A 731,704-nucleotide genomic window follows, 5' to 3' on the forward strand; every position below is an offset into this window, starting at 1 on the left:
ACCGAACGCAAGCGCGAGGCCAAAGCCAGCGCGTCGGCGGGCGGCCCTCAAGCCGCGCCAGCGACCCATACCACCGTCACGGCAGCATTAGGCGCGGCTTCGAAAGAAGCCCTGGCGAGCGCAACCGCTCCTGCGACCGAAGGCGACAACCGTTGAGCACATCCGTGCCCGGCCCTATTTTTTTACTGAATTCGATGAACGCACCTTCTGAATCCGATTTCCACTGCGGCATGATCGCAATCGTAGGACGCCCCAACGTCGGCAAATCGACGTTGATGAACGCACTGGTCGGCCAGAAGGTCAGCATTACCTCGCGCAAAGCGCAGACCACGCGGCACCGCATCACCGGCATCCGTACGATCGAGCAGGCCCAGTACATTTTTGTCGATACGCCGGGTTTTCAAACGCGCCACGGCAGTGCCCTGAATCGTTCGCTGAACCGGGCCGTCACGTCCACGCTCGGTTCTGTCGATGTCGTGCTGTTTGTCGTCGAAGCGGGCCGTTTCGGACCCGATGATCAGCAAGTGCTCGATCTGATTCCAAAAGCCGCACCGTTGCTGATGGTGGCCAATAAAGTCGACCGCATTTCCGATAAGGAAACTTTGTTTCCCTTTCTGCAGGAAATGGGCGCATTGCGCGATTTCCGCGAAATTGTGCCGATGTCCGCCAAAACGCCCGCCGACATCGACCATTTGCTCGCGACCTTGTTGCCCTACTTACCTGCAGGCGAGCCGATATATGGCGAGGACGACCTCACCGATCGCAGCGAGCGCTTTCTTGCCGCGGAAATCCTGCGCGAAAAGGTGTTTCGTTGGACTGGCGACGAGTTGCCCTATACCAGTACCGTGGTGATCGAGAAATTCGAACAAGAAGGCCGCTTACGCCGCATATTTGCGTCCATCCTCGTCGATCGCGATACGCATAAGGCGATGATCATTGGCCAAAAAGGCGCCAAACTCAAGCAGATCAATACCGACGCACGTCTGGACATGGAAAAGATGTTCGATGGACCGGTGTATCTGGAAGTCTTCATCAAGGTGAAGAGCGGTTGGGCAGACAACGAAGCCGGCCTGAGAGCCTATGGGTACGAGTGAGGCCTACGCATCTGAACCGCTGAGCCTGACCACAGACGAATTGTTGTCGGAGCTTCAGCCTGAAGCGGTATTGGCGCAGCCGGCCGCAGCCCACGACCCGGCAGCCCACGACGCGGATACTGCGCCCAAGCGTACTCGCGCTCGTGCATCCGCTCGTGCATCCACAGGCACACGGGAGCCGCAGGAAGGCGCCTCGTACGCCACAACGCGCCAGGCACACCGGATCGGCGAACAGCCAGGCTTTGTGCTGCATAGCTATGCGCACCGCGAAACCAGCCTCATCATCGACGTGTTCAGCCGCGATCATGGGCGCATTGCTTTGGTGGCCAAGGGCGCCAAGCGTCCGCATTCGGCGCTACGCGGCGCCTTGCAAACGTTCCAGCCGCTCGCGCTGTCGTGGTCGGGAAAATCCGAAGTCCGCACGTTGACCAAAGCCGAATGGGTCGGGGGCATGCTGCCGCTCACAGGCGACGCGCTCCTGTGCGGTTTTTACGTCAATGAGTTGCTGGTCAAATTCTGTGCTCGCGAGGATGCGCACGAACGCCTGTTCGATCACTACGTGCTCACACTCAGCCGGCTTGCGCATGACGAACCGCCGGTGCAGGTACTACGTTCGTTCGAACGCGTCCTTTTGCGCGAAACCGGGTACGCCGTTGCCTTCGATCGTACTGCCCGTGACCACGAGCCGGTGCTGGCCGAGCGCGTCTACGTGTTCGAACCCGACCGCGGCGTGCGCGAAGCGGGACCGCAGACCCCCGCCGAACTGCCGAAGGTGGCGGGCCAGACGCTGCTCGACATGGAAAGCGACGATTACTCGCGCGCTCAAACCGTGACGCAAAGCAAAACGCTGATGCGCTTTCTACTCAATTTTTATCTGGGTGGCGTGCCTTTGAATACGCGCCAGATCTTGATCGATCTACAAAATCTATAAACTGGCTCAACTTGTGGCTCAACTTGTGGCTCAACTCGCAGATCAACCCGTTGTCGCCGTCATTCGGCCTTTACTGATTCTGGAAATTCGATGAATCCATACGCTACGCCGCCCGCACTAATCGATCTGGGCGTCAATATCGATCACGTTGCGACCTTGCGCAATGCGCGCGGCACCGCCTACCCGGATCCGCTGCGCGCAGCTTTACTCGCCGAGCAGGCCGGTGCGGATGTCATTACGCTGCATCTGCGCGAAGATCGGCGACATATTCGCGATGCCGATCTGTGGGCGATCCGCCCGCAGCTGCTCACGCGCATGAATCTGGAGTGCGCGGTGACCCAGGAGATGCTCGACATCGCGTGTCAGGTGCGTCCCCAGGACGTGTGTCTGGTTCCGGAAAAACGTCAGGAGCTGACCACCGAGGGCGGGCTCGATGTCGCGGGCCATTTTGAGCAAGTGCGCGCGGCAGTCGCTCAACTGAGCGCCGCTGGTTCGCGGATTTCGCTGTTTATCGATCCCGAAACCGAACAGATTCGTGCCGCGCATGAGAGTGGGGCAACCGTCATCGAATTGCATACCGGGCGTTACGCCGAGGCGCACGAGCCGGCGCAGCAGCAGCGCGAGATTGAGCGCTTGATGCCGTGCATCGCATTGGGCCTTTCGCTCGGGCTCAGGGTCAATGCCGGACATGGCTTGCATTACACCAATGTGCAGCCGATCGCGGCGCTGGACGGTATCTCGGAACTGAACATCGGGCATGCCATCGTCGCCCATGCGGTATTCGCCGGTTGGGAAAACGCAGTGCGCGAGATGAAAGCCATCATGGTGGCGGCGCGTCTCGGTACCCGCCTTGGTACCGGGTTTGATGCCGGGTTTGATCCCAATCTTGCAGCGCGGAGCTGAGCATGCCGGACATCTACGGCGTGGGGACCGATATCATCCAGATCGACCGGATCTCGGGCGTCATGGAGCGCACGCAGGGCCGGTTTGCGGCGCGTGTGCTGGGCCCTCAGGAGCTCGAAAAATATCATGGGCGAGCACAGCGCTCGGCGGCGCGTGGGCTGGCATTTCTGGCGACGCGCTTCGCCGCCAAGGAGGCTTTTTCCAAGGCGATCGGGCTGGGCATGCGCTGGCCAATGACGTGGCGCGCCATGCAGACCCTCAATGCACCGAGCGGCGCGCCGCTGGTTGTGGTGAGCGGGGAGCTTGAAACCTGGATGGCAGAACGCGGCCTGAGCGCAAAAATCAGCATCACGGACGAGCGCGATTATGCGGTCGCTTTCGTGATTGCACAAACGGACTGATCTGAGCTACCCCGCGGCGTGTACTGCGACGCCGGATGTCGCAATCATCACGCACCGAGCACCATGCAAACGCGCGGTGGGCGTTGCCCAAGAGCCAAAAGCGAGGCCAAAGACAAGGCTTCGTCTACTTATCAAAAGGAATCATTCTGTGGACGTTTTAAAACCTACCCCTGGCCCCGTCATGCTGGATGTTGTCGGCTTGTCCCTGAACGAAGACGATATGCGCCGTATCGCGCATCCGCTGACCGGGGGCGTGATCCTGTTCGCGCGCAACTACGAAAACCGCGTCCAGTTGGCAGCGCTGACCGAAGAGATCCGCGCGTTGCGCGACGATATCCTGATCGCGGTCGACCACGAAGGCGGACGAGTACAACGCTTTCGCGGCGATGGTTTCACAACATTGCCGCCGATGCGCAAGCTAGGCGAGCTATGGGACGAGGACGTTCTGCTCTCGACCCGCGTGGCCACCTCGATTGGCTACGTGATTGGATGTGAGCTTCGTGCCGCAGGCGTCGATTTGAGTTTTACGCCGGTGCTCGATCTCGATTACGGCGTTTCGAAAGTAATCGGCGACCGATCCTTGCATAGCGATCCCCGCGTGGTGACCTTGTTGGCAAAAAGCCTGAACCATGGTTTGGCGCTCGCTGGCATGGCCAACTGCGGCAAACATTTCCCGGGGCATGGGTTTGTCGAAGCCGATTCGCACCTCGCGATGCCGGTTGATCCACGTCCGCTGGCCGAAATCCTGGGTGCCGATGCACAGCCCTACTCGTGGTTGGGCTTGTCGCTGTCGGCCATCATGCCCGCGCATGTGGTTTATCCGCAGGTCGACGACAAACCGGCCGGTTTCTCGCGGATCTGGCTGCAAAATATTCTGCGTGACCAGCTTGGGTTCAACGGTTTGATTTTCAGCGATGATCTATCGATGGAAGGCGCTCGCACGGCTGGCGGAGTAGTGCAATCGGCCGAGGCCGCATTGCATGCCGGTTGCGACATGGTGCTGGTGTGCAACCAGCCGGCTAGCGCCGACGAGCTGCTGGCCGGGCTGAAGCCGCCGGTGGCGCGCGGCGGTGGACAGCGGCGCATCAAGCAAATGAAGGCACGCGGACGCTCGCCTCGCTGGAGCAAACTGCCGCGTCAGCCGGAGTATCTGAGTGCGCTCACACAGATCCGGCAAGTGCTGGGGTAACGCCGTTTTGGCGTGCATGCGCGGCCGGTATGGGTGGACCGTTGGCGGCGAGCCTCAACGGGGATACTGCGGGGAATACTGGGCGATACTGACTAAGGTTTTATCGCCGCGCGGATAGCCGAAAAAAATGCCCCTCGAAAGGGGCATTTTTGCATTCAAGCTGATTCGCTTAAGCGCGGCTTTTGTATTCGCCGGTACGCGTATCGATTTCGATCTTGTCGCCAATGCCGCAGAACAGCGGCACTTGCACTTCGAGGCCAGTTGCCATCTTGGCCGTCTTCAGCACCTTGCCCGACGAGGTATCGCCCTTGACAGCCGGTTCCGTGTAGATGATTTCACGCACAACCGTGGTCGGCAATTCGACCGAGATCGCTTTGTCATTGTAGAACACGACATCGCAGGGCATGCCGTCTTCGAGGTAGCTCAGTGCATCGCCCAGGTTTTCCTGGTCGACGTCGTATTGGTTGTAGTCCGCGTCCATGAACACGTACATCGGGTCGGCGAAATACGAGTAAGTCACTTCGCGACGCTCAAGTTGGACCACGTCGAATTTTTCGTCGGCCTTGTAAACCGATTCCATCGGCGCGGCAGTCAACAAATTCTTGAACTTCATTTTGACCACAGCGGAGTTGCGGCCCGATTTATTGTATTCGGCTTTCTGCACGACCATCGGATCGCTACCGATCATTACAACGTTGCCAGTGCGGAGTTCCTGTGCGCTCTTCATAAAAAAACGGTCCTATATGTTCGGTTCAGATCAGTTAGTCGTGTGTTGCATTCGCCAGTTCGGCGAGGTGTCGCGGCTACCGCTGCGTACAAACTGGCTCGGCAGTTAAGCCCAAGCAACCCGGCAGCAGGTAAGCTTTTGAATAACCGCCTATTTTAACTGATTTTCGGTATATTCCGCCAGATTCCCGGCAAGGTCGCCCAGCGCTGCCAGTTCCGCAGGCCATTGCGTCGCGTGCGCGTTCAGGGCGGCGCGGTGTCGCCAGAATTCGGGCCAATCCAGGCGGCTTGCGTCGCCAGCGTTCCAGGCGTGCCAAAACGCGCTTAATGCTAGGCGGGCGTCGGCAGGCAATGCGGCCCCGTAACAATCGAGCGCGGCGTCGAGCTTGGGCAGGTGGGCCGCATCCGCTTGTGGGTAAATATGCCAGACGAAGGGACGTTGCGCCCACTGAGCGCGCACGAACGAATCTTCGCCGCGCACGAAATTCAGATCGCAGGCCCACAACAATTTATCGTAAGCACTCTGCTCGGTGAAAGGAATCGCATGTACGGTCAGCGCGCCGGCCTCGTGCGATTGCCCGACGCCGGATATATCGTGACCGGCATTGCTATCGGCACCTTGGCCGGTATTCCGACCCGCACCTCGACCCGCATCCCGCTCGAAAAAGCGCGCGACGTCGGCCGAAATGCGACCTTGCGGCACCAGGCACACCAGTGCGTCGGGCCCATCGCGCCACGCGGCCAGCAGAGCGGGTAGGGCGGGGTTTTCGTAGCCGAACAGCGACACTACCGTCGCGTGCACAGGCGGTGCGGGCACCCCGAGCGATTGCCATAGCCTGGCGAGGTCCGGGGCGGATTGCAACAGGTGCTGGCGTGCCTCGGCCAAGCCGCGTTCGCGTAACACGCCGCCGCTGCCGCGCCGCAAGCCGGGGAAGAAAAAGGTCTTGCGTAATGGGTATCGTGGATGCTGCGACAGTTGCAAATGAAACGCCGCGACCCAATCCTCGGCGCTCAGGTATTCGAGGTTGATCCAGACAGGTGGCTGGCCGTCTTTGGCACGTGCGGCCATCTTCAGTAAATACGCTTGCGGCAGTTCGCAGCCGAATGCTTCGATGGCGACCTGCGCGCAGTCGTCGTCAAACCGGGCCGTGGGATCTTCGCGCGACCAATGCCGTATATCCACGGCGCCGACCTGTTGGCGCTGCAGATCGACGTCGATCTGCGGGCACAGCCGCGCGAACGCCTGCAGATCGTCGACCCACAGCCGCACTTGCCAGCCGTGCTCGTGCGCGAGTTGACGCGCCAAGCGCCAGCACACCCCGATATCGCCGAAATTATCGATGACCGTGCAGAAAATATCGCAGCGCAAGGAAGCGTCACCAGGGGAGGAGCAAGGGTGCTGTCTGAGCATAAACGCAGCTGGGGCAATTAGGCAGGTGAAGGGGCCGCTTAGGTAAATATCTTAGGTACGTTTGGGCGGCAAGTATGGACGGCACATATGGGCGAGGCCTGCCGATTGATCTACACTAAGGGGTAAATCGATTTCAGCCATTATTTTAAAGCATCCCCTAAGCGGGACTGCAGCCGCGGTTTAAACACGGCGCTGCGTTTCAGAGACCGTTGCACTGCATGTCAGCTACCGAAGAGTTCAAGCCCAAGTCTCACTTGGCCAAACTGCCGCATTTGCCTGGCGTGTATCGTTACTACGATGCGTTGGGCAACGTGCTGTATGTCGGCAAGGCACGCGATTTGAAAAAACGCGTTTCCAGCTATTTCACCAAGACCCAATTGTCGCCGCGCATTGCGATGATGGTGTCGCGCATCGCGCGTCTGGAAACCACGGTGACGCGCTCCGAAGCCGAGGCGCTGCTACTCGAAAACAACTTGATCAAGACGCTGGCGCCGCGATACAACATCTTGTTTCGCGACGACAAATCGTATCCGTACCTGAAGCTTACAGGTCATACCTATACGCGTATGGCGTATTACCGCGGCTCGGTGGATCGCAAGCATCAGTATTTTGGGCCGTTCCCCAGCGCCTGGGCTGTGAAAGAAAGTATCCAGATCCTGCAGCGGGTATTCCAGTTGCGCACCTGCGAGGACTCGGTTTTCACCAACCGCACGCGGCCCTGCCTGTTGCATCAGATTCAGCGATGTTCCGCGCCCTGCGTGGGTGCAATCAGCGTTGACGATTACCATCGCGATGCACAGAACGCCGCGCGTTTTTTGAACGGCCAGCAGCAGGAAGTCATGAAAGAGCTTGAGGTGAAGATGCATGGCTATGCGTCTGAGCTGAAGTTCGAGCAGGCGGCGGCGGTGCGTAATCAGATGAGCGCGCTGTCGGCCGTGTTGCACCAGCAGGCGGTCGAAACGGGGGGCGAGAACGACGCCGATATTCTTGCAGTGGTGGCGCACGGAGGCCGAATCTGCGTGAATCTGGCGATGGTGCGCGGCGGCCGGCATCTGGGCGATCGAGCTTATTTCCCGGCGCATCTGGACCAGGCGCTGACCGGCGAGAACCTGCCCGATGCGCCACCCGGCGAGGTAGAGCCGCAGGGCGCGCAGGCCGGCGATGCGGTGCCGGGTGTGGTGGCGGATGCGATACCTGAAGCGACGGCGAGTTTGACCGCAAATGGCGCAACGACGACAGCGGGCGTGGATGAGGTGGCAGAGGAGTCCATCCATGAGCTTGTCGATACGCACGCCCATGCACTCGAAATCGAGGTGCTCGAGGCTTTTATCGGCCAACATTATCTTGACCACCGGGTGCCGCCGGTATTGATCGTCAATCACGCGCTCGCGAATCGTGCGCTCGCGGCCCTGCTCGCCGAGCGCAGCGGCCAGCGGGTCAGCATCGTCAGGCAGCCACAAGGGCAGAGACGGGCCTGGTTGACGATGGCCGAAAACAATGCGCAGCTCGCGCTCGCCCAGCTCTTGTCGGAGCAGGGCTCGCAGCGTGCACGTACCCGTGCGCTGGCCGAAACCCTCGGGATGGAGCTCGACGACCTGGCTGTTCTGCGCGTGGAATGTTTCGACATCAGCCACACGATGGGCGAGGCGACGCAGGCGTCTTGCGTGGTGTTCCATCATCACAAGATGCAGTCGGGTGAGTACCGTCGATACAACATCACTGGCATTACACCGGGTGACGACTACGCGGCGATGCGGCAGGTGCTCACTCGCCGCTACGAGAAGATGGTGGCGCAGGTGGCGGCCGTTGCGGCCACGCAAAGCGCAGCCGACACGGCAAATCAGGCGGCTTACGAACGTGCTCATCAGGAGGCGGACATGTCGGCGGACAAGGCGGGTGACGCCACCGAAGCCACCGATGTCATCGATGCAAGCGATGCAAGCGATGTTGCCGCCAACGAGGTTTCGCCGCCGGCCGATCGCGGCGAGAGCGACGACACGTCCCCAGTCGGGGTCGTCCTGCCTAACATCGTGCTGATCGACGGTGGCAAAGGGCAGGTCGAAATTGCCCGCCAAGTGTTCGCCGAGCTGGGGCTCGACATTGGCTTGCTGGTCGGTGTCGCGAAGGGTGAAGGTCGCAAGGTCGGGCTGGAAACGCTGGTATTCGCCGACGGACGGCCGGCGCTGGAACTGGGCAAAGACAGTGCCGCGCTGATGCTGATCGCGCAGATTCGCGACGAAGCGCACCGCTTCGCCATTACCGGTATGCGCGCAAAGCGGGCCAAGACGCGTCAGACCTCGCGGCTCGAAGAGCTGGAGGGCATCGGCGCAAAACGCCGTCAGCGTCTATTGGCGCGCTTTGGCGGTTTGCGCGGCGTCATGTCCGCGAGCGTGGAGGATCTCGCCAGTGTCGAGGGCATCTCGCCCGCGCTGGCCGAGCAAATTCACCGGCAGTTGCATTGATCACCGTGTTCGCCCACGCATTGGCCCCCTCATTGGGTCCTTAAGATACACAAGCGGCAACAGGGTCAACGGGCCGAAATGACCGCCGATAGGCGGTTTTAGCTGACCCCGGAGCGCTCTATGCACAGTAGACGAGCTCTCTGGCCCGCATTTGCCGTTTATTCGCCTTGTCCGCGCCTGCTTGTGGCGGCACAATGACAGCCTCACTCTCCACGTTACGTTTGCCCCATGCCGTTCAACTTGCCGATTTTTCTGACGTGGTTGCGTATCGTGCTGATACCGCTGGTGGTGGGCGTCCTCTTTTTCCCGGATAGCTCGCTGGCCGAACACGATCGTAACCTGGCTGCTGCCACTATCTTCGTGTTGGCAGCGCTGACCGACTGGTTCGACGGTTATCTTGCCCGGAAACTCAATCAAACTTCCGCGTTTGGCGCGTTTCTCGATCCGGTTGCCGACAAGTTGATGGTCACCGCGGCGTTGCTGGTGCTGGTGCAGTTTTCACGGCTGAACGCAGCGATTGCCCTTGTGATCGTGGGCCGCGAGATCGCGATCTCCGCGTTGCGCGAGTGGATGGCGCAACTGGGCGCCTCGAAAAGCGTGGCGGTGAATTCGCTGGGCAAGCTCAAGACGGCAGCGCAGATGACGGCGATACCGCTGCTGCTCTACTACGGTCCTGTGCACCTGGATTTCCTGGTGCCCGGCTGGTCGATCGACCTGAAGGTGTGGGGCACCTGGCTAATCGTGTTGGCGGCGATCCTGACCATCTGGTCGATGCTTTATTACATGAAGCTTGCGTGGCCGATGATCCGAGAGAAAACCGATCTGGTCGAAGAGCGCAAGAAGCTACGCACGTGATGTGTCGCGTATCTTCGTTGCATCACGCTTGACACATGTGGCTGCGTTATTCATAATCTCGTTCTCGCGTTTGTTGTAGCGCAGGCAAGACAAACGCGGTTGGTTTCAAAGGGCAGTACGGCAATTTGCATGTGGGTGGCACGCATGCAGAATGAAGGTGACACAGGGCGGGAGTAGCTCAGCTGGTAGAGCGCAACCTTGCCAAGGTTGAGGTCGCGAGTTCGAGCCTCGTCTCCCGCTCCATCGGGTCACAGTAGTGGGTCATAGTAGAAGTAGCAGGCAAGTTGGCGTAGCAAACAGTAGTCGTCGGCGCATGCAGGCCGTCAATGCGGGAGTAGCTCAGTTGGTAGAGCGCAACCTTGCCAAGGTTGAGGTCGCGAGTTCGAGCCTCGTCTCCCGCTCCAGATTCCGGGGAAGCATCGCTTCCCCTTTTAGTTGGTCATACGCCTGAGGCGTCATCCAGCAGTTCAGATTGCGGCGCGATAGCAAAGCGGTTATGCACCGGATTGCAAATCCGTGTAGGTCGGTTCGACTCCGGCTCGCGCCTCCAAGATAAAGCCACCCTCGCGGGTGGTTTTTTTCGTTTCAGCACGAGTCAATACCATGATCGAATGGCACTGGAAATTTTTCGCAGCACTGAGCGTCGACGAGCTGTATGAAATGCTCGCGGCTCGTAGTGCGGTGTTCGTGATGGAGCAGCAATGCCTCTATACCGATCTCGATGGCCTCGATCGTCAGGCATGGCACTTGTACGGGGTCGATGCGGATCTCGCACATACGCCACTGGCTGCCTGTGCCCGGATCCTTGTGCCGCATGCCCAGGATCCTAGCGTGCAGATCGGGCGCGTACTGACCACACAGGCTTATCGCGGACGCGGCTTAGGCAATGCCTTGCTTGAGCAGGCGCTTGCCAGGATTGCGCTGCAATGGCCCGAGGCGCCGATCCGTCTACACGCTCAGGCGCGTCTGCAGCGCTTTTACGCGGCCTATGGCTTCAACGCCGATTCGGAAGTTCATATCGAGGACGGTATCGAACATCTCTGGATGCAGCGCCGCTGAATCGCGCGAGCGGGTTTCAATCGCGGGTGTCACTCGGGTTCTAATCGGGCTTTATTGGGAGGTCGGTAATATGGCGTAACAGAAAAATATATCGCATTGTGATATATTTTTTGTTCTCGATCAACGCTAGCTTGGTTTCCGAGGTCTCAGCCATGTCCAAACATCTCACGCCCAAGCCGGTAGTCGATGATACCGCCAAGCCAAAAATAACCAAACACGACTTCGAAGTTCTGTCGCAATTTCGTTATCAGTTGCGCCGTTTTCTGCGCTTTAGCGAAGAGGCCGCCCACGACGAGGGCATCACGCCGCAGCAATACCTGATCTTGCTGCATATCAAAGGATTTCCGGGGCGGGACTGGGCACACATCGGCGAATTGGCCGAGCGCCTGCAGCTTCAGCCGCATGGCGTGGTGGCGCTGGTCTCGCGCTGCGAGGCGTTGGGATTGGTGAAGCGTAAGCCCAGTGAACATGATCGGCGCCAGGTCGAGGTGCATCTCGAGGAGCGCGGCATACGTTGCCTGACCAAGTTGGCGGCCCTGCACCGCGCCGAGTTGAAATCATTGAGCAGCGCGTTTAAAGTGCGTGACCTCGAATTCCACGACGTACAGTAGTAGGCGTCAAAATTAACTGGGCTGGTTCGTCAGTATCCGTAGGTCGTGCACCAGGGCGTCGACCGAGTCGCTTTCGGTCGCCATCAGTTGCGCATGTCCTGCGCCATCGAATACGTAAATTGCCGAGCTATGCGTGACGTCGTAGCTGCCGTCCGCGCGCGGCGTTTCCAGCTCATAAGCGACGCGGTACTCGCGCGCAAGCTCTTCGATTGAGCGACTCGGGCCCGTCAGCCCAACCGCATGCTCCGCATCGAACGCCTTGACGTAGGCGTGCAGCGCCGGCGGTGTATCGCGGCGCGGATCGACCGTGATAAACACAATGCGCACCCGCCGCCCCTGGGGACCGAGCTGCTGAACCGCCTGGGTCAGGCGCGCCATTGTTTCCGGGCAGACGTCGGGGCAAAACGTATAGCCGAAGTACATCAGCACCACGTCGCCTTTGAACGCGGCTTGCGTGATCGGCCGATTCTCGTCGGAAATCAGGTTGAAAGTCAGGTCGGGTAAATGGCCGCTCACATTGGTGAGCTTCCAGTCCGGCGGCGCTTTCGAGCAGGCGCCCAGACTTGCGGCGAGTAGGCCAAGTGCCAGCCAGCCGGCGGCGCGGCGCAGTGCATGCTTAAGGTGAGGGGACAGTGCGGGCATCGTGCTTGATAGTTGAGCGGGGCGGCACACGTTACGATGAGCCGCAAAGCGAGGAGTGGATAGGCCGGGTAGGCTGAAGCCTGCGCAAAATATAGCGCATGTACTCGGTCAACGCGAGGTAAGCAGACAAAGAAGCGCTGCGGCTTGCCGTCGCACCTGTGGCGCGACTCGCCCCATTTGCCTCGTGGGCTTGTCGCAAAAAAGCGCGAAAGCGCGGTAAGATGCAGGCCGTGGATGCGTTGCGCCGTAAAGCGCCATGACGCATCGGGTGGCCTGCGCGCCGCCCGGTTGCACATGCGACTGCACACACTTTTTATGATGCGCTTCACCCGCGCCGATTCCCGACCCGGAGCACGACCGATATGCCGACTCACGAGTCTGGTTCAGATTACCTAGTCAGTGCCACTCATGCCGCACTGGTGGTGCAGCACGCTGCATTTTTTCTGGATTTCGACGGCACGCTGGTTGAGTTGGCGGCCACTCCCGATGCCGTCGTTGTCCCCGATTCGCTCAAGCATTTGCTGGCGGCCCTGGCCGATTTATCTGGCGGTGCGGTAGCCATAGTCTCGGGGCGTTCGATCGAGAACATCGACGCGATGCTGTCGCCCCTGGTGTTGCCGGTAGCCGGCTTGCACGGCGCAGAATGGCGCGATGCACAAGGCGAGGTGGTGCGCGAGTTCACGGCCGACCCGCGTCTCGCCGAGATGGCGGAAACGCTGTCCGAGGTGGTCGCCGCCAACCCCGGCTTGTTGCTTGAAACCAAGGCGGCTTCGCTCGCGCTGCATTACCGCAATGTACCGGACAAGGAAGCCGTGGCGCGAGCCGCCATCGAACAATTGATCGTCGAATATGGCGACGCGTTCGCGTTACAAGCCGGCAAAATGGTTTTCGAGATCAAGCCGGCAGGCGTCAACAAGGGGCGTGCGATCACGGGCTTGCTCGGCAAGCCGCCATTCATGGGCCGCACACCCTGCTTTGCCGGAGACGACGTCACCGACGAAGCGGGTTTTGCCGCCGTCAATGCGCTGGGCGGGTTGTCGATCAAAGTGGGCGAGGGGGCTACGTGCGCCATGACGCGGGTCGATTCGGTCACACGCTTGTATAAGTGGCTCGAGCAGATCGTGCTGGCTTACTTGGCACAGCCGCAAACCTCGGTGCAAACATCGCCGCAAGCCCCGTTGCAACCCTGATGCCAGACCCGCACTTCGCTAAAAGAGTCGATCGATGAGCCGCTTGATTATCGTGTCCAACCGGGTTGCGCCGATTTCCGAAGGCGGTCCTGCCGCCGGAGGACTCGCGGTTGGCGTCTATGATGCGCTCAAGGAGACTGGCGGTATGTGGTTCGGCTGGTCGGGCGAAATTCTCGCGCATGACCAGGCGCAAATCAAACTCGACGAGCGCGGCCCGGTCACGTTCGCAACCATCGGCCTATCGCGGCGCGACTATGATCAGTACTACCGTGGTTTTTCAAACGCGACGCTGTGGCCGACATTTCATTTTCGCACTGACTTGACCCAATATTACCGTCACGAATTCGACGGTTATAAACGCGTCAATAGTTGGCTCGCGCAGCAACTGCTGCCCTTGCTGTTGCCCGACGATGTAATCTGGGTGCACGACTATCACCTGATTCCGTTTGCCGAAGCGCTGCGCGCCGCGGGCGTCAAGAACCGCATCGGCTTCTTTTTGCATATCCCGTTCCCGCCCGCGCAAATTCTCACGACCGTGCCGCCGCACCAAGCTCTGGTCAAGGCGCTGTGCTGCTATGATCTGGTCGGCTTCCAGACCCCGGCTGATCTGCGGTCGTTCGTCGACTATATCGTGCATGAGGGGCGGGGGACCGCCCAACCCGATGGCCTGGTGACCGCATTCGGCCGCACGTTGCGCGCGGGCGCTTATCCGATCGGCATCTATCCGGACGAGATCGCGGAGCTCGCGCAAGCGGGGGCGAGCCGCAAGCCGGTGCAGATACTCAAGCAAACGCTACATGACCGCAAGCTGATCATGGCGGTCGACCGGCTCGATTACTCCAAGGGGCTGGTCGAGCGCTTCCGGGCCTTCGAGAAACTGCTGGAGCAAGCGCCGGCGTATCGCAATCACGTGTCGCTGTTGCAGATTGCTCCGCCGACCCGTTCCGACGTCAATGCCTATCAACAGATTCGCTCGCAACTCGAAACCGAGGCTGGTCGCATCAACGGCAAGTTCGCCGAACTCGACTGGACGCCGATTCGCTACATTCATCGGCAATACGAGCGCGACACGCTGGCCTCGTTGTTCCGAGCTGCGCAGGTGGGTTTCGTCACACCGCTGCGGGACGGCATGAATCTGGTCGCAAAGGAATATGTGGCGGCGCAGGATCCGGAGGATCCGGGCGTGCTGGTGCTGTCGCGTTTTGCCGGCGCCGCTCAGGCGCTGACGGGCGCGCTCATCGTCAATCCGATGGATCTGGCGGGAATGGCCGATGCGCTCGATCTTGCTCTGAGCATGTCGCTGGCGGAACGCCGCGCACGCTACGAGGACATGATGGCCGAGTTGCGCGCCAACAATGTGTCGGTGTGGCGCGACCGGTTCTTGACCGATCTACGCAACCGCTGATCGGTCAAATCAGACCACGCCTTCCGTGAGATTGGCAGAGTGCCCCGTTTCGGCGCCGGTGCCTAGCTGACGCGTCAATAGATCCCGGTACAGGCCGGGTCGATCACGCAGTTGTTCGGGCGAGCCGTCGTCCAATACTTTTCCGCCGTTCATCACGATAATGCGGTCGAAGTTTTGCAGGGTCGATAGCCGGTGCGCGATCGCGATCACAGTGCGGCCTTGCATTAACCGGTCGAGTGCGATCTGAATCGCTTCTTCCGATGCACTGTCGAGCGCCGAAGTGGCTTCGTCGAGCAGCAGGATGGGCGCGTTTTTCAGAATTGCCCGGGCAATTGCAATACGCTGACGTTGGCCACCCGAAAGCTTGACGCCACGGTCGCCAACCATCGTGTTGTAGCCTTCGGGCATGGCCTCGATGAATTCGGCACAACGTGCTTCGCGCGCGGCCGCCATCACTTCCTCCGCGGAAGCATCGGGGCGGCCATACTGAATGTTTTCCAGGACGGTACGGTGAAACAGCGAAATATCCTGCGGCACCAGCGCGATCGTATTACGCAGGCTGTCCTGCGTAATACGTGAGATATCCTGACCGTCGATCTTGATCGAACCACCCTGGACTTCGTAGTAACGCTGCAGCAGCGACACCACGGTCGATTTGCCGGCGCCCGACTTGCCGATCAGCCCGACGCGCTGGCCCGGTTCAATATGCAAATCGAACTGCTGCAGGATAGCCTTGCGGCGTGGATAGGCGAACTGCACGTGCTCGAAATCGACGCGCCCGCCGCCGGCTGAAAGTGGCACGGCCTCGGCGTGATCAGGCATGCCGTGCGGCTCGAGCAGCGTTTTGACCGCTTCGGCGAGCCTCGCCACGTGCTGCGTCACGTCGACGAGCGCAACGGCGAGGTCACGTGTGCCGTGCAAAATGGTGAAGCCTAACGAGCTGACCAGCACGATATCGCCGGTTGTGGCGGCACCGCGCTCCCATAGCATCAGCGACCAGCCGAGCAGGGCAGCGGACAGCAGCGCGGTGATAAACGCATGCAGAAGCCGTAGTTTTTCAAGGTAAAGCAGGCTCTCGCGGCGCGCGTCCATCTCGCCCTTGACGGTATTGCCAAAGCGGTTCTGTTCGCGAAATACGGCGCCGAAGGCCCGCACCAGCGGCATGTTGCCGATCACGTCGACCAACTCGCCATCCACGGCCGCCGCTTTGTACGCAAACGTATGGTGTCGCTTGGTGCCACGTCCCGCCAGCTTGAACAGGATAGCCGCCAGGATCAGCGAGGACAGCAGCAGGCAACCCGCCATCAACGGATTCACCGCGACGATCATGATGATCGCGCCTGTCACCGCGATACACGGGGGCAATACGTTCCACGCCATGGTGTTCTCGGCCGTGTAGATCGCGTTCGAGGTGGCTGTAATACGGCTCGATAAGGTGCCAGGCTGCTTTTCGGAAAAATAGGTCTGGGAATGTCCGCTCATGTACGCGAACAGCTCGCGCCGCAAGTCGCCCGTTACCTCGACGAAAACGTGGGCGGCGGACCAACCGCCGACCCGCCATAGCATGTTGTCCGCCGCGATCAGTCCCACCAGGATCATGAATGCCTGCCATACCAGGGGGAGGTGACCATGACCCTGGCTGAGCACGTCGATCAGATGTTTGATGGCATACTGCGACGCCAGCGAGCACCCGACGGCTAGAAACACGCTAAGCAGCACAATGATGTGCGCGAGCGGATGCTTGCGGATATAGCGAAACAGGAATGCGAGTGGGCGGTTCGCATAGGTCGCCAGCCGCGCATTGTGTGCGTTGGTGTGAGCGACCGAGGAGGCCGCCGGTGAGACGTATGCGTGCTGACGATCTGTCATATCGATGATGGGCCTGCTGTCTGGCGGGAGGTGGGCTGGAATCGCGCGTTTGCCGGGAGTAAGGGCAGTAAAAGCGGCAGTAAAAGCATGGAATCCGGACCTGTAAGATACGCGATCAGCTTGCTACAAGGGGCGGCAAAGTGTTTCAGCAATGTAACAAGATAAATAGTTTGAAATTACACATTACGAGGAATTTTACCGCCCTGATAATCAGGTCCGTAGCAGTATTCGACGAATTAAGTGCGGCGCGCTAAAACCCATGAGCACTTGGGTTAAATACGCCGAATCGCGCGAAATTGCTGACTGACCGGTATTAAGAAGCGGCGAGTGCTGCCGATAACCGTGGTCAGGTAATAAAACCCAAAAAGTCCGTGGCGGTATGGCCGCTCTTCAGGCATGCAACGCAACGTGATTTTCGCTTAATTCTTGATAGGAAGGAGTTGGACCCCGATGCGTATCGCTCAGATTGCGCCCCTGCACGAGGCAGTTCCACCGAAGCTTTACGGCGGCACGGAGCGCGTCGTGTCCTACCTGACCGAAGCTTTGGTCGACTTGGGCCACGATGTGACCTTGTTCGCCAGCGGCGATTCGGTGACCTCGGCCAAGCTCGAAGCGGTATGGCCTCAGGCTCTGCGCCTGGACCCGTCGATTCGCGACACCTTTGCGCCGCACATGCTGCTGCTCGAAGAGGTACGTCGCCGCGCCGACGAATTCGATATTCTGCATTTCCACATCGATTATTTCCCGTTTGCGTTGTTCAGCCAATTGGACGTACCGTTCCTGACGACGCTGCACGGCCGTCTCGATCTGGGCGAATTGCAGCCGATATTCAACGCCTTCCCGCATGCTCCGGTCGTGTCGATTTCCGACCATCAGCGCCTGCCGCTGCCGCAAGCGAGCTGGCTGTCGACCGTGTACCACGGTTTGCCTGCTGATTTGCTGCGCCCGCAGTTGGACGTCGAGCCCGGTTATTTGGCGTTTTTGGGGCGTATTTCCCCGGAGAAGCGCGTTGATCGCGCGATTCGCATCGCTGCCCGTGCCGGCATGAAGGTCAAGATTGCGGCTAAGCTCGATAAGGCCGATCGCGCATACTATGAAGAACAGATCAAACCGCTAATGGAGCAAGGTCATGTCGAATTCATCGGCGAGATTTCCGAAGCGCAGAAGCCGGCATTCCTGTCCGGCGCCAAGGCCCTGTTGTTCCCGATCGATTGGCCGGAGCCTTTTGGCCTGGTGATGATCGAAGCAATGGCTTGCGGCACGCCGGTGATTGCGTTCAACTGCGGGTCCGTGCCGGAAGTGATCGATCATGGCGTGTCGGGCTTTATTGTCGAGAACGAAGACGAAGCCGTCGATGCGGTCAAGCGCTTGCACGAACTGCCGCGTGCAGGCGTGCGCGCCCGGTTCGATGAACGTTTCACCTCACAGCAGATGGCACGTAATTACATCACGTCGTACGAAGAACTGTTGCGTCGGCAACACCGCACGATTTTGCGCGAAGTCGCGGCGGGCTAATCTCGCAGCGGGGCGTAGCCCCGTGGCGATGCCGTGACCTCAGCCTGGCCCCGTCGAAATCCGGCGGGGCTTTTTCATGTCTGTCAGCATCGGACTCTGTGGTTTTTTGATCTTTCATTCCGCTGACCCGTGCGGCTACTATAATCGGGCTCGGTAATATTGCTTGATGCTAGGGCAGAGTCGCGTGACTTTCGATTCCGTGGCTAAACCCGCAACTGAACTTGTAGCTAATTTAACAATTAGACCCCACAGCTAGACCTCGTGGCTAGGCTCGTACGAATCCGCTTGGCGGGCGTCGGGTGCGCCTAACGAGCGCTTGGACGACGGAGATACTTTTTTGGTACTGAAGAAGCTCAGCGGGTCCGATCCCGTGCCCGGCAGCGGCACGGTATTCGCGTTACGCGCGATCGGCATCATATTTCTCGCCCGCTGGCTCCATTCGATGTCGCAGTTCGGCATCGCGTCGCTGCTTCAGGCGATGGCGGGCTCCGCCTGGGCCTGTATCAATGGCGTATTTATTTTCCTGCTGGTGGTGATGCCCGGCGCCAAGCCCAAGGCCGAGCGCCCTTATCATCCGGTGCCGCATTGGCTGCGCAAATCGTTGCAAGTACTCGGGGCGCTCGGCTGCCTGTTTGCACTCTGGACGATAGGCTATTTCGCTTATCTGAGCGGCTTGCGCGCGGTCCTCGAAACGCTGCAGGACTCCAACGGCTGGCTGGTGGTAGCCCCTGCGCTGTTTGCGACAGTCGTGTGGCTGTGTCGCGCGCGCCCTTTGTGGCCGACCAATCCAGTGATGCGCCGTTTCGCGATCGGCCGCTATACCGTAACACTCGATATCGACATGCAGACGGCCACGGTCTGGGCGGAAAACCGCAAGCTCGGTCAATACGCCATGAATGAATTGAGCCTGCGCGCTTCGAACCGGCTTCTTCCGCCGCCGCTCAAGACCTCGCTCCCAAGCCTGGACGCGGTACTCGCTACGTCTGCAACTGCGACTGAAACCGAGGCCGCGGCGTTCGACGCGCGTGCGGCCCGCTACGTGTCGCTGCTGTGGAATTCGCCGGCCGCTGCCGGCCACAACCGGCATGTCGTGTTTCGCGCCGCAACCTGGGGTGCTGCCGATAAATTCGCTGCGGCAGCGCTCGATACTGCACTGAGACGATTCTGAGCGTGGGCTGCCTGGCTTTTGCCAAATGAGTTGCCAAATAAGTCGGTAAATGAGTCGGTAAATGAGTCGGCAAATAAGCCGCCCAGCCTCATCTCATCACGCGAGCGCAAAGCGCCGCAACGGTAATCGCGCTGAATTGTGCATGAGCCGCTGCTACGCATATTGCTTCGTTTAACAGAAAACCGTATATACCAAGCCGATACACTATGAGTACACGATCGCTGTTGCTTTTACTCGGTGCCTTGCTATTGCCACAGGTCAGTCAAGCGGCCTACAGCGACGGACTCGCGGCCTATGAGGCCGAGGATTATCCGCGCGCGTTTGTAGCATGGCAGGATGCTGCCAACCACGGCGACTCGGCGGCTCAGGCGTCGCTGGCGATCATGTATCACCAGGGAAACGGTGTCGTGCAAAACGATGCACTCGCTGCGGTCTGGATGCGCAAGGCCGCGAACCAGGGCAGCGCGGCTGCCGAGGTGTTTCTCGGAAGCATGTATTTCGATGGGCAGGGTGTACCCAAGGACGACGCCCAGGCAGTCGTCTGGTTTCGCCGGGCGGCAGGCCAAAACAATGCGCGAGCGCAGGACCTGCTGGGGACCATGTACTACCGGGGCGGCGTGGCTATCGAGCGTAATCCTTCGATCGCCGCAGCCTGGTTCAAACAGGCTGCCGCACAGGGGTATGCGGCCTCGCAATACAACTTGGCGATCTGTTACGACAATGGCGAGGGCGTCAAAAAAGACACCGCTCAGGCGCTGGTCTGGTTGCGTCTAGCGGCGCAGCAGGGTTATGCGCCGGCAATGCGGGTGCTGGGGCAGCATTATTTGGCGGGGCAGGGCATCGCGAAAAATAACGAACTGGCCTACATCTATTTCGACCTTGCCGGGCGCTTCGTCGGCGATTCCAGCGATCCCGCGCCTGGCGTTGCCCAACTACGCGATAGCGCAGCCGGGCAACTCGATGCGACCGCGCTGCGCGAGGCGCAAGACCGCGCCGCCAACTGGCGGCCGGCTCAACCGCTACCCTAGCGCCGGTACGACGGATCGAGCCGGTCTACCCGGCGGATCAGTGCGTCGAGGACATTCTGGCCGGCGCCATGAGCAGGATCGAACTGCAGGGAATCGCGGGTGGCGCGGGCACATACCGCCGGCGCAATCGGCAGGATTTCGCCGCGCATCGAATGCGTGGCCACCTGAATTTCGCAGGCCCGGTTCAATGTCCATAGCAGTGCGAAAGCGTGCGCCAGCGTGACCCCATGTGACAGCAGGCCGTGGTTGCGCAAAATCAGCAGGCGCCGGTCGCCGATCGACTTCAGCAACCGCCCCCCTTCTTCCGCATGCACAGTAATCCCTTCGAATTCGTGGTACGCCACCATATCGTGGAGCTGGGCCGCGTAGAAATTGGTGTACGACAGTCCTTCGGCCATGCAGGCTACGGCGAGTCCCGCCGTCGTGTGCGTATGCATCACGCAGTGCGCGTCGGGCAGATTGCGGTGCAAAGCGCTGTGCACCACGAAGCCGGCCGGGTTGATCGGGTACTGCGACGGGCTCAGGATGTTGCCGTCGAGATCAATCTTGACGAGGTTGGAGGCGGTGACCTCGTCGTAACTGAGGCCGAACGGATTAATCAAGAAATGCGGTGCGTCTGACTGGGACCCTGGCACCCGCAAAGTGATGTGATTGAAAATCAATTCATGCCAGCCCAGCAGGTGAAACACGCGATAGACGGCGGCGAGCTCGACGCGGCTTTGCCACTCCTGTGCGCTGCACCAGCCGGGGGCTTCGACGCCATGGATGGAATTCATACGGATCTCCTATAGGGAACACGTCTCAAGCGGACGGTATCAACATCTGCGGCCATGCGCTATCTCATGCGCTATATTAAGGCTGAACTAATGTGTGCGCAAGCACATAAAATCGATAGCAACGAAAATGATCCGAACGACGGGTGGGTACCCGCTCGTGCGGCTCACTTCACGTTCCCGGGAAGAATCCGAGTGCGGCTGGGAGCGTGGAATCCAAGCACATCGCGGCGGCGCAGAGGCCCATCGGTCGATAACTTATTTGTATGACATTGAGCAATTCAGCTCATTATTCCGACTCCGAGGCCGTGCCCACTGGCCCGGCACCTCAAGCGAAGAGCCGCTCCAATAGTTGACCTGTCTCCAATTCACAACGAACGCGATCGAAAAGCGGCCAGCGGTGGGCTTTTCGTCGAGCTTTTGTTATTGTCTTACAACTTCTTGTGAAGTAATACAAATTACTGGGAAGTCAGCAGCAGGTGCCACCACGCACCACTAAACAGACAATTGATAGGAGATTTCTCAATGAAAAAGTCGCTAGTTGCTTTAGCCGCCTTGAGCGCATTTGCCACGCTCGCGCACGCGCAAAGCAGCGTCACGTTGTACGGCATCATCGATGAGGGCGTGCAGTTCACCAACAACCAGAAGAATGTTGTGGGTGGCACCAATGTGGGTGGCCGCCAAGTTACGCTGGATTCGACCAACGGCATCAACGGCAGCCGCTGGGGTTTGAAAGGCGCTGAAGATCTGGGCGGCGGTCTGCAAGCGATTTTCACGTTGGAGTCGGGGATCAACCTGAACAACGGCGCGTTCGCACAGGGCGGAACCCCGTTTGGCCGCCAGGCATTCGTCGGTTTGAGCAGCAGTTCATACGGTGCGGTCACGTTGGGTCGCCAATATGACCTGGTTGTCAACTTTGTCCAACCGGTTTCGACGCTGGGCTACTTCGGCAGCACGGTGTTCTCGCACCCAGGTGACTTGGACAACACCAACAACTCGATCCGTACCAACAACACCATCAAATACGCGAGCCCGAGCTTTAGCGGCCTGACGTTTGGCGCTGAATTGAGTCTCGGTGGCCAAGCCGGCAACATCAGCGGCAACGGTGGGTATTCGGCTGGCGCGGCCTATGTGAATGGTCCGATCGCCTTGGGCGTGGGCTACAACTACTTCAAGAATCCGACAGGCACCGCAGGAAACGGCTTCTTCACCGACAACGTGAGCGGCTCGACCGCCTTGAGCGGGGTTTTGAATAGCGGGTACACCACCGCCAACTCGTATCAAGTCGCGGCGGCCGGCGGTACCTACTCGATTGGACCGGCATTGGTCGGCATCGAGTACTCGAACATCCAGTACGGCACGATCAGCGCGCTCAATGGCGCAACGGCAAGGTTCAACGATGTGGAAGTCGGCTTCAAATGGCAATTTACGCCGACGTTCTACACGGGCGTGGCTTATAACTACCTCAAGGGCAACAGCGTTACCAATGCAGCGGGTGTAAGCGTCGGCAACCAGCATTTCAATCAGTTCAGCCTGTTGGCCGACTATTCGTTGTCGAAGCGCACTGACGTGTATGTCGAAGGCGGATTCCAGAAAGCAGCCGGCACGAGCTCGACCGGTACTGCCGCGGTTGCCAACATCGGCAACTTGGGTGATTCCTCGAACACGCGCCAGACGTCGGTGCGAGTGGCATTGCGTCACAAGTTCTAAGCGACGCTTAGCAGGGTTGGGAAAAAAGCGCTTCGGCGCTTTTTTTTCGTCCTGCTTCAGTGGCCTCAACCTACACGCCCTCAACCCAGCACCCTCAACACCGCGGCCTCAACCCAGCGCTCGCGCAGCCAGTACGTCGCCGATGTGCGGTTCGGCCAGTGCATGCGTGACCGCTTGGCTGGCGGCCACGACTTCGGGGGCTAGCGCCGAGAATGCCTGCTTGTCGAGCCCATGCGTGGAGGCCGCTAGCACGAGGCTGCCGACCACCTCGTGCTGTCGATTGAAAAGCGGTGCACCGATCGACACGATACCGGCGTGAAACTCACTATCGGTCAGTGCATAACCGGTCTCGCGTATCGTGCGCAGCGTTTTGCGAAAACTTTCCCAGTCACGGCCCAGCGCTGCACGTTCTATCGTCTCGCGCTGCTTGTTGAAGAGGCTCTTGAGTTGGTGCGCCGGCAACCACGCGAGTATCGCCTTGGCGGATGCGCCCGCAAAGAGTGGCCGTCTTTGGCCTCGGTCGAACAAGTGGTCGAGGCCTTCGCTGTTGAGCTGGCGCTGCACGCATACCACCGAGTCGCTGAATAACTCGCACAGCAACGTGCTGTGGCCGGTCTTGCGCGCCAGACGTCGAATGACAGGCGTGCCCGCAACATAGATCGGATCCGAAATCCGGTTGGTGCGATCGAGTTCGAGCACACGCGGACCGAGGGCGTAAGAGCCGTTGGCGACGCGGGTCAGGAACCCCGCTTCGTTGAGCGCTTTGATATAGCGGTAACCGGTCGAAGGAGCGCAGTCGAGATGTGCGATCAATGCGTCCGAAGGCCATACGGCAGTCGCTGGCGTAAAAATGTCCAGCAACGAAAGCAGGCGAACCAGGCTACTCATAGTGTGAGGCTAAAGGGTTCGAGGAAGGATTCGGCGCAGTCTGCATTATGACCGACGAACACCGCATACGCCGATTCGGATGCTGCATGACCACTCTTTTTTCTTGGGCTTATTTGGTTAAGCTTATTTTTGTCGATCTTTTCGTGAGCCGGGTTGGACCATCTCGCTTGCCAGCAATGCACTGACTTGAATCGACGAGAAGAGCGGCTTGGCATTGGTCGCCGCCAACGTCCGAACTACCTCGAGCGTGGGCAACTGCGAGCAGGCAACAAAGACCGCATCGCTGTCAGTGTGCAGCGCTTGCCGGGTCAGTTCGGCAACCTGTGCGGAGCTGATCGCAGCCAACTCATCGACATTACGCGCCTTGAAGCTCGACAACGAAGTGACTGCAATATCGTAGGCGGCCAAAAACGCGGTGAGACGTTCGTTGACCACATCGAGATAAGGCGTGACCAGCGCCACCCGCTTCACAGCATGACGCGTCAACATGCGCACCATCGCTTGTGCGGTCGTGATGGTCGGCAAACCGGTCAGTTCCGCAATGTGGGCACCGAGCTCGGTATCGGCGTCGGGCCCGGAGATAAAGCCGGCAGCGGTACAGCCATAAACGATGAGGTCGAGCGAGTCGCGATCGAACGATTTGGCCAGTTCGAGCGCGCCGGCGCGATACGTAGGCAAGGTCGTGGCGTCGAGCAGGGCGGGGCCGCGCGCAATGCGCAGGGTTTGGCACGTGGACCCGGGTGGCAACCACGCCAGCAATTCGGTTTCCATCGTGGTGTTGTTCGCCGGCACCATCAGGCCCACGCGTAAAGGCGAGGGTGATGGTGAATGTAGCGGCGAATGTAACGGTGAAAGTAACACCGAAGCTGATGGCACATCACGACTCACGCTCGGGTTCGTCATAAAGCTCTCCCTATGACCTGCTAAGCAGGCCGAACTGATGCCGCGCATTCACGATTGAAACCACCGCGCTTGCGATTGCAAACGGCCGATGATCAGTACCGTCAGCACGCCCATTGCGCAGAACACGGCGATAGGCAAAATCGCCAACGGATAGCTGCCGGTCGACTCGCGAATAGCACCGATCAAATACGAAGCGAAAAACCCGGGTAAGCTACCCAGCGCATTGATCTGTGCGATGCCGGCCGCGGCGGCGGTAGCCGATACCGATTCGGTCGCGAGTGCCCAGAAAGGCCCCTTGCATGCATAGGTCCCAACCATCACCAGCACAAATAGAATCACGGTACCGGTGAGGCTACTGACAAACAACGTGCCGATCATGCCGACGACCGCCAGCGACATCGGCGCCACGTTGAACCAGATGCGTTCGCCGAGCCGGTCCGACAGCCGGCCCCAGAGAATCATCGCCAGTGCGGCAGCGCCGTAGGGCAAGGCGGTCAGCAAACCGGCATGGAAATAACTGACGCCGAAGGAACGAATAATTAGCGGCTGCCAGAAACCCAACACGGTACTCACTGTGACCGTGCTGCCGCATACCAGTGTGAGCATCAACACGCGCCAGTCCGACAGCACTTTCCAGGTCGACACCTTGGGCGGGGCGTGACGTCGGCTCGCGTCGTCGGCGAGTCTGGCGATCAGCCAATTACGCTGTTCGACGCTCAGCCATCCAGCTTGTTTCGGGCTATCGGTGAGCCAAAAGAGCGCGAACACGCCCAGTAATATCGCGGGCAAGGCTTCGATCAGAAATAACCATTGCCAGCCGCGCAAACCCAATACGCCACCTAAATTCAGGAGAGCTCCCGAGATAGGCGAACCGAGCAGCCCCGCAGCTGGCACCGACAAGACAAACCATGCCATGACGCGGCTACGATAAGCGCTGGGAAACCAATGCGTCAGGTAGTAAATAGCGCCCGGCAAAAAACCGGCTTCGGCCGCGCCGAGGATCAAGCGCATCGTGAAAAACGTCTTCGGCCCGATGACCAAGGCACTCGCTCCAGCGACCACCCCCCAGGAAATCATGATGCGCGACAGCCAACGGCGCGCGCCAAAGCGCTCCAGCGCCAGATTGCTCGGCACTTCACACAGGAAATACGAAACGAAGAAAATGCCGCCAGCCAGACCGAACATACTTTGGGTCAGGCCGACATCCTGGCTCATCTGCATACCGGCGAAACCGATATTGGTACGGTCGATGACCGACACCAGATAAGCGATCAACAAAAATGGCACGAGGCGTTTAGAGACCTTGCGCATCGTCTGCGCTTCCAGCGTGCTGATGGCCGCTGGCGGCAGACCAGTGCCATCGGGCGTGGCGGGAACACGTGAAGGTACGGGCGGTGCCATCTCTGTCTGCATGGGGTCTCCCGGCGCCGCTTGCCCAGCGCCGATTCAAAAGCCGTAAAGCACGGCAGGATTGTCGACCAACACCTTCTGGCGCAGTGCCGCATCGGGCATCCAGCGCGCCAGCAGGTTGAACAGCATTACCGAATCGTTTTGCGCGAACGACAGGTGCGGATAATCGGAGCCCCAGATCAGCCGGTTCGGGGCCGCTTGCGCCAGCGCTTGCACGAGCGGCGTGACATCGTCGAAGCCGGCTTGTTGCGAGATCCGGTAAATGCCCGTCAGCTTAACCCAGCAGCGCCCCTCGCCAAATTTCAGCAAGTCTACCAGTCCCTTAAATCCAGGTGCATTAACGCCGTCGCTGGCCTTCTGCATGCCCAGATGCGCGATGCTGAATTGGGAGCGCAATCCCCTCAGCAAGGGCAGGATTTCGGCGGTCAGCCAACCGGGGAGCAGGAAATCGAGCGACCAACCTAGTTCGTGGCAGCGCGCGTCGAGCAGGGCGATACGGCGCACGATTTTGTCGGAGAAATCGGGTGTTGTCGGCTTGATCGGATTCACGTTGATACGCACGCCGCACACACCCTGTTCGTCGAGCCGCGCAAAAATGCTGTCGTCGGCGTTTTCGTCCAGGTCGACAATGCCGCGCCGCGTGCGCGGGTCTAGCGCGCGCATCGCGTCCAGCATGCAAGTATTGTCCTGGCCATATGCACTGGGCTGGACGAATACCATGCGCTGGATGCCTAACGTGGCGGCGAGCGCCAGATAGTCGTCGAGCTCAGCGACCGGCGGCGTGTAGCGTAGGTTATCGGCTTCATAGGGGTAGCGCCCAGCGGCGCCGAAAACATGGAAATGCGAGTCGCAGGCCAGTGCAGGCGCAGTGAAGGCAACGGGTATCGAGCTGGCGGTCATGGGACTGGCCTAATTAACGCTGACTAATGAAAACGAAGAAACGCGAACGAGAAGCGCGAACGAGAAATGCGACGAAGAAACTTGATCCAAACGGGGCGAATGTGCGTAAAAGCGTGATTGCTGAATATGCGCACTTGCGTTTATTTCAAAAGGTGTAATAAACTTTCTCACATGGAGGGAAAGTTTATAATGCGGGTTTACTCTTAATGCGGCTTAATGAGGTCTAAGGCGAGGTCCAAGGCGGGCACTTAAAGGTGGCTGCCGAGATGGCGAGCTGCGGTGGCTAACCAAGCAGATGCCTCAAGTTGGGCGCGAGATCAGGAGGCGTTTTGTCCGATTTATTGAAAGACATTACTCGCAATACCTTGAAAGAGAAAATGCAGCGTGGCGAGGTGGCGTCCTCGATGATGGTGCGACTGGTCCGCACTGTCGAGATCGCCCGTATCGCCAAGACTGCCGGGTTCGATTCGTTTTACCTGGACCTCGAGCACGGCACCATGACGCTGGATGCCTGCGCGCAAATATGCATGGCGGCACTCGCGGTGGGTATTCCTGCGCTGGTGAGAGTGCCGGCGAAAACGCCGGAGTACATCGGGCGCGTGTTGGACGGTGGTGCGATGGGCATTATCGCGCCGCACATCGTTTCGGCCGAGGATGCGCGAAAAGTCGTGTCCTACGCCAAGTTTGCTCCGCTGGGTGAACGTTCAGCCAACTCCGGCTTGCCTCACCTGCAGTATCGCGATTTTCCCGTGGCCGATGCGAATGCGGCCTTGAACGATGCGACCGTCGTGGTCGTGCAGATCGAGACCGCAAGCGCACTCGACCGGATCGACGAGATTGCGGCGGTGGAGGGCGTGGACCTGGTGCTGGTCGGGACCAACGATTTGATCGCGGACATGGGGATACCGGGCCAGTACGAGCACGAGAAAGTGCGCGAGGCGTACGCGCGCGTGATCGCGGCCTGTAACAAGCATGGCAAGTTCGCCGGAGTCGGCGGCCTGGCATCGCGGCCGCAACGCGTTGCCGAATTCGTTGCGATGGGCGCGCGATACGTGTCGACCGGAACCGATTTGTCATTTCTGCTCGCGGCGTGTACGCAACGCGCCAAGATGGTTAGCGACCTGGTTAGCACCAGGCCTGTTTATTGAACCTGTATATGAACCCGTAAGCGGCGCACTGGCGGCGCAGGTCAGGAACCCCATGAAAACCGAACCCTCAAGTGTGCTGGTGCTCGGCAAGTTTGCCAAGATTCTCGATTACCTGACGGGCAACAACGTTGCCATGTCGGTTAGCGCGATGTCGCGCACGCTCGGCATCCCGCGCGCGACACTGTATCGCCTGCTCGAATCACTCCAGGCTCAGGACATTATCGTGCAGCGCGGTGGTCGCTACGAGATCGGTTTGCGCATGCTGACCTGGGGGGCGCGCGCGCTCGATGCGTCCAGCGTGCGGCAAGTGGTCTATCCCTATATGCAGGCACTCAAACAAGAGACGGGCTTGACGGCTTCGCTGTACATCCGTAGCGGCGACAGCCGTATTTGTATCGAGAGCATGCCGGCCGAAGGCGCGACGTTCGCGCCGTGGCGCGTGGGCGAACAGCTTGCCTTGCATGCCTGCGCCAGTGGGACGGCCTTGCTCGCATGGCTGCCTGACGACCTGCGCAAGCAATTACTTGCGGCGTCGCGCCAACGTTTTGGCACAGTGCCTTTTACCGAGCGCACGGACGACTGGTGGAACGAGATCCGCAAGCAGGGCTGGGTCATGCTCGGTAGTCAGCCGTCTTCCGAGTTGGCCGGACTGGCCGCGCCGATTTTCGATCGTGCCGGGGCACCGGTCGCGGCCATCGCGCTGTGCGGTACGGCGCGCGGATTCGCCAATGGCGATTTCGACCCGCCCAAGATCGCGCAACGTCTGCTTGAAGTGACCTCGCAAATTAACGAAACGACCGAGTGCCGGCAGGTGGCCTGAAGCTGTTCCTCGTGCCGGGATAGGGCGCCCGCGCAACCTGAGCGCAGAGCCAGGCACGGCGCGTGGAGTCTTAGGCCAGGTTTCGCGGGCGCAATCTCGTGCTACATCGCGGGCGGCCTGCTCACTTCGGCATCAGCACTTTATCGACGACCATGATGACGCCATTGCTTTGATAAACGTCATAGGTCGAAATGTCGGCCGTGTTGCCAGCCTGGTCGGCCACTACGATGTTGTGCGGCCCGTTCTCCGAGAAGGTCAACATCTCCCCATTGGCGGTTTTTAGTTGCGTCTTGCCGCCGCCCGTCTTGATGGCTGCGTCTATCCTCTTGAAATCGTAGCGACCCGGCACGACGTGGTACGTCAGAATGCTGGTGAGCATGCCCTTGTTCTCCGGCTTGACCAGCGATTCCACCGTGCCTGCAGGCAGCGCTGCAAAAGCCTCGTTAGTTGGCGCAAAGACCGTGAACGGTCCCGGACCCTTGAGCGTATCGACCAAGCCTGCTGCCTTTACCGCCGCGACCAGCGTGGTGTGGTCGGCAGAATTGACGGCGTTGTCCACGATATCCTTAGTAGGGAGCATCGCCTGCCCGCCAACCATGACCGTATCGGCCACCGCAAAAGCGGTCGACGCCGATATGGTTAGTAGCACTATTGAAGCATAGATCATCTTTTTCATTACCGTCTCCCAAGAACGTGGCGCTGAATGCCCCACGATGAAGTCTTATACGGTGTGTTCGGAGGATCGGATGCAAGGTCGTGGCTTCAAATGCAAATTTGCCCCGACCACGGTAGGGGAGCGCATCCGGGTTCGTTCCCGGATGCGCAGGCCGCGTGTCAAATTTCAGCGAGGGAACGCTCGGTTTGGTTCTGCACGGCTGCCGGATGCTGGGCCAGCGGTGTCACTTCTATCGTCAGAAAGGGGAATAGTGGCAGCGCGCTCAACACAGTATGCAGCTCGTCGTTGGACTCGACATCGAACAGGCTGTAATTGGCATTCTGTCCCACTACACGCCATAAGCTAGGCCACTTTCCCGCGCGTTGAAGCTGCTGCGTATAGCGCTTTTCATCCGTTTTCAGTTGTTCGATGTGAGCGAGATCTGCGTTGGCGGGTATGGCAACTTGCATATGAACCAGAAACAACATTCTTGAAACCCCAATGAGACGTGTCAGCTCGCGACGAGAGCGACGTTAGAGAATTTGAACCTACAAATCGGGCCTACAAAGCGGACATAACCGTTAAGCCTAAATTCGGGCGGTGCTGAGGGATTAGATTGTATCGGCGATGGCGAACCGGCGTAGGCCCGATTCGGTCGATAGCTGCAATCATTTATTTACCCGTGAACCGCGGTTCGCGTTTTTCCGCGAATGCGCGCCGTCCTTCGACGTAGTCGCCGCTGTTGATACACATTTGGCGGCGGCGTTCGATTTCGATCGACGCTTGTTCCGACTGATGCGATGGATCAGCGTTCCCCGCGAGAGAAAGATTAATCGCCGTTTTCACCAGACTGAGCGTAAGCGGTGCGTTCGAGGCGACATTGCGCACGGTTTCGGCGACCACTGCATCGAGCGTCTGCGCGGGATATATCGCGTGGACCAAGCCGATGCGCTCGGCTTCATGTGCGTCGAAGATGCGGGCGGTCATGAATAGATCGGCCGCGCGTGCGGCACCGACGATGTCGACCATGCGGCGCACGCCGGAAAGGCTATAGCCGAGTCCCAGGCGCGCAGCCGGCATGCGAAAGCGGGCAGTCGTGCTCGCGTATCGCAGGTCGCAGGCTAACGCGAGTCCCAAGCCTCCGCCCATGCATACGCCATGGATGCTCGCGATGACCGGAAACGAACAGCCGATCAATGCTTGCTGTGCGTCTTCGACCGCGCGATCGTAGGCACCGCTTCCGCTTCCGCTTTCGGCCGACCGGACGCGATCGAATTCGCTGATGTCGGCACCGGAGACAAACGCTTTGTCGCCATCGCCACGGATGACCAAGGCCCGCACTGTAGGGTCTTCATGCAGCGCACGGAGATGCGTTGCGAGCGTTAGCCACATGTCCAAGGACATCGCGTTGAATTTGTCCGGATTGGACAAGCGTATTTCGACTGTGGCATCACGTCTATCGACAATAATCGTACTGGTGGACATCGCATGACTCCTTGTTTGGGCCAGTCGCCGATTTCGCCAGCGACTGCCTGCCTTGATCGAAATAGAAATAGCATAACCGTGCAGCGCAAAGTCTGGAGGACGCGGTAGAGTGTCAAAAGCAATATTTCGTGATACTCGGAAACGTCTAGGAAGCGTCTCGTAAACGTCTAGGAAGCCCGGCTCGATTCGCCATATTGCAGCACATCCTCCTCGGGAGCACGCGATGAACCCTCGTCAACACGTCGATATTGCTCGCAGCCTGCTGATTATCGTCATCCTCTCCGCGTTGGCGATCGGCTGCCTCTACATCCTGCGGCCCTTCATCCCGGGGCTCATCTGGGCCACCACGATCGTGGTGGCCACCTGGCCGGTCATGCTCATGGTGCAACGCCGCTGCGGCAATCGCCGATGGATCGCCACGATGGTGATGCTGATCATCCTGCTGGTCGTGATCGTGTTGCCGCTCTATGAGGCAATCTCGACGTTGGCTCTGCACGCCAGCGACATCATGACGACCATCAGGGGGCTGCCTAACTACGCATTGCCGCCGCCGCCGGACTGGGTCGGTGAGATCCCGCTGGCGGGTCAACGCATTGCGCATGAATGGCAGATGCTGTCGGATTCCGGGCCGGGCGGCCTGCTGGCAAAGCTTGAGCCCTACGCGACGATTGCCGCGCGTTGGGTTCTGGGTCGTGCAGCGATAGTCGGAGTATTCGTGATTCACATGTGCATCACGATCATCATCGCGGGAATTCTCTACAACCGGGGCGACGCTGCGGCCCGCTTCATCATGCGGTTCGCCACTCGACTCGCCGATCAGCGAGGCGCGCAAGCCGTCAAGCTGGCGGGGCTGGCCATTCGCGCGGTCGCACTCGGGATCGTCGTGACGGCGGTGGTGCAGTCCACGCTGGGTGGGCTCGGTCTGTGGATTGCGGGGGTTCCCGCTGCGGGGATACTCGCGGCGGTGATGCTAATGTTGTGCCTGGCCCAGATCGGTCCTTTGTTGCCTTTGCTTGGCGGGGTCGTCTGGCTCTTCCGGCACGATGCGCAGGTCGCTGCGGTCTTGCTGCTGATCTGGTCGGTCGCGGTCGCCACGCTCGACAACCTGCTGCGGCCGCTTCTGATCCGGCGCGGCGTGAATCTTTCTATGCTGCTGATCCTATCCGGTGTGTTGGGTGGCATGTTCGCATTCGGGATCGTCGGCCTTTTCATCGGCCCGGTGATCCTGGCAGTGACGTGGGCCTTGCTTACCGCGTGGATCGACGAACCTTCGCCCATGCCAGGCCTGGGCGCCAATGAGGCTGACCGGGGGGCCGCGCTGGGACACCAGGATCCCTCGTAACATTGTGGCTCACGAGAGGCATGCACACTCCCGTTCCCGTTCTTGCTGACGCAGCATCGCGTGCTGGTAGACCCGCCGCCGGTCCTCCTCCACGAGTTGACGCTTACCTTTCATGGTTGCGCTTTTATAGCGTGGATCACCCATCGCTTTTACATAGGCATCCCAACGATGCTTTTGAAATCGACGGAAAAATTCTGCTCCGGGCAGCCCGTTGTCACACGCAAGGAGCACGCCGTAGTCGATTTCCGGAGCATCATTCAGCACGCGCAGAGCCGCCTCCAGCGCGCAATGTCGATGCGTCAAGGGCACCATTCTGGCGAAGAGCCCATGGAACTGTCGATACGGAAGTACCGTACCGCGCGATGCAGCCTGTTCAAGTGCCGCGAGCACTATAGTCACCGAGTTAGAGTCCATTCCAATCTCCGGTCGTCAAAATTCGTCGTCACCTACTGGACCGGCTCGTCACTCTCAGACGACGGTGCCTGTGCGACCGAGATATTTGCACCCAGCGTGAGTACCACGCTGACAGGTGCGTTGTGATATTGGGTATCGTTGTTCGTGGATTGGAATATCCGATTGGGACAGCAGATATCTTTGCGGTCAGTTGCTGTATTCGTCGCAGCATTTCCCACCCCGCCACATTTCAAGGTCGCGTGTTTAGGCATTTGCGGATTAATGCGCAAGTGACTGGCGCGCAAATAAATGCGTCCGCTGGAAGTGCAAAGGAAATTCAGAAATCGCTATGAACTGACCGTTACCAATATGGTTGTCAGTATTCGCCCTGCTACTTTGAAAAAGACTTATGCCATACAACGTTCCTCGAATAGACGACGCTGGCGCAGGTAGTCTTGTGCCTTACAGATACTGGGTTATCGGCGCAATTACATATCTTACAAAAGATTAGCAAACGTTCGAGAAAAATCAAATTTTATTTTGTAACGAGAAAAAGATTAATCGCGGTTACTAATGATTTAGTTGAACAAAATGTTAGAAAACTTTTTTTCGGACACGGATGGTACGTCGCGCGGTAGGTCAATTTCTATAAAAGTTCAAGGTGGAAAATTTGTGAAATTTCAACCCAAGAGACGCAAAAAAGTATATTGGTTCAAATAATTCGCTTTCCTACTATGTCGATTCGACTGCCAAGTTTCGTGTGAGGCGTTGTTTTCCGAGGGAGGCAACATTTGCTTTTCATAGAACCGTTGCAGGAAGGACCATTAACGACGCTAGGCAATTGAGCCTCCACTCGCAAGGCATGAGGACTTGACGTAAAAAGTCGAGCGGCGACTCAATGCCGTGCATTCCTGTAACGACAAGGACGGTGCACCGATGCCCTCCGAGCCCGAAAAGCTGCCAAGCGTGATACGTCGCATGACGGCAGGGCAAATGCTGCTCGACGGCGCGTCGGTCGAGCAGGTTGCCGACCAGCTTCATCTCTCTATCGTGACCGTGAAGCGCTACAAAGCGATTGTTGACGAGGGGGGCGTGGAGGCACTGGGTCAATTGGCTGTGGGGGGCCGCCCGTCGGTGTTGGACACGGACGCGCTTGCATGGATATCCAAAGCATTGCAGGGCTCCGCCAAGGTACACGGCTTCGAGAGTGACGTCTGGACCAACGCGCGTCTGCGCTCGCTTATTGAGGAGAAGTATGGAGTCCGATATTCGCGCGTCTATATATGGCAGATAGCAACGAATTTAGGACTCGGGCATCTGTTATCAAAATGCAGGCGGTAGCTGACATCGCCTGATGGTCCGAAAGCTTAATCGTGGCATGGCGCATAGGCTTTGCGTCGCAGCTAGGCTGCCCTACAAACCAGTTGACCGAGGCAAACCATGCTCTGGAGCTTACTAAAAGATCAACCTGAGATCGCTCTGTTTGCAAGCCTTGCACTTGGGTTTTTGATCGGGTCGATCAAGGTAGGACCTTTGCAATTAGGCGGCGTATGCGGCACGCTGATCGTGGCGTTGATACTGGGGCAGAGCGGGGCTCGCATTTCCCCTGACATGAAGAACATCGCCTTCGCCTTATTTATTTTCGCACTGGGTTTCACCGGTGGTCCGCAGTTTTTTGCCAACGTCGGCCGGGGCTGGCGCTATGGCATCTTGTCTCTCATCGAAATCGTTGCGGTACTGGCGCTGGTTCTCACCGTGACCAGCTTGCTCAAGCTCGATCGCGGCACGGCGGCGGGGCTGCTTGCGGGTGCGGCCACAGAATCGGCTGTGATCGGTACTGCGTCGGAGGCGATCGGCAAGCTTGGGTTGCCCGTCGCGGAGATCGCTCGCCTACAGGCAAACATCGTTACCGCGTATAGCGTCAGTTACCTATTCGGACTCGTTACCATTGTCTTATTCACCAGCCAGGTTGCGCCTTTGTTGCTGCGCGTAAACCTCCGGGATGAAGCCGAGCGATTGTGGCGCTCACTTGGCGGTGACGGGGCTTTGGGAGAGCACCAGGTTTTGGCAATTCCTGCGCTAGTAGGTCGCGATGTTCGCGTGGTGGGTGCGGCGGGACTGACGATCGCCACACTCGAAGAACGATACGGTCACAACGTTAGCGTGCATCGGGTTATCCGAGCTCTATCGCCAATCGAAGTGCCGCGCACGTTTGTATTGGAAGCGGGCGACCGAATTCTGCTGGCTGGTCGGCGCGAAGTTCTCATCCATGCCGTGCCTGAAATTGGCGAAGAGTGCGTGGAGGCCGATGTCGCTGAAGTCTATGCGGACAAGCTCGATGTCATGCTGACGCGTCGTGAGTTCAACGGCATGACCGTCGCACAAGTGCGGGCACAAGCCAATCCGGCCGATGCCCACGGCGTGTATATCGCGGCCGTCACTCGGCTCGATAGCACGATCCCTGCCTTATCCGGGACAACATTGAATCGCGGCGACACGGTGACGCTGGTGGGCCCAACAGAAGGTGTCAATCGAGCCGCCGCAAAATTCGGCTACATAGTGCGCGCCACGCAAAAGACGGATTTTGTCTATCTCGGCCTCGGCGTGTTGCTGGGCATCGCGCTCGGCCGTCTTGGGGTTTCCCTTGGCGGTGTCAACGTAAGCCTCGGCACGGGCGGCGGTTGCCTGCTCGCAGGCTTGCTGTTTGGCTGGATCCGCTCGCATTACCCCGTGATCGGATCGCTGCCATCAGCGGCTGCGCAAATCCTCAAGGACTTCGGCTTGTGCACTTTTATCGCCGCCGTTGGCCTTGGTGCCGGCACCGATGCCGTGCGACTGATCCGCGAGTACGGTATTGCGTTGCCGATTGCCGGCGTTGTCATCACGCTTGTCCCATCGCTTATTTCGCTGTTTGTGGGTCGCAAGCTACTACACCTCGAGGTTCCAATGCTGCTCGGTGCAATTGCCGGTCAGCAGTGCAGCACACCTGCCATCAGCGCGCTCGTGGGGGTGACCGGCAACGCTACACCGGTGATCGGCTACACCATCACCTACGCGATCTCCAACATTCTGCTGCCTTTGATGGGACCGGTGATCATCGGATTGGCCGGGAAATTCAGCTGACGGAATTAAGCTGAAAAATTCGGCTGACAGCGTTGGGCATGACGGCATGCAACTATTCAAGCGCAGTAGAACAGGGTCGATAGTAAGAAACTTGAGAGGGCACCATGGACTGGATACATGAGGTTTTTCATAAGTCACCCGAGGTCGCGCTGTTCTTGTCGTTGGCAATCGGGTATCTCATTGGTCAGATCAATTTTGGCAAATTCCAACTTGGCGGCGTGGGCGGGTCGCTGCTTGCAGCTGTTGTGATCAGCCAAGCGGGCGTGCAGATCGACAACGGCGTGAAATCTATTATGTTCGCCGTCTTCATCTATGCGGTGGGCTATGACTCCGGGCCACAATTTTTCAATTCGCTTAACCGCAAGAGCTTGCGGGAGATCGCGATGGCGGTGTTTCTCGCCGTGTCGGCCCTGGTAAGCGTGCTTGTATGCGCCAAAATCTTCGGTCTGAACAAGGGGTTGGCCGCGGGTCTCGCGGGCGGTGCGCTCACACAGTCGGCAATCATCGGCACGGCCGGCGATGCGATCGCCCGACTGGGTTTGCCGGCCGACCAGACGAAGCTGCTGCAATCGGATGTTGCGATAGCGTATGCGGTGACTTACGTATTTGGATCGTTGGGCTCGATCATCGTATGCGTGAACATCTTGCCGAAATTTATGGGGCAGAGTCTTAGGGACGCGTCGATCGAAGCGGAGAAGACCCTGTCGGGCGGGACCGCCTCAGCGGGTCCCGGGCAAACGGCAGCACTTCCTGTGTTGGTGGGTCGCGTGTTTCGCGTGGTCGCCGCGGCGGGTTCTACGGTAGCCGAGATCGAAATCCGCGAGCAAGACATGATCGCCATCGAACGGATCCGTCGCGCAGGCAAGCTCATCGACCTGCGGCCCGATGTGATGTTGCTTGCCGGCGATGTCGTACTCGTGGTCGGCCGTCGCGAAGCGATGGTCGCGACGGCGCCGCAGATCGGAGAGGAGGTGGTGGACACCGATGGCGTCAGTGTTGTGATGCAGACCCGGCAGGGCGTCTTCACGAAGAAGGGCATGAACCACACCACGATCGCGGCAGTGCGGACCACGGTCGATCGCGATCTGCGTCATGGCATCTTCATTCAGAGTATCAAGCGCGCCGACCAGCCGCTGCCTATCTTGCCCGAGACGACACTCGAACACGGTGACGTGATCACGTTTTACGGATCGCCGCAAGATACCAAGCGCGCTGTCGATGCCGCGGGATATGAGCTGCCCTACACCAACAAGACCGACTTCATCTACATGGGCGTGGGCATCGTGCTCGGGCTGCTGATTGGGCTCCTTGTTGCCAACGTAGGAGGGATTCCGTTGACGCTAGGGTCGGGCGGTGGTTGCCTGCTTGCGGGTTTGCTATTCGGCTGGATGCGCGGCAAGCACCCGATGTACGGCGTCATGCCATCCGCAGCCTCTCAATTGCTGAAGGATTTCGGGCTGGCCGCATTTGTCGCCGTGGTGGGTTTGAACTCAGGCTTACAGGCGGTCGTGACCGTCAAGCAAAGTGGCATGACCATTTTCCTGCTTGGCGTCGTCGTCACATTAGTCCCGTTGCTCTTGACCATGTTGTTCGGGCGCTATGTGCTGCGCTATAACAACGCCGCGCTATTGGCGGGTGCGTTATCGGGGTCCCGTAGCGCGAACCCGGCGTTCGGCGGAGTGCTCGACAAAGCGGAAAGTGCAGTACCGACAGTGCCATTTGCGATCACATATGCATTGGCGAATGTGCTCCTGACCTTGCTTGGACCGCTGGTAGTCGGGCTGGTCTAGCGGCTCCTCGATGATTGTTTTCGGCGTGCCTGCATTTCGCATTCACGCGCTTACACGGAGAAAGCAAAATGGCAAAGAAGAATGGTGAAAAGACCCCTTCGCAGATGTCGACGTTGAGTCCGTTCGAACTGAAAGACGAATTGATCAAGGCCGCGGGTGGCGCAGCTGTCGATCGACCGGCGAACGCATCGATGTTGAACGCTGGCCGTGGCAATCCGAATTTTTTGGCCACGGTACCGAGACACGGCTTCTGGCAGTTGGGGTTGTTTGCAATGCGTGAATCCGAGCGCTCATTTGCGCATATGCCGGAAGGGCTGGGCGGATTTCCGAAGCGGGAAGGGCTGGAAGAACGTTTTGAAATCTTCGCGCGCGATAACAAGGGTGTGCCCGGAGTGGATTTTCTCCGCGGAGCGTTATCGTATGTACGCGACCAGCTTGGCATTAACGGCGCGGAATTTTTGTACGAAATGTGCGAAGGCATCCTCGCATCGAATTACCCCGTCCCAGACCGGATGCTGAAATTATCGGAAGTCATTGTCGGACAGTATCTGCGCCGCGAGATGATCGGCAAGCATCCCTTCCTCGGCGAATTCGATGTGTTCGCAACCGAAGGCGGCACCGCCGCCATGACGTACATCTTCAATACCCTGCGTGAGAATCATTTGATCGCGCCGGGCGACACGATTGCGCTCGGCTCGCCCATCTTCACGCCATACATAGAGATCCCGCGCTTGAACGATTACCAGCTCAAGGTCGTTGATCTCGACGCGGATGTGGCGAAAGGATGGCAGTACTCGAAACAGGAACTCGACAAACTGCGCGACCCCAAGGTAAAGGCTTTTTTCCTCGTGAATCCGAGCAATCCGCCGTCGGTGAAGATGAATACGGAAAGCCTCGAGTACATTGCGGAGATCGTGAAAAAACGCCCGGACTTGATTCTACTCACGGATGACGTCTATGGGACTTTCGCCGACGATTTCGTTTCGCTATTTGCGCTGTGCCCGAAAAACACGATTCTCGTGTATTCCTACTCCAAGTATTTCGGCGCGACGGGCTGGCGGCTCGGAACCATCGCCATGCACCACGATAATGTGATCGATGCTCTGATCGCAAAGCTGCCGAAGGAACAACGTGAACAGTTGCACGAGCGCTATGAGTCGATCACCACCGAACCGGAAAACCTGAAATTCATCGATCGCCTAGTCGCCGATAGCCGTACCGTCGCGCTGAATCATACGGCCGGTCTCTCCACGCCGCAGCAAGTCCAGATGGTGTTGTTCTCGCTATTTGCACTGATGGACACGCCCGACGCATACAAGAAAGCCTTGAAGCGTTTGATCCGCAGCCGCAAGCAAGCGCTGTACAGGGAGATCGGCATTTCCTTTGACGATGACGATGTGAACCAGGTCGACTATTACACCATCATCGATCTCGAATTTCTCGGCGAGCGTGCGTTCGGGCGCGACTTCGTGGAGTGGCTCTTCAAAAATACGAAGCCCTCCGAGCTGCTGTTCCGTTTGGCACGGGAAGCACGCGTGGTCTTGTTGCCGGGGCGTGGCTTCGGTACGCAACATCCGTCCGGCCGTGTTTCGCTCGCGAATCTCAACGAGAGCGACTACGTACAGATCGGTCGCGCTATGCGCAAGCTTTTGGAAGAGTATGTGGAGCGCTACAACAAGGAAACCGGGAAGAAACTGGATAAACGAACCGTGATGTGACGTCCTGATTCGTCGGGCCGGTTGGGTTGAGGAGGCCATCATGGGTGAGCATAGAGTGTGCCACCTGTTGCTGGTATATCAAGGTCTGCCCCGATGTATGGCAGAGGGTGCTGGCCTAGTCGCCCGGCAGATGATCCTTGTGCTCCCTGCTGGTGAGGCGAAAGTGCCGTCCGAAAACGATTCCTTGACGGAAACAATGTCCACGCCTAATCTTTGTAAGTCATCTGTTAGTTTTCGGCTGGAGTGCGGTGGGTAAAGCTTGACTCACCCAGGCTTGACTCACCACGGCTTGACCGTAAGTCAACATCGGTACGCGGGTCAGCGTGACGACCCGGACACGCAATACATGAAGTCAAATAAAATGCATGAGGCACGCTCGACGTACGTGGCGTAGGAGATATGTGGCAAGTATCTCGTCGCGATGTTGTACGGTGGTCGTTCTGTAACCGTATGCGCGAGGAATTACGCTGTCGCTAGTCGGCCGCTTTCAAGTCGACAGCGCCTGAATTCGTGTACGGTCGCGCAAACTCCTGACGGGAGCACGGCGCATGACTATTGTTTACGCTGTCGTCGTCGCGGCTGCATGCATCGCACTGCTGATGTTGTGGAGATTTAGACGCATGCCTACTCGTCAGGCGTTAGCAAGGAGCGATGCGCCTATGAACTTGGACATCGAACTGCCGCAACCCAGGCATGAGAAGTTTCCCTTCTCAACCCATGCCGATGCGACGATCGAGCATCAGGCTCTCGGCGTGCCTTCAGAACAGGCCGGCGGCGGTGAGGTACCCAGTTCCCGCCCGTCTTTGCCGCAGACGCGGCTCTCCATTCGAGCACGTCTGGCGATACTTTCCACCGGGCGCTTGCGTCGCACTGCCTCACGCCATAGGGTGCAGCAGGGTCGCGAGGAATCGCGGCTAGCCATACCCGACGCTGCCGCGCGACCGACGAAGGACAGCGAAAAATTCCGCGACACACTTGAGTTGTTACCGTTCGCCGTTCTGATGACCGATCAGCATGGTCAGATCGCGTTAGTCAATGCGGTAACGGAAAAGCTGTTTGGCTATTCCCGAGACGAGTTGATCGGTAAGTCTGTCGACTTGCTGATGCCGGCATGGCAGGCCAACTTCCATGCTGCACGACCGGCCGACATGACTTCGTTGCCGTCGGTTCCGGCGGTCGGTAGCACGCTCGACCAGGCCGCGCGACGTGAGGATGGTACCGAGTTTCCGGCGGAAATCACCGCCAATCCCATGTCATTGGACGGCGAACCCTATACATTCACTGTTGTCATAGACCGAACCGAGCGATACGAACTACGGCGTAACCGGCAGGAGCTTGCTCATCTGACGCGCGTTTCTACTCTTGGAGAACTTGCGGGTTCGCTCGCGCACGAGTTGAATCAGCCGCTGACGGCTATTTTGAGCAACGTGCAGGCAGCGCAGCGCTTCATGGCGACGCAGCCGGTCAACCTCACCGAAGTGCGGGAGATATTGCAGGATATCGTCGCAGATAACCACCGCGCGAGTGAGGTCATCCGCAAGATTCGCGCGCTTGTCAAGAAGAGTGAATTCGAGGCCGCACCCCTCAGTCTCCTGAGTGTAGTTGGCGATGTTGCACTGCTTGTACACAGCGATGCGATCGTGCGCGGGATCCGCGTGTTGCTGAGGATATCCCCCGAATTGCCGGTTGTTCACGGCGATAGAGTGCAGGTACAGCAGGTCGTGCTGAATTTACTTCTTAACGCATTCGATGCGTTGGAGTCCCGCTCGTCGCACGATCGTGTGGTCGTCGTTGAAGCCACGCACGATAGCGCAGGAATGGTACGTGTCGCCGTGCGCGATCGCGGCATGGGCCTCGATGGCGACAAGCTCGACAAACTTTTTATGCCGTTCTTTACTTCCAAGCGCGAAGGATTGGGTCTCGGACTCTCGATCAGCCGCTCTATCGTAGAAATGCACGGCGGGCGTATTTGGGCGGAAAACAATAAGGATCAAGGCGCCACCTTCTGTTTCACGTTGCCCACCGGAGTCGCGGCGCAGCGTGCTCGTTCGAGGCACCAGCCATGAACGAGGTGACGCCAATTGTCTTCGTGGTCGACGACGACGACTCCGTGCGTCGAGCGTTGATGCGGCTGATCCGATCCGCAGGCTACGATGTCGAGGGGTTCGGATCGGCATCCGAGTTCCTTGGATCCGGTCCGCACACAGACCGTACCGCGTGTCTGATACTCGACGTGCAACTACCCGACCTCAACGGTCTGGACTTGCAGCACGAGCTCAACGCAGCAAGCGCGTTGCTGCCGATCATCTTCATCACCGGACACGGCGACATCGCGATGACCGTGCGCGCAATGAAGGCGGGTGCGACGGATTTTCTGGCCAAGCCGTTCGGAGACACCGATCTCCTGCGCGCAATAGAGACCGCGTTGCGGAACTCTTCGCAAGCAGTCACGAGTCGTATCGAACTCGATTCGATACGAGATCGTCTGTCGCGCCTCACGCCGCGCGAGCGGGAGGTGCTGGCGCTGCTCGTCCAAGGCCGGCTTAACAAGCAGGTCGCTTGCGAACTGGGTATCGCCGAAAAGACTATCAAAGTCCACCGTGCCCGCGTCATGGAAAAGATGGAAGCGCACTCGCTGGTCGAGCTCGCGCGAATCTCCGACAAGGTCGGCATCGCTCTTTCGCGCGCTCAGCACGCGGCTCGCTGAACTACGGGCGGCGCCAGAAACTGTGCCAGCTTGCGCGCGGAGATTGGACCAAAGTCCAATATCGGGCGACTCCCAACTGTAATAGTCTTAACGTAGCGTCGAATCAGGTTTCGTACTTGGGTACCTGTATGGGGAACATCCGCTATGAGCAAAGTCAAACCGTTCGTCGCAATCGTGGATGACGACGAATCGGTGAGTCGTGCCATCAAGCGACTGTTGCGTTCCACCGGACTCGCATCGGACACGTTCAAGACAGGTGACGATTTCTTAGACATGTTCGATTCCATACCGTCATATCGCCCGGCTTGCATCGTGCTGGACATACAGATGCCTGGTCTGAACGGACTCGAGGTCCAGCGCAGGCTGTCAGGCAGTGGCATTCCAATCATTTTTATCACCGCGCATGATGAACTCGGCGTTCGCGAGCAGGCCCTGGCGCTGGGTGCCGCAGCCTATCTGCGTAAGCCATTTAATGACGAGGTTTTTATCAAGGCAGTTAGTACAGCTATCAGTTCGAATATAAAAGCGTAGTCGGATCGCGACGCAGCCGAACCGATCTGAAGGCGCTATTGGACCAAAGTCCAATTGTTTTAAGCGATTCCGTATCTCATTATTTAACTGGCCCGAGAAGAATTCTAGGCGGGAGCGCATTTTACTTCGTGACGTCATTTTCTGAATGGAGCACGCATCATGATCAAGTACCTTCGGTTTATCCTCGCGATCCCGCTCTTGTTGGTCGCGGTAGCCTGTTCGACGAACCCGACTGTTGCCAATGGTGGTGACCCCGAGTTAGAGGCGGCAGCACGTCAGGCACTACAGCAATTATTCGATAGCACGCCGAAAGCAAAGGATATCCAGTACCAGGCGAAAGCCGTGGTCGTATTTCCGAGCGTCGTCAAGGCTGGGCTGTTAGTCGGTGCAGAAGGCGGAAAAGGCGTGATGTTTGCTCCGAACGGCAAGGTCATCGGGTATTACCGAATCCGCGGGGTGTCATACGGGCTGCAAGCCGGTGCACAAAGCTATTCGCAGGCGATGTTTCTTATGACCGACTCGGCAATCCAGCAGCTCACGAGTAACACCGGATTGTCCGTTGGTATGGGACCGAGCGTCGTGTTGGTGGATAAGGGAATGGCCAGGTCGATGACAACAACGACCTTGCAATCCGACGTCTATGCCTTCATTTTTGGCCAGGAGGGTTTGATGGCTGGTCTTGGCCTTCAAGGACAGAGGATTGTTAAGTTCGATGACCAATGACGTGCGCAGTTTGCCCGTGCAGCCAGCGCCGCCGATCCTGCGACGTGAATCGCTTCGGTAGTGCACGCGCAGGTTGCACGATCTGGCAACCTGCGCGCAGGCACCGGGACATCGATCGCGCGTTGCGCAGACATTGACCGCCGGTAGCCGGTAAAGAGCTCGGCCGTAGAACATTGAGGGCCCCAAGCCATGCAACGAATGCAGCGAATCGCAATGGGTTTAGCGGTATGGGCGCTGACGTTCGCGGCGGCCGCGCAGCAGCCCATTATCTATCCGGCCAGGGGGCAGAGCGCGCAGAAGCAAAATACAGACACCGCGGAATGCCAATTGTGGGCGAAGCAAACGACAGGGGTCGATCCCGTTGCGATAGCGCAGCAGGGGGCGAACCAGCCGGCAGCTCCACAGCAGCAAGGGGGCATGCTCAGGGGGGCGGCCGGCGGCGCCGCGTTGGGTGCGATGGGCGGTGCAATCGCAGGCGATGCGGGTAAGGGTGCGGCCATTGGTGCGGTTACAGGGACGGTGATCGGAGGCATGCGCCAGCGCCGCAGGAACGAGGCGGCTGCCGGCCAACAACAAGCGAACAATCAACAGGCCTCGCAGCAGATGGCGACTTTCAGCCGGGCGGTGGCCGCGTGCATGACGGGCCGGGGATACACCGTTCAGTAAAGTCGAAGGCGCAGCCAGCGGAGATGCAAGCATGATGACCAGACTAAGGCGAACAGCGTTGGCGACTGCGTTGCTCTGCTCGGCGACGGGGGTACTCGGCGCTGACTTCGACGGCAGCAAACCGCTGATATGTGCGACCGTGGACGCACACGCCTGCGACCCGGGCGAAGTCTGCCTTCACGTCTTGCCGGACAGCATCGGCATGCCGGAGTTCATGCGTATCGACTTCGCGAAGAAGGCCATCGTCGGACCCAAGCGCACGACAGAGATCCGCTATACGGACAAAAGTGCGGATCAGGTGTTGCTGCAGGGAACCGAACTCGGCTACGCATGGACCATCGCACTCGACACGGCCGACGGCTCAATGACACTGACGCTGGTGAGTCGTGACGACGCGTTCGTGGTTTTTGGCCATTGCATACCGCCATAGCGGGCTGCGTTGCCGGTCGTGCTCACGTTGTGTTCCAAGTGTCCGAGTTCCCAGTGGGAGACTCACATGGTGATGTCAGCTTCGCGGATCGAGAACGTCGATGCCAACTGCGCGTGCAACCGCGCCTGGTTACGGTTCGTATTTGCCGCCGCGACTTTGGTGTTGCTCGCGGCTTGCCACAAGGAAGCCACCGAGATTCCGCGGCAAGCGGTTGACGTAACGGTTATGACGGTCGAGCCGCATGATACGCCGGTCGACTTCGAATTCACCGCTCAGACAGAAAGTTCGCGCGAAGTCCAGATTCGCGCACGTGTCGACGGCTTCCTGGACAAACGGGTCTATACCGAGGGTCAACTGGTGCATACCGGGCAGACGCTCTTCCTGATGGACCCCAAACCATTCGAAGCAACGCTGCAGTCGGCCCAGGGCCAGCTAGCGCAGCAGCAAGCCCGGCTCACTGTGACGAAAGCCAATCTTGCTCGCGTGATCCCACTCGTCGCACAGAACGCACTGAGCCAGAAGGACCGTGATGACGCGATCGGCAATGAAAAGGAGGCTGAAGCCGCCGTGATCGCTGCCAAAGGCCAGGTACAGACCGCACAGCTCAATCTTAGCTATACCACGATCAAGTCTCCGCTCACGGGCTTGTCAAGCTTGGCGCAACAGCAGGATGGCAGCTACGTGACGACCGCAAATGGGCTCCTGACTACCGTGTACCAACTCGACCCGATGTGGGTGAACTTCAGCATTTCCGAGAATGAGTTATTGGCATACCGCGACCAGATCGATAAAAAGCAATTGCGGTTTCCGACGAATGACGATTTCGAGGTCACGGTCGTGCTCGCCGATGGCAGCATTTTCCCGTCTCGCGGTCACATCAACTTCACCAATCCTGCGTTCAGCGCGCAAACCGGCACCTTTCTCGTGCGGGCGTCGTTCCCCAATCCGCAAGGGAGTTTGCGCCCAGGACAGTTCGTGCGCGCACGGGTTTCCGGCGCGGTGCGTCCGAACGCAATCCTCGTGCCGCAGCGTGCGGTGTTGCAAGGTTCGAAGAGTCATTTTGTCTGGGTCGTCGACAACGACTCGAAAGGCCATCAACGCGTGGTCGAAACTGGCGAGTGGCATGGCGACGACTGGTTCATCATCGACGGGCTGAAGCCTGGTGAGCGCATAGTTGTCGATGGCGCGATTCGCGTCGTTGCCGACACGCCCTTAAAGATTACCCAGGCGCCGCCTGCAACGCCGAGTGCCACCGATGGGCGGCCGGGCGAAGCACCGACTCTGGTACAGCGTCAGCCCGACCACACTGCGACGAACTGACCGGGCGGCCGAAATGAACATTTCCCGCTTCTGCATCGATCGGCCGATTTTCGCATCGGTCATTTCGATCATCATTGTGCTCGGCGGCACGTTGTCGATGCTCAGTCTGCCGATCGCGCAGTATCCCGACATCACGCCGCCCCAGATCACGATTTCCGCCAGTTACCCCGGTGCGACCGGGGACGTGGTCGCAAACAATGTCGCCGCACCGATCGAGCAACAGGTCAACGGCGCGGACAACATGATCTACATGAACTCGTCGAGTTCATCGACGGGCAACTATACGCTCAATGTCTATTTCCAGATTGGCACCAACCCCGAGCTTGCGCAGGTCGACGTGCAAAATCGCGTGAACTTGGCGTTGCCGCAATTGCCACAATCGGTGCAGGCGCAGGGCATACAAGTGCAGAAAAAGTCGTCGGCGTTCATGATGGTCATCGCCATCTATTCGCCCACAGAACGCTACGACCCGACCTATATCGCCAACTACGCGAACATCTACGTGCTCGATGCGTTGAAGCGCGTGCCCGGCGCCAATCAGTCGAGCATTTTCGGCACGCCCGACTACGCGATGCGTATCTGGCTCAAACCTGATCGCATGGCACAACTCGGCGTCACGGCCTCCGACGTGCAGAAGGCTGTCGCCAACCAGAACCAACAGTTCGCGGTTGGCAGCATCGGCCAGTCGCCGACCGGCACCCCGGTCGAGCAGTCATTCGCGGTAACAACCACCGGCCGGCTGACCGATCCGGCGGAATTCGACAACATCATCATCCGAGCGGCGAACAATGGCGCTGCGATTGTGCGCCTCAGGGACATCGGCCGGGCCCAACTCGGTCAAAAGGACTACTCGATCCGCAGCAAGTTTCAAGGTAAGCCGGCGACGATCATCGCCGTGTATCAGCAGCCAGGCGCGAATGCGCTCGACGTGTCCAAGCAGGTGCACGCAACACTCCAGGAGATGAAAAAGTCATTTCCCGAAGGCCTGGATTACGACATCGCGATGGACACGACCGACTTCACACGCGCGTCGATCTCGGACGTCATTCATACATTCTTCGAAGCGCTCGTGCTGGTCGTGATCGTGGTCTATGTGTTCCTGCAGAGCTTTCGCGCCACGTTGATTCCGGTGCTCGCCGTGCCGGTGTCGATTCTCGGAACCTTCATGGGCATGCTCGCCCTGGGCTTTTCGATCAACATGCTGACGCTGTTCGGCATGGTGCTAGCCATCGGCATCGTGGTGGACGACGCAATCGTCGTGGTCGAAAACGTCGAGCGGAACATGAACGTCCACAAGCTGAGTCCGAAGGACGCCGCCAAACGCGCGATGGACGAGGTCTCCGGCCCGGTCGTGGCAATCGTGCTCGTGCTATGCGCGGTGTTCGTGCCGGTGGCATTTCTGGGCGGCATCACCGGACAGCTATACAAGCAGTTCGCCATCACCATTGCGATCTCGGTGGTGTTCTCGGGGCTGGTTGCGCTTACGCTCTCACCGGCGCTGGCAGCCTTGCTGCTGAAACCTGGACACCATGAAAAAAAGGGCTTCTTCAGATGGTTCGATAACGCGTTCGGACGGATGACTGCGGGCTACACGCGCATGGTAAAGCTGGTCATCAAGCGCTTTGTGGTGGCCTTGTTGCTGTTCGCCGGGATGATCGCGCTCGCGGTCATCATGATGAGGTCTATCCCGACGTCGTTTCTCCCGCCGGAGGACCAAGGCTACTTACTCGGTGCGGTCATCATGCCGGACGCGGCTAGCCTGGACCGCACCGGGGGAGTCTCGCAGCGCGTGACCGACTATTTCATGAAGCAGGCGGCCGTGAGCAGCGTCACGGTGGTCGACGGGTACAGTCTGCTGGACAGTCAGAACAAGAACAACGCGTCGACATTTTTTATCGGCTTCAAGAGTTTCGACGAGCGCTACAAGTTCGCCAACATCAAGACGCAGAACGCACGGGCGGTCCTGATCAAGGCGTACGAAAATTTCGCCAGCGTGCAGGAGGGGATCATCTTGCCAGTCAACCCTCCGTCGATTCCGGGGCTCGGAACGACTGGCGGTACGGAGATGTGGATACAGAGCAAAGGGGACGCCACCATTCCTCAACTCGCGGGTGTGGTGAATGACTTCCTGGCGAAAGCGAAACAGCGGCCCGAACTGGCTCGCGTCACCTCGACGTTCAATGCGTCGTCTCAGCAACTGCTGGTCAACGTGGACCGAGACAAGGCGGAAACGCTGGGGGTTCCGATCGAGGAAGTGTATGGCGCGATGCAGACCATGTTCGGCTCGCTGTATGTGTCGCAGTTCAACCGTTCGAGCCGGCTATGGCAGGTCATCCTGCAAGCGGAGCCGTCGTATCGGCTCAAGCCCCAGGACCTCGACCAGATCTTCGTGCGTGGCAAGACGGGCAGCATGGTCCCGCTCAAAGCGGTGGTGACCACGCAATTTGTCACCGGTCCCGATCTGGTGACGCGCTTCAACAATTTCCCTGCGGTCAAGATTACAGCCAACGCGGCGCCGGGCTACAGCTCGGGACAAGTCCTGTCCACGCTCCAGGAGGTCGCCGACGAGGTAATGCCACCGGGTTATGACGTCGCGTGGAGCGGCGAAGCCTACGAAGCGAGGCAGGCGGGTGGCACGTCCGGGCTCGTGTTCGTGTTCGGCCTGGTCATGGTGTTCCTGATTCTCGCCGCGCAGTACGAGAAGTGGAGTTTGCCGTTCGGCGTGCTGATGGCGGTGCCGTTCGCGCTGTTTGGCGCGTTGCTCGCCATCCTGCTTCGCGGCCTTGAAAACGACGTCTACTTCCAGATCGGCCTGACGATGCTGGTCGCGCTGGCCGCCAAGAACGCGATCTTGATCTTCGAGTTCGCGGTGCTGAACCGTGAGTCGGGGGAGTCGGTCTACGACGCCGCGATCACGGCGGCGACCGAACGGCTGCGCCCGATCGTGATGACGTCCCTCGCCTTCATCCTTGGCTGTGTGCCGCTCGCCATCGCGCTCGGTGCGTCGGCGAACAGCCGCCATTCGATCGGCACAGGTGTCATTGGGGGCATGCTTGGCGCCACGGCGATTGCGGTGTTCTTTATCCCGATGTTCTTCTATGTGCTCGAAACGATGTCGGAGAAGCGCAGCGGCGGCAAGAAGACCCCGGGTCCGACGGCGAGCCCGCCGGATGCAGGGTCACCGGGCTCCGCGAGTTCGGGTTCAGGCTCAGGCGCGCCGACGGTCACGCCGTCTGCCAGACACGAGGGCGACTGACATGCGTACCTCCGCTCTTACGCTGCTGGCTTTGCTTACGCTTGGCGGCTGCCTGCTCGGGCCGAATTACCAGCGCCCCGTCGTCGATACACCGCCTGCATTTCGCTTTGCCGAGTCGGATGTGAAAGATCTCGTCAATACAGCGTGGTGGGAACAGTTTCAGGATCCGGCGTTGAACGAGCTGATTGCCACGGCTTTGGCACAGAACAAGGATGTCAAGATTGCGGCTGCGCGCGTCGAACAATTTCTCGGGCAGTTCGTGACCACGCGTTCGCAATTGTTTCCGCAGGTAGCCGCCGGACTCGACGGGCAACGGGAACGCGTGCCGCTCGGCACAGTTGGATTACCGACGGGCGTCGGCCCCGTGTTCAACCAGTTCCAGGCGACGCTCTCAGGCTCCTGGGAGATCGATTTCTTCGGCAAGCTGCGCCGCCAGACGGAAGCGGCGCGTGCGAACCTGCTCGCAAGCGAAGAGGGCCGTCGCGCAACTATCCTGACGCTGGTCGCCGCGGTGGCGACGTCGTATGTGAACCTGCTGTCGCTCGATCGGCAACTCGATATCGCGAAGTCCACGGCCGCGAGCCGCGCGGCTTCCGTCCATGTGTTCCAGTTGCGCTTCTCGGGCGGCGAAATGTCGCAGGTGGAACTGGCGCAGAGCCAGTCGGAATACCAGGAGTCGCTCGCAACGATTCCCCAGCTCGAGCTGCAGATTGCCCAGCAAGAGGACGCCCTGTCGATCCTGCTCGGGGAGAACCCCGAGCCGATCGTGCGCGACCGCGAGCTGGACGATCTCGCGACGCCTGCCGTGCCTGCAGGCTTGCCGTCTGAATTGCTCACGCGCCGTCCCGACCTGCGCCAGGCGGAGCAAAACCTGATCGCCGCCAACGCGTTGATCGGCGCCGCGCGCGCGCTCTATTTTCCGTCGATCTCTCTGACCGGCTTGTTCGGCTCCGCGAGCGGACAGTTCTCATCGCTCTTCACCGGCCCCGCGCGCGTGTGGTCCTATGCCGGCGCCGTGACGTTGCCGATCTTCACGGCGGGCAGCATTTCCGGTCAAGTGACGCAGGCCGAAGCGCAACAGCAACAAGCGCTGTTCGAGTATCAAAAGGCAATTCAGGCCGCATTCCAGCAAGTGGCCGACGCACTCGTATCGCTGCAAAAAACGCGTGAGCAGCTCGTGGCGCAGGGCAATCAGGTCGATGCGTTACGTACGTATTCGCGCCTGGCCAGACTGCGGTACGAGGGCGGCTATACGAGCTACATCGAGGTGCTCGATGCCGAACGCAGCCTCTTCAACGCTCAGCTAACCTACGCGCAGGCACAGGGCACGGTTTTCACCTCGACCATCAGCCTCTACCAGGCGATGGGCGGTGGCTGGGTGACCGACGCCGAACATATGACCTCGACCACCTACGGCGAGGGTGGCGCAGTGGTGAATCCGGGCGCGTCTGCAGGTGGAACGAAAGGTCCGTCACAATGAGTTCGAACCGTCTGATTGCCTGCCACGAATGCGACCTGCTGCAGCGCGAAACGGTGCTGGCCAAGGGGGGGAGCGCGCGCTGCCGGCGTTGCGGCGCGATACTCTATCGCAGCATGCCTGCCAGCGTCGACCGGGCGCTCGCCCTGACGCTAGCGGGAATGGTTTTGTTCGTGGTGGCGAATGCTTTCCCGATCGTCGGGCTCTCGGTGAACGGCGATCTTGTCGAGACCACGCTGTTGGGCGCGGTTCGCACGTTGTATCGCGACGGCATGTGGCCGATCGCGGGTCTCGTGTTCGCCACGACCTTGTTGATGCCGCTATTGGACATGGCGGCGGTGGCGTATTTGCTTGTGCCGCTGCGCATGGGACGTATCCCTCGCCGGCCGGAGATCGTGCTGCGCATGGTGCACTGGGTGACCCCGTGGGGCATGATCGAAGTGCTGATCCTTGGTATGTTGGTCGCACTCGTCAAGCTCGCACATATCGCAAGCGTGGTCCCCGGTATTGCCATGTGGGCGTTTGGTGCCGTGATGCTGGTGCTTGCCGCGGCCGCCGCGGCTTTCGATCCTCACGAGATCTGGGCGCGCATCGACGTCGCGCGAGGCCTGGCGCCCGCCCGACCCCGGCAGATCAGTGCCTCGGCTCCGACAGCCGCACGTGCGGGTCTTTTCGTCTGCCACGATTGCGGCCTGTTGTCGAAGCCGGCGGCACATGCCCATGACGGACACTGCCCGCGTTGCGGCGCACATCTGCACTTTCGCAAGCCCAGCAGCATTGCGCGGACCTGGGCGTTCGTGATTGCCGCCGTAATCCTCTACATCCCCGCCAACGCGCTGCCCGTGATGGATACGAGTTCGCTGTTCGGCGCGCAAACGGACACGATCCTGAGCGGCGTGGTCTATCTATGGACGTCGGGGTCATGGCCGCTCGCGGTGATTGTTTTTATCGCGAGCATCGCAGTGCCGATGCTGAAGATCATCGCGCTGACGTTCCTGGTCTTGACCGCGCAGCTACGCTGGCGCTGGCTACCCGAGAAACGGACACGGATCTACCGGGTGGTGGAATTCGTGGGGCGCTGGTCGATGCTTGATATCTACGTCATCACGATACTGGTCGCGCTCGTGCAGTTCAATGCGCTCGCGACGATCAGGGCTGGCCCCGGCGCGATCGCGTTTGGCGCGGTAGTCGTGCTGACGATGTTTGCCGCGATGTCATTCGATCCGCGCCTCATCTGGGACGCAGTGGAGGGGAATCATGGATAAGCCGCCCGGGCAACGCGACGCGCCCGATGCCCCCGATTTCCCCGACGCGATAGGCGCGCGGCGCTCGCGCTGGCGCGTGCAGGTCGTCTGGCTGGTGCCGCTTGTCGCGGTATTGATCGGTGGCTGGCTCGCGGTGCAGGCGATCCTGGAAAAAGGGCCCACCATCACCATTAGCTTCGTGACTGGTGAAGGCCTGGAGGCGGGCAAGACCAAGATCAAATTCAAGAACGTGGACGTCGGGGTAATCGAAAAGGTCGTCGTTTCAAGCGATCACAAACGCGTCGTGGCCACCGCCGAAATGTCTCGCGACGCTTCGAGCATGCTGGTCGACGATACCCGCTTCTGGGTCGTGCGCCCGCGCATTTCCGGCGGGACCGTCTCGGGCCTGGGCACGTTGCTCTCGGGCTCGTTTGTCGGCGTGGACATTGGCAGCAAGACCAGTGCGCGGCGCGATTTCGTCGGGCTGGAATCTCCACCTGTGTTTGCGGCCGGCGTTCCCGGGCGAGAGTTCGTGCTCAAGAGCGCCGACCTGGGTTCGCTCGACATCGGCTCGCCCGTGTTTTTCCGGCGGCTGCAGGTTGGCCAGGTGACATCGTATGAGCTCGATCCCGACGGAAAGGGCATGACACTGCATATCTTCGTCAATGCGCCCTACGATAACTACGTGAAGGAAGGCGTTCGCTTCTGGCACGCGAGTGGTATCGACGTTTCGCTGGAGACGAGCGGTGTGAAGATCAACACCGAATCGCTGGTGTCGATCCTCATCGGCGGGCTCGCGTTCGAGAGTCCACCCGATATGCTGGCCACTACCGAGGCTGCTGCACAAAGCGAGTTCGAGCTTTTCCGCGATCGTGACGAGGCGATGAAACGGCATGACAACATCGTCGACACTTATGTGCTGAATTTCACGGAGTCGGTGCGTGGGCTGTTGGTCGGTGCGCCAGTCGATTTCCGCGGCATTGTGGTCGGGGAAGTGGCCGCAATCTATACACATTACGACCCAGTCACAAAGGAATTTACCATTCCGGTCGAGGTGCGCATTTTTCCGGAGCGCTTCACGTCGCGCTATGCGTCGGGTGCGAAGGGCGGCCGGATTGCACGGGACGAGGATCGCAAAACGTTCAGCGACTATCTCGTTGCACATGGATTGCGCGCGCAGTTGAAAACCGCGAGCCTGCTGACGGGGCAACTCTATGTCGCCGTGGATTTCTTCCCCGCGGCTCCGAAGGCCAAGGTGGACTGGACCTCGAATCCGCCGGAATTGCCCACCGTGCCGGGCAACCTGCAAGGGCTGCAAGATTCAATCACCAGCCTTGTCGCGAAGCTGAACAAGATTCCGTTCGAAGGCATCGGCAGCGATTTGCGCACGACCCTGCATGATGCGGATGCGCTCCTTAAGACGCTCGATACCGAAGTGGCGCCGGAGGCCCGCAGCACGCTGGCCGCCGCGCGCGCCACACTCGACTCGGCCAACGGCGCGTTGCAGCCCGACTCTGCGTTGGCGCAGAGCACCGTCGACACGATGCGCGAATTGTCGCGTACGGCGGCGTCGTTGCGCGCGCTGGCCGACTATCTTGAACGCCATCCCGAAGCGCTGCTTCGCGGCAAGACGGAGGATAAACCGTGATGCGCTCTCTCTTGTTGATGCCCGTGGTGCTAACGCTGGCGCTCGTCGGCGGCTGCGGGAGCTCTCCTACCGCAAGCTTTTACACCCTCAGTCCTGTGCGCCCGCAGGAACACGTGGATACCGGCACGCCGGTCGCCATCACGATCGGCATTGTGACGGTGCCGGAGATTGTCGACCGCCCGCAATTGGTGTTACGGGTCGACGCGAATCAGGTCGCGCTCGCGGAGTTCGACCGCTGGGCGGATCCGCTGAAGAGCCAGATCCGGCGGGTGATCGCCGCTGACCTCGCGCTGCAATTCCCGGGCGCGCTCGTTTCCGGCTATTCGCAAAGTGTGGACCCTGCATCAACTTACCTGGTGTCGATCGATGTCCAAAGCTTCGAGTCTGCGCCCGGCGACGCGGCCTCTATCACGGTATTGTGGTCAGTGCGGCCGCCGAAGCTGGGCGCACCGATGAGCGGTCGGACCGTCGTGCGCGAGCCAACCGGCGGTGCAGGCGACGAGGCGCTCGTCGCCGCGCATAGCCGGGCCTTGGCGGCCGTCAGCCGCGACATCGCTGCCGCGCTGCGCTCGACACTTCGGCAATGACACGGCACAGCGCGGGTGAGCGGGGCCGTCTTGACCGGCGACTGAAAGGGGGCAGCGGTGGAGCGCGACGCATGAGCGCCGTGAAGACTCGCTGCGTCACGTCTGCTTCGTACCCGACCCACCACTCGTGACTTGCAGTGATATCAATCGCGCAAGCACGATCGCCGGATAAAGCTGGCCGATCAGCGCCTCCATAATTGCCAGCGACCTCGCCGATTGGGCGACGGGGGTGATGTCCCCATAGCCCAGGGTGGTAAGTGTGACAAAGCTGAAGTAGACCCAAATTGAGCGATCCGACGGGCCGCCATCATGCGCGATTCCGGCATAAGCGCCAGGTACGTGGATGCTGACTAGTTGATAGGCCTCCGCCCAGACGACCCCAATCAATATGTAAAGTGCGATCGCTCCCAAGATCCGGTCGAATGTCACCGCACCGCCGCCGAACACCTTGGTCCCGAGGACCGCACAAAGAATTCCGAGGGAAAAGATCGTTGTGCCGTCAAGCAGCCCGAGTGTCTTTTCCGGCGCGATAAACGATCGTGTCCAGTGCGCCACGATCGCCAAGCTGGCGATCAGCGCGATCGCCACGAATTGCGGGCGGTGCTCCCATGCCGTCGCCGCACCGCTAAGCAGGATCAGTGACAGAAGCACGTCTCGCACAATTTGCGCCGAGATGCCGTCTGGAGCAACCATAAAAGGTACGACAAAGATGTTAATCAGGAGTAGGAATAGCAGGACAGCCATGCTGCCGATGCGCTGCTGCACCGTGCGATCATGCCAGCGTCGTAGGTGTGCCATCGCCGCTCCCCGTCTGGTTTATCGGCCCGTTTGTTGCCCCTGTCCGAGTATCGCCCCGGAGGTCCAAGTGCGGCGCACGAAGAACGCGACCTCACAGATCCTGTCGCTTATTTGTCTCCCAAGTGTATACCGCTCAACCCTGGGCTTGTCATGTTCCTACGAGTCCTTTAGCCGACCGCTGTTATCGAGCAACGACCGGGTCATTTTGTAGGAGCCCTGGGAGCCTGACCTCGAAGCACGACTCGTGCGAGAACACCGACATGGTGCCGGCGCGGGCTCTATGGCCCGCGCCTGATGCACTAGGCTTTCAGAAGCTTAAGCAGCTCTTTGGCAGCCGGACCCGACGAGGCCGGGTTTTGGCCGGTGATTAGAAGGCCGTCGACTAGGGTGAATACACCCCAATCGGCGCCTTTTTCGTAGTGGGCGCCCAGGCGCTTGAGATCGTCCTCAACGAGAAAAGGGCACGACCTTGGTCAGGCCTACGGCTTCCTCCTCGGAATTGGCAAAGCCGGTGACACGCTTACCCTTGACGATGGGCTGTCCCTGATAGGTCACTTTTTGCAGAACGCCAGGGGCATGACAGACGGCGGCAACCGGCTTGCCGGCGTTGTAGAAACTCTCGATCAGATCGATCGAGTTTTTGTCATTGACCAGATCCCACAAAGGGCCGTGGCCGCCGGGATAGAAAACCGTATCGTAGTCTTGCGCCTTGACTTCGGCGAGCTTGACGGTATTGGCCAAGACCTTCTGCGTTGCCGGGTCTTTCTTGAAGCGTTCCATCGTCTCGGTCTGGTTGCCTGGCTCGTCGCTCTTGGGATCGATCGGCGGCTGGCCACCCTTGGGTGATGCCAAGGTAACCTCGGCCCCTGCATCCTTGAACGCGTAGTAGGGGGCAGTGAACTCTTCGAGCCAGAAGCCGGTTGGCTTTCCGGTATCTCCAAGCTTGTTGTGCGAAGTCAAAACCATCAAGATTTTCATCGTCGGTCTCCGGTGAGGCGAATGCCTAAACGCGGTATCGCCCGGGGGTAACGCTCAAAGTGGGTGTCGTCGTTCAACTGGGTTTTTTGGGTCCTCGCCTCGCTGAGGAAATAACGTGCGTAGGCATAGAGGCCGGGACTGCCGGTCATGATGAGAAGGACGTTGTTGCCACCGCAGTCAAAACAACTGTAGCAGCTAAAGTTCTCACATGCGAGGACTGACTGTGTTCGGTCCGGTTATCTTTTCATCTATGTGGCGCAGCGCCATGTGCCAGACTCCATCCCATCACGACGCTGCGCATTCTTACCAAGGCGGATAATTTACGGCACATCGATTTACGACACAGCGAGATTAGAAATCCGTGCGGATGCCACCACCGATGGTATGGCCCGACGATAAATTGCTGGCACGATCGCCCAGTACGGCCGCGTAAATATCCGTGCTTTTTGACAGCGGATAGTCATAACCGACCGACCAAGTGTTACGCGATACGCCGCTTTCGCCGGTGCTCTTCGAGTACGCATCCGAGGCGAGTATTTTGCCGAAGCCCACTGGAATCGACGTACCCAGTTGGCCCGTATTGATCCCGACATCACCGGTCAGGATGGAATCCCAGACGTGTTGATATTGACCGAAGATCTTGAACACGCCAAAGTCATAGGAGAGGCCCGTTGACGCCACCGATTGCGTCGTCATGCCGGGAAGGACCGTGCTGAGGTCCCCCGGATTGATGTTGAACTTGATCTGCTGCCAGACGGCCGATGCTGAGAGTGGCCCCTGGTTGTAGGCCAACTGACCACTCCATTTATTCTGCCCCAGATGGCCCGTATCGCCACCGAGCACATACATGGCTTTGCCAGTCAGGCCATTCACTATCGGCGCGGTATAAAGTACGCTGTTGGACCATTCGCCACCGTTACCCGAAACCCCCTGACCGTTTACCGCGACATAAGTTTGGATCACGATCGGCGAGAAGATGAAGGAATTGAAAAATGGATTGAAATAAATCGTCGAGAACCACAAGGGGGGAGGAATCTGTCCGAGCGTCAGCGCACCCCAGGAACCCCGTACCCCAACCCACGCGTTGCGCGAGAAGAAGCCGTCGCCCGCGAAGCGGCCATAGGTGCCGTTCTGAATATTGAAATAACTCTCCAAGTCGAAAATCACGCTATTGCCGCCGCCCAGATCTTCAGTGCCGCGTATTCCCCAGTACGAAGCCGTCATGCCGCCGTTGCCGACCAAGACGGCGGTCGGGCCTCCCAGCGCCTTTTTCTCGCCTCCCCATGCATCGATCTGGCCGTACATTTGCACGCTGGATTGAGCCAGCGCCGCGCCGCTTACAAGGGCTGTGCCCATGATGATCGCTTGCAGGACTTTTCGTAGTCTCGTCTTCATTATTGTCTCCGATCGTTGTAATGTTTTATTTAGGATTTTGTAATTAGGAATGCAAAATTAATGTGTCAATTTGAAAGCGCTACGCCTGCGTTACGGTTGGGATTCCGGTTGGGACTGGAGCGGCCGTTCGAACTTCATACGGCGTTCCCGGTACCTGTCTAACGCCGTTGCACATTTTGGTTCGTCGCGGCCGCCGACGCCACTGGGCTATTTTTTAGCGCAGAGCAACGCATGCAGGACAACCAGGGTGACCCCTCCAGAGATCACTGGCTGCTGAAGCACCAACTGCAGCATCAAAGGCATGGTGTGCAGCACATCGGGTGCAATGAATAAGCCCCCGAGTCCGACGAGAAACGCCAGGCCGGTGCAGATAAGCTGCCTGTCGTCCCACTCGACCTGCGCCAGAATGTGGACGCCATGCATGAAAACGATGCCGAACAAAAGAGTAGCGGCTGCCGAGATCACCGGTAACGGAACCACTACCAGCAGCATGTCGAACTTGACGCAGCCGCCGAGGATGATCAGGAACAAGCCTGCGGTCAGTGTCACATAGCGTGAGCCGACCCGCGTGGCGCGCAGTATGCCGATATTGTCGGGATAGGCTATCGTGCTGAACCCGCCGCATACAGCGGCGACCACGGAGCCGAGGGCGACTCCGAATAACCCTTCCGACATCCGACCGGACGTGAGCGATTCGCTGCCCCATTCCGCCACTGTTTGATATAGCGCCATCGATCCCATGCCTGCCGGAATCAGTACCAGCAGAAATACAATCACCAGGTCCGCACGAACACCGAAGCCAAACGGGAATAGGTGAGGCACGACAAGAATCGGCGCGCTTGCGACCGCCGCGAAGGAAATCGGGACGAATAGCGTGTAGCACAGCGTCCCCAGAGCCAGACCAATCAAGATCGCGCCACGGCGTAGTCGCCGGCCACCCCACAACATCGCGCCGATAATAGCCGCCACGGCGACTGCGCCTGACAACAGATTGACGCCCGGAAAGCCGGCACTGGCGCGCGTGCCTATCCAGGTCGGCAATGCCACGCTGGCGATCTGGATCATGATCAGCATCACAATCATGCCGGAGATGATGGGCACCCGGATGTAGCGGGCAAAGATGCCGACGAAGCTACGTCCGCGAATCGGCACGGTGAGTACGCACCAAATCAGCGAGGCGACGAAGAATGAACCGTAGGCCGTGCCGAGTCCGCCGCTCTGGAGATGGCCGACAGCCAACAAGGCTCCGAAACTGCCGGCGTACGGACCTTGTGCGATCGGCAAGCGCAACAGCCATACCGATTGCAGCACAGTAATGATTCCGCACACGATGAAGGTCATGCCGTAGACGTAGGCGATCTGTTCGGGCGGTAGGTTGAATGCTCGGCCGAGAATGCCGGGGAATACAAACATGCCGGTCATGCCGAACACGTTCTGCAGCGCAAGCAGGATGAGTTGTGAGCCGGGGAGTTTTTCGTTGATGCCGACGTCGAAAATACGCTCGGGCGCCACGCGCGCGGTTTTGCTCGCGCCTGCGGGGTGAGACTGGCTTGTATTCACGCTCAAAGTGGTTCCACTATGGTCAAAGCTGATTAAAAGAACCGCGACCGGTCATCGCGTGGCGTCTATTTTCAATCCCCCAGCGGCAGGCCTTTGGTTTCAGGCCCGAACCAGATGGCTATCATCCCAACGATAAACAGCAGCGAAATCGCCGCCGAAGCGGTGGGGAAAGAGCCGAACCGAGCGACTACGACGGTGCCTGCCAACGGGCCAATGCTCGTCAGGGCGCGAGCCATGTTCCAGCAGAAACCTTGACCCGTCGCGCGCACACGCGTCGGAAACAATTCGGGAAGGTAAGCGGCGAAGGTACCGAAGGCGCCGATCACGAAGTAACCGTAGACGGGCATGAACCAAAGGATGTAATCGAGCCGCTTGATCGCGAGGAACAACACCATCGATGCGACGAATGAGCCGACCGAAAAAATGAAATACGACAGTCGACGGCCCAAGGCGTCGAGCATCCAAATCAGCGTCAAGTAGCCGAGCGTGGCGCCGATCATCATCAAGATAAAGGCATAGCTGACAGTAGCGCCGGCGTCCTGGCCACCCGAAGCGGCTACGAATTCATGTATCCAACTGGGTAGGAAGGTCAGGCCTCCCCAGCAACCGAGCATGGCGGCTGAGGCAACGATCACGCCCACGATGGTTTTGCGCCGCAGATCCGATTTGAAGATGCCGAGGAAGGTGCCGAGCGCCGATTCTGCGTCGACTGCATTTCTGACTTTGACCCAACGTTCGGGTTCAGGCACGAAACGCCGGATCAGGATGGTGGCGAGCGCCGGGACCGCACCCATTCCCAATACCCAGCGCCAGCCGAATGGCCCGAGCAGCAGATTGTCGAGTGCGGCGGCAAGAAAACCGAACGCGAACGCCATTTGCATGATCTGCATGGCGCGAGCGCGATGCCGTTCGGGCCAGGTCTCGGCCACCAGAGCGGCGCCAGCAGCCCATTCACCACCGATACCGAAACCCGCGAGCGCTTGGGCGACCGCGAGTTCCGGCCACGATCGCGCGAACGCACTCAATAGCGTGAAGGCGGCGTAAATGAGGATGGTCCACGCCATTACGCGCGAGCGTCCAAGTCGATCGGCCGCAACCCCGAACAGCACGCCGCCGATGCCCCACGTGAGCAATTTGCCCGAAATGATGATGCTGCCGATCTTGCTGATTTCCGCGGCATTGCTGGTGTGCAAAAGCGTGCCGACGCTAGGGACCAAAACGAGCGTAAATACGTTGAGGTCCATCGAATCGAACATCCAGCCCAGAAAGGCCGAAATCAGTGTCAGCCACTGATACTTGGAAAGCCCGATGCCCGGAATCCTCTCTCCCAGCACTGGCGTTCGAATTTCACGCGCTTCGCTCACTATGCCTGCCTCCTTGCCACTAATTTTATTCGCGGGAGGATCCGTCATCGAGTGGGTTCCTCGCGCGCGCTGACACTTTTTGACCTCGTATCATGTCGGCGATTATATGAAGTAATACAATGATATTGCAATACGTATTATCACAATTCCGGCGGAGGGGGGAGAAGGGCGTGGAATGGGGAATGGAACGGAAATGACGGCCGATTGCCAGAACAGGGAGGAGGGCAAGAGAATCGAGCCCTGAGGAGGCCAGCTCCTTACTGCTGGAGCAGCCGTGGCGAACTCAATGGGCGATTACGTATCAAATTCAACTGACGGCGGCAACTGACGGCGCATCCGGAAAGCCGCGCCATCCTGCAACTACCGCTAATAACGCACGATGCCGCTTACGCTGTCAGGGAATGTCAGCGAGAACTTCAACCGCCAATTTCTCGGCTTGCTGCACGTGTCGTTCGCAAGCAAGTGCCGCGGCATCCGGGTCGTTGCGTTTTACCGCTTCGACAATCTCGGCGATCTCTTCGTAGCTTTGTTCGAGTCGACCTGGTTGGGACAGCGTGGTGGCGCGCAGCATCATCACGCGGGTATGCACCAGCCGCAGCATGTCGGTGAGCACCGGATTGGCCGCACCTTCAAGAATGACGTCGTAAAACTTCGCTTTTTGCTTCAAAAAGAGCAGCGTCGCCTCATCGGACTGGTTACTTTTGAGCTTGCGCAGATCTTCGAGTGCGCTGGTCAAAGCCTCCCTCTGTTCGAGCGTAGCGCGCAGAGTAAAGTGACTTCCTGCCAGCGCTTCTAGTGCGGCACGTACCTCATAAAGACCCTTGGCCTCGGTTTGGGTAATGACCGCCACAATCGGACCCTTGTGGGGAATATTCTGAATCAGGCCTTCCGCCACTAGCTGACTGAGTGCCTCGCGGATCAACGTGCGGCTGACGCCGAGCATTTCGCACAGTTCCCGTTCAATCAACCGATCGCCGGGGCGAAAGGTGAGATCCGTAATGCAAAGGCGCAAACCTTCGATTACCTGCTGGCGCAAGGTGGAAACGGGACGAAGAACTTGTCGATTTGTATTCATGCCTGCCTAGTCGTGGAATTGATTGGATCTGTTTTTTTGTATTCGATCATACAATCGTATTGACAAAGTCACGCAGTCCGATCATACTGCCACCTATTATACAATCGTACAACTTCTCTTTCCACCGCATTCGCGAGGTTCTCCATGCAAGAAGTCAATCCGTCGGCCCGCAGGGTCATTGGTGCAAAGATTCGTGAGGAAGTGCTGGGCGCCTCTCATACTCGGGCAGGCGGCGACACGCCTCATCTGTTCGAGACGGTATTTCTCGAATTTACCGAGGATTTTTGTTGGGGCAACGTCTGGAATCGGCCGGGCCTGACGCGGGAAGTTCGCAGCATGCTCAATCTCGCGATGCTGGCTTCCATGGGCCGCTGGAATGAGTTTGAAGTGCATACGCGTGGCGCCATCAATAATGGCGTGACCGAAGAGCAGATCTCGGAAGTTTTGCTGCAGGCTGGCGTTTACGCCGGCATCCCGGTGGCGGCAGAAGGCTTGCGCCGCGCCAAGTCGGTGGTTAGCGCGTTGAACGCGAAACACGGTAAAGAAGCTTCGGCAGGCTAATAAAAGCGGCGTCGTCGAGTCAGCTAATCGACGATGGATTGCCCCTTCCCCGTGACATCTTTTTGTCGCCAGCATTTGTACTACGAACATCATGCCCTCTCCCATGTTCACTGAAGTCCCTGCGGGCCGCATTGCTTATTCCAGGCAGGGTAGCGGTCCCGTTCTCGTGTTGCTCCATCCGATTGGCGTTGATCGGACCTGGTGGAGCGATTATGTGCGCGACTGGCAATCGTCCTACGATGTCATAGCCATCGATTTTCGCGGTCATGGTGATTCCAGTCCGATCACCGCGCCGATTACCTTGTCCGAACATGCGGACGACGTGATTGCCGTGCTACAGCAAGAAGGTGTCGCTGCTGCCCACTTGATAGGCGTCTCGATGGGCGGCATGGTGGCCCAGTGCGTGGCTATCAAGGCACCTGAGCGGGTTGCCTCGCTCATCTTGTGTGCGACCGCAGGCGCATTTCCCGAAGCGGTACGCCCGCGCATCCTGGCACGCGGCGATCTGCACCGCGCAGGTTCGATGTCGGAAGTGGTGGCCGACACTATCTCGCGCTGGTTTCACCCGGAAAGCGCTCGCCCGGATTTGGTCGAGCGCTGTCGTGTCCGGTTGCTGGCCGATGATTGGTATAGCTGGAGCGCGAGTTGGGCCGCTATTTCCCAATTGGACAATCTGGCGCAGCTTGTCAATGTCACGGTGCCGGCGCTGGTAGTGGCGGGCGACGCCGACGCCAGTATTCCTGTTGCGGTATCGCAGCAAATTGCCGACGCCCTGGCCGCCGCAAAATTCGTGTCGATTCCAGGTGCGACACACTTCGGGGCTTTCGAAATGCGTGATCTTTTCACACCGATCTTCGACGAGTTTCTTGCAAGCGTCGCGCGCTGAACGGCTTTTCGTGCGCGCCGAGCCTGCGAAAGAACCGGCGAAATAGCCGGCGCGCACAACCCAACATCAGGATGGCATAGGCAAGCCGTACCACCATCCCAAGGAGACAATATGGCAATCACTATTCGCTCCTCATTCAACGTCGACGCGAAACCGGCGGATGCATGGCGTTCGCTGATCGATATCGAATTCTCCGCGCCGTGCTTCCCGGGCGCTGAGCTCAAAGAAAAGCAAGAAGACGGCAGTTATAAAGGCGCGTTCTCCGTCAAATTGGGGCCGCTGACATTCAAGTTTGCCGGCAAATTCAAGATCGCCGAGCAAGACGACGCAACCCGCACGGCGGTGGTTACGGCCAGCGGCACCGATACGAAAGGGCGCGGCGGCGCTGACGCTAATATTCAGGTCAGTGTCCACGATCAGGAAGGCAAGACGCGCGTCGATGTTGTGTCGGACGTGAACTTGTCGGGCACGGTCGCGCAATACGGTCGTGGATCCAGCATGATCGAGGCCTTGTCCCAACAATTGCTTAACCAGTTCTCCAAGAATCTGACAGCGCAAATCGAAGCCTCGTCGGCGCCCGCCGAAGTCGATGCGAGTCTGTCGTCACAACCGATAGGTACCGGTGGGGACACTGCCGCGGCCGGTGCGCAACCTGCACCGCCGGTTCAAACCCGCCGTGTGTCCGCCCCCGTAGCCCCGCTCGATGCCGGCTCGCTGGTGCGCCAGGCATTGTGGCAATCGATCCGAAATTTCTTCGCACGGTTATTCGGCGCCCGGCAGTCGCGCTGATGGCGTCGGGCGATGTCGCGGTCGCATCGCGGCCCAATGGGAGCATGAATGAAACCAACTGAATTTGAATATCACGCGCCGCAGTCGCTCGACGAAGCCGTTGGGTTGCTGGCCACGTTAGAGGACGCCAAGTTGTTGGCGGGCGGCCAATCGCTGATGCCGATGATGAATTTCCGGTATCTGATGACGAGCCATCTGATCGATTTGAATGGCGTTGCGGCATTGATCGGCGTCGAAGAGAAGGACGGGCGGCTGCATATCGGCAGCATGACGCGTCAACGCGATATCGAACTCTCCCCCCTCATTGCGCAGCACGCGCCGCTGATACGCGAGGCCTACAGCCTGGTGAGCCACAAGCAGATCCGCAATCGCGGCACCTATGGGGGCGCCCTGTGCCAGCTCGATCCTTCGTCGGAGCAGCCATGCTTTACCGCTGCGCTCGACGGCGTGTTATCGATCGCGAAGCAGGAAGGCGGGCGCTTGCAATTGCGCGAGTTGCCGATGAGCGATTGGGCACAAATGTATATGACGCCAGCGCTGGAAGAGGGCGAATTGCTGGCGGGCGTTTCGCTCGAGATCTGGCCGCAGGGGCACGGGTACGCGTTCGAGGAATTCGCGCGGCGTCATGGCGACTACGCCATCGTCGGTGTGGCCGCGCTTTGCACGGCCGATGCGCAGGGGCGGCTTGACCGGGTAGCGTTGGCCGTGTGTGGCGTCGGCCCGGGTCCCGTGCGACTGCTGGAAACCGAGGCGGCATTGCTGGGCCGCCCGATGGATGAGGCGGCAATTCGCGTGGCCAGCGACGCGGCGCGCCAGCTTGAGGTGATGTCGGATGCGCATATCAGTTCCGACTATCGACAGCATCTTGCTGGCACGCTGACCGAGAGAGCGCTGCGAACTGCATTTTCACGTGTGGGTCAGCAGTCGCACGGGCAATCAAATCGGCAGTCATAGGGGGTAGGGAAATGGACAGCATAAAAGTCAAAACCGTGGTGAACGGCGTCGCCTATGAGCGGCAAGTCGAACCACGTCGCATGCTTGGCGATTTTCTGCGCCACGATCTGAATCTGACCGGCACTCACTATGGCTGCGAGCATGGCGTATGCGGCGCATGTACCGTGCTGCTCGACGGCCGTACCGCACGCGCTTGCCTCACGCTCGCCGTGCAGGTCGATGGTCATACGTTGACCACGGTGGAAGGGTTGGCCGCCGCGGACGGCACGCTTAACGAACTGCAAAACGCGTTCAGGGAGTGTCATGCGTTGCAGTGCGGCTTTTGCACGCCGGGCATGCTGATGACGTTGACCGAACTGCTCAACGAAACCAACGATCCGAGCGAAGCGGAAATCCGCGAGGCGATCACCGGCAATCTCTGTCGTTGTACCGGCTACCAGCCGATCGTCGCGGCAGCGCTCCTGGCGGCGAAGCGTCTTCGCCATGCAGGGTCGGGCGTTCCCGAAACGCAATCTCACTCGGCGGAGTAACTCAATGGATATTTCCGATCTCAAAGGCGTTGCCACCACGGATACGACCTACATCGGCAAGCGCGTGATCCGCAGCGAGGACGACAAGCTGCTGAAGGGCCAGGGCTCCTACGTCGACGACCTGCATTTGGTCGATATGCTGCACGGTGCCGTTTTGCGCAGCCCTCATGCGCACGCCATGATCCTCTCAATCGACTGTACTGCCGCGAAGGCGCTCAAGGGTGTGCATGCGGTGTACGTGCATGCCGACCTGCCCAAGCGCGCCCAGGGGCGCGCGCCGTCGATGCTGCCTAATCCTGCGATTCGGCTGGACCGTGCGCAGGAGATACTTTCTTCGAAAGAAGTGACCTTCGCCGGCGAGGGCGTAGCCTTCGTTGTGGCTGATAGCCGTTACATTGCCGAAGACGCATGCGCCTTGATCGAAGTCGAGTACGAGCCGTTGCCGGCCGTCGCCGACTGTCGCGCCGGTCTGCTCGCCGGCTCGCCCCTTTGCCACAGCGATGCCAAGGACAATATCGCGGCACATATCAACATCGGCTTCGGCGATGTGGATGCGGCCTTCCGCGATGCGCCTCATGTGGTAGAGGCGACCTACTGGCAGAACCGGGGTTCCGCGCACCCGATGGAGACGCGCGGTTACGTGGCCGAGTTTCATCAGGCCACGGAGCAGCTCACGGTGTGGTCGTCCGGGCAGGCGCCGCATCACGAGAAGAAAAACCTGGTTGAACTGCTGGAATGGGATCCGGAACGCTTGCGCGTCATCATGAACGATGTAGGCGGTGGCTTCGGTCCCAAACTGCCGTTTTATCCGGAAGAGGCGTTGGTGGCCTTGGCGGCGGTGGCACTGAAGCGTCCCGTCAAGTGGATCGAAGACCGTAGAGAGCATTTTCTGTCGGTCACCCAGGAACGCGATCAATGGTGGACGGTTGGCCTCGCTCTCGATAGCGACGGCAAGATTCGCGGCATGCGACTGAACATGATTCACGACAACGGTGCGTTTTTGCCGTGGGGCGTAATTACGCCTTATATCTCGATCACGACGACACCTGGCCCTTATGTGATCCCGGCGATGAGCGCCGACCTTGATGTGGTGTTCACCAACAAATGCGCGACGTCGCCGGTACGCGGCGCGGGTCGGCCGCAAGCCGTGTTCGCGATGGAACGAATTCTCGACAAGGCTGCCCGAGAGATCGGCATGGACCGCGCGGAACTGCGCCGTCGCAATCTGATTCAAAGCGCGCAGATGCCTTACGACGTCGGCTTTATCTATCGTGATGGCAAGCCGCTCAAATACGACAGCGGCGACTATCCCGCCTGCCAGCAGGCGGCACTTGAGCGCGCCGATTATGAAGGCTTTGCTGCCCGCAAGGCCGAGGCCCGCAAGCAGGGACGCTTCATTGGGATCGGCATGGGCAGTTATGTCGAAGGTACCGGCATGGGTCCATTTGAAGGTGCGACGGTACGGGTGCAAAGCAGTGGCCGCATCGCGGTGTTGACCGGTGCCTCGCCCCAGGGCCAAGGCCACAAGACGACATTCGCGCAAATCTGCGCCGAGCAGATGGGCGTGCCGATGGAAAGCATCGACGTGATCACCGGCGACACCTCAGGCATTTCGATGGGGGTAGGTACATTTGCCAGTCGTGCAACGGTCAATGCGGGCAGCTCGATCTACCTTGCGGCGCAACTGGTGCGGGCAAAGCTCATTACGCTGGCGGCGTTCATGTTCAAGTGCGACGAAGCTGAGATCACGCTGACCAACGGCACTGCCGCGCAAAGCACCGTGCCGGGCAAATGCATGACCTACGGCGAACTGGCGAAAATATCCCAGGGCATGCCGGGCTTCTCGTTGCCGGCGGGCTTCACCGCGGGTCTGGAAGAAACCCAGTATTTCGCACCGACGCAGTCCACCTATTGCAATGGCACTGCGGTGGTCGAACTCGAAGTCGATCGCGAGACGGGGCATATCTCGATCCTGAATTACGTGATGGCACACGATTCCGGCAAGTTGATCAACCCCATGATCGTCGATGGCCAGGTGATCGGGGCGGTCGCGCACGGCATTGGCAATGCCACGCTCGAGTGGATGCAATACGACGAAAACGCCCAACCGACCACGACCAACTTCGGCGAGTATTTGCTGCCGATGGCGACCGACGTGCCCAACATCGACATCGTCCACCTCGAGACGCCGTCGCCGCTGAACCCGCTCGGCGTCAAGGGCGCCGGCGAGGGCGGCACGATACCGGCGGCGGCGGCTATCGTGGCCGCTATCGAAGATGCCTTGTCCGAATACGGCGTCGAATTCACGGAATCGCCGCTCGTGCCACAGCGGGTGTTCCAGAAACTCAAGGAAGCCGGCGCCTTCGATCGAGCGCCGGGCTGATTTTCGCGTCGATGCTTGCGCCGACCTCGATCGGCGCGGCCCAGATTCTTTTCTCCTCTCTATTGGTACTACAACCATGACGACTGAATTCACCGCAACGACACATGGCTTCGAACGACGCATCACGCTGTCGCAGCCGCAACTGGGCAACACCTTGTCGCTTGAGGCGATGCGCGCGCTGGCCGCCGAAATTCGCCAAGCGGGCCGCGACGATAACCTGAAGATCATTCGCTTGAATGCCGAGGGCGCTAGTTTCTGTGGCGGTCGTGCGGTAAGCGCACCCCCCGCAAAAGCGCCCACGGCGGCGGAGTATCGTGGCATCGTCACCGAGCCTATCCTCGACGTCTATCGCGCCATGCACGAAAGCCAGATTCCTGTGCTGGCCGAAGTCCAGGGCGATGCCATCGGTTTTGGCTGTGCGTTGGTGGCCGCCTGCGACTTGGCGATCGCAGCGGACAGCGTGCGTTTCAGTTTGCCCGAGTTGCAGAAGAATCTGCCGCCGACGCTCGTGTTGTCGGTGCTGCGTTACAAGGTGCCGCCCAAGGCTGCAGCTCACATGGTTTACCTGACGGATACCATAGACGCGGAAACGGCGAAGGATTGGGGTTTCGTCGCGGAAGTGGTGGGCGCCGACAGCTTGCGCAGTCGCGCCGATGCGATGGTGGCTTCGATCGGGTCGCGCGATCGTGTGGCAATCGCGGCGCTGAAGACGTATTTCCGGGAAATCGTCATCCCCGATTTTTCGCTCGCCAGCGAAGTCGCAGGTTTGAGCTTGGCAGTGGCGATGACGTCCATGCGTCGCGATAAATAAAACTCGGTAAAACTCGCGCAGCATCGCTACCCATGCGATGTGCTTGGCTAAACACCGATAACGTAATCCAGGCCGCCGAGTCGGTGGCGCTTTAAGGAATCGCTAGCAATGACTGAACGAAAAGTAACAGACGCGCCGGGCGCGAAGTCTGACTATGCCGATCTACATGAACATATTGCCCGGCTCGATGCCGCTGGCTTGTTGTACCGGATCGATGAGCCTGTCAACAAAGACACCGAGATGCACCCGCTGGTGCGTTGGCAATTCCGTGGTGGCATCCCGGAAGCCGAGCGTAAGGCTTTCCTGTTCACCAATGTGGTCGACAGCAAAGGCCGTCGCTACGACATTCCAGTGATGGTCGGCGGCATTGCGGCGAACCCGGAGATCTACCGCATCGGCATGAACGTGCCTAAGGTCAGCGATATCGGCGCCGCTTGGACCCACGCGATCGCCAACCCAATCCCGCCACAAATCGTGGAAACCGGTCCGGTGCACGACATCGTGATCGAGGGCAAGGATCTCGAAGGGCCCGGCAACGGTCTCGAGTCGCTGCCACTGCCGATTTCCACGCCGGGCTTCGACGCAGCGCCTTATATGACCATGACGGGCGTGATTTCGCGCGATCCCGAGACGGGCGTGCAAAATATGGGCACGTATCGCGGTCACCTCAAATCCGCGACCCGGCTTGGCATGATGATGCTGGTCAACTTGCGTGCGGGCGGCCTCGACCATTGGCGTAAATTCGCGAAGTCGGGCACCCGGATGCCGGTCGCGATCGTCCTTGGTGCACCGCCCGTTGTGGCGTTCCAGGGACCGCAAAAGCTGCGTCCCGGCGTAGACGAACTGGGCGTGGCGGGCGGCCTGGCCGGCCAGGCCATTCGCGTCGTCAAAGGCCGCACCGTCGACCTGCTGGTGCCAGCCGAGGCGGAAATCGTGGTCGAAGGTTATGTCGACCCGACGTACCTCGAACCGGAAGGCCCCTTTGGCGAAAGCCACGGTTATGTGGCACTCGAAGACTACAACTTGGTCATCGAGGTGACGGCCATCACGCGGCGCCGCGACGCGGTTCTGACCTCGATCATTTCACAGGTGACGCCCTCGGAATCGAGTGTCGTCAAGCGGCTCGCTTATGAGCCGATGTTCCTCAGCCATTTGCGTGACCAGCTTGGCATCCGGGGCATCAAGAAAGTCGCGTTGCACGAGCCCCTGACCAACTTGCGCCGTTTTGTGTTCTTGCAATTCGAGCGTGGCACGCCGCGCAGCGAAGTCTGGCGTGCGCTTTACGGCACGATGTCGCTGCAAGCCGCGATCGGCAAGTTCGTTATCGCCATAGACGATGACATCGATCCCGATAACGCGGATGCGATTTTCTGGGCGATGGGTTATCGCTGTAATCCGGTTGAGGACGTGAAAATCATCCCCTATCGGGAGCAGGGCCACGGACCACGTTCTGACCATGCGTCGGGACTTGATTCGGCCATGCTGGTCGACGCGACGATGAAGGCGCCGATGCCGCCGCTGGCGTTGCCCAAGAAGGAATTCATGGAAAACGCGAAAGTGTTGTGGGAACGGCTCGGCCTACCTGCCTTGAAGCCAGAGATGCCGTGGTACGGGTATTCGCTGGGCGACTGGACGGAAGAGTGGGATCGCAATGCCGAGCAGGCGACCAAGGGCGAGTGGATGCAGCGTGACGCTTCGTACCAGGCGCGCCGCCGCACGGCCGTAGAGCCGAACTCTCCGGTGCGGGGAATTGAAGGGAGTGACAATGACTGAAACCGCACCACGGCGTCTGGTGGTCGGGATCACGGGTGCCTCGGGCGTGATCTACGGCATCCGTGCGCTGGAACTGCTGGCAAAGGCGGGCATAGAAACTCATCTTGTGATCAGCAAGGCCGCCGAACTGACGATGGCTCACGAGACTGACTTCAAACCCAAGGACATTCGCGAGCTGGCATCGGTTTCGTATGCCGCGGCTGACATCGGCGCGGCCATTTCGTCGGGGTCGTTTCGCACCATGGGCATGCTGATCGTGCCGTGTTCGATCCGCACCATGAGCGAGCTTGCCACCGGTGTGACCAGCTCGCTGGTCAGCCGCGCGGCGGATGTGGCGCTCAAGGAGCGGCGGCGCGTAGTGCTCGGTGTCAGGGAAACGCCGCTTCATGGCGGGCACCTGCGCACCTTGGTGCAGTTGTCCGACATGGGCGCCGTGATTGCACCGATCGTGCCGGCGTTCTACGCGCGGCCGCAGTCGCTGGACGACATCATCAACCATACGGTGGGCCGGCTACTCGATTTGTTCGATATCGATGCCGGGGTGGTGCGGCGATGGAAGCAAGACACGCAGGCGTAGCGCGCTAACGGCAATGTAGGCGAAGCGCACCCCGAGCGTGCGCCGCAACTATCAGGGATCCACCGATGCAATTCATATCAACGTTAAGAGACGCAGTACTGCTTCGTCACGACGCATTTATCGACGGGCAATGGGTCGGCGCGCAGAATGGGGCCGCCTTTACGGTGACCGACCCGGCATCAGGCGAAGTATTGGGATCGGTGCCGCTCATGGGCCAACAAGAAACCCGACTGGCCATCGAGGCAGCCGAGGCCGCGTGGCCGGCATGGCGCGCGAAAACCGGCCACCAACGCGCGGCTATTCTGCGTCGCTGGTACGAGTTGATGCTGGAAAATACCGATGACCTGGCCCGTATCATCAGCGCCGAGCAAGGCCGCCCGCTCGCCGAAGCAAAAGGTGAAATCGTCTACGCGGCTTCGTTTCTCGAGTGGTTCGCCGAGGAAGCCAAGCGCGTCAAGGGCGATACGCTGGCGTCCCCCGCGTCGGACAAGCGTATGTTCGTTTTGAAAGAACCCATCGGCGTTTGCGCCGCCATCACGCCGTGGAATTTCCCGGTTGCCATGATTACGCGCAAGGTCGGACCTGCGCTGGCGGCCGGCTGTCCCATCGTCGTCAAGCCAGCCGAGGCGACGCCGTTTTCCGCACTGGCGCTGGCTGTGTTGGCCGAGCGCGCGGGCGTGCCGCCGGGCGTGTTCAATGTCGTGACCGGTGAGCCCAAAGCCATTGGAATGGAGATGACCGGCAACCCCACGGTCCGAAAGTTTTCGTTTACGGGCTCGACACCGGTCGGCCGGCTACTGATGGCGCAATGCGCACCGACCGTCAAGAAGGTGTCACTCGAATTGGGCGGCAATGCCCCGTTCATCGTCTTCGACGATGCCGACGTGGACGCGGCAGTTGCCGGCGCCATCGCGTCGAAATACAGAAACAGTGGTCAAACCTGTGTATGTACCAACCGGTTCTACGTCCATGAACGCGTCTACGACACGTTCTCGGAGAAGTTGGCTCACGCTGTCGCCCAATTGAAGGTGGGCCGCGGTACTGACGCTGGCGTCGAGGTCGGACCGCTGATCAACGAAGCTGCCGTGGCGAAGGTCGAGGCCCATATCCAGGATGCAGTAGAGCAAGGTGCGCGTATCTTGACCGGGGGTAATCGCCATGCGCTTGGCCACGGCTTCTTCGAACCCACGGTGCTTAAGGGCGCGACAGCCGCCATGCGCATTGCCAGCGAAGAGACGTTCGGTCCGGTTGCAGCCATTTTTAAATTTTCGGATGACGCTGAAGTGGTTCGCTTGGCTAATGCGACAGAGTCCGGGCTCGCATCCTATTTCTATAGCCGCGACATCGGGCGGGTATGGCGTATCGCGGAGGCACTCGAATATGGCATGGTCGGCATCAATACCGGCCTCTTGTCCAATGAGGTCGCGCCGTTCGGTGGCGTCAAGCAGTCGGGGTTGGGGCGAGAAGGGTCCCACTTCGGCATGGACGACTATCTCGTGATCAAATATCTTTGCGTCGGGTCGATCTGACGGTGGAGCCCCACGTCGCGCTGAGGAAATGATGGAAAGCGAAGATCTCGAAGTTCTCAAGTCCAGCGTGCGCTGGCTTGAACTTGGGCATCGCGTGTTGCTGGTCACCGTGGTCAAAACGTGGGGTTCGTCACCACGCCCCGAAGGTGCCATGCTCGCGATACGCGATGATGGCATTGTGGTGGGCTCGGTGTCGGGGGGCTGCATTGAAGACGACTTGATCGATCGAGTGCGCCGGCTTGGTATTGAGCAAACTCGCCCCAGTTGCGTCAAGTACGGGATTACCGCGGAAGAGGCGCACCGCTTTGGTCTGCCGTGCGGGGGCACGATCCAACTGGTGCTCGAACCCTTAACGCAAGCAAGCCGTATCGAACAACTGTGGGCAGCTGCGCAGGCCGGCATGTTGGTCGCGCGCGAACTCGATATGAAGAGTGGCGCCGTCGCCCTCTATCCCGCCTCAGGGACCAGCGGCGTCGATTTTGACGATGAGCGGCTGGTGACGATTCATGGCCCGCAGTTTCGGCTGCTCGTGATCGGGGCTGGACAGTTGTCGCGTTATTTGTGTCACATAGCGGTGGGCCTGGGTTACCAGGTGACCATCTGCGATCCGCGTGAAGAATATACGGAAGCCTGGGACGCACCCGGCATGCAGATCGTGCGTACGATGCCAGACGACACCGTGCTCGACATGAAGCTTGACGAGCGTTCTGCTGTGATAGCGCTGACTCATGATCCCAAGCTCGACGACCTGGCGTTGATGGAAGCACTAAAGACGCCGGCTTTTTACGTCGGGGCGCTGGGTTCCCGCCGCAATAATGAAGTGCGGCGCGAACGACTCAAGGAATTCGATTTGAGCGACGCGCAACTCGCGCGTTTGCATGGGCCGGTCGGTATTTATATCGGCAGTCGCACCCCTGCGGAGATTGCGGTGTCGATCCTCGCCGAGGTCACCGCAGCGAAGAACGGCGTCAGCTTGCCTGCGCTATTGCAAGTCCGGGATGCCAAAGCGGCGCTTGAAATTGAAGCGGATAGCAATGCATCGGATTGCGGCCTGTATTCTTCCAGCCCGTGGGTGGAAAAGACGGCAGCCTGAGGTTCTGGGAGTTTGCCGCGGGTCCCCCTCTTCTCGGAGGGGAGATTTCCTCACTGTAGCGCGACATCAGCTCCGCGAGCGCAAGGGATGCGCGCGGGTGACAATGGTCATTGTGCGAGCGCGTCGCTTACGGGTTTCCGTTTATCTCATAAATACATAAGACCATGCGAAAATCGAAAAGCACAGTTTCATAGACAACCTAATATTCCAAGAGGCAGTCGTTGATAAAACTATCGATCGTACCCGCCGGGATCTCGCAGCTTGCTGCCATCGTGCTGCTCGCCATCCCCGCTGCCGTGCTGGCTCAATCGATCACGCTGCCGATCCACCAACAGGCCATGCCGGACGGCCAGATCCGCTACTCCACGCCAATTTCCATCGCGCACGGTCCCACCATCGAGGCCATGATAGACACCGGCTCAGTGGGCCTGCGCGTTCTCGCGGCAGCCGACCCTGGCGCGATGAGTAATCCTGCATCGACCAACCCACCTACTGAAAGCCGCTACGGCTACGGCAGCGGCGTCTCGCTCAACGGGGCCGACATCCAGGATGACGTTACCGTCGGTCGAACGAGCCATATCGCGTTCCAGTTAGTCAAGGAGGTCGGTTGCTTGCCCAGGCATCCACAATGCCCCGCTTCACGCCTCGACCCGGCCGATTACCGAATCGGCGGCAATGGTGCGCCACGTGCGGGCTATATGGCGATCCTGGGCATAGGCGCACCGCACGGCAATGGCGCGCGCCTGGAAAATCCCCTGCGCGCCCTTGGGTACAGCAACTGGACAGTCGAGTTGCCGCGTCCGGGCGACGTTGAGCCAGGGCGACTGACCTTGTATGCGTCACCTGTGACGCTTGCCGACATTACGCCGCTCACCTCCGATGCCTTCGGCCGCGTACAAGGGTGTCTGACAAAAAGTGGCGACGCGCAGCCTGTTTGTGCATTAATGGCGTTCGATACCGGCGCGCCCGGTGTGGTGATACACAGCCCCGACATCGATACGCCCAGTTCGTGGCCCGTAGGCACTACAGCCACACTAGGCTTCGCGAATACCGCCTTGCCGAAAATCGAGTTCGTATCGGGCCCGCCTGGGGCCGTGACCTACGTGGGATGGCGCCCGCCAGAAGGGCGGAGCATCGAGGTCATCGCAAGCGGAACGCTCGTCTACTTCTACTACGTTTTTTTATACGATTCCAACGGGCGCGTGGTCGGGGCCGGCCCGAGATCGACGGGTTAAGCCATGTCACCGTATCGTCAAGGTGCTGACTCCCTCCGAGTTGATTGCCGTGGCCGGACGCAACTGAAGAGCCAGATCAACGCCGATAAGTAAGACACATAAGGCACATAAGGCGCATCGAGCCGCCGCGCTGCCGTTCGCGTCCTAGGGTTTTTTTCCAATTGACATGAGAAAGTGGCCACATTAGTCTTTGCGAATACATTATATTGGATCCAATTTAACAGTCCTAGGTTTCTGATCGGTCCCGATATCCGGGCCGCGCCGCACAACTTAAAGGAGTAGCAATGGACCGTAGAAAGTTCGTGACACTGAGTAGTGCAGCGCTTGCGCTCGCGCCGTGGGCCCGGTCAAGTTGGGCGCAGCAAGGGGTTTTCCGGATCGGTTCATTGAACCCGATCACCGGTGCCGGTTCGCCATACGGCACCGGCATGCTGAAGGCGATCCAGATCGGTGCCGCTGAAGTCAACGATGCCGGCGGCGCGGGCGGTGTGAAGCTGGAAGTGTATGCGGAGGATTCGCAGACCAGCCCGCAGGCCGCGGTGCTTGGCGCGAAGAAGCTGATCGGCGTGAACCAGATTCGAGCAATGCTGGGCGTATGGAGCTCGGGCGAGTCGCTCGCGGTGATCCCGTTGACCAACGATGCCGACATCATCCTCATGAATACATCGGGCGCTCCCGCGCTGAGCGGGCCGCCGGTCAACGCGAAGCTGTTGAGCTTCCGGCTACAGGCGACCAACGACCGCTTCGGTCGTGCGTTCGCGCAGGTCGCGAAGCGGGAGGGTTTCAAACGCCCGGCCTTGATGGCGTTCAACAATGCGTCGGGCATTGGCAATACCGAAGGTTTTCGCAAGGCATGGGAGGCGCAGGGCGGCAAGATTGTCGCCAGCGTCGTGTACGAACCGAATCGTCCTACTTACCGCTCCGAAGTGCAGCAGGTGTTGCGCGCCAATCCCGACGTAATTGTGACGGGTTCGTATTTGACCGACACCGAGTTGCTGCTGCGTGCCTGGTACGAGACCGGGCAGCCGGTGAAATGGATCGTGCCGGGCTGGGCGGCCGGTCCCGATCTGCTCAAGGCGGTGGGCGCGCAAGTTGCCGAGGGCATGATTTCGGTCGAGTCGATCAGCGACGAGGGCGCACCTTCCTACGAAAGTTTCATCGCACGCTTCTTGCAGCAGACCGGCATGCGCGCACAGGACAACGTCTATGCGACCATGGCGTATGACGAAGTGATCCTGCTCGCGCTCGCGGTGCAGGCGGTCGGCCCGAACGCAACGAGCGCAGTACTGGCCGCGAAAATCCATGAGCTGGGCAATCCGGGGGGCACCGAGGCTTATCGTTACGCGGACGGCAAGAAACTCCTGGCGGCTGGGAAAAAGGTGACGTACGTCGGGGCTTCGAGTCGCCTGAACTTCGATCAATACAACGACGTGACACCGGACTTCTCGGCGTCGTTTGCGCAAAGCGGGCAGTTCGTGCGCAAGTACATCGTGAAGCTGTAGGCCGGGACACATGACCTTTGCCGATGTAGTCAACCTGGCGCTGAACGGGCTCGTTTCCGGGATGTTGGTCGCGCTGCCCGCGCTGGCGGTATCGTTGGTGTACGGGCTTGCCCGCTTCCCGAACGCCGCCACTGGCGATGTTGTCAGCGTGGGCGGCTATGCCGGCCTGTTCGCGTACACAGCGAGCGGCTCTCTGCTGGCTGCCGGCGCCGGGGCCGCGGCGATCGGTGCGGCGGTCGGCCTGGCCTCGTACTTCCTGGCGTTTCGCGCCATCCTGCGGCGCTCGGTCATTACGTCGTTGCTGACTTCGATCGGTGTGGGCTTCGTGATCCGGGCGGTGTTGGGCGTCACGTTCGGCCACCAACCTCGCACCTTCGATATGCCCATCACGCGGGCGGCGCGCTGGCATGGCGTGATGCTCAATCCCACCGATGGGCAACTGGTACTCGTGACGCTTGCCGTGTTGGCGATCGTGTTCACGCTGCTGTACGGCACCTCGATGGGGCGCAAGATGCGCGCCCTGTCCGACGACGCTGATCTGGCCAGAGTCTCGGGTATCGGCGTCGAGCGATCGATGGTGACGATGTGGGCGCTCACGGGCGCCGTATGCGGCATCGCGGGGATGATGGTCGGCATGCGTACCGTCGTATCGCCCGACGCGGGTTGGGACACGCTGCTGCCCGCGTTCGCCGCGGCCGTGGTCGGCGGACTCGGCAATCCGCTGGGCGCCGTGGTCGGAGCGATCTTGCTCGGTGTGCTGCAGGAATTGTCCACGCCGCTGGTGGGCTTCGTCTACAAGATCGCGCTGGCCTACGTGGTGATGCTGTTGGTGTTGCTGATCCGCCCGCAGGGTCTGTTCAACCGTGTACAGGGAGTGCGCTGATGCTCGATTACGCGCTGACCCTGGCCGTGGTAACGCTGATCTACGTGTTGTTGTCCTTGGCATTGGATTTGCAATACGGTTTTACCGGCATGATCAATTTCGGCGTGGCCGGATTTTTCGGTGCCGGCGCCTATACCTCCGTGCTACTCACGATGCGGGCCGGCTGGCCGGCACCGCTCTCGTTTGCCGGGGCCATGGTCGTGTGCGGCGCGATCGCCTGGCCGCTGGGCAAGATCGCCTTGCGTTTGCGCGACGACTACCTTGCGATCGTGACCTTGGGTTTTTCTGAAATCATCCGGCTGGTGCTGGTGCAGGAGCAATGGCTGACCAACGGCGTGCAGGGCATCCCCGGCGTGCCCAGGTTGTGGCCCACGTGGAGCACCGCGCATAGCGAGCTGTTCTTACTGGTCATGCTATGTGTTGCCAACGTTGCCATGGTGGTGTTTTTGCGTCACCTGACACACAGTCCGTATGGACGGTTGATACAGGCGATCCGCGACGACGAAGTGGCCGTCAAGGCGCTGGGCAAGAATCCTGCGCGTTTCAAGACGCAGGTGCTGGTGATCGGTGGTGCGATCACCGGACTGGCCGGTGCATTCTTCGCGCACTACATGACCTACATCGTGCCGGACCAGTTCGTGCCGCTGATTACGTTCTACGTCTGGATGGCGGTCATCATGGGCGGCGTCGCGCGCCTGTCGGGTTCGGTGGCGGGTGCCGCGCTGCTGGTCATTTTTCTCGAAGGATCGCGCTTCTTGCGCGGTGTTTTGCCATGGGTGAGCGACGACGCGATGGCCAGTGTGCAGATCGGCGCAGTGGGGCTGGTGCTGATTCTGTTCATGCGCTGGCGGCCCGAGGGGTTGTTCGGACGGCGGCGGGAGGGCTTGAGATGACGCTTTCCACCAGCGGTCTTACGCTGCGCTACGGCGATTTCACGGTGCTTGACGATGTATCGGTGGAAATGAGCCTGGCTGGCTTGCACGGCATGATCGGACCGAACGGCGCGGGCAAGAGTACGTTTTTCGCAGTCCTGAGCGGTTTCATTCGCCAGAATGCCGGGCGTATCGCGTTCGGTGGCACGGCGCTTGAACATCTGTCACCGGACGAGCGTGCCCGAACCGGTTTTGGCCGTACCTTCCAGATACCGCGGGAATTCAAGCATCTGTCGGTACGCGACAACCTGAAGGTGGGCGCGCGACGGCAGCCCGGCGAAAGCCTGCGCCAATTGTTCTGCGCGCCCGCTGCGGTGCGCGCGGCCGAACGGGAGATCGCCGCGCGCGTCGATGCGACGCTCGCGTTCCTGAAGTTGGAGCGCGTTGCCGACGCGCTGGCGGGCGGGCTCTCCGGCGGTCAGAAGAAGCTGCTCGAACTGGGCCGGATTTTAATGTCGGAGCCGAAGTTCATCCTGCTGGACGAACCGTACGCGGGGGTCAATCCGGTGCTGATCGAAGAACTTTCGCAGCGCATTCGCGAACTCAATGCTCAAGGCATCGGTTTCCTGATCATCGAACATAACCTGGAGGCGCTGAACCGGCTGGTCGACGATCTGTACGTATTGGATCGGGGGCGCCTGATCGGACACGGGCGGCCCGACGAAGTGCTCGCGCAAGCGAGTGTGCGCGCGGCCTACATGGGAGGCGCTGCATGACGCCGATCTTTGAAATTGCCGGTCTGACGGGCGGCTATGGTGAGATTGATATCTTGAAAGGCATCGATCTTCATGTGGCGCCCGGTGAGATCGTCACGATCGCCGGCACCAACGGGGCCGGCAAGTCGACCATCATCAAGGCCGCGATGGGGCTGCTGCCGCGCGTTGCCGGCTCGGTGCGATTCGAGGCGCATGACATCACGCGCGAACGCGTGGAAACACGCTTGAAAGCGGGCATCGGCTATGTGCCGCAGGTGGCGAATGTATTTGCCAGCCTGAGCGTGCACGACAACCTGCTGGTGGTGCAGGGCGTTCGCGACGCGCGGCGCCGGGCCGAAGCCATGTACGAGATGTTTCCGGCGCTGGCGGCCCACCGTCGGCGCAGGGCCGGTTCATTGTCGGGCGGCGAGCGCCAACAACTGGCGTTCGCGCGTGCACTGATGCGTACGCCCCGCATGATGCTGCTCGACGAGCCCACCGCCGCACTTTCGCCCGCACTGGTCGACGAGATTTTTAGCTATGTGGCGCGTCTGCCTGCCGCCGGCACCGCCGTGCTGATGGTCGAGCAGCGTGCACGCCAGTCGCTCGCCGTGAGCCAGCGCGGCTACATCATCGACCAGGGCACGATCGCGATGCAGGGCGATGCTGCATCGCTGCTCACGGATCCGGCCGCGGCCGATCTGTTTATCGGACGGCACTGACATGCCGTGCCTGCACAACAATCGTGGCTCGTAACGCAAACCGGTAATGATGAATTCCAACGCTCGCTCTTCCCCTCTTCCCGACGTCGTGGTCATCGGCGCGGGCGTGGTCGGTTTGGCTTGCGCATGGTCAGCATTGAAAGAGGGCGCGGCGGTCACCCTCATCGATCGCGATTTTGAGGGCGACCGCACTTCGCATGGGAACGCGGGGGGTATCGCGGTCACGGAAAGTACGCCGATTTCCGTGAACGGCCTGTTCTTCAACGCCGCCAAATGGTTGTTCGATCCACTCGGGCCGCTCGCCGTGAACTGGAAGCATGTGCCGGCCGCGCTGCCCTGGTTCATGGCGTTTCGACGAGCCGGTCAGCCGCCGTATTTCACCGCCATATCGCACGCGCTCGCAGCGTTGAACAACCGGGTGTACGAAGATCTGGTGCCGATGTTCAACGACATTGGTGCATTGACGATGTTTTATCGCCGCGGCGCTTTGACCGTCTACGAGACCGACGAGGCGTTCCAGGCCGATGCGCAAGAGTGGCAGTTCAAACGCGAATTGGGCGTGCGCTGCCGGGCCTTGAGCCAGACGGAGATTCGCGAGTGCGAACCGGCGCTGGCGCCCGTCTTCAAGCATGGCATGTTCCTGGACGACTGGTCCCACATCGGCGACCCCAAGCGGCTGGTTTCCTTGTTGCGGGATCGGGTGCGCGAGTTGGGTGCTCAATTCGTCGAAGGGAGCGTGGTCGCGCTCGATGCATCCGATAGCGCCGCACCCGCTGCAAGACTGGCAAGTGGCCGTGCGATAAGCGGGCGTCGTCTGGTGGTGGCGGCGGGCGCATGGTCCGGCACGCTGGCCGCATCGATCGGCGACCGCGTGCTGCTTGATAGCGAACGCGGCTATAACACCACGCTGCCGCAATCGGGTACCACGCTATCGCGAGAAGTGATTTTTGCAGAGCGCAAGTTTGTCGCGACGCCGCTCGATATTGGTCTGCGTATCGGCGGCGCCGCGGAATTTGCCGGGCTGAAGGCTGCGCCCAATTTCAAACGTAGCGATGCGCTGCTGACACTGGGCAAGCGTTTCTTACCCGGCATCGACGCGCGAGGCGCCGTGCAGTGGATGGGGCATCGACCTTCGACGCCGGACTCGCTGCCCGTCATCGGCCGCTCGCCTCGTGTCTCCTCGGTGATCTACGCGTTCGGCCATGGACATCTCGGTTTGACGCAATCGGCTACGACCGGCGCCCTGGTAGCGGATTTGCTCGCCCAGCGGACCCCGGGGACAGGGCTGGGCGCTTACTCGATCGAGCGCTTTGAGAAATAGCGAGGCTGCGAGTGCCTCGAATGAGTTACGGGCTTACCCGTTGATGTTTCAATCTTTATAAAGGTGCTGCCATGCAAGTCAATTGGAAAGGTGTTTTTCCTGCCGTTACAACGAAGCTGAAGGAAGACAGTACGCTCGATCACGACGCGATCAGAAGCGGCCTGAACCGTCTCATCGAAAACGGTGTCGGGGGCGTGGTGATGATGGGTATGGTGGGCGAAAACGCTCAGTTGAGCCCGGAAGAAAAGCGCACAGTGCTCAAGATCGCGGTGGAAACGGTTGCCGGCCGCGTGCCTGTCATTTCCGGTTTGGGCGAAACCAATACCGCCAGTGCGGTGCAGTTCGCGAAGGACGCAGAGCAGATCGGCGTGCAAGGCTTGATGGTATTTCCGGGCCTGACATACCGCTCCGACGATCGCGAGACCGTGGCGTTCTACCGCACCATCGCTCGTAGCACCAAACTGGGCCTGATGCTCTACAACAATCCGCGCGGCTATGGCGTGGACCTGCGCCCCGATTTGCTCGATCAGTTGAAAGACGAAGCCAACATCGTCGCGATCAAGGAAGAGACCTACGACACGACCCGGGTAACGGATGTGTACGCCCGCTTCGGCGAGCGCTTTTTGGTCTTCTGCGGCGTGGACGATCTGGTGGTCGAATCCGCAGCGCTTGGCGTGACGGGCTGGGTATCCGGCATGGCCAATGCCGTACCGAAAGAGTCGGTCGAGCTGCTCGATCTGGCCGTGAAGGGCGACTTCGCCAAAGCGCGCAAGCTGTATCGCATCCTCATCCCGTTGTTCCACCTCGATGTACACGTCAAGCTGGTGCAGTACATCAAGCTGGCGGAAAACATCACGGCGGGCTATTCGGAAAACGTCAAAGCCCCGCGTCTGAAGCTCGAAGGGCAGGAGCGTGCCGAGATCGTGAGCATCATCGAGAAGACGCTTGCCGATCTCAAGACGCTGTCGAATTGACGGGATCAGTGCAACTAAGGCAACTGAGGAAACTGACGGGGCGGGAACATGAGAAGTACATTTTTTTGCATAGACGGCCACACCTGTGGTAACCCGGTGCGCGTGGTGGCCGGGGGCGCGCCTATCCTGTCGGGTGGCACCATGATAGAACGGCGCGCGCACTTCGAGCGGGAGTTCGACTGGATCCGCACGGCTCTGATGTTCGAACCGCGCGGGCACGAGGTGATGTCCGGCACCATACTGTATCCGTCGACGCGAGCCGATTGCGATGTGGCGATTCTGTTTATCGAGGTCAGCGGCTGCCTGCCGATGTGCGGCCACGGCACCATCGGTACCGTGACCACTGCCATCGAGCATGGTCTGGTGCGACCGCGCGAACCGGGCGTGCTGCGCCTGGACACACCGGCCGGCCCGGTGCTCGCGCGCTACAAGATGGACGGGGACTATGTCGACTCTGTGCAGCTCATCAACGTACCGTCATTCCTCCATTCAACCGATCTGAGCGTCGAGGTCGACGGCATCGGCGAAATTCGCTTCGATGTGGCCTATGGCGGGAATTTCTACGCCATCATCGAGCCGCAAGCCCACTACGCAGGCTTGCATACCTTGAAGCCTTCGGACATCCAGCGCCTGAGCCCCATCCTGCGGCAGAAGGCGAACGAGAAATACCGCTTCGTTCATCCGGAGAAACCGGAAATCAGCGGCCTGAGCCACGTGATGTGGACCGGCGACGCGACTGTGCCGACGGCACATGGGCGCAACGCGGTCTTCTACGGCGACAAGGCGATCGACCGTTCGCCTTGCGGCACCGGCACCTCGGCCCGTATGGCGCAACTCGTGAGCCAAGGTCGCTTGCAAGTAGGCGAGCGTTTTGTGCACGAAAGCATCATCGGCACTTTGTTCAACGGTATTGCGGAAGAGGCGACTCGCGTCGGCGAGTTCGATGCGATCGTCCCCAGTATCGAAGGTTGGGCGCGTGTCACCGGTCATAACACGATCTTTGTCGACGATCGCGATCCGCTGGCCCGAGGGTTCTTGTTGAAGTGAGCGCGGCGCTCCATTGCATCGTGCGCTCTCCATTCCCACGAAAATAACCAGGTGTAATCATGCTGATCCTAAAAAACGTTCGCGTACTCGACGTCAATCACGAACACGATGATGGCCGGTATAGCATCGTCATCGACGGCGATACCATACGCGAAGTGACTCGCGAGCCCGTGTCGTTGCCGGATGCACAAACCCTGGACATGGGTGGCCGCACCGTCATGCCGGGCATGATCGATTGCCATGCGCACGTGATTGCATCGGTGGCTCATCTGGGCAACAACAGCCGGCTGCCCAACACCTTCGCGGTGCTGCGGGCGGTGCCTATCCTGCAGGGCATGCTCAATCGCGGGTTCACGACGGTGCGCGACGCGGGCGGCGCCGACTACGCGCTATCCAAGGCGATCGAGGAAGGCGTGATCGCCGGGCCTCGTCTTTTTGTCGCCGGCAAGGCACTGTCGCAAACGGGCGGTCATGGCGATTTCCGCGAACGCTTCGACAACTCGGATCCCGATCCTTGCGGCTGCAACCGCAACCTAGGTGCGATCGGTCGCATCGTCGACGGTGTCGACGATGTCCGCCGGGCCGTGCGTGAAGAAATGCGCGCCGGCGCCCACCATATCAAGATCATGGCCTCGGGCGGCGTTGCGTCGCCGACCGATCCGATCGGCAATCTGCAATTTTCGGTCGACGAGATCAAGGCTATCGTCGAAGAGGCGCAATCACACCAGACCTATGTGATGGCGCACGCCTACACCGCCAAGGCGATCTCGCGCGTGGTCGAACTCGGTATTAGAACCATCGAGCACGGCAATCTTATCGACGACGCGACGGCCGAGCTCATGGCGCGTCATGGCGCTTATGCCGTGCCCACGCTGGTGACTTACGATGCCATGAGCAAAGTGGGCGCCAAGGCCGGCATCGGGGAAAGCACGCTGGTCAAGAATGAGGCGGTGCGAATTCAGGGCTTGCGTGCGCTGGAAATTCTCAAGCGCCACGGCGTCAAGATTGGTTTAGGCAGCGATTTGCTGGGCGACATGCACGAATTCCAAAGCGATGAACTGTCGATCCGCGCGGAAATCGTCGGTGCATTTGAAACCATCTGCCAGGCGACGGCCATCGGCGCAGAGATCGTCGGCATGGAAGGGCGCCTGGGTGTTGTCGCGGCCGATGCGATTGCCGATCTGTTGGTCGTAGATGGGGACCCTACGCAGAATATTCACTTGCTGACGGGGCAGGGCGAGCGCATCGCCGCGGTGATGAAAGCCGGGGCATGGGTCCGGCGTGCCGGCTTCTAATTGAGGGGAAAGCAAGGGAAAAGCGGGGCATTTGGGATTTTGTATCCCAAATTTAAGCCATGCTACGATCGGATGTTCCTATAACTTTATAAGCACAGCTATACCCATGGTCGCCGCTAAGCAACGCCGTAACGAAGTGTCCATTGAGAAGGGTCCCGTGATCGCCGAAAGGGTGAGTCGCAAAATCGTGCGGCCGACGGCGGTCGAATTGGTCACGACGGCGATACGCCAGCGGATCTTGAGTGGCGACTTGGCGCCGGGCGAAGTGCTGCGGCAGGAAGCCTTGGCCGAAGAGCTGGGCGTGAGCCGCGTGCCGGTGCGCGAGGCCATTACACGCTTGCGAGCCGAAGGCATGATCAACGTCGTGGCGCACAAGGGAGCTTATGTCTGCGAGCTGTCGGTCGCAGAGGTGCGCGAGACCTTCGACATTCGGTTGCGGCTGGAGCCATGGATTTTTGCGGAAGCGATTCCGCGCATCACCGAGGCGGAAATTGCCAGGGCCGAGCGCATGGTCAAGGAAATGGACGGGGCGGACGAGGCGCAGTGGGGGCATTTGAATTGGAGCTTCCACGAAACGCTCTATTTGCCGGCGCAACGTGAAATCACGCTGCAGATGTTGCGGGTGCTGCACGACCGTAGCGACCGGTATTTCCGCTTTCAGGTGGTCAAGGTACCGATACGCACGCAGTCGCACGAAGAGCATATGGGGCTTGTGCAAGCGTGCCGCAAGCGCGACGCCAAGCTGGGCGCCAAGCTGCTGGAGCAGCACGTGAAGGTGGCTGCGCAGCAGATCGTGAAGATCGTCGAATCGGTTGTTTTAAGCTAGGGCAGGACGCGATACTGCGATCAGCGTGACCCGCGCGGTGCCAAGTTGGTTGGGGCAGGAGATTTCGATGATGGCGTCAGCGTCGCTGATCGATTTGAAGTCGGCGTCAGCGACCACGACCAGCGGGATGTTGATCCCATAGAGTTCGCTGGCGACGATGACGCCGGTCGCGATGATCAGATCGCGTTCGCGCAGGATGATGCCCAGCGGCCCGGTGCCGTTGCGGATGGCTTCAGCAAGAACACTGCTGCTGGAGCTGGAGCCTTTGGCGCGCGGCATCACCATGATCGTGCCACCGAGCCGTTGGCCGAAACAAGGATGGGTCTTGTCGACTATCGTCCCTTGCGCGCTATCGTATCCACCCCAGAAACTGAGCGGTTCGCTCAGCAGTGCTTTCGGGCCGCGTGCATAGCCGCTGGTCAGCGCTTCTCCCGTCAAGACCCCAGAGAGCTGCGCAGAGAGCTGCGATATCGCGGTTGCGTCACTGGGATCGTCGCCCGCGTTAGCTGATCTGTTCATCGAACCACACCTTTCCCTCGAAGGCTGAACGCACGCATTCCGACATGCTGCCGTATGCCACGGTCACGCCAATGTTGGCCGGTGCGTAATGCGCCCATTTGCCCGAATTGGTCATGACGAGTCCCGTCATTTTCTTCATGACGGGGGTGATGTATGTGCAAGTGTCGACCACGATCTGCACGCCGCGATCGGCTAATTTCTCGGCCACGCCGGTTTGCTCCAGCAACCAGAGAATATAGCGGCTGGTGTTGACGTAGAAGTCGCACCGCAGCGGCCCCGAGTACTGCGCAAATAATTGTAGCAGTTGCTCGAATTCGGTAACGGAGAAATGCGGGGTACCCAGGCTCACTGCCACGAGCGGGTCGCCCGGCCCGGCGTGATTCAATTTCCGACGCACCTCGCGCAGATCGTCCAGCGACACAGCGACGGTACGCATCGGCGGTCGGCCTTGCAAGGCGGCGTCTAGCGTTGGTGCTTCCGGTGTGATCCCGACGGCATGAAAAAGCGCGACTGCACCGCTGGATGCAGCGGCTGCACCTAGCGCCTTGAGTTCGTCTTCAGTGGTGTCTAGCGGTAAGCCGACGATCGCCGCAACGCTCGCACCGGCCTCTTTTCCGACCAGCAAGCCTAAAGCGGCAAAGAAGATGTCGCGCCCCGGCAGTGCTGAAAAATCGGGGGCTTCAAACACGATCCGCGCGGCCCGATTCTCGGCAACGTGCAGACCGGCATAGGGCGCGCGGCCGGTGATGGCCGCCGCCAGATCGAGGAAGTCGCCGTAGCGGTTGGTGCGCGCACCGAGCACGGAGTTGGCAAAGACGATTGCGTTGGATTCCGCCCATGCAATCTGCTCGCCCAGCTTCGGCCGGTGCTTGAGTTGGTAGGGCGCGCACGTGAAGCTGGATTCACAGCCTAGCTCCACGTGCGCGTCCATGAGCCGATGCGCTGCTTTCCCCGTGCTCGCCGGCCCGTGATACAGCTCGGGGTGTATCAGGTCCAGCGAGCCGACGTTCAGCGTGGTCGGGATCACCACTTTCGTACCGGCTTGCACGAAGCGTTCGACAAAGTCGAGGCTGGTTGCGCCGTGATAGAGGCAGCCATCGATATGCGCTGAGGTCACGGCTATGAGTTCGTGCGCGGACATGACGTTTGCGATCCGGGTCACGATACGCATGGCCAGCGCCACGCCCGGTCCGAGGTCGCCGTCCAGCATCGCGCGATCATGCGCGCTGAGTGTCAGCATGTCGTTCTGCTCCTGATAGACCGAGGGCAACACGGCAACACCGGTTTGCTATGCCTGGTTGAGTACGCGGCGCTTGGTTCGAGAAGACCGGCGCGGGTGCGAATCGCGCGGCTTTCATATGAGAAATTTTGACTCAAACTGAATCGCCGCGCGGGCTGGTTTTAAAGAAAGTATAAAGGATATCGGATCCAAAATTTTCTGCAAAACGGCTTTTGGCGAGGGGGGGATGATGGTAATCGTTGCGAGAGCTTAGGGGGGATGACACGGATACCCAAAATTCCCCTCGGAACGCCATGAGCGTTTGACGGTCCTATCAGACATCGTTAAACGCGCACCCGCCTGGTCGACGGCCACAGTACAGATCAGATCGATAAGCCGTTGGCCCCGTTACAGCATCTTTTCGGTTATTCCATGACGCCATCAATCGGCAGCGCTGCAACTCGCCCATCCAAAGCTGCGCCCGCTATTGTCCTGGGGGCCATCGGGGTTGTGTTCGGAGACATCGGAACCAGTCCTCTATACACCTTGCGGGAGTGCCTGAAGGCGGCCGGAGACTTGAGTCAGACGAACGTCTTTGGCATCGTATCCCTGATACTCTGGTCGATACTTATCGTCGTGACCCTGAAATATGTCTGCTTCGTCATGCGCGCGGATAACCATGGGGAAGGCGGGATACTGGCGCTTACCGCGCTCGCGTCGGGCGTGGCACCGGCGAAAATGCGTACGGTGCTGCTTACGCTGGGCGTCTTGGGTGCGGCAATGTTCTACGGCGACTCCATGATCACGCCGGCCATCTCCGTCATTTCCGCGGTTGAGGGCGTGACGCTGGTGGATGCGCATCTGACGGTCTGGATCGTACCTATCGCGCTGGTTATTCTCACGGGATTATTCGCAATACAAAAGCGCGGTACGACGGTCGTCGGCAAGTTGTTCGGCCCCGTCATGGTGGTATGGTTTGTAACCTTGGCGAGCCTGGGCGTGTTCCATATCGCGCAGCATGCGACGATACTGCTGGCCGCTTCACCGATCTGGGCGGTGCGTTTCGTAGCGCACAGTCCGGGAACCGCTTTCATCGTGCTCGGCTCGGTGTTTTTGGCACTCACCGGAGGTGAAGCGCTGTATGCGGACATGGGGCACTTTGGGAAAAAGCCGATCCGGCTTGCGTGGCTGGGCCTCGTTTTGCCTAGCCTGGTTCTTAACTACTTCGGCCAAGCCGCAATGGTGCTGGCGCGACCCGCCGCGGTGCAGCAACCCTTTTTCCAGTTGGTTCCGAGTTGGGCGCTTGTGCCGCTGGTTGTGCTCGCAACCGCGGCGACCATCATCGCGTCGCAGGCGGTGATCTCCGGCGCATTCTCCATGACCAAGCAGGCCGTGCAACTGGGGTTCCTGCCTAGAGTCAAGATCATCCACACGTCGACGCACGAGATCGGACAAGTCTACGTGCCGTTTATCAATGCAGCCCTGTTCGTGGCGATCGTGTTCCTGGTGATCTTTTTCAAATCATCCGACAATCTGGCTGCCGCATACGGCATTGCGGTGGCATCGACCATGCTGCTGACTACGCTGCTCATGTCTTTCATCGCACGGTGCCTGTGGCGCTGGAAACTCAGCACCACGGCGGCGGTCATCGGCCCGCTCGTGCTGGTCGATCTCGCTTTCGTATCGAGCAATGCGAGCAAGGTGCTCGATGGCGGTTGGTTTCCGTTGCTGGCCGGCGTTGTCTTGTTCACGGTGATGACGACATGGCACAAAGGGCGTGAATTGCTAAGGGCAAGGGTCAGCGCTGAGAACCTCCCGTTAAGAGACGCCATCGCGGTCTTATGCAATGAAACACCGCCGCCTTCTCGTGTGAGAGGCACAGCCGTGTTCCCTGGCGGGGTTGAAGACCGCACACCGACAGCGTTCGTGCATAACCTCAAGCACAACCACGTCTTACATGCGCGTAACATTTTTATCGCAGGCTCGACCGCCAACGTTCCGTATGTTTCGCAGAAGACGACCGTGACCGACCTGGGTGAGGGATGCTATGCGCTAACCTTGCACTACGGGTTCATGGAGTTACCCGATATTCCGGCAATACTGAAATCTGTCGAAGGCCAAATTCCGAGCTGGCGGTACGATCCGGAAGCAACGTCGTTCTTCATCGGGAGCAGGTTCATTCTGGCGACGGGCGAGACTCGATCGATGCCCATATGGCGCGATAAGCTTTTCGCATTTCTGAGCCGCAATGCCGCCCACGTAGGTGATTATTATCATCTACCGCCCAAACGCGTGATAGAGATGGGCGGCCAGATCAACCTATAGCCCTCGATGCGCGCAGTTCGCGGCATACGGTTTTGTCGCCTAGAATGGAGAACTGGCCCCATAGTGGTTCCTTAGCGGCGTCTTTAGCCGCTTCTTAACCGGCGAAAAGCTGATCCCGAGGTGCTGCATGCTGCGAATTTTCCAGACCACCCTCCCATTGCGCGCAACCGGCTTTGCAAGACTGTTGGCTTTAGTGCTCACATCGGCTGCCATGATAGCCGTGCCGGCGCGCGCCCAGGATACGACACCGACACCGGCCGCCAGCCAGGCGCTGCCGGCCCCCGCCGCGGACACCGGCGCATCGGGCAGCGCGTCCTCAACCGACACGTCTGGGTTGGGTCAGGTAGGCAGCATGCCCGTCGAGCGACAGGTAGCGTGGTTGAATCGCGCGGCACAAAGCGGCGAGCTGGCAAAATTGGGCGACGCGCAACTCGTCGAACTGTTTCAATCGCTGTCCCCCGATACGCTCCCGCGCTACGTTGAAGCGGGTAGCGCACGCTACCGGGAATATGAGTTTCAGACCTATAGCCAACAACGCATAAAAGGCGTGTGGCAAACCCAACCGGCCCATTTGCTGGTGCGCTATCGCCAGGACCCCATGCAAGTCTACGTCAAGTGGTTAGCCGACGGCAGGAGCGCCGGGCAAGAAATGATCTATGACGAAACGAAGGACCCGAAGCAGCTCTACGCCCATCAGGGTGGCACTTTCAGTTTCGTATCGATATGGACGCCGATCGACGGCTCGCGAGCCCTCGCACAGTCGAATCACACCGTGCGGGAACTGAACCTCGGCTACGTCACGGAATTGTTTCTTTCTGAGCTGAAAAAGTATCACGCGGCGGGCATCGACAAGCCTTCGAAGATCGAAGTGTTGACTGACTACGGCGAACGCGTCGTGGCATTCACTTGGGAAACGCCCACCGGACAGCCGCAGTTCTACGCGAAGAAAGTGCGCCTCGGGCTCGACTTGCGCCACCCCTTCTTCGGTACGAGCGAAGCGTGGGACAACAACGGAGAACTCTTCGAGAAGTTTACATTCACCGACGTGACGCCCAAACACTTCGACGCCTCGACCTTTGATCCGAAGAATCCGCAGTATAAGTTCTGAGAGCCGCGACTCGCGCTACGTCGCCCATCATCGCGCCTGCGTCGCCGACCTTGTTCGTACCGATGTGTCCAGCCTGAACATCGAAACCGCGGCTTTCAGATCGTTCGCCTGTGACTCGAGTGAGCCGGCGGCCGCCGCCGCCTGTTCGACCAACGCTGCGTTCTGCTGCGTGACTTCGTCCATCTGCGTGACAGCCTGGCTGACCTGCCCGATGCCTTTGCTCTGTTCCTGCGATGCGGCGGTGATTTCACCCATGATGTCGGTCACACGGCGAATCTCGCGAGTAATTTCGCGCATCTTCGTGCCGGCTTCCTGTACGTGGCCGGCGCCTGTCCTCACGCGCTCCACGGAATCTTGAATCAGCTCCTTGATTTCCTTGGACGCCGCCGAGGAGCGCTGCGCAAGCGAGCGCACTTCCGAGGCCACCACCGCAAAACCCCGCCCTTGCTCGCCTGCGCGCGCGGCTTCCACGGCGGCATTGAGCGCCAGGATATTGGTCTGAAAGGCGATACCCTCGATGAGGCCGACAATGTCGGCAATCTTGTCCGAACTGGCGTTGATGCCGTCCATGGTTTCCACCACGCGTGACACCACGGTGCTGCCCTGTTCTGCCACCTCGGCGGCTTGAGCCGCGAGCTGGTTGGCCTGACTGGCGTTGTCGGCATTCTGCGTGACCGTCGAGGTCAGTTGCTCCATGCTGGCCGCGGTTTCCTCGAGCGAAGCCGCCTGCTCTTCGGTGCGCTGCGACAGATTCTGGTTGCCCGCCGCAATCTGGTGAGTGGCGGTGGCAATCGACTCGGCCGAAGTCTTGATCGTGCCTATCGTTTGCGTGAGCTGCTCTTGCATGCGCTTCATCGAAAACAGCAGGCTGGAGCGATCGTTCGGCGCGGTCTTCACCACGGCAGTCAGATCGTTGTTGGCAATCTGGTTGGCAATTTCGGCGGCGTAGGACGGCTCACCGCCCAGTGAGCGGAAGATGCCGCGGTTGAGCAATACCACGACAGCCGACAAGGCGGCGGCCAGTATCACCAGGATCCCGAGGCTCTGATACAGCGTCGAGCGGAATGCTGCGTCAATGTCGTCGACATAGAGCCCCGTCGAGAGAAACCAGTCCCACGGCTGATAGGTCACGCTGTAGCCAATTTTCGGCAGAGCTTCGGTGGCGCCCGGTCTCGCCGCAGAATACTCGACAAAGCCCTTGCCGTCGCGCTTGGCAACATCGACCATGTTCCTGAAGAAGTAGACCCCGTTGGGATCCTTGTAGTCGCCGACGTCCTTGCCAACCAACTCCGGCCGTATCGACATCAGGACCGTCGGCCGCGAATCGATGATCAAGAAATAGCCGTCTTCGCCATAACGCATGTTGCGGATGGTGTCCATCGCCCGTTTCTGCGCTTGCGCTACGGGCATAGTGCCGGCGGCCGCTTGGTCGGCAAAGGTCTTGACGACACTCAGGGCGTTTTCCGACACGTGTGTCAGGTCCGCCTTGCGTTCGCCCAGCTGCATTGCTCTTGTCTGGTAAGCGTTGTAGAAAGAGATTCCGGCAAGACACAGCAGGCTCAAGATCAATGGCAACCAGAGCTTCTGGACAAAGGACAACTTCATAGGTTTGCTAACCTTTTAAATCGATAATAAGGGACAGGCAAACCTGCCATGTTGAAGCCTCGTGAAAGGGGCATCCCTTTTTATCGGCGCGAGTCAGCAATAATCAAGGGTATTTGCTTAAGTATTTGCGCTGCGTTTGCGTGTCCAAAGTGTCCACAAATTAGACGGATAAAATTCTGATGGCCGCAACGATGATCGATCAGTGGGATCTTTGACCTGGATCTTTGAGGTTACTCTTTAAAAGAGGTTCGCCTTGAAAATGACCCGGCCTAAGCTCGCCGAGGTACTGGTCGTCCATGTCCAGCGAGCGTAGACTTCGGCGGCGCAGCTTATGCATCGCCGTGTCGCAACTCTGCTCTTGAACGCTGTTTGATCTGCCGGTCCGCTGCGAAACTTGCCGCGAGCCTCATTCCCGTTTTTTTCGAAACATCGACTTTTAAGGCTTGGGAGAGAATTCATGCGCTACACCACCCTGTTTGAGGATCGTAAGAACGAACTGCTGCTCGTCGCTCGCATCCTGTTGGTGGTCCTGTTTGTGAAGTTCGGCTGGGTGAAGGTCACAGACTTCTCCGGGACGGTTGCCTATATGGCGAAGACCGGAGCGCCGCTACCTATGCTGGCAGCGATCATCGCCGTCGTGATGGAAGTCGCTGTGGCTATTGCGATCGGCGTTGGCTTTTATGCCCGTCCGCTGGCAATCGTTCTCGCGATCTACACGTTGGGCACCTCCATGATCGCTCACCACTACTGGAACATGACTGGCATGGCGGAGTACACCAATATGGTCAATTTCTACAAGAATCTCAGCATCATCGGTGGCTTCCTGCTGTTGTCCGTGACCGGTCCTGGCAAGTACTCGCTCGACAGGAAGTAAGCCTCTCTCGCAGTAGAGTTTCGATGGTCTTGCGCAAAAGGCCCTGAGCATATGCCTCAGGGCCTTTCCTGTGCGGCTTCCCGCTAATTGGTGGGTGGTACAGGGTTTGAACCTGAAGGACTGCTGCCCTGATCTTCACTGTGCGACCTCCGTGACCCGGTTTTTGAGTTCGTCGACGAGTACCCGGATGTTCTCCGAGTAGTCGACCGGAACGATTACCAACTGCACACCGCCTTCGCGGAACGCCGCTTCCAGCGTCGGCGCCAGCGCTTCGGCTGACTCGACCCGTCGTCCTTTAGCCCCATAAGCATCCGCGTACTTGACGAAATCGGGGTTGCCGAAAGTGAGACCCCAGTCCGTGAAATTGTCGACGGCCTGCTTCCATCGGATCATTCCGTAGGCGTCGTCCTGGATGATCAATACAACGAGGTTGAGCTTCAGCCGGACCGCGGTCTCGAGTTCCTGCGAGTTCATCATGAAGCCGCCGTCGCCGCACACCGCCATCACGCGCCGGGCAGGATAGAGCAGCGCGGCCATCAGGGCCGACGGCAAGCCGGCGCCCATCGTCGCCAATGCGTTGTCGAGCAGCAGCGTGTTGGCGCTGCGTGTCCGATAACATCGCGCGAACCAGATCTTGTACATCCCGTTGTCGAGGGCGACGATGCCGTCGGCCGGCATCACCTCGCGCACGTCGTGGACGATGCGTTGAGGCGTCAGCGGGTAGCGTGATTCCTGCGCCCGGTCCATCGTGCGTCTCAAGATACCTTCGCGCAGAGGCGCCAGTGCAGCCGCGTTCGCAAGCTTGCCTTGCACCTGGTCTGCGAGCCGCCGCAGACTCAGGCCAAGGTCGCCCACCACTTCGGCATGCGGGAAGAACACCTGTTCGACGTGCGCCGGCGTATAACCCACGTGAATGACGGTGGGTCCCTTCGGCCCCATGATGAACGGTGGTTTTTCGACGGTGTCATGCCCGATCGCGAGGATCAGGTCGGCGCGGTCGATCGCCTCGTGCAGGTAGTCGCGCTCGCTTAGCGCGGCCGTTCCCATCCAGAGTTCAGTAGACTCGTCATTGCCGACGGCGGCAACGGTACCCTTGCCCATCTGGGTGGTGAAGAACGGGATACCGGTGCGTCGAATGAATTCGGTCAATTGACCCGCAAGCCGCGGCCGGTTGCTGGCGGCACCGAACATGACCAACGGACGCTCAGCCTTCATCAGCAAAGCCGCAGCCCGTTCGATGGCAGCCTCTTGCGCCATCGGGAGTTCGACGGGATGAAGCGGAACGAGCGCCACCTCATCGCTGACTTCAACGGCGGCCACGTCTTCAGGCAACTCGAGGTGGACCGGCCCGGGCCGCTCGTCCGCGGCAAGCCGGAACGCTTCGCGCACCACGGTTGGAATACTGGCCCCGCTGACGATCTGCTGGGACGCCTTGGTCAGTGGTTTCATCGTGGCGACAATATCGACGATCTGGAAGCGCGCTTGGTGCGCCGACATGATTGGCTTCTGCCCGGTAACGAGCACCATCGGCATAGCGCCGAGATGCGCGTAGGCGGCACCGGTGACCAGATTCAGTGCGCCGGGGCCGAGCGTCGCCATGCAGACGCCCGGCCTTCCCGTCAGGCGGCCGTGAGTCGCCGCCATGAAGGCTGCAGACTGTTCATGGCGGGTCAGAATCAGATGAATGCTGGAGCGCCGCAGCGACTCGACGACGTCGAGATTCTCTTCACCGGGCACGGCGAAGACGCGATCGACGCCTTCATTCTCCAGGGCCTTGACGAACAGGTCGGATGCTTTCATGGATAGTCACCTTTTTTCTTTTGACCACAGTTAATCGTGGGAAAACGGTGGACGCGCCGCGTTGGTCACCAATCGGGCCTGGAGCGATGTCCTTAGCTTGGCGTGTCACATAAACTGCTGCTTGCGCATGGGTTTCACAAACATCTGATGCAGAATCGAGCTTGCTAACGGGCTTCACTCAAGAAGGCAGCTAACTCACTGTACACCTGCGCGCGTCGGGTGCAGCAGTCGAGGGGCTGATGAGGGTCGGCCTGGAATGAAAGCGGCGATCAGGGGCGAGCGAAATCCTCGCAGCAAATTGACCGAATCGGACGTGATCGAGATTAAGCGTATTTTGTAAGGTCAGACAGGGGAGAAGGTGACGCGGGCCGCGCTGGCTCTATGGTACGGCGTATCCGGCGCGCAGATTTCTGACATCGCAAACGGCCGATGCCAGGCACACGTAGCAAGGTAAGACCCCGGTGTACGATTGGACTCGCACCGGACTCGACGTTACCGGTGCGCACACATGGAAAGGGTATTTGGTAGCCGGTGGCGGTTTCGAACCGTCGACCCCCGCAGTGTGAATGCGATGCTCTACCCCTGAGCTAACCGGCTATATGGGTACTTCTGATGGCGCTGCGTTGCTCTTCGGGTCATGGGGCTTAAACGATTACCGTTTGCCGTGTGAAAGCAGTGCTCTACCGCTGAGCTAACCACCCGAATTGCGTGCTACTTACGGACGTGAAAACCGCATCCAACTCGCGTTCCCCGCCGATTCGGGCTCGAACTGTACCTGAACCGAAAGCGCGAAGCAAGCTATATGCTTAAACGCTGTCCGCTAAAACAAGACCGCGAGTATAGCGTCACATCTGTCTTTTGGGAAGACCCCAAATGGTGCATCAACCGAAAAATCCGCATTGATCGCCAACGGCCGCCATACCGCACAACCACCGCCTACGCGAACGCCTCACGCCGACAACAACGCTCCATCGCGAAACGGCGTCGCCCCAGCCACATGCGCCACCACCATCCCGGTCGTCGCAAAACGCGCCACATGCCGCGCATACAGCACACCGGCAACACTCGCCGTCAAAACCTGCACGGTGTCTGTCAACGGATCGATCACCTCCGCCACCGTGTCCCCCGCGTTGACCCAATCCCCCGGCGCGGCATGGTACACCAGCACACCGCTGCTACGCGCCGTAATCGGTTCCGACCCGGCCAGCGGCGTGGCGGGATAGAGCAGGTCAGGCAACGGCGGCGCGGGTCCATCGATCACGCCCCGATGCTGCAAATACGCAATGATGGCTTCGGCGTCCTGCCGCGCATAGTCATGCGTCACATCGGTCTGACCACGGCACTCCACCGTCACCGAGATCGCGCTGTGCGGAATCGGATAGCGCTCGTCAAAGCGCGCGCGCAAGTCCGACCAGCAAAAACTATGGATCTCGTCAAACGGATTACCCACCGAATTCAGCGCCAGCAACGAAGCATGGGCTTGCAGATAACGCGCAAGCGGCTCCACTTCCTCCCAACGATCGGGATTGGTGTACACATGCATCACGGCTTCCCAGTCGCAGTGCAAATCGAACACCACGTCCGCGTCATAAGAGAGGCGTTGCAACGCGAGGCGCTGCGATTCAAGCTCGGTGCCGGGCGTCTGCTCGTCGAGTGCACTGCGCATCGCCGCACGAATGACGCTGCGGTTCTGATCGGGATCGTCGCTCAACTTGGCTTCGATCCCCGGCATGATCAGCGCGCTCAGGTCATAGAAGTTGCGGTTGAAATTTTGCGCGGTGTTGGCGTCGAATCGGCCCACCATGCGCCCCAACCACTGCTGGCTCAAGCCGACCGGGTTCGCCGCGGGCACCAGTACGACCCGGCCGCGCAGTTGGCCCGCCGCTTCGATCTCGACGAGCCGCCGTCGCAGATGCCAAGCGACCAGCATCCCAGGCAGCTCATCGGCATGCAGCGAGGCCTGGATATAGATCTTTTCGCCGCGCTCGTCGCCAAAGTGGAAGCTGACGATACTGCGCGTCGTACCCAGCGTGGGCGAAACCAGCGGATGGGTTTGGGTTTGCATGATCAGCTCTCAGTGCGCCAGACGCAGGGGCCTTTGACGGCTTTGTCGATGCCGTCGAGCAGCGCATCGTGCGCGACCAACTCTTCGGCGCTGGCCGAGAGCACCCGCAGTTCCAGTGCGTCCAGCGCAATCAACGGGCCGTCGATGCCGCCAGTGCCGCCGCCGGCATGGCCCAGCATGTCGATCACGAGGCTTTCCTGGCCGCGCGTCATTGCCAGATAAACCTCGGCCAGCAGCTCCGAATCCAGCAGTGCGCCGTGCAGCGTACGGTGCGCGTTGCTCACGCCCAGCCGGTCGCACAGTGCGTCTAGCGAATTGCGCTTGCCCGGATACATGGCTTTAGCGTCGACCAGCGTGTCGATCACATTGCCGCAGGACGCGCGAAACGGCGGGCGGCCCAGCAGCGCGAACTCCGCATCGAGAAAGCCCAGGTCGAACGGCGCGTTATGAATGATCACCTCGGCGCCGTCGATGAAATCTCTGAGCGCGTCGGCCACTTCGCGAAATTTCGGCTTGTCGCTGAGAAATTCGGTGGTCAATCCATGGACGGCCAACGCGCCCGGGTCGCTTTCGCGTTCGGGGTTGATGTAGAGATGCAGGTTATTGCCGGTGAGACGGCGCTGGAATAGCTCGACGCAACCGATTTCGATGACGCGGTCGCCGGTGCGGGCATTCAGGCCGGTGGTTTCAGTATCGAGGACTATCTGTCGCATGCTGGGCGTTCCGATAACAGGGTGAAAGTAGGGCGAATCATCGCGATGCCCGTCGTGATACGTCAGGCAGCGATGGAGGCAACGCCCTTGTTGGCCAGTGCGTCGGCGCGTTCATTCTCTGGGTGCCCGGCGTGGCCCTTGACCCAGCGCCATTCGATCTTGTGCGTCTGGGTTGCCGCATCGAGCCGTTTCCACAAATCGGAATTCTTGACCGGCGCGCGGGCGGCCGTCATCCATCCCTTGGCCTTCCACCCGTGTATCCATTCGCTGATGCCTTTTTGCACATATTGCGAATCGGTATAGACCACCACTTGGCTGGGACGTTTCAGCGCTTCGAGCGCGGCGATCACGCCCATCAGTTCCATGCGGTTGTTGGTGGTCAGGGCTTCGCCGCCGAACAGCTCTTTTTCCTGGGTGCCGAAGCGCATCAGGGCGCCCCAGCCGCCAGGGCCAGGGTTGCCCTTGCAGGCGCCGTCGGTGTAAATCTCAATCGCGGGTTGATCCATTATTTTGCGGGTTCACTACGTGCTGTGTTGATAAATTCGCGAGCCGATACGTTCGCGATGGAAAATTCGGTGCTGGCGTGCGGTGTCGCCACCGGCGCCAACGCGGGTGCGAGCGCCGGTTTTGTTGCCCACGCCTTGCCGATCAGGCGCATGCCGGTGACGCGCTTGATGGCGGTAATCATGTACGACGCGCCGAAAATCGGCCACCACCGGTCGCCCGCGGCCTCCATGAATGCGCAGCGTGCCAGCCACTTGTCGGTGAGCAGGGGCGGACGATAGCAGCCGAAACGGCCGCGGTCCAGTTCGAAGCCGAGTAATTTGATCCAGTCCTTGATCCGATTGAACGCAATCAGATCGTGCGCAGCCGGAACAAACTGACTCCCCGTCATACGGCTCACGGTTTGGCGCACGCCCCACAAGCTCAGCGAATTGAAGCCCAGGATTACCAGTTGTCCTTCCGGCATCAGCACCCGTTCCGCCTCGCGCAGCAGGCCGTGCGGGTTGGGGGTAAATTCCAGCGTGTGCGGCAGAACCAGCAAATCCACGCTTTGTGCGTCGAAAGGCAGCTCGAGAAAATCGCACCAGATGGTGCTGCGCCCAGCGGGGCTGCTCGGGGCCACGGCCGATTTTTGCCTCGAGTCCTGCGCCGATGCGCCGCTCGCCTGCATCGTCGCGCCTGGCAATGCGAACGGCGCGCTGGTGCCCAATGCAGCATCCAGCACCAGGCCGCGGTAGGGCATCCGGTTTTCCCGCAGTGCATCAAGCTGCGGCATGCCGAGTTGCAATGCGTGGTAGCCAAAGATGTTCGACACGACCTGGTCGAGCTGGGACTGCTCCCAATCGAGCACGTACCGGCCGGGCGGAGAGACGGTCCACGCCGGCCAATCTATAATCGGGCGATCAGCCATGGTGAAATTTAGCGCGCATCATGTCATGCATTATTTTAGTGGCGGCGACTTTGCGAGTGAATCGGCGGACCTTGTAAAAGATCCAGTGTAAAGCAGCCGGGTCTTTATGGGTCTTTCTGGGGCTTTCTGGCTCTTTTTATTCGTCAATTCGAATTTTCGGCAGCTTCAACCGTGATTTCCATGAAAAACAAACTTTCTGTACTCGATTGCCTTACGATCCCTGCGTTTGAAGACAACTATTTCTGGTTGCTCTCCGATGGGCAGGATGCCGTGGTGGTCGATCCCGGCGCCGCGGCGCCGGTCGAGGCTAGCCTGCGCGAGCACGGCCTGCGCCTGAGCGCCATTTTACTCACGCACCATCATCGCGACCATGTCGGTGGTGTGGCCGAGTTGCTAAACGGGCGCGACATTCCCGTGTTCGGCCCCCGGCATGAAGCGATCGCTCACATCACCGATCGTCTCGAAGGCGGCGACCGGGTCGAGCTCAGCGCACCGGCGTTGTCGCTCGCGGTGCTCGATGTGCCGGGCCATACCAGCGGCCATATCGCCTATTTCATGGCGGGGCGCACGCCACGGGTGTTTTGTGGCGATACGATGTTCGCGTGCGGCTGTGGGCGTTTATTCGAAGGTACGCCGTCGCAAATGCTGTCGTCCTTGGACACACTATCGGCACTTCCCGACGAAACGCGTGTGCATTGCGCCCACGAATATACGCTGTCGAATATCCGTTTCGCGCGGGCCGCGGACCCAGACAACCTCGATTTACAGGCCTGGGAAGTCGAGGCACAGCGGTTGCGTGGGCAAGGTACGCCCACTGTGCCCACTACGCTGGGCCACGAGAAACGGGTCAATCCGTTCTTGCGCTCGGCCGCGCCGCAGCTCCAGGCATCGCTGCAGCAAGCGCTGGGCGCAGCCGCGAGCGCGGTGAGCGGAGATCGGCTTGAGACCTTCACGGTCTTGCGCGCGTGGAAAGACCGTTTCAAATAGGGACGCAAACGCAACCCCCGCCCGACCTCACGTTTAGGGCGAGTTCCCTGCGTTATGTATCGAATTTTTAAGCCTTTTTTTGGGTCTATGCATTGACGAAGCTGGTTCCGTACCTTAGGATCAGTTTCGTCCGGGAGCATTGCCCGAGTCGTTACAATAGGAAGCAAATACCCCGATGCGCCTGATTTTGACCGCACTCCTGACCTTGCTGCTGGCCGCTTGCGCCACGCAGGGCACACAGACCTCAGGTAACGCCGCCGGCGCCAACGCTACAGCTAATTCCCAATTCGAAGTCGATCCCTCGCTGCGCAAAGCGACAGCGGATCAAACCATCGATCTGGATCACAACTCAGTCGACGCGTTGGCCAAGGGCCAGGGCGACCTCTGGGGGCGTATCCGCAATGGTTTCCAGTTGACCGATCTTGATGGCGATTTGGTTCAGACCCAACTGAACTGGTACACGACCCGGCCCGATTATGTGCAGCGCATGACCGAGCGCTCGCAGAAATACCTGTACCACATCGTCGAATCGCTTGAGCAGCGGCATATGCCGACCGAACTCGCGCTACTGCCGTTTATCGAGTCGGCGTATAACCCGCAGGCGCTCTCGGTCGCCAAGGCGGCTGGCATGTGGCAGTTCGTCCCGACCACGGGGCGCGACTACAACCTCAAGCAGAACCTGTTTCAAGATCAACGGCGCGACGTGCTGGCGTCGACCAACGCGGCGCTCGATTACTTGTCGCGCCTGCACGATATGTTCGGCGACTGGTATCTGGCGCTGGCAGCTTACAACTGGGGCGAGGGCAATGTGCAGCGTGCCATTGCGCGCAATCAGGCGGCCGGGTTGCCGACCGACTACATGAGCCTGAAGTTGCCGGCCGAGACGCGAAATTACGTTCCCAAGCTGCAGGCTGTGAAGGACATCATCGCGAACCCGCAGACGTACGGGTTGACCTTGCCGGAAGTACCGAATCGTCCTTACTTCGTCAGCGTCAAGACTTCGCATGACATCGATGTCGATGTGGCAGCCCAACTGGCGGAATTGCCGCTCGACGAATTCAAGGCGTTGAACCCGTCGTTCCGCAAGCCGTTGATCGTGGGATCCAGCGACTCGCCGATCTTGCTGCCGTTCGATAACGCGCAGATATTCGAGCGCAATTTGCGTGCCCATGATGGTCCGCTGTCGTCGTGGACCACCTATACCGTCACCACCCGCGAAACGCCGGCGGCGCTGGCTCAGCGCATCGGTGTCGATGCCGATACGTTGGTATCGATCAACAAGATTCCGACCGGCATGCGGCTGAAATCGGGGTCGACACTGCTGGTGCCCAAGACGGCAGACAACGTGGATGACATCAGCGCCGACGTCGTCGAGAACGCGGTGCTGTCGATCGAGCCGGATTTGCCCGATACCCGCAAAGTACTGGTTCGAGTGCGCAAGCGCGAAACGATTGCGCAATTGGCGCTGCGTTATAACGTCTCGATCGGTCAGATCCAGTCCTGGAACAAGACGCGCCGTACCTCGTTCACGCCAGGGCAGACCGTTTTCCTGCATTTGCCCGTCGACAAAGCCGTGCCCGTAGAGCCCGCAGCGCCACGTTTGTTGCAGGCTGCGGTGGAACCGCGTGCGTCCGGTGGTCGGGTGGAGCGCCTCGGTACCGTGCGTGTGGACGCACCCACGGTAAGCGGCGGCATTATCAAGGTGTCGGATCAAATCGACAGCAAGGCGCCGGTCAAAGGCGGCAAGAAGGGCTCAACTCAAGCCACGACTCGCGGCGGCCGGGCGGTCAGTGTCGCGCGCGATACGGCGCCCGGGGCTACCGTAGCTGCCGCGGTTACGTCAACGCGTGGCAGAACGTCCGTGGCTAAGCCAGTCGCCCGCGTATCGTCCAAGGTCGCATCCAAAGCGCTTGTGACGAAGACGGTGGCTGTTCAGGCGCCGCCCGAGGCCGCCACCAAGCACCCGGCCGCAAAGGCCGGGGCAAAAGCGACTGCACCCGCCGTTGCGCGTGCGGTGACACCGGCCAAAGGCGGCAAGGGTCCGGTCAAGGCCGCAGTAGACGCGCACGGCAAGCCTATCGCCAACGCCGAAAAAACCCGCAAGAAGCAAGACAGCTAACCGGGTTTTCCGCCCGCGCGGGCCTGCGGCGGACGCCCGCCAGACTTGGCGCGGCGAGCCAGCCGCACGGGTACCGAAGCGGGCGCATAAGGGGACAAACTCACCGGCAATTTGCGCTTGAGGCTGGAAAGAAGAGGCCTTGCAGGGTATAATTGAAAGGTTTAAGTCATTCAACCCGCACCCTAGCGCCTACCGTCTCCATTCCGTTCGTCCGCTGCGCACGCCGCCGCCTGACCGCCCCACGCCCCTGCCGGCAGAGCTTTGCCGCCAGCGTTGAGATGGCCCGTCAGTCGCCCGATGTCCGCGTGGATGCCACCTGCCCAGTCCTCGGATCGCGCTGCTTTGCGCGTCGAATCCGCGGCGAGCGGGTTTGGCCCGGACGACAGGTCGGCAGCAGGGTGTTCCCGCAAGGAGTCTCCCGTGTTGCCGTCTTTTTCTCCCGCCCTGCTTGCGCTCGCTGACGGCACGGTTTTTCGTGGCTACTCGATAGGCGCGCCCGGCCACACGGTCGGTGAAGTCGTGTTCAATACTGCCATGACCGGCTATCAGGAAATCCTGACCGATCCGAGCTACGCGCGTCAGATCGTGACGCTGACCTATCCGCATATCGGCAACACCGGTGTCAATTCGGAAGACGTGGAAGCCTCGAAAATCCATGCTGCCGGGCTGATCATTCGCGATCTGCCGGTGCGCGATTCCAATTTCCGCATGCAACAGTCTCTGACCGCTTATCTGAGCGAGCAGGGCATCGTTGCATTGGCGGGTATCGATACGCGCCGCTTGACCCGGATTTTGCGCGAAAAAGGCGCTCAAAACGGCTGCATCCTGGCCGGCGAAGACAACGTCGAACGCGCCTTGGAACTGGCGCGGGCTTTTCCAGGCTTGGCCGGGATGGATCTGGCCAAGGTTGTATCGACGACCCAGGCGTATTCATGGACCGAGACCGTATGGCGTCTCGGCGAAGGGTACGGCGCACTGGAAAATCCGAAGTACAAAGTGGTCGCCTTCGACTACGGCGTGAAATACAACATCTTGCGCATGCTGGCTGCACGGGGCTGCGACGTGACGGTGCTGCCCGCGCAAGCGAGCGCCGCGGACGCGCTGGCGCTCAATCCGGACGGCATCTTCTTGTCGAATGGCCCGGGCGATCCGGAGCCTTGCGATTACGCGATTGCAGCCACCCGCGAGTTTATCGAGCGCGGCGTGCCGACCTTCGGCATTTGCCTGGGTCACCAGATCATGGGCCTGGCCGTAGGCGCCAAGACCATGAAGATGAAAACCGGTCACCACGGCGCCAACCACCCGGTCAAGGATTTGGAAGATGGCCGTGTCGTGATCACTTCGCAGAATCACGGGTTCGCCGTGGATGCCGCGACCTTGCCGGCCAACGCGCGCGTCACGCACGTTTCGCTGTTCGATGGCACCTTGCAGGGTTTCGCCCTGACCGACAAGCCCGCGTTCTGCTTCCAGGGTCACCCGGAAGCGTCGCCTGGCCCGCATGACTTGGCTTATCTGTTCGATCGCTTCACCGCCCTGATGGCGGCGCGACAGGCGTAGGCTTAAGTCTATGCGGGCACAGCCGGTCGAAGCGGGCCGGCGGCTTTGATCGTCAGGGGTTACGCGTCATCCAGCGTTACAAGTCAGTTATACGTTAGTTAAAAGTTACACAAGCGAGAGTTCTATGCCGAAGCGCACAGACATAAAAAGCATCCTCATCATCGGCGCCGGTCCGATCATCATCGGCCAAGCGTGCGAGTTCGATTACTCCGGCGCGCAGGCCTGCAAGGCATTGCGCGAAGAAGGCTACAAGGTTGTCCTGGTGAACAGCAACCCGGCAACCATCATGACCGATCCGGATACGGCGGACGTGACCTACATCGAGCCGATCACCTGGGAAGTGGTGGAGCGCATCATCGCCAAGGAGCGTCCCGACGCGATCCTGCCGACGATGGGCGGTCAGACCGCCCTGAATTGCGCACTTGATCTGCATCACCATGGCGTGTTGGCCAAGTACGGCGTCGAGCTGATCGGTGCGTCGCCGACCGCGATCGACATGGCGGAGGATCGTCAGAAGTTCAAGGAAGCGATGACGCGCATCGGCCTTGGTTCAGCCAAATCGGGCATTGCGCACTCGCTCGAAGAAGCGCTCAAGGTGCAAGCCCAGATCGCGCTGCAGACTGGTAGCGGCGGCTACCCCGTGGTGATCCGGCCGTCGTTCACGCTCGGCGGCTCGGGCGGCGGAATCGCCTATAACCGCGAAGAATTCGAAGAGATCTGCCGACGCGGCCTGGACCTGTCGCCCACGCGCGAGCTGCTGATCGAGGAGTCGCTGCTGGGCTGGAAAGAATACGAGATGGAAGTAGTGCGCGATAAAGCGGACAACTGCATCATCGTTTGCTCGATCGAAAACCTCGATCCGATGGGCATCCACACCGGCGATTCGATCACCGTCGCGCCGGCGCAGACGCTCACCGACAAGGAATACCAGATCATGCGCAACGCCTCGCTGGCGGTGTTGCGCGAGATCGGCGTCGATACCGGCGGCTCGAATGTGCAGTTCTCGGTAAACCCGGCCGACGGCCGGATGATCGTCATCGAAATGAACCCGCGTGTGTCGCGTTCGTCGGCATTGGCCTCGAAGGCGACCGGTTTCCCGATCGCCAAAATCGCGGCCAAGCTCGCGATCGGCTATACGCTCGACGAGTTGAAAAACGAGATTACCGGTGGTCAGACGCCAGCCTCGTTCGAACCGTCGATCGATTATGTGGTGACCAAGATTCCGCGCTTCGCCTTCGAGAAATTCCGCGAAGCCGATCCGCACTTGACCACGCAGATGAAATCGGTCGGCGAAGTCATGGCCATCGGTCGCACCTTCCAGGAATCGTTCCAGAAGGCGTTGCGCGGGCTTGAGGTGGGTGTCGACGGTCTGGACGAAAAATCCGTCGATCGCGACGAAATCGTCGAGGAAATCGGCGAGGCCGGTCCGGATCGCATCTGGTACGTGGGCGACGCATTCCGTATCGGCATGTCGCTTGACGAGATTCATCAGGAAACGTCTATCGATCCGTGGTTCCTGGCCCAGATCGAACAAATCGTCTTGAAGGAAAAGGCGTTGGCGGGCCGTGCGCTGTCCAGCGTCACGCGCGAGGAATTGCGCTATCTGAAGCAAAGCGGCTTCTCCGATCGCCGACTGGCCAAGTTGCTGGGTACGAACTCGAAAGACGTGCGCGCGCAGCGCATTGCGCTCGACGTTCGCCCGGTGTACAAGCGCGTCGATACCTGCGCGGCGGAATTCGCCACCAAGACCGCCTACATGTACTCGACCTACGAAGAGGAATGCGAGGCGCAGCCGACCAACAACAAGAAGATCATGGTGTTGGGCGGTGGCCCGAACCGGATCGGGCAGGGCATCGAGTTCGATTATTGCTGCGTGCATGCCGCGCTGGCCATGCGTGCCGACGGCTATGAAACCATCATGGTCAACTGCAACCCCGAGACCGTGTCGACCGATTACGATACCTCCGATCGTCTCTATTTCGAGCCGCTGACGCTCGAGGACGTCCTGGAAATCGTCGACAAGGAAAAGCCGCTGGGCGTGATCGTTCAGTACGGTGGTCAGACGCCGTTGAAGCTGGCGCTCGATCTCGAGGCCAACGGTGTGCCTATCATCGGCACCTCGCCGGACATGATAGACGCCGCAGAAGATCGCGAGCGCTTCCAGAAACTGTTGCATGAGCTGGGCCTGCGCCAACCGCCGAATCGCACCGCGCGTGCCGAGAACGAGGCGCTCAGGCTGGCTGAAGAAATCGGTTATCCACTGGTGGTGCGTCCCTCGTATGTACTGGGTGGCCGCGCGATGGAAATCGTCCATGAGCCGCGTGATCTCGAGCGCTATATGCGCGAAGCGGTCAAGGTTTCGCACGACTCGCCGGTGCTGCTCGACCGCTTCCTGAACGATGCGATCGAGTGCGATGTCGATTGCATCTCTGACGGCGTCGATGTGTTCATCGGCGGCGTGATGGAGCACATCGAACAGGCCGGCGTGCATTCGGGCGATTCGGCGTGCTCGCTGCCGCCGTATTCGCTCTCCGAAGCCACGGTGGCCGAAATGAAGCGTCAAACCGCGGCGATGGCGCGCGCGCTCAATGTGATCGGGCTGATGAACGTGCAATTTGCGATCCAGCAGATTCCGCAGGTCGACGGCACAATCACCGACGTGGTGTTCGTGCTGGAAGTGAACCCGCGTGCTTCGCGCACCGTCCCCTATGTCTCGAAAGCGACAGGCTTGCAATTGGCCAAGATCGCCGCGCGTTGCATGGTCGGTCAGAAGCTGGTCGACCAGGGCGTCACGAAGGAAGTCATTCCGCCGTATTTCAGTGTCAAGGAAGCGGTATTCCCGTTTAACAAATTCCCGAGCGTCGATCCGGTGCTTGGACCTGAAATGCGTTCGACCGGCGAAGTGATGGGCGTGGGCAAGACCTTCGGCGAAGCGCTGTTCAAGTCGCAACTGGCGGCGGGATCGCGCTTGCCTGAGCGCGGCACCGTATTGCTGACTGTGAAAGACAGCGACAAGCCGATGGCGGTCGAAGTGGCGCACCTGCTGCACGAACTGGGCTACCCGCTGGTTGCGACCAAGGGAACGGCCGCGGCCATCGAAGCGGCTGGCGTGCCGGTCAAGGTCGTCAACAAGGTCAAGGATGGACGTCCGCATATCGTGGACATGATCAAGAACGGCGAGATTGCGTTGGTGTTCACCACCGTCGATGAAACCCGCACGGCGATTGCTGACTCCCGCTCGATCCGGATCAGCGCACAAGCCAACCGCGTGACCTACTACACGACCATGTCGGGCGCGCGCGCGGCAGTGGAGGGCCTGCGCTATCTGAAGGATCTCGAGGTGTATGATTTACAAGGGCTGCACGCTCGCCTACACTAACGAGTCAGATCGATCGGGTCGGCTCTCTAGTCGGGGTCGCCTGAACACCATGCCGCGGTCGGTTGCGTTTGCGCTTCGCGAATGCAACCGGGTTGCGGCGATTTTTTTATAGGCTGGATCTAGCAATCGAATTCTGTGACCGACTTTGCAGCGGCATGTGCAAATCGGCTATCGCGGCGGATGGGGTGGCGTATTCGGCGGGGCATTTGCTGTAAGTCGCCGCGGTACTTCGCTGAATTTCGCTGTATTCGACCGCTGCGGCCTGAAGTATTTTATGAGTTGCTTATGAGTACCATTCCGCTGACCAAACGTGGCGCCGAGCTCCTGAAAGAGGAACTGCATCGGCTCAAATCGGTAGAACGTCCGTCGGTGATCAATTCGATCTCCGAGGCACGCGCACAGGGCGATCTATCTGAAAATGCCGAGTACGATGCCGCCAAGGAGAAACAGGCTTTTGTCGAAGGCCGCATCATCGAGCTCGAGGGCAAGCTGTCAGTTGCTCAGATCATCGATCCGTCCACGGTCGATGCCGATGGCCGTGTCGTGTTCGGCGCGACGGTCGACCTGGCAGACCTGGATACTGGCGACAAGGTCACCTATCAGATCGTCGGCGACGACGAGGCCGATCTCGAACATGGGCTGGTTTCTGTCAGCTCGCCGATTGCACGGGCGTTGATCGGCAAGTCGGAAGGCGATATTGCGGCGGTCCAGGCTCCGAGCGGCGTGCGTGAGTATGAGATCGTCGAAGTCCGGTATTCCTGAGCGCGTGTAGAACCGATGCCGCATCGTCTGTTCCGTCTATTGGCCACGATCTGGGTGGGTAGCCAGCTAACCGTCGGCTATCTGGTCGCGCCGGTCCTGTTCAGCACGCTTGAACGCGGCAGTGCAGGGCAGTTGGCCGGCCATATGTTCTACCTGGAGGCATTGCTGGGGGCCGCGATCGGGGTGTTGATGCTGGCGCTCGGCAATTATATGGTCCGGCGCGGGGATGTCGCTTATCGACGCCTGCGGTGGCCTCTGTTGGGCATGCTGTTGTGCACGCTGATAGGGTATTTCGCGTTGGCGCCGTTTATGAGTGCCGCGCTCACCGATGCTGCGAGGGCGGGCACCGATATCGGGCATTCGGCTTATGCGGCGCGATTCGGCCTGCTGCACGGGGTTTCGAGCGTGCTTTATGGGCTGGAAAGCCTGTTCGGCATCGTCTTGGTGTGGCGTTTGCCGTTTTCGTCGCGCGTATTTTAGGACGTTAGGCGGCGGGACTGGGCAGACCGGGTTGGCCCGCGCGGGTTGGCGGGGGTGGGCCCGAACCCGCGCGAACCCGCCGCTTTACTTCGTGCCCTGATGCTGGCGCTTCGCGCTGGCCTGACGTACTTTGGCGCGTTTGACCGTGCCGCCTGCCGTCATGCGCTCATTGCCGCGAACCAGCACTTTGACCGGCTTCGGACGACGCGACGCCGAAGCGTTCGCCTTGATGATCTTGACCACCCGGGGAGCGCGGCCTTTGGCCGGAGTGCCGGATTCCGTACCCGATAGGGCGCGGCCGGCGCTGGGCAATTCGGCATGCGCTTCGGGCGCCGGGCGATACACCACCAGCAGTTTGCCGATGTGTTGCACGGGCGAGGCCTTCAGCCGTTCGCAGATGCTTTCGTAGATGGCAACGCGCGCGTCGCGGTCATCGCCGAATACGCGAATCTTGATCAGCTCATGCGCGGTCAGATTGCGTTCGGTTTCGGCCAATACCGCATCGGTCAGACCGTCGGCGCCGATAATGACGACGGGTTTGAGCGCATGGGCTTGAGCGCGCAGGGCGGTGCGCTGCGCGGCGGAAAGGGAGACTGCGGCTTTGGCTGGCATTAAGGAACTCTGAACTCAACAAAAATACGGGGCGCGGTAGCTGCCGGTCTGGCACGGTCTGTATCAGTAACAGTTAAGCGTGGCAGCTAAACGTGGCAATAAAGCATAGCTGTAGCAACGTAGCAGTAAAAACCACGTCGCAGAAACCGGCGCAGGACCCACGGCAAGGGTAAGATCCGCAGATAGTGGATAATGGCCCCTGGCGAAATATCGGGGTCGTCAGCACAAGGCATAACCGACGCGCTCGACAGGCGCGACTTGCCAGTGCTTCTGACACATACAGCGGACCCACGATGGAAGTCCGCATTATCCGCCAAAAACGCAGGTTTTCAGTAAATTTAATGGCAAAAAACAGATTTAATCATTCCTGGCTGCACGATCACATCAACGATCCTTACGTCAAATTGGCGCAACGCGAGGGATATCGCGCACGCGCGGCATACAAACTCAAGGAAATCGACGAGCAGGACAAACTGATCAAACCGGGGCAGGCGATCGTCGATCTTGGCGCGGCGCCGGGTAGCTGGTCGCAATACGTGCGCAACAAACTTGCGCAGGGCGCACGCCGCGCAGACGGCTCGATCGACGGCTTCATTTTCGCGCTCGACCTATTGCCCATGGAGCCCATCGCCGATGTGCGGTTCATTCAAGGCGATTTTCGCGAAGAAGAAGTGTTCACCCAACTCGACGCATTGGTAGGCGCTCATCAAATAGACCTTGTACTTTCGGACATGGCCCCCAACCTATCGGGTGTGGCAACCGCGGATTCTGCTCGTATGGAGCATCTGTGCGATTTGGCGCTGGAGTTCGCCGCGCAGCATTTGAAACCCGAGGGCGCTTTACTCGTCAAATGTTTTCACGGCAGCGGCTATAGCCAAATCGTTGAAAAATTCAAAAAGCAGTTCAAGATCGTAGCGTCTCGCAAGCCCAAGGCGTCGCGCGATAAATCGGCAGAGACATTTATCCTGGGGCGCGTGTTGAAAGCGCAGAGTTGAAAACAAACGTGCGTTCCGGTTAGTCCGGGCGCGCGTGGAAGTCCCGGGTCGTTCGGGTTTGTCCGAGTTTGTCTATTCCCGCCTTAGTTATTCACTATAGCAGGGGCATGCGGACTGGATTAGAATGGATTATTGGCACGCAAAGGCCTGCAATATTTGTGAAGGAGTGTTGCTTTGAACAACAATATGCTTTCTAAGGCAGCGGTGTGGTTGGTGATCGCACTGGTGCTGTTTACGGTGTTCAAGCAGTTTGATAAGCCGCGCGTGCAGGAAGGCGTTACGTATTCGCAATTCATGGATGACGCGAAGACGGGCAAAGTCAAGTCTGTGACGGTACAGGGACGTAACCTGACTGTCACACCAGCCGATGGCAACAAATATCAGATTGTCTCCCCAGGCGACATCTGGATGGTCGGCGATCTGATGAAGTACGGCGTACAGGTGAGCGGCAAGGCCGATGACGAACCCAACGCATTGATGTCGGCTCTGTATTACCTCGGGCCCACCGTGCTGATCATCGTCTTCTGGTTCTACATGATGCGACAGATGCAGGGCGGCGGCAAAGGCGGCGCGTTCTCGTTCGGGAAATCGCGCGCTCGCTTGATCGACGAAAACAACAACACGGTTAACTTCACCGATGTGGCGGGCTGCGACGAAGCGAAGGAGGAGGTCGCCGAGCTGGTCGATTTCCTGCGCGATCCGCAGAAATTCCAGAAGCTAGGCGGGCGAATTCCACGAGGGGTGCTGTTGGTCGGCCCTCCCGGTACAGGTAAAACGCTGCTCGCGCGCGCGATTGCGGGCGAAGCCAAGGTGCCTTTCTTCAGCATTTCCGGTTCGGACTTCGTTGAAATGTTCGTCGGTGTGGGCGCTGCGCGTGTGCGCGACATGTTCGAGCAAGCCAAGAAACACGCACCGTGTATCGTGTTTATCGATGAAATCGATGCTGTAGGCCGTCATCGCGGCGCCGGCATGGGCGGCGGTAACGACGAGCGCGAACAGACCTTGAACCAGATGCTGGTCGAGATGGACGGTTTCGAAGCGAACTCGGGCGTGATCGTGATTGCTGCGACCAACCGTTCGGACGTGCTGGATAAAGCATTGCTGCGTCCGGGCCGTTTCGATCGCCAGGTGTTCGTCGGTCTGCCCGATATTCGCGGTCGCGAGCACATCTTGAAGGTGCATATCCGCAAGGTGCCGATTTCGAACGACGTCGACGCATCGGTGGTGGCGCGCGGTACCCCCGGTTTCTCGGGCGCCGACTTGGCCAACCTCGTCAACGAGGCGGCATTGTTCGCGGCACGACGTGGCAAGCGCGTAGTGGAAATGCAGGATTTCGAAGACGCCAAGGACAAGATTTTCATGGGTCCGGAGCGCAAGTCGGCTGTGATGCGTGAAGAAGAGCGTCGCAATACGGCGTATCACGAGTCTGGACATGCGGTCGTAGCCAAGCTGCTGCCGCACGCCGATCCGGTCCACAAAGTCACCATTATGCCGCGTGGTTGGGCGTTGGGCGTGACGTGGCAGTTGCCGGAACACGACCGCGTCAACGCTTATCGCGACAAGATGCTCGAGGAAATCGCCATTCTTTTCGGCGGGCGTGCCGCGGAGGAAGTGTTTCTGAATTCGATGTCCACGGGGGCTTCGAACGACTTTGAACGCGCCACCAAAATGGCGCGTGACATGGTGACGCGTTACGGCATGTCGGATGTGCTGGGCACCATGGTGTACGTGGATACCGAGCAAGACGGAATGTTCGGACGCATGTCGTCCAAAACAGTGTCCGAAGCGACCCAGCAAAAGGTGGATGCCGAGATTCGTCGCATTCTTGACGAACAGTACGGACATGCACGTGGCCTGCTCGAAGCGAATCGCGATAAGGTCGAAGCGATGACCAAGGCGCTGCTCGAATGGGAAACGCTGGACGCGAATCAGCTCGACGACATCATGGCGGGCAACCCGCCGCGTCCGCCCAAGGTTTCGACCCAGACCAACACGGCAACGAACGATACGCCTCCTGGCGGGGGAACGCCGGCCACGGACGTCAAGCCGGCGAGCACAACCGCCGCCGCCTAAGGGCGCAGTCGGCTCGGGAAACAAGCGTAGTGCAAGCAGGCAACAAACGGGCTGGTGCCATCACACCAGCCCGTTTTTTTATGATCATTCCCGAATTTTTCCTGATTGGACAGTCGTTCACGTGAAGCCATCCTCCGCTCCTCCCGTCGCGAATGCTGTCGGCAGCAAGCCCGGCGGCAAAACCGCGAGCAAAGTCACCAACAAAGCCACCAGCGAAGCTGCCGTCGACGTCGCCGGCACCTTTCAGTGTGGCCGCTACCGGTTCACACTGGATCGCCCGCTGGTCATGGGCATTTTGAACGTAACCCCGGATTCTTTCTCCGATGGCGGCCGTTTTCTGGCGCGCGACGCGGCGCTGCGCCAAGCCGAGCAGATGCTGTGCGAGCAGGTGGATTTGATCGACATCGGGGGCGAATCGAGCCGGCCTGGCGCAACCGCGTTGCCGCTACAGCAGGAACTGGACCGTGTGATACCGCTGATCGACGCCTTGCGCGACTGCGGCGTGCCGCTCTCGGTCGATACCTACAAGCCCGCTGTGATGCAGGCAGCGCTGACCGCTGGCGCCGACCTGATCAACGACATTTATGGTTTTCGCCAGCCAGGCGCCGTGCAAGCGGTGGCCGACGCGAACTGCGGTTTGTGCGTGATGCATATGGCGGGCGACCCGCGCAACATGCAGGAACAGCCGGAATACGACGATGTGGTGGTTGCGGTACGCGATTTTCTCGCGCAGCGCGTAGCGGCGCTGGAGCAGGCGGGCGTTGTGCGCGCGCGCATCAGTGTTGATCCGGGCTTTGGCTTTGGCAAGAGCGTCGCGCATAATTACGCCTTGCTCGCACATTTGAGTGATCTGGCCCCGACCGACGTGCCGCTGCTTGCCGGTATCTCGCGCAAATCGATGCTGGGCGCCGTGACCGGGCGGGCGGTTGCCGCCGAGCGCGTTGCCGCCAGCGTTGCCGCGGCCGTGTGTGCCGCGGAGCGTGGCGCGAAGCTGCTCAGAGTTCACGATGTCGCGGCCACGGTCGACGCATTGAAGGTTTGGCAGGCGGTAAGGGCGGCGCAGGGCGGTCATCAGTAGACATTCGGTAGACATTCTTAGACCAAGCCGGGGCGAGACTCGACGCAACGCAACGCGACTCGACACACCCGGCACAACACAGGAAGAACACGATGAGTCGTCGTTATTTTGGTACGGATGGCATACGCGGTCGGGTAGGCGATGCACCGATCACGCCCGATTTCGTCCTGCGTCTGGGTTATGCGGCCGGCAAGGTCTTGGCCGGAGCTGATCTGCGCAAAGGTGGCCAGCGCCCCACGGTACTGATCGGCAAGGACACGCGCGTGTCCGGCTATATGCTCGAGGCCGCGCTGGAAAGCGGGTTTTCTGCAGCCGGAGTCGACGTCATGCTGGCTGGCCCGATGCCCACTCCGGGCGTCGCGTACCTGACGCGGGCGTTGCGCCTGGCAGCGGGCGTGGTGATCAGCGCGTCGCACAATCCTTACTACGACAATGGCATCAAATTCTTTTCCGCCGACGGCAATAAATTGCCCGACGAAGTCGAAACCGAAATCGAGCAGCAACTGGACGAGCCTATGGTCTGCTCGGCGTCCGAGCAGCTCGGCAAGGCCCGACGGCTCGACGATGCGGCGGGGCGTTATATCGAATTTTGCAAAAGTACGTTCCCAGGCAATTTCGACCTGCGCGGCCTGAAACTCGTGATCGACTGCGCCCACGGCGCCGCCTACGACATCGCTCCCCACGTATTTCACGAGTTGGGCGCCGACGTGATTCCGATTGGCAATCAGCCCAACGGCTTCAATATCAACGATGGCTTCGGCGCAACCGCGCCGGACGCACTGGCGCTGGCTGTGCGCGCCAACCACGCCGACCTCGGTATCGCGCTGGACGGCGATGCCGACCGGCTGCAGGTGATCGATGCGCAGGGGCGCTTATACAATGGCGACGAGCTTCTTTACGTACTGGTGCGCGACCGCCTCTTGACCGACGGCAAAGTGGCGGGCGCGGTCGGCACCCTGATGACGAATATGGCGGTCGAAGTCGCGCTCAAAAAGCTCGGCGTGGGTTTCGTGCGTGCGGCGGTCGGCGACCGTTACGTGCTGGAGCAACTGCGCGAGCGAGGCTGGCAGTTGGGCGCCGAAGGCTCGGGGCATATTCTCTCGCTGGATCGGCATACCACGGGCGACGGCATCGTTTCGGCGCTGCTGGTGCTGGCCGCGATCAAGCGCTCCGGCCAGCAGCTCGACGAGATTCTCGACGGACTCACGCTGTTTCCGCAAAAACTCATCAATGTGCGCATGCAGCCCAACGCCAATTGGAAAGACAGCGCGGCGATCCAAACCGCCATCGCACAAGCGGAATCCGAGCTCGAAGGCAGCGGGCGCGTACTGATCCGGGCGTCGGGTACGGAGCCGGTGCTGCGCGTGATGGTCGAGGCGAGCAGCGAGAAAGCGGCGAAACATCATTCGGAAACCATTGCCAAAGTCGTGCGGGAGGCGACCGCCTGACGGGGCAGACGGGGCAGACGGGGCAGACAGGGGTTGACGGGTAGGGATTAGATACGGCCATGCAACATATGACGAAAGCGTGTCAGTAATATAATTGACATGCTAAGGGGCTGATTGTCACGAGAGTGTCATTTTCAAACCCTAAGCTTCGTGTCGAAATCTCGAATAATAATTTCCTGTCAACGCACGATGGAGTACACATGAATCTGATGAAAACGACGATCGCCGGCATCGCTGGTGCAATGATGAGCACGGCGGTTTTCGCCGCCAACATCACCGGCGCTGGTAGCACGTTCGCCGCTCCGATTTATTCGAAATGGGCTGATTCGTATCAGAAGGCTGGCGGCGGTCAGGTCAACTATCAAGGCATCGGCTCGGCTGGTGGGATCAAGCAAATTCTGGCCAAGACGGTGGATTTCGCCGGCTCGGATATGCCCCTGAAAGACGATGAGCTGGCTAAAGACGGCCTGCTGCAATTCCCGACGGTAGTCGGCGGCGTGTTGCCGGTGGTGAACCTGCCGGGTATCAACCCGGGCCAGCTCGTACTGAACGGCCAAGTGCTGGGCGATATCTATCTGGGCAAGATCACGAAATGGAATGACCCGGCGCTCGTCAAACTGAACCCGGGCCTCAAGCTCCCGGATACGGATATCGCGGTGGTGCGCCGTGCCGACGGTTCGGGCACCAGCTTCATTTGGACCAACTATTTGTCGAAAGTGAACGACGAATGGAAGACCAAGGTTGGCGAAGGCACCACGGTTAACTGGCCGGTTGGTACGGGCGGCAAGGGTAACGACGGCGTTGCTGCTTTCGTGCAGCGTCTGCCGGGCGCCATCGGCTACGTGGAATCGGCTTACGTCAAGCAAAACAAGATGACCTATGCCGACATGATCAACGCCGCGGGTACCAAGGTAACGCCAGATACCGATACGTTCAAAGCGGCTGCTGCGGGCGCTGAATGGTCGAAGTCGTTTTACCAGATCCTGACCAACGAGCCGAGCAAGCAAGCATGGCCGATCGTGGGCGCGACGTTCGTGCTGCTGTACAACACGCAAGACAAGCCGGACCAAGGCACGGAGACGCTGAAGTTCTTCGACTGGGCGCTGCAAAAGGGCTCGGCCCAAGCGGTTGCACTCGACTACATTCCGCTGCCGGAATCGGTCGTGAACCAGATCCGCGCGAAGTGGAAGGCCAATATCAAGGATGCATCGGGTAAGGCACTGACGCAGTAAGCAGCACACGTAGCGAAAGTAGCAATCACAAGCGACGACGCTCCGCGGCGTTGCTTGGACGTTCAGCGCCACGGCGCGCGCCGTGGTGCTGAACGAATCGATGTTAACGATGTTTCATGGTGCGTGCCCGCGGGTGTCCGTAGGTTCGCATCGTGCATCACTTGCAACAGGCTGATATGTCTGACCTCAATCTCCCAGTGAATCAGGCCGGCGCAGTGTCGCGGCGCAGGCCCAATCGTGGCGCGGACGTGGTCTTCGGGACCCTCGCGCGTCTTGCTGCACTGGTCACGCTGTTATTGCTGGGCGGCATTATCCTGTCGCTGGTCTATGCCTCCTTCCCCACGCTGAAACAATTCGGCTTGGGGTTTTTGTGGCATAGCGAGTGGGATCCTCCTTCCGACAAGTTTGGCGCATTGGTGCCCATCTACGGCACTATCGTCACCTCGGTCATCGCCTTGCTCATCGCTGTCCCGGTCAGTTTCGGGATCGCCTTGTTTCTTACCGAACTCGCGCCTGCCTGGTTGCGTCGTCCGCTGGGCACGGCCATAGAATTGCTCGCCGCAGTGCCGTCCATCGTCTACGGCATGTGGGGGCTGCTGGTGTTTTCGCCGATTTTTGCGAGCTACGTCGAAAAGCCGTTGGGCCATGTGCTCGGGCCGATCCCGATTATCGGTGCGCTTTTCTCCGGGCCACCGATCGGCATCGGCTTGCTGATCGCGGGCATTATCCTCGCGATCATGATCATCCCTTACGTCGCGGCGGTCATGCGCGATGTGTTTGAAGTCACGCCGGTGCTGCTCAAGGAGTCGGCCTACGGGATCGGCTGCACCACCTGGGAAGTGATGTGGAAAGTGGTGTTGCCCTATACCAAGTCGGGCGTGATGGGCGGCGTGATGCTGGGCCTGGGCCGTGCGCTGGGCGAGACGATGGCGGTGACCTTCGTGATCGGCAACACCAACTTGCTTAACGACGTCTCGCTATTCTCCCCGGGCAACAGCATTACCTCGGCGCTCGCCAACGAATTCGGCGAAGCGAGCCCGGGCTTGCATACGTCGGCGTTGATGGAGCTGGGCTTGATACTGTTCGTGATCACCTTCATCGTACTGGCGCTGTCCAAGCTGATGTTGCTGCGTCTGGAAAAAAATGAGGGTGGAAAATGACCAACCCCGTGAGTAACCAGACTATGGAATTGCGTTCCGCCATGCCGCACGACGACCGTGACGCGGTCAAGCGACGCATGCAGCGCAGCCGGCGCCGCAAAAACGCGATTGCGCTGACGCTCTCGCTCGCGGCGATGGCCTTCGGCCTGTTGTGGCTGATCTGGATCTTGTGGACCACGATCACGCTGGGCATCGGCGGCATGTCGATGGATCTGTTCACCCAGTCCACGCCGGCGCCGGGCGCCGACGATGGCGGCTTGGCCAACGCGATTGCCGGTAGCTTCATGATGGTCGGCTTGGCTACCGTGTTCGGCGCGCCGCTGGGCGTCATGGCCGGAGTCTATCTTGCCGAATACGGCCACGGGCGTTGGCTCGCCAGCATCACGCGCTTTATCAACGACATTTTGCTGTCGGCGCCGTCGATCGTAATCGGCTTGTTCGTCTATACGGTGGTGGTGGCGCAGGCGGGTAAATTCAGCGGCTGGGCGGGCGTGGTGGCCCTGGCCTTGCTGGAAATTCCGATCGTGATACGCACCACCGAAAACATGCTGAAACTGGTGCCCAATGCATTGCGGGAAGCCGCGTTCGCACTCGGCACGCCAAAATGGAAAGTGGTTGCGGCCATCACGTTAAAGGCATCGATCGGCGGCATCATGACGGGCGTACTGCTGGCCATCGCCCGGATTGCCGGCGAAACTGCGCCGTTGTTGTTCACGGCTCTGTCGAACCAGTTTTTCAGTCTCAATTTGAGCGAGCCTATCGCCAATTTGCCGGTCACCATCTACAAGTTTGCCTTGAGTCCCTATCCGCATTGGCAGCAATTGGCCTGGGCTGGGGTGTTCCTGATCACGGTGGGCGTACTGGGACTGAACATCCTGGCGCGCGTAATTTTTTCCAAGAAATGAGAGGCGCCACAAGATGAGTTTCGCGCAAAATGCCTTCGTGGCGCAGCCCCGTAACTTGCATGCCGAGTCCCTGATGGATCAGAAACCAAAAATCGAGGTGAATAACCTCAACTTCTTCTACGGCAAGTACCACGCCTTGAAGAATATCAATTTGCGGATTCCGGAAAGCAAGGTCACCGCATTCATCGGCCCGTCCGGTTGCGGCAAGTCCACCTTGTTGCGCACCTTCAACAAGATGTACGCGCTCTACCCGGAGCAGCGCGCCGAAGGCGAAATCATGATGGACGGCGAGAACCTGCTCGACACCACTCAGGATATCTCGCTGCTGCGCGCGCGCGTGGGCATGGTGTTCCAGAAGCCGACACCGTTCCCGATGTCGATCTACGACAACATCGCATTCGGCGTGCGCATGTTCGAAAACCTGTCGCGCTCGGAAATGGACGACCGGGTGGAATGGGCGTTGACCAAGGCCGCGCTCTGGACCGAGGCGAAGGACAAGTTGCAGCAAAGCGGCTACGGCCTCTCGGGTGGCCAGCAGCAGCGCTTGTGTATCGCCCGCGGTATCGCGATTCGCCCCGAAGTGCTGTTGCTTGACGAACCGTGCTCGGCGCTGGACCCGATTTCGACCGGGCGGATCGAGGAGCTGATCGCCGAGTTGAAAGATGAATACACGGTGGTGATCGTCACACACAACATGCAGCAAGCAGCGCGCTGCTCGGACTACACTGCGTATATGTATCTGGGCGAACTGATCGAGTTCGGCGAAACCGAAAAGATCTTTATTAAACCGGTTCGCAAAGAAACCGAAGATTACATTACTGGACGCTTTGGTTAAGCGCCTGACCACTAGATAGGAGCGCATCCATGTCCGATAAACATTTGTCCAGCCAGTTCGACGCAGACCTGAACGCCATTAGTTCCAAGGTGCTCGAAATGGGAGGGTTGGTAGAGTCGCAGATTATTACTGCGATGCAGGCGCTGAACCGCTTCGACGTGGAAATTGCTGACCGCGTGATCGAGGCCGAGCATCGTCTGAACCTGATGGAAGTCCAGATCGACGAAGAGTGCAGCAACATCATCGCGCGCCGCCAGCCCGCCGCGCGCGATCTGCGCTTGCTGATGGCGTTTTCGAAAGCCGTCGCCAATCTCGAACGTGCCGGCGACGAAGCCGAGAAAATCGCCAAGCGGACCAAGCGCATCCTCGAAGATGGCAATGCCCGCACGGTCAATATCACCGAGATCAAGATGTCGGGCGAGATGGCCGTCAATCTGCTGCGCCACGCGCTCGATGCGCTGGCTCGGCTCGACACGGTGGCCGCAGCCCAGATCATGCGGGACGACAAGGCGATCGATGAGGAATTTCGCGCGTTCGTGCGCAAATTGGTCACCTACATGATGGAAGATCCGCGCACGATTTCGGTCGGGCTCGATTATCTGTTTATCGCCAAAGCCATCGAACGGATCGGCGACCACGCGAAAAATCTCGCAGAGCTGATCATTTATATCGTCAAGGGTATCGATGTGCGTCACGTTCCACGCGACCAGCTAGAACGCGAAGCGCTTGGTTAAATCCACTTTTTAAAGAGAAGATATCGAGGTGCCAATGCCCAGCAGTATTCTCGTCGTCGAAGACGAGCCAGCGATATCCGAATTGATTTCGGTCAATCTCCAGCACGCGGGGCACTGTGCAATCCGCGCGTACAACGCCGAACAAGCGCAAAGCTTGATCAGCGATGTCCTGCCGGACCTCGTGTTGCTCGATTGGATGCTGCCAGGTAAGTCGGGCATCAACTTTGCGCGCGATTTGCGCACCAACGAGCGGACCAAGCACATCCCCATCATCATGCTGACTGCGCGTGGCGATGAACAGGATAAAGTGCTGGGGCTGGAAATCGGCGCCGACGACTACGTCACCAAGCCGTTCTCGCCCAAAGAGCTGATGGCGCGCATCAAGGCCGTGCTGCGCCGTCGTGCGCCGCAACTGACCGAAGACGTGGTGGCCATCAACGGCTTGCGGCTCGATCCGGCCACGCATCGGGTGGCGGCTCAGCACTCGGGCGAAGAGATCAAACTGGAACTCGGTCCGACCGAATTCCGCCTGCTGCATTTCTTCATGACACACCCCGAGCGGGTGCACAGCCGCACCCAGTTGCTCGATCAGGTCTGGGGCGATCACGTGTTCGTCGAAGAGCGTACGGTGGACGTGCATATCAAGCGTCTGCGTGCTTCGCTTAAACCGGCCGGCCGCGATGCTATGATCGAAACGGTGCGGGGTAGCGGCTACCGGTTGGCAAAAGCGAGCTGATGGGCCGGCGAGAGGGGCGGCCGGAACGCGGGGCAGCTACCGAAACTCGTCACTGACAATTCGACGTCGACGATTCGACGCCGAAATAAAATTGCCGTACTTTTCGCCTGTTCCGGGCTCATTGCCATGAATATAATTTGGGCGCGCTCGATAGCGTCCTTGCTCCTGCTCACACTACTGGCGGCGCTGACCACGGTGATCACCGGTAGCGTCAAGCTGGGCCTGGGCTTTGCGGTACTGGTGCTGTCTATCAACACGCTGTTCAATACCTTCCATGCGCAGCGCCTGTGGCGCCTGCTCGAAGCACCGGTATACGGCGAAGTGCCGGACGCACCCGGCATCTGGGGCGAAATCTACTACCGCCTGCACAAGTTGGCCAAACGCTGGCATGCACAGGTGCGTCAAGTCGAGCAGCAGCACTCGCGCTTTATCCAGGCCATGCAGGCTTCGCCCTACGGCGTGGTGATGCTCGACGACACCAACCAGATCGAATGGTGCAACGCGCTGGCCGAATTGCACTTCGGACTCGACGCGCGCCGCGATGTGCGTCAGCAAATCACGCATCTGGTCCGGCAGCCGCAATTCGTACGCTATCTGGGGAACCGGCGCTTTGACGACGCGCTGCGCATGCAGGGCATGGGCGCGAAGCGGCAGTACGTGCTGGGGTTGCAGGTGGTGCCTTATGGCGATCACCGCAAGCTGCTGCTCACACAGGACATTACCGAGCTGGAACGCACCGATGCCATGCGGCGCGATTTTGTCGCCAATGTTTCACACGAATTGAAGACGCCGCTAACGGTGCTCTCGGGCTTTCTGGAAACGATGCGCGAGTTGCCGCTGGACGAAGCGGAGCGGGCTCGCTATCTCGATATCATGCAGCAACAGGCCGGGCGGATGCAGTACATCGTCAGCGATTTGCTGGTGCTGGCCAAGCTCGAAGGCGATGCCCGGCCGCCGCAAGATGCGACGATCAACATGCCCGCGGTCTTGAGCCATCTGCGCGAAGACCTGAAGGTGCTGTCGGACGGCGCGCATCGCCTCAGCTTCGAGGTCGACGAGACAATCACGCTGTTGGGCGCGGAATCCGAGATCATGTCGGCCCTTGGCAACTTGATCAGCAATGCGGTGCGTTATACCCCGGCGGGCGGCCAGATCAGCGTGAGCTGGAAGGACGAGCACGGATGCGCGGAGTTCAGCGTACGCGACACCGGAATCGGTATCCCTTCGGAACACATTCCGCGCCTGACCGAGCGTTTCTATCGGGTAGACGGCAGCCGTTCACGCGACACCGGCGGCACCGGGCTAGGCCTGGCGATCGTCAAACATGTGCTGCAGCGCCACGAGGCGCATCTGAACGTGACCAGCGAAGAAGGGCGGGGTAGCGAATTCACGGTACGATTCCCGCCGCACCGCACGGTGCACCTGGAGACCGCGGCGGTCAGCGAGGTTTGATTGGGGCACCGGCGCAGGGCACCCGCACGGAGCACCGGCGTGGCACCTGCGCGGGGTGGCGAAGCCCACTCCCTATCTAACTACAGAATTTCGCCAGCAGCCCTAACTGTGCATTGCGCGAGCTCTTGCCCGAACGCCGGCGTTGATAGTGACCGTCCCTTTGCATCAACCACGCGGCCTGATTGTCCCCGAGCAGCGCCGACAAGCCCTCCGCGATCACGCGACGCTTGAGGCGACGGTCCAGCACCGGGAACGCCACCTCGATGCGGCGGAACAGATTGCGGTCCATCCAGTCGGCGCTGGACAGGTAGACGTTCTCACTGCCATCGGCGTAAAAATAATAGATACGGTGATGTTCGAGAAACCGTCCCACGACTGAGCGTACCGTGATGTTCTCCGACAAACCGGGCACGCCCGGTTGCAGCGCGCACACGCCCCGCACGATCAAGTCGATCTGGACGCCAGCCTGCGACGCTTCGTATAGCTGCGCAATCACGGTCGGCTCGAGCAGCGCGTTCATCTTGGCGACGATGCGGGCTCGCTTGCCGGCACGTGCATTCGCCACTTCCGCCTCGATCGCCTCGCCCAGTTTCACGTGCAGCGTGAACGGCGACTGCCAGAGCCTGCTGAGTTGCAACTGTCCGCCGATGCCGGTCAGTTGCTGGAATACGCGATGGACGTCCTCACACATCTGCGGTTCGGACGTCATCAGGCCGAAATCGGTATAGAGGCGAGCGGTGCGCGGATGATAATTGCCGGTGCCCAGATGCACATAGCGGCGCAATTGCGCGCGGCCGTCGCGCTCCGTACGGCGCACGATCAGCATCATCTTCGCGTGGCATTTGTGGCCGACCACGCCATAGACGACGTGCGCGCCGACCGCTTCGAGCTGCGATGCCCAATTGATATTCGTTTCTTCGTCGAAGCGCGCGAGCAACTCGACCACCACCGTGACTTCCTTGCCGTTGCGTGCCGCTTGCATCAGCGCGTCCATCAGCGGCGAATCGGTGCCGGTGCGATAGATGGTCTGCTTGATGGCGACCACGTTGGGATCCTTGGCCGCTTGCAGCAACAACTCCAGTACCGGTTGAAAGCTCTCGTAAGGGTGATGCAGCAGGATATCGCCCTGGTCGATCGTCTCGAACATGGACGGATTGTTTTCCAGCTTCTGCGGCATGGCCGGCGCATGGGGAATGAATTTCAGGTCGGGCCGGTCGACCATTTCCGGCAGCGACATCAAGCGCACCAGATTCACCGGGCCGTCGACCCGATAGCAATCGCGCTCGCTCAGCCCGCTTTCGTCGAGCAAACGGCGCACCAGGTGCGGTGGCGTGGTGGCCGACACTTCCAGCCGCACCGCGTTGCCGAGATGGCGGGCCGGCAACTCGCCTTGAAGCGCGACCCGCAGGTTGGTAATTTCGTCCTCGTCGACGAATAACTCGCTGTTGCGCGTGATCCGGAATTGCGTGCAACCGCGTACGGTCAGCCCCGGAAACAATTCGCCGACAAAGTGCTGCATGAACGACGACAGCAGCACGAAGCCGTGCGGATAACCGGACATGGCCTCGGGCATGCGCACCAGGCGCGGCAACGCCCGCGGCGCCTGCACGATGCCCATGATGGCCTTGCGCCCGAATGCGTCGCTGCCCTCAAGTTCGACCACGAAGTTCAGGCTCTTGTTCAGCACGCGTGGGAACGGGTGCGCCGGATCGAGGCCGATCGGCGTGAGCACCGGCAGGACTTCGTTCAGGAAATAGTCACGCGCCCATTCGGTCTGCGCGGGGTTCCACGAGTCGGCCATGTGGAAAAAGATGCCTTCCTCCTCGAGCGCCGGAAACACGATGTCCTGCAGTACCGAATACTGCTTCTGGACATTCTTGTGGGCCCGGTCGACCACCAGCGCATACACCTGCTGCAGCGACATGCCGTCGGGCGAGAGCGCGCCTGGGTTATCGCGCATCTGCTCCTGGATTCCGGCCATACGGACTTCAAAGAATTCGTCGAGGTTGCTGCTGGTGATGCAGATAAAACGCAGCCGCTCAAGTAATGGAACCGCGGGGTCGCCGGCTTGTGCGAGCACACGTTCATTGAAGCTCAGAATGCCGAGCTCGCGGTTCAACAGAGGATATTGCATCGATAGGGCAGGATAAGATGGATTTTCGGTAGGGTGCACGGACATTCTCACAGTATCATTACGCGTGCACGACACTTATAGTGTCACAAAATTTTCCCTCAATGAAGATAGCGTTTGGAGCAGCTTTATGTTCCGCTTCGCCTAACGTGACATCTCTCTCTCAGGCGTATGGTCAATCATCCAAAACTTCTCGCGGCCGTCGACTTGGGCTCCAACAGCTTCCGCTTGATCGTGGGTCGTGTCGAAGACACGGCCAGCGGTAGCCAGATCTATCCCGTCGATGCGCTGCGCGAGCCGGTACGCCTTGGAGCGGGGCTGTCGAGGGACAAGTATCTCGATCGGGCTTCGCAGGCACGCGGCTGGTCGGCCCTGAAGCGCTTCGGTGAACGGCTGCGCGATTTTCACCCCGATCATGTGCGCGCCGTGGCAACCAACACGCTGCGCGTGGCCAAGAATGCGGCCGATTTTCTCGGTGAGGCGGAAAACGCGCTGGGGTTTCCGATCGAAGTGATAGCCGGGCGCGAGGAAGCGCGCCTGATCTACGCCGGGGCGGCGCATTCTGTGCCGGCCAACGCCGGGCAGCGCTTGGTGGTCGATATCGGCGGTGGCTCGACCGAATTCATCATCGGCTTGGGCTACGATCCCTTGATCATGGAAAGCCTTTACATCGGCTGTGTCAGCCACAGCCGACAATTCTTCCCGAGCGGCAACGTCGACGAATACACGATGCGCCAGGCCGAACTGGCGGCAAGCCGGGAAATCCAGATCATCTCCAGCCAATTTCGCTTGGCCGGCTGGGATCAGGCGATTGGCTCCTCGGGCACCGCGCGCGCACTGGCCGAGTTGCTCGAGGCGAACAACCTCAACGACTCGGGCGTCACGCACGGCATTACGCGTGGCGGCTTGGAGCGCCTGAAGCGTGCGCTGATCAAGGCGGAGAACGCCAATCGGCTGAAGCTGGTGGCGCTCAAGGGCGACCGCATTCCGGTGCTGCCCGGTGGCTTGTCCATCATGCTGGCGGTATTCAATGAGCTTGGCATCGATTACGCGGACACCACCGATGGCGCCTTGCGTCTTGGGGTGCTGTACGACTTGCTCGGCCGTTCGCATCATGAAGATATGCGCGCGGTCACGGTCGAGGGGTTCATGCGGCGTTACAGCGTGGACCGTGCTCAGGCAGACCGGATCGGCCAGTTGGCGGTTGGCTTTTACGCCCAACTCGAACCCGAACCGAGCCAGGCGCGTGACGAAGCTAATACCTTTCTGGGCTGGGCCGCCTCTTTGCATGAGATCGGCCTGACCATTTCGCACAGCGCCTACCATAAGCATTCCGCCTACATCGCCAGCAATGCCGATATGCCCGGCTTTTCACGCACCGACCAGGCGCGCCTGGCCATGCTGGTGCTGGGGCACGCCGGCAAGCTGGGTAAGCTGGCCCAGGCCCGCGATGTCGAATGGCGCTTGTTGTTCTGTCTGCGGCTGGCGGTATTGCTGTGCCGTCGCCGTGCCGTGTTGGATTTGCCGACGATCACGCTGACCGATACCGACGGCTACGGCGTGCGCTTGCCCAAGGCCTGGGTCGACGAGAACCCGCTCACCGACTACAGCCTGATCCAGGAGGCGGCCGAATGGGCCAAGCTGGGCAACGCGTATCGGGTGGTCTACACCGAGGATTGATGGGGGCGTACGACCGCGTCGCCCAGAAAATGACGGGCATAACGATCGTTGATGTCAGAGAGGCGGAACAGCGTCAGGAAGTCCGCCACATTGAAGTCAGGATCCCAGGCCGGTGCGCCGCAAATCTTGGCGCCCAGGCGCAAGTAGCCTTTGACCAGCGGCGGTGGGGCCGCGTGAGCGCCCGTGGCAAGTTCGTCCACCGGCAAGGGCGTATGCGGGAAGGCATGATACTCGGGGGCGACCATCGCCTGCTCACGCAGCGTGCAATAGAGGTTGGCCGCGTAATGACCGCCATCGCCCATTGGAACGCTTGCGCAGCCCAGCATCGTTTCATAGCCATGCTGCATCATGTAGCCGGCCAACCCGCCCCACAACGACATGATCACCGAGCCGCTGCGGTAGTCGGGGTGCACGCAGGAGCGGCCCACCTCGACCATTTTGTCGCGTAGATGCGCGAGGCGGCTGATATCGAATTCGCTCTCGGCGTAGAGTTTGCCGATGCGAGCCGCCTGATGGGGCGGCAGCACGCGATACGTGCCCACGACTTTGAGCGTGTTGGCGTCGCGTACCAGCAGGTGATCGCAATAGGCGTCGAACGCGTCCACATCGAGGCCGGACGGCCCGTTCAGATGAGCGCCCATTTCTTCGGCGAAGACGCGGTAACGCAAGCGCTGGGCCTCACGCAGCTCTTCGTCGCTGCGCGCCCATGCCACACTGAGATTGAAGTTCTGAACGCTTTCTTCGTGACGCGGAAGGCGCTTCTGGGACTTAAACGAAATCGACGCTAAAGGCAGGGTCGGATTCGGCAATTCACGCATGGCAGATGTCCTGTCTGAAATTACAAATTATTTTCAGACACTGTAGAAATCTGCGATTACGTCGGCATGACGATATCGTTACGATTGAATGACAATCACAGTCCGGACACGATGGGAGGAGGGGCGACTTCAGCCTGCGGCTTGGAGATGGGGCTCATTGACGTGCTCAGGGAAGTGCTCAAGGACGCGACCTAAGCCAGATCGGGATTGACCACCGCGCGCAGCACGACTTGAGATTCGTCCTCGCGGCGTCGGCTAGACAGCCACCAGATGCCGCCTTTGCGCACGGTCCAGTTAGCCTCGCTGCCTGAGAGCAACAGGCTGGCCACCCGCCCGAGCGTGGGCTGATGGCCGACGACGATCACGGTGTCGGCGCCATCCACGCTGTTGTCGGGCCAGCCGACGGCAGCCAGTACCGTTGCAACATCCGCGCCGGGAGACAGTTCGCGCACAATTCGATAGTGCTCGGACAGCGCCTGTGCGGTTTGCACGGTTCGCACCGCGGGGCTTGCCAGTACCACGGTGGATTTATCGACGCGCTGTGTCAGCCACTGCGCCATGTGGGCAGCCTGCTTGCGGCCGCGCTGCGTCAGTGCACGGGTCAGATCGGCGCCGGTTTGTTCGTATGCACGCTCGGGCAGGTCCTCTGCATCAGCATGCCGCCAAAGAATCAGATTCATACGGCCTTCTATTAAATAAACTTTCGGACTATACGGGCTCGCCGTGTCAGCCCTATGTCAGCGCCGCTAGCCTGATTGGTGCGCTGCACAGTTAATTTGACTATCGACGCCCTCGATGTTACATTCTCGGGCTCGTCGGGGCGTAGCGCAGCCTGGTAGCGCATCTGGTTTGGGACCAGAGGGTCGCATGTTCGAATCATGTCGCCCCGACCAGGAACATAAGGGTTAGCCGGTTAAGAGCCGCTAACCTTTTTTTATTGGCTTATCGGTTTGTTGGTCTGTTGGGTCTGCGCCATTGGGCCTGCTGACGAAGCACCCACTCAGGCTAGTCAACGTTCCGATCTTCTCGCTCCATGTTACTCGGACCCAGCGCCGAGAACGATCGCAAAAAACGCCTCCCCCAGATGCTCGCGCAAGCAAAGCCCCGTCCCTGTCATTCGATATGGGACGGCGGTTGTTTGCATAACTGAGCAAAAGTTCCCGTTAACGCAGCTTTCCCTACAAAGAAAATGCGCGCGACGCGATAGTGGACTTTCCTGTGTTGTAAATTTGTAACAGGCCATAATGTTGTCATCCTATCGTTTTTGGCTTCCGGGATTACCCGAAGATGCCGCCTTTACGGTAAGGAGCACGATTTTTACACTCTGGCCGGAGTGCAATCCCATACACAACAGGCGTCTGCGCGGGCATCGTGTAAATGCTGCAGCGCAACTACGCCAAAAAAAATGGCCAGTCAACCGTCAGACACCTGAGTATCGCGTCAATTGCTGCCCTCAATTTTTTCGCGTTAATCTCTCGCCAGACCGCAAGTTTCGGATTTTTGGAAACAGGTTAGGAGGAGAGGAGAGCGTCGCCACAGGTTCAAATTAGGGCCATAAAAATTGGCTGGCGACCCGACGGCGATGCTACGGAAGCTACGCGGATATTGCGCAGTTCCTTATCCAGCTTGGACATTAGTCCGATGCGTTATTCCTGAATTTGGTTCGCAAGCCGAATTTAACGAAAAACAACAACTGTCCCAAAAAATCATGTTTGAATTTTGAGATCGCGGGCGGCTGGAGTATCTTCGCTTCACGGGTGTGACAAACATATTTTTACTTTGAGGAACATCAGATGAAACGCGTAGCACTTTCTTCGTTGGCCATTGCGATGCTGGCAGCCGCTTCGGCAGCCCACGCACAGAGTAGCGTTACCCTCTACGGTATTATCGACGTGGGTATCGGCTACACCCATAACGATACTGGTGTGTCTAACTTCACCACCGCCAACCACTCTACTCAAGTTGGCTTCAACAACGGTACGCTGTCCGGTAGCCGTTGGGGCCTGAAAGGCACGGAAGATCTGGGCGGCGGCCTGTCGACGATTTTCCAATTGGAAAACGGCTTTAGCCCGACCACCGGCGGATTCTCGAGCGCTGGCGTTGAGTTCAACCGTCAAGCTTATGTCGGTCTGTCGAGCACCACCTGGGGTACGGTCACGTTTGGTCGCCAGTATGACCCGACCGTCGACATGGTCCAGCCGCTGACGGAAGACAACTACTTCGGTAGCATCTTCGGTACGCCGGGCGACGTCGACAACTACGACAACAATTTCCGCGTCAGCAACACCATCAAGTATGTAAGCCCGACGTTCAACGGCCTGCAATTCGAAGGTATCTATGGTCTGGGTGGCGTAGCCGGTTCGGTTAGCGCAGGCCAATCGTATGGCGCTGGCGTGTCGTACACCAACGGTGGCTTGGGCTTGGCTGCTGCTTACTTCGTTGCCAAGACGTCGAGCCAGACGGCCTTCACCAGCACGACGGATAACGACTTCGGTTCGGTTATTAACGGTGGTTTCGCTAATTCGAATTCGCTGGCAATCGGTCGCGTCGGTGGTCAATACGCATTTGGCCCGTTCACCGCAGGCGCTTCGTATAGCAACACGCGTTACAAGCCAGTTTCGGCCTTCGTCGCAGGCAACTCGAAGACGGAAGAATTCAACAGCGGCGCTGTGTTCTTGAACTACAACCTGACGCCGGCAGCATTGGTCGGTATCGGCTACAACTTGACCCGCTCGTCGGGCGTGTCGGGCGCGACGTACCACGAAGTCAGCCTGGGTAGCGATTACAATCTGTCCAAGCGTACCGACGTGTATTTGGTTGGCGCATGGCAGAAGGCCAACGGCCAAACGGTTGCTAGCGTCAATGGTGTCCAAACCGTCGTGGCGGCTCCGGCATCGATCGGTTCGTACGGCATCAACTCGGGTACCAGCTCGCAGGCTATCGCGATCATTGGTATGCGTCACAAGTTCTAAGCTGTATAGCTTAGAATTCAGACCCCGGCTGGGCTTACCCCCAGCCGGGGTTTTTCTTTGTGCATCGGCTTATTCTGAGCCGTAAAAAAACGGCACCTTCTTAGGCGCCGTTTTTTCCTTGCTCACTGCTCCCAAGTAGGTCTCAGGTCGCGCTCAAATCGCTATTCAGCGGCCTGCGCGGCGGCTTGAACCTCAACGCGGTGGCAGGCTACTCATCGGGTTGATGGTCTTGCCTTCGTATCGCACTTCAAAATGCAGCATGACCCGATCGGTGTCCGTCGAACCCATCTCGGCGATCTGTTCGCCTTGCGTCACGCTTTGCCCTTCCTTGACCAGCAGCGCGCGATTGTGCGCGTACGCGGTCAGATAGTCGGCGTTGTGTTTGATGATCAACAGATTGCCGTAACCGCGTAAGCTGTTGCCGGCATAGACCACCTTGCCCGCCGCCGCAGCAAATACAGGTTGACCCGCTTGGCCGGGAATATCGATGCCTTTGTTACCGTCTTGGCCGAAGCGGTGCAGTACTTGGCCACTAGTGGGCCACACGAGCGCCAACGTGCTGGCAGGGGCGCGCGTAATCGCCGCCGGCCGGGACGCACTGGCCGGCGGCGCTACGGGGGCGTTAGGGGCAGCGGCATTCGCGTTCGCGGTTCGCGTGGCGGGAGCGGCCTGCCCGCTGGGCGGCATCACGCGCAGCACTTGATCGACCTCCAGCAGGTTCGGATTGCTGATCTGATTCCAGCGCACCAGATCACGCACCGTCGTGCCGTTGCGTTGAGCGATCTGCGAGAGTGTATCGCCGCGTTGAACGCGGTAGTAACCCATGGGCACCGGCGCTGACGCGCAGGCGGTAAGTATCAGCACGCATGCCAAACTGGATGCGCGCTGCAGAATGTTAAAACGCATTGGGCCTCACTACGGACAGCACGACTGGCGTGCCAAAGTCGCGATTCTAGCGGGAAATCGCGCGCTATGATTCCTGGTGTTGTGAGTCAGGCGCTGACCATCACTTTGACCGTCACTTTCGAGCGTCAATTTTCGACCGTCAATCGCAACGCCGCGTACTCCGTTTGGCCGGCTGCCAGCCAACGCAAGCCCTGGCCATGATGAATGGCATTGGGCAGACCAAGCCAAGGCTCGACGCAGTAGAACGGCGAGTCGGGCTGCTCGGTCCAGGTCGTCACGGCATACCAGGGCGCCGAGCCGGGCCTGTCGAGCGCCAGTGTGATGGTGCGCGCCGGATGAGCACCCAGCGCGGGAGTAGTCAAACGCGCCAAGCCCGGCGCCTCCAGGACATGGAAGCGGTCGATCAGCGCCGGGTCGTCGAGCCGGTAAGCGGGCGCACCGGCTTGCGTGGCCGACAGGCTGCCATCCGGCAATTGCACTTGCGTGCGATGCAGTGGCAATGTCAGCGTGGTCGTCGCACGTTGCTCGACCGGCAACGCGAAGTAGAAGTGATGGCCCGGGTAATAAGGCAGCGGCGTCGTACCGGTATTGCGTGTCACAAACTCCACTTCCAACGCGGTGCCGTCGAGGCGGTACAGCGTCTCGAACTGAAATGAAAACGGGTACTCGGCGTGGGTCTGCGGCGTGTCGGATAGGACGAGCCGCACTGCGCGTCCATCTTCTTCGAGTTCGGAAGTGAAGGGCAGATTGCGCGCGAAGCCGTGCGTATCCATCGCATAGGTGTTGCCGTCGGTTGCGCGCCACGAGCCCGGCTTGCCATCTACAAAATGGCGCCCGACAAACGGGAACAGCAGGGGGTTACCGCCACGAATACGTCCCGGCTTGCTCCAGTCGGCGGCAGCCGGCCATTGCAGCACCGGTAGGCCCGCGACATCCCAGCGCATCAACCGGCCGCCAAACTGGGGTACCAAGGTGAGGCTTGCGGCGCCGTCCTCTAATTGCAACGCGGCCTGATGATCGAAAGAAACAATCGACATAGTGTTAGTCCATGGTCGAAATCGGTAGCGTGTGTGTGCTGCCTGTAAGTGCAACTCGGGTACAGCCCGGGTACCGCTGGTCTAGGTTTTGTCGCCCATGATCACCGCGCGGCACTTGGCGTCGTGTCCCGCAGCGGGCATAATCGATCGGTTTTAACGTTACCGAGTTTTATTGCCTTTGTCTGCGAGGATAGCCGAGTGAGTGTCTTTTTTCTGTTTTTTCTGAGCGTGCTGCAAGGCGTGACCGAGCTTTTTCCGGTCAGCAGCCTGGGCCATACCTTGCTGGTGCCGGCTGTATTCGGTATGCACATCGATGAGCATACGCCGCAACTCCTGCCGTTCCTGGTAGCGCTACATCTGGGCACCGCGATTGCACTGCTGATCTATTTTCGCGAGCGCTGGGTGGCGTTGCTGTTCGGCGGCTTGAATTCCCTGCGTGGGCGCCAAAGCGAAGACGGTCATATGGCATGGGCGCTGGTGATCGGCACGATCCCCGCAGGCCTGATCGGACTACTGCTCGAAAAACGGCTCGAACTGCTGTTTCACGATCTGCGCATCGTGGCCGGGGCATTGATGATCAACGGTGTGGTGCTGTGGTTCGGCGAGCGCCTGCAGCGCAAGCGCTTGTATGGCAGCTCGCAGCGCCTGAGCCTAGGTCAAGCCGCGCTGGTCGGCATCGCCCAGATTGGCGCGTTGATTCCAGGATTCTCGCGCAGCGGCCTGACGATGGTAGCCGGTTATGGGGTAGGCTTGAACGCAGAGAAGGCCGCGGAGTTTTCGTTTCTGTTGGGCACGCCTATTATTTTCGCGGCGGGCCTGCTGGAACTGCCCAAAATGCTGCATAGCCACGGGCAATTGATGGATGCGCTGGTCGGCGGGGTACTGACCGGCATTGCGGCTTACCTGAGCATCCGTTTCCTGATGCGTTACTTCGAGGGGCGCGGCAGGCTGGCAAACTTCGGTATCTATTGCATCTTGGCTGGCGGCTTTTTCCTCGCCTGGTTTGCGTGGCACCCCGGTGTATCGGGTTGATCGGGGTTGATCCATCCATCACGGGGATACGCTCCCCGTCGCATAGATTATTCAGAATACGTGTTGTCGCACCAGATCAAGGAGCAGGAGTAGGGTCTCGAAGAAGATCAATCCTATGACGTACCATTCCAATTTGTGAATCTGTTTATTCTCCAATATATCGGCCAAGGTTTTTACGGTGTCCGATATCAGGTTTAGCTTGCGCTCCAACGCGGCCTGACGTTCATGCAGTTCAAATTCGTCTTCAAGAGCGGCGTACAGACCACCGAGAAACGGGAACTCCCATAAAATCTCTGGCTTGTCGCCGATCTCTGCGCGACCTACCATGCGATGCTCGATCAGTATCAAATTACCGATCTTCGACAGAAGGCTTCTGGAGTCCGCATGTACCTTGCCGGAGGTTGCCAGTTCCAGGGCCAAAGGCGCGATCCCATCAAATTTGCTCGCGACTTCTTTCTCATACAGCGACAGCACGAGATTTTTCCCGAGCGCATCGGCAATGACCTGCACCTTTTCCAAGGTAATTTGATCGAGCGACACGGCACCGCTGTGCACCCCCAAGCCGGATTGACCGCAGTGGATTTCCAGCTCTTCGATTTCGGGATTCGGATCAACGTTGGTTATCAGCGTTTGTAGAGACTCGACAAAACGGGCTTCGTCCTCTTCATCGACGCCAAAAAAGACGATAACGCCATAACGAAACAACACGGCGACGCCGTCGCCGGCACCCGCCTTGAGCGTCAATGGGGTGGTACCTATCGCATCGGCAATTTTGAAGTTTTTGAGATCAAGGCGATCCCCGATCAGGCGAGCACGGGCTTTGACATGTTGCCGGGAGTTAAGCGCAAGTTGGTTCATGTTTGTCTGTGTGCTGTCTCAGCCGAAATAGTCGCAGGCAATCTGATTGTGCCAATTTTGTGCCAAAACGCGGTTTTCGGCTGTTTTTGCGGCTCTACTGGTCTATTACCCCGCCGCAGATCGTGGAAGCGCAGTACCGCTCGGGTATAATCTACGGCTCACACGGCCTGCAACGGGCCGCTGTCTGTCCGTAGCTCAGTTGGATAGAGCAACAGCCTTCTAAGCTGTGGGTCGGGGGTTCGATTCCCTCCGGACAGGCCAATAAGGTCAAGGATGTGGCGGTTTTTCTAGGCCTGCGACCTTCGGTTTTTCTAATCTATGTAGGCACTGTGTAGGTTTTTCACGTCAACATCGATCAATTCTAAATGCACGTTGTTGATTTGCGCTGAATCTTGACCCACGGGGGATGCGGACAAAATCTTGGGCTACCTGGAGGTAGTTCATGTATTCATAGTCGGCCGATCCGAGGGTGCATCGCCTGGACTTAAGCAAGCCGCGGTGATCGCACTATGCACACGACAAGAAAGCGCACAGACGATTGCTGAACAGACGTACGGTGCTTGTGAAATTCTAGAAGAAGTTGGCCTGGCACGCAGCTCCTACTTCTACCATCGAGCCCGGCTCGATGCCGGGGACAAATACCTCGCAGTGCGTCGCACCATTGCGGACATCTTTGAGCGCAATCACCGTTGCTACGGCTATCGCCGTATTCGGGCATCGTTGAGCAGACAGCGTGTATGGATCTCAGAGAAGGTCGTGCAGCGCCTGATGAAGCAGGAGCGTTTAGTTGCCACAGCGCCGAAGCGGCGTCGATACGGCTCCTATATGGGAGAGATCAGTCCAGCACCTGAGAACATCGTCAACCGCGACTTCCGAGCGGCAGTGCCGAACGAGAAGTGGCTCACGGACATAACGGAGTTTCAGATTCCCGCCGGCAAGGTATATCTGTCACTGTGATCGATCACTTCGATGGAATGGTCGTCAGTTGGTCGATCGGCACGCGCCCGGACGCTGACCTTGTCAACTCGATGCTGGATGCTGCCATCGAGACGGTCGCGTCCGGCGATGATCGAGCTATTGTGCACTCTGACCGTAGTGCCCACTACCGTTGGCCTGGTTGGATATCTCGTATTGCTAACGCGAAGCTGGTTCGTTCGATGTCACGCAAGGGATATTCGCCTGACAATGCAGCGTGCGAAGGCTTTTTCGGACGGTTGAAAAGCGAGCTGTTCTATCCGCGGAATTGGCAATCCACCACGATTGAGCAGTTCATTGAGGCGCTGGACGCCTACATCCGGTGGTACAACGAGAAGCGGATCAAAATCTCGCTGGGCTCTCGCAGCCCGGTCGAGTACCGGAAAAGCCTGGGATTCTTCGCCTAACTAGTCCAAGTTTTCCGCCGCGTCCCCAAAGCGGCACGAGTACGGCAACATGCCACGGGGTTCCGCCTAGCGTGCCCTCGCCAGGACGCTGCGGCCGGTCGCGAGCACTGCTTCTTCTTTGGGTCGCGGTATCCAGCCGAGCAGTTTCTCCGCTTTTGCACTGGTGGCCCGGTGGGGACGGCCGATCATGGGAACAGCTTGCCGAGCATTGTCGTCAAATCGTGCCGCCAATCGGACGACCCAGTCGGGGATCGTCCGAGTCGAGACGCGCCGAGCTTCGACGCCTAGCCCCTGCTTGAGGGTGGCTGCCATGTCGGGTAGGGACATCAGGCCAGCTGTGCCGAGAAATCGCTGTCCCGCGGCATTTTCGTCGGTCATGGCACGAACGTGGAGATCGGCGATGTCCCGGACGTCCACGACACCAGCCCAGGCGCGCGGCAGGAGCGGCAATTTGCCCTGCAAGAGGTTAGCAATCACGGCCAGGGAGGTTCCATAGTCAGGTCCGAGGGCGGGACCGAGGATGCCGGTAGGGTTCACAACCGCCAGCTCGAGCCCGTCGTGTTGGTCCACGAAGTCCCAGGCGGCGCGTTCCGCAAGCGTTTTCGACTTCGCGTATGCGGTGACGCCGGGAGCATCGAGGTCGGTCCAGTCGGTCTCGTCATAGGGGACGTCGGTGGGAGCGTGTCCGTAGCCGATGGCAGCGAAAGAGGACGTCAGCACCACGCGGGTGACACCGGCGTCTCGCGCGGCTCGCAAAATGCGCAGAGCCCCGTCCCTTGCCGGCACAATCAGTTCGTTCTCGTCTTTGGGCACCGTACTCGGAAAGGGCGAAGCGACATGGAGCACATAGTCGCAGCCGGAAACCGCCTTGGGCCAACCCGCATCTTTCATCAGGTCGGCAGCGTAGAAAGAGACTCTGCTATCCGTTCCTGCGCCACCGTTGCGCAGCATGGCACGGACATCCTTTTCCTTGCTCAGGTCGCGAACGGTCGTACGCACCTCATAACCGGATTTTAGAAGAGTAAGAATGCAGTGACTTCCGAGAAATCCCGAGCCGCCCGTCACCAGAACCTTGGTCATTTCGCTTCACCTCCACCTAGGGATTATTTAGAAGAGTACGAATGCAGTGGCTTCCGAGAATCCCGAACTGCCCATCACCAGAACGGTGGTCATTTCGCTTCGCCTCTACCAAGAGCTTAGTTTGGTTAGTCTGTATTTTGAATGCTTCAAAGTGCAAAATAGTTGATGTAGAGTTCGAAAATCATGCTAATTGACCCACTGTCAGACATCCTCGAACTGGCGAACGCGAAGTCAGTAATTTCAGGTGGATTCAGCGCCGAAGGTGGTTGGGGCGTCCGCTTTCCTGCAATGGATAAGCTCACCTTTTCGGTTCTCTTGAAGGGAACCTGTTATCTGCGCGTAGAAGGCATGTCAAAGCCGCTGCATCTTCTGGAAGGTGATGTCTTTTTGCTTGCTGCGCGTCGGGGTTTCGTGCTCTCCAGTGATCTCGAAGCTGCTGTCACCCCGTCAGGCCAAATTTTCCCCACTGACGGCGATGGCATTGGCCGGATCGGCGATTTTGGTGCAGGACAGAAGTGCGTGCAGGCGGGAGGATTCGTCAAGATGGATCTCCACCACGGAGGCATCCTTGCCGATTGTCTACCCGCAGTGATCCACGTGGACGCGAGTTCGTCGCATGCGGCTACCGTCCGCTGGATAGTGGAGCGTATTGATTTCGAGCGTACGCGTCTGCTCCCAGGATCGTCGATGGCTTCCAACCAGTTGGCGATGTTCATGTTCATCGAAATTCTACGTGCTCATCTCGAATCGGGCCGGAATTTGCAGACAGGATGGTTGAGCTTGCTAGCAGACAAACAAATGGCTCCGGCGCTTCGACTCATGCACTCCGATCCGGGGAGAAGTTGGAGCCTGGACGATCTGGCTCGTGAGTGCGCTACGTCTCGGACTACGTTTGCGACGAGATTCCGCAGGGTTGCGGGTGTGCCTCCGCTGACGTATCTCTCCAACTGGCGCATGCGATTGGCCGAGCTCGCTCTTCGCGATACAGACAGAGCCGTTTCAGACATTGCCGATTCTCTTGGATTCAGTTCAGAGAGTTCTTTCAGCCATGCGTTCAAACGATCTTCTGAGATAGGACCTAGAGCTTATCGTCAGCGATCAAGACTCGCACAGGCCGATACGTGAAGGCCCCTGCGAGTTGGCGCATGTCGCCCTCATTCAAACGGCTGAATCACAACAATCCTCGGTAAGTAATTGAGCATTGGAGGAAAGCCTAAGCCTAGGCCTAGGCCTAGGCCGGCCGCGGCTTGTCCTCTGCCGCTCCGACCGCCACCATGAGCGGGATCAAATGCTCTTCGCGTGCATAAGCACCTTGGGCTGTAGGGGGCTAGCCGCTCAAGCCTCACGCCGCGTCGGTCCACTCTGCGGTTTCCTCCCTCCAGAACGTAACGTGGCGGACAAGGACGCGCCATGGGAAGTTATCGAACGTGCCGTCCTGCCGATGTTTGCGTAGGTTCCTGTTGGCCGCGTTGGTCGGCTGGACGAAATTTCGGATGCCGTCGCCTTCCTCGCCAGTCCACTTTCTGGATACATTACCGGCATGAATCTGCGAATTGACGGCGGCCTATCGCCCAGCCTATAAAATCATGACGTTCTACCGTGAGTGGTCGCTTATTGGCCGAGGCGGATCTGCTTACCCAAATCGTCACCCCTTTTGATACCTTTATCGGAGACGGCGCTTACGATGGCGAGCCGGTTTCGCGAGCTGTTTTGGACCATCAGGCCAGCGCTCAGGTGGTCGTTCGACCGCACAAGAAGGCCGTTTGTTTAGTCGCTGGCGATACTGAACGAGACCACCATATTCAGATCATTGCGCAACAGGGCCGCCTGGCAGAAGATCACGGGCTACAACCTGCGCAACTATGCCGAGCATTACGATGCAACGCTACAAATGCATTTTCGGTAACGCCATGAAGACCTGAGCGCTTGCGCAGCAGAAAGGTGAGACTCATTTGGTGAAAATGAGCGATCGATGCGCACCGACACCCGCCGCGACACCCGACGCCGACGCGAACGTCGCGCTAGTCATCGCGGTCGACGCATCTCCAGCCGCGAAGACGCCCGGTACGCTCGTCTCCTTGAAATCGCTGACGCGAATCACGGGGCCGAGGGGACCTTCGTCGACAGCGCAACCGAGCTGCTCGGCAAGGTCGCTAGCCATCTCGGTGCGCGCGCTTATAAATAACGCATCGATTCGAATGACTCGTCCATCGACCAGACGCACACCATCGATGGAGGGGGCTTCTCCCATGATTTCGGCTACGGGCACGCGTTCTATGCGTACGCCGCGCGCGCTCAGGAGCGCAGCTTCTTCCGCGTTAGGCTCGACGATTCCCTGTGTGAACCATGTGGTCGGTCCCCAGTCCGGGATCAACAGCGCCTGGTGAATCGAAAGCGGATGAGTGGCTAGCACGCCGAGCCGTTGGTCTCCCACTTCATAGCCGTGACAGTAGGGACAGTGCAGCACGCTGACACCCCACCGTGCTTCCAGACCCGGTAAAGGGGGCAGCTTATCGCGGATGCCGGTAGCAAGGATCAACCGTTCGGCCTTGACGTGGAAACCATCAGTGAGTTCGACGCGAAAGCCGCTTGCCTCGCGGGACGCCCTATGTGCTTCCGCCTTGAGTAGGGTTACCGTTGGATATTTGAGTAATTGAGCGGTGGCAGTGGCGATGGTCTGGGCAGGCGGCACGCCGTCCTGACCGAAAAAACCGTGAGCATGCGACGCAAAACGGTTCCGCGGCCGCTCGGCATCGATTAATAGGACTTCACGCCGCGCACGCGCAAGCTGCATTGCGGCCGACAGGCCGGCGAAGCTACCGCCGACGACAATGACCTCGTAGGATTCTTTCATCTGCGCTTTTCCGATTGGGTAGTAGACACAAGTCGAGCGATATGACGCCGCATCAAGAAACATTTGCAGTTACATGATAGGCCGGGTGGTATCATTCATGCAACTTAAAATGTTACGTGATGAGTGGCTTAAATGAGAACCGACAGTCGACTGTCCCGCGTGCTGCACGCGCTCCTGCATATGCAACACGCTGGCCGTCCTTTGACCTCTGAAGCGATTGCCGGGATGCTGCGGACGAACCCTGTGGTCGTGCGCAGACTGCTTGCCGGCTTGCGCGACAGCGGATATGTCCAATCGGAGAAGGGCCATGGCGGCGGATGGGTGCTCAGCGTAGCGCTAGACGACGTTACGTTGCTCGATGTCTATCGCAGCGCGGGGGAGCCGACGCTTTTGTCCGATCTCGTTTCTGAAGACGATTCGCAGTGTCTCGTCGAGCACGCCGTCAATGCGCATCTTTCGGCAACTGTGCGTGAGGCCGAGAAGGCGTTGCTGGACAGATTCGCCGGTGTTACTTTGGGTCAGCTTTCACGTGACATCGAGGCGGCGGGGGTACCGATGCATCCGTTGCCATAGGGGTAGGCTCTGGTGCAAATATCGCGGGGGCGAATCGGTTAAGGTGTCGGTCTGAATGAGTTGAGAACCGCCGATGAGTAAGCTGAAGAGTCTGGAGGAACTGTTTGCGGGCCATCATTTTGACCTCGATGTGATCATTCGTTTCCGGAGCGCAGCGATCACTCTCTCAGGTATTGAACTGATACATCGTATTCGCAAGGGCCAATTCAGCCTCGCTAGACTCCGCCTCAAAGATACCGCTGCGCCCGCAGCCTGGGTGACCCCCCTGTCTGCCTGATCAGGTATCCTCTATATAACAAAATATCTCGTCCATATCGCCTATTTGCACCAGAGCCGCTCTGCCTACTTGACCGTTTGTATCACCTCGAACCCCTCGAACTCGGGGTGGCCGAGATACAGCGGCTTAGTGCCACTACCGCCCGCATTTCTATGAGCAGCCCGGAACGCCTCTGATTTTGTCCAGCCCTCGAACGCGGCATGGTTCACCCATATCGTGTGGCTGGAATACAGAACATGATCCTCTTTCTGCGGTCCCTTTAGCAGATGGAACTCCACAAAGCCGGGGACTTCTTTGAGATGGGTATCCCTGCTGGTCCAGAGCTGTTCAAACTCGGCCTCCGATCCGGGGGCTACCTTAAAGCGGTTCATAGCGATGTACATGTCGATAGGTCCTCGGGGATGGCGTTGTATCGTGCGTGATGGGTACTCCCGGCATAATCCCAGGCTCTTTCCGTTCCACGATCAAGCTTAGCATCGAACCGGGCTCGCTGTGACGGCCCAGCCGCGACTCGCCACCGTAGTGGGGTACCGGAACCCGCATCGGACCGTGTTTTGCGGGTTTTTCAGCACACTGGAGCAGCTCCCTTCCGACGGACCACGATCATTCCCAGCGACACTTCCGGCGGATACTGCAATACTGTGCTTGCGGGTGCGCAAGAGGCGTACGTGCAACACATTGGCGCGACCCCGTCTGCGCTGCGCCCGTAGCCCGTCAACATCAAAGAGGTACGACAGCATGACCGATAACTCATCCGATAAGCCGACCAGCGCTCAGCCTCAACCCGAACAGCTCGATGCCGCGATAAGCCACGTGAGTCAACTGGTGCATTCCGGGGACATTGCGGCCAGCGCCGCGAGAGGGCTCGTCTATAGCCTGATCGAGACGCTTGGCGTTCTGGTTGGCGATCCCGATCTGCCGGCGCATGTCCGCTCCGGTTACGAAGGGCTGCTGGAAACGGCACGCGAATTAAGCGCAAAGCTCGACCAAACGAACTAACGGCACAGGGGAATAGACGTCGCGCCGCGCTCGATTTTGCGTGCGCGCGGCAAGGGGCAAGGGGCAAGCACAGGCAAGTAAGCACCCGGTGACGGCCCAACCCCGACCCTGCGCTCAGGGGGCAAGCACCGGTTCGCCACGCCGCGGGCTCTTAACCGCGCGCGTGCCGCGCGATCCACTCCGAGGCCTGCAGGCCGAGATCCGCCACAGTCGGCAGTGAAAAATGCGACGAATTGCCGGACGTGGTCTTCCATAACGCTTCCGATAATTCCGTCATCTCGGCCTCTTCACCGTGTTCGCACGCTTGTGCCAACGCGAGCAACAGTCCGAGCTCGCCTTTTTCCTCGAGTATCGCAACCCGTATCGGCAACGACAACGGCAGCATCGCGATGACTTGTTCCACTGTCGAGCCGAACACGAGGTGAACGAGCGAAAAAATACCGGTCATGAAAGCCGCATCGGCCAATTCGCCATTGTTCGGCTGCAACGTCGTCGCGGCGAGTTCCATAAAGCGCGCGCGCGAGCCTGCCAACTGAAGCAGCGGGTCCGATTGCAACGGCAAGCCATGGCCCTCAGCGAACAACAACAACTGAGCCCAGCGGGTAATCTGCCGAGTGCCAACGGCGATAATGGCTTGGCGCAGCGAGGAAATGGGTCGGCTCAAGCCAAAGGCGCTCGAATTGATCAGGCGCAAAATCTGGACTACTAAATTAGGATTGAGCTTGAGCTCCAGCTCAAGCTCGGCGATCGTCGGCTCCTGAGCCAGCAGAGTGAGCAGGCGCAACAGGGCTTGTGCGGACGAGCTGGTGCGACGTGAACGCAAAACCTGGGGTTTGGCGAAATAGTAGCCCTGGAACAAATCGAACCCGAGCGCGAGCGCATGTTGAAAATCGTCGTGGGTTTCTATCTTCTCGGCAAGCAGTACCTTGTGATGTTGCTTGACCAGAGCGACCAGCCCAGGCAACGCGTTGCGGTCGCACTGCATGAAGTCGACCTTGACAATGTCGACGACCGGGAGCGCGTCGACCAATCGTCTGGAAACGCCCGTAACATCATCGAGCGCGAGCTTGAATCCATGGCGCTGGAGGGTTGCGCAACGCTGCAGCATGGCCGCGTCCAGAGTGACCGTCTCCAGGATTTCCAGGACGAAGCGCTGCGGCGGGATCAGCAGGATCATGTCGCTGGCCAGCGCGTCACCGTTGACGTTCAAGTATCCGAGGTGAGGACCTAGTGCCGTTGCGATGCCGACTTCGCCGATGGTCCTGACGACGACTTGGGCCGTGGCAATTCTATCGTCGGTGACGAGCGCGCGATTTTCGCTACTGTCGCGAAACAACAATTCAAATGCGGTGAGGGCGCCGTTGCGATCGAGAATCGGCTGGCGGCCGAGATAGACCGATTCCGATTCCGACTCCGCAGATATCTCAGTAGCTTCTTGCACTTCGGGTAAGGCGGCGATTTTTCTGAACATCATATTTTTTGTTCGGGAGACTTCAATACGTGGATCACAAGCCACTGTCCGCCCGGTTGCGGGGACGTCGAGCGCTTTGTATCCCCCGTTACGCCGTAGCTGCAGTCATGTTCCTTTACTGCGTCATACAAGCCTGGTTACTTGCAACACGTTTTTGAAGCTTAGCAGATAGCACAGTACCATCTCCAAATGAAATTCGGCATTTAATGCGAATCGCATTTGCGCCACATCTGACCGTGTTTGCGCCATATCCCAACGCGCCATGCAGCGCCGCGCAGCCTTGTGGGTCTTGCTCCAAGATCGTGAAACGCCAGGTCGGGGTTGCCTGACGGCAACAGCTCAGGGTTTGTCCGACTGTGAGGGAGTCATGCCGCTATGTTGTGTTCGAGGGCAGGAGGCAGGGGTGGCGGCCGGCACGCTTGCATCGCATGTAGGGTGCGCAGTGCCGCAATAGTCTCATGTCGCTCGAAGGCGATACGCAACGCGGCTTGTGACAGATCCCTGGCGACAAAATCGGGAGCCCGCGGCGTTACGCCGGGCGAGCCACGCTTTCTACCCGCGTGTCGCGAGCGCAGCAAGATAGTGGCGCAACCGGATATCGCTGCGCACGCGAGATAGTCCGGGCAGTCGGTGATAAACCAACTGTCCGCGGCGATGATGCGACGCCCAGTACACATGTGACGCACCAGCTCGCGCAGCGCATCGGGCACAAGGTCATAATCGGCTGGAGCATATTGCTCGTGATTGACCTGCTCGTTATCGGCGTGCGCGGTGTTAGCGTGGATGAGGTCGGGCGCGCAAAAGCTGATGATCTCAAGTCCATGGAGAGCAGCGGGTCGCGTACTGAAGGTGTCGCGCTCGTAGCAGCCGCAGGCGGCGCCGATATTGTCGAGGCCGCGCGAGAGCAGCAGCAGGGCAGGGATGTTCAATGCGTGAAAGACGCGCAATGCACCTTCCACTGCGTGCCCTGGCCCACTGCGCACTTTACCGTCTTCTTCTTGCTGCCCGAGCAAGGTCTCGAGGGTTTCGCTTTCGATAAAGACGGCGCCATTGCGTCGAGTTGGCGTACTCGCCGCAATTTGCACCGTGTCCGTTTCAGGGATATTCATATTACGTCGTACTGCGCAATTATCGAAAATATCTGCGGCTACCATCGAAAATAGCTCGCGTTGCTTCGCCTATCCAGTCGCGGCGTCAACTGCGAAAAATGACAGCACCGAGAACGAGTGCAAGGCCTGACACGATCCCTAGCGTCTGCCACGGTTTCGCCCGAATCTGTTCTTCGCCGGCAACCACGGCGCTTCGATAGCCCGCGAGCAGAGTGTCTTGGGCACCGTCGAGGACGCCGTGTAAATCCGCCATTCGACGCCCTGCATGCGAGCGCAGCGCCTTGATTTCTTCGTGACTGGCATCGCGCAACGCGTGGTCGAGCTGACCCAGCAAATTGCGAATTTCCGCTGCGGTTTCTTTGGGCCGTACGCTCTGGACGAATTGGGCGCCGGCGTCGGTGTAACGATCCACCAGCTTGCCTGCGTCGCGTTTGGTTTTGCTCTTATTAAACAAGCCCATTTCTCTACTCCCGAAAAACTGCAAGATTGATCAAGGCAATATGGCCACCGGTAGGTAGCGGCGGGTTCAAGACCGCACCGGATGGTGGCCATAACGTTAGCGTGCCGTGGCTATTGCGCCGTTGCAACTCCGCCGTTATTAACTGCGCAGTTATAGGTGCGGGTTATAAGTGCGGGTTATAGGTGCGGGTTATGGTGATTAACCGCCACTGCCCCCGCCTGCGCCGCCGCCGGCACCACCACCGGCACCACCACCAGCGCCAGCACCCGCCCCGGCACCGGTGCCACCGGCCCCAGCCCCGACTCCGCCACCTGCGCCGGCACCGGTACCACCCGCTTTACCCATGCCGCCGCCGGGGCTGGTACTCATGTTGCCCATGTTGCCGTTGCTCATACTGCCGGCGGCTTTCTGGTTGTTAGGCTTCGACGAATACGAGGGGTTCATTTGCGAATTGCTTGAGTTGTTGGTCTGGGCTGCGGCGTACAGGCTGACGCTAGCCAACGATGCTGCTACTGCTATGGAGATTAGACGTTTCATAACTGCTCCTTAGGTGAGTGCCAATCGAAATGCTTCAATTGAACACAAAGGAGTCCGCAAATTACGTGCCGCAGCGCGCCGCACAGATAGCCGCGACCATGTCGCCGGGGCTATCCCGCGCGGCGGCAGGCACGCGGCGCTGGCTAGCGCCAACAATCTCATTGATGTGCTTGCAGCAAATCGGCCAGCTCATCGGCATGTTCTTCTTCCACTGCAAGAATTTGTTCGAAAATGCGACGCGTAGTCGAATCGGTTTTGCCGACGTAATCGATCATCGCGCGATAGCTATCGATCGCGATACGCTCCGCCACCAGATTTTCACGAATCATATCGAGCAGATTGTCGCGCGCCGCGTATTCCGAATGGCTGCGCTTGGTCAATTCGTCCGGTGCGAAATTCGGCTCTCCGCCCAGTTGGACGATGCGCTCCGCCAGCAGGTCGGCGTGACCCTGCTCCTCGTTCGCGTGTTGGAGAAACTCAGCGGCGACCGATTCGGAATGGATACCTTTGGCCATGTAATGATCGCGGCGGTAGCGTAAGGTGCACACGATCTCGGTCGCCAGCGCCGTGTTCAGCAGCTTGAGCACCGTGTCTTTATCGCCCTGGTAGCTTTGGGTAACGGCGCCTTCCAACATATGTTCGCGGGCTTTCGTGCGAATTTTGTCCAGGTCGATGACGAATGGGGTGTTTTTTACATTGCTCATGGCGAACTCTCTCTAGGTCGAAGGGGGTGGCAAAGAAACTCGACTACGGACTGATTGCGGGTTATCCCGAGATGTCCCGGATGCATCCCGAGAAATCGAGTGTGAATACGCGTTCCTACCAACGGATTCTTGAACAACAGGCAAGTCGCGTGCCTGCCTCGCTAATTGGGCTGTCTCCTCGTGGCCCTTGACCTTGTAGCCCTTGTAGCAGGCGCAAGGCCGAGCGGGCGCGATTGGGTTCGTTGTAAAAACTTCAATCGGGCAGTGTCTGTTTGACCGCACCCCTGGACACGTTCCAGCACTGGCGCAACAGTTGCTTGAATTCATTACCCGAAATGCTCTCTACGCGAGACCCACCCCCATGCCCAAGCCAAGTCAATCCGCCGGTGCAGAATCGCCACATCTCGACGAAAAGGAGCAAGGCCAGGCAGCCGAACATGCTTCGTTGCCCGCGCTGGTGATACACGAACTGGTGCGCGACGAAGGCGAGGCGGCGTTGGTACGCAACGCCGGGGCGATGTGGTGGTCCGCGTTGGCAGCGGGCATGTCGATGGGCTTTTCCTTTCTCACCGAGGCGATGTTGCAAAGTGCCTTGCCTGCAACGCCGTGGCGTCATCTGATCGCGGGTTTCGGCTATTGCATGGGCTTTGTGATCGTCATCCTTGGGCGTCAACAACTCTTCACTGAAAGCACGCTAACGGCCTTGCTACCGCTGCTCACCCGCAAGAACGCGCAGACTTTCGCCGCCGTTTTGCGACTCTGGGGCATCGTGTTACTCGCCAACCTGTCCGGCACCTTTATCTTTGCTATTGCGCTGACAACCCATGGCGTTTTCGCACCCGAGGTAACGCTGGCCCTGCAGGATCTATCGGCGCAGGCCATCCAGGGCGAGTTCTGGGCCACCGTGCTGCGCGCGGTTTTCGCGGGCTGGCTGATTGCGCTGATGGTCTGGCTGTTGCCGAGCGCCAAGGCGGAACGATTGCTCACGGTGGTACTGATCACCTACGTCGTGGCGATCAGCCACCTCTCGCACATCATCGCCGGCTCGGTCGAGGGTATCTATGCGGTGCTGACGGGGACCGCATCGGTTGCCGACTACTTCCTTAAATTCATGTTCCCGACTTTGTTAGGCAACATCATCGGCGGCGTGTCGTTAGTGGCGCTGTTGAACCATGCCGCCATCGCCGCGGAAATGCGCCCCGATGTGAGCGAAAAATAGTGGTCGACGAAGGTCGATGAAGGTCGACGGGGCCGATGGGGGCGACGGGGGGGGCGATAGCGGCAGCGCTTTTTACATGACGTGGAAAAAGTTACCGGCCGCTGCGCCTATCCGACCCTCTGGGCCGACGACACTTACCCGGGGCGAGCGGCCGCCGATAGTTCGCTATTGGGTATGTAAATTGCGGGCATACGGTCAGATTACGAACAACGGCGGTCCCAGCGATCGCTGCCCCGATACGAGGAGGCATCGTGAATACGACCGAACATAACGACGCGCGTGACAAGCATCCGGATGCTCCGGCGGCCGAAAGCCCAGATGGTGAAGTTGTCGCCGGTGGTGTGCGGGCGGGCGAGCCTCTGGCCGCAAGCCAGGATGTGCGTAATGCTGCAGGGCCTGACAGCACACTTGATACCGATGGAAAGACCACGGACGCTTTTCTCAATCGGACCCCGAACTTCGACAATGTTACGGGGTCCAACGCGTCCCCTTCGGACAGTGTAGCGACCGATCCGGTCGGCTTGGCCGGCTACGACAGCCGGCCTTACGGCGGTTCACCCGCCATCGCCGAAGCCGATGCATACACGGTGGAACAGGTCGGTACAGCCCGCGAACTACCGCCCTGGCACGCTGCGGCAGTCCCGGCGCGAGAGCCATTCGAGTCTGCGGAATCGCCTTTTACCTATGGAACGCGCGTGGTCAAAGTGCTGAAAATCACGCCCAAGGCGAAGCCATAGATTGTTATGAACTCCTGCCTGTCTGTTGAGATACTGTTTCAGTAATGTAACAACCTAGAGGAATTGCAAGGGGTGCGGACTTGGGCAACGAGGTACTGGACAATGGGTTCGTCGCGTGCCCTTTGCATGCCGTGTTTACCCTGCGGCCCGAGTTCAAGTGCATAAGCCGATGTGCATCTACACGATGCAACTAGTCTTGCATAAATTGCCGACGCTTTAACAGAGCGTGATTGGACAACAGGCTTAAACCCAGTACAGATTGGAGTTCCCATGAGAATTGCGCAAATATCGCCCCTGACCGAATCAGTCCCTCCGAAGCTTTACGGTGGAACCGAGAGGGTCGTGTCCTACTTGACGGAAGCCTTGGTCGAACTGGGCCACGATGTCACGCTCTTTGCCAGCGGCGATTCGCAAACCAGCGCCAAACTCGAAGCCGTTTGGCCGCAGGCTTTGCGTCTCGATCCGGGAATTCGCGATCGCTTTGCGCCGCACATGTTGATGTTGGAGATGGTCCGCCGTCAGGCCGATCAGTTCGATGTCTTGCATTTCCATCTTGACTACTACCCGTTCTCGTTGTTCAACCGTCAAGCGACCCCGTTTATCACGACCTTGCACGGCAGGCTGGATCTGGATGAGCAACAGCCGGTGTTCGACGCGTTTGAAAAAACACCGGTCATCTCGATCTCGAACTCGCAGCGGCAACCGTTGCCGCAGGCGAACTGGATCAATACCGTGTATCACGGCCTGCCGGAAACGCTTTATCAGCCGCAGCCGGTCGAGCAGAAATACCTCGCGTTCATGGGGCGAATTTCGCCGGAAAAGCGGGTCGATACGGCCATTCGAATCGCGCAACGGTGTGGCATGACGATCCGCATTGCAGCCAAAGTCGATAGCGCCGACCGCGAGTATTTCGATCGAGAAATCAAACCGTTGATGGATCTGCCACACGTTGAATTCATCGGCGAAATTGCCGATCACCAGAAGGCGGAATTTCTATCGGGCGCGCACGCGCTGCTATTTCCGATCGATTGGCCTGAGCCGTTCGGTTTGGTCATGATCGAAGCGATGGCGTGCGGCACGCCGGTGGTCGCGTTCAAACGTGGCTCCGTGCCCGAAGTGCTCGAGCACGGCGTGACCGGTTTCATCGTCGAGGACGAGACAGCCGCTGTGGCCGCGGTCAATCGCTTGCATGTGCTATCGCGTGCCAAGGTTCGCGAGTGCTTTGAGGCGAACTTTACTTCCAAGCGCATGGCGCAGGAATATGTGCGCAGCTATGAAGCGATCATCCAAAAGCAACGCCCGCGCTTGCGTGTGGTGGAGTGAAGCGCAGCTAGAGCAAAAGTGGGCGTGGCATAGCCGAAGCGGTTCGGGCGCAGTGTAAGGTTTTTGGGGTATTCTGCGCAATCGCTTCCCTAACTTTTGCTCTTAGCCGTCGCGTTCCAGGCGTCAGGCGAGAGTACTGCGCGCGTGCCATGCGCAAAGGCAATACGAGCGATGCCAAAAAGAAAAAATCTCGTTGTGATACCGACTGGGGTCCCTGGCTTGGACACCGTGTTGGGTGGCGGCTTGATGGAAGGGGGGCTGTATCTGGTGGAGGGCATTGCCGGGGCCGGCAAGACCATCATGTCGAGCCAGATCTGTTTTCAGCAAGTCCGCGCCGGTAAAAAGGTGCTGTACGTCACGTTGATCGCCGAGTCGCACATCAAGCTGATGCAGCACTTGCAACGCATGAGCTTTTACGATGAGTCCATGGTGTCGCGTTCGCTGCTGTTCATTAGTGGCTATCAAGAGCTGTTGCGCGATGGCATGACGGGTTTTCTGGCGCTGATTGCGCGCGCATTGCGCGATCATCGACCCGCGTTCATGGTGCTCGATGGTTTTCGCACAGCGCGGGAATTCAGCGAAACCGAACTGACGCTGGCCAAGTTTATTCACGAGCTGAATGCGCTGGTCTCCACCACGCGTTGCACCACCTTGCTGCTCGCGCCTTTGTCGGGCAATTTGCCGCAAGCCGAGCACACGCTCGTCGACGGGTTGTTTGAACTCAATCTGTTCACCACCGGCATGCGGCGTTCCCGCGAAATCGAAATTCATAAACTGCGTGGTGCCCACCATTTGCTGGGGAAACACTTCGTCAATATCAGCGGCGACGGGATGACGGTGTTCCCCCGACTGGAAGCCGTCGAGTCGCAGCGCGAAGCGGAGCCGATGTCGCTCACGCAGCGTCTTCGTTTCGGCATCCCCAGTTTCGACGAAATGCTGGTCGGCGGCTTGGTGCGCGGGTCGACGACCTTGCTCATAGGCGCGTCGGGCGCGGGTAAAACCTTGCTGAGCCTGAAATTCCTGGAAGAGGGTGCGCGCAATAACGAACACTGCATGTACTTCGGCTTCTATGAAGCCCCGGCCCGGCTGATCGGCAAAGCGGACGGCGTGCACATTCCGTTGCAGAAGTGGGTCGATAAAAAGCTATTGGAAATCGTCTGGCACCCCGCCATAGAGCTGTCGCTCGATGAGCTGGCGCACGATTTGCTGGCCAGAGTCGTGAAGCACAAGGTTTCACGCCTGGTGATCGATGGCGTTGACGGCCTGCGCAGCGCAGCGCTGCGCCAAGAGCGCTTCACCTTGTTCTTGAATGCGCTGACGCATAAGTTGCGCGAGCTCAATGTGACCACGTTGTTGACCGAAGAGCTGCCGTTCCTCGGCGGTGGTGAGCATCCGGCGTTGGCGCGCGCCTCGGCGATGACGGAGAACGTGATCGTGTTTCGCTACGTTGAGGTCGCGGCGCGGCAGCACCGGTTGATTTCGGTCATGAAGATGCGCGAGAGCGATTACGATTCGTCGATCCGCGAGTTTGTCATCAGCTCGCAAGGCATCGATATCGGTACGCGTTACCATCTGGGCGATCAGACATTCCTGCCGATGAATGTCGACCCGGCGCCGTTGGGCTCGGCCGTGGAAGTCCCGCAAAAGAAGCCACGAAAGAATGCCAAGGGAGCCACCGTCGGGCGATCAAAATGAAAACGATACTGATAGTCGACGACGAATTCGACATTCTCTCTGCGCTGAAGATGATTTTTGCGCTGGAGCAGTACCAGGTTTTGACGGCTTCCAATGGCCGGGCGGCGCTGCATGTCCTCACCGACCACCGGCCCGACCTGATCCTGACCGACTGGATGATGCCGGAGATGGACGGCACGGAACTGTGCCGCTTGGTCAAAGCCGATTCCGACATTGCCCATATCCCCATCGTCATGATGAGCGCGGCGCCGCGCGCGCCCGATGGCGACGTTTATTGGGATAAGTTTCTCAGAAAACCCGTGGAGATCGATTTGCTTTTGGCTTTGGTGAAAAGCTATATTCCCGACTGAAGTCCGATTGAAGTTTGCGCGTGGGCAGCGTTCAGCGCTGGGCAACTACCGCGCTCGCATCAACACCGCCACCGGCAACGTCGCGAGCACATCGCTCGCATAAATCCGGCCGGCACGCTGTGCCACCGGTTCCCCCGTCAACATATTGATCCAATCGCCGGCGCTCTCCAGCGCTGCGCTTGTTGGCGAGGCGCGTGGCGAACTCGTTGGCGCACTCATTGGCGTAACTACGGGCGGCGCGATAGGTATAATCAGCGCCGTATCCCGCCACAGCGCCGGCCCGATCAAGGGAACGGGGCGCGCGCCCTGCGCGACATCGCCGCCCGGCGTCGACATGCTCAACCGACTCGCGATCACCACCAGCGTCTGGGCTTGATACTGTCGTGCATGGCCGATCACATGGGCGTGTGCCGGGCCTTCGCAGGCCAGCGGCGTATAACTGCCGAGGGCGAACAGCGCCGGATGCGCGCGGCGCAGCGCCAATAGCGCGTGCACCAGCTTTTGCTTGATTCTGCCGTCCTGCCAATTGAGCAATACTTCCGGCCAGCTCGGGGCGTCTCGCAGGTCGGCGAGCAATTTCTCGAAATCGACCGGCCTGCGATTATCCGGGTCCACCATGCTGAAATCCCAGCTTTCGGAACCTTGATAAATATCGGGCACCCCCGGCGTGCTTAAATGCAAAGCCGTTTGCGTGAGACTGTTGAGCGCGCCGGCAGTCGCCAAGCGATGGGCGAAGCGGCCCACCGAGGCCAACAGCGAATCGGGCCGCGCGAAATCGCGCTCCAATGCATGCAGAAAATCGCCGCACGCTTTTTCGTAAGCCAGGTCGGGCGCAATCCAGTTCGAACGGCGCTTCCCCTCGCGCAAACTTTTGAGTTGCCATGCCTCGACCCGCTCGATAAGCGCGTGCAACGCCGGCGACCCACTTTGCTCGCGCGGGGCGGCGGCCGGTAAATCCAGCGGCCATGCGCCGATCAGCGTTTGATACAGCATCGATTGATCTATCGTGTCGGGGTGTGGGCCCAGGCGTTGAGCTTGTTCTATCCAGTCGAGCACGACTTCACGCCATTCGCTCGCCAACTCGCTCAACACGGCCAGCCGCGCCCGTGCGTCCGGTCCGCGCTTGTGGTCATGGGTGGCCGTGGCCAGCATCGCGCGCGGGAAATCGCGGGCTCGCGCGGCGATACGTTCGTGAAAAGCCTGCGGCGACAACGCGAACTCGTCGGGTTTGCTGCCGACTTCGTTGCGCGAGAGCAAACGTCCATAACGGTAGAACGCCGTGTCCTCGACCGACTTGGCCGCCAGCGGCGAAGTCAGTTGCTGGAAACGGGCCAGCGCGCGCTGGCGCAAATTCTCGGCAATGGGATCGGACTGTTGCTCGCTGCCGAGCCACGCTTGCAAGCGCATCAAAATAGGATGGTCGGCCGCGCGCAACGTGTGTCGCGCGGCATCCACCGCGGCCTGCAGGATGGCGTTGTCGGCGGGCTCGGCCGCGCCACGCCGGAAGTAAGTGCGATACACCGGGAAATAATGCAACAAGGCTTCGAGCGCGCGCTGGATCATCGTGCGCGTCAAGTCTTGCGTGCTCATGTCGAGCCGCGCCAGTTCATGCAGATAGCGCACCACGGTATCGCGCTCGCTGCATAAATTTTCCGAGAGGATCTGCCGGCGTGCCGCCAGCTCGTAGTGGGCGAAATCGGCGGGCTCCGCGCTCACGATGCTCCAAGTAGCGTCCAGCGACGGCGCGCCGGCGCTATCGTGCAGCACGGCCGAGACTTCGTTCATGAAATCGTAGCCGGTGGTGCCGTCGACCGCCCAACTGGTGCGCAGCGCTTCATCTTTAGCGAGGATTTTTTCCACCACAAAATAGGGATGTGAGTCGGGCTGTGAGTCGGACTGTGAAGCGCGCAAGCCTTCCGGGCGTTGCGCGGTCAATGCCGTCAACCTGCTGCGCAAGGTACGGCAATACGCAGCGGGATCGACCAGACCATCGACGTGATCGGCGCGCACGCCATCGATCAACCCTTCGCGGTAGAGGCGGAACACGAGCGCATGCGTGGCCTCGAACACTTCCGGTCGCTCCACGCGCAGGCCCACCAGTTCGCTGATTTCGAAAAAGCGCCGCCAGTTGATTTCGTCAGCCGCGGTACGCCACCACGCCAGCCGGTAATGCTGTCGTTGCAGCAGGCTATGCAGGCGCACGAGGCCATCGGCCGTGCGCGGATCGTGGGCTTGCACTAGGGCGGCCGCACCTTTCTCGTCGCGCAGCAATGTGCGTAAGGCATCATGCACGGCCTGCGTCACAGCGTCCGAGTCGTCGCTTGCTTTGCAACGCGTGGCGATCGCATCGAAACGGTGGCCCGGGTCGGCGCGCAGAATGTCGCCATAGCTGGGCAACGCGAGCGGCAAGCGCGCGTCGAAATAGCACAACTCGAAGTTGCACGACTCAGGTTCGAATGCGAGCGTCAGTTCGCCGGCCTTGAGCGCCTCGCCGTAGGGCTGGCCGAGGATGGGCAGCAACAGCTTGCCGCACAGCGCGGGATCGGGCACCTGCCAGTCGATATCGAAGAAATCCGCGTAGCGGCTCTTGCGCCCATGCGCCAGGACGTCGCGCCACCAGGTATTGTGCACGTACGATGCGGCCATATGGTTGGGCACGATATCGATGATCAGCCCCATGCCATGCGCGCGCAAAGTCTCAGTCAGTTCGCGCAGCGCCGCTTCGCCACCCAGTACCGGACTGACGAGCGTGAAATCCAGGACGTCGTACCGATGTTGCGAGCCCGGGCAGGCCGGGAAAATCGGCGAGACATACAGGTGGCTGATACCCAGTTCAGCGTAGTAGGGCACCTGCCGACGCGCGTCGATCAGCGTGAAATCGGCATGGAGTTGCAGCCGCGCTGTCGCACGCGGCGATGAGGGTTGCAACGGCGGTGACGGTTGCAATGACAGCGGCTGCGATGCACCGTCAGTGATTGGGTTCATTGCGATGTTCTCCGCGCCGCATTGAGTGCGGCCAAGCGTTGCGCAACGTCGTGAGTCGCCAGCGCGGTGTGGATGTCGCCGGGGTGGCGGCGCTGCCAGTTTGGATGCCCGGCAATGGTGCCCGGCACATTCGGCTGCTCGCGCGAGGCCAGCAGGTCTTCGATCGGGATGATCGCGAGCGGCGCGGGCGTACTGCCGACAAACCTGAGCGCCGCTTCGATAGGCGCGACGCTATCAGGCGCCGGACACTCGCCGCTGGCCGCCCCCGCCTCGAGCAAGGCTTGCCACAAGATCTGGCGATCCAGTTCGCGTTGCCGAAATACTTCGGCTACAGCCTGCCCGGGCTCCAATAAATTCAGTTGCTCGCGCCACTCGATATCGCGGCCGGACCACCACCCCGCGACACTGGGCAAATCGTGTGTCGTCGTCGTGGCAATCGATGCCGGACTCCATTCGCGCGGCGGCTTGAAAATTTCACGGCCGCCTTCGCCATGAGCCCGCTCGAACCAGAGCACGCTGATGCCCAACATGCCGTGCCGGCGCAGCTGGTCGTTGAAGCCGGCGGGCACCGTGCCGAGATTTTCGCCGATGATAATGGCGCGCGCGCGCCACGATTCGAGCGCGATCAGGCGCATCAAGTCATCGAAAGGGAAACGCAGATAAGCGCCCTCGGCCGCACTCGCGCCACTGGGAATCAACCACAAACGCGCCAGGCCCAGCGCGTGGTCGATGCGCAGCCCACCAGCCTGGCCCAATGTGGCGCGCAGCATTTCGATAAAGGCGCGATAGCCGTGCTGACGCAGGCCGCGCGGCGAGAACGCGGAGATTCCCCAGGCCTGCCCGTAAGGGTTATACATATCGGGCGGCGCACCCACCTGTAATCCTTTGAAAATTTCGTCCTGGCGCGACCATGCGTGGCTGCCCGAACCGTCGGTGCCTACCGCCAGATCGGCAATCAATCCGATCGCCATACCGGCCTCGCGCGCGCAGCACTGCGCGTGGTCCAGCCCCCGCGCGGCCAACCACTGCGCAAACAGATGAAAGCCGATTTCCTGCGCATGCTCGCGTGCGAACGCAGCCACCCCCGATGCTTGCGGATCGCGCTGATCCTCGGGCCAGTCGCGCCAGTTCGCAGCGACGGCATCGCTATCGGCATGAAATTGATGCAGTGCTTCGAAACAGGCATGGCTGTATAGCGCATCGCCGCCAGCCGTGCAGAACTGTCGGTAATCTTCGAGCAACGCTGGGGTGAGCAAAGCCTCGCGTTGCTCGAACAAACGCCTGAGGATGGCCAACCGGGTCGGCCCGAGTTCGAGCCAATCGATTTCCGCCAGATTGTCGAGCTGTTCCAGGCGCTCGAGCACTCCGAGCGCCGTTGCTGCATCGCTCACCGCTACCTGGCCGAATACCGCCGCCGGATCGATATACAAGGGGTTCAGGAACAGGCGGCTGGACGGTGCATACGGACTGTAGCGGCTCGCATCGGCACTGAACCCGGCATGGACCGGATTGATCGCAACCGCATCCGCGCCTTCGCGCGCGGCGGCGATGCAACATTGCGCAAGACTGCTGAAATCGCCGCTGCCGCCGGGGCCACTCGGCTCAGCGTGGCGCAGCGCATAGAGTTGTACGCCCAGGCCCCACAGCCGAGAATCGGGGCTGCGTGTGACGTCGCGCAGTGCGTCGGCGACGCCGTAGCATTGTGCGGGCGCCACCGCCACGGTAATGTTCAACGCGCCTAGCCTTAGCGCGTGATAGCCCCATGCGTTGATACCAGGCAGCACCAGTTCGTTGGAGCCGGCCGGTAGTGCGATGCCCGTGCGCGTCTCGCCGTTTTCCAGTTGTATCTCATAGGGTAGCGGGGCATCCGCCTGGGGCCAGTGCACATGCACGGGCTGATCGAGATCGGCGGTAATCAGTGGCACCGATTGCGGCGCGGCCGCCTCGGCGCACAGACGCGCATGGCTGGCTTGCGCCTGCGCCATGCTGCCGCATTCGATCTCCATCGCGCTCAGCACACGCTGCAATGCATCGGCGCTCAGCGCTTGCGGGTGGCCCAGCGCATTGTCCCAATGCGTGATGATGCCGACCACGTCGGCCAGCGCATATAGTGCGGCCTCGCTTGCGTTCTCATGCGCTTCGCCGCTGTCTTCGTCGCCGCTGCCGCTGCCGCCGCTGTTGTCGCCATTGTCACCGTAGGTCATATTCACGATTCAACCTTGTTTCAATCTTACGTTTCGAGCCATGCAACGGTGGTGTAGGCCGGCAGCAGCGCGCCTTGCTCGGGCACATAGGCGAGCAAAGGGTCGCCGCAGGTGACGAACAGCAAATGACCGGGCCGTGCGCATAGCGTGGGTTCGAAGGTCACGGCCGTATCCCCCAGGTTGCAGAACAGCGCCAGCACCGAACCATGGCTCGGATGTCCGATACGCCAGCGCGCCACCACGGCCGCCGGCCCCACCGCCTGCGCGCCCAGCGAAGTGACGGAGGTCAGATGCGGCACGAGTACCTGTTTGCGCAGTAGCAGCAAGGTCCGATAAAAATTGGTCCAGGGATTCACCTCACCCGTGTAATCGGCGGGTCGTGGGTACGAGGCCGCGAAGGTGTCGACGTGGTTGGGGTCGGGAATGCGCTCGCGCGATTGCTCGTCCGCAAACGCCGGAAAATGCGCAAATTCGCGGCGGCGGCCGACGCGTACCGCTTCGGCCAAGGTTTCGTGATGGCTGGTAAAAAATAGAAATGGCGTGGGCGAACCGATCTCTTCACCCATGAACAGCAGCGGAATTTGCGGACACAGCAATTGCAGTGCGATCGCGGCACGCAGCGCCGACGCGTCGGCGAGGGTGGTCAAACGCTCGCCCAGCGCTCGATTGCCGATCTGGTCATGATTTTGCAGAAACAACACAAAGGCGCTCGACGGCAGGTGAGCGCTCGGTTCGCCGCGTTTGATCGCAACCCCTGCGGTTCTGCTCAGGTGCGGCGACACCTCGCCCTGGTAAATGAACCCTTCGGCCAGCGCCCGCGCCAATTTGATCGCGGGCTGCTCGGCAAAGTCCGCGTAATAACTGTCGGCTTCGCCAGTCAGCAACACATGCAGCGCGTGATGCGCGTCGTCGTTCCACTGCGCGTTGAAAGGCTTGCCCAGGTGATGCGCGGCATTCGCTTCGTTTTCCAGCACCAGATGCACATGACGGTCTCCACCTAGCAGCGAGCGGATCGTAAATGCCGTTTCGTCCAGCCAGTCCGGATCGCGAATCGCATGCACGGCGTCGAAGCGCAACCCGTCGAAACGGAATTCGGTCAGCCAATACAGTGCGTTCTCGGTGAAGAAATCGCGCACTTCGCGTCGCCGAAAATCGATTGCGCCGCCCCACGGTGTGCTCAGGTCGTCGCGAAAGAACGATTGCGCATACAGGTTCAGGTAATTCCCGTCGGGGCCGAAATGGTTGTAGACCACGTCGAGCAGCACCATCAAACCCAGATCGTGCGCCGCGTCCACCAATGCCTTCAGTTCGTCGGGCGTGCCATAGCTGGCGTCGGGCGCGTACGGCAATACGCCGTCGTAGCCCCAATTACGCTCGCCAGGAAAATCCGCCACCGGCATCAATTCGATCGCCGTCACGCCGAGGGCGGCGAGCGCAGGCAACTGGGCCATGACGCCCGCAAAGCCACCGAGGACACCCGCGTGCAGCTCGTACACCACAGCCTCGTGCCACGGCCGGCCGCGCCAATCCCGGTTGCGCCAGATATAGGCTTCGGGGTCGGTTACCACGCTCGCGTCGTGAATATCGTGCGCCTGCGCGCGCGAAGCGGGGTCCGGCACGCGTTGCCCGTCGGCCAACCTGAATCGATACAGGGCACCCGCTGCGCAGCTGATTTCCGCTTGCAGCCAGCCGCGCACGGCATCATCGTCGGACCCATCGCCGAGTGCTTCCATGATCACCGGTTCTTGGCCGTCCACTTCGACGGCGACCGGGCCTGTCGCGTCCGGCGCCCACAGGCGAAACATCGTGCGCTCTCCGGCCAGGCGTTGCGGCCCGAAGCGCCAGGGGTAAGAATGCAGTTTGCTCATGGTGCTTGGCTCCCGGCTTCCCGTTCGGCGTCGGCCTGCGCATGGCGCTCGGCTTTTGCCTGCGCACGGCTTTCCACTTTTGCCTGGGCTGCGCTTTCAGTGTGCGCTTGTGCCGTGCTTTCCCCCTCGCTCTCCACGATACGAGCATGCAGCACCGTCACGCTGTGTGCTTGTACTGTGAGCCCCTCGTGCAGCACCGGATAACCGGGCTGGTCGGGCGCGTGGCTTTCCAGCATCACGTGCCAGTCCGCCGTGCCCGGAGGTATGGCGAACTCGGCAGCCTCGCCCGAGCCGTTGAACAGCAACAGCTCCAATGCGACCACAGCGGGTCGGCCGTGATCTTCAGGCACGCGGGTGGCACGCCGCAGCGCGAACGTGCGGCGTTCGCCGTCCGACCAATCCTCGGGCGTCATGCTCACGCCCGCCGGGGAAAACCAATCGATGTCGCGCAGCTCGGGCGTCAGTTGCGAGCCGTGCTGAAACTCCTGTACGGCGAGCGAAGGAGACGCCCGTCGCAACGCGATCAGCCGCGCGACGAAATCGGTCAGTTGCTGAGCCTGCGGGCCTTGCGCGGCTTGCCAATCGAACCACGAAATTGCGTTGTCCTGGCAGTACGCGTTGTTGTTGCCGCCCTGAGTGCGGCCGAACTCGTCACCACCGAGCAGCATCGGCGTGCCGAGCGAAAGCACCAAGGTGGAGAGCATCGCGCGCTGCACGCGACCCCGTGTTTCGTTGATCTCCGCATCGTCGCTCGGACCCTCGACGGCGCCGTCCGGACTCCAGTTGGCGCTGGCGTTGTCGTCGCTGCCGTCGCGGCTCTCTTCCTTGTTCGCTTCGTTATGCTTGCTGGCGTAACTGACCAGATCGTTGAGCGTGAAGCCGTCGTGCGCCGTGACGAAATTGATCGAGGCCCACACCTTGCGCCGGCGCCGGTCGAACAGATCGGCCGAACCCGAGATGCGCGCCGCGAGCTCGCCGATCTGGGCGCTATCGCCGCGCCAGAAACGCCGTACCGTATCGCGGTAGCGGTCATTCCATTCGGCGAAGCCAGGTGGGTTATTGCCCAATTGATAGCCACCGGGGCCGAGATCCCAAGGCTCCATAATCAGTTTGACGCGGTTGAGCACCGGGTCCTGGCGGATCGCATCGAAAAAGCCCGAGCCCTGATCGAAGCCGGTGCCTTCACGACCGAGCGTTACGCCCAGGTCGAAGCGAAAGCCGTCGATATGGAAGTGCTCGACCCAGTAGCGCAGCGAGTCCATGACCATTTGCAGCGCACGCGGATGCGACAGGTTCAAGGTGTTGCCGCAACCGGTCTCGTCGATGTAATGCCGCTCGTCGCCCGGCACCAGGCGGTAATAGCTCGCGTTGTCCAGGCCGCGCCACGATAGTGTTGGACCCATGTGGTTGCCCTCGCACGTGTGGTTGTAGACCACGTCGAGGATCACTTCGATGCCGGCGGCATGTAGCCGCAGGATCGCTGTGCGCATTTCCTTTAATTGGTTGCTCGATAGATAGGCCGGCTCGGGCGCGAAATACGACAGCGTGCTGTAGCCCCAAAAATTACGGAGCCCGCGCGCAATCAGGAAGCGATCCTGCAGGAAGGCCTGCACCGGCAACAACTCGATCGCAGTAATTCCGAGCTTGAGCAAATGGTCGATGAAGTGCGGCTCGCACAGCGCGCGAAACGTGCCGCGATGATTGGCCTGCAATTCTTCGCGCGCCATCGAGACGCCGCGCACGTTGGCTTCATAGATCACCATCTCATGCCAGGGGCGATGCAGCAGATGATCGTCGCCCCAGGTGAAGCTGTCGTCGCACACCACGGCTTTGGCCATGGCCGGCGCGCTGTCGCGGCGATCCAGCGACAAGTCGGCGCGTGTGCTTTGCATCCGATAACCGAACAGCGCATCGGACCACTGCACCGGTGCATTCAGTCGCTTGGCATACGGATCGAGCAGCAGCTTGTGGGCATTGAAGCGATGACCGTGTTGCGGTTCGTAGGGCCCATGGGCGCGATAACCATACACCAGCCCGGCCTCGGCTTCGGGCAGATAGCCGTGCCAGACTTCGTCCGTGCATTCGGGCAAGGGCAGGCGCGCGAGTTCCTTGCGGCCGTTCGGATCGAACAGGCACAATTCGATACTGCTGGCGTTGGCCGAAAACACGGCGAAATTCACGCCTAGCCCGTCCACCGTGGCGCCTAGTGGATAGGGGCGTCCCGGCAACAGGCGATCCGGGTAGTTGGATGACATTAAATCACCTCGGCGTGCGGATGGGTTGGGTCCGACAGCACCAGGTTGTATTTGAAGATCACCGTCGACAGAGGCGGCAACGTGAGCGTGAGCGACGCTAGGTGGCCGTGCGCCGGAATCGCGTCGGTTCGCACCGCGCCCGCGTTGCCCAAGTTCGATCCGCCGTAGTGCTGCGCATCGGTATTCAGACTCTCCTGCCATATGCCGCTGAACGGTACGCCTATCCGGTAGCCCGTGCGTGGCACCGGTGTGAAGTTGCAGACCGCCAGCACCACGTTTTGCTCGTGCGGCGGCTCGGCATAGCGAAAAAACGCGAACACGCTGTTCTTGTCGTCGTCGCCGACGACCCAGCCGAAACCTGCGGGCTCATGATCGAGCTGATACAAAGCCGGCGTTTGCGCGAGCAACTGGTTCAGGTCGGTGACCAGGCGCTGTATGCCCAGATGCTCAGGCTGTTCGAGCAGCGGCCACTCGATTTCGCCGTCGTGATTCCATTCCTTGTACTGGGCGATCTCGCCGCCCATGAACAGCAGCTTTTTGCCCGGGTGCGCCCACATGAAGCCGAAATAAGCGCGCAGATTGGCAAATTTCTGCCACCGGTCGCCGGGCATTTTCCCCAGTAGCGAACCCTTGCCGTGCACCACTTCATCATGCGAAAGCGGCAAGATGAATTTTTCCGACCAGGCATAGACCAGCCCAAAGCTCATGTCGTTGTGATGGTACGCGCGGTGTATCGGTTCGTACTCCATGTAGCGCAAGGTGTCGTGCATCCAACCCATATTCCACTTCAGCGCGAAGCCCAGGCCACCTTCGTCGACCGAACGCGTCACGCCCGGCCATGCGGTTGATTCTTCGGCGATGGTGATGGCGCCCGGGCATCGCTGCGCAATCACGCGATTGAGTTCGCGCAGGAATGCGACGCTTTCGAGATTTTCTCGACCGCCGAATTGATTGGGTATCCATTCCCCGGCTTCCCGGCTGTAGTCGCGATAGAGCATCGAAGCCACCGCGTCGACACGCAGCGCATCGATATGAAAATGTTCCAGCCAAAATAATGCGCTGGCTATCATGAAGCCGTGCACCTCGTTGCGCCCGAGGTTATAGATCATCGTGTCCCAGTCGCGGTGGAAGCCCTCGCGCGGGTCCGCATATTCGTATAGGGCGGTGCCATCGAACAGCCCCAGACCATGTGCATCGGTGGGGAAGTGAGCAGGCACCCAGTCGAGAATCACGCCCAGGCTCGCGCCGTGGCATCGATCGACAAAACGCGCGAAGTCGCGCGGCGACCCGTAGCGCGCGGTCGGCGCAAATTGCGAGAGCGGCTGATAGCCCCAGGAGCCGCCGAACGGATATTCCATCACGGGCATCAGTTCGATATGGGTAAAGCCCATGCCTTTGGCATAGGGGATCAATTGATCGGCCAGCAGATCCCACCCGCGCTCGGGGTCGTTCACATTGCGCATCCACGAGCCGACATGCACTTCGTAGACCGACATCGGGGTCTTTTGCACGTTCGCGCTAGCACGCTGTTCGAGCCATAGCGCGTCTTGCCATTCCAGCGCCCGCGGGTCGGCAATCACGGAAGCCGTCGCCGGCGGCGCTTCGGTTTGCCGCGCCACGGGGTCGGCGCGATGCGGCAACACCACGCCGTCGCGGCTGACGATTTCGTACTTGTAACGCGCACCCGGTTGCGCACCCCAACCTTGCGGTAGGAACAGCTCCCATACGCCCGCCGAATGCCGCAGTCGCATCGGATGCCGGCGACCATCCCAGCCGTTGAAATCGCCCACGACGGAGACGCGCATCGCGTTGGGCGCCCACACGGCGAAGCGTACGCCGGCAATGCCGCCGATTTCCATCATCTGCGCGCCCAGGCATGCGCCCAATTCCTGATGCCGACCTTCGCTGATCAAATGCAGATCAAGGTCGCCAAGCAACAGGCCGAACGCGTAAGGATCCGCGCTTTCCTGTATCACTTCGCCGCCATCCTGACCGGGCCACGTCACGCGTAGCCGGTAGCACGCGGCGAGCAACTGGTCGGTTTCGGGCGTGGGCAGCGCGAGCGCACCGCTGAACAAGCCCGCTGTGTCCTTGGCGGACTGTGGGTTGTCCTGTGCATGGGATTGCAACTCACCCAGCACTTTGTCCTGCACCACGACTTCGACGCGCAAGGCGCCCGGCACGAATACCCGCACCATCATGGTTTTCTTCTTCTTGCTGCGGCCGGCCTTCAGGCCCGGCACTTCGTGCGGCCCGAGCGTGCCGAACGGGTCTTGCAGCCGGCCGATGGCGAGCGCGTGCAGGACCTCGATCGACAACGCGCTGGGATGGACGTCGGCGAGATCGCCAGTAGCCTCGTTTGTAGCGGCGCCCGCGGGGGCATCGCGGGTCGTATCGGCACGTCCGGTTTGCGCTTGCTGCCGCGCATCGCCTTGTTGCGATCGTTCAATCGGCTTTTTATCGGTCGGTGTTTCTTCGGTCATGGTGACTTCCTTATTTCAGCAGGCGCTGGGCAATGGCAGCCAGGCCGCGCAGCGGCACGTTAATCCATGCAGGGCGATTGGCGCTTTCGTAGCAGACTTCGTAAGCGGCCTTTTCCAGAGTGAATAGATCGAGCAGCGCTTGGGCATCGCGTTTCTTGCCGAAGCGATGCGGAATATTTGCGGTCGCTTGCCAGTAGGTGGTGAGGAAGGCGCGTTGCGTCTGCGCCAGAAAGCGCGTCAGCAGCGTTTGACGGTGCGCACACGCGGCCTCGGTCAAATCGCCGGGACCGCTATAAGCGGCCATCGCGGCGACATAATTGAACGAGCGCAGCATCCCGGCCACATCGCGCAAAGGGCTGGTGCGTGCGCGCCGCTGGTCCAGCGGTTTGACGGGTTCGCCTTCGAAATCGACGAAATAAGCGTCGCCTTGCGCGATCAATATTTGACCCAGATGCAGATCGCCGTGGATGCGTGTGCATAGCGAACCGATGCCGGCGTCGGCGAGCTTGGCAGCTTTTTTCAGCAGCGCGTCGCGCTGGCCGATCAACTGGCGCGCCATTTCCATATCTTCCTCGCTGCGATGTTCGGACGCGGATGCGTAGTGGCTCACCGCTTCGAGCGCACACTCGATCTGCTGTTGCGCCGCCTGCGTCCATCGCTGCGTGTCGGCCGTGCTCGCGGGGAACGGTGCGAACGCGTCGTCGTCGGTGGGCCGGGCAAGAGTCAGGTGCAATTCACCCAGCCGCTGTCCGAGGTTCGCCGCCCACTGTTCGTATTCCTCCAGTGCTTCATCGAGCAGCGCATCGACCGGGGCCGGTGCGCGCGCGTCGGATTGCATTTCCGGCGCTGCCTCCACCAGCGGCAGTGCGACCAGATCCGCGATGTCGCGGCCCAGCGCATCGAGCGCCCATTGCCATGCATCGCTTTGATTGTGAATAAAGCCCTGCAGCACACCCAGCACATACAAGGTGCCCTGCGCGTCGACGCGTGTGACCTCGCCCAGCATCGGCGCGATATTGGCATAGCCCGCGCGCGTCAGATAAGCGCCCATTTCGGCCTCGGGATGTACCCCGGGCTGACAGCGGCGGATCAGTTTGAACATGGCAAGGTTGCCGATCACGACCGAGCTGTTCGACTGTTCCACCGACAGATAGCGTATTTCAGCCGTTGGGCCGAGCGCCTCGTCGGCACTGAAGTCGGCGTAGCGCTCGCTGCGAGAGAAGCGCAGTTCGCCATCGCCGCAAGGCAGCACGGCCTGTTGGCCGATCAATTCGATGACGCGATGCACGAACTCCGGCAAGGCAAACGCGTCGGTCAAGAGCCCAACCCTGCGGCCCTTGCGAACGCGCGCCAGCGCCAACTGTTCAGGCAGCGCGGAGGAGGCCTCGTCCTCGGCGATGAAACCGAACGGCAGCACATAGCGGTCGCTGCCCGCCTCGGTGGTGGTCACGATTTCGGTGAGCAACAGCGCGCGTCCAGGGCCGCCCAGTTCGACCGCGATATCGATGCGGGTCTGCGGTGCTTGCTCTTGCTTGGCCGCGTACCAGCGCCGCCCACGCAGGTACGCGGGCAGCGTTTCGCGTTCGAGCACGCCTAAGGAAGGTTCTTTTAACAAGTCGGGCACTCCATTTCGTAGTACCAGCGTGTGGAATTCAGGCAGCACGGCGGGCTGTGCGTACGGGCGCTCGAACGTTTGCGTTTCGGTGGCGAGCACGAACCAGTAGAAACCGTAAGGCTGCAGGGTCAGCAGATAGGGCAATTGCCCGATGGCCGGGAACGCTGCGCCACCGACCATCTCGATGGGCGTGCGGCCCGCGAACAGCGACAAATCGAGTTCGACCGCCTGCGAGGCACGCGATACATTGGCCACGCATAGCAGCGTTTCGTCCGGGTGCGTGTCGCCATCGGTGTATTCGCGCAAGTAAGCGAGCACTTTGCGGTTGTTCGGATACAGCAGTTTCAGGGTGCCGCGGCCGAAGGCGCGGTGCTGCCCGCGTACTTCGAGCATGCGGCGCACCCAGTTGAGCAGCGAATGCGGGTCGGTGCTTTGCGCTTCCACGTTGACCGCTTCGTAACCGTACAGCGGGTCCATGATCGGCGGCAGCACGAGGCTGGCCGGATTGGCGCGCGAAAATCCGCCGTTGCGGTCGGGCGACCATTGCATCGGTGTGCGCACGCCATCGCGATCGCCGAGGTGGATGTTGTCGCCCATACCGATCTCGTCCCCGTAATACAGCACCGGCGTGCCCGGCATCGACAGCAGCAGCGTGTTGAGCAGCTCGACGCGGCGCCGGTCGCGTTCCACCAGCGGGGCGAGCCGGCGGCGGATGCCCAGGTTGATGCGGGCACGGCGATCCGAGGCGTAGTAATTCCACAGATAGTCGCGCTCTTTGTCGGTGACCATCTCAAGCGTCAGCTCATCGTGGTTGCGCAGGAAAATCGCCCATTGACAATTGGGCGGGATCTCCGGTGTCTGCCGCAGGATATCGGTGATCGGAAAGCGGTCTTCCTGGGCCAGCGCCATATACATGCGCGGCATCAGCGGGAAATGGAAGGCCATATGGCACTCGTCGCCGGGTGTGGTGCGCGCTTCGGGGTCGCCGCCGAAATACGGCTGCACGTCCTCGGGCCACATATTGGCTTCGGCCAGCAGCAGGCGATCGGGGTAAAGGCGATCGAGCTCGGCGCGTATCGTTTTCAGGATCACGTGGGTTTCCGGCAGATTCTCGTTCGAAGTGCCTTCGCGTTCCACCAGATAAGGCACGGCATCGAGCCGCAGGCCGTCCACGCCGAGGTCGAGCCAGAAGCGCATCACGGCGAGCACCGCTTTCAACACTTGCGGATGGTCGAAATTCAGATCGGGCTGATGCGAATAAAAGCGATGCCAGTAATACGCGTTGGCGACCGGATCCCAAGTCCAGTTCGACTTTTCGGTGTCGCAGAAGATGATGCGCGTGCCCGCATAGGCTTGATCGTTATCGGACCACACATAGTAGTTGCGCGTGGCCGAACCCGCCTTGGCCTCGCGAGCACGCTGGAACCACGGGTGCTGGTCGGAGGTGTGGTTGATGACCAGTTCGGTAATGACACGCAACCGGCGCTTGTGCGCTTCGGCTACGAAGCGGCGCAAGTCGGCCAGCGTGCCATAGTCGGGATGGACATCGCGATATTCCGAAATGTCGTAACCGTCGTCGCGGCGCGGGCTCGGGTAGAACGGCAAGAGCCAGACTGTATTGACGCCGAGCGCGGCAATATAGTCGAGCTTCGCGATCAGCCCGGGAAAGTCGCCTATGCCGTCGCCGTTCGCGTCGAAAAACGATTTCACATGGACTTGATAAATGACGGCGTCTTTGTACCAGAGCGGGTCGTGTAGCTCGTCGACGCTAGGCGGGTTCATGTCCGGTAAGTCTCGAATCATACGGTGACCTCTGCACGAATAGGGCCGATGGGGCTCACTTGCCAGACCGCGAATGGTAATTGCTGCGGATTGAGCGTGATCTGTTGCACCTTGCCGTTCCAAACGAAGCGATACCCCTGCATCAGATCTTCAACCTGCAGCGCCGCGTCGTCGGGCAGACCCCATTCCCACAATGGCAACTCGATGTTTGCCTGCTGTGTATTGAACGGGTCCAGATTGATGGCGATCAGCAATACGCTGTCGCCGAATCGGCCCGGCGTTGTTTCGTCCTGCGGTGCGGTAAAGCGTGCGAAGTACAGCACCTGATCGTTGGAGGCGAAGTAGAACCGCACGCCCAGGTGGTGCCGCAGCGCCGGATAATTGCGTCGCAAGGCGTTGAGCTTGCTGATTTCGGCGACGATATTGCCCGGTTGCTGCCAGTCCCGTGGGCGGATTTCGAATTTTTCCGAATTCACATACTCTTCCTTAACCTGATCTCCGACGACCAGCGGTTCGGATTCGCACATCTCGAACCCGCTATACATGCCCCACAAACCCGAAAGCAGGGCTGCGAGTGCGGCACGGATCAGGAAACCGGGGCGTCCTGAGCGATGCAGGAAATAGGGGTTGATGTCCGGCGTATTGACGAAAAAGTTTGGACGAAAATATTCGCGCAACGGGGTCTGCGTCAGCTCGGTGAGGTAGGTGCTCAGTTCCGTCTTGTCGTTACGCCAGGTGAAATACGTGTACGACTGCGAGAAACCGAGCTTGCCTAACCTGGCCATCGGTTTTGGCCGCGTAAAGGCTTCGGCGAGGAAAATCGCGTCGGGATACACCGCGCGAACATCGGCGATCATCCATTCCCAGAACGGCAGCGGTTTGGTGTGCGGGTTGTCGACGCGGAAAATCCGTACACCGCGCGCGGCCCAGAACACGACCGTGTCGCGCAGCGCTTGCCACAAGCTGCCGTCCGCTTTACCGTCCGCATTGTCGTCCGTCCGGCCGGCGTAGAAATCGACGTTGACGATATCCTGGTACTTCTTCGGCGGATTTTCTGCGTAGCGCACCGTGCCGTCGGGTCGATAAGAAAACCACTCGGGATGCTCGCGCAACCAAGGGTGGTCGGGCGAACATTGGATCGCGAAGTCGAGTGCGATTTCCAGCCCATGTTCCGCTGCGGCGGCGAGCAAGCGCTCGAAGCTTTCGAAGTCGCCTAGCTGGGGATGCAGGGCGTCGTGGCCGCCTTCGTGCGACCCGATTGCGTACGGGCTGCCCGGTTCGTCAGGTGCGGCGTTCAGGCTATTGTTGCGGCCTTTGCGATGGGTTTTACCGATCGGATGGATGGGCGGGAAATACAAAACATCGAAGCCCATCGCGCTGATCGCCGGCAAGCGTTCGATCACGTCGTCGAAGCTGCCGTGCTGGGTGGGGTTGCTTGTTTGCGAGCGAGGAAACAGTTCATACCAGCTACCGAATTGCGCTGTGAGCCGTTCCGCTTCGACCGGGTAGGCACGGTCATGCAGCACGCCGAACGGTCTGCTGCCGCCCGCTTCAAGCGCGTCGCGGGTAGCGGGATCGAGCAGCAAGTCTAGATAGGTATCGCGGGTTTCGCGATTCGGTGGACCGGAGTCGGTGCGGGTCAGCGCCGCGGCCAGGGTGCCGAGCGTCTGCGTGAGTTCGGCGGTGAGGTGGGGGCCGGTGGCAGCGCCTTCGATGAGCTTGAGCGCGAGCAGCCTGCCTTCTTCGGTTTCGAGGATCAAATCCTGTCCGGCGGCGCGCTTTTTCGCGATTTCGTCCAGCCAGGTTGCGAACGGGTCATACCAGGCATGGATGGTGAATTCGTAGCGGCCCAGCTGTTCAAGTGCAAACTCGCCGCGCCAGCGGTCGTTGCCGAGCAAACGCATTGGCGCTTCCTGCCAGGTCTTGGCGCCCACGGGTCGCCAGCGTACCGCTACCTGGAGCACGTCGTGGCCGTCCATCCAGGCGTCGGCTTCCACGGTGACGCATGCACCCACCACGCGCCTGACGGCGAAGCGGCCGGCGTCGCAGGTCGGTTGTACATTTTCGATGGCGATGCGCGGCGCGCGCAGTGCCGATTCCAGCGCTGTCTGCGCGGCCTTGCGCTCACTGGCCTTGGTTCGCTGCACCTGACGAGGCACTGGCGATGCGGGGACGACGCGAAACAGGCGTACCTCGCCCGGCGCGAGCGACACCGTGTCTACTGGGGTATAGCGATGGTGCGCATGTGCGGCTTCGGTTTCGAGGCCCGAGGTGTCGCGTGTCAATTCGCGAGGCGCGGAATTGCCGCGCATCGATTCGTTACCCATCGATGCGCCGTTCGCGGATGCGCCATTCGTCGACGCGCCGTCCCTGGGATCGTCGTCTCTGAGCCCGCCGTCCCGGAGTTTGGGGATCGGCAATTCGATCAATCCAGCGGCGCCCGTACGTGGCGCGAGGCCCGACAAAATCCGCTCCACAGGATAGTGAGCCTCGGCGTCAAGCGACGGGTTGATCGCGACCAACATCGAGTCGTGCGGATACGTTAGCGTGCGTGCGAGCAAAGCCATTGTGCCGTCCACGCCGCCGAGCAACTGTGACGCCGGTTGCGTCGGCATGTCGGCTGCTTTCGCACGCGCACTGGCTGACAATGCGCCACCTGAAGATGCGCTGCCCGCGCTCGGAAAAGCGCTATGCGCGGCGAGCCACGCGTTGGCTGCGATGACATCTTGCGATAAATCGTAACGCTGATCGCCACCGAACTCGAAACCCGCCGGCATCAGCAGCGCATCTGCGCAGGCGGCCGCACAGAACAGCAAGCGTCGAGCGGCTGCTTCGCCGAGCGGGAACTCCTGAGGCGCAAGCGCCGACATCGGATTGATCAGCACCGCGTCGAGCGCGCGCAGGCGTTGCTGCTCTTCTGCGAGCCAGGCGCCGCGAAAATCCCACCAAGGTAGCGAAGAAAAAACGCCATCGAAACCGCATATCGAGAGCGCCTGCAATTGTGCAGGGCTCAAACCGGGCGTCCAGGCAAGAAACAGCAGAGGGCGGCCTGCGCGTTCGCGAGTCGCGTTCAACAGCTCGCGCCATCGCTGCGCCGGCAGGCTGGCCGGCAGGGGGCAACGAAAGCCGTCCACACCGGCGGCCACTAGCGCGCTCAATTGGTCGGCCCACCGTGGGTCTTGCTGGCTGCTGTCGGCGCCGTCGAAAGCGTCAGCCATTGCGATGCCGGGCGGCGGGGCAGGGGCAATATCGAGTAGCAGCGCTAGTCCGTGCTTTTTGCAGAGTTGGCTTAGTTGCGCTAGCGCATCATGACGTGACGGATCATGATGTGAGTCGGCCGCCGCAGCGCTTTCTCGCACCTCGGGGCTGGCAAACAACGTGGCGCTAGCGGCGCCTACCAGGAAGTGACCGAACCCGAGTTCGGCGCTGCGGCTTATCTGTTGTTCCAGATCGCCAAGTGCTGCGCCAAACCCTTCGGCATAGGAGTGGGGAATGGTATCGACACAATAGATTCTCAAAGCGTTTCCTATGAGGCGACACGAAACGAGGTAAGCCGCTAAGAGTGAGCCGCTTGAGGAGGAAAGCCCTGGTTCTCCCCCTCAAGCGACGCCGGATTACGCCAGCTTCAGGTTGCTGAAAACTTCATTGCCGGCCGTAGCCGGGGTGCGACGCGGCTTGCGCGTGCGCTCGCGAGGTGCGGTGACTGCGGCTGTAACCTCGGCCGTGACTTCCCCGGCGACCGCCGCAGCGACGGCACTCGACTCCATAGCGACCGCCGCAGCAACGGCACTCGGGTGCATGGCGGCCGCAACTTGCAAGACGGCCTCCTCAGTCTGCGCGAAGGCCCGGCTCACGGCGCCGGTCGTCAAGCTCGCATACATCTGCACGTACTCCGAACCCGATGCATCCCAACTGAACTCGCCGCGCATGCCGTTACACAACAGCACTTGCCACACTGGCTCTTGCTCATAGACCGCCACGGCGCGGCGTATTGCCCCCGCCATGTCGGACACGGTCTCACCGTCGAACAGGAAACCGGTCGCGCCGCTAACGGGTGTACCGTTCAAGCCCATATCGCGCACCGTATCGATCATTCCACCCACTCGCGAGGCGATCGGCACGGTGCCATACCTCATTGCATAGACCGGCGTGAGACCGAAGGGTTCGAAGCGACTGCCGTGCAACAGCATGTCGCCGCCCGCATGCAACAGATGAGCGAGATCTTCTTCATAGCCGATATGGACCCCGACACGCCCGGGATACTGGGCTGCCAGCGCGCGCATGCCGTGCTCGATCGCGGCTTCGCCGCAGCCCAGCACGGCCACTTGTAGCTGCGCGTTTTCCGATAACAGGACCGCCAATGCCTCAAGTGCGACCTCCGCCATCTTCTGCGAGGTGAGTCGGCTGCCGTGCACGAGCAACGGGGCGCGCGCATCGATCGCAAGACCGAACGCGGTTTGCAGGCTGCGTTTGCACAGGGCTTTGCCCTCGCGGTTCGTCGCACTGTAGGTCTTGGGCAAGCTCGTGTCGCTCGCCGGATTCCATGCCTGCGCGTCGATACCGTTCGGGATTGCGCTCAAGCGGTCACGGCGGGAGACCAGCAATCCGTCTAACCCATGGCCAAATCGCGGCGTGAGAATTTCGCGAGCGTAGGAATGACTGACGGTCGTGACGTAATCGGCAAAGAGAATGCCGGCCTTCAGGTAGCTGACCTGGCCCCAGAACTCGACGCCATCGGCGCCGCGTGCAGTCGCGGGGACTCCGAGTTCGTCAGCCTGTTCCATGGGGAATACGCCTTGGAACGCCAGGTTGTGGATGGTCAGTACCGATGGCACCTTGACTGCACGTTCGCGCATGAGCAGCGGCGTGAGTCCGGCGTGCCAATCATGCGCGTGCACAACGTGCGGCACTTCCAGCGCTGTACCGCCCGCGGCGATATGCGTGGCGGCGTGACTCAAAGCCGCAAAGCGTAGCGCGTTGTCGGCGAAGTCGCGGCCGAATGCGTCGACATAAGGACCGCCGGCGCGATCGAACAAACTGTCATTGTCGACCAGCGCAACCGTCACGTCGGAATCGGGAAAGCGCCCGCAGAGTAAGTGTGACGGTGTTTTGCAGCCGGGCGGCGCGGGAATCTCGCCCATCTGGCGCAGGTTACGTGCGCTCGCCACCGCTTGCGGATAAGCGGGCATCAGCACGGTAACGTCGACACCTCGATTCTGCAGCGCGCTAGCCAGCCCGCTGACAGCATCACCCAATCCGCCGGTCTTGGCGAGCGGAACGGCCTCAGCGGCCACAAATAGGACTCTTGGATTCAATCTCGGCTCCGTTTGGTTACACGCGGGTTTGTCCCTCTACTGATTGCGAGGATCGTGCCAGCTTGGGGGGCCAAAGTGAGAAATGCTCCAAAACCCTGAGTCCATATGGACGTTTCCACGGAAGGGCACAAGAGAACGGAACTGCCGAAAAAGAGGGGGTATGCCCGAGCATGTAAAAACTGCCTACATCGGTAGAACGTGCGAGGTCAAATTTACCGGGTTGACCGCATGCCGTGGTTTTACATCGGCGGGCATGGCTTTTGCACTATTGAGCTTACCCAGGTCGGCGCGTTCGAATACTGACGAGGCGCTGAGCAAGCCGGCGACCCATACGCCGGTCAATTTACAGATAGGAGAGATGTCATGCCTTACATACTAGGTTGGTTCATGGGTGTGCCCCTGATCGTGCTGGTTCTTCTTTTCCTTATTTTTCATTAACCGCTTTCCATACCCACGAGGTCAATGAAATGGCTACGATCCTGACTCAACCGCGCGCTTTGCGCATTTCTTGGGGCGCCGTGTTCGCCGGCGTCGTGTTATCGCTGGTGACGGTGATGATTCTTAATTTGCTCGGTGCGGGAATTGGCGCGTCGGCGCTGGCACCACTCAAATACCAGAATCCGCTGAATGGTTTTGGCTACGCTACCGGCGCTTGGCTTTTGATCGTGTCGGTCATCGCCGTCGTGATCGGCTCGTACCTTGCCGGTCGCTGCGCCCCCGTGCTGGGCTGGCTACACGGCATTCTCGCGTGGGGCGTCATGACCATGCTAGTGGTGTACGTGGCGTTTTCGCTGGCCGGTAGCGCCCTCAACGCCGCAGGTAACGTGGCGGCAGTGAGCGCCAACGTGGCGGGACAAATGGCGGGAGCGGCGGCCAACGGCGCTGCGGCGAACGGTGACGTCAACAACGGTGTCGTCACCAATGGGGCGGTCCAGTCCAACGCCCAGTCGCTTGCGAACGCCGCAAGTCAGCAGCTACAGCAACACGGCATCGATCCGAATGCGCCGCTGCAACCCCAAGCCGACGCGCAACTGCGTGTTGCGGCCGACACGGCAGCTCATAATGTCGCGCGCGCTACGTGGTGGGGATTTGCGTTGCTGGTGTTGGGCGCGATTATCGCGGCGGCAGCGGGTAATCTCGGCTTTCGTCATCAGCCGCTAGTGGAGGAAATGGGCGGCGCAGCGGTCGTTCCGACGGCTCGCGTTATGCCGGGCATGATGCGCAATGAGGTTGATCCCTTGCGTTAAGGCGCGCTTAGGGTTGAGTAGGACGTACCTCGGCAGGACATATCACCTTGTGTTGCCCCGTGTCATTCGCGCAGCCATTGCTGTGGATGACACGGGGCTTTTTTACGTGCGCCGGGGAATACCTGCCGTGTAAAAAATACACGTTCGACTTTGGATTTCCAACACGCCAACACACGGGGTGACGCCGGCGGTAGTCATCAAAGGTTGGCCCCAATGGCCTGTGCACGGGGCCTTGCGAGGGTATCTGACCCCGCGGCAAGACTTATTCTGCAGGTGGCAATCAGGGCAGGAACGCGTCTTGCTTAATAGAACGTAACACCCGTCATCAGGCGGGTATATAAGCAAGAGGAGAGATGTTATGGGCCGTCTCGGTTTTAGACTACGCGATATTGGCAGCTACCTGATGATCGCTATTGCAACGAGCCTGTTCGTCGCCACGCATATGCAACGTAACGCCGCGTCGGCGGCGCAGGACGAGACACGATCCGCGGCCATGTCGCGTGAAGTGGGGGTCACCGGGGGCAGCAGCCATCCCAACGAGCGCCTTTGCATGCGCACCGGCGAGGAACGTGGCGGTGTATTCCAAGGCTCGACCCCGACTGCCGGCCCTTGCATGATGGTTCATTGGGCGCCGACGGTATGGCACGGCCGCAAGCACTCGGTTGGCATCGTGTGATTCCAGGGTCCCCGGCGTGAGGCGCCGTCGGTAATTTCTACACTGCACAGCGGAAATCTCTGGTGACCCTCCTTATTCGCGCGAAGGCGATATTGCGTTGGTTCGTGATGCTGGCCCGAGCCCTGTTCGCGGCTGTCATGGGTTGGTCTGAGGATCACTGTTCTACGATGGCCGCAGCATTGGCGTTTTACGCGGCTTTTTCGCTGGCCCCTATGCTCGTGATTGTGATCGCCATCGCCGGTTTTTTCTTTGGGGCCGAAGCGGTTACCGGGCAGCTCTTCGGCCATATCCAAAGCCTCGTCGGCGCCGACGGCGCAAGCGTGATCCAGGCCACCGTGTCGAACGCCTGGAAAGCGCGTAGCGCGGGCGGCAGTTGGGCCGCGCCACTGTCGGTGCTGGCTATCTTGGTAGGCGCTTCGGCAACCTTCGCCGAGCTCAACGCCTCCTTAAACCGTATTTGGCGGGTTACCGCCCCCGTGAGTGAATCGAGTTGGCTGGCCCTGCTGCGCATCCGCATGATTTCGTTCGGACTGGTCATTGGTTTGGGTTTTCTGCTGTTGGTGCTGCTGATAGCCGACGCAGCATTGGCGTTGGCCGGGCAATACCTGTGGAGTTGGAGTTCGGCTTCACTCGTGCTCAGCCAGGTATTCCAGTCGCTCTTTTCGTTGGTGTTCCTGGCTATCGCCTTCGGTGCCTTGCTCAAGATATTGCCCGACAAGACGATGCGCTGGGGGGACGTCGCGCTCGGCGGTATTGCTGCGTCCGTATTGTTTATCGGTGGCAAGGGACTCTTTGCGTTCTATTTATCGCGCGCCGGCACCGCCAACACCTTCGGTGCGGCCGGTGCGCTGGCAGTGATTTTGATGTGGTTGTTTTATTCGGCCGCGGTATTCTTGTTCGGCGCCGAATTGGCGGCATCCTGGTCACGGCTCAAGACTGAAGCGGTGAAACGGCATGCGGGATCCAACCCCCAACCCACACCTGAACTCAAGGTAGAACTCAAGGCCGAAGCTAAGGCAAGACCCTAAGAGGGATCCCAAGCTTGCTACCGAGCCTTTCTCCAAACCGCTGCGCGATCAGATCTGACGACGCAACTCCGCGCTGGGCAATTTCAGCTGGCCACGATACTTGGTAACAGTGCGACGGGCTACTACCACGCCGTGGCTAGCCAGCATGCGTGTGAGGTCGACATCGGATAGCGGCGTGCCGGCGTCTTCCGCTTCCACCATCCCTTTGAGCAAAGCGCGTACTGCTGCAGCCGAGCAGGTGCCGCCACTTTCGGTGGCCAGCTCGCGCGAGAAAAAGTGCTTGAATTCAAAAATACCGCGTGGTGTCGCCATGTACTTGTTGCCGGTTGCACGCGAGATGGTCGACTCGTGCAAGTCCAGCAACTCCGCGCATTCGCGTAAGCCGAACGGTTTGAGTGCTGCATCGCCATATTCGAAAAAATTGCGCTGATGCGCCACGATCGTCTCGGCTACCCGCTGGATAGTCGAGAAGCGCTGCTCGACATTGCGCATCAACCAGCGCGCTTCCTGCAGCTCTTGCGCCAGCGGCGCGCGGTCCTTGCAATGGGCTTGCTTGAACAAGTCGGCATAAACCTGATTCAGCCGCGCGCGCGGTAACACCGCGGTATTGGTCGTTACCCGCCAGACTCCTTTGATCTTGCGCACGATGACGTCCGGCACCACATAGGTCACGCCACTATGGCCGTAACGCAGACCCGGTTTGGGATCGAGGCTGCGGATCAATTGAAACGCACCACGGATCTCGTCTTCACAACAACCGAGTACCCGTCCGACTTCGGTGTATTCGCGCCGCGCCAACTGATTCAGATAGCGATCGATCAACTGCCCAGCGAGCTTCACGGTATGCGCAGCAACCCCATTGCCGGTATCGACTCCGGATCCGAGCGCCTGCAATTGCAAATGCAGGCATTCGGCCAGGTTGCGCGCCGCGATCCCGGGCGCGTCGAGCTGTTGCACGAGCTTGACGGCCATCGATAGCTCGCAATCGTCCGGTGGCGGATCGATCGGAAATGCTGCGGTCAATTCAGCCAGGTCCTGCCGCAGATAGCCATCGTCTTCGAGCGCTTCGATAACCAATTCGGCGAGCATACGATCGCGCTCGCTCAAGCGATAATGAGTCAGCGCGCGATGCAAATGCTCTCGCAAGCTCAATTGCGCGGCCCGCCATTCGCCGGCATCGACGTAATCGTCGTCGCCATCGCCATTTTTGCGGCGTTCGTGTTTGGGGTAATCGGAGATATAGTCCGAGCCGGTCCCGGTGTCGCCATAGAGATCGCTGTCGTCACTTTGGCCGCTTTCACTATATGCCTCGACATCGGCGCTGTCGATCTCGGTGCTCGGCGTCAGCGATGGGTCCGTCTGCAATGCGGCATCTGCGTTTGAGAACGTGGCTTCTGGTTCGCCGGTCCGGTCAGGTCCAGCGTCGATGTCGGCGTGGGCGGACACGTTCGCGTCAGCGCTGTCTTCAGCGGCTGTGCCGGCTTCGTCTTCTTCCAGGAACGGATTGTTCGCCAGAGCTTGTTGCAGTTCCTGCGCCAGTTCGAGGGCCGATAACTGCAAAAGTTTGACCGATTGCTGCAGACGCGGCGTGAGCGTAAGGTGCTGTGTGGCCCGTAGGTCGAAGCTGGGCTGTCCCAATTTTTTTCTCCGCATGGCGCCCTTGTGAATCAAGGGCTTCATGTGCAGAGGGGTGCAAGTTGTATGCCAGCGCTTAAAGCCTGCTATAACAAGGGGGAATCAAGGAGGGAGGCGGTGAGGCACGAAAAATGCGCAGGCGCGCCCGATAGCGCCATGTAAATTCTGCCCGCGATTGAAGCGATGACGCCCTGGGGCCATCAGGTATTTTGAGTATCCGGTCCTTGATAGGCGAGCAAGCGGTTGTATAGCGTTTTAAGGCTGATGCCGAGCGCTTGTGCGGTTTGCTGCTTGTCGCCTTCGAAGTGTTCGAGCGTGGCCAAAATGATTTCACGCTGCGCATCGGCCAAGGTGGTGCCGATTGCGACATTCACGCAGCCCTCTGCGTGTGCGACCCGTTTGCTTCGATTCGCCAGGTAGGGATTGGGAATCTCGATCACGCGATCGGCGAGGATGAAAGCGCGGTGAACCGTATTCTTCAATTCGCGGATATTGCCAGGCCAATGATAGGTACGCATGGTTTCGAGCGCGCGCGTCGAAAATACCTTTTCGGCTTTTTCGGTGGCGTTGAAATGCTCGAGAAAATAATTCGCCAACAGCTCGATATCTTCCGTGCGTTCGCGCAGGGGTGGCACCTGCAGCGGAAATACCGCCAGCCGGTACAGCAAATCCTCGCGCAGCACGCCTTCCTGGACGGCTTGCAGCGGGTTACGGTTGGTGGCGGCGATGACCCGCACGTCGGCGACGATCAACTCGCTGCCGCCCACACGGTTGAACTTGCCGCTTTCCAGCACGCGCAATAACTTGATCTGCATCTCGGGCGCCATCTCGGTGATTTCGTCGAGAAACAGCGTACCGCCGCAAGCATGTTCGAAATAGCCGATTTGTTGTTGTATAGCGCCCGTGAAACTGCCTTTTTCGTGACCAAACAGTTCTGCCTCGATCAAGCCGGCCGGAATGGCGCCGCAGTTGACCGGAATAAACGCCTGCTTATGCCGCGCGCTTTTATCGTGAATCGCTTTGGCGACCACTTCTTTTCCGGATCCGCTTTCGCCGGAAATCAGCACCGTTGCAAGGGTCTGTGCAACGCGCCCGAGCTGCCCATAGAGCTGTTCCATCGCGGGGCAATGGGTCTTGAGCAGGCCTAGCGACGACGCTGCGGGCTCGATTGACGGTTCTGGCACTTCTACACTGGACATGGCGACGGATAGGTTTCGGACGTGGTTAAGGTACGTGAAATTCGGGTACGTGAAGCTCGGGTACGTGAAAATCGGTTCGCGGAAATCGGCGCTCGGGTCGATTCCGATGATACCTACAAAAAGCGATGTATTAGAAATTGTAGGAATTGCAGGGTCGCAAGAGCCACTTTTTCGACGGACGAGGCTTGTGTACGCGATGTTGGACACCGTGTCTGCAATAAAGTGCGGTGATCACGGCACGGCTGAAGATCTAACGCGCGGGCCTTTATATGAGCGCTGGGTGAACTTATAAGGCACGATTCGTTCCAAATTTGCGGTTGCATAGATATATCACTCAGCTTCACCCACAGGAGAATTGAATGGCGCATATCCTGATAGTCGATGACGATGAGAATACCCGCTCTGCGCTGGTAGAAATCGTGTCGTCGCAAGGATTTACGACATCGGTAGCGGGCGACCTGCGTGAAGCGTGCATTCAGATCGGTTGGCAAATGCCGGACGTGGTGCTGGCCGACCTGAAGCTGCCCGACGGCAGCGGTATGGATTTGTTCAAGGAGCTCGAAAACTCGGGAGAGGTCGAATTCATTGTCATGACGGGGCACGCGAGCGTGGAGAGTGCCGTGGATGCTTTGCGCCTGGGCGCGTCCGATTACCTCGTCAAACCGGTTAATATGCAGCGCCTGAAGGCGATTCTCGATCGCGTGCCGCGTACCGGCGATCTCAAGGCGGAAATCGGTTCCTTGCGTGGCGAATTGCGGCGCTTCGGGCGCTTCGGCAAGATGCTCGGTGGTTCGCCGGCGATGCAACAGCTCTACGACCAGATCGGCAAAGTGGCGCCGACCGAAGCAACCGTGTTACTGATAGGCGAAAGCGGCACCGGCAAGGAGCTCGCCGCGCAGACGCTGCACGACTTGAGCTTGCGGCGCAAGCGGGTGTTTCTGCCGGTGAATTGTGGCGCGATTTCGCCCAATTTGATCGAGAGTGAAATGTTTGGCCATGAGCGCGGCAGTTTCACCGGTGCCGATCGGCAGCATAAGGGTTTTTTCGAACGCGCCCACGGTGGTACCTTGTTTCTCGACGAAATCACCGAAATGCCGATCGAATTGCAAGTCAAGTTGCTGCGTGTACTGGAGACCGGCTTGTTCATGCGGGTGGGCACCAACCGTGAGATCGAAACCGACGTGCGCGTGATTGCGGCGACCAACCGCAATCCCGAAGAGGCGGTCGAGCAAGGGCGCATGCGGGCCGATTTGTATCACCGCCTCAATGTGTTTCCGCTTGAACTTCCGCCGCTGCGCCAGCGTGGCAACGATGTCGAACTGATCGCGCTAAGCCTGCTCGAACAACTCAATAGCGCGCACCAGACCAGCAAGAGCTTTCCCCCCGAAGTGCTGCAAGCGATGCAGGCTCACGACTGGCCCGGCAATGTGCGCGAGCTCAAGAACTATGTGCAGCGCGCCTATATTCTCGGTGGCGAGCGCAGTATCGATGCGTTGGCGGTCAGCTTGCACACCCCGAGCGCCAAGCCATCCGCCGGAGCGACAGTGTCGTTGCCGGTGGGGGTCAGTCTTGCGCAAGCCGATCGGCAACTTATTGTCGCCACATTGCAGCAATGCGGTGGTGTGAAGAAGCACGCGGCTGAAGTCCTCGGCATCAGCCTGAAGACACTCTATAACCGGCTTGAAGAATATAGCGCCCAGGGCCTGTTGCCGCCCGAGGCGGGGGAGGTCGCGCCTGGGCGCGGCGGGTCTGCGGACCCGGCGAATACGCGGCGCGAACTCGCCGATGCAGATTGATTATGAATGCCCTGTGGCGCTGGCAGTTCAGGAGCGCGATTTGCTGCGATTGCCGTATTACCGGCTGGTTTTCTGCAAAATCGCTTCCGCCCGCGCTTTCACTCGTGCATTCACCCGCGCATTCACACAATGTGACTCGGCGCAGCAAGCAAGGACCCGATAATGATTGATCCAAGCGCGACAGTTACGGAAGGCGGAGGCCGCCGCTCAAGCTATTTAATGGCCTGTTCGTTGGCGCTGCACGCGCCGCCCGAGCAAGAGCCTGAGCCTCCACCACCTGAGTATGAGCCGGAGCCTGCGCCAGACCCGATCGGCGACCCTCCGATGCCGCAACCGCATCAGCCGGAGCCGGTTGAGTTGCCTCCCGCGTCGCCGCCCGAACAGCAGCCCCAAATGCATGCGATAGTGCAACGCGCCAAGTGGTTTACTGCACGACCGATCTTATCGGCTGCGTGAGCTTTTTTGACTGAAGGCCAAGTTTTATTCTGGAGAGTGCTCGATGACGGCCCCCGTAGTTGGCCCGGTAAATAGCGCGGTTGTTACGGCCGAGTTGCGCAGTGCCGCCGCCCGCCATCATCCTCATCTAGTGTGGATCGCCACGCCGGACGGTTGTTGGGTAGACCTTAACGAACATTGGACTGTGCTCACCGGCCGAAGCATTGCGCAGTCGCTCGGCATCGGTTGGCTGGAGTGTTTGGCGGGCAACGGGCGCGCGCAGGCCGAGCAGCAATGGCGTGCCGCACTCGCTAAGCGTGCCGCCGCGAAATTCGATGTTTCCATAGTGCGGGCCGATGGCCAGGAGCAACAGATGGTGTTCACGAGCGACCCGGTTGTCTCGACACAAGGCGAGCTAAGCGGTTATGTCGGCTGTCTCGAAGCCAAATCCGAACTCGAGGCGGCGTTACGCGATTCACAGGCGGCATGCCAGCGCGCCGAGGCGGCCTTGCAGGTGCGCGATCAATTCTTGGCGGTGATCTCACACGAACTGCGCTCGCCGCTGAGCGGCATCCAAAGTTGGGCTTACGTGTTGGAGCGCACGCTTGATGCGAACGCGGCGCCGACCATGCAGCGCGCGTTGACGGGCATCAAGACAGGGGTGCAACAGCAAGTTAAATTGATCGATAATTTGATGGATGCAGCGCAAGTGATGTCGGGCCGAGTGACCCTGCAGTCCGAGCCTCTGGACCCGCAGTCGCTGTTTGACGAAGTACTCGCACGGCTGCAATCGCAGCTCGATGAAAAACGCATCGACATGCGTCGCGAGATCGAGCCCGCCGGCAAGATCTGGGGCGATCGGGTTCGAACCCTGCAAGTGATCGAGAATTTGTTAGCCAACGCGATCCGGTTCTCAGAGCCGGGTGGCACGATCATCGCAACGGTGCGACTGTCGGGCGAAGAAATTCGTATCGGTGTGACTGATTTCGGCAAGGGCATCGCGCCGCATCGTTTGCCGTTGCTGCAGGATCCCGACCAGCAAAGCGTCGCGCCGACGTCTGCTGACGCGAGCGCGCGCGGCATGTCGAAGCCAACGCGGCCGTGGCAACCGGCCGGTATCGGGCTCAAGCTGGCCTTGACCCGGCGCTTGCTTGAATTGCTCGGGGGGCGCATGACGCTCACGAGCGAGGGCGAAGGCAAGGGTGCTGAATTTGCGTTGTACTTTCCGGTGTTGCGCACGCAATAGGCGCGCATGCGCCGCAGTCGTGTCGGCCGAAGGGGGCGGTTCATGTTCGCATGGACCGCCCTTTGTCATTGCGGGGGGCTCAGGCGGGCTAGCGTGGGTTCCCGGGTAGAGGCGCCTCTGGGGTGGGCTCCGGATTGGTCCCGGCTAGGCTACGGGTAGGCCCGGTAATTGCTGCTTTATCAGGACTCTTCACTCGTCAGGAGTCTTTCCATGAGCGTGCATGTTTATCGAAAAGTAGAAATAACCGGCTCGTCGCCCGACTCTTCGGACGACGCCGTGCGCCGCGCACTGGAAGCGGCCAGCGGCGACATCGGCCCCATCGAATGGTTTGAAGTGACAGAGACACGTGGCCACGTCAATGAAGGAAAAATCTCTCATTGGCAGGTCACGATCAAAGCGGGGTCTCGCTTCGTTTGATGTCTCGCAAGTCCACGCGTTTGCGTTTGGTGCGTCGCCTTGGTTATCGCTACACGCGTATTACGCGACGCCCGTCCATTGCCTCATTCATCACCTTAGCTGGAGAATTTCATGACTCAAGCCAAACACCCGAAATCATCGGCGTCCGAAGCGTCTGCGAAAGCACACGGCCCGGCAGGTTCGAAGGCCGAGCCGAGCAAGACCTATCAGCAAACGCTGGACGACGCGCTCGAGGATACGTTTCCGGCCAGCGATCCGATTGCACCGGGCGCGGCAGCGCATCCGCTGGAACGCGCACATCACACTGACGAGGATGCCGACTGGCATCTCAAGCCGGGTAGCAAGCTGCCCAAGCCCAAGAAAACATGAGAGAGAAGGCGTGAAGTAGATCGCGCGAAGCAGGGGGCGTGGAGTAGATCGCGTGAAGTAGAGCACGTGGAGTAGAGCGCGTGAAAGAGGCGGTGCCGCAGGCGGCAGATTTACATCGAACGTGCAAATTTTACCGGGTCGCGTCGCGTGGCCCGCGTCGTGCGGCGGCGCGGTGCTCTAACGTTGCCTACCGCCCCACATGGACGCCGCAGCGGCTATTCGTACAGACAAGGCACGGTAATTGCGTAGCTAGAAGGGTGGCGCAGAAATTCTGCCGCATTCTTATCAACTCTGGAGGCAATCAATGCAAAAGCTCACCATTAAAGCTCTAATCGCTACCACCGCATCGATGCTCGCTTTGAGCGCCGTTGCCCAAAACACCCATACCGACAGCACATCGTCGGAAATCGGCGCTTCGAGCGCGACCACCACCACGACCACGACGTCGAGCGCGAACAAACGTTCGCCCACGCGTTACATGGACGACAAGACGATCAGCACCAAGGTCAACGCCAAATACCTGGTCGACGAAGATTTGAAGTCGCGTCACCTCAAAGTGCGTACCTACAAGGGCGTCGTGCATCTGACCGGCTACGCAGCGTCGCAGGACCAGGCTGATCATGCGGTTGCCATCGCCAAGGATATCGACGGCGTGAAGGCCGTCAAATCCTCGATCCAGGTCAAAGCCGACAACTGATCCTACCCATTCCTCTCCCCGTCGTAAGATCGTTAGGATGCCGGGTTATTTGGGTGGTTTGTTATCACCCGATTTCGCGCTCTGCGCACTCGGCTCCTGACTGCTATCTGTCGTGAGCTTGTGTACGCTCGACAGATAGGGTGGCGTGGGGGGGCTAGTGGTTGGGTTCCCGGTTGAGTTACGAGCCGCTGCGATTTCACCCGCAGCGGTTGTCTCGTCTACAGACGCCTGCGCTGATACCTGCGCAGGCGTTTCTTCAATGAACCTGCGCTGAGTATCTGCCACGCGTATGCCCAATTCGCGGAAGCGCTTGAGCATACGGCGGTTGAATTCGCGCTGCACGCCCCAGCGTCCCGAATCGCGAGCGCGTATCTGCCCGGACAGCGAGATCATTGCGCCGTCGACCACGTCTACACCCCAGTATTCGAAGTCGTTCAGGATCGCATCGGCGAACGCTGGATCTTGGCGCATCTCCGAACCGATTTCCTTGAGCACCGTGACCACGCGATCCAGATCCTCGTCGTACGCGACACTGACCTTGACCGCGGCATTGCCGACACCGCGATTCGTATTGTTCACGGTTGTCACCGAACTGAACGGCACCGTATAGAGCGAGCCGTCGCCGCCGCGCAAGCGTACCGTGCGTATCGACAAGTACTCGACGGTGCCTGACACGCCGGCCACCGTCACCCAGTCACCCACCTGCATCGCGTTTTCCATCAGCAGGAAAATGCCGGTGATGAAATCCTGCACCAGCTTTTGCGAACCGAATCCGAGCGCGACGCCGATAATGCTGGCGCTGGCCAGCAGCGGTGCGGTATTGACACCGAGCTGGTTGAGCGCAGTCATGCCGATGATCATGGCGATAACGATAAACAAAATCGAGCGCAGCATAGGCAGTAGCGTGCGCAGGCGCGCGGCGCGTAGACGGTCTTCCGAATCGCTCCATCGCTCGAGCCGTCGTTCGATGACGGCGTTGGTGCTTTCCCAGATGAACAGGGCGACCACGCACGAGACGCCGACCGTGATGCACGCGGATAACAAGTTCTTACCGATCGAGCCGGATAGAATCCATGCCCACGCGTCGATGCCCAGCACTTCGAGAATCGTCACGGTAGCCACTAGCAAGATCAGCGTCGAGACCGCGCGGCGCAGCAGCGGGTAATAGCGCAGCGCCCGCCGGCTCGCCGGCGGCAGGCTTTCGGGTTCGTCCGTATGGAACACGCGCGCCAGGGCGCCCAGCATGACGATGGCGAGAACGCGCGCCACGGCCAGCACCGCGATCGATTGTCCGAACAGGTCGAACACCCGAGACAGGCCGTTCTTGACATCGAGCGCCCAGACAAACCACAGCGCCACGATCAGCGAAATAGCGGCAATCGCCCAGATGTCGCTCAGCCAGGTGCCGAGCATGGCCAACGACGGACGGTGCGCCGTGACGCTGCGGATCCTTCTGGCGACCGGGCGCCGATAGCGCAGCACCATGGCCACAAGCAGCACGTGGCCGACCAGGACGGCGAAGCGCGAGAGCGCATCGTGCAGGTCGTCGCTGAAGCCGACAGTGGTCGCGACGTCGGCCAACGCGTTGCCCAGCACCGCCACACCGACGATCCAGCGCATCCATATCTGTAGACGATACGCGACGGTATCGGACAGGTTGAGCAGCCGCAGGGCCGGGGCGCGCGGCGCGATAAACAGCCGCACAATGATCATTACGGTGCGCACCACCAGGTAGGCATTGACCAAGGTGTCGAGCACGTCCTGGGTGGCGCTCGTGCTATCGACCCATAGCGAGGCCAACGAGGTGGCGATCAGGAAAAAAGCGATCGGCGGCAGTAGCGTCAGGACGAAGTGCACGAGCACATAGGGCAATTGTTGCAGCAAACGCCAGTGGGTTGCGGCCGAGACGGCGCCGCGCACTTGTTTGGCGCTGGTCTGAGCCGTCGACGATGCGCTTGCGGCCTGCTGCGCTGCTTTCGCTGCCTGTGCTGCCTGTGCTGCTTGTGCTGCTTGTGCAGTTTGAGGTGTCGAGGCGGTGGGCTGCGTAGCGTACGTGTCGGACGCATCGATGTCGGCGGCGTCTTCTTCCGATAGGTCGTCGGGTACGGCGTCGATGCCGGCCTCCGATCGGGCGGCCGCATCGCGGGCCGCATCCGCGGCATTCTCGGCCGGAATGCGCGCAACCTTTCTAGCATTGTTTTGCCGCACCGCGGCTTCGGCCCGTAGCGCACGTTGCGCGAGCAATTCGCGAGGATGCAGCAACGCCCATGCGATCAACCATTCGCCGGCGAGTGCGACCGCCAAGATGCCGGCCGTCATCCAAGCCAGCTTGAAGAGTTCCGCGCGCCGTTCTTCGGTGCGGGTGATCTCCTGTACGTCGGTGCCGAACGAGGAAAACCCGTGCCACAGTTCAGCGGCATTGCGCAATTGCACGATCGCGGCACGGCCCCAGCGGCTGGACTGATGTACCAGTTGCGCGATCAGCCCGTTGGACACCAGCGCATGAGTTGGGGCCGCGGCGCTCGCCGCGCTGGCGGGTGCGGCCGTGGCCGCAGCGCTGGAGTGGGTGGCCGCGAGGACGGCGGCCAGCGGCGTGGTTTGGGCGACCACATGGATCGCTGCCGCAGGCGCATGCGCGGTGGCCACCGGGTCGGCCGAGCTGGTCTGGCACCAAAGGATCAATAGCAGCGGCAGCAAAGCCCATCTGCAAATCTGGGGAAATCGGTAAGTTTTACGCATGAAGTTCGGTAAATGTTAAATGAAGCCACCTGAGCAACCCGCCTGAGCAAGCCGCGTGCGGTTACGCATCTGACACCTCACGCCGAGAAGGTTCCCGCCCGGACGATTTTACCGCCCACGACGCGGATAAGGACTTCAAAGGGATAGATAAGCCGCGGGAGCAAAAAGGGCACGCTTATTGCTCAGTACTGGTGGGGCGCATGAATTCAATCGGTGCGCTTGAATACGAACCAGCCAACAGCCCGGCGCGGCGTCGCGTGCTTGATGCGATGACGCCAGTGCGCCGTACAGGCGAACGCCAGACTAACCCGGATGCAGCGCAACTGGGTCACTACCTGGGTCAATACTTTACGAGGAGCACGACTATGTTGGGAACCATCCTACTAATTATTCTGATCTTGATGCTTGTCGGTGCATTCCCGAGCTGGGGGCACAGCCGCTCATGGGGGTACTACCCCAGCGGCGGTATCGGCATCGTCCTGCTCATCGTCATTATCCTGCTGGTGAGCGGTCGCATCTGAACGCGGACTAGCTTCGAGCCGCTCGAGCCCAGCTTCGAGGAGAAGGGCGGCGCGCGGCGCGCAACGGCACATGGAAGCCGCGCTATGGGTGAATGCCACTGTTCACCCGCAGCGCGGTTTTTTCATGAATAAAGCGGGAGGTCGGCGGGGCCGGGTTACTGGATCTCGCTTAGGCGTTTGCCGCGTGTTTCCGGCAGCGTCAGTGCGGCAACAATCAGAATGCCGTAGGCGCACGCTGCAAACAGGCCGATAGCGTAACCGAGCGACATGCTTTGCGAGACGTAGCCGATCAGGAACGGGAACGTGGCGCCGATGGCCCGGCCGAAGTTGTAGCAAAAGCCCTGGCCGGAACCGCGAATCCGGGTGGGGAACAGTTCGGTCAGAAACGCCCCCAGGCCGGCGAAAATCCCGGAAGCAAAAAAACCGAGCGGGAACCCGAGGATCAGCATCATCGTATTGGTCATCGGCATGCGGGTGTACACCAGCGCGATCGCCATCGAGGCCGCGGCGAACACAATGAAGTTCAGGCGGCGGCCGATCCGGTCGCTAAGAAACGCACCGCATAGATATCCGGCATAAGAACCCGCGATAATCACCGCCAGGTAACCGCCGGTTCCGATGACCGACAGATGCTGTTCGGTTTTCAGATAGGTTGGCAGCCAGGTGGTGATGGCGTAGTAACCACCTTGGGCGCCGGTGGCCAGGACAGCCGCGCGCAAGGTAATGGAAAGCATGCCCGGTGCGAAAATTTCCATGAACGAGGCCCGCTCGGATCCTCCCGCGGCCCGCTGCTTTTGCTTGAGGTGAACGTCGGGCTCCTTGACCAGGCGCCGGATCACGATCACAAACGGCGCCGGCAGGATGCCCAGCGCGAACAGGATGCGCCATGCGTAGTCGGGTGGCACGAACGAGTACACCAGCGTGAAAAGCACGGCCGATACGCCCCATCCGATCGCCCAGCCCGCTTGCACCATGCCGACTGCCTTGCCGCGATCGCGCGCGCGGATGACTTCACCGATCAGCACGGCACCCGCGGTCCATTCGCCGCCGAAGCCCAAACCCATCAGGCCGCGTGCCACCAGCAACTGACTGAAGTTCTGCGCCACCGCGCAGGCCAGGGTGAAGACGGCGAACCACAGGATGGTGATCTGCAAAGTTTTGACTCGCCCGACTCGATCCGAGAGCACGCCGGCAAGCCAGCCACCCACGGCCGAGGCGAGCAGCGTGACGGTGCCGATCAGGCCGGCCTGACCTTTGCCGATACCCCAGGTGGCGATCAATGTCGGGATCACGAAACTCAGGAACTGCGTGTCCATCGCATCCAACGCGTAACCGATCTTGCAGCTCCAGAACGCGCGCTTTTCGTTGGTCGAGATCTCCTTGTACCAGGAGAACATGCCGCCGCCATGCAGGGCATCAGACGGATCGAACAGTTCCGTCGAGGCATCCGCTTCGTGTTTCATAAGTTCTCCATAAGGTAGAGTGTGTACCGAGCGCAGTGACATTCAATGGCGTTCAGTACGCGGCCAGCGATGAGTTCAGGATGTCGGTCATCAACATGTGACCGGGCTTGTGGGTGATGGCCAATGGCAACCGGGCGCGACGAATCGCGGTCTGGGGCGTGACGCCGCAGGCCCAGAAAACGGGGATTTCGTGCTCGCCTATGCGGACCGCGTCGCCGAAATCGGGGCGGCCCAGATCCTGTATGCCGAGTGCCTGCGGCGCGCCCAGATGGAGCGGCGCGCCATGCACGGCCGGGTAGCGGCTGGTGATTTGAACGGCGCGAATCGCGTCGCCGCCACTCATCGGACGCATCGAGACGACCAATTCGCCTGCGAAGGGCCCGGCTGGTTGATTAGCGATATCGGTCCGGTACATCGGTACGTTCACGCCCTGATCGATATGGCGTAACGGAATGTTCTCCTGGGCCAGCATGTGCTCGAACGAGAACGAGCAGCCGATCGCGAACACGACCAGATCGTCGCGCCACAGCCCGTGCAGCGCGGTGGTTTCTTCGGTCAGTTCGCCGTCGCGGTAGACATAGTAGCCAGGCACGTCGGAGCGAATGTCCAGATCGGCTCCCAACGCCGGAATCTCCCACTGACCCGGATCGCCCACCGCCAGCAGCGGACAGGCACGTGGGTTGAGCATGCAGAACTTGAGAAAGTCGTCAGCGTGGCATTGCGGCAAAATCACGAGGTTGGCTTGGGCGTAGTCGCCGCAGTGTCCGGCAGTGGGGCCGGTAAAACGTCGGGAACGGACTTGACGGCGAAAATTTTGCGGCATGCTGTCTCTCTCTTTTCACAAATGAACGGTATTGCGAAGTAGATTAGGATCGACAATAAGGACGCGCCAGCTACTAATTATTGCCATCGACGTTAAGCATTCGTTGACAGTTTTCTCAGGGTTTCCACTCGTGAGGCGTTGCACACGCTTTTTTTTTGACTTGAATAATTTGGGTGCAAGTCCGATAACGTGGGGGTGAATAGATCCATGACCCATCGACACATGACCCGACTCGGATAGCCATGCGCGACTTATGAATACTCGCTTCCTCGAAACCTTTGTCACGCTCGCGCAACTACGTAATTTCCGTGCGACGGCGCGCGCCTTGCACGCCACGCCGGCCGCCATTTCGCAGCGCATCAAGGCGCTGGAAGATGAACTGAAAACAGAATTGATCGACCGCAGCGCCGGCAGTTTTTTGCTGACCCCCAAGGGCGACTTGCTGTTGCCCTACGCACGCAGCGTGACTGAGGCGGCCCGCGCGCTGCAGGAAGCGGCGCGCCAGGAGACGGTGGTATGTGGCCGCCTGCGCTTGGGCGTGATCGAGACGGTCGTCCATAGCTGGCTGGCCGAATACATCCAGCGCTTGAATACCGATTACCCGGAGCTGGAGGTCGACCTGACCGTCGACGTCAGCAGCGTCCTGCAAAAACGCCTGCTCGCACAGGAGCTCGACCTGATCATCCGCGTCGAGGGCATTGCCGACCCGACCATCGTATCGAGCGCGCTGGCAAATTATCAGGTGCGCTGGATTGTGCGGCGTGGCTTGCTGTCGCCGCGCAAAAGCGGTTTAGCCAGCCGTGTGCTGCAGCGGCCTATTCTGACTTTCGGCCGCGGCACGGCGCCGCAGGTCGCGTTGGATCATATCGTCGCGAGCCTTGCCAGCCAGATCGGCCTGCCGCTCGCACAGACTCGCATCACGTGTTCGCCGTCGGTGGCCGCCATCATCCAACTTGTCAAAGATGGGTATGGCGTAGCTGCGATTCCTAGTTTGTTCGTGGCGCCCTACCTACAAAGCGGGGAGTTTATCGAACTGCCCTTGCAGCCACTGCCACCTTCGATCGTTGTGTCGATGTGCCATCCCACCGACCCCAAGGCGATGGTGCGCGCGGCCGCCATAGCAGCGCGGCGCGCATGCAGCGATTATTGTGCGCCCTTGAATTCGTTGGTGGAAGCGCTGTGAAGCCGGGAGAAGCGCTCTGATGAGCTTTGAAACCGGCTAGGCTGCACAGGCCTTGCGCATCGCGTAGACTGCATCGGATTCTGATTCATACCGCAACGCGTTCCTGATCATGTACAAAAAAGATACCGCAATTGAAATCCAATTTGCGCCGCAACGTCTCAACGATGCCGGCGGCGATCCTTACTGGATCGATCTCTCGACGGGCGAGGCGCTACGCTTGCTGCGACAACTGCAAGCCCATTTCGCGAAGGCTGGCGTGGTACGTCAATCGACGGGCGTATTTTCACTGGACGCACCCTGTGACGATGCGATGGATGTCGATGGCGCCGAGAAGAACGCCGACGTATCGACGCCGGCCGTTGTCGTGCAGGCAAAGGACGATGGTTTCAAGCAGTGGGTGTGCGTAATCTGCGGTTTTCTTTATGACGAGGCCGCGGGTTCACCCAGAGAGGGCATTGCCGCGGGTACCCGTTGGGAAGAGGTTCCCGACAATTGGCGTTGTCCGCTTTGCGATGTCGGCAAGGAGGATTTCGCGATGGTCGAGTTTTGAGTGCCTCGCATTTAGCGCTCTCATTTAGCCCGCGCATTTAGCCCTTTCACGTAGCTCCCGGCGAATGATCTTGCCGGTCGCCGTGGTCGGAAGGCTGTCGACGAATTCGATGGCACGCGGGTACTCATGCGCAGCCACGCGCGTGCTGACAAAGCGTTGCAACTCGCTGACCAGTTCGCTCGACGGCACCGCCTGCGGTTTGAGCACGATAAACGCTTTGACGATTTCAGTGCGTTGCGCGTCGGGCACGCCGACCACTGCCACCATCGCGACGGCCGGGTGCTTGAGCAGACAATCTTCGATAGGCCCTGGGCCGATGCGATAGCCGGCGCTGGTAATGACATCGTCGTTGCGGCCGACAAAACGGATCGCGCCTTCGGCGTCTTGCGTACCGAGGTCGCCCGTGAGCAGAAACGGACCGGCGAATTTCTCGCGCGTCGCGGCCTCATTTTCCCAATAGCCTAGAAACATCACGGGATCTGGCGCTTCGATCGCGATATTGCCGATGCAGTCCGGGCCGAGTAATTGGCCGTTGTCGTCGACGATCGCCACGCGATGCCCCGGCGCTGCACGCCCGATACTGCCCGGCTGCGTGGGAAATAGCGCGCCGCACGACGACACCACCATATTGCATTCGGTCTGGCCGTAGAACTCGTTGATGGTGACGCCGAGCATGTCACGGCCCCACTGCAGCAACTCTTGTCCCAATGACTCGCCCCCACTGGCAATCGTGCGCACATTCAAGCCCGGCGGACGCGTGTCGCCGCTGGCTGCGCGCAACATCTTGAGTGCGGTCGGGGGCAGGAACATGTTGCGCACCTGATGGCGCGCGATCAGCTCGAAGACGGCGGCTGCGTTGAATTTTTCGAAGCGGCGCGCCAGCACCGGGATGCCGTGATGCAGCGACGGCAGCAGCACGTCGAGCAATCCGCCGATCCAGGCCCAATCGGCGGGTGTCCAGATCAGATCGCCGCTTTGCGGGAAAAAATCGTGTGAGAGTTCAACGCCAGGCAGGTGCCCAAGCAACACGCGGTGCGCATGCAGGGCGCCCTTCGGTTTGCCTGTGGTGCCCGAGGTGTAGATGATCACGGCAGGGTCGTCCGCCCGTGTGCGTACGGGTTCATAGTCTTTGGAGTGTCCGGCTAACGCGGGCCAGAATGGCAGCACGTCGGCCCATGTTTCGGCCCAGGTCTTCAAACTCGTGCTTGAACTTGCGGCCGAACTGGCAGATGAACTCGATGCGTCGGCATCGACGCCGACCGGTGGCGTATCGACACAGTAGACCGTGGTCAGATCAGGCAGGCTGGCGCGAATCTCGGCGAGTTTGGCAATGCCGGCTGCGTCCGTGATCAACACGCGCGTGCGGCTGTTTTGCAAACGGAACTGCAGCGCTTCGACGCCGAACAGCGTGAATAGCGGCACGGCAATCGCTCCCGCCTTGTAAGCGGCGATATGGCAAATTGCCGTTTCGGGCGACTGCGGCAAAAAAATGCCGACGCGCTCGCCGGCTTGCAGGCCGGCCGCGGTCCAGCATTGTGCCGCCTGGTTCGAATAAGCCTTCAGGTCGTCGAAACTATAGCGCGTGGATACACCGTCCGCCGTTTCGTAAATCAGCGCCAACCGGCCGCTGCCATCGGCCCATTTGTCGCATACGTCATGGCCGATGTTGAAGTACTCGGGGATGTCCCACACGAACCCATCCACGGTAGCGCGATAGCTCCCTAGATTGCTGGTCACTGCTGTCTCCTGATCGTTCTTTTAAGGGTTCAGCCAGAAAAGGTAACACGCCGCGGGCTTGGATTGCTATCCAAACGAGCTTGACGTTACGGCACCTGCGAGCGACATATCTGCGGCATTGAAGCTTGCGCCGGGGCCAGCACCAGCAATAGCGCCGGCGATAGCACCAGCGCCGGCACCCGCGATGGCACCGGCAAGAGCCGCGGCACGTACGCGTGCTTGCGCATCAGCACCCAGGCGCGAGCGCGCGTCGTTGCCAACGCCGTAGACGTCGAGGGCGAACCAGGTGATCAGCGGTATTTGCCGCGGCGAACTGATATGCACCGGCTCGTCGCCATCGGGATAGCCGGAGTCGGCCAGCCGCAAAAACAGGTCAAGCAGCTTGGCGTCGTGGCGGGCGGCCAGGCCGAGATCGGCGAGCGCCTCATTTTCGATTTCATGCAGCAGCCGCCACGTGAGCGGCAGGCCGCGCGTTTTGTAGCGTCCCGCGATCGCGTGCACGACGCGCCGAATATCGAGTGCTGCCCGTTCAAAAGCCAATTCAAGGTAGACCGTGTCGTCCATGATGCACATCCTCTTGCGTGGTACAGAGTACTGTATATCCATACAGTGCATCGTGCAAGTGATGTTACGTCGGCTGCGTGGCAGGTTCGGCAGGTTCGGCGCGACTAGGGGGTCACAACGCCTCGGGATGCCGATGCTCGTAGAGCTTGAGCACTTCGATGTCGATCAGCTTCAGTACCTTGAGATTGGTGCTCTCCAGCACGACCGGCGGCGCCACGTCGTGCTCCAGGGCTTCCTGCCAGCGGGTGGCGCACAGGCACCACTGATCGCCGGCCTGCAAGCCCGGGAAATGCCACTCGGGACGCGGCGAGAGCAGGTCGTTGCCGCGCGCCAGACTGAACTTCAGAAAGGCGTCGGTCATGACCGCGCACACCACGTGGGTGCCGGGATCGTCTTCCCCGGTTTTGCAGCAGCCGTCGCGAATGAAGCCGGTCAGCGGGTCGAATGAACACGGAACCAACGGTTCGCCATAAACGTTTTTTGAAATTTCAGCGGGACGGGACTTCATCGTGCTTGCGCTGCTCCGAAAGTTGCGGTGGGTTTTGGCGATCGTTGCGACGCGGGGAGTCATCATACTTCGCGCCAAAAACCCGCGCCATCCCAATTGCTCCGTACGTGTAGTCCCGACGGAATATGACATCATGCAGATCTTTTATTGCACCGCCTAGCGGCCCAGAGGGGAGCGACGTTTTGGAGCGACAATTTTATCGAGGCCGCGACTTGGCCCAAGTACAAACCATCGCCGAACTCAGGGCGCTGGCACAACGCAAGTTGCCGGCGTTCACCTGGGAATACCTGGAGTCGGGAGTCGAAGATGAACACACGCTGCAACGCAATCGCGATGTGTTTCGCGACTACGCGTTTGTGCCCAACACGCTGGTCGATACCGGCGCGCGGCAGATGCGGATTTCTTTATTCGGCCAGTCGCTGCCTACACCGCTGATCGTCGCGCCAACGGGATTCAATGGCCTGATCGTGCCAGGCGCCGATCTGGCGCTCGCACGCGCGGCCGCGACGCAGAGCATGCCATTCACCCTGAGCAGCTTCTCGAACCAGACACTCGAAAGCGTTGCGCAGGGCGTCGACGGCGCGCTCTGGATGCAACTGTATGTGCTCGACAATCCCGCCATTACCGATGAGCTCGTCAGTCGCGCGCAGACAGCCGGCTATCGGGCGCTGGTGGTGACCACCGACGCCAACGTGGCCAGCGCGCGCGAATGGCAAAGGCGCTGTTATCGCGCGCCCGGTCGGCTCGCGCCGCGCCATGCGTTGGATGCGGCGCTGCATGTGCGGTGGTTATGGCGTTTCATGCGGCACCGTATGCCGCGCTTCGAAAATCTCAGCAACTTTTTCCCCGCCGAACAGCTCAGCGCGACGCGCGGTGCACCCGCCATCACCGGCCAACTCAAGCCGAAAGTGACGTGGTCCGATATCGAGCGCTTGCGACGGCGGTGGCATGGCCCGTTGTTGGTCAAGGGCGTACTTTCGGTGGCGGATGCGCGACGCGCGCAGGCCGCGGGTGCCGATGCGATCGTGTTGAGCAATCACGGTGGCCGCCAGCTCGATGATGCGATTGCGCCGCTCGAAGTGCTGGCGCAGGTCAAAGAGGCGCTACCCGATTGGCCGGTGCTGATCGACAGTGGTTTTCGGCGCGGCAACGATGTGCTCAAGGCGTTGGCGTTGGGCGCCACGGCCGTGATGGTCGGGCGTGCGCCGCTGTATGGGCTGGCGGCAGCGGGTGAGCGGGGGGCGGTACACGCGCTGCGCATCCTGAGTACGGAGATCGATCGGTCGCTAGGGCTGCTGGGTTGCAACTCGCTGGCCGAAGCAGCGGCTTGCTTGGTGTCGCGGCCGACGCGGTAAAATAGCCGGCTCGAACGATGTGCCAGCCAGGAGAATTTTTTGCACGAACCTAGTCCTTTGTATGCGCAGTTGCTCGGCGAAACCGCGCGGATTGCCTGGAGCGAGCTGGAGCCGTTTTTTGCGCGCGGCAAGCTGCTGCGGGTGGTCGGTGAGCTTGATTTGGTGTCGGTGGCCGAGGCGGTGGCGAACGACGAATCGCAGCAGGTGGCGAGTTGGATCGCCGGTGGCTTGGTCGAACTGCTGCGCGTGGAAACGGCGGCCGATTATGTGGCGCGCGACCCGGAGCTGTGGGCCGTGGTGGTGGCGCCTTGGGTGTTGGTGCAGGAGCGTCACACGGCGCCCGGCACAGCGGGTGGCTGAAATAGGAAGCCGAGGTCTTGCCTACTGTACGAGCACGACTTCCGTATTGCCTGAACCGGTACCACCCGAGACGGTGCACGTAGCCGCAAAGTAGGCGTCGTTGTAGTCTTTGTCATCCGAGGTGCCCCCCCCATCGTTCCACCAGAAGACCGCAGCGGGGGCATTGCCGCCGTTGGCCAAAGCTGATAACTGGGAGCAGGTCGGCGCGGCGTACGCAGCACCGGCCTGGGTCGGATTGAAACAATTGCCCGACGACGCGGTGGGTGCGCTGCTGGTGCCCGATAGGTTATTGACGAACGTTTGCGACACGCCAGTTTGCATGTAAAGCGAGCAATTCCCCGAGGTCGAAGCGGGCGTAGAACCGCTCGCGATTTGCTGTTTGTACTTTGTTATGCACGTATAGGTCGTCGTTGTAATTGCTCCACCTCCAGTTCCGCTTGTCGACGAAGAACTCTGCGTACAGTTTAATCCTGGCGTGAATGTGGATAGGCTGAGCTGACTTCCGGTGTTCGTAGTCGTTGTTACCCCAGGAGGGATCGCGGGATCGGTCGGCCGCGTGACCGAAACTTGTGTGATTTTGCTGTTAATCGTTGTAGTAACGGCCGTATAAGTCACCGAGTTGTTGGTCTCGCTCGGCGACATGCCGTTTCCAAGCAGCGACGAATAGAAGAGGTTGTAGGCTTGATACTGTGATCCGTATTGGTTGGCACCATAGTTGCAGGTACCACCGCCCGTTTCATTTTGCAGTCTGATGCCCAATGGCTGATTTGCGCCGATGGGCGGCAGTGATGAAGTGGCCGTTGGACCGACTGTGACGAAAGAGGTTTGCGGCAACGCACTGAGTGCACTGATGGAATAATCATATGCAGTGCCGCCCGTGTTTTTCGGTACGAGGTAAATGGAGAGGATGTTTTTGTCGCATGCCTGATTATTGACGTGACCTAACGACAAGTCAGCCGTAACCAAAGGCTCGGCGGCCGTGCCGGTTGCACTCACATTGACCGATGGAACGAACACTGAAAACAGCGTATTGCTGACCGTGGCGCTGGCGCTAACCTGCACGGTAAAAGCCTGATTGCCGTTTGGGAGCTTCGCAGTGGAGGTGGTGTTGGTAACCACGTTGGGAGCGCTGACAGACAAACTGGCCGGCAATATTGCACGGTTGAAATAGTTCGCGGCAACCCCTGAAGCCGCTGTCGCCGTGGCGCTGTCAGTATTGGTCAAAGCCGCCGCCCCGGCAATCGCAGCCTCGTCGACAGCATTTTGCAGATCGCTTTTGTATTGGACGATCCGAGCGTAGTCGACTGCACAGCCGACTACGCCGATCAGTGGAATCAACAGCACGGCAAATGCCAGCGCATAAACGCCGCGCTGTTTCGCCCTCGCGCCGCGCGATATGCGCAGGAATGCAGACTCACGTATTTGTCGCATGCTGGATCCTCAAGAACATGCTGCGGTACATGAAACCACGCTATTGCCCCGAGGCCGAGCGAATCCCACCCTGGATTGGGAGACCAGCGCCGGGGCGAGGTACTGAATCAATGAACTGTACTTATAGTTCGCTTGAACAACAATCACCGTATCCCCAGCGATGTTGGTAGTCCCGCTAGGACCCATGTTCGGCACCAAATTGACGGGTGACGTGACCAAAGTCGTCGCGGAGGATCCGAGAGTGGCAGTCCCGGTTGCGGTGGTGGCGCACGCTGCGTTGACCGTCCAGTCCACCTTGACGTTGGGGAGCGTGTTGTTCGAATAGTTGGTGACACTGGCGATGGACAGCGAGAATGGGCCCGTAGTGGCGCCCGTCGGAAAAGGCGCCATCATGAGTTGAGCCGCTTTGCAAAAATTGCCGAGACTGCCCGTCGTACCTCCAGTCACCGAGTCCTGCTGCGCGATGAGATCGGCAACCGCGACGGCGACGTTGCTCAGTTTCATGGTGACTCTGACGACTTGCGATATCTGGTAAATGCCGATAAGAATCAACACCATCATCGGAACGATAAGCGCGAACTCAAGCGCGACGACACCACGGGAGTCTTTGATCGAGGCGAGTAGGCGGCGCAACATCAATAGGGCTCCGTCTGAAAGACAATGATCGAGGTCAGCAGTGTGGTGCCCGATCCGATGACGATAAGCCAGGGGAAACTGTAACCCAGCTCCAACAGCACATCAGTCTTTGCAGCAAGCGTGCCTTGGGCCTCGGTCATGACACCGGCGCTTACCGGTGCCGTTGTGAGTTGAGTAAACCCAAGACCAGTCGGCGACCCTGAAGCGCTTGCGGAAACGTAAAGCTTAAGCGAGGTCCCGCACGACTGAATCAGGTTGAAGCTGCTGCTGCTGATATTGCTGCAAATGGCGGTCTTCACCGTGCTTGAATAGCTGTTACCGACAAATGTTCCGATGCGTATGGTGCGTGCTGCGTCGCGCGCCGCGTTGTCGAGCAGTTCCTGCGCCGCGAACATCATCCCCAGCTCGAAAATCATGAAGACGAACGCCAGGAAGAACGGCAGAATAATGGCGAATTCAAGCGCCGCCCCACCTCGATTGTTGCGCCGTAGCCTACCCATGGCGCAGCGCACGAACCTCATGGGCTGCGTTTCTTCAGGGGAGGCATCGTGGCGCGCGTTCATTGCAAGCCGGTCTTGGGCGCGGCCAACAATTGGGTCAACGGCAGATGTTGGCCGCTGATTGCCGCCAGCGGCGTCACGGCGCCGGCAGCGGCCGGCGCAACGGGAGCGGCTACTGCGGGCTCGGCTAGCGCGGCCACCGTCGAATTTGCCGGCTGCGCAGCGGCGGGATACTCGCCATACGTTTTGCGTAGGGCGGCGTAGAAGCGCAGGTTATCGTCCACATTCGCCGCCGGCAAATCGCGAGACAGGATACGCTTGGCCGCTTCTGTATTACCGATGACCCCGAACGCCAGCGCCAGATCGTAGCGGGCCTCGGCCGGCGCGTCGGGCAGATTCACGACGTCGATCAATACGTTCGCGCCCTCGCGCGCATTGTGCGACAGCACCAGCGACAGGCCAAGATCGATACGCACGCTTTGCGAGTCGGGATGGGCCAGCAACGCTTGCCGATAGACCGCTTGCGCCTCGGTATGATGGCCTTGCAGATCCAGAGCGGTACCCAGGCCAGCCGAGGCCGTCGGATCGTCGGGCTGGATTGCGAGCACCTTGTGGTAAATCGCAATGGCCTCATCCAGATGGCGTTTGCGGACTTCGACGCGCGCCAACCCGATCTTGGGTCCGATATCCTGGGGCGCACGTTTTTCGGCCTGCAAATAAATCAGCCGCGCGCGCTCCATATCGCCGGATCGATAGGCGACGTCGCCCAGCCCCAGCATTGCCTCCAGCGAATCGGGGTTGGTCTGCAGCGTTTTCTCGAAAAGCGAGGCGGCCATTTGCAGGCTACCCGAATTCAGTGCGCTCTCGCCCAGATGGACATCGCCGTTCTCGGCAGCGGAGCTTGAATTCACCGGGCGCGATGAAAAGTCTCCGGGTCCGGCGCATCCTGCCAGCGCCATCAGGCCCAGGCAGCTCATTAACGCGGCGGCTAGCTTGTTTCGTGTCGGCACGTGAGTTCTCATTGGCGGCTTGCGGTATTCATTCGGTGTTCATTGATTAGCGAACATTTGCATCAGGCGCAGCACTGCTGGGCCGACCGCAATGATGCCGACCGTGGGCAAGATGCACAGCATCATCGGGATGGTCATTTTAGCCGCGAGCTTCGACGCCTTTTCTTCCATAACCATCATCTGCGCATTGCGTTCACTGCGCGAAAGGGTTTTGAGCGACTGCGAAATCGGCGTGCCATATTGTTGCGATTGAATCAGCGTGGTCACGAGGCTACTCATCGACGCTATCCCGATGCGTGTCGCCATGTCGCGCAACGCGGCACCCGTATCGCCGTCGATCTGCAATTGGTCCGCCGTGACCTTGAACTCCGCGGATATCGGCGGACAGATCAATTGCATTTCGCGGGCGACCCGCTTGATGCTGATCGGCAAGCTATTACCCGCATTGGTGCAGATCACCAGCAGGTCGAGCGCGTCGGGCAAATAGGCGGCGATTTTTTTTTGCCGCCTTTTGATGAGCATGCCCAGCAGCGTCTCCGGAAAAATGATCCCAACGATGAAGGCTGCGCCCATCGCCACGACACGCATTAAAAAATGTTCGTTGACGAACGGTATGGACGAGGCGGAGACGGCGATGGCAAAGGAAGCCACCGCACCGACGACCAGTTTGATGCCGACCAGCACCGAGACCGCCTTGCGTTCGCGAAAGCCGGCGCGGGTAAGCTGCATACCCAGCGCCGAGCGTTGCTTGGCGTCCAGCAACGGGATCATGTCGCCAATTGCGATCAGCCGTTGAGCGATTTTTTGCCGCAGCGTGTGGCCATCGGTTAGCTCGTCGTCATCCCCGTCCACCTCCTTATCGTTGACGAAGTTGCGCAACTCGGTTGCTTCGCGCAGGCGGTCAGTTAGCCGCTTTTGTCGGGTGCTGGGCAACTTGCGCACCAGCAGCAACAGCGTAAGCAGGAGGCTGAAGACCAGCACACTGCTGATCAACTGCACCAGGCTGTTTGTCATCATCGCGAGGTGTCCAGGTTAGCCAGCTTGTTGATCCACAGGGTACCGAAGACCATAAGCCCTGCGGAGATCCACAGCAGTCTTTGACCGGCAGGCGTGTAGAACAACATATCGAGATATTCGCGGTTTGTCAGGAAGAACATCGCCATGATAAAAAATGGCACCGCCGTAATAATCTGACTCGCGATTCGGCCTTCACCGGTCAACGCGCGGATTTTCAGCCGGATGTCGCGGCGCGTGCGGATGATCCCCGCCAGATTTTCCAGCGTTTCAGTCAGTGCGCCGCCGGTCTCGCGTTGCAGCAGCAGACACACCGAAAAAAAAGAGAAGTCGGCAATCTGGATGCGTTCCACGGCCGTGTCCAGCACGTCTTTAAGGTCGGCGCCTAGCCGCAGGCTGTCGCCCATGACGCGAAATTCCGAGCGCACGGGCTCTTCGGCATCGTTGCCGGCAACGCTGATGGCCTGAACGGCGGGAATGCCGGCGCGAACCGCGCGCACGATCAAGTCGATGGTGTCGGGGAACGTTTTGAGGAACCGTGAGCGAAACCGGCCGATCAGGCGCGCGTAGACGAAGCGCCATACGAACACGGGGACACCGACAACGATGATCGGGATGGCCCAGATCGGCACGGGAGCGAGCCGGACGATCAGGATAGCCGCCACGATGGCGAATCCAAACGACGCCCAAAGCAGGCGAACGCCGCCTCGCCCGCTGACTGCGTTGATGCGCACATTGTGCCGGCTCAGCCATGTGCGAAACGCGCCGTGTTCTTCGCGGCGGCGAAACAATTCGTCCGAGTCGTTGAGAATGTGCACGGTCTGCGCGATATTCTGCGAGGCGGCAACTTGCGCGACGCGCTCTTTGATCCGCCGCTTCGGATTCTTGCGCGCCATGCTTTGCATCGTCAGCGCCAAGATGCCCAGCATGAAGAGGCCAAAGAACGCGCCCAGCGCAAGAATGTTGCCCGGATTCATCCGCGCATCGCCCCGATCAAGGTGTCTTCGAGGCCGTAGTAGGCGGCGCGGGTGGCAAACACCGGTCGCAATGACGAACACTCGAACACGCCCTTGACCTCTTCGCCATACGAGGCTGCATCGTAACGGAACGCGAACAGATCCTGCGTAATGATCACGTCGCCTTCCATGCCGGCCAGTTCAGTGATCCGGGTCACGCGCCGCACGCCGTCGCGCATCCGTTCGATTTGCAGGATCAGGTTGACGGCGCTGGCGATCTGCCGGCGAATCGAGAGCAAAGGCAGATTGCCGTTGGCCATCATCACCATGCTCTCAAGCCGGGTGATGGCGTCGCGCGGTGTGTTCGCGTGCACCGTGGTCATCGAGCCATCGTGACCGGTGTTCATCGCTTGCAGCACATCGAACGCTTCGGCGCCGCGAGTTTCACCGAGGATGATGCGGTCCGGACGCATCCGCAAGGCGTTGCGCACCAGATCGCGTTGCGATACGCCGCCGCTGCCTTCGGCATTTTCCGGCCGGGTTTCGAGGCTGACCACATGGGGCTGTTGCAGTTGCAGTTCGGCCGCGTCCTCGATCGTGAGCACGCGCTCGCGTTCGTCGATGAAGTGCGACAGCGCATTGAGCAAGGTGGTCTTGCCCGAACCGGTACCGCCTGAAATGACAATGTTCAGGCGGCAGGCACTGGCGATCTCAAGCACCTTCACCATTTCGAGCGAGAGATTGCCCTGTGCGGCCATGCGCTGCAGCGTGATATTGCGCTTGGAAAATTTCCGAATGGCGATGCAGGCGCCTTTGAGCGACAGCGGCGGCAGTACAACGTTGACCCGGCTGCCATCGGCCAGCCGCGCGTCGACCATCGGGCTGCTTTCATCGACGCGGCGCCCCACGGCCGCAGCGATGCGCTGCGCTACATTGATCACGTGGGCATCGTCGCGGAACTTCAAGAAGGTCAACTCCAGCCGGCCGTGTCGCTCTACATAGACCTGATCGGGGCCGTTGACCAGAATGTCGGTCACGCTCTCATCGGCCAGCAGCGGCTCGATCGGCCCAAGCCCGAACATGTCGTTCAGGATTTCGTTGATGATCAGGCTTTGCTCGGTCAGCGTCACGTTCATGCGTTCGCGTGCGACCATTTCATTCGTAATCTGCTCGATGCCGGCGCGCACCTGTTCTCGCGTTTTCATGAGCGCCGCCGACATGTTCATAGTCGCGAACACGGTTGAGCGGATAGCCCTGAAGGTGTCTGATCGGATCAGCGACTCGCCCGGATCGACTGGGGAGATCGAGCGCGTACCCACTGCCGCCGCCGGCTTGGCTGCCGCCGAGGGCGTGCCGGTCGAAGCGGGTGTGGAGTCGGCCTCGGCTTCGGCCGATATCTCCCCCTCGGGTGTCGGTGGCTTGATGCCGAACATCAGCGTTTCCTCATCACGTTACGCAGGCGATCGCCAAACCGCGGCGCACGTATGACTTTTTCCTTGCGACCCGACATGTTGCCGGCCAGGTGCACGATTGCGTCGAGAAAACCCGCTGAGCCCTTTTCAACCACCGATTCACCGAGGTTCTCTGCCTGCGCGAGCGCCTTCCCGTCAAAAGGGAATTCTTGCAAAACAGACATCGACACAGCGGCTTTGAAATCTTCCGTCGTAACCCGGCCTTGCACCGGATCGACCGGGTTGTTCAGCAGCAGCGCCAGATCGGGTTCGCTGGGCCGGCTTTCGGCGTAGCGCTTCAAGCGCATGACTTCGCGTGCCGAATGGACCGAATGATCGGCGACCAGATAAACCAGCTTGGAATTGTCGATCGCGTCGTTCATGATCGTGCCGCCCCGGCCAGGCAAATCGAGCAACACGTAGTGGAATTGATGTTTGAGCGCCGCCACCAATTGTTTGATGGCACCGGCACGCACTTCCACATCGGTGCCGTAGCTGACTTCGGAGGACAGCACGAACAAGCGGTTGCTTTTGCTGACCAGCGTGCGATCGATGAACTGCGGATCGAGCCGGTGTATGTTTTGCAGCAGATCGCTCAGACCGTTGTTGGTGGCTATGCCCAGCATCACGTTGGCCGTGCCGCCATACGGCTGCAGGTCGACATAGGCGATCCGGCGGTAGGTCACGTCGGCCAGATAGCGCGCCAGATTCACCGCAATGCTCGTGACGCCCGCGCCGCCCCGCGTGCCGATGAAGCTGATCACTTTGCCGGTGCGCAGACCGTCCATCGTGGCCCCCGCGCGCGAGGTGTCCAGCGTGCGGCTCAGCAGTTCGCTGGTGAGCGGCTTGACCAGGTAATCGTGAATCCCCAATTGCAGCAGGCTGCGATACAGGCCAACGTCGTTGCGATCGCCCACGACGATGACCTTGACCGAGGGTTCGCACACTTCAGCCAGCCGCGCCAGGTCAGACACCGCCATGCTGGAGCCTGAGATGTCGACGATCAGTCGCGATGGCGAACGCTCGACATGCTGCAAGATCCGAATCATGTCATCGAGCGAGCCCGTCTGGACATGGGTGTGCGGCATGACCTGGTCGGTCACGTAGCCCTTGATCACGCCTTCGCTTTGCTTGTCCGTGACGACCGCGATGAATTCGGCCGGTTTCACGCCGGCCCCGCTCTTCGGTTTTAAAAAGCTACCCGTGCTCATGGCTGACTCGTTTCCATGTTTTGCATTATTGCGATCCGGAAGACACGTTGGCGTCGTACGGTGTCACGGTACCTTCGTAATAGCGGCGCACAGCTGCCGCGCCCATTGCGGCGCTGGGCGCAGCCGTAGGCAGCGGAGCGACCAGATCGGCCGGGCGCGCAATCATTGCACCGAGGTTGGTGTACGTAGCGCAACCGAACGCCACGCTGGGACGTTGTTCGCCGGCGTCGAGCATCGTCGAAGGCGCGCTCAATGCATTGCAGTCGGGCGGTACCACACGGGTACCGTCATAGGACAGTACCGAGCTATCCGGCAGCCCGGTAGGTTGGTGTACGGACAGGCATCCCGACAGCAAGAGCGTCACCGCCAGCGTCAAACCTGTGCTGCGCATGCGCATGATCGTATTCTCCTGAATCAGTAAACGAAACCGGCCGCGCCGAGCAGCCTGGGCGTGGTTCCCGACAGCGGATCCAGCGACATGGCGCCTTGCAGGACGTATTCGATGTCGTTAGGCGGTTGTGTCACGCTGTCGATCGGTTGTTGCAGTCGGCCTGGATCGCTCGGTTGCACCAGGTAGGGGGTGACGATCACAACTAGTTCGGTTTTGTTGTTTTGGTAATTCTTCGACGAAAACAGTTTGCCTAGGATAGGTAATTGGCCAAGGCCCGGCAACATCGCCAGCAGATCGCTGGTGTTGCTTTGCAACAGTCCGCCCAGTGCAAAACTCTGGCCGCTGGCGAGTTCTACTGTCGTGTCGACGCGCCGTACAGTGAGCGCCGGCACTTTGGTACCGGCGATGGTGATCGCATTGGAAAAGTCGAGCTCGCTTACCTGTGGTCGCACTTTCAGACTGATGCGGTTGTCTGCGAGGACCGTCGGCGTGAAGTCGAGTGACACGCCATAGGGCTTGTATTCGATGCTGATCGAATTGCTGCCTGAACTGGGAACCGGCACCGGATACTCGCCGCCCGCCAGGAAGTTGGCGGTTTCTCCGGACATGGTCGTCAGGTTAGGCTCGGCCAGCGTGGTGATCAATCCTTCCTGATCGAGCGCATCCAGCAAACCCTGGATCTGTGTGTTGCCGACCATGAAATTGGCGAAGATCGAGTAAGCACTGGTCGGCGAAAGGGCAATGGTCCCCGGCGTAGTCGCTGTGGCGGCCGTAAAAAATTGTCGACCGCTGAAAATGCCGCCCTGGAAATTACCCGACGTCGCAATCGAATTCCAGTTGATACCGAGTTGCTGAGTTATGTTGCGGTCGACTTCCGTGATGCGCACGCGCAAGTTGACCTGCATCGGTCGCGCCAGCGTCATCATGTTGATCAACTTGGCTTTGTCGGGAAGACCACCCATCAGCGTCTGCACGACCGAATCCGCGTCGGCGGGGGTCGGCACACGCCCGGCCACCATCAACGTGCCAGGGCCTTGCGTCAACGTGAGGTCGAGCGCGGGGAAGCGCGATTTCAACAGGCGTTGCATTGCGGTGATGGTATCGGCACCGCTAACCGAGATGGTCCGTTTCAGTATCGTCTGGCCGTTTGCGCCGAGCACGAACAGCGTGGTCGAACCGGCTTTCTTGCCGAGTACGAATACGGTTTGCGGTGTCGGCACCTGGACATCGGCGACTTCCGGATCGGCTACGAACACGGCCGTGGCCGGCGCCGACAAGTTGAGCACTTGGCCTTCGCTCGCTTTGAGTAGCACCGGGCCGACATCGACCCTGGGCGCGGCCGCTCGCGCCAGCGGCTTACCGGCGGCCAGTGCGCCGGTGTCGGCAAAGCCAAGCGTGGCCAGCACGAGAATGCAACAAGATGGCCCGAACGCCGCAATTTTCCCCATTCCCGCTTTCCTCATGTTCATAATCCGGATCGTGAACCGTGTTGCGTTATGTGTCCGGCTGACTAGCGTATGCATTCGTGCCTGACTCGGCACGATGTCATATCTTCTCGCTCTCGCGATGCTTTGCGACTCATTTTACGATTCGTTAGTAGCCGAGCTTGTTGGGTCCAAAGCTCGGTATCTTATTGGCCACTTTGTTCGCTGCTGCTGCCGCTGAGTTCAACGCTGCAATATGTGCATTTTCGGCGGCGGCCATTTGTGCGTTCTGTGCGTCCTGCGCTTTGGCCGCTTTTTCTGCGCTATGGTCGATGGCTGGGCTTTGCGACGTGACCGGCGCATCCGAACCGCGATAAACCATGATGTCGGTGTTCCTCGAGGGCGCCGCGGAAGGGGGCGGGCTAAGCGCGCGCGACACCTCGCTGGCATACACGGGGGGCAAGGGGTGTTCGATTACCGCCGCCGCACCGCTGGCCGGCTCGCGATCGCTGACGGCGAAGCTGCGCAAGGCCAGCGAAAGGCTGCCCAAGCGCGACGCCACGGCGATGACCTGCGCTGTTTCCGGCATGACTTCCAGTGTGACCGTACGCGCTCGCGTGTTCGCTTCGGAATCGCTTTTCGGTCGTTGATATTCGGAGCCGACGGCCAATACACGCACTCGGCTCACCACGGTTTCGGAAGCAAAAGAATGACCGGTGTTCACGTTGGCAGCGTTCTTGGTATCGATTTGCTGGGTCAGCAACAAATCGACGAAATCGCCCGGTTGGATCAAACCCGCATTGCCTGAGACATCGTCGATGCCGACTGAAACCGCCCGCATTCCGGGCTTGAGCGCCGCAGCCAGGAAGCCGGGCGATGACGGCGACAAGGTATCGGCGGCCATGATGATGGTGCCCGCCGTGACGGCGTGGCGCAGTACGTTGCCCTTGAAATCGGTCGTGCCGTCAGTCGTGTAGACAATGGCACCCGCGGGAGCACTATTGTGTGGCACCGTCTTCCAGGTCAAATCGGTCTCGCGCAGCAGCAGGCCTTCCGGCAAATCCGCTGCGGCAGCGCGCACTTTGTCCACCACTGGGGCGGCAACCTGAGCCGGAGCGGTGGAGTTCACATAAAGTACTTTGAAGAAAAAAGCTCCGACAGTCGCAATAATGACGATCAGAACGACCCGCAGCACGTTCGACATGGCGACACAATCGTCCCAGTTAAATCACATAGAGAACGGCGCAGGGATGGGCATCCAGACTGCCCATGCTCCGCCGCATGCCAAGGCGACACCGTAGGGAACCCCGCGTTTTATCGCGAATGCGTCGAGCCAGCGGTGCCGTGCTTGCACTGCCACGCTGGCGAAGCGATCCAGCGTAATCATGAGTAAGGCGATCGGTAAGCCTGCCACCGACACTATGCTGAACACGGCCAGTCCCGCTTGCGGCCCCGCCCATAAAAATATCGCGCCGGCGAGCTTCGCGTCGCCGCCGCCCATCCAGCCGAAGTAGCACATGGCTGCGGCTATCGCAAACGCCACACAACCGATCAGCAGGTGTGCGCCGATCGTAGCCGCAGGGGTTCGCAACAAAAGCGCTTGTATCAAATAGAAACCGGCGATCAACCCAACCCCGAGGTTAGGAAGGCGCCGGTCACGCAAGTCAAACCAAACAAGCATTACCAGCACCAAACAGGCGAGCAGTTTTATCGCAATGGACATTTCAGGCTGTCAGGTCCGAAAGGACATGCTCTCGCGCGTCACGCGGTGAAATGCGGCCAAGCGTCGAATCAAACCGCGAAACCTGGCCACGAACCGCAATCAGGAAGAGCTGCCGCCAGCAATGGTTGTGGAGACCTTGGTCGTCAACGCGGTGAAGATGCCCGTCATGCTCGAGGTGAAAGTCGTACCCACTGCGACCAGCGCCACAACGATAATGCCTGCCAGAATCGCGTACTCAAGGGCGGTGACACCACGCTCGTCGCGCTGGAAAAATTTGAGAAATTGCCGCATGTTAACCCCCGGATTATTAAGAAAAAGCACCTTCATGGTTAGCCTGACAAGCACGTGCCAAACTGTTTCCAACACATGTGGCCACAGTGTATTGGATAACGGTAAAAAATAAAAAATTTTTAGGCTTGGGTGTGCGTGTATCTAACAACAACTTGCTCTTATTATCGAGATACGTACGCAAAACGATCGTCAGATCACAGGTTGCGGCATCGAACTTCATCGCAAGAAACAGGGACATTCGCTTGCGCAACTGGTGGCGACAATACCATCGGCGCTTCAAAGGCATACAGCAATTTTTGATCGTCCGTGGCGTTAATGCAGCACTTTGTCGTGTTACGTTACATTACTCGGACCTTTGCGCCGTGGAAACATCGTCTAAACTCGACGGGTTCGGTCCATTTCAGGATACCTATTCAATGAAAAAGTCATTCGTGGCGATGGCCGCAGCGCTGGTTTGGGCAATCGCAATCAGCCACCCGGCGCAGGCCGCTTTGGCGGTAGGGGCCTCGGCTCCCGATTTCAGTACGCAGGCCTCGCTGGGTGGGAAGGTGTCCACCTTCGCATTGCACGACGCCCTCAAGCACGGCCCGGTGGTGTTGTATTTTTACCCGGCAGCCTTTACCGAGGGCTGCACGATCGAAGCCCATGAGTTCGCCGACGCGACCGACCGGTACAAAGCGCTGGGTGCCCAGGTGATTGGCGTGTCGCACGACGATATCGCGACGCTGAATAAATTCTCGGTTAGCGAATGCCGCAGCAAGTTTGCCGTGGCGGCAGACCCTGACCGCAGCATCATGACGGCCTATGACGCGACCTTGCCGCTGATGAAATTCGCGAATCGCGTCTCGTACGTCATTGCCCCGGACGGCTCTATCATTTATTCATACACGAGCATGGCGCCCGAGAAGCACGTCGAGAACACCTTGAACGCGCTGCAGCTATGGACCGCGCAGCATAAAAAGCCCTGATCGAAGCGTGGGGGGCGCCCGAAGTTGTGATCGTCCCCTCGGCTGTCCACGCGCCAAGCCGCCCACGCGTCAGGCCTCGATCAAAGCGCTTCGCGTCGAGCGCCGCGGCGCTGGCGTGCTTGCCAGCGAGTGTGCATCCTATCCATATAGAGGTAGACCACCGGCGTGGTGTAAAGCGTCAGCAACTGGCTGACGATCAAGCCGCCGACGATGGAGATCCCCAGCGGCTCGCGCAGCTCCGAACCTTCGCCATTGCCGAAGGCCAGCGGCAGCGCACCCAGCATGGCCGCGAAGGTCGTCATCATGATCGGCCTGAAGCGCAGCATGCAGGCCTTGTAAATGGCGTCGCGCGAGTTCAGCCCCTCGGTGCGGGCCGCGTCGAGGGCGAAGTCGACCATCATGATGGCGTTCTTCTTGACGATCCCGATCAGCAGGATCACGCCGATCAGCGCGATGATCGAAAATTCGATGTGAAAGAGCAGCAAGGCGAGCAGTGCGCCCACGCCGGCCGACGGCAGCGTCGAGAGGATGGTGATCGGGTGTATGTAACTCTCGTACAGGATCCCCAGCACGATATAAACGGTGGCCAACGCAGCCAAAATCAGAATTATCTGGTTGCCCAGCGATTGCTGATACTGCTGCGCCGTACCCTGGAAGCTGCCGCGCACGGTGGCCGGCATGCCGATTTCGGCGACCTTCTGGTTGATGGCGATCACCGCGTCCGAGAGCGAACGCCCCGGCGGCAGGTTGAAGGAAATCGTCGACGCCGCGAACTGCCCCTGGTGATTGACGGCCAGCGGCGTATTGCCCGGGCCGTAGGTCGCAATCGAGGTCAAGCGGATCATCGTCTCTTTCGCGGTACTCACGGGGCTGCCGCTCGATGCGCTCGATTTCCCGGTCGCGGCAATCGAATTGATGGCCTGGTTGCGAGCCGAATCGGCGGCGATGGAAGCCGTCGTTGTGGCGGTCGATGTGCTCGATACGCCCGCCGTGGCGATACCGCCGGTGCTACCTGCGCCCGGCCCAGTCACCGTGCCGGCCGGTGCATTGGTGGACTGCGTGCCGCTGGCATTGCCGCCCGAAGTGCTGACATAGATATCGTTCAGCGTTTCCGGACTCTGCCAGTATTGCGGCGCGACTTCCATGACCACGTGGTACTGGTTCAACGCGTTATAGATGGTCGAGACTTGACGTTGACCGAACGCGTCGTAGAGCGTGTTATCGATCTGGCTGGGCGTAATCCCCAGCCGGGTGGCGGTGGTACGGTCATAGACGAGATCGGTTTCGATGCCTTTTTCCTGCTGGTCCGAGTTCACATCGGCCAGCTCGGGCGAGCTTTGCAGCGCGCGGGTCAATTTCGGACCCCACTCGTATAGCTCGGGCGTCGAATCGCTCAATAGCGTGTATTGATACTGCGCGTTGCTCTGGCGACCGCCCGAGCGGAGATCCTGCACCGCCTGCAGGAACAGGCGGCTGCCGGCCACGCGATTAAGTTGCGGGCGCAAGCGGGCGATGACCTGATCGGCGGAGATCTTGCGCTGCGCCAGCGGCTTGAGCGTGACAAAGACAAAACCCGAATTGACCTGGCGGCCGCCCGTAAAACCCACGGCGCTGTCGACGGCCGGGTCTTCGTTGACGATGTTCATCAACGTCGCCAATTTGCCTTTCATCGCCTGGAACGAGATGCTTTGATCGGCCTGGATCCCGCCGATGATGCGTCCGGTGTCCTGCTGCGGGAAAAAGCCTTTCGGAATGATGGTGTACAGGTAGATATTGAGTGCGATGGTCGACAACAAGATCATCAGTACCAGCAACGGGTGGGCAAGCGCCCAGTTCAAACTGCGCCCATAGCCTTGCTGCACGTACTCGAAGCGGCGGTGCATCGCGGCGATCCATCGATGCGGTTTGCGCTCCTTGATGCCGCGGGCAGCGTCTGCGAATTTATCCTTGAGCAGTAACGCGCACATCATCGGCGTGGTCGTCAGCGACACCGCCAGCGACACCATGATCGCCAGCGACAGTGTCAGCGCGAACTCGCGGAACAGGCGCCCGACGATGCCGCCCATCAGCAGGATAGGCAAGAACACCGCGATCAGCGACAGGCTGATCGACAGCACGGTGAATCCGACTTCGCGCGCGCCGAGATAGGCGGCCTGCAGGCGCGGCATGCCGCCTTCGATGTGGCGGGTGATGTTTTCCAGTACCACGATGGCATCGTCGACCACGAAGCCGGTAGCGATCGTGAGCGCCATCAGCGACAGGTTGTCCAGGCTGAAGCCCAGCATATACATGGCGGCAAAGGTGCCGATAATCGAAATCGGCACGGCGATGGTCGGTATCAGCGTCGCGCGCGCGCTGCCCAGGAACACGAACACCACCAGCGTGACGAGCGCCACCGCAATCAACAAGGTACGCTCGGTGTCGCGCAACGAGGCCCGAATGGTGGTGCTGCGGTCGTTGGTTGCGCTCACTTTGATGGCCGCTGGCAGCGCCGCCTGCAGTTGCGGCAACGACGCTTTGACCCGATCGATCGTATCGATGATGTTGGCGCCGGGCTGCCGGTACAAGATCACCAGCACCGAGGGATGGCCGTTGTACAACCCGAGATTGCGCAGGTCCTCGACCGAATCGACCACTTCGCCGACATCGGACAGATGCACGGGCGCGTTGTTGCGGTAGGCCACGACCAGATCGCGGTACTGCGATGCCTTGCGCGCCTGATCGTTGGTGTACACCTGGAATCGGGTCGGCCCGTTGTCGAACGCGCCTTTCGGGCTATTCGCATTGGCCGAGGCGATCGCCGCGCGCACGTCTTCCAGGCCGACACCGTATTTGAACAGCGCGCTCGGGTTGAGCTCGACGCGCACCGCGGGGTTGGCCGATCCATTCACGTCGACTTCGCCCACACCTTGAATTTGCGACAGCGATTGCTGCAGCACGGTGGCAGCCGAATCGAACAATTGGCCGGCCGTGAGCGTGTCGGAGGTCAGCGCGAGGATCAGGATCGGTGCGTCGGCCGGATTGATCTTGTGATACGTGGGATTGCTGCGCAGGCTCGCCGGCAGGTCGGCGCGCGCGGCATTGATGGCCGCCTGGACGTCACGCGCCGCGCCGTCGATGTCGCGGTCCAACCCGAACTGCAAGGTGATGCGGGTTGAGCCGATCGAGCTGGTCGACGTCATTTCGTTGACGTCGGCTATCGTGCCCAGGTGCCGTTCGAGCGGGCTGGCCACACTGGTGGCCACGGTCTCGGGGCTGGCCCCGGGCAAATTCGCCTGGACCGAAATGACCGGAAAATCGACCTGCGGCAGCGGCGCAACCGGCAGTTTGGTGAACGCGAAAATCCCCGCCAGCACCACGCCGAGCGAAAGCAGCGTGGTGGCGACCGGACGTGCGATAAAGGGCCGCGAGAGATTCATGCGCGTGCCTTAGTCGTGCTCTTAGCCTCACGCTCAGCCGTAGGCTTAGCCCTGCGGCCAGCGCCGCGCAAGCGGATCGGAACGTTCTTCATGGCACGCTCGGGTCCTCGTCCACACCTTGCCCGAAAGTTGGGTGACCGCCGCCGAAGCGGCGCTTCACGCGCGTGGCGATGCGGTCGAACGTCAAGTAAATAACCGGCGTGGTGAACAGCGTGAGCAACTGGCTGACCACCAGGCCACCGGCAATCGCGATCCCGAGCGGGTGCCGCAACTCGGAGCCCGCGCCCCAGCCCAGCATCAGCGGCAATGCGCCCAGCAGCGCGGCAAGCGTGGTCATGAGAATCGGCCTGAAGCGCAGCAAACAGGCCTGGAAGATCGCGTCACGCGGCGATTTGCCCTGTTCGCGTTCGGCTTCGAGCGCGAAGTCGATCATCATGATCGCGTTTTTCTTGACGATACCGATCAACAGCACGATCCCGATGATGCCGATGATATCCAGATCGTGCCCGGTGATGAGCAAGGCCAGCAGCGCGCCGACTCCGGCTGACGGCAAGGTCGACAGGATGGTGACCGGGTGCACGAAACTCTCGTACAACACGCCCAGCACGATGTACATCGTGACGATGGCGGCCAGGATCAGGAACAGTTCGTTGGACAGCGATGCCTGGAAGGCGAGCGCGGCACCCTGGAAGCGGGTGTTGAACGAGTTGGGCAGGCCGATCTCTTTTTGCGCCGCTTTGATCGCATCGACCGCTGCGCCCAGCGAGGCGCCGGGTGCGAGGTTGAACGAAATCGTGGTCGCCGGGAACTGGCCGAGGTGGCTGATCAATAGCGGCGCCGGCTGCTCGGTAAAGGTCGCGATGGCCGCGAGTGGCACCTGCCCGCCGCTGGCGGTGGCCGATGGCAGGTACAGCGTGGCCAGTCCTGCGGTGCTGTTGAGCAGCTTCGGGTCTGCTTCGAGGATCACCCGGTACTGGTTCGACTGCGTAAAGATGGTCGAGACGATGCGCTGCCCGAACGCGTCGTAGAGCGCGCTGTCGACCGTGGCGGGCGTGATGCCGAAGCGCGCCGCGCTCGAGCGGTCGATGGTGACATACACCGATTGGCCGCTTTGCTGCAGGTCGCTTGCCACGTCGGCCAAGACCGGCGAGGTCTTCAATTTGTCGACCAGCTTGGGGACCCAATCTGCGAACTCGCTCGAATTGGCGTCTTCGAGGATGAATTGGTACTGGGTCGCGCTGACGGTCGAATCGATCGTCAAATCTTGCACCGGTTGCATATAGAGTGCGACGCCGGCAACGCTGGCGGTTTCCTGCGAGAGGCGGCGGATGATCGTGCTGGCATTCGCGCTGCGGCTGTCGTAGGGGCGCAGATTGATCAGGAAGCGGCCGCTGTTCTGGGTCAGGTTGGTGCCGTCCACGCCGATGAAAGAGGACAGGCTTTCCACGTCAGGGTCTTTTAGAATCGCCGCCGCCAGATCCTGTTGATGCTGGGCCATTGCGGCATACGACGATGACTGGGCGGCCTCGGAAATGCCTTGGATCACGCCGGTATCCTGCACCGGAAAGAAGCCTTTCGGGATCAATACGTACAGCACTACCGTCAGGACCAAGGTGGCCACCGCAACCACCAGCGTGAGCGCCTGGCGATCGAGCACCCACTCGAGCGCGCTGCCGTACTGGCCGATCACGCGTTCGAAAAACGCGTGGGTGCGCGCCTCCAGGCGTTGCATCGCGCTATTGCTTTCGCGCGGCGGGGTAGGGCGCAGCAATTTGGCGCACAGCATCGGCACCACGGTCAGCGAGACCACGGCCGAAATCACGATGGTAACGGCCAGCGTGATCGCGAATTCGTGAAACAGGCGGCCGACCACGTCGCCCATGAACAGCAGCGGGATCAGCACGGCCACCAGCGAGACAGTCAGCGAAATGATGGTGAAGCCGATTTGCTTGGCACCCTTGAGCGCCGCCTGCAACGGGGTTTCGCCCATTTCGATGTAGCGTGCGATGTTCTCGATCATGACGATGGCGTCGTCGACCACGAAGCCGGTCGCGATCGTCAAGGCCATCAGCGACAGGTTGTCGAGCGAGAACCCGAACAGATACATGGCAGCAAGCGTGCCGATCAACGATAACGGCACGGACAGGCTCGGGATCAGGGTGGCCCACACGTTCGAGAGAAACACGAAGATCACCAGCACCACCAGCAGGATCGATACCAGCAGTTCGAACTGCACATCGCGCACCGATGCCTTGATCGTGGTGGTGCGGTCGGTCAGTACCCGCACGTCGATCGCGGCTGGCAAGGACGTTTGCAGACCCGGCAGCAGCGCCTTGATCGAGTCGACCACGTCGATCACGTTGGCGCCCGGTTGGCGCTGTACGTTGATGATGATGGCCGGCGTGCGATCCACCCAGGCGCCGAGCTTGGTGTTTTCCGCGCCTTGGATAATCTTGGCGACGTCGGTCAACATGACCGGCCGGCCGTTCTTGTAGGCGATGACGGCGCTTTGATACGCGTCCGCGCTTTGCAACTGATCGTTGGCGTTGATGGTCGATGCGCGCGTCGGCCCGTCGAAACCGCCCTTGGGCGTGTTGACGTTGAGGTTGCCGATGGTCGTGCGCAGGTCGTCGAGGTTCAGCCCGTAAGCGGCCAGCGCCAGCGGGTTGGCCTGGATCCGCACGGCCGGCCGTTGGCCGCCGCTGATGCTGACCAGACCGACGCCGCTGACCTGCGAAATCTTTTGCGCGAGCCGGGTATCGGAAATGTCTTGCAACTGCGTGAGCGGCAGTGTTTTCGAAGTGATTGCCAGCGTCAGGATCGGTGCGTCGGCCGGGTTGACCTTGGCGTAGATCGGCGGCGCGGGCAGGTCGGACGGTAACAGGTTGCCGGCTGCGTTGATCGCGGCCTGGACTTCCTGTTCGGCGATATCGAGCGGCAAGTCGAGGTTGAATTGCAGCGTGATCACCGATGCGCCCGACGAGCTCGTGGACGACATCTGGTTCAAGCTGGGCATCTCGCCGAATTGGCGTTCGAGCGGCGCGGTGACCGACGAGGTCATCACTTCGGGGCTGGCGCCCGGGTACAGCGTTTGCACCTGGATGGTCGGATAGTCGACCACCGGCAGCGCCGAGAGCGGCAAGAAGTGCAGCGACACCAAGCCGACCAGCATGATCGCGGCCATCAGCAGCGCCGTGCCGACTGGCCGGATAATAAACAGGCGGGACGGATTCATGCGTGCACGCCCTCGCGTCCTGATATGGCCGTAGAGCGCCGGCGATGTCCGCCAGCGTCATGCATCACCTCATCGATCAACTTGTCTATCACCTTATCGATCACCTCATCTACCACATCACGCGTGCTCATTTACGATGCGTCTTCGCGTTTGTGACGATGGGCATGTGCGCCGGATGCGCCAGACGCCCCCGAGGCGCCATGCACGCGTGCTCCGGACGCGGCTCTCGCCGAACCCTCCGCGCCCGATGCGCCTGACGCGGCAACCGGGGCGGACACCATGATCTTGGCGCCTTCGCGCAGCCGGTCGACGCCGTCGATCACCACTTGCTCGCCCGGTTCCACGCCGGACAGAATGCTGGTGCGTTCGCCGTTCACGATACCCTGCTTGACCGTGCGCACGGTGACGGTGTTATCGGGCTGCGCCACATAGACATATTGACCGATCGAGCCGGTTTGCAAGGCCGCCGAAGGCACGATGGTCACGCCATGCTCGGTATTGACGAGCAGGCGAGCATTGACGAACTGGTTCGGGAACAGGCGCAGGTCGGTATTCGGAAAGTCGGCGCGCAGCTTGAGCGTGCCGGTGGTGGTGTCGATCTGATTATCGGTTGTGCGTAGCACGCCGTTCGCGAGCAAAGCGACGCCGGCCCGATCGTAGGCGGCGACCGGCAACTGCGCGCCGCTGTTCAGACGCGTTTGCACGGCCGGCAAATTATCCTCGGGGAGCGTGAAAATCACGCTGATCGGCGAGAGCTTGGTGATGACCACTATGCCGTTGGTGTCGCTGGTTTGCACGTAGTTGCCGGCGTCGACCTGACGCAAGCCGACCCGGCCATCGACCGGAGCCACGATGTGGCAATAGGTCAGATCGAGCTGGAAGGTCTTGACCTGGGCTTGGTCGGCGGCCACTTGTCCTTCGGTTTGCTTGACCAGGAAGCGTTGATCGTCCACTTGCTGACCCGACACGGAATCTTGCTTGAGAAGAATCTCGTAACGACGCAGGTCGGCCTGTGCCTGCGCGAGCACGGCCTGGTCATGCGCGAGGGTGCCCTGCGCCTGCAGCAGCGAAATCTCGTAAGGGCGTGGGTCGATCTGGGCGAGGAAATCGCCTTTGCGCACTAATTGACCTTCCTGGAAACCGACTTCCATCAACTGCCCGGCGATCTGCGTGCGTACCGTTACGGTGGCCAGCGGCGTCACGGTGCCCAGCGCATTGAGCTGCACGGGCATGTCGCCTTGCGTGACGGCGGCCAGCCGCACCGATTGCGGTGCGTTGGAGGCCCCGGCCGATGCGCCGCCGCCGCGACGGCCCCCTGCGCCACTAGCACCCGCCGCCCCGGCGCGGCCTGTCGACTCGTCGCCATGCCGACGGACCCAGATAAACGCGATGAGACAAGCTAGCGCGATGATCGCCAGCGACACCCACAGCCAGCGGCGGCGGGTCGAGCGTGAAGGCGCGGGAGCGGGAGACGGCGGTGTCGGACGTTCGGGCTGGGTCATTGAGTTCTAGTGATTGCTTCTGGGACGCTGCTGGACATCGAAATCGGGTGCTGGAAAATGTCGTCCGCATGCGCGGTGGCATGCCGATGCGGCTTGAGACCCAGTAGGCCGCTCGCTATGACTAGACTGGCTGGCGGGCGCTGAGTTTCAAATCCTCGGCGAATGCTACGTACGAGACGCCCGACAGTCTACATGACAGATCTTTCTGCCGGTTACAGCGGGCGTTGCAGAACGGGTAATTTTTGATGAAAATCTGGGGCAGCGTGTTTGCCGATGCGGGGGATGCGGCGCTGGAGGGGAGCTTTAGAGACACGTGGCGCGCGGGTGCGCCACGTCTTTCGTTACATTTTTTCAGGCTGGGGAATCAGGGCAAGAACTCGGGCCGCAAACGCGGGCCGCGAGCTCAGGTCGCCAGCTCACGTGGCCAGCACCGGCAGCAAATGATTGACCGCGGTCGCAATCTGCGTTTCGTCCACACCGTAGACATGCAGCGAAATGGCCGGAATCGTCGTCGCATTGCCCAGGCAATGGATGCCTGTATAGCCTGCCTCGGTGTAAGAAACCGTATTGCGCGCACACAGGCGGTGTCCCGCTGGCTGTGCGCCATGCTGCTCGGCACACCAGTCGTAATGTGTTTCCATCAGCGCACCCTCGAGCACCGTATAGGCGCACCACGTGTGATGAGCGTGGACCGGGCTGAACTGGCGGGGACTCCAGATAATCGCCACCGCGCAATATTCTCCGTTCGGATCGGCCGCCAGCACATGGCGCTGATAACTGCTGGCCGACGGCGCGGGCAGCAGCTCGCGCAATTCGTCCATCGGCATGGTGTTGGCGAACTCGCTGAGCATGCTGCGCAACAGCTCGCCGCGTGACGCCGGTGTTGCCGTAGAGCAAGCGGTCAGCCGGGCGCGCAATTGCGCAAGCGCATCGACGGCGGGTTCCTGTGCTGTGGCGGCGCATGCGGGTGCAGAGCTGAGCGCGGGCCCACGCGCGGCCCCAAGCATAGGCTCAAGCGCAGGGGTCAATGAATGTGTCATGAGTTGGGTCGTCATGATTCGGCTCACCGGAGGGGTATCGTGGCCGAGCGGGAATGCATCGGCCTAGAAGCATTTATAACAATGCCGAGAGAGAAAAGGCTTGCTTTTTTAGCTGGGATGTTGCGATATAGGAGAAAATAATTCTACTATTGAGGCTCGAAATGGATGCGATTGATAAGAGGCTGCTCGAATTGCTGCAAAAGGACGCAACAATCCCGATCGCCGAGTTGGCCCAGCGCGTCAATCTTTCGCAGACGCCGTGCTGGAAACGCGTGCAAAAACTCAAGGAAAGCGGCGTGATACGCGCTCAGGTGGCCTTGTGTGATGCGCGGCGCCTGGGCGTGGGCACGACGGTATTTGTCGCTGTGCGCACCAACCAGCACAACGCGGCTTGGTCCAAGCAATTCCTGGCCGCGATCGAATTTGTACCCGAGATAGTCGAGGCTTACCGGATGAGCGGCGAGGTCGACTACCTGCTTAAGGTCGTGGTGTCCGATATCGACGACTACGATCGTGTCTATCAGGAGTTGATCCGCGAGGTTTCGCTATTCGACGTCAGTTCCAGCTTTGCGATGGAACAGATCAAATACTCGACGGCGTTGCCGGTGCGTTAGCAGGGCAAGCTCGCCGGGGCAACTCCGCACTGACCTCTTTGCACGTTGGCTGCGCGCCGGCGGCTACCGGGCGTAGACTTGCGCCTTGCGACCGGTGGCCTCATGCCGAACATGAGGCCGCCGGGCTACCCATCCATCGAATCGAACAGAGCAAGCTTATGGAAAATAAACACCGAAGAAAGGACCCCACGCGCGGCGTGGCAATTTTCTTTGTGGTCATCGTGCTGCTGGTGCTGGCAGCCATTCTCTACAAGGGAATTTCAGGTCGGCACGAATACGAGGCGGAACAGGCCGCCAGCGACGCTGCTGCAGCGGCGGCGGCTTCTCAACCGTCGGTCGCGGCGAGTGCCGTCAAACCGTAACTTTGTGTAGCCGTAGATCGCTGCCGCTCTTCCACGAGCCGGCCGCTATCCTCTTCAGCTTAACGACGCTTGTATCACGCAGGCGTCGTTACGGATCAGCCACGAAGCGCCGACCATCTGTTTGCACTGATGGACCAGCAGCTTGAGTTCCTGTACTGCCTCGGCTGGGACGCCCGATTGGCTCTCGGCCGAGACCACGATCTCATCGAGCTCGCGATTCAACTCACGGCTACGCGCGAGCGCTTCGGCAGCCGGTATCGTGCCTCCTGCTGTCACGGTCTTGACCATCCGCGTCAATGCACCGGCCGTTTCGCCAGGCGCCGGCTGCGGCGGTGCGTCGGCGTTTTCTGCCTGGTGCAGATTGTCGCGCACGACGCTCAATGCCCGCTGCAGCGGTTGCAGGAAGTGCGCATGGGCCGGTGTCGCCAATGCCGCGACCAGCGGCGCCGCCGCCGTGATCTGCGAAGCGAGCGCGTGGCTTTGCACCAGCAGCTCGTTGAGTTCGGGCACGTAGCGCTGCTGCGCCTTGGGCTCCATCATCATGCGCTGGAATGCGTTGCCGAGATTCGCGAAAGCAATATGCACGTTCTTGCGCGTCAGGCGGTAGCGGTAATCCCGGTCGAGGTCGAGGTCCTTGTTCGCACTGTCTTTGGTCATGCCGTCTTTTGTCGCGCTGTCTTTTGCCACGCCTTCTTTGGCCGATTTTGCCGCGGGCATCTTCGGCTCGGCGCCGAGTGCGCATACGGCCTCGAAATATTGTCGCGTCGACCCCATCATGGCTTTGACCATGCGCCCCATCACGCGATATTCCCAATACGGGAACAAGTAGCTGGCGCCGATTGCGATCGACGAGCCCAGAAACGTATCGAGCGCGCGCTCGCCGATGATGGCTATTCCTCCGGGCGCGAGCAAATGCAGCAGGATCAGCACCCACGACGACGTGAACACCACGCTGGCCGTATAGTTGAATAGCAGCAAGCTGTAGCTCATCACCATGCAAACGAACATGACCGCGAGCAGCACGTGCGGCGACCTGACCAGCAGCACGAGCCCGATTGCTGCAAAGCAGCCCACGATGGTGCCGATCAGCCGCTGGGTGTTGCGTTGGCGAGTCAACGAAAAGCCGGGCTTCAAGATGATGAGGGTGGTCATCACGATCCAGTAGCTGTTGGTCAGCGGCAGCACCTTGCCGACCCACAGCCCCAGCGCAACGGCGAGGGTGACCCGCAATGCGTGGCGAAAACTCGGCGACGCCAAGGTCAGGTTGGAAAAGATCAAGCCCGCCGTAAAACTGCGGCCGGACAAAAATCGATTGAGCGCCTGGTCGACCCGGAACCCCGATTCCGGTTCGATCTGGTCGGTGCGCGTATTGCGGTACATTTTCTCGATCAGCCGCGAGGCACTCCAGATCCGCCGGTAGGTCGCCACCACAGCGGAATACACTTCCGGCTGCTTGGCTGGCGCATCGTGTTTGCGCATCAGCTCGATCTCGTACTCCAGTGCGCGCAACTCGGCCTTCAGGCTGACCTTGGGCTGGGAAGGGGTGCCTTCCAGCACCGCCAGACCCACCCGGTCGAGTTCGTCGGCCGCTTTGTGCACGCCGTCGCGGCAGAACAGCATCAAATCCGAGGCGCCTAAAGCGTCGCGCAATTGCGCGTAATCGGTGTGGGCGGCGACGATGGTGTCGTGCAGATCGACCGTGTTGATAAATAGATTGAGCAGCCCGGTGCGTCGTGTATCGAGTTCGCCGCGCCGAAATTCCGGCAGGTTGCGCAGCACGATGTCGCGCGCGGCTTCCTGGCGATCGACGGCAGCGATTTGGCGCGCGACCAGTTGGCGGTAGCTTTCGGCAAGGTCGAGGCTCAAATCGTAGAAATCGGCACGGGCCCGCAGGTAATCCGCCGTCGCGAAGATGCTCTCGGCGATCGCCTGACGCTCGATGCGCTGCCACTGCCAGCGACTGATCAATGTGCTCCAGCCGGTGTACCAGATGCCGCCCGCAAAAATACAGGCGGCATTCGTGCACGCTTCAAGCAGTGTGAAATGCTCGTCGACCGTGATGACCATCATGAACAGTGTGGCGAAACTGATCTGCTGCCACTTGTTGCCATACACCACGGTCATCGATAGCACGAAGGTCAGCGGTACGACGGTCAGCCAAAGCGTGAGGGTGTCGGCGGTGGCGATGCCGGTAAGCAGTGCGGACAAGAAGCCGATCGCCGTAGCGGCAAGCATCTCGTTGGTCTTGTATTTGAGCGGGCCGGGCAAGTCGACCACGGCGGCGCCGATAGCGCCGCTGGCAAGGGTAAAACCGAGTTGTTGATCGTGGAAGAACAGTACCGCCAGAATGGCCGGAAGTGAAACACCGATCGCAGTGCGCAGGCCACCAAAAAAATACTGGCTATAGAGGAATTTTTTTATCTCGGTCGAATAGCGCATGGGAGGCGCGAGCCACTCTGAGTAGTCTTTTGGTGGTGCCAAGTATAACGCGTAAGCATTGCCGTGCGGCATTGCAAAGGGTTCGTGAAGCAATCCCGCAACGGCCATTCGGTTCGCCATGCTGTGGGGCTATCCACCATCAGGTGCGCTTTCGGCTCACGTCGCAGCGGCGCATCCCGGCCCACGTCGCGACGCACATCGCAACCTACATTCGAGTCGCGTGCGCGCGCCGCGCTCTGCTATCCTTGCAAGCGCCCCGGTGTTGCGCCACGCTCGATGCTGGACCGCGTGCCTGCCCGCGGCGTTGCGCTTGCGTTGTGCCCGGGTTATATCTGGGTGTATCAATTCCTTCCGCCGTATCCGATTGCCGTATCAGACTGTGACTCGAGCTGCCCACCATCCATGCTGACGTTGTTTTATTCGAATCGTTATGAAGCGCTGACCGAGGCGGTACTGGACGGTTTGGCGCAAGGCATGGCCGAGGCGCCCAGCCCGTGGACCCGCGAAACCGTGATCGTGCCCAGCGCCGCGGTGCGTCGGCGCCTGGAACTCGATGTGGCCGAGCGCTTCGGAATCTGCGCGAACCTTGACTTCACCTATCTGGCGCAATGGATCTGGGCACGTATCGGCGCCGTCATCCCGGTGCCCGAGCAATCGCCGTTTGCGCCCGAACGCTTGACTTGGCGTTGCTATCGTCTGCTCGATCCGAGCCGCGCGCGCGGCTCAGTGCGCCTCGACGCTTATCTGTCGCAGGCGCACGCGGGCATGCGCTACGAGTTGGCGCAACGGGTTGCGACGGTGCTGGATCATTACCTGACTTACCGTCCCGAGTGGCTGGCCGCATGGCAGCAGGGCACGTCCATTTTCGATCCGCTCGGCGAAGCCGCGCGCCTGAATCCGCGCCTGGCCGACGCCACCGCGGTGCAACGCGAAGACGAACAATGGCAGTCCGCGCTGTGGCGCGAAGTGCTGGCCGAAGTCAGCACGTCCATTAGCACTTCCGTCGGCACTTCCCGCGCAGGCAGCGCCGATAAGGCCGGACTCGTGACGCCGCCGGCTTACCGCTTCCTGGAACTGGCGGCGCAGTTGGACCTCGATACGGTGGCACGCGCAGGCTGGCCCGAGCGAGTCAGCGTATTCGCGCTGCCAACCATGCCCCCGCTGCAGATTGCGTTATTGCGTGAGCTGGGGCGCTGGATCGATGTGCGTATGTATGTGTTCAACCCGTGCCGCGAATACTGGACCGACATCCTGCCCGTAGCGCAGGTCGACGCGCTGGCGCTGCGCGGCGAAGCCGACTATCACGCAGTAGGCAACCCTCTGCTGGCTGAATGGGGGCGGCAGACGCAGGCGCAGTTGCATATGCTGCAGGAACTCACCGAAGGCGCGACCGGGCGCGAGGCCTCGTACTTCGAAGCCAGCGACGCGCCGACCTGGCTCGCGGCGAGCCAGAACGCCATCCTCGATTTGACCGAATGGCCGAGCTTGCCCGACGGTGCGCAGGCGGGCCTGGAAGTGCATGCCTGCCACAGTTTGTCGCGGCAGCTCGAAGTGTTGCACGACCGGTTGCTGGAGCTGTTCGAAACCGACGCGCAGCTTCGGCCGGCCGATGTGATGGTGGCCGTGCCCGATCTGGTGAGCGCGGCGCCCCTGATCGATGCAGTATTCGGCACGGCGGTGCAGCAGCGGCGTATCCCGTATCGTATCTCGGGGTTGCCACCGTCGCAGGCCAATCCGGCGGCGCGCATGCTGCTTGAATTGCTGGCGTCGCGCGCCGAGGAGATCAGCGCATCGCAGGTGATCGAGTGGCTCAGGGTCGATGCGGTGGCAGCGCGTTACGGCATCGACGCGGCCCAACTGGAGACGGCGCAGCAATGGCTCGCCGCAGCGGGCGCGCGGCGTGGGCTTGAGCCGGGCGTGCCGCAAGGCCCCGGTGTGCCGCTGGCGCGGCACACGCTGGCCGATGCGCTACTGAGACTGTATTTGGGTTATGCCTTGCCCGATGCCGCCGAACCGGTGGCTGGCTGGCTACCGATACAAGGCGCCGACGGAGCGCAAGCTGACCTGCTGGGCCGCCTGAGTCGCTGTGTCGACGATCTGATCGCCTTCACGCGAGCCTGCGAGCGTGAGGCGACGCCGGTCGGCTGGGCCGAATTGTCGCGCTCGGCGCTGGCCACCTTCTTTGCATCGGAACTGGAATTTACCGACAGCCTGGACACACTGCGTGACGCGATCGACCGGCTCGCCGGCATGATGGACGATGGCGCGGCCGGTCTGGACGTGCCTGCCGCAGTGTGGCGCGCGGCCTTGGCGTCGACACTGGACGATCCGGCTCGGGGCGGCGTGCCATGGGGCGGCGTGACCTTCTCGGCGCTGACCAGCCTGCGCGGCCTGCCGTTCAAAGTGGTCTGCCTGCTCGACTTGAACGACGGCAAGCTGCCCAGCTTGGCACGTGCCGACGAGTTCGACCTGATCGCCGCATTCCCCAAACTCGGCGACCGTCAGCGGCGCGACGACGAACGCAATCTGTTTCTCGACGCGTTGCTGGCGGCGCGCGAGCGGCTGCTGATTTTTTACACGGGACGCAGCATACGCGACAACGCCGCACTACCGCCGGCAGCACTGGTGGCCGAATTGCTCGACTACCTTGCGCGCGCGCGCGCGGGCGAAACCGCGAGCACGGCCGAGTTGCACGCGGCGCGTGATGCTCTGGTAACGGAGCATCCCTTGCAATCGTTTGCGGCGCAATATGCTTTGCAGCAAGACGGTTTGTATACCTACGACGCCGAGCGCAGCCAGATCGCGGCCGCATTGGCCGATCCGGCGCCGCGGCGACGCTTGCCATTTTTTACCGAGCCGCTGCCGGCCGTAACGGAAACCGAAATTGAGTTCGTCAGCTTCGAGCGTTTCTGGCGTCATCCCATTCGTCATTTGCTGCGTGAGCGCTTGGGGATCGCGCTGTTCGATGCGGATCCGGCTTTGGCCGACAGCGCGCCGTTCGCGCTCGGCTGGGATGGTCGCGACGCGTTGGCGGCACGTTTGCTGCCGGTGTTGCTGAGCGAGGAAGAAACGTCGATCCCGGCGGACTATCCCGCGGGCGATCATGCGCGGGATGCCACAGCCGAGATCCGTGCCGCACGCATCGCCGCTGCCAGCCCCGAGTTGCCAGACGGCGCCACGGGCGGCATCTGGCGGGAGCGCGCTTTGCATGGCCTGAGCGAACTGGCTCGCGAAGTCCAGCAGGCGAGCCGGGCCGGTACGTGGCGCGTGCCGTTCGCTCTCTCGCTGACACCGCGCTGGCCGCTCGTTGGGCAAACGCATGGGGTGGAGTCTTCCGACTGGCAAAGGCTTGCTGAGTTGGCTGCGCCTGTCGATGCAGGAGATACGCAACCGTTCGTCTTAAGCGGCGTGTTGCCTGAGGTCGGCGTGAACGGCCTGGTGATTTATCGTTACGCGCGACCGACCGCGCGCGATTATTTATCTGCGTGGTTGGCCCATCTGGTGTTATGCGCGAGTGCGCCTGCCGGGGTTGAACCGCGCACTCGCTGGTTCGGCGAAGGCGAGGATTTCGAATTGACGCGCGTGGCCGATGCGCCGGCGCGGCTTGCCGAGTTGCTGGCGTTTTATCAGGCGGGCTTGCGCGTGCCTCTGCATTTTTTCCCGAAGAGTGCCTGGGCTTATCAGGCGGACGGCACGGCCGAAGCCCATAAGGTTTGGCAGGGCAGCATGTTCTCGCGTGGAGAGGCAGAGGATGCCTACCTCGAGTTGGCGTTGCGCGACCTGCCGACGCCGGGAGCGGTGCTCGATCCGGTATTCGAGCAGCTTGCGAAGGCGGTGTTTGGTCCGCTAGCTGAACATCTGCGGGAGTCCGAATCATCATGAACTCGCCGCACGAACTCGACGTTTTCAATTGTGCACTTGACGGCATCAGCCAGATCGAAGCATCGGCCGGTACCGGCAAGACCTGGAATATCTGTGCGCTCTATGTGCGATTGCTGTTGGAAAAGCGCCTGAGCGCTGAACAGATTCTGGTCGTCACGTTCACCAAGGCCGCGACGGCGGAACTGCACGAACGGATTCGCGATCGGTTGAGTGGCGTGATCCAGGTGTTGGATGCGTTGCTGGATCATGCCGACGAATTCGCTGAAGCCGAAGCCGAAGCCGAAGCCGAAGATGGAGGTGGAGGTGGAGGTGGAGGGGAAGGTGCAAATAGTTTGGTGCGCGCGATCGTCGACGAGTTGACGGGCGGGGATCCCTTCGTCGTTCGTTTGCTGGAAACCACGGTGGGCAATGCGCCGCATCACGCGATCTCGCTCGCGGATGCACGCTTGCGCTTGCTACATGCGGTGCGCGGATTCGATCAGGCGGCGATACATACAATACATGCGTTTTGCCAGCGCGCGTTGCAACAGGCGCCATTCGCGGCTGGGATGCCGTTCGAGTTCGAGCTTGCCAATGACGATCGCGCGTTGCGTGCGGACGTGGCGATGCAGTTCTGGCGTACGCGCGTCGAGCCGGTTGCCGAGCGCGAGCCGGGTTTCGCTGCGTGGCTGGTCGATTTGCGCGCGAGCCCCGAATCGCTCGACATCCATCTTGCGCGTCGCCTCAAAAAGCCGCTCGCGCAAATTATCTGGAGCGATGTGTCGGACGGCGAGTCCGGCGGCGCAGCGAATGCCGAGCGAGGAGGCGCCCTCGAGCGCGCATTTACCGACGCTTACGCGACAGCCGCGACGATTTGGCAGTCGCAGCATGAGGCGCTGCTGAGCCTACTTGAACGCGCTCAGCCGCAGCTCAAACAAAACTCGCATAAACCCGAGCTGGTGCGCGGCGCTTACGATTCCTGGGGGCGGTATTTTGCGGGGGGGCACGTCCACGATTCCGCGGCGGGGCGCGTTCAAGATTCTGCGGCGGGGCGCATCCAAGTACCCCCCGCCAACGGGGCGCGCATCGGTCACAACGGCATGATCAAGGGCCTGAAAAAAGGCGCCGAGTTGCCCGAGCATCCGTTCTTTGCCGCGGCCGACGCCGTGCTCGACGCCGCCCAGGCGCTGACACAATGGCACGAGCATCTGTGGTTGGGTCTGGTCCGGCAGTGGCTCGAATGGGCGCCGGCGGCTCTGCACGAGATGAAACTCACGAGCGGTACGGTTTCGTTCGACGATCTGCTCAGCGATCTGCATCGCGCGCTGACTCGCCACGAATGGCTCGCGGCGGCGATCCGGCAACGCTACGCCGCGGCGCTGATCGATGAGTTCCAGGATACCGATCCGCTGCAGTTCGATATTTTTACCCGGGTCTTTGCGCCGGCAGGGGAAACGCCGTCACCCCTGTTTTTGGTCGGCGATCCCAAGCAGGCGATATACAGCTTTCGCGCGGCCGACCTACATACTTATCTGGCTGCGCGCGAGCGCGCTACTGCGCGTTACACGCTGGCGGTGAACCAGCGCTCCACTGCGCCTATGATTTCGGCCTGCAATCAGATTTTTTCCACCAACCCCGCCGCGTTTATTCTGCCGGGCCTGACCTACGAGCCCGTACGTGCCGGCACGCGCGCGAGACCACCGTTACGCGACGACGACGCTGCAGATGCGGAGATCGGCCTGACCCAGCCGGCTTTACGGATCTGGCGATTGCCCGGCGGCGACGCCGTATTGCGCAAGCGTGAAGCGCAAACGCGCGTAGCGCACGCCTGTGCCGCAGAGATAGTGCGACTTCTCAATGGCGGCCGCGACGCACGGGTTTCGCTTGGCAACACAGCGTTGGCACCGGGCGACATCGCCGTGCTGGTGCAAACGAAAAAGCAGGGCGGCCTGATCAAGCGCGTGTTGGCGGAATGGGGCGTGGGCAGCGTCGAGCTTACGCAAGCATCGGTATTCGCGTCGGCTGATGCGGCGTGTCTTGAGCGGCTGCTGCAGGCTATCGATACGCCGGGCGATCCACGCCGCATGCGCGCCGCACTGGCGACCGACTGGATCGGACTGGATGCGCAGCACCTATGGGCGCTCGACCACGCCGAACGTACCGGCGGCGCCCATACCGAAGCGACAGACGCAGCAGATGCGACAGACGTAACCGACGCCACATCCTGGGTCGAGCGTTTTTCGCGTTATCGCTTGCTCTGGAACGAACGCGGTTTCGCGACGATGTGGCGCACCCTGCTGCACGAACTCAAGGTGCAACAACGGCTTGCCTTGCAGCCCGAAGGCGAACGACGCTTGACCAATCTGGCGCACCTGAGCGAGTTGGCGCAGACGCAGGCCGCGACGCAAAGCGGCCTCGCTCCCTTGTTACGCTGGCTGGCCAGCGAGCGTAACGAGCCGGGCCTGGGCGAAGAGGCGCAATTGCGGCTTGAGTCCGACCGCAATCTCGTGCAAATCGTCACGGTGCATAAATCGAAAGGACTTGAATACCCGATCGTGTTCTGTCCGTTCCTGAACGACAACGCGCAGCGGCCATCGAGCGCCGGCAAACTGCCGGATGCGCGCGAATATCGCGACGCCGATGGCGCGGTGCTGCACTACGGTTGCGATGCCGATACGATAGCGCTGGCGCGCGATCAAGCCGCGATCGAGCAAGCGGCGGAACGCGCGCGGCTGATTTACGTGGCGCTCACGCGCGCAGTCTATCGCTGTTACCTCGTCAGCGGCCCCTATGCCAGCGGCTCGACGGGCTCTACGACGGAGTCGCGTAAAAGCGTTCTCGAGTGGCTGGTAGCGGGCCGCGGCGATAGCTATGCAAACTGGCAGGCCAAGCCGCTTGAAGAGACGGAACTCGCGCAAGCGTGGCAGGCACTGTCCAGCTCGGCGATCGGCTTGCTGTCTTTGCCTGCCGCCAGGAGCGCGCAGCCGCTGGAAGCCCAGGACCATCGCGATGCCCGGTTTGCCGCTCGCGTTGCGCGCAGGGGCCTGCGCGACAGTTGGCGGATTGCCAGCTTCAGTGCCTTGGCGGCCTCGGGTACGGCCAATGCGCGGCCCTTCGGCCAAGGCGCGCAAGCCGCTCATGACTTGGCCGGTTTGCGACCGGATCACGATGCGCTGGCAGGGCTACGTGTGCCGGGATCGCCGGTCGCCACGCTGCCGGTCGCCACACTGTCGATCGGTGATTTCGACGACGACTTCGACGACAACTATCTTTACGCCCCGCAGACCGCTGAGCCCATACCGATCGCGCGCGGCAACGACGACATCATTGATTTTCCGCGTGGCTCGGCGGCGGGCGAATGCCTGCATCGGATGTTCGAGCTGGCCGATTTCAACGAACCGCTGACTTGGGCCCCGGCTGTCGAGCGCGCCTTGCGGGAACGTCCGGCGCCGGCCGCCGCACAGCTAGCGCCGCGCCTGCCGGCGATGATGAACCGCCTGCTTGGCGATGTCGTATCGACTCGAATAGCCGGGCCCGAAGCGCCGCACTTGACCTTGGCACAGGTCACCCCCGCGAAACGGCTGACCGAACTGGAGTTTTCGTTTCCCGCCAAGGCGGTGAATCTCGCCGCACTGGCCGAACTGCTGCGCGTGCACGGTTATGGCGTGCTGCCCGAATTGGCATTCAATGGCGGCTGGCTCGACGGCTACCTGAAAGGCTTTATCGATCTGGTTTTCGAATACGACGAGCGATTCTGGGTGCTCGATTGGAAATCGAATTTCCTTGGCGAGCATCCGGGCGATTACGGGCCCGCGCAACTCAGCGCGGCAATGCAGGATCATTTGTACACGTTGCAGGCCTTGATCTATGTTCTCGCCCTGCATCGCTACTTGCGGCATCGGCTGCCGGACTACGACTATCAGCGTCACGTCGGCGGCAGTCTTTATTTGTTTGTGCGCGCGGTCAGGCCTGATTGGCGGGTCGACGGCCTACCTGCCGGCGTGTGGTGCGATCGGCCGCCGCTCGAGATGATCGAAGCACTCGATCGGTTGATGCAAGGGGGCGGCAATGGATGATCTTTTTACCTCGAAATCGTCGCCACCCGAGCGCTTGTCGCGCGTGGATGAGATCGGTGCGGTGCCGGCGGTGCCGATGGAGTTGGCTTTGGCCGACGGTTTTGCGACACGCCTGGCGCTACTGGCGCGCCGTACTGGCGCCGAGGCGGTGACGGTGCGGTGGGTCGAGCGAGCCGCATTTGCGATCAGCCGCGCGACCAGCCAAGGGCATGTCTGCATCGGGCTTGAAAGCGTGCTCGAATCCGCTGGTGCACGCGTCGAGTCCGGCGTTGGGTCGCGCATCGAGTCCCGCATTGAGTCCCACATCGAGTTCAACTCGCGGCTCAGCTCAGGGCAGCGGGCTGCCGACGTTGCGGCATTGCGAGCGCGTCTGCTTGCCAGCGGCGTGGTGTGCGATGGCGGTGGCGCGAGCGCCGCGTTGTTGCCGTTGGTGCTCGATGCGCAAAACCTTCTCTACCTTGCGCGCTATTACGATTTCGAACGACAACTGGCAGCGGCGCTGGTGACACGCGCGCGCGAAGCGGAAAGCGGCGCCGCCATCGCCGATGAAAGCCTACAGGCTTTTTTTGTCGCGCCGCCACCCGGCGAAATCGATTGGCAGCGGGTGGCCGTGGCGTTGGCGCTGAGCGGACGGCTCACCATCATCAGCGGAGGGCCGGGCACCGGCAAGACCACTACCGTCGTGGCAATTTTGGCAGGGCTGTTGGCCCAGGCGGCGGTGCGCCAAACCACACTTCGTATCGCGTTGGCAGCACCGACCGGCAAAGCGGCGCAACGCATGCAGGAAGCGTTGCTGGAGCGCGCCGGCAACCTGCCGCCCGAGGCCGCGGCGCGGCTGCCGACGCAGTCCTATACGCTGCATCGCTTGTTGGGCGTAGGGCCCGGCGGGCAGTTTCGGCACCATCGCGCGGCGCCGCTGCCGTATGACGTCGTGGTGGTCGACGAGGCTTCGATGATAGACGTCGCTCTTGCCGCGCGGCTGGTCGACGCGATTCCCCCCGGAGCACGCCTGATTTTGCTCGGGGACAAGGATCAGCTCTCGGCGGTCGAAGCGGGCGCCGTCTTCGCTGAACTCAGCGCGCGCCCCTCGTTGTCTGCCGCTCGCGTGGCGCTGATTGCTGAGCAATTGAAGGTGTCGCCGCGGCAATTGACCGATGCGTGGCCTGTGTGGGAAAGCGCCGATACCGATACCGATACCGATACCGATACCGATACCGATGCTGACGTTGATGCGGATGCTCGCGCAGACACCCCTGCTGCGCCATTGGCAGATTGCGTCGTGTGGCTGGAACGTAACTATCGCTTTGGCCTGGACTCATCGATCGGGCAGTTGTCGTTGGCGATACGCGCCGGACGAGTCAAACCGGCGCTGGCGATTTTGCAGGGTGGCGATAGCGACACAGTGCTGCATGCGGATGCGATGACCATGCTGAAACCGGCCTCGCTCAGCGCGTTGGCCGAGGGTTATGCGGTGTATGTGGCCGCGCTGGCCAACTGGTTGACCATCCGCGCCGGGCGAGGCAGCGCTCACCGATTTGAGGCTGACACGCCCGGCGCCTCAGCGCTTGCTGAGATTGGCACTGCTGACACCGCGGCGCTGTTCGATGCGTTCAATCAGTTCCGGGTGTTGTGTGCGGTGCGCGCCGGTTGGCGAGGTGTGGAGCGGTTGAATATCGAATTGACGCTGCGCGTGCGGCAGGCCTTGCGCGCGGCCGGCGGGGCCGCTGAAGCAGCGCTCGCACCGGTTGCGAGCGATGCGCTGTGGTACGCCGGAAGGGCTGTCATGGTGACGCGTAATGACTACGCGCTGGGCTTATTCAATGGCGATATCGGCATTGCGCTGCCGGCGGGGGAAACCGCGGACACGTTGCGGGTCTGGTTTCGCGCGGCCGATGGTCGTTATCGCGCGGTGTCGCCTGCTGCGCTGCCGCCGCACGAAACCGCATTTGCGATGACCGTGCATAAATCGCAGGGGTCGGAATTTCAACGCGTGGCTTTGGTAATGCCCGCAGTCGCGAGCCGCGTATTGACGCGTGAGCTGGTCTATACGGCAGTTACGCGAGCCCGTGCGGCAGTGGCAATTTATACCGCTGCGGATGTCCTCGCCGAAGCGATCTCCGCACGCACTGCGCGCGACTCCGGATTGGCCGCGCGACTTGCAGAGGCATCGCTGACCACCGTGAGCAACGTTTAACCGCAACCGCAACCGCAACCGCAACCGCAACCGCAACCGCAACCGCAACCGCAACCGCTCAGTCCGCGTCGCCAGACGCTTTGCCGCGTCCCGCTTTGATCGCGCTGCGGCGCGTCTTGCCTTCCAACCGGCGGCGCTGCGACGCGCGTGTCGGACGTGTGGCGACGCGTTCGCGCGGCAGCACACTGACACTGTCGATCAGTGCGGCGAGTCGCGCGAGCGCATCGGCGCGATTCATTTCCTGAGTGCGGTGTGCCTGGGCTTTAATGACCACCATCCCGTCGCGCGTGATGCGACTGTCGTGCAGCACAAACAGTCTGGCTTTGATGGCATCGGGCAGCGCCGACGCACCGATGTTGAAACGCAAGTGGATCGCGCTCGACACCTTGTTGACGTTCTGGCCACCCGCGCCTTGTGCGCGGATAGCGGTCATTTCGACGTCTTCGGGACGCAAGGTCCACTGCTGGGCAGGTACGATCATGAGCGGGTTATTGCAGGGCGCGGCGTGCAGGTCCGCGCCGCGCGTTTCACGCGGCCAGCGCCGCGGGGGCGGCCACGCAAACCCTGTTGCGGCCTGCATGCTTGGCCATGTAGAGTGCCTGGTCAGCGGCCGCGAGCAAATTGCGACTGTCGCCGGAAGGCTCCATTGTGGCCGCGCCTATCGATAATGTCACCACGCCCGGATGGTCGGGCGCGTCGCTGGCCGGAGCGGCAATCCCGGCGGCGAACACGGCTTCGCGCAGTTTTTCAGCGATAAAGGTCGCGGAGTCACGATCGGCGCAGGGGAGTACGACCACGAATTCCTCACCGCCATAGCGCGCCAACAAGTCGCCGGACCGCCGGATCTGGCTCGCCAGTGCTTGGGCCACGGCGATCAGGCAGGCGTCGCCTTGCAGGTGACCGAGGGTGTCGTTGTAAGGTTTGAAAAAGTCGACATCCGCCATCAACAGCGAGAGCGGTTTGCCGGTGCGTCGCGCGTGTTCGACTTCGCGTGCCAGAAACTCATCGAAATACCGTCGATTATGAATGCCGGTGAGTCCGTCGCGGATAGAATATTCAGTCAGCTGAGTGTTAGCCGTGCTCAAGTTGCGGTAGAGACGGTTGAATTCCCAGAAGAGCATGCTGAGCACGGCCGTTGCCGAAACCACCGATAAACAGCGCGCGGTGTACCAGCCCAGCGTGCCGCGTGCGCCGGCCACGAACGTAATGATCACGTCGCAACTGGCGGCAAGCAGCGCGATACATATCCATAGCTCAAGCATGGCGCGGGTGCGGCTGGCGAGCGCAATGGTCAATAGCGCGAGCAAATTGGCCAGCACCACGGCGACAGACACCGGGTTGTGCACCAGCGCCAAATACGAGTGCCCGACAATGATCGTGGACAGCAGCGAACCATGCGCGGCGATGGCGAGGTAGCACAGCGCTGCCGACACCAGCATCGGGCCACCGATCAGCGCCACGGCCGTCGGTATCGTATGACGCGGCTCAAGGACCGTCTCACCCCAATGACGCTTGATGACCGATGCGATCAACAACACAATCGGAAAGCCGCCGTGCCAGAAAACCCAGATCCAGGCCGCGCTTTGACTGTTGGCGCCAAACAAGCCGGTCGGCGCGAAAATGTCGGGAAACACCAGCAACTGCGCCAGGTCGGCCACCGTCACGAAGCCGAAAGCGCCGCTGAGTGCCGCGAGGTACGGCTGCCGGAAAATTGTGAACTGTACACATAAGATCACCGCCGTCAGACTCTCGGTACAGAACACGGCGGTGTTGAAGATGGGTAAAAACGGATCTACAGGAGTGAGGTAGAAGTTGGCCCAGGGCCAGGTAAGACAAAAGGCGGTCAAGATTGCGAGGGCCACGGCGCCAGCACTGAGCGCATGAAAGCGCGTGGTTGGCAGTTGTATCATTCCTTCCATTGCGGGCCTCGAATTGGTGTGGCCCCAGTGTAGCAAATCCGTTTGGCAAGGTAGTGGCCCCCGAGCTCCTCGAGCGTGGATTCGTCAAAATGAGACAAGTCGGCTGGTGAAGTGCCGACACTTATCGCGTACTTTTATCGTATTTTCTTCCGCGCTTTCCTCTGCATCGTCTTGGTTAGGACGTGCGCGGTGTGCGGTGCAGCCGCAGTTTTTGCAACAGTCCGGTGGCCAGCGCAGTACCGGCGAGCACCAGCACGACGCCGCCGCCCAAAGCCGGCGAGACGGGTTCGGCGAGAAACAGGTTGCCCCACAGGATGCCGAATACAGGGATCAGGAACGTGACCGACATCGCGGCGGCTGGACCCGCTTTGGCGATCAGGCGGAAATACATGAGGTAAGCCAGGGCCGTACAGGCTATGGCCATGCAGATCACAGCCCCCCATCCGCGCACCGATACCGCTGCGGTGGGCCAGTTCAGGAGCGCGAAGGGCAGCAGTGCCACGCTGGCGCCTGTCATGCTGCCCGTGGCGACCACCAAAGGCGGCACGCCGGTGAGCGCTCGCTTGGTGTAATTGGCAGCGATGCCATAGAGGAACGTGGCGCCCAACGCGGCGCCTGCCGCCAGAATGCTATGCCATGGCGCGCTCGCGCCGGTGCTGCCCGTATCGCCTGCGCCGCCGGCCGGGACTTCGATTTGATACCAGACGAGAACCAGCACGCCGGCGAAGCCGAGCACCATGCCCGCGATTCGGCTAGGGCTGAGTGTCTCCTTGAGCCAGACGAATGCGACCAGCGCGCCGAACAGCGGCGTGGTGGCATTGATGACCGAGGTCAATCCGGCGCTGAGCGTCTGCTCGGCAATCGCGAACAGGCAGAACGGCGCCGCTGAGTTGAGTACGCCGACTACGAATAAGGGTCCTGCGTGCGTGCGCAAGCTCTTCAAACCAGCCACGCCGTTGCGGCTGCCGAGCACGATCAGTAAAACAACAGCGGCGATCGACACTCGCAATGCCATCAACGCGGCAGGTCCGAATTCGGCAACGCCGACCCGGATAAACAGGAACGAGGCACCCCAGAGCGCGGCGAGAATAATCAGACTGAGAAAGCTTTTGAGGTTCATGACGGGGCAAAGTAGGGCGAAGTCGTACCGGGCAATGGCGATGCGGTGTCGGCGAGCGCGGGGGGCGAGCGTGGGACCATTTGCGGTGGCGCCTCGGAGGCAACCGGTGCGGCGCAGGGAGCGCCGACGAACGCACCATTGATGTGCCCCGATGTTAGCACCGGGGCATCGCCCTGAACATTGGCGGGACTCTATGATTGAATCGAAGAGCAAGATTCGGTGTGTCGGATGCTGTGGATGTCCCAAGCGTCCCAAGCATCCTAAGCGCGCCAAGTGTCCGAAGCGCCTCAAACGCCGCACGCGCCAAGTCCCCTGCCCAAATAAAAACGCCCCGGTGCGTGAGCAGCCGGGGCGATGCTGCCGGCTCGCGCCGGCAAGTACAAAAGGCTTAGTGAGGAATAATGCCCGGTATGTAGTACTGCTGGATCCAGACGATGATCCCGAGCAGCACCGTCAACGCAATACTGTGCTTGAAGGTCTTGGCGAAGACCAGGCCTTCCTTGCCCTTGAGTTCGGTCACGCCAACGCCCGTTGCGATGTTTTGCGGCGAAATCATCTTGCCCATCACACCGCCCGACGAGTTGGTTGCCGCCATCAGGACCGGATTCAGGCCAAGCTGGTTGGCTGCCACCACCTGCAGGTTGCCGAACAGCGCGTTACCCGAGGTGTCGCTGCCCGACAGGAACACAGCCACCCAACCCAGGAACGGCGAGACCAACGGGAAGAACACGCCGACCGAAGCCACGCCGAGACCCAGCGTGTAGGTCATGCCGGAGTAGTTCATCAAAAAGGCGAGCCCAACGATAGTCGCAACCGTGAAGATGGCGATGCGCGTCTGCTGCCAGGTGTCGCAAACGGCCGCGAAAAACTCGCGGACGGGCAAGCGCGTAATGAGCGCCGTGATAATTGCCGCCACGAGAATCGCGGTGCCGGTACCGAGCGGCTGGAACACCCAGATAGCGCCATAAACAGTCTTGTACAGCGTGATGTACACGGCCTGATCCAGGCCGGGCCACGCTATTTTCTGCGCACCGACGTTGGCGACGCCGAGCAGCGTCCAGGCAATCACGACAACCGACACGATGAGCCACGGATACCAGCCTGCGACGCTTTTGACGGCACTGCCGTGATGCTTCGAGCGATCGACGTTGATCGCATACTTCGGATCCGGCTCGAGTTTCCACACTTTCAGGAACCCGATCGTCAGGATCAGCGACGCGAGCGACGCCAGGACGTCGGTCAGCGCGTAGCTCAGGTAGTTCGACATCACGAACTGCGTGACCGCGAAGCTCAGGCCCGCTACCACCAGGACCGGCCAAATCTTGAGCATGCCGCGAAAGCCGGCGTATATCGTGATCACGTAGAACGGCAGCAGGAATGCGAACAGCGGCAACTGGCGACCGACCATTTGCGCGAGCGAGGTAGCCGGCAAGTGGGTAACGGCCGACAACACCGTGATCGGCACGCCGAGCGCGCCGAAGGCCACCGGCGCGGTATCGAAAATAAGTGTGAAGGTCAGCGCTTCGAGAGCGGGAAAGCCCAGCATGATCAGCATGGAACTGATAATCGCGATCGGCGTGCCGAATCCCGAGATGCCTTCGAGCAGCGCACCGAACGAAAAGCCGAGTACCACCAGCACAATGCGGCGGTCATTGGGCAGATTCTCGAGCAGCCAGTTGCGAAACGCATCGAAGTAACCCGAGCGCACCGCAATGTTGTACAGCAAAATCGCGGCGACCACGATCCACATGACAGGCCAGACTGCGAACACGGCGCCCGAGGCGACCGAATTGAGCGCCAAGCCAATCGGGAATTGCCACGCCGTGACAGCCACGATCAGGCCGACGACCAACCCTGCCAGCGAGGCTTGCCACGCAGGCCGACGCAGGATGCCGAGCAACGCAAGAACCGTTGCGATCGGCAAGATTGCTACCAGGAAGCTCGGGAATAGAGAATCCCCGATAGGAGTAAGCAGTTGATGGAACATCACGTCTCCGAAGAATTATTAACTGCGATTTTCGAGCGATGTGAAATCCGGCTCCGCAGGCCGAGCGAAATCGAATTACCAAATCATATATAAAACCGTGTGCGTCACGCGCAGCATAGGCTGCGTAGATGCACCGCACAATTTAGGGTATGTACCGACAGCGGACGTTGGCAAATTGAAAGCTGAAACGACTAGGCACGGTCTTGCGCTGCAAAGCCGCGTGGCGACGGGAGTGTAGAAGAGAAAAGCAGGGGAGAAAGCGGGGAGGAAGCAGGCGAGAAGCAGAGGAGGACGCAGCGCAGAAGCTGCCTGCCGGGCCGGGGTGACCCCGGCGCCGACTAGGTTGCTGGGCTGTCGACCGGCCCGCTGGCCGAGTCGACGACGGTCTGCAGCAGTACCGTCGGCCCTGTTACGGTCGATTACTGGCGCTGATAAATTTCGGCGCCGGCTTTGACGAACTCGATCGATTTGACTTCCATGCCTTGCTTGAGGGCTTCGATTTCGCTGATGCCTTGCTTGGCTGCGTATTCGCGCACGTCCTGCGTGATCTTCATCGAGCAGAAGTGCGGGCCGCACATCGAACAGAAGTGGGCGACTTTTGCGGCATCCTTGGGCAGCGTTTCGTCGTGAAACTCGCGCGCCTTGTCCGGGTCCAGGCCGAGGTTGAACTGGTCTTCCCAGCGGAACTCGAAACGGGCTTTCGACAAGGCGTTGTCGCGTATCTGCGAGCCCGGATGGCCCTTGGCCAGATCGGCTGCATGCGCGGCAAGCTTGTACGTGATAATGCCGGTCTTGACGTCGTCCTTGTTGGGCAAACCCAGATGTTCCTTGGGCGTGACGTAGCACAGCATCGCGGTGCCGAACCAGCCTATCATCGCCGCGCCGATACCCGAGGTGATGTGGTCGTAGCCCGGCGCGATGTCGGTCGTCAGCGGCCCCAGCGTATAGAACGGCGCTTCGTCGCAGTACTCGAGCTGCAGATCCATGTTCTCTTTGATCAATTGCATCGGCACGTGGCCGGGGCCTTCGATCATCACCTGCACGTCGTGCTTCCATGCAACCTGGGTGAGCTCGCCCAGCGTCTTCAGTTCGCCCAGTTGCGCTTCGTCGTTGGCGTCGTAAATCGAGCCCGGACGCAAGCCATCGCCCAGCGAGAACGACACGTCATAGGCTTTCATGATTTCGCAGATTTCTTCGAAATGCTCGTAGATGAAGCTTTCGCGATGGTGAGACAGACACCATTTGGCCATGATGGAACCGCCGCGCGAGACGATACCGGTCATCCGGTTGGCGGTCATCGGCACGTAGCGCAGCAGCACGCCGGCGTGGATCGTGAAGTAATCGACGCCTTGTTCGGCTTGTTCGATCAGCGTGTCACGGAAAATTTCCCAGGTCAGGTCTTCGGCGCGGCCGTTGACCTTTTCGAGCGCTTGATAGATCGGCACCGTACCGATCGGCACCGGGCTATTGCGCACGATCCATTCGCGCGTTTCGTGGATGTGCTTGCCGGTCGACAAATCCATGACGTTGTCCGCGCCCCAGCGGATCGCCCAGGTCATCTTGTCGACTTCTTCGCCGATCGACGAAGTCACGGCCGAATTGCCGATATTGGCGTTGACCTTGACCAGGAAATTGCGTCCGATGATCATCGGCTCGACTTCCGGATGGTTGATGTTGGCCGGAATGATCGCGCGGCCGCGAGCGATTTCCTCACGCACGAATTCAGGCGTGATTTTGCTCGGCGTACTGGCACCAAACGACTCGCCCGGGTGCTGGCGCCCCATCAGCTCGGCCAGCTTGTTGCCTTGCGGACCCGAATCGCGCAGGCTTTGCAGGTATTCGTCGCGACGCATGTTTTCACGGATCGCCACATATTCCATTTCAGGCGTGATGATGCCGCGGCGCGCGTAATGCATCTGCGACACGTTCTTGCCGGCCTTCGCACGACGCGGTTTGCGGTGCAGGCCCGGAAAACGCAATTCGGCGGTGGCGGGGTCGGCTGCGCGTTCCAGGCCGAATGCGCTGGTCAAACCGGAGAGTTCTTCGGAGTCGCCGCGCTCGTCCAACCACGCGGTGCGCACGCTGGGCAGGCCCGAGCGGATATCGACGCGCACTTCCGGGTCGGTGTAAGGGCCCGATGTGTCGTACACGTACACGTCAGGATTTAGCTCGCCGCCGAAATCAGTGGGCGTGGCCGATTGCGCGATTTTCCGCATCGGCACCCGCAAGTCGGGGCGCGAACCCACGGCATAGCTTTTGGTGGAGTTCGGCAGCGGCTGAATGGCCAGCGCGTCGACATGCGCGTCGGCCGAAAGGAATTTGGGGTTGGCGTTCATTACGTCTCCTGGATAAAGCAGCGGATGCCGCGGATCTGCCACGCAGGAAACTGATATTTTCGGAGGGGGTCGGGGCGGGTCGGGAGGGGAGTGACCCGCGACGCTCCCTGCGCTGGCATTATCCAGATCAGGTTCTAAGGGTATTTCTCACCCGTAACCCAGTTACAGGACCCCCGCGTTGCAGTTCGCACGATACACCGTGCACGGCGGATCGCGCAAGCGCCGATGTGCACGATTTGCCGTGAGGGTCGGCACGATTGTAGGTTGCAGCGCGGGTGGGTTGGACGCCGCCGGCGCAAAATCGCAACAAAAAATGCGCCCGATCGATGAGTATCGGACGCACATTGCCGCCGCGGCGCCCACTACTGGCTCGCGGCGAAGGTGGCACCTTACTGTGGCTTATTTGTTTTCGTCGGCGCTATTGGTGATGGCGTGGCCGCCTTTCGAAATATCCTGGCCCGCGCCGGCGACCGTATTGCACCCTGCGAAAACCACCACACCGGCGACTAGCAAAAGCGAAAAGAGCTTGGTCATTTTGAATCCCCTCGAAGACGATTGATCTGGATAGGAGGGCTACGTTGCGTCTCGCGAAGTGCCCCGGCAAAGATCGGAGCAAATATCGATCCGCAGCGCGTTTGCGATCTGTGCCGCTCACGCGCATTTCGCGTAACTGGTTAGTGTGACACTTATTTCGCGATAAGCGTTCCACGAGTTCTGCCAGGCGATGTATCCAGATGTAAATGGACGCCTTGCGTTCACACCCCTGCGGTAACGAGGTCAGGACGCGGACGGTGATGACTGATCCAAGTCATTAATGCTTAGTCTCTTAGCCTATTAAGCCCCCGCCTTCCTCGTGAAAGGGGTACGGTCCCGCGTAGTCGTCAACATAAACGTGGTGCGACACGACGCCTGCCTGTGCATCCCAGAGATGCAGCGCGAAGGCGGGCGGTTCCATCACAAAAGCGGAAGGGCCCTCGGGCCGCAAATCGAACGCCACCTGATGGGCCGGCGACGCGCAGGTCGAGGCGATGGTGCCGCCAAAGCGGACATGGATAGGCCGGTGTAAATGACCACACAGCACACGCTCGACATTCGGATGTTTGGCGATCAGGCGCTCCAGCGCTTGCGCGTCTTGCAGGGCGAGTGCGGCCTCGTCCATATGCTCGATGCCGGTTGCAAACGGCGGGTGATGCAGCGCCACGATAACCGGCATGGCACGCGCTTGTTCGAGCTCGGCCTCTAGCCACGCGAGCCGGCTTGCGCACAAACGGCCGCCGCTGTTCGGCGCGTCCAGGCTATCGAGCGCGAGCACCCGCACGGTGGCCCCCGGCGTGGCGAGATCGAATCGGTACTGGATGAAGCCGTCCGGGTCGCCGCCCAGGTAGGCGGCGTCGGCAAACGCGGCGCGCAGCGGTGCTCGGCTATCGTGGTTGCCCACCATCAGGTAGTAGGGCAATTGCAGTTGCGCGAGCAGCGTACGCAGATGCGCGTATTCGTCGGCGTGGCCCGCGTCGACAAGATCGCCGGTAATGAGCACCGCGTCGGGACGCGGCGTGAGCGCGTTGAGCTTGGCGATACAGCGTTGCAGGAACGGCGCGGTGTCCACCTGCCGATAGGCAAGTTGGCCGGGCCGGCGGATATGAAGATCGGTGATTTGAGCGAGCAGCATGAACGTGTCCTGACAAAAAACAGCTTAATCGATTTCAAAGGCCAGCAATTTCAAAGGCCAGCAGTGCATCGGGCCGCAGTGCTAAGCCCACCGCAGTACCGCGACTCAATTCCACATGTCCGGCCACGTCGATGACCAGCGTGTCGGGCGCCGCACCCGTGATGCGCAGTCGCGTGCGCTCTCCCAGGAACTGCGCCGCTTCGATGACACCGTGGAGTTGCGCTGCATGGGGCGCGACCAGGGTGGCGTCTTCCGGCCGGAAGTAGGTGGTCGCAGCGCCCGTGGGCAGCGGCGCATTCAGCGGCACTGCGCCGCCCAGCGTGTTGAGCATGCCGTCGCGCACTTCGCCACATAGCCGGTTCAGTGTGCCGATAAACTGCGCGACCGTGCGATTGGACGGCCGATAGTAGATGTCGCGCGGCGTGCCTATTTGCTCGATGCGCCCGGCGCTCATGACCACGATGCGGTCGCCCAGCGCCATGGCTTCGGCTTGATCGTGCGTGACGTAGACAGTGGTGATGCCCAGGCCGCGCAATAGCGTATTCATTTCGGTGCGCAGCGTATCGCGCAAACGTGCGTCCAGTGCGGTCAGCGGTTCGTCGAGCAACAGCACGCGCGGCTGCGGGGCCAGCGCCCGGGCCAGGGCGACACGCTGCCGTTGGCCGCCGGACAATTCGTTGATCGGCTTGTCGGCATGCGCTTCGAGTTCCATCAATTCGAGCAGCTCGCCGACCCGTTGACGCATCGTGGCCGGATCGGCCTTTTTGATGCGCAAGCCATACGCGATATTGCCGCGTACGTTCAGGTTGGGGAACAGCGCATAGCTCTGGAACACCATGCCGACCTGGCGCTGTTCGATCGGCCTGGCGGTGACGTCTTCGTCGCCGAACAGCACGGTGCCACCTGCATCCGGTTGCTCGAGCCCGGCAATCATGCGTAAGGTGGTCGTCTTGCCGCAACCGGAGGGACCGAGCAGCACCAGCGTTTCACCCGCGCCTATGCTGAGGTCCAAAGGCTGCAGCACGCGCTGGCCGCGAAAGCTTTTGCCGCACTGACGCAGGGTGACCGGAATCGAATCGAGTTTCATAGCGGGTTTTCCGGTAGGGCGCGGGTGTTCGCGTCGGCGCTGGCCGCGATGCTGGCGCTTTCCCGCGCGCGGCGCTTGGCGTGCTTGCGTTGCAGCCGTTGCGGGTCGAGGTTGCCGCCAGGATCGATGCCCAGCAGTTGCATGCCGATCAACAGCGGAATCGTGATCGCGAAAAATACGATGGTGTAGGCGCTGCCGATTTCAATACGCATCGAGGCATAGGCATCGGCCAAGCCGACCGGCAGCGTCTTGGTGTCGGGCGTGTGCAGCATCCAGGTCAGGTTGAATTCGCCTAGCGAAAGCGTGACCACGGTCAGTGCGCCTGCCAGGATGCCGGGCCAGGCATTGGGCAGCACGATGGTGAAAAAGCGTTGGCTAAAGCGCGCGCCCAAGCTGGCCGCGCCTTCTTCGAGCGTACGCAAATCGATGCTGGCGCAAATGGCTGCGACCGATCGCACCATGAACGGCAGCGTGAACACGAAGTGCCCGACCACGATAAACCACAGGCTGTTGCGAAATGCGCTGAAGCCGCCGTAGATAGCCAGCAGACCCAAGGCCGTGGCCAGGCCCGGCAGCGCAATCGGCAGCACCAGCATTTCTTCGATCAGGCGCGACAAGCGGGTGCGCGAGCGCGCCAGCGCGTAGCCTGCGGGAACGCCGGTAAGCAGCACCAGTGCAAGCGTGATCGCAGCGACGTACAGAGACGTCAGCACCGAGTCGCCGTAGGTTTCGAGCACGTTGCTGACCCAGCGCAAGGTCAAGCCGCTCGATACGCCGCGGAAATAGTTGACGGTCAGCCCGGCCATCACCGACATCAGCATCGGCACGATCAAGAACGCGCACAAGGCCAGTGTCACCATCACTTGGCCCACGGTGATCCAGTTGAGCGAGCGCAGGCGTCGCGTGCGAACTGGCGCGAGCTGCGCGGCGGAGCTGGACTGCATCTGGTTCATGATCAATTCGCGAGTCAGTTCACGGGCCGGTTTGCGGCTAGGTTCGAAGGTCGGTTCGCTCATTGCATGGACTCAGAGTCTCAGGCCGCAGCTGCGGCGGCCTGGCCGGTCAAGTTACGGGCCAGGGCGAGCACCGCCCAAGTCACGACGCCCAGCACCAGGCTCAATACCGCGGCCGTGACCATATTGGCGTTGAGCGTGAATTCGGTGTAGATGGTCATCGGCAGCACGTCGATATCGGTGGCTAGCGTGAACGCTGTGCCAAACGCGCCCATCGAGGTCGCAAAACAGACCGCCGCCGCGGCAGTCAGCGCAGGTGCGAGCGCCGGCAACACCACATCGCGCATGATTTGCCAGGGGCTTGCACCCAGCGAACGGGCCGCTTCCTCGAGCGATGCATCGAGTTTGCCTGCGGCGGCCATCACCGTGATGATCACGCGCGGAATCGAAAAGTACAGGTAGCCGGCAAAAAGGCCCGTCATCGAATAGGCGAAGACCCATTTGTTACCGGTGAGCGCCATGGTCAGCGCGCCGATCAGGCCTTGGCGGCCCGCCAGCATAATCACCATGAAGCCGACCACCACCCCGGGAAATGCCAGCGGAAAGGTCAGCAGCGCGAGCAGCACGCGCTTGGCTGGAAAGCTATGACGCGTGAGGAACAGGCCGACGATTACCGAGAGCACCAGCGTGGCGAGCGTGACCGCGATCGACAGCGCGACCGTGGCGCCCAGACTTTCCAGGTAGCGGCGGTTGGTCAGCACCGCGCGATACGTGGCCAGCGCGTCGTTGCCGCCGCTTATCTGGATCAGCCGCCCGATGGGCAACAGCCAGAAGCCGGTAAAGAGCGCGAGTGCAGGCGCCAGCAGCGCGATGCGCCAGCGTACCGGAAAGGTCAGGTCGTGCATGATGGCGGGTCGGGTTGACGTATCGGGCCGCGATGCTGCCAGCTTAATGCATCAGCGTCAGATAGGCTTCACCGAAACTGCGCTGGGCACGCGCCATTGCGTTGAAGTCGACCGGTTTGACGCGGGCATAGTCACTCGCCGGCAGGAACTTCGATGCCACGTCGGGCGGCAGTTTCACTGCACGTACCGGTCGCAGGTAAGCGGCGGCCCACAGCGCCTGGCCTTCGTCGGAGAGCACGAAATCGAGCACTTTCTTGCCGTTGGCTTCATGCGGCGCGCCTTTGGTGAGCGCCATCACGTAGGGCACGGTAATCGTGCCTTCGCGCGGGATCACGAACTCGACGTTGGCGTGATCCTTATATTTGGCACGGTAAGCATCGAAATCGTAGTCGAGCAGAATTGGAATCTCGCCCGAAAGTACGCGTGCATAAGCAGTTTGCTTGGGCACGATGGGCGCGTTGGCCTTGAGCGCCTTGAACCAATTCATGGCCGGGCTGAAATCGTTGAGCGTGCCACCCAGTGCCGTATTCACCGCAACCGCACCGGCGTAACCGACGAACGCCGACGACGGGTCCAGATACCCGATCATGCCTTTGTATTCAGGCTTGAGCAGATCGGCCCACGAGCGCGGTACCGGTTTGCCTTCGAGCGCATCTTTGTTGACGAAGAACCCGAGCGTGCCGGAGTGGATCGCAAACCATTCGCCCTTGGGGTCTTTCAGCGTGGCCGGGACGTCCTGGATATGAGCCGGCGCATACGGTTGCAGCAGGCCTTGGTCCTCGGCCTGAAAGGCGGACGAGATGCCCAGGTAAACCACGTCGGCGACCGGGCTCTTGGCTTCGGCCATCATCTGTGCGATCGCTTGCCCCGAATTCTTGTCGTCGTAGGGCACGCGGATTCCGGTCTTTTGCTTGATCGCGGCAATCTGCGAGGCCCAATCGGCCCATTCCGGCGGGCAGTTGTAGCAGATCGCCGTTTCGTCGGCGCGCGCGGCTTGCGTCGGCGCCAGGATGGCGGCTGCACTCGCTACCAGCAGCACGGCAGTCGATTGCAGTACGCGTGCGCGGCGTGCGAGAGTCGTGACGTTCGCGACGGTCGATAAGCGAGTTTGCAGACTTGCAATCAGACCAGGCAGGCGCGCAGTCAGACTTGAGGCCAGACGTTTCATAACAGATCTCCTGAGATGTAGCACGTGAGCGGTTAGGCGCGGCGGGTGGACCCGGACGCGGTGAGAGGGGCGGCCGGCGCTGCTGCCGTCGGCTCGCTTTTTTCGCCAACGTATGGCGCGATAGTTGCGCCATGCCGGATCGAATGCGGCAGTGTCAGACCTAGACGCTGGGGTTGGCGGCCATCGTCGATTAGCGTGGCGCCATTCGCGGCGGCTGGCAGGCGAGCCTGGATCTGGGCACGTAGCTGTCGCCACGCTTGCGTGCCGATTTCGCGATTGGGTGCGCACACGCTGGCTAGCGCGGGTGAGAGCAACTCACCCATCGAAAGTCCGTCGAAACCGAGAATCGACATATCGCGCGGCACTTCGAGGTGGGCTGCGCGCAGCGCACGCATGACCACCATGGCCAGTAGATCGTTGCTGCAAAAAAGCGCCGTGGGCCGATTGGCGCCTTCGAACAAGCGTGCGAACGTGGCGGGGGAGAGCCGTTCGGCGTTGAAGTCGACTTCGATGGCGGCACGCGGTTCGAGCCCCGCCTCTTGCATCGCGTCGCAATAGCCGAGGTGGCGTTGGCGAGCGCGATCGGAGGCATTGAGCGAACCTGCCACCATCAGTATCTGGCGGTGCCCTTGCGCCACCAGCACACGCACGCCGTCGCGGGCGGCGCGCCGGTTGTTGACTGAGACTGAAGGGCGGCAGGCTGTGTCGTTATGCGCGAGTACGTAGGGTAGATGGTCTGCTTCCAGCGCATCGAGCAGTGGATTCGAGTTGCCATCGGTGACGGTGATGATTACGCCGTCTACGCGCTGGCCGCGCAGTATTTCGAGGGCGTGTTGTTCGCGTTGGGCGTCGTATTGGGTGGTCATCAGCACCAGGCGATAACCGGCTGCGCCGGCCGCTTCGTCGATGCCTTGCAAGGTTTCTGCGAACACCGGGTTGGCGAGGGTTGGCAGCACGATGCCGACCAGCCCGGTATGCTCGGCGCGCAGTTGACGCCCCAGCGCACTGGGCTGGAATTTCAGCGCCGCGATTGCCGCCTGGATTTTTGCGAGCGTGATCGGGCTGACCGTATGCGGCGCATTGAGCGCGCGCGAGACGGTAGCGATCGAAAATCCAGCGTGAGCGGCGACGTCCTTGATGGTGGCTGTCATTTTGCGCAATGAAGTGAAAACGTTTTCATGCTGCGCATTATCATCAGTCAAAATGACAGTACTGTGACGATTTTTTTGCGGCGCAGGGTTAGTGATTTTGTTTGTGCGGTGCGGCATGAATGGCGGCTTGCGGCACAGGAATCTGGCTCGCCGGGCGCTGCAGTGGTAGAATCTCGTCCGCCCTGCCGGGGTGATGAAATTGGTAAACATAGCGGACTTAAATAATTGAGTGCCCGATCGGAAACGGTCGGAGTAGAACCCTTCAAATTCGGCGAAACCCCTGGCGTACTTGCGCCGAGGCAACACCGAGCCAAGCCTGTCGTGAAGGCGCTGTTAAGCGGTTTGCGGTAGGAAGGTGTAGAGACTAGACGGGGGGCACCTGCAGCGCGTTGCGCAATGGTGAAGGCATAGTCCAGCGCACGAACGGTTTTGATGGAGCGTCGTTAAGGTTGATGGCGTTTTGTTGGAAGTCGGCGTCGAAAGACGCAGTGTGATGAAAATCCGCCGCCTAACGGCTTGCCGGTTCAAGTCCGGTCCCCGGTACCAAATAGCGTTCCTGAGTAGTCTTGGATTATCCGCGAAGCCCCGCAGATTAAACGTCTCCGGGGCTTTTTCATATCGAGACCCTCGGTACGTGCACCGACGTAGCCGGCCTGAAACTTCAATTCGCGCGCGAACTAGCGTTGCTTGGACGGCAGTGCTCAAGCGTGCTCTTTGTGCGCTACCACCCAGTCGCGCAGCACGTTGTTCATGCGCGTTTGCCAACCATCACCGGATGCCCGGAACTCGCTCACGACCTCTGCGTCCACATAGAGTGTCACACGCTCTTTCGGATTTTCCAGCTTTGGACGGCCACGCTGGCGCTTCATGAACTCGGCGTGTGGGACCATTTTCGCAACCTCTTCGGCGGTGACCTCCGGGTTGTCCGGGTCCGCGTCGATGCCGCGTTGAATTGCCAATTCCTCTTCCGGCGTGTTGCGGATCAGTTTAGGTTTCGTCATCGATTTTCATCTCCCGGTTGTTTGCTGCGTCTTTGACGGGGTCAAAAGTCAGACTCATCGTTAATAAGTATACGTACGTTAAATTGGCCATGCATGTATTTTGTGTGCGTATATTAAATCGAGTCGCCTCGTGAGATGCTGAGTCTCAGCATTGGTCAGAGACATGCCCCGGTGATCATCCGATCATTGGGTAACAGCTGACGGCGAACGCGACATCGATCCCACCCAACCCAACACCGCCAAACTGACAAACTTTACGAAAAGCAGAGCTACAATCAAAGAGCATCGCGACGGGATCCGGGCGCCTGCGAAGCGATAGGCTTGCGCTCGACGCGACCTTTGTTCTGCAGATCCCACCATGGGCGAACGAAGGCTCCGGCAGGTCTCTCCAAAATCCACTTGGAGAAGAATCATGATCAAATTTTTTGCTATCTTCGTGCTATTAGCCGGACTGACGAGTTGCGGCGTCGCTCCTCAGTATGGTTACACCCCCGCGATTGGCTATAACGCCCCCAGCGGCGGCGCCGGCGCGGGTCCATAACTACGCCCTGAAAACTATCGCGCGCCGACGGGCGCCCATAGTTCCCCGCGCCCCATGCTGCGCAACGCTCGGACCACATCGACAGGTCCAACCCAACGTAAGCATCAGACGGGCTCGCCGGCAGGCAATGTCGGTACCCATGATGCATATCCTGACAATGCGCATGTGCTGCCAGCACGACGGCGCTCATGACTATGCCGGCTCCCCACAGCAATCGTTCATATCGGAGGAGCGCTTGGTGCGTCAGTGTTTAAGGGCGACCGGCAATGAGCCTGACGGGCCTGAATGCCACTCGCGGCTATCGACTTGTTCGGCTTAGGGACGGATATGCCTTAGTATTTGACGGGCGGAAAACCTTAGCCCGATCAAAACACAGCGAGAATCTTCTTCATGAGCGAAGCCCAGACAACATCGACCGACCCACGCATCAGAAAAGCGCTTGCCTACCTGTCATCCATGCTTGTACCTGGCGAGACGCTGGAATGCTTCTCGGTTCAGCGACGTCTATTTGCGCTAACGCATCGTCGTTCGTTGGTAGCGGCAACTAGCGGCCGCTTGATCGGAATAGATCGCGGATTAATCGGCGGATATTTGCCTGTCGACGTTCGATGGCAGGACATAAAGACCGCGCATATCAAGGCCGGGATCTTTGGGAGCGATCTGACCATAACAGCGCTTACCCAGCCCGACTTGGCAGGCGGCGGCAGAGTTCGCTCACTAGCGTTTACCGGGCTGCGAAAAGAAGAGGCTCAAGCGGTATATCGGGTTTGTCAGGCGCAAGAGCAGTCGTGGCGGGAAAAGCGCCGACTGCGTGAACTCGAGGAACTACGTGCAAAATCCGGCGGCTTCCAAGGCACTTTTGGTGGGACCAACGCGCCCAACTCAGGCACGAGCAACCCTAACGATCTGACCTCGCGGCTGCAGCGAGCAAAAGAAATGCTCGACAAGGGGCTTATCAGCGATTCCGAGTACGAAACGGTGAAGGCGCGGGTGATCAGCGAATTGTGATTCAGTCGGGTTGGATCCGCTTCGCCCCGAACGCCAATCAGGTGGTTGCGTAACATCGAGATACGGTTTCAACTTCGGATGCAAGCAACAATGTTTTTTTTGACCATCGACCAACGCCCTTAGAATCAAAGCTTTTGCGAACATCGGATTTCTGATCAATCTCACGCAACCTTAAAAGGAATTCAACATGGCTAGAGTCGACTCTGCTTTGCGAATGGCGCTGAAAACCTTGATGATGTTAAGTCTCGCAGCGGTCACGCATGCCGCGCTCGCGCAAAGCAGTCCCGTCAAGATTGGCTTCGCCGGCCCGCTCACCGGTCCATCCGCCAGCTATGGCAAGGATCTGGAGATGGGCGCGGATTTGGCAATCGACGAGGTCAACGCCGCCAATATCATGATCGGTGGCAAGCCGTTGCAGCTCACACTCGATTCCCAGGACGACGGGGCCGATCCGAAGTTGGCAGTGCAAACTGCCCAACGGCTGGTCGATTCGAACGTAGCTGCCGTCGTCGGGCACTTCAACTCCGGCAGTACGTTGGCGGCCTCTGCGGTCTACGACCGAGGCGGGGTCGTGCAGATTGTTCCGGCTTCGTCCAATCCAAAGATCACCCACCAAGGCTTCAAACTGCTGTTTCGTCCCTACGGCACGGATAACACCGTCGCCACAGCGGCCGCGCAGCAAGCGACGATCCTTCATGCCAAGCGGATCGCCATCATCGATGATCGCACCGCGTACGGCGCGGGTCTGGCTGACGAGTTCGAAGCCGCAGTGAAAGCCCAGGGCGGTCAGGTCATAGCCCGCGAATTCACCTCGGACCAAGCCACCGATTTCAAGGCGATCCTGACTCACATCGTTGGTGAGCAAGCGGATCTTGTGTTTGTCTCGTGCCTCGGTGGGGAAGGCGCGTTGATAGTCAAGCAAGCCCGTCAGTTGGGTTACAAAGGGGCACTCATGGCTGGGGCGACGTTTGCCAACAAGAATTTCATCACCCGCGCCGGCGACGCCGCTGAAGGAATGTACGCTTTCGAGCAAGGGGCGATACTGGACGAACTCCCGCAAGGCAAGACGTTTCGCACAAACTTCCATGCTAAGTACGGGGCCGATCCCATCGGCTTTGCTCCCTTTGCGTACAACGACATCTGGGTACTTGTGAATGCCATGAAGGCGGCCAACTCGACCGACCCGAAGGCGTTCGCCCCCGCCATCCCCAAGCTTTCCTTTGAGGGCGTATTCGGCACGATTGAGTTCAACGAGTTCGGCGATTTGAAGAATCCGAAAACCACGCTGTTCAAGGTTGAGAAAGGCACCTGGGTGCCCGTGAAAACGTTCAGCGGCTAAACCGCCACGCTGGGCTCGCCGGGGAACATTCCCCGGCGCAAGCTGCACCGGTTCGCTCCATTTGAATTTGATACGCGTACGCCATGAATACCACCCTGCAGCACCCGCAAGAAACGCCCAGACGCAAGTGGCAGTTCTGGATCGATCGCGGCGGCACCTTCACCGATATCGTAGCGAAACGGCCCGATGGCACGATTTCGACACACAAGCTTTTGTCGGAAAATCCCGAACATTATAAAGACGCCGCAGTCGCGGGCATTCGTCACGTGCTGGGTCTAAAACCGGGCGAGCCGTTTTCTGCAGAGCGGGTCGAATGCGTGAAAATGGGAACCACAGTCGCCACCAATGCGCTGCTGGAGCGCAAAGGCGAACCTACCTTGCTGGTGACCACCAAGGGCTTTCGCGACGCCCTGCGCATTGCCTATCAAAACCGGCCACGCCTATTCGATCGGCGTATTACTTTGCCGGAGCTGCTGTATTCCTTGGTGATCGAAGCTGACGAGAGGGTGAGCGCGGCCGGCGAAGTGATTGTGGCGCTCGACGAAGAGGCGCTGCGCACGTCCATGGAGGCCGCTTACGCTAGCGGCCTGCGCAGTGTCGCGATTGTTTTCATGCACGGCTACCGTTTCAGCGAACACGAGCTGGCGGCAAAGCGGATTGCGCAAGACTGCGGATTTACGCAGATCAGCACTTCGCACGAGACCAGCCCGATGATGAAGTTCGTCAGCCGCGGCGACACGACCGTGGTGGACGCTTATCTGTCGCCTATCCTGCGCCGATACGTCGAGCAGATTGCCAGCGAATTACCCGGCGTGAAGCTGTTCTTCATGCAGTCGTCCGGTGGCTTGGCCGACGCGCATGCGTTCCAGGGCAAGGATGCGATCCTGTCGGGCCCCGCCGGCGGAATCGTCGGCATGGCGCGCACCGCGGCGTTGGCAGATTTTGACAAGGTGATCGGCTTTGACATGGGCGGTACATCGACCGATGTATCTCATTTCGCCGGCGAGTTCGAACGCGAGTTTGAGACGCAGGTGGCCGGAGTGCGCATGCGTGCGCCGATGCTGAGCATTCATACGGTAGCGGCTGGCGGCGGTTCTATTCTCGAGTTCGATGGCGCGCGCTTCCGAGTGGGGCCGCAGAGCGCCGGGGCCAACCCGGGCCCCGCGAGCTATCGTCGCGGCGGTCCGCTCACGGTGACGGACGCGAATGTCGTTGTGGGCAAGGTTCAGCCCGATTATTTCCCCAAGGTTTTCGGTCCGGCGGCCGACGAAGCGCTTAGCTATCAAGCGGCAGATCAGAAATTCAAAGAATTGGCGGCGAAGGTCGGCCGTAGCGTCGAGCAGGTCGCCGAAGGGTTTATCGACATCGCCGTCCAGCAGATGGCTAACGCCATCAAGAAGATTTCCGTCGCGCGTGGCTATGACGTGACCCGTTACACCTTGCAGTGTTTTGGCGGAGCCGGCGGCCAACACGCGTGCCTGGTGGCAGATGCATTGGGGATGAGCCGTGTCTTTGTGCACCCCTTGGCCGGCGTTCTTTCGGCTTATGGCATGGGTCTCGCGGACCAGAACGTGATCCGCGAGCAAGCCGTTGAACTTCGGCTTTCGAACGAATCGCTATCAGCGATTGAAGAGGCCCTCGATTCAATCGCGCAGGCAGCGCACACGGCATTGATTCGTCAGCAGGTCGGCGAAGGGCCCGTCAAGACGCACCGCCGCGTGCATGTTCGTTACGAGGGCAGCGACTCAGCGCTGATCGTCGCGTTCGGCGATTTGAGCGAAATCACGCAGCGTTTCGAAGCAGCCTATCGCCAACGGTTCTCGTTCCTGATGTCGGGCAAACCGCTGATCGTCGAGGCGGTGTCGGTGGAGGCCGTGCTCGCTGGTGACGCACCCATCGAGCCACGGTTCGCGGCGCATGAGCGGCGTGAGGTACCGCGCCGCGATACGGTGCGTATGTATGCGGCGGGCGCATGGCGCGATGCGGCACTGGTCGTGCGCGAGGATCTGCGTCCAGGCGACGTGCTTGCCGGGCCGGCGATCATTGCCGAGCAGAACGCAACAACCGTTGTAGAACCGGGCTGGGAGGCCGAGGTAACAACGCTCGATCACATTGTGCTCGAGCGCCGCGAATCGCGCGAGATGCGCTTCGCGGCCGGCACGACCGTGGACCCGGTGCTTTTGGAGGTCTTCAATAATCTTTTTATGAACATCGCGGAGCAGATGGGCTTGCAGCTCCAGAACACGGCTTACTCGGTGAACATCAAGGAGCGCCTGGACTTCAGCTGTGCGCTATTTGACGCCGATGGCAACCTGATCGCCAATGCGCCCCACATGCCTGTCCACCTTGGGTCGATGGGCGAGAGCGTAAAGACCGTGGTCAATGCGAACAGGCGCACCATGCAGCCGGGAGACGTCTTCGCACTCAACGATCCCTATCACGGCGGAACGCATCTGCCCGACATTACGGTCATCACTCCCGTGTACTTCGACCTTCCGCAAGGTGGGGCGGCTGGGGATCCTTCTGCCAGCACGGGGAATGCGGGATCGGCGATATCCAGGAAGCCGCTCTTTTACGTCGGCTCGCGCGGCCATCATGCCGATATCGGCGGCACGACGCCGGGCTCCATGCCCCCGTTCTCGACCCGCATCGAAGAGGAGGGCGTGCAGATCAACAATTTCAAACTAGTCGAGCAAGGACGCCTGCGAGAGCAAGAAATGGTGGCGCTGCTGCAAAGTGGAGAATATCCGAGCCGCAATCCCCAGCAGAATATGGCCGACCTCAATGCGCAAATTGCCGCCAACGAAAAAGGGGCTCAGGAACTGCGCAAAATGGTGGCGCAGTTTGGCCTCGATGTCGTGTACGCCTACATGAATCACGTGCAGGACAATGCAGAGGAGTCGGTGCGACGTGTCATCACGCGATTGAAAAACGGGTCGTTCGCACTGCCGCTGGATAACGGTGCTCAGATCAGCGTCGCAATTCGTGTGGATGCGCAGGCGCGCAGCGCGGAGATTGATTTCACCGGTACCTCAGCGCAGCAGACGAATAACTTCAATGCCCCGACGGCAGTTTGCATGGCTGCGGTGCTTTACGTGTTCCGGACTTTGGTGAAAGATGACATCCCGCTGAACGCAGGTTGCCTGAAACCGCTGAAGGTCATCATTCCGGCGAACTCCATGCTTAACCCAAATCCGCCGGCCTCCGTGGTGGCGGGCAATGTCGAGACATCGACATGCATCACGAATGCCTTGTATGGGGCACTGGGTGTCATGGCAGCGAGTCAATGTACTGTCAATAATTTCACGTTCGGTAACGCGAGGTACCAGTATTACGAAACCATATCGGGCGGCAGCGGTGCAGGTATGGAGACCAATGCGGCGGGTCAACCTGAGGGGTTTGATGGGACGTCGGTCGTGCAAACGCACATGACAAATTCTCGCCTGACAGATCCCGAGGTGCTTGAATTTCGTTTCCCGGTACGTCTCGAGAGCTATGAAATCAGGCCCGATTCGGGGGGCGATGGACGTTGGCGCGGAGGAAACGGCGGTATCCGGAAAATCCGGTTTTTGGAGAAAATGACCGCGGGCATCCTTTCAAATGGGCGTCACTATGGCGCTTTCGGTATGGCCGGCGGTCAGCCCGGTGCGCTAGGCATTAACCGTGTGATACGCGTCGATGGCAGCATCGTGGAGCTCGACCATATTGGCGAGGCCGAGATGGAACCGGGGGATGTGTTTGAAATCATCACCCCGGGCGGGGGTGGCTACGGTTACGCTTCGTAAACAATTTTACTCATCGAGTTCGATTTACTCACCATCGAGACGGATCGGTTCTACAGATGAAAATTAACGTGCAGCCGTGCGTGAGCCATTTGCTTAGTAACCGGCCGATACAAATCCACTAGAACGAAGTGAGAACCGGATCTCTCCAATCTTCTTTGGAGAGAAATGATGCTTAAGGCTTTCTCAGCGATAGTTCTAGCCGCGGCTCTTGCCGGCTGTGTCGCCGTCCCCGCTGGGGGATATGGCTACGCGCCATCGGCATACGGTTATGGCCCTTACAACGACACCTACGCCCCTTATGGATATGCGCCGGGCTACGGCTACTATGGCGCCCCGGCGGTGGGAATCGGCTTCGGATTTGGCGGCGGCGGATACTATCACCACAACTGGGACGGTCACGGCGGCCGCGGCGGATGGGGTGGTCGCGGCGGCTGGAACGGCACGCGGGCCGGAGGCGGCGGTCATGCAGGCTGGAATGGCGGCGGTGCGCACGGAGGTGGCGGCACGGGCGGTGGCGGCGGTCACGGTGGTCGATGAAAAAGTCCCCGGCTGAAGTACGCCGGGGAAAATCGCTGCCTTGCACACGAGGGAGTGCAAACCAAACGGTATGTCATGTGCAGCGGCTTTTCATTACACGAAGATAACCGATCGTTACAAATTCTGGTCGTGAGTTTCGGCCGCGCGTTTCAATCACGAGTTTCGATCATGTAACGCCCGGTAAAGAAGTCGTGACAAAGCATGCGTCACAAGAAGATAAACTGCCTCGAGATCATCAGGCCAGTGGCTAGCGAGGTAAGCAACATCCGCGATGCCAGCCTCCATGAATATTCGAGGAAACCGATTCAGTGCATAGATATCCAGCAATCCAAAGAAACGGCGGACTCGCGCGCAGACTAGTCGCAAGCATTGCAATCGTCTTGCCGTTGTTTTTGGGCGCGAAGGCTACCTTTGCCCAATCCAGTTCCCCTGTCACGAGCAGCGTGCTATTGCCCAATACGGGCAACAGCACGATCGACAGCAACTGGCAGTTCATGACGCGCCCTCCGGCGCCGCCGACGCCCGCGAGCGCCCCAGCACAAGCGCAAGGGCAGCATCGAGGTGGACATCGCTCCCGCATGGGAGGGGCATCTCCGGGCAGCACCGATGACGAGGCAGCTAACCCGCCGCTGCCGCCGTTGCCTGCGCCGCCGAGCCCGCCGCCACAATAGTTCGACCACCGAGAAAGCAGCGAGTCTTGACAGTGGGGCGGAGCGCCGCGATTGTCCGCCGCTCAATGCTTGGCCAGGCTCCATCTTCGACTCAATCCCGGGTCATCCGCTGACCACGCGATGTAGCCGGACCGGCCGCGGAGGATGTTGCATTTGTTGGATGCGCAGCAATGCTTCCTGCAACTGCCAGCGAGCCGAATTTAGCCTGAGGTGCTGCGGGCTACGGGGCGGAAGTTCTTTGAGTACGGCGAGTACAGCAGTTTCGACGCCTGCCAGAAGTTGCTCGATGGTGTCGGTTTCGTTCATCACTAGCTCCCCAAAGGTTTGCATTCCATCGCGCCTATCGATGCTGATCCGGCCCAGCACATCACCCGTCTCGCGTTGTTCATCTCGCGTCACTCGTCTTGCATTACTCATCCATATCGCGCTGCTCGACATGCCACAAATCGCCCACGTTACGGATACGCACAAAACCGCAGAGCAGCACGCAGAGCACGAAAACGGCGATTACGAAGGCAATCAACGCAGTGTCGGAGATGGGAATTTGCGTTGCGTTCATGTGACACCTCCGCAGTGGGGAGCGCGGCGTCTCGACGGTATTGCCGCGATCTAGAGCCGGAATCGCTGCAGGGGTGCGGTCGTGATGGCTGCATGTAGCCTGCGAAGGCATCCCGATCTGGCTCGGTGACTGCCCCGCGAAGTAGGACTCATGCATCGACCCTACGCTTCACGTGGATTCAATGACGGTGCGGTGGCGCGCACAACGCGAGGGCTTTTGGCGCCTTATGTTGGATGCAACCACAGTCGATGTGGCGCTTCATCGACGCGCAACTATTCTTGGCGGACGAGGGCGAATTTCCGGCCGATTCGGAAGGATAATCAGCGCGCAGTGCACCTCGAGAGGCAATGTGACGCGGTGTGATCCGGGAAAGCCACGGGAGACCGAGGAAAAGGACTACTTAGCAATTCAGAGTGAGCGACCAATTTGCCGAACGGCAAATTCGGACAAAATCAAGCGACATGGCACGGGTGTTGCCGACGGCATGATTTTATGATGTGGCGCCGCGTCGTTGCGGCCGGTTCGGCATCAAACTCACAATCGCTTCGCGCACCTGCCTTGGCCGCACAATACCGAGCAATTCGGCCGCCGCATCGATGACTCGATTCGCATCGAGCATGAGCAGGCAATCGCTCCAACTACCGATATGCGCTTCGCATCCTTCCAGCTTGCAAGGTACGCAAGCGCCGGTACCCTGCAGCAGGTAAACGTGGCCATGCCGACCCGAGCCCACGAGGGGCCACGGGCTGGTCGGCGCGGCCCAACCTTTGGGCCAGGGAGCCCAGCGCACCGGGTTCGATGGGCCGAACAGCGCGATCGTCGGTGTGCCGGTTGCCGCCGCGATGTGGGTAACGCTGGTATCGGGACCGACAAATAGTTGCGCGCGGCGGATCGTTTCCGCGGTTTCGCCTAGCGAGAGCTGCCCTGCCAGATTGATCGTGACGCCTCGCGGGCGCGTTTGGGTACGTGCCTGCGCATTCGCATTCTCGTTTGTCCGCGCGTCTGCCGCTGTATTTGCCGCTGCATTTGCCTCAATACGCTGTGCATAAGCCACTTCGGCTTCAGCCGGCCCGCCCGTCAGAACGACCGCGTAGCCCTGTGCGTGGAGCCAGTCGATCAGCGCGAGCCAGCCCTCGTCATGCCACATTTTGTAGGTGTACATCGGGTAGGGGTGCAAGACGGCAATCGGTTTGCCCTCGGCTGCCGCCAGACGCCGGTCAAGTCCGACGACGGCCTGCACCTCGGAACCCATGCCCGGTGCGACGACTTCCGGGCACGGTGCGATGCCCAGCAGCGGCGCGAGCGACAGCGCGCTTTGCACGGTGTGCCAACCGGCAGGATTGTCGACCGAGAGCCGATTGAACATCAGCCGCTTGAACCAGCTTTTACCGGCTGGCTCGACGATGCCGATGCGCTTGCGTCCGGCGAACCAGCAATAGAACGCAGCGCGATCCGAAGTCATCGCCGCGCATGCCAGATCGTAACTGCGCCAGATCCTGCGCGCGTCGGCGAAGCGCTCGCGCAAGCGGGCGCGCTGCGCCACCAGGATTACCCGCCGCACGTCCGGATTGTTTTCCAATACGCCGCCGGTGCCCTGGAACACCAGCATGTCGATTTGCGCATCGGGCCAGCGGCTTTTCAGCGAACGGACAAACGGCGTGACCAGTAGCACGTCGCCAATGCGGCGAGTGCAGATCACGAGGATTGTACGGGGCGAGCGGGATGAGGGAAAAAGCGCGGCCATAGGTTCAGTGCGAGTTTCAGTGGCAAGTGTCGGCGACGTCGCCGATGTTGGGGCAGTCAAGGAATCGTCGTGGCAGCATCATAACCGCGCGCGGCGCAGCGGCGGGGGTTTTGTCACGACCGGGCAGGGCATCGGAGTATCATTGCGGCCTGTCATTGTGGAGTCAACTCATGTCGTCCGTACCGAATCGCCCCAATTTTGTTCACCAGGCGTTTGCCGTCGATATCGATGGCCGGGCCGTACCGATAGACGCCGATACCCTGCTGATTCGCCTGGCCAACGGCGAATACATCGAAATTCCGCTCGACTCGTTCGATGCCGGCGACCTGCTGGTGTATGGCGGCAGGATGCCCAACGATCACGTGTCCGACGAAGAGATGATGGCCGCCACACGCCGCTTGGTGATTTCACCGGGTGCGTCGAATTTGGTTGCCCTAAGCGCCGTCGCGGTTGAGCCTATGTCCGATAGTGGCGGCGAAGATACGCTCGATTGATTTTGATGCCTGCGGCCTGGACGATTTAAGAATAGTATTGATTAGACGTTTAAATAGTTTAGCGACCCAACTAGCGATCTAACTCAGCTTGGTAACTTACTGAGGTAGCCGAATTTGACCGCGGACGCCTCGACGGCCAACTCAAGCGGGTAGATCGGCAGGAAGGTTAAACAGAGGAAGCTTTTGCCGCAAGGCAAGGTTGAGTGGCCGTTGAGGTCGTGTCATTGGCACGGCCACAGAACGCCAGCGGGGAACGAGATGGATCCAGAAGTCAAAAGAGTATTGTCGCAGGCTGAAGCCTGCGCACGCGCGCCCGGCGTTGCGCCCGGCGAATTTGCGAGTTTATACGCGATGTGCCTGGGCATTATCATGGGCGCCAGTGCGGCCGGCGGCATGTCGGAACACGACGCGCAAGAGGCGCGAGCACGGCTGATCACGCTCGACCTCATCTACCAGATGACGCGCCACACCTTGTCCGATCTTTCCCTCAGCGGCGGCACGCCGGGCCTATAACCCCGGCAGGGTCCGCTCGCTTGGGGCACTGATAACAGATTGAGCCGTCGATATAGCGGTGCTTTGGCCATCTGTTTCCGCGTTTATAGGGCCGACTCTGAGATACGCTTGCGATACTAAAATTCGCACGCCCATCTCGCCTTCATGCCCAGCTTGCCCGTTCTCGACACCCAATTCACCTCCCACGTCAGCGACGCGCCGTTTATCGGCCTGTCCGCTCTCTTGCGCAAAGCCTTTACCGGTGGGGACGTGACCGAGTTCGGCGCGGGCCTGATCGACCGATCGGGCCAACAGGGCGACCTGTACGCGCTGCTCGAATTGTCGAATGTGCTGCAAGTGCATTTCCAGCGCGAAGCCGGCTTGGCGGTGCAAGCCGAGGCGCTCAAGGCTCAGCGGCTTTACCGGATTGCCCAAGCGCAACACGCGGATGCACTGCGCCTGCTCGTGTTCAAGGGGGCCGGTGACTTGATGAGCAACACGCCTTTCGAGTGTCTGCTCGACGACTACGACTTGACCATCGACGTGCTCTACGTCGAGCCCGGCATGCCGTTGCCCGCAGTGCTGCCCGATCACGATGTGCTCTTAATTGCCGTGGGTGAGTCGGATGCGAATCGGATCTTGCTGACCGAGTTGGCCGAGGTGCTCGCGCAATGGCCGCGCCCGGTATTGAATCAGCCGGCCAGGATCGCGCGTTTGTCGCGCAACATAGCCTGCGCGACGCTCGGCGGCGCGCCGGGCGTGACCATGCCCGATACCGCCCGCATCAGTCGGACCGCGCTCGAGCAGCTTGCCGCCGGCGCGTTGCTGCCTGCCGAATTGCTGGCCGGCAGCGCGTTCCCGTTGATCGTCAGGCCGGTCGGCTCGCATGCCGGCAGCGGCTTGGTCAGAATCGCGCAAGCCGGAGAGTTGCTGTCTTACTTGCAGGAACGCGGTGAGGCCGAATTCTTTATCGCCCCCTTCATCGACTATGCAAGCGCCGATGGCCTGTTTCGTAAATTCAGGCTGGTGCTCATCGATGGTCAAGCGCACGTTTGCCACATGGGAATTTCCCAACATTGGATGGTGCATTACCCCTATGAGGAAATGATTGCCCATGCGTCGCGCCGTGCCGAGGAGGCGGCGTTGATGGCGACCTTCGAAGACGATTTTGCAAAGCGCCACGCCGGCGCGCTAGCGGCGATACAAGGCGGTATCGGACTCGACTACTGGGGCCTCGATTGCGCCGAGACGCCGGATGGGCAACTGCTGATTTTTGAAGTGGCGAGCGCGATGGTGATTCATGCGATGGATCGCGTCGACATGTTTCCGTACAAGGCGCCGCATATGAAGACTGTGTTCGCAGCGTTTTATCGATTACTCGAACGCACCGCTCGCGGCGCGGCTTTACCAGCTTCGGCAACTTCGCACGCGGCTCGATAAGCGCGATTCCGGGTAGACAACTACGCACCATGCAGGCAAACATGCACGCAAATACACTCAATTTTTCCGGCGGTCCGGGCGCGCTACCGCAATCGGTGCTGGAGCAGACCCAGCAAGCGATCATCGAATTGCCGCAGACCGGCTTGTCGGTGCTGGGGATGAGTCACCGATCCGCATGGTTCAGCGAGATTCTGGCGGAAGCGGAGCAGAACCTGCGCACCTTGCTGAACGTGCCCGAACGCTACAGCGTGGTGTTCTTGCAAGGCGGCAGCAGCCTGCAATTCTCGATGATACCGATGAATTTCGCGGCCGGTTCGCAAGCGCCGGCGGAATTCGTGACGTCCGGTTACTGGAGCCGTAAAGCCGTGCAGGAGGCCGCGACGGTGACCCGCACGCATACCGTGTGGGACGGCGAGAGCCACGGTTATCGCGACCTGCCGGCGCTGGGCGAGTTGCCGCGCTCGGAGCAAGCGCCGTTCTTCCATTACGTCACCAATGAAACCGTGGAAGGGCTGCAGTTCAAGGATCGTCCGGCGGCGATCGGCGTTCCGGTGATTGCGGATATGTCTTCGGATTTCCTGTCGCGCCCGGTCGCCGTGGGGGACTACGCGATGATCTACGCTCATGCACAAAAGAATCTCGGCCCCGCCGGCGTAACGGTTGGATTGATCGACCGTGCCATGCTGAAACGGATTCCGGCCGGCCTGCCGGCGATGCTCGATTACCGTACGCATATCGAGCACCGTTCGAACTACAACACGCCGCCGGTGTTTTCGATTTACGTGCTCACGCTGGTCAGCCGCTGGATCATGAATGAGATCGGCGGCGTGGAGGCGATGCAACGGATTAATTCGAACAAGGCGGCGACCCTCTATGGCGCATTGGATGCGCTGCACGAAGTGATCGACGTGCATGCGACACGCCGTGCGCGCTCGCAGATGAATGTCGCTTTCAAGTTCCGCGATCCCGATCTGAACCGGGCTTGTTTGCAAGCAGCCACGGCGGCGGGGTTTTCCGGGCTGGAGGGACATCGCTCGTTGGGCGGTTTGCGCGCGTCCTTGTATAACGCGGTGAGCGAACCCGCGGTGGTCGAGTTAGCCCGCTTTCTGACTGCGTTTGCCCGCGAGCACGCTTGAGTTGAACGCTCATTTTTGATTGCCCGACGATGGCTTGTGACGGCTGATTACGAGACGGCCGTTACGACATAAACCCTTACATTTTGTCGCAGTCTTTCACGGTCGGTACGCGTCTAATTGCTCCATGTCATTGAACGGAGCAAATCTCATGCGCATTCTTATAGCGGGACTGGTCGTGGTACTCGGCGGCTGCGTGGCGTATCCCGCTGCCCCCGGTTATTACTACGGTGGCCCGGTTTACTATGCGCCAACGCCGGTCGTAGTCGCTCCGATATTTGGCGGCTTCTACTATCACTCCCATCGCTAACTTCCGCGGCCCCACGCCGTGCGGAGGCGTTTATGCGATTAGCGATGAGTGTTGCGTCGCAGCAACGTTCATTGGTTCTCTTTTCGCAACAATCCATTGTCTGAACGGATCTTTCTCATTTTATCGCTGGGCGCTAAAATTCAATCATCGTAAATTTCCGATTGTATTTGGCAATCAGAGCGCTCAAAGGAGAGCATCATGAAACGCAATTCATTGGCTGGCTGGTTGGTCCTCAGTTTATTGCCCTTGCTCGCGTTTACGCTGCTTTCGCTGATGAACGGACACCGCGCGGTGAATCCGTCCCCCGTTAACGCCGATCAGGTCAGTGCGGAACTGGCACGCAGCGTGGCGTACGGCTTGGTTGATCAGGATGATGTCAGTGAACAGCGGCGTGGGGCGGCCCCTTCGGCCACGTCTCACGTGCGGTCGGTTGGCCAGACTTATCACGGCTTCAGTCTGTAAACGGTTCTCAGCGATTGCCGCCCGACGGGGCTCGGTAATCGAATCCAGGTATGCAGGCGCCGGTTCACGGCGCCGTTTTTTTTATAGCACGGCCCCAGAGCACCCCCCAAAGCACGGGTCCACATCGACAGCACTCACGTAGAGCGCCTGCCCGCGGTTGCTATTTCTTCCAGCCTTCCTTGCCGCTTACCAAGCCGGCGTCGGTAAGCGACAAACGAGCGATCGCCGACCAATCCAAATCGTCATAGCCCTGCGCCCGGGCGCTCAGAAACCGGTCTCGCACCACGCTGGCGAACGGCATCGGCACCTGATGCGTTTCCGCCGACTGCAATACCAGTCGGTTGTCTTTCTGCCCCAGCGGCAACGCAAATCCCACTGGCACGAACGTTTGTTTGGCAATGATCGTGCCGTAAGTTTTGTACAGGGGCGCCGAAAAGATCGAATTGGTCAGGAAATCCATCATCGCTTCCGGCGCAATTCCGCCTTTTTGAGCGAGCGCCGTGCTTTCTCCCAGCGACTCCAGCACCGAAGAAATCATGAAATTGGCAATCAATTTCAGCAAATGTCCTTGCGCGGGCGTTTCACCCACGACGGTAATGCGCTGGCCGATTTTCTCGAGCACCGGGCGCACGCGCTCGATCGCCGCGCTGGGTCCGGCTACCGCCACGAACAGCTTTCCGGCAGCCGCCGCGTCCGGGCGACCCAGCACGGGGGCTGCAACAAAATATTGTCCGGCTTCCTGATGCGCCAGGGTCAGCCGCGCCGACAGTGCTTCGCTGATGGTGCTCATGGCGATATGGATGGCACCTTTGGCCAAGCCGGCCAAGATGCCTTGTTCGCCGAACACCACGGCTTCGGTGGCGGCGTCGTCCGAGAGCATGGTAATCACCACGTCGGCATCGCGAGCCGCCTCGAGTGCGCTTGCTGCGGTCTTGGCGCCAGCCGCAACCAGAGTTGCGGCGCGTTGCGGCGAACGGTTATAGACCGTGACGGGGAAGCCTGCCGCAAGGATGTTCTTAGCGATGCCGGCGCCCATCGCGCCGAGTCCGATGACGCTGATGCGAAGGTCATTTGCCATGTCGAGTCCCATTGTGTGAGATGTGCGAAATAAAAACGAAGAACAAATTGTACGTTGCCCCTGTATTGGTCGCTGTATTGCGACCCGATCGGTTCGCGATGGGCTTGCTGTTGGTGGGGTAACGATGACCACGAGCGACACGAACGACCACGTGCACGAGCCGCGCTCTGCAAGCAAAGCCAAGCGTCGGTATCATGCAGCCTGGTCGGTGCGAGGTATGGCCGACGTGCTGACAGCCACATGCCTTTAGCTTCCTGGAAAACCGCTACTCGAATGAAACAGCTAGCCGTGTGCTTTGTGTGTCTCGGCAATATTTGTCGTTCGCCGATCGCTGAGGCGATCATGCTCGAGCAGGTGCGCCGCGCGGGTTTGAGCGCCGCGATCGACGTCGATTCGGCGGGCACCGGCGATTGGCATGTCGGCGATCCGCCCGATCCGCGGGCAATCAAAGCGGCTGCGCGACGCGGCTACGATCTGACGGCGCTCTTGGCGCGCCAATTTGAAGACAGTGATTTCGCACGTTTTGATTTGATCCTGGCGATGGATCATCAAAACCTGGCCGACCTGCGCAAGCGCTGTCCGCCGCAACACGCCGACAAGGTGAGGATGCTGATGGGCTTCGGCGCCGCGGGAGCGGTGCAGGCTGTCCCCGATCCCTATTTCGGCGGCGTGGACGGCTTTGAAACGACGTTGGACCTGTGCGAGCAGGCTTGCACAGGTCTTATGACAGCCTTGCGCGAGCGTCTGGACGAGGCTTCGTAGCCGAATAAAAAATCAGGGATGGAGCGGCCAGAATTGCGCGAAAGGCCGTCGCATAAGGCTGGGGAGCGCGCAGAAGATGCGTTGGAGTGAGCAAAATCGCGGCCAATAGTACTTGACTAATTTCGTAGGACTTTTATACTTGACGGAAATCCTCGGGAATTAAGTTTATGCTGTCGGCTGGACGCTTTACAGCAGCTCTTAAAGCCCGATCCGAGCATCAGACCCGTATTTAACTCAGGTGTGTTATCCCTGCGAACTCATTATGAGACTCACCACGAAAGGCCGATTTGCAGTCACCGCGATGATCGATCTCGCGTTGCGCCAGGATCACGGTCCGGTGACGTTGGCCGGCATCAGCCAGCGTCAGCATATCTCGCTGTCGTATCTGGAACAATTGTTCGGCAAGCTGCGTCGTCACGAGATTGTCGAGAGCGTGCGCGGCCCGGGCGGCGGATATAACCTCGCGCGCCGTTCAGAAGAAGTGACGGTGGCCGACATCATTATTGCTGTCGACGAACCGCTGGACGCGACTCAATGCGGCGGCAAGGGCACTTGCGAAGGCGCCAAGCAGCCCGATGGTCACTGCATGACGCACGAGCTGTGGTCTACGTTGAATCAAAAAATGGTGGACTATCTCGACTCCGTCACACTGCGCGACCTGGTCGACCAGCAGCGCGCCAAGGAACGGCAGACGACGGTAGTCAGGCGTGCCGACACGAGCGAGGCGACCCGTCTGGTGCCGGCAGGGCCGAATTCGGTTTTTAATATGGCGCGCTCCTGAGCACGCGGTGCCCTGGCGTTCGCACAGGCAGGGCCAGTTAATTGGATTGACCCCGTGATCGACCTCGGTAGTCGACCTCGGAAATCAGCATCGTTATTCGAAGAATTTTGGAGCAAGTATGAAAAATGATTCCCTGCATCTGCCCATCTATATGGATTACAGCGCGACGACGCCGGTTGATCCGCGCGTGGTCGACAAGATGATTCCGTATTTGCGCGAGCAGTTCGGCAACCCCGCGTCGCGCAGCCACTCGTATGGCTGGGATGCGGAGCGCGCGGTCGAGCAGGCACGCGAAGACGTCGCGGCGTTGGTTCATTGCGATTCGCGCGAGATCGTGTGGACCTCGGGTGCTACCGAATCGAACAACTTGGCGCTCAAGGGCGCGGCCAATTTTTATCAGAGCAAGGGCAAGCACATCATTACGGTCAAGACCGAGCACAAGGCCGTGCTCGATACCTGCCGGGAACTGGAGCGCGTCGGTTTCGAAGTGACTTACCTCGATGTATTGGAAAACGGCCTGCTGGATCTGGAAGTGTTGAAGGCGGCGATCCGCCCCGATACCACGCTGATTTCGGTCATGATGGTCAATAACGAAACGGGCGTGATCCAGGATGTCGCCGCGATCGGCGAGATCTGCCGTGCCAAGGGCATTATTTTCCACGTCGATGCGGCGCAAGCCACAGGCAAAGTTGAAATCGATCTCGGCACACTCAAGGTCGATCTGATGTCGTTTTCGGCGCACAAGACGTATGGCCCGAAAGGCATCGGCGCGTTGTACGTGCGCCGCAAGCCGCGGGTGCGCATCGAAGCGCAGATTCATGGCGGTGGACACGAGCGCGGCATGCGTTCGGGCACGCTGGCCACTCACCAGATCGTCGGTATGGGCGAGGCGTTCCGTCTGGCGCGCGAAGAAATGGCGGGCGAAAACGAACGCGTGCGTGTACTGCGCGATCGCTTGTTGGCCGGTTTGTCGCAGATGGAAGAGGTTTATGTGAATGGCGACATGGAGCATCGCGTGCCGCACAACCTGAACCTGAGTTTCAATTTCGTCGAAGGCGAATCGCTGATCATGGCCGTCAAGGATGTGGCCGTGTCGTCGGGGTCCGCGTGTACCTCGGCTTCGTTGGAACCTTCGTACGTGTTGCGTGCGCTGGGCCGCAACGACGAACTGGCGCATAGCTCGATTCGATTTACCGTCGGGCGTTTCACCACCGAACAAGACGTCGATTACGTGATCAATCTGCTCAAGAGCAAGATCGACAAGCTGCGCGATTTGTCGCCGCTGTGGGAAATGTACAAAGAGGGGATCGACATCAATTCGATCCAGTGGGCTGCTCACTGACCCAAAGCCGGATTGCAACCCGAGTTGCAATCTGAATGGCAAACCGCGGCCTGGCCCGCAGTCGCAAAGAACACGTACCGATTTTTGGAGTTAATCATGGCATATAGCGAAAAACTTTTGGACCATTACGAGAACCCGCGCAACGTCGGTTCGTTCAGCAAGGACGACGACGCAGTGGGGACCGGCATGGTGGGGGCTCCGGCTTGCGGCGACGTGATGAAGCTGCAGATTCGTGTCGGCGCAGACGGCCTGATCGAAGACGCTAAGTTCAAGACCTACGGTTGCGGCTCGGCGATCGCTTCCAGCTCGCTAGTCACCGAATGGGTGAAAGGCAAATCGCTGGATGAGGCGCTGTCGATCAAGAATACCCAGATCGCGGAAGAACTGGCGCTGCCGCCGGTCAAGATTCATTGCTCGATTCTTGCGGAAGACGCGATCAAGGCAGCCGTTGCCGACTACAAAAAGCGCCACGGCGTGGTGCTGGCAGAGCAAACCAAGGCAGCCTGAGTGCGATGGCCGCGCGCCCCTCGGTGATCGTCAACGATAGTCAGTGGCGCGCAGCAGGGTCTTATTGCAGAGGTCTATCACGGTCGCAAGTAGTGGCGGCTAATGGGTGGGCCAGTCGTATCGAAAGGAGTGGGCGCTTAGCGGGCGTCCGACAGGATTTATGGCAATTACACTGACGGAAAAAGCGGCAAAGCACGTGCAGAAGTTTCTGACCCGGCGCGGCAAGGGCGTCGGGCTGCGGCTAGGCGTGCGTACCACGGGCTGCTCGGGGTTGGCCTATAAGCTCGAGTATGTGGATGAGCTGGCTGCGGAGGACAGCATCTTCGAAAGCCACGGCGTCAAAGTGATCGTCGATCCGAAAAGCCTGTCGTACATCGACGGCACGGAGCTCGATTTTGCGCGCGAGGGTTTGAACGAAGGATTCAAATTCAATAACCCGAACGTCAAGGACGAGTGCGGCTGCGGCGAGTCGTTCCGGGTCTAAGTCGGCGGCAAGACAGGTTCGCAGCAGGCGGCATAGCCGCCTGTTTGTTTATAGCAGCATCATTTTATTGTGTTACCCCATGGTCACGCTTAACCAAAACCACTTCGAGCTTTTCAATCTGCCGTCCCAATTCGCGCTCGACGCGAAAGCGCTCGATGAATCGTATCGGGCGGTGCAAGCCGAGGTGCATCCGGATCGTTTCGCCGCGGCCGGCAGCGCGCAAAAACGCGTTGCCATGCAGTGGGCCACGCGCGTGAACGAGGCCTATCGCACATTGAAAAATCCCTTGGCGCGAGCCAGCTACGTGCTGCATTTGCGTGGCATCGATGTAGGCGCCGAAGACAACACGGCAATGGAGTCGGCGTTTTTGATGCAGCAGATCGAATGGCGCGAGCAAATCGAGGACGCAGCCCACGCACGCAACGCCGCCGAGCTGGAGCGGCTGCTCGACGCATTGCGCGCCGAACGGCAAGTTCGGCTGACCAAGCTGGGCGCGTCGCTCGATAGCCACGCCGACCAACCTGCCGCCGAAGCCGTACGGCAACTGATGTTTATCGAGCGACTGGAAAGCGAAGTCGACACCCAGTTGGAACGACTGGAAAGTGCCTGAGACCAGCGCTTGCACCCGTTCAGCACCGCTCGATTTCAGCACCCGTTGTTCCAGCGTGTTGTTCCAGATAACCAACCGATCTTGACGCGAATAAGCGTTACGTCAATACAAGCGATTCCGACAGATGGCCTTATTGCAAATTTCCGAGCCGGGCATGGCGCCCGCGCCCCATCAGCGCAAGCTCGCGGTGGGGATCGACCTCGGCACCACCAATTCCCTGGTTGCATCGGTGCGCAACAGTCTTCCTGAAGTGCTGCCCGACGAAGAGGGGCACGTGCTGTTGCCGTCCGTGGTGCGTTATCTGGCTGGCGGTGGCCGCAAGATCGGCCGGCTGGCCAAGGCCCAGGCGGCGCTCGATCCGCGCAATACGATCGTTTCGGTCAAGCGTTTCATGGGGCGCGGCGTAGCCGACGTTGCGGGCATAGCCAATGCCCCCTACGAATTTGTCGACGCGCCGGGCATGCTGCAGATCAAGACGGCAGACGGCGTGAAGAGCCCCGTCGAAGTCTCCGCTGAAATTTTGGCGACGCTGCGCCAGCGCGCTGAAGATACGCTGGGCGACGAATTGGTGGGCGCGGTCATTACGGTGCCGGCCTATTTCGACGACGCGCAACGCCAGGCGACCAAGGATGCGGCGCGGCTTGCCGGCCTGAACGTATTGCGCCTGCTCAACGAGCCCACTGCAGCGGCAATCGCGTACGGGTTGGACAGCGGCGCCGAAGGCATTTATGCCGTGTATGACCTGGGTGGGGGCACCTTCGATGTGTCCATCCTGCAACTCACGCGCGGCGTCTTCGAAGTGCTGGCGACCGGCGGCGACTCGGCGCTGGGCGGCGACGACTTCGATCAGGCCTTGTACGAGCATGTGGTTGCACACGCAGGCCTGGAAGCACTTTCAGCCGAGGACGTACGCGAACTGCTGGACCGCGTGCGTGACGCCAAGGAAATTCTTTCAAGCCAGAACACCACGACCGTAGCGGCAAAGCTCGCCAGTGGCCAACAGGTCGAAGTGAAGATCTGCGAAGCGCAATTTACCGAGCTGACCGCGGCGCTGGTGCAACGCACCCTGAATGCCACCCGGAAATCGTTGCGCGACGCCAAGCTGGCGGTGGCCGAAATCAAGGGTGTGGTGCTGGTCGGTGGGGCAACGCGCATGCCGACGGTGCGCCGCGCGGTGCAGAGCTTTTTCAACCAGCCGCCGCTGGCCGACATCGATCCCGATCAGGTGGTGGCTTTGGGCGCCGCGATTCAAGCCGATTTGCTAGCCGGCAACCGCCGCGGCGCGGACGACGGCAGCGACGATTGGCTGCTGCTGGACGTGATTCCGTTGTCGCTGGGCGTCGAGACGATGGGCGGACTGGTCGAAAAAATCATTCCGCGCAATTCGACGATACCGGTGGCCCGTGCGCAAGAATTCACCACCTTCAAGGATGGCCAGACCGCGATGGCGATTCAAGTCGTGCAGGGTGAGCGCGAGCTGGCGACCGACTGTCGTTCGCTGGCGCGTTTCGAGCTGCGCGGTATTCCGCCGATGACTGCGGGCGCCGCACGCATCCGTGTGACCTATCAGGTCGACGCCGACGGTTTGCTATCGGTGTCGGCGCGAGAAACGCACTCCGGTGTGGAGGCCTCGGTGGTGGTCAAGCCGTCGTATGGCCTGGCCGACGATCAGGTGGCGCAAATGCTGCAGGACAGTTTCAGCAGCGCCGATCTCGACATGCGCGCACGCGCGTTGCGTGAGCAGCAAGTCGAGGCGCAGCGCCTGATCGAGGCGACCGAGGCGGCTTTGCAGGTCGATAGCGAACTGCTCGACGCGGCAGAACGCGCCGATATCGACCAAGCGCTGACGAGCCTGCGCAAGCTGGCTGGCGGTGAAGACGCGGACGTCATCGAAGCCGGGATCAAGATGCTGGGTGCCGAAACCGATGAATTTGCGGCACGCCGTATGAACAAGGGCATTCGCCGCGCGTTGACCGGACGCAAGCTCGACGAGATCTGATAGAGATCGCTCCCGGCGTTGCGATATGATTAAAAATGGGACGGCGCTTAACCATCAATGCGCAACAGTGCGTAATAGCGCATAAAAGTACGCCGCCCCGATATTTTTGGACCCCAATTCTCATGCCACAGATTGTTGTTTTGCCCCATGTTGAACTGTGCCCGGACGGCGCCGTGTTGGAAGTCGAAGCCGGTAAAAGCGTCTGCGATGCGCTACTTGAGAATGGCATCGAAATCGAGCATGCTTGTGAAAAATCGTGTGCTTGCACAACCTGTCACGTTGTTGTGCGCGAGGGTTTTGAAGCATTGACCGATGCCGAGGATGACGAGGAAGATCTGCTCGATATGGCATGGGGGCTGGAACCGACTTCGCGCCTGTCGTGCCAGATGCGTGTGCCGGTCGATTCGGACCTGGTCATCGAAATTCCGAAGTACACGATCAACCATGCGAAGGAAGCTCACTGAGGAGGACTGCCATGAAATGGATAGACACCACCGAGATTGCAATGGCGTTGACGGACAAGTTTCCCGACCTCGATCCACAAACGGTGCGGTTCACCGATTTGCATCGGTGGATCTGCGAACTCGACGGTTTTGACGACGATCCCAATCGATCGAACGAGAAAATTCTCGAGTCTATTCAGGCAGCCTGGATCGAAGACTCCGACTACTGAGTTCACGACCTCCCTGACGACCCTGCTGATGCGTGTGCGCTGGCAGGGTTTATTTTTGCGCTATCGCTTTAGGCGTGCATCCGATTCTCGCGCGGTGCGTGCATACCCATCATGAGACTAGACACCAGTCTGCCGGAACTCTATCTGATCACGCCATCCCCAACGCAGACTGACGATGGGGTATCGGTATTTCTGGCGCAGCTCGATGGGGCGCTCCAAGCGGGAGTGCGCCTTATGCAACTGCGCGCGCCGGAACTCGATCGCGCAGCCTACACGCGGTTATTTGCTCAGGCGCAGGCGCATTGCCGCCGATACGACGCCACATTGCTGGCTAACACCACGGCGGAACATGCACAAATTCTCGATGCTGCCGGCGTGCATCTCAATAGCGCACGCTTGATGGCATGTCGAGCTCGCCCGCTCGGCGCACGGTATCTCGTATCGGCCGCCTGTCACGATCTTTCCCAATTGCTTCATGCCGGGCAAATTGGCGTCGATTTCGTGACGCTCTCACCTGTGCAAGCGACGCTCACCCATCCCGAAGCACGACCGCTGGGCTGGCAGGCATTTGCAGAGCTGGTCGGCCAGGCATCGGTGCCGGTATTCGCACTGGGCGGAATGCGTCGCGAGGATCTCGCGCGCGTCAAGCAAGCGGGCGGGCACGGGATTGCCGCGATCAACAGCCTGTGGAATCGGTAGTGTTGGATAGTCGATACCCACGATCGGCCGGCGACGTGTCGGTGCGGAAGGCCACTTTTCGCAATCAGATCAAGATCGGGCGCTATTTTTTTGACGAGCTGCTGGCGAATATGACAACCTGATACGGCCACACCGTCGATAATTCGGTGCGTTTGATCAGGAGATTGTATGAAAGCGACTCTACTCATCTCGGCGCTCGTATTGAGCTTGACCCTGTCCAGTACGGCATCGGCTCGCAGCGAGGTTTGCAAGCAGACCAGCGAAAAGGACATTGCGGGATTATTCGACCGGTGGAACGCCTCGTTGCAAACGGGGGATCCGAGCAAGGTCGTGGCGAACTACGCACCCCGATCGATACTACTGCCGACCATATCCAATACGCCGCGGCTGACGGCGCAGGAGAAGTTGGATTACTTCGTGGACTTCCTGAAGAAAAAGCCTGTCGGCTCGATCGACATGCGGATGATCGAAATCGATTGCAACAGCGCTTTCGATGCCGGCTTGTACACGTTCAAGCTGGGCGACGGCAGCACAGTCAAGGCGCGCTACACATTTACCTACAAATGGGAGGGCGGGAAGTGGCTGATCACCAGTCACCAGTCCTCTGCCATGCCGGAAAAAGAGTGAAGGGTGTTTCGGGCGGAGCACACGCGCGAGAAATGGCAGGAAATTGACAGACCCGCGCCTGTGCTCAACTCGAAACTTTGGCGCTCAAATTCTCGCGCACCCGCTGCAACAGGGTGATCAAATCCGCCTGCTCTTTTTCGGACAGTCCGGCGAGCGCTTCGTCGCGCACCGAATTGCCCACTGCCAGCGCATCTTCGAGCGCGTCATCGGCCTTTTGCGTCAACGCCAGCCGATGAGCCCGCCGATCCGCCGGGTCAGGGTGGCGGACGATCCAGCCGCCTTCGGCCATGCGATCCAGCAGGCGGCCCAGCGCTATCGGCGTAATTTCCAGCAGATCGGCCAGCTTGGCCTGATTGATCCCGTCGTGCAGCGACAAGAACGCCAGCACTCGGCATTGCGCGCGAGTGAGGCTCAAGACTTTATCGGCATGCTGGTCGAATAGCTTGCCGACCAGACGTCCCACATCCGTTACCAGAAAGCCGAAGCGCGTCTCATCGAATTGTTTCATGGCAGCAGGATATAAGCGTGTTTATTGCTTTTCGTGAGCATACACCCTGAATTACGCATTAGTCTTCACGGCGCAGGTGCGGAAACAGAATCACGTCGCGGATGCTGGGGCTGTCGGTGAGCAGCATGACCAAGCGGTCGATGCCGATGCCGCAACCGCCTGCGGGCGGCATGCCATGTTCGAGCGCACGGATGTAATCGGCGTCGTAGTACATGGCTTCCTCGTCGCCGGCGTCCTTCTGGTCCACCTGCTTCTTGAAGCGTGCCGCCTGATCTTCGGCGTCGTTGAGCTCGGAGAAGCCGTTGGCGATTTCGCGGCCGGTCATGAACAGTTCGAAACGCTCGGTGATGCCCGGTCGCGTGTCCGATTCCCGCGCGAGCGGCGAGACTTCGATCGGGTAGTCGATGATGTAGGTCGGTTCCCACAGTTGCGACTCTGCGGTCTCTTCAAACAGTGCGAGTTGCAGCGAGCCGACGCCGGCATTGAGGAAAGCCGCGTCGCTGGTATTGACGCCGAAGCCTTTGAGCGCTGCGTGCAGGAACGTCGCGTCGGCCAACTGAGCATCGGTATATTGCGGCGCGTATTTCTGGATCGCCTGGGTGATGGTCAGGCGGTGGAACGGTTTGCTCAGGTCCAGCTCGCGGCCCTGGTATTGGAGCGTCGCGGTACCGCACACGTCAAGCGCCGCTCGGCGGATGAGCTGCTCGACGAAATCCATCAGCCAGTGGTAATCGGTATAGGCCGCGTAAAACTCCATCATCGTGAATTCAGGGTTATGGCGCGGCGAAACCCCTTCGTTGCGGAAGTTGCGGTTGATTTCGAATACGCGTTCGAACCCGCCCACCACCAGGCGCTTCAAATACAGCTCGGGTGCGATACGCAGAAACATCTGCATATCGAGCGCATTGTGGTGGGTGGCGAACGGTTTGGCCGTGGCGCCGCCTGGAATCGGGTGCAGCATCGGCGTTTCCACTTCGAGGAACTGCGCGTCCGACATGAAATTGCGCACCGATGAAACGGCTTTGTTGCGGGAGATAAACGTCGCGCGGGTTTCCGGCGTGACGATCAGGTCGACATAACGCTGGCGATAGCGTATTTCCTGGTCCGCCAAGCCGTGGAACTTGTCCGGCAGCGGGCGCAGCGCTTTGGTCAGCAGGCGCAGCGTCGTGCAGCGCACCGATAATTCGCCTTTATTGGTGCGAAACAGCACGCCGGTGGCCGCGACGATATCGCCGAGGTCCCATTTTTTAAACGCGTCGTACACCTGCGCATCGACATCGGCCGGGGTGATGAAGAACTGGATCTGACCGCTGCCGTCCTGGATCGTCGCAAAGCTCGCCTTGCCCATGACGCGCTTGAGCATCATGCGGCCAGCGATCGACACGGGCGGCGCCAGCGCTTCGAGCTGTTCCTTGTCGGTATCGGCGTACTCGCGCTGCAAGTCGGCGGCGTGATGCGTCGGCCGGAAATCGTTCGGAAACGCCGGTCCCAGCTCGCGCAATGCTTTCAGTTTCTCGCGCCGTTCGGCGAGAATCTGATTGGTGTCGACGGGTTCTGCAGCTGAGGGCGTGGCGGTTTGTTCGGTCATGGTCTTCGGTGTGCGAGGCGTGTGGCGTCGGGGCGTGAGGGCGTCCGGGGCATTGGGTTATTCATCGGGACAATGAGCACAGGTCGGGCAGCACACCGTGGTGTACCGCCCGGCCGGGCTTTAACCCGCCTGTTTCAAACTGGCGCTGATGAATTCGTCGAGATCGCCGTCCAGTACGGAACGGGTATTGCTGATTTCGACGTTGGTGCGCAAATCCTTGATGCGGCTTTGGTCCAGCACATACGAGCGGATCTGGTGACCCCAGCCCACATCGCTCTTGCCGGCTTCGAGCTTGTCCTGTTCGACCTGGCGTTTGCGCATTTCGAACTCGTACAAACGCGACTTCAACATCGCCATCGCTTCGGCGCGGTTGCGGTGCTGCGAGCGATCGTTTTGGCACTGCACCACAATGCCGGTCGGACCGTGCGTGAGGCGCACCGCTGAATCGGTCTTGTTGATGTGCTGCCCGCCCGCACCCGAGGCGCGATACGTATCGACGCGGATATCGGCCGGATTGATTTCGATTTCGAACGAGTCATCGATCTCGGGATACACGAACACCGACGAGAACGACGTATGCCGACCGCCCGACGAATCGAACGGCGATTTACGCACGAGCCGATGCACGCCGGTTTCGGTGCGCAGAAAACCGTAGGCGTATTCGCCCACGATCTTGATGGTCGCGCTCTTGATGCCGGCCACATCGCCATCGGACTGTTCGAGGATCTCGGTCTTGAAACCCTTGCGTTCGCAGTACCGCAGGTATTGCCGCAACAGCATCGAAGCCCAGTCGCATGCCTCGGTGCCGCCCGCGCCCGCTTGAATATCGATGAAGCAGTTGTTCGGGTCGGCCGGGTTGCTGAACATGCGACGAAATTCCATATCGTCGACACGCTTGGCCAGCTCGGTCGTATCGGTCTCGCAGGCAACCAGGGTGTCTTCGTCGTCTTCTTCGCGCGCCAGATCGTAAAGATCCTGGGTGTCGCGCAAGTTATCGTCGAGCGAGCCCAAGGCCGTGACGATACCGTCCAGCAATTTCTTTTCGCGACCCAGCGCCTGCGCGCGTTTGGCGTCGTTCCACACCAGGGGGTCTTCGAGTTCCTTATTGACTTCGATCAGGCGAGCTTTCTTCGCATCGTAGTCAAAGATACCCCCGTAGCTCGCCCGCGCGTACGCGCAGGTCGGCCAAAGTGGTTCCGATCGCGTTGAGACGTTCTGCTTCCATGTCGATCGACCTTATTCTGATTTTCTAAAAGACGTGAATTATAGCCGATCGACGTGGGCCGGGCGTCATCGCCCGAGAGCGTGCTCGACGATCATTTGCACCCGCGCCACGCCATTCCAGGTATCGCTGGCCAGCCGATAGGCGAAGAAGGCCCGCGGCGGCAGCGGCTCGGTACGATTGAACCAGATCGCCTGGTAACGTTGGCGTCCCCGGCTGAGCTGCAATTTCAGGTGCTTGTCCTTGATCAAGGACTGTGTGGCGATGTCGAACTCGCCGGAAAACATCGGCGCGGCAAAGCCCTGGCCCCAGACCGCGCTGTCTAGCATCTGGACGAATTGCGGCGTGAAGTAGGCTTCTTCGAGCTCGCCATCGGTTTCGATCACGCGTGCGAGCGCATCGGGCCCCAGCCATTCCCGGCCCACGGCTTCGAACGCGGCAGTGAATTGGGCAAGGTCGCCACTCTTGAGCGTCAGACCCGCGGCCATCGCGTGGCCGCCGAATTTAACCAGCAAGCCGGGATGTCGCTTGGAAACCAGATCGAGCGCATCGCGCAGGTGGAAACCGGGAATCGAGCGCCCCGAGCCTTTGAGCAGCAGCCCCGTATCGTCAGCTTGTGCCAGCGTAATTGCCGGCCGGAAAAAGCGCTCCTTCAATCGCGACGCGACGATGCCGATCACGCCCTGATGCCAGCCCGCGTTGAACAGGGTAATTGTGCTGCTGCTGGCGGGGTCCACGTCGGCCAGGGTGTCGAGCGCTTCTTGCTGCATGCCCGCTTCGATTTCGCGGCGTTCGCGGTTCATGGCGTCGAGCTGCTGCGCGAGCGCCCAGGCGCGGCCTGTATCGTCGGTGGTCAGGCATTCGATGCCCAGCGACATATCGGCGAGCCGCCCTGCGGCGTTTAGGCGCGGGCCCAGCGCGAAACCGAGGTCGAACCCGCTGGCGGCGCGTGCGTCTCGGGCTGCCGCGCGAAACAGCGCGGCGATACCGGCGTGCATGCGCCCCGAGCGGATCCGCTTGAGGCCTTGCGCGACCAGCACCCGGTTGTTCGCATCCAGCCGCACCACGTCGGCGACGGTGCCCAGCGCGACCAGATCGAGCAGGCTGTCCAGCCGTGGCTCCGGCGCGTTCGCGAACGCACCGCGGGTGCGCAACTCGGCACGCAGCGCCAGTAGCACGTAAAACATCACGCCGACGCCGGCCAGATTTTTACTCGGAAACGGGCAGCCGGGCTGGTTCGGATTCACGATCGCCTGCGCATCGGGCAGTTCGTCGCCCGGCAAATGGTGATCGGTGACGAGGACTTCAATGCCCAGCGCGCGGGCAGCGGCTACGCCGTCGACGCTGGCGATGCCGTTATCCACGGTAATCAGCAGATCGGGCTTGCGGGTGTGAGCCAAGGCGACGATCTCAGGTGTCAGGCCGTAGCCGTATTCAAAACGATTCGGCACCAGATAGTCGACCTGTGCGTCAAACAGTCGCAGGCCGCGCACGGCGACTGCGCACGCGGTCGCGCCGTCGCAATCGTAATCGGCGATTACCAGCATCTTGCGGCGGCCTTCCAGTGCGTCCGCCAGCAGGCGCGCGGCGGATTCGATACCTTTGAGCAGTGTGGGCGGCAGCAGAGCGCCAAGTGCGGTTTCGATTTCGCTGGGGTCGCGTACGCCACGTGCGGCGTATAGGCGTGCCATAACGGGGTGCAGTCCGCGTTCGATCAGTACTTGTATGTCTGCGGGAGCGCTCGGACGTGTTTTGATTTGGGTCATTCGGTAGCGAGCGAGACAAAGGCGCGGCGACGCCAGAATTTACGCAAATCGCCGCGCGTGGTGGTGAGCGTGAGGCTATGGGTTTCGCCGCACAGCGTAAGTGCGACCGCGTCGAGCTGACCGGCTTCGAGCGCGTCCACGGCCGGTGCGAACCAGTCCTGCTCCAGGCTGCCCAAGGCGTTGCGCCACTCGTACCAATCTTCATGCAGAAACGGCAGCGTGAGCGTGTCGAGCTCCACCAGCGTCGTTGCCGCAAGCACGGTGGCGGGCAATTCGGCCAGCCGCGTCGGCCGCAGCGCGTTGTGGGCATTGCCGGCGAGGCCCAGGCCGCGCGTTGCCGGTTGTGCGGAAAATACGCTGTCGAACGCGCGTTTGACGGGCACCAACTTGCCCTGACTGTGTAGCCAGATCGAGTTGGCCGGCTGCAAACCCAGCGCAGCCCGGTTATCGTGGACGGGATGCTCGAACCACGACATCTGGACTTCGTTTTGCAGTTTCATCCAGAAGGTCGAGCGCTTGGCTTCTTTGGAACCGACGTCAGCGGCCGTCTGGCCGGCCTGCATGTCATGGGGCAGCCAGATCTCGATGCTGCGCCCGCTCGCGCGCAGCGGCGAGGCGCCGGCCACGGTGCCCAGCGCGCTGCCGTGTACATACCAGCGCAGCGGGTCGGGTGCGCTTAGCGTCAAGCCCAGTTCCTCGATCAGGGGGCGTGCTTGCGCGAGCAGCAGGGCGGCATCTTCGCTGCTCAGCGCCAGGCTGCCCGGGTCGACCAGCACCAGATGATCGCGGGCAATCTGGATATGCACGGGTTCTATGCAGGCCCAGTTTTCGGTGCCCGGCGTGCCGCCATCGGCCAATAGCATATAAGGGGCCAGCGGCGCAGAATCGGTTTGAGTGCCGTCCACCACGCCGAAACGGCGCGCCAGCCAGCGCTCGTGCGGCAGGGTGCGCTGGAAATCCGCACCGTGCTCGCGTTCGGTCACGGTGGCGCGTTGCAGCAACTTTTCGAGCCCTGGGCGCTCCAAGTCTCGCAGCAGGGCATCTGCGTGGACGGCGGCGGGCAGGGCAAAGGGGACGAGCAGGTGGAGGCGTTTGGCATGCATAGTGGATCGCATTGTATGGCAAACTTCGCGAAGCGCTGAGAATGGCGACTGCACCCTCACAATGTGAAGCGCCGCGATTTCCAACAAGGTAGAGCCCGGCACCGGTAACGACTAAAAAGGATACGCTTGAAATTACCTTATGAGTGGCAGATTGGCTGGCGTTACACGCGCGCCGGCAAACGCAGTTCGGGCAACGGCTTCATTTCGTTTATTTCAATGATTTCGATGTCCGGCATTGCGCTGGGTGTGGCAGCGCTGATCGTCGTGCTGTCCGTGATGAACGGCTTTCAACGCGACGTGCGCGACCGGATGCTTTCCGTACTGGCTCACGTCGAGATTTTTTCGCCCGACGGCACGATGCCGAACTGGCAACAGACCTCGACCGAAACGTTGCGCAATCCCGAGGTGATGGCCGCCGCCCCCTATGTCGAGGAGCAGGCGCTGCTCACGCGTAACGACGCGGTCAGCGGGGTATTGCTGCGCGGCGTCGATCCGGCACTGGAAGCCAAAGTGTCCGATATCGCCAGCGAAATGAAGGGAGGCCAACTGAGCGACTTGAAGCCCGGCGGATTCGGCATCGTGCTCGGCAGCGATTTGGCCGCCAGTCTCGGCGTAACGGTGGGTGACAAGATTACGCTGGTCGCGCCGCAGGGCACCATCACGCCCGCGGGGATGTTGCCGCGGCTCAAGCAGTTCACCGTGGTGGGCATGTTCTCCTCGGGGCATTACGAATACGATAGCTCGCTGGCACTGATCGAGATACATGACGCCCAGGCCTTGTTCCGGCTCGCCGCACCCACGGGCGTGAGGCTGCGCTTGAAGGACATGCAGAAAGCGCCGCAAGTGGCGGTGCAGCTCTCGCATACGCTGAGCGGTGATCTGTATATCCGCGACTGGACGCAGCAGAACAAGACCTGGTTCTCGGCGGTGCAGATCGAGAAACGGATGATGTTCATCATCCTGGCGCTGATCATCGCGGTCGCGGCGTTCAACCTGGTGTCGTCGCTGGTGATGACGGTGACCGACAAGCAGGCCGATATCGCGATTCTGCGTACGCTGGGCGCGCAACCGGGCTCGGTCATGAAGATCTTCGTGATCCAGGGTATGACCATAGGTTTGATCGGCACCATCCTGGGCGTGGCATTTGGCTCGCTGGTGGCGGCCTCCATTCCGACTGTCGTGCCGATGATCGAACATCTGCTGGGCATCCAGTTCCTGCCGCCCAGCGTTTATTTCATCAACGAATTGCCGTCCGACCTCGAAGGCGGCGATGTTTTGCGGATCGGTATCATGGCTTTTGTCTTGTCGTCGCTGGCGACGCTTTATCCAAGTTGGCGCGCGGCCAAAGTTCGACCGGCCGAGGCATTGCGTTATGAATAATCGGAACCGCGAAATCGTGCTCGATGCGTCGGGCATCACCAAAACATTCGTTCAAGGGCTGACCGCGCTCGACGTACTTCAAGGCGCGCAACTCTCGGTGTATCGCGGCGAGAAGCTGGCAATTGTCGGCGCGTCCGGCTCGGGAAAAAGTACGCTGCTGCATGTGCTGGGTGGCCTGGACGAGCCCAGTGCCGGCACGGTGTCGTTGTTGGGCAAGCCGTTTACCGCTCTGCGCGAGCGCGAGCGCAATGACTTGCGCAATCGCGCGCTCGGGTTCGTGTACCAATTCCATCACTTGTTGCCCGAATTCACCGCGCTCGATAATGTCGCCATGCCCTTGTGGATTCGCCGTATGCCGGCCGACCAGGCGCGCGACACGGCGATGGCGATGCTCGAACGCGTAAGCTTGGCCGACCGCGCCCAGCATCGTCCGTCGGAGCTGTCGGGTGGCGAGCGGCAGCGCGTGGCGGTGGCGCGTGCACTGGTCACGGAACCGGCATGCGTGTTGGCTGACGAACCCACCGGTAATCTCGATAGCCATACCGCTGCGACCGTGTTCAAGCTGATGCTCGAATTGAGCGAGCGGATGAATACCAGCTTCGTGATCGTGACGCACGACACGACGTTGGCCGCCCGATGCGATCGCGTGGTTCGGCTGGCCGATGGCCAGCTCACTGAGGAGCCGTCGGTGCCCGTGTAATTTCGTTCACGGCAGGGCAATAGCGTATGTGGATCGATACCCACTGTCATCTCGATGCAAGCGAATTCGATGCCGATCGTGACGAGCTTGCACGCAACGCGCATGCGGCCGGTGTGTCGCGTATCGTGATTCCCGGGGTATATCGCGAGAACTTCACACGCGTGCGGGAACTGGCGCATCGGATCGAAGGCGGCGCGTATGCGCTCGGCATACACCCGTTGCTCACGCCTGCCGCGCTCGATTCGGATCTGGCCGTACTGCGTCTCGAGGTTGAGGCGTCGCTCGACGATCCGCGCTTCGTCGGCATCGGCGAAATCGGCCTCGATTACTTCGTCAGCCTGGACGAAACCCGTCAGCAATATTTCTATAACGAACAGCTGAAGATCGCCCGCGATTTCGACCTGCCGGCCATCTGCCATGTACGCAAGTCGCAGGACCAAGTCCTCAAGGGCCTGCGCCGCCAGGGCGTGAGTCGCGGTATCGCTCATGCGTTCAATGGCAGTTTTCAGCAAGCGGACGCTTTTCTTAAGCAGGGTTTCAAACTAGGGTTCGGCGGCAACCTGACTTTCGATCGGGCACTGCAGATTCGTCGACTGGCGCAGCAACTGCCGCTGGAAGCAATCGTAATGGAAACCGACGCGCCCGATATCGCGCCGTCCTGGCGTTATAAAGAGCGCAACGACCCTGAGCAGGTCGTGCGCATCGGCCTTGTGCTGGCCGAATTGCGCGGCTTACCCCCCGAAGAGCTGGCGCTACGCACAACGGGCAACGCGCATGACGCATTGCCGCGGCTACGCGATTCGGCACAATCCCCGCGGTTCTGAAACGTGCAGTGTGCGAAGCTTCGGCGCGACGAAGTCAGCGAGGCTTGCACGCCCCGATCTGCATGACCCGATAGCCCGCGCGCAGGCGACTATCGATTCCGGCTCTTTTCCGCTATGCCTGATGGCCAAGATGCGCGCGAGAGCGCCCCGGCCGAACGATTGCGCTCGATAATTCTTTCGAGCGTCGGATACCCATACCTCGACGCTGTCCGATCCATCAACAAGCTGCAGGCTCGCGCCGTGAGCCGGCCGGTGCGTCCGTATGACAAGGTGCTGCGTGATCAGAACAGCGTGGTGTGCGTTTGCGCTGGGCGCATGGATGTTGCAGCAAACGGCAGCGTTGCCGGGCGAATTGCACTGCGTGATTTACTTGGGAGCATGCGCTGTGCTGGCGCTGGCCGCTCGCTGGGCGCAGTGTCGGGCGCAACGCATGTCGGGGTGCGGCGCGGGTTGGCTGACGCAGCTTGCCTTGGTCGGCCTGGCGTTGAGTGCCGGGTTCGGCTGGGCCGACTTACGGGCTGAGTGGCGGCTCGCCTACGCGTTGCCTGCTGCGCTCGAGGGTCGCGACATGCGCGTGAGCGGCCGCATTGTCGGGGTGCCGGAGCCTTTTGCGCAAGGCATGCGTTTCACGTTCCAGGTCAGTGAAGTGATCAATATGAGCGAGTCGGACAAGGATCCTGTTGCCAACGTCGATGTCGATCATTTTCCACGCACGATCCTTCTGAACTGGTATCGGCCGGCTCCTCAGCTAGTGCAGCAGTTGCAGGCGGGGCGGCACTGGCAGTTGACCGTGCGCTTGCGTCGCGTGCACGGCAGCGCGAACCCCGGCGGTTTCGATACCGAGCGCTGGATGCTGGAACGCGATATCCGCGCAAGCGGCCAGGTGCGTGAGATGCCCGCGCCGGTCGCCGGTGAGTTGGCGCGCGGTTGGCAGCCGAGTGCTGCGCTCGCGGCGCTGGACCGCTGGCGGATGCGCACACGCGAGCGGATCGAGGCCGTGCTGTCCGGTGCGCCGCATGCGGGTGTGGTGGTGGCCCTGGCCACCGGCATGCAGGCGGCGATTGCGCATGACGACTGGCAGCGTTTTACCGGGACAGGCACCAATCACCTGGTCGCCATCTCCGGCCTGCATGTGTCGCTTGTGGCGGGTTTGCTGGCAGTGTGTGTGACTGCATTGTGGCGCATGGCGGCTTGGCTGGGTTCGCCATTGCCATTGATGATGCCGTCCCAGCACGCGGCTGCGCTGGCGGCGGTAGTCGGCGGCGGCGTATATGTCGCGCTAGCCGGGTTTGGCGTGCCTGCACAACGGGCCTGGTGGATGCTGCTGGTGGCAGCGCTTGCGCGGCTGAGCGGTTGCCAGACCGGGGTTTCGACGGTGCTGGCATGGGCGCTTGGCATTGTAGTGGCGATAGACCCATGGGCGGTGGCGTCGCCCGGCTTCGAGATGTCGTTCGGCGCGGTCGGGGCGCTGGTGCTTGCGTCCAGCCGTATGGTGCGGGACGAACCTACACGCAGGCACGACGAACCGGTGTCGAAGCACGAACCGAAGCACGAACCGAAGCACGAACCGAAGCACGACGAGCTTGTGCCGCAGTCCGAAGAATCGAAATCGAAGCGCGGCAGACCCGGATTCCAGCCTCAGCTCAATGTACGTTGCGTCACTGGCGGGACATCGGCGCAGCTGCGTTTGCCGCAACCGGGTAGCGCAGGCCTGTTTCTGCAGTCTTGCTGGCGGCGGCTGGTCGACATGCTCAGTTTGCATGGTGCATTGACACTGGCGCTACTGCCGTTGAGCGTCGCATGGTTTGCTCAGGTTCCTTTATTGGGCGTGCCGGCCAACCTGCTGGCGATCCCATGGGTCAGCTTTTTTGTGACGCCGGCGGTGTTGCTCGGCGTGGTGTTGCCGGCGCCGCTGGACGCATGGGCCTTGCATGCCGCGCACGTCGGCTTGAGCGGGCTGGCCAGCTACCTCGACGTGCTCTGCGTGCCGCGTTGGGGCTTATGGCGCGTGCCTTTCCCAAAGCCGTTGCCGTTCGCGTTGGCCGCGCTCGGTGTGCTCTGGTGGTTGATGCCCCGCGGTTGGCCGTTGCGGCGCTGGGCCGCGTGCCTGTGGTTGCCTTTGCTATGGCCGGCGCCCAGCGCTCCGGCGGCGGGCGAGTTTCGCATGACCGTGCTCGATGTGGGGCAGGGCGGCGCGACACTGGTCGAAACCGCGCACCATCGCCTGCTGTTCGACGCCGGCACGGGGCCCAGCACGGGGGACGCCGGTGCGCGGGTGGTGGTGCCGTATCTGCAGGGGCGAGGCTTCGAATCACTGGATATGCTGGTGATCAGCCACGGCGACAGCGATCATGCCGCAGGGGCTCCGGCTGTCATGCAGGCGCTGCGAGTCGGTGTCTTGCGTGCTTCGCTGCCGCCCGCCCACCGGCTTTGGGCGCAGGCGCAAACCTCGGGCGTGGCGGACCGGGCGCCTTGCCGCGCGGCGCAGCACTGGCAGTGGGACGGTGTGACATTTGCGTTTTTATGGCCGGCGGCCGCACCCGATGCATCGGCGCCTAATCAGACCGCATGTGTGCTGAGAATCTCGAACGGATCCCACGCGGCCCTGCTCACTGCCGACATCGAGGCGCCTGCGGAGCAGACGTTGATCGCACAAGCTACGGCGGCGCACCTCGGCCAATTGGGGGCCGATATACTGGTGGCACCGCACCACGGGAGCCTGAGTTCGTCGACGCCCGACTTTCTTGATGCAATTGTCCCGCGTCATGTGGTGTTTCAGGTAGGCTACCGCAATCGCTTCCATCATCCGCATGAGCGCGTGGTAGCGCGTTATGCGGCGCGCGGCGCGGTAACGTATCGCAGCGATCGCGATGGTGCGGTGCAATTCGAAACGGCTGCGCAAACGCTAGAAGTGCAGCGCTATCGCACAACGCACCGGCGTTACTGGATGGACCGCTGAGCTTCACGAATGCGTAGACGCAAGACGGCCGTGGCTGCGTGGTTCAATAGCGGGCGCGCAGCAGCAGGCGATCAGAAGAAGCAAGCGGGCACGAGCACGCGTAGCTGGACGTTTTCCCGGCCAGCGGCAAACGGAGGGGTTTTCCTTGAAAGACGTCATTCATTTTTCGCACGCCAACGGCTTTCCTGCGTCGACCTATCGAACCATCTTCGCCGAGCTATCCGACGACTACGAAGTCCGTGCGATCGAACGGTATGGCCACGATCCGAGCTTTCCGGTGACGCGCGACTGGCCGCATCTGGTTGAGCAACTGCTGGAGTCGGTCGGCAGCAACTACGAACGCCCGGTCTGGCTGGTCGGGCATTCGTTGGGCGGCTATTTGAGCTTGATGGCAGCGCTGAAGAAGCCGCAATGGGTCAAAGGCGTGGTGATGCTCGATGCGCCGGTGATTGCGGGTTGGCGCAGCAATCTGCTGCGCGTATCCCAATGGACGGGCCTGGACGACCGGCTTTCGCCCGCTGTCGTGACCAGGAAACGCCGCATGCATTGGGCCAGTCGTGACGAAGTTTGGCGGCATTTCCACGCCAAACCGGCATTTGCACGCTGGGACGAGCGCATGCTGGCCGATTATGTCGATTACGGCACTGTAGCGACCCCACAGGGCGGCCGGGAGCTGAGTTTCGAGCGCGAGATCGAGTATCTGATCTATCGCACCTTGCCGCATACGCTGAGCGCGCGGCTGGCCGCGGGCGTCGCGGTGCCGGTCGGATTCCTCGCCGGAACCCACTCGCGCGAAGTGCGTCAGGTCGGATTAACGGCCACGCGCCGGCTGACTGGCGCGTCCCTGGAATGGATCGAAGGCAGCCATCTGTTTCCCATGGAGAAACCGCTGGAAACGGCTCGCGCTTTGCAAAGCCTGATGCACGGTCTGGCGCAAGTAAAAGGCTGACGGGCACGTCAAGCAAAAAAACTCTGCGATTTCGCGGTCCTCGGGCTGAAGTGCGGGCGCGTCTTACGGTATAATCCGGCTTTCTCGCGAACACTCCAGCGATGACCAAATATGTTTTCGTCACCGGCGGCGTAGTCTCTTCCCTGGGTAAGGGAATTGCTGCCGCCTCCCTGGCTGCGATCTTAGAATCACGCGGCCTGAAAGTTACACTCCTCAAACTCGATCCCTACATCAACGTTGACCCCGGCACGATGAGTCCTTTCCAGCACGGAGAGGTATTTGTCACCGAAGATGGCGCGGAAACCGATCTCGACCTCGGCCACTACGAGCGCTTCATCAGCACGAAGATGCGCAAGGGCAACAACTTCACCACGGGCCAGATCTACGAATCGGTGATCCGCAAGGAACGCCGCGGCGAGTATCTCGGCAAGACGGTGCAGGTCATTCCGCACATCACCAACGAAATCCAGGCATTTATCGAACGCGGCGCGCAAGCGGCCACCTCGGGCGAGCCGGATGTGGCGATCGTCGAAATCGGCGGCACGGTCGGCGATATCGAATCGCTGCCGTTCCTCGAAGCGGCGCGGCAGATGAGCCTGCGTTTGGGGCGCAATCATGTGTGCTTCGCGCACTTGACGCTGGTGCCCTACATCACCACCGCGGGTGAGCTGAAAACCAAGCCAACGCAGCATAGCGTGCAGAAGCTGCGCGAAATCGGCATTTTGCCGCACGCCTTGCTGTGCCGCGCCGACCGTCCGATTCCGGATGACGAGCGCGCGAAAATTTCGATGTTTTCGAACGTGCCGCAAGACGCCGTCATTTCGGTATGGGATTCGGACAGCATCTACAAAATTCCGCAGATGCTCTACGACCAGGGTCTGGACGGCATTATTTGCGATGAGCTCAAGCTCGCCCCCAATCCGGCTGATTTGACGGTTTGGGCCAAGCTTGTGCACGAAATCGAAAATCCGCGGTATGAAGTGACGATCGGGATGGTCGGCAAGTACGTCGAGTTGACCGAATCGTACAAATCGCTGATCGAAGCGCTCAAGCATGCGTCGATCTACACCTCGACCAAGGTGAATATCGAGTACATCGATTCGGAAGAAATCGAGAAGCACGGCCCGGCCGCGCTCGCTCACCTCGATGGCGTGCTGGTTCCCGGCGGGTTCGGCCGGCGCGGCACCGAAGGCAAGATCGAAGCGATCCGTTTTGCCCGTGAAGCGCGTGTGCCATACCTCGGCATCTGCCTGGGCATGCAACTGGCCGTGATCGAATTTGCGCGCAATGTAGCTGGGCTCTCCAAGGCCAATAGCACGGAATTCGAACCGGCTACGCCGAACCCGGTGGTCGCGTTGATCACCGAATGGTATGACCGCGACGGCCGCGTCGAAACGCGTACCGAAGATTCGGATCTGGGTGGCACGATGCGCCTGGGTTCGCAACGCTGCCCGGTCAAACCCGGCACCAAGGCCGCGCAAATCTACGGCGTAGACGTCAACGAACGCCACCGTCATCGCTACGAGGTCAACAACCGCTTCGTACCTCAGCTCGAGGGGAAGGGCATGATCATCAGCGCCCGTACGCCGAGCGAAGATCTGCCGGAGATGATGGAGTTGTCCGACAGCTTGCATCCGTGGTTTGTCGGGGTCCAGTTTCACCCGGAATTCACCTCGACACCGCGCGACGGCCATCCGCTGTTTCGCTCGTATATCGAAGCCGCGTTGAAGCATCGTCAGGGTATCGAAGCGATTGAGGCCGGCGCAGCGCTCGCGGCGCTCGATCCTGCCGCAGCGAGCAACGTGCAAAGCGTGCAGGTTGCCCCGCAGACCGCCCAGCAGACGGGAACCGGGAGCTAAGCCATGAAGTTGTGCGATTTCGAAGTGGGTCTGGACCAGCCGTTTTTCCTGATTGCCGGTACCTGCGTGATCGAGTCCGAGCAAATGGCGCTCGATACGGCCGGCGCGCTCAAGGAAATTTGCGGCGCGCTGAACGTGCCGTTCATCTATAAGTCCTCCTACGACAAGGCCAATCGCAGTTCCGGTTCGTCGTTCCGGGGGCTTGGGCGCAGCGAAGGGCTACGCATACTCGACGAAGTGCGTCGCCAGATCGGCGTGCCTATCCTGACCGACGTCCATTCGGAAGATGAAATCGAAGAAGTCGCTTCAGTGGTGGACGTGCTGCAGACGCCGGCCTTCCTATGCCGGCAGACCGATTTTATTCACGCATGTGCCCGATCGGGCAAGCCGGTGAATATCAAGAAAGGTCAATTTCTCGCCCCGCATGACATGGTGAACGTGATCGACAAAGCGCGCGCGGCGGCTCGTGAAGCTGGGCTTTCCGAAGATCGGTTTTTCGCCTGCGAACGCGGCGCGTCTTTCGGTTACAACAATCTGGTTTCGGACATGCGCTCGCTGGCGATCATGCGGGAAACCGGCGCGCCGGTGGTGTTCGACGCCACGCATTCGGTGCAATTGCCGGGCGGGCAGGGCAGCACTTCGGGCGGCCAACGCGAGTTCGTGCCGGTATTGGCGCGTGCAGCTGTGGCGACCGGCGTGGCCGGCCTGTTTATGGAAACCCATCCCGACCCGGCCCAAGCCAAGTCGGATGGTCCGAACGCCGTGCCGTTACGGCGTATGAAAGAATTGCTGCAAACGCTGACCGCGATCGATCGGGTCGTCAAAAGCCAGGGTTTCCTGGAACAGGATTTCAACTGATTCCAGCGAGCTGAGCAGGCTATCTGTTTTTATTTTTGAGGAAACCATGAGCGCTATCGTTGATATCATCGGCCGCGAAATTTTGGATTCGCGCGGCAACCCCACCGTCGAATGCGATGTCCTGCTCGAATCAGGCACCATGGGCCGCGCAGCCGTGCCCTCGGGCGCTTCTACCGGTTCGCGCGAAGCAATCGAGTTGCGCGATGGCGATCTGAGCCGTTATCTGGGCCGTGGCGTATTGCAGGCGGTAGAGCATGTGAACACCGAAATCTCCGAGGCCATCATGGGCCTGGATGCTTCGGAACAGTCGTTCCTCGACAAGACCTTGCTTGAGCTCGATGGCAGCGACAACAAGTCGCGCCTGGGTGCCAACGCGATGCTGGCCGTCTCCATGGCGGTCGCGAAAGCCGCCGCCGAGGAGGCTGGCTTGCCGCTGTACCGTTACTTCGGCGGCTCGGGCCCGATGCAAATGCCGGTGCCGATGATGAACATTATCAACGGTGGCGCGCACGCAAACAACAGCCTGGACATCCAGGAATTCATGATTATGCCGGTGAGCATGCCGACGTTTCGTGAAGCGCTGCGTTGCGGCGCCGAGGTGTTTCACGCGCTGAAGAAGATCCTGTCGGATCGCGGCTTGAGCACCTCGGTCGGCGACGAAGGCGGTTTCGCCCCGAATTTCGCGAGCAACGAAGAGTGCCTGTCGACCGTACTGCAAGCAATTGAAAAAGCGGGATATCGTGCGGGTGAGGATGTTCTGCTTGCGCTCGATTGCGCTTCCACCGAGTTTTATCACGACGGCAAATATCAGCTCGCCGGCGAAGGCCTGCAGTTGTCGGCGTCGGAATTTGCCGATTACCTCGGCACGCTGGCGGATAAATTCCCCATCGTTTCGATCGAAGACGGCATGTCCGAAAACGATTGGGACGGCTGGAAGATTCTGACCGACAAGCTCGGTAAGAAACTGCAACTGGTGGGCGACGACTTGTTCGTGACCAACACGCGCACGCTCAAGGAAGGCATCGATCGCGGCATCGCCAATTCGATCCTGATCAAGATCAACCAGATCGGTACCTTGACCGAAACCTTTGCCGCCGTCGAAATGGCCAAGCGTGCGGGTTACACGTCGGTGATTTCGCATCGCTCGGGCGAAACCGAAGATTCGACCATTGCGGATATCGCGGTGGGCCTGAACGCCGGTCAGATCAAGACGGGATCGCTGTCGCGCAGCGATCGTATTTCCAAATACAATCAACTGCTGCGCATCGAGGAAGATCTTGGCGATATCGCCAGCTACCCGGGCCGTTCAGCGTTCTATAACCTGCGCTAAGTAAGGGCGGAACTCCGCGATGATACAGATGGCGCGGCGGGGTCTCCGAGGCCGGGTGTCGCTGGTGCGACGCCCGCCATCCGTCTATCTTGATTTCACACTCTGACTCGGCGAAGGCCTCCCGGCAATGCGGCTTGTCACTGTCGTTCTGATCTCCCTGCTGATACTTATCCAGTATCCCCTTTGGTGGGGCCACGGCGGGTGGCTTCGGGTTCGCGACCTCGAGCATCAACTCGTGGCGCAAGAACAAAAAAATGAAGACCTGAGGCAGCGCAACGAGCGGCTCAAGGGCGAAGTGCAAGATCTGGAGCAGGGCACCGATGCCGTTGAAGAGCGAGCCCGCTACGAATTGGGCATGATCAAAGATAGCGAGATTTTCGTGCAATTCGTTTCACCGAACCAGCCCTTGCCGATCGCCTTGAGCAGCGTCGCGATGCCGGCCTCCTCGACCCGTGGCGAAATGTCGGCCGCGCCCGCACGTGTGGTGCCGGATCCGCCGCCGCGGACTTTGCACGACAAGAAAAAAGCGGGCAAAGGTGCGAAGGGGACGGCGACGCTATCTGCAGCAAACGCCAGTCATACGGTAAAAAAATAGCCGCTTTCTCGAAGCGGCTATTTTGCTCATGATGCGTGCCCACACCTCGCGCTCATATCTCTAATTCCGATACCCGTTCGGCTGGGCCCTACGCCGATCAGTGTTTTAATTCGGGTGCCTCGCTCATTGCGGTCGTGATCGCATCGGTCGCAAACAGTTGCGCGACATCGACCGCATCGAATTCATAGCGTTGATTGCAAAATTCGCAGTGCACTTCGACGTCGCCGCGTTCCTCGACGATGTCGTCGACCTCATCGCGCCCGAGCATGCGCAGCATGCCCCCAACCTTGCTGCGTGAGCAGGAGCACAGGAAGCGGGTGGTCGCCGGCTCGAAACGTCGCACGTTTTCCTGCCAGAACAGGCGGCGCAGCAGTGTCTCGGAGTCGACACCGAGTAGTTCTTCGTGCGTTAGCGTCGCGCTCAAATGGCAGACGCGATCCCAGGTATCGAGATCGTGCTCGCCCGGATGCGGCAGGATGCCCCCGTCGCCCGGCAATTTTTGCAGCAACATGCCTACGGCGCGATCGTCGTCTGCGGCCAGCCACAGGCGCGTGTCGAGTTGCTCGGAATGGCGCATGTAGTGTTCCAGGACCTGCGCCATATTGGTCAGCGGACCGTTCTCATCGGACAACGGCACGATGCCTTGATAAGGCTGCTGGCCAGGCATCTTGTTGGCCGGGTCGAGCGTGATGGCGCAGCGTCCACCGCCATTGACGTTGACGAGCTCGGTCAGCGTCGCCGCATCGTCGATGTCGCCGATAATTTTGGCGGTGGCCCGCATGGTCATGTCGGAATTGCACTGGACCACCAGCATCTTGACCGGTCCGTCGCCGTGGATCTGCATCACCAGGGCGCCGTCGAATTTGAGGTTGGCACACAGCAGCGCGGCGGCGGCCATCATTTCACCGAGCAGCACACGTATGGGCGCCGGGTAGTTGCGACGCGCGAGCACCTCGCGCCAGGTAGTATGCAACGCAACTATCTCGCCGCGTACCGGCGCGGTGTTAAACATGAATTTCTGCAACTGATCGTTCACGACAACCTCATATTCTTGAAAAGAAACGCACGCTTGGATGCGCGTGCATGTGCTTGCTCGTACTTGACTGTTTCGACGGCCGCAGTATTAATCTGCCGCTTGCCGCTTGCCGCTTGCCGCTTGCCGCTTGCCGCTTGCCGCTTGCCGCTTGCCGCTTGCCGCTTGCCGCTTGCCGCTTGCCGCTTGCCGCTTGCCGCCGCTTTATGCGATCCGGACCAGGCTTTCTTTGAACAGGCTGCGGCGTTCGACGTAGCTGGCCGTGGCGGAGCGCATCCGCTCGATGTCAGCGGCCCCGAGTTCGCGGACCACCTTGGCCGGCGCACCCAGGATCAGCGAGTTGTCGGGAAACACCTTGCCTTCCGTCACCACCGCGCCGGCGCCCACCAAGCAGTTCCGGCCGATGACCGCGCCGTTCAGAACCACCGCCTGGATGCCGATCAGCGAGCCTTCCTTGATCGTGCAGCCGTGCAACATCACCTGATGGCCGATGGTGACCTGCGCTTCAATATTGAGCGGGTAGCCAAGATCGGTATGCAGTACGGCGCCTTCCTGCACATTGCTGCAGTCGCCGACCGTGATGCGCTCGTTGTCGCCGCGTATGACTACGCCGGGCCAGACGCTGGAGTTCTCGCCCAGCGTCACTTTGCCGATAACCGAGGCCGATTCGGCCACAAAAGCCGTTTCATGAACGGTAGGGACATTGTTACCAAGCTTGAAAATTGCCAACTTGAGCTCCTGAAGTCCGCCGGGCAACTGCCGGAAGTCCTGCAAAAAGGGGGCATCGATACCCAATACCCCTATGATTCGGGGGCAATCGGCGCTCGCTGCATACGAAAATAGTGAATGCCGGTTAGCATGCGTCAAGTACCTATTGTAAACCGCCTCGCAACACGAGAGCGTCTAGCATGGCCCACGGGCCGCACCGCCCGCCGGCAACGGCTTTGTTCGGTCTGCTTTGTTTGATCCGCGTTATTTGGTTGGCGCCGTTCAGTCCGCACGCTCAGTCCGCGTGCTTAGTTCGCCCGATTCACCGGATTTGCCGCGTCATGCATGCGTTATCACGTCCGACATCAGCAGATGGGCCCGTTTTACCGAATTTCAACCTTATTGATCGAACGTCCAGATGAATTTCCCCGTCCCCCTGGAGCCGCCCGTCCCCTTGCCAGGGCCTGATTCCCTGGAGAGCGGCGCGGAACTGCGCGCAGCCGCGCGCGCAATCTGCCGGGTACGCGATCCGTGGGCGAAAGCCCATGCGACCCGGGAGTTAGCCACGCGATACGCGCGCGATGCCGTTACCGTGGATTGCGACGCTACCCTGACTGAGCCGGCGGATCTGCCGGGGCGCCCGCAGCGGCCCGAACTGGTCGATCCACGCCAGTTGGAGCGGCGCAGCATGCATACGGCGGCCGGCCGTGCCGTGTTGCTGCATGCGCTGACCCATATCGAATTCAACGCAATCAATCTGGCGCTGGACGCCGTCTGGCGTTTTGCTGGCATGCCGCAGGCGTACTACACGGACTGGCTCAAAGTTGCAGACGAGGAGGCGCATCACTTCAGTCTGCTCAGCGCGCATTTGGTCAAGTTGGGCCATGCTTACGGCGATTTCACCGCGCATGACGGCTTGTGGGAAATGGCTCGCAAGACCGACGGCGACGTGCTCGCACGCATGGCACTGGTACCGCGCACACTGGAAGCCCGCGGCTTGGACGCGTCGGCACCGATACGCGCGAGGCTGGCGCAGGCGGGCGATCACGCCGCGGCAGAAATTCTCGACGTGATCCTGCGCGACGAAATCGGCCATGTGCTGATCGGCAATCGCTGGTTTCGCCATCTATGTGAAGCGCGTGGCCTCGAGCCTCACGCAACCTACGAGCAGTTGGCGCGGCAGTACGAAGCACCTCGCCTGAAAGGGCCGTTCAATCTGGAGGCCCGGCGTGCGGCCGGCTTCGACGCGTTCGAACTCGCCGCGCTCGAAAACCCGTCGCTCGAAACACCACCGCCATTTACTGGATAGCTAAGGCATGCAAACTCACATCACCGAATTTTTGACCGTGCACGGTCAGCGTCTGGCGATCCACCAGTGGGGGCCCGCCGATGCGCCACCTTTGTTCATGCTGCATGGCTGGATGGATGTGGCGGCCTCGTTCCAATTCGTGGTCGACGCGCTTAGTCAGCCATGGCGCGTGATAGCCCCCGATGCCCGCGGGTTTGGCCAGTCGGCGTGGCCGGTACGGGAAAAGGGCGGCGGCCACTATTATTTCCCCGATTATCTGGCCGATCTCGATGGGGTGCTCGATCACTATGCGTCGGGACAGCCCGTCAATCTGGTCGGCCACAGCATGGGCGCCAATCTGGCCTGCCTGTACGCGGGCGTGCGCCCGCAGCGTGTGCGGCGCGTTGTGGATCTCGAAGGTTTCGGCATGAACGCGGGCAAGACCGGCGATGCGCCCCGGCGTCTAGCCCAATGGCTGGACGCGTTGCGCGACCCGCCACGCATGCGTGCGCACGAGGCGCTGGACGGCGTGGCCGCACAATTGCGCCGCACCAATCCGCGCCTGAGCACCGAGCGCGCTGTATTTCTGGCCCAGCATTGGTCGACGCGCACCGCCGACGGCACGTACGAAATTCTGGGCGACCCCGCGCACAAGATACCCGGGCCCACACCGTATCGGCTCGACGAAGTCATGGCGATCTGGTCGCAGATCCAGGCGCCGGTGTTGCACGTCGAAGGGCGCGATTCGATCACACTTCGACGTATTGCGGGCGATACCCCTGAGGATGAGTTTCGGGCACGCTTCAAGGCGTTTCCGAACTGGCGCGAGACGGTTATCGAGCAAGCGGGGCACATGCTCCATCACGATCAGCCTGAAGCGGTGGCGGCCCTGATCGAACGCTTTTGCGTGTAGGGCGAAGCCCGAGCGGGCAGGCGCTGCGTTACAATTAGGCATGTCCTTAGAAAACACGATGATAAACGTCGACTTGCATTGTCATTCCACCGTATCCGATGGCCTATTGCCGCCATCGGACGTCGCTCGTCGCGCGCATGACGGTGGCGTGACGCTATGGTCGCTTACCGATCATGATGAAATCGGCGGCCAGGCGGCGGCACGCGAGGCGGCCGAGTCGCTCGGAATGCATTACGTGAACGGTGTGGAAATCTCCGTGACCTGGGCGTCGCGCACCTTGCATATGGTTGGGCTAAACGTCGATATTTCCTGCGCGGCTCTGACGCAGGGGCTCGAGCAAACGCGCCACGGCCGGCTTGCCCGTGCCCAGGAAATCGGTCGGCAGCTAGCGCTGGTGGGCGTGCCCGACTGCTATGAAGGCGCGCTGAAATACGTCGGGAACCCGGACTTGATCTCGCGCACGCACTTCGCCCGCCATCTGGTGGAGAGCGGCGTGGCGAAATCGGTCAGCGATGTGTTTGCGCGTTACCTGAGCGAAGGCAAGCCCGGTTATGTGGCACACCGCTGGGCGTCGCTGCCCGACGCGGTCAGTTGGGTCAAGGCGGCGGGTGGCACCCCGGTGATTGCGCATCCGGGGCGGTATCGATATACGCCACTCGAGTTTGACGCGCTGTTCGATGAATTCAAGTCGCTGGGCGGGGACGCAATCGAAGTCGTGACCGGCAGTCATACCCCCGACCAATTTCGTGAATATGCTGACGTTGCCCGTCGCTATGGCTTTCGCGCCTCCCGTGGTTCGGACTTCCATGATCCGGCTGAACCGTATACGGTGCTGGGCGGGTTGCCGCAGTTACCGGCGGATCTGACGCCGGTCTGGCAAGACTGGCTGTGAGTTGCCCGCTTATCTGCCCGATGGGTTGTTCGCTCAGTTGTTCGCTTGTTTATCCGCTTATTGATCCGATTAGTCGCCTGCTTGGTTGCCCGCCTAGTTGCTCGATTAGTCGTCGCTTTATGGTCCGTCGGCTTTCAGGATTGTCTTGACCTCATGTCACAGTTTTTCCGGATTCACCCCGAGAACCCGCAAGCGCGGCTGATCAAGCAAGCCGCCCAAATCATCGACGAGGGCGGCGTGGTGGCGCTGCCCACCGATTCCAGTTACGCGCTGGCTTGCCATCTCGACGACAAGGACGCGGTACAACGCCTGCGGCGCATCCGCGGCATCGATGAAAAGCATCACCTGTCCTTGCTGGTGCGCGACCTATCCGAACTGGGCCAGTTCGCGATGGTCGACAACCGTCAGTACCGGCTGCTCAAGTCGGTGATGCCGGGCCCTTACGTATTTATCCTGGAAGCTACCAAAGAGGTGCCGCGGCGCTTGTCGCATCCGTCGCGCAAGACCATCGGCCTGCGCATGCCCGATCACGCCATTACGCTGGCCTTGCTGGAGGCGCTTGGGCAGCCGTTGCTGGCCACCACGCTGATCGTGCCGCCGGAGTGCGAACCGCTGAACGACCCGGAAGAAATCCGCGCACTGCTCGAAAAACAGGTCGACCTCGTCATCGACGGCGGCGCATGCCCGCGCGAGCCTACGACCGTGATCGACCTGACTGGCGATGAACCGGTGCTGCTGCGGCTCGGCCGCGGTGCATTGGAGCCGTTTGGATTGTCGGTCCAAACAGCGTGAAACCGAGTCTGAAATCGAGGCCGAAACCCAGTCTATTACCGTCTGCCGGCGGTTAATTGCGGGCCGGCGCGCGTCACTTGATACAATAGGTTCCATGGATAATTCGTTAATACAGGCCTTTACGGTCTATGCGCTGCCTGTGCTTTTCGCGATCACTTTGCACGAAGCGGCGCACGGGTATGTCGCCCGTTTTTTTGGTGACAACACGGCATATATGTTCGGGCGCGTCACGCTGAATCCGATGAAGCATATCGACCCGATGGGTACGATTGCGATGCCGCTAATCCTGTACTTCCTGACTAACGGCGCTTTTTTGTTCGGTTACGCTAAGCCGGTGCCGGTCGCGTTCGGCAATTTGCGCAATCCGCGTTGGCACGGCATGTGGGTCGCGCTCGCGGGTCCCGCGAGCAACTTGCTGCAAGCGATACTGTGGACCTGCATCTTCAAGGCGCTAGGTGAATTTGCCGGCGACTCTTCGTTGTCGCATTTTTTAGTATTGATGGCGCGAGCCGGCATCCTGGTGAATCTGGTGATGTTCGTGTTCAACCTGTTTCCGGTGCCCCCGCTCGACGGTGGTCGCGTGCTGGTGGCCTTGTTGCCGACAAAAGCGGCCATCCGGTTTGCTGGAATCGAGCGCTATGGTTTTATTATCGTGATGCTGCTGGTCTTCACGGGCGTGCTCACGAATATCTGGTTGCGTCCGCTGGTGAGCGCAATCATTGGTCTGCTCGACCTGGTATTTTCTTTTACCGCTTTTTAGTCGACTCTACCTACCCAAGCTATGTTTCCTGATCGAATTTTTTCCGGCATGCGTCCGACCGGCTCGCTGCATCTTGGCCACTATCATGGTGTGCTGAAAAACTGGATCCGGCTGCAAGCCGAGTATCCCTGTTTTTTCTGCGTGGTGGACTGGCACGCGCTGACTACCCACTACGAAACACCGGATGTTATCGAAAAGAACGTTTGGGAAGTGCTGACCGACTGGCTCGCGTCCGGCATCGATCCGGCTCAGGCGACGCTGTTTATCCAGAGCCGCGTGCCCGAGCATGCCGAGCTCGCGTTGCTGCTGGGCATGAGTGCGCCGCTGGGTTGGCTCGAGCGGGTGCCGACGTATAAAGAGCAGATGGAAAAGTTGAAGGACAAGGATCTTTCGACGTATGGCTTCCTCGGCTATCCGGTGTTGATGGCGGCCGACATTCTGTTGTATCGCGCTTCGCTGGTGCCGGTTGGCGAAGATCAGGTGCCGCACGTGGAGATGACGCGTGAACTGGCGCGCCGTTTCAACTATCTGTACGGGCGCGAGCCGGGCTTCGAGCAAAAGGCCAACGAAGCGGCCAAAAAGCTCGGCGGCAAGCGCGCCAAGCTTTATCACGTATTGCGCAATGCCTATCAGCAAGACGGCGACGACGAGGCGCTCGAACGCGCGCGCGCGATGCTGCAGGAATCGCAAAGCCTGTCGCTCAACGACCGCGAGCGCTTGTTCGGCTATCTGGAGGGCTCGCGCAAAATCATTCTGGTCGAGCCGCAGGTGTTGCTGACCGAAGCTTCGCGTATGCCGGGGCTGGATGGGCAGAAGATGTCGAAATCCTACGGCAATACGATAGGCTTGCGCGAAGATGCGGTAAGTATCGAAAAGAAAGTGCGGACCATGCCGACCGATCCAGCGCGCGTGCGACTCACCGATCCGGGCGACCCTGACAAATGCCCGGTCTGGGAGCTGCATCAGGTCTATACGGACGCCGCGACGCATGACTGGGTGCAAAAAGGCTGCCGCACGGCGGGCATCGGGTGCCTGGAATGCAAGCAGCCCGTGATCGACGGGATTTTACGCGAACAGCAGCCCATGCTCGAGCGCGCCCAGAAATACATGGACGATCCGTCGCTGTTGCGCGCCATCGTGGCCGACGGCTGCGACAAAGCCCGCAAGTATGCCGTCGAGACGATGCGTGAGGTGCGTGAGGCGATGGGCTTGTCTTATTCGTAACCTCAAGCCACGCGAGTTATAGCCACGCGAGTTATAGCCACGGTATACGACACTCCCGCATCCACGATGCCGCTATCCGCTATCCGCAATGCGCATGCCGGCATTTGACCATCCGGCATCCGAGCCTAGCGGAGGATTTGCGAACATGTCCGAATCAAGAACATCGGGTCACGAAGCCGCACCCGTCAGCGCCTGGGTTGGCCAGTGGGCGCATTTGATCGCCGCGGGCGGCAAGGTGCTCGATCTGGCTTGCGGTTCGGGGCGTCACACGCGTTGGCTGGCCGCACGCGGCCATTCGGTACTGGCGGTCGACCGCGACGCAGCGGCGCTCGCCACCTTGGCCGATCTTCCGGCGGTCGAGACCCTGCATGCCGACCTTGAAGCGGGCGCGTGGCCTTTACCGGCACAGCTAGCGTTTGCAGGTGTGGTTGTTACCAATTACCTGCATCGTCCGTTGCTGGCAAAATTGCCGGAAGTGCTGATGCCGGGCGGCGTACTGATCTACGAAACATTCGCCGCCGGAAATGGCGTGTTCGGCAAGCCATCGAACCCCGATTTCTTGCTGCGGCCGGGCGAGTTGCTCGACGCCGTGCGTGGCCGGTTGCGCGTGGTGGCATTCGAGGACGGCCTGCTTAAAAAAGCAAGCCTGCGACCCGGCCCGGGAGCATGGCCGGCTCCGGCCCTGATACAGCGCATCGTCGCCGTACGCGAGCCGATCTGGCGTTCTTCGGAGGCCGGAAACGAGCCGCTTCATTACGCGCTACTACAACTTTAGTGAATTGGCGGCGCGATCAGCTACAATCGCAACTTACTGAATAAAGTGCAGATTTTTATGTCAAACGGCAATTCCACAGGAAATTCCCTTTTCGTTCGCGACGGCGTGCCGGCAGTCACCGGTAGCATCGTGGCCATCGTTACGCCGATGCTGGCCGACGGCAGTCTGGATCTGCCGGGTTTGCGCTCGCTGATCGACTGGCATGTCGCCGAAGGCACCGCTGCGATCGTGATCGTCGGCACGAGTGGCGAATCGCCGACGGTCAGCGTCGATGAACACACGTTGCTGATCAAAACCGCGGTCGATCACGCCGCGCGCCGCGTTCCGATCATCGCCGGCGCGGGCGGCAATTCCACGGTCGAAGCGGTGGCGTTGACCGAATATGCAAAGCAAGTGGGCGCAGATGCGACCTTGCAGGTTGTGCCTTACTACAACAAGCCGACCCAGGAAGGCATGTATCGGCATTTTTCGACGATCGCCGAGCGTGTCGATCTGCCGGTGATCCTCTACAACGTGCCGGGACGCACTGTCGCCGATTTGAGTCACGACACGGTACTGCGCCTCGCGCAGGTGCCGGGTATCGTGGGCGTGAAGGACGCAACCGGTAATCTGGACCGCGGAATCAACCTGATCAAGCATGCGCCGCGGCATTTCGCGATCTATAGTGGCGATGATCCTACCGCGACCGCGCTGATGCTCATGGGTGGCCACGGCAATATTTCGGTCACGGCCAACGTCGCGCCTCGCGCGATGGCCGAGTTGTGCCGTGCCGCGATCGCGGGCGATGCCAGGACTGCGCGTGAGCTCCATATGAAAGTGTTGGCATTGCACCGCCATCTCTTTATCGAAGCGAATCCGATTCCGGTCAAGTGGGCATTGCAGCAACTTGGCAAGATCGAAAGCGGCATCCGCCTGCCATTAACCCCGCTCGACGCCAGTTACCACGATATCGTGCGCTCGGCGTTGCAAGAAGCCGGCCTGCTGAATAAGTAGACGGCGACCGTGTCATGCTCACGGCCCGCGCGGCATGTGGACGATGACACTATTTAGTTAGATTGAAGGACTTATGAGAAGCTCTGACCGTATCCGCTCCGAATACTCCCGCACCCCGACGTGGACTCACGCGTTGCGTATTTCCGCTGCGCTGCTCGCCGTGTGTTCGCTAGCGGCCTGCGACACGCTGGACAATTACTTCGCCGGCGATAAGGTCGATTACTCGACCGCCAGTGCTGCACCGTCGCTGGCCGTGCCGCCGGGCCTGTCCACACCGACGCTCGACAAGCAGTTCACGGCGCCCCCGGCGACGGCTGCGTTGGGCGGCGTGCCGGACCGGATCAAAACCGCGAGCGGTAACCTGACTGTGGGCGTGCCATCGCAGAGCGACCCGCTGGGTATGCATGTCGAGCACGATGCGAAGCAGAGCTGGCTTGTGGTGGACGGCCGCACGCCTGAGCAACTGTGGCCGCAACTGAACGATTTTTGGACGAAAAACGGCTTCGTGCTGACGACCGATTCGGCGCCTACCGGCGTGCTGGAAACCGATTGGGCGGAAAATCGCGCAAAAATCCCGGACGATTGGTTCCGCAAGTCGATCGGCCGCCTGTTGGATTCGGTTTATTCGTCGGGTACCCGTGACCGCTTCCGCACGCTGGTTGAGCGCGGCCCCAACGGCACCACCGATATTTTCATCACGCACCGCGGGATGGAAGAAGTCGTTACCGGACAGGACAAGGAAACCACGCGTTGGGTCGATGCTCCGCGCGATCGTAATCTCGAAATCGCGTTTACCAAACGTCTGATGGAGACCTTCGGCCTCACCACCGAGCAGGCTCAACAATTGGTGGCGCAGTCGCCAGCAGTCGATCGTGTCCAGGCACTGGCCGACGGCAGCGCGTCGACCCTGATCCTTCGGGAGCCGTTTGACCGCGCCTGGCTGCATGTCGGCGTGGCACTGGATCGTAGCAACTACACGGTCGCGAGCAGCGACAAGAGCCGTGGCCTCTACACCGTCAGCTACGTCGACGCAGCGCAAGAAACCAAAGCCGACGGCCTGCTCAGCAAGATTTTCGGCAGCAAGACTTCGCGTCCCCAACCCGGCAAGCAATATCTGGTGAGCGTGAAGTCCGTCGGTAACGGGGCGCAGGTCGCCGTGATCGACCCGTCCGGTCAGCCTGATGGCTCGTCCGATGCCAAACGCTTGGTCACGCAGTTGCATTCGCAGCTCGACTGATCGTCCGGATGCGATGTTCCAGTCTCGGCAGCGGCAGTGAAGGGAATGCGCTGCTGATCGAGGCCTCGGAGGGCGGGACGACCACGCGCGTTCTGCTCGACTGCGGCTTTTCCCTGAAAGAAACCGAGCGACGCATGGCGCGGCTCTCGCTTGGGATCGGCGATCTGGACGCCATTCTCATTACCCACGAACATTCCGATCATATCGGCGGCGGCCTGACCGTCGCGCGACGCACTGGTGTGCCGATTTTCATGAGTTGGGGCACCGCCCAAGCGGTCGGAACGATTCCTGTCGACGTCGACTTGCAGCTATGCAAAGGCGGCGAGATGCTGGAATTGGGCGATTTGCAGATTCTCCCCTTTACGGTGCCGCACGATGCGCGCGAGCCGGTGCAGTTCACGTTCTCCGACGGCGATCGGCGTCTTGGCGTGCTGACCGACATTGGCATCGGGACCGCGCATGTCACCGAGGTGCTGAGCGGGTGTGACGCGCTGATACTCGAATGCAATCACGATCGGCAGATGTTGGCGCAAAGCCAATATCCCGCTTCTTTGAAGGCGCGTATCGGCGGGGATAGGGGGCATCTGGCCAACGATGCTGCCGCTGCCATCCTGGCCTCTCTAGACCGTTCTCGGTTGCGTCAATTGGTTGCGGCTCACTTGAGTCAGCAAAACAATTCGGCCGAACTGGCGCGTGCCGCGCTGGCCGACGTGGTCGGCCACGAACCGGCGGATATTCTGGTGGCGACCCAGGCGGAGGGGTTTCCCTGGCTGACGGTCTGACCCGCGGATTCCTTTCCAGATGGGGCAGAGGAAAATGCAGAAAAAAGACGAAAAAAAACCGGCCCGTAGGCCGGTTTTCTACGTAGCAGCCTGCCTTATTGGCTGGCGCCCGATGCCGGTGCGGCCATCGCTGCAGAAGCCGAAGCGTCCGAAGCCGGAGCCGACATAGCCGACGATGCCGACGTGTCAGCCGGAGCCGATGCCGGTGCTACAACTGCGGGAGCCGAAGCGGAGGTGTCTGCGGCCGGAGCTGCTTGGTCGCTGCTCTTGCTGCATGCTGCCAGTGCGAAAGCTGCAATCAGGGAAGCTACGAGGAGGGATTTCTTCATGATCACGTCCTTTTATGGTTAAAGGTAATTAACAGCGAGTAAGCAACAGCACGAAATTCCTGACCATGATGCGCTATGGCCGACTCTAGCCCAAACGGATACAGTGCCGTTGGGCACCGGGCCCCGAATGCGGCAAGCCCATAATTATAGGCAATTTCAAATCGAGCGTCGATATAACTCGGGACTCGGGAACACGCATTGCACCCACAAAATTTCATATACTGGAATGCAGATTTTCCTCGAGGAGAACCTTAGCTAATTCGCATCCAGCCCGCACAATACCATTCGTACAGGAGGATTGACATAGGAGAATCGTGAGATAGTGTTACAAAATTTTGCTGTGTCAGGCACCGATTATTTGCCAATTTCACTAACAACGGCTTTAATTCGGCGGTCAATGAACAGCGCTCTCCGTTGATGTAATAACAGCGCGCGTCGTATAGAAAAATTGTCTTCAAATCGAGCTGAGCGCCCCGCTGGATAAGCTTTTTCACGAAACTCGCATACGCGAGGGGACTCTGCGGCGGATCGAAGAAAACATGCTGTTTAGGCTCGCTTAAATAGCTGCCGAGAAATTGTTCGATGTCCTTTTCAGTCCAGCGAATTTTCGCCAGCATTTCTGAGACTTTTCTTGCCATATGTGCGGGTATGCGCGCCGGCTCGTCGGTAGCCGGTTCGCCTGCGTCGCTGTAGCGCGCCGCCTCGCCCCCCTTAGTTACCTTGGCCGCCGCGCCACGCGCCGGGACATCGCCCAGATGCTCGGCTAAATCGTACAGAAACTGACTTTGCAGTTCGGTAACCTGGGGCGCTCGAAATCCAATCGAGCAGGTGATGCATTCCCCCACAGCAACCCCATCATGGGCAATATGGGGTGGCAGATAGAGCATATCGCCCGGTTCCAGCACCCATTCTTCGTCGGCCGTGAAATTCTGCAGCACTTTCAGGGGCAAATCCGGCACCAGCGTCAGGTCTTTCTGAGCGCTGATGCGCCAGCGCCGCGTGCCGTGCACTTGCAGCAAAAACACGTCATACGAATCGAAATGGGGGCCGACGCCGCCACCATCCGTTGCGTAGCTCATCATGATGTCGTCCAGCCGCGCATCGGGGATAAATCGGAACTGATTCATCAACGCATGCGCACGCTCCTGGTACAAATTCACGCCTTGCACGAGCAGTGTCCACTGCCGTGTCTTGAACGATGGCAGATCTTCGGACTCGAAGGGACCATGTTCGAGCTGCCAGCGTTGTTTTTGCTGGCGGATCAGCCGGGTCTGGACATCGTCCATTTGGGCCAGTTCGAGCAGTTCGCCGCGGGCTATCAATGCGCCAGGGTTGGTCAGCGCTTGACGGATCAGCAGCGGTTTGCGATGCCAGAACCGACGCATGAACTGGTTGGGCGTGAGCCCTCCGAGCAGCGCAGTACTTTCATCGGGGGACGGCACGGTTGCCGGGGCGTCGGCAGGGGCGGGAGTGGTGCGAATCGAGCGAGGGGGCCTTGAAGGCATCGTATAATGTGGGTTGAAATTTGGAGATTCGAATGAAAATCGTGAAAAACACGGTTGTATCGCTGGCTTACAAGTTGTCGGACGCGCAAGGCAATCTGATCGAGGAAAGCGATGAGCCGATGGTGTATCTGCACGGCGGCTATGATGGCACGTTCCCGAAAATCGAGGAAGCGCTGGACGGCCAGGAACCGGGTTTTGCTACCCAGATTCAGTTGGAACCCACCGATGCATTCGGCGAATACGATCCCGAACTGGTGAAAATCGAAACACGCGGCCGTTTTCCTGAGCCGCTCGAAGTAGGGATGCAGTTTGAAGGCACACCCGAAGAAGGTGATGACGATCTCGACGCGCTGATTTATACGGTCACCGATGTGGCAGAGGATAAGGTCGTATTGGACGGCAATCATCCGCTGGCTGGCATGGCCCTGCGATTTGACCTGACCGTGGCCGATGTGCGCGAAGCGACACCCGAGGAAATCGAGCACGAACACGCTCACGGTGCCGACGGCGTCGAAGTGATGCATCCCGAGGACGAGGAAGACGAGGATACGGGACCGACGCTGCACTGAGCGACAGGGTGCTATCGCGGGGCCGTCAGTGGCGTTATGCGGTAGCACATGGCAGCACGCGCAGCAGCAGCTTGCGCTGCTTTGTGGGTGCCTTTGTGGGTGCATTAGGCACGCGCATTCGTTACTGCGGTTGCGAGGAATGTGCCTTAGCGTCGTTGCTGCTCTTATCCTGCTCCAGCAAGTTGGGCACCGTTTCGGCGGGCAACGGCAGTAATTCAGGCGCTGTCACGCCGCTGGCGGAGTCGGGTAGAGCATAGTGCGGCGCGGCGCTTTGCGAGCCGCCATCGAGCGGCACATTCATCATATCGGCCGGCACTTGGTGCGTGGCAACCCGAAACCCGGGTTCATGGCCGGTGACCACTTCCACTGCGACCCAACGTTGCGCATCGGGCTGAGCGTCGATCTGCAACTGCCAGATATGAGTAACAGGCGCGCCTTTTTTACGACGCTCGGGCAATTCGAACCGGAAGGCCGGTCCCAATTTGGGCGGCGTTTCGCGCGCAGCGCCCTCAGTCTGTACCTGGAAGTTCGCTTGATGAACCAACAGCACCGGGCCACCGAACTGTTGCGCAAACTTAAGCAAGTCGCGCTTGAACTCCAGGTAAGGATCGCGCGGCTGCGCTTCCCCAAAATTAAACCAGTCGAAGGCGCCACGCTGACGCGGCTCCTCCCAACCCGGATCTCCTTCGATTGCGATGACCACGGCTTCGGCCCGGCGCCGCTCGCTGACGCGATAAGCGTGTTCCAACCAGTATCGGTTTGCCACCACACGATCTTCGAACTCGCCATTGCGCCCGCCGCCGCGCATAAAATGATTGGCGCTGCTGCTGACGTTCAAACCGATGAACAGCACCGGACCGTCCTGCCATTCGATGTTTTCGTGGAACTGGCGAAAGCGGGTGACGTCGCTTTCGCGCGTGAGTGGGAATGTCTTCTGGCCAAGCGATTCGGCGCTGTCCAGAAAATGTTCGCGTAGAAAGTCCAAGCGCTCGAGCGGATCGTATCCTCCCGCTTCCGGTAACTGGCAATTCACCCAATCGTTAGCACCCGGAATCAGGATCAGCGGCAACGGCGAGGTATTGAGCAGGTCCACGCGGCTTTGCAGCAAGGTATCGCTGCACTGTTCCCCGGCGAGCTTGAGGTTGCCGGTGTCGAGGATAAAACCGGGCTGTGCCGCGCTTAGCGCTGAGAGCAGGGTGCGCGTGGCGGATTCGCCCGTCGGGCCGGCCGGGACATTACCGATGACCGCGAATCGCACCAGCGGCGCGGCGCTCACGGGTGCGCTCACGAATGTGCTCAGGAAGGCACTCAGAAACAAGCCCACCAGCCCTGAAAGCATCCGCTTGGATGCTGGTAGCCGACGCAACGCAAGCCGCCGCTGGGCGGTGCGATCAATCACACGATTTGCACCACAATGCCCGGGCTCCGGTTGAGCCGCATCGGCCCGATGGCGAGTTTGCGGCCAGGGCCAACGGCCAAGCTGCAGCCGCGGTGTGCGCAAATCAGACATTGGCCGCAGAGTCGAGCAATGCGCGCAACTCATAAAGTAGATCGAGTGCTTCGCGCGGCCGTAGTTCGTCCGGGTCGATACTGCTCAATCGGGCCAATGCTGGATGGGGCGCGCTCTCGCTTTCGGGTACATCATCTTGCGCGGGCGGTGCCGCATCGACAGCAGGTGCAAATAGATCGCGCTGCGGCGCCGCGTGGGTCAGCGATTGCTGTTCGAGCTGCGCAAGATGCTTGCGCGCCGCACGAATGACCGCAGGCGGAACCCCGGCCAATTGAGCCACTTGCAAGCCGTAGCTCTGGCTGGCCGGCCCGTCGCTGACCGCATGCAGGAAGACAATCCCTTGACCATGTTCGACGGCCGACAAATGCACGTTGGCTGCCTGGGGAAAGTCGTCGGGCAATAGCGTCAGCTCGAAATAATGGGTGGCGAATAAGGTATAGCAGCGGTTATGGGCAAGCAGATGACGCGCGATCGCCCAGGCCAGCGCAAGCCCGTCGAACGTCGAGGTACCGCGGCCGATTTCGTCCATCAGTACCAGGCTATGCGGGCTCGCCTCGTTGAGAATCGCGGCAGCTTCGGTCATTTCCACCATGAAGGTCGAGCGGCCGCCGGCAAGATCGTCCGCGGCGCCGATGCGGGTGAAGATTCGATCGACCGGACCGAATCGCGCACGTTGAGCGGGCACGTAACTGCCCACATAGGCGAGCAGGGTGATCAGCGCGGTTTGTCGCATGAAGGTCGACTTACCGCCCATGTTCGGGCCGGTGATCAGCAACAGCGTGCGCTCCGTACTCAGCACACAATCGTTGGCGATAAAGCGTTCGACCTGAGCCTCCACAACGGGATGCCGGCCTTGCACGATCTCGATGCCGTCGAGTTCGCTGAATTCCGGCGCTATCCAATCGAGCGCTCGAGCCCGCTCGGCAAGCGCAGCCAGCACGTCGAGCTCGGCCAGGGCGCCTGCCACCTGTTGGCATTCGGGGATATGGTCCAGCAGCGTTTGCAACAGCGTGTCGAACAGCCAACGTTCACGTGCCAGCGCGCGGTCCTGCGCCGAAAGCGCCCGGTCTTCGAACGTCTTGAGCTCAGGGGTGATGTAACGCTCGGCATTTTTCAAGGTCTGACGGCGTCGATAGTCGTCCGGCACCTTCTCGATTTGGCCGCGCGTGACTTCGATATAAAAGCCGTGGACCTTGTTGTACTCGACGCGCAGATTGGCAATGCCAGTGCGTTCGCGCTCGCGGGTTTCAAGATCGATCAGGAATTGCCCGCAGTTTTCCGAAATATCGCGCAGTTCGTCGAGTTCGACGTCATAACCGCGCGCCATGACCCCACCGTCACGCAGATTCACGGCAGGTTCGACAGCGATCGCTCGTGTGAGCAATTCAACACAGGCGGGCGGGGGCGCCAAATCGTTGGCGATGCGCGAGAGCGCTGCGCATTGTTCGGTGAGCGGCGCGAGCGAGGCGCGCAGCGCAGGAAGACCCTGCAATGTGTCGCGCAGGCTCGCGAGGTCGCGAGGCCGGGCGCTCAGGAGTGCGAGGCGGGCGGCGATGCGCTCGACGTCGGCGATATGCCTTAGCGCGGCACGGATCGCTTCGGTATCGGCGCCGGATGGCCCATCCAGCAAAGCCCCGATGGCCTGTTGGCGTGCTTGCGCCTGACGCGCGTCGCGCGGCGGATGATGCAGCCAGTGACGCAGCAAACGGCTGCCCATCGAACTTGCGCAGGTGTCGAGCACCGACATCAGGGTGGGCGCTTCGGTACCACGCAGCGTTTCGGTCAATTCAAGATTGCGTCGGGTTGCCGGATCGAGTCCGATATATTCCGATTCGCTTTCGATTTTCAGACTGCGCACATGCCTGAGTTGCTGGCCCTGCGTCGCCTGCGCGTAGAGCAGCAGGGCGCCTGCGGCCCCCAGCGCCGGTGAAACGGGGCTGGCACCCGCGGCACCCTGAGACAGTAAGCCGGCGCCGAAGCCATCCAGGCCTGCCACGCCCAACTGGGCACAGAGCTTTTCGCTACCGGTGGCCGGATCGAAATGCCATGCGGGCACACGCGTGAGCGGCGCATAACCGGTCGGCGGCGTGAATGCGGCAGTCGACGCCGCATCCGCCGAACTCTCCATCAATGTATCGGCAACCAGAATTTCTGCCGGGCGGATGCGCTCGAAGACGGCGGCGACTCCTTGCGCACCGACCTCGGCCAGGCGCAAGCTGCCGCTGGCCAGATTAAGCCACGCCAAACCCACGCTGCTGACCGCGCCGCGGCGATTGCGCGCAACCGAGAGCGCGAGCAGGAAGGCATCGTTCTTGTCGGACAGCAGGGCGGCATCGGTCAGGGTGCCAGGCGTCACCACACGCATGACCTTGCGTTCCACCGGCCCCTTGGAGGTGGCAGGGTCGCCAATTTGCTCGACGATGGCAGCCGATTCCCCCAGTTTGACCAGCTTCGCCAGATATTGCTCGACGGCGTGATGCGGCACGCCTGCCATTTTGATCGGCTCGCCGCCGGAATTGCCGCGTTGAGTCAGCGTGACGTCGAGAAGCCGCGCGGCCTTGACCGCGTCATCAAAAAACAATTCGTAGAAGTCACCCATCCGATAAAAAACCAGCGTGTTGGGATGATCCGCCTTGATGCGCAGATATTGCTGCATTACGGGCGTGTGAGAGGTCAATGCGTGGTCAGGGGTCATCGTTCCAGTCGTATTTAGCCTAGCCCCCGATTTGCCTTTAGAAACAGCGAGGCTGCAACGCGGCTGGACGAAGGCCGTGTGCGCCAGGGGCGGTGGTGCGGCAAATTTTTGGTCAGCCTGATTTTAGCGTGCACGCTCGGGGAATACGCTAAAAACGTGCGATTTTTCGCCAATCGGCATGGGTTATTGCCCTCCATTGGGGGCGCGGATGAGCATCAAGGGTAAAGGTTATCGATTTGTTTCCGATAACTGTATAGACGACGGTGCGAAAGCGGCCTATTTCCACATTCGTTCGGTCTTGTTGTTGCAATCTTGATCTACCCCGGGTGTCAGCACGGCTTCGTGCTTGACGCATGGAGAAAACGCCCCGTACAGTGTGGCGGCCAAGGGGTCTTGGCAGGACCGGTTTGCGTGATTTGGCTGTGCTACCGACGGCGAATGCGCTGCGCGTTGCGGACGACGCGCAAGGCACTTTGTCGAATTTTCCGATTTTGATTGGCATCGAGGCAGTCCATACATGAGCACGGCACAACAAGAAATCGATGAGCGCACCAACCTCACGAGCAATAACCAGTTTGAAATGCTGTTATTCCGCCTGGGGGCAGCGGCAGATTCGGATCAACGCGAATTGTTCGGGATCAACGTCTTCAAGGTACGTGAAATCCTGGTGATGCCGAACATCGTCACGATTGCCGGCTCGCCGAAGCATTTGTTAGGCGTGGCAAATATTCGCGGGCAGATCATTCCCGTGATCGACTTGGCCGCAGTGGTCGGGTGCAAGCCGCGTAACGGTTTGAATATTTTGCTGGTTACCGAGTATGCACGCTCGACACAGGGCTTCGCGGTCGAAGAAGTCGATGAAATCGTGCGACTGGACTGGAGCCAGGTGCTGTCGGCCGAATCCACCTCGGTCGCGGGGCTCAATACCAGCATCGCCCGGCTCGACGGCAATATCGATAACACCCGGCTCGCTCAGGTGCTCGATGTCGAGCATATTTTGCGATCGGTGCTGCCTTCCAGCAAATCGAAGGTCAAGGCGGAGGCGGGCCCGGCATTGATCCTGCCGCCTGGCACGAAGATCGTGGCGGCCGACGATTCCGGCTTCGCGCGCACGCTGATCGAACAGGGCCTCACAGCCATGGGCGCACCTTTCGTCATGACTAAATCGGGCAAGGAAGCCTGGGACATGCTGGAAAAAATTGCCGAAGAAGCGATCGCCGAGGGCAAGACCGCGCGCGACAAGATCGCGCTGGTGTTGACCGATCTCGAAATGCCGGAGATGGACGGATTTACGCTGACCCGGAAAATCAAGAAAGACGAGCGCTTCAAGTCGATTCCGGTCGTGATTCACTCTTCATTGTCGGGCACTACTAATGAAGATCACATCCGAAGTGTCGGGGCCGATGCTTATATTGCGAAGTTTGTCGCCGAGGAATTGGGCGCGACAATCCGTAGCGTTCTGTCGCGCTAGGCTCGCAAACGCAGTACCTCGGACATCGATTGCGCGACATGATCGATATTCGCTTCGTTCAAGCCCGCCACGCATATGCGGCCCGAGCGGATGAGGTACACGGCGTACTTCTCGCGCAGCAAATCGACCTCATCGGCGGTAATGCCGGTGTAGCTGAACATGCCGCGCTGGGTCACGCAGTATTCAGCAGACACTTCAGGCAAGCGCGCCTGTAGCACTTCCTTGAGCCGCAGGCGCATGCTTTTGATGCGTTCGCGCATCTGCGCGACTTCACCTTCCCACATCCGCGTCAGATGTTCATCGCCCAGTACGGTCGACACCAATTGTGCGCCATGCAGCGGCGGGTTGGAGTAGATGCGCCGCACGGCGGCCTTGAGTTGTCCCAATACCAAATCCGCTTCGGTTTCGTTCGGACAAACGAACGACAGGCCGCCGACGCGCTCGCCGTAGAGCGAGAAATTTTTCGAGAACGAGTTGCTGACCACGAATACCAAGCCGGCATCCGCCATCGCGCGGATCGCCCATGCGTCTTCCTGTAGGCCGTCGCCGAAGCCTTGATAAGCCATGTCCATAAACGGGATCAATTTGCGCTGCCCGACTACGCGGATGACTTCGCGCCATTGGTCTTGCGATAGATCAACGCCGGTCGGGTTGTGACAGCATGGCTGCATGAGCACGACGCTGTTGGCAGGCAAGCTCTGGAACACGGCGATCATTTCGTCGAATTTCAGGCCGTTGGTTTGCGCGTCGTAGTAGGGATAGGTGTTGACGGTGAAGCCCGCTCCAGCAAAGAGCGCGCGATGGTTGTCCCAGGTCGGGTCGCTGACCCAGACGGCGCTGTCGGGGAAAACCGTCTTCAGGAATTCGGCTGCTACGCGAATCGCGCCTGAGCCGCCGACCGATTGGATCGTCGCAACACGCTTGTGCCGCAGCACTTCACTGTTTGCACCGAACACGAGCTTTTGCACCGCCTCACGATACGAGGCCATGCCTTCCATGGGCAGATAGGTATGAGGCGCCTCATGCCGCTGGAGCCGGGTGGCGGCTTCGTGGACACTATCGAGTACCGGGATGCGGCCGTCCTGATCGTAATAAAGACCTATGCTCAGATTGGCTTTATGTGCGCGGGAATCGGTGTGGAAGATTTCAAGCAGCGACAGGATGGGGTCGCCGGCATACGGGGCTACGTGTTCATACATCGTGTTCAGGTCCGGGAAGGGATCAGCGGAAATGCATATCGGCGTTACTGCTTAACGTTAACTCAGGTCAACCTAAGTCAACTCGAGCCGACTCCATCTCCTAGTATAGATCAGGTCCCCGTACCCAACCTGTCGTGCGGCGATACGCCTCGGGGTCAGTTCGGCGCTGCGCCGCTGAGTTGCCAGACGGGGAACGGATCGGATAGCGTGGTGAAATCCGGGCCGTATTCGCGGATTTCGGCGTCGGTGATCAGGCAAGCGTCGAAACGCTCGCGCAGCGTCGCCTCGTCCATTTCGATGCCGATCAACACCAGCTCCTGATGGCGATCGCCATAGACGCCATCCCAGCTTGTTTCGAACACTGCGCGTTCTTCATCGCTACGCGGCCACTCGCTTTTGGGCACTGCAGCCCACCACAGCCCCGCGGCTTCATGGCGGGCCACTGAACCGGCTTGCGACCAACTGGCAGCAAAGTCGGGCCGGTTAGCCAGCCAGAAATAGCCTTTGGAGCGCACCACGCCGAACCATTCCTGCTGCATCCATTCCCAGAGTCGCTGTGGATGGAAGGGCCGCCGAGCCCGATAGACAAAGCTGCCGATGCCGTAGGTGGTGGTTTCGGCGACATGCGTGCCGCGCAATTCCTGAAGCCAGCCCGGCGCGCTGGCGGCGGCTTCGAAATCGAATAAACCGGTGTTCAGGACTTCGCGCAGCGGGACTTTGCCGAACTCGGCATGCACGATGCGAGCCCGCGGGTTCAGCGCATGCACGATGGTCTCGAGTTGCTTGAGCTCGTCGGGCGTCACCAGGTCGGCCTTGTTGAGCACCAGCACATCGCAAAATTCGACCTGCTCGACCAACAAATCGACTACGTTACGATTGTCATCGTCGCCCATCGCCGCGGACCGATCGGCGAGCGCGTCGGTGGAACTGTAGTCGCGCAGGAAGTGTCGGGCGTCGACCACCGTGACCATCGTATCGAGCCGCGCAATCGCGCCCAGGCTCACACCTTCCTCGTCTTCGAAGGTGAAGGTTTCCGCCACGGGCAGCGGCTCGGAAACGCCGGTCGATTCGATGAGCAGATAGTCGAATCGGCCAGCATCGGCCAGCTTGCGCACCTCGATCAGCAAATCCTCGCGCAAGGTGCAGCAGATGCAGCCGTTGCTGAGTTCGACCAGTTTTTCTTCGGCGCGAGAGAGTGCCGAACCTTCGCGAATCAACTGGGCATCGATGTTGACCTCCGACATGTCGTTGACGATCACCGCGACTCGCAGGCCTTCCCGGTTATTGAGCAGATGATTGAGCAGCGTGGTTTTCCCGGCGCCGAGAAATCCGGACAGGACAGTAACGGGCAAACGCCGATCGACGGGAAGGGCAGAGGGGGCGGATTTTTGCATGACGCGGGCCTGAAATGAAAACAATAAGGAGGTGGGCGCTAGAGCGGACATCCGAGGGAGAATAGCGTATTGTTATGATATAACATTTCCAATGAGGGTCGCAAATCGGTTGTGCTTGGGGGGCTGCGCTGCGGGGATACTGCGCGGATGCACGACGAGTCAGGCAGCGGCCGTGACCCGGAGTAGAGACCACCGCGCGGGCGTCGGCGAGACGTCGCTCTCGCATGTCCGCGTATTCTCCAGTCGTCTTTACAGTGAAAAGAGCGTATGATCACAAGGTTGGTGAACGATGGCGTCAAGCGATGGCGTCAGTATTGACACCCGTGCCCCCACATTCAGGCTGCGCATTTAGATGCATAGCCCCCTTCCTCCGCAATGACGTAGCGAGTCGGTAGCAAGACGCAGAATGCCGCGACTGTGCACTCTGGCCGATATCGCGTTATGTCCGAATGATGTGCGTTCGTGCCGTCAGCTACGTGCCAGGCGCGTCATGCCGCTTGATTCGGCGCCCGCGCGGCTGCATCGGGAATCAGGCCAGGATAGGTCAACACGTTTTAATCGCTTGCCATCATCCTGCACCAGGCCATTTGGCTCGGTGCATCATGCCGGACATCTGGCGCCCCAGGCGCTGGTCTATACATAGGAGTTGTGGATGTCGAAGGAAGAACTGATCGAGTTGGACGGGGTAGTGGAAGAAGTGCTGCCGGATACGCGGTTTCGGGTCACCCTCGAAAACGGCGTAGTTGTTGCCGCTTACGCGTCGGGCCGGATACGCAAAAACCGCATCCGGATTCTCGCCGGAGACCGAGTCACGCTTGAGATGTCGCCCTACGACTTGACCAAAGGCCGGATCAATTTCCGGCATAAGGACGAGCGCGGTCCGGCGCCGGCACGCAACCCGCAATTCCGCCGCCGTTAAGTCCTGCAGTTTTCAGGCTACACCCCCATTGCGGCTGTTGATTGGCTCGGTTATGCTCGCACGGCGACTATTTGGTCGCGTACGTATAACCGAGTGGAGCAGAGCACATGAACAAGGGTGAACTCGTTGAGGCCCTCGCAAAAGAAACCGGCCTGACTTCGGGCAAGGCCGGCGATGCGTTGAACGCATTGATCGATATCGTCACCAAGGCAGTCACCAAGGGTGAAACGGTACAGATCACGGGCTTCGGCAGCTTTTCGTTTACGAAGCGTGCAGCACGTAAGGGCCGTAATCCGGCGACCGGCGAAGTCATCAAGATCGCTGCATCGAAGGCAGTACGGTTCAGCGCAGGTCAGACGTTCAAGAACGTTGTGAACAAGAAGAAGTAATTAAAACAGAAGTAATGAAAACGCCCGCAGCATAAGCTGCGGGCGTTTTTTTTCGTCTCTTGCGTTTGTGCGGCTTGGCTTATGCAGCCTTAATCATGCAGGCTTACTCATGCCGCCTTACTCATGCAGCTTTATTTAAGCGACTGTGCGCGTTCAAAATTGGAATCATCTGGGCAAATATTTTCGGGTTGCCGGCAACGATCTCGCCGACATGCAGGAATTCGGATTCCCCGGTGTAGTTTCCGACCAAGCCGCCTGCTTCGCTAACCAGCAGGCTACCTGCTGCCATATCCCAGGCACTGATGCCCTGTTCGAAGAAGCCGTCGAGGCGGCCCGCTGCCACATTCGCGAGATCGAGCGCTGCAGCGCCGGGGCGACGCAAGCCGGCGCACGACATCGTCATGTCCTTGAACAGTGCGTTGTACTGGTCGATGCCGTCGGTTTCGCGAAACGGAAAGCCGGTGCCGATCAGGCCATCGGCGAGGCGATCGCGCCGGCCCACGCGGATACGGCGCTCGTTGAGGTAGGCGCCACTGCCACGCGAGGCGGTGTACAAATCATTGCGGGTGGGATCAAAAATCACGGCTTGCGTCACGATGCCCTTGTGGCTCAAACCAATCGAAACGCAATAATACTGAAAGCCGTGTATGAAATTGGTCGTTCCGTCCAGCGGGTCGATGATCCACTGATAGTCAGATTGCCGCTCGGTCGCGCCCGATTCTTCAGCAAGGATTGCATGATCGGGATAAGCGGTGCTGAGGGTTTCGATGATGGCCGCTTCCGCCGCTTTATCGACTTCGGTGACGAAATCGTTGTGCTGCTTCTTGCTGACCTTCAACAAATCGAGGTCCAGCGAAGCACGGTTGATGATCTGTCCGGCGCGGCGGGCGGCTTTGACAGCGATGTTGAGCATGGGATGCATAACGAAATCCTTAATCAGCGGTTTGCGGCCGGCCGATGGCGTGGGTCTGTTGCGCAATCGCAAGCGGGCGGCAAAGGACAAAGCGCGGCTGCGGTTGGGCTCAGACGGAACTAAATTGGAGAAGAGCGAGACTCGCAAACGGCACGGAGTCGACCCGTGCCGATCCGGGCCCGGGCTGCGCGATGCGCAATGGGCGCTATTTTAGCCGACTCGGCGCTTGCGTGCCCTACCTATTTGCTCGGCGCGCTTGCCTCGCGCATCCAGCGCGCTTGCGTCGGGCTTCCCTCATGCTCCTCCACGCTGTGGTGTTTTCCGAGCTTCTCGCGTTTCCTGCGTTCCTCTGCGTTTCCTGCGAATGCATCACCGTCGGCTCCCCGAGCGCGGTACCATCGCTACTTGCCCCAAGTCGCGGGCTACAAAAAACACCCAAGTCAAAACGTGGAACACAACGATACACAGCAAGCGGTCAGCAAGACCGAAATCGCGATTCAACCCGGCGACGTCGCAACCCGCTTCGTTTTGATCGAGCCCAGTCACCCCGGAAACGTGGGCGCCGCGGCGCGTGCACTGAAAACGATGGGCTTTAGCCGTCTGATACTCGTGCGCCCCCGGTGGCCGGACGTGTTGCAGGATCCCGAGGCGATCGCCATGGCTTCGGGCGCCGATGACGTGCTGGCCGCTGCGCAATGTGTGCAAACGCTCGATGAGGCTCTGGCGGGTGTGCACTGGTCGATTGCGCTGTCCGCGCGCAGCCGCGAATATGGGCCGCCTGTGCTTACGCCGCGCATCGCCGCGCAGACTGCGGCACAGATGCTCGCGCAACCGCGCACAAGCGCTCCAGACACCTGCATCGCCCTGGTTTTCGGCAACGAGCGCACCGGCCTCGCCAATCATGACGTCGAGCGTTGCAGTGCGATCGCGCATATCCCGGCCAATCCGGCTTACTCCTCGCTCAATCTGGCTCAGGCAATCCAGGTGCTGGCCTATGAGTTGCGGGTCGCCTATACCGCAGCTTTATCGTCGCCGTCGTCTCCCCTGGCGGCACCGGCACCGGCACCGGCGTCGAGCGCCACGGCCGACGAAGCGCGCGCCTCAAGCGACGAAATCGAAGGCATGTTCCAGCACCTCGAGAAAGCGCTGACAGCGCTGGATTTTTTCGATCCGGATAATCCGAAAAAACTGCAGTCCAGATTGCGACGGCTGTTCGCGCGCGCAGGTCTGGAGCGTGAGGAGGTGAACATCTTGCGCGGGATCGCGAAGCATATTCTGCTGAAAATCAAATCTTGATTGCTATCGACGATCGCGTGCCTAGATCGCCGACTTAGTCGTCAACTCATTTGCCAACTTATTCGACAACTCAGGCAGCGGCTGCACTTCCAGTCCGTTCGCATCGAGCCGCAAATAGCCGCCACGCGGCGGCACGCGATCCAGTTCCCAATCGGGCAATACCCAGCGGTCCGGAAACGGATGGTGCGCCGGTCGATGCGTATGGCCGTGGATCAGCGTGGCCGCACGGCCGTCGCTCAACAGGGCGCCCACCGCTTCGGCGGTCACATCCCATAAGGGGGTGGCGGCCGCGGGCGAGGGCAGCGTCGCACCTATCGCACGCATGCTGCTGCGCTGCCGCAGATGTCGCGCCAGCGCCATCCGCCAGGTCAGCGGTGCGCCCAAAAACACGCGTTGTACCCAGCGGTTGCGAGTGACGCGTCTGAAGCGTTGATAGGGAAGGTCCAGCGTACACAAGGCGTCGCCATGCGCAAGCACAAGGCGCTGACCAAACGCTTGCAGTGTGAATGGGTCGGGCAATAAAACGGCGCCGGCAGCGTGCGCAAAACGCGGTCCCAGCAAGAAATCCCGATTGCCGTGCATGACATAAAGCGCGATGCCGCGCTCGCTCAGAGTGTGCATCAAGGCGCACATGCGCGTAGCAAACGGCGTACCCAACTCGTCGTCGCCGATCCAGTACTCGAACAGATCGCCGAGGATATAAACCGCTTGCGCCGATGCGGCCGTGACGCGTATGAAATGCTCAAACGCCGCCACGGTGCGCGGCAGCGCGACACTCAGATGCAAATCGGAGATAAGTAGAATCGGGCGCAGGTCGGCGCCCGCCGGATATGCCGGGGGCGCGTCTTCCAATCCGGAATGGGGCATTAGGGTCGACCTGCGCTGACTCGCGAGTAGGGGATTTACTCGGTGACGACGGCTTTTTCGATGATCACGTCATCGGTCGGGACGTCCTGATGACCGCCCTTGTTGCCGGTCTTCACTTTGCGGATGGCGTCGAGCACGTCCAGTCCATCGACCACTTCGGCGAACACGCAATAGCCCCAGCCTTGCGGGGTCGGTGCGCTGTGATTCAGAAAATCGTTGTCCGACACATTGATGAAGAATTGTGCCGTGGCCGAGTGCGGGTCGTTGGTGCGAGCCATCGCAACCGAACCGCGCACGTTTTTCAGGCCGTTGTTGGCTTCGTTCTCGACCGGCGCGTCGGAGGGCTTTTGCTTCATGCCGGGCTCGAAACCGCCGCCCTGAATCATGAACCCATCGATGACGCGATGGAACACGGTGTTGTCGTAGTGGCCCTTGTTGACGTAGTTCAAGAAATTCTCGACCGTCTTCGGTGCCTTTTCAGCGTTCAGTTCCAACTTGATAACGCCGTGATTCGTATGGAGTTCGACCATGATTGTTTTCCAAATAAAGGTGTGCTGAATGGTTCAGGCACGGACATAAATATCGGCGCAGCGGTACATGCAGCGCCTGCAACGCCAAGAAGCGGCAATTACTTCGACACCACCGTCGCGGATTCGATCACGACTGGCGTGCGCGGCACGTCGCCCATGCCGCCGTGATTGCCGGTGGGCACCTGTTCGATCTTTTTGACCACATCGAGGCCAGACACCACTTTACCGAAAACGGCGTAGCCGTTGCCATCCGGATTCGGGAAATCGAGGCCCTGGTTATCGACAGTATTGATAAAAAACTGATCGGTCGCGGAAGAGGGGTCGCTGGTACGTGCCATCGCAATCGTGCCCACGGTATTTTTCAGGCCGTTACGGCTTTCCAGCGGAATCGAGGCGGCAGTCGGCTTTTCTTGGAAATCGGCGGTATAGCCGCCGCCTTGAATCATGAAGCCGGGAATCACGCGGTGGAAAATCGTGCCGCTGTACTGTCCGTTGGCCACGTACTTGAGAAAGTTGGCGACGGTCTTGGGCGCGCTTTCCGGATACAGCTCGACCTCGATATCGCCCATCGACGTCTTGATCAGCACGTCGGGATGAGCCGCGGCGGTTTGTGAATAAGCGGCGGGTGCGGTGCCGATCAGGGCAGCGCTGGCCAGCACGAGGGCGAACAGTTTCATGACAAATCCTTCGATCAACGTGAAAAGTTTCCAGCCGCAATGCGGCGGGCGTGGGCTTGATCACCCGCACAAATGCGCGGGTGCAGATTAACGACTCAATGCGCAGGTGCTTGTCGGCAATTTAAGCGGGCAACCTAAGCGGGCAACCCATGCGCGGGGGCATATCAATAGTCAATGTGCGCATGCCTATCAACGATTATTACCGTGGTTCAGCGAGGACGGGCCGAGCATTCCTTGCCCCTGGGGCACACCATATCCCGCGGGCGAATCGGAAGTCTGCGTGGCGCTCGCGGCAGCCGGCGTCGCGCTATGTGCTGCGATCGGCGAGGCCTGGGCCATCACGAGATCGATCGACTGTTTGCGTTGCGACGAAAGGCTATCCTGCGGATTAAGCTTGGCCGCTTTCTGATAAGCGCGCGACGCCATCTGCAAGTACAGCGACCCTAGATTCTGATAAGCCAGCGCATACGACGGATTGGCCGCCACGGCCGTCTCAAGCGTGGCGCGTGCCTGCGACAGCTCGCCGCGTTTGGCATACAGCGCGGCGAGATTGTTGTACGGCTCAGGCACCTCGGGGTATTGTTGTGTCAATGCGGTAAAGGCCTCGATCGCGTCGTCGTCGCGATTGAGCCGTGCCAGTACGGTCGCACGCTTGAATTTTGCCTGCGCGTCGGTAGGGTTGCTCGCGATGCGCTGGTCGAGTTGCTTAAGCGCGGCTTCGAGGTTTTTACCCGCGATCGCCTGGTCGATTTCGGGCGTGCCATCGGCGACCGCCGGAACGCGTTGCGCGAGGGCAGGCATGCTTTGTACACACAGCAGGGCGCAAAAAATAACGGATGCGGCTAGGGCGGCGCGACTGCAAAGGGTCTTCATTGGCTTAAACCGGGAATGTTATACTCCGCCGCATTCTAACAAAACGTCTGACCGATCCACGGATTGTCCGTGCGGATCGCCAGAATGCCCTCATTTTCAGCGTTGCAGCGTATTCTTTTTTGTTGCGACCGATCTGCCGCTCACATTGTCAGTCTATGGATTCGCTCCGCATTTACAATACGCTCGCTCGCGAGAAGCAAACCTTTGTGCCGCTCAATCCTGGACAAGTCCGGATGTACGTATGCGGGATGACGGTCTACGACTACTGCCACGTCGGTCATGCGCGCGTATTGGTCGTGTTCGATATGGTACAACGCTGGCTGCGCGCGATCGGCTATGAAGTCACGTATGTGCGCAACGTTACCGATATCGACGACAAGATCATTCGACGCGCGGTAGAAAACAACGAGACCATCGCCGCGCTGACCACACGCTTTATTGCTGCGATGCACGAAGACGCAGCGGCATTGGGCGTCGAGCCGCCGACCATCGAGCCGCGCGCCACCGAGCACGTGCCGCAAATGCTCGGCATGATCGAAATGCTGGAGCGCAACGGCTACGCCTATCAAGCGAGCGACGGCGACGTCAATTACGCGGTGCGCAAGTTCGCCGCGTACGGCAAGCTGTCCGGTAAAACGCTGGAAGATTTGCGCGCCGGTGAGCGTGTTGCCCCCAACGACGCCAAGTTGGATCCGCTCGATTTCGTGTTGTGGAAGAGCGCCAAGCCTTCGGAGCCCGCGGACACCCGTTGGGAATCGAAATGGGGGCCTGGTAGGCCAGGATGGCATATCGAATGCTCGGCGATGAGTTGCGAGCTGTTGGGCGAGCGTTTCGATATCCATGGCGGGGGCCAGGATCTGCAGTTTCCCCATCACGAAAACGAAATCGCCCAAAGTGAAGGCGCTACCGGCCAGACGTTTGTCAACTATTGGATGCATAACGGCTTTGTGCAGATCGATAGCGAAAAAATGTCGAAGTCGCTCGGAAATTTCTTTACGATCCGAGAGGTGCTGGAAAAATTCGATGCAGAAGTGGTGCGCTTTTTTATTTTGCGTGCACACTATCGCAGTCCGCTCAATTACAGCGATGCGCACATCGACGACGCGCGTGGTGCACTCACGCGGTTATACACAGCGCTAAAAGAGATAGCGGGCGACGGCGGGGAACTCGACTGGCATGAAGCGCACGCGTTGCGCTTCAAAGATGCAATGAACGACGATTTCAATTCGTCGTTGGCGATCTCGGTGTTGTTCGAGTTGGCGGCGGAAGTCAATCGTACGGCTGACACCGTACTGGCTCGCCAGTTGCAAAAGCTGGGTGCAGTGCTCGGTTTGTTGCAGCGCACACCGCGCGAGTTTTTGCAAAGCGTAGTAGGTAGTGAGCCCGGACTGGATGCGCAAGCGATCGAAGCACGGATTGCCGCACGCCGGGAAGCCAAGCGTACGAAAAATTTTAGTGAAGCCGATCAGATCCGCGCAGAGCTTCTTGAAGCGGGCGTGATCCTCGAAGATAAACCAGGGGGGGCTACCGAATGGCGGCGTGTTTGACCAAGCGTGTGCCAGTATGAATCGGTTAGCCAGGCGGGAGGCAAGATGGTAGCGGCCACAAAAGCAGCCCAGAAAAAAGCGGCTGGGAAAGAGCGCATGCGTAGCGCGAGGGATACGTCCGTCGCAGCCGTGGGCGCTCGACGACCGTCGGCACGTAAAGTGTCGCCGCTGGGTGCGGCCGCCCACGGAGCGACTTTGAATGGGGCGCTTGTACCTGCTGTCGTGCCCGCTGTTGTGCCTGCAGTCCCAAAAGCGCGCCGCAAAACGGCGGCGGCCGACGACATCGCAGTGACCGGCTTGAACGGCGCCGCGCGCAAAACGGCCAAAGGTGCCGCCAAGTCCGCCAACACCATGAACGGGCTCGCGTCGACACCGGGCACGCCGAGTGTCGCGAAGCCCAAGGCACGCGCAGGCAAGCTCAAGAGCGTGGGCGGTGTCGCTACGGCAGCGCCGGCGCCTACATCCGCACCTGCGCCTGCGTCGGCGCCTGTACGCACCAAAGCGGCTACAAAGGCGGCAGCGGCAGCGGCAGGTTTGGTACGTCCGCCGTATTGGGACAAAGCGTGCGCCGACTTGGTCAAGCGCGACCGCATCATGAAAAAACTGATTCCTCAATTGGGACCGGTTCATTTGATGACGCGTGGCGACCCCTTCGTGACGCTCGCGCGCTCGGTGGTGGGTCAGCAGATCTCGATGCCTGCGGCACAGGCCATGTGGGGCCGTATTGTCACCACGTGCCCGAAGTTGACTCCGGCGCAGTTCGTCAAGGTCGGACACGAGAAGCTGATCGCCTGCGGTTTGTCCAAGCGCAAAACCGAATACATCCTGGACCTGGCGCAGCACTTCGTATCGGGGGCGCTGCACGTCAATACCTGGACCAGCATGGATGACGAAGCGGTGATCGCCGAGCTGACGGAAATTCGAGGCATCGGCCGTTGGACCGCGGAAATGTTTTTGATTTTCAACCTGATGCGTCCCGATGTCCTGCCGCTCGACGATGTCGGCCTGATTCGCGCCATCAGCGTCAATTATTTCAGCGGCGAGCCCGTCACGCGCAGCGAAGCGCGCGAAGTGGCCGCCAACTGGGAACCCTGGCGCACGGTTGCGACCTGGTATATGTGGCGCAGCCTGGATCCGTTGCCGGACGCCTACTAAGGCGAGCAAGAACCCACCCTTATTTAAAACGATCGCTATCGACCCTGTTTTTTCGATAGCAGGAACTGTTGTTGTGCTCGGCGCGGCGCGGTTAAAATACGCGCTGCCGAGTGACCAAGGATTTCCGCATATGAAGATTGCCTTTCTGGATTTCGAACAGCCTATTGCTGAACTCGAAGCGAAAATAGAAGAATTACGCTTTGTACAGGACGATTCGGCGGTCGATATTTCGGAAGAGATCGACAGGCTTTCCAAGAAAAGTCTGCAGCTCACCAAGGATCTCTACGCGCATCTGTCGCCGTGGCAGGTGTCGCAAATCGCGCGTCATCCGCAGCGGCCGTACACGCTCGATTACGTGAGTGAACTATTCACTGATTTCCATGAGCTGCATGGCGATCGCTCGTTTGCCGACGACTTGTCGGTGATCGGCGGTTTGGCGCGTTTCAACGGCCAGCCGTGCATGGTGATCGGACAGCAAAAAGGGCGCGATACCAAAGAGCGTGCGCTGCGCAACTTCGGCATGTCCAAGCCGGAAGGCTATCGCAAGGCCGAACGGCTGATGCGCCTGGCCGAAAAATTCAGTTTGCCGATTTTTACCTTCATCGATACGCCGGGCGCTTATCCGGGCGTGAACGCTGAAGAGCGCGGGCAATCGGAAGCCATCGGTCATAATTTGTACGTGATGGCCGAGCTCAAGACGCCGCTGATCGCCACCATCATCGGTGAAGGCGGTTCGGGCGGCGCACTCGCCATCGCGGTGGGCGACAGTGTGCTGATGTTGCAATACTCCACGTACTCGGTGATCTCGCCGGAGGGCTGCGCGTCCATACTTTGGAAGAGCGCGGCGAAGGCGCCTGAAGCTGCCGAAGCGTTGGGCCTGACGGCGCATCGTCTGAAAGCGCTGGGCCTGATCGACAAGATCGTCAACGAGCCCGTGGGCGGGGCGCATCGCGATCCCAAAGCGATGGCGGCGATGTTGCGTCGTGCCTTGGCGGACTCATTGCGCCAGTTCCAGGGCATGAGCGTAAATGACTTGCGCACGCGGCGTTTCGAGCGCCTGATGAGCTATGGCAAATTCAAGGAAACCACCCAGGGCGCTTAAGCCCTTGGTCTGCGTCCACAGCGCCTGCGTGGCGCTGCAGTGCTGGGCCTGACCATGACGGCAGGCCCTAATTCATTCCCCGATGGTTTCGATGACGCTGAGCCAGCCTCGGCGTCGGCGGATCGCGCACGCGCGAGCGCATGTGCCGCGGTGGTGGCGGCGCTCGACGCGCTGATGCGCTCGAGCGTGCTCAAAGACGCTACGACGCGGGTGCTGGTGGCCTTCAGTGGCGGCCTCGATTCCACCGTGTTGCTTCATGCCGCTGTGCAAGCGCTGGGCGCGCAGCGCTGCTGCGCCGTGCATATCCATCATGGCTTAAGCGCTCAAGCCGATGCGTGGCAAGTCCATTGTGAACAGCAGGCCGGCGTGCTCGGCTGCGCGTTCGTTGGTCGGCGCGTGCGGCTGGCCGGTGAGCCGGGCACCAGCGTCGAAGCCAACGCGCGCGACGCCCGCTATGGCGCGCTCAGCGAGGTCTATCGCGAGCAGGGGGCGCAGGCCGTACTGCTGGGTCAGCATGCCGACGATCAAGCCGAGACGGTGCTGCTGCAACTCTTGCGCGGCGCAGGGTTGCCAGGGTTGGCGGCGATGGCGAGCGAGTCCGACGATCCCTACGGCATGGTGCGCCTGCGTCCCTTTCTGGACCTCACGCGCGCCACGCTGGCGGCCTATGCGCAGCAGCATCACTTGAACTGGATCGAGGACGAGTCGAATCTCGATACGCGTTACACGCGCAATGCACTGCGCCATGACCTCATGCCGATGCTCGAGCGCCATTTTCCGGCCTACCGGGTGGCCTTGGCGCGCGCGGCACGGCATGCTGCCCAAGCGCAAAGCGTGCTTGAGGATGCGGCGCAAATGGATATGCAAGCGCTCGCGATGGAGCCGATGTCGGCGGCTATCGATGCGACTGCGCTCGGCTCAATCGTACTGTCGCAGGAACGCTTTGCTGCGCTGAGCGTGCCGCGCGCGGCTAACCTGCTGCGCTACTGGATCAAGGCACTCGGCTTGGCCGGCGCACCGGCGGCACGGCTCGACGCCGCCTTGCAGCAGATACGTACGGCGCGCGCCGGAGCGGCCTTGCGTATCGATCATGGTGGGGCGTGCTTGCGTGTGTATCGCGGGCAAATCAGTTGGGAGCACAAACCCGAGATGCAATCGGAAGAACTCGCTGCCGCCGAGCCTTATCCTGCCGGATATCCGTTTCATTTGAGAGAGCTTACGCCCACTGCGCGGGTATGGTCAGGGCAAGCCGCGTGGCATTTGGCGGGGTGGCGCGGCAGCTTCGTTTTCAAGCCAGCGGCGGCAGGTGCGCCTCAAGCGGTGCCCGCGGCTTGGCTGAACGCACTCGGTGTGCAAGCACGCGTGCGGCAGGGCGGCGAGCTGATGCGAGCGGGGCCGGCACGGCCGCGTCGACCTCTCAAGAAGCTGTTTCAGGAACGTGGCGTGCCGGCTTGGCGACGTGATTTGCCTTTGCTTTTTGCGGGTGAGACCTTGTTGTGGGTGCCTCAGTTGGGCCTCAATTACGAATTCTTCGCAGCAGCAAAGACGCACGGTTGCGAGACAGCGGAAGAGGGGGGCGAGTGGCTGGAAATCGATTGGGTGCCGGATATCCTGGTCGCCTGAGCCCGCGGGATTGCCCGCCTGAAGCTCACGCAACTGCGGCTTGCGTCTGGCGGCTCCAACATCGGTAAACGTGCGTCAATACGTCTCATCGTCCGACGTGAACTTGTCTTTCTTGTCGGATTCCGGTATTTTCATAGGTTCGCTTCCACCAAACGCAGCGGCCGCATATCCGGCGCCAGCCTGCTGTCGTGGGTTTCCCGGCTGACACGGGCGGGTTTTCTCCTTCGTTTGCTGAATGCTTGAGCGTTTGCTCACAGCCGCATATCTGCCTGCGTATTTTCGGCATTACATTGCTTATCGATTCGCTTATTGCTTCAATTTATCGCTTAATTCACGACAATGGCACTCATCGTACATAAATACGGCGGCACGTCGATGGGCTCGGTCGAGCGCATCAAGAATGTCGCCAAACGCGTCGCAAAATGGCATAAAGCCGGACACAAGCTCGTAGTGGTGCCGTCGGCCATGTCGGGCGAAACCAATCGCTTGCTGGGCATGGCCCGCGAAATTTCGGCGCAACCGAGCCCGCGCGAGCTCGACATGATTGCATCGACCGGTGAACAAGTGAGCGTCGGTCTGCTGTCGATCGCGTTGCACGATCTCGGTCTCGAAGCGGTCAGTTTTGCAGGTTGGCAAGTGCCGATCAAAACCGACAACGCCTACACGAAAGCGCGCATCAGCTCGATCGACGATCAGCGCATCATGCGCGAGCTCGATGCTGGGCGCGTGGTGGTGGTGACCGGTTTCCAGGGCGTCGACACGCACGGCAATATCACGACGCTGGGCCGCGGCGGTTCGGACACGTCTGCGGTGGCGGTGGCGGCGGCGCTCAAGGCCGACGAATGCCTGATCTACACCGACGTGGACGGCGTGTACACGACCGACCCGCGTGTGGTGGAAGAAGCGCGTCGGCTCGATAGCATTACGTTCGAGGAAATGCTGGAGATGGCCAGCCTGGGCTCGAAAGTATTGCAGACGCGCTCGGTGGAATTTGCCGGTAAATACCAGGTCAAGACGCGCGTGTTGTCGAGCTTGACCGACCCTATGATCGAGCTCGAAACGGAAATGAATTCGGGCACCCTGATTACTTTTGAAGAAGACGAGACCATGGAACAAGCTGTCATCTCGGGCATTGCTTTCCAACGCGACGAAGCGCGCATCATCGTGGCCGGCGTGCCGGATAAACCCGGTATCGCGTATCAGATTCTCGGGCCGGTGGCCGAGGCGAATATCGACGTCGACATGATCATCCAAAACCAGAGCGTCGAAGGCAAGACCGATTTCACGTTCACGGTGGGCCGCGGCGACTATCAGCGCGCGATGGATATCCTGCACAACCAGGTGCAGGGGCATGTGCTGGCCGAGCGTGTATTGGGCGACCCCAAGGTGTCGAAGATTTCGGTGGTGGGCGTGGGTATGCGCTCGCATGTCGGCATTGCCAGCAAGATGTTTCGCACCTTGTCGGAAGAGGGCATCAATATCCAGATGATTTCGACGTCGGAAATCAAGATCTCGGTGTTGATCGACGAGAAGTATATGGAGTTGGCCGTGCGTGCCTTGCATAAGGCGTTTGAATTGGATCAGGCGTAATTGCAGGCGTAAGCGGCGGCCTGATTTATCGCGGGGCGCGCGATGAAATGCGAAAAAGTTGCCGCGGTATTTGACCGTTACGCGCTTAATCGCTATGATAGCGCCTCGGTTGCATAGCACTGGCGCGGTTTGGCTGGCTAGCAATGAGCAAGCAGAGTTTCGGAGACGTGGCCGAGTGGTCGAAGGCACTCCCCTGCTAAGGGAGCATCTGGGCCAAAACCTGGATCGAGGGTTCGAATCCCTCCGTCTCCGCCAGTACGTCAGTATATGGCGGTGAAAACCCCGCAGAGTCTAGGCTCTGCGGGGTTTTTGTTTAGGCGGTGACTCTTTGAGCCGAGCTGATATCCGCACAATCGACCCACGCAATGGGGGTTAAAGCAGGGGTAAGAAAGACCTTGTGTAATGGCAATTGATCGGTTAGGTGCACTCGCACCGACATATGCACCGATTCGCTGAATCGCGCTGGTATGGATCAGGCGCCAATGTCGTCGTGGAGGAATTGCTGGCAAGATTCTGCCCATCAAGAAAAGCGCGAGGTTCGGTCTCCGGTGCAAGGGACATTTCCGGACTTCGACACGGCTAGGACAAGAACTCTATGGTTTCGATCTACGTCTGTGGGGAAGACAGGACTCAGCAGATCAGCGACTGGAAAATTGGATGGAGTGACAAGGACGAAGCGTTGGTACTGACCTGCATTTTCCCCTCCCGCAAACGCTTTATCCGTCCGATAAGTGACTGCAGTGTCGTCCCCACCCGAGAACTGGGCAAGGCATTCCTGAGGAAGAAGGGCAGCTCGGTCAGCCAAGATGTCGACAACGCGGTGATCTACGGCGAAAGGTACGCCGCCATCCAATACCCGGGAGGTTCGAAAATCTATGTCCACAAACTGGACGACATCGAATTCGTTTCGCAGACGACGATGAAAGATGAACCGATATTCCAGTATTTTGTCGCCGTGGCACAAGCCCGCGCGGACAGCGGGGCGTCGGCGGATCAAGCACGGATCGCAGCCAACGTCGTAAGCCAGTTGAAGAGGCTGCCCTCTTGCGCAGAAACGGCCCTGCATGCGTATTGCACGAGGTCGAACGGGCGACAGGAGTCGGAGGGAAGTCTTATCTATCCATTCGGTGTGAACGAGAGCCAGCTCAAGGCCGTCGAACAGGCTTTCACTTCTCAGGTCAGCCTGATCGAGGGTCCCCCGGGCACGGGCAAGACGCAGACGATCCTGAACATCATCGCCAATATCCTTGTGCGCGAGAAAACGGTCGCCGTGCTGTCCAACAACAATGCGGCGGTGGAAAACGTTTATGAAAAACTGGGGAAATCCGGATTCGATTACCTGGTCGCCAGGCTAGGAAGCAAAGAAAATCGCGAAGATTTCTTTGCCCGCATCGTGCCGGTGCCATCGGGTGAGCCTAAACCGGCCCCCGCCATCGAAGACATCCAGACGATCCTGGCGCAGTTGAAGCAACTGCTGTTCGCCCACAACACCGCCGCGCAGCTGCAGGCTGAAATCGGCGAACTGCACATCGAGCGGCGTTATCTGCGGCAGTGGCAGCAGGAGAACGGTGTCCAAGCGCCCTTGTCTTTGGACAAGTACGGTCTGTCGCCACGCAAGACCGCGGACCTTATGGCCTATCTGTCTCATCTCGCGACCAAGCGTATCGGGATCCGGGACAGGATCGAACTGCTGTTCAACTTCAGGATACTCCGCGTCAGGCCTTTTGATGATGTGGGTCGGCGGCAGTCCGTTTTCCATGCCTTGCAGATGCACTACTACGATACCGCGCTTCGGGAGAAGGAGGCCGCCTTGGCGGTCTGCCGCGAATCCTTGGCACGTGGCAATTTCACGGCATTGCTGGAAACGTTGAAGGCCGGGTCCATGAAGTATCTGAAGCGCCATCTGTCTGCGCACGTTCAGGATGCGCAGACATTGGACTCGGCAACTTACAAGCAAAATTTCGATGCATTCGTGAGGCGCTATCCGATTATCGGTAGCGGCACGCACTCCATCGTTAACTCGATTGCATTGAACGCAGTGCTCGACTACGTCATCATCGACGAAGCTTCCCAGCAGGACATCGTTCCCGGAATACTGGCCTTCGGCTGCGCGAAGAACGTAGTTGTCGTCGGTGACAGCAGACAACTGGCACACATCCCCGTGAATCTGGGCTTGGCGGCTCCCGCCGACGACTACGATTGTGAGAAGTACAGTCTGCTCGATTCATGCATCGGCGTTTTCAAGGAGGCGCTGCCCACGACGTTGCTGAAAGAGCACTATCGGTGCCATCCCCGGATCATCCAGTTCTGCAACCAGCAGTTCTACGACAACGCGCTGGTTCCAATGACGCAGGATGGTGGAGAAGAGGCATTGCGGTTGATTGTCACCGCCAAGGGAAATCACGCCCGGAAGAACACTAATCTCAGGGAGCTGGACTCCTTGCTAAAGGTGCTCGACGACGAGGGAGAAAGTGTATGGCAAGGGGAGGATGGTCGGGGTTTTATTGCCCCTTTCAGGGCACAGGTTGTTCTCTCTGGCACCCACCTGCCGGCGGACTTCGTAAAGGACACTGTACACAAATTCCAGGGGCGGGAATGTGACGAAATCGTCTTTTCCACCGTCCTGGACAAAAAGCGTGTCAATCAGGCTCGACTCGATTTCGTCGACGACCCGCGCATGGTCAATGTGGCGGTATCGAGGGCCAAGAACCGGTTCACGCTGGTAACGGGCGATGAAGTCTTTACCACGAACAACGGGCATATCGCTGCCCTGGTGCGTTACGTCGAATACTACGCGGATGAAAAGCAGGTTCTGCGTGCTCCCGTGGTGTCGGCCTTCGACCTTCTATACAAGGAATATGACCATTCCTTGCAGCGACTCAACGCCAGATTACGGCTTGACGATTCGCGGTTCAAATCCGAGCAGATCATCGCGCAGGTGCTACGGGAGGCGCTGTCGGAAGAGTCGTGTCGGGCATTGACGTTCCACTCCCAGGTCGCGTTGAACCAGATCGCCTCGTCAAACAATGCGGCTTTGACGGTGCAAGAACAGGCGTTCATGAAAAACCGCGCCAGTTGCGACTTCGTGATCTACTTCAAGGTAGGAAAAATGCCGCTGGGCGTGATCGAAGTCGATGGCGGATTTCATGAAAAACCGGAACAGACCGAGCGGGATGCCTTGAAGAACAGTATCCTGGAAAAGAGCCATCTTCCTTTGCTTCGGATGCAGACCATCGAGAGTCGCATTGAGGAAAAAGTAACTCGGTTCCTGGCGCAATGGGCAACTGGGATACACGGTAGCCAGTCAGGTGCCCGATGAAAAAGGGCTTTCTCAAGTTCGCTGGCATGCTTGCCGTGAAAGCAATGCCGCACGGATGTTTACTCGCCTGGAGTGGCTGAAGGGGCGGGCAGCGGATCAGTACCTTCGCTAAGAATTGCGAGGTAACGGCGATAGCCGAAGACACGGCCGCGTCGGCGGCCTGTTACTTCCTCGACCACTTCAAGCCGTTGGAGGTCAGCAAGCGCAGCGTTGATCGTAGGGGCCGTCAGGCCAGTGCGCTCGACCAAAGCGTTGGCGGTAAGAAACGGATTCTGCTGTAATAAATCATGAACCCGCAGAGCCGATCCCGCACGTTCACTCTCGGCTGTGATCCGCTCACGATCCTCTTTGAAGAGGGCGATGATCCGTGTGGCGGCATTAAAGGCCTGATTGGCTGTCTCGGCGACGCCATCAAGAAAGAATTCAAGCCAAGCCTCCCAAGCGCCACGCTCGCGAACTTCCTGCAGGAGCCTATAGTAATCGGCGCGGTGCGTTTTAAGGTAAAGGCTCAGGTAAAGCAGCGGTGAGCGTAGCACCCCATGCGTATTCAAGAAGAGGGTGACAAGGAGCCGGCCGATGCGTCCGTTGCCATCGAGAAACGGGTGAATGCTCTCGAACTGGACATGGAGTAGACCTGCCTTGAGCAGGGCAGGCAGACGTGAACGGTCCTCATGCATGAATCGCTCGAGTGCATCAAGGCACGCATCCAGCTCGGTGACAGGTGGCGGCACATATAAGGCATTTCCCGGCCGTGTTCCGCCGATCCAGTTTTGCGATCTCCTGAATTCGCCGGGGCTTGCAGTGCCGCCTCGCCCATTTCGTAGCAGACGAGCATGCATTTCACGAATCAGCCGTAGCGAAAGCGGTAGCGTTTGGAGACGATCCAACCCGTACATCATCGCGTCCACGTAATTTGATACCTCGCGGACGTCATCGATTGGCTGGCCGGCCTGCGCTTCAGTTTCAAAGCGAAGAAGGTCTCTCAGGGTTGATTGGGTGCCTTCAATCTGAGACGAGAGCACGGCTTCTTTGCGCACATACATGTAAAGGAAGAGCTCTGGGCGGGGGAGGAGCATGGTGATGCCATCCAACCGCCCCAGCGCTCGCTCGGCGAGACTCAACCTATCAAGCAGACCCAAAATATCGATAGGTGGTTCGGGAGGTAGAGGGGGCGGAACGAAGGCGCGCACGATCTCACCGCCAGTAGCGGTTTCGGCGAAGCGCCCGAGCCGGGTGTTTGTCAGGTTCTCGTCAGCCATGAACAAATTATGGCTGTAGGCTATTATTTAAACAAGTGGCCTTTCGTTTAAATAGCGGTGGAGCTTAGGTAAGCGGATTTAAATAGCGTGTCGAGGCGGTGCTCGGGCGGTGGATGCCATGACATGAGTGGGTTGCCAGCGAGTTTTCCGATGTGGTTGTATTCTACAATATCGGGAAATGGCGTTAGTTGAAGTTGGGGTGGGAGTAGGGGTGGCCTCTGGCTCCGAAGTTGGAAGTCAAACCCGATGCGGGTTTCCGGGCGGCACCGAGCTCCCTCCGTCTCCGCCAGCGATGGCGGTAAGCCGTTGAATCTTAAAGGATTCAACGGCTTTTTCGTTTCTGGCCCCTCACTTAGCCCCACAGTTGGAGTAAGCCACTGTGTCGGGCGCCCCTGCGATGCATGGCATCTGAGATATGTGCAACTTTGCAAGGCGACATCAGTGGCTGGAGGGGCTCTCTGCATCGGCGTGAGTCAATTCCTTTTCGCGTGATTTTACGACGGTCCAAGCGTCAGCAATTGACTCAGACAACCCCGTCTCAGTGATCTGCGTTGCGCTGCTGCTTGATGGCAAGGCGCAGGGAAAATTTATTTGGCACCGGCCGGCTGTTGGATCAGATTTGCGGCGGCCTTTGCGGTCTACGCTTATCGATGGCTGAGTAACGAATTCGACGGGGGCCGTATCGTTGTGCCGTTCGAGCCAGCTAAGGTTCAGGCGGTTGCATAAGCGTCGCTCGGTTGGACTTTGCATCTGGACGTTCTGCACGATGTCGTACAGTTCAGGATCGGCACTATGATCGGGCCAACTATATTTGCAAAATTTGTCCCGTGTGTCTGGTTGGGAGGCGTGGATCAAGAAGATTAGCGAAAAAAAGAAATAGGCGACGTGCGTTGGCTCCTGGTCTGTCACGCCGTGGGGCGCTAGTGCGAGTCCATCCATTCCGCCGGTCAAATCAAAGGGTTGGCGCGGCGACGCGATCGAATGGATCCTTGAGTAAATGCCGCTCTTCGACAGAACATCGAAGACCTCGATCCATGCCGCGGACGTGGTCCTCGTAAGCGATCAGCTAGCTCGACGGAACATAACGAATTGAGTGCCGTTACTGCAAGTCAGCGCGAAGTTCGCGTAATCCTCGCCCTAACCGATCGCGCAAAAGAGTCCCTAGCGTTGCTCCGTCGACATAGCCGACCTCCGCCGCGATGGCGTCGAGATCGAGATCGCTGCCGTGGACAAGAGATCTTGCGCGTTCGACACGCAGATCCTGAAAGTAGGAAAGGGGGGATTTTCCGAGTATGGCTTGGCAACGCCGCTGCAATGTCCGTGGACTTGTAGCCAACGCGTCAGCTGCTTCTTGTAGCGAGAAGCCCTGCTTAAGATGGTCTCGCGCCCATCGTTCGAAGCGCTGCATGACGGGATCCGACTGTGCCAGATGGTTGGGGATAATGTAGGGCGCTTGCGATGAACGGAAGTCGGCCAGCAGGTAGCGCGACACCACGGCTGCTAACTCTGGGCTCGCTTTGCGCACTAACCAGAGAGCGAGATCGAGATGGCCCATAGCAGCTCCGGCTGTAACGATTCTGCCCGATGGCACAAGCATCCTTGTCTCGTCGAGCCGAACATTCGGGTACCGCTGCCGAAACAGCGGAGCGAGCCACCAAGTTGTCGTGGCTTCCCCGTGATTCAGAAGCCCCGCTTCCGCCAATAAAAATGTCCCTATACAGGAAGCGGCGATATGCGCCCCCCCTGCGTGCCACTTCTGTAGCTGCTCCATCGCCTGACTTACATCCCGTCGCGCAAGTGCTGGAATCAATGTCTCCGGAGTTCCGGTATTGAGTGCGGGGACAATCACCCAGTCCGGCTTCGAATCCGGCGCTATCGTCTGGATCGGTATAGCCAGCCCCTGGCCCGACTTGACCTTCTTCCTGACGCCGACGATAGATACCTCGAAAGAGAGCGCTCCTCCCGTCTGTACGGCCGCAAATTTGTTAGCGAGCCCCAGCGCGTCAAGCAGCACTGTTAACCCTGTATCAAACACGCCTTCCAAAACCAGAACAAAAATTCGCATGACGCAAACGACCTCAAAGTTGTCGCTTACGACTATACGATTTTGACGGAGCTGGCGCTACACTTTTCGTGCCTGCTTAGTGGCGCGAATGACTGTTAAGTTGTCGTTTACGACCGTTACATTTTTCGGGCGCTGATCCCATACTGCACATCTGCACCCTACAACGTTCATTGCACAGGAGTTCACTCATGAAAGTCTTAGCCGTCGCATCTTTTGTTAAGCCGGTCTCTGATGAAGATAAGAAGAAAATCATGCCGGGCGAGGTGCCCGCCACGCTGCAGCTTTATCTAGACGGCAAGATCGAGCAGTTCTGGTTTCGCCAAGACAAGCCCGGTGTGATTTTCCTCATGAACGTTGGATCGATGGAAGACGCCAAGGCAGCGGTAGAGGCTTTGCCGCTCACGTCTGGCGGCTGGGCACAATATGAGCTGATGCAAGTCGGTCCGCTCGCCCCGCTCGGCATGCTACTTCAGTCCAAGTAAGCGCGGGAGGCGTCGCTCATGAAAGCCCGTATCCTCATCGGCGGCGCTACCGGCGCTACCGGCGCTACCGGCGCTGGCCGCGCATTGCGGAGGCAACCGCGAACTATGCGCAAGCCGCTTCTGAGGCCGATGCGGAGTTCATCGTCAATATCTCTCAGCGCGCCCACATGCACGACGAAGGAAAGATGGCCGGAACGAATGAGGCGATTGAGCGGATTACCGGCCGCAAGCCGCAGTCCGTAGCCGAGTTCGTCCAGCAACACCGAGCAGCGTGGCAGTAAAACGCGCCATTTATCAAAACGACTGAGCGCCGACCAATCAAACTGTTCCAACCGGTAAGAGGCCGCTAACTATGAAGCTCACCCCCGAACTCTATTACCTGGTCCTCGTCGCTATCGTGACGATCCTGATGTGGATTCCCTACATGAGCGCGAGAATACTGACGCGGGGGGCCGGCCGCACGTTGGCCGATCCAAGCGCTCCGGTCGGCCTGGGCGCAGCGGGCGCGGCGCGCGCACGCTAACGCGGTTGCGAACCTCTCCGTGTTCGCGCCGCTCGTCGTCATTCTGGCGATGATCGGCGTGAGCAGTCCCATGACAATTCTTGCGGTTCAGATCTACCTGGGCGCGCGGATTGTTCACTATGTCGTCTACGCCGCTGGCATTCCGGTAGTTCGGACGCTTGCCTTCGTAGTTGGCGTTGGCGCGACCTTGGTGATCGCCAGCGTTGTGCTCAGCCACGCGCGACCGCGCACTTTATAGACTTTTCAAACATGCAAGACCACGCTCGTTAGGGCGAGTGTTTGATTAAACGTAAGTAAACCTAAGGAATGTTCATGAAACCTACCATTCTCGTCTCGGGAGCCACGGGATCCACCGGCAATGTCGCTGTACAACTTCTCTTGGAAGAGGGTTTTCCTGTGCGCGCCCTTGTGCATAAGCACGACGAGCGGTCGGAGAAGCTGAAGGCGCAGGGGGCGGAGATCGTCCTCGGCGACTTCCTCAACTTCCGTTCAATCCAGCCCGCCTTCGATGGCGTTCAGCGTGCCTATTTCTGCTACCCGGTCTTCCCCGGCGTCGTGCAGGCGACGGTCCATTTCGCTCAGGCTGCTTTGGATGCGAAGCTTGAACATGTCGTCAACATCTCGCAGCGCACATCGCGCGAGGACGCCATTAGCGAGTCGGCCATTGAGCATTGGCTGGCGGAACAAGTATTCGATCGAAGCGGGGTGCCTGTCACACACCTTCGGCCGACGGCATTTAACGAATGGCTGCTCTACACGCGGGGCAAGATCGGCGAAGGCGAATATGGCGTTCCGTTCGGTCCTAACGGCAAGTTCGCGCCGGTGTCAGCTCGTGACCAAGGCAGGGTCATCGCGACGATCCTGGCAGACCCGGCCAGCCATATCGGCAAGACGTATTCGCTCCACGGCCCTGTCGAGTTGACGCCCCCGCAGATTGCCGAAATCGTCTCGCAGACGCTCGGCAAGGAAGTCCGCTACAGACAGATTACGCCCGCGGAATGGATTCAGGTTGTTTTTGGCGGCGAGTTTCCGTTCGGCGTACAGCACCTCAACGGGATCATCCAGCAGCACGAGAGGGGTGATATGGCCGGAACCAACAACAACATCGAGAACATCACTGGTCATAAGCCAGAGTCAGTCGCGGAGTTTGTGGAGAGATACCGTCAGGCCTTCGCGTAATTTGAAAGTTAAAGACGAGACCTATGAAATCTCTTATCGATAAATCTATTGAGGCTCACGGCGGCCTTGAGCGCTGGAACGAAGTGCGTGAGATTTCCGTCCTTGCTGTCCCTGATGGTGCTGCTTTGCACCTGAGGGGGCAGGCAGCATTCGCGAAAAATTCCACGCGCGTAACCATTGAGACTCGAAACGAACGAACGACGCTCGATCCCTTCTTGGTGCCAGGACAGATCGGCATTTTCGAGCCCTTTCGCACGGCAGTCGAGAAGTCCGATGGCACCGTTCTTGAAGAGCTGAGGAACCCTCGCGACTCTTTCAAGCCGGATATGCCTTGGAGCGGGGCTCAACTCGCCTACTTCGCTGGGTATGCCCTGTGGACCTATCTCACCCTGCCGTTCTCCCTGTTGAGCGATGGCGTGCGGTGCGAAGAGATCGACTCGTGGAAGGAAAACGGGCAGATCTGGCGGGCGATGAAGGTTACCTTCCCCAAGTCCTACGTCACCCATTCAACGGAACAGGTCCTGTACTTTGACGACAGTGGATTGGTCCGTCGACAAGATTACTCGGTCGATATCGCGGCTGGGGGCACCGCTGCTCACTATCTCTACGATCACCAGGAGTTCGGCGGGATCATTTTCCCGACGCGCCGTCGCATCTACCCGCGCGGACCGGACCAGCAGCCAAACAAAGACGTGGTGATCATGGCGGTTGACCTTAGCGATTTCAAGCTGTCGGGCATCACTTCTTAACAGCTCGTCATTTAGTCGTTCACGCTAAATCGACAGCCCAACAAGGAAAAATTTGAATGGATCGGCGACTTTTTGTTCTCGCTCTTGGCATGTTCGCACTGGGGACCGACAGTTTCGTTGTCGCCGGCTTGTTGCCTGAAATCGCGGACGGCTTCCACGTTAGCATCGGAGCTGCCGGGCAAATGACGACGGTGTACGCGGTGACATATGCTCTGCTTGCGCCGGTTATTGCGGCCTTCGCGGCACACGTTCCACGGAAGCGCCTTTTGCTTGGGGGACTCTCGGTCTTTGTTGTTGCGAACTTGGGCACCGCAGTCGCCCCGACATTCGTGTTCGCGCTTGCGACGCGAGCGGTTGCCGGCCTTGGCGCTGCGATGTTCGGGCCAACGGCAACAGGCTCCGCGACCTTGATCGTCTCCCCCGAACGTCGGGGCTTCGCCATCTCCGTTGTGATCGCTGGCATGACGATCTCTACGGCCCTCGGTGCGCCCATCGGGGCATGGATCGGAAGTCTCGGCAATTGGCACTGGACAATGGTGTTCGTCGCAGCGCTTGCCGCCGCTTCCGGTCTCGGTGTCTCCGCGCTCCTGTCGCACATTCCCATGCCTGCGCCCGTGTCGTTGTCCAGACGGCTTGCCCCGCTGGCCGATGCGCGAATCGGACTCACATTGGCGACTACCTTTCTGTTCTTCGCCGCTGCATTTACGATTTACACCTACCTATCCGTAGTGTTCGATCGAGCGATTGGCGGGAATTCAGCAATGTTGGGCGGCTTTTTGGTGCTCTGGGGCGCAGCTGGGACAGTCTCGAATCTGATGGTGGGTCGCCTGGTTGATTCGATCGGCTCTCGCAAAGTGCTCATCACCATGCTCGTGATCATGATTGCTGACTTCGCCCTGCTGCCGTGGACGAGCGGCCAGCTTTGGTCTGCCATCCCGGCCATCTTGATTTGGGGCGCCTGCGGCTGGGGCATCCTTGTGCCCCAGCAACATCGTATCGTGACCATCGCCCCGAGCCTCGCTCCCATCGTGTTGGGCTTGAACAACTCAGCCACTTTTCTCGGAACCACAGTGGCTGGCCTTATTGGCGCGGCAGGATTACAGGTCATCGGTGGCCACGATCTAGGTTTCATCGCCGCTGTCCTTGCCACTGCAGCACTCGTTGCGAGCGAGTTCGCGTCCCGCAAGATCATCTTTGTCGATCATGCCAGCGTACGAACTAACATGATAGGACCATAATGAAAGTCGCTTTCGCATCTTGTGTTGCTACGTTGATCATCGGCCTTGTGAGTCCGGGCTTCGGATATGCGCAGCCGCCTTCGCCTACACCAACCACGAAGATTCTTGCCGTCGGAACATTGAACGCCGATGCCGATCCAGCAGCATTACGCGCAATCTTGCCGACTGAAGTCCGGGAGACGGTAAAGCTCTACCTGGATGGAAAAATCGACCAGTGGTTCTCGCTTCAAGGACGTGATGGCGTGGTTTTCTTATTGAACGTCACCGACGTGGCAACTGCACGCGAAATGCTGGAGAAACTGCCATTGGGTCAGGCCCATCTTATGACCTTCGACTTGACCCCTCTTGCGCCCTTGAATCCACTGCGGCAATTGCAGGGAATGGTATCGGGTTCGCCGTAATGGATGCGCTAGGATCACCAAACGGGAACGAGTGCGCATCTTCACACAGGTAGATGACATCGTCCGCGAGTCTGGTTCTATGCGCGAGGAAGTTAGCTACCTCGACGAAGGGACTGCGTCACGCGCGCTAAAAGCTTAGCGTCGGTAGAGGTACGTCATGTCCCCCCCGTCATCCAGGATCGGTTGACTAATCCGGCAGATGAAATGTCCTCTGAAATCCGAGAATATAAAATGCAACGAAGCTGAGAAAGTCATTGGTAGCCTTTAGCAAGAAAACCTATTGTAGTGGTGGGGTTCCCGATGGGTCATAGTGCAGAAAATTGTCGATCATGGTTTTTGGGCAGGCGGCCGTTGGGGCGATCATGATGCGTGGCGTGCCGCACTGTCCGGAACTGGACTAGGCGTGCCAGACAAGCTGGCGGAATGGATAAAAAAGCGGATCGGCACGGTCCACACTTTCCAGGGTAAGGAAAGCGAAGTGGTCTTCTTCGTTCTGGGTTGTGACGCGGAGCAGACCGGAGCGATAGATTGGGCTGCTGCAGCCCCGAACCTGCTCAACGTTGCGGTCACACGCGCGAAAAGCTACCTATACGTCATTGGCGATCGCGATCTGTGGGGGTCCCGCCAATATTTTGATATCGCACTCGCGATGCTCGATGCGCATGGGCACCCCACTCAATTCCCGGGGTAGTGTCCGGCCGCAATGTCTTCCAACAGCGTCCCGTGCGTCGGCTCCCAGCCAAGCTGTGAACGCGTGCGTGCGCTGGAGGCAGGGGCGTCGGCGCCGAAGAACATGCCCAGCCAGTCAAAGTGAGCCTGTGCGCGGTCGACGGGTATCGATTCCACCGGCACATCCAGGAACTGTCCCAGCGCCGTCGCGATGTCGCGCGTAGCGACGCCCTCTTCGGCGACGGCGTGCAGCACGCTGCCCGGCGTCGCCTTCTCGATCGCGAGTTGCACGAGCGTGCCGGCATCGAGCCGGTTCACTGCCGGCCAGCGGTTCAGGCCCTCGCCGATGTAGCCCGAAATGCGCTTTTCGCGTGCGATGCGCGCCAGTACCGCGACGAATCCATGGTCACCGCCCGCGCCATGCACCGTCGGAGCGAAGCGTACGACCATCGACCGGATACCGCGATCGGCCAAGCCCAACGTGTAGGCCGCGTTGGCGATGCGCGGGTGGACCCCTGCGCTCGGCATGTCTGCTTCGGTGCCCACGCGGCCCGGGGCCAGCCCCAGTGTGCCCGACGCGATTAGCAGCGGGCCGCCAGTGCCTTGCAACACGTCGGCGAACGCGTCGATGGCAGCACGATCGGTCTGCGCCGCGACCGCCATCTGCGAGAAATCGTGGTTGTAGCCGAGGTGCACGACGCCCTCGGCTAGTGTCGCTGCGTCGCGGAGGCTGCCCAGGTCGTCCAGGCTGCCGCGCACCACTTCGGCACCAAGCTTGGCGATCTTGGCCGCGGACTCGTCGTTGCGGGCGAGGCCGAGGACGTGGTGTCCTGCAGAGATGAGTTCCTTGACGCTGGCCGAGCCGATCCAGCCCGAGGCGCCGGTGACGAGAATTCGCATGAGATGCTCCATCGATGTCATTGAGTGACATCAGTATAGGCCTATGATGTCACTCTGTGTCAACACAAGAGAGAAAATATGGGTCGCTGGGAGCCCGATGCTGAGAGCCGTTTCCGTGCGGCGGCCATCGAACTGTTCGGAGAGATCGGCTACGAGCACACGACCGTGGCCGCCATCGCGGAACGCGCGGGGCTGACTGCGCGCACATTCTTTCGCTACTTCGCCGACAAGCGCGAAGTGCTCTTCAATGGCTCCGAACGTCTTCAGCAGACGATGGTCGATGCGCTGGCCCAGGCGCCCGCCGAGGCTTCAGCGGTAGATGCGATCGCCGCCGCCTTGACGAGTGTCGGTGATTTCTTCGATGACGACCGCCGCCCGTTCGCGCGCGTGCGCAGCACGGTGATCGCGGCCAACACGGACCTGCGCGAGCGTGAACTGATCAAGCTGGCGACGCTGTCCGCGGCGCTCGCACAGGCGCTGCGAGAGCGCGGTGTCGGCGAGCCGGACGCGAGCCTCGCGGCCGAGGCGGGCATCGCCGTCTTTCGGGTTGCGTTCATGCAGTGGGTCAGCGAGTCCGAGCGACGCGACTACGTCGGGATCGTGAAGGAATCGCTTGCGCGACTCAGAGCGCTCACGGCCAACTGACCAGCTCGCTTATGAGACAGTGAGCATGACCGTATCGTCCACTCCTTCATATGCAGAGCGGGAAGGGGAGAGACTTCATTAGCAGGCAAGCTTTGGGGAAATCATGCAAGAAATTTACGAGCGTGTTTGGGTCGCAAATGATCGGGCTTGTCGCACGGGCGGGAACGAGTGGGCCGTGGTCCACGCTTGCAAAAGCCCATGTCGCCAACGTGCTGTCGGCTAACGTCGCGCGATGCGAGCAGTCCTGCCCCGGCAACTAAGGACCTGTTAGCCAGCGATGCTTTGTTTAACGGGGCGGCCGCCCTTTAACCCGTTGCGCCGCGCAGCCTCCACCTTCGCAGGGGAAGTTACGCGACCTCGAGCCGACGCTACGGTTATCCTGGCAGCATCAAGAGGTATAAGTCGCGACACGAGACCCGGAATGCTTACTGCCACACCGGCATCATCGAAAAGCAGTCCATCGCCCCTGGCGTCACATAGGCGTGTGCTATGTCGATCGACAGTGTCTAATGGGGGGCGGTTGCGGGCCGGTGCCGGTCGTCATCGCGTGACCAGGTCCGTGATGATTGCCGCCGATTTGTCGTAGTGACGTGATGCGGGTTTTAAGTCCGCGAAAGGACCGATGCTTCCGCGGATTCTGGCCCTCGAGGAGAGCCGGTCTGTTGCCAAGCTCCGACAGACTTAGCCGCCCGTCAACTCGCGACGCACGATGGCAGCACCATCCACCATCGCCTTCATCTTGCCGAACGCCACATCTCGCGGCAAATACTTCAACCCGCAGTCCGGCGCCACGATCACATTCGCGGGATCGACGTGCGGAAGAGCGCGCCGAATTCGCGCGGCGACGATCTCCGGCGTTTCAACAGTCAAATCGGATAGATCAAGCACACCCAGAATGATGGTCTTGCCGCGCAACTTCTCCAGCACCGCAGTATCCAGCGAAGATTGTGCCGTCTCGATGGAGATCTCCTTCACGCAGCACTCCGACAATTCCGGCAAGAACGAATAGCCTGACGGGCGCTCGTGAATCACGGCTGCGTAGCCGAAGCAAATATGCAACGCAGTGCGTCCCGTGATGCCTTCGAGCGCACGATTGACCGCCGCGAGTCCAAACTCCCGCGCCTTTTCCGGCCGAGCCTGCATATAAGGCTCGTCGATCTGCACGATGTCCGCGCCAGCGGCAAACAGATCACGAATTTCAGCATTCACAGCCTCGGCGTAGTCGAGCGCCATCTCAGCTTCACTCGCGTAGAAATCGTTCTGCGCCTGCTGAGACATCGTGAACGGCCCCGGCACCGTGATCTTGATCATTCGATCCGTGTTGGCACGCAAGAACGCCACGTCACGGGCTTCCACAGCATGCCGGCGACGGATGCGTCCAACCACGCGCGGGACCGGATTCGGATGGCCGCTGCGGTCCAAGGCAACCCCATGGTTGTCCATATCCACGCCTTCCAGCGCTGTCGCAAACCGATTGGAGTAGCTCTCGCGACGCATCTCTCCATCGGTGATGATGTCCAGGCCCGCGCGCTCTTGGTCTCGGATCGCCAACAGCGTTGCATCGTCTTGCGCCTGATCCAACAAATCAGGCTGAACGCGCCACAACTCGGTGGCACGTACGCGCGGCGGGAATCGCCCGGCCAGTTTCTCGCGATCGATCAGCCAGTCCGGTTGCGGATAAGAGCCGACCAGCGAGGTTGGCAGTAGCGTGTTCTTCATGTGGTTTTCCTTATGCTTGAGAAGCAGATCAAGCGGTATGTCGTTGGATTCGAGCCGAGCACGCCTGCAGTTGAGCGTTGTTAAAAAACTTGCAGACGGACTTCTTCGAACCAGAACTGTGATCAGTAGACTGGCATTGTCCGTACGGTCGCCCGCACGGACAATTGAAACGATTTCATCGGTGTATGAACCGGACTAATAATCGGACTAACAATGGGGCGCACAAACGTCAGCAGTGTTCCAGCGCGTACGACAGGTCCGAGATCAGGTCGTCCGGATGCTCCAGTCCAACCGACACACGAATCAAACCCTCAGACACACCCGCTGCTGCACGCACATCGGCGGGGACGCCCGAATGCGTCGTCGAGGCGGGATGGCAGATCAGCGACTCCGTGCCGCCAAGGCTCACAGCCGACTTGAACAGCGTCAGGTTATTAATGAATCTGAACGCTTGCGCGCGACCGCCGTCGAGCACGAACGCAAACGTCGATCCGGGCCCGGTGCATTGACGCCGATAGACCGCCTGGTACACTGGATCATCGATCAGTTCCGGATGAAGGACCTTCACGGGATGATGCGGGTTACTCGCGAGCCACCGCGCGACGGCGCTGCCGCTGCGCGCGGCCTGCTCCATACGTAGCACCAGGGTCTCCATGGAGCGCGTAATCATCCACGACGAATGCGGATCGAGTTGCGAGCCAAGCGCGCTGCGGATCGCGCGCACTTTCGTGACCAGGCTACGACTGCCGGTGACGCCGCCTGCGACCAGATCGCTATGCCCACCGATGTACTTCGTCAGCGAATACACGCTCAGATCGATGCCTTGCTTCACCGGCTTCTGATACAGCGGACCCAGCAGCGTGTTGTCGCATACCGAAAGGGGGCGATAGCCGTGGCGCGTTTCGAACGCATCGATCTCGCGGCGCAGCCCTTCCATATCGAACAACGCATCCGTCGGATTGGCCGGCGTCTCGATGTAGCACATTGACACCCGGCCCTTCTGCGCCGCCGTTTCGAGGGCGTCGCGCATCTTTTCCACCGAAAGACCATCATCGATCACCTGGGACTTGATACCCCATTCCGGCAGAATCTTTGAGATCAGCGTTTCAGTGCCGCCATAAAGCGGGGCGGACTGAACCACACAATCGCCTGGCCGCAGGAACGCCAGCAGGATCGCCGCGATGGCCGACATGCCGCTTGACGTCACGACAGCGGATTCAGAGCCGTCGAGCAAGGCAAGACGATCCTCGACGATCTCAAGGTTAGGGTGATTGAAGCGGCTATACACCAGGCCCGCGCTTTCCCCTTCCGGCGAAGGCTTGCGACCCGAAACCCGATCGAAGAACTCGGCGCCGTCCTCGGCGGTGCGAAACGCAAACGTCGACGTCAGGAAAACGGGCGGCTTTACCGACCCTTCCGACAGGAAGGGATCGTAGCCATACGACATCATCAGGGTTTCGGGGTGCAGATCGCGACCGGCAATCTGGCGCTTATGATAGTTGCGATGGGCCATGCTTTGCTCCTTGCCAGGTCGTGGGGAACATCGGGCGGTGGTTGCAGTGACAGCGCGCATTGCACACAGAGACGACCGCTCTGTGCGTGCTTGTGCTTGACCATGCTACTCCACGTCGACGATGCAGCGCGATCGGAAACGACAGGTGGCTAGCGGAAGGTGCCGGTGAGCGCTACCGCTGCGCAACACAACTTTGAAGGATTGGCTTAATTCGACGCAAAGCAAAGATAACAATTGCCCGCGACACTTTTTAAAAGTTTGTGTCACAATCGCAAAGATTATTTTAATAAAAATACTAGGCAAACCCGTTGTAAGACGGGGACGCAAAGCCACCGAGCCCACGGTTCCTCAGGAATCAGGTCAGCGGGGTTGCCGGTTATAAACCGCTCAAGTATCCGGTCCAGGATTTAAATGGCCCCGGTCGGTGGCGCTTGGAACCGTACAACTTCGGGTTTGCGTCTGGTCTAGCCTCTACAGTGAAGGCAATGATGCGCCCGATGTCAGTACGCAATGAAGCTCCCCGCCAAGCCCCATGCGCTGGTCCCTGCAGCTTAGAGCCTCGTCGGCAAATTGAATCGTCAATTTGCGCGGGGCTTTGCGCCAGCATTTCAGACCTTCACTGAGGGGGCTGTCATGCATTTGGTACCCATTGCACCTTTCCTTCACGAAATCCAAATTGGGGCGAGACTACGGTTTGGCGTGCGAGGCCAAGATGGCAGCTTGCTGTTGGCCAAAGGTTTCATCGTGGAAAGCCAGAGGATTCAGGACAGCCTGGTGAACCGAGGTGTTTTCGTCGACATGGACGAATTCGCGGAAGAGGCAAGCGCGGTCGAAGTCATTCCCCCAACTCCGCTAGAAACATTCATCAGCACGTGGGGCAGATTGCACGACCATATGGACGGGTTCTTGCGAGCCGCCCCATCCACGCAAGTCGATCCCTTGCGCATCATGGAGTGCGTTAGCCACGTCATCAGCCTGTGCGATAGCAGCCGCGACTTGCTCCTTTTCCTGATCTTGCGTCATGACCAAACACGCTACAAGGATTACGGCGTGTTTCATTCCCTGCACGTCGCAGCAACCTGCGGGTTGATTGCGCGTCGGCTGAAGTGGAGTGAGGACGATCGCCATTCTTTGGTTGGCGCAGCGTTGACCATGAACATGGCGATGACCGAGTTGCAAGGGCAACTGGCAATGGAAGGTCAAGCGCCCACGGACGAGCAAAGGGCACACATTCATCGGCACCCGCGTGAGAGTGCGGTGCGGTTACGGCAGATTGGCATTACCGACGGGAAATGGCTGGCCGCGGTCGAGCAGCATCATGAAACATCGACCGGCAGTGGTTATCCGCTCCAAATGAAGACGCCGACCGAGATGTCGCAAGTGCTGCGGTATATCGACATGTTTATCGCGAAACTGAGCGCGCGTGCAACGCGGCTTGCCGAGTTGCCCAATGTGGCTGCGCGTCAATTATTCACGCAGAACCACGGGGACCCACTGGCAGCAGTCGTCATCAAGGAGTTCGGCATTTACCCGCCAGGCTGCTATGTCAAGCTGGCCTCCGGTGAACTGGCGATTGTGACGCGCGGCGGCGCCCACGCTCATACGCCGGTTGTCGCGGCGCTGACCAATGCAGACGGGCACACGCTAGAGGAACCTTCCCGGCGCGACACATCCGAACCCCAGCACGCGATCGAGGAAATCATCGGTGAAAACCTGGTATTTATTCGTCCCGCCTGGAGCCGGCTGCATGCCTTGAGCTTTGGGCATTCCGACTGCCCGGTCGCGGATATGTCGCGTGTTGCTATTTGAATCGAAATTGAGCCGCCGTGTGACTGGCCGGTAAAAGCGCGTGACCGAACAGCTTCTCGCGCAAGCTGCCACTGCGATACGCGTGCTTGTAGGCACCCCGCTCTTGAAGGATAGGCACCACGAGAGCGATGAAGTCCTCGAAGCACTCAGGCGCCACGGTGCGCGATAGATTGAACCCGTCGACCCCGGCTTGCTGCGTCCATGCGATCAACTCGTCGGCCACGCGCTCGGCCGATCCCACCAAAGGCGCCTGACGGCTGCCCAGAACCATCTGTTCCAACAGCGTGCGCTTGGTCCATTGCGGACCGGCTGCACGCGTCATCGCTTCGACGTTGGATACGATGGCCTGACTTTTTCCAGCGGCTATCGGTTCATCCAAATCGTACTTGGCGAAATCGATGCCCAGCGATGCCGCCGCGTGCGCGAGTGCCGCCTCGGAACTGACATAACGTTGGTACTCCATATATTTGTCCTGAGCTTGAGCATCCGTGCGGGCGGTGATGATCGTCGCACCGAGCAACACCTTGATATCGTCAGCTTGCCGGCCACGCGCGGCGGCGAGGCCGCGGATGTCGTCGACGATGGCTTTGACGGCGGATTTCGCCTGCCCGTTGACGAACACACATTCGGCATGAGCCGCAGCAAATTGCTTGCCGCGCGCGGACGATCCGGCTTGATAAAGCACGGGCGTGCGCTGTGGCGACGGTTCGCACAGATGCATCGCGTCGACGCGATACTGCTTGCCGTGGTGATGAATCACATGCACCTTGGACGCGTCCACATAGATGCCACGCTCGCGATCGCGCAGCACGGCACCTTGTTCCCAACTGCCTTCCCACAGCTTGTAGACGAGTTCCATGTACTCGTCGGCCAGATCGTAGCGATCGTCGTGAGCCATCTGGCCGCTCAGACCGATCGCGCGCGAGGCACTGTCCAGATAACCGGTGACGATATTCCAGCCGACGCGTCCGCGCGTCAGATGATCGAGCGTCGACATGCGCCGCGCGAACAGGAACGGTTGTTCGACGATCAGATTGCTGGTGACGCCAAATGCGAGGTGCTGCGTCACGGCGGCCATTGCGGGGATCAACAAGGTCGGATCGTTGACGGGAACCTGCACGGCACCGCGCAACGCGGCATCGGCATTGCCACCATAGACGTCGTACACGCCGACCACATCGGCGAAGAACACGCCGTCGAACAGGCCCGCTTCCAGCATGCGCGCGTAGTCGGTCCAGTACTGGAGATCGGTGTAACTGGACGAACGATCGCGCGGATGGGTCCAGAGGCCCTGTTGAATGTGACCGACACAGTTCATATCAAATGCGTTGAGGATGATTTCCTTCGGCATGCTGTCTCCTGTGAGTGGTACGTAATCGTTAAACGGCAGGCTCTTCACTTACGCTAACTGTGTCGGGATCATCGAGCGGTATTTTTGTCTCGAACTTCGAGCAGTTCATCGCGAAGTTGCTTTTGAAATTCCGAACATTGTTGTTCGATGAAAACAGACGCCGAGTGAACGCGTGATACCGCTCCATCGACGCCGAATTGACGATCAGCAGGAAATCGAATTCGCCCGAGACTTCGTAGCATGCCATGACGTCTCCTTCGGCCATCATGCGCCGTTCAAAGGTACGCAATAGCGCGTCGTTTTGCTTATCGAGTTCTACCGAGACGAAAACCGTCAGGGGTCGGCCAACGCGTATTCGATCGACGATGGCCACTTCCTTGAGCAATATCCCATTCGCGCGTAGCTGCGCAATGCGACGCTGGCACGTCGCCACAGACGCATTGGCTGCCTCGGCAAGCACACGTAGCGGCGTGGCGGCATTTTCCTGCAACAGGTTGAGAATTCGAACGTCCAATCGATCGAGTGCCATGGTCGTCCATCCGAGGAGGGTGTGAAAGTGATTCATCTTACCGAGGAAAATCGATAAAAAATATCATCGAGTGGGCTTTTCACGAGAATTTTTCTTGAGATTGCCCGCCTATACTGGATGTCAGCCAGTCACCCGTGCAAGGAACGCGTGCCCACCATGAATTACTCAAGCAAGGAGCATTTCGAGCATGAACTCACGCGATGGCGCCATGTCCTTCATCGCATTCCGGAAACGGGATTTGAGGAGTACGACACGTCGGCTTTTGCAGCGTCGGTGTTGGAGCGCCTCGGCCTGCCCGTGACGCGTGGAATTGGCGGGACCGGCTTTGTCGCCAGCCTCAGTTGCGGAAACGGTACCGGCATCGTGGCGATACGCGCGGAAATGGACGCATTGAACATTCACGAGCAAGCGCCCACGCGTGCGTACGTGTCGCTGCGCGAAGGAAAGTCACATGCGTGTGGCCACGATGGGCATATGAGCATGGCACTGGGTGCCGCAATGCTGTTGTGCGAACGCCGCAATTTCAATGGGACTGTGCGCTTTATCTTCCAGCCGGGTGAGGAACACGGCAGGGGTGCAAAAGCGATGATCGCGGATGGCTTGTTCGAACGTTTCCCCGTCGACGAAATATACGGATTGCACAACATCCCGGGCATGGCGGCTGGCACCATCGCAACCCGCGCGGGCGGCATCATGGCTAGCGAAGACAACTTCGTGATCCGCGTCACTGGACGCGGCGGACACGCGGCGCGACCGCATATGGCGGTCGATCCGATCGTGATCGCGGCCGAGATCGTGCTGGCATTGCAGACCGTCGTATCGCGCAGCGTTGATCCTGGCGTTCCCGCCGTGATCTCCTGTACCGAGATATTGACCGATGGGATCCGTAACGCGATCCCGGGCTATGTCGTGATCAAAGGCGACACGCGTAGTTATACGCCGGCAGTGCAGCAGTTGCTTGAGGCCCGAATGCGTGCGATTTGTGTGGGCATTTGTGCAGCCCATGGTGCCGAATGCACAGTCGAATATACGCATGAATTCGTGCCGACCGTTAATACACCGTCGTGTGTGTCGACCGCCGTTACCGCTGCAACGGCGGTGGCGGGTGCCGCGAATGTCGATGGAAACGTTGCCCCGATGATGATCTCCGAAGACTTCGGAGCGTTCTTGCAAGTGGTGCCGGGCAACTTCGCGTTTCTGGGTAATGGCATGGCGGGGGAGCAGGGCGGCACGCCCTTGCATAACTCGGCGTACGACTTCAACGACGCCGTGCTGCCTGTGGGTGCTCGATATCTAGCGGAGATCGTGCGTACCAAGCTCCCTGCCTGACGCTTATCTAGCCGTTACACCCAAGCAGTAGGTCAAAGTTTATTCAGAAGGAAGACAGTGATGTTGGTGCATAACGCGAGTGCGACTCGCAGAAAATATGATGATGCCCTACGCGAAGTGCTCAACCAGAAAGGCGCCGACGAAAGCCGACGCTGGCTGTCTACGTGGGACGGGTTGAATCAGGGCCCCACGCCGCTATGGCGATTGCCAGACGCGGCCGAGCGATTGCAACTGGGGAGCATCAGCGTAAAAGACGAAGGGCGGCGCTCGGACCTCGGCAGTTTCAAAGCCTTGGGTGCGCCGATCGCGCTGGTCCGCCTGATTCGCCGCGAGTGGCCGGCGCATGACTTCGCGCCGCAGGCGCTGTTTTCAGGAGCGCATGCGGCGCCGCTGCAGAAGTTTACGGTGATTAGCGCGACCGACGGCAATCATGGCCGTGCCTTGGCGGCCGCAGCACGCAGCATCGGTTGCCGATGTGTGATCGTGCTTCATCGGCATGTGAGCGAAGAGCGACGGCTAGCCATCGAGCAACTGGGTGCGCAAGTGCTGCGCATCGAAGGGAATTACGATGAGTCCGTACGCGAAGCCGCACGTCTTGCCGACGAGCACGGATGGTATGTCGTCTCCGACACGTCATATGACGGCTACGAAACGATTCCACGCGATGTCATGCAGGGCTATGGTGCGATCGCAGCCGAGGCCATCGAACAGGAAGGCGCCGGCCTCGGGAGCGCGTGCGCCTGGACGCATGTTTTTATTCAAGGCGGGGTGGGCGGACTCGCTGCTGGCGTGGTCAGCTACCTTGTCGAAACATACGGCGAGAATCGCCCGACATTTGTGGTCGTCGAGCCGCAGCAGGCAGACTGTCTTTACCAAAGCGCTCTGAGCGGACACGCGGCACACGCGTCGGGTTCAACCGAGTCGGTGATGGCAGGCCTCGCGTGCGGCGATACATCGCCGCTGGCATGGCGCTTTCTTCGTGAAGCGGTCGACTACTTCATGACCATTCCCGACGAAGCCGCAATCGTTGCCATGCGCTGTCTCGCCGATGGGGCAAGTCGCGATATTCCGATCATCGCCGGAGAATCCGGCGCAGCCGGGCTTGCGGGATTGATGCAGGTTGCGAAAAGCGCCGCGCATCGAGCCACGCTGGGATTAGGGCGGCAATCGCAAGTGCTGTTGCTGAACACCGAAGGTGCGACGGCACCGATTCTCTACGGCGAACTGGTAGGAAAACACGCAGACCACGTATTAGCCGCTCAAACGCAATGGGCTGCCTCGGTACCCGAGAAAATGACTCTCGGTCGTCAAGTTCGATGACCGTTTCACCGCAAAAATGGGTGTTCTTTGATTTTTGTGCAGCGTGCAAGCCCCCTACGATAGATGAAGGTGAGCGGCAGGCAACAAGGCGGCTCACACGGTCATACTTTCCTGAATTGGAAATCTTACTCATATCGAGGGCGACGAAAATGATGCGCAAACATATCTTCAGGAGTGCATTGCTTGCAATGACAGCCTTGCTCGCGGCTCAAACGGTGAGCGCGCAAACGATCGTGAAGATCGGACAGGTCTCGCCATTGACGGGTGAACTCGCAGGCATAGGCAAGGACGATGAAAACGGAGTGCGGCTCGCGATTGAAGACCTGAACGCCAAGCACGTGCAGATCGGCGCAAAGGCCATCACCTTTGTGCTTGATTCGCAAGACGATGCCGCGGATCCCAAAACCGCCGTCACCGTTGCACAAAAGCTGGTGGACGACGGGGTAGCGGGTGTCGTGGGCCATGCCAATTCGGGCACATCGATCCCGGCATCGAAGATCTATTCGGATGCGGGGATTCCGCAAATTACCGAATCGGCAACCAATCCCAGACTTACCGCGCAGGGCTACAAGACGACGTTTCGCTTGGTTGCGAACGATGTGCGCCAAGGTACGGTGATAGGTACTTACCTCGTCAAGAATTTGGCGGTGACGCGCGTGGCGATCGTCGACGATCGCACAGCGTATGGCGAGGGCCTCGCGGACGAAGTGGCGAAGGCCGTGACAGCGGCAGGCGGCACGGTGGTGGGGCGCGAATACGGCAACGACAAGACGACCAACTGGACGGCTGTGCTGACGGCTCTCAAGAGCAAAACGCCGACTGGGATCATGTTTGCGGGCGGCGATACGCAGGCAGCCGGTTTCGCCCAGCAAGCAAGAAGGTTGGGTCTGAAGGTCAAGTTGATCGCAGGCGACGAGGCGTGTACGCCCGACTACATCAAGCTGGCCGGCGAGGCGATGACGTCCGATGCGTTTTGTACGTTGGCCGGCGCGCCTCGTTCGCAGATGCCGGGAGCCGATGCATTTTACAAGCGCTTCCAGGCGCGGTTCGGTGCGCCCGTCATACTGTATTCGCCATATGCCTATGACGCGACGATGGCGCTCGTCCAAGCCATGCAGGATGCGGGATCGACCGATCCGAAGGTGTATCTGCCCAAGCTCGCGGCGTTGAAAATGGAGGGTGTGACCGGCGCGATTCAGTTCGATGGACACGGTGATCGGCAGAATGCCGCGATCAGCGTTTATCAATTCCGCGATGGCGGCTGGAGCAATGTTTCAGTGGTTCACTGATCGACGTCCAGCATCCCCAATGCCTGGGTTGGTGAAACGCCATATAGGTTTGAGTCTCTATTGTTGAAACGGGCAAAGTGTGGCCGGATCATTCAGTTTTTATGAGTGATTGGGCACACTGGTGGATAGCCTGCGTGTTGGCCGTCCTGGTAGGGTCCGTCATAAACGAAGGCCGGCACAGTTCGCGACCACGAGGGCCGCGTGTATGCCGCCGACCGCAGCAACCGGCGCATCCAGGTGTTCGACGGCGAGGGGAATTTCCAACGCCAATTCACCATCGACGTGCCCGTGCCACCCGGCGCAGGCGGCGATCGGCAATATACCGGACGAGGCGGCGATGGCCGCCGGCACTTTTGCGCCAGGCTCGCCTTGGGCGATCCGTATCTCGCCAGGGCCGAACCCGGTGCTCTACAGCGCAGATGCGTTCCCCGGGCGCATCTATAAGCTATCGCTCGAAGGCGAGGTGTTGGGCGTACTCGGCCAATCCGGCAAGCAGTTGAAGCAGTTCGGCTGGATTCATCAAATGGCCTGTCCGTCGGAGAATGTGCTCTTCGTTGCCGAACTGTTGAACTGGCGTGTGCAAAAACTCGTGCTGACCCGCGGTTGATCTGCGGTTGATCCGCATCAGGCTGAAGTTGTTGCACAGGCCTGACCGTTTCCTGCTTATTTCTTGTTTCCCACTACACCGACGTTGTCGGCGCCACCGAGCTCCTGACGTGCGTCGCTAAAGTATCTAGCCAATATGCCGTTAAAAATAATTGGGTCGTTCTCCGGCACTTTCCCCGCAATGCCGAGCCGCCATGCTAAGCCGCCAGTCAAAGAGCGTCAGCAAAACTAACGGAGTCACTTCTAATGCCGCAAACCAAATTCACCATCAAGGCGCGACTCGCGTTGGCCATGGTGATTCTGTCCATGTTGTTGATAGCGATTGGCGCCATCGGCTTACTGGGCATTTCGACCGTCGTCGATACCAACCGCGAGCTGTATCAGGAGCGCATGCCTAAGATGGCGGCCGCGGACAACATGATGCTTTGGACGGGTCGCCAGCGCACCTCGCTGGATCAAGCCTCCCTTACCACCGATCCCGCCTGGGCCGAGCAGATGTATCGCACCGCCGCCGATGTCGGAAAGCAGGCTTTGGACTCGTGGGCTAAATATCAGGCCCTGCCGCAAACCGAGCACGGCAAGCAACTGGCGCAGGCAGTCACCGATGGCCTTACGCAGACAGAACAGGCCATGGACAATTTCCATACCGCGATCAAGGGCGGCGATCGCCAGGCGATTTCGGATACCGCCCACAAAGTGGGCTCGGCCTTTACGGCCATGCAAAAAAGCGGAACGGAACTTAACGAATACGAATCCGCACAGGCGCGCATGAGTTATGAAGACTCCGAGCGCCGTTACGCAAATTTCAGAATGCTCTCGGCCTTGGCGATTGTGCTGGGGTTGGTGGTCGCCGCATACAGTTGGTTTTCGCTGCGTCGCGCGATCGCCGGTCCGATCAATCGCGCACTCGAGCACTTCGACAATATTGCCGCGGGAGACCTCACCCACACGGTAGAGGTTCGCTCCTCAGACGAGATGGGTCAGCTATTAACCGGCTTGGGGAAGATGCAGGACAATCTCATGAAGACCGTGAGCACCGTGCGTCATGGTAGCGAAGCGATCGCTTCTGCGACCAAGCAGATAGCGGCCGGCAATCTGGATTTGTCTGCTCGCACCGAGCAACAAGCCGCCGCGCTGGAAGAAACTGCGGCGAGCATGGAAGAGCTGACCAGCACGGTTAAGCATAACGCCGACAACGCGCGTCAAGCGACCACGCTGGCCGGCAACGCATCGGACATAGCAGGTCAAGGTAACGAGGTGGTCAGTCGCGTTGTCCTTACCATGGACGAGATCAAGGAAAGCTCGGCCAAGATTACCGAGATCGTGGGCATTATCGACAGCATCGCATTCCAGACCAATATTCTCGCGCTTAACGCTGCCGTGGAAGCGGCTCGCGCCGGCGAGCAGGGGCGGGGTTTCGCGGTGGTGGCCAGCGAGGTACGCACATTGGCGCAACGCTCGTCCAGCGCTGCCAAGGAGATCAAGACCTTGATCATGCACTCCGTGGATCGCGTGCAGTCGGGTTCGGTGCTGGTGCACCAAGCTGGCGAGACCATGAGCGAAATCATCGGTGCGGTGAAACGCGTGACGGACATCATGGGAGAAATTTCCGCGGCTTCGAGCGAGCAAAGTTCTGGCATCGACCAGGTATCGCGTGCCGTCACGCAGATGGATGAGGCGACTCAGCAAAATGCCGCGCTCGTGGAGCAGGCCAGCGCTGCGGCACAGTCGTTGGAACTTCAGGCCTTGTCGTTGAAAGACGCGGTCGCGGTTTTCAAAATCACCGGCGAACGCAGCGATACGGTCAGACCCGCCGCTGTGCAGGCCAGAGTCACGACGATTAAAACGGCTTCCGCGCACGCCGCTCCTGTGCGTGCAACCGCATCGCGTCGTCCAACCCAACATCAGAGAATCGGCAGCGAAGTCAAAGCGGGCGCCCAAGACGTCGCTCCAGCCGCGCGCGTGGCCAACAACGCCGACGAGTGGGAGACGTTCTAAGGCGAGTTGTGCGCATCCCGCAGCGGCGCGCCACGCGTCGCACTCGCTTGGTTCGCCAAGAACACGCCGGTCCTGCATACTACGCGCGGGGCCGGATCACGATAGCGGTTTGATCGCCGTGCCTCGAATTCGTCAAGCTTTGAAAGGTTGGCTCGAATTTACCGTGTCGAATTAACAAAGCTCCGAATTCATAAAAAAAAATTTGTCGAAATTTCTCGCGCACATTTCAGGAGACATAGATGAGCCAAGACTCTTCAGATACCCACCACCGGCGCAGCTTTCTGCGCAAGGTCATTACCGTTGCAGGCGCGGCTCCCCTGTCGCCCCACCTGATAGTGGGTGCGGGCGTTGCAGGCGCTGCTGCCGTTGCCGCCGATTCGGCAATGGCCGCGGGAGCACCGGCAGCCACACCGATCCTGGTCGGTTACGAAAGCTTCAGTGCAGACGAAGCGGCCTTTGTCGAGAACATGGTCAACGTGATGTGTCCAGCCGATCAATACACGCCCAACGGCGTCGACTGCGGCCTGGCGATTTTCATTGATCGTCAGCTCGCCGGTGCATACGGGCAAGGCGCGGGCCGCTATTTGAACGGCCCCTGGGAGCCGGGCAAACCACAAATGGGCTTGCAATTACCTTTCACTCCTGAGCAGTTTTTTCGCGCTGGCGTGGCCGCGGCCAATCGTCAATGCCAAGCTCAATTCGGCAAGACGTTCGATCAACTGCAGCCGGCCGATGCCGACAGCTTTCTGAAAGATATCAGCCACGGCAAGACGAAGGATGATGAAGTTGCGCTGGCATCCTGGTTCAACGAATTGATGTATCCGTTGTTCGAACAGGCCTGCTTTGCCGATCCGTTGTACGGCGGCAATAACGACAAAGTGTTCTGGAAGATGGTCGGTTATCCGGGCTTGCCGGCCACGCATAGGCTGGACATGATCGACTTCCGCGGTAAGCCCTATCCCGGCGCTAAAGATCCCAAATCCATTGTCGACTTCAGCTAAAGAGTGACGCACATGATAAAAAAATTACCAAAGCGCACAGTCGTGATTATTGGTGGCGGTCTGACGGCGGGTTTGATTTCGCGGCAATTGACGTCGCAAGGCGTGGACGTCGTGGTGCTGGAGCGCGGTGGCGAGCATGCCCAGGGCGCGGAAGCCAAACTACCGACGCAGCGCGATGAAATGCGTTGGGATGTGCGCCAGGGCTTGGTGCAGCGCTGGAACGTGCAGACCTATACCTTGCGTCACAATCGCCAGGATGCCTCGTCGCCGATACGCTGGATGGAAGCATTCCTGCCCGGCGAAGGCGTGGGCGGTGCGGCCAATCACTGGAATGGTCATACGTGGCGCTGGTCCGAGTACGAACCGACGCTGCGCACGCACTACATCAATCGCTACGGCAAGAACGCGATCCCCAAGGATGTCCCGTTGCAGGATTGGGGTATCACCTATCGTGAAATGGAGCCGTACCACGAGCTGTTCGAAAAGCTGTTCGGCATTTCCGGCAAGGCCGGCAACATCAACGGCAAAATACAGCCTGGCGGCAATCCGTTCGAAGCGCCGCGTCGTGGCGAATATGCGCAAAAGCCGTTGATCACGACGCAAGCCGGCTTGCAGTTCACTGCCGCGACACAGAAGATGGGCTATCACCCGTTTCCCTATCCGGTCGCCAATTCTTCTGGCGCTTATACGAATCCCGACGGACAAAAGCTGGGGGAATGCCAGTATTGCGGCCACTGCGAACGTTTCATCTGCGAGGCGCAGGCCAAGGGTACGCCGGATGTCTTGTTGTACCCGATGCTCAAGCAACGCAAAGGCTTTGAACTACGTACGCAATCCCACGTGCTGGGTATCAACTACGACCGGGATGCGCGGCGCGTGACGGGCGTGCGATACCTGGACTTGAGGTCTGGTCAAGAGTACGAACAACCTGCGGACGTCGTGGTGCTGGCGGCTTTTACGATGTCGAACACCAAGCTGCTGCTGCAGGATGGCATCGGCCTGCCATACGATCCGGTAACGGGGCTGGGCGTGGTCGGCAAGAACTTCTGCTACCAGACCAACTCCGGCGTGAACCTGTTCATGAAAGATAGCTGGATGAATCCGTTTCTCGCCACGGGCGGCACAGCAATGGCTATCGACGATTTCAATAACGATAACTTCGATCACACCGGCCTGGACTTCCTCGGCGGCGGCGGGATCAGTGCGGGCATGTTCAGCGGTCGTCCTATCAAGAACCGTCGCTTGCCGCCGGGCACGCCGCAGTGGGGCACCGCGTGGAAAAAGGCGAGTGCCGATTGGTACGCGCACTCGATGGGCTTGAGCATTCAGGGCAGTTGTTATCCGAATACGGAAAACTACTTGGATCTCGACCCGGTCTATAAAGACGCATACGGGCAGCCGCTGATACGCATGACATTCGATTGGCGTTCGAACGAAGAGAAAATGTCGGCGTTTGTGACCAAGAAGATGGAAGACATCGCCAAAACGATGGGCGCCGACATTGTCGGACCTGCGGCGCCGCGCAAGAGCCCGTTCGATACGCGCATCTATCAAACCACGCACATCACCGGTGGCACGATCATGGGCGCCGATTCGCAGACCAGTGTGGTGTCGCCGCGCCTGCAACATTGGGATGCGCAAAATCTGTTTGTGGTCGGTGCTTCGGTATTCGTGCACAACGCAGGTTACAACCCGACAGGCCCGTTAGCCGCGATGGCCTTGCGTCTCGGCGACGATCTGGCGGACTACGTCAAGCGTCCGCGCGAGTTGGCTTGACGCGTTGGCTTGAACTCGACGAGTTGGCGTGACGGGTTGAGTTGACGGGGCGAGTTGATGTTAGCGACCGTTGAGCCACTTCGCGTTATTGTTCGTCATGATGGTTCGCATCGTTCTTTTTTAAACGTGGCTCCGGGCCGGTGGTCCGGCGTCATTCATCAGAGGGATTCTTGAGATGTCTATGAAAAAAGTCGCAGTCGCCGCAGTTCTGGCCGTGTCGGCAGTTGGCGCTTCCAGCGCGATGGCGCAAAGCATCAGCGCCGGCAAGCAAGTGTATGGGCAATGTATCGCTTGCCACGCCACCAGCGCCGCTAACGGCGTGGGCCCGGGCTTGCTGGGCATTGTCGGTCGTGCATCCGCGTCGGAACCCGGCTTTCACTATAGCTCGGCCATGAAGCATGCGAATCTGACATGGGACGCTAAGACGCTGGATGCGTATTTGCAAAATCCGCAAGCAGTGGTTTCCGGCAACCTGATGCCGTTTTCAGGTTTGGCCGATGCCAAGCAACGTGCCGATCTGATTGCTTACTTGGCAACGCTCAAGTAAGTCGTTGCAACGGTTTGCGGCGTATTGGAGGCCGCGTGCCCGATGACGGGGTGGGTGCGTGGGCTTAGGATCGAGGTTGGATTCGCGAAATCAGGCCTGGCTTCTGCACCGAGAAGCCAGCGTCAAGGCATCCTCAAGGCGGTCGTTACCCCAGAACATCTCGCCGCCGACAAAAAACATCGGAGCGCCGAAGACCCCGCGTTGCAGTGCCTCCTGTGTTTGCGCGTGCAGATGACGTTTATTGTCGTCGGATTGCGCCTGGTCCATCACTTCCTTAGCCGGCAAGCCGAGCGAGGTTAGGACCTCTTCGATCACGTCAGGCCTATCGACATCCTGATCTTGTGCAAAGTTCAGCTGCATGATCCGTTTGCAAAATGCCGCGATCCAAATCTGTTCCGCTCCGATCAAGGCGACTCGGGTGGGTAGCAGCGCGCGACGTGGGAAGCTCGTCGGCTGCGTCCATGGCAAACGGTACTTTTCGCACTGACGAGCCATGTCTGTCCACACGTAGTTGCCTTTCTCCTTTTGCAGCAGGAAGGGTGAGGTCGACCAGCCAAACGACTTGAAAATCGGACCCAGCAGGAAGGGTTTCCATGCGATGGCCACAGCGTGTTGTTTGGCTAATGCTTCAATGCGCATCATGGCCAAATAACTATAGTTGCTGCCGAAATCGAACCAGAATTCGAGCGAAGCGGGCGTGTCGGCATCAGAGGTTGTCATGGTGTGCTCCGGGGCATCGAGTCGAAGCGCCTTGTTTCGACTGAAACATAACGCATGCACGGGGAACGGTAACACGACCGAAAACGATTTATCCCCAATTGTCAGTATTTTGCGGGATCGACGACGTGAGTTCCTGGCGGTGGGAGGCGCGCTGCATAAATGCAACGGCGGGTGCCTATTTGATATCGCCTCGCGAGAATTGTGTAAGCGTGGGCAACGAAGTTGACGTATCGTTGCCTCATTGGCAACAGCACGGTTAGACGAGGTTATCGATGCGCGAAATCAATCAGCAACGGCTGCGTTATTTTCATGAAGTCTTCGTTCACGGCTCGATACGCGGTGCCGCGGACAGCATCAATACGTCGCCTTCGGTGATCACCCGACAAATCAAACTGCTGGAGGATGAACTCGGTGCGACGCTGTTCGAACGCGAAGCACGCGGCGTCAAGCCCACCGAAGCGGCTGCTCACCTCTTGGAGTTTTGGCGGGGATATCGCTCACACCAGGAGCAACTCGAAGACCATCTTGCTGCACTGCGCGGATTGCAGGAAGGCCATATCCAATTGGCAATCAGCGAGGGCTATGTCGACGCGCTGGTCGACGAAGTGCTGGCTCGCTTCTGCGCGCAGTATCCGAAGCTGACGATCGGGATGGATGCGCTTCCCGTTGACGACGTGCTGACGGAAGTGGCCGAAGGCCGTGCGCACATCGGGCTCGCCTATAATCCGCCGCCCCATCCGCGTATCGAGTATCGCGCCACTTCCTCACAGCCCGTGGTACTCCTGGTGAGCGCGTCGCATCCCCTGGCCAAGATCGGAAGGGCGGTGTCCATTGCCGAGATGGTGGCGTATCCACTAGCGTTGATGCCGTCGACGTTTGGAATCGGCCAGGCCGTACAAATGGTCGCGCTTGCGGAGAACATCGAGATCCGCCCTGCGTTGACGTCGAACTCGCTGATCGCGCTGAAGCGGCTCGTCGAGTCCGGAAAGTTCGTTACGCTGATCGGCGAATTCGCGGCCTATCGTGAGCTAGCCTCCGGCAATCTGGCTGTCGTGCCGATCGACCACGCGTTGTTCAAAGGGACGAAGGCCCGCCTTCTCGTGAAATCCGGCAGGCCTTTGGTGGTTGCGGCGCAAGAACTCCTGACGTGGATACTCACGGACATGGAAATGTTCAGGCAGGACAAGGCGTCTCGCCTTGCGTCCTGACACGAACCCACGCGCGCCCATTACATCGGTGCCGGTGGCTACCGTTATCCAAACGTGAATGCGTAAGCCGTCGCGCCGGGATCGAGAAATTCGATGGTGAAGGTCCGGTCTCGTACCGGCCCGGTTTGTCGCACCAATTGATACAGACGTACCCCGTCGATCGTGCCGCTGCCGTCGGCCGCTACATCCGTGCCGTGCGATGACCCAGGCGCGGCCCCGTCGATGCTCACACGGAACCGAATCGGTTTGCCATCGGGAGCGGGCCCCAGCACCAGATGCAGATCACGCGCATGGAATCGGTAGACGATCTTCCCGGAAGCGCCGGCAAGTTGCGCCTGTTCAGCGCCGATCTTCCATGGCCCGTCGAGGCTCCAGTTATTGAGCGAGCTGCTGGCGGGAGCGGTATAGGTTCGGGTTTCATCGGGCAAAACCTTCTCGGGAGACGCGAAACCTTCCGATTTTGCATATCCGACATAGGTTTCATCGGAAAGCATGTCGGCTTGGTCTGGCGCCACCTGCGTACCGGTCGCCTTGGCATTGATCGTGGTCGAGGGAACATTGGGATGGCCGGCTTCCCTCAGTAGCTGCTGGATGACCTGTTCCGATTTGGCGTACTCGCCCTCGCCAAACTGATGATAGCGGATGCGACCCTGTGCATCGACCACGTAGAAAGCCGGCCAATACTGGTTGCCGAACGCGCGCCAGATTGCGTAGTCGTTGTCGATGGCGACAGGGTAGTCCACATTCAAGTCGTGCGTAGCCCGCTTCACATTGGCGACGTTGCGCTCAAAGGCAAACTCCGGCGCGTGCACGCCAACCACGACCAACCCTTGGTCCTGGTATTTCTTGGCCCACGCTTTTACATACGGCAGGGTCCGAAGACAATTGATGCACGAGTACGTCCAAAAATTAACGATGACCACCTTGCCGTGCAGGCTGTCGGCGCTCAAGGGCGGAGAATTCAGCCATTCGACCGCTCCCGCCAGCGACGGTATTTTTCCCTCTACCGGCAGTGGTGCTTGCGTCGATGTGCTTATCGGGTCGCTCGCTTTCGCAACAAGTTCGTCAGCGGGCGCGTTGGCCCGTGAGTTGGCAGCCGGGTTGGCAATATTACCTGCCGATGTCGCGCGAGGCGACAGCCGGTCAACCAGTTTCTCTTCGAGACCGGCCGTGGAGATCGTCGACACCTGAGCCAGCGCAGTGGTATCGAACCCCGTCGCAATCGCGGCAACACCGAATAGGATCGCCGCGCCAATGCCGCGGCGGATGCGCTCGCCCGCTCCAAGTGAGCGCTTCATTGCGGCGAACACGCGCCCACCGATCAGCAAGGCAACCGCGAGGGAGGTCGCAGCACCCGCCGCGTAACTGAGCAGCAGCAGCGCGGTGCCCGCGCTCGCCCCGTGCAATGCCGCGCCTGTCAGAACCAGGCCCAGGATCGGACCTGCGCACGGCGCCCAGAGCAAACCGGTTGCAACGCCCAGGATGAGCGAAGACACGATGCGTGGCTGCGCGCCATCGTGCTGGGCGAAGTCCACAAGACGGCTGCCCGCGCCCACAAGGGGACGCATGAGACGCTCGGCAAACGCCGGAAAAAGCAGCGCGAAACCGAACACGCCGAACAGCACCAGCGCAACCCAGCGGCCGTATTGATTAGCCTGCGTGACCCAGGCGCCGCCTACCGTCGCGACGCTGGCGACCGCCGCAAAAGTGAGCGCCATGCCGATCAAAAGCGGCAGGCTGCTACGCACGAACGGTAGCCCTGCTCGCGAAAACACCAGTGGCAGCACGGGCAAGATGCAGGGGCTCAGGATGGTCAGGACACCACCCAGATAGGCGAGGATGATAAATAACATACGATGTTTTCCTTTCAAATCCGGCGATTTCAACGCCAGCCGAGTACTTTGAACACGCTATGCGCAGCACGCTCAACTGCGACCGTCTGGCGTCTACTAGGCGGGATGCAAACCACAAGGACAATCCGCCGTTGATGCATTAGAGCGCGCGGACGTATCTGGCTTGTGTCGGAAAAACACGGTGAACGCAATGTAGTGTATCAACGCGGCCTGCAGATACATTGCGACACAAATTGGCCGTTAGCGAGCCACCGAATTGGGAAACCGCAAGCTGAAGCAAATCAGGCCATGGGCAGTACAGGACACTTCCGCATTGCCGTTGTGCAGCGCCATGATCGCTTTTACGATGGCGAGCCCGAGCCCATTGGATTCGGTAAATACGCTGCGTGCCGCATCACCGCGATAGAAGCGATCGAACAATCGGTTCAATTGCGTGGGGGCGACCGGCGCACCGGTATTTTCAACGACGACCGTGGTGTGCTGCCCGTCTTGATGACCGCTCAACCGTATCGTTGTACCGGCATCGGCGTAGCGCACGGCATTGACTACCAGATTACTGATCGCGCGGCGCCACAGCATGGCGTTGGCGTGCACGCTGCCCGTCGCATCGATGTCGAACTGCAACTCGCGCTCCTGAGCCAAGCCTTCGAAGTATTCGGCAATCGTCGTCAATTCGCCAGCCAGATCGAGCGCCGCCGTTTCGATAGCAAAACCTTCATGATCGGCTTGAGCCAGGAACAGGATATTTTCGATGATGCGCCCGACGCGCTCCAGTTCTTCGAGGTTTGATTCAAGCACGGCTTGGTATTCGCCCACGCTGCGATCTTGCGCCAGCGTAACCTGGGTCTGCCCGACCAGCACGCCGACGGGGGTGCGGATCTCATGGGCGAGGTCGGCCGAAAACTGCGACAGCCGCTCATAGCCATCGGCCAATCGATCGAGCATCGCGTTGAAGGCGTGGGTCAGCCGGCGCAACTCGATCGGCACGTCGCCTTCGGGCAGGCGGGTGGAGAGGTTCTTCGGCGTAATTTCACTGGCCCGGTCGGCCATCGTATGCAAGGGCCGTAGGCCGCGAGTAAGCACGAGATACGCGAGCAACGCCGTCATGAGCACGGCGATCGCGCCGGTGAGAAAGATGCGCCGATAGTAATCGTCAAGCAAAGCCACTTCCTGCGTCATCACATGCCCGGCGATGATGTCGACGACATCGCCTCGATCGCCGGCTTGCGCCTGGACCATGGCCCAACGCACCTTGACGCCGTTCGGGCCGGGGCCGTAGTAGAGCGCGTCGCGCGTGACCTGTTTGCCGATCGGAACCGCTTGCAAGTCTGGTACCGTCAGATTGTCCGGATTGATGCGGATGAAGGGCGCTTGGCCTGGACGGCGAAACATGAATACATCGCGCTCGTTGCCCAGCATCGATTCGAACACAGCCGGCCGGGCCTCCAACTGCTCGGTGTTATACATCTCGTGCAGCAGCGTGCGGAAATGCTCGACGCGTCCGATCAAGGCGTAGTCGGTGCTGGTCTCCAACGCGCTGCGCGCCGACATATAGAGAAACATCCCCAGGCCAAACACGATCGCCGCGGCGATGAACGAAAACAGCAGCGTGATGCGCGCGGTGAGCGAGCGTGATTGCCAACGGATTCGCGAGCGGATCAAGGTTGCTCTCCGAATTGATAGCCGATGCTGCGCACCGTGTGGATCAGCTTTTTTTCGAACGGTAAATCGACCTTGGCGCGCAAACGCTTGATCGCGACGTCGACTACGTTGGTGTCGCTGTCGAAATTCATATCCCATACCTGCGATGCGATTTGGGTACGCGACAGCGCTTCGCCCTGGCGTTTCACCAGCAGGTGCAGCAACTGGAATTCCTTGTTGGTGAGGTTGATGGTGATGCCGAGTCGTGTCACTTTTCGACGCAGGACGTCGAGGTGCAGATCGGCGATTTGGAAAAACTCCTCCTCGCGCACGACGCCGCGGCGCAGCAGTGTACGTATCCTGAGCAGCAGTTCGGTAAACGAAAATGGTTTCACCAGGTAGTCGTCCGCGCCGAGTTCCAGGCCGCGGATACGATCGTTCAAATGATCGCGCGCAGTGAGAAAAATCACCGGCAAGTCGCGCTTGGCGCGCAAGGCCGTCATGATCTGCCAACCATCGAGGCCCGGCAACATCACGTCCAGTACCACCAGGTCGTAGGGCTGCTCGAGCGCCATATGCAGGCCGTCGGTACCGGTGCGCGCGAGATCCACGGCGTAACCCGATTCGCGTAGGCCCTTCTTCAGGTAATCGCCGGTTTTCAGATCGTCTTCGATCACGAGGATGCTCATTGCGGGTCTCTGCCGAAAAGGTTGAGCTTCATTCTAGCCAGAATCGCATGAGGGCAGCGGATTCTGACAAAGTTGTCATGAACGGGTCATGCCGAGATCACAGCCGGGAGATCAATATTCGTACGTCGTCGCAGGTGTTAGCGATGAACCGTAAATCACTTGATAACTCGCGGTTGACCTTCGGCCGCTCCACAGGGAACCACCATGAAAACCCATATCCTTCGCCTCGCGGCAGCAGTCGGCGCCACACTCTTGATGGGCGCAGCGCTTCCGGCGACTGCGGCATCGTCACCCGTAAAAAACATCGTTCTGGTCCACGGCGCTTTTGTCGGCGGGTCAGGCTGGCGGCCTGTGTATGACATTTTGACCAAGGATGGATACAAGGTAACGCTGGTGCAGGAGCCGCTCACCTCGTTCGCCGAAGACGTGACCGCGACCAAACGTATTCTCGATCGCCAGGATGGCCCGGCGATTTTGGTCGGACATAGCTACGGCGGCGCGATTATCACGGAAGCCGGCAACGACAGCCATGTGGCCGGACTGGTCTATATCGCAGCTCACGCGCTGGATGCAGGCGAAACGGAAGTTGGTAACGGCAAGAAGTTTCCGAATGCGACGCCGGCACAAGACCTCGTAAAGACGCCGGACGGCTTCCTTTTCCTCGACCCGGCGCGCTATCCGGCTGATTTTGCCGCCGACCTGCCGCTCAAACAGGCGCAATTCGAAGCGCAAGCACAGATGCCGACTTCGGCCCAGGTGTTCAGCGCTCAGATCACCGATCCGGCATGGAAGGTGAAGCCGAGCTGGTACATGGTCGCCAAAATGGATCACATCATCAGCCCGGACCTTGAACGCATGTACGCGGCACGTGCCCATAGTCATACGGTCGAAATCGCAGGAGCGAGCCATTCGGTGTATGAGACGCATCCCAAAGAGGTTGCTGCGCTGATCGAGCAAGCGGCACAACACGCGCAGGACTGAGCGCAGCCTTACAGGCCGGCGTTTTCGACGACGCGGCCTTCTGCGCGCCAGCGGAGCATGCCGCCGGCGAGGTTCGCAACGGCATCGAACCCTGACTGGCGGAGTATGACCGTGGCTTGTGCAGAACGTCCGCCGGCCCGACAGACGGTTACGATCGGGCGTTCCGGTGCGAGTTCGCGGGCGCGCTTCGCCAGCTCACCGAGTGAAATGAGCCTGGCCTCGGGAATGCGGCCCAGCGGTCCATCGAACTCGTCAGGCTCGCGCACGTCGACAATCTGGACCGAACGGAGATTGTCCTCGAGCCACTGAGGATTGGTTTCCCAGATGCCCGCAAAGGTGTACGTCAGCGGCGCCCAATCGGGTTGGGCCATCTGCGCGACGTCGCTGGGCGGCACGCCGCATTTGAGGTTCGCCGGCACTGCCACGTCGATCTGCTTCGGGTGCGGCAGGAGCAGGTTCGCCATATATCCGGCGAAATCGTCTTCGCACAGTTGGCCGCCCAGGCGCGGATTGAAGTCCCGCTCCTCGCCGACACTCGTCACCGTCAAACCACGGTAATCGTGGGCCGGGTAAAGCAGGCATGTCAGAGGCAAAGAGAAAATCTGCTGGTGGACCGAACGGAACATCGCGCGCGGGTCACCATGCTGGAAATCCGTGCGGCCCGTGCCCCTGATCAACAGGCAATCGCCGGTGAACGCCATGGTCTCGTCGTCGAGCACAAGGCTGATGCATCCATTGGTATGACCCGGTGTCGCGCGCACTACCAGGTAGCGCGTGCCGAACTCGCACCGGTCGCCGTCGTTCAGATAGCGGTGGGCGCCTTCGGCGCCGCTCGCGGCTGATATCGCAATCTGGCTACCCATGCGGTGCGCCAGCATCCACGCGCCGGTCACGTGATCGGCATGGACGTGGGTGTCGATGGTATAGAGCAGGCGTAATCCGAGCTCTTCTATCAGTGCCGTATCCCGGCGTACCTGTTCAAATACCGGATCGACCAGCACAGCCGCGCCCGTTGCGCTATCCGCAAGAAGATACGTATAGGTGGACGATTGCTGGTCAATGAGCTGCCGGAAGATCAACACGGTTTTCCTCCGGCGCTGGCCGTTGCACTCAACAAGCGCATCACCTCGGTTGTGCCACATAACGCAGGTAGGGTTTCACGGTTTTGAAACCCTGCGGATATTTCTGCATCGCGTCATCGTTGGAAACGGAGGTCGGAATGATAACGTCTTCGCCCATTTTCCAGTTCACGGGCGTGGCCACCGTGAATTTCGCGTTGAGCTGCAGCGCATCGAGCAGACGCAACACCTCGTCAAAATTGCGGCCGGCGCTCATCGGATACATCAGCATGGCTTTGACCTTCTTGTCCGGCCCGATGAGAAACACCGAGCGCACCGTCGCGTTGTCCGCTGCAGTGCGCGTACCACCGTTTGCGTTCGGGTGAATCATGTCATACAGCTTGGCGACAGCCAGGTTCGCGTCGCCGATCAGCGGATAGTTGATCGCGTGCCCTTGCGTCTCTTCGATATCCTTCATCCACTTCTGGTGGTCGCTGACGGGGTCGACGCTAAGGCCGATAATTTTGGTGTTGCGCTTGTCGAATTCCGGCATGAGCCCGGCGAGGTACCCGAGTTCGGTCGTGCAAACGGGTGTGAAATCCTTCGGATGTGAAAACAGGATCGCCCAGTGGTCGCCAATCCATTCGTGAAAACGGACCGTGCCTTCGGTGGTCTCGGCAGTGAAATCCGGCGCTTCTTCTCCGATTCGAATCGACATCATCATCCTCCATGGGGCGGGTGCGCCAGGGTAGTGGCGCCGCTGTCACAGCGAAGGCCCCGGTTGCCTAGGTTGTATCAGGCGATGGGTTAGGCTAACGATCAAGCTCCGGCTCGTTGGACCGTGTTGCGCGGGAAGCCCATCTGGGCGCTCAGCGGATTCGCAGGCGCTTCCCCAAGCCATGATGCGAGACAAACAGCGGCATGCGCTGCCAGTCGCTTTTATAGTGTAGGACAAAACGGGTGGTCGCTGCCGCTCTCAAGCAGGATAAATTTGCCATTCTGGTGACAGGTCGGCCGGCTCTGTGGACACATTCCGGCAATCTCGATCGCGTAAAATACCCGCAACATTGCTCCGCCTGGAGCGGCATGCCGCTTGTGCCCCGTTTGCGCCTAACTCCCAAGGTGAATACGATGCTGGTCAATTGCTCTGCGTATCAAGACGGTCGGAAGTTGGCCGATATAGAAATCGACGACATCAGCGCGTATGTGTCGCGGCCCGAGTGCTTTGTCTGGGTCGCGTTGAAGGACCCGGACCCGGGTGAGCTCGCGCATCTGCAGCAGCAGTTCAACTTGCACCCACTCGCAATCGAAGATGCGCAGTGCGGCCATCAGCGACCGAAGATCGAGGAGTACGGCGAATCGCTCTTCGCCGTGCTGCATACGATCGAAATGGATAGCGCGGGCGAACTGCAGATCGGCGAAGTGGACGCCTTCGTTGGCCGAAACTACGTGTTATCCGTGCGCAGCCGCACAACAGAGGGCTTCCAGGCCGTGCGGGCGCGTTGCGAAGGTGAGCCGCATCTGTTGAAACAAGGTTCGGCATTCGTACTGTATGCGCTGATGGACAATGTCGTGGATCGGTATCTTCCTATTCTGGAAGCGCTGCGTGAGGAACTGGAAGCGGTCGAGGACCGCATCTTCGCCAAGACTAACCTGGCCGGTGCGCGCGCGATCATCGAAGACCTGTATTCGCTGAAACGCCGCCTCGTGATCATGCATCACCATGTCGCGCCGCTGCTCGAGCCGTTGAGCAAGCTGGCCGGCAGCGGACGCGTACCGTCCGTTTGCGAGGGTATGCAGGCGTATTTTCGCGATGTGTACGACCATCTAGTGCGCATGGTGAAAACGATTGAAGGGCAGCGCGAGATGGTCGTGACGGCGATTCAAGTCAATCTCGGCATGATCTCGCTGGCAGAAAGCGAAGTGACCAAGCGCCTCGGTTCATTCGCCGCGTTGTTCGCCGTGCCGACCATGATCGCGGGTATCTACGGCATGAATTTCCAAAGCATCCCCGAGTTGCACTGGCAATATGGGTATCCGGCGTGCTTGGGTGTGATGTTTACCGTGGATTTGTTCTTGTGGTGGCGGTTCAAGTTGGCGGGGTGGCTCTGATTGTGTCGGGCGAGCGGACATGCTCGGGCCGCACGCCCATGCCTATCATCCTCGCGGTCAAACCGCGCAGCCACGCCACGTGGTTGAGTAGCAATACGGGCCACGGTGCTTGCAACGGTCGATCGCTTTGGGCGATCGTGGGCATCAGCACGCGCTTGTGAACGGCCATCTGTGCCGCCTGCACCATGCGGGCCGGAAACAAGCGGCGTTGCCTGACCGAGTCGAGTTCGTCCAGGGTCGGCACACGCGTTTGCAGTATGGCGCACAGCAGGTTGGCGGTGGCGACCGCGTCCTGGATCGCGAGGTTGATGCCTACGCCACCCACCGGCGACATGGCATGCGCCGCATCGCCGATGCATAGCAAGCCGGCCCTGGACCAGCGATTCAAGCGATTGACCTCGACGCTCAACAGCTTGACGTGATCGAGGCTTTCGATCTCGCTTACCCGGTCGGCGAGAAAAGGCGCACCGGCGGCGACTTCGCGCTGAAAAGCCGCCACGCCTTTGGACTGCAAGGTCGCCATGCCGCCCTTGGGAATCACGAACGCGCATTGCCAATAGTCGCCGCGATCGAGCGTGACGATCATTTTGCCGCGGTCGAGATGACCGAGTACCTGCCCGGGATCGTTCGCATGCTTGGACAGCCGGAACCAGAGCACGTCGATCGGCGCACCGAGATTCTCGACTTCCAGACCGGCGCGTTCGCGCATGCGCGAGCCACGCCCGTCGCAGCCTATGGTCAGATCGGCATGAACCCGCAGCGGGCCATTCGGCGTCTGGACGAGCACGCCCGCGATGGTGTCCTGTTCCTCTATCAAGTCGGTGACTTCGGCTTGCATGATGATTTTCAAGTGAGGGTAGCGACGCCCCTTCTCGAGCAGGAAATTCAGGAAGTCCCATTGCGGCATGAACGCGAGAAACTTCGCGACGGTGGGCAAGCGAGAAAAATCGCCAACCTTGATCGTCTGGCGGCCGATCTCGAGCGCGATCTCCGTGATTTTGGTGTGAGGGCAGGTCAAGAACTCATCGAGCAGCCCGAGCTCGTGCATGATTTCCAGTGTTGACGGATGCACGGTGTCGCCGCGGAAATCGCGCAGAAAATCGACGTGTTTCTCGAGCACGATCGTCTCGATTCCTGCGCGCCCCATCAGGTAGCCCAACATCATCCCGGCGGGGCCGCCGCCGACGATACAACAGCGGGTGCGGATGGTTTGAATGTCCATTACCTATCTCCTTATATTTTTATTGAAGAGAATCGCGCATTGGTTGCCGTGCTGCGGGTTCATTCTAGGCGGTTTCCGGTGCACGGACGTAAGCTTTTCCTTAATGGCATTTCGCTGGTTTTCCCATGCGCGGGACCGGGCGGCGCCTGACTGGCAATCCGTCCAGGTAACGGTACGTAAATATTGCGCCTCCTCTCGTAACGAAAACACGAGCGTATCGAACTAAGCTACCCGCTGCGCATCCAGACCATGACAGCGCTATGCGAGTCGTTCATCTTTCCAGTACCCCTGTTGCAGGAAGCCCCGGCACCATCGTTGCGGCGCTTAACCGCCTGACCGATGTCCGGGCGCGTCATGTCGTCTTCAATGCCGCGGCCTACGGCGCCCGCACCTTTATCGCCGATATCGATTGGTCGACGCAACAGCAGCAAGCGCTTGACGCCATCACTGATGCCGACATCATTCACATCCACCAATTCTTCTCGTTGGACGACACATTCGGGTCCGGCTTCGCGCAGCGTTTCGGCGACAAGAAAGTGATCCGCCAATATCATTCAGCGCCGCATCTTTGGGCCAAACGCAATCCCCAGCTGATGGAGCAGATCGTTCGCGAGGACATCCCGCAACTCGTCATCGCGCAGGGTCCCGAGCGCTACTATCCGTTCGCCAGGATCGTGCCGAATTTGATTCCGTTGCACGATCCGCGCTACCTGCCCAAACCCGAAGCGGATGGCCTGCCGATCGTCGCGTTTTCGCCTAGCGGCAAGGCTTCAGCTTGGCGCACCCGATGGGAAACCAAAGGCGCTCCGCAAACGTTGAGATTGCTGCGTAAGCTGGAGCGACAAGGTTTGTGTCGGGTCCAGTTGATCATGGACATGCCGCACGACGCGTGCCTGCTTGCCAAGCAACAAGCTGCCGTCGTGATCGATGAGTGCGTGACGGGCAACTATCATTTGAGTGGCCTGGAAGCGCTGTCGCAAGGCAAGCCCACGTTCGGCTATCTGGACGCGCGGGCGCAATTGCAGCTCAGGAAACTCACCGGCGCAGCAGAGTTGCCCTGGATAGACGTGCGCCTTGAAGAAGCGGAACGCCCGCTACGGGACCTACTGGCCGACGCAGCGCTACGTAGCGAAATCGGTGCCGCCTCGCGTTTATGGATGGAGCGCTACTACTCGGATAGCGCCATGATCGAGCACTATCGCCAGGCTTATCTCGATCTCTTCAACGCCCCGGAACGCTTTGGCGTATCGCGCTTTTCCGGACGACGCGATGCCTGGTTTGCCCAGGCACTTCCTGACCACGTTTGGGCGCAGCGTAAGGAGGCGAGCAGCCTGTGGCGGCGCATCGCGGGCGGCTTTCGGCGCGCGTGATATGCTAAAACGGTATGCCCGTTGATCACGATAGATCGTGGGCCGCCGCTGGAGATGTGTCATGTCGCGTCGCCTTCCACCGCTATCATCGCTGCGCTTCTTCGAAGCGGCGGGGCGGTATCAGAGTTTCAAGCTCGCCGCCGCGGAGTTGAACGTGACGCCCAGCGCGGTAAGTCACGGGATCGTCAGTCTGGAGCAGGCACTCGGCGTCGAGCTTTTCATCCGCGAGCCCCGAAGGCTCACATTGACGCCCGAGGGCGCCGATTATCTCCTTTACGTTTCCAAAGCGTTTTCCTTGATCGCAACGGGAACGCAACGTCTACCGAATCGCGAGGCGCATCGCACCATTGCCGTAAGCTGTGCGCCCACGCTCGCGTCCAGGTGGCTGCTGCCCCGGCTGCCTGGCTTCTGCAATCAATGGCCGAACATCAATGTCACCGTCGACACGTCCCGCCATCAGGTTGGCTTTCCTGTCGATGGGTTCGATTTCGCGATTCGGATGAGCCGGGCACCCGTCGCGGGAGCGGCATGGACGCGACTGTTCGGTGAACAGTTGGCCCCGGTGTGCAGCCCCGTCTATCGTGATTCCCTGGTCGATGAAGCGGGCAACGTCGATCTTCGCCGTGCGACGCTGATCCACGTCAATCCCGCTAGTGAAGATTGGCAAGCGTGGTTGGATATCACGGGCACGGAGGGCGTCGACGCATCAGGCGGCTTGCGCTTCGACACGATCCAACTGGCGTTCGAGGCAGCGATTGCAGGCTTGGGCGTGGCTCTCGGTAGACGGCCGTTGGTAGACCGGGAGCTCGCTGCGCAGACTTTGGTCGAATTGGGTCCGGCAGCGGTGAGCGCCGAAACAGCCTACTGGTTGGTGAGTTCGGAAGGCGCGGACCACCGGCCCGACCTCTTAGGCTTCAAACGGTGGCTGCTCACAGAGGCTGAGATGTTCGAGCGCAACGCTGTGACTACCGACGCCGACGCGCAGACCCTGATCGACTAGCATCGCCACTCATCGAAAGCAGCTCATCGAAAGCAGTTCACCAAGCGGCTCATCAAAATGACAGGTGAGGGTTCTTCACTTGTCATCAAAATACTTTCCTTTGTCGGCTCTCGCGCTCGCTGCCAGTATGCGATCAAGGAGAGTCGAAATGATGCTTACATTCAACAGCTGGACCCTGGCGCCTTTGAAGAATCGCGCGACGCTCATCGTAGTTTCGGGCGCACTCATCCTCAGTGCCGCGATGGGAACACGGCAGACCTTTGGTCTATTTATCGGCCCGTTTTCCTTCGATCGCGGCATGCCGGTCACTCTCGTCGCCTTTGCGATCGCGCTTCACAATCTCGTGTGGGGCGTCGCGCAACCGTTCGCGGGAGCTGCCGCGGATCGCTACGGCTCGACGCCGGTGGTCGCGTTCGGCGCGACCGCGTTTGCTGCCGGCCTGGCGCTCGCAGCCGTGGCACCGTCGGGCGCCATGCTCGTGGTCGGCATGGGTTTGCTGGTCGGCATCGGGATCAGTTGCACCACCTTCGGCGTTGTCTTGCCGGCGGTCGGTCGCGTGGTCTCTGCGCAAAGGCGCAGCATGGTGATGGGCTTGGTGAGCGCAGGCGGCTCGCTGGGCCAAGTTCTTATCATTCCCTTGGCCCAGACGATCAGGGCAACGTCGGGCGTATCCGCGTCGCTTCTTGTACTCGCGTTCCTGATGTTGTTGGTGGCGCCGTTCGGGATCGTTCTTGGTCGCAGAGAATCAGGCCGAGACATGGGCCGAGACATGGGCCGAGACATGGGCCGAGACCCAGGCCAAGACCCAGGCCAAGACATGGACGTAGACCCGGGCGGTACTCGATCGTCGGCGCAGCCGCCTGCATCTTCCTTGCGTGAGGTGTTAGCGCAGGCATCCCGGCACCGTGGATACCGTCTTCTCACATTGGGTTTCTTCGCCTGCGGATTTCAGCTGGCCTTCATCGGAACGCATCTGCCGGGGTATTTGTTCCTCTGTCATATGCCCATAGGGTTGGGGGCGACCGCGCTGGCACTGATCGGTTTATTCAACATGGGGGGCAGCTGGGCGTGCGGCTGGTTGGGTGGACGCTTTCGCCAGCAATATGTTCTGGGATGGCTCTATCTGATCAGAAGCGTCACCATCGCGGTTTTTATTCTTTTGCCGAAGACGCCCGCATCGGTCGTCGTCTTCGCGGCCGTGATGGGTTTGACTTGGCTGGGGACCGTGCCGCTGACGAGCGGATTGGTCGCGAAGATTTTCGGCATGGGCCATTTGGGAACGTTGTTCGGCGTGTGTTTTCTGAGCCATCAAATCGGCTCATTTCTCGGTGCATGGCTAGGCGGCTTCGTCTTCGACGTGACCGGCTCCTATTCTTTGATATGGGCAGCCACGGTCGCGGCTGGGCTGTTGGCCGCGATGCTGCACTTTCCCATTGACGATACGGCGGTGGGCACCCCGATCCTGCATGAGGTGGAAAATGAGGTGAAGAGTGAGGTGGAAAACGAGTTGGCACCTGGGTGAGCCGGGCCGAACCGCCTCGCGATCAGCGTTCCACGGTGGGCGAACTAAGATCCGGATCGCACGCCGAAGAGGGTCTGCCACAACTCCTGGAACACACTCGCGGGGTGTTGGCCCGATTCCGCTTTCGATGACGCGCTTTGTGCGTTTTCTCGTTGCTCGGGTGACACGGAGGATTCTGTAACATTTCCCGGGTCGGCCGAGGTTCGCGCGGCGGCGGCCGCGGCAGCAACGTCGGCCTGCCGCGACGCGTGCAACGCGCATACGCTGTCGGCAACACGGTTCGCGAGTTGAACATCGCACGGCCGCCCGAGCAACACGCCAAACACGACATCGCGGTTATAACCCTCGGACGCGAACCGCATTGCCAGCGTAACGATCTCGGCATACTCGGCGTCAGCCGCAGCCTGAGCCGCAGCCTCGCGTTCGGCACGCAATTCTTCTTCCTGCTGTCGTTGATGCTCCCAATCGCGCATCTGTTTCGCGAAGACGTCGTCGTAGATTTTGCGCTGCGCGGGGTCGGAGAGAATCGCGTAGGCCTCTTTGATTTCCTGAAATGCCGCTCGCGCCACATCCTCGGGACCGACATTGCGGTCCGGATGCCACCGCATAGCGGCTTTCCTATACGCCCGCTTGATTTCATCCTCGGTCGCGTCGTCGCGTACCCCGAGCGTGTCATATAAGGTTGTCATTTTCCGCCACATCGGATTCGTGTCGGAGCATCCTAGCACGGGAAAACCCTTAGCGATGCAGCCCCGCATTTCACACCGGACGGCACCCTCGACCACACCCGTGATTTGAAGTTTTCATTGTAGATTGTCGACTAAGTTGTTGATTCAAGGTGATTATTTAAACCCTAGGTAATACTTTTTTTCTTGCATAAGACATAAAACGAATATTAGTATGCTCACTCTAGAGGGATGGAATTTAGTTAAGCAATACTAAGCATCTACTGAGCGCGCTGGTAACTGTCGATTCGCGTATCGTCGGTGCAACAACGGCGGTTTTTTGCCGGCTAAGTGGATGCTTGTCATACAGGAGACACAAATGTTGAGTCCCCATGAACTGGCCACCTTGATATTAGTCAAAAACGCGCCCGATCAAATTGAATTAGACCGCATGGAGCTTGGCATCCTGCTGATGTTGCAACTAGTTGTCTTGAAAGAATTCGGATCGAAACAATATCCTCATATCACGCGCTACGGCGAATCCATTCTTAAAGCCGCCGAGCAATTCCGAAAAAACTATCTCACGCGCGAGGAGTAGCAGTGAGGTTATTAATTGTTGAAATTGCGCGGTCCCGAGCGGAAAAAGTGGGTTCTAGCGTACAGGCCGGCTTACGCAGCCGTCACCTCGACACGGAAATCGACGAGTACTTCCTCTTGATATCGAGCGTAGCGAAATGACAAAACAAGTGGCCTTGGTCACGGGCGGGATGGGCGGACTCGGTGAAGCGATAAGCATCAAACTGTATGATGCCGGCTACACCGTGGCGGTCACCTTCTCCCCGTGCAACACTGGCGCGCCCGGCTGGCTGGCCGCCATGGAGGCCGAAGGCCGGCGGTTCCATGCATACCAGGTGGACGTTGCCGACTACGACTCGTGCCAACAATGCGCGGCGCAGGTCCAGGCCGAGGTCGGCCCCGTCGACATCCTGATCAATAACGCCGGCATCACACGCGATGCGAGCTTCAAGAAGCTCGATAAAGTCAATTGGGATGCGGTGTTACGTACCAATCTCGACTCGGTATTCAATATGACCAAGCCCGTGTGCGACGGTATGGTCGAGCGAGGGTGGGGCCGCATTATCAATGTGTCGTCCATCATCGGTTGCAAGGGCGGTTTCGGCCAGAGCAACTATGCGGCGGCCAAAGCGGGGATGCACGGTTTCACGAAATCGCTCGCGCTCGAGGTGGCGAAGAAAGGGGTGACGGTCAACTCGATCTCGCCCGGGTTTATTGCAACCAAGATGGTGACGGCGGTGCCGCAGGAAATCCTGGACGCCAAAATCATTTCCCAGATTCCGGTCGGACGCCTCGGGCAACCCGAGGAGGTGGCCGCACTGGTGCTCTACTTGTGCTCGCGCGACGCCGCTTTTGTGACGGGAGCGAACATCGCGATCAACGGCGGGCAGCATCTGCAGTGATTAAAGAATTTTGCAAAATTGCCGATCTATCGGAAGATGGCGGCAATTCGCTGCCTAATCGATCACGGCAATTCGCTGCCTATGCACACACCTATGAAAAATACGCTCCGTCTCGCTGGTTGCGCGGTTACTGCTGCAATAACGCTGTCCGCGTGTGGTTTGGTGCCGACTAAAGCCGATAACAAGATGGTTGGCATCGTGACAACAAGCAACATCGCGAACGACGACGCGTCCCGGGGCGGTGCACTGGCTCGCCGGACCCTATTCGCGTTGGCGGGCGGCGATAAAGCGACGTCGTCGCTGGATCTGTACGAAGCCATACGCCGGTGCGATCCGGGTAAAACCGTTTGTCATACTGGCGTGGCGAAGCTGACGTCGAGCGTGTTTATTGCGTCGATATCCGATAGCTCGGCGCTCGTGGACGTCTCAGCGACATTCGACGTCGGGCCGCGCGAGGGTAGTTCCGCGCCCGGTTCACGCCAGGCGGATTCCGCTGCCCAAGTGGCACTCAGGGCGCACAAGGATTTTCGTGAAGCGATGGCGCTGGAGTACGGAAAGCCGAAAACGATCGCGTTCGACTACGGCGCGACCTTGACGGTTTGTCTAAGCCATTTGGACCGATTTCAGATGCCGTTGGACCGGACATGCAACTCGCCGGCAGCGGCGACTCACTAAACCACGGCAACCCCGGCAGGTGTTCGAACAGAGGGTTGGCCGCGCGCTCGATCTCACTCCGTGATGTCGCTTGTATATATCACCTCGTGACATATACTTGAGATAAACGCCGCAGATAAGTTTGGAAAAAGCGGCTGGAAAGCGAGGGGGGCGTCATGGTTATCGATAACGACTTCGAGATCACCTATCTGCTGCTTGTTTTTGCACTGCTGGGCGTGATTCTGCTGGGTAACGTGCTGTCGGTGCTTCACTTGCACACGCGACACCCCACTCTGATCGGCGCTGCGCTCGGCGCATTGCTCGGTTTTGCGCTGATCGAAGCGATGCCGCTTGTTACGTAGGCGCCGGCCGCCGCCGCGGGAGCCTCGTGAATTGGAGGGCCGCATCATGTCTACATTTAAACGTATGCTGTTGTGTTACGACACCACGCGCGAAGGCCGACGAGCGCTGCGCGACGGCGCCGAGTTGGCCCAGCTATTCAAGGCGGAAACGCATTTGCTCGCGGTGCTCGACAATTCGCGCTGGATGCGTGGGTTCGATGCTGTCTCGGAGGTTCCATTCGACGTGGAAGAGCAGACTGCCAAAGAAATACTCGAAGAAGGCGTGGCGAAGCTCGAAGCGTTGGGGATCAGCGCGATCGGGCATTTCGCGATTGGCAATCCGATGGATCGTATTCCGTTCTTTGCCAATGCGCTGCACGTCGACTTGGTTGTACTGGGACACCATCGTAGCGGGCGGCTGGCACGCTGGTGGAGCGGCGTGGACGACGGGCGTCTGCTGGACCGTGTTTCATGCAGCATGCTGGTCGTCAATGCAACGGAGCATGCCGGGGCATGGGAACACGATGACGTAGCCCAAACCACCCAGGACAAACGCAGCACGCAAGCAGATATCGGTGCGCCGTAACTTCAAGCGCGCCGGGCTGAGCGCAGGCCTATTCGCGGGCCTATGAGTGGACTCACGCAGGCCCGCTCAGATGCCCCAAAGAATGTCGGCATCCTGCTCACGCGCCTGACGCAACATGTCCAGAAACGGGTAGGCCCGCTGTGATAGGCCGCCCGACGTTTCTCCGTTCCCGGCGGTATGCAACTGACGACTAGCCTCGTACTCAGCGCGTAGCTCCTGGTCTGCATAAATCGCTGTCTCCAGCCGTGCGATGGCTCTGGGAAGTTCTCCACAGGCCAGCACACCGCGCTCGCCCAGCCGCTTGCCGATAAGCCCCAGCAGATATTGCGCGAGGTCCGAGAGCATCCGAACGTCCGGTGCCGCAGGCGATTTGAACGTGATCAACATGGTGCCTCCTTGCCCGACCTAGCAATCGCGAGCTTGTCTGTATTATATATCACACCGTGATATATTCTTAAACTTGTAAGTTATTTGCTTGGGTTTGTTTTATTAATCGCTAGGAGTCGACGTGCACGGGAACGCATCACGAGGGGATTTCGCTGCAAACAACCGGCTATTGATGATTGCCGGGATTGCCGTCGTGGTGGGTGCCTTGAGCACCGTCACGGCTTATGTGCTGTTACATCTGATCCATTTCTTCACCAATCTGTTTTTCTTTCAAACCGTGTCCTGGGTGCAAAACTCGCCCGCGGCCAACCATCTGGGGCTGTGGATCATTCCGATACCGGTGATTGGCGGTCTGATCATCGGCCTGATCGCGCGCTTCGGATCCGAGGCGATTCGCGGCCACGGCATTCCCGAGGCGATCGAAGCGATCTTGTTCGGCAAGAGCAAAATGTCGCCCAAGATCGCGGTGCTCAAGCCGCTGTCCTCGGCGATCGCGATCGGTAGCGGCGGTCCGTTCGGCGCGGAAGGCCCGATCATCATGACGGGCGGTGCGATCGGTTCCTTGATCGCACAGCATTTCCACTTGAGCGCGGGCGAGCGCAAGACCTTGCTTGTTGCGGGTGCTGTGGCGGGCATGACGGCGGTATTCGGCACGCCGATCGCAGCGGTGCTGCTTGCCGTGGAGTTGCTGCTGTTCGAACTGCGGCCTCGCAGCCTTTTGCCCGTTGCGATCGCGTGCGCGGTGGCCGGTTTCGCACGGCCTCTGTTGCTGGGGGCCGGTCCGCTGTTTCCGTTGCAGACGGCCACGATGGGTTCGCTGGGCCTGGTGTCTTGCGCGGTTGCAGGCCTGTTGACCGGTGCGTTGTCGTGGGGGTTGTCTACCTCGCTTTATAAGGTCGAGGATTTATTTGGCAAACTGCCCATCCACTGGATGTGGTGGCCGGCGCTCGGCGGCGTGGCGGTCGGCATCGGTGGCTACTTCGAGCCGCGCGCGCTGGGCGTCGGCTACGACGTGATCGGCGACCTGCTCGCGAATCATCTTGCAATCAGCGTCGTCGTGGCTATCGTGCTGACCAAAGCGGTTATCTGGGTGATCGCACTCGGTTCCGGAACGTCGGGCGGCGTGCTGGCGCCGCTGTTGATGATGGGCGCAGGGTTGGGTGCTGTACTCGCGCCCATCATGCCCGGTGGCGACCCTGCGGTGTGGCCGCTGATTTTCATGGCGGCGGTGCTCGGCGGCATGATGCGCGCACCGATCATGTCGGTACTGTTCGCGTTCGAGCTCACGCATGATGCGAATGCGCTACTGCCGCTGCTGACTGCATCGGCCGTTGCCTATGGGTTCACGGTGCTGATGATGCGACGCTCCATCCTGACCGAAAAGATCGCGCGCCGCGGTTATCACATCTATCGCGAGTACGGGATCGATCCGCTGGAGCGCCATTTTGTCGAAGAAGTGATGACGCGCGAGGTCGCGACGATCGATGCCGATGCCTTGATTGCCGACGTGCTGCTCAGCCACTTCGGCGAACGGCAAAGGCAGCGCGGCTACGCGGTGGTGCGCGGTGAAATATTGGTGGGCATGCTCGATCGCGCCACGCTGCTGGCCACGCAGGAGAGTCGCGCGGCGGTGAAGGTCGGTGACCTGTATGGCGCGAATGCTCCGGTCGTGGCACTGCCGGGAGAGACCTGCCGGACGATTTCTAATCGCTTGGCTGTTCACGCACTCGAACGTCTGCCTGTGGTTGCGCACGCGCAGTCTCACCGGCTCGTCGGTATCGTCAGTCGCAGCGACCTCGTCAAATTGTCTTCCGTGTCTGCCGACGAAGAGGATCGCCGCGAAGCTTTCCAACGCTTGCCGTTCGCGCGCTGAAGGCAGGCGCGCAAATAATCGTTCGTGGAAAAACGGTCAGCCGCGAGAGACAGGCGATAATGCGTCAACGGTCAGGGCGAAGTGCGATCTTCGCCTATGCCAACCGGCGCCGGCTACCTCCAGATATTCTCGAACCAACAGCTTCCATGACGCCAGCAGCAGATTCTCGTAAAACACTGAGCCCAGTCACCCGACTCCTTCTCACCGGCATCATGGTCGTCTTCCTGTTCATCGCAGGATGCATGGGATATCTCGGTCTCAAGACCTACCTGCTCGAAAGGGCGCAGCAGAGTTGGCCTACGGTGGACGCGACCATCGCAGCGGCTGAAACGCAATCCTCGACTTCCGAGGACAAACAAGTCAGTTGGTCTCCCGTTTGGTCGTATTCCTATACGGTTGATGGAAAACCCTACCGTGCTCAAAGCAACGGCATCCCGGGCGGCTTCGATGCACATTGGTACGATTCCAGACCGGAAGCGCTGAACAACGGTTTGTCGCGGCCAGTCGGCAGCGCGGTCCATGCCTACTATGACCCGGCTAATCCCCAACTGTCAGTGCTGGACCGAAGGACCCCCCGTGGCACCGACTGGGCACCGTTCGGGTTATCGATACTGGTAGTGCTCCTCTTCGGATTACTGATCGTGACCGGTTGTCGCGCGAAGAAAGTCCGTTGGAGCTTGGCTGACTGAATATTTGATATTCGTCACGAACGCGCGGTCCGCTCGCTTTTGCAATCGTGCCATTTTCGCAACAGGAACGGCTTTGGCGAGTTCCTGGCGTATGCACAGCCCGATTATTTGATAATCTTAATTGTGAGTTGGGCCGGGGTTTAAGTCGTTCGGTTCTGTTCCGTTCCGCTTCTTGATACCCCGTGATACGCATGATCGATAGCAACAAACGAGTAGCCGATAACGGGGAGCTCATCATGCAACATTGGATCGTGGATTGGCCTGTGCATTACGCACACACACCGGAAAAGCAGGCGGAGAAAGCGTTGCAGGAACTTCGCCTGGAACTTTTCCACGCCGAGCAGCGTGTTCTCGATGCTCAATTGCAAGCCGACTACTACCGGGCTCGACTGACCTTTTTTGAAGAGGTGGCCAAGCGCGGTATCGAACCCGTGTCGGATCAGCGCAAAAGCCAGCAGGAAGGCTCACAGGCCTTGCGACCTTCGCCCAATTCCAGTAATTCCGGCGTGCCCAACAAGCTCACGGTAGCTTGAGCGGTCGGCATTGCCGTTTGAAAATCGCCGTTTGAAAATCGCGATATCCGTACCGTGCTGCTCGGCTAATCACCGAGCAGCACGGTGAGTTATCGATCGATCCGTTATAGCTTGATACTGCGCAGCGCGCTTTCGATAGCGTGCCCGTGCGCGTACTCACGTCCCGCCATGAATCGGGTTTCGCCGAAATCGTATGCACGCGGCGCCGCACGGATTCCATTATCCTATTGGCTGTTCCAAACCAATATCCAAGCTGAGTACCATGAACGCAAACGCCGCCGAGCACTCGACAGCAGCAACCGCTGCTGCTGCCGCTCTCAACACCATCGCCCCAGATGTCTGGTCGCAGCATCTTCCGCCCAGCGTATGCGAGCACCTCGCCAACCTCGATGTCACCGTGTTCCTGGTCGATGACGACGCGTCCGATACCGCTCAATTCAGTGAGCGCTACGGTTTCGGGCTGGAGGTTTGCGCCAATACGATTGTTGTGCGCACCAAGACCGCAGTGGGCGAACAATACGCCGCTGTCGTGTCGCTAGGCTCGCGTCGGCTGGACGTTAATGGGCTGGTGAAAGCTGCGCTGGGGGCGCGGCGCATTTCATTCGCGAAGCGCGAGGATGCGGTGGAGCACAGCAAGATGGAGTTCGGTGGGATCACCGCATTTGGTTTGCCCAGCGACTGGACTATCCTGGTCGACGCCGCCGTGATGGCGTGCCCGCAAGTAGTCATGGGCGCAGGCGTGCGTGCAGCGAAGCTGCTATTGCAGCCCAGCGCTTTGCTCAGCCTGAGCAATGTCAGCGTGGCGGAGCTTACCGAAAAAGCCTGACGCGATGAGTCCCTGCTGTGCCCATGACCGATGCCGATCGGTGGTGGCGACGGGCTGAGCGCGGATCTGCGCACGCAGCCAACCGCCCGCTAGCCGGCGCGCAGTTCCGATAAAAACGCGCGGTGATCCATAGGCCGCGAGAACATCGGAAGATTCTTCTCGAAGGTAAAGCGTTGCTCTTCTTCGCCGACGGTCGCCGTGCAATCGGTGAGCGACACGACCTGATAGCCGCGTTCATAACCGGTGCGCACGGTCGATTCCACGCAGCAGTTCGTCAGGAAGCCTCCGACCACCAGATGCTCGATACCCTTGCTGCGCAAGATGAAGTCGAGGTTGGTGCTCGCGAACACATCGAGACCGCGTTTGCCTTCGATCACGATATCGCCTGGGCGGGGCGCGAGCTCGTTGACGATCGCGGCGCCCCACGTACCGGCACGAAAAGCGTGGCCGTCCACGACGCCTTTCAGGATCCCATACGGCGCCGCCGTAATCTCGTGGTAACCCTCGGCGAAGGCGATCGGTGCGAACATGATCGTCGCACCCAATGCGCGTGCCTGCGTGGCCGCCTCCACGCTGTTGGCGAGCATATTGGTGCTGGCCATGACCCCCTTCACCGCGTCGTACATGGCGCCGCCGGGGGAGACAAAATCGTTCTGGTATTCAATCAGCAGCAAAGCCGTCGTCTTGGGATTCATGGTCGCTCCAGGCTGGAAGGTTTACCTGCAATGCCTGTGAATCATAGACGATTAATAGGCCAACGCGGGGCCAACGCGAGTCGAATGCGAGTCGAATGCGAGCAAACCCGGTCACTGTGAAATCACATGGCCCGTAGCGCAAAGCGTTTGAGCTTGCCCGTCTCGGTCACAGGCAGCGCATCGACGAATTCGATCGCGCGTGGGTACTTATAGGGGGCGACCGAATTTTTAACGAAGCTCTGCAGCTCGGCGATCAGTTGTTTGCTGGGCGCATACCCCGCCCGCAGCACGACGAACGCCTTGACGATTTGCCCGCGCTCTTCATCGGCGATACCCACCACGCCGCATTCGGCTACCGCGTCGTGCTGCATCAACGCGCTCTCGACCTCCGGCCCCGAGATGTTGTAGCCCGCCGAGATAATCATGTCGTCGGCGCGCGATTGGTAGAACACGTAGCCGTCGGCGTCCATGTAGGCGGCGTCGCCCGGCAGGTTCCAGCCATCGCGCACGAACTTCTGCTGCCGTTCGTCGCTCAGGTAGCGGCAACCGGTCGGGCCGCGCACCGCCAGCAAGCCGATGGTGCCGGGCGGCACCGGCTGCATTTGGTCGTCGACCACCTGCACGACATACCCCGGTATCGCTTTGCCGATGGCATGTCGCCGCGAATCGGCTCCAGCGCTTGAAATAAAGATGTGGATCAGCTCGGTGCCGCCGATGCCGTCTATCATGTCGATGCCGCTGGCCTGACGCCATAGCTCGCGTGTCGAGTCGGGCAGCGCTTCGCCGGCCGATACGGTTTTCTTCAGGCTCGATACGTCATAGCGCGACAGCAAGGGCGCCATCTGCCGATAGAACGTCGGTGCGGTAAAGACGATCGTGGCGTGAAACCGCGCGATCGTTTGCACGAGCGTCTCGGGTGTAAGCCGCTCGATCAGCACCGTCGACGCGCCGACTCTGAGCGGAAAGCACAACAGGCCGCCCAGGCCGAACGTGAACGCCAGGGGCGGCGTGCCGCAAAAGACGTCGTCGGCAGTCGGCTTGAGCACATGGCGCGGGAAGAGGTCGCACATCGCCAATACATCGCGATGAAAGTGCATGCAGCCTTTAGGCATACCGGTGGTGCCGCTGGTGAAGGCGATCAGGCAGACATCGTCAGCGGCCGTGTCGCACGCGTCGAATTGCTCCGGCTTTCCTGCGGCCACACACTCCAGCGAGTCAGCGGCGTCGTCATGAAAAAGGCGCACCTGCTGCAAATCGGCGCAAAAGTATTCATCGCCAGGCGTGCTGCATTTCGCCAGCTCCTCGATCAGGCGCGCGTCGCACAGCGCCGCGCTCACCTTTGCGCGATCGATGATCTGCTTGAGTTCCTTGGCGCGCAGCAGCGGCATGGTCGGCACGACCACCAGGCCCGCCTTGATGCAGGCGAGAAACGCGATGGCCATATTCAGCGTATTCGGTCCGCGCAGCAACACCCGATTGCCCGGCTGCAAACCCATGTCCTCGACCAGCACGTGCGCGCTCTGGTTCACGCGTGCCAGCAACGCGTTGTAGGTGATAGCCAACGGCTGGCCGTCCAGATCGGACCAGATCGCCGGGCGCTCGCCATGCCCCGCCGTGATCGTGCCATCGAGCAATTCAGTCGCGCAATTGATGCGGGCTGCATACGCGACATCCGGATTCTCGAGCAGCATAACGGGCCAATGTTCGGCGCGCGGCAGGTTATCGCGAGCAAAGGTATCGACGTGAGCGGACAGTTCCATCCTGATCTCCTGGAGAGGGACGAGGCAATTGAGGTTGAAGGTGGCTTAAGTGTTAGCGGGGCAGTGAAACAGGTGCAGTGAAACTTACGATAGCGGGATCACCGCAGTGGCCTCGATCTCGACCTTGGCTTGGTCTTCGATCAATGCGACCACCTGGACCGCGCTCATCGCGATGTCGTAATTGCCGATCACTTCGCGAAACGCGCGGCCGATCTCCTTGGCTGATGCGAGGTAGTCGCGTTTATCCGTCACATACCACGTCATGCGCACCAGATGCGCAGGGCGCCCACCGGCTTGTTCGAGCACGGCGACCACGTTTTGCAACGCCTGCCGGGTCTGTGCGGCCAGGTCTGTGCTCTGGAATTGCGCTTGCGCGTCCCAGCCGATCTGGCCGGCAATAAAGACTTGCGTACCCACTGCTGCGACGCCGTTGGCGTAGCCACGCGGCTTGATCCAGCTCGGCGGCAAAAGCGTTTTCTTCATGGTGTCGTGTCCTTGATGGTTGCGCAGTGTTGGGATTGTTCTGAGTGAAAGGGCGTGAGCGCCGTGCGGATATCCGCTGGAATGTCGATCGCCGCACCGCTTTCGAGCGAGGTGGTGACGAGTACCTGGGTTGCGATGAATCGCGTTTGTTCTTGTGCACGCCCGGTAATCTCGATGCGCAGCGACGAGCGTCCGACGTGCAGCAAGGCCAGTGAGAGCGTGACGACTTCGCCCATGCGGCTGGGCTTCGAGAACGTGCAGTCCAGTTTCACGATGGGCAGCCCGACCCGGCGCACGCTTATCATGTGTGCGTAATCGATGTGCAGTGCTTCGTTGAACCAGTCTTCGACGAGGCCATTGGTTAGCACCAGGTATTGCGGAAAGAACACGATGCCGGCCGGGTCGCAATGGGCGAAGCGGATTTTGACGGGGCGCGAAAACGTCGCGGGTTGGAGGGCGGTCATGGTGCGCTGCCGTCCGAGTGTTGCGCGAGCTTGGTGCTTTCCGCGTGCTTCGCGTGTTCCTTCAGCAGGTCGCGGCCGACGATAAGTTGTTGGACTTCGGTCGCGCCTTCGTAGATGCGCAGCGCGCGGATCTCGCGATACAACTGCTCGACCACCACGCCGCTTTGCACACCGGCGCCGCCCCACAACTGCACGGCGGCATCGATGACTTGCTGTGCGCCTTCGCTGGCCTGCCACTTCGCCAGCGCTGCTTCACGCGTGACGTTTTTCCCATGATCGCGCAACCACGCGGCGCGATAGACCAGCAGGGCGGAACTGTCTATCGTCAACGCCATTTGCGCGAGCTTGGCCTGCGTGAGCTGGAAATCGCCGAGCGTCTGGCCGAACATCGGGCGCGATGCGGCGCGCGCGAGACCTTCCTGCATGGCGCGGCGTGCGAAACCGAGCGACGCGGCCGCCACCGAAGTGCGAAAGATGTCGAGCGTGCGCATGGCGATCTTGAAGCCTTCTGCACGCGCGCCGAGCAGTTGACCACGCGGTACCCGCGCGCCATCGAAATGCAGCCGGGCAAGCGGATGCGGGGCGATCACGTCGATGCGTTCGGCGATCTCGAGGCCGGGCGTGTCGGCGTCGACGATGAACGCGCTGATGCCGCGCGCGCCCGGCGCTTCGCCAGTGCGTGCAAACACTACGTAGAAATCGGCGATGCCGCCGTTCGAGATCCAGGTCTTGTCGCCGTCGAGGATGTAGTGTTCGCCGGCCTCATCGAGGCGTGCGCTCAGCGCCATGGCGGCGACGTCCGATCCGGCCTGCGGCTCCGATAGCGCAAACGCGGCGATCGCGGTGCCGCTGGCGACGCGCGGTAAATAGCGCTGCTTTTGTTCATGCGTGCCGGCCAGCGATATGGCGCCGGAGCCCAGGCCCTGCATGGCGAGCGCAAAGTCGGCCAGCCCCGAGTGTTTCGCGAGGGTTTCGCGCAGCAAGCACACGGCCCGCGTGTCTATCGTATCGCCGTGGCCGCCATAGGCCGTGCCGCCGACACCGTATTTCAACCAGCCCGCAGCGCCGAGCTCGCGCACCAAGTGGCGGCAGGTGGCGTCGACATCGTCGTGGCCGGTCTTGCTCAGATGCGCGGCCGCCCATGCATCGATCCGGGTAGCGAGTTCGCGGTGACGGTCTTCAAAGAACGGCCAATCGAGCGGACTGTTCTCGACGGCGGCCGGGCTCGCGTTGGAGCCAGTCGCAGGCTTGGCCTGCGGGCCCGGGTTTGCAGGCTCGGCCTGCGACGCCAAATTGGCTTTGTCGGTCACGTCAGTTCCCCTCGAATACCGGCGACGACTTCGCGGCAAACGCGCGATAGGCGCGCTCGAAGTCCTGCGTTGCCATGCAGACCGCTTGCGCCTGCGCTTCGGCCTCGATCGCGTCGTCCACGCTCAGGCTCCACTCCTGATGCAACATTTTCTTGGTGATGCCGTGCGCGAAGGTCGGACCCGCAGCGATTTCCGTCGCGAGCTTGCGCGCGTCGGCGAGCACGGTCTCGGGTTCGCACAGGCGGTTGTAGAAGCCCCAGGTGTACGCCTCTTCACCACTCGCCGAGCGGCCGGTGAACAGCAGTTCGGACGCGCGGCCCTGGCCGATGATGCGCGGCAGGATCGCGCAGGCGCCCATGTCGCAGCCGGCCAGACCGACGCGTGAAAACAGGAAGGCCAATTTGCTGCGCGCGGTGCCCAGGCGCAGGTCCGAGGCCATCGCGAGGATCGCGCCGGCTCCGGCGCACACGCCATCGACAGCGGCCACGATGGGCTGTGGACAATGACGCATCGCTTTGACAAGATCGCCCGTCATGCGTGTGAAGAGCAGCAATTCAGGCATAGGCAAACCGATCAGCGGCGCGATGATTTCATGGACGTCGCCGCCCGAGCAGAAGTTGTTGCCGGCGCCATGGATCACGACGGTCTTGACGTCGGTGGCATAGGCGAGCTGGCGAAACAGGTCGCGCAGCTCCGCGTACGATTCGAACGTGAGCGGGTTTTTGCGCTCGGGGCGATTCAATTCGATCGTGCCGACTTTGCCCTGGACCGACCATAGGAAATGACGAGCCTGGTAATCGGCTAACGTCGTACGGTTACCGGCCAGCAAGGCGTCGGCTGATGATGCTGTCATGGTGTTGTGTCTCCGTTCGTGAGTGCGGATCGTGGGTGCCGCTCGTGGATGCAGGTCGATGCGTGGGCCACTATCGTTTCAGGTTATCGATCAGGTGTTTCTTGAGCTTGCCCAGCCGTTGATGGACGCGCACCTTCTCGTCGAGCCCGAGGCCGCCGAACATCTCGACGACCCATTGTTCGTGGGCGATCGCCATCTTGTCGAACAGCGTGCGGCCCGCTGGCGTCAAGCGCACGCTGATGGAGCGCCGGTCGTTCGGATCGACGTCGCGCACCACCAGCGCTTCTTTTTCGAGCTGGTCGGTAATGCCGGTCACGTTGCCGCCGGTTACCATCAGACGGCGCGAGATCTCGCTCATTTTGAGGCCGTCGGGATGGCGTTCGAGTTGCGCCATCAGGTCGAAACGGGGCAGCGTGCTGTTGAATTCGGTGCGCAGCCGCGTGCGCAATTCCGTCTGCACCAGGTTGGTGGTGGTGAGCATGCGCAGCCACAAGCGCAGGCCCATGTGGCTGTCGGCGCCGGTGCTCATTTCGAGGTCGACGACGTTTTCCTCCGGCGCGGTCTTTTTGTCGCGAGTGATGGCGGCGCGCGTCACATTACTTCTCCACCAGAAATGGACACCGATTGCCCGGTCACCGCGCCCGATTCCGCGGCGCACAGCCACAGCACGGTATGTGCCACCTCGGACGGCTGGACGAACCGGCGCTGCGGATTGGTGCGCAGCAGATCCTCGCGAGCCTGCTGCTCGCTGCGTGACGTCTTGTTCATGATTCGCTCCAGCGATTCGTGCAGCAACTCGGTTTCCGTATAGCCCGGGCAGACGGCGTTGACGGTGATGCCCTTGGTTGCCACTTCGAGCGCCAACGAGCGGGTCAAGCCGATCACGCCGTGTTTGGCCGCGCAGTAGGCGGCAACGTAGGCGTAGCCGATTTGTCCTGCCGTGCTTGCGATATTGACGATGCGCCCATAGCGGCGTTCGAGCATGGCGGGCAGCACCGCCCGTGTGCAGAGGAACACGCCGGTCAGATTCACGTCGAGCATGCTTTGCCACAAGGCGATATCGGTCTTCGCAAACGGCGCGGCGCGGGCCTGACCGGCGTTGTTCACGAGCACATCGACGGGGCCGAAGCGCTGCGCGACCAGCGCGAACGCGGCGTCGACCGATTCGGGTTGGGTCACGTCGACTGCGACGACTTCGATCTCGGCGTGAGCGTGCGGCGTATCAAGCAAGGTCGCGCGCAAGGTGTCGCGCTGTGCGGCGAGCCGCTGGACATTGCGGCCCATCAACGTTACGCGCAGGCCTGCGCGGGCCAACGTAAGCGCGGTGGCGGCGCCTATGCCGCTGCCGCCTCCGGTGACGACCGCATGTCGCGGCTGTGCCGGGTCAAAGGGCGCGGAAGTTTGCGTTGAAGTTGGCCTGGGCGTTTGTGCCGACGTGCTCATATCACCCCCTCGGCACGCAGCGCGATTTGTTCGGCCTGCGCGCGCTCGCGCTCGAGATTGCGTTCAAGCTGCGATTTGCCGGCGTAATACTGGTTCGGCCACGCGAGGTCAAAATAGCCGATCTTGGCCGCCTCGGTCAGGGTCCATGAAGGGTTGGCCAGATGGGGACGCGCGACTGCGCACAGATCGGCGCGACCCGCCGCGATGATGCTGTTGACATGATCGGCTTCGGAAATCGCGCCGACCGCGATAGTTGCGATGCCGGCCTCGTTGCGGATGCGATCGGCAAACGGAGTCTGGAACATGCGGCCGTACACCGGCTTTTCATCCTTGCTGACCTGGCCTGACGAGACATCGATCATGTCGGCGCCGGCCGCCTTGAATGCGCGCGCAATTTCGACCGCGTCGTCGGGTGTCATGCCGCCGTCCACCCAATCGTGCGCCGAGATGCGCACCGAAATCGGCTTGTCCTGCGGCCACACCTGCCGAATCGCGGCGAATATCTGCAATGGGTAACGCAGGCGGTTTTCCAGCGATCCGCCATAAGCGTCAGTCCGATGATTGGTCAACGGTGACAGAAAGCTCGACAACAGATAGCCGTGCGCGCAGTGCAATTCGAGCCAATCGAAACCGGCTGCTGCGGCCATTTCCGTCGAGCGCACGAACTCCTGCTCGATCGTGCGCAGGTCGTCTGCGCTGGCTTCGCGCGACCATTGGCTCACGCCGCGCAGATACTGCTGCGGGGAAGCCGAGACCAACGGCCAGTTGCCTTCGGGCAACGGCAGGTCAATGCCTTCCCAGCTCACCCGCGTGGAGGCCTTGGCGCCGGCATGCCCGATCTGCATGCCGATCTTCGCGTCGGACTGACCGTGAACGAAATCGGCGATGCGCCGCCACGCTTGCAGATGCTCGGGCGCGTACATGCCGGGGCAGCCCGGGGTGATGCGGCCATGCGCCGATACGCAGGTCATCTCCGTCATGACGAGCGCTGCGCCCCCCATGGCGCGCGCGCCCAGATGCATCAGGTGATAATCGCCGGCCACGCCATCCACGGCCGAGTATTGGGCCATCGGCGACACGACGACCCGGTTCTTCAGCGTCACGCCGCGCACCTTGAACGGCGTGAACATCGGCGGCACCGGGCGTTTGCGGCCCTGAACATTGGGTGGTACTTCGAGGCCGGACTGATGCGCGATCCAGTCTTCGAACGACGCCACATATTGTGCATCGCGCTCGCGCAGGTTCTCGTGCGAGATGCGCTGCGAGCGCGTCAGCAGGGAATAGGCGAATTGCTCGGGCTGGAACGAGGTATAGCGATCGACGTTCTCGAACCATTCCGTCGAATTGCGCGCCGCGTTCTGGATGCGTAACACGTCGATGCTGCGCACGTCCGTGTAATGCGCGAGCGCCGCATCGAGGTCGCCCGGGTGAGCGGCGATGCTGTTGGCGAGTTCGATCGAATCTTCGAGCGCCAGTTTGGTGCCGGAGCCGATCGAGAAGTGCGCGGTGTGCGCGGCGTCGCCCATCAGCACGATGGGGGTGGTGCCGCTGTCGGGGCGCGGCCTGCGATGCACCCACTGCTGGTTGACCACGCGCGGAAACTGGATCCATTGCGACGAACCGCGCAAGTGCTCGGCATTGGAGAGCAGCGCGTTACCGTCGAGATATTTGGCGAACAGCCGTTCGCAGAACGCGATGCCGTCCTCCTTGCTCATCTGGTCGAGGCCTGCCGCGCGCCATACGTGCTCGGGCGTCTCGACGATGAAGGTCGAGGTCTCGTCGTCGAATCGGTACGCGTGCGCCTGGAACCAGCCCCACTGGGTTTGTTCGAAGGCGAATGTGAACGCGTCGAAGAGCTTGCGGGTGCCCAACCACACGAAGCGGCAATCGCGCATGTCGATGTTGGGCTGATATGTCGCGGCATATTTTTTACGTATCGGGCTATTCGCGCCGTCGCAGGCGATGATCAAGTCCGCGTCGTAATCCTCGTCATTGGTGACGTTGGTTTCGAATACGAGTTGCACGCCCAGCGCTTCGCAGCGTGCCTGCAGGATGTTGAGCAAACGCTTGCGGCCGATGCCGCAGAAGCCATGGCCGGACGAGCGCAACTGGCGGCCACGGAAATTGATCTCGATGTCGTCCCAGTGATTGAATGCGTCGAGAATCGCGTCGGCGCTGGGCGCATCCGCGGCGCGCAGATTGCCCAGGGTCTGGTCCGAGAACACGACGCCCCAGCCGAACGTGTCGTAAGGGCGGTTGCGCTCGACCACGACGACCTCGTGGGCGGGATTCTGCCGCTTCATCAACAAGCCGAAGTAAAGTCCGGCGGGACCGCCGCCGATGCAGACGATGCGCATACTCGCTCCTTGCGTAGTTATCGGTATTTAATTTAGTCCTTGATAGTTTAGGTGTCAAGTAATTAAAAAGAGTGGCAGATGCGCGCGCAGGCAAAGCCTACGAGCGAATGCTGATCAGCGTGCTTTTGCGGAACTCGCTGGGGGACGTTCCATAACTGGCGCGAAAACTTCTGCTGAAGTGTGCCGAGTCGTTGAAGCCATTCTGGTAGGCAATCTCAGCGATGGTCAGCGTCGCCCAGAGCGGATTTTCCAGATCGTCGCGAGCGCGCGCGAGCCGGTGCTGCAAGATGAAATGGCCATATTGCAGCGCGCGGGCTTCGAACATTTTGTGGATGTAGCGTTTCGAAACACCCAGCGCGCAGGCACAGGCGTCGACGTCGAGTTCGGGATCGTGAATATTTGCCGCGATGTAGGCGCTCAACTGGGACCAGCGCAGCGGGTTGCAGGAGGTGGCCGATGCGCTCGATGCGCTCGATGCATTCGATGCATTAGGTGCACCGGTTTGCGCGCTGCCCGCGGCTTCCAGGTAGGCGGTCGAAAGCAATGCGACCAGCGATTGTTCCGCCATGGCCACGGTGTCCATGGTCATGCGCGCAAAGCCCGGCAGCGCGGCTTCGATAAACCGATGCACCGTTTTCACGATGCCCGAATCGGCTTGCGCGCGGCGCGGTTCGAACCGCGCATAGTGGGCCACCGCATGGCCGAACAAACGTGCAATCGGTAAGCGCACCATCAACAGCGTAGCCGGTTCCTCGATGATCGCGCTCGATGGTACGCGGGCGCGTCGAAACGTAATATCGCCTTTGCCGAACGCCATGCGCCGGCCATCTTGCGTGACGCTGCCGCAGCCGTCCAGGGCGATCAGCACGACGACGTCATCGCCGACCAATTCGCGCAGGTGGGCGCTGTCATGCCGCACCTCCTGATGCGAAAGCCTTACCGTGGCCAGTACGCCGCCGCCCGTGAGGCGGCACGCCTGGAGCTGGCCCGCTGTACCGCCCGTGGCGAGCGACACGTCGCCGGGCATCACGATGCCGTCCAGCGAACTTTGCCATTCGCCCGGGCCGTGCGCGGTAATTTCCTTCAGCGTAGGGGCGTAGGGCAGGTCAAGGCTCGCGATGTGACGCATGGGGAAGCTCCCGCGTTAAGCGACCACGCACGAATGTGGGGGGCCTGTCTGTCGATACGAATCGTGATTATGCGAAGTATTATTCTCCCGGGTTGGCCGATTGCCTAGAGGAATCTGCGCCGCGTCGTTTCGCGGTGAACGCTTGTATTGCGTTACCTGCTAGAGCCAAGTGCACCCGCTGGCGCTACACGAGGACGTCCGGCTCGTGTTTGATCACGCGCCGGCCGAACAGCGCGAAACTCGCCTTCACGACGCTGGGCAGCAGCAGGAAATCATGCGACTCGCGCGCCAGCGCCGGGTCGATGGGCGTGAGCGGCGCCAGCGAACTGGCCAGGATCTGACTGCGTGCGGCGCGCTCGATCAGCACGGCAAGATAAGCGGACTCTTCAAGCGATGGGGTCGCGGCCAGAAATCCGTGGTTCGCCAGCAAAATCGTGCGCTTGGCTCCCAATGCCGCGGAGATGACCTCGCCCTCGTTGTCGGCGATCGGCAGACCCGGCCATTCGCGCAAGAATGCGCAGTCGTCGAAAAATGGCGTTGCGTCCATATGCGCCACCTGCAGCGGCGTGCCCGTCATCGACAGCGCATTCACATACGGCGGATGCGTATGCACGATGCAGTTCACGTCCGGCCGGCGTCGATAAATCCACAAGTGGAAGCGGATCGCCGGATTTGCCATGCCTGGCCCTTCGAGTACGCGCATCGAGTCGTCGATGCGTATCACGTTGCTGCGGCTGATCTCGTCGAAGCCGTAAGCCATTGGCGTGCTCAGGAATGTACCGTCCGGCTGGCGCACGGTGATTTGTCCGGCGAGTGTCTCCGAGTGACCTTCGCGGGCCAGCATGCGGCAGGCGAGGGCCAGTTTCTGGCGCTCATCCCAGTTGCCCAATTCGAGCTTCTGATCCATTTGTGCGGCGATGCTGCGGGTCAGCGCGTCTTTGTCAACGGCCAGGGTTTCATTCATGATGGGTCTCCAAAAATGGGGTTTGCAAGGGCTGCATCGCAAGAGACGGCGCGAGCGCCACGAAGCACGCCCCGATCAATGCGCTGACAGCCACATAGATCGCGACCGCCGTCGGATCGCCGCCGTGCGAGGCCAGCAGCGCCGAGCAGATCACCGGGCTCATGCCGCCGCCGACGATCGCGCCGATGGCACCGATGGCAACGCCGGAAAAGCGCACGCGCGTATCGAACATGTCGGCGAAAAATCCGCCTTGTGGACCGTACATCAGCGGATGCACCACGCCCAGCGCAATGACCACGGCGAGCGTGATCATCGCGGGACTGCGCGTATTGAGTAAGCCGAAGTAAGGCCAGACGTACAGCGCACAGGCGATCAAGCCCAGCAAATACAACGGTTTTCGGCCGATTCGATCCGACAGCGCGGCGAACATCGGCACCGTGAACACGGCCACCGTAGCGCCGGCCATGACCGCGCCCAGGATCACGGGCTTCGGTATCTTCAGTTGCACGGTGACATAGGCGACCGTGAACAACAACACGAAAATCGACCAGGTGATTTCGCCCAGGCGTGCCATAAAGACAATGGCAATTTGGCGCCGCTGAGTGCGCAACAGGTCGCGCAGCGGAAAGCGCGCGATCGCATGAGCTGTTTTTCAATTGTTCGAATTCGCGTGTTTCCGGCAGGCGCGCTCGCGCCAGCAGACCGATCACGACCAGCACCGCACTAAACAAAAATGGCACGCGCCATCCCCAGGACAAGAAGTCGGGTTCCGGCAGCAACGAAGTCAGGAGCAGGGCGCCTGTCGAGAGGATGGCGCCGCCATAGCTGCCTGAGTTGCTCCAACTACCGTAGAGCCCCCGGCTGCGCGCGGGGGCGCTTTCGAAGCCGAGCACGATCGCACCGCTTTGTTCGCCGCCGATCGCGAAGCCCTGAAACACGCGCAAGGTCGTGAGCAGCACCGGTGCCCAAATGCCGATCATGGCGTAGGTTGGCAGCAGACCCACCAGCGTGGAGGCCACGCCCATGACCATGAGCGTGACCAGTAATAAGGTCTTGCGGCCGATGCGGTCGCCGAAGTGGCCGCAAATCAGCGCACCTGCGCCGCGCGCAAAATACCCCGCCGCATAGGTTCCCAGCGACGCGATGGTGCCTGCAAGCGGATCGAGATTTGGAAAGAAGATTTTGCTGAATACCAGCGCCGAAGCCGTGCCGTACAGCAGAAAATCGTATTGCTCGATCGCCGTGCCGAGAAACGCGGACATGAAGACATAGGGCCAGCGGGAACGCGCATCTTTTGACATGGGCACACCTCGATGCATCAGGTTAGGGTGCCTAAGCTTAGCTTTTACAAAATACTTGGGTTTGGACCTGCGTGAACCGGCGACTTGTCGTAAAGCGAACTACCCAAAAGCGAACCGCCGAGCCACTAGCCGACGCTGGTTTGCGCCGCCCGCAGCGGCAGCCACAGGATCAACCGCGAGCCGCCGGCGTTCGAGTCCCAATCGATGGTTGCGCCTATGGCTTCTGCACGGCGCCGCTGATTCTTCAGGCCACGGCCTTCGCCGCCCAAGGCGCGTTCGACCGAAAAACCGCGGCCGTTATCGCTCACCACCACCACCACGCCGTTCTTGTCCGTCCCGGTCACCACGTGGATCTCGTTGGCGCGGGTGTGCTTGATGATATTGGTAAAGGCTTCCTGCAGGATGCGCAGGATATGCAACGCGGCCGCGGGGTCGAGCCAATCGAGTGCCGGCACGTCCTCCACTTCCCAACACAGTGTGATGCCCGATCTCTCGAAACGGCTCGCCAGGCGGTAGCGCAGCTTCGCCAGCAGCAACAGCAAATTTGCCTCCACCGGTTCCATGGAATCAATCGTCAGTTTCAGGTCGTCTATGCATCCCTTGAGGATTTCGGCGATCTCCGCTTCGTCGAACTGGCCGCGCTCGACCGCCCATAGCGCGCTCATCAGCGACGAGCCCAGGCCGTCGTGCATGTCGCGCATCAAGCGCTGGCGCTCCAGGTTGATCGCTTGCCGCTGTTCCATTTCACCGAGGCGCCGGTAACTGTCGGCCAGCCAGGTTTCGCGCGCGACCACGCGATACTCAAGGCCGCTGAGCGCCTCGACCTGACCTATGGCGCTGGTGTAGCGCCGCAGCATAACGAATACCAGAACGAAGAACAGGCCTACGCCCGCGTAAGGCGTCAAATAATAGCGCTCGAAGTCGATGCGGTGAGCGGCGATCAGCCAGTCGTACACGCCGAACAGCAGCGAAATCGTGGCCCACAATGCGAGCAGCAAGCCATTGCTCGAGCGGGTAGCGCGGGCATCCCACAGGCCTACCGCAGCCAGCACGATCACTGCCGCCATCATGGCCAGATAGGCCAGCGGGCGTACCCACAACTCGCCGTGCAAGCCGGCGAAAAAGGGCAGCGTCAGCGAGGTCGACGCCACCGCCAGTGCGACGAACCCGCGCGTCACCCAGGGGTGCTTGCGTTTGTGCAATTGAACGAACACTAGATGAAACGCGAGGATTTGCCATGCCAGCGCGTTCAGCGATATCCACCCCAACCACTGGTCCGATACGCTCAAGCGTTCCAGCCCCGGATAAAAATGCCAGCGACGCACCGCATTGAGCACGGCGATCGCAAAAAACAGGAAGTACAAAGGCTCGCGTCGGCGCAATATCCACACCGCAAACGAAAAGAAACCGACCGCCAGAAACGCCGCGCTGCTCAGGTAGGGGAGCTCGTGCTCGATTGACTCGCGAGCCGAGTATTGCGAGGCCAATACGGTGCTATCGCCCACGTAGAGCGAAGAAAGCGCGCCGCGGCTTGCGGATTCGCCGTCCATCCGAATCAGGATGACGCTGGGCGGCCGCGCGTCCGTCGTTTGAGTCAGCGGTATCAGTAGCGATTGACGCGGGAACATGTCCAAGCCGGGGCTGAATGCGCGGTGATACACGAGCCGCGAATCCGCATACACCGCAAGTTCGCCTGCGCCTTGCCAGCGCACGATGTACAGGCTCTTGGTATCGGCATCGGGATCGGGATGGGCCTGTAGGGCGTCCGTGCGCACGCGGTACCACGTCGTTATTTTGGGCGCGCCCGCGTCCGTGCCGGGCGGCGCTGCGCGGCGCGGCACCAGTCGCCGCGGGCTCGAGTGCGGCAGGCTCACCCGTGTCCACGGCCCGGATAGCGACGCTTCGTCGACGGATGAACTGGCCGGCCCCATTGTGTTCGTCATCATTTCAGCCGAAGTCACATGGATGACCTGATTGCCATGCGCCAACTGATTTTGCTGAGCCAGCGCCGGACCTATCGATGCGCCCAAGCCTCCTGCTAGAACACAGCCAATCAACAGCCTGATGCTAATCCACCAAAAGTCCCCGATTTCGCGCTTCATAGATGGCTTCAGCTTTGGAGGTTACTTTGAGCTTGGTATAGATGCGTCGCACGAAGGTCAGTACGGTGTGTCGAGAGACTTGCATCATCTCGGAAATTTCATTGGCCGTAAAACCCTTGGTGACCAGCTCCAGCACTTCGGTTTCGCGTGCCGACAGCAGCGTGGTCTCGGCAGGCCCGTTGAATCGGGATCTGGGGGGAGGGGGATCCTGGGCACCTGATGCAATCGAAGCGGAATTCGACGTGGAATCCGAAGTATTTTGCGGCGCGGGCTGCGTGGCGTAGGTGGACGGCGTCGAGGAATACGCCTGACGAAAATGCTTGAGGATCTGCCGCGCGATCGATGGGCTGATGGGGCTGCCGCCCTCGCTCACGCTGCGGATATCGTCCAGCATGTTCGTAGGTGTACTGTCTTTTAGTAAATACCCTGATGCGCCGGCCTCGATGGCTTGGAGCACATGGGTTTCATCGGCAAATATCGTGGTGACCAGCACGCCGCAATCGGGCCATTTGACGGAGGCGGCGCGGATGATGTCTATTCCCGAGCCATCGGGTAGGCCCAGATCGACCAGCAAAACATCGGCCGCCGGGCGCTCCAGCATCAGCAGCCCCTGAGCTTGCGTGCTGGCCACTTCCACCAGCTTCATCGTAGCGCTGGCCTGGATCGCCCCGACAACGGCGCTTTTGAAACGAAGATCGTCCTCCACGAGAGCAACTTTAATCTGCGGATTGTCTGCATCTCTTAGCATAGGCATAGGATTGTGCGTGCAGCGAGCGCCTTGTCGCGCCTGGGTTTTGTTGGGAGCCGCGGCATTATGCACTCGCTGGCCGAGACATTTTGTACCTATTTCTAGCGACAGACGAATCTAAATTTTACCGTCAGCATGTTGAGCGTGATTAATGTCGGCAGCGTGAAGGTGCTTCATTAGCGCTTCGCTGCGCGTTTCTTCGGCAAATAACGCACGGCACAGTGCGTACTGCACCGCAGCAGATCAAGCACTCGCGGTATAGGCTCACTTGTCGGCCGCCACGGCCCTCGCCCAAAAGGCATCTCGATTTTCGATCGAGCCACCGGCTAAGCCGGGTGCATGACGCTGACACGACAGTGTTGGATTTAAATCACTAACAGAACATCAACACAAAATAAATACCAATTTGCAAAGAAAAATGTAAAGGTCTGGGTAAGTTACAGAATATTTCAGAACAAAAGGGGAGCTCGTTCTATAAGTATCAGGGGCGGACGGGCGTAGGTATTTCTTGTATATAGGTACCCACAATAATAAATGCGGGAAAAGACAAGAAAGTTGATTGGACCAAACACGGGAACTACAGGCCGCTTTTTTGAGCGGAACCGGGGCGGGATGTTGCGCCGGTGCCTGGGAGCTTGCGTCTTTGCGTTGCTAATCGGGCTGCTCACCCTGTCGGGGTCGCATAGCCGGAATGCCATCGCGGCTGTTCCTGTTCCTATGCCAGCGACGGCCGCGCCGAATATCGCATTTTTCTACGGGCATGACTTGCCGATCGGACAATTGCAAGCGTTCGACGTGGTGGTCATCGATCCTACCCAGGCAGAAATGCCGGCCGCCAATCTGGCGCCGCATACGTCCTGGTTTGCTCATTTGCAGGTGAATGGCCTTGCGAGCTCGGCTGCGGCCGATCCCGCCGGGTTCGTTAGCCAGGCGGTCGACCCGTTGTGGAACAAAGGGTATCGCGGCTTCCTGCTTGACGATGGCGCCGATCTGAGTGCCGATGCGGGCAACAGCGCCCAATCCGACGCGTGGCTGGCTGCCGCAGTGCGTGCGATTCATGCCAAATATCCGCAAGCGCAAGTGATGCTGCGTAATCATTTGGCTTTGGCCGCGCAGATGCCGGGCGATCTGTACGCGCTCGCAGTCGATGCGCTCTATCAAAAATACGACACCCACACGACCGCGTTGGACGCCGTGACCGAGGGCGCGCGCGCCGACGTGCTGCAGCGTATCCGGGCGCTGGCGCCGTTGCCGGTGGTGGCTATCGACTATTGCGCGCGCACCGATCTGGCCTGCCGTCGCGACACGGCTCACCGCTTGGTGCTGGCCGGCGTCACGCCGTTCGTCACGGACCCGACCTTGACGACTGTCGGTGTCGGCCGTATCGAATCGATGCCGCGCAAGGTGCTGATGGTGCAGACCCCGACCGAGGGCGAGCCGATCGATCTGACGACCGGTGCGCGCGATATCGCGACGCCGCTTAACTATATGGGTTACGACGTCGACTATGTCGATGTGAACAAGTCGTTGCCCGAGGGCATCTACAACGATCAATACGCCGGCATCGTGGTCTCGATCGACAGTACGGTGAACAACGGCGGTGTCTGGCGCCGCTGGTTGCTCGCGCGCATACACGAAGGCATGCGCGTGGCGGTGATCGATCAATTCGGTTTCGACATCGATCAGGCGACGGCAAAAGCGCTGGATCTGGACATCGTGCCTGGCGACGCACCGCTGAACGCCGTGCCGCAGATTGTCAGCAAATCGCCGATGATGGGTTTCGAAATCATGCCGCCGGCCGATATTCGCGATGCGCTGGGCATCCGCGTGGGCGCTTCGAGCAAATCGCTGCTGCGCATGAAGGTGGGCGACTACACCTACGATATGGCCGGCATGACGCCTTGGGGTGGTTTCACCTTGAGCCCTTATGGCGTGGCGAGTCTGGTCGCGATCGGGCAGGAGCGCTGGGCGATCCAGCCTATCGATTTCCTCAAGCAGGCGCTCGCGCTGCCTGATATGCCGGTGCCCGATGTGACCAGCGAAAACGGGCGTCGCCTGATGTTCGTGCACGTCGATGGCGACGGGTTTGCTTCGCGTACCGAGTTTCCTGGCCCGGAATACGACGGTGAGGCCTTGTACGACCAGATCTTCAGCAAATTCCCGATTCCCCAGACCTTGTCGGTCATTGAAGGCGAAGTGGGGCCGCAGGGCATGTACCCGAAGCTTTCGCCGCGGCTGGAAGAAATCGCGCGCAAGATGTTTGCTTTGCCCAACGTCGAGATCGGTACGCACACCTATTCGCATCCGTTCAACATGGAGCAGATCAATGGGGTTACCGGCAAGCGCATCGAAGGCAAGGTCAATCCGGACTGGGGCGGTGACGACGCGTTTTCGCTCGATATCCCCAACTATAAATTCGATCTGAACCGGGAAATCCAGGGTTCCATCGATTACATCAACAAGCGTTTGGCGCCTCCGGGCAAGCATGTGGTCGTGCTGCAGTGGCCGGGCGACGCGCAAGCGCCTGCTATCGCGCTGCGCATGGCGAATGCCGCCGGTGTGCTCAGTATCAATGGCGGCGACACCACCATTACCAAGACCAACAATAGCTGGACCAATATCGCGCCGTACGGCGTGGCCAAGGGCAAGAACGCGAACGAGTATCAGGTGTATGCGGCTGTGATGGACGAGAACGTCTACACGAACGACTGGACCGGGCCGTTCTACGGTTTCTCGCGCGTGCTCGAAACCTTCGCCATGACCGATCAGCCGATCCGGTTCAAGGCACTCAATATTTACTATCACTTTTATTCCGGCAGCAAACTCGCGTCGCTGCAAGCACTGCGCGGCGTGTACGAAAGCGTGCTCAAACAGAACGTGTTTCCGATCTATACGACCGAGTACATCCGGCGCGTGCTCGATTGGCGCCGCGTGTCGGTGGCGCGCGAAGTCATGCCTGGCGGCACGCGTTGGCTGGTGCGCTCAGGCGCGAACCTGCGGGAATTGCGCTGGCCGGCCAATCAGGGCGTGCCCGATCTGAGCACGTCCAGCGGTGTCACCGGTTATCTGCCCGGTCCCGGTGGACTGTACATACATATGGCCGACGATCAGGCGAGCTTCTCGATCACGTCGCAGCCTAGCGCGAAAGTACCGTACATCGCCGAAGCCGCCGGATTCGTGCGTCACTTCCAACGCGACGGCCGCAGCATGCAATTCGACTTCGGCGGTTATTACAAGCCGTTCGTACGGTTCGCCGACGCCGGAAGTTGTCGCGTGCAGGTCGACGGGAAAGCCAGGACGGGAGCCGCCCAAGCAGGGACGTTGCGCATCGACGTAGCAGGCGAGGCCGCACAACAGGTTACTTATCATTCGATCAAGGTGGACTGTGAATAACGACCGAGTGCGTATCAGTCCCATATGGTTGACCGGCGCCATCGGCGTCGGCATTGCACTGGCGCTCGCGGCCGCTTATCCGCGCGACAGCGTGCAGGCACGTCACCTTGCGTCCTTGCCGCCGAGCGAACTCTCGGTGGCGTATCTGGAGGCCTGGCTGCGCGTAAGCCCCAATTCCCCGGAATACCTGGGCTTGCTCGGCACTCAGTATCTGGGCCTGGGTAAGTGGGACGCAGCGGAACGTGTGGCTCAGCGACTCGAGGTGATGGGCGACGACGAGACGCATCGCCGCGGCGTGCTGCTCGAGTTGGCGGCGTCTGAACAACAAGCTTACGAAGTCAAGATCGACGATCCACGGCGGCCCGAACTGATGGTCCGCTACATCGGCTTGCTGGCGAGGACCACGCATGACAAGTGGGACGTGCCCATCATGCGCGCGTTGGCACAAAAATCGGAAGCGGCGGGCGCCACCGCGGTGATGCTGTTCTATTACCGCCAGTTAGCTTCAGCCGATACCGAGAATGCTTCGGCATGGCAGGAAAAATTGGGTGCCGCGGCCTTCGCCCAGCAATCTTACGTCGATGCGGCCAATGCGTATTTCGCGGCGCAGGATGCGGCCCAGACGGTGGACGACAAGCGTCGCTATTTCATCACGGCCCTCAAGGTGCTCGAATCGGGTAATGAGGTGGGGCTCGCTTGCGACGAGGGGGTCAAGCATGCAGGCTCCCTGGCGCAGGATCAGCAGACCCTGCGCTACTTGCTCGATCTGGCGCGGCAGGCCGGCCGGACCGACCTGATGGTCAGTTACGCGCGTGCATTGGCAAAACTGTCGAGTATCGATAATGCGGCAGGCCCGCAGTTGGCGGCGTTCGAGCCGGGCGAGAACCATGGCTTGCAATTGCTGCAGCAAGGGCGGCAGTCGCCGGTCTATCTCGACGGGTTCGCAGGCTTGCAGCGTTTGCGGCAGTTGGGCGGCGCACGGTTTTATCGGGTTGCGGCCACGACAGCGACCACCGCAGTGGGGACGACGGCTGGCACCACGGTAGCGGCCACGACCGGGACCACAGCAGGGACCACGACGGTGCCCGCCGCGGGGACCACTGCGGCAACCAAAGTAGCCGCCACCACGGCAGGAACCACCGCAGCACCCGCAGGAACTGCAGCAGCAGTAAGCACTGCGGCACCGGCAGGAACCACCGCAGCAGCAGCCACCGCAGCGCCCGCAGCAACCACAGCGGGAAGCGCTACAGCAAGCACCAACAAAGCAGCGGTCACGGGCAACGATTACGACCTCGCCTACAAGGCGTTCGTCGAGAGCAATCGCCTTGACGACGCCGAACAACTCGCCCAGCAGGCATTGGCTCGCCACCTCGATCCCTTGGTGTGGACCCGGCGACTCGCACAGGTGGCCCAGTGGAATAATCATCCGGTGGTCGCGCTGAAGTACTGGAAGGAGTATGCACTAGCGTCGGGTAATGACGAAGCCTGGAACAATGTGCTCAAGCTGGCACCGCAGCTCAACGACGACCAGGCCTACCTGGCGGCCTTGATGCATGCCGCGCAGCAGTCGCCCGGTAACCTGGGCCTGCAGGATCAAGTGGTCGATACCTACGAGCGCCTGGGTCAGCCGCAGGAAAGCCTGAGCTACCTGAAAAGCCATGCGACGGGCACACTGCGCCGGCCGCTGCTGGAACGCTATGCGCAAGTGGCCGAGCGCCGCGGCGACGACGATGACGCGTTGCGCACTTACCGTACGCTGCAGGCCGAATTCGGTCCGAGCTCGCAGTACGCGATGCTGATCGCCACCATCGAGTTCCAGAAAGGGCATATGCAGCGGGCGCTCTTGGCGCTGCGCCAGGTGCGCGACAAGGTCGGCACGCGCAAGGAAGACGCCCCGTATTGGCAGACTTATGCCGAACTCTCGCGTCTGTCGGAGCAGCAGGACGACACCAACTATGCCTATAAGCACTTGCTGGCAACGGGGGAATCGAACGCGGTCGACCTGACCGAGATGACGAATTTCTATGAAGGCTATCCGATCGATGCTGGTCGGGTTGCCGAATTGCAATTTCGCAAGGATGGCTCCGAGACCGCTTTGCAATCGGCGATGTACTTCTACACGGTCGCTCGCGCATGGCCGCGCATCGAAAGCCTGCTTGCGGGATTGACGCCTGAGCAGCGCGCGATGTTCGAGCATTCGAGCACGCTGCTGGCAGACCGCGCCGAATACTATCGTCAGATCGAACGCTGGGATGCTTCGCTCGCCGATTTGCGCATCGCGGCGCAATTGCCGGGTGCGACGGACGAGACGCGTGTGACCTATTTGTGGGCGCTGGTCGATTTCGGCAACGACGACGAGTTGAACGCCGCGGTGCGCCGTTGGCAAGATACCGCGAAGAACAACGCGGCCTACTGGGGCGCGTTCGGCGCGGCCGAGCTGCGTCTGGACAATCCCGTCGTCGCGCTGAAGTATCTGCACGATCAGGCGGCGCTGTCCGACGACGATCCCTTGTGGATGTTATCGCTGGCCGATGCACTGGAACAGGCCGGTCATCCCGACGAAGCCTGGCGCGTTCGCCGCTCGGTATGGCGCGATCTGCAGACTGCCGCGGCCGGCAACAAGCCGGGTTCGACGCCGCGTTCGGCACGCCGTTCGACCTCTGCGCAACGACTGACGGTTGCGACCGGCACGACGCCCGACGCAGCGGCGGAAGCGCGCGCGGCTCGTGTGGCCCTAAGCCAAACGTTCGCCAATGGCGATCGCTCGCGCGATATGCTGATTGCGATGCTCGAGGCAGATCGTCGCGACGCCAATAGCCCAGCCGTCGCCCAGTCGTTATTGGGTGGCACGATCGCCGGTTTGCCCGACGATACCAACGTCATCCCGGTCACCGCTGCAGGCGCAGCAGCAGGTAATGCTGCAAGCGGTTCCGCCGGCAAACCGGGCCAGAAGACGGCGCCGTCCAAAGCCACTGCCGCAGCACCGTCACCGGCGCAAAAACGCCTGATCAGTGCAACCGCCAAGGATGTCACGTTGGCCTGGGCGGTGAGCGGGGAGCACAACGATCTGGCGCGTGCGTGGCTCGGTCAGCAATATGCCAATCGCCTGTTGCGCCCGGCCGATTCCGAAGTGACGCTGGCCTTGGCCGAGAACGATGCGCCCGCGCTCGCTCGCATATTGGATAGTCGTGCAGGCCGTGTACCGATCGACAGTCGTGTCGACGCGCTCGACCTGATCGGCCGCACGCCCGCTGCCGAGTCGACCGCGTTCAAGGCGGGCCAGAATGCGCCCGAGAGCGATGATGCCCATCTGGCGATGACAGAGACACTGATGCGCGATCGCGTGAGCGTGGGCGGCGATGTGATCGCCGTGCGCGAGAGCCCGATTGAGTACATCGAAAGCTCGGTGACCGGCGGCGTGGTGCTGACCAACGGCCTGGACTTGATCGTCGACGCGCTGCAGCGCAATCAGCGCTCGACCGATACGAGTACGCTGGCCTGGATACCCGCACACGATCGGATCTTCGACGTGACGCTGCGCAACGTGAATATCGATCGCGATTTGACCTTGACGGTGGGGCATCGTGACGAATTGAGTTCGTTCTACACGGCGAACGTGCATGGCGAGTTCAACCGCAACGGCGCGTTCACGACCAACTTCACCTTGGGCGTGAATCAATTTACCGACATCTCTCCGGAAATGCAGGTTGCCGCGACCAAGGACATGTTGTTGCTCGGTGCGCAGTGGAACACCGACACACGCATCTTCGCGCAGGCTAGCCTTGAGGGCGACCGCTACCACGCGCAAGACCGCAGCTATCTTGGGCAAGGCCTGATCATGACCGGTGAAGTCGGCTACCGGATACGCACCGATTACCCGGACTGGAACATCCGCCTGATAGCTGAGCGCGGCACGTTCTCGGCCGGCAATAATGCCGTGGCCTCGTTGAACAGGTTGTTACCGGCAGGCAACACCGCGCTGGCGTCGGATTTCCTACCAGAAAATGTCGACCAATACGGAATCATGACCGGGTTTGGCACCGACTATGAAACCAACTACACGCGCGCTTGGCGGCCCTACCTCGACGTTGGTCTGATACACGACAGCAATCAGGGCTGGGGTCCTCAGGTCAGCGTCGGCGTGGCGGGTTCGATCGTGGGCAACGACCATGTCCGAATTTACTATTCGCATGAAGCGGTGGCGGGGAGTGGCGCATCTGTGACGCAGATCGGCATTTCCTATCGTTTGTACTATTGATGGTTAATGTTTTTGATTTCAACACCAAGTAGTTTGACTGACAATTTAACGAGAACCGGGGAGCAAAATCATGAAGAGATTAGGCGGGCACAAGATTTTCGGCTGGGCCGGGGCAATACTGCTGGTATTGCTGACCGGTTGCTCGACGATCAACGCGGGCAATCCGCCGGCGTTGAGCAAAAACGACACCTGGGCATTGCTGCCGATTGCCAACTACACCGAAACGCCTGAAGCGGGCAAGCGCGCCGAGAGCATTGCGGCGAGCATCATGCAGCAGCAGGGCTTCGCTACGTTGGCGATCTATCCCGGCGAGAACGAAGCCGATGCGCTGCTGGGCGGCAACAGCAACGCCGTGAAGGCGCAAGCGCTGGACTGGGCACGCAAGACCGGCGCGCATTATGCGCTGGGCGGCTCGGTACAGGAATGGCGTTATAAAGTGGGCGTGGACGGCGAGCCGGCTGCCGGCGTAACCTTCTTCGTAATCGACGTCAATTCGGGCAAGGTCGTCTGGACCGCAACGGGTAGCCGCAGTGGCTGGAGCCGTTCAAGCTTGGCCGGTGTAGGCCAAAAGCTGATTCAGCAACTGCTGGCGTCATTGGCATAACTGCTGGCGTCATTGGCATCATAGTAAGGAGCTTTACCGTGCAAACCGCTACGCAGCAGCAGGTACCACAAGCGAGAACCTCCGATCCGCTCGGGAACGTGGGACATTTCGGCCGCGTGCTCGCGCCTGCTGTCATGCGGCCGTTGGCAATTCTTGAAGTCATTATCGGCGTCGCGCTGGTCGTCGGGCTGTGCTATCTGCTGCACCCGGCGGACCCGCTATTGCTGGGGATCGGCTTCCCCTGGATATGGCTGGCCGTATCGGTGCTCGCGCTGCGCTATGGCGCGCTGCTCGGGGTGCTAGGGGGCATGTGCATTTGGGGCGCCTGGTACTTCTTTTACGGACGTGTCGACGGTGCCGAGTTTCCGATCATGTTTTTCGTCGGCGGCATGGCCCAGACGGTGATCGCTGGGCACTTCAGCGATATCTGGACCAATCGTGCGAATCGCGTCAAAAGCATCAATAGTTACTTGAACGACCGATTGGTGTCGATCACGAATAACCATTATTTGCTGCGCATTTCGCACGAACGGCTTGAGCATGATGTGTTGACCCGGCCGGTTACGTTGCGCGACGCCATCATGCGTTTGCGCGATCTGTCGCCGAGCACGCCGGAAGGCGAGCTTAACGAAGGGGCGTTGCCCAGCGCACAGGACATGCTCGAACTGGTGGCGTTGACCTGCCAGATCGACGTCGCGTCGATCTTCCCAATGACACCGCAAGGTTTTGGCCGCAAGGCGGTCGCCTGGGTCGGCGATGCGTTCACGCTGGACCCCGATGACACCTTGCTGCTCGACAGCATCGAAAAAGGCTCGTTGTCGCATCTGCGCGAAATCGACGAAACCGGGCAGAGCGCCTATCTGGTGTGCGTGCCTATTGTTGCGGCGTCGGGCACCGTGTCCGGCGTGCTGGTCGTGCGCCGGATGTCGTTCTTGTCGCTGAATTTCGACAATCTGCAGTTAATGCTGGTGCTGCTCAACTATTACGCCGACAGCGTCGAACAACGCACGATGGTCGCCGCGGTGCAAAGAACCGTGCCGCAATGCCCGTACGAATTTGCGCTTGAGTTGGCGCGCCTCGAACACATGAAGCACAGCAGCGACATCGATTCGTCGCTGGTCGCACTGGTGTTCCCGCGCGATGCCGATGGCGACTCGCTGTTCGATCAGGTGATGCGCACGCGTCGCACCTTGGACATTCTCTGGACCTTACGCGGCGAAGATCAGCAAGTGGCCATCACCTTGATGCCGGTGACCGACGAGAACGGTATTACCGGTTACCTCACGCGTACCGAAAGCCGTTTGAAGAGTCAGTTCGATACCGATTTCATTAGCTCGCACATTGCCGTGCACAGTGCCACGGTCGAGGCGAAGGCCCCAGGCGACAGCCTGAGGAAACTGCTCCTGCGGTGCGGCTACCATGGTTAAGCGAATACTCATCCTGTTGGTCTTGGGGGTGTTGGCAGTCGCCACGCAGGCGGTGGCGGTTTTCAAACTGCTGAACCCGGAAGGGCCGCTCGATCCGCTGGCCCTGTTCTTCCTCTGGCAAGCATTGGCCGCTGTATTCTGCGGGGTGTTCGTGACCGTGATGTTGCCTCGGCACTATCTGCCGCCGCGGCGCGGGGCATTCTTCCACATTTTCGTGATCTGCCTGTTTCTGCCGGTAGCCGGATCGGTGCTGTTCATCTGCGTGACCATCGTCGCGGTTATTTTCCCGACCCCGCTGGGCAACGTCGATGTGAGTTCGGTCGAGAACCCTGAGTTCGTGACCTACTTGATCTCGCGTGTTACCCACGGTACGGGCGCGCGGTTGAGAGCCCGGTTGGAAAACCTGCGCTCGTCGCCGCAAGATCGCGTGGCCGCTCTCGTGGCCATGCAGTCCTTGCCGTCGCACGTCACGGGAACCATGCTGCGCGATTTGCTCTCCGATCCGATCGAGGAAATTCGCCTGCTGGCCTACGGGATTGTCGACGGTACGGAAAAAGCCATCATGCAGCGCATCTTCGTGGCGCGCGAGCAGTTGGCCAATGCGACCGAGTCGGAAACCGAGGCCAATGCCTGCGCGCGGCTTGCGGAACTGTACTGGGAACTGATTTATCAGAACCTGGTGCGCGGCGAGGTGTACCGCTATTCGCTGGGGCAAGTCGAACGCTATGCACGCCAGGCGCTGGCGCAAAACCAGGAAAACGCGAGCATGTATTACCTGCTCGGGCGATGCGCTTCATTGAACGACGCACCGCAGCACGCCGAGGAATTTTTCAAGCGTGCCCAGGAGTTGCATTTCCCCACCGACCGCCTGCTTCCGTGGTTGGCCGAAATGGCTTTTCTGAAACGGGATTACCGTCGCGTCGGGCCGTTGCTCGGCTCGCTTAGCAAAGGCTCCATGGTTCCGCTCCTGCAGCCCCTCATGCGTTATTGGTCTAAATGAATACTAGCCTCCATCGTCGCGCAGATTCCGCTGACATCGCCTTGGTCCTCGAAGGCACCTTTCCCTATGTGAGGGGTGGGGTGTCGTCCTGGATCAATCAAATGATCAGGGCCTTTCCGGAACACACGTTCGCGATCGTGTTCATCGGCAGCCGGCTCGAGGATTATGAGGGGCCAGCGTACGAACTGCCCGACAACGTCGTGCATTTCGAAGAGCACTTTCTTTACGATTTCGTCGCATCGGAAATGGTCGAGACCAGCGCCGGGGATCCCAAGGCCTTCGAGCATGTCGAGCAAATGCACGAGGCTTTGCGCCAGAACAAGAAGTCCAGCGCGATCGGCGGGTTGATGCGCGAGATGATGCCGATGCTCGCGAAGGGCGCGCAGATCAGCGAGAAGGAATTCTTGCATAGCCGCTGCTCGTGGGATTTCATCACCGACCACTACGAGCGGTTTTGCACGGACCCGTCCTTCACCGACTACTTCTGGACGGTGCGCATCATGCATAAGCCGTTGTGGCAGTTGGCGCGTATTTGCGAACAAATGCCGGCGGCCAAGGTGTATCACACCGCATCGACCGGCTATGCGGGGTTCCTCGGCGCCTTGCTGCATTACCGCACCGGCCGGCCGTTGCTGGTGTCGGAGCACGGCATCTACACGAAGGAACGCAAGATCGATTTGTTGCAAAGCCAATGGATACGCGATAACCGTGGGGTCTTCGAGAAAGACATCTCGCAGGTCGGCTACTTTCAGGATTTGTGGGTGCGCTTCTTTGAAGCCATGGGACGCATTTGCTACGAAGCCGCGCACGACATCGTCGCGCTGTACGAAGGCAATCGCGTGCGCCAGGTCGATGACGGCGCACCGCCCGAGAAGACGCGCAATATCCCCAACGGCATTAACGTCTCGCGCTTCGCGCCGCTGCGCGATCTGCGCCCAGCCGAGGTGCCCACCGTCGTCGCGCTGATCGGGCGTGTGGTGCCGATCAAGGACATCAAGACATTTATCCGCGCGATTTTCGTCGCGAGCCGCAGCCTGCCTACCATCCAGGGATGGATTGTCGGACCGGAAACGGAAGACCCGCTGTACGCTCAGGAATGCCGCGATCTGGCCATTAGCTTGGGGATGCAGGACACGCTCAAATTTCTCGGCTTCAGCCGAGTCGAAGAACTGCTGCCCAAGGTCGGGCTGGTCGCACTCAGTTCGATCAGCGAAGCGTTGCCGCTGGTCGTGCTCGAAGCGTATGCGGCCGGCGTGCCGGTCGTGACGACCGATGTCGGTTCGTGCCGCCAGTTGGTCGAAGGGCTGGATACGGAAGACCGCGCGTTGGGCGAGGCCGGTGCGGTCGTACAGATCGCCAACCCCGAGAAGCTGTCCGCGGCCATGCTCAAGCTGCTGACCCAATCGGACCTGTGGCACTCGGCGCAGCGCGCAGGCATTGCGCGTGTCGAGCGGTATTACACCGATACGCTGATGGACGCGAGCTACCGCTCGCTGTATTCCAAGCTGATCGCAGCCGACACCGCACCCCGTGCAGAGGGAGTCAAATAATGGCAGGCATTGGTTTCGAACTACGGAAAATCCTGCGGCGCGATAGCCTGACGGGCACGATGACGGCCTACGGCTATGCCGGCTTGATCAGTGCCGGCCCGCTGATTCTGTCGATCGTGGCCATCTTGCTGATCGGCTTGCTGAGCCTGCCGGTGATGAAATCGCCCGAGCGCATCGTGCAGTTCCAGATATCGGTCACCTACCTGATCGCGGTGAGCTTGATCGTGACGGGGGCGATGCAATTGTCGTTCACGCGTTTCATGTCGGATCGCTTGTTCGAAAAGCAGCCCGAGCGCGTGCTGCCCAATTACAACGCGGTCTCGCTGGTCACCACGGCGGTGACGGGCGCGTTGGGCATCGTATTGGCCTTCACCGCATTTCGTGACCAGCCCACGCCTTACCGCTTGCTGATGCTGGTCGGTTTTGTCATCGTCAGCAATATCTGGATTGGCGTGATTTTCCTCGCCAGCGTGAAGCAATATCTGTCGATCATCGCGATCTTTTTCCTCGGCTACGGGGCGACCTTGATTCTGTCCGTCTCGCTGAATCGCTACGGCCTCAATGGGCTGATGGCCGGGTTCGTGCTCGGGCATTTGATCTTGCTCACCGGCCTGGCCAGTGTGATCCATCGTAACTATCGCTCCGATGACTACATTGCGTGGGAAGTGTTCGATCGCCGCTTCATGTACCCGAGCTTGATGTTCGTGGGGGTGCTGTTCAATCTGGGCGTGTGGCTGGACAAGTTCATGTTCTGGTTTGCGCCGGGTACGGGGCAACAGGTCATCGGGCCGCTGCACGCCTCGCTGATTTACGATCTGCCGGTTTTCATCTCGTACTTGTGCGTGATCCCGGGCATGGCGGTGTTCCTGCTGCGTATCGAGACCGACTTCGTCGAATTCTATGACGCCTATTACGATGCGGTACGTAGTGGCGGCACGCTCAAGCATATCCGCGAGATGCGCGACATGATGGTGCGCAGCGTGAGGACCGGGCTGTACGAGATACTCAAGATCCAGGCGTTGGTCACGCTGCTGATTTTTGCGTTCGGCGACAAGTTGTTGCGTCTGCTGGGAATTTCCACGCTCTATTTGCCGTTGCTGCATATCGACGTGATCTCGGCGAGTTTGCAAGTGCTGTTCCTGGGCGGCCTCAATGTGTTCTTCTATCTCGACCGGCGCCTGGTCGTGCTGAGCCTGACTGCGACGTTCGTGATACTCAATGGTCTGTTCACCTGGATCACACTCGTGATCGGCCCCAATGCGTATGGCTACGGCTTCGCGGTGTCGTTGATGGTGGTGATCTTTCTGACTATGTTCCTGCTCGATCGCCGCTTCAAGTCGCTCGAGTACGAAACGTATATGTTGCAAAGTGGCTGATTTCCAAAAAGTCGGGGCAGGCGGGCGCGGCATTCGCCGCTTTCCCGGTCGTTCGCTTCACGGCCGCGTTGCCCGATCGCTGACCGGTATCAACGCCTGGCTGCGTCCTGCGGATGGTGCTGCGCGTGCCTCGGTGCTTGCACCTGCGCACGCACAGGACCTTGCGCCCAGGGTTGCACGTGATCGTGCACCGGATTGTGTAGCCACCGCCGCGCCCTCCTGGAGCATCGCGTTCTATTACGGCGCGGCCGAACCTCAACTTCCTTCGCAACTGTTGGAGTTTGATCTGGCCGTTGTGGAGCCGGGGTATGCTTTCGAGCCGAGTACCGCGGCACGCTGGTTGGCCTACGTCAGCGTAGGCGAGGTGCATTGCTCGCGCAATTACCACGGCGATATTCCCGAGCACTGGATCATCGGGCGCAACAGCGCGTGGCAGGCCGACATCGTCGATCAGGGTGCTCCCGGCTGGCCCGCGTTTTTCGTCGAACGTGTGATTGCACCGTTATGGCAACGCGGCTATCGCGGCTTTTTTCTCGACGCGCTGGATTCCTGCCTATTGATCGCCGACAACGACATGCAGCGGGAGCGCAATCAGGCCGGGCTGGTGGCAGTGATCCGCGCGATTCGCGAGCGGTTTGCGGATGCGCGGTTGATTCTCAATCGTGGCTTCGAATTGTTGCCCGCAGTGCATGGCGAGATCTATGCGATCGCGTTCGAGTCGCTGTTCAAGGGCTGGAACGAGCGCCGCCGCGAGTACGTCGACGTGCCGCCCGGTGACCGCCACTGGCTGCTGGAGCAGGCGGGCAAGGCGCGCGCGTTGTACGGGCTGCCGGTGATTGCTATCGACTATTGTCCGCCTGAAGACGTGCTCGGCGCACGCGACACCGTCGAGCGTATCCGCTCATTGGGATTCGTGGCGTATGTGGGCGATGGCCGCCTGCAAGCGCTTAATCTTGCGGCGGCCCGCCGTAGTTGAGAGAGTTTATTCGCTAACTGCCGCCATTCCACCCACCACAGCATTGAATCCGCTGTCGACGTGCGTAATTTCCGCAGTAATGCCGGACGCCAGGTCCGACAACAAAAACGCGGCCGTATTGCCGACCTGCTCGACCGTCACGTTGCGACGCAACGGCGCGTTATCCGCGACAAAATCCAGAATCTTGCCGAAGCCCTTGATGCCGCTGGCCGCGAGTGTCTTGATCGGACCGGCCGATATGCCGTTGACGCGGATGCCGCGAGCGCCCAGCGAGGTGGCCAGATACCGCACGCTGGCTTCGAGCGAGGCCTTGGCGAGACCCATCGTGTTGTAGTTCGGAATCGCTTTTTCCGCACCGAGGTAGGTCAACGTGAGCAGCGCGGCGTTGGACGAAAGCATCGGCAGCGCGGCTTTGGCCAGTGCCGGAAAGCTGTATGCGGAGATATCGTGGGCAATGCGGAAATTCTCGCGGGTCATGCCGTCGAGGAAATCGCCGGCGATCGCTTCGCGCGGTGCGAAGCCGATCGAATGGACGATGCCGTCAAGCTGATCCCAATGTTGCTTGAGGTCGGTGAAGAGCGCCTCGATCTGCGCATCGTCGCCGACGTCGCAAGGGAACACCAATTCGCTGTCGAACTCCTTGGCAAAATCATTGATGCGGTCCTTGAAACGTTCGCCGACATAAGTAAAGGCAAGTTCGGCGCCTTCGCGCTTACAGGCCTGCGCGATACCGTAGGCGATCGAGCGATTCGAAAGAAGGCCGGTTAGCAGAATACGTTTGCCAGCGAGGAAACCCATGATTTCTCCAATATCGATCTGATTTAAAAGCTGCCCGTTTGCCCGCCGCGCTATTTGACACAGCCCGGCGCGCGGGATTTTCGGTAGAATTCTCTCACATTGCAATCCGATCCCTTCTGAAAACCTTATGGCGATTCGTGCTCCGCGCACTTCAAGCTGTCCGAGTCGCGTGAGCGCAGTCGCAAGTGCGAGTCGATTCCGCGCGTTTTTGCGCGCGCCGCTACTCATGTTCGTGCTCGTGTTTGTTCTTGTGCTGGCGCTCGATGGGCTGGCCTCCAAGCCCGCGCAGGCCGCCTATGCCATCGCACAATACGGCGCGCCCAAATACCCGCCGGACTTCACGCACTTCGACAGCGTCAATCCCGACGCGCCCAAGCGCGGCACGCTGATGCTGGCTAACCCGGACCGCAGGACCAGCTTCGACAAATTCAACCCATTCACGTTGCGCGGCAACAGCGCACCCGGCATGGATGTAATGTTCGAAACGCTGACCACCGGCAGCGATAAGGAAACGGCAAGCGCCTATGGCTTGCTCGCGGACGATATCCGCGTGGCGCCGGACCAGCGCTCGGTGACCTTTCATATCAACACGCAAGCGCGCTTTACGAATGGCGACCCGGTCACGGCGGCTGACGTCAAATATTCGTTCGACACGCTGATGAGCGCGCAAGCGGCACCCACCTTCCGCGTATTTTTCGGCGATATCGCGGGGGCCGTGATCGTCGACCCGCAAACCATACGTTTCGATTTCAAAAACCGTAATCCGCAATTGCCGTTGCTGGCCGGCAGCGTGCCGGTCTTTTCGCCGAAATGGGGGATGTTGCCGAACGGTCAGCGCGTGGCCTTCGACAAGCTGGCGTTCGAGGTCCCGATCGGCAGCGGGCCCTATCTGATTGACCATTACGACAGCGGGCGCGACATTACGTATCGGCTCAATCCCGACTACTGGGGTCGCAACCTGCCGACGCGGCGTGGCACGTACAATTTTGCCCACGTCACCTACAAGCTTTATGCCGACAACACGGCGCGTCTGGAAGCGTTCAAGGCGGGCGAGTTCGATGCGGTCGTGGAATACGTCGCGCGCAACTGGGCGCGCCTTTATACCGGCCGCAAGTTCAACGACGGGGAATTGATCAAGGCCGAGTTCGTCCATCATAACGGCGCCGGCATGCAGGGTTTCGTGTTGAACCAGCGGCGCGCGTTGTTCCAGGATCTACGCGTGCGCAAGGCGCTCGATCTGGCGATGGATTTCGAGTGGATGAACCGGCAGATTTTTTTCGGCCAATATCGGCGTATCGACAGCTATTTTTCCAATAGCCGGCAGGCAGCCACCGGCATGCCGAGCGCCGGCGAGTTGGCTTTGCTCAATCCCTTGCGGGCGCAGCTCGACCCGGCCGTGTTCGGGCCGATGGTGACACAACCGATGACGGATCCCCCTGCGTCGCTGCGTGAGAACTTGCGGCGCGCGCGCGACTTGCTCGCCCAAGCGGGCTGGGTGTATCGTGATGGCGCCTTGCGCAATGCCCAGGGCGAGGCATTCTCGTTCGAGATTCTCGACGATTCGGGCGGTGCGATGGGTCCCGTGGTGTCGCCCTATACGCGCAATCTGGCCAAGCTGGGTATCACCGTCAACTTCCGCACGGCCGATTTCGCGCTCTACCAGAAACGCCTGGACGATTTCGATTTCGACGTCACCGTTGCGCGCTACCCGGACGACCCGAGTCCTGGCAACGAGTTGCTGGATCGTTTCGGCAGTGCTTCGGCGAACACCCACGGCTCGGACAATTTGATCGGACTGCATTCTCCCGCGATCGACGCGTTGACGCTCGACGTATTGCGCGCCCGCACGCCGGCCGACCTGGAAAGCGCCAGCCAGGCGCTCGACCGGGTGCTGATGCATGGTTATTATGTGGTGCCGCAATGGTACTCGGCGACGCATCGCGTGGCGTACCGCAAGACATTGGCTCACGCGGCTACGCTGCCGCTCTATTACACTGCCGAGGATTGGATCGTACGCACCTGGTGGGACAATGCGCCTGCACATTGAACCAGGGCTGGGTGGATCTAGCCGTTTCCCGTGCTGCGGCCTCATGTGGTTCGGCTCCCGTAGTTCAGCCCCTGTACTGCGCGCGAGCGTGGCACTGCAACACTATCTAGTGACAACGCACGATGTGGATTTACCTGCTTAAACGTATCTTGTTGATGATTCCGACGCTGATCGGTGCGCTGACGCTGACCTTCGTGGTCATTCAGTTCGTGCCCGGTGGCCCGGTGGAGCAGGCTGTGCACGACATGCGCAAAGGCGCGCCAGGCGGGGAGGCCGCGGGCGGCGGCGGCTCGGTTTATCGAGCGCGCGGCGGCGTGGACGCGCAGCAGATCGAACAACTGAAGGTGCTGTATGGCTTCGACAAGCCGCCGGTGCAACGCTACTTTTTGATGCTTAGCCGCTTCATGCGTTTCGACCTGGGCCAGAGCTACTTTCATCACCAGAGCGTATGGTCGCTGATCGTGTCGAAACTGCCGGTCTCGATCAGTATCGGCGTGTGGACCTTCCTGCTCACTTATTTGATTTCAGTGCCGCTGGGCATATGGAAAGCGGTGCGCAACGGGTCGTCGTTCGACGTGGTGACCAGTTTCATCGTGTTGATCGGCTATGCGATACCCGGCTTCGTGCTGGGCGTGCTCTTGCTGGTGCTGTTTGGCGGCGGCAGTTTCTGGCAGGTGTTTCCGCTACGCGGCCTGACCTCGGACAACTGGTCGCAGCTCAGCATGGGCGCGCGCATTACCGATTATCTCTGGCACATCACCTTGCCCGTGTTTGTGTCGGTGGTCGGCAGCTTCGCGGTGATCACCATGCTGACCAAGAACGCGTTTCTCGACGAGATACGCAAACAGTACGTGTTGACCGCTCGCGCAAAAGGTTTGCCCGAGCGCCGTGTGCTGTGGAAGCATGTGTTCAGAAACGCCGTGCTGCCACTAGTGACAGGCTTTCCGGCCGCGTTTATCGGCGCGTTCTTCACCGGCAGCCTACTGATCGAAACCTTGTTCTCGCTCGACGGCCTGGGCTTGCTGTCCTACGAATCGGTGATACGGCGCGATTATCCGGTCGTGCTCGGTACGCTGTATCTATTTACGCTGTTGGGGCTGGCCGCACGGCTGATCTCCGATCTCTGCTATGTGTGGGTCGATCCCCGCATCCAGTTCGGCGGGCGGAACCACTAGCATGAGCCAGGCCATATCATCGACCCCGCGCGTGCTGGTTTCGCCAACCCCGCGCCAGCGTATCTGGGCGCGCTTTCGACGGCAGCGCCTCGGTTACTGGAGCCTGCTGATTTTTCTCGGCCTGTTCGTGCTCAGTGCGGCTGCGCCTTTGTGGTCCAACGACCGGCCACTGGTGGTGCGTTATCAGCACACCTGGTATTTCCCGCTAGTGAAGACTTATCCGGAACTGACCTTCGGCGGCGATTTCCCCACGCCTGCCGATTACCTCGATCCGTTCATCAAGGATCGTTTTCAGGGGCCGGGCGATTTCGCACTGTATCCGCCCAATCACTACAGCTACGACACGCTCAATTACTTCGCCAGCGCACCGAACCCGGCGGCGCCCTCGCGCGAAAACTGGCTCGGCACCGACGACCGGGGCCGTGATGTGTTCGCGCGCTTGCTGTATGGTTTCCTGGTTTCCGTGACGTTCGCATTGGTGCTTACGGCGATCGGCACGGTATTGGGTATCATCGCGGGCGCGCTCCAGGGATATTTCGGGGGCCGCCTCGATCTGACCGCGCAGCGGCTCATCGAGATCTGGGGCGCGCTGCCAGAACTCTATTTACTGATTATCTTTGCCTCGATTTTCCAGCCCAGCTTGCTGCTGCTGGTGATCTTGTTGTCGCTGTTCGGCTGGCTGGGTCTGGCCGATTACGTGCGTGCCGAGTTCCTGCGCAATCGCAGCCAGGATTACGTCAAGGCGGCACGCGCGATGGGTTTGTCGAGTTGGCAAATCATCTGGCGCCATGTGCTGCCCAATAGTTTGACGCCTGTGATTACCTTCCTGCCGTTTCGCATGAGTGCGGCGATCCTGGCCTTGACCAGCCTCGATTTTCTTGGACTGGGCGTGCCGCCTTCGACACCTAGTCTGGGCGAATTGCTGGCCCAGGGGAAAGCCAATCTGGATGCGTGGTGGATTTCATTGCCGACCTTCGGCATCTTGGTCGCGACACTGCTGTTGCTGACGTTTATGGGGGATGCCTTGCGCAACGCGATGGATACGCGCGTGGCCGATCACGGTGGCAGCGTGTTGCCGGTGGCCGGGTTGTCGGCTGCGCTCCCGCCTACTGCGGATGAGTCGCTGCGCGATGGGGGACCGGCGTGACGCAGTCTTCGTTGGATTTGAATGGTGGTGTGAACGTCAGCGCGAATGGAGCCGCAGGCACGAGCGCAGGCACGGGCATGGCCATGAGCACTAGCACGAACATGAGCGCAAGCCGAGGCGCCGGCGCCAAATCAACCAATAGCACGGCCGCCGGCGCGGCACTGCTCAGCGTGGAAGACCTGTCGGTTCAATTCGCAGAGCATACGGTGGTCGATCGGATCAGCTTCACGCTGGACCGCGGTGAGCGCATGGCCTTGGTCGGTGAATCCGGCAGCGGCAAGAGCGTCACGGCACTGGCGATCTTGCGCTTGCTGGAGCAGGCTCGCGTGAGCGGCGCGATCCGGCTGGGCGGCGAGGACCTGTTGAGCAAGAGCGAACGCGCCATGCGCGGGTTGCGCGGCGCCGACATCGCGATGATTTTCCAGGAGCCGACGTCGGCATTCAACCCGCTGTATTCGGTGGGCAATCAGATTGTCGAAACACTGATGTTGCATGAGGCGCTCGATGCCGGCCCCGCACGTCGGCGCGCGATCGAACTGCTGGACCGCACCGGCATAGCGGAGCCTGGCCGGCGCGTCGACAGCCTGCCGCACCAGCTTTCGGGCGGTCAGCGCCAGCGTGCCATGATCGCCATGGCGCTGGCTTGCCGGCCTCGTTTGCTGCTGGCCGACGAGCCAACCACCGCGCTGGACGTGACCATACGCGCACAGATCATCGACCTGCTGCTCGAGCTGCAACAAGAAGCGGCCAATGAGCGTGGCATGGGCGTGCTGCTGATCACGCACGACCTTAACCTGGTGCGGCGCTTTGCGCACAAGGTGGCGGTGATGGAGCGCGGGCGCTTGGTCGAAAGTGGTCCGGTCGAGACGATATTCACGGCACCGCAGCATCCGTACACATTGAAGTTGCTCAATGCGCAGCCGCAGCGCGATCTGCTGCCGGTGTTGCCGATTGCGCCGGTGTTGCTGCAGGCGCATGCGGTGACGGTGAGCTATCCGATGCGCCGGCCTGGCTTGGCCGGCTTGTTTCGCAGCGCGCGTTTCGACGCGGTCAGCGCAGCAAGCCTGTCGGTGCGCCAAGGCGAAACCGTGGGTGTGGTCGGCGAGTCGGGCAGCGGCAAGTCCTCGCTGGCGATGGCACTGCTGGGTTTGCAGCGGGCCGTCGAGGGCCGCGTCGAATTCCACGGCCGTCCGCTCACGCATTACCGAGGGCGGGATGCACGACGCGTGCGCGCCAATCTGCAAGCGGTGTTTCAGGACCCGTACAGTTCGTTGTCGCCGCGCCATACGATCGAACGTATCGTCGGCGAGGGTCTGGCCCTGCATCATCCGGAGCTCGATGCGACGGTATTGCGTGACAAGGTGATCGCCGTGCTGCGCGAGGTCGGCCTCGATCGCACCATCCTGCAACGCTATCCCCATGAATTTTCAGGCGGTCAGCGGCAGCGCATCGCGATCGCGCGAGCGTTGGTGTTGGAGCCGCAGATCATGGTGCTGGACGAGCCGACCAGTGCGCTCGACGTCTCGATCCAGTTGCAGGTGCTCAAGCTATTGGCCCAGCTCCAGCAAAAATTTAATTTGGCTTATTTATTTATCAGTCACGATTTGGACGTGATTCGAGCAATGGCGCATCGCGTGGTGGTCATGCAGGACGGACACATCGTGGAGCAGGGCGCGACCGAGGTGGTGCTGGCAACACCGAGCCATCCGTACACGCGTCAGTTGATCAAGGCGTCGTTGTTCCATCAATGAGTTTTCGCGGTTGATTGTTTTTATTTATAACTTTTGACAACAAATTGCATTTTGTCTACTATCGCGAGAACTTTTCATGCACAACCAGTGTCAGCTTCAGCGAAATTTATAGGCCAATGCATCGAAATATCCTTAATTCAACGCGTGCTCATGTCATTGCGGGATGCCTATTCTCCGCACTGATAGCCGCTTCGGCTCCTGCCGTAGCAGCGGCTTCCGCGTCCGAAACTCCAGTTCTCAGTGCCGCAGTGACCGCCGTTCCGGGGATCGATACCGATCCGACCACGGCGAGCAGTGCCGGCGATCTCAAAGACGCAGAGCAAATTATCCGCGAAGCACGCTTGCTTGCAGGCAAGCCCGGTCAACCGCCGGCACCCGCTGCCGTAACGGTGGCGGCAGCAGCAGCCGAGCCTAAACCGAGCAGCGCTCGTCAGTTCCTGAACGGCGTGGCAAGCAAAACCGGTGAAGTCGTGGTTGGCGCGCTGAATATGATCGGCGTTCGCTACAGCTGGGGCGGCGACACGCCCGACTCCGGTCTCGATTGCAGCGGTTTCGTGCGCTACGTTTTCCAGGACACGCTGGGCATGAATTTGCCGCGCCGCGCCGAGGAAATGAGCCGGGTTGGCGAGAAAATCTCCGCCAACGATCTGAAGCCCGGCGATCTGGTGTTTTTCAACACGATGCGTCGTAGCTTCTCGCACGTCGGGATTTATATCGGCGACAACAAGTTCGTCCATTCGCCCTCGACCGGCAGCACCATCCGCGTGGACGAGATGGATACCGGTTACTGGGAAAAGCGCTATACCGGCGCGCGGCGCATGAATATTTCGTACACGCCGGCAGAACAGGCTGAGATGAAGGCGCGGATGCACGATCTGCTCGCCACGGGTAAAGAAGCGAACGCGAATTAAACTGCTGTATTTGCGCTGCTATATCTGAGTCGCTGCATCTAAGCGTGCGTCTCTAAGCCTCTGCATTGCGGACGCTGCATCCCTGAGAAAAACCTCCGTTGGGCGTAAGCCACCGGAGGTTTTTCTTTTCTACTGCGCGCGCTCGCGCGCTGCAGCGAGCTTGCGGGTCAGGTCGGGCATGATCTTCTCGGTTGCCTCCTCGCCTGCCAGGATCGCTGTGTTACGGCCGTTGAAATCGCTGCCACTCATGGCCGCAAGATCGGGGCGGATCACCACGTCGGCGTATTTGTCGAGCTCATAGCTTTTGATCGTCTGGCCCATGATGGTGAACGTCTGCAAAAGGATGTCGAACGAACTTTGCGTGGCCTGCGACTCCGGGCGCGCCGAGATGTCGACCGCAATCACGAAGTCCGCGCCCATCTTGTGAGCAAAGGCGGCGGGCACGGGGCTGACCAAGCCGCCGTCCACGTACTCGTGGCCGTTGATCATGACCGGCTCGAACACCGACGGGACGCTGGATGACGCGCGCGCCGCGATGCCGGTGTCGCCTCGTTGGAACAAAATGGGTTGGCCGGTCTGCAGGTCGGTCGCGACGATGCCCAGCGGGATCTGCATTTTTTCAATCGAACGATGGTGCAGGGTGGTGTCCAGGTAATCCTGCAGCGCGACTCCCTTCAGAAAACCGCGCGAGCGCAGCGGCATGGCCCAGTCGCTCAGCGCCGATTCATCCATCTGCAGCGCCAGGCGATTGATTTGCAAGCCAGTCATGCCGGACGCATAAAGCGATGCCACCACAGCGCCGGCGCTGGTGCCGACCACCATGTCGGGAACGATGCCATGGGCTTCCAGCGATTTGATGACGCCGATGTGGGCAAAGCCGCGCGCAGCGCCGCCGCCGAGCACCAGCGCCACGCGCAGATGGCGTGGAGGCTTGGTGGAACCTGCTCCGGCCAAGGCCTCTTGGGTGGGGGCGCCCGGCGCGCCAGCCTTGCTCGCGCCTGTGTTTGCGCTGGGGTGGGTGTCCACGCCGACTGCGGCACTACCGGCTTGGCGGGGCGGCGTCGAAGTACAAGCAAGCAGCGCGACGGTGCCTAGCGTGATCGCCAGCATTTGGCCAATTCGGTTAAACGAAATAAATTTCAAAAAAGCGGCTCCAGATTCAAGGGCATTCGGCATAAGGGGCATGCGGCAGCATTATAAGACGCGTGACGTCGCGGGCGCGCCTTCGCGAACGCTCTTGCGGCGAGCCGCGTGGCCTGGCTCGCGCCGCTGCTATAATTCAAGCCTCGCCTGAACCTGATCCAGCGAACCGCGCAGGGCCGCGATGCAATACGAGCGGTAGCGCTATTTCGTTGGTTTTCCGCTGGTTTCCGTTCCCGCGCTTCGGCCGCGCGTCCCTCTTCCAAGTGCAATGACTACCACTGTCCGTACTCGTTTCGCCCCTAGCCCGACCGGTTTTATCCACCTCGGCAACATCCGCTCGGCACTCTACCCGTGGGCTTTTGCCCGCAAGAATCACGGTGTGTTCGTGCTGCGTATCGAAGACACCGACCTGGAGCGTTCCAACGAAGAGTCCGTGCAGGCGATCCTGCAAGGCATGGAATGGCTGGGCCTGGATATCGACGAGGGGCCGTTCTACCAGATGCAGCGCATGGATCGTTATCGCGCAGTCCTGCAGCAGATGCTGGACGCGGGGCTCGCCTATCACTGCTACACCTCGACCGAAGAGCTCGACGTGTTGCGTGAGGCGCAGCGCCTGCGCGGCGAGAAGCCGCGTTACGACGGCCGCTGGCGCCCGGAAGAGGGCAAGACCTTGCCCGCTATTCCGGCTGGCGTCGAGCCCGTGATCCGCTTCAAGAACCCGCTCGATGGTGTGGTGGCTTGGGACGATGCGGTCAAAGGTCCGATCGAAATCGCCAACGACGAGCTCGATGATCTGGTCATCGCTCGTCCGGACGGCACGCCGACCTATAACTTCTGTGTCGTCGTGGACGATGTCGACATGGAGATCACCCATGTGATCCGCGGTGATGACCACGTCAACAACACGCCGCGCCAGATCAATATCCTGCGGGCGCTGGGTAAAACCCCGCCGGTGTATGCACATTTGCCGACCGTGTTGAATGAGTCCGGCGAGAAGATGTCGAAGCGCAATGGCGCCATGAGCGTGATCGGTTATCGCGACGCGGGTTATTTGCCCGAAGCAGTGTTGAATTATCTGGCTCGACTGGGCTGGGCGCACGGCGATGCAGAGATCTTCAGTCGCGAGCAGTTCGTCGAGTGGTTCGATCTCGAACACCTGGGCAAGTCGCCGGCTCAATACGATGCAGACAAGCTGAAGTGGTTGAACAATCACTACATCAAGGAAGCGGACAACGTGCGGCTTGCGCAACTGGTCGGGCCGATGCTGGTCGAGCTCGGTTTCGACGCGGCTCATGGCCCGACATTGGCCGATGTGATTGCGCTGCTCAAGGATCGAGCGCATACCCTGCGTGAGATTGCCGAGAACGCGATGCTGTTTTATCGCGAGCTACCGCAGCTCGATGAGGCGGCGTTGGCGGCGATGTTGAGCGACTCCGTGCGTGCAGGGCTGGTCGATTTGCGCGCGGCCCTGCAAGCGCTGCCTGAATGGCGCCGTGAGGCAATCAGCGCAGCGTTCAAAGCTACGCTCGCACAACACAAACTGAAGATGCCGCAATTGGCGATGCCGGTGCGTTTGTTGGTGGCCGGCCAAACCCAAACCCCGGCCATCGATGCGGTGCTCGAGTTGTTCGGTCGCGAGACCGTGCTTGGGCGCCTCGATCGTACGTACTAGGCTGTAATCGGCGGCAAATTTACGTGACGCGCAGCAGGACGAAATTTTTCATGGGCCTGCTGCAATCAAGAGTGACAAAGGTATTTACAAAGCACGTAATCGCCTATATTATTTCGGTCTCTGTCGGGGGTATAGCTCAGCTGGGAGAGCGCTTGCATGGCATGCAAGAGGTCAGCGGTTCGATCCCGCTTACCTCCACCAACGACCTTTTTGGGTAGTCGGGTACAGAGGAAAAATGCAGTAAAGATGTGATGTGAGCTTGACGATTTGTGCTGGCGCCGTTAGTACTGAGTGCCGCATAAAATAAGGCTTCACAAGGTAAAACAAAGTCGTTATAATCTTGGTCTTTCGCGGTGAAACAAAAGCAGTTCAGTAGCCGATACGAAGCGAAGATTATTGAGTTTTAAAAGCGTAGCAAGACAAAACGCAACCAGTTTTGTCCCCATCGTCTAGAGGCCTAGGACATCACCCTTTCACGGTGAGTACAGGGGTTCGAATCCCCTTGGGGACGCCAAAAAGCCTGGCGCCATTGATTCGAAAATGACGTCATGTCGAGCAGAATATAGTTCGACACAGGTTCGGTAGTTTGGAGTGGTAGTTCAGTTGGTTAGAATACCGGCCTGTCACGCCGGGGGTCGCGGGTTCGAGTCCCGTCCACTCCGCCAATGTTGTCCAGGGCCGCACGCAATGCAGCTCTAGTTCAAAAGCCCGCTTCTAGCGGGCTTTTTGCTTTGGTATCTCAGGTGTTGGTTTTTTTATTTTCCGGTCAAGCCGAATCGGCCGACGAGACGAATTATTAAAATGGATAGTAATGCTTATTATATCGACGGGGCGTGCGGAATAGTGAAACGGCGTGCGCCGATCGTTGCACGGTAGTTCGCCAGCGTCCATCGCTAGGGGGGCTCAGTACATCTCGAACTATTCCTGTCCATGGCGGTTCGATAGCGGTGTGTCGTTGCCGCCGCTGAAACCCCACTCGCGCAGCCGACCCGACCAATAACTTACCCGGCCGAATTAAAGCCCTAATGCTGGTTGACCTTTAAAACGGTTTTCAGACGTGCCGTTTTTCCATAAGTAAACTCGCGTTCGCGCAGACTTTGCCGGCGCGCTGTTGCATTTACGCTTGTCGAAGCAGGCGCAATCGGTAAATACCATCACGCGATAGTCTGCAATTATTTTTTTCTCTCTATACTCGAATCATTTGCAACGTATAGACGCCGCACGCACGGTGACTGTTGCTGAACCCCGCGTGAGATGCGAACGCGCCAGTCGGGAATCGGGATGCAGAACCCCTTTATTCGTTTGCTTGCCCGTTTGCGGGTAGGAAGAAAACTTCTCCTGATTTATTTGCTCGATTTGACCGCTGTGATCTACATCAGCGGTATCTTGATCCAAGAAAAATATATTGCGATTGATTTCGCCCAAAAGGAAATCACCGGTAATCACTATATTGCGACAGTGCGCGATGCGTTTTGTGACGTGGCGCTGGCAGCAGTTGGGGCCGCCGCCGGCGATGCAACCGGTAATGCAACCGGTAATGCAACCGCGGGTGCAGTCGCGAGTGCAGTGGCCGGCGCGCAGCCCGCTGCGCAACTGGCGCGGTATCCCCAGGCGCTAGCCGAGACACAACGCAAATACGGCGGCGACATGCAAAGCGCCGTGGCCAGTGCGCAATTGATACAGAGCTTCGCGCACCTGACTCAATCAGGTGGCTTGACGCCCGCCAATACGAGCGCGACGATTTCAAGCGCGCACGACCTGATCACGCGCGTAGGCAATCAGTCGAACCTGATTCTCGATCCCGATCTCGATAGCTACTACACCATGTCGCTGTTGGTGCTGCGCTATCCGGACCTGCTCGAAACCATCAACAACATCGGCGTGCGTGTCCATACGCGGGTGCCGGCCGGGCGGGTCGAGTCCAACGAAGCGCGCACGCGCTATCTGATTCTGGAAGGGCAACTGGACTCGACGCTTAAAGGCCTCAGTTCCGACTACGGCGAAGCGATTGCGGCCCACCCGAGCATGCGCACGGAACTCGAGCCGTCGCTGAACACCATGTTGACTGCTGCCGACCTATATCGACGGACTGCGCGCAATTTGGTCGAGAACGGCTCGAACCCCGCCGCGCTGGCCCAGGTCGACGTGGCGCAGCGCGCCTTGATCGGCACGATACGCGGTGCCTGGGACGCGTCCGCACAGCAACTCGATGTCTTGCTGCGCGCTCGCATCCACGAGTTCTTCTTGCGGATGTGGTTGCATCTGGGTACGGCGCTCACGTTGTTGTGCTGCATTTTGTTGATGGTGTATTTCGTCGCGCGACAGATCGCCCAGCCGCTGCGGCATTTATCGCGCGTGATGGACACGGTGCGGCGCACCGGCGACCACAGCCTGCGTGCCTACTGGAACAGTCAGGACGAAATCGGCCGGCTGGTGCTCGGGTTTAACGGCATGCTGGAACAGCTCGACCGCGAGCGCGAAACGCAAAAGGAGCTGGCGGCGACGGCGCGCGCGTCCGAAGCACAACAGGCATTGGTCGAGGCAACGCCTGTGCCGATGGTGGTCACGGCCATCCCTGGCCACGAAGTGCTGCATGCCAATCAACCGGCACTCGAATGGCTGAACGGCATCCAGGTGGATCCGTGGGCGAAGGGCCTCGATTCGTCGGTGCGGGCGCGCTTTTTCCAGCAGCTCTCCGACCGTGGCGCAGTGGACGAATTCGAGGTGCGCTGGAAGGGGGGCGCAGAACCGGCCTGGGCCGTGTTGTCGGCTCGGCGTCTGCAATTTCAGGGGCAAGATGCGGTGCTCACCGCGTTCGCACGGATCAATCACCTCAAGTTAATGGAACAGCGGCTGGAGTTGTGGGCGAAGGTGTTCGAAGCGTCGTCGGAGGGCATACTGATTATCGACAGCGAGCTGCGCGTGCTCACCGTCAATCAGGCGTTTTATCGAGGCACCGGTTACGACAGCCAAGGCGTGATTGGCGAATATCCGGCATTCCTGCAGGGTCTGCCGCAGAGTTCGCCCAGCGATGACGTGATGCAAACTCCGGCTGGCGCGCCCGGCCATGCACTCACCGAGCTGGCGTTAATCGTGGCGCGGCGCGGCGCCTGGCAAGGCGAGGCGAAAATCCGCAAGCGCAATGGCGAAACCTATCCGGCCTGGTTGATGGTCAGCGCCGTGCGGGAAAAGAACGACCACGTTTCGTATTTCATCCTGACCTCGATCGACATCAGCGACCGCAAGCGTAGCGAAGCGCGCATCGAATTCCTGGCGCAGCACGATGTACTCACCGAGCTGCCCAATCGCGCCTTGTGCACCGAGCGGCTGCGGCTCGCCTTGCAACAAGCGCGGCGTAGCAAGCAACAGGTCGCGGTGTTGTTCATCGATCTCGACCGCTTTAAAAATGTCAACGATTCGCTCGGCCATCATATCGGCGATGGCCTGCTGCGCTCGGTAGCGGGCCGCTTGCTGCAGTCGGTGCGCGCCGGCGATACGGTGAGCCGGCTTGGCGGCGATGAATTTATCATCCTGCTCAATGGCGTGAGCGGCGTCGAGGAGATCAGCCATATCGTCGAAGACCGTCTGATCCCCCTGATACGCCAGCCGCATGAAGTCAACGGCGCTGAAATACATGTGTCTTGCAGCATCGGTATCGCCGTGTTCCCGGACGATGGCGTCGATATCGACGCTTTGATGCAGCACGCCGATGCGGCAATGTACGAGGCCAAAGCGAACGGTCGCAATGTTGCACGGTTTTTCTCGGCCGAGATGACGCAACGTTCGCGCATGCGTTTGCATCTGGAGTCGAGTCTGCGCCACGCGATCGAGCTCGGCGAGTTGAAGCTCGTGTACCAGCCTTATGTCGAGGCCCAAGACGGTAGGCTGGCCGGCTTCGAGGGCTTGTTGCGCTGGAATCATCCGGAGTTGGGTGCGATCTCGCCGATGCAGTTTATTCCGATTGCCGAAGAAACCGGGCTGATCGTGCCGATCGGCGCGTGGGTGATCGAGCAGGCGTGCGCGCAGATGGCCGCGTGGCGAGCGCAAGGCTACGGCGAAGTGCAGGTTTCGATCAATTTGTCGGCGGTCCAGCTCAAGCATTCAGGCTTGCTGCAGTGCCTGCGCGACAGCTTGGCGCGGCATGCCATCAAGGCTGGCCGGCTGGAACTGGAGATTACCGAAACGACCCTGATGGAAAGCGTCGAAGCCAATTTGTTGATGCTCTCGGCGATCCGGGAGCTGGGCGTGCGGCTATCGATCGACGATTTCGGCACCGGCTATTCCAGCTTGAATTACCTGAGCCGGTTTGCCTTGGATCGACTGAAAATCGATCGCTCGTTTGTGCACGATATGGTTGAAGGCTCGACGGACTTTGCGATTGCCAAAGCGATCATTGGGCTGGGCCACACTTTGGGGCTCAGGGTGGTGGCCGAAGGTGTGGAGACTGAACTGGAGGCCCGGCTGTTACGCGCGGCCGGGTGCGACGAGTTCCAGGGCTTCTTTTTCGCCAAGCCGCTGCCGGCCGCCGAGCTGGGCGCTTGGCTTACGGCGTCGTCGTCGCCGCCGCGGATGAAGGTGCAGGCATAGATCGGCGTGGCATGGGCTAGCCGCGGCTAGCGCGTGGGCGCCCTAGCCGAACGCTCACGCGAACCGCCGAATTGCGCATACCAAAACGCCAGCAACATCAGCGCAGCCGCGGCCACGCTCAACATATTGGCGAACCAGAAACCGCGCGCTCCGGTGAGCGCTGCCGTCATATTTCCTGCAACGTTGAAGCCGAACCAATAGCCGCCGCCCAGGCCCACGCCCCATAGCGCGACGGCGTAAATCAGCGTGGGTACCACCGCAATCTTGTAAGCGCGCAATACGAACGCGGTGGAGATTTGCAGCGCATCCCAGAAGTGATAGAAGCCCACCAGCAGCAACAGCGGTAGGGCGGCTGCAGCCACCGCCGGGTTGGGCGTGTAGGCCGAGATGATCCAGCCGCGCGTGGCGATCACGGTCGTGCCATAAAGAATGGCCACAACGCCGGCGAGCGCGATGCCATGTCGTGAAACAGCGCGCGCCTCGGCGCGTTGCTGAGCGCCCAGGTGTTGCGCGACCAGCGTAGAGGTCGCGATACCGATCGACAGCGGCGTCATGTAGAGCACGGCGCCGAGATTGCTGGCGATCTGATGGGCCGCGAGCTGAGTGGTGCCGAAGCGCGCGATAAACAAGGCCATGAAGGTGTAGGCCGTCACTTCGATCAAATAGGACAGGCCCATCGGCACGCCCAGTTTGAGCAGTTCGGCCTGGCGCGCCCAGATGGGGCGGCTGAATCGTTTGAAGATGCCGAATGGCCGATACACCGGGTGGCGCAGCATCAATGCGATCGCAATGATGCAAGTACACCAGTTGATCAGCGTGGTCGCCAGCGCGCAGCCCACACCGCCAAGCGCCGGCACGCCCCAGCCGCCGAAAATGAACCAGGCGTTAGCGGGAATTTTCAGGGCGAGGGCAACCACCTGGATTGCCATCACGTAACGCGGCCGCGCGATGGCGTTGGACAGCGAGTTATAAATCCTGAAAATCAGACTGGCGGGCAGGCCAAGCGCGAGCAGGCGCAAATAGGCCATGGTGCGCTCGGTCAAATGCGGTTCGGCGTGCGAGATGTTGAGCAAGGGAGCGGGAAAAGCCAGCAGCACCGAACCGATCACGGCCAGCCCGAGTGCCAGCCACGCGGCCTGTCGTACGGCTTCGCCGATCTCAGCTGGGCGATGTGCGCCGAAAAAATGGCCGACGATCGGTTGCAGCGCGACCAGGATGCCGGTGAGCGCAATGTAGATCGAGATATAGATCGAGGAGCCGAGCCCCAGCGCTGCAAGGTCGAGCGAGGAAAAACGGCCGACCATAGCGGTATCGATCACCCCGAAGGCGATGATGGCGAGCTGGCCGATCAGTATCGGCCACGCCAGGACGACGATGCGACGCAGGTCTTGCATGAGCGATCAGGGTTGAAGTGGCGGCGCAAAAAGCACCCGCGGGGCGAAAATGCATACGCTCACCAGCGGCTCACCAGCGGCTCACCAGCGGGTTCGGCGGCTAGGCCTACGAGCGTTTATCCTTGGCACGCTCACGGATATACAAGCGGAAACGCTCGTCGCGGTCAGCCGGCCGGCGACCTTCCCACGCGAGCCGCCAGGAAAACTTGGGCGCGGCAACGGGCGGGTCAAAATCGCTGTTGTCTTGTCTGAGGATCACGTCGCAATCGCCGTCGCCAAACGCAAAGCGCATATTGCCGAAATAGGCGAACGATGCGAGCTGGGCGTCGCCGAGGCGAATCGGCGTGATGCAAGTGTAGTCGGCGGGCAGGCGTGTGGCGATCTGTGTTGCGACGTCGCGGTAGGTGCGGCCGTAGTTGATCAGCGGCAGCCACAGCGTCATCAACAATACCCACATCAAGGTGGTGCCCGCGCTGGACAGCACCACGCTGCGCCATAACACTTTCGGATGGCGCGACAACCGCCACTGCACCAACAGGAACCAGCACAGCGTGATCAGCAGCGCCGCGAGCAATTCCGATGCGCTGAATTCAGGCTTGAATCCCGGCACGAGACGCTCGAGGTTGCGCGCAATGGGGTGGGGAAAACCGCTCAGCCCGGCAATCCAGACCAGCCATACGAACCCGCCGAGTATGGTAAAGCTCAGCACGGCAAACCAGTCGAACGCGTTGATCGCGCCGCGCTTCAGAGTGGGCAAACCGAAGCTGGCGAGCACGGCCAGCGGCGGCAGCAGCAATATGAACAGCAAATTGCTTTGATGGCTCTGCATGACCACCAGCACCAGCAGCACGCTCACGACTGTTAAAGGAATCGCAACGTGGGGCGCACGCCGCAATCCAGGCCAGCTGTACCACGACCAGATCGCCAGTGGCCATGCAGGCCATGTGAAGAGCGGCAGGTTTTTCAGGGCGTAGAAAAACACCGCGGTGGGTGGCGCGCCGAGGTTGTTGAAATTGCCGAACGCCCAGCTCTTCAGGAAGGCCGGCGCTTCGTCCGGCAGCAGCCGCAGCGCGGTGAGCGGCCACACGAGCGAGATAGCCAATGCCAGCGCGATGCCGATCGGCAAAGTGCGGCTGGCCTGCAATTCCTTACAGATTGCGGCAACGATGCAAACGGCTGCGAGCAGCGTGAGCAGCATGACTGGATCGGCGGATAGCGTCACTAGACCCAGCGCGCTTCCCCACCACAGCGCGCCCTGGACCGGCTTGTCGATACAGCGGATCAGGCCATACACCAGCATCGCCACGCAGGCCAGTTGTGCCACTTCCGGCGTAGTCTCATGCCCGCGTTCGGCGAGCCCGAAACTCGCGAGCAGGATCAGTACGGCGCCGTCCGCGAGCGTGCGTCCGTAATCGCGCGGTTCGGGTTCACCGCCGAACACGTACTTGAACGGCTGGATCTCGGGGCGTCGGCCCAGCAGGTAGGTACCGTACCAGACGAATGCGCAGGTGAGGGTGAATAGGATGCCGGTGGCGATGCGCGATGCGTCGCTGGGCGCAATCCAGCCATCGAGCGTGCGGATGGCGATGGCGCCGAGCCAATACATCAGCGGCCCTGCCGCCGTGCTGGCTTTGCCGATCAGATTGGGCAACAGCCAGTCGTGCGAGCCGCCTTGCACCATCGTCCACATCACGCCGAAGCCGGCCGCGTCCTCGTTTTTCCAGGGATCGCGCCCAAATAGGCCCGAGCCGGCGTAGATCACGCAGATCGCGAGCAGAGCCCAGCGCGGCAGGGCGCGTGTAGCGGAGGCGGATAGGCGGACGGCAGGACGCATTGATTTCGCAAGAACTCAGCTAGTCAGCTGAAAACAAAGACAGACAGAAAGCGGGCTTGTACCGCCGGGATCCGGCATTTTAGCCGGGTCACGCTCGACTGGGCAGATTGTTGTACTTTTGCAGAGGCTACGCCACAACGCCACAGCGGCCCAATAAAAAAGGCAGCCGGAGCTGCCTTTTTTGCGCGGCTGAATATTCAACCGCAACCGCCTGCTGTAACTTATGCAACTGGCTCATGCAACCCGCTTATGCAGCCAGTTGCTGATGCCGGCAACTTACGATGCGTCCTTGGCGGCAACCTTGCCGTCGGCGCGCTTGCCAAATTTCTGGCGGAACTTCTCGATGCGGCCTGCCGTATCCATGATCTTTTGCTGACCGGTATAGAACGGGTGCGATTCCGACGAAACTTCAATTTTCGCCAGCGGATATTGTTTGCCGTTGAATTCAGCGGTTTCGCGGGTCTGGATGGTCGAGCGGGTCACGAATTTGAAGTCGTTCGACACATCGATAAACAGCACTTCGCGGTAATTCGGGTGGATGCCTTCTTTCATGCTTCTTCCTTGGTAACGTTGGGTAGCCAGCCCGCGGTGGCCGGAGTTCACCGGCACGACCTGGCGCGAGCCACTTGCCTTGAATATTTAAACCTGCATCAAGCCCGAAATTATGCCATGAAATCGGGCACTTGGCGGGTTATTTTGGGTTCAAGCTTAACCGGCGCGACGGTTCGACATCAACCGCGGCGACGGTTCCATATCAACCGCGGCGACGGTTCCACATTAGCCGCCGCGACGCATCAAATCGAAGAACTCCGCGTTGCTCTTGGTCTGCTTGACCTTGTCGAGCAGGAATTCCATCGCTTCGATTTCATCCATTTCGTGAATGAACTTACGCAGGATCCACACTTTTTGCAGGATTTCCGGCTTGATCAGCAACTCTTCGCGGCGCGTGCCCGATTTATTCAGGTTGATCGACGGATAAACGCGCTTTTCAGCCAGGCGGCGCTCCAAGTGCACTTCCATGTTGCCGGTGCCCTTGAATTCTTCGTAGATCACATCGTCCATGCGGCTGCCGGTTTCGATCAGTGCGGTGCCGATAATGGTGAGCGAGCCGCCTTCTTCGATATTACGTGCCGCGCCGAAAAAGCGTTTCGGGCGTTGCAGCGCATTGGCGTCGACACCGCCGGTGAGCACCTTGCCGGATGCGGGCACCACCGTGTTGTAGGCGCGTGCGAGACGGGTGATCGAATCCAGCAGGATCACGACGTCGTGTTTCATTTCGACCAGCCGTTTGGCCTTTTCGATCACCATTTCGGCGACCTGGACGTGACGCGAAGCCGGTTCGTCGAAGGTCGAGGCAATCACTTCGCCGACCACGGAGCGCTGCATTTCGGTCACTTCTTCAGGGCGCTCGTCGATCAGCAGCACGAAGAGGGTGACGTCGGGGTGATTGGTTTTGATCGCGTGCGCAATGTGTTGCAGCATCACGGTCTTGCCCGATTTGGGCGAGGCCACCAGCAAGCCGCGCTGGCCTTTGCCGATCGGCGCAATCATGTCGATGACGCGCCCGGTGATGTTCTCTTCGCCGCGCGAATCGCGTTCGAGCGCGAGCGGTTTGTTCGGGTGCAGCGGCGTCAAGTTCTCGAACATGATCTTGTGTTTCGAGGCTTCCGGCGCTTCACCGTTGACCTTGTCCACCTTGACCAGCGCGAAGTAGCGTTCGCCGTCTTTCGGGGTGCGGACTTCACCTTCGATGGTGTCGCCCGTGTGCAAATTGAAACGACGGATCTGCGAAGGGCTGATGTAGATGTCGTCGGTGCTGGCCAGATACGATGTTTCTGGCGAACGCAGGAACCCGAAACCGTCGGGGAGTACTTCGAGCGTGCCGTCTCCGAAAATGGTTTCGCCGGTTTTGGCGCGTTTTTTCAGAATGGCGAACATGAGTTCCTGCTTGCGCAGGCGGTTCGCGTTCTCGATGTCGAGACCATTGGCCATCTCGATCAATGCGGAGACGTGCTGAGACTTAAGCTCGGATAAATGCATACAGGAATCCCGCCGGGGAGAGAGTTACTACGAAATGGAGAGGGCGAGCGGACGCTCAGAGGATTTATGCGGTTTCGCTTTTTTTCGAACTGTAACACAGCTCGATTTGCTTGCTAGTGCCGGTAGGCGGGAGCAAGCGTGGATTGTTGCGATGACGCAACAATCCACATCATGACAGATTTAGAGATGGCTGTCCAGAAATGCCGTCAATTGCGACTTGGACAGCGCGCCGACCTTCTGCGCGGCCACGGCGCCGTTCTTGAACAGGATCAGCGTCGGAATACCGCGCACGCCGAATTTTACCGGCGTCGACTGGTTTTCATCGACATTGAGCTTGGCGATTTGCAGGCGATCGCCGTAGTCCTTTGCGACTTCTTCCAGGATAGGGGCAATCATCTTGCACGGACCGCACCATTCTGCCCAAAAATCCAGCAGCACCGGTTTGTCGGCCTTGACGACGTCCTGTTCGAAGGATGCGTCGCTGATATGTTTGATTTGTTCACTCATTATAAAAATACCTCGTTACCGTGGTTGGAGCCGACGGCGTAAGAAGATTATCCGTTACGATGCAAAAAAATAGCCTGATTCAATCTCGTAGCGGCAGGGCGGGTCCGGTCAGAGCGACTACATTGCTTACCGGCCGGCTGCCGTCCATACGTTGTTTTCAATCGGCTGTCATCTTAGCCCAAATTACAGGACCTTGCCGGAGACGACTTCACAGGGTTCTCCTTTGGCGCGCATCGTGCGCACGCACGTGCAACGTAAAAAGCTGCGGTGCGGACGTGCCTCGCGGGCGCAGCGGTGGTAGAATGCTTCGTGACGGGCCTCCTCGCATGGTGGCGCGGCCAATCTGGTCAGGTCGGGAACGAAGCAGCCACAGTCGTTATCTGCCAGTGCCGAGGGTCGGGCTCGTCACCCCCCGCTTTTGTTCGACCTCGTTTTGTTCAGAAAGTCTCGGATTTTTCTGCGTTTCCCTATTTGCTGTGACCGTTAGCCGGGGTTAGCATTTCCCTGCGACCATCGATTTGCCGCGCGCAAAATCCCGTGTCGTGTGAGCGGGTGGTGCGCGGTGGCTTCGGGTGGCTTCGGGTGGCTTATTACGCAGCATCTTCGATGACACCACTGCCTGTATGGCTCGCGCCGCATCGCTTCGTGCTCACATCCTGTCGTGCGAGCCGGCGTTACTGATACAATTTTGCAATGACCTATCAAGTACTCGCTCGCAAATGGCGCCCTAGAGATTTCGCCTCTCTGGTCGGGCAGGAACACGTGGTGCGTGCATTGACTCACGCACTGGAGCAGCAGCGGCTGCATCACGCCTATCTGTTTACCGGCACGCGCGGCGTGGGCAAAACCACACTGTCGCGCATCCTGGCCAAGGCGCTTAATTGCGAAACGGGTATCACGGCGACGCCGTGCGGGGTGTGCAAGGCGTGTCGCGAGATCGACGAAGGCCGTTTTATCGACTACGTCGAAATGGATGCCGCGTCCAATCGCGGCGTCGATGAAATGGCGGCATTGCTTGAACGTGCGGTCTATGCGCCGGTCGATGCGCGCTTCAAGGTCTATATGATCGACGAAGTGCACATGCTGACCAATCACGCCTTCAATGCGATGCTCAAGACGCTTGAAGAGCCGCCGGCGCACGTGAAGTTCATCCTCGCGACCACCGACCCGCAAAAAATCCCGGTCACCGTGCTCTCGCGCTGTTTGCAATTCAATCTAAAGCAGATGCCCGCGACGCATATCGTGACGCATCTGGAAAAAATCCTGACCGACGAGCAAATCGGTTTCGAGACCCAGGCGCTGCGCCTGCTTGCGCGGGCCGCTGACGGCAGCATGCGCGACGCGTTGTCGCTCACCGATCAGGCGATCGCCTATGCGGCCGGCGTGGTCAGCGAAGAGGCGATACGCGGCATGCTGGGTGCACTCGATCAGAGTTATCTGATCCGTCTGCTCGATGCGGTGGCCGCGGCCGACGGCGTCACGGTGTTGGCGATTGCCGACGAGATGGCGGCGCGCAGCTTGTCGTTCTCGGTGGCGCTGCAGGATTTGGCCAGCTTGCTGCATCGAGTCGCCTGGGCGCAGCACGCGCCGGCGTCGGTGCTGGATGAATGGCCCGAAGCGGCCGAAATACGGCGTTTTGCCGCGCTACTCGCGCCACAGGATATTCAGCTTTACTATCAGATCGCAACGATAGGTCGTAGCGAACTCGGTGTAGCGCCTGACGAATATGCGGGCTTCACGATGAGCTTGCTGCGCATGCTGGCGTTTCAGCCTGCGGCCGCAGCGGATGGACCGGCGGGTAGCGCGCCGGCGAATCCGGCGCCGCTCGCGCGCAGCCGTTTGCAAGCGGCGCCGGCCGATGTCGGCACGGCGTCAGCCGTGGCCGGCGTATCGCGCCTACCCGCTCAGGTGGCGCGGTCAGCGGCGGCATCGATGGCCAGTCGTGACGCAAGCGCGGCTGCCGACTCGATGGAACGGCCTGGCATTGCGCCTGCGGTCGCTCCTGTTATCGCACCCGCAGCTGCTCCTGTTTTAGACGTGGCCGCCGTGGCACCGCTCGACGCGAGCGTTACCGCAACGAGTCCCGTAGCGAACCCCATAACGAGTCCCGTCGCCAGCCCCTCGGGTAGTCCGTCAGCTGACGTCGTAAGCCGTGCCGCAACCGTCACCGCAAATCCGGTCCCAGTATCGACAGCCCCTAATCCAGCACGCGCCGCACTCGATGCGCTGCGTAATTCAACGCGAGCCGGACTGCGGGTTGCGCCCGAACGCCAACGCACCGAAACGCCGGCACCCAAGCGCGATCCCGCAGCGGCGGCATCCGCGGCGCGGGCAATGCCGCTCAGGCCGCCCGGTCCGCCACCGGCGCCGGTGCGCCAGCCTGAAGTTCGGGAACCAGAAGTTCGGCAGTCTGAAGTTCGGCAGCCCGCCACACCTTATCGAGCCGTTCAGGCCGAGCCAGCATCCGACGCCGCAGCCTATGCATTTGTCGATGGCGGCTCGACCGTTGCGCCATGGGACGATCTGCCGCCTGACGATTTTTATCCCGACGGCGCGGCCTCAGGGGCCGACGCTTTCGAGCCGTTTGAGGCGAGTGGCGTAACGAGTGCCTTCAATAAGGCAAACGGTACGGGCGCGGCTTCTGCCGCGGCATTGAGCGGTGCATTCGAAAGCCCCGCGCAAGATCCATCGGATGATATGGCGAGAGAGCGCCGCCGCGCCTCGGCGATTGCGCTGTCGAGCCAAGCAAACGATCGCCCCGCGAATCGCCCGGCCAGCAGGCCCGAAGCGGCGGGGTCCGCAACTGCGGCCGCGCTTCCCGCCGCGACGCTAACCGCGACTGCGCCTGCGACCCAGATCGATCTGACGCCGCTGGGCTTTACCGGATATTGGCCCGCGCTGGCCGCGTTATTGCCGCTCAAAGGGTTGGCCCAGCAACTGGCGCATCAAAGCGAGCTGATGGGATTGGACGGCCAGACCTTGAAGCTCAGGGTCGCCGCATCGCTGGCCGATGCCGTCCAGATCGCCAAACTCAAGGCGGCCTTGATCGAACATCTGGGTCGCCCGGTCAGCCTCGACGTGATGCCGGGCGTCGCGGCCTGGTCCGCCGCGCTGGTCGATGGCGCCGAGCGCGCCGTGCGGCAGCGCGAAGCTGAGCAGGTGATCGCAGAGGATACTTTTGTGCAGGCCTTGATTCGCGATTTCGATGCGAGCATTGTGCGCGGCTCGATCCGGCCGATCCAGTAAAACGAACTTATAGGAAGGAGTGTCACCGATGATGAAAGGTCAACTCGCAGGGCTGATGAAGCAAGCTCAGCAGATGCAAGAGAACATGAAAAAGATGCAGGATCAACTCGCGTTGATCGAGGTCGAAGGGCAGTCTGGCGCCGGGCTGGTCAAGGTCGTCATGACCTGCAAGAACGACGTGCGCCGGGTCACCATCGACCCGAGCTTGCTGGCCGACGATAAGGATATGCTGGAAGATCTGGTAGCGGCCGCTTTCAACGACGCCGTGCGCAAAGCGGAAGCGACCGCCCAGGAAAAAATGGGTGGCATGACCAGCGGCTTGCCTTTGCCGCCGGGTTTCAAGCTGCCGTTCTGAACGGGCGTCCGTGCCTATCAAGCCGCCTTCCGCGCTGGCCGCGCTGGTCGATGCCTTGCGCGTGCTGCCCGGTGTCGGGCCGAAATCGGCCCAGCGCATGGCGTATCACCTCATGCAGCACGATCGCGACGGTGCGCAGCGCCTGGGCGGGGCGCTGATCACGGCCGTGCGCTCGCTGCGCCACTGCAACCTGTGCAATACGTTCACCGAAGCGCAGGTCTGCGAAACATGCGAAGACACCGAGCGCGACACGAGTTTGCTGTGCGTGGTCGAAACGCCGGCCGACCAGATCATGCTCGAGCAGACGATGACCTACCGCGGTCTCTATTTCGTGCTGATGGGGCGCCTGAGTCCGCTGGACGGAATCGGCCCGCGCGAGATCCATTTCGATCGTCTGGTCAAACGTGCCACTGACGGTATCGTCAAAGAAGTCGTGCTCGCGACAAATTTCACCAACGAAGGCGAGGCGACTGCGCACTATCTGGGCCAGACGCTCAAGGCCCGTGGCCTGAAAGTCAGTCGCCTGGCGCGCGGCGTGCCGGTTGGCGGCGAACTCGAATATGTCGACGCGGGCACGATCGCGCGCGCAGTGCTCGATCGGCGCACGATCTAGCGCAAGATCCATCGCTAACCCCAATCGCTGAAACCTCTACGAGAGATCTCTCATGCCGACACGCACCGGACCCTTGGCCGGCGTCAAAGTACTGGAGCTGGGAACCCTGATTGCGGGCCCGTTCGCTTCGCGATTCATGGCCGAATTCGGCGCCGACGTTATCAAGATCGAAGACCCGCGCGGCGGCGACCCACTACGCAAATGGCGCAAGTTGCACCCGGAAGTCGGTGGCACTTCGTTGTGGTGGGCGGTACAGGCGCGCAACAAAAAATCGGTCACCGTCAATTTGAAAGCGGCCGAAGGGCGCGACATTGTGCTCAAACTGGCTGCGCAGGCCGACATCGTGGTCGAAAATTTTCGGCCTGGCCTGCTCGAAAAACTCGGCTTGGGCTATGCCGAGTTGTCGGCGCACAATCCGGGGCTGGTCATGGTGCGTTTGTCGGGCTATGGACAGACCGGTCCCTATCGCGATCGGCCCGGCTTTGGCGCGATCGCCGAATCGATGGGCGGCCTGCGGCACATTACCGGCTACCCCGATTTGCCGCCCCCGCGCATCGGCATCTCGATCGGCGATTCGATTGCCGCATTGCATGGCGTGATCGGTGCGTTGATGGCCTTGCACCACAAACAGGTCAATGGCGGGCGCGGCCAAGTGGTCGACGTCGCGCTGTACGAGGCGGTCTTCAACATGATGGAGAGCGTGGTGCCTGAATACGGCGTGTACGGCATGGTACGCGAGCGCGCCGGCGCCTCGTTGCCGGGCATCGTGCCGTCCAACACCTATCGATGCAGCGACGGCAGCGTCGTGATCGGCGGTAATAGCGATCCGATCTTCAAGCGCCTGATGTTCGCGATTGAACGCCCCGATCTGGCTAACGATCCGCAACTCGAACACAACGACGGGCGAGTGCCGCGTACCGAGGAGATCGACCAGGCGATTGCGAACTGGCTCGCGCCGCGCACGCTCGACGATGCGCTGGCGGTGCTCAACGCAGCTGACGTGCCGGCCGGGCGCATCTTCAGCGTGGCCGATATGTTCGTCGATCCGCAGTTTATTGCGCGCGACATGATCAAGCGCTTTTCTCTGCCTGGCGGTCAACCGATCGACTTGCCCGGCGTCACGCCCAAGCTCTCTGAAACGCCGGGTGGCACACGCTGGTTGGGCCCGGAACTCGGGGAACATACGGATGAAGTGCTGGGCACGCTCGGGTATGATCTCCACGAGATTGCGCGCTTGCATGCGGAACATATTGTGTAGTTGAGCTGGGCTGGTAGCTGGGCTATCAACTCGGCTTGTAGCCCGGTGCGTATCTGCAGCCCGCGCCTGCCGAGGGTTCGTGTATTTGCGCTAGTCACATCTAATCGCTCGTCGAAGCGAGCAGCATCAATAACAATAAAGATAACAACGAGGAGACACGCACCATGAAGCGTCGGGAATTTATTGCCGCAGCGGCCAGTACTGCGTTAGGGGGTACCGGTCTATTGAATCTGAACGTGGCACGCGGCGCGACTGCGCTCGAGCGCAGTACGGTGTCGATTGCGGTAGGTGGCAAGAACCTCTTTTATTACCTGCCCCTGACGATCGCCGAGCGTCGTAATTTCTTCAAAGACGAAGGGCTGAACGTCGAGATTTCCGACTTCGCCGGCGGCTCCCAGGCGCTGCAGGCTGCTGTGGGCGGTAGTGCCGACGTGGTCTCGGGCGCGTTCGAGCACACCTTGTTGTTGCAAGCCAAAGGGCTGGCTTTCCGCGAATTCGTGTTGCAAGGGCGGGCGCCGCAGATTGTTCTCGGCATTTCCAAGAAGACCATGCCCGGTTATAAATCGGTTGCGGATCTGCGTGGCAAGAAGATCGGCGTCACGGCGCCCGGTTCGTCGACTTCGATCATGGCCAGCTTCGTGCTGGCCAAAGCCGGCGTGAAGGCGAACGAAGTGTCGTTCGTGGGCGTGGGCGCCGGCGCCGGCGCGATTGCTGCGTTGGAGTCCGGGCAGATCGACGCGATCTGTAATCTGGATCCGGTCATCACCAAGTTGGACCGGGCCGGCGACATCATCATCGCGTCCGATACGCGCACGCTGGCTGCGACGCTGGCGGTCTACGGCGGCGATATGCCGGCCGGCTGCATGTACACCTCGCAGGCTTTCATCAATAAAAATCCGAATACCACCCAGGCGCTCAGCAATGCCATGGTGCGTGCACTGCTGTGGCTGCAGTCGGCCACGGGCAAGGAGCTGATCGACACCGTGCCGGAGTCGTATTTGCTTGGCGATCGATCGCTGTACCTGGCTGCGTGGGACCACGTCAAGCAAGCCATCTCGCCCAATGGCCTGATGGCGGCCGACGGCGCGGCGACTTCGCTGCGCACACTGCAGACTTTCGATCAGACCTTGCAGGGCAAGACCATAGACACGAGCAAAACGTGGACCAATGATTTCGTCCAGAAATCGCTGGCAACGCTGAAAGCCTGATCGGGAATCTATGACTTTGCCCGAGGCCGTGCCTGCGAGTTTGCCTGCTCTTGCGCTGGAAAATGTCACCTGCTCATTTGCCTCGCGCGGGGAAGGGCGGGGCGCGAGCCATTACGTCGCGGTGCGCGACACCACCCTGACCGTGCAGCCCGGCGAATTCGTCTCGGTGGTGGGGCCGACCGGTTGCGGCAAATCGACCTTGCTCAATGTCGCCGCGGGATTGCTGGAGCCCTCGTCGGGTACGGTGCGCTCGTTCGGCGAGCCGCTGCGCGGCGTGAATGCCCGGGCCGGTTATATGTTCCAGGCCGAGGCGCTGATGCCGTGGCGTTCGGCGCTCGACAACGTGACGGCCGGACTGCTGTTTCGCGGCATGTCGCGTCGCGATGCGAACCTGCTCGGCGACGAATGGCTCAAGCGAGTCGGGCTGGGCGGTTTCGGCGGCCGTTATCCGCATCAACTGTCGGGCGGCATGCGCAAGCGCGTGGCGATGGCGCAAACGCTGATCCTCGACCCCGACATCATCTTGATGGACGAGCCGTTTTCGGCGCTCGACATTCAAACGCGTCAGTTGATGGAAAACGAATTGCTCGCGTTATGGGCGGCCAAGCGCAAGGCCGTGCTGTTCATCACACACGATCTCGATGAAGCCATTTCGCTGTCCGATCGCGTGGTGGTTCTGGCGGCTGGGCCCGGCACGCGCCCGATCGGCGAATTCACGATCGACCTGCCGCGACCGCGCGATGTCGCCGAAATTCGCAGTCATCCGCGCTTTGTTGAATTGCATGCCCAGATCTGGGGTGTGTTGCGCGACGAAGTACTCAAAGGTTATGCCCAACAGTTGCAAGCGGTTTAAGGCGCGGCATTGAAATCATGTGGAAAAAAATCAAACCGAACCGTTCCAATCTGCGGATTTGGCAATGGTTGCTGCTGGTGCTGATCTTCGTCGTCTGGTACGTGCTGACCAGCCCGACCTTGATGCCGCCGTTTTATTTCGACGATCCGAATCGCGCCGCCTTCTTTTTCGGCGAGCCGTTGGCGGTGCTGCAACGGATCTGGGAGTGGTTCGCCAGCGGTGAGATCTACATCCACCTGGGCGTCACGCTGCTGGAGACGGTACTGGCATTCGTGCTAGGCACCCTGGGCGGCCTTGGTGTGGGACTGTGGCTGGCGCTTTCGCCCACGATGGCGGCTTTGCTCGATCCCTATATCAAGGCGGCCAATTCGATGCCGCGCGTGATACTTGCGCCGATCTTCGGGGTTTGGTTCGGGCTGGGCATCGGCTCCAAGGTGGCGTTGGGCATCACGCTCGTGTTTTTTATCGTCTTTTTCAACGTGTATCAGGGTGTCAAGGAAGTCAGCCCGGTGGTGCTGGCCAATGTGCGCATGCTCGGCGCGAATCGCCAGCAATTGCTGCGCAATGTGTACTTGCCCAGCGCGATGAGCTGGGTGTTTTCGAGCCTGCATACCGCCGTCGGACTGGCTTTTGTCGGCTCGGTGGTGGGCGAGTATCTCGGCTCGGCCCGTGGCGTGGGCTATCTGATCCTGCAGGCGCAGGGCACGCTGGACGTCAATACGGTATTCGCTGGGATCATTGTGCTGACGGTGTTCGCGTTGATACTCGACTGGTGCGTGGTGCTGGTCGAAACGCGCCTGATGAAGTGGCAACCGAGTACCAGCGAGACGGAAAAGCTTTGAATGGTGATCATGCGCTTCGCGGCCCGCTTCACGGCGTGAAGCGCAGCACGCTTGCGCAGCGCAATCTACCGCGCAATCCGCGACGTAATGCCCGGCACGAGCGGCACGTTGCACTTCACGGCATGATGAGCACCTTGCCAGTCACGCGCCGCTGCGCCATTTCGTCAAGCGCTTGCGCCGTGTCCGCCAGCGCATAGCGCCGCGACACATGCGGTTTGAGCTTACCTGCCGCGATCCACTGCAGGAGCGCTTCGATAGCCTGTGCGTTACGCTCAGGTTCCCGCTTGACGAAATCGCCCCAAAACACGCCGATTACGCTCGCGCCTTTAAGTAAAGGCAGGTTCAGCGGCAACTTGGGAATCTCCCCATTCGCGAAGCCTACGATCAGATATCGGCCGCGCCATCCGATGCTGCGAAACGCCGGTTCGGTAAAACTGCCGCCGACCGGGTCATACACCACGTCGGGACCGCGCGCACCGGTGTAAGCCTTGACTCGCTCGCGCAAATCGTCGCGACTGTAGTTCAGCAAATGATCTGCGCCGTGCGCGCGGCAGACTGCCAGTTTCTCATCGCTCGAAGCCGCCGCGATCACGGTCGCACCGAGTGCTTTGGCAATTTCGATGGCCGCCAGACCGACGCCGCCGGCCGCGCCGAGCACCAGCACCGTTTCACCTGCCTGCAAGCCGGCCCGATCGACCAAGGCGTGATAGGACGTACCATAGGTCAGCGTGAAGGCCGCGGCAGTATCGAAATCGAGGTTGTTAGGCAATTTGATGCAGCCCGAGGCGGGCAGCGCAATGTACTGCGCAAACGCACCGTTGCCGACATACGCTGCTACGCGCTCGCCTGGCGACAGGCTGCTGACGCCGGCGCCGACCGCGTGTACCACGCCGGAGAACTCCGAGCCTGGCGTGAAGGGCAGCGCCGGTTTGTGCTGATATTTATTCTGGATGATCAGGACGTCGGGAAAATTCACTGCAGCCGCCTTGATCTCGACCACAACCTCACCCGCGCCCGCGGTGGGTTCGGGTAATGTCTTGAGCCGCAGGCTACTCGGGGGCCCGAAGTTTTCACATACGATGGCTTGCATGGCGTCTCCTGACGATATTCGTGAATGCGCGTGCTGGGATGTGTACGCCAATTTGCACGATTATTTTTGCTGCGTGTTTTGCCGTGCATTGTGCATGGCTTACATTGACAGCCAGTGTGAGAGTTTAGTGTAGCGGCTGACACGAAGCCATGCCCTAACCCGTGCCCGAAGCTGCGCAAGCCGGCGACACGCTACGCCTGTGCGCAAAGCGCGCGCGGGCCGGTTTCGAGATGGCATCCTCGGTTACAATCATCGCATGCGTATCCTACTCAGCAACGATGATGGCTATCTCGCCCCGGGCCTTGCTGCGCTTTACGAAGCGCTCAAGCCGCTAGGCGAAATCGACGTGGTGGCGCCCGAACAAAATTGCAGTGGCGCCTCGAATTCGCTCACCCTCTCGCGGCCACTCTCGGTTTATACGGCGCTTAACGGTTTCCGGTATGTGAACGGCACACCGACCGACTGCGTTCATATTGCGCTGACCGGCTTACTCGATTTTCGGCCCGACATCGTCGTGTCCGGCATCAACAACGGCCAGAATATGGGCGAAGACACCCTTTACTCGGGCACGGTCGCGGCAGCCACCGAAGGCTTTTTGTTCGGCATTCCGGCGTTCGCATTTTCTCAAGTCGATAAAGGCTGGCAGCATCTCGAGGATGCGGCGCGCGTCGCTCACGATATCGTGGCGCGCTACCTGCAGGCGCCTTTGTCGGGCTCGCCGCTGCTCAATGTCAATATCCCTAATCTGCCGCATTCGCAGTTGCAGGGCTGGCAAGTCACGCGGCTGGGCAAACGCCATCCGTCGCAACCGGTAGTACGGCAATTCAATCCGCGCGGTGAGCCGATTTACTGGGTTGGGCCTGCCGGTGACGCGCGCGACGCCAGTGCCGGTACCGACTTTCATGCAACCGTGAACGGCGCGGTATCGATCACGCCGCTACAACTCGATTTGACGGATACCCGCTCGTTGCCCGAGGTTTGCGATTGGGCGGCCGGCGGGGCTGACAGCGCCAGCGAGCATTGCGCACCCGCGGAGTCGGGCCGATGACCACTGAGCGTTCGAAGCGCTTTCCGCTCGTGCTTGCCGATGTTGTGAAGCCGGGCACGCTCGATCGCACTGGTCGTGCAGCGCGCCCGAGTGGCACGCGCGTCGCGGCGGCGAACAGCGAGCGCGCACCGCGGCCGGCATCGCCGGCACGGCCCGCTACGGCGACAGCGGTCGCGCTCAAGGCTTCGGGCGGGCACACGGGCGTTAAATCGGGCACGCCGGGCCCGCTGATGCCAGCCGCGCTTCGGCCCATGGTCAAGAACGCCCTGAGGCCCAGCCAGTCCCCGTTTGGGACTACAACCGTTAAATCTGCGGTGAAGCCTGTGGTCAAGTCGCAGCTCGGTTCGCAGGCGCCCTCGCAGCGCCCCTCACAACTGCGTTCACAGCCGGCTTCACAACCCGCTTCAAAGCTCGCTGCGCAGCACACGTCACAGCACACGTCACAGCCCGCACGCAAGCAGGTGACCCAGCCATTTTTAAAACCGACACTTAAGCCGTCGGAGAAGCCTGCAAGCAAACCCGCCCACGCCGCGCATTACAAACCCTCGGTCGCTGGCCAGAGCATGACCGTCAAGCCGTTGTCGCGCCACCATCGCGGCACGCAGCGCGCGCCCGAGCTGGCGACGCAGACGCATGACGTGCTCAATTCCGACCGGGTCCGTGAACGGCTGGTCGAACGTCTGCGGGCCAGGGGCATTCGCGATCCACGGGTGCTCGGCGCGATCGCCACGGTTCCGCGCCATTTGTTCGTCGACGCCGGACTGGCGACACAGGCTTATGAAGACGCGGCGCTGCCGATCGGGCACCATCAGACCATCTCGAAACCCTCCGTGGTTGCACGCATGATTGAACTTGCGGCGGCCGGACGCGCTCTGAACAAGGTTCTGGAAATCGGTACTGGCTGCGGCTACCAAGCTGCGGTGCTAAGCCGGGTGTCGCGGGAAGTGTATTCGATCGAGCGTATCAAGCCGTTATTCGAACGTGCCAAAAGCAATCTGCGCTCGCTGCGCTTGCCCAACCTGCGCTTGCATTATGGGGATGGGCGCCTGGGCCTGCCAGCCGTGGCGCCGTTCGACGCGATCTTGCTGGCCGCCGCCGGCCTTGAAGTGCCTCAAGCGTTACTGGAACAGTTGGAAATCGGCGGACGGCTGATCGCGCCCGTGGGTGGCGAAGAGCAGGTTCTGACACTGATTGAACGTATTTCGCAGACGGAGTGGCGGGAATCCCGCCTCGACCGAGTTTTCTTTGTCCCTTTAAAAACCGGAGTGGTATGAATCCGATGAATCGATTGCACCTGGATGCACGAACGCTGAACACCAGCAATGTGCGCATCACTGTTTTGCAACGCATCGTTTGTGTGCTCGCGCTTTCAGCGCTGGCCGCCTGCGCGACCCGTCTCGATAACGCGCCGGTGGTCGACCGCTCGGTGAACGCAGCACCCGTAGCGCCAGCGCCGCTGGGGCCGCCGCCGCCGGGCTACTACCGGGTCAAACCCGGCGATACGCTGTATCGTATCGCGCTCGAGAACGGCCAGAATTATCGCGACATCGCGACTTGGAATAATCTGACCAATCCCAATCAGATCGAGGTCGACCAGCTATTGCGCGTGGCGCCTCCGGGCAGCAACCCGACGACGTTGGCGGGTGCCGGCGTGTCGAGTGCACCGGTGATTATCGGCAGCGGCGTTCAGTCGGCTCCGCTGGGCGGCGGCAACCCGCAGTCCAACGTACCGCTGGGCAGCTTGCCGCCTGCCGTGCCGCTGACACCGATGCCGGCGCCGCTTGCATCGATACCGCCGACGTCAGCACCGGGCTCGGCTATGCCCAATGCCGTTGAAGGCCTGTCGCTGATCTGGCCGGCGCGCGGCCCGATCATCAACCGCTTCGACGACGTCAAGAATAAAGGGGTCGATATTGGCGGCGCGCCCGGCGACCCGGTACGCGCCGCGGCTGACGGCCGCGTCGTGTATTCCGGCAGTGGCTTGCGTGGCTACGGTAATTTGATCATCGTCAAACACGATGCAACGTTTTTGACCGCCTACGCGCACAATCAGACTTTACTGGTAAAAGAGGGGGATGCTGTCACACGCGGACAAAATATCGCGACAATGGGGAATAGTGACGCGGATCGTGTCATGCTTCACTTTGAGGTACGCAAGCAAGGCAAGCCTGTCGATCCTTTGAAATACTTACCGCCTCAATAATTATAGGTGTGCCCCATGCCAAAATCGAAGCCTGATCCGCTGGCAGCGAAATCCGAGCGTTCCGCGCGGGCTGGCAGCCGAATGCAGATCGATGGCCTCGATGCGGTAAAGAATGTAAGCCCCCCGGAGCCGGCTCAAGAGGGCGTGAGCAAGGGACTGAACGGGGGCACAAGCGGGGGCGTTGGCAAGGACATGAGCAAGGACGCGAGCAACGGCATCAGCAAGGGCCTTAATGGCGACGCGCACGAGATACCCGTGCGCGTGCGTTCGCAGCCTGACGATGAAGACGCTGCGCAGGACGACAGCGCCGAGCGCGAAGGGTCCGACGGGCAAGACGGCGAGGAGGCCGGCGATGGCACGCAATCGGGCGATGCGGCCGAGGTCGTGGTGGCCGAAGCCGACCCCGACGATTTCCGGGCGATCCTGCAGGCCGAGCTGACGGCTGACACCATCCAGCACTATTTGAATCGGATCAGCGTCAAACCGCTGTTGACCGTCGCGGAAGAGCAGCATTACTCGACGTTGGCCCGCGAGGGCGAGTTCGCGGCCCGCCAGGTGATGATAGAGCGCAATTTGCGCTTGGTCGTGAGCATTGCCAAAGGCTATCTGAATCGCGGCGTGCCGCTGCTCGACCTGATCGAGGAGGGCAATCTGGGCCTGATGCATGCCATCGAAAAATTCGAACCGGCGCGCGGTTTTCGTTTTTCGACTTACGCCACCTGGTGGATTCGGCAAAGCATCGAGCGAGCCATCATGAATCAGGCGCGCACGGTGCGCTTGCCTGTGCATGTGATCCGGGAACTCAACCAGGTGTTGCGCGCCAAGCGCTTTCTCGAAAAAAGCTCCGCCAATGCCAATGAACAGGGCGAACGGCGCGATGCGAGTATCGAAGATATTGCCCATTTGACCGGCAAGACGCCCGAGGAAATTGCCGATATCCTGGCGCTTAACGAACATACCGCATCGCTGGACGCACCGCTCGATTTCGATCCGGCCAGCAGCCTGCTTGATTTGCTGCCCGACGATCATGGCGAGGCGCCCGATGCCGAGGTTCAACATCGCGAGCTCGAAATCCTGACGCGCTCGTGGTTGTCGCGCTTGTCCGATAAACACCGTCATGTGATCGAACGACGTTTTGGGCTCAATAACATCGAGCCTGCAACGCTAGAGCAACTCGCCGACGAAATGGGGCTGACGCGCGAACGGGTCAGACAGATCCAGCAGGAAGCGCTGGTCAGATTAAAACGCTACTTCGCCTCTAATGGCGTGCGCAGGGATGCCGTCCTTTGACACCGATACTCGTTTTCGATATTGAAACCATTCCTGACATTGCGGGCATCCGCAAGCTCGACGATCTGCCGTCCGATCTGTCCGATGACGACGTTGCTGAACACGCGTTTGCCGCGCGCCGCGAAAAGACCGGTTCCGATTTCCTGCCGCATCATCTGCAGCATATTGCCGCGATTTCCTGTGTGTTTCGCGATCGCGAGGGCATGCGAGTGCGCTCGCTGGGGCAGCCCGGCGACAGCGAAGCCAGCCTGATCCAGTCGTTCTTCAAGGTGATCGAAAAATATACGCCGCAACTGGTGTCATGGAATGGCGGAGGCTTCGACCTGCCGGTGCTGCACTATCGCGGCTTGATCCATGGCGTGAGCGCACCGCGCTACTGGGACATGGGCGAGGACGACCGCGAATTCAAATGGAACAATTACATCAGCCGTTATCATTCGCGTCATACCGATCTGATGGACGTGCTCGCGGCGTTTCAGCCGCGTGCCAGCGCACCGCTCGATGCACTGGCTAAACTCTGTGGCTTTCCCGGCAAACTCGGCATGGACGGCAGCAAGGTTTGGGAAGCGTTCCAGGCTGGCCGGCTCGACGAGATTCGTGCCTATTGCGAGACCGATGTCGTCAACACCTACCTGATGTATTGCAAATACCAGCTGATGCGCGGCGGATTCACGGCCGACGACTATGCGGACGAAGTCGCTTTCGTCAAGACCGCGCTCGCTGCCGAGACCGGCGCACATTGGGCGCAATACCTGGCTGCCTTTGCCGACGCTTGATCACGGCTGATGTTGGCTTGCCTCGGATTTCGCCTGACTTCTCCAGGTTTCGTTCGACTTTTCCCGACTTCGCCTGATTTTGCCTGACTCCTGCGCTCGGCCGCCCGTGCCACCGGCTCAGCTTGGACTACAATCATGCCTTGTTTATTTTCTACAAAGCATGGAGCGGCGTTGTCTTTAATCTCACCTTCGTCCCGGCGGGCCCCCGAGCTCGAAATCGAATCGCTCGATATGGACGCGCGCGGCGTAGGTCGTCAACGCGACGACGAGGGCGTCGCGGGCAAGGTCGTGTTCGTCGAGGGCGCATTGCCTGGCGAGCGCGTGACCTATTCCAGCTACGTCAAGAAAGCGCGCTACGAACAAGCTCAACTCGTCGAGATACTGCGCGAGAGCACCTCGCGCGTGAAGCCGGGCTGCATTTATTTCGGCACCTGCGGCGGCTGCTCGATGCAGCATATGGAGATGCGTGCCCAATTGTCGGTCAAGCAGCGTGTGCTCGAAGACAATTTGTGGCATCTGAGCAAGTTGCGCGCTGAAGTGATCTTCCGACCGATCCACGGGCCGACCTGGGGCTATCGATATCGCGCGCGCCTGACGGTGCGCCACGTGTCGAAGAAGGGTGGGGTGCTGATCGGCTTTCATGAGCGCAAGAGCAAATACATCGCCGATATGACCTCGTGCGAGGTGCTGTCGCCCGATGTGTCTGCGCTGTTGGTGCCACTACGCGCGCTGATCGACAGCCTGTCGATCTTCAACCAGATACCGCAGATTGAAGTGGCGGTGGGCAGCGAGACTACGGCACTCGTGCTGCGAGTGCTGCAGCCGCTGAGCGCCGCCGACGAAACGCTGGTGCGTGAGTTTGCGCACGCGCATCCAGTGCAGTTCTGGTTACAGTCCAAAGGCCCGGAATCGGTCGAATTGTTCTATCCCAAGACGCCGCAGCTGGCCTATACCTTGCCGGAATTCAATATCCGCATGCCGTTCAGGCCAACCGATTTCACCCAGGTCAATCATCAGATTAATCGTGTCCTGGTGAGTCGGGCGCTGCGCTTGCTCGCACCCCAGCGCACTGAGCGCGTGCTCGACCTGTTCTGCGGCTTGGGTAATTTCACGCTGCCTTTGGCGCGACTGTCGCGTGAAGTGATGGGGATCGAAGGCAGTGAAATCCTGGTCCAGCGTGCTCGCGAGAACGCCCGGGCAAACGGCCTGGAGTCGAGCACTTCATTTGCGGCACGCAATCTGTTCGAACTGACGGGCGATGATTTCCGCGCACTGGGGCCGTTCGACAAACTGCTGATCGATCCGCCGCGCGAAGGGGCATTCGCGGTTTCCAAGGCGTTGGCCGCGATCGCGGAATCGGGGCATGGCCCACTGCCACAAAAGATCGTCTACGTTTCCTGCAATCCGGCCACGCTGGCTCGCGATGCCGAGCTGTTGGTGCATCAAGCGGGCTATCGGTTGAGCGGCGCGGGCGTGGTCAATATGTTCCCGCACACTTCGCACGTGGAGTCGATTGCGTTGTTCGAACGCGAGGCGACTTAGCATCGCGGCCACGATCGCGGCTTCCAATGAAAAAATGCCGTCCAGTGCATAACTGGACGGCATTGCCCTCGCGAAAGGGGGTCGTGCTAGTGACCGCCCGAGACTACGGGCGTGGCAGGCAATTACTTCTTCGGGGTCGCTGCGCGAGCCGAGGCAGCAGCTGCCTTGGATGCTGCGCTGGTGGCAGCTGCCATGTTGGTTTCAGCCAGTTCAACAGCTTGCTTGGTAGCCTTGTGCACGGTTTCGTACGTGGTGTTGGCGGCGCTGATGGCCGACTTCATCACGGCGACGGCGGTTTCCGAACCTGCCGGTGCGTTCTTGGCTACGTTGTCGACCAGCGACTGAATCTTACGGTTTTGCTCTTCGAGCTGGGCTTCTGCAACCTTGGTGAATTCAGCCTGCGTTGCCGAAGCAATTTCATACAGGTGACGGCCATACGACAGAACTTTTTCCGCGACGGGCTGCGACAAGCCGGCTTGCAATTGCAGCAGTTCTTGCGCATCTTTTACGGAAAACGCTTTCTGTGCGTTGTCGTGCGATTCAGCCAGCGTCGATTTAACGACTTGCAGGTTCAACTCAACCAGCTTTTCGATACCTTCGAATGCCTTGCTGGTCAGACCAAACAGGGTTTCGAGGTTGGCTTTTTGGGCGGCGGCGATTTGCTCGGGGGTCAACAGACTCATTCGATGCTCCTGAATTTCGACCCGCTCGAGTCCTTAATCGGACAGCACACGTTGTGCGTGCTTGGCGGAGTCGTGGGTTTAACTACATCAACATCGTGGGTTGCCGATTTGGCCTCTCACGTAATACCTGGCGACGCGATCTGAAATACCGCTCGGTCGCTTTATGCTGCACTGCAACATGATTCCATTTTATGCCATACGTGCTGTATGTCAAGTACTATGTTGAAGAAAATTTACAGGGCGACATCCCGGAAAATCAACAGCTTAGCTCGCGCGCATGACGCTCACATGACTTATTTATGTCGCGTCACGGCCTTGCTGGCGGGGCGCGGCCGTTGATTTGGGTCCGCAAGTTCGTCCAGGAAGTGGACGCATTCTAAGCTTGCTTTAGGCGATTGTAATGTAAATGAAAGTATTTTACAGCGATGAATTTGTTTTGCCACTACCGCCAGGGCACCGATTCCCGATGCAGAAATATCGGATGTTGCGTGAGCGGGTGGAGGCCGAATTGGCCCACATCGAGTTGCGTGAGGCGCCGATTGCGGGCGACCGGGATCTTGAGCGGGCCCACAGCCGGCACTACATCGAGCAAGTCGCGCAAGGCAACCTGGACGCGACGCAGCAGCGGCTGATCGGATTTCCATGGTCGCCGGAGATGGTCGAGCGCTCGCGGCGTTCGGCGGGCGCAACGGTGGCGGCTTGCCGGGCCGCACTCGACGAGGGGCTCGCGGTCAATCTCGCCGGCGGCACGCACCACGCGCACACTGCGCATGGCGAGGGCTTTTGCGTGTTCAACGATGCGGCGGTGGCGGCGCGTGTGCTGCAGCACGACGCGCGGGCATTGGCGGCAGGGGCCACGGATTTCCCGGTTGCGATAGTCGATCTCGATGTCCACCAAGGCAACGGCACCGCCTCGATTTTTTGCGACGATCCGACCGTATTTACGCTGTCACTGCACGGCGAACGTAACTACCCGTTTCACAAGGCGCGCAGCGACCTCGATATCGCGCTGCCCGACGGCTGCGAGGACGATGCGTATCTGCAGGCGCTGGGCGGCGCGCTCGAGCAGGTATTTGCCTGGGGCACGCCGCGCTTGATCATTTACCTCGCAGGCGCGGACCCTCACCACGGCGATCGACTTGGGAGGTTGGGTTTGAGCCAGGCCGGTCTCGAGCAACGCGACGCCTGTGTCTTCGACGCGGCCTCTGCGCGGCACATCCCGGTCGCCGTGACGATGGCGGGTGGCTACGGGCGCGATATCGACGAGACCGTCGACATCCACTTGCGCACTGTTCAATTGGCCGCGGCGTATCAACGAAAATTCGTGGCACATGCACGGCGGGCCATCGCCTAACTTCCACCTCGATTCCCGATTCAGCGGCCAATTAATCTGTCGATTCGGCCATCGTTGAGCCATAGCGACACTCGAATCTGGACGCTGGAATACTATAAATTAGGCCCGGATTAAAGCCGGTTGACAGGCCTGGCATCTACCGGCACAGTTCAGCGTTTGCCGAGTTTTTTGGCTGCCGTCGGCGATCGAAGCAAATGCTGTGAAGCTGCCCGCAAGCGGGCTTGAATTTGAATTTGGGTACACACTCATCCGCCGCTGTTCCGAACTGCGCCGCTCCAGAAATGCCACGTCCTTTAGCCGAATCCCGCGAGGCCTACCCCCATTTTCTGGCGATCCAGACCCGTTGGTCCGATAACGACGTTTACGGACATGTGAACAACACGGTCTATTACAGCTACTTCGATACGGTCGTTAATCGCTACCTGATCGAACAGGGCGTGTTGGATCCGACGGGCGGCGAAGTGGTCGGGCTGGTGGTCGCCACCCATTGTGATTTTTTCAGCGAGATCGCGTTTCCGGATCAGCTTAGCGCGGGTCTACGGATCGCCCATCTCGGCAATAGCAGCGTGCGTTACGAAATCGGGCTGTTTCGTGACGCAGAGAGCCGCGCTTCGGCGCAAGGACATCTCGTTCACGTCTATGTACAACGGCTGTCGCGACGCCCGACGCCTCTGCCGACGCCGTTACGCGACGCATTGGTGCCGCTGCTGAGCGCCCCGGATACCGATTAGAGACGAAGACTGCGGAGCTGGGCTTGAGCCGTCGGCCAGCACCGTGTCAGCGCCTCAGATCGTGGTTTAAATAACAAACGTAAGTACTTAATATTGCTTATTTTTATGTGATTCAATACACTTGCTTCCATTCATGCGTTGGATGGTAGCGGTCAACTTCTTCGAATTTCAAATGAAAAACAATCCATTTTTGTCGCTACAGAGCCTGGCGCTACGCTTCGCCAGGCCAGCAATGGCGAGCTTGATGGCGGCCGGGCTGGCCGTTCCGCTGACCTTGATGACCGCGCCCGTAGCGGCTGCGGCAACTGTCAAACATCCTGCTGCAACCCCGGATATCCCAGCGGCGGGCAAAAAAGCCAAGAAAGCGCATCTGCTCAAGACGACGGGTGGACCCCAACCCGCTACGTTCATCCGCACGGGCGGCCCTAAACCGGCCGTCATCCCCCCGCACCTGCGCAAACGCGTGACATTCACCATGGAGCCGGGCGAGCGACGCGCGCATGTCAGCCGAATTGCGTTTTCGCCCTCTCACAGCCAAGCGTTTCGGATGCGCGAACCCGAAGGCAGCGTGAGCGTGCTCGCTTTGCGCTCGAACGCCGCCTTGGTGGTCGATCAGAATACGCATGAAGCGCTGTACGAGAAAAATTCCACCGAGGTGATGCCGATCGCATCGATCAGCAAATTGATGACGGCGATGGTTGTCCTCGACTCCAAAGCCGCCATGGACGAAGTGGTCGAAGTGACCGACGCCGATCGCGACTACGAGAAAAACACCGGTTCGCGCTTGTCTGTGGGCTCGCGGTTGTCGCGTGAAGACATGCTGCATATCGCGCTGATGTCGTCTGAAAATCGTGCCGCCGCGGCGCTATCGCGTTACTTCCCGGGCGGCCGTCCGGGTTTTGTGGCTGCGATGAACAAAAAAGCGCTCGAACTCGGCATGACCAACACGCATTTTCTCGACCCCACCGGTTTGAGTCCCAATACGTCGAGCGCTAGCGACCTGGTGAAAATGGTGAGCGCGGCGTATCAGTATCCGCAGATCCGCGAATTCTCGACCGACGTTGCCTATGACGTTCATCCCGGCACGCGCACCTTGCACTATGGCAGCACCAATGCACTGGTTCGTAACCCCGGTTGGCAAATCGGCCTGCAAAAGACCGGCTTTACCAATGAGGCGGGTGAGTGCATGGTGATGCAGACAACAGTACGCGATCGGCCGGTCATCATGGTGCTGCTCGATTCAGTGGGCAAGTATTCGCGAGTGGGTGATGCCGAGCGCGTACATACCTGGCTGGGTCTGGGTGGCGTGCAGCGCGTGACCAGTGCCGAGGGCATGCACGCGGGCACCTGATACGCAGCGTGCCACATACGATGGCCGGATGATTCCGGTACCGCATAAAAAATGCTCCTTCGGGAGCATTTTTTTTAAAGTTTTTTTCTAAGGTCTTTCCTTTGATCTTGCCTGATGCCTGGCTTGTATCTGGCTTGGCGTCTGATCAGGTAGCCGCTGCCGCGGTAGCCATCGCGTACCCCAAAGCCCGCGAAATCTGCAACGACGTTTCGCTCAGATGATGCAACCATGAATCCTGCAGACGATCCGCCGGCGCCGACAACGACAGCCCTGCAACCAGCTTGGCGGTATCGTCATAGATGCCTGCCGCGATACAACGCACGCCCAACTCGAGTTCTTCGTTGTCACGCGCGCACATCTGCTCGCGCACATGAACCAGTTCGCGTTCGAGCTTGGTCAGATCGGTGATGCTGTTTTGCGTATGCCCAGCCAAACCGGTGCGCGTTGCGTAAGCCCGGACCCGGGTCGCTTCGTCGGCGGCCAGGAACAGCTTCCCCACTGAAGTCAGATGCAAAGGCGCGCGACCACCGATCGCACGCACGACCTGCATGCCGGAGCGTTCACTGTAAGCGCGTTCGATATAAACGATTTCGTCGCCCTGGCGTACCGACAAATTCACGGTTTGCCCGGTGAGGCGGTGCAGATCGCGCATGGGACCCAACGCCGCATCGCGTACCGACAGGCGCGCTTTGACCAGATTGCCCAATTCCAGCAGGCGCATGCCCAAGCGATACGTGCCGGGATCCGAGCGATCCACCAGGCGGCACGTCACCATGTCATTCAGGATGCGGTGAGCCGTCGAGGGATGGAGTTCGGTGCCGCGTGCCAACTCTTTCAGGCTGACCGGGTCGCTATGGGCAGCCAGACTGTCGAGCAGTCGCATCATGCGCTCGATCACCTGGATCGAGGTCTTGGCCTCGGGGACGACGTTGCTGATCGGGTCCAGGCTCGCGGGGTCAAGGTTCATGGGTCAGTCTCCTGGTACGTAGACATAGATGAACAGGATCGTAATTTTATATCATATAGTGAAATTCACGTCGTGCTCGCTCGAAAAAAAGAGTGACCGAACGCGCGTTGCGAGTGTGGCGACGAGGTGGCTACGTGACGGGTATGCGGTGGCGATGCAGCCGAACTAGAGGCCGTTCAGTGCTGCCCTGGGAGTGCCAGGTGCCGCTCCAACCAGCGTTGAAATAATTCGAGCGCGGTGCATAGCACCCAGTAGACGGCCGCGACGCCGAGGTACAGGGGTAGTGGCTGGAAGGTCGCCGCGATCACCTCCTGGGCGCTTCTGAGCAGTTCCGTGACCGTAATCACCGAGACCAGCGAGGTGTCCTTCACCAGGCTGATCAGGCTGTTGCCCAAGCTCGGAATCGCCAGGCGCAACGCCTGTGGCGCGACCACGTAGCGTAGTGTATCGAGGCGGCTCAGGCCCAAGCTGTAGGCGGCCAGCCATTGCCCACGGTTGATCCCCAGGATGGCGCCGCGCATGCTTTCGGATAGATACGCGGCGACATTGGCAGACAAGGCCAGCACACCCGCCGTAGTTGGCCCCAGCGAGAGTCCGAGGCTAGGCAGGCCGTAGTAGATCACGAAGATCTGCACCAGCAACGGCGTGCCGCGCATGATGCTGACGTAGGATCGGGCGATGCGCTGCAGGGCGGGATAGGTACTGACGCCCATCAGCGTGACCAGCATGGCGGCGGCGAGTCCGAAGAGCATCGACAATACCGCGAACTTGATCGTCAGCAGCGCGCCGGCCAGCAAGACTGGCACGGACTGGAGCAACAGATCGAAGATGGACATGGTGGCGGGTTATCCAGGCTAAACGGGTGAAAATAACAACGTGTGGAAAGCGATTTGACGCGGGTTGGCCGCCAAAATTAGCCGCGAAATCAGCCACCAGCGCGGCAAGAAGTTCAAAGAAAACGGGGCGGACTTGAGCCACCCCGTTCAGGTTTCCCGGCTCAAACTTCAGCGCTTGATGACGCTTGGCCCGTCGACGCTTGGCCCGTCGACGCTTGGCCCGTCGACGTTTGACTCACCGACGTTTGACTCGCCGGCGCGTGCTCCGCCGGCATCTGAGCGTCGATGCTCAAGCAACACCCGGGATTTTATTGCGTGATTGGCTTGCTGACGTCGATACCGAACCATTTTTGCGAAATTTTGGTCAGCGTGCCGTCCTTTTCCAAGGAGGCGATGGCGTCGTTCATAGCTTGGGCGAATTTCGGATTGCCTTTGTTGAACGGAATACCCATTTCCACATGATCGCCCACGGTTGCGCCCGTGCGCAGCGGCAACGGCGACGTCTTGAGCAAGTACGCGAGCATCAGGCGGTCGTTCAGCGCGGCGTCGATGCGTCCAGCGGCGAGGTCGCTCAAATATTCAGGCGCACCCGGATAGGTCACCACTTGCACGCCGGCAACCGCCTTGGCCATGTCGTTGTAATTGCTGCCCAGGCTCACGCCGAGTTTGTGGCCCTTGAGGTCATCCAACGATTTGAAATTGCGATCATCGTTTTTGCGCTGGATCAGTTGCGGCATCGAATAGGTGTAGGGCGGCGAGAAATCGAACGCCTGCTGGCGCTGCGGCGTGATCCCAACCTGATTGACGATGACGTCGTACTTGCCGGCCTTCAGCCCTGCAATGATGCCGCTCCATTCGGTCGCGACGAACACCGGTTTCACGCCCAGTTTGGCGGCGACGGCCTTGGCAACATCCACGTCGTAGCCCACCAGGTCGCCCTTGGCATCTTTCGAGTCGAACGGCGGATAGGTGCCTTCGAGCGCCACCTGCAAGGTGCCGCGATGCTTCACCGTATCGAGCAGATCCTCGGCGTGAGCCGCGGCGCTCGCGAGCGAGAAACCGATCAGGGCGGTGGCGAGCAGTTTGTGCAGTAGGGTAGTTTTCATGGTTTTTCTGAGAGAGTGAGCTTTTTTATTGAGGCTTTATTGGAGGTGTTATAGGTTAAGCTCCGCCATCATAACCAAAACGTTTCATCAAAATGAAATACGGAATCGTCATCACGATATAACGGTTCACCGCTTGCAGGTGCGAGGTCATCTCAAGCTCGTCCCGGGCATCATCCCAAACATCGTCGCAAGCATCATCCCAAGCAGGGTCTAAACGCGCTCACCGCCCCGCGCTCACCCCCCTCGCCGCAATGATCTAGCGTGCGGGCATGTCGGCAAGCGCCCGCGCGCATTCGCCCACCAGTGCCGGCCCGCGATAAATCAAGCCCGTATAAAGCTGGACCAGCGATGCGCCTGCCGCTATTTTGGCTTGCGCGTCCGCACCCGAGAAAATGCCGCCCACACCGATAATCGGCACGCTATTGCCCAATTCTGCGTGCAATTTACGGATCACGGCGTTGGAAGCATCGAACACCGGCTGACCGGACAGGCCGCCCGCTTCGTCGGCATGGGCCAGCCCCACCACCGCGGTGCGCGACAAGGTCGTATTGGTGGCGATCACGCCATCGATGCCGTGGCGCAGTACGGTGCCGGCGATCGACTTGATCTGTTCGTCGTCGAGGTCGGGCGCGATCTTCAACACGAGCGGCACCAGCTTGCCATGCAGATCGGCCAAATGCTGCTGCTTTTCCTTGAGCGCGCCCAGCAGCGAGTCGAGTTCGTCCGCGGCTTGCAACTGACGCAGGTTCTTCGTGTTGGGCGAGGAAATATTGATCGTGACGTAGCTGGCAAACGGATAGACCCGTTCCAGGCAATATCGGTAATCATCCGCTGCGCGCTCGATCGGCGTATCGGCATTCTTGCCGATATTCAGCCCGAGGACGCCCTTGTAGCGCGCCGCTTCGACGTTCGCGACAAACTGGTCGACGCCCAGGTTGTTGAACCCGAGCCGGTTGATCAGTGCACCCGCTTGCGGCAGCCGGAACATGCGCGGACGCGGGTTGCCGGGCTGGGGCCGCGGCGTGACAGTGCCCACCTCGATGAAACCAAAACCGAGCGCAGCCAGCCCGTCGATGCAGGCGCCATCCTTGTCGAGTCCGGCCGAGAGGCCCACGGCGTTGCGAAAATTCAGGCCCATTACCGTGCGCGGCGCATTGACGGCCGCGGGTGCGAGCAAGCTGGCCAAGCCGGCACGGCCCAACTGGCGCAAGCCGGCGAGGGTGTAGTGATGTGCGTCTTCGGCGTCCATCCGAAACAAACGTGCCCGCGCAAGCGGGTAAAGTGAACTCAGCACAAGGGGCTCAAAAAGGTGGCAATCCGCTATTTTAACGGGTGTGGGTCCGAACGGGCGCCCCCATTGTTATCCTTGTTGGCGACGTCGCCGCTTTATAGCTCGCTCATATCTCACTTATAGCGCGCCTATACCTCGCCTATACCGCTTGCATCGCTGGAGTCGCCTGCGCCACCTAGATCGCTGAACTCGTCGCCGCGCCGGCCGATATCGATGCGCGGCTGCGCGCTCGCCGCCGTCGGTTGATCGGGCGGCCTCGAGGCCGCACCGGTTGGCCAGAGCATCGCGGTCTCATCGAGCGTGCCATGCTCGCCGGGTCGTTCGCCAGTGCCGGCAGGGATATCGTCACCCGGGGCCAGCGGCGTCCAGCGCCCATCGATCAACCCTTCCAGCGGCCGGAAATTGGCCTTGTAGGCCATCTTGCGGCTTTCCTGGATCCAATACCCCAGGTACACATAGGGCAGCTTCAGCGTGCGCGCCTGCTCGATCTGCCAGACGATATTGAACGTACCGTAACTGGTGCCGGGAATATCGGGTTCGAAAAAGGTATAGACCGACGAAATGCCGTCGCCCAGGATGTCGATCATGCTGACCATGCGCAGCTGGCCTTGGCTGCCATGGTGGCGCGCGGGTTCACGAAATTCGACGAGCCGCGAGTTGATTCGGCTTTGCAGCAGGAATTGCTCGTACTGGTCGCGGCTGTCGCGGTCCATGCCGCCACCGGCATGGCGTGCCGATTGATAGCGCATATAGAGCGCGTAATGTTGCTCGTCGTAATAGAGCGGCGAGACCGACGCGATCAGCTCGTCGAGCCGGTGGGCGACCTTGCGCTGCGTGCGATTCGGTTGATAGTGTTCGACCGCAATACGCACGGGGATGCACGCCCGGCATCCATCGCAGTATGGTCGATAGGTAAATACGCCCGAGCGCCGGAAGCCGGCACGCACCAATTCGGTATAGATATCGGAATTGATCAGGTGGCTGGGCGTGGCCACTTGCGAGCGAGCGACGCGGCCATCCAGATAGCTGCAGGGATAGGGCGCGGTTGCGTAAAATTGCAACGCGGAAAGCGGTGAGAGTGGCAGCTCGTTGGGGTGGGTCACACTGTAGCCCTCTGCACGTTGAACCCGGTGTTCCGGTGTCGGCTGGCCTCGCTAATCGAGTGTTGCGAGCAACGCCGATTTATCGAAGCGCCAAGCGACCGGTGCCTGTGCAACCGCGCTGCGCAACGCCGCGAGAAAATGCCCGCGGGGAATTTCGCAACCACCCAGCGACGCCAGATGCGCGGTGTTTTGCTGGCAGTCTATCATTTCCACGCCATGCCGTCGCGCGTGGCCGACCAGTGCGGCGAGGGCAATTTTCGACGCATCGGTGCGCAGCGCGAACATCGATTCACCGAACATCATCGCGCCAATTCCGACCCCGTAAAGTCCGCCGACTCGCTCGCCCCGGTGCCACGTTTCGACACTGTGCGCGTAGCCCGCCGCATGCAGTGCGCTATACCCGGCGATCACATCGGCGGTGATCCAGGTGCCCGTTTGTGTGTTGCGGGAAACGTTCGCACACGCACGCATCACGTCGGCGAAACCGGCGTCGACGCGAATTTCCCAGTCGGGGTCGCGCAGCACGCGCCGCAGTGTTTTGCGTAGAGAAACGGAAATTTTGAACGTGTCGGGCCGCAGCACCATGCGTGGGTCGGGGCTCCACCACAGCACTGGCTGGCCGTCCGAATACCATGGGAAAATGCCGTTGCGATAGGCGTTCAATAAACGCGGCAGCGCTAGGTCGGCGCTCGCGGCAAGCAGTCCATTGGCGCCGCTGTTGACGCCCAGCGCGCGTTCTACCGGTGGAAACGGCGCGTCGCGATCCAGCCAGGTGATCATGGCGCGAGGCCCGCCGTGGCCGCGGGCTTGGCCCTGGCCTTATCCTGAGCCTGCATCTTCGGCTGCACTCGAGTGGGCACTTTAGCGGGCAATTTAGCCGGCACCGCAGTCTGCAGCGCAGTTTGCACCTTAATGTGCACCCTGGCCCGCCGCACGCAAGGGCCGCATGACGTCGCCAGTGTGCATGCCGTAATGGCCTTTCTCGCGATCGGCAAAATAAAAGCGCAGCGTTTGCGCCGTGGTGGCGAAGGCCAATTCGTCCCAAGGAATCTCGGCTTCGGTGAACATGCGGACCTCCAGGCTTTCTTCGCCCGCAGCGAAGTCCAGGTCGAGCAGCCGGGCTCGATAAAACAGATGCACTTGATTGACGTGAGGGACGTTGAGCAGCGAGAACAAGGCTTGCAACTCGATGCGCGCGCCGGCTTCTTCCAGGGTTTCGCGCATCGCGCCTTGCGCGGTTGTTTCGCCCAGCTCCATGAAGCCTGCCGGCAGCGTCCAGAAACCGTGCCGCGGCTCGATCGCGCGGCGGCAGAGCAGAACCTGATCCTGCCACACCGGAATCGTGCCCACGACGTTACGCGGGTTTTCGTAGTGAATCGTGCCGCATGCGTTGCAGACGAACCGTTCCCGGCTGTCTCCCGGAGGGATCTGCAGACTAACCGGATGGGCGCAAACGGAACAATATTTCATCGGGCAGAGGAACCAAAGACAGGGGACCGGAAACGGCTGACGGCTGGAATCGATCGCAGAAGTGTAACATCGCCGGTGCTCTCCAACCCAGTGCTTCAACGCGCTGGTGCCTTGTGCAATACCAGCAGGCAATAACGCATCGAACCCGTTCGGTACGCGACCAGCAACCTGAACAAGGTCACGATAAACACCCGATTCGAGGCGCGGCGATCGAACAGATAACGCAGATAGGCCGCGTCGGTGCAGACTTTGCCGGCCAGGCGCCGCAGACAGATGGCCCAGGTCTTGCGCACTTGTACACTCAAATCCGTCACGCTCGCCACAGTGAAGCCGCTGTGTTGCGCGAACCGGCGATAGTCTTGCTCGTCGCCCATGCTGGGCAGGCGGCCCTCGCGGCAGATCGGTTCGAGCAGATGACGCACTTCCCACGGCTGCGGCTGGTCGCAGGCGAGCCATGCGTATATCGCCAGCATGCCCCCCGGTTTGAGCACTCGATAGGCCTGGTCGAAAAACGCCTGCTTGTCGAGCATATGCTCCGAGCTTTCGATCGCGTAGGCACGCTCGAAGCTCGCGTGCGCAAACGGGTTGCTCAACCAATCGTGGCATTGGATCGTCACACTGCCGTGCGCCACGGTGTGCCGCGCCGCATGGCTGGCTTGTGCTTGGGATACCGTCAAGCCGTCGACGTCGACTTGATGCAGTTCGGCCAAGCGTCGTGCCGTTGCGCCGTAGCCGCAACCGATATCGCAAACGCGCATCCCGGGCGTCAACTGCAGGCGCGCGCAGAGTAGATCGACCAGTGCGTTAGCCGCTTCGCTGGGCGTCTCGTTGCCACTTTCCCAGTAACCGTGATGAACGTGTTCGCCCCAGATCTCGCGATAGAACGGATCGAGCTCGTCGTAATGCCGTGCCACGGCTGCGGTCGTTTGAGCTTGCTTGGGGAGGATCATCGTAGTGGGTTCGTAGTGGGCCTTTCAAGGCGCTGAGCTTTGAAGTGCAGAGCTTCGCAGCAGCGCACGCGGCGACACGCGGGTGAGCGAGGCGGCCAGTTGTAGGCTAGCGGGCCAGTGCTGGGCCAGGCGCATCAACAACCGTTGCCCGGTGGGGCGGCGCGCGAGCCGATAGAGCGCCATCGCACGGCCGATCTGGCCGCCGAGGTCGCGCTCGATGCGCTGGTGATAGGCCAAGGGGCCGCGGTGTTCGAGATAGGCCTGCGTGGCCAGTGCCGCGCTATGCAGCGCGATCGACATACCGTCGCCCGAAAACGAATGAATCACGCCAGCCTGATCGCCCAATCGATAGAGTTCGGCTGGCGCGTCCACGCGCGGCCGGTGTACGTAGCCGTAAGGCACCCGATAGATCGACAGCGCTTTGTCGAGCAACGCACGCGCACCGTCCAGGCGCGCTCGCAAGTGCGGGCTCACGGCCAGCAACGCCGCAAGCAGGCCGTCCCACTGGGCGCCATGCGCTTGCAGCCAATCGCGTTCGGCGAGCAGGCACAGGTTGGCGCGCCCGTTCTCGACCAGTTGCAAGCCCGCATACCCATGTTCGAACATGACGACTTCGACGTGGTGCTGCAAGGCACGCGTTTGCTCGGGCGATAGCGCGAAGTAGGTCTTGAAGCCGACCAAATCCTCGGGCGGCGAACGCAGTTCGCGTTTGAGTGTGCGCACGTCGTGCTTGCCGGTGGCGAGAAACAGCGTGGGCGCATATTCGGTGGCGTGACCAGCGAGCTCGATTCGCCAGCACCGCGTGTCGCAGCGAGCAGGGCGTGTCGTGCCGGGTGCGTCTTGGCCTTCGAGTTCGCTCGTGCTGACGCGCGTCGCCGAAATAATCTGTTGCCCGCGCCGGACTTGCGCACCGCATTGCTCGGCGCGTCTGAGCAGCGCGGCGTCGAGCACGCGGCGTGACAGCCCCAAGCCTCTAAACGGAAGCGTGACTGCGACACTGCGTCCCGCCCGCACTAACCGCAGGTGCGTGATCGGATGGGCACCGAGCGCGAGTGGATCGAGCCCAAGCCGGCCCAGATAGTGCTGCGCTTCGGCGCTTAAAAATTCCCCGCAAATTTTGTCACCGGTTTCACTCTCACGTTCGAGCAGCAGCACCGATTTACCGTTTTGAGCCAGCCAGCAGGCCGCCGCCGCGCCTGCCAGACCGCCACCTGCGATCAAGACGCGCGCCTGCGTGGGGGGCGAATTCGGGTTCGAAGCGTCGTTCGAAACCGGATTCAAAGCATGGTCCAAAGCATGATCCGAAGCGCAGCCTGACGCGCGTTTCATTTCAGACGTCCCACGCACAGCCGGAACGGGACATGCCAGCGGATTTCGGCCTGCACGCCCGCGCGGGCCAACAGCGCTTGCCATTCGTCATGCCTGAAGCTGCGTGCGATCGAAACGGTGCCGTCATAGCGCACAATGCGGTGCCAACCGGCAAGCGTCGCCAGGATCCGAAACCCATAGTACGGCACCGCGTGCCGGTGCAAATCGGCGATATACCAGCCGCGCTGAGCATAACGCTCCAGCCACTGCAGAAACGTCAGCACCTGAGCATCGCTCAAGTGATGAGTAAATTGCGAACTCACGATAAAGTCGGGTCGCGGCTCAGGCACGTCGGCGAACACGTCGCCGGTGCGATAGGTAATCGGCATCTGCTGCGGGGTGACCGCGCGCGCAGCCAGCGCACTCGCCGGATTCATGTCCAGCCCCTGCAATACCACGCGCCGGCCGCGGTGGTGCGCCCAAAGGTAGATCGTGCGCAGCAAGTCGCCATGGCCGCACGCAACGTCGAGGATAGTCACCGGCGTGTCCAGCGGCAGGCCCTTGACCGCTCGATCCAGCCATTTGAGCGTGGGTCGGTGCGTCAATGTCAGCCGGTTGACCTTCTCGAGATCGGCGAGGCAGCGCTCGTAGTCGGCGCGGCTGACCCCGGGGCCATCCATCAGCTCATCGCGTGTGCTGCGTTCGGATAGATCGGTCATCTCAAGCCGCCATGCGAAAGCGCATGGTCTCAGCGACCATGCCGGGCCCGAACGCCATCGCTATGCCGCGTTTGCCCGCCGTGGCTTGCGTGGCGGCTGCGGTTCCGGGGGGTAGGGTGTCTCCAGCACGCGCTATCTTGCTCGGGCTCCACGCATCACGCAACATGCGCTGCAGCACGAACATCACCGTGGCGGATGACATATTGCCGTAATCGTGCAGCACCTCGCGCGAAGTTCGCAGGGCACCGGGCGGCAGCGCCAGCCCGAGTTCGACCGCATCGAGCACGGTGCGCCCTCCTGCATGGACCGCCCATAAATCAAACTCGGCGGCTTGCGCGCCGCGCAGCAAACCGCCCGGGTCGTCATTGCGTTGCTCGCTGCGCAGCGCCTGGGCGATGCGCCCCGGCACGCGCCCCGACAAATACATCCGAAAGCCTTGGTCGCCAATTTGCCAGGTGATCAGATCGGCGCTATCCGGTATCACCTGGGCTCGGAAGTCGTCCAACGCAATGCCGGATGCGTCGGCCGTGACCAGGGCGGCCGAGGCGCCGTCGCCGAACAACAGGAACGAGAGCACCTGCTCCAGGTCCGATGTTTCCTGCAGATGCAGCGTGCACAACTCCAGGTTGACGACGAGTACGCGCGCCGCAGGGTCCGAGCGCACTGCGTGATGTGCTGCGCGCAGCGCGGGCAGTGCAGCCGAACATCCCATGAAGCCGATCAACGTGCGTTCGACATCGGCCCGCAAACCGAGCCGTTGCGCGAGCTGCAAGTCCAGCCCGGGCGCGGAGAAACCGGTGCACGACGCCACGACCAGATGGGTCACGCGCGCAAGGTCGGCGCCCAATTCCAGCGCCGCGACCGCACGTTGCGCAAGCGGCAGCGCCTGGCTTTCGTACAGCGCCATGCGTGTCGCGGTGCCGGGGAAATCGCCACGTCGATAAAAGCCGGTCGAGTCGATTTCGCCAGCCTCCAGATTGCCCGCCCGCAAACACGAATAGCGATGTGTAATGCCGGCCCGCTCGGCCATGCGGTCGAACACCGTGCGGGTTTTCTCGTCGGCGAGCAACGTGCGTGCGAGCGCAATAAACGGTAGATGAATATCGTGATCGGGCACGGCGGTACCGATCCCGTTGATGTAGGCCAGACTCTTATGCGTCAAACTCATGCCACGCTCCGTAAAGCCAATACCGCATTCAGGCCGCCAAATGCAAACGAATTGGAAAGTGCGACCGCGATAGGCATGACTCGCGCCTGATTAGGCACACAGTCGATCGCGCATTCCGGGTCCGCTTCGCGAAAACCGATGGTGGGTGCAATCACGCCGTCGCGCAGCGAGAGTACCGTCGCGAGCGCTTCCAGCGCGCCGCCAGCATTCAGGCAATGGCCAAGCATCGACTTGGTCGATGAGACTGCCAGTCGTTGTGTATGGGCGTCGAACACCTGCATCAACGCCGCTGTTTCGGTGCGGTCGTTCAACCGTGTGCCGGTGCCATGCGCGTTGATATAGTCCACCTGCTCGGGCCTCAGGCCCGCGTCGGCGAGCGCTGCCTCGATGGCTTGAGCGGCGCCGGCCGCGTCGGGCGCCGTCATGTCGGCGGCGTCCGCGCTCATGCCGAAGCCGACCATTTCGCCGTGGATCGTCGCGCCGCGCTCTAGCGCATGCTGCCACTCCTCGAGCACAAAAATCGCCGCGCCTTCGCCGATCACGAGTCCCGTGCGGTCTTTGGAAAATGGCCGGCACGCGTCGGGACTCAGCACCCGCAGTGCGTCCCAGCCTTTCATAAATCCGACCGTGATCGAAGCGTCGCTGCCGCCCGACACGACCAGGTCGAGCATGCCGCTGCGTATCATCTGGAAGCTCAGACCCAGCGCGTGAGTCGAGGATGCACATGCCGAAGCCGTCGCGAAACAAGGGCCGCGCAAACCGAATTCGATCGACACGTGGCTCGCGGGCGCATTGGGCATGATGCGTGGCACCGTCAGCGGATGCAGCCGGTTCGAGCCTTCGCCATACAGTGTCTGGTAGGCGCTATCGAAAGTCTCGATGCCGATGCCTGCGCCCAAGATCGCGCCGCAGCGCTGAGGGGCATAGCCCGCTACGGCAAGACCATCGGGAAGCGCCTCCCGCATGGCCTCGCGCGCGGCGACCAACGCGAGTTGCGACGTGCGATCCAGCATCGGTAAGCGCCGCGCATCGAAATGGGCGCTTGCATCGAAACCGATGACTTCGGCAGCATTCTTGGCGTTCAGCCGCGCCGACGTAATGTTGGCGATCGGGCGGATCCCACATTCGCCGGCCTGCAGGGCGCGCCACAAGGTCGGTACGTCATGGCCGAGCGCCGCGATCGCACCCAGACCAGTGATGGCCACCCGCCGCGGATTGTTGTTCAACTAGATCCCCGCCGCGGCCGCGCCGGGCGCATTTTGGGCGGCTCGGTCGAGCACCGAGATAACGTGGCGCACCAGCGCGCCGACCGTGACGAATTCCGCATCGGTGTCGCCGGCCACCATCGGGATCTCGATCTTGAAGTGCGATTCGATTTCGAATACCGCCATGGTCAGATCCAGCGAGGCGATGCCAAGATCGTCAGTGCGCACATCGAGGCGTAAATTGGCGCGCTCGATGCGGGTTTCCTTCGCGACGATATCGAGAATGGTGTTCACTCGCGGATCTTCATCGGCGTGCGGCGCGCCGGTATTATCGGCGAGTACATCGAGTGCGCTCATAAGCGATCCTGGTAAAAGGCCGAAATCACCGGTCTTTGTGTTTGAACAGCGTACTAGAAATGTTATACAGGAAGAGTCCCACGCACGCCGGAAGTTCCGCTGGACGGGGCTTCGCGGGGCTATCGCATGATTCAGGATGGCTACACGTCACGGTTTCATGCAGCAAATACGGGGGCTTGCGCTGTGTTACGAAATATCACATCGGCGCACCGGGTTTATCTCAAAATTCCACGCCAGGTTGGACCATGAAAGATGCATGAAGGGCATGTTTCCGTGTGTTTTCTTTTCGCCTTCACCAAAAAACGGCAGAATGGACCCGTTTGCAGGTCTGTCGTGGATCTGTTTGCAGCCGCGTTTGTGGCCCTGTTTGTGATTCTGTCAGGCACGGGCTGCGCCCACGCGCGAACACGGCCGGTGAAGTTCATCGGCTGAGATTTTTATCAAGTACGAATTTTTCCTGAGGAGTTTTAAAATGAGTCTGCTCGGTAATCTAGCTTCTCTGGTCGGCGGCGACATCGATCCGACCCAGCATCCCGCCGGCGCCAAAGTAATGGAGTTCATCAACCAGCAACCGGGTGGTTTGGACGGGCTGGTGACGCGCTTTCACGAGCAAGGTCTGGGCGAGATCGTCAATTCCTGGGTGGGCTCGGGTCAAAATCTGCCGATTTCGGCCGACCAAGTCAAAAGCGTGCTTGGCGACGACGGCCTGGAGAGCATGGCCGCGAAACTGGGCTTGCCCGCTGGGATGGTGAACGAACTTGCGGCCAAATTTCTTCCGCAATTGATCGACAACGCGACACCGGACGGCACGGTGCCGCCGCAAAACTAAGTGCCGCAGCTCAACACTATGACCGACTACCTTCCGGCAATTGAAATTGAAACCGCACCGAACCCGACGTTCTCGGTGATTTGGATGCATGGCCTGGGCGCCGATGGCAACGATTTCGTGCCCGTGGTGCCGCATCTGGGCCTGCCGGCCGGCCTGGGCATCCGCTTTATCTTTCCGCACGCGCCGGCTATTCCCGTGACCTGGAACAACGGCTATGTCATGCCGGCCTGGTACGACATCGTGTCGATCGATCGCAACGCGCGCAGTGCCGACGAGGTCGGCCTGCGTCGATCACGCGATGCGGTACGCCAGTTGATCGCGCGCGAAAACGAACGCGGCGTGCCGACCGAGCGCATTGTCGTTGCGGGTTTTTCGCAGGGCGGCGCGATGGCTTATACGGTGGCTTTAACGCACCCGCAGCGCTTAGCCGGCGTACTGGCGCTGTCCACCTATATTCCGTCTCTCAGCCTGATCGAAACGGAGTTCAGCGAGGTCAACCGGACTACGCCGATATTCGCCGCGCACGGCACCGACGATGAGGTGCTGCCGATACAGCTCGGCGAACTGGCTCGCGATACGTTGCTGGACAAGGGATGCTCGCTGACTTGGCATGTCTACCCGATGCCGCATAGCGTGTGCATGGACGAAATTGCGGACATCGGCGCGTGGCTGCGCGAGACGCTGGGTGCGCCGGGCTGAGGTGGCACATGAAGTGACGCATTGAGGCGCGGCGCTTAGGTGCGGCGTTTGGATGCCGAATTGGGTGCCGCGTTTGAGTGCAGTGTGCCGCCAACGCGTTTTTTGTGAACCCGGTAAGATATTCGAACCACTTCACAACAACGGAGTTGAACGATGAGCAATCAGGCGAACATCGAAGCATTCGAAGCGCAATTGAAGGCAGCAGGGTGCCAACAAATACTCGATCGGGTCTATGGTCCGAACGAATTCGTTGGGTTGCACGCACACGACTTCTCGGCACGGGCTATCGTGACCGAGGGCGAGGTGGTCATTTCGTGTAACGAGGTGGCCAAGCGATATCAGGCCGGCGATATCTTTGAAATCGCCGCGGGCCAGCCGCATACCGAACAGTATGGACCGCTCGGTGCGACTTATCGGGTTGGCCGGATGTTTGCCTGAAGTCCTGCCGGAACGCGTCGCGTTTTCGATTGAAATGTTGCTTGATGTGTCCAATGCGGTGCCAACTGTGGTGTGCATTGCGGCGCCCGCCGCGGGGCTGGACGACTGCTGTCGTTGAGCCTCGCGGTGGCGAGTCGAGTGTGCTTGCGCGGGCGCGGTCAGAACCGCAGTGCAGCTCTGACACCCGCTTCTATGGTGTTATTGCGCGGCTCCACAGCTTGTTCCGTGAAGTGGAATCCGTCTTGCACCACGTTCAAGGTGGCAACGTCGGATTGATGGACGCTCCAATACGTGAAATATGGTCCGATCGACCAATGGCGCGTTTCATACATTGAACTTACCCGCAATGCATAACCGCTGCGTTGACTATTGTTGGCGTCATCGGATTGGGTTATCCCATCGTGACCGACCAAGTCGCTAAGCGACGATTTCTGATGCCCGTACACCAGGTAATCGAACTCGAAAGTGCTGGTCAGCCGGTCCGAGGGCGAAGTCAAATGCATCCGGTGAATGATGCCGACCGGAACGTAAAAATACTGGCTCTGCCTGTTGTATCCGATCGATCCGGTCTGACTGATACCCGTTAGATTGTCTTCCAAATACCGATATCCAAACCCCGTGAACATCGAGAGATCGAAGTTGCTCCTGTTCATGTCGTAGCCGATCAGTGCACGCGCCTCATAATAGAAATTCGGATCGGTTTGTGTTCCAGATGCCGACGCATAGTGGACCGGACCATTGGAGTATTTCAATTCAGCGCGTACAAAGGCGTTGTTCTTAAAATGATAGGTGCCGCTGTAATCGATCGCGCCTCGTGCGCCTTGTTCCCTTACCCCGAAGTCGGGTTCCTGATACTTGTAAAACGACGCCGAAACGCCGATTTCACTGCCGGTACGCGTCCCCAGGTTCATAACACCCTGCTCGGTGATGCGCCGGTTGGACAGAAACGGCATGTCGTCCGCGAACGCCGACGTGGTGACACAAGCGATAGCCAGGCAGGCAGCGAGTTTTTTGGGGTTCATGGAGATCGAAGGGCTGACGGTTTGTGTAACCTTTCATTTTTATAACAAGAGGAGCCCTGCGATAGAAAACCGGTAGCTAATTTCGCAGCGACGTCACGGCTCATATCGACGGTGGATTCTACCGGCGAATTAAATTCAAGAGAAACGGATGCAAACGGCAGTTGTTATTTAGCCGCAGAAACAAATATTTAACGATTCGAACGGTGCTGAATATGAGAAACGGAAAAGACGTTAAAAATCAATTGATTGAGAAATTCTCATTAATCGCGCATCCAGAGGGCGGCTTCTTTCGAGAAACCTACCGCTGCCGCGAAACGATTACACGCGCCGCTTTGGGCACTCAACGCAGTGCCTCGACCGCGATCTATTACCTGTTGTGCGATGGCGCTTATTCTGCATGGCATCGAATTCGTTCGGATGAGATATGGCATTTCTATGCAGGCAGCCCGCTCGATGTGCATGTATTGGAGCTGGGCGGGCGGCGCACTACGCATCGATTAGGCAATGCGATCGAACGCAGCGACACGGTATTTCAAGCCGTGGTGCCTGCAGGGGCTTGGTTTGCCGCCGAATGTATCGATCCGCAAGGCTACGCGCTGGCCGGATGCACGGTTGCGCCCGGGTTTGAATTCAGCGAGTTCGAGTTGGCCGAGACAGCCGCCTTGCTGGCTCAGTATCCCGACGAGGCCGAGTTGATCCAGCGACTTGGCAGACCCAGCGCGAAGGTTTGATTAGCGAGGACGTTTGACTGCCGCCGGCGCGACTATCGTACCGTAGCAATCGGCACGCGCTGTGCGGTGGAGGGGCGAGCTCAGTCGTTCTCAAGCGCGCGGCTGACGAATTCCAGGCGGTCTTGACCGAAAAAAAGTTCGCCGCCCACGACAAAAGTCGGACAGCCGAAAGCGCCGGCGCGCACCGCTTCATCGGTATTGGCCTTGAGTCGTTCCTTGACCTCGGCAGAGCCGATCCGTTCCTTGAAGTCTTCGGCGTCGAAACCCGCTGCGGTGAGCATGGCCGCGAGGATTGCGGGATCGCCGAGATTTTGCGGCTTCTCCCACATGGCAGAAAACACGGCATTGATATAGGTCGCGAATTTATCCGTGTTTTCATAGGCAGCGGCGCCGCGCTGCAGGGCCAGCGTATTGATCGGAAAGGCAGCGTTGTACTCATACTCGACGCCCCACTTGTCGGCCCACAGCGCTATATCGCGAAACATCCAAGCCGCCTTGGCCGGAATCTCGCCGGGCGCACCGTTGCCCGTTGCCTTGAAGATGCCGCCGAGCAGTACCGGTTTCCAGACCACCACAGCACCGCGCTCGCGTGCGAGGCGCGGCAAAACGCGCGAGGCCAAGTAGGAAGTCGGGCTGCCCACATCAAAATAGAAAATAACTGTTTTGCTCACGATGACTCTCCGAGTGCATAAAGGGCTTTACCTCGGGGCTTTGCCCCGGGTTCTACCTCGAGTTTTACCATTGCTCCAGATACGGACGTAAATCCATTTCAAAGGTCCAGGCGGTCCTGGGCTGCCGGTGCAAGTGCCAATAGTTTTCCGCGATATGAGCGGGATTCAAGATGCCGTCGACTTCCTTGAGCTTGTAACGCTCAGGGAACAGGTTTTTGATGAATTCGGTGTCAATCGCGCCGTCAATCACGATATGCGCCACGTGTATCCCTTGGGGGCCAAGCTCTCGAGCCATGCTTTGTGCAAGCGCCCTGAGGCCATGTTTCGCGCCGGCAAAAGCGGCGAAGTTCGCAGCGCCCCGAGTGCTTGCGGTCGCGCCGGTAAAGAGGATCGTGCCGTGGCCCCGCGTGAGCATGAATTTCGCAGCCTCGCGGCCCGCGAGGAAGCCGCTCATGCAGCCCATTTCCCAGACTTTGAAATATTTCTGCGCAGAGGTTTCGGTGATGCTGAATTGCACGTTGGCACCGATGTTGAATACCATGACTTCGATCGGGCCGACGTCTTTTTCGATCGTGGCGTAGAGCGCCTTGACCTGTTCTTCCTTGCGTGCATCCGCGCCATAGGCGATGGCCTTGCCGCCTTCGGCTTCGATTGCTGCGACCAACGGCGCGAGCTTTTCCACGTCTCGCCTGACCACGCACGCGATGTAACCTTCCCTGGCGAAGCGCCGGGCAATTGCGCTGCCCAACGCGTCTCCGGCGCCGATGATTAGCGCGACTTTCTGTCCCATGGTGGTTCTCCTGTCTGTGGTCTACACACGAGACCCTGGAGTAAGTCGGCGCAAACAGGGGTGAACGCTCTCGCGATCGTTCGCTTCTTGCCACCCGATTCGATGTGCCGAATTCTTTTAAGTTAAAGTTATCGTAACAATTGAATTGAAGCTACAGCAGACGCGACACTTGCGTCAAGTGATTTTGGTTTGGGAGGAGAAGCAGGCAAGCAGGCAAGCAGGCAAGCAGGGCGGCGGAGAATCACAATGAATCTCTCAGCAAAGCCCAGGGCATCGCCTTACCCGAATAGACCGAGGGGTACCGCGGTGCAGCTTAAGCTGGCTCTTTCACCTTGGTCGAGCGCGTGCGCTTGTTTTGCGCCCGCTTCATGGTTTCCTCGTCCCACGGCACAAATACCTCGGAGAGCTTGATACTTTTCAGTGACAGGCGTGCCTTCTTTTCGATGTCGCCGCGCAAGTCCTGGAGCACGTTGTGAACGCTGCAGTGATCTGCCCAATTGGAAAACGGATTTTGCACCGAGAAAAAGAGCATTTCCTCATCGCCGATCGCATCGTAGATATCGAGGAAGGTGATTTTCGTCGCGGGCCGCGCGAGCAATACGCCGCCGCCGCCGCCGCGCGCTGAGGTCAACAGCCCTGCCTTGACTAACTGGGAGACGATCTGTCGTGCGCGCGCCGCGTGTGTGTCTACCCACTTAGCGATAGTCGCGGTAGAAAGCATGCGCGGTTGATGGGCGCCGATAAAAGACATGATGTAGCACGCAGTAACGAATTTTGTCGACTTCACGATGTGTGCTTCCAGTGGATGCGAATTGGCGGGTCAAACGCAGGGCAATATCCTCCAGTTTACTTCAACGCATCACGACGTTCCATTGCCCGCGCATCACTCACGCACTCAAGGCCGGCTTGCGGGCGATGATCGCTTAAGGCCGCTCGGGGAGCGTTTCTCGAACTGAAATCGTTGCGACTGTCCAAGAATGCAAGCTGAAATGTGTCACCACGATGCCGTCTCGCGCCCTTTGCGCAGCGCCAGAATCGCGTGCCGTTCGGCGAAATAAAAGGTGATGTGGGGTGGCACAGCGTATAGTGGTGTTACTACTACGTTTCTAGGACCCGCCATGTTTTCCGTTCACCCGCTTTTATATAAAGATTTCGAAGTTCATCCGCTAGTGTTTTTGCGTAAATTCAGCAAGGCTGATGGCCATAAGAAACACGCGGAAGGCTATGACGTTGCTGTGCGCGTTTGCCGTCCAGGCGTTCCCGGTGGGGCAGAAGGCAGCCGTGTATTCCGTCCGGAGCAGACCGCAACGTTTCCCGATTTCGGTGTAGCCAAGCGTAGCGCAAGCCAGTATGGCGAAGACATCATCGACGGTAAAATTGCGGGTGCTTCCGTCAAAGATCTTTAATTTCGATGGTGTAGGCGAAAGAATTCCCACATCAACGCGCTTGCGTTCGGCCCTTGTGCCGAGTTGAAAGGGAGCGCCGGGTCGCCGCCGCTCCACCCGTGCTTGAGGCCCGCTACGCGGCACGCGCGCACGATGACGCGTTTTCCCGCTCGGTAGTCGCGTTCAATGACCTTCGAGTGGGCGCCGCTCACTTGCATTTTTACCGCACCGGCAAGCTTGCCATCTTGAGCAAGCGCGCCGTTCAGTTGCAGGCACTGCATTTCGAGTTGATCCCCGTTCACCTGCGCGACGACGTCGTCCGCATCGCCATGCACGATTAGTGCAGGCATGCCTGGGTACACGGCGCCATCGAGCGCGCCGCGGATCAGTTCGACAGGATCGCGCCGCGCGCCACGGTGCATGACGCCCACGGCGCTCACTGCGGTGCGTGCCTCGCCAAACGTTACACCCGAGTGCAAGCCTATTGCCGCGAACAGCATCGGATAGCGTATCGCGAGCAACATTGCCATCCCTGCGCCGGCCGACAAGCCTGCTACATAAACGCGGGAGGCGTCGAGCCGATGTTCGCCCACTATCGCGCGCACCAGTGCGGCAATCGATGCGGCTTCTTTTGCGCCGGCGCCAGGCGCTTCGTCATACCACCGCCAGCAGCGATGTGCCTGCGCATGCTTCGTTTGTTCCGGATACAGCACCGCGTAGTCGTTGCGATCGGCCAGCAGATTCATTCCCGTGCCTTGGGCAAAATCCTCGATGTTCTGGTTGCAGCCATGCAGCATGACGACGAGGGCGCGCGCGTCGGCAGCGTCGGCTGCCTGTGCCGCGTCTACCTTTAGGTCGCGCGGCAAATACAGCCCATAGGCCATATGGTTGATCAGTTCCTTGCCAACCGGCGGCGCTGAAAAAAATGAGCGCGTCCATGTGCCTTGCGCGCGTACGCGCGCGCGCCGACTGGGCACTTCGCCTGAACGGGGCCGGGGCCCAATCGCAGTGCTCATCGATGACCGCGTCGTCGTGACCCTTGTCGTGACTTTTTTCGTGACCCTTGCCGTCGTCCTTGGCGTTGCCTTCGTCTTCGTCGCTTTTGCAGTCTTTGCTGCCGCGGTTGTTGCAGTTGTTGCCGTTGCCATGGCCTTTGCCGCGGCTTTTGCGTTTTTCCTCGCTGCAGCGGCCGCCTGAGCGGTCGCTTTCAACGCGGCTCTGTTGGCCGCGCTCGCTTCCTTCTTACGTCGCTGAACAAGTTGGCTGGCTTGATCGCGCTGAATCTTCATCAGGCGTTTCACACCGCGCAGCCAAATGCTGCCGAAGCTCTTGGGCATGAGGGATGCACTCCATGTCATTTTCTGCGGGGGGAGAAGGCGTATCGATGCCAGCTTCGCGTGGCTTTTTCGAGAGAGAGCGCCGGGGTATTCTTTGATCAGGCACGGAGCCGACAAATACGGAATCCGTGGCGTGGCCAGGCATTAATCCGATGTTAGCGAGGGAACTTCATGATCGATCATACGGGTGTCGTCGTCAGCGACTTCGAGAAGAGCAAACGGTTCTACAGCGCGGCGTTAGCGCCCATCGGCATAGAACTGCTGGTTGAATTCTCTGCTGCGGTGACGGGCCACACCGATGTCGCCGGTTATGGAGAGGCGCCCAAACCGGAGTTCTGGATTGCCCGAGGCAGTCCAAATACGCCGCCTTTGCACGTGGCGTTTCGGGTCGCCAGCAGAACGCTGGTCGATGCCTTCCATCGGGCAGCGCTCCAAGCGGGAGGCACGGACAACGGGGCACCGGGTCTACGGCTGCATTACCACCCGAACTACTACGGTGCTTTTGTGCTGGATCCGGATGGCCATAACGTGGAAGTGGTCTGCCACGAAGCCCGGACGCTGGCTTAGTCGCAACGCCCGAAAAAATCGGTCGGCGACCTCCAAAAAAAACTTATTCCACCCGTTTTCGAGCACCGTCAGGCCGCGGACTTAACCGCCACCGAGGCGACTCGTTACACATTTTTACAATTGTTTTGTAATTGTTACCATCCCATCGAGCAATGTCCCGGGGTCGAATATGACAGCGGGAAGCCCGTTTGGGGCAAATGAAACCAGTCATCTTGGGCCGTATCGTCCGCGTAGTTTTGCTGCTGCGACTGGTCGGAGTAGGGTTGCAGATCTGTCTCTTTTTCTAGCGAAGCTGCGCTTAGCATGTCTGTCTCCTTGCGATCGGGCTGCCGCATCGGCAACCCTGATAAACAATAGAGCAGGATTCATACCTGAAACATACGCAAGCAAATGTAAGCGACTGCTTAGCGATGCGCATGGTGATCTTTTCGCACAGTCGCCGCAGCTCCGCGCGGGTGTTACGCGGGCGGAGCAGAAACCGGGGTCGGATTGGAAGGGGATGGGTTCAGCTGGGCAGATGAAGTCGGCGGAGTTGATGAAATCGGTGACGTCGGTGACGTCGGTGAAGGCGGTGGCGGCGAAGTTGGCGAAGTCGGATTTTGCGCCGGCGACGCATCAGGTGGAGCGTTCTCGCGTGTCTCCGGCAACGCGACCCAGACGAGCAGGACAGCGAGCGCCCCGCACACCGCCAATCCGATAAACGCGACGGTATTCCCAAAGCGATCGGCTGCAAAGCCCGCCGCCGTGGTGCTGAGCGTGGCGCCCAGGCCAGCCGCCAATCCGAAGAAACCGAGGCACAGGTTGTAACGCCCCTTGCCGCCGGCAACGTCAGCGGCAATCAGCGGCAGCATCACCCCGAACACTGCGGCGCTCAAGCCATCCAGAAGCTGTATCGGCACCAGCAGGTAGGGGCTGCTGATCCCTGCAAATAGCAGCGCGCGCAGAGGCAGTGCGGCGAATCCGAGCAACAGGATAGGGCGTCTGCCGCGGCGTTCGGCCGAGCTCCCGACCCACGGCGACAGCCAGGCCACTACGGCCTGCGGCACGATGATGCAGGCCGCGATGACAAGTTGAACGTTGTCGCCCATATGGCCGGTGACTTCACCGGCAGCCAAATTGAGCATCGCGGCGTTCGACAAATGGAACAGCACGATACAGCCGGCGAACACCAGCAACCGTTTGTCGCGCAGCAGCTCTATCAGGTCCGCGCGCTGGCTGGGGGGAGCCGGCCCCCGCAACGTAATGGGCTTGCTCGGCACCAGCGGCGCCGCGCGCTCGATCATGCTCAGCGCCACCAGCGACGGCACCGCGAGCGCAGCGGTCAGCCAGAATACCGAACTCACCGATACATATTGCCCGCATACCCCCATCAACGCGGCCGCCACGGCGCTGCCGATCGATGCCCAGCGCGCATTGCGTCCCAGGCGCGTGCCCAGCTCATGGCGTCCAACCAGCGCCAGCGTGATCGCGGCCATTGCCGGACCGAGCATGCAACTGGCGAAGCCATGGAACAATTCGGCAGACAGGACCGGCAGATAGCTGGGGCTCGCCCCCAGCAGCACCGCGCAGAAGATAATCGCGCCGATCGCCGAAGCCGCTGCCGCGTGTTTGTTGCGCATCGTATCGATGAGCGCGCCGGCGGGGATCTGGCTCACCATCGCCGTGATGGTCCCCACGCTCAGTACCAGGCCGATTTGACCTTGCGTCCATTTGTTGGACGCCAGATAAACCGCAATAAAAGGTCCGAAGCCGGTTTGCACGTTCGCGACGAAGAAATTCATCCAGTCGAGCGCGCGTAGACTTCTTGCTGTAGCCATGTTCTACCGGCTTATCACGGGAGATGAAGCTGCTGCCGGCGGGTGCGCCGGCGTAGCAGTCGCGGCCGACGGTGGTGGATGTGCCACCGGCGCCGTCGATGCCGGCCCTGACGCACGCACGGGTTCAGGCGTTGATATCGGCATGCTCGCATGCGCAGGTGCCGACGTGGGGGCCGCCACCGTCGTGTGCGCGGGTGCCGACGACGCAGATGCGGCCGCAGGCGCCGCGGCATGGTTGGCCGCAGGCACAGGCTCAGTTGCATGTGCCGGCACAGCCGTGGCCGCCACCGCAGTCACGGGTTCGGCCGGTACGGAAGGTACGACGGGCGAGACGATCAAGATCGGTTTGCCCGACGTATAAGGGGGCGACGCCTTGATCTGCGCCACCGACAGTTCCATTTGCAATTGCAAGGCCTTGTCTTTTTCCACGAGATGCAAGGCCGACCAATTGGCCGCGATATTTGGCGTGTCATCGTTGATCGATGCGCCCACGTCAAGCACCACCGCCTGTGGCTGCGCTGCGCCATCGACCAGGACGTCGACGACGTGACCGACCGTGCTGCCGTCGCGGCGCACGATCGTCGCGTCCGAAAGCGGCGCGGTGAGCGGCGGTGCTGCAGGGGGGGCGCCCGGCCCAGGCTTGGCGCCTTTGGACCCGTTGGCCGCAGCCACTTCAGCGGGCGTCGCCAGCAGCGTAATCAGAGGCTTCTTGGCTGCAGGATTAAAACGAAATACGCTCCACGGAAATTTAATCTGCCGGTCGCCCACACCGAGGAATCCGGTCAGGTTGACGATGATATTCTGCGGCCGGGCGTTCGCATCGACCAGCATATCCACCACGCGTCCGATGACCTTTCCGGCGGGTTTCTGGATCTCGGTTTCAAGCAACTCTTGGGCTTGATCGGGCGCTAGCTGGCGCGTTTCGATCAGCGGCGTCGGCGTTGGCGGCGGTGCCGGGGCGATAGGTTCGGGCGCGGCATGATGTTTGTATTTGCGTTTGGGGCGATGCCGTATCGGCTTGTGTTTAACGGGCGGGCGCACCGGCGCCGCCGAGGCGATCGGTGCGCTAGGCTCGGGCGCCGGCTGGACCGACTCGACGGGCGGCGGCGCTTCGGCGCCAGCGGAAGGCGTCTGTATCACGGGTGGCGCGGGCGCACCGGGCGGCTTGGGCGCAAGCAAGCTGCAGCCCACCAAGCTTGTCGATGCGACGAACGCCGCGAGCGCGAGCAATGCCGCCCGCCGCCACCGCACGCACAGCGGGGGTAAGACTACGTGTAGCGGCATGGTCAGGCGGCGGCTTGCGATTGTTCGTCGCATTTAAGCTGGTCGCCCCACGTTGTAACGTTACGCCGTATCACGGCTGCGGGGTCGCCTCTGAGCACTTCGAAGTCGGTCGTGTCGCCCCTGCGCGAGAAGCGGATGTCGAAAATCTGATCGCCGACCCGCAAATCGCGCACCGTCAAATCGTTCAAACGCGCGGGCAACTCCGGGTCGACGAACAGCCGGCGATTGGCGGCGTCGGGCTGCAGGCCCAGCACCGCTTGCAACATCGAGAAGACCGACCCCGCGGCCCAGGCTTGCGGTACGTTGGCGCCCAGGTATTGAACGGGAAAGGTCACCCCCTCGCGCTGCAAGCCCGCGTACAGTTCGGGATACTGATACTGCGCGAAGAAACGGCCCGCCTCGTAAATACCGGTGGCGATCTGGCCGGCCTCACGGCCGTAGCCGTAGCGTTTGAAGCCTTGCGCAATCAGGCCGTTGTCGTGTGGCCATACCGAGCCCTTCTGATACGAGTATGGGTTGTACGAGACGTGCTCCGACGACAGCGTGCGTATGCCCCAGCCGCTCCACATATCGGGCTGCATCAAGCGCTCGACGACGCGCCGCGCGCGCTCCGGCGGCACGATGCCCGACCACAGCAGATGCCCTGCGTTCGAGGCGATACTCATGACCTTCTGTTTGCGGCCATCGAGCGCCAAAGCGTAAAAGCCCGCGGCCTCATCCCAAAATACTTCGTTAAAGTGCTTGTAGAGTGCGGCGGCCTTGGCACGCAATTCTGCAGCGCGCGCCGAGTTGCCGAGCACGTCGTAGAGTTTCGCCATGCGCAGCCAGGCGTCGTACACATAGCCCTGCAATTCGCACAGCGCTTTGGGTCCGCGCATCAGTGTGCCGTCGAGGTAGACCATGCCATCGCCGGAATCCTTCCAGCCCTGGTTTTCGAGTCCGGACGCAGAGCGCGTGGCGTACTCCTGGAAGCCGTCGCCGTCGCGGTCGCCGTAATGATCGATCCATTCGAGACAGCGTTCGGCTACCGGCATATGACGTTCCAGCAACGCGCGATCGCCGGTCGCGCACCATGCGGTATGCAGCGTAATCAAATACAGCGGCGTGGCGTCGGCCGTGCCGTAGTAGGGCGTGTGCGGCACCAGCTTGAGCTTGGCCAACTCGCCCAAGCGCAGTTCATGCATGATCTTTCCCGGCTCGGCATCGCGGAAATCGTCACGCTCGGTCGCCTGGTGCATACCCAATACTTCGAGCGAGCCGCGCGCGAACTCCGGGTAGGCCACTGCGGTCTGGATCGAGACGATCAGGCTGTCGCGCCCGAACAGCGCCATGAACCACGGTAAGCCCGCAGCGGGCACGACGTGCGTCGCGTCATTGGCTTCGACCTCAAGCCGCAATGCGGCCAGGTCGTCGGTGGCCTGGTTGAATACTTGCGTGACGTTATTGTTGGTGCTTTCCACCTTGAGCACGGCCTTATGCCATTCGCGCAGGCTGCGCAGGTTGTCGGAATCGTCGTGGCCCACCTTGTTGCAGGAACGCGATCCCGGATAGCATCGCTCGCCGTCCGAGAGATCGTAGATCAGGCAGGTATGCCAGGTTGCGCCCGGCGGCAGGACCACCTCGAACGTAATCCGGCCGTTCGCATACAGCGCCTCAGTGTCGTTGCCCTCGGCAGTGACGGCGACTTCGCGAAAAAAATCCTGATTGCGGTAAGCGGTGGTGAGGCGCTGCCCGGAACTGGACCATTCGGTCGTGATCCGTCCGCGGCGCACGCTATGACCGGATTTCACCTCGAAGATGTCGGCGAAGTCGCTGCGCAGCGCAACCTCGAGGTTAAAGCAGACGGTCTTGTTGCCATAGTTGACCAGCTCGAGATCCTCGTGCATGCCGCCGCAAATCTCGCGGCTTATCGCGAGCCCCAGCGTGTGTGCCGCGATCGGGCCGCTTTGGGTGGCGATTTCGCGGTTGGTCAGAAAAATGCGAGACGAAAACGAGTGGGTGGTGCCGCCGTTGAGCAGATCCCACGATTCGCCGTTGGCATAGATAGTCCAACTGCTGATGACGCGGGTATCGAGGCAATACAGGCCTTTCTCGCTGGGCCAGTTGATTTGGCCGTCGAGCTCGCTGACGAGAACGACGTACCCTTGGTGAATCGAGAGTTGTGGGGGCCCCACCTTGACTTCGAACGACATCAAATTCTCCTGATCGATTTGCTGGCGTAATGTCACAAGGCAGCCGCGCGGGCGCGATCCGTACTTTATCTGGCGCCTTTGAGCATGCAGCCCGCGCACTGCTATCGTGGCACAAGGGTGGCCTCAACGTGACCATAGCTTGGAGGATAGCTGAATTGCGGGCGGATGTGCGATTCAAACCAGTCTAGCCTCTGGCGGCGCACCTTATACTCGGGCTATGTCCTTTTCCAGCCCTCGCGCAATGACCGATGCACCGCCAAGCTCGCCCGCCATGAAGGCGCCGCGCGACATCGAGGATTTTTTGATTTACCGTTTGCACCAACTGGGCCTGCTGGCACGTCGCGGCGCTGGCGCGATGTATGCGCGCGAACTCGGGATCAGCCGGCGCGAATGGCGGGTTCTGTCGTTTCTGGCAAAGTATTCGGGCTGCAACCTGACGGACCTCGCGCGCAATTCCGGCATCGACACCGTAGTGGCCAGTCGGTGTGTCAGCGAGATGGTGACGCTGGGTCTGGTGGCGAAAGCGCGTGAGCCAGGCAACAAGCGCATAACGGTGCTTACCCTGACGCCTCACGGCCAGAGCGTATACGACCGGGCGCTGGCACTGGGCCGTGCATATAACGCCGCGTTCGCGGCCTGCCTGAGCGACACCGAGGCGAGCCTGCTCGACGATCTGCTGGGTCGACTGGAAGCGCGTGCGCTAACGATGAACGCAGGCGAGGGCGATGCAGACCCGGTCGACGCCGATTAAAAAGGCGGCCGAAGGTTGACCCGCGGCTATGCCGCAACGCGATTGTGCAGTTGCACACACGTTTGACTAGGTCAACGGTCCCCTTCATCGCTACGATAGATGAGACTTTTCCCCTCCCGACCATTCATTTTCATACGACGACCGCGATGGCCAGCGCAAAAAACCTTCTTTTCATCATGTGCGATCAGTTGCGTCGCGATCATCTGGGTTGCTACGGGCATCCCTACCTGCGTACCGCGAATATCGACGCCCTGGCCGCGCGCGGGGTCAAGTTCGATAACGCCTTCGTGACATCCGGCGTGTGCGGCCCGTCGCGGATGTCCTATTACACAGGTCGCACCATGGCGAGTCATGGCGCGACCTGGAACCGGGTGCCCTTGTCGATCGGCGAAGTCACGCTGGGCGAATACCTGCATCGCGCCGGTCGTCGCCTGGCATTGGCGGGCAAGACGCACGTAATGACCGATAACGACGGCCTCAAGCGCATCGAGCAGGCGCGCAACAGCGATTTGGGCGCGCGCCTATCGGCCGGCTATTTCTTCGAAGTCGATCGCTACGACGGTCACCACGAACCGGGCCCGGAAAGCGGCTATCCAGCCTATTTGCGCGCCCACGGCTATAACAGTGAACGTCCGTGGACGGACTTCGTGATCAGTGTCCAGGATCCTGCCGGCGGCGTGCATTCCGGCTGGAAAATGCGCAACGTCGGGTGGCCGTCGCGCGTGAGCGAAGCGGATTCGGAAACCGCGTACATGACCGACCAAGCGATTCGTTACATAGAAGGACAGGCCGACACGCCATGGGCGCTGCACCTGTCTTACGTCAAACCGCACTGGCCGTATGTGGCGCCGCATCCCTACAACGCGATGTACACGCTCGATCAGTGCCTGCCGCTGGCGCGACGCACGAGCGAGTTGCAGGATCCGCATCCGGTGCTCGACGCTTATCGCCAGCAGGAGGAGTGCGTCAATTTCATGCGCGACGAAGTGTCGAACACGGTACGTCCCGTCTACCAGGGATTGATCCAGCAACTCGACGACCATCTCGGCCGCCTGTTCGAGACGCTGGAGCGGCTAGGGCGCTGGAAGGACACGTTGATCGTCTTCACTGCCGATCATGGCGATTTCCTCGGCGACCACTGGCTGGGCGAAAAAGAGCAGTTTTACGACACCGTCCAGCGCGTGCCTTTCATCGTCTACGATCCGTCACCCGAAGCCGATCCGACGCGCGGCGCAACGGATACGCGTTTTGTTTCGGCCATCGACGTGGTGCCTACCGCACTCGATGCCTTGGGCTTGCCGGCTTACCGCGAACGGGTAGAAGGGCATTCGCTGCTGCCGCTGACACGCGGCGAACAGCCCGACACGTGGCGCGATTTCGTTGTTTCCGAACTCGACTACAGCTATCGGGGCGCGCGCTTGGTGCTCAATCGCCAACCCGACGAGTGCCGCGGCTGGATGGTGCGCACTGCGCGCTGGAAGTACTGCCATTGGCTAGGATACCGGCCACAGCTATTCGACCTCGCGAACGATCCCGACGAATTCGTCGACCTCGGTGCCGACGCCGCGTTCGAAGCGATCCGGCAGGAGCTGCACGCAAAATTGGCGGACTGGCATGGCACGCTCAAGCGCCGTGTGACCGTCAGCGACGAGGAGGTGATTGCCAAGACCAATCACTACAAGGCCGCCGGCGTTTTTTTCGGTGAATGGTGATGACGCTTGCCGATGCGTCCGCCGACGCGCTATACCGCAAGATCGCACTGCGCATCGTGCCCTTCCTGTTTATCTGCTACGTCGTCAATTTTATTGACCGTGTGAATATCGGCTTCGCCAAATTACAATTTCTCGACGATCTGGGCTTGGACGATGGGGTATTTGGCATCGCGGCCGGCATGTTCTTCATCGGCTACGTGATCTTCGAAATCCCGAGCAATCTGATGCTAGGGCGCATAGGCGCGCGCAAGACGCTGATGCGCATCATGGTGCTGTGGGGCGGCTTCACGGTGCTGCTCGCATTCGTTCAGACGGCGACCTGGCTTTACGGGCTGCGTTTCCTGCTGGGGGCAGCTGAAGCGGGCTTTTTTCCGGGCATTGTTTTATATCTGACTTACTGGTTTCCGAGTCGACGCCGCGGTCGTGTGATGAGTTTATTCATCATGGCGGTGCCCATTGCCGGCATTATCGGCGGCCCGGTGTCGGGTGCCATCATGAGCCATTTCCAGCACGTCGCCGGTTTGCGGGGCTGGCAGTGGCTGTTCGTGGCCGAGGGCATACCTGCTATCGCGCTGGGGCTGCTGGCGCTGGTCTGCCTCAAGGATGCGCCGCACCTGGCCGCGTGGCTCAACACCGACGAACGGGCGCGCTTGGCCGCCGATCTACAAGCCGATCATGCTGTGGATAGTGCGAGCAAGATCAAGCATTTGGGCGATCTCTTGAGAAGCCCGCGGTTGTATCTGATGGCTGCGATCTATTTCACGATCTTTGCGTTTCTCAACGCGATCGGATTCTGGATCCCGACTGTGCTGAAAAGTGTCGGCGCGTATAGCGTGGCGCAAATCGGCTGGCTGGCCGGCGCGATCGCCACCGCCGCGGCAATCGGCGTTCTGGTGGTGGGCTACCATTCCGATCGCACAATGGAGCGGCGCTGGCATGTCGCCGGCTGCGGATTCGCGAGTGCGGCGGCTTTTCTGCTGCTGCCGCTTGCGGCGCACGATGTCGGGTTCTCGGCTGTGCTGCTGGGTGTCGCTTCGATCGGTATTTACAGCGTGCTGTCGATCTTTTGGACGATCCCCACGGCGTATTTGCAAGGCGATGCCGCAGCGGGCGGGATTGCGTTTATTACAGCGGTCGGTGCCATCGGGGGGGCGATGAGTCCGTCCATCGTGGGATTGCTTAAAACCCATACGGGTAGTTTATATATAGGTTTGAGCGCGATCGCGGTGCTGCTGGTGGTGGGCATGCTGGCCCTGCTTGGGTTCGTGCCGGCAAACCCTAAGGCCGAGCGCCCGCGTTAAACCATTGCGCCAGCCTCGCGCGTTCGTCGAGCGTCATGCCGGTTGAGTTATTGAGCGGCATAGCTTGCAGGACGACGGTCTGCTGGAAGATCATCGCGGCATTATCGCTAATGTCCGCGGGGGTATCGAGGCGTATCCCGGCCGCGGCGCTGCCCACCAGCGTCGGATGCACCGCATGGCACTGAATGCAGCGCTGCTCGATGATGGGGCGGATCTGGGCCAGCGTGGGCGCATCTGCTTCGGCGCTGGCTGCGCGCGCGGCGGGCACCATAACGCACGCGACGCATGCGGCCGCCGTCACCCAAAACGCCGCCTGCACGACCTCATGCACGAGCGCCTGCACCGCCGCGCTCATCAATGCGCGCACCGCAGTGCATTTTGCCCACAGCAGCATTGTGCGAGCGGTGCGATAATTGGGATTCACTTCGACTGCGCTGGGCGCTCTGAGCGCTTGCGCTCCGGTCGACAGCGTCTGAACAGACATAACGCGGATATCTACGCTAGGAATCGAAATCATGAAACGCCTGTTTTTATGTACCGCGCTTGCCGCTTTGACGGCGAACGCGTGGGCAACCGAATATGGCCGCGTGACTTCCGTAAAGCCGATGATTCAGCAAGTCTGCAGCGATGCCACGCAATCGTACAACGTAGGCGCGCCGTGCGCCCCGGGGGCTCCGACTGAGCCCTCGGTGATGGGCTACCAGATCGAGTATCGCTATAAAGGGCAAACCTATTCGGCGCAAGTGCCGAGCGACCCCGGGAAGTCGGTTGCGTTGCAATTCGATCCGGCCAGCGGTAGTCCGGTACCCATCGAGGCGGATGCGGGCCAAGGTGCACCCGGCGGCGATCCTTCCTATGCGGGGACGCCGCCACCGCAGGGTAATCCGCAGGGCTACCCGCCGGGATATCCGCCCGGTTATGCGCAGCAGCCTGGGTATGCGCCGCAGCCTGGCTACGCGGATCCCAATTACTACGCAGCGCAGCCGGCTTACTACGCGCCCGCGCCGGCTTACTACCCGCCGGCTTACTACGGACCGGCTTATTATGGGCCGCCAGTAGTGGGGGTCGGCATCGGCATAGGCTTTGGTGGTGGCTGGCATGGCGGTGGCGGAGGTTGGCACCACCACTAAACGTAACCCTCGACGGCGCGGCGAAAGTAACGGCGCGTCAGAAGGTCGCGCTGAATTGCGCGTCTGAACGCCGGCGCCCGGCCATGACCGGACGCGACATCCTCACACGAGCAGCGAGACCTACCCGGGTTAGTCCCTATCCGGGCGTGGTTTCGTCGAGCAGTCCCGCCTCGCCAAATTCCTCGAGCCGGTTATACAGCGTTTTCAGGCTGATACCGAGCGTCTTGGCAGCGACTTTTTTCACGCCGCCGCATTGTTCCAGCGTAGCAAGAATCATTAGCCGATCCGCTTGCGCCAGCGTCATCCCCACGGTGATCGAGACCATCGCATCGGATGGGCTCGGGGCAGCAGCGGCCGAGGGCTTGGGCAGGCTATGCGTGGCGGTGATCCATTTGTCGTCGGCCAGGATATAGGAGCGCTGCACGTAGTTCTTCAATTCGCGCACGTTGCCCGGCCAGGTGTGAGCGGTCATGGCGTCGAGTGCTTCGGGCGAGAACTGTTTGTCGGTTCCCGAGGCCGTATTGAGTTGGTCGAGCAGGCTTTGTGCGATCAGCTTGACATCCTCGCCGCGCTCGCGCAGTGGCGGCAGCTCGATCGGGAAGACGTTGAGCCGATGGTAAAGATCGGTGCGCAAGCGTCCCTGCTCGACGGCGGCTTCCGGGTCGCGATTGGTGGCAGCAATGACGCGCACGTCCGTTTCGATCTCGCGGTTCGTGCCCACGCGCATGAACATGCCGGTTTCAAGCACCCGCAACAACTTGACCTGCAGCTCGATTGGCATCTCCGTGATTTCATCGAGGAACAGTGTGCCGCCGTGTGCGCGTTCGAAAAACCCCTTATGCATGCGCTCCGCACCGGTAAAGCTGCCGCGCTCGTGGCCGAACATTTCGCTTTCGATCAGGTTGGGCGAGATGGCGCCACAGTTCACTGCGAGAAATGCGCGTTTGCGTCGCAGACTGAGGTCGTGCACTGTTTGTGCAGCGAGTTCCTTACCGGTGCCGCTTTCTCCGATCAACAGCACCGTGGCCTCGGTAGGCGCAACGCGGCTGATTTGGTCATACATGCTTTGCATCACCGGGGCGTTGCCGAGCATCTTGCCGAAATGGCCGAAGCTGCGCAATTCGTTGCGTAGCGAGCCGATTTCCATTTTCAGGTCGCGCGCGCGCGGCACCCGGTCCAGCCGAGCGGTCAGACGCTGCATGTTGATGGGTTTGACCAAATAGTCGGCCGCGCCCAGTCGCAGCGCATCGACTGCGCTATCGACACTGGCATAACCCGTCATCACGATCAACTCGACGGCGTCGCGGCTTTCCACTTCCTTGAAAATATCCATGCCGGTGCCGTCGGGCAATTTCAGGTCAGTCAGGATGACATCGGGCATGCGCCAGCCGATTTGTATCGTGGCCTCCTTCAAACTGCCGGCTACCGCAACGGTAAAGCCTTGCGTGGTGATAATTTCAGTGAGCGCCGAGCGGGTGTTTTCGTCGTCGTCAACAATCAGAATATGGGGCAATCGCTACTCCTCGCTCCCTTGAGCGAAATGGACCACAAAATCGGGCCACAAGATGGGGCTATGGTGCGGCGTGACAGGATGATGTGTCTGGGGTTGAGCAGGGGCGCTACCGCTTTGGGCCTGGGTGTTCGAGCCTCAGTCGATCTCAGGCCATCAATGTACGCGTAAACGGCGACAGCGTCGATGTGCCCGTCTGCTTCACCGCTGCGATCGAGCCCTATTTGGCGTTCGCACCACTGGCGGGCGGCGGCCGGCTGATAGGGTCGTTAGACTCGCTCTGCTGCGGGTGTTTGACCGGCATGTTGTCAGGGTGTACCGGTGTCGTTGCGTCCGGTGGCTCTGGACGCTGCTTGGGCATTGTACCTGGGTCGCTCGCGGCCCCTGCTGCTTGTGCGTTGGTCGATGTCGCCGGGGGGGCGGCACACGCCATCTGCACGGTCAGGATACCGAGGCCACCCAAGCAGATCAAGGCGCCGATGCCGACGGTGGCCGCGCGCCCGGCCCGCAGAAGGTATCGCAATGACATGATGGCTTTCCTCCCGGTTCGCGCTCGGATTTTTTTGAGCGCTACGCTGAAATAGACACGCGATGTGCCTAGGGATTCCCGGGATCTGCTGTAATGTCACGATAAATTGCTCAATCGTCTAGCCTAGGAGACCCCTATGGATGCGCTCAGTCGCCTGCTCGCGCTCTATCCAATGCGCACCGCGCTCGATATTCGCTGTCATTTCGGCGCGCCCTGGGCGATATCGGAGGACGCTGCCGGGCCGGGCATAGCGCCGTATCACTTGATCGTGTCCGGTACCGGCTATCTCGACTTGCCGGGGCAGCGGGATACCCCCTTGCAGACTGGCGATATCGTCGTATTGCCACACGGCACCCCGCATTGCCTGCACACCGGGCGCGATGAGGTGCCCATGCCGGCGCGTATTCTGGGGGGGGAGCAAGTGGTGCAGGTCCAGAGCAATGATGGCGCCGGACCGACAACCGACATTTTGTGCGGGCAATTTCATTTCGACGCAGGGGCGTCTCACACGCTGGTCGATGCGCTGCCGCAGTTGATTCTGGTGCGCACGGCCGGCCGTGCGGAATTCGCCAGCCTACAGGCCTTGATGACGATGCTGCGGTTTGAAACCGAGGAGATGCGACCGGGTGCTAGCACCGTGGTCGCGCAACTCGCCTCGGCTTTGTTCGCGATGTTGATGCGCGCATGGCTGGAACAAGCGGATTCCATTCCCGGGCTATTTGCCTTGCTCGCGCAGCCACGTTTGCAGGCGGCCTTGCATGCGATGCTGGAAAAGCCGGCCGAGCCGTGGTCGGTGGAGCAGCTCGCCGAGCTTTGCCATATGTCGCGTGCCACGTTCGCACGTTTGTTTCGCGAGGCGGCGGGCGCGACCCCGGGCGAGATACTGATGCGTACCCGAATGACGCAGGCAGCGCAGTGGCTAAGGCAGGGCAGGCAATCGGTCGCAGCGATCGGCGAGGCAGTCGGGTATCAGTCGGAAGCGGCGTTCAATCGGGTCTTCAAGCGCTGCTTTGGCGTGGGTCCGGGTCAATATCGTCGTGCGGGTCGCATGCAGGCGCTTAGCGAAGCGGCGTGAGGTGTGAGAGATAGAGATAGCAGCGAGAGATGTGCCGCAGAAACGTGCGGCAGAGGCATGCGGCAGAGATAGGCCGCGGCTATTCCGACAACCGGGTCACCTCGGATATCACCTCGATCACGCACCCGGCCAGCGCGGTCATCGCCAGCCAGGTGCCCCACGGCACCAGAATCTCGTTGAGCACGACGGTTTTCATCGGTAACCCTACCGCGAGGTTCATGATTGCGGCGCGCAGCAGTGTCCCCTTGATCGCCAAAGCTAAAGCCGCCGTCAGCACGATGCGGGTGCTCGTCGTCGCACGGGGCGCTGCGTACAACAACAAGGCATACAAGGCCACCAGCGCGACGCCATATTCCATGGAGGTGAGCACGCCTATCAGCATGACGTGCAATGGGTAAGGCGGTTTGAGTACCGCCAGGTTCGCGATCTGGTCTGCGCTCCAGTTCGAGAACAGTTCCTGGCTCAACAGGTGCAGTGCGAAGCCCAAAGCGGCGGCGCAACCGCTCGCAACCAGCCAGCCCCAAAGCGGAACCGCGGTAAGCCGGCGGTGGCCGTATCGATTTTTCATGAATGGCTCCTTCAGTGAGACTGACGATGGGATCTGCTCGGTGGATGGTGTGAAACGTCGCCGGAAATGGGCTGCGGAATCTTTAACAGATGGCAGGAGATTTGGCGGGAAGCGGTTGAAAATCAGACCACGCGAACCGTCGGCCGCTCGAATTTCGAGCGCGACTAGCGCTTCGGCGTGCTGGCGATTGGGCGTCGGCGCGGCGAAGGTATAGCATTGCGGCTGTGGCAAAATCGCCGCCGATCGTGTTCTTGCGAGTCCAAATGGAAAGCTTGTTGAGGAAACTGGATCTGACTTCGTTGCGCTTGTTCGTGGCGGTATGTCAGGAGAAAAATATCGCACGCGCGGCCGAGCGCGAATTCATCGCCCCATCGGCGGTGAGCCGGCGCATTGCGGAGATCGAGGCGTTGGTGGGTTTGCCCGTGATCCAGCGGCATCAGCGCGGCATCACCGTGACGCCTGTGGGCGACGCGGTGCTGCGGTGCGCGCTCGCTATCGTCGGTAACGTCGAATCGCTGAGCGCCGAGCTGTCGCAGTTTTATTCGGGCGCGAAGGGCAGTGTGAGGGTGGTGGCCAATCTTTCTTCCATCGTGCAGTTTCTGCCCGAAGACGTGGCCGCCTTCGGACGTCTCTTTCCCGAAGTGAACATCGAACTCGAAGAGCAGAGCAGCGCCGAGATCGTACGCGCGGTGAGCGAGCGCAACGTGGATTTTGGTATCTGCAATGCGGTCAGCGGCGTCGAGCAGTTCGAATGCGTACCGTATCGATCGGACCGCCTGTTCGTGATGATGCCGGCCGGTCACCGGCTGGCCGGCCAGATGCACCTGAATCTGGGCGATCTTCTGCATGAAAATTTCGTCGGCCTGCGCCCCGAGAGCGCGTTGACGCAATTGCTCGAACACGAAAGCGCTTCGCTGGGTGGCACCTTGAACATCAAGATCCGCGTCAGCAGTCTCGACGCCCTGTGTCGCATGGTGCATGTCGGGCTCGGCTTGGCGATCGTGCCGCAACATGTCGGCGAACTCTACGTCAATACGCTCGACGTGGTGTTGCGTCCCTTGAGCGATGCCTGGGCGGTGCGGCAGCTTTTCATTATTTTCAAGGCGCGCGAGCAATTGAACGCTACGGCGGCCACGCTGGTTAATTTCCTGGCTCAGCAGAATTAGCGATTGCTGCAGTGCAGCGTCACTGCGCGATGGTCATTCATGCGCCACTCTCCGATCGAGAAGGCCGCCATGCCGAGTCGTCACTTCTACGCGCAGCGGGTGGCCGGTATAGTCATTGCAGGAGGCTGCAATGGACAAGACAATCAAATTCACCGGGCGCGTGCTGTATCTGTCGCAAGATCCGGCGTGCATAAGCGCTCAACTGGCGGGCAAACCGGTCTCGCGTGCCCAGGCGGGCGCGCTGCGCGATAACGTCTCGACCGACGAGATCACGCCTGTCACCGTGATGATGACCTATGACGAGCGGCTCGGTCAGTATCCCTATGTCGGCTTCGAGGCCGGCGGCATCAAGCCGATAGGCCCAAACGCGATCAAGCGCGGCGGCTTCCAGATCACTGTGGCCGGCAAGCGCTATGGCAAGGGGTCGTCGCGCGAATCCAGTCCGCTCGCCGAATTGTCCGCCGGCATCAAGCTGATCATTGCCGAAAGCTTCGAGCGCATCTATCTGCAAAACTGCGACAACATCGGCATTTTGACCAGCACCGATTTTTCCTTGCTGGAGCAGATCGAGGCGGGGGTCGCGATTCCCATCGAAGCGTTTTTGACCGGGCGCGATCCGCTTACGCAGCAAGTGATCCGCAGTGGCGGTTTGCTGGCCTATAGCAAAACCGCGCATTGGCCGGCGCCTAGCGCACCGACCGCGGTAGCCCGCGATTCCGGAACGCCGCGCACGCTGGTCGAGAAAATCATCGAGCGTCATTTGCATCCGGACGCCGAAAGTGCCGAGCGCGGCCAAGGCGTGTTTATCGCTGCGGACTGGCGCTTCAGCCACGACTACTTCACCGGCATGTGCGCCCATCTGATGCACCGCGCATTTGGCAAGCCGGCGACGCTGCACGACCCGGACTCGATCATCGTATTCCAGGATCACCTGGTGCTGGCCGCGCAGAGCGAGCCGCACGTGCGCGGCGGCCTCTTGCCCGGTGTCGCGCATTTGACCGAAGGCCACCACGCGTTTGCGCGCACTTATCCGGTACGTGAACATGGCGAGTTGCTTGGCATGCCGGGCTCGGAAGGCATCTGCCATGCGCTGATGGCCGAACAATATGTGTTGCCGGGGCAGGTCGCGGCCGGCACCGATTCGCATACGCCGCATGCCGGCGCGCTCGGCTGCCTGGCCTTTGGTGCGGGTGCCACCGATATCGCCAATAGTTGGGTGACCGGCTATGTACGCTGCAAGGTTCCCGAAACGCTGCGCATCGAGCTCAGCGGCGCGCTGCGCCCGGGCGTCACCGCCAAGGACGTCGTGCTGTACTTGCTGCAGCTCGATAGCATCAAGCGCGGCGAAGCGATTGGCCTGGTGTTCGAATATGGCGGGGAGGCCGTGCGCGCGATGCCTGTGGACGAGCGTGCGACGCTGACGAATATGGTCGCCGAACTGGGCGGCTTCACCGGCATCGTCGAGCCGGATGCGCGCACGGTGGCGTTCCTCAAAGAACGGCGCGGTGTCGACTTCACGTTGCAGGCCTGGATGTGCAGCGACCCTGGCGCACACTATCGCAACGTGATCCGCATCGATGCGGCGACAATCTCGCCGATGCTGGCCCGCCCGGGTGACCCCGGCAACGGTGTTGCCGCGAACGCGCTGGACGCTGACGTGGCCGTCAACATTGCATATGGTGGTTCATGTACCGCAGGCAAGCGTGAAGATTTCGACTTCTACCATGAGGTACTGCAATGGGGTCTCGCGCACGGCCTGAAAGTGTCGACCGACACCCGGTTGTTCCTGCAGTTCGGCACGATGGAAGTGCGTCGCTACTGTGAGGCGCAAGGGTATCTGCCGGTGTTCGAGCAAGCCGGCGCTACGTTGGTGATGCCGGGCTGCGGCTCGTGCGCTAATTGCGGGCCGGGTCAGTCGAGTTCCGTCGACGACGTTACGATCAGCGCGATCAACCGCAATTTCCCGGGACGTTCGGGGCCGGGCAATGTCTGGCTGGCCAGCCCCTATACGGTCGCGGCCAGCGCATTGCGCGGAAAAATTACGACGTTCGAAGCGTTGCAGCGTGTCCTAGCGCACGCTTGATCGATCGCGCGAAGAGCGAGCGGCTGCAAACTGAACGAGCGCCACTTCATTGAGAGCGACCCGTTGAGTGCTACCCGTCGAGTCATATTCATCGAGTCATAACCATCGAGTTACCGCTATGAACACGCCGCAAACCCTTTACGAAAAACTCTGGAACAGCCATGTCGTTCATCTTGAAGATGACGGCACCGCAGTGCTGTATATCGACCGCCATTTTCTCAACGAAGTGAGCAGCCCGCAGGCATTCGAAGGGGTCCGGCTGGCGGGGCGCGCGGTCTGGCGCGCGCAATCGGCGGTAGGCGTGTCGGATCACAACGTGCCGACCACCGGACGCGGTGAGGGCATCAGCGACCCGACTTCGCGCCTGCAGGTCGAAACGCTGGACGAGAATTGCGATAGCAACCAGATCCTCCAGTTCAAGATGAACGACTTCCGTCAAGGTATCGAACACGTTGTCGGTCCCGAGCAGGGCCTGAGCCTGCCGGGCATGACGATCGTGTGCGGCGACTCGCATACCTCCACGCATGGCGCGTTCGGCGCGCTCGCGTTCGGTATTGGCACCTCCGAAGTCGAGCATGTGCTGGCAACCCAGACCCTGCTGCAGAAGAAAAGCAAAACGATGCAGATCTGGGTTGATGGCGTGTTGCCGGCCGGGTGTACGGCCAAGGATCTGGTACTGGCCATCATCGGCAAGATTGGCACTGCGGGCGGCACCGGCTATGCGATCGAATACGCCGGTCCGGCAATTCGCGCCTTGTCGATGGAAGGGCGCATGACGGTGTGCAACATGACGATCGAGGCGGGCGCGCGCGCCGGCATGGTGGCCGTGGACGACACGACGATCGCCTATTTGCAGGATCTGCCTTATGTGCCACAGGGCGCAGAGGGGGATCAGGCGCTCGCGTACTGGCGCACGATGCAGTCCGATGCGGGCGCGCGTTTCGACGCGGTGATCGAGGTCGACGCCGCCAAGGTCGAGCCGCAAGTGAGCTGGGGCACTTCGCCGGAAATGGTGACCACCATCGACGGCCGTGTTCCGGATCCACGCGCCGAGAAGGATCCGGGGCGCCGCGAAGCGCATACGCGCGCGCTGCACTACATGGGCCTCGAACCCAATACGCCGATCAAGGATATCCAGCTCGACAAGATTTTCATCGGCTCGTGTACCAACTCGCGCATCGAAGATCTGCGCTCGGCGGCCGGCGTGGTCAGTCGATTGGGGCGTAAGCTCGCACCGAACATCAAGCTGGCGCTGGTGGTTCCCGGTTCCGGATTGGTAAAGGCGCAGGCGGAGCAGGAAGGGTTGGACAAGATATTCTTGAACGCAGGCTTTGAATGGCGCGATGCGGGTTGTTCGATGTGCATGGCGATGAACGCGGATCGTCTCGAGCCGGGCGAGCGTTGTGCCTCGACGTCGAACCGCAATTTCGAAGGGCGGCAGGGCGCGGGTGGTCGCACGCATCTGGTGAGCCCGGCGATGGCGGCGGCTGCCGCCATCGAAGGTCATTTCGTCGATATTCGCCAGCTTTCCTAACGAGCGGCTCTTTACGGGTTTGATGCAATCATGGATAAATTCGTCGTACATACCGGCATGGTGATGCCGCTCGATCGTGAAAACGTCGATACGGACGCGATCATCCCGAAGCAATTCCTGAAGTCGATCAAGCGCACCGGCTTTGGCGAGAACTTGTTCGACGAGTGGCGTTATCTCGATCACGGCGAGCCGGGGCAGGACTGCTCTACGCGCCCGCTCAATCCGGACTTCGTGCTCAATCAGCCGCGCTATCGCGGCGCCTCGGTGCTGCTGGCGCGCAAGAACTTCGGTTGCGGCAGCTCGCGCGAGCATGCGCCGTGGGCGCTGCAGCAGTACGGTTTTCGCGCGGTGATCGCGCCGAGCTTTGCCGATATCTTCTTCAACAACTGCTACAAGAACGGCTTCCTGCCGATCGTGCTCACCGAGCAGCAAATCGATCATTTGTTCAACGAGACGCTGGCCTTCAACGGTTACCAAGTCACGATCGACCTCGAAGCACAGGTGGTGCGCACGCCGGACGCTCGCGAGTATGCGTTCGAGATCAGCGGGTTTCGCAAGTACTGCATGATCAACGGCTACGACGATATCGGCTTGACGTTGGCGCATGCCGACAAGATCAAGGCGTTCGAAGCGGAGCGGCTGACTAAACAGCCGTGGCTGAACCACCGGCTCGTTGGCTAGTTACAGGTAGGATAAAAGCGGGCCGGCGGGGTAAACCAACCTCGCCGGCCTTCGCATTTTGGGGCAAGCAGTTTATAACGATCAGGGACGAACCATGAAAATTGCGGTATTGCCGGGCGACGGCATAGGGCCCGAAATTGTGGCCGAGGCAGTCAAAGTTCTCCAAGCACTGGGCGAACATTTCGATCTCGAAGAAGCCCCGGTGGGCGGCGCAGGCTATGAAGCACACGGCCATCCGCTGCCCGACGGCACGCTGGCGCTGGCAAAATCGGCCGACGCGATTCTATTCGGCGCGGTGGGCGACTGGAAATACGACAAGCTCGAGCGCGCGCTGCGCCCCGAGCAGGCGATTCTCGGCTTGCGCAAACATCTGCAACTATTTGCGAATCTGCGTCCGGCCATTTTGTACAAGGAATTGGCCGGTGCGTCGTCGCTGAAGCCCGAGATCGTTGCCGGGCTCAATATCCTGATCGTGCGCGAACTGAACGGCGATATCTATTTTGGCAGCCCGCGCGGCGTGCGCAGCGCACCGGATGGACTGTTCCAGGGCAGCCGCGAGGGCTTCGACACGATGCGTTACAGCGTGCCGGAAATCGAGCGGATCGCCCATGTGGGATTCCAGGCGGCGCAAAAACGCAGCAAGCGGCTGTGCAGCGTGGACAAGTCGAATGTACTGGAAACGTCGCAGTTGTGGCGCGATACGGTGATCGAGGTGGCCAAGCAATACCCCGACGTCGAACTGTCGCACATGTACGTGGACAATGCGGCGATGCAACTGGTGCGTGCGCCGAAATGGTTCGACGTGATCGTGACCGGCAACCTGTTCGGCGACATCCTGTCGGACGAAGCCGCCATGTTGACCGGCTCGATCGGCATGCTGCCTTCGGCGTCGCTGAACAAGAGCAACAAGGGCTTGTATGAGCCTTCGCACGGCTCGGCGCCCGACATCGCAGGACAGGGCATTGCCAACCCGTTGGCGACTATCCTGTCGGCCGCGATGATGTTGCGTTATTCGCTGAACCTGCCGGCCCAGGCTGACCGCATTGAAGCCGCGGTGCAGCAGGTACTGGCGGTAGGGCTGCGCACGGCGGACATTTACGAGGAAGGCACGCGTAAAGTCTCCACGCGCGAGATGGGCGATGCAGTGGTTGCGGCGCTGGGCAAGTAACACGGTGCCGGGTTCAAGGTCGACCATGCGTTTAGCCCTCGCTAGCCTGCACGGTCGAACCAATTCTTATGTGGGTGAACGTTAGAGAGTATTCAAATGAAAACCGTAGGTCTGGTAGGGTGGCGCGGCATGGTCGGCTCAGTGCTGATGCAGCGCATGCAGCAAGAGAACGATTTCGCTTTGATCGAGCCGGTGTTTTTCAGCACCAGCAACACAGGCGGCGCGGCGCCGTCGTTCGCCAAAAACGAAACCAAGCTCAAATCCGCCACTGACCTCGACGCCCTGAAAAAATGTGATGTGATCATCACGTGCCAGGGCGGCGACTACACGACCGAGGTTTTCCCCAAGTTGCGTGCAGCCGGGTGGGATGGCTATTGGATCGACGCGGCGTCTTCGCTGCGCATGGCGGACGACGCCATCATCATCCTCGATCCGGTTAATCTGGACGTGATCAAGAACGGTCTGAAGCGCGGCATCAAGAACTACATCGGCGGTAATTGCACCGTGAGCCTGATGTTGATGTCCCTGGGCGGCTTGTTCCGCGAAGGGCTGATCGAGTGGATGACCGCGATGACGTATCAAGCGGCATCGGGCGCCGGCGCGCAGAACATGCGCGAATTGCTGTCGCAAATGGGCGCGTTGCATGAATCGGTGCGCGGCAACCTCAGCGATCCGGCTTCGGCCATCCTGGAAATCGACCGCCGCGTGCTCGAGACGATGAAGGGCGCCGCGATGCCTGTGGATCACTTCGGCGTGCCGTTGGCTGGCTCGCTGATTCCGTGGATCGACAAAGACCTCGGCAACGGGGTGTCACGCGAAGAGTGGAAGGGCGGCGCAGAAAGCAACAAGATACTCGGCAAGCCGGCCATGGGCCAAGCCGGGTCGATTCCGGTCGACGGCTTGTGCGTGCGTATCGGCGCGATGCGTTGCCACTCGCAGGCGTTCACCATCAAGCTGACGAAGGATGTCCCGCTGGATGAAGTGAACAGCATCCTTGCCAGCGGCAACGACTGGGTCAAGGTTGTGCCCAACGAACGCGAAGCATCGATACGCGAGCTGTCGCCGGCTGTCGTGACCGGGACCTTGTCGGTGCCGATCGGGCGCGTACGCAAGCTGGCAATGGGTGGCGAATACCTGTCCGCGTTCACGGTGGGGGATCAGTTGCTGTGGGGCGCAGCCGAGCCGTTGCGCCGTATGCTGAGAATTTTGCTCGACGCCTGAATCTGCTCGTCGCGATGCGACAGGTAATCGGGTGCCGCTGACGGGCGCAAGTTCGGTCATCGTGAGTCGGGCGGTATCGAAGGGGCGCTCGCAGCATGAGCGCCCAAAATTCTTGTCACGCCGCTCCGCTTTGCCGTGGTCTTATACCGGATAATATGCGCCGTCATATGCACTTTGAATGCCTGGAGCCTCAATGAAGATTCGAACGAGTTCGCCGACCCTGCGCGACGAACCCAATCCGTGCGGTGCATCTGCCATCCGGATGGCGTGTGTTGTTTTGAGTGCTTTGTTGGGTCTCGGGTTGTCCCAGTTCGCGGTGGCGGCCGATGCGTCGTCGATGGCGACCGGTGGCGCTAGCGCTGACTCTGCCAACCCCGCTGCCAGCCCCGCCAACACTGTGTCGGCAACGCCTGCGAGCACCTATCAGGTCAGGCCCGGTATGGGACTCGGCGATGTTGCGGCGGATGTCGGTCAAACCAACGACAAGGCCGTCCGCGATCGAGTGGCCGACGCGCTGTTTAAGGCGAATCCGCGCGCGTTTATGGCGGGTGACCGCAATCGCCTGCGTTTGGGCGCTATCCTGACGATACCGGATGGCGTAGGTCCGTCTACAGACTCTACCGCCGCATCGTCGGCCACGAGCGTGGCCTCATCCGCAGTCAGCGCGGGGCCCGCTTCGGGCGCGGCGCTTGGCGGGCCTGCCACGGCTAGCACGCCAGCCGCCGTGGCGGCGACCGGAACTAGCACCGGAGCTGCTGCCGGAACTACCACCGGAACTACCACCACGGCTGCGTCGCCTGCATTGGCTGCCCCTGCTGCTGCGCTCGTGGCGCCGCCTGCGGTCGTTGCATCCGCTGTGCTCGATGGCAAAGTTGTGCCGTCTTCTTCCCCCGCGAGCGCGAACACCGTGCCGGCTGTGCCATTGGTGGCTAGCTCGTCGACTACTAATGCCGTGCCCCAATCCACGTCGACACCCGCGATTGCCGAGGCGGCATCACTTGTGCAAGCATCGGCGGTGGTGGGCGCTTCTGCGCCGGCCATGGCATCTGCTGCGCTCAGTGCGCCCGCGTCGGATACGGTGGTTAAGACATCGCCCAGCAGCGCGGAGTTGCCTGCTCATGGCGGTGGCACAGCGGGTTTTGCCAGCCTGGAGCAATTGCTTGCGCTGAAAAACCGTGTGTTGATGGCGCTCGAGAAGCATGGCATCAACTCGAACGGTCAGACGACCCCCAGTGGCGTTGCGGCGGTACCTGGCGCAGTCAGCGCCAGTGTGGCCAGCGGCGCCATTGCGCAACCAAGCAGTGCCGCCGCGGCTCACAATTTGCCGGCCGGATCCAGCGAATGGCAGGCGTGGCGGACCAACCCGTCGACTGTGCCGGCACTGCTTGTGATCGCGTTGGTATTGCTGCTTGCGCTATTCACGCTGATGCCTCGGCGCAAAAAGGGCGGAATTCCGGGCGATGAGGGCGTGGCTGCACGGCCCGACGCCCGTGCTCCGGCTTCGGTCACGCGGATTGAAAAGCCGGTTGAGCCAACGGCTGCGGCGCAAAAAGAGCCGGCACCTGCAATCGCGGCAGTGCCATTCGTCAGTGTTCCTCTGGCCACTGCTGACAGTGGTCCTCAGGCCAAATCGGACAGTGGTCCTGTAGGCGTTCCTGATAGCGCGCTTCACGCCGACTCCGACAGCGTTCATCGAGTCGTTCCCTACGCGATCCCTGAAGTGACTCCAGAGGTAGAGGCGCCACTCTTGCTCGATGAAGTGCCGCGCCTCGAAGTGCCCATCGACGCTGCGGCGGCCGAAATCGGCGTCGAACCCGTCGTTGCGGACCAGCACGACCAGCACAACGAGCGCACCCCTCGCACTGAGCCGGAAGAGTTGACGCCAGCGGATTGGGCGGCCCAATACGCTGCAGTCCCACCAACGCCAACCTCAACCCCTGCCGAAACTGCGCCAGTCGCCCCCGCAACCTTGCCCGTCGTGGCGGAGGTCGATCCGGCGGAAGCGCGTCTGCGCGAGGCGTTGGAGAAAGCGCCTTTCAGCCCCGGTTTGCTGCTGGAACTCGCGACGCTTTACGCGCAGCGTGGCGACGTAGATCGTTTCAGCGAGCTGTTCTTCGAACTGCGGATCGTGACCGACTCGAAGGGGCCGCACTGGGAGCGTGCTCTTGAATTGGGCAGCGAGGTTGCCCGACGCAATGCGCTCCATGAACACTCCGGCGACGTGCCAGAGGCTGGCGAGCACCTGGTTCCCGAAAGTGCTGGTGGAGCGCAAGCGCCTGCGCCGGTCGAACCCAGTGTGCAATCAATACCGTCGATGCAACCGGAGCCGCAACCGCAACCGCAACCGCAAGCCGATAGGTTGGTCGATCAGCCTGTTCAGGACGAGCAGTCCACCGCGGGGCATGACGAACGGGTGAAGGCGGTCCTGTCGGCCGTCGATCTGTCGTTGCCGGAGATCGTTGACGAGCCTATCGTGCCGAGCGCAGAGCGGGACGAAACGAAGCCGCTGTCTGATACGACCGATGCCGCGCCGCAGTCCGATGTGCACCGTGAACCGCCTGTACCTGTACCTGTGGCTCCGACTACGCCGCTCACCGCGCCTGAATTCAGCGAGCCGGAACTTAGCGCACCCGAAATTCACGCACCCGAGATCGATGTATCCGGAATCGACGCGCGGCAACACGACGGCACGCAATTCGATGCGCTGGAATTCGACGCACCGAAATCCAATTCGCACGGATCCAACGGGTCAGAACCGCCCATCGCGCTTGACTTCGATGAGCCGGAACCTCATGTACCGGGACACGGCGTACCCGACTTCAGCGTGCCCGAAGCCCCGCGTGAACAAGCACCGTTTGCTTCGCCGTTCCCCGAGCCGCAATATCACTTGGAGTCGGACTCGCCTGCGTCTGCCGAGGAGTCCCGGTCGACCTCCGAGGTTCCATGGCCGACGTCAGTGGCCGGGAGCAGCGCGGCCAAATTCGCGGCCTTCGATCTCGACTTCGACCTGGATCTACCTGAACTCGAGTCGACATTGCCTGGCGTGCCCGCGGCAGTGGAGGAATTCGACCCAGTGGCCGTGGCGCAAAACAAGCTCGAGTTGGCTCATGAATATGTCGCGCTGGGCGATGTGGCCGGCGCGCGGGCCTTGATCAACGAAGCGCTCGCGTCGAACGACGCGGCAACTCGCGATGCTGCGCGCGTCTTGCTCGGTTCACTGGCACCCCTGTCGTGAGTGTTGTCGTGATCGCTGCCGTCGCCATCGCTGCCACCGGGACCATAGCCTGACATGCGAATCGCGCTAGGGATCCAGTACGACGGGACGGCTTTTTCAGGTTGGCAGGTACAAGTGCAGCAAGCGACAGCGCAACAGACACTCGAGCGCGCGCTGTCCAAGTTTATCGGCGCGCCGGTGTCGACCACGGTGGCGGGGCGTACCGATGCCGGTGTTCACGCGCTGGGGCAGGTCGTGCATTTCGATACAGACGTCATGCGACGCGATTTTTCATGGGTGCGCGGCGTGAACGCGTTTTTGCCCAACAGCATTGCCGTGCAGTGGGCCAAGGCTGTTCCCGATACCTTCAACGCGCGATTTGCGGCTTACGAGCGTACGTATTACTACGTGCTGTACACGCACCCCGTCAGGGCTCCGATCTTGGAAGGGCGCGCCGGTTGGGTGTACGTGCCCGTCGATATCGACGCGATGCGCGCAGCCGCGCTGCACCTGATAGGAAAGCACGATTTCTCGGCGTTTCGCTCATCCGAGTGCCAGGCGAAAACGGCAGTCAAGCATCTGTATGCCATCGATATCGTGTCGCGCGGCCAGTTCATTCATTTCCGCTTTCGCGGCAACGCCTTCCTGCATCACATGGTTCGCAATATCATGGGATGCCTGATTGCGGTAGGGCGGGGTCGCCACACGCCGGATTGGCTCGCGCAAGTGCGAGATAATGGCGACCGCCGCGAGGCTGCGCCCACGTTCATGCCGGACGGTCTTTACCTGGCGCGTGTGGCGTACCCGCCCGAATTCGATATTCCTGCGCCGCACGTGGCGGCATTTGCATGGAGCGACATATGGGACGCCTGAATCCGAATCCGCTAACGGGCGAACAAACCCGGGAACGCTTGAGCCCGCTGCACCGCACGCGCATCAAGTTCTGCGGGATGACGCGCCGTGAAGACGTCCTGCACGCGGTGGCGCTCGGCGTCGACGCGATCGGCATGGTATTTTATCCACCGAGCCCGCGTTTTGTTTCGATCGAACGCGCGCTTGAATTGACGCGCGGATTGCCGCCGTTCGTTTCGGTGACAGGCCTGTTCGTCAATGCCGAGGCGGATTTTGTGCAAGATGTGGTCCGCGCTGTGCCGCTGTCGGTGTTACAGTTTCACGGCGATGCGGAAATCGATACGCCGCAGCGTTGCGAGGCACTTGCGCGGGCAGCCGGATTGCCGTGGATGAGGGCCTTGCGGGTAGGTTCCGGCGGCGTGCCAACAAGCGCCGCCGATTTGCTAAAATGGCAACTTGACTATGCCGCTGCCAACAGTGTGCTGCTCGACACCCTCGTCGACAGCTATGGCGGTGGCGGGAAGGTATTCGATTGGTCCGTCATTCCAGAAGATCTCGCGCATCAGGCCGTTTTGAGTGGTGGCTTGAACGCGCAAAACGTCCGTGATGCTGTGCGTCGTGTGCGCCCGTACGCCGTCGATGTCTCGAGCGGCGTTGAAGCGGGTGCCAAAGGCGTGAAAGACCACGCCGCGATGGAGGCTTTCGTGCGCGCCGTACGCGCTGCCGATGCCGAATAAACTTCCAGCGGGATGCGCCGCTTGCAAAGTTAAGCGCGCACACCGCTCGCGACAAGGATCAAGCAATGTATAACTTACCCGATGCTCGCGGTCATTTTGGACCGTACGGCGGCGTTTTTGTGGCCGAGACCCTGGTGCATGCGCTCAGAGAACTGGGCGAAGCCTATGAAAAATATCGCAACGACCCGCTATTCGTGGCCGAATACGAGTCCGAGCTCAAGCACTTCGTTGGCCGTCCTTCGCCGATCTATCACGCCAAGCGCTGGTCGGACATGCTGGGCGGTGCGCAGATTTACCTCAAGCGCGAAGACCTGAACCACACCGGCGCGCACAAGATCAACAACGTGATCGGGCAGGCACTGCTCGCCAAGCGCATGGGCAAGCCACGCGTCATCGCCGAGACCGGTGCCGGACAACATGGTGTGGCCACGGCCACGATCGCGGCGCGCTTCGGCATGGAGTGCGTGGTCTATATGGGCTCAGAGGACGTGCGCCGCCAGGCTGCCAACGTCTACCGGATGAAGTTGCTGGGCGCCACGGTGGTACCGGTCGAATCGGGCTCGAAAACGCTCAAGGACGCGCTCAATGAAGCGATGCGCGACTGGGTGACCAACGTCGAAAATACGTTCTACATTATCGGCACCGTGGCCGGGCCGCACCCGTATCCGATGATGGTGCGCGACTTCCAACGAGTGATCGGCGACGAGTGCAAGGTGCAGATGCCAGAGATGGTCGGACGCCAACCCGATGCCGTTATTGCTTGCGTGGGCGGCGGCTCGAATGCGATGGGCATTTTCTATCCGTATATCGACGACAAGGATGTGCAACTGATCGGTGTCGAAGCGGCCGGCGACGGACTCGAAACCGGGCGCCATGCAGCGGCGCTCACTGGTGGTTCGCCGGGCGTGCTGCATGGCAATCGCACCTATCTGTTGCAGGACGAAAACGGCCAGATCATCGAAACGCATTCGGTATCCGCCGGCCTCGATTATCCGGGCGTGGGTCCCGAACATGCGTGGCTCAAGGATAGCGGCCGCGCCGATTATGTCGCCGTGACCGACGACGAGGCGCTGCAGGCATTCCATGACTGCTGCCGCATCGAAGGCATCATCCCGGCGCTCGAATCGGCGCATGCGCTGTCGTACGCCGCGAAGCTTGCACCGAGTCTGGCCAAGGACAAGGTCTTGCTGGTCAACTTGTCGGGCCGCGGCGACAAGGATATGCATACCGTCGCCGAGCGCGGCGGCCTGCAGCTCTGAAGCCGGTGCCGAATTTGGTGCTCAAGGCTTTGTCCGAAGCCGGCGATGTTGCCGGCTCGGCATCGGCTTTAGAGCCGGTGCCGAGTCAGGCTTGCGAGTCCGCTTCGGCCGCTGCGGCGACTTTGGTCCCTGCAGCGGCTCCGATCCCCGCAGTGGCCCCGGCAGCCACTGCGGTGATGCCCGTCGATTTGGCCGGCATCACCGTGCTCAATCGCGATTTCATGGCTGATGTCGCCGCTTTGCCCGATGCAAGCTTCGACCTCATCCTGGCCGATCCGCCCTATGGCCTGGGCAAGGATTACGGCAACGATTCCGACAAGCTCGGCGGTGCGGAGCATCTCGCCTGGACCTTCCAGTGGCTCGAACTGGCGATCCCCAAGCTCAAGTCGTCCGGTTGCCTGTACATCTTCTGCACTTGGCAATACGCGCCTGAAATCTTCAGCTTCCTGAAAACGAAGCTGGTCATGGTGAACGAAATCATCTGGGACCGGCGCGTGCCGAGCATGGGGGGCACCACACGGCGGTTCACCTCGGTGCACGACAACATCGGCATGTTCGCGTTCTCGAAAGACTATTACTTCAACCTCGATCCGGTGCGCGTGCCCTATGACGCCGTGACCAAGAAAGCACGTTCGCGCAAGCTGTTCGAGGGCAGCAAGTGGCTGGAGCTCGGCTATAATCCGAAGGATCTCTGGTCGGTGTCGCGCCTGCATCGGCAGCACGCCGAACGCGTCGATCATCCGACGCAAAAGCCGCTGGAAATCATAGAACGCATGGTGCTGGCGAGTTGCCCGCCGGGCGGCCGGGTGCTCGATCCTTTCATGGGCAGCGGCACGACTGCAGTGGCTTGTGCCAGACACGGACGCCAGTTTGTCGGTTACGAAGTGAACCCGGACTACTGCGAAATCGCCCGTCAACGTCTTACCGAGATTACACCTGATAATGTCCCGAATTAAATCCACTTTTGCCGCGCTGCAGGCGCAGGGGCGCAAAGGACTGATCCCCTTCATGACAGCGGGCGATCCGGACCCGGCGCGCACGGTCGAATTCATGCACGCGCTGGCGGCGGGCGGCGCCGATGTCATCGAACTCGGCGTACCGTTTTCGGATCCGATGGCCGACGGCCCGGTGATCCAGCGCTCCAGCGAACGCGCCTTGGCGCAGGGCGTGAGCCTGCGTCATGTCCTGAAAAATGTGCAAACGTTTCGCGAGACCAACACCACGACACCGGTGGTGCTGATGGGCTATGCCAATCCAATCGAACGGCTTGGCGTCGAGGCATTCGGCACACAGGCGAGTGAGGCCGGTGTCGATGGCGTGCTGGTCGTCGACTATCCGCCCGAAGAAGCGACCGAATTCGCGCAGACCATGCGCGGTTACGACATCGACCCGATCTTCCTGTTGGCGCCGACCTCGACCGCCGATCGGATTGCCGCGGTGGGCAAGGTCGCCAGCGGCTACGTGTACTACGTCTCGCTCAAGGGCGTGACGGGCGCAGCCAACCTCGATGTGCAGAGCATCGCGGCGATGTTGCCGGAAATTCGCAAAAGCGTGCCTTTGCCGATCGGCGTGGGCTTCGGCATACGCGACGCGCAGACCGCCAGCGCGGTGGCTGCGGTTTCCGACGCGGTGGTGATCGGTAGCCGCATCGTGCAATTGCTCGAACAGACACCCCCGGCACAGGCTGCAGGCGCGTTGCAGGCGTTTATCGCCGAAATTCGCCAAGCACTGGATGCCGGACTGAGTAGCCCGATCGCCGCATAGGCGATAATGGCATATGGGGCCCGCGTTCAGGCGGGCCGGTATTGACCCGTTGAGTTCTGCCCGCTTGGCCAGTCCGCAAAATCCGCCTTGTGCGGACCCGGCGCGGCGGGACTAACCAGGAGTAAAAATGAGCTGGCTCGATAAACTGCTGCCACCGAAAATCAAACAGACTGATCCGGCGAATCGCAAAAGCATTCCCGAAGGTCTGTGGATCAAGTGCCCGTCGTGCGAAGCGGTGCTGTACCGCAACGACGTCGAGGCCAATCTGCATGTCTGTCCGAAGTGCGATCATCACATGCGTATTGGTGCACGGGGCCGCCTCGATGCCTTGCTCGATCCGGAAGGCCGCTATGAAATCGGTCAGGAAATCCTGCCGGTCGATGCGCTCAAGTTCAAGGACAGCCGCAAATATACCGAGCGCATGAAGGAAGCGATGGACGACACCGGCGAGACCGATGCGATGGTCGTGATGGGCGGTGCCATCCACACCTTGCCGGTGGTGGTGGCCTGCTTCGAATTTTCGTTCATGGGCGGCTCGATGGGTTCGGTGGTGGGCGAGCGTTTCGTGCGCGGCGCCCAGAATGCGCTCGAGCAGCAAACGCCGTTTATCTGCGTGACGGCCTCGGGCGGTGCGCGCATGCAGGAGAGCCTGCTGTCGCTCATGCAGATGGCCAAAACCACGGCGATGCTGACCAAGCTGTCGGAAGCCAAGCTGCCGTTTATTTCGGTCCTGACCGATCCGACCATGGGTGGGGTGTCGGCTTCGTTCGCGTTCCTGGGCGATGTCGTGATTGCCGAGCCGAAGGCGTTGATCGGCTTTGCCGGCCCGCGCGTGATCGAGCAGACGGTGCGCGAAAAGCTGCCGGAAGGTTTCCAGCGCTCCGAGTTTCTCATCCAGAAAGGCGCGATCGACATGATCGTCGACCGGCGCAAGATGCGCGAGGAAATTGCCCGGCTGATCGCGATCCTGTCGCGTCAATCGGCCGACGCCGTCGCTTGAGTGGTTGCCTGACTGTTTGCTGGGACGCTCACCTGCGGGCGCCAATCGGCCGCGGTCGTCTCCTGAAATCGCCTACGATGCAAAAAGCGCGGCATAGTCGTGATGCCGCGCTTTCTTTTTTTGACCATGACCACATTTGAACATTTAGAAGACTGGTTGGCCCATCTTGAAACGGCGCATCCCGTCGGCATCGACATGGGGCTTGCGCGCATCGGCCAGGTCAAAGACGCGTTAGGGCTGCAGTTCGCTTGCCCGGTGATTACGGTGGGGGGCACCAACGGCAAAGGCTCGACCTGCACCGTGCTGGAGACCATTCTGCTGCGTGGCGGTTACCGCGTGGGTTGCCATACCTCGCCGCACTTGCTGGCCTTCAACGAACGCGCGCGCGTTGACGGCGAAAACGTCAGCGATGCCGAACTATTGCAGCACTTTCATGCCGTAGAGAAGGCGCGATGCAGCTTAGCCGAGCCGGTCTCGCTGACTTACTTCGAATTCACGACCCTGGCGATCCTGCATTTGTTCGCCGCGCGCGGCTTGGACGCGGTGATTCTGGAAGTCGGCCTCGGTGGTCGGCTCGATGCGGTCAACGTGATCGACACCGATTGCGCCGTGCTGACCAGCATCGATATCGATCACACGGAGTATCTCGGCGACACGCGAGAAAAAATCGGCTTCGAGAAGGCCGGTATTTTCCGTGCCGGCAAACCGGCTATCGTGGGCGATCCGCTACCGCCGCAGTCAGTTATCGACCACGCCGAGGCGATCGGGGCCGATCTCTGGCTGGTCGGGCGCGATTTCAGCTATGTGGCGCAAAAGGGCAGCGAACGGCAGCAGTGGAGCTATGCCGGGCGTGAGATGCGGCGCTCGGCGCTCGCGTATCCGGCCTTGCGCGGCGCCAATCAGTTGCTCAATACCGCGGCGGCGCTGGCGGCATTGGAATCGTTGCGGGAGCGCTTGCCGGTGACGGCGCAAGACGTGCGTCTGGGCTTGGCCAACGTCGATTTGCCGGGGCGTTTTCAGGTTCTGCCGGGCAAGCCGGCGATTATTCTCGATGTTGCGCATAACCCTCACGCGGCGGCTGTGCTCGAGCAAAATCTTGGCAATATGGGCTACTTCCCTTATACCTATGCGGTGTTTGGCGCGATGCAGGACAAGGATATCGCCGGGGTGATCGAGCGCATGAAAGGCGAGGTCGACCACTGGTATCTGGCAGCCTTGCCGACCGCGCGCGCCGCGAGTACCGCGGTGCTGGAGGCTGCATTACATGAAGCTGGCGTGTCTGACGGGCCGGTGGCCGGCGCCAAAGGGGGCGAAGCGAGCATCCGCCATTTCGAGGCACCGCAAGATGCTTATGCAGAAGCGTTAAAGCAGGCGTCCGAGAATGATAGAATTGTGGTCTTCGGATCGTTTTACACTGTCGCCGGTGTGATGGCCTATCGGAAACTGCAGCAGCATTGATCAGGTGCGTGGCCGGTAGTCTTGATTTTGGGGCGATGGTCCCCATGTACAGGGTAAGCCGCGCGACAGATGCATCAACGTGGTGTGGCATGTTGCCGCAGCATGCGTAGTTGGACAAACTAGCCAGTACTAACGAGTCAAAGCCGCTCAGGGCCATTTATGGGACTGTTTTCCTCCGGCAACAAGGACGAGGCGCCTTCGCGCCGCAGCAAGGCCCCGGCCGACCGGTCGGGTGAAGGGCGCCGTACGCGTGGCGAGGGGCGCAGCCAGCAAGGGTCGCTGCTCGATCCGACATTGCCCGAGAAGCAGCGTGCCCGGCACCGTCTAATCGGCGCGATCGCGATGGTCCTGGCCGCGGTGATCGGTTTGCCGATGGTGTTGGATTCGCATCCGCGGCCGGCCTCCGACGATATCGCCATCGATATTCCCGGCGCAAACAAGTCAGCCACCGTGCAGACGGCCGCGCCTGCGCTTGATCAATCTATTGCGACCACTGCAACGTCTACCGCAGACACTTCCACGCCGGCCAAGCCGTCGCCCCTCGCGAGTTCCGCTGCTACAGCGAACAAACCAGCGAACAAATCGACTGCCGTAACTACCGTCGTGGCGGGCCTGCAAGCTAGCCCTGGGTCGCCCGCAGCGCCGGTTCCCATGGAGATGCCGCCGACTTCCGCCAACCCTGGTCCTGCTGGGCCTGGTACACCCGCTGTTGCACCCACTGCGGCACCCGCTGCGCCAGCGCCGCACTTGCCGGCGTCACAGGCAGGTAGCCGCTTTGTCGTGTCGGTAGGATCGTTTACGTCGGATACGTCGGCCCACGCGTGGCTGAACAAATTGAAGGGCGCTGGTGTGCCGGCGTATCTCGAGCAAAAACGCCAGCCGGACGGCTCGCCGCGCATTTTGCTGCGCGCAGGGCCGTTCAGCGACCGGTCGAGCGCCGAGGCTGCCGTGAAGAAAGTCCGCGATGCGGGTTTGTCGGCCCAGTCGAACGAGGCATCCGGAGCCGCGAAGTGATCCTGGCGGACGATGCTGACAGCATTTGATTACGGCGCACTGGCGATCGTCCTGTTATCGGCTTTGCAGGGGGCGTGGCGCGGCTTGATCGCGGAATTGTTCGCGTTGATCGGCTGGATCGCGGCATTCCTGATCGCAAGTCATTATGCGGGTCAGCTCGCCGTGCATCTGCCCGCGGATTTACCGGGCCATGAATTGACGCAATTGCTGCTGGCGTTCGTGATCATCGTGGTCGCCGTGCTGGTCGGGGCAGGTATCTTGGGTGCGCTACTCGGACGCCTCACTGAGCTGATAGGGCTGAAATCGGTGGATCGTTCGCTGGGCCTGCTGTTCGGTCTGGTGCGCGGCGTACTGCTGGTGTTGCTGGCGGTGGTGCTGGCGGGGCTGACCGAGTTGCCGAACTACCCATTTTGGCAGAATGCGCTGCTGCGGCCCTACGCTGACCAAGGTGTGCAGCTCTTGAAACCGATGCTGCCCGATGCGCTGGCCGCCTATGTAAAAGCTTCCGCGTGACGATTTGAGCCTAAGGGTTTGATCTGGCTACGATTTTGCAGGACCGCTACTCGGCAACGAATGGCAGATTTAGATAACATGCAGGCTGAGGCGGGTCGATAACCGCGGGTCATAACCGCGTTTCGTAACCGTTTTGTAACCGTCTCGCTGGCCGCCTGATAGGCGGGCCACCCCCAATTTGTGTTTATTGAAGGACATGCCATGTGCGGCATCGTAGGCGTAGTTTCTAAAAATCCCGTCAACCAGCTCATTTACGACAGTCTGCTGCTTTTGCAGCATCGTGGGCAGGACGCGTCCGGTATTGCCACTGCCGACGGCAACAACTTCCACATGTACAAGGCCAACGGCATGGTGCGCGACGTATTCCGTACGCGCAACATGCGGGGTTTGCCGGGCACATGCGGGATCGGCCAGGTGCGTTACCCGACGGCCGGTTCCGCTTCCAGCGAGGAAGAAGCCCAGCCGTTCTACGTGAACGCGCCGTACGGCATCATCCTCGCGCACAATGGCAATATCACCAATACCGCGTCGCTCAAGGTCGAGATGTTCCGCATCGATCGCCGGCACATCAATACCAGTTCCGATACCGAGATTCTGCTCAACGTGCTCGCGCATGAGCTGCAGATGGCCAACCCGGGGTATTCGCTGGATCCGGAAAATCTCTTTACCGCTGTGAGTGGTGTGCATCGTCGCGTCGAGGGTTCGTACGCCGTGGTGGCGCTCGTGGCCGGAGGCGGCTTGCTGGCGTTTCGCGATCCGTTCGGCATCCGTCCGCTGTGTATCGGCAAGCTCGATACCGGGAAAGGGATCGAATGGATGGTGGCATCGGAATCGGTGGCGATCGAAGGCATCGGCTTCGAGTTCGTGCGCGACGTGCTGCCGGGCGAAGCGATCTTCATCGATATGGATGGCAATTTCCACAGCCAGCAATGCGCACTCAAGACGAGTCTGAATCCGTGCATGTTCGAGTACGTGTATCTGGCTCGTCCCGATTCTTGCCTCGACGGCGTGCCGGTCTACAACGCACGCTTGCGCATGGGCGATTATCTCGCCGAGAAAATCAAACGCGAATTGCCGTTCGGCGATATCGACGTCGTGATGCCGATTCCCGATTCGAGCCGGCCAGCGGCGATGCAGGTCGCCAACAAGCTCGGTGTCGAGTATCGCGAAGGGTTCTTCAAGAATCGTTACGTGGGCCGCACGTTTATCATGCCAGGCCAAGCGGTACGCAAGAAATCGGTGCGCCAGAAGCTGAACGCGATGGGCGTCGAATTCAAGGGCCGCAACGTACTGATCGTCGACGATTCCATCGTGCGCGGCACCACCAGTCATGAAATCGTGTTGATGGCGCGTAATGCCGGCGCGAACAAGGTGATATTCGCGTCCGCGGCGCCGCCGGTGCGTTTTCCTAACGTGTACGGTATCGATATGCCCACGCGGGGAGAACTGGTCGCTTATAACCGTACGGACGAAGAAATCGCGCGCATCATCGGCGCCGATAAATTGCTGTATCAGGATGTCGCCGACATGAAGCAAGCGGTGCGCGACATCAACCCGGCGCTGTCGTCGTTCGAAGCTTCGTGCTTCGACGGCAATTACATTACCGGCAATATCACGACCGAGTATCTCGATCGGATCGAGCGCGCCCGGTTGATGCCCGATGCGCAGTCGGACCGCGATGCCGGAGGGGGCGCGGACCGCAACGATTCCGGACGTTCACAATTGCATTTGCAGCTCTCGGGCGATTAAACAGGTCAGTAATGGATCACGCAGAAGAAGGTTTCAGTTTCGATACGCTGGCGGTGCGCGCCGGTACTTTGCGCTCAGAGTTCAACGAGCATTCCGAAGCGCTTTTTCTGAGTTCCAGCTTCTGTTTCGGCAGCGCAGCCGAAGCGGCCGAGCGTTTCGCTCATGCGGAAGAGGGCTATACCTACTCGCGCGTCACCAACCCCACCGTGACGATGTTCCAGAACCGGCTTGCGGCGCTGGAAGGCGGTGAGGCGTGCATTGCGACCGCCTCTGGCATGAGCGCGATCATGTCGGTGGTGATGTGCGCGCTCCAGGCCGGCGATCATCTGATCAGCTCGCAAAGCATCTTCGGTTCGACCTTGCAGATGTTCAACGTCATTTTCAGCAAGTTCGGGATTTCGGCGACGTTCGTCGATCCGACCGATCTGGATGCGTGGAAAAAGGCGATACAGCCGAACACCAAAATGTTTTTCCTCGAAACGCCATCGAACCCGTTGACTGAAGTGGCCGACATCGAGGCGATCGGACGAATCGCCAAGCTGGCACAGGCGATGTTCGTGGTCGATAACTGCTTCTGCACACCGGTACTGCAGCAACCACTCAAGCTTGGCGCCGACGTGGTGGTGCACTCGGCCACCAAATATCTGGACGGGCAGGGACGGGTGCTGGGCGGCGCATTGGTCGGCTCCAGGGCGTTCGTGATGGATAAGGTCTTTCCGTTCGTGCGCACTGCCGGCCCGACGCTATCGGCCTTCAACGCATGGGTTTTGCTCAAAGGCATGGAGACGCTCGGCATCCGCGTCGAACGGCAATCGGCTAATGCACTGGAGCTTGCGCGCTGGCTGGAGTCGCATCCGGCCGTGAGTCGGGTGTTTTATCCCGGGCTTGCGTCGCATCCGCAACACGCGATCGCGATGCGTCAGCAGAAATCGGGTGGGGCGATCGTGTCGTTCGAAGTGCGCGGCAGCACGTCCGAAGCGCAACGCAGCAACGCCTGGAGCGTGATCGATCATACGAAGATGTGTTCGATCACCGCCAATCTCGGCGACACGCGTACGACGATCACCCATCCGGCCAGCACGACGCATGGCCGTATCAGTCCCGAAGCCCGCGTTGCCGCTGGCATCACCGAAGGGTTGATACGCCTCGCGGTGGGGCTGGAAAATGTGAAGGACGTACGCGCCGATCTGGCGCGCGGGCTTGACGCTGTGAGCTGAAACCGTGAGCTGATATTTAATACCGATCAAGCAATACCGCTTATTTAATATCACTCATTTAGTAGCACTCAAGCAGCAAAAAATAATGCCGGACTGAAGCGTATTCAGCCCGGCATTATTTTTTGCGGGAACGGCCCGGCGCAATCCGCTGCGCCTGTGCCGTTGCTCGCACTGTTGCTCGTGGACGGCTGCCCGTGACGCTTAAACGTCGAGCAGTTCCACTTCGAACACCAACGTCGCATTGGGCGGAATCACGCCGCCTGCGCCGCGCGCGCCGTAACCGAGTTCCGGCGGAATCGTCAGCTTGCGCACGCCGCCAACCTTCATGCCTTGCACGCCTTCGTCCCAGCCGCGGATGACCATGCCGGCGCCGAGCGAAAATTCGAACGGCTGATTGCGATCCTTGCTCGAATCGAATTTTTGACCATCGGTGAGCCAACCCGTGTAATGGACGCTGACGGTCTGACCCGCGGCGGCTTCTGCGCCCGTGCCTTCGGTCAATTCTTCGTATTGCAGACCGGATTCAGTGGTGATTGTCGACATGGCTCGTTCTCGTTCAGTAAGGAAAAGCATCATGCTACCGCAAACGGGCCTCGCCGCCGACGGTTGCGTTCCGTGCTGCCTGCATTCCACCGATTGCCTTGCGCTGGTTGTATTCGAATTTTGGCGTTCAGGGCCCGATCAGGCTTGCCGCGATATTGATCGACAGTGCGAGGATGCTGGCGTTGAAGAAAAACGACAAGACCGACTGCGCCAGCACGGCGCGCCGCATCGACGAAGATGAAAGGCCGATATCGGCCGTTTGCGACGCGACCGCGATCGTAAACGAGAAATACATGAAATCCCAGTAATCGGGTTCCAGATCGACATCGGGAAATGTCAGGGGAGGTTTCCCGGTCGCGATGTAGTACAGCCGAGCGTAGTGCAACGTGAAGATCGACGGGATCAAAAACCACGAGCCCAGCACGGTGGCCGCGGTGAAAGTCAGATGCTGGACGCTCGAACTCAAACCGAGATTTTTTGCGGTGGCGAGCTCGAGCACGATCGCGGCGACGCTGGCGATGGCCGCGACGCACACGGTCGTTAGAACGATGACCGCGTTTTCATCTTCGCGCGCAGCCATTTGCCGCACGCGTATGGCGCTTGCCCGCGCCATCATGATCCAGATCAGGAATAGGTACAGCCAAACGGTAATGTCCCAGCCCAACAGCACGCGCACCAGCGGTATCAGGTGAAACGGCGCCAGCCACGCAAGTACCACGCCGACGGCCAGCGCGGCCAGCAGCCGGGGACGATCGAATATCAGGGATTTTAAAGTCGACATGGGCGGATACGATTTATACCTGCGATGCAGCGCGACGTGGCGGGTTTGCGCGGACTTGTGCAAACCCTATCGGCGCACTGCGGCTAGGCTGTTCTGCCAGGATTTAAACTAGACGGCTCGCCAAGATAGCGCATAAACGCGTGCGGTGCACTCGTTTATGCGCTGCGCGGGCGTCCGTAAGCCGGGGTTGGTGGGCGGACGTCACAAGCGGACGTCAGCAAGCGAGCGCCTGCGCCACCGGATGTTCACTCATCAGATAGACCCCGGCATGGCTATGCTTGGCGGCGCGCTTGGCCGCGGCGGCCGCCGAGGCGACATCCTCGGCCCGCTGATACGCCCCCGGCGCGATCGATGCCGCACCGATGGTCAGCGTGGTCAACGGAAAGAACGACGGGTTGCCATGACGGTCTTCCGCATCGATCCCGCCACGCGCCAGGGCTTGCGCATCGAACATCCCGAGCGCCCGTTCGTTGAAGATGTGCACAATGCGCTCGCAGCGCTCCCGCCAATCTTCGCTTTGGAACAGCACCACGAAATCGTCGCCGCCCACGTGACCGACAAAGTCGCGGCGCGGATCGCAGTTGGCCGAAATAACGCCGGCCACCAGACGGATCATCTCGTCGCCGCGCCAATAGCCATACTGGTCGTTATAGGGTTTGAAGTGGTTCAGATCGCAATAGCAAGCGACGAAGCCGCCGCCTGCCGCCAGCAATCGGTCGATATGTTCGCTGATCGGCAGATTGCCGGGCAGGAAGGTGAGGGGGTTGGCATGGCGCGCTGCTTCGATGCGCACCTCGGTCACCGCGCGCACTAGCTGTTCTCCGGTGCCCAGCCCGAGATAGCGGCCCGCGTCGGTAATGATGAAACCATCGGACAGGTAGCGCTGATTGTCGGAGGTCAGGATCGCGGTCAATTGCTCGATACCCTGATGCTTATCGATCATGATCGGGTTGGCGTCCATGAACACCGTACAGGAGCGCCGGCCAAACAGCTCCTTGTGATAGGGATGCGCGTAGCGGTCCATGAAATCGCGGCGATTGATCAGGCCGAGTGGCACACCGTCGTCGCCAACTACCGCCATCGCATGCAGCGCCGGGTGCGCCTGGAACACTTCCACGAGTTCGTCGTTGCGCGATTCCGAACGTGCCGACGGCGCCGATATCATCAAGCGATCGGCCGAAAAACGGCCACGCGTAACTTGCCGCAGCGCCGGATAAACCACCACTTGTTGGTCGCGCAGGATCTCGATGGACGGCGGGCTCAGTTGCAGATGCGGCTCGACGGCGGGTCGACCGATAAAAAAGCCCTGTGCATACACTACGCCGAGATCGCGAATGACTTCGAGCTCTTCGGCCGTTTCGATGCCTTCGGCGACCAAGCGCGTATCGAACACTTCCGAGATATGCATCAGCGCCTTGAAGGTCTGCAGCTTATGCGCCTGCGTGTCGATATCCTTCGAGAAATACCGGTCGATCTTGACGATCTCTGGACGCAGCTCGGACCACAAGCGCAAGCTCGAACGACCGTCCCCGAAGTCGTCCAGCGCGAATTCGACACCCAGTGCGCGCAGGGCTTCGACGGCCCTGAGCAGATCGACCAAATGGGTGATGCGTTCGTGCTCGGTCAGTTCGATTACGACGTTGGACATCGGTAATCGGGTCTCGCTGAGCAGCGCGGAAAAGCGGGCCTCGCCATTGAGCAGGAAATAATGGACCAAAACCGACGCCGACAGGTTGACGAACAGTTTGCCTTTGCCTTGGCGCTCGAAAAACTGATCGAGGCCCTGACGTGCGGCCATCAACTCCAGGTCGATGCGTTGCTGGTCGGTCGTGACTGCCCCAAAGAGGGTATCCGCGGTATGCAAAGGGGTATTGAGCGGCCCCCGAATCAAGCTCTCATGGCCGTAGATCGTCTTTTCGGACAAGTTGACAATGGGCTGGAAAACGGGCGAGAGCAGTCGGGCGTCCAGGATATCCTGAAGCGTGAGGGTAGGCTGGAGCATCAGTGAGGACACGGTGTCTCGCGGCTGATAAGAGGATAAAAAATCGGGTGATATTTCGTGCTGAGAGGCGTGCCCACGTGCCCGCTCAAGTCCTGCTTGTGCCCCCGTCGCGACGCTTGGACACGTATCGGGCCATGGTATAGGGACAAACTCACCGTCGATTCCTGCGCAGGTTATATCAGCGAAATATGCGTTTTTCGTGACAAACCCCTGACAGGACCCTATTAAAGCGCGCGCCATTGTCTCGCTATCGTTCTGCGCTGACAACCCCCCAATCGAACCCCTAAATTACACGCCGTAATGTGCGGCGTGCCCCGAGTCGTCGAGGGTGCTGGTTCTTTCGTGCGAGTGATTGGCTTTCCAACGTGCCCGGATAAAGGGGTGCTCGTGACCTGACAAGCTCAGCGCCACTTGGGTCACCCAGTGTTGTGTCGGGGCGCGCAAACCATGCAGTGCGACCGCCAGGACGATCAGACTGAAGGCAATCCGATACGGTGCTGTACGTGCCGGCTCGCGGCGAATCAGCACGAGTACCAGGCTGAGCGCCACCAACGCCCCGAGCACGCATCCGGCGACCATTTCGGAAACCGAGTGGGCAAGCAATTCGAGTCGAGACAGACCGACGAGCAAGCCCACCGTCAGGCCGACCAAAACCCCTAGGGTGCGCAGCACACGGGGGGCGGGCAGCAAAATCAGATAAAACATCACTGGAAGCACCGCGGTCGACAACATCGTGTGGCCGCTCACACCCGTAAAGTCAATCTCCCGGATGCCGAATCCCCAACCGAGAAAGGCGACCTTGGTGGCTGCGACCGCAACCGAAGCGACCACTATCAGGAACACCCAAAGCGCAGCAATGCGAGCACTGAACGAAAAAAAGAGCCAGAACGTGATTGCCAAGGCGATGGGAAGCATGACAGCGGCACCGCCGAAGCCAGAGAGGAAATACCAGTCATGCGTTGTGAGCGGCAGCATATCGAGTTGCAAGGTATGAGCGGATGTATTGGCGCCCCCTGAGGGGGTCGGCCACGTCGTCGCCGCGAGCGCCGATGGCGCCAAACGACGATGCCCACGAGTGCCAAAGACGTGCCAGCGGGGCAATGAGCGTGCCAACGGGCATGCCTATGGGTGCGCTAACGAGTGCGCTAACTATGTCCCGAGTATAAACGCTCCATTTAAATCCGGGCCATCTCCCGTTCGTCCGATTCACCGCCCGGCTTAAAGCGCGCAAAGTCCTGCCGGTAACAACCAGATTCATGAAAACATGTTATGGTGCACTGCACAAAACGTAATTTTACGTGCGCAGGTTTTCGCGTGAAGTCATACAGGCTCTGGCCCTTGGCGGAACGCAGTGGAGTAGATATGGTGACGATTTTCTCGATATTGCGGGCATGCTGCGGTAGTGCTGGACGGCTCGCTTCGGCGCGCGCCCTCCAATGCGGCGCGGCACTTGATGTCTGCGTTGACGTCGACATTGCGGCGCAGGCGCGGAGCGCCAGATGAGCGCCGATCCGCGGCTCGGTGCGGCCGAGTCGAGAGTCGGGCCGCGCGCCGCTGCCTGGGTGCGCGGGGATTGGCTGGCCGAAGAGTTCAAAGCGCCGTTCGTGGCGGGTCAGTCGAACGTGCCGCTGTCATACGGGCTATACCTCCCGTCAATGCTCCCCGCGTCGCCGAGCAATAATGCCCGCAAAGCGCTGCCGCTGGTGGTGATGCTGCACGGCTGCGCGCAGAGCGCAGCGGCCTTTGCGCGCGGCACCCGCATGAACGTACTGGCCGACGAACACCAGTTCGCGGTGTTATACCCAGAGCAATCGGATACACGCCACCCCCATGCGTGCTGGCAATGGTATGACCCGTCACCATCGAGTGGCGGGGCGGAGGCGCAGGCCATCGCGGCATTGGTCGACCATGTTGTGGCCCAGCACGGCTTCGATTCGACGCGGGTTTATGTCGCTGGACTGTCAGCCGGCGCCGGCATGGCAACCTTGCTCGCGCTGCGTTATCCGGAACGATTCGCTGCGATGGCCGCTCATTCGGGCATGGTTTTCGGAGAAGCGCGTTCGGTGATGTCGGGCTTGGACGCGATGCGTCGCGGCACCAAGGACGATCCGGCAACGCTCGCCAGTTCGGTCCTGGACGGTCAAGATTATCCGGGTATGCCGGCGCTGCTAATCCATGGAACGGCCGACGATGTCGTCAACCCGGTAAATCTGAATCAGCTCGAAGCACAGTTCCTGCAACTGAACGGCTTACTGGATGAGTCCGGCGGATTGCGCGAGTCGCAGGTCAACGAAAGTCAGCACGAAACGGCCGTGAAACGCGATTATTTCCGCGACGGCCGTTGCGTGGTGCGGACGTATCAGGTTACGGACCTTGGGCACGCATGGAGCGGCGGCGACGACTCCGTGCCGTTTCATGCCAGTCATGGCCCGGAGGCCAGCCGCGAGATATGGACATTTTTCCAGGCGCAACGGCGACTTCCCTTGGTGGTCGAGGAGACCGCCTAAGCGCGCTTACAAATCGTCACATAGTAAGACTGGTGTTAACCCTAGGTGCGCCTATACTAAGGGTATTCCCTAGGCATTTTGCCGAGGGCAAACTCTTAAAAAGTGCAGGGTTATCATGAAATTTATTGCTGAATTACTTCAGAACATTGGTCATCAAGTCGAGCAGGGCGCGCAGGAACGTTCAGCGGCCTATTTGTCGGAAGCCACCGACCTGTACGAACTCGAAACGCGCATGCGCAAGCTCGAGCGCGACGACGGCCAATACGCATCGGTTTAAGGCTAGAACTTACGCTGCGCTAGAAGGTTAGCGGCTCGCGGTGGCTGTTGGGTTCAGCCTTAGGTTTTTGTTTGCGGCAGCGGCGATATGCGACGGCTGGAATACACGTAGATAGCGACGGTGGTGCCTAGCCAGGCTCCTGCAATACAGTCGCCGACAAAGTGGTAATCGTTGGCCAGTAGTCCGACGATAACAAGCAGCGCTCCGAGTATGGCGACCACGCGCCAACGCGGGAAATTCAGCCACAACGCCGCCATTGCGGCGCAGGCAACGGTCGTATGTCCCGACGGGAATGACTGGAACGCCGTGCCGACGTGGAACGGGTGAAAGCCATACGCGTTGTCGTGGAGCAGCGAGGGATTATGGTTAATCCACGTCGCGGGCCAGTAGCGGCCGAACACCACTTTCAACACATCCTTCAAAAACACGGCAATGGTTACGCTATTGGCGATGTTCAGCAGCGCCCGCGGTTGCGCGGTATTTTGTCGCCACGTCAGCACGCAATATCCGTAGTACACCGCGGTGGCCCAGACCACCACGTCGACCCAATGCGTGCAATATTCGAAAAATCGCAAGCGCCGGAAATCGGCGCGATCGACCCAGAATGCCACGGCCGGGTCCACCCACGCGTAGCAGATCGCTACCAGCACGGCGCAGACCAAAAGACTCAACAAAAACTGGCGCAAGGACGGCGTGGTGACTGAGTGCATTGAAGGGTATCCCAAGCTTTTGAGTGTTTTATTGGAGATACCACATCGGCATGACAGCGACTAGCGCGGGGCAACAGGTAGCAGTGCAATCAGGCCACGCCAGCCAACCAGCTCCCCGTCCCGCACAGTCCGCTTCATAGCTCGCTTCATAGTTCGTTTAGCTCGCCAGTGCCCCACGAATTTGCTCTAGTGCGAGCGGGTCCTCAATCGTGGTCAAGTCACCGGGATCGCGACCTTCCGCCAACGCTTGCAGCGCTCGACGCAGTAATTTGCCTGAGCGCGTTTTGGGCAATAACGTGACGAAGTAGACCCTGGCAGGGCGCCCGATTGCGCCGAGCGTCACGTCAACGGTTTTCATCAGATCGGCTTCGAGCGTTAGACGGTCTTCGGCGCGCTCGACTTGCCGCGGGTCGCGCGCCACCACAAACGCGATGGCGACTTGACCTTTCAACGCGTCCTGGATGCCCACGACGGCCACTTCGGCAACCGCCCGATGGCTAGACAGGCTTTCCTCGATCTCACGCGTGCCCAAGCGGTGGCCTGCCACATTGATGACGTCGTCGGTACGGCCCAGTATCGTCACATAACCGTCCTCGTCCTGAACCCCCCAGTCGAAGCTCGAATACAACTGCTTGCCGGCAAACCCGGACCAGTACGTGCTGATAAAACGCGCATCATCCTGCCAAATCGTCTGCATGGCACCGGGCGGCAACGGCGCGCCAAGCACGATCACGCCTTTCTCGCCCGGAGCACACGGCTCGCCAGTGGCTTCATTCAAAATGCCGAGCTTGAATCCGTAGACCGGCACGCCGGGTGAGCCAAGTTTTTGCGGTAACGCTTCAACGTTGCTCTGGATGGCCAGCATGGGCCAACCCGTTTCGGTCTGCCAGTAGTTGTCGACGACCGGTTTTTGCAGGGCGTCCTGTATCCAGCTGGCAGTAGGTTCGTCCAGCGGTTCGCCGGCAAGAAACAGGCACCGCAAACTCGACAGATCGTACTGACGCAGCAGTGCGGGATCCTGCTTTTTCAGCACGCGGATCGCGGTGGGCGCGGTGAACATTAAATTGACACGATATTTTTCGACCAGACGCCACCAGATGCCGCCATCGGGGCGTACCGGCGTGCCCTCATACATGACGGTGGTGAGCCCGGCCAGCAGCGGGGCGTAGACGATGTAACTATGACCCACCACCCACCCGACGTCCGATGCGGTGAAGAGCGTGTCGCCCGGTCGGCCGTCGAAGATGTATTCCATCGACGCGGCCAACGCGACCGCATAGCCGCCGACATCGCGCTGCACGCCTTTGGGCTTGCCGGTGGTGCCCGACGTATAAAGCACGTAGGACACCTCGTTGGATTCGAGCCAGACACACGGCACCTGTGCGTCTTTATGCTGTTCGCGCAATGTGTCGTAGCGCGCGATCCGGCTTGCCAGTTCGGGGCCCAGTTGCAATGCCGGTGTCAATTGGCGTTCCACCAGCAGCACATGATCGGGACTGTGCTTGGCGAGCGTCAGCGCTTCCTCGATCAGCGGCAAGTATTCGATCACCTTGCCGGCTCGCGAGCCCGCGTCGGCCGCGACGATCAACACAGGCGTTGCATCGTCGATACGCGCCGCGAGGCTATTGGCCGCGAAGCCGCCGAATACCACGGAGTGGATCGCGCCGATGCGTGCGCAGGCGAGCATCGCAAACAGCGCTTGCGGCACCATCGGCATATAAATCAGCACGCGCTCGCCGCGCTTGGCGCCCAGCGCCAGCATGATGGCGGCCAGCCGGTTGATTTCGGCGTGCAGCTCGGCATACGTATACGTGTGTTCGATGCCGGTTTCGGTCGATACATAAACCAGTGCGGCCTGGTCTGCCCGCTCGGCCAGATGCCGATCGAGCGCGTTGTAGCAAAGATTGGTGCGCCCACCCACGAACCATTTTGCGAACGGCAGCTTGGAATCGTCCAGCACGCGTTCGAACGGTGTTTCCCAATGGATGCGTCCAGCCTGTTCGCGCCAGAAATTTTCCGGGTCTTCTACCGAACGGCGATGAAACTCTTGATAACGCGTCATCTGCTGGGTCTCCTGAGTTTTTTTATTGTCATCGCGTGCGGCGTGCGTATGACATCGCCGCACAATCGCATGCAACTGTTTGCTCAAGTATAGCTGGGCCGCGTTCACTCAAACGGCCGCGAGCGCGATGAAACGCGCGAGGCGCTTAAGCTGCTGGTATGCTATTGACACATGCTGACACCGTGCTGACGTTGCATCTCCGCGATTTCCCTGATATCCGTAGACGCAAACGCTGGCGACCGGCGCAGGCCTCCGGGCCTGCAAAGCGGACTTGAAGAGCGGGGCTGAGAAGTAGGGCTTCAGAAGCGGGCTTGCAAAGCGGGCTTTCTGAGCGACCTGCAGCGGCAAGCTGGAGTCTATCCCTCAAATGTTTATCGACAGTTAGCGAAGAACATGACCGATCTCACGACTTCCTTTGCAACCCAGATTGCTTTCGGCACCGACAACTTCGCCGAAAACCCGGAGCCGCGCTGCCCTTGTGTCCTGCTGCTGGATCGCTCCGGTTCGATGCAAGGCAGCGCTATCGACGAGCTCAATGCGGGCCTGGAATACTTTCGTGAAGAGTTGAATTCCGATTCGCTCGCGCTCAAACGCGTCGAGACCGCGATCGTGACATTCGGGCCGCCCAACATCGAAATGCCCTTCCACACGGGGCAGCATTTTGTGGCGCCGAACCTGACCGCCGAGGGCGATACGCCGCTGGGTGCTGCGATCATGATGGCGCTCGACTTGCTCGAAGCGCGCAAAGCCGAGTATCGGCAGAACGGCATTTCGTTTTACCGCCCGTGGGTATTTTTGCTGACCGACGGGGCGCCGACCGACGAGTGGCAAGCTGCGGCGGCGCGTATTCGTGAAGGTGAGGCGGGCAAGAAGTTTGCATTTTTCGCCGTCGGTATCGAGGGTGCCGACATGGCAACGCTCAAGCAGATCTCGGTACGCGAACCGCTGTCGTTGCAAGGACTGAAATTCCAGGAATTGTTCCAGTGGCTTTCCAGTTCGATGAAATCGGTTTCGCAGTCCACGCCGGGAACGGAGGTGCGGCTGCAAAGCCCGGCGGGTTGGGCGCAGGTTTGAACTGGCGCATCGTTGCGGCAACGGCCGCAGGTAGCGCGCATCAACTAAGCGGCGCACCGTGTCAGGACCATTGCTATCGCGCGACCGCCGTCGGGCGCGATGGCGCCCATTATCTGATTACCCTGGCGGCCGACGGTGCCGGCAGCGCGCTTTATAGCGAAGCCGGCTCGCGGCTCGCTTGCGAGGTTGCGGGGCAGTTTCTGCGCGAGTACTTCGAACACGCGCCTCGCAGCACGCGCGGCGCGCTCAAAACCCGCCTGGCCACCGAGTGCCTGGCACGCGTGCGTGATGCGCTGACTCGGGCCGCCGAAGAGGCTGGCGCCACGGTTCGCGATTTCGCCTGTACTTTGCTCGGGCTGGTGGCGGGTCCGCACCAGGCACTTGCATTCCAGATCGGCGACGGCGCCGTGATTATCCGGCAGGCCGGACAGCTTGCCCCGGTGTTCTGGCCGGACGCGGGCGAATACGCCAACATGACCTACTTCGTCACCGACGCCGACGCCGCCGAGCACCTGCATGTGGCTCAGTTCGAAACCCCTCAGGAGGTCGCCTTGCTCACCGATGGCTTGCAGCGTCTCGCGCTGGTATTTGCCACGCGGGAAGTGCATGCCCCGTTCTTCGAGCCGATGTTTTCGGTGCTACGGGGGCGCTCGATCGGTCAATGCGAGGCCCTGGACGTGCAACTGGCCGCCTTCCTGGCGAGCCCGGCCGTCAGCGCGCGCACCGACGACGATAAGACCTTGATCCTGGCTACCCGGCTGGGTCCGGAGGCGCCTTGTCCATAGCGCGCCAACTGATCGACGAGTCGGGCACGACGATCGTGCTGGGCGCGCGTCTCGGTTCAGGTGGGGAGGGGAGTGTATTCGACATTCCCGACGTGGACGGCGCACTGGTTGCCAAGATTTACCATGAGGCGTTGCCGGCCCACAAGCAAGCCAAGTTGCAGGCGATGACTGCGCTGGAAGCCAGCTATCTGCACACCATCTCGGCGTGGCCCTTGCGCACTGTCAGGGAGTTGCCCTCAGGCGAGGTCGCCGGTTTCCTGATGCCCAAGATCACAGGCTGCCAACCCATCCATCATCTATATAGCCCTTCGCAGCGCAAGCAGTACTTTCCGAAAGCCGATTACGCGTTCCTGATTTCGGCGGCGCGCAATGTCGCCGCCGCGTTCGATTCGATCCATGCGCACGGGCATGTCGTTGGCGACGTGAACCAAGGCAACCTGGTGGTCCGTGCCGACAGCATGGTGCGCTTTATCGATTGCGACTCGTTTCAGATCACGGTCGGGCGCACGCGCTTTGCTTGCGAAGTCGGCGTTCAGCATTTCACGCCCCCCGAACTGCAAAGCATCAAGTCGTTCCACGCCGTCGCGCGCACGCCCAACCACGACAATTTCGGCTTGGCAGTGTTGGTGTTTCATCTGCTGTTCATGGGGCGTCACCCGTATGCGGGGATTTACCTCGGCGGCAATGGTAGCCGTGACGATGATGTTGGCAACCGGAGCGGCGGCAACCTCGACAGTGAAATCGGTGTCGATAAAAGCGGCGCCAATGAAAACGGCATCAATGAAAATGGTGAAGCCGGCGATATGCCGATCGAAAAAGCGATCGCCGAATTGCGCTTTTCCTATGGGGAGGGTCGCGCTGCGCGCGAGATGGAAACGCCGCCGAACGCTTTACCGCTATCGCTGGTTGCTCCCGAGATCGCGCAATTATTCGAACGCGCCTTTACCGAGGTGGGAACCCAGACCGGACGTCCGAGCGCCGCGCAATGGGTGGCGGCACTCGACATTTTTCGCCGCCAGTTGCGCACTTGCGGCGTCGATCATGTGCACAAATTTCCGGCGCACCTGAGCTCTTGCCCATGGTGTGAAATCGAAGGCCGCTCCGGGATGCAGTTCTTCTTGCCGATGCTGTCGCCCGGCGTGTTGCCGGCCGATGCTAGCGCCACGACTGAGCAGATCTGGCAACGCATCTGTCAGATCACGCCACCACCGCGCTTGCCCGACTATGACGCTGCATCCAAATTCGATGCGACGGCTGTAGCGGTGCCGCGTGAACTCAGGCTCAAAGCATGGATGTATCGCGGCGGCTTGCTGGCTGGCTTGCTCGGTCTTGGAGCGGCGCTGGCCTTGTGGCCGGACTTGGCGCCGCTCTGGCTACTGACGGCCGTGGCGTTGGTCGGCTTCGCGTTGCCGCACGACCCCTACACGGAAATCCGCGCGCTGCGTGCGCAAGCGCTACGTGCGGCGCAGAAGAATTTTTCGATGGTGTCGACACGTTATCGTGAACTTGCCGCAGTCCATGCATTCGCCGATAAAGTGCAGCAGCTCAATCGGGCCAAAACGGCTTACGATCGTTTGCCCCGTCTCGAACACCTTGAACGCATGAAGTTGCGTGGCTCGGTGCGAGATACACAGCTTGCGAAATATTTGGGCGGCTTTCTTGTCGCGGATGCCAAGATCGGTCTACTCGGACCTGGACGCAAGGCCACGCTGGCTTCATTTGGGATCGAAACGGCGGCTGAGGTGAACGCATCGGCGCTTGCCCGAATACGCGGTTTCGGTGAAACGCACAAGGCCGATTTGCTGAGCTGGCGCCGCGAACTGGAAAGCAAGTTCCTGTTTAATGCGGCGCGGGGTGTCGATCCCCAGGACGAGGCGGCACTTGTCGCCCGATTCGTCGCGCAAAAAAGCCGCCTGGATACAACCGTGCGCGAAGGTCTGAGTGAATTGCAGAAACTGCGCGCTGACCTGCTGCGCATGCGGCACGCCACGCGTGCGTTACTCGATAGCGCCGCACGCGATCTATCACAGGCGCAAGCCGACTATGCCGGTATCGCCGGACGCTGGGCTTTGCGTCGTTTTATGCGGCGCGTCGAACGCTGAAACCGTTATCAAAAGTTGCGACTGTGTTGATCGGCAACTGCGCACTGCCGCATGTGGCGCTCACGCCGAGGGTGTGCTCGCTTGCGCCGGCACGACCATCAACTTGACGCCCAGGGTATCGAGCAGTTTGCGTATGGTTTCATAGCGCGGCTTGGAACCGGGCGCGAGCGTCTTATAAAGACTTTCGCGGCCTACGCCTGCGGTTCTGGCCATTTGGGTGATGCCGCGTGCACGTGCCACGTCGCTAAGCGCGGCGATAAAAACATTGCTGTCGGCATCGTCGAGCGCGGCCGACAGGTAATGCGCAATGGTGGCTTGGTCGGTTAAAAACTCGGTTGCATCGAAGTGGGAAGATTGTTCTTTCATCATGTGCTCACCGTAATTTCGATCGATTTTGTCTTACTTGCATCCTTAATGTATCCTATAAGATACGAAAATTGAAGTCAAGCGGACAACGTTGGCAAACCCCAGCACAAACAAAAAAAAGAGTCTATAATCCGGGTTAACCTGATTAGGGTTATCCCTAGTACGCCTTGTACCCGGGATGTCAAGACCAAGTTTTGGAGAAGAACATGTTTGCAGCTCTTATGATGGGCTTGAACAACTGGCTCGAACGTTTGGAACGTCAACGCCGCGATGCCTATCTGTCGGAATCGAGCGATATCGTCGAACTCGAACACCGTATTCGCACGCTCGAAACGCGCAGCTTCAACGCACTGTAAAACCGCGTTGTATGACCGCGACTGGCCGCAAGGCTGGGTTGCATCAGGTAGCAGCAGGACCTATCGTCAGGTTCGAAGCGTGCGTGTAGCCGTTCGATGGGGCTATGGTGCCCGTTGATCGAAGTGCGGCCAGTTGAGACGTGATGATGAAAACAACGCGATGCGTGATGCTTGCCTGTGCGCTTTTCGGCGCCGTGCGGGTATTGCCTGCTTGGGCGTATCAGGATGATGCAGTCGTGATCGACAGCCAGCGCGGGGCCATCGGTGGCCCGAGCGCGACCATCTATCAAACGCCGCCTCGCCAAGCGCTACGGGCACCCGCGGCGCCGGGTCAGTCCGCCCAGCCGGGCGCACCGGCCACGTTTCCCAATAGCCAAACCACAGGGTTTTCGCCTGTAATTGTGATACAGCCTTCGCTGCAGACTCGCGGTGCTAGTCGCTCGACCTCACAACCCCCCACGCAACTTCTTACACGATCGCCGCAAAACACCACTTCGCGCTCGTCAGGCTATTAAGCCGGGCGATAGTCGACGGTGTATTTGGCGGTGCTGTCCTGGCCTAGTTTCTGGACCAGGTAAGGCATCGCGTCGTTCATCGCTTTGGACAGCGTATAGGGCGGGTTAAGCACAAACATGCCGCTGCCGAACAGACCGAACCCCCCCATGGGCGGCGCGGAGACGGTCAATGACACATGCAGCCAGCCTTTGGGCTGTAGCCGCTTCAACTGGTCTGCAAAGCGTTGCGATTCGAGCCGCTGGACTTGGGGATACCAAACCGCGTAGGTACCGGTCGCAAATCGCTTGAGGGCGTCCTCGAGGGTCGCGAGCGTGTGATGGTAATCGCGCTTGTCTTCATAAGACGGGTCGATCAACGTCAACGCGCGTCGAGGCGGCGGCGGCAACAGCGCCTTCAAACCGTCGAAGCCATCGCCATCGTACAGAATCGCGCGACGGCCCAGGTCGCGAAAATTATTGCGCAGTACTTCAATTTCGGTGCTGTGCATCTCGAACAAACGCAGCCGGTCGGTTTCGCGCGAAAGCTGCGAGGCCAGATACGGCGAGCCCGGGTAGTAGCGCAGAACCCCGTCGGGATTCAACAGGCGCACCGTTTCCACGTAGTCCTTGAGTACCGGCGGCAGGTCGGTACGGCCCCAGAGCCGGGAGATGCCGCTCTCGTACTCGGCATTTTTCGCGGCAAAACCTTCGTTGAGCGCGTAAGCGCCCGCGCCCGCTTGCGTGTCGATATACCAGAACGGTTTGTCTTTCTGGGTCAGGTAGCGCAGCAACTGGACGAGCACGCAGTGCTTGAGTACGTCGGCGTGATTGCCGGCATGAAAGCCGTGGCGATAACTGAGCATGGGCGGGGCCGGAGATCGAGACTGGGGAGGGCGCTATTGTATCGGAAGCCTGTACGCGCGATATCGCCTATTTTGACCGCAACGCGATCGGAGCGCAGCGTCGCGGCGATTTAAAAGTGCCGACGGATCGATTTTAGGGATACGCACCAAAAACGGTTAGGGTTATTCTGTACGCTGCGCTCTTTTTACAAAGTCACCCGCTAAAGCCACCCGCCAAAGTCTCCCCGGCTGGCGGGCCGGCCGCAATACCTCTGCCACATTCAAGGCGCACGCTGCAAGTAGTCCCGTCAACCTGCAAAGGAAAGAAAATGGATATCGACTCCGTAAGGTCCAAAGCATTTGCCATGCCGCTGACTAGCCCCGCGTTTCCGATGGGCCCTTATCGTTTCGTCGGCCGCGAATTCATGATCATTACCTATCGCACCGATCCGGACTTGCTGCGCGCGGTGGTGCCCGAGCCGCTCGAAGTGGGCGAGCCGCTGGTGCATTACGAATTTATCCGGATGCGCGATTCGACCGGGTTCGGCGATTACACCGAAAGCGGTCAAGTGATACCGGTTTCCTACAAAGGGCAGGCCGGGAGCTATACGCTGGCGATGTACCTCGACGACCATCCGCCCATCGCCGGTGGGCGCGAACTCTGGGGCTTTCCAAAAAAACTCGCGCACCCGACGCTCGATGTCCATACGGACACGCTGATCGGCACGCTCGATTACGGTCCTGTGCGCATCGCCACCGGAACCATGGGCTACAAGCATCGCGATCTCGATCACGCGACCCAGCTCAAGCGCCTGCAGGCGCCGAATTTCCTGCTCAAGATCATCCCGCACGTCGATGGCACCGCACGAGTTTGCGAACTGGTGCGCTACTACCTCGAAGATATCGAGTTGGCCGGCGCCTGGACCGGCCCCGCGGCATTGGAGCTCGCACCGCACGCACTGGCACCGGTCGCCGATTTGCCGGTGCTGGAAATTGTCGAGGCGCGCCACTTGGTCGCCGACCTGACCTTAGGGCTAGGCGAAGTGGTATTCGATTATCTTGCAAAGTAACGAGCGCTTTGCGCGCCGGTTGAGTGGCAAATGAGCGACCGGCGCCGCACCCGCTCGTGCGCTCAAGCTTTGTGCGACGCCTCGCGCAATCCGCAATAGAATAAGCGGCACACGTTTTGTATCACCCCGCAGCGGTGCTGTCTTGCTGAATCATTCTTGTTTTTCTCTGGAGATCCTGCCATGTCGACCCCGAATACCATTTCCAATACTGCACTCAAAGGCAAAGTTGCCGTCGTCACGGGCGCTGCCAGCGGCATCGGCAAAGAGATTGCCTTTACGCTGTCGAAATCGGGCGCCGCAATCGCGATTGCCGATTTGAATCTTGATGGCGCGTCTGCGGTCGCCGCCGAAATCGTCAAGGCTGGCGGCAAAGCCATCGGTATTGCAATGGACGTCACCAATGAAGACGCTGTCAACGCCGGTATCGAAAAAGTCGTGGCCGAGCTCGGTTCGGTCGATATCCTCGTGTCGAACGCCGGCATCCAGATCGTCAATCCGATCGAGAATTATGCCTATTCCGACTGGAAGAAAATGATGGCGATCCACGTCGACGGCGCGTTCCTGACCACCAAGGCGGCGTTGAAACACATGTACAAGGACGATCGCGGCGGCGTGGTGATCTACATGGGTTCGGTGCATTCGCACGAAGCCTCGCCGTTGAAGTCGGCTTACGTGACGGCCAAGCATGGTTTGCTCGGGCTGGCCCGGGTGCTCGCCAAGGAAGGTGCGAAACACAACGTGCGTTCGCATGTCGTGTGTCCGGGGTTCGTGCGCACGCCGCTGGTCGACAAGCAGATTCCGGAACAGTCCAAGGAGCTGGGTATCAGCGAAGCCGACGTGATCAAGAATGTCATGCTGGGCGGTACCGTCGACGGCATCTTTACGACGGTTGAAGACGTGGCGCAGACTGTATTGTTCCTGTCGGCGTTCCCGTCGGCTGCACTGACCGGCCAATCGTTCGTGGTTAGCCACGGCTGGTTCATGCAGTAAATGCTTGGGGCGCCGGGGCAATTGCCTCGGCCCTAACCTCGTTTCGATGGAGTCCTCTTTATGGCAGCACGCAAACCTGGTGTGGCGGCGACCACCAAAGCTGGTATCGCGGCGAGCACCAAACCCGCGGTGGTGGCGACCAGCAAATCCGATGCGGCGACGACCCGCAAATCCGAGACTGCCGCGTCCAGCAAACCCGACGTGCGCCCGCGTACCGGAGCCGCACTCGAGACGGATTCTCCGCTGCAATTCCCACACTACGAGACCGTAGCGCTGGTCTTGCAGGGCGGCGGCGCACTCGGTTCCTACCAGGCCGGGGTTTATGAGGGGCTCGACGAAGCGGGTGTGGTGCCGGGCTGGATTGCCGGCATCTCGATCGGCGCGCTCAATACCGCGATCATCGCAGGCAACGCCCCGGGTCGACGCGTGGCAGCCTTGAAAGAGTTCTGGAACACGATTTGCCAGCCGGCCAGCAGCCCGCCGATCTGGCCGTTTTTCGAACAGACGCTGTTCAATACCACTGATGAAGTCCGCAAAATGTTCGCGCGCTGGAGTGCGACGTCGGCATTGCTCGAAGGTCAAAAGGGCTTTTTCGTGCCGCGCTTTCCACCACCGATAAGCTCGGTGCCCACAGATCCGCGCAAGGTCAGTTATTACGATACGACGCCACTGAAAGCGACATTGGAGCGGTTGTGCGATTTCGATCGGATCAATTCCGGCGAGACGCGCGTGTCGGTCGGGGCGGTCAACGTCGGCACCGGCAACTTCGTTTATTTCGACAATACCAAGATGACCTTGCGCGCCGAGCACTTCATGGCGTCCGGGGCACTGCCGCCAGGTTTCGCGGCGGTTGAAATCGACGGGGAGTACTACTGGGACGGTGGGCTGGTCTCGAACACGCCGTTGTCGGAGGTGCTGCAGACCACGCCACGGCGCGACACGCTGGCGTTCCAGGTCGACTTGTGGAGCGCAGTGGGCGACGTGCCGACCACGATGGGCGCGATCAATGAGCGTGCCAAGGATATCCAGTATTCGAGTCGTACCCGGATGGTGACGGACGTGTTGAGCCGTTCACAGCTGTTTAGAAAAGCGATGCGCGAAGTGCTGGAGAAAGTGCCCGAGGACGTGCGCAAGACAGACAGATGGTGCGTGCTCGCCGAGGAGCTTGCTTGCAGCAAACGCTACAACGTCGTGCATCTGATCTATCACGACAAGGAATACGAGACCGACTTCAGGGATTTCCAGTTCGGCACACCGACCATGCTCGAACACTGGAACAGTGGCCTCGACGATATCCGGCATACGCTGAAGCAGCCGGGTTGGCTCGATCTACCCGATAACGGTACCGGCTTCGTGACACACGATATTCACCGCCGCAGCGAATAGGTGAGCCAAGGTGCATGTCGGCTGGCGTATCGGCGCCGTGCGTTGAAGTCGATGCACTGAAGTCGATACGCGTCAAAGCCAAACAAGTCCGCTGTAAAAAAAATCCCCGCCTGGCATAGACCCGGCGGGGATTTTTACTGCGGCCGTCCAATTGGGGTCGTCCAGGACAACCCACGGCGACCTGAAGTGAGCAGCCTAGAGCACTGCGACGATCGCTTTCGCGATGGCGTCGATGTTCTTCGTATTCAACGCGGCTACGCAGATACGGCCGGTACCGACTGCGTAAATGCCGAACTCGTCTTTCAGGCGGTCGACCTGTGCCGCATTCAATCCGGAATACGAGAACATACCGCGCTGCTTGGCGACAAAGCCGAAATCGCGCTTGGCGCCATACGCCTTGAGCTTTTCGACCAGGCTCACGCGCATCGCGTGGATACGCTCACGCATTTCGCCCAGTTCGTCTTCCCACATCGCGCGCAGTTGCGGGCTGCTCAGCACAGCGGCCACGACTGAGCCGCCGTGCGTCGGCGGGTTCGAGTAGTTGGTGCGAATCACGCGCTTGAGCTGCGACAGCACGCGCGTGGTTTCGTCCTTGCTGGTGGTGGTAATGGTCAGTGCGCCCACGCGTTCGCCATACAGCGAAAACGATTTCGAGAACGAGCTCGATACGAACACGTTGATACCGGTTTCGGCAAACAGGCGCACGGCCGCGGCGTCCGCATCGATGCCGTCGGCAAAGCCTTGATAAGCCATGTCGAGGAAGGGCACCAGCGAGCGCGCCTGAACCACTTCGGCGACTTTTTTCCATTGGTCGACCGTGAGATCGACACCGGTCGGATTGTGGCAGCACGCATGCAGCACGATGATCGTGCCGGCCGGGTAGCTGTTAAGTGCTGCGATCATCGCATCGAAGGCCACGCCATGGCTGGCGGCTTCGTAATACGGATAATTCACTACCTCGAAACCCGCCGCTTCGAACAACGCGCGATGGTTTTCCCAGCTCGGGTCGCTGATCGCGACTTTCGCGTTCGGATTCAGGCGCTTGAGGAAGTCGGCACCGATCTTCAGTGCACCGGTGCCACCCAATGCTTGCGCGGTCACCGCGCGGCCTTCGGTGACGATGGGCGAATCCGGACCGAGCAACATCTTCTGCACGGCGGCGTCGTAGGCGGCAATCCCTTCGATAGGCAAATAACCGCGCGGTGTAGCGGCTTCGGCACGTGCTTTTTCAGCTTCGCGCACGGCGCGCAGCAGCGGAATGCGGCCTTCGTCGTTGGTATAGACGCCTATGCCCAGATTGGCTTTGGTCGCACGGGAATCGGCATTGAACGCTTCGTTCAAACCAAGGATAGGATCGCGTGGGGCGAGCTCGACGGATGAAAACAGAGTCATTTAACTGCTCGGGAGTGAGGGAACCGGGATTTGACAGAGGGGCTAGAATAGACGGCTGAGGATTTCTCAGCGATTGCTTAGCTCTTGGCAAACAACCCCACCATTCTAGCGAAGATGACCGATTTGTGCGAGATCTCAGGCGAACCCGGCCTACCCGAGCCGGATGCCACGGAAGCGAACTTCGTGACCTACGAAGGTTCACCCTTCCAGCTTTATCAACCGTATCCGCCTGCCGGCGACCAGCCTGAGGCGATCCGGCAGCTTGTCGAAGCGGTGGGGGACGGCTTGTCCTTTCAGACCCTATTGGGCGTTACCGGCTCCGGTAAGACTTTTACGATGGCCAATACGATTGCGCAACTAGGCCGTCCGGCGATCGTTTTCGCGCCGAACAAAACTCTGGCGGCGCAGCTCTATTCCGAATTTCGCGAGTTCTTCCCGCACAACGCGGTCGAATACTTCGTTTCTTACTACGATTATTATCAGCCTGAGGCGTACGTTCCTCAGCGCGACCTGTTTATCGAAAAAGATTCCTCGATCAACGAACATATCGAGCAGATGCGCCTATCTGCCACGAAAAGCCTGATGGAGCGGCGCGATGTGGTGATCGTCGCGACGGTTTCGGCCATCTACGGTATCGGCAATCCGTCCGAGTATCACAAGATGATTTTGACCCTGCGCACCGGTGACAAAATCGGTCAGCGCGAGGTCATCGGACGCCTAATCGCAATGCAATACTCGCGCAACGACAGCGATTTCCAGCGCGGCACGTTCCGCGTGCGCGGCGACACGATAGACATCTTCCCGGCCGAGCACGCTGAATTGGCCGTGCGCGTGGATCTGTTCGACGACGAAGTCGATACGCTGCAGTTGTTTGACCCTTTGACCGGGCGGATCCGGCAGAAAATCCTGCGCTTTACGGTCTATCCGTCGTCGCACTACGTCACGCCGCGCGATACGGTGATGCGCGCGGTCGAGACCATCAAGGACGAACTGCGCGAGCGGCTCGAATTTTTCCATAAGGACATGAAGCTGGTGGAGGCACAGCGGCTTGAGCAGCGCACGCGTTTCGACCTGGAGATGCTGCAGGAGCTGGGGTTCTGCAAGGGCATCGAGAATTACTCGCGGCATTTCTCGGGCAGCGCGCCCGGCGAACCGCCGCCGACCCTGGTCGATTACCTGCCCGCCGACGCCTTGATGTTCTTCGACGAGTCGCACGTGTTGATCGGCCAGTTCAACGGCATGTACAACGGCGACCGCGCGCGCAAGGTCAATCTGGTCGACTACGGCTTTCGCTTGCCGTCGGCGCTCGATAACCGGCCGCTCAAGTTCAGCGAATTCGAGCACAAGATGCGCCAGACGATTTTCGTCTCGGCCACGCCCGCCGATTACGAAGCCAAGCATACCGGCTTGGTGGTCGAGCAACTGGTGCGCCCGACCGGACTGGTCGATCCGGAAATCGAAGTGCGCCCGGCGCGCACCCAGGTCGACGACGTGCTGTCGGAAATCCACCTGCGCGTCAAGGCGGGGGAGCGCGTGCTGGTAACGGTATTGACCAAACGCATGGCCGAGCAGTTGACCGATTTCCTGGCCGAACATGGCGTCAAGGTGCGCTATCTGCATAGCGATATCGATACGGTCGAGCGCGTCGAAATCATCCGCGATCTGCGGCTCGGTTCATTCGACGTATTGGTAGGCATCAACTTGCTGCGCGAAGGGCTCGATATCCCGGAAGTGTCGCTAGTGGCGATTCTCGATGCCGACAAAGAGGGCTTCCTGCGCGCCGAGCGCTCGCTGATCCAGACCATCGGCCGGGCGGCGCGCAATGTCAACGGCAAGGCCATCTTGTATGGCGACACCATGACCGAATCGATGCGTCGCGCGATTGGCGAAACCGAACGGCGCCGCGCCAAGCAGGTGCAGCACAACCTCGACCACGGCATCACGCCACGTGGCGTGATCAAACGCATCAAGGACATCATCGACGGGGTCTACAACGTCGACGAAGTGCGGGCGGAGGCGCGCGCGGAACAGGAACGCGCCAAGTTCGAGGACATGACCGAGAAGCAGATCTCCAAGGAAATCAAGCGCCTGCAAAAGCAGATGATGGATTTCGCCAAGAACCTCGAGTTCGAAAAAGCGGCGCAGGCGCGCGATCAGCTCACCTTGCTGCGCGAGCGCGTGTTTGGGGCCAGTGTCAGCGATCACGTCGAGGGCGCGAGCTAAGCCGTTCAAGGTTCTCTTCGACGTTCGATCTGAAGGTGCGGGCAACGTTGTCGGATCGAGCGCCGGTTCGGCGTTTGCCGGCATCGAGGGCAAAGACCGGCGCTTCCCCACCAGTCTTTGCCGCGAGTCAAATCTGCCTCGACTGCGTCGTTCGACGCCGTCTTCTTACCTTAACTTGCCCCTTCAGCGTTATCCCGGATATAATAAGAATCATTCGCATTAACATTTGTCATAATCCTGTGATAACGCGTCCCTTTTGTTGCGAGAAACGCGCGTCGGCACTTCTCTAAGGAAAACCTCATGCATCCAGTTTCAGCTCGTGTTTCCCGTCTTCTGGTCGCCGCAGCAGTGAGCGTGGCGTTGCCCGCGATGGCAGCGGAATATCCGATCGGCAAACAGCATATCGAAGGCGGAATGGAACTGGGCACGGTGTATCTGCAGCCGATCACGATGGACCCGGAAGGCATGATGCGCAAAGCGTCGGATTCCGATATCCACCTCGAAACCGATATTCATGCGGTTAAGAACAATCCGACCGGTTTTGCCGAAGGCGACTGGATGCCTTATCTGCAAGTCAAGTATGAGCTCAGCAAGGTCGGTACCACGCAATCGGTCAAGGGTGTGCTGATGCCGATGGTGGCCAACGACGGCCCGCATTATGGCGACAACGTCAAACTGTTCGGCCCGGGCAAATATCACGTGAAAATCATCGTCGCTCCGCCGGCCACCATGGGCGCCGCCGCGTTCGGCCGTCACATCGATAAGGAAACCGGTACCGGCCCGTGGTTCAAGCCGTTCACGGTGGAATACGATTTCCCGTTCGCCGGCATCGGCAAGAAGGGCGGTTACTAAAGACACACTGTGAAATAGACACTGCGCAGACATTGCGAACACACACTGCGCGCGGCGTGGGTGCAGTGTCCGTCTAGCAAGCCAACAAGTGGAAAACCAGCTCGCCCATGAAACTCGGAACCTCGATGATGTTTAGACGCTCTATTGCTGCACTTTCGTTTGCGGCCGTGTGTTCGACGCTGCTGCCGGCAATGGCGCAGGCCGAAGACCTGCCCACGTTCCGGGTTGAACTCGCGGATGGCAAGGTCACGCCGGCGCGCATCGAAGTGCCGGCAGGCAAGCGCTTCAAGGTGACGATTTTCAACAAGGGCAATAGCGCAGTCGAATTCGAGAGCGTTCAATTGCGTAAGGAAAAAGTATTGGCGCCCGGCGCCGATTCCTTTGTCGTGGTGGCTGCGCTCGAACCGGGCGAATACAAGTTCTTCGACGATTTCCATCAATCGACCGGGCAGGGCGTGATCGTCGCGAAGTAGGGAAGGAGCGGGCATGGAGCAAATACTTTTTGTCGTCTGGCGCGAGAGCGTCGAAGCGTTGCTCGTGGTGGGCATCTTGTACGCGTGGCTGAAGAACGGCGACGCGGCGGCACGGCGCGCGCTGCCCTACCTGTGGATAGGCGTGGCCGCAGGGCTGGTCGCAGCGGTGTTGTTGGGCGCCGTGCTGATAGGTGTCACTGAAGAGTTGACGGGTACCGCGCTCGATGCATTTCAAGCGGCCATGGTGCTGGTCGCGGCCGTACTGATCGTGCAGATGGTGTTGTGGATGAAGCGGCACGGTCGCACGCTCAAACGCGATATGGAAAAGGCGCTGGAGGAAAACACCCGGCGCGAAAATCACTGGGGCATCGCCTTGCTGGTGGCGATTGCCATCGCTCGCGAAGGTAGCGAAACCGTGATCTTTCTTTACGGGCTCGGTTTCGGCCAAAACGGCCACATTACCGCGGCGATGTATGCCGGTGTGTTCGGCGGCTTGGCACTCGCGTTCCTGACGTTTTATCTGCTGCAACTGGGCGGCCACCTGTTTTCATGGCGCCGCTTTTTCCGCGTCACCGAAATCCTGCTGCTGTTGCTGGCCGCTGGCCTGCTTGAAAACGGCGTCGACAAACTGATTAGCCTGGACTGGCTGCCAACGCTGGTCGATCAGTTCTGGAACACTTCGGTCGTGCTCGACGACGGCAACGGGATCGGCGCTTTCATCGCTACGCTGACGGGCTATCGTGCTCATCCTTCGTTGCTCAATGTACTGACCTACGCCGCTTTTTGGCTGGCTGTGTGGTTCTTGACGCGTCGTGCCGGCAAGCCGGCCGGCACGCCCAAAACCGCGCTGACCGGCCGCTGAACCCGAGATGAGACGATCGCCCCGCCAATGACGTTTAGACATTCTGCCCCGCCCGTGGCAACCACTGCTTCTGCTCCCTCGCTTGGTCTGCTTGCCAGCCTGGGCGAGTGGATGAAGCGGCACGATCGCATGATCAGGCGGGTGCAGTGGTTCATCATTCTCGTCTACGCAGTGCTGATCGTGGTTCCCGTACTGATGCCCTTGCCGGACGACACGGCGCATCTATGGAGCAACTTGACGCTGGCCGCGCAGTTCGTGTTCTGGGGCATCTGGTGGCCCTTCGTGCTGCTTTCGATGGTGCTGCTCGGCCGTATTTGGTGCGGCGTGCTGTGCCCGGAAGGGGCGTTGTCCGAACTCGCCAGCAAATATGGCCGCGGCCGGGCCATTCCGCATTGGATGCGCTGGCGCGGGTGGCCGTTTGCGGCGTTCGCGTTGACCACCATCTACGGCCAGTTGGTCAGCGTGTATCAATACCCCAAGGCGGTGATGCTGGTGCTCGGCGGTTCCACCGTCGCGGCCATCGCAATCGGCCTGATTTACGGACGCGAGAAGCGGGTCTGGTGCAAATATCTGTGTCCGGTCAATGGCGTGTTCAGCTTGCTGGCGCGGATTTCGCCGGTGCATTACCGCGTCAATGAAGCGGCTTGGCGCGCGTCTTACACCAAAGGCGAGCATGGGCACCGCGTGATTCCGGTCAACTGCGCGCCGCTGGTGCCTTTGCGCGCCATGGAGGGCGGCGCCGATTGCCATATGTGCGGTCGATGCAGCGGACACCGCGAAGCGGTGCAGCTCACGCCGCGCTCGCCGTCCGATGAAGTGGTGCGGCTGGGCGAAGGCAAAGCCAACCCGTGGGATTCCGCACTCGTGCTGTACGGTCTGTGCGGCATCGCGATTGGTGCGTTCCACTGGAGCGCCAGCCCGTGGTTCGTGGCCCTCAAGCAGATGAGCGCGGGCTGGTTGATCGACCGCAATATTCTTTGGCCGCTGAGCACCGACGTGCCGTGGTTCGTGCTCACGCATTACGCCGACCAGAACGACGTGTTCTCGTGGCTGGACGGCGGCATGATCCTCGGCTACATCCTCGTCACGGCGCTGGTCTATGGCACGGCATTGGCGCTGTTGCTTGCAGCAGGCAGTCGCTTTCTCGGTCCCTGGCGTTTCAGCCGTTTCCATCACCTCGTGCAAGCGCTGATTCCGGTGGCCGGATGCGGGGTGTTCCTGGGCTTGTCGGCCACGACATTGTCCTTGTTGCGCGCCGAGCATTTCTGGCTGGGTTGGGCGCCGTATGTACGCTGGAGCTTGCTGATCGGCGCGAATGTCTGGACGGCCTGGTTGGCGTGGGGCGTGAGTGGGCGCCACAGTGCGCAGCCGGTTCGCCGTTACGGCGCGCTGGCGTGCATCGTGGCGGCGCTGCTGGTGGTCGATAGCGCGTGGTGGCTGATGTTCCAGGTCTGGTGAGCGATCTGGTGAATGATCTGGTGAGTGCGGCGGCGCTGGCCGGCGTGGAATAACGCCGCACCGCGTGCGTCGGCGACGGCGAGTGTGAGGTAAAATTGCGCATCGGCACCGTGTGCCGTTTCGCTTTCAAGCCCAATTACCAAGGTCAATCATGAAAACCAAAGTCATACTTACCGCGGAAGACGCCAAACTCATCGCCGAAGCCGCCGAGCAACATGCGCGCGACAACAACTGGGCCGTGGTGGTTGCGGTGGTCGACGATGGCGGTCACCTGCTGCATCTGCATCGTATGGACGGAGCTGCACCCATTTCGTCTGACATCGCTCCGGGCAAAGCCCGCACCGCTGCGCTAGGTCGCCGCGAAAGCCGTATCTACGAGGAAGTCATCAAGGGTGGCCGCACCGCGTTCCTGAGCGCACCGCTCGAGTCGATGCTGGAAGGTGGCGTGCCGGTCGTCCACGAAGGCGAAGTGATAGGCGCGGTTGGCGTGTCCGGTGTGAAGTCGGAACAGGATGCGGAAATCGCCAAGGCTGGGATCGCCGCGCTGTCCTGAACTGAACGCAAGTGCAGGGCGCAAGTGCACGGCGCAGAAAAAACCCAGCTGATCAGCTGGGTTTTTTATTTGGTGCCAGCGTTGGCACCTGTCGGCACCTGCGCTTGCGATCGCACTCAATGCAACTGCTGCACCGTCAGGCGGCCGGTTTGCGCAAATTCGCGAATCAGCCGGACGGTATCGATATCGGCTTCGCGATACGCCGATTTCACGATTTCCATCGTGCGATGCGCTTCGCCGCTGGAGGCTTCGGGCAGTGTCGTTTCATATTTGAAACGCACGAATAATTGCAGCGCGTCGGGCTGTTCTATCGTCATGGTCAGCGAGCCGCCGACATGCTCTTCGGTCGCTGCGATGTCATAGCGCACGCTGATGCCGGGTGCGAACGTCACGTAGTCGCGCACGGACGCAGGCCCATATGACAGCTCACGTTCGAAGCCCAGCCCCGAGCGGGAAAGGATCGTACAGCTTTCGAGCCCGAGCACGAAGAGCTGCGGCTGTTCTGCCCGCAATACCAGTCCTGCCCACAGCTGCTCGCGCGTGAGCGTATCGAGCAGGGGGTTCAGCGGGTCGTTGATCTGCACCAGATGTTCGTAAATCATGCTTGCGTACAACCTTTTCGGATGATGTTATCGACCAACATAAGGGAAAAGTACGCTCATGGCAACGACAAATGGCAACGACTGCGCTTGCGATTTGTCCGTTCAGAGTGCCGCAAGCCCGGTCGTGACGGCAATCGGTTGAGTCAGCGTTTTATGCACCGGGCAGGCGTTGGCGATCTGCAGCAGACGTTCACGCTGCTCGGCGCTCAGTTCGCCATGTAACACGATCTGCCGATCGATCGCCGTAGCGGTAGACGTTCTTTCCAGCGAAAGCTTGACGTCGACATCCTCTAGCGGCCAGCCTTTGCGTTGTGCATACATTCTCAGCGTGATCGCGGTGCAAGCCCCCAACGCGGACAGCAACAATTCGAACGGCGCCGGCCCCGTATCGCCACCACCCTCGTCCTTGGGTTCATCGGCGTGCCACACATTATTGCCTCCCCGATGCGTAACCAAGTAAGGTACGGCGCCAATTTGCGAGGTGATCTGCGTCATATAGTCTGCTCCAGTCCAGGGTCGTCGGTTATCGGAGCCATGGCGCGCTATACCGCGATACACCGCGGTACTCCACGATATGCCGGAGTACTCCAGTGCAGTACCGCACGATACGCCGCGCCATGACTAGCTTCATTGTCGCCGATTCGCCCGGACTTCGCGCTAATGAGCGATCTGACCCATGCGGCCACTCTGGAAATCGACCACTGCCTGATGTATCTCAGCTTCGGTATTCATCACGAAGGGGCCGTAGCGCACCACGGGTTCGTTCAGGGGGATACCGCCCAGCAACAGCATGTCGAGCGGCGCGTCGGCACTCGCGGTGATCTGCACCTGTTCGCCTTCATCGCCAAAAATCACCATCTGCTGCGCTTGGCCCCCCACCGGCTGCTCGTTGTCATCGACACCGAACGTGCCGCTACCGCTGAGCGGATAAGCAAACACGCGATACTGCGCCGGCACGCTCTGGACCAAGGTCGCGCCCGCAGCCAGCGTGAAATGCTGATACAGGATGGGCGTGCGCGTATCGATCGCAGCTTTTACGCCCAGCGCCTCGCCCGCGATCACGCGTACCTTGACGCTGCCGTCGGCGTTTTGTCCGGTCGGAATCTGCGCGGAAGGGATCTCCTGGTAGCGCGGCGTCATCATCTTGTCGCGGCGCGGCAGGTTGACCCACAATTGCAGCCCATGCATGCGGCCGCCACGGCGGGTGAATTCGTGCTCCGGCATTTCGCTGTGAACGATGCCCGCGCCGGCGGTCATCCATTGCACATCGCCTGCGTTCAATTGGCCACGATGGCCTTGCGAATCGGCATGCTCGAACGCGCCATCGAGCATATACGTGACGGTTTCAAAGCCGCGATGTGGATGATCGGGGGCACCTTTGGCTTCACCTGGCGCGTACTGGACCGGCCCCATTTCGTCGAGCAGCAGGAAGGGATCGAAATCCATCATCAGCCGGGTCGGAAATGGGCGATGCACGACAAAGCCGCCGCCTTCCGTGGTGCGCTGGGCCGGCACGATACGCTTTACGCTACGAGTTGTGGACATTGAAACAAACCCTCCATACGCCAGGACATTGACCCTTCGACCGCAGATGCGATGATCCGCGCATCTGTCGAATGGCGCTAAAATTGCAACATTTGTTTATTATAGGAACAGCGGAGCCCCCGCGCAGCCTGATAGCGGCAATAGATTGTTCTATAAATGGGACGATATGGACATAGATACGCATAACTTGAACGACCTGATGTACTTCGCCCAAGTGGTCGAGCATGGCGGTTTTTCAGCGGCGGAGCGTGTGCTGGGCATTTCCAAATCGCGCTTGTCGCGGCGCTTGTCCGAACTGGAAGCGGCGCTGGGCGTGCGGCTGTTGCAGCGCTCGACGCGCAAGCTCGCGCTGACCGAAGCCGGCGAGATGTTTTACCAGCGTTGCCAGGCGATGATGCAGGAGGCGCGAGGCGCCGTACACGCGGTGTCGCAGATGAGCGCGTCGCCGCGTGGCAATGTGCGCGTGAGCGTGCCGGTGACGATGTCGCAGATGGTGCTGTCGCACATCCTGCCCGATTTTCTTGCGCGTTATCCGGAAGTGCGGGTGACCATGCGTGTCACCAATCGGATTGCTGATCTGTTCGAAGATCCGATCGATATTGCCTTGCGGGTGCGCTCCGAGCCGCCGCCCAACGCCAATATCGTGGTGCGCCCGCTGTGGCGCACGACGCAATTACTAGTGGGCGCGCCCAGCTTGCTGCAGAAGAATGCGGTGCCACTCGTGCCCAGCGAACTGCTGCAGTATCCGACGCTCGATACGCCCACCGGGGACGGTCGGCATATTTTCCGCCTGACCGCGCCTGACGACACGGTTCACGATGTCGAGCACGAACCGCGGTTGGTGACGGCCGACCTGACTTGTATACGCGAAGCGGCTTTGGCGGGCCTGGGCATTGCTGCACTGCCGGAGATGATGTATCGCGACGCGTTGATGAGCGGCAAGCTCTCGCCCGTGATGCCAGGCTGGCGCTTGCCGCCGCCTCAGCTTTACGCGGTGTTCCTGAGCCGGCAGGGGATGATGCCTGCGGTGCGGGCGTTCGTCGATTTCTTGGTCGAGCATTTGGCGGCCGATGGCACCTGTGTGACGAACGGGGCTTTGGGTAGTAATGAGACCGCCGAGTCGCGCTTTGCCGCTCGATTCCAAGGTCGGACCGAAGGCGTTATCTGAAGGACGCTTCGATCTCTACCGGTTGCGGGTCTACTTGCGCATCGATACCGAGCGTGGCGGCAAGCCGATGGAGGGCTGTAGCGTCGCCGGTGGAGCACAAGCGCACATGCGCGCGTGTCGCAGCGGTATCGGCAAGCAGTGCTTGTGCTTCGAGCACGCGCTGTAGTTGCCGGGCAATTGCGGTACCGCTATCGATCAGCGCAAGGCGCTCGCCGGCCATCTGTTTGATCGCTTGATCCAGGAAAGGATAATGCGTGCAGCCCAGCACCAAGGTATCGGCGCCCGCGGCCAGGATTTGCCCTAGATAATCTTCGAGCAAAGCCAGCACGTGAGGCGAACCGGTATCGCCTTGCTCGATCGCGTCGACCAAGCCGTTGCCCGCAACGCAGACGAATCTGCAATCGCCCGAATGCCGAGCCAGCAAGTCCTGAAAGCGCGCGCTGCGCAGGGTGCTCGCAGTCGCCAGCACACCTGCAATGCGTGTTTTGGAAACGAGCGCAGCCGGTTTGACCGCCGGCTCTACACCGACCACCGCGATATTGCGCTCGGCAAGATGAGCGCGCAGTCGCTGGATAGTCTGAGCGGTCGCCGTATTGCAAGCGACCACCAGCGTTTTGACGCCCTGATCCAGTAGCCACTCGCTGATCGCCAGACAACGCGCGACGATATACGCGTCGTCGCGCTCGCCATACGGCGCGTAACGCGAATCCGCCACATACAGCAACGCTTCCTGTGGCAGCAGTGCATGGATCGCCCGCAGCACCGACATGCCGCCGACACCGGAATCGAAGATGCCGATCGGTGCGTTCAGAGGCGCTTTCACGGACACATTCAGTGTCATGTTCAGCGCGGCAGTCGGGGATGCCATCAAGGGAACGTCAAACAGTAGTGACCGGAATCTTGCCGATCTTGGCCTGCCATTCCTTCGGCCCGGTGTGATGCACCGAGGTACCGTTCGAATCGACCGCCACCGTGACCGGCATGTCCTGCACGTCGAACTCGTAGATCGCTTCCATGCCGAGATCATCGAAGCCGACCACACGCGAAGTACGGATCGCCTTGGACACGAGATACGCCGCGCCACCCACTGCCATCAAATAAGCCGCCTTGTGCTTCTTGATCGACTCGATCGCGACCGGGCCGCGCTCGGCCTTGCCGATCATTGAAATCAAGCCGGTTTCGCCCAGCATCATGTCGGTGAACTTGTCCATCCGCGTCGAGGTGGTCGGGCCTGCCGGGCCGACCGCTTCATCGCGCACCGGATCGACCGGGCCGACGTAGTAAATCACCCGATTGGTAAAGTCGACCGGCAGCTTCTCGCCACGTGCCAGCATATCGGCAATGCGCTTGTGAGCGGCGTCGCGACCGGTCAGCATCTTGCCCGACAACAGCAGCGTCTGGCCCGGCTTCCAGCTCGCCACTTCGGCGGCAGTCAGGGTATCGAGATCGACGCGCTTACTCGTTTCGGTATTGGCGACCCATTGCACCTTCGGCCAGGCATCCAGCGATGGCGTTTCGAGCTGTGCTACGCCCGAGCCGTCCAACGTGAAATGGGCATGGCGGGTGGCTGCGCAGTTCGGGATGATCGCGATTGGCTTGCTGGCCGCATGCGTCGGCGCTGCGAGGATCTTGATGTCGAGCACGGTGGTGAGGCCGCCGAGGCCTTGCGCGCCGATGCCGAGTGCGTTCACTTTTTCGTACAGCTCGACACGCAATTCTTCGATCCAGTCTTGCGGGCCGCGCGCGATGATGTCCTGGATATCGATGGGTGCCATCAGCGATTCCTTGGCCATCACCATCGCTTTTTCAGCCGTGCCGCCGATGCCGATGCCGAGCATGCCCGGCGGGCACCAACCGGCGCCCATCGTCGGCACGGTCTTGAGGATCCAGTCGACGATCGAATCGGATGGGTTGAGCATCGCGAACTTCGATTTGTTCTCCGAGCCGCCGCCCTTGGCGGCAACCTGCACGTCGACCTTGTCGCCCGACACGATCTCGTAGTGGATCACGGCGGGGGTGTTGTCTTGCGTGTTCTTGCGTGCGCCTTCGGGCGGGCTGACGATAGACGCGCGCAGCACGTTTTCCGGCAGCATGTAAGCGCGTCGCACGCCTTCGTTGATCATGTCCGTCAGGCCCATCGTCGCGCCGTCCCAGCGCACGTCCATGCCGACCTTGATGAACACGGTGACGATGCCGGTGTCCTGGCAAATCGGGCGATGGCCTTCGGCGCACATGCGGCTGTTGGTCAGGATCTGCGCAATCGCGTCCTTGGCTGCCGGGCTTTGCTCGAGCTCGTAAGCGCGGCCGAGCGCGGTAATGTAATCGATGGGGTGGTAGTAACTGATGTGCTGCAGCGAATCGGCAACGCTCTGGATCAGGTCTTCTTGCTTGATGACGGTCATGACAAGATTTTACGGGAGGGGGATCGGAGACGCGTCGTTGAGGCGCGCGTGGCGGTTAAAAGCTGCGTGATTATACAGGGCGACACGTCAGGACGCCGCCGGCGGTACCCGACGCGCTTGCAGACTGGCCAGCGCCACACCGGCCACCACGCAGGCAAGCGCCACACCATGCGCCGCGGTGGGGCGTTCACCGAGCACTGCAATGCCATAAGCGGCAGCCGCCACGGGCAACACTGCCGTAAACACGCCGGCCATCGAGCCTGGCACATGCCGTATCCCTTTCATCCACAGCCAGATGGAAAAGACGCTGGCCGACAGCCCGTACCAGAGCAACAGCGCCCAGGTGCCGGGGGCGACGCTGCCATAGTCGAAGTGCACCGCTGTGCCGATACCCACCGGCAGCATCAACAGAAAGCCGAAGCCGTGGGTATACGCGCAGATATCGATAGCGGCCAGCGTCTGGGTCAAGCGGCGCGACAAGATCACGTAAATCGATTCGCAGACCACGGCGCCCATCACCATCAGGTTGCCGGCGAACGAACTGGCGTCGTGGGCCGCTTCATGACCCACCTCATGACCCACATCAAGGCCCACATTAGGCGCATGCGCTACATTGATGATAAGGATGCCGGCAATCGCCAACCCAATCGCGACCAGCGTGCGAGGGCTGGGGCGCTCCTTGAGCAGCAGCCACGCGAGCAGTGCGACCGTGGCGGGAATGGTGCTGGTAATGACGCCGGCGGCCACTGCGCTGGTGCGCTGCACGCCACCCAGCATCAGCAAGGTGAACGCAAAGGTGCCGAAAAAAGCCTGCAAAAACAGATTCAGCCATTCGGCGCGTGACACACGCCGCATCTTGGCGGGGCGATACAAAGGAAACAGCACCACCACTGCGATCACGAAACGCAGCAGCGCGAACAGCGGCACCGGCACCGAGGCGACGATCGATTTGCCGATTCCGACATTGCTGCCGACGAACAACATGGACGCGATCAACAACAGAGCGTAGCGGTTCATCAGGCTGGGTTTCGGATCGGGCATGTCGGCATGCGGTGATTGTACGAGGCGGCGATCACGCGCGTCCACTCTTGCCCACGGGAAGCCGCGCGCAAAGAGGGCGCCGGCGCGGCGCGAGCGGGCGTGGGCAGGGTGCGGATAGAGGATAGATAGGGCGTGGTGGCTGCGATTTGCCGCATTCCCGCGTAAGCTATGGGTAAGGCGCCTCGCTTATCGTTACGCCACACTTTGCGCATGACGGAACGACGGGTGGAGACAAGAGGGTAAAGGCTACGGGCCGTGCAACGAGTCCGACATAATCAGGTCAGAGCAGTTAGAGCTGTGCGCCATGCAACGCGCCGGTCAGGCAGAATCTGACGCAGTTTTTCCATAATCTAGGAGGGGGGAGACCATGTCCGCCATTGAATCGACGCTGCAGGAACATCGTATTTTCACGCCGCCGACTGACCTTGCCGCCAAGGCGACGATTTCCGGCATGGACGCCTATCGGGCGTTGACGGCCGAAGCCGAGAAAGACTACGAAGGGTACTGGGCGCGGCTCGCGCGCGAGGAACTGAGCTGGCACAAGCCGTTCACCAAGGTGCTGGACGAAAGCCGTGCGCCGTTCTACACCTGGTTCGAGGACGGCGAGTTGAACGCCTCGTACAACTGCATCGATCGGCATTTGAAAAACGGTCTGGGTGAGAAAACCGCGCTGATCTTCGAGGCCGACGACGGCACCGTCACCAAGGTCAGTTATCAGGATCTCTACCACCGGGTCTGCCGCTTCGCCAACGCGCTAAAGGCACGTGGCGTAAAGAAGGGTGACCGCGTAGTGATCTATATGTCGATGTCGATCGAGGGCGTGGTCGCCATGCAGGCATGTGCGCGCATCGGCGCCACGCATTCGGTGGTATTCGGCGGCTTCTCGTCCAAATCGCTGCAAGAGCGCGTGGTCGATGTGGGCGCCGTGGCCGTGATCACCGCTGACGAACAAATGCGCGGCGGCAAGGCGCTGCCGCTCAAGGCGATTGTCGACGAGGCGTTGGCGATGGGCGGCACCGATGCCGTCCACACCGTGATGGTCTATCGGCGCACCGGCGGCAAAGTGGCGTGGAATGAGTCGCGCGACGTCTGGCTCCACGACATCGTAGCCGCGCAGCAAGACACTTGCGAACCGGAATGGGTCGGCGCTGAACATCCACTGTTTATCCTCTACACATCGGGTTCGACCGGCAAGCCCAAGGGCGTGCAGCACAGTACGGGCGGCTACCTGCTGTGGGCCGCGCTCACGATGAAGTGGACCTTCGACCTGAAGAAAGACGACGTCTTCTGGTGTACGGCCGACATCGGCTGGATCACCGGCCACAGCTACATCACCTACGGACCGACTGCCTTGGGCGCAACGCAGATCGTCTTCGAAGGCGTGCCGACCTACCCGCACGCCGGGCGCTTCTGGGAGATGATCCAGAAACACAAGGTCAGCATCTTCTACACGGCCCCGACGGCGATCCGCTCGCTGATCAAACTAGCCGACGCCGACAAGAAAGTGCATCCATCCAGCTTCGATCTGAGCAGCTTGCGCATCCTCGGCACGGTGGGCGAGCCGATCAACCCGGAAGCCTGGATGTGGTATCACAAGCATGTGGGCGGCGAGCGCTGCCCGGTGCTGGATACCTTCTGGCAAACCGAAACCGGCGGCCACATGATTTCGCCGCTGCCGGGCGCCACGCCGCTGGTACCGGGCTCGTGCACATTGCCGCTGCCGGGCATCATGGCTGCGGTCGTTGATGAATCGGGCCAGGAGGTGCCGAACGGGCAGGGCGGTATCCTCGTGATCAAGCGCCCGTGGCCGTCGATGCTGCGCACCGTGTGGGGTGACCCGGAGCGGTTCAAGAAAAGCTATTTCCCGGAAGAGCTCGGCGGCAACCTGTACCTCGCCGGCGACGGTGCGATCCGCGACAAGGAAACCGGCTACTTCACGATCATGGGTCGTATCGATGACGTGCTGAACGTGTCCGGTCATCGGATGGGTACGATGGAAATCGAATCGGCGCTGGTGGCGCATCCGATGGTGGCTGAAGCGGCTGTGGTGGGGCGCCCGGACGACACCACGGGCGAAGCGGTCGTGGCGTTCGTCGTGCTCAAGCGAGACCGCCCGCTGGGCGACGAAGCCAAAGCGCTGGCCAACGAACTGCGGCAATGGGTGGGCAAGGAAATTGGCCCGATCGCCAAACCGAAGGACATCCGTTTTGGCGATAACCTGCCGAAAACCCGTTCGGGCAAGATCATGCGGCGCTTGCTGCGCAGCTTGGCCAAAGGCGAGGAAATTACCCAGGACGTCTCGACCCTGGAGAATCCGGCGATCCTCGGCCAGTTGGGCGAATCGGTTTAAACCCACGCCGTTTGCTGTTCAGCGGGGCTGATGCGCGGTTGCTACCAATTGCTTAGTGCCGCGCTTTTTGTTAAACAGGCGCTATGACTGTGCCGCCAACCCCCGCTGCCTCTTCCTCATCCGTGCGCCCCGTTGCTCCCGCAACCGGGGCTGCTGCGGCACACGCTCATCGGCAATACTGGCGCTACAACCTGATCTCGATGGCGGTCATGTTCGTCTTGGGTGGCGCGATCTCGTTCGTGGTGCCGCTGTTTGCCGATGATTTGGCGGGCGTCCATTGGCGTGGCTGGTCGCTGCCTTACTATCTTGGGGCACAGGGCGCGACGCTCTTATATCTGCTGCTCATCGTAGCGTATGTCGGGCTGATGCAGGTGGCCGACCGTCGGCTCAAAGCGGCGCTGAGCGCAATCGAGGCACTTGAAGCCGCGCGCCAGTCTGCTGCGCGTGCGGCCGCGGCTGGGCGGAATCGATGAGGTGCGCGCGATGACATGCACCCGATGACGCGCACCCAGCGCTTGATGCGCAACTACGCGATCTACGCTTTCGCGTTCTACTTCTTCGTCTGGTTGATGGGGCGCATCGAGCACAGCGCCGGCCCGGGCGTATGGGTCGGCTACGTATTTTTGTTCGTGACGATAGCGGTGTATGCGGTGATCGGGCTGCTCGCGCGCACGTCGGATATTACCGAGTATTACGTGGCCGGGCGCAACGTGCCATCGTTTTTCAATGGCATGGCGACTGCGGCCGACTGGCTTTCTGCTGCGTCGTTCATTGGACTGGCGGGGTCGCTTTACGCGACCGGGTATGAAAGCCTTGCGTACATCATGGGGTGGACTGGCGGGTTTTGTTTGGTGGCGTTTCTGCTTGCGCCTTATATGCGCAAGCTTGCGCGCTACACGTTGCCGGATTTTCTTGGCACGCGGTACGACAGCCGGCTGGTGCGATTGATCAGTGTCTTCGCTACTGTGCTGTGCTCGTTCGTTTATCTGGTCGCGCAGTTGCAAGGAGTAGGCTTGATCGCCACGCGCTTCATCGGCGTGGACTTTGAAATCGGGATCTTCTTCGGGCTGGCCGGCATTCTCGTGTGTTCCTTTCTAGGGGGTATGCGTGCGGTGACGTGGACCCAGGTTGCGCAGTACATCATCTTGATTGGGGCGTTCCTGATTCCGGTTTCGATGATTGCGCACAAGGATGGGCTAGGGTGGGTGCCGCAGTTTAACTATGGGCGCTTGATGCAGAAAGTGGAAGTGCTCGAAGTTCAGGTCAGCGACTCGCCGGCCGAGCAGGAAGTGCGCTCCGGTTTCAAACAGAATGCTGCCGCGCTGCAAGAGAAGATCGATCGATTGCCGAGTTCGTATTTGAACGAACGTGCGGATCTTGAGCGTGAGCTCGATGCGTTGCGCGCGCATAGTGGTCCGCTGCCCGAAATAAAGACTTTGGAGCGCACGCTCGCGGCTTATCCGAAAGACGCGTCCGATGCTGCTGCGCAGTGGGGCGAAGAGCGTGACGAATGGCGCCTGCGTGCTCAGCCGCCGCAGCCTAACCTCGAGCCATTTTCTGCCCGCAGCGATGCGGAACGTAGGGAGCACAAGATCAACTTCCTGGCGTTGATGGTGTGTTTGATGGTGGGCACGGCCAGCCTGCCGCATATCTTGACGCGGTATAACACCACCACTTCCGTTGCTTCGGCTCGGCGGTCGGTGGGGTGGACGTTGTTCTTTATCGCGTTGTTCTATCTGACTGTGCCGGTGTTGGCGGTGCTGATCAAATACGAAATGCTTACGCATATGGTGGGGCAACATTATGCGAGCCTGCCGACTTGGATTATTCCGTGGCGCAATCTTGAGCCGCATATGATCAGCATCGTCGACACCAATCATGATGGTGTGGTGCAGTGGGCAGAGATCGCGATGCATCCGGATATGATCGTGCTCGGTGCGCCGGAGATCGCGGGCTTGCCTTATGTGCTTTCGGGGTTGGTGGCAGCGGGGGCGTTGGCGGCTGCGTTGTCGACGGCGGATGGGTTGTTGCTCACGATTGCTAATGCGCTTTCGCATGATGTTTATTACACGTTGGTTGATCAGACTGCGAGTAGTCAGAAGCGCGTGATTATTTCGAAGATCTTGTTGCTGGGCGTGGCGTTGTTGGCGGCTTGGGTGGCGTCGCTTAATACCGGGAATATTTTGTTTCTGGTGGGGGCGGCTTTTTCGATCGCGGCGTCGAGCTTTTTTCCGGTGCTGGTGTTGGGGGTGTTTTGGAAGCGTATGACCCAGCGCGCGGCTGTGGCAGGGATGCTGGCGGGGTTGGGGATTTGTGTGTTTTATATCGTCACGACTTATCCGTTTATCACGCATATGACGGGGTATGCCGGGGCGCGGTGGTTTGCGATTGAGCCGATTAGCTCGGGGGTGTTTGGGGTGCCGGCGGGGTTTTTGGTGGCGATCGCAGTGAGCTTGTTGGATCGTCGGCCGGATGAGCGTAGCTTGGCGTTGGTGGACTATATTCGGCAGCCTTAGGGGCCTGTTTGTGGGGGGATTTGCGGATGAGGTGGCCACAGGGCCGCGGAGTTTGCTATAATCCGCGTCCTAACGGAGGGATGGATGAGCGGTTTAAGTCGCACGCCTGGAAAGCGTGTATAGGTTAATACCTATCCGGGGTTCGAATCCCCGTCCCTCCGCCAGGAAAGAATATAGGCCGTCGAATCTTAAGGGGTTCGGCGGCTTTTTCGTTCTACGGCGACCAGAAAAGCACGCATGCCGCGTACAACTACAAGGCAAATCCGGGTCGTTCACCTTTCGGATCGATTATGTCCCAAACAGGTACGCAGGTGCGCGCGGTGGTGGGGTCCGCCGGCGCCACAACGCAGGTCGAAGAGGCCGACGCAGCGGCTCAAACGCCCATCACAACGGCCCCAACCCATAGCGCAGCCGATTTTGTCGATACCGCCGCGAGCACCGCTGACGGGAGCGTGACGAGCGTCGCCACACCGGCCCGCAGCGGCCAGGACGGCCAGGCCATTCAAAGCCCACCATCCATCCCGACGCAGGAAGGCCCCGCCGGCATCCGATTCGACTTCAACGACGGTTGCCGCGTGATGCTGCCGCAAGGCGACGGCGATTGGCGCGTGCTGCTGCGCGATTCAGCCACCGCGAACCCGCTGTTCGAAACGCAGATATCCGCCGGGGTCGTCGCGAGCAGCAAGAAATACTATGTGCCATTCGAAATCGAAGTCTGGTCGCAAGGCAAGGAAGTGTTCCGCCATCGTCTCGACCTGACCAACCGCGACGTGCTCGTGCATCTGCCGGTCGGCACGCTCGGCGACACGCTAGGCTGGTTTCCGTATGTCGCAAAGTTCGAGCGGCAGCACCGCTGCCGGCTCACCTGCGTAATGGCCGAGCCACTGATTCCGCTCTTCCGCGACGCGTACCCGTCAATCACATTGGCGACGCCCGACGCGGTCGACGCGAACAATTTCTACGCGACCTACAACATCGGCCTCTTCTTCACCGACGACGCGAACGTACGCCAGCCATGCGACTTTCGCCTCGTCGGCCTGCATCGGACGGCCGCGTACATCCTCGGCGTCGATCCGCAGGAAGAGCGCCCCGAGATCGTGCTGCCCGACAGCAGCCGGCCGATTCCCGAGAAATACGTGTGCATCGCCACGCAAAGCACGACGCAGTGCAAATTCTGGAACAACCCGAGCGGCTGGCGCGAAATTGTGCAGTTTCTGCAGCAGGCCGGTTACCGCGTAATCTGCATTGACCAGAAGGCGACGCACGGCAGCGGCGTCGTGTGGAATCACATACCGTACGGCTCCGAGGACTTCACCGGCGAGCGCCCGCTTGCGGAACGCGCGCGCTGGCTCAAGCACGCGTCGTTTTTCGTCGGCCTGAGCAGTGGCCTGTCGTGGCTCGCATGGACCATGCGTACACCGGTCGTGATGATCAGCGGTTTTACGCATCCGACCAACGAGTTCGACACGCCGTATCGCGTGATCAACTACCACACGTGCAATAGCTGCTGGAACGACGTGCGCGTGCAGTTCGATCATCACGATTTTCTGTGGTGTCCGCGCCATGCGAACACGCCGCGGCAATTCGAATGCACGCGGCTGATTACCGCGGAACAGGTGATGAACACGATCCGGCGGATTCCGACATTCGCTGAGCAGCCGCAGGCGACGGCTTGATTCGCTGACGCAAGCGAACTGAAAGCGAACCGCAAGCCAGCAGGGCTGAAGCGCAAAACGCATTAAAGATGCGCCGCAAAAAGCCGATATATAAAGACGATCCGCAAACCGGCAATACGAACAAGCAAGAAGCCGCAACGGCGGAAATACAAGAGGCTGGAAGTAGCACAAGAAGAGCAGCAAAGAATTCGGAAAACTCCATGAAACGACTCACCTGGCGCCGCGTATACGCCGTGCGCGCCTTCGGCCGGCGCTACCGCAGGTGCTCGCGCCTGCTGGGCATGCTGCTCGCTGCCGTGACGGTGCTGCCGTGGTTCGTGGCCGGCGCGCTCGCGCAGACGACGGTCGCTGCGGACCAGACCGAGGCCAACGCAACGATCGGCAGCAGCACCGAGACGGTGTTCGGCACGACCACCGACGACAGCGTGGGGCTCGGCGGCGCGCAGAACGTGATGTCGGGTGGCCTCGCAAGCGTCACGAGCGTCGGCCTTGGCGGCACGCAGACCGTCTTCGCGGGTGGCGTCGCGCAAGCCACCGACGTCACGTCGGGCGGCAGTCTGGTTGTGTCATCGGGCGGCGTGGCGCGCAGCGCAACAGTCGATAGCGCATCCGTGGTCATCTCGGCGGGCGGCGCGGCGAGCGGGACGATCCTCGTAAGCGGATCGTCCGAGACCGTGTCATCCGGTGGCATCGCCACCGGTACGACGATCAGCAGCCTCGGCACGGTCAACGTGTCGTCGGGTGGCGTCGCAAGCGGCACGACGGTCAGCGCAGGCGGCCAAATCAACGTGTCCGCCGGCGGCAGCGCGACGCGTACGAACGTGCTGTCGGGCGGCGTCGACTCGGTCGCCGGCACGGACATCTCGGCCACGCTCAGCAACGGTGGGTCGCAGACCATCAGCGCGGGCGGCACGGCGAGCGCGACGAGCGTGCTCGGTGGTGGGCAAAGCTTCGTAGGCAGCGGCGGGTTCGCGGTGGGCACGAAGGTGAGCGGCGGTACGCTAAGCGTCTCCGCAGGCGGCAGCGCGACACGCATCGTGATTAGTGCAGGCGGCGTCGAAAATCTCGCGGGCACCGATACGTCGGGCACCGTCAGCGCGGGCGGCCAACTGATCGTGTTGATGGGCGGCGTCGCGAGCGCGACGACCATCGGCAACGGCGGTTCAGCGAGCGTCAGCAGCGGCGGTTCGGCAGCCGGCGCAATCGTGAGCGGCGGCACGCTGGCGGTATCCGCCGGCGGCTCGGCCACGTCGACCACGCTGTCGGCGGGTGGCACCGAGAACGTGCAGGGCACTGATACCTCGGCGAGTATTCGCAGCGGCGGCACGCAGAACGTGCTGGCGGGTGGCGTCACGACCAGCGCGAACGTCAGCAGCGGCGGGCGACAAACCGTATCGTCAGGCGGTACGGCGACCAGCACGACGGTGCTCTCCGGCGGCGCGATAACGGTGTCCGCCGGCGGTACCGCGACCGGCGTCACGCAGTCGAGCGGCGCGGCGCTCACGGCGGGTACCTCGGCGACGGTGAGCGGCACGAATGTCAGCGGCGCGTTTTCGATTTCGGGCGGCATCGCGAACAACGTCGTGCTCGAAAACGGCGGCACACTGACCGTGCTCACCGGCAATTCCGCGACCAATACGCACATCGTCAATCAGGGCTCGGTGGTCGTGATGGCGGGCGGCTCGGCCAATTCGACGACGCTGGGCAACGGTGGCGCGCTGACGGTGTCGTCGGGCGGCACCGCGACCGCCGTCACGCAGCAGGCCGGCGGGGCACTGATCACGAATACCTCGGCGACCGTGACCGGCACGAACACCGCGAACGGCACGACCAATTCATTTTCGATTTCTGGCGGCGTCGCACAGGGCGTGTTCGTCGAAGCCGGCGGCTCGCTCACTGTGCTGAGCGGCACGACCGCGAGCGGCACGCAGGTTGGCGCGCGCGGCAGTGCGATCGTGCAAGGCGGCGGTGCGGCGAACAGCACGACAGTCAGCAACGGCGGGCAACTGCTCGTGTCGTCGGGCGGCAGCGCGGACGTAGCGACGGTGATGAACGGCGGCCAGCTCGTCGTGTCGGGCGGCGGCACGGCGACCAACATCACGCAGGACGCCGGGGCGGCGCTCATCACCAATACGTCGGCCACGGTGAGCGGCAGCTATGTGAGCGGTGGTGCGAGCAGCACGTTCAGCATATCGAGCGGCGTCGCGCAGAACGTGGTCGTCGAGAACGGCGGGCAGCTGTCCGTGCTGGCCGGAGATGTCGCTAACCAGACGACTGCCGGTAGCGGCGGCCTCGTCATCGTCTCGTCGGGCGGTAGGACGTCGGCCACGTCGATCAGCAGCGGCGGTGCACAGACCGTGCTGACGGGCGGCGATGCCTTCGGTATGACCGTGTCGAGCGGCGGCAAGCTCACCGTGTCGGCCGGCGGCGAGGCGATCGGCGTCACGCAGTCGGCGGGTGCCGCGCTGATCACCAACACGTCGGCCACTGTCAGCGGCACCAATGCGAGCGGCGCGTTCTCGATCCAGGGCGGCGCCGCGGACAACGTGATCGTCGAAGACGGCGGCCAGTTGACGATCCTTGCCGGCGACTCTGCGGTCAACACGTCCGTCGGTAGCGGCGGCCTGGAAACGGTGTCTGCCGGCGGCACGGCGAGCGGCACGTTCGTCACGTCGGGCGGCTCCGAGTTTGTTTCGTCCGGTGGCACCACGCTGGGTACGACGGTGACGTCCAACGGTTCGCAGACGGTGCTCGGCACCGCGTCAGGCACGATGGTGAGCGCGGGTGGCTCGGTGTTCGTCAGCTCGGGCGGCACGACGAGCGGCACGGAAGTCGGCAGCGGTGGCAGCGAGGTGGTGTCGTCGGGCGGCACAACGCAGGGCTCGCAAGTCGCGTCCAGTGGCACACAGACGGTCGCCGGCGGCACGGCGAACAACACGCAGGTGAGCGGCGGCGGCAAGCAAGTCGTCTCGTCGGGCGGTGCTACGAGCGGTACGCTAGTGGACAGCGGCGGCACGCAGACCGTGGCGGCGGGCGGTAGCGCGAGCGGCACGCTGGTCAGCAGCGGCGGCGCGCAGGTCGTTTCGTCGGGCGGCGTCACGAGGGGCACGTCGGTCGGCAACGGCGGGTCGAGCGTGGTGATGTCGGGCGGCACCGCTAGCAGTACGATGGTGTCGAGCGGCGGCACGGCTATCGTGACCTCCGGCGGTACCGCGAGCGGCACGGTAGTGAAGAGCGGCGGCACCGAGAGCGTGTCGTCGGGTGGAACGACGGTCAGCACATCTGTCAGCAGCGGCGGCAAGCAGACGGTGGCGAGCGGCGGCCAGACGAGCGGGACGGTGGTGGGCTCCGGCGGCTCGCAAACAGTCAACGCCGGCGGTGTCACGTCGGGCACCGCAGTCGCTTCCGGCGGCACGCAGACCGTCGGTGCAGGCGGGGTCACCTCGGGCACGACGGTCGCATCGGGCGGTTCGCAGACGATCAGCTCCGGTGGCGTCACGTCGGGCACGATGGTCGCATCGGGCGGTTCGCAGACGGTCAACTCCGGTGGCGTCACGTCGAGCACGATGGTCGCGTCCGGCGGCATGCAGACGGTCGGCGCGGGCGGCATCACGTCGGGCACGGTGGTCGCCTCCGGCGGCACGCAGGACGTACAGTCCGGCGGCACCGCGAACGGCTCGATCGTGTCGAGCGGCGGCGTGCAGACCGTGTCGAGCGGCGCGACGGTGAGCGGTACGCAGGTGCTGAGCGGCGGCTCGCAGGATCTGTTCGGATCCCTGATCGATCCGATCGTGTCGGCGGGCGGCACGCTGACGATCGGCCAGGGCACCGCCGCGGGCGACCTCGTCGGCAATACGGCCAACAATGGCCTGCTGGTCTTCAATCGGCCTGATGCGATCACATACGGGGGCGACATTTCCGGCGCCGGGCGCATCGAGCAGCAGGGCACCGGCAGCGTGGTGCTGAACGGCGACAGCCATCAGTTCACCGGCATCACCGAAGTCATGTCGGGCGCGCTCGCGGTCGGTGACATCAACAACCCGGGCGCGCAACTCGGCGGCAATGTGCTCGTCGATGCGCCGGGCACGCTGCGCGGCCATGGCTCGATCGGCGGCAACGTGACGAACAATGGTGTCGTGATGCCGGGCGGCTCGGTCGGCACGCTGACGGTCGGCGGCAACTACACCCAGGCGGGCAACGCGACGCTGGTTATCGAGGTGAATCCGACCTCGGGCTCGCAATTGCGCGTGGGCGGCACGGCGGCGTTGAACGGCGGCTTGCAGATTCTGTACGACCCGGGCACCTACGCGGCTACGCAGTACACGATCCTGAGTGCCGCCAACGGCGTGACCGGCCGCTTTAGCAGTGTGACCAGCGCCGTACAAGCCGGCGCGAACCTCGGGGCGCTGCAGCAGTCCGTGAGCTATCAGGCCAACGAAGTCGATCTAGCGCTCACTCAAGCGGCGACGCCTGCGAATCAGATCGTGGTCGCGCCGATCAATACCAGTATCTACACCGCTTTGGGTTCGACACTCGCGCTGGGCGCACAAAACACCAACGCGGCTTTGCTTGACCGATTGAGTCAGCCGCGCGAGACCGGCGCGTTCAACGGCTGGGCGACCGTCACCGGTGCTCATACCAAGGTCGATGCAACAAATGGCGAACCGGGCTTCCAGGCAGACCAATACGGCTTCATGACCGGGCTCGATCATCAAGTCGGGAACTACACGGTCGGTGTCGCCGCAGGTTATAACCATGCCGATATCGATGAACAGATCACGGGTGACAGCGGCACCACGGATACGCTGCGCGCAGCGCTGTACGGCAGCCGCTGGCTCGGTCCGGTTGGCGTCTCGGCTTCCTTGGGCTATGGCCTGGACTTCCTGTCGCAGAAGCGTCCGTTTGGCGCGATCGGCACGGCGACCGGTGACCACATGGGGCAGGAAGTGACAGCGGCCAGCCAGGCGAGCCTGCCGATGACGTTCGCCGGATTCACGCTCACGCCACGGCTGGGCTTGCGCTACGCGTACGTTCACGGCAACGCATTTGCCGAAGGCGGGGCCAACGGGCAAGACCTGGGCGTGGGCACCGACAACGTCCACAGCCTGCAGCCGTACACCGAGATCACGCTGGACAAGGCATTCGGTAACGCGCTGAAGCCAGTGAACGTACAGGTCAGAGTCGGCTACGCCCAAGAATTGTTGGACACGAACCGAGCCGTAGCCGTCAGCGCGCAAGACGGCACGGTATTCGCCGCACCGGGCACGAATCTGCCACATGGCCAACTGACCACGGGCTTAAGCGTGAGCATGCAGCCGAGTAAGTCGACCACCGTGTCGCTGAGCTACGACGCGTTGCTTAACACCAGCCATGCGTCGGCGCAGACTGCCAGCGTGAAAGTCAGTTACCGGTTCTGAAGTGAGCAAAATTTAAATGGATGTATCCAACAGCTTGCGCGGCCCGCTAACGAATAGACTGCCGGGTTCGTAAAAGCGCAGCAATTTATCCATTTCCCGCGATAACCCAATTCGGGTCACCACTGCAACAGGCGTTGCTTCTGTTTCGATCGCACCGAGCCACAAGCCGCGACCGGTACACAAGTCGCAACCATCGAACTCCAGGCCGACGCCGAGCGCCACCGTAAGGCGCCCCGGCCCACGCGCCAGGTCACGCAGCTTTACGCCTGGCCGCCGGGCATACATTGCGTCCAGGCCTTCCAGCGGTTCAATCGCGCGAATCAGCACGCCAGCGCCCACGCCCTCATCCTCGCTGGCAACATTCAACATGTACGATATTCCATAGGTAAGCCGCACGTGAGCATGCCCTCGCGCGAGAAACATCGAATCATTGTGCGAACGGCGACCCCGAAAGGCGTAGCTGGTGGAGTCGCCGATAGGATAGGCTTCCATTTCGACGATCCGGCCGCTCATGCGGCCCTCCGGCAGATCATGAACGAGATACTTGCCCACCAGGTAACGCGCCAGTTCGATCGTGTCGCCTGGCAAATCGTCACGCGTGAGCGGGAGAATCGGCAAGCTTTGCCCGGCTAAGTCAGCAGTTGTTTGATTCACAAGGTCGTTCATCATGCGATGCAAATATTCGCCCAAATTTTCATGAATCATCCGGCCTGGTTGAGTTGATTCAGTTTAGGCGATCATTGCGTTTTCAAGTATAGAGACAATAAAATAGATCGAGCTCTTGAAATGAGCGTGTTCACCGCGGTGGTCGACGCTGGCAGTTTCGTGGGCGCGGTCGACCCGCTAAGGATGTCGAAAGCCGCAGTGTCGCGCCATGTCGATGCTCTCGAACAGCGTCTGGGCGTTCGTCTGTTGCAACGAACCACACGCCGGCTTTCGCTTACCGAGGAAGGCAGAATTTTTTATCAGCGTTCGAAGGATGTCCTGGCCGCGCTGGATGATGCGGAGTCGGAGGTGACTTAATTGGTTTCGACGCGCATGACGTTGTGTGCTTCGCCGACTTATCTTGAGCGGCACGGCGTGCCCAAACATCCGAAAGAGTTGGTGCAACACCGCGTGCTTGCCTATACGAACTGGTCAGGCCGCGACGAATGGCAGTTTGATGGCCCTGAAGGCCGGGTCCCCGTCCATACTCACGCGCGGGTATATTCGAACAACGGTGACACTTGCCGTGCCATCGCTGCGCAGCACGGCGGCATCATATTGCAGCCCAGCTTCATGCTAGCCGAAGACCTGAGACGAGGCGACCTGGTCGAACTCATGCCCGAATATCGCGCGGCCGAACTGGGCGTGTACGCGGTCTATGCAACGCGCAAGCAACCGCCGCTAAAAGTGCGGCGCCTGATCGATTTTCTAGTGGAGGCTTTCCACGATGTTTCGTGGGGGAATTGACAGATGACACATGTGACCATCCGTAGCGTGGAAGATGCATCGGGACAATATTGTGTGGATTTTATTTCGCATCCCGATGGCACATTCAGCGCAAAGCAATTTCGAAGAGACCCCGAAGACGAAGGGCGATGGACGCTGATCGCAGACTATTCTGCGAAACGGTTTGCTACGGAGAAAGAAGCCGTTGATGCGATCGCTGCTTTGCTCCCGTGGCTTGAAGATTCAGCAAGCAAGTACTAAAGGAAAAATATGAACGGCGAAATTTTCGATTGCGGCGATGTAGACCTGCAAAACGGCAGCCGCCTGAGCAACGCCAGGCTGGTATATCAAACGGCCGGTCGACTCAACGCCGCCCGCGATAACGTCATCGTCTATCCAACCTCCTTCGGTACACACCACACCGATATCGCGTGGCTTGCAGGGCCGGGTAGGACGCTCGACACCGACCGGTATTTTGTCGTTATACCGAACATGCTGGGCAATGGCTTGTCGTCATCGCCGAGCCATCAGGCGCCCGGCACTTTTCCGTCCATTAGCCTGTTCGATAACGTGATGCTGCAACACCGGCTGCTACGCGAGAAATTCCAAGTCGAGCGATTGAAGCTTGCGGTCGGATTCTCGATGGGCGCCCAGCAGGCCTATCACTGGGCCGCGCTATTTCCCGATATGGTCGAGCGCGTTGCCGTCATCTGCGGATCCGCGAAAACGTCACGCCACAACCGGGTGTTTCTCGAGGGCGTCAAAGCTGCGCTCACGGGCGATCCGGCGTGGCAGGGCGAGTATTTCCGTGCCGACGCCGGTCAGGGCCTCAAGGCTATGGCACGGGTCTACGCGGGATGGGGCATGTCATCGCAGTTCTACCGCGACGAAGCATACCTCCACGCCGGCTTCCACAGTGTCGAAGACTTCATCGTACGCGTCTGGGAAGGCTTCTTTGCCCATAAAGACGGTAACGATTTGATGGCGATGATCGGTGCCTGGGAACGCGCGGACATCAGCGCCAATGCCCAATATAACGGCGATCTGACGAAGGCATTGGGTTCCATCCAGGCATCGGCGTTGATCATGCCGAGTCGAACCGACATGTATTTTTCTCCGGTCGACAGCGAGGAAGAGGTGCGCCTAATGCCGAACGCGGAGTTGTGTGTCATCGACACAATTTGGGGGCACCGGGTAAACAATCCCACCCAAAACCCGAAGGACGCCGCTTTTGTAGAGAAACAACTGGCGCGGCTATTAGGCTCAGACGCGAGCTAGTCTATGCTGCGAAAAATCGCATCCAAATCGGCGACATTGATGGGTTTGGTCAAGTGCTGATCAAACCCCGCATCGAGTGCGGCTTGTTTGTCCTCCCGTTGGCCCCATCCGGTTGCGGCGATCAACAGCGCATGACTTCCCCACGCCTCATTGCGGATCAACTTGGCCACGTCATATCCATTTAGCTCGGGCAGACCGATATCGAGCAACACCACTTGAGGCGAGAACTCGCGCCCCATCGCTATGCCTGTCATGCCGTCACGTGCGGTTTGAACTTCATGGCCTAGCATGTGCAGCACCATCGCCATACTCTCGATCGCATCTTCATTGTCGTCTATCAGCAATACGCGCCGCCCTTGGGCCGGCGCAGACGGGCGATCGCTGCTCGCTGGCGCGACCTCGAATTCCATCTGCGAAAGGGGAAGACGCACACAAAATTCGCTACCGAGGCCTTCCCCTTTGCTGTCGGCGCAGACGGTGCCTCCGTGCAGCTCCACCAGCCCGCGTACAAGAGCGAGTCCAATACCTAGACCACCCTGCGAACGTTCAAGCGCCGGAGCAAGTTGCGAGAACATTTGAAACACGTTGGACAGATGTTGTTCCGGTATGCCTATGCCGGAGTCGATCACCGTCAAGACGGCCTGATCGCCTTGTCGCTCACCGACGAATCGGATCTGGCCGCCAGCGGGCGTGTATTTGGCGGCATTATTGAGCAGGTTCAGCATGATCTGAGCAAGCCGCGTGGGGTCGCTATCGACGAAGACGGGGGCGTTTGGAAGGATCACGGTGAGGGTATGTGATGAAGCTTGCATGAGCGGCATGCAAGTTTCCACCGCGTCGTGCATGGCCTCCACAATGTCAAGCGGACGCTTGCGCAATTCCACACGACCTTGCGTAATGCGCGAGACCTCCATCAAGTCATCGACGAGATGGGTCATCTGCTGCAATTGCCGTTCGAATACACCCAGAGACCAACGCAGATCAGGGTCGTCAAAGTTCTTTAGTCTGAGGATATCCAGCACGTTGCGCATGGGGGCGAGCGGATTGCGCAGTTCGTGTGCCAGCGTGGCTAGAAATTCATCTTTGCGCCGATCGGCTTCAGACAGTCGCTCGTTCAAATCCTGCAATCGCACATCGACCTCTCGGCGCGCGATGAGTGCGGTCTCCGCTCGTTCGCGTGCGGCCAGAAGTTCCCGCTCATACTTGCGTCTATCGGTGGAGACGAATACCGCAATATGGTCTTTGACTCCGGACTCATCGCGTCGCCGAATGGCGTTAAGCAGTATCGGCACGGTATGGAGATCTCGATGAATGATCTCCAACTGTATCTCTGCGACAGAACCCTGCATTTGTAGCAAGGGCGCCCAGTGTGTCTGGTGGAACACCCGCCCGCCAATGGTGAGGAGTTCTTGTATCCGACGCTTTGCTATCAGCTCTTCTGCTGCGTACCCTGTCCAGCCGCAAAAGGTTGAATTACAGCGCAGGATCGTTCCATCAACGGCGGTGACCAGCAATCCGCAGGCAGCCTCGTCGTAGAACGATTCGTCTGCGTTATGCATGGCTCAGAACCCGATGGGTCGAAGAAACGCTTCGATCGCGGCTGTACTTGCGCTCGGTGCACTTAGGTGCGGGCAATGGCCGACGTTTTCGATGATCCGCAGCGTTGCTGCGGGCATCGCCCGTTGCATATACTCGCCGACTGAGCACGGGGCGATGATGTCATCACTGCATTGAAGAATAAGTGTCGGGGTTTTTGATTTAGGCAGATCGGCTCGGTGGTCTGAAAGAAACGTGACGCGCGCAAAGTGCTTGGCGATCTCCGGGTCGGTTTGGCAAAAGCTGTTGGTCAGTTCCTCTGCTAATTCCGGCTGGTCAGGCGCACCCATGATGGCCGGCGCCATGGTGCTGGACCAACCGAGGTAATTGCTTTCCAGCGTGTGCAGCAGGTCATCGATGTCGGGTCGCGTAAAACCACCGACGTAGTCATCGCTATTGATATAGCAGGGCGACGGTCCGACCATGACGTGAGCGGCGAACCGTTCGGGCGCCTCTATGGTGGCGAGCATGCCTATCATTGCGCTGACCGAATGACCGACCAATAGCACCGGGCCTTCCGAAAATTCGTCGATGATTTCGAGTAAATCGGTGGCGTACCCATGCAACGAGTCGTATTTCGAGCGATCGTAGGCGGATAGGTCGGACGACCCGCTCCCCACCAAATCGAACAGCACCGTTTTGAAACTGCTCTGAAAGGTGGGGGCGAGATAGCGCCACATGCTTTGGTCGCATCCAAATCCGTGGACGAACACCATCGTGGCAGGGCCTTTGCCGGCCGTTCTCACGTTGTTTCTGTGCTGCACGCTCATGCCCATCACCGGTTGACACAGTGATAACGATTATACGTGCGGCAGATCTATCGGGCCGCCCAAATTCTGTTTAATTGGGCCGCTGCTCGAGCGCGTCTCGTGAGTTCATTAATGCGCAGTGGTTTGGCCAGACGTTTTGGGAGTAGTCCGTAGCCGAATGCAGTGCTGGGTCAGGGCGATGATCTCAACTTTGATTCGAGCTCATCAGCCTGTCGGCGAAAATCTTGTGATCGACGTTTGCTGAAGGCCTGCAAATTGGACAGTTTCCATCGGAGCGCCGGCAGCTCTCCTGCATGGGGGCAAAGCAATAATGAGCTTGGTGTCGCTAAGTCCCTTGCTTGCGATAGCGCGGCATTTCAGGCCGATTTTGCTGAGACGTCCGGTGATCGCGTCGAGCTCGTTCGCGATTGCCTGCATGGCTTCGTCGCGCGGCGTGGCCCACGGCACGTAGACGACCTCAATGTCGACGGACAGCCGCGGCATATCCTGAACAAACAAATTGATTGCGGTGCCACCCTTCATCGCGAAGATATCGTTGGCGAAGACGTCTGGTGCGGCCGTAAGCAGCAAGCGAACCGTTTGTGCGTAGTAAATATTCATCAGGGATTCAACGTCAAGAGTGTGCCGTCTTTCAGGCGGGTGATCCACCGCCTGTTGCTGCCGACAGGAATGTCATATTGACCCAGCAGATCGTCTACTTTGATCAATTCTGTTTCACGTCCCCAAGTGAGCAGCAGGCGCACTGTTTTAACGCTGGTACAGCAGACTAGTAGCCGACCCAGCATGTCCTTGCGAAGGTTGCGTACGCCGGAGAAGAGGTTACGTGCCTCTTCGATATCCTGATGTGTGCCGACTTCGTAGAGCATTTCGAGAATGGCTCGTTCGGGCACAGAGACTTGCAGCCCATCAGCAGTACCCGGAGGGATGGTAAGACTCTTTGTATGGGGGAAACCAGTAGGCCAATCGAACAGGTGCGCGGATACATAACGTGCTGGGAAACATGTGGTGAACCAATCGGGCAATGTGGATCGCCCGCCGCCCCATAAGACGAGTTGTTCCCTGGGGGACAGATTGTGACGCACCCCCTGAAGGGCGAGGGCGCTCTTGCCGCCAATATGCAGGCCGGGAATCCGTGTTTGCAGGAATTTGATCGAGGCGTGTGGATCGAGTGTGTCGCCACGAAATGCATACACACCCTGAGCCAACCGTACCAACCAGCCACCAGTGACGTATTTGGCAGCCAGTTGCCGGTGAGGACTTTGAGCAACGAGAGGATCGCGTTAAGTCGGCGCCATCTCGGCCCAGTTCTAGTCAATATCGATCGTGCGGCTCGCATATCGCGGCGGCTCCTGCTTCGGCACGGTGAGCGTGAGCACGCCCTTGTCAAACTTTGCGAGCGTGTGTTCGGGGTCGGCATTTTCCGGCATCGGGATCGTGCGCGTGAAGGTCCCATAGGCGCGTTCAAGCCGATAACAACCGTCCTCGTCGCTGTGCACATCCTGCTTTTTCTCGCCGCGCAAAACCAACGCGCCATCTTCGACTTTGACGCTCACGTCCTCCTGCGCCATGCCCGGCAATTCGACGGTCACGCGCAGTATCTGCCCCTCGTCGACCACGTCGATGCGCGGCTGGAAACGCGATGAGCTGAAGTCGCCAAACCATCGTTCCAGCGCGCCGCGGCCTGCAAACGGATCGTGAAAGAACTCCTCCATGGCACGCCACGGATCGCGCGAGAAAAGTCGCTGAATGTCGGACCACGGGGCGCGCCACGGTTCACCGGTCGGCGGGCTTTGCGGGTTGTCCGCGTCGGGCTTGCGCCCCGATCCGCGTAGAAATTTGAAAGGGTTCCACTTTCTCGGGTCGGTGTTCATCGTAGTCTCCTTGACGAACGAGCCTCGCGTCGTAAATACCACCTGTGCGAATCTGTAGTATCTCGCCCGCAGGCATCTCGGAGACTGTGCGTTAGCGCACATGCAAACTAGAGAATTGTCTATACCTGGCGAATCGCGGCTGAATTAGGGTCTCGAATCGCCATGCACAACACGAGCCTTTGTTAGCCATCTTTCCCGCCATCTAAGGGCAGAATTGGGGCCGCAGGACATCCGCGTATCCATGATCGAGCCAGGAGTTGTAGCAACCGAACTGGTCGAGCATGTCACGTTTTTCACCGCCCGTGATGCTGTCTGATTCAGCCGGTCGTTCGGCACTCGTGCCGATCAACTTCCGCAGGCTTTCAGGTTTGCTGGTTTGCCTTGCTTGAAGCAACTCTTCTTTTCTTCCCCGCCTTTGTAACTGACGGCGATGCCATCGGGTTTACCGATGGCATCCGTCTGCTCGACCGTTACCAGTGTCGTGCCGTTGTAGAACGTTTTTTCAAGGCGCGTGCCATGCGGGGTCTTCACCGGCCGCTTCAAGAAGTACTTTTGCCCCTCACCGTTTACCAGGATCGTGGCGCTATTGATGAAGTCGCCGTCCGGTTTTTCGGCGCTGCTCGCGACCGAAGTCGACTTCGGTTGAGATCCGGTATTGTCCTTCGCCAGATCGGTGGACTTGCGCAACTCCAGACGATGGAGCAATTTTCCGCCGGAGATCGTCGCCACCACTCGTCCGGTCTCCTGATCGTTGTTCTGATAAGCCGGCCCCCAGGCTTTGCGCACCGCTTTATAGACTAATTCCAGTTGTCCATCCAGCTTGCCTCCCTTGCAGGTAGCCGTCACCGGGTGAATCGAAACGTCGCTGTAACTGTGTCCGTAGCCGGATGCTCCGCTGCCGGACTTGTAGTTGGAGATACCGGTCAATTCGTCCAACTGCGCGGCAGATACCTTGCAAGGCCATTCGGTCTTCTTCGCTTCGCCAATGCTAAAAAAAGTGTCGGGCGCGGCAGCGTAACGCTGATATTGCGCTTGGGCTTCCTGCATCAATGTAGTTTGTTCTGCCTGCTTGAGTGCAGGCAATTGCAACGACTGAGCTTGGGCTTGGGCTTGAGCGCCGGTGCTTGCCAGAAGCAAGCCGAGAGCGCACAAGCCAAGAACTTTGAATACCAAATGGCGCTGTTGTTCAGACATTGATTTTCCTTGTGCATTGAAGATATTTTTGTTCATTTCATTTCAAGACTAAGAACGCACCAACCGCGCAAGCCCAACCGCACGCTCCATCACCAGCACAATCAACAGTATCATCCCAATCTGCAGCGCGGATGCAGCAGCAACCACGAGCTGTCCGCCGTTGAACTGCAGAAAACCGAAAATCTCAATCGGCAGCGTCGTCACGCCAGGCCCGGTCAGGAACAGCGCAGTGTTCAACTCTCCGAACGAGACGATGAACGCGAACAGCCAGCCCGAGAGTACACCAGGCCAAATCAACGGCAACGTCACCAGGAAAAAACACTTCAGCGGCGATGCGCCGAGGCTTTGCCCGGCCTCATCCAACGAATAGTCAAAGCTTTGCAAGCTCGCGAACGTCGCCCGGTAGCAGTAGGGCATGCCAACCAGCACGTGCGCAAACGCCAGCCCAGCCAGCACGGGCATACCCACATAGCGATAGCACATGAGCAGCGACAACCCAAGAATGATCGTCGGGAACACCAGCGGCGCCATATAAAGCGACTGGAACACGCCGCTCATCCGCTTGCCGCTGCGCACGGTCGAGAGCGCCGCCATTACGCCCAGTACGGCGGCCACAATCGACGAGCCGATCGCCAGTTCGATACTCAGCACAAAGGCACTGCGCATCTCATCGCGCGAAAAGAAGTCGACGAACCAACGCAGCGAAAACCCAGGCGGCGGGAATTGAAATGAATCTGACGGTGAAAACGCCGTCACGATGACGATCACCAGTGGCCCGAGCAACAGAATAAAGACGAGCGTGGTGATCGCCATCAACACGAAATTGCCAAATTTTTTCATCAGCCGCGCCCCTGTACCCGATGCGGGCGCAGCACAAGCTGAATCAGCGCACCAGCGATCAAAGCGAGCGCAAGCAGAATAAACGACAGCGCGGCAGCCTGCGGCCACTGCAGCGTACTCACCGCGTCGAACACCGCGCTCACCAGTAGCTTGTATCGCACACCGCCCAACAGCGCGATCGTTACGTAAGCACTCAGTGTCAGAAAGAAAACCAGCATCAAACCCGACGCGACACCCGGGCTCGACAACGGCCAGGTCACATGCCAAAACGTGCGCAGCGGATTGGCGCCCAGTGACTCCGCCGCCTCATGCAAGGACCGGTCGATCGCCGTCAGCGAGTTTGCAATCGAAATGATCATGTACGGCAGCAGGATCGTCAGCAGACCGATCACGACTGCCTGGAACGTGTTGATGATGCGCAGCGGGAAGTCGATCACGCCGAGCTTGACGAGCACGAGATTGATCAAGCCATCGTGTCCGAGAATCTCGAGCCAGCCGTACGCGCGCACGACGTTGCTGATCATCAGCGGGAACAGCAGCACCATCATCGTGATAAGCCGGCGGCGCGGCGTCATCCGCGCCACGACCAGCGCGACCGGGTAGCCGAGCACGAGGCACACGCCCAGCACCGCGGCGGTCACGCCCAGCGTGCGCTTGATCGTCAGCAGCATGAAGCTGTCGGCCAGCGATTGCGCGTAGTTGTCGAAAGTCGCATGGTTACCGAACAACTGCGTGCTCGACGGCGACATGAAACTCACATAGAACAGCAACAGCAGCGGGCCGACGAAAAACACCAGCGTCGCTACCAGCGGTGGCGCGGAAACGGCCCAGAAAAACGGCCGGCGATAGAACGGGCGGTCGATCGACATCATGCGTCTCGCAGTAGAACCATGCTCGATGCGGCCCAAGCGCAACGCACTTCGCGGCCGGGTTCCAGCCCCGCCGCATCACGCACGTAGGCCTGCATGCGCACGCCATGCCGTTCCAGGTAGACATGCGTGGCCGCGCCGCGATAGATGACTTCGCGCACCGTCGCGGTGACGCTCTCGCGGTTGCCTACGTCATGGTCGGCGACGATGTCGATCTTCTCCGGACGCAACGCCAGCCTGACGCGTTCGCCAGTGCCCGCAGTACAGCCGTCGATGCGGACCTGTGCGCCGCCGATGTCGATGCGTGCGCCGTCCGCTGATGAGTTCACCACCACGCCATCGACGAAATTGCTGTTGCCTAGAAAGCCCGCGACGAACTCGGTGCGTGGGCTTTCATAGATTTCACTGGGCGTGCCCACTTGCTCGACCACGCCTGCGCGCATCACGGCAACACGATCGGACATCGTTAACGCTTCTTCCTGATCGTGTGTGACGAATACCGCAGTAATGCCGAGTTTGCGCTGCAGTTCGCGCAGCTCGACTTGCATCTCCTCGCGCAGCATCTTGTCGAGCGCGCTCAACGACTCGTCGAGCAGCAGCACGGTCGGATGAATTACCAGCGCCCGCGCGAGGGCAACGCGTTGCTGCTGACCGCCGGACAACTGTTTCGGATAGCGGTCTGCGAAGCCGTTGAGTTTGACCAGGGCTAGCGTCTCGCGCACGCGCTTGGCGATTTCGTCGCGTCGCAGCTTGCGCATCTTCAGCCCGAAGGCGACGTTTTGTGCGACCGACATATGCGGGAACAGCGCGTAGTTCTGGAACACCATGCCGAAGTTGCGCCGATAGGGCGGGATGTCGGTCACGCGTTCGCCACGGATGAATATTTCTCCCTGCGTGGGGTGCTCGAAACCGGCGATCATTCGCAGTGTCGTGGTCTTGCCGCAACCGCTGGGCCCCAGCAGTGAAAAGAACGTGCCGCGCGGGATGTCGAGGTTCAGTGCCTTGATCGCGACGACGTTTTGATAGTGTTTGGTGACGTTGTCAAAGCGTACGTCGGCTTCTGCCGTGGAGTCCATACGAGGTCCGGTGAAATCGTTCTGCTAGTTTGAATCGAATCGATTGATGCGGGCAATCGCTTCGAGGATGCGCAGCGGGAGTTCGATCGACAGGAGATCCTGCGCCATCGATCGTGCGTCTGTTTTCGTGTCCGGTGCGGTTTGCGTCGGCGTTGATGTTGGCGTTGATGTTGGCGTTGGTGTTGGTGTTGGTGCGGGGATCGATGTCGGCGCCTGCGTCAGCCGTGCCACGCTCGCATTGAGCATGGCGGTCGCATCGAGCAGCATGCGCATTGCACCCGCACCGCCCGCGACCGGCGCGTCGATATCGTCAAGCGCCAGCGCGAGCTTGCGCAGCCCCGCGATTTCGCGTTTCAACAGGCGGCCAAGCGGATCGTCGGCAGGGGCGAGCGCGTCGAGCGCGTGGCCGACCGACTCAAGCAACCGTCCGCGCGCGTTGTGCCATGCAGATGCATCAACGGCATCAACGCGGCGCTGTGGCAGGGAAGCCGGCCGACTCACTGTACCTGTCGTACCCGGCATACCCGTTGTACCCGCCGTCTCCGCCGCAAGCAAATGATCGATCGCATTAAGGATCAGCCGAAACGACGGCGCATCGTTCGACTCGTAGTAATCGAGCGTTTGCTCCATCACTGCGGAGCCACGAATCGGCAAGTAATGCGCGACGTAGCTATCGAGCGCGATGTACTTGCGCACGACGTCGCCCATTTCCGGATGCGCAGAGAACAGCACAGCGCGCGCAGCGTCTCCGGTCGTCAGAATAGCCGCCTTGCCGGCCATTTCCGAAGTAAAGCGCGCAGCGTCCAACGGATTGTCGATCGGCAGCCGCGCAGGCAGCGTCAACGAGCAAAAGCGCGCCGCGATACCGGTAGGCGCACGCACCGCTTCATAAATCGGCCCGTGGTAATAAGGCATCTCAACGATAGGCGCACAGCCGCGCGCAAGCGGACCGTCATCGAGTTCGATCGACACAAGACCCGCACCGCTGCGCAGATACTCATGCGAATAGCGCGGGCTTGCACGCGCAACGCCGAGCCAATGCGGCCGACCTTCGGACAGATAAAACGCTCCGCCGCACGACGCTATGCATGCGCCGCCGCGCGCGATAAAGCGGCGGATCGCACCATCAATGCCCGCTAAGTTTTCGTTACGATCGAGGCCCCAAGTCTCGAAGCCACCGGGCAGCATCAGCAGATCGAATTCGTCGAGCGCACCCGCCGCAACCGGCGCGCCGTCCAACACATCGAACGGCAAACCAAGACTCGCCAGACTATGCGCGTAGTAGCCGGAATAGGGATAAGCACAGGCCGCACCACCGAATATCGCAATACGCGGCACGCGCACAACATGAGTTGCATCGGGCACTTCGCCCGCCACGACGCTGATCGATTCGAGCCCGCTAGCGACCACCGCACGACGGACCCCGTCCGACGCCTCGATCAGATAATCGCCCGCACGCATAGCCACGCTATCGTTCTCAACCACGCGCACCACAAACCCACGCGCGGCAAGCCGATAAGCGAGCACGGCAACCGCACAGCTTTGTCTGTTGTCACCCCAACGTAGCGCAATCGAATCGACAGGCGCACCCCTCGCAGTACCGCTCACCTCGACCTCGCGATCAATTACTTGCAACGATGCTATTCCAACGGTTCATCCAGGCTACGCGCTGATCGCTCATATATTGCTGATCCAGGTCGATCATCTTCGCGCGCTCGGCATCGGTCATCGCGGTCTGCTGCTGTTGCAGCGGCGTAAGCAGGGCGTTTGTCTTGCGGTTCGTGCCGGGATAATTGAACGCCTGTGCCAGGCCGATCTGTCCTTGCGGATCCAGCGTCAGATTCAGGAACTGTTCGGCGTACTCCAGGCTGGGCGCATTTTTCGCAATACCCGTGCCCCAGGTAATCGAAATCGCGCCTTCGCTCGGGAACACCCATTTGATGTCCGGATTGCGCTGCGCGACTGTTTCCGTCTGTGCGTTGTACAGCACGCCGATCGTCGCTTCGCCGCTTTCCAGCGTCTTCATGATCGTGTCGGTATCGGTCTGGAAAATCGGCTGCAGCTTGGCCATCTTCTCGAACATCGCGAACCCGGCGTCGCCGTCCTTGGGCGACTTGCCCGCGGCCATCGCGCCGATCGGGATGATGTACAGGCCGATCGAATGCGATGAGTCCGGCAGTACGATCTTGCCGCGGAATTCCGGGCGCCACAGGTCGGCCCACGAACGCGGCGGGTTCTTCACGACCTTCGAGTTATACGCGATACCGATCGCCGAATAGATTTGCCCGATCCAGTAATCGTGACGGAACTGCGGGTAGACGTCGTTCAGGTTCGTCAGCCGTGGCGAGTTCATGTCGATCTTCTGCAGCACGCCCTGACTCACCGCGAGCGGGAACAGACCGTCGTGCAATTGGATCAAGTCGTACGTCTGATGAGCCAAGCCCACTTTGAGCTTCGTGATGCGCTGATCGGGTGTCGATCCGCGGTCTTCGACGACAGGCACACCGGTCTGCGCGGTCAGTCGCTGGCCCACGCCTTTTTGCAGTGCGTCGCCCCACAAGCCGCCCCATGTCAGCACCGTGACATTCGCAGGCTTGGCCTGCGCGAACGCGCTCGTCGCACCGAGAGACCCGAGTGAAAGTGCGGGCAATGCGCCGCCAATTTTGAGGAAGCTCCGTCGTTTCATAAAGAGTCTCGCTTTTCACAGATACCCCGCGCGTGCGGGGTGTTTATTTTGACTGTAACGGGAAGCGATTGTGGAACCCATCCACTTTTGGTGTCAACTCAAAAATAAATAATCCATTGATTCTATAAGTAAAATTCGGTGAATTTTCAATGGAGCAGCGAACCAATGGTTTATTGGTTCGCCGTATTTTTGTGGGTAGACCGTCGGCGTGGTGAACGGCAAAGCATGCCGACGACGTCGAACAATTGCCGCTCGACGGTCCAGGCGCGGTGGACCGTCCAACGATAGTCGCGCAAGTGTCCAACTTGACGCGGATAAGCGTCTAACTCGGCGCCGATAGTTCGCCCAGGATCGTGGGAATCAACTCCGAGATCGTGGGATGGATCGCCATCGTCCGAGCAAGCGCGGTGTAGGGCATGCGTGCAGCCATCGCAACGAGAACGGCGTGGATGGCTTCGTCGCCACCCGGACCGAGGATCGCTGCACCCAGGATTTCATCCGTTTGCGCATCGACCACCACGCGCATCGACCCTTGGGTCTCGCCTTTCTCGATCGCACGAGAGACGCGTGTCATCGGCCGCATTCCGACGCGCACTTTCTTGCCCGCCTTGTGCGCTTGCGCCACCGTCATTCCGACGCGGCCGAGCGGCGGGTCGATATAGAGTGCGTAGGCGGGGATACGATCGGCCACTGAGCGGCTGGCGCCATCGAGCAGGTTCGCGGCGACAATCTCGTAGTCGTTGTAAGCGGTGTGGGTAAATGCGCCGCGGCCGTTGCAATCACCCAGGGCCCACACGCCCTCGACGTTCGTGTGTAGCTGGTCATCGACCTCGATATAGCCCGCCGCGTTTGTCGTTATGCCGGCCTTGTCGAGACCCAGATCATCGGTGTTGGGGCGTCGTCCGACCGCGAGCAGAAGGTGGCTTCCCACGATCTCCTGTTCCTCGCCCGCGGCACAATCGACGCGAATGCCGACGCCGTCCGGGTGGCCCTGCACATGGATGCACTCGGCGCCCGATCGGATCGCGATACCCTCGTTTTCAAGGATCGCCTTGATTTGCGCCGAAACCTCCTCGTCTTCCCGGGAGACGAGACGAGGGCCTTTTTCGACCACGGTCACCTGCGCGCCGAAGCGGCGAAATATCTGGGCGAACTCCAGTCCAATATAGCTTCCCCCGATGACGACAAGGTGGCGCGGCACCTCGTCGAGCGCCACCATGTTGGAATTGGTTAGATACGAAACCTCGTTCAGCTTGCCGAAGTCCGGGGTCGTCGCTCGGCCTCCAACGTTGATAAAAATCTTGTCTGCCTTGAGCAGTTGATCACCGACCCGGATCTCGTGAGCACTTTCAAAGCGTGCATGGCCGCGAATGAACGTGCAGCCGCTCATACCGGTCAGCCAGCGCTCAAGCCCTGTGCGACTGGCTCGAACAATCGCGTCGACGCGCGCTTTGACCGCCGCCATGTCGACGCGTGGCGGATCGGGCAGGATCACGCCATATTCCGCGCCGCGGGCTGCGAGGCGCGCCGCATAGGCGCTCGCCACCATTGCCTTGGTCGGCGTGCAGCCCACGTTGACGCAAGTACCGCCGGCCAGGCCGCGCTCCACGATCGCTACGGTCATGCCTGCCGCTGTCAGTCGGCCGGCCAGTGCCGGGGCCGCTTGACCGGTCCCGATCAGGATGGCGTCGAAGACGCGAGGCGAGGAGGAAGGCGTCACTTCAGGATTGGCCTTGGGGGCGGCGTTGGGGTCCGCTTTTGGGTCCGCTTTTGGGTCTGTAGTCATCGGTTCTCTCCTCGCATTTCAAATCGGGGCTTGATGATGGATCCATAAATCGCGCTCGATCGTCCACATTGGCGATACCGGCTTCCAACGGGGCCATCGCGTTCGATGCACGCGGCAACACCGAAAGATGAACGCCGCAGTTCCATCAGACTACACCGACCCCTTGCACTGCGTCGTGAAACAGCAATTCGATGCCGATGCGTTCGCCGCTGCGCACGCGACTAATCGCGTGCTTGAGGTTGACCCGGTAGTAGCCCTTGCTGCCCTTGGATGGGCGATGGGCGACGGTAATGAGCGCCGCATCGCCTTGGCGTAGGGGCAACACCATGGGCCGGGACTGCATGCGCGGGCGCTGCTCGGTCATGACGAACTCGCCACCCGAAAAGTCAGCATCGGGTTCGCAGGGCAATATCACCAACTGCAACGGGAACACGCGCTTGCCCTGTGCGCTTTGATGCAGCGCCAAATAATCTCCCTCGCGGAGATAACTCGCCGCCGTTAGTTGGCCCGTCTGGCCGACCTCGCGGTTCTCCCGCAGGAAGTCTTCCAGCGTCGCCGGGTAGCGGGAGTCCGCGCCCATAATTTCAGCCCAGCGATTGGCAATCGGAGCCAACCGCTCGTAAAACGCTACACGCCAAGCTGCGATCGGATCAGGCAATGGTTGAGGCAGACGCCACACATCCCCCCGACCGAGTTCAAGGCGCTCCAGCGACGCGCACTGGCCCTGCGCGCGGGCCTCGGCTGCAAGCGTCGCGAGCGCTTTAGCCTGTGCACCGTCGAGCAACTTGGGCAACAAGGCATAGCCTTCCTTATCCAGGTCAGCACCGATGCGGCCCCAGTCCAGTTTTTCGATGGAGATATTTTTCATTGTTCGCTCCATCATGTCGTCAAACGTGTGCTTCGTGCCGTTGCATCCATCGTCATGTCAGAAACCGGGCAACCGCGCTTCCTGAGAGGCGCTGGCGGGCTCGACAGGCAGCAGCGCTCGCTCATGCTCGAGTAGCCAGCGCTTGCGGTGCAGACCCCATGCATACCCCTTGAGGTCGCCGTTTTTGCCGATCACGCGGTGGCAGGGCACGACAATCGCGATCGGATTCGCACCATTGGCGGCGCCGATATCGATGGCCATGCGAGGATCGTCATAACCCAGGGCGCGAGCGAACTCGCCATAGCTGGTCGTCTGTCCAGCCGGGATCTCGCGCAACCCGGCCCAGACGCGACGCTGCAGTTCACTGCCCGATGCCGCGGTGGCGATCTCACCCAGCGCGGCAAAGTCGCCCTCAAAGTAACGTCGGAGGCCAGACGCGATCGCTGCGGGGGCGGCGGTTTCTATGAGCTCGCACTCGCCATAGTGCGTGCGCAAGTTCCGATGCAAATGCGCCTGGTGATCGATGAAGTCGAGCGCGCGCAACTGTTCCTGGTGGTCCGTAACCAGCATCAACGTTCCCAGCGGGGAATCAACCTCGCTCAGATTCAAATTCAGTTTTAGTTTCATGGCGGACATCTCCTAGGTATGGGAGGTCGTGGGTATTTGGGTGGTGAGTGATCAGTTTGAAACGGCGCAATAATTCGAACAATCCGTTTCTTGCTGGTATACGTTTAAAAATTAAAACGCAAGAAACGGAGTTGCGAGTCAGTGATGCTCCTGTAGGCTGAACGCATCGCCAATTGAGAACAGTCCAACGGGAACCTGGCCCATGAGCCCATGCGAGAGCGATGCACGGATGTCGATACCGGCTTTGCAGGCGCAAGACTGGCCCGCCATAGAGCAATCCCTATACACCGATGGCAATGCGCTGTTGCCTGCTCTACTCACTGCGGCGCAGTGCGAAGAATTAGCGGCCATGTACGAGCAGGATCAGCACTTTCGAACACGCGTCGTCATGGCGCGGCACGGGTTCGGGCTCGGTGAATACAAGTACTTCGCCTATCCGTTGCCGAATATACTCGCCCAACTACGCGAAGCGCTCTATTCGCGCCTCGCGCCCGTTGCCAATCATTGGAACCGGTTGATGGGCGTGGACGTGCGCTATCCTGAGACACTGCCAGCCTTTCTGGATCGTTGTCATGCCGCAGGCCAGATTCGTCCGACTCCGCTGATTCTGAAGTACGGCGAGGGCGACTACAACTGTCTGCATCAAGACCTATACGGCGACCATGTGTTTGCGTTGCAAGTGGCGATTCTTTTGGATCGACCGGGTATCGATTTCACCGGTGGCGAATTCGTGATGACGCAGAGCAGCACATCGGAGCGCCGTGTCGATGTGGTGCCTCTGCGTCAAGGCGATGGTGTCGCGTTCACCGTCAATCAGCGCCCGGTGCAAGGCCGGCGCACAACGCGCAGGGTAGCAATGCGGCATGGGGTTAGCCAAGTACGCAGCGGCCACCGTTACACGGTCGGGCTGATCTTCCACGACGCACGCTGACGCTTACCACGCCTATGGGGTGTTGAAACCGAGGCACTAAGCCTTGGCCGCGACAACCTCGATCTCGAGCAAGAACTCAGGGCGCACGAGTTGTGGCACGATCAGCAGCATGGACGCAGGCCGGACATCGCCGAGGAATTTGGTGCGCACCTTGCCATAGGCGGCTATGTCCTCGGCGCGAGTGAGATAGTGGGTGGCTTTGACGATGTCGCCAACTGTCATGCCGGCACCGTCCAGCATGCGTATGACATGTGCCCAGGCGAGCTCCGCTTGGCCGGTAATGTCTGCGGGAAGTTCGCCTTCGATCGGAAGTCCGGGGGTGCCGGATGTCACGAGCCATCGCAGGTTAGGTTGAACCTCGATGGCATCGCTGTAATTCGCGATCTGGCGTGCGACGCCGATTTCGATGATTTTATGGGGCATTTTTCTACTCCTGTGAATGGAAAAGGGCCGGCTTAGGGGGGCGTCGGCCTACATCATGGCCTGAAGCACGTCACGCAAAACGACGGCCTGGTTCTCCAGTTCATTGCGGGCACCGTAGACCAATGTGATCTTTTGCGAGCCGCTAGCGGCAAGCAACGCTTCCAGTTTTTCTCGCATGCCGGGCGCCGCAAGTTCCTCGAGATAGCGTTTGCGAAACTCTTCCCACCGTTGCGGTTCGTGGCCGAACCAGCGTATCAATTCTGGCGTTGGCGCTACATCGCGTGCCCACTCGTCGAGATGTAGATCGGCTTTGCTACGTCCGCGCGGCCAGAAATGATCGACCAAGACACGATAGCCATCGGCCGGCGTGGCCGTCTCATAGGCACGTTGAATCTCAATCACGCGCGGGTGAGCCTGTTTCGGGTGGGTGTCTTTCGCAGACGTCATTATTTCTGCTGTGGTTGCGGCGTGAGTACGCGTTGCACTTGCTCGCGTAGCGCCGGAAGCACCTCGTGTTCGAACCACGGATGATGCTGGAACCAGCCCGTATTGCGAGGTGACGGATGCGGCAACGGGACGTAGCGCGGAGCATAATCCGCAAACGCCGCGACGGTCTCGGTGACGTTGCCGCGACTTGCCTTGCCGAGGAAATAGCGCTGTGCGTACTGACCAATCAGCAGGATCAGGTCGATCTGGTTCATCTGTTCCAACAAACGAACATGCCAATGTTCGGCACATTCCTTGCGCGGCGGCAAATCGCCGCTACTGCCTCGACCGGGATAGCAATAGCCCATGGGCATGAGCGCGATTTGCGACGCATCATAAAACACGGCGCGATCGACGCCCAACCAATCGCGCAAGCGCTCACCGCTCTTGTCATCCCATGGCACGCCGGTTCTATGCACAGTCATGCTTGGTGCTTGTCCAACGATCAAGAGCCGAGCTGTGGTACTCGCCTGCACGATAGGGCGCGGACCCAGTGGTAAGTGATCAGCGCAAATTCGGCAGTTACGGATGTCTGTTAGAAGTGTGTGCACGGCGAGAGTCTAGTTTCGAAGCGGCGGTTTCCTTGCCACGATAATTGTACCTGTGGCTGCGCATCGTGGCCTCGGTCTATTGGGTAAATAACCGTCTGCGCGTTGATCGCTTAGTGATCTTTGAAGATACTTTGATGATAAGGCGAGTTGGGATTTCGGACCGTCATCCGAAGGCCGCTGCACCTCTTGATTTCCCTATTATTTGTAGATACAATAATTCGTATGGACGTCACGTTCGATCCAGAAAAGGATGCGGTGAACCTCGCCAAACACGGTGTGTCGCTGACTCTGGCTTGGGAAATAGATTGGTCGATGGTGATGGCCTATGTCGACATCAGGAAGGATTACAAAGAGATCCGCGAGATCGGTTTTTGTCCGATCAGTGGTCGTCTTTACTGTGTCGTGTTTACCCAGCGCGGGGGTGCGATGAGAGTTATCAGCCTGCGCAAAGCCAGCAATCGGGAGACCAACAATTATGAGCGCCAAACCTAAGCTGACCAGGAATACACCGGAAGAGGAAGCTGCGATCCAACGTGGGATCGCAACCGATCCAGACACCTATGAAGTGCCGGCCGAGGAGTTCAAAAAAATGAAACGGCTAGGCCAGCGTGGGCGCCCCCGCATGAGCTCGCCCAAGGAGTTGGTGTCGATACGATACGACGCGCAGGTGATCGAGGCGTTTCGGGCGATGGGTGACGGCTGGCAGACCAAGATGAATGCTGCACTGGTCGAGTGGCTGCGGGAACATCAGTCTGCATAATCACTTTCTGTCCACCTGTTTGCGTTGTGTGCGCTCCCGTACATAGGCGGTGCCCGCATACTCGCAGACTGGTCGTCCACTCGACGCTCCAGAGGGAACGGCCTATGTCTGCTGGAAATCTCGCAAGCGGCCTGTTTTTCAGCCATCGTGGGCACTTTTACAGCGTCAATCTACAGGAGCGGCCGGGAAAGTGCTGGGCGTGGAGCTACGTGCTGCACGATATGGAGGTCAGCGGCAAGGATGGCCCCATTGACGACGAGGTGAGCGCCATTGCCATGGGCATGGCGGCGGCTTCGGCACATATCGATCGCATCATCGCGAACCCGTAGGGGAACATCCGAACGGTTGGTTCACTTGCGGCACTGGGTGGTGCCTGCTCAGCGTCTATCGCTTGGCCTAACGCAAAAGGGCGATTCGCGACGCGCTTTTCTTGGTGTGCGTCGATCGTGCTACGATCCTTGAAAAGCCGAAAGGGGACGACCATGGAAGGAAAGCACGATTTCCGATTCAAGGGACGGGTACTGCATTGCGATCCGATGCTGATGCCCGACGGCAGATTTAGCGCGCAAGTGACGATTGAGAGCGGACATGGCGGTCCGGAGCTCATTGAGGAGACTTTTCCTGCGTTGCGCTGCTTCTCCAAGGAGGCCGATGCTGTCGATTACGCCCACGATCACGGCAGACGCGTGATCAACGAGAAAAGTTGATCGACTGGGTCGTATAGGAGAGTGCGATGCACCACGACGTCATTGACGGCCCCTATGTGATCTCCGTCAACGCCCACCCCGAACACAGCCGCCTCAAGCCAGGAACAGTCGACGGTTATCGGGTTAGCGTAACGATACGCCGCGATGACGGGGCAGCAGTGGTCAAAGACCTCAGTCAGTTTGAGATCCCACAAGGTGGGCTCTATCTCAATCTCGAGTCGGCGCTCGACGACGGCGAGCGCATGGGCCGGCTCGCCATAGCGTGTGGATTCTGCAAATAATTTCAACGTACGCTGATCGATAGCATGCCGGGTTCGTAGCCCTCACTAATTTTCGACAAGTCGAATCGCCAAAGGGCCAGAAGCCTTCGTCGTTCTTAACCTCGTTCGCGTACAATTTCCCCGTGTCATGGGCCGGCGGCGCGATTGACATGTCGCCCTCTCTCAAGCGCACAAAGATAGACTTCCCGCCACATAAGCAGATACCGCTTTTTGCCATAGCAATCAAAGCCAACCGATAAAAGCGCTCCATGAAACTTTACGAAACTCTAGCTAATACGATGGCTCAAGAGATTCGTTCGGGGCACGTGCCTGTCGGCGCGCGCATGCCGTCGCTGCGACAGATTACGGCTCAGCACAACGTCAGCCAGGCCACGGTGTTTCGCGCTTATTACCTGCTCGAGGAATGGGGCTTGATTCGCGCGCGAGAACGGTCCGGCTATTACGTCGCACCTGGCGCTGGCGTGATGGCGAAAGCGGCTCCACGCACCGAGCTAGCCGCATCCAGCAAGGTGGATGTGAGCGACCTCGTCTTCTCGGTACTGGATGAAACAAAACGCACCGACGTGGTGCCGCTAGGGTCTGCGTTCCCATCGCCAGAGCTTTTCCCACTGCAACGTCTGGCCAAATCACTCGGATATGCTTCGCGATTGATGAACCCATGGAGCACAGTCGTCGATTTGCCGCCGGGCAATGAAAACCTACGACGCCAGATCGCCTTGCGCTATATGGGGATGGGCATCTCGCAGCCGATCGAAGACATCGTCGTGACGAATGGCGCCCTTGAGGCATTGAACCTTTGTCTGATGGCAGTGACCCGGCCCGGCGACGTCGTCGCTGTCGAGTCGCCGGGTTTTTACGCGGCGCTTCAGGCGATAGAACGCCTTGATCTACGCGCAGTAGAGATCCCCGTCGACCCGCGAACCGGCCTCGACCTCGATGCGCTCGCGGACGCACTCGACAAGCATCCGATACGCGCCTGCTGGTTTATGACGAATTTTCAAAATCCGACAGGCGCCTCGCTTACGCTGGAAAAGAAGAAGTTGCTGGTCGAACTGCTGGCACAGCACGATGTGCCGCTGATCGAGGACGATGTCTATGGCGAATTACATTTTCAGCCGAACTATCCGCTGCCGGCGATAGCCTTCGATACCCGCGGGCTGGTCATGCATTGCAGCTCGTTTTCGAAAACGCTCGCACCGGGCTATCGGGTAGGTTGGGTCGCAGCAGGCCGATTTGCCGGCAAGGTCCAGCGCCTGAAGCTGATGACGACATTGTCGGCGAGCATCCCAGTGCAAGCGGGGTTAGCGGACTATCTGCAGCATGGCGGATATGACAAGCATCTGCGTAAGCTGCGCAATTCGCTACAGACGCAGTTGACGGCGATGAATGCGGCGATCAGGAAATGGTTGCCGCCCGGTGTGCGCTGGACGCAGCCCGCGGGCGGATATTTTCTTTGGCTGGAATTACCGGAAGCGGTCAACGCAATGCATCTTCATCGACTGGCGATCGAGCAGGGCATCAGCCTTACGCCGGGCCCCATCTTCTCTGCGACACAGGGCTACCAGCATTGCGTCAGACTGAATTTCGGCCATCCATGGAGCCCGAAGATCGAGGGCGCGATTAGAGTGCTGGGCGAGTTGCTCTCTCACTCGGCGGTCCGTAGCGTCGAAACGCCTTAGTCGCCGCCTTAGTCGCCGCTTTAGTCACTGTAGCCGCTTTAGTTGGCCGGCATGGCGGCGCTTGGTTTGCGCCTGTGCGGGGCAGAGGCGCGAGGCACACACGCCAGCTCAATGAGAGAGGTGGATTGCCATCTTCGCAACGAGAAACAGCGTTGTGCCGAAACAAGCGGCTAGGCTTACCGCCACGAAGGGCAACATGGACACCTTTACGGCGGCAAAGTCGGCTTCGTGGGAAGCGCGTTTGCGCACGCCGAAAAAACTCCACAATACGATGCGCAGCATTTTTAAAAAGATCATGGCATACCTCCTGCACTGCATGAAAACACGGATTTCTTCACGGATATGGTGCGCGGGGAGGTCGTGATTTGACAGTAGCAGTTGCAGAGAATTTTGACGTAGCAGATTTTTCTGGTTTCGAACTCGCCGGTTGATCCAGGTCAAGGCGGCGGTTCAGGCGCTCCGTAGACTTCGCTTGGTCGAGAACATTGAAAAACCGATTCGCACCCGACCGGAGTTACTCATGATCAACAATACGGTTGTCGAACTGTCGCGATTGCAGTTCGCGGCGACGGCGCTTTACCATTTCCTGTTCGTGCCGTTGACATTGGGCCTGAGCGTCATGCTGGCAACGATGGAAACGGTTTATTTCATCACCGGCCGCAAGATCTATCGGGACATTACCCAGTTCTGGGGGAAGTTGTTCCTGATCAATTTTGCGCTAGGCGTGGCCACCGGGTTGACGATGGAGTTCGAGTTCGGCACCAACTGGTCGTTCTACTCGGGTTTCGTCGGGGACATCTTCGGCGCCCCATTGGCGATCGAAGGTTTGATGGCGTTCTTCCTCGAAGCGACCTTTATCGGCCTGATGACGTTCGGCTGGCAGCGTTTGTCCCGCGGCACGCATTTGCTGGTGACGTTCCTGGTTGGGCTTGGCTCCAACCTGTCGGCGCTATGGATATTGGTGGCCAACGGCTTCATGCAGGATCCGCAGGGCGCGGCGTTCAACCCGGTGACGATGCGCATGGAGCTGACCAGCTTCGGTGCATTGATCTTCAGCCCGGACGCGCAAACCAAGTTCGTGCATACCAGTATCGCGGGCTATGTCACCGCGGCAATTTTCGTCTCGGGCATCAGCGCGTTCTATATGCTGCGCGGCCGTCACATGGAACTCGCCCGGCGCTCGTTTCGCATGGCCGCCTTGTTCGGCGTGCTGGCCACGGCCGGCGTGATTACCTTGGGCGATGCGCTCGGCTTTGTCGGCGGCCACGCACAGCCGTCCAAGCTCGCCGCAATGGAAGCGATGTGGACGACGGAGCCTGCGCCCGCGCCGTTCAACCTTGCCGCCTGGCCGGTGCAAAGCGAACAGCGCAATGCCTGGAAATTGCAGATCCCCTATGTGCTCACACCGCTGTTGACGCACAGTCTCGACACGATACTGCCGGGTGTCGACACGATCGAAGCCGATGCCGCCAAGCGCATACGTTCGGGCATTCCGGCAGTTCAAGCGCTCAGGGTGCTCAGCGCGCATCCGGACGATGCTGCCGCACTCGCTCAGTTCGAGCAGCACAAGGACGATCTCGGTTTTGGCTTCCTGGTGCAGCGCTACGCGGCGCAACAGGATGTTTCGAACGCGACCGACGCCGACATCGTCCGCGCGTCGAAGGACGCCATCCCCAATGTATTCGCGATGTTCTGGAGCTTCCGCCTGATGGTCGCATGCGGCTTGTTGATGCTCGCGTATTTCGTGGTCGCCGTGATCTTCTCGCTGCGCGGCGATATCCATCGGCAGCGCTGGTTCCTCAAACTCGCGCCATGGATGATCCCGATTCCTTTCATCGCCTGCGAAATGGGCTGGGTCACGGCCGAAGTGGGGCGGCAACCATGGACGGTGTTCGGCATCCTGCCCACCTGGATGTCGGCTTCCAGCCATAGCGTGGCTTATATGGTCTTCTCGCTGGCCGGCTTCGTGTTGCTGTACTCGATCTTTATCGTCATAGAAATGTTCCTGATGATCAAGTTCGTCAGGAAAGGACCGGAGCCTCACGTAACGGGATCGCATCACCCTAACGATGGACCGACGTTGCCTCGACCCGGCGCGCTTGGCCGAGGGCTGGTCGACGGCTTATCCGTATCTGCATCCGCATCGAGCATGGAGTAATACATGGAACTCTATCTGGCTTTCAAGATTGTCTGGTGGCTGCTGCTGGGTGTGTTGTTGATCGCGCTCGCCGTCATGGTCGGCATGGATATGGGCGTGGGCACGCTGCTGCGTTTCGTGGGCCGTACCGACCTCGAACGGCGCGTGGTGTTGAATACCATCGGGCCGCACTGGGACGGCAACCAGGTGTGGTTCGTGCTGGGCGGCGGCGCCATCTTCGCGGCTTTTCCGTTGATCTACGCTACGGCCTTTTCAGGGTTGTACATCGTCATGCTGATTTTGCTGTGGACGATGATCGTGCGGCCGCTGAGTTTCGAATACCGCAGCAAGCTGCCGTCCGCCCGCTGGCGCAACCTGTGGGACTGGGCGCTTGTCGTGAGCGGTCTGGTACCGATGGTGATTTACGGTGCCGCCATCGGCAACATGCTGCGCGGCGTGCCGTTCCATTTCAGTTGGAACCTGACGTCGTATTACACGGGCAGCTTCGTGAGCCTGCTGAATCCTTTCGCTGTGATGTGCGGGCTGTTGTCGTTGGCGCTATCGATCTACATGGGGGGCGTGATGCTGGCGGGCCGTACCGATGACGTGCTGCATCGGCGCGCTACGCAGGCGGCGAAGTGGGCCGTGATGGTCGCGCTGATGCTGTTCACGATCGGCGGCGCGTGGGTTAGCGTCATGGACGGTTACCGGCTGGTTAGTGGCCCGGCGCCCGGTGCGGCACAAAGCCCGTTGCATCAAGTGGTGAGTTTGAGCGCTGGCGCCTGGTGGGATAACTACCGCGCGGTGCCGGTGTTGTGGCTCGTGCCGGCGTTGGGGTATGTCGGGATGTTGCTGGGGCTATCTGCGATTCGCGCGGGCCGTACGACGCTGGCGTGGTGGTCCGGTGCGTTGGCGTGGATCGGCGTGATCGGCACTGCCGGCGTGAGCTTGTTTCCGTTCCTGATGCCTTCGAGTACCGATCCCTCGCAAAGCCTGACGATCTGGAATTCGATTTCCAGCCTGCGCACGTTGATCTGGATGACCGGTTTCGCGGCTGTGTTCGTACCGACGATCGTCGCCTACACGAGTTGGAGCTTCTACGTCATGCGGGGCAAGGTGAGTGCAGAGCACGTAGAAACGGACACGCACGCCTATTAACCGACATAGCTGACGTAGCTGACATTTCCGACATAGCCGAGACCGAAATGAAAACCTTGCTCCACTTCTTGATCTTCATGTTCACTACCGTAGTCGCGATCGTAATCGGCGTCATCATCGGCGACTATGGCTCTTGGTATTTCGCCTGGTTTGTCGGCACCGCAATGATCGTGTTGGTGTCGGTGGTTGCCGGAGTCCTGTTCGATGCGCAGGAAGACAGCCGCGGCGGCGCGGCGCTGCGCGATTGAGCGCTGCGTGCAAGTTGTGTGCAACCTCGCTGCAGAATGATGAAATCGAAGCCGTGAAATCGAAGCTCAGGCCGCCATGCCCGGTATGAGCACTGCGGCGCCGCTCAGGCGGCCACTGCGCAAGTCGTCGAGCGCATCGTTGGCGCGTTCGAGCGGGTAGGGGGTCGTGCGGGTCTGAAGCGGCGTCTTCGCGGCGAGTGCCATGAATTCGGTCGCGTCGGCACGCGTCAGGTTGGCCACCGAACAGATACGCCGCTCCTCCCATAGCAAGTCGTAGGAGAACTCGGGAATGGCTGACATATGGATGCCGCCGCAGATCACGATTCCGCCCTTGTCGAGCGCGGCCAGCGCCGCGGGCACCAGCGCGCCGACCGGGGCAAACAGCAGCGCCGCGTCGAGCAGTACGGGAGCGGCCTCGTCGCTGCCACCGGCCCACTGAACGCCCAGGCTGCGCGCAAACTGTTGCGCCGTGTGGTCGCCGGGGCGCGTGAAGGCGAATACTTGACGTCCCTGCGCCAAAGCAACTTGCGCAACCAGATGCGCCGCCGCACCAAAACCATACATGCCGACACGCTGTGCATCCTGCGCCATGCGCAGGCTGCGATAGCCGATCAACCCCGCGCATAGCAGGGGTGCTGCGGCTTCATCGCTATACGAAGGCGGCAACGAGACGCAGTAGCGCGCGTCGGCCACCGCGTATTCAGCATAACCGCCGTTAATCGTATAGCCGGTGAAACCTGGCGTGTCGCACAGGTTTTCCCGGCCGCCGATACAGAAGCGGCAGTGCCCGCAGGTGTGTCCGAGCCACGGTACGCCGACGCGTTCGCCACGGGTGTAGCCGTATGTGTAGCCACCGACTTCCGGTCCGAGCGCCTCTATCGTGCCGACGATTTCATGGCCTGGAATCACCGGACGCAGTGGGAACCGAAGTTCTCCATCGACAACGTGGAGATCGGTGCGGCATACGCCGCAGGCCAGCACGCGAATCAACACCTGCCCGGCGCGCGGCGTCGGCTTCGGCAGATCGACTACGCGCAGCCTGGGCGACTTTCCGTCGAATAGCATCGCAAGCATCAGGCCCTCCTTCGAGAGACACTTCGAGGCAATATCAGCGCAATCAGAACGTGAGCGCCAGCTCATAGTATGGCCCAGACGCTGCACCGCGCCCAGTTCTGGAACCTATGGTCCGTTAGAATCTGCTAATGTTTTCATAGCGACTAGCGAGCAGCGGGTGGGGGCCCGGGGAGGGACGAATGGCCCGAAGGCCTGTGGATAACTCCACGCTCGTGCGTTGGCGCAAGTTGGATGCGGGGGTGGTTTTTTTGGGGGCCATATCAGCGTTGCAAGCCGTCTGACTCAACTCCCGACCCAAAAGCGCAGTTTGTGCGATCATTGCGGCCTACGGTGGGCGCATTTCGGCTCGCGAATCAAATATTTAGCTTTTAATTGAGCAACAGTGCGGGTCGCCCGCCGAGTAACGGTTATCGAGGAGTATTTGCAGCATGGGAGTGCCAATTTCACAGGCGTGGACGGTCGCCACTTACGTCCTGAAACAGAAGCTGATGCGGCGGAGCCGTTATCCGCTAGTCCTCATGCTTGAGCCGCTCATGCGCTGCAATCTGGCATGTGCGGGGTGCGGGAAAATTCAATATCCGGCGCACGTGCTGAAGTCGGAGCTCACCCCTGAGGAATGCTTCAAGGCGGTCGAGGAATGCGGCACGCCGATGGTCGCGATTCCGGGCGGGGAGCCGCTTCTTCATCCGCAGATGCCGGAGATTGTCGCCGGGCTTGTCGCGCGCAAGAAGTATGTCTATATGTGCACCAACGCCTTGCTGCTTGCGAAAAACCTGCACCTCTTCAAGCCCAGCAAGTATCTGTCGTTCTCGGTTCACGTGGACGGCCAGCGCGAGCATCACGATTTTGCGGTGTGCCGTGAAGGCGGCTACGACATCGCGATGGAAGGCGTACGGGCGGCGGTCGCGGCAGGTTTCCGCGTCACCACCAACACGACATTGTTCGACGGCGCAGACCCGAACAGCGTTCGCTTGCACTTCGACGAAATGATGGAAGTGGGCGTCGAAAGCATGATGGTGTCCCCCGGATACACGTACGACAAGGCGCCCGACCAGAAGCACTTCCTTGGCCGCGCTCGTTCGAAGAAGCTGTTCCGCTCTATCCTGTCGAACCGGAAGAAGAGCTGGCGCTTCAACGCGTCGCCGATGTTCATGGAATTCCTGATGGGCAAGAAGGACCTGACGTGCACGCCATGGGGCATGCCCACGTATAGCATCTTCGGTTGGCAAAAGCCGTGCTATCTGCTTCAGGATGGCTATGCTGACAGCTTCGACGAACTGATGGAAAGCGTGAAGTGGTCGGAGTACGGCACCGAAAGCGGCAACCCCAAATGTGCAAACTGCATGGTGCACTCGGGTTATGAGGCGAGCGGCGTGAATTACACGTTTGGTTCGTTCAAGGGCTTGTTCCAGACGGTCAAGGCGATGCTGTTTGATCGCTACGAGGATCGCGAGGCGACCGAAATGCTCGCCGGATGGAAGAAGACGTCGCACGAAGTACCGATGGTGTTCGTCCCGACGGCACAGCGCGTGGCCACCGCGAAAGGCGAAACGGTCCCCGCAGTCGCGCAGACGAGCGTAGCAGTCGCTCCAGACCAGATGGAAACGGCCGCCGGTACGGTACACGAGCAACTCGAAGGCTGGGCGCCGCCGATGACGACTGAAGCGGAAGTTCGCGAGGCGATGGAAAAAGCCTTCGACTATCGTGGCGACGTCACGATCACCCGCAAGGATGGCTCGACTGTCGCGGGCTATTTGTACGACCGGCAATACCGCGGCACCTTCAAGGACTGCTTCGTGCGTATCATTCCGAAGGGCAAGCAGACCAAGGACGTGATCCCGTACGCCGAGATCGGATCCATCGCCTTCACCGGCAAGGATACGGCAGCCGGCAAGACCTTCGAAAACTGGGTCAAACGATACTGGGAAAAGAAAGCCGCAGGCGAGCAGAACATCCAGATCGAGCCTGAATACCTGGATGAGTGACCGGTGGGCAATTGATGGCCCTGACTGTTAACAATGTTCTCAAAGCGTTGTATGTGCGACGCCGTGCTGCACGACGCGGCCGTGCTCTAGCACCACGATTCGGTCGGCCAGATCGCCGAGTACCGCAAGACGGTGGGTAATCAGCAGGACGCTGCGGCCTCGCATCAAGCGGATGATGGCCTGCAGCAGATCGCTCTCGGTGAGCGTATCGAGACCTTCGGTGGGCTCGTCCAGGATCAGGATGGGCGCGTCGAGCAGCAGCGCTCGTGCGATGGCCAGCCGTCGTGCCTGGCCGCCGGACAAGCGGGCACCGGCTTCTCCGAGTTCGGTGTCGTACCCGGCCGGTAATCCGGCAATGAAGTCGTGCAGTTGGGCTTCGCGACAGGCCGCCTCCATCTGCGCATCGGTGGCGTCTGGGCGAGCAATTTGCAGGTTTTGGCGTATCGTTGCGTTGAACAAGTAAGCATCCTGCGAGACGACCGCAATGTGCCGCCGGATATCTTCCGCGGCACAGGCGCGCAAGTCGACGCCGCCGAGTTCGATGCGGCCGTGTTCGTACTCCCAAAAGCGCAGCAAGACGTTCACGAGGCTGCTTTTGCCTGCACCGCTTGCGCCTATCACGGCCACGCATTGCCCCGCCGGCAGATCCAGCGAAACGCGGTCCAGCGCTGGGGGGCCATCGTCGCGGTAGCGCAGCGTCACGTCGCGCATCGATAGGCTCGCACGCGCCGGGAGCGGCACCGCGTGTGACGGTTCGCTTACCGCGGGACTCGCGTCGGCCAGGGAAAAAATGCGGCGCGCGGCCGCGAGGCTTTCGCCGAGCATTTGCATCGCCGTCGGTAGCGGCCAGACCGCCTCGAAGCTGGCCAGCACGAACAGGGCAAGCATGGCCAGATCCGCAGTTGCCAATGCACCGGCCCGCAGCAGCGCAATCGAGATGCACAAGGTCCCCCAGAGAGCGAGCGTGGCGCACAGCAGCAGTGCGCCTTGCGACCCACCATGCAGGCGGCTCATGCTGCGCTGCGCGGCGCAAAGTTGGCTACGCAGCGCGTCGGCGCGGCCTTGATGCGCTTCGAGCGCGCCATACACGCGTAATTCCCCCAACCCCTCCATACCGTCAACCAGCGTTTCCCGTAGCGCGGCGCGCAGCGATACGATCTGCCGACCCGGTTCGCGGCCTTGTCGATAGAGCCACCATGGCAATACCGCCCCGGCCAGCAGCAGACCGACCAGCGCGAGTAACGCTACCTGCGTGCTATACGCGGCCATCACCGCGACCATTGAACCGCACGCCAGCACGGCAACCGCGATCGGCGCGAACACCCGCAGGTAGACATGGTTGAGCGTATCGATGTCGGCCTGGATTCGGCTCAACATGTCGGCGCTGTGCAAACCCTGCAGGCACGCCGGCGCAAGCGGTTCGATACGCAGGTAGAACCAGACCCGCAACCGGGCGAGCAGACGCAGCGTGGCATCGTGCGTGACGATACGTTCAAGGTAGCGGCCGATCGTGCGCGTGATTGCAAGCCCGCGGATCAGCGCGGCTGGGGTGAAATAATTGATCGCGGCGCCGGTCAAGCCAGCCAGTGCCATCGAAGCGATGAACCAGCCGGAGACTGCCATCAGCGCCACGTTGGCGAGCACAGTCACCAGAGAGAGCAGCACGCCGGCGGCCATCCACTGCCAGTAAGGGGCGAACAGCCTGAGCATACGCAACAGATCGCGGCGCGCGTGGACCGCATCGCCGCCATCGGCCTTCGACTCAAACAATGGCTTCGGTTTCATCGGTCCGCTCGATGTGGGCCCCGGCCGCCATGCGGGCATACAGTCCCGGGGCCGCGAGCAGTTGTTGGTGGGTGCCGCTTTGCACCACGCGTCCCGCTTCGAGAACGACGATGTGCTGGGCGAGTTGTGCCGTTTCCAGCCGATGCGCGACTAGCAGCACGGTATGGTGTTGGGCAAGATGGCGCAGCGTGCGATGCACGATGGTCCGGCTATGCGCATCGAGATGGGCGGTCGGTTCGTCCAGTAGCAGCACGCGCGCATTCTTCAGGAGTGCGCGCGCCAAGGTAAGACGTTGGATTTCGCCGCCCGACAGGCCCGCGCCTCGCTCACCTAATGGCGTGTCATAGCCGTGCGGCAGCGCCGAGATGAATTCGTGCGCACCGGCTTGTTCCGCGGCGCGGCGTATTTCCGCGTGGGTCGCGTCGGGTTTCGCCATGCGCAGGTTCTCGAGTACGCTGCCGGCGAACACGTGGCCGCGCTGCGGTACCCAGGCAACCTGCGTAAGCCAGTCATGCGAGGAATAGGTGGCGAGCAAGCGGCCATCGACACGGATCGAGCCCGTATCCTGCGTGGCAAAACCCAGCAGCAGGCGCAACACTGTGCTTTTGCCGGCGCCGCTCGGACCCACAAGCGCCGTAATGCCGCCGCGCGGTGCGGTGAACGAGACGTCGCGCAGTATCGGGTATCCCGGCGTGTAGGCGCTGCAGACCGATCCGAAACTCAGTGTTGGTGGGTCATCCGCGCGGCATGTCAGGGGCGCGCACGTCCCCATGGCAACGGTAGCCGTGACTTCGCTAGACGTCACCGGTATTGCTAACACCGCCATGATGCGCTCGGCAGCCCCGATCGCCTCCATCCGGGCATGGTAATGAGCGCCCAGCGTGCGCAGCGGCAGATAAAATTCCGGAACGATCAGCAGAACAAAAAAGCCGTGCTGGAACGAGATCTTGCCGTACAGCAAATGGAAGCCCACCAGCACCGCAACCATTGCGATGCTGACCGTGGCGAGAAATTCCAACACGACTGCCGACAGGAACGCGACCCGCAAGACCTTCATGGTGCTTTCGCGGTACGCCTCGGAGATGCTCGCCACGACCTGCGCTTCGCGCCGGCTGGCGTTGAACAATTTGAGCGTGGTAAGCCCTTGCAGCGTGTCGAGAAAGCGTGCGCTCAAGCGCGTCAACTGCCGCCATTGCTGCTGGTTCAGGTCTTCGGCGCCCTTGCCGAGCAGGATCATGAACAGGGGAATCAACGGCGCTGTCACCAGCAGGATCAACGCTGAAAGCCAGTCGTTGGGAAGCACCACCGCCAGGATCGCGATCGGCAACAGCGTGGTGAGCGCACGGTTGGGCAGCCAACGTGTGTAGTAGCCTTCCAGTGCGTCAATGCCGGTCACCAGGTCGTTGGCAAGCGCGCCGCGCGGTTGCCACTGCACCCAGCTGGGCCCCAGCGCGTGGATATGCCGCAGCAGGCGCGCGTGCAACTCGGTACGCACGCTTGCGCCCGCTGCGAACGCCGCGTTCTCGGTGGCCCGGACCGCGCCAAAGCGCAGCGCGAAAACCGCCAGCAGCACAGCCAGTGCCGGCCATACTTGCTCCAGCCTGGCATGGTTTAGCATCGCCGCGTTGACCACCCAGGCGAGCAGGGCGGCTTGAACGATCACCAATACGCCGCCCACGAGCCCGTAGCCGACGGCGAGCGCAAGCGTCGGTCGCACACTCGCTCGTAGCCCTTGCAACCACGATTCGGTCGATTTTTTAGTGGCGGCGCGAGGCGCCTGCGAGTCGTGCGCGGTGCGCGGCGCGAGAGCCGCGTTGAGGCGGGTCGGTTTCATGTGTTGGAAGTGTGGCGGCTTCGGGGCATGCCCGGGATGATCTGGATCAAAGACACGCGGGGTCGCGCCGCATAGACCTGCAATATTGCTAAGTCAGTCCGATTCGCCGGCAATCAACACGCGGATCATTGCACGTCCACTCGGGTTGTGGCTTTTAGCGCGAGCATGGGCAACACCACGGTGAGTTGGAAGCCCGCATCGGGCGCGCTGACAATTTGCAGCGTGCCGCCCAATAAGTGCACGCGCTCCCTGACGCCCAGCAAACCAAAGGAGTTTCGCGCGGGCGACTGGTGAGTCGAACAGCCGCGGCCGTCATCGACCAGCCGTACGACAAAACCGCGCTCATCGTGGCGCAAGCTCAATTCGACCGATGTCGCATTGGCATGTCGAGCGATGTTGGTCAGCCCTTCCTGAACGATCCGGAACACCGCCGTTGCCGCGTCCGGTGCGAAATCGAAGCTACCGGCTTCCAGGCTGGCCATCACGGGAATTGCGTAGCGCTGCGAGAAATCCTCCACCAGCCATTCGATCGAAGGCTCAAGCCCCAGGTCGTCCAGGATAGGAGGGCGCAGATCGGCGGCGATGCGGCGCACCGCCAGCACGGTGGTATCGAGTAAGGAGAACATGCCTTGCACGTGCGAGAGCAACAACCCATGGTCGGTCCGAGCGAGCAATTCATCTTCCAGGATGGTGATGTCCAGCTTCAGTGCCGTGAGTTGCTGCCCGAGATCGTCATGCAGCTCCCGTGCGAGCCGGGCTTTTTCCTGTTCGCGCGCGGCCTGGATGCTGCCCGACAAAAGCCGCAGTTCCTCACGCGACGCGTACAGCGCCTGCTCGGCCTGCACGCGCTCCGAAATATCGCGCAGCATCACGGTGTATAGCTTTCCGTTACCGTCCGGAATTTGCGAGATCGACGCTTCGACCGGAAACTCCTGACCGTTTGCGCGCAGGCCGAAGAGGCGGCGCTGGCCGCCCATGCGCCGGTCTGACACGCCGGTCGTACCGAATTGCTCGACATGACCGCGATGCCCGGCTCGATAGCGCTCGGGCATGAAGCGTTCGAGCGGCGCACCGATGGCCTCGCTAGCCGAATAACCGAATACGCGCTCGGCCATCGGATTGAAGATGACGACATGCTGCGTTTCGTCCACCACGATGATCGCTTCCATGGCGGCGCGAATAATGGCCTCCAGCCGCGCCTCGTTCAGCCGCGCGTGAGCCGATGTCACGAGTTTGCGCCTGCGCCGTCGAACGCGTGCCTGCGCGCGATACGCGGAATTTTCAGGGAAGGACGGCCGAAACTGAGAGTGGGCGTCATGGTGTGGGGCGGACGTGAAAGCGCGCTGTGTTGAGCTCGGTACCCAATTCTCGCCGATCAGCGGCGTTTCTTCCAGTGAATTGTCGCGACGCTTTTCTCGGAATTGTCGCGACGCTTTTCTCTGGCCTGAATGACTCTCTTGATCTGAGTCAAGTCGACTTGTGCGTGTCTCGCGATAATCCTCACAAGGTCATTTTTATCGAGGTCGTGATGTTTCGAGAACTCTGGTTGCCATCAACGATAGCCGCGCTTGCCGTGGCGCTCGCTACCGCTTGAGCCGGACATAACGTGATGCGCTACGCGACCTATCCGACCAGTGACTGGTTCGTGGAGGCGATCGGGTCGACCGAAGTTTCGGATTGGCTTATCGCATCCGAAGCGCTCGATCCGGTTCATCCTCCATCGCTGGATGTGCGCATTCCGCAGCTCGCTTGCGCAACCATCGCGCCCCACACATGGCTGGAGGCTTTGGGCCACGAGACGGGTTTCTACGCACAGCGACTTACCCGCGATCGCGCCGTGGCGGAGGTCCACTGGACACTGGGCAGTGCCCCGATGCCGGACGAGTGGCTCGCGATGTTGCTCGATATCCTGGCATCGAGCTTCTACCTGGGCGTCAATTCAAAGTTGGTGGCGCTCGTCGATCCGATGGCGTGCGACATCTTGCCTTTCCTGGTGGAAATGGGGTTTTCCCACATCGATATCGGTAGTGCGCGCGCAGATCCCGATGACAGGCGCGAGCTTCGCACGCGTGCTAGCTATACCGCGGCTGACCGGCATAAGTGGATGCTGGAGGGGGCAGGATCTATTTCAGGCGATCCACGCGTATCGGTCGGCTTCGGCCTGTGCTATGGCGCACCGGACCAAACCATCGACGATCTTGCTCGCCAGATAGACCAAACCTTGGCATGCGGGCCGCAACGTATTCTTGTCCAGGACATGACGCCCCGGCGACGCAACGCGCTTGACCGCTCCGGCGAAGGCGCCATTGCGGATATCGAGCAGCCCATGTTGAACCTGGTCGCTGAGCGTCTTGCGCAGGCCGGTTACGCACGAGTCGCCAAGGATTATTACGCATTGCGCGGCGACGTGTTCGGCGCTGCGCAGCGCCATGGACGACTCGTAACGCGCCCCTATGGCCCCTCGACTGCGGCGGGCTTGACGACCGTTGCGCTGGGGCCAGGCGCCATCGGCGCGGTAGGGCCCGTGTACTACCAGAACCACTTATCCGGCGAAGACTACGTCGCAGCCTTGCGACAGCGACGGCTCCCGGTGATGCGTGGCATTTGCCTGGACGCCGACGACCTGCTGCGCCGAGCGGTCGTTCATTCGCTGAGCAGCAATTTTTTTGTCGATGTGGAAGCGCTCAGCCTCGCGCATTGCGTGGATTTCAACCGGCATTTCAGTGCAGAGAGACCCATGCTGGACGCCTTGGAGCATGCCGGGTTGATCACTCGGACGGCGGACGCGATCGAGATCGTCGGCGACGGTCTGCTGCAAGTGGACAATATCTGCACGGTGTTCGATGCGTACTTGCGTCGGCATCGTTCCAGCAAACCCTACACGACCCAGCTATGAGCCGCGAAGCTGCATGCGGGACCGGGCCGGCCGAGTCCTTCTTACGCAGACTTCCACATCCGGGAGCCGCGAAGTGGTCGCGTCAGGATTTCCTTACCAAGACGAAGCATCACCTTACGCGAAGTTCCTCCTTATCCGATATGGCAACAAGGCGGGGCAGTCAATAATAACGACATGCAAGCACAAACATCCATTACCCCCTTGAAGGTCTTCCTGGTCGAGGATTCCGCGTTGATTTGCGAGCGCCTGGAGCGACTGCTGGGCGCAATTCCGGGGGTCGAAGTCGTCGGTAGCGCGGCCACGGCGCAAGACGCGCTCAGGGGCCTTGCGCGCACCGGGGCGGCGGTTGCGATTATCGACATCCGACTCAAGGACGGTAACGGCTTCACGGTACTGAAGGGGCTTTCGTCCACCGGATCGCTCGTGGTGCCGATCATGCTGACCAACGATGCAACGCAGGGCGTCAGGCTGGCATGTCGCAACGAAGGCGCACGGCTGTTTTTCGACAAGTCCGAGGACTTCAATCGGGTTCGCGAAGCGATCCGCGAACTGGTCACCGATCAATAACTAGACTCTATGAGGACGCGATGATACCGCTGGACGAACCGGAAGCTCAATCTTCCCGCTGCATTCCCAACTGTGCACGGCCGCCGCTACGTCCGCTTGCCGGCGCCGTGCATTGCTCGAAGTGCGCAACGCGCAATATCTGCATGCCTGCCGGGTTGAGCGAGGGCGATTTCCTGCGCATCGAAGCGCTGATTTGCACCTCGCGCAAGGTACGTCGAGGCGAGGCGGTTTATCGTACCGCCGACCCGTTCCAAAACATCTACACGATCAAGAGCGGTTCATTCAAGACGGTGGCGATACTGCGCGACGGCCAGGAACAAATCACCGGTTTTCAGCTGGTGGGTGAGCCGCTCGGCATGGATGGCATCGGCTCCGACTTTCATATTTGCGACGCCATCGCCCTGGAGGACAGCACGCTGTGCGTCATCCCTTTTCAGCAATTGGAAGCGCTTTGTTACCAAGTCAAACCGATGCAGCGCCATGTGCATCGTTGGATGTGCGCAGAGATTGCTCGCGAGTCGGGACAACTCACGCTGCTGGGCAGCATGTCCGCCGATCAGCGGGTATCGAGCTTTCTGCTCAATGTCTCCCAGCGCTTGCAGGCGCGCGGTTATTCATCGACCGAATTCAATCTGCGCATGACACGCGAAGAAATCGGCAGTTATCTGGGCTTGAAATTGGAAACGGTCAGCCGGATGCTCTCGCGATTCCAAAAAGAACACCTGATCGATGTGCAGGGCCGCTTGATCCGCATTCTCGACATCGACGGACTTCCCCATCCCTGAGCGTGGGACGCATTCCCAGGTCTTCGATTTATTTTGTCGATTTGACGGCATGTGACGGGTCATGCCGAGTGCGAAATATATACTATGGACTGCTTATTGTTGAGGAGCGACGACATGCATCATCGATGCTTGATTTGAGTCAATCCCTCACATTCCTTCTAGGTCGATCATTCCGATATGGACACGCGATGGCGGATTTTGCGGCACGCCATTGCGAACTCAGAAGATCCCAACCTACAAGGAAATTCCGTCATGAGAAAGAATGTGATGCGGGCCGCGATAGGCCTCGCCTTGCTGGAATTGGCATGCAGTTCACCGGTACGCGCCGATCAAGGCGACGTGCTGGCGCGAGTACGCATGCTCAGCGTCCAACCCGATAGTTCGACGTCGGATGCACTGTCGAGCCTTGGTGTGGGCGTCAATAATTCGCTGACCCCCGAGGCCGACTTCACGTACATGGCGACCAAGCACATCGGCCTGGAATTGATCCTGGCCACGACGCGTCACACCATTACGTCGAACATCGGCACGCTAGGGCGAGTCGATCTCTTGCCGCCGACCTTGACGGCGCAGTGGCACTTCAATCCCGAAGGAAAGATCCGCCCGTATGCTGGCGTCGGGGTGAACTACACGTTGTTCTATAACAGCAGCCTGCAGGCCGGCGGTCAGCAAGTGGCCATCAGTAACCACAGCTTTGGACCTGCGCTGCAAGCCGGTATAGACGTGCAGGTAGCGAAAAATTTCTTCGTCAATTTCGATGTCAAGAAGTTGTACATCAAGACGGGAGCCACGCTGGGAGGCACATCGCTCGGCACCTTGAAACTCAATCCGTTGATCATCGGGATGGGGGTTGGGATGAAGTTCTGAGTCGATGACCATGCCCTTGGCGTTGAACGCAATGCTGCATAAACACCTCGCGCCTGGGACAGCAGGCGCGGGTGTTGATGTTGGCATTTACCGTTTCCGATGATCTTGCGGGTGAGGGATTTCCCTTCTCACTTCGCGAGGGCACTTTTCGGGTTGAGATTTTTAATGTGGCCGCTCTCAGTGCCTGCCGTCGGATCGATGACGCAGTTGATGAGCGCCGGCCGTCCGGCCGCGAGGGCGTCGGTCAGGGTCTTCGCGAGGCCGCGTGTATCGCTCACGTGATACCCGGTGCCGCCAAATGCCTCAATGAGCTTGTCGTAGCGTGCATTCGGGACAAATCCCGTCGGTGAGGGCGCACTGCCGATCTTGTCGCCCTGGTAGATACCGCCGTTGTTGAAGACCACGATGACGACCGGCAACTGGTAGCGGCAGATCGTTTCGATTTCCATTCCACTGAAACCGAACGCGCTGTCGCCTTCAATCGCGACCACAGGCTTGCCGCTCACGATGGCCGCGCCAATGGCATACCCCATGCCTATGCCCATGACACCCCACGTTCCGCTATCAAGGCGCTTGCGGGGTTCATACATGTCGATGATATTGCGGGCGAAATCGAGCGTATTGGCGCCTTCATTGACAATATAGACATCGGGCCTGTCAGCGAGCGCATCGCGCACAGCGCGCAGTGCGCTGGAAAAGTTCATGGGGCTAGGGTCGGCATCCAGGCGTGCCGCCATGCGCTCGACATTTTTCTGCTTACGCTGACCGATCGCATCGAGCCATGCAGCGCTCGGCTGAATCTGACCAGGCTTGAGTGCTGCACTCAGGGCAGAAATCGCAGATTTGATGTCGCCAACGACCGGTGCCGCGATGGGACGGTTACTGTCGATTTCGGTCGGCGAGATATCCAACTGCACGAACTGCGTGGTTTCCGACCAAAGCGAACCTTTGCCATGCGAGAGCAGCCAGTTCAAGCGCGCCCCTATCAGCATGACGACATCGGCTTCACCGATGGCGTAGGAGCGAGCGGCTGCGGCCGATTGTGCATGATTGTCGGGCAGTAGCCCTTTTGCCATGGACATCGGCAGGAACGGGATGCCGGTCGTTTCAATGAAAGACCGGATGTCGCCGTCCGCCTGCGCATAGGCAGCCCCTTTGCCGAGGATGATGAGCGGTCGTTTGGCTGCCGCCAGCAAGTCGAGCGCGCGTGTGATGGAGTCGGGCGCGGGGATCTGACTGGGCGCCGGGTCGACCACCTTCACCAGCGATTTTTGCCCAGCCTGGGCGTCGAGCACTGCGCTCAGTGTTGCAGCGGGAAGATCGAGGTAGACGCCGCCGGGACGCCCAGATACGGCGGCGTGGATTGCGCGTGCAATTCCGATGCCGATATCTTGGGGATGATTGACGCGAAACGATGCCTTGGCGAACGGCTTCGCCGTATTCATCTGGTCGAGCTCCTCGTAGTCACCTTGCTCAAGATCGACGATCGCCCGATCGCTCGACCCGCTAATCAGAATCATCGGGAAACAGTTGGTGGTGGCATTGGCGAGCGCCACCATTCCGTTTAGAAACCCCGGGGCGGAGACCGTGAGGCAGATACCGGGCTTCTGGGTCAAATACCCGGAGATTGCCGCAGCGTTGCCGGCGCTTTGTTCGTGACGGAACCCAACATATCGCAAGCCTTCCGCCTGTACCAACCTTGCCAGGTCGGTGATCGGAATACCCGCCACTCCGTAGATCGTGTCGATACCATTGAGTTTCAGGGCGTCCACGACAAGGTGGAATCCATCGGTCATAGCAGGCGAGTCCATCTCTACCTCACTCGTTCAACTTCTATCAATATCTTGGTCCAGCTCGTTTTGTTTAAACGACCTTGGTCTCGTGCAACTTGGCGATCTGTTCCCGGCTGTATCCCAGTTCGACCAACACCTCGTCCGTGTGCTCGCCGAGCAAGGGCGAACCCGTAATCGCGGGAGTAAAGTCCGAGAATTTGATCGGGCTTCCGACCGTGAGGTAGGTGCCGCGTTTTTTCTGCTGAACCTCCACGATGGTGCCGGTCGCGCGCAACGCCGGATCGTGTTCGATGTCCTTCATGCTCAGCACCGGCGCGCAGGGCACATCAAACTTGCGCAGGATGTCGACTGCCTCGAGCTTGGTCTTGTCGGCAAGCCATTTCTCGATCTCGGCGAAGATCTCGAAGATATGAGGCTGGCGTGCCTTTGCGGTAGCGTAGGCGGGATCTTTGGCCCACTCGGGTTTTCCGATCGCTTCGCATGTCGGCCCCCAATTCTGTTCCTGGACGGTGAAATAAATGTACGAGTTCGGATCCGTCTCCCAACCTTTGCATTTAAGCACCCAGCCTGGCTGTCCGCCGCCGCCCGCATTGCCGCCGCGGGGCACGACATCGCTGAATGTTCCGTACAGGCCATCGGCACGAATCGGATACTGCGGATATTCTTCCAGGTAGCCCAGGCGGTCCAAGCGCTGCTGATCGCGCAATTTGACGCGGCACAGGTTTAATACGGCGTCTTGCATCGAAACCGCCACCTTCTGGCCTTTGCCTGTTTTCTGGCGACCAAGCAATGCCGTCAAAATCCCGATCGCCAGATGCATGCCGGTATTGCTATCGCCCAATGCGGCTGCGCTAATGGTGGGCGGACCGTCCCAAAACCCAGTTGTCGAAGCGGCGCCGCCGGCACATTGGGCCACGTTCTCGTAGACTTTGATGTCTGAATAGGGATGGCCTTCGCTAAAGCCCTTGACGGATCCAAAGATGAGTTTCGGATTGATCTCGTGGATGCGGGCCCAGGTGAAACCCATCCGGTCCAGCGCGCCCGGGGCAAAATTTTCGACCAGGACGTCTGCCTCCCGGATCAACTTTTCCATGATCTCCTTGCCTTCGGGCGTCTTCGTGTCCAGTTCCAGAGACCGCTTGTTACTGTTGAGCATCGTAAAATACAACGCATCGACGTCCGGGATGTCGCGTAACTGACGACGTGTGACGTCACCCACTCCGGGACGTTCGACCTTCAGCACGTCAGCGCCAAACCAGGCGAGTAATTGTGTACAAGCGGGGCCGGCCTGCACGCCCGTAAAGTCGATAACTTTGATTCCCTCAAGAGGTAAGCTCATGATAGTGACTCCTTAGTTTCGTTTGTCGAGATGACATTGGAATTAACGGTAGATCGCAACACCGGCTGTGCGACTTTATCCATTGTGTGGTGTCGATTTGCCGCCGGCCGCAGTACCGTACATACGAGAATGACCGCGATGACGTTTATCCCCGTGGCGAGAAAGAGCACGTCGTTCCAGTTCCCGGTCGCTATGGCGAACATTCCGCCAACAGGCACAAGGAATGCAGCAGCTCCCTTCGCGGTATAGAGCATGGATGTATTGGTGGTGGCGAATTTTGAACCGAACAAATCCGTGCACATGGCAGGAAATAGACTGAATATCTCACCCCAGCAAAAGAAGATCATGCCGGTAAAGAATACGAAGCCCCATGGTTGGTTTCCGAGTACGAAGAGAAGAAAGTAACTTGCTGCTCCAAGCACGAAGGCGATCGCCATGGTTTGCCAGAGACCGATCTGATCGGATACCCAGCCGAAAAATGGCCGCGCAATACCATTCATCACGTTAGCGAAGACGAGCGCGATGGAGAGCGTACTGGCGCCCCAAAATAGCTGGATATCGGAGATGTGATATGACGTTGCGATGGGCGCCAGATAGGCAGTCACCACCAGCCCTCCGGCACACATCAAGAGGTCCAGCAAATAGAGGACCCAGAAGACGCGGCTGCCCAGTACTTCACGGGCTGTATAACTCCGGCTGGTCTGTTGCACTTTGACGCTGGCGCTTTCCGGTGCTTCGCCCTGATGCGGATTTCGAATGAATTGGGAGACGATGAGCACAACGCCACCCTGGATCAACCCAAACCATAGGAACGCGGATGCGTAACCGCTTTTCGCAATCACCACTTGTATCGGAATAATGGTGAGCGCTGCCCCGGCGCCAAAGCCGCCAGCCACAAGTCCGACTGCCAGACCGCGATGATCCTTGAACCATTTGACGGCAGTTCCGACCGCCGTACAGTAGACCGCGCCCGATCCGAGGCCGGACAGGGCTCCGCCGATATAGAGCGCCGGCAGAGAGCTCGCGTAGGAGTTGATGATCCAGCCTAGGCCGACCAGCACCCCACCGACCCCCATGACGGTTCGAGGTCCAACGTCCGGCCCCAGCTTGTCGGCGATCCAGCCGTTTATCGGAGTCGCCCAGGTCTCCAAGGCCACGAAAATCGTAAAGGCGATCTGAATATCCGAAACCGACCAACCGCGCGCTTTTTGCAGGGGGAGGACGAATACCGACCATCCATATTGCAGATTCGCGATCATGATCATGCAGACCACGCTTAAGATCAGGTGCCGCCATCTCTGGTTGTCGGGCTGTGCAACGCCGGCACGCGGAGGAATTGCGATTGTGCTCACGAGTACGCTCCAAATTAGAAAATTGTTGAAGGTGGTTTCATGCGCCATGCATGACCCATCCAGCGGAGTGTGGAACTGTGCATAATTTTCAAAACTTATAAACGCTGGGAAAATTCACGCCGCAGTGCGTCGCCATGCTGATTGAGTTTCGGTGCCCCGACACGCGTCGCAGGATCGTCATATCCGGAGATTTTCACGGGGTTGCCGGGCATCCGGATACCACCCGCTTCGATCAACATGTTGCGTGCCTTCGTTTGCGGATGTTCGGCGGCCTCGACTACATTCAGCAGTGGCGCCACCGGCACACCGGCTTTATGGATCACTGCGAGCCAATAAGCTGCGCTCTGTTTAACGAGCGTTGCCTCAAGCTCTAACTTGAGAATCTCGTTATGCTCCGTGCGCAGCAGATTCGACTGGAAACGCTTATCGGTAGCGAGATCGGAACGATCGATAACCTTGCAGAGTTCGGCGAAAAGGTGATCGTTTCCACAGCAGATGACAAAATCCTGGTCAGCCGAATGAAATACGTCGAAAGGCGTCATGAACGGGTGACGGTTACCGATTCTTTGGAATGCTTTGCCCGTAGCCACGTATTCCATAAAGCCGTGCTCCAGAAAGGCAAGCGTCGCGTCGAACATCGCAACGTCGACATGAGCGCCTTTCCCGCTCTTCTCGCGTGCGTAGAGTGCACTGGCTATGCCAGAGAACATAAACACGCCGGCGCAAAGATCGGAAAGGGAGGTGCCAACGCGGGTTGGCGGGCCATCAGGAAATCCCGTCATGCTCATGATGCCGCTCATGGCTTGGACAATCGTGTCGTAAGCGGGGTAACTGGCGAGCGGCCCGGTTTGACCGAAGCCTGAAGAGGATGCGTAGATCAGGCGAGGATTGATTTTGGCAAGTTCCTCATAGGAGAAACCCAGATGCTTCATCGTCCCCGGGCGGAAGTTCTCGGTAAGCACGTCGGCTTGGCCGACCATGTTGAGAAAGATCGCCCGATCGGCATCGTCTTTCAGATTGAGGACTATGCTTTCCTTGCCGCGATTGACGAAGCTGAAATAGAGAGATTGGTCATCGACGAAGGGACCATAGGTCCGCGTATCGTCGCCATGCCCTGGGGGTTCGATTTTGACGACGCGAGCACCGAGATCGCTCAGCATCGTTGTGCCGAAAGGACCGTTCAGCACGTGTGTCAAGTCGATGACGAGCAGGCCCGAGAAGGGACCCGCAATTCGCTCGGTTCGGGTTGATGGCATCTAAAGATTACCTCGCTAAATTATGACGATCGAATATGCAGGTCTTCGCCGCCCGGCGAGCGCGCTCGACGCGAACGGTCATGAGATGCACTAACCATACTCGTCACGACCCTGCCGGAATTGATCTGGATCAACTGAGTGAGTTCGACGAACTTCGCGGTGTTACTGAGGTAATAAATGACCGCGATGTTTGCCGGCCTCCTCAACCACGCTCGATTTGAGCGTCACCCATATCCGGGCAGCGATAGGACTGACGCAGCGGCCCGGATATCCGGACGCATTCGTCCAGGGCACGCGCGAAAATTTGCAAAGGGGCTTTACGAGGTCGCTGCACCGCTGAAGTTGACTTCATTATTCGCGGCCAGGACAGGCGGGGGATGATCTATATCAACAAATCAGGTAACGGCGGCGGGTTCTTGCGTCGGTCGCGGGAACCCGCCTTGATGCAGCGTAGGGATGTGGCTGCACGCTTTGCTGTAGTAGCGCTCAGCGCGGTGTGTTGTCCTGCGCTTCATACGCCTTGATCGCTTCGGACGCGACGCGAAACGCCGCGAGTGCGAGCGGCGCTCCGCAATATACCGCGGCTTGCATCAGTACCGCGCGGATCTCATCGGTCGTCACGCCGTTTGTCAGCGCACCTTTCACATGCAGGCCCAACTCGTGGTGCTGGCTCATCGCAGTCAGCATGGCGATATTCAACAGGCTACGGGTTTTGAACGAAAGCGTTTTGTCGCTCCAAATATCATCCCAACAATATTCGGTGACAAACTTTTGCATCGGCCGGTTGAAATCATCGGCGTTCGCCCACGCTTTGTCGACATGGGTAGCACCCAGCACTTGCTTGCGGTTTTCCAGACCTCGCTCAAAACGCTCATTGTCTTGCATCGCATTCCTCTAGGTTCATCGTGAAAAATCAGGATATTTTTGGCTACGCTTCCTGATTATGCGACGAGTGTGAAATGTGAGCTCAGATAGTTGGCACAAATCCGGCCGAGGTGTTGACCGTGATGCCGCGTTTTAGCGAACGCGCCATCGCCTAGATCGTGCTGGCGCGTTCGACGATGAGGACGACGGGCCTGCGCCGCCTAGCGAGCGGCCGATGATTCCTTGTGCCATTGCTTGAGTAAAGCTCGAGTCTGCGTGCCCACGATCGCCTTGAGCATGTCGGCCTTCTCGGCATCGATTTCATCCCAGCCGAGTAACGCGAGTGTCGTGCGCGGCGAGACATGGAACATCAGCAACTGCCCATGCAGCGTCAGCATCCGAATCAGGGTAACCGGATCGTCAGCCCGGGTGCCCGTGATCCTCGCAATCAAGTTCGCGCCGACATCGTTGAGCGGTTGTCGAATGCGCTTCGTCAAGACCTCGGACGCGATGCTGGGCTCTTGGCCCGCCTGCTCGCGTGCAAAGAATAGCCGCTGGTTAGGCATGCATCCCTTGATGAACATGCGGTCCGCGATCGCTTCCTGGATGCGCACGAACGCGTCGATCAGTGCCTGCGTGCTGCTGTCGCTGCGCAGTACCTCGGCGGCATGATGCACGACGGGCCCGACGTTTACCCACGCCTCGTCCGCGATGTACTCGGCGCAAGCGCGATAGAGGCCTTCCTTGTTCTCGAAGTAATACTGCAATGCCGGCGCATTGACGCCGGCACGTGTTGCGATGTCGCGAGTGGAGGCGCCCTCGAAACCATGGTCGCCGAACAATTCGATCGCGGCTTCGATGATCCGCTGGCGCGTCTCGTCGCCTCGCGCATAGCCGCCCGCCGACGAACGACGCAGCCGTTTTAAATCGTTCATACCCATCTCTCCTGCGTGTCTTTAATGCCTAAGTGAACAAATATATCACTTGACACAATTTTACCAACTGGAATAATTGTTCCAATTGGAATAAATTGGACAGGCAAATGTCGACAACGGTTGGTTCGCCCCCGCTAGCGCCACAAGATTTGGCGGTACCGCCCACGCGACGATCGGGGCGGCGCGGGATCATGATCGCGATCGGGATCGTCGCGCTCGTCGTGGCCGCCATCTGGCTCGCGCGGTGGTGGACAGTCGGTCGTTTCATCGAAGGCACCGACGACGCCTATCTGCAAGCCGATAGCGTCACGGTCGCCCCTAAGATCAGCGGCTATGTCACCGACGTTTATGTCGGCGAGAACGCGATGGTGAAGGCTGGCGACCCGCTGGTCCGGCTGGACACGCGCCAATATCAGGTCGCGCTCAATCAGGCCCAGGCCACGGTCGACGCGCGCGAGGCGGATATCCAGCGCGCGCAAGCCGATATCCAGCAGCAACACGCGAACATCGAACAGGCCAAAGCACAGCAGCAAGTCGCGCGCGTCAGCGCTCAACATGCGCGCGACGAAGTGCAGCGCTACGCGCCGCTTGCCGCCACGGGCGCAGAGACCAGCGAGCGGCTCGCTGAACTCACCAGCACACGCGACCAGGCGCTGGCTACCCTGGCGGCGAACACGGCTGCGCTCGCCGGGGCCCAGACGCAGATCGCGGCGACGACCGCACAGATCGCCCAGGCACGCGCGCAACTCGAAGCGGCGCAAGCGAGCGCCCAGCAATCTCGCCTCGACTTGCAGGACACCGTCATACGCAGCGCGTTGACGGGCAAAGTGGGCGATCGCACGGTGCGTGTCGGGCAGTATGTACAACCGGGCACCCGGATGCTGACGGTGGTACCTGTGCAAAGCACCTATGTCGAAGCCAATTTCAAGGAGACGCAGGTGGGCCATATGCGCATCGGTCAGCCTGTCACCTTGCACGTGGATGCGCTGCCCGGCGCGGATCTGCACGGTGTGGTCGACAGCTTTGCGCCTGGCACCGGCTCGCAGTTCGCGCTGCTGCCGCCTGAGAACGCCACCGGCAATTTTACCAAGATCGTGCAACGTGTCCCTGTACGCATACGGATCGAGACGGGTCCGGAAACGCGCAGCGTGTTGCTGCCAGGGTTGTCGGTGACCGTGGATGTCGATACGAAATCGGCGCGCGAGCGTGACCGGCGCATCGAGGAAGAGAACGATCATGGCTGAGGCGATTGATGCGGCCGCGGCTGCGTCCGGCGGATCCGGCGCGTCCACGTCAGCGCGCCCGCCCGTGATTCCCGAGGCTGAGCGTGCGAGCGTGGGGGACTGGATTGCCGTTGCCGCGGGCGCATTGGGCGCGTTGATGGCAACGCTTGATATCTCGATCACGAACTCAGCGTTGCCGCAGATCCAGGGTGAGATCGGCGCGACCGGCACGGAAGGCACGTGGATTTCCACCGGCTACCTGATGTCGGAGATCGTCATGATTCCGCTCGCCGCGTGGCTCACGCGCGTGTTCGGGCTGCGTAATTTCCTGCTCGGTAATGCCACGCTGTTCATCCTGTTCTCGATGATGTGCGGGTGGTCGCACAGCTTGCCGATGATGATCGCCGGCCGAATCGGGCAGGGCTTCTGCGGCGGCGCCATGATTCCGACGGCACAGACCATCATCCGTACGCGCTTGCCGCGCTCGCAGATGCCCGTGGGCATGACGATGTTCGGCCTGATTGTGCTGCTCGGCCCGCTGCTCGGGCCGGTGCTGGGCGGATGGCTTGCCGAAAACATCAGTTGGACATGGTGCTTCTTTATCAACCTGCCGGTCTGTATCGCGCTGATCGCGTTGTTGATTTTTGGGCTGCCGCCCGAGCGGCCGCAGTGGAGCAGTTTTTTCAAGGCGGACTGGCTGGGGATCGTGGGCCTCACGATCGGGCTGAGCTCGTTGACTGTCTTGCTGGAGGAGGGGCAGCGCGAACGCTGGTTCGAGTCGGACATGATCGTCGCGTTAGCCTGTGTGTCATTCGTCGGCATGGTGCTGATCGCCATCTCGCAGCGCGTGGCCAAGAGGCCGATCATGCGCCTGAGCCTGATGCGCAATCCGCGCTATGCGAGCGTGATCGTCATCGTATTTGCGGTCGGTGCGGGCCTGTATGGTGTGTCGTATCTGCTGCCGCAGTTCCTCAGCCTGGTGTCCGGATACAACGCGCAGCAGTCCGGTGCAATCATGCTGGTGTCGGGCGTGCCGGCCTTCCTGATGATGCCGATCCTGCCGCGCATCTTGGGCAAGCTGGACTTTCGCATGTTGGTGATCGTCGGGCTCGTGTTATTTGGCGCCAGTTGCATGCTCGATATCGACTTGACCGCGCAGAGCGTGGGGCACGATTTCTTCTGGTCGCAACTGATACGCGGTGTAGCTCAGATTCTGACGATGATGCCGTTGAACCAGGCGTCGATGGCTGCGGTCTCGCGCGAAGATTCCGGCGACGCGGCTGGCCTATACAACATGGCGCGCAATCTGGGCGGCTCGGTCGGTCTGGCGGTCATCGGTACCGTGATCGACCGGCGCACCACATTTCACACCGCGACGATACGCGAGTCGTTGACCGCGAATTCCGTGTTGGGCCAGGAGCGCATCGCTTCGAGTGCGGCGACCTGGTTCGCACAGACCGGTGACATGGCATACGCGAAGATGCGCGCAATCGGGCAGATCGCGGCGCAGATCCATATGCAGGCGACCGTGATGACGTATTCGGAAACGTTCTATTTGCTCGGCATCGCGCTGCTCGCTTGTATACCGCTTGCGCTGCTGTTGAAGACGCCGCATGCGAATACGCCGTCTGCTGGTCATTGATGGCTCTTAATGTCTCTATGAATGTCCCTATGATGCTTATTCGCCTTCCTCGTCCCCTGATTCGCGCGCTCACGCTAACGGCGTGTGCGTACGCTATCTCGGGCTGCACCGTCGGGCCCAATTACGCGGGAGCGCCGCAAGTTGCGCCGGACGCCGTGGGGGCTAAGGCTTTTGTACGCACGCCGGTGACCGGTATCGTATCGACGCGTGCACCGAACCAGTGGTGGCTTGCGCTCGACGACCCACAATTAAATGCGTTGATCGACGCCGCATTCGCGCATAACCCCAACCTGCATGCGGCACAAGCACGTCTGCGCGAGGCACGCGCACAGTTGCAGGTGCAAAAGGCGGACGCGATGCCGAAAGCCTCCGTCGATGCAGCCGCGTTGCGCACGCGTGAACCGAACCTCGGTGTTTTTCAAAGCTCGCAGAGCTCGTCCAGCAGCGGTTCGTCGAGCGGGCAAAGTCAGAGCTCGAGCGGTGGTGGTCCGCTCCAGCTTTATACGGCGGGGTTTGATGCTTCCTGGGAAATCGACTTGTTCGGCGGTACGCGGCGCGCGGTCGAAGCGGCTACGGCGGAAGCGGACGCGGTGCAGGCCGACTTTGCCGATACGCAGGTGTCGCTTGCGGCTGAGGTGGCGCAGGCCTATGTCGATTTGCGCGATGAGCAGCAGCGTCTGATGCTTGCGCAACGCTCGACCGAACTGCAGCAGCAGATGCTGGTGTTGACGCAGCAGCGCCGCGCGCGTGGGACGGCGGCCGAGGTTGATGTCGAGCGGTTGACGACGCAGGTCGAAGATACCCGCGCCACGTTGACGCCGCTCGATGCGCAGGTTACTGATTCGCTCGATCAGCTAGCCGTGCTGACGGGGCAGGCTCCGGGGGCGTTGGATCAGCAGTTGTCGGCATTGCGCCCGATACCTGCGCTGCCTGCATCGGTGCCGATCGGAGACCCTGGCTCGATGTTGCAGCAGCGGCCCGACATTCGCGCAGCCGAGCGCCGGCTTGCTTCGAATAACGCGCAAATTGGCGAGCATGTGGCCGACTTTTTTCCGAAGGTCACTTTGTTCGGGGATCTAGGCTTTAGTGCGGCGGATCCGGGCCACCTTGTTCGCAAGAGTAATTTCACCTGGGTCGGTGCGCCGTATCTGCAATGGAACGTGCTCGACTTCGGGCGCACGCTGGGTAGCATTCACAACGCGGAAGCTTCGCGTGACGAAGCCGATGCGCGGTATGAACATACGGTGCTGGCGGCGCTGCAGGATGCGAACGGGGCGCTGTCGCGCTATGGCCATCAGCGTGAGCATCTGATCACGTTGCAAAAGGTGCAGGATTCTGCCGATCGCTCGGCCGTGTTGATGAATCAGCGATACACGGCGGGGGTGTCTAGCTTGATTGATTTGCTTGATACGCAACGTACGCAATTCAACGCGCAGCAGAACGTGGTGGCTGGGCAAGCAGAATTGTTGAAGGATTTTGTTTCGTTGCAGAAGAGTTTGGGGCTGGGTTGGCGCGTGTAGGAGGGCGGTGCGCAGGGAGTGCGGTCAGCCGGAGTGATATAAAGGTGGCTGCGGCATTGAATTAGCTTTCAGGGCCTTACTAGAACATCTAAAACACTTAGCGATAGCTAAAGGCTGTGAATGACAAAAGCACTTGCGGCATTATTTGCGTTGCTGTTTTCGGTTGTACTTGCGCATGCGGCGCCGAATCAGAGTCCCAGCGAGTCACAGTTGACCGAGCATGGGCATTACACAAATAGCGATGGCCAGTCGGTCCACTCTCCGGCGCATTCGGTTAACGGCCAGGCACCGACTGGCGCTACCGCGAAATGTCGCGATGGTACATACAGCTTTAGCAAGCACCGATCGGGCACGTGCTCTGGCCATCATGGCGTGGCTGAGTGGCTGTAGCGAGTAATCGCTACAGCAGATGCTGAGGTTCCTCGAGTTCGGAGGCGTTGATTTCTTTGCCGCCGCCCTACATGGCATTCACTGTAGGATCCCGCAATGGGTCGACCATGTTTTGCGTTGTGCGCAGAATGCCCTTATCGTCGAAATAGAAGTTGTACAGCATGTACCAGTAGTTGTTTTGCATATATCGGTAGGTCCAGACGGTGAGCTTTACACCGGCGAAATAACCGGTTTCTTCGGGCAAACCGAAGCGCGTCTGCACGTCATGCTGGGTCCATACGCCGACTTGTGCCTGGGCGAAATTCTCGGCTGTCAGCGCTTGCTCTATATTTATGACAACTCCCGCTGGGTTGACCACCGCCGCAGTGGTCGTTTCGCCAAAGGGGCGAGTTGGCCACAGCAGCCGCTTGTTGCCGTCGGGCAGTGTATAGACTTCTTTGGGCGGCCCTAGCTTCGCGACCAAATCGCTTTGTGCGTCGCCTGCCTGGAAACGCTGCCATGGATTGGCGCAGCCTGCCAGGAGCAGGGCTGCGACGCTGGCAAGCATTAAGCGTCGCGCGACGGTACGGCCTTGGATCAAGCGTGAGTAAGACATCGTCGGCTCCTGGTCGGGCATTTTCAGTTGTTGTGTGGCGCCCGCCACCGTCTTGGCAAAGTCTCTAGAGTGCGCCTGATTGTACCGAATCTACATCATAACGGCGCCGGACTCCGAGCGGGAGCTGTCTGGGTGTGTTTCACGTATGTTTCGTCGGACGTGGCTGATTAGAAGCCGTTTGGGCGTGGGCGCAAGGTACGCGAAACAGCGTCCCATAACGCAACAGCTTCCCCTTCGGTAAGCGAAGCCTTCTCAACGCGGCCCAGCAACAGATTGCTATTTGACCCAGTATCCATATCTAAACTCAGCAGCGGTGCTCTCGCGCTGCCGATCTTCGAATTGGCCTCGAGCGTCATATGATTCCCGGGTATGCGCAACTGGGTCAGTCCTGCCATAAGCCATTCTTCCGCGCGCATGCCTGACAGTTCCACGGGCCCCTTTCGAACCGTTCGGCCCTCGTTTTGTTCCAGTGCGGCGTTAATATCGTCACCTCGTTGGAGTAGCGTTGTTGTCCCCTGGATATTCGAATTCGTCTCTAAATCAAAACTGACATCGTGCTGGTCAAGCAGCACAAATTGGACCCAAATATTTTCTTGATCGGTCGCTTTTCCAGGGAAGAATCCCCCCGCAAAGCAGAAACCCGGCTCGGTCGGAATCTCGTCCTCCATGCGGCCACGAATTTTGTCCAGTAGATAGCCAACGGCGCGTGCTTTATCAGGAACGTCATTCTTGTTCGGAAGCAGTTTGACAACCGGATCGTTGGTTTGGTCGGGGTGCGTGAAATCACTACCCGCGATTTGCAACTTAATTTGGTAACCACTATCCCATTTATAACCTTCGATGACTCGGGTTGCGGGGCTGAGTACATCGGGACTGCCCTGCGAAATGAAAAACCGTGATGCTGGGACCCCTCCGACCGTAGTGTCGGCATACAGAAACTGACGGCCGAAACGGCTTTTTGTGGAGTTCAGCTCCTTGCTACGCGCGTCCATTGCCGCTTGATAGTCTTTTAGTGTCATCGCCGTGGCTTTAACGTCCACGCCGTCTATTTTTGCCCCGCCAAATGTCACTGCGTCGCCCGGTATGTCGATCAAATAACGTCCCACGCAGCGTGGCTTCAGATTCGAGGTCAATTCAGTCATCATCTTTTGCTCCTGTTGTGTCAAGGGTGCCGGTCGATAACAGGCGCTCAGACCCAATACGCAGCCTGCGATAAACGCTGTGCGCCAATTCATTTAAAGTCCTTGTAAGCCATGCTGGTGTGTCTGACGCTGAAGGCAATCTTAGTAATGGCCCATAGCGCAAAACGCTGCTGCGGCCCGTTCTTAAAAGCACCTTCGTGGTCGACACCTGCGTAAGGCACGCACACTTTGGCGTGCTGGCTAGGGGCCGCGCCTGAGCGTCTCGGTACCGTGCCATCCCCGTTCTCGTCAGCATCTTGCAGCACGAATTCATTGCGACTCGGCCAGCTATTTAGCGGCTCGGTACCACGACGCGGGCCACCATCCGTGGACACCTCGACTATTTGGCTCCCCATTCCCGAATCGTCTGCGGGGGCTTTATTCAATTCGTCATGAAGCGGAGCGGGCGGTACATTCCAAAATCCGGGATGTGATGGCCTCGCTCGCCTCCATGCGACATTGCCCCAGGTTTTAAGCTGCGGATCGTCACCATAGAAAGCATATGTATTGGCGTGATATTTACCGGATATACCGGTGTTATCATTTTTACCATTCGCATCGATATTGCCCGTATGAAAGGGCTGGACCTTTTCTCGCATGATCGTCGCAAACGCGGCCCAATCCTGAGCAACCTTCGATTTTTTGGCATCGAGCGGATTGAGCAGCTCATCATTAACCAAGCCCCACCATTTTTTCCGCTGCAAATAGATCTCGCTGTACGGCTCCGTCTCGGGCAAACTTTTGAACTGATCGCCGTCCCGAATATTGAGCCAGCCTTTTCCATACTCAGTACTGGGCAGCAGTTGCAGTGCGCCAGGTGACTGTGCGAAGACGGTGGTTACCTCGGACGCATCAACCCCCAGCACGTGCCTTGTTCCCCAATCACCGTCCGTTCCGGCCTTGACTCGCTTATAGGCTGTCGCGGCGCCGGTGGCGGGCATCACCCCATGCACGATGCCCAACACCTTGTCTCTATGATTAAGTACCTCTGAATAGTGCCGAGCAACTAGCCCACCCATCGAGTGCGTCACCAAAATCACCCTCTCGCACATGTAGCCGAACTTGCTGCGGTAGTAGCCCATGAAATATTCGATGCGCTTATGCAATCGCATGGCAGATTCAGCGTTGTCTTGCAACCAGTTGTAGCCGACGGCATGAACGGGGAACCGGTACCGATAGGACAAACGCACTTCGTCATAACTCAGAGGCGCAATATTCAATTTGTCGGTCACGGCCTTTTTCATCAACTCGGCGCGCAGACCGTTGCGACCGTGATCGGTGCAAGGATGAACATCATTGAGAGCGTTTTCGAGCCAAACCAAGAAGTCGCCATAGCTCATATTGGCGACCTCGCCCCAGCCACGCCGTTTCAATTCAGCGTCACTCTGAACGGTGCCCTGCGGGATGACTCCGTCGTCATAGACCACCGTTTGTTCAGGGTCGAGAATCACCTTGCGTTTAGAGGCATCTTTTTGTATCCACGGGATCATGCCTACCTTACTATCGAGTTGCCATACTGCTTTCTTCATTGAGTTCATCAAGTTCGACCCCATGATTCCCGGCACAAAGATCACCGGGATTATCCTCGTGGGAACCTTGAAGCAAACAGCAACACTCCTGTCGCATGACGGCGACATGACAGTGGCATAGTGCACTGAGCCGTCTTCCGCGATCACTGGCTCAACAACGTGCTCATTCGAGGCCATATTAGAGGTTCCAATTTCTTGATCGTTAAAGGTGTTAAATGCCTTGTCGCATATAGCTAGCCCTTCTTCTCGGTCGCATCGAACGAGATCACTCACAGCTTGACCACAGGGGCCGGGCCGAACATCATCCAGAAAATGATGCCGCTCCGCTAATGTTTTGTAGCCGGAATCAACCGATCCGCGTCTGATTGAAAAGGTGTGAGCGCAATCTGATTTACACGACATGGGGAAGAAGCAGGCGTGTCACTGACGGGATGAAAGATTAAATGGGCGTGAACCGGATTGGAAGAATTTAGTAAGGAAAACGATGTTTTTGTTTTGAGAAACAAAAATCAAGATTCTTCTTATATCAAAACCATGTCAGACATGGTATTTGGACATTTTCGATATAACAGTGGGACCGCGGCGACGCAGAGCATGCGCGATCAACGTGTTCAAGAAGATCGGTTTTCCCAAGGTTTCCCTCAACCCATCAAGCTAAACTATAATCGAGCGCCTACACTCATTATTCCAGCCGTGCCCAAGACGACAAACCACTCCGCGCCCGAATCCGATTACCATTTTTCGGACCAGATCGGCCACTTGCTGCGGCGTGCGTATCAGCGTCATGTCGCGATATCCCAGTATCTGTTGCGCAAGATGGTCAACGGCGAACCTGACTGACAATGGCGTACGCGCGGTGAGCGACGTCGCCGATCTCAAGGAGGTATTGAATGTCAGGCTATGTGAGCACATTGCGATGGAAAATCGTCACGCTGCTCATCGCGCCCATCACCTTTGTCATGACACTAGACCGCGCGGCAATGACGGTCGCAGCGCCAACAGTGCAAAAGGAATTCGGTCTGTCGCTAGTCCAGATGTCGGTGATCTTGACCGTGTATTTCTGGACGTACGCGTTGGGACAGGTACCGGCGGGCCGCCTCGCTGAACGTGTCGGTTCGCGCAAGGTGTTGTTCGGCACCAGCATCCTGTGGTCGACGATGATGATCGTGACGCCGCTAGGGGGCACGTTCAATTGGTTATTCGGTTGCCGCGCGCTATTGGGCGGCGCGCAATCGGCCGACTGGTCCAGCGGCGTGCTCGCACTCAAGCGCTGGTTTCCACGCAGTGAACGCGCGACCGGTAATGCCTTTCTGCTGGGCGGTTTGTATCTCGGGCCGATTGTGTCCGCACCGCTGACCGCATGGATGATCATCCATTACGGGTGGCACTCGGTGTTCTACGGCTTTGGGGCGCTCGGCGTAGTGCTCGGCATCGCCTGGGGAATCGGCTATCGCGACAATCCAGCCAAGCACCCCTACATCAAACCGGAGGAAGCGGCTTATATCGCAGCGGGTCAGGTCGACGAGCAGCGCGTAAAAAAGGGCGCGTTTCTGAAGTGCTTCCGCATGCCGCGCTTCTGGATTTTCGGCGTCCAGTACTTCTTGCTGGTGTTGATTCAAAGTTTCTATACCACCTGGCTGCCGACCTATTTGATGAAGGCACGAGGTTTGTCGCTGCAGGCGATGGGCATCTACGCTTCGCTGCCGTGGGTGGCAGTGTTCCTGGCCGTGTTCTTGGCGGGCATCGTATGCGACCGCATCTTGAAGAAGACCCAGTCCGTATGGTTGGCGCGAGCGCCGGTCGCCATGACCGGGTTCGTGATCAGCGCGATTGCCTTGATCGCAGCGTCGCGCGCGACCACCATGCCCTTTGTGATTGCCTACCTGTGTCTGTCGTTCGCCGCGGTCGGTTTTGTGCAAGTGGTGGTCTGGTCGGCAGCTCAGGACTTGGGCCGTGAATATACGGGCGTCATGTCAGGCTGGACCAATCTGTGGGGCGCGGCCTCCAATGTGGCCGGCCCAGTGACGGTCGCGCTGATCGTCAAGCTCACCGGGAACTGGTCCAGCGCGCTTTTCGTGATCGCCGTGGCAGCGGGTTGCGGCGCCGTGTTGTGGCTCTTCCTGCATCCAGAGAAGCCGCTGTTGCCGGGCGCAACCCAGGAAATACCGGTTAGCTTTTCGACGCCGGATGGCGCGAGGCCTGCCTGACTTGACGGGTCGAATGCGCGTGCGCGGCGGCTCGTCGTGGGGCCGATGCCGACGGCCAGATGCTAGTTGCTGTTCCCGACCGGTTTCGGTTTTGTTGTAGTACGCAGCGCTGCGTTAGCGACGTTCGCGACATGGGCATCGGCTTGCGTTCGCGCTATCTGCTGCTGCCACCCATCGAGTATGGTCTTGGCTAGAGCGCTGTAATCGCGGCCGAAGTGATGATCACCCGCGGTGCGGATGACGTCGACACCCGACCCGGCCAGCGTGGGGCAGAGCGTGTCATCCTCTTCCTCGCCATAAAAACATTGAACCAGCGCTGCAGGCAGTTTCGCAACCTCGGGGGCGGCCGGCAGCGCGCCGCGGCTGGCGGGCAAGCCCAGCCAGCCGGTCACGCGGATCTGGAAATCGGCCGCATGCGCAAACCCCAATAGCGCGATCAGCGAGACTTTCGCTCGCAGCGTTTCCGGCAGCCGGTTATAGGCGAAGGGCATGACGTCGGCGCCAAACGAGTAGCCGATCAACGCGATATGGCGTGCATGCCAACGCGTGCCGTACGTCGTCATCACACGGGCGAGATCGTGGCTGGTCTGTTCCGGTGGCTTCTCGCTCCAGAAATACCGCAGGCTGTCCCAACCGATCACCGAGACACCTTTCTTCTGGAGTTCCTCGGCGATGGTCTTGTCGAGATCGCGCCAGCCACCGTCTCCCGAGATCACGATCGCCAGCATGTCGCTGGGATGAGCCGCGGGCAATTCGATCAAAGGAAGATCGGCGAGATTGTCACCGTCGGCATCGCGATCGCGGATATGCGGCTTCAACAGGTCGAGCAGCATTGGGGCGGCTGAGGTATCGGGTGGAAATCGATGTATGTTTGCCCCGCGATGGCTTTCAGGCCCGTTGCTTGTATTTACGTTGGTCGCGTTGGTCGCGTTGGCGGCGTGGGCAGTGTCGGCCGCGTCGGCGGTCGTCAGACCGATCTCCCAAAAGCCCGGCAAACCGTTGCCGCGGCTGATGGTTGGGTCGGGCGGGCAGGGGTTGAAACGTGGGTCCAATTTCGGTTCGGGCGCTATCGACAGGGCGCCGGCTATCGTATTGGCCGGTGCCTGAGCCAGTATATGCTCGGCCAGCACACCGCCCTGGCCAACGCCGGCCGCGATCGGCGGGAAATACAGGTTGGAGTGCTGCTCGCGTTCCAGTTGATGGCTCATGCTTTCCGCGTCGCCGACCAACTGATGGCAGCTCTCTTTCGTCGCGGCCAGCGTGGTGGCGTAACGCGCGGTATCCACACCCACGACCAGCGCCCCGTTGAGCGCGAGCAGATCGGCCGCCTGCTGGTCGTTCGCATTCCAACCCGACGCTTTGGAGAACAGCACGACGAAGGCGCGCATCGGGCCCGATGGCTCCGTAACTTCGACGTTGCCATATCGACCGCCGGACACCGAAGTGGCGTGCGCCGGCGGCAACGCGGCGGTATAGGCAAGCGTTGCCACGCAGAGAAACATCAAGCGGCGTAGATATTTCATGAGCGCCAGCCGCTCGCAAGTAAAGACAGATCGGCCAACGTAAGCACGATACCCACGGAGCCGGACGCGGCCAGGTAGCGGGGTTCCCAGATAGGTTGGAATTTGCTTTTGAATGTGCGCAGTCCGCGGAAGTTGTAGAACCGGCCGCCAAAGTGCCATACCAGACTGGCGATGCGGTGCCACGGGGACGCAAGCGCACTCGGGCTCAGGCCGGATAGCGGCGCCATGCCGAGACTGAGCTTGAGGTAACCGGCCTGCTTGAGATGCAAGGCCAGCTTGGTGAACAGGTATTCCATCGTATAGGGCGGTGCATCGGGAAGGTGCCGCATGATGCCGACGGTCGCTTCGATATTCAGATCGGTGGTCATAAACGTAACGAAGGCAATGGGGGTGCCATGTTGCCGCACTACCATGATGGCCTGCGCCGCAACATAGTCCTTCATGAAAGCGGCGACGGAGAAACTCTTCTCTCGGGCGACGCGGTGGTCCAGCCACGCATCTGAAATATCCCCCAGCGTGCGCAGCAGGTCCGGCACGTGCTCGGGTTCCACGATCTCGACCGTTAGTCCATCGCGCTCGCTGCGGTTGAGTGCATAGCGCAGGTGGGCGCGCTGCGATCCGGCCAGGTCGAATTCCGGCAGTGCGATGTTGGCTTCCTCGCCCAGCTTCATCAAGGTGAGCCCGGCGTCGAGATAGAGCGGCAGCGTGTCGGCACGTACTTGATAAAACGCCGCGCGTCCCGCATGCGAGTGAGCCAGCGCCACAAATTTACCGATCAACTCGACCCACTCCGAACGTGGGCCGACCGGATCATGCAGCGCGGCCCAGGTGCGTCCGTGTTTCGCATACATCAGGAAGGTGTTGCGCGAGGACGAGAACAGGAAGCTCTTGTCGCCCATCAAAGCCAACGCCGCGTCGCTGCGTTCCTGCACGCGAACGATGCGGGCCGCGTGAAGTAGATCGTCGTAGGCCGGTTTGACGAAACGTCCTGCCGCGGGGCGCAGCAATTGCCAGCAGGCGATACCCGCGGCCAGCATGGTTGCCGCCAACGTCGCACGCAAGGCGCGAGGCGCACCCTCATCAAATGCAAAGTCCCACCAAAGGCGGTGGCTATAGGGCACGTCGCGGAACGCGAAGAACAATATCCAGAACGCGAGCATCAGAACGATGCCCACCGAGACCAGCCAGGTCAAGGTAAAGCGACCGGCGAACAACGATGATGAACGATTGAAATGGCGACGCGTGGTGGCTAACAACACGATCAACACGGCCAGTACGCCGAACTCGAAAAATGCCAACCCCTTGGCCAGCGAGAGCGCCAGATTTGCTACGGCGATGATGATCGCAAGCCACCAGGCGGCGTCGAGCCGACGCAGCAGCCCGCGGGCGACGAACAGCAGCAGCACGCCCAGCACGCTGGCCAGCAGTTGCGAGCCTTCGAGCACGCTCAGCGGCAGCAGCGTCTGCAATTCCGCGAGCCGGCGCCCGAGCGCCGGCGTGGCGCCGGAGACCACCAGCATGCTGCCGACGACGAAGGTGAAAATGCTGAGAAACGTCGGCGCCAAGCGGTTGATGCCGCGGGAGCTTCGAATCGCCAGTCGAGCCGTAAGGGTGCGGCCTTCGAAGGCCGCGAGCAGCGCCGCCGAAAGTGCCAGCGGCGCGCCCAGATAAATCGTGCGATAGGCGAGCAGTGCCGCGACCATCTCGGAGGTGTGTACGCTGCTGCCCAGCGCAAGCAACATCGCGGCTTCGAACACACCAAGTCCTCCCGGCGTGTGACCCACGATGCCCAACAACATCGCAGCGGAAAAAATTGCGATGAAGCTCGCGAAACCGATATTTGCGTGGGGGAGCAGCACCCAAAGCGCCATGCCGGCCGTGATCACGTCAATGGCGGCAAAAGCAAGTTGCGCCAACATGACAGAGCGCGCGGGAATATCGAAACCGATTCGGCCCAGCCGAACCGGTCGGGGCTCATGGCGACAGCAGAGCAACAGGATCGCCAAAAGCGCAATGCCCACCCCCCCGCTCACATGCAATAGCTTTTGCGAAACATTGACGGCATGGCTCAACATGGGCGCCGCGCCGATGGCACCCAGGCTGGTCAGAACAACCAGCGCGAGCGCGAGGGTCACGCTGGTGAATGCGGTAAGTTGACCGACTTGCACGGGCTTGATGCCGGCCGCGCCATACACGCGGCATCGCACTGCGCCGCCTGTCAGCGCACCGAAGCCGGTGGCATTGCCCAATGCGGAGCCTACGGTTGCTCCGATCCACAGCAAGGGGCGTGGCACCTTTGCGTCGATATAGCGTAGCCCGATCGCGTCGCGCGCAACGAGCGCCAGAAAACTGAGCGTGGTGGCCAACAGAGCCTGGCCGAGAACTGCGGGCTTCAGGTGGTGCAAACTGCGGATTATCGAGTGATAGTCGATGCTCAGCGATATGTGCTGAAAGACCAGCAACAGCAAAGCACAGACGAGCAGGGCAAGCGCGGGAAGCACGAAACTTCGCAGCGCAGGCAGGCCGAATCGTCGGAGACCTTCATGACCGGCATGAGGGCTCGATATCTGTTGCAGATCGTTTGCTTGATTCGTGTCCGGGGGTGTTGCGGTAATGCTGGGCAAATCTATATCAAACGGTTTCATCGCGAGCGAGTAATGTGTGCAATAAGTGGCGCGTCATTGGCGCTCTTTTCATAAACGGCATTCACTCAACTACACTCCCACAAGCTATTCATACGGGGTCGATGTGCTTTGCGCATCTATGAGCACGCAATCAATACATTGGACATTTTTTGTAAGATTGCTGTGCGGGGCTACATATATCACGTAGCGATATATTTGTCGATCATTGTGCTGTGTTTTGATGCGCAAGCGGCAGCCGTACGGTGACATGTAGCCCTGAGCCGCGTTCCGGCGTGCCCAGCGAGACCGAGCCATCGTGTGCACTGACAATTTCCTTGACGATCGCCAGGCCGAGTCCAGTGCCCTCGCTACCACCTGTCTGGCTACCTCGGTAGAAGCGCTCGAATACCCGCGTGCGGGCCTCGGCTGCGATGCCGGGGCCGTTGTCCGCGACGATCAGCACCGCCGAATCATGGTGTTGCGCCACCGTGACGGTCACGATGCTGCCATCCGGACTGTAGCGGATGGCGTTGTCGACCAGATTGCTCAGCAAGGCCAGCAGTAGACTGGGGTTTCCGTTGACCGTGACCGACTGCGCGAGCGGTTCGATGCCCAGATCGATCTCGCGACGGCTGGCCCATTGCGTCAACGTCGCCACGGTGTCGACCGAGATCGCGACCAGATCCACTTCCTGCAGGCTCATGGTGTAGGTGTCGAGCGCTTCCGCTTGCGCCAGCAACAGTAGTTTGTTTGTCAGCGCTACCATCTTGTGGCTGCTGCTTTGCATTGCGCCGAGTACTTCATCGAGTTGTGGATCGCTCGCGTCGCGCTCGCGCGCGAATTGGATCTGGGTATCGAGTAGCGCAAGCGGCGTACGCAGTTGATGCGCGGCATCGGCGATAAAGCGCCGCTGCGCGCTCACATGGAAGTTCAGGCGCTGTATGCATCGATTGATCGCATCGACCACGGGGCGAAGTTCGGACTGCAGGCGGTCGGCCTGGATCGGTACCAGTTGCATAGGCCCGCGATCGATCACGTCGTTCTTGAGCTTTACGATAGGACGCAGTTCGAACGTCAGGCCACCGACGACGAGTACACAGGCAAGCAATAACGTCATGAGCTGTCTGATCATCGAGGGGCGCCACAGGTCGCGCACCATATGATCATGCGACGAGGTGGTCTTGCCCACGGCAATCGTCACCTGATGCAGTTTCCCTGCGTCATACATCGCGCGCACGTAGGCGACGGCCCGAATCGGCTGATCGTAGATGGCCGCGTCGAACCAATAGGGATTACCCGCGTGCGCGCCTGCCGCGGCACCAGTGCGTGCGCCAGCCTGGGCGGCGGCAGGGAAGGCCGGCGTGCCGGCCAGCAAAATGCCGGTGTCGGTCGATACGTTCAGATAGACCTGGTCGTGGTCCGGCGATTGAAATAACTCAAGCGCCGCCGGCGGCACATTCGCGTGCAGTGTCCCTTCGTCCCAATTGACCTGCTCGGCAATGAACTTGGCGGATGCCAGCAAGGCACGATCCTGCACCAGACTCGCGGTTGCCTGAGCGTCGCGGTAGGACATGACCGCGCTGACTGCGGCAAACACGGCAAGGGGCAACAAGATCCAGCACAGCAGGCGAATACGCAGGCTAGAGGTCATTCTTCGGTTTCAATAGATAGCCGACGCCGCGCAGCGTCACGATGGTGGCCTTGCTTTGTTCGAGTTTCTTTCTCAGTCGATGCACGTAGATCTCGATGGCGTCTACGCTGGGCTCGTCTTGCATGCTGAATATCGTGTCCATCAGCGCCGCCTTGGACACTGAGCTGCCCAGCTTGAGCATTAGCGCCTCCAATACCGAACGCTCCCTGGGTGGTAGGGGTAGCGGCAGGCTGGTGAGCGTGAACTGGCGGGTGTTGAATTGATAGGTCAGGTCGCCACAGATGATCTCAGTCGCCTTGCCGGCCGTCTGCCGGCGCAACAGAACCTTGATGCGCGCGATCAGTTCCCGCACTTCGAACGGCTTGACCAGGTAGTCGTCCGCACCCGCGCCCAGGCATTCGACTTTTTCGTCGATGGAGCCGCTGGCGGTCAGGATCAGTACCGGGACGTCATCGCGTCGCTCCCGCAGCCGGCGCAGTACGGCGGCGCCCGACATTTTCGGCAGGTTCAGGTCGAGCAGCACCGCGTCGTAGCGTGTGCACTGCAACATGCGGTCGGCCGCCTCGCCATCCAATACATGGTCGACCACGAATTTCTGCTCGCTGAGCAATTTTTCGAGCCAGTGGGCCAGAGCGGGGTTGTCTTCGATGAGCAGCAGTTTCATGGGGCAAGTCTAGCGCTAGATCGGATCCGGGAGCGTGATGATGGTCACGCAATTCCACGCGAACCAAAAAATCACTTTTTTGAAAGCTGGCAGAAGGTTTCACTGCCATACAATAAAAATAAGCTGTCGAAGTATCGACTATTCGACGGCTAAAGACAAAGAACAGCAAAAAAATCAAACAAGAAAATCTGGAGACAAGCAATGAATGCATGGCGCCGTACTGCTCTTATTTCAGGTGTACTGGGCTTGCTGGGGGTCGCGATGAGTGCCCCGGTGTATGCGGATACCCCGCAAATCTCGATCATGGTGGGAGGAATCACCAAGCTGATCTACCTGCCCGCGCGCCTGACTCAGGAACTGGGCTATTTCAAGGACGAAGGCCTGAACGTCGAGTTGCTGTCGCAGCCGGCGGGCGTCGATGCGGAAAACGAATTGCTGGCCGGCGCGGTGCAGGCCGTGGTCGGGTTCTACGACCATACAATTGATTTGCAGAGCAAGGGCAAGGAAATCAAGGCCATCGTGGTGTTCGGCCAAGTGCCTGGTGAAGTCGAGATGGTCGCCTCGAAGCAGGCCGACACGCTCAAGAGCATGGGCGATGTGAAGGGCAAGACGCTGGGCGTGACCGGGCTCGGTTCTTCGACCAGTTTCCTCACGCAGTATCTTGCGCAACAGAAGGGTGTCCCGTCGACGCAATACACGATGCTGCCGGTCGGCGCGGATAACAGTTTCATTGCTGCGATCAAGCAAGGTCGTATCGATGCGGGTATGACGACCGAGCCGACTGTGTCGCACTTGCTCGCTACGGGCGAAGCGCGCGTCCTGGTCGACATGCGCACGCTGGACGGCACGCGCGCTGCGCTCGGTGGCACCTATCCGGCCTCCAGCTTGTACGTGCAGGGCACCTGGGCTGAGACGCATAAACCGGAAGCGGCCAAGCTGGCGCGCGCTTTTGTGCGCACCATGCAGTTCATTCACACCCACACCGCGGAAGAGATCGCGGCCAAGATGCCTGCTGACTACTATGGCGGCGACAAGCAGATGTATGTGAATGCCATCAAAGCATCGTTGCCGATGTACACGTCCGACGGCAAGATGCCCGCAGACGGCCCGGACACCGTGTTGAAGGTTCTGTCTGCCTACAACGCCTCGGTCAAGGGCAAGCACATCGATTTGTCCAAAACCTATACGAACGACTTCGTTAACTAAGTCCAATAGGCAGGTCAAACAAGACACTGCGACGTACGGCCGGCGGCATTCGCCGTACGGCCCGATTTATGTAAGGACTTCTGATGAACCAAGCGGTTTCCAGAGACACGCCCGCTATCGAATTTCGAAACGTGTCGTGTCGCTTCATTTCGCCTGATGGCAAGGCTACGCTCGCCTTGCGCGATTTCAACATGTCGGTGGCGAAGGGCGAGTTCGTGGCCATCGTGGGTCCTACCGGCTGCGGCAAGTCGACCACGCTGAGCATGATCACGGGTTTGCTGCAGCCGACCTCCGGCGAAGTTCGCGTGATGGGCCAGCCGGTAACGGGCATCGATCCGCGCATCGGCTTCGTGTTCCAGGCGGATGCGGTGTTTCCGTGGCGCAACGTGATCGACAACGTTGCTGCCGGCCCGTTGTTTCGCGGCCGTTCGAAAGCCGTTGCCTACGAGCAGGCCGAGGAGTGGATCCGGCGTGTGGGTTTGGACAAGTTCAGCAAACATTATCCGCATCAACTTTCGGGTGGCATGCGCAAACGCGTCGCCCTGGCGCAGACGTTTATCAACAGCCCCGAGATCCTGTTGATGGACGAGCCGTTCTCGGCGCTCGATATGCAAACACGCACATTGATGCAGGACGAATTGCTGCAGCTTTGGGCGGGCAACGCGGGTTCGGTGGTGTTCGTGACGCACGACCTGGAAGAAGCGATCTCGTTGGCAGATCGCGTATTTGTCTTGAGCGCGCGCCCGGCCACGCTCAAACGGGTCTACACGATAGACCTGCCGCGCCCACGCGTTACCTCGGAAGTGCGGTACGAACCGCGTTTCATCGAAATTTCCAAGGACATCTGGCGCGATTTGCGTGAAGAAGTCCAGATCGGCTGAGCAAAGGATTAGGACTATGAATCAACAAGTCATTGCAGGATCGCTCGATCCTATGGCGCTCGATCAAGTCGAGCGCATCGCGCAACGCAAGATACGCAACCGTAAATGGCTGATTATTTTCTTGCGCGTCGCGATATTGGTGCTGATGTTGGGTGGCTGGGAACTATCGGCGCGCCTGATGTGGATAGACCCGTTCTTCTTCTCGATGCCTAGCCAGATCTACGCGCAGCTGGTCGAATGGTTTACGCAAGGCACTTCGCAAGGGCCATTGCTGCAGCAGGTTTGGGTCACGTTGGAAGAAACCGGGCTGGGCTTTTTGATCGGTGCGGTGGCGGGGGTGTTCTGCGGGATTATCCTGGGTCGCAACAAACTGTTGTCGGATGTGTTCAGTCTTTATATCCAGATTGCGAACTCGATTCCGCGCGTGGTGCTGGGCTCGGTGTTCGTGATCGCGCTGGGGCTGGGCATGGCGTCGAAGGTTGCGTTGGCTGTGGTCATGGTGTTTTTCGTCGTGTTCGGCAATGCGTTCCAGGGGGTGCGGGAAGCTGACCGTTACATGATCGCCAATGCGCAGATTTTGGGCGCGAGCAAACGGCAAGTGACGATGAGCGTAGTGGTGCCATCGGCCCTGAGCTGGATCTTGGCCAGCTTGCATGTGAGTTTCGGTTTCGCACTGGTTGGCGCGGTGGTGGGGGAGTTCCTCGGATCCAAGCAGGGTATCGGCCTGTTGATCTCGACGGCACAAGGCGCGTTCAATGCTGCGGGTGTGTTCGCCGCAATGATCGTGTTGGCGGTGGTCGCCTTGGCTGCGGATTATCTTCTGACGACTTTGGAAAAGCGTTTGCTCAAATGGCGGCCGGTGGCGTTTTGATGTTTATCGGCCTGCCGTGCTCGTCGTGCCGGGAATCGGCAAGGTGATTTTCAGCGTTTCCAGATCGACAAACGTGAAATAGCCTTTGCCCGGTAGCCAGCCTCGGGTATCGATGTGATAGACGTTGCCGAGCACCAGCGGATGGATAATAGGCGTGTGGCCGACGATCACTGCGCGTAAGTCGGGCACGCCGCTGCGATCCCCTGTCTCGATGCGCTTGCGCGCCCACAGGCATTGGTCCGTAAGCCGGCGCAGCTCGTACTTGCTGGCGACATCGGCAAAGCGCTTGACCATTTCGCTCCACGTAGAGGCGGCGCAGTCGGCGTGGATGATGCCGACCATTCCGATTTCAGTCTCCACTTCGATCGCATACGGCAGCACCGCGAGCTCGGAAACGATAGCGGCCTGTTGATCGCGTTGCATTTCGATGAGCCAGGAGCCGCCGTTCATTTCGTAATTCTCGCAGTCCTGCTCGCCCGAATTGACATAGTCGATTGCCATGTCTTCGTGGTTGCCCTGCACGGCGTGGAACCAGGGCAGGGCGAGCCAGTCGAGTACTGTGTCCGATTCCGGGCCGCGGTCGACCAGGTCGCCGACCGAGAACAGCCGGTCGGATCGCTCGTCAAAGCCGATGATGTCGAGCGCGCTTTTCAGCGTGCTGAAACAGCCGTGGATATCGCCGACGCAGTAATCTTTACCGATCGGATTCTTCCCGTACCGGTCGACATAATCGCTGATCATTGCGTCTCCAGGCCGTTAAAGGCGTTCCTGCCAGTTTGATCCAACAATACGCGCTCAGTGCCCTGATTTCACCATTAATTGGGGTATTTACGCAAAAAAGGCCGTGCGAAAACCCCGTGTAGGTCAAGAAACGCGTACAAATACGCGGTTTGCGGCGACTCTGCGCGATTTCCTGATACTTCCCGGTACCTGACAAAACTGCCATGTACGCGTCAGTGTCCTGTCACGATCGTTTTTGTAGACTCCGAATCATGCGCGGTAGTCGGACAATGCAACGATCGGGGTATAGACGATGAAGAAAGCATATTGGATTGGTTGTTTTCGTTGTGACTCGCAGGGCGACGCACATACGGTTTATGCTGAACTGGCAAGACCTGCCGTGAAATCGGTGGGCGGGCGGTTCCTGGCCTATGGCGAGGCGGCCATGTCTTACGAATCGGGCGTCCTCGAACGCACTGTCGTCGTCGAGTTCGACAGCCTCGAGTGCGCGATGGCCGCATTTGAGAGCGATGAATATCAAGCCGCGCGCAAGGCGCTCGGACGGCGCGCGGAACGCGATTTTAGAATCGTCGGCGGATGCGCTGAATAACGAAGATAATCGGGCTTCAGGCCTAAAGCCGATCCCGCATCGAGGGGATGCAGGGGCTTGGCCCTTGGCGAACCTATATAGAGAGCCCGAAATGAAGGTGCTGATTGTCGAAGACGAGCCCAAAGTGGTGGATTATCTGCGCACGGGTTTGACGGAGCACGGGTGGGTTGTCGAGGCTGCATTCGATGGCGAAGAGGGCGCTTATCTGGCGATCGAGTACGATTTCGACGTGATCGTGCTCGACGTGATGCTGCCCAAGCTGGACGGTTACGGTGTGTTGAAGGCGTTGCGTGCGCGCAAGCAGACGCCCGTCATCATGCTTACCGCGCGCGATCGCATCGACGACCGCGTGCTTGGCCTGCGCGAGGGCGCCGACGATTACCTGACCAAACCATTTTCGTTTCGCGAACTGGTCGAGCGCCTGCACGCATTGACGCGTCGCACGCGCTCGCAGGAATCGAATGTCCTGGTGATCGGCGATCTCAGCGTCGACCTGATCAACCGTCGCGCGACCCGCGATGGCATACGGCTGGACTTGACCGCCAAGGAGTTCCAGTTGCTCAGCGTGCTGGCGCGCCGACGTGGCGAGACATTGTCGAAGACGGTCATCACCGAGCAGGTCTGGGACATCAATTTCGAAAGCAACGCGAATGTGGTCGAGACCGCGGTTAAACGCCTACGCGCAAAACTCGATGGCCCGTTCTCGGCCAAGTTGTTGCATACGATCCGCGGGATGGGTTACGTATTGGAACTGCGAGAAACAGCCGACGACGGGAGACTTTGATGGGGCGTTCAGTGAACCGTTCAGTGAACGGCGTAGTGAACCGCTCCATGAGCCGTTCCATTTCGCGCCGCTTGGCACTCACGTCTGCAGCGGTCTCGCTGGTCGTCTTCATACTCGTCGGGGCCGGGCTTTTCGTCGTGGTCCGCGAGCAAGTGATCGCAAACCTGCGGGAATCGCTCGACACGCGCGCGGAGCTCGCGCGCATGATCATCATCCATAGCCCCCGAGCGGATCAGTGGAGCATGGTGCAAGAGAAACTCACCGACCTGACGCCACACGATCGCTCTACGCAGTTTCGCGTTTCGAGCGCCGACGCGCGATTCCAGTTTGGGCGGCAGATCAATGGCAAGCTCGAGGGCGAGGATCATGGCGAATACCAGATGGTCGACCCTCCGGGGCAGAAAAATCCGATGATTGTCACCACGATCGCGATCCCGCCCAGCACGGAGCGCCCGGCACTGCAACTCATGGTCGCCAACGATTGTTCGGCCGCGCAAAGGATGTTGCGCGCCTTCGAGATCGCGCTGGCGACCTTGATCGTCGTGGCGACCGGTGTGATGCTGCTGCTCAGCGGCGCGGTCGCCAAGTTTGGCCTGCGCTCGTTGACGAGGCTTTCCGAGGAAGCGTCGCGCCTGAGCCCGAACAAACGGCACGAACGCCTGGACACCGCGCTGTTGCCGCGTGAACTATGCGATTTGACGATCTCGTTCAACGAGGCGCTGGAACGCCTGGACGGCGCGTACCAGCGGCTCGAATCGTTCAACGCGGATGTCGCTCACGAGCTGCGTACGCCCGTGGGCATCCTGATCGGCCAGACCGAGGTGATGCTCACGCGCGATAGATCGGCGCAGGACCTGCGACAGACTCTGCAATCGAACCTCGAAGAGCTGGAACGCATGCGCGCGATTATCAATGACATGCTGTTTCTCTCGCGGGCCGATCGCGGCGAGCGGGCCAGTGGCCTGGTCGAAGTGTCGATCGCCGAGGAAGCGTCGCGCACCGTCGAATTTCTGGAGTTTTCGTTCGAAGACGCGCAACTGAAAATGAGGGTGCGCGGCGATGCCCGAGCCGCGGTCAACCGCTCGCTGTTCGGACGCGCGCTAACCAATCTGCTGGTGAACGCCACGCAGCATTGTCGCGCTGGCGAAACCGTGATTCTGGACATTGCGCCGCATCCGGATCGAGTCGAGATCTCGGTTTCCAATCCGGGCGCTGCAATCGATCCTACGGTGCGGGCTCATCTTTTCGATCGGTTTTACCGACGGGATGCGTCGCGTAGCAATAGTCACGACAGTCACGGGCTTGGACTGTCCATTGTCAAGGCGGTGGCCGAGATGCACAACGGTTTTGTTTTTTCCCACAGCGAGGCGGGACTCAATACGTTTGGATTTTCCGTGGCGAAAAGCGCTGTGGTCGTTCCCCCCGACGTTGCTGCGCAGAGCCCCACGCTTGTCAACGCGGTGTGGGCGGAGTCTTGAGGTCTTTGTCTTGAGGGCGTTTGGGCTTGCGTGGGCGTGCTTGGGCTTATTCCCCAGCCGGCACAGCGTATAGTTGACGCTGAACGCGGCCAACCGGGCTGCGAATAGCGGGAGCACGCCATTGGACACGCTTGCTAAAAGCATCGCCGGCCCCATTCGACGCACGATGGTGCTGGTCCTGACCTTGCTGGCCGTATGTTGCTTATGCAATAGCGTGCCGGCCTACGCGGCGAACGATGCCGCGAGCTTGCGCGACAAATACCAGAGCCTGACGCAACAGCTTGCCCACAACGCGTTCGGGCGTCCGCTATATCTGAATTCGAGCGAGTCGTCCTCCCGGCTCCAGGGCGACATCTACGCCGTGGTGAACTATCCCTACGCTACCGTTAGCGGTGCGCTCAACGACCCCGTGCATGGACCGGCCAACTGGTGCGACGTGCTGATCCTGCATCTGAACACCAAGTATTGCCACGCGGCGACCACCGGCGACGGCAGCATACTGAGCGTGAACCTGGGCAAGAAGGTCGAGGAGGAACTCTCCAGCACCTACCGCCTGCAATTCAATTACCGTGTGATAGCGTCCAGCCCAGGATACTTCCAGGTGCAACTCAATGCGGACAGCGGCCCCATGGGTACCAAGGATTACCATATCGTGGTGGAGGCGGTGGACATAGGCGAGAACCGCACGTTCCTGCATCTGACCTATGCCTACGGTTTCGGCATGATCGGGCGTGCGGCGATGACAACCTATCTGAATACGATAGGCAGCGACAAGGTCGGTTTCAGCCCGACTGCGGATTCGACTGCCGCCAAACCCGATTACGTGGGCGGGGTACGCGGTTTGGTCGAACGCAACACCATGCGCTATTACCTGGCCATCGACGCTTATCTTGGCGCGTTGTCCAGCCCGCCCGATAAACGTCTCGAACAACGGTTGACGACCTGGTTCAACGCGACGGAGCAATATCCGCAACAACTGCACGAAGTCGATCGGCAAGACTACATGAAGATGAAGGACGACGAATACAAACGCCAGCAAACTGCGCAGTAGCCGGCGCGTCAAGGTGAAGCGTCAAGTCGAAACGTCAAGCCAAAGCGACGCTCTTCGCACGGTGACATGCGCCGCGTCTATCTATCGTTCTTCGATATCGAGGGTTTCAACGTCAGGGGCAACTCGACGATGATGGGCGAACCCGGCGCCGTACAACCCTGATCGCAACATTTCCCCGGTTGCGTATTGCGGGTGATCGCACGTCGCGGGTCTTCGACGACGCCGCGCAGTTATTCAAAGATTACGTCAAGCAGCTATATAAACGCCGTGGAGACAGCGATGCTAAACACAGTGGATGAATCTGTCGTGGTCCTGGTGGATCTTCAACGGCGACTCATGCCGGCGATTCACCAAGGCGAACAGGTGATCGCGCAAAGCGTGCGGCTCGCAAGAATCGCGGGGCTGCTGGGCATGCCGGTTCTGGGCACTGAGCAGAGTCCCGGCAGCCTGGGGGAGAACGTCGAGGAGATCAAGCGCCTGTGCGTGGAGACTTTGGCCAAGGAGAGCTTCGATGCCTGCGCGGACGGTTTGCTCAAGGCTTTGCCGGCGCAACGCACCAAGATCGTGGTCGCCGGCTGCGAAGCCCACGTGTGTGTGATGCAAACCGTCTTGGGATTGATCGACCGAGGGTACCAGGTAGCGCTCGTCAGGGATGCGGTAGGATCGAGAAGACCCGTCGACCGCGATACGGCGCTGGAGCGCCTCAGGCATGCCGGTGCCACTTTGGTGACAACGGAGATGCTCGCGTTCGAGTGGCTAGGGCGCGCCGATCATGTGCATTTTCGCGAGGTATTGAAGCTCGTCAAATAGTCGGTTTTCGCACGTAACACCTTGGAGCGCCTAGAGGTTACTATGTTGATCACCGGGTTTTGTTCGAGTCGTTATGCCAAATCTTGAAGACGGCGTCTTTTATGGTTCCGCTATCGTTTTGCTGGACCTCGTTGGTTGGCGCTTAATGGGGCTCGGGGCGAGCGGGCTGCGTTTGTTTGTTCGCGCGCTGCTTTTCGTGACGCTGACGTACATCTTTTTTCGCTCGAACATCAATCCGCTCGCCCCCGCGCCTGCGAACCCGGACAAATTTCGGCATGTGCTGACCCTGGGCATCGAACTGTTCTGGTGGTTTCAAGCGGCTCAACTGAGCACCATCCTGCTGGACCGGCTTATTCTGCCGAAGTCCTGGCACCGGGAGCGCCTGTTCCAGGATGTCCTGGGCGCGCTTGTGCATCTGGCCGCGGCCGTGGCGGCCATCGCGTACGTGCTCGACTGGCCGTTGCGCGGGGTCCTGGTGACTTCGGGCGCATTGGCGATCATTCTCGGTCTGGCGATTCAAAGCACGCTCAATGATGTCTTCTCGGGCGTGGTATTGAACGCGACCCAGCCGTTTCGTTTGGGCGACTCGGTTGCCATCGACGACGTGGAAGGGCAGGTGGTGGAAAGCAACTGGCGCGCGACCAGCCTGATCAATGGGCAGGGGAATATCGTCGTGGTGCCCAATAGCGTCGCGGCCAAAGCAAAAATCGTGAATAACAGCGAGCCCGCGCGGATGCACGGCATCACGGTGACGCTCGAATTGACGCCGGAAGTCAGGCCGGCGCGCGTGGTGGAAGCGCTGGAGCGCGCCGCAGCCAGTGCGCGGGACGTGCTGGAGAATCCGAAACCTGTCGTGAACGTGCGGCGTGCAGGAACCGATTCCATCGAGTACGAGATCACTTGCTACGTTGACGCGCTCAGTAAAAAATCGGGGACCAAAAACACGCTCTTCGACTTGGCTTTTCGTCATTTGGCTTCACTGGAAATCGACATGCGTTCGCTTTCGGTTTCTCGCGATGGCCGGGAGCGTTTGAGTCACCGTCAACGCTTGCTCAGGGGCATCGAGATGTTCCATACGCTGGACGATGCGGAATTTGCGAAGATCGAAGCGGCACTGACCCGCCACGAGTTCGATGCGGGCGAGACGATTTACACTTCGTTTCGTGACGATGACCCGACCGGGGTCGGGAAAACCGCGCTGCACATTCTCGACAGTGGCGTCGCGTCGGTGACCCTGCCTCAGAATGGACACCAGGTGGAAGTACGCCGGATGGCACCCGGCGACGCGATCGGGCAATCCGGGATTGTGTCGGGTATGCAGTTGCATGCGACCGTGCGTGCGGTGACACACGTCGTTATCTACTGTCTCGACAAAAGCGATCTGACGCCCATCATCAAAGCGCGGCCCGAGGTGGGACACCAGATGTGTCGGGCGCTCAGCGATCATCAAGCGATCGAAGACGTATTCATGACCCCGGCGGAGCTCCAGCCCGCCACGGGTGACGGTATCTTCGCCTGGCTGCGCGAAGGCATGCAGCGACTCCACGACCTCGTGCAATGATGCGCGATTTCGAATCTGACCGATCGAATTGGATCCATGACATGCCGCTTCAACTGCGCAAATGTTCCACTAGTAACTGGGTCGGCATGTTCAGTGTGTGAGGGTTATCGTGGAAACATAGCTGCAGGCGGCGCAGTGCCCACGGTTCGTCGAGCGGGCGAGTGACCAGGCCGGCGAAGTTCTGATGCTTGTCGAGCCAGGGCGCGGGCAGCACGGAAATGCCCATGCCCATCTCCACCATGCAACAGACCGCTTCGTTGCCGCTGACCTGCACGCGGCGATTAATCGGCTGGCCCAGGCGCGCCGCGGCATTGACCAGCAGCGTGCTGAGCGAACTTTCACTGCGCAGGCAAACGAAGTCGTAGGACAGCATCTCGGCGAGCGTCAGGCTCTCGTTTTGCAGCAGTTCGTGACCGACCGGCAGCACCGCGACCAGCCGTTCTTCGCCATAGGGCAGCGAGCGCAGTCCGGTGGCGACGAATGGGTCGCCGAAGATGCCGATGTCGGCGCGGCCTTCTGAAACCAGTTGAATCGCATGCGGGCTCAGGCTGTCGGTCAACTCGATCACGATGCCCGGGTGCCGTGCCGAAAACGCATGCAACTGCTGCGGAAGATATTGAGTGACAACGGCAATGCTGGCGGCGATCCGCACGGCCCCGCGTATGCCTTCCGAAAGGTCGGACATCTCCACCTGCAGTTGTTCGACGTTCTGGCAAATCGTGCGCGCATGGCGCAGCAGCACGTAGGCAGCCGGCGTTGCCTCGAGCCGCGTCGGGCGCCGCTCGAACAGCCGAATGTTCATGCTCTGCTCAAAGTCGGACAGCCGCTTGCTGATGGCCGATGCTGCGATGTGTTCGCGCGCCGCGGCCTTCGTCAGGCTCTTCTCCTCCATCACGGCGATAAACAGCCGCATCGTGTAGAGATCGATCCTCATTGCGTCCCCTTGCTGAATTCTTTCGATCAACACCCTAGCCGGACATCTTCGCACGATCTATGTACGAGTTACGCGAGATCGGTGCGCGATCTGCGGACTAGCCGGGCGCGATTTGCCCATGAGCCTGTTTTCGCGCGGCCACCGCAGGCATTCCTGCCATCCCCGGACTTTCCCTAGGTCGAAGCCGATGCAGGCCCATTCGATGGGCGCCGCCGGACACCGATAGGGAAATTGTCGGCGCGGTTGAATGTCGCGCCGCAGCCCTGTCGCACGGAGCACGGCGCACTGTGGATGCCCATCCGCCGCAGTGCATCAACTACACGCGAGAGCCCCGAGCATCGCCAATCGGCAACGCCGCATCGCAAAACGATAATTGCATGGCCCGTGCCGGATTCCTATTATCGACTCCACAAATAGACGGATGCAAGGTTCGCATCGATAACGGAGACATGCATGAAAATAGCGGTACTGCCGGGAGACGGCGTGGGCATTGAAATCGTTCCTGAGGCAGTCAAGGTCCTGAAGGCGGTAGCTCAAGACCGTTTCGACCTCGAGTTCGAGCAGGGCTACATCGGCATGAGCGGAGTCAATGCAACCGGCAAGCCCTTGCCCGACGAAACGCTGGCGCTCGCGCGTAGCGCCGACGCCATTTTGTTCGGCTCGGTGGGTGGCCCGGAGTACGAGCAATGGCTGCGCAAGCACAAGGTGCGTTCGGGTTTGCTGCAACTGCGTCGCGTGCTGGGCTTGAACGCGAATCTGCGCCCGGTGCGGCTGTTCCCCGAACTCGTCAACGTCTCGACGCTCAAGCCGCATGTGATTGAAGGGCTGGACCTGCTGATCCTGCGTGAGTTGTCGAGCGATATCTATTTCGGCGAGCCGCGCGGTCCTGTGCAGAACGCAAGCGGCGAGCGCGAATCGATCAATACGATGCGTTATCGCGAATCGGAAGTGCGCGCCATCGCTCACGTCGCGTTTCAGACCGCCCGCACACGCAAGAGCCGTGTGTGCTCGGTCGACAAGGCCAACGTGCTGGAGACCATGCAGTTGTGGCGCGACGTGATGACCGAAGTGGGCACGGAGTATCCCGACGTCGAACTCTCGCACTTGTATATCGACGCTGCGGCGATGGCGTTGATGCGCACGCCGACGCGCTTCGACGTGATCGTTACGGGCAACATGTTCGGCGACATCTTGTCGGATGAGGCGGCCATGCTGGTCGGCTCGCTCGGTATGCTGCCGTCGGCGTCGCTCGCACCGGACGGCAAAGGTCTCTACGAACCGATACACGGTTCGGCGCCCGACATCGCCGGGCGCGACATCGTCAATCCGCTTGCAACGATCCTGTCGGCTGCGATGTTGCTGCGCTATAGCCTCAAGCGCGAAGACGACGCGCAGCGCATCGAAGACGCCGTGCGCAACGTGCTCGGCCGCGGCCTGCGTACCGCTGACATCATGGACGCCGGCTGCCGCCAGGTCGGCACGCGAGAGATGGGCGACGCGGTCGCTGCCGCCGTGCTGGCTTAATCGTGGCGGCGCCGATAGGTATGTCCGCGCGGATGTCCACGGGTTTGTCCACAGATATGTCCGCTAGCGCGTGTCTTACGTCACAAGCGGTGCCGGCACCAGCGGTCGCGGCGCTCGCCTTCGAAGACGTCACATGCACCTTTGTTCCGCGTGCCGGCGCACAGCGCTACACCGCGGTCGATCGCGCCACGTTTTCGGTTGCACCGGGCGAATTTGTCTCGGTGGTCGGCCCGACTGGCTGCGGCAAGTCGACCTTACTCAATATGGCCGCCGGGTTGCTGCTTCCCTCGGGTGGACGCGTGAGCACGTTCGGCGAAGAGGTGACCGATATCAACCGCCACGCCACCTATCTGTTCCAGGGCGAAGCGCTGATGCCCTGGCGCCGCGCCATCGACAATATTTCGGCCGGCTTGCAGTTCAAGGGCGTGCCGCCCGCGCAGGCCCGCGAGCGAGCGCAGCAGTGGCTTGTGCGGGTCGGGCTGGGCGGGCATGGCCACAAATTCCCACACCAGATGTCGGGCGGTATGCGCAAACGCGTCGCGCTGGCGCAAGCATTGATTCTCGACCCGCCGATCATTCTGATGGACGAACCGTTCAGCGCCCTGGATGTCCAGACACGCCAATTGATGGAATCGGAACTGCTGGAACTCTGGCAGGCGGATCGTAAGTCGGTGCTGTTCATCACGCACGATCTCGACGAGGCCATCGCGCTGTCCGACCGCGTGATCGTTCTCGCGGCGGGCCCCGGCACGCGGCCGATCGCCGAGTTCGAGATCGACCTTCCGAGGCCGCGCGAGGTCTCGGAGATTCGCAACAGCGAGCGCTTCGTCGCGTTGCACAAGCAAATCTGGGACGTTCTAAGAGACGAGGTATTGAAAGGCTATGAACAGAGCAAACGCTGATTCGGTCGACGACGCCGCATCGTCCACGCCGTCCAAATCTTCCACATCGCTGCGCGCCGACGCTCGCGCTCTGAGCGAGAAGCCCAAGCGCGACCTGATGCTGTTGTGGCGCGTCCTGCTGTTGATCTCGATGCTAGGTCTCTGGCAAGCACTCGTGAGCCTTGGCGTGCTGCCGGTATTTTTCTTCGGCGACCCTTGGCCGGTATTCGTGCAGGTCTGGCGCTGGTTTCAGACCGGCGAGATTTTCCCGCACCTTTGGGCCACGCTGATCGAGACGTTGCTGTCGTTCCTTGTGGGCACCGCGTTTGCGGTGGTGATCGGATTGCTGCTTTCGCTCAACGATTTCCTGGCACGCTTGCTCGATCCGTTTATCAAGGCCGCCAACGCCATGCCGCGTGTGATCTTTGCACCGATCTTCGCGCTCTGGTTCGGACTGGGCATCTGGTCGAAAGTGGCGCTGGGCACCACGTTGGTTTTCTTCATCGTCTTTTTCAATGTGTTCCAGGGCGTACGCGAGGTGAGTCCGGTGGTGCTGGCCAATGTGCGCATGCTCGGCGCGAGCCGCAAACAATTGCTGCGCCATGTGTACCTGCCTTCGGCCGCCAGTTGGGTGTTTTCGAGTCTGCATAACGCGGTGGGGATGGCGTTTGTCGGCGCGGTAGTCGGCGAATACCTGGGCTCGGCACGCGGCATCGGCTATTTGATCCTGGCGGCCGAAGGCACCTTCGACATGAACGCGGTGATTGCCGGCATCGTGGTGCTGACGGTGTTTGCTCTGGCGATGGACACGCTGGTCACGCGAGTCGAGCGTCGTTTGTTGATCTGGCAGCCCAGCGCAGGGAAATCCGAAAAACTCCGGATAGGCACATAAGGGCACTTAGGGGAACGCGACATGCTTGCATCATCCGGTCGAACCTTGTTCGAAAAAATCTGGCGCCGGCACGAAGTGGTGTGCGACGACACGGGCCAGAGCCTGCTGTATATCGATCGCAATTTGATCCACGAGGGTTCGCGCAACCCATTCCAGGTGCTCGCCACTAAGGGCCTGCCGGTACGTCGCATCGATCGTACCTTTGCCACGCCGGACCACTACGTTCCGACCTCCGGGCGCACACTCGACGAGGTCGATGGCCCCGAGCGGCTCGACATGGTGACTTCACTTGCACGCAATACGCAGCGCGAGGGCATCACGATGTTCGGCATGGACGACCCGCGCCACGGCATCACACATGTGATCGGACCGGAGCAGGGCTTGAGCTTGCCGGGCATGACCATCGTGTGCGGCGACAGCCATACCTCGACGCACGGTGCGCTTGGCGCGCTGGCATTTGGCGTCGGCGCCTCGGACGTCGCACACGTGCTGGCCACGCAGACGATCTGGCAGCGCATGCCACGCACCATGCGTGTACGCATCGATGGCGTGTTGGGGCATGGCGTGACAGCCAAGGATGTCGCGCTTGCGCTGATTGCGCAAATCGGAGCCGCAGGCGCCACCGGGCACGTGATCGAATACACGGGATCGACGATACACGCTATGTCGATGGAAGGGCGCCTGACACTATGCAACCTGTCGATCGAGGCCGGCGCGCGTGCAGGCATCATCGCACCCGATGAGACTACCTTCGCCTACGTTCATGGGCGGCCTTTCACGCCGAAGGGCGAGCGGTGGAGCACGCTACTCGAACAGTGGCGCGAGCTGTTCAGCGATGCCGACGCGCGCTTTGATGCGGAAGTGGCGCTGGATGCACAGGCGATCGTGCCCATGGTCACCTGGGGCAACAGCGTCGAGGACGCGCTACCGATCACGGCCCGTGTGCCTGACCCGGCCCGCGGCGCGAACGCCGAGCGGCGCGCGGTGATCGAACGCACGCTCGCCTACATGGGCCTGGTCGCCGACGAGCCGCTCGACGGCGTGGCGATCGATTATGTCTTCATCGGCTCCTGCACCAATGGCCGGATCGAAGACCTGCGCTCGGCGGCAGCGGTCGTCAGGGGGCGCCATATCGCGCCCAACGTACGCGCGCTGGTGGTGCCGGGTTCCGGCCTGGTCAAATCGGCGGCACAAGCCGAGGGGCTGCATCGTGTGTTCCTGGATGCGGGGTTCGAGTGGCGCGAACCGGGTTGCTCAATGTGCCTGGCGACCAATGGCGATACGGTGCCCCCCGGCGCGCGCTGTGCATCGACTTCGAACCGGAATTTCGTCGGTCGCCAAGGACCGGAATCGCGTACCCATCTGATGAGTCCGGCGATGGCGGCGGCCGCGGCCATCGCTGGACGCTTGACCGACGTGCGTAACTATCTCTAGGGATCCGCTCATGCAACCGTTCTTGCGTCTGGAGGCTGTCGCGCTTCCGCTGCCCGCATCCGATGTCAACACCGACCAGATTATCCCGGCACGGTTTCTGCGCAAGCAACGCGCGGGCGGTTTTGGCCAGTATCTGTTCCATGACGTACGATTCGATGACCACGAACGCGAGCGCCCGGAATTTGTACTGAATCAGACGCCATACCGGGGCGCAAAAATCCTCGTAGCGGGTCCCAACTTCGGCTGCGGTTCATCGCGCGAGATGGCCGTGTGGGCGCTGGCCGATTACGGCGTGCGTGCATTGATCGCTTCGAGATTCGCCGATATTTTCTATAACAACTGTTTCAGGAACGGCGTGTTACCGGTGGTCTTGCCCGAGGAGGCCGTGCATGCGCTGCTCGAATTGCTGAGGCAAACCCCGGGCAGCATGGTGCAGGTCGATCTCGAAAGCCAACAGGTCACGGCCGGTCCTCATCATTGCCGACATCGATACCGTTTCGAAATCGACGCCTTCAACAAGAAGTGTCTGTTGCAAGGCATCGATGAAATTGGCTATACCTTGGGCTTCGCCGACCAGATTGCCGCATACGAACGACGCGAAGTTGCAGCACCTTAAAAAGACATCGGCGGGGCGCTGCGCGCACTCGTCGAAACCGATTCATACGGAGACATAAAATGAAAAAATGGTTGCTGGGATGCTGCATGGGTCTGCTGTCGATTGTCGCCGCGTACGCGCAAGGCGGACTGGAAAAGACGCATCTGGCGATCGCGAGCACGGGCTCGGTAATTTCCTACTACCCGTTCGAGATCGCTTTGGCGAAAGGGTATTTCAAGGATGAAGGGCTCGACGTGGAGCGCAGTATGTACCCAGGTGGTCCCCAGACCATGCAAGCGCTGCTGGGCGGTAGCGCCGACATCGTAGTGAGCGCCTACTCGAACACCTTGACGATGGCAGCCAAACACCAGCATCTGCAAGCCTTTGTGCTGATGATCAAATATCCCGCCTTTGTGCTCGGTATCAGCCGTGCAGGGCAGGCGAAATACAAATCGCTGCAAAGCTTGGCGGGCATGAATATCGGCGTGACCTCGCCTGGATCGAGCACCAACATGATTCTTAATTCAATCGCGCAACGCAACGGCGTCGATGTCAAATCGTATTCGGTGATCGGCGTGGGCGCACAAGCCGGCGCGGCGGCGGCCGTGGAGGATGGGCGCTTGGATGCGCTGGTCGGCATCGACCCGGTGATCACCATGCTGACCAATAGCAATCAGCTCAAGGTCGTGGCCGACCTGCGCACGGGCCCGGGCACGATGGCCGCGATCGGCAGTGCGACCTACCCGGAAGGGTCCGTGATGTCGACCACCGAGTTCATCAAGAAGAATCCTCATACCGTGCAGGCGGTCGTCAACGCGATGCTGCGCGCTGAGAAATTCCTGCAAACGGCCAGCGCGGCGCAGATCGCGGACGCGTTGCCGAAGTCTTACCAGGTCGGCGATCGTGCGCTCTACCTGCAGGCGATCGAGCATACCCGGACGGTGTATTCGGAAGACGGGCGCTATGACTTGAAAGGCGCTCAGGCAGTACTCAAGGTGTTGGCAGGCTCGGATCCGTCGATCGCCGCCGTGCAAAACCAGATCGATGTGCCGGCCACCTTTACGAACCAATTTGTCGATGCGGCTACGGTCAAACAGCCTTGAGGCAATGCGCATAAGGCATACGGCATAAGGCATAAGGCACTGAGCATGCCGAAGGCCGCGCGCACCCGCCGCAACTCCGTTCAACTCATCGGGAACATCGACACCATGCAAACTGGAAATCCTTTCAAAGTCGCCATTGCCGCGCGTCAACGGCAGATCGGCCTGTGGTTGAGCATGGCCAACAGCTATGCCGCGGAGATTTGCGCCAACGCGGGGTTCGACTGGGTGCTCATCGACGGCGAACATGCGCCCAACGATTTGCGTACCATCCTCGCGCAGTTGCAAGCGCTGGCCGGCTATCCCGTGCATGCGGTGGTGCGCCCGCCCGTGGGTGAAACCTACATCATCAAGCAGTTGCTCGATATCGGCGTGCGCTCGTTGCTCGTGCCCATGGTAGACACGGCAGAACAGGCGCGTCAGTTGGTGGCTGCGGTGCGTTATCCGCCGCAGGGCATTCGTGGCGTCGGCGCGCGGATGTCGCGCGCATCGAGCTTTGGATATCGGGGCGATTATGTCCATACCGCGAACCAGGAAGTCTGCCTGCTGGTCCAGATCGAGTCGGCGCAGGCCCTCGACAATATCGAAGAAATCGCCGCCGTCGAGGGTATCGACGGCATGTTCGTCGGTCCCGCCGATCTGGCGGCGTCGCTCGGTCACACCGGGAACCCCGCGCATCCGAGCGTCAAAGCCGCGGTCGATGGCGCGCTGCGGCGCATTGCCGCGGCGGGCAAGCCGACCGGCATCATCGCGTTCAGCAGCGAAGACACGCAGCGTTTTCTCGACCTCGACACGACGTTCATCGCCGTGGGCGCCGATGCCGCGCTGCTTGCGCAAGGAGCGCGTGCGCTGGTGACGCAATTCATCGGGGCGCGCAAATGAGGCGCAGCGCTGGCCCTGCGGTTTGCGTTACGGCACGCGCCGGCATTGGAGCATGCGTGTGACGCCCGCCAGCTCACCGCACAATGTCATACGTCCCGAGTGGCTCGCGCTGCACCGCGAAGCGATACTCGAACCCGATCTGGTTATCGTCGACCCGCATCATCATCTATGGGAGCGGGCCGGTTATCGCTATTTCCCACTCGATCTGCTGGACGACGTGAATAGCGGCCACCGGATCTGCTCCACCATATACGTGCAAAGCCGTTCGATGTTGCGCGCCCGGGGGCCCGCCGCGATGGCGCCGCTGGGCGAAGTCGAATTCGCCAATGGTGCCGCTGCGATCGGCGCGGCGGCGCAATATGGCCCGACGCGCATTTGCCATGGCATTGTCGGCGGTGCCGACTTGTCGTCAGGCGATGCCGTTATACCAGTGCTGGAAGCCATGATCCGCATCGCTGGCACGCGCTTGTGCGGCATGCGCAACGCGGTTGCTTGGCACGCGGATCCGGCCGTAGCATCCACTACCGCAAGCGTACCGGCTGCACTGATGAGTCATGCCGGTTTTCGGCGCGGCGCGGCCGCTTTGGCCCGCTTCGGGCTGGCGCTCGACGCCTGGGCTTACCACACCCAGCTCGACGAGCTCTACGAGCTTGCCCGCTCGATCCCCGATGTGATCGTGGTGATCGATCATTTCGGCGGCCCGATCGGCGCCGGCCCTTATGCGCATGCACGCGATGCCATGCTCACGGACTGGCGCCGGGCGATGCAACGCCTCGCTACGCTGCCCAACACTCGCGTAAAGCTGGGCGGCGGCGGCATGCCGGTGCTCGGTTTCGGTTTTGAGCGCGAGCCGGTGCCACCCGATTCGATGCGGCTCGCGCAAGCGATTCGTCCGTACGTCGAAGACTGCATCGAATGGTTCGGCGTCCAGCGCTGCATGTTCGAAAGCAATTTCCCTGTCGACAAAGGCATGTTCAGCTATCACGTCGTGTGGAACGCTTTCAAGCGCATTGCGCAGGGCGCTTCGCCCGACGAAAAGGCGGCGCTGTTCAGCGGCACTGCGCAGGCAACCTATCGGCTCACATCCGAGGCATAAGGAGGGCAGGGAACGCCGGGGCATGAGACGCGAAGAGGCAAGAGTCTGAACCATGCCGTGGGGCATGGCGACAGCACGTGGGCCAGGAGACAAGACAATGAAAAAAGCATGCGCGGCACTATGGTTGACGGCGCTGACCGTGATCGGGCTACCCGTGGCCCACGCTGAGCAGGGTCTGGAGAAGACGCATATCGACATCGCTACGGTGGGCGCGGTGATGGATTATCTGCCGGTCGATATCGCGATCAGCCAGGGGTACTTCAAGGACGAAGGGCTCGAGGTAGAACGCAGCATGTTCCCCGGCGGCCCCAAGGTGCTGCAGTCGATGCTGGGCGGCACGGCGGACTTCGGCTCGAGCGCCTACTCCAATACGCTGACGATGGCCGCCAAGGGGCAGAAAGTAGTGGCTGTCGCGTTGATGGCGCGTTACCCCGGTTATGTGTTCGGTATCTCGCGCAGGGGCCAGGCGAAATATGCCACGCTGAAAGATCTCGCGGGCATGCAACTCGGCGTGACGTCGCCGGGCTCGAGTAATCACCTGGTGCTCGATTACATCGCATCCAAAGCGGGCGTCGACTTGAAGAGCTTTTCGGTGATCGGCGTGGGCGCGGAAGCTGGCGCTGCCGCTGCGGTTCGCCAGGGGCAAATCGACGGGTTGATCAGCGTCGACCCGGTCATCACGATGCTGACTTCGAGCCATGATCTCAAGGTGGTTGCCGACATGCGCACGGCCGAGGGCACTCGCGCGGCACTGGGTAGCGCCGAATATCCGGAGGCCTCGATCCTGACCACGGCCGATTTCATCGCGAAGAATCCGCACACGGTGCAGGCCGTCGTCAACGCGATCGTGCGCGCCGAAAAATTCCTGCAGACTGCCACGCCCGAGCAAGTGACCGCTGCGCTGCCGGTGGCTTATCAGCTCGGCAACCGGTCTTTATTCATCGAAGCCTACAAGAATTCGCGGCCCATTTTCTCGGCCGATGGCCGCTTCGATGCCAGTGGGCCGACCACTGTGCTCAATGTGTTGTCAGGATTCGACAAAGACCTCGCCGCGGCGAAGAGCCGCATCGATGTTCCAGCAACCTACACGAACCGCTTCGTCGACGCAGCGGCGGCGAACGCCGCTGCGCGCAAGTAAAGCGCATCGCACCGCCCACTCCCGGCCGCTTGGCGGCCTTCATTGCAAAGGACTCACACGCATGGCAACCGACAATCCCTTCAAGGCAGCACTACAGGCCGACCGCCGGCAGATCGGTTTGTGGCTCAGCATGGCCAACCCTTACAGCGCGGAGATTTGCGCCAACACCGGTTTCGATTGGGTGTTGATCGATGGTGAACATTCCCCGAACGACCTGCGCTCGATACTGGGGCAATTGCAGGTGCTCGCCGCGCATCCCGTGCACGCCGTCGTGCGACCGCCGGCCGGCGAAACCTACATGATCAAGCAACTGCTGGACATCGGCGCGCAGACCTTGCTGGTGCCGATGGTCGACACAGCAGAGCAGGCACGGCAACTGGTGGCCGCGGTACGCTATCCGCCCGAGGGCATCCGCGGTGTCGGCGCGCGTTTGGCGCGTGCGTCGGGTTTTAACGCGCAGGCTGACTACCTGCGCATCGCCAACGATCGCACCTGCTTACTGGTGCAGATCGAATCGGTCGCGGGCCTGGAAAATCTCGACGAGATCGCGCGCGTGGATGGCGTCGACGGCGTCTTTATCGGGCCTTCGGATCTGTCGGCGGCGCTGGGCTATATCGGCAATGCTGCGCATCCCACCGTACAGGCCGCCATCGCTGATGCGCTTGCACGCATCGCCGCGGCCGGCAAGCCTTCGGGTATCCTGTCGTTGAACCCTGACGAAGCACAGCGCTACATTGACCTGGGGGCGCGGTTCATCGCCGTGGGGGCCGATGTCGCGCTACTGACGCAAGCCGCGCGGGCATTGTCGGCGCGCTTCACGCAAGCGCGCTAAACCTAAGCCGCGCACACGACGTCCCAGCGGCTCTGGATATTGCGTGCGCATTGAAACCTCTTGCATCAAAGCCGCTAGCATTTAAAAGTACAGCTTCAAAGCCTCCAGCTTCAAAACGTTCTAAGGGAACGCGTCATGCACATCGTCACCATGCCCCATTGTCCCGTGCGGCCCGAATGGCTTGCGCTACGTCGTGAGGAGATTATCGAGCCGTCGCTGCGCATCGTGGATGCCCACCATCACCTGTGGGAGCGGCAGGGCAGCCGGTACCTGGTGCACGACCTGTTTGACGATGTCAACAGCGGGCACAATGTGTGCGCCACCGTGTTCATCCAGAATCGCGCGATGCTGCGTGCCGACGGTCCGCCCGAAATGGCGCCCGTGGGCGAAGTCGAGTTTGCCAATGGCGCCGCGGCGTTCGGTGCGAGCGGATTGTATGGGCCTGCGCGCGTATGCACGGCGATCGTCGCCGGCGCCGATCTCACGCTGGGCGATGGCGTGATGCCTGTACTGGAGGCGATGGCGGCCACGGCGGGCGCGCGCTTGCGCGGCATACGCAATGCCGTGGTTTGGCACGAGCACCCGGCAGTACGTTCGAGCACGATGTCTCCACCACGGGGTTTGCTCGCTGACGCCGCGTTTCGTCGTGGAGTTGCGGCGCTTGCGCGGTTTGAACTCGCGCTCGATATCTGGGCTTATCACACGCAGTTAGATGAAATCTATGAGTTGGCACGGGCGCATCCGCAAGTGCCGGTCATCGTCGACCATTTTGGCGGCCCGATCGGAGTCGGGCCCTATGCCGCGCAGCATTCAGAGATGCTGGTCGAGTGGCGAGCTGGGATGGCGCGCCTGGCGAGCTTGCCTAATACGCTCGTTAAGCTTGGCGGCGGCGGCATGCCGGTGTTAGGTTTTGGCTTCGAGCAGGGGGCCAATCCGCCGGCTTCGCAGCAACTCGCCGATGCATGGCGCACCTACTTCGATGTTTGCGTCGACCTGTTCGGCGTGCACCGTTGCATGTTCGAGAGCAATTTCCCGGTCGACAAAGGCATGTTCAGTTATCACGTGCTGTGGAATGCGTTCAAGCGTTTGGCGGCCGGTGCCTCTGCCGCCGAGAAGACGGCACTGTTCAGCGGTACCGCCGAGCGCGTATACCGTATCGCTACGGCCGCCGACTGATACTAGATCACTGAGACGAAGCGGCGAGGGCGTAGTGTCCCGCGCTCGTGCTATGCCTCGGGCGGCACCAGTCACAAGCCTCGCGTCGTCGGGGCGTCGGCTTGTCAGGTTGTCAGCTCATCGTTGGTGGTATATTCTAAATCGATCGATCTAAAAGTAATATGATGACGACGATGATGCAAGACGGGGTACAAACCGACATCGACGACATCTCAGGATGCTGTCGAAACGCGTCGCAGGTCGGCACATAGAAATGATCTAACGTAGTCTTGGAGACACTGATGAAAATCGCAGTATTAGGTACCGGCGGCGTGGGTGGCTACTTTGGCGGACGGCTTGCCGCTTCGGGCTCCGACGTCACGTTTGTGGCGCGTGGCGCACATCTTGAGGCAATCCGTAAAAATGGCCTGCGGGTTATCAGCCCACGCGGCGACATGCATCTGCAGAACGCCAATGTTGTCGACGACATCGCCAAGGTTGGCGCGGTCGACCTGGTGATCGTGGCCGTGAAGCTGTGGGACACGGAAAAAGTGGCGCCGACGCTCAAGCCCCTGGTCGATCAGGGCGCAGCCATTGTTTCGTTCCAGAACGGCGTGCACAAAGACGAAATATTGCGCAAGCATCTGCCCGCCAAATCCCTCATCGGCGGTGTCGGTTATATCGCAGCGGTGATCAGCGAGCCCGGGGTCGTCACCCACAGCGGCCAAATGCAGGGCCTGACCTTCGGCGAGTACGACGGTACGAAATCCGCGCGGGTACAAGCGCTGTTCGAAGCGTGCCAGAAGGGGGGCATCGATGCGCAAGTCAGCGACGCGATCGAACGCGTGATCTGGGAAAAATTTGTGTTCCTGGTCGGGCTCTCGGGCACGACCGCGACGATTCGCCGACCGATCGGCGAAATACGCGAAAACCCGCAGACACGTGCGTTCTTGTTGAACGTGATGCGTGAGGTGGTGGAGATTGGGCGGGCCAAGGGCGTTCCGCTTGCGGCCGACTTTGCCGAGAATCGGCTCGCATTCTGCGATACCTTGCCGGCAACCATGACCGCGTCCATGGCCCACGATCTGGAGCGTGGCAACCGTTTGGAACTGCCCTGGCTTAGCGGCGGTGTTGCCGAGTTCGGTCAGTCACTGGGTATAGCGACCCCGTTCAATCAAGCGATCTCGGACATCCTCGCGATTTACGCACCGGGCAAGCGCTGAATCGCACTCGTCCGCCTTTTCTTCGCAGCGGGCGTGCCGAGCAGCGCCGTGACGGGTCTTAACAGTCCTTCCAATAAGACCCGCTCAGGGCGCACGCGCGCCAGCACCCGAAGTGCCAGCAGCACGCCCAACAAAAGCCGCGCGAGATCTGCGGCGCTCTGCGCGCTCGAGATAGTGCCGGCACGCTGACCCGCCAACACGCAACGGCAGAAGAACGCCTCCACACGAACCAGCACCTTGGCGATCGCACGCTGGAAGTCGAGGTCGTGCGGTGCAAGCTCTAGCGCGGAGTTCACCAGCATGCAGCCTTTGCGTTGCTTGTCGCCCAACGAGGCTTCCACGATTTCCTCGAAAAAGGCGTCTATCGCTGCGCGCGGAGGCAGGTTTCCTTCGAAGCGTTCAACGCGGTCGCCGAAACTACTTTGGACATAGTGATCGAGCACGCGCCGGTATAGCGAACGCTTGTCGCCGAACGCGTTGTATAGGCTTGCGCCGGTCATGCCCATGTTTTCGGCCAGATCGCGCACGGAGGTGGCCTCGTATCCGCGATTCCAAAAACACTGAGTGGCGACATCGAGCACCGCGGTTTCATCGAATTCTCTCGGCCGTGCCATTCGCGTCATGCCTCCCTTTGATGAAGCAACCCAATGTTGCCGTCGTGGTTCGCCTAGCCTATTCTAAAGCGATCGTTCCATATTTGGCCCCGATCTGGCCGAATGAGTCAAATTATTCAGAACACTTGCGCATCTGGGCACAATCGCGCGCATTTGTTTCATCGTGGATTTTTAGGTTGCTCTGAATCGCTTAAGCGAATACACTCCGTTCGCGGGGTGGAGCAGTCTGGCAGCTCGTCGGGCTCATAACCCGAAGGTCATAGGTTCAAATCCTATCCCCGCAACCAACACGCAAACGCCCGTGCATCAATCACGGGCGTTTCGCTTCATGAAGGCGCTCCCCAAAACACCCGATTGCGACCTGCCGCTTTAGCGTTGTAGAGCGCTTCGTCGGCGGCCTTGATGACTGCCGCGATCGTACTGCTGCTCTTGGTTTCCCACGTTGCGACACCGATGCTGACCGTGACCCTTCGATCGTCGAACTCCGGTTGGAAATTCATATTGCCGACCGCTTGCCGTATGATTTCCGCAACCGCGGTAGCGCCCACGCGGTCGGTCTCCGGCATTGCCACCACGAACTCTTCGCCGCCGTATCGGGCCGCAGTGTCGCCGGTTCGCCGGATGTGATCGGCGATACAACGCGCGACAGCCGCGAGCGCGTCATCCCCCGCCTGATGCCCATACCGGTCGTTGTACTGCTTGAAATGGTCGATGTCGACGAACAGGATGGACAGCGGCCGCCCGCTGCGTGTAGCCAGGCGCCACTCGCGCTCAAGCGTCTCGTCCAGCGTGCGCCGGTTGTACAAGCCCGTGAGGCTGTCGGTGCGTGCCAGCATCATCAGCTCGGACTCCAGGCGCGCCTTTTTCGTCAGCGCGAGAGCGAATAGAACTGAAAGCCAGATAAACGCTGCGCCGAATGTGGCGGTGGCGCAGAGTATCCATGTGGCTCGCTGCCGCCAGTCCGCGAAAATATCCTCCTCGGCCGGTGCGGTTTCCATGATGAGCGGCAAACCGGGAAGATGCGTGAACTGGTAGTAGCGGCGCACGCCATCGATCGACGCCACGTCGGAAAAAGTGCCGTCCGAACTTTGCGACATCTTCGTAAACGGACCGGTGCCGCGCAAATCTCGTCCGATCAGCTCGGCACGGTACGGTGCACGCATCATCAATGTCCCGTCCGTGCGGATCAGCGCCATGGTGCCGTGTGCGCCAAGGGTGAGGCCCGATAGCAATTGGCGGAAGTACTCAAGCCTTATCGTGAGCAGGACGACCCCGCCAAAGGAACCGTCGGGATTGTCGATGCGGCGCGTGAGTCCGATGCTCGGTTCTCCCGCCCTGACTCGGGAGGCGAATGGACGGCTGATATAAAGCCCGACGTTCCGATTGTCTCGATGAACCGTGAAATAGTCCCGGTCCGCGAAATTCGCTGACGGCGGGCTGGGGAAGCGCGAATCCGTCACGACATTTCCCTTGGCGTCCACGACGTAGACAGCGCCCAGGTACTCAGCGGTGATTGACGTATCGAACAGGTATCCGCGCCGCAAATCCAGCGGCAGCGACATGACCTCCGGACGCTTCAGACCCGCTAGGACAGCAAGCAGCGACAGGTCATAGAGCTCGATGTTGCGCGATATATCGCGCTGGACGACGATCAAGGTGTTGCGAGACGCTTCAGTCGAACGTTCCAGCGCGTCCTTGCGGCTGTCGTAGAGTTGCACTGCGCAGATCAAGAACATCGCGATGATCGCCAAGCTCGCTCCTGCGATTGCGACGTGCGACGCGTTGGCCTGTGTGGACCACCTCGGCCACCTCATCTTGAACCTACCCCAGGTCATAGGCGCCCCGTTGGGAGGCGAGCAGGTCGTGCGCGGATCGATGCTGTCCCCTATTCGCGGGCCCGATGATAACGAGCGCTGCTTTTCTCATAAATTGATCTCCGGAGCTGAATCAGCGACGCGGCGTGTTGGTGCGGTATCGTAACCCGCCGAGGGTAAATCTGACAAACCGGAATAGGGGTACAACCTGTATTTTGTGGTTTTATAAAAATCGCTTTTGGAGATCGGTTTCAGATCGTCGCATTTATTTTTGTTTTTATTATATAGGTATGCAAATTAATATTCAGAATATGAAACGAGGAGTGATTCTCGGTCAGCGCTTTCAAGGCCAGCTTGCCGTGCTCGAACCGAGTGGGTTCGCGGGATAGCGCCAACTCATGGGCGCGCCCGCGACAATGACCGGTGGCAGGACCCGTCGCGCCGCACCCCAGCTCGTGGCTTCCACATCCGGCGCAAGGTCGTCGGCCGATTCCGGCGCACACGGCATGCGTTCGATTGCGCCCGAGCCGTCGTCGCCATCGACCAGGAACCTCGCTGTGCGGGCAAGTGAAAGGCGCGCTTGCGTACCGGACCCCTGCGTCAGGCGCGTGCTCACGGCCTTGATTGCCGTTGCCGCGAGAAGATAACCGGTGGCGTGATCGAGCGCCTGAACGGGCAATGGCACTGGGCGGTCTGCATGGTATCGATGCATGCCGGTGTCGGCGATGCCGCTGCTCATCTGGACCAGGCTGTCGAATCCGCGGCGCGAGGCCCAGGGACCGGACCATCCATACGCGTCCAGTGAAACATCGATCAAGCCGGGGCGCAGCGCGCCACGTGCCACGGCATCGTAGCCGAGCCCCGCCAGCGCGTCTGCACGGTAACCGTGCAACAGAATATCGGCTTGCGATAACAGCGTTTCGAACACGGCCCGGTCGCGGTTGTCGTGCAGATCCAGCCGAGCACAACGCTTGCCCAGTGTTACCTCAGGGACAACGCCCGGTTCATCCCACGTGGGCGAATCGATACGCAAGACTTCCGCGCCATATCCGGCCAGAAAGCGTGTGGCAACGGGGCCCGCCAGCACGCGGGTCAAGTCCAGGATGCGCAAGCCTTCCAACGGCCGCGCACTGGACATCAGCTTGAGCTCGGGTGCAGCCCCCGCAGCGGCGATATGCACTAGCGGTTCGGCTGCCACTGCCATGCCTTGCGGATGACGCGCCCATTCGTCGCTTGAGCGCATCTCGGCCGCGCAACCGCCGGCTTGCACGATGGCGTTTTCCAGATCCTGTTTCGCCCATGGCGCGATGGCGTACGCCATGGTCTCGTGGTCGGTTTGCGGTCCCAGCACGCGTTCGGCGGCGGCGCGGTGATGGGGCGCATTGGTGTGCACGCGAATCCAGCCATCGGCCGCACGGTAGTCGCCGGCAATCGGATCGCGTTCGGGCGGCCTGCTCCAGCCCAGCGGGCGCAGCGACCAGTCGAACCAGAACGAAGCGAACCGCCGATCGACGATCACCTCTGGGCGCTGGCCCCGGTGGCCGAGCAATTCGGCAACCGATAGCGCGGCGGTAGCGATGGCTGCGCTGGCAAAATCGGTTACGGCATAGGCTGAGGGCAAGCAGCCTTCGCCACGGAACACAAGGGTGTCGAGCAAAGTCGAGTCGCCGCCGATTGCGGTCCAGGCCGCAGTGGTCCATTTACGAGCGCTGGTCATGCTTGCCTCCTGTTGGGCAATACATGCGAGGCGAGAACATCGACCACATCGACCGGTCCATCGCGCAGGCTTTTCTCTTGGGCGACCATCACAAACCTCTGCAACTGCTGCAATTTCATAAGGGTAACCCCGAGATAAATAAATGTAATCACCTCCAAATAAATTACATCTTCTCAAGCGACGCAGCAATCTCTATATTCTGGGTAGCTACGCTAGCCACGCAATATCACCTCTATATACAACCAGGAAGATTTGACCTATATGACCGAAGCCCAGCACTATTGTGAAGTCAGCGACCTTACCGAGTCCGCCGCGGGCTTGCGCGAGATACGGCATCAGATCCACCAAAACCCCGAACTCGCCTACGAAGAAATCGAAACGGGTGCACTGGTCGCCAAGAAATTGACCGACTGGGGTTTTACGGTCACCACGGGTGTCGGCCAGACCGGTGTGGTGGCAACGCTCAAGGTGGGCGACGGCCAGCGCAGCATCGGCATACGCGCCGACATGGATGCGCTGCCGATACTCGAAGAAACCGGCTTGCCGTACGCCAGCCAGAAGCACGGAAAAATGCACGCCTGTGGCCACGACGGCCACACCACCATGCTGTTGGGCGCGGCCCAATATCTGGCTCGCACGCGCAATTTCTCGGGCACGGTGCACTTGTATTTTCAGCCCGCCGAGGAGCATGGCGTGAAGAGCGGCGCGATGAGCATGATCAAGGACGGTTTGTTCGAGCGCTTTCCCTGCGATGCGGTGTTTGGCGTGCACAACCACCCGGGCGCGGCGCCGGGCACATTCCTGTTTCGCACCGGCCCGTTCATGTCGGCCGGCGACAAGGTGCGCATCACCGTCAAGGGTGTGGGCGGTCATGCGGCGCGCCCGCACCTGACAGTCGACCCGGTGGTGGTGGCATCGAGCATCGTGATGGCGTTGCAGACCGTCGTGGCACGTAACATCGACCCGACGGAGCCCGCCGTGGTGACGGTCGGCGTATTGCAGGCCGGCACGGCGAATAACGTGATTCCGAATACCGCCAAGCTTGAACTGAGCGTGCGTTCGTTCAGCCAGCAGGTACGCGAACAACTGCAGCAACGCATCACCGAGCTCGTGCATGCGCAGGCGCAGAGCTATGGCGCGAGCGCCGAGATCGACTACATCATGGGCTATCCGGTGGTCGTCAACAGCGATGCGGAAACCGAGTTCGCCATCAAGGTTGCGCAGGAACTGGTCGGAGAGGACAAGGTGGTGCCGCATACCGGCCTGCTAATGGGCAGCGAGGATTTTGCCTACATGCTGCATGAGCGTCCCGGATGCTTCCTGCGCATCGGCAACGGCGAAGGTGAAGACGCCTGCATGGTGCACAACGCAGGCTACGACTTCAACGACCACAACCTTCCGATCGGAGCCGCCTTCTGGGCACGCCTGGTGGAGCGCTTTCTCGAGCAAGCGCCGGGGCAGGGTAAATGAGTAACGAGCGCGCACTCGTGGCTGATCCCGTTGGCGCCTCGTCTGCTGGCGCGGTGCCGGCGGATCGATGCACAGGCGGGGCAGCAAGCGGCGAAGCCGGCGGCGGGGCCACCGGGGCCACCGAGGCAACCAGCAAGGCCGCGATCGCCGCGGCGGTCATCGGCAACTGGCTGGAATTCTTCGACTTCACGGTCTATGGTTTTTTCGCCGTCACCATAGGCAAGTTGTATTTTCCATCCAGCGATCCGACCACTTCGCTGCTGCTGTCGGTGGGGACCTTCGCAGTCGGCTTCTTCACCCGGCCGATCGGCAGCGTTGTGCTCGGCATTTACGCCGATCGCCGAGGACGCAAAGCAGGGCTGAACCTGACTATACTTTTGATGGCGTTCAGCACGGTCGCGATTTCGCTCACGCCCACCTACGCTCAGATCGGCGTAGCGGCGCCCGTGATCATCGTGCTTGCGCGCCTGCTGCAAGGCTTTTCACAAGGCGGCGAGTTCGGTGCGGCGACGACCACGTTGGTGGAACGAGGATCGGCTCGAAACCGGGGTTTTCGCGCCAGTTGGCAGCTCGCAAGCCAAGGCGGTGCCGCGTTGCTGGGCTCCGGTACTGCTGCCACGCTGGCCACGCTGTTGCCGGCCGATGCGATGAACTCGTGGGGCTGGCGCATTCCGTTCCTGATGGGTTTCCTGATCGCGCCGGTCGGCGTATATCTGCGCCGCTCGCTGCCCGACGACGCTCTCACGCAACACCACGCTGCGTTCGGGGGGAATGTGCTGGGAGAGTTGCTGCGGCATCACAAGAAAACCATGCTGCTGATTACGCTGGCGGTCATGGGGGGCACGGTGTCGACCTACATCCTGACCTTCTATATGCCGACTTACGCGATCCATACGCTAGGCTTGCCGCAGAAGTTGTCTATGTGGATAGGCGTGGCCTCGGGCTTGACGCTGCTGATCATGTGTCCGCTGTTTGGCTGGTGGTCGGACCGGCTAGGGCGTCGCAAGTTGCCGATCTTCATCGGTCGGTTGACCCTGGTGGTGATGCTGTATCCGGCCTTCTGGCTATTCAACGCCTTTCCGTCGCTGGGGGTCATCATGCCGTTCACGGCTTTGATGATGGTGTTTTATTCGATGGGCTCGGCGCCGCAATTCGCGCTGATGTCGGAGTCGTTCCCGAAGCAGGTGCGAGCCACCGGGATATCGGTAGCCTACGCGCTCAGCGTCACGATCTTCGGCGGTACGGCGCAATTGGTGGCCACGTGGTTGATCAAGGTGACGGGCAACAACCTGGCGCCGGCATGGTACGTGGGCGGCTGCATTTTGCTGTCGCTGATTGCCGTCGGCCAACTGCAGGAGACAGCGGGTAAAGCGCTCGATTGAACGGGAACCAATTTTCGTACGCTGCCGAACAGATCGCCCACAAGCAGCCTCACAAAATAGTGTCAATGCAACGTCCGTGAGGTGATGCCATGCTTGCCGAAACTATGACTATCGAAGTCGCGCTTTCACACCAGGGCAAATGCTACCGCGTGACCTTGGTGCAGTGGCCGTCCGGGCAATGGACCTGGAGCTACGCCTTATGGAATCGGCTGTACACGAACGGCCGAGAAGGTGTCGACGATAGCGGGACCGCACTCATGCAGGCCAAGGCGGCTGCGGAGGCGCAACTGGATCTGCTGGTGACGTAACGCGCAGCCGCAAGAACAGAACGGCGCGAGCGACGCCGCTGCAATAGGATACAAGACACCCGCATCGCCCGCTTCCAAAATAGACCTCCGTACAATCGATCAGGAGGTCTGCAGTGACATACACTATTCCCGCGCCTATTCCAGCGCCTACACTCGACCCGATACCCGAGCATGTGGAGAAACCCCAGCGCTGTGTCATCGTGCTGGATCGCGCGTTGCCGCCAGGCAAAGCCGCCAATGCCGCGGCCGTTATCGCGCTGACCATCGGACAGCGGCACCCGGGGCTGGTGGGCGAGCCCTTGATCGATGCGAGCGAGCACTCGCATCCCGGCTTGATCCCGATCGGCATCCCGGTGCTGGCGGCCAGTCGGGAGGAGTTATCCTCCCTGCGCAGCCAAGCAATCACCCTAGGCTGCGATATCGTCGATTTTCCGGAGCAAGGGCAGCAAACCACCAACTACGCGGCGTTTCGGGACGCGGTCGCGGCCGTTCACACTGTGCATCTGAGCTATGTCGGCGTGGCGCTGATCGGGGCGAAGAAGCCGATCAGCAAGGCTGTGGCGCACCTGGAACTGCTGAAATGAGGTTTGCAGATGACGTTCACGACTGGCGCTCATGGCGTAACGCATGATGCATGACACTCACGGGCGACGTTCGGACATGTTCCTCACACGCGGATCGCCGCCCGCATTGCTACCTTATAGCTTCCAGGCGTGACACCCATCATGCGCCGGAAGTGGCGAGTCAGATGCGCTTGGTCCGTAAAGCCGGCGGCGGCGGCCACCTCGGCCAACGCTAGTCCCGACTTGATCAAATCCATGGCATATCGGACGCGGGCTTGACGCTGAAAACCATGAGGCGTCATGCCCGTCGCACGATTGAAAGCGCGGAACAGCCGGTAGGGCGGCAAACCCGCGGCGCTGGCGATATCGGTCAAATGTACCGATACATCCAGGTGATCGGTCAGGAAGTCGCGCGCCAGTTTCACGGCGCGATCTTCGCGCCCGACAACCACGGGCGGCGCGGTATTCGACGCGTGCCGCTGCAGCAAGCGCGCCGCGAACGCCAAATAGCGTTCCTCGCGATACAGCGCCGGGCCCCGTTCTTGCGAGCAACGATGTACACCGTACAAGGTCGAGCATAGCGCGCGGTCCCGGATGATTGGTCCCGCGAGCGTGACCGACCTCGATACGCGTTCGTCGCCGACCAGTGCTCGCAGGTAATTCAGGTCGACGTAGAGCGTGCGTTGCGACCAGCCGTGCAAGTCGACCGGCCCACCAGCGTGCGGTTCGTCCGCGTCGATCGCGTACAGATCGCCACGCCGCGCCACGAACTCGCTACCGCGCATCTTGATGCGGATCGACCCCCATGTGAGCAGCGCGAAACATGCGGTGTCGTGCGTATGCACGTCGTAGGAAAAGTTGGTGAAGCGGCCGCGCAGCAATGCGGCACCGAGTTCGGGCGCTTGCCAGATCGTGGTTTCGCTATTGCTTTGCTGTGCCGCCATGCCGCCGCCCCAGGTTGGTCGATCAGAAGACGACAGTGTACCGGCATCGCAGTAAGATCTAAACGTTCGGCTCAATCAAGCATCCACCAGGCGAACCAAAATGCCCAATCCTATCGAAGAAGAGATACAGCGCAAGCTCGATATCTTCGTGCTGACACGTACGTCGCTGCTCGAGCACGCGGGTTCGTTGTTGGCCGGTCTGAAACAGACTCTCGGGGAGGGTGCCAATTTGACGCTCGTTACCGAAACCACGGCGGGGACATGGGCCATGCCCGACGCCGGAGCGGCGTGGACATTCGATGGCAAGAATTTACGCTTTGGCGTGCGCATGGAGCTCTGGTATGAGGCGAAGCCGGTGGGGTTCATGATACTTCCGGTCACATTCGAAAAGGTGAATGAATCGGCCATCAAAGCTGTATTCGGCATCGAGTCAACGAGCGTGGAAGGGAGTGCCGGAAACGACGCGACGATTGCCCAGGCGGCAGTGGAGCGCATGCTCGCGGCGGCCGAAAAATGGACGCCGATCGCGACGGCAGGTATCGAAATTATCGCGTTGAGTTAGATACCGGGTTGGAGGTCAAGTCACTGGATAAGACGATGTCGTTATCAATCAGGACTGCTGCAAATTCTTCGTATCTGAGCGCCGTGATCTTGCAAGCCTGCGTGCCATCCAACAGCTCGACTTCAATCGCCGGGACGGCCAGTTCGATCGAAAGGTGGCCGCCCGGTCCTTTGAGCACGGCGGGCGTCAAATCGCCTTTGAAGCGATATAGCAGCGCGGTGCCGCTGACCGGTAAGACCTGGTAGGAGATTGCCAAGCGCACGGCCGTGGGCGGAACAAACTCGCTGATATCGATTTTTCTGCGTTCGCTCATGATGAACTCCTGCGGAAGTCATTCTTGCAAATTTGTGCCGTTTTTACGCGTCACCGGGGTTCTTGGGCGTTTGCACCGGCTCCGGTGGCTCGCCGGGCTCGGAGTCTTCTTCCTGCGCGTCCTCATCCGGTGGCTCGGTGCCAGGAGGCTTCGGATGCACCGCGAAACTGGCGTTCGGTGAAAATGTCAGCGATTCCCGACCGATGGACTTTGCGATTGAGTGGCATTGCATGGCATCCTCCCTTCCATGACTGAGCTGGATCCTATGGAAGGGAAAGCAAGAGACGCGCCTGAAGTTGCCTGGTCGAATATCCGACTGAATAGCTCAGACCCTGGCAAAGCACAGTTTCACGCTACACCCTGGTGTACCGTCTTCGATGGAGAGCAACGCTCCGTGCAGTCTGGCGATCGCTGCGACCAGGCTCAAACCGAGTCCGTGCCCGGTCTGGAATCCCTCAAGGTGTAATTTGCTGCGGTAAAACGGCCGCAGCACGGCTTGGCGTTCGTCGAGTTCGATGCCGGGCCCCGTATCGGATATCTCGATCAGCACTGCGCTGTCGCTCGGGGACAGCGACACCGTCACGATTCCGCCTACAGGCGTAAACTTCAAGCTGTTATCGACCAGATTCTTGATCGCCCCAAAAAGCAAAGCCGGGTCACCCAGCAGTTCGATATCTTCAGCGTCACTGCAGAGATCGAGCGACAAATGCAGAGCGCGCTCTTGCGCGAGCGGTTCATAGAGTTCGATGACGTCGCGCAGCACCGTTGCGATCGGCACCCTGCAGAAACTGGCACGCCGCGCATGAGCTTCGACTTCGGCAATGCGCAACAAAGCCGAAAAACGAACCAACACTTGATCCGATTGAGCGATCGCGTCATCGATCGCGGTACCGTATTCATCCGGATCGGATGAACGGCGGCGCACGCGCTCTAACCCGCCGCGCAAACGCGTCATGGGCGTGCGTAGTTCATGGGCAATTCCCGCGCACACGCTGCGCACCTCGTTGACCAGCCGCTCGATGTCGTCCAGCATGGAATTGACAACGACGGCCAGGCGGTCCATGTCATCATTCGATCCTCGCACCGGCAAACGTTGTTCGAGTCGGCCCGCGACAATTTCCCGGCTCGCTTCACTGATTGCCCGGATGCGGCGCTTCGATAGTGAATTCAATGCGGCGCCATAGCTCAGACCCAGCAGGATCGTGAAGGCCAATCCGCCGAGCACAATGTGCGTCAGCATTTTGTCGAAGCTTTCGATCTCGTCCATGGCTTGGCCGACCACGGCCCGCTGGCCGTTCGCCAATGGCGCTGCGATGGCCCGGAAAGGTCTACGCTTGAACTTATGCTCGATTTGTACGACTTGCGAGTAGTCGTAGGGTTTCCAGTCCTGGGCAGTCGGCGGCGCTTCGATGATGTTGCCGGCCAGATGCGTGCCGTTCTGCTCGAATAAACCATAAGGTCGGATAGCCGCCACCTCGCGTTTGCCGCGATCGTCGATATTGATGTACGCGTCGCGCGGTGTACGCACGATCAACTGGTGTGCTTCACGGACCAGCCGTTCGTCAACCTGTTGGACGAGGTAGTTGCTGATCAACCAGTACACAACGCAGAACAGGATGATTTCGGCGAGCACGAACAGGCCAAGAAAGAGCCATATCGTCGAAGGACTGCGCCACAGAGTACGATTAGTCGCTGGCACGGAGTACATATCCTGAACCGCGAACGGTGTGGATCATGGAGGGTCGCTGACCGTCGAGCATGATCTTGCGACGCAGTTGACTCATGTGGACATCGATGACATTGGTCTGTGCATCGGCAGGGTAATTCCATACCGCTTCGAATAGCAGCGTCCGGGTAACAACCTGATCGGCATGCCGCATCAGGTACTCGAGGAGTTTGAATTCGCGCGGCTTCAGCTCGACGGTGACGCATCCGCGGGTCGCCGTGTGTCGTACGCTGTCGAGTTCGAGGTCTCCGACGCGCAATGCCCCCGGCTCCGGGGTATCGACCCCACGTCGCAAAAGCGCATCCAGCCTGGCAGTCAGCTCAAGAAAGCTAAAGGGCTTGGTCAAGTAATCGTCACAGCCCGCGTGCAGACCACGCACGCGTTCGTTGACCGCATTGAGGGCGCTCAGCACCAAAACCGGGGTGTCGACGCCGACATTGCGCATCGTAGTAAGAATCGAAAGCCCATCGATACCCGGCAACATGCGATCAAGCACGATGATATGAAAAGTCCCGCTCAACGCATGAAGCAATCCTTCATGTCCGGTGGCTGTTCGCTGCGCCGAGAAACCGTGATCGTGCAGCGCGGCCAAAATTTCTCCGGCCGTTATATCGTCATCCTCAACCACGAGCACGCGAGTCGATTGTTGCCGACCTGATGGGTGTTCCGTCATTCCAACCTCGGTAATTACTGGGCGGCCGCGCTCGAATTCTGCCAGCTTACCCCCGGCAACGCTGCCGTACCTTCCAGTGCCACGGCCTGCAGGCTCGCGGGGGAAAGGCCAAGTGCGCTGAGTAGGGTGGGGGCAACCTGCGTCGTCGAGACGGGAAATACAACCTGACGATTCGTGGCTTTCAAGCGTGGGTTAGAGACAAGTAACCCGACATGTGTGTCATCTTCGTGAAAACCGCCATGTTCGACGAGTTTTCCCGCATTCGGTTTCGCATAGATGACACCTTCGCCCGACAAGATCACGATATCGGGGGAGCGGTTATCGGTCAGCGCAGAGGGGAATTGCAGAGCGAGTCGGGTGCCGCTCAGGACGTCGGTAATGCCGAGTTGGGCTGCATGCGCCTTGAGTGCTGCTGCGACGACGGCGGTCTTGGAAGGGTCGCGTAGCCACACCAACGCGCCGTGGTCGACCGCAAGTTGAGCCGTGCTACCGGGTGCGGCTGCCTCGATCGTTTGTTTCAGGGCGGCCGTATCGATCTTTTTGAGCAGTGTCCGGTCGATCGGGCCATTACCGTGCTTGGCGGTAACGATGATCAGCGTGTCGTCGGCCAGGCCGGTTTTCGACAACTCGGCGACGAACCCACCGAGCAGTTCGTCACAGTGGGCAAGCGCCGCATCGACGCCGGGCGTCGCTACGCCCTCGGCGTTGCGGTAGCCGCTGAGCTTTTGCGCAACATTGAGCGCCTGCATATTCAAGCCGAATATATTCGGCACCGGCGCGGACATGTGGCCGTCGTGAGTCCGCCCGTCGATCTGGTTCACGACGGCACGTGCCTTGAACGCATCGTACGCTTCGGTACTTTCCACGGAACCCGTGATCTCCTCGCCGCGGCTACCGTTCGAGCCTTCGAAGTTCGCGCCGATCTCGGGCACGAAGAGATCGTCAACCCCCTTGCCGGACGGGCCGTTGACGATTTCATAGGTCGGATGCTTGTCGGCCCACGCGGTATATCCACCGGCTTGCCGGATCACTTCGAAGACGGTATTGACGCGCAGGTAGCTGTGCGGCAGGACCGGTGTACATCCTCGTTGCGGGTCCAGCGGTAGTTTGGCCGGGTCGATGCTTACGTCTTTGCTCGATTTATCCACCAAGTCCACGCCCTCGTTGTAGACCACCTTGGTGCCCACTTTGCTGCAATCGGAACCGGCCGCAGAAAGCGCACGATCGTAAGTCTCGTCGTAATAGACGCCGGTCACCGCGGGTGTTCCGCCGGTCACGAGGGCGAGCAGCCCAGGGAACGAATCGGCGGGCGAAACGGTGTGTGCGTTACTGTAATTGATACCCTGCTGTGCAAGGTGCGCCAGTGTGCTGTCGGGGTGCCCGGCAATGAAACGGGCGAGATCGATGGCGTGCAGACCGTCGATGCTCACCAGCAGGACATGATGAACCGGCGCGCCGGCAGGCAGGGACGTGGCGGCGTACGACGAAGCGATACCGGTGGACAGTTGCAAAAAAGCAGCCGCGCAGCTTACGAGATGGCGTTTGTTGAATAAGGTTTTCATTCGTTGTCGTTGTTCAAGGTAAAAGTGACCCACACGAGCTCGGAGAGCGTCTTCCCGGCAAATGCCGGTGCGGGTTTGGGCATGACGGCGTCGCGTACGGCGGCCAGCGCAGCCCTGTCGAGCGCGGCACTGCCGCTCGTCTGGACGACGGTTTCATCTGATGGCCGCCCATCGCGGTACTTGAAAGCGACCCGGGTGCGTCCTGAGATGCCGGCCATGCGCGCCGAGTCGGGATAGCGCAGAGCGGTTTGAATCGCAGTGCGCAGGGCGTTATCGAACGTCGCGTCGGGTGCGCTGGGTAAAGATACGGGTGGCGTAGGCAAGCTCGGGGGCGCCACGGGTGGGGCAGGTGGCGGTGCGCTTGGAGCCATGCTGGGCGCCGCAATAGGCAACGGCGCGGGCGTCACGGGTGTGGGCACCTGATGCTGAGGTTCGACACGCTTGAGCGGAGTAATCTGGCGATGCGGTTGAGGTCGAGGCTCGGGTTGGGGTAGAGGTTTCAGCACCGGCGGCGTAATCGGCTTGCTCACGGCCGCTTCCTGCGGCGGTGCCATAAGAAGCGTCAACGCAGTAGCCGGCTTGATCGGCGGACGATGTGCGATCAACAGCCAAAGCACGATCCCCAAAGCGCCAAGTTCGACTACCACTGCAATCGCCGCTGCGCCGAACAGACGCGAAGAATCCGAGCCTCGCGTCAGCAAAAACGGAGTTGCCATATCACTGTCCCGCCGGCTGCGCGGCCAATGCGATTTGCGTCACGCCGGCTGCGTGGCAGGCATCCATGACCGTCACGAGTTTTTGCAATTGAGCGTCTTTGGCGCCGGCGATGGTCACGAAGGTCTTGGCCGGATCAGCCTGCTTTGCCAGCAGGGCGGTCAATTGAGCAGGATTCAACGTGTTGCCATCGACCGAGACGCTGCCGTCCGCGGCCAGTGTCACCAGTACTTTGGGCGGTGGCAGTTGCTGCGTGTTGGCGCTATTGGGAAGCTGCGTGCGCAGGCCCGCATTGGGAATCATGTGCAGCGTGACCATGATGAAGAACACCAGCATGAAGAACATGATGTCTATCATCGGGATGATCTCGATGCGTGCCTTGCGCGGCTCGAAATATTTCATCATGCTCAGGATCCTTGCTGCGCGAGCTGGGCGCTTATTGCACGAGCGCTGCGCACCTCCTTGAGATGCTCGAGCGGTGCATGCACCGCCAGGCGGTTGACCAGCATCACCTTCGAGGTTTCGAGCTGATGGACGATGCCGCGTACCCGGTTGTGCAGCCCGTTGAAGAACACCAGTCCGATCATTGCGACGAAAAGACCCGACGCCGTCGCCAGCAAGGCTTCGGCAACGCCACCGGTCACCTGCGTCGGTGCGTTGCCGGGGTCGGACAAGACCTGGAACGCATTGAACATGCCGATGATGGTGCCCAGCAAACCGAGTAGCGGGGCCAAGGTCACGATCGTGTCGAGTACCCACAGCAAACGGTCGATGCGGGGCGCCTCCAGCATGATGGCTTCGTCAAGGTGCGCGGCGAGTTTTTCGCTTGAGCTGGCGGCGTGAAAACGCGCTGCCGCTTGCAATACGCTCGCGACCGGCTGGTCCGCATATCTGGCGGCAACCGCGTCAAGCGTGCGAGCGTCGAGGCTATCGAGTCGATTGATCTCGAGGAGCGCCTGCCGGCTGGAGCGCGCCGCACGATGCAGATACCAGTAACGTTCGACAATGATCGTCAAGGCGACGAAGAGCATGGCCAGCAACGCGTACAGCACGCCACCGGATGAGCTTGCGAGGTGGAGCAGGTTGTCGATGGACATGGTTCAGTGGTTAGAAATCGGTTGATAAGGTGACGGTGAAGGCACGGCCGGGAACCGTCCAGTACAGCGGTGTGTTGTCGGCCGCGGTAAAGCCTGCGAGCGCATCGATGCTGGTCCGATTGAACAGGTTGTAGACCTGGAAGCCGACTCGGGTATTGCGCATCCACGTCGTCGGTTGCTTGAACGTATAAGCCGCAGCGAAATTCGTGACCGCAAAGCCGCCTATGGGCTGGGTATTGCCGGTGTCGCCAAACTCATGGCCAACGAACTTCATGATCAGCGAGCTATAAAGCGGGCCACGTTCATAGATAACGCCGGCGGCGGCAGTTTTGTTCGGCGCATTCGGCAGCCAATCGTCGGTGCCTTTTTGCTTGGCATCGTTGAACGTCAGGTTGCCGTACAGGCTGAAGCCTTGACCCAGGTAATAGGTTGCCTCGGTCTCGATGCCCTTGTAGATCGCACCGCCCGCGTTGAAGAATTCGGTTTGCCCGCCTACCGTCCGACTTTCGACAGCGTTGATGAAATTGATGTAGTAGATGTCGGCCGAGGCGGTCAAGCGATCGGATTTGTACGTCGTACCGATTTGATAGTTGTCGGTTTCTTCCGGATCGGGCTGGCCGGACACTGTCGGGTCCGGAACAAAAAACACGTTCAGGTTCGGCGCCAGGTAGCCTTTCGCGTATTGCGCATAGGCGCTCCAATTGCTATTGATGCGCTCATGCAATGCCAACGAAGGCAGCAGTTTGCTGAAGGTGTGTCCGAAAACGAGCGGCTCGCCGGTACCCTGGTTGACGTCGGCATTGATATCGCGCTTGAATGAAACGTACTTCAGGCCGGAATCGAGCGACAAGTTGAAAGGCAGTTTCCATTCATATTCGACGAACGGCTGCAAGGTCAGCAAGGTGTCGTTCTGCGCACGGTCCGTGGCACTTGCCTGCGTGCCGTTGAGCACACCGCCCAGCGTGTCGTCGATCTCGAGCAGGGAGCGCGTGTTGACCTGATGGTCGACCCAGGCGCCGAGCGTCAAAGTGCCGGGGCCGACTTCGCGAGAGGCTTTGAAGATATCGCCAACCGAGCGGTAGTCGTTCAACAGGTGCTGGCCCGGTACGTTATTGGCACCGAAAACCGTGCCGTTCGGTGTCTCCCCGTTGGGATCTTCGCCGTTGAAACCGCTGTGATAGTACGCATACGTGTAAAGCTTGTTGTCGATATGCCAGCTTGAAACGCGTGTTTGCACGCCGAGATACTCGAAGTCGGTATGGATATCGTCGGTGTTGTAGCCAGAAAAAGCCTGGCTCGTGGGGTCGTTATTCAAACCGAAATCCGGGCCGAACTGGGCGATCTGCGCTTTGGTCGCACCCACGGAAACATTCTGGTGGACGTGATTGTAGGTGGCGACAAAGGTCACCAGCGTGTCGTCGCCAATCGGTTTTTCCAGCTTCACGAAATAGTTTTGACGCTGCTGATTCGCATCGGTCAAATAGCCGTCGCTGGTGGTCTGGCTGTACGAAAACATGGCGCGCGCGTCGCCGAGTTGCGGCAACACGCCGGTGTTGTAAGTCGCACCAGCGACCAGGGTATTCCAACTGCCGTACGAGATCGATGGCGTAAACGTGGCGACCGTGGAAGGGTCTTTGGATTGAATCGAGATCGTGCCGCCGAAGGTCGCGTCGCCTACCGTGCGCGCGTCGCCGGGACCGCGATCCACGGTCACGCTTCCGATGTTCTGCGACGTAAAGTACGAAGTCGAATGGTGGGTAAAGTCGTTCGAATCGCCCCAAGGCACACCGTCGAACGTCACGTTATATTGACCGTCGGTGAAGCCGCGAATCGACAGGCCTTGCGACTCCATTAGCCCGGGTCCATTGGGGTCGATGTCCGACACACTCGGCGATATCTGGATGATGTCGCTATAGTTGGCGGTCGGAGCCGCATTGTTTTCGATGTAATGCTGACTAATGATCGATTGCGGTTGCGTCGCGATCAATGAGCCTTGCGTGGGCGCCTGGTAGGCCGCAGACGCCTGCTTGGCAGGCGTGCCATCGTTAGTGCTCGTGGTGGTAGCGCTGCTTTGAACCGACCCTAGATCGGTGGTGCTCTGTGCATGAGCGTTGTTCAGAGCGGTTGCCGAGAGGGTAGCGAGTATTAGGGTAGTCAGCCGCTTCCTGCGAGTTAACGGGTGCCTGCGAGACATTATTGATTCCTTCAAGATCAGGTAGACGATTCGACGCTGTGCGGTGTTCTGCAAGCTCGACCGGATCTTAAAGGGTGCTTGTTTAGTTGACGTGACGCGAAACTTACGAAGTTAAACGGCGTGTCTGACAACTACAGTGAGCGCTATCATTGACGGTAGCGGCTAGGCTGGTGCGGGTTGGGACGGAAGTGCCTGTTGCGACCCCAGCCCTTGCCAACTGCCTCCTAGTGCCTTGATCAGTTGTACGCTTGCGTCCATGCGTCGGCGCATCAGATCGACCTCGATGCGCTCATTGGAGAGTGCGGTGCTTTGCGCCGTTACCACGTCGAGATAGCCGACACTGCCAATCCGATATTGATTCAGCTCCAAGCTCAAGGCTTGTTCTGCAGATTTCACCGCCTCGTCTTGCTTGGCCGCTTCCTGTTGCAGGATGCGCAGCGCGGCGAGGTTGTCCTCCACTTCCTGGAAGGCACTCAAGACCGTTTGCTTGTAGTCGGCGACGTTCTCGGCGAATTGCGCTTGGGCGCCATGCAGCGTTGCACGTCGCGCTCCACCATCGAAAAGCGGCGCGATCAGCGCGGGTGCAATGGTCCACATGCGCGAGGGCGCGCTCAACAAGCTCGACAGCGCCGAGCTTTCCGCGCCACCACTGACCGCCAGGAGCAGGTCAGGGTAGAAGGCCGCCTGGGCCACGCCGATTTGTGCGTTGGCCGCTGCCATGTGACGCTCGGCCGCGGCCACATCGGGACGACGCTCCAACAACTGAGTAGGAATCCCAAGCGGAATGTCGGGCGGTGTGAAATCGGCTTGCGCGCTGGGCAGCGAAAATAAGGAAGCCGGTTGCCCGATCAATGTGGCTACCGCATGTTCATAACGCGCGCGCATCACGCCCAGATCGAGTTCCTGGGCCTGAGTCGCTTCGAGTTGAGTTTGGGCCTGAGCCACATCCGATTGCGAGGCGATACCGGCGTTGAAACGATTGGTAGTCAATTGCACGGTCTGCTCGAATGCCGCGGTGGTATCGGCCAACAATTTCGCCGAGGCATCCACGCCGCGCAAATTGAAGTAATCCACCGCCAGCTCCGCATGCATGCTTAGCCGCACCCCTTCGAGATCGGCGGCGCTGGCTTGCTCGTTGGCACGGGCGGCGTCTACTGTGTGCCGTATCTTGCCCCACAGATCCGGCTCCCACGAAACGTCGAGCGCGGTGGCGTAATCGGAAATCGTGTTGCCGGACTTGGCTGAGTCGATCACGTTGCGCGAGTAGTGTGTGCGGCTGGTGGCCGCCCCAACGTCGACGCTCGGGGAAAACCCCGCGTGCGCAAAGTCGATGCCTGAGCGAGCTTGGTCAAGCACGGCAATGGCTTTCTGCACATTCTGGTTGGACACATTGACCTGATCTTCCAGGTGATCCAGTTGAGGGTCGCCGAAGATCTTCCACCATGGTCCGCGCAGTGCGTTGTCGTCGGGTTGCGCTTGGGTCCAACCGGCGGCCGGTGCAGCGGTTTGAGTATGGGTTCCCTGGGCGGCTTCCCCGCTTGCCGGGCGCATTTGCTCTCGCGTTTGCTCCTTATACTGTGCCGGAACGGTGACTTGCGGGCGGACATAAGTCGGACCGACCATGCAGCCGCCGAGCAAAAGCGCGGCGGTACACACGCCCACTAGCGGGGCGAGTTTGACGGTATATTTTTTCATGACGCCGCACTCGTATCGACGCGCACCGATTCGCCCTGCGCAATCGAATCGCTGGGGTTGAGTATCACGCTATCGTTCGGACTCAAGCCGGTCAGCACTTCGATGCGGGTGCCGAAGTCGCGCCCCAGTGTGAGGGTTTTCAACGCCACCTTGCCCTGCGCATCGACGGTTGCCACCTGCACGCCCTGCGGTCGATAGAGCAAGGTATTGACGGGCAGCGAGTAACCGGGATGTGCAGTGGGCAGTGCCATGTGGATCTGTCCGTAGGAGCCAGGTAGCATGGTCGAGCCGGGATTGGGAATGTCCACCTCGACGCGCAAGGTGCGGGTCACTGCGTTGATCGTCCCGGTGTTGCGCGCGATCGTGCCAGGGAAGGTGCGTCCCGGGAATTGGGGCAGCGTGAGGTAAGCGGCGATACCGTCGACGCTGGTGGCGGAATCATCTTGCGGGACGTCCACGTAGACCCGCAGCGTGCTCGTCGTTGCGATATCGAACAACTCTTTGACAGGCCCCGCGGCACTACCGGCTTGAATCAACGCCCCGACATCGGTGTTGCGTGCCGTAATGATGCCGTCGAACGGCGCGCCAACTTTCTCGTAGGATTGCAGTTGCGCGAGGCGGCCCACGTTGGCCTGCGTCGAGGCCAACAGCGCTTGCTTGGCCTGCGCATCGCTGACCTTTATATCGGTTTCCTGGCGTGACACCGAGTTGGTTTGCAGTAGTTGCTGCCAGCGTTGTGCCGTAACCTGCGCCAACTGCGAGTTGGCCAGCGCCTGTTGTTCGTCGGCACGCGCCTGGCGCAATTGGTCGTCGACCTCGGGCGCGTCGATGACGGCGAGCAATTGCCCAGCTTTCACATGGGTACCGATATCGGCGGACCAGCTTTTCAAATAGCCGTCAGTGCGCGCAAAAATCGGAGTTTGCCGCTCGGCTTCGATATCGGCCGGCAACACCAGTTCCTGAGTCGCGGCTGCAGGGCTGGGCTTGGTCACTTGCACGGTGGGCACGGCAAGCGCGGCGGTCTGGCGCGCAAGCGCCGCTTGCGCATCGAGGCGTGGCCAGATTCCTGCGCATAGCGCCAGACCGAGCCCGGTAGCGGCCAGCACGATGAGTCCGCTACGCCGGGGCGCGGCCCGGTGAAGTGCATCCGGAAGTGCATCCCTTTCAGACGCAAACTTGGGAAATTGTCTAGACATGAACGGCTCCAATCAACGCAAAATGTCGGTATCGAATTGCAGCGCGGTGAGCGGACGCCGTTTGGCCAGCCAGCTGTGAACCACGGAGAACACGACGGGTACGAAGATCAAGGTGGCTGTGGTGCCGAACAGCAAACCGCCGATCACGGCGCGGCCCAAGGGCGCGTTTTGTTCGCCGCCATCGCCCATGCCGATCGCCATCGGCACCATACCGATGATCATCGCGAGCGCGGTCATCAGCACCGGCCGGAAGCGACTCGTCCCGGCCGCCAATGCCGCCTGAATCGGCGTGAGGCCATGCGCGAGTTTTTCGCGCGCGAAGCTCACCACGAGTATGCTGTTTGCCGTCGCCACGCCGATGCACATCATCGCCCCGGTCAGCGCCGGCACGCTTACCGTCGTGTGTGTGACGAACAGCATCCAGAGAATGCCGGTCATGGCGCCGGGCAGCCCCGTGATGATGATCAACGGGTCGACCCACGACTGGAAATTCACCACCATCAGCAAATACACCAGCAGCACCGCGAACGAGATCCCGGTGGCCAGTCCCGCGAACGACGCTTGCATGGTCTGCACCTGCCCGCGAATCACCACTTGCGCGCCGCGCGGCAGATCTTGCCTGGCGGAGTCGACGATGCGGTTGACGTCGTCGGCAACGCCACCGAGGTCGCGGCCTTGCACCGACCCATAGATGTCGATTACCGGTTGCACGTTGTAATGCGTCACGACCGCCTGCTGGCTGGTTCGATGGAATGTGCCGAGCGAGCCCAGCACGCCCTCGATGTGCCCTGCATTGCTGCCCATGCCGCCCGTGAACGGCGTGGCGTTCGTGGCCAAAGGGATGTTGGCCAGCGCCTGCAGCGAATTCACATCGTATTGCGGCACCTCGGTCATCACCGGATAGCTCACGCCGTTTTGCGGGCTGAGCCAAAAGTTGGGGGATGTTTGCGAGCTGCCGGACAGCGCGATCAGCAGGCTGCGCGCGACATCCTGTTGCTGCAGGCCGGCCTGCAATGCCTTGGTGCGATCCACGTCCACGTCAATCTCGGGCAGGTCCGCCGGTTGTTGAATGCGCAGATCGACCAGCCCCTGGACTTTGTGCAAGCGTGACAGCAAGGTGTCGGCGAAGGCCCGGTTCTGGTCCAGGTTGTTGCCGATCACCTGGATATCGATGGGTGCAGGCAGGCCAAAATTCAGGATCTGGCTGACCATGTCGGCCGGCAGGAACGAGAACGTCACGTCGGGAAATTGTTGTCCGAGCTTCTCGCGCAGTTGGCTCACGTATTGCGCGGTCGGATGATGATGCGCGTTGAGCGTGATCAGGATGTCGGCATCCGCGCTACCGATCGGCGCCGAGCTGCTGTACGACAAATTGATGCCGCTGGTGGGCAAGCCTATGTTGTCGACGATGGTCTGCAGCTCGTTGGCCGGTATCATGGAGCGTATGCGGGTTTCGACCCGATCGGCAATCACCGCGGTTTGCTCGATCCGGGTGCCGGTTTTGGCGCGCATGTGCAGTTTGATCTGGCCGGAGTCGATCTGCGGGAAAAAATCGCGTCCCAGGAACGGGACCAATGCGAGCGAAGCAACACAGAACACCAGGAACCCGACGATAAATGCACGCGAATGTTGCAGCGTGCCTTCGAGCACGGCCTGATACCGCACGCGCAATGCCTCGAACCGGGATTCGAAACGCTTCTGGAATCGTTCGAAGCGATTGGGCTTGCGCTCACCCCCTGCGATACCCGCGCCGGTCGCGTCACTCGCGTCGATCGCGCCGGTCGATTGGGCACCGCGCAGCAAATACATGGCCAGGGTCGGGATCAGGGTGCGCGACAGGAAATACGACGACAGCATCGCAAACACGATCGCTTCGGCAAGCGGCGTGAAAAGGTAATGAGCAACGCCGGGAAGCAGCAGCATCGGTACGAACACGATGCATATGGACAAGGTCGAGACCAGCGTAGGAATCGCGATTTCGCCCGACCCATTGAGTATCGCCTGCAACAAGGGCTGACCCTGTTCGATATGGTGAGTGATGTTTTCGATCGCGACGGTGGCGTCGTCGACCAGAATACCCACTGCCAGCGCGAGGCCGCCCAGCGTCATGATGTTGATAGTCTGGCCGAGCAAGGAGAGCATGATCAGCGACGAGACCATCGCCAGCGGGATCGAGATGGCGATAATCAACGTGGCTCGCCAACTGCCCAGGAACACCAGGATCATCGCGGCTGTGAGGCCCGCTGCGATCAAGCCTTCGCGGACCACACCCTGCACGGCGGATTTGACGAACACCGATTGATCGGTGACCGTTTCGATATCAAGCGCGCGTGGCATCTGTGCACGGATGTGCGGCAGCATCTGCTTGATCTGGGCGATCACGTCGAGCGTGGAGACGTTGCCGCTCTTTTCGACTTCGAGCAGGGCCGCCCGCTGTCCGTCATGGCGCACGATGTTGGTCTGGGGCGCATATCCGTCGCGCACGTTGGCGACGTCGTGAACGTAAGTCACGGTCCCGTTGGCGTCGGTCCGGATCGGCAGGTTGTTGAGTTCGGCGACCGATTTGGCGCCGCCGTTCATGTTCACGTTGTATTCGAACGTGCCGATCTTCGCCGTACCGCCAGGCAATATCAGGTTTTGGGCATTCACCGCATTGACCACGTCAGTCGGTGTCAGCCCATGAGCCTGCAATGCCTGCGGGTTGATATCGACCACGATCTCGCGCACCTTGCCGCCATAGGGGATAGGCACCGCCGCGCCTTGCACGGTTGCCAATTGGGTGCGGATGAAGTTATTGCCCAGGTCGTAAAGCGTCTGTTCGGGCAAGGTCTTGCTCGACAAGGCAAGCTCCATGATCGGCACCGTGGACGCGTTGTAGGTCAGCACCAGCGGTGGCAACGTGCCCGGCGGCAATACGCGCAACAAGCTTTGTGCGCTGCTCGACGCCTCGGCCAATGCGCGCGTGATATCGGCGCCGGGATGGAAAAAGATCTTGATGACGGCCACGCCGTTGAGCGACTGCGACTCGACGTGTTCGATGTCGCCCACGTCCGAGGTCAAGGCCCGCTCATAGGGGGCAACGATCCGATGCGAAATGTCTTCCGCCGACATGCCGTTATAGGTCCAGACGACACTCAGCACGGGAATGTCGATGTTGGGAAAAATATCGACGGGTGTGCGCAGTATCATCAGCGGCCCAACGATCAGCAACAGCAAGGCCAACACGATAAAGGTATAAGGGCGGCGCAAAGCGACTTTTACGATCCACATGGTGCGGGTTCCTTATTCATCGGCCTGGACAAAAAACGGCGGGGCTGCAACGGGCGCATCGTGCAGTTAGCGGGCAGTCTAGCGAGCGGAGTCGCGCGCCGAGGTGTCAAGAGGATTACGAATTTGTAATCATCACAGTGGAGCGATGCAGGTATCATTTATCGAACCGAAGCTGCGGCAACAAAGGAGAAAGCCGATGCGTGTCCTGATCGTCGAAGATGAACTGAAGACAGGTGAATACCTGAAGAAAGGCCTGGAAGAGTCGGGCTTTTCCGTCGAACTCGCGCGCGACGGCGTGGACGGTCTGCACCTGGCGCTGGAGGATGACTACGATCTGGTTGTGCTCGACGTGATGATGCCGCGCAAAGACGGCTGGGCTATGCTAAAGGACTTGCGGGCACGCAAGTCCACACCGGTGCTTTTTTTGAGCGCGCGCGACGATGTCGAGGATCGGGTTCGGGGCTTGGAATTGGGCGCCGACGATTACCTGGTCAAGCCGTTTGCGTTTGTCGAGTTGCTGGCCCGGGTGCGCACACTGGTGCGGCGCGGTCCGCCTCGCGAAGCGGAGCTGACGGTAGTCGGCGATTTGGAAATCGACTCGATCCGGCGCCGCGTCAAACGTGCAGGCGTGCGCATCGAACTGACCCCGCGCGAGTTCTCGTTGTTGCAGTTGCTGGCGCGTCGGCGCGGCGAGGTAATGAGCCGTACCCAAATTGCGTCATATGTGTGGGACATGAATTTCGACAGCGACACCAACGTCGTGGAGGTGGCCGTGCGACGCTTGCGCGCCAAGATCGACGACGCGTTTCCCGACAAGCTGATCCATACCGTGCGAGGCGTGGGTTACATGCTCGATACGGAACAGCCCGATGTCTAGCCCAACGCCTGACAGCAGTACCATGAGCAGCCCAATCGGCAGCGGTTCCTTGACCCGCAAGCTGGCGGCTACCTTCGCGATCATCTCGCTGCTCGTTTTCGGCGCCAGCGCCTATGTGTTGTATCACGCGCTCGCGCATCGCATCGCCGCGCAGGACGACCTGGACATCGTGCTCGCGGCGCGACATTTCCGACGCCTATCCGCCGACATCGTTGCGCCCAAGGAGATCGCCGAGCATGAGGAACGGCTCGAGAGCCTGGTACTCGGTAACACTGCGTTCGCAATGAGCGTGCAGGATCTGGAAGGGCACACGCTGCTCGAACGTAATCCCGACCATCTTGAGTTGACGGTCGGCGTGCCTGTGCGGCCAACCGCACGGATTACCGAAGCCGACGTGCGGCAATGGCAGGGCTCGCGCGGAGAAACCCTGCGCGGCGTATCGACTGGCGCGACGCTAGTGGACGGCAACACGGTCAACTTCGTAGTCGCGCGCGATATGACCGATCGCGCGAGGCTGCTGGCCCAATACCGCACCACCATTTATGCAACCGGGGTGGGAGGCGCGCTGATTGCCTTCTTGCTCAGCTACGCGCTGGTGCGTACTTCCTTGCGGCCGGTGCGCGAGATCGCGCGTAGCGCGGCGCAGATTACCGTCGACCGTCTCGACACACGCATTGCCTTGGCAAGCGTGCCCAGCGAACTCGTGCCCATGGTGCAATCGTTCAACGCGATGCTGGAGCGGCTGCAAAACAGCATCGCACGCCTTTCGCAATTTACTGCCGATCTGGCGCATGATCTGCGCACGCCGGTGAGCAATATGCGTGGCGCCAGCGAAGTGGCGCTGGCGCGAACGCGCTCGCCCGAAGAATACCAAGCGCTGTTGGCCTCCAATCTGGAAGAGTGCGAGCGCGTCTCGCGGATGATCGAGAATGTCCTGTTTTTGGCGCGGGCCGAGCATCCCGGCTTCGTTACGGGAGCCGGGCAATTCGATGTGCGGGCAGAGTTGGCCAAGATCGCGGAGTATTTCGAAGGCATTGCCGACGACGCGAGCGTCGTCGTTCAGGTGCGGGCACAGGGGAATTGGGTCGCGGACCTCGAGTTGTTCCGCCGGGCGATCAGCAATCTGTTAGCGAATGCCTTGCGCTACACGCCGGCTGGCAGCGTGATCGACATCTGCGCCGAGGTGCGCGACGATGTCATGCGCGTCACCGTCGCTAATCCGGGTGAGCCGATCGACGCACAACATCTGGATAAGCTGTTCGATCGTTTTTACCGGGTCGATTCGTCACGGGGCAATTCGTCGGGCTCGACCGGACTAGGTCTGGCCATCGTGCGCAGCATCATGGAACGTCACGGGGGCAGGGCCTTAGTGCAAAGCGATGCGACCTCTACCCGGTTTCATTTGGATTTCCCACGGCGCTAGTGCTGTATGGGCATACCCGCGTGGTCACTCGTGATCGCCCATGATCGTCCGCCGCCGTTAGAAAGTTTCTTTCAGGCCGAAGCGCATCGCCAGTTGATTCGGCGTACTGGAGGCGCTGATCGTGGTGAGGTTGGCCACCGCCGCCTGTCCGGTCGAATCCGTCCCCGTTGCGTGTTGCCATGCGCCCACGAGATAAAGGCTGGTGCGCTTGGAGAGGAAATATTCGCTCCCTAACGTGACCTGTCCGTACTTTGCTGCTTCTGCGTGGGTGTACGCGACCGAAATCCCTACGAGGACGGGCACTGAAATATGGCGCGAGTAAGTGGCCTCGATGCTGGTAATGGATGGGCTGGCGCCGCCGTTGGGTGTGCTCGCGGTCTTGATCACATTGTTGAATTGCGTGGTGGTCATATTGGCACTCAAGACCGATTCACCGAACGTGAAACTTCCGCCCACGCCATAGGCATCAAGGCTGGTCGCCGAGCTGTAGCCCTTGAAGATCGGATTTGTGACCGGGTTCACAAAGGACGTACCGGCTTGGGCCGCCGCCGCGCCGTCGAAATAGGTCACCGCCGGATCGTTAATATGGTGATAAGCGGCGCTGACCGAGATTGGACCCGAGGCGTAGCGTGCCGCCAGAGCCCACAGTTGGTCGGTGGCCAATGAACCCGCCGCACCGCCTACCCCATACAGGCCACCGAACGACACGCCGTTATATACAGGGCTCGCGTACTTGATGATGTTGTTCAACTTGTACGAGATGTAAATATCGTCCAGGTCCCCGGCGTGCGTCCCCATCGGTCCGGAGAATCGTACCGCCCCCGAATAGGCGCCCAGGTAGTCGCCCATCACGTCGTCCTGACGGCCCAGGGTGATCTTGCCCCAATGCGTGTCGAGCCCGACAAAAGCCAACCGGCCGAATTCGCGGCCGTTATACAAGTTCTGTCCGTTCTGGACGTTGAAGCCATTCTCCAGCCTGAAGACGGTGGACATGCCACCGCCCAGATCCTCCGTGCCTTGCAATCCCCAGCGGCTGCCTCCCTCGCCACCGCTCGAGGCCTGCACCGCGGCACCCCCCGACTGGTTATTCGAGTAGGTTATGCCGCCATCCACGATGCCATACAGCGTGACGCTGCTTTGCGCGTGTGCGTACCCGCTTGCTGCCGTGAACACGGCCGTAGTTGCGAGATATTTCACCAGATCAGAAATGGATGACACAAGTAGCCCCTCTGTAGGTCGACCCCGCATCGCTCGCCTTGATCCAGGAGCGTGTGCAAGAAGCCGGTTGATGGATGTCAGCCGAGAAAACCAGAGGAATGCTATATGTATATACATTTAAACTGCAACGAAAAATTAAAGCGAGGAGTTTTTTTCGGTGCGTGCCGGTTTAGGAGAAAATATCGGCTGTGTAGCCCGATTCATATGATATTTATCCGTAAATAAGGCCAATTTTCGCAGTTGTTTTGTGAGGTGCGGCAGATGGCAAGTATTTTCAAAATGTATAGACATACAATTTTGATCTGTTTAATATTTGTACCCAAGGTGCTCATGGCACCGCCGCCTTTCGGATCGTTCCGACCACCCCATACCCGTGAATCCGGAGTAGCGAATGACCCTCATCGATAGCCGCAAAGCCTGGACGACGGTGGCCCTGGTGTTCTTGTTCATGTTGATCAATTTCGCGGACAAGGCGGTCATCGGGTTATCAAGCGTGCCTATCATGAAAGAGCTGGGTTTAAGCCACGCGCAGTTCGGCACGCTCGGCAGCGGCTTCTTCCTGTTGTTTTCGATCTCGGGCATCGTCGTCGGTTTTGTGGCGAATCGAACCAGCACCAAGACCATCATGCTGATCATGGGTGTCGTATGGGCGCTGGCTTTGCTGCCAATGACGGGGGCGACCAGTTTTGCATTGCTGCTGGGCACGCGCGTCATTCTCGGCGCTGCGGAGGGGCCCGCTTTTCCGATTGCGCTGCACGCCGTCTATAAGTGGTTCGGAGACGAACGTCGGGCGGTCCCGACCAGCGTGGTCGCGTGCGGCGCTGCGTTTGGCGCGGGCGTAGTGGCGCCTTTAGTTACGTGGATCATCATTCACTACAGTTGGCATGCGGCGTTCGGCGCCCTGGGCGCGGTGGGGCTCGTGTGGGCCTGCGTATGGTTCTTCGTTGCCGAAGACGGGCCGCTCGATGCACCGTCTAAGACGCGCGATGCCGGGGCGCGCCAGATTCCTTATCGTGCGCTGCTGCTTTCGCGTACCGCCATCGGCGTATATATCGGCGGCTTCGCGGCATATTGGGTCATCGCGCTCAATATTGTCTGGCTAGCAAACTATCTGATCAAGGCTCTGCATATGGCACCCTCCGTTGCTGCCTGGGTGATCGTGCTGCCTTCCATCATGCAGATCGTGCTCGCGCCGTGCTGCGCGTTTCTCTCCCAACATTTGTCTCGACGCGGGTTTTCAAGCAGGGTTTCGCGCGGCATCCTCGGCTGCGCATGCGTGATGATCGCCGGCGTCTCGATGGCCAGCATGCCGTTCGTGGAGATGGGGGTGTTCAAGATTCTCTTGATCGGGCTCAGCTTCTCGATCGGTAGCGTTATCTTCACGTTGGGCTCGACCCTGATAGGCGAAATCTCGCCTGCCGCGCAACGCGGTGCATCACTGGGCGTAACGAATTCGATTCATACGATTGCAGGGCTTTTCGCGCCGATCGCCATGGGGCTGATCGTCGATGTCGGCAGTGATCCGCAGCATGGTTTCCAGACCGGGTATCTGTGCGCGGGCATTTTCGTCGCATTGCTGGGCATCGCTGCGGCGGTCTTGATCGATCCGGAATCCGACCTGAAGCGATTTCGCCGCGTCGATTTTTCCGGGTACGCAGGTATGACGGAAAAGCCCACACCCTGACCAGACAGCACAAACAGCCAACGAATCGGAAACACGCCGCGGGGCGGAACGAACACGCCGCGAGGCAAAAACAAACATGCAGCAAGCGGCACGAGCAACAGAAAAAACTCGTGCCGTCATTCATCGTTACGGGAGACTCATCAAAGTGCAACCCATTCACTTCACCTATTTAAATGGTCCGGATATCGAGCGTCTCGAACTGACCAATGACGAAATTCTCAGTGCCGTCGAACAAGGGCTCAAAGCGCAAGGCAACGGCGAGACCGTTATCGAGCCGCGCGTGCACCTGATCCCTGAGGACTCGTCGCTGGGCCACTTCAACGTGCTGCGAGGCGTTGTTCATCCGCTGGGGCTCGCGGGTGTCAAGGTGGTGGGCGACTTCGTCAATAACTACAAAGTGGGTTTGCCGTCCGAGCTTGCCTTGCTCAACCTGTTCGACCCGAAGACGGGTGTGCCCAAAGCCATACTCGACGCCACCTCGATTACCGACATGCGCACCGGCGCCATTACCGCGCTCGGCGGCAAGCATCTGGCACGCAAGAACAGCAAGATTCTCGGCCATATCGGCGCGCGCGGCACGTCGTACTGGAATGTGCGGCTGCTCAATCATATTTACGATTTCGACGAAATCCGCGTGCATTCGAAGCGGCCGGAAAGCCAGGCGGCGTTTGCCAAGCGTCTGTCCGACGACTTGGGCAAGCCGGTGCTGGCGGTCGATAGTTGGGAAGCCTGCGTGCGCGATGCCGATATCGTCGTCGAAGCGTCGCGGCTGCCCGAGCCGCAGCCGCTACTCAAGACCGAATGGATCAAACCGGGCGCGCTGGTGATGCCCTACGGGACGATGAGTGCGGTCGAACTGTCGCTCACCGACATCATGAGCAAGGTCGTGGTGGACGACTGGGGGCAGTGCCGCAAAGGGCTGCCATTCGGCGCATTGCGCCGCCACGTCGACCTCGACAAGATCACCGAAGAAAATCTGCACGCCGAACTGGGGCAGATCGTCGCCGGCAAAAAGGCCGGCCGCGAGAACGACCAGGAAACCATTTTGTTTTGGCATCGCGGCTTGAGCTTGAGCGACATTTCGCTGGGCCACGCCATGCTGGAGAAAGCCGCTGCGATGTCGTTGGGACAAACGCTGCGGTTTGCCTGAATCTACCTTGAAGGAAAACATCGCATGAACTCCGATCAATCGCGCGTCGTCAGGGCGCCGCGCGGCACGCAACTGACTTGCAAAAGCTGGCTCACGGAAGCCGCCTATAGAATGATCCAGAACAACCTGGACCCGGAAGTGGCCGAAAACCCGGACAAGCTGGTTGTCTATGGCGGTATCGGCCGCGCGGCGCGTAACTGGGCTTCGTTCGACAAGATCCTGAGCAGCCTCGTGGATCTCGAAGACGATGAAAGCCTGCTCGTGCAATCGGGCAAGCCGGTCGGTGTGTTCAAGACGCACAAGGATGCACCGCGCGTGCTGATCGCCAACTCGAACTTGGTACCGCGCTGGGCAACCTGGGAACACTTCAACGAACTCGATCAGAAGGGCCTGTTCATGTACGGCCAGATGACAGCCGGCAGCTGGATCTACATCGGCAGCCAGGGGATCGTCCAGGGTACGTATGAAACGTTCGTCGAGGCAGCCCGGCAGCATTTCGGCGGCGACTGGAAGGGCCGCTGGATACTCACGGCGGGCTTGGGCGGCATGGGTGGCGCTCAACCGCTGGCGGCGACGCTGGCAGGCGCGGTGTCGCTGAACATCGAGTGCGACCAGACACGCATCGACTTCAGGTTGCGCACGCGCTACCTCGACAAGCAGGCGAAGGACCTCGATCACGCAATCGAGCTGATCCGCGAGCATACGGCGCGTGGCGAAGCGATATCGATCGGCCTACTGGGGAACGCGGCGGACGTGGTGCCCGAGCTCGCGCGGCGCGCCAAACTCAGCGAGGCCGATGGCGGCATCAAGCCTGACCTCGTGACAGACCAAACCTCGTCGCACGATTTGATCAACGGTTACTTGCCCATCGGCTGGTCGCTCGAGCAATGGCGTGCGGCGGCGGCCGACCCGGCGGCGCACGCCGAGTTGAAGGCAGCGGCGCAACGCTCCTGCGCACAGCACGTGCGCGCAATGCTCGAGTTCCACGCGATGGGTATTCCGACGGTCGACTATGGCAACAATCTGCGTCAGGTTGCGCATGACGATGGCGTTGCCAACGCGTTCGATTTTCCCGGGTTCGTGCCGGCGTACATCCGGCCATTGTTCTGCGAAGGAAAGGGGCCGTTCCGCTGGGTCGCGCTATCGGGCGACCCCGAGGATATCTACAAGACAGACGCCAAGCTAAAAGAGCTGTTCCCGCACAACAAGTCGATGATCCGCTGGCTGGACATGGCGCGCGACCGGATCGCCTTCCAGGGCTTGCCGGCTCGCATTTGCTGGCTTGGGCTCGGTGAGCGCAACGTCGCCGGCCTCGCGTTTAACGAGATGGTCCGAACCGGAGAACTCAAGGCGCCGATCGTGATTGGCCGCGACCACCTCGATACCGGCTCGGTCGCAAGCCCGAACCGCGAAACCGAAAGCATGAAGGACGGTACCGATGCGGTGTCCGACTGGCCGCTGTTGAACGCCATGCTCAACACCGCAGGCGGCGCGACGTGGGTTAGTTTCCACCACGGCGGCGGCGTCGGGATGGGCTACTCGCAGCATGCAGGGATGGTGATTGTTGCCGACGGCAGCGATGCGGCCGAACAGCGTCTTGCACGCGTGTTGATCAACGACTGCGGCTCCGGCGTGATGCGTCACGCAGATGCCGGTTATGAGCAGGCGATCGAATGCGCAAAGCGGTTCGGTCTGAAACTGCCTTTCGTAACCTGCTGAGAAAACATGCCTGCGGTGACCTCGGTGAGCGCGATTTAGGAATAGCCCATATGTCGGGATCCAACTTGAAAGTCTGGTACAACGCCCGCCTGGCCCCTCAGGCGGATCCGGATCACATCATCGAGAACGCGGCGATCGTGGTGCGTGACGGCCGCATCGACTGGTTCGGTCCTGTCGAGCATTTACCTGTGCCGAACGATAGGGCGTGCGTACACGATCTTGGCGGTCGGCTCGTCACGCCGGGTCTGATCGATTGTCATACGCACCTGGTCTACGCGGGAAATCGCGCGCAGGAGTTTGCCTTGCGGCTTGCTGGGGCAACTTACGAGGAGATCGCGCAACGCGGTGGCGGTATCGTATCCACCGTGCGCGCGACTCGCGCGGCTAGCGAGGATGCCTTGTTCGAGCAGTCGGTACGGCGTCTGGATGCGTTGCTCGCAGAGGGTGTCACGGCGATCGAAATCAAATCGGGCTACGGCCTCGACCTCGATAGCGAGCGCAAGTTGCTGCGCGTGGCGCGCCGGCTGGGCGAGTCGCGGCCGGTTACGGTGTCGACGACTTTCCTGGGCGCTCATGCGTTGCCCGCCGAATATGCCGGCCGTGCCGACGACTACATTACGCTGGTGTGCGAGCGCATGTTGCCGGCCCTGGTTGATGACGGCTTGGTCGATGCGGTCGACGTGTTTTGCGAGCGCATCGCATTTTCTTGCGAGCAGGCCGAGCGTGTGTTCATCGCGGCCGAGCGCTTGGGGCTGCCCGTCAAAATGCATGCCGAACAGTTGTCGCTGATGGGCGGTGCGGCGCTTGCCGCGCGGCACCAGGCCTTGTCTGCCGATCACCTCGAATTTCTCGATGAGGCGGGCGTCGTTGCGATGCGCGATGCGGGCACCGTGGCCGTGCTACTGCCGGGTGCATTCTATTTTATTCGCGAGCAGCAGCTGCCGCCGCTCGATCTCCTGCGCCGTCATGGCGTGCCGATCGCTTTGTCCACCGACAGCAATCCCGGCACATCGCCTACCACCTCATTGTTGTTGATGCTGAACATGGGATGCACGCTGTTTCGGATGACGGTCGCCGAGGTGTTGGCCGGCGTTACCCGACATGCGGCGCAAGCGCTCGGTCATGCCGACGTGCGCGGTGAAATCGCACTGGGCTCGCGTGCCGATTTTGTTGCTTGGCGTGTCGATACGCTCGCGGAGTTGGCGTACTGGAGTGGACTGGACCGTTGCGATCTGGTCGTACGGCACGGCGAGATTGCACTCGATAAGCGCGATAACTGAAGAATTACCGAGACACTGATGAACGATCCACTGCCTGATTTCCCTGCCGGTGCTTTGTTCGCGCCGCACGCGCGACTGCCCGAAGGTTGGCGCCACAACGTTTTGCTCGAATGGAATGCCGACGGCATGCTGACGGCGGTAGTACCCGATACGGCTGCCCCGCATGGCGTCGCACAGGCTCGCGGCCCGGTGATGCCGGGTATGCCCAATCTGCACTCGCATGCATTTCAGCGCGCGATGGCAGGATTGACCGAGTACCGTGCGAGTGCCGCCGACAGTTTTTGGAGCTGGCGCGACCTGATGTACCGGTTCGCCGCGCGTATCACTCCGAATCACCTCGCGGCGATTGCGCATTGGCTATACATCGAGATGCTCAAGCAGGGCTACACGTCGGTCTGTGAATTCCATTACGTGCACCACGCACCCGACGGCAGCCGCTACGAGAATCCGGCCGAGATGGCCGAGCGTGTGGTTGATGCCGCGCAACGGGCTGGCATCGGCATGACGATGTTGCCCGTGCTCTACCAATACGGTGGCTTCGGTGCGCAAGCCCCGAGTGCCGGGCAGCAGCGCTTTACTCACACCCCGGACACCTTGCTCGAAACGCTGGCTGCGCTTAAGACACGGCGGCCGGAAAGCGCGGCATTGCGGTATGGTGTTGCGCCGCATTCATTGCGCGCGGTGTCGGCTGAATCGTTGCGCACGCTGCTCGACGGGCTGGATACCGATTTCCCGGGGGCGCCGATTCACATCCATATTGCCGAACAAACCGCAGAAGTCGACGCGTGCCTGGCCACTCAGGGCGCTCGGCCAGTGCGTTGGCTGCTGGATCGGTTCGATGTGGATGCGCGCTGGTGCCTGGTGCATGCGACGCACGTCGATGACGGCGAAGTCGCGGCGCTCGCACGCAGCGGCGCGGTGGCCGGCCTGTGCCTGACTACCGAGGCCAATCTTGGCGACGGCATTTTCCCCGCGGCGCAATATCTGGAAGCAAACGGACGCTTCGGAGTCGGCTCTGACAGCCATATTGCCGTCGACTGGCGAGCGGAACTCCGGCTGCTTGAATATGGCCAGCGGTTAGTACGGCGGCAGCGCAATGTGCTCGCATCGGGCGCTTCACCCGATGTCGCGCAAAGGCTGTTCGAAGGCGCAACCACTGGCGGCGCATTCGCCACCGGGCGCCCCGTGGGCGTTCTTGCGCAAGGCGCGCGCGCCGATTGGCTGGTGTTGGATCCCGATCATCCCGCAATTGCGGCACATTCCGCGCAATCCTGGTTGTCCGGCATGGTCTTCTGCGAACACGGCGAATCGCCGATCTACGACGTGGTGGTCGGAGGGAGAACCGTGGTCGAGGCGCGGCGTCATCGCGGCGAAGTGGCGGCTCTGCTCGATTATCAGGCCGCCCTCGCCGCACTACGGGATTAGCCGTTTGGCGCCACACCATCTGCGGATTTGCCTATACAATTCATTTTCCGAATTGAAGTGGCTTTCCGCAGATGAAAAAAAGCAATCCGACCTCCGCACCCGCTTATCAGCAGTTGAAGGACTACGTACTTCGCCAGATCGAGTCCGAACAATGGTGTGCCGGAGATGTGATTCCTTCCGAGCAAAAGCTCGCGCAGGAATTCGGGTTGTCCCGCATGACGGTGAATCGGGCGCTGCGCGAACTCGCGACCGAGCGCGTGCTGATGCGTATTCGCGGCGCAGGGACCTTCGTGGCCGATATGCGTTATCAGTCGACGCTGATCGAAATCCGCAGTATTGCCGAAGAGATCAAAAGCCGCGGCGACCAACATACGAGCGAGGTGCTGCTGCTCGAACGCACCGAGGATCCGCTGATACTCGAAGCGCTGCAAGTGCCCACAGGCGGCATCGCGTTCCATTCGCGCATCGTGCACTATGAAAACAAGGTGCCGATTCAATTCGAGGACAGGCATGTCAATGGGCAATTGTTTCCAGAGTATCTCGAACAGGATTTCCAGGCCATCACGCCCAACGAGTACATGACGAGTGTGGCTCCAGCGCAAGGCGTCGAGTATTGGATCACTGCGCGCCAAGCGAGTGCCCCAGCACGGCAGGCGCTGCGCATGCCAATCGGGGAGCCGTGCCTGGTGCTGCATCGACGCACTTTGGTGCGGGGAAAAATCGCCACCGATGTGCTGTTGTGGCACCCCGGTAGCCGCTATCAGTTAAGCGGCAAATTCTGATGCAGCTTGGCTGTGCCGAGCGACATCGTATGATGTATTCGGTAAGCCTGACGGCGTCGCTATCCGTTTGATGCGGCAAGCGTCTCGGTGTGCAGCGGTGTTGTTTGTCCGTTTTTTTTACACCTACGTTACTTTCCACTACCTCCATCTGCCTAAGCAGTTGCGCTGCATGGCGCATTTCGTCCTATCTCGCCCGCAGGCATTAGCCGGGTAGCGCTGCTGCGCGCTCGCCATGAATCCCGGCATCATGTTCCGGCGCATTCTTCATGCGCAAGTCTTCTACCGGTTCCCGCCGCGTGGCCTCCATTGCCTCACCTCAGCGAGTCGGGGCGTAATTGATGTCGATGGGGCTTCCTTGTCAGGGAGAAATGTCATCCCACGCAACGATCAAAATCATTTGTCTATACATATAAAAAGGTTTGATCAAGCACCCTGGCAAATCTCCTCGCAGTGCCCCTCATCATTACCTCGACATGCTCATAAACAAAGGGGAATATTCAAATTCTCAGCACACGGGAACGTCCTTTAAACGACTAACCGGGTCTTTGCCAACAACACATTTTTGAAATCTTGCTTGCAATTAGTATATACATTACGATTCATTCACGACATCACAGTCGGCATAGCGTGGCGTGCTCGTGGAACGGCCGCCGCAGACCAATCGGAGAGTTTTCCCAACAAGGATTTCCAATGTTAGGTTCAATCAGATGTGTAGCCGGGATGCTGTTGTTGATTCCCGCGCTCGCATGCCAGGCAACGGTGGTGCTCGACGGCAAGTCCGCGACCCCTGAAGCGATTGCCCGGATAGCCCAGGGCGAAGACGTGCAAGTGACGCACGCTGCAAGCGCCCGTGTTGCACAAGGGCACGATCTCATCCTTGAAGCCGCCGCAGAAGGGCAGCGCATTTACGGCCTGACGGTCGGCGTCGGGCTGAACAAAGATCGGCAAATGGTCGACGTGCATGGCAAGCTGACACCCGATGTCATCGAAGCCTCGATGCGCTTTAACGCGGCGCTGCTGCGCGCCCATTCTGCCGGCGTCGGCCCCGACACGGATATCCGTACCGCCCGCGCTGCAATGGCGACCCGCCTGAACGAAATGCTGGTCGGCGCTTCGGGCGTACAGCCCGCGGTCGCGGAGAAATACGTCCAGTTCTTGAACCTGGGCGTGACACCGGCGATGCCGGCCGATGGCTCGATGGGCGAGGCCGACATCACGATCCTGAGCCATATCGGCTTGGCGATGATGGGCGAGGGCGATGCGTATTATCACGGCATCAAGATGCCTGCAGCGCAGGCGCTGCAAGCGGCCGGCATACAACCCATCCGGCCGTACGGCAAGGATGCGCTCGGGATTCTCAGCTCGAACGCTTATGCCACCGGCATGGCTGCATTGGCGCTGGCCGACCTCTCGCAGTTGAGCCGCGTTGCGAAGCTCGTGTATGCGATGAGCTTGCAGGGCTTGAACGGCAACGTTTCGCCGTTCCTCGAAGATACGCTCGCATTGCATCCCTTTGCCTACGTAGTGCGCACGGGCGCCACGCTGCGTTCGCTGCTCGTGGGCAGCAGCCTGTGGCAACGTGACGACGACCGCGCGTTGCAAGATCCGCTGAGCTTTCGCGATGCGCCTTATCTGCTGGCCGAGATCGATCGCAGTTACGACGAATCGCTGCGCCTGATCGACATCCAGCTCAATTCGTCCGACGACAATCCGGGCGTCGCCATCGGCGTTAAACCCAAATCGGATCTTTGGCAGGCCAAGCGCAGTTACCTGACGCCTGCCAACGGCGAGGGCGGCGCGGTACTGCCAAGCGCGAATTTCGAACCGTTGCCTTGGGTGCTGTCGTTCCAGGAAACCGGTGTCGCGCTCGCACAAAATTCGCTCGCGTCAGCACAGCGCATCGTGAAGATGAACGACCCGCGCTTTACGCACCTGAGCCGCTTCCTCGGCACCGATCACACGCTGCATGCATTCGGTGCGATGGAAAAGCCGCCGATGATGCTGGCTGCGCAAAACAAGGAGTTAGCGATGCCGGTGTCTCTTGACTATCTGCCGGTTGCCGGCGATATCGAGGATATCGCGACCAATGCACCGGAGGCGATCATGCGCGTGCAAAAGCAGATCGATAACTGCTACGAATTATTCGGCATCGAGCTGATTTCTGCCGCGCAAGCAGTCGATCTGCGCAAGCAGAAAGCGGGTGGCTTCACGCTGTCTCCTGCTACGCAAAAGCTGCTCACGGCGTTGCGCCAAGTCGTGCCGTTCCGCGACGAAGACCGCCCGTTCACGCCGGAATTCAGAGCCGCGGCGAGCTTGCTCAAGCAATACTCGGACTGACCCGTATCAGGTATGCACGCGCCACGCTCGCTGTAGTTGCGACATCGGCGTGTGCATGCGCCCCGTGTGAAACCCCGTAGTAAATCGCAAGCGCATCACGCCTGTGAGGCCTTCGTGCGCCCCAAGCGCTCGCAGGTTCGTATCGGCGCGATGCTTTTTATAAAAAGATGATCCATTCGACGCATATTCGGAAATTTATCCAAATGAAAAAACTTCTTTTGATAAGCGCTCTCGCAAGCACCTTTTCAGTCGCAGCACACGCGCAAAGCAGCGTCACGTTGTACGGCATCATCGACGAAGGTGTGCAGTTCAACACCAATTCGAAAAATGTCGTGAACGGTACCAACGTCGGTGGACGCCAGCTCACGGTGGATTCGATCAACGGTTTGAACGGCAGCCGCTGGGGCCTGCGTGGTTCCGAGGATCTAGGCGGCGGTCTTAAGGCAGTGTTCGATTTGCAGGCGGGCGTGAACCTGAATACCGGCAATTTCGGCCAGGGCGGCACGCCGTTCGGCCGCGATGCTTATGTCGGCTTGAGCAGCGATCGTTACGGCGCCGTGACGCTGGGCCGCCAGTACGACCTGGTGGTGGCCTACGTGCAGCCGGTCACGAGTACCGGGTACATCGGCGGTTCCACGACCTTCGGTCATCCGCTGGACCTGGACAACCTGGTCAACACGCTACGCGTCAACAACAGCATCAAGTACACGAGCCCGAACATCCACGGGGTGACCTTGGGCGGTGAAGTGAGCCTGGGCGGTCAGCCGGGTAACGTGAGCGGCGACGGCGGCTATTCGCTGGGCGCGAGCTACGCGAACGGACCGGTTACCTTGGGCGCCGGCTTCAACTACTTCAAGAACCCGACGGGCACGGGACCCAGCACGGGTCTGTTCACCGACAACGTGAGCGGTTCGACTTCACTTAGCGGTGCGTTGAACAGCAACTACGTGACCGCCGCCACCTATCAGGTCGCCGCAGCCGGCGGCACCTATGCGATCGGACCGGCCATGGTCGGCCTGACCTATTCCAATACGCGCTACACCAACATCGGTGCGCTGGGCGGCGCCACCGCCAGCTTCAACGACCTTGAAGCGGGCCTGCGCTGGCAGTTCACGCCGGTGTTCTTTGCCGGCATCGCATACAACTACACCAAGGGCGCCAACCTGACCTCGGGCGGCAAGAACGTGGGCGACCAGCACTACAACCAAGTTTCCGTATTGGCTGACTATTTCATATCCAAGCGCACGGACGCCTACATCACTGCTGCAATTCAACGCGCCGCAGGAACCAGCTCGACCGGGACTGCCGCAGTTGCCAACATCGGCGGTATCGGGGATTCGTCGAACAATAGCCAGGCGTTGGTGCGCGTCGCCTTGCGTCACAGATTCTGACGCGCTGTGTGATGTAGGAAACGAAGCAGGGAAGGAAGGCGCCACGGCGCCTTTTTTTTGTCCGCACAAACCTGCCGGATCAACACCCTCAAAAAAGTCAGCCAAGTCATCCCAAAAAGATTTTGTCCGTGCTAGTCTGAATCGCTGCATCGGTTGTTATTCAAAAACGAATACCTGTCATCGAGCTTGCGGTTGGCTTTCCGCCAGGCTCTGCCAGGCTGACAAGGTACATCTCGCGATGAACACGGCGTCCGAACTTGAACTCGAGCATGCGCCCGGCCGGCGGCGGCGCGCACGCGTGTCCTGGTGGGCGGTGAGCGCGCGCGTGTTCGTTGTGCTCGTTTATTTCTTCATGCTTTCGCCGTTGATCTTTGTCGTGTGGCTGAGCTTTTTCGCCGATGCGATTCCCTCTTTCCCACCCTCAGGCTACACCTTACATTGGTATCGACAAGCGTTCGAGAACGAATCGTTCGCATCGGGGTTTGCGCTGAGCTTCAAGGTCGCGGTCGTCGCAGCATTTATCAGCGTCATACTCGGAGTGGCGGCTTCGCTGGGCATCGTGCGCAATCGCTTTCGCGGCGCTGCAGCGATCAACGGCTTGCTCATGTCGCCACTGGTAGTGCCCGGCATCGTCGCCGGCATCGCGATCTACCTCTTTTACCTGCGCGCTGAAAATATCCTCGACATCGATATCGTGGGCACGTACGGCGGGCTTATCGCGGCGCACGTTTGCCTGACGATTCCGTGGACCATGCGATTGGTCTGCGCCAGCATCGGCTCTCTGGACACGACGATCGAAGAGGCGGCGCGCAATCTCGGCGCATCCTCGCTCAAGACCTTCTGGCGCATCACCTTGCCGATGCTGCGGCCCTCGATCGTGGCGTCCGCGTTGTTCAGTTTCATCGTCTCGTTCGAGAACCTGGAGGTGACGCTTCCCCTGGTAGGCCCGGGGCACACCACCTTGCCCATCGCCATCATGCAGTACCTCGAATTCAATCTCGATCCGACCATCGCAGCGGTGTCCGCTGCGCAGATCGTGCTGCTCGGGATCGTGATGCTGATCACCGATCGCTTTGTCAAACTCAGTCAGGTGGTATGAAATGAGCCAGGTCTCGATACGCAATCTGCGCAAAGAATATGGCTCGTCGGTCGCGGTCGCGGACTTCTCGCTGGACATTGCGCAAGGCGAACTGGTGGCGTTCCTGGGGCCGAGCGGATGCGGAAAAACCACCACGCTGCGCATGATCGCCGGCTTTGTGGAGCCCACTGCAGGATCGATCTTCATCGGCGGCAAAGACGTCACCTACGTCGCGCCGCATCGCCGCAACACCGGCATGGTCTTCCAGCGCTACGCGCTATTCCCGCATATGACCGTGGCGCAGAACGTTGCGTTCGGGCTGGATATGCATAAGTTCTCGGCGCTGGAACGCGACGCCCGACTCAAGCAAGTGCTCGAGATGGTGCGCATGCATACGCTCAAGGACCGCTATCCGCGCCAGCTTTCGGGCGGCCAACAGCAACGTGTCGCGATTGCCCGCGCGCTCGCGATACGACCGGAAGTTTTCCTGCTCGACGAGCCGCTGTCCAATCTCGATGCCAAGCTGCGCGTGGAAGTGCGCGAGGAAATTCGCGCGCTTCAGCAGGAGCTGGGCCTCACGACGATTTTTGTCACGCATGACCAGGAAGAAGCGCTGACGATTTCGGACCGCTTGGCCGTCATGCATGACGGCTGTGTGCAGCAAATCGGCACGGCAGCAGAACTTTATGAGCGCCCGACCAATCGCTTCGTCGCCGACTTCCTCGGCCAGATGAATTTCCTTGAGGGTGCGGTCGGTGCCGACGGGCGCTTTGCCACCCGGCGTGGCACGACGCTGGGCGTGCTGCTCGACGATAGCGCCACCAACGCCATCGGCCTGCGCCCCGAACGCATCAGTCTCACGCATCAGCCCTTGTCTGGCGAAGGCAGCTTGCCTGTGACGATTTCCTCTGCGGTCTACAAGGGTTCGACACTGGAGGTGCGCGCCGTCACGGACAACGGCGAAGTGTTGTTGTGTCACGTCCAGAACAACGCTCGCGCGCATGTGCACCCGAGCGCCCCGGGGGCACGCGCGTTCGCCACATTCACCAAGAACGATTGCGTCTTTTTTAACTAGAAGAGGTGTAAAAAATGAATCACCGCCATGACCGCCGCACGTTTCTCAAGACCACGTCGGGATTGCTGCTTGTACCGGCGCTGGGGATGGGCGCCATCACCGCGAGAGCGGCCGCCAGTTGCCCGGACGTGATCGTGGGCACATGGGGCGGAGACTATGAAACCCTGCTTGAAAAGAACATTGGTGAACCTATCATCAAGGCGGCCGGCGGTAACGTCACCTACGCCACGGCCGACCAGGTCTCGCGCATGACGAAGATGCGCGCGGAAAAAACGTCGCGGCGCGGATCGATGGATGTGAGTTGCCTAGTCGACACCGATATGTTCGACATGAGTCGTGCCGATGTGCTGCAACCGGTGGATGCGTCCATGGTGCCCAACAACGCCAATACGATGGAGCAGTTCCGCAAACCTTACGCGATCCCGCATATCTTCAGCGCCATGGTGATCGTGTACAACCCGACCAAGATTACGCAAGCGCCGGACTCGTTCAATTTGGCCCTGGATCCGCGCCTGAAAGGCCGCGTCGGTCTGTCGGATATTCTCTACGCCTATGTCGGCATGACAGCCAGCCTGGCTGCCGGCGACCATAAAGCCGGGTTTGCGGCCGGTACGAAATTCCTGCGCGAGCTCAAGAAAAAGCAGCCTAAGGTCTATCCGTCCAATGAGGCGCTTGCGGCCGCATTGAAGAACGGCGATGTGTGGATGACGTGCATGTGGAAGGCGCGGGCCTTGCAATGGAAAAAAGCGGGCGTACCGGTCGAGTTCGCGTTTCCGACCGAAGGCGCGTTGCCGGCCGTGTTCGAGGCTGCGGTGATGAAGAACAGTCAGAACAAACCATGCGGCTTCAATTATCTCAACGCCATGCTCGACCCGCGCGCGCAAGCAGGGTTCGCCGCCACCATGGGCTATGCGCCCACGGTGAGGAATGTGCAATTGCCGCCTGACCTTCAGAGCAGCGTGGGTTTTACCGATGCCCAGCTCAAGAAGTTTGTGCAGGCGGACTATCAGACGTTTGTCGAGCAAAGACCGGCATTCCTCGACTACTGGACCAAAGACTTCAAGGTCGGTCTGTGAAATCCAGTGTCATGAAGGCATCGCCCGAGCGCGGCCATGCGGTGCGGCGTGGCCTCGGCCCGCTGATGGTCGCGCCGGCGAGCATCGTGATCTTTCTCGTGATCGCGCTGCCCGCATTGCAATTGCTCAGATACAGCTTGAACCGTTTCGATGTCACCGATCTGATGCGCTCGGCATTCACGCTCGAGAACTATGAGAAGTTCTTCAGCGACCCGTACTACCTGGCCGTGCTCGCCACCACAATCAAGATTTCCCTGCTGTGTACCGTGCTCGCCCTGGTGCTGGGTTTTCCCGTGGCGTATGTCCTCGCGAAATCGCAAAGCCGCTTCAAGAGCATCTTCATTATTTTGCTGGTGTTCCCCTTGCTGGTCGGCAACGTCGTGCGCGCCGCAGGCTGGATGACGATCCTGGGCGATGCCGGATTCGTCAACGCGATCCTGATCCGGGTCGGGCTGGCCACCGAGCCGGTGCGCTTGCTCTATACGCCGCTGGCTGTCGTGTTGGGCACGACGGGCGTAGTGCTTCCGTACATGGTGCTGACGCTGCAAAGCGTGATGGAGGGGCTCGATCTTTCGGTGGAGGAAGCCGCGCGGAACCTGGGCGCAAATCTGCTCCAGACATTTCGTCACGTGGTGTTGCCGATGGCGGCGCCCGGCATCGCCGCCGGCACCATGTTGGTGTTCATCCTGTGCATGAACGCTTATGCCACGCCGGTATTGCTCGGCGGCACCGGCATCACGATGATGGCGCCGGCCATCTACGATCAGATTGCCAAAGCGTCCAACTGGCCGTTCGGCTCCGCGCTGTCCATCATCCTGATGATCGTGACTTTGGCGGCGGCCGTGGCGTCCAACAAAATCATTCAAAGAGGCTATACGCGCACGATGAGTTCGTGACGCGGATATAGACACATCCAAGGAGAATCGCATGCCTACGCTGACCTATAAGACCCGGGATATTCGTCTGACCAAAATGCGCGAGTTGATGGCGCACACGCGAGTCGACGCACTGATTTTTACCACGGCCGATTTTTTCCAGTGGGCGACTAATTTCCACGTGGACGTCCAAACCTGGGAGCGTCCTATCGCCGTATGCATTCCCGCGTCGGGTGAGCCGTTCGCGGTGATGAACGAGCTGTCGACCAACCACATGCGTTTTGCGCGCGAGCGGCTATCGGTATGGCTGGAGGATGTGTCGTTTTATGCGGAGCATCCCAAGACCTCCGATCGCCAGCCGCTGTTGGCGCAGGTGCCGGAGTTGATTGCCGAGCGGCTCAAGCAGGCCGGGCTCGCCCGATCGCGCATCGGGATCGATGCGGCAAGCGGGCCGCTCGGCCGGGCCGCGACGCTGTTGCCCGAGCTGAAGCTGATTTCGCTGACAGCAGAAGTGCGTGAGTTGCGTTGGGTCAAGACGCAGGAGGAGCTAGTCGTTATGCGGGCAGCCGCGAGTTTGTCCGACTGGGTGCAGGATCGTTACCGCGAGAACATCCGGCCCGATCGGCTGGTCCAGGAGCTGGACTTTCAAATGGCGAGTGCGATGGTCGAGGAGGGCGCCCGGCGTTTTCCCGGCGAGAACCTTGAAGTGTTGCGTTGCTGGACCTTGTCGGGGCCGCCGTCGGCTTCACCACACGGCGATGGCGCTTCGTGCGGTGCACGGATCAAGGCCGGGGATGGTTTGGTCAATATCGTCATCCCGCGCCTGAACGGTATCGTGATCGAAAACGAGCGTACGTGGTTCTGCGGCAAACCCAGCTCCGACCAGGCCAAGTATTACGAAGTGGCGCGCGCGGCCAACGCAGCGGCATTGGAGGCTGCCGTGACCGGACGCCCGGTTTCCGGTATCGACGCTGCCGCGCAGCAGGTCATCGAGAATGCCGGCTGCGGTAGTTTTATCAAGCACAGGACGGGGCACGGCATGGGCGTCATCGGCCACGAATTTCCCGAGGACATGGCGTTCAATCATCGAGCGCTGCGGGCCGACGAAGTGTATTCAGCCGAGCCCGGTCTATACGTGTTTGGCCTGGGCGGGTTCCGCCTCGACGATTCGGTCGTCGTGGGAGAGGTTCCGGAAATCCTCACGACTACGCCCAAGACGCTGGCGCACGCGACCATTGCTTGATGCGCTGCTAGCTGTCGATATTTCATCGGGATATTCCCCCGGATAGTTCGCAGGATACTTCGCCGGTCTCTCCACCGGTTGTTCCATCGATATTGCGCCGATACACCTAACGAGGTACGCCAAAATGGATGCGCTTCTTTTCACCAACGCTTCGCTGCTCGATCCGCTGCACGGGGAATTGCTCGAAGGCCATCATGTGCTGATCGAACAAGGCCTGGTCAAGGAGGTGTCGGATCGACCCATCAAGTCCAGTGCCACTACCATTGATCTGAAAGGCAAGACCTTGATGCCGGGTCTGATCGATCTGCATGCTCACGTGATGGCGATCGGTTTGAACTTGCCGTTACAAAGCCGCATGCCTAACGTGCTGGTCACGCTCAAGGCGGTTCCGATCATGCGTGCGATGTTGCGGCGTGGCTTTACGACGGTGCGCGATGCGGGCGGCGCGGGTCACGCCATGAAGCTTGCCATGGAGGCAGGTCTGGTCGAAGGGCCGCGGCTCTTCGTGTCGGGCCGCGCGATTAGCCAGACCGGCGGCCATGGCGATGGGCGCATACGCAGCGATTTCATCACGTCCGAGTCGCCTTGCCAATGTTGCGTAAGGGCCGGTGCTTTGGCTCGCGTGGCGGACGGTGTGGACGAAGTGCGGCGTGCGGTGCGCGAAGAGCTGCAAATGGGCGCTGACCAGATCAAGATCATGGCATCGGGTGGCGTCGCTTCGCCGACCGATCCGGTCGGTGCGCTCGGATATTCCGAGGACGAAATCCGCGCCATCGTCGCCGAGGCGCATTCGAGGCAGACCTATGTTCTCGCGCATGCCTATACACCAGCGGCGATTCAGCGCGTGGTCAGATGCGGGATCCGCACCATCGAGCACGGCAATCTGGTGGACGCGGAGACGGCGCGCCTGATGGCCAAGCATGGCACCTATGCCGTGCCCACTCTGGTCACTTACGATGCGCTTTCCAGCGAAGGCGAGAAGTATGGACTGCCGCCCGACAGCATTGCAAAAATCGCCGAGGTGCATAAGGCCGGATTACAGTCGCTCGAGATCTTCAAGCAAGCAGGCGTAAAAATGGGCTTCGGCAGCGACTTGCTGGGCGAATCCCACCGCTTGCAAAGCAACGAGTTCAAGATTCGCTCCGAGGTCCTGAGCCCCGCGGAAATTATTTCGAGTGCCACCACCGTGGGCGCTGAGGTGTTGCGCATGACCGATCGTCTCGGGCGCCTCGTGCCGGGTGCCTACGCCGATGCGCTGGTCGTGAACGGCAATCCGCTGCGCTCGCTCGATTGCCTGTTGGGCCAGGGCGAGAACATTCCGCTTGTCATGAAACAAGGCCACATTCATTTCAACGAGCTAGGGCGGTCGTGATGGATTTCCGTCACATCGACGCGTTTCGCGCGGTGATGCTCACGCGTACCGCGACGAAGGCGGCCCAACTGGTCGGCACCTCTCAGCCGGGGATAAGCCGCCTCATCGCCGAGCTGGAACGTTCGACGAAACTGACGCTGTTCAACCGCGAGCGCGGGCGGCTCGAACCTACCGCTCAAGCGCTGACGTTCTTCGAAGAAGTCGAGCGGCGCTATGCCGGTCTAGACAACCTTCGCGAGTTTGCGGTCCGGCTACGCAACCCGGAAGCGTCGGTGGTCCGGGTCGGCTGTGTGGTGTCTTTCAGTCTGGGGTTCTTTGGCCGGGCTGTCGCGGCTTACCGGCACGCGGAGCCTGGCACCCAGATCGCGCTCTCGATCGGACCATCCGAAGCCATACGCAATCAGGTGGTCGCTCGCTCCCTTGCGGTGGCGTTCGTTACCGACGCGGGCGATTTCGCGGAGCTCGATGCGATGTCATTTTGCAATGTCGATTCGCTGTGTGCCATTCCGGCCGGTCACAAGCTGGCGAAGAAGCGTTGTATTTCACTTTCCGACTTGCACGGTGAACCGCTGATCGCTTATGAACCGGCCACCATGGTGCGCTGGGGTATCGACAAGCTGTTCGCGAGCCACGACCTGAGTTCCCAGGTGGTCGCGGTGGTCCGGTACGGCATCAATGTTTGTGCATTGGTGCGGGAAAAAGTCGGCATCGGCCTAGTGCATCCAGTTAATGCTTATGATTATCTCGATACGACGGGGGTTGTATTTCGTCGAATCGAGTCGCCAGTCCGATTTCATGCGCTGCGGATTAAACCGCGTACGCCGGCGGCTACGCGGCAAGTGGAGACGCTTATCGGGGTCTGCGAGGCGACGCTCGCGGATGTGTTGCGCGACGTGGATGCGAAGCTGTGATTAAATCCTGGGATTAAGCGAATGAATCTATGAATGCGGCGGTGAATGAAACCGCACCCCAGTAGTCTATATTCAAGCTACCTCAACTGCGGAATTCAGATAATAATATGTAATCGAATGGCACGATTCGCACATAAATAAAAATAATCAATGCGGATTACATAAATATTATCGACTTAATAGGGCAATTTATATATGCTCTGAATCACGTTTTCCATGCGTGGGCCGCCATGCAGGCCCCGGCAATTGGCCCGTCTCAGTAAATTCTATGCCAAACAAGGTAGTTGCTTTCTCGTTGCCACGCTGGCCATTGACGATATGGCTATTGCATGCGGGCGCCGATGTACCACGGGATATCCGCATTGCGCTGGTGGCGAGTCTCTTTGGCACTTTGCCTATTTTTCTCGGTGGCGTGGTCAATGCGGTCGCCGTGTCGTTATTGGTCGCGATACGCAATCCGAGCGCGCCGTTCGTGATCTGGCTGATCATGGAAGTCGTGCTGTGTTGTACGCGCCTATTCCTTCTGATCAGCGCCCATCGCGCCGCGGCAAGCGGCAAACGTACTCAAACCGACGCCTACGTCGTGCTTGCGGTGCTTTGGGGCGCGAGCGTGGGCTATGGCGCGTTCGTCAGCATGGTTAGCGGCGACTGGGTTTCGGCCACGCTCGCATGCCTGTCGGCGGCAGCGATGGTGGGCGGAATTTGCTTCAGGAATTTCGGCGCGCCGCGGCTGGTCGCCGTGATGATCTTCCTGTCGCTCGGGCCCTGTTGTGTTGCCGCAGCGCTGTCGCGACAGCCCATCTTGCTGATCATCCTGATCCAGATTCCGTTTTATCTGTTTGCAATGAGTAGCGCCGCATTTCGTCTGAACAAGCTGCTGGTGTCGACCATGAAGGCCGAGCGCGAAAACGACCATCGCGCACGGCATGACGTCTTGACCGGTTTGCCGAACCGGGCCGGCGTTGTCGATGCCATGTCGCGCATGTATATGGGGCAGGCACGCGAAGACCTTAATGCGGCGCTGTTCTATCTCGACCTGGACGGGTTCAAGCCCGTCAACGATAACTACGGGCATGCCGCCGGCGACACGCTGCTGGTCATGGTGGCCGAGCGTTTGCGCGCGCTGAAGGGGCCCAGTGATTTGGTCGCCCGAATCGGCGGCGACGAATTCGTGGTCGTCGTGAGCGGATTGTCGCATCAGGCCGCGTCGGATTTCGCAGATCGTTTGATCGACGAAATATCGACGCCGTTCGATCTCACACCGACAGTAACCGTCAGCATCGGGACGAGCATTGGTGTGGCGTTGATTCCCGAGCATGGCGAGGAAGTGCACGCGATTCTGCAAGCGGCCGATAACGCGCTGTATGCAGCGAAGGGTATGGGCAAAGCACGCTGGGCGATTGCTTCGCGCCAGTGATTAAGCTACGCCCAACGCCCGCAATATCGGTAGATGCACTTCGGCAAAGCGGCGCGCTTGTGCCTTCAAATCGGGCTCGGCCGATATTGGCCGGCTGTTCGACCCATTAAGCTCGCTGCCTGGAACTGGTACTGGCGCCGTCACCTCCGCCGGCACGCCATCCGCTGCGCGCAAGACCTCGCTCGCGAATTCAGCCCATTGTTCCGGTTGCTCCATGTGGTGCAATCGCGCCAGCAAAAAGAGTTGCGGCACGCGCGGCACGCGTATGCCCGAACCCGAGACCGGACTCACGAGAAATTGCAGCTCGCCATGATGACGCGCCTGTTCGCAGATTGCGGCGTTGAGCTTCGCCGCGCTCGGTCGCGCGGCGAGTATCTGCGCATCGTCCTGCGCGTTGAGCAACACACCCATGTTCACCAGCACCATCACGGCGTCGACGATTCGCGGTAGCGCTATGCCTTGAGTGCGCAGGCTGTCCTCGATATGTTGCAAGGTCTCGGGGCGATGGCCAGCGAGCGCATCGAGTATCGGATCGTACAAGGCTGCGGACAGCGTGGTCTCGCTGAGCGCGCCACGTACCTTGAGTACCACCGCCGCGCGGGGCAACGCCAGGATCACCCGTTGCGCACGCAGCGCCGCTTGCTTTTCATCTTCGCTCAAAGGACGCGGTGCGCGGGTCCAGTAATCGCGCCGTAACGACTGGTTCGTGCAGAAGTCCCGCGCGGTTTCCCTCAAGCTGACGTCGGCAATGCCCGATAGCAAAGCGCGTTGTGCCGTCGTGAGATTGAGCGCGTCGATATGATCGACGTAGCGAGCGGGCGCCGCGTAAGTCAATCCTGCAGAGACCAGCGACGACGCGACTTGCGAAAAGTACATCGGCTCCCAGTCTCGATTGAAGTACTCGTGCGCCAGATAAGCCGGGCTCTCGTGAGACAAGGCATCGACGCGTTCGGCCAGAAGCGGATTGACGACGGCAAAGCCCGGATGTGTCGCAAACACGCGCTGTGCAAAATCGACCGCTGCCTCGATGCGCACCGACACGGAGGGTTGTGCATGCACCGTGGCATTCGCTGCTGCATTCGTTGCGTCATTCACCGAGCTATCCACGGCAACATTCGCCACAGCATGCTGCGCAGCTACCGCACTGGCCTGAAAATGCCGATTCATCAGTTCGCGCACCGGCTGCATCGAAGCCCAGCCGGGCTGCGTGTTATAGCTGATATACAGCACGCCGCCTGGCTTGAGCTTGCGGCGTAGGAAGTCCAGCAGCACCTCGCGATTGTCCGCGGATATCCAGCTCCAGATCCCATGCATGCCGATGTAATCGAAAGCGGGTAGATCGTCGCGGCGACAGAATTCGGAAAAACGCTCGGCCGACAATTGCGCGTGCGTGCCCGCAGCCTGCGCGAGTTGCTGAGCGAAAGTCGCGTGGACGGGGTTGAAGTCGGTGCCATGCCATTGCGTAACGGAGCCCGCGGCATGGATGTTCACACTGACGCCATGACCGAAGCCCAATTCGCAAGCGGTATGCACGGCCGGTAGCGCCAGCCCTGCGCGCAGCAAGGCAAGATTCAGCCGCAGCGGATTGAGCTCGTCGCAATAACCGTAGGTATAAGGGATCTCGTCGACGTAGCCCGTGCCCCATTCACTCATGTCGTAGTCTCGTGTGCTTTGCGCGCAAGCCTCGGTGCGTGCGCGTGTTACGTATCGTTGGCCTCGGAACGGAACTATACGATATCAGCAGCGCGAGCGGGGAGCAGTAGTGGGAGTAGGAGTAGGCCCGCTGCGCAAAGCACCTGCTATTGCGCCGGTCTTTACTTATACGGATAAACTGCAGGCTGGTTGGCAACGGCCGACCCTCGAGGCTTTTTAACAAGTCAACATGGATAAATCACTGATAGCGTTGTCTGCAGTTGCGGCCCGGCGTTTGATTGGCAGCCGGCAGGTGTCTCCGGTTGAATTGCTCGACGCTTGCATAGCGCAGATCGAGGCGATCAATCCGGCGGTCAATGCGGTTACGGCGACTTGCTTCGAGCGCGCGCGCATCGAGGCCAAGAACGCCGAACAAGCGGTGCTGCGCGGCGCACCCCTCGGCATCCTCCATGGACTCCCGTTGGGAGTGAAGGATCTCGAGGAAACGGGCGGTTTGCTGACCACCTATGGTTCGCCGCTGTTTCGCTCCAATGTGCCGCTGCATGACAATGTGTTCGTTGCCCGCTTGCGGACCGCGGGTGCGATCGTCGCGGCCAAGACCAACGTGCCGGAGATGGGCGCGGGCGCCAATACGCGCAACGTCGTGTGGGGCGCCACCGGCAACCCGTTCGCCCCCTACCTGAATGCAGGTGGGTCATCAGGCGGCTCAGCCGTGGCGCTGGCTACCGACATGCTGCCGTTGTGCACCGGCTCCGACACAGGCGGCTCCTTGCGCATTCCCGCTGCGCTTTGCGGTGTGGTCGGCTTCCGGCCATCGCCGGGGCTGGTGCCGGGAGACCGCAAGCCGTTGGGCTGGTCCCCGCTTACCGTGAGCGGGCCGATGGGACGCGACGTGGCCGATACCCGCTTGCAACTGGCGGCGGTTGTCGGACGCGACGACAGCGATCCACTTTGTTACGACGTCGATCCGACCGGCTTCCTGCACAGCGAGGAAATCGACCTCAGCACGCTGCGCGTCGCCTATACCGAGGACTTCGGTGTATGCGAAGTCGACGAGGCGCTGCGCGCGACGTTTCGAGCCAAGGTGGCGGCGCTATCGCGTCATGTGAAGCGCTGCGAGCCGCTCGACATCGACATGGGCGAAGCCGACCGCTGTTTCGACATCATCCGCGCGCAGAATTTTGTCGCGAGCTTGCAGGAGGCTTATGAGCGCGATCCTGCGTCGCTCGGTGTCAACACGCGCAGCAATTACGAAATGGGGCAGGCGATGTCGCTTGCCGACGTGGTGTGGGCCCATGCTGAACAGACGCGTCTGTTCAGGCGTTTCCAGGCGAAGTTCAAGGACTACGACCTGATCGTGTCGCCGACTTCGCCGATCTCGCCGTTCCCTTGGCAGCAGCCTCATCTGGCCGAGATCAATGGGCTGCCGCTTGCCAATTATTATCGCTGGGTTGCACTGACCTACGTGATCACACTGGCGACCAATCCCGCTTTGTCGCTGCCGTGCGGTCTCGACCACGCGGGCATGCCGTTTGGTCTGCAACTGGTGGGATCGTTTCGCGGCGACCGGCGCTTGCTCGACATCGCACAAGCGTTCGAAGCCGCATGGCGCGACGATGCGGCGTTGCAGCGCCCACGTCCCGATCTGGCGAAGTTGTCGCGACCGGACCCGTCGCTCAAGTCCATCGTCACGGATCCGCCATTGCAGCGCTAGAGGGCGTCCAGAGCGTTTTCTTAGGGGCGCGCCGAAAGCGCAGGGAGCGATCGCCGATCGTCCCGCTGGAGAGCATCAGCAGTGATGCTCACGAGTGTTGCTCAGGCGCGAGCGAGCGGTGAAACGCCGGCTTCGCTCGCGACGCGATCGAGATTGCTCAGCGTGTCGGTGGGCAGCAGGATGCCCTCCTTGAGCTGACGTTCGTGCGCCCGCGCTTCCATTTCGCCTGGGTAGAACACCTCGTCGGTGCCCTGCGCGAGCGGCACGGCTTTGATCGTCTCGACGTAGCGCTCCATACGCGCATGGAATTGCGTGAGCGGTTGAAATGCCTCGATGTTCAGCACCAGCATGAAGTGTCCAGCGCGGCTGCGGTTGACCGGGTCGTAGGGACCATGTACCTCGTCGAGGAAACCGCTGCCCGACAGCACACCCGACAACACATCCACCATCGCGCCGATCGCGTAGCCCTTGTGTCCGGCCATCGGCAGGATGAAGCCCTCGAGCGCGGCCACGGGGTCGGTGGTCGCACGCCCCTGTGCATCGATGGCCCAGCCGGGAGGTATCGATTCGTGCCGGGTCTGTGCGAGGAAAATCTTGCCGCGTGCCACACCTGAATTCGCAACATCCATGATCATCGGCGCGTAACGCCCGGCGGGTGCCGAGACCGACCATGGATTCGTGCCGATCAATTTCTTCAGGCCGCCCCACGGCGCCATGTTCGGCCCGCCATTGGTGGTCAACAACATGATGCAGCCCTGTTCGGCGGCCATTTTCGTGAAGTACATGCACGTGCCGAAATGGTTGGAGTTGCGCACGGAAACGGCGCCGACGCCGTGAGCCTTGGCACGCCGAATCGCATCGAGCGTCGCATGTTTCGCCACCACCGGTCCGATGCTGTCGCCGCCATCCATCACGGCTACCGCGCCTGCATCGATCGGCATCGTGATCTCGGTCGTGGCGTGCATGGCGTTGGAAAGCAGACGCGCGTAGTACCAGCCTAGCCGCAGCACACCATGTGACTGGTGGCCCCATAGATCCGCCTGGACCATCGCATCGGCCGCGACAAACGCATCGTCCACGCTGGCACCGGTGCTGCGATAGACGCCGGAAACGAAATCGCGCAATGCATTGGCATCGACTCGATGGACACTGCCATTGTTGGTGCTCACGGGAAGACTCCTTTGAGTGGAAATAATGGATATAGAGACCTATGGACCTCGATTGCCTGTGCAATGTTCCGGCAAGCGCACCGCTCGGCGCTAGGGCTCGCGCCGGCCGAGGCGATCGCGGTGATGTCTGTCGGTATCAGGCGATGCCGTTTCGACCGAACCTACGATAGCCGTCACGTTGGCTTAAGCGCTCGAAATAGGCAGTAACGCTGGGGAAGTCGGGGTGCGGAAACGGTGTGCCAAACCAGCGGTTCACCGATAAGCCGATCGGGATGTCGGCTAGCGTGAAATGCTCGCCGGCGACGAATCGACCTGTCCACTGGAGTTGTCTATCCAGGATGCCCATATGTTTAGACCAGCTTGCGCATCCGGCGGCGAGCGCTTCGCGATCCTGATGCGACGGCAGCTTTCGGACCAGAGCCAAAAAGGGATAGCTCCACGATTTATTCAAATCGGTGGCCTGCCAATCCATCCACTGATCGACGCGTGCCCGCGCGAGCGGGTCAGTGGGATAAAGGTGCTCGCCGCTATAGCGCGCAGCCAAATAGCGAATGATGGAGTTGGATTCCCACAGAACAAAATCGCCGTCTTTTAGGACCGGGACCATTCCGTTTGGATTTAATGACAGGAATTCGGGTGTATCGGTGGAGCGGAAACCGGTGCCCCAGTCTTCGCGTTCAAAAGGCAGGTTGAGTTCCGCGCAGGTCCAGAGCACCTTGCGCACATTAATCGAGGTAGCCCTTCCGAGAATCTTTAGCATAAGTTTCAAAGTAGTCTAGCAATGTAATGGTGGTGCGATTGACGTACAACAGAAGCGGGTTTCTCGCCAAACTAAATTTTCGAGGCAAGCTTAACTAATTTACAATTTAAGCAGCGAATTTAAGAATACGAGCCATCGCCCAAGTTCAACAAGACCGTTATAACAATTTCGGGGGGGAAATGAAGAAAATAATCACTGCGGGGGTTTTGTCGGTGAGTTTGTTGAGCGGGTGCGCATCCATCGTCCAGGGTTCGTATCAACGGGTCGGCGTCCAGACAACGGCGGGTAACGAGCCGGTGCCCAACGTCGCCTGCAAGCTCGAAAACACGAAAGGGAACTGGGTGCTCAAGACGCCGGGTTCGATTACCGTGCGCCGGGCCTCGGACGATCTGTACATACAATGTGTAAAGGATGGCGTGCCTGCGCCGATAGCGGTGGTCAAGTCCAGCGGTAGTCCATGGTTGTGGGGCAATCTGCTATTTGCCGGACCTATTGGCTTGGGCTTCGATCTTGTCGATGGTGACGGGTATGACTATCCTCTTGTGATCACTGCCGAGCTGATCGCACCGCCCGATGGCAAGTTGTCGGACGGATCGGGGGCCGTCGTCCCGCCCGGAACTGCTATACGTGCAACGGCTCCGCCGACACAGCTTAAATAGCACGGGTGATCGCTGCGAGCACAGCCGCGGTACAGACGCAGCGCCAGCCCAACCTAGCCGCAGCCCTGGCCGCAGACACAGCAGACACAGCAGACACAGCAGACACAGCAGCAGCGGCAGCGATAGCTAGCGCCGTAGCGCCAGCGTCCAGCTAAATAAAGGACTCCCATGCCCTCAATGCCTCGCCTCATGCCTACCCAAGCCACCGCCGAGACCTACGGCGGGGTGACCTACCATATCGACGGTGAACTGGTCCCCGTGCTATCCGTGGACGTCTCTGAGCAATCCGTCTACTTCGAGCATCACATCCTGCTATGGAAAAATCCCGAAGTGCGCATCGGCCTGAAGGCAATGAAGGGGATGCTCAAACGCATGATGGCCGGGATGCAGATTTTCGTGACGGAGGCGAGCGGCCCCGGGATCATCGCGTTCAGCCGTGACGGGGCAGGCCATATCGTGCCTATCCACTTGAAACACGGTGAGGGGCTCGACGTTCGCGAGCACCAGTTTCTGGCTGCGACCGGGCACATCGGCTACTCGTTCGAACGCGTACGCGGCGTATCGAACATGCTATTCGGCCAAACCGGCTTTTTCATCGATAAGTTCCATGGCGGCAGCGGCGATGGCGTGCTCTGGTTGCACGGGTACGGCAACGTCTTCGAGAAGGTGTTGGCGCCAGGCGAATCGATCGATATCGAACCGGGCGGATGGTTGTACAAGGACCAGACCGTAGCGATGGAGACACGGGTGGACCGGCTCACCAGCGGCTTTTTTGGTGCAGGCGTCAACTTCATCGTCAACCGGTTCACGGGGCCCGGCCGCGTCGGGATTCAGTCGATGTATCTGCACTTGCCATCGGCCGAATAAAGCGCAGGGGGCGATTCGACCGAGTCGCGGACGATCGCATTTCACACAATTCAATCGTTCTCGCGGGTGAGGTACAGTGACGACTGGTAGCCGTTCAACGAACCGAAAGGCGCGATACCATGAAGCACGCCTCTCCAGCAGCCGCTGCATCTGACGCAACCGATGCAACCGACGTACTCACTACGATAGCCGGAATTTATCGTAGCGAATCCCGGCGCGTATTGGCCACGCTAATACGGCTGCTCGGAAATTTCGACATCGCAGAAGAAGCCTTGCACGACGCGTTCAAAGCCGCGGTCGAGCAATGGCCTCGCGACGGCGTGCCCGAACGCCCGTTCGCATGGCTGGTGTCTGCCGGCCGCTTCAAAGCGATAGACAGTATCCGCCGCCACGCACGGTTCGATTCATGGGAAGACGTGGCAGAGATTGCCGACGCCATTCCCGATCAAGCGACCGCTTGGGATGAGTCGGACTTCGCCGAGGACGATCGTCTGCGGCTGATCTTCACCTGTTGCCACCCAGCGCTTGCGCCCGACGCCCAGGTCGCACTGACCTTGCGCGAAGTGTGCGGCTTGGCCACCGAGGAAATCGCGCATGCCTTCCTCGCGCCTGCACCTACGCTGGCGCAACGTATCGTGCGCGCGAAAGCCAAGATTCGCGATGCGCGCATTCCTTACCGTGTGCCTGAGCTGCAGGAACTGCCCGAGCGCTTGGACAGCGTGCTGCGGGTGATCTATCTGGTGTTCAACGAAGGTTATTGTGCGTCCTCAGGTACCTCGCTGACGCGGCATGACTTGTCTCAAGAGGCGATACGTCTTGCCCGGCTGTTGCTGCAATTGTTACCCGAGCCGGAGGTCATGGGCCTGTTGGCGTTGATGTTGCTGCATGAGTCGCGTCGTATGGCGCGGACCAGCCGGTGCGGTGAGCTGATTGCACTCGACGAACAGGATCGCAGCCGATGGCAACCCGAACTGATCGCTGAGGGTTCCGCGCTGGTGACCCAAGCGTTGTCGTCAGGCCGCTTTGGACGGTATTCGCTACAAGCCGCGATCTCGGCGGTTCACGCGCAGGCGACGCATGCGGATGCGACCGACTGGGCGCAGATCGTGGGGTTGTACGACGCTTTGCTGCGCCTGGAACCGTCCCCGGTGGTCGAGCTCAACCGCGCGGTAGCGGTTGCGATGTGCGAAGGGGCGGATGCGGGGCTGACCTTGTTGGACACCTTATGCGCGCACGGGGCGCTGGAGCAATATTACCTGGCCCACGCCGCACGGGCCGATCTGTGCCGCCGGCTCGGCCGCACGGCCGAAGCTCGTGTGGCATACGAACGCGCCTTGGCACTGACTCGCCAGGAGCCGGAACGGCGTTTTCTGGCTCGTCGATTGGCCGAACTACCGCACTGAGTCGTTGTTTTGAGCAAGGCGAAAAAAATTTCACGCTGGTGTCGATTTGAGGCTTCACCGTTCGACTAGATAAAGCCAATACCGCTATCGACATGAATCGCAGACAGTGCGTCGTCGCGCGGATGAACACTTAAAGGAGAACCCTTATGCCGCAACCCATTGCTTACCTCGCTTTCGATGGCAACTGTGCCGATGCCATGCACTTTTACGAACGCGCCCTGGGCGCGAAGCTCGAGACGTTGCTCAAGGGCAGCGAATCGCCCATGGCGGCGCAAATGCCACCCGAAGCGGTCGACCGGATCATGCACGCGCGGCTCGTCTTCGAGGACGGCGGCGTTTTGTATGCGGGGGACTGCTGCACCCAGGGGCCGCCGTACGAAGGGATAAAAGGCGTCTCGCTCGCGCTGAATTACGACACCGTGGCCCAGGCGCAGCGTGCATTCGATGCGTTGGCCGAGGGCGGCCGGGTGACGATGGCTATGCAACCGGCCTTCTGGGCCAAGACCTGGGGCATGCTGGTCGACCGATTCGGCACGGCCTGGATTATCAACGGCGAGCTCATTCCGATTTGACGACGGCCGATGCTAGGCGGCACAAAGGCGAGCGACACTAAGGCAACGCAAAGGCGAAGCAACGCAAGGAAGGTGTCGTCTTTTATCGGCCCACACAGGAGAACCGTATGAATTATCTCTGCCTCGTCTATCTCGCGCAGGACAAGCTGCACGCTTGTCCCGACAGCGTTTGCCATGCCTACGGACAGGAGCTGAAAGAAAGCGGCCACTACGTCGCGGCTAACGCCTTGCAGCCCGTGGAGACCGCGACGACGGTTCGTGTACGCAATGGCCAGTTATCGCTGACTGACGGGCCGTTTGCCGAGACCAAGGAGCACTTGGCGGGGTTCTATCTGATCGAGGCCCAAGACCTGAACGAAGCGATTCATTGGGCTTCCAAAATTCCGCCCGCGCGTTTCGGCAGTATCGAGGTACGTCCGATACGTACGCTGGACGTAGCGGAGGCCAAAACCGGTGCTGCTTGACGTGGCCCATGAAGAGGCAATCGCTTCACGTCGGGAGCCCGCGTTTGCGCAGAATCACGATATCGGCGAGCAGAGCCAAAGCGAGAGCCGTTGCGCCGCACACAAAGATCAGCGCGTAGTTATTGTGGAAGTGCGAGAACAGATACGAATAGCCATAGCCGCCCAAAGCCTGGAACAACGCGAATGCGATGGTCGCACGACTCCAGGCCACGCGCTGTTCCGTATGATCGTGCGGCACCAGCTCGTGAATACGGCCGAGTGTCAACGGCACGATGGCAGGTGTGAAGATCCCGAGAATCACGGTGGATACGCCGATGAGAATGGCATCGCCCGACAACGCGAGTATCGCAACGCCAATCGCCTGTAACAGCAACGCGATGCGATAGGTTGCGCCAAAGCCGATGCGATCGGCGACGTTGGTGCACACGACGGGTCCCACGATGGCAGCCAAACCGTAAAGTACCCAGTAGCTGGCGCCGATGTCGGCGCCTCGGCCCAAGCCCCGCGCCACATAGTCGACGAGCAGGATCATGACCGGCACAAGACCGAGCGCGTTAGCCGCGTATTGCGCGTACAGCACGCGCATGACGAGACCTTCGCGATAAACGGTCGGCGTTTCGCTATGTTGTGGCGCGGGAGCAGGGTTCGAGCCCGGCCAACCGAACCAGCTCACTGCGGTCAAGATCAGGGCAACCGCGCCCAGCCCGATCCACGTGTCCTGCAATCCCAACTTCAGGAGCCTGGGCACGATGGTTCCCGATGCGGCGATGCCGATTCCGAGGCCGAGGAAAATCATACCGCTCACGAATGCGCGTCGAGCCGCGGGAATATGCGGCAAGATAGACGTAGCCACGAGCACCATGATGGCTCCGCCGGAAACCCCCGAGGCGAAGCGCCACATGAAGAACCACAGCACCGACAGCGGATACGCGCAGGCAAAGAACGCGGCTGTGACTATCACCATAAGCAGGCGTAACGCAGTCCGGTTGGATAACGCTGCCGCGAGAGGCCGGCCGAGCAGCGCGCCGACCAGATACCCCGCAAAATTGGCCGCGCCCAGTGTAATCACCTGCGACGAAGTGAACCAATGCTCCTGGATCAGGGGAGGGATCAGCGGTGTGTAGGCGAATCGCGCCAAGCCGATGGCGACCAGGCTTGCGCAAAAGCCCGCGAGGGTCGCAAACAGAGCGCGTGCATCAAGCGGCGCTGCTACGCGCGCGGGTATCGCAGAAGTATTTTCAGACATACAGGGTTCCTGTGCCCAACGGGGCGCTTCGAGCGGCCGAGCCGGATAAAACGGTCGTGTTATATCGCGTTGTGTGCTGCCAACGCGGACCGGGTCCACGAGGGTTTGGGCAATGGAGGCAGGCCGAGCATGGTCAAGACAGGAGACACCGCCTGTGTCAACAGCACGCGTTGGGGGTTGACGCGGGCGAGCACGCGGATGCCGAGCAACGTTGCCAGTAGATGCGAAGCGACCGCATCGGCCGGCAGCGTCGCGGGCGCCTCCTTGCGACGATGCGCTTCGAGCAGGCATCGATGAAAGAAGTCCTTGATTTGGATGAGTTCGCTCGCGATGGCTTGTCGAAATTCCTCGTCCTCGAACGTCGCTTCCAGCGCAGAGTTGACCAGCAGGCATCCGCGCTGCTGCTTATCCGCGAGCGCGCGTTCGACGGTTTCGCCAAAAAAGGCCGCGATCGCGAGACCCGGTTGCAACGAGCTTTCGAGCCGCGAGATCCTTTCTCGCAAGGTCTGTTCGAGGTAATGATCGAGGGCATGACGAAACAGCGCCCGCTTGTCGCCGAACGCGTTATACAAGCTGGGCTGCGTGAGCCCTGTGCACTTGACCAGGTCGCGCGTGGACGTGGCCTCGTAGCCTTTTATCAGGAAAGCATCGATGGCGGCATCGAGCACTTGCCGCTCGTCGAATTCGCGTGGTCGCCCCATGGTTTATGTTCCTCGCAAGACGTAGGGATAATTGTATATCGAGTGATACACAACTATTCTATATCAAACGATATAGAAAGCAAGCGCGAGGTGTTGCGAGGTGTTGATCGGACAGGGGTGCTCAGGCCCGGGGACCTCGGGCCTTGGGATTTTTGGGCGCGCTGAACACGATCAGGCCGGCCGCGACAAGCAGCACAACGGATATCAACGACGACGCATGCAAGCCGCTCACGACATGCGGGTTGGCGCCGTCGGCGAACGCGCCGAACACGGCCACCCCCATGGCACCGGCAGCCTGCCGCGCCGCATTGAGTACGGCCGATGCGGTGCCGGAGCGGCGTTTGTCGACGGCCGCCAGTACGGTGGTGGTCATCGCCGGCACCGCCAGTCCCATGCCGATAGGAATCAGCAGGAATGCGAGGAACAACGACGCATAGGACGACTCGGCGCCTGCGCGCAGCAGCAACAGGAAACCCAGCGCGTCGATCGACACGCCCAACAGCATCGGCAGGCGTGGCCCGCATGCCGCCATGACGCGGCCGCTTGCGACATTGGATAAGATCAATCCCGCCGTCAGCGGCAGGAATGCCAACCCTGCGTGCAGCGGCGTATAGCCGAGCACACGTTGCAAATAAAGCGTCAAGACGAAGAGGGTGCCGTAGTAGGTGAAGTTCACGACCGTTCCGAATATCACCGCGGCATTGAAGGTCTTGTTGCGAAACAAATCGAGTGGAACGGTCGGCTCCGTCGCGCGGGATGGCGCACGGGATTGAATCCATACGAATGCCGCTCCCGTGAGCAAGGCCAACACGAAGCCGCCCCACACGAACGGATGAGCGAACCCCAAAGGCCGCGCCTCGATGACGGCCGCAGTCAACGCGGTCAATGCGAGTATGGCGAGCACCTGACCGGCCACGTCCAGCTTGTGCTTGTGCACATGACGTACCGTCTCGGGAAGTCGGACGCCGAATACCATGCCGATTGCGCATAGAGGAAGGTTGACGAAAAAGATCGAGCGCCAGCCTGTCGTGTTCAGCAACAAGCCGCCGATCAGCGGCCCCATGGCGATCGACACGGCGCCGGCAGCGGTCCACCAGCCGATCGCCCGGCCGCGAGTGTCCGGCTGTTCGGAAAACACATGATTAAGCAGCGCCAGCGAATTAGGCAGCATGGCCGCCGCGCCCAAGCCTTGCAGCGCGCGAGCCGCAATCAGTGCTGCGCCACTGGGCGCGAGCCCGCAGGCGAGCGACGCCACGCCGAAGATACCGAAGCCGACCACGAAACCACGGCGGCTGCCGAATCGGTCGCCTAGCGACCCCGCCACGAGCATGAACGTCGCAAACGCCAAGGTATAGGCGTCGACGATCCACTGAAGTGTGGCGATGCCGGAAGAAAGCTCGGTCGCGATGCGTGGCAACGCGACGTTGACGATCGTCACGTCCAGTTGCCCGACGACGAACGCGAGGCTGCTGGTTGCCACGACAAAGGCGAATCGGGGAGGACGCAGGTGCATGACGGAAACCGTTAGTGGGTATGGAACCATTTTACGTGCGGACGCTGCCGCGATGCTTCGGTAGACGCCGAAGTATCGGCGTGCGGCTTGGACTAAACTAGAGCCATGAACATCTCTCCTGGAATTGCGCCCATCGCCGTATTGTTAGGCGACCCGACCCGCTCGATCATGCTCACCGCGCTCATGGACGGCCGCGCGTTGACGGTCACCGAGCTTGCTCAAGTTGCGGGTGTGGCCGTGCCCACCGCCAGCGGTCATTTGACCAAACTGGCGGACGCGGGTGTGCTCGCCGTCGAAAAGCAGGGGCGGCACCGCTACTACCGGCTCGATGGCACCGACGTGGCTGACGTGATCGAAGGGTTGATGGGGATTGCTCAGCGGGGGATTGCACAGCGCACACAGATCAAACGGGTCGCGACCGGACCGCGCGATTCGGCGTTGCGCCGCGCCCGCGTGTGTTACGACCATCTGGCCGGAGAAGTCGGGGTGGCGCTGTTGGACGGGCTGCGCGCGTCAGGGAGTATGGCCGGCGACGCCGATCTGGTGCTCACCGACAAGGGTATCGCGTTGCTGCGCGAGTTGGGTATCGATCTCGATACCTTGCGGCGTGGCAGGCGGCCGCTGTGCCGCACTTGCGTAGACTGGAGCGAGCGGCGCCATCATCTGGGCGGAGCATTGGGTGCCGCGTTGCTTGATCGATTCCTGGAGCAGCACTGGCTAAGTCACGGCGAGGGCCGTGCGTTGAGCGTGACGCCACGTGGCACGCAGCGCATCGCGGAGGTGTTCGGTGTTACGGCCGACCGCCTTTCGAAATAGCGGCGGTCGACCCTAACGCTGCATTGCGAGTCGACTTGCAGGTCGCCTATGCGAGTCACCCATGCATGCAGTCAGCCGGCAAACCGATCCGTTGCCGCAAGCAACGCGCGCAAGATCCCCGCTTCGTTGAACGCATGCCCGGCATCCGGGATGATCTGTAGGCTCGCATTCGGCCACGCTTTGGAGAGATCCCATGCCGTGCGTGCCGGCGTCGCAACATCGTAACGGCCTTGAACGATCACCCCAGGTATATCGGCCAAGCGATGGGCGTCGCGCAGCAATTGTCCTTCCTCCAGAAAACCTTCATTGACGAAGTAGTGGTTTTCGATCCGTGCGAAAGCGAGTGCGTAGCTGTCGTCACCGTGATGGTCCTCCAGCTCGCGGCTGGGCAGCAGCGTGATGGTGCGTGCCTCCCACAAGCTCCAGGCGCGAGCCGCGGCGAGCTTGACCGCCTCGTCGTCGCCGGTGAGGCGGCGGCGATATGCCGCCATCATGTCCGAGCGCTCGGCGAGCGGAATCGGCGCCAGGTATTCTTCCCAGAGATCGGGAAATAGCCATGACGCCCCTTCCTGGTAATACCAAAGCAGCTCGGCGCGACGCAGCGTGAAGATCCCGCGCACGATCAACGCGCTGACCCGAGCCGGATGGGTCTCCGCATAGGCCAGAGCCAGCGAGCTGCCCCATGAGCCGCCGAACACCAGCCATTGCTCGACGCCTATCATCTGGCGCAGCTTCTCCATATCGGCGACCAGGTTCCAGGTCGTGTTGTTGTCGAGGCTGGCATGCGGTGTCGAGCGGCCGCAGCCGCGCTGATCGAACAGCATGATGCAGTAGCGGGCCGGGTCGAACAGACGTCGATGTTCGGGGCTGCAACCGCCGCCTGGGCCGCCATGCAGAAAAACGGCCGGCCGGCCATTGGGATTGCCGCACAACTCCCAGTACACGCGATGTCCGTCGCCAGTGTCGAGAAATCCGTGATCGTAGGGTTCGATGGGTGGATACATGGTGGTTTCCTGAGGGAAAATGTTGGCAAATTGTACGGCGTACCGGCACCACGGTACCGATCGAGCGCGACAAAAGAGCGACAAAAGAGTGACGAAAGAGCGAGGCGAGATAAAATCAGCCCATCGAACTCGGACGGAAGGAACCTGCCATCATGACGTATCTGGATGCATCGCATATCACCCACTGGCACGCGCACGTCTATTTCGATGCATCGAGTCGCGACGCCGCGTTAGCGTTTCGCGACCAAGTGACGACGAGCTTGGGCAGTCTCGTGGAGATCGGACGCTTTCACGAGCGACCAGTCGGTCCCCATCCGCTTTGGAGCTATCAGATCACGATTACGCCGGCCCATTTCGCTGAGGTCATGCCGTGGCTCACGCTCAATCACGGCGCATTGGATGTGTTCCTGCACCCCAATACCGGCGATGCGCTGCGAGACCATCGCGATTGCGCGGTCTGGCTCGGCCATAGCTATGAGCTTAATCTACAGGCGCTGGGTGGCTGAAGGGGCAGGCTCAGCGCGATGCCTTAGTGCTATGCTGGGTTCATGAACTCAATATCTCCGGTCGCGCTAAAGAACAGAGTCAAGGTGTGGCGAGAGTCGTCTCTTGCCAATGCCGAGCTTCTGCGAGCGGAATATCGTGCGCACAGTTTTCCGCCGCATATGCATGAGGAATTCGCGATCGGTTTTATCGAACGCGGCGCGCAGGCGGTGCTTCAACAGCGCAAGGACCGGTTCGTCATGCCGGAAGGCAAGATCTGCGTGATCAATCCAGGGCATCTGCACGAGGGCCGCGGCGCGACCGAGCTGGGTTGGGACTACCGGATGATTTATATATCGCCGCAGGATTTGAATGCGGCGCTGATAGGTAGCCCCGGCACTACGGGCACTGCCGGCAGCCTCGAAAGCCGCATGATCTTCTTTGCGGATTCGGTGATCGACGACCCCGATACCTTGCGTTTGCTACGCATCGCTCACTTGTGCTCGGAATCGACCGACACGTCGCGCCTGGAAAAAAGCTCGCGGCTCACTGCCGCCTTGCATCAACTGGTGAATCGGCACGCCATCGCGCGCCGTGAACCGTTGGTTCAACCCGCGATGTCGGCGGCGGTGAAACGGGCTCGCGAATACATCGACGCAAATGTCACGCTGAATCCTTCGCTGGAAGAGATCGCGAGCGCAGCGGCGTTGAGCCCGTTCCATCTGCTGCGCGAATTCCGCAAAGCGGTGGGTATGGCGCCACACGCGTATCTGATCCAGCGTCGCGTTGAGCAGGCGAAGCATCTGCTGCTCAAGGGCCGATCGTTGCGCACCGTCGCTATCGAAATCGGCTATGCCGACCAGGCGCACCTTAGTCGCGAATTTCGGCGCTTCTATGGAACTCCGCCGGGGGCAGTACATTCTTGACCCGCGCCGAGGTCTGCAGTACATACACCCCTCCCAGTATGCATGCCATTGCGGCCAGGTCGAGTGCGCCTATCGGCTCGCCCGCTGCCACATAACCGATGAACAACGCGATCACCGGCGGTATATACGTTACGGCCGAAGCCGACACCGCACCGAGTTTCTGCACCAGGTAATAGTAGAGAATGTACGCGACACCGGTGCCGACCAGCCCCAAGCCCAGCACCAGACCTAGAAGGGCGCGCATATCCATCGCGATGCGCGACATGCCGGAGAAATTCGTCACGATCGATATTGAGAGCAATGCGAAGCCGATCTGGTAGGTGGATAACGCCACCGGTGAAATGTTCAGGTGCGACAGAAATTTCCTCGCATATACGAACGAGCAGCCCAGGCTCAAGGAGCCGGCGACAATATAGAGCACCCCGATTGCATTGACTTGCGATGCGCCTATCGTCCAAGGCCTCGCAATCAGTAGTACGCCGCCAAAACCTAGCAATATGCCCATCGCTTTACGCAGCGTGAGCTTGTCCTGTCGTAGAAAGATAAACGCGGTGATAAAAGCAAAAAGCGGGATCGCGCCGCTCAACATGCCTGCGACACCGGAGGGCAGCAAGGACGTGCCGCGCGCGAATGCGTAGTAGTAAAGCGTGGTGGCGAGCAGGGACATCACGAGGAAATGAAACCAATGGCGCAGATGGGCGAGCTTGAGCTCCTTGCGCCACAAGGCGAATCCGAGGATAGGCAGGAAACCCAGCAGGATGCGAAGAAAGACGACCTGCGTGGGCTCGATCAACTGGAACGCCCATTTCATGAAAATAAAATTGCAGCCCCAGATCAGGCCGAGCAGCCCGAATGCTATATATCCGTTGTTTTTCATTTCGCCCGCCATTTGGTAACGCTTCCATTGTGCGGCGGCGTTTCCAGGCAATTTTGTACAAAATTGCTGTTTGCTTATCGGGCTGAAGCAGCGCAGCTTGACGGACGGAGTCACCCCAAGCACAGTATTGACCGGCGGATCATGGTGGACTAATATGGACTTAGCCCACTAGGAGCAGTTATGCAGACGGTCAATATACATGAGGCGAAGACACAGTTTTCGCGTTTAGTCGATGCTGCAGCCAGCGGCGAGGAAATTGTCATTGCCAAAGCCGGCAAACCGGCCGCGCGACTGGTGCCGATGGAGCGGGTCAAGGCGGTTCGCCGGTTTGGTGGCTTGAAAGGCAAGGTTCGGATTGCGGAGGACTTCGATGCGCCGCTGTCCGATGATGTCATCGCAGCATTCGAGGGCCGTTGATGCGCCTGCTTCTCGACACGCACATTTTCCTTTGGTCGGTGACGGACGATCGCAAGCTGACTAAAGCAGCACGCAAGCTGATACTGGATGCCGACGATGTTTTCGTCAGCAGCGCGAGTATCTGGGAGGCGTCGGTCAAGGCTGGGCTTGGCAAGCTCGACGTTGACGTGAACCTGCTGGTGTCTGAGATCGAAGCGAGCGGCTTTTTGGAATTACCGGTGCGGGCGGTTCATGCGGCGATGGTTCGCGATCTACCCGACATTCACCGCGATCCGTTCGACCGGCTTCTGATCGCACAGGCTCTCTTGGAACCATTACGTTTGGTGACTTCAGACGGCCACCTGTCGAAGTACACCGATCTAGTTGTCACCGTGTAGGAAAGCAACGTGGTGAAATCGTGCCGGAGAAGACGCGCGATAAGTGGCTCGCCCCGACTGGGACGAGCGATTTCGGGAACATGCCTCACGTGGTTTGGGCGCACATGCGCGAGATTTTGATTTGGATGCAAAAAAGGCGTAATACACCCCCAATGGGGCATATTACGAGACCGTGAAATTGGAGAGCTTTATGAGACCTTCCATCGCACTTAATGAACACCGCGCCGAGATTCGGCGGATTGTGGAAGCCAACAAGGCCGTGAATCCGCGTATCTTCGGCTCGGTCGCTCGTGGCGAAGACGAAGACGGCAGCGACCTCGACATTCTGGTCGATACGACGCCAACCACATCCTTGCTGGACATCGGCATCATCCAGGATGCGCTGGTTCGCCTGCTCGGTGTGGACGTGGACGTACTCACGCCGAAAGGTCTTCCAGCGACGTTTCGTGCTGCCGTCATCGCCGAGGCATTGCCGGTATGAGTCGCGACAAACTTCGTCTACCGGACTATCTACGCCATATCCTCGACGCGGTGGATCGCATCGCCCGATATTCGGCTGGTATGGATCGATCATCGTTCGAGAATAACGAACTGGTGCAGGACGCCATCATCAGGAACATCGAGATCGTCGGCGAGGCCAGCTACAACATCCGCAAGCATCATCCTGCATTCGCTGAGGCGCACGCTGAAATGCCGTGGGGTGGCGCATATGGGATGCGTAATGCACTTGCACACGGTTCTACGTGGTGGATCTCGATATCGTGTGGAACGTCGTGCAGAACGATTTGCCGTTACTCGCAAGCAACGTTGAGTCTGTGTTGAATGAACTAATCAAGCGCGATACCCCGGCGTCACCGCACCCGAAATTTTAAGGAAAAAGAAGCTACGCTTGGCCCCATTCGACTGCGAAGCAGCGTAGCGGCCTGATGCTATATTGACCCGCGACTTTACCGAAGGAGCAAAAATGACAACAAGACTCGCACGGTTGGCTACGGTCGTAGCGCTCGTCGTATTTAGCGGTGGATTCAGCGCGAGCGCCATGGCGGCGAAAACGAAAGCCATGGCGGGGACCTGCACCGTGCCGCGGGCTCGGCCCTACAGTACCTACTACTACTACATGGCGATGACGGATGCGCTGCGCCTGGCCAAAGCCGCGCGCGACCAGTCGGTCACGGCGCTTAACGCGGGTGTGAGCCCGACGCAAAGCGCGCCGGCCCTGTTGGTGGCACTGCAGTCGTCTGAAGCAGGCTATCGGTGCGCGGCCTCCTATGTCGAGCCTTACGCAAAATCTAACAACCGCGCGATTTCGGTCTCCGCTTCGGGCCTGAGCACCTCGCTGCACCAGCTTGCCGGGCTGGAAAATTACGTCGAGCAGCACACTAACGATTTTCTGAACGGCCCCGGCCTCGACGCTCCGGCCGGCACGCGTGGGCCTGAAAGCGCGGATTTTACGGTCAAGGTCAACGATGCGTGGGACCTGCTGTCAATGTCTGTGCAAGTGTCGAGCGATGCTGCGTTGAGCTTCGACAGGTCGGGCAAGACTGGCCGGATGCTTTTGCCGGCATCGGCACGCGCAGCGGTGCTCACTCGTTTGAGAGCGATCGCGCCGTCCGCCGAGCAGCAGAACGATCAAAGTCCGGCACTCGAAGCTGCGGTCGGCAAGCTGATTCGTATCCTCAAGGACCCGCGCTGGAGAGCGAGCGACAATCACGGGGCGCGGTGAGATAATCGAGGTCTTTTCAGCGGATCCTGGAGCCCATTTTGACCCGCATCGATAATCCATTGCATGATCAAGAGGCCGGCATCGCCGACGCGACGCAGGACACGACCCGCGTCGACGACGTGCGCATCGGTGCGGTTCGTCCGCTAATTTCGCCGGCGCTGTTGCAGGACGAGTTGCCTATACCACCCGGAGTGCAGACGCTCGTCGAGCATAGCCGCACGGCCATCGCGAACATTCTGCAAAGCCGTGACGACCGGTTGCTGGCCATCGTCGGCCCGTGTTCCATCCATAACCACGAGCAGGCGATCGAATATGCGCATCGCTTGAAGACGGCCGCTGATGCGCTAAAGGACGATCTGCTGATCGTGATGCGCGTGTACTTCGAGAAGCCACGCACGACAGTGGGGTGGAAGGGTTATATCAACGATCCCAAGTTGGACGGCAGCTTTCGCATCAATGAGGGCCTGCGACGTGCCCGCGAATTGCTGCTCGAAGTCAATGGCCTGGGCCTGCCCACCGCCACGGAATTTCTCGATCTGCTCAGTCCGCAATACATTGCGGATCTGGTTGCCTGGGGCGCCATCGGCGCGCGGACCACGGAAAGCCCGAGCCATCGGCAACTGGCATCGGGCCTGAGCTGTCCGATCGGCTTCAAGAACGGTACCGACGGCGGCGTGCAGATCGCCGCGGACGCCATCGTTGCGGCACGCGCCAGCCACGCGTTCATGGGCATGACCAAGATGGGCATGGCGGCGATTTTCGAAACCCGCGGCAACGAGGATGCGCACGTGATCCTTCGCGGCGGCAAGAAGGGCCCCAACTACGACAGCGCTGCGGTCGAGGCGAGTTGTGCCGCGCTGAAGACGGCCGGCTTGCGCGAGCAGGTGATGATCGATTGTTCGCACGCCAATTCGGGCAAGTCGCATCTGCGGCAAGTGGACGTGGCACAGGATCTGGCGCAGCAACTTTCGCAAGGTGAGCACCGCATCATGGGCGTGATGGTCGAGAGCAATCTCGAAGAAGGCCGTCAAGACCTCAAGCCCGGCGTGCCGTTGCGGCACGGTGTGTCGATCACCGATGCCTGCCTTGGCTGGGCGCAGACCGAACCGGTGCTCGACGCGCTTGCGGCTGCGGTGCGCCAGCGGCGCGCGCGGTCATAAACGTACCGAGGTGGCGCGATCGAATTCGCCACCAAAGTAGCGGTGCAGGGCATCGACGAAGATCGAATTGTCCTGCGTCGCGTGCGCGAACAGCGTCATCGAAGAATGAAACTTCATGTCGTCCGGGCTGCCGAAAATCTGCCTGATCGAGCGCCCCTGCACGTCGTTCACTAATCGTGTGCATTCCCTGAGCCTCACGCCGAGCAGCGGATGCAGTAAATAAGCGCTCGCCTCTTCTCGCGAAGTCAGCGCAAACCGCTGCGCCATTGCGCTGTAGCCCAGGCCGTGAATCTGCGGAAAAACAAACCACATCCAATGCGTGCGCTTTTCGCCGGCGCGCAATTCCTTGCAGACCTGCTCGAAAACCGGCTCCTGTGCATCGACAAAGCGTTGCAAATCAAAGGGATCGTCCATGATCGTCACCCCTGCGCCAATATTTCCGACTCGAACAGGCCGCGCCTGCTAATGTTCTTGCCGGACACCATGAAGGATCCCTCGCCGCGATAGTGCAGGGTCTGCGGATACTTCGGCGCGACGGCGACGTGGGCTTTCACCACTTCGAAGATAAAAAAATCGTACTGTTTGATCAGCCGCGCGTCGACAATCCGGCATTCGAAGTTGGCATGGCATTCGTCGATCAAGGGCGCGCCAACGTGTTCGGCTTTTGCCGCGGTCAGCTTGAACGTTGCAAACTTGTCGAGCGCAGCACCCGAGCAATTGCCAATCTCTACCACCGTGTCGACCCATTCTGCGGTCGGAATGTTGATCACGCATTCCTTGCTCTTTTTGACGAGCTGGTGCGTGTAATTGCTGCGCGCAATCACACAGCCTATCAGCGAAGGCACGAACTCCATCACCGTATGCCATCCCATCGTCATGATGTTCGTTTCGTCCTTCCACGCAGAGGTCACGAGCACGACGGGGCCGGGCTCGAGATAGCGGCGAATTTGCGAAACCGGCAGATCTGTTTTTGTATGGGTTTTCATGGGAGTTCGGCCTCGCAAGCGTGGAGAACGCATGGTCTTCATGGCAAGCGAGACCTCTAGACCGGGCGCGCGACGCAAATTTGTCACAAATCGGACTAAAAGATATTGCGTTGCAGCACTTTGAGCTATAATTAGGGTAATCCCTAACGGGTATTCCCCTATAAATGATAGGTGCCATCATGAAAACCACTGCTCAAGCTTCTTTCTTCGGTTCGTTCGGCGCATGGCTGCAAAACGCAAAAGCAACGTTTCGTCGCGAAGCGAAGCGCGCGCTGGAACTGCACTTCCAATACTGCGAAACCGTAGCCAAATCGCGTCGTCGGATGTAATTGTTGCAAATCGCCGCTGGCATTAAGCGGCAAGGGTCAGCGACTATCGGGCAATCCTGTCGGCGTTTTGCGTCCGGCGGTCGATACCCGAGGAGTCGCTATCTACACAGTCAGTCTGCGCCTAAATCGACGCGTGGGTGGCGGATCCGTTGGATTTCGTCGCCGCGTGCCAAGGTGCTGCGCATAAACGCAGTAATTTTGCGGTTCACGCCGACCCCGACAGCGCAAGAGAGCATCGCCGGCCACGCCATTTGGCCGCGCTCGATCCAACCCGTTTTCCGCATTGCGCGCCGCACGGCGCCTGCATTTCTCCAGAGCACACTCGATAAAGTCAATCGCGAGTGGAACGCGCTCTATATCTATAAAACCCAGCCGCACCGCTTGCCCGAGGTCGCCGTTTGATGTGGCCTCAAGCGCACTTCGCGATAAGTGTTTAACCTGAAGGGGAAGTCGCGAAAGCCAACGCGTCGACTCGCGACGCAGGTACGCCATGCCGCAACTTCCTCACTGCCCGGGACTAAAAAAATGCGAAAGTGGTTGATTGCGGCGCTTGCTTGTTTATCGATGCTGGGTATAACGCAACAGTCGCGCGCAGCCGATGCCGAAGTCGTCGCGAAGAATCTCCAGTTCCCCGAGGGCACGATCTTTGTGGGGGACACGCTCTACTTTGTCGACTATTCCACTTCCGATGTGCTGCGCCTGGTCGGCAGCCCGGGCGCTACGAGCGTCGCCCCGCACGTTGAAACCGTCTGGCACCAGGACGGCTGCGGCGCCAACGGGCTGGTTGCGGTACCCGATGGGCTATGGGTCGCCTGTTACGACAGCAACACCATTGTCAAGATTTCCAAAGAGGGCAAGCTACTCGAGACCATAGCCCAAGACGACACGGGGCAGCCCTTCTTGTACCCGAACGATCTCGCGGCCGATAAAAAAGGTGGCGTGTATTTCACCGGGTCGGGCTCGGAAGCCAATTTGGGCAAGGTGTATTACCTCACGGCGAGCCACCGTGTCGAACCGGTTGCGGCAGACTTTCACTATTCCAATGGCTTGGTGGTGTCCCTGGACGGCAAGTTGCTTTATGTCAACGAGACCCGGGCCGGTCGCATCTTGAGCTTCACGATAGCCCCCGACGGGGCGTTGAGCAACCGCCGGCAATTCGTCAAGCTCTCCGACATCCTTGGGGACGCGGGCGGCAAGGTCTATAGCCCCGACGGCTTACGTATCGACAAGCACGGCAACCTGTTCGTGGGCCTGTACGACGGTGGCGGCTTCGCGGTCATCAGCCCGGATGGCAAGCTCGTCGCGCAAGTGGCGCTGCCGGGTCAGCACCATGCGAACCTGGCTATTTCGCCGGACGGCAAGTTCGTCTACAGCACGGGCTTTTTCGACGCGGCTATCAATTCCTATCGCGGACAGTTGTTTCGCGTGCGTAACCCAGTGGCCGAATAGGCCCAACCCCACAAGGATCTACACAGTCATGCGTTTGCTCCATATCGAAGCTTCACCGCGCAAGCAGCGTTCGGCATCGCGTCAAGTTGCACTGGCGTTCATCGAGGCTTGGCAACGTCACCATCCCGAAAGCACCATCGATACGCTGGATGTATGGAATGCAGAGCTGCCTGAATTCGATGGCGCGGCGCTCGATGCGAAATACGCGGGCCTCACGGGTCGCTCGCGTACGCCTGAAGAAGAGCAGGTGTGGAAAGACATCGAGGCGCTCGCCGCGCGTTTTCATCAGGCGGACGTGCTCGTGTTCAGCGTGCCGATGTGGAACTTCGGCATTCCGTATCGGCTCAAGCACTTGATCGATGCGATCTCGCAAAAAGATGTGCTATTCAGCTTCGATGAACGTGGCTTGATTGGCATGCTGGCCGGCCGCAAGGCCGTGACGGTGGCGGCGCGTGGCGTGTCCTTGGGGGGAGATTTTCCGGAGATCGATTACGACTACCAGGCCGCTTACATGGCGATGTGGTATCGGATGGTGGGCATCACCGACATCCATAGCATCACGGTAGACAAGACCTTGATGGGAGACGAAGCCGATACCGCTTCGCGGGGCCAGGCCTGCCAGGAGGCCGTGGCATTGGCAGCGGCGCTCTGAAGGAGTAAGGTAGGACACTACGTTACTGCCTGCCGCCCTGGCCATGTCTGAACCGAAAATCGAAGGACTGAGCGCCATCACGCTCGCGACCCGCGATATGTCGCGCGCCGTGCATTTTTATCAGGCGCTCGGTTTTGCCCTGCAGCATGGAGGGCCGACCGAAGCGTTCACGTCCTTCGGCATGGGCGGCTCGTTTCTCAACCTGATCGCCGAAACGCACGGTCCGATTAATTGGTGGGGGCGCGTGATCATCTACGTTTCGGATGTGGACGCGTTATACCGCAAGGCGCTTGCTGCCGGTATCAAGCCAGAGTTCGAGCCGCGCGATGCGCCGTGGCACGAACGGTATTTTCACCTCACCGATCCCGATGGGCACGAGCTTAGCTTCGCGCGTCCGCTGCGCGGATGACCTCCAGCGCTTTTTCCTTCGTCAAGCGCTCGCGCATTGCTGGGGAGTGAGCCAAATCGGAGCACGCCGAGTCGGCGTGTCCGAAGTGTCAGCGTTTAGTATTAACGTTTAAACCCGCAGCCAGTCGAGGTCAGGCTGCGTTTCGAGCGTTTGCAGACGGTCGAACAAATGACCCATCGTGTCGGGCGAATGACTGCGCGTGAGCAACATGAACTTCTCACGCAAGCCCGCGCGGTCGAGCGGATGCTCGGGCGTGCCGCTGAACGCAGTGACGTGTCGGCTCATCGTGCGTCCGTCCTTGAGCGTGACGGTGACATTGCAAGCCAGATCCCCATTGCCCTGTCCCGGCGTGACGGACATCTTGACCCGTTGCGTGAGCGCCAGTATCTGCGGATCGCGCGCGACCGCTTCGTCGAACGAGCGCGGGTCGATCGGATTGCGGTACATCGCGAGCGCAACGCAGAACGGAATGCTGAACTGGGCGAGCAGGGCATCGGCCGGCACGGGAATGTTATTGACCGTTGCCATGCGCTGGCTGCCGGCCACTTCGATCGAGACTATGTCGTCAGGTCCGAAGCCATTGCTCTTGCGCAGATCGAGGATCGCCTCGACGGGCGTATGCGCGGTGATGTGGCACGCGTAGCGCTTGATCATGATGTTCATGGTTTCGTAGTTCGTGCCCAGGCCGCGCGTGAGTTCGCTCAGGTCGTACTCGGGACAGAACGCGCGCAAGAAACCGCCTTCGCCCTCGATCACCGTGCTGGGGCCCGTAAAGCCTTCGGCCGCCAAGCTGGCCGCGACGACACCGCCTTCGGCGCCGCGCCCGACATTGAGCCGCTTGACCATCGCGCCGTTGCCCGCATGCGCGAAGGCCAGCAGGCCACCCGCACAGGATCCCGCGATGCCGAGCGCGTTGGTCATGTGTCCGGCGTCGAACTTCAGCATATGCCCGACCGTGATTGCCGAGCCGAAAGGTCCGACCGTGCCCGGCGCATGAAAGCCGCGTTCTTCGTTCGTGTGTTTGGTGGCGTACCCGATGCGGATCATGACTTCCGCGCCCGCCACGAATGCCGTCAGCAGCGCGCGCCCGCCCAGGCCGCGGTCCTGGCCGATCGCCAAGCCTGACGTGAACAAGGTGGCGCCGGGATGGCCGCCGCTGTCCGGTTTGGTCAGGTTATCGAGTTCGAATGCGTGCGCCATCGCGCCTTGGGCGAGGGCCGCCGCCGGGGGATGGACCGGGGCCGTCCCACTGCCGAGGATCTGGCTGCGCCCGCCCGATCCATTGGCGCGGACATAGGCGATGATCATCTTGCTCCACGGCAATTCGGCGCCATAGATGATGGTGGCGACTGCATCCGTCATGCAGTCCTTGGCGCGCTGCAGCACTTGCGGCGGGATGTCCTCGTAGCGTAGGGCTGCGCCGTAGGTTGCCAGCGTTACTGTGGGCGAAGGCCCGGTGGCGGTGGCGGCGGTGGCGCCGGTTGCCGGCGAGGGAGCGGTCGGCGCTGCGGCAGGTTCGGCTGAAGATTCGGCTGCAACCGCGGATGCACCCATCAAGATAGCGGGTGCTGCGCCGGCCAGCAGGCCCACATTAATGAAATTACGTCGGCTCGGTTTTTCAGGGGTGTCTGCCATATCTGTCTCCGTTTTTCAGTCGTTTGACAGGATGATACGACACTTGTATCGGGGTGCGCCCAAGATTATTTTGTATGCAATCGACAATTTTCAGGGTGTTAGGGCTTCGAAAACCCGTAGTCTCGCTCGACCCGGCAAATCCGCGTTTGGTACGCGTCATACCAAGTGTCGCGACCCAGCCGCTGAGCGACCAGATGCGCTGAATTTTGTTTCCAGGCCGCAATCGATTCGAGGCTGTCCCAGTACGAGACGGTGATTCCCACTTCCTCGCGCGCCGATTCAACCCCGAGGAAACCGGGCTGCTCGGCAGCGGCCTTGACCATGGCATCGGCCATGTTTTCATAGCCGCGGTCGACCTCTGTACGGGTAGAGGTGAATATCACGGCGTAGTACGGAGCCGCAGGCGTTTTGGCAATCGACATGGGTCTCTCCAATTGAATTGCTGGCTATGCAGCACGAGCACAAAACAATACTCGGAGCGTGCCGGGACAGCAACGCCCGTCTTCACGTAAAATCCTTACCCATGAGACTTCCGCCCCTCGACCATGCTGCGCTTACGCAGCTTGCACTGCGTTCGCAAGCTGTCACTCAAACCTGCTCCTGCACGGCCACCTCGCTGCTCGGCTGGGCAACCGTGCCGCTCTCGCTGCCGGAGGATCAGTTGCGTGAAATCGGCACGTTACTCTCCACCGAGGAGGACGAGCCGACATTCAGCGAATACCATCCCGATGCGACGCGCTATTGGTCCGTGGATGCGCCGATCGCGCCACGCTATTTTCCGTACAACCGTTGCGATGTCTCGGAGTGCACCGTCTGCCAACGGTGTTTTCTGCGCTATACGGAAGGCGGCGGCTATTTCGTCGATCGCAGGATCCGCGCGCTCAATGCGTCCTTGCTGGTCGATGCCGAGCTGAAGTAGGCATAGTCTCTCAAGCCTTCTGCAATGCCGCCTTCAAGTGTGCGCCTGCAAGCGGCAGCGCACGCAATCGCGCACCTGTCGCATTGAAGATCGCATTCGCGAGCACCGCCGAAGTCGGCCCCTGCGCCGCTTCGCCAACGCCCAGAAAGGACGTGCCCGGCCGGTCGATCAAATGGACCTCCACCGACTTCGGCACCGCGGCAAATCGCATGATCGGATAAGCGCTCCAGTCGAAGCTGGTGATGTTGTGCCGATCGAATGTCGTTTGCTCGAACAGGCTCCAGCTCGACGACTGCAAGATGCCGCCCTCGATCTGGTTGCGCACTCCGTCGGGGTTCACGATCTGTCCGCAATCCACCGCCGAGACAACGCGTTCGATCCGCACTTGACCCGTCTCCCGCTCGATCGATATTTCCACCGCCGTAGCGTAATACGCCATCAGGTTCTTGTACTGAGCGAACGCAAAGCCGACACCATGCCCCGGCTTTTGCTGTGCACCCGGCTGCCAGCCGAAACGCTGGGCGGCCAGATGAATCACGTCGCGCCCGCGTGCATCGTCGAGGTGGCGCAGCCGGAATTCAACCGGATCGGCTTTTGCCGCAAGCGCCAGTTCATCCATGAAGCTTTCGATGGCAAATACATTCATATACCCGCCGAGCGAACGCATGGCGGAGACGCGGATCGGCATGTCCGGCAAGAAGTGATGCTGGACGTAGAGATTGGGAATCCGATAGAGCGGAATGCTGTTGCGATCGCCACCGCCTTCGGGCATCGGAATCGTTTTCGGCGGAGCGGGCGTGAACGGTTGCGCCAGCATCCAGGTGGGCATCAGGCGCCCGGCGTTCTCGATCCGGTTGTTATGCGTATTGCTCCAGATTTCGTATTTCCAGTCGACGATGTTGCCGGACGCGTCCAGCGACCCCGACGCTTGCGTGGTCATGGCGGGACCGAATGGCTCCCACGTGTTTTCCTGCTCGCGCATCCATTGCACCCGCACCGGTCGGCCCGGTACTGCGCGCGCAATGAGCGCCGCGTCGGCCGCGACGTCGTCGGCGCCGTTGTGCCCATAACATCCCGAACCCTCAACGTGGATGCAGCGCACGTTTTGCGGTGGCAGCGACAGCATTTCGGCCAGGCCGCCGCGCAGCGGAAACACGCCTTGCGTATGGGTCCACACGGTGATGTGATCGCTTTCGAAGAGTGCCACGGCACAGGCCGGACCGATCGAGCCATGCGTCAAATAGGGTTTCGTGTATCGTGCGTTCAAGGTCTGCACGGCAGGCGCGGCCGCGCCGGTTTGGTTGGCCACCGAGATTTCCTGTGCCGGCAGCTTCATCAATGTTTCGTGTATCGTCGCCTGCTCGGGCAGTGCCGGGCCTGCCTGCCAAGTCGCCGCGTTCGACAGTTCGCGCATCGCGAGTATTGCCTGCCATTCATCTTCGGCGACCACGGCGAGGTAGCTGCCGTCGCGTACGACCTTGATCACGCCAGGCATGGCCAGCACACCGGCCGTATCGAGGGCGGTGAGTGTGGAGCCGTAAGCCGGCGGTCGCACCGCACGCGCGTGGACCATGCCGGGTAGCCGCAGATCCTGCACGTAGCTCACACCACCCGTGACCTTGCCGGGGATGTCCACGCGATGCATCGATTGACCGACTACCTTGAAATCGTGTGGGCTCTTGAGCAGTTTTTCCGGCTGTGCCGGCTGGTGAAGATTCGTGCCGCTGACAGCCTCGCCATACGTGACGCGACGTCCGTCGGGCGCCAGGATAGCACCCGCTTGCACGCTCAGCGTGGACGCATCGACACCCAGCCGTGCCGCCGCCGATTGCACCAGCAGCGCTCGCACTTGCGCCGCGGCGTTGAAGATTGCCGTGCCGCTATCGGCCACTGAGTGGCTGCCTGCGGTGTAGCCTTCGTTGGGCGTGGCACCAGTGTCGGCCGTAATCAGCGTAATGCTTTTCGCGTCCACGTCGAGTTGCTCGGCGGCTAACTGCAGGAACGCGGTGCGTATGCCGGTGCCGAGTTCGGCCTTGCCGGTGCATACGGTCACGCGGCCTTGTTCATCGATCTTGATCCAGGCGTCGAGCATAGGCTCGATCTTCAGGCTGCCGGGTAAGCTTGGCGCCAAGGTTTTGAACGTGCCGGCTTCCGTCGTGGATTGTGCCGCTGCGCGCGAGACTGGCAGCAGCGAGAAGCTGACGAGCAGGGTGCCTGCGGCGAGGAAGCGGCGGCGGCCCGCGTCGTCCAATGTGTCGTCGCGCTTCATGAACTTGCTCCTGCTGCTGCGCCCGCTGTTCCCGATTCCGTTCCTGTTCCCGCGGCGGCGCGGCCGGCTTCGCGCACCGCTGCAATGATGCGCATATGCGTGCCGCAGCGGCATAGGTTCGGCTGCATGTGCACGCGGATTTCTTCGTCGCTAGGCGAGGGCACGCGTTCGAGCAGCGCTTGCGCGCGCATTACCATGCCCGCGATGCAGTAGCCGCACTGCGCCGACTGTTGATCGATAAACGCGCGTTGTAGCGGCCCCGGATTTTCCTGCGTCCCCAAGCTTTCGATCGTACGCACCGGCCGCTCGCCTACCGCTGCGACGGGCAGCAAACAGGAGAACACCGGTTGATCGCCCACTATCACCGTGCACGAACCGCACTGACCGAGCCCACATCCGTACTTCGCCCCGTTCAATTGCAACTGGTTGCGCAGCGCATATAGCAGCGGCGTCGATGGATCGATGTCGAGCGTGTGGGGCACGCCGTTTACCGTCAACGTGATCATGGCTGGGAAGTCTCCTTGCGAAGTTTGGCGACGGCGCTTTCGTCGAGCGAGTTCCACGGCGCCCGCGTACTGTATTGCGCCCGCGTGTAGTTCGCTATGTCGGCGATCTGTGCGTCGCTGAACATCGTGGCAAACGAAGGCATATAGTGCGCCGGGCCATTGCCCTGCCAGCCGATGCCGTCGAGCATCATGCGCACCGTGTTGCGTGGGCTGTCGGCATTGACCGCGGTGCTTTGCGAAAGCGATGGGCGCTCGGCCAGCGTCGACATCGGCGACCCCGCGCCATGACACGAAGCGCATGCGGCGCGGAACAAAAGCTCCCCGTTTTTGAGCGTCGGCGATGCGGCAACGACCGTTTGCGGGGATGCGGCGTCGGAAGTCGCGGAGGACATGGCGGCGGGGGTAGCGGCGGGGGTAGCAGAAGACCCGGCCGGCACTTGCAGCGACATCAGATAGGTTGCCATCGCTTTGACGTCGGCTTGGGACGCGTCGGCCAGCGAGTGCGCAACCGGCAGCATCGGACCTGCCGCTGCACCGTGTTGAGTCGCCAGCCCGACGCTTAAATACGAAACGAGCTGGTTCAGGGTCCACGGCGTAGGCGCTTGCAGCAGCTTCGTGAGCGGCGGTGCTTCCCAGCCCTCGACCAGGCCGCCGGCGAACTGCTGGCCGCTACGCTCGGCGCCCAGTGCGTTCATCGGCGTGTGGCATGCGGCGCAGTGGCCCAGGCCGTTCACCAGATAGCGGCCGCGATTCCAATCAGCGCTTTCGCTGGCGTCGTCGGCAACTTGCCCCTCGTGCAAGAACAGCAGATTCCAGCCTGCCACGAGCGGCCTGAAATTCAGCGGAAACGTCAGGCGGTTGCTGGGTGCCGCGGCGCTCACCGGCGTACGACTCATCATGTAAGCGTAGACAGCCGCGATGTCGCCATCGCTCATGCGCGTAAAGTGCGGATAGGGGAATGCCGGGTAGAGCAGATGACCGTCGCGCGATACGCCTTTGCGCATCGCGCGGCTAAAGGCTTCGAGCGACCACAGACCGATACCGGTGGCAGGGTCGGGCGTAATGTTGGTCGTGTAGAGCGTGCCGAAGGGCGTAGCGAGCGGGCGCCCCCCGGCAAACGGCTGGCCGCCCTGCGCCGTGTGGCACACCATGCAGTCGCCAACTGCCGCGAGTTGAGCGCCATGTTCGATGAGCGCCGAATCGCCAGGCGGCGCGGCCGGGTTGGCGAGCGCGGGAACTGCGGGTTGCCGTGTTTGCGCAAATGCTGCGATGCCCATCAGCACGACGACCAGAAGCGCCGCGACTGGAATTGCCTTGCCTCTCATTCGACCTCCATTCTTACGTGGCTGTAAGGTCGCGTCGATTCCTTGCGCGGCGCGCCACTTTTTGTCGCGCATTTTGTCGCTTATGGCGATCCGGTTCTTAGCTCAAAAGAAGGTAACACGTCGCCGTTCTTGCTTGAGACATCCAACGAGAATATAGCGTTTATCGCTTTGTTGGTCTTGCAGTAATGTCATTGGAGATATGACAAAGCGTCATTAATTGAATATGACGACACATAACGGTGCCGGGCCCGGGTCGCGCCACTAGCGTTCTTGATGACGCAGCCCTTCCTATTTCACGACTTGTCCTCTTCCGCTTGGCGCATCAGATAACTATCCATGATCCAACCGTTCGCGCGCCGCGCTTCGCCCTTGATGCGTTCGATATCGGCGGCCACGTCCTTGAGTTTGCCGGCCACGAGGACTTCGTCGGGCGTGCCGACATAGGCGCCCCAATAGATGTCGATGTCCTGATCTGCGAAGCGCTTATACGCATCCTCGGGATCGAGCATGACCAGCACGCTATCGACGTGCGCGGGAAAGCCCTCGGCAATTTTCCTGCCGGTGGTGATCTCGATCGGACGACCGATACGATTGAGCGTGACCTTATGCGCCGCGGCCAGCGCTTGCGCACTGCTGATGCCGGGAATGACGTCGTAGTCGAGATCATGCCGACCGCTGCGCGCGATGGCCTCCACGATCCGTATCGTGCTGTCGTAGAGCGTGGGATCGCCCCACACGAGAAAAGCACCGCATTCGCCGTCGGCCATGTCCTGCGAGATCAGGAGTTCGAACACCGCCTGCTTATCGCGGTTGAGTTCTTCGACGCACGACTCGATGTCTACGGCGTCCCGTATCAACTCGGGGCTTTTTGCCTCGGCGAACCGGTAGTCGCTGCCTGTGATAAATCGCGCGCAGATCTCCTTGCGAAATTCGACCAGCTTTTCCTTGGCAGCACCTTTGTCCATCAGGAAAAAGACGTCCACCCGATTGAGCGCGTTGATGGCCTGCACGGTGAGGTACTCGGGGTTGCCCGCGCCTATGCCGATGATCAGGATTTTCTTCATGGTGATTCTCTAGGTAAGAAGGTGTTGGCAGTGTTCAAGCCAAGCGTGTTCGAGCGACGTTTGAATAAGGTTAAAACAGTCCTGCGTCAAAGCAGTGCGATGCCATCGAGCTGAGCGACGCAAGTGTCCCTGACGATGGCGACAAAATCGTCCAGATACGGTGTGCTGGCAAACGATTTGTCCGCGACCGCATAAAGCTCGCTCCACAAACCAGCCGTGCCGATCCGTTTGGCCAGAACGTAGTCGTGGTCGACGTAGTTCTTCACGCCCCAGTTCGGCAGTGCAGCAATGCCACGGCGGCTCGCCACGAGCTGCATGATCGCAACAGTCAGCTCCGCTGTGCGGCGCTCGAGCTTGATGCCCGCGGGCTCGAGGACTTCCCGGATCAAGTCTATGCGCTGCTCGGGCACCGGATAGGTAATCAGCGTTTCGCCACGCAGATCCTCGCCAACGATACGCCGCTTGCTGCGCAACCGGTGTTCGTTGGCAATCACGGCGAGGATTTCAAACCGAAAGAGCGGCGCGATATGCAAGCTGCGTTTGGCGCCTGGGTGCGAGCCGATCACGAGATCGGCCTTGCCGTCCGCAAGCAGGCGTAGCGGGTCGGCGTGGAAGCCTGCCACCAAGTCGACTTCGACCTCGGGCCAGCGGCGGCGAAATTCGTCCATGACCGGCATCAGCCAGTCGAAGCAGGTATGGCATTCCAGCACGATGCGCAGTTCGCCGCGGGTATCGCCTTTGAGCCGCGCGATGTCGCGCTCCGCCGCGCTGATGGCTGCCAGCGTCTCGCGCGCCAATCCGAGCAGGCGCTCGCCCGCAGCGGTAAAGCGCAAGCCTTGCCGCGTGCGCTCGAACAGCGACACGTCGTATTGCCCTTCGATGTCCTTGATCTGATGGGATAGGGCGGATTGACTCAGATTGACGCGTGCAGCCGCGGCGACCAGTTTGCCCGATTCAGCGATCGCGATCAGCGAGCGCAAATGGCGTAACTCCAGCATGGGTAGTCCCGGGTATGAATGCTATTCATAAAACAATGAAAATATGTCGCTTGATGAATATTAGCGCGACTTCCACACTCCGGGCTATTCAATTTTGGAGCTCGACATGGCCCGCACTCACATTCTTGGTTTTCCTCGTATCGGCGCTCACCGTGAACTCAAATTTGCTCAGGAGTCGTTTTGGCGCGGCGAATCCAAGGAAGCCGAGCTGCTGGACATTGCCAAAGTGCTGCGTCAACGCCACTGGAACCTGCAGCGAGCGGCGAAACTGGATTTCGTGAGCGTCGGCGATTTCGCGTATTACGACCAGATGCTGAACCTGAGCGCGCTGCTCGGTGCGCTGCCGCAGCGCTTCGAGTTCGAGGCCGCCAAGCTCACGCTCACGCAATACTATGAACTGGCGCGAGGCAACAAGGCGCAGCCGGCGATGGAGATGACGAAGTGGTTCGACACAAACTATCACTATCTCGTGCCGGAACTCGGCCCCGAAACCGCATTCGAGGGCGGCGTCGAATGGTTCTTCGACGAGATCGACGAAGCATTGGCGCTGGGCTTACCGGTCAAACCGGTGCTGATCGGACCGGTCACCTATCTGTGGTTGTCGAAAACGCATGTGCCCGGTTTTGACCGGCTGACCTTGTTGCCCCAGCTCGTCGCCGCATACGCTCGCATCCTGGCGCAGCTGCAAGCTCGTGGCGTGGAGTGGGTGCAGCTCGACGAGCCCGCGTTGTGCCTGGAGCTCGACGGACGGTGGCGGGCGGCCTATGCCACGGCATACGAGGGACTGGCGTCGTTGGAGGCGAAGGGCGCGGATGCGCAGTCGTTGGCTGCAGGGTCGTCGGGGGCAGGAACATTTGCCACAAGCGCATTGGCGGCGGCATCGACCACAAGCGCATCGGCCGCGGCATCGACCGCAAAAGCGTCGCGCGTGAAACTATTGCTAGCCACCTACTTCGAAACTGCGGCGGACCATGCCGAGCTGGTCGCGAAGTTACCGATCCACGGCGTGCACATCGATCTCGTGCGTGCCCCGCAGCAATTGGAAGCGTGGCGCGCGGCGCTGTCGAGTCAGACCGTACTGTCGGTTGGCGTGGTCGATGGCCGCAATATCTGGCGCGCGGACTTGAGCTACATCGTCAAATCGCTCCGGACCTTGCAGACCGAACTCGGCGATCGCCTTTGGATTGCCCCGTCTTGCTCATTGCTGCACGTTCCCGTGTCGCTCGAAGCCGAGAAAAAACTCGATGCGGAAATCAAGTCATGGCTGGCCTACGCGAGCGAAAAGCTCGCTGAAATCCGCGTGATCGGGCAAGCGTTGAACGAGGGCAACGATGCTGTGGCCAAACAATTGGTGCTCGCCGACATTGCTCTCGCCAGCCGCCGTTCGTCGGCGCGCGTGGTCAACGATGTCGTGCAAAAGCGCGTGGCCGCTGTAACGGACGCCATGGCCGAGCGCAAGAGCGACTTCGCCCAGCGTAACCTGCGTCAGCGCGAGGCATTGCAGTTGCCCTTGTTGCCGACCACGACGATAGGCTCGTTCCCGCAAACCGCGGCGATCCGGCAGACGCGCGCTGCGTACAAGCGCGCGGAATTGAGCGCACTCGACTACCTCGAACGCATACGCGCCGAAATCGAACTTGCGGTGCGCAAGCAGGAAGCGCTTGGGCTCGACGTGCTTGTGCACGGCGAAGCGGAGCGTAACGACATGGTCGAGTATTTCGGCGAACAACTATGGGGCTATGCGTTCACGGAGAACGGTTGGGTGCAGAGCTACGGTTCACGATGCGTCAAGCCGCCTATCATTTACGGCGACGTGTACCGCCCCGAGCCGATGACCGTCGACACGACGCAGTATGCGCAATCGCTGACGGACCGCCCGATGAAGGGCATGCTGACCGGCCCCGTCACGATGCTGCAGTGGTCTTTCGTGCGTGACGATCAACCGCGCTCAGTCACCGCCTTGCAATTGGCGCTGGCGATCCGTGCCGAAGTGAGCGACCTGGAAAAGGTCGGCATCCGCGTGATCCAGATCGATGAGCCGGCTTTCCGCGAAGGTCTGCCGTTGCGCAAGGGCGATTGGGCGGCCTATCTGAAGTGGGCCGTCAATGTGTTCAAGATCTCCGCGGCATCGGTCGCCGACGAGACGCAGATCCACACCCATATGTGCTATTCGGAATTCAACGACATCCTGCCGTCCATCGCCGCAATGGACGCGGACGTGATTACGATCGAGACCTCGCGCTCTGCGATGGAACTGCTAGACGGGTTCGGCGCATTCGAATACCCCAACGAGATCGGACCGGGCGTGTACGACATCCACTCGCCGCGCGTGCCCAGTGTCGAAGCGATGGAAACCTTGCTTGAACGAGCATGCCAAGTGATTCCGGCACAGCGGCTGTGGGTGAATCCGGACTGCGGTTTGAAAACGCGTGGCTGGGCGGAAACCGAAGAGGCGTTAAGCAATATGGTGCAAGCCGCGCGGACGCTGCGCGCGAAGCTTGCCGCGGACGTTGCGAACGGGTGAGATGATGTTCCGTGAACCGCGTCTATTAACCCTCGTTATGCGGCGCGGTTACTCGGAGGGCTGGTACGCAAGCTCGCGGAGAACTTGCGTCGGGCCCGAAGTTGCCCCCGGGATTACCGCTGAAGTTGCCCCTGACTCGACGGGGTTTTCGAGCAGAGTGGCTGCGTCGTCCACCCGATTCGCCCGATTCGCCCGACTAGCCCGACTAGCCCGACTAGCCCGACTCGTTCGACTAGCCCGAGTTGTGCCGACCAGCATGCGCCAGTCGAGCTTGGGAAACACCGCCTCGGATAGAGCGCTGTCAGGCGAAAGATTGTTGACGACGATGCCGCGCGCACGCAGCAATTGCGCGGCGTGGAAAAAGGACGGTTCGATTCGAACGGCAAACGCGTGATCGAGGCCACTGGGCTGCATGTTCTCGGCCGTCTCATAGAAGCGCGGCGTGCTTGCGGCGTTGCGCAAGTCGAGTCCGTGCAGGTAAATGGAGCGAAAGCCCAGCCAGGTCAGGATTTGCAACGCGACATACGCGACCGTGCCGACATCGAAAAAGCCCCGCGCCAGATCGAAGCTATAGCCGAGGCCGGCGTGTCGATCGAACGGGCATAGGCGGTGCGTCTCGTCGTCGCTCGCCAACGTATGGATGGCTTCGCTGGACAACGCCGGCAGGAAGCTCGGCTCGCGCAGATCCTCGATCAAGCACAGGCGACAGCGCACGGCCGAGAGCGGCATGCGCTGCAGGATGAACCACAGTACGAGCGGCGTGACGAATAAGGTCAGGTCGGCGCTGACGATGCGTGCCACCAGATCCATGCGTTGCCTGATGAAGTTCGTATCGATGATGCAGTAGTACTCGAAACGCACGGGTTGAGTGTCCTGCAGCGCGATGGCGCCATTCACGCCGATCGCATGCTCCATGCTCAACTGCTGATAGTCGATTGTGGCAATGGAGGGGCCGCTTGCGATCAAATGCGCGCGCGAACCCGGGCGCAGCAACGCGGCTCCTGGATACGGCGCACCGTTCCACAACGACAACGGTGTGCCGCGATACCAGCACGCGGCGATCTGGCCTGCCGCGTTTCTTTGAATCCGCAAGTCACGCCACAACCGGGCGCTATGGCGATAGGGGCGCCCGTGCAACGCGCGATACATCAGCCGCAGCATGTTGCCGCGAAGCTTGCGCAGGAAAGGGACCTCGACGGCAAAATCGGGTTGCTGACCCGGAAAAAATGAAGCCGTGCCCATGACGTTGTTCCGATTCAAAACCAATAGCCTGCATGGTAGGAACACGGGTGCATCGGCACAACGCCACTTGATTTCAAAATATGAAAAAAGGGGGGGCTTGAAATGCGGCGTAAATAATCTTCGGGTAGATGGGCCGATTACGGATCGATTGATTCCGTTTGGCTTGAGGGCAGCTTACGGCGTGATGAACGAGGAGGTTGTTGCGTAAACGTTCGGTAAGTAATATTTGCCCACGATTTTTCTAGCTCAGTTCATCAACACACGTTCGACGAGATATCGTCTCGATGCGAGTGCGCCATTGATGCAATAGGGCGCGTCGATCACGCGTAGCCGCTGACGCGAACGGGCCGGTCCACGGTTACCCACAGTCCACCCCGCGCAATCAGATAGAATTCCCACTCGACGGCATGCATCGCAAATCCGCTCTGCGACCAAAGCATGCAGCAGACCACGTCGAACGAACTCACAAGCTAACGCGAGAAAAAATCCGATGAAGACGCTGACCTTCGTGCGTCATGCGCAAAGCGTGGCCAATGCTGGAGGCGTGACCATGGTGCACGACGCTATTCCGCTATCCGAGCTTGGGGTTCTGCAAGCGCGTGAGTTGGCCACGCTGCTCAAGCCCAAACCGGCGTCCGTACAGGTATCGTGTTTCATTCGTACACGCCTGACTGCGGATCCTTTCTGCGAACGATGTTCGCAGCAGATCGAGGTCAACCCCTACCTCCACGAATTCTCCCTGATCGACCCCGCGCTGATCGAAGGGCTGGACGGCGAGCAACGCAAGCCGTTCGTCAAAGCGTATTGGGACGATCCGGACCCGCATCGACGTCACGGCGCCGAGTCGGACACCTTTGCCGAATTCGCGGCACGCGTGGGTGAGTTCCTCGAACAGATGGACACATTACCCGATGGCACGGTCATTTTCGGACATGGCATCTGGTTTGCCCTTTTGCTTTGGCGGTTGCTGGGCTATCGTGTCATTGACACCGCCGACATGCGCGCTTTCCGACGCTTTCAGTTGGGCTTGCCGATGCCGAATTGCGCGGTGTTCACCCTGGTTGGCGTGGGTGACGGGCGCTGGAGCGTGCAGGCCAACACCGAAATTGCACGGCATATCGCGGTCGTATCGCAGGCTTATCGTGACCGTGTTGCAGCTGCGCAGTTAAACCAGGTGCCGATGAAATAAACCCCGAAGGAGAGCCGAGATGAAAAACAATCCCGTTGGCTGGTTTGAAATCTATGTGCAAGACCTCGATCGCGCGAAGACGTTTTACGAGTCCGTATTCCAGCTCAAGCTGGAAAAGCTGAACACGCCGGAGGTGGCGATATGGGCGTTCCCGATGGACATGGAGCGTTGGGGCGCCGGAGGGGCGTTGGTCAAGATGGACGGCTTCCCTTCAGGCGGTAACAGCGTCCTGGTCTACTTCGGCTGCGAAGACTGCTCCGTGGAGGCCGCCCGTGCGGTGCAATCAGGTGGACGGATACAGCGCGAAAAAATGTCGATAGGCGAATACGGCTTTATCTCGCTGGTGTTCGACACCGAAGGCAATATGATAGGCCTGCATTCACTGCAATAAGATGGTCGCGACGCTTGGAGTCGAGGGATGACTTAGCGAGCGTCGCGATTGTCTACAGCGTAACCGTTCCTCGCCCGATCTCGACAACCTTGCCACCCACGTGGATGGCGCCGTCGGCCGTCACCGAGAGCCGGAGCCGGCAAGGGCGGTTCACGGCTTCCCCTTGATCGATCTCATACTCGGCCGGCAGCGAATAGCCGTTTGCGATAAGCCAGCCGCCCAGGTTGGCGCACGCCGAGCCCGTACCCGGGTCTTCGGCGACGCCTGCACCTTGCGTCGTGAAAAAGTAGCGTGACAATATACGTCCCGGCCGCTCGCCATCAAACGCAAACACATAAGCCGTCTTGCGTGCGAGGCTGCTCTGAGGCCAGGCATCGAGGCGCGCGCTGTCGGGCCGCGCTCGACGAACAGCGTCCGTGCTGCGCAGTGCCACCAGCAACTGATCGGCGCCTGTGTCCACCCATAACGGTGAGGTGAGCAAGTCCTGCTCGCTCAAGCCCAGCAGCGACGCAACCTCGGCATCAGCCAGGGTTTCGGGCTTGGTCTTGGGGCCGCCCGCCGACGGCGCGGTAAAAGTCCACACGTCGCCCTGAGCGAAAACGGGCACGACCCCGGCCTTGAATTCGAGCTTCAGCGCGTCGCCCGTGTGCGCGAGATCGCGCACCACATGCGCCGTACCCAGCGTGGGATGGCCGGCAAACGGCATCTCATAGCCGGGGGTAAAGATGCGCACACGCGCATGGGCGCGTTGGGATGGCAGGATGAAAGTGGTTTCGGAGAGGTTGAACTGCAGCGCGAGTGCCTGCATGGTGGCATCGTCCATGCCGCGAGCGTCTTCAAACACGCACAGCGGATTGCCGCCGAAAGTGGATTGCGCAAAGACGTTGAGTAGCCGGAAGGCGTAAGTCGTCATGGTCGCTTTGTCGTCCTTTATCGTCGCTGATGTGGGGTGGGGGCAGGGCCATCGTGCCGCTCATCGTATTGCTTCCCGACGATTATAGATCGCCCCTGATTTTCAAGGCTTGAGTTCCAGATCGTCGAAACGGCGCCATTTATAGAAGGCCAGCGACAAGACCCAGCTCAGGACGAACACACCGATGATGAAAAAGCCGATGGTGCCGAAGTTATCATTCAGGCTCCCCATGGCATTCCAGAATCGCCCGGTCAGATGCATTTGATCCGCCAGCAGCCCGAGCGCCTCGATACTCCCCACCAGCAGCGCAACAAGCACCGACACAAAAGTAATCGTCATGTTGTAGTAGAGCTTGCGTATCGGTTTGATGAACGCCCAACCGTAGGCGCCGAGCATCAGGATGCTATCGGTCGTGTCGATCAGCGACATGCCGGCGGTAAACAGCGCAGGGAAAATCAGGATCGACCAGATCGACATCCCACTTGAAGCCTGTGCCGCGGAAATGCCAAGCAGACCGATCTCGGTCGCGGTATCGAAGCCGAGGCCGAACAGCACGCCCAACGGATACATATGCCAACTGCGCGTAATGATCCTGAACATCGGACGGAAAATCCGCGCCAGAAGACCCCGGTTGGCAAGCAACAGATTGAAGTCTTCTTCAACATACGGGTGACCGTCGCGCACACGCTTGAATGCCTTGTAGACCGAGCGCAAGACGGCCAGATTGATCAGCGCGATGATCAGCAAAAAGAATGCGGACACCAGCGTGCCGATCACGCCCCCGACTTCCTTAACCGAATCGAGTTGATCTTTAAGCGCCAGCGCGGTGGCGGCAATCGCGACGCAGGCCAGGATCACCACCGTGGAGTGCCCTAGCGAAAACATGAAGCCGACTGCGACAGGGCGCTTGCCGTCTTGCATCAGTTTGCGCGTCACGTTGTCGATGGCGGCGATATGATCGGCGTCGACAGCATGCCGCAGGCCGAAGCTGTAAGCGAGAAAAGCCGTGCCCATCAGCAGCGGAAAGTGTCTGAATGCGATGAATGCCCATCCCCAAGCCACGAGATTGAATACGAGTAGTAGCGCGTACATCCCGATAATCTTGCCTTTGACGTCGGCGGACGCGTCGTTGAATAACGCTTGCACTAAATGGCGCATGAGCTTTCCTGGCACTGTAAGAAGCGATAGCTTACAGGCAAGCCGCTTTCGACCTGGCGCAATCAAAATATTTTTTATTGAAGCACTCGCGCGTGGAACGCAGAGAGGAACGCAGAGACACCCTACAGCAGACGCACTGGATGGGCACGGTCGCGGCCACCGCCCGGCCATACCCGCAAAATGGGGCGTCAACACCACTGTTGAGTTTTTGGGCATACTGATTGAGCGGCTCGCGCGGTACCGGTGGGCCCGTTTTCCCCTTCAACCACCTTACGGAACCCTCATGTCCTATCGTACGAAATTTAGCGTCGTAGTCGCCGCTCTTGCGTTTTCAGGCGCGGCACTGGCCCAGGCCCCGGCCGCCCAGGTTGTCCGGCTGCGCGGCAACATCGTGTCGCTGAACGGCGATACGATGATGGTTCACCGCAACAGCGGCGACACCGTGTCGGTGGCGCTTGCACCTAATGTGCAGTTGGGCGCGGTCAAGAATATCAAGCTCTCGGATATCAAGCCGGGTTCGTTCATCGGCACGGCGGCAATCACCGGCCAGGACGGCAAGATGACGGCGACCGAAGTGCACGTGTTTGCCGAGTCGGCCCGTGGCACCGGCGAAGGGCATCGCGCTTTCGATCTGGGCCCCAACAGCACAATGACGAATGCGAATGTCGATTCGGTGGTGCAATCCTCGAACGGGCGCGAACTCACGCTCTCGTATAAAGGTGGCAGCAATACGATAACCGTGCCCGCCAATGTGCCGGTGGTGGCGTTTATCTCGGCGGATCGGGCGGATCTGACGCCAGGCAAGAAAGTGATCGTTACGGCGACGCCGGCCGCGGGCGGCACGTTCACCACGCAGCGCATCCTGGTGGAGAAGGATGGCGTTGCTCCGCCGATGTAATGCCCGGCCTCGAAGCGCGCTCATTCCCCGTGCTCATTTCGAGGCGTTGTCGCACAACACCGAAGCTTTGGCGATCCAGTCGTGCTAAGTGCGCTCATGATGGGAGCTCTGCTGTATCACTGCCTCATCAGCACTTGCGACGGCACCACTTGCGACGGGCCCCCATACATGGCGATAAAGACGTCAGTCAGCGCGCGTACGCGGCTCAAGCGTGGGGTAAAGCGACCATTGATCGCCCTGGTCGCCCACCTTCCCGAGAGTGTGCAGCGTGTCTTGTTCGTGCCCCGCGTTCGACGGGTCGCCATTCATATCCCCATATTGCGAGGCGTGTATTCAGGGTGCTTTCGTCGACATCCGATCGATCTGATGCACGGCACCGAAACGAGCGGCTTCGTCGATGCCGACCAACTACAGCCCGACGCAGCCTTGGCCAGCGAACTCAACCCCTACATGGGTTCGCAACCTAGCATCGTGCGCCGCGCGATGCAAACGCTGGGCGAGACGAACGGCTACACCTTCGTCGATATCGGCTGCGGCAAGGGGCGCGCGTTGATCGTTGCAACGGAATTCGACTTCGATGCGATTGTCGGTTACGACATCAGCGCCGAACTGGTTCGTATCGCCAATGAGAACGCGGCGGTCATGGCGCGACGTTACCCCGAGCGCACACCGATCCGCGCGCTCAAGGCGAACATCAGCGAGCCCTCGTTGCCGGTGGGCAAGCTGGTGGTGTTCCTATACAACCCGTTCGGCACGCCGCTCATGGCGGCGCTACTCAAAACGCTGGAAGCGGGTATAGCCGCGGGCGAGCTCGAACATTTCTTTATCGTCTACGACAATCCAGTCTGTGGTCATGTGTTTGATACTTCGCGTGCCGTGACACGCTGGTTTGCCGGCGCTTACCCCTACGAGCGCGGCGAGATCGGGTATGGACCTTTGGATGAAGAGGCTGTCGTCATTTGGCAAAGCGTGCGTGGTGCGCGGCCCTGTGAATTTTCCGATCGCGAGCGGACGATTCGGGTCAAGGACCGGCTGCATGCGAGCCTCGACTGACTGGGGCGTTTGCTAAGCGAATTGCGCGGGGTGAGCGCGCGGATTGAAGGGCGGTTAAAGTAGAGGCGTTTCGATATGAGCGGCATTCGGGCGGCATCGATCCGCACCCGCTTGGCTAAAGCCGGCCCGCAGAGGCCTTATCGTCTTCGCGCTATCCTACAGGACCCGACATGAACGACCTTTCCGCTTTCGCCATCACCAAGAAGTGGCCCGCCCAGCATCCCGATCGGATTCAGCTCTATTCTTTGACTACGCCCAACGGCATCAAGGCTTCGGTCATGCTCGAAGAGACGGGCCTGCCTTACGAGCCCCATCTGGTCAGATTCGACACCAACGACCAGATGTCGCCAGAGTTTCTCACGCTCAATCCCAACAACAAGATCCCTGCGATCCTCGATCCCAATGGTCCCGATGGCCGACCGCTCGCCCTGTTCGAATCGGGGGCGATCCTGATTTATCTCGCCGATAAGACCGGAAAGTTCATCCCGCAGGATGCCGCTGGCCGCTACGAGACGATCCAGTGGCTGATGTTCCAGATGGGCGGCATCGGCCCCATGTTCGGGCAGCTCGGCTTTTTCCATAAATTCGCCGGCAAGGAGTTTCCGGACAAGCGTCCGCGAGATCGCTACGTGGCTGAAGCGAAGCGTCTGCTTGCGGTGCTAGAGGGGCGGCTGGCCACGCGTACCTGGATCATGGGCGATGCCTATACCATTGCCGATATCGCCACGTTTCCCTGGGTGCGCACGTTGACCGGCTTTTACGAAGCCAATGAGCTGGTGGGGATGGCTAGCTTCCCGAATGTCACACGTGCTCTCGATGCGTTTGTTGCACGGCCGGCGGTGGTGAAAGGGGTCGATAGTCCGAAGAGGAATTGAGCAGCCAATTGACTATCGTTTCGGTCGTCCACTGTGGATCATCGTGCGGCAAGTCGTGGCCGGCCCACGGGTGCTCGACATGCGCAGCGTGCCACTGCGTCGCGATGCGGGCAGAGCAGGCAGGGTCGACCAGGCGATCCGCCGCAGACGACAGCAATAGCGTAGGGCAGCGCGGCGCTTCGCGCTCTGCCTGAAATCGAGCCGCCGCCCAGAGTTGCCGCAGACCGTTCGCTGCGCTGACGCCTGCGGTGCGGCGAATTTCCATCCATGCCGCGATATCGTCAGCGACGGTGTCGCGCCGGTTGCAGGTGAGATCGTGCAGGCGCCGCTCGCAGTCTTGCGGATTGGTCCACGCCAGCGCGACACGACCCACGACCGGCCAGGCTGCGGGCCGCATGCGCTGCGTCAGATTGCAGAACGGGCGCATGCTGGTGTTGATGAGAACCAGCCGTTCTATCTCTTGCGGATGCCGTTGCGCCCACACGGTGGCGACCATGCCGCCCAGCGACATCGCGAGCAAGCGATAAGGCCCGGGAATACCTAACTCGGCTGCACGCGAGCGAACCAGCGTCATCATCTCGGGCACACTGAGCGGCGCTTGCACGCCTCTTTCCCTACCGTTCCCGGGGAGCTCGAGCAGGGTCACGCTGCTGCCGGCGGTGGCACCTATGGCCGCACCGACCCCCAGACTAAACTGTTCCGGAAAGACGCCCCAATGACGCGCTTCCCGCGTGAGGCCGCGCAGCAGTATCCACGCGCTCATCGCAGAGGCTTGCGTTGCCAGTGTTCCCGCGCGCGCTGCAACAACTGCAGGCGCAGCTCGCCCTGCGGTAGCCATCGGTGCGATGCAAAGGCCGCGCGGGTCAGGAAATCGAGGAAATTGGCATGTCGGCGCAAGACGCGCTCCGTACGGTGGGGTTTGGTCGGATTGAACAGGCCGAGGCGCGAGAACAGTTGGCGCGGATTCTTTTTGATCCAGAGCCAGGAGCCCAATTCCAATGTCATCGGCAGGAAGATGTTGGATGCGTGCGTCTGATCGTAGGCGCAGTCCCACAAGTCGCCGTGAAGCAGGTATTGATGGCTTTGCGGCTCGAATACATAAGCGTGGTGCGGATAGCCCTGTTCGAACATGGTCTTGAGCAGAAACATTTCAGGAAGATGCGCCATCTGCTGGTCGGTTCGCGCATAGGGAAACCAGATGCTGTCGCCCCAGCCGTAACCGGAATGGCAGTCGAGCGCGAAACTAAGCGGTCGCGTCAGCAGTTCCTGCTTCACGACCTCCAGCAAAGCGGCACTCTCAACTTCCATCGAACCGTATCTCGCCCCGCGGTACCACGGCAACCACGGACCGATGCGTTGACCGCCGGCGAGAAACGGCACGCGGCCTTCGGCATTTTGCGGTGCGTTGCGCATGAGGTCGACGCCATTCGGGTTCGAGCGGGTTCCCGCCCACATCCCGCCGGGGTTCACGATAGGCATGAAGACCAGACGTACCATGCGCAACTGGTCATGTAGCAATGTGTCCCATTCGAGACGTCGCAGCAGGGCACGCATGTAGTCGAGGATCAACTGCGTTCCGATGCGCTCGAGCCCATGGACGCCGCCGAAAAAGCCGATGGCCGGCGCGTTGGGGTCGCTCGATCCTATGGTTGCTGTCAAGACGGGGAATGATCGCGTGCCGGCCCGTACGTTGCAAACCGTGCGCTGTTCGAACCGGTCGCCGCCCGCGGTCAGTATGGCCTCGAGTTCGTCGAATTCTGCGAAGCTGTCCGGGCCAGCGCGTAACGGGCTCATGGCTGCGCCTTTTTTTTGTCACAGGTTGCGCGAGCAGCGGCGAGGGGCCATCTCGGTTCGCCTCGGTTCGCCTCGGTTCGATTAGACCGCTTCAATTCGTCCGCGAATTGGAAAATGAGTATATAGCGGATGTTTGCTTCGGAACATAAGAAAATCCCTGAGAAAACAACCCGCTAACTATGCGAGCCGACCCACGAGTCGGCCCACGAACCGACCTTATAAAACGGATTGCCACAAAACTGTCACATCGCGCAGTAAGCCGTGAGCTTATGGAAGGTTTGGATTGCGCGAAACCGGTTGTCCTTGCGCCTTCTTTTCCGCGCGTTGAATGTCGGTCGGGTATTGCGTGTCATCTCCGCCCGGGTGATAGCCGTTTTGTTCGAGGGTCTTGAGCTCTTGTTTTTGCTCTGCGCGGGTGGTAGTGCTGGTTGTGCCACTGCCGGTCTGTGCATACGTCGGGGGACAAATCAGTAACGTGCTTAACATGGCGACGGGTATAGCCCTGATAGCGATAAGGTGATTGCGGGTCATTTTCGAGCTCCGATTGGTGACGGCCCGAGCCTATGCAGCAAGGCGCGCGCCTGACATGCGCGGGGGCGTCCGAAGCGCGACCCGCGTACCAACCAAGGAAAATAACTTTTCGGGATTTTTTTGGCTGTACGCTGGTCTACTTAATCTGGGATTTATTTTGCAACATCCTGGCTTACGTAAATTCCCATGGGGCCAGCTTCCCTCATGGTTGGAACGAGTACTTACAAAACGAGTGCTTGCAATGCGTGCCCATCACCGAAAAAGCGAAGAAAGCGACCGCGCGAAACCTGCGAGTGTGAGTGCTGCGAGCCTCAGTACTGGGAGCCTCACTACCACGAGGGCTTGCAAGGTCAGCGCGGAGTTGCGGCGCGCCAATTTGCTGCGTTGGCTCAAAGACCACGACGTGGCATTCCGCGGCAGCAGCGACTTGCGTCAGCTCAAACCCAACGCAGCATTTGGCGACCGGACTGCACGCCGGCTCGAAAGGAATTACGGAATGGGCATGGGCTATCTCGACCAACCAATCAATCCCGCGCTAGGGCAGCTATACCCGTCGGACTGGGACGTCTTGCCCCAGGATTTGAGGGAAGTCACGCTGGCCGTAGGCGCACGCTATAACTCCGAGTCGATCGCTTCAGCGGCGGAGCGCGAAAGCGATCCCATTTTCGATGTGCTGCACGGTCGTGGTTCGCGCACGGGCGGTTGTTAGCCCCCCTCTAGCGCTCGGGCCTATCCAGGTGTATCCGGGACTATCCGGATCTAGTCGCGGCGGGGCGGCGATGACCCGATCGCGGTCGGGGGTTCGATAACCCGATCGAGCTTGCCCCATCTCACCAGGATCGTTTCAATCGCATGCGCATAGCTGTCGCGTTTGTCCGGCGTTTCCGAATGGTAGGCGCCGACCGCCTGCCAAGTGTTGCCGTATTTGATCATTTTCTGTTTCAACAGCCACGCGGCGACATAGACGTTCACGCATTCATCGTACAAGGCGGCCGGCCGTATGCCGTATCCCGCCAATCTGGCGAAATGAATCGAGTTGATCTGCAGCGAGCCGACGTCGATTGTGCCGTTGGCGTTGGCGTGGATGGCGGCAGCGTGATTGTGCGATTCCTGCCATGCGATCGCGTGGAGAATCAGCGGATTGACATGCTGGTAGACCGCCGCGTCCTCGTAGCAGTCGGCCGCCACCGCGCTGCGGCAGCACAGCGCCAGCAGCAACAGGGTGTAGGCAACGACGTGACGCAGCATGGAATTCTCTCTCGTGAGCGAGCCGTCAGTTCGGTCGGTCTGGCGGGTCTGCCCGGTTGGCCCGACAGCGGACGATCGTACGGACGATAGTGCCAAGTGCCGGTCACAGTAGCGTTGCTATGTGACACTCATGCCATGCAATGCTTACAAAAACATTTGGCAACATTACAGTCGTTGCCCTTTTTGTTAGGCGGATTGACGGCTGCGCTATCTGCTCGCCGACCGCGTAGGTTCGATCTGGACCTATCGCGTCCCTAGTTATATTTCTGTCACAGAGCACTGATACGATTCGGTCCCTTCACCGTCCCTTCGCCGCGTGGACAATTTGCTGTCCTCCTGGTCGTCGATAACCGGATCGGTCTTGCGCGGGTCTTGCGCGGGTCTTGCATATTTATCGGCACTTTGCCTCTGTTCATGACTCTATCCAGCCTCGTTGTACGTCGTACGTTTTGCAGCTTGTTTTGTCGTCTGTTCCGCGGCCTGTTTTGCAGCCTGTTGCTCGTGACGCTGGCGACAGTGCAACTCGCCCACGCGCAGGTGACGTTGAACTTCGTCAATGCCGACATCGATCAGGTTGCCAAAGCAATCGGGCAAGCCACGGGGCAGACCATCATCGTCGACCCGCGCGTCAAAGGTCAGCTCAACCTGGTCGCCGATCAACCGATGGCCGACGAGAAAGCCATCAAGACGCTGGAGTCCGCGCTGCGCATGCAAGGTTTTGCGTTGCTGCAAGACCATGGCGTGATGAAGGTCGTGCCCGAGACCGACGCGAAGTTGCAAGGTGTGCCGACCTATGTCGGCAACAGCCCGGTGGTCAGCGGCGATCAAGTCATCACCCAGGTATTCCAGCTGCACCATGAATCGGCGAACAACCTGCTGGGTGTGCTGCGCCCGCTCGTTTCGCCCAACAACGCGATCGCCGCCTACCCAGGCAACAACACGCTGGTGGTGACCGACTATGCGGATAACGTCAAACGCATCGCCGCCATCATCGCCGGCGTGGACGGTGCGTCGACGCAGAACAGCGACATCGTGCAACTGAAGCACGCCAATGTTCTCGATCTCGCCTCGCTGCTGCAAAAGCTGCTCGATCCGACCACGCTCGGCGAAACGGACACGACGCTCAAGGTCACGGTGCAAGCGGATACCCGCACGAATTCCTTGTTGCTGCGCGCCTCGAGCGAGTCCCGCCTGCGCGAAGCCGAAGCGCTGATAGCCAAGCTCGACGTCGCGACCCGCGAGCCCGGCAACATGCATGTCGTGCAACTGCGGCAAGCCGATGCGACGGAATTGGCCAAGACGCTGCGCGGCATGCTGGGTCAGTCCAGCGGCAGCGATAGCAACAGCAGCGCCAAAAGCGACTTCAACAAGAGCGACAGCAGCTCCGGCGGTGGTTCGGGCGGCAGTTCCAGCAGCGGTTCCGGCGGCAACAGCTTGGCTGCGCCGTTGCCCAGCGGTTACAGCGGGCAGGGCGGCGGGGGCGGCGGGGGTGGTGGGGGTGGTGGGGGTGGTGGCGCCAGCGGCGGCGGATCGGGCGGCGGCGCCGATAGTGGCGGTATCTCGGGCGGCTCAGGTGGCAACGCCAGCAGTATCGTGGCGCAAATCCAGGCGGATCCCGCCACCAATTCGCTGGTGATCACCGCGTCCGAACCGGTTTATGCCAACCTGCGCGCGGTCATCGACCAGCTCGATGTGCGGCGCGCCCAGGTTTATATCGAATCGCTGATTGTCGAGCTGACGCGCTCCAAGGCCGAGCAGCTCGGGGTGCAGTGGCAGGGCTTGATCGGCTCGGCGACCAACACCGCTTTGTTTGCGGGCAGCAACTTCGCTACCACCACCAGCCAGGGCATCGTCAACCTGACCGCGATCGGTAATGCGGCTGCGGCCAATGGCAGCGCGGCCAGTGCGCTGGCCAGCTCGGCGACGCTGCTCAATAACGGCTTGAACGTGGGCCTGATTCACAAATTCGGTAATGCCGTGGGCCTGGGCGCGTTGCTGCAGGCGCTGGAAAGCAACAGCGACGTCAACATCCTGTCGACGCCCAGTGTGATTACGCTCGATAACGAAGACGCCAAGGTCGTGGTAGGCCAGAACGTGCCTATCGTCACCGGTTCCTATTCGCAGACCGGCTCGTCATCGTCGGTCACGCCGTTCCAGACCTTCGATCGCGAAGACGTCGGCATTACCTTGCATGTACGCCCGCAGATTACCGAGGGCGGCATCATCAAGCTGCAGATCTACCAGGAAAGCTCGAGCGTGGTGGCCAGCACGGCCAGTGCGACGTCGGGCCCGACCATCAACAAACGTTCGGTCCAGTCGCTCGTGCTGGCCAACGACGGTCAGATCATCGTGCTCGGCGGCTTGATGCAGGACGAGTATGACAACGGCAACAGCAAAGTGCCGTTCCTGGGCAACCTGCCTGTGATTGGCAGCTTGTTTCGCACCGAGAATAAAGACCGTAACAAGACCGATCTGATGGTCTTCCTGCGTCCCGTGATCTTGCGTGACAACCAGACCACGAGCGATATTTCGATGAACCGCTACGATGCGATTCGGGCCGAAACCAATAGCTACGTTTCCGACAATCGCAACGTGCGCGATTTGAATTTCCCCGGCGTGCCGCCCGCAGTTGGGGCGGATGCGCCGGCTCACGGTGTGGGCTCGTTGATATCGACCGACGGGGGCCGCGCACCGGGTTCAGGTGTTGGCGCAGTGGATTCGAATGCAGCGGGTTCGAACGCGTCGGGTTCCAACTCGGCGGG

Annotated in this window: 636 protein-coding genes, 12 tRNA genes, 1 other RNA gene, 13 pseudogenes and 2 riboswitches (1 of these 664 running past the window's edge); of the genes and pseudogenes, 388 read left to right on the forward strand and 274 right to left on the reverse strand. The window is 60.3% G+C overall.

What is annotated here, in order from left to right; genetic code table 11:
* From rnc to nagZ, 6 genes and pseudogenes are all read left to right on the forward strand, one after another.
* Positions 1–39: pseudogene (gene rnc / locus GSQ77_RS09045) on the forward strand (ribonuclease III); its annotated part reaches 768 nt to the left of the window's first position; the annotation flags it as partial.
* Between the two features lie 155 nt (positions 40–194).
* Complete coding sequence (gene era / locus GSQ77_RS09050) at positions 195–1,094, forward strand: GTPase Era (protein WP_158901235.1); 900 nt, start codon at positions 195–197, stop codon at positions 1,092–1,094.
* Positions 1,081–2,025 carry a DNA repair protein RecO gene (recO, locus tag GSQ77_RS09055; RefSeq protein ID WP_158901237.1) on the forward strand — a complete coding sequence of 315 codons (945 nt, stop codon included), beginning with the start codon at positions 1,081–1,083 and terminating at the stop codon, positions 2,023–2,025. Before era ends, recO begins: the two co-directional genes overlap by 14 nt.
* Positions 2,026–2,115: 90 nt before the next feature.
* Positions 2,116–2,928 carry a pyridoxine 5'-phosphate synthase gene (gene pdxJ, locus GSQ77_RS09060; protein ID WP_158901239.1) on the forward strand — a complete coding sequence of 271 codons (813 nt, stop codon included), beginning with the start codon at positions 2,116–2,118 and terminating at the stop codon, positions 2,926–2,928.
* Between the two features lie 2 nt (positions 2,929–2,930).
* A complete protein-coding gene (acpS, locus tag GSQ77_RS09065; protein WP_158901241.1) occupies positions 2,931–3,329 on the forward strand; it encodes a holo-ACP synthase in 399 nt (132 codons plus the stop codon).
* A 181-nt stretch (positions 3,330–3,510) separates the two neighbouring features.
* Positions 3,511–4,518 carry a beta-N-acetylhexosaminidase gene (gene nagZ, locus GSQ77_RS09070; RefSeq protein WP_158902883.1) on the forward strand — a complete coding sequence of 336 codons (1,008 nt, stop codon included), beginning with the start codon at positions 3,511–3,513 and terminating at the stop codon, positions 4,516–4,518.
* A gap of 169 nt (positions 4,519–4,687) precedes the next feature.
* Here nagZ and efp read toward each other — a convergent pair whose 3' ends face one another.
* Positions 4,688–5,245 (reverse strand): elongation factor P, encoded by a 558-nt coding sequence (gene efp, locus GSQ77_RS09075; RefSeq protein ID WP_158901243.1) that lies wholly within the window; start codon positions 5,243–5,245, stop codon positions 4,688–4,690.
* A 150-nt stretch (positions 5,246–5,395) separates the two neighbouring features.
* Entirely contained in the window at positions 5,396–6,655 is a 1,260-nt protein-coding gene (gene earP / locus GSQ77_RS09080; protein WP_158901245.1) for an elongation factor P maturation arginine rhamnosyltransferase EarP, read from the reverse strand.
* A gap of 218 nt (positions 6,656–6,873) precedes the next feature.
* On the opposite strand from earP, the gene uvrC reads away from it, so the two are divergent.
* The 7 genes from uvrC to GSQ77_RS09115 all read left to right on the forward strand — a co-directional run bounded on the left by uvrC (position 6,874) and on the right by GSQ77_RS09115 (position 11,642).
* Positions 6,874–9,117: an excinuclease ABC subunit UvrC gene (gene uvrC / locus GSQ77_RS09085; protein WP_158901247.1), complete on the forward strand. Its 2,244-nt coding sequence runs from the start codon at positions 6,874–6,876 to the stop codon at positions 9,115–9,117.
* Between the two features lie 228 nt (positions 9,118–9,345).
* Complete coding sequence (gene pgsA / locus GSQ77_RS09090) at positions 9,346–9,972, forward strand: CDP-diacylglycerol--glycerol-3-phosphate 3-phosphatidyltransferase (protein WP_158901249.1); 627 nt, start codon at positions 9,346–9,348, stop codon at positions 9,970–9,972.
* 167 nt (positions 9,973–10,139) lie between these two features.
* Positions 10,140–10,215, forward strand: a tRNA-Gly gene (locus GSQ77_RS09095).
* An 85-nt stretch (positions 10,216–10,300) separates the two neighbouring features.
* Positions 10,301–10,376 (forward strand) — tRNA-Gly (locus GSQ77_RS09100).
* A 72-nt stretch (positions 10,377–10,448) separates the two neighbouring features.
* A tRNA-Cys gene (locus GSQ77_RS09105) sits at positions 10,449–10,522 on the forward strand.
* Between the two features lie 53 nt (positions 10,523–10,575).
* Positions 10,576–11,031, forward strand: coding sequence for a GNAT family N-acetyltransferase (locus GSQ77_RS09110; RefSeq protein ID WP_158901251.1), 456 nt, complete (start codon positions 10,576–10,578; stop codon positions 11,029–11,031).
* Positions 11,032–11,183: 152 nt separating this feature from the next.
* Complete coding sequence (locus GSQ77_RS09115; protein ID WP_158901253.1) at positions 11,184–11,642, forward strand: MarR family winged helix-turn-helix transcriptional regulator; 459 nt, start codon at positions 11,184–11,186, stop codon at positions 11,640–11,642.
* A gap of 12 nt (positions 11,643–11,654) precedes the next feature.
* Here the strand turns inward: GSQ77_RS09115 and GSQ77_RS09120 are convergent, their stop codons facing one another.
* The gene (locus GSQ77_RS09120) at positions 11,655–12,284 is read right to left on the reverse strand and encodes an SCO family protein (protein WP_158901255.1); all 630 of its coding nucleotides are present in this window, start codon (positions 12,282–12,284) and stop codon (positions 11,655–11,657) included.
* A gap of 362 nt (positions 12,285–12,646) precedes the next feature.
* On the opposite strand from GSQ77_RS09120, the gene otsB reads away from it, so the two are divergent.
* Positions 12,647–13,474 (forward strand): trehalose-phosphatase, encoded by an 828-nt coding sequence (gene otsB, locus GSQ77_RS09125; RefSeq protein WP_158901257.1) that lies wholly within the window; start codon positions 12,647–12,649, stop codon positions 13,472–13,474.
* Between the two features lie 34 nt (positions 13,475–13,508).
* Positions 13,509–14,879: an alpha,alpha-trehalose-phosphate synthase (UDP-forming) gene (gene otsA, locus GSQ77_RS09130; RefSeq protein ID WP_158901259.1), complete on the forward strand. Its 1,371-nt coding sequence runs from the start codon at positions 13,509–13,511 to the stop codon at positions 14,877–14,879.
* A 9-nt stretch (positions 14,880–14,888) separates the two neighbouring features.
* On the opposite strand, the gene GSQ77_RS09135 is transcribed toward otsA, so the two are convergent.
* Entirely contained in the window at positions 14,889–16,748 is a 1,860-nt protein-coding gene (locus GSQ77_RS09135; protein WP_158901261.1) for an ABC transporter ATP-binding protein, read from the reverse strand.
* Positions 16,749–17,198: 450 nt separating this feature from the next.
* Between GSQ77_RS09135 and GSQ77_RS09140 the strand changes: the two genes are divergently transcribed.
* The 3 genes from GSQ77_RS09140 (at position 17,199) to GSQ77_RS09150 (ending at position 20,459) form a co-directional block, all read left to right on the forward strand.
* The gene (locus GSQ77_RS09140; RefSeq protein ID WP_158901263.1) at positions 17,199–18,263 is read left to right on the forward strand and encodes a glycosyltransferase family 4 protein; all 1,065 of its coding nucleotides are present in this window, start codon (positions 17,199–17,201) and stop codon (positions 18,261–18,263) included.
* 337 nt (positions 18,264–18,600) lie between these two features.
* The gene (locus tag GSQ77_RS09145) at positions 18,601–19,431 is read left to right on the forward strand and encodes a hypothetical protein (protein ID WP_158901265.1); all 831 of its coding nucleotides are present in this window, start codon (positions 18,601–18,603) and stop codon (positions 19,429–19,431) included.
* 206 nt (positions 19,432–19,637) lie between these two features.
* Positions 19,638–20,459, forward strand: coding sequence for a tetratricopeptide repeat protein (locus tag GSQ77_RS09150; protein ID WP_158901267.1), 822 nt, complete (start codon positions 19,638–19,640; stop codon positions 20,457–20,459).
* On the opposite strand, the gene GSQ77_RS09155 is transcribed toward GSQ77_RS09150, so the two are convergent.
* A complete protein-coding gene (locus GSQ77_RS09155) occupies positions 20,456–21,235 on the reverse strand; it encodes a class II aldolase/adducin family protein (RefSeq protein ID WP_158901269.1) in 780 nt (259 codons plus the stop codon). The two genes, GSQ77_RS09150 and GSQ77_RS09155, sit on opposite strands and share 4 nt — an antisense overlap.
* 522 nt (positions 21,236–21,757) lie before the next feature.
* On the opposite strand from GSQ77_RS09155, the gene GSQ77_RS09160 reads away from it, so the two are divergent.
* Entirely contained in the window at positions 21,758–22,942 is a 1,185-nt protein-coding gene (locus GSQ77_RS09160; RefSeq protein ID WP_158901271.1) for a porin, read from the forward strand.
* 108 nt (positions 22,943–23,050) lie between these two features.
* Here GSQ77_RS09160 and GSQ77_RS09165 read toward each other — a convergent pair whose 3' ends face one another.
* From GSQ77_RS09165 to GSQ77_RS09180, 4 genes are all read right to left on the reverse strand, one after another.
* Positions 23,051–23,830, reverse strand: coding sequence for an IclR family transcriptional regulator (locus GSQ77_RS09165; protein ID WP_158901273.1), 780 nt, complete (start codon positions 23,828–23,830; stop codon positions 23,051–23,053).
* 123 nt (positions 23,831–23,953) lie between these two features.
* Entirely contained in the window at positions 23,954–24,733 is a 780-nt protein-coding gene (locus tag GSQ77_RS09170) for a hypothetical protein (RefSeq protein ID WP_158901275.1), read from the reverse strand.
* Positions 24,734–24,781: 48 nt separating this feature from the next.
* On the reverse strand, positions 24,782–26,146 hold the full coding sequence (locus GSQ77_RS09175; RefSeq protein WP_216854873.1) for an MFS transporter: 1,365 nt from the start codon (positions 26,144–26,146) through the stop codon (positions 24,782–24,784).
* 33 nt (positions 26,147–26,179) lie between these two features.
* Positions 26,180–27,043 (reverse strand): amidohydrolase, encoded by an 864-nt coding sequence (locus GSQ77_RS09180; RefSeq protein ID WP_158901277.1) that lies wholly within the window; start codon positions 27,041–27,043, stop codon positions 26,180–26,182.
* 329 nt (positions 27,044–27,372) lie between these two features.
* Between GSQ77_RS09180 and GSQ77_RS09185 the strand changes: the two genes are divergently transcribed.
* Together GSQ77_RS09185 and GSQ77_RS09190 are read left to right on the forward strand one after the other, a co-directional pair.
* Complete coding sequence (locus GSQ77_RS09185) at positions 27,373–28,191, forward strand: HpcH/HpaI aldolase/citrate lyase family protein (RefSeq protein ID WP_254067531.1); 819 nt, start codon at positions 27,373–27,375, stop codon at positions 28,189–28,191.
* Between the two features lie 52 nt (positions 28,192–28,243).
* Positions 28,244–29,011 carry an IclR family transcriptional regulator gene (locus GSQ77_RS09190; protein WP_158901279.1) on the forward strand — a complete coding sequence of 256 codons (768 nt, stop codon included), beginning with the start codon at positions 28,244–28,246 and terminating at the stop codon, positions 29,009–29,011.
* Between the two features lie 121 nt (positions 29,012–29,132).
* On the opposite strand, the gene GSQ77_RS09195 is transcribed toward GSQ77_RS09190, so the two are convergent.
* The 3 genes from GSQ77_RS09195 to GSQ77_RS09205 form a co-directional block, all read right to left on the reverse strand.
* The gene (locus GSQ77_RS09195; RefSeq protein ID WP_158901281.1) at positions 29,133–29,687 is read right to left on the reverse strand and encodes a fasciclin domain-containing protein; all 555 of its coding nucleotides are present in this window, start codon (positions 29,685–29,687) and stop codon (positions 29,133–29,135) included.
* Between the two features lie 158 nt (positions 29,688–29,845).
* Complete coding sequence (locus tag GSQ77_RS09200; protein ID WP_158901283.1) at positions 29,846–30,154, reverse strand: muconolactone Delta-isomerase; 309 nt, start codon at positions 30,152–30,154, stop codon at positions 29,846–29,848.
* A 184-nt stretch (positions 30,155–30,338) separates the two neighbouring features.
* Entirely contained in the window at positions 30,339–31,151 is an 813-nt protein-coding gene (locus tag GSQ77_RS09205) for an enoyl-CoA hydratase (protein ID WP_158901285.1), read from the reverse strand.
* Between the two features lie 223 nt (positions 31,152–31,374).
* Here GSQ77_RS09205 and ydiK point away from each other — a divergent pair, with 223 nt between their 5' ends.
* A complete protein-coding gene (gene ydiK / locus GSQ77_RS09210; RefSeq protein WP_158901287.1) occupies positions 31,375–32,493 on the forward strand; it encodes an AI-2E family transporter YdiK in 1,119 nt (372 codons plus the stop codon).
* A gap of 9 nt (positions 32,494–32,502) precedes the next feature.
* Here ydiK and GSQ77_RS09215 read toward each other — a convergent pair whose 3' ends face one another.
* Positions 32,503–32,907, reverse strand: a complete 405-nt coding sequence (locus GSQ77_RS09215; protein ID WP_254067532.1) for a hypothetical protein — start codon at positions 32,905–32,907, stop codon at positions 32,503–32,505.
* Positions 32,908–33,822: 915 nt separating this feature from the next.
* Here GSQ77_RS09215 and GSQ77_RS09220 point away from each other — a divergent pair.
* The 16 genes from GSQ77_RS09220 (at position 33,823) to GSQ77_RS09295 (ending at position 54,106) form a co-directional block, all read left to right on the forward strand.
* Positions 33,823–34,227 (forward strand): helix-turn-helix domain-containing protein, encoded by a 405-nt coding sequence (locus GSQ77_RS09220; protein ID WP_301951142.1) that lies wholly within the window; start codon positions 33,823–33,825, stop codon positions 34,225–34,227.
* A 99-nt stretch (positions 34,228–34,326) separates the two neighbouring features.
* Positions 34,327–36,009: an aspartate-alanine antiporter gene (gene aspT, locus GSQ77_RS09225; RefSeq protein ID WP_158901289.1), complete on the forward strand. Its 1,683-nt coding sequence runs from the start codon at positions 34,327–34,329 to the stop codon at positions 36,007–36,009.
* A gap of 104 nt (positions 36,010–36,113) precedes the next feature.
* Complete coding sequence (gene aspT, locus GSQ77_RS09230) at positions 36,114–37,799, forward strand: aspartate-alanine antiporter (RefSeq protein WP_158901291.1); 1,686 nt, start codon at positions 36,114–36,116, stop codon at positions 37,797–37,799.
* Positions 37,800–37,867: 68 nt separating this feature from the next.
* A complete protein-coding gene (locus GSQ77_RS09235) occupies positions 37,868–39,517 on the forward strand; it encodes a bifunctional aspartate transaminase/aspartate 4-decarboxylase (RefSeq protein WP_158901293.1) in 1,650 nt (549 codons plus the stop codon).
* A 659-nt stretch (positions 39,518–40,176) separates the two neighbouring features.
* On the forward strand, positions 40,177–41,583 hold the full coding sequence (locus tag GSQ77_RS09240) for an ATP-binding protein (protein ID WP_158901295.1): 1,407 nt from the start codon (positions 40,177–40,179) through the stop codon (positions 41,581–41,583).
* On the forward strand, positions 41,580–42,224 hold the full coding sequence (locus tag GSQ77_RS09245; protein WP_158901297.1) for a response regulator transcription factor: 645 nt from the start codon (positions 41,580–41,582) through the stop codon (positions 42,222–42,224). Before GSQ77_RS09240 ends, GSQ77_RS09245 begins: the two co-directional genes overlap by 4 nt.
* Positions 42,225–42,368: 144 nt before the next feature.
* Positions 42,369–42,755, forward strand: a complete 387-nt coding sequence (locus GSQ77_RS09250; RefSeq protein WP_158901299.1) for a response regulator transcription factor — start codon at positions 42,369–42,371, stop codon at positions 42,753–42,755.
* A 159-nt stretch (positions 42,756–42,914) separates the two neighbouring features.
* Positions 42,915–43,478 (forward strand): YSC84-related protein, encoded by a 564-nt coding sequence (locus GSQ77_RS09255; RefSeq protein WP_158901301.1) that lies wholly within the window; start codon positions 42,915–42,917, stop codon positions 43,476–43,478.
* A 189-nt stretch (positions 43,479–43,667) separates the two neighbouring features.
* Complete coding sequence (locus GSQ77_RS09260) at positions 43,668–44,144, forward strand: YMGG-like glycine zipper-containing protein (protein WP_158901303.1); 477 nt, start codon at positions 43,668–43,670, stop codon at positions 44,142–44,144.
* A gap of 31 nt (positions 44,145–44,175) precedes the next feature.
* Positions 44,176–44,574 carry a hypothetical protein gene (locus tag GSQ77_RS09265; protein ID WP_158901305.1) on the forward strand — a complete coding sequence of 133 codons (399 nt, stop codon included), beginning with the start codon at positions 44,176–44,178 and terminating at the stop codon, positions 44,572–44,574.
* Positions 44,575–44,646: 72 nt separating this feature from the next.
* Positions 44,647–45,894 (forward strand): efflux RND transporter periplasmic adaptor subunit, encoded by a 1,248-nt coding sequence (locus GSQ77_RS09270; RefSeq protein WP_254067588.1) that lies wholly within the window; start codon positions 44,647–44,649, stop codon positions 45,892–45,894.
* A 13-nt stretch (positions 45,895–45,907) separates the two neighbouring features.
* Entirely contained in the window at positions 45,908–49,150 is a 3,243-nt protein-coding gene (locus GSQ77_RS09275) for an efflux RND transporter permease subunit (RefSeq protein WP_158901309.1), read from the forward strand.
* A gap of 1 nt (position 49,151) precedes the next feature.
* Entirely contained in the window at positions 49,152–50,630 is a 1,479-nt protein-coding gene (locus tag GSQ77_RS09280; protein ID WP_158901311.1) for an efflux transporter outer membrane subunit, read from the forward strand.
* A complete protein-coding gene (locus GSQ77_RS09285) occupies positions 50,627–51,892 on the forward strand; it encodes a paraquat-inducible protein A (RefSeq protein ID WP_158901313.1) in 1,266 nt (421 codons plus the stop codon). The genes GSQ77_RS09280 and GSQ77_RS09285 overlap by 4 nt, the downstream gene beginning before the upstream one ends.
* On the forward strand, positions 51,885–53,519 hold the full coding sequence (locus GSQ77_RS09290) for an intermembrane transport protein PqiB (RefSeq protein WP_158901315.1): 1,635 nt from the start codon (positions 51,885–51,887) through the stop codon (positions 53,517–53,519). The genes GSQ77_RS09285 and GSQ77_RS09290 overlap by 8 nt, the downstream gene beginning before the upstream one ends.
* A complete protein-coding gene (locus GSQ77_RS09295; RefSeq protein ID WP_174246418.1) occupies positions 53,519–54,106 on the forward strand; it encodes a membrane integrity-associated transporter subunit PqiC in 588 nt (195 codons plus the stop codon). Before GSQ77_RS09290 ends, GSQ77_RS09295 begins: the two co-directional genes overlap by 1 nt.
* A 96-nt stretch (positions 54,107–54,202) precedes the next feature.
* Here the strand turns inward: GSQ77_RS09295 and GSQ77_RS09300 are convergent, their stop codons facing one another.
* The 6 genes and pseudogenes from GSQ77_RS09300 to GSQ77_RS09325 form a co-directional block, all read right to left on the reverse strand.
* A complete protein-coding gene (locus tag GSQ77_RS09300; RefSeq protein WP_254067534.1) occupies positions 54,203–54,871 on the reverse strand; it encodes a potassium channel family protein in 669 nt (222 codons plus the stop codon).
* Positions 54,872–55,203: 332 nt separating this feature from the next.
* Positions 55,204–55,882: pseudogene (locus GSQ77_RS09305) on the reverse strand (type 1 glutamine amidotransferase domain-containing protein).
* A 351-nt stretch (positions 55,883–56,233) separates the two neighbouring features.
* On the reverse strand, positions 56,234–57,277 hold the full coding sequence (locus GSQ77_RS09310) for a porin (protein ID WP_158901319.1): 1,044 nt from the start codon (positions 57,275–57,277) through the stop codon (positions 56,234–56,236).
* Between the two features lie 207 nt (positions 57,278–57,484).
* A complete protein-coding gene (locus GSQ77_RS09315; protein ID WP_158902895.1) occupies positions 57,485–58,837 on the reverse strand; it encodes a uracil-xanthine permease family protein in 1,353 nt (450 codons plus the stop codon).
* Positions 58,838–58,908: 71 nt separating this feature from the next.
* Complete coding sequence (locus GSQ77_RS09320) at positions 58,909–60,249, reverse strand: MFS transporter (protein ID WP_158901321.1); 1,341 nt, start codon at positions 60,247–60,249, stop codon at positions 58,909–58,911.
* 346 nt (positions 60,250–60,595) lie between these two features.
* On the reverse strand, positions 60,596–61,276 hold the full coding sequence (locus tag GSQ77_RS09325; protein ID WP_158901323.1) for a GntR family transcriptional regulator: 681 nt from the start codon (positions 61,274–61,276) through the stop codon (positions 60,596–60,598).
* 144 nt (positions 61,277–61,420) lie between these two features.
* On the opposite strand from GSQ77_RS09325, the gene GSQ77_RS09330 reads away from it, so the two are divergent.
* The 22 genes from GSQ77_RS09330 to GSQ77_RS09435 all read left to right on the forward strand — a co-directional run bounded on the left by GSQ77_RS09330 (position 61,421) and on the right by GSQ77_RS09435 (position 84,594).
* Complete coding sequence (locus GSQ77_RS09330; protein ID WP_158901325.1) at positions 61,421–61,837, forward strand: carboxymuconolactone decarboxylase family protein; 417 nt, start codon at positions 61,421–61,423, stop codon at positions 61,835–61,837.
* 91 nt (positions 61,838–61,928) lie between these two features.
* On the forward strand, positions 61,929–62,723 hold the full coding sequence (locus GSQ77_RS09335) for an alpha/beta fold hydrolase (protein ID WP_158901327.1): 795 nt from the start codon (positions 61,929–61,931) through the stop codon (positions 62,721–62,723).
* A gap of 111 nt (positions 62,724–62,834) precedes the next feature.
* Entirely contained in the window at positions 62,835–63,512 is a 678-nt protein-coding gene (locus GSQ77_RS09340; protein WP_158901329.1) for an SRPBCC family protein, read from the forward strand.
* A gap of 48 nt (positions 63,513–63,560) precedes the next feature.
* The gene (locus tag GSQ77_RS09345; RefSeq protein WP_158901331.1) at positions 63,561–64,466 is read left to right on the forward strand and encodes a xanthine dehydrogenase family protein subunit M; all 906 of its coding nucleotides are present in this window, start codon (positions 63,561–63,563) and stop codon (positions 64,464–64,466) included.
* 11 nt (positions 64,467–64,477) lie between these two features.
* Positions 64,478–64,996, forward strand: a complete 519-nt coding sequence (locus tag GSQ77_RS09350; RefSeq protein ID WP_158901333.1) for a (2Fe-2S)-binding protein — start codon at positions 64,478–64,480, stop codon at positions 64,994–64,996.
* 4 nt (positions 64,997–65,000) lie between these two features.
* The gene (locus GSQ77_RS09355; protein WP_158901336.1) at positions 65,001–67,379 is read left to right on the forward strand and encodes a xanthine dehydrogenase family protein molybdopterin-binding subunit; all 2,379 of its coding nucleotides are present in this window, start codon (positions 65,001–65,003) and stop codon (positions 67,377–67,379) included.
* Positions 67,380–67,455: 76 nt separating this feature from the next.
* The gene (locus GSQ77_RS09360) at positions 67,456–68,190 is read left to right on the forward strand and encodes an enoyl-CoA hydratase/isomerase family protein (protein ID WP_158901338.1); all 735 of its coding nucleotides are present in this window, start codon (positions 67,456–67,458) and stop codon (positions 68,188–68,190) included.
* A 108-nt stretch (positions 68,191–68,298) separates the two neighbouring features.
* On the forward strand, positions 68,299–69,963 hold the full coding sequence (locus GSQ77_RS09365; protein ID WP_158901340.1) for a UbiD family decarboxylase: 1,665 nt from the start codon (positions 68,299–68,301) through the stop codon (positions 69,961–69,963).
* Complete coding sequence (locus GSQ77_RS09370) at positions 69,956–70,540, forward strand: UbiX family flavin prenyltransferase (protein WP_158901342.1); 585 nt, start codon at positions 69,956–69,958, stop codon at positions 70,538–70,540. The genes GSQ77_RS09365 and GSQ77_RS09370 overlap by 8 nt, the downstream gene beginning before the upstream one ends.
* 65 nt (positions 70,541–70,605) lie before the next feature.
* Positions 70,606–72,069 (forward strand): NAD-dependent succinate-semialdehyde dehydrogenase, encoded by a 1,464-nt coding sequence (locus GSQ77_RS09375; protein WP_158901344.1) that lies wholly within the window; start codon positions 70,606–70,608, stop codon positions 72,067–72,069.
* A gap of 31 nt (positions 72,070–72,100) precedes the next feature.
* Positions 72,101–73,162 carry an XdhC family protein gene (locus tag GSQ77_RS09380; protein WP_158901347.1) on the forward strand — a complete coding sequence of 354 codons (1,062 nt, stop codon included), beginning with the start codon at positions 72,101–72,103 and terminating at the stop codon, positions 73,160–73,162.
* Positions 73,163–73,383: 221 nt separating this feature from the next.
* A complete protein-coding gene (locus GSQ77_RS09385; protein ID WP_158901349.1) occupies positions 73,384–74,397 on the forward strand; it encodes a hypothetical protein in 1,014 nt (337 codons plus the stop codon).
* Between the two features lie 284 nt (positions 74,398–74,681).
* Entirely contained in the window at positions 74,682–75,899 is a 1,218-nt protein-coding gene (locus GSQ77_RS09390; protein WP_158901351.1) for an ABC transporter substrate-binding protein, read from the forward strand.
* Between the two features lie 10 nt (positions 75,900–75,909).
* A complete protein-coding gene (locus tag GSQ77_RS09395) occupies positions 75,910–76,782 on the forward strand; it encodes a branched-chain amino acid ABC transporter permease (protein ID WP_158901353.1) in 873 nt (290 codons plus the stop codon).
* Entirely contained in the window at positions 76,782–77,675 is an 894-nt protein-coding gene (locus GSQ77_RS09400; protein WP_158901355.1) for a branched-chain amino acid ABC transporter permease, read from the forward strand. Before GSQ77_RS09395 ends, GSQ77_RS09400 begins: the two co-directional genes overlap by 1 nt.
* Complete coding sequence (locus tag GSQ77_RS09405) at positions 77,672–78,430, forward strand: ABC transporter ATP-binding protein (protein WP_158901357.1); 759 nt, start codon at positions 77,672–77,674, stop codon at positions 78,428–78,430. Before GSQ77_RS09400 ends, GSQ77_RS09405 begins: the two co-directional genes overlap by 4 nt.
* Positions 78,427–79,131 carry an ABC transporter ATP-binding protein gene (locus tag GSQ77_RS09410; RefSeq protein WP_158901359.1) on the forward strand — a complete coding sequence of 235 codons (705 nt, stop codon included), beginning with the start codon at positions 78,427–78,429 and terminating at the stop codon, positions 79,129–79,131. Before GSQ77_RS09405 ends, GSQ77_RS09410 begins: the two co-directional genes overlap by 4 nt.
* 46 nt (positions 79,132–79,177) lie before the next feature.
* Positions 79,178–80,452: an FAD-binding oxidoreductase gene (locus tag GSQ77_RS09415; RefSeq protein WP_254067535.1), complete on the forward strand. Its 1,275-nt coding sequence runs from the start codon at positions 79,178–79,180 to the stop codon at positions 80,450–80,452.
* Positions 80,453–80,523: 71 nt separating this feature from the next.
* On the forward strand, positions 80,524–81,426 hold the full coding sequence (locus GSQ77_RS09420; RefSeq protein WP_158901361.1) for a dihydrodipicolinate synthase family protein: 903 nt from the start codon (positions 80,524–80,526) through the stop codon (positions 81,424–81,426).
* A gap of 48 nt (positions 81,427–81,474) precedes the next feature.
* Positions 81,475–82,473 carry a 4-hydroxyproline epimerase gene (locus GSQ77_RS09425; protein ID WP_158901363.1) on the forward strand — a complete coding sequence of 333 codons (999 nt, stop codon included), beginning with the start codon at positions 81,475–81,477 and terminating at the stop codon, positions 82,471–82,473.
* Positions 82,474–82,532: 59 nt separating this feature from the next.
* Positions 82,533–83,768 (forward strand): amidohydrolase family protein, encoded by a 1,236-nt coding sequence (locus tag GSQ77_RS09430; RefSeq protein WP_158901365.1) that lies wholly within the window; start codon positions 82,533–82,535, stop codon positions 83,766–83,768.
* Between the two features lie 100 nt (positions 83,769–83,868).
* A complete protein-coding gene (locus tag GSQ77_RS09435) occupies positions 83,869–84,594 on the forward strand; it encodes a GntR family transcriptional regulator (RefSeq protein ID WP_254067589.1) in 726 nt (241 codons plus the stop codon).
* Here GSQ77_RS09435 and GSQ77_RS09440 read toward each other — a convergent pair.
* The gene (locus GSQ77_RS09440) at positions 84,586–85,113 is read right to left on the reverse strand and encodes a DUF126 domain-containing protein (RefSeq protein ID WP_158901369.1); all 528 of its coding nucleotides are present in this window, start codon (positions 85,111–85,113) and stop codon (positions 84,586–84,588) included. The two genes, GSQ77_RS09435 and GSQ77_RS09440, sit on opposite strands and share 9 nt — an antisense overlap.
* Entirely contained in the window at positions 85,097–86,353 is a 1,257-nt protein-coding gene (locus GSQ77_RS09445) for an aconitase X catalytic domain-containing protein (RefSeq protein ID WP_158901371.1), read from the reverse strand. Before GSQ77_RS09445 ends, GSQ77_RS09440 begins: the two co-directional genes overlap by 17 nt.
* Positions 86,354–86,764: 411 nt before the next feature.
* On the opposite strand from GSQ77_RS09445, the gene GSQ77_RS09450 reads away from it, so the two are divergent.
* Together GSQ77_RS09450 and GSQ77_RS09455 are read left to right on the forward strand one after the other, a co-directional pair.
* Positions 86,765–88,657: a potassium transporter Kup gene (locus GSQ77_RS09450; RefSeq protein WP_158901373.1), complete on the forward strand. Its 1,893-nt coding sequence runs from the start codon at positions 86,765–86,767 to the stop codon at positions 88,655–88,657.
* Between the two features lie 127 nt (positions 88,658–88,784).
* Complete coding sequence (locus tag GSQ77_RS09455) at positions 88,785–89,765, forward strand: DUF1571 domain-containing protein (protein ID WP_158901375.1); 981 nt, start codon at positions 88,785–88,787, stop codon at positions 89,763–89,765.
* Positions 89,766–89,792: 27 nt separating this feature from the next.
* Here GSQ77_RS09455 and GSQ77_RS09460 read toward each other — a convergent pair whose 3' ends face one another.
* Positions 89,793–91,370: a methyl-accepting chemotaxis protein gene (locus GSQ77_RS09460; RefSeq protein ID WP_158901377.1), complete on the reverse strand. Its 1,578-nt coding sequence runs from the start codon at positions 91,368–91,370 to the stop codon at positions 89,793–89,795.
* Between the two features lie 457 nt (positions 91,371–91,827).
* Between GSQ77_RS09460 and GSQ77_RS09465 the strand changes: the two genes are divergently transcribed.
* Positions 91,828–92,244: a DoxX family protein gene (locus GSQ77_RS09465; RefSeq protein ID WP_158901379.1), complete on the forward strand. Its 417-nt coding sequence runs from the start codon at positions 91,828–91,830 to the stop codon at positions 92,242–92,244.
* 135 nt (positions 92,245–92,379) lie between these two features.
* Here the strand turns inward: GSQ77_RS09465 and GSQ77_RS09470 are convergent, their stop codons facing one another.
* From GSQ77_RS09470 to GSQ77_RS09495, 6 genes are all read right to left on the reverse strand, one after another.
* Positions 92,380–94,044: an acetolactate synthase large subunit gene (locus tag GSQ77_RS09470; RefSeq protein ID WP_158901381.1), complete on the reverse strand. Its 1,665-nt coding sequence runs from the start codon at positions 94,042–94,044 to the stop codon at positions 92,380–92,382.
* A 522-nt stretch (positions 94,045–94,566) separates the two neighbouring features.
* Positions 94,567–94,641, reverse strand: a tRNA-Val gene (locus GSQ77_RS09475).
* A 352-nt stretch (positions 94,642–94,993) separates the two neighbouring features.
* Positions 94,994–96,109: a succinylglutamate desuccinylase/aspartoacylase family protein gene (locus GSQ77_RS09480; RefSeq protein ID WP_158901383.1), complete on the reverse strand. Its 1,116-nt coding sequence runs from the start codon at positions 96,107–96,109 to the stop codon at positions 94,994–94,996.
* Between the two features lie 2 nt (positions 96,110–96,111).
* On the reverse strand, positions 96,112–96,822 hold the full coding sequence (gene dnaQ / locus GSQ77_RS09485) for a DNA polymerase III subunit epsilon (protein ID WP_158901385.1): 711 nt from the start codon (positions 96,820–96,822) through the stop codon (positions 96,112–96,114).
* Positions 96,823–96,884: 62 nt separating this feature from the next.
* Positions 96,885–97,328 carry a ribonuclease HI gene (gene rnhA / locus GSQ77_RS09490; RefSeq protein ID WP_158901387.1) on the reverse strand — a complete coding sequence of 148 codons (444 nt, stop codon included), beginning with the start codon at positions 97,326–97,328 and terminating at the stop codon, positions 96,885–96,887.
* Positions 97,328–98,236, reverse strand: a complete 909-nt coding sequence (locus tag GSQ77_RS09495; protein ID WP_158901390.1) for a methyltransferase domain-containing protein — start codon at positions 98,234–98,236, stop codon at positions 97,328–97,330. The genes rnhA and GSQ77_RS09495 overlap by 1 nt, the downstream gene beginning before the upstream one ends.
* 180 nt (positions 98,237–98,416) lie before the next feature.
* On the opposite strand from GSQ77_RS09495, the gene gloB reads away from it, so the two are divergent.
* The 6 genes from gloB to GSQ77_RS09525 all read left to right on the forward strand — a co-directional run bounded on the left by gloB (position 98,417) and on the right by GSQ77_RS09525 (position 107,520).
* A complete protein-coding gene (gene gloB / locus GSQ77_RS09500; RefSeq protein ID WP_158901392.1) occupies positions 98,417–99,223 on the forward strand; it encodes a hydroxyacylglutathione hydrolase in 807 nt (268 codons plus the stop codon).
* A gap of 175 nt (positions 99,224–99,398) precedes the next feature.
* Positions 99,399–101,342 (forward strand): transglycosylase SLT domain-containing protein, encoded by a 1,944-nt coding sequence (locus tag GSQ77_RS09505; RefSeq protein WP_158901394.1) that lies wholly within the window; start codon positions 99,399–99,401, stop codon positions 101,340–101,342.
* Between the two features lie 420 nt (positions 101,343–101,762).
* Positions 101,763–102,899: a glutamine-hydrolyzing carbamoyl-phosphate synthase small subunit gene (gene carA, locus GSQ77_RS09510; protein WP_158901396.1), complete on the forward strand. Its 1,137-nt coding sequence runs from the start codon at positions 101,763–101,765 to the stop codon at positions 102,897–102,899.
* 124 nt (positions 102,900–103,023) lie between these two features.
* Positions 103,024–106,278, forward strand: coding sequence for a carbamoyl-phosphate synthase large subunit (carB, locus tag GSQ77_RS09515; RefSeq protein WP_158901398.1), 3,255 nt, complete (start codon positions 103,024–103,026; stop codon positions 106,276–106,278).
* Positions 106,279–106,563: 285 nt separating this feature from the next.
* Entirely contained in the window at positions 106,564–107,040 is a 477-nt protein-coding gene (gene greA / locus GSQ77_RS09520) for a transcription elongation factor GreA (RefSeq protein WP_158901400.1), read from the forward strand.
* Between the two features lie 15 nt (positions 107,041–107,055).
* Complete coding sequence (locus GSQ77_RS09525; RefSeq protein WP_158901402.1) at positions 107,056–107,520, forward strand: DUF4149 domain-containing protein; 465 nt, start codon at positions 107,056–107,058, stop codon at positions 107,518–107,520.
* 84 nt (positions 107,521–107,604) lie between these two features.
* Here GSQ77_RS09525 and GSQ77_RS09530 read toward each other — a convergent pair whose 3' ends face one another.
* Positions 107,605–108,132 (reverse strand): YhbY family RNA-binding protein, encoded by a 528-nt coding sequence (locus tag GSQ77_RS09530; RefSeq protein ID WP_158901404.1) that lies wholly within the window; start codon positions 108,130–108,132, stop codon positions 107,605–107,607.
* 341 nt (positions 108,133–108,473) lie between these two features.
* Between GSQ77_RS09530 and GSQ77_RS09535 the strand changes: the two genes are divergently transcribed.
* The 11 genes from GSQ77_RS09535 to phoR all read left to right on the forward strand — a co-directional run bounded on the left by GSQ77_RS09535 (position 108,474) and on the right by phoR (position 120,780).
* Positions 108,474–109,127, forward strand: coding sequence for an RlmE family RNA methyltransferase (locus GSQ77_RS09535; protein WP_158901406.1), 654 nt, complete (start codon positions 108,474–108,476; stop codon positions 109,125–109,127).
* A gap of 174 nt (positions 109,128–109,301) precedes the next feature.
* Positions 109,302–111,200, forward strand: a complete 1,899-nt coding sequence (gene ftsH / locus GSQ77_RS09540) for an ATP-dependent zinc metalloprotease FtsH (protein WP_158901408.1) — start codon at positions 109,302–109,304, stop codon at positions 111,198–111,200.
* A 286-nt stretch (positions 111,201–111,486) separates the two neighbouring features.
* Positions 111,487–112,278 (forward strand): dihydropteroate synthase, encoded by a 792-nt coding sequence (folP, locus tag GSQ77_RS09545; protein ID WP_158902899.1) that lies wholly within the window; start codon positions 111,487–111,489, stop codon positions 112,276–112,278.
* Between the two features lie 92 nt (positions 112,279–112,370).
* Positions 112,371–113,726, forward strand: coding sequence for a phosphoglucosamine mutase (gene glmM, locus GSQ77_RS09550; protein WP_158901410.1), 1,356 nt, complete (start codon positions 112,371–112,373; stop codon positions 113,724–113,726).
* Between the two features lie 200 nt (positions 113,727–113,926).
* Entirely contained in the window at positions 113,927–114,958 is a 1,032-nt protein-coding gene (gene pstS, locus GSQ77_RS09555) for a phosphate ABC transporter substrate-binding protein PstS (RefSeq protein ID WP_158901412.1), read from the forward strand.
* 176 nt (positions 114,959–115,134) lie between these two features.
* A complete protein-coding gene (pstC, locus tag GSQ77_RS09560) occupies positions 115,135–116,118 on the forward strand; it encodes a phosphate ABC transporter permease PstC (protein WP_158901414.1) in 984 nt (327 codons plus the stop codon).
* Positions 116,119–116,159: 41 nt separating this feature from the next.
* Complete coding sequence (gene pstA / locus GSQ77_RS09565) at positions 116,160–117,023, forward strand: phosphate ABC transporter permease PstA (protein ID WP_254067590.1); 864 nt, start codon at positions 116,160–116,162, stop codon at positions 117,021–117,023.
* 73 nt (positions 117,024–117,096) lie between these two features.
* Positions 117,097–117,858: a phosphate ABC transporter ATP-binding protein PstB gene (pstB, locus tag GSQ77_RS09570; RefSeq protein ID WP_158902901.1), complete on the forward strand. Its 762-nt coding sequence runs from the start codon at positions 117,097–117,099 to the stop codon at positions 117,856–117,858.
* Between the two features lie 29 nt (positions 117,859–117,887).
* Complete coding sequence (gene phoU / locus GSQ77_RS09575; protein WP_158901418.1) at positions 117,888–118,592, forward strand: phosphate signaling complex protein PhoU; 705 nt, start codon at positions 117,888–117,890, stop codon at positions 118,590–118,592.
* A gap of 34 nt (positions 118,593–118,626) precedes the next feature.
* A complete protein-coding gene (gene phoB / locus GSQ77_RS09580) occupies positions 118,627–119,328 on the forward strand; it encodes a phosphate regulon transcriptional regulator PhoB (protein ID WP_158901420.1) in 702 nt (233 codons plus the stop codon).
* Between the two features lie 126 nt (positions 119,329–119,454).
* The gene (gene phoR, locus GSQ77_RS09585) at positions 119,455–120,780 is read left to right on the forward strand and encodes a phosphate regulon sensor histidine kinase PhoR (protein WP_158901422.1); all 1,326 of its coding nucleotides are present in this window, start codon (positions 119,455–119,457) and stop codon (positions 120,778–120,780) included.
* A 76-nt stretch (positions 120,781–120,856) separates the two neighbouring features.
* Here the strand turns inward: phoR and ppk1 are convergent, their stop codons facing one another.
* Positions 120,857–122,959 (reverse strand): polyphosphate kinase 1, encoded by a 2,103-nt coding sequence (gene ppk1, locus GSQ77_RS09590; RefSeq protein ID WP_158901424.1) that lies wholly within the window; start codon positions 122,957–122,959, stop codon positions 120,857–120,859.
* A gap of 123 nt (positions 122,960–123,082) precedes the next feature.
* Here ppk1 and ppx point away from each other — a divergent pair, with 123 nt between their 5' ends.
* Positions 123,083–124,591 carry an exopolyphosphatase gene (gene ppx, locus GSQ77_RS09595; protein WP_158901426.1) on the forward strand — a complete coding sequence of 503 codons (1,509 nt, stop codon included), beginning with the start codon at positions 123,083–123,085 and terminating at the stop codon, positions 124,589–124,591.
* Here ppx and GSQ77_RS09600 read toward each other — a convergent pair.
* Positions 124,576–125,409 (reverse strand): GNAT family N-acetyltransferase, encoded by an 834-nt coding sequence (locus GSQ77_RS09600; RefSeq protein WP_158901429.1) that lies wholly within the window; start codon positions 125,407–125,409, stop codon positions 124,576–124,578. The genes ppx and GSQ77_RS09600 overlap by 16 nt on opposite strands.
* Before the next feature lie 191 nt (positions 125,410–125,600).
* Positions 125,601–126,089 carry a histidine phosphatase family protein gene (locus tag GSQ77_RS09605; RefSeq protein ID WP_158901430.1) on the reverse strand — a complete coding sequence of 163 codons (489 nt, stop codon included), beginning with the start codon at positions 126,087–126,089 and terminating at the stop codon, positions 125,601–125,603.
* 136 nt (positions 126,090–126,225) lie between these two features.
* Here GSQ77_RS09605 and GSQ77_RS09610 point away from each other — a divergent pair.
* Together GSQ77_RS09610 and GSQ77_RS09615 are read left to right on the forward strand one after the other, a co-directional pair.
* Positions 126,226–126,302: transfer RNA gene (locus GSQ77_RS09610), tRNA-Pro, on the forward strand.
* A gap of 900 nt (positions 126,303–127,202) precedes the next feature.
* Positions 127,203–128,381, forward strand: coding sequence for a porin (locus GSQ77_RS09615; protein WP_158901431.1), 1,179 nt, complete (start codon positions 127,203–127,205; stop codon positions 128,379–128,381).
* 192 nt (positions 128,382–128,573) lie between these two features.
* On the opposite strand, the gene GSQ77_RS09620 is transcribed toward GSQ77_RS09615, so the two are convergent.
* Positions 128,574–129,287 (reverse strand): peptidoglycan DD-metalloendopeptidase family protein, encoded by a 714-nt coding sequence (locus GSQ77_RS09620; RefSeq protein WP_158901432.1) that lies wholly within the window; start codon positions 129,285–129,287, stop codon positions 128,574–128,576.
* Between the two features lie 125 nt (positions 129,288–129,412).
* Positions 129,413–130,324, reverse strand: a complete 912-nt coding sequence (locus tag GSQ77_RS09625) for an aldose epimerase (RefSeq protein ID WP_158901433.1) — start codon at positions 130,322–130,324, stop codon at positions 129,413–129,415.
* A 198-nt stretch (positions 130,325–130,522) separates the two neighbouring features.
* On the opposite strand from GSQ77_RS09625, the gene GSQ77_RS09630 reads away from it, so the two are divergent.
* The gene (locus GSQ77_RS09630) at positions 130,523–131,356 is read left to right on the forward strand and encodes an undecaprenyl-diphosphate phosphatase (RefSeq protein ID WP_158901434.1); all 834 of its coding nucleotides are present in this window, start codon (positions 130,523–130,525) and stop codon (positions 131,354–131,356) included.
* Between the two features lie 51 nt (positions 131,357–131,407).
* Here GSQ77_RS09630 and GSQ77_RS09635 read toward each other — a convergent pair whose 3' ends face one another.
* Complete coding sequence (locus GSQ77_RS09635; protein ID WP_158901435.1) at positions 131,408–132,214, reverse strand: RMD1 family protein; 807 nt, start codon at positions 132,212–132,214, stop codon at positions 131,408–131,410.
* A 184-nt stretch (positions 132,215–132,398) separates the two neighbouring features.
* Between GSQ77_RS09635 and GSQ77_RS09640 the strand changes: the two genes are divergently transcribed.
* Positions 132,399–132,475: transfer RNA gene (locus GSQ77_RS09640), tRNA-Arg, on the forward strand.
* Between the two features lie 303 nt (positions 132,476–132,778).
* Positions 132,779–133,596: pseudogene (locus GSQ77_RS09645) on the forward strand (IS3 family transposase); the annotation flags it as partial.
* 66 nt (positions 133,597–133,662) lie between these two features.
* Here GSQ77_RS09645 and GSQ77_RS09650 read toward each other — a convergent pair.
* Entirely contained in the window at positions 133,663–134,676 is a 1,014-nt protein-coding gene (locus tag GSQ77_RS09650) for an aldehyde reductase (RefSeq protein WP_158901438.1), read from the reverse strand.
* 183 nt (positions 134,677–134,859) lie between these two features.
* On the opposite strand from GSQ77_RS09650, the gene GSQ77_RS09655 reads away from it, so the two are divergent.
* Together GSQ77_RS09655 and GSQ77_RS29435 are read left to right on the forward strand one after the other, a co-directional pair.
* Positions 134,860–135,801, forward strand: coding sequence for an AraC family transcriptional regulator (locus GSQ77_RS09655; protein ID WP_158901440.1), 942 nt, complete (start codon positions 134,860–134,862; stop codon positions 135,799–135,801).
* Between the two features lie 343 nt (positions 135,802–136,144).
* Positions 136,145–136,258 (forward strand): annotated as a pseudogene (locus GSQ77_RS29435) (SDR family oxidoreductase); the annotation flags it as partial.
* A 366-nt stretch (positions 136,259–136,624) separates the two neighbouring features.
* Here GSQ77_RS29435 and GSQ77_RS09665 read toward each other — a convergent pair.
* On the reverse strand, positions 136,625–137,530 hold the full coding sequence (locus GSQ77_RS09665; protein WP_158901442.1) for an NAD(P)/FAD-dependent oxidoreductase: 906 nt from the start codon (positions 137,528–137,530) through the stop codon (positions 136,625–136,627).
* A 132-nt stretch (positions 137,531–137,662) separates the two neighbouring features.
* Here GSQ77_RS09665 and GSQ77_RS09670 point away from each other — a divergent pair, with 132 nt between their 5' ends.
* Together GSQ77_RS09670 and GSQ77_RS09675 are read left to right on the forward strand one after the other, a co-directional pair.
* Positions 137,663–138,103, forward strand: a complete 441-nt coding sequence (locus tag GSQ77_RS09670; RefSeq protein ID WP_158901444.1) for an Rrf2 family transcriptional regulator — start codon at positions 137,663–137,665, stop codon at positions 138,101–138,103.
* A 73-nt stretch (positions 138,104–138,176) separates the two neighbouring features.
* A complete protein-coding gene (locus GSQ77_RS09675) occupies positions 138,177–138,380 on the forward strand; it encodes a hypothetical protein (protein ID WP_254067536.1) in 204 nt (67 codons plus the stop codon).
* 65 nt (positions 138,381–138,445) lie between these two features.
* Here the strand turns inward: GSQ77_RS09675 and GSQ77_RS09680 are convergent, their stop codons facing one another.
* On the reverse strand, positions 138,446–138,763 hold the full coding sequence (locus tag GSQ77_RS09680) for an antibiotic biosynthesis monooxygenase (RefSeq protein ID WP_158901446.1): 318 nt from the start codon (positions 138,761–138,763) through the stop codon (positions 138,446–138,448).
* A gap of 355 nt (positions 138,764–139,118) precedes the next feature.
* Between GSQ77_RS09680 and GSQ77_RS09685 the strand changes: the two genes are divergently transcribed.
* A complete protein-coding gene (locus GSQ77_RS09685; protein WP_158901448.1) occupies positions 139,119–139,379 on the forward strand; it encodes a hypothetical protein in 261 nt (86 codons plus the stop codon).
* Positions 139,380–139,530: 151 nt separating this feature from the next.
* On the opposite strand, the gene GSQ77_RS09690 is transcribed toward GSQ77_RS09685, so the two are convergent.
* The 5 genes from GSQ77_RS09690 to GSQ77_RS09710 all read right to left on the reverse strand — a co-directional run bounded on the left by GSQ77_RS09690 (position 139,531) and on the right by GSQ77_RS09710 (position 143,660).
* Positions 139,531–140,853: an EAL and HDOD domain-containing protein gene (locus tag GSQ77_RS09690; RefSeq protein WP_158901450.1), complete on the reverse strand. Its 1,323-nt coding sequence runs from the start codon at positions 140,851–140,853 to the stop codon at positions 139,531–139,533.
* 362 nt (positions 140,854–141,215) lie between these two features.
* Positions 141,216–141,959 (reverse strand): hypothetical protein, encoded by a 744-nt coding sequence (locus tag GSQ77_RS09695; RefSeq protein ID WP_158901452.1) that lies wholly within the window; start codon positions 141,957–141,959, stop codon positions 141,216–141,218.
* Between the two features lie 85 nt (positions 141,960–142,044).
* Positions 142,045–142,419 (reverse strand): YqjD family protein, encoded by a 375-nt coding sequence (locus tag GSQ77_RS09700; RefSeq protein WP_158901454.1) that lies wholly within the window; start codon positions 142,417–142,419, stop codon positions 142,045–142,047.
* Between the two features lie 198 nt (positions 142,420–142,617).
* Positions 142,618–142,956: a hypothetical protein gene (locus GSQ77_RS09705; RefSeq protein ID WP_158901456.1), complete on the reverse strand. Its 339-nt coding sequence runs from the start codon at positions 142,954–142,956 to the stop codon at positions 142,618–142,620.
* A gap of 158 nt (positions 142,957–143,114) precedes the next feature.
* Positions 143,115–143,660 (reverse strand): bacterioferritin, encoded by a 546-nt coding sequence (locus tag GSQ77_RS09710; protein ID WP_158901458.1) that lies wholly within the window; start codon positions 143,658–143,660, stop codon positions 143,115–143,117.
* 361 nt (positions 143,661–144,021) lie between these two features.
* On the opposite strand from GSQ77_RS09710, the gene GSQ77_RS09715 reads away from it, so the two are divergent.
* The 5 genes from GSQ77_RS09715 to GSQ77_RS09735 all read left to right on the forward strand — a co-directional run bounded on the left by GSQ77_RS09715 (position 144,022) and on the right by GSQ77_RS09735 (position 148,984).
* Complete coding sequence (locus GSQ77_RS09715; RefSeq protein ID WP_158901460.1) at positions 144,022–144,879, forward strand: formate/nitrite transporter family protein; 858 nt, start codon at positions 144,022–144,024, stop codon at positions 144,877–144,879.
* A gap of 251 nt (positions 144,880–145,130) precedes the next feature.
* A complete protein-coding gene (locus tag GSQ77_RS09720; RefSeq protein ID WP_158901462.1) occupies positions 145,131–145,616 on the forward strand; it encodes a DUF3005 domain-containing protein in 486 nt (161 codons plus the stop codon).
* 270 nt (positions 145,617–145,886) lie between these two features.
* On the forward strand, positions 145,887–146,939 hold the full coding sequence (locus GSQ77_RS09725; protein ID WP_158901464.1) for a glycosyltransferase family 4 protein: 1,053 nt from the start codon (positions 145,887–145,889) through the stop codon (positions 146,937–146,939).
* 171 nt (positions 146,940–147,110) lie between these two features.
* Positions 147,111–148,634: an ATPase domain-containing protein gene (locus GSQ77_RS09730; RefSeq protein WP_158901466.1), complete on the forward strand. Its 1,524-nt coding sequence runs from the start codon at positions 147,111–147,113 to the stop codon at positions 148,632–148,634.
* Entirely contained in the window at positions 148,631–148,984 is a 354-nt protein-coding gene (locus tag GSQ77_RS09735; protein WP_158901468.1) for a response regulator, read from the forward strand. Before GSQ77_RS09730 ends, GSQ77_RS09735 begins: the two co-directional genes overlap by 4 nt.
* Before the next feature lie 45 nt (positions 148,985–149,029).
* On the opposite strand, the gene treY is transcribed toward GSQ77_RS09735, so the two are convergent.
* The 8 genes from treY to glgA all read right to left on the reverse strand — a co-directional run bounded on the left by treY (position 149,030) and on the right by glgA (position 169,491).
* On the reverse strand, positions 149,030–151,969 hold the full coding sequence (gene treY / locus GSQ77_RS09740; RefSeq protein WP_158901470.1) for a malto-oligosyltrehalose synthase: 2,940 nt from the start codon (positions 151,967–151,969) through the stop codon (positions 149,030–149,032).
* Positions 151,966–154,173 carry a 4-alpha-glucanotransferase gene (gene malQ, locus GSQ77_RS09745; protein ID WP_158901472.1) on the reverse strand — a complete coding sequence of 736 codons (2,208 nt, stop codon included), beginning with the start codon at positions 154,171–154,173 and terminating at the stop codon, positions 151,966–151,968. Before malQ ends, treY begins: the two co-directional genes overlap by 4 nt.
* Before the next feature lie 26 nt (positions 154,174–154,199).
* Positions 154,200–156,041 (reverse strand): malto-oligosyltrehalose trehalohydrolase, encoded by a 1,842-nt coding sequence (gene treZ / locus GSQ77_RS09750; protein WP_158901474.1) that lies wholly within the window; start codon positions 156,039–156,041, stop codon positions 154,200–154,202.
* Entirely contained in the window at positions 156,038–158,296 is a 2,259-nt protein-coding gene (glgX, locus tag GSQ77_RS09755) for a glycogen debranching protein GlgX (RefSeq protein WP_158901476.1), read from the reverse strand. Before glgX ends, treZ begins: the two co-directional genes overlap by 4 nt.
* Positions 158,296–160,779, reverse strand: a complete 2,484-nt coding sequence (gene glgB, locus GSQ77_RS09760; protein ID WP_158901478.1) for a 1,4-alpha-glucan branching protein GlgB — start codon at positions 160,777–160,779, stop codon at positions 158,296–158,298. The genes glgX and glgB overlap by 1 nt, the downstream gene beginning before the upstream one ends.
* Positions 160,780–160,789: 10 nt before the next feature.
* Positions 160,790–164,176 carry a maltose alpha-D-glucosyltransferase gene (gene treS, locus GSQ77_RS09765; protein WP_158901480.1) on the reverse strand — a complete coding sequence of 1,129 codons (3,387 nt, stop codon included), beginning with the start codon at positions 164,174–164,176 and terminating at the stop codon, positions 160,790–160,792.
* A 17-nt stretch (positions 164,177–164,193) separates the two neighbouring features.
* Entirely contained in the window at positions 164,194–167,694 is a 3,501-nt protein-coding gene (locus tag GSQ77_RS09770; RefSeq protein ID WP_254067537.1) for an alpha-1,4-glucan--maltose-1-phosphate maltosyltransferase, read from the reverse strand.
* Between the two features lie 96 nt (positions 167,695–167,790).
* A complete protein-coding gene (gene glgA, locus GSQ77_RS09775; RefSeq protein WP_158901482.1) occupies positions 167,791–169,491 on the reverse strand; it encodes a glycogen synthase GlgA in 1,701 nt (566 codons plus the stop codon).
* Positions 169,492–169,958: 467 nt separating this feature from the next.
* Between glgA and GSQ77_RS09780 the strand changes: the two genes are divergently transcribed.
* The 3 genes from GSQ77_RS09780 to GSQ77_RS09790 all read left to right on the forward strand — a co-directional run bounded on the left by GSQ77_RS09780 (position 169,959) and on the right by GSQ77_RS09790 (position 172,442).
* Positions 169,959–170,738 carry a YrzE family protein gene (locus GSQ77_RS09780; RefSeq protein WP_158901484.1) on the forward strand — a complete coding sequence of 260 codons (780 nt, stop codon included), beginning with the start codon at positions 169,959–169,961 and terminating at the stop codon, positions 170,736–170,738.
* Between the two features lie 358 nt (positions 170,739–171,096).
* Complete coding sequence (locus GSQ77_RS09785; RefSeq protein ID WP_158901486.1) at positions 171,097–171,414, forward strand: hypothetical protein; 318 nt, start codon at positions 171,097–171,099, stop codon at positions 171,412–171,414.
* A gap of 62 nt (positions 171,415–171,476) precedes the next feature.
* Positions 171,477–172,442: a YihY/virulence factor BrkB family protein gene (locus tag GSQ77_RS09790; RefSeq protein ID WP_158901488.1), complete on the forward strand. Its 966-nt coding sequence runs from the start codon at positions 171,477–171,479 to the stop codon at positions 172,440–172,442.
* A 48-nt stretch (positions 172,443–172,490) separates the two neighbouring features.
* On the opposite strand, the gene GSQ77_RS09795 is transcribed toward GSQ77_RS09790, so the two are convergent.
* Positions 172,491–174,080, reverse strand: coding sequence for an RNA polymerase factor sigma-54 (locus GSQ77_RS09795; protein WP_158901491.1), 1,590 nt, complete (start codon positions 174,078–174,080; stop codon positions 172,491–172,493).
* Between the two features lie 197 nt (positions 174,081–174,277).
* Entirely contained in the window at positions 174,278–175,276 is a 999-nt protein-coding gene (locus GSQ77_RS09800) for a sigma-54-dependent Fis family transcriptional regulator (protein WP_158901493.1), read from the reverse strand.
* A gap of 359 nt (positions 175,277–175,635) precedes the next feature.
* Here GSQ77_RS09800 and GSQ77_RS09805 point away from each other — a divergent pair, with 359 nt between their 5' ends.
* The 5 genes from GSQ77_RS09805 to GSQ77_RS09825 all read left to right on the forward strand — a co-directional run bounded on the left by GSQ77_RS09805 (position 175,636) and on the right by GSQ77_RS09825 (position 180,236).
* A complete protein-coding gene (locus tag GSQ77_RS09805) occupies positions 175,636–177,072 on the forward strand; it encodes a sigma-54 dependent transcriptional regulator (protein ID WP_158901495.1) in 1,437 nt (478 codons plus the stop codon).
* A gap of 499 nt (positions 177,073–177,571) precedes the next feature.
* Positions 177,572–178,753 (forward strand): PAS domain-containing sensor histidine kinase, encoded by a 1,182-nt coding sequence (locus tag GSQ77_RS09810; RefSeq protein ID WP_158901497.1) that lies wholly within the window; start codon positions 177,572–177,574, stop codon positions 178,751–178,753.
* A 210-nt stretch (positions 178,754–178,963) separates the two neighbouring features.
* Positions 178,964–179,170, forward strand: coding sequence for a dodecin (locus GSQ77_RS09815; RefSeq protein ID WP_158901499.1), 207 nt, complete (start codon positions 178,964–178,966; stop codon positions 179,168–179,170).
* 111 nt (positions 179,171–179,281) lie between these two features.
* Positions 179,282–179,539: a hypothetical protein gene (locus tag GSQ77_RS09820; RefSeq protein WP_158901501.1), complete on the forward strand. Its 258-nt coding sequence runs from the start codon at positions 179,282–179,284 to the stop codon at positions 179,537–179,539.
* A gap of 304 nt (positions 179,540–179,843) precedes the next feature.
* Positions 179,844–180,236: a BON domain-containing protein gene (locus GSQ77_RS09825; protein WP_158901503.1), complete on the forward strand. Its 393-nt coding sequence runs from the start codon at positions 179,844–179,846 to the stop codon at positions 180,234–180,236.
* 45 nt (positions 180,237–180,281) lie between these two features.
* Here the strand turns inward: GSQ77_RS09825 and GSQ77_RS09830 are convergent, their stop codons facing one another.
* Positions 180,282–182,975, reverse strand: a complete 2,694-nt coding sequence (locus GSQ77_RS09830; protein WP_158901505.1) for a mechanosensitive ion channel domain-containing protein — start codon at positions 182,973–182,975, stop codon at positions 180,282–180,284.
* 365 nt (positions 182,976–183,340) lie between these two features.
* Here GSQ77_RS09830 and GSQ77_RS09835 point away from each other — a divergent pair, with 365 nt between their 5' ends.
* A complete protein-coding gene (locus tag GSQ77_RS09835) occupies positions 183,341–183,496 on the forward strand; it encodes a DUF3309 family protein (protein ID WP_158902905.1) in 156 nt (51 codons plus the stop codon).
* A gap of 155 nt (positions 183,497–183,651) precedes the next feature.
* Here GSQ77_RS09835 and GSQ77_RS09840 read toward each other — a convergent pair whose 3' ends face one another.
* Together GSQ77_RS09840 and GSQ77_RS09845 are read right to left on the reverse strand one after the other, a co-directional pair.
* On the reverse strand, positions 183,652–184,959 hold the full coding sequence (locus GSQ77_RS09840) for an MFS transporter (RefSeq protein WP_158901507.1): 1,308 nt from the start codon (positions 184,957–184,959) through the stop codon (positions 183,652–183,654).
* Positions 184,960–185,011: 52 nt separating this feature from the next.
* Positions 185,012–185,782 carry a putative hydro-lyase gene (locus GSQ77_RS09845; protein WP_158901509.1) on the reverse strand — a complete coding sequence of 257 codons (771 nt, stop codon included), beginning with the start codon at positions 185,780–185,782 and terminating at the stop codon, positions 185,012–185,014.
* 253 nt (positions 185,783–186,035) lie between these two features.
* Between GSQ77_RS09845 and GSQ77_RS09850 the strand changes: the two genes are divergently transcribed.
* Together GSQ77_RS09850 and GSQ77_RS29765 are read left to right on the forward strand one after the other, a co-directional pair.
* A complete protein-coding gene (locus tag GSQ77_RS09850; RefSeq protein WP_158901511.1) occupies positions 186,036–186,965 on the forward strand; it encodes a LysR family transcriptional regulator in 930 nt (309 codons plus the stop codon).
* Positions 186,966–187,074: 109 nt separating this feature from the next.
* Entirely contained in the window at positions 187,075–187,515 is a 441-nt protein-coding gene (locus GSQ77_RS29765; RefSeq protein ID WP_158901513.1) for a rubredoxin, read from the forward strand.
* A 24-nt stretch (positions 187,516–187,539) separates the two neighbouring features.
* Here the strand turns inward: GSQ77_RS29765 and GSQ77_RS09860 are convergent, their stop codons facing one another.
* The 3 genes from GSQ77_RS09860 to GSQ77_RS09870 all read right to left on the reverse strand — a co-directional run bounded on the left by GSQ77_RS09860 (position 187,540) and on the right by GSQ77_RS09870 (position 190,324).
* Complete coding sequence (locus tag GSQ77_RS09860; protein WP_158901515.1) at positions 187,540–189,252, reverse strand: acyl-CoA synthetase; 1,713 nt, start codon at positions 189,250–189,252, stop codon at positions 187,540–187,542.
* A 66-nt stretch (positions 189,253–189,318) separates the two neighbouring features.
* Entirely contained in the window at positions 189,319–189,816 is a 498-nt protein-coding gene (locus GSQ77_RS29280) for a DUF2471 family protein (protein ID WP_216854876.1), read from the reverse strand.
* Between the two features lie 112 nt (positions 189,817–189,928).
* Positions 189,929–190,324: a DUF2237 family protein gene (locus GSQ77_RS09870; RefSeq protein ID WP_158901517.1), complete on the reverse strand. Its 396-nt coding sequence runs from the start codon at positions 190,322–190,324 to the stop codon at positions 189,929–189,931.
* A gap of 212 nt (positions 190,325–190,536) precedes the next feature.
* Between GSQ77_RS09870 and GSQ77_RS09875 the strand changes: the two genes are divergently transcribed.
* Both GSQ77_RS09875 and GSQ77_RS09880 read left to right on the forward strand, forming a co-directional pair.
* The gene (locus tag GSQ77_RS09875; protein ID WP_216854877.1) at positions 190,537–191,679 is read left to right on the forward strand and encodes an alpha-hydroxy acid oxidase; all 1,143 of its coding nucleotides are present in this window, start codon (positions 190,537–190,539) and stop codon (positions 191,677–191,679) included.
* A 39-nt stretch (positions 191,680–191,718) separates the two neighbouring features.
* Entirely contained in the window at positions 191,719–192,039 is a 321-nt protein-coding gene (locus tag GSQ77_RS09880) for a DUF2288 domain-containing protein (protein WP_158901521.1), read from the forward strand.
* A gap of 21 nt (positions 192,040–192,060) precedes the next feature.
* On the opposite strand, the gene GSQ77_RS09885 is transcribed toward GSQ77_RS09880, so the two are convergent.
* The 13 genes from GSQ77_RS09885 to GSQ77_RS09945 all read right to left on the reverse strand — a co-directional run bounded on the left by GSQ77_RS09885 (position 192,061) and on the right by GSQ77_RS09945 (position 204,113).
* Positions 192,061–193,470: a TadE/TadG family type IV pilus assembly protein gene (locus tag GSQ77_RS09885; protein ID WP_301951143.1), complete on the reverse strand. Its 1,410-nt coding sequence runs from the start codon at positions 193,468–193,470 to the stop codon at positions 192,061–192,063.
* A gap of 9 nt (positions 193,471–193,479) precedes the next feature.
* Positions 193,480–194,106: a TadE/TadG family type IV pilus assembly protein gene (locus GSQ77_RS09890; protein ID WP_158901525.1), complete on the reverse strand. Its 627-nt coding sequence runs from the start codon at positions 194,104–194,106 to the stop codon at positions 193,480–193,482.
* Complete coding sequence (locus GSQ77_RS09895; RefSeq protein ID WP_158901527.1) at positions 194,106–194,627, reverse strand: TadE/TadG family type IV pilus assembly protein; 522 nt, start codon at positions 194,625–194,627, stop codon at positions 194,106–194,108. Before GSQ77_RS09895 ends, GSQ77_RS09890 begins: the two co-directional genes overlap by 1 nt.
* 38 nt (positions 194,628–194,665) lie before the next feature.
* Positions 194,666–195,616 carry a lipopolysaccharide assembly protein LapB gene (locus GSQ77_RS09900; protein ID WP_254067538.1) on the reverse strand — a complete coding sequence of 317 codons (951 nt, stop codon included), beginning with the start codon at positions 195,614–195,616 and terminating at the stop codon, positions 194,666–194,668.
* Positions 195,617–195,655: 39 nt separating this feature from the next.
* On the reverse strand, positions 195,656–196,633 hold the full coding sequence (locus GSQ77_RS09905; RefSeq protein WP_158901529.1) for a type II secretion system F family protein: 978 nt from the start codon (positions 196,631–196,633) through the stop codon (positions 195,656–195,658).
* Positions 196,630–197,607, reverse strand: a complete 978-nt coding sequence (locus tag GSQ77_RS09910; RefSeq protein ID WP_158901531.1) for a type II secretion system F family protein — start codon at positions 197,605–197,607, stop codon at positions 196,630–196,632. Before GSQ77_RS09910 ends, GSQ77_RS09905 begins: the two co-directional genes overlap by 4 nt.
* On the reverse strand, positions 197,604–199,019 hold the full coding sequence (locus GSQ77_RS09915; protein WP_158901533.1) for a CpaF family protein: 1,416 nt from the start codon (positions 199,017–199,019) through the stop codon (positions 197,604–197,606). The genes GSQ77_RS09910 and GSQ77_RS09915 overlap by 4 nt, the downstream gene beginning before the upstream one ends.
* Positions 199,019–200,248, reverse strand: a complete 1,230-nt coding sequence (locus GSQ77_RS09920) for an AAA family ATPase (protein ID WP_158901535.1) — start codon at positions 200,246–200,248, stop codon at positions 199,019–199,021. Before GSQ77_RS09920 ends, GSQ77_RS09915 begins: the two co-directional genes overlap by 1 nt.
* Positions 200,249–200,273: 25 nt before the next feature.
* Entirely contained in the window at positions 200,274–200,645 is a 372-nt protein-coding gene (locus GSQ77_RS09925; protein WP_158901537.1) for a CpaD family pilus assembly lipoprotein, read from the reverse strand.
* A 17-nt stretch (positions 200,646–200,662) separates the two neighbouring features.
* Positions 200,663–202,087 (reverse strand): type II and III secretion system protein family protein, encoded by a 1,425-nt coding sequence (locus GSQ77_RS09930; protein ID WP_158901539.1) that lies wholly within the window; start codon positions 202,085–202,087, stop codon positions 200,663–200,665.
* Positions 202,088–202,232: 145 nt separating this feature from the next.
* Positions 202,233–203,267 carry a Flp pilus assembly protein CpaB gene (gene cpaB, locus GSQ77_RS09935; protein WP_158901541.1) on the reverse strand — a complete coding sequence of 345 codons (1,035 nt, stop codon included), beginning with the start codon at positions 203,265–203,267 and terminating at the stop codon, positions 202,233–202,235.
* 24 nt (positions 203,268–203,291) lie between these two features.
* On the reverse strand, positions 203,292–203,786 hold the full coding sequence (locus GSQ77_RS09940; RefSeq protein ID WP_301951144.1) for a prepilin peptidase: 495 nt from the start codon (positions 203,784–203,786) through the stop codon (positions 203,292–203,294).
* 99 nt (positions 203,787–203,885) lie between these two features.
* Positions 203,886–204,113, reverse strand: coding sequence for a Flp family type IVb pilin (locus GSQ77_RS09945; protein WP_367889656.1), 228 nt, complete (start codon positions 204,111–204,113; stop codon positions 203,886–203,888).
* Positions 204,114–204,493: 380 nt separating this feature from the next.
* Between GSQ77_RS09945 and GSQ77_RS09950 the strand changes: the two genes are divergently transcribed.
* The gene (locus tag GSQ77_RS09950; protein WP_158901545.1) at positions 204,494–205,045 is read left to right on the forward strand and encodes a peroxiredoxin; all 552 of its coding nucleotides are present in this window, start codon (positions 204,494–204,496) and stop codon (positions 205,043–205,045) included.
* Positions 205,046–205,125: 80 nt separating this feature from the next.
* Here GSQ77_RS09950 and GSQ77_RS09955 read toward each other — a convergent pair whose 3' ends face one another.
* The 5 genes from GSQ77_RS09955 to GSQ77_RS09970 form a co-directional block, all read right to left on the reverse strand.
* Complete coding sequence (locus GSQ77_RS09955; protein ID WP_158901547.1) at positions 205,126–208,464, reverse strand: efflux RND transporter permease subunit; 3,339 nt, start codon at positions 208,462–208,464, stop codon at positions 205,126–205,128.
* 88 nt (positions 208,465–208,552) lie between these two features.
* Positions 208,553–211,699: an MdtB/MuxB family multidrug efflux RND transporter permease subunit gene (locus GSQ77_RS09960; protein ID WP_158901549.1), complete on the reverse strand. Its 3,147-nt coding sequence runs from the start codon at positions 211,697–211,699 to the stop codon at positions 208,553–208,555.
* A complete protein-coding gene (locus tag GSQ77_RS29770; protein WP_301951145.1) occupies positions 211,696–211,830 on the reverse strand; it encodes a hypothetical protein in 135 nt (44 codons plus the stop codon). Before GSQ77_RS29770 ends, GSQ77_RS09960 begins: the two co-directional genes overlap by 4 nt.
* Complete coding sequence (locus tag GSQ77_RS09965) at positions 211,831–213,201, reverse strand: MdtA/MuxA family multidrug efflux RND transporter periplasmic adaptor subunit (protein ID WP_158901551.1); 1,371 nt, start codon at positions 213,199–213,201, stop codon at positions 211,831–211,833. It abuts the gene before it with no gap.
* Positions 213,202–213,617: 416 nt separating this feature from the next.
* Positions 213,618–214,241, reverse strand: a complete 624-nt coding sequence (locus GSQ77_RS09970) for a cysteine dioxygenase family protein (RefSeq protein ID WP_158901553.1) — start codon at positions 214,239–214,241, stop codon at positions 213,618–213,620.
* Between the two features lie 161 nt (positions 214,242–214,402).
* On the opposite strand from GSQ77_RS09970, the gene GSQ77_RS09975 reads away from it, so the two are divergent.
* A complete protein-coding gene (locus GSQ77_RS09975) occupies positions 214,403–214,855 on the forward strand; it encodes an Lrp/AsnC family transcriptional regulator (RefSeq protein ID WP_158901555.1) in 453 nt (150 codons plus the stop codon).
* Between the two features lie 158 nt (positions 214,856–215,013).
* Complete coding sequence (locus tag GSQ77_RS09980) at positions 215,014–215,217, forward strand: hypothetical protein (RefSeq protein WP_158901557.1); 204 nt, start codon at positions 215,014–215,016, stop codon at positions 215,215–215,217.
* 54 nt (positions 215,218–215,271) lie between these two features.
* On the opposite strand, the gene GSQ77_RS09985 is transcribed toward GSQ77_RS09980, so the two are convergent.
* Complete coding sequence (locus GSQ77_RS09985) at positions 215,272–217,656, reverse strand: FUSC family membrane protein (protein ID WP_158901559.1); 2,385 nt, start codon at positions 217,654–217,656, stop codon at positions 215,272–215,274.
* 402 nt (positions 217,657–218,058) lie between these two features.
* Between GSQ77_RS09985 and recC the strand changes: the two genes are divergently transcribed.
* The 3 genes from recC to recD are packed head-to-tail and all read left to right on the forward strand — an operon-like array spanning position 218,059 to position 227,787.
* Positions 218,059–221,538: an exodeoxyribonuclease V subunit gamma gene (recC, locus tag GSQ77_RS09990; protein WP_158901561.1), complete on the forward strand. Its 3,480-nt coding sequence runs from the start codon at positions 218,059–218,061 to the stop codon at positions 221,536–221,538.
* Complete coding sequence (gene recB / locus GSQ77_RS09995; RefSeq protein ID WP_158901563.1) at positions 221,535–225,593, forward strand: exodeoxyribonuclease V subunit beta; 4,059 nt, start codon at positions 221,535–221,537, stop codon at positions 225,591–225,593. Before recC ends, recB begins: the two co-directional genes overlap by 4 nt.
* Positions 225,586–227,787 (forward strand): exodeoxyribonuclease V subunit alpha, encoded by a 2,202-nt coding sequence (gene recD / locus GSQ77_RS10000; RefSeq protein WP_158901565.1) that lies wholly within the window; start codon positions 225,586–225,588, stop codon positions 227,785–227,787. Before recB ends, recD begins: the two co-directional genes overlap by 8 nt.
* A 58-nt stretch (positions 227,788–227,845) precedes the next feature.
* On the opposite strand, the gene arfB is transcribed toward recD, so the two are convergent.
* From arfB to GSQ77_RS10060, 12 genes are all read right to left on the reverse strand, one after another.
* Positions 227,846–228,268 (reverse strand): alternative ribosome rescue aminoacyl-tRNA hydrolase ArfB, encoded by a 423-nt coding sequence (arfB, locus tag GSQ77_RS10005; protein ID WP_158901567.1) that lies wholly within the window; start codon positions 228,266–228,268, stop codon positions 227,846–227,848.
* 46 nt (positions 228,269–228,314) lie between these two features.
* Positions 228,315–229,706 carry a sensor domain-containing diguanylate cyclase gene (locus tag GSQ77_RS10010; RefSeq protein ID WP_158901569.1) on the reverse strand — a complete coding sequence of 464 codons (1,392 nt, stop codon included), beginning with the start codon at positions 229,704–229,706 and terminating at the stop codon, positions 228,315–228,317.
* Positions 229,707–229,881: 175 nt separating this feature from the next.
* Positions 229,882–230,826: a DMT family transporter gene (locus tag GSQ77_RS10015; protein WP_158901571.1), complete on the reverse strand. Its 945-nt coding sequence runs from the start codon at positions 230,824–230,826 to the stop codon at positions 229,882–229,884.
* Positions 230,827–231,214: 388 nt separating this feature from the next.
* Positions 231,215–232,813 (reverse strand): L-lactate permease, encoded by a 1,599-nt coding sequence (locus tag GSQ77_RS10020; protein ID WP_158901573.1) that lies wholly within the window; start codon positions 232,811–232,813, stop codon positions 231,215–231,217.
* Positions 232,814–233,232: 419 nt separating this feature from the next.
* Entirely contained in the window at positions 233,233–235,149 is a 1,917-nt protein-coding gene (gene thiC, locus GSQ77_RS10025) for a phosphomethylpyrimidine synthase ThiC (RefSeq protein ID WP_158901575.1), read from the reverse strand.
* An 87-nt stretch (positions 235,150–235,236) separates the two neighbouring features.
* Positions 235,237–235,334, reverse strand: a riboswitch (TPP riboswitch).
* 214 nt (positions 235,335–235,548) lie between these two features.
* A complete protein-coding gene (locus GSQ77_RS10030) occupies positions 235,549–235,683 on the reverse strand; it encodes an entericidin A/B family lipoprotein (RefSeq protein WP_158901577.1) in 135 nt (44 codons plus the stop codon).
* 292 nt (positions 235,684–235,975) lie between these two features.
* Positions 235,976–236,818 (reverse strand): phosphodiesterase, encoded by an 843-nt coding sequence (locus GSQ77_RS10035; protein ID WP_158901580.1) that lies wholly within the window; start codon positions 236,816–236,818, stop codon positions 235,976–235,978.
* Positions 236,819–236,852: 34 nt separating this feature from the next.
* Complete coding sequence (locus tag GSQ77_RS10040; RefSeq protein WP_158901582.1) at positions 236,853–237,905, reverse strand: ABC transporter ATP-binding protein; 1,053 nt, start codon at positions 237,903–237,905, stop codon at positions 236,853–236,855.
* Positions 237,902–238,849, reverse strand: a complete 948-nt coding sequence (locus GSQ77_RS10045; RefSeq protein ID WP_254067593.1) for an ABC transporter permease — start codon at positions 238,847–238,849, stop codon at positions 237,902–237,904. The genes GSQ77_RS10040 and GSQ77_RS10045 overlap by 4 nt, the downstream gene beginning before the upstream one ends.
* Before the next feature lie 89 nt (positions 238,850–238,938).
* The gene (locus GSQ77_RS10050) at positions 238,939–239,763 is read right to left on the reverse strand and encodes an iron ABC transporter permease (protein ID WP_158901584.1); all 825 of its coding nucleotides are present in this window, start codon (positions 239,761–239,763) and stop codon (positions 238,939–238,941) included.
* A gap of 43 nt (positions 239,764–239,806) precedes the next feature.
* Positions 239,807–240,931 carry an ABC transporter substrate-binding protein gene (locus GSQ77_RS10055; RefSeq protein ID WP_158901586.1) on the reverse strand — a complete coding sequence of 375 codons (1,125 nt, stop codon included), beginning with the start codon at positions 240,929–240,931 and terminating at the stop codon, positions 239,807–239,809.
* A 32-nt stretch (positions 240,932–240,963) separates the two neighbouring features.
* On the reverse strand, positions 240,964–242,082 hold the full coding sequence (locus tag GSQ77_RS10060) for a substrate-binding domain-containing protein (RefSeq protein ID WP_158901588.1): 1,119 nt from the start codon (positions 242,080–242,082) through the stop codon (positions 240,964–240,966).
* Between the two features lie 27 nt (positions 242,083–242,109).
* On the opposite strand from GSQ77_RS10060, the gene GSQ77_RS10065 reads away from it, so the two are divergent.
* Positions 242,110–242,307: a hypothetical protein gene (locus GSQ77_RS10065; RefSeq protein ID WP_158901590.1), complete on the forward strand. Its 198-nt coding sequence runs from the start codon at positions 242,110–242,112 to the stop codon at positions 242,305–242,307.
* A 476-nt stretch (positions 242,308–242,783) separates the two neighbouring features.
* Here GSQ77_RS10065 and GSQ77_RS10070 read toward each other — a convergent pair whose 3' ends face one another.
* On the reverse strand, positions 242,784–243,083 hold the full coding sequence (locus tag GSQ77_RS10070) for a BrnA antitoxin family protein (protein ID WP_158901592.1): 300 nt from the start codon (positions 243,081–243,083) through the stop codon (positions 242,784–242,786).
* Positions 243,084–243,495: 412 nt separating this feature from the next.
* Between GSQ77_RS10070 and GSQ77_RS29775 the strand changes: the two genes are divergently transcribed.
* From GSQ77_RS29775 to GSQ77_RS10090, 5 genes are all read left to right on the forward strand, one after another.
* Positions 243,496–243,624 carry a hypothetical protein gene (locus GSQ77_RS29775; protein WP_301951146.1) on the forward strand — a complete coding sequence of 43 codons (129 nt, stop codon included), beginning with the start codon at positions 243,496–243,498 and terminating at the stop codon, positions 243,622–243,624.
* A 390-nt stretch (positions 243,625–244,014) separates the two neighbouring features.
* The gene (locus GSQ77_RS10075; protein WP_158901594.1) at positions 244,015–244,632 is read left to right on the forward strand and encodes an SHOCT domain-containing protein; all 618 of its coding nucleotides are present in this window, start codon (positions 244,015–244,017) and stop codon (positions 244,630–244,632) included.
* 187 nt (positions 244,633–244,819) lie between these two features.
* The gene (locus tag GSQ77_RS10080; RefSeq protein WP_254067539.1) at positions 244,820–245,971 is read left to right on the forward strand and encodes a branched-chain amino acid ABC transporter substrate-binding protein; all 1,152 of its coding nucleotides are present in this window, start codon (positions 244,820–244,822) and stop codon (positions 245,969–245,971) included.
* Between the two features lie 83 nt (positions 245,972–246,054).
* On the forward strand, positions 246,055–249,756 hold the full coding sequence (locus GSQ77_RS10085; RefSeq protein WP_158901596.1) for a hydantoinase B/oxoprolinase family protein: 3,702 nt from the start codon (positions 246,055–246,057) through the stop codon (positions 249,754–249,756).
* A gap of 165 nt (positions 249,757–249,921) precedes the next feature.
* On the forward strand, positions 249,922–250,293 hold the full coding sequence (locus tag GSQ77_RS10090) for a hypothetical protein (RefSeq protein ID WP_158901598.1): 372 nt from the start codon (positions 249,922–249,924) through the stop codon (positions 250,291–250,293).
* A gap of 773 nt (positions 250,294–251,066) precedes the next feature.
* Here GSQ77_RS10090 and GSQ77_RS10095 read toward each other — a convergent pair.
* The 3 genes from GSQ77_RS10095 to GSQ77_RS10105 all read right to left on the reverse strand — a co-directional run bounded on the left by GSQ77_RS10095 (position 251,067) and on the right by GSQ77_RS10105 (position 253,267).
* A complete protein-coding gene (locus GSQ77_RS10095; RefSeq protein WP_158901600.1) occupies positions 251,067–251,270 on the reverse strand; it encodes a hypothetical protein in 204 nt (67 codons plus the stop codon).
* 103 nt (positions 251,271–251,373) lie between these two features.
* Positions 251,374–251,523, reverse strand: coding sequence for a hypothetical protein (locus tag GSQ77_RS10100; RefSeq protein WP_158901601.1), 150 nt, complete (start codon positions 251,521–251,523; stop codon positions 251,374–251,376).
* A gap of 490 nt (positions 251,524–252,013) precedes the next feature.
* Complete coding sequence (locus tag GSQ77_RS10105) at positions 252,014–253,267, reverse strand: glycosyltransferase family 9 protein (protein ID WP_158901603.1); 1,254 nt, start codon at positions 253,265–253,267, stop codon at positions 252,014–252,016.
* A gap of 170 nt (positions 253,268–253,437) precedes the next feature.
* Here GSQ77_RS10105 and GSQ77_RS10110 point away from each other — a divergent pair, with 170 nt between their 5' ends.
* The 6 genes from GSQ77_RS10110 to GSQ77_RS10135 all read left to right on the forward strand — a co-directional run bounded on the left by GSQ77_RS10110 (position 253,438) and on the right by GSQ77_RS10135 (position 257,598).
* On the forward strand, positions 253,438–253,761 hold the full coding sequence (locus GSQ77_RS10110) for a hypothetical protein (RefSeq protein ID WP_158901605.1): 324 nt from the start codon (positions 253,438–253,440) through the stop codon (positions 253,759–253,761).
* A 258-nt stretch (positions 253,762–254,019) separates the two neighbouring features.
* Positions 254,020–254,274, forward strand: coding sequence for a hypothetical protein (locus GSQ77_RS10115; RefSeq protein WP_158901607.1), 255 nt, complete (start codon positions 254,020–254,022; stop codon positions 254,272–254,274).
* A 144-nt stretch (positions 254,275–254,418) separates the two neighbouring features.
* Positions 254,419–255,693 (forward strand): RimK family alpha-L-glutamate ligase, encoded by a 1,275-nt coding sequence (locus GSQ77_RS10120; RefSeq protein WP_158901609.1) that lies wholly within the window; start codon positions 254,419–254,421, stop codon positions 255,691–255,693.
* 41 nt (positions 255,694–255,734) lie between these two features.
* Positions 255,735–256,829 carry a phosphoserine transaminase gene (locus GSQ77_RS10125; protein WP_158901611.1) on the forward strand — a complete coding sequence of 365 codons (1,095 nt, stop codon included), beginning with the start codon at positions 255,735–255,737 and terminating at the stop codon, positions 256,827–256,829.
* A gap of 148 nt (positions 256,830–256,977) precedes the next feature.
* Positions 256,978–257,136, forward strand: a complete 159-nt coding sequence (locus GSQ77_RS10130) for a hypothetical protein (RefSeq protein ID WP_254067540.1) — start codon at positions 256,978–256,980, stop codon at positions 257,134–257,136.
* Positions 257,137–257,334: 198 nt separating this feature from the next.
* Complete coding sequence (locus GSQ77_RS10135; RefSeq protein WP_158901615.1) at positions 257,335–257,598, forward strand: hypothetical protein; 264 nt, start codon at positions 257,335–257,337, stop codon at positions 257,596–257,598.
* Between the two features lie 160 nt (positions 257,599–257,758).
* On the opposite strand, the gene GSQ77_RS10140 is transcribed toward GSQ77_RS10135, so the two are convergent.
* Entirely contained in the window at positions 257,759–258,676 is a 918-nt protein-coding gene (locus GSQ77_RS10140; protein WP_158901617.1) for an NAD(P)-dependent oxidoreductase, read from the reverse strand.
* A gap of 273 nt (positions 258,677–258,949) precedes the next feature.
* On the opposite strand from GSQ77_RS10140, the gene GSQ77_RS10145 reads away from it, so the two are divergent.
* The 11 genes from GSQ77_RS10145 (at position 258,950) to GSQ77_RS10195 (ending at position 267,160) form a co-directional block, all read left to right on the forward strand.
* Positions 258,950–259,438 carry a low molecular weight protein-tyrosine-phosphatase gene (locus tag GSQ77_RS10145; RefSeq protein ID WP_158901619.1) on the forward strand — a complete coding sequence of 163 codons (489 nt, stop codon included), beginning with the start codon at positions 258,950–258,952 and terminating at the stop codon, positions 259,436–259,438.
* Between the two features lie 262 nt (positions 259,439–259,700).
* The gene (iscR, locus tag GSQ77_RS10150) at positions 259,701–260,219 is read left to right on the forward strand and encodes a Fe-S cluster assembly transcriptional regulator IscR (protein ID WP_158901622.1); all 519 of its coding nucleotides are present in this window, start codon (positions 259,701–259,703) and stop codon (positions 260,217–260,219) included.
* Between the two features lie 118 nt (positions 260,220–260,337).
* Positions 260,338–261,561 (forward strand): IscS subfamily cysteine desulfurase, encoded by a 1,224-nt coding sequence (locus GSQ77_RS10155; RefSeq protein ID WP_158901623.1) that lies wholly within the window; start codon positions 260,338–260,340, stop codon positions 261,559–261,561.
* Positions 261,562–261,657: 96 nt separating this feature from the next.
* Positions 261,658–262,068 carry a Fe-S cluster assembly scaffold IscU gene (gene iscU, locus GSQ77_RS10160; protein ID WP_158901625.1) on the forward strand — a complete coding sequence of 137 codons (411 nt, stop codon included), beginning with the start codon at positions 261,658–261,660 and terminating at the stop codon, positions 262,066–262,068.
* Between the two features lie 160 nt (positions 262,069–262,228).
* On the forward strand, positions 262,229–262,552 hold the full coding sequence (iscA, locus tag GSQ77_RS10165) for an iron-sulfur cluster assembly protein IscA (protein WP_158901627.1): 324 nt from the start codon (positions 262,229–262,231) through the stop codon (positions 262,550–262,552).
* A gap of 79 nt (positions 262,553–262,631) precedes the next feature.
* Entirely contained in the window at positions 262,632–263,162 is a 531-nt protein-coding gene (gene hscB / locus GSQ77_RS10170) for a Fe-S protein assembly co-chaperone HscB (RefSeq protein WP_158901629.1), read from the forward strand.
* A gap of 124 nt (positions 263,163–263,286) precedes the next feature.
* The gene (hscA, locus tag GSQ77_RS10175; protein WP_158901631.1) at positions 263,287–265,161 is read left to right on the forward strand and encodes a Fe-S protein assembly chaperone HscA; all 1,875 of its coding nucleotides are present in this window, start codon (positions 263,287–263,289) and stop codon (positions 265,159–265,161) included.
* A gap of 122 nt (positions 265,162–265,283) precedes the next feature.
* Positions 265,284–265,625: an ISC system 2Fe-2S type ferredoxin gene (gene fdx, locus GSQ77_RS10180; protein WP_158901634.1), complete on the forward strand. Its 342-nt coding sequence runs from the start codon at positions 265,284–265,286 to the stop codon at positions 265,623–265,625.
* An 11-nt stretch (positions 265,626–265,636) separates the two neighbouring features.
* Complete coding sequence (iscX, locus tag GSQ77_RS10185) at positions 265,637–265,834, forward strand: Fe-S cluster assembly protein IscX (RefSeq protein ID WP_158901636.1); 198 nt, start codon at positions 265,637–265,639, stop codon at positions 265,832–265,834.
* A 111-nt stretch (positions 265,835–265,945) separates the two neighbouring features.
* Positions 265,946–266,533 carry a thiamine phosphate synthase gene (locus GSQ77_RS10190; protein ID WP_158901638.1) on the forward strand — a complete coding sequence of 196 codons (588 nt, stop codon included), beginning with the start codon at positions 265,946–265,948 and terminating at the stop codon, positions 266,531–266,533.
* 168 nt (positions 266,534–266,701) lie between these two features.
* Complete coding sequence (locus GSQ77_RS10195; protein WP_158901640.1) at positions 266,702–267,160, forward strand: DUF4440 domain-containing protein; 459 nt, start codon at positions 266,702–266,704, stop codon at positions 267,158–267,160.
* Positions 267,161–267,224: 64 nt separating this feature from the next.
* Here the strand turns inward: GSQ77_RS10195 and GSQ77_RS10200 are convergent, their stop codons facing one another.
* From GSQ77_RS10200 to GSQ77_RS10220, 5 genes are all read right to left on the reverse strand, one after another.
* Complete coding sequence (locus tag GSQ77_RS10200) at positions 267,225–267,668, reverse strand: MarR family winged helix-turn-helix transcriptional regulator (protein ID WP_158901642.1); 444 nt, start codon at positions 267,666–267,668, stop codon at positions 267,225–267,227.
* A gap of 58 nt (positions 267,669–267,726) precedes the next feature.
* On the reverse strand, positions 267,727–269,256 hold the full coding sequence (gene lysS / locus GSQ77_RS10205) for a lysine--tRNA ligase (protein WP_158901646.1): 1,530 nt from the start codon (positions 269,254–269,256) through the stop codon (positions 267,727–267,729).
* 120 nt (positions 269,257–269,376) lie between these two features.
* A protein-coding gene (prfB, locus tag GSQ77_RS10210; RefSeq protein ID WP_158901648.1) for a peptide chain release factor 2 occupies positions 269,377–270,481 on the reverse strand; the annotation gives its coding sequence in 2 pieces (ribosomal slippage) (positions 269,377–270,399 and positions 270,401–270,481; 1,104 coding nt in all).
* 65 nt (positions 270,482–270,546) lie between these two features.
* Positions 270,547–272,244, reverse strand: a complete 1,698-nt coding sequence (gene recJ / locus GSQ77_RS10215; protein ID WP_158901650.1) for a single-stranded-DNA-specific exonuclease RecJ — start codon at positions 272,242–272,244, stop codon at positions 270,547–270,549.
* Positions 272,241–273,359 carry a regulator gene (locus GSQ77_RS10220; protein WP_158901652.1) on the reverse strand — a complete coding sequence of 373 codons (1,119 nt, stop codon included), beginning with the start codon at positions 273,357–273,359 and terminating at the stop codon, positions 272,241–272,243. The genes recJ and GSQ77_RS10220 overlap by 4 nt, the downstream gene beginning before the upstream one ends.
* 114 nt (positions 273,360–273,473) lie before the next feature.
* Between GSQ77_RS10220 and GSQ77_RS10225 the strand changes: the two genes are divergently transcribed.
* The 9 genes and pseudogenes from GSQ77_RS10225 to ftsB all read left to right on the forward strand — a co-directional run bounded on the left by GSQ77_RS10225 (position 273,474) and on the right by ftsB (position 284,801).
* Positions 273,474–274,727 carry a lipoprotein-releasing ABC transporter permease subunit gene (locus tag GSQ77_RS10225; protein WP_158901654.1) on the forward strand — a complete coding sequence of 418 codons (1,254 nt, stop codon included), beginning with the start codon at positions 273,474–273,476 and terminating at the stop codon, positions 274,725–274,727.
* Positions 274,720–275,427, forward strand: coding sequence for a lipoprotein-releasing ABC transporter ATP-binding protein LolD (gene lolD / locus GSQ77_RS10230; protein ID WP_158901656.1), 708 nt, complete (start codon positions 274,720–274,722; stop codon positions 275,425–275,427). The genes GSQ77_RS10225 and lolD overlap by 8 nt, the downstream gene beginning before the upstream one ends.
* A 26-nt stretch (positions 275,428–275,453) precedes the next feature.
* Complete coding sequence (locus tag GSQ77_RS10235) at positions 275,454–276,251, forward strand: TatD family hydrolase (protein WP_158901658.1); 798 nt, start codon at positions 275,454–275,456, stop codon at positions 276,249–276,251.
* Between the two features lie 277 nt (positions 276,252–276,528).
* Complete coding sequence (locus tag GSQ77_RS10240) at positions 276,529–279,210, forward strand: ComEC/Rec2 family competence protein (RefSeq protein ID WP_254067541.1); 2,682 nt, start codon at positions 276,529–276,531, stop codon at positions 279,208–279,210.
* A gap of 145 nt (positions 279,211–279,355) precedes the next feature.
* The gene (locus GSQ77_RS10245; protein WP_158901662.1) at positions 279,356–280,159 is read left to right on the forward strand and encodes an alpha/beta fold hydrolase; all 804 of its coding nucleotides are present in this window, start codon (positions 279,356–279,358) and stop codon (positions 280,157–280,159) included.
* Positions 280,160–280,260: 101 nt separating this feature from the next.
* Positions 280,261–281,898, forward strand: a pseudogene (locus GSQ77_RS10250) (CTP synthase); the annotation flags it as partial.
* Between the two features lie 123 nt (positions 281,899–282,021).
* The gene (gene kdsA / locus GSQ77_RS10255) at positions 282,022–282,876 is read left to right on the forward strand and encodes a 3-deoxy-8-phosphooctulonate synthase (RefSeq protein ID WP_158901666.1); all 855 of its coding nucleotides are present in this window, start codon (positions 282,022–282,024) and stop codon (positions 282,874–282,876) included.
* Positions 282,877–282,922: 46 nt separating this feature from the next.
* A complete protein-coding gene (gene eno, locus GSQ77_RS10260; protein ID WP_158901668.1) occupies positions 282,923–284,206 on the forward strand; it encodes a phosphopyruvate hydratase in 1,284 nt (427 codons plus the stop codon).
* Between the two features lie 127 nt (positions 284,207–284,333).
* Positions 284,334–284,801: a cell division protein FtsB gene (gene ftsB / locus GSQ77_RS10265; protein ID WP_158901670.1), complete on the forward strand. Its 468-nt coding sequence runs from the start codon at positions 284,334–284,336 to the stop codon at positions 284,799–284,801.
* A gap of 97 nt (positions 284,802–284,898) precedes the next feature.
* Here ftsB and hslO read toward each other — a convergent pair whose 3' ends face one another.
* Both hslO and GSQ77_RS10275 read right to left on the reverse strand, forming a co-directional pair.
* On the reverse strand, positions 284,899–285,837 hold the full coding sequence (gene hslO, locus GSQ77_RS10270) for an Hsp33 family molecular chaperone HslO (protein WP_158901672.1): 939 nt from the start codon (positions 285,835–285,837) through the stop codon (positions 284,899–284,901).
* 201 nt (positions 285,838–286,038) lie between these two features.
* Positions 286,039–286,563, reverse strand: coding sequence for a gamma carbonic anhydrase family protein (locus tag GSQ77_RS10275; protein WP_158902915.1), 525 nt, complete (start codon positions 286,561–286,563; stop codon positions 286,039–286,041).
* A 397-nt stretch (positions 286,564–286,960) separates the two neighbouring features.
* On the opposite strand from GSQ77_RS10275, the gene GSQ77_RS10280 reads away from it, so the two are divergent.
* From GSQ77_RS10280 to GSQ77_RS10325, 10 genes are all read left to right on the forward strand, one after another.
* Entirely contained in the window at positions 286,961–287,851 is an 891-nt protein-coding gene (locus GSQ77_RS10280; RefSeq protein WP_158901674.1) for a ferritin-like domain-containing protein, read from the forward strand.
* Between the two features lie 7 nt (positions 287,852–287,858).
* Positions 287,859–288,743: an alpha/beta fold hydrolase gene (locus GSQ77_RS10285; protein ID WP_158901676.1), complete on the forward strand. Its 885-nt coding sequence runs from the start codon at positions 287,859–287,861 to the stop codon at positions 288,741–288,743.
* A gap of 61 nt (positions 288,744–288,804) precedes the next feature.
* On the forward strand, positions 288,805–289,635 hold the full coding sequence (locus tag GSQ77_RS10290) for a 3',5'-nucleoside bisphosphate phosphatase (protein ID WP_174246430.1): 831 nt from the start codon (positions 288,805–288,807) through the stop codon (positions 289,633–289,635).
* Positions 289,636–289,788: 153 nt separating this feature from the next.
* Complete coding sequence (locus tag GSQ77_RS10295) at positions 289,789–290,427, forward strand: L-threonylcarbamoyladenylate synthase (RefSeq protein ID WP_158901680.1); 639 nt, start codon at positions 289,789–289,791, stop codon at positions 290,425–290,427.
* Between the two features lie 94 nt (positions 290,428–290,521).
* Positions 290,522–291,187 (forward strand): site-2 protease family protein, encoded by a 666-nt coding sequence (locus tag GSQ77_RS10300; RefSeq protein WP_158901682.1) that lies wholly within the window; start codon positions 290,522–290,524, stop codon positions 291,185–291,187.
* A 21-nt stretch (positions 291,188–291,208) separates the two neighbouring features.
* Positions 291,209–292,411, forward strand: a complete 1,203-nt coding sequence (locus GSQ77_RS10305) for a tryptophan--tRNA ligase (RefSeq protein WP_158901684.1) — start codon at positions 291,209–291,211, stop codon at positions 292,409–292,411.
* Positions 292,412–292,556: 145 nt separating this feature from the next.
* Entirely contained in the window at positions 292,557–293,186 is a 630-nt protein-coding gene (locus tag GSQ77_RS10310) for a bifunctional 2-polyprenyl-6-hydroxyphenol methylase/3-demethylubiquinol 3-O-methyltransferase UbiG (protein WP_158901686.1), read from the forward strand.
* 57 nt (positions 293,187–293,243) lie between these two features.
* A complete protein-coding gene (gene dapA / locus GSQ77_RS10315; RefSeq protein ID WP_158901688.1) occupies positions 293,244–294,179 on the forward strand; it encodes a 4-hydroxy-tetrahydrodipicolinate synthase in 936 nt (311 codons plus the stop codon).
* 73 nt (positions 294,180–294,252) lie between these two features.
* Entirely contained in the window at positions 294,253–295,416 is a 1,164-nt protein-coding gene (gene bamC, locus GSQ77_RS10320; protein ID WP_158901690.1) for an outer membrane protein assembly factor BamC, read from the forward strand.
* 8 nt (positions 295,417–295,424) lie between these two features.
* Complete coding sequence (locus GSQ77_RS10325) at positions 295,425–296,198, forward strand: MBL fold metallo-hydrolase (RefSeq protein ID WP_158901692.1); 774 nt, start codon at positions 295,425–295,427, stop codon at positions 296,196–296,198.
* 95 nt (positions 296,199–296,293) lie between these two features.
* Here GSQ77_RS10325 and GSQ77_RS10330 read toward each other — a convergent pair whose 3' ends face one another.
* Together GSQ77_RS10330 and GSQ77_RS10335 are read right to left on the reverse strand one after the other, a co-directional pair.
* Positions 296,294–296,527, reverse strand: coding sequence for a hypothetical protein (locus GSQ77_RS10330; protein ID WP_158901694.1), 234 nt, complete (start codon positions 296,525–296,527; stop codon positions 296,294–296,296).
* 251 nt (positions 296,528–296,778) lie between these two features.
* On the reverse strand, positions 296,779–298,032 hold the full coding sequence (locus tag GSQ77_RS10335; protein WP_158901696.1) for a cupin domain-containing protein: 1,254 nt from the start codon (positions 298,030–298,032) through the stop codon (positions 296,779–296,781).
* A 32-nt stretch (positions 298,033–298,064) separates the two neighbouring features.
* Between GSQ77_RS10335 and GSQ77_RS10340 the strand changes: the two genes are divergently transcribed.
* Positions 298,065–298,601, forward strand: coding sequence for a peptidylprolyl isomerase (locus tag GSQ77_RS10340; protein ID WP_158901698.1), 537 nt, complete (start codon positions 298,065–298,067; stop codon positions 298,599–298,601).
* 121 nt (positions 298,602–298,722) lie between these two features.
* Here GSQ77_RS10340 and GSQ77_RS10345 read toward each other — a convergent pair whose 3' ends face one another.
* Both GSQ77_RS10345 and mutS read right to left on the reverse strand, forming a co-directional pair.
* Positions 298,723–300,000, reverse strand: coding sequence for a hypothetical protein (locus GSQ77_RS10345; protein WP_158901700.1), 1,278 nt, complete (start codon positions 299,998–300,000; stop codon positions 298,723–298,725).
* A 103-nt stretch (positions 300,001–300,103) separates the two neighbouring features.
* Positions 300,104–302,806 (reverse strand): DNA mismatch repair protein MutS, encoded by a 2,703-nt coding sequence (gene mutS / locus GSQ77_RS10350; protein WP_158901702.1) that lies wholly within the window; start codon positions 302,804–302,806, stop codon positions 300,104–300,106.
* A gap of 517 nt (positions 302,807–303,323) precedes the next feature.
* Here mutS and GSQ77_RS10355 point away from each other — a divergent pair.
* Complete coding sequence (locus GSQ77_RS10355; protein ID WP_158901704.1) at positions 303,324–304,277, forward strand: chemotaxis protein; 954 nt, start codon at positions 303,324–303,326, stop codon at positions 304,275–304,277.
* Here GSQ77_RS10355 and GSQ77_RS10360 read toward each other — a convergent pair.
* Both GSQ77_RS10360 and zigA read right to left on the reverse strand, forming a co-directional pair.
* Complete coding sequence (locus GSQ77_RS10360) at positions 304,274–305,476, reverse strand: amino acid aminotransferase (protein WP_158901706.1); 1,203 nt, start codon at positions 305,474–305,476, stop codon at positions 304,274–304,276. The genes GSQ77_RS10355 and GSQ77_RS10360 overlap by 4 nt on opposite strands.
* A 155-nt stretch (positions 305,477–305,631) precedes the next feature.
* Positions 305,632–306,870 (reverse strand): zinc metallochaperone GTPase ZigA, encoded by a 1,239-nt coding sequence (gene zigA / locus GSQ77_RS10365; protein WP_158901708.1) that lies wholly within the window; start codon positions 306,868–306,870, stop codon positions 305,632–305,634.
* 652 nt (positions 306,871–307,522) lie between these two features.
* Here zigA and infA point away from each other — a divergent pair.
* Positions 307,523–307,789, forward strand: coding sequence for a translation initiation factor IF-1 (gene infA, locus GSQ77_RS10370; RefSeq protein ID WP_158901710.1), 267 nt, complete (start codon positions 307,523–307,525; stop codon positions 307,787–307,789).
* A gap of 107 nt (positions 307,790–307,896) precedes the next feature.
* Entirely contained in the window at positions 307,897–308,178 is a 282-nt protein-coding gene (locus GSQ77_RS10375; protein WP_158901712.1) for an HU family DNA-binding protein, read from the forward strand.
* A 121-nt stretch (positions 308,179–308,299) separates the two neighbouring features.
* On the opposite strand, the gene GSQ77_RS10380 is transcribed toward GSQ77_RS10375, so the two are convergent.
* Entirely contained in the window at positions 308,300–309,100 is an 801-nt protein-coding gene (locus tag GSQ77_RS10380) for an inositol monophosphatase family protein (protein ID WP_158901714.1), read from the reverse strand.
* A gap of 480 nt (positions 309,101–309,580) precedes the next feature.
* Between GSQ77_RS10380 and GSQ77_RS10385 the strand changes: the two genes are divergently transcribed.
* Complete coding sequence (locus GSQ77_RS10385) at positions 309,581–310,387, forward strand: RNA methyltransferase (protein ID WP_254067594.1); 807 nt, start codon at positions 309,581–309,583, stop codon at positions 310,385–310,387.
* Positions 310,388–310,408: 21 nt separating this feature from the next.
* On the opposite strand, the gene GSQ77_RS10390 is transcribed toward GSQ77_RS10385, so the two are convergent.
* The 4 genes from GSQ77_RS10390 to GSQ77_RS10405 form a co-directional block, all read right to left on the reverse strand.
* Positions 310,409–311,254, reverse strand: a complete 846-nt coding sequence (locus tag GSQ77_RS10390) for a UDP-2,3-diacylglucosamine diphosphatase (RefSeq protein WP_158901718.1) — start codon at positions 311,252–311,254, stop codon at positions 310,409–310,411.
* A 35-nt stretch (positions 311,255–311,289) separates the two neighbouring features.
* Positions 311,290–311,784, reverse strand: a complete 495-nt coding sequence (locus GSQ77_RS10395) for a peptidylprolyl isomerase (RefSeq protein ID WP_158901720.1) — start codon at positions 311,782–311,784, stop codon at positions 311,290–311,292.
* A 98-nt stretch (positions 311,785–311,882) separates the two neighbouring features.
* Entirely contained in the window at positions 311,883–312,461 is a 579-nt protein-coding gene (locus GSQ77_RS10400) for a peptidylprolyl isomerase (protein ID WP_158901722.1), read from the reverse strand.
* 189 nt (positions 312,462–312,650) lie between these two features.
* Positions 312,651–313,262: a tetratricopeptide repeat protein gene (locus tag GSQ77_RS10405; RefSeq protein ID WP_254067542.1), complete on the reverse strand. Its 612-nt coding sequence runs from the start codon at positions 313,260–313,262 to the stop codon at positions 312,651–312,653.
* 227 nt (positions 313,263–313,489) lie between these two features.
* On the opposite strand from GSQ77_RS10405, the gene cysS reads away from it, so the two are divergent.
* From cysS to GSQ77_RS10440, 7 genes are all read left to right on the forward strand, one after another.
* Complete coding sequence (cysS, locus tag GSQ77_RS10410; protein WP_158901726.1) at positions 313,490–314,881, forward strand: cysteine--tRNA ligase; 1,392 nt, start codon at positions 313,490–313,492, stop codon at positions 314,879–314,881.
* A gap of 45 nt (positions 314,882–314,926) precedes the next feature.
* Entirely contained in the window at positions 314,927–316,036 is a 1,110-nt protein-coding gene (locus tag GSQ77_RS10415) for a DNA-3-methyladenine glycosylase (RefSeq protein ID WP_158901728.1), read from the forward strand.
* Between the two features lie 130 nt (positions 316,037–316,166).
* On the forward strand, positions 316,167–317,138 hold the full coding sequence (locus tag GSQ77_RS10420) for an acetyl-CoA carboxylase carboxyltransferase subunit alpha (RefSeq protein ID WP_158901730.1): 972 nt from the start codon (positions 316,167–316,169) through the stop codon (positions 317,136–317,138).
* 54 nt (positions 317,139–317,192) lie between these two features.
* Entirely contained in the window at positions 317,193–318,761 is a 1,569-nt protein-coding gene (tilS, locus tag GSQ77_RS10425; RefSeq protein ID WP_158901732.1) for a tRNA lysidine(34) synthetase TilS, read from the forward strand.
* Between the two features lie 339 nt (positions 318,762–319,100).
* Positions 319,101–320,351 carry an aspartate kinase gene (locus tag GSQ77_RS10430; protein WP_158901734.1) on the forward strand — a complete coding sequence of 417 codons (1,251 nt, stop codon included), beginning with the start codon at positions 319,101–319,103 and terminating at the stop codon, positions 320,349–320,351.
* A 161-nt stretch (positions 320,352–320,512) separates the two neighbouring features.
* Positions 320,513–320,606: transfer RNA gene (locus GSQ77_RS10435), tRNA-Ser, on the forward strand.
* A gap of 340 nt (positions 320,607–320,946) precedes the next feature.
* Positions 320,947–323,670 (forward strand): AAA domain-containing protein, encoded by a 2,724-nt coding sequence (locus GSQ77_RS10440; RefSeq protein WP_158901736.1) that lies wholly within the window; start codon positions 320,947–320,949, stop codon positions 323,668–323,670.
* A 59-nt stretch (positions 323,671–323,729) separates the two neighbouring features.
* On the opposite strand, the gene GSQ77_RS10445 is transcribed toward GSQ77_RS10440, so the two are convergent.
* Positions 323,730–324,929: a Fic family protein gene (locus GSQ77_RS10445; RefSeq protein WP_158901738.1), complete on the reverse strand. Its 1,200-nt coding sequence runs from the start codon at positions 324,927–324,929 to the stop codon at positions 323,730–323,732.
* A 1,099-nt stretch (positions 324,930–326,028) separates the two neighbouring features.
* Entirely contained in the window at positions 326,029–326,994 is a 966-nt protein-coding gene (locus GSQ77_RS10450; protein ID WP_158901740.1) for a GlxA family transcriptional regulator, read from the reverse strand.
* A gap of 188 nt (positions 326,995–327,182) precedes the next feature.
* Here GSQ77_RS10450 and GSQ77_RS10455 point away from each other — a divergent pair, with 188 nt between their 5' ends.
* The 8 genes from GSQ77_RS10455 to GSQ77_RS10485 all read left to right on the forward strand — a co-directional run bounded on the left by GSQ77_RS10455 (position 327,183) and on the right by GSQ77_RS10485 (position 332,257).
* Entirely contained in the window at positions 327,183–327,476 is a 294-nt protein-coding gene (locus tag GSQ77_RS10455) for a hypothetical protein (RefSeq protein ID WP_158901742.1), read from the forward strand.
* Positions 327,477–327,828: 352 nt separating this feature from the next.
* The gene (locus GSQ77_RS29450) at positions 327,829–327,999 is read left to right on the forward strand and encodes a hypothetical protein (RefSeq protein WP_254067543.1); all 171 of its coding nucleotides are present in this window, start codon (positions 327,829–327,831) and stop codon (positions 327,997–327,999) included.
* Positions 328,000–328,018: 19 nt separating this feature from the next.
* Positions 328,019–328,237 carry an MAPEG family protein gene (locus GSQ77_RS29455; RefSeq protein WP_254067544.1) on the forward strand — a complete coding sequence of 73 codons (219 nt, stop codon included), beginning with the start codon at positions 328,019–328,021 and terminating at the stop codon, positions 328,235–328,237.
* 74 nt (positions 328,238–328,311) lie between these two features.
* The gene (locus GSQ77_RS10465) at positions 328,312–329,178 is read left to right on the forward strand and encodes an NmrA family NAD(P)-binding protein (protein WP_158901744.1); all 867 of its coding nucleotides are present in this window, start codon (positions 328,312–328,314) and stop codon (positions 329,176–329,178) included.
* A gap of 23 nt (positions 329,179–329,201) precedes the next feature.
* Positions 329,202–329,927: a hypothetical protein gene (locus tag GSQ77_RS10470; RefSeq protein WP_158901746.1), complete on the forward strand. Its 726-nt coding sequence runs from the start codon at positions 329,202–329,204 to the stop codon at positions 329,925–329,927.
* Between the two features lie 56 nt (positions 329,928–329,983).
* Positions 329,984–331,165, forward strand: a complete 1,182-nt coding sequence (locus tag GSQ77_RS10475) for an MFS transporter (protein WP_158901748.1) — start codon at positions 329,984–329,986, stop codon at positions 331,163–331,165.
* Positions 331,165–331,566 carry a hypothetical protein gene (locus GSQ77_RS10480; RefSeq protein WP_158901750.1) on the forward strand — a complete coding sequence of 134 codons (402 nt, stop codon included), beginning with the start codon at positions 331,165–331,167 and terminating at the stop codon, positions 331,564–331,566. Before GSQ77_RS10475 ends, GSQ77_RS10480 begins: the two co-directional genes overlap by 1 nt.
* Positions 331,567–331,876: 310 nt before the next feature.
* Positions 331,877–332,257 (forward strand): AAA domain-containing protein, encoded by a 381-nt coding sequence (locus GSQ77_RS10485; RefSeq protein WP_367889657.1) that lies wholly within the window; start codon positions 331,877–331,879, stop codon positions 332,255–332,257.
* On the opposite strand, the gene GSQ77_RS10490 is transcribed toward GSQ77_RS10485, so the two are convergent.
* Positions 332,242–333,135, reverse strand: a complete 894-nt coding sequence (locus GSQ77_RS10490; RefSeq protein WP_158901752.1) for an SDR family oxidoreductase — start codon at positions 333,133–333,135, stop codon at positions 332,242–332,244. The two genes, GSQ77_RS10485 and GSQ77_RS10490, sit on opposite strands and share 16 nt — an antisense overlap.
* A 78-nt stretch (positions 333,136–333,213) precedes the next feature.
* On the opposite strand from GSQ77_RS10490, the gene GSQ77_RS10495 reads away from it, so the two are divergent.
* The gene (locus GSQ77_RS10495) at positions 333,214–333,780 is read left to right on the forward strand and encodes a TetR family transcriptional regulator (protein WP_158901754.1); all 567 of its coding nucleotides are present in this window, start codon (positions 333,214–333,216) and stop codon (positions 333,778–333,780) included.
* 681 nt (positions 333,781–334,461) lie between these two features.
* Here GSQ77_RS10495 and GSQ77_RS10500 read toward each other — a convergent pair.
* Entirely contained in the window at positions 334,462–335,499 is a 1,038-nt protein-coding gene (locus GSQ77_RS10500; RefSeq protein WP_158901756.1) for a uroporphyrinogen decarboxylase family protein, read from the reverse strand.
* A gap of 229 nt (positions 335,500–335,728) precedes the next feature.
* Entirely contained in the window at positions 335,729–337,012 is a 1,284-nt protein-coding gene (locus GSQ77_RS10505) for a cystathionine gamma-synthase family protein (RefSeq protein WP_158901758.1), read from the reverse strand.
* Positions 337,013–337,300: 288 nt separating this feature from the next.
* Positions 337,301–337,389: riboswitch (cyclic di-GMP riboswitch) on the forward strand.
* A 256-nt stretch (positions 337,390–337,645) separates the two neighbouring features.
* Between GSQ77_RS10505 and GSQ77_RS10510 the strand changes: the two genes are divergently transcribed.
* Positions 337,646–338,821 carry an HD-GYP domain-containing protein gene (locus GSQ77_RS10510; protein WP_158901760.1) on the forward strand — a complete coding sequence of 392 codons (1,176 nt, stop codon included), beginning with the start codon at positions 337,646–337,648 and terminating at the stop codon, positions 338,819–338,821.
* On the opposite strand, the gene GSQ77_RS10515 is transcribed toward GSQ77_RS10510, so the two are convergent.
* On the reverse strand, positions 338,814–340,172 hold the full coding sequence (locus tag GSQ77_RS10515; protein WP_158901762.1) for an LLM class flavin-dependent oxidoreductase: 1,359 nt from the start codon (positions 340,170–340,172) through the stop codon (positions 338,814–338,816). The two genes, GSQ77_RS10510 and GSQ77_RS10515, sit on opposite strands and share 8 nt — an antisense overlap.
* A 28-nt stretch (positions 340,173–340,200) precedes the next feature.
* Entirely contained in the window at positions 340,201–340,701 is a 501-nt protein-coding gene (locus tag GSQ77_RS10520; RefSeq protein WP_158901765.1) for an Lrp/AsnC family transcriptional regulator, read from the reverse strand.
* A 156-nt stretch (positions 340,702–340,857) separates the two neighbouring features.
* Between GSQ77_RS10520 and GSQ77_RS10525 the strand changes: the two genes are divergently transcribed.
* The 8 genes from GSQ77_RS10525 (at position 340,858) to GSQ77_RS10560 (ending at position 350,567) form a co-directional block, all read left to right on the forward strand.
* Positions 340,858–342,030: a M20 aminoacylase family protein gene (locus GSQ77_RS10525; protein ID WP_158901767.1), complete on the forward strand. Its 1,173-nt coding sequence runs from the start codon at positions 340,858–340,860 to the stop codon at positions 342,028–342,030.
* A 60-nt stretch (positions 342,031–342,090) separates the two neighbouring features.
* On the forward strand, positions 342,091–343,350 hold the full coding sequence (locus tag GSQ77_RS10530; protein ID WP_158901769.1) for a diaminopropionate ammonia-lyase: 1,260 nt from the start codon (positions 342,091–342,093) through the stop codon (positions 343,348–343,350).
* Positions 343,351–343,538: 188 nt separating this feature from the next.
* A complete protein-coding gene (locus GSQ77_RS10535; RefSeq protein WP_254067595.1) occupies positions 343,539–344,639 on the forward strand; it encodes a branched-chain amino acid ABC transporter substrate-binding protein in 1,101 nt (366 codons plus the stop codon).
* Between the two features lie 337 nt (positions 344,640–344,976).
* Complete coding sequence (locus tag GSQ77_RS10540; RefSeq protein ID WP_254067545.1) at positions 344,977–345,246, forward strand: hypothetical protein; 270 nt, start codon at positions 344,977–344,979, stop codon at positions 345,244–345,246.
* A 245-nt stretch (positions 345,247–345,491) separates the two neighbouring features.
* Complete coding sequence (locus GSQ77_RS10545) at positions 345,492–347,243, forward strand: methyl-accepting chemotaxis protein (RefSeq protein WP_158901771.1); 1,752 nt, start codon at positions 345,492–345,494, stop codon at positions 347,241–347,243.
* Positions 347,244–347,482: 239 nt separating this feature from the next.
* Complete coding sequence (locus GSQ77_RS10550) at positions 347,483–348,244, forward strand: gluconate 2-dehydrogenase subunit 3 family protein (protein ID WP_158901773.1); 762 nt, start codon at positions 347,483–347,485, stop codon at positions 348,242–348,244.
* Positions 348,245–348,256: 12 nt separating this feature from the next.
* On the forward strand, positions 348,257–350,020 hold the full coding sequence (locus GSQ77_RS10555; RefSeq protein ID WP_158901775.1) for a GMC family oxidoreductase: 1,764 nt from the start codon (positions 348,257–348,259) through the stop codon (positions 350,018–350,020).
* 181 nt (positions 350,021–350,201) lie between these two features.
* Positions 350,202–350,567, forward strand: a complete 366-nt coding sequence (locus GSQ77_RS10560; RefSeq protein WP_254067546.1) for a cytochrome c family protein — start codon at positions 350,202–350,204, stop codon at positions 350,565–350,567.
* Between the two features lie 90 nt (positions 350,568–350,657).
* On the opposite strand, the gene GSQ77_RS10565 is transcribed toward GSQ77_RS10560, so the two are convergent.
* A complete protein-coding gene (locus GSQ77_RS10565; RefSeq protein WP_158902919.1) occupies positions 350,658–351,287 on the reverse strand; it encodes a 2-hydroxychromene-2-carboxylate isomerase in 630 nt (209 codons plus the stop codon).
* A gap of 272 nt (positions 351,288–351,559) precedes the next feature.
* Here GSQ77_RS10565 and GSQ77_RS10570 point away from each other — a divergent pair, with 272 nt between their 5' ends.
* Entirely contained in the window at positions 351,560–352,495 is a 936-nt protein-coding gene (locus GSQ77_RS10570) for a LysR family transcriptional regulator (protein WP_158901778.1), read from the forward strand.
* 44 nt (positions 352,496–352,539) lie between these two features.
* Here GSQ77_RS10570 and GSQ77_RS10575 read toward each other — a convergent pair whose 3' ends face one another.
* The 3 genes from GSQ77_RS10575 to GSQ77_RS10585 all read right to left on the reverse strand — a co-directional run bounded on the left by GSQ77_RS10575 (position 352,540) and on the right by GSQ77_RS10585 (position 356,678).
* Positions 352,540–354,348 carry a cytochrome c biogenesis protein DipZ gene (locus tag GSQ77_RS10575; protein ID WP_158901780.1) on the reverse strand — a complete coding sequence of 603 codons (1,809 nt, stop codon included), beginning with the start codon at positions 354,346–354,348 and terminating at the stop codon, positions 352,540–352,542.
* Between the two features lie 240 nt (positions 354,349–354,588).
* Positions 354,589–356,010, reverse strand: coding sequence for a heavy metal sensor histidine kinase (locus GSQ77_RS10580; RefSeq protein WP_254067547.1), 1,422 nt, complete (start codon positions 356,008–356,010; stop codon positions 354,589–354,591).
* A complete protein-coding gene (locus tag GSQ77_RS10585; protein WP_158901782.1) occupies positions 356,007–356,678 on the reverse strand; it encodes a heavy metal response regulator transcription factor in 672 nt (223 codons plus the stop codon). The genes GSQ77_RS10580 and GSQ77_RS10585 overlap by 4 nt, the downstream gene beginning before the upstream one ends.
* 255 nt (positions 356,679–356,933) lie before the next feature.
* On the opposite strand from GSQ77_RS10585, the gene GSQ77_RS10590 reads away from it, so the two are divergent.
* On the forward strand, positions 356,934–357,659 hold the full coding sequence (locus GSQ77_RS10590) for an alpha/beta hydrolase (RefSeq protein ID WP_254067596.1): 726 nt from the start codon (positions 356,934–356,936) through the stop codon (positions 357,657–357,659).
* Positions 357,660–357,667: 8 nt separating this feature from the next.
* On the opposite strand, the gene GSQ77_RS10595 is transcribed toward GSQ77_RS10590, so the two are convergent.
* Entirely contained in the window at positions 357,668–358,738 is a 1,071-nt protein-coding gene (locus GSQ77_RS10595; protein ID WP_158902923.1) for a rhodanese-like domain-containing protein, read from the reverse strand.
* A gap of 43 nt (positions 358,739–358,781) precedes the next feature.
* Complete coding sequence (locus GSQ77_RS10600; protein ID WP_158901786.1) at positions 358,782–359,435, reverse strand: peroxiredoxin; 654 nt, start codon at positions 359,433–359,435, stop codon at positions 358,782–358,784.
* 413 nt (positions 359,436–359,848) lie between these two features.
* Here GSQ77_RS10600 and corA point away from each other — a divergent pair, with 413 nt between their 5' ends.
* Positions 359,849–360,829: a magnesium/cobalt transporter CorA gene (gene corA / locus GSQ77_RS10605; RefSeq protein ID WP_158902925.1), complete on the forward strand. Its 981-nt coding sequence runs from the start codon at positions 359,849–359,851 to the stop codon at positions 360,827–360,829.
* Here the strand turns inward: corA and GSQ77_RS10610 are convergent.
* Positions 360,807–362,051 (reverse strand): FAD-dependent oxidoreductase, encoded by a 1,245-nt coding sequence (locus GSQ77_RS10610; protein ID WP_158901788.1) that lies wholly within the window; start codon positions 362,049–362,051, stop codon positions 360,807–360,809. The two genes, corA and GSQ77_RS10610, sit on opposite strands and share 23 nt — an antisense overlap.
* A gap of 260 nt (positions 362,052–362,311) precedes the next feature.
* On the opposite strand from GSQ77_RS10610, the gene GSQ77_RS10615 reads away from it, so the two are divergent.
* The 3 genes from GSQ77_RS10615 to GSQ77_RS10625 all read left to right on the forward strand — a co-directional run bounded on the left by GSQ77_RS10615 (position 362,312) and on the right by GSQ77_RS10625 (position 365,943).
* Positions 362,312–363,421: a glycosyltransferase gene (locus tag GSQ77_RS10615; protein ID WP_158901790.1), complete on the forward strand. Its 1,110-nt coding sequence runs from the start codon at positions 362,312–362,314 to the stop codon at positions 363,419–363,421.
* A gap of 61 nt (positions 363,422–363,482) precedes the next feature.
* The gene (locus tag GSQ77_RS10620; RefSeq protein WP_158901792.1) at positions 363,483–364,421 is read left to right on the forward strand and encodes a LysR substrate-binding domain-containing protein; all 939 of its coding nucleotides are present in this window, start codon (positions 363,483–363,485) and stop codon (positions 364,419–364,421) included.
* Between the two features lie 151 nt (positions 364,422–364,572).
* Positions 364,573–365,943, forward strand: a complete 1,371-nt coding sequence (locus GSQ77_RS10625) for an MFS transporter (protein ID WP_158902927.1) — start codon at positions 364,573–364,575, stop codon at positions 365,941–365,943.
* A gap of 44 nt (positions 365,944–365,987) precedes the next feature.
* On the opposite strand, the gene GSQ77_RS10630 is transcribed toward GSQ77_RS10625, so the two are convergent.
* The gene (locus GSQ77_RS10630; protein ID WP_158901794.1) at positions 365,988–366,632 is read right to left on the reverse strand and encodes a J domain-containing protein; all 645 of its coding nucleotides are present in this window, start codon (positions 366,630–366,632) and stop codon (positions 365,988–365,990) included.
* A gap of 355 nt (positions 366,633–366,987) precedes the next feature.
* Between GSQ77_RS10630 and GSQ77_RS10635 the strand changes: the two genes are divergently transcribed.
* The 5 genes from GSQ77_RS10635 to GSQ77_RS10655 all read left to right on the forward strand — a co-directional run bounded on the left by GSQ77_RS10635 (position 366,988) and on the right by GSQ77_RS10655 (position 369,667).
* Complete coding sequence (locus GSQ77_RS10635) at positions 366,988–367,206, forward strand: hypothetical protein (protein ID WP_158901796.1); 219 nt, start codon at positions 366,988–366,990, stop codon at positions 367,204–367,206.
* A gap of 136 nt (positions 367,207–367,342) precedes the next feature.
* Positions 367,343–368,086 (forward strand): acetoacetyl-CoA reductase, encoded by a 744-nt coding sequence (gene phbB / locus GSQ77_RS10640; protein WP_158901798.1) that lies wholly within the window; start codon positions 367,343–367,345, stop codon positions 368,084–368,086.
* A 93-nt stretch (positions 368,087–368,179) separates the two neighbouring features.
* Complete coding sequence (locus tag GSQ77_RS10645) at positions 368,180–368,761, forward strand: hypothetical protein (protein ID WP_158901800.1); 582 nt, start codon at positions 368,180–368,182, stop codon at positions 368,759–368,761.
* 155 nt (positions 368,762–368,916) lie between these two features.
* Positions 368,917–369,102: a hypothetical protein gene (locus tag GSQ77_RS10650; protein ID WP_158901802.1), complete on the forward strand. Its 186-nt coding sequence runs from the start codon at positions 368,917–368,919 to the stop codon at positions 369,100–369,102.
* 46 nt (positions 369,103–369,148) lie between these two features.
* Entirely contained in the window at positions 369,149–369,667 is a 519-nt protein-coding gene (locus GSQ77_RS10655) for a universal stress protein (protein WP_158901804.1), read from the forward strand.
* A gap of 66 nt (positions 369,668–369,733) precedes the next feature.
* Here the strand turns inward: GSQ77_RS10655 and GSQ77_RS10660 are convergent, their stop codons facing one another.
* The gene (locus GSQ77_RS10660) at positions 369,734–370,054 is read right to left on the reverse strand and encodes a DUF1840 domain-containing protein (protein ID WP_158901806.1); all 321 of its coding nucleotides are present in this window, start codon (positions 370,052–370,054) and stop codon (positions 369,734–369,736) included.
* A gap of 172 nt (positions 370,055–370,226) precedes the next feature.
* Between GSQ77_RS10660 and GSQ77_RS10665 the strand changes: the two genes are divergently transcribed.
* From GSQ77_RS10665 to GSQ77_RS10680, 4 genes are all read left to right on the forward strand, one after another.
* Entirely contained in the window at positions 370,227–371,927 is a 1,701-nt protein-coding gene (locus GSQ77_RS10665; RefSeq protein ID WP_158902929.1) for a chloride channel protein, read from the forward strand.
* A gap of 146 nt (positions 371,928–372,073) precedes the next feature.
* Positions 372,074–372,616: a DUF3592 domain-containing protein gene (locus tag GSQ77_RS10670; protein ID WP_158901808.1), complete on the forward strand. Its 543-nt coding sequence runs from the start codon at positions 372,074–372,076 to the stop codon at positions 372,614–372,616.
* A gap of 236 nt (positions 372,617–372,852) precedes the next feature.
* Entirely contained in the window at positions 372,853–373,149 is a 297-nt protein-coding gene (locus GSQ77_RS10675; protein WP_158901810.1) for a hypothetical protein, read from the forward strand.
* Between the two features lie 262 nt (positions 373,150–373,411).
* A complete protein-coding gene (locus GSQ77_RS10680; RefSeq protein ID WP_158901812.1) occupies positions 373,412–373,975 on the forward strand; it encodes a YbaK/EbsC family protein in 564 nt (187 codons plus the stop codon).
* An 89-nt stretch (positions 373,976–374,064) separates the two neighbouring features.
* Here the strand turns inward: GSQ77_RS10680 and GSQ77_RS10685 are convergent, their stop codons facing one another.
* The 15 genes and pseudogenes from GSQ77_RS10685 to GSQ77_RS10750 form a co-directional block, all read right to left on the reverse strand.
* Positions 374,065–374,670 carry a cysteine hydrolase gene (locus GSQ77_RS10685; protein ID WP_158901814.1) on the reverse strand — a complete coding sequence of 202 codons (606 nt, stop codon included), beginning with the start codon at positions 374,668–374,670 and terminating at the stop codon, positions 374,065–374,067.
* 122 nt (positions 374,671–374,792) lie between these two features.
* A complete protein-coding gene (locus GSQ77_RS10690; RefSeq protein WP_158901816.1) occupies positions 374,793–376,430 on the reverse strand; it encodes an AMP-binding protein in 1,638 nt (545 codons plus the stop codon).
* Positions 376,431–376,514: 84 nt separating this feature from the next.
* On the reverse strand, positions 376,515–376,913 hold the full coding sequence (locus tag GSQ77_RS10695; RefSeq protein WP_158901818.1) for a RidA family protein: 399 nt from the start codon (positions 376,911–376,913) through the stop codon (positions 376,515–376,517).
* Positions 376,910–377,377, reverse strand: a complete 468-nt coding sequence (locus GSQ77_RS10700) for a thioesterase family protein (RefSeq protein WP_158901820.1) — start codon at positions 377,375–377,377, stop codon at positions 376,910–376,912. Before GSQ77_RS10700 ends, GSQ77_RS10695 begins: the two co-directional genes overlap by 4 nt.
* Entirely contained in the window at positions 377,374–378,687 is a 1,314-nt protein-coding gene (locus GSQ77_RS10705) for an acyl-CoA dehydrogenase family protein (RefSeq protein ID WP_301951147.1), read from the reverse strand. Before GSQ77_RS10705 ends, GSQ77_RS10700 begins: the two co-directional genes overlap by 4 nt.
* Before the next feature lies 1 nt (position 378,688).
* Positions 378,689–379,540 (reverse strand): enoyl-CoA hydratase family protein, encoded by an 852-nt coding sequence (locus tag GSQ77_RS10710; protein WP_158901822.1) that lies wholly within the window; start codon positions 379,538–379,540, stop codon positions 378,689–378,691.
* Between the two features lie 70 nt (positions 379,541–379,610).
* Entirely contained in the window at positions 379,611–380,135 is a 525-nt protein-coding gene (locus tag GSQ77_RS10715; protein WP_254067548.1) for a MarR family winged helix-turn-helix transcriptional regulator, read from the reverse strand.
* A complete protein-coding gene (locus GSQ77_RS10720) occupies positions 380,132–380,983 on the reverse strand; it encodes an SDR family NAD(P)-dependent oxidoreductase (RefSeq protein WP_158901824.1) in 852 nt (283 codons plus the stop codon). Before GSQ77_RS10720 ends, GSQ77_RS10715 begins: the two co-directional genes overlap by 4 nt.
* Positions 380,980–383,340, reverse strand: a complete 2,361-nt coding sequence (locus GSQ77_RS10725) for a bifunctional salicylyl-CoA 5-hydroxylase/oxidoreductase (protein WP_158901826.1) — start codon at positions 383,338–383,340, stop codon at positions 380,980–380,982. Before GSQ77_RS10725 ends, GSQ77_RS10720 begins: the two co-directional genes overlap by 4 nt.
* Positions 383,341–383,437: 97 nt before the next feature.
* Complete coding sequence (locus tag GSQ77_RS10730) at positions 383,438–384,469, reverse strand: helix-turn-helix domain-containing protein (protein ID WP_158901828.1); 1,032 nt, start codon at positions 384,467–384,469, stop codon at positions 383,438–383,440.
* A 184-nt stretch (positions 384,470–384,653) separates the two neighbouring features.
* Positions 384,654–385,433, reverse strand: a complete 780-nt coding sequence (locus tag GSQ77_RS10735; protein ID WP_158901830.1) for an aldolase — start codon at positions 385,431–385,433, stop codon at positions 384,654–384,656.
* Positions 385,426–386,007 (reverse strand): MFS transporter, encoded by a 582-nt coding sequence (locus tag GSQ77_RS29460; protein WP_254067549.1) that lies wholly within the window; start codon positions 386,005–386,007, stop codon positions 385,426–385,428. Before GSQ77_RS29460 ends, GSQ77_RS10735 begins: the two co-directional genes overlap by 8 nt.
* Positions 386,008–386,140: 133 nt before the next feature.
* Positions 386,141–386,752 (reverse strand): annotated as a pseudogene (locus tag GSQ77_RS29465) (MFS transporter); the annotation flags it as partial.
* Positions 386,753–386,859: 107 nt separating this feature from the next.
* Positions 386,860–388,836, reverse strand: a complete 1,977-nt coding sequence (locus tag GSQ77_RS10745) for a sensor histidine kinase (protein WP_158901832.1) — start codon at positions 388,834–388,836, stop codon at positions 386,860–386,862.
* Positions 388,802–389,590, reverse strand: coding sequence for a response regulator transcription factor (locus GSQ77_RS10750; RefSeq protein WP_158901834.1), 789 nt, complete (start codon positions 389,588–389,590; stop codon positions 388,802–388,804). The genes GSQ77_RS10745 and GSQ77_RS10750 overlap by 35 nt, the downstream gene beginning before the upstream one ends.
* Before the next feature lie 711 nt (positions 389,591–390,301).
* On the opposite strand from GSQ77_RS10750, the gene GSQ77_RS10755 reads away from it, so the two are divergent.
* From GSQ77_RS10755 to GSQ77_RS10790, 8 genes are all read left to right on the forward strand, one after another.
* Positions 390,302–392,977, forward strand: a complete 2,676-nt coding sequence (locus GSQ77_RS10755) for a sugar ABC transporter (protein ID WP_158901836.1) — start codon at positions 390,302–390,304, stop codon at positions 392,975–392,977.
* Complete coding sequence (locus tag GSQ77_RS10760; RefSeq protein ID WP_158901838.1) at positions 392,970–397,235, forward strand: tetratricopeptide repeat protein; 4,266 nt, start codon at positions 392,970–392,972, stop codon at positions 397,233–397,235. The genes GSQ77_RS10755 and GSQ77_RS10760 overlap by 8 nt, the downstream gene beginning before the upstream one ends.
* Before the next feature lie 70 nt (positions 397,236–397,305).
* Positions 397,306–397,839, forward strand: coding sequence for a penicillin-binding protein activator LpoB (locus GSQ77_RS10765; RefSeq protein ID WP_158901840.1), 534 nt, complete (start codon positions 397,306–397,308; stop codon positions 397,837–397,839).
* 38 nt (positions 397,840–397,877) lie between these two features.
* Positions 397,878–399,266 (forward strand): PelD GGDEF domain-containing protein, encoded by a 1,389-nt coding sequence (locus GSQ77_RS10770; RefSeq protein WP_254067550.1) that lies wholly within the window; start codon positions 397,878–397,880, stop codon positions 399,264–399,266.
* Positions 399,259–400,266, forward strand: a complete 1,008-nt coding sequence (locus GSQ77_RS10775; protein ID WP_158901842.1) for a hypothetical protein — start codon at positions 399,259–399,261, stop codon at positions 400,264–400,266. The genes GSQ77_RS10770 and GSQ77_RS10775 overlap by 8 nt, the downstream gene beginning before the upstream one ends.
* A complete protein-coding gene (gene pelF, locus GSQ77_RS10780; RefSeq protein ID WP_158901844.1) occupies positions 400,263–401,816 on the forward strand; it encodes a GT4 family glycosyltransferase PelF in 1,554 nt (517 codons plus the stop codon). The genes GSQ77_RS10775 and pelF overlap by 4 nt, the downstream gene beginning before the upstream one ends.
* Complete coding sequence (gene pelG / locus GSQ77_RS10785) at positions 401,816–403,192, forward strand: exopolysaccharide Pel transporter PelG (RefSeq protein ID WP_158901846.1); 1,377 nt, start codon at positions 401,816–401,818, stop codon at positions 403,190–403,192. The genes pelF and pelG overlap by 1 nt, the downstream gene beginning before the upstream one ends.
* Entirely contained in the window at positions 403,185–404,168 is a 984-nt protein-coding gene (locus GSQ77_RS10790) for an endo alpha-1,4 polygalactosaminidase (protein WP_254067551.1), read from the forward strand. The genes pelG and GSQ77_RS10790 overlap by 8 nt, the downstream gene beginning before the upstream one ends.
* A gap of 6 nt (positions 404,169–404,174) precedes the next feature.
* On the opposite strand, the gene fabI is transcribed toward GSQ77_RS10790, so the two are convergent.
* Positions 404,175–404,966 (reverse strand): enoyl-ACP reductase FabI, encoded by a 792-nt coding sequence (fabI, locus tag GSQ77_RS10795; protein ID WP_158901848.1) that lies wholly within the window; start codon positions 404,964–404,966, stop codon positions 404,175–404,177.
* A gap of 127 nt (positions 404,967–405,093) precedes the next feature.
* Here fabI and GSQ77_RS10800 point away from each other — a divergent pair, with 127 nt between their 5' ends.
* The 5 genes and pseudogenes from GSQ77_RS10800 to GSQ77_RS10820 form a co-directional block, all read left to right on the forward strand.
* Complete coding sequence (locus GSQ77_RS10800) at positions 405,094–407,013, forward strand: extracellular solute-binding protein (RefSeq protein WP_158901850.1); 1,920 nt, start codon at positions 405,094–405,096, stop codon at positions 407,011–407,013.
* 122 nt (positions 407,014–407,135) lie between these two features.
* On the forward strand, positions 407,136–408,188 hold the full coding sequence (locus GSQ77_RS10805; RefSeq protein ID WP_158901852.1) for a microcin C ABC transporter permease YejB: 1,053 nt from the start codon (positions 407,136–407,138) through the stop codon (positions 408,186–408,188).
* A gap of 1 nt (position 408,189) precedes the next feature.
* Positions 408,190–409,335 carry an ABC transporter permease gene (locus GSQ77_RS10810; protein WP_158901854.1) on the forward strand — a complete coding sequence of 382 codons (1,146 nt, stop codon included), beginning with the start codon at positions 408,190–408,192 and terminating at the stop codon, positions 409,333–409,335.
* A 101-nt stretch (positions 409,336–409,436) separates the two neighbouring features.
* Entirely contained in the window at positions 409,437–411,086 is a 1,650-nt protein-coding gene (locus GSQ77_RS10815) for an ABC transporter ATP-binding protein (RefSeq protein ID WP_158902939.1), read from the forward strand.
* Positions 411,087–411,511: 425 nt separating this feature from the next.
* Positions 411,512–411,997, forward strand: a pseudogene (locus GSQ77_RS10820) (C40 family peptidase); the annotation flags it as partial.
* 129 nt (positions 411,998–412,126) lie between these two features.
* Here the strand turns inward: GSQ77_RS10820 and GSQ77_RS10825 are convergent.
* Positions 412,127–413,140 (reverse strand): patatin-like phospholipase family protein, encoded by a 1,014-nt coding sequence (locus tag GSQ77_RS10825; protein ID WP_254067553.1) that lies wholly within the window; start codon positions 413,138–413,140, stop codon positions 412,127–412,129.
* Between the two features lie 268 nt (positions 413,141–413,408).
* Here GSQ77_RS10825 and gltX point away from each other — a divergent pair, with 268 nt between their 5' ends.
* The 5 genes from gltX to GSQ77_RS10850 all read left to right on the forward strand — a co-directional run bounded on the left by gltX (position 413,409) and on the right by GSQ77_RS10850 (position 419,399).
* Positions 413,409–414,812, forward strand: a complete 1,404-nt coding sequence (gene gltX / locus GSQ77_RS10830) for a glutamate--tRNA ligase (protein WP_158901856.1) — start codon at positions 413,409–413,411, stop codon at positions 414,810–414,812.
* Between the two features lie 125 nt (positions 414,813–414,937).
* Positions 414,938–415,013: transfer RNA gene (locus tag GSQ77_RS10835), tRNA-Ala, on the forward strand.
* Positions 415,014–415,250: 237 nt separating this feature from the next.
* Positions 415,251–415,326, forward strand: a tRNA-Glu gene (locus GSQ77_RS10840).
* A 74-nt stretch (positions 415,327–415,400) separates the two neighbouring features.
* Positions 415,401–415,477, forward strand: a tRNA-Asp gene (locus GSQ77_RS10845).
* Between the two features lie 616 nt (positions 415,478–416,093).
* Positions 416,094–419,399, forward strand: a complete 3,306-nt coding sequence (locus tag GSQ77_RS10850; protein ID WP_158901858.1) for an EAL domain-containing protein — start codon at positions 416,094–416,096, stop codon at positions 419,397–419,399.
* A 26-nt stretch (positions 419,400–419,425) separates the two neighbouring features.
* Here the strand turns inward: GSQ77_RS10850 and GSQ77_RS10855 are convergent, their stop codons facing one another.
* From GSQ77_RS10855 to trxA, 5 genes are all read right to left on the reverse strand, one after another.
* Entirely contained in the window at positions 419,426–420,793 is a 1,368-nt protein-coding gene (locus GSQ77_RS10855) for an MATE family efflux transporter (protein ID WP_158901860.1), read from the reverse strand.
* 106 nt (positions 420,794–420,899) lie between these two features.
* On the reverse strand, positions 420,900–422,627 hold the full coding sequence (locus tag GSQ77_RS10860) for a glycosyltransferase family 39 protein (protein ID WP_158901862.1): 1,728 nt from the start codon (positions 422,625–422,627) through the stop codon (positions 420,900–420,902).
* 276 nt (positions 422,628–422,903) lie between these two features.
* Positions 422,904–423,179, reverse strand: a complete 276-nt coding sequence (locus GSQ77_RS10865; RefSeq protein ID WP_158901864.1) for a type B 50S ribosomal protein L31 — start codon at positions 423,177–423,179, stop codon at positions 422,904–422,906.
* Between the two features lie 225 nt (positions 423,180–423,404).
* Positions 423,405–424,667, reverse strand: coding sequence for a transcription termination factor Rho (gene rho / locus GSQ77_RS10870; protein WP_158901866.1), 1,263 nt, complete (start codon positions 424,665–424,667; stop codon positions 423,405–423,407).
* Positions 424,668–424,847: 180 nt separating this feature from the next.
* Positions 424,848–425,174: a thioredoxin TrxA gene (gene trxA, locus GSQ77_RS10875; RefSeq protein ID WP_158901868.1), complete on the reverse strand. Its 327-nt coding sequence runs from the start codon at positions 425,172–425,174 to the stop codon at positions 424,848–424,850.
* A gap of 311 nt (positions 425,175–425,485) precedes the next feature.
* Between trxA and ffs the strand changes: the two genes are divergently transcribed.
* The 8 genes from ffs to GSQ77_RS10915 all read left to right on the forward strand — a co-directional run bounded on the left by ffs (position 425,486) and on the right by GSQ77_RS10915 (position 433,549).
* Positions 425,486–425,584: signal recognition particle sRNA small type (gene ffs, locus GSQ77_RS10880), an RNA gene on the forward strand.
* Positions 425,585–425,867: 283 nt separating this feature from the next.
* Positions 425,868–428,420, forward strand: coding sequence for a DNA polymerase III subunit gamma/tau (gene dnaX / locus GSQ77_RS10885; RefSeq protein WP_158901870.1), 2,553 nt, complete (start codon positions 425,868–425,870; stop codon positions 428,418–428,420).
* Positions 428,421–428,448: 28 nt separating this feature from the next.
* Complete coding sequence (locus GSQ77_RS10890) at positions 428,449–428,775, forward strand: YbaB/EbfC family nucleoid-associated protein (protein WP_158901872.1); 327 nt, start codon at positions 428,449–428,451, stop codon at positions 428,773–428,775.
* Between the two features lie 16 nt (positions 428,776–428,791).
* Entirely contained in the window at positions 428,792–429,388 is a 597-nt protein-coding gene (gene recR / locus GSQ77_RS10895) for a recombination mediator RecR (protein ID WP_174246432.1), read from the forward strand.
* Positions 429,389–429,440: 52 nt separating this feature from the next.
* Positions 429,441–430,646, forward strand: a complete 1,206-nt coding sequence (locus tag GSQ77_RS10900; RefSeq protein ID WP_158901876.1) for a CaiB/BaiF CoA-transferase family protein — start codon at positions 429,441–429,443, stop codon at positions 430,644–430,646.
* Positions 430,647–430,810: 164 nt separating this feature from the next.
* Positions 430,811–431,854 carry an ABC transporter substrate-binding protein gene (locus GSQ77_RS10905; RefSeq protein ID WP_158901878.1) on the forward strand — a complete coding sequence of 348 codons (1,044 nt, stop codon included), beginning with the start codon at positions 430,811–430,813 and terminating at the stop codon, positions 431,852–431,854.
* Between the two features lie 10 nt (positions 431,855–431,864).
* Positions 431,865–432,707, forward strand: a complete 843-nt coding sequence (locus tag GSQ77_RS10910; RefSeq protein ID WP_158901880.1) for an ABC transporter ATP-binding protein — start codon at positions 431,865–431,867, stop codon at positions 432,705–432,707.
* Between the two features lie 17 nt (positions 432,708–432,724).
* Positions 432,725–433,549 (forward strand): ABC transporter permease, encoded by an 825-nt coding sequence (locus GSQ77_RS10915; RefSeq protein ID WP_158901882.1) that lies wholly within the window; start codon positions 432,725–432,727, stop codon positions 433,547–433,549.
* A 115-nt stretch (positions 433,550–433,664) separates the two neighbouring features.
* On the opposite strand, the gene GSQ77_RS10920 is transcribed toward GSQ77_RS10915, so the two are convergent.
* Positions 433,665–434,639, reverse strand: a complete 975-nt coding sequence (locus tag GSQ77_RS10920) for an NADPH:quinone oxidoreductase family protein (RefSeq protein WP_158901884.1) — start codon at positions 434,637–434,639, stop codon at positions 433,665–433,667.
* A gap of 256 nt (positions 434,640–434,895) precedes the next feature.
* On the opposite strand from GSQ77_RS10920, the gene surE reads away from it, so the two are divergent.
* The 6 genes from surE to rlmD all read left to right on the forward strand — a co-directional run bounded on the left by surE (position 434,896) and on the right by rlmD (position 441,498).
* Positions 434,896–435,687 carry a 5'/3'-nucleotidase SurE gene (surE, locus tag GSQ77_RS10925; protein WP_158901886.1) on the forward strand — a complete coding sequence of 264 codons (792 nt, stop codon included), beginning with the start codon at positions 434,896–434,898 and terminating at the stop codon, positions 435,685–435,687.
* Positions 435,684–436,961 (forward strand): protein-L-isoaspartate(D-aspartate) O-methyltransferase, encoded by a 1,278-nt coding sequence (locus GSQ77_RS10930; RefSeq protein ID WP_158901888.1) that lies wholly within the window; start codon positions 435,684–435,686, stop codon positions 436,959–436,961. Before surE ends, GSQ77_RS10930 begins: the two co-directional genes overlap by 4 nt.
* A gap of 5 nt (positions 436,962–436,966) precedes the next feature.
* A complete protein-coding gene (locus GSQ77_RS10935; protein ID WP_158902945.1) occupies positions 436,967–437,890 on the forward strand; it encodes a peptidoglycan DD-metalloendopeptidase family protein in 924 nt (307 codons plus the stop codon).
* A gap of 216 nt (positions 437,891–438,106) precedes the next feature.
* On the forward strand, positions 438,107–439,180 hold the full coding sequence (gene rpoS / locus GSQ77_RS10940) for an RNA polymerase sigma factor RpoS (protein WP_254067598.1): 1,074 nt from the start codon (positions 438,107–438,109) through the stop codon (positions 439,178–439,180).
* The gene (locus tag GSQ77_RS10945; RefSeq protein ID WP_158901890.1) at positions 439,177–439,956 is read left to right on the forward strand and encodes a 3'-5' exonuclease; all 780 of its coding nucleotides are present in this window, start codon (positions 439,177–439,179) and stop codon (positions 439,954–439,956) included. Before rpoS ends, GSQ77_RS10945 begins: the two co-directional genes overlap by 4 nt.
* 135 nt (positions 439,957–440,091) lie before the next feature.
* Positions 440,092–441,498 (forward strand): 23S rRNA (uracil(1939)-C(5))-methyltransferase RlmD, encoded by a 1,407-nt coding sequence (gene rlmD, locus GSQ77_RS10950; protein ID WP_158901892.1) that lies wholly within the window; start codon positions 440,092–440,094, stop codon positions 441,496–441,498.
* A gap of 122 nt (positions 441,499–441,620) precedes the next feature.
* Here the strand turns inward: rlmD and GSQ77_RS10955 are convergent, their stop codons facing one another.
* Positions 441,621–442,181, reverse strand: coding sequence for a phasin family protein (locus GSQ77_RS10955; RefSeq protein ID WP_158901894.1), 561 nt, complete (start codon positions 442,179–442,181; stop codon positions 441,621–441,623).
* 406 nt (positions 442,182–442,587) lie between these two features.
* Here GSQ77_RS10955 and GSQ77_RS10960 point away from each other — a divergent pair, with 406 nt between their 5' ends.
* The 3 genes from GSQ77_RS10960 (at position 442,588) to pbpG (ending at position 445,617) form a co-directional block, all read left to right on the forward strand.
* Positions 442,588–443,535 carry a histone deacetylase gene (locus GSQ77_RS10960; RefSeq protein WP_158901896.1) on the forward strand — a complete coding sequence of 316 codons (948 nt, stop codon included), beginning with the start codon at positions 442,588–442,590 and terminating at the stop codon, positions 443,533–443,535.
* Positions 443,536–443,816: 281 nt separating this feature from the next.
* Positions 443,817–444,266 carry a thioesterase family protein gene (locus GSQ77_RS10965; protein WP_158901898.1) on the forward strand — a complete coding sequence of 150 codons (450 nt, stop codon included), beginning with the start codon at positions 443,817–443,819 and terminating at the stop codon, positions 444,264–444,266.
* 172 nt (positions 444,267–444,438) lie between these two features.
* Positions 444,439–445,617, forward strand: a complete 1,179-nt coding sequence (gene pbpG / locus GSQ77_RS10970) for a D-alanyl-D-alanine endopeptidase (RefSeq protein ID WP_158901900.1) — start codon at positions 444,439–444,441, stop codon at positions 445,615–445,617.
* 145 nt (positions 445,618–445,762) lie between these two features.
* Here pbpG and GSQ77_RS10975 read toward each other — a convergent pair whose 3' ends face one another.
* From GSQ77_RS10975 to GSQ77_RS11035, 13 genes and pseudogenes are all read right to left on the reverse strand, one after another.
* Positions 445,763–446,554, reverse strand: coding sequence for an IclR family transcriptional regulator (locus GSQ77_RS10975; RefSeq protein WP_158902949.1), 792 nt, complete (start codon positions 446,552–446,554; stop codon positions 445,763–445,765).
* Positions 446,555–446,760: 206 nt separating this feature from the next.
* A complete protein-coding gene (locus GSQ77_RS10980; protein WP_158901902.1) occupies positions 446,761–447,420 on the reverse strand; it encodes an amino acid ABC transporter permease in 660 nt (219 codons plus the stop codon).
* Positions 447,421–447,728: 308 nt separating this feature from the next.
* Positions 447,729–448,526 carry a cystine ABC transporter substrate-binding protein gene (locus tag GSQ77_RS10985; RefSeq protein ID WP_158901904.1) on the reverse strand — a complete coding sequence of 266 codons (798 nt, stop codon included), beginning with the start codon at positions 448,524–448,526 and terminating at the stop codon, positions 447,729–447,731.
* Between the two features lie 256 nt (positions 448,527–448,782).
* A complete protein-coding gene (locus GSQ77_RS10990) occupies positions 448,783–449,820 on the reverse strand; it encodes a quinone-dependent dihydroorotate dehydrogenase (protein WP_158901906.1) in 1,038 nt (345 codons plus the stop codon).
* 359 nt (positions 449,821–450,179) lie between these two features.
* Positions 450,180–450,920 (reverse strand): annotated as a pseudogene (locus GSQ77_RS10995) (arginyltransferase); the annotation flags it as partial.
* 51 nt (positions 450,921–450,971) lie between these two features.
* Positions 450,972–451,700 (reverse strand): leucyl/phenylalanyl-tRNA--protein transferase, encoded by a 729-nt coding sequence (gene aat, locus GSQ77_RS11000; protein WP_158901908.1) that lies wholly within the window; start codon positions 451,698–451,700, stop codon positions 450,972–450,974.
* A 129-nt stretch (positions 451,701–451,829) separates the two neighbouring features.
* Positions 451,830–452,390 (reverse strand): NUDIX hydrolase, encoded by a 561-nt coding sequence (locus GSQ77_RS11005; protein WP_158901910.1) that lies wholly within the window; start codon positions 452,388–452,390, stop codon positions 451,830–451,832.
* 95 nt (positions 452,391–452,485) lie between these two features.
* Positions 452,486–453,340 carry a cyclopropane-fatty-acyl-phospholipid synthase family protein gene (locus GSQ77_RS11010; protein WP_158901912.1) on the reverse strand — a complete coding sequence of 285 codons (855 nt, stop codon included), beginning with the start codon at positions 453,338–453,340 and terminating at the stop codon, positions 452,486–452,488.
* 24 nt (positions 453,341–453,364) lie between these two features.
* Positions 453,365–454,633: an NAD(P)/FAD-dependent oxidoreductase gene (locus GSQ77_RS11015; RefSeq protein WP_216854879.1), complete on the reverse strand. Its 1,269-nt coding sequence runs from the start codon at positions 454,631–454,633 to the stop codon at positions 453,365–453,367.
* Positions 454,634–454,665: 32 nt separating this feature from the next.
* Positions 454,666–455,367, reverse strand: a complete 702-nt coding sequence (locus GSQ77_RS11020; protein WP_158901916.1) for a methyltransferase domain-containing protein — start codon at positions 455,365–455,367, stop codon at positions 454,666–454,668.
* A gap of 1 nt (position 455,368) precedes the next feature.
* Positions 455,369–456,535, reverse strand: a complete 1,167-nt coding sequence (locus GSQ77_RS11025) for a type III polyketide synthase (RefSeq protein WP_158901918.1) — start codon at positions 456,533–456,535, stop codon at positions 455,369–455,371.
* The gene (locus tag GSQ77_RS11030; RefSeq protein WP_158901920.1) at positions 456,532–457,761 is read right to left on the reverse strand and encodes a beta-ketoacyl synthase; all 1,230 of its coding nucleotides are present in this window, start codon (positions 457,759–457,761) and stop codon (positions 456,532–456,534) included. The genes GSQ77_RS11025 and GSQ77_RS11030 overlap by 4 nt, the downstream gene beginning before the upstream one ends.
* On the reverse strand, positions 457,762–458,097 hold the full coding sequence (locus GSQ77_RS11035) for an acyl carrier protein (protein WP_158901922.1): 336 nt from the start codon (positions 458,095–458,097) through the stop codon (positions 457,762–457,764).
* 472 nt (positions 458,098–458,569) lie between these two features.
* Between GSQ77_RS11035 and GSQ77_RS11040 the strand changes: the two genes are divergently transcribed.
* The 3 genes from GSQ77_RS11040 (at position 458,570) to GSQ77_RS11050 (ending at position 460,063) form a co-directional block, all read left to right on the forward strand.
* Complete coding sequence (locus tag GSQ77_RS11040; protein WP_158901924.1) at positions 458,570–458,926, forward strand: YidB family protein; 357 nt, start codon at positions 458,570–458,572, stop codon at positions 458,924–458,926.
* Between the two features lie 18 nt (positions 458,927–458,944).
* A complete protein-coding gene (locus GSQ77_RS11045; protein WP_158901926.1) occupies positions 458,945–459,625 on the forward strand; it encodes an alpha/beta hydrolase in 681 nt (226 codons plus the stop codon).
* Positions 459,626–459,778: 153 nt separating this feature from the next.
* Positions 459,779–460,063, forward strand: coding sequence for a cupin domain-containing protein (locus tag GSQ77_RS11050; protein WP_158901928.1), 285 nt, complete (start codon positions 459,779–459,781; stop codon positions 460,061–460,063).
* A gap of 158 nt (positions 460,064–460,221) precedes the next feature.
* Here GSQ77_RS11050 and GSQ77_RS11055 read toward each other — a convergent pair whose 3' ends face one another.
* Complete coding sequence (locus tag GSQ77_RS11055) at positions 460,222–461,085, reverse strand: hypothetical protein (RefSeq protein ID WP_158901930.1); 864 nt, start codon at positions 461,083–461,085, stop codon at positions 460,222–460,224.
* Positions 461,086–461,297: 212 nt separating this feature from the next.
* Between GSQ77_RS11055 and GSQ77_RS11060 the strand changes: the two genes are divergently transcribed.
* A complete protein-coding gene (locus GSQ77_RS11060; RefSeq protein ID WP_158901932.1) occupies positions 461,298–461,816 on the forward strand; it encodes a cupin domain-containing protein in 519 nt (172 codons plus the stop codon).
* 80 nt (positions 461,817–461,896) lie between these two features.
* On the opposite strand, the gene GSQ77_RS11065 is transcribed toward GSQ77_RS11060, so the two are convergent.
* From GSQ77_RS11065 to GSQ77_RS11075, 3 genes are all read right to left on the reverse strand, one after another.
* Positions 461,897–462,487, reverse strand: a complete 591-nt coding sequence (locus GSQ77_RS11065) for a 2-hydroxychromene-2-carboxylate isomerase (protein ID WP_158901934.1) — start codon at positions 462,485–462,487, stop codon at positions 461,897–461,899.
* Between the two features lie 64 nt (positions 462,488–462,551).
* Positions 462,552–463,277 carry an SDR family oxidoreductase gene (locus GSQ77_RS11070; RefSeq protein ID WP_158901936.1) on the reverse strand — a complete coding sequence of 242 codons (726 nt, stop codon included), beginning with the start codon at positions 463,275–463,277 and terminating at the stop codon, positions 462,552–462,554.
* Between the two features lie 313 nt (positions 463,278–463,590).
* Positions 463,591–464,064 (reverse strand): Rrf2 family transcriptional regulator, encoded by a 474-nt coding sequence (locus tag GSQ77_RS11075; protein WP_158901938.1) that lies wholly within the window; start codon positions 464,062–464,064, stop codon positions 463,591–463,593.
* 331 nt (positions 464,065–464,395) lie between these two features.
* Here GSQ77_RS11075 and GSQ77_RS11080 point away from each other — a divergent pair, with 331 nt between their 5' ends.
* Entirely contained in the window at positions 464,396–464,683 is a 288-nt protein-coding gene (locus tag GSQ77_RS11080; RefSeq protein ID WP_158901940.1) for a hypothetical protein, read from the forward strand.
* Here GSQ77_RS11080 and GSQ77_RS11085 read toward each other — a convergent pair.
* Positions 464,680–465,678, reverse strand: coding sequence for a PHB depolymerase family esterase (locus GSQ77_RS11085; protein ID WP_158901942.1), 999 nt, complete (start codon positions 465,676–465,678; stop codon positions 464,680–464,682). The two genes, GSQ77_RS11080 and GSQ77_RS11085, sit on opposite strands and share 4 nt — an antisense overlap.
* Here GSQ77_RS11085 and GSQ77_RS11090 point away from each other — a divergent pair.
* Both GSQ77_RS11090 and GSQ77_RS11095 read left to right on the forward strand, forming a co-directional pair.
* The gene (locus GSQ77_RS11090; RefSeq protein ID WP_158901944.1) at positions 465,671–465,859 is read left to right on the forward strand and encodes a hypothetical protein; all 189 of its coding nucleotides are present in this window, start codon (positions 465,671–465,673) and stop codon (positions 465,857–465,859) included. The two genes, GSQ77_RS11085 and GSQ77_RS11090, sit on opposite strands and share 8 nt — an antisense overlap.
* Positions 465,860–466,170: 311 nt before the next feature.
* Positions 466,171–466,566, forward strand: a complete 396-nt coding sequence (locus GSQ77_RS11095) for a VOC family protein (protein WP_158901946.1) — start codon at positions 466,171–466,173, stop codon at positions 466,564–466,566.
* 134 nt (positions 466,567–466,700) lie between these two features.
* Here the strand turns inward: GSQ77_RS11095 and GSQ77_RS11100 are convergent, their stop codons facing one another.
* The 4 genes from GSQ77_RS11100 to GSQ77_RS11115 all read right to left on the reverse strand — a co-directional run bounded on the left by GSQ77_RS11100 (position 466,701) and on the right by GSQ77_RS11115 (position 471,859).
* Entirely contained in the window at positions 466,701–466,871 is a 171-nt protein-coding gene (locus GSQ77_RS11100) for a hypothetical protein (protein WP_158901948.1), read from the reverse strand.
* A 153-nt stretch (positions 466,872–467,024) separates the two neighbouring features.
* On the reverse strand, positions 467,025–468,383 hold the full coding sequence (locus tag GSQ77_RS11105; protein WP_158901950.1) for an MFS transporter: 1,359 nt from the start codon (positions 468,381–468,383) through the stop codon (positions 467,025–467,027).
* Between the two features lie 3 nt (positions 468,384–468,386).
* Positions 468,387–469,700 (reverse strand): PRC-barrel domain-containing protein, encoded by a 1,314-nt coding sequence (locus GSQ77_RS11110; protein ID WP_158901952.1) that lies wholly within the window; start codon positions 469,698–469,700, stop codon positions 468,387–468,389.
* Entirely contained in the window at positions 469,670–471,859 is a 2,190-nt protein-coding gene (locus tag GSQ77_RS11115) for a glycogen debranching N-terminal domain-containing protein (protein ID WP_158901954.1), read from the reverse strand. Before GSQ77_RS11115 ends, GSQ77_RS11110 begins: the two co-directional genes overlap by 31 nt.
* A 241-nt stretch (positions 471,860–472,100) precedes the next feature.
* Here GSQ77_RS11115 and GSQ77_RS11120 point away from each other — a divergent pair, with 241 nt between their 5' ends.
* From GSQ77_RS11120 to GSQ77_RS11130, 3 genes are all read left to right on the forward strand, one after another.
* On the forward strand, positions 472,101–472,610 hold the full coding sequence (locus tag GSQ77_RS11120) for a MarR family winged helix-turn-helix transcriptional regulator (RefSeq protein WP_158901956.1): 510 nt from the start codon (positions 472,101–472,103) through the stop codon (positions 472,608–472,610).
* Between the two features lie 146 nt (positions 472,611–472,756).
* Positions 472,757–474,322, forward strand: coding sequence for a sulfatase-like hydrolase/transferase (locus GSQ77_RS11125; RefSeq protein WP_158901958.1), 1,566 nt, complete (start codon positions 472,757–472,759; stop codon positions 474,320–474,322).
* The gene (locus GSQ77_RS11130; protein ID WP_158901961.1) at positions 474,322–475,623 is read left to right on the forward strand and encodes an MFS transporter; all 1,302 of its coding nucleotides are present in this window, start codon (positions 474,322–474,324) and stop codon (positions 475,621–475,623) included. The genes GSQ77_RS11125 and GSQ77_RS11130 overlap by 1 nt, the downstream gene beginning before the upstream one ends.
* Here GSQ77_RS11130 and GSQ77_RS11135 read toward each other — a convergent pair.
* A complete protein-coding gene (locus GSQ77_RS11135; RefSeq protein ID WP_158901963.1) occupies positions 475,601–476,107 on the reverse strand; it encodes a hypothetical protein in 507 nt (168 codons plus the stop codon). The genes GSQ77_RS11130 and GSQ77_RS11135 overlap by 23 nt on opposite strands.
* A 31-nt stretch (positions 476,108–476,138) precedes the next feature.
* Between GSQ77_RS11135 and GSQ77_RS11140 the strand changes: the two genes are divergently transcribed.
* Entirely contained in the window at positions 476,139–476,753 is a 615-nt protein-coding gene (locus GSQ77_RS11140; protein ID WP_158901965.1) for a hypothetical protein, read from the forward strand.
* Between the two features lie 136 nt (positions 476,754–476,889).
* Here the strand turns inward: GSQ77_RS11140 and GSQ77_RS11145 are convergent, their stop codons facing one another.
* Both GSQ77_RS11145 and GSQ77_RS11150 read right to left on the reverse strand, forming a co-directional pair.
* Positions 476,890–478,266 carry a sigma-54 dependent transcriptional regulator gene (locus GSQ77_RS11145; RefSeq protein WP_158901967.1) on the reverse strand — a complete coding sequence of 459 codons (1,377 nt, stop codon included), beginning with the start codon at positions 478,264–478,266 and terminating at the stop codon, positions 476,890–476,892.
* 217 nt (positions 478,267–478,483) lie between these two features.
* Positions 478,484–478,792, reverse strand: a complete 309-nt coding sequence (locus GSQ77_RS11150; protein WP_158901969.1) for a hypothetical protein — start codon at positions 478,790–478,792, stop codon at positions 478,484–478,486.
* Positions 478,793–478,928: 136 nt separating this feature from the next.
* Between GSQ77_RS11150 and GSQ77_RS11155 the strand changes: the two genes are divergently transcribed.
* Positions 478,929–479,867, forward strand: a complete 939-nt coding sequence (locus GSQ77_RS11155) for an AraC family transcriptional regulator (RefSeq protein WP_158901971.1) — start codon at positions 478,929–478,931, stop codon at positions 479,865–479,867.
* 79 nt (positions 479,868–479,946) lie between these two features.
* On the opposite strand, the gene GSQ77_RS11160 is transcribed toward GSQ77_RS11155, so the two are convergent.
* On the reverse strand, positions 479,947–480,435 hold the full coding sequence (locus GSQ77_RS11160) for a hypothetical protein (RefSeq protein ID WP_158901973.1): 489 nt from the start codon (positions 480,433–480,435) through the stop codon (positions 479,947–479,949).
* Positions 480,436–480,698: 263 nt separating this feature from the next.
* Between GSQ77_RS11160 and GSQ77_RS11165 the strand changes: the two genes are divergently transcribed.
* The 18 genes from GSQ77_RS11165 (at position 480,699) to GSQ77_RS11250 (ending at position 503,065) form a co-directional block, all read left to right on the forward strand.
* Entirely contained in the window at positions 480,699–481,601 is a 903-nt protein-coding gene (locus tag GSQ77_RS11165) for a LysR family transcriptional regulator (protein ID WP_158901975.1), read from the forward strand.
* A 130-nt stretch (positions 481,602–481,731) separates the two neighbouring features.
* Entirely contained in the window at positions 481,732–483,684 is a 1,953-nt protein-coding gene (locus GSQ77_RS11170) for an aconitase family protein (RefSeq protein WP_158901977.1), read from the forward strand.
* Between the two features lie 118 nt (positions 483,685–483,802).
* Positions 483,803–485,218, forward strand: coding sequence for a 3-isopropylmalate dehydratase large subunit (gene leuC, locus GSQ77_RS11175; protein WP_158901979.1), 1,416 nt, complete (start codon positions 483,803–483,805; stop codon positions 485,216–485,218).
* A gap of 30 nt (positions 485,219–485,248) precedes the next feature.
* Entirely contained in the window at positions 485,249–485,899 is a 651-nt protein-coding gene (gene leuD / locus GSQ77_RS11180) for a 3-isopropylmalate dehydratase small subunit (RefSeq protein WP_158901981.1), read from the forward strand.
* Positions 485,900–485,993: 94 nt separating this feature from the next.
* A complete protein-coding gene (gene leuB, locus GSQ77_RS11185) occupies positions 485,994–487,067 on the forward strand; it encodes a 3-isopropylmalate dehydrogenase (RefSeq protein WP_158901983.1) in 1,074 nt (357 codons plus the stop codon).
* Positions 487,068–487,163: 96 nt separating this feature from the next.
* Positions 487,164–488,288 carry an aspartate-semialdehyde dehydrogenase gene (asd, locus tag GSQ77_RS11190; RefSeq protein WP_158901985.1) on the forward strand — a complete coding sequence of 375 codons (1,125 nt, stop codon included), beginning with the start codon at positions 487,164–487,166 and terminating at the stop codon, positions 488,286–488,288.
* A 193-nt stretch (positions 488,289–488,481) separates the two neighbouring features.
* On the forward strand, positions 488,482–491,523 hold the full coding sequence (locus tag GSQ77_RS11195) for a FimV/HubP family polar landmark protein (protein ID WP_158901987.1): 3,042 nt from the start codon (positions 488,482–488,484) through the stop codon (positions 491,521–491,523).
* A gap of 54 nt (positions 491,524–491,577) precedes the next feature.
* Positions 491,578–492,375 carry a tRNA pseudouridine(38-40) synthase TruA gene (truA, locus tag GSQ77_RS11200; protein ID WP_158901989.1) on the forward strand — a complete coding sequence of 266 codons (798 nt, stop codon included), beginning with the start codon at positions 491,578–491,580 and terminating at the stop codon, positions 492,373–492,375.
* Positions 492,363–493,091: a phosphoribosylanthranilate isomerase gene (locus tag GSQ77_RS11205; protein WP_158901991.1), complete on the forward strand. Its 729-nt coding sequence runs from the start codon at positions 492,363–492,365 to the stop codon at positions 493,089–493,091. Before truA ends, GSQ77_RS11205 begins: the two co-directional genes overlap by 13 nt.
* Before the next feature lie 65 nt (positions 493,092–493,156).
* On the forward strand, positions 493,157–494,350 hold the full coding sequence (gene trpB, locus GSQ77_RS11210; RefSeq protein WP_158901993.1) for a tryptophan synthase subunit beta: 1,194 nt from the start codon (positions 493,157–493,159) through the stop codon (positions 494,348–494,350).
* A 143-nt stretch (positions 494,351–494,493) separates the two neighbouring features.
* A complete protein-coding gene (locus GSQ77_RS11215; RefSeq protein ID WP_254067600.1) occupies positions 494,494–495,306 on the forward strand; it encodes a site-specific DNA-methyltransferase in 813 nt (270 codons plus the stop codon).
* Complete coding sequence (gene trpA, locus GSQ77_RS11220) at positions 495,293–496,114, forward strand: tryptophan synthase subunit alpha (protein WP_158901995.1); 822 nt, start codon at positions 495,293–495,295, stop codon at positions 496,112–496,114. Before GSQ77_RS11215 ends, trpA begins: the two co-directional genes overlap by 14 nt.
* Positions 496,115–496,241: 127 nt before the next feature.
* A complete protein-coding gene (gene accD / locus GSQ77_RS11225) occupies positions 496,242–497,114 on the forward strand; it encodes an acetyl-CoA carboxylase, carboxyltransferase subunit beta (RefSeq protein WP_158901997.1) in 873 nt (290 codons plus the stop codon).
* 126 nt (positions 497,115–497,240) lie between these two features.
* Positions 497,241–498,572: a bifunctional tetrahydrofolate synthase/dihydrofolate synthase gene (gene folC / locus GSQ77_RS11230; RefSeq protein ID WP_158901999.1), complete on the forward strand. Its 1,332-nt coding sequence runs from the start codon at positions 497,241–497,243 to the stop codon at positions 498,570–498,572.
* 159 nt (positions 498,573–498,731) lie between these two features.
* Positions 498,732–499,586: an SPOR domain-containing protein gene (locus GSQ77_RS11235; protein ID WP_158902001.1), complete on the forward strand. Its 855-nt coding sequence runs from the start codon at positions 498,732–498,734 to the stop codon at positions 499,584–499,586.
* Between the two features lie 12 nt (positions 499,587–499,598).
* The gene (locus tag GSQ77_RS11240) at positions 499,599–500,099 is read left to right on the forward strand and encodes a CvpA family protein (protein ID WP_158902003.1); all 501 of its coding nucleotides are present in this window, start codon (positions 499,599–499,601) and stop codon (positions 500,097–500,099) included.
* Positions 500,100–500,300: 201 nt separating this feature from the next.
* Positions 500,301–501,848, forward strand: coding sequence for an amidophosphoribosyltransferase (gene purF, locus GSQ77_RS11245; protein ID WP_158902005.1), 1,548 nt, complete (start codon positions 500,301–500,303; stop codon positions 501,846–501,848).
* An 11-nt stretch (positions 501,849–501,859) separates the two neighbouring features.
* The gene (locus GSQ77_RS11250) at positions 501,860–503,065 is read left to right on the forward strand and encodes an O-succinylhomoserine sulfhydrylase (protein WP_158902007.1); all 1,206 of its coding nucleotides are present in this window, start codon (positions 501,860–501,862) and stop codon (positions 503,063–503,065) included.
* A gap of 201 nt (positions 503,066–503,266) precedes the next feature.
* On the opposite strand, the gene GSQ77_RS11255 is transcribed toward GSQ77_RS11250, so the two are convergent.
* From GSQ77_RS11255 to GSQ77_RS11270, 4 genes are all read right to left on the reverse strand, one after another.
* The gene (locus GSQ77_RS11255; protein ID WP_158902009.1) at positions 503,267–503,608 is read right to left on the reverse strand and encodes an FKBP-type peptidyl-prolyl cis-trans isomerase; all 342 of its coding nucleotides are present in this window, start codon (positions 503,606–503,608) and stop codon (positions 503,267–503,269) included.
* A gap of 127 nt (positions 503,609–503,735) precedes the next feature.
* Positions 503,736–504,389 carry a DUF1345 domain-containing protein gene (locus GSQ77_RS11260; RefSeq protein WP_158902011.1) on the reverse strand — a complete coding sequence of 218 codons (654 nt, stop codon included), beginning with the start codon at positions 504,387–504,389 and terminating at the stop codon, positions 503,736–503,738.
* 214 nt (positions 504,390–504,603) lie between these two features.
* Positions 504,604–506,403 (reverse strand): phosphodiesterase, encoded by a 1,800-nt coding sequence (locus GSQ77_RS11265; protein WP_216854880.1) that lies wholly within the window; start codon positions 506,401–506,403, stop codon positions 504,604–504,606.
* 276 nt (positions 506,404–506,679) lie between these two features.
* Positions 506,680–507,366, reverse strand: a complete 687-nt coding sequence (locus GSQ77_RS11270) for a phosphatase PAP2 family protein (RefSeq protein ID WP_158902013.1) — start codon at positions 507,364–507,366, stop codon at positions 506,680–506,682.
* 524 nt (positions 507,367–507,890) lie between these two features.
* Here GSQ77_RS11270 and GSQ77_RS11275 point away from each other — a divergent pair.
* Both GSQ77_RS11275 and GSQ77_RS11280 read left to right on the forward strand, forming a co-directional pair.
* Positions 507,891–508,898: a PHB depolymerase family esterase gene (locus GSQ77_RS11275; RefSeq protein ID WP_158902015.1), complete on the forward strand. Its 1,008-nt coding sequence runs from the start codon at positions 507,891–507,893 to the stop codon at positions 508,896–508,898.
* Positions 508,899–509,013: 115 nt separating this feature from the next.
* The gene (locus GSQ77_RS11280) at positions 509,014–509,175 is read left to right on the forward strand and encodes a DUF3563 family protein (RefSeq protein WP_158902017.1); all 162 of its coding nucleotides are present in this window, start codon (positions 509,014–509,016) and stop codon (positions 509,173–509,175) included.
* A gap of 59 nt (positions 509,176–509,234) precedes the next feature.
* Here the strand turns inward: GSQ77_RS11280 and GSQ77_RS11285 are convergent, their stop codons facing one another.
* Positions 509,235–509,885 (reverse strand): phosphatase PAP2 family protein, encoded by a 651-nt coding sequence (locus GSQ77_RS11285; protein ID WP_158902019.1) that lies wholly within the window; start codon positions 509,883–509,885, stop codon positions 509,235–509,237.
* A gap of 157 nt (positions 509,886–510,042) precedes the next feature.
* Complete coding sequence (locus GSQ77_RS11290; RefSeq protein WP_367889658.1) at positions 510,043–512,055, reverse strand: propionate--CoA ligase; 2,013 nt, start codon at positions 512,053–512,055, stop codon at positions 510,043–510,045.
* A 285-nt stretch (positions 512,056–512,340) separates the two neighbouring features.
* Between GSQ77_RS11290 and GSQ77_RS11295 the strand changes: the two genes are divergently transcribed.
* The 3 genes from GSQ77_RS11295 to GSQ77_RS11305 are packed head-to-tail and all read left to right on the forward strand — an operon-like array spanning position 512,341 to position 515,908.
* Positions 512,341–513,021: a VWA domain-containing protein gene (locus GSQ77_RS11295; RefSeq protein WP_158902022.1), complete on the forward strand. Its 681-nt coding sequence runs from the start codon at positions 512,341–512,343 to the stop codon at positions 513,019–513,021.
* Positions 512,931–513,806 (forward strand): PP2C family serine/threonine-protein phosphatase, encoded by an 876-nt coding sequence (locus GSQ77_RS11300; RefSeq protein ID WP_254067554.1) that lies wholly within the window; start codon positions 512,931–512,933, stop codon positions 513,804–513,806. The genes GSQ77_RS11295 and GSQ77_RS11300 overlap by 91 nt, the downstream gene beginning before the upstream one ends.
* A complete protein-coding gene (locus GSQ77_RS11305; protein ID WP_158902024.1) occupies positions 513,797–515,908 on the forward strand; it encodes a helix-hairpin-helix domain-containing protein in 2,112 nt (703 codons plus the stop codon). The genes GSQ77_RS11300 and GSQ77_RS11305 overlap by 10 nt, the downstream gene beginning before the upstream one ends.
* Positions 515,909–515,968: 60 nt before the next feature.
* Here the strand turns inward: GSQ77_RS11305 and GSQ77_RS11310 are convergent, their stop codons facing one another.
* On the reverse strand, positions 515,969–516,277 hold the full coding sequence (locus GSQ77_RS11310; RefSeq protein ID WP_158902026.1) for an addiction module antidote protein: 309 nt from the start codon (positions 516,275–516,277) through the stop codon (positions 515,969–515,971).
* Between the two features lie 203 nt (positions 516,278–516,480).
* Here GSQ77_RS11310 and GSQ77_RS11315 point away from each other — a divergent pair, with 203 nt between their 5' ends.
* Positions 516,481–516,630 carry a DUF3563 family protein gene (locus GSQ77_RS11315; protein ID WP_158902028.1) on the forward strand — a complete coding sequence of 50 codons (150 nt, stop codon included), beginning with the start codon at positions 516,481–516,483 and terminating at the stop codon, positions 516,628–516,630.
* A gap of 511 nt (positions 516,631–517,141) precedes the next feature.
* Here the strand turns inward: GSQ77_RS11315 and GSQ77_RS11320 are convergent.
* Positions 517,142–517,987 carry a 23S rRNA (adenine(2030)-N(6))-methyltransferase RlmJ gene (locus GSQ77_RS11320; protein WP_158902029.1) on the reverse strand — a complete coding sequence of 282 codons (846 nt, stop codon included), beginning with the start codon at positions 517,985–517,987 and terminating at the stop codon, positions 517,142–517,144.
* 308 nt (positions 517,988–518,295) lie between these two features.
* Here GSQ77_RS11320 and GSQ77_RS11325 point away from each other — a divergent pair, with 308 nt between their 5' ends.
* The 3 genes from GSQ77_RS11325 to GSQ77_RS11335 all read left to right on the forward strand — a co-directional run bounded on the left by GSQ77_RS11325 (position 518,296) and on the right by GSQ77_RS11335 (position 521,412).
* Positions 518,296–519,036, forward strand: a complete 741-nt coding sequence (locus GSQ77_RS11325) for an acetoacetate decarboxylase (protein ID WP_158902030.1) — start codon at positions 518,296–518,298, stop codon at positions 519,034–519,036.
* Positions 519,037–519,234: 198 nt separating this feature from the next.
* Entirely contained in the window at positions 519,235–520,026 is a 792-nt protein-coding gene (locus GSQ77_RS11330; protein WP_174246433.1) for a 3-hydroxybutyrate dehydrogenase, read from the forward strand.
* 60 nt (positions 520,027–520,086) lie between these two features.
* On the forward strand, positions 520,087–521,412 hold the full coding sequence (locus GSQ77_RS11335) for a patatin-like phospholipase family protein (protein WP_158902032.1): 1,326 nt from the start codon (positions 520,087–520,089) through the stop codon (positions 521,410–521,412).
* 195 nt (positions 521,413–521,607) lie between these two features.
* Here the strand turns inward: GSQ77_RS11335 and GSQ77_RS11340 are convergent, their stop codons facing one another.
* A complete protein-coding gene (locus GSQ77_RS11340) occupies positions 521,608–522,804 on the reverse strand; it encodes an amino acid aminotransferase (RefSeq protein ID WP_158902033.1) in 1,197 nt (398 codons plus the stop codon).
* A gap of 114 nt (positions 522,805–522,918) precedes the next feature.
* On the opposite strand from GSQ77_RS11340, the gene uvrB reads away from it, so the two are divergent.
* The 6 genes from uvrB to GSQ77_RS11370 all read left to right on the forward strand — a co-directional run bounded on the left by uvrB (position 522,919) and on the right by GSQ77_RS11370 (position 529,225).
* Entirely contained in the window at positions 522,919–525,027 is a 2,109-nt protein-coding gene (gene uvrB / locus GSQ77_RS11345) for an excinuclease ABC subunit UvrB (protein ID WP_158902034.1), read from the forward strand.
* A gap of 369 nt (positions 525,028–525,396) precedes the next feature.
* On the forward strand, positions 525,397–525,879 hold the full coding sequence (locus GSQ77_RS11350) for an iron transporter (protein ID WP_254067601.1): 483 nt from the start codon (positions 525,397–525,399) through the stop codon (positions 525,877–525,879).
* 125 nt (positions 525,880–526,004) lie between these two features.
* Positions 526,005–526,352: a cupredoxin domain-containing protein gene (locus tag GSQ77_RS11355; RefSeq protein WP_158902957.1), complete on the forward strand. Its 348-nt coding sequence runs from the start codon at positions 526,005–526,007 to the stop codon at positions 526,350–526,352.
* A gap of 13 nt (positions 526,353–526,365) precedes the next feature.
* Entirely contained in the window at positions 526,366–527,214 is an 849-nt protein-coding gene (locus tag GSQ77_RS11360) for an FTR1 family protein (RefSeq protein WP_158902037.1), read from the forward strand.
* 111 nt (positions 527,215–527,325) lie between these two features.
* The gene (locus GSQ77_RS11365; RefSeq protein ID WP_254067602.1) at positions 527,326–528,672 is read left to right on the forward strand and encodes a 4Fe-4S binding protein; all 1,347 of its coding nucleotides are present in this window, start codon (positions 527,326–527,328) and stop codon (positions 528,670–528,672) included.
* A gap of 151 nt (positions 528,673–528,823) precedes the next feature.
* Positions 528,824–529,225, forward strand: a complete 402-nt coding sequence (locus tag GSQ77_RS11370) for a heme-binding protein (protein WP_158902041.1) — start codon at positions 528,824–528,826, stop codon at positions 529,223–529,225.
* 116 nt (positions 529,226–529,341) lie between these two features.
* On the opposite strand, the gene GSQ77_RS11375 is transcribed toward GSQ77_RS11370, so the two are convergent.
* The 3 genes from GSQ77_RS11375 to GSQ77_RS11385 all read right to left on the reverse strand — a co-directional run bounded on the left by GSQ77_RS11375 (position 529,342) and on the right by GSQ77_RS11385 (position 531,372).
* Positions 529,342–529,827 carry an SRPBCC family protein gene (locus GSQ77_RS11375; protein ID WP_158902043.1) on the reverse strand — a complete coding sequence of 162 codons (486 nt, stop codon included), beginning with the start codon at positions 529,825–529,827 and terminating at the stop codon, positions 529,342–529,344.
* A gap of 102 nt (positions 529,828–529,929) precedes the next feature.
* Complete coding sequence (locus tag GSQ77_RS11380; RefSeq protein ID WP_158902045.1) at positions 529,930–530,322, reverse strand: OsmC family protein; 393 nt, start codon at positions 530,320–530,322, stop codon at positions 529,930–529,932.
* A 162-nt stretch (positions 530,323–530,484) separates the two neighbouring features.
* The gene (locus tag GSQ77_RS11385) at positions 530,485–531,372 is read right to left on the reverse strand and encodes a pirin family protein (protein ID WP_158902047.1); all 888 of its coding nucleotides are present in this window, start codon (positions 531,370–531,372) and stop codon (positions 530,485–530,487) included.
* A 166-nt stretch (positions 531,373–531,538) separates the two neighbouring features.
* Between GSQ77_RS11385 and GSQ77_RS11390 the strand changes: the two genes are divergently transcribed.
* Positions 531,539–532,540 carry a LysR substrate-binding domain-containing protein gene (locus GSQ77_RS11390; RefSeq protein WP_158902049.1) on the forward strand — a complete coding sequence of 334 codons (1,002 nt, stop codon included), beginning with the start codon at positions 531,539–531,541 and terminating at the stop codon, positions 532,538–532,540.
* On the opposite strand, the gene murI is transcribed toward GSQ77_RS11390, so the two are convergent.
* The 3 genes from murI to GSQ77_RS11405 form a co-directional block, all read right to left on the reverse strand.
* Positions 532,533–533,381: a glutamate racemase gene (murI, locus tag GSQ77_RS11395; RefSeq protein WP_254067603.1), complete on the reverse strand. Its 849-nt coding sequence runs from the start codon at positions 533,379–533,381 to the stop codon at positions 532,533–532,535. The genes GSQ77_RS11390 and murI overlap by 8 nt on opposite strands.
* Before the next feature lie 37 nt (positions 533,382–533,418).
* On the reverse strand, positions 533,419–534,942 hold the full coding sequence (locus tag GSQ77_RS11400; RefSeq protein WP_158902053.1) for a fumarate hydratase: 1,524 nt from the start codon (positions 534,940–534,942) through the stop codon (positions 533,419–533,421).
* Between the two features lie 87 nt (positions 534,943–535,029).
* Positions 535,030–535,959, reverse strand: coding sequence for a DMT family transporter (locus GSQ77_RS11405; protein WP_158902959.1), 930 nt, complete (start codon positions 535,957–535,959; stop codon positions 535,030–535,032).
* A 391-nt stretch (positions 535,960–536,350) separates the two neighbouring features.
* Here GSQ77_RS11405 and acs point away from each other — a divergent pair, with 391 nt between their 5' ends.
* The 6 genes from acs (at position 536,351) to GSQ77_RS11435 (ending at position 547,942) form a co-directional block, all read left to right on the forward strand.
* Complete coding sequence (gene acs / locus GSQ77_RS11410; RefSeq protein ID WP_158902055.1) at positions 536,351–538,333, forward strand: acetate--CoA ligase; 1,983 nt, start codon at positions 536,351–536,353, stop codon at positions 538,331–538,333.
* A gap of 83 nt (positions 538,334–538,416) precedes the next feature.
* Positions 538,417–538,806, forward strand: a complete 390-nt coding sequence (locus GSQ77_RS11415; protein ID WP_158902057.1) for a DUF4212 domain-containing protein — start codon at positions 538,417–538,419, stop codon at positions 538,804–538,806.
* A 24-nt stretch (positions 538,807–538,830) separates the two neighbouring features.
* The gene (locus tag GSQ77_RS11420) at positions 538,831–540,849 is read left to right on the forward strand and encodes a sodium:solute symporter family protein (protein WP_158902059.1); all 2,019 of its coding nucleotides are present in this window, start codon (positions 538,831–538,833) and stop codon (positions 540,847–540,849) included.
* A 74-nt stretch (positions 540,850–540,923) separates the two neighbouring features.
* A tRNA-Ser gene (locus tag GSQ77_RS11425) sits at positions 540,924–541,013 on the forward strand.
* 126 nt (positions 541,014–541,139) lie between these two features.
* Positions 541,140–542,525: an autotransporter strand-loop-strand O-heptosyltransferase gene (locus tag GSQ77_RS11430; protein ID WP_254067555.1), complete on the forward strand. Its 1,386-nt coding sequence runs from the start codon at positions 541,140–541,142 to the stop codon at positions 542,523–542,525.
* 200 nt (positions 542,526–542,725) lie between these two features.
* Complete coding sequence (locus GSQ77_RS11435; RefSeq protein WP_158902061.1) at positions 542,726–547,942, forward strand: AIDA repeat-containing protein; 5,217 nt, start codon at positions 542,726–542,728, stop codon at positions 547,940–547,942.
* Between the two features lie 12 nt (positions 547,943–547,954).
* Here GSQ77_RS11435 and GSQ77_RS11440 read toward each other — a convergent pair whose 3' ends face one another.
* Positions 547,955–548,596 carry a DNA-3-methyladenine glycosylase gene (locus tag GSQ77_RS11440; protein WP_254067556.1) on the reverse strand — a complete coding sequence of 214 codons (642 nt, stop codon included), beginning with the start codon at positions 548,594–548,596 and terminating at the stop codon, positions 547,955–547,957.
* Positions 548,597–548,728: 132 nt separating this feature from the next.
* Between GSQ77_RS11440 and GSQ77_RS29940 the strand changes: the two genes are divergently transcribed.
* From GSQ77_RS29940 to GSQ77_RS11455, 4 genes are read left to right on the forward strand one after another with little or no spacing between them, the layout of a single operon-like run.
* The gene (locus tag GSQ77_RS29940) at positions 548,729–548,965 is read left to right on the forward strand and encodes a LysR family transcriptional regulator (protein ID WP_367889659.1); all 237 of its coding nucleotides are present in this window, start codon (positions 548,729–548,731) and stop codon (positions 548,963–548,965) included.
* Positions 548,966–549,394, forward strand: coding sequence for a substrate binding domain-containing protein (locus GSQ77_RS29945; protein WP_367889660.1), 429 nt, complete (start codon positions 548,966–548,968; stop codon positions 549,392–549,394).
* Between the two features lie 3 nt (positions 549,395–549,397).
* On the forward strand, positions 549,398–549,634 hold the full coding sequence (locus GSQ77_RS11450) for a hypothetical protein (RefSeq protein WP_158902063.1): 237 nt from the start codon (positions 549,398–549,400) through the stop codon (positions 549,632–549,634).
* Between the two features lie 9 nt (positions 549,635–549,643).
* A complete protein-coding gene (locus GSQ77_RS11455; RefSeq protein ID WP_158902065.1) occupies positions 549,644–550,651 on the forward strand; it encodes an alpha/beta fold hydrolase in 1,008 nt (335 codons plus the stop codon).
* Here the strand turns inward: GSQ77_RS11455 and GSQ77_RS11460 are convergent.
* The 5 genes and pseudogenes from GSQ77_RS11460 to GSQ77_RS11480 all read right to left on the reverse strand — a co-directional run bounded on the left by GSQ77_RS11460 (position 550,648) and on the right by GSQ77_RS11480 (position 554,888).
* On the reverse strand, positions 550,648–552,210 hold the full coding sequence (locus tag GSQ77_RS11460; protein ID WP_158902067.1) for an ATP-binding protein: 1,563 nt from the start codon (positions 552,208–552,210) through the stop codon (positions 550,648–550,650). The two genes, GSQ77_RS11455 and GSQ77_RS11460, sit on opposite strands and share 4 nt — an antisense overlap.
* Before the next feature lie 3 nt (positions 552,211–552,213).
* Positions 552,214–553,017 carry an alpha/beta fold hydrolase gene (locus GSQ77_RS11465; RefSeq protein ID WP_158902069.1) on the reverse strand — a complete coding sequence of 268 codons (804 nt, stop codon included), beginning with the start codon at positions 553,015–553,017 and terminating at the stop codon, positions 552,214–552,216.
* 306 nt (positions 553,018–553,323) lie between these two features.
* Positions 553,324–553,617: pseudogene (locus GSQ77_RS11470) on the reverse strand (nucleotidyl transferase AbiEii/AbiGii toxin family protein); the annotation flags it as partial.
* Positions 553,617–554,264: pseudogene (locus tag GSQ77_RS11475) on the reverse strand (type IV toxin-antitoxin system AbiEi family antitoxin domain-containing protein); the annotation flags it as partial. The pseudogenes GSQ77_RS11470 and GSQ77_RS11475, both read right to left, overlap by 1 nt.
* A 60-nt stretch (positions 554,265–554,324) precedes the next feature.
* Entirely contained in the window at positions 554,325–554,888 is a 564-nt protein-coding gene (locus tag GSQ77_RS11480) for an Hsp20/alpha crystallin family protein (protein ID WP_158902073.1), read from the reverse strand.
* Positions 554,889–555,066: 178 nt separating this feature from the next.
* Between GSQ77_RS11480 and GSQ77_RS11485 the strand changes: the two are divergent.
* Positions 555,067–555,204, forward strand: a pseudogene (locus GSQ77_RS11485) (hypothetical protein); the annotation flags it as partial.
* Between the two features lie 29 nt (positions 555,205–555,233).
* On the opposite strand, the gene GSQ77_RS11490 reads toward GSQ77_RS11485, so the two are convergent.
* From GSQ77_RS11490 to GSQ77_RS11530, 9 genes are all read right to left on the reverse strand, one after another.
* Positions 555,234–556,118, reverse strand: coding sequence for a hypothetical protein (locus GSQ77_RS11490; protein ID WP_158902075.1), 885 nt, complete (start codon positions 556,116–556,118; stop codon positions 555,234–555,236).
* A 12-nt stretch (positions 556,119–556,130) separates the two neighbouring features.
* Positions 556,131–556,922 carry an ABC transporter permease gene (locus GSQ77_RS11495; RefSeq protein WP_158902077.1) on the reverse strand — a complete coding sequence of 264 codons (792 nt, stop codon included), beginning with the start codon at positions 556,920–556,922 and terminating at the stop codon, positions 556,131–556,133.
* Entirely contained in the window at positions 556,922–557,791 is an 870-nt protein-coding gene (locus tag GSQ77_RS11500; protein ID WP_158902079.1) for an ABC transporter permease, read from the reverse strand. The genes GSQ77_RS11495 and GSQ77_RS11500 overlap by 1 nt, the downstream gene beginning before the upstream one ends.
* Positions 557,791–558,867, reverse strand: coding sequence for an ABC transporter ATP-binding protein (locus GSQ77_RS11505; RefSeq protein ID WP_158902081.1), 1,077 nt, complete (start codon positions 558,865–558,867; stop codon positions 557,791–557,793). The genes GSQ77_RS11500 and GSQ77_RS11505 overlap by 1 nt, the downstream gene beginning before the upstream one ends.
* Positions 558,868–558,891: 24 nt before the next feature.
* The gene (locus GSQ77_RS11510; protein WP_158902083.1) at positions 558,892–560,502 is read right to left on the reverse strand and encodes a hypothetical protein; all 1,611 of its coding nucleotides are present in this window, start codon (positions 560,500–560,502) and stop codon (positions 558,892–558,894) included.
* Positions 560,489–561,553, reverse strand: a complete 1,065-nt coding sequence (locus tag GSQ77_RS11515; protein WP_158902085.1) for a PotD/PotF family extracellular solute-binding protein — start codon at positions 561,551–561,553, stop codon at positions 560,489–560,491. Before GSQ77_RS11515 ends, GSQ77_RS11510 begins: the two co-directional genes overlap by 14 nt.
* 322 nt (positions 561,554–561,875) lie before the next feature.
* Positions 561,876–563,339, reverse strand: coding sequence for an FAD-containing oxidoreductase (locus tag GSQ77_RS11520; RefSeq protein ID WP_158902087.1), 1,464 nt, complete (start codon positions 563,337–563,339; stop codon positions 561,876–561,878).
* A 145-nt stretch (positions 563,340–563,484) separates the two neighbouring features.
* Positions 563,485–564,207 carry a 2OG-Fe(II) oxygenase gene (locus tag GSQ77_RS11525; protein ID WP_158902089.1) on the reverse strand — a complete coding sequence of 241 codons (723 nt, stop codon included), beginning with the start codon at positions 564,205–564,207 and terminating at the stop codon, positions 563,485–563,487.
* A 57-nt stretch (positions 564,208–564,264) separates the two neighbouring features.
* Complete coding sequence (locus tag GSQ77_RS11530) at positions 564,265–564,834, reverse strand: methylated-DNA--[protein]-cysteine S-methyltransferase (RefSeq protein ID WP_158902091.1); 570 nt, start codon at positions 564,832–564,834, stop codon at positions 564,265–564,267.
* Positions 564,835–565,036: 202 nt separating this feature from the next.
* Between GSQ77_RS11530 and GSQ77_RS11535 the strand changes: the two genes are divergently transcribed.
* Positions 565,037–565,765: a 2OG-Fe(II) oxygenase gene (locus tag GSQ77_RS11535; RefSeq protein ID WP_174246421.1), complete on the forward strand. Its 729-nt coding sequence runs from the start codon at positions 565,037–565,039 to the stop codon at positions 565,763–565,765.
* Positions 565,766–565,801: 36 nt separating this feature from the next.
* On the opposite strand, the gene GSQ77_RS11540 is transcribed toward GSQ77_RS11535, so the two are convergent.
* The 3 genes from GSQ77_RS11540 to GSQ77_RS11550 are packed head-to-tail and all read right to left on the reverse strand — an operon-like array spanning position 565,802 to position 567,225.
* Complete coding sequence (locus tag GSQ77_RS11540) at positions 565,802–566,188, reverse strand: RidA family protein (protein WP_158902093.1); 387 nt, start codon at positions 566,186–566,188, stop codon at positions 565,802–565,804.
* A gap of 48 nt (positions 566,189–566,236) precedes the next feature.
* Positions 566,237–566,635 carry a DUF488 domain-containing protein gene (locus GSQ77_RS11545; RefSeq protein WP_158902095.1) on the reverse strand — a complete coding sequence of 133 codons (399 nt, stop codon included), beginning with the start codon at positions 566,633–566,635 and terminating at the stop codon, positions 566,237–566,239.
* The gene (locus tag GSQ77_RS11550) at positions 566,635–567,225 is read right to left on the reverse strand and encodes a uracil-DNA glycosylase family protein (protein ID WP_158902097.1); all 591 of its coding nucleotides are present in this window, start codon (positions 567,223–567,225) and stop codon (positions 566,635–566,637) included. Before GSQ77_RS11550 ends, GSQ77_RS11545 begins: the two co-directional genes overlap by 1 nt.
* Before the next feature lie 222 nt (positions 567,226–567,447).
* Between GSQ77_RS11550 and GSQ77_RS11555 the strand changes: the two genes are divergently transcribed.
* The 6 genes from GSQ77_RS11555 (at position 567,448) to GSQ77_RS11580 (ending at position 570,652) form a co-directional block, all read left to right on the forward strand.
* Positions 567,448–567,717 carry a BrnT family toxin gene (locus GSQ77_RS11555; RefSeq protein WP_158902099.1) on the forward strand — a complete coding sequence of 90 codons (270 nt, stop codon included), beginning with the start codon at positions 567,448–567,450 and terminating at the stop codon, positions 567,715–567,717.
* Positions 567,701–567,985: a BrnA antitoxin family protein gene (locus GSQ77_RS11560; protein WP_158902101.1), complete on the forward strand. Its 285-nt coding sequence runs from the start codon at positions 567,701–567,703 to the stop codon at positions 567,983–567,985. Before GSQ77_RS11555 ends, GSQ77_RS11560 begins: the two co-directional genes overlap by 17 nt.
* Before the next feature lie 104 nt (positions 567,986–568,089).
* Positions 568,090–568,314: a hypothetical protein gene (locus tag GSQ77_RS11565; RefSeq protein ID WP_158902103.1), complete on the forward strand. Its 225-nt coding sequence runs from the start codon at positions 568,090–568,092 to the stop codon at positions 568,312–568,314.
* 153 nt (positions 568,315–568,467) lie between these two features.
* On the forward strand, positions 568,468–568,692 hold the full coding sequence (locus tag GSQ77_RS11570) for a hypothetical protein (protein ID WP_158902105.1): 225 nt from the start codon (positions 568,468–568,470) through the stop codon (positions 568,690–568,692).
* Between the two features lie 26 nt (positions 568,693–568,718).
* The gene (locus GSQ77_RS11575; protein ID WP_158902107.1) at positions 568,719–568,973 is read left to right on the forward strand and encodes a hypothetical protein; all 255 of its coding nucleotides are present in this window, start codon (positions 568,719–568,721) and stop codon (positions 568,971–568,973) included.
* Positions 568,974–569,221: 248 nt separating this feature from the next.
* Complete coding sequence (locus GSQ77_RS11580; protein ID WP_158902108.1) at positions 569,222–570,652, forward strand: PLP-dependent aminotransferase family protein; 1,431 nt, start codon at positions 569,222–569,224, stop codon at positions 570,650–570,652.
* Between the two features lie 108 nt (positions 570,653–570,760).
* Here GSQ77_RS11580 and GSQ77_RS11585 read toward each other — a convergent pair whose 3' ends face one another.
* Positions 570,761–570,949, reverse strand: coding sequence for a DUF2970 domain-containing protein (locus GSQ77_RS11585; RefSeq protein ID WP_158902969.1), 189 nt, complete (start codon positions 570,947–570,949; stop codon positions 570,761–570,763).
* Between the two features lie 223 nt (positions 570,950–571,172).
* On the opposite strand from GSQ77_RS11585, the gene GSQ77_RS11590 reads away from it, so the two are divergent.
* The 3 genes from GSQ77_RS11590 to GSQ77_RS11600 are packed head-to-tail and all read left to right on the forward strand — an operon-like array spanning position 571,173 to position 574,195.
* Complete coding sequence (locus GSQ77_RS11590) at positions 571,173–572,810, forward strand: cytochrome ubiquinol oxidase subunit I (protein WP_158902109.1); 1,638 nt, start codon at positions 571,173–571,175, stop codon at positions 572,808–572,810.
* Positions 572,811–572,813: 3 nt separating this feature from the next.
* On the forward strand, positions 572,814–573,947 hold the full coding sequence (gene cydB / locus GSQ77_RS11595) for a cytochrome d ubiquinol oxidase subunit II (protein WP_158902110.1): 1,134 nt from the start codon (positions 572,814–572,816) through the stop codon (positions 573,945–573,947).
* 47 nt (positions 573,948–573,994) lie between these two features.
* Complete coding sequence (locus tag GSQ77_RS11600) at positions 573,995–574,195, forward strand: hypothetical protein (RefSeq protein ID WP_158902111.1); 201 nt, start codon at positions 573,995–573,997, stop codon at positions 574,193–574,195.
* A 66-nt stretch (positions 574,196–574,261) separates the two neighbouring features.
* On the opposite strand, the gene GSQ77_RS11605 is transcribed toward GSQ77_RS11600, so the two are convergent.
* On the reverse strand, positions 574,262–575,269 hold the full coding sequence (locus GSQ77_RS11605; protein ID WP_158902112.1) for a zinc-dependent alcohol dehydrogenase family protein: 1,008 nt from the start codon (positions 575,267–575,269) through the stop codon (positions 574,262–574,264).
* A 428-nt stretch (positions 575,270–575,697) separates the two neighbouring features.
* Here GSQ77_RS11605 and hpnH point away from each other — a divergent pair, with 428 nt between their 5' ends.
* The gene (gene hpnH / locus GSQ77_RS11610; RefSeq protein ID WP_216854881.1) at positions 575,698–577,254 is read left to right on the forward strand and encodes an adenosyl-hopene transferase HpnH; all 1,557 of its coding nucleotides are present in this window, start codon (positions 575,698–575,700) and stop codon (positions 577,252–577,254) included.
* A gap of 39 nt (positions 577,255–577,293) precedes the next feature.
* Here hpnH and cydC read toward each other — a convergent pair whose 3' ends face one another.
* The 3 genes from cydC to GSQ77_RS11625 form a co-directional block, all read right to left on the reverse strand.
* A complete protein-coding gene (gene cydC / locus GSQ77_RS11615; RefSeq protein ID WP_158902113.1) occupies positions 577,294–579,039 on the reverse strand; it encodes a thiol reductant ABC exporter subunit CydC in 1,746 nt (581 codons plus the stop codon).
* Entirely contained in the window at positions 579,017–580,873 is a 1,857-nt protein-coding gene (gene cydD, locus GSQ77_RS11620) for a thiol reductant ABC exporter subunit CydD (RefSeq protein ID WP_158902114.1), read from the reverse strand. Before cydD ends, cydC begins: the two co-directional genes overlap by 23 nt.
* Positions 580,874–580,998: 125 nt before the next feature.
* Positions 580,999–582,102 carry a PAS domain-containing sensor histidine kinase gene (locus GSQ77_RS11625; protein ID WP_254067558.1) on the reverse strand — a complete coding sequence of 368 codons (1,104 nt, stop codon included), beginning with the start codon at positions 582,100–582,102 and terminating at the stop codon, positions 580,999–581,001.
* A gap of 380 nt (positions 582,103–582,482) precedes the next feature.
* Here GSQ77_RS11625 and GSQ77_RS11630 point away from each other — a divergent pair, with 380 nt between their 5' ends.
* The 4 genes from GSQ77_RS11630 to GSQ77_RS11645 all read left to right on the forward strand — a co-directional run bounded on the left by GSQ77_RS11630 (position 582,483) and on the right by GSQ77_RS11645 (position 585,988).
* Complete coding sequence (locus GSQ77_RS11630; RefSeq protein WP_158902115.1) at positions 582,483–583,769, forward strand: hypothetical protein; 1,287 nt, start codon at positions 582,483–582,485, stop codon at positions 583,767–583,769.
* Positions 583,770–583,943: 174 nt separating this feature from the next.
* Positions 583,944–584,336 carry a response regulator gene (locus GSQ77_RS11635; RefSeq protein WP_158902117.1) on the forward strand — a complete coding sequence of 131 codons (393 nt, stop codon included), beginning with the start codon at positions 583,944–583,946 and terminating at the stop codon, positions 584,334–584,336.
* A 20-nt stretch (positions 584,337–584,356) separates the two neighbouring features.
* Entirely contained in the window at positions 584,357–585,121 is a 765-nt protein-coding gene (locus tag GSQ77_RS11640; protein ID WP_158902119.1) for a helix-turn-helix domain-containing protein, read from the forward strand.
* A 267-nt stretch (positions 585,122–585,388) separates the two neighbouring features.
* Positions 585,389–585,988, forward strand: coding sequence for an OmpW family protein (locus GSQ77_RS11645; RefSeq protein ID WP_254067605.1), 600 nt, complete (start codon positions 585,389–585,391; stop codon positions 585,986–585,988).
* A 128-nt stretch (positions 585,989–586,116) separates the two neighbouring features.
* Here the strand turns inward: GSQ77_RS11645 and oxc are convergent, their stop codons facing one another.
* The 6 genes from oxc to GSQ77_RS11675 form a co-directional block, all read right to left on the reverse strand.
* Complete coding sequence (gene oxc / locus GSQ77_RS11650) at positions 586,117–587,799, reverse strand: oxalyl-CoA decarboxylase (protein WP_158902123.1); 1,683 nt, start codon at positions 587,797–587,799, stop codon at positions 586,117–586,119.
* Between the two features lie 52 nt (positions 587,800–587,851).
* Complete coding sequence (frc, locus tag GSQ77_RS11655; protein WP_158902125.1) at positions 587,852–589,120, reverse strand: formyl-CoA transferase; 1,269 nt, start codon at positions 589,118–589,120, stop codon at positions 587,852–587,854.
* A complete protein-coding gene (gene oxlT / locus GSQ77_RS11660) occupies positions 589,117–590,520 on the reverse strand; it encodes an oxalate/formate MFS antiporter (protein WP_158902127.1) in 1,404 nt (467 codons plus the stop codon). The genes frc and oxlT overlap by 4 nt, the downstream gene beginning before the upstream one ends.
* 47 nt (positions 590,521–590,567) lie before the next feature.
* Positions 590,568–591,728, reverse strand: a complete 1,161-nt coding sequence (gene yfdE / locus GSQ77_RS11665; RefSeq protein ID WP_158902129.1) for a CoA:oxalate CoA-transferase — start codon at positions 591,726–591,728, stop codon at positions 590,568–590,570.
* A gap of 486 nt (positions 591,729–592,214) precedes the next feature.
* Positions 592,215–592,613, reverse strand: coding sequence for a carboxymuconolactone decarboxylase family protein (locus tag GSQ77_RS11670; RefSeq protein WP_158902131.1), 399 nt, complete (start codon positions 592,611–592,613; stop codon positions 592,215–592,217).
* A 200-nt stretch (positions 592,614–592,813) separates the two neighbouring features.
* Positions 592,814–593,527 (reverse strand): CerR family C-terminal domain-containing protein, encoded by a 714-nt coding sequence (locus tag GSQ77_RS11675; protein WP_158902133.1) that lies wholly within the window; start codon positions 593,525–593,527, stop codon positions 592,814–592,816.
* 191 nt (positions 593,528–593,718) lie between these two features.
* On the opposite strand from GSQ77_RS11675, the gene GSQ77_RS11680 reads away from it, so the two are divergent.
* From GSQ77_RS11680 to GSQ77_RS11695, 4 genes are all read left to right on the forward strand, one after another.
* Positions 593,719–594,771 (forward strand): HlyD family secretion protein, encoded by a 1,053-nt coding sequence (locus GSQ77_RS11680; RefSeq protein WP_254067606.1) that lies wholly within the window; start codon positions 593,719–593,721, stop codon positions 594,769–594,771.
* Positions 594,764–596,392 (forward strand): MDR family MFS transporter, encoded by a 1,629-nt coding sequence (locus GSQ77_RS11685; RefSeq protein WP_158902137.1) that lies wholly within the window; start codon positions 594,764–594,766, stop codon positions 596,390–596,392. Before GSQ77_RS11680 ends, GSQ77_RS11685 begins: the two co-directional genes overlap by 8 nt.
* 29 nt (positions 596,393–596,421) lie before the next feature.
* On the forward strand, positions 596,422–597,912 hold the full coding sequence (locus GSQ77_RS11690; RefSeq protein ID WP_158902139.1) for an efflux transporter outer membrane subunit: 1,491 nt from the start codon (positions 596,422–596,424) through the stop codon (positions 597,910–597,912).
* Between the two features lie 120 nt (positions 597,913–598,032).
* Entirely contained in the window at positions 598,033–598,302 is a 270-nt protein-coding gene (locus tag GSQ77_RS11695; protein ID WP_158902141.1) for a DUF3761 domain-containing protein, read from the forward strand.
* 67 nt (positions 598,303–598,369) lie between these two features.
* On the opposite strand, the gene GSQ77_RS11700 is transcribed toward GSQ77_RS11695, so the two are convergent.
* From GSQ77_RS11700 to GSQ77_RS11710, 3 genes are all read right to left on the reverse strand, one after another.
* Positions 598,370–598,897 carry a hypothetical protein gene (locus GSQ77_RS11700; RefSeq protein WP_254067559.1) on the reverse strand — a complete coding sequence of 176 codons (528 nt, stop codon included), beginning with the start codon at positions 598,895–598,897 and terminating at the stop codon, positions 598,370–598,372.
* A 167-nt stretch (positions 598,898–599,064) separates the two neighbouring features.
* On the reverse strand, positions 599,065–600,042 hold the full coding sequence (locus GSQ77_RS11705; protein WP_158902143.1) for a T6SS immunity protein Tli4 family protein: 978 nt from the start codon (positions 600,040–600,042) through the stop codon (positions 599,065–599,067).
* Positions 600,043–600,128: 86 nt separating this feature from the next.
* On the reverse strand, positions 600,129–601,880 hold the full coding sequence (locus tag GSQ77_RS11710) for a triacylglycerol lipase (RefSeq protein ID WP_158902145.1): 1,752 nt from the start codon (positions 601,878–601,880) through the stop codon (positions 600,129–600,131).
* A gap of 420 nt (positions 601,881–602,300) precedes the next feature.
* Here GSQ77_RS11710 and GSQ77_RS11715 point away from each other — a divergent pair.
* Positions 602,301–602,408: pseudogene (locus tag GSQ77_RS11715) on the forward strand (MarR family transcriptional regulator); the annotation flags it as partial.
* An 89-nt stretch (positions 602,409–602,497) separates the two neighbouring features.
* Positions 602,498–603,814, forward strand: coding sequence for an MFS transporter (locus GSQ77_RS11720; RefSeq protein ID WP_158902147.1), 1,317 nt, complete (start codon positions 602,498–602,500; stop codon positions 603,812–603,814).
* A gap of 158 nt (positions 603,815–603,972) precedes the next feature.
* Here the strand turns inward: GSQ77_RS11720 and GSQ77_RS11725 are convergent.
* The 4 genes and pseudogenes from GSQ77_RS11725 to GSQ77_RS11740 all read right to left on the reverse strand — a co-directional run.
* A pseudogene (locus GSQ77_RS11725) lies at positions 603,973–605,316 on the reverse strand (virulence factor family protein); the annotation flags it as partial.
* A gap of 17 nt (positions 605,317–605,333) precedes the next feature.
* Positions 605,334–607,838, reverse strand: coding sequence for a bifunctional lysylphosphatidylglycerol flippase/synthetase MprF (gene mprF, locus GSQ77_RS11730; RefSeq protein WP_367889661.1), 2,505 nt, complete (start codon positions 607,836–607,838; stop codon positions 605,334–605,336).
* Positions 607,839–608,184: 346 nt separating this feature from the next.
* On the reverse strand, positions 608,185–609,612 hold the full coding sequence (locus GSQ77_RS11735; RefSeq protein WP_158902151.1) for a sensor histidine kinase: 1,428 nt from the start codon (positions 609,610–609,612) through the stop codon (positions 608,185–608,187).
* The gene (locus GSQ77_RS11740; RefSeq protein WP_158902153.1) at positions 609,602–610,276 is read right to left on the reverse strand and encodes a response regulator; all 675 of its coding nucleotides are present in this window, start codon (positions 610,274–610,276) and stop codon (positions 609,602–609,604) included. Before GSQ77_RS11740 ends, GSQ77_RS11735 begins: the two co-directional genes overlap by 11 nt.
* 261 nt (positions 610,277–610,537) lie before the next feature.
* Between GSQ77_RS11740 and GSQ77_RS11745 the strand changes: the two genes are divergently transcribed.
* The 3 genes from GSQ77_RS11745 (at position 610,538) to GSQ77_RS11755 (ending at position 613,234) form a co-directional block, all read left to right on the forward strand.
* Positions 610,538–611,482, forward strand: coding sequence for an ABC transporter substrate-binding protein (locus tag GSQ77_RS11745; protein ID WP_254067609.1), 945 nt, complete (start codon positions 610,538–610,540; stop codon positions 611,480–611,482).
* 83 nt (positions 611,483–611,565) lie between these two features.
* A complete protein-coding gene (locus GSQ77_RS11750) occupies positions 611,566–612,363 on the forward strand; it encodes an ABC transporter ATP-binding protein (protein ID WP_158902157.1) in 798 nt (265 codons plus the stop codon).
* 7 nt (positions 612,364–612,370) lie between these two features.
* On the forward strand, positions 612,371–613,234 hold the full coding sequence (locus GSQ77_RS11755) for an ABC transporter permease (protein WP_158902977.1): 864 nt from the start codon (positions 612,371–612,373) through the stop codon (positions 613,232–613,234).
* Positions 613,235–613,237: 3 nt separating this feature from the next.
* On the opposite strand, the gene GSQ77_RS11760 is transcribed toward GSQ77_RS11755, so the two are convergent.
* Entirely contained in the window at positions 613,238–613,975 is a 738-nt protein-coding gene (locus tag GSQ77_RS11760) for a metallophosphoesterase (RefSeq protein ID WP_158902158.1), read from the reverse strand.
* A 292-nt stretch (positions 613,976–614,267) separates the two neighbouring features.
* Here GSQ77_RS11760 and GSQ77_RS11765 point away from each other — a divergent pair, with 292 nt between their 5' ends.
* The 6 genes from GSQ77_RS11765 to GSQ77_RS11790 all read left to right on the forward strand — a co-directional run bounded on the left by GSQ77_RS11765 (position 614,268) and on the right by GSQ77_RS11790 (position 620,248).
* Complete coding sequence (locus GSQ77_RS11765) at positions 614,268–614,564, forward strand: DUF1330 domain-containing protein (RefSeq protein WP_158902160.1); 297 nt, start codon at positions 614,268–614,270, stop codon at positions 614,562–614,564.
* Positions 614,565–614,655: 91 nt separating this feature from the next.
* Positions 614,656–615,348, forward strand: a complete 693-nt coding sequence (locus GSQ77_RS11770; protein WP_158902162.1) for a heavy metal response regulator transcription factor — start codon at positions 614,656–614,658, stop codon at positions 615,346–615,348.
* Positions 615,349–615,395: 47 nt separating this feature from the next.
* Positions 615,396–616,826 carry a heavy metal sensor histidine kinase gene (locus GSQ77_RS11775; protein WP_158902164.1) on the forward strand — a complete coding sequence of 477 codons (1,431 nt, stop codon included), beginning with the start codon at positions 615,396–615,398 and terminating at the stop codon, positions 616,824–616,826.
* Positions 616,827–616,992: 166 nt separating this feature from the next.
* Positions 616,993–617,877 (forward strand): hypothetical protein, encoded by an 885-nt coding sequence (locus GSQ77_RS11780; protein WP_158902979.1) that lies wholly within the window; start codon positions 616,993–616,995, stop codon positions 617,875–617,877.
* A gap of 279 nt (positions 617,878–618,156) precedes the next feature.
* Entirely contained in the window at positions 618,157–618,687 is a 531-nt protein-coding gene (locus GSQ77_RS11785; protein ID WP_158902166.1) for an isochorismatase family protein, read from the forward strand.
* 73 nt (positions 618,688–618,760) lie between these two features.
* Positions 618,761–620,248, forward strand: a complete 1,488-nt coding sequence (locus GSQ77_RS11790) for a mechanosensitive ion channel family protein (protein WP_158902168.1) — start codon at positions 618,761–618,763, stop codon at positions 620,246–620,248.
* A 49-nt stretch (positions 620,249–620,297) separates the two neighbouring features.
* Here the strand turns inward: GSQ77_RS11790 and GSQ77_RS11795 are convergent, their stop codons facing one another.
* Positions 620,298–621,182 carry a LysR family transcriptional regulator gene (locus tag GSQ77_RS11795; RefSeq protein WP_158902170.1) on the reverse strand — a complete coding sequence of 295 codons (885 nt, stop codon included), beginning with the start codon at positions 621,180–621,182 and terminating at the stop codon, positions 620,298–620,300.
* 453 nt (positions 621,183–621,635) lie between these two features.
* Here GSQ77_RS11795 and leuB (GSQ77_RS11800) point away from each other — a divergent pair, with 453 nt between their 5' ends.
* The 12 genes from leuB (GSQ77_RS11800) (at position 621,636) to GSQ77_RS11855 (ending at position 633,934) form a co-directional block, all read left to right on the forward strand.
* On the forward strand, positions 621,636–622,706 hold the full coding sequence (gene leuB, locus GSQ77_RS11800) for a 3-isopropylmalate dehydrogenase (RefSeq protein WP_158902172.1): 1,071 nt from the start codon (positions 621,636–621,638) through the stop codon (positions 622,704–622,706).
* Between the two features lie 56 nt (positions 622,707–622,762).
* Complete coding sequence (locus GSQ77_RS11805) at positions 622,763–623,608, forward strand: ABC transporter ATP-binding protein (RefSeq protein ID WP_158902981.1); 846 nt, start codon at positions 622,763–622,765, stop codon at positions 623,606–623,608.
* A 130-nt stretch (positions 623,609–623,738) separates the two neighbouring features.
* Positions 623,739–624,479, forward strand: coding sequence for an ABC transporter permease (locus tag GSQ77_RS11810; protein ID WP_254067610.1), 741 nt, complete (start codon positions 623,739–623,741; stop codon positions 624,477–624,479).
* A 21-nt stretch (positions 624,480–624,500) separates the two neighbouring features.
* Positions 624,501–625,913: a 3-isopropylmalate dehydratase large subunit gene (gene leuC, locus GSQ77_RS11815; protein ID WP_158902176.1), complete on the forward strand. Its 1,413-nt coding sequence runs from the start codon at positions 624,501–624,503 to the stop codon at positions 625,911–625,913.
* Positions 625,914–625,923: 10 nt separating this feature from the next.
* Entirely contained in the window at positions 625,924–626,529 is a 606-nt protein-coding gene (gene leuD, locus GSQ77_RS11820; RefSeq protein WP_158902177.1) for a 3-isopropylmalate dehydratase small subunit, read from the forward strand.
* A 59-nt stretch (positions 626,530–626,588) separates the two neighbouring features.
* Positions 626,589–627,611 carry an ABC transporter substrate-binding protein gene (locus GSQ77_RS11825; RefSeq protein ID WP_158902178.1) on the forward strand — a complete coding sequence of 341 codons (1,023 nt, stop codon included), beginning with the start codon at positions 626,589–626,591 and terminating at the stop codon, positions 627,609–627,611.
* Positions 627,612–627,716: 105 nt separating this feature from the next.
* Positions 627,717–628,490 (forward strand): aldolase/citrate lyase family protein, encoded by a 774-nt coding sequence (locus GSQ77_RS11830; protein ID WP_158902180.1) that lies wholly within the window; start codon positions 627,717–627,719, stop codon positions 628,488–628,490.
* A gap of 52 nt (positions 628,491–628,542) precedes the next feature.
* Positions 628,543–629,586 carry an amidohydrolase gene (locus GSQ77_RS11835; RefSeq protein ID WP_158902182.1) on the forward strand — a complete coding sequence of 348 codons (1,044 nt, stop codon included), beginning with the start codon at positions 628,543–628,545 and terminating at the stop codon, positions 629,584–629,586.
* A 97-nt stretch (positions 629,587–629,683) separates the two neighbouring features.
* A complete protein-coding gene (locus GSQ77_RS11840) occupies positions 629,684–630,724 on the forward strand; it encodes an ABC transporter substrate-binding protein (RefSeq protein WP_158902184.1) in 1,041 nt (346 codons plus the stop codon).
* A gap of 61 nt (positions 630,725–630,785) precedes the next feature.
* Positions 630,786–631,556, forward strand: a complete 771-nt coding sequence (gene hpaI / locus GSQ77_RS11845; RefSeq protein WP_158902186.1) for a 4-hydroxy-2-oxoheptanedioate aldolase — start codon at positions 630,786–630,788, stop codon at positions 631,554–631,556.
* Between the two features lie 135 nt (positions 631,557–631,691).
* On the forward strand, positions 631,692–632,732 hold the full coding sequence (locus tag GSQ77_RS11850) for an amidohydrolase (protein ID WP_158902188.1): 1,041 nt from the start codon (positions 631,692–631,694) through the stop codon (positions 632,730–632,732).
* 281 nt (positions 632,733–633,013) lie between these two features.
* Entirely contained in the window at positions 633,014–633,934 is a 921-nt protein-coding gene (locus tag GSQ77_RS11855) for a ketopantoate reductase family protein (protein WP_158902190.1), read from the forward strand.
* On the opposite strand, the gene GSQ77_RS11860 is transcribed toward GSQ77_RS11855, so the two are convergent.
* Positions 633,913–634,548, reverse strand: a complete 636-nt coding sequence (locus GSQ77_RS11860; RefSeq protein ID WP_158902192.1) for a TetR/AcrR family transcriptional regulator — start codon at positions 634,546–634,548, stop codon at positions 633,913–633,915. The two genes, GSQ77_RS11855 and GSQ77_RS11860, sit on opposite strands and share 22 nt — an antisense overlap.
* A gap of 210 nt (positions 634,549–634,758) precedes the next feature.
* Between GSQ77_RS11860 and GSQ77_RS11865 the strand changes: the two genes are divergently transcribed.
* A tRNA-Met gene (locus GSQ77_RS11865) sits at positions 634,759–634,835 on the forward strand.
* 39 nt (positions 634,836–634,874) lie between these two features.
* Here the strand turns inward: GSQ77_RS11865 and GSQ77_RS11870 are convergent.
* The 3 genes from GSQ77_RS11870 to GSQ77_RS29780 form a co-directional block, all read right to left on the reverse strand.
* The gene (locus GSQ77_RS11870) at positions 634,875–636,284 is read right to left on the reverse strand and encodes a sensor domain-containing diguanylate cyclase (protein ID WP_254067611.1); all 1,410 of its coding nucleotides are present in this window, start codon (positions 636,282–636,284) and stop codon (positions 634,875–634,877) included.
* 421 nt (positions 636,285–636,705) lie between these two features.
* Entirely contained in the window at positions 636,706–638,079 is a 1,374-nt protein-coding gene (locus tag GSQ77_RS11875) for a CoA transferase (RefSeq protein ID WP_158902196.1), read from the reverse strand.
* Positions 638,076–638,198 (reverse strand): hypothetical protein, encoded by a 123-nt coding sequence (locus tag GSQ77_RS29780; protein ID WP_301951148.1) that lies wholly within the window; start codon positions 638,196–638,198, stop codon positions 638,076–638,078. Before GSQ77_RS29780 ends, GSQ77_RS11875 begins: the two co-directional genes overlap by 4 nt.
* Before the next feature lie 142 nt (positions 638,199–638,340).
* On the opposite strand from GSQ77_RS29780, the gene GSQ77_RS11880 reads away from it, so the two are divergent.
* The 4 genes from GSQ77_RS11880 to GSQ77_RS11895 all read left to right on the forward strand — a co-directional run bounded on the left by GSQ77_RS11880 (position 638,341) and on the right by GSQ77_RS11895 (position 641,823).
* The gene (locus tag GSQ77_RS11880) at positions 638,341–639,549 is read left to right on the forward strand and encodes a M20 aminoacylase family protein (RefSeq protein ID WP_158902198.1); all 1,209 of its coding nucleotides are present in this window, start codon (positions 638,341–638,343) and stop codon (positions 639,547–639,549) included.
* Positions 639,546–640,931, forward strand: coding sequence for an MFS transporter (locus tag GSQ77_RS11885; RefSeq protein ID WP_158902200.1), 1,386 nt, complete (start codon positions 639,546–639,548; stop codon positions 640,929–640,931). Before GSQ77_RS11880 ends, GSQ77_RS11885 begins: the two co-directional genes overlap by 4 nt.
* Positions 640,932–641,020: 89 nt before the next feature.
* Positions 641,021–641,239, forward strand: coding sequence for a hypothetical protein (locus tag GSQ77_RS11890; RefSeq protein WP_158902202.1), 219 nt, complete (start codon positions 641,021–641,023; stop codon positions 641,237–641,239).
* Positions 641,240–641,352: 113 nt separating this feature from the next.
* A complete protein-coding gene (locus GSQ77_RS11895) occupies positions 641,353–641,823 on the forward strand; it encodes a DUF2000 domain-containing protein (RefSeq protein WP_254067560.1) in 471 nt (156 codons plus the stop codon).
* A gap of 83 nt (positions 641,824–641,906) precedes the next feature.
* On the opposite strand, the gene GSQ77_RS11900 is transcribed toward GSQ77_RS11895, so the two are convergent.
* Positions 641,907–642,746 carry an AraC family transcriptional regulator gene (locus GSQ77_RS11900; RefSeq protein WP_158902204.1) on the reverse strand — a complete coding sequence of 280 codons (840 nt, stop codon included), beginning with the start codon at positions 642,744–642,746 and terminating at the stop codon, positions 641,907–641,909.
* Positions 642,747–642,846: 100 nt separating this feature from the next.
* Between GSQ77_RS11900 and GSQ77_RS11905 the strand changes: the two genes are divergently transcribed.
* Positions 642,847–643,308, forward strand: a complete 462-nt coding sequence (locus tag GSQ77_RS11905; RefSeq protein ID WP_158902206.1) for a hypothetical protein — start codon at positions 642,847–642,849, stop codon at positions 643,306–643,308.
* On the opposite strand, the gene GSQ77_RS11910 is transcribed toward GSQ77_RS11905, so the two are convergent.
* From GSQ77_RS11910 to GSQ77_RS11965, 12 genes are all read right to left on the reverse strand, one after another.
* The gene (locus tag GSQ77_RS11910; RefSeq protein WP_158902208.1) at positions 643,292–643,621 is read right to left on the reverse strand and encodes a hypothetical protein; all 330 of its coding nucleotides are present in this window, start codon (positions 643,619–643,621) and stop codon (positions 643,292–643,294) included. The genes GSQ77_RS11905 and GSQ77_RS11910 overlap by 17 nt on opposite strands.
* A 43-nt stretch (positions 643,622–643,664) precedes the next feature.
* Entirely contained in the window at positions 643,665–643,853 is a 189-nt protein-coding gene (locus tag GSQ77_RS11915; protein WP_158902210.1) for a hypothetical protein, read from the reverse strand.
* Positions 643,854–643,946: 93 nt separating this feature from the next.
* A complete protein-coding gene (locus GSQ77_RS11920; RefSeq protein ID WP_158902212.1) occupies positions 643,947–645,320 on the reverse strand; it encodes a HAMP domain-containing sensor histidine kinase in 1,374 nt (457 codons plus the stop codon).
* Positions 645,307–646,020, reverse strand: a complete 714-nt coding sequence (locus GSQ77_RS11925; protein ID WP_158902214.1) for a response regulator transcription factor — start codon at positions 646,018–646,020, stop codon at positions 645,307–645,309. Before GSQ77_RS11925 ends, GSQ77_RS11920 begins: the two co-directional genes overlap by 14 nt.
* 14 nt (positions 646,021–646,034) lie before the next feature.
* Positions 646,035–647,582 (reverse strand): alkaline phosphatase family protein, encoded by a 1,548-nt coding sequence (locus GSQ77_RS11930; protein WP_158902216.1) that lies wholly within the window; start codon positions 647,580–647,582, stop codon positions 646,035–646,037.
* On the reverse strand, positions 647,579–648,298 hold the full coding sequence (locus GSQ77_RS11935) for a TonB family protein (RefSeq protein WP_158902218.1): 720 nt from the start codon (positions 648,296–648,298) through the stop codon (positions 647,579–647,581). The genes GSQ77_RS11930 and GSQ77_RS11935 overlap by 4 nt, the downstream gene beginning before the upstream one ends.
* A gap of 1 nt (position 648,299) precedes the next feature.
* Positions 648,300–648,701 carry a biopolymer transporter ExbD gene (locus GSQ77_RS11940; protein ID WP_254067561.1) on the reverse strand — a complete coding sequence of 134 codons (402 nt, stop codon included), beginning with the start codon at positions 648,699–648,701 and terminating at the stop codon, positions 648,300–648,302.
* A gap of 2 nt (positions 648,702–648,703) precedes the next feature.
* A complete protein-coding gene (locus GSQ77_RS11945) occupies positions 648,704–649,393 on the reverse strand; it encodes a MotA/TolQ/ExbB proton channel family protein (protein WP_158902220.1) in 690 nt (229 codons plus the stop codon).
* A 10-nt stretch (positions 649,394–649,403) separates the two neighbouring features.
* Complete coding sequence (locus tag GSQ77_RS11950; RefSeq protein ID WP_158902222.1) at positions 649,404–651,587, reverse strand: TonB-dependent receptor; 2,184 nt, start codon at positions 651,585–651,587, stop codon at positions 649,404–649,406.
* Positions 651,588–651,749: 162 nt separating this feature from the next.
* Positions 651,750–653,282, reverse strand: coding sequence for an efflux transporter outer membrane subunit (locus GSQ77_RS11955; RefSeq protein ID WP_158902224.1), 1,533 nt, complete (start codon positions 653,280–653,282; stop codon positions 651,750–651,752).
* Complete coding sequence (locus GSQ77_RS11960; protein ID WP_158902226.1) at positions 653,279–654,478, reverse strand: efflux RND transporter periplasmic adaptor subunit; 1,200 nt, start codon at positions 654,476–654,478, stop codon at positions 653,279–653,281. The genes GSQ77_RS11955 and GSQ77_RS11960 overlap by 4 nt, the downstream gene beginning before the upstream one ends.
* Before the next feature lie 12 nt (positions 654,479–654,490).
* Positions 654,491–657,748 carry an efflux RND transporter permease subunit gene (locus GSQ77_RS11965; RefSeq protein ID WP_158902229.1) on the reverse strand — a complete coding sequence of 1,086 codons (3,258 nt, stop codon included), beginning with the start codon at positions 657,746–657,748 and terminating at the stop codon, positions 654,491–654,493.
* A gap of 196 nt (positions 657,749–657,944) precedes the next feature.
* Here GSQ77_RS11965 and GSQ77_RS11970 point away from each other — a divergent pair, with 196 nt between their 5' ends.
* Entirely contained in the window at positions 657,945–658,625 is a 681-nt protein-coding gene (locus GSQ77_RS11970) for a heavy metal response regulator transcription factor (protein ID WP_158902231.1), read from the forward strand.
* Between the two features lie 22 nt (positions 658,626–658,647).
* On the forward strand, positions 658,648–660,048 hold the full coding sequence (locus tag GSQ77_RS11975) for a heavy metal sensor histidine kinase (protein ID WP_254067562.1): 1,401 nt from the start codon (positions 658,648–658,650) through the stop codon (positions 660,046–660,048).
* Between the two features lie 57 nt (positions 660,049–660,105).
* Here GSQ77_RS11975 and GSQ77_RS11980 read toward each other — a convergent pair whose 3' ends face one another.
* Positions 660,106–661,266 carry a porin gene (locus GSQ77_RS11980; protein ID WP_158902233.1) on the reverse strand — a complete coding sequence of 387 codons (1,161 nt, stop codon included), beginning with the start codon at positions 661,264–661,266 and terminating at the stop codon, positions 660,106–660,108.
* Positions 661,267–661,657: 391 nt separating this feature from the next.
* Between GSQ77_RS11980 and GSQ77_RS11985 the strand changes: the two genes are divergently transcribed.
* The 16 genes from GSQ77_RS11985 (at position 661,658) to GSQ77_RS12060 (ending at position 682,081) form a co-directional block, all read left to right on the forward strand.
* Positions 661,658–662,950 carry an MFS transporter gene (locus GSQ77_RS11985; RefSeq protein WP_158902235.1) on the forward strand — a complete coding sequence of 431 codons (1,293 nt, stop codon included), beginning with the start codon at positions 661,658–661,660 and terminating at the stop codon, positions 662,948–662,950.
* Positions 662,951–663,095: 145 nt separating this feature from the next.
* Positions 663,096–664,100 (forward strand): ornithine cyclodeaminase family protein, encoded by a 1,005-nt coding sequence (locus GSQ77_RS11990; RefSeq protein WP_216854882.1) that lies wholly within the window; start codon positions 663,096–663,098, stop codon positions 664,098–664,100.
* 24 nt (positions 664,101–664,124) lie between these two features.
* Positions 664,125–665,819, forward strand: a complete 1,695-nt coding sequence (gene hutU / locus GSQ77_RS11995; RefSeq protein ID WP_158902239.1) for a urocanate hydratase — start codon at positions 664,125–664,127, stop codon at positions 665,817–665,819.
* Positions 665,820–665,869: 50 nt separating this feature from the next.
* Entirely contained in the window at positions 665,870–667,099 is a 1,230-nt protein-coding gene (gene hutI / locus GSQ77_RS12000) for an imidazolonepropionase (RefSeq protein ID WP_158902241.1), read from the forward strand.
* Between the two features lie 18 nt (positions 667,100–667,117).
* Positions 667,118–668,524, forward strand: a complete 1,407-nt coding sequence (locus tag GSQ77_RS12005; RefSeq protein WP_158902243.1) for a formimidoylglutamate deiminase — start codon at positions 667,118–667,120, stop codon at positions 668,522–668,524.
* A 71-nt stretch (positions 668,525–668,595) separates the two neighbouring features.
* Complete coding sequence (hutC, locus tag GSQ77_RS12010; protein WP_158902245.1) at positions 668,596–669,306, forward strand: histidine utilization repressor; 711 nt, start codon at positions 668,596–668,598, stop codon at positions 669,304–669,306.
* Between the two features lie 690 nt (positions 669,307–669,996).
* The gene (hutH, locus tag GSQ77_RS12015) at positions 669,997–671,643 is read left to right on the forward strand and encodes a histidine ammonia-lyase (protein WP_158902247.1); all 1,647 of its coding nucleotides are present in this window, start codon (positions 669,997–669,999) and stop codon (positions 671,641–671,643) included.
* A gap of 203 nt (positions 671,644–671,846) precedes the next feature.
* Positions 671,847–673,034: a porin gene (locus GSQ77_RS12020; RefSeq protein ID WP_158902249.1), complete on the forward strand. Its 1,188-nt coding sequence runs from the start codon at positions 671,847–671,849 to the stop codon at positions 673,032–673,034.
* Between the two features lie 238 nt (positions 673,035–673,272).
* Entirely contained in the window at positions 673,273–674,133 is an 861-nt protein-coding gene (locus GSQ77_RS12025; RefSeq protein ID WP_158902251.1) for an ABC transporter permease, read from the forward strand.
* A 1-nt stretch (position 674,134) separates the two neighbouring features.
* Positions 674,135–675,187, forward strand: coding sequence for an ABC transporter ATP-binding protein (locus tag GSQ77_RS12030; protein WP_158902253.1), 1,053 nt, complete (start codon positions 674,135–674,137; stop codon positions 675,185–675,187).
* A gap of 14 nt (positions 675,188–675,201) precedes the next feature.
* On the forward strand, positions 675,202–676,263 hold the full coding sequence (locus GSQ77_RS12035) for an extracellular solute-binding protein (protein WP_158902255.1): 1,062 nt from the start codon (positions 675,202–675,204) through the stop codon (positions 676,261–676,263).
* A gap of 11 nt (positions 676,264–676,274) precedes the next feature.
* On the forward strand, positions 676,275–677,159 hold the full coding sequence (locus GSQ77_RS12040; RefSeq protein WP_216854883.1) for an ABC transporter permease: 885 nt from the start codon (positions 676,275–676,277) through the stop codon (positions 677,157–677,159).
* A gap of 31 nt (positions 677,160–677,190) precedes the next feature.
* Positions 677,191–678,381, forward strand: a complete 1,191-nt coding sequence (locus GSQ77_RS12045; RefSeq protein ID WP_158902257.1) for a Xaa-Pro peptidase family protein — start codon at positions 677,191–677,193, stop codon at positions 678,379–678,381.
* Positions 678,382–678,505: 124 nt separating this feature from the next.
* A complete protein-coding gene (locus GSQ77_RS12050) occupies positions 678,506–679,753 on the forward strand; it encodes an amidohydrolase family protein (RefSeq protein WP_158902259.1) in 1,248 nt (415 codons plus the stop codon).
* Positions 679,753–680,664, forward strand: a complete 912-nt coding sequence (locus GSQ77_RS12055) for a LysR substrate-binding domain-containing protein (protein ID WP_158902261.1) — start codon at positions 679,753–679,755, stop codon at positions 680,662–680,664. The genes GSQ77_RS12050 and GSQ77_RS12055 overlap by 1 nt, the downstream gene beginning before the upstream one ends.
* Positions 680,665–680,932: 268 nt before the next feature.
* Positions 680,933–682,081: a GGDEF domain-containing protein gene (locus GSQ77_RS12060; RefSeq protein ID WP_158902263.1), complete on the forward strand. Its 1,149-nt coding sequence runs from the start codon at positions 680,933–680,935 to the stop codon at positions 682,079–682,081.
* Here the strand turns inward: GSQ77_RS12060 and GSQ77_RS12065 are convergent, their stop codons facing one another.
* A complete protein-coding gene (locus tag GSQ77_RS12065; RefSeq protein ID WP_158902265.1) occupies positions 682,082–683,734 on the reverse strand; it encodes a class I SAM-dependent methyltransferase in 1,653 nt (550 codons plus the stop codon).
* A gap of 229 nt (positions 683,735–683,963) precedes the next feature.
* On the opposite strand from GSQ77_RS12065, the gene GSQ77_RS12070 reads away from it, so the two are divergent.
* On the forward strand, positions 683,964–685,448 hold the full coding sequence (locus GSQ77_RS12070) for an amidase (protein WP_158902267.1): 1,485 nt from the start codon (positions 683,964–683,966) through the stop codon (positions 685,446–685,448).
* Between the two features lie 101 nt (positions 685,449–685,549).
* On the opposite strand, the gene GSQ77_RS12075 is transcribed toward GSQ77_RS12070, so the two are convergent.
* Both GSQ77_RS12075 and GSQ77_RS12080 read right to left on the reverse strand, forming a co-directional pair.
* Positions 685,550–686,617, reverse strand: coding sequence for an Ldh family oxidoreductase (locus GSQ77_RS12075; protein WP_158902269.1), 1,068 nt, complete (start codon positions 686,615–686,617; stop codon positions 685,550–685,552).
* A gap of 136 nt (positions 686,618–686,753) precedes the next feature.
* Positions 686,754–687,377, reverse strand: a complete 624-nt coding sequence (locus GSQ77_RS12080) for a glutathione S-transferase family protein (protein ID WP_158902271.1) — start codon at positions 687,375–687,377, stop codon at positions 686,754–686,756.
* Positions 687,378–687,556: 179 nt separating this feature from the next.
* Between GSQ77_RS12080 and GSQ77_RS12085 the strand changes: the two genes are divergently transcribed.
* From GSQ77_RS12085 to GSQ77_RS12105, 5 genes are all read left to right on the forward strand, one after another.
* A complete protein-coding gene (locus tag GSQ77_RS12085) occupies positions 687,557–688,036 on the forward strand; it encodes a hypothetical protein (RefSeq protein ID WP_158902273.1) in 480 nt (159 codons plus the stop codon).
* Between the two features lie 189 nt (positions 688,037–688,225).
* Entirely contained in the window at positions 688,226–688,903 is a 678-nt protein-coding gene (locus GSQ77_RS12090; protein WP_216854884.1) for an AIM24 family protein, read from the forward strand.
* Between the two features lie 119 nt (positions 688,904–689,022).
* Complete coding sequence (locus GSQ77_RS12095; RefSeq protein ID WP_158902277.1) at positions 689,023–690,306, forward strand: RNA polymerase sigma factor; 1,284 nt, start codon at positions 689,023–689,025, stop codon at positions 690,304–690,306.
* Between the two features lie 146 nt (positions 690,307–690,452).
* On the forward strand, positions 690,453–690,878 hold the full coding sequence (locus GSQ77_RS12100; protein WP_158902279.1) for a VOC family protein: 426 nt from the start codon (positions 690,453–690,455) through the stop codon (positions 690,876–690,878).
* 107 nt (positions 690,879–690,985) lie between these two features.
* Positions 690,986–691,342 carry a YciI family protein gene (locus GSQ77_RS12105; RefSeq protein ID WP_158902281.1) on the forward strand — a complete coding sequence of 119 codons (357 nt, stop codon included), beginning with the start codon at positions 690,986–690,988 and terminating at the stop codon, positions 691,340–691,342.
* 25 nt (positions 691,343–691,367) lie between these two features.
* On the opposite strand, the gene GSQ77_RS12110 is transcribed toward GSQ77_RS12105, so the two are convergent.
* From GSQ77_RS12110 to GSQ77_RS12120, 3 genes are all read right to left on the reverse strand, one after another.
* Positions 691,368–692,588: a YbfB/YjiJ family MFS transporter gene (locus tag GSQ77_RS12110; protein WP_158902283.1), complete on the reverse strand. Its 1,221-nt coding sequence runs from the start codon at positions 692,586–692,588 to the stop codon at positions 691,368–691,370.
* A gap of 59 nt (positions 692,589–692,647) precedes the next feature.
* Positions 692,648–693,289, reverse strand: coding sequence for a TetR/AcrR family transcriptional regulator (locus tag GSQ77_RS12115; protein WP_158902285.1), 642 nt, complete (start codon positions 693,287–693,289; stop codon positions 692,648–692,650).
* A 121-nt stretch (positions 693,290–693,410) separates the two neighbouring features.
* Positions 693,411–694,802, reverse strand: a complete 1,392-nt coding sequence (locus tag GSQ77_RS12120) for an MFS transporter (protein WP_158902287.1) — start codon at positions 694,800–694,802, stop codon at positions 693,411–693,413.
* Positions 694,803–694,907: 105 nt separating this feature from the next.
* On the opposite strand from GSQ77_RS12120, the gene GSQ77_RS12125 reads away from it, so the two are divergent.
* On the forward strand, positions 694,908–695,618 hold the full coding sequence (locus GSQ77_RS12125; protein ID WP_158902289.1) for a helix-turn-helix transcriptional regulator: 711 nt from the start codon (positions 694,908–694,910) through the stop codon (positions 695,616–695,618).
* A 71-nt stretch (positions 695,619–695,689) separates the two neighbouring features.
* Here GSQ77_RS12125 and pip read toward each other — a convergent pair whose 3' ends face one another.
* On the reverse strand, positions 695,690–696,622 hold the full coding sequence (gene pip / locus GSQ77_RS12130; protein ID WP_158902291.1) for a prolyl aminopeptidase: 933 nt from the start codon (positions 696,620–696,622) through the stop codon (positions 695,690–695,692).
* 152 nt (positions 696,623–696,774) lie between these two features.
* Here pip and GSQ77_RS12135 point away from each other — a divergent pair, with 152 nt between their 5' ends.
* A complete protein-coding gene (locus GSQ77_RS12135; protein WP_158902293.1) occupies positions 696,775–697,128 on the forward strand; it encodes a DOPA 4,5-dioxygenase family protein in 354 nt (117 codons plus the stop codon).
* Positions 697,129–697,170: 42 nt separating this feature from the next.
* Positions 697,171–698,031: an AraC family transcriptional regulator gene (locus GSQ77_RS12140; RefSeq protein ID WP_158902295.1), complete on the forward strand. Its 861-nt coding sequence runs from the start codon at positions 697,171–697,173 to the stop codon at positions 698,029–698,031.
* Here GSQ77_RS12140 and GSQ77_RS12145 read toward each other — a convergent pair.
* Positions 697,976–698,908: a DMT family transporter gene (locus GSQ77_RS12145; RefSeq protein WP_158902297.1), complete on the reverse strand. Its 933-nt coding sequence runs from the start codon at positions 698,906–698,908 to the stop codon at positions 697,976–697,978. The two genes, GSQ77_RS12140 and GSQ77_RS12145, sit on opposite strands and share 56 nt — an antisense overlap.
* Positions 698,909–699,088: 180 nt before the next feature.
* Between GSQ77_RS12145 and GSQ77_RS12150 the strand changes: the two genes are divergently transcribed.
* The 6 genes from GSQ77_RS12150 (at position 699,089) to GSQ77_RS12175 (ending at position 702,585) form a co-directional block, all read left to right on the forward strand.
* Positions 699,089–699,325 carry a type II toxin-antitoxin system Phd/YefM family antitoxin gene (locus tag GSQ77_RS12150; RefSeq protein ID WP_158902299.1) on the forward strand — a complete coding sequence of 79 codons (237 nt, stop codon included), beginning with the start codon at positions 699,089–699,091 and terminating at the stop codon, positions 699,323–699,325.
* On the forward strand, positions 699,325–699,702 hold the full coding sequence (locus tag GSQ77_RS12155; RefSeq protein ID WP_158902301.1) for a type II toxin-antitoxin system VapC family toxin: 378 nt from the start codon (positions 699,325–699,327) through the stop codon (positions 699,700–699,702). The genes GSQ77_RS12150 and GSQ77_RS12155 overlap by 1 nt, the downstream gene beginning before the upstream one ends.
* 190 nt (positions 699,703–699,892) lie before the next feature.
* A complete protein-coding gene (locus GSQ77_RS12160) occupies positions 699,893–700,183 on the forward strand; it encodes a nucleotidyltransferase family protein (RefSeq protein WP_158902303.1) in 291 nt (96 codons plus the stop codon).
* A complete protein-coding gene (locus GSQ77_RS12165; protein ID WP_254067563.1) occupies positions 700,180–700,524 on the forward strand; it encodes a DUF86 domain-containing protein in 345 nt (114 codons plus the stop codon). Before GSQ77_RS12160 ends, GSQ77_RS12165 begins: the two co-directional genes overlap by 4 nt.
* A 142-nt stretch (positions 700,525–700,666) precedes the next feature.
* Positions 700,667–701,425 carry a hypothetical protein gene (locus GSQ77_RS12170; RefSeq protein WP_158902305.1) on the forward strand — a complete coding sequence of 253 codons (759 nt, stop codon included), beginning with the start codon at positions 700,667–700,669 and terminating at the stop codon, positions 701,423–701,425.
* A gap of 38 nt (positions 701,426–701,463) precedes the next feature.
* Positions 701,464–702,585 carry a 3-deoxy-7-phosphoheptulonate synthase gene (locus GSQ77_RS12175; RefSeq protein ID WP_158902307.1) on the forward strand — a complete coding sequence of 374 codons (1,122 nt, stop codon included), beginning with the start codon at positions 701,464–701,466 and terminating at the stop codon, positions 702,583–702,585.
* On the opposite strand, the gene GSQ77_RS12180 is transcribed toward GSQ77_RS12175, so the two are convergent.
* Positions 702,580–702,999 (reverse strand): DUF1810 domain-containing protein, encoded by a 420-nt coding sequence (locus GSQ77_RS12180; RefSeq protein WP_158902309.1) that lies wholly within the window; start codon positions 702,997–702,999, stop codon positions 702,580–702,582. The genes GSQ77_RS12175 and GSQ77_RS12180 overlap by 6 nt on opposite strands.
* Positions 703,000–703,004: 5 nt before the next feature.
* On the reverse strand, positions 703,005–703,571 hold the full coding sequence (locus tag GSQ77_RS12185; protein WP_158902311.1) for a flavin reductase family protein: 567 nt from the start codon (positions 703,569–703,571) through the stop codon (positions 703,005–703,007).
* 179 nt (positions 703,572–703,750) lie between these two features.
* Here GSQ77_RS12185 and GSQ77_RS12190 point away from each other — a divergent pair, with 179 nt between their 5' ends.
* From GSQ77_RS12190 to GSQ77_RS12205, 4 genes are all read left to right on the forward strand, one after another.
* Positions 703,751–703,900, forward strand: coding sequence for a hypothetical protein (locus GSQ77_RS12190; RefSeq protein ID WP_158902313.1), 150 nt, complete (start codon positions 703,751–703,753; stop codon positions 703,898–703,900).
* Between the two features lie 525 nt (positions 703,901–704,425).
* A complete protein-coding gene (locus GSQ77_RS12195; protein WP_158902315.1) occupies positions 704,426–705,349 on the forward strand; it encodes an SMP-30/gluconolactonase/LRE family protein in 924 nt (307 codons plus the stop codon).
* A gap of 28 nt (positions 705,350–705,377) precedes the next feature.
* Positions 705,378–706,001 (forward strand): FMN-dependent NADH-azoreductase, encoded by a 624-nt coding sequence (locus GSQ77_RS12200; protein WP_158902317.1) that lies wholly within the window; start codon positions 705,378–705,380, stop codon positions 705,999–706,001.
* A 43-nt stretch (positions 706,002–706,044) separates the two neighbouring features.
* Entirely contained in the window at positions 706,045–706,410 is a 366-nt protein-coding gene (locus GSQ77_RS12205; protein ID WP_158902319.1) for a VOC family protein, read from the forward strand.
* Positions 706,411–706,518: 108 nt separating this feature from the next.
* Here the strand turns inward: GSQ77_RS12205 and GSQ77_RS12210 are convergent, their stop codons facing one another.
* Together GSQ77_RS12210 and GSQ77_RS12215 are read right to left on the reverse strand one after the other, a co-directional pair.
* Positions 706,519–708,045: an MmgE/PrpD family protein gene (locus GSQ77_RS12210; protein ID WP_158902321.1), complete on the reverse strand. Its 1,527-nt coding sequence runs from the start codon at positions 708,043–708,045 to the stop codon at positions 706,519–706,521.
* A gap of 98 nt (positions 708,046–708,143) precedes the next feature.
* A complete protein-coding gene (locus GSQ77_RS12215) occupies positions 708,144–708,467 on the reverse strand; it encodes an antibiotic biosynthesis monooxygenase (protein ID WP_158902323.1) in 324 nt (107 codons plus the stop codon).
* A 101-nt stretch (positions 708,468–708,568) separates the two neighbouring features.
* Here GSQ77_RS12215 and GSQ77_RS12220 point away from each other — a divergent pair, with 101 nt between their 5' ends.
* Positions 708,569–708,964: a hypothetical protein gene (locus tag GSQ77_RS12220; RefSeq protein WP_158902325.1), complete on the forward strand. Its 396-nt coding sequence runs from the start codon at positions 708,569–708,571 to the stop codon at positions 708,962–708,964.
* A gap of 10 nt (positions 708,965–708,974) precedes the next feature.
* Here GSQ77_RS12220 and GSQ77_RS12225 read toward each other — a convergent pair whose 3' ends face one another.
* The 5 genes from GSQ77_RS12225 to GSQ77_RS12245 form a co-directional block, all read right to left on the reverse strand.
* Positions 708,975–711,233 carry a molybdopterin cofactor-binding domain-containing protein gene (locus GSQ77_RS12225; RefSeq protein WP_158902327.1) on the reverse strand — a complete coding sequence of 753 codons (2,259 nt, stop codon included), beginning with the start codon at positions 711,231–711,233 and terminating at the stop codon, positions 708,975–708,977.
* Positions 711,230–711,739, reverse strand: a complete 510-nt coding sequence (locus GSQ77_RS12230) for a (2Fe-2S)-binding protein (RefSeq protein ID WP_158902329.1) — start codon at positions 711,737–711,739, stop codon at positions 711,230–711,232. Before GSQ77_RS12230 ends, GSQ77_RS12225 begins: the two co-directional genes overlap by 4 nt.
* Complete coding sequence (locus GSQ77_RS12235) at positions 711,736–713,064, reverse strand: cytochrome c (RefSeq protein WP_158902331.1); 1,329 nt, start codon at positions 713,062–713,064, stop codon at positions 711,736–711,738. The genes GSQ77_RS12230 and GSQ77_RS12235 overlap by 4 nt, the downstream gene beginning before the upstream one ends.
* A gap of 293 nt (positions 713,065–713,357) precedes the next feature.
* Positions 713,358–714,128, reverse strand: a complete 771-nt coding sequence (gene cobF / locus GSQ77_RS12240) for a precorrin-6A synthase (deacetylating) (protein WP_158902333.1) — start codon at positions 714,126–714,128, stop codon at positions 713,358–713,360.
* Between the two features lie 86 nt (positions 714,129–714,214).
* A complete protein-coding gene (locus GSQ77_RS12245) occupies positions 714,215–715,126 on the reverse strand; it encodes a LysR family transcriptional regulator (protein WP_158902335.1) in 912 nt (303 codons plus the stop codon).
* Between the two features lie 106 nt (positions 715,127–715,232).
* Here GSQ77_RS12245 and metE point away from each other — a divergent pair, with 106 nt between their 5' ends.
* Complete coding sequence (metE, locus tag GSQ77_RS12250; RefSeq protein WP_158902337.1) at positions 715,233–717,650, forward strand: 5-methyltetrahydropteroyltriglutamate--homocysteine S-methyltransferase; 2,418 nt, start codon at positions 715,233–715,235, stop codon at positions 717,648–717,650.
* 48 nt (positions 717,651–717,698) lie between these two features.
* Here the strand turns inward: metE and GSQ77_RS12255 are convergent, their stop codons facing one another.
* Positions 717,699–718,892, reverse strand: a complete 1,194-nt coding sequence (locus GSQ77_RS12255; protein WP_158902339.1) for a hypothetical protein — start codon at positions 718,890–718,892, stop codon at positions 717,699–717,701.
* Positions 718,893–719,382: 490 nt separating this feature from the next.
* Between GSQ77_RS12255 and GSQ77_RS12260 the strand changes: the two genes are divergently transcribed.
* Complete coding sequence (locus GSQ77_RS12260; protein WP_158902341.1) at positions 719,383–720,081, forward strand: histidine phosphatase family protein; 699 nt, start codon at positions 719,383–719,385, stop codon at positions 720,079–720,081.
* Positions 720,082–720,100: 19 nt separating this feature from the next.
* Positions 720,101–720,472 carry a VOC family protein gene (locus tag GSQ77_RS12265; RefSeq protein WP_158902343.1) on the forward strand — a complete coding sequence of 124 codons (372 nt, stop codon included), beginning with the start codon at positions 720,101–720,103 and terminating at the stop codon, positions 720,470–720,472.
* Between the two features lie 52 nt (positions 720,473–720,524).
* Here GSQ77_RS12265 and GSQ77_RS12270 read toward each other — a convergent pair whose 3' ends face one another.
* Together GSQ77_RS12270 and GSQ77_RS12275 are read right to left on the reverse strand one after the other, a co-directional pair.
* On the reverse strand, positions 720,525–721,385 hold the full coding sequence (locus GSQ77_RS12270; protein ID WP_158902345.1) for a PhzF family phenazine biosynthesis protein: 861 nt from the start codon (positions 721,383–721,385) through the stop codon (positions 720,525–720,527).
* 102 nt (positions 721,386–721,487) lie between these two features.
* A complete protein-coding gene (locus GSQ77_RS12275; protein ID WP_158902347.1) occupies positions 721,488–722,543 on the reverse strand; it encodes a HoxN/HupN/NixA family nickel/cobalt transporter in 1,056 nt (351 codons plus the stop codon).
* 283 nt (positions 722,544–722,826) lie between these two features.
* Between GSQ77_RS12275 and GSQ77_RS12280 the strand changes: the two genes are divergently transcribed.
* The 3 genes from GSQ77_RS12280 (at position 722,827) to GSQ77_RS12290 (ending at position 725,369) form a co-directional block, all read left to right on the forward strand.
* A complete protein-coding gene (locus tag GSQ77_RS12280) occupies positions 722,827–723,441 on the forward strand; it encodes a hypothetical protein (protein WP_158902349.1) in 615 nt (204 codons plus the stop codon).
* A gap of 168 nt (positions 723,442–723,609) precedes the next feature.
* Positions 723,610–724,494 (forward strand): hypothetical protein, encoded by an 885-nt coding sequence (locus GSQ77_RS12285; RefSeq protein WP_158902351.1) that lies wholly within the window; start codon positions 723,610–723,612, stop codon positions 724,492–724,494.
* Positions 724,495–724,664: 170 nt separating this feature from the next.
* Positions 724,665–725,369: a glutathione binding-like protein gene (locus GSQ77_RS12290; protein WP_158902353.1), complete on the forward strand. Its 705-nt coding sequence runs from the start codon at positions 724,665–724,667 to the stop codon at positions 725,367–725,369.
* Here the strand turns inward: GSQ77_RS12290 and GSQ77_RS12295 are convergent.
* The 3 genes from GSQ77_RS12295 to GSQ77_RS12305 form a co-directional block, all read right to left on the reverse strand.
* Positions 725,296–726,132 (reverse strand): alpha/beta fold hydrolase, encoded by an 837-nt coding sequence (locus GSQ77_RS12295; protein WP_158902355.1) that lies wholly within the window; start codon positions 726,130–726,132, stop codon positions 725,296–725,298. The genes GSQ77_RS12290 and GSQ77_RS12295 overlap by 74 nt on opposite strands.
* On the reverse strand, positions 726,129–727,163 hold the full coding sequence (locus GSQ77_RS12300; protein WP_158902357.1) for a M14 family zinc carboxypeptidase: 1,035 nt from the start codon (positions 727,161–727,163) through the stop codon (positions 726,129–726,131). Before GSQ77_RS12300 ends, GSQ77_RS12295 begins: the two co-directional genes overlap by 4 nt.
* 267 nt (positions 727,164–727,430) lie before the next feature.
* On the reverse strand, positions 727,431–727,694 hold the full coding sequence (locus tag GSQ77_RS12305; RefSeq protein WP_158902359.1) for a DUF4148 domain-containing protein: 264 nt from the start codon (positions 727,692–727,694) through the stop codon (positions 727,431–727,433).
* Positions 727,695–727,935: 241 nt separating this feature from the next.
* Here GSQ77_RS12305 and GSQ77_RS12310 point away from each other — a divergent pair, with 241 nt between their 5' ends.
* Entirely contained in the window at positions 727,936–728,403 is a 468-nt protein-coding gene (locus GSQ77_RS12310; protein WP_158902361.1) for a hypothetical protein, read from the forward strand.
* Between the two features lie 50 nt (positions 728,404–728,453).
* Here GSQ77_RS12310 and GSQ77_RS12315 read toward each other — a convergent pair whose 3' ends face one another.
* On the reverse strand, positions 728,454–728,942 hold the full coding sequence (locus tag GSQ77_RS12315; RefSeq protein WP_158902363.1) for a lytic transglycosylase domain-containing protein: 489 nt from the start codon (positions 728,940–728,942) through the stop codon (positions 728,454–728,456).
* A 414-nt stretch (positions 728,943–729,356) separates the two neighbouring features.
* Here GSQ77_RS12315 and gspD point away from each other — a divergent pair.
* The coding region (gene gspD, locus GSQ77_RS12320; RefSeq protein ID WP_158902365.1) for a type II secretion system secretin GspD at positions 729,357–731,704 on the forward strand (2,348 nt) is incomplete at its 3' end.

It is taken from the genome of Burkholderia sp. L27(2015) (assembly GCF_009765705.1).
Classification (GTDB): domain Bacteria; phylum Pseudomonadota; class Gammaproteobacteria; order Burkholderiales; family Burkholderiaceae; genus LMUX01.

What these genes read in the sequence shown, in the direction of transcription:
- GSQ77_RS12195 (WP_158902315.1), top strand. Translation starts at nt 704,426, where the DNA reads ATGCGAAAGTGGTTGATTGCGGCGCTTGCTTGTTTATCGATGCTGGGT.
- GSQ77_RS10665 (WP_158902929.1), top strand. Translation starts at nt 370,227, where the DNA reads ATGATTGCCGGGATTGCCGTCGTGGTGGGTGCCTTGAGCACCGTCACG.
- GSQ77_RS11565 (WP_158902103.1), top strand. Translation starts at nt 568,090, where the DNA reads ATGTCTGCTGGAAATCTCGCAAGCGGCCTGTTTTTCAGCCATCGTGGG.
- GSQ77_RS09945 (WP_367889656.1), bottom strand. Translation starts at nt 204,113, where the DNA reads ATGAAGGTGCTTTTTCTTAATAATCCGGGGGTTAACATGCGGCAATTT.
- GSQ77_RS10065 (WP_158901590.1), top strand. Translation starts at nt 242,110, where the DNA reads ATGCTGCGCATTATCATCAGTCAAAATGACAGTACTGTGACGATTTTT.
- folC (WP_158901999.1), top strand. Translation starts at nt 497,241, where the DNA reads ATGACCACATTTGAACATTTAGAAGACTGGTTGGCCCATCTTGAAACG.
- GSQ77_RS11705 (WP_158902143.1), bottom strand. Translation starts at nt 600,042, where the DNA reads ATGATGACTGAATTGACCTCGAATCTGAAGCCACGCTGCGTGGGACGT.
- GSQ77_RS11970 (WP_158902231.1), top strand. Translation starts at nt 657,945, where the DNA reads ATGCGTGTCCTGATCGTCGAAGATGAACTGAAGACAGGTGAATACCTG.
- recC (WP_158901561.1), top strand. Translation starts at nt 218,059, where the DNA reads ATGCTGACGTTGTTTTATTCGAATCGTTATGAAGCGCTGACCGAGGCG.
- GSQ77_RS11855 (WP_158902190.1), top strand. Translation starts at nt 633,014, where the DNA reads ATGAAAATCGCAGTATTAGGTACCGGCGGCGTGGGTGGCTACTTTGGC.
- otsA (WP_158901259.1), top strand. Translation starts at nt 13,509, where the DNA reads ATGAGCCGCTTGATTATCGTGTCCAACCGGGTTGCGCCGATTTCCGAA.
- GSQ77_RS10690 (WP_158901816.1), bottom strand. Translation starts at nt 376,430, where the DNA reads ATGGAACTGTCCGCTCACGTCGATACCTTTGCTCGCGATAACCTGCCG.
- GSQ77_RS12275 (WP_158902347.1), bottom strand. Translation starts at nt 722,543, where the DNA reads ATGCGCCATTTAGTGCAAGCGTTATTCAACGACGCGTCCGCCGACGTC.
- GSQ77_RS11590 (WP_158902109.1), top strand. Translation starts at nt 571,173, where the DNA reads ATGATCAACAATACGGTTGTCGAACTGTCGCGATTGCAGTTCGCGGCG.
- GSQ77_RS11205 (WP_158901991.1), top strand. Translation starts at nt 492,363, where the DNA reads ATGGGACGCCTGAATCCGAATCCGCTAACGGGCGAACAAACCCGGGAA.
- GSQ77_RS10745 (WP_158901832.1), bottom strand. Translation starts at nt 388,836, where the DNA reads ATGAAGCGCGAAATCGGGGACTTTTGGTGGATTAGCATCAGGCTGTTG.
- GSQ77_RS10515 (WP_158901762.1), bottom strand. Translation starts at nt 340,172, where the DNA reads ATGCCGAAGGAAATCATCCTCAACGCATTTGATATGAACTGTGTCGGT.
- GSQ77_RS10495 (WP_158901754.1), top strand. Translation starts at nt 333,214, where the DNA reads ATGGGTCGCTGGGAGCCCGATGCTGAGAGCCGTTTCCGTGCGGCGGCC.
- GSQ77_RS09725 (WP_158901464.1), top strand. Translation starts at nt 145,887, where the DNA reads ATGAGAATTGCGCAAATATCGCCCCTGACCGAATCAGTCCCTCCGAAG.
- lysS (WP_158901646.1), bottom strand. Translation starts at nt 269,256, where the DNA reads ATGACCGAACAAACCGCCACGCCCTCAGCTGCAGAACCCGTCGACACC.
- yfdE (WP_158902129.1), bottom strand. Translation starts at nt 591,728, where the DNA reads ATGCCATCAACCCGAACCGAGCGAATTGCGGGTCCCTTCTCGGGCCTG.
- GSQ77_RS09205 (WP_158901285.1), bottom strand. Translation starts at nt 31,151, where the DNA reads ATGTCCACCAGTACGATTATTGTCGATAGACGTGATGCCACAGTCGAA.
- GSQ77_RS10625 (WP_158902927.1), top strand. Translation starts at nt 364,573, where the DNA reads ATGCTTACATTCAACAGCTGGACCCTGGCGCCTTTGAAGAATCGCGCG.
- GSQ77_RS11955 (WP_158902224.1), bottom strand. Translation starts at nt 653,282, where the DNA reads ATGAAAAAATATACCGTCAAACTCGCCCCGCTAGTGGGCGTGTGTACC.
- GSQ77_RS12060 (WP_158902263.1), top strand. Translation starts at nt 680,933, where the DNA reads ATGCCAAACAAGGTAGTTGCTTTCTCGTTGCCACGCTGGCCATTGACG.
- GSQ77_RS11505 (WP_158902081.1), bottom strand. Translation starts at nt 558,867, where the DNA reads ATGGACTCCACGGCAGAAGCCGACGTACGCTTTGACAACGTCACCAAA.
- GSQ77_RS11880 (WP_158902198.1), top strand. Translation starts at nt 638,341, where the DNA reads ATGACCGAAGCCCAGCACTATTGTGAAGTCAGCGACCTTACCGAGTCC.
- GSQ77_RS11905 (WP_158902206.1), top strand. Translation starts at nt 642,847, where the DNA reads ATGCCCAATCCTATCGAAGAAGAGATACAGCGCAAGCTCGATATCTTC.
- recJ (WP_158901650.1), bottom strand. Translation starts at nt 272,244, where the DNA reads ATGACCCAAATCAAAACACGTCCGAGCGCTCCCGCAGACATACAAGTA.
- GSQ77_RS09120 (WP_158901255.1), bottom strand. Translation starts at nt 12,284, where the DNA reads ATGCCCGCACTGTCCCCTCACCTTAAGCATGCACTGCGCCGCGCCGCC.
- GSQ77_RS10120 (WP_158901609.1), top strand. Translation starts at nt 254,419, where the DNA reads ATGCCCAGCTTGCCCGTTCTCGACACCCAATTCACCTCCCACGTCAGC.
- GSQ77_RS09465 (WP_158901379.1), top strand. Translation starts at nt 91,828, where the DNA reads ATGCGCTACACCACCCTGTTTGAGGATCGTAAGAACGAACTGCTGCTC.
- GSQ77_RS11690 (WP_158902139.1), top strand. Translation starts at nt 596,422, where the DNA reads ATGATGCTTATTCGCCTTCCTCGTCCCCTGATTCGCGCGCTCACGCTA.
- fabI (WP_158901848.1), bottom strand. Translation starts at nt 404,966, where the DNA reads ATGGGTTTCCTCGCTGGCAAACGTATTCTGCTAACCGGCCTTCTTTCG.
- GSQ77_RS10630 (WP_158901794.1), bottom strand. Translation starts at nt 366,632, where the DNA reads ATGACAACCTTATATGACACGCTCGGGGTACGCGACGACGCGACCGAG.
- GSQ77_RS11110 (WP_158901952.1), bottom strand. Translation starts at nt 469,700, where the DNA reads ATGCGACGAACAATCGCAAGCCGCCGCCTGACCATGCCGCTACACGTA.
- efp (WP_158901243.1), bottom strand. Translation starts at nt 5,245, where the DNA reads ATGAAGAGCGCACAGGAACTCCGCACTGGCAACGTTGTAATGATCGGT.
- GSQ77_RS11535 (WP_174246421.1), top strand. Translation starts at nt 565,037, where the DNA reads ATGAGCCCATGCGAGAGCGATGCACGGATGTCGATACCGGCTTTGCAG.
- trpB (WP_158901993.1), top strand. Translation starts at nt 493,157, where the DNA reads ATGTATAACTTACCCGATGCTCGCGGTCATTTTGGACCGTACGGCGGC.
- GSQ77_RS10420 (WP_158901730.1), top strand. Translation starts at nt 316,167, where the DNA reads ATGAAGATTGCCTTTCTGGATTTCGAACAGCCTATTGCTGAACTCGAA.
- rho (WP_158901866.1), bottom strand. Translation starts at nt 424,667, where the DNA reads ATGCATTTATCCGAGCTTAAGTCTCAGCACGTCTCCGCATTGATCGAG.
- GSQ77_RS10505 (WP_158901758.1), bottom strand. Translation starts at nt 337,012, where the DNA reads ATGGCCCATCGCAACTATCATAAGCGCCAGATTGCCGGTCGCGATCTG.
- GSQ77_RS09280 (WP_158901311.1), top strand. Translation starts at nt 49,152, where the DNA reads ATGCGTACCTCCGCTCTTACGCTGCTGGCTTTGCTTACGCTTGGCGGC.
- GSQ77_RS12065 (WP_158902265.1), bottom strand. Translation starts at nt 683,734, where the DNA reads ATGAGTGAATGGGGCACGGGCTACGTCGACGAGATCCCTTATACCTAC.
- dnaX (WP_158901870.1), top strand. Translation starts at nt 425,868, where the DNA reads ATGACCTATCAAGTACTCGCTCGCAAATGGCGCCCTAGAGATTTCGCC.
- GSQ77_RS09245 (WP_158901297.1), top strand. Translation starts at nt 41,580, where the DNA reads ATGAACGAGGTGACGCCAATTGTCTTCGTGGTCGACGACGACGACTCC.
- malQ (WP_158901472.1), bottom strand. Translation starts at nt 154,173, where the DNA reads ATGACCTACGGTGACAATGGCGACAACAGCGGCGGCAGCGGCAGCGGC.
- GSQ77_RS10550 (WP_158901773.1), top strand. Translation starts at nt 347,483, where the DNA reads ATGAGCCAAGACTCTTCAGATACCCACCACCGGCGCAGCTTTCTGCGC.
- mutS (WP_158901702.1), bottom strand. Translation starts at nt 302,806, where the DNA reads ATGACCCCTGACCACGCATTGACCTCTCACACGCCCGTAATGCAGCAA.
- GSQ77_RS09885 (WP_301951143.1), bottom strand. Translation starts at nt 193,470, where the DNA reads ATGCGACAAATACGTGAGTCTGCATTCCTGCGCATATCGCGCGGCGCG.
- GSQ77_RS09800 (WP_158901493.1), bottom strand. Translation starts at nt 175,276, where the DNA reads ATGTCCAGTGTAGAAGTGCCAGAACCGTCAATCGAGCCCGCAGCGTCG.
- hpaI (WP_158902186.1), top strand. Translation starts at nt 630,786, where the DNA reads ATGGCAACCGACAATCCCTTCAAGGCAGCACTACAGGCCGACCGCCGG.
- GSQ77_RS11240 (WP_158902003.1), top strand. Translation starts at nt 499,599, where the DNA reads ATGCTGACAGCATTTGATTACGGCGCACTGGCGATCGTCCTGTTATCG.
- GSQ77_RS09190 (WP_158901279.1), top strand. Translation starts at nt 28,244, where the DNA reads ATGAAAACCGAACCCTCAAGTGTGCTGGTGCTCGGCAAGTTTGCCAAG.
- GSQ77_RS09780 (WP_158901484.1), top strand. Translation starts at nt 169,959, where the DNA reads ATGGCTACGATCCTGACTCAACCGCGCGCTTTGCGCATTTCTTGGGGC.
- GSQ77_RS11270 (WP_158902013.1), bottom strand. Translation starts at nt 507,366, where the DNA reads ATGCTGCCGCTCACAACGCATGACTGGTATTTCCTCTCTGGCTTCGGC.
- earP (WP_158901245.1), bottom strand. Translation starts at nt 6,655, where the DNA reads ATGCTCAGACAGCACCCTTGCTCCTCCCCTGGTGACGCTTCCTTGCGC.
- GSQ77_RS11450 (WP_158902063.1), top strand. Translation starts at nt 549,398, where the DNA reads ATGACACATGTGACCATCCGTAGCGTGGAAGATGCATCGGGACAATAT.
- GSQ77_RS10915 (WP_158901882.1), top strand. Translation starts at nt 432,725, where the DNA reads ATGTGGAAAAAAATCAAACCGAACCGTTCCAATCTGCGGATTTGGCAA.
- GSQ77_RS12245 (WP_158902335.1), bottom strand. Translation starts at nt 715,126, where the DNA reads ATGCTGGAGTTACGCCATTTGCGCTCGCTGATCGCGATCGCTGAATCG.
- treZ (WP_158901474.1), bottom strand. Translation starts at nt 156,041, where the DNA reads ATGAGCAAACTGCATTCTTACCCCTGGCGCTTCGGGCCGCAACGCCTG.
- GSQ77_RS10405 (WP_254067542.1), bottom strand. Translation starts at nt 313,262, where the DNA reads ATGCCTGCCCTCGCGCAACGCGTTCCGGCGGTCGCCGATGGCACGCCC.
- GSQ77_RS11160 (WP_158901973.1), bottom strand. Translation starts at nt 480,435, where the DNA reads ATGAAAAATCGATACGGCCACCGCCGGCTTACCGCGGTTCCGCTTTGG.
- cydD (WP_158902114.1), bottom strand. Translation starts at nt 580,873, where the DNA reads ATGAAACCGACCCGCCTCAACGCGGCTCTCGCGCCGCGCACCGCGCAC.
- GSQ77_RS29765 (WP_158901513.1), top strand. Translation starts at nt 187,075, where the DNA reads ATGTACAAAAAAGATACCGCAATTGAAATCCAATTTGCGCCGCAACGT.
- GSQ77_RS10300 (WP_158901682.1), top strand. Translation starts at nt 290,522, where the DNA reads ATGGATAATTCGTTAATACAGGCCTTTACGGTCTATGCGCTGCCTGTG.
- GSQ77_RS10090 (WP_158901598.1), top strand. Translation starts at nt 249,922, where the DNA reads ATGATGCTTAAGGCTTTCTCAGCGATAGTTCTAGCCGCGGCTCTTGCC.
- GSQ77_RS09250 (WP_158901299.1), top strand. Translation starts at nt 42,369, where the DNA reads ATGAGCAAAGTCAAACCGTTCGTCGCAATCGTGGATGACGACGAATCG.
- GSQ77_RS09460 (WP_158901377.1), bottom strand. Translation starts at nt 91,370, where the DNA reads ATGAAGTTGTCCTTTGTCCAGAAGCTCTGGTTGCCATTGATCTTGAGC.
- GSQ77_RS12090 (WP_216854884.1), top strand. Translation starts at nt 688,226, where the DNA reads ATGCCTACCCAAGCCACCGCCGAGACCTACGGCGGGGTGACCTACCAT.
- dapA (WP_158901688.1), top strand. Translation starts at nt 293,244, where the DNA reads ATGTCAAACGGCAATTCCACAGGAAATTCCCTTTTCGTTCGCGACGGC.
- GSQ77_RS11150 (WP_158901969.1), bottom strand. Translation starts at nt 478,792, where the DNA reads ATGTCATTGCGATACCTTCTGCGGGCCGGGCGCGCGGCCACCGTCGGC.
- GSQ77_RS11070 (WP_158901936.1), bottom strand. Translation starts at nt 463,277, where the DNA reads ATGGGACAGAAAGTCGCGCTAATCATCGGCGCCGGAGACGCGTTGGGC.
- GSQ77_RS11080 (WP_158901940.1), top strand. Translation starts at nt 464,396, where the DNA reads ATGTTTTCCGTTCACCCGCTTTTATATAAAGATTTCGAAGTTCATCCG.
- GSQ77_RS11540 (WP_158902093.1), bottom strand. Translation starts at nt 566,188, where the DNA reads ATGCCCCATAAAATCATCGAAATCGGCGTCGCACGCCAGATCGCGAAT.
- GSQ77_RS10020 (WP_158901573.1), bottom strand. Translation starts at nt 232,813, where the DNA reads ATGTTCCATCAACTGCTTACTCCTATCGGGGATTCTCTATTCCCGAGC.
- GSQ77_RS10575 (WP_158901780.1), bottom strand. Translation starts at nt 354,348, where the DNA reads ATGTTATTTATCATCCTCGCCTATCTGGGTGGTGTCCTGACCATCCTG.
- GSQ77_RS11570 (WP_158902105.1), top strand. Translation starts at nt 568,468, where the DNA reads ATGGAAGGAAAGCACGATTTCCGATTCAAGGGACGGGTACTGCATTGC.
- GSQ77_RS09825 (WP_158901503.1), top strand. Translation starts at nt 179,844, where the DNA reads ATGCAAAAGCTCACCATTAAAGCTCTAATCGCTACCACCGCATCGATG.
- GSQ77_RS10520 (WP_158901765.1), bottom strand. Translation starts at nt 340,701, where the DNA reads ATGGCACTCGATCGATTGGACGTTCGAATTCTCAACCTGTTGCAGGAA.
- GSQ77_RS09220 (WP_301951142.1), top strand. Translation starts at nt 33,823, where the DNA reads ATGCCCTCCGAGCCCGAAAAGCTGCCAAGCGTGATACGTCGCATGACG.
- GSQ77_RS11465 (WP_158902069.1), bottom strand. Translation starts at nt 553,017, where the DNA reads ATGAGCGTGCAGCACAGAAACAACGTGAGAACGGCCGGCAAAGGCCCT.
- GSQ77_RS10510 (WP_158901760.1), top strand. Translation starts at nt 337,646, where the DNA reads ATGCATTTGGTACCCATTGCACCTTTCCTTCACGAAATCCAAATTGGG.
- leuC (WP_158901979.1), top strand. Translation starts at nt 483,803, where the DNA reads ATGAACACGCCGCAAACCCTTTACGAAAAACTCTGGAACAGCCATGTC.
- GSQ77_RS11125 (WP_158901958.1), top strand. Translation starts at nt 472,757, where the DNA reads ATGGCCAGCGCAAAAAACCTTCTTTTCATCATGTGCGATCAGTTGCGT.
- GSQ77_RS12005 (WP_158902243.1), top strand. Translation starts at nt 667,118, where the DNA reads ATGAACGATCCACTGCCTGATTTCCCTGCCGGTGCTTTGTTCGCGCCG.
- GSQ77_RS10500 (WP_158901756.1), bottom strand. Translation starts at nt 335,499, where the DNA reads ATGAAGAACACGCTACTGCCAACCTCGCTGGTCGGCTCTTATCCGCAA.
- GSQ77_RS09975 (WP_158901555.1), top strand. Translation starts at nt 214,403, where the DNA reads ATGGATGCGATTGATAAGAGGCTGCTCGAATTGCTGCAAAAGGACGCA.
- GSQ77_RS10110 (WP_158901605.1), top strand. Translation starts at nt 253,438, where the DNA reads ATGTCGTCCGTACCGAATCGCCCCAATTTTGTTCACCAGGCGTTTGCC.
- GSQ77_RS09910 (WP_158901531.1), bottom strand. Translation starts at nt 197,607, where the DNA reads ATGAATCCGGGCAACATTCTTGCGCTGGGCGCGTTCTTTGGCCTCTTC.
- GSQ77_RS11385 (WP_158902047.1), bottom strand. Translation starts at nt 531,372, where the DNA reads ATGTCCACAACTCGTAGCGTAAAGCGTATCGTGCCGGCCCAGCGCACC.
- GSQ77_RS09260 (WP_158901303.1), top strand. Translation starts at nt 43,668, where the DNA reads ATGCAACGAATGCAGCGAATCGCAATGGGTTTAGCGGTATGGGCGCTG.
- GSQ77_RS11010 (WP_158901912.1), bottom strand. Translation starts at nt 453,340, where the DNA reads ATGATCCTCCCCAAGCAAGCTCAAACGACCGCAGCCGTGGCACGGCAT.
- GSQ77_RS11050 (WP_158901928.1), top strand. Translation starts at nt 459,779, where the DNA reads ATGAGCAATCAGGCGAACATCGAAGCATTCGAAGCGCAATTGAAGGCA.
- GSQ77_RS09265 (WP_158901305.1), top strand. Translation starts at nt 44,176, where the DNA reads ATGATGACCAGACTAAGGCGAACAGCGTTGGCGACTGCGTTGCTCTGC.
- GSQ77_RS10355 (WP_158901704.1), top strand. Translation starts at nt 303,324, where the DNA reads ATGAGCACGGCACAACAAGAAATCGATGAGCGCACCAACCTCACGAGC.
- GSQ77_RS12270 (WP_158902345.1), bottom strand. Translation starts at nt 721,385, where the DNA reads ATGACGACTTACGCCTTCCGGCTACTCAACGTCTTTGCGCAATCCACT.
- GSQ77_RS11890 (WP_158902202.1), top strand. Translation starts at nt 641,021, where the DNA reads ATGCTTGCCGAAACTATGACTATCGAAGTCGCGCTTTCACACCAGGGC.
- truA (WP_158901989.1), top strand. Translation starts at nt 491,578, where the DNA reads ATGCGAATCGCGCTAGGGATCCAGTACGACGGGACGGCTTTTTCAGGT.
- GSQ77_RS10340 (WP_158901698.1), top strand. Translation starts at nt 298,065, where the DNA reads ATGAAAATCGTGAAAAACACGGTTGTATCGCTGGCTTACAAGTTGTCG.
- GSQ77_RS09930 (WP_158901539.1), bottom strand. Translation starts at nt 202,087, where the DNA reads ATGGGGAAAATTGCGGCGTTCGGGCCATCTTGTTGCATTCTCGTGCTG.
- GSQ77_RS09915 (WP_158901533.1), bottom strand. Translation starts at nt 199,019, where the DNA reads ATGTTCGGCATCAAGCCACCGACACCCGAGGGGGAGATATCGGCCGAA.
- GSQ77_RS09405 (WP_158901357.1), top strand. Translation starts at nt 77,672, where the DNA reads ATGACGCTTTCCACCAGCGGTCTTACGCTGCGCTACGGCGATTTCACG.
- GSQ77_RS09905 (WP_158901529.1), bottom strand. Translation starts at nt 196,633, where the DNA reads ATGATGACAAACAGCCTGGTGCAGTTGATCAGCAGTGTGCTGGTCTTC.
- GSQ77_RS09370 (WP_158901342.1), top strand. Translation starts at nt 69,956, where the DNA reads ATGACTGAAACCGCACCACGGCGTCTGGTGGTCGGGATCACGGGTGCC.
- GSQ77_RS09270 (WP_254067588.1), top strand. Translation starts at nt 44,647, where the DNA reads ATGTCAGCTTCGCGGATCGAGAACGTCGATGCCAACTGCGCGTGCAAC.
- carB (WP_158901398.1), top strand. Translation starts at nt 103,024, where the DNA reads ATGCCGAAGCGCACAGACATAAAAAGCATCCTCATCATCGGCGCCGGT.
- kdsA (WP_158901666.1), top strand. Translation starts at nt 282,022, where the DNA reads ATGAAGTTGTGCGATTTCGAAGTGGGTCTGGACCAGCCGTTTTTCCTG.
- pip (WP_158902291.1), bottom strand. Translation starts at nt 696,622, where the DNA reads ATGTATCCACCCATCGAACCCTACGATCACGGATTTCTCGACACTGGC.
- GSQ77_RS11085 (WP_158901942.1), bottom strand. Translation starts at nt 465,678, where the DNA reads ATGAGCACTGCGATTGGGCCCCGGCCCCGTTCAGGCGAAGTGCCCAGT.
- GSQ77_RS10610 (WP_158901788.1), bottom strand. Translation starts at nt 362,051, where the DNA reads ATGGACATTCAAACCATCCGCACCCGCTGTTGTATCGTCGGCGGCGGC.
- GSQ77_RS12125 (WP_158902289.1), top strand. Translation starts at nt 694,908, where the DNA reads ATGAACATCTCTCCTGGAATTGCGCCCATCGCCGTATTGTTAGGCGAC.
- GSQ77_RS09615 (WP_158901431.1), top strand. Translation starts at nt 127,203, where the DNA reads ATGAAACGCGTAGCACTTTCTTCGTTGGCCATTGCGATGCTGGCAGCC.
- metE (WP_158902337.1), top strand. Translation starts at nt 715,233, where the DNA reads ATGGCCCGCACTCACATTCTTGGTTTTCCTCGTATCGGCGCTCACCGT.
- GSQ77_RS09160 (WP_158901271.1), top strand. Translation starts at nt 21,758, where the DNA reads ATGAAAAAGTCGCTAGTTGCTTTAGCCGCCTTGAGCGCATTTGCCACG.
- GSQ77_RS11095 (WP_158901946.1), top strand. Translation starts at nt 466,171, where the DNA reads ATGATCGATCATACGGGTGTCGTCGTCAGCGACTTCGAGAAGAGCAAA.
- GSQ77_RS11545 (WP_158902095.1), bottom strand. Translation starts at nt 566,635, where the DNA reads ATGACGTCTGCGAAAGACACCCACCCGAAACAGGCTCACCCGCGCGTG.
- GSQ77_RS09380 (WP_158901347.1), top strand. Translation starts at nt 72,101, where the DNA reads ATGGAAAGCGAAGATCTCGAAGTTCTCAAGTCCAGCGTGCGCTGGCTT.
- GSQ77_RS09110 (WP_158901251.1), top strand. Translation starts at nt 10,576, where the DNA reads ATGATCGAATGGCACTGGAAATTTTTCGCAGCACTGAGCGTCGACGAG.
- GSQ77_RS11025 (WP_158901918.1), bottom strand. Translation starts at nt 456,535, where the DNA reads ATGAGTTTGACGCATAAGAGTCTGGCCTACATCAACGGGATCGGTACC.
- GSQ77_RS11255 (WP_158902009.1), bottom strand. Translation starts at nt 503,608, where the DNA reads ATGTCGACAATCACCACTGAATCCGGTCTGCAATACGAAGAATTGACC.
- thiC (WP_158901575.1), bottom strand. Translation starts at nt 235,149, where the DNA reads ATGAACGCCAACCCCAAATTCCTTTCGGCCGACGCGCATGTCGACGCG.
- GSQ77_RS10040 (WP_158901582.1), bottom strand. Translation starts at nt 237,905, where the DNA reads ATGAAACTCGATTCGATTCCGGTCACCCTGCGTCAGTGCGGCAAAAGC.
- GSQ77_RS09335 (WP_158901327.1), top strand. Translation starts at nt 61,929, where the DNA reads ATGCCCTCTCCCATGTTCACTGAAGTCCCTGCGGGCCGCATTGCTTAT.
- corA (WP_158902925.1), top strand. Translation starts at nt 359,849, where the DNA reads ATGCTGGTCAATTGCTCTGCGTATCAAGACGGTCGGAAGTTGGCCGAT.
- GSQ77_RS09690 (WP_158901450.1), bottom strand. Translation starts at nt 140,853, where the DNA reads ATGATGTTCAGAAAAATCGCCGCCTTACCCGAAGTGCAAGAAGCTACT.
- GSQ77_RS10330 (WP_158901694.1), bottom strand. Translation starts at nt 296,527, where the DNA reads ATGAAGAAATCCCTCCTCGTAGCTTCCCTGATTGCAGCTTTCGCACTG.
- GSQ77_RS12095 (WP_158902277.1), top strand. Translation starts at nt 689,023, where the DNA reads ATGAAGCACGCCTCTCCAGCAGCCGCTGCATCTGACGCAACCGATGCA.
- GSQ77_RS10735 (WP_158901830.1), bottom strand. Translation starts at nt 385,433, where the DNA reads ATGAATGAAACCCTGGCCGTTGACAAAGACGCGCTGACCCGCAGCATC.
- GSQ77_RS11365 (WP_254067602.1), top strand. Translation starts at nt 527,326, where the DNA reads ATGAAGCGGCACGATCGCATGATCAGGCGGGTGCAGTGGTTCATCATT.
- GSQ77_RS12255 (WP_158902339.1), bottom strand. Translation starts at nt 718,892, where the DNA reads ATGGGCACGGCTTCATTTTTTCCGGGTCAGCAACCCGATTTTGCCGTC.
- GSQ77_RS09215 (WP_254067532.1), bottom strand. Translation starts at nt 32,907, where the DNA reads ATGGACTCTAACTCGGTGACTATAGTGCTCGCGGCACTTGAACAGGCT.
- trxA (WP_158901868.1), bottom strand. Translation starts at nt 425,174, where the DNA reads ATGAGTGAACAAATCAAACATATCAGCGACGCATCCTTCGAACAGGAC.
- GSQ77_RS11740 (WP_158902153.1), bottom strand. Translation starts at nt 610,276, where the DNA reads ATGAAACTGCTGCTCATCGAAGACAACCCCGCTCTGGCCCACTGGCTC.
- GSQ77_RS10655 (WP_158901804.1), top strand. Translation starts at nt 369,149, where the DNA reads ATGTCTACATTTAAACGTATGCTGTTGTGTTACGACACCACGCGCGAA.
- lolD (WP_158901656.1), top strand. Translation starts at nt 274,720, where the DNA reads ATGAATAATCGGAACCGCGAAATCGTGCTCGATGCGTCGGGCATCACC.
- GSQ77_RS10285 (WP_158901676.1), top strand. Translation starts at nt 287,859, where the DNA reads ATGCAAACTCACATCACCGAATTTTTGACCGTGCACGGTCAGCGTCTG.
- GSQ77_RS09345 (WP_158901331.1), top strand. Translation starts at nt 63,561, where the DNA reads ATGAAACCAACTGAATTTGAATATCACGCGCCGCAGTCGCTCGACGAA.
- leuC (WP_158902176.1), top strand. Translation starts at nt 624,501, where the DNA reads ATGCTTGCATCATCCGGTCGAACCTTGTTCGAAAAAATCTGGCGCCGG.
- GSQ77_RS10930 (WP_158901888.1), top strand. Translation starts at nt 435,684, where the DNA reads ATGACCACTGAGCGTTCGAAGCGCTTTCCGCTCGTGCTTGCCGATGTT.
- GSQ77_RS09240 (WP_158901295.1), top strand. Translation starts at nt 40,177, where the DNA reads ATGAACTTGGACATCGAACTGCCGCAACCCAGGCATGAGAAGTTTCCC.
- GSQ77_RS09430 (WP_158901365.1), top strand. Translation starts at nt 82,533, where the DNA reads ATGCTGATCCTAAAAAACGTTCGCGTACTCGACGTCAATCACGAACAC.
- GSQ77_RS11805 (WP_158902981.1), top strand. Translation starts at nt 622,763, where the DNA reads ATGTCCGCTAGCGCGTGTCTTACGTCACAAGCGGTGCCGGCACCAGCG.
- nagZ (WP_158902883.1), top strand. Translation starts at nt 3,511, where the DNA reads ATGCTGGATGTTGTCGGCTTGTCCCTGAACGAAGACGATATGCGCCGT.
- GSQ77_RS09635 (WP_158901435.1), bottom strand. Translation starts at nt 132,214, where the DNA reads ATGAACCAACTTGCGCTTAACTCCCGGCAACATGTCAAAGCCCGTGCT.
- GSQ77_RS12035 (WP_158902255.1), top strand. Translation starts at nt 675,202, where the DNA reads ATGAATCACCGCCATGACCGCCGCACGTTTCTCAAGACCACGTCGGGA.
- GSQ77_RS11850 (WP_158902188.1), top strand. Translation starts at nt 631,692, where the DNA reads ATGCACATCGTCACCATGCCCCATTGTCCCGTGCGGCCCGAATGGCTT.
- GSQ77_RS09400 (WP_158901355.1), top strand. Translation starts at nt 76,782, where the DNA reads ATGCTCGATTACGCGCTGACCCTGGCCGTGGTAACGCTGATCTACGTG.
- hpnH (WP_216854881.1), top strand. Translation starts at nt 575,698, where the DNA reads ATGGGAGTGCCAATTTCACAGGCGTGGACGGTCGCCACTTACGTCCTG.
- GSQ77_RS09535 (WP_158901406.1), top strand. Translation starts at nt 108,474, where the DNA reads ATGGCAAAAAACAGATTTAATCATTCCTGGCTGCACGATCACATCAAC.
- GSQ77_RS10535 (WP_254067595.1), top strand. Translation starts at nt 343,539, where the DNA reads ATGACAGCCTTGCTCGCGGCTCAAACGGTGAGCGCGCAAACGATCGTG.
- leuB (WP_158902172.1), top strand. Translation starts at nt 621,636, where the DNA reads ATGAAAATAGCGGTACTGCCGGGAGACGGCGTGGGCATTGAAATCGTT.
- GSQ77_RS10325 (WP_158901692.1), top strand. Translation starts at nt 295,425, where the DNA reads ATGCGATGTTCCAGTCTCGGCAGCGGCAGTGAAGGGAATGCGCTGCTG.
- GSQ77_RS11830 (WP_158902180.1), top strand. Translation starts at nt 627,717, where the DNA reads ATGCAAACTGGAAATCCTTTCAAAGTCGCCATTGCCGCGCGTCAACGG.
- cydB (WP_158902110.1), top strand. Translation starts at nt 572,814, where the DNA reads ATGGAACTCTATCTGGCTTTCAAGATTGTCTGGTGGCTGCTGCTGGGT.
- GSQ77_RS09410 (WP_158901359.1), top strand. Translation starts at nt 78,427, where the DNA reads ATGACGCCGATCTTTGAAATTGCCGGTCTGACGGGCGGCTATGGTGAG.
- recO (WP_158901237.1), top strand. Translation starts at nt 1,081, where the DNA reads ATGGGTACGAGTGAGGCCTACGCATCTGAACCGCTGAGCCTGACCACA.
- greA (WP_158901400.1), top strand. Translation starts at nt 106,564, where the DNA reads ATGAGTACCATTCCGCTGACCAAACGTGGCGCCGAGCTCCTGAAAGAG.
- GSQ77_RS11860 (WP_158902192.1), bottom strand. Translation starts at nt 634,548, where the DNA reads ATGGCACGGCCGAGAGAATTCGATGAAACCGCGGTGCTCGATGTCGCC.
- iscU (WP_158901625.1), top strand. Translation starts at nt 261,658, where the DNA reads ATGGCATATAGCGAAAAACTTTTGGACCATTACGAGAACCCGCGCAAC.
- GSQ77_RS10450 (WP_158901740.1), bottom strand. Translation starts at nt 326,994, where the DNA reads ATGCGAATTTTTGTTCTGGTTTTGGAAGGCGTGTTTGATACAGGGTTA.
- GSQ77_RS11170 (WP_158901977.1), top strand. Translation starts at nt 481,732, where the DNA reads ATGGACAAGACAATCAAATTCACCGGGCGCGTGCTGTATCTGTCGCAA.
- infA (WP_158901710.1), top strand. Translation starts at nt 307,523, where the DNA reads ATGTCGAAGGAAGAACTGATCGAGTTGGACGGGGTAGTGGAAGAAGTG.
- GSQ77_RS11375 (WP_158902043.1), bottom strand. Translation starts at nt 529,827, where the DNA reads ATGATTTACGAACATCTGGTGCAGATCAACGACCCGCTGAACCCCCTG.
- acs (WP_158902055.1), top strand. Translation starts at nt 536,351, where the DNA reads ATGTCCGCCATTGAATCGACGCTGCAGGAACATCGTATTTTCACGCCG.
- pstA (WP_254067590.1), top strand. Translation starts at nt 116,160, where the DNA reads ATGCCGCACGACGACCGTGACGCGGTCAAGCGACGCATGCAGCGCAGC.
- GSQ77_RS10490 (WP_158901752.1), bottom strand. Translation starts at nt 333,135, where the DNA reads ATGCGAATTCTCGTCACCGGCGCCTCGGGCTGGATCGGCTCGGCCAGC.
- GSQ77_RS11975 (WP_254067562.1), top strand. Translation starts at nt 658,648, where the DNA reads ATGAGCAGCCCAATCGGCAGCGGTTCCTTGACCCGCAAGCTGGCGGCT.
- GSQ77_RS10890 (WP_158901872.1), top strand. Translation starts at nt 428,449, where the DNA reads ATGATGAAAGGTCAACTCGCAGGGCTGATGAAGCAAGCTCAGCAGATG.
- GSQ77_RS09700 (WP_158901454.1), bottom strand. Translation starts at nt 142,419, where the DNA reads ATGGGCTTGTTTAATAAGAGCAAAACCAAACGCGACGCAGGCAAGCTG.
- GSQ77_RS10395 (WP_158901720.1), bottom strand. Translation starts at nt 311,784, where the DNA reads ATGGTCGAACTCCATACGAATCACGGCGTTATCAAGTTGGAACTGAAC.
- GSQ77_RS10810 (WP_158901854.1), top strand. Translation starts at nt 408,190, where the DNA reads ATGAGCCAGGCCATATCATCGACCCCGCGCGTGCTGGTTTCGCCAACC.
- GSQ77_RS10295 (WP_158901680.1), top strand. Translation starts at nt 289,789, where the DNA reads ATGTCACAGTTTTTCCGGATTCACCCCGAGAACCCGCAAGCGCGGCTG.
- GSQ77_RS10620 (WP_158901792.1), top strand. Translation starts at nt 363,483, where the DNA reads ATGTCGCGTCGCCTTCCACCGCTATCATCGCTGCGCTTCTTCGAAGCG.
- GSQ77_RS10725 (WP_158901826.1), bottom strand. Translation starts at nt 383,340, where the DNA reads ATGCGCATCGTCTGCATCGGCGGCGGTCCCGCCGGACTTTACTTCGGC.
- GSQ77_RS10075 (WP_158901594.1), top strand. Translation starts at nt 244,015, where the DNA reads ATGAGCGAAGCCCAGACAACATCGACCGACCCACGCATCAGAAAAGCG.
- GSQ77_RS11100 (WP_158901948.1), bottom strand. Translation starts at nt 466,871, where the DNA reads ATGCTAAGCGCAGCTTCGCTAGAAAAAGAGACAGATCTGCAACCCTAC.
- GSQ77_RS10700 (WP_158901820.1), bottom strand. Translation starts at nt 377,377, where the DNA reads ATGACCGCCCTCCAACCCGCGACGTTTTCGCGCCCCGTCAAAATCCGC.
- GSQ77_RS11405 (WP_158902959.1), bottom strand. Translation starts at nt 535,959, where the DNA reads ATGAACCGCTACGCTCTGTTGTTGATCGCGTCCATGTTGTTCGTCGGC.
- GSQ77_RS09455 (WP_158901375.1), top strand. Translation starts at nt 88,785, where the DNA reads ATGCTGCGAATTTTCCAGACCACCCTCCCATTGCGCGCAACCGGCTTT.
- GSQ77_RS11605 (WP_158902112.1), bottom strand. Translation starts at nt 575,269, where the DNA reads ATGCTTGCGATGCTATTCGACGGAAAGTCGCCCAGGCTGCGCGTAGTC.
- GSQ77_RS09275 (WP_158901309.1), top strand. Translation starts at nt 45,908, where the DNA reads ATGAACATTTCCCGCTTCTGCATCGATCGGCCGATTTTCGCATCGGTC.
- GSQ77_RS10095 (WP_158901600.1), bottom strand. Translation starts at nt 251,270, where the DNA reads ATGAACGAAACCGACACCATCGAGCAACTTCTGGCAGGCGTCGAAACT.
- GSQ77_RS12050 (WP_158902259.1), top strand. Translation starts at nt 678,506, where the DNA reads ATGGATGCGCTTCTTTTCACCAACGCTTCGCTGCTCGATCCGCTGCAC.
- GSQ77_RS11040 (WP_158901924.1), top strand. Translation starts at nt 458,570, where the DNA reads ATGAGTCTGCTCGGTAATCTAGCTTCTCTGGTCGGCGGCGACATCGAT.
- GSQ77_RS09450 (WP_158901373.1), top strand. Translation starts at nt 86,765, where the DNA reads ATGACGCCATCAATCGGCAGCGCTGCAACTCGCCCATCCAAAGCTGCG.
- GSQ77_RS10085 (WP_158901596.1), top strand. Translation starts at nt 246,055, where the DNA reads ATGAATACCACCCTGCAGCACCCGCAAGAAACGCCCAGACGCAAGTGG.
- hscB (WP_158901629.1), top strand. Translation starts at nt 262,632, where the DNA reads ATGGTCACGCTTAACCAAAACCACTTCGAGCTTTTCAATCTGCCGTCC.
- cobF (WP_158902333.1), bottom strand. Translation starts at nt 714,128, where the DNA reads ATGAAGAAAATCCTGATCATCGGCATAGGCGCGGGCAACCCCGAGTAC.
- GSQ77_RS10135 (WP_158901615.1), top strand. Translation starts at nt 257,335, where the DNA reads ATGAAACGCAATTCATTGGCTGGCTGGTTGGTCCTCAGTTTATTGCCC.
- GSQ77_RS09835 (WP_158902905.1), top strand. Translation starts at nt 183,341, where the DNA reads ATGTTGGGAACCATCCTACTAATTATTCTGATCTTGATGCTTGTCGGT.
- eno (WP_158901668.1), top strand. Translation starts at nt 282,923, where the DNA reads ATGAGCGCTATCGTTGATATCATCGGCCGCGAAATTTTGGATTCGCGC.
- GSQ77_RS09140 (WP_158901263.1), top strand. Translation starts at nt 17,199, where the DNA reads ATGCGTATCGCTCAGATTGCGCCCCTGCACGAGGCAGTTCCACCGAAG.
- GSQ77_RS09175 (WP_216854873.1), bottom strand. Translation starts at nt 26,146, where the DNA reads ATGCAGACAGAGATGGCACCGCCCGTACCTTCACGTGTTCCCGCCACG.
- GSQ77_RS11315 (WP_158902028.1), top strand. Translation starts at nt 516,481, where the DNA reads ATGTTTGCAGCTCTTATGATGGGCTTGAACAACTGGCTCGAACGTTTG.
- GSQ77_RS11130 (WP_158901961.1), top strand. Translation starts at nt 474,322, where the DNA reads ATGACGCTTGCCGATGCGTCCGCCGACGCGCTATACCGCAAGATCGCA.
- asd (WP_158901985.1), top strand. Translation starts at nt 487,164, where the DNA reads ATGAAAACCGTAGGTCTGGTAGGGTGGCGCGGCATGGTCGGCTCAGTG.
- GSQ77_RS10805 (WP_158901852.1), top strand. Translation starts at nt 407,136, where the DNA reads ATGTGGATTTACCTGCTTAAACGTATCTTGTTGATGATTCCGACGCTG.
- GSQ77_RS10645 (WP_158901800.1), top strand. Translation starts at nt 368,180, where the DNA reads ATGAAAAATACGCTCCGTCTCGCTGGTTGCGCGGTTACTGCTGCAATA.
- GSQ77_RS11750 (WP_158902157.1), top strand. Translation starts at nt 611,566, where the DNA reads ATGAACCAAGCGGTTTCCAGAGACACGCCCGCTATCGAATTTCGAAAC.
- pgsA (WP_158901249.1), top strand. Translation starts at nt 9,346, where the DNA reads ATGCCGTTCAACTTGCCGATTTTTCTGACGTGGTTGCGTATCGTGCTG.
- GSQ77_RS09830 (WP_158901505.1), bottom strand. Translation starts at nt 182,975, where the DNA reads ATGCGTAAAACTTACCGATTTCCCCAGATTTGCAGATGGGCTTTGCTG.
- GSQ77_RS10140 (WP_158901617.1), bottom strand. Translation starts at nt 258,676, where the DNA reads ATGGCAAATGACCTTCGCATCAGCGTCATCGGACTCGGCGCGATGGGC.
- GSQ77_RS11940 (WP_254067561.1), bottom strand. Translation starts at nt 648,701, where the DNA reads ATGATGAAATATTTCGAGCCGCGCAAGGCACGCATCGAGATCATCCCG.
- GSQ77_RS09965 (WP_158901551.1), bottom strand. Translation starts at nt 213,201, where the DNA reads ATGACCCAGCCCGAACGTCCGACACCGCCGTCTCCCGCTCCCGCGCCT.
- GSQ77_RS12155 (WP_158902301.1), top strand. Translation starts at nt 699,325, where the DNA reads ATGCGCCTGCTTCTCGACACGCACATTTTCCTTTGGTCGGTGACGGAC.
- GSQ77_RS11670 (WP_158902131.1), bottom strand. Translation starts at nt 592,613, where the DNA reads ATGCAAGACAATGAGCGTTTTGAGCGAGGTCTGGAAAACCGCAAGCAA.
- GSQ77_RS10685 (WP_158901814.1), bottom strand. Translation starts at nt 374,670, where the DNA reads ATGAATCCCAAGACGACGGCTTTGCTGCTGATTGAATACCAGAACGAT.
- GSQ77_RS11635 (WP_158902117.1), top strand. Translation starts at nt 583,944, where the DNA reads ATGCAAGCACAAACATCCATTACCCCCTTGAAGGTCTTCCTGGTCGAG.
- GSQ77_RS09650 (WP_158901438.1), bottom strand. Translation starts at nt 134,676, where the DNA reads ATGACCAAGGTTCTGGTGACGGGCGGCTCGGGATTTCTCGGAAGTCAC.
- GSQ77_RS11530 (WP_158902091.1), bottom strand. Translation starts at nt 564,834, where the DNA reads ATGAAACTAAAACTGAATTTGAATCTGAGCGAGGTTGATTCCCCGCTG.
- GSQ77_RS10710 (WP_158901822.1), bottom strand. Translation starts at nt 379,540, where the DNA reads ATGACAGCATCATCAGCCGACGCCTTGCTGGCCGGTAACCGTACGACG.
- GSQ77_RS09390 (WP_158901351.1), top strand. Translation starts at nt 74,682, where the DNA reads ATGGACCGTAGAAAGTTCGTGACACTGAGTAGTGCAGCGCTTGCGCTC.
- GSQ77_RS11275 (WP_158902015.1), top strand. Translation starts at nt 507,891, where the DNA reads ATGAGCGCCGATCCGCGGCTCGGTGCGGCCGAGTCGAGAGTCGGGCCG.
- GSQ77_RS09850 (WP_158901511.1), top strand. Translation starts at nt 186,036, where the DNA reads ATGAATACTCGCTTCCTCGAAACCTTTGTCACGCTCGCGCAACTACGT.
- GSQ77_RS11780 (WP_158902979.1), top strand. Translation starts at nt 616,993, where the DNA reads ATGGTGCTGGTCCTGACCTTGCTGGCCGTATGTTGCTTATGCAATAGC.
- GSQ77_RS11260 (WP_158902011.1), bottom strand. Translation starts at nt 504,389, where the DNA reads ATGTCGACTTTAAAATCCCTGATATTCGATCGTCCCCGGCTGCTGGCC.
- iscA (WP_158901627.1), top strand. Translation starts at nt 262,229, where the DNA reads ATGGCAATTACACTGACGGAAAAAGCGGCAAAGCACGTGCAGAAGTTT.
- GSQ77_RS11355 (WP_158902957.1), top strand. Translation starts at nt 526,005, where the DNA reads ATGATGTTTAGACGCTCTATTGCTGCACTTTCGTTTGCGGCCGTGTGT.
- GSQ77_RS11900 (WP_158902204.1), bottom strand. Translation starts at nt 642,746, where the DNA reads ATGGCGGCACAGCAAAGCAATAGCGAAACCACGATCTGGCAAGCGCCC.
- GSQ77_RS12220 (WP_158902325.1), top strand. Translation starts at nt 708,569, where the DNA reads ATGAGACTTCCGCCCCTCGACCATGCTGCGCTTACGCAGCTTGCACTG.
- GSQ77_RS29770 (WP_301951145.1), bottom strand. Translation starts at nt 211,830, where the DNA reads ATGAGCACGCGTGATGTGGTAGATGAGGTGATCGATAAGGTGATAGAC.
- murI (WP_254067603.1), bottom strand. Translation starts at nt 533,381, where the DNA reads ATGACACTGAATGTGTCCGTGAAAGCGCCTCTGAACGCACCGATCGGC.
- GSQ77_RS12045 (WP_158902257.1), top strand. Translation starts at nt 677,191, where the DNA reads ATGCCTACGCTGACCTATAAGACCCGGGATATTCGTCTGACCAAAATG.
- GSQ77_RS11640 (WP_158902119.1), top strand. Translation starts at nt 584,357, where the DNA reads ATGATACCGCTGGACGAACCGGAAGCTCAATCTTCCCGCTGCATTCCC.
- GSQ77_RS11810 (WP_254067610.1), top strand. Translation starts at nt 623,739, where the DNA reads ATGCTAGGTCTCTGGCAAGCACTCGTGAGCCTTGGCGTGCTGCCGGTA.
- era (WP_158901235.1), top strand. Translation starts at nt 195, where the DNA reads ATGAACGCACCTTCTGAATCCGATTTCCACTGCGGCATGATCGCAATC.
- GSQ77_RS11645 (WP_254067605.1), top strand. Translation starts at nt 585,389, where the DNA reads ATGCGGGCCGCGATAGGCCTCGCCTTGCTGGAATTGGCATGCAGTTCA.
- hutC (WP_158902245.1), top strand. Translation starts at nt 668,596, where the DNA reads ATGAAAAAAAGCAATCCGACCTCCGCACCCGCTTATCAGCAGTTGAAG.
- GSQ77_RS11480 (WP_158902073.1), bottom strand. Translation starts at nt 554,888, where the DNA reads ATGAACACCGACCCGAGAAAGTGGAACCCTTTCAAATTTCTACGCGGA.
- GSQ77_RS09980 (WP_158901557.1), top strand. Translation starts at nt 215,014, where the DNA reads ATGGAAAATAAACACCGAAGAAAGGACCCCACGCGCGGCGTGGCAATT.
- GSQ77_RS11525 (WP_158902089.1), bottom strand. Translation starts at nt 564,207, where the DNA reads ATGAAAAATATCTCCATCGAAAAACTGGACTGGGGCCGCATCGGTGCT.
- GSQ77_RS11495 (WP_158902077.1), bottom strand. Translation starts at nt 556,922, where the DNA reads ATGAAAAAATTTGGCAATTTCGTGTTGATGGCGATCACCACGCTCGTC.
- GSQ77_RS10115 (WP_158901607.1), top strand. Translation starts at nt 254,020, where the DNA reads ATGGATCCAGAAGTCAAAAGAGTATTGTCGCAGGCTGAAGCCTGCGCA.
- GSQ77_RS09310 (WP_158901319.1), bottom strand. Translation starts at nt 57,277, where the DNA reads ATGAAGACGAGACTACGAAAAGTCCTGCAAGCGATCATCATGGGCACA.
- GSQ77_RS10525 (WP_158901767.1), top strand. Translation starts at nt 340,858, where the DNA reads ATGAATTACTCAAGCAAGGAGCATTTCGAGCATGAACTCACGCGATGG.
- GSQ77_RS11460 (WP_158902067.1), bottom strand. Translation starts at nt 552,210, where the DNA reads ATGCATAACGCAGACGAATCGTTCTACGACGAGGCTGCCTGCGGATTG.
- pbpG (WP_158901900.1), top strand. Translation starts at nt 444,439, where the DNA reads ATGAAAAACAATCCATTTTTGTCGCTACAGAGCCTGGCGCTACGCTTC.
- GSQ77_RS09495 (WP_158901390.1), bottom strand. Translation starts at nt 98,236, where the DNA reads ATGGCTGATCGCCCGATTATAGATTGGCCGGCGTGGACCGTCTCTCCG.
- GSQ77_RS11295 (WP_158902022.1), top strand. Translation starts at nt 512,341, where the DNA reads ATGACCGATCTCACGACTTCCTTTGCAACCCAGATTGCTTTCGGCACC.
- GSQ77_RS09730 (WP_158901466.1), top strand. Translation starts at nt 147,111, where the DNA reads ATGCCAAAAAGAAAAAATCTCGTTGTGATACCGACTGGGGTCCCTGGC.
- GSQ77_RS10145 (WP_158901619.1), top strand. Translation starts at nt 258,950, where the DNA reads ATGAAACAGCTAGCCGTGTGCTTTGTGTGTCTCGGCAATATTTGTCGT.
- cysS (WP_158901726.1), top strand. Translation starts at nt 313,490, where the DNA reads ATGGATTCGCTCCGCATTTACAATACGCTCGCTCGCGAGAAGCAAACC.
- pelF (WP_158901844.1), top strand. Translation starts at nt 400,263, where the DNA reads ATGAATACTAGCCTCCATCGTCGCGCAGATTCCGCTGACATCGCCTTG.
- surE (WP_158901886.1), top strand. Translation starts at nt 434,896, where the DNA reads ATGCGTATCCTACTCAGCAACGATGATGGCTATCTCGCCCCGGGCCTT.
- GSQ77_RS12185 (WP_158902311.1), bottom strand. Translation starts at nt 703,571, where the DNA reads ATGAAAACCCATACAAAAACAGATCTGCCGGTTTCGCAAATTCGCCGC.
- folP (WP_158902899.1), top strand. Translation starts at nt 111,487, where the DNA reads ATGGGCATTTTGAACGTAACCCCGGATTCTTTCTCCGATGGCGGCCGT.
- GSQ77_RS09350 (WP_158901333.1), top strand. Translation starts at nt 64,478, where the DNA reads ATGGACAGCATAAAAGTCAAAACCGTGGTGAACGGCGTCGCCTATGAG.
- leuD (WP_158902177.1), top strand. Translation starts at nt 625,924, where the DNA reads ATGCAACCGTTCTTGCGTCTGGAGGCTGTCGCGCTTCCGCTGCCCGCA.
- GSQ77_RS11515 (WP_158902085.1), bottom strand. Translation starts at nt 561,553, where the DNA reads ATGAAACGACGGAGCTTCCTCAAAATTGGCGGCGCATTGCCCGCACTT.
- GSQ77_RS09395 (WP_158901353.1), top strand. Translation starts at nt 75,910, where the DNA reads ATGACCTTTGCCGATGTAGTCAACCTGGCGCTGAACGGGCTCGTTTCC.
- GSQ77_RS10335 (WP_158901696.1), bottom strand. Translation starts at nt 298,032, where the DNA reads ATGCCTTCAAGGCCCCCTCGCTCGATTCGCACCACTCCCGCCCCTGCC.
- GSQ77_RS11155 (WP_158901971.1), top strand. Translation starts at nt 478,929, where the DNA reads ATGGATGCGCTCAGTCGCCTGCTCGCGCTCTATCCAATGCGCACCGCG.
- ppx (WP_158901426.1), top strand. Translation starts at nt 123,083, where the DNA reads ATGGTCAATCATCCAAAACTTCTCGCGGCCGTCGACTTGGGCTCCAAC.
- GSQ77_RS12285 (WP_158902351.1), top strand. Translation starts at nt 723,610, where the DNA reads ATGGCGATAAAGACGTCAGTCAGCGCGCGTACGCGGCTCAAGCGTGGG.
- GSQ77_RS10235 (WP_158901658.1), top strand. Translation starts at nt 275,454, where the DNA reads ATGTGGATCGATACCCACTGTCATCTCGATGCAAGCGAATTCGATGCC.
- aspT (WP_158901289.1), top strand. Translation starts at nt 34,327, where the DNA reads ATGCTCTGGAGCTTACTAAAAGATCAACCTGAGATCGCTCTGTTTGCA.
- GSQ77_RS09950 (WP_158901545.1), top strand. Translation starts at nt 204,494, where the DNA reads ATGAAAAAGTCATTCGTGGCGATGGCCGCAGCGCTGGTTTGGGCAATC.
- ftsB (WP_158901670.1), top strand. Translation starts at nt 284,334, where the DNA reads ATGCGGCTTGTCACTGTCGTTCTGATCTCCCTGCTGATACTTATCCAG.
- GSQ77_RS10910 (WP_158901880.1), top strand. Translation starts at nt 431,865, where the DNA reads ATGACTTTGCCCGAGGCCGTGCCTGCGAGTTTGCCTGCTCTTGCGCTG.
- cydC (WP_158902113.1), bottom strand. Translation starts at nt 579,039, where the DNA reads ATGAAACCGAAGCCATTGTTTGAGTCGAAGGCCGATGGCGGCGATGCG.
- GSQ77_RS11400 (WP_158902053.1), bottom strand. Translation starts at nt 534,942, where the DNA reads ATGACCGTCATCAAGCAAGAAGACCTGATCCAGAGCGTTGCCGATTCG.
- GSQ77_RS09685 (WP_158901448.1), top strand. Translation starts at nt 139,119, where the DNA reads ATGACCGATAACTCATCCGATAAGCCGACCAGCGCTCAGCCTCAACCC.
- GSQ77_RS12070 (WP_158902267.1), top strand. Translation starts at nt 683,964, where the DNA reads ATGGATAAATCACTGATAGCGTTGTCTGCAGTTGCGGCCCGGCGTTTG.
- GSQ77_RS11360 (WP_158902037.1), top strand. Translation starts at nt 526,366, where the DNA reads ATGGAGCAAATACTTTTTGTCGTCTGGCGCGAGAGCGTCGAAGCGTTG.
- GSQ77_RS10125 (WP_158901611.1), top strand. Translation starts at nt 255,735, where the DNA reads ATGCACGCAAATACACTCAATTTTTCCGGCGGTCCGGGCGCGCTACCG.
- hutH (WP_158902247.1), top strand. Translation starts at nt 669,997, where the DNA reads ATGTTAGGTTCAATCAGATGTGTAGCCGGGATGCTGTTGTTGATTCCC.
- GSQ77_RS10045 (WP_254067593.1), bottom strand. Translation starts at nt 238,849, where the DNA reads ATGCAGTCCAGCTCCGCCGCGCAGCTCGCGCCAGTTCGCACGCGACGC.
- GSQ77_RS12100 (WP_158902279.1), top strand. Translation starts at nt 690,453, where the DNA reads ATGCCGCAACCCATTGCTTACCTCGCTTTCGATGGCAACTGTGCCGAT.
- GSQ77_RS10070 (WP_158901592.1), bottom strand. Translation starts at nt 243,083, where the DNA reads ATGACGAAACCTAAACTGATCCGCAACACGCCGGAAGAGGAATTGGCA.
- GSQ77_RS09115 (WP_158901253.1), top strand. Translation starts at nt 11,184, where the DNA reads ATGTCCAAACATCTCACGCCCAAGCCGGTAGTCGATGATACCGCCAAG.
- hscA (WP_158901631.1), top strand. Translation starts at nt 263,287, where the DNA reads ATGGCCTTATTGCAAATTTCCGAGCCGGGCATGGCGCCCGCGCCCCAT.
- GSQ77_RS10955 (WP_158901894.1), bottom strand. Translation starts at nt 442,181, where the DNA reads ATGAGTCTGTTGACCCCCGAGCAAATCGCCGCCGCCCAAAAAGCCAAC.
- GSQ77_RS11165 (WP_158901975.1), top strand. Translation starts at nt 480,699, where the DNA reads ATGGAAAGCTTGTTGAGGAAACTGGATCTGACTTCGTTGCGCTTGTTC.
- GSQ77_RS09625 (WP_158901433.1), bottom strand. Translation starts at nt 130,324, where the DNA reads ATGTCGATTGTTTCTTTCGATCATCAGGCCGCGTTGCAATTAGAGGAC.
- GSQ77_RS29450 (WP_254067543.1), top strand. Translation starts at nt 327,829, where the DNA reads ATGAAGCTCACCCCCGAACTCTATTACCTGGTCCTCGTCGCTATCGTG.
- GSQ77_RS10730 (WP_158901828.1), bottom strand. Translation starts at nt 384,469, where the DNA reads ATGCGTCACATCGCGAGCCTTGACCTGCCCTACGCCCCTACGCTGAAG.
- GSQ77_RS12225 (WP_158902327.1), bottom strand. Translation starts at nt 711,233, where the DNA reads ATGAAGCGCGACGACACATTGGACGACGCGGGCCGCCGCCGCTTCCTC.
- GSQ77_RS10475 (WP_158901748.1), top strand. Translation starts at nt 329,984, where the DNA reads ATGGATCGGCGACTTTTTGTTCTCGCTCTTGGCATGTTCGCACTGGGG.
- GSQ77_RS09960 (WP_158901549.1), bottom strand. Translation starts at nt 211,699, where the DNA reads ATGAATCCGTCCCGCCTGTTTATTATCCGGCCAGTCGGCACGGCGCTG.
- GSQ77_RS10400 (WP_158901722.1), bottom strand. Translation starts at nt 312,461, where the DNA reads ATGAAACTGTTCGCCCTCGTGCTGGCCAGCGCTGCCCTGATCGGCACC.
- GSQ77_RS11630 (WP_158902115.1), top strand. Translation starts at nt 582,483, where the DNA reads ATGCGCTACGCGACCTATCCGACCAGTGACTGGTTCGTGGAGGCGATC.
- phoR (WP_158901422.1), top strand. Translation starts at nt 119,455, where the DNA reads ATGAATATAATTTGGGCGCGCTCGATAGCGTCCTTGCTCCTGCTCACA.
- GSQ77_RS10280 (WP_158901674.1), top strand. Translation starts at nt 286,961, where the DNA reads ATGAATTTCCCCGTCCCCCTGGAGCCGCCCGTCCCCTTGCCAGGGCCT.
- GSQ77_RS10200 (WP_158901642.1), bottom strand. Translation starts at nt 267,668, where the DNA reads ATGAAACAATTCGATGAGACGCGCTTCGGCTTTCTGGTAACGGATGTG.
- GSQ77_RS09705 (WP_158901456.1), bottom strand. Translation starts at nt 142,956, where the DNA reads ATGAAACGTCTAATCTCCATAGCAGTAGCAGCATCGTTGGCTAGCGTC.
- GSQ77_RS09325 (WP_158901323.1), bottom strand. Translation starts at nt 61,276, where the DNA reads ATGAATACAAATCGACAAGTTCTTCGTCCCGTTTCCACCTTGCGCCAG.
- GSQ77_RS12115 (WP_158902285.1), bottom strand. Translation starts at nt 693,289, where the DNA reads ATGGGGCGACCACGCGAATTCGACGAGCGGCAAGTGCTCGATGCCGCC.
- GSQ77_RS10815 (WP_158902939.1), top strand. Translation starts at nt 409,437, where the DNA reads ATGAGCGCAAGCCGAGGCGCCGGCGCCAAATCAACCAATAGCACGGCC.
- GSQ77_RS09505 (WP_158901394.1), top strand. Translation starts at nt 99,399, where the DNA reads ATGCGCCTGATTTTGACCGCACTCCTGACCTTGCTGCTGGCCGCTTGC.
- GSQ77_RS10860 (WP_158901862.1), bottom strand. Translation starts at nt 422,627, where the DNA reads ATGCGTCCTGCCGTCCGCCTATCCGCCTCCGCTACACGCGCCCTGCCG.
- GSQ77_RS12105 (WP_158902281.1), top strand. Translation starts at nt 690,986, where the DNA reads ATGAATTATCTCTGCCTCGTCTATCTCGCGCAGGACAAGCTGCACGCT.
- GSQ77_RS11520 (WP_158902087.1), bottom strand. Translation starts at nt 563,339, where the DNA reads ATGACTACAGACCCAAAAGCGGACCCAAAAGCGGACCCCAACGCCGCC.
- GSQ77_RS11875 (WP_158902196.1), bottom strand. Translation starts at nt 638,079, where the DNA reads ATGACCAGCGCTCGTAAATGGACCACTGCGGCCTGGACCGCAATCGGC.
- GSQ77_RS10015 (WP_158901571.1), bottom strand. Translation starts at nt 230,826, where the DNA reads ATGAACCTCAAAAGCTTTCTCAGTCTGATTATTCTCGCCGCGCTCTGG.
- GSQ77_RS12295 (WP_158902355.1), bottom strand. Translation starts at nt 726,132, where the DNA reads ATGAGCGCGTGGATACTGCTGCGCGGCCTCACGCGGGAAGCGCGTCAT.
- GSQ77_RS10010 (WP_158901569.1), bottom strand. Translation starts at nt 229,706, where the DNA reads ATGGAAGGAATGATACAACTGCCAACCACGCGCTTTCATGCGCTCAGT.
- GSQ77_RS11060 (WP_158901932.1), top strand. Translation starts at nt 461,298, where the DNA reads ATGAGAAACGGAAAAGACGTTAAAAATCAATTGATTGAGAAATTCTCA.
- GSQ77_RS10670 (WP_158901808.1), top strand. Translation starts at nt 372,074, where the DNA reads ATGACGCCAGCAGCAGATTCTCGTAAAACACTGAGCCCAGTCACCCGA.
- GSQ77_RS10080 (WP_254067539.1), top strand. Translation starts at nt 244,820, where the DNA reads ATGGCTAGAGTCGACTCTGCTTTGCGAATGGCGCTGAAAACCTTGATG.
- GSQ77_RS09255 (WP_158901301.1), top strand. Translation starts at nt 42,915, where the DNA reads ATGATCAAGTACCTTCGGTTTATCCTCGCGATCCCGCTCTTGTTGGTC.
- oxc (WP_158902123.1), bottom strand. Translation starts at nt 587,799, where the DNA reads ATGGACTCGCCTGCTATGACCGATGGATTCCACCTTGTCGTGGACGCC.
- GSQ77_RS09620 (WP_158901432.1), bottom strand. Translation starts at nt 129,287, where the DNA reads ATGCGTTTTAACATTCTGCAGCGCGCATCCAGTTTGGCATGCGTGCTG.
- GSQ77_RS10480 (WP_158901750.1), top strand. Translation starts at nt 331,165, where the DNA reads ATGAAAGTCGCTTTCGCATCTTGTGTTGCTACGTTGATCATCGGCCTT.
- uvrC (WP_158901247.1), top strand. Translation starts at nt 6,874, where the DNA reads ATGTCAGCTACCGAAGAGTTCAAGCCCAAGTCTCACTTGGCCAAACTG.
- GSQ77_RS09845 (WP_158901509.1), bottom strand. Translation starts at nt 185,782, where the DNA reads ATGCCGCAAAATTTTCGCCGTCAAGTCCGTTCCCGACGTTTTACCGGC.
- GSQ77_RS11250 (WP_158902007.1), top strand. Translation starts at nt 501,860, where the DNA reads ATGGATCACGCAGAAGAAGGTTTCAGTTTCGATACGCTGGCGGTGCGC.
- GSQ77_RS10765 (WP_158901840.1), top strand. Translation starts at nt 397,306, where the DNA reads ATGAAGAGATTAGGCGGGCACAAGATTTTCGGCTGGGCCGGGGCAATA.
- GSQ77_RS10545 (WP_158901771.1), top strand. Translation starts at nt 345,492, where the DNA reads ATGCCGCAAACCAAATTCACCATCAAGGCGCGACTCGCGTTGGCCATG.
- GSQ77_RS09340 (WP_158901329.1), top strand. Translation starts at nt 62,835, where the DNA reads ATGGCAATCACTATTCGCTCCTCATTCAACGTCGACGCGAAACCGGCG.
- GSQ77_RS09155 (WP_158901269.1), bottom strand. Translation starts at nt 21,235, where the DNA reads ATGAATTCCATCCATGGCGTCGAAGCCCCCGGCTGGTGCAGCGCACAG.
- GSQ77_RS10920 (WP_158901884.1), bottom strand. Translation starts at nt 434,639, where the DNA reads ATGCAAGCCATCGTATGTGAAAACTTCGGGCCCCCGAGTAGCCTGCGG.
- GSQ77_RS10220 (WP_158901652.1), bottom strand. Translation starts at nt 273,359, where the DNA reads ATGCGATCCACTATGCATGCCAAACGCCTCCACCTGCTCGTCCCCTTT.
- GSQ77_RS11950 (WP_158902222.1), bottom strand. Translation starts at nt 651,587, where the DNA reads ATGTCTCGCAGGCACCCGTTAACTCGCAGGAAGCGGCTGACTACCCTA.
- phbB (WP_158901798.1), top strand. Translation starts at nt 367,343, where the DNA reads ATGACAAAACAAGTGGCCTTGGTCACGGGCGGGATGGGCGGACTCGGT.
- zigA (WP_158901708.1), bottom strand. Translation starts at nt 306,870, where the DNA reads ATGCAAAAATCCGCCCCCTCTGCCCTTCCCGTCGATCGGCGTTTGCCC.
- GSQ77_RS09355 (WP_158901336.1), top strand. Translation starts at nt 65,001, where the DNA reads ATGGATATTTCCGATCTCAAAGGCGTTGCCACCACGGATACGACCTAC.
- GSQ77_RS12290 (WP_158902353.1), top strand. Translation starts at nt 724,665, where the DNA reads ATGAACGACCTTTCCGCTTTCGCCATCACCAAGAAGTGGCCCGCCCAG.
- GSQ77_RS10050 (WP_158901584.1), bottom strand. Translation starts at nt 239,763, where the DNA reads ATGCACGACCTGACCTTTCCGGTACGCTGGCGCATCGCGCTGCTGGCG.
- GSQ77_RS10195 (WP_158901640.1), top strand. Translation starts at nt 266,702, where the DNA reads ATGAAAGCGACTCTACTCATCTCGGCGCTCGTATTGAGCTTGACCCTG.
- GSQ77_RS10445 (WP_158901738.1), bottom strand. Translation starts at nt 324,929, where the DNA reads ATGGCTGACGAGAACCTGACAAACACCCGGCTCGGGCGCTTCGCCGAA.
- GSQ77_RS12180 (WP_158902309.1), bottom strand. Translation starts at nt 702,999, where the DNA reads ATGGACGATCCCTTTGATTTGCAACGCTTTGTCGATGCACAGGAGCCG.
- GSQ77_RS09330 (WP_158901325.1), top strand. Translation starts at nt 61,421, where the DNA reads ATGCAAGAAGTCAATCCGTCGGCCCGCAGGGTCATTGGTGCAAAGATT.
- aspT (WP_158901291.1), top strand. Translation starts at nt 36,114, where the DNA reads ATGGACTGGATACATGAGGTTTTTCATAAGTCACCCGAGGTCGCGCTG.
- GSQ77_RS11720 (WP_158902147.1), top strand. Translation starts at nt 602,498, where the DNA reads ATGTCAGGCTATGTGAGCACATTGCGATGGAAAATCGTCACGCTGCTC.
- GSQ77_RS11055 (WP_158901930.1), bottom strand. Translation starts at nt 461,085, where the DNA reads ATGAACCCCAAAAAACTCGCTGCCTGCCTGGCTATCGCTTGTGTCACC.
- GSQ77_RS12210 (WP_158902321.1), bottom strand. Translation starts at nt 708,045, where the DNA reads ATGGCAGACACCCCTGAAAAACCGAGCCGACGTAATTTCATTAATGTG.
- GSQ77_RS11835 (WP_158902182.1), top strand. Translation starts at nt 628,543, where the DNA reads ATGCGTGTGACGCCCGCCAGCTCACCGCACAATGTCATACGTCCCGAG.
- GSQ77_RS10555 (WP_158901775.1), top strand. Translation starts at nt 348,257, where the DNA reads ATGATAAAAAAATTACCAAAGCGCACAGTCGTGATTATTGGTGGCGGT.
- GSQ77_RS11115 (WP_158901954.1), bottom strand. Translation starts at nt 471,859, where the DNA reads ATGTCGTTCGAAGTCAAGGTGGGGCCCCCACAACTCTCGATTCACCAA.
- gltX (WP_158901856.1), top strand. Translation starts at nt 413,409, where the DNA reads ATGACTACCACTGTCCGTACTCGTTTCGCCCCTAGCCCGACCGGTTTT.
- GSQ77_RS10985 (WP_158901904.1), bottom strand. Translation starts at nt 448,526, where the DNA reads ATGAAAACTACCCTACTGCACAAACTGCTCGCCACCGCCCTGATCGGT.
- GSQ77_RS10465 (WP_158901744.1), top strand. Translation starts at nt 328,312, where the DNA reads ATGAAACCTACCATTCTCGTCTCGGGAGCCACGGGATCCACCGGCAAT.
- GSQ77_RS09810 (WP_158901497.1), top strand. Translation starts at nt 177,572, where the DNA reads ATGACGGCCCCCGTAGTTGGCCCGGTAAATAGCGCGGTTGTTACGGCC.
- GSQ77_RS11320 (WP_158902029.1), bottom strand. Translation starts at nt 517,987, where the DNA reads ATGCTCAGTTATCGCCACGGCTTTCATGCCGGCAATCACGCCGACGTA.
- GSQ77_RS09940 (WP_301951144.1), bottom strand. Translation starts at nt 203,786, where the DNA reads ATGTCCATTGCGATAAAACTGCTCGCCTGTTTGGTGCTGGTAATGCTT.
- GSQ77_RS11500 (WP_158902079.1), bottom strand. Translation starts at nt 557,791, where the DNA reads ATGTCGATCGACCGCCCGTTCTATCGCCGGCCGTTTTTCTGGGCCGTT.
- GSQ77_RS09320 (WP_158901321.1), bottom strand. Translation starts at nt 60,249, where the DNA reads ATGACGGATCCTCCCGCGAATAAAATTAGTGGCAAGGAGGCAGGCATA.
- GSQ77_RS11575 (WP_158902107.1), top strand. Translation starts at nt 568,719, where the DNA reads ATGCACCACGACGTCATTGACGGCCCCTATGTGATCTCCGTCAACGCC.
- phoB (WP_158901420.1), top strand. Translation starts at nt 118,627, where the DNA reads ATGCCCAGCAGTATTCTCGTCGTCGAAGACGAGCCAGCGATATCCGAA.
- GSQ77_RS11420 (WP_158902059.1), top strand. Translation starts at nt 538,831, where the DNA reads ATGACGCGCACCCAGCGCTTGATGCGCAACTACGCGATCTACGCTTTC.
- GSQ77_RS10755 (WP_158901836.1), top strand. Translation starts at nt 390,302, where the DNA reads ATGCCAGCGACGGCCGCGCCGAATATCGCATTTTTCTACGGGCATGAC.
- rnhA (WP_158901387.1), bottom strand. Translation starts at nt 97,328, where the DNA reads ATGGATCAACCCGCGATTGAGATTTACACCGACGGCGCCTGCAAGGGC.
- accD (WP_158901997.1), top strand. Translation starts at nt 496,242, where the DNA reads ATGAGCTGGCTCGATAAACTGCTGCCACCGAAAATCAAACAGACTGAT.
- GSQ77_RS09985 (WP_158901559.1), bottom strand. Translation starts at nt 217,656, where the DNA reads ATGCGCTATTCGACCGAGATAAAAAAATTCCTCTATAGCCAGTATTTT.
- GSQ77_RS11105 (WP_158901950.1), bottom strand. Translation starts at nt 468,383, where the DNA reads ATGGCTACAGCAAGAAGTCTACGCGCGCTCGACTGGATGAATTTCTTC.
- GSQ77_RS09655 (WP_158901440.1), top strand. Translation starts at nt 134,860, where the DNA reads ATGCTAATTGACCCACTGTCAGACATCCTCGAACTGGCGAACGCGAAG.
- GSQ77_RS09675 (WP_254067536.1), top strand. Translation starts at nt 138,177, where the DNA reads ATGAGTAAGCTGAAGAGTCTGGAGGAACTGTTTGCGGGCCATCATTTT.
- GSQ77_RS11340 (WP_158902033.1), bottom strand. Translation starts at nt 522,804, where the DNA reads ATGACTCTGTTTTCATCCGTCGAGCTCGCCCCACGCGATCCTATCCTT.
- GSQ77_RS09815 (WP_158901499.1), top strand. Translation starts at nt 178,964, where the DNA reads ATGAGCGTGCATGTTTATCGAAAAGTAGAAATAACCGGCTCGTCGCCC.
- GSQ77_RS11960 (WP_158902226.1), bottom strand. Translation starts at nt 654,478, where the DNA reads ATGTCTAGACAATTTCCCAAGTTTGCGTCTGAAAGGGATGCACTTCCG.
- GSQ77_RS10680 (WP_158901812.1), top strand. Translation starts at nt 373,412, where the DNA reads ATGAACGCAAACGCCGCCGAGCACTCGACAGCAGCAACCGCTGCTGCT.
- GSQ77_RS12030 (WP_158902253.1), top strand. Translation starts at nt 674,135, where the DNA reads ATGAGCCAGGTCTCGATACGCAATCTGCGCAAAGAATATGGCTCGTCG.
- GSQ77_RS09200 (WP_158901283.1), bottom strand. Translation starts at nt 30,154, where the DNA reads ATGTTGTTTCTGGTTCATATGCAAGTTGCCATACCCGCCAACGCAGAT.
- GSQ77_RS10650 (WP_158901802.1), top strand. Translation starts at nt 368,917, where the DNA reads ATGGTTATCGATAACGACTTCGAGATCACCTATCTGCTGCTTGTTTTT.
- GSQ77_RS12235 (WP_158902331.1), bottom strand. Translation starts at nt 713,064, where the DNA reads ATGAGAGGCAAGGCAATTCCAGTCGCGGCGCTTCTGGTCGTCGTGCTG.
- GSQ77_RS10130 (WP_254067540.1), top strand. Translation starts at nt 256,978, where the DNA reads ATGCGCATTCTTATAGCGGGACTGGTCGTGGTACTCGGCGGCTGCGTG.
- GSQ77_RS09895 (WP_158901527.1), bottom strand. Translation starts at nt 194,627, where the DNA reads ATGAGGTTCGTGCGCTGCGCCATGGGTAGGCTACGGCGCAACAATCGA.
- pstC (WP_158901414.1), top strand. Translation starts at nt 115,135, where the DNA reads ATGTCTGACCTCAATCTCCCAGTGAATCAGGCCGGCGCAGTGTCGCGG.
- GSQ77_RS11195 (WP_158901987.1), top strand. Translation starts at nt 488,482, where the DNA reads ATGAAGATTCGAACGAGTTCGCCGACCCTGCGCGACGAACCCAATCCG.
- GSQ77_RS10105 (WP_158901603.1), bottom strand. Translation starts at nt 253,267, where the DNA reads ATGGCCGCGCTTTTTCCCTCATCCCGCTCGCCCCGTACAATCCTCGTG.
- ydiK (WP_158901287.1), top strand. Translation starts at nt 31,375, where the DNA reads ATGAACCCTCGTCAACACGTCGATATTGCTCGCAGCCTGCTGATTATC.
- GSQ77_RS09170 (WP_158901275.1), bottom strand. Translation starts at nt 24,733, where the DNA reads ATGACGAACCCGAGCGTGAGTCGTGATGTGCCATCAGCTTCGGTGTTA.
- GSQ77_RS11490 (WP_158902075.1), bottom strand. Translation starts at nt 556,118, where the DNA reads ATGAACAAAAATATCTTCAATGCACAAGGAAAATCAATGTCTGAACAA.
- GSQ77_RS12165 (WP_254067563.1), top strand. Translation starts at nt 700,180, where the DNA reads ATGAGTCGCGACAAACTTCGTCTACCGGACTATCTACGCCATATCCTC.
- GSQ77_RS11455 (WP_158902065.1), top strand. Translation starts at nt 549,644, where the DNA reads ATGAACGGCGAAATTTTCGATTGCGGCGATGTAGACCTGCAAAACGGC.
- GSQ77_RS09785 (WP_158901486.1), top strand. Translation starts at nt 171,097, where the DNA reads ATGGGCCGTCTCGGTTTTAGACTACGCGATATTGGCAGCTACCTGATG.
- GSQ77_RS09445 (WP_158901371.1), bottom strand. Translation starts at nt 86,353, where the DNA reads ATGCTGACACTCAGCGCGCATGATCGCGCGATGCTGGACGGCGACCTC.
- GSQ77_RS11580 (WP_158902108.1), top strand. Translation starts at nt 569,222, where the DNA reads ATGAAACTTTACGAAACTCTAGCTAATACGATGGCTCAAGAGATTCGT.
- GSQ77_RS11885 (WP_158902200.1), top strand. Translation starts at nt 639,546, where the DNA reads ATGAGTAACGAGCGCGCACTCGTGGCTGATCCCGTTGGCGCCTCGTCT.
- GSQ77_RS12085 (WP_158902273.1), top strand. Translation starts at nt 687,557, where the DNA reads ATGAAGAAAATAATCACTGCGGGGGTTTTGTCGGTGAGTTTGTTGAGC.
- GSQ77_RS10305 (WP_158901684.1), top strand. Translation starts at nt 291,209, where the DNA reads ATGTTTCCTGATCGAATTTTTTCCGGCATGCGTCCGACCGGCTCGCTG.
- GSQ77_RS09365 (WP_158901340.1), top strand. Translation starts at nt 68,299, where the DNA reads ATGACTGAACGAAAAGTAACAGACGCGCCGGGCGCGAAGTCTGACTAT.
- GSQ77_RS11790 (WP_158902168.1), top strand. Translation starts at nt 618,761, where the DNA reads ATGCCAAATCTTGAAGACGGCGTCTTTTATGGTTCCGCTATCGTTTTG.
- GSQ77_RS10750 (WP_158901834.1), bottom strand. Translation starts at nt 389,590, where the DNA reads ATGCCTATGCTAAGAGATGCAGACAATCCGCAGATTAAAGTTGCTCTC.
- trpA (WP_158901995.1), top strand. Translation starts at nt 495,293, where the DNA reads ATGTCCCGAATTAAATCCACTTTTGCCGCGCTGCAGGCGCAGGGGCGC.
- GSQ77_RS11680 (WP_254067606.1), top strand. Translation starts at nt 593,719, where the DNA reads ATGATCGCGATCGGGATCGTCGCGCTCGTCGTGGCCGCCATCTGGCTC.
- GSQ77_RS10865 (WP_158901864.1), bottom strand. Translation starts at nt 423,179, where the DNA reads ATGAAAGAAGGCATCCACCCGAATTACCGCGAAGTGCTGTTTATCGAT.
- GSQ77_RS11695 (WP_158902141.1), top strand. Translation starts at nt 598,033, where the DNA reads ATGACAAAAGCACTTGCGGCATTATTTGCGTTGCTGTTTTCGGTTGTA.
- acpS (WP_158901241.1), top strand. Translation starts at nt 2,931, where the DNA reads ATGCCGGACATCTACGGCGTGGGGACCGATATCATCCAGATCGACCGG.
- GSQ77_RS12145 (WP_158902297.1), bottom strand. Translation starts at nt 698,908, where the DNA reads ATGAAAAACAACGGATATATAGCATTCGGGCTGCTCGGCCTGATCTGG.
- GSQ77_RS10380 (WP_158901714.1), bottom strand. Translation starts at nt 309,100, where the DNA reads ATGCATCCCATGCTCAACATCGCTGTCAAAGCCGCCCGCCGCGCCGGA.
- GSQ77_RS09415 (WP_254067535.1), top strand. Translation starts at nt 79,178, where the DNA reads ATGATGAATTCCAACGCTCGCTCTTCCCCTCTTCCCGACGTCGTGGTC.
- GSQ77_RS11335 (WP_158902032.1), top strand. Translation starts at nt 520,087, where the DNA reads ATGGCAGCACGCAAACCTGGTGTGGCGGCGACCACCAAAGCTGGTATC.
- ppk1 (WP_158901424.1), bottom strand. Translation starts at nt 122,959, where the DNA reads ATGTCCGTGCACCCTACCGAAAATCCATCTTATCCTGCCCTATCGATG.
- GSQ77_RS09870 (WP_158901517.1), bottom strand. Translation starts at nt 190,324, where the DNA reads ATGAAGTCCCGTCCCGCTGAAATTTCAAAAAACGTTTATGGCGAACCG.
- GSQ77_RS09290 (WP_158901315.1), top strand. Translation starts at nt 51,885, where the DNA reads ATGGATAAGCCGCCCGGGCAACGCGACGCGCCCGATGCCCCCGATTTC.
- GSQ77_RS10375 (WP_158901712.1), top strand. Translation starts at nt 307,897, where the DNA reads ATGAACAAGGGTGAACTCGTTGAGGCCCTCGCAAAAGAAACCGGCCTG.
- GSQ77_RS10360 (WP_158901706.1), bottom strand. Translation starts at nt 305,476, where the DNA reads ATGTATGAACACGTAGCCCCGTATGCCGGCGACCCCATCCTGTCGCTG.
- GSQ77_RS10570 (WP_158901778.1), top strand. Translation starts at nt 351,560, where the DNA reads ATGCGCGAAATCAATCAGCAACGGCTGCGTTATTTTCATGAAGTCTTC.
- GSQ77_RS11795 (WP_158902170.1), bottom strand. Translation starts at nt 621,182, where the DNA reads ATGAGGATCGATCTCTACACGATGCGGCTGTTTATCGCCGTGATGGAG.
- GSQ77_RS09890 (WP_158901525.1), bottom strand. Translation starts at nt 194,106, where the DNA reads ATGTTGCGCCGCCTACTCGCCTCGATCAAAGACTCCCGTGGTGTCGTC.
- GSQ77_RS09805 (WP_158901495.1), top strand. Translation starts at nt 175,636, where the DNA reads ATGGCGCATATCCTGATAGTCGATGACGATGAGAATACCCGCTCTGCG.
- GSQ77_RS09420 (WP_158901361.1), top strand. Translation starts at nt 80,524, where the DNA reads ATGCAAGTCAATTGGAAAGGTGTTTTTCCTGCCGTTACAACGAAGCTG.
- GSQ77_RS11045 (WP_158901926.1), top strand. Translation starts at nt 458,945, where the DNA reads ATGACCGACTACCTTCCGGCAATTGAAATTGAAACCGCACCGAACCCG.
- glmM (WP_158901410.1), top strand. Translation starts at nt 112,371, where the DNA reads ATGAGTCGTCGTTATTTTGGTACGGATGGCATACGCGGTCGGGTAGGC.
- GSQ77_RS12305 (WP_158902359.1), bottom strand. Translation starts at nt 727,694, where the DNA reads ATGACCCGCAATCACCTTATCGCTATCAGGGCTATACCCGTCGCCATG.
- treY (WP_158901470.1), bottom strand. Translation starts at nt 151,969, where the DNA reads ATGAACCCAATCACTGACGGTGCATCGCAGCCGCTGTCATTGCAACCG.
- glgB (WP_158901478.1), bottom strand. Translation starts at nt 160,779, where the DNA reads ATGACCGAAGAAACACCGACCGATAAAAAGCCGATTGAACGATCGCAA.
- treS (WP_158901480.1), bottom strand. Translation starts at nt 164,176, where the DNA reads ATGAACCCGCCTAGCGTCGACGAGCTACACGACCCGCTCTGGTACAAA.
- phoU (WP_158901418.1), top strand. Translation starts at nt 117,888, where the DNA reads ATGTCCGATAAACATTTGTCCAGCCAGTTCGACGCAGACCTGAACGCC.
- GSQ77_RS10440 (WP_158901736.1), top strand. Translation starts at nt 320,947, where the DNA reads ATGGTTTCGATCTACGTCTGTGGGGAAGACAGGACTCAGCAGATCAGC.
- GSQ77_RS09360 (WP_158901338.1), top strand. Translation starts at nt 67,456, where the DNA reads ATGACGACTGAATTCACCGCAACGACACATGGCTTCGAACGACGCATC.
- GSQ77_RS29280 (WP_216854876.1), bottom strand. Translation starts at nt 189,816, where the DNA reads ATGGACGACACGGTCTACCTTGAATTGGCTTTTGAACGGGCAGCACTC.
- GSQ77_RS11840 (WP_158902184.1), top strand. Translation starts at nt 629,684, where the DNA reads ATGAAAAAAGCATGCGCGGCACTATGGTTGACGGCGCTGACCGTGATC.
- GSQ77_RS12205 (WP_158902319.1), top strand. Translation starts at nt 706,045, where the DNA reads ATGTCTGAACCGAAAATCGAAGGACTGAGCGCCATCACGCTCGCGACC.
- GSQ77_RS09180 (WP_158901277.1), bottom strand. Translation starts at nt 27,043, where the DNA reads ATGACCGCCAGCTCGATACCCGTTGCCTTCACTGCGCCTGCACTGGCC.
- GSQ77_RS12040 (WP_216854883.1), top strand. Translation starts at nt 676,275, where the DNA reads ATGAAGGCATCGCCCGAGCGCGGCCATGCGGTGCGGCGTGGCCTCGGC.
- GSQ77_RS10030 (WP_158901577.1), bottom strand. Translation starts at nt 235,683, where the DNA reads ATGACCAAGCTCTTTTCGCTTTTGCTAGTCGCCGGTGTGGTGGTTTTC.
- dnaQ (WP_158901385.1), bottom strand. Translation starts at nt 96,822, where the DNA reads ATGCGACAGATAGTCCTCGATACTGAAACCACCGGCCTGAATGCCCGC.
- recB (WP_158901563.1), top strand. Translation starts at nt 221,535, where the DNA reads ATGAACTCGCCGCACGAACTCGACGTTTTCAATTGTGCACTTGACGGC.
- GSQ77_RS09295 (WP_174246418.1), top strand. Translation starts at nt 53,519, where the DNA reads ATGCGCTCTCTCTTGTTGATGCCCGTGGTGCTAACGCTGGCGCTCGTC.
- leuB (WP_158901983.1), top strand. Translation starts at nt 485,994, where the DNA reads ATGAAAATTGCGGTATTGCCGGGCGACGGCATAGGGCCCGAAATTGTG.
- GSQ77_RS10565 (WP_158902919.1), bottom strand. Translation starts at nt 351,287, where the DNA reads ATGACAACCTCTGATGCCGACACGCCCGCTTCGCTCGAATTCTGGTTC.
- GSQ77_RS09600 (WP_158901429.1), bottom strand. Translation starts at nt 125,409, where the DNA reads ATGCGTGAATTGCCGAATCCGACCCTGCCTTTAGCGTCGATTTCGTTT.
- GSQ77_RS11135 (WP_158901963.1), bottom strand. Translation starts at nt 476,107, where the DNA reads ATGTCTGTTCAGACGCTGTCGACCGGAGCGCAAGCGCTCAGAGCGCCC.
- GSQ77_RS11825 (WP_158902178.1), top strand. Translation starts at nt 626,589, where the DNA reads ATGAAAAAATGGTTGCTGGGATGCTGCATGGGTCTGCTGTCGATTGTC.
- GSQ77_RS11915 (WP_158902210.1), bottom strand. Translation starts at nt 643,853, where the DNA reads ATGCAATGCCACTCAATCGCAAAGTCCATCGGTCGGGAATCGCTGACA.
- GSQ77_RS09285 (WP_158901313.1), top strand. Translation starts at nt 50,627, where the DNA reads ATGAGTTCGAACCGTCTGATTGCCTGCCACGAATGCGACCTGCTGCAG.
- GSQ77_RS12300 (WP_158902357.1), bottom strand. Translation starts at nt 727,163, where the DNA reads ATGAGCCCGTTACGCGCTGGCCCGGACAGCTTCGCAGAATTCGACGAA.
- GSQ77_RS11560 (WP_158902101.1), top strand. Translation starts at nt 567,701, where the DNA reads ATGAGCGCCAAACCTAAGCTGACCAGGAATACACCGGAAGAGGAAGCT.
- bamC (WP_158901690.1), top strand. Translation starts at nt 294,253, where the DNA reads ATGAGAAGCTCTGACCGTATCCGCTCCGAATACTCCCGCACCCCGACG.
- GSQ77_RS11035 (WP_158901922.1), bottom strand. Translation starts at nt 458,097, where the DNA reads ATGAGCGCACTCGATGTACTCGCCGATAATACCGGCGCGCCGCACGCC.
- GSQ77_RS11770 (WP_158902162.1), top strand. Translation starts at nt 614,656, where the DNA reads ATGAAGGTGCTGATTGTCGAAGACGAGCCCAAAGTGGTGGATTATCTG.
- GSQ77_RS10055 (WP_158901586.1), bottom strand. Translation starts at nt 240,931, where the DNA reads ATGAAACGTCTGGCCTCAAGTCTGACTGCGCGCCTGCCTGGTCTGATT.
- hutI (WP_158902241.1), top strand. Translation starts at nt 665,870, where the DNA reads ATGTCGGGATCCAACTTGAAAGTCTGGTACAACGCCCGCCTGGCCCCT.
- GSQ77_RS10615 (WP_158901790.1), top strand. Translation starts at nt 362,312, where the DNA reads ATGCGAGTCGTTCATCTTTCCAGTACCCCTGTTGCAGGAAGCCCCGGC.
- GSQ77_RS11280 (WP_158902017.1), top strand. Translation starts at nt 509,014, where the DNA reads ATGAAATTTATTGCTGAATTACTTCAGAACATTGGTCATCAAGTCGAG.
- GSQ77_RS12020 (WP_158902249.1), top strand. Translation starts at nt 671,847, where the DNA reads ATGAAAAAACTTCTTTTGATAAGCGCTCTCGCAAGCACCTTTTCAGTC.
- GSQ77_RS09710 (WP_158901458.1), bottom strand. Translation starts at nt 143,660, where the DNA reads ATGAGCAATGTAAAAAACACCCCATTCGTCATCGACCTGGACAAAATT.
- GSQ77_RS11775 (WP_158902164.1), top strand. Translation starts at nt 615,396, where the DNA reads ATGAGCCGTTCCATTTCGCGCCGCTTGGCACTCACGTCTGCAGCGGTC.
- purF (WP_158902005.1), top strand. Translation starts at nt 500,301, where the DNA reads ATGTGCGGCATCGTAGGCGTAGTTTCTAAAAATCCCGTCAACCAGCTC.
- GSQ77_RS12055 (WP_158902261.1), top strand. Translation starts at nt 679,753, where the DNA reads ATGGATTTCCGTCACATCGACGCGTTTCGCGCGGTGATGCTCACGCGT.
- GSQ77_RS11675 (WP_158902133.1), bottom strand. Translation starts at nt 593,527, where the DNA reads ATGAACGATTTAAAACGGCTGCGTCGTTCGTCGGCGGGCGGCTATGCG.
- GSQ77_RS10850 (WP_158901858.1), top strand. Translation starts at nt 416,094, where the DNA reads ATGCAGAACCCCTTTATTCGTTTGCTTGCCCGTTTGCGGGTAGGAAGA.
- leuD (WP_158901981.1), top strand. Translation starts at nt 485,249, where the DNA reads ATGGATAAATTCGTCGTACATACCGGCATGGTGATGCCGCTCGATCGT.
- GSQ77_RS11870 (WP_254067611.1), bottom strand. Translation starts at nt 636,284, where the DNA reads ATGTTCTTGATCTGCGCAGTGCAACTCTACGACAGCCGCAAGGACGCG.
- GSQ77_RS10675 (WP_158901810.1), top strand. Translation starts at nt 372,853, where the DNA reads ATGCAACATTGGATCGTGGATTGGCCTGTGCATTACGCACACACACCG.
- GSQ77_RS10960 (WP_158901896.1), top strand. Translation starts at nt 442,588, where the DNA reads ATGAAAGTATTTTACAGCGATGAATTTGTTTTGCCACTACCGCCAGGG.
- GSQ77_RS11925 (WP_158902214.1), bottom strand. Translation starts at nt 646,020, where the DNA reads ATGACGGAACACCCATCAGGTCGGCAACAATCGACTCGCGTGCTCGTG.
- GSQ77_RS10855 (WP_158901860.1), bottom strand. Translation starts at nt 420,793, where the DNA reads ATGCAAGACCTGCGTCGCATCGTCGTCCTGGCGTGGCCGATACTGATC.
- GSQ77_RS12310 (WP_158902361.1), top strand. Translation starts at nt 727,936, where the DNA reads ATGCGTGCCCATCACCGAAAAAGCGAAGAAAGCGACCGCGCGAAACCT.
- GSQ77_RS09530 (WP_158901404.1), bottom strand. Translation starts at nt 108,132, where the DNA reads ATGCCAGCCAAAGCCGCAGTCTCCCTTTCCGCCGCGCAGCGCACCGCC.
- uvrB (WP_158902034.1), top strand. Translation starts at nt 522,919, where the DNA reads ATGACCGATTTGTGCGAGATCTCAGGCGAACCCGGCCTACCCGAGCCG.
- GSQ77_RS11745 (WP_254067609.1), top strand. Translation starts at nt 610,538, where the DNA reads ATGAGTGCCCCGGTGTATGCGGATACCCCGCAAATCTCGATCATGGTG.
- GSQ77_RS11435 (WP_158902061.1), top strand. Translation starts at nt 542,726, where the DNA reads ATGAAACGACTCACCTGGCGCCGCGTATACGCCGTGCGCGCCTTCGGC.
- pstB (WP_158902901.1), top strand. Translation starts at nt 117,097, where the DNA reads ATGGATCAGAAACCAAAAATCGAGGTGAATAACCTCAACTTCTTCTAC.
- GSQ77_RS10190 (WP_158901638.1), top strand. Translation starts at nt 265,946, where the DNA reads ATGAGACTAGACACCAGTCTGCCGGAACTCTATCTGATCACGCCATCC.
- GSQ77_RS09440 (WP_158901369.1), bottom strand. Translation starts at nt 85,113, where the DNA reads ATGAACAGATCAGCTAACGCGGGCGACGATCCCAGTGACGCAACCGCG.
- pdxJ (WP_158901239.1), top strand. Translation starts at nt 2,116, where the DNA reads ATGAATCCATACGCTACGCCGCCCGCACTAATCGATCTGGGCGTCAAT.
- GSQ77_RS11765 (WP_158902160.1), top strand. Translation starts at nt 614,268, where the DNA reads ATGAAGAAAGCATATTGGATTGGTTGTTTTCGTTGTGACTCGCAGGGC.
- GSQ77_RS11430 (WP_254067555.1), top strand. Translation starts at nt 541,140, where the DNA reads ATGTCCCAAACAGGTACGCAGGTGCGCGCGGTGGTGGGGTCCGCCGGC.
- GSQ77_RS29460 (WP_254067549.1), bottom strand. Translation starts at nt 386,007, where the DNA reads ATGGCACGCCTGGGCGAAATCACCTGGTCGATTTTCGTGTTGTTGTTC.
- tilS (WP_158901732.1), top strand. Translation starts at nt 317,193, where the DNA reads ATGACGGCAGGCCCTAATTCATTCCCCGATGGTTTCGATGACGCTGAG.
- GSQ77_RS09195 (WP_158901281.1), bottom strand. Translation starts at nt 29,687, where the DNA reads ATGAAAAAGATGATCTATGCTTCAATAGTGCTACTAACCATATCGGCG.
- rlmD (WP_158901892.1), top strand. Translation starts at nt 440,092, where the DNA reads ATGCCTTGTTTATTTTCTACAAAGCATGGAGCGGCGTTGTCTTTAATC.
- GSQ77_RS11380 (WP_158902045.1), bottom strand. Translation starts at nt 530,322, where the DNA reads ATGACGCAGATCACCTCGCAAATTGGCGCCGTACCTTACTTGGTTACG.
- glgX (WP_158901476.1), bottom strand. Translation starts at nt 158,296, where the DNA reads ATGTCATCCAACTACCCGGATCGCCTGTTGCCGGGACGCCCCTATCCA.
- GSQ77_RS09715 (WP_158901460.1), top strand. Translation starts at nt 144,022, where the DNA reads ATGCCCAAGCCAAGTCAATCCGCCGGTGCAGAATCGCCACATCTCGAC.
- GSQ77_RS11585 (WP_158902969.1), bottom strand. Translation starts at nt 570,949, where the DNA reads ATGATCTTTTTAAAAATGCTGCGCATCGTATTGTGGAGTTTTTTCGGC.
- GSQ77_RS12200 (WP_158902317.1), top strand. Translation starts at nt 705,378, where the DNA reads ATGCGTTTGCTCCATATCGAAGCTTCACCGCGCAAGCAGCGTTCGGCA.
- GSQ77_RS10775 (WP_158901842.1), top strand. Translation starts at nt 399,259, where the DNA reads ATGGTTAAGCGAATACTCATCCTGTTGGTCTTGGGGGTGTTGGCAGTC.
- GSQ77_RS10100 (WP_158901601.1), bottom strand. Translation starts at nt 251,523, where the DNA reads ATGAACGCAACGCAAATTCCCATCTCCGACACTGCGTTGATTGCCTTC.
- GSQ77_RS11120 (WP_158901956.1), top strand. Translation starts at nt 472,101, where the DNA reads ATGACCGATGCACCGCCAAGCTCGCCCGCCATGAAGGCGCCGCGCGAC.
- GSQ77_RS10965 (WP_158901898.1), top strand. Translation starts at nt 443,817, where the DNA reads ATGCCACGTCCTTTAGCCGAATCCCGCGAGGCCTACCCCCATTTTCTG.
- GSQ77_RS09820 (WP_158901501.1), top strand. Translation starts at nt 179,282, where the DNA reads ATGACTCAAGCCAAACACCCGAAATCATCGGCGTCCGAAGCGTCTGCG.
- otsB (WP_158901257.1), top strand. Translation starts at nt 12,647, where the DNA reads ATGCCGACTCACGAGTCTGGTTCAGATTACCTAGTCAGTGCCACTCAT.
- GSQ77_RS11760 (WP_158902158.1), bottom strand. Translation starts at nt 613,975, where the DNA reads ATGATCAGCGATTATGTCGACCGGTACGGGAAGAATCCGATCGGTAAA.
- GSQ77_RS12150 (WP_158902299.1), top strand. Translation starts at nt 699,089, where the DNA reads ATGCAGACGGTCAATATACATGAGGCGAAGACACAGTTTTCGCGTTTA.
- GSQ77_RS09695 (WP_158901452.1), bottom strand. Translation starts at nt 141,959, where the DNA reads ATGAATATCCCTGAAACGGACACGGTGCAAATTGCGGCGAGTACGCCA.
- gloB (WP_158901392.1), top strand. Translation starts at nt 98,417, where the DNA reads ATGAAAAACAAACTTTCTGTACTCGATTGCCTTACGATCCCTGCGTTT.
- GSQ77_RS11910 (WP_158902208.1), bottom strand. Translation starts at nt 643,621, where the DNA reads ATGAGCGAACGCAGAAAAATCGATATCAGCGAGTTTGTTCCGCCCACG.
- iscX (WP_158901636.1), top strand. Translation starts at nt 265,637, where the DNA reads ATGAAATGGATAGACACCACCGAGATTGCAATGGCGTTGACGGACAAG.
- GSQ77_RS10585 (WP_158901782.1), bottom strand. Translation starts at nt 356,678, where the DNA reads ATGAGCATCCTCGTGATCGAAGACGATCTGAAAACCGGCGATTACCTG.
- GSQ77_RS09680 (WP_158901446.1), bottom strand. Translation starts at nt 138,763, where the DNA reads ATGTACATCGCTATGAACCGCTTTAAGGTAGCCCCCGGATCGGAGGCC.
- GSQ77_RS12280 (WP_158902349.1), top strand. Translation starts at nt 722,827, where the DNA reads ATGTCCTATCGTACGAAATTTAGCGTCGTAGTCGCCGCTCTTGCGTTT.
- GSQ77_RS12315 (WP_158902363.1), bottom strand. Translation starts at nt 728,942, where the DNA reads ATGCTGCGTCACGTCGTTGCCTACACCCTGTTGCTGCTGGCGCTGTGC.
- GSQ77_RS09375 (WP_158901344.1), top strand. Translation starts at nt 70,606, where the DNA reads ATGCAATTCATATCAACGTTAAGAGACGCAGTACTGCTTCGTCACGAC.
- GSQ77_RS29940 (WP_367889659.1), top strand. Translation starts at nt 548,729, where the DNA reads ATGAGCGTGTTCACCGCGGTGGTCGACGCTGGCAGTTTCGTGGGCGCG.
- GSQ77_RS11285 (WP_158902019.1), bottom strand. Translation starts at nt 509,885, where the DNA reads ATGCACTCAGTCACCACGCCGTCCTTGCGCCAGTTTTTGTTGAGTCTT.
- hutU (WP_158902239.1), top strand. Translation starts at nt 664,125, where the DNA reads ATGAACTCCGATCAATCGCGCGTCGTCAGGGCGCCGCGCGGCACGCAA.
- GSQ77_RS11985 (WP_158902235.1), top strand. Translation starts at nt 661,658, where the DNA reads ATGACCCTCATCGATAGCCGCAAAGCCTGGACGACGGTGGCCCTGGTG.
- GSQ77_RS11700 (WP_254067559.1), bottom strand. Translation starts at nt 598,897, where the DNA reads ATGTCTTACTCACGCTTGATCCAAGGCCGTACCGTCGCGCGACGCTTA.
- pstS (WP_158901412.1), top strand. Translation starts at nt 113,927, where the DNA reads ATGAATCTGATGAAAACGACGATCGCCGGCATCGCTGGTGCAATGATG.
- GSQ77_RS09925 (WP_158901537.1), bottom strand. Translation starts at nt 200,645, where the DNA reads ATGCGCATGCGCAGCACAGGTTTGACGCTGGCGGTGACGCTCTTGCTG.
- GSQ77_RS12160 (WP_158902303.1), top strand. Translation starts at nt 699,893, where the DNA reads ATGAGACCTTCCATCGCACTTAATGAACACCGCGCCGAGATTCGGCGG.
- GSQ77_RS10470 (WP_158901746.1), top strand. Translation starts at nt 329,202, where the DNA reads ATGAAATCTCTTATCGATAAATCTATTGAGGCTCACGGCGGCCTTGAG.
- GSQ77_RS09235 (WP_158901293.1), top strand. Translation starts at nt 37,868, where the DNA reads ATGGCAAAGAAGAATGGTGAAAAGACCCCTTCGCAGATGTCGACGTTG.
- GSQ77_RS11685 (WP_158902137.1), top strand. Translation starts at nt 594,764, where the DNA reads ATGGCTGAGGCGATTGATGCGGCCGCGGCTGCGTCCGGCGGATCCGGC.
- GSQ77_RS12230 (WP_158902329.1), bottom strand. Translation starts at nt 711,739, where the DNA reads ATGATCACGTTGACGGTAAACGGCGTGCCCCACACGCTCGACATCGAT.
- GSQ77_RS29775 (WP_301951146.1), top strand. Translation starts at nt 243,496, where the DNA reads ATGATCAAATTTTTTGCTATCTTCGTGCTATTAGCCGGACTGACGAGT.
- GSQ77_RS10560 (WP_254067546.1), top strand. Translation starts at nt 350,202, where the DNA reads ATGAAAAAAGTCGCAGTCGCCGCAGTTCTGGCCGTGTCGGCAGTTGGC.
- GSQ77_RS12080 (WP_158902271.1), bottom strand. Translation starts at nt 687,377, where the DNA reads ATGCTAAAGATTCTCGGAAGGGCTACCTCGATTAATGTGCGCAAGGTG.
- GSQ77_RS11020 (WP_158901916.1), bottom strand. Translation starts at nt 455,367, where the DNA reads ATGACCGATCTATCCGAACGCAGCACACGCGATGAGCTGATGGATGGC.
- GSQ77_RS11930 (WP_158902216.1), bottom strand. Translation starts at nt 647,582, where the DNA reads ATGAAAACCTTATTCAACAAACGCCATCTCGTAAGCTGCGCGGCTGCT.
- GSQ77_RS09840 (WP_158901507.1), bottom strand. Translation starts at nt 184,959, where the DNA reads ATGAAACACGAAGCGGATGCCTCGACGGAACTGTTCGATCCGTCTGAT.
- GSQ77_RS09665 (WP_158901442.1), bottom strand. Translation starts at nt 137,530, where the DNA reads ATGAAAGAATCCTACGAGGTCATTGTCGTCGGCGGTAGCTTCGCCGGC.
- GSQ77_RS10530 (WP_158901769.1), top strand. Translation starts at nt 342,091, where the DNA reads ATGTTGGTGCATAACGCGAGTGCGACTCGCAGAAAATATGATGATGCC.
- recD (WP_158901565.1), top strand. Translation starts at nt 225,586, where the DNA reads ATGGATGATCTTTTTACCTCGAAATCGTCGCCACCCGAGCGCTTGTCG.
- GSQ77_RS09970 (WP_158901553.1), bottom strand. Translation starts at nt 214,241, where the DNA reads ATGACACATTCATTGACCCCTGCGCTTGAGCCTATGCTTGGGGCCGCG.
- GSQ77_RS29780 (WP_301951148.1), bottom strand. Translation starts at nt 638,198, where the DNA reads ATGAAATTGCAGCAGTTGCAGAGGTTTGTGATGGTCGCCCAAGAGAAA.
- GSQ77_RS12215 (WP_158902323.1), bottom strand. Translation starts at nt 708,467, where the DNA reads ATGTCGATTGCCAAAACGCCTGCGGCTCCGTACTACGCCGTGATATTC.
- GSQ77_RS11235 (WP_158902001.1), top strand. Translation starts at nt 498,732, where the DNA reads ATGGGACTGTTTTCCTCCGGCAACAAGGACGAGGCGCCTTCGCGCCGC.
- GSQ77_RS10720 (WP_158901824.1), bottom strand. Translation starts at nt 380,983, where the DNA reads ATGAGCACGTCGGCACAAACGCCCAGGCCAACTTCAACGCAAACTTCC.
- GSQ77_RS09525 (WP_158901402.1), top strand. Translation starts at nt 107,056, where the DNA reads ATGCCGCATCGTCTGTTCCGTCTATTGGCCACGATCTGGGTGGGTAGC.
- GSQ77_RS11310 (WP_158902026.1), bottom strand. Translation starts at nt 516,277, where the DNA reads ATGATGAAAGAACAATCTTCCCACTTCGATGCAACCGAGTTTTTAACC.
- GSQ77_RS12170 (WP_158902305.1), top strand. Translation starts at nt 700,667, where the DNA reads ATGACAACAAGACTCGCACGGTTGGCTACGGTCGTAGCGCTCGTCGTA.
- cpaB (WP_158901541.1), bottom strand. Translation starts at nt 203,267, where the DNA reads ATGTCGAACGTGCTGCGGGTCGTTCTGATCGTCATTATTGCGACTGTC.
- GSQ77_RS10635 (WP_158901796.1), top strand. Translation starts at nt 366,988, where the DNA reads ATGTTGAGTCCCCATGAACTGGCCACCTTGATATTAGTCAAAAACGCG.
- GSQ77_RS09165 (WP_158901273.1), bottom strand. Translation starts at nt 23,830, where the DNA reads ATGAGTAGCCTGGTTCGCCTGCTTTCGTTGCTGGACATTTTTACGCCA.
- GSQ77_RS12025 (WP_158902251.1), top strand. Translation starts at nt 673,273, where the DNA reads ATGAACACGGCGTCCGAACTTGAACTCGAGCATGCGCCCGGCCGGCGG.
- GSQ77_RS11350 (WP_254067601.1), top strand. Translation starts at nt 525,397, where the DNA reads ATGGCAGCGGAATATCCGATCGGCAAACAGCATATCGAAGGCGGAATG.
- pelG (WP_158901846.1), top strand. Translation starts at nt 401,816, where the DNA reads ATGGCAGGCATTGGTTTCGAACTACGGAAAATCCTGCGGCGCGATAGC.
- GSQ77_RS10390 (WP_158901718.1), bottom strand. Translation starts at nt 311,254, where the DNA reads ATGCCCCATTCCGGATTGGAAGACGCGCCCCCGGCATATCCGGCGGGC.
- GSQ77_RS10660 (WP_158901806.1), bottom strand. Translation starts at nt 370,054, where the DNA reads ATGTTGATCACGTTCAAATCGCCTGCGGCACCGGACGTTCGGATGCTC.
- GSQ77_RS09470 (WP_158901381.1), bottom strand. Translation starts at nt 94,044, where the DNA reads ATGAAAGCATCCGACCTGTTCGTCAAGGCCCTGGAGAATGAAGGCGTC.
- GSQ77_RS09955 (WP_158901547.1), bottom strand. Translation starts at nt 208,464, where the DNA reads ATGAATCTCTCGCGGCCCTTTATCGCACGTCCGGTCGCCACCACGCTG.
- GSQ77_RS10415 (WP_158901728.1), top strand. Translation starts at nt 314,927, where the DNA reads ATGGTAGCGGCCACAAAAGCAGCCCAGAAAAAAGCGGCTGGGAAAGAG.
- GSQ77_RS09480 (WP_158901383.1), bottom strand. Translation starts at nt 96,109, where the DNA reads ATGCAAACCCAAACCCATCCGCTGGTTTCGCCCACGCTGGGTACGACG.
- GSQ77_RS12140 (WP_158902295.1), top strand. Translation starts at nt 697,171, where the DNA reads ATGAACTCAATATCTCCGGTCGCGCTAAAGAACAGAGTCAAGGTGTGG.
- GSQ77_RS09735 (WP_158901468.1), top strand. Translation starts at nt 148,631, where the DNA reads ATGAAAACGATACTGATAGTCGACGACGAATTCGACATTCTCTCTGCG.
- frc (WP_158902125.1), bottom strand. Translation starts at nt 589,120, where the DNA reads ATGAGCTTACCTCTTGAGGGAATCAAAGTTATCGACTTTACGGGCGTG.
- GSQ77_RS10900 (WP_158901876.1), top strand. Translation starts at nt 429,441, where the DNA reads ATGCCGACACGCACCGGACCCTTGGCCGGCGTCAAAGTACTGGAGCTG.
- GSQ77_RS12265 (WP_158902343.1), top strand. Translation starts at nt 720,101, where the DNA reads ATGAAAAACAATCCCGTTGGCTGGTTTGAAATCTATGTGCAAGACCTC.
- iscR (WP_158901622.1), top strand. Translation starts at nt 259,701, where the DNA reads ATGAGACTCACCACGAAAGGCCGATTTGCAGTCACCGCGATGATCGAT.
- GSQ77_RS10155 (WP_158901623.1), top strand. Translation starts at nt 260,338, where the DNA reads ATGAAAAATGATTCCCTGCATCTGCCCATCTATATGGATTACAGCGCG.
- GSQ77_RS09135 (WP_158901261.1), bottom strand. Translation starts at nt 16,748, where the DNA reads ATGACAGATCGTCAGCACGCATACGTCTCACCGGCGGCCTCCTCGGTC.
- GSQ77_RS11370 (WP_158902041.1), top strand. Translation starts at nt 528,824, where the DNA reads ATGAAAACCAAAGTCATACTTACCGCGGAAGACGCCAAACTCATCGCC.
- GSQ77_RS11005 (WP_158901910.1), bottom strand. Translation starts at nt 452,390, where the DNA reads ATGAAATATTGTTCCGTTTGCGCCCATCCGGTTAGTCTGCAGATCCCT.
- GSQ77_RS12135 (WP_158902293.1), top strand. Translation starts at nt 696,775, where the DNA reads ATGACGTATCTGGATGCATCGCATATCACCCACTGGCACGCGCACGTC.
- aat (WP_158901908.1), bottom strand. Translation starts at nt 451,700, where the DNA reads ATGATCACCTGGCTGGATCGCGACGCGCCGTTTCCACCGGTAGAACGC.
- GSQ77_RS10600 (WP_158901786.1), bottom strand. Translation starts at nt 359,435, where the DNA reads ATGTCGATTCGAATCGGAGAAGAAGCGCCGGATTTCACTGCCGAGACC.
- GSQ77_RS10905 (WP_158901878.1), top strand. Translation starts at nt 430,811, where the DNA reads ATGAAGCGTCGGGAATTTATTGCCGCAGCGGCCAGTACTGCGTTAGGG.
- GSQ77_RS09150 (WP_158901267.1), top strand. Translation starts at nt 19,638, where the DNA reads ATGAGTACACGATCGCTGTTGCTTTTACTCGGTGCCTTGCTATTGCCA.
- GSQ77_RS11140 (WP_158901965.1), top strand. Translation starts at nt 476,139, where the DNA reads ATGAAACGCCTGTTTTTATGTACCGCGCTTGCCGCTTTGACGGCGAAC.
- GSQ77_RS11415 (WP_158902057.1), top strand. Translation starts at nt 538,417, where the DNA reads ATGACTGTGCCGCCAACCCCCGCTGCCTCTTCCTCATCCGTGCGCCCC.
- arfB (WP_158901567.1), bottom strand. Translation starts at nt 228,268, where the DNA reads ATGATCGTACCTGCCCAGCAGTGGACCTTGCGTCCCGAAGACGTCGAA.
- GSQ77_RS11935 (WP_158902218.1), bottom strand. Translation starts at nt 648,298, where the DNA reads ATGGCAACTCCGTTTTTGCTGACGCGAGGCTCGGATTCTTCGCGTCTG.
- GSQ77_RS10310 (WP_158901686.1), top strand. Translation starts at nt 292,557, where the DNA reads ATGTCCGAATCAAGAACATCGGGTCACGAAGCCGCACCCGTCAGCGCC.
- fdx (WP_158901634.1), top strand. Translation starts at nt 265,284, where the DNA reads ATGCCACAGATTGTTGTTTTGCCCCATGTTGAACTGTGCCCGGACGGC.
- GSQ77_RS10800 (WP_158901850.1), top strand. Translation starts at nt 405,094, where the DNA reads ATGGCGATTCGTGCTCCGCGCACTTCAAGCTGTCCGAGTCGCGTGAGC.
- GSQ77_RS11735 (WP_158902151.1), bottom strand. Translation starts at nt 609,612, where the DNA reads ATGACCTCTAGCCTGCGTATTCGCCTGCTGTGCTGGATCTTGTTGCCC.
- GSQ77_RS10060 (WP_158901588.1), bottom strand. Translation starts at nt 242,082, where the DNA reads ATGACAGCCACCATCAAGGACGTCGCCGCTCACGCTGGATTTTCGATC.
- GSQ77_RS10935 (WP_158902945.1), top strand. Translation starts at nt 436,967, where the DNA reads ATGAATCGATTGCACCTGGATGCACGAACGCTGAACACCAGCAATGTG.
- GSQ77_RS12260 (WP_158902341.1), top strand. Translation starts at nt 719,383, where the DNA reads ATGAAGACGCTGACCTTCGTGCGTCATGCGCAAAGCGTGGCCAATGCT.
- GSQ77_RS12120 (WP_158902287.1), bottom strand. Translation starts at nt 694,802, where the DNA reads ATGCACCTGCGTCCTCCCCGATTCGCCTTTGTCGTGGCAACCAGCAGC.
- GSQ77_RS11785 (WP_158902166.1), top strand. Translation starts at nt 618,157, where the DNA reads ATGCTAAACACAGTGGATGAATCTGTCGTGGTCCTGGTGGATCTTCAA.
- GSQ77_RS11555 (WP_158902099.1), top strand. Translation starts at nt 567,448, where the DNA reads ATGGACGTCACGTTCGATCCAGAAAAGGATGCGGTGAACCTCGCCAAA.
- GSQ77_RS10455 (WP_158901742.1), top strand. Translation starts at nt 327,183, where the DNA reads ATGAAAGTCTTAGCCGTCGCATCTTTTGTTAAGCCGGTCTCTGATGAA.
- GSQ77_RS12190 (WP_158902313.1), top strand. Translation starts at nt 703,751, where the DNA reads ATGAAAACCACTGCTCAAGCTTCTTTCTTCGGTTCGTTCGGCGCATGG.
- GSQ77_RS11390 (WP_158902049.1), top strand. Translation starts at nt 531,539, where the DNA reads ATGGACATAGATACGCATAACTTGAACGACCTGATGTACTTCGCCCAA.
- GSQ77_RS09605 (WP_158901430.1), bottom strand. Translation starts at nt 126,089, where the DNA reads ATGAATCTGATTCTTTGGCGGCATGCTGATGCAGAGGACCTGCCCGAG.
- GSQ77_RS10430 (WP_158901734.1), top strand. Translation starts at nt 319,101, where the DNA reads ATGGCACTCATCGTACATAAATACGGCGGCACGTCGATGGGCTCGGTC.
- GSQ77_RS10695 (WP_158901818.1), bottom strand. Translation starts at nt 376,913, where the DNA reads ATGAAGAAAACGCTTTTGCCGCCGAGCTGGATCAAGCCGCGTGGCTAC.
- GSQ77_RS10540 (WP_254067545.1), top strand. Translation starts at nt 344,977, where the DNA reads ATGGCCGCCGGCACTTTTGCGCCAGGCTCGCCTTGGGCGATCCGTATC.
- GSQ77_RS10590 (WP_254067596.1), top strand. Translation starts at nt 356,934, where the DNA reads ATGGGCGCAGCGCTTCCGGCGACTGCGGCATCGTCACCCGTAAAAAAC.
- GSQ77_RS11325 (WP_158902030.1), top strand. Translation starts at nt 518,296, where the DNA reads ATGGATATCGACTCCGTAAGGTCCAAAGCATTTGCCATGCCGCTGACT.
- oxlT (WP_158902127.1), bottom strand. Translation starts at nt 590,520, where the DNA reads ATGGCGCATGAAACCACCTTCAACAATTTTCTAATTTGGAGCGTACTC.
- GSQ77_RS10980 (WP_158901902.1), bottom strand. Translation starts at nt 447,420, where the DNA reads ATGTCCATCTTCGATCTGTTGCTCCAGTCCGTGCCAGTCTTGCTGGCC.
- GSQ77_RS11600 (WP_158902111.1), top strand. Translation starts at nt 573,995, where the DNA reads ATGAAAACCTTGCTCCACTTCTTGATCTTCATGTTCACTACCGTAGTC.
- GSQ77_RS09920 (WP_158901535.1), bottom strand. Translation starts at nt 200,248, where the DNA reads ATGAGCACGGGTAGCTTTTTAAAACCGAAGAGCGGGGCCGGCGTGAAA.
- GSQ77_RS09425 (WP_158901363.1), top strand. Translation starts at nt 81,475, where the DNA reads ATGAGAAGTACATTTTTTTGCATAGACGGCCACACCTGTGGTAACCCG.
- GSQ77_RS11945 (WP_158902220.1), bottom strand. Translation starts at nt 649,393, where the DNA reads ATGTCCATCGACAACCTGCTCCACCTCGCAAGCTCATCCGGTGGCGTG.
- GSQ77_RS12110 (WP_158902283.1), bottom strand. Translation starts at nt 692,588, where the DNA reads ATGTCTGAAAATACTTCTGCGATACCCGCGCGCGTAGCAGCGCCGCTT.
- GSQ77_RS09670 (WP_158901444.1), top strand. Translation starts at nt 137,663, where the DNA reads ATGAGAACCGACAGTCGACTGTCCCGCGTGCTGCACGCGCTCCTGCAT.
- GSQ77_RS10035 (WP_158901580.1), bottom strand. Translation starts at nt 236,818, where the DNA reads ATGCTGCTCGCTCAAATCACCGATCTTCATATCCGCCGGCCCGGCCAA.
- GSQ77_RS11965 (WP_158902229.1), bottom strand. Translation starts at nt 657,748, where the DNA reads ATGTGGATCGTAAAAGTCGCTTTGCGCCGCCCTTATACCTTTATCGTG.